The organism is Tardiphaga sp. 619_E2_N8_4 (assembly GCF_051810905.1).
Taxonomy (GTDB): domain Bacteria; phylum Pseudomonadota; class Alphaproteobacteria; order Rhizobiales; family Xanthobacteraceae; genus Tardiphaga; species Tardiphaga robiniae.
Genome location: NZ_JBPWQJ010000001.1, coordinates 1,879,996 through 2,794,863, shown reverse-complemented (window position 1 = coordinate 2,794,863; position 914,868 = coordinate 1,879,996). Strand labels below are relative to the sequence as shown.

The 914,868-nt window shown below is 60.6% G+C and carries 863 protein-coding genes, 6 tRNA genes, 1 other RNA gene, 9 pseudogenes and 1 other annotated feature (2 of these 880 cut by a window edge); of the genes and pseudogenes, 359 read left to right on the top strand and 520 right to left on the bottom strand.

The window, feature by feature from the left end:
- A protein-coding gene (locus tag AB8A23_RS13345) for a molybdopterin cofactor-binding domain-containing protein (RefSeq protein WP_439059500.1) crosses the window boundary here: on the top strand, positions 1-1,872 show its 3' portion. 333 nt of this gene lie to the left of the window's left edge; the window shows 1,872 of its 2,205 coding nt (coding positions 334-2,205); the start codon falls outside the window, past its left edge; its stop codon occupies positions 1,870-1,872.
- Positions 1,869-3,215: a c-type cytochrome gene (locus tag AB8A23_RS13340; protein ID WP_309948436.1), complete on the top strand. Its 1,347-nt coding sequence runs from the start codon at positions 1,869-1,871 to the stop codon at positions 3,213-3,215. Before AB8A23_RS13345 ends, AB8A23_RS13340 begins: the two co-directional genes overlap by 4 nt.
- A gap of 6 nt (positions 3,216-3,221) precedes the next feature.
- On the opposite strand, the gene AB8A23_RS13335 is transcribed toward AB8A23_RS13340, so the two are convergent.
- The 5 genes from AB8A23_RS13335 to AB8A23_RS13315 form a co-directional block, all read right to left on the bottom strand.
- On the bottom strand, positions 3,222-4,046 hold the full coding sequence (locus AB8A23_RS13335; RefSeq protein ID WP_309948437.1) for a TIGR00282 family metallophosphoesterase: 825 nt from the start codon (positions 4,044-4,046) through the stop codon (positions 3,222-3,224).
- Position 4,047: 1 nt separating this feature from the next.
- Positions 4,048-4,635, bottom strand: a complete 588-nt coding sequence (locus AB8A23_RS13330; protein WP_309948438.1) for a 5-formyltetrahydrofolate cyclo-ligase — start codon at positions 4,633-4,635, stop codon at positions 4,048-4,050.
- Positions 4,636-4,764: 129 nt separating this feature from the next.
- A non-coding RNA gene (ssrS, locus tag AB8A23_RS13325) (6S RNA) lies at positions 4,765-4,924 on the bottom strand.
- A 61-nt stretch (positions 4,925-4,985) separates the two neighbouring features.
- Positions 4,986-5,369 (bottom strand): cell division protein ZapA, encoded by a 384-nt coding sequence (locus tag AB8A23_RS13320; RefSeq protein ID WP_068735170.1) that lies wholly within the window; start codon positions 5,367-5,369, stop codon positions 4,986-4,988.
- A gap of 6 nt (positions 5,370-5,375) precedes the next feature.
- Entirely contained in the window at positions 5,376-5,705 is a 330-nt protein-coding gene (locus AB8A23_RS13315; RefSeq protein WP_089265387.1) for a DUF4164 domain-containing protein, read from the bottom strand.
- Positions 5,706-6,014: 309 nt separating this feature from the next.
- Between AB8A23_RS13315 and tkt (AB8A23_RS13310) the strand changes: the two genes are divergently transcribed.
- The 10 genes from tkt (AB8A23_RS13310) to AB8A23_RS13265 all read left to right on the top strand — a co-directional run bounded on the left by tkt (AB8A23_RS13310) (position 6,015) and on the right by AB8A23_RS13265 (position 15,940).
- Entirely contained in the window at positions 6,015-8,000 is a 1,986-nt protein-coding gene (gene tkt, locus AB8A23_RS13310) for a transketolase (RefSeq protein ID WP_439059501.1), read from the top strand.
- Positions 8,001-8,128: 128 nt separating this feature from the next.
- Complete coding sequence (gap, locus tag AB8A23_RS13305; protein WP_092144873.1) at positions 8,129-9,139, top strand: type I glyceraldehyde-3-phosphate dehydrogenase; 1,011 nt, start codon at positions 8,129-8,131, stop codon at positions 9,137-9,139.
- A gap of 30 nt (positions 9,140-9,169) precedes the next feature.
- Positions 9,170-9,307: a hypothetical protein gene (locus tag AB8A23_RS13300; RefSeq protein WP_231079731.1), complete on the top strand. Its 138-nt coding sequence runs from the start codon at positions 9,170-9,172 to the stop codon at positions 9,305-9,307.
- Between the two features lie 24 nt (positions 9,308-9,331).
- Entirely contained in the window at positions 9,332-10,522 is a 1,191-nt protein-coding gene (locus AB8A23_RS13295) for a phosphoglycerate kinase (protein WP_231079730.1), read from the top strand.
- Positions 10,523-10,584: 62 nt separating this feature from the next.
- A complete protein-coding gene (locus AB8A23_RS13290; RefSeq protein WP_175368325.1) occupies positions 10,585-10,842 on the top strand; it encodes a hypothetical protein in 258 nt (85 codons plus the stop codon).
- A gap of 181 nt (positions 10,843-11,023) precedes the next feature.
- On the top strand, positions 11,024-12,091 hold the full coding sequence (gene fba / locus AB8A23_RS13285) for a class II fructose-bisphosphate aldolase (RefSeq protein ID WP_315843266.1): 1,068 nt from the start codon (positions 11,024-11,026) through the stop codon (positions 12,089-12,091).
- Between the two features lie 166 nt (positions 12,092-12,257).
- Entirely contained in the window at positions 12,258-13,283 is a 1,026-nt protein-coding gene (locus AB8A23_RS13280; protein WP_439059502.1) for a class I fructose-bisphosphate aldolase, read from the top strand.
- A gap of 2 nt (positions 13,284-13,285) precedes the next feature.
- Positions 13,286-13,969 carry a thiamine phosphate synthase gene (locus AB8A23_RS13275; RefSeq protein ID WP_439059503.1) on the top strand — a complete coding sequence of 228 codons (684 nt, stop codon included), beginning with the start codon at positions 13,286-13,288 and terminating at the stop codon, positions 13,967-13,969.
- A gap of 7 nt (positions 13,970-13,976) precedes the next feature.
- Positions 13,977-15,047 (top strand): tetratricopeptide repeat protein, encoded by a 1,071-nt coding sequence (locus AB8A23_RS13270; RefSeq protein WP_439059504.1) that lies wholly within the window; start codon positions 13,977-13,979, stop codon positions 15,045-15,047.
- Positions 15,048-15,148: 101 nt separating this feature from the next.
- Complete coding sequence (locus tag AB8A23_RS13265) at positions 15,149-15,940, top strand: inositol monophosphatase family protein (RefSeq protein WP_439059505.1); 792 nt, start codon at positions 15,149-15,151, stop codon at positions 15,938-15,940.
- Positions 15,941-16,005: 65 nt separating this feature from the next.
- Here AB8A23_RS13265 and AB8A23_RS13260 read toward each other — a convergent pair whose 3' ends face one another.
- From AB8A23_RS13260 to AB8A23_RS13250, 3 genes and pseudogenes are all read right to left on the bottom strand, one after another.
- On the bottom strand, positions 16,006-19,164 hold the full coding sequence (locus AB8A23_RS13260; protein ID WP_439059506.1) for a multidrug efflux RND transporter permease subunit: 3,159 nt from the start codon (positions 19,162-19,164) through the stop codon (positions 16,006-16,008).
- Positions 19,165-19,174: 10 nt separating this feature from the next.
- The gene (locus AB8A23_RS13255) at positions 19,175-20,389 is read right to left on the bottom strand and encodes an efflux RND transporter periplasmic adaptor subunit (RefSeq protein ID WP_089265398.1); all 1,215 of its coding nucleotides are present in this window, start codon (positions 20,387-20,389) and stop codon (positions 19,175-19,177) included.
- Between the two features lie 236 nt (positions 20,390-20,625).
- Positions 20,626-20,861 (bottom strand): annotated as a pseudogene (locus AB8A23_RS13250) (SAM-dependent methyltransferase); the annotation flags it as partial.
- 167 nt (positions 20,862-21,028) lie between these two features.
- On the opposite strand from AB8A23_RS13250, the gene AB8A23_RS13245 reads away from it, so the two are divergent.
- Genes AB8A23_RS13245 through AB8A23_RS13235 form a run of 3 tightly spaced genes read left to right on the top strand, consistent with a single transcriptional unit; the run spans position 21,029 to position 23,525 of the window.
- On the top strand, positions 21,029-22,039 hold the full coding sequence (locus AB8A23_RS13245; RefSeq protein WP_089265399.1) for a flagellar motor protein MotA: 1,011 nt from the start codon (positions 21,029-21,031) through the stop codon (positions 22,037-22,039).
- 3 nt (positions 22,040-22,042) lie between these two features.
- The gene (locus AB8A23_RS13240; protein WP_089265400.1) at positions 22,043-23,074 is read left to right on the top strand and encodes a peptidoglycan -binding protein; all 1,032 of its coding nucleotides are present in this window, start codon (positions 22,043-22,045) and stop codon (positions 23,072-23,074) included.
- 4 nt (positions 23,075-23,078) lie between these two features.
- Positions 23,079-23,525, top strand: a complete 447-nt coding sequence (locus AB8A23_RS13235; RefSeq protein ID WP_439059507.1) for a GNAT family N-acetyltransferase — start codon at positions 23,079-23,081, stop codon at positions 23,523-23,525.
- Positions 23,526-23,546: 21 nt separating this feature from the next.
- Here the strand turns inward: AB8A23_RS13235 and AB8A23_RS13230 are convergent, their stop codons facing one another.
- On the bottom strand, positions 23,547-25,409 hold the full coding sequence (locus AB8A23_RS13230; RefSeq protein ID WP_439059508.1) for an ABC transporter ATP-binding protein/permease: 1,863 nt from the start codon (positions 25,407-25,409) through the stop codon (positions 23,547-23,549).
- Between the two features lie 192 nt (positions 25,410-25,601).
- Here AB8A23_RS13230 and rpmE point away from each other — a divergent pair, with 192 nt between their 5' ends.
- Positions 25,602-25,832: a 50S ribosomal protein L31 gene (rpmE, locus tag AB8A23_RS13225; protein WP_089265403.1), complete on the top strand. Its 231-nt coding sequence runs from the start codon at positions 25,602-25,604 to the stop codon at positions 25,830-25,832.
- A gap of 179 nt (positions 25,833-26,011) precedes the next feature.
- On the top strand, positions 26,012-26,635 hold the full coding sequence (locus AB8A23_RS13220) for a TetR/AcrR family transcriptional regulator (protein ID WP_439059509.1): 624 nt from the start codon (positions 26,012-26,014) through the stop codon (positions 26,633-26,635).
- A 67-nt stretch (positions 26,636-26,702) separates the two neighbouring features.
- Here AB8A23_RS13220 and AB8A23_RS13215 read toward each other — a convergent pair whose 3' ends face one another.
- The 4 genes from AB8A23_RS13215 to AB8A23_RS13200 form a co-directional block, all read right to left on the bottom strand.
- The gene (locus AB8A23_RS13215) at positions 26,703-27,536 is read right to left on the bottom strand and encodes a MipA/OmpV family protein (RefSeq protein ID WP_439059510.1); all 834 of its coding nucleotides are present in this window, start codon (positions 27,534-27,536) and stop codon (positions 26,703-26,705) included.
- Between the two features lie 324 nt (positions 27,537-27,860).
- Positions 27,861-28,946, bottom strand: coding sequence for an acyltransferase family protein (locus AB8A23_RS13210; RefSeq protein WP_439059511.1), 1,086 nt, complete (start codon positions 28,944-28,946; stop codon positions 27,861-27,863).
- An 86-nt stretch (positions 28,947-29,032) separates the two neighbouring features.
- Entirely contained in the window at positions 29,033-29,545 is a 513-nt protein-coding gene (gene rcdA / locus AB8A23_RS13205) for a protease adaptor protein RcdA (protein ID WP_439059512.1), read from the bottom strand.
- Positions 29,546-30,118: 573 nt separating this feature from the next.
- A complete protein-coding gene (locus AB8A23_RS13200) occupies positions 30,119-30,310 on the bottom strand; it encodes a DUF1192 domain-containing protein (protein ID WP_089265408.1) in 192 nt (63 codons plus the stop codon).
- Between the two features lie 109 nt (positions 30,311-30,419).
- Between AB8A23_RS13200 and AB8A23_RS13195 the strand changes: the two genes are divergently transcribed.
- Complete coding sequence (locus AB8A23_RS13195; protein WP_439059513.1) at positions 30,420-31,415, top strand: NAD(P)H-quinone oxidoreductase; 996 nt, start codon at positions 30,420-30,422, stop codon at positions 31,413-31,415.
- Positions 31,416-31,538: 123 nt separating this feature from the next.
- The gene (locus AB8A23_RS13190; protein ID WP_439059514.1) at positions 31,539-34,415 is read left to right on the top strand and encodes an EAL domain-containing protein; all 2,877 of its coding nucleotides are present in this window, start codon (positions 31,539-31,541) and stop codon (positions 34,413-34,415) included.
- A gap of 39 nt (positions 34,416-34,454) precedes the next feature.
- Here AB8A23_RS13190 and AB8A23_RS13185 read toward each other — a convergent pair whose 3' ends face one another.
- Positions 34,455-35,093: a YqgE/AlgH family protein gene (locus AB8A23_RS13185; RefSeq protein WP_068735119.1), complete on the bottom strand. Its 639-nt coding sequence runs from the start codon at positions 35,091-35,093 to the stop codon at positions 34,455-34,457.
- Positions 35,094-35,247: 154 nt separating this feature from the next.
- On the opposite strand from AB8A23_RS13185, the gene AB8A23_RS13180 reads away from it, so the two are divergent.
- Complete coding sequence (locus AB8A23_RS13180) at positions 35,248-36,075, top strand: protein-disulfide reductase DsbD domain-containing protein (RefSeq protein ID WP_439059515.1); 828 nt, start codon at positions 35,248-35,250, stop codon at positions 36,073-36,075.
- A gap of 114 nt (positions 36,076-36,189) precedes the next feature.
- Positions 36,190-37,566, top strand: coding sequence for a flippase (locus AB8A23_RS13175; RefSeq protein WP_439059516.1), 1,377 nt, complete (start codon positions 36,190-36,192; stop codon positions 37,564-37,566).
- Between the two features lie 41 nt (positions 37,567-37,607).
- Here the strand turns inward: AB8A23_RS13175 and AB8A23_RS13170 are convergent, their stop codons facing one another.
- From AB8A23_RS13170 to cysG, 11 genes are all read right to left on the bottom strand, one after another.
- The gene (locus tag AB8A23_RS13170) at positions 37,608-38,396 is read right to left on the bottom strand and encodes a 3-hydroxybutyrate dehydrogenase (RefSeq protein ID WP_439059517.1); all 789 of its coding nucleotides are present in this window, start codon (positions 38,394-38,396) and stop codon (positions 37,608-37,610) included.
- Positions 38,396-39,592: a DUF3734 domain-containing protein gene (locus AB8A23_RS13165; RefSeq protein WP_320445204.1), complete on the bottom strand. Its 1,197-nt coding sequence runs from the start codon at positions 39,590-39,592 to the stop codon at positions 38,396-38,398. The genes AB8A23_RS13170 and AB8A23_RS13165 overlap by 1 nt, the downstream gene beginning before the upstream one ends.
- 110 nt (positions 39,593-39,702) lie before the next feature.
- A complete protein-coding gene (locus AB8A23_RS13160) occupies positions 39,703-40,212 on the bottom strand; it encodes a CAP domain-containing protein (protein WP_231079717.1) in 510 nt (169 codons plus the stop codon).
- A gap of 85 nt (positions 40,213-40,297) precedes the next feature.
- Positions 40,298-41,338 (bottom strand): sulfate/molybdate ABC transporter ATP-binding protein, encoded by a 1,041-nt coding sequence (locus AB8A23_RS13155; protein WP_089265416.1) that lies wholly within the window; start codon positions 41,336-41,338, stop codon positions 40,298-40,300.
- Positions 41,328-42,221 carry a sulfate ABC transporter permease subunit CysW gene (cysW, locus tag AB8A23_RS13150; protein WP_175368311.1) on the bottom strand — a complete coding sequence of 298 codons (894 nt, stop codon included), beginning with the start codon at positions 42,219-42,221 and terminating at the stop codon, positions 41,328-41,330. The genes AB8A23_RS13155 and cysW (AB8A23_RS13150) overlap by 11 nt, the downstream gene beginning before the upstream one ends.
- Positions 42,222-42,227: 6 nt before the next feature.
- Positions 42,228-43,064: a sulfate ABC transporter permease subunit CysT gene (gene cysT, locus AB8A23_RS13145; RefSeq protein ID WP_420878685.1), complete on the bottom strand. Its 837-nt coding sequence runs from the start codon at positions 43,062-43,064 to the stop codon at positions 42,228-42,230.
- Between the two features lie 66 nt (positions 43,065-43,130).
- Positions 43,131-44,120, bottom strand: coding sequence for a sulfate ABC transporter substrate-binding protein (locus AB8A23_RS13140; RefSeq protein WP_093757326.1), 990 nt, complete (start codon positions 44,118-44,120; stop codon positions 43,131-43,133).
- A 207-nt stretch (positions 44,121-44,327) separates the two neighbouring features.
- Complete coding sequence (locus AB8A23_RS13135; RefSeq protein WP_175368310.1) at positions 44,328-44,840, bottom strand: DUF934 domain-containing protein; 513 nt, start codon at positions 44,838-44,840, stop codon at positions 44,328-44,330.
- Entirely contained in the window at positions 44,827-46,482 is a 1,656-nt protein-coding gene (locus AB8A23_RS13130) for a nitrite/sulfite reductase (protein ID WP_175368309.1), read from the bottom strand. Before AB8A23_RS13130 ends, AB8A23_RS13135 begins: the two co-directional genes overlap by 14 nt.
- A gap of 12 nt (positions 46,483-46,494) precedes the next feature.
- A complete protein-coding gene (locus tag AB8A23_RS13125; RefSeq protein ID WP_089265421.1) occupies positions 46,495-46,809 on the bottom strand; it encodes a DUF2849 domain-containing protein in 315 nt (104 codons plus the stop codon).
- Positions 46,806-48,242, bottom strand: coding sequence for a siroheme synthase CysG (gene cysG, locus AB8A23_RS13120; protein ID WP_439059518.1), 1,437 nt, complete (start codon positions 48,240-48,242; stop codon positions 46,806-46,808). The genes AB8A23_RS13125 and cysG overlap by 4 nt, the downstream gene beginning before the upstream one ends.
- A 302-nt stretch (positions 48,243-48,544) precedes the next feature.
- On the opposite strand from cysG, the gene cysP reads away from it, so the two are divergent.
- From cysP to AB8A23_RS13100, 4 genes are all read left to right on the top strand, one after another.
- Positions 48,545-49,561, top strand: coding sequence for a thiosulfate ABC transporter substrate-binding protein CysP (gene cysP / locus AB8A23_RS13115; RefSeq protein ID WP_089265423.1), 1,017 nt, complete (start codon positions 48,545-48,547; stop codon positions 49,559-49,561).
- 225 nt (positions 49,562-49,786) lie between these two features.
- Positions 49,787-50,614 carry a sulfate ABC transporter permease subunit CysT gene (gene cysT, locus AB8A23_RS13110; RefSeq protein ID WP_089265424.1) on the top strand — a complete coding sequence of 276 codons (828 nt, stop codon included), beginning with the start codon at positions 49,787-49,789 and terminating at the stop codon, positions 50,612-50,614.
- Positions 50,614-51,501: a sulfate ABC transporter permease subunit CysW gene (gene cysW, locus AB8A23_RS13105; protein WP_439059519.1), complete on the top strand. Its 888-nt coding sequence runs from the start codon at positions 50,614-50,616 to the stop codon at positions 51,499-51,501. The genes cysT (AB8A23_RS13110) and cysW (AB8A23_RS13105) overlap by 1 nt, the downstream gene beginning before the upstream one ends.
- 131 nt (positions 51,502-51,632) lie before the next feature.
- Positions 51,633-53,792 (top strand): malate synthase G, encoded by a 2,160-nt coding sequence (locus AB8A23_RS13100; protein ID WP_175368305.1) that lies wholly within the window; start codon positions 51,633-51,635, stop codon positions 53,790-53,792.
- A gap of 123 nt (positions 53,793-53,915) precedes the next feature.
- On the opposite strand, the gene AB8A23_RS13095 is transcribed toward AB8A23_RS13100, so the two are convergent.
- Positions 53,916-54,071, bottom strand: coding sequence for a Thivi_2564 family membrane protein (locus tag AB8A23_RS13095; protein WP_086937086.1), 156 nt, complete (start codon positions 54,069-54,071; stop codon positions 53,916-53,918).
- Positions 54,072-54,444: 373 nt separating this feature from the next.
- Here AB8A23_RS13095 and AB8A23_RS13090 point away from each other — a divergent pair, with 373 nt between their 5' ends.
- Positions 54,445-56,538, top strand: a complete 2,094-nt coding sequence (locus AB8A23_RS13090) for a methyl-accepting chemotaxis protein (RefSeq protein WP_175368304.1) — start codon at positions 54,445-54,447, stop codon at positions 56,536-56,538.
- A 207-nt stretch (positions 56,539-56,745) separates the two neighbouring features.
- Positions 56,746-58,839, top strand: coding sequence for a methyl-accepting chemotaxis protein (locus tag AB8A23_RS13085; protein ID WP_439059520.1), 2,094 nt, complete (start codon positions 56,746-56,748; stop codon positions 58,837-58,839).
- Positions 58,840-58,863: 24 nt separating this feature from the next.
- Here AB8A23_RS13085 and AB8A23_RS13080 read toward each other — a convergent pair whose 3' ends face one another.
- Both AB8A23_RS13080 and AB8A23_RS13075 read right to left on the bottom strand, forming a co-directional pair.
- The gene (locus tag AB8A23_RS13080; protein WP_175368302.1) at positions 58,864-59,496 is read right to left on the bottom strand and encodes a DUF2865 domain-containing protein; all 633 of its coding nucleotides are present in this window, start codon (positions 59,494-59,496) and stop codon (positions 58,864-58,866) included.
- A 38-nt stretch (positions 59,497-59,534) separates the two neighbouring features.
- Positions 59,535-60,326, bottom strand: coding sequence for a L,D-transpeptidase (locus AB8A23_RS13075; protein ID WP_439059521.1), 792 nt, complete (start codon positions 60,324-60,326; stop codon positions 59,535-59,537).
- 235 nt (positions 60,327-60,561) lie between these two features.
- Here AB8A23_RS13075 and AB8A23_RS13070 point away from each other — a divergent pair, with 235 nt between their 5' ends.
- The 3 genes from AB8A23_RS13070 to AB8A23_RS13060 all read left to right on the top strand — a co-directional run bounded on the left by AB8A23_RS13070 (position 60,562) and on the right by AB8A23_RS13060 (position 62,690).
- Positions 60,562-61,671 carry an AI-2E family transporter gene (locus tag AB8A23_RS13070; protein ID WP_120291925.1) on the top strand — a complete coding sequence of 370 codons (1,110 nt, stop codon included), beginning with the start codon at positions 60,562-60,564 and terminating at the stop codon, positions 61,669-61,671.
- Positions 61,672-61,746: 75 nt separating this feature from the next.
- Entirely contained in the window at positions 61,747-62,118 is a 372-nt protein-coding gene (locus AB8A23_RS13065; protein ID WP_439059522.1) for a DUF883 family protein, read from the top strand.
- A gap of 92 nt (positions 62,119-62,210) precedes the next feature.
- Entirely contained in the window at positions 62,211-62,690 is a 480-nt protein-coding gene (locus AB8A23_RS13060; RefSeq protein WP_175368299.1) for a hypothetical protein, read from the top strand.
- Between the two features lie 21 nt (positions 62,691-62,711).
- Here the strand turns inward: AB8A23_RS13060 and AB8A23_RS13055 are convergent, their stop codons facing one another.
- From AB8A23_RS13055 to AB8A23_RS13040, 4 genes are all read right to left on the bottom strand, one after another.
- Positions 62,712-63,071 carry a hypothetical protein gene (locus tag AB8A23_RS13055; protein WP_175368298.1) on the bottom strand — a complete coding sequence of 120 codons (360 nt, stop codon included), beginning with the start codon at positions 63,069-63,071 and terminating at the stop codon, positions 62,712-62,714.
- A gap of 373 nt (positions 63,072-63,444) precedes the next feature.
- A complete protein-coding gene (locus AB8A23_RS13050; protein ID WP_175368297.1) occupies positions 63,445-64,671 on the bottom strand; it encodes an ABC transporter substrate-binding protein in 1,227 nt (408 codons plus the stop codon).
- A gap of 59 nt (positions 64,672-64,730) precedes the next feature.
- Positions 64,731-65,060, bottom strand: a complete 330-nt coding sequence (locus tag AB8A23_RS13045; protein ID WP_175368296.1) for an AtuA-related protein — start codon at positions 65,058-65,060, stop codon at positions 64,731-64,733.
- Between the two features lie 2 nt (positions 65,061-65,062).
- Entirely contained in the window at positions 65,063-66,397 is a 1,335-nt protein-coding gene (locus AB8A23_RS13040; protein WP_175368295.1) for an acyclic terpene utilization AtuA family protein, read from the bottom strand.
- A 199-nt stretch (positions 66,398-66,596) separates the two neighbouring features.
- Here AB8A23_RS13040 and AB8A23_RS13035 point away from each other — a divergent pair, with 199 nt between their 5' ends.
- Complete coding sequence (locus AB8A23_RS13035; protein WP_309948468.1) at positions 66,597-67,508, top strand: LysR family transcriptional regulator; 912 nt, start codon at positions 66,597-66,599, stop codon at positions 67,506-67,508.
- A gap of 9 nt (positions 67,509-67,517) precedes the next feature.
- Here AB8A23_RS13035 and AB8A23_RS13030 read toward each other — a convergent pair whose 3' ends face one another.
- From AB8A23_RS13030 to AB8A23_RS13010, 5 genes are all read right to left on the bottom strand, one after another.
- The gene (locus AB8A23_RS13030) at positions 67,518-68,498 is read right to left on the bottom strand and encodes an ABC transporter substrate-binding protein (protein WP_184511514.1); all 981 of its coding nucleotides are present in this window, start codon (positions 68,496-68,498) and stop codon (positions 67,518-67,520) included.
- Between the two features lie 31 nt (positions 68,499-68,529).
- Positions 68,530-69,660 carry an ABC transporter permease gene (locus AB8A23_RS13025; RefSeq protein ID WP_439059523.1) on the bottom strand — a complete coding sequence of 377 codons (1,131 nt, stop codon included), beginning with the start codon at positions 69,658-69,660 and terminating at the stop codon, positions 68,530-68,532.
- Entirely contained in the window at positions 69,657-70,568 is a 912-nt protein-coding gene (locus tag AB8A23_RS13020) for an ABC transporter permease (protein ID WP_439059524.1), read from the bottom strand. Before AB8A23_RS13020 ends, AB8A23_RS13025 begins: the two co-directional genes overlap by 4 nt.
- Positions 70,569-70,572: 4 nt before the next feature.
- A complete protein-coding gene (locus AB8A23_RS13015; RefSeq protein ID WP_120291931.1) occupies positions 70,573-71,403 on the bottom strand; it encodes an ABC transporter ATP-binding protein in 831 nt (276 codons plus the stop codon).
- A gap of 316 nt (positions 71,404-71,719) precedes the next feature.
- On the bottom strand, positions 71,720-72,520 hold the full coding sequence (locus AB8A23_RS13010) for a response regulator (protein WP_068735059.1): 801 nt from the start codon (positions 72,518-72,520) through the stop codon (positions 71,720-71,722).
- Positions 72,521-72,756: 236 nt separating this feature from the next.
- Between AB8A23_RS13010 and AB8A23_RS13005 the strand changes: the two genes are divergently transcribed.
- The 8 genes from AB8A23_RS13005 to AB8A23_RS12970 all read left to right on the top strand — a co-directional run bounded on the left by AB8A23_RS13005 (position 72,757) and on the right by AB8A23_RS12970 (position 82,099).
- Positions 72,757-72,954 (top strand): NepR family anti-sigma factor, encoded by a 198-nt coding sequence (locus AB8A23_RS13005; protein WP_068735402.1) that lies wholly within the window; start codon positions 72,757-72,759, stop codon positions 72,952-72,954.
- Positions 72,954-73,502, top strand: coding sequence for a sigma-70 family RNA polymerase sigma factor (locus AB8A23_RS13000; RefSeq protein WP_068735058.1), 549 nt, complete (start codon positions 72,954-72,956; stop codon positions 73,500-73,502). Before AB8A23_RS13005 ends, AB8A23_RS13000 begins: the two co-directional genes overlap by 1 nt.
- Positions 73,503-73,733: 231 nt before the next feature.
- On the top strand, positions 73,734-74,957 hold the full coding sequence (locus AB8A23_RS12995) for an ABC transporter substrate-binding protein (RefSeq protein ID WP_439059525.1): 1,224 nt from the start codon (positions 73,734-73,736) through the stop codon (positions 74,955-74,957).
- A gap of 161 nt (positions 74,958-75,118) precedes the next feature.
- Complete coding sequence (locus AB8A23_RS12990; protein ID WP_439059526.1) at positions 75,119-76,354, top strand: ABC transporter substrate-binding protein; 1,236 nt, start codon at positions 75,119-75,121, stop codon at positions 76,352-76,354.
- Between the two features lie 156 nt (positions 76,355-76,510).
- Complete coding sequence (locus AB8A23_RS12985; protein ID WP_439059527.1) at positions 76,511-77,746, top strand: ABC transporter substrate-binding protein; 1,236 nt, start codon at positions 76,511-76,513, stop codon at positions 77,744-77,746.
- A 176-nt stretch (positions 77,747-77,922) separates the two neighbouring features.
- Entirely contained in the window at positions 77,923-79,164 is a 1,242-nt protein-coding gene (locus tag AB8A23_RS12980; RefSeq protein ID WP_439059528.1) for an ABC transporter substrate-binding protein, read from the top strand.
- 182 nt (positions 79,165-79,346) lie between these two features.
- Positions 79,347-80,588, top strand: a complete 1,242-nt coding sequence (locus AB8A23_RS12975) for an ABC transporter substrate-binding protein (RefSeq protein ID WP_175368287.1) — start codon at positions 79,347-79,349, stop codon at positions 80,586-80,588.
- A 230-nt stretch (positions 80,589-80,818) separates the two neighbouring features.
- Positions 80,819-82,099 carry a glycerate kinase type-2 family protein gene (locus tag AB8A23_RS12970; protein ID WP_175368286.1) on the top strand — a complete coding sequence of 427 codons (1,281 nt, stop codon included), beginning with the start codon at positions 80,819-80,821 and terminating at the stop codon, positions 82,097-82,099.
- Positions 82,100-82,256: 157 nt separating this feature from the next.
- On the opposite strand, the gene AB8A23_RS12965 is transcribed toward AB8A23_RS12970, so the two are convergent.
- The gene (locus AB8A23_RS12965) at positions 82,257-82,763 is read right to left on the bottom strand and encodes a MarR family winged helix-turn-helix transcriptional regulator (protein WP_081421958.1); all 507 of its coding nucleotides are present in this window, start codon (positions 82,761-82,763) and stop codon (positions 82,257-82,259) included.
- A gap of 185 nt (positions 82,764-82,948) precedes the next feature.
- Here AB8A23_RS12965 and AB8A23_RS12960 point away from each other — a divergent pair, with 185 nt between their 5' ends.
- From AB8A23_RS12960 to AB8A23_RS12950, 3 genes are read left to right on the top strand one after another with little or no spacing between them, the layout of a single operon-like run.
- Positions 82,949-83,989: a branched-chain amino acid ABC transporter permease gene (locus AB8A23_RS12960; protein ID WP_175368285.1), complete on the top strand. Its 1,041-nt coding sequence runs from the start codon at positions 82,949-82,951 to the stop codon at positions 83,987-83,989.
- Positions 83,990-83,994: 5 nt separating this feature from the next.
- Positions 83,995-85,770 carry a branched-chain amino acid ABC transporter ATP-binding protein/permease gene (locus AB8A23_RS12955; protein WP_175368284.1) on the top strand — a complete coding sequence of 592 codons (1,776 nt, stop codon included), beginning with the start codon at positions 83,995-83,997 and terminating at the stop codon, positions 85,768-85,770.
- Complete coding sequence (locus AB8A23_RS12950; RefSeq protein WP_439059529.1) at positions 85,767-86,498, top strand: ABC transporter ATP-binding protein; 732 nt, start codon at positions 85,767-85,769, stop codon at positions 86,496-86,498. The genes AB8A23_RS12955 and AB8A23_RS12950 overlap by 4 nt, the downstream gene beginning before the upstream one ends.
- An 18-nt stretch (positions 86,499-86,516) precedes the next feature.
- Here AB8A23_RS12950 and AB8A23_RS12945 read toward each other — a convergent pair whose 3' ends face one another.
- Positions 86,517-87,272, bottom strand: coding sequence for a TetR/AcrR family transcriptional regulator (locus tag AB8A23_RS12945; protein ID WP_439059530.1), 756 nt, complete (start codon positions 87,270-87,272; stop codon positions 86,517-86,519).
- A 179-nt stretch (positions 87,273-87,451) separates the two neighbouring features.
- Here AB8A23_RS12945 and AB8A23_RS12940 point away from each other — a divergent pair, with 179 nt between their 5' ends.
- Together AB8A23_RS12940 and AB8A23_RS12935 are read left to right on the top strand one after the other, a co-directional pair.
- On the top strand, positions 87,452-88,531 hold the full coding sequence (locus AB8A23_RS12940) for an aromatic ring-hydroxylating dioxygenase subunit alpha (RefSeq protein WP_309948478.1): 1,080 nt from the start codon (positions 87,452-87,454) through the stop codon (positions 88,529-88,531).
- A 64-nt stretch (positions 88,532-88,595) separates the two neighbouring features.
- The gene (locus AB8A23_RS12935) at positions 88,596-89,795 is read left to right on the top strand and encodes an ABC transporter substrate-binding protein (protein ID WP_309948479.1); all 1,200 of its coding nucleotides are present in this window, start codon (positions 88,596-88,598) and stop codon (positions 89,793-89,795) included.
- A 75-nt stretch (positions 89,796-89,870) separates the two neighbouring features.
- Here AB8A23_RS12935 and AB8A23_RS12930 read toward each other — a convergent pair whose 3' ends face one another.
- The 10 genes from AB8A23_RS12930 to AB8A23_RS12885 form a co-directional block, all read right to left on the bottom strand.
- Entirely contained in the window at positions 89,871-91,019 is a 1,149-nt protein-coding gene (locus AB8A23_RS12930; protein WP_439059531.1) for an ABC transporter substrate-binding protein, read from the bottom strand.
- Positions 91,020-91,211: 192 nt separating this feature from the next.
- Positions 91,212-92,360: an ABC transporter substrate-binding protein gene (locus AB8A23_RS12925; protein WP_093756840.1), complete on the bottom strand. Its 1,149-nt coding sequence runs from the start codon at positions 92,358-92,360 to the stop codon at positions 91,212-91,214.
- 129 nt (positions 92,361-92,489) lie between these two features.
- A complete protein-coding gene (locus AB8A23_RS12920; protein ID WP_439059532.1) occupies positions 92,490-93,251 on the bottom strand; it encodes an SDR family NAD(P)-dependent oxidoreductase in 762 nt (253 codons plus the stop codon).
- A 48-nt stretch (positions 93,252-93,299) separates the two neighbouring features.
- Positions 93,300-95,183 (bottom strand): feruloyl-CoA synthase, encoded by a 1,884-nt coding sequence (locus tag AB8A23_RS12915; RefSeq protein ID WP_439059533.1) that lies wholly within the window; start codon positions 95,181-95,183, stop codon positions 93,300-93,302.
- A 60-nt stretch (positions 95,184-95,243) separates the two neighbouring features.
- Positions 95,244-96,035, bottom strand: coding sequence for a crotonase/enoyl-CoA hydratase family protein (locus AB8A23_RS12910; RefSeq protein ID WP_184511528.1), 792 nt, complete (start codon positions 96,033-96,035; stop codon positions 95,244-95,246).
- Between the two features lie 164 nt (positions 96,036-96,199).
- Positions 96,200-97,132 carry a cyclase family protein gene (locus AB8A23_RS12905; RefSeq protein WP_231079693.1) on the bottom strand — a complete coding sequence of 311 codons (933 nt, stop codon included), beginning with the start codon at positions 97,130-97,132 and terminating at the stop codon, positions 96,200-96,202.
- Between the two features lie 179 nt (positions 97,133-97,311).
- Positions 97,312-97,776: a DUF3237 domain-containing protein gene (locus tag AB8A23_RS12900; RefSeq protein WP_439059534.1), complete on the bottom strand. Its 465-nt coding sequence runs from the start codon at positions 97,774-97,776 to the stop codon at positions 97,312-97,314.
- Positions 97,777-97,780: 4 nt separating this feature from the next.
- Entirely contained in the window at positions 97,781-99,091 is a 1,311-nt protein-coding gene (locus AB8A23_RS12895; RefSeq protein ID WP_089265454.1) for a TRAP transporter large permease, read from the bottom strand.
- Positions 99,092-99,096: 5 nt separating this feature from the next.
- Positions 99,097-99,591 carry a TRAP transporter small permease gene (locus AB8A23_RS12890; RefSeq protein WP_231081064.1) on the bottom strand — a complete coding sequence of 165 codons (495 nt, stop codon included), beginning with the start codon at positions 99,589-99,591 and terminating at the stop codon, positions 99,097-99,099.
- A gap of 265 nt (positions 99,592-99,856) precedes the next feature.
- Entirely contained in the window at positions 99,857-100,879 is a 1,023-nt protein-coding gene (locus tag AB8A23_RS12885; protein ID WP_320445237.1) for a TRAP transporter substrate-binding protein, read from the bottom strand.
- 206 nt (positions 100,880-101,085) lie between these two features.
- On the opposite strand from AB8A23_RS12885, the gene pobA (AB8A23_RS12880) reads away from it, so the two are divergent.
- Both pobA (AB8A23_RS12880) and AB8A23_RS12875 read left to right on the top strand, forming a co-directional pair.
- The gene (pobA, locus tag AB8A23_RS12880; RefSeq protein WP_093756847.1) at positions 101,086-102,258 is read left to right on the top strand and encodes a 4-hydroxybenzoate 3-monooxygenase; all 1,173 of its coding nucleotides are present in this window, start codon (positions 101,086-101,088) and stop codon (positions 102,256-102,258) included.
- Between the two features lie 251 nt (positions 102,259-102,509).
- Positions 102,510-102,929, top strand: a complete 420-nt coding sequence (locus AB8A23_RS12875) for a PaaI family thioesterase (protein ID WP_439059535.1) — start codon at positions 102,510-102,512, stop codon at positions 102,927-102,929.
- A 6-nt stretch (positions 102,930-102,935) separates the two neighbouring features.
- Here AB8A23_RS12875 and AB8A23_RS12870 read toward each other — a convergent pair whose 3' ends face one another.
- Positions 102,936-103,835 (bottom strand): LysR family transcriptional regulator, encoded by a 900-nt coding sequence (locus tag AB8A23_RS12870; protein WP_439059536.1) that lies wholly within the window; start codon positions 103,833-103,835, stop codon positions 102,936-102,938.
- Positions 103,836-103,959: 124 nt separating this feature from the next.
- Between AB8A23_RS12870 and AB8A23_RS12865 the strand changes: the two genes are divergently transcribed.
- Positions 103,960-104,586: a pyridoxamine 5'-phosphate oxidase family protein gene (locus AB8A23_RS12865; protein ID WP_439059537.1), complete on the top strand. Its 627-nt coding sequence runs from the start codon at positions 103,960-103,962 to the stop codon at positions 104,584-104,586.
- A 13-nt stretch (positions 104,587-104,599) separates the two neighbouring features.
- Here the strand turns inward: AB8A23_RS12865 and AB8A23_RS12860 are convergent, their stop codons facing one another.
- Both AB8A23_RS12860 and AB8A23_RS12855 read right to left on the bottom strand, forming a co-directional pair.
- Positions 104,600-105,325 (bottom strand): glutathione S-transferase family protein, encoded by a 726-nt coding sequence (locus AB8A23_RS12860; RefSeq protein ID WP_439059538.1) that lies wholly within the window; start codon positions 105,323-105,325, stop codon positions 104,600-104,602.
- A gap of 58 nt (positions 105,326-105,383) precedes the next feature.
- Complete coding sequence (locus tag AB8A23_RS12855; protein WP_231079687.1) at positions 105,384-105,587, bottom strand: hypothetical protein; 204 nt, start codon at positions 105,585-105,587, stop codon at positions 105,384-105,386.
- 103 nt (positions 105,588-105,690) lie between these two features.
- On the opposite strand from AB8A23_RS12855, the gene AB8A23_RS12850 reads away from it, so the two are divergent.
- Together AB8A23_RS12850 and AB8A23_RS12845 are read left to right on the top strand one after the other, a co-directional pair.
- Positions 105,691-106,389 carry a helix-turn-helix transcriptional regulator gene (locus AB8A23_RS12850; RefSeq protein ID WP_231079686.1) on the top strand — a complete coding sequence of 233 codons (699 nt, stop codon included), beginning with the start codon at positions 105,691-105,693 and terminating at the stop codon, positions 106,387-106,389.
- Between the two features lie 60 nt (positions 106,390-106,449).
- Positions 106,450-106,779 carry a YkgJ family cysteine cluster protein gene (locus AB8A23_RS12845; protein WP_439059539.1) on the top strand — a complete coding sequence of 110 codons (330 nt, stop codon included), beginning with the start codon at positions 106,450-106,452 and terminating at the stop codon, positions 106,777-106,779.
- Between the two features lie 11 nt (positions 106,780-106,790).
- On the opposite strand, the gene AB8A23_RS12840 is transcribed toward AB8A23_RS12845, so the two are convergent.
- The 4 genes from AB8A23_RS12840 to AB8A23_RS12825 all read right to left on the bottom strand — a co-directional run bounded on the left by AB8A23_RS12840 (position 106,791) and on the right by AB8A23_RS12825 (position 109,459).
- Positions 106,791-107,207 carry a hypothetical protein gene (locus AB8A23_RS12840; protein WP_068735003.1) on the bottom strand — a complete coding sequence of 139 codons (417 nt, stop codon included), beginning with the start codon at positions 107,205-107,207 and terminating at the stop codon, positions 106,791-106,793.
- A gap of 156 nt (positions 107,208-107,363) precedes the next feature.
- Entirely contained in the window at positions 107,364-107,768 is a 405-nt protein-coding gene (locus AB8A23_RS12835; RefSeq protein WP_068735395.1) for a DUF3307 domain-containing protein, read from the bottom strand.
- Between the two features lie 170 nt (positions 107,769-107,938).
- A complete protein-coding gene (locus tag AB8A23_RS12830) occupies positions 107,939-108,784 on the bottom strand; it encodes a DUF6537 domain-containing protein (protein ID WP_093756853.1) in 846 nt (281 codons plus the stop codon).
- 15 nt (positions 108,785-108,799) lie between these two features.
- A complete protein-coding gene (locus tag AB8A23_RS12825; protein WP_089265467.1) occupies positions 108,800-109,459 on the bottom strand; it encodes a Crp/Fnr family transcriptional regulator in 660 nt (219 codons plus the stop codon).
- A gap of 200 nt (positions 109,460-109,659) precedes the next feature.
- On the opposite strand from AB8A23_RS12825, the gene AB8A23_RS12820 reads away from it, so the two are divergent.
- A complete protein-coding gene (locus tag AB8A23_RS12820) occupies positions 109,660-110,466 on the top strand; it encodes an enoyl-CoA hydratase/isomerase family protein (protein ID WP_320445245.1) in 807 nt (268 codons plus the stop codon).
- 197 nt (positions 110,467-110,663) lie between these two features.
- Here the strand turns inward: AB8A23_RS12820 and AB8A23_RS12815 are convergent, their stop codons facing one another.
- The 8 genes from AB8A23_RS12815 to AB8A23_RS12780 all read right to left on the bottom strand — a co-directional run bounded on the left by AB8A23_RS12815 (position 110,664) and on the right by AB8A23_RS12780 (position 119,880).
- Positions 110,664-111,341 carry a nitroreductase gene (locus tag AB8A23_RS12815; RefSeq protein ID WP_439059540.1) on the bottom strand — a complete coding sequence of 226 codons (678 nt, stop codon included), beginning with the start codon at positions 111,339-111,341 and terminating at the stop codon, positions 110,664-110,666.
- A gap of 144 nt (positions 111,342-111,485) precedes the next feature.
- A complete protein-coding gene (locus tag AB8A23_RS12810; RefSeq protein ID WP_149531693.1) occupies positions 111,486-112,727 on the bottom strand; it encodes an acyl-CoA dehydrogenase in 1,242 nt (413 codons plus the stop codon).
- Positions 112,728-112,847: 120 nt separating this feature from the next.
- Positions 112,848-114,092, bottom strand: a complete 1,245-nt coding sequence (locus tag AB8A23_RS12805) for an acyl-CoA dehydrogenase (RefSeq protein ID WP_439059541.1) — start codon at positions 114,090-114,092, stop codon at positions 112,848-112,850.
- 12 nt (positions 114,093-114,104) lie between these two features.
- A complete protein-coding gene (locus AB8A23_RS12800) occupies positions 114,105-115,232 on the bottom strand; it encodes an acyl-CoA dehydrogenase family protein (RefSeq protein WP_439059542.1) in 1,128 nt (375 codons plus the stop codon).
- 32 nt (positions 115,233-115,264) lie between these two features.
- A complete protein-coding gene (locus AB8A23_RS12795; RefSeq protein ID WP_439059543.1) occupies positions 115,265-117,139 on the bottom strand; it encodes an AMP-binding protein in 1,875 nt (624 codons plus the stop codon).
- Between the two features lie 78 nt (positions 117,140-117,217).
- Positions 117,218-118,024 (bottom strand): enoyl-CoA hydratase-related protein, encoded by an 807-nt coding sequence (locus tag AB8A23_RS12790; protein ID WP_120291830.1) that lies wholly within the window; start codon positions 118,022-118,024, stop codon positions 117,218-117,220.
- Positions 118,025-118,227: 203 nt separating this feature from the next.
- On the bottom strand, positions 118,228-118,986 hold the full coding sequence (locus AB8A23_RS12785; RefSeq protein WP_093756859.1) for an SDR family NAD(P)-dependent oxidoreductase: 759 nt from the start codon (positions 118,984-118,986) through the stop codon (positions 118,228-118,230).
- A 228-nt stretch (positions 118,987-119,214) separates the two neighbouring features.
- Positions 119,215-119,880: a TetR family transcriptional regulator gene (locus tag AB8A23_RS12780; RefSeq protein ID WP_120291832.1), complete on the bottom strand. Its 666-nt coding sequence runs from the start codon at positions 119,878-119,880 to the stop codon at positions 119,215-119,217.
- Positions 119,881-120,021: 141 nt separating this feature from the next.
- Between AB8A23_RS12780 and AB8A23_RS12775 the strand changes: the two genes are divergently transcribed.
- From AB8A23_RS12775 to AB8A23_RS12755, 5 genes are all read left to right on the top strand, one after another.
- A complete protein-coding gene (locus AB8A23_RS12775; RefSeq protein ID WP_439059544.1) occupies positions 120,022-121,194 on the top strand; it encodes an acetyl-CoA C-acetyltransferase in 1,173 nt (390 codons plus the stop codon).
- 232 nt (positions 121,195-121,426) lie between these two features.
- Positions 121,427-122,971, top strand: a complete 1,545-nt coding sequence (locus AB8A23_RS12770) for an acyl-CoA synthetase (RefSeq protein WP_439059545.1) — start codon at positions 121,427-121,429, stop codon at positions 122,969-122,971.
- A 126-nt stretch (positions 122,972-123,097) separates the two neighbouring features.
- On the top strand, positions 123,098-123,349 hold the full coding sequence (locus AB8A23_RS12765) for a helix-turn-helix domain-containing protein (RefSeq protein WP_089265478.1): 252 nt from the start codon (positions 123,098-123,100) through the stop codon (positions 123,347-123,349).
- Positions 123,349-124,674 (top strand): type II toxin-antitoxin system HipA family toxin, encoded by a 1,326-nt coding sequence (locus tag AB8A23_RS12760; protein ID WP_439059546.1) that lies wholly within the window; start codon positions 123,349-123,351, stop codon positions 124,672-124,674. Before AB8A23_RS12765 ends, AB8A23_RS12760 begins: the two co-directional genes overlap by 1 nt.
- Positions 124,671-125,990 carry a cobyrinate a,c-diamide synthase gene (locus AB8A23_RS12755; protein ID WP_439059547.1) on the top strand — a complete coding sequence of 440 codons (1,320 nt, stop codon included), beginning with the start codon at positions 124,671-124,673 and terminating at the stop codon, positions 125,988-125,990. Before AB8A23_RS12760 ends, AB8A23_RS12755 begins: the two co-directional genes overlap by 4 nt.
- A gap of 5 nt (positions 125,991-125,995) precedes the next feature.
- Here the strand turns inward: AB8A23_RS12755 and AB8A23_RS12750 are convergent, their stop codons facing one another.
- Positions 125,996-126,841 (bottom strand): DUF1194 domain-containing protein, encoded by an 846-nt coding sequence (locus tag AB8A23_RS12750; RefSeq protein ID WP_092145074.1) that lies wholly within the window; start codon positions 126,839-126,841, stop codon positions 125,996-125,998.
- A 220-nt stretch (positions 126,842-127,061) separates the two neighbouring features.
- Between AB8A23_RS12750 and AB8A23_RS12745 the strand changes: the two genes are divergently transcribed.
- The 3 genes from AB8A23_RS12745 to AB8A23_RS12735 all read left to right on the top strand — a co-directional run bounded on the left by AB8A23_RS12745 (position 127,062) and on the right by AB8A23_RS12735 (position 129,581).
- Positions 127,062-128,378, top strand: a complete 1,317-nt coding sequence (locus AB8A23_RS12745) for a tetratricopeptide repeat protein (protein WP_439059548.1) — start codon at positions 127,062-127,064, stop codon at positions 128,376-128,378.
- A gap of 45 nt (positions 128,379-128,423) precedes the next feature.
- Complete coding sequence (gene clpS / locus AB8A23_RS12740) at positions 128,424-128,735, top strand: ATP-dependent Clp protease adapter ClpS (RefSeq protein WP_120291842.1); 312 nt, start codon at positions 128,424-128,426, stop codon at positions 128,733-128,735.
- A 90-nt stretch (positions 128,736-128,825) separates the two neighbouring features.
- Positions 128,826-129,581, top strand: a complete 756-nt coding sequence (locus AB8A23_RS12735; protein WP_439059549.1) for a hypothetical protein — start codon at positions 128,826-128,828, stop codon at positions 129,579-129,581.
- A 2-nt stretch (positions 129,582-129,583) separates the two neighbouring features.
- On the opposite strand, the gene AB8A23_RS12730 is transcribed toward AB8A23_RS12735, so the two are convergent.
- The 4 genes from AB8A23_RS12730 to fabI form a co-directional block, all read right to left on the bottom strand.
- Positions 129,584-130,774 carry an adenylate/guanylate cyclase domain-containing protein gene (locus AB8A23_RS12730; RefSeq protein WP_175368409.1) on the bottom strand — a complete coding sequence of 397 codons (1,191 nt, stop codon included), beginning with the start codon at positions 130,772-130,774 and terminating at the stop codon, positions 129,584-129,586.
- A gap of 51 nt (positions 130,775-130,825) precedes the next feature.
- The gene (gene aroC / locus AB8A23_RS12725; protein WP_092145082.1) at positions 130,826-131,911 is read right to left on the bottom strand and encodes a chorismate synthase; all 1,086 of its coding nucleotides are present in this window, start codon (positions 131,909-131,911) and stop codon (positions 130,826-130,828) included.
- Positions 131,912-131,986: 75 nt separating this feature from the next.
- A complete protein-coding gene (locus tag AB8A23_RS12720; RefSeq protein ID WP_439059550.1) occupies positions 131,987-132,586 on the bottom strand; it encodes a histidine phosphatase family protein in 600 nt (199 codons plus the stop codon).
- 11 nt (positions 132,587-132,597) lie between these two features.
- Positions 132,598-133,419, bottom strand: a complete 822-nt coding sequence (gene fabI / locus AB8A23_RS12715) for an enoyl-ACP reductase FabI (protein ID WP_093756866.1) — start codon at positions 133,417-133,419, stop codon at positions 132,598-132,600.
- Positions 133,420-133,644: 225 nt separating this feature from the next.
- On the opposite strand from fabI, the gene AB8A23_RS12710 reads away from it, so the two are divergent.
- Together AB8A23_RS12710 and AB8A23_RS12705 are read left to right on the top strand one after the other, a co-directional pair.
- Positions 133,645-134,133 carry an RNA polymerase sigma factor gene (locus tag AB8A23_RS12710; protein ID WP_089265487.1) on the top strand — a complete coding sequence of 163 codons (489 nt, stop codon included), beginning with the start codon at positions 133,645-133,647 and terminating at the stop codon, positions 134,131-134,133.
- An 18-nt stretch (positions 134,134-134,151) separates the two neighbouring features.
- Positions 134,152-134,925 carry an anti-sigma factor family protein gene (locus tag AB8A23_RS12705; RefSeq protein ID WP_439059551.1) on the top strand — a complete coding sequence of 258 codons (774 nt, stop codon included), beginning with the start codon at positions 134,152-134,154 and terminating at the stop codon, positions 134,923-134,925.
- A 25-nt stretch (positions 134,926-134,950) separates the two neighbouring features.
- Here the strand turns inward: AB8A23_RS12705 and AB8A23_RS12700 are convergent, their stop codons facing one another.
- Both AB8A23_RS12700 and AB8A23_RS12695 read right to left on the bottom strand, forming a co-directional pair.
- Positions 134,951-135,928: a DnaJ C-terminal domain-containing protein gene (locus AB8A23_RS12700; protein WP_231079672.1), complete on the bottom strand. Its 978-nt coding sequence runs from the start codon at positions 135,926-135,928 to the stop codon at positions 134,951-134,953.
- A 140-nt stretch (positions 135,929-136,068) separates the two neighbouring features.
- Positions 136,069-136,482, bottom strand: coding sequence for an RT0821/Lpp0805 family surface protein (locus AB8A23_RS12695; protein WP_089265490.1), 414 nt, complete (start codon positions 136,480-136,482; stop codon positions 136,069-136,071).
- Positions 136,483-136,604: 122 nt separating this feature from the next.
- Here AB8A23_RS12695 and pdxH point away from each other — a divergent pair, with 122 nt between their 5' ends.
- Positions 136,605-137,255, top strand: coding sequence for a pyridoxamine 5'-phosphate oxidase (pdxH, locus tag AB8A23_RS12690; RefSeq protein WP_175368250.1), 651 nt, complete (start codon positions 136,605-136,607; stop codon positions 137,253-137,255).
- A 65-nt stretch (positions 137,256-137,320) separates the two neighbouring features.
- Complete coding sequence (locus AB8A23_RS12685) at positions 137,321-138,040, top strand: SDR family NAD(P)-dependent oxidoreductase (protein WP_089265492.1); 720 nt, start codon at positions 137,321-137,323, stop codon at positions 138,038-138,040.
- A 1,105-nt stretch (positions 138,041-139,145) separates the two neighbouring features.
- Here the strand turns inward: AB8A23_RS12685 and AB8A23_RS12680 are convergent.
- A complete protein-coding gene (locus AB8A23_RS12680; RefSeq protein ID WP_309948501.1) occupies positions 139,146-140,126 on the bottom strand; it encodes a magnesium transporter CorA family protein in 981 nt (326 codons plus the stop codon).
- Between the two features lie 430 nt (positions 140,127-140,556).
- Between AB8A23_RS12680 and AB8A23_RS12675 the strand changes: the two genes are divergently transcribed.
- Complete coding sequence (locus AB8A23_RS12675) at positions 140,557-141,243, top strand: L,D-transpeptidase (protein ID WP_068734945.1); 687 nt, start codon at positions 140,557-140,559, stop codon at positions 141,241-141,243.
- Positions 141,244-141,512: 269 nt separating this feature from the next.
- On the opposite strand, the gene AB8A23_RS12670 is transcribed toward AB8A23_RS12675, so the two are convergent.
- Positions 141,513-142,601, bottom strand: a complete 1,089-nt coding sequence (locus tag AB8A23_RS12670) for an extensin family protein (protein ID WP_439059552.1) — start codon at positions 142,599-142,601, stop codon at positions 141,513-141,515.
- An 88-nt stretch (positions 142,602-142,689) separates the two neighbouring features.
- Between AB8A23_RS12670 and AB8A23_RS12665 the strand changes: the two genes are divergently transcribed.
- Both AB8A23_RS12665 and AB8A23_RS12660 read left to right on the top strand, forming a co-directional pair.
- Positions 142,690-144,318: a fatty-acid--CoA ligase gene (locus AB8A23_RS12665; RefSeq protein ID WP_439059553.1), complete on the top strand. Its 1,629-nt coding sequence runs from the start codon at positions 142,690-142,692 to the stop codon at positions 144,316-144,318.
- Between the two features lie 89 nt (positions 144,319-144,407).
- On the top strand, positions 144,408-144,758 hold the full coding sequence (locus AB8A23_RS12660) for an endonuclease domain-containing protein (protein WP_439059554.1): 351 nt from the start codon (positions 144,408-144,410) through the stop codon (positions 144,756-144,758).
- A 109-nt stretch (positions 144,759-144,867) separates the two neighbouring features.
- Here AB8A23_RS12660 and AB8A23_RS12655 read toward each other — a convergent pair whose 3' ends face one another.
- Entirely contained in the window at positions 144,868-145,323 is a 456-nt protein-coding gene (locus tag AB8A23_RS12655) for a GatB/YqeY domain-containing protein (RefSeq protein ID WP_093756874.1), read from the bottom strand.
- 142 nt (positions 145,324-145,465) lie between these two features.
- A complete protein-coding gene (locus tag AB8A23_RS12650) occupies positions 145,466-146,977 on the bottom strand; it encodes a glycosyltransferase family 39 protein (protein ID WP_439059555.1) in 1,512 nt (503 codons plus the stop codon).
- A 425-nt stretch (positions 146,978-147,402) separates the two neighbouring features.
- Here AB8A23_RS12650 and carA point away from each other — a divergent pair, with 425 nt between their 5' ends.
- Entirely contained in the window at positions 147,403-148,593 is a 1,191-nt protein-coding gene (carA, locus tag AB8A23_RS12645) for a glutamine-hydrolyzing carbamoyl-phosphate synthase small subunit (RefSeq protein WP_439059556.1), read from the top strand.
- Between the two features lie 135 nt (positions 148,594-148,728).
- Positions 148,729-149,223 carry a PaaI family thioesterase gene (locus AB8A23_RS12640; protein WP_439059557.1) on the top strand — a complete coding sequence of 165 codons (495 nt, stop codon included), beginning with the start codon at positions 148,729-148,731 and terminating at the stop codon, positions 149,221-149,223.
- 38 nt (positions 149,224-149,261) lie between these two features.
- On the opposite strand, the gene soxA is transcribed toward AB8A23_RS12640, so the two are convergent.
- The 8 genes from soxA to AB8A23_RS12600 are packed head-to-tail and all read right to left on the bottom strand — an operon-like array spanning position 149,262 to position 155,552.
- Positions 149,262-150,041 (bottom strand): sulfur oxidation c-type cytochrome SoxA, encoded by a 780-nt coding sequence (gene soxA / locus AB8A23_RS12635; protein ID WP_439059558.1) that lies wholly within the window; start codon positions 150,039-150,041, stop codon positions 149,262-149,264.
- On the bottom strand, positions 150,038-150,358 hold the full coding sequence (gene soxZ / locus AB8A23_RS12630; RefSeq protein ID WP_175366245.1) for a thiosulfate oxidation carrier complex protein SoxZ: 321 nt from the start codon (positions 150,356-150,358) through the stop codon (positions 150,038-150,040). Before soxZ ends, soxA begins: the two co-directional genes overlap by 4 nt.
- Positions 150,358-150,834 carry a SoxY-related AACIE arm protein gene (locus tag AB8A23_RS12625; RefSeq protein WP_439059559.1) on the bottom strand — a complete coding sequence of 159 codons (477 nt, stop codon included), beginning with the start codon at positions 150,832-150,834 and terminating at the stop codon, positions 150,358-150,360. Before AB8A23_RS12625 ends, soxZ begins: the two co-directional genes overlap by 1 nt.
- Positions 150,835-150,846: 12 nt before the next feature.
- Positions 150,847-151,287 (bottom strand): sulfur oxidation c-type cytochrome SoxX, encoded by a 441-nt coding sequence (gene soxX / locus AB8A23_RS12620; RefSeq protein WP_439060529.1) that lies wholly within the window; start codon positions 151,285-151,287, stop codon positions 150,847-150,849.
- Between the two features lie 16 nt (positions 151,288-151,303).
- Complete coding sequence (locus AB8A23_RS12615) at positions 151,304-152,584, bottom strand: FCSD flavin-binding domain-containing protein (RefSeq protein WP_439059560.1); 1,281 nt, start codon at positions 152,582-152,584, stop codon at positions 151,304-151,306.
- 1 nt (position 152,585) lies between these two features.
- Positions 152,586-152,873 carry a c-type cytochrome gene (locus tag AB8A23_RS12610; protein ID WP_439059561.1) on the bottom strand — a complete coding sequence of 96 codons (288 nt, stop codon included), beginning with the start codon at positions 152,871-152,873 and terminating at the stop codon, positions 152,586-152,588.
- A gap of 43 nt (positions 152,874-152,916) precedes the next feature.
- Positions 152,917-155,091 carry a molybdopterin cofactor-binding domain-containing protein gene (locus tag AB8A23_RS12605; RefSeq protein WP_439059562.1) on the bottom strand — a complete coding sequence of 725 codons (2,175 nt, stop codon included), beginning with the start codon at positions 155,089-155,091 and terminating at the stop codon, positions 152,917-152,919.
- Positions 155,092-155,102: 11 nt separating this feature from the next.
- The gene (locus AB8A23_RS12600) at positions 155,103-155,552 is read right to left on the bottom strand and encodes a (2Fe-2S)-binding protein (RefSeq protein WP_093756882.1); all 450 of its coding nucleotides are present in this window, start codon (positions 155,550-155,552) and stop codon (positions 155,103-155,105) included.
- Positions 155,553-155,937: 385 nt separating this feature from the next.
- Between AB8A23_RS12600 and AB8A23_RS12595 the strand changes: the two genes are divergently transcribed.
- A complete protein-coding gene (locus AB8A23_RS12595) occupies positions 155,938-157,437 on the top strand; it encodes a helicase HerA domain-containing protein (RefSeq protein WP_439059563.1) in 1,500 nt (499 codons plus the stop codon).
- Between the two features lie 7 nt (positions 157,438-157,444).
- On the opposite strand, the gene AB8A23_RS12590 is transcribed toward AB8A23_RS12595, so the two are convergent.
- Positions 157,445-158,884: a helix-turn-helix domain-containing protein gene (locus tag AB8A23_RS12590; protein ID WP_439059564.1), complete on the bottom strand. Its 1,440-nt coding sequence runs from the start codon at positions 158,882-158,884 to the stop codon at positions 157,445-157,447.
- A 146-nt stretch (positions 158,885-159,030) separates the two neighbouring features.
- Here AB8A23_RS12590 and AB8A23_RS12585 point away from each other — a divergent pair, with 146 nt between their 5' ends.
- Positions 159,031-160,668, top strand: coding sequence for an isocitrate lyase (locus AB8A23_RS12585; RefSeq protein ID WP_439059565.1), 1,638 nt, complete (start codon positions 159,031-159,033; stop codon positions 160,666-160,668).
- A 127-nt stretch (positions 160,669-160,795) separates the two neighbouring features.
- Here AB8A23_RS12585 and AB8A23_RS12580 read toward each other — a convergent pair whose 3' ends face one another.
- From AB8A23_RS12580 to AB8A23_RS12535, 10 genes are all read right to left on the bottom strand, one after another.
- Entirely contained in the window at positions 160,796-161,083 is a 288-nt protein-coding gene (locus AB8A23_RS12580; protein ID WP_089265505.1) for a YciI family protein, read from the bottom strand.
- A gap of 65 nt (positions 161,084-161,148) precedes the next feature.
- On the bottom strand, positions 161,149-162,120 hold the full coding sequence (locus AB8A23_RS12575; RefSeq protein ID WP_120293316.1) for a sugar ABC transporter substrate-binding protein: 972 nt from the start codon (positions 162,118-162,120) through the stop codon (positions 161,149-161,151).
- 36 nt (positions 162,121-162,156) lie between these two features.
- Complete coding sequence (locus AB8A23_RS12570; RefSeq protein WP_089265507.1) at positions 162,157-163,131, bottom strand: ABC transporter permease; 975 nt, start codon at positions 163,129-163,131, stop codon at positions 162,157-162,159.
- Complete coding sequence (locus AB8A23_RS12565) at positions 163,128-164,078, bottom strand: ABC transporter permease (protein ID WP_439059566.1); 951 nt, start codon at positions 164,076-164,078, stop codon at positions 163,128-163,130. Before AB8A23_RS12565 ends, AB8A23_RS12570 begins: the two co-directional genes overlap by 4 nt.
- Positions 164,071-165,609, bottom strand: a complete 1,539-nt coding sequence (locus AB8A23_RS12560; RefSeq protein ID WP_439059567.1) for a sugar ABC transporter ATP-binding protein — start codon at positions 165,607-165,609, stop codon at positions 164,071-164,073. The genes AB8A23_RS12565 and AB8A23_RS12560 overlap by 8 nt, the downstream gene beginning before the upstream one ends.
- Positions 165,606-167,006, bottom strand: a complete 1,401-nt coding sequence (locus tag AB8A23_RS12555) for an FAD-linked oxidase C-terminal domain-containing protein (RefSeq protein ID WP_439059568.1) — start codon at positions 167,004-167,006, stop codon at positions 165,606-165,608. The genes AB8A23_RS12560 and AB8A23_RS12555 overlap by 4 nt, the downstream gene beginning before the upstream one ends.
- A gap of 59 nt (positions 167,007-167,065) precedes the next feature.
- A complete protein-coding gene (locus AB8A23_RS12550; RefSeq protein WP_439059569.1) occupies positions 167,066-167,950 on the bottom strand; it encodes an intradiol ring-cleavage dioxygenase in 885 nt (294 codons plus the stop codon).
- 9 nt (positions 167,951-167,959) lie between these two features.
- Positions 167,960-168,877, bottom strand: a complete 918-nt coding sequence (locus AB8A23_RS12545) for an NAD(P)-dependent oxidoreductase (protein WP_439059570.1) — start codon at positions 168,875-168,877, stop codon at positions 167,960-167,962.
- The gene (locus AB8A23_RS12540) at positions 168,874-170,241 is read right to left on the bottom strand and encodes an amidohydrolase family protein (protein ID WP_439059571.1); all 1,368 of its coding nucleotides are present in this window, start codon (positions 170,239-170,241) and stop codon (positions 168,874-168,876) included. Before AB8A23_RS12540 ends, AB8A23_RS12545 begins: the two co-directional genes overlap by 4 nt.
- Positions 170,238-171,317 (bottom strand): maleylacetate reductase, encoded by a 1,080-nt coding sequence (locus AB8A23_RS12535; RefSeq protein ID WP_439059572.1) that lies wholly within the window; start codon positions 171,315-171,317, stop codon positions 170,238-170,240. The genes AB8A23_RS12540 and AB8A23_RS12535 overlap by 4 nt, the downstream gene beginning before the upstream one ends.
- A 189-nt stretch (positions 171,318-171,506) precedes the next feature.
- Between AB8A23_RS12535 and AB8A23_RS12530 the strand changes: the two genes are divergently transcribed.
- The gene (locus AB8A23_RS12530; protein WP_439059573.1) at positions 171,507-172,658 is read left to right on the top strand and encodes a LacI family DNA-binding transcriptional regulator; all 1,152 of its coding nucleotides are present in this window, start codon (positions 171,507-171,509) and stop codon (positions 172,656-172,658) included.
- A 90-nt stretch (positions 172,659-172,748) separates the two neighbouring features.
- On the opposite strand, the gene AB8A23_RS12525 is transcribed toward AB8A23_RS12530, so the two are convergent.
- A complete protein-coding gene (locus AB8A23_RS12525) occupies positions 172,749-173,255 on the bottom strand; it encodes a MarR family winged helix-turn-helix transcriptional regulator (protein WP_315843371.1) in 507 nt (168 codons plus the stop codon).
- A 177-nt stretch (positions 173,256-173,432) separates the two neighbouring features.
- Here AB8A23_RS12525 and AB8A23_RS12520 point away from each other — a divergent pair, with 177 nt between their 5' ends.
- From AB8A23_RS12520 to AB8A23_RS12500, 5 genes are read left to right on the top strand one after another with little or no spacing between them, the layout of a single operon-like run.
- The gene (locus tag AB8A23_RS12520) at positions 173,433-173,897 is read left to right on the top strand and encodes a RidA family protein (protein WP_158596893.1); all 465 of its coding nucleotides are present in this window, start codon (positions 173,433-173,435) and stop codon (positions 173,895-173,897) included.
- A gap of 56 nt (positions 173,898-173,953) precedes the next feature.
- Positions 173,954-175,525, top strand: coding sequence for a sugar ABC transporter ATP-binding protein (locus AB8A23_RS12515; protein ID WP_439060530.1), 1,572 nt, complete (start codon positions 173,954-173,956; stop codon positions 175,523-175,525).
- Positions 175,522-176,499 carry an ABC transporter permease gene (locus AB8A23_RS12510; protein ID WP_439059574.1) on the top strand — a complete coding sequence of 326 codons (978 nt, stop codon included), beginning with the start codon at positions 175,522-175,524 and terminating at the stop codon, positions 176,497-176,499. The genes AB8A23_RS12515 and AB8A23_RS12510 overlap by 4 nt, the downstream gene beginning before the upstream one ends.
- Positions 176,496-177,476, top strand: a complete 981-nt coding sequence (locus AB8A23_RS12505; RefSeq protein ID WP_439059575.1) for an ABC transporter permease — start codon at positions 176,496-176,498, stop codon at positions 177,474-177,476. Before AB8A23_RS12510 ends, AB8A23_RS12505 begins: the two co-directional genes overlap by 4 nt.
- Positions 177,477-177,531: 55 nt before the next feature.
- A complete protein-coding gene (locus AB8A23_RS12500; RefSeq protein ID WP_439059576.1) occupies positions 177,532-178,506 on the top strand; it encodes a sugar ABC transporter substrate-binding protein in 975 nt (324 codons plus the stop codon).
- 45 nt (positions 178,507-178,551) lie between these two features.
- On the opposite strand, the gene AB8A23_RS12495 is transcribed toward AB8A23_RS12500, so the two are convergent.
- Genes AB8A23_RS12495 through AB8A23_RS12470 form a run of 6 tightly spaced genes read right to left on the bottom strand, consistent with a single transcriptional unit; the run spans position 178,552 to position 183,498 of the window.
- Positions 178,552-179,520, bottom strand: a complete 969-nt coding sequence (locus tag AB8A23_RS12495) for a Bug family tripartite tricarboxylate transporter substrate binding protein (protein WP_175366263.1) — start codon at positions 179,518-179,520, stop codon at positions 178,552-178,554.
- A gap of 34 nt (positions 179,521-179,554) precedes the next feature.
- Positions 179,555-179,905, bottom strand: a complete 351-nt coding sequence (locus AB8A23_RS12490) for a cupin domain-containing protein (RefSeq protein WP_089265520.1) — start codon at positions 179,903-179,905, stop codon at positions 179,555-179,557.
- 4 nt (positions 179,906-179,909) lie between these two features.
- Positions 179,910-180,929, bottom strand: a complete 1,020-nt coding sequence (locus AB8A23_RS12485) for a quinone oxidoreductase family protein (protein WP_439059577.1) — start codon at positions 180,927-180,929, stop codon at positions 179,910-179,912.
- A 20-nt stretch (positions 180,930-180,949) separates the two neighbouring features.
- The gene (locus tag AB8A23_RS12480; protein WP_439060531.1) at positions 180,950-181,834 is read right to left on the bottom strand and encodes a 3-keto-5-aminohexanoate cleavage protein; all 885 of its coding nucleotides are present in this window, start codon (positions 181,832-181,834) and stop codon (positions 180,950-180,952) included.
- Positions 181,835-181,853: 19 nt separating this feature from the next.
- Positions 181,854-182,600, bottom strand: coding sequence for an SDR family NAD(P)-dependent oxidoreductase (locus tag AB8A23_RS12475; protein WP_439059578.1), 747 nt, complete (start codon positions 182,598-182,600; stop codon positions 181,854-181,856).
- A gap of 7 nt (positions 182,601-182,607) precedes the next feature.
- Positions 182,608-183,498: a dioxygenase gene (locus AB8A23_RS12470; RefSeq protein ID WP_439059579.1), complete on the bottom strand. Its 891-nt coding sequence runs from the start codon at positions 183,496-183,498 to the stop codon at positions 182,608-182,610.
- A gap of 117 nt (positions 183,499-183,615) precedes the next feature.
- Here AB8A23_RS12470 and AB8A23_RS12465 point away from each other — a divergent pair, with 117 nt between their 5' ends.
- Together AB8A23_RS12465 and AB8A23_RS12460 are read left to right on the top strand one after the other, a co-directional pair.
- Entirely contained in the window at positions 183,616-184,635 is a 1,020-nt protein-coding gene (locus tag AB8A23_RS12465) for a LacI family DNA-binding transcriptional regulator (protein ID WP_184519810.1), read from the top strand.
- 290 nt (positions 184,636-184,925) lie between these two features.
- Positions 184,926-185,099: a hypothetical protein gene (locus AB8A23_RS12460; protein WP_158596890.1), complete on the top strand. Its 174-nt coding sequence runs from the start codon at positions 184,926-184,928 to the stop codon at positions 185,097-185,099.
- A 393-nt stretch (positions 185,100-185,492) separates the two neighbouring features.
- Here AB8A23_RS12460 and AB8A23_RS12455 read toward each other — a convergent pair whose 3' ends face one another.
- The 5 genes from AB8A23_RS12455 to AB8A23_RS12435 form a co-directional block, all read right to left on the bottom strand.
- Positions 185,493-186,416: a 3-keto-5-aminohexanoate cleavage protein gene (locus AB8A23_RS12455; RefSeq protein ID WP_068734883.1), complete on the bottom strand. Its 924-nt coding sequence runs from the start codon at positions 186,414-186,416 to the stop codon at positions 185,493-185,495.
- Between the two features lie 36 nt (positions 186,417-186,452).
- Positions 186,453-187,400 (bottom strand): 3-hydroxyacyl-CoA dehydrogenase, encoded by a 948-nt coding sequence (locus AB8A23_RS12450; RefSeq protein ID WP_175366268.1) that lies wholly within the window; start codon positions 187,398-187,400, stop codon positions 186,453-186,455.
- A gap of 8 nt (positions 187,401-187,408) precedes the next feature.
- Positions 187,409-189,928 carry a branched-chain amino acid ABC transporter ATP-binding protein/permease gene (locus tag AB8A23_RS12445; protein WP_439059580.1) on the bottom strand — a complete coding sequence of 840 codons (2,520 nt, stop codon included), beginning with the start codon at positions 189,926-189,928 and terminating at the stop codon, positions 187,409-187,411.
- A gap of 10 nt (positions 189,929-189,938) precedes the next feature.
- Entirely contained in the window at positions 189,939-190,817 is an 879-nt protein-coding gene (locus AB8A23_RS12440; protein ID WP_068734877.1) for a branched-chain amino acid ABC transporter permease, read from the bottom strand.
- Positions 190,818-190,938: 121 nt separating this feature from the next.
- On the bottom strand, positions 190,939-192,195 hold the full coding sequence (locus tag AB8A23_RS12435; protein ID WP_439059581.1) for an ABC transporter substrate-binding protein: 1,257 nt from the start codon (positions 192,193-192,195) through the stop codon (positions 190,939-190,941).
- A 181-nt stretch (positions 192,196-192,376) separates the two neighbouring features.
- On the opposite strand from AB8A23_RS12435, the gene AB8A23_RS12430 reads away from it, so the two are divergent.
- Both AB8A23_RS12430 and AB8A23_RS12425 read left to right on the top strand, forming a co-directional pair.
- On the top strand, positions 192,377-193,075 hold the full coding sequence (locus AB8A23_RS12430; RefSeq protein ID WP_439059582.1) for a GntR family transcriptional regulator: 699 nt from the start codon (positions 192,377-192,379) through the stop codon (positions 193,073-193,075).
- Positions 193,076-193,100: 25 nt separating this feature from the next.
- Positions 193,101-193,877 (top strand): SDR family oxidoreductase, encoded by a 777-nt coding sequence (locus AB8A23_RS12425; RefSeq protein WP_439059583.1) that lies wholly within the window; start codon positions 193,101-193,103, stop codon positions 193,875-193,877.
- A 458-nt stretch (positions 193,878-194,335) separates the two neighbouring features.
- Here the strand turns inward: AB8A23_RS12425 and AB8A23_RS12420 are convergent, their stop codons facing one another.
- Together AB8A23_RS12420 and AB8A23_RS12415 are read right to left on the bottom strand one after the other, a co-directional pair.
- Entirely contained in the window at positions 194,336-201,451 is a 7,116-nt protein-coding gene (locus AB8A23_RS12420; RefSeq protein ID WP_439059584.1) for an MBG domain-containing protein, read from the bottom strand.
- A 67-nt stretch (positions 201,452-201,518) separates the two neighbouring features.
- On the bottom strand, positions 201,519-202,172 hold the full coding sequence (locus AB8A23_RS12415) for a hypothetical protein (protein ID WP_439059585.1): 654 nt from the start codon (positions 202,170-202,172) through the stop codon (positions 201,519-201,521).
- Positions 202,173-202,685: 513 nt separating this feature from the next.
- Between AB8A23_RS12415 and AB8A23_RS12410 the strand changes: the two genes are divergently transcribed.
- Positions 202,686-204,269, top strand: coding sequence for a ShlB/FhaC/HecB family hemolysin secretion/activation protein (locus AB8A23_RS12410; RefSeq protein ID WP_439059586.1), 1,584 nt, complete (start codon positions 202,686-202,688; stop codon positions 204,267-204,269).
- A gap of 77 nt (positions 204,270-204,346) precedes the next feature.
- Positions 204,347-205,087 carry a response regulator transcription factor gene (locus tag AB8A23_RS12405; RefSeq protein WP_093756926.1) on the top strand — a complete coding sequence of 247 codons (741 nt, stop codon included), beginning with the start codon at positions 204,347-204,349 and terminating at the stop codon, positions 205,085-205,087.
- Here AB8A23_RS12405 and AB8A23_RS12400 read toward each other — a convergent pair.
- The 10 genes from AB8A23_RS12400 to AB8A23_RS12355 form a co-directional block, all read right to left on the bottom strand.
- Positions 205,084-207,777: an ATP-binding protein gene (locus AB8A23_RS12400; RefSeq protein WP_439059587.1), complete on the bottom strand. Its 2,694-nt coding sequence runs from the start codon at positions 207,775-207,777 to the stop codon at positions 205,084-205,086. The genes AB8A23_RS12405 and AB8A23_RS12400 overlap by 4 nt on opposite strands.
- On the bottom strand, positions 207,774-208,802 hold the full coding sequence (locus AB8A23_RS12395) for an ABC transporter substrate-binding protein (RefSeq protein ID WP_439059588.1): 1,029 nt from the start codon (positions 208,800-208,802) through the stop codon (positions 207,774-207,776). Before AB8A23_RS12395 ends, AB8A23_RS12400 begins: the two co-directional genes overlap by 4 nt.
- A 727-nt stretch (positions 208,803-209,529) precedes the next feature.
- Positions 209,530-209,796 (bottom strand): helix-turn-helix domain-containing protein, encoded by a 267-nt coding sequence (locus AB8A23_RS12390; RefSeq protein ID WP_439059589.1) that lies wholly within the window; start codon positions 209,794-209,796, stop codon positions 209,530-209,532.
- A gap of 474 nt (positions 209,797-210,270) precedes the next feature.
- The gene (locus tag AB8A23_RS12385; RefSeq protein WP_439059590.1) at positions 210,271-210,447 is read right to left on the bottom strand and encodes a hypothetical protein; all 177 of its coding nucleotides are present in this window, start codon (positions 210,445-210,447) and stop codon (positions 210,271-210,273) included.
- Positions 210,448-210,504: 57 nt separating this feature from the next.
- Complete coding sequence (locus AB8A23_RS12380; RefSeq protein ID WP_439059591.1) at positions 210,505-210,726, bottom strand: hypothetical protein; 222 nt, start codon at positions 210,724-210,726, stop codon at positions 210,505-210,507.
- Positions 210,727-210,941: 215 nt separating this feature from the next.
- Positions 210,942-211,115, bottom strand: coding sequence for a DUF3606 domain-containing protein (locus AB8A23_RS12375; RefSeq protein ID WP_089267567.1), 174 nt, complete (start codon positions 211,113-211,115; stop codon positions 210,942-210,944).
- A 436-nt stretch (positions 211,116-211,551) separates the two neighbouring features.
- On the bottom strand, positions 211,552-211,812 hold the full coding sequence (locus tag AB8A23_RS12370) for a hypothetical protein (protein WP_175365841.1): 261 nt from the start codon (positions 211,810-211,812) through the stop codon (positions 211,552-211,554).
- 338 nt (positions 211,813-212,150) lie between these two features.
- Complete coding sequence (locus AB8A23_RS12365; RefSeq protein ID WP_120293195.1) at positions 212,151-212,654, bottom strand: YciE/YciF ferroxidase family protein; 504 nt, start codon at positions 212,652-212,654, stop codon at positions 212,151-212,153.
- Positions 212,655-212,849: 195 nt separating this feature from the next.
- Positions 212,850-213,062 (bottom strand): hypothetical protein, encoded by a 213-nt coding sequence (locus AB8A23_RS12360; RefSeq protein ID WP_439059592.1) that lies wholly within the window; start codon positions 213,060-213,062, stop codon positions 212,850-212,852.
- Between the two features lie 99 nt (positions 213,063-213,161).
- Entirely contained in the window at positions 213,162-213,437 is a 276-nt protein-coding gene (locus AB8A23_RS12355; protein ID WP_439059593.1) for a hypothetical protein, read from the bottom strand.
- 426 nt (positions 213,438-213,863) lie between these two features.
- Between AB8A23_RS12355 and AB8A23_RS12350 the strand changes: the two genes are divergently transcribed.
- Positions 213,864-214,043 carry a hypothetical protein gene (locus AB8A23_RS12350; RefSeq protein WP_439059594.1) on the top strand — a complete coding sequence of 60 codons (180 nt, stop codon included), beginning with the start codon at positions 213,864-213,866 and terminating at the stop codon, positions 214,041-214,043.
- A 348-nt stretch (positions 214,044-214,391) separates the two neighbouring features.
- On the opposite strand, the gene AB8A23_RS12345 is transcribed toward AB8A23_RS12350, so the two are convergent.
- Positions 214,392-214,520, bottom strand: coding sequence for a hypothetical protein (locus AB8A23_RS12345; protein WP_276511282.1), 129 nt, complete (start codon positions 214,518-214,520; stop codon positions 214,392-214,394).
- Between the two features lie 202 nt (positions 214,521-214,722).
- Here AB8A23_RS12345 and AB8A23_RS12340 point away from each other — a divergent pair, with 202 nt between their 5' ends.
- Positions 214,723-215,433: an outer membrane protein gene (locus AB8A23_RS12340; RefSeq protein ID WP_439059595.1), complete on the top strand. Its 711-nt coding sequence runs from the start codon at positions 214,723-214,725 to the stop codon at positions 215,431-215,433.
- Between the two features lie 248 nt (positions 215,434-215,681).
- Here the strand turns inward: AB8A23_RS12340 and AB8A23_RS12335 are convergent, their stop codons facing one another.
- The gene (locus tag AB8A23_RS12335; RefSeq protein WP_309948674.1) at positions 215,682-216,359 is read right to left on the bottom strand and encodes a Crp/Fnr family transcriptional regulator; all 678 of its coding nucleotides are present in this window, start codon (positions 216,357-216,359) and stop codon (positions 215,682-215,684) included.
- Positions 216,360-216,764: 405 nt separating this feature from the next.
- On the opposite strand from AB8A23_RS12335, the gene AB8A23_RS12330 reads away from it, so the two are divergent.
- Positions 216,765-217,007 (top strand): hypothetical protein, encoded by a 243-nt coding sequence (locus AB8A23_RS12330; RefSeq protein WP_439059596.1) that lies wholly within the window; start codon positions 216,765-216,767, stop codon positions 217,005-217,007.
- A gap of 388 nt (positions 217,008-217,395) precedes the next feature.
- Here AB8A23_RS12330 and AB8A23_RS12325 read toward each other — a convergent pair whose 3' ends face one another.
- The 4 genes from AB8A23_RS12325 to AB8A23_RS12310 all read right to left on the bottom strand — a co-directional run bounded on the left by AB8A23_RS12325 (position 217,396) and on the right by AB8A23_RS12310 (position 220,087).
- Positions 217,396-217,599: a CsbD family protein gene (locus AB8A23_RS12325; protein ID WP_068738686.1), complete on the bottom strand. Its 204-nt coding sequence runs from the start codon at positions 217,597-217,599 to the stop codon at positions 217,396-217,398.
- Between the two features lie 650 nt (positions 217,600-218,249).
- Entirely contained in the window at positions 218,250-218,411 is a 162-nt protein-coding gene (locus tag AB8A23_RS12320; RefSeq protein ID WP_184511611.1) for a hypothetical protein, read from the bottom strand.
- Positions 218,412-218,426: 15 nt separating this feature from the next.
- Positions 218,427-218,678 carry a hypothetical protein gene (locus tag AB8A23_RS12315; protein WP_184511612.1) on the bottom strand — a complete coding sequence of 84 codons (252 nt, stop codon included), beginning with the start codon at positions 218,676-218,678 and terminating at the stop codon, positions 218,427-218,429.
- 572 nt (positions 218,679-219,250) lie between these two features.
- A complete protein-coding gene (locus AB8A23_RS12310) occupies positions 219,251-220,087 on the bottom strand; it encodes a hypothetical protein (RefSeq protein ID WP_439059597.1) in 837 nt (278 codons plus the stop codon).
- A 482-nt stretch (positions 220,088-220,569) separates the two neighbouring features.
- Here AB8A23_RS12310 and AB8A23_RS12305 point away from each other — a divergent pair, with 482 nt between their 5' ends.
- Complete coding sequence (locus AB8A23_RS12305) at positions 220,570-220,980, top strand: DUF2177 family protein (RefSeq protein ID WP_199712142.1); 411 nt, start codon at positions 220,570-220,572, stop codon at positions 220,978-220,980.
- 5 nt (positions 220,981-220,985) lie between these two features.
- On the opposite strand, the gene AB8A23_RS12300 is transcribed toward AB8A23_RS12305, so the two are convergent.
- The 5 genes from AB8A23_RS12300 to AB8A23_RS12280 all read right to left on the bottom strand — a co-directional run bounded on the left by AB8A23_RS12300 (position 220,986) and on the right by AB8A23_RS12280 (position 224,861).
- Entirely contained in the window at positions 220,986-221,555 is a 570-nt protein-coding gene (locus AB8A23_RS12300) for a hypothetical protein (RefSeq protein WP_439059598.1), read from the bottom strand.
- A gap of 3 nt (positions 221,556-221,558) precedes the next feature.
- On the bottom strand, positions 221,559-222,587 hold the full coding sequence (locus AB8A23_RS12295) for an SAM-dependent methyltransferase (protein ID WP_439059599.1): 1,029 nt from the start codon (positions 222,585-222,587) through the stop codon (positions 221,559-221,561).
- Complete coding sequence (locus tag AB8A23_RS12290; protein WP_439059600.1) at positions 222,587-223,417, bottom strand: DUF1295 domain-containing protein; 831 nt, start codon at positions 223,415-223,417, stop codon at positions 222,587-222,589. The genes AB8A23_RS12295 and AB8A23_RS12290 overlap by 1 nt, the downstream gene beginning before the upstream one ends.
- A gap of 143 nt (positions 223,418-223,560) precedes the next feature.
- Positions 223,561-224,211 carry a ChrR family anti-sigma-E factor gene (locus AB8A23_RS12285; RefSeq protein WP_439059601.1) on the bottom strand — a complete coding sequence of 217 codons (651 nt, stop codon included), beginning with the start codon at positions 224,209-224,211 and terminating at the stop codon, positions 223,561-223,563.
- The gene (locus tag AB8A23_RS12280) at positions 224,208-224,861 is read right to left on the bottom strand and encodes a sigma-70 family RNA polymerase sigma factor (RefSeq protein ID WP_439059602.1); all 654 of its coding nucleotides are present in this window, start codon (positions 224,859-224,861) and stop codon (positions 224,208-224,210) included. Before AB8A23_RS12280 ends, AB8A23_RS12285 begins: the two co-directional genes overlap by 4 nt.
- Before the next feature lie 135 nt (positions 224,862-224,996).
- On the opposite strand from AB8A23_RS12280, the gene AB8A23_RS12275 reads away from it, so the two are divergent.
- From AB8A23_RS12275 to AB8A23_RS12265, 3 genes are all read left to right on the top strand, one after another.
- Entirely contained in the window at positions 224,997-226,343 is a 1,347-nt protein-coding gene (locus AB8A23_RS12275) for an NAD(P)/FAD-dependent oxidoreductase (RefSeq protein ID WP_120293171.1), read from the top strand.
- Positions 226,343-227,164, top strand: coding sequence for a DUF1365 family protein (locus AB8A23_RS12270; RefSeq protein WP_120293169.1), 822 nt, complete (start codon positions 226,343-226,345; stop codon positions 227,162-227,164). Before AB8A23_RS12275 ends, AB8A23_RS12270 begins: the two co-directional genes overlap by 1 nt.
- Before the next feature lie 397 nt (positions 227,165-227,561).
- A complete protein-coding gene (locus tag AB8A23_RS12265; protein WP_439059603.1) occupies positions 227,562-228,035 on the top strand; it encodes a TspO/MBR family protein in 474 nt (157 codons plus the stop codon).
- A gap of 409 nt (positions 228,036-228,444) precedes the next feature.
- Here the strand turns inward: AB8A23_RS12265 and AB8A23_RS12260 are convergent, their stop codons facing one another.
- On the bottom strand, positions 228,445-230,106 hold the full coding sequence (locus AB8A23_RS12260) for an acetolactate synthase large subunit (protein ID WP_439059604.1): 1,662 nt from the start codon (positions 230,104-230,106) through the stop codon (positions 228,445-228,447).
- 257 nt (positions 230,107-230,363) lie between these two features.
- On the opposite strand from AB8A23_RS12260, the gene AB8A23_RS12255 reads away from it, so the two are divergent.
- A complete protein-coding gene (locus tag AB8A23_RS12255) occupies positions 230,364-230,633 on the top strand; it encodes a hypothetical protein (RefSeq protein WP_439059605.1) in 270 nt (89 codons plus the stop codon).
- Entirely contained in the window at positions 230,612-231,724 is a 1,113-nt protein-coding gene (dinB, locus tag AB8A23_RS12250) for a DNA polymerase IV (RefSeq protein WP_439059606.1), read from the top strand. The genes AB8A23_RS12255 and dinB (AB8A23_RS12250) overlap by 22 nt, the downstream gene beginning before the upstream one ends.
- A gap of 5 nt (positions 231,725-231,729) precedes the next feature.
- Here the strand turns inward: dinB (AB8A23_RS12250) and AB8A23_RS12245 are convergent, their stop codons facing one another.
- Positions 231,730-234,117, bottom strand: coding sequence for a PAS domain S-box protein (locus AB8A23_RS12245; RefSeq protein WP_439059607.1), 2,388 nt, complete (start codon positions 234,115-234,117; stop codon positions 231,730-231,732).
- 161 nt (positions 234,118-234,278) lie between these two features.
- Between AB8A23_RS12245 and AB8A23_RS12240 the strand changes: the two genes are divergently transcribed.
- Positions 234,279-234,647 carry a hypothetical protein gene (locus AB8A23_RS12240; protein WP_120286780.1) on the top strand — a complete coding sequence of 123 codons (369 nt, stop codon included), beginning with the start codon at positions 234,279-234,281 and terminating at the stop codon, positions 234,645-234,647.
- 9 nt (positions 234,648-234,656) lie between these two features.
- On the opposite strand, the gene xth is transcribed toward AB8A23_RS12240, so the two are convergent.
- From xth to AB8A23_RS12180, 12 genes are all read right to left on the bottom strand, one after another.
- Entirely contained in the window at positions 234,657-235,427 is a 771-nt protein-coding gene (gene xth / locus AB8A23_RS12235; RefSeq protein WP_439059608.1) for an exodeoxyribonuclease III, read from the bottom strand.
- 119 nt (positions 235,428-235,546) lie between these two features.
- A complete protein-coding gene (locus AB8A23_RS12230; protein ID WP_439059609.1) occupies positions 235,547-237,802 on the bottom strand; it encodes a xanthine dehydrogenase family protein molybdopterin-binding subunit in 2,256 nt (751 codons plus the stop codon).
- Positions 237,803-237,822: 20 nt separating this feature from the next.
- Positions 237,823-238,836 carry an FAD binding domain-containing protein gene (locus AB8A23_RS12225; RefSeq protein WP_068738701.1) on the bottom strand — a complete coding sequence of 338 codons (1,014 nt, stop codon included), beginning with the start codon at positions 238,834-238,836 and terminating at the stop codon, positions 237,823-237,825.
- Positions 238,833-239,342 carry a (2Fe-2S)-binding protein gene (locus AB8A23_RS12220; RefSeq protein ID WP_439059610.1) on the bottom strand — a complete coding sequence of 170 codons (510 nt, stop codon included), beginning with the start codon at positions 239,340-239,342 and terminating at the stop codon, positions 238,833-238,835. The genes AB8A23_RS12225 and AB8A23_RS12220 overlap by 4 nt, the downstream gene beginning before the upstream one ends.
- Positions 239,343-240,086: 744 nt before the next feature.
- Complete coding sequence (locus tag AB8A23_RS12215; RefSeq protein ID WP_068738705.1) at positions 240,087-240,695, bottom strand: cysteine hydrolase family protein; 609 nt, start codon at positions 240,693-240,695, stop codon at positions 240,087-240,089.
- Positions 240,696-241,128: 433 nt separating this feature from the next.
- Complete coding sequence (locus AB8A23_RS12210; RefSeq protein ID WP_439059611.1) at positions 241,129-241,467, bottom strand: DUF3147 family protein; 339 nt, start codon at positions 241,465-241,467, stop codon at positions 241,129-241,131.
- Positions 241,464-242,018 carry a phosphatase PAP2 family protein gene (locus AB8A23_RS12205; protein ID WP_439066039.1) on the bottom strand — a complete coding sequence of 185 codons (555 nt, stop codon included), beginning with the start codon at positions 242,016-242,018 and terminating at the stop codon, positions 241,464-241,466. The genes AB8A23_RS12210 and AB8A23_RS12205 overlap by 4 nt, the downstream gene beginning before the upstream one ends.
- A gap of 79 nt (positions 242,019-242,097) precedes the next feature.
- Positions 242,098-242,373, bottom strand: coding sequence for a SemiSWEET family sugar transporter (locus tag AB8A23_RS12200; RefSeq protein WP_068738714.1), 276 nt, complete (start codon positions 242,371-242,373; stop codon positions 242,098-242,100).
- A gap of 41 nt (positions 242,374-242,414) precedes the next feature.
- Positions 242,415-243,275 (bottom strand): SDR family oxidoreductase, encoded by an 861-nt coding sequence (locus tag AB8A23_RS12195; RefSeq protein ID WP_068738716.1) that lies wholly within the window; start codon positions 243,273-243,275, stop codon positions 242,415-242,417.
- A 111-nt stretch (positions 243,276-243,386) separates the two neighbouring features.
- Complete coding sequence (locus tag AB8A23_RS12190; RefSeq protein WP_081422126.1) at positions 243,387-243,548, bottom strand: DUF2934 domain-containing protein; 162 nt, start codon at positions 243,546-243,548, stop codon at positions 243,387-243,389.
- Between the two features lie 690 nt (positions 243,549-244,238).
- A complete protein-coding gene (locus tag AB8A23_RS12185) occupies positions 244,239-244,454 on the bottom strand; it encodes a hypothetical protein (RefSeq protein ID WP_439059612.1) in 216 nt (71 codons plus the stop codon).
- Positions 244,455-244,550: 96 nt separating this feature from the next.
- Positions 244,551-244,775, bottom strand: a complete 225-nt coding sequence (locus tag AB8A23_RS12180; RefSeq protein ID WP_439059613.1) for a hypothetical protein — start codon at positions 244,773-244,775, stop codon at positions 244,551-244,553.
- A 694-nt stretch (positions 244,776-245,469) separates the two neighbouring features.
- Here AB8A23_RS12180 and AB8A23_RS12175 point away from each other — a divergent pair.
- Positions 245,470-247,392, top strand: a complete 1,923-nt coding sequence (locus tag AB8A23_RS12175) for a PAS domain S-box protein (RefSeq protein WP_439060533.1) — start codon at positions 245,470-245,472, stop codon at positions 247,390-247,392.
- A gap of 966 nt (positions 247,393-248,358) precedes the next feature.
- Positions 248,359-248,568 carry a hypothetical protein gene (locus AB8A23_RS12170; protein WP_439059614.1) on the top strand — a complete coding sequence of 70 codons (210 nt, stop codon included), beginning with the start codon at positions 248,359-248,361 and terminating at the stop codon, positions 248,566-248,568.
- Positions 248,569-248,713: 145 nt separating this feature from the next.
- Here the strand turns inward: AB8A23_RS12170 and AB8A23_RS12165 are convergent, their stop codons facing one another.
- A complete protein-coding gene (locus AB8A23_RS12165) occupies positions 248,714-248,941 on the bottom strand; it encodes a hypothetical protein (RefSeq protein WP_068738721.1) in 228 nt (75 codons plus the stop codon).
- Between the two features lie 93 nt (positions 248,942-249,034).
- On the opposite strand from AB8A23_RS12165, the gene AB8A23_RS12160 reads away from it, so the two are divergent.
- From AB8A23_RS12160 to AB8A23_RS12150, 3 genes are read left to right on the top strand one after another with little or no spacing between them, the layout of a single operon-like run.
- Positions 249,035-250,174, top strand: coding sequence for an acyl-CoA dehydrogenase family protein (locus AB8A23_RS12160; RefSeq protein WP_439059615.1), 1,140 nt, complete (start codon positions 249,035-249,037; stop codon positions 250,172-250,174).
- Positions 250,174-250,911 (top strand): PIG-L deacetylase family protein, encoded by a 738-nt coding sequence (locus tag AB8A23_RS12155; protein ID WP_439059616.1) that lies wholly within the window; start codon positions 250,174-250,176, stop codon positions 250,909-250,911. The genes AB8A23_RS12160 and AB8A23_RS12155 overlap by 1 nt, the downstream gene beginning before the upstream one ends.
- 17 nt (positions 250,912-250,928) lie before the next feature.
- Positions 250,929-251,483: a class I SAM-dependent methyltransferase gene (locus tag AB8A23_RS12150; RefSeq protein ID WP_244499902.1), complete on the top strand. Its 555-nt coding sequence runs from the start codon at positions 250,929-250,931 to the stop codon at positions 251,481-251,483.
- Here the strand turns inward: AB8A23_RS12150 and AB8A23_RS12145 are convergent.
- Positions 251,416-252,582, bottom strand: a complete 1,167-nt coding sequence (locus AB8A23_RS12145) for a glycosyltransferase (RefSeq protein WP_439059617.1) — start codon at positions 252,580-252,582, stop codon at positions 251,416-251,418. The two genes, AB8A23_RS12150 and AB8A23_RS12145, sit on opposite strands and share 68 nt — an antisense overlap.
- A gap of 233 nt (positions 252,583-252,815) precedes the next feature.
- Complete coding sequence (locus AB8A23_RS12140; RefSeq protein WP_439059618.1) at positions 252,816-254,507, bottom strand: alpha-amylase family protein; 1,692 nt, start codon at positions 254,505-254,507, stop codon at positions 252,816-252,818.
- A gap of 1,790 nt (positions 254,508-256,297) precedes the next feature.
- Here AB8A23_RS12140 and AB8A23_RS12135 point away from each other — a divergent pair.
- Complete coding sequence (locus AB8A23_RS12135; protein ID WP_439060590.1) at positions 256,298-256,420, top strand: hypothetical protein; 123 nt, start codon at positions 256,298-256,300, stop codon at positions 256,418-256,420.
- On the opposite strand, the gene AB8A23_RS12130 is transcribed toward AB8A23_RS12135, so the two are convergent.
- A complete protein-coding gene (locus AB8A23_RS12130; protein ID WP_081422132.1) occupies positions 256,381-256,623 on the bottom strand; it encodes a ribbon-helix-helix domain-containing protein in 243 nt (80 codons plus the stop codon). The two genes, AB8A23_RS12135 and AB8A23_RS12130, sit on opposite strands and share 40 nt — an antisense overlap.
- Positions 256,624-256,978: 355 nt before the next feature.
- Between AB8A23_RS12130 and AB8A23_RS12125 the strand changes: the two genes are divergently transcribed.
- The gene (locus AB8A23_RS12125) at positions 256,979-257,290 is read left to right on the top strand and encodes a hypothetical protein (RefSeq protein ID WP_439059619.1); all 312 of its coding nucleotides are present in this window, start codon (positions 256,979-256,981) and stop codon (positions 257,288-257,290) included.
- 78 nt (positions 257,291-257,368) lie between these two features.
- On the opposite strand, the gene AB8A23_RS12120 is transcribed toward AB8A23_RS12125, so the two are convergent.
- Entirely contained in the window at positions 257,369-257,596 is a 228-nt protein-coding gene (locus AB8A23_RS12120) for a hypothetical protein (protein WP_081422133.1), read from the bottom strand.
- An 831-nt stretch (positions 257,597-258,427) separates the two neighbouring features.
- On the opposite strand from AB8A23_RS12120, the gene AB8A23_RS12115 reads away from it, so the two are divergent.
- Positions 258,428-258,625 carry a hypothetical protein gene (locus tag AB8A23_RS12115; RefSeq protein ID WP_147421557.1) on the top strand — a complete coding sequence of 66 codons (198 nt, stop codon included), beginning with the start codon at positions 258,428-258,430 and terminating at the stop codon, positions 258,623-258,625.
- A 326-nt stretch (positions 258,626-258,951) separates the two neighbouring features.
- Positions 258,952-259,278 carry a nuclear transport factor 2 family protein gene (locus AB8A23_RS12110; RefSeq protein WP_081422157.1) on the top strand — a complete coding sequence of 109 codons (327 nt, stop codon included), beginning with the start codon at positions 258,952-258,954 and terminating at the stop codon, positions 259,276-259,278.
- Positions 259,279-259,381: 103 nt separating this feature from the next.
- Here AB8A23_RS12110 and AB8A23_RS12105 read toward each other — a convergent pair whose 3' ends face one another.
- From AB8A23_RS12105 to AB8A23_RS12095, 3 genes and pseudogenes are all read right to left on the bottom strand, one after another.
- Positions 259,382-259,678, bottom strand: coding sequence for a hypothetical protein (locus AB8A23_RS12105; RefSeq protein WP_120286796.1), 297 nt, complete (start codon positions 259,676-259,678; stop codon positions 259,382-259,384).
- Positions 259,679-259,736: 58 nt separating this feature from the next.
- Positions 259,737-260,033: pseudogene (locus tag AB8A23_RS12100) on the bottom strand (RlpA-like double-psi beta-barrel domain-containing protein); the annotation flags it as partial.
- Between the two features lie 1,667 nt (positions 260,034-261,700).
- A pseudogene (locus AB8A23_RS12095) lies at positions 261,701-261,802 on the bottom strand (DUF3606 domain-containing protein); the annotation flags it as partial.
- An 813-nt stretch (positions 261,803-262,615) separates the two neighbouring features.
- On the opposite strand from AB8A23_RS12095, the gene AB8A23_RS12090 reads away from it, so the two are divergent.
- A complete protein-coding gene (locus AB8A23_RS12090; RefSeq protein WP_439059620.1) occupies positions 262,616-263,626 on the top strand; it encodes a DUF1236 domain-containing protein in 1,011 nt (336 codons plus the stop codon).
- A 137-nt stretch (positions 263,627-263,763) separates the two neighbouring features.
- Here AB8A23_RS12090 and mdoH read toward each other — a convergent pair whose 3' ends face one another.
- The 4 genes from mdoH to AB8A23_RS12070 all read right to left on the bottom strand — a co-directional run bounded on the left by mdoH (position 263,764) and on the right by AB8A23_RS12070 (position 268,912).
- Complete coding sequence (gene mdoH, locus AB8A23_RS12085; RefSeq protein ID WP_439060534.1) at positions 263,764-265,923, bottom strand: glucans biosynthesis glucosyltransferase MdoH; 2,160 nt, start codon at positions 265,921-265,923, stop codon at positions 263,764-263,766.
- Positions 265,924-265,937: 14 nt separating this feature from the next.
- Positions 265,938-267,401, bottom strand: coding sequence for a glucan biosynthesis protein G (locus AB8A23_RS12080; protein WP_309943909.1), 1,464 nt, complete (start codon positions 267,399-267,401; stop codon positions 265,938-265,940).
- Between the two features lie 569 nt (positions 267,402-267,970).
- Entirely contained in the window at positions 267,971-268,582 is a 612-nt protein-coding gene (locus AB8A23_RS12075) for a hypothetical protein (RefSeq protein ID WP_068738739.1), read from the bottom strand.
- Between the two features lie 15 nt (positions 268,583-268,597).
- Positions 268,598-268,912 carry a hypothetical protein gene (locus AB8A23_RS12070; RefSeq protein WP_068738741.1) on the bottom strand — a complete coding sequence of 105 codons (315 nt, stop codon included), beginning with the start codon at positions 268,910-268,912 and terminating at the stop codon, positions 268,598-268,600.
- A gap of 260 nt (positions 268,913-269,172) precedes the next feature.
- On the opposite strand from AB8A23_RS12070, the gene AB8A23_RS12065 reads away from it, so the two are divergent.
- The 5 genes and pseudogenes from AB8A23_RS12065 to AB8A23_RS12045 all read left to right on the top strand — a co-directional run bounded on the left by AB8A23_RS12065 (position 269,173) and on the right by AB8A23_RS12045 (position 271,763).
- On the top strand, positions 269,173-269,412 hold the full coding sequence (locus AB8A23_RS12065; protein ID WP_184511638.1) for a hypothetical protein: 240 nt from the start codon (positions 269,173-269,175) through the stop codon (positions 269,410-269,412).
- Positions 269,413-269,853: 441 nt separating this feature from the next.
- A complete protein-coding gene (locus tag AB8A23_RS12060; protein ID WP_439059621.1) occupies positions 269,854-270,111 on the top strand; it encodes a hypothetical protein in 258 nt (85 codons plus the stop codon).
- 455 nt (positions 270,112-270,566) lie between these two features.
- Positions 270,567-270,971 (top strand): DUF1236 domain-containing protein, encoded by a 405-nt coding sequence (locus tag AB8A23_RS12055; protein WP_068738747.1) that lies wholly within the window; start codon positions 270,567-270,569, stop codon positions 270,969-270,971.
- A 90-nt stretch (positions 270,972-271,061) separates the two neighbouring features.
- Positions 271,062-271,214 (top strand): annotated as a pseudogene (locus AB8A23_RS12050) (DUF1236 domain-containing protein); the annotation flags it as partial.
- Between the two features lie 360 nt (positions 271,215-271,574).
- Positions 271,575-271,763, top strand: coding sequence for a hypothetical protein (locus tag AB8A23_RS12045; protein ID WP_139069975.1), 189 nt, complete (start codon positions 271,575-271,577; stop codon positions 271,761-271,763).
- On the opposite strand, the gene AB8A23_RS12040 is transcribed toward AB8A23_RS12045, so the two are convergent.
- Entirely contained in the window at positions 271,760-273,100 is a 1,341-nt protein-coding gene (locus AB8A23_RS12040) for an ATP-binding protein (RefSeq protein WP_439059622.1), read from the bottom strand. The two genes, AB8A23_RS12045 and AB8A23_RS12040, sit on opposite strands and share 4 nt — an antisense overlap.
- Before the next feature lie 71 nt (positions 273,101-273,171).
- On the opposite strand from AB8A23_RS12040, the gene AB8A23_RS12035 reads away from it, so the two are divergent.
- The 4 genes from AB8A23_RS12035 (at position 273,172) to AB8A23_RS12020 (ending at position 276,851) form a co-directional block, all read left to right on the top strand.
- Positions 273,172-273,804, top strand: a complete 633-nt coding sequence (locus tag AB8A23_RS12035; protein WP_081422136.1) for a response regulator transcription factor — start codon at positions 273,172-273,174, stop codon at positions 273,802-273,804.
- A gap of 725 nt (positions 273,805-274,529) precedes the next feature.
- A complete protein-coding gene (locus AB8A23_RS12030; RefSeq protein ID WP_439059623.1) occupies positions 274,530-275,279 on the top strand; it encodes a DUF1236 domain-containing protein in 750 nt (249 codons plus the stop codon).
- Between the two features lie 167 nt (positions 275,280-275,446).
- Positions 275,447-275,686 (top strand): hypothetical protein, encoded by a 240-nt coding sequence (locus tag AB8A23_RS12025; RefSeq protein WP_081422159.1) that lies wholly within the window; start codon positions 275,447-275,449, stop codon positions 275,684-275,686.
- Between the two features lie 703 nt (positions 275,687-276,389).
- Complete coding sequence (locus tag AB8A23_RS12020) at positions 276,390-276,851, top strand: low affinity iron permease family protein (RefSeq protein WP_439059624.1); 462 nt, start codon at positions 276,390-276,392, stop codon at positions 276,849-276,851.
- A 306-nt stretch (positions 276,852-277,157) separates the two neighbouring features.
- Here AB8A23_RS12020 and AB8A23_RS12015 read toward each other — a convergent pair whose 3' ends face one another.
- Positions 277,158-277,367: a hypothetical protein gene (locus AB8A23_RS12015; protein ID WP_439059625.1), complete on the bottom strand. Its 210-nt coding sequence runs from the start codon at positions 277,365-277,367 to the stop codon at positions 277,158-277,160.
- Positions 277,368-277,773: 406 nt separating this feature from the next.
- Between AB8A23_RS12015 and AB8A23_RS12010 the strand changes: the two genes are divergently transcribed.
- Complete coding sequence (locus AB8A23_RS12010) at positions 277,774-278,052, top strand: hypothetical protein (RefSeq protein WP_439061187.1); 279 nt, start codon at positions 277,774-277,776, stop codon at positions 278,050-278,052.
- 1 nt (position 278,053) lies between these two features.
- A complete protein-coding gene (locus AB8A23_RS12005; RefSeq protein WP_439059627.1) occupies positions 278,054-278,917 on the top strand; it encodes a hypothetical protein in 864 nt (287 codons plus the stop codon).
- Positions 278,918-279,581: 664 nt separating this feature from the next.
- Here AB8A23_RS12005 and AB8A23_RS12000 read toward each other — a convergent pair.
- Positions 279,582-280,724, bottom strand: a complete 1,143-nt coding sequence (locus AB8A23_RS12000) for an AI-2E family transporter (protein ID WP_439059628.1) — start codon at positions 280,722-280,724, stop codon at positions 279,582-279,584.
- 542 nt (positions 280,725-281,266) lie between these two features.
- Here AB8A23_RS12000 and AB8A23_RS11995 point away from each other — a divergent pair.
- Entirely contained in the window at positions 281,267-281,419 is a 153-nt protein-coding gene (locus AB8A23_RS11995; RefSeq protein WP_158596709.1) for a hypothetical protein, read from the top strand.
- A 64-nt stretch (positions 281,420-281,483) separates the two neighbouring features.
- Here the strand turns inward: AB8A23_RS11995 and AB8A23_RS11990 are convergent, their stop codons facing one another.
- The 5 genes from AB8A23_RS11990 to AB8A23_RS11970 all read right to left on the bottom strand — a co-directional run bounded on the left by AB8A23_RS11990 (position 281,484) and on the right by AB8A23_RS11970 (position 283,261).
- Positions 281,484-281,687 (bottom strand): cold-shock protein, encoded by a 204-nt coding sequence (locus AB8A23_RS11990; protein ID WP_068738889.1) that lies wholly within the window; start codon positions 281,685-281,687, stop codon positions 281,484-281,486.
- 73 nt (positions 281,688-281,760) lie between these two features.
- The gene (locus AB8A23_RS11985) at positions 281,761-281,970 is read right to left on the bottom strand and encodes a hypothetical protein (protein WP_086937168.1); all 210 of its coding nucleotides are present in this window, start codon (positions 281,968-281,970) and stop codon (positions 281,761-281,763) included.
- Between the two features lie 385 nt (positions 281,971-282,355).
- Positions 282,356-282,619, bottom strand: coding sequence for a hypothetical protein (locus AB8A23_RS11980; RefSeq protein WP_439059629.1), 264 nt, complete (start codon positions 282,617-282,619; stop codon positions 282,356-282,358).
- 59 nt (positions 282,620-282,678) lie between these two features.
- On the bottom strand, positions 282,679-283,029 hold the full coding sequence (locus AB8A23_RS11975; protein ID WP_184511650.1) for a hypothetical protein: 351 nt from the start codon (positions 283,027-283,029) through the stop codon (positions 282,679-282,681).
- 4 nt (positions 283,030-283,033) lie between these two features.
- Positions 283,034-283,261 carry a hypothetical protein gene (locus AB8A23_RS11970; RefSeq protein ID WP_068738890.1) on the bottom strand — a complete coding sequence of 76 codons (228 nt, stop codon included), beginning with the start codon at positions 283,259-283,261 and terminating at the stop codon, positions 283,034-283,036.
- Between the two features lie 1,308 nt (positions 283,262-284,569).
- Here AB8A23_RS11970 and AB8A23_RS11965 point away from each other — a divergent pair.
- Positions 284,570-284,755 carry a hypothetical protein gene (locus tag AB8A23_RS11965; protein WP_068738891.1) on the top strand — a complete coding sequence of 62 codons (186 nt, stop codon included), beginning with the start codon at positions 284,570-284,572 and terminating at the stop codon, positions 284,753-284,755.
- Between the two features lie 9 nt (positions 284,756-284,764).
- On the opposite strand, the gene AB8A23_RS11960 is transcribed toward AB8A23_RS11965, so the two are convergent.
- From AB8A23_RS11960 to AB8A23_RS11950, 3 genes are all read right to left on the bottom strand, one after another.
- Positions 284,765-285,070, bottom strand: coding sequence for a ribbon-helix-helix domain-containing protein (locus AB8A23_RS11960; RefSeq protein ID WP_439059630.1), 306 nt, complete (start codon positions 285,068-285,070; stop codon positions 284,765-284,767).
- A 107-nt stretch (positions 285,071-285,177) separates the two neighbouring features.
- A complete protein-coding gene (locus AB8A23_RS11955; protein ID WP_439059631.1) occupies positions 285,178-285,873 on the bottom strand; it encodes a helix-turn-helix transcriptional regulator in 696 nt (231 codons plus the stop codon).
- An 885-nt stretch (positions 285,874-286,758) separates the two neighbouring features.
- Positions 286,759-287,112 carry a PRC-barrel domain-containing protein gene (locus tag AB8A23_RS11950; RefSeq protein WP_120286810.1) on the bottom strand — a complete coding sequence of 118 codons (354 nt, stop codon included), beginning with the start codon at positions 287,110-287,112 and terminating at the stop codon, positions 286,759-286,761.
- Positions 287,113-287,422: 310 nt separating this feature from the next.
- On the opposite strand from AB8A23_RS11950, the gene AB8A23_RS11945 reads away from it, so the two are divergent.
- Complete coding sequence (locus AB8A23_RS11945; protein WP_439059632.1) at positions 287,423-287,632, top strand: PepSY domain-containing protein; 210 nt, start codon at positions 287,423-287,425, stop codon at positions 287,630-287,632.
- Here the strand turns inward: AB8A23_RS11945 and AB8A23_RS11940 are convergent.
- Positions 287,592-287,768 carry a hypothetical protein gene (locus AB8A23_RS11940; RefSeq protein ID WP_199711949.1) on the bottom strand — a complete coding sequence of 59 codons (177 nt, stop codon included), beginning with the start codon at positions 287,766-287,768 and terminating at the stop codon, positions 287,592-287,594. The two genes, AB8A23_RS11945 and AB8A23_RS11940, sit on opposite strands and share 41 nt — an antisense overlap.
- Before the next feature lie 736 nt (positions 287,769-288,504).
- Between AB8A23_RS11940 and AB8A23_RS11935 the strand changes: the two genes are divergently transcribed.
- Positions 288,505-288,798: a hypothetical protein gene (locus AB8A23_RS11935; RefSeq protein WP_439059633.1), complete on the top strand. Its 294-nt coding sequence runs from the start codon at positions 288,505-288,507 to the stop codon at positions 288,796-288,798.
- Positions 288,798-288,989: a hypothetical protein gene (locus AB8A23_RS11930; protein ID WP_184511655.1), complete on the top strand. Its 192-nt coding sequence runs from the start codon at positions 288,798-288,800 to the stop codon at positions 288,987-288,989. The genes AB8A23_RS11935 and AB8A23_RS11930 overlap by 1 nt, the downstream gene beginning before the upstream one ends.
- Before the next feature lie 1,079 nt (positions 288,990-290,068).
- On the opposite strand, the gene AB8A23_RS11925 is transcribed toward AB8A23_RS11930, so the two are convergent.
- Both AB8A23_RS11925 and AB8A23_RS11920 read right to left on the bottom strand, forming a co-directional pair.
- Positions 290,069-290,239, bottom strand: coding sequence for a hypothetical protein (locus AB8A23_RS11925; protein WP_439059634.1), 171 nt, complete (start codon positions 290,237-290,239; stop codon positions 290,069-290,071).
- 69 nt (positions 290,240-290,308) lie between these two features.
- Complete coding sequence (locus AB8A23_RS11920) at positions 290,309-290,443, bottom strand: hypothetical protein (protein ID WP_439059635.1); 135 nt, start codon at positions 290,441-290,443, stop codon at positions 290,309-290,311.
- An 863-nt stretch (positions 290,444-291,306) separates the two neighbouring features.
- Between AB8A23_RS11920 and AB8A23_RS11915 the strand changes: the two genes are divergently transcribed.
- The 6 genes from AB8A23_RS11915 (at position 291,307) to AB8A23_RS11890 (ending at position 294,791) form a co-directional block, all read left to right on the top strand.
- Entirely contained in the window at positions 291,307-291,726 is a 420-nt protein-coding gene (locus AB8A23_RS11915; protein ID WP_439059636.1) for a hypothetical protein, read from the top strand.
- A 325-nt stretch (positions 291,727-292,051) separates the two neighbouring features.
- A complete protein-coding gene (locus AB8A23_RS11910) occupies positions 292,052-292,309 on the top strand; it encodes a hypothetical protein (protein WP_231079542.1) in 258 nt (85 codons plus the stop codon).
- Between the two features lie 520 nt (positions 292,310-292,829).
- Positions 292,830-293,480: an outer membrane protein gene (locus tag AB8A23_RS11905; RefSeq protein ID WP_068738774.1), complete on the top strand. Its 651-nt coding sequence runs from the start codon at positions 292,830-292,832 to the stop codon at positions 293,478-293,480.
- 378 nt (positions 293,481-293,858) lie between these two features.
- On the top strand, positions 293,859-294,098 hold the full coding sequence (locus tag AB8A23_RS11900; protein WP_439059637.1) for a hypothetical protein: 240 nt from the start codon (positions 293,859-293,861) through the stop codon (positions 294,096-294,098).
- 48 nt (positions 294,099-294,146) lie between these two features.
- Positions 294,147-294,371, top strand: a complete 225-nt coding sequence (locus tag AB8A23_RS11895) for a hypothetical protein (RefSeq protein ID WP_068738776.1) — start codon at positions 294,147-294,149, stop codon at positions 294,369-294,371.
- A gap of 69 nt (positions 294,372-294,440) precedes the next feature.
- A complete protein-coding gene (locus AB8A23_RS11890; protein ID WP_439059638.1) occupies positions 294,441-294,791 on the top strand; it encodes a hypothetical protein in 351 nt (116 codons plus the stop codon).
- Positions 294,792-295,175: 384 nt separating this feature from the next.
- Here AB8A23_RS11890 and AB8A23_RS11885 read toward each other — a convergent pair whose 3' ends face one another.
- Both AB8A23_RS11885 and AB8A23_RS11880 read right to left on the bottom strand, forming a co-directional pair.
- On the bottom strand, positions 295,176-295,514 hold the full coding sequence (locus AB8A23_RS11885; protein WP_439059639.1) for an integration host factor subunit beta: 339 nt from the start codon (positions 295,512-295,514) through the stop codon (positions 295,176-295,178).
- A gap of 352 nt (positions 295,515-295,866) precedes the next feature.
- Positions 295,867-299,049 (bottom strand): GAF domain-containing protein, encoded by a 3,183-nt coding sequence (locus AB8A23_RS11880; RefSeq protein WP_439059640.1) that lies wholly within the window; start codon positions 299,047-299,049, stop codon positions 295,867-295,869.
- 665 nt (positions 299,050-299,714) lie between these two features.
- Between AB8A23_RS11880 and AB8A23_RS11875 the strand changes: the two genes are divergently transcribed.
- Together AB8A23_RS11875 and rpoH are read left to right on the top strand one after the other, a co-directional pair.
- Positions 299,715-300,167 (top strand): Hsp20 family protein, encoded by a 453-nt coding sequence (locus tag AB8A23_RS11875; RefSeq protein ID WP_231081045.1) that lies wholly within the window; start codon positions 299,715-299,717, stop codon positions 300,165-300,167.
- 111 nt (positions 300,168-300,278) lie between these two features.
- Positions 300,279-301,160, top strand: a complete 882-nt coding sequence (gene rpoH, locus AB8A23_RS11870) for an RNA polymerase sigma factor RpoH (protein ID WP_439059641.1) — start codon at positions 300,279-300,281, stop codon at positions 301,158-301,160.
- A gap of 31 nt (positions 301,161-301,191) precedes the next feature.
- Here rpoH and AB8A23_RS11865 read toward each other — a convergent pair whose 3' ends face one another.
- From AB8A23_RS11865 to AB8A23_RS11815, 11 genes and pseudogenes are all read right to left on the bottom strand, one after another.
- Entirely contained in the window at positions 301,192-301,881 is a 690-nt protein-coding gene (locus tag AB8A23_RS11865; RefSeq protein ID WP_439059642.1) for an alpha/beta hydrolase family protein, read from the bottom strand.
- Entirely contained in the window at positions 301,878-303,122 is a 1,245-nt protein-coding gene (locus AB8A23_RS11860; protein ID WP_439059643.1) for a DUF763 domain-containing protein, read from the bottom strand. Before AB8A23_RS11860 ends, AB8A23_RS11865 begins: the two co-directional genes overlap by 4 nt.
- 28 nt (positions 303,123-303,150) lie before the next feature.
- Entirely contained in the window at positions 303,151-303,708 is a 558-nt protein-coding gene (locus AB8A23_RS11855; RefSeq protein WP_068738783.1) for an alpha-ketoglutarate-dependent dioxygenase AlkB, read from the bottom strand.
- 246 nt (positions 303,709-303,954) lie between these two features.
- Positions 303,955-304,569: a cell envelope biogenesis protein TolA gene (locus AB8A23_RS11850; RefSeq protein WP_439059644.1), complete on the bottom strand. Its 615-nt coding sequence runs from the start codon at positions 304,567-304,569 to the stop codon at positions 303,955-303,957.
- Positions 304,569-304,817, bottom strand: a complete 249-nt coding sequence (locus AB8A23_RS11845) for a hypothetical protein (RefSeq protein WP_149532895.1) — start codon at positions 304,815-304,817, stop codon at positions 304,569-304,571. The genes AB8A23_RS11850 and AB8A23_RS11845 overlap by 1 nt, the downstream gene beginning before the upstream one ends.
- Positions 304,818-305,471: 654 nt before the next feature.
- On the bottom strand, positions 305,472-305,879 hold the full coding sequence (locus AB8A23_RS11840) for a BLUF domain-containing protein (protein ID WP_439059645.1): 408 nt from the start codon (positions 305,877-305,879) through the stop codon (positions 305,472-305,474).
- Between the two features lie 266 nt (positions 305,880-306,145).
- Complete coding sequence (gene uvrA, locus AB8A23_RS11835; RefSeq protein ID WP_184511666.1) at positions 306,146-308,689, bottom strand: excinuclease ABC subunit UvrA; 2,544 nt, start codon at positions 308,687-308,689, stop codon at positions 306,146-306,148.
- 261 nt (positions 308,690-308,950) lie between these two features.
- A pseudogene (locus AB8A23_RS11830) lies at positions 308,951-309,130 on the bottom strand (PilZ domain-containing protein); the annotation flags it as partial.
- A gap of 369 nt (positions 309,131-309,499) precedes the next feature.
- On the bottom strand, positions 309,500-310,267 hold the full coding sequence (locus AB8A23_RS11825; protein ID WP_120286831.1) for a hypothetical protein: 768 nt from the start codon (positions 310,265-310,267) through the stop codon (positions 309,500-309,502).
- Between the two features lie 213 nt (positions 310,268-310,480).
- Complete coding sequence (locus tag AB8A23_RS11820) at positions 310,481-310,933, bottom strand: hypothetical protein (protein ID WP_439059646.1); 453 nt, start codon at positions 310,931-310,933, stop codon at positions 310,481-310,483.
- A gap of 26 nt (positions 310,934-310,959) precedes the next feature.
- A complete protein-coding gene (locus tag AB8A23_RS11815; protein ID WP_439061189.1) occupies positions 310,960-314,124 on the bottom strand; it encodes a CHAT domain-containing protein in 3,165 nt (1,054 codons plus the stop codon).
- A gap of 67 nt (positions 314,125-314,191) precedes the next feature.
- Here AB8A23_RS11815 and AB8A23_RS11810 point away from each other — a divergent pair, with 67 nt between their 5' ends.
- From AB8A23_RS11810 to AB8A23_RS11795, 4 genes are all read left to right on the top strand, one after another.
- Positions 314,192-314,389 (top strand): hypothetical protein, encoded by a 198-nt coding sequence (locus AB8A23_RS11810; protein ID WP_244628280.1) that lies wholly within the window; start codon positions 314,192-314,194, stop codon positions 314,387-314,389.
- 108 nt (positions 314,390-314,497) lie between these two features.
- On the top strand, positions 314,498-315,421 hold the full coding sequence (locus AB8A23_RS11805) for a dienelactone hydrolase family protein (RefSeq protein ID WP_120286833.1): 924 nt from the start codon (positions 314,498-314,500) through the stop codon (positions 315,419-315,421).
- Between the two features lie 383 nt (positions 315,422-315,804).
- Entirely contained in the window at positions 315,805-317,736 is a 1,932-nt protein-coding gene (locus tag AB8A23_RS11800; protein ID WP_439061207.1) for a caspase family protein, read from the top strand.
- A 362-nt stretch (positions 317,737-318,098) separates the two neighbouring features.
- On the top strand, positions 318,099-319,103 hold the full coding sequence (locus AB8A23_RS11795; protein WP_439066023.1) for a LysR family transcriptional regulator: 1,005 nt from the start codon (positions 318,099-318,101) through the stop codon (positions 319,101-319,103).
- Positions 319,104-319,177: 74 nt separating this feature from the next.
- On the opposite strand, the gene AB8A23_RS11790 is transcribed toward AB8A23_RS11795, so the two are convergent.
- The 9 genes from AB8A23_RS11790 to AB8A23_RS11750 form a co-directional block, all read right to left on the bottom strand.
- On the bottom strand, positions 319,178-319,438 hold the full coding sequence (locus AB8A23_RS11790; RefSeq protein WP_439059650.1) for a hypothetical protein: 261 nt from the start codon (positions 319,436-319,438) through the stop codon (positions 319,178-319,180).
- Between the two features lie 8 nt (positions 319,439-319,446).
- Positions 319,447-320,664: an SfnB family sulfur acquisition oxidoreductase gene (locus AB8A23_RS11785; protein WP_439059651.1), complete on the bottom strand. Its 1,218-nt coding sequence runs from the start codon at positions 320,662-320,664 to the stop codon at positions 319,447-319,449.
- Positions 320,661-321,599: an arginase family protein gene (locus AB8A23_RS11780; protein ID WP_439066022.1), complete on the bottom strand. Its 939-nt coding sequence runs from the start codon at positions 321,597-321,599 to the stop codon at positions 320,661-320,663. Before AB8A23_RS11780 ends, AB8A23_RS11785 begins: the two co-directional genes overlap by 4 nt.
- The gene (locus tag AB8A23_RS11775) at positions 321,596-322,723 is read right to left on the bottom strand and encodes an ABC transporter substrate-binding protein (protein WP_439059653.1); all 1,128 of its coding nucleotides are present in this window, start codon (positions 322,721-322,723) and stop codon (positions 321,596-321,598) included. Before AB8A23_RS11775 ends, AB8A23_RS11780 begins: the two co-directional genes overlap by 4 nt.
- Before the next feature lie 9 nt (positions 322,724-322,732).
- Positions 322,733-323,563, bottom strand: coding sequence for an ABC transporter permease (locus tag AB8A23_RS11770; RefSeq protein ID WP_439059654.1), 831 nt, complete (start codon positions 323,561-323,563; stop codon positions 322,733-322,735).
- On the bottom strand, positions 323,560-324,450 hold the full coding sequence (locus AB8A23_RS11765) for an ABC transporter permease (RefSeq protein ID WP_439059655.1): 891 nt from the start codon (positions 324,448-324,450) through the stop codon (positions 323,560-323,562). Before AB8A23_RS11765 ends, AB8A23_RS11770 begins: the two co-directional genes overlap by 4 nt.
- Positions 324,447-325,574 (bottom strand): ABC transporter ATP-binding protein, encoded by a 1,128-nt coding sequence (locus tag AB8A23_RS11760; RefSeq protein WP_439059656.1) that lies wholly within the window; start codon positions 325,572-325,574, stop codon positions 324,447-324,449. Before AB8A23_RS11760 ends, AB8A23_RS11765 begins: the two co-directional genes overlap by 4 nt.
- A 249-nt stretch (positions 325,575-325,823) precedes the next feature.
- The gene (locus tag AB8A23_RS11755) at positions 325,824-326,537 is read right to left on the bottom strand and encodes a YqcI/YcgG family protein (protein WP_439059657.1); all 714 of its coding nucleotides are present in this window, start codon (positions 326,535-326,537) and stop codon (positions 325,824-325,826) included.
- Positions 326,538-326,795: 258 nt separating this feature from the next.
- Entirely contained in the window at positions 326,796-327,599 is an 804-nt protein-coding gene (locus tag AB8A23_RS11750) for an MOSC domain-containing protein (RefSeq protein WP_439059658.1), read from the bottom strand.
- 370 nt (positions 327,600-327,969) lie between these two features.
- Here AB8A23_RS11750 and AB8A23_RS11745 point away from each other — a divergent pair, with 370 nt between their 5' ends.
- The 3 genes from AB8A23_RS11745 to AB8A23_RS11735 all read left to right on the top strand — a co-directional run bounded on the left by AB8A23_RS11745 (position 327,970) and on the right by AB8A23_RS11735 (position 331,589).
- A complete protein-coding gene (locus tag AB8A23_RS11745; protein ID WP_439059659.1) occupies positions 327,970-328,692 on the top strand; it encodes a hypothetical protein in 723 nt (240 codons plus the stop codon).
- 10 nt (positions 328,693-328,702) lie between these two features.
- The gene (locus AB8A23_RS11740) at positions 328,703-329,962 is read left to right on the top strand and encodes an MFS transporter (RefSeq protein WP_439059660.1); all 1,260 of its coding nucleotides are present in this window, start codon (positions 328,703-328,705) and stop codon (positions 329,960-329,962) included.
- Positions 329,963-330,101: 139 nt separating this feature from the next.
- A complete protein-coding gene (locus tag AB8A23_RS11735) occupies positions 330,102-331,589 on the top strand; it encodes a PLP-dependent aminotransferase family protein (RefSeq protein WP_439059661.1) in 1,488 nt (495 codons plus the stop codon).
- 526 nt (positions 331,590-332,115) lie between these two features.
- On the opposite strand, the gene AB8A23_RS11730 is transcribed toward AB8A23_RS11735, so the two are convergent.
- Positions 332,116-332,325, bottom strand: coding sequence for a sigma-70 factor domain-containing protein (locus AB8A23_RS11730; RefSeq protein WP_439059662.1), 210 nt, complete (start codon positions 332,323-332,325; stop codon positions 332,116-332,118).
- Between the two features lie 110 nt (positions 332,326-332,435).
- Entirely contained in the window at positions 332,436-332,888 is a 453-nt protein-coding gene (locus tag AB8A23_RS11725) for an Hsp20 family protein (protein ID WP_439060535.1), read from the bottom strand.
- 242 nt (positions 332,889-333,130) lie between these two features.
- On the opposite strand from AB8A23_RS11725, the gene AB8A23_RS11720 reads away from it, so the two are divergent.
- Positions 333,131-333,457, top strand: coding sequence for a hypothetical protein (locus tag AB8A23_RS11720; RefSeq protein WP_439059663.1), 327 nt, complete (start codon positions 333,131-333,133; stop codon positions 333,455-333,457).
- Positions 333,458-334,009: 552 nt separating this feature from the next.
- Complete coding sequence (locus tag AB8A23_RS11715; RefSeq protein WP_439059664.1) at positions 334,010-336,451, top strand: sensor domain-containing protein; 2,442 nt, start codon at positions 334,010-334,012, stop codon at positions 336,449-336,451.
- Positions 336,452-336,866: 415 nt separating this feature from the next.
- Here AB8A23_RS11715 and AB8A23_RS11710 read toward each other — a convergent pair whose 3' ends face one another.
- The 14 genes from AB8A23_RS11710 to AB8A23_RS11645 all read right to left on the bottom strand — a co-directional run bounded on the left by AB8A23_RS11710 (position 336,867) and on the right by AB8A23_RS11645 (position 351,162).
- Positions 336,867-338,282, bottom strand: a complete 1,416-nt coding sequence (locus AB8A23_RS11710; RefSeq protein WP_439059665.1) for an aldehyde dehydrogenase family protein — start codon at positions 338,280-338,282, stop codon at positions 336,867-336,869.
- A 91-nt stretch (positions 338,283-338,373) separates the two neighbouring features.
- Positions 338,374-339,096, bottom strand: a complete 723-nt coding sequence (locus AB8A23_RS11705) for an SDR family NAD(P)-dependent oxidoreductase (RefSeq protein ID WP_439059666.1) — start codon at positions 339,094-339,096, stop codon at positions 338,374-338,376.
- 119 nt (positions 339,097-339,215) lie between these two features.
- Positions 339,216-340,184, bottom strand: a complete 969-nt coding sequence (locus AB8A23_RS11700; RefSeq protein WP_439059667.1) for a Bug family tripartite tricarboxylate transporter substrate binding protein — start codon at positions 340,182-340,184, stop codon at positions 339,216-339,218.
- 223 nt (positions 340,185-340,407) lie between these two features.
- Positions 340,408-341,934 (bottom strand): porin, encoded by a 1,527-nt coding sequence (locus AB8A23_RS11695; RefSeq protein WP_231079522.1) that lies wholly within the window; start codon positions 341,932-341,934, stop codon positions 340,408-340,410.
- Between the two features lie 500 nt (positions 341,935-342,434).
- Positions 342,435-343,205, bottom strand: coding sequence for an SDR family NAD(P)-dependent oxidoreductase (locus AB8A23_RS11690; protein WP_120286762.1), 771 nt, complete (start codon positions 343,203-343,205; stop codon positions 342,435-342,437).
- Positions 343,202-343,900, bottom strand: coding sequence for an NAD(P)H-dependent oxidoreductase (locus tag AB8A23_RS11685; protein ID WP_231079521.1), 699 nt, complete (start codon positions 343,898-343,900; stop codon positions 343,202-343,204). The genes AB8A23_RS11690 and AB8A23_RS11685 overlap by 4 nt, the downstream gene beginning before the upstream one ends.
- Positions 343,901-343,930: 30 nt before the next feature.
- Positions 343,931-344,818, bottom strand: coding sequence for a branched-chain amino acid ABC transporter permease (locus AB8A23_RS11680; RefSeq protein ID WP_120286760.1), 888 nt, complete (start codon positions 344,816-344,818; stop codon positions 343,931-343,933).
- Entirely contained in the window at positions 344,811-345,584 is a 774-nt protein-coding gene (locus tag AB8A23_RS11675; RefSeq protein ID WP_439059668.1) for an ABC transporter ATP-binding protein, read from the bottom strand. Before AB8A23_RS11675 ends, AB8A23_RS11680 begins: the two co-directional genes overlap by 8 nt.
- Positions 345,585-345,586: 2 nt before the next feature.
- Positions 345,587-346,570, bottom strand: coding sequence for a branched-chain amino acid ABC transporter permease (locus tag AB8A23_RS11670; protein WP_309945854.1), 984 nt, complete (start codon positions 346,568-346,570; stop codon positions 345,587-345,589).
- The gene (locus AB8A23_RS11665) at positions 346,542-347,261 is read right to left on the bottom strand and encodes an ABC transporter ATP-binding protein (RefSeq protein ID WP_244558396.1); all 720 of its coding nucleotides are present in this window, start codon (positions 347,259-347,261) and stop codon (positions 346,542-346,544) included. The genes AB8A23_RS11670 and AB8A23_RS11665 overlap by 29 nt, the downstream gene beginning before the upstream one ends.
- Before the next feature lie 5 nt (positions 347,262-347,266).
- Positions 347,267-348,418, bottom strand: a complete 1,152-nt coding sequence (locus AB8A23_RS11660; RefSeq protein WP_115031017.1) for an ABC transporter substrate-binding protein — start codon at positions 348,416-348,418, stop codon at positions 347,267-347,269.
- Positions 348,419-348,485: 67 nt separating this feature from the next.
- On the bottom strand, positions 348,486-349,250 hold the full coding sequence (locus AB8A23_RS11655) for an HpcH/HpaI aldolase family protein (RefSeq protein WP_089265623.1): 765 nt from the start codon (positions 349,248-349,250) through the stop codon (positions 348,486-348,488).
- A gap of 39 nt (positions 349,251-349,289) precedes the next feature.
- Positions 349,290-350,189 (bottom strand): hypothetical protein, encoded by a 900-nt coding sequence (locus AB8A23_RS11650; RefSeq protein WP_439059669.1) that lies wholly within the window; start codon positions 350,187-350,189, stop codon positions 349,290-349,292.
- Between the two features lie 79 nt (positions 350,190-350,268).
- Positions 350,269-351,162, bottom strand: a complete 894-nt coding sequence (locus AB8A23_RS11645) for a DUF6282 family protein (protein WP_231079516.1) — start codon at positions 351,160-351,162, stop codon at positions 350,269-350,271.
- Between the two features lie 265 nt (positions 351,163-351,427).
- Here AB8A23_RS11645 and AB8A23_RS11640 point away from each other — a divergent pair, with 265 nt between their 5' ends.
- Positions 351,428-352,249 (top strand): IclR family transcriptional regulator, encoded by an 822-nt coding sequence (locus AB8A23_RS11640; protein ID WP_439059670.1) that lies wholly within the window; start codon positions 351,428-351,430, stop codon positions 352,247-352,249.
- Here AB8A23_RS11640 and AB8A23_RS11635 read toward each other — a convergent pair.
- The 6 genes from AB8A23_RS11635 to AB8A23_RS11610 all read right to left on the bottom strand — a co-directional run bounded on the left by AB8A23_RS11635 (position 352,246) and on the right by AB8A23_RS11610 (position 358,759).
- Positions 352,246-353,292, bottom strand: a complete 1,047-nt coding sequence (locus AB8A23_RS11635; RefSeq protein ID WP_120286756.1) for a tRNA-dihydrouridine synthase — start codon at positions 353,290-353,292, stop codon at positions 352,246-352,248. The genes AB8A23_RS11640 and AB8A23_RS11635 overlap by 4 nt on opposite strands.
- A gap of 14 nt (positions 353,293-353,306) precedes the next feature.
- The gene (locus AB8A23_RS11630; protein ID WP_089265628.1) at positions 353,307-354,209 is read right to left on the bottom strand and encodes a 3-keto-5-aminohexanoate cleavage protein; all 903 of its coding nucleotides are present in this window, start codon (positions 354,207-354,209) and stop codon (positions 353,307-353,309) included.
- A gap of 90 nt (positions 354,210-354,299) precedes the next feature.
- A complete protein-coding gene (locus AB8A23_RS11625) occupies positions 354,300-355,346 on the bottom strand; it encodes an Ldh family oxidoreductase (protein WP_120286754.1) in 1,047 nt (348 codons plus the stop codon).
- 18 nt (positions 355,347-355,364) lie between these two features.
- Positions 355,365-356,405, bottom strand: a complete 1,041-nt coding sequence (locus AB8A23_RS11620; RefSeq protein ID WP_231079514.1) for an NAD(P)H-quinone oxidoreductase — start codon at positions 356,403-356,405, stop codon at positions 355,365-355,367.
- Complete coding sequence (locus AB8A23_RS11615; protein ID WP_089265630.1) at positions 356,402-357,742, bottom strand: MFS transporter; 1,341 nt, start codon at positions 357,740-357,742, stop codon at positions 356,402-356,404. Before AB8A23_RS11615 ends, AB8A23_RS11620 begins: the two co-directional genes overlap by 4 nt.
- Positions 357,743-357,796: 54 nt before the next feature.
- The gene (locus AB8A23_RS11610) at positions 357,797-358,759 is read right to left on the bottom strand and encodes a DUF6282 family protein (protein ID WP_231079513.1); all 963 of its coding nucleotides are present in this window, start codon (positions 358,757-358,759) and stop codon (positions 357,797-357,799) included.
- A gap of 295 nt (positions 358,760-359,054) precedes the next feature.
- Between AB8A23_RS11610 and AB8A23_RS11605 the strand changes: the two genes are divergently transcribed.
- The gene (locus tag AB8A23_RS11605; RefSeq protein WP_147421554.1) at positions 359,055-359,894 is read left to right on the top strand and encodes a DNA-binding transcriptional regulator; all 840 of its coding nucleotides are present in this window, start codon (positions 359,055-359,057) and stop codon (positions 359,892-359,894) included.
- A 143-nt stretch (positions 359,895-360,037) separates the two neighbouring features.
- On the opposite strand, the gene tcuB is transcribed toward AB8A23_RS11605, so the two are convergent.
- The 8 genes from tcuB to AB8A23_RS11565 all read right to left on the bottom strand — a co-directional run bounded on the left by tcuB (position 360,038) and on the right by AB8A23_RS11565 (position 367,919).
- Positions 360,038-361,249 carry a tricarballylate utilization 4Fe-4S protein TcuB gene (gene tcuB / locus AB8A23_RS11600; RefSeq protein ID WP_439059671.1) on the bottom strand — a complete coding sequence of 404 codons (1,212 nt, stop codon included), beginning with the start codon at positions 361,247-361,249 and terminating at the stop codon, positions 360,038-360,040.
- Entirely contained in the window at positions 361,233-362,681 is a 1,449-nt protein-coding gene (gene tcuA / locus AB8A23_RS11595; RefSeq protein WP_439059672.1) for an FAD-dependent tricarballylate dehydrogenase TcuA, read from the bottom strand. Before tcuA ends, tcuB begins: the two co-directional genes overlap by 17 nt.
- Positions 362,682-362,725: 44 nt before the next feature.
- Complete coding sequence (locus AB8A23_RS11590; RefSeq protein WP_439059673.1) at positions 362,726-363,478, bottom strand: IclR family transcriptional regulator; 753 nt, start codon at positions 363,476-363,478, stop codon at positions 362,726-362,728.
- Between the two features lie 12 nt (positions 363,479-363,490).
- Entirely contained in the window at positions 363,491-364,378 is an 888-nt protein-coding gene (locus AB8A23_RS11585; RefSeq protein WP_439059674.1) for an NAD(P)-dependent oxidoreductase, read from the bottom strand.
- A gap of 80 nt (positions 364,379-364,458) precedes the next feature.
- Positions 364,459-365,670 (bottom strand): ABC transporter substrate-binding protein, encoded by a 1,212-nt coding sequence (locus tag AB8A23_RS11580; protein WP_439059675.1) that lies wholly within the window; start codon positions 365,668-365,670, stop codon positions 364,459-364,461.
- A gap of 14 nt (positions 365,671-365,684) precedes the next feature.
- On the bottom strand, positions 365,685-366,542 hold the full coding sequence (locus AB8A23_RS11575) for an alpha/beta fold hydrolase (protein ID WP_439059676.1): 858 nt from the start codon (positions 366,540-366,542) through the stop codon (positions 365,685-365,687).
- Positions 366,539-366,934, bottom strand: a complete 396-nt coding sequence (locus AB8A23_RS11570; RefSeq protein ID WP_439059677.1) for a hypothetical protein — start codon at positions 366,932-366,934, stop codon at positions 366,539-366,541. Before AB8A23_RS11570 ends, AB8A23_RS11575 begins: the two co-directional genes overlap by 4 nt.
- Complete coding sequence (locus AB8A23_RS11565; RefSeq protein WP_439059678.1) at positions 366,921-367,919, bottom strand: Bug family tripartite tricarboxylate transporter substrate binding protein; 999 nt, start codon at positions 367,917-367,919, stop codon at positions 366,921-366,923. Before AB8A23_RS11565 ends, AB8A23_RS11570 begins: the two co-directional genes overlap by 14 nt.
- Positions 367,920-368,186: 267 nt before the next feature.
- On the opposite strand from AB8A23_RS11565, the gene AB8A23_RS11560 reads away from it, so the two are divergent.
- Positions 368,187-369,611, top strand: a complete 1,425-nt coding sequence (locus AB8A23_RS11560) for an NAD-dependent succinate-semialdehyde dehydrogenase (protein ID WP_439059679.1) — start codon at positions 368,187-368,189, stop codon at positions 369,609-369,611.
- Positions 369,612-369,766: 155 nt separating this feature from the next.
- Positions 369,767-370,123, top strand: a complete 357-nt coding sequence (locus tag AB8A23_RS11555) for an addiction module antidote protein (RefSeq protein WP_439059680.1) — start codon at positions 369,767-369,769, stop codon at positions 370,121-370,123.
- A 273-nt stretch (positions 370,124-370,396) separates the two neighbouring features.
- Here the strand turns inward: AB8A23_RS11555 and AB8A23_RS11550 are convergent, their stop codons facing one another.
- A complete protein-coding gene (locus AB8A23_RS11550) occupies positions 370,397-371,317 on the bottom strand; it encodes an AraC family transcriptional regulator (RefSeq protein WP_439059681.1) in 921 nt (306 codons plus the stop codon).
- 96 nt (positions 371,318-371,413) lie between these two features.
- Here AB8A23_RS11550 and AB8A23_RS11545 point away from each other — a divergent pair, with 96 nt between their 5' ends.
- Positions 371,414-372,481 (top strand): aldo/keto reductase, encoded by a 1,068-nt coding sequence (locus tag AB8A23_RS11545; RefSeq protein ID WP_439059682.1) that lies wholly within the window; start codon positions 371,414-371,416, stop codon positions 372,479-372,481.
- 191 nt (positions 372,482-372,672) lie between these two features.
- Here AB8A23_RS11545 and AB8A23_RS11540 read toward each other — a convergent pair whose 3' ends face one another.
- From AB8A23_RS11540 to AB8A23_RS11510, 7 genes are all read right to left on the bottom strand, one after another.
- Complete coding sequence (locus AB8A23_RS11540; RefSeq protein ID WP_439059683.1) at positions 372,673-374,013, bottom strand: hypothetical protein; 1,341 nt, start codon at positions 374,011-374,013, stop codon at positions 372,673-372,675.
- Positions 374,014-374,129: 116 nt separating this feature from the next.
- A complete protein-coding gene (locus AB8A23_RS11535; RefSeq protein ID WP_439059684.1) occupies positions 374,130-375,227 on the bottom strand; it encodes an NAD(P)-dependent alcohol dehydrogenase in 1,098 nt (365 codons plus the stop codon).
- A 163-nt stretch (positions 375,228-375,390) separates the two neighbouring features.
- Positions 375,391-376,629 (bottom strand): cytochrome P450, encoded by a 1,239-nt coding sequence (locus AB8A23_RS11530; RefSeq protein WP_439059685.1) that lies wholly within the window; start codon positions 376,627-376,629, stop codon positions 375,391-375,393.
- Between the two features lie 135 nt (positions 376,630-376,764).
- The gene (locus AB8A23_RS11525; protein ID WP_439059686.1) at positions 376,765-377,976 is read right to left on the bottom strand and encodes a PrpF domain-containing protein; all 1,212 of its coding nucleotides are present in this window, start codon (positions 377,974-377,976) and stop codon (positions 376,765-376,767) included.
- A gap of 14 nt (positions 377,977-377,990) precedes the next feature.
- Positions 377,991-378,809 (bottom strand): enoyl-CoA hydratase/isomerase family protein, encoded by an 819-nt coding sequence (locus AB8A23_RS11520; protein ID WP_439059687.1) that lies wholly within the window; start codon positions 378,807-378,809, stop codon positions 377,991-377,993.
- Positions 378,806-379,219 (bottom strand): Zn-ribbon domain-containing OB-fold protein, encoded by a 414-nt coding sequence (locus tag AB8A23_RS11515; protein ID WP_439059688.1) that lies wholly within the window; start codon positions 379,217-379,219, stop codon positions 378,806-378,808. Before AB8A23_RS11515 ends, AB8A23_RS11520 begins: the two co-directional genes overlap by 4 nt.
- Positions 379,220-379,221: 2 nt before the next feature.
- Entirely contained in the window at positions 379,222-380,352 is a 1,131-nt protein-coding gene (locus AB8A23_RS11510) for a thiolase family protein (protein WP_439059689.1), read from the bottom strand.
- Between the two features lie 168 nt (positions 380,353-380,520).
- Between AB8A23_RS11510 and AB8A23_RS11505 the strand changes: the two genes are divergently transcribed.
- Positions 380,521-381,423 (top strand): helix-turn-helix domain-containing protein, encoded by a 903-nt coding sequence (locus AB8A23_RS11505; RefSeq protein WP_439059690.1) that lies wholly within the window; start codon positions 380,521-380,523, stop codon positions 381,421-381,423.
- 42 nt (positions 381,424-381,465) lie between these two features.
- Here the strand turns inward: AB8A23_RS11505 and AB8A23_RS11500 are convergent, their stop codons facing one another.
- Positions 381,466-382,656: an MFS transporter gene (locus AB8A23_RS11500; protein ID WP_439059691.1), complete on the bottom strand. Its 1,191-nt coding sequence runs from the start codon at positions 382,654-382,656 to the stop codon at positions 381,466-381,468.
- A gap of 55 nt (positions 382,657-382,711) precedes the next feature.
- Positions 382,712-384,457 carry an FAD-dependent oxidoreductase gene (locus AB8A23_RS11495; protein ID WP_439059692.1) on the bottom strand — a complete coding sequence of 582 codons (1,746 nt, stop codon included), beginning with the start codon at positions 384,455-384,457 and terminating at the stop codon, positions 382,712-382,714.
- Positions 384,458-384,789: 332 nt separating this feature from the next.
- Here AB8A23_RS11495 and AB8A23_RS11490 point away from each other — a divergent pair, with 332 nt between their 5' ends.
- Positions 384,790-387,069: a CoA transferase gene (locus AB8A23_RS11490; protein ID WP_439059693.1), complete on the top strand. Its 2,280-nt coding sequence runs from the start codon at positions 384,790-384,792 to the stop codon at positions 387,067-387,069.
- A gap of 131 nt (positions 387,070-387,200) precedes the next feature.
- Here the strand turns inward: AB8A23_RS11490 and pobA (AB8A23_RS11485) are convergent, their stop codons facing one another.
- The 9 genes from pobA (AB8A23_RS11485) to AB8A23_RS11445 form a co-directional block, all read right to left on the bottom strand.
- The gene (gene pobA / locus AB8A23_RS11485) at positions 387,201-388,376 is read right to left on the bottom strand and encodes a 4-hydroxybenzoate 3-monooxygenase (protein WP_439059694.1); all 1,176 of its coding nucleotides are present in this window, start codon (positions 388,374-388,376) and stop codon (positions 387,201-387,203) included.
- Positions 388,377-388,597: 221 nt separating this feature from the next.
- A complete protein-coding gene (locus tag AB8A23_RS11480; protein WP_439059695.1) occupies positions 388,598-389,950 on the bottom strand; it encodes an MFS transporter in 1,353 nt (450 codons plus the stop codon).
- Positions 389,951-390,115: 165 nt separating this feature from the next.
- Positions 390,116-391,597, bottom strand: a complete 1,482-nt coding sequence (locus AB8A23_RS11475) for a UbiD family decarboxylase (protein ID WP_439059696.1) — start codon at positions 391,595-391,597, stop codon at positions 390,116-390,118.
- On the bottom strand, positions 391,594-392,253 hold the full coding sequence (locus tag AB8A23_RS11470) for a UbiX family flavin prenyltransferase (RefSeq protein WP_439059697.1): 660 nt from the start codon (positions 392,251-392,253) through the stop codon (positions 391,594-391,596). Before AB8A23_RS11470 ends, AB8A23_RS11475 begins: the two co-directional genes overlap by 4 nt.
- Before the next feature lie 115 nt (positions 392,254-392,368).
- Entirely contained in the window at positions 392,369-393,673 is a 1,305-nt protein-coding gene (locus tag AB8A23_RS11465) for an NAD(P)/FAD-dependent oxidoreductase (RefSeq protein ID WP_439059698.1), read from the bottom strand.
- 35 nt (positions 393,674-393,708) lie between these two features.
- Complete coding sequence (locus AB8A23_RS11460; protein WP_439059699.1) at positions 393,709-394,050, bottom strand: 2Fe-2S iron-sulfur cluster-binding protein; 342 nt, start codon at positions 394,048-394,050, stop codon at positions 393,709-393,711.
- 47 nt (positions 394,051-394,097) lie between these two features.
- Positions 394,098-394,967: an SDR family NAD(P)-dependent oxidoreductase gene (locus AB8A23_RS11455; RefSeq protein ID WP_439059700.1), complete on the bottom strand. Its 870-nt coding sequence runs from the start codon at positions 394,965-394,967 to the stop codon at positions 394,098-394,100.
- A gap of 8 nt (positions 394,968-394,975) precedes the next feature.
- Positions 394,976-396,199: a cytochrome P450 gene (locus tag AB8A23_RS11450; protein WP_439059701.1), complete on the bottom strand. Its 1,224-nt coding sequence runs from the start codon at positions 396,197-396,199 to the stop codon at positions 394,976-394,978.
- 87 nt (positions 396,200-396,286) lie between these two features.
- Positions 396,287-397,765, bottom strand: a complete 1,479-nt coding sequence (locus AB8A23_RS11445; RefSeq protein WP_439059702.1) for an aldehyde dehydrogenase — start codon at positions 397,763-397,765, stop codon at positions 396,287-396,289.
- A gap of 319 nt (positions 397,766-398,084) precedes the next feature.
- On the opposite strand from AB8A23_RS11445, the gene AB8A23_RS11440 reads away from it, so the two are divergent.
- Positions 398,085-398,885, top strand: a complete 801-nt coding sequence (locus AB8A23_RS11440) for an IclR family transcriptional regulator (RefSeq protein WP_439059703.1) — start codon at positions 398,085-398,087, stop codon at positions 398,883-398,885.
- Positions 398,886-398,968: 83 nt separating this feature from the next.
- On the opposite strand, the gene AB8A23_RS11435 is transcribed toward AB8A23_RS11440, so the two are convergent.
- Positions 398,969-400,459, bottom strand: a complete 1,491-nt coding sequence (locus AB8A23_RS11435) for an aldehyde dehydrogenase family protein (protein WP_439059704.1) — start codon at positions 400,457-400,459, stop codon at positions 398,969-398,971.
- Between the two features lie 182 nt (positions 400,460-400,641).
- Positions 400,642-402,219: a carotenoid oxygenase family protein gene (locus tag AB8A23_RS11430; RefSeq protein WP_439059705.1), complete on the bottom strand. Its 1,578-nt coding sequence runs from the start codon at positions 402,217-402,219 to the stop codon at positions 400,642-400,644.
- A 655-nt stretch (positions 402,220-402,874) separates the two neighbouring features.
- On the opposite strand from AB8A23_RS11430, the gene AB8A23_RS11425 reads away from it, so the two are divergent.
- The 3 genes from AB8A23_RS11425 (at position 402,875) to AB8A23_RS11415 (ending at position 406,545) form a co-directional block, all read left to right on the top strand.
- Positions 402,875-404,020, top strand: a complete 1,146-nt coding sequence (locus AB8A23_RS11425) for an acyl-CoA dehydrogenase family protein (RefSeq protein WP_439059706.1) — start codon at positions 402,875-402,877, stop codon at positions 404,018-404,020.
- Entirely contained in the window at positions 404,017-405,252 is a 1,236-nt protein-coding gene (locus tag AB8A23_RS11420; RefSeq protein ID WP_439059707.1) for a CaiB/BaiF CoA transferase family protein, read from the top strand. The genes AB8A23_RS11425 and AB8A23_RS11420 overlap by 4 nt, the downstream gene beginning before the upstream one ends.
- Positions 405,253-405,453: 201 nt before the next feature.
- Positions 405,454-406,545: a CaiB/BaiF CoA transferase family protein gene (locus tag AB8A23_RS11415; RefSeq protein ID WP_439059708.1), complete on the top strand. Its 1,092-nt coding sequence runs from the start codon at positions 405,454-405,456 to the stop codon at positions 406,543-406,545.
- A 12-nt stretch (positions 406,546-406,557) separates the two neighbouring features.
- On the opposite strand, the gene AB8A23_RS11410 is transcribed toward AB8A23_RS11415, so the two are convergent.
- Entirely contained in the window at positions 406,558-407,385 is an 828-nt protein-coding gene (locus AB8A23_RS11410; RefSeq protein WP_439059709.1) for an alpha/beta fold hydrolase, read from the bottom strand.
- An 86-nt stretch (positions 407,386-407,471) separates the two neighbouring features.
- Here AB8A23_RS11410 and AB8A23_RS11405 point away from each other — a divergent pair, with 86 nt between their 5' ends.
- Positions 407,472-407,942 carry a MarR family winged helix-turn-helix transcriptional regulator gene (locus AB8A23_RS11405; protein WP_439061191.1) on the top strand — a complete coding sequence of 157 codons (471 nt, stop codon included), beginning with the start codon at positions 407,472-407,474 and terminating at the stop codon, positions 407,940-407,942.
- 256 nt (positions 407,943-408,198) lie between these two features.
- Here AB8A23_RS11405 and AB8A23_RS11400 read toward each other — a convergent pair whose 3' ends face one another.
- Entirely contained in the window at positions 408,199-409,878 is a 1,680-nt protein-coding gene (locus AB8A23_RS11400; protein ID WP_439059711.1) for a methyl-accepting chemotaxis protein, read from the bottom strand.
- A 201-nt stretch (positions 409,879-410,079) separates the two neighbouring features.
- On the opposite strand from AB8A23_RS11400, the gene AB8A23_RS11395 reads away from it, so the two are divergent.
- Positions 410,080-410,781 (top strand): TetR/AcrR family transcriptional regulator, encoded by a 702-nt coding sequence (locus tag AB8A23_RS11395; protein WP_439059712.1) that lies wholly within the window; start codon positions 410,080-410,082, stop codon positions 410,779-410,781.
- Positions 410,782-410,890: 109 nt separating this feature from the next.
- Here the strand turns inward: AB8A23_RS11395 and AB8A23_RS11390 are convergent, their stop codons facing one another.
- Complete coding sequence (locus AB8A23_RS11390) at positions 410,891-412,111, bottom strand: ABC transporter substrate-binding protein (RefSeq protein WP_439060536.1); 1,221 nt, start codon at positions 412,109-412,111, stop codon at positions 410,891-410,893.
- A 229-nt stretch (positions 412,112-412,340) separates the two neighbouring features.
- Here AB8A23_RS11390 and AB8A23_RS11385 point away from each other — a divergent pair, with 229 nt between their 5' ends.
- The 3 genes from AB8A23_RS11385 to AB8A23_RS11375 all read left to right on the top strand — a co-directional run bounded on the left by AB8A23_RS11385 (position 412,341) and on the right by AB8A23_RS11375 (position 414,849).
- Positions 412,341-413,066 carry a LuxR family transcriptional regulator gene (locus AB8A23_RS11385; RefSeq protein WP_439059713.1) on the top strand — a complete coding sequence of 242 codons (726 nt, stop codon included), beginning with the start codon at positions 412,341-412,343 and terminating at the stop codon, positions 413,064-413,066.
- Between the two features lie 94 nt (positions 413,067-413,160).
- Entirely contained in the window at positions 413,161-413,793 is a 633-nt protein-coding gene (locus tag AB8A23_RS11380) for an acyl-homoserine-lactone synthase (RefSeq protein WP_439059714.1), read from the top strand.
- A gap of 105 nt (positions 413,794-413,898) precedes the next feature.
- Positions 413,899-414,849: a LysR family transcriptional regulator gene (locus AB8A23_RS11375; protein WP_439059715.1), complete on the top strand. Its 951-nt coding sequence runs from the start codon at positions 413,899-413,901 to the stop codon at positions 414,847-414,849.
- On the opposite strand, the gene AB8A23_RS11370 is transcribed toward AB8A23_RS11375, so the two are convergent.
- Genes AB8A23_RS11370 through trbB form a run of 11 tightly spaced genes read right to left on the bottom strand, consistent with a single transcriptional unit; the run spans position 414,822 to position 424,301 of the window.
- A complete protein-coding gene (locus AB8A23_RS11370) occupies positions 414,822-415,064 on the bottom strand; it encodes a DUF2274 domain-containing protein (RefSeq protein ID WP_439059716.1) in 243 nt (80 codons plus the stop codon). The two genes, AB8A23_RS11375 and AB8A23_RS11370, sit on opposite strands and share 28 nt — an antisense overlap.
- Before the next feature lie 9 nt (positions 415,065-415,073).
- Complete coding sequence (locus AB8A23_RS11365; protein ID WP_439059717.1) at positions 415,074-416,288, bottom strand: TrbI/VirB10 family protein; 1,215 nt, start codon at positions 416,286-416,288, stop codon at positions 415,074-415,076.
- Positions 416,285-417,319: a P-type conjugative transfer protein TrbG gene (gene trbG, locus AB8A23_RS11360; protein ID WP_439059718.1), complete on the bottom strand. Its 1,035-nt coding sequence runs from the start codon at positions 417,317-417,319 to the stop codon at positions 416,285-416,287. Before trbG ends, AB8A23_RS11365 begins: the two co-directional genes overlap by 4 nt.
- Positions 417,316-417,999, bottom strand: coding sequence for a conjugal transfer protein TrbF (gene trbF, locus AB8A23_RS11355; protein WP_439059719.1), 684 nt, complete (start codon positions 417,997-417,999; stop codon positions 417,316-417,318). The genes trbG and trbF overlap by 4 nt, the downstream gene beginning before the upstream one ends.
- A complete protein-coding gene (gene trbL / locus AB8A23_RS11350; RefSeq protein ID WP_439059720.1) occupies positions 417,999-419,252 on the bottom strand; it encodes a P-type conjugative transfer protein TrbL in 1,254 nt (417 codons plus the stop codon). The genes trbF and trbL overlap by 1 nt, the downstream gene beginning before the upstream one ends.
- Before the next feature lie 3 nt (positions 419,253-419,255).
- Positions 419,256-419,600, bottom strand: coding sequence for a putative entry exclusion protein TrbK-alt (gene trbK-alt, locus AB8A23_RS11345; protein WP_439066038.1), 345 nt, complete (start codon positions 419,598-419,600; stop codon positions 419,256-419,258).
- A gap of 14 nt (positions 419,601-419,614) precedes the next feature.
- Positions 419,615-420,346, bottom strand: coding sequence for a P-type conjugative transfer protein TrbJ (gene trbJ, locus AB8A23_RS11340; RefSeq protein WP_439059722.1), 732 nt, complete (start codon positions 420,344-420,346; stop codon positions 419,615-419,617).
- The gene (trbE, locus tag AB8A23_RS11335; protein WP_439059723.1) at positions 420,343-422,784 is read right to left on the bottom strand and encodes a conjugal transfer protein TrbE; all 2,442 of its coding nucleotides are present in this window, start codon (positions 422,782-422,784) and stop codon (positions 420,343-420,345) included. The genes trbJ and trbE overlap by 4 nt, the downstream gene beginning before the upstream one ends.
- Positions 422,785-422,794: 10 nt before the next feature.
- Positions 422,795-423,058, bottom strand: coding sequence for a VirB3 family type IV secretion system protein (locus tag AB8A23_RS11330; RefSeq protein ID WP_439059724.1), 264 nt, complete (start codon positions 423,056-423,058; stop codon positions 422,795-422,797).
- A complete protein-coding gene (locus tag AB8A23_RS11325) occupies positions 423,058-423,330 on the bottom strand; it encodes a TrbC/VirB2 family protein (protein ID WP_439059725.1) in 273 nt (90 codons plus the stop codon). Before AB8A23_RS11325 ends, AB8A23_RS11330 begins: the two co-directional genes overlap by 1 nt.
- A gap of 50 nt (positions 423,331-423,380) precedes the next feature.
- Positions 423,381-424,301 (bottom strand): P-type conjugative transfer ATPase TrbB, encoded by a 921-nt coding sequence (gene trbB, locus AB8A23_RS11320; protein WP_439060537.1) that lies wholly within the window; start codon positions 424,299-424,301, stop codon positions 423,381-423,383.
- A gap of 714 nt (positions 424,302-425,015) precedes the next feature.
- Between trbB and AB8A23_RS11315 the strand changes: the two genes are divergently transcribed.
- On the top strand, positions 425,016-425,921 hold the full coding sequence (locus AB8A23_RS11315) for a hypothetical protein (protein WP_439059726.1): 906 nt from the start codon (positions 425,016-425,018) through the stop codon (positions 425,919-425,921).
- Positions 425,922-426,189: 268 nt separating this feature from the next.
- On the opposite strand, the gene AB8A23_RS11310 is transcribed toward AB8A23_RS11315, so the two are convergent.
- Positions 426,190-427,845, bottom strand: coding sequence for an acetolactate synthase large subunit (locus AB8A23_RS11310; RefSeq protein WP_439059727.1), 1,656 nt, complete (start codon positions 427,843-427,845; stop codon positions 426,190-426,192).
- Positions 427,846-428,103: 258 nt separating this feature from the next.
- On the opposite strand from AB8A23_RS11310, the gene AB8A23_RS11305 reads away from it, so the two are divergent.
- From AB8A23_RS11305 to AB8A23_RS11285, 5 genes and pseudogenes are all read left to right on the top strand, one after another.
- A complete protein-coding gene (locus AB8A23_RS11305) occupies positions 428,104-428,373 on the top strand; it encodes a hypothetical protein (RefSeq protein WP_439059605.1) in 270 nt (89 codons plus the stop codon).
- Positions 428,352-429,463, top strand: a pseudogene (gene dinB / locus AB8A23_RS11300) (DNA polymerase IV). The gene AB8A23_RS11305 and the pseudogene dinB (AB8A23_RS11300) overlap by 22 nt, the downstream one beginning before the upstream one ends.
- A 773-nt stretch (positions 429,464-430,236) precedes the next feature.
- The gene (locus AB8A23_RS11295) at positions 430,237-434,121 is read left to right on the top strand and encodes an FG-GAP-like repeat-containing protein (RefSeq protein ID WP_439059728.1); all 3,885 of its coding nucleotides are present in this window, start codon (positions 430,237-430,239) and stop codon (positions 434,119-434,121) included.
- A complete protein-coding gene (locus AB8A23_RS11290) occupies positions 434,118-435,701 on the top strand; it encodes an RHS repeat domain-containing protein (protein ID WP_439059729.1) in 1,584 nt (527 codons plus the stop codon). The genes AB8A23_RS11295 and AB8A23_RS11290 overlap by 4 nt, the downstream gene beginning before the upstream one ends.
- Before the next feature lie 149 nt (positions 435,702-435,850).
- Entirely contained in the window at positions 435,851-436,000 is a 150-nt protein-coding gene (locus tag AB8A23_RS11285; protein ID WP_439059730.1) for a hypothetical protein, read from the top strand.
- A gap of 304 nt (positions 436,001-436,304) precedes the next feature.
- Here AB8A23_RS11285 and AB8A23_RS11280 read toward each other — a convergent pair whose 3' ends face one another.
- From AB8A23_RS11280 to AB8A23_RS11230, 11 genes and pseudogenes are all read right to left on the bottom strand, one after another.
- On the bottom strand, positions 436,305-436,730 hold the full coding sequence (locus AB8A23_RS11280; protein ID WP_439059731.1) for a CopG family transcriptional regulator: 426 nt from the start codon (positions 436,728-436,730) through the stop codon (positions 436,305-436,307).
- A 4-nt stretch (positions 436,731-436,734) separates the two neighbouring features.
- Positions 436,735-438,726: a conjugal transfer protein TraG gene (locus AB8A23_RS11275; protein ID WP_439059732.1), complete on the bottom strand. Its 1,992-nt coding sequence runs from the start codon at positions 438,724-438,726 to the stop codon at positions 436,735-436,737.
- 44 nt (positions 438,727-438,770) lie between these two features.
- Positions 438,771-440,534: a relaxase/mobilization nuclease domain-containing protein gene (locus AB8A23_RS11270; protein WP_439059733.1), complete on the bottom strand. Its 1,764-nt coding sequence runs from the start codon at positions 440,532-440,534 to the stop codon at positions 438,771-438,773.
- Positions 440,535-440,787: 253 nt separating this feature from the next.
- On the bottom strand, positions 440,788-441,693 hold the full coding sequence (locus AB8A23_RS11265; RefSeq protein WP_439059734.1) for a lytic transglycosylase domain-containing protein: 906 nt from the start codon (positions 441,691-441,693) through the stop codon (positions 440,788-440,790).
- Positions 441,693-442,205, bottom strand: a complete 513-nt coding sequence (locus AB8A23_RS11260; RefSeq protein WP_439059735.1) for a S26 family signal peptidase — start codon at positions 442,203-442,205, stop codon at positions 441,693-441,695. The genes AB8A23_RS11265 and AB8A23_RS11260 overlap by 1 nt, the downstream gene beginning before the upstream one ends.
- Positions 442,202-442,666 (bottom strand): DUF2840 domain-containing protein, encoded by a 465-nt coding sequence (locus AB8A23_RS11255; protein WP_439059736.1) that lies wholly within the window; start codon positions 442,664-442,666, stop codon positions 442,202-442,204. The genes AB8A23_RS11260 and AB8A23_RS11255 overlap by 4 nt, the downstream gene beginning before the upstream one ends.
- Before the next feature lie 448 nt (positions 442,667-443,114).
- Positions 443,115-443,905, bottom strand: a pseudogene (locus AB8A23_RS11250) (replication initiator protein A).
- Positions 443,906-444,016: 111 nt separating this feature from the next.
- Positions 444,017-444,301 (bottom strand): helix-turn-helix transcriptional regulator, encoded by a 285-nt coding sequence (locus AB8A23_RS11245; RefSeq protein ID WP_262047337.1) that lies wholly within the window; start codon positions 444,299-444,301, stop codon positions 444,017-444,019.
- A 133-nt stretch (positions 444,302-444,434) separates the two neighbouring features.
- A complete protein-coding gene (locus AB8A23_RS11240) occupies positions 444,435-444,950 on the bottom strand; it encodes a DUF2285 domain-containing protein (RefSeq protein ID WP_439059737.1) in 516 nt (171 codons plus the stop codon).
- Between the two features lie 58 nt (positions 444,951-445,008).
- Positions 445,009-445,203, bottom strand: a complete 195-nt coding sequence (locus AB8A23_RS11235) for a transcriptional regulator domain-containing protein (RefSeq protein ID WP_439066021.1) — start codon at positions 445,201-445,203, stop codon at positions 445,009-445,011.
- 162 nt (positions 445,204-445,365) lie between these two features.
- Positions 445,366-445,644: a DNA -binding domain-containing protein gene (locus AB8A23_RS11230; protein WP_439059739.1), complete on the bottom strand. Its 279-nt coding sequence runs from the start codon at positions 445,642-445,644 to the stop codon at positions 445,366-445,368.
- Between the two features lie 155 nt (positions 445,645-445,799).
- On the opposite strand from AB8A23_RS11230, the gene AB8A23_RS11225 reads away from it, so the two are divergent.
- Entirely contained in the window at positions 445,800-446,054 is a 255-nt protein-coding gene (locus AB8A23_RS11225) for a helix-turn-helix domain-containing protein (RefSeq protein ID WP_315843642.1), read from the top strand.
- A 242-nt stretch (positions 446,055-446,296) separates the two neighbouring features.
- Here the strand turns inward: AB8A23_RS11225 and AB8A23_RS11220 are convergent, their stop codons facing one another.
- The 6 genes from AB8A23_RS11220 to AB8A23_RS11195 all read right to left on the bottom strand — a co-directional run bounded on the left by AB8A23_RS11220 (position 446,297) and on the right by AB8A23_RS11195 (position 455,268).
- A complete protein-coding gene (locus AB8A23_RS11220; RefSeq protein WP_439059740.1) occupies positions 446,297-447,493 on the bottom strand; it encodes a DUF932 domain-containing protein in 1,197 nt (398 codons plus the stop codon).
- A gap of 365 nt (positions 447,494-447,858) precedes the next feature.
- Positions 447,859-448,170 (bottom strand): DUF736 domain-containing protein, encoded by a 312-nt coding sequence (locus AB8A23_RS11215; RefSeq protein WP_439059741.1) that lies wholly within the window; start codon positions 448,168-448,170, stop codon positions 447,859-447,861.
- Positions 448,171-448,955: 785 nt separating this feature from the next.
- Positions 448,956-450,992 carry a ParB/RepB/Spo0J family partition protein gene (locus tag AB8A23_RS11210; protein ID WP_439059742.1) on the bottom strand — a complete coding sequence of 679 codons (2,037 nt, stop codon included), beginning with the start codon at positions 450,990-450,992 and terminating at the stop codon, positions 448,956-448,958.
- A gap of 510 nt (positions 450,993-451,502) precedes the next feature.
- A complete protein-coding gene (locus AB8A23_RS11205; RefSeq protein ID WP_439059743.1) occupies positions 451,503-452,291 on the bottom strand; it encodes a S1/P1 nuclease in 789 nt (262 codons plus the stop codon).
- A gap of 538 nt (positions 452,292-452,829) precedes the next feature.
- On the bottom strand, positions 452,830-454,029 hold the full coding sequence (locus AB8A23_RS11200; RefSeq protein ID WP_439059744.1) for a metallo-hydrolase/oxidoreductase: 1,200 nt from the start codon (positions 454,027-454,029) through the stop codon (positions 452,830-452,832).
- Positions 454,030-454,200: 171 nt separating this feature from the next.
- Positions 454,201-455,268 carry a hypothetical protein gene (locus tag AB8A23_RS11195; protein ID WP_439059745.1) on the bottom strand — a complete coding sequence of 356 codons (1,068 nt, stop codon included), beginning with the start codon at positions 455,266-455,268 and terminating at the stop codon, positions 454,201-454,203.
- A 159-nt stretch (positions 455,269-455,427) separates the two neighbouring features.
- Between AB8A23_RS11195 and AB8A23_RS11190 the strand changes: the two genes are divergently transcribed.
- Positions 455,428-456,273: a type IV toxin-antitoxin system AbiEi family antitoxin domain-containing protein gene (locus tag AB8A23_RS11190; RefSeq protein WP_439059746.1), complete on the top strand. Its 846-nt coding sequence runs from the start codon at positions 455,428-455,430 to the stop codon at positions 456,271-456,273.
- A complete protein-coding gene (locus tag AB8A23_RS11185) occupies positions 456,273-457,172 on the top strand; it encodes a nucleotidyl transferase AbiEii/AbiGii toxin family protein (RefSeq protein WP_439059747.1) in 900 nt (299 codons plus the stop codon). The genes AB8A23_RS11190 and AB8A23_RS11185 overlap by 1 nt, the downstream gene beginning before the upstream one ends.
- A 10-nt stretch (positions 457,173-457,182) precedes the next feature.
- On the opposite strand, the gene AB8A23_RS11180 is transcribed toward AB8A23_RS11185, so the two are convergent.
- The 12 genes from AB8A23_RS11180 to AB8A23_RS11125 form a co-directional block, all read right to left on the bottom strand.
- On the bottom strand, positions 457,183-458,682 hold the full coding sequence (locus AB8A23_RS11180) for a HEPN domain-containing protein (protein WP_439059748.1): 1,500 nt from the start codon (positions 458,680-458,682) through the stop codon (positions 457,183-457,185).
- A 346-nt stretch (positions 458,683-459,028) separates the two neighbouring features.
- Positions 459,029-460,351 (bottom strand): tyrosine-type recombinase/integrase, encoded by a 1,323-nt coding sequence (locus AB8A23_RS11175; protein WP_439059749.1) that lies wholly within the window; start codon positions 460,349-460,351, stop codon positions 459,029-459,031.
- A gap of 114 nt (positions 460,352-460,465) precedes the next feature.
- A tRNA-Phe gene (locus tag AB8A23_RS11170) sits at positions 460,466-460,541 on the bottom strand.
- A 158-nt stretch (positions 460,542-460,699) separates the two neighbouring features.
- Positions 460,700-460,864 (bottom strand): DNA gyrase inhibitor YacG, encoded by a 165-nt coding sequence (gene yacG, locus AB8A23_RS11165; RefSeq protein WP_439059750.1) that lies wholly within the window; start codon positions 460,862-460,864, stop codon positions 460,700-460,702.
- 1 nt (position 460,865) lies between these two features.
- On the bottom strand, positions 460,866-461,489 hold the full coding sequence (locus AB8A23_RS11160) for a Maf-like protein (RefSeq protein WP_093756955.1): 624 nt from the start codon (positions 461,487-461,489) through the stop codon (positions 460,866-460,868).
- A 74-nt stretch (positions 461,490-461,563) separates the two neighbouring features.
- On the bottom strand, positions 461,564-462,031 hold the full coding sequence (locus tag AB8A23_RS11155; protein ID WP_068734774.1) for an arsenate-mycothiol transferase ArsC: 468 nt from the start codon (positions 462,029-462,031) through the stop codon (positions 461,564-461,566).
- Between the two features lie 6 nt (positions 462,032-462,037).
- A complete protein-coding gene (locus tag AB8A23_RS11150; RefSeq protein WP_089266102.1) occupies positions 462,038-462,535 on the bottom strand; it encodes a UPF0262 family protein in 498 nt (165 codons plus the stop codon).
- Positions 462,532-463,827 (bottom strand): histidinol dehydrogenase, encoded by a 1,296-nt coding sequence (gene hisD, locus AB8A23_RS11145; protein ID WP_120286961.1) that lies wholly within the window; start codon positions 463,825-463,827, stop codon positions 462,532-462,534. Before hisD ends, AB8A23_RS11150 begins: the two co-directional genes overlap by 4 nt.
- Before the next feature lie 103 nt (positions 463,828-463,930).
- On the bottom strand, positions 463,931-464,377 hold the full coding sequence (locus AB8A23_RS11140) for a DUF2948 family protein (protein WP_089266100.1): 447 nt from the start codon (positions 464,375-464,377) through the stop codon (positions 463,931-463,933).
- A gap of 21 nt (positions 464,378-464,398) precedes the next feature.
- Entirely contained in the window at positions 464,399-465,688 is a 1,290-nt protein-coding gene (gene murA, locus AB8A23_RS11135) for a UDP-N-acetylglucosamine 1-carboxyvinyltransferase (protein ID WP_120286962.1), read from the bottom strand.
- Positions 465,689-465,814: 126 nt separating this feature from the next.
- On the bottom strand, positions 465,815-466,480 hold the full coding sequence (locus AB8A23_RS11130) for an epimerase (protein ID WP_120286963.1): 666 nt from the start codon (positions 466,478-466,480) through the stop codon (positions 465,815-465,817).
- A 42-nt stretch (positions 466,481-466,522) separates the two neighbouring features.
- Complete coding sequence (locus AB8A23_RS11125; RefSeq protein ID WP_120286964.1) at positions 466,523-467,458, bottom strand: SDR family oxidoreductase; 936 nt, start codon at positions 467,456-467,458, stop codon at positions 466,523-466,525.
- 135 nt (positions 467,459-467,593) lie between these two features.
- Between AB8A23_RS11125 and AB8A23_RS11120 the strand changes: the two genes are divergently transcribed.
- On the top strand, positions 467,594-468,226 hold the full coding sequence (locus tag AB8A23_RS11120; protein ID WP_439059751.1) for a TetR/AcrR family transcriptional regulator: 633 nt from the start codon (positions 467,594-467,596) through the stop codon (positions 468,224-468,226).
- Between the two features lie 44 nt (positions 468,227-468,270).
- On the opposite strand, the gene AB8A23_RS11115 is transcribed toward AB8A23_RS11120, so the two are convergent.
- The 5 genes from AB8A23_RS11115 to AB8A23_RS11095 form a co-directional block, all read right to left on the bottom strand.
- A complete protein-coding gene (locus tag AB8A23_RS11115; RefSeq protein WP_120286966.1) occupies positions 468,271-468,777 on the bottom strand; it encodes a hypothetical protein in 507 nt (168 codons plus the stop codon).
- A gap of 148 nt (positions 468,778-468,925) precedes the next feature.
- Positions 468,926-469,849 (bottom strand): alpha/beta fold hydrolase, encoded by a 924-nt coding sequence (locus tag AB8A23_RS11110; protein WP_184511830.1) that lies wholly within the window; start codon positions 469,847-469,849, stop codon positions 468,926-468,928.
- 41 nt (positions 469,850-469,890) lie between these two features.
- The gene (locus tag AB8A23_RS11105; RefSeq protein ID WP_092145281.1) at positions 469,891-470,199 is read right to left on the bottom strand and encodes a UBP-type zinc finger domain-containing protein; all 309 of its coding nucleotides are present in this window, start codon (positions 470,197-470,199) and stop codon (positions 469,891-469,893) included.
- 20 nt (positions 470,200-470,219) lie between these two features.
- Positions 470,220-471,929 (bottom strand): cyclic nucleotide-binding domain-containing thioredoxin-disulfide reductase, encoded by a 1,710-nt coding sequence (locus AB8A23_RS11100; RefSeq protein ID WP_120286968.1) that lies wholly within the window; start codon positions 471,927-471,929, stop codon positions 470,220-470,222.
- A gap of 35 nt (positions 471,930-471,964) precedes the next feature.
- A complete protein-coding gene (locus AB8A23_RS11095; protein ID WP_120286969.1) occupies positions 471,965-472,177 on the bottom strand; it encodes a hypothetical protein in 213 nt (70 codons plus the stop codon).
- Positions 472,178-472,511: 334 nt separating this feature from the next.
- Here AB8A23_RS11095 and AB8A23_RS11090 point away from each other — a divergent pair.
- Positions 472,512-472,586 (top strand) — tRNA-Thr (locus AB8A23_RS11090).
- An 88-nt stretch (positions 472,587-472,674) separates the two neighbouring features.
- On the opposite strand, the gene AB8A23_RS11085 is transcribed toward AB8A23_RS11090, so the two are convergent.
- Positions 472,675-472,995: a hypothetical protein gene (locus AB8A23_RS11085; protein WP_439059752.1), complete on the bottom strand. Its 321-nt coding sequence runs from the start codon at positions 472,993-472,995 to the stop codon at positions 472,675-472,677.
- Positions 472,996-473,428: 433 nt separating this feature from the next.
- On the opposite strand from AB8A23_RS11085, the gene AB8A23_RS11080 reads away from it, so the two are divergent.
- Entirely contained in the window at positions 473,429-473,728 is a 300-nt protein-coding gene (locus tag AB8A23_RS11080; RefSeq protein ID WP_439059753.1) for a hypothetical protein, read from the top strand.
- A gap of 126 nt (positions 473,729-473,854) precedes the next feature.
- On the opposite strand, the gene AB8A23_RS11075 is transcribed toward AB8A23_RS11080, so the two are convergent.
- Together AB8A23_RS11075 and AB8A23_RS11070 are read right to left on the bottom strand one after the other, a co-directional pair.
- The gene (locus tag AB8A23_RS11075) at positions 473,855-474,709 is read right to left on the bottom strand and encodes a pentapeptide repeat-containing protein (RefSeq protein ID WP_439059754.1); all 855 of its coding nucleotides are present in this window, start codon (positions 474,707-474,709) and stop codon (positions 473,855-473,857) included.
- A 190-nt stretch (positions 474,710-474,899) separates the two neighbouring features.
- Entirely contained in the window at positions 474,900-476,867 is a 1,968-nt protein-coding gene (locus AB8A23_RS11070) for an acyltransferase family protein (protein WP_439059755.1), read from the bottom strand.
- Positions 476,868-478,190: 1,323 nt separating this feature from the next.
- Between AB8A23_RS11070 and AB8A23_RS11065 the strand changes: the two genes are divergently transcribed.
- From AB8A23_RS11065 to AB8A23_RS11055, 3 genes are all read left to right on the top strand, one after another.
- The gene (locus AB8A23_RS11065; RefSeq protein ID WP_439059756.1) at positions 478,191-478,367 is read left to right on the top strand and encodes a hypothetical protein; all 177 of its coding nucleotides are present in this window, start codon (positions 478,191-478,193) and stop codon (positions 478,365-478,367) included.
- Positions 478,368-478,553: 186 nt separating this feature from the next.
- A complete protein-coding gene (locus tag AB8A23_RS11060; protein WP_439059757.1) occupies positions 478,554-478,844 on the top strand; it encodes a hypothetical protein in 291 nt (96 codons plus the stop codon).
- A gap of 256 nt (positions 478,845-479,100) precedes the next feature.
- Positions 479,101-479,156 (top strand) — a sequence feature (sul1 is cis-regulatory element that is thought to sense ions involved in sulfur or methionine metabolism; They are found in Alphaproteobacteria).
- A gap of 68 nt (positions 479,157-479,224) precedes the next feature.
- The gene (locus tag AB8A23_RS11055) at positions 479,225-480,715 is read left to right on the top strand and encodes a SulP family inorganic anion transporter (protein ID WP_439059758.1); all 1,491 of its coding nucleotides are present in this window, start codon (positions 479,225-479,227) and stop codon (positions 480,713-480,715) included.
- Between the two features lie 586 nt (positions 480,716-481,301).
- On the opposite strand, the gene AB8A23_RS11050 is transcribed toward AB8A23_RS11055, so the two are convergent.
- The 3 genes from AB8A23_RS11050 to AB8A23_RS11040 form a co-directional block, all read right to left on the bottom strand.
- Positions 481,302-481,658: a hypothetical protein gene (locus AB8A23_RS11050; protein WP_439059759.1), complete on the bottom strand. Its 357-nt coding sequence runs from the start codon at positions 481,656-481,658 to the stop codon at positions 481,302-481,304.
- Positions 481,659-482,090: 432 nt separating this feature from the next.
- The gene (locus AB8A23_RS11045) at positions 482,091-482,264 is read right to left on the bottom strand and encodes a hypothetical protein (RefSeq protein WP_439059760.1); all 174 of its coding nucleotides are present in this window, start codon (positions 482,262-482,264) and stop codon (positions 482,091-482,093) included.
- Positions 482,265-482,489: 225 nt separating this feature from the next.
- Complete coding sequence (locus AB8A23_RS11040; RefSeq protein WP_439059761.1) at positions 482,490-483,092, bottom strand: hypothetical protein; 603 nt, start codon at positions 483,090-483,092, stop codon at positions 482,490-482,492.
- Positions 483,093-483,265: 173 nt separating this feature from the next.
- On the opposite strand from AB8A23_RS11040, the gene AB8A23_RS11035 reads away from it, so the two are divergent.
- Together AB8A23_RS11035 and AB8A23_RS11030 are read left to right on the top strand one after the other, a co-directional pair.
- Entirely contained in the window at positions 483,266-483,679 is a 414-nt protein-coding gene (locus tag AB8A23_RS11035; RefSeq protein WP_439059762.1) for a hypothetical protein, read from the top strand.
- Complete coding sequence (locus AB8A23_RS11030) at positions 483,676-484,062, top strand: hypothetical protein (RefSeq protein WP_439059763.1); 387 nt, start codon at positions 483,676-483,678, stop codon at positions 484,060-484,062. The genes AB8A23_RS11035 and AB8A23_RS11030 overlap by 4 nt, the downstream gene beginning before the upstream one ends.
- A gap of 719 nt (positions 484,063-484,781) precedes the next feature.
- Here the strand turns inward: AB8A23_RS11030 and AB8A23_RS11025 are convergent.
- Positions 484,782-485,009, bottom strand: coding sequence for a hypothetical protein (locus tag AB8A23_RS11025; RefSeq protein ID WP_439059764.1), 228 nt, complete (start codon positions 485,007-485,009; stop codon positions 484,782-484,784).
- Between the two features lie 394 nt (positions 485,010-485,403).
- Here AB8A23_RS11025 and AB8A23_RS11020 point away from each other — a divergent pair, with 394 nt between their 5' ends.
- From AB8A23_RS11020 to AB8A23_RS11005, 4 genes are all read left to right on the top strand, one after another.
- Positions 485,404-485,559: a hypothetical protein gene (locus AB8A23_RS11020; protein WP_439059765.1), complete on the top strand. Its 156-nt coding sequence runs from the start codon at positions 485,404-485,406 to the stop codon at positions 485,557-485,559.
- Between the two features lie 767 nt (positions 485,560-486,326).
- Positions 486,327-486,704, top strand: a complete 378-nt coding sequence (locus tag AB8A23_RS11015) for a hypothetical protein (RefSeq protein WP_439059766.1) — start codon at positions 486,327-486,329, stop codon at positions 486,702-486,704.
- 45 nt (positions 486,705-486,749) lie between these two features.
- On the top strand, positions 486,750-487,199 hold the full coding sequence (locus AB8A23_RS11010; protein ID WP_439059767.1) for a hypothetical protein: 450 nt from the start codon (positions 486,750-486,752) through the stop codon (positions 487,197-487,199).
- Positions 487,199-487,645, top strand: coding sequence for a hypothetical protein (locus AB8A23_RS11005; protein WP_439059768.1), 447 nt, complete (start codon positions 487,199-487,201; stop codon positions 487,643-487,645). The genes AB8A23_RS11010 and AB8A23_RS11005 overlap by 1 nt, the downstream gene beginning before the upstream one ends.
- A gap of 12 nt (positions 487,646-487,657) precedes the next feature.
- On the opposite strand, the gene AB8A23_RS11000 is transcribed toward AB8A23_RS11005, so the two are convergent.
- Positions 487,658-487,888, bottom strand: coding sequence for a DUF6894 family protein (locus AB8A23_RS11000; RefSeq protein WP_439059769.1), 231 nt, complete (start codon positions 487,886-487,888; stop codon positions 487,658-487,660).
- 259 nt (positions 487,889-488,147) lie between these two features.
- Between AB8A23_RS11000 and AB8A23_RS10995 the strand changes: the two genes are divergently transcribed.
- From AB8A23_RS10995 to AB8A23_RS10945, 11 genes are all read left to right on the top strand, one after another.
- Positions 488,148-488,324 (top strand): hypothetical protein, encoded by a 177-nt coding sequence (locus tag AB8A23_RS10995; protein WP_439059770.1) that lies wholly within the window; start codon positions 488,148-488,150, stop codon positions 488,322-488,324.
- A 59-nt stretch (positions 488,325-488,383) separates the two neighbouring features.
- Positions 488,384-488,560 (top strand): hypothetical protein, encoded by a 177-nt coding sequence (locus tag AB8A23_RS10990; protein ID WP_439059771.1) that lies wholly within the window; start codon positions 488,384-488,386, stop codon positions 488,558-488,560.
- Positions 488,561-488,597: 37 nt separating this feature from the next.
- Positions 488,598-489,344, top strand: coding sequence for an SOS response-associated peptidase (locus AB8A23_RS10985; protein ID WP_439060538.1), 747 nt, complete (start codon positions 488,598-488,600; stop codon positions 489,342-489,344).
- Between the two features lie 156 nt (positions 489,345-489,500).
- A complete protein-coding gene (locus AB8A23_RS10980; RefSeq protein ID WP_439059772.1) occupies positions 489,501-489,893 on the top strand; it encodes a response regulator in 393 nt (130 codons plus the stop codon).
- 22 nt (positions 489,894-489,915) lie between these two features.
- On the top strand, positions 489,916-490,122 hold the full coding sequence (locus AB8A23_RS10975) for a hypothetical protein (protein ID WP_439059773.1): 207 nt from the start codon (positions 489,916-489,918) through the stop codon (positions 490,120-490,122).
- A 627-nt stretch (positions 490,123-490,749) separates the two neighbouring features.
- A complete protein-coding gene (locus AB8A23_RS10970; protein WP_439059774.1) occupies positions 490,750-491,076 on the top strand; it encodes a hypothetical protein in 327 nt (108 codons plus the stop codon).
- Between the two features lie 39 nt (positions 491,077-491,115).
- The gene (locus AB8A23_RS10965) at positions 491,116-491,466 is read left to right on the top strand and encodes a hypothetical protein (RefSeq protein WP_439059775.1); all 351 of its coding nucleotides are present in this window, start codon (positions 491,116-491,118) and stop codon (positions 491,464-491,466) included.
- Positions 491,463-491,759 (top strand): hypothetical protein, encoded by a 297-nt coding sequence (locus AB8A23_RS10960; protein WP_439059776.1) that lies wholly within the window; start codon positions 491,463-491,465, stop codon positions 491,757-491,759. The genes AB8A23_RS10965 and AB8A23_RS10960 overlap by 4 nt, the downstream gene beginning before the upstream one ends.
- Positions 491,756-491,947, top strand: coding sequence for a hypothetical protein (locus AB8A23_RS10955; protein ID WP_439059777.1), 192 nt, complete (start codon positions 491,756-491,758; stop codon positions 491,945-491,947). The genes AB8A23_RS10960 and AB8A23_RS10955 overlap by 4 nt, the downstream gene beginning before the upstream one ends.
- Positions 491,948-491,958: 11 nt before the next feature.
- A complete protein-coding gene (locus tag AB8A23_RS10950) occupies positions 491,959-492,150 on the top strand; it encodes a hypothetical protein (protein ID WP_439059778.1) in 192 nt (63 codons plus the stop codon).
- 23 nt (positions 492,151-492,173) lie between these two features.
- Positions 492,174-492,407, top strand: a complete 234-nt coding sequence (locus AB8A23_RS10945) for a hypothetical protein (RefSeq protein WP_439059779.1) — start codon at positions 492,174-492,176, stop codon at positions 492,405-492,407.
- Between the two features lie 37 nt (positions 492,408-492,444).
- Here the strand turns inward: AB8A23_RS10945 and AB8A23_RS10940 are convergent, their stop codons facing one another.
- The 5 genes from AB8A23_RS10940 to AB8A23_RS10920 all read right to left on the bottom strand — a co-directional run bounded on the left by AB8A23_RS10940 (position 492,445) and on the right by AB8A23_RS10920 (position 495,049).
- On the bottom strand, positions 492,445-492,786 hold the full coding sequence (locus AB8A23_RS10940; protein ID WP_439059780.1) for a hypothetical protein: 342 nt from the start codon (positions 492,784-492,786) through the stop codon (positions 492,445-492,447).
- A gap of 301 nt (positions 492,787-493,087) precedes the next feature.
- Entirely contained in the window at positions 493,088-493,375 is a 288-nt protein-coding gene (locus AB8A23_RS10935) for a septal ring lytic transglycosylase RlpA family protein (RefSeq protein WP_439060539.1), read from the bottom strand.
- 244 nt (positions 493,376-493,619) lie between these two features.
- Positions 493,620-493,985 (bottom strand): hypothetical protein, encoded by a 366-nt coding sequence (locus AB8A23_RS10930; RefSeq protein ID WP_439059781.1) that lies wholly within the window; start codon positions 493,983-493,985, stop codon positions 493,620-493,622.
- Between the two features lie 21 nt (positions 493,986-494,006).
- Entirely contained in the window at positions 494,007-494,225 is a 219-nt protein-coding gene (locus AB8A23_RS10925; RefSeq protein WP_439059782.1) for a hypothetical protein, read from the bottom strand.
- The gene (locus AB8A23_RS10920; RefSeq protein ID WP_439059783.1) at positions 494,222-495,049 is read right to left on the bottom strand and encodes a hypothetical protein; all 828 of its coding nucleotides are present in this window, start codon (positions 495,047-495,049) and stop codon (positions 494,222-494,224) included. The genes AB8A23_RS10925 and AB8A23_RS10920 overlap by 4 nt, the downstream gene beginning before the upstream one ends.
- Positions 495,050-495,314: 265 nt before the next feature.
- Here AB8A23_RS10920 and AB8A23_RS10915 point away from each other — a divergent pair, with 265 nt between their 5' ends.
- Positions 495,315-495,635, top strand: a complete 321-nt coding sequence (locus AB8A23_RS10915) for a hypothetical protein (RefSeq protein WP_439059784.1) — start codon at positions 495,315-495,317, stop codon at positions 495,633-495,635.
- Here AB8A23_RS10915 and AB8A23_RS10910 read toward each other — a convergent pair.
- Entirely contained in the window at positions 495,629-495,859 is a 231-nt protein-coding gene (locus AB8A23_RS10910; RefSeq protein ID WP_439059785.1) for a hypothetical protein, read from the bottom strand. The two genes, AB8A23_RS10915 and AB8A23_RS10910, sit on opposite strands and share 7 nt — an antisense overlap.
- Before the next feature lie 57 nt (positions 495,860-495,916).
- Here AB8A23_RS10910 and AB8A23_RS10905 point away from each other — a divergent pair, with 57 nt between their 5' ends.
- The 5 genes from AB8A23_RS10905 to AB8A23_RS10885 all read left to right on the top strand — a co-directional run bounded on the left by AB8A23_RS10905 (position 495,917) and on the right by AB8A23_RS10885 (position 504,247).
- Positions 495,917-497,878, top strand: a complete 1,962-nt coding sequence (locus AB8A23_RS10905) for a hypothetical protein (RefSeq protein ID WP_439059786.1) — start codon at positions 495,917-495,919, stop codon at positions 497,876-497,878.
- Complete coding sequence (locus tag AB8A23_RS10900; RefSeq protein WP_439059787.1) at positions 497,875-498,771, top strand: sialate O-acetylesterase; 897 nt, start codon at positions 497,875-497,877, stop codon at positions 498,769-498,771. The genes AB8A23_RS10905 and AB8A23_RS10900 overlap by 4 nt, the downstream gene beginning before the upstream one ends.
- A gap of 360 nt (positions 498,772-499,131) precedes the next feature.
- A complete protein-coding gene (locus AB8A23_RS10895; RefSeq protein ID WP_439059788.1) occupies positions 499,132-502,221 on the top strand; it encodes a hypothetical protein in 3,090 nt (1,029 codons plus the stop codon).
- A gap of 321 nt (positions 502,222-502,542) precedes the next feature.
- Positions 502,543-503,178, top strand: a complete 636-nt coding sequence (locus tag AB8A23_RS10890) for a DUF6680 family protein (protein WP_439059789.1) — start codon at positions 502,543-502,545, stop codon at positions 503,176-503,178.
- A 220-nt stretch (positions 503,179-503,398) separates the two neighbouring features.
- Positions 503,399-504,247 carry a hypothetical protein gene (locus AB8A23_RS10885; protein ID WP_439059790.1) on the top strand — a complete coding sequence of 283 codons (849 nt, stop codon included), beginning with the start codon at positions 503,399-503,401 and terminating at the stop codon, positions 504,245-504,247.
- Between the two features lie 290 nt (positions 504,248-504,537).
- On the opposite strand, the gene AB8A23_RS10880 is transcribed toward AB8A23_RS10885, so the two are convergent.
- The 11 genes from AB8A23_RS10880 to AB8A23_RS10830 all read right to left on the bottom strand — a co-directional run bounded on the left by AB8A23_RS10880 (position 504,538) and on the right by AB8A23_RS10830 (position 514,046).
- Complete coding sequence (locus AB8A23_RS10880; RefSeq protein WP_439059791.1) at positions 504,538-504,789, bottom strand: hypothetical protein; 252 nt, start codon at positions 504,787-504,789, stop codon at positions 504,538-504,540.
- 315 nt (positions 504,790-505,104) lie between these two features.
- A complete protein-coding gene (locus AB8A23_RS10875; RefSeq protein ID WP_439059792.1) occupies positions 505,105-505,425 on the bottom strand; it encodes a hypothetical protein in 321 nt (106 codons plus the stop codon).
- Positions 505,426-505,445: 20 nt separating this feature from the next.
- Positions 505,446-505,787, bottom strand: coding sequence for a KTSC domain-containing protein (locus AB8A23_RS10870; RefSeq protein WP_439059793.1), 342 nt, complete (start codon positions 505,785-505,787; stop codon positions 505,446-505,448).
- 5 nt (positions 505,788-505,792) lie between these two features.
- Complete coding sequence (locus AB8A23_RS10865; protein ID WP_439059794.1) at positions 505,793-506,773, bottom strand: hypothetical protein; 981 nt, start codon at positions 506,771-506,773, stop codon at positions 505,793-505,795.
- A gap of 26 nt (positions 506,774-506,799) precedes the next feature.
- Complete coding sequence (locus AB8A23_RS10860; protein ID WP_439059795.1) at positions 506,800-507,531, bottom strand: hypothetical protein; 732 nt, start codon at positions 507,529-507,531, stop codon at positions 506,800-506,802.
- A gap of 63 nt (positions 507,532-507,594) precedes the next feature.
- Positions 507,595-508,206, bottom strand: coding sequence for a MerR family transcriptional regulator (locus AB8A23_RS10855; RefSeq protein WP_439059796.1), 612 nt, complete (start codon positions 508,204-508,206; stop codon positions 507,595-507,597).
- 376 nt (positions 508,207-508,582) lie between these two features.
- On the bottom strand, positions 508,583-509,023 hold the full coding sequence (locus tag AB8A23_RS10850) for a hypothetical protein (RefSeq protein ID WP_439059797.1): 441 nt from the start codon (positions 509,021-509,023) through the stop codon (positions 508,583-508,585).
- Between the two features lie 142 nt (positions 509,024-509,165).
- Positions 509,166-511,583, bottom strand: a complete 2,418-nt coding sequence (locus tag AB8A23_RS10845; RefSeq protein WP_439059798.1) for a DUF3987 domain-containing protein — start codon at positions 511,581-511,583, stop codon at positions 509,166-509,168.
- Positions 511,583-512,158 carry a hypothetical protein gene (locus AB8A23_RS10840; RefSeq protein WP_439059799.1) on the bottom strand — a complete coding sequence of 192 codons (576 nt, stop codon included), beginning with the start codon at positions 512,156-512,158 and terminating at the stop codon, positions 511,583-511,585. The genes AB8A23_RS10845 and AB8A23_RS10840 overlap by 1 nt, the downstream gene beginning before the upstream one ends.
- Positions 512,159-512,421: 263 nt before the next feature.
- A complete protein-coding gene (locus AB8A23_RS10835) occupies positions 512,422-512,688 on the bottom strand; it encodes a helix-turn-helix transcriptional regulator (protein ID WP_439059800.1) in 267 nt (88 codons plus the stop codon).
- 128 nt (positions 512,689-512,816) lie between these two features.
- Positions 512,817-514,046, bottom strand: a complete 1,230-nt coding sequence (locus AB8A23_RS10830; RefSeq protein WP_439059801.1) for a tyrosine-type recombinase/integrase — start codon at positions 514,044-514,046, stop codon at positions 512,817-512,819.
- 280 nt (positions 514,047-514,326) lie between these two features.
- On the opposite strand from AB8A23_RS10830, the gene AB8A23_RS10825 reads away from it, so the two are divergent.
- The 3 genes and pseudogenes from AB8A23_RS10825 to AB8A23_RS10815 all read left to right on the top strand — a co-directional run bounded on the left by AB8A23_RS10825 (position 514,327) and on the right by AB8A23_RS10815 (position 517,097).
- The gene (locus AB8A23_RS10825) at positions 514,327-515,937 is read left to right on the top strand and encodes a DUF6538 domain-containing protein (RefSeq protein ID WP_439066020.1); all 1,611 of its coding nucleotides are present in this window, start codon (positions 514,327-514,329) and stop codon (positions 515,935-515,937) included.
- Between the two features lie 530 nt (positions 515,938-516,467).
- Positions 516,468-516,686, top strand: a pseudogene (locus tag AB8A23_RS10820) (SOS response-associated peptidase); the annotation flags it as partial.
- A 93-nt stretch (positions 516,687-516,779) separates the two neighbouring features.
- Positions 516,780-517,097 (top strand): hypothetical protein, encoded by a 318-nt coding sequence (locus tag AB8A23_RS10815; protein ID WP_439059803.1) that lies wholly within the window; start codon positions 516,780-516,782, stop codon positions 517,095-517,097.
- A gap of 1,317 nt (positions 517,098-518,414) precedes the next feature.
- Here the strand turns inward: AB8A23_RS10815 and AB8A23_RS10810 are convergent.
- Positions 518,415-518,717, bottom strand: coding sequence for a hypothetical protein (locus AB8A23_RS10810; RefSeq protein ID WP_439059804.1), 303 nt, complete (start codon positions 518,715-518,717; stop codon positions 518,415-518,417).
- A gap of 544 nt (positions 518,718-519,261) precedes the next feature.
- On the opposite strand from AB8A23_RS10810, the gene AB8A23_RS10805 reads away from it, so the two are divergent.
- The 6 genes from AB8A23_RS10805 (at position 519,262) to queC (ending at position 526,314) form a co-directional block, all read left to right on the top strand.
- Entirely contained in the window at positions 519,262-519,900 is a 639-nt protein-coding gene (locus tag AB8A23_RS10805; RefSeq protein ID WP_439059805.1) for a recombinase family protein, read from the top strand.
- 266 nt (positions 519,901-520,166) lie between these two features.
- Entirely contained in the window at positions 520,167-522,230 is a 2,064-nt protein-coding gene (locus AB8A23_RS10800; protein WP_439059806.1) for an ATP-binding protein, read from the top strand.
- 53 nt (positions 522,231-522,283) lie between these two features.
- Complete coding sequence (locus AB8A23_RS10795; RefSeq protein WP_439059807.1) at positions 522,284-523,477, top strand: DUF6884 domain-containing protein; 1,194 nt, start codon at positions 522,284-522,286, stop codon at positions 523,475-523,477.
- Position 523,478: 1 nt separating this feature from the next.
- On the top strand, positions 523,479-525,173 hold the full coding sequence (locus tag AB8A23_RS10790; RefSeq protein WP_439059808.1) for an SIR2 family protein: 1,695 nt from the start codon (positions 523,479-523,481) through the stop codon (positions 525,171-525,173).
- Positions 525,170-525,619: a nucleoside 2-deoxyribosyltransferase gene (locus AB8A23_RS10785; RefSeq protein WP_439059809.1), complete on the top strand. Its 450-nt coding sequence runs from the start codon at positions 525,170-525,172 to the stop codon at positions 525,617-525,619. The genes AB8A23_RS10790 and AB8A23_RS10785 overlap by 4 nt, the downstream gene beginning before the upstream one ends.
- Complete coding sequence (gene queC, locus AB8A23_RS10780) at positions 525,586-526,314, top strand: 7-cyano-7-deazaguanine synthase QueC (RefSeq protein WP_439066019.1); 729 nt, start codon at positions 525,586-525,588, stop codon at positions 526,312-526,314. The genes AB8A23_RS10785 and queC overlap by 34 nt, the downstream gene beginning before the upstream one ends.
- A 28-nt stretch (positions 526,315-526,342) precedes the next feature.
- On the opposite strand, the gene AB8A23_RS10775 is transcribed toward queC, so the two are convergent.
- From AB8A23_RS10775 to AB8A23_RS10675, 21 genes are all read right to left on the bottom strand, one after another.
- Positions 526,343-527,998, bottom strand: a complete 1,656-nt coding sequence (locus tag AB8A23_RS10775) for a GmrSD restriction endonuclease domain-containing protein (RefSeq protein ID WP_439059811.1) — start codon at positions 527,996-527,998, stop codon at positions 526,343-526,345.
- A gap of 689 nt (positions 527,999-528,687) precedes the next feature.
- Positions 528,688-529,203: an Lrp/AsnC family transcriptional regulator gene (locus AB8A23_RS10770; RefSeq protein ID WP_120286971.1), complete on the bottom strand. Its 516-nt coding sequence runs from the start codon at positions 529,201-529,203 to the stop codon at positions 528,688-528,690.
- A 224-nt stretch (positions 529,204-529,427) separates the two neighbouring features.
- Positions 529,428-530,189: an SDR family oxidoreductase gene (locus tag AB8A23_RS10765; RefSeq protein WP_120286972.1), complete on the bottom strand. Its 762-nt coding sequence runs from the start codon at positions 530,187-530,189 to the stop codon at positions 529,428-529,430.
- The gene (locus tag AB8A23_RS10760) at positions 530,186-531,694 is read right to left on the bottom strand and encodes a class I adenylate-forming enzyme family protein (protein ID WP_120286973.1); all 1,509 of its coding nucleotides are present in this window, start codon (positions 531,692-531,694) and stop codon (positions 530,186-530,188) included. The genes AB8A23_RS10765 and AB8A23_RS10760 overlap by 4 nt, the downstream gene beginning before the upstream one ends.
- 24 nt (positions 531,695-531,718) lie before the next feature.
- Positions 531,719-532,708, bottom strand: coding sequence for an ABC transporter ATP-binding protein (locus tag AB8A23_RS10755; RefSeq protein WP_093756967.1), 990 nt, complete (start codon positions 532,706-532,708; stop codon positions 531,719-531,721).
- A complete protein-coding gene (locus AB8A23_RS10750) occupies positions 532,686-533,708 on the bottom strand; it encodes an ABC transporter ATP-binding protein (RefSeq protein WP_439059812.1) in 1,023 nt (340 codons plus the stop codon). The genes AB8A23_RS10755 and AB8A23_RS10750 overlap by 23 nt, the downstream gene beginning before the upstream one ends.
- Before the next feature lie 7 nt (positions 533,709-533,715).
- Entirely contained in the window at positions 533,716-534,561 is an 846-nt protein-coding gene (locus tag AB8A23_RS10745; protein ID WP_120286975.1) for an ABC transporter permease, read from the bottom strand.
- Positions 534,562-534,564: 3 nt separating this feature from the next.
- Positions 534,565-535,533: an ABC transporter permease gene (locus AB8A23_RS10740; RefSeq protein ID WP_093756970.1), complete on the bottom strand. Its 969-nt coding sequence runs from the start codon at positions 535,531-535,533 to the stop codon at positions 534,565-534,567.
- Between the two features lie 14 nt (positions 535,534-535,547).
- A complete protein-coding gene (locus AB8A23_RS10735; RefSeq protein WP_439059813.1) occupies positions 535,548-537,122 on the bottom strand; it encodes an ABC transporter substrate-binding protein in 1,575 nt (524 codons plus the stop codon).
- 90 nt (positions 537,123-537,212) lie between these two features.
- The gene (locus AB8A23_RS10730) at positions 537,213-537,647 is read right to left on the bottom strand and encodes a PaaI family thioesterase (RefSeq protein ID WP_199711956.1); all 435 of its coding nucleotides are present in this window, start codon (positions 537,645-537,647) and stop codon (positions 537,213-537,215) included.
- A complete protein-coding gene (locus tag AB8A23_RS10725; protein ID WP_120286977.1) occupies positions 537,644-538,657 on the bottom strand; it encodes a zinc-binding dehydrogenase in 1,014 nt (337 codons plus the stop codon). The genes AB8A23_RS10730 and AB8A23_RS10725 overlap by 4 nt, the downstream gene beginning before the upstream one ends.
- Positions 538,658-538,678: 21 nt before the next feature.
- The gene (locus AB8A23_RS10720) at positions 538,679-539,800 is read right to left on the bottom strand and encodes a M14 family metallopeptidase (RefSeq protein WP_120286978.1); all 1,122 of its coding nucleotides are present in this window, start codon (positions 539,798-539,800) and stop codon (positions 538,679-538,681) included.
- Positions 539,800-540,660 carry a VOC family protein gene (locus tag AB8A23_RS10715; RefSeq protein WP_120286979.1) on the bottom strand — a complete coding sequence of 287 codons (861 nt, stop codon included), beginning with the start codon at positions 540,658-540,660 and terminating at the stop codon, positions 539,800-539,802. Before AB8A23_RS10715 ends, AB8A23_RS10720 begins: the two co-directional genes overlap by 1 nt.
- A gap of 75 nt (positions 540,661-540,735) precedes the next feature.
- Entirely contained in the window at positions 540,736-541,455 is a 720-nt protein-coding gene (locus AB8A23_RS10710; protein WP_120287977.1) for an aspartate/glutamate racemase family protein, read from the bottom strand.
- Between the two features lie 620 nt (positions 541,456-542,075).
- Positions 542,076-543,965 (bottom strand): feruloyl-CoA synthase, encoded by a 1,890-nt coding sequence (locus tag AB8A23_RS10705; RefSeq protein WP_120286980.1) that lies wholly within the window; start codon positions 543,963-543,965, stop codon positions 542,076-542,078.
- 88 nt (positions 543,966-544,053) lie between these two features.
- Complete coding sequence (gene boxA / locus AB8A23_RS10700) at positions 544,054-545,247, bottom strand: benzoyl-CoA 2,3-epoxidase subunit BoxA (protein ID WP_120287978.1); 1,194 nt, start codon at positions 545,245-545,247, stop codon at positions 544,054-544,056.
- Between the two features lie 76 nt (positions 545,248-545,323).
- On the bottom strand, positions 545,324-546,769 hold the full coding sequence (boxB, locus tag AB8A23_RS10695; protein ID WP_120286981.1) for a benzoyl-CoA 2,3-epoxidase subunit BoxB: 1,446 nt from the start codon (positions 546,767-546,769) through the stop codon (positions 545,324-545,326).
- 104 nt (positions 546,770-546,873) lie between these two features.
- Positions 546,874-548,562, bottom strand: coding sequence for a 2,3-epoxybenzoyl-CoA dihydrolase (boxC, locus tag AB8A23_RS10690; protein ID WP_120286982.1), 1,689 nt, complete (start codon positions 548,560-548,562; stop codon positions 546,874-546,876).
- A gap of 111 nt (positions 548,563-548,673) precedes the next feature.
- Positions 548,674-549,144: a DUF309 domain-containing protein gene (locus AB8A23_RS10685; RefSeq protein ID WP_120286983.1), complete on the bottom strand. Its 471-nt coding sequence runs from the start codon at positions 549,142-549,144 to the stop codon at positions 548,674-548,676.
- Between the two features lie 36 nt (positions 549,145-549,180).
- On the bottom strand, positions 549,181-549,999 hold the full coding sequence (locus AB8A23_RS10680; RefSeq protein ID WP_120287979.1) for an alpha/beta fold hydrolase: 819 nt from the start codon (positions 549,997-549,999) through the stop codon (positions 549,181-549,183).
- Positions 550,000-550,020: 21 nt separating this feature from the next.
- Positions 550,021-551,571, bottom strand: coding sequence for a benzoate-CoA ligase family protein (locus tag AB8A23_RS10675; RefSeq protein WP_120286984.1), 1,551 nt, complete (start codon positions 551,569-551,571; stop codon positions 550,021-550,023).
- Positions 551,572-551,729: 158 nt separating this feature from the next.
- Here AB8A23_RS10675 and AB8A23_RS10670 point away from each other — a divergent pair, with 158 nt between their 5' ends.
- Both AB8A23_RS10670 and AB8A23_RS10665 read left to right on the top strand, forming a co-directional pair.
- Positions 551,730-552,641, top strand: a complete 912-nt coding sequence (locus tag AB8A23_RS10670; RefSeq protein ID WP_093756981.1) for a helix-turn-helix transcriptional regulator — start codon at positions 551,730-551,732, stop codon at positions 552,639-552,641.
- Positions 552,638-553,111 (top strand): hypothetical protein, encoded by a 474-nt coding sequence (locus tag AB8A23_RS10665; protein WP_120286985.1) that lies wholly within the window; start codon positions 552,638-552,640, stop codon positions 553,109-553,111. Before AB8A23_RS10670 ends, AB8A23_RS10665 begins: the two co-directional genes overlap by 4 nt.
- Positions 553,112-553,115: 4 nt before the next feature.
- On the opposite strand, the gene AB8A23_RS10660 is transcribed toward AB8A23_RS10665, so the two are convergent.
- The 6 genes from AB8A23_RS10660 to AB8A23_RS10635 form a co-directional block, all read right to left on the bottom strand.
- Positions 553,116-553,823 (bottom strand): branched-chain amino acid ABC transporter ATP-binding protein, encoded by a 708-nt coding sequence (locus AB8A23_RS10660; protein WP_120286986.1) that lies wholly within the window; start codon positions 553,821-553,823, stop codon positions 553,116-553,118.
- Positions 553,823-554,581, bottom strand: a complete 759-nt coding sequence (locus tag AB8A23_RS10655) for an ABC transporter ATP-binding protein (protein ID WP_089266070.1) — start codon at positions 554,579-554,581, stop codon at positions 553,823-553,825. The genes AB8A23_RS10660 and AB8A23_RS10655 overlap by 1 nt, the downstream gene beginning before the upstream one ends.
- Positions 554,574-555,578: a branched-chain amino acid ABC transporter permease gene (locus AB8A23_RS10650; protein WP_120286987.1), complete on the bottom strand. Its 1,005-nt coding sequence runs from the start codon at positions 555,576-555,578 to the stop codon at positions 554,574-554,576. Before AB8A23_RS10650 ends, AB8A23_RS10655 begins: the two co-directional genes overlap by 8 nt.
- Before the next feature lies 1 nt (position 555,579).
- Positions 555,580-556,452, bottom strand: a complete 873-nt coding sequence (locus AB8A23_RS10645; RefSeq protein ID WP_120286988.1) for a branched-chain amino acid ABC transporter permease — start codon at positions 556,450-556,452, stop codon at positions 555,580-555,582.
- A 155-nt stretch (positions 556,453-556,607) separates the two neighbouring features.
- Positions 556,608-557,816, bottom strand: coding sequence for an ABC transporter substrate-binding protein (locus AB8A23_RS10640; RefSeq protein ID WP_120286989.1), 1,209 nt, complete (start codon positions 557,814-557,816; stop codon positions 556,608-556,610).
- A 183-nt stretch (positions 557,817-557,999) separates the two neighbouring features.
- Positions 558,000-559,220, bottom strand: coding sequence for a LysR family transcriptional regulator (locus tag AB8A23_RS10635; RefSeq protein ID WP_158596713.1), 1,221 nt, complete (start codon positions 559,218-559,220; stop codon positions 558,000-558,002).
- A gap of 166 nt (positions 559,221-559,386) precedes the next feature.
- On the opposite strand from AB8A23_RS10635, the gene AB8A23_RS10630 reads away from it, so the two are divergent.
- The 8 genes from AB8A23_RS10630 to AB8A23_RS10595 all read left to right on the top strand — a co-directional run bounded on the left by AB8A23_RS10630 (position 559,387) and on the right by AB8A23_RS10595 (position 567,001).
- Complete coding sequence (locus AB8A23_RS10630) at positions 559,387-560,220, top strand: transporter substrate-binding domain-containing protein (RefSeq protein ID WP_120286991.1); 834 nt, start codon at positions 559,387-559,389, stop codon at positions 560,218-560,220.
- Positions 560,217-560,978, top strand: coding sequence for an amino acid ABC transporter ATP-binding protein (locus AB8A23_RS10625; protein ID WP_120286992.1), 762 nt, complete (start codon positions 560,217-560,219; stop codon positions 560,976-560,978). The genes AB8A23_RS10630 and AB8A23_RS10625 overlap by 4 nt, the downstream gene beginning before the upstream one ends.
- A gap of 3 nt (positions 560,979-560,981) precedes the next feature.
- Positions 560,982-561,683: an amino acid ABC transporter permease gene (locus AB8A23_RS10620; RefSeq protein ID WP_199711958.1), complete on the top strand. Its 702-nt coding sequence runs from the start codon at positions 560,982-560,984 to the stop codon at positions 561,681-561,683.
- Complete coding sequence (locus AB8A23_RS10615; protein WP_120286993.1) at positions 561,683-562,342, top strand: amino acid ABC transporter permease; 660 nt, start codon at positions 561,683-561,685, stop codon at positions 562,340-562,342. The genes AB8A23_RS10620 and AB8A23_RS10615 overlap by 1 nt, the downstream gene beginning before the upstream one ends.
- Before the next feature lie 64 nt (positions 562,343-562,406).
- The gene (locus AB8A23_RS10610) at positions 562,407-563,786 is read left to right on the top strand and encodes a dihydroorotase (protein ID WP_120286994.1); all 1,380 of its coding nucleotides are present in this window, start codon (positions 562,407-562,409) and stop codon (positions 563,784-563,786) included.
- A gap of 64 nt (positions 563,787-563,850) precedes the next feature.
- A complete protein-coding gene (locus AB8A23_RS10605; RefSeq protein ID WP_120286995.1) occupies positions 563,851-564,939 on the top strand; it encodes an S-methyl thiohydantoin desulfurase domain-containing protein in 1,089 nt (362 codons plus the stop codon).
- 19 nt (positions 564,940-564,958) lie between these two features.
- Entirely contained in the window at positions 564,959-566,617 is a 1,659-nt protein-coding gene (locus tag AB8A23_RS10600; RefSeq protein WP_120286996.1) for a urocanate hydratase, read from the top strand.
- A gap of 309 nt (positions 566,618-566,926) precedes the next feature.
- Positions 566,927-567,001: transfer RNA gene (locus tag AB8A23_RS10595), tRNA-Gln, on the top strand.
- A 279-nt stretch (positions 567,002-567,280) separates the two neighbouring features.
- Here AB8A23_RS10595 and AB8A23_RS10590 read toward each other — a convergent pair.
- Both AB8A23_RS10590 and AB8A23_RS10585 read right to left on the bottom strand, forming a co-directional pair.
- Complete coding sequence (locus AB8A23_RS10590; protein WP_120286997.1) at positions 567,281-567,472, bottom strand: hypothetical protein; 192 nt, start codon at positions 567,470-567,472, stop codon at positions 567,281-567,283.
- 120 nt (positions 567,473-567,592) lie between these two features.
- Positions 567,593-567,721, bottom strand: coding sequence for a hypothetical protein (locus AB8A23_RS10585; RefSeq protein ID WP_439059814.1), 129 nt, complete (start codon positions 567,719-567,721; stop codon positions 567,593-567,595).
- Between the two features lie 298 nt (positions 567,722-568,019).
- On the opposite strand from AB8A23_RS10585, the gene AB8A23_RS10580 reads away from it, so the two are divergent.
- From AB8A23_RS10580 to AB8A23_RS10570, 3 genes are all read left to right on the top strand, one after another.
- Positions 568,020-570,296 (top strand): glycosyltransferase family 4 protein, encoded by a 2,277-nt coding sequence (locus AB8A23_RS10580; RefSeq protein ID WP_120286998.1) that lies wholly within the window; start codon positions 568,020-568,022, stop codon positions 570,294-570,296.
- 42 nt (positions 570,297-570,338) lie between these two features.
- On the top strand, positions 570,339-571,637 hold the full coding sequence (locus AB8A23_RS10575; protein ID WP_120286999.1) for a glycoside hydrolase family 130 protein: 1,299 nt from the start codon (positions 570,339-570,341) through the stop codon (positions 571,635-571,637).
- 114 nt (positions 571,638-571,751) lie between these two features.
- Positions 571,752-571,928 carry a hypothetical protein gene (locus tag AB8A23_RS10570; protein ID WP_158596714.1) on the top strand — a complete coding sequence of 59 codons (177 nt, stop codon included), beginning with the start codon at positions 571,752-571,754 and terminating at the stop codon, positions 571,926-571,928.
- A 182-nt stretch (positions 571,929-572,110) separates the two neighbouring features.
- On the opposite strand, the gene AB8A23_RS10565 is transcribed toward AB8A23_RS10570, so the two are convergent.
- Positions 572,111-572,314, bottom strand: a complete 204-nt coding sequence (locus AB8A23_RS10565) for a cold-shock protein (RefSeq protein WP_068734860.1) — start codon at positions 572,312-572,314, stop codon at positions 572,111-572,113.
- Positions 572,315-572,545: 231 nt separating this feature from the next.
- On the opposite strand from AB8A23_RS10565, the gene AB8A23_RS10560 reads away from it, so the two are divergent.
- Together AB8A23_RS10560 and AB8A23_RS10555 are read left to right on the top strand one after the other, a co-directional pair.
- The gene (locus AB8A23_RS10560; protein ID WP_256461247.1) at positions 572,546-572,677 is read left to right on the top strand and encodes a hypothetical protein; all 132 of its coding nucleotides are present in this window, start codon (positions 572,546-572,548) and stop codon (positions 572,675-572,677) included.
- 186 nt (positions 572,678-572,863) lie between these two features.
- The gene (locus AB8A23_RS10555; RefSeq protein WP_093756915.1) at positions 572,864-573,052 is read left to right on the top strand and encodes a hypothetical protein; all 189 of its coding nucleotides are present in this window, start codon (positions 572,864-572,866) and stop codon (positions 573,050-573,052) included.
- 21 nt (positions 573,053-573,073) lie between these two features.
- On the opposite strand, the gene AB8A23_RS10550 is transcribed toward AB8A23_RS10555, so the two are convergent.
- Together AB8A23_RS10550 and AB8A23_RS10545 are read right to left on the bottom strand one after the other, a co-directional pair.
- On the bottom strand, positions 573,074-573,280 hold the full coding sequence (locus tag AB8A23_RS10550; RefSeq protein WP_089266057.1) for a hypothetical protein: 207 nt from the start codon (positions 573,278-573,280) through the stop codon (positions 573,074-573,076).
- Positions 573,277-573,615 carry a hypothetical protein gene (locus AB8A23_RS10545; protein WP_068734854.1) on the bottom strand — a complete coding sequence of 113 codons (339 nt, stop codon included), beginning with the start codon at positions 573,613-573,615 and terminating at the stop codon, positions 573,277-573,279. Before AB8A23_RS10545 ends, AB8A23_RS10550 begins: the two co-directional genes overlap by 4 nt.
- A gap of 539 nt (positions 573,616-574,154) precedes the next feature.
- Here AB8A23_RS10545 and AB8A23_RS10540 point away from each other — a divergent pair.
- The 7 genes from AB8A23_RS10540 (at position 574,155) to AB8A23_RS10510 (ending at position 579,717) form a co-directional block, all read left to right on the top strand.
- Positions 574,155-574,370 carry a hypothetical protein gene (locus AB8A23_RS10540; RefSeq protein ID WP_147421564.1) on the top strand — a complete coding sequence of 72 codons (216 nt, stop codon included), beginning with the start codon at positions 574,155-574,157 and terminating at the stop codon, positions 574,368-574,370.
- 836 nt (positions 574,371-575,206) lie between these two features.
- Positions 575,207-575,446: a hypothetical protein gene (locus AB8A23_RS10535; RefSeq protein ID WP_093756916.1), complete on the top strand. Its 240-nt coding sequence runs from the start codon at positions 575,207-575,209 to the stop codon at positions 575,444-575,446.
- 378 nt (positions 575,447-575,824) lie between these two features.
- Positions 575,825-575,971 (top strand): hypothetical protein, encoded by a 147-nt coding sequence (locus AB8A23_RS10530; protein WP_158596715.1) that lies wholly within the window; start codon positions 575,825-575,827, stop codon positions 575,969-575,971.
- A 634-nt stretch (positions 575,972-576,605) separates the two neighbouring features.
- Positions 576,606-577,541: a glycosyltransferase family 4 protein gene (locus tag AB8A23_RS10525; protein ID WP_439059815.1), complete on the top strand. Its 936-nt coding sequence runs from the start codon at positions 576,606-576,608 to the stop codon at positions 577,539-577,541.
- 84 nt (positions 577,542-577,625) lie between these two features.
- Entirely contained in the window at positions 577,626-577,901 is a 276-nt protein-coding gene (locus AB8A23_RS10520) for a hypothetical protein (RefSeq protein WP_439059816.1), read from the top strand.
- A 93-nt stretch (positions 577,902-577,994) separates the two neighbouring features.
- A complete protein-coding gene (locus AB8A23_RS10515) occupies positions 577,995-578,255 on the top strand; it encodes a hypothetical protein (RefSeq protein ID WP_089266051.1) in 261 nt (86 codons plus the stop codon).
- A gap of 331 nt (positions 578,256-578,586) precedes the next feature.
- Positions 578,587-579,717, top strand: coding sequence for a sensor histidine kinase (locus AB8A23_RS10510; RefSeq protein WP_309943611.1), 1,131 nt, complete (start codon positions 578,587-578,589; stop codon positions 579,715-579,717).
- Between the two features lie 205 nt (positions 579,718-579,922).
- On the opposite strand, the gene cbbX is transcribed toward AB8A23_RS10510, so the two are convergent.
- From cbbX to AB8A23_RS10470, 8 genes are read right to left on the bottom strand one after another with little or no spacing between them, the layout of a single operon-like run.
- Positions 579,923-580,837, bottom strand: a complete 915-nt coding sequence (gene cbbX, locus AB8A23_RS10505) for a CbbX protein (RefSeq protein ID WP_120287981.1) — start codon at positions 580,835-580,837, stop codon at positions 579,923-579,925.
- 5 nt (positions 580,838-580,842) lie between these two features.
- Positions 580,843-581,268, bottom strand: coding sequence for a ribulose bisphosphate carboxylase small subunit (locus AB8A23_RS10500; RefSeq protein WP_068729086.1), 426 nt, complete (start codon positions 581,266-581,268; stop codon positions 580,843-580,845).
- Between the two features lie 11 nt (positions 581,269-581,279).
- Complete coding sequence (locus AB8A23_RS10495; protein ID WP_120287982.1) at positions 581,280-582,743, bottom strand: form I ribulose bisphosphate carboxylase large subunit; 1,464 nt, start codon at positions 582,741-582,743, stop codon at positions 581,280-581,282.
- A 49-nt stretch (positions 582,744-582,792) separates the two neighbouring features.
- Positions 582,793-583,878, bottom strand: coding sequence for a class II fructose-bisphosphate aldolase (gene fba / locus AB8A23_RS10490; RefSeq protein WP_120287003.1), 1,086 nt, complete (start codon positions 583,876-583,878; stop codon positions 582,793-582,795).
- Between the two features lie 34 nt (positions 583,879-583,912).
- Positions 583,913-585,892 carry a transketolase gene (gene tkt / locus AB8A23_RS10485; RefSeq protein WP_439059817.1) on the bottom strand — a complete coding sequence of 660 codons (1,980 nt, stop codon included), beginning with the start codon at positions 585,890-585,892 and terminating at the stop codon, positions 583,913-583,915.
- A gap of 53 nt (positions 585,893-585,945) precedes the next feature.
- Positions 585,946-586,821 (bottom strand): phosphoribulokinase, encoded by an 876-nt coding sequence (locus AB8A23_RS10480; protein ID WP_093757257.1) that lies wholly within the window; start codon positions 586,819-586,821, stop codon positions 585,946-585,948.
- Positions 586,822-586,838: 17 nt separating this feature from the next.
- Positions 586,839-587,876, bottom strand: coding sequence for a class 1 fructose-bisphosphatase (locus tag AB8A23_RS10475; RefSeq protein ID WP_120287005.1), 1,038 nt, complete (start codon positions 587,874-587,876; stop codon positions 586,839-586,841).
- A gap of 37 nt (positions 587,877-587,913) precedes the next feature.
- Positions 587,914-588,126: a hypothetical protein gene (locus tag AB8A23_RS10470; RefSeq protein ID WP_147421565.1), complete on the bottom strand. Its 213-nt coding sequence runs from the start codon at positions 588,124-588,126 to the stop codon at positions 587,914-587,916.
- Between AB8A23_RS10470 and AB8A23_RS10465 the strand changes: the two genes are divergently transcribed.
- Positions 588,073-588,261, top strand: a complete 189-nt coding sequence (locus tag AB8A23_RS10465) for a helix-turn-helix domain-containing protein (RefSeq protein ID WP_120287983.1) — start codon at positions 588,073-588,075, stop codon at positions 588,259-588,261. The two genes, AB8A23_RS10470 and AB8A23_RS10465, sit on opposite strands and share 54 nt — an antisense overlap.
- On the opposite strand, the gene AB8A23_RS10460 is transcribed toward AB8A23_RS10465, so the two are convergent.
- The 12 genes from AB8A23_RS10460 to AB8A23_RS10405 all read right to left on the bottom strand — a co-directional run bounded on the left by AB8A23_RS10460 (position 588,227) and on the right by AB8A23_RS10405 (position 603,544).
- Positions 588,227-589,375 carry an acetyl-CoA acetyltransferase gene (locus AB8A23_RS10460; RefSeq protein ID WP_120287006.1) on the bottom strand — a complete coding sequence of 383 codons (1,149 nt, stop codon included), beginning with the start codon at positions 589,373-589,375 and terminating at the stop codon, positions 588,227-588,229. The two genes, AB8A23_RS10465 and AB8A23_RS10460, sit on opposite strands and share 35 nt — an antisense overlap.
- Positions 589,372-589,794: an OB-fold domain-containing protein gene (locus AB8A23_RS10455; protein WP_120287984.1), complete on the bottom strand. Its 423-nt coding sequence runs from the start codon at positions 589,792-589,794 to the stop codon at positions 589,372-589,374. Before AB8A23_RS10455 ends, AB8A23_RS10460 begins: the two co-directional genes overlap by 4 nt.
- Positions 589,791-591,443 carry a long-chain-fatty-acid--CoA ligase gene (locus AB8A23_RS10450; protein ID WP_120287007.1) on the bottom strand — a complete coding sequence of 551 codons (1,653 nt, stop codon included), beginning with the start codon at positions 591,441-591,443 and terminating at the stop codon, positions 589,791-589,793. Before AB8A23_RS10450 ends, AB8A23_RS10455 begins: the two co-directional genes overlap by 4 nt.
- Before the next feature lie 35 nt (positions 591,444-591,478).
- Positions 591,479-591,844, bottom strand: a complete 366-nt coding sequence (locus AB8A23_RS10445) for a nuclear transport factor 2 family protein (protein ID WP_120287008.1) — start codon at positions 591,842-591,844, stop codon at positions 591,479-591,481.
- 23 nt (positions 591,845-591,867) lie between these two features.
- Complete coding sequence (locus AB8A23_RS10440) at positions 591,868-593,181, bottom strand: aminotransferase class III-fold pyridoxal phosphate-dependent enzyme (RefSeq protein WP_439059818.1); 1,314 nt, start codon at positions 593,179-593,181, stop codon at positions 591,868-591,870.
- 31 nt (positions 593,182-593,212) lie between these two features.
- Positions 593,213-594,784, bottom strand: coding sequence for a hydantoinase B/oxoprolinase family protein (locus AB8A23_RS10435; protein WP_120287010.1), 1,572 nt, complete (start codon positions 594,782-594,784; stop codon positions 593,213-593,215).
- A complete protein-coding gene (locus AB8A23_RS10430; RefSeq protein WP_439059819.1) occupies positions 594,781-596,781 on the bottom strand; it encodes a hydantoinase/oxoprolinase family protein in 2,001 nt (666 codons plus the stop codon). The genes AB8A23_RS10435 and AB8A23_RS10430 overlap by 4 nt, the downstream gene beginning before the upstream one ends.
- A 74-nt stretch (positions 596,782-596,855) precedes the next feature.
- Positions 596,856-598,463, bottom strand: a complete 1,608-nt coding sequence (locus AB8A23_RS10425) for an ABC transporter substrate-binding protein (protein ID WP_120287985.1) — start codon at positions 598,461-598,463, stop codon at positions 596,856-596,858.
- Positions 598,464-598,808: 345 nt separating this feature from the next.
- Positions 598,809-600,284 carry a PLP-dependent aminotransferase family protein gene (locus tag AB8A23_RS10420; protein ID WP_439059820.1) on the bottom strand — a complete coding sequence of 492 codons (1,476 nt, stop codon included), beginning with the start codon at positions 600,282-600,284 and terminating at the stop codon, positions 598,809-598,811.
- Positions 600,285-600,520: 236 nt separating this feature from the next.
- On the bottom strand, positions 600,521-601,627 hold the full coding sequence (locus AB8A23_RS10415) for an ABC-type transport auxiliary lipoprotein family protein (RefSeq protein WP_175366332.1): 1,107 nt from the start codon (positions 601,625-601,627) through the stop codon (positions 600,521-600,523).
- 1 nt (position 601,628) lies between these two features.
- Positions 601,629-602,408, bottom strand: coding sequence for an ABC transporter ATP-binding protein (locus AB8A23_RS10410; RefSeq protein ID WP_120287014.1), 780 nt, complete (start codon positions 602,406-602,408; stop codon positions 601,629-601,631).
- 2 nt (positions 602,409-602,410) lie between these two features.
- The gene (locus AB8A23_RS10405) at positions 602,411-603,544 is read right to left on the bottom strand and encodes an ABC transporter permease (RefSeq protein WP_439059821.1); all 1,134 of its coding nucleotides are present in this window, start codon (positions 603,542-603,544) and stop codon (positions 602,411-602,413) included.
- Positions 603,545-603,982: 438 nt separating this feature from the next.
- Between AB8A23_RS10405 and AB8A23_RS10400 the strand changes: the two genes are divergently transcribed.
- The 5 genes from AB8A23_RS10400 to AB8A23_RS10380 all read left to right on the top strand — a co-directional run bounded on the left by AB8A23_RS10400 (position 603,983) and on the right by AB8A23_RS10380 (position 608,938).
- Entirely contained in the window at positions 603,983-604,381 is a 399-nt protein-coding gene (locus tag AB8A23_RS10400) for a translational machinery protein (protein ID WP_120287015.1), read from the top strand.
- Between the two features lie 77 nt (positions 604,382-604,458).
- On the top strand, positions 604,459-606,861 hold the full coding sequence (locus AB8A23_RS10395; protein ID WP_199711960.1) for a phosphoketolase family protein: 2,403 nt from the start codon (positions 604,459-604,461) through the stop codon (positions 606,859-606,861).
- Between the two features lie 9 nt (positions 606,862-606,870).
- Positions 606,871-608,070, top strand: coding sequence for an acetate/propionate family kinase (locus tag AB8A23_RS10390; RefSeq protein ID WP_120287016.1), 1,200 nt, complete (start codon positions 606,871-606,873; stop codon positions 608,068-608,070).
- 75 nt (positions 608,071-608,145) lie between these two features.
- Positions 608,146-608,370 carry a hypothetical protein gene (locus AB8A23_RS10385; RefSeq protein WP_147421566.1) on the top strand — a complete coding sequence of 75 codons (225 nt, stop codon included), beginning with the start codon at positions 608,146-608,148 and terminating at the stop codon, positions 608,368-608,370.
- Between the two features lie 25 nt (positions 608,371-608,395).
- Positions 608,396-608,938 carry a GNAT family N-acetyltransferase gene (locus AB8A23_RS10380; protein WP_120287017.1) on the top strand — a complete coding sequence of 181 codons (543 nt, stop codon included), beginning with the start codon at positions 608,396-608,398 and terminating at the stop codon, positions 608,936-608,938.
- Positions 608,939-609,069: 131 nt separating this feature from the next.
- On the opposite strand, the gene AB8A23_RS10375 is transcribed toward AB8A23_RS10380, so the two are convergent.
- The 7 genes from AB8A23_RS10375 to AB8A23_RS10345 all read right to left on the bottom strand — a co-directional run bounded on the left by AB8A23_RS10375 (position 609,070) and on the right by AB8A23_RS10345 (position 616,584).
- Positions 609,070-609,813 (bottom strand): ABC transporter ATP-binding protein, encoded by a 744-nt coding sequence (locus AB8A23_RS10375; protein WP_439066018.1) that lies wholly within the window; start codon positions 609,811-609,813, stop codon positions 609,070-609,072.
- Positions 609,764-610,498: an ABC transporter ATP-binding protein gene (locus AB8A23_RS10370; protein ID WP_175366339.1), complete on the bottom strand. Its 735-nt coding sequence runs from the start codon at positions 610,496-610,498 to the stop codon at positions 609,764-609,766. The genes AB8A23_RS10375 and AB8A23_RS10370 overlap by 50 nt, the downstream gene beginning before the upstream one ends.
- 2 nt (positions 610,499-610,500) lie before the next feature.
- Positions 610,501-611,532 carry a branched-chain amino acid ABC transporter permease gene (locus tag AB8A23_RS10365; RefSeq protein WP_120287019.1) on the bottom strand — a complete coding sequence of 344 codons (1,032 nt, stop codon included), beginning with the start codon at positions 611,530-611,532 and terminating at the stop codon, positions 610,501-610,503.
- Between the two features lie 71 nt (positions 611,533-611,603).
- A complete protein-coding gene (locus AB8A23_RS10360) occupies positions 611,604-612,824 on the bottom strand; it encodes a substrate-binding protein (protein WP_120287020.1) in 1,221 nt (406 codons plus the stop codon).
- Between the two features lie 4 nt (positions 612,825-612,828).
- Complete coding sequence (locus AB8A23_RS10355) at positions 612,829-613,686, bottom strand: branched-chain amino acid ABC transporter permease (RefSeq protein ID WP_120287021.1); 858 nt, start codon at positions 613,684-613,686, stop codon at positions 612,829-612,831.
- A 35-nt stretch (positions 613,687-613,721) separates the two neighbouring features.
- Positions 613,722-615,236 (bottom strand): amidase, encoded by a 1,515-nt coding sequence (locus AB8A23_RS10350; protein WP_120287022.1) that lies wholly within the window; start codon positions 615,234-615,236, stop codon positions 613,722-613,724.
- A gap of 166 nt (positions 615,237-615,402) precedes the next feature.
- The gene (locus AB8A23_RS10345) at positions 615,403-616,584 is read right to left on the bottom strand and encodes a substrate-binding domain-containing protein (protein ID WP_120287023.1); all 1,182 of its coding nucleotides are present in this window, start codon (positions 616,582-616,584) and stop codon (positions 615,403-615,405) included.
- Positions 616,585-616,757: 173 nt separating this feature from the next.
- Between AB8A23_RS10345 and AB8A23_RS10340 the strand changes: the two genes are divergently transcribed.
- Positions 616,758-617,195, top strand: coding sequence for a MarR family transcriptional regulator (locus tag AB8A23_RS10340; RefSeq protein WP_199488789.1), 438 nt, complete (start codon positions 616,758-616,760; stop codon positions 617,193-617,195).
- Between the two features lie 25 nt (positions 617,196-617,220).
- Here AB8A23_RS10340 and AB8A23_RS10335 read toward each other — a convergent pair whose 3' ends face one another.
- The 9 genes from AB8A23_RS10335 to xoxF5 all read right to left on the bottom strand — a co-directional run bounded on the left by AB8A23_RS10335 (position 617,221) and on the right by xoxF5 (position 628,623).
- Positions 617,221-617,607 (bottom strand): RidA family protein, encoded by a 387-nt coding sequence (locus tag AB8A23_RS10335; protein ID WP_115033557.1) that lies wholly within the window; start codon positions 617,605-617,607, stop codon positions 617,221-617,223.
- An 18-nt stretch (positions 617,608-617,625) separates the two neighbouring features.
- Positions 617,626-619,986 carry an acetamidase/formamidase family protein gene (locus AB8A23_RS10330; protein ID WP_115033558.1) on the bottom strand — a complete coding sequence of 787 codons (2,361 nt, stop codon included), beginning with the start codon at positions 619,984-619,986 and terminating at the stop codon, positions 617,626-617,628.
- Positions 619,987-620,114: 128 nt separating this feature from the next.
- Positions 620,115-621,356 carry an acetamidase/formamidase family protein gene (locus tag AB8A23_RS10325; RefSeq protein ID WP_120287024.1) on the bottom strand — a complete coding sequence of 414 codons (1,242 nt, stop codon included), beginning with the start codon at positions 621,354-621,356 and terminating at the stop codon, positions 620,115-620,117.
- A 46-nt stretch (positions 621,357-621,402) separates the two neighbouring features.
- Entirely contained in the window at positions 621,403-623,013 is a 1,611-nt protein-coding gene (locus AB8A23_RS10320; RefSeq protein ID WP_120287025.1) for an amino acid ABC transporter permease/ATP-binding protein, read from the bottom strand.
- Positions 623,014-623,062: 49 nt separating this feature from the next.
- The gene (locus tag AB8A23_RS10315; protein ID WP_244527955.1) at positions 623,063-623,929 is read right to left on the bottom strand and encodes an ABC transporter substrate-binding protein; all 867 of its coding nucleotides are present in this window, start codon (positions 623,927-623,929) and stop codon (positions 623,063-623,065) included.
- 442 nt (positions 623,930-624,371) lie between these two features.
- Complete coding sequence (gene gfa / locus AB8A23_RS10310; protein WP_093757021.1) at positions 624,372-624,935, bottom strand: S-(hydroxymethyl)glutathione synthase; 564 nt, start codon at positions 624,933-624,935, stop codon at positions 624,372-624,374.
- A gap of 76 nt (positions 624,936-625,011) precedes the next feature.
- Complete coding sequence (locus tag AB8A23_RS10305) at positions 625,012-626,121, bottom strand: S-(hydroxymethyl)glutathione dehydrogenase/class III alcohol dehydrogenase (RefSeq protein ID WP_068734594.1); 1,110 nt, start codon at positions 626,119-626,121, stop codon at positions 625,012-625,014.
- Between the two features lie 97 nt (positions 626,122-626,218).
- Positions 626,219-626,710 carry a c-type cytochrome, methanol metabolism-related gene (locus tag AB8A23_RS10300; protein ID WP_231081034.1) on the bottom strand — a complete coding sequence of 164 codons (492 nt, stop codon included), beginning with the start codon at positions 626,708-626,710 and terminating at the stop codon, positions 626,219-626,221.
- A gap of 107 nt (positions 626,711-626,817) precedes the next feature.
- Positions 626,818-628,623: a lanthanide-dependent methanol dehydrogenase XoxF5 gene (gene xoxF5, locus AB8A23_RS10295; RefSeq protein WP_093757023.1), complete on the bottom strand. Its 1,806-nt coding sequence runs from the start codon at positions 628,621-628,623 to the stop codon at positions 626,818-626,820.
- Positions 628,624-629,070: 447 nt separating this feature from the next.
- Here xoxF5 and AB8A23_RS10290 point away from each other — a divergent pair, with 447 nt between their 5' ends.
- Positions 629,071-630,048 carry a helix-turn-helix domain-containing protein gene (locus AB8A23_RS10290; RefSeq protein WP_175366350.1) on the top strand — a complete coding sequence of 326 codons (978 nt, stop codon included), beginning with the start codon at positions 629,071-629,073 and terminating at the stop codon, positions 630,046-630,048.
- A 118-nt stretch (positions 630,049-630,166) separates the two neighbouring features.
- A complete protein-coding gene (gene pqqA / locus AB8A23_RS10285) occupies positions 630,167-630,247 on the top strand; it encodes a pyrroloquinoline quinone precursor peptide PqqA (protein WP_081421972.1) in 81 nt (26 codons plus the stop codon).
- Between the two features lie 87 nt (positions 630,248-630,334).
- On the opposite strand, the gene AB8A23_RS10280 is transcribed toward pqqA, so the two are convergent.
- Complete coding sequence (locus AB8A23_RS10280; protein WP_120287988.1) at positions 630,335-630,643, bottom strand: EthD family reductase; 309 nt, start codon at positions 630,641-630,643, stop codon at positions 630,335-630,337.
- Between the two features lie 176 nt (positions 630,644-630,819).
- Here AB8A23_RS10280 and AB8A23_RS10275 point away from each other — a divergent pair, with 176 nt between their 5' ends.
- Both AB8A23_RS10275 and AB8A23_RS10270 read left to right on the top strand, forming a co-directional pair.
- Positions 630,820-631,692 carry a hypothetical protein gene (locus AB8A23_RS10275; RefSeq protein ID WP_439059822.1) on the top strand — a complete coding sequence of 291 codons (873 nt, stop codon included), beginning with the start codon at positions 630,820-630,822 and terminating at the stop codon, positions 631,690-631,692.
- A 79-nt stretch (positions 631,693-631,771) separates the two neighbouring features.
- Positions 631,772-631,981, top strand: coding sequence for a hypothetical protein (locus AB8A23_RS10270; RefSeq protein WP_068734580.1), 210 nt, complete (start codon positions 631,772-631,774; stop codon positions 631,979-631,981).
- A gap of 3 nt (positions 631,982-631,984) precedes the next feature.
- Here AB8A23_RS10270 and AB8A23_RS10265 read toward each other — a convergent pair whose 3' ends face one another.
- The gene (locus AB8A23_RS10265; protein WP_120287027.1) at positions 631,985-632,341 is read right to left on the bottom strand and encodes a hypothetical protein; all 357 of its coding nucleotides are present in this window, start codon (positions 632,339-632,341) and stop codon (positions 631,985-631,987) included.
- 103 nt (positions 632,342-632,444) lie between these two features.
- On the opposite strand from AB8A23_RS10265, the gene AB8A23_RS10260 reads away from it, so the two are divergent.
- Positions 632,445-632,786, top strand: a complete 342-nt coding sequence (locus AB8A23_RS10260; RefSeq protein ID WP_120287028.1) for a hypothetical protein — start codon at positions 632,445-632,447, stop codon at positions 632,784-632,786.
- Between the two features lie 23 nt (positions 632,787-632,809).
- Here the strand turns inward: AB8A23_RS10260 and AB8A23_RS10255 are convergent, their stop codons facing one another.
- Both AB8A23_RS10255 and AB8A23_RS10250 read right to left on the bottom strand, forming a co-directional pair.
- Positions 632,810-633,640, bottom strand: coding sequence for a quinoprotein dehydrogenase-associated SoxYZ-like carrier (locus AB8A23_RS10255; protein ID WP_120287029.1), 831 nt, complete (start codon positions 633,638-633,640; stop codon positions 632,810-632,812).
- Positions 633,641-633,695: 55 nt separating this feature from the next.
- Positions 633,696-634,622 (bottom strand): quinoprotein relay system zinc metallohydrolase 2, encoded by a 927-nt coding sequence (locus AB8A23_RS10250; RefSeq protein WP_120287990.1) that lies wholly within the window; start codon positions 634,620-634,622, stop codon positions 633,696-633,698.
- Between the two features lie 154 nt (positions 634,623-634,776).
- On the opposite strand from AB8A23_RS10250, the gene AB8A23_RS10245 reads away from it, so the two are divergent.
- The 3 genes from AB8A23_RS10245 (at position 634,777) to AB8A23_RS10235 (ending at position 637,649) form a co-directional block, all read left to right on the top strand.
- On the top strand, positions 634,777-635,673 hold the full coding sequence (locus AB8A23_RS10245) for a substrate-binding domain-containing protein (protein ID WP_120287030.1): 897 nt from the start codon (positions 634,777-634,779) through the stop codon (positions 635,671-635,673).
- Between the two features lie 2 nt (positions 635,674-635,675).
- Positions 635,676-636,230, top strand: a complete 555-nt coding sequence (locus AB8A23_RS10240) for a PQQ-dependent catabolism-associated CXXCW motif protein (protein ID WP_120287031.1) — start codon at positions 635,676-635,678, stop codon at positions 636,228-636,230.
- Between the two features lie 63 nt (positions 636,231-636,293).
- Positions 636,294-637,649: a serine hydrolase domain-containing protein gene (locus AB8A23_RS10235; protein ID WP_120287032.1), complete on the top strand. Its 1,356-nt coding sequence runs from the start codon at positions 636,294-636,296 to the stop codon at positions 637,647-637,649.
- Between the two features lie 121 nt (positions 637,650-637,770).
- Here the strand turns inward: AB8A23_RS10235 and AB8A23_RS10230 are convergent, their stop codons facing one another.
- Positions 637,771-638,655, bottom strand: a complete 885-nt coding sequence (locus tag AB8A23_RS10230; RefSeq protein WP_120287033.1) for a LysR family transcriptional regulator — start codon at positions 638,653-638,655, stop codon at positions 637,771-637,773.
- Between the two features lie 247 nt (positions 638,656-638,902).
- Here AB8A23_RS10230 and AB8A23_RS10225 point away from each other — a divergent pair, with 247 nt between their 5' ends.
- A complete protein-coding gene (locus AB8A23_RS10225) occupies positions 638,903-639,604 on the top strand; it encodes an alpha/beta fold hydrolase (protein WP_120287034.1) in 702 nt (233 codons plus the stop codon).
- Between the two features lie 211 nt (positions 639,605-639,815).
- Here the strand turns inward: AB8A23_RS10225 and AB8A23_RS10220 are convergent, their stop codons facing one another.
- The 5 genes from AB8A23_RS10220 to AB8A23_RS10200 are packed head-to-tail and all read right to left on the bottom strand — an operon-like array spanning position 639,816 to position 644,254.
- The gene (locus AB8A23_RS10220) at positions 639,816-640,424 is read right to left on the bottom strand and encodes a hypothetical protein (RefSeq protein ID WP_120287035.1); all 609 of its coding nucleotides are present in this window, start codon (positions 640,422-640,424) and stop codon (positions 639,816-639,818) included.
- On the bottom strand, positions 640,421-641,269 hold the full coding sequence (locus AB8A23_RS10215; RefSeq protein ID WP_120287036.1) for an ABC transporter permease: 849 nt from the start codon (positions 641,267-641,269) through the stop codon (positions 640,421-640,423). The genes AB8A23_RS10220 and AB8A23_RS10215 overlap by 4 nt, the downstream gene beginning before the upstream one ends.
- Positions 641,266-642,087: an ATP-binding cassette domain-containing protein gene (locus AB8A23_RS10210; RefSeq protein WP_120287037.1), complete on the bottom strand. Its 822-nt coding sequence runs from the start codon at positions 642,085-642,087 to the stop codon at positions 641,266-641,268. The genes AB8A23_RS10215 and AB8A23_RS10210 overlap by 4 nt, the downstream gene beginning before the upstream one ends.
- The gene (locus AB8A23_RS10205) at positions 642,084-643,055 is read right to left on the bottom strand and encodes a YVTN family beta-propeller repeat protein (RefSeq protein ID WP_439060541.1); all 972 of its coding nucleotides are present in this window, start codon (positions 643,053-643,055) and stop codon (positions 642,084-642,086) included. The genes AB8A23_RS10210 and AB8A23_RS10205 overlap by 4 nt, the downstream gene beginning before the upstream one ends.
- Before the next feature lie 17 nt (positions 643,056-643,072).
- Positions 643,073-644,254, bottom strand: coding sequence for an ABC transporter substrate-binding protein (locus AB8A23_RS10200; protein WP_120287038.1), 1,182 nt, complete (start codon positions 644,252-644,254; stop codon positions 643,073-643,075).
- A gap of 130 nt (positions 644,255-644,384) precedes the next feature.
- On the opposite strand from AB8A23_RS10200, the gene AB8A23_RS10195 reads away from it, so the two are divergent.
- Complete coding sequence (locus tag AB8A23_RS10195) at positions 644,385-644,897, top strand: DUF3280 domain-containing protein (RefSeq protein WP_439059823.1); 513 nt, start codon at positions 644,385-644,387, stop codon at positions 644,895-644,897.
- Between the two features lie 13 nt (positions 644,898-644,910).
- Here the strand turns inward: AB8A23_RS10195 and fghA are convergent, their stop codons facing one another.
- Both fghA and AB8A23_RS10185 read right to left on the bottom strand, forming a co-directional pair.
- Positions 644,911-645,756 carry an S-formylglutathione hydrolase gene (fghA, locus tag AB8A23_RS10190; RefSeq protein WP_120287039.1) on the bottom strand — a complete coding sequence of 282 codons (846 nt, stop codon included), beginning with the start codon at positions 645,754-645,756 and terminating at the stop codon, positions 644,911-644,913.
- Between the two features lie 71 nt (positions 645,757-645,827).
- A complete protein-coding gene (locus tag AB8A23_RS10185; protein WP_068734560.1) occupies positions 645,828-646,448 on the bottom strand; it encodes a response regulator transcription factor in 621 nt (206 codons plus the stop codon).
- Positions 646,449-646,653: 205 nt separating this feature from the next.
- Between AB8A23_RS10185 and AB8A23_RS10180 the strand changes: the two genes are divergently transcribed.
- Together AB8A23_RS10180 and AB8A23_RS10175 are read left to right on the top strand one after the other, a co-directional pair.
- Positions 646,654-648,075, top strand: coding sequence for a histidine kinase (locus AB8A23_RS10180; RefSeq protein ID WP_120287993.1), 1,422 nt, complete (start codon positions 646,654-646,656; stop codon positions 648,073-648,075).
- 106 nt (positions 648,076-648,181) lie between these two features.
- A complete protein-coding gene (locus tag AB8A23_RS10175) occupies positions 648,182-650,599 on the top strand; it encodes a TonB-dependent receptor domain-containing protein (protein WP_120287040.1) in 2,418 nt (805 codons plus the stop codon).
- A 13-nt stretch (positions 650,600-650,612) separates the two neighbouring features.
- Here the strand turns inward: AB8A23_RS10175 and AB8A23_RS10170 are convergent, their stop codons facing one another.
- Entirely contained in the window at positions 650,613-650,996 is a 384-nt protein-coding gene (locus AB8A23_RS10170; RefSeq protein WP_184511907.1) for a YkvA family protein, read from the bottom strand.
- A 218-nt stretch (positions 650,997-651,214) separates the two neighbouring features.
- Here AB8A23_RS10170 and AB8A23_RS10165 point away from each other — a divergent pair, with 218 nt between their 5' ends.
- The 3 genes from AB8A23_RS10165 (at position 651,215) to AB8A23_RS10155 (ending at position 655,799) form a co-directional block, all read left to right on the top strand.
- Positions 651,215-652,996, top strand: a complete 1,782-nt coding sequence (locus AB8A23_RS10165; protein WP_120287042.1) for an acyl-CoA dehydrogenase — start codon at positions 651,215-651,217, stop codon at positions 652,994-652,996.
- A 107-nt stretch (positions 652,997-653,103) separates the two neighbouring features.
- Positions 653,104-653,865: a crotonase/enoyl-CoA hydratase family protein gene (locus AB8A23_RS10160; protein ID WP_093757040.1), complete on the top strand. Its 762-nt coding sequence runs from the start codon at positions 653,104-653,106 to the stop codon at positions 653,863-653,865.
- 158 nt (positions 653,866-654,023) lie between these two features.
- On the top strand, positions 654,024-655,799 hold the full coding sequence (locus AB8A23_RS10155; protein ID WP_120287994.1) for a bifunctional metallophosphatase/5'-nucleotidase: 1,776 nt from the start codon (positions 654,024-654,026) through the stop codon (positions 655,797-655,799).
- A 1,060-nt stretch (positions 655,800-656,859) separates the two neighbouring features.
- Here the strand turns inward: AB8A23_RS10155 and AB8A23_RS10150 are convergent.
- A complete protein-coding gene (locus tag AB8A23_RS10150) occupies positions 656,860-658,935 on the bottom strand; it encodes a putative bifunctional diguanylate cyclase/phosphodiesterase (RefSeq protein WP_439059824.1) in 2,076 nt (691 codons plus the stop codon).
- Positions 658,936-659,244: 309 nt separating this feature from the next.
- Between AB8A23_RS10150 and AB8A23_RS10145 the strand changes: the two genes are divergently transcribed.
- The 8 genes from AB8A23_RS10145 to AB8A23_RS10110 all read left to right on the top strand — a co-directional run bounded on the left by AB8A23_RS10145 (position 659,245) and on the right by AB8A23_RS10110 (position 668,096).
- Positions 659,245-660,180: a histone deacetylase family protein gene (locus AB8A23_RS10145; RefSeq protein WP_089265990.1), complete on the top strand. Its 936-nt coding sequence runs from the start codon at positions 659,245-659,247 to the stop codon at positions 660,178-660,180.
- Between the two features lie 92 nt (positions 660,181-660,272).
- The gene (locus AB8A23_RS10140; protein ID WP_068734542.1) at positions 660,273-660,524 is read left to right on the top strand and encodes an exodeoxyribonuclease VII small subunit; all 252 of its coding nucleotides are present in this window, start codon (positions 660,273-660,275) and stop codon (positions 660,522-660,524) included.
- Positions 660,525-660,625: 101 nt separating this feature from the next.
- Complete coding sequence (locus AB8A23_RS10135) at positions 660,626-661,933, top strand: alpha/beta fold hydrolase (RefSeq protein ID WP_147421567.1); 1,308 nt, start codon at positions 660,626-660,628, stop codon at positions 661,931-661,933.
- Positions 661,934-662,276: 343 nt separating this feature from the next.
- Positions 662,277-664,202, top strand: coding sequence for a 1-deoxy-D-xylulose-5-phosphate synthase (gene dxs / locus AB8A23_RS10130; protein WP_089265987.1), 1,926 nt, complete (start codon positions 662,277-662,279; stop codon positions 664,200-664,202).
- 140 nt (positions 664,203-664,342) lie between these two features.
- Positions 664,343-664,885 carry a nucleoside 2-deoxyribosyltransferase gene (locus tag AB8A23_RS10125; protein ID WP_120287045.1) on the top strand — a complete coding sequence of 181 codons (543 nt, stop codon included), beginning with the start codon at positions 664,343-664,345 and terminating at the stop codon, positions 664,883-664,885.
- A gap of 2 nt (positions 664,886-664,887) precedes the next feature.
- Positions 664,888-665,643 carry a TlyA family RNA methyltransferase gene (locus AB8A23_RS10120; protein ID WP_093757044.1) on the top strand — a complete coding sequence of 252 codons (756 nt, stop codon included), beginning with the start codon at positions 664,888-664,890 and terminating at the stop codon, positions 665,641-665,643.
- Positions 665,636-666,874, top strand: a complete 1,239-nt coding sequence (locus tag AB8A23_RS10115; RefSeq protein ID WP_439059825.1) for a class I SAM-dependent RNA methyltransferase — start codon at positions 665,636-665,638, stop codon at positions 666,872-666,874. Before AB8A23_RS10120 ends, AB8A23_RS10115 begins: the two co-directional genes overlap by 8 nt.
- A 76-nt stretch (positions 666,875-666,950) precedes the next feature.
- Positions 666,951-668,096 (top strand): alpha/beta fold hydrolase, encoded by a 1,146-nt coding sequence (locus AB8A23_RS10110; RefSeq protein WP_439060542.1) that lies wholly within the window; start codon positions 666,951-666,953, stop codon positions 668,094-668,096.
- A gap of 14 nt (positions 668,097-668,110) precedes the next feature.
- On the opposite strand, the gene AB8A23_RS10105 is transcribed toward AB8A23_RS10110, so the two are convergent.
- Entirely contained in the window at positions 668,111-669,868 is a 1,758-nt protein-coding gene (locus AB8A23_RS10105; RefSeq protein ID WP_120287047.1) for an acyl-CoA dehydrogenase family protein, read from the bottom strand.
- 91 nt (positions 669,869-669,959) lie between these two features.
- Here AB8A23_RS10105 and AB8A23_RS10100 point away from each other — a divergent pair, with 91 nt between their 5' ends.
- Positions 669,960-670,661, top strand: a complete 702-nt coding sequence (locus AB8A23_RS10100; RefSeq protein WP_120287048.1) for an SDR family NAD(P)-dependent oxidoreductase — start codon at positions 669,960-669,962, stop codon at positions 670,659-670,661.
- A gap of 21 nt (positions 670,662-670,682) precedes the next feature.
- Complete coding sequence (locus tag AB8A23_RS10095) at positions 670,683-671,516, top strand: enoyl-CoA hydratase (protein ID WP_120287049.1); 834 nt, start codon at positions 670,683-670,685, stop codon at positions 671,514-671,516.
- Between the two features lie 131 nt (positions 671,517-671,647).
- On the opposite strand, the gene AB8A23_RS10090 is transcribed toward AB8A23_RS10095, so the two are convergent.
- A complete protein-coding gene (locus tag AB8A23_RS10090) occupies positions 671,648-672,538 on the bottom strand; it encodes a LysR family transcriptional regulator (protein WP_120287050.1) in 891 nt (296 codons plus the stop codon).
- Positions 672,539-672,656: 118 nt separating this feature from the next.
- Between AB8A23_RS10090 and AB8A23_RS10085 the strand changes: the two genes are divergently transcribed.
- A complete protein-coding gene (locus AB8A23_RS10085) occupies positions 672,657-673,496 on the top strand; it encodes an oxidoreductase (protein ID WP_120287051.1) in 840 nt (279 codons plus the stop codon).
- Between the two features lie 108 nt (positions 673,497-673,604).
- Here AB8A23_RS10085 and AB8A23_RS10080 read toward each other — a convergent pair whose 3' ends face one another.
- Positions 673,605-674,216: a GNAT family N-acetyltransferase gene (locus AB8A23_RS10080; protein WP_120287052.1), complete on the bottom strand. Its 612-nt coding sequence runs from the start codon at positions 674,214-674,216 to the stop codon at positions 673,605-673,607.
- Between the two features lie 30 nt (positions 674,217-674,246).
- Complete coding sequence (locus AB8A23_RS10075) at positions 674,247-674,450, bottom strand: DUF1127 domain-containing protein (RefSeq protein WP_120287053.1); 204 nt, start codon at positions 674,448-674,450, stop codon at positions 674,247-674,249.
- 136 nt (positions 674,451-674,586) lie between these two features.
- Between AB8A23_RS10075 and AB8A23_RS10070 the strand changes: the two genes are divergently transcribed.
- From AB8A23_RS10070 to AB8A23_RS10060, 3 genes are all read left to right on the top strand, one after another.
- Positions 674,587-675,501, top strand: a complete 915-nt coding sequence (locus AB8A23_RS10070; protein WP_120287054.1) for a transcriptional regulator GcvA — start codon at positions 674,587-674,589, stop codon at positions 675,499-675,501.
- Positions 675,502-675,587: 86 nt separating this feature from the next.
- On the top strand, positions 675,588-676,559 hold the full coding sequence (locus AB8A23_RS10065) for an MBL fold metallo-hydrolase (RefSeq protein ID WP_158596716.1): 972 nt from the start codon (positions 675,588-675,590) through the stop codon (positions 676,557-676,559).
- Positions 676,556-677,044: a CinA family protein gene (locus AB8A23_RS10060; protein ID WP_120287056.1), complete on the top strand. Its 489-nt coding sequence runs from the start codon at positions 676,556-676,558 to the stop codon at positions 677,042-677,044. Before AB8A23_RS10065 ends, AB8A23_RS10060 begins: the two co-directional genes overlap by 4 nt.
- 7 nt (positions 677,045-677,051) lie before the next feature.
- Here AB8A23_RS10060 and AB8A23_RS10055 read toward each other — a convergent pair whose 3' ends face one another.
- The 7 genes from AB8A23_RS10055 to AB8A23_RS10025 form a co-directional block, all read right to left on the bottom strand.
- A complete protein-coding gene (locus tag AB8A23_RS10055) occupies positions 677,052-678,035 on the bottom strand; it encodes an ABC transporter ATP-binding protein (RefSeq protein ID WP_093757055.1) in 984 nt (327 codons plus the stop codon).
- A complete protein-coding gene (locus AB8A23_RS10050) occupies positions 678,032-679,447 on the bottom strand; it encodes an amidase (protein ID WP_120287057.1) in 1,416 nt (471 codons plus the stop codon). The genes AB8A23_RS10055 and AB8A23_RS10050 overlap by 4 nt, the downstream gene beginning before the upstream one ends.
- Positions 679,444-679,641 carry a hypothetical protein gene (locus tag AB8A23_RS10045; RefSeq protein ID WP_120287058.1) on the bottom strand — a complete coding sequence of 66 codons (198 nt, stop codon included), beginning with the start codon at positions 679,639-679,641 and terminating at the stop codon, positions 679,444-679,446. The genes AB8A23_RS10050 and AB8A23_RS10045 overlap by 4 nt, the downstream gene beginning before the upstream one ends.
- Position 679,642: 1 nt before the next feature.
- Positions 679,643-680,704: an oligopeptide/dipeptide ABC transporter ATP-binding protein gene (locus AB8A23_RS10040; protein ID WP_120287059.1), complete on the bottom strand. Its 1,062-nt coding sequence runs from the start codon at positions 680,702-680,704 to the stop codon at positions 679,643-679,645.
- A 4-nt stretch (positions 680,705-680,708) separates the two neighbouring features.
- Positions 680,709-681,587 (bottom strand): ABC transporter permease, encoded by an 879-nt coding sequence (locus AB8A23_RS10035; RefSeq protein WP_170849596.1) that lies wholly within the window; start codon positions 681,585-681,587, stop codon positions 680,709-680,711.
- Positions 681,588-681,615: 28 nt separating this feature from the next.
- Complete coding sequence (locus AB8A23_RS10030; RefSeq protein WP_120287060.1) at positions 681,616-682,569, bottom strand: ABC transporter permease; 954 nt, start codon at positions 682,567-682,569, stop codon at positions 681,616-681,618.
- A gap of 175 nt (positions 682,570-682,744) precedes the next feature.
- Positions 682,745-684,412, bottom strand: coding sequence for an ABC transporter substrate-binding protein (locus AB8A23_RS10025; RefSeq protein ID WP_120287061.1), 1,668 nt, complete (start codon positions 684,410-684,412; stop codon positions 682,745-682,747).
- 234 nt (positions 684,413-684,646) lie between these two features.
- Here AB8A23_RS10025 and AB8A23_RS10020 point away from each other — a divergent pair, with 234 nt between their 5' ends.
- Entirely contained in the window at positions 684,647-686,245 is a 1,599-nt protein-coding gene (locus AB8A23_RS10020) for an ABC transporter substrate-binding protein (protein WP_120287062.1), read from the top strand.
- Positions 686,246-686,380: 135 nt separating this feature from the next.
- Here AB8A23_RS10020 and AB8A23_RS10015 read toward each other — a convergent pair whose 3' ends face one another.
- The 3 genes from AB8A23_RS10015 to rocF form a co-directional block, all read right to left on the bottom strand.
- Positions 686,381-687,967 carry an alpha-amylase family glycosyl hydrolase gene (locus AB8A23_RS10015; protein ID WP_120287063.1) on the bottom strand — a complete coding sequence of 529 codons (1,587 nt, stop codon included), beginning with the start codon at positions 687,965-687,967 and terminating at the stop codon, positions 686,381-686,383.
- An 87-nt stretch (positions 687,968-688,054) separates the two neighbouring features.
- Entirely contained in the window at positions 688,055-688,327 is a 273-nt protein-coding gene (locus AB8A23_RS10010; protein WP_120287064.1) for a hypothetical protein, read from the bottom strand.
- A gap of 131 nt (positions 688,328-688,458) precedes the next feature.
- Positions 688,459-689,427 carry an arginase gene (rocF, locus tag AB8A23_RS10005; protein ID WP_120287065.1) on the bottom strand — a complete coding sequence of 323 codons (969 nt, stop codon included), beginning with the start codon at positions 689,425-689,427 and terminating at the stop codon, positions 688,459-688,461.
- A 127-nt stretch (positions 689,428-689,554) separates the two neighbouring features.
- Between rocF and glgX the strand changes: the two genes are divergently transcribed.
- Positions 689,555-691,660 (top strand): glycogen debranching protein GlgX, encoded by a 2,106-nt coding sequence (gene glgX / locus AB8A23_RS10000; protein ID WP_120287066.1) that lies wholly within the window; start codon positions 689,555-689,557, stop codon positions 691,658-691,660.
- Positions 691,661-691,803: 143 nt separating this feature from the next.
- Positions 691,804-692,652: a transglutaminase-like domain-containing protein gene (locus tag AB8A23_RS09995; RefSeq protein WP_439059826.1), complete on the top strand. Its 849-nt coding sequence runs from the start codon at positions 691,804-691,806 to the stop codon at positions 692,650-692,652.
- A gap of 62 nt (positions 692,653-692,714) precedes the next feature.
- On the opposite strand, the gene AB8A23_RS09990 is transcribed toward AB8A23_RS09995, so the two are convergent.
- Both AB8A23_RS09990 and AB8A23_RS09985 read right to left on the bottom strand, forming a co-directional pair.
- Positions 692,715-694,238, bottom strand: coding sequence for a permease (locus AB8A23_RS09990; protein WP_120287068.1), 1,524 nt, complete (start codon positions 694,236-694,238; stop codon positions 692,715-692,717).
- The gene (locus tag AB8A23_RS09985; protein WP_439060543.1) at positions 694,235-695,023 is read right to left on the bottom strand and encodes an ABC transporter ATP-binding protein; all 789 of its coding nucleotides are present in this window, start codon (positions 695,021-695,023) and stop codon (positions 694,235-694,237) included. The genes AB8A23_RS09990 and AB8A23_RS09985 overlap by 4 nt, the downstream gene beginning before the upstream one ends.
- A 225-nt stretch (positions 695,024-695,248) precedes the next feature.
- Here AB8A23_RS09985 and AB8A23_RS09980 point away from each other — a divergent pair, with 225 nt between their 5' ends.
- The 4 genes from AB8A23_RS09980 (at position 695,249) to AB8A23_RS09965 (ending at position 700,736) form a co-directional block, all read left to right on the top strand.
- Positions 695,249-695,944, top strand: coding sequence for a Crp/Fnr family transcriptional regulator (locus AB8A23_RS09980; RefSeq protein WP_120287070.1), 696 nt, complete (start codon positions 695,249-695,251; stop codon positions 695,942-695,944).
- Positions 695,945-696,069: 125 nt separating this feature from the next.
- Positions 696,070-696,411 (top strand): response regulator, encoded by a 342-nt coding sequence (locus AB8A23_RS09975; protein ID WP_439059827.1) that lies wholly within the window; start codon positions 696,070-696,072, stop codon positions 696,409-696,411.
- A gap of 194 nt (positions 696,412-696,605) precedes the next feature.
- A complete protein-coding gene (locus AB8A23_RS09970; RefSeq protein WP_120287996.1) occupies positions 696,606-698,567 on the top strand; it encodes a methyl-accepting chemotaxis protein in 1,962 nt (653 codons plus the stop codon).
- A gap of 90 nt (positions 698,568-698,657) precedes the next feature.
- On the top strand, positions 698,658-700,736 hold the full coding sequence (locus AB8A23_RS09965) for an ATP-dependent helicase (RefSeq protein ID WP_120287072.1): 2,079 nt from the start codon (positions 698,658-698,660) through the stop codon (positions 700,734-700,736).
- On the opposite strand, the gene AB8A23_RS09960 is transcribed toward AB8A23_RS09965, so the two are convergent.
- Positions 700,733-701,644: a LysR family transcriptional regulator gene (locus AB8A23_RS09960; protein ID WP_120287073.1), complete on the bottom strand. Its 912-nt coding sequence runs from the start codon at positions 701,642-701,644 to the stop codon at positions 700,733-700,735. The two genes, AB8A23_RS09965 and AB8A23_RS09960, sit on opposite strands and share 4 nt — an antisense overlap.
- Before the next feature lie 128 nt (positions 701,645-701,772).
- On the opposite strand from AB8A23_RS09960, the gene AB8A23_RS09955 reads away from it, so the two are divergent.
- Together AB8A23_RS09955 and AB8A23_RS09950 are read left to right on the top strand one after the other, a co-directional pair.
- Positions 701,773-702,714 carry a ring-cleaving dioxygenase gene (locus AB8A23_RS09955; protein ID WP_120287074.1) on the top strand — a complete coding sequence of 314 codons (942 nt, stop codon included), beginning with the start codon at positions 701,773-701,775 and terminating at the stop codon, positions 702,712-702,714.
- Positions 702,711-703,349: an alpha/beta hydrolase gene (locus AB8A23_RS09950; RefSeq protein WP_120287075.1), complete on the top strand. Its 639-nt coding sequence runs from the start codon at positions 702,711-702,713 to the stop codon at positions 703,347-703,349. Before AB8A23_RS09955 ends, AB8A23_RS09950 begins: the two co-directional genes overlap by 4 nt.
- A 174-nt stretch (positions 703,350-703,523) precedes the next feature.
- Here AB8A23_RS09950 and AB8A23_RS09945 read toward each other — a convergent pair whose 3' ends face one another.
- The 3 genes from AB8A23_RS09945 to AB8A23_RS09935 all read right to left on the bottom strand — a co-directional run bounded on the left by AB8A23_RS09945 (position 703,524) and on the right by AB8A23_RS09935 (position 706,902).
- Positions 703,524-705,221: a thiamine pyrophosphate-binding protein gene (locus tag AB8A23_RS09945; RefSeq protein ID WP_158596717.1), complete on the bottom strand. Its 1,698-nt coding sequence runs from the start codon at positions 705,219-705,221 to the stop codon at positions 703,524-703,526.
- Positions 705,222-705,429: 208 nt separating this feature from the next.
- Entirely contained in the window at positions 705,430-705,753 is a 324-nt protein-coding gene (locus AB8A23_RS09940) for a hypothetical protein (RefSeq protein ID WP_199711962.1), read from the bottom strand.
- A 141-nt stretch (positions 705,754-705,894) separates the two neighbouring features.
- On the bottom strand, positions 705,895-706,902 hold the full coding sequence (locus AB8A23_RS09935) for a class 1 fructose-bisphosphatase (RefSeq protein WP_120287077.1): 1,008 nt from the start codon (positions 706,900-706,902) through the stop codon (positions 705,895-705,897).
- A gap of 155 nt (positions 706,903-707,057) precedes the next feature.
- On the opposite strand from AB8A23_RS09935, the gene AB8A23_RS09930 reads away from it, so the two are divergent.
- Together AB8A23_RS09930 and AB8A23_RS09925 are read left to right on the top strand one after the other, a co-directional pair.
- Positions 707,058-708,029 carry a LysR family transcriptional regulator gene (locus AB8A23_RS09930; protein WP_120287078.1) on the top strand — a complete coding sequence of 324 codons (972 nt, stop codon included), beginning with the start codon at positions 707,058-707,060 and terminating at the stop codon, positions 708,027-708,029.
- Positions 708,030-708,127: 98 nt separating this feature from the next.
- Positions 708,128-708,805 (top strand): heme oxygenase (biliverdin-producing), encoded by a 678-nt coding sequence (locus AB8A23_RS09925; RefSeq protein WP_439059828.1) that lies wholly within the window; start codon positions 708,128-708,130, stop codon positions 708,803-708,805.
- 159 nt (positions 708,806-708,964) lie between these two features.
- On the opposite strand, the gene hemF is transcribed toward AB8A23_RS09925, so the two are convergent.
- On the bottom strand, positions 708,965-709,858 hold the full coding sequence (gene hemF, locus AB8A23_RS09920) for an oxygen-dependent coproporphyrinogen oxidase (protein ID WP_439059829.1): 894 nt from the start codon (positions 709,856-709,858) through the stop codon (positions 708,965-708,967).
- A 189-nt stretch (positions 709,859-710,047) separates the two neighbouring features.
- Between hemF and hemE the strand changes: the two genes are divergently transcribed.
- Positions 710,048-711,094, top strand: a complete 1,047-nt coding sequence (gene hemE / locus AB8A23_RS09915; RefSeq protein ID WP_120287998.1) for a uroporphyrinogen decarboxylase — start codon at positions 710,048-710,050, stop codon at positions 711,092-711,094.
- Positions 711,095-712,199: 1,105 nt separating this feature from the next.
- Here hemE and AB8A23_RS09910 read toward each other — a convergent pair.
- From AB8A23_RS09910 to AB8A23_RS09895, 4 genes are all read right to left on the bottom strand, one after another.
- Positions 712,200-713,210: a L,D-transpeptidase family protein gene (locus AB8A23_RS09910; protein WP_120287080.1), complete on the bottom strand. Its 1,011-nt coding sequence runs from the start codon at positions 713,208-713,210 to the stop codon at positions 712,200-712,202.
- Between the two features lie 112 nt (positions 713,211-713,322).
- On the bottom strand, positions 713,323-714,042 hold the full coding sequence (locus tag AB8A23_RS09905) for a ribonuclease activity regulator RraA (protein WP_120287081.1): 720 nt from the start codon (positions 714,040-714,042) through the stop codon (positions 713,323-713,325).
- Positions 714,043-714,054: 12 nt separating this feature from the next.
- Complete coding sequence (gene araD / locus AB8A23_RS09900) at positions 714,055-715,794, bottom strand: L-arabinonate dehydratase (RefSeq protein ID WP_093757078.1); 1,740 nt, start codon at positions 715,792-715,794, stop codon at positions 714,055-714,057.
- Positions 715,795-715,891: 97 nt separating this feature from the next.
- Positions 715,892-716,377: a MarR family winged helix-turn-helix transcriptional regulator gene (locus AB8A23_RS09895; protein ID WP_439059830.1), complete on the bottom strand. Its 486-nt coding sequence runs from the start codon at positions 716,375-716,377 to the stop codon at positions 715,892-715,894.
- A gap of 91 nt (positions 716,378-716,468) precedes the next feature.
- Here AB8A23_RS09895 and AB8A23_RS09890 point away from each other — a divergent pair, with 91 nt between their 5' ends.
- The 5 genes from AB8A23_RS09890 (at position 716,469) to AB8A23_RS09870 (ending at position 722,192) form a co-directional block, all read left to right on the top strand.
- Positions 716,469-717,254, top strand: a complete 786-nt coding sequence (locus AB8A23_RS09890) for an SDR family NAD(P)-dependent oxidoreductase (protein ID WP_439059831.1) — start codon at positions 716,469-716,471, stop codon at positions 717,252-717,254.
- Between the two features lie 339 nt (positions 717,255-717,593).
- Positions 717,594-718,793, top strand: a complete 1,200-nt coding sequence (locus tag AB8A23_RS09885; RefSeq protein WP_115033215.1) for an ABC transporter substrate-binding protein — start codon at positions 717,594-717,596, stop codon at positions 718,791-718,793.
- Between the two features lie 21 nt (positions 718,794-718,814).
- Positions 718,815-719,672, top strand: coding sequence for a branched-chain amino acid ABC transporter permease (locus tag AB8A23_RS09880; RefSeq protein WP_120287084.1), 858 nt, complete (start codon positions 718,815-718,817; stop codon positions 719,670-719,672).
- Positions 719,672-721,471, top strand: a complete 1,800-nt coding sequence (locus tag AB8A23_RS09875) for a branched-chain amino acid ABC transporter ATP-binding protein/permease (RefSeq protein ID WP_120287085.1) — start codon at positions 719,672-719,674, stop codon at positions 721,469-721,471. Before AB8A23_RS09880 ends, AB8A23_RS09875 begins: the two co-directional genes overlap by 1 nt.
- Positions 721,452-722,192 carry a branched-chain amino acid ABC transporter ATP-binding protein gene (locus AB8A23_RS09870; RefSeq protein ID WP_120287086.1) on the top strand — a complete coding sequence of 247 codons (741 nt, stop codon included), beginning with the start codon at positions 721,452-721,454 and terminating at the stop codon, positions 722,190-722,192. Before AB8A23_RS09875 ends, AB8A23_RS09870 begins: the two co-directional genes overlap by 20 nt.
- A 148-nt stretch (positions 722,193-722,340) precedes the next feature.
- Here the strand turns inward: AB8A23_RS09870 and AB8A23_RS09865 are convergent, their stop codons facing one another.
- Both AB8A23_RS09865 and AB8A23_RS09860 read right to left on the bottom strand, forming a co-directional pair.
- A complete protein-coding gene (locus AB8A23_RS09865) occupies positions 722,341-723,114 on the bottom strand; it encodes a cyclase family protein (RefSeq protein ID WP_120287087.1) in 774 nt (257 codons plus the stop codon).
- A gap of 146 nt (positions 723,115-723,260) precedes the next feature.
- The gene (locus AB8A23_RS09860; protein ID WP_120288000.1) at positions 723,261-724,259 is read right to left on the bottom strand and encodes a fumarylacetoacetate hydrolase family protein; all 999 of its coding nucleotides are present in this window, start codon (positions 724,257-724,259) and stop codon (positions 723,261-723,263) included.
- Positions 724,260-724,378: 119 nt separating this feature from the next.
- Here AB8A23_RS09860 and AB8A23_RS09855 point away from each other — a divergent pair, with 119 nt between their 5' ends.
- The 5 genes from AB8A23_RS09855 to AB8A23_RS09835 are packed head-to-tail and all read left to right on the top strand — an operon-like array spanning position 724,379 to position 728,348.
- Positions 724,379-725,302, top strand: coding sequence for an ABC transporter substrate-binding protein (locus AB8A23_RS09855; protein ID WP_120287088.1), 924 nt, complete (start codon positions 724,379-724,381; stop codon positions 725,300-725,302).
- A 10-nt stretch (positions 725,303-725,312) separates the two neighbouring features.
- Positions 725,313-726,011: a GntR family transcriptional regulator gene (locus tag AB8A23_RS09850; protein ID WP_120287089.1), complete on the top strand. Its 699-nt coding sequence runs from the start codon at positions 725,313-725,315 to the stop codon at positions 726,009-726,011.
- A gap of 5 nt (positions 726,012-726,016) precedes the next feature.
- Positions 726,017-726,823 carry an ABC transporter ATP-binding protein gene (locus AB8A23_RS09845; protein WP_120287090.1) on the top strand — a complete coding sequence of 269 codons (807 nt, stop codon included), beginning with the start codon at positions 726,017-726,019 and terminating at the stop codon, positions 726,821-726,823.
- Positions 726,820-727,584, top strand: coding sequence for an ABC transporter permease (locus AB8A23_RS09840; protein ID WP_120287091.1), 765 nt, complete (start codon positions 726,820-726,822; stop codon positions 727,582-727,584). The genes AB8A23_RS09845 and AB8A23_RS09840 overlap by 4 nt, the downstream gene beginning before the upstream one ends.
- Positions 727,581-728,348, top strand: a complete 768-nt coding sequence (locus AB8A23_RS09835; protein ID WP_120287092.1) for an ABC transporter permease — start codon at positions 727,581-727,583, stop codon at positions 728,346-728,348. The genes AB8A23_RS09840 and AB8A23_RS09835 overlap by 4 nt, the downstream gene beginning before the upstream one ends.
- Before the next feature lie 154 nt (positions 728,349-728,502).
- Here the strand turns inward: AB8A23_RS09835 and pgm are convergent, their stop codons facing one another.
- The gene (gene pgm / locus AB8A23_RS09830; protein ID WP_120287093.1) at positions 728,503-730,152 is read right to left on the bottom strand and encodes a phosphoglucomutase (alpha-D-glucose-1,6-bisphosphate-dependent); all 1,650 of its coding nucleotides are present in this window, start codon (positions 730,150-730,152) and stop codon (positions 728,503-728,505) included.
- 311 nt (positions 730,153-730,463) lie between these two features.
- Positions 730,464-731,210, bottom strand: coding sequence for a Crp/Fnr family transcriptional regulator (locus AB8A23_RS09825; protein ID WP_120288001.1), 747 nt, complete (start codon positions 731,208-731,210; stop codon positions 730,464-730,466).
- 151 nt (positions 731,211-731,361) lie between these two features.
- Between AB8A23_RS09825 and AB8A23_RS09820 the strand changes: the two genes are divergently transcribed.
- On the top strand, positions 731,362-731,766 hold the full coding sequence (locus AB8A23_RS09820; protein WP_093757091.1) for a hypothetical protein: 405 nt from the start codon (positions 731,362-731,364) through the stop codon (positions 731,764-731,766).
- 55 nt (positions 731,767-731,821) lie between these two features.
- Here the strand turns inward: AB8A23_RS09820 and AB8A23_RS09815 are convergent, their stop codons facing one another.
- Positions 731,822-734,215 carry a M10 family metallopeptidase C-terminal domain-containing protein gene (locus AB8A23_RS09815; protein WP_158596718.1) on the bottom strand — a complete coding sequence of 798 codons (2,394 nt, stop codon included), beginning with the start codon at positions 734,213-734,215 and terminating at the stop codon, positions 731,822-731,824.
- A 376-nt stretch (positions 734,216-734,591) separates the two neighbouring features.
- Between AB8A23_RS09815 and AB8A23_RS09810 the strand changes: the two genes are divergently transcribed.
- From AB8A23_RS09810 to AB8A23_RS09800, 3 genes are all read left to right on the top strand, one after another.
- The gene (locus AB8A23_RS09810) at positions 734,592-735,167 is read left to right on the top strand and encodes a GNAT family N-acetyltransferase (protein ID WP_120287095.1); all 576 of its coding nucleotides are present in this window, start codon (positions 734,592-734,594) and stop codon (positions 735,165-735,167) included.
- Positions 735,164-735,889, top strand: a complete 726-nt coding sequence (locus AB8A23_RS09805; RefSeq protein WP_120287096.1) for a sulfite exporter TauE/SafE family protein — start codon at positions 735,164-735,166, stop codon at positions 735,887-735,889. The genes AB8A23_RS09810 and AB8A23_RS09805 overlap by 4 nt, the downstream gene beginning before the upstream one ends.
- Positions 735,890-736,093: 204 nt before the next feature.
- Positions 736,094-736,252 (top strand): hypothetical protein, encoded by a 159-nt coding sequence (locus AB8A23_RS09800; RefSeq protein ID WP_158596719.1) that lies wholly within the window; start codon positions 736,094-736,096, stop codon positions 736,250-736,252.
- 18 nt (positions 736,253-736,270) lie between these two features.
- Here the strand turns inward: AB8A23_RS09800 and AB8A23_RS09795 are convergent, their stop codons facing one another.
- From AB8A23_RS09795 to AB8A23_RS09780, 4 genes are all read right to left on the bottom strand, one after another.
- Positions 736,271-737,179 carry a LysR family transcriptional regulator gene (locus tag AB8A23_RS09795; protein WP_120287097.1) on the bottom strand — a complete coding sequence of 303 codons (909 nt, stop codon included), beginning with the start codon at positions 737,177-737,179 and terminating at the stop codon, positions 736,271-736,273.
- A 15-nt stretch (positions 737,180-737,194) separates the two neighbouring features.
- A complete protein-coding gene (locus AB8A23_RS09790; protein ID WP_120287098.1) occupies positions 737,195-738,703 on the bottom strand; it encodes a tripartite tricarboxylate transporter permease in 1,509 nt (502 codons plus the stop codon).
- 15 nt (positions 738,704-738,718) lie between these two features.
- On the bottom strand, positions 738,719-739,204 hold the full coding sequence (locus AB8A23_RS09785; protein ID WP_120287099.1) for a tripartite tricarboxylate transporter TctB family protein: 486 nt from the start codon (positions 739,202-739,204) through the stop codon (positions 738,719-738,721).
- A gap of 184 nt (positions 739,205-739,388) precedes the next feature.
- Positions 739,389-740,306, bottom strand: a complete 918-nt coding sequence (locus AB8A23_RS09780; protein WP_439060544.1) for a tripartite tricarboxylate transporter substrate binding protein — start codon at positions 740,304-740,306, stop codon at positions 739,389-739,391.
- Positions 740,307-740,460: 154 nt separating this feature from the next.
- Between AB8A23_RS09780 and AB8A23_RS09775 the strand changes: the two genes are divergently transcribed.
- The 4 genes from AB8A23_RS09775 (at position 740,461) to AB8A23_RS09760 (ending at position 741,914) form a co-directional block, all read left to right on the top strand.
- Complete coding sequence (locus AB8A23_RS09775) at positions 740,461-740,739, top strand: hypothetical protein (RefSeq protein ID WP_147421568.1); 279 nt, start codon at positions 740,461-740,463, stop codon at positions 740,737-740,739.
- Positions 740,736-741,158 carry a VOC family protein gene (locus tag AB8A23_RS09770; RefSeq protein ID WP_093757095.1) on the top strand — a complete coding sequence of 141 codons (423 nt, stop codon included), beginning with the start codon at positions 740,736-740,738 and terminating at the stop codon, positions 741,156-741,158. The genes AB8A23_RS09775 and AB8A23_RS09770 overlap by 4 nt, the downstream gene beginning before the upstream one ends.
- Positions 741,159-741,178: 20 nt before the next feature.
- A complete protein-coding gene (locus tag AB8A23_RS09765; RefSeq protein ID WP_120287102.1) occupies positions 741,179-741,658 on the top strand; it encodes a VOC family protein in 480 nt (159 codons plus the stop codon).
- 179 nt (positions 741,659-741,837) lie between these two features.
- A tRNA-Met gene (locus tag AB8A23_RS09760) sits at positions 741,838-741,914 on the top strand.
- A gap of 107 nt (positions 741,915-742,021) precedes the next feature.
- Here AB8A23_RS09760 and AB8A23_RS09755 read toward each other — a convergent pair.
- Positions 742,022-742,747, bottom strand: a complete 726-nt coding sequence (locus AB8A23_RS09755) for a GntR family transcriptional regulator (RefSeq protein ID WP_374725611.1) — start codon at positions 742,745-742,747, stop codon at positions 742,022-742,024.
- A 236-nt stretch (positions 742,748-742,983) separates the two neighbouring features.
- Here AB8A23_RS09755 and AB8A23_RS09750 point away from each other — a divergent pair, with 236 nt between their 5' ends.
- From AB8A23_RS09750 to AB8A23_RS09730, 5 genes are all read left to right on the top strand, one after another.
- Positions 742,984-744,015, top strand: a complete 1,032-nt coding sequence (locus AB8A23_RS09750) for an amidohydrolase family protein (protein WP_120287103.1) — start codon at positions 742,984-742,986, stop codon at positions 744,013-744,015.
- A complete protein-coding gene (locus AB8A23_RS09745) occupies positions 744,012-744,917 on the top strand; it encodes a VOC family protein (RefSeq protein WP_120287104.1) in 906 nt (301 codons plus the stop codon). The genes AB8A23_RS09750 and AB8A23_RS09745 overlap by 4 nt, the downstream gene beginning before the upstream one ends.
- The gene (mhpA, locus tag AB8A23_RS09740) at positions 744,914-746,482 is read left to right on the top strand and encodes a bifunctional 3-(3-hydroxy-phenyl)propionate/3-hydroxycinnamic acid hydroxylase MhpA (RefSeq protein ID WP_439059832.1); all 1,569 of its coding nucleotides are present in this window, start codon (positions 744,914-744,916) and stop codon (positions 746,480-746,482) included. The genes AB8A23_RS09745 and mhpA overlap by 4 nt, the downstream gene beginning before the upstream one ends.
- A gap of 73 nt (positions 746,483-746,555) precedes the next feature.
- Entirely contained in the window at positions 746,556-747,404 is an 849-nt protein-coding gene (locus AB8A23_RS09735) for a fumarylacetoacetate hydrolase family protein (RefSeq protein WP_439059833.1), read from the top strand.
- 124 nt (positions 747,405-747,528) lie between these two features.
- Positions 747,529-748,506, top strand: coding sequence for a Bug family tripartite tricarboxylate transporter substrate binding protein (locus tag AB8A23_RS09730; RefSeq protein WP_439059834.1), 978 nt, complete (start codon positions 747,529-747,531; stop codon positions 748,504-748,506).
- Between the two features lie 91 nt (positions 748,507-748,597).
- Here the strand turns inward: AB8A23_RS09730 and AB8A23_RS09725 are convergent, their stop codons facing one another.
- The gene (locus AB8A23_RS09725) at positions 748,598-749,089 is read right to left on the bottom strand and encodes a Dps family protein (RefSeq protein ID WP_439060545.1); all 492 of its coding nucleotides are present in this window, start codon (positions 749,087-749,089) and stop codon (positions 748,598-748,600) included.
- Between the two features lie 264 nt (positions 749,090-749,353).
- On the opposite strand from AB8A23_RS09725, the gene AB8A23_RS09720 reads away from it, so the two are divergent.
- A complete protein-coding gene (locus AB8A23_RS09720; protein ID WP_439059835.1) occupies positions 749,354-750,049 on the top strand; it encodes a class I SAM-dependent methyltransferase in 696 nt (231 codons plus the stop codon).
- A 217-nt stretch (positions 750,050-750,266) separates the two neighbouring features.
- Here AB8A23_RS09720 and AB8A23_RS09715 read toward each other — a convergent pair whose 3' ends face one another.
- Positions 750,267-750,632 (bottom strand): ArsR/SmtB family transcription factor, encoded by a 366-nt coding sequence (locus AB8A23_RS09715; RefSeq protein ID WP_089265920.1) that lies wholly within the window; start codon positions 750,630-750,632, stop codon positions 750,267-750,269.
- 115 nt (positions 750,633-750,747) lie between these two features.
- On the opposite strand from AB8A23_RS09715, the gene AB8A23_RS09710 reads away from it, so the two are divergent.
- From AB8A23_RS09710 to AB8A23_RS09695, 4 genes are all read left to right on the top strand, one after another.
- Positions 750,748-751,920 carry an MFS transporter gene (locus AB8A23_RS09710; protein WP_175367844.1) on the top strand — a complete coding sequence of 391 codons (1,173 nt, stop codon included), beginning with the start codon at positions 750,748-750,750 and terminating at the stop codon, positions 751,918-751,920.
- A 171-nt stretch (positions 751,921-752,091) separates the two neighbouring features.
- A complete protein-coding gene (gene carB, locus AB8A23_RS09705; RefSeq protein ID WP_089265918.1) occupies positions 752,092-755,556 on the top strand; it encodes a carbamoyl-phosphate synthase large subunit in 3,465 nt (1,154 codons plus the stop codon).
- A gap of 197 nt (positions 755,557-755,753) precedes the next feature.
- Positions 755,754-756,230 (top strand): transcription elongation factor GreA, encoded by a 477-nt coding sequence (greA, locus tag AB8A23_RS09700; protein ID WP_068728727.1) that lies wholly within the window; start codon positions 755,754-755,756, stop codon positions 756,228-756,230.
- A 201-nt stretch (positions 756,231-756,431) separates the two neighbouring features.
- A complete protein-coding gene (locus AB8A23_RS09695; RefSeq protein WP_093757105.1) occupies positions 756,432-756,836 on the top strand; it encodes a DoxX family protein in 405 nt (134 codons plus the stop codon).
- A gap of 70 nt (positions 756,837-756,906) precedes the next feature.
- Here AB8A23_RS09695 and AB8A23_RS09690 read toward each other — a convergent pair whose 3' ends face one another.
- Positions 756,907-757,386 (bottom strand): Lrp/AsnC family transcriptional regulator, encoded by a 480-nt coding sequence (locus AB8A23_RS09690; RefSeq protein ID WP_068730339.1) that lies wholly within the window; start codon positions 757,384-757,386, stop codon positions 756,907-756,909.
- A gap of 261 nt (positions 757,387-757,647) precedes the next feature.
- On the opposite strand from AB8A23_RS09690, the gene trxB reads away from it, so the two are divergent.
- On the top strand, positions 757,648-758,613 hold the full coding sequence (gene trxB / locus AB8A23_RS09685; RefSeq protein ID WP_184511976.1) for a thioredoxin-disulfide reductase: 966 nt from the start codon (positions 757,648-757,650) through the stop codon (positions 758,611-758,613).
- A 32-nt stretch (positions 758,614-758,645) separates the two neighbouring features.
- Positions 758,646-759,539: a LysR family transcriptional regulator gene (locus tag AB8A23_RS09680; protein WP_089266250.1), complete on the top strand. Its 894-nt coding sequence runs from the start codon at positions 758,646-758,648 to the stop codon at positions 759,537-759,539.
- Between the two features lie 254 nt (positions 759,540-759,793).
- Here AB8A23_RS09680 and AB8A23_RS09675 read toward each other — a convergent pair whose 3' ends face one another.
- Positions 759,794-762,127, bottom strand: a complete 2,334-nt coding sequence (locus AB8A23_RS09675) for a heavy metal translocating P-type ATPase (RefSeq protein WP_439060546.1) — start codon at positions 762,125-762,127, stop codon at positions 759,794-759,796.
- A 100-nt stretch (positions 762,128-762,227) separates the two neighbouring features.
- Here AB8A23_RS09675 and AB8A23_RS09670 point away from each other — a divergent pair, with 100 nt between their 5' ends.
- The gene (locus tag AB8A23_RS09670; RefSeq protein WP_439059836.1) at positions 762,228-762,503 is read left to right on the top strand and encodes a metal-sensitive transcriptional regulator; all 276 of its coding nucleotides are present in this window, start codon (positions 762,228-762,230) and stop codon (positions 762,501-762,503) included.
- A 266-nt stretch (positions 762,504-762,769) separates the two neighbouring features.
- Positions 762,770-765,157 (top strand): EAL domain-containing protein, encoded by a 2,388-nt coding sequence (locus AB8A23_RS09665; RefSeq protein WP_439059837.1) that lies wholly within the window; start codon positions 762,770-762,772, stop codon positions 765,155-765,157.
- A gap of 93 nt (positions 765,158-765,250) precedes the next feature.
- Here the strand turns inward: AB8A23_RS09665 and AB8A23_RS09660 are convergent, their stop codons facing one another.
- The 3 genes from AB8A23_RS09660 to AB8A23_RS09650 form a co-directional block, all read right to left on the bottom strand.
- Positions 765,251-765,931: a ParA family protein gene (locus AB8A23_RS09660; protein WP_068728738.1), complete on the bottom strand. Its 681-nt coding sequence runs from the start codon at positions 765,929-765,931 to the stop codon at positions 765,251-765,253.
- Between the two features lie 209 nt (positions 765,932-766,140).
- Positions 766,141-766,512: a hypothetical protein gene (locus tag AB8A23_RS09655; protein WP_231079282.1), complete on the bottom strand. Its 372-nt coding sequence runs from the start codon at positions 766,510-766,512 to the stop codon at positions 766,141-766,143.
- Positions 766,513-766,686: 174 nt separating this feature from the next.
- Positions 766,687-767,151 carry a hypothetical protein gene (locus AB8A23_RS09650; RefSeq protein ID WP_439059838.1) on the bottom strand — a complete coding sequence of 155 codons (465 nt, stop codon included), beginning with the start codon at positions 767,149-767,151 and terminating at the stop codon, positions 766,687-766,689.
- 54 nt (positions 767,152-767,205) lie between these two features.
- Between AB8A23_RS09650 and AB8A23_RS09645 the strand changes: the two genes are divergently transcribed.
- Positions 767,206-767,853 (top strand): SGNH/GDSL hydrolase family protein, encoded by a 648-nt coding sequence (locus AB8A23_RS09645; protein ID WP_439059839.1) that lies wholly within the window; start codon positions 767,206-767,208, stop codon positions 767,851-767,853.
- A gap of 20 nt (positions 767,854-767,873) precedes the next feature.
- Here AB8A23_RS09645 and AB8A23_RS09640 read toward each other — a convergent pair whose 3' ends face one another.
- From AB8A23_RS09640 to AB8A23_RS09625, 4 genes are all read right to left on the bottom strand, one after another.
- Positions 767,874-768,104: a hypothetical protein gene (locus tag AB8A23_RS09640; RefSeq protein WP_439059840.1), complete on the bottom strand. Its 231-nt coding sequence runs from the start codon at positions 768,102-768,104 to the stop codon at positions 767,874-767,876.
- Positions 768,105-768,369: 265 nt separating this feature from the next.
- Positions 768,370-768,446: transfer RNA gene (locus tag AB8A23_RS09635), tRNA-His, on the bottom strand.
- Between the two features lie 151 nt (positions 768,447-768,597).
- Positions 768,598-769,032, bottom strand: coding sequence for a phasin (locus AB8A23_RS09630; RefSeq protein WP_068728746.1), 435 nt, complete (start codon positions 769,030-769,032; stop codon positions 768,598-768,600).
- A 269-nt stretch (positions 769,033-769,301) separates the two neighbouring features.
- Complete coding sequence (locus AB8A23_RS09625; protein WP_115033036.1) at positions 769,302-769,673, bottom strand: phasin; 372 nt, start codon at positions 769,671-769,673, stop codon at positions 769,302-769,304.
- A gap of 366 nt (positions 769,674-770,039) precedes the next feature.
- On the opposite strand from AB8A23_RS09625, the gene AB8A23_RS09620 reads away from it, so the two are divergent.
- Positions 770,040-773,300 (top strand): PAS domain-containing protein, encoded by a 3,261-nt coding sequence (locus AB8A23_RS09620; protein ID WP_439059841.1) that lies wholly within the window; start codon positions 770,040-770,042, stop codon positions 773,298-773,300.
- Positions 773,301-773,315: 15 nt separating this feature from the next.
- Here AB8A23_RS09620 and AB8A23_RS09615 read toward each other — a convergent pair whose 3' ends face one another.
- Together AB8A23_RS09615 and AB8A23_RS09610 are read right to left on the bottom strand one after the other, a co-directional pair.
- Entirely contained in the window at positions 773,316-774,524 is a 1,209-nt protein-coding gene (locus tag AB8A23_RS09615) for an NnrS family protein (RefSeq protein WP_184511999.1), read from the bottom strand.
- A gap of 24 nt (positions 774,525-774,548) precedes the next feature.
- Entirely contained in the window at positions 774,549-774,992 is a 444-nt protein-coding gene (locus AB8A23_RS09610; protein ID WP_439059842.1) for a pseudoazurin, read from the bottom strand.
- A 153-nt stretch (positions 774,993-775,145) separates the two neighbouring features.
- On the opposite strand from AB8A23_RS09610, the gene AB8A23_RS09605 reads away from it, so the two are divergent.
- On the top strand, positions 775,146-775,853 hold the full coding sequence (locus tag AB8A23_RS09605; protein ID WP_439059843.1) for a Crp/Fnr family transcriptional regulator: 708 nt from the start codon (positions 775,146-775,148) through the stop codon (positions 775,851-775,853).
- Positions 775,854-775,858: 5 nt separating this feature from the next.
- Here AB8A23_RS09605 and AB8A23_RS09600 read toward each other — a convergent pair whose 3' ends face one another.
- Both AB8A23_RS09600 and AB8A23_RS09595 read right to left on the bottom strand, forming a co-directional pair.
- Entirely contained in the window at positions 775,859-777,193 is a 1,335-nt protein-coding gene (locus tag AB8A23_RS09600; RefSeq protein ID WP_439059844.1) for an ATP-binding protein, read from the bottom strand.
- A complete protein-coding gene (locus AB8A23_RS09595; protein WP_439060547.1) occupies positions 777,190-777,855 on the bottom strand; it encodes a response regulator transcription factor in 666 nt (221 codons plus the stop codon). Before AB8A23_RS09595 ends, AB8A23_RS09600 begins: the two co-directional genes overlap by 4 nt.
- Positions 777,856-778,222: 367 nt before the next feature.
- On the opposite strand from AB8A23_RS09595, the gene AB8A23_RS09590 reads away from it, so the two are divergent.
- From AB8A23_RS09590 to AB8A23_RS09580, 3 genes are all read left to right on the top strand, one after another.
- Positions 778,223-780,526, top strand: a complete 2,304-nt coding sequence (locus tag AB8A23_RS09590) for a TonB-dependent receptor (RefSeq protein WP_439059845.1) — start codon at positions 778,223-778,225, stop codon at positions 780,524-780,526.
- Between the two features lie 167 nt (positions 780,527-780,693).
- Positions 780,694-781,710, top strand: coding sequence for a Fe(3+) ABC transporter substrate-binding protein (locus AB8A23_RS09585; RefSeq protein WP_439059846.1), 1,017 nt, complete (start codon positions 780,694-780,696; stop codon positions 781,708-781,710).
- A 220-nt stretch (positions 781,711-781,930) separates the two neighbouring features.
- Positions 781,931-783,571 (top strand): ABC transporter permease, encoded by a 1,641-nt coding sequence (locus tag AB8A23_RS09580; RefSeq protein WP_439059847.1) that lies wholly within the window; start codon positions 781,931-781,933, stop codon positions 783,569-783,571.
- Between the two features lie 5 nt (positions 783,572-783,576).
- Here AB8A23_RS09580 and AB8A23_RS09575 read toward each other — a convergent pair whose 3' ends face one another.
- The 3 genes from AB8A23_RS09575 to AB8A23_RS09565 form a co-directional block, all read right to left on the bottom strand.
- Positions 783,577-784,641, bottom strand: coding sequence for an AI-2E family transporter (locus AB8A23_RS09575; protein WP_439059848.1), 1,065 nt, complete (start codon positions 784,639-784,641; stop codon positions 783,577-783,579).
- A gap of 85 nt (positions 784,642-784,726) precedes the next feature.
- Complete coding sequence (locus tag AB8A23_RS09570) at positions 784,727-785,377, bottom strand: 3-oxoacid CoA-transferase subunit B (protein ID WP_439059849.1); 651 nt, start codon at positions 785,375-785,377, stop codon at positions 784,727-784,729.
- A 28-nt stretch (positions 785,378-785,405) separates the two neighbouring features.
- On the bottom strand, positions 785,406-786,110 hold the full coding sequence (locus AB8A23_RS09565) for a CoA transferase subunit A (protein WP_068728766.1): 705 nt from the start codon (positions 786,108-786,110) through the stop codon (positions 785,406-785,408).
- 265 nt (positions 786,111-786,375) lie between these two features.
- Here AB8A23_RS09565 and AB8A23_RS09560 point away from each other — a divergent pair, with 265 nt between their 5' ends.
- A complete protein-coding gene (locus tag AB8A23_RS09560; RefSeq protein WP_439059850.1) occupies positions 786,376-788,304 on the top strand; it encodes an AsmA family protein in 1,929 nt (642 codons plus the stop codon).
- A gap of 9 nt (positions 788,305-788,313) precedes the next feature.
- On the opposite strand, the gene AB8A23_RS09555 is transcribed toward AB8A23_RS09560, so the two are convergent.
- The 4 genes from AB8A23_RS09555 to AB8A23_RS09540 form a co-directional block, all read right to left on the bottom strand.
- Positions 788,314-789,129 (bottom strand): ABC transporter permease, encoded by an 816-nt coding sequence (locus AB8A23_RS09555; protein WP_175367826.1) that lies wholly within the window; start codon positions 789,127-789,129, stop codon positions 788,314-788,316.
- Complete coding sequence (locus tag AB8A23_RS09550; protein ID WP_439059851.1) at positions 789,129-790,040, bottom strand: ABC transporter permease; 912 nt, start codon at positions 790,038-790,040, stop codon at positions 789,129-789,131. The genes AB8A23_RS09555 and AB8A23_RS09550 overlap by 1 nt, the downstream gene beginning before the upstream one ends.
- Positions 790,037-791,203 (bottom strand): ABC transporter ATP-binding protein, encoded by a 1,167-nt coding sequence (locus AB8A23_RS09545; RefSeq protein ID WP_439059852.1) that lies wholly within the window; start codon positions 791,201-791,203, stop codon positions 790,037-790,039. Before AB8A23_RS09545 ends, AB8A23_RS09550 begins: the two co-directional genes overlap by 4 nt.
- Before the next feature lie 65 nt (positions 791,204-791,268).
- Complete coding sequence (locus AB8A23_RS09540) at positions 791,269-793,938, bottom strand: sensor domain-containing protein (RefSeq protein WP_439059853.1); 2,670 nt, start codon at positions 793,936-793,938, stop codon at positions 791,269-791,271.
- A gap of 190 nt (positions 793,939-794,128) precedes the next feature.
- Between AB8A23_RS09540 and AB8A23_RS09535 the strand changes: the two genes are divergently transcribed.
- Positions 794,129-795,232, top strand: a complete 1,104-nt coding sequence (locus AB8A23_RS09535; RefSeq protein ID WP_120287130.1) for an NAD(P)/FAD-dependent oxidoreductase — start codon at positions 794,129-794,131, stop codon at positions 795,230-795,232.
- A 169-nt stretch (positions 795,233-795,401) separates the two neighbouring features.
- Here the strand turns inward: AB8A23_RS09535 and AB8A23_RS09530 are convergent, their stop codons facing one another.
- Positions 795,402-795,587 (bottom strand): YdcH family protein, encoded by a 186-nt coding sequence (locus AB8A23_RS09530; RefSeq protein WP_068728781.1) that lies wholly within the window; start codon positions 795,585-795,587, stop codon positions 795,402-795,404.
- Between the two features lie 249 nt (positions 795,588-795,836).
- On the opposite strand from AB8A23_RS09530, the gene AB8A23_RS09525 reads away from it, so the two are divergent.
- Entirely contained in the window at positions 795,837-796,043 is a 207-nt protein-coding gene (locus AB8A23_RS09525) for a YdcH family protein (RefSeq protein WP_068728782.1), read from the top strand.
- A gap of 425 nt (positions 796,044-796,468) precedes the next feature.
- Entirely contained in the window at positions 796,469-796,720 is a 252-nt protein-coding gene (locus tag AB8A23_RS09520; protein WP_439059854.1) for a hypothetical protein, read from the top strand.
- A 24-nt stretch (positions 796,721-796,744) separates the two neighbouring features.
- On the opposite strand, the pseudogene AB8A23_RS09515 reads toward AB8A23_RS09520, so the two are convergent.
- Positions 796,745-797,406: pseudogene (locus AB8A23_RS09515) on the bottom strand (GGDEF domain-containing protein).
- Here AB8A23_RS09515 and AB8A23_RS09510 point away from each other — a divergent pair.
- From AB8A23_RS09510 to AB8A23_RS09500, 3 genes are read left to right on the top strand one after another with little or no spacing between them, the layout of a single operon-like run.
- Positions 797,333-797,536: a hypothetical protein gene (locus AB8A23_RS09510; protein ID WP_439060591.1), complete on the top strand. Its 204-nt coding sequence runs from the start codon at positions 797,333-797,335 to the stop codon at positions 797,534-797,536. The pseudogene AB8A23_RS09515 and the gene AB8A23_RS09510 overlap by 74 nt on opposite strands.
- Positions 797,533-798,021, top strand: coding sequence for a 5-(carboxyamino)imidazole ribonucleotide mutase (gene purE / locus AB8A23_RS09505; RefSeq protein WP_068728790.1), 489 nt, complete (start codon positions 797,533-797,535; stop codon positions 798,019-798,021). Before AB8A23_RS09510 ends, purE begins: the two co-directional genes overlap by 4 nt.
- An 8-nt stretch (positions 798,022-798,029) precedes the next feature.
- Positions 798,030-799,115 (top strand): 5-(carboxyamino)imidazole ribonucleotide synthase, encoded by a 1,086-nt coding sequence (locus AB8A23_RS09500; protein ID WP_439059855.1) that lies wholly within the window; start codon positions 798,030-798,032, stop codon positions 799,113-799,115.
- A 25-nt stretch (positions 799,116-799,140) separates the two neighbouring features.
- Here the strand turns inward: AB8A23_RS09500 and aqpZ are convergent, their stop codons facing one another.
- The gene (aqpZ, locus tag AB8A23_RS09495; protein ID WP_093757126.1) at positions 799,141-799,863 is read right to left on the bottom strand and encodes an aquaporin Z; all 723 of its coding nucleotides are present in this window, start codon (positions 799,861-799,863) and stop codon (positions 799,141-799,143) included.
- 283 nt (positions 799,864-800,146) lie between these two features.
- On the opposite strand from aqpZ, the gene rpsU reads away from it, so the two are divergent.
- Together rpsU and AB8A23_RS09485 are read left to right on the top strand one after the other, a co-directional pair.
- Positions 800,147-800,449 (top strand): 30S ribosomal protein S21, encoded by a 303-nt coding sequence (rpsU, locus tag AB8A23_RS09490; protein ID WP_089265892.1) that lies wholly within the window; start codon positions 800,147-800,149, stop codon positions 800,447-800,449.
- Between the two features lie 170 nt (positions 800,450-800,619).
- Positions 800,620-801,279, top strand: a complete 660-nt coding sequence (locus AB8A23_RS09485) for a tetratricopeptide repeat protein (RefSeq protein ID WP_439059856.1) — start codon at positions 800,620-800,622, stop codon at positions 801,277-801,279.
- Between the two features lie 78 nt (positions 801,280-801,357).
- Here AB8A23_RS09485 and AB8A23_RS09480 read toward each other — a convergent pair whose 3' ends face one another.
- The 3 genes from AB8A23_RS09480 to AB8A23_RS09470 all read right to left on the bottom strand — a co-directional run bounded on the left by AB8A23_RS09480 (position 801,358) and on the right by AB8A23_RS09470 (position 803,769).
- The gene (locus tag AB8A23_RS09480; RefSeq protein WP_439059857.1) at positions 801,358-802,194 is read right to left on the bottom strand and encodes a hypothetical protein; all 837 of its coding nucleotides are present in this window, start codon (positions 802,192-802,194) and stop codon (positions 801,358-801,360) included.
- Between the two features lie 166 nt (positions 802,195-802,360).
- The gene (locus AB8A23_RS09475; protein ID WP_068730343.1) at positions 802,361-802,648 is read right to left on the bottom strand and encodes a cupin domain-containing protein; all 288 of its coding nucleotides are present in this window, start codon (positions 802,646-802,648) and stop codon (positions 802,361-802,363) included.
- A 20-nt stretch (positions 802,649-802,668) separates the two neighbouring features.
- Complete coding sequence (locus AB8A23_RS09470) at positions 802,669-803,769, bottom strand: calcium:proton antiporter (protein WP_231079237.1); 1,101 nt, start codon at positions 803,767-803,769, stop codon at positions 802,669-802,671.
- Positions 803,770-803,941: 172 nt separating this feature from the next.
- Between AB8A23_RS09470 and AB8A23_RS09465 the strand changes: the two genes are divergently transcribed.
- Positions 803,942-804,334 carry a VOC family protein gene (locus AB8A23_RS09465; RefSeq protein WP_089265890.1) on the top strand — a complete coding sequence of 131 codons (393 nt, stop codon included), beginning with the start codon at positions 803,942-803,944 and terminating at the stop codon, positions 804,332-804,334.
- 64 nt (positions 804,335-804,398) lie between these two features.
- On the opposite strand, the gene AB8A23_RS09460 is transcribed toward AB8A23_RS09465, so the two are convergent.
- The 9 genes from AB8A23_RS09460 to AB8A23_RS09420 all read right to left on the bottom strand — a co-directional run bounded on the left by AB8A23_RS09460 (position 804,399) and on the right by AB8A23_RS09420 (position 811,034).
- Positions 804,399-805,802, bottom strand: a complete 1,404-nt coding sequence (locus AB8A23_RS09460; RefSeq protein WP_089265889.1) for an NAD(P)(+) transhydrogenase (Re/Si-specific) subunit beta — start codon at positions 805,800-805,802, stop codon at positions 804,399-804,401.
- Positions 805,803-805,812: 10 nt separating this feature from the next.
- Complete coding sequence (locus AB8A23_RS09455) at positions 805,813-806,127, bottom strand: proton-translocating transhydrogenase family protein (protein ID WP_089265888.1); 315 nt, start codon at positions 806,125-806,127, stop codon at positions 805,813-805,815.
- 11 nt (positions 806,128-806,138) lie between these two features.
- Positions 806,139-807,269, bottom strand: coding sequence for a Re/Si-specific NAD(P)(+) transhydrogenase subunit alpha (locus AB8A23_RS09450; protein WP_309943144.1), 1,131 nt, complete (start codon positions 807,267-807,269; stop codon positions 806,139-806,141).
- A gap of 82 nt (positions 807,270-807,351) precedes the next feature.
- On the bottom strand, positions 807,352-807,504 hold the full coding sequence (locus AB8A23_RS09445) for an aa3-type cytochrome c oxidase subunit IV (protein WP_089265886.1): 153 nt from the start codon (positions 807,502-807,504) through the stop codon (positions 807,352-807,354).
- A gap of 108 nt (positions 807,505-807,612) precedes the next feature.
- Positions 807,613-808,005, bottom strand: coding sequence for a type II toxin-antitoxin system death-on-curing family toxin (locus AB8A23_RS09440; protein ID WP_120287135.1), 393 nt, complete (start codon positions 808,003-808,005; stop codon positions 807,613-807,615).
- Positions 808,002-808,262 (bottom strand): AbrB/MazE/SpoVT family DNA-binding domain-containing protein, encoded by a 261-nt coding sequence (locus AB8A23_RS09435; protein ID WP_120287136.1) that lies wholly within the window; start codon positions 808,260-808,262, stop codon positions 808,002-808,004. The genes AB8A23_RS09440 and AB8A23_RS09435 overlap by 4 nt, the downstream gene beginning before the upstream one ends.
- A gap of 72 nt (positions 808,263-808,334) precedes the next feature.
- The gene (locus AB8A23_RS09430; protein WP_439059858.1) at positions 808,335-810,245 is read right to left on the bottom strand and encodes a M3 family oligoendopeptidase; all 1,911 of its coding nucleotides are present in this window, start codon (positions 810,243-810,245) and stop codon (positions 808,335-808,337) included.
- Positions 810,246-810,270: 25 nt separating this feature from the next.
- Entirely contained in the window at positions 810,271-810,708 is a 438-nt protein-coding gene (locus AB8A23_RS09425) for a hypothetical protein (protein ID WP_089265883.1), read from the bottom strand.
- The gene (locus AB8A23_RS09420; RefSeq protein ID WP_089265882.1) at positions 810,705-811,034 is read right to left on the bottom strand and encodes a helix-turn-helix domain-containing protein; all 330 of its coding nucleotides are present in this window, start codon (positions 811,032-811,034) and stop codon (positions 810,705-810,707) included. Before AB8A23_RS09420 ends, AB8A23_RS09425 begins: the two co-directional genes overlap by 4 nt.
- Before the next feature lie 110 nt (positions 811,035-811,144).
- On the opposite strand from AB8A23_RS09420, the gene AB8A23_RS09415 reads away from it, so the two are divergent.
- From AB8A23_RS09415 to AB8A23_RS09395, 5 genes are all read left to right on the top strand, one after another.
- The gene (locus AB8A23_RS09415; protein ID WP_309943133.1) at positions 811,145-811,486 is read left to right on the top strand and encodes a hypothetical protein; all 342 of its coding nucleotides are present in this window, start codon (positions 811,145-811,147) and stop codon (positions 811,484-811,486) included.
- A gap of 135 nt (positions 811,487-811,621) precedes the next feature.
- The gene (locus AB8A23_RS09410; RefSeq protein WP_231079233.1) at positions 811,622-812,275 is read left to right on the top strand and encodes a TerC family protein; all 654 of its coding nucleotides are present in this window, start codon (positions 811,622-811,624) and stop codon (positions 812,273-812,275) included.
- A gap of 62 nt (positions 812,276-812,337) precedes the next feature.
- The gene (locus AB8A23_RS09405) at positions 812,338-813,840 is read left to right on the top strand and encodes a sigma-54-dependent transcriptional regulator (protein ID WP_439059859.1); all 1,503 of its coding nucleotides are present in this window, start codon (positions 812,338-812,340) and stop codon (positions 813,838-813,840) included.
- A 314-nt stretch (positions 813,841-814,154) separates the two neighbouring features.
- A complete protein-coding gene (locus AB8A23_RS09400; protein WP_439059860.1) occupies positions 814,155-816,344 on the top strand; it encodes a L,D-transpeptidase family protein in 2,190 nt (729 codons plus the stop codon).
- 285 nt (positions 816,345-816,629) lie between these two features.
- Positions 816,630-818,288 (top strand): DUF882 domain-containing protein, encoded by a 1,659-nt coding sequence (locus AB8A23_RS09395; RefSeq protein ID WP_439059861.1) that lies wholly within the window; start codon positions 816,630-816,632, stop codon positions 818,286-818,288.
- A 172-nt stretch (positions 818,289-818,460) separates the two neighbouring features.
- Here AB8A23_RS09395 and AB8A23_RS09390 read toward each other — a convergent pair whose 3' ends face one another.
- Together AB8A23_RS09390 and AB8A23_RS09385 are read right to left on the bottom strand one after the other, a co-directional pair.
- A complete protein-coding gene (locus AB8A23_RS09390) occupies positions 818,461-818,736 on the bottom strand; it encodes a DUF2312 domain-containing protein (RefSeq protein WP_068728829.1) in 276 nt (91 codons plus the stop codon).
- 187 nt (positions 818,737-818,923) lie between these two features.
- A complete protein-coding gene (locus AB8A23_RS09385; protein ID WP_089265876.1) occupies positions 818,924-819,226 on the bottom strand; it encodes a DUF1244 domain-containing protein in 303 nt (100 codons plus the stop codon).
- Positions 819,227-819,403: 177 nt separating this feature from the next.
- Here AB8A23_RS09385 and AB8A23_RS09380 point away from each other — a divergent pair, with 177 nt between their 5' ends.
- Both AB8A23_RS09380 and pyk read left to right on the top strand, forming a co-directional pair.
- Positions 819,404-820,012, top strand: coding sequence for a DUF1036 domain-containing protein (locus AB8A23_RS09380; protein ID WP_120287141.1), 609 nt, complete (start codon positions 819,404-819,406; stop codon positions 820,010-820,012).
- Positions 820,009-821,442 carry a pyruvate kinase gene (gene pyk, locus AB8A23_RS09375; protein ID WP_068728836.1) on the top strand — a complete coding sequence of 478 codons (1,434 nt, stop codon included), beginning with the start codon at positions 820,009-820,011 and terminating at the stop codon, positions 821,440-821,442. Before AB8A23_RS09380 ends, pyk begins: the two co-directional genes overlap by 4 nt.
- Before the next feature lie 172 nt (positions 821,443-821,614).
- Here pyk and AB8A23_RS09370 read toward each other — a convergent pair whose 3' ends face one another.
- The 3 genes from AB8A23_RS09370 to AB8A23_RS09360 all read right to left on the bottom strand — a co-directional run bounded on the left by AB8A23_RS09370 (position 821,615) and on the right by AB8A23_RS09360 (position 823,782).
- Positions 821,615-822,040: an OsmC family protein gene (locus AB8A23_RS09370; RefSeq protein ID WP_120287142.1), complete on the bottom strand. Its 426-nt coding sequence runs from the start codon at positions 822,038-822,040 to the stop codon at positions 821,615-821,617.
- A gap of 42 nt (positions 822,041-822,082) precedes the next feature.
- Entirely contained in the window at positions 822,083-823,045 is a 963-nt protein-coding gene (locus AB8A23_RS09365; RefSeq protein ID WP_120287143.1) for an alpha/beta fold hydrolase, read from the bottom strand.
- 74 nt (positions 823,046-823,119) lie between these two features.
- The gene (locus AB8A23_RS09360; protein WP_120288006.1) at positions 823,120-823,782 is read right to left on the bottom strand and encodes a DUF3750 domain-containing protein; all 663 of its coding nucleotides are present in this window, start codon (positions 823,780-823,782) and stop codon (positions 823,120-823,122) included.
- Between the two features lie 261 nt (positions 823,783-824,043).
- Here AB8A23_RS09360 and AB8A23_RS09355 point away from each other — a divergent pair, with 261 nt between their 5' ends.
- Positions 824,044-824,226 carry a hypothetical protein gene (locus tag AB8A23_RS09355; protein ID WP_068728843.1) on the top strand — a complete coding sequence of 61 codons (183 nt, stop codon included), beginning with the start codon at positions 824,044-824,046 and terminating at the stop codon, positions 824,224-824,226.
- A 160-nt stretch (positions 824,227-824,386) separates the two neighbouring features.
- On the opposite strand, the gene AB8A23_RS09350 is transcribed toward AB8A23_RS09355, so the two are convergent.
- From AB8A23_RS09350 to AB8A23_RS09325, 6 genes are all read right to left on the bottom strand, one after another.
- Positions 824,387-826,693: a mechanosensitive ion channel domain-containing protein gene (locus AB8A23_RS09350; RefSeq protein WP_439059862.1), complete on the bottom strand. Its 2,307-nt coding sequence runs from the start codon at positions 826,691-826,693 to the stop codon at positions 824,387-824,389.
- Positions 826,694-826,919: 226 nt separating this feature from the next.
- Positions 826,920-827,564 carry a tetratricopeptide repeat protein gene (locus AB8A23_RS09345; RefSeq protein ID WP_089265870.1) on the bottom strand — a complete coding sequence of 215 codons (645 nt, stop codon included), beginning with the start codon at positions 827,562-827,564 and terminating at the stop codon, positions 826,920-826,922.
- Positions 827,565-827,665: 101 nt separating this feature from the next.
- The gene (gene ykgO, locus AB8A23_RS09340; protein ID WP_055038661.1) at positions 827,666-827,791 is read right to left on the bottom strand and encodes a type B 50S ribosomal protein L36; all 126 of its coding nucleotides are present in this window, start codon (positions 827,789-827,791) and stop codon (positions 827,666-827,668) included.
- 240 nt (positions 827,792-828,031) lie between these two features.
- Complete coding sequence (locus AB8A23_RS09335) at positions 828,032-829,003, bottom strand: tripartite tricarboxylate transporter substrate binding protein (protein ID WP_120287145.1); 972 nt, start codon at positions 829,001-829,003, stop codon at positions 828,032-828,034.
- A 63-nt stretch (positions 829,004-829,066) separates the two neighbouring features.
- Entirely contained in the window at positions 829,067-829,507 is a 441-nt protein-coding gene (locus AB8A23_RS09330) for a MaoC family dehydratase (RefSeq protein ID WP_439059863.1), read from the bottom strand.
- 20 nt (positions 829,508-829,527) lie between these two features.
- Entirely contained in the window at positions 829,528-830,004 is a 477-nt protein-coding gene (locus AB8A23_RS09325) for a MaoC family dehydratase (protein ID WP_093757153.1), read from the bottom strand.
- Between the two features lie 106 nt (positions 830,005-830,110).
- Between AB8A23_RS09325 and AB8A23_RS09320 the strand changes: the two genes are divergently transcribed.
- The 3 genes from AB8A23_RS09320 (at position 830,111) to AB8A23_RS09310 (ending at position 833,120) form a co-directional block, all read left to right on the top strand.
- A complete protein-coding gene (locus tag AB8A23_RS09320) occupies positions 830,111-830,881 on the top strand; it encodes an IclR family transcriptional regulator domain-containing protein (RefSeq protein ID WP_439059864.1) in 771 nt (256 codons plus the stop codon).
- An 89-nt stretch (positions 830,882-830,970) separates the two neighbouring features.
- Complete coding sequence (locus AB8A23_RS09315) at positions 830,971-831,846, top strand: amidohydrolase family protein (protein WP_184512024.1); 876 nt, start codon at positions 830,971-830,973, stop codon at positions 831,844-831,846.
- Entirely contained in the window at positions 831,843-833,120 is a 1,278-nt protein-coding gene (locus AB8A23_RS09310; protein ID WP_439059865.1) for an O-antigen ligase family protein, read from the top strand. Before AB8A23_RS09315 ends, AB8A23_RS09310 begins: the two co-directional genes overlap by 4 nt.
- Here the strand turns inward: AB8A23_RS09310 and AB8A23_RS09305 are convergent.
- Positions 833,080-833,796 carry a glycosyltransferase family 25 protein gene (locus AB8A23_RS09305; protein ID WP_089265863.1) on the bottom strand — a complete coding sequence of 239 codons (717 nt, stop codon included), beginning with the start codon at positions 833,794-833,796 and terminating at the stop codon, positions 833,080-833,082. The two genes, AB8A23_RS09310 and AB8A23_RS09305, sit on opposite strands and share 41 nt — an antisense overlap.
- A 180-nt stretch (positions 833,797-833,976) precedes the next feature.
- Between AB8A23_RS09305 and AB8A23_RS09300 the strand changes: the two genes are divergently transcribed.
- From AB8A23_RS09300 to AB8A23_RS09290, 3 genes are all read left to right on the top strand, one after another.
- Positions 833,977-834,474, top strand: a complete 498-nt coding sequence (locus tag AB8A23_RS09300; RefSeq protein WP_439059866.1) for a YbaK/EbsC family protein — start codon at positions 833,977-833,979, stop codon at positions 834,472-834,474.
- 431 nt (positions 834,475-834,905) lie between these two features.
- On the top strand, positions 834,906-835,427 hold the full coding sequence (locus AB8A23_RS09295) for a hypothetical protein (RefSeq protein ID WP_175367806.1): 522 nt from the start codon (positions 834,906-834,908) through the stop codon (positions 835,425-835,427).
- Between the two features lie 70 nt (positions 835,428-835,497).
- A complete protein-coding gene (locus AB8A23_RS09290) occupies positions 835,498-836,283 on the top strand; it encodes a FadR/GntR family transcriptional regulator (RefSeq protein WP_175367805.1) in 786 nt (261 codons plus the stop codon).
- Position 836,284: 1 nt separating this feature from the next.
- Here the strand turns inward: AB8A23_RS09290 and AB8A23_RS09285 are convergent, their stop codons facing one another.
- The 3 genes from AB8A23_RS09285 to AB8A23_RS09275 form a co-directional block, all read right to left on the bottom strand.
- Entirely contained in the window at positions 836,285-837,577 is a 1,293-nt protein-coding gene (locus AB8A23_RS09285) for a TRAP transporter large permease (protein ID WP_175367804.1), read from the bottom strand.
- A gap of 40 nt (positions 837,578-837,617) precedes the next feature.
- Entirely contained in the window at positions 837,618-838,193 is a 576-nt protein-coding gene (locus tag AB8A23_RS09280) for a TRAP transporter small permease (RefSeq protein WP_439059867.1), read from the bottom strand.
- An 83-nt stretch (positions 838,194-838,276) separates the two neighbouring features.
- Positions 838,277-839,281 carry a TRAP transporter substrate-binding protein gene (locus AB8A23_RS09275; RefSeq protein ID WP_439059868.1) on the bottom strand — a complete coding sequence of 335 codons (1,005 nt, stop codon included), beginning with the start codon at positions 839,279-839,281 and terminating at the stop codon, positions 838,277-838,279.
- A 345-nt stretch (positions 839,282-839,626) separates the two neighbouring features.
- Between AB8A23_RS09275 and AB8A23_RS09270 the strand changes: the two genes are divergently transcribed.
- Complete coding sequence (locus AB8A23_RS09270; RefSeq protein ID WP_439059869.1) at positions 839,627-840,850, top strand: bifunctional alpha/beta hydrolase/OsmC family protein; 1,224 nt, start codon at positions 839,627-839,629, stop codon at positions 840,848-840,850.
- Positions 840,851-840,972: 122 nt separating this feature from the next.
- Here AB8A23_RS09270 and AB8A23_RS09265 read toward each other — a convergent pair whose 3' ends face one another.
- Entirely contained in the window at positions 840,973-841,743 is a 771-nt protein-coding gene (locus AB8A23_RS09265) for an esterase/lipase family protein (protein WP_089265856.1), read from the bottom strand.
- A 185-nt stretch (positions 841,744-841,928) separates the two neighbouring features.
- Positions 841,929-843,215 (bottom strand): DUF445 domain-containing protein, encoded by a 1,287-nt coding sequence (locus AB8A23_RS09260; RefSeq protein ID WP_439059870.1) that lies wholly within the window; start codon positions 843,213-843,215, stop codon positions 841,929-841,931.
- A gap of 186 nt (positions 843,216-843,401) precedes the next feature.
- Between AB8A23_RS09260 and AB8A23_RS09255 the strand changes: the two genes are divergently transcribed.
- Positions 843,402-843,668, top strand: coding sequence for a hypothetical protein (locus AB8A23_RS09255; RefSeq protein ID WP_068730348.1), 267 nt, complete (start codon positions 843,402-843,404; stop codon positions 843,666-843,668).
- 159 nt (positions 843,669-843,827) lie between these two features.
- Here the strand turns inward: AB8A23_RS09255 and AB8A23_RS09250 are convergent, their stop codons facing one another.
- A complete protein-coding gene (locus tag AB8A23_RS09250; RefSeq protein ID WP_439059871.1) occupies positions 843,828-845,162 on the bottom strand; it encodes a dihydroorotase in 1,335 nt (444 codons plus the stop codon).
- Between the two features lie 150 nt (positions 845,163-845,312).
- Here AB8A23_RS09250 and ygfZ point away from each other — a divergent pair, with 150 nt between their 5' ends.
- The 11 genes from ygfZ to AB8A23_RS09195 all read left to right on the top strand — a co-directional run bounded on the left by ygfZ (position 845,313) and on the right by AB8A23_RS09195 (position 858,802).
- Complete coding sequence (gene ygfZ, locus AB8A23_RS09245) at positions 845,313-846,197, top strand: CAF17-like 4Fe-4S cluster assembly/insertion protein YgfZ (protein ID WP_439059872.1); 885 nt, start codon at positions 845,313-845,315, stop codon at positions 846,195-846,197.
- 13 nt (positions 846,198-846,210) lie between these two features.
- Complete coding sequence (locus AB8A23_RS09240) at positions 846,211-846,837, top strand: DNA-3-methyladenine glycosylase I (protein ID WP_439059873.1); 627 nt, start codon at positions 846,211-846,213, stop codon at positions 846,835-846,837.
- A 27-nt stretch (positions 846,838-846,864) separates the two neighbouring features.
- Entirely contained in the window at positions 846,865-847,491 is a 627-nt protein-coding gene (locus tag AB8A23_RS09235; protein WP_093757166.1) for a YfbR-like 5'-deoxynucleotidase, read from the top strand.
- Between the two features lie 75 nt (positions 847,492-847,566).
- Positions 847,567-848,073, top strand: coding sequence for a tyrosine phosphatase family protein (locus tag AB8A23_RS09230; protein ID WP_439059874.1), 507 nt, complete (start codon positions 847,567-847,569; stop codon positions 848,071-848,073).
- 137 nt (positions 848,074-848,210) lie between these two features.
- On the top strand, positions 848,211-850,904 hold the full coding sequence (locus AB8A23_RS09225; protein ID WP_439059875.1) for a DUF2339 domain-containing protein: 2,694 nt from the start codon (positions 848,211-848,213) through the stop codon (positions 850,902-850,904).
- Between the two features lie 143 nt (positions 850,905-851,047).
- Positions 851,048-852,556 carry a flavin-containing monooxygenase gene (locus AB8A23_RS09220; protein WP_120287162.1) on the top strand — a complete coding sequence of 503 codons (1,509 nt, stop codon included), beginning with the start codon at positions 851,048-851,050 and terminating at the stop codon, positions 852,554-852,556.
- Positions 852,557-852,741: 185 nt separating this feature from the next.
- A complete protein-coding gene (locus AB8A23_RS09215; protein ID WP_120287163.1) occupies positions 852,742-854,433 on the top strand; it encodes a thiamine pyrophosphate-dependent enzyme in 1,692 nt (563 codons plus the stop codon).
- Between the two features lie 323 nt (positions 854,434-854,756).
- Positions 854,757-855,539 (top strand): ABC transporter ATP-binding protein, encoded by a 783-nt coding sequence (locus AB8A23_RS09210; RefSeq protein ID WP_120287164.1) that lies wholly within the window; start codon positions 854,757-854,759, stop codon positions 855,537-855,539.
- Positions 855,536-856,393: an ABC transporter permease gene (locus AB8A23_RS09205; RefSeq protein ID WP_439059876.1), complete on the top strand. Its 858-nt coding sequence runs from the start codon at positions 855,536-855,538 to the stop codon at positions 856,391-856,393. Before AB8A23_RS09210 ends, AB8A23_RS09205 begins: the two co-directional genes overlap by 4 nt.
- 31 nt (positions 856,394-856,424) lie before the next feature.
- Positions 856,425-857,393: an ABC transporter substrate-binding protein gene (locus AB8A23_RS09200; RefSeq protein ID WP_120287165.1), complete on the top strand. Its 969-nt coding sequence runs from the start codon at positions 856,425-856,427 to the stop codon at positions 857,391-857,393.
- A gap of 71 nt (positions 857,394-857,464) precedes the next feature.
- Positions 857,465-858,802 carry an amidase gene (locus AB8A23_RS09195; RefSeq protein WP_120287166.1) on the top strand — a complete coding sequence of 446 codons (1,338 nt, stop codon included), beginning with the start codon at positions 857,465-857,467 and terminating at the stop codon, positions 858,800-858,802.
- Between the two features lie 45 nt (positions 858,803-858,847).
- Here AB8A23_RS09195 and AB8A23_RS09190 read toward each other — a convergent pair whose 3' ends face one another.
- The gene (locus AB8A23_RS09190; RefSeq protein ID WP_120287167.1) at positions 858,848-859,390 is read right to left on the bottom strand and encodes a cupin domain-containing protein; all 543 of its coding nucleotides are present in this window, start codon (positions 859,388-859,390) and stop codon (positions 858,848-858,850) included.
- 166 nt (positions 859,391-859,556) lie between these two features.
- Here AB8A23_RS09190 and AB8A23_RS09185 point away from each other — a divergent pair, with 166 nt between their 5' ends.
- The 3 genes from AB8A23_RS09185 (at position 859,557) to AB8A23_RS09175 (ending at position 861,029) form a co-directional block, all read left to right on the top strand.
- The gene (locus tag AB8A23_RS09185) at positions 859,557-859,772 is read left to right on the top strand and encodes a CsbD family protein (protein ID WP_089265843.1); all 216 of its coding nucleotides are present in this window, start codon (positions 859,557-859,559) and stop codon (positions 859,770-859,772) included.
- A 239-nt stretch (positions 859,773-860,011) separates the two neighbouring features.
- Complete coding sequence (gene trhO, locus AB8A23_RS09180; RefSeq protein ID WP_089265842.1) at positions 860,012-860,809, top strand: oxygen-dependent tRNA uridine(34) hydroxylase TrhO; 798 nt, start codon at positions 860,012-860,014, stop codon at positions 860,807-860,809.
- Entirely contained in the window at positions 860,802-861,029 is a 228-nt protein-coding gene (locus tag AB8A23_RS09175; protein ID WP_089265841.1) for a SlyX family protein, read from the top strand. Before trhO ends, AB8A23_RS09175 begins: the two co-directional genes overlap by 8 nt.
- A gap of 213 nt (positions 861,030-861,242) precedes the next feature.
- Here the strand turns inward: AB8A23_RS09175 and AB8A23_RS09170 are convergent, their stop codons facing one another.
- Together AB8A23_RS09170 and AB8A23_RS09165 are read right to left on the bottom strand one after the other, a co-directional pair.
- Positions 861,243-862,781 carry a class I adenylate-forming enzyme family protein gene (locus tag AB8A23_RS09170; RefSeq protein ID WP_120287168.1) on the bottom strand — a complete coding sequence of 513 codons (1,539 nt, stop codon included), beginning with the start codon at positions 862,779-862,781 and terminating at the stop codon, positions 861,243-861,245.
- A 149-nt stretch (positions 862,782-862,930) separates the two neighbouring features.
- Positions 862,931-863,536 (bottom strand): nuclear transport factor 2 family protein, encoded by a 606-nt coding sequence (locus AB8A23_RS09165; protein ID WP_120287169.1) that lies wholly within the window; start codon positions 863,534-863,536, stop codon positions 862,931-862,933.
- Positions 863,537-863,619: 83 nt separating this feature from the next.
- Between AB8A23_RS09165 and AB8A23_RS09160 the strand changes: the two genes are divergently transcribed.
- Positions 863,620-865,719: a S9 family peptidase gene (locus tag AB8A23_RS09160; protein WP_120287170.1), complete on the top strand. Its 2,100-nt coding sequence runs from the start codon at positions 863,620-863,622 to the stop codon at positions 865,717-865,719.
- 127 nt (positions 865,720-865,846) lie between these two features.
- Here AB8A23_RS09160 and hemC read toward each other — a convergent pair whose 3' ends face one another.
- From hemC to AB8A23_RS09135, 5 genes are all read right to left on the bottom strand, one after another.
- Complete coding sequence (hemC, locus tag AB8A23_RS09155; protein ID WP_199711965.1) at positions 865,847-866,830, bottom strand: hydroxymethylbilane synthase; 984 nt, start codon at positions 866,828-866,830, stop codon at positions 865,847-865,849.
- Positions 866,831-866,939: 109 nt separating this feature from the next.
- Positions 866,940-868,427 carry a monocarboxylate uptake permease MctP gene (mctP, locus tag AB8A23_RS09150; RefSeq protein WP_120287171.1) on the bottom strand — a complete coding sequence of 496 codons (1,488 nt, stop codon included), beginning with the start codon at positions 868,425-868,427 and terminating at the stop codon, positions 866,940-866,942.
- Positions 868,417-868,602: a DUF3311 domain-containing protein gene (locus AB8A23_RS09145; RefSeq protein WP_092145849.1), complete on the bottom strand. Its 186-nt coding sequence runs from the start codon at positions 868,600-868,602 to the stop codon at positions 868,417-868,419. The genes mctP and AB8A23_RS09145 overlap by 11 nt, the downstream gene beginning before the upstream one ends.
- A gap of 220 nt (positions 868,603-868,822) precedes the next feature.
- On the bottom strand, positions 868,823-869,935 hold the full coding sequence (locus AB8A23_RS09140) for an NADH:flavin oxidoreductase/NADH oxidase (protein ID WP_120287172.1): 1,113 nt from the start codon (positions 869,933-869,935) through the stop codon (positions 868,823-868,825).
- 261 nt (positions 869,936-870,196) lie between these two features.
- On the bottom strand, positions 870,197-870,511 hold the full coding sequence (locus AB8A23_RS09135) for a hypothetical protein (RefSeq protein WP_120287173.1): 315 nt from the start codon (positions 870,509-870,511) through the stop codon (positions 870,197-870,199).
- A 389-nt stretch (positions 870,512-870,900) separates the two neighbouring features.
- On the opposite strand from AB8A23_RS09135, the gene AB8A23_RS09130 reads away from it, so the two are divergent.
- Complete coding sequence (locus AB8A23_RS09130) at positions 870,901-872,703, top strand: carbamoyltransferase C-terminal domain-containing protein (RefSeq protein WP_120287174.1); 1,803 nt, start codon at positions 870,901-870,903, stop codon at positions 872,701-872,703.
- A 111-nt stretch (positions 872,704-872,814) separates the two neighbouring features.
- On the opposite strand, the gene AB8A23_RS09125 is transcribed toward AB8A23_RS09130, so the two are convergent.
- The 10 genes from AB8A23_RS09125 to AB8A23_RS09080 form a co-directional block, all read right to left on the bottom strand.
- Positions 872,815-874,494 (bottom strand): methyl-accepting chemotaxis protein, encoded by a 1,680-nt coding sequence (locus tag AB8A23_RS09125; RefSeq protein ID WP_120287175.1) that lies wholly within the window; start codon positions 874,492-874,494, stop codon positions 872,815-872,817.
- Between the two features lie 285 nt (positions 874,495-874,779).
- Positions 874,780-876,471: a methyl-accepting chemotaxis protein gene (locus AB8A23_RS09120; protein WP_120287176.1), complete on the bottom strand. Its 1,692-nt coding sequence runs from the start codon at positions 876,469-876,471 to the stop codon at positions 874,780-874,782.
- A gap of 54 nt (positions 876,472-876,525) precedes the next feature.
- Complete coding sequence (locus AB8A23_RS09115) at positions 876,526-878,286, bottom strand: HAMP domain-containing methyl-accepting chemotaxis protein (RefSeq protein WP_120287177.1); 1,761 nt, start codon at positions 878,284-878,286, stop codon at positions 876,526-876,528.
- Positions 878,287-878,814: 528 nt separating this feature from the next.
- Entirely contained in the window at positions 878,815-880,815 is a 2,001-nt protein-coding gene (locus AB8A23_RS09110; protein WP_120287178.1) for a methyl-accepting chemotaxis protein, read from the bottom strand.
- A 282-nt stretch (positions 880,816-881,097) separates the two neighbouring features.
- Entirely contained in the window at positions 881,098-883,101 is a 2,004-nt protein-coding gene (locus AB8A23_RS09105; RefSeq protein ID WP_089266236.1) for a HAMP domain-containing methyl-accepting chemotaxis protein, read from the bottom strand.
- Between the two features lie 88 nt (positions 883,102-883,189).
- Positions 883,190-885,220 (bottom strand): methyl-accepting chemotaxis protein, encoded by a 2,031-nt coding sequence (locus AB8A23_RS09100; RefSeq protein ID WP_120287179.1) that lies wholly within the window; start codon positions 885,218-885,220, stop codon positions 883,190-883,192.
- 304 nt (positions 885,221-885,524) lie between these two features.
- A complete protein-coding gene (locus tag AB8A23_RS09095; protein ID WP_120288011.1) occupies positions 885,525-886,256 on the bottom strand; it encodes an amino acid ABC transporter ATP-binding protein in 732 nt (243 codons plus the stop codon).
- Positions 886,257-886,307: 51 nt separating this feature from the next.
- Positions 886,308-887,000 (bottom strand): amino acid ABC transporter permease, encoded by a 693-nt coding sequence (locus AB8A23_RS09090; protein WP_068728918.1) that lies wholly within the window; start codon positions 886,998-887,000, stop codon positions 886,308-886,310.
- Between the two features lie 3 nt (positions 887,001-887,003).
- A complete protein-coding gene (locus AB8A23_RS09085) occupies positions 887,004-887,735 on the bottom strand; it encodes an amino acid ABC transporter permease (RefSeq protein ID WP_120287180.1) in 732 nt (243 codons plus the stop codon).
- 92 nt (positions 887,736-887,827) lie between these two features.
- On the bottom strand, positions 887,828-888,745 hold the full coding sequence (locus AB8A23_RS09080) for an amino acid ABC transporter substrate-binding protein (protein ID WP_120287181.1): 918 nt from the start codon (positions 888,743-888,745) through the stop codon (positions 887,828-887,830).
- 161 nt (positions 888,746-888,906) lie between these two features.
- On the opposite strand from AB8A23_RS09080, the gene AB8A23_RS09075 reads away from it, so the two are divergent.
- The gene (locus AB8A23_RS09075) at positions 888,907-890,325 is read left to right on the top strand and encodes a DHA2 family efflux MFS transporter permease subunit (protein WP_120287182.1); all 1,419 of its coding nucleotides are present in this window, start codon (positions 888,907-888,909) and stop codon (positions 890,323-890,325) included.
- Here AB8A23_RS09075 and AB8A23_RS09070 read toward each other — a convergent pair.
- The 3 genes from AB8A23_RS09070 to cpdR form a co-directional block, all read right to left on the bottom strand.
- Positions 890,285-891,106, bottom strand: coding sequence for a gamma-glutamyl-gamma-aminobutyrate hydrolase family protein (locus tag AB8A23_RS09070; RefSeq protein ID WP_120287183.1), 822 nt, complete (start codon positions 891,104-891,106; stop codon positions 890,285-890,287). The genes AB8A23_RS09075 and AB8A23_RS09070 overlap by 41 nt on opposite strands.
- Positions 891,107-891,278: 172 nt before the next feature.
- Positions 891,279-891,353: transfer RNA gene (locus AB8A23_RS09065), tRNA-Val, on the bottom strand.
- 128 nt (positions 891,354-891,481) lie between these two features.
- A complete protein-coding gene (gene cpdR, locus AB8A23_RS09060) occupies positions 891,482-891,841 on the bottom strand; it encodes a cell cycle two-component system response regulator CpdR (RefSeq protein WP_015669438.1) in 360 nt (119 codons plus the stop codon).
- 292 nt (positions 891,842-892,133) lie between these two features.
- On the opposite strand from cpdR, the gene AB8A23_RS09055 reads away from it, so the two are divergent.
- From AB8A23_RS09055 to hisN, 3 genes are all read left to right on the top strand, one after another.
- Positions 892,134-893,021 carry an N-formylglutamate amidohydrolase gene (locus AB8A23_RS09055; protein WP_120287184.1) on the top strand — a complete coding sequence of 296 codons (888 nt, stop codon included), beginning with the start codon at positions 892,134-892,136 and terminating at the stop codon, positions 893,019-893,021.
- Between the two features lie 226 nt (positions 893,022-893,247).
- Complete coding sequence (locus AB8A23_RS09050) at positions 893,248-893,412, top strand: Flp family type IVb pilin (protein WP_199711966.1); 165 nt, start codon at positions 893,248-893,250, stop codon at positions 893,410-893,412.
- A gap of 619 nt (positions 893,413-894,031) precedes the next feature.
- Positions 894,032-894,814 (top strand): histidinol-phosphatase, encoded by a 783-nt coding sequence (gene hisN / locus AB8A23_RS09045; RefSeq protein WP_120287185.1) that lies wholly within the window; start codon positions 894,032-894,034, stop codon positions 894,812-894,814.
- A 10-nt stretch (positions 894,815-894,824) separates the two neighbouring features.
- On the opposite strand, the gene AB8A23_RS09040 is transcribed toward hisN, so the two are convergent.
- Positions 894,825-895,718, bottom strand: coding sequence for a LysR substrate-binding domain-containing protein (locus AB8A23_RS09040; protein ID WP_120287186.1), 894 nt, complete (start codon positions 895,716-895,718; stop codon positions 894,825-894,827).
- Between the two features lie 94 nt (positions 895,719-895,812).
- On the opposite strand from AB8A23_RS09040, the gene AB8A23_RS09035 reads away from it, so the two are divergent.
- On the top strand, positions 895,813-896,565 hold the full coding sequence (locus AB8A23_RS09035; protein WP_120288012.1) for a sulfite exporter TauE/SafE family protein: 753 nt from the start codon (positions 895,813-895,815) through the stop codon (positions 896,563-896,565).
- On the opposite strand, the gene AB8A23_RS09030 is transcribed toward AB8A23_RS09035, so the two are convergent.
- Together AB8A23_RS09030 and AB8A23_RS09025 are read right to left on the bottom strand one after the other, a co-directional pair.
- Positions 896,566-897,204 (bottom strand): LysE family translocator, encoded by a 639-nt coding sequence (locus AB8A23_RS09030; RefSeq protein WP_120287187.1) that lies wholly within the window; start codon positions 897,202-897,204, stop codon positions 896,566-896,568.
- A 12-nt stretch (positions 897,205-897,216) separates the two neighbouring features.
- A complete protein-coding gene (locus AB8A23_RS09025) occupies positions 897,217-898,164 on the bottom strand; it encodes an alpha/beta fold hydrolase (protein WP_120287188.1) in 948 nt (315 codons plus the stop codon).
- Between the two features lie 199 nt (positions 898,165-898,363).
- On the opposite strand from AB8A23_RS09025, the gene AB8A23_RS09020 reads away from it, so the two are divergent.
- Positions 898,364-898,840, top strand: coding sequence for an Hsp20 family protein (locus AB8A23_RS09020; RefSeq protein WP_199711967.1), 477 nt, complete (start codon positions 898,364-898,366; stop codon positions 898,838-898,840).
- 99 nt (positions 898,841-898,939) lie between these two features.
- Here the strand turns inward: AB8A23_RS09020 and AB8A23_RS09015 are convergent, their stop codons facing one another.
- Positions 898,940-899,785, bottom strand: coding sequence for a hypothetical protein (locus AB8A23_RS09015; protein ID WP_120287190.1), 846 nt, complete (start codon positions 899,783-899,785; stop codon positions 898,940-898,942).
- Positions 899,786-900,332: 547 nt separating this feature from the next.
- Here AB8A23_RS09015 and gltB point away from each other — a divergent pair.
- Positions 900,333-905,090 (top strand): glutamate synthase large subunit, encoded by a 4,758-nt coding sequence (gene gltB, locus AB8A23_RS09010; RefSeq protein ID WP_120287191.1) that lies wholly within the window; start codon positions 900,333-900,335, stop codon positions 905,088-905,090.
- A gap of 146 nt (positions 905,091-905,236) precedes the next feature.
- Positions 905,237-906,694, top strand: a complete 1,458-nt coding sequence (locus tag AB8A23_RS09005) for a glutamate synthase subunit beta (RefSeq protein WP_439059877.1) — start codon at positions 905,237-905,239, stop codon at positions 906,692-906,694.
- A 28-nt stretch (positions 906,695-906,722) separates the two neighbouring features.
- Here AB8A23_RS09005 and AB8A23_RS09000 read toward each other — a convergent pair whose 3' ends face one another.
- Positions 906,723-907,016, bottom strand: a complete 294-nt coding sequence (locus tag AB8A23_RS09000) for an AAA family ATPase (RefSeq protein WP_439059878.1) — start codon at positions 907,014-907,016, stop codon at positions 906,723-906,725.
- Positions 907,017-907,467: 451 nt separating this feature from the next.
- Here AB8A23_RS09000 and AB8A23_RS08995 point away from each other — a divergent pair, with 451 nt between their 5' ends.
- Positions 907,468-907,848: a DUF930 domain-containing protein gene (locus AB8A23_RS08995; RefSeq protein WP_120287194.1), complete on the top strand. Its 381-nt coding sequence runs from the start codon at positions 907,468-907,470 to the stop codon at positions 907,846-907,848.
- 15 nt (positions 907,849-907,863) lie between these two features.
- Here AB8A23_RS08995 and AB8A23_RS08990 read toward each other — a convergent pair whose 3' ends face one another.
- Positions 907,864-908,118, bottom strand: a complete 255-nt coding sequence (locus AB8A23_RS08990; RefSeq protein ID WP_120287195.1) for a PepSY domain-containing protein — start codon at positions 908,116-908,118, stop codon at positions 907,864-907,866.
- A gap of 231 nt (positions 908,119-908,349) precedes the next feature.
- Between AB8A23_RS08990 and AB8A23_RS08985 the strand changes: the two genes are divergently transcribed.
- Positions 908,350-910,056, top strand: coding sequence for a DUF459 domain-containing protein (locus tag AB8A23_RS08985; protein WP_120287196.1), 1,707 nt, complete (start codon positions 908,350-908,352; stop codon positions 910,054-910,056).
- Between the two features lie 157 nt (positions 910,057-910,213).
- Here the strand turns inward: AB8A23_RS08985 and AB8A23_RS08980 are convergent, their stop codons facing one another.
- Both AB8A23_RS08980 and AB8A23_RS08975 read right to left on the bottom strand, forming a co-directional pair.
- On the bottom strand, positions 910,214-910,576 hold the full coding sequence (locus AB8A23_RS08980; protein ID WP_089266232.1) for a CsbD family protein: 363 nt from the start codon (positions 910,574-910,576) through the stop codon (positions 910,214-910,216).
- 82 nt (positions 910,577-910,658) lie between these two features.
- Positions 910,659-911,393 (bottom strand): SDR family oxidoreductase, encoded by a 735-nt coding sequence (locus tag AB8A23_RS08975; protein ID WP_120287197.1) that lies wholly within the window; start codon positions 911,391-911,393, stop codon positions 910,659-910,661.
- A 107-nt stretch (positions 911,394-911,500) separates the two neighbouring features.
- Between AB8A23_RS08975 and AB8A23_RS08970 the strand changes: the two genes are divergently transcribed.
- Both AB8A23_RS08970 and AB8A23_RS08965 read left to right on the top strand, forming a co-directional pair.
- Positions 911,501-912,280 (top strand): SDR family oxidoreductase, encoded by a 780-nt coding sequence (locus tag AB8A23_RS08970; protein ID WP_199711968.1) that lies wholly within the window; start codon positions 911,501-911,503, stop codon positions 912,278-912,280.
- 117 nt (positions 912,281-912,397) lie between these two features.
- Positions 912,398-913,285 carry a TauD/TfdA dioxygenase family protein gene (locus tag AB8A23_RS08965; RefSeq protein WP_120287198.1) on the top strand — a complete coding sequence of 296 codons (888 nt, stop codon included), beginning with the start codon at positions 912,398-912,400 and terminating at the stop codon, positions 913,283-913,285.
- A 52-nt stretch (positions 913,286-913,337) separates the two neighbouring features.
- On the opposite strand, the gene AB8A23_RS08960 is transcribed toward AB8A23_RS08965, so the two are convergent.
- Both AB8A23_RS08960 and AB8A23_RS08955 read right to left on the bottom strand, forming a co-directional pair.
- Positions 913,338-914,303, bottom strand: a complete 966-nt coding sequence (locus AB8A23_RS08960) for a Bug family tripartite tricarboxylate transporter substrate binding protein (RefSeq protein WP_439059879.1) — start codon at positions 914,301-914,303, stop codon at positions 913,338-913,340.
- Positions 914,304-914,399: 96 nt separating this feature from the next.
- Positions 914,400-914,868 carry the end of a lytic murein transglycosylase gene (locus AB8A23_RS08955; RefSeq protein WP_120287200.1) on the bottom strand. The gene runs 929 nt beyond the window's last position, so the window shows 469 of its 1,398 coding nt (coding positions 930-1,398); its start codon lies beyond the right edge, outside the window; the stop codon is at positions 914,400-914,402.

Below are 914,868 nucleotides of genomic sequence, written 5' to 3'. Positions count from 1 at the left end.
CCCAGCGACAAGCTCTACGGCAATCCAATTTTCATCATCCAGGCGACCGGCGGATCGACTTCGGTGCGTGCATTCTGGAAACCTCTACGCAATGCCGGCGCAACCGCGCGTGCGATGCTGGTGCAAGCCGCAGCTGAACAGTGGCAGGTCGAACCTGCGAGCTGCACGGCGTCGAACGGGCAAGTGATGCATACGGCCAGCGGGCGCAAACTGTCTTATGGCGAGTTGTGCGACGCCGCCGGCAAACTCACGCCGCCGAAGGACGTCGCGCTCAAGGACCCGAAAGACTTCTCGGTGATCGGCAAGCCGCTGAAGCGCTTCGATACACCGGACAAGGTCAACGGCAAAACGATCTACGGTATCGACGCAATGATACCGGGCATGACATTCGCGACGCTGGCACAATGCCCGGTGTTCGGCGGCAAACTCGCCAAGGTCGATGACCGCACGGCGAAGAAGATTCCGGGCGTGCGGCAGATCGTGGTGCTCGACGACCTCGTGGCCGTGGTCGGCGACCACATGTGGGCCGCCAAGTCTGGGCTCGAAGCACTCGACATCACCTGGGACGAAGGGCCCAACGCGAAGATCAGTTCGAAGGACATCTGGGCGCATTTGCGCACGGCCAGCGAGACGGACGGCGTAATCGCCAAATCCGTCGGCGACATCGCCAAGGGTCTCGCGACCGGCGAACGGATCGACGCGTCCTACGAGATGCCGTTCCTTGCGCACGCGACCATGGAGCCCTTGAATTGCACGGTGCACTTCAAGGGTGATTCCTGCGAGGTCTGGACGGGCACGCAGATCATGTCGCGGGTGCAATCCGAAGCCGCCAAGGCCGCGGGCCTGCCGATCGACAAGGTCACAGTAAATCAGCACATGATTGGCGGCGGCTTCGGCCGCAGGCTTGAGCCCGACATGGTCGTGGCGGCGGTGCGCATCGCCAAACAGGTCAATGGACCGGTCAAGGTGGTGTGGACCCGCGAAGAGGACATCCAGCACGACATTTATCGCCCCGTCTATCGCGACAACATTTCGGCGACACTGTCCAACGGCAAAGTGGTCGGCTTCAAGTACAAGATCGCAGGCTCGGCCGTGATCGCGCGTTGGCTGCCGCCTGCGTTCCAGAAGGGCATTGACATCGACGCCATCGATAGTGCCGCGGACCAGCCCTACGACTTCCCGCATTTCCAGTGTGAATATGTCCGTGTCGAACCACCGGCGGTGCCGACCGGCTTCTGGCGCGGCGTCGGCCCGAACAATAACGTGTTCGCGATCGAGAGCTTCATGGATGAGCTCGCTCGCAAGGCCGGCAAGGATCCCGTCGTGTTCCGGCGTGAATTGCTCGGCAAGGCACCACGGATGCTGGCGGCCCTCAATCTCGCGGCGGAGAAGGCCAACTGGGGTCAGCCGCTGCCAGCGCGCGTCGGACGCGGCGTGAGCATCCAGCCCACCTTCGATACTTCGATCGCGACTGTGGTCGAAGCGGAGGTGGATTCTCAGGGCGAGATCCGTCTGCGTCAGGTCAACGTGGCGGTCGACACCGGCATCGCTGTCAATCCCGACACCATCGTGGCGCAGATCGAAGGCGGCATCGTGTTCGGCCTCACCGCCGCGCTCTATGGCGACATCACCATCGAGAAGGGGCGCGTGCAGCAGTCCAATTTCCATGACTACCGCATGCTTCGGATCGACCAGATGCCGAAAATCAATGTCCACCTCATCAAGAGCGGCGAAGCGCCCGGCGGCATAGGCGAGTGCGGCGTGATCGGCGGACCGCCGGCACTGCGCAATGCAATTTATGCTGCGACTGACGTTGCGCTGCGGAGGATGCCGATCGACCGCGATGCGATCGCCGAAAGGAAGAAGTCATGACGCCCGCCGCACGTCGCATTCTCGGCAGCGTCATTGTGATCGGTGTCGTGGCTGCAGCCGGCGCCGCGCTCTATGTTCGCGGTCCCGGACCGATGGCCTTCTCGGGCGGCCCGAAGGTGGCGCTGGCCGATTACAAGGGTCCCAATCCCACGGGCGTTCCCGCCAACATGGCCAACGCCAGCCTGATCGAGCGCGGCGAATATCTTGCGCGTGCGGCGGATTGCATGGTCTGCCACACTGCGCCCGGGGGCAAGGAATATGCCGGCGGCTTCGCATTCAAGCTGCCGTTCGGCACGCTTTACTCGACCAACATCACACCGGACAAAGAGACAGGCATCGGCAACTACACCGATCAGCAGTTTCTCGACGCCGTTCGAAGCGGCAAGCGCCACGACGGCGCCCGGCTCTATCCCGCGATGCCCTATACGTCCTACACTTACATGACCGATGCGGACACGCTCGCGGTCAAGGCCTATCTGTTCAGCCTCGCACCGGTGCGCGCAGCACCGCCTGAGAATACGCTTGCCTTTCCGTTCAATCAGCGCTGGGCAATGACGTTCTGGTCGGCATTGTTCAATCCCGATACGCGCTTCGAACCCGATAGGTCGCAAAGCCCGGAATGGAACAGGGGCGCCTATCTCGTCGAGGCGCTGGCGCATTGCGGCGAATGCCATACCCCGCGCAATCTCGGCTTCGCGCTCGACAACCGCAAGAAATTTGCTGGCGCCCTGACCGCCGGATGGCGGGCCTTCAATATCACCTCGGACAAGACGACAGGCCTTGGCAGCTGGAGCGACGACGATGTCGTTTCCTATCTGTCGATCGGGCATGCCAAGGGTCACGGCACCGCGTCGGGGCCGATGGGCGAAGCGGTGGACCACAGTTTCAGCAAGATGGCGCCGACGGATATCAAGGCGATGGTCGCATTCCTGCGCACGGTGCCGGCGGTGCCCTCACCTGATCTGCCCGCGAAACTCGCGCCACCCGCACCGCCCTCGCACAGGGACGGCATGACGGCGAACGCGCTTGGCAAGACGGTCTTCCAGGGCGCCTGCGTGAGCTGCCATGGCTGGACAGGCGAGAGCGCACTCTCGCCCATGGCCACGCTGACTGGCGCGTGGGCCGTTAACGATCCCGGCGCGACGAACGTGGCGCAGATCGTGATCTCCGGCACCAAGCGGCATACGCCGCAAGGCGCGCTGTCGATGCCAGCTTTCGGCAAGAGCCATTCAGATACGGAGATCGCGGCTGTCGCGAATTACGTGACCGCGCGCTTCGGCAGCAAGGGATCGCAGATCACGGCAAGCGATGTCGCGGATTTGCGCAAGCAGACGGAGCAGTAGGCCGAACTAGGTCAGCCAGAACTCAGGCACCGCCTGCGACAGCCGACCACCGAGCCGCACCGGCGCGATGCGTGAGGCAAGCCCCGTCTTGTCATCGGTTTCGACCGCAACGCCCGACAAGGTCGCCGGGCCGAAGGCGGGCTCGAAACGGCCGGAGGGAATGCCGGTCGTGAAGCGCCTGACAGGCTCTTCCTTCTGCATGCCAATCACGGAATCATAGTCGCCGGTCATGCCTGCATCGGTCATGTAAGCTGTGCCGCCGGACAGGATTTGATGATCGGCGGTCGGCACATGCGTATGCGTGCCGACGACGAGGCTCACGCGGCCATCGCAGAAGTAACCCATGCCCTGCTTTTCGCTCGAGGCTTCGCCATGGAAATCCACCACGATGGCGTCTGCAGCTTCCACCAGCGGACAGGCATCGATCTCCTTGCCGACAGCGCTGAACGGATCGTTGAGTGGCTCCATGAAGACGCGGCCCATGGCGTTGATTACCAGCGCACGCGCACCGTTCTTGGCATCGATCAGCGCAGAACCGCGGCCGGGGGTGTGGCGCGGGAAGTTCAACGGACGGATCAGACGCGGCGCGCGTTCGATGAACACCAGCGCCTCTTTCTGATTCCAGGCGTGATTGCCGAGGGTCACCGCATCGGCGCCGGCGTCGACAAGATCATTATAGATCGTCTCGGTGATACCGAAGCCGCCGGCGGCGTTCTCGCCATTGATGATGACAAGATCGAGCTTCCAGTCGCGGATCAGACCCGGCAGTTTTTCGAGGATCACCACGCGGCCGGTTTTGCCGACCACGTCGCCGATGAAGAGAATACGCAAGTCAGATGCTCCGAAAATCGATCGTCCGGGTCTCGGTTAGCACATAATCCAGCGCCACGTCGTGCGGTTGCATGGGAATGGCCTCGATTTCCTGGGTGTCGAAGGCCACGCCCACGGCGATAAATGGCTTGATGGCGTGCAGTTGCGCGAAGGTGCGATCGTAATGCCCCGCGCCATAGCCAATGCGGTGGCCGGCGCGGTCGAATGCCGCGAGTGGTACCAGCAGGATATCGGGAATCAGTGGTGGCGCTTCCGGTGCTGGTTCCGGAATGCCCAGTGAACCGCGCACCAGCGCATCGTTCGGGCTCCAGATCCGGAACATCAGGGGCTCGTCACGGGCGATGATCACAGGGAGCGCCAGTTGCGCACCCTGGGCGGCGAGATGCTGCATCAGCGGGATCGGATCGATCTCGCTGCGGATGGGAGAATAGCCGGCGACGATGTCGCCGGCCCTGACCGGGAAAGGCAGCCCACGCGCTGCGACGGCTTGTGCGGCTGCCGACCGTTCGGCCTCGCTCAGCGCCGTGCGGCGTGCCAGCGCGGCTATGCGGAGTTCAATCTTTGTCGGAGTGGGCGGCGTGTCGGACATGCCGCACGATATGCTGTCCGCAGAGCCTGCGGAAGCGCAGGACCGGTCTTCGCGATCATCTTTGGCGAGCGAGGCCAAGATTGCACGGCAAACGCCATGCAAGGGCCACAGCCATCAAAAAAGTAAAAGTGCGAAGCCACGATGGCCGTTGAAGCACTCAATCCCGGAGCACCTACGAAAGTAGGTGGGCACCATGTGACCAGGTCCACGGACCTGGTCAGGGACAGTTCCCTGAAGGATCGATAAGGCCCCGGGGATATATGGCTCCTGACGCGCGACGCAGCCTCGCCTGAGCAATGTAGGGGTTATGAGACGGATGCGCCAGTGCCCGCTTGGCATCAAAGCCTGCGTTATCCAATAGCAACGCCGCCGCCGATGGTGCGGTTGAGCACCTGGGTGGTCTTCTCGATCCGCTCTGCCGCAGCATTCAGGGCCGCGGCAACCGCCGTCTGCGTCGCCCGTGCGCGATCTGCGGCGACAACGCGCACATCGCGCAATGCGGCGAGTTCTTCCTGCAGGGCACGGATCTGCTGATTGGCATCGACCAGTTCGTCGGCAATGGTCAGCGCCGCCATCACCGTCAGCCGCGCATCGCCGATCTCACCGAATTTGCCACGCAGGTTTTCGACGCGGGATTCAAGACTTTCCGCCAGCCGCAGCAGGCGGGTCTCCTGCCCCTCCTCGCAGGCCATGCGATATTGCCGGCCATTGATTGTAACGTTGACGTGGCTCATCTCGCTTTACTCATGCGCGTTGTCAGTCGCCAGCACCGCGCGGATGGTGCCGATGGCGGTGTCGAGCTTGTCGGCGATGTCGCGATTGGCGCGCTCCAGCCGGCGCGATTTCACCAGCGTGCCATCAAGCTCATCCGCCAGCCGGGACCGGTCGGCGCCAAGCGCCTGAATGCGGGTGGCCAGCTCATCCTCGTCGCGATCCGCCTCACGGCGGCGCTCGACCGCACTTTCCAGAGCATCCAGCGCTGCCATCAACCGCCGCGTGGCAGAGTCGATCTCGGCCGCACCGCCATTGGCGGGATCGGAGGCTGTGAGATGGGCGGGTCGTTCGATCATACTGGGTTACGCGGGACCTTGGGTGTGATGCGACGGGAGCTCAAAAACCACGGCTCCGCAAGCCTTTAGGCCCTGAAACTTAGGTTGCAAGCGAGCCGGACGCAACAAAGCTTAAAAGCTATGCACCGCAAAGCCGACAAAAACCGCCGGTAGATATCCACAGACCAGAACTGTCCGGGAGACCTTGGACTCCCAGGAACCCAGATGCTATCCACCAGTTTCTCCAAAGCGATCCCAACATCTCGCTGCAGACCGCCCCTCTTGCGGACGCAGAATATTCCATTCCCTTCAATTTAGACGGAAACCGACATGGCGCAGGTTGATCACTCGAAAATGGCCAACGCGATTCGTGCCCTCGCCATGGACGGCGTGGAAAAGGCCAAATCCGGTCACCCTGGGCTGCCGATGGGCGCCGCCGACGTCGCCACCGTGCTGTTCACACAGTTCCTTAAATTTGACGCGGCCGATCCGAAGTGGCCGGATCGCGATCGCTTCATCCTCTCGGCCGGCCACGGCTCGATGCTGCTCTATGCCCTGCTCTATCTGACGGGCAACAAGGAGATGACGCTCGACCAGCTGAAGAACTTCCGTCAGCTGCATTCGAAGACCCCCGGCCATCCCGAGAATTTCCACACGTCGGGCGTCGAGACCACGACCGGCCCGCTCGGTCAGGGCATCGCCACCTCCGTTGGCTTCGCGCTCGCCGAGCGCATGCTGGCCGCCGAATACGGCGATATCGTCGATCACTACACTTACGTGCTGTGCTCCGATGGTGACCTGATGGAAGGTGTCAGCCACGAAGCTCTGGCCATGGCCGGTCATCTCAAGCTGTCGAAGCTGATCTTCCTTTATGACGACAACGGGATTTCCATCGACGGTCCGCTGTCGCTTGCCGACAGCGTCGACCAGGTCGCACGCTTCAAGGCCCATGGCTGGAATGCCGTGCATGTCGATGGCCACGACCAGGTCGCCATCGCCGCTGCGATCAAGCAAGCGCAGGCGTCCGACCGCCCATCGATGATCGCCTGCAAGACCAAGATTGGCTTTGGCGCACCAACCCGCGCCGGTACCTCGAAGGCCCACGGCGAACCGCTCGGCGCGGAAGAACTCGCAGGCGCCAAGAAGGCACTGGACTGGAATTACGGCCCGTTCGAGGTGCCCGATGATATCCTGCAGGCCTGGCGCAATGTCGGCAAGCAGGGCGCATCGGCGCACGCGGACTGGCAGAAGCGTTTTGATGCCCTTCCGGACGACAAGCGCAGCGAATTCACCCGCCGCAACGATCACGTTCGACCGACAGCCATAGCGGACGCGATCCTCACGCTGAAGAAGAAGCTGATCGCCGAGCCGCAGACCGTCGCGACCCGCAAGGCGAGCGAACTCGCGCTCGAAGCGCTGGTGCAGGTCATGCCGGAAATGGTGATCGGTTCAGCCGATCTCACGCCATCGAACAACACCCGCACCAAGGGCGCCATCGAAGTGAAGCCCGGCGAATTCAAGGGTCGCTACATTCACTACGGCATTCGCGAAATGGGCATGGCCGCAGCCATGAACGGCATCGCGCTGCATGGCGGCTTCATCCCGGCCGGCGCGACCTTCATGTGCTTCACCGACTATGCGCGACCGGCGATGCGCATCTCGGCGCTGGCGCAGATCCCGGTCATCTACATCATGACCCACGACTCGATCGGCCTTGGCGAAGACGGCCCGACCCATCAGCCGGTGGAGCATCTGGCGGCGATGCGCGCGATGCCGAACATGCGCGTGTTCCGCCCCGCGGACACGGTCGAGACTGCCGAATGCTGGCAGCTCGCCATGGAGAAGACCAACGGCCCAACCATGCTGGCCCTGTCGCGCCAGAACCTGACGCCGGTGCGCACCACCCATCACGACGACAATCTTTGCGCCGCTGGCGGCTATGAGTTGATCGCGGCCAAGGGCAAAGCCGCCGTGTCGATCTTCGCCTCGGGTTCGGAAGTCGAGATCGCAGTCGCTGCGCAGAAGCAACTGGCCGACAAGGGCATCGCGACGCGGGTCGTATCGGTCCCCTCGCTCGAACTACTGCTGGAGCAGCCTGAAGAGCGCCAGAAGGCGATCATTGGCGACGCGCCGATCAAGATCGCCGTCGAAGCCGCGGTCCGGTTCGGCTGGGATGCCGTGATCGGACACGACGGCACCTTCATCGGCATGAAGGGCTTCGGCTCGAGCGCGCCAGCCAAGGAGCTTTACAAGCTGTTCGGCATCACGGCCGAGGCCGTGGTCGAGGCTGCAACCAGCAAGCACAACGCGGCTTAACTCTATCGGAACGCTGGTAAATTTGACACATTGCACCAGCGTTCCATTCAGGGCATGAAACGCCCGTCACACGTCACTATATGAAGGCCCTCACGCGAGGTTTGAGCCTAATAAAAGGGAGAAGTTGAATGGCAGTCCGGGTTTCGATCAACGGTTTTGGCCGCATCGGCCGCAACGTCCTGCGGGCGATCTACGAGTCCAAGCGCACCGACATCGAAGTCGTCGCCATCAACGATCTGGGGCCGGTTGAAACCAACGCCCACCTGCTGCGCTTCGACAGCGTGCATGGCCGCTTCCCCGGCGACGTCACCGTCGACGGCGACAGCATCCAGCTCGGCAACGGCAACAAGATCAAAGTCACTGCGGTGCGCGATCCGAACACGCTGCCGTGGAAGGATCTCGGCATCGATATCGCGCTCGAATGCACCGGCATCTTCAGCGCCAAGGCGAAGGCGACGTCGCATCTGACCGCAGGCGCCAAGCGCGTGCTGGTTTCGGCTCCGTCCGATGGTGCTGATGCCACGATCGTCTACGGCGTCAACCACAAGACCCTGACCAAGGAGCATCTGGTCGTTTCCAACGGTTCGTGCACCACCAACTGCCTGGCGCCTGTCGCCAAGGTGCTGAACGAGACCGTCGGTATCGAAACCGGCTTCATGACCACGATCCACGCTTACACCGGCGACCAGCCGACGCTGGACACGCTGCATAGCGATCTCTATCGCGGCCGCGCCGCTGCGATGTCGATGATTCCGACCTCGACCGGCGCCGCGAAGGCCATCGGCCTTGTGATGCCCGAACTGGCCGGCAAGCTCGATGGCGTTTCGATCCGCGTGCCGACCCCGAACGTCTCGGTGGTCGATCTCAAGATCATCGCCAAGAGGAGCACCACCAAGGAAGAGATCAACGAAGCGATCAAGAAGGCTGCGGCCGGCGAGCTGAAGGGCGTGCTCGGCACCACTTCGCACCCGAACGTGTCGATCGACTTCAATCACGATCCGCATTCGTCGACCTTCGCCTTCGACCAGACCAAGGTGCAGAACGGCACGCTGGTGCGCGTGCTCTCCTGGTACGACAACGAGTGGGGCTTCTCCAACCGCATGGCCGATACCGCCGTCGCGATGGGCAAGCTGCTCTAAAATATACTTGGCAACGAACAGGAGACTGGAATGGCACTTCCGTGGTGGATTGTTATTCCAGTCGGCATCCTTTTCGTTGCCTTTATCGTTTTCGCGCTCCGCCAAGGCGCGACGGTGAATACTGACCCTGAAAGTACACCGCCGAGCTATCCGGGCGAGCAACCTTAAACTTCAAGAACGGCCCAATCTCGCATGGCAACATTTCGCACCCTCGACGACGTCGATGTGAAGTCCAAGCGCGTTCTCGTGCGCGTCGATCTCAACGTACCCATGGATGGTGGCAAGGTTACCGACGCAACGCGGCTTGAACGCATCGCGCCGACCATCACCGAAATTTCCGACAAGGGCGGCAAGGTCATCCTGCTGGCGCATTTCGGCCGCCCCAAGGGCCGCGACGACAAGAACTCACTGAAGCCCGTTGCTACGGCACTTGCCGATGTGATCAAGAAGCCGGTCGCCTTTGCCGACGACTGCGTCGGCGACGTCGCAGCCAAGGCCGTTGGCGCCATGAAGGACGGCGACATTCTCTGCCTCGAGAACACGCGCTTCCATTCCGCTGAGGAGAAGAACGATCCGGCTTTCGTCGCCGAACTCGCCAAGCTTGGCGATATCTGGGTCAATGATGCATTCTCGGCTGCACATCGCGCCCACGCCTCCACCGAAGGCCTCGGCCACAAGCTGCCCGCCTATGCCGGCCGCACCATGCAGGCCGAGTTGGACGCCCTCGGCAAGGCGCTGGACGCGCCGACCAAACCGGTGATCGCCATCGTCGGCGGCGCCAAGGTCTCGTCGAAGATCGATCTCCTCGAAAATCTCGTCACCAAGGTCGATGCGCTCGTGATCGGTGGCGGCATGGCCAACACCTTCCTGCATGCGCAGGGTGTCAAGGTCGGCAAGTCGCTGTGCGAGAAAGATCTTGCCGCCACCGCGCTGCGGATCATCGACAAAGCTGAAGCGTCGGGCTGCGCCATCATCCTGCCGGTGGACGCCATCGTCGCATTCCACTTCGCCGCCAATACCCCGTCTCACGCCTACGGCCTTGATGCGATCCCAGATGAGGGCATGATCCTCGACGTTGGTCCGCAGTCGATCGAACGCATCAACTCGGCCATCGACGATGCCGCCACGCTGGTCTGGAACGGTCCGGTCGGCGCGTTTGAAATGACGCCGTTCGATCGCGGCACGGTTGCCGGCGCCAAACACGCCGCGGCGCGCACCAAGGCGAAGAAGCTGATTTCAGTAGCCGGCGGCGGCGACACGGTGGCCGCGCTCAATCACGCCGGCGTCGCCGATGACTTCTCCTACATCTCGACCGCCGGCGGCGCCTTCCTCGAATGGATGGAAGGCAAGCCGCTGCCGGGCGTGGAAGTATTGAAGAAGTAGCAGCGGTACATTTTTGCCCGCAAGACTTGTGGGCGCCGCAATGTTTATGGTATGTTCTTTCTATGAGCGAGAATGTGCAAACAGCAATGTTCGAGATCCTGAAGAAAATTCAGGGTGATGTTGCTGCGTTTCGCGGGGCGGCCGATAAACGTTTCGAGCAAGTCGATAGCCGTCTGGAGCGCGTCGAGACGTTAGTGCGCAAACAACGCCGTGATGGCGCTGCGATGCTGGTCATGATGCGTTCAGCAGCCGGTGATTTCGAAGAGCGGCTTGCAGCCGTAGAGCAGCAGATCGCTTTGCTAGACGCCAGCGAGCACTGACGTTCGGAAATACTAACGCGTTGGGAATTCCATTAGCTGGAACGCTGGGCCATCGTGGCGATTAACGTCGGCTTGTATGCGCGACTGATGGCGTCTTGGATTCGCCGTCTCCTCGCGCTAAGAGCCATATATCCCTCGGCGCGGCGTTTGCGCCTGTCCCAATTTACAAGGAGCTTCCTGCATGGCCCGTATTACGTTGCGTCAACTGCTCGATCACGCGGCAGAACACGATTACGGAGTGCCGGCCTTCAATATCAACAATATGGAACAGGCGCTGGCGATCATGGAGGCCGCATCGGGTGTCGATGCACCTGTGATCATCCAGGCCTCCCGCGGTGCCCGCTCCTATGCCAACGACATCATGCTCAAGCACATGATGGACGCGGTCACCGAAATCTATCCGCATATTCCCGTTTGCGTGCATCTCGACCACGGCAACGAAGCTGCAACCTGCATGACCGCAATCCAGGCCGGATTCACCTCGGTGATGATGGATGGTTCGCTGAAGGCAGACGGTAAGACGGCGGCGGACTGGGACTATAATGTCGGCGTGACCAAGACCGTCACCGACATGGCCCATCTCGGCGGCATCTCGGTGGAAGGCGAACTCGGCGTACTCGGCTCGCTGGAGAGCGGCATGGGCGAAGCCGAAGACGGCCACGGCGCCGAAGGCCAGCTCAGCCACGACCAGTTGCTGACCAATCCCGACGAGGCCGTGAAGTTCGTCAAGGAAACCCAGGTCGACGCCCTGGCAATCGCCATGGGTACCTCGCATGGCGCCTACAAGTTCACCCGCAAGCCGGACGGCGACATTCTCGCCATGAACGTGATCGAGGAAATCCACCGCAAGCTGCCGAACACCCATCTGGTGATGCACGGCTCGTCCTCGGTGCCGCAGGACCTGCAGGACATCATCAACAAGTTCGGCGGCCAGATGAAGCCGACCTGGGGCGTGCCGGTGTCGGAAATCCAGCGCGGCATCAAGCACGGCGTGCGCAAGATCAACATCGACACCGACAACCGGATGGCCATGACCGGCCAGATCCGCAAGGTGCTGAGCGAGAACCCCAGCGAATTCGACCCGCGCAAATATCTGAAGCCGGCGATGGAAGCGATGGTCAAGCTCTGCAAGCAGCGCCTGCAGGAATTCAATACCGCCGGCCAGGCCAGCAAGATCAAAAAGGTGCTGACCACGGCCGAAATGGCCAAGCGTTACGCATCGGGCGAGCTGAACGCGAAGATCGCCTGAGCCCAAACTGCCAATTGACTGTGTTTCAGCCTGCCATACTGCCTATGGCAGGCTGAATTTTTGCCGGAATCGGATGCGGACGGGCTCATTGGCCGGCCAGATGCTCGGATTTTGCCCGAGAACGGTCTAGATTGACCTGCAGGACTAGCCCGCTCAGGACATGCCCATGAATCTCGCCGAACTCAACAAAATCGCCCGCGCCATGACCGCGCCGGGCAAGGGCTTGCTTGCCGCAGATGAATCGTCAGGCACGATCAAGAAGCGCTTCGATGCGATCAGCGTCGAGTCGACCGAGGACAACCGCCGCGATTATCGTGAAATGCTGTTTCGCTCGCGTGAGGCGATGAGCAGCTACATTTCCGGCGTGATCCTCTACGACGAGACCATCTGGCAAAACGCCAAGGATGGCACGCCGCTGGTGCGGCTTATCGAGGAAGCCGGCGCCATTCCCGGCATCAAGGTCGATGAGGGCACGCAGGCCTTGCCGAACTGTCCCGGTGAGCTCGTCACAGCGGGCCTCGACAAGCTCGCCGAGCGTCTTGCCAAATATTACGCGCGCGGCGCGCGCTTCGCAAAGTGGCGCGCGGTGATCGATATCGGTGCCGGGATTCCCTCGATGACCGCAATCTCCGTCAACGCGCATGCGCTCGCCCGCTATGCCGCGCTATGCCAGGCCGCACAGATCGTCCCGATCGTCGAGCCCGAAGTGCTGATGGACGGCGATCACGACATCGACCGCTGCGTCGAGGTGACGCAACGCATGCTCAACAAGACGTTCCAGGAATTGCGAGTCCAGCGGGTCGCGCTGGAAGGCATGATCCTGAAGCCGAACATGGCCGTCTCGGGCAAGAAGTCGAAGACGCAGGCTGGTGTGGCTGAAGTGGCCGAGAAAACCGTGCGCATGCTGAAGAACTGCGTGCCCGCATCGGTGCCCGGCATCGCATTCCTCTCCGGCGGCCAATCTGACGAAGATGCGACCGCGCATCTCGACGCCATGAACAGGATCGGCAGCCTGCCCTGGCCACTGACATTCTCCTATGGCCGCGCGCTTCAGGCAGCGCCGCAAAAGGCATGGTCCGGCAAAGCCAACAATGTGCCCGCCGGTCAGCAGGCCTTCACCCATCGTGCACACATGAATTCACTCGCCAGCAAGGGCGAGTGGACGACTGATCAAGAACAGAAGGCGCTATAATCTTGGCTTCCAAACCCGTCCCGCCGCCGCCGATGCCGCGCCTCTATCTCGCGACTCCCGTCGTCGAGGATCCATCAGCGCTGGCCGCGAACCTGCCTGCTCTTCTTGAGAAAGCAGATGTCGCTGCCGTCCTGGTGCGACTGGCGACGACCGACCAGCGCACCATGATCACGCGCATCAAGGCGCTGGCGCCTGTCATCCAGACCAACGGCGCCGCGATGCTGGTCGAAGGCAATGTCGAGCTCGTCGCACGCGGCGGCGCCGATGGCGCGCATCTGCCCGGTCTCGCTGCCCTGCAGGATGCACTCCCCTCGCTGAAGCCCGATCGCATTGCAGGCTGCGGCGGATTGTCGACGCGCCATAATGCGATGGCAGCGGGCGAGGCCGGCGCCGATTACGTGTTGTTCGGCGAACCCGACCCGAACGGCCAGCGCCCATCGGCTGACGCCATTGTCGAGCGCCTTCAGTGGTGGGCCGAATTGTTCGAACCGCCTTGCGTAGGCTTTGCCACAACGCTCGATGAGGCCAGGGAATTCGCAGCTGCCGGCGCTGACTTCGTGCTGGTCGGCGAGGTCATCTGGAACGACGCGCGCGGCGCTGCTGCAGCCTTGATGGACGCAGAGAAGGCAATCCAGCAGGGATACGCGACGCTCGTCTCGGGGCAGTCCAAGGTCGAACAGGAATAACGCCGGAATGAAAGTTCTGCGTTCCCTCACTGTAATTGCCGGCTGCCTGACCTGGGCAGCCAGCGCGACCGCGCAGATTTCGCTGACACCGCCGGGGGTGCAAACGCCACCACCGGCTGCAAGCAAGGCAGCTCCAAAAAAGGCGCCGGCACCGGCGAAAGCGCCAACAGCAGCGAAGAAAGCTCCTACGCCGCCTGCTGAGAAGCCCGCGCAGCCTGCAGAAGCCGCACCAACCGACCCCAATGCCGACCTGGTCTATGGCGCCTATCAGCGCGGCCAGTACAAGACCGCCTTCGACCTCGCCAGCAAGCGCGCGCAGGAGAACAACGACCCGAAGGCGATGACCATGCTTGGTGAACTCTATGCCAATGCATTGGGCATCAAACGCGACTATGCGAAAGCTGCAGAATGGTATCAGCGCGCGTCGGAGCGCGGCGACCGCGAGGCCATGTTCGCGCTGGCGATGCTGCGACTGTCGGATCGCGGCAATGTCGGCAAACGCGATGAGGCCGTGAAGCTGCTGGCGTCCTCCGCCAAACTCGGCAATCCCAAGGCCGCCTATAATCTGGCGTTGCTCTATCTCGACGGGCAGACGCTGCCACAGGACGTCAAGCGCTCGGCCGAACTGCTCCGCGTTGCCGCCGATGCCGGTAACCCCGAAGCGCAATACGCGCTGGCGACGTTCTACAAGGAAGGCACCGGCGTCGAGAAAAGCATCGACAAGGCGGTCCGCCTGCTCCAGGCGGCGTCGCTGGCCGACAATGTCGACGCCGAGGTCGAATATGCCATTGCGCTCTATAACGGCACGGGAACCCCCAAGAACGAGGCTGCGGCCATCGCCCTGCTCCGCAAAGCCTCCAAACAGAACAGCCCGATCGCCCAGAATCGCCTCGCCCGGGTGCTGGCGCTCCGCACCAATACAGACGACCGGCTGGAAGGTCTGAAATGGCACATCGTCGCCAAAACCGCCGGAAAGGGGGACCTGATGCTCGACGAGCTTCTGGCCCAGGCCACCCCCGAGGAAAAGACCAAGGCCCAGGAAGCCGCCAAGAAGTGGCTGGGCACGACCCAGAAATGACCCCTGTAGCGATCTTGCCTTGACGAGATGCCGCCCGCAGGGCACCCATCGCCTCAGCAACCCCAATCAGACCTGCCGTCAGGTCGTCGTGAGACGAACGCATGATCAATTCAGCCCTTATGAACGTGATGGTGAAAGCCGCGCGCCGCGCCGGCCGCAGCCTGAAGCGCGACCTCGGCGAGATCGAGAACCTGCAGGTCTCCATGAAGGGCCCCGCCAATTTCGTCAGCCTCGCCGACAAGCGGGCCGAGGAGATGCTCTATACGGACCTCAACAAGGCCCGCCCGGGCTATGGCTTCCTCGGCGAGGAAGGCGGCAACCGCGAGGGTACTGACAAGAGCCATACCTGGATCGTCGATCCGCTCGATGGCACCACCAACTTCCTGCACGGCATCCCGCAATTCGCAGTCTCGATCGGTCTGGCGCGCGAAGGTCAGGTGATTGCCGGCCTGATCTACAATCCGGCAAATGACGAGCTCTATATGGCCGAGAAGGGCTCGGGCGCGTTCCTCAACGACACCCGCCTGCGCGTCGCCGGCCGCAAGCAGCTCAACGAATGCGTCATCGCCTGCGGCCTGCCGCATATCGGCCGCGGCGACTTCGAACTGTCACGCAACGAAATGGCCGCGTTGCAGCCGAAGGTCGCCGGCCTGCGCCGCTTCGGCGCGGCTTCGCTCGATCTGGCCTTCGTCGCAGCCGGTCGCCTCGATGGCTATTGGGAGCGCAACCTGCAGCCTTGGGATATCGCTGCCGGCCTGATCCTGATCAAGGAAGCCGGCGGTACTGTTGGCGATATCAATGGTGGTGATGTGCTGACGACCGGCAACGTCGTTGCCGGCAACGAGTTCATCCACGACGCTCTGACGAAGATCCTGCGGCCGCTGACAAAGTAAGATTGATCGCTCGAATAGAAAAGCCCGGATGGCGTTGCGCCATCCGGGCTTTTCGTTTGATTGCCTTAGCTGTGCGACACGGACGGCGATGCGGTCGGCGCGTCCTGCTTTGCGTCTTCCGTCTTCGGCGCCTTGTCCGGCGAGAACAGCCGCTGCACCGACACGAAGAACACCGGCACCATCAGCAGCGCCAGGATCACCACCGCGATCATGCCGCCGGTCACCGACGTACCAAGCGCCTGCTGGCTGGCACCGCCGGCGCCCGATGCAACGACCATTGGCAACACGCCGCAGATGAAGGCGAGGCCGGTCATCACAATCGGGCGGAAGCGCAGGAAGCAGGCTTCCATCGTGGCATCCACCAGTGACTTGCCCTGCGCGCGCAGGTCCTTGGCGAATTCGATAATCAGAATCGCATTCTTGGCCGCGAGACCGATGATCGTAATCAGACCGACCGTAAAGTACACGTCGTTCGGCAGGCCACGCAAATTCGCCGCCAGCACGGCGCCAACGATGCCGAGCGGCACCGTCATCAGCACGGCCACCGGGATCGTCCAGCTCTCATAAAGCGCTGCGAGCACCAGGAACACCACCAGCGCCGAAAGCGCGAGCAGGAACGGCGCCTGCGAGCCGGACAGCTTCTCCTGCAGCGACTGGCCGGTCCATTCAAAGCCGAAACCGCGCGGCAACAGGCCAGCCAGACGTTCCATCTCCTTGATGGCGTCGCCGGACGTGAAGCCGGGCCGTGCTTCGCCGGAAATTCGCACTGCCGGATAGAAGTTGAAGCCCGCGATCTGGGTCGGTCCCTTCGCCCATTCCACAGTGGCGAAGGACGAGAACGGCACCAGCTGCCCGCGGCTGTTCTTGACATTGTAGTTCAGGATGTCGGCCGCGTTCATCCGGTTGGCGGCCTCGGACTGCACCACGACGCGCTGCATACGGCCGCGGTTCGGGAAGTCGTTGATGTAGTTCGAGCCGAGATTGGTCGAGATCGTGCTGTTGATATCCTCGAAGGTGACGCCGAAGGCGCCTGCCTTTTCGCGGTCGATCATCAGATTGACCAATGGCGCCGGCGGCAGGCCTTCGACGAACACCTTCTGCAACACCGGGCTGGCATTGGCGTCAGCAATCAGCTTGTCAGATGCAGCATTAAGCGCGACGAACCCCTTCTGGCCGCGGTCCTGGAGGCGGAAGCTGAAGCCTGAAGAGTTGCCGAGGTTATCGATCGGCGGCGGTTGCAAAGCGGAGATCTTGGCGTCGCGGATCGACGACAATTCCCGATTGATATCGTTGACAAGCGCCGCCGCGGAATCGCCCGGCGGGCGCTCCGCCCAGTCCTTCAGGGTAATGAAGGCCTGCGCGGTGTTCATGCCCTGGCCGAGGAAGCTGAAGCCGGTGAGGAACACAACGCTCTCGATACCGGAACGCTTTTTCAGATATGCCTCGACCTTCTCGATGGCGCCTTCGGTGCGAGCGAACGAGGAGTCCGACGGCGTCTGCACGTCAGTGGTGATGAAGCCCTGATCGTCGATCGGCAGAAAGCCGCCCGGCATCCGCATGAAGCCCCAGGTCAGTCCGACGAGCAGCGCGACATAAACGATCAGCAAGCGTCCGGTGCGCTGAATCGACCAGCCCACCGTCCTCGAATAGCCGTCGCGGGTAGCGTCGAGCTTGCGGTTGAACCAGCCGAACACGCCCTTCTTGGCATGGCCGTGTCCTTCCTTGATCGGCTTCAGGAAGGTTGCGCAAAGCGCCGGCGTCAGCGACAGCGCCAGCAGCGCGGAGAACGCGATCGAGGCGACCATGGTGACCGAGAACTGGCGGTAGATGATGCCCACTGAGCCGGGGAAGAACGCCATCGGCACGAACACGCCGATCATCACCAGCGTGACACCGATGATGGCGCCGGAGATCTGGCCCATCGCCTTCTTGGTGGCTTCCTTCGGCGGAAGTCCCTCCTCGCTCATGATCCGCTCGACGTTCTCGACCACGACGATTGCATCGTCGACCAGGATGCCGACAGCCAGCACCATGCCGAACATGGTCAGCATGTTGATCGAATAGCCGGCCAACAACAGCATCGTGCAGGTGCCGAGCAGCGCGATGGGCACGACGATGGTCGGGATCAGCGTGTAGCGGAAATTCTGCAAGAAGATGAACATCACGATGAAGACGAGGACAACCGCCTCGATCAGCGTCATCACCACCTTCATAATCGATGCTTTGACCACCGGCGTGACGTTGTACGGAATGTCGTAAGCGATGTTGGCAGGGAAGAAGTTCGACAGCTCCTTCATCTTGGCTTCGATAGCCGAGGCCGTCGCCAGCGCGTTGCCCTTCGGGGACATCAGCACCGACAGGCCGGCCGTCGGCTGGCCGTTCAGGCGCGTGGTAAATTGGTAGCTGAGGCCGCCGATCTCGATACGGGCGACGTCGCGGAGCCGCACGGTCGAGCCATCGGAATTGGCGCGTAGCACAATGGCGCCGAATTCTTCCGGCGTGGAGAGCTGGCCTTTGACGAGCACCAGCGACGACGTCTTGGTGGTCGCTGTCGACGGCTCGGCACCGACGCTGCCGGAGGCAACCTGGGCGTTCTGCGCCGTGATGGCCTTGTTCACGTCGTCGGAAGTCAGATTGTAGCCAACGAGTTTGGCGGGATCGACCCAGACGCGCAGCGAGCGCTCGGTGGAATACAGCGAGGCACGGCCGACGCCCGGAATACGACGAATTTCACCGAGGATGTTACGGATCATGAAGTCGCCGAGGCCGACTTCATCCAGGCTGTTATCGGTGGAGCGCAGCGTGATGATGTTCAGCACCGCGGCAGAGGCTTCCTCGACCAGGATGCCCTGCTGGATCACGGCACGCGGCAGACGCGCTTCCACGCGCTTCAGGCGGTTCTGCACTTCGACCGACGCCTGGCTGGTATCGGTGCCGGGCTGGAAGTTCGCGATGATCTCGACGGCGCCAAGCGAGTCGCTCGTCGATTCGAAGTTCAGGATGCCCGCAGCGCCGTTGAGCTCCTCTTCAATCAGCCGCGTCACACTGTTGTAGAGATTCTCCGGCGACGCACCAGGATAGCTGGTCGAGATCGAAATCGATGGCGGCGCGATGATCGGATACTGCGCAATCGGCAGTTGCGGAATCGCGATGGCGCCGAAAAGACAAATGAAAAGCGCGACGACCCAGGCAAAAATCGGCCTGTCGATGAAAAAACTAGCCATGTCGATTTACTCAGGGACGCGCTTGAGTGGTTTTCTGCCCCTCGGGCGGAAGGCCCGCAGTGGCATTCGCGTCAGTCCAGGCGGTCGCCTTGACCTTGTCGCCAGCAGCGAATTTCTGGAAGCCCTCGACCACGACGCGCTCGCCGCCCTTCAGGCCTTCGGTCACGAACCACTGACCATCCTGCACGGCACCTGTTCGTACCATCTGGACCGCAACATGACCGTCATCCTTGACGACGAATACTTCGGCGCCGCCGCCGCCATTGCGCTGCACTGCCTGCTGTGGAACGGCAATGGCGTCGGTGTCGATGCCCTGCTCGATCTGCACGCGGACATACATGCCCGGTAACAGCTCACGCTTCGGGTTCGGAAACTCGCCGCGCAGCGTTACCTGACCCGTGAAGGTGTCGACCTTGGCTTCGGAGAACAGCAGCTTGCCCGGCAGCGAATAGAGCGTGCCGTCGTCAAGCATCAGTCTCACCTTGGCCGCGCCAGGCGCGATCCGCTCGAGATCGCCGGTCTCGAAAGAGCGGCGCAAGTTATTCAATTCGGACACCGACTGCGTGAAATCGGCATAGATCGGATCGAGCTGCTGAATGGTGGCGAGATTCGTATTGTCGTTCTGCGCAAGCAGCGCACCTTCGGTCACCAGAGCGGCTCCGACAATGCCGTCGATCGGCGCACGGATGGTTGCATAGTCCAGATTGAGGCGCGCACGCGCGACGTCGGCTTTCTTGGATGCAATCTCGGCTTCAGCCTGACGCTGCGCACCGACTGCTTTCTCGGCTTCGGCTTCGGAGACTGCTTTCTGCAGTGCAAGACCCGACACGCGCTTGGCCTGCATCGACGCGAGGTCATAGGCAGCTTCCGCCTTGTGAAGCGACGCCTTTGCGGACTGCAATTCCACCTCGAACGGCTTCGGATCGATGCGATACAGCGTGTCACCGGCCTTCACCTCGGTGCCCTGATGAAACGCGCGCTCGATGATAATGCCAGACACACGCGAACGCACATCGGCAACGCGCGTCGGCGCGATACGTCCGGGCAATTCGCGAACCAGCGCACGTCGCTGTTGCGTGACGGAAATGATGCTGACTTCAGGCTCGCTCACCTGCGGCGGCGCTGACGCCACCGCGTCCTTGGGTTCGTTGCATCCTGCGAGCACGGGCGCGAGTCCCGCCAGCAGAAGCGCGAAGCCTGCAGAGCGTGCGTTCAACATCGTCATTTACTTTGATATCCCAAGTTGCGAATTCGAACATGCATCAACGGATACGCCGGACCGCTGTGGTCTTCATGCGCGTAGCCGGATTTATCGAACTTCTTTGATAGCTTAGAATAAAAACCGCGGTGCTGCGGCGCAATACATATCGAGGCGGCGCATTGCCACACGGCCTATCGTATTGAACTCTCAAAGGCTTTTGAGGCTCACGCGAACGTGAATCGGATGGAACCGGCACACGCTTAATTAACGGCGGCCATTCGATAGTGGCTCACGCCCCATTCGCTTCCATCCGCATAGACAAACAAGCCTGTGGTCGCAGAAAGAACCAGCGCCAGCGCCGCATCCATATGCGGTATTGCGTCCATAGACCGGACGTAGGATGCGTTCGATCTCGTCGCGATGGCGATCGATTGTCGAGCCAGTCATTCGCCACGAGTGCGTAGCGCGTGCCGCTCCAGCGCCACTCCTTCTCCACAAACGGCTCAACAAAAAGGTCTTTTCTAAATACGCGGCAGATCGCGCCGGGTTTCAACTGGAAGTTCCCGGTGACATCACTGATTCCGGCGGTATCCGATCTTTTTTTGTCGCGGGGCTGTGCCATATTGCGCGTCGAACCTTTCCTCGCATGCAGATGATCAGCACATGGCGCCTGGCTCCTCCTCCCGCTCCGCGATGGAAATCGAACTGACCAAGCTCTCATCGCCCCGGATCTTCCTGGTCCGAATGCTGGTGTTTCTGGTGCTCTGCGGTCTGATCATGACCGTGCTCTACAAGCAGATCGTTCTCGCTTTCTTTGCCAATCCCGGGCTCAACGCGCTGATCGGCGCGGTATTGGCGATCGGCATTATCCTGTCGTTCCGGCAGGTCATCCGGCTCTACCCGGAAGTCTCGTGGGTCAACAGCTTTCGGATTTCCGATCCTGGCCTCGCGCTGGACCGACGCCCGACCCTGCTGGCGCCGATGGCTGCGATCCTCGGCGGCGAGCGTACCGGCCGTATGACCATCTCGCAGCAGACCATGCGGCATCTGCTCGATTCGATCGCGACGCGTCTCGACGAATCCCGCGACATCTCGCGCTATATGACCGGCCTCCTCGTATTTCTCGGGCTGCTCGGCACCTTCTGGGGCCTGATCGAGACCGTTGGCTCCGTCGGCAAGGTGATCGAAGGCCTCAAGGTCGGCGGCGATGCCGGCTCGCTGTTCGATACGCTGAAGGAAGGCCTCGCCGCGCCGCTCGCCGGCATGGGCATCTCGTTCTCGTCATCGCTGTTCGGCCTCGCCGGCTCGCTGATCCTCGGTTTCCTCGACCTGCAATCCAGCCAGGCCCAGAACCGGTTCTATACCGATCTGGAAGACTGGCTCGCCTCCACCGTGAAGGAATATTCCGGCGAGACAGCCCCCGTTACCTCATCTGGCACCCCGGCCGAGTTGCAGGATGCCATCGAGCGCCTGCGTCGCTCCATCGAGGACGGCAACAACAACCGTGGCACCACGACCGCCATGGCCAATCTCGCCGATGCGATCCAGAGCCTCGTCGCGCATATGCGCAGCGAGCAGGAGATGATCCGCGAATGGGCCGATGGCCAGGGCGAACAGAGCCGCGAGATCAAGAAGCTGCTGGAACACATCGCTCGCCAACCTGAGAAGAACTGATCCATGGCATTGGCACGCAATCGCCGCGGCTCTTCCGAATTCAATTACTGGCCGGGCTTCGTCGATGCGCTGTCGACGCTGGTGCTCGCAATCGTCTTCCTGCTGTCGATCTTCCTCGTCGTGCAATTCTATCTGTCGCAAGAAGTCACCGGCAAGGACAAGGCGCTGGAGCAACTCACCGCCAAACTGGCTCAGCTGAACGATCTGCTGTCGCTGGAGAAGCTCGGCAAACTCAATCTCGACGAGCAGCTATCTCAGATGCGCGCCGGGCTGTCCGCTGCGGAATCCGAGCGCGACCGGATCAAGGGCTTGTATGACGGCCTCGCCGGTGCGGGCTCCGATGCCGCAGGCCGCAACACCGAGCTCAACAAGGCGCTGGATTCCGAGAAGCAGCTTTCGGCCCGCGCGCTGGCGCAGGTCGAGGTGCTGAACCAGCAAATCTCGGCGCTGCGCCGCCAGCTCGCGGCACTCGAAGAAGCGCTGGAGGCGTCCGAGAAACGCGACAAGGAATCGCAGGGCCGCATCGTCGATCTTGGCCAGCGCCTCAACGTCGCACTCGCGCAGCGCGTTCAGGAGCTGTCGCGCTATCGTTCCGAATTCTTCGGACGCCTGCGCGCCATTCTCGGCAACCGCCCCGACATTCGCGTTGTCGGCGATCGCTTCGTGTTCCAGTCCGAAGTATTCTTCGATGTCGGCCAAGCGGCTTTGCTTCCCGAAGGCCGCGCCGAACTGGACAAGGTCGCCAGTGCCCTGATCGAACTCGACAAGCAAATCCCGGCCGAAATCGCCTGGGTGATGCGCGTCGACGGCCACACCGACTCGCGGCCGATCCTCAACAGCCCGCTGTTCAAATCGAACTGGGAACTGTCATCGGCGCGTGCGATCTCGGTCGTGCAATATCTGATCTCCCTCGGCGTGCCCGCACAGCGTCTCGTCGCCGCCGGCTTCGCCGAAAACCAGCCGCTGGATACGGCGCAAACCGAAGAAGCGTACAAGCGCAACCGCCGCATCGAACTCAAGCTTACCGAGCGCTGAGGGCATGCCTGAGGCATTCGAGCTGCGCCCCTATCGCGAGAGCGATGAAGATGCGTCCATCACCTTATGGCTGGAGACATGGCGGCAGGCCTATCCGTCGATTAATTTCGACGCCCGCGTCGACTGGTGGCGCAACCGATGGCGCACCGAACTGGTACCCGTAGCGCAGATCGTGGTTGCGGAGCAGGACGGCGCGCTGGTCGGCTTCGTCACTATCGACGGCACGGGTTATCTCGATCAGTTAGTGGTCAGCCCCGCTCAATGGGGATCCGATGTCAGCCGCGCGCTGGTCGACGACGCCAAACGACTATCACCCAATGGCGTGACGCTGAAGGTCAATGCCGACAATATCCGCGCAATCAAATTCTATATGCGTAACGGCTTCGTCAAAACGGGCGATGAAGTGAACACGTCAGGCCGTGCCGTCGACCTGATGGAATGGAAGCCGTAGCAAGCCTCCTATCGTCGACACTCACACCCCGAACTGCAGCCGCGCCAATCGTGCATAAAGCCCGTTCGCCGCGACCAGTGAGGCGTGCGTGCCCTGCTCGACGATGCGGCCATGATCCATGACGAGGATGCGATCGCAGGACAGCACGGTGGCGAGGCGGTGGGCGATCACCAGCGTCGTGCGGTGCTTCATCAGCTCTTCCAGAGCGGTCTGCACCAGCGTTTCGGATTCGGCATCCAGCGCAGACGTTGCTTCATCGAGCAGCAGCAGCGGTGCATCGCGCAGGATGGCGCGTGCGATGGCGATGCGCTGACGCTGGCCGCCCGAGAGCGTGACGCCCCGTTCGCCCAACTGCGCCTCGAATCCATCAGGCAGGCGGCGAATGAATTCCGTGGCATGCGCCAGCGATGCGGCATGCTCGACTTCGGCATCCGTCGCATCGGGACGACCGAAGCGGATGTTCTCGCGGGCGGTTGTAGCGAACACGACGGAGTCTTGCGGCACCAGTGCGATACGCTCGCGGAGCTCGCGCGGATCGGCATCACGGATTGGCACGCCATCGACCGAGATGGCGCCGCCCTTGGGATCGTAGAAGCGCAGCAGCAGATGAAACAGCGTGCTCTTGCCGGCGCCGGACGGGCCGACAATGGCGACCTTTTCGCCAGCCTTCACCGACAGCGACACGCCAGCGGACGACAGGATGTCCGGCCGGGTCGGATAGGCAAAGGAGACATTGTCGAACACGACGTCGCCGCGTGCGGGCTGCGGCAATGGCCGCGGCGATGCCGGGGCCACCACGGCGGATTTGACGTTGAGGATTTCGAACAGGCGCTCGGCGGCGCCTGACGCCGCCGAAATCTCGCCCCAGACTTCGCTGAGCTGGCCGAGGCTGGAGGCCGCGAAGGCCGCATAGAGCACGAACTGTCCGAGACGGCCGGGCGTCAACGAGCCTGTCAGAACATCGTGCGAGCCGACCCAGAGAATGCCCACGACACTGGAGAACACGATGAAGATGATGACCGCGGTCAGCACAGCGCGCGCACGGGTCGAGCCACGTGCGGCGTCATAGGCCTGCTCGACCTCCTTGCCGAAGCGCGCATTCGCCAACTGCTCATTGGTATAGGCCTGCACCGTACGGATCGAACCGACGAGTTCGCCGGCATAGGCCGAGGCTTCCGCCAGCGTATCCTGCGCGTTGCGCGACAGACGCCGCACCCAACGCCCGAAGGCCACCAGCGGGATCACGATCAGCGGGATCGCCGCGAGCACGAAGCCGGAGAGCTTGGGGCTAGAAACGACCATCATGGCTGCCGCGCCGAGAAACAGCACAAGGTTGCGCAACGCGATGGATACGGACGCGCCGACCGCAGACTTGATCTGCGTAGTATCGGCCGTGAGCCGCGACACCAGTTCGCCGGAGCGTGACGTATCGAAGAACGACGGCGACAGCGCGGTGAGATGCTGGAACACGTCGCGGCGCAGATCAGCGACGATGCGCTCGCCGATAGTCATGACGAGGTAGTAACGGGCCGCGCTGGCCAGCGCGAGCACGACCACCACAGCGATCATGACGCTGAAATAGTTGTTGATCATCGCGATGCCTTCGGGGCTGAAGCCGAAGTCGATCATCCGCCGTGCCGCCACAGGCACGACGAGGGTGGTCACAGCCGCAACGGTCAACGAAACCAGCGCCAGCAGCGCCCGGCCGCGATACCGCGCCACATAGGGCGCCAACGCCAGGAGCGGCCGCAATTTGGCTCGGCTGGGTGGTACCTGGGGCTCCACAACGGTATCCGCCAGCGACGGCTCCGGAAGCACCGGATCGGGCTGCGGAAGCGTCGGCTTGGCCGCGCGGGGGATCTCAAGCCGTTCGACTGCACTCATGATTTATAACCGTTCTTGTCGTTGCCCTGAGATAGGCCGGAGCGGGCCCCGAGGCAAATGACCTAGGTCAATTGCAGAGGCAATGATCCACGACGGGAGTCCTTGTCTCCCGCACGTTCCTGCGATATAGAGCGGCCAAATCCGCCATCGAAATCACAGAGATTCAGGCGCCGGCGCGCCGAAGGAACCGTCATGAAAGCCGAAATTCACCCGGATTATCATAACATTACGGTCGTTATGACCGATGGTACGGAGTATCAGACCCGTTCCACCTGGGGCAAGGAAGGCGACAAGCTGAACCTCGACATCGATCCGAGGTCGCACCCAGCCTGGACCGGTGGCACCACCCAGCTTCTCGACCGCGGTGGCCGCGTGTCGCGCTTCCAGAAGAAGTTCTCGGGCTTCCTCAAGAAGGAAGATTGATCTTCACAAGGAAGATCGGCCTTTCAGGCTTATCCGATTGCCTTTCAAAACGCCTCTGCAGCCAGCAGGGGCGTTTTTCGTTGCTGGCCGACATTGGCCATGGCGGTACCTTAAAACCGCCTCCGTTGCCCTCCCTATAAGGTGCGCCACATCATCTTGCGCGGGGGCGCAACGAGACCATGCCGACCAATACCGGGCACCACCGCAAGAAGCCGCGTCAGGCGCGCTCCGTTGCGACCGTGGGCATCCTCCTGGACGCCGCTGCCCTCGTGCTCGTCGATGAAGGATACGACCGGGCCACCACGAACCGGATTGCGGAGCGCGCCGGGGTCAGCATCGGATCGCTCTATCAGTATTTTCCAAACCGGGACGCGCTGTTCGGGGCCCTCCATGGCCGGACGGAAGCCCAAATGTCAGAAAATATCTGGCAGACCATTTCAGGATTCGAAGGGCTGGATCTGCGTGGATTCGTCCGCTCCGGTCTGAACACCGCGATCAGCCAGCATGCCCGCGTGCTGCCGCTGCTGAAGGTCTTGATGGAGACCGCCTCCGGCCGTCCCCCTGTTCAGTGGCCATTCGACCCCTTTCCGCAGCGGCAAGGCCTCTTGCGTGGCATGTTTGACAACCATGCCGACGAGCTACGCCCTGGCTTCAATCGCGAAGCCGGAAGTTTCTTCATTCCGAGAATGGTCGGCTCGGCACTCGATGCGGCGATCGCATTCCGTCCGGATGCCTTCGCCAATGGCGAGCTGGAACAGGAGCTGGATACGATGTTGTCGTACTATCTGATCGGGGAGCGCTAGAAGCGCAAGCCAGCAAGCGCGGTGTTTGCCCACGCTGCGCAGGCGCGCCGTGCTATCGCACGTCGTGCTAGCGCACGCCGACGTCGAACGAATAGGCCACGCCGACGCCGTAGGTGACCTGATTGGTCGACCCACGGAATTTCACCAGCGGACTGTCGGCGATGCTGCCGAGCAGCTTGTCATATTCGACATAGCCGCGCACTTCCCATTGCGGATCGAGCTTGTAGCGCAATTGCGCGCCCGCACCGACCGAACTCGAACCGCCCTTGGCGTCGTAAACCGGCAGGCCCGAGGCCAGTGCCTCGATATTGTTGACGCTGAAGTAAGTCTCCGCATACTTCGCATCCGTCACCCGGTAGCGTGGGCCGGCAGCAAAGGTCATCCGCTCGTTGATCGGCACAATCACGTCAGCCGAGAAATCCGCGACGATGCCTTCGTGGCCACCGAGACCGCGGCGCAGTTCGGAGCGTAGGCGCAGCCAGTCGAAGGCGTAGTATTCGGCGAAACCACCGAGTTCGACCGCGAAATCGACGTCCCTCAAACCGCGCAGCTCGCTGTGATCGGCGGCCTTGCGCGCTGCTTTATAGTTGCCGACGGGACCGGCGCGAAAGCCGCCCACGTCGATCAGGGCGAAGCTTGCATTGTCGCGCATGCTCTTGAAGCGGGCCGGCGTGCCGGCACGGCGAATCGAGATGATCGGCTTTGGCGCAAGTTCAGAACTCCCGGCGCCTTCGTAAGATGGCTGCATCTCGCCGCCGATCCCGACGGTCACGGTCCAGCCACCGGAGGCCGAGGGCACGAAGGGCACCGATGGCAGCATCACCACCGGATCAGCCGCAACCGCAACCGCCGGACAAGCCAACACACTAATGAGACCGAACAGACGGGGAGACAAAGACATCAGATTCCTACTTGGATCGGCGCGGAATTTCGGTGTGGCCGCGCTTCAATGCCACATCGTTGCGATTGCTCCCGTGCGACATGGAGTCACCGCAACAATGCGAAGATAGCTGGCGCGACGCCTCCTCCAAACTCGCATTGGCTCGGCATCAGAAGTGTAGCTCTCTGGCGAGAAACCCTATTCAGGCAAGGCTTTGCGATAAATGACGCTATGCCTGCGGCGTCATCGCTCACATTTCCGGGCAGCCTGGCAGTAATATCTGAAAGAATGGATCGCCGCCGTCTGCGGCATCGCGCCGCATTACCGACTTGATAGCCCCGATGCCTACGCCTTCACCGGCGCGTCGCTTCTCCGCGGGATGAATCGCTGCGTGACCCAGTTGCGGCCGGGCATTTCGACGAAGCGATAGCTCACTTCCGCCAGCGCCCAGATGATGGCGAAACAGACCAGCGATGCAGCGATATAGACAACCTCAGTCTGGCCTAAATGCCGCCAGGTCCTGATAGCGAAACTGACGAACAGCGGATGGATCAGATAGATCGAGTACGAGATGATGCCGAGCCGGTAGACCAGCGCGTTGCCGAACAGCAGTTGCGCTATCCGGCCATCACGCGAGAGCACCGCGACCAGCGGGATGTACAGCAGATACATCAAGCGATCGCTCGCATCGGCCAAACCGACGGCGATGATGGCGAGCGGAAGCGCGACGACCAGACCATCCTGCACGGTTGCCGACAGGCAATCGACGAGGCCACCAAAGCGGAAGATCGCAAGGCCCAGCGTGAAACCCGCCACCGCGCGCAGCAGCGGATAAAGCGAATTGCCGTTGACCACATCGAGCGGTCCGCCCGACCCGCGGCCACTGACGCTCACCGCATAGATGCCGAGCAGCGCCGCGATCACCGCAAATCCCGCGATCCATTTGCTCCAACGCTGGGTAAAGGCCATCAGGATCGGCAGCAGCAGATAGGAGCCCATCTCGGCGCTCGCCGCCCAGGCCACGCCGATGATCGGGAAAATGTAGAGACCCCAGCCGGTCATCATCAGCAGGTTGCCGGTCCAGTCCCAGGCTGAATACATCTCCAGCTTCTCGCCGGACAGACCGGCCGCGATCTTGGCCACATAGAACAGTCCGATAATGAAATAGGCCGGGTACAGCCGCGCGACCCGCTTCAGCATGAAATGCGCAAAGGCCTTGCCGGTGAGATGAAGGAACGCGTCGCGATAGGTCAGCGCCATCACATAGCCTGACAGCATGAAGAACAGGTCGACGAGCAAATAGCCGTAGGGAATGCGGAAGAATGAGCCGGTGCCACCGGTTGCGAGCTGCACGTCACCGAAATGATACACGACGATGACAGCGGCTGCGACGCCGCGCACCCCGGTCAATGCCCTGATATCGTCTGCCATCGCAAATGCCCCCGCTGCGCCTAGCTCATGTTTAGCGCATGAGCGGCGAGCGAGGAACAGCGTTCAGGAATGTGAGGGACGCGCGATTAGCGTTCGAACGCAGCCTTCAGGCGATTGAGCTGCGGCACCAGCGGATTGCCGATCGGCGCATGCGTGGTGGTCAAGGCATGGATCGAGATGTCGAGGCGACGAACCTTGGTCTGCAGCACCATCGAACGCGTGATCAGGATCTGCAGCTGCTCGGGCAGCTTGAGCAGCATTTCTTCCGGACTCGGATCGGCGGCGCTGAGCTTGACCTTGGTCTTTTCACGATTGGCCTGGGTCAACGTCATCTCGCCTTCCTTCACCGCACGGTGCAGCAGCAACCATGAGGCAAGCTGCATGAGGCGGGTGGTGAGGCGCATGCTTTCGGTGGCGTAAGTCAGGCTGACGGAGCGATCCAGTGCCTTGGCCTCGCTACGGCCGACGCCGTCGAGATAGGCCGCGGTCTCTTCGACCAGATCCATCCCCTCGCGAAACAAGGCGCCGAAGGCAGCAGAATTGGTCAGCCGCTCGCTAAACTGAACGAGAGCGGGTTCGCTGTGCAAACGATCCGACATAGTTAACGCCTCACGCAAATGGTTTCGCAGCCAGCTCTGAACGGCGGGCTTATGATGAACAAATCATTACGCGTGCGTGCGTGAGAGTCCAGCGGCGTAAAATTAAAGAAGTATTTATGGTTTCCAACGCGATTTAACGATCGCGGACGCCCCAAAAGAAGACATGAGTACCAAAAAAAGAGCCGCCGTTTCCGGCGGCTTTAAAGTTGATAACAGGGAGGCGTCAAACAGAGTGGACAGGAGCCACTCGGTGTCCAAACAAGGACAATTTAAGTAATATGCGAGAAAGCTTAATTGCGCGTAAATACGCGGGCTTTCTTCACGATCCGTTTGCCATGCGACGCCTCGCAAACTGTATCGGAATGAGACAATGTCGGGATCGCGACTGAGGAAGCGTCGGCGGTATTGCACAGGCCTCTCGTCCGCCATTGCGAGCAGAGCGAAGCAATCCAGTTTTCTTCGCGTATGGCTTCTGGATTGCCGCGTTGCTTCGCTAAGAGGAAAGCTGCAGGACAGCTTTCCTTCACCTCGCAATGACGGCAGAGAGCCGGGAGAGCGCCATTCAATAGCCCGTCACGATTTGAAAAAGCGATCCGCCGCATCGCGCGTCGCGCGCTTCAAGGTCATGCTCGATTGCAGCCGCGCGATCTCGCCATTGAGCAGCGCGATCCGCTCGGCGAGTTCCTCGACCGATAGCAGCGAGAGGTCCTGCCCGACCTCATGGCTGACCTTCTTCTTCGGTTTGTCGTCGTCGTCGATCGCCATTTGGGGCCCTCCCCGTCTCAAATTCGAATATGCACCGGATGTTGCCAGCATTGATCCGGCTGTTTAATCAGATGGCCAACCGACATCCCGTACGCCGCAAGGACAAATCATGGAAAAGCTGCCCACGCAAATGACCGTCGTTGGTATCAGCAAACCGGGTGGCCCCGAGGTGCTGATTCCCGAGACGCGCCCCGTTCCGAAGCCCGGTCCCAGCGAAATCCTGGTCAAGGTCGCGGCCGCCGGTGTGAACCGTCCGGACGTCGCGCAACGCTCCGGCGCCTATCCGCCACCGCCTGGCGCCAGCGATCTGCCCGGCCTCGAAATCTCCGGTGAAGTCGTCGCCCTCGGCGAAGGCGCCACCAAACACAAGCTCGGCGACAAGGTGATGTCGCTGGTCGCCGGCGGCGGCTACGCGCAATATTGCATCGCACAGGATGCGCAGGCGATGACGGTCCCCGAAGGCTTCTCGATGACCGAGGCCGGCGCCACCGCCGAAACCCTGATGACCGTCTGGCATAACGTGTTTGAGCGTGGCGGATTGCAGCCCGGCGAGACCGTGCTGATCCATGGCGGCTCCTCGGGCATCGGCACCATGGCGATCCAGCTCGCCAAGGCGCTAGGTTCCAAGGTGATCGTCACCGTCGGCTCCCAAGACAAGGTCGATGCCTGCCTCAAGCTCGGCGCCGATCACGCCATCAACTACAAGACCGAGGACTTCGTCGAACGCGTCAAGGAAATCACCAAGACCGGCGTCGAGCTGATCCTCGACATGGTGGGCGCGGATTATGTGGAGAAAAACTTCGATGCCGCCGCAGTCGATGGCCGCATCGTGCAGATTGCGGTGCTGAACGGCCCGAAGGCCACCATCAACGCCGCCAAGATCATGGTGAAGCGGCTGCACTATACCGGCTCGACTCTGCGCCCCCGCACCAATGCCGACAAGGCCGCCATGGTCAGGGCAATCGAGGCCAATGTCCTGCCGCTGCTCAAGTCTGGCAAGGTTAAGCCCCTGATGGACAGCACTTTCCCGCTGGAAAAGGCTGCGGACGCGCACAAACGCATGGAAACCAGCGCACATATTGGCAAAATTGTGTTGGTCGTTTAGGGCTGGAGAACAGCCGGAAACCCTTTGATTTATCTCGCTTTCATGTCATTTATCGCGCGTCGGGAAATGGCCCTGCTTCTGCGTGACGCAGGGTCGATGTTTTGTTGATCGCGGAGAATGACATTGCGTTTGATCAGGTGGCTCGCGCCGCTCGCGCTCGGCCTGATGATTGTTGTTGCCGCAGCACCGGCACAGGCTGTTGACGCTGTCAGCGTCCGCGGTGACGCGCCTGCGATCGATCTCACTGGCATCCTCGAATATCAGCATAGCGACACCGACCGCATCCAGGTCTCCACCGCACCCGGCACCGACGGCATCGTTCGCCGCATCGAGGTGCGTGGCCGCGAAGCCGGTCAGAACTGGGTGGTGTTCGCGCTCGCCAACAACACCGACGATCAGCTCGATCGTTTGATCGTCGCGCCGCATTATCGCATCGTGTCGTCCGGCCTCTTGTGGCCCGATCTTGGCCTCTCGCGCATTGCGACGATCACGCCGTCGACCGGCGACCGTCCGGAACGTCAGGATAGCGCCACCGCAGATATATTCCGCGTCACCCTCGATCCCGGTGCCGTCATCACCTTCGTCGCCGAACTGCGCACCAACAAGCTGCCACAGCTCTATCTGTGGGAGCCGGAAGCCTACAAGGACAAGGTCAACTCCTTCACACTGTACCAAGGCATCGTCATCGGCATCTCCGGCCTACTGGCACTGGTGCTGACGATCCTGTTCGTCGTGAAGGGCAGCATCATGTTCCCGGCCGCCGCGGCGCTGGCCTGGGCTGTGCTGGTCTATATCGGTGTCGACTTCGGCTTCTGGGGCAAGGTGCTCGACATGTCCCAAGGCGCCGAGCGCGTCTGGCGCGCCTCGGGAGAAGCGATCCTGGCGGCGACGCTGCTGGTGTTCCTGTTTGCTTATCTCAATCTCAGTCGATGGCATGTCCGCTACTCGCACATCACGCTAGGCTGGCTGGCTTTCCTTGGCTCTCTCGTAGGTCTGGCGCTGTTCGATCCTGCCGTCGCCTCAGGTATCGCGCGCATCTCGCTGGTGCTCATCGCCTTCGCCGGCTTCGCGCTGATCGTCTATCTCTCCACCCATGGCTTCGACCGCGCGGTGTTGCTGATCCCGACCTGGTTCCTGCTCGTGGTCTGGGTCGTTGCCGCGGGCATGACCGTCGCCGGCAGCGTCACCAATGACATCGTCGGCCCGGCGCTGCTCGGCGGCCTCGTACTGATCGTGATGCTGATCGGTTTCACGGTGATGCAGCATGCTTTCGCAGGCGGCGGCGCCACCAACGGCATCGTCTCGGACGTCGAGCGCCGTGCGCTGGCGCTGACCGGCTCCGGCGATCTGATCTGGGACTGGGACGTCTCCGCCGACAAAGTGTTCACCTCGCCCGAGACCGAAGCGCTGCTTGGCCTCAAGCGCGGCACACTGGAAGGCCCTGCCGCAAGCTGGCTCGAAGTGCTCCACCCGCTCGATCAGGATCGCTTCCGGGCGGCGCTGGACAGCGTGCTCGACCAGCGTCGCGGCCGCCTCGTGCAGGACTTCCGCCTGCGCACCCCCGACGGTCACTTCATGTGGTTCGCGCTGAAAGCACGCCCGGTGGTTGGCTCCGACGGCGAAGTGTCACGCGTGGTCGGCACCCTCACCGACGTCACCGAGATCAAGAACGCCGAAGAACGCATGCTGCACGACTCGGTGCACGACAATCTCACCGGTCTGCCGAACCGCAAGCTGTTCATCGACCGCCTCAACGCCGTCGCGAATTTCTCCAAGACTGTGCCGACCATGCGGCCGACCATCATGGTGATCGATCTCGACCGCTTCAAACAGGTCAACGATTCCGTTGGCATCGCCGTCGGCGACTCGATCCTTCTGACGCTGGCCCGCCGCCTCACCCGCATCCTCAAGCCGCAGGACACCCTGGCCCGCCTCGCCGGCGATCAGTTCGGCCTGATCCTGATGTCCGAACAGGACGCGGCCAAGATCACCGCCTTCGCCGAAACCATCCGCAAGACCATCCGCGCCCCGATTGCCTTCAACGATCGCGAGATCTTCCTCACGGCCTCGATCGGCCTGGCGCTTTCTGATCCAGCTGTGCCCCTGACCGACGAGCTCATCAAGGACGCCGAGCTCGCGATGTATCATTCGAAGCGGATCGGTGGCGACCGTATCGACGTCTACAAGCCGGCAATGCGCGCCCGCAAAACGGATCGTCTGACGCTCGAATCCGAACTGCGCCGCGCCATCGAGCGCCAGGAAATCACCATCCTGTATCAGCCCATCGTGCGGCTGGAAGATCGCTCCATCGCCGGCTTCGAGGCGCTGGCGCGTTGGGATCATCCGAAGCTCGGCCGGATGTCGCCGTCGGAATTCATCGCGGTCGCCGAGGAGATCGGCCTGATCATCGATCTCGGCATGTTCGTGATGGATCAGACCGCACGCCAGCTCGCGATCTGGCAGCGCGCGATGCGCTCGCGCGAACCGATCTTCGCCAGCGTCAACGTCTCCTCGCGGCAACTGCTGCGCCACGACCTCCTGCATGACATCCGCACCGTGCTGTCACGCTCGTCCGTCGCGCGCGGCACACTGAAGCTCGAACTCACGGAATCGCTGGTGATGGAAAATCCGGAACATGCAGCGCAGATGCTGCACCGGATCCGCGAACTCGGTACGGGTCTTTCGCTCGACGATTTCGGCACCGGCCACTCGTCGCTATCCTATCTGCAGCGCTTCCCGTTCGACACGTTGAAGATCGACCAATCCTTCGTCCGCACCACCTCGCGCGGCACCCGCCCGGTAATCCTCAAATCCATCATCGCGATGGCCCACGATCTCGGCATGGACGTCGTCGCTGAAGGCGTCGAGACAGATTCGGATGCGGTGGAGATGTATCAGCTCGGCTGCGAATACGCCCAGGGCTTTGCCTTCGGCGAGCCGATGGATGCGGATGCGGCGATGCGCATGCTGACAGAAGAACGATTGGAAGCAGCGAGCTAAGGTGAGCCGCGTTAGGCTTGCTGCGAGTCGCGCTAGCGCTCACGCGTGGCCGGCCTCGGCCGACAACATCCCCGGGGCGATCCCGATCTTCTGCAGCGCGCGAAGATACTTCTCCTCAACATCACCGCCGAAGATGAGATCCTCATCAGCTGCGCAATGCAGCCAGCCGTTGCCCTGGATTTCGTCTTCCAACTGGCCCGGCGCCCAGCCGGCATAGCCCAGCGCGAGAATCGCGTGCTTGGGTCCACCGCCATTGGCGATGGCGCGCAGGATATCCACGGTCGCGGTGAGGCAGACGCCATCATCGATCGGCAATGTCGCGTCCTTGATGAAGAAATCGCTGGAATGCAGCACGAAACCTCGGCCGGTCTCGACCGGACCGCCCTTCAGCACTTTCATGCTTTCGGCGCTTTCCGGGAGCTTGATGCTGTCGGACTTTTCAATGATGTCCAGTTGAACCAGCAATTCGGGAAAATCGATGCTCCCCGCAGGCCGATTGACGATGATGCCCATGGCACCTTCCGACGAATGCGCGCAGACGTAAATCACCGAACGGGCGAAGCGCTCGTCTTCCATCACAGGCATGGCGATCAGCAACTGCCCGTCGAGGTAGTTGCCAGTGTCACCGGCGCTGGATTTCGCGCGGCTTTTCCGGGGGCGCTTGCGAGTGGGTTCCATCAGCAAACCGCTCTCATTTCGTTGCCTATCCTGATATTGGGTCTGGGTTCTGTCAATCAGCCTTCCGCAACGCATACGAAAACCGGATCACAAGCAGTTCAATAGCTTAAGACAGGTTTGGCTTTATGACAGGCCCACCCTGTAAGGACGCCCGATGACCGCATCTGTTCCGCACCACATTGTCGCTGTCTGCGCCGCGGGCCTGCTCCTCACCTGCAGCGCGCAGGCGGAGGACACCTCACCTTGGCAGATAGACAGTCATTCGCAGATCAGGCTTGTGGCAGGCTCGCGTAGCGGGCCGGTAATGCTGGGAGGCATCGCGATCCAGCTGCAGCCCGGCTGGCACACCTATTGGCGGAATCCCGGTGATTCCGGGGTACCGCCCCGCTTCGATTTCTCCAAATCGGAGAACCTGGATACCGTCACCATCCTGTGGCCGGCGCCGAAAAAATTCGAGGATGGGGCCGGTGGCCTATCGCTGGGCTATGTGAAACAGGTGGTGCTGCCGATGCGGGTGATCGCCAAGGACCCCGGCAAGCCGGTGATTCTCCGTGCGGCGATCAATTACGCGGTCTGCGACAAGCTCTGCATCCCGGTCGACGCCAATGCCGAACTCGCTTTTACCAGCGTGGCCAGCACTGAAGACGGCGCGCTGACCGCGGCGCTCGATACCGTGCCGAAGCCCGCGACCATGGGCGACACCAGTCCGCTGACGGTGCGCGACCTCAAGCGCGAGGGCAAGAATGTGTTCGTTGACGTCGTGGCGCCCGAAGGCAGCGAACCCAACCTGTTCGTCGAGGGCCCGACGCCGGAATGGGCGCTGCCAATCCCCAAACTCGAGGCCAAGAGCCCGCCGGGCGTGAAGCGCTTCAGCTTCGAACTCGACGGCGTGCCGCCCGGCGCCACGACCGATGGCGCCGCGGTGAAACTGACGCTGGTCGGCAGCGACCGCGCCTATGAATTCAACGTCAACCTGCCCTGATACCGCTGGCGCGTGACCTGTTGCGCGCAACCTGTACATCTCCGTCCAACCGGATGTTAACGACTGCTTGCTACGCCAGACCGCTGCCGCACGCCTGCGGCTGAGGACCTTGTCGTGGCCGTGATGGACGCAGACTCCGCACCCGCAAGCGAGCCCGTCGGCCTCAAGGCCAGGCTACGCGCCCTGTTCACCGGCTCAGGCGAAGCCTCGCTGACGCGCCGCCTCGCCGGCACGATCTTCCTCATCCGCATGATCTCGGCCGGCCTCGCTTATTTCTCGCAGATCCTGCTGGCGCGCTGGATGGGCACGTCGGACTACGGCATCTATGTCTATGTCTGGACCTGGGTACTGCTGCTCGGCTCGATGATGGATTTCGGCATCGCCGCTTCAGCCCAGAAGATCATCCCGGAATATCGCGCCAGCGGCGATCACGCACGGCTGCGCGGCTTCCTCTCCGGCAGCCGCTGGATGACCGGTATCGTCTCGGTGATGGTCTCGCTCCTGCTCGCTGGCCTCGTCAAGCTCATCTCGCCGTGGATCGACGCCGACACGGTGGTGCCGCTCTATCTCGGCTGCCTGACGCTGCCGGCCTTCGTCGTTGCCAACACGCAGGATGGTATCGCGCGCTCCCATGACTGGATGCGCCTCGGCCTAATGCCGCAATTCATCATCCGCCAGGCGCTCATCATCGGCTTCACCGCCGGCGCCTTCGCACTGGGCTTTAAGCTTGGTGCGACCATCGCAATGCTGGCCAGCGTCGCGGCAGTATGGGTTGCGATGATCGGCCAGATGATCGTACTCAATCGCCGGCTTCACACCCATATCGAGCCCGGCCCGAAGGCCTATGACTATCGCGGCTGGCTCGCAGTGTCGTTGCCGATCCTGCTGGTCGAGAGCTTCTATCTGCTGCTGTCCTACACCGACGTGCTGGTGCTGCAGCAGTTCGTCTCATCTGACGAAGTCGGTGTGTATTTCGCCGTCGTAAAAACCTTGGCGCTGGTGTCGTTCATTCATTACGCGATGTCGGCGACGACGGCGCATCGCTTTACCGAATATCACGCGGCCGGCGACAAGGATCGTCTTGCCGCTTACGTCACCCACGCGATCAAATGGACATTCTGGCCGTCGCTCGCGGCGACGCTGGTCCTGCTCGCTCTGGGCAAGCCGCTGCTATGGCTGTTCGGTCCGCAATTCACCAGCGGCTACGACATCATGTTCATCGCAGCCATCGGCCTCGTGGTGCGCGCCGCAATCGGTCCCGTCGAGCGGCTGCTCAACATGCTCGGTCACCAACATATTTGCGCCGTGGCCTACGCGTCGGCTTTCGTGATGAACCTGGTGCTGTGTCTCGTGTTGGTGCCGAAATTCGGCGGCCATGGCGCCGCCGCGGCAACGTCGATCGCGCTTACATTCGAGACGATCCTGCTGTTCTGGATCGTGCGACAGCGGCTTGGACTGCACGTGCTCGCCTTCGGAAAGCAAGGCGCCTAGCAACCTCCCCCTGCAAAGCAGGAGGAGGTCAGGAAGCAAACTTATTCCGCCGTCCAACCGCCATCGATCGACAGATTGGTGCCGGTGATCTGCGCCGCATCGTCGCCGCACAGAAACAGCGCCAGGGCCGCGACCTGTTCGGACGTTACGAATTCCTTGGTCGGCTGCGCTTCCAGCAGGACGTCGTTGATGACCTGCTCTTTGGTCAGTCCGCGCGCCTTCATGGTGTCGGGGATCTGTTTCTCCACCAGCGGCGTCCAGACATAGCCGGGCGAGATACAGTTGCAGGTGATCTTGTGGGTCGCGACTTCCAGCGCAACGGTCTTGGTCAGGCCGGCAATGCCGTGCTTGGCAGAGACATAGGCCGACTTGAACGGCGAGGCGACCAGCGAATGCGCCGAGGCGGTGTTGATGATGCGGCCCCAGCCGCGCTTTTTCATGCCGGGCACGGCGGCGCGGATGCCGTGGAAGGCCGAGGAGAGATTGATGGCGATAATCGCATCCCACTTCTCGATCGGGAATTCCTCGATCGGAGACACAAACTGGATGCCCGCATTGTTGACGAGAATATCCACCGATCCATAGGTCTTCTCGCCGAGCGCGATCATTTCGGCAATCTCGGCCGGCTTGGTCATGTCCGCTGGCGAATGGATCGCCTTGACCTTGAAGTCGCTCTCGATCGCCGCGCGTTCCTTCTCTATGTCAGCAGGCACGCCCATGCCGTTGATCACGATATTGGCGCCAGCGCTCGCGAAAGCGCGCGCATAAGCGAGGCCGATGCCGCTGGTCGAACCGGTGACGACGGCGGTCTTGCCCGTGAGATTAGCCATTACTTGCTCCTGTTGGACGTCAAATGCTGCGGGAGGTCATTGTAGTCGTCGGCGGTGAGCGCATGCGTCACCATCGATTCATCGGATTGCGGCCGCTCGAACCAGTCCTTGTGGCGCATCGAGAGGAACACATCGCGCTCGCCGGCGCCCCAGTGTTCGACCATGCCGATGCGCGAGAAATTGTAGTCCTTCGACGACGACTCGTAATTCTTGCTCGTATAGATCAGATGCACCACCGTGACGGTATTTTCCTTCGCGGCTTCCGACAACAGCGCCACTCCGGGATCCTGCTTCAGTTCTGCCGGCAATTTACCAATCAGATCACGCAGCGCCTTGCGGATGTTGTGGATCTTCTTGTTCTTGTCGGTATTCATGCGGGTGCGGCTGGAATAGCGAATGTCCTTTTCGCGTTCCTGCGCTTCCAGGATCGACTGCGGCAATGGCCCGCGCGCGCTGAACAGATCGACCTGAAAGATCAGTAGATCGCTGGTGACGTCATCCAGTACGAAATCCAGCGGTGTGTTTGAGGCGATGCCGCCATCCCAGAAATGCTCGCCATCGATGACGATCGAGGGAAACCCCGGCGGCAACGCACCGGAGGCCATGATGTGCTCGGGCTCGATCCTTTTGCGATCTTTCTTGAAGAGCGTGTTGTCGAAATAAGTGAAGTTGCCGGTGGTCACGCTCACCGCGCCGACACTTAACCGGGTCTTGCAATCGTTGAGACGATCAAAGTCGACCAGCCGCTCCAGCGTCGCCTTCAGCGGCGCGGTATCGTAAAAGCTCTGCGACTGCGGACTGCCGGGCGGCCACAGTGGTGCTGGTGGAATCCGCGGCACGAAAAAGCCTGGCACGCCGAATGTAGCAATGACAGCGGCGCCTGCCTCGTAGAAATAAGAGCGCGCGCGATCATCCGTCAGCATCGGGCTCCAGGGGACCGGCGATGCCGCCATCTCCCAGAATTCTTTGAGCTTGCCAATCCGCTTGTCGCGCTCGTTGCCTGCGATGATCGCCGCGTTGATGGCGCCGATGGAGATGCCTGCCACCCATTCCGGCTCGAAATCATGATGACACAGCGCCTCGTAGGCGCCGGCCTGATAGGAGCCGAGCGCGCCGCCCCCTTGCAGCACCAGGACGCGCTTGGCTTCGGCGGGTTTGCTGGCAGCGTTGGATTGAGGCTGATCGGACATATCCATGGGACCACTCGATCCTGTCGGCGACGGGAACCGTACCGTGGCGTCCCCTTGCGGCGACGTCAATCTCGGATGGTGCGGAGCACCATCACGCTTCGGCTATCTGCAAAGGCTTATTTGGAATCCGTCGAAGCCAGGATCATGGTCCAGAACACCTTGTATTTGGTGTTGGGAGCATAGATCGCGGCAATACCCAGTTTTGTGACACCGGACTTCAGCATATTGGCTCGGTGGGGCGGCGAGTCCCGCCAGCCAGAAAAGGCCTCAGCCATAGTGTGATAGCCGGCCGAGACGTTCTCGACCGCCAGAGTCGCCGGATAACCGCCGGCATTCAGACGCTTGGCCAGCGGCGCCTTGACGTCGTGATCGAGCTTGTTCCGTTTCGCCATGGCAGTGGACTGGTCTTCCGCCAGCGCCATCAATGCGGGATCGACCACTACCGGACCGAGGCCATTGTTCTGCCGGTACAGTGAGATCATCGAGGCTGCGGCCACCGGATCGAGCTTGGCGCCACCATTGGCCATGCTGAGATACATGGTGGGCTGGTCCGGCACAGTATCGACGGTCCCCGCGCACCCTGCCAGCAACAGAAATCCCAGACTGGCCAGAGCCACCCGCTTCATCGGCAATCCCCCAAATCTAAGGGGCCGTTGTTGCACACCAACCGTGGCTGAAAGGTGAACGCAGGGGATTTTTAGAAAGCGCCAGTCACTCCTGCCCGGCAAAGATCCGGTAGCGCCGCGGCTGCAGGCTGATCGCATCGCCCGTGGTGAGCGGACGGTCGCGCGGGGCATCGATCTCCACCAGCGTATCATCGCCAGACAACGCGATGTCGGCGCGCTGGATCGGGCCGAAGGTGCGGACGCGGCGCACGGTGCCTTCGAGGGCTCCCTCGCCGAGCGGACCGATCTGCATGTCGTGACGACGAACAAACAATTTCGACGGTCCGCTTGCGCTGCCCGCATCGATGTTGAGCGGGCGATGGCCGAGCTTCACCTGGCCGTCGCTTACATCGACCGGGAGCACGATCGATTCACCTATGAATGAGTGCACGAAAGCCGTCGCCGGGTTATCGTAAACGTCGCCAGGCGTGCCGATCTGTTCGATCTTGCCCTTGTCCATCACCACGACGCGATTGGCGACTTCGAGCGCCTCCTCCTGGTCATGCGTGACGAAGATCGAGGTGACGTGGATTTCCTCGTGCAACGTGCGCAGCCACTGCCGCAACTCCTTGCGGACCTTGGCATCGAGCGCACCGAACGGCTCGTCGAGCAGCAGAATGCGCGGCTCGATGGCGAGCGCACGCGCCAGCGCAATACGCTGCCGCTGGCCGCCGGAGAGCTGGCTGGGATAGCGATTGGCGAGCCAGTCGAGCTGCACGAGATCGAGAAGCTCCTTCACCCGCGCGCGGATCTGCGCTTCGCTCTTGCGCACGGCGCGAGGCTGCACGCGCAGGCCGAAGGCCACATTCTCGAACACGCTCATATGGCGGAACAACGCATAGTGCTGAAACACGAAACCGACGTGGCGCTCGCCAGCGCCCCGCGCCAGCGCGTTTTCACCATCGAACGAGACTTCGCCGGAATCCGGCCAATCGAGCCCTGCGATAATTCGCAGCAATGACGTCTTGCCGGAACCGGACGGTCCGAGCAGCGCGAGCAACTCACCATCAGCAACCCTGAGGTCGACATTATCCAGCGCCTTGAAGGCACCGTACTGCTTTACGATATTCCGAACTTCAATCGTCACGGGGCAGCTGTCCTTCTTCAATCTGGCCTTCGAGGATGGTCTTTGCGATCAGCGTCAAGAGCGCCAGCAGAGCCAGCAATGACGCGATCGCGAACGACGCCACCAGTTGATATTCATTATACAGGATTTCCACCAGCAGCGGCATGGTGTTGGTCTCGCCGCGAATGTGGCCCGACACCACCGAAACCGCGCCAAACTCACCCATCGCCCGCGCATTGCACAACAGTACGCCGTAGAGCAGGCCCCATTTGATGTTGGGGAGCGTCACCACAACGAAGGTACGCCAGCCACTCGCCCCGAGCGATATCGCAGCCTCTTCCTCCTGCGACCCCTGTTCCTGCATCAGCGGAATCAATTCCCGGGCGACGAACGGGAAGGTGACGAAGGTGGTCGCCAACACGATCGCCGGCACGGCAAACAGAATGTTGATGCCATGCGCCATCAGCCATGGCCCAAAGAAACCCTGCGCACCAAACAGCAGCACGAATACCAGACCGGAGATAACGGGGCTGACCGAGAACGGCAGATCGATCAGGGTGACCAGCAAGGTCTTGCCCCTGAATTCGAATTTGGCCACCGCCCAAGCGGCGGCAACGCCGAATACCAGATTGAGGCTGACCGAGATCACTGCTGTGATCAGCGTCAGCCAGATGGCCGAGAGCGCCTCGGAATCTCCCAAGGCCGACAGATAGAACCCAACGCCCTTGGACAATGCCTCCGAGAATACCAAAATCAGCGGCAGGACCACGAACACTGTCAGGAACATCACTGCGACACCGATAATGATGCCGCGCACGAGCCATGGCTCGGTATGCAGGTCCTGTCGTGCCACGGACTGGGCGCGCTCCACGGTGACTGGCGAATTGATAATTGTAATGGTCATGTCAGGTCAACTCACGGCCAGCGCGCGTGTCTGCGCCCAGCGCTGCAGCCGATTGAGCACGAAGATGATCAGGAATGAGAAGACCAGCATGACCACCGCGATCGCTGTCGCATCGGCGTAGCGGAATTCCGACAGCCGGATGACGATCAAGAGCGGCGCAATCTCCGACACATTTGGAAGGTTGCCGGCGATGAAGATCACGGAGCCATATTCGCCAACGGCGCGGGCGAAGGCCAGCGCGAAGCCGGTGAGAATGGCCGGCGTGAGGCTGGGAATGATGACGCGGGTGATGGTCTGCCAGCGAGAGGCACCGAGACAGGCCGCGGCCTCTTCGATCTCGACATCGAGATCGATCAGCACCGGCTGCACCGTCCGCACCACGAACGGAATGCCAATGAAGACCATCGCCAGGAAAATTCCGAGCGGCGTAAACGCCACTTTGATGCCGAGTGACGCCAGCGGCGCGCCGAGCCATCCGTTCTGCGCGAACAATGTCGTCAGCGCGATGCCTGCCACTGCAGTGGGCAGGGCGAACGGGATATCGACAATGGCATCAAACAGCCGGCGACCGGGAAACCGGTACCGCACCAGGGCCCAGACGATAATCAGGCCAGCGACCAGATTGACCAGCGCAGCCGCGAAGGCCAATCCGAACGAAATCCTGAGCGCGTGTAATGTGCGGTTGCTGGTGACGGTATCGAGGAATTGCGAGAGGCTGAGATCCGCTGTCTTGACGAACAACCCCGCCAGCGGGATCAAAATCAAAAGCGACAGCCATGTCAGGGTCAGGCCCATGCTCAGGCCGAACCCCGGCAACGAACTTCGTTTAGGTGCCGCGCTCACAATGTCCCCTTGCTTTGGTAAAAGCCCCAGACCGGCATACCGGTCCGGATGTTTCGCTGCGAACGATCAGTTCTTGTAGATCTTGTCGAACACGCCGCCGTCGGTAAAGTGCTCGCTCTGCGCCTTGGTCCAACCTCCGAACACGTCGTCGATCGTAAACAGATCAACCTTGGCGAAGGAAGCCTCGTACTTTTTGGCAGTATCGGCATCACGCGGACGATAGAAATTGCGCGCGGCGATCTCCTGACCTTCCTTGGTGTACCAGTATTTCAGATAGGCCTCGGCAGCGGCTTTAGTACCCTTTTTATCAGTGACGGTATCAACGACGGCGACCGGCGGCTCGGCGAGAATTGAAAGCGACGGCGCGACGATCTCGAACTTGTCCTTGCCGAATTCCTGGATTGCCAGATACGCCTCGTTTTCCCAGGCCAGCAAGACATCGCCGACGCCGCGCTGGACGAAGGTGATGGTCGAGCCACGCGCGCCGGTATCGAGAACCGGAACGTTCTTGAAGATGTTACCGACGAATTCCTTTGCCTTGTCCTGCGATCCATATTTCTTCAGAGCATAGCCCCAGGCGCCGAGATAGTTCCAGCGCGCGCCACCAGAAGTCTTCGGATTTGGCGTGATGACGCTGACGCCGCTCTTGATCAGATCGTCCCAGTCCTTGATGGCCTTGGGGTTACCCTTGCGCACCAGGAAAACGATGGTCGACGTATAGGGTGATGAATTCTGCGCCAGGCGCTTCTGCCAGTCCTTCGCCAGCAGGCCCTTATTGGCGATTGCGTCGATGTCGTAGGCGAGCGCGAGGGTGACCACATCGGCTTGCAGACCATCGATCACAGAGCGCGCCTGCGCCCCCGAGCCGCCATGCGACTGCTTGATCTCGACGCTCTTGCCGGTTTCCTTCTGATACGCAGCAGCGAACGATTTGTTGAAATCGACATACAGCTCGCGCGTCGGGTCATACGACACGTTGAGCAGCGAAATGTCTGCCGCGTGCGCCGATGTTGCAATTAAGAGACCCGCAATGACGGGAAGAATACGACGGACCATTTTGATCTCCATCCAACCTCACGACACGATCGTCATGAGGTGGGGGCAAAATCTTGAAGAAGCACCGCTAAGTCAACGAAACCAGATTCCAATGTTGGCGGCATGACGGCAGCAATGTGCTATGAATATGCCTTCGTATGGAGACCGTATCGCGCGCTGGTCATTTGTCATCAACCAACGCTGCGAAAGCCGTCGACATGCGGCGAATTAGCGCGCGTTCTCCGCATGACGCAACTGCATGCGCTGATGCAGCGCCGTGATGCGACCATCGCCGGTCGGCTGATAGAACACAGTGTAGCGTTTCACCGTAGCCGCGAACGCTTCCGCATCGGCATCCTTCTTCACTTCAAATGAATCGAAACCGGCGCGCAGCAGGATGACGAACTGATCGCGTAACACTTGGCCGGTTGCCCTTAATTCGCCCTTGTATTTGTAGCGTTCACGCAGCAGGCGCGCCTGGCTGTAGGCTCGGCCGTCGCGGAACGACGGGAAGACCAGCGCGACTACCGCGAGCCTGTCGAGATAAGGCACTAGCTCTTCCGGATCGCGGTTATTCGGCCAGATCACACCGGTCGGGCTGCTGCGCTTCAGCAGCGCCTCCGGATCGGCGAGAAAACGCGCAGCCGGAATCAACGCCGCTCCGTCGACCGGAATCTCCGCATCGTCGGCCACGTGAATATAGCCGTCGGCAACGATCTTGCCTTGCTTAACGAGTGGCATAAACGCGCTCCTTGAACGGCTCGACGCCGAGGCGTTCGACAGTCTGGACAAACAATTCGTCCGGCCGGGCACGCAGTGCCAAATAGGCTTCGACGATATCCTCGATGACGTCGGCTACCTCGGCAAAAGGCACCGCCGGTCCGATCAGGGTGCCGACCACGGCATGCTCGTCGGCACGGCCACCGATTGTGATCTGGAAGAATTCCTCGCCGTTCTTCTCGACGCCGAGAATACCGATATGGCCGACATGGTGATGGCCGCAGGCATTGATGCAGCCGGAGATGTTGATATGCAGCCGACCGATCAGCTCCGCGAGATCGTTATTGGCGAAACGCCGCGTTAGTTCCTGCGCGATCGGGATCGAACGCGTATTAGCCAGCGAGCAGTAGTCCAGGCCAGGGCATGCGATGATGTCGGTGACCAGATTGACGTTCGGCGTGGCGAGGCCGAGCTTGTCCAGCTGCCGCCACAGTGCGGGCAGATCACGCCTGGCCACGCTCGGCAGCGCTAGATTTTGCTCATGGCCCACGCGGATTTCGCCGAACGAGTATTTGTCGGCAAGATCGGCAACCGCATCCATCTGGTCGGCCGTGGCATCGCCGGGCGGGCCACCCACCGGCTTCAACGACAATGTCACGATGGCGTAGCCGGTCCGCTGATGCGGCGCGACCGAGTTCTTGAGCCAGCGCGCAAAATGCGGATCAGCCGACGCGGCCGCCAACTCGTCCGGCGTGTCGGAGAGCTTCTGATAGTGCGGATAGCTGAAGCGCGAGCGGATATCCTCGACAACCTCGTTGTCCAGCGTCAGCGAACTCTCGCGCGTCGCCAGCCACTCATCCTCAACTTCGGCGGCGAATTTCTCGATGCCCAGCTCATGAACCAGAATCTTGATGCGCGCCTTGTAGATATTGTCGCGGCGGCCATACTGGTTGTAGACGCGCAGGATGGACTCGACGTAGCTCAGAATGTCGCGGCCGTGCACGAACGGCTTGATCACCTTGCCGATGAATGGCGTGCGACCGAGGCCACCGCCGACCAGCACTTCGAAGCCAGTTTCGCCGGCCTCGTTCTTGTGAATTCGCAGACCGATGTCATGCACCTTGATCGCCGCGCGATCATGGGCCGACGCAGTGATCGCAATCTTGAACTTGCGTGGCAGGAACGAGAATTCCGGATGCATGGTCGAATACTGCCGCAGCAATTCCGCCCAGATGCGCGGATCCTCGACCTCGCCCGGCGCGACACCTGCCCATTGATCGGTGGTGACATTGCGTGTGCAATTGCCCGAGGTCTGCATCGCGTGGATGCCGACCGAAGCAAGATCTTCCAGCGCATCCGGCAGATCGGCGAGCTTGATCCAATTGAACTGGATGTTCTGCCGTGTGGTGAAGTGGCCATAGCCGCGGTCATAGCGTCGCGCCACATGCGCCATCTTGCGCAGTTGCGGCGATGACAGCGTGCCATAGGGAATGGCGACGCGGAACATATAGGCGTGAAGCTGAAGATAGACGCCGTTCATCAACCGCAGCATCTTGAACTCATCTTCGGTGAGTTCACCTGCGAGGCGGCGCTTCACCTGATCGCGGAATTCCGAAACACGCTCGTTGATCAGCGTGCGGTCGATTTCATCATAAGCATACATAATTCAGGTGCCTTAAGCCGAAGCCGGAAGGTCGATGGTGACGCCCTTGCGGCGAATCTGTTCACGGAGATTGCCGGGCTCGACGGTGCCGTTGTCGTTCACGGCGACCGGCGCGATATAGGGACCGATGGCGCCAACGTCATCGGCTGTGGATTCAGCAAGCAGCGCACGCGCATCATCGGCAGTGCGCACGATGGCAGCCTCTGCGAGGTCGGTGGTCCAGCCTTTATGGGCATCGCGATAAATCACCACGCCGTCCCAGGTACGGTTGGCAGTCACCACCGACGGGCCGGTGATCTTGATTTTCTGTTGCAGCGGAGAGGTCATTCGGCAGCCACCAATAAATCTGAAACGAGCTTGTTGATCTGAGCGGCCCGCCACGGCGCGGAATGCGCCACGACATCGCCAATGATGAGAACCGCCGGACCGCCATCGATCTGGTCGACCAGCGCCGGGAGATCGTCGAGCACACCCACCGCCGCTTGCGCGTCCGGACGCGTCACGCGCGCAAACACGCCAACCGGCGTTTGTGGCGAGCGCCCGGCAGCGAGCAATCCAGCGCGGATCGTGGGGGCAGCGGTCATACCCATATAAACAACGACGGTCATCTTCTCGTCGGTGAGCGTCGACCAGTCGACCTTGTCGGCGTCCTTTTCCTTGTGAGCCGTCAGGAAAGTGATGCGCAGTGCTTCGCGGCGATAGGTCAGCGGCGCCTCGAACATAGCCGCAGCGCCAAGGCCTGCGGTGATGCCGGGAATAACGGAGTAAGCAACACCCGCTTCGCGCAGCGCTTCGATCTCCTCGCCACCGCGCCCGAAGATGAAGGGATCGCCGCCCTTCAAGCGCACGGCGCGTTGCCCAGCTTTCGCGGCTTCGATCAGCAATTTGTGGATCGCATCCTGACCGATACCGGGCTTGCCGACCCGGCGACCCACGGGAATGCGCGATGCATCCCGGCGGATGCGGTCGAGCACTTCGGGGGACACCAGTTCGTCGTAAAATACAATGTCCGCGTCCTGCAGCGCACGCAGCGCCTTGATGGTCAGGAGATCCGGATCGCCCGGCCCTGCTCCCACCAGCGTGACGTGACCTTCGACAACGCCGGTCTGCGCTGCACCAGCATAGATCGAGAGATCGGCGATTTCCGTCAGCGCCTTCTCGGCCTCGGTACCACGCCCCGCCAGCACCAGCGCGCCGATCGGACCATCGACGATGCGCTCCCAGAACCTGCGACGCAACGGAGCCTCGACGATCTTGTCGTTGATCGGTTTGCGCCAGCGCCCGATGAAGCCCGCGAGATCGCCGATCCGCGCAGGCAGCATCGCCTCAATCTTTTCGCGTACACGCCGCGCCACCACCGGCGACGCACCGCCGGTTCCAACGGCGACGACCACATCGCCGCGGTCGACGATGGCCGGAAAGATGAAAGTGGAGTGCGCAAGCTCATCCATTACATTGACGGGCACGCCGCTCGCTTTGGCGCGGGCAGCCACCGCGTGACCGAGTTCACCGGTGCCGGCGCAGAGCACCGCGATGCACCCCGAAAGATCGGCGGTCACCGGATCGCCCTCGACATGCTCAATGCGCGCCACGCCCTCGGCATCGAGCCCGGACGTGTCACGATTGCCGTCCGTCGCGTACCAGCGAATCCGCGCACCGGCCGCCAGCAGCAGCCTCAGCTTGGCGCGCACGAATTCGCCCTGGCCGACAAGAATGATCGGCCCGGTCTGCAAATCGAGGAAGACAGGCAGAAACCGCATACATACTCCGCTGCCCCAAAATTCGGGGGTTGACTGGAATTATATTCTATATATCTCTCGATAACGAGGCGCAAAGAGAAGATTTTATCTTCTTCGAGGCGTTCTAACTATAGAATTTTTACCCTCAAACACCAAGCGTCGTAGATGCTTCTTCTCAATAACGGTCGGCCGACGCAGGAGTTGCGTGAAACCGCGCCCGTGCCCGCCCCCGTTGCGCAGCAAATTCCGGACCGTTTGCCGGGCAAAACGCCGCAGCCGCCGCTCCCGGCCATCCGATCGCTCTCACTCACAGGGGACTACACGTGAACCGTTTCATCATCGCTCTCGCCGCCGGACTCGGCATTCTCGCGACTGCACCCGCCCAGGCGCAGACGCCGAACACGCTGCTCAATGTCTCCTACGACATCTCGCGCGAGCTCTATGCCGAGATCAACGTTGCTTTCGCCAAGCAGTGGAAGGCCAAAACCGGCCAGGACGTTACCATCAACCAGTCGCATAACGGCTCGTCGCGCCAGGCACGCTCGATCCTCGAAGGTCTCGAGGCCGATGTGGTGACCTTCAACCAGGTCACCGACGTGCAGGTACTGTATGATCGCGGCAAGCTCATTCCGGCCGATTGGGCCAAGCGGCTGCCGAATAATTCCTCGCCTTATTACTCGCTGCCGGCCTTCCTGGTGCGCGCCGGAAATCCAAAGGGGATCAAGGATTGGGACGATCTGGTGAAGCCGGGCGTGCAGGTGATTTTCCCGAATCCGAAGACCTCCGGCAATGCACGCTACACCTATCTAGCCGCCTATGCCTTCGCGAAGAACAAGTATGGTGCCGACAAGGCTGACGACTTCATCAAGAAGCTGTTCGCCAATGTCCCGGTGTTTGACACCGGCGGCCGCGCCGCCACCACGACCTTCGTCGAGCGCGGTACCGGCGATGTGCTGATCACCTTCGAGGCCGAGACCTCGTCGATCCGCGACCTCGCGGGCAAAGATGCCGGCGGCAAGGACAAGTATGAAGTGGTGGTGCCACCGACCAGCGTGCTCGCCGAATTCCCGGTGACCGTCGTCGACAAATATGCCGACAAGCACGGCACCAAGGCCCTCGCGACCGCCTATCTTGAATTCCTGTATTCGCCGGAAGGCCAGGACATCGAAGCCAAGGGCTATAACCGCGTCACCGACAAGACCGTGATGGCAAAATACAAGGACAAATTCCCGGAAGTGAAGCTGTACCGCGTCGAGGACGAATTCGGCGGCTGGGACAAGCTGAATGCCGAACACCTCAATCCCGGCGCAAAGCTGGACACACTGTTCGGCGGGAAGTGAGCCACAAACTCCATCATGCCCGGGCTTGACCGGGGCATCCACGTCTTGGCTGCAAATGGACTAAGGACGTGGATGGCCGGGAACATCTAGCGAAGCGGCGCTTCGCGCTTTGCCCGGCCATGACATGGGAGAGGACGGGCGCCTGCATTAGACGACCTCGCCGCATTCCCTTTCCGCGCAAATCGTCTAAGAGAAGCCCCAACGGCTTCACACACGGACCTTCCCTTGCGACGTAGCGTCATTCCAGGTTTCGGGCTCTCGCTCGGCATTACGCTCTTTTATCTCGGAGCGATCGTGCTGTTGCCGCTCTGCGCGCTGATCCTGAAAGCCTCGGACGTCGGGCTTGCGCAATTGTGGGACATCCTGTCGTCGCCGCGCACACTGTCGGCCATCCGCGTCACCGTGACGATGGCGCTGGCGGCCACCGCATTCAACGCCATCTACGGCCTGCTGCTCGCCTGGGTGCTGGCGCGCTATCAATTTCCCGGCAAGCGCATTCTCGACGCGCTGGTCGACGTGCCCTTCGCGCTGCCGACCGCCGTGGCCGGCCTCGCGCTGACGGCGCTGTTTTCCAAGAAAGGCTGGTTCGGCGCACCGCTCGATGCACTTGGCATCCAGGTCGCCTACGCACCGCTCGGCATCGCCATCGCGATGGCCTTTACCAGCATTCCCTTCGTGGTGCGCACGGTGCAGCCGGTGATCGAGGATCTCGGCTCCGATGTCGAGGAAGCCGGCCGCTCGCTCGGCGCCAATGATCTGCAGATTCTCTGGCGCGTAATCTTCCCGGCGATCTTTCCGGCGTTCCTCGCCGGCTGCTCGCTGTCCTTCGCACGCAGCCTCGGCGAATTCGGCGCGGTGATTTTCATCGCCGGCAACCAGCCGATGAAGACCGAGATCGTTGCCCTGCTGACCTATATTCGGCTCGAGGAATACAACTACCAGGCTGCCGCCGCGATTGCCGTGGTAATGCTGGCGATGGCTTTCGCCATGCTGATTGTCACCAACGCGGTGCAGGCCTGGAACCTGCGTTATCTCGGCCGGGGAGATGTGTAATGTCGCATCCGACGAGTGAACGCGCCCATACCGAATGGATGGTGACGCCCGTCGGTGCCGGCCCAGTGACGCGCCGCGTGGTACTTGGCATCGTCGCGATCCTCACATTGCTGTTCCTGATCGCACCGCTGGCGTTGATCTTCAGTTCAGCGCTGTCGCAAGGCATCGGCACGTTTTTCAACAGCCTCGCCGAGCCCGGCACGCAGCATGCCATTCTGTTGACAGTCACCACCGCGCTGATTGCTGTGCCGATCAACATCGTGTTCGGCCTCGCTGCGGCGTGGACAGTGACCAAATTCGTCTTCCCAGGCCGCACGCTCCTCATTTCGCTGATCGAACTGCCCTATTCTATCTCGCCGATCGTCGCTGGCGTCGCCTATATCTTCGTCTATGGCTCGCAGGGCCTGTTCGGCCCGCTGATCGAAGCCATGGGCATCAAGGTGATGTTCGCACTGCCGGCGATCGTGCTCGCCAGTATGTTCGTGACCGCGCCGTTCGTGGCGCGTGAGTTGATCCCGCTCATGCAGGTGCAAGGCACCGATGAAGAGGAAGCAGCAGTGACGCTCGGCGCCTCCGGCTTTGCGACCTTCCTGCGCGTGACGCTGCCCAACGTACGTTGGGCCGTGCTCTATGGCGCGATCCTGTGCAATGCCCGCGTGATGGGTGAATTTGGCGCCGTCTCCGTCGTCTCCGGCAACATCCGCGGCCAGACCACGACGCTGCCGTTGCAGATCGAACTTCTGTATCAGGACTACAATGTCGCCGGCGCCTTCGCAGCGGCAACGGTGCTGACGGCCGTGGCACTGCTCACCATCGTGATCAAGGTGGCGCTGGAGCGGATCTCGCCGGATCACGCGCAGGCCGCGGCCCGGCCGCCCGGCCACTGATCCCTTTAGGGGACTTCTCACCGGGTAGCGTTTGGCGTTAAAAGGTCCCATGGGCGCCGCGGTTTGGCGCCGTTTATGCTTATACTCCCTGAAATTAGAGCAGAATTGCCGCTTCTCGCGAGAAAGACACCATGAAACGCATCGACGCCCACGGACTGCAGATCGCCCCCGTCCTGTTCGACTTCATCGCCAAGGAAGCCGCCCCCGGGACCGGCATCCAGCCGGATGCGTTCTGGGCCGGCGTCGCCGCTCTCATCAAGGACCTCGGCCCGAAGAACCGCGAACTGCTCAAGGTGCGCGATACGCTGCAGGCCAAGATCGATGCCTGGCATCTGGCCAACAAGGGCGCCTTCGACATGAACGCCTATACGGCGTTCCTCAAGGAAATCGGCTACCTCCTCCCGGAGCCCGCGACCAAGCAGGTCGAGACTGCCAATGTCGATATCGAGATCGGCCAGATCTGCGGCCCGCAGCTCGTGGTGCCGCTCACCAATGCGCGCTACGCGCTGAATGCCGCAAATGCGCGCTGGGGCAGTCTCTACGATGCCTTCTACGGCACCGATGCGATCCCGCACGATCCGTCTGAAGGTGGCAAAGGCTACAACAAGGCACGCGGCGACAAAGTCATCGCCAAGGCAAAAGCCTTCCTCGATCAGGCCGCGCCGCTCGCCACCGGCAGCCACACCGATGTCACGGCCTACAGCATCATTGCGGGCCAGCTCTCGGCCAAGCTCAAGAGCGGCAACCTCACCGCGCTGAAGAACGAATCCCAGCTCGCTGGCTATCTCGGCGAGCTCGCCACCCCGACCTCGATCCTGCTGGTCAATAACGGCCTGCATATCGAAGTGAAGATCGATCGAACCAACACCATTGGCAAGGACGACTCCGCTGGTGTTGCCGACATGATCATGGAGTCGGCCGTCTCGACCATTCTCGACATGGAAGACAGCGTCGCCACCGTCGACGCCGACGACAAGGTGCTGGTCTATCGCAACACGCTCGGCCTGATGAACGGCACGCTCTCAGCCGATTTCGAAAAGGGCGGCAAGACGCTGAAGCGCGCGCTCAATGAAGACCGTGTCTACAAGACGATCGACGGCAAGAACCTGACCCTGCATGGCCGCAGCCTGATGCTGATGCGCAATGTCGGCCATCACATGTTTACGGATGCGGTGCTCGACAGCGCCGGCGAGGAAATTCCGGAAGGCCTGCTCGATGCCGCCGTTGCCGGCCTGATCGCAATCCACGACCTCAAGAGCAAGGGCCCGATCCGCAACAGCCGCACCGGCTCGATCTATATCGTCAAGCCGAAGATGCACGGCCCCGATGAAGTGGCACTGACCTGCGAAATCTTTGCGTACGTTGAGAAACTGCTGTCGCTGCCCGAGAACACCATGAAGGTCGGCATCATGGATGAGGAACGCCGCACCACGGTGAACCTCAAGGCCTGTATCCAGAATGCATCCAAGCGCATCATGTTCATCAACACAGGCTTCCTCGACCGCACCGGCGACGAGATCCACACGTCGATGGAAGCGGGTCCGATGATCCGCAAGAACGACATGAAGGCGACGCCGTGGATCAAGGCTTATGAAGAGTGGAACGTGGACGTCGGCCTGATCGATGGCCTGCCGGGCCATGCCCAGATCGGCAAGGGCATGTGGGCCGCGCCCGACAAGATGGCGGACATGCTCACGCAGAAGCTCGGCCATCCGCAGGCGGGCGCCACCACCGCATGGGTGCCCTCGCCCACCGCCGCGACGCTGCACGCGTTGCACTATCATCAGATCGATGTCGCCACGCGGCAGAAGGATCTCGCCAAGGGCGGGCCGCGCGGCAAGCTCACCGACATCCTCACCATTCCGGTGTCGCAGTCGAACTGGGCGCCGGATGATGTGAAGCAGGAGATCGACAACAACTGCCAGGGTATCCTCGGCTATGTCGTACGCTGGATCGACCAGGGCGTTGGCTGCTCCAAGGTGCCGGACATTCATGGCGTCGGCCTGATGGAAGATCGGGCCACGCTGCGCATCTCTGCCCAGCACCTTGCCAACTGGCTGCATCAGGGCGTCATTACCAGGGATCAGGTGATGGAATCGCTGAAGCGCATGGCTGTGGTGGTGGACGAGCAGAACAAGGGCGACGCGCTGTATCAGAACATGGCGCCCTCGTTCGACGGCGTCGCCTTCAAGGCCGCCTGCGACCTGATATTCGAGGGACGCGCACAGCCGAACGGCTACACTGAGTACATCCTCACCGCGCGCCGCCGCGAGGCGAAGGCGCTGGCTTGATACACTCTCTGTCGTCATGGCCGGGACAAGCCCGGCCATGACGAATGAGAGAGTGTCGATCGCATCGGCTGCAAGCAAAAAAGCCCCGGCAAACCGCCGGGGCTTTTTTGTTAGTTCATCTCGCTAGAAAACCGCGATGTATTTCAGCAACGAGATCACACCGAGAATGATCACGACGACGCGGCAAATCTGCTTCGCGCGGCCGTCGATCGGCAACAGATTGATCAAGTACAGAATGAGAATGACGACGAGAAAAGTGATCAAGACGCCGACGAGCATGTGCGTATCCCCCCAGACTCAATGAAAATGAATAGCAGCCCCGGCCATCGCCACAGCTGCTCAACAGTGATCCAACGTGGGCGAGAGCATTGGGTTCCCGGACCGGAACAAAAGAACCTCGCCAAACTAGGCACGCAAGCTGGCTCTCAGGTCACCGACGGTCACGTAGAATCCGCGCCGCCAGCGGAGTGCCCAACCCGCGCGGAGAAGCAGAACCGATCAATCGCCGGGCATCGTCCTTCACCGTGCCGCAAGAACCCTTACGCACCAACCACCTAAAGTAGCCGTATTCAAGCCTACTTCACGATACGTGTGCAATCGGAAATATTTACCATTTGAAGCCTTACTAAATCAAATATTTGGGGGATTCATGATGTTCAATCGATTGACCGTTTCCGCATTGCTTCAATCTGTCATCGTGGTCATGGCGCTCTGTGTGGTCGCCGTTCTGGCAACGACAGCCTGGGACTCCTACGGGCGGCTACGTTCAGCCAGCCGCATCTCGGTAATTGCGGACGCCTCCGCGAATGCCTTCAAGGCGATGCATAATCTGCGCACCGACCGTGCATCGACGAACCGGAACCTGAACAACGAGACAGTCATTCAGCCGGACGGAGAAAAATATCTCCGCTCCATTCGCGATTCCGAGATGCCGGCGATGCGAGCAGCGGCTGACCTCATTGCCACCATCGAATTCGCCGATCAAAAGACGCTGCACCCGACGCTGGTCCAGCTGGTCGACAAGCTGACCGCTCTGCAAACCGAATCCTGGGACGCGATGAGCAAGCCGAAGGCGTCGCGCCGTGCAGCCCTCGGCAAGGAGTATATGGAGACCACGCAAGCTCTGCTTGAAACACTGGAAAAGGTGTCGGCCCAACTCGCCGCCGCGGTGAACCACAACGATCCCATGATCGATCAATTACTGTCGATCAAACAGGCGGCCTGGCTGTTGCGCAACACCGCCGGCGAAGGATCCCTCCTCGTCGCGAACGGCCTTGCTGTCGGGCGCGCTACACCTGAGAATAAGCTCGCCTACACCAAGTTTGTTGGCGGCATCGACGCTGCCTGGAATGCGCTGGAATTGTCCGCGTCTGGAATGCAGCTGCCGCCCAACCTGGCTGCAACCATGGCTGCTGCGAAGGTGGCTTATTTCGACCCGCAATATATGGCTCTTCGTGACCGTGTCATGAATGCACTCGTGAGCGGCGAAAAGCCCGAAATCACCGCGAGCGAATGGACTCCAATCACCGTTGATCGCATGGCCAGTGCGGTTACAGTCGCCGAACGAGCGCTGAATGAAGCAAAAAGCCACACCTTGACGCAGTGGACTGCCGCGCAGCACGCGTTGATCCTGCAACTGGCGTTGCTCGCAGCCGCGCTCGGCATAGCATTCGGCAGCATGGTTGCCGTCACCCGCCGTGTCATCACCCCGCTGCACACCATCCGCGATGCGATGCTGAAAGTCGCCGCAGGCGATCTCGTCGTCGATGCCGGCTATTCCGAACGGAAGGACGAAATCGGCGCGCTCGCCGGCGCTCTGGAGACCTTCAAGCAACAGGCCAAGGAGAAAGCACAGATCGAACAGCAGGAGCGCAATCGCAACGCCGACGCGACCCAGCGGCAGCAGGCCATCGAACAGCACATCGGGACCTTCGAGGTCCAGATGCGCGATGCGCTCAACGCACTCGGCAACGCGTCCGATCAGATGAACACCACATCGAATGGCATGGCGGTCGTATCCAGCCAGACCAATGCCCGCGTGCAGGTCGCAGCAAAAGCTTCGGGCGAAGCTTCCCTGAACGTGCAGAATGTCGCCTCGGCCGCCGAACAGCTGAGCTCGTCGATCAACGATATCAGCCGGCAGGCCGCGCACGCCGCGGGAATCGCCAGTCGCGCCGTCAATCAGGCGCAGGAAACCGACGGCACCGTCCAAGGCCTCGCCAAGACCGCCAACCGGATCGGCGAGGTGGTCGGATTGATCAACGATATCGCCTCGCAGACCAACCTGCTAGCGCTCAACGCCACTATCGAAGCCGCGCGCGCTGGCGAGGCCGGACGCGGCTTTGCGGTCGTCGCGTCGGAAGTGAAGTCACTGGCCAGCCAGACCGCCAAGGCAACCGACGATATTTCCGAGCAGATCGCAGATATCCAGAAGGTCGCCAATGAGGCCATCGAGGCAATCAAGTCGATCGGCGGCATCATCGGCGAAGTCAATGAAGTAGCAACTGCCATCGCCGCGGCCGTCGAGGAGCAGGGAGCCGCGACACAGGAGATCACCCGGAGCACGCAGCAGGCCGCCGATGGCACCCGCAATGTGTCGGACAACATCGCCGGCGTCAGCGCCGATGCGGATGCAGCTGGCGCCGCCGCGCAGGATGTGAAGGTAGCCTCGGAAACGCTGGCCACGCAGACGCGCCAGCTCGGCACTCAAGTAACGGACTTCCTCGGCAAGATCCGGGCTGCCTAGGCAGGGCCTCATCAGTCACGTCATTGAGCGCTGACAAGTATCAAAAGCCCCGGCATCGTCGGGGCTTTTTTCGTTGAAGCGTCGCCGGACACGACAATTTTCCACCTAAAGTAGCTTTATAAGAAACGTATTTATCAAGACGGGCATGAGCGTGAATATTTACCAATTGCAGCCTTAAATACCGAAATATTTTTTGGGGGATTCATTGTGCTTCATCGATTGACCGTTTCCGCATTGCTCAAGTCCGTGATCGCCATCATGGCGGTCTGTGTCGTCATATTCCTGGTTCTCAGCGCATGGGAATCATATGGGCGCCTCAACGTCGCGGGGCGCATGTCGACGATCGCCGAGGCATCCGGCCATGTGTTCAAGGCAATGCACAATCTGCGCACTGACCGGTCCACGACGTTCCGCACGTTGAACGCCGATACCGTGATTCAGCCCGATACTGAGGCCTATCTGCGCCGTATCCGCGGCGCCGAAATGCCGGCAATGAAAACAGCAGGAGAATTGCTGGTCACCGCCGACTTCCCCGGCAAGGCGACGCTGGTGCCCGAATTCAACCGGCTGATGCAGGCATTGATCGCGTTGCAGACCGAATCCTGGGACCAGATGAGCAAGCCAAAGGCCTCGCGCCGCGCTGGCCTTGCCAAGGAATTCCAGGACAATGTCGATTCCGTTCTGGCCATGCTCGAAAAAGTCTCCTCCGCCCTCACGGCCGCCGTAACCCACAACGATCCGGTGATCGATCAGTTACTGTCGATCAAGCAGATGGCCTGGCTGATGCGCAACACATCGGGCGACGCCTCGGTCATCGTGTCGAACGCGCTCGCGGTCAACAAGATCTCGCCGGAGCTGCAGCGAAGCTATGTGAAGCTGACGGGCGGCATCGAAACTGGATGGAATGCGCTGGACATCGCATCGTCGGGAACTGAACTGCCGCAAGGTCTCATCACGGCCCTTGCCGCAGCGAAAGCATCCTATTTCGATCCTCAATACTTGGCACTGCGCGACCGCCTGATTCAGGCTGTCGCAACCGGCGAGAAGCCCGAAATGCCGGCGACGGCCTGGACACCGCTCACCGTCGACAAGATGAGCACAGCCGTGGTCGTAGCCGAACGCGCGCTGGACGAGGCCAAGAACCACAGCCTTGTGCAGTGGTCTGCTGCGCAACGCTCATTGATACTGCAACTGGTGCTACTGGGGGCCGCCATCATGCTCGTCGTTGGCGCCATAGTCACTATCACGCGCCGTGTCACCACGCCGCTGCTCACCATCCGCGACGCGATGCTGAAAGTGGCGGGCGGCGATCTCACCGTCGATGCCGGCTATGCCGATCGCCAGGATGAAATCGGCGGGCTGGCCGGTGCGCTGGAGACCTTCAAAAAGCAGGCGATGGAAAAAGCCGAGATCGAGGCGCAGGAACGCCATCGCAATGCCAATGCGAGCCAGCGCCAGCAGGCCGTCGAGCAGTATATCGGCATGTTCGAGATCCAGATGCGCGACACGCTGGGCGCCCTTGGCAGCGCCTCTGACCAAATGAATACGACATCTGACGGCATGGCCACTGTGTCCAGCCAGACCAATGCCCGCGTGCAAGATGCTGCGCGCGCCTCCGGCGAAGCCTCAGCGAATGTGCAGAACGTTGCCGCTGCGGCGGAGGAGCTGAGTGCCTCGATCAACGACATCAGCCGCCAGGCATCGCATGCAGCCGGCATCGCCAGCCGCGCCGTCAGCCAGGCACAGCAGACCGACAATACCGTTCAGGGCCTCGCCCAGACTGCGAACCGGATTGGCGAAGTGGTCGGGCTGATCAACGACATCGCCTCGCAGACCAACCTGCTGGCACTCAATGCCACCATCGAAGCGGCACGCGCCGGCGAGGCCGGACGTGGCTTTGCGGTCGTCGCGTCGGAAGTGAAGTCGCTGGCCAGCCAGACCGCCAAGGCGACCGAGGATATTTCCGAACAGATCGCGGATATCCAGAAGGTCGCCAATGAGGCCATCGAAGCCATCAAGTCGATCGGCGGCATTATCGGCGAAGTGAATGAAGTCGCCACCGCGATTGCGGCTGCAGTCGAAGAACAGGGCGCGGCGACGCAGGAAATCACCCGCAGCACCCAGCAGGCGGCCGATGGCACCCGCAACGTGTCGGACAATATCAGCGGAGTCAGTGCCGACGCCGACGCAGCCGGTGCAGCCGCTCAGGATGTGAAGGTGGCATCAGAGACCCTCGCGACGCAGACACGCCAGCTCGGTACTCAGGTAACGGACTTCCTCGGGAAGATCCGCGCGGCTTAAGCGCAATCGATCACGTGGCGCGGATTATTCCCGCGCCACGACCGGCATGCGCTCATACTTCGCCTGCACCGACGGCGACACCGGCGACATGTTCAGCGATGCACCGCGTTTGTCAGCGCCGCGACCCGTGACCATCAATCCGTCGGCACCGGCGACGATGTCGCCCTTGCGCAAGGTCGGATCGTTCTCGAGCTTCACCGGCGCCAGACCGATCTGGTCCTTACCGTTACAGGTGCAACCGGCCACCAGTTCGGTGCGGTACTTGAATGCATTCGGCAGCTCGGAATAGGACTTGCCGCTCTCGGTCGCAGCCGTGTCGATACTGCTGCCGTAAACAACCTTGGTATCGCTCGCCGGACAGAAATTATTGCACGACGCCGCACGGCTCTGACTGTCGGTGGCTGATATGGGGAAGTAACGTCCATCGCACGTGCGCACACAAAAAGCCTGACGCCCGCCGCTTGCTGCACGAGGGCGCAGCTCCTGCACCGGCGGACCTTCATTGACGAAAGGCAGCGAGATATCCGGGCCACGACCACGCGCTATCCCGCCGAACAATGCCGAGAAGAAATCCTGCGCCTGCGCTGGGGCGGCACCGAGTATGACAATCGCCGCCACCGCGCCGAGGGCCATCCGTTGTCCTGGAAATCGGGTCATGGGGCCTCCAACGCGGCATCAAGCAGAATGATCGACTCTCAGTAGAGCGACGACGCGGAAAGGTTCATCGCCTGACGGCCCGGAGCCTGCTGCACGCCGGCACGACGAACCGAGATCGATGTGACGCTGCGCGGCGCCGGAGCCGTGCGCGCCTCATAGTGTGGGGCAACCGACTTCGGCAGCACCACAACCCTGGTCCCAACGCTGACGCGACTGAAAAGGTCCTGCACATCTTCATTGGTCAGGCGGATACAACCCGACGACACGAACTTGCCGATGGTTGACGGATCATTGGTGCCATGGATGCGATAAGCGCTGGAGCCGAGATACATCGCGCGGGCACCGAGCGGGTTGCCGGGGCCGCCAGCCATGAAGCGCGGCAGATAGGGCTGGCGCGCAATCATTTCCTGCGGCGGATGCCAATCCGGCCATTCCGCCTTGCGCGTGACAGTCTGCGTTCCGGACCAGGTGAATCCTTCGCGGCCAACACCGACGCCGTAGCGAATCGCGCGGTTGTTGCCGAGCACATAATAAAGCTGGGTATTGCCAGTATCGATGATCACTGTGCCCGGCGCTTCGCGGGTCATATAGCCGACTTCAGCGCGGCGCAGGCGCTCGGGGAGAGCGGCATCCATATTTTCCCGCACCCGCGGTGCAGCCATCACGTCGTCGTCCGGTGGAAACGCGCTTTGCGCAGCCGGTGCATAGTTCATCACCTGCGCCGATGCGCTGGAGATGAACGGCGGAGCAACGATCAGAGTGGCTGCAACAACGAGCGCGCTTGTGAGACGCAGCGACAGCTTGCGGTTTCCAGATGATGCCTGTGACATGTGACTGCCCCGTTTGGCGACGCGTCATCGTTGTGATGACCGCAACCAACTGCGCCGAAGCCTCACGGTTCCCTCCCCGCGGGCGTTCACCGAATGATTTGTCAACCAAGGAACCATCACGAAATCGCGACGGAACTTTTGCGGTATGCTCGTGTTGTAAAGCCCGATCGTATGTCAGCGATCTGACGCGCGAACGCGGTCTGCGCGACCAAATGGCGGCATGTCGGGACAGCTCATGAGTGAAGTCCGCGCTCTCCCCGAAAAGCCTGCAGGCACGCCGGTGCCCGAGAGCAAGATCGAGCAGCCGCCGGTGTTCCGTCGTGCCGAAGTGGTTGCTTTCACGCTGGTATCGATGCTGGTGATCACCGTGATTACGGTGCTCTATGTCGCCAAGGCATTCTTCCTGCCAATCGTGACAGCCTTCATCATTGGCACCATGTTGTCGCCCGCAGCGAGCTTTCTCGAAAAGCGCCGCATTCCGCGATCCGTCTCGGCAGTCCTGATCGTTATCTTGGTCTGCGCCGGGCTCGCCTTCATCGTGGGGCTTATTTCGTCCCCGCTGATGGAATGGACGACGCGGCTCCCCGAACTAGGTTCGCTGCTCAAGAACAAGCTGCATGTCTTCGACCGACCGCTGGCGCTCTGGCACCAGATACAGAGCATGTTCAGCAGCGCCGAAACGCTTGCGACAACAAAGTTCGAATTGCCCAAGATCGACTGGGTGCAGCCAACCGTCGAATTCCTGTCGCCAACCTTCACCGAATTCCTGCTGTTCTTCGCCACGCTGGTGCTGTTCATCGCAAGCTGGAAAGACCTGCGCCGCGCGCTGGTGATGAACTTCGCCGATCACGAATGGCGGCTGCGGACGCTGCGCATTCTCAATGCGATAGAGACCAGCCTTGGCGAATATCTGTTGATGGTCACTATGATCAATTTCGGAGTCGGCATTGCCACCGGCGTGATCTGCGCGGCCACCGGCATGCCCAACCCGGCCGGCCTCGGCGCGCTGGCAGCCACGCTCAACTTCTTCCCGATCATCGGCCCCGTCGCCATGTTCGTCATCCTGGTCGCGGTAGGTATCATTTCGTCGGAGACGATCGCAGCGGGCATGATCGCGCCGCTGCTGTTCGTCGGCCTCACCTTCATGGAAGGCCACTTCATCACGCCCACGATCATCGGACGCAAATTGCAACTCAACGCGCTGGCGGTGTTCATCGGGTTGGCGTTCTGGACCTGGCTCTGGGGCCCGATGGGCGGCTTCCTGGCGGCGCCGATCCTGATCGTCGGGCTGATCCTGAAAGAGCATTTGATGCCGATCAATTCGCCGCAGTTGCCGCCGGATTAATCCAGCTCTACTGATGGAACCTACGGTCTAACCGGGCGTTTCTGCATTGGATTTTCAGTATCAGGGGAGCTTCGCATGGCGGATATCGATGGCCTGGATGAACTCAAGAAACTGACCGACAAAGCAACCTTTAGCCGCCTTCAGAAGGATCTCACCGCCGTGAAAAACGATGTTGCCGCCCTGACCGAACAGATCACCGACGCGCTTAATGCCTTTACCGGCCAAGCTACTAAACAAGCCCGCCGCGGCGTCAAGCAAGCCCGTGCCGACGCCGAAGACATGATGTCCGACATGCGGGAGCGCGGCAGCGCGGCCTATGATGCTGCGCATGACGCAGCCTATTCACTGGAGGAAACGCTGGAAGACAGCATTACCCAGCGGCCACTGGCCGCCGTCGGACTGGCGCTCGGCTTAGGCGTGCTGATCGGGATGGCCTGGCGCCGCTGAGCACATGCGCAGAATTGAGATGTGATGACTGGCGGTGCCCGAGGGTGCCGTCAGTTTTCTTTGTATTTTAGAGTTCGGGTTCGGGGGCTTCCATGCTGAAGAGTATCATCGACGATCTGAAGAACAGCACAGGCAACAGCCTGCGCATGACTTCACTCATGGCGCTGGCTGGTGTTGCTGGCTTTGTGGCACTGTGCTTCCTGTGTGCGGCGGCTTTCATCACGGTGATGCAGCGCTACGGCGTCATTGAGGCCTGCCTCACCATCGCCGGCATCTTTTTGGTCATCGCGGCGATCTTCGCACAGATCTATGCGACCAAGCAGAAGCAGGCCCGCGAACGCGCAGCAGCCGCGGCGCGCGCAGCGGCCAGAGCTGCTGCGAATGCGCCGCTGATCGATCCGATGCTGGTGGCGACCGGCATTCAGATCGCGCGCACGCTCGGCCTCAAGAAGGTTATTCCGCTGCTAGCGCTGGTCGGCGTCGCACTTGGCTATATGGCCAATCGCAGCAGCGCTGCGGCAGATGATGATACGAACGAGACCGGCGACCCCGATGAGGTCGCCGACGATTGATTTAAATTGTCAGCGTGAAGATCAGGTCACACAGCGACCCGGCTGCAGCATCTTTGCCATCTCGCTGAGCACACTCACAGGCGGTTCGCAGCCCACCGCCGCACGCTGCGGTTTGGCATTCATGGGGAGGGGCCGGATATTGACGGCTTCATTCTTGGTTGGAGCCACCACGGGCGCGACGCCCATCCGCAGAAGGACGGACGTATCCGACAGCCCCTGAACGCGGAACGAGAGAGTCTGGCTCTGCTCGTTCTGTGTGGTAATTAGTGATGCCCGGTCGCCCTTGGCAGCCCGGTTAACGCCGGTGGACGCAGCCTTGTCTGAATCGGTCAGCGTGCCCCGCAGATCATTGCCGGAAGCATACTGGATGGCGCCGAACATGGTCGCTCCAGCGACCATTCCCAAGACCAAGCTGGATACCTTTGACATGTGAGCCTCGCCTGCCCTGCACCGCGTCGTTGCGTGGCGCTCACAATAGGAACGTGCGTCAAGGCTCTAGGTTCAAGAACGGCGATCACTTAACCGTGTGTTAAATAATTTGACGCCCGCGGGAACGCTTTTCACCCTCGCGCGTCTTCCCGGAAGCCGGTCGTCCCCTGCCCCAATTGACCGGCGACGCGGGGTGGAGCTGTGGTGATGCCAGCTGCACCCCGCATTCTTTTGAGGAATAGGTAAGGCTCTCTCACCCTTCGAAAGAATCGCGGGTAAAGGTATTTCCCTGCCCACGACGCTCGGTTCATAGAGTTGTCTGTTCTTACTTCTTGCTCATCACCATTGGGCATGTACTCGCCGAGAGCGGCGAGAACGCGTCTTCGCCCTTCACCGTGGCGAGGATTCTGAACACGTCATAGCTATCGGTGACCTCGGAAGGCTTCTTGACCTCGGCGAGATACATGTCGTGGACCATCAGATTGTCTGGACGCAGCTTGCCGTTGCGCAGGAAGGCATCGTCAAAGGTACGCCCCTGCAGATCCTTGACCACGGCGACAGGATCCTTGGTATTCGCGGCCTCCACCGACTTGATGTAGTTCAGCGTCGAGGAATAGACACCGGCCTGCATCATGCTCGGCGGCTTGCCCATCTTGGCAGCATAGCGCTTGGAGAATGCACGCGTGCGGTCGTCCATGTTCCAGTAGAAGCCGGACGTCACCAGCAGGCCTTGCGCGCTCTTCAATCCGACGCTGCGGATGTCATTCACGTCGATCAAGAGCGCAATCATCTTCTGATCACCGCCCATCAAGCCGAACTCTTCTGCCTGCTTGATGGCGTTCTGCGTGTCACTGCCGGCATTGGCGATGGCGATGACCTTGGCGCCCGACGACTTGGCCGTCAGAAGCTGCGAGGAGAAATCCGCCGTGTTGATCGGATGCGGCGCACGGCCAAGCGCCTTGCCGCCGCCCTTGACGGCAACTTCCGTTACGTCACGCTCGAGCGCCTGACCAAAGGCATAATCCGCAACAACGAAGAACCATGTGTCGCCACCGCGCTGAAGCATCGCCTTGCCGGCGACATTGGCCAGCGCGTAAGTATTGTAGGTCCACTGAATGAAGTTCGGCGAGCAGAACTTGCCGCTGAGATCCGCCGAGCCGCCGGCCGATGTGATGAACATCTTGTTGCGGTCCTTGGCGAAGGTCTGCACGGCGATGCAAACAGACGACACCGGCACGTCGAGAATGACGTCGACGCCTTCCTGATCATACCACTGGCGCGCAATATTGCCGCCGACATCGGGCTTGTTGAGATGGTCGGCCTGGATCAGCTCTATCGCCTTGCCAAGCACCTTGCCGCCGCATTCCTCGATCGCGAGCTGCGCTGCCGCTACCGAGCCCTGCCCGCCATTGTCAGCGAACAGACCCGTCATGTCGGACAGCACACCAAACTTCAGTGGAGTATCCGCAGCGGCACGAACGATCGCCGGAGAAAAAACTGCAGCGCTGACGCCAGTTGCACCGAGGCCAGCCAGGAATGTACGTCGCTTCATCAATAGTCCTCCCGTTTTTGGTTTGGTATGAAAGTATCGTCGTCCTATTGTGACGAAGATCATGGTGAGCCGGATGACGCTCCTTTGGCCGGCAGCTCGAATTCAAGCAGCGCAGAGCTGAATGATTTCCCGTGCGTATCCAGCGCGAGCGATCGCACAACACCGCCACCGAGCGCGCCCGTCAGCACGAAGTTTAGCGCGCCGAGCGCCGGCAATTCATAGCGCGTGACGGTGCCGGTGATGGTGTCGCCGAAATGCTGCGCGACGTGATCTGCCGTCACGTGCTCGGCAAGAAAGCCGAAGTCACCGACATCGAAAGCGATGACGGAAATGTTGGACGTATCGCCCTTGTCGCCGCTGCGTGAATGCGCGATCTCACGGAGTTTCATGGTCAGGCCTCCATGAATGTGACTGATGACGTCACGACAGTTTCGGGCAGCAAAGCCGAGGCGACGCCGACGATTTCGCGCGCCGATTTCCAGGCCCCGCCGCCACCGGCAGGCCCGTTGGTGTAAAGCGTCTCGACCTCATTGCCGATCTTCACGGCCTCTGCGAGAGAGTCTGTGCGCCCCGCGACGCGGATGCGGACTTCATAGGGATCGCGGCCTTCGGCCAGGGCGTCACCATGCAGCGCATTGACGCCGATCAGGTCGAACCGGCTCTCCGTCATTTTCACGCCGGTGAGCGTGAGGCGTTCGCGCACAATCTCAAGCGCCAGACGCCCGCGCGCCACGGCATTGGCACCAGCATAGGAGATTTCGCCTTCGCCGATATAGCTGTCGAGATAGCCGACTGACGTCTTCAGCAGGCCAGTCTTCGGCGTGCCACTCCCGCCGGTGACATGGATGCGGTCCGGACCAACCTCCTCGACACGCACCTGCGAGAAATCGGCAACCACATCCGGCTGGTAATAGCGGGTCGGATCATGAATTTCGTAGAGCAGTTGTTCGATCACCGTCGCTCGCGTGATCTGGCCGCCCGAGCCCGCGACCTTGGTGACGACGAGACCGCCATCCTCGCGCACCTCGCCGATCGGGAAACCAAGCCGCGCGAGGCCCTGCACATCCTTCACGCCGGGATCGGCGAAATAGCCGCCGGTGATCTGGCCAGCACATTCCAGGAGATGGCCGACCATGGTGCCTTTGCCAAGCAGATCCCAGTCATCCATCGCCCAGCCGAATTCATGCACCAGCGGCCCGAGAAACAGCGCCGGATCGGCCGCACGGCCGGTGATGACGACATCGGCGCCACCGGCGAGCGCTTCGGCGATAGGCGCTGCGCCGGTATAGGCATTGGCCGAGATCACGCGGTTGCCCAGCGCTTTCACGGAGCCACCTTCGTCCAGCGCGACATCGGACGCGCGCGCCTGTTCCAGCACATCGTCGCCCGTTACTGCCGCAACCTTAAGACCGGGCAGACCGAGCGCCCTGGCGATGTCACGCGTCGCCTGCGCCGCCGCGACGGGATTCGCCGCGCCCATATTGGTGATGATCTTGACGCCGTTCTTTCGGCAGATGGACAGCACCGCCTTCATGCGGTCGGCAAGCAACGGGTCGAAACCGCCTTGCGGATCTTTCAGGCGGTCCTGCTGGGCCAGCGCGATGGTGCGTTCGGCAAGGCACTCGAAGACGAGATAGTCGAGGTTGCCGCTTTCGGCGAGTTCGATCGCCGGTTCGATCCGGTCCCCCGAATAGCCGGCACCGGATCCGATCCTGATGGTACGCACGAGCAGTCTCCCTGGATCAGACTTGCCTGCAGTCACATCGCGAAAACCGCGACCGCTGCATGTCTATCTCCCGATCTCTTTTGACGGACATGTCACGGGCCTGAGCAGGCGATCACGCGCATGTCGCTTTCGGGCATTGAAGCCAGAAGCTTCCCTCTATTCAATTGAATTAATTCTATCCCATTGATAGAAATTCTCTATGGATGTGAATCTCCGGCAGATCCGGTCTTTCGTCGTCGTCGCCCAAGCCGGCAGCTTCACCCGCGCCGCGGAGTTGCTGCATCTGGCGCAGCCGACGCTGACGGTTCAGATCAGGCGCCTCGAAGAAACCCTCGAGGTGAAACTGTTCGATCGCAACACCCGCTCCGTCGAACTGACGCGGGTCGGCCGCGAACTGCTGCCGGTGTTTCAGCGCATGATCCGCGATCTCGATGCCGTCGTCGTGGATACTCGCGATATCGCGGCCAAGCGCCGCGGCATCGTCCGGATCGCGGCGCTTCCCTCGGTCGCCGCGGGTGCCCTGCCCGAGGCCATCAAGTCGTTTCGCGAGTTACAGCCCGGCACATCTTTCGTCCTGAAGGACGTGATCGCCAACCGCGTCCTTGACCTCGTCCGCTCAGAAGAGGTCGATCTCGGCATCATGGGCGGCAGCGTCACCGGCCACGACGTGGAAGTGCTGCTCGAAGTGCGCGACCGCATGCATGTGGTGTTTCCGGCGAAGCACCCGATCGGCGGCATCCGCAAGGTCACCATCGACGATCTGATGAAATATCCGCTGGTGCTGATGGATCCCGCGACCAGCGTCCGCGCGGTCGTCGACAGCGCCTTCCTGACCGCGGGACACATCGCGCAGCCGACCTGCGAAGCGACCTATATGATGACGGCTATCGCCATGGTCCGCGCCGGCCTGGGCATCACCATCCTGCCAGGCTCCGCACGCGAGATCGGCGCTGAGCCGGACCTGCGCTCGCGGCAGATCGACGTCGCGGATTTCTCGCGCGCGATCACCATCATCAAGAAAGCCGGCCGCACGCTGCCGCCGATCAGTGAAGCCTTTGGCGATCACCTCGCCAAGTCAATCGGCGCGCAGCCGTTATTCGCGCGCCGCTGATACCCGCGATTACTTCATCGCGTCATAGACTGCGAAGCTGTAGGCACCTTCCGGCTTCTTGGTAATCACGGGATCCGAACCGCCAGACATCAGCGTCGCAACCGTGCGATCATAGTCCTTGACGTCGAGCTTGCCATTGGCATCGCCGAGCAACTTGCTGACCTCGGTCATCATGCGCTTCTGGTCTTTGGCAGTCTTGGCGCCCGTGGAGTCGCCAGCCAGAATGATCTTCACGGCTTCGTCGGGATTGGTCTTGGCATAGTCCCAGCCCTTCATCGACGCCTTCACGAACTTCGCCATCTTGGCAACGAAGGCTGGATCCTTGAGATTCTTGTCGAGCACCCAGAGACCGTCCTCCAGCGTCGCGACGCCCTCGTCCTCATATTTGAACACGGTAAGCTGGCTCGGCTTGTAGCCGCCATCGATCACCTGCCAGTATTCATTATAGGCCATCGTCGATACACAATCGGCCTGCTTCTGCAGCAGCGGATCAACATTGAAGCCCTGCTTGATGATCTTGACGCCGGCCGGCGAACCATCGGTCTTGTAGCCCAGCTTCGACATCCAGGAGAGGAACGGATATTCGTTGCCGCCATACCAGACGCCGGTGACCTTGCCCTTCAGATCGGTCGGCTTCTTGATGCCGGTCTCGGCGCGGCAGGTGAGTTCGAGCCCGGACTTCTTGAAGGTCTGCGAAATATTCACCAGCGGCACGCCCTTCTCGCGCGAGGCCAGCGCCGACGGCATCCAGTCCACCACCACATCGGCACCGCCGCCCGCGATCACTTGCGGTGGGGCGACATCGGGACCGCCCGGCTTGATCGTCACGTCGAGCCCGGCGTCCTTGTAGAAGCCCTTCTCCTTGGCGACGAAGTAGCCGGCGAACTGGGCCTGTGCGACCCATTTGAGCTGGATGGTGACCTTGTCCGCCGCTTGCGCGGAGCCGAGCGAGAGAGCCATCGCTGCGCCGAATGCCATGATCTTCTTCATGCTCAACTCCAGAATTGGCGAACCTGCCGAACTAGGTCCGCATGGATGGATGCCAAAACGTCGTCACGCGCTCTGCGAGCGCAACAAGTCCATAAAATGCCATTCCCGCGATCGCGGCGAGCGCGATCTCCGCCCACACCATATCGAGCGCCATGCGCCCGGCTTCGGTGGAAATTCGAAAGCCGATGCCTTGCGTCGGCGTGCCGAAGAATTCCGCGACGATGGCACCGATCAGGGCCAGTGTGGCATTGATCTTCAGTGCATTGAAGATGAAAGGTAGAGCAGCGGGAAGATACAACTTGATGAGAGTCTGGGCATAGCTCGCGCCGTAGGAGCGCATCAGGTCACGCTCGATATCGCCGGCAGCTTGCAGACCGGCCAACGCATTTACCAGCATCGGGAAGAACGTCACCAGCGCCACCACGGCGGCCTTCGACGGCCAGTCGAAACCGAACCACATCACCATGATGGGCGCGACACCGACCAGCGGCAGCGCCGAGAAGAAGTTACCCAAGGGTAGCAGCCCGCGGCCGAGAAATTCAAAGCGATGCGCGAGGATCGCCACCAGAAGCCCGGCGCCGCAGCCGATGGCATAGCCGATCAGCACACCACGGATGAAGGTCTGCACGAAATCCGCGCCCAGTGTCGGCAGCGACGCCATGAACTTTGCGGCCGCCGCGCTCGGCGACGGCAGCAACACCGGCGGCACGCCCGCCCCGCGCACCACGACTTCCCAGAGATAGAACACGGCTGCACCGAACAGCAGCGGAATGGCGAGATCGATGATCTTCCGAAATGCGCTGTTGCGCGGTTTCAGCCCCGCGAGCGCGACGACGCAGATCCAAGATGCCAGCCAGACGCCGATCACGACCATCCAGAAGCCTGATGCCGCATCGCCGGCGATCAAGGGATCGCGGAGCAGCATCATTGTCATATCCGCAGTGATGCCTGCCCCGACAAGCCCGATCACGATGGCAGGCAGGCCACGGAAGCCGGCAGCGAAAGCGAACACAAGCACGATGACGCCGGTCAGCAGAAACGTCAGCGGGCGCGCCATCAGCGCGGCGACGGGCGTGCCGGCCAGCGGCAGCGGCAGCATCAGCGTGATCAGGACGCAGACGGCCGACATGATGAAGCCGAGGCGGATCTGGCGACGATTCATGTCCGCGCCCCCATCCGCTGCGCGACCTTGCGTTCGGCATAGCTCACAATCGCAATCAGGCCCGAGGCCAGCACGGCTGCGGCAACCAGCGCCGACCAGATCTGGATGGTCTGGCCGTAGTACGAGCCGGCCAGCAAGCGCGCGCCGATGCCGGCCTCGGCACCGGTCGGCAATTCAGCGACGATGGCGCCGATCAGCGAAATGGTGATGGCGACCTTGAGGCTGGCAAAGAGATACGGCACGGCCGATGGCCAGCGCAGTTTCGACAGCACCTGTCTAGATGTCGCCGACCATGTCCGCATCAGATCCATCTGCATCGGATCGGGCGAGGTAAAGCCCTTCACCATGCCTATCGTGATCGGGAAGAAACTCAAATAGGCCGAGATGATCGATTTCGGCAGCAGGCCCTGTAGGCCGACGGCACCGAGCACCACAATGAAGATCGGCGCCAGCGCCAATATGGGCACCATCTGCGAGCAGATGATCCACGGCATCAAGCTGCGCTCCAGCACGCGGCTGTGCACGATGGCGAGCGCCAGCACGATGCCGAGCAGCGCGCCGAGCACGAAGCCGAGCAGCGTCGCCGACAGCGTCACCATGGAATGATAGACGAGGCTACGCGGCGCCGTCGGCGCATAGCCGAACACGCCGTCGATGAAAGCACCGACCACCTGATGCGGCGCCGGCAGCAGCGGCCGTTCCGCGCTCATGGTGCCTTCCAGCAATTCCATCGTCGTGTAAGGCGCTTCCTCGCGCTCGAAGCCGCCGCGCACAAGCGACAGGTTCATCAGCACGGCGCCGATGTACCAGACGACGATCAGCACTGCGACAATGGTCACCAGCGGCGTACTACGCTTGACCAACGGATGCGTGCGCCGTGCCGCGCGCGCGACCGGTATCGTATCCACCGTACTACTCGTCATAGGAATGCCCGGCACGCAGCCCCGTGCGCACGCGCTGCGCGATCGCCATGAATTCCGGCGTCTCGCGAATTTCCAGCGTGCGGTCGCGCCGGAAATTGCAGTCGATGATATCAGTGATACGGCCCGGCCGCGGCGACATCACCACGATCTTGGTGGAAAGAAACACCGCTTCGGGAATCGAATGCGTCACGAACAACACGGTCTTGCGGGTCTTGGCCCACAATTGCAGCAGCTGTTCGTTGAGATGATCGCGCACGATCTCATCCAGTGCTCCGAACGGCTCGTCCATCAGCAGCAATTCGGGATCGAACGACAGCGCCCGTGCGATGGAAACCCGCTGCTGCATGCCGCCGGAGAGCTGCCAGGGAAACTTGCGTTCGAAGCCGGTGAGATTGACGAGGTCGAGGTAGCGCGCGGCGCGCTGCTTTTGTTCGGTCGGCGAAAAGCCCATCAGCTCCAGCGGCAGCTTGAGATTGGCCTCGATGCTCCGCCAGGGAAACAGCGCCGGCGCCTGAAACACATAGCCGTAATTGCGCCCCAGCCGCGCCTGCTCGGCACTCATGCCATTGACAGTGACGCTCCCAGAGCTTGGTTGCTGCAGGTCCGCGATCACACGCAGCAGCGTGGTCTTGCCGCAGCCGGAGGGACCGATGAAGGAGACGAACTCCCCACCACTGATTTGCAGATCGACATTGGATAGCGCTTCGACCTTGCCGTCGGCCGTATCGAAAGTAAGCGACACCTTGCTGACATCGACCGCAACGGGGCGTGTCACTGTAGATTGATAGATATGAGGTTCAGCGTCGGCAGTTGAGTTCATGCGCACCGGTTCGACCAGAAGGGTCACGCAGCCCCCGCCAGCCCGTCAAAGCCTATGAGCCCGGCGGGACGTGGCAATTTGCCGCTTATCGAGGGATGATATCGGCATTGATCGCTGCATCAACACAATACTGTCAGCCCCCTCCTTCTGCCCGCTGATAGTTTGCGCAAGCGAAGAGGACTTATTGAGCAGGTATCATCCGGCGCGCTCTGGATGGCTTCTGGCCAAACGAAAGCGGCCGGGCACATGGCCCAGCCGCTTCGATGTCAATCAATACCAGCGAGATCAGGACGCCCGGAGTTAGGGCGCCTTGAAATCAGGATGCCTTGGCTGTCTTGTTCTTTGAGTTGCGCTGGAAGAACAGCGCCTGGCTGGCGACGGCCGAGACCATCGCGGGCTGGAACGGCTTCGAGATCAGGAAGGCCGGCTCCGGACGTTCGCCAGTCAGGAAACGCTCCGGATAGGCGGTGATGAAGACTACCGGCACTTCGAAGATGCGCAGCAACTCGTTCACCGCATCGAGACCCGAGCTGCCATCGGCGAGCTGGATATCGGCGAGGATCAGGCCGGGCTTCTTGTTCTTTGCGAGCGCAACCGCATCTGCATGGGTGCGTGCAACGCCGATGACGTTATGACCGAGATTCTTCACGAGGCTTTCGAGATCCATCGCGATGAAGGTCTCGTCCTCGATGATAAGAACGTCGGTGGCGATTTCGGCGGCCATTTCTCGGCCGGCCGTATCGGCCAGCGTACGCACTTCCGCCACATCAGCGTCGAGTACGAAGGCGACTTCCTCTTCCGAGAAGCCTTCGAGCGACAGCAACAGGAAGGCCTGTCGTGGCAGCGGGGTGATGTTGGAAATGCGCTTCTCGGAGGCGGCCTGCAGCGGCGCGACGTCCGGATTGTCGTTCAAGGCGACAGAGTTCCAAATCTGGGTGAACAGGCGAAACAAGCCGGCACGGGCTCCGTGTTGCTCGTCGAGCAACGACTGGTCCTGCAGCAACGCTTCCAGCATGGCGCCTACATAGGCATCGCCTGAGGCCTGGTTACCTGTGAGGGCGCGGGCATAGCGCCGCAACAGCGGCAAGTGTTCAGCTACGAGCTGTGATCGGGACATCCCCACTCCATCCTGTCTGGTCAAAGACGACTCTACGTCAAAGTCGAAGGGTATTCGGATACAATCCGGCTCCCTCGTTGTGCTTGTTTACGCCCCAGCCAGACAAAAGTTCCATCAGGTCGGAACTTTCGGCCACGCTCCGCATTAGATCGCCGACAGACGCCGCAAAGGCTTCAAAAATCAAGAAAATTTCTCAAATTCCAGGGACATGTCTTCTGGGGAATGTGGAACGGGTCATGAAAGATGTGAAGCCAAAGGGCGGATTAAACGCCGAAATCCAGTCACGGATCGGGCATCAGTTGCGCGCCATGTACGACGATGTCGTGCGACAGGGCGTGCCGGACCGATTTGCGGAGCTGATCCGCAAGCTGGACGGGGCTGAGGCTCAAGCCCAGATCGCTGGCGATCCTGGCAAAAATGAAGGAGGGGAATAATGCCTCTCACAGACTCACTCCGCGACGACATTCTGGCGTCGGTGCCTAGCCTGCGCGCCTTCGCGATCTCGCTCTCCGGCAACGGCGACCGGGCCGATGACCTCGTTCAGGAAACGCTGTTGCGCGCTCTCGCCAATATCGACTCCTTCCAGGTCGGCTCGAATCTCCCTGCGTGGTTGTTCACCATTCTGCGCAACCTGTTCCGGTCGGACTATCGCAAGCGGCGACGGGAAGTTGAGGATGCGGACGGTAGCTATGCCAAGACTCTGAAGACCCAGCCGGCACAAAACGCCCATCTGGAATTTGAGGAGTTTCGCGCGGCGCTTGAGAAGCTTCCGCAGGATCAGCGCGAAGCGCTTATTCTCGTCGGCGCATCGGGCTTCTCCTATGAGGACGCGGCCACGATCTGCGGCTGCGCCGTCGGCACCATCAAGAGCCGCGTCAACCGCGCGCGTTCGAAGCTCAGCGCACTTCTCTATGTGGATGGCGCGGAAGACTTCGGCCCGGACGATACCGTTCGCGCAGTGATCGGCGGATCGGGCGGTTAGTTCGATCCGACAATTGAGGCAAGACAAGCGGTCACTTCGGTGGCCGCTTTTTTTGTGCGAGTTGGTATGAGTGTATCAGCAGCGCGCCGACTTCTTCCGCAATCGGGGCGAAGGAACCGCCACCATCTTTCCGCCACACAGAAAGTGCCCCTCGCGCTCACATCGCCGGGGATTTTTGTTGATGCACATGCCATTAACGCCTCGCGACTGCTGTACGAGGACCAACCCGGGATGCCTGCCTTTCGACCACGAACAATCTCGTTTGCCACCGCACTGAGTCTCGCTTGTGCTGGCCATGCCCTCGCGCAGAAACAATACGATCCCGGCGCATCCGACCCCGAGATCAAGATCGGCAACATCATGCCCTATAGCGGGCCGGCTTCGGCCTATGGCATCGCGGGCATCATCGAGGCCGCTTATTTCCGGATGATCAACGATCAGGGCGGCATCAACGGCCGCAAGATCAATTTCATAAGCTATGACGATGCCTACAATCCGGCCAAGGCCGTCGAGCAGGCCCGCAAGCTGGTGGAATCGGACGAGGTGCTCGTGGTGTTTAACCCACTCGGCACACCGTCCAATGCGGCGATCCAGAAATACCTCAACATCAAGAAAGTGCCGCAACTGTTCGTCGCCGCCGGCGCGACCTATTTCGGAAATCACAAGGCCTTCCCGTGGACGATGGCGTGGCAGCCGCCCTATGAGAGCGAGGGCCGCATCTATGCGAAATATCTGCTGAACGAAAAGCCCGACGCGAAGATCGCGGTGCTCTATCAGAACGACGACCTCGGCAAGGACGTGCTGAAGGGCCTGAAAGATGGTCTCGGCGACAAAGCTGGGGGCATGCTGATCGCCGCCGAAAGCTATGAGGTCACCGAGCCGACCATCGATAGCCACATCATCAATCTGAAAGCCTCCGGCGCCGATACCTTCATCAGCGTCACGACACCGAAGTCGGCGGTCCAGAGTATCCGCAAGGTCTCCGAACTCGGCTGGAAGCCGCTCTACATCCAGGGCTATGCCAGCGCATCAATCAGCTCCGTGCTGAAGCCGGCCGGACAGGACATCTCCCAAGGCATCCTGTCGGCCTATTACGCCAAGGACGGCTCAGATCCACAATGGGACAATGACCCCGGCATGCAGCGCTTCTACGCGTTTCTCGCCAAATACGCGCCGGACGCCCGCCGCAACGACATCTCCGTGGTCTATGGCTACGGCGCAGCTCAGACCATGGTTCAGGTGCTGAAGCAGACAGGCGACGATCTCACCCGTGCCAATGTGATGAAGCAAGCCGCCAGCCTGAAGGACTTTGCGCCGGACACGATGCTGCCGGGCGTCAAGCTCAACACGTCCGCGACTGATTTCTACCCGATCGAACAGTTGCAGATGATGCGCTTCAAGGGCGACAAATGGGAGTTATTTGGCCCTGTGATTTCGGGCGAGATCAGCCGCTGAATTATACCGGGGGACGGCATATCCATTGCCCAATAAAGCAGCCCTTCGCGGTGTCGTCGCGAGGGGCTTTTTGTTGCCGCATACACGCGAACGGTGTTCAATCCGGCCGGAGCCGCAAAGGCCCGCAAAAACAAGACGAATAAAAATCAGGGAGTTCTGAAATGCCTTCGATCCGATCGCGCGCACTGGCTTTGTCGGTTGCCGCGGCCCTCAGCGTCGCAGCCAGCGGCAGCGCGCTGGCCCAGAAGAAATACGACACCGGCGCCACTGACACCGAAATCACGATCGGCAACATTATGCCGTATAGCGGCCCTGCCTCATCCTACGGACTGATTGGCAAGACTGAAACCGCCTATTTCAAAATGATCAACGACCAGGGCGGCATCAACGGCCGCAAGATCAATTTCATCAGCTACGACGACGCCTATTCGCCGCCCAAGGCGGTCGAACAGGCCCGCAAGCTGGTCGAAAGCGACGAGGCACTGTTCATCTTCAATTCGCTCGGCACGCCGTCGAATACCGCGTTCCAGAAATACATGAATGCCAAGAAGGTGCCGCAACTCTTCGTCGCCACCGGCGCCAGCAAGTGGAACGATCCGAAGCACTTCCCGTGGACGATGGGCTGGCAGCCGAGCTACGCGGTCGAGGCACAAATCTACGCAAAATATCTGATGAAGGAGAAGCCGGACGCCAAGGTCGCGGTGATCTATCAGAACGACGATTTCGGCAAGGACTACCAGAAGGCGTTCAAGGAAGCGCTGGGTGCCAAGGCTGCCACGATGCTGGTCACGGAAGAGAGCTATGAGATCTCCGAGCCGACCATCGATTCCCACATCGTGAAGGTGAAGTCGCTCAATCCCGATGTTGTCGTCCATTTCGTAACGCCGAAATTCGCGGCCCAAGGCATCAAGAAGATCGGTGAACTCGGCTGGAAGCCGCTGCAGCTCGTGACCAATGTCAGCGTCTCTGTTGGAGCAGTGATGCAGCCGGCAGGCTTTGCCAATGCAGAGGGCGTCCTGTCCGCCGACTACCGCAAGGACGGCGCGGATTCGCAATGGAAAGATGATGCGGGCATGAAGAAATGGTCGGCCTTCATCGACAAATACATGCCGGGCGCCGATCGCACCGACAACAGCCTCGTCTACGGTTATGGCGCCGCGCAGACGCTGGTGAAGGTGCTGGAGATGTGCGGTGACAACCTGACCCGCGAGAATGTCATGAAGCAGGCGGCAAGCCTGAAGGACTTCGCGCCAGACACGCTGCTGCCGGGCATCACCATCTCCACCTCGGCCACCGACTATGCTCCGATCGCACAGTTGCGGATGATGCGCTTCAAGGGCGACAAGTGGGAGCTGTTCGGCGAGGTGATCAATGCCGACACTACTGCGCCGGACTAGTACCGCAGCACTTTGCACTGCACCACTAAAACAACGGAGCCCCTGCGATTTGGTCGCAGGGGCTTATTCTTGTGACCGGCGCATCAGGGGTATTCAATGCGAACAGGAGTCGCAGAACTCCAACAAAGACCTGGGAAGAAATGATCACGGAGATCCATGATGCTCGCACGATCCATGCGCCTTGCAGCACTGCCTGCTGCTATGGCGCTTCTGGCCGCCAGTGTGTCCAGCGCGCTCGCGCAGAAGAAATACGACACCGGCGCCACCGATACTGAAATCAAGATCGGCAACATCATCCCTTATAGCGGCCCCGCATCTGCCTATGGAACGATCGGCAAGACCGAGACCGCCTATTTCAACATGATCAACGCACAGGGTGGCATCAACGGACGCAAGATCAACTTCATCAGTTACGATGACGCCTATTCGCCACCGAAGGCCGTGGAGCAGGTGCGAAGGCTGGTCGAATCGGACGAGGTGCTGGTGGTGTTCAATCCACTGGGTACGCCCTCGAATACCGCGATCCAGAAATATCTGAACGGCAAGAAAGTGCCGCAGCTCTTCGTTGCCACCGGCGCCACCAAATGGAACGATCCGAAGAACTTCCCCTGGACGATCGGCTGGCAGCCCTCCTATCAGAGCGAAGCGCAGATCTATGCGAAGTATCTTCTGAAGGAGAAGCCGAACGCGAAAATCGGCGTGCTTTACCAGAACGACGATTTCGGCAAGGACTATCTGAAGGGCTTCAAGGACGGCCTCGGCGACAAGGCAGCATCGATGATCGCCATCGAGGACAGCTACGAGATCGCCGAACCGACCATTGACACCCATGTGGTGAAGCTGAAAGCTGCGAACCCCGACGTGCTGATGATCTTCACCACGCCAAAATTCGCGGCACAGACTATCAAGAAGACCGCCGAGCTTGGCTGGAAGCCGCTACAGATTCTCGCCAATGTCAGCGTCTCCGTGGGAGCGGTGATGCAGCCCGCCGGCTTCGACAATGCGCAAGGCGTGCTGTCGGCCTCCTACACCAAGGACGGCACCGACTCCCAGTGGAGGGACGATCCGGGCATGAAGAAGTGGAACGCGTTCCTCGACAAATACATGCCGGACGCCAACAAGGCGGATTCGAGCACGGTCTATGGCTATGGTGCTGCGCAGACGCTGGTCAAGGTGCTGCAGATGTGCGGCGACGACCTGACTCGGGCGAATGTCATGAAACAAGCCGCCAGCCTGAAGGACTTTACCCCCGACACGCTGTTGCCGGGCATCACCATCAATACCTCGCCCACCGATTTCGCGCCTATCTCGCAATTGCAGATGCAGCGCTTCAAGGGCGACAAGTGGGAGCGCTTCGGCGAGATCTTCAGCGCCGACGTCGCGACGCAATAGCTCAGTTGCGGCAGCAGTTCTGCTGCATCAGCGAACACGAATTATACCGCCCCCGCGACATCGTCGCGGGGGCTTTTTCTTGCTGCGAAATGCAGGCGGGTGTTGAATGCTCTCAGGAGCCGCAGAGCTCCTTGTCAAGAAACGTGACACATCACAATTGATCAGGGAGATCAGAAATGCCCGCAATTCGTCTGCGCCTAGCCGCGTTTTCAGCCGCCTATTTGGTTGGCTGGGCTTTGCTCGCCGCGTCCGCCACCGGGGCGCTCGCCCAGAAAAAATATGACACCGGCGCCTCAGATACCGAAATCAAGATCGGCAACATCATGCCCTATAGCGGACCCGCCTCCGCCTATGGCGTGATCGGCAAGACCGAGGAAGCCTACTTCAAGAAGATCAATGCTGCTGGCGGCATCAACGGCCGCAAGATCAACTTCATCAGTTATGACGATGCCTATTCGCCGCCAAAAACCGTCGAGCAGGCGCGCAAGCTGGTGGAATCGGACGAAGTTCTGCTGGTGTTCAACTCGCTCGGCACACCGCCGAACTCGGCGATCCAGAAATACATGAACAGCAAGAAGGTGCCGCAACTGTTCGTGGCCACCGGCGCCACGAAGTGGAACGACCCGAAGGACTTCCCCTGGACCATGGGCTGGCAGCCCAACTACCAGAGCGAGACGCAGATCTATGCGAAATATCTTCTGAAGGAAAAGCCCGGCGCGAAGATTGCCGTCCTTTACCAGAACGATGACTATGGCAAGGACTATCTCAAAGGTCTGAAGGACGGCCTTGGCGCAAAGGCCGCCTCGATGATCGTAGTGGAGGAGAGCTACGAGACCTCCGAGCCGACCATCGACAATCACATCGTCAAGCTGAAGTCGTTGAACGCCGACGTATTCGTCAACATCACGACGCCGAAATTTGCGGCGCAGGCTATCAAGAAGGCCGCCGAGATCGGCTGGAAACCGATGCACTTCCTCAACAACGTGTCCAACTCGATCGGCAGCGTGATGAAGCCGGCCGGCTTCGAAAACTCGCAGGACATTATTTCCGCTGCGTATCTGAAGGACGTCGCGGACACCCAGTGGAACAACGACCCCGGCATGAAGGAATTTCTCGCCTTCCTCGACAAAGATTTTCCGGAAGGCAACAAGCTCGATGGATTGATCGTCACCGGTTACGGGGTCGCCCAGACGCTGGTTGAGGTTCTCAAGAAGTGCGGTGACAACCTGACCCGCGAAAACGTCATGAAGCAGGCGGCCAGCCTGAAGGACTTCCGAACCGAGGTGCTGCTGCCCGGCATCAAGATCAACACATCTGCGACCGACTTCGCGCCGATCAGCCAGCTTCAGCTGATGCGTTTCAAAGGCGATAAATGGGAGCTGTTCGGCGAGGTCATTAGCGCTGATGTAGGCGGCTGATCGCCCTCATTCCACATAACGGAAAATACGTGAGGCCCGCGTCAAAAACGGCGCGGGCCTTATTGCGTTTTTGGTCGCTTTCCATTTGAGCCATTGTGCAATCGCGGTATGACTATCTCGCAGGCGCAAAAGAGCCTGCAGAACAAGAAAATCTCGCCTTGCAAGCAAGGGAAGGAACTCAAATGTCTGCCACGTCCGCGCGGCTGTTGTCGCTCTCGGCCGCCACCGTGTTGCTCGTCGTTTCCTCGACCCACGTCCTCGCCCAAAAGAAATACGACACCGGCGCCAGCGACACCGAAATCAAGCTCGGCAATATCGTGCCCTACAGCGGCCCCGCTTCGGCCTATGGCGCGGTGGGCAAGGCGCAGGCAGGCTATTTCAAGATGATCAACGATCAGGGCGGCATCAACGGCCGCATGATCAACTACGTCAGCTATGATGATGCCTATTCGCCGCCGAAGGCTGTCGAGCAGACCCGCAAGCTCGTCGAGTCCGACGAAGTGCTCTTGATGTTCTCGGCGCTCGGCACGCCGTCCAATACGGCGATCCAGAAATATCTCAACGCCAAGAGGGTGCCGCAGCTGTTCCTCGCCACCGGCGCTACCAAATGGGCCGACCCGAAGAACTTCCCCTGGACCATGGGCTGGCTGCCCAGCTACCAGAGCGAAGGCCGCATCTACGCCAAGTACCTGCTGAAGGAAAAGGCCGGCGCCAAGATCGGCGTGCTCTATCAGAATGACGACTTCGGAAAGGACTACCTGAAGGGCGTCAAAGACGGCCTTGGCGACAAGGCCTCGTCCATCGTCATCGAGGAGAGTTATGAGCTCACCGAGCCGACCGTGGATTCCCACATCGTCAAGATGAAGTCGCTCAATCCCGACGTTGTCATCATCTTCGCGACGCCGAAGTTTGCCGCACAGACCATCAAGAAGATCGCCGAACTCGGCTGGAAGCCGACCATGATCGTTCCGGGCGTCAGCGTATCGATCGGTCAGGTGCTGCGTCCCGCAGGCTTCGAGAACGCGCAGGGCTTGCTCTCCGCGCACTACTCCAAGGACGCCACCGACCCGCAGTGGAAGGACGATCCGGGCATCAAGGCCTATCGCGAATTTCTCGCCAAATACGTGCCGGACGGCAACCCGTCGGATTCGTCGCTGATGTCCGGCTACAATATCGCCGAGACCATGGCGATCCTGCTCAAGCAGTGTGGCGACGATCTCACCCGCGCCAATGTGATGAAGCAGGCGGCGAACCTGAAAGACGTCCAGCAGTCGACGCTGCTGCCGGGCGTCAAGGTCAACACCTCGCCCACCGACTTCTCGCCCATTGAGCAGATGCAGCTGATGCGGTTCGAGGGTGAGAACTGGAAACTGTTCGGCGACGTGCTGACCGGTGAACTCGGCGAAAGCGGCAAGGGCGGTTAGCTCTTACTTCCCCTCTCCCCCAGCGCAGCGAAGCTGCGCGCCGCGGGAGAGGGTGCCTGAGCGAAGCGAAGGCGGGAGAGGGCTCCTTGCTTCTTAAGCGAAGCCCCCCTCTCCCGTCTCGAACCGCTCGGCGCTTCGATCCACCCTCTCCCACCAGTCGCGACTGCGCCGCGTCCGGGGGCGAGGGGAAGCGCTTGCCGTCCCTGCCGTAGAGCGGCATAACCCCGAGCATGACCGACAAACGCCCCCTGCTCCGCGCAATTTTCGATGCCGCAGTTGCTGCGGCCCATCCCGATGTCATCCTCAGCGCCCACCTGCCGGCGCCGCCGAAAGGCCGCATCATCTGCCTCGCCGCCGGCAAGGGCGCCGCGGCCATGGCCGCTGCCGCAGAGGCGCATTATCTCGACACGCTGAAGCTCGATCCCGCGCGCCTCACCGGCATCGCCACCACGCGCCATGGCCATGGGGTGCCGACACGGCGCATTCATGTGGTCGAGGCCGGCCATCCCGTGCCCGATGAAGCAGGCCTCAAGGGTGCCGATGACAGCCTCAAGCTCGCGGCGGAAGCCACTGCCGACGACCTGTTGCTGGTGCTGATCTCGGGCGGCGGCTCCGCCAACTGGACCGCGCCTGTGGCGGGCATCACCTTCCAGCAGAAGCAGCAGCTCAACCGCGCGCTACTTCGCTCCGGCGCGGTGATCGGCGAGATCAACACCGTGCGCAAGCATCTGTCGCGTATCAAGGGCGGCCGCCTTGCCCGCGCTGGGCAGAAGGCCGAGATCGTGTCGCTGGCGATTTCCGACGTGCCGCATGACGATCCCGCCGTGATCGCATCGGGACCGACGGTGCCGGATACAACAACGCTGGCCGATGCCCGTGCCATCATCGCGAAATTCAATCTCGCCATCGATGACGCGGTACGGGCGGCGCTCAGCGATGAGGCCAATGAAAGCGTGAAGCCGAACGACGTCGCATTCGCACGTGCGCGTTTTGAGCTGATCGCGCGTCCGCGCGAGTCACTCGATGCCGCGATCAAGGTGGCCAGTGATGCCGGCTATGAGATTGTCGATCTCGGCGCCGATCTCGAAGGCGAAGCGCGCGAGGTTGCCGCCGAGCATGCGAAGCTGGCGCTTAAGGCCAAGGCCGACGGCAAGAAGCTCGCGATCCTCTCCGGCGGCGAACTCACTGTGACCGTCACGGGCAACGGCCGCGGCGGCCCGAACCAGGAATACGCGCTAGCGCTCGCGGATGCTTTCAAGGATACCACCGGCATCGTCGCGCTCGCCGGCGACACCGACGGCGCTGATGGCGGCGCCGGCAGCGCCAGCGATCCCGCCGGCGCGGTCATCGATGCGCGTACGTTCGAGGCAATGCGCGCACAGAAGCTCGATGCGAAGGCAACGCTGGCGAATAACGACGCGACGACGTTCTTCACCGCGACAGGCGATCTGCTGCAGACCGGGCCGACGCTGACCAATGTGAATGATATCAGGGTGATTTTGGTGGGGTAACCCACACCGTCATTCCGGGGCGTGCGAGCGCCGCTCGCGTGAACCTCAGCCACTCCACTTGGAGTGGCGATCCCGATATGAGTGTCACATGTCGAGGTTCCGGGCTCGGTCCCGTCGCCTGCGGCGCCGGTCCCGCCCCGGAATGACGAGTGTTTGGCTAAAACTCGCGGGCAATCTTCGCCATCATCCCGAGCAGCGCCTTGTGCTCGGCCGGCCCCAGCACCTCGATCAGCCGCGCTTCATGCCGCGTCGCCACCAGCTTCTTGGCGCGGGCCAGCGTGGCACGCCCCTTGTCGGTGAGCATCAGCACGTGGGAGCGGCGATCGCTCGGCGAGCGCATCCGCGTCAGCAAGTCGCGACTCTCGAGAGCGTCAAGCAGCGAAACGAAATTCGGACGGAGAATGCCGAGCGTATTGGCGATTTCGGTCTGGTTGCGGCCCGGGTTCTTGTCCAGCAGCAGCAGCACCGAGAACTGCGCCGGCGTCAGCTGCAGTGGCGCCATGCAGCGTAGGAAGTCTTCAAACACTTTCAACTGCGCACGTTTCAGCGAATAGCCTAGCAGTTCGGACAGTTCGCCGAGCTGCAGCGCACCGCCCTCCTCGTCGAACCCGACGGGCGCGACCTGCTTGGCTTGATCCTGAGACGTCATCTTTGAAACAGTCATCGCTCGCTTTCCGCGATACCCGGCGGCTTGAATGAAACACCTGGGCGGCGTGCGACAGGCCTTGAGATTATGTTCAATAATCGTTATGAAGTATATCAAATAGAGGGCGGGTTTCAACCGCCATTGTTGATCGTCCCGCGCCTGTGGTATCCGGCGCGCCAGACAGTGTGGGGGAGCGCGCGGCTTTGAATACGACGATTTTGCTGTTCCTTTTGCAGGACGGCATCACCAATGGCGCGATTTATGCGCTGCTCGGGCTGGCCCTGGTGCTGGTCTTTGCGGTCACACGTATCATCCTGATCCCCCAGGGCGAATTCATCACCTTTGGCGCGCTGACCTATGCCAGCCTCTCGGCCGGCCAGATGCCTGGCACCATCAAGCTCGCCGTCGCCATGGGCGTCGTGGCCTTTGCCTTCGATCTCTTCACCTTCCGCAAGGCGCTCCATGCCAGGCGCGTACTGCGCTCGATTGCGGTCAATATCGTGTTCCCGCTGGCGATCTGGGGCGTGATGTGGGCGCTGGGTGGACGGCCGGGGAATATCGCCCTCAACATCGCGCTTTCGCTGCTGATCGTCGCCGCCATCGGCCTTTATCTCTATCGCATCGCGTTCCAGCCGATCGCCCACACATCGGTTCTGGTACTGCTGATCGCCTCGGTGGGCTGCCACCTCGCGCTGCAGGGGTTTGGCCTCGTCTTCTTCGGCGCCGAAGGCCAGCGCGGCCCTGCGATCTCGTCTGACGCCATCACCATCGGCGCGCTGCGCTTCACCGGCCAGAGCATCGCCGTCTATGGCATCACCATCGCGCTGATCGTCGGGTTGTGGCTGTTCTTCGGCTACACGCTTTATGGCAAAGCGCTGCGCGCCACGGCGGTAAACCGCCTCGGTGCTCGCCTCGCCGGCATCCGCACCTCACTGTCGGGTCAGATCGCATTCCTGCTGGCCTCGGTCATCGGCGCCATCTCAGGCATTCTGATCGTGCCGATCACCACGCTCTATTACGACACCGGCTTCCTGATCGGCCTGAAGGGCTTCGTCGCCGCGATCATCGGCGGCCTCGTCAGCTATCCGCTGACGGCTGCCGCCGCGATCCTGGTCGGCTGCGTCGAGGCATTCTCGTCCTTCTATGCGAGCAACTACAAAGAGGTCATCGTCTTCACGCTGATCCTTCCGGTTTTGGTGCTGCGCTCGCTCGCCGCACCTGAAGTCGAAGAAGAGAAGGATTAAGCGCCATGCGACAGCGTCTCCTTCCCATTCTCGTCTTCGCGCTGGTGATGGCTGCGATCCCGTTCGTGCCGGGCGTGCCGCCATTCTGGATCGTGCTGCTCGACAATATCGGCCTCGCCGCGCTCGTCGCCATGGGCCTCGTGCTGCTCACTGGCGTCGGCGGCCTGACCTCATTTGGCCAGGCGGCGTTCTGCGGTTTCGGCGCCTATACGACGGCCTACCTCAGCACCGCCTATGGCATGTCGCCGTGGCTGACGCTGCCGATGTCACTGATCGTCTCGGGCCTCGCCGCGGTACTGCTCGGCATCATCACCATGCGTCTGTCGGGCCACTATCTTCCGCTCGGCACCATCGCCTGGGGCATCAGCCTGTTCTATCTGTTCAGCAAGCTGGAATTCCTCGGCCGTAACGACGGCATCTCGGGCATCCCGCCGCTGTCGATCGGCACGTGGAAGATGCTGGATCCCGGTTCGATCTATTTCCCGATCTGGATCGCGGTCATCATCTGCGCGCTGCTGTCGATGAACCTTCTGGACTCGCGGACCGGCCGCGCCATCCGCGCGCTACGCCGCGGCCATATCGCAGCCGAAGCCTTCGGCGTACAGACCGCACGCGCAAAGCTCTTGGTCTTCATCTACGCAGCAGTTCTCGCCGGCCTGTCCGGCTGGCTCTACGCGCATTTCCAGCGCGCTGCGAATCCGACGCCGTTCGGACCGCATCTTGGCATCGAATATCTGTTCATCGCGGTGGTCGGCGGCGCCGGCTATGTCTGGGGCGGTGTGCTCGGTGCGGCCGTGGTCGTGATCCTCAAGGAAGTGCTTCAAAGCTATCTCCCGCTGATCTTCGGCGGCGGCGGAGGCCAGCTCGAAACCATCGTGTTCGGCATCCTGCTCGTCGCGCTGCTGCAACTCGCGCCAACTGGCATGTGGCCGTGGCTGACCGCGTGGCTGCCGGCCGGCGACAGCCGCAAGCGCCCCGCGCCAGCCGATGCACTGCCCGCCCGCAACGACCACCGTCCGGATACCGGCGTCTTGCTGCAGGTCGACAAGGCGCGCAAACAGTTCGGCGGCGTCGTCGCCGTCAACGACGTGTCGTTCAATGTGCAGGCGCGCGAGATCGTCGCTTTGATCGGCCCCAACGGCGCCGGCAAGAGTACGACCTTCAACCTAATCACCGGCGTACTGGCCGCAACCGCCGGCAAGGTCACGGTACTCGGCAAGGGTGTGTCCGGCGCGCCGCCGCAGGAGATCGTCAAGCTCGGCATTGCCCGTACCTTCCAGCATGTGAAGCTGGTGCCCGATATGACCGTGCTGGAAAACGTCGCCCTCGGCGCGCATCTGCGCGGACGTTCGGGCGCTATCGCCAGCATGCTGAGGCTTGACCGCGCCGACGAAGCGAAGCTGCTCGCGGAAGCTGCCAAGCAGATCGAACGTGTCGGTCTCGGCGACCAGATGAACCAGCTTGCGGGATCCTTGTCGCTCGGCCAGCAGCGCATCGTCGAGATCGCCCGCGCACTCTGCGTCGATCCGATGCTGCTGCTGCTCGACGAGCCCGCGGCCGGCTTGCGCCACATGGAGAAGCAGCAACTGGCATCGCTGCTGCGCCAGCTCCGCGACGGCGGCATGTCGGTGCTGCTGGTCGAACACGACATGGGCTTCGTCATGAATCTCGCCAACCGCATCGTGGTGCTCGATTTCGGTACCAAGATCGCCGAGGGCACACCGGCTGACATCAAGACCAATCCCGACGTCATCAAGGCCTATCTGGGAGCGGTCGCATGAGCGCGTTGCTACAAGTCTCTGATGCGCATGTCGCCTATGGCAAGGTCGAGGCCGTGCGTGCGGTCAATCTCGAGGTTCGCACCGACGAGATCGTCACGATCATTGGCGCCAATGGCGCCGGCAAAACCACGCTGCTCAATGCGGTGATGGGTATCCTGCCGCTGAAGGGTAGCGTGGCATTCGCCGGACATGACGTCTCCAAGATCGACATCGAAGACCGCGTCGCTGCCGGCCTCAGCCTCGTGCCCGAGCATCGCGAATTGTTCGCCACGATGAATGTGGAAGACAACCTGCTGCTCGGCGCCTTCCGTATCGACAAGGCGACTGCCGCGCGATCTTTCGAGCACGTCTACACCCTGTTCCCGCGCCTCAAGGAACGCCGCAAGCAGCTCGCCGGCACATTATCGGGCGGCGAACAGCAGATGCTGGCCATGGGCCGCGCACTGATGGGCGCGCCGAAGCTGCTAATGCTCGACGAACCAAGCCTCGGCCTCGCCCCGATCATCGTCGCCGACATTTTCCGCATCGTCAGCGAGCTGAAGGCTGCCGGCGTCTCAGTGCTGCTGGTCGAGCAGAATGCGCAGGCGGCACTGAAGATCGCCGACCGCGCTTATGTGATGGAGCTCGGCGAGTTCATCCTGGATGGCGCCGCCAGCGATATCGCCAGCAACCAACGCGTAGTGGCGAGCTATCTGGGTTTCCAGCACGAAGGCGAGAGCGCGATCTAATCGGGATGCGCGCGCCTTCTAGCGTGCGACGGACCGCTCTAGCATCTTCCAGACCCAGTCCTGCCAGCGCGCGAGCTCGCCCGCATCCATCAGGTCACGGCCGAGAAACGCCGTCAGCGTCCAGCGGTTGGCGACATAAAAATAGTTCAGCGACATAATGGCGATGTAGAGCTGCAGCGGCTCGACATCGGCGCGGAACACACGCTCGGAGATACCGCGGCTGACGATCTTCTCGACCATTTCCAGTGCCGGCGATGAAAGCCGCTTAAGGCTCTTGGCTTTCGAGACGTGCCTGCCGCGATGCAGGTTCTCGTTGTTGAGTACCGTGATCATCTCGGGATGTTCGATATAGTGTCGCATGGTGAAAACCGCGAGCCGACGCAGCGCATCCATCGGGTCAGTCAGATCGAGCGCCAGTTCGCGCTCCGCATCCGTCATGTTGACGTACAGTGTTTCCAGCACCGCGATATACAGCTTCTCCTTGCTGCCGAAGTAGTAATAGATCATCCGGTCGTTGGACTTGGCGAGCTTCGAGATCGTCGCGATCCGCGCACCGCTGAGGCCGCGCTCGGCAAAAATCCGGATCGCAGCGTCCAGGATATTCTTGCGAATGATACCGCCATCGACGAGTTTCGGCCGCCCCCGTGGCGCGCGTTTGGGCACCGCTGCCTTGCGTCCTGGCATCGCGTCGTCCGGCCGGGTCGCCGATCTGGCCGCGGTCGCCGGCGCGCGGCGCGTTGCGGTTCGCGCGGCAATAGCACGTTTTTCAGCCATTTAAAGCGATTCCCTTGCTCTCATCGGCACCTTCTATGCGCTGCCACAGCGGCTGCCACAAGCCTGCGCAGCTTCGAATAAATCTTGAGCTGGACGTCAGATTTAGATCAGGTCTATATTCGTTAAGTGTTTACTTCAATAAATAGAGCAACCTTTCGCAGCTTACCGGAGTAATGGCGATGATTGAGCGAGACCAGCAGCCAGCCTCCTATGTCTATGTCCGCGACACCTGGTATCCCGCAACATGGTCGCGCGACGTCATCGACAAGCCGGTACAGCGGCGCATCCTCGGCGAACTCGTTGCGCTGTATCGCGGTGAAGATGGCGAGATCCATGCATTGGAAGACGCCTGCCCGCATCGGTTGGCGCCGCTGTCGATGGGACGGATCAAGGGCTCAACGCTGGAGTGCGGTTATCATGGCCTGACCTTTGACGGCGCGACCGGCCGCTGCGTTCGTATCCCCGGTCAAAAGAACATACCCGCCAATGCGCAGGTACGTAGCTTCCCTGTTGTCGAGAAGATGGGCCTGATCTGGATCTGGATGGGCGACGCGGCGCTCGCCGATCCCGCCAGAATATATGACCTGCCGCAGTTTGCCGATCCGGAATGGAGCGCGGTGGAAGGCGACGCACTGCATATTGGATGTAACTATCTCAATCTCGCCGACAATCTGTGCGACCCCGCCCATGTCAGCTTCGTACACCTCTCGACGCTAGGGAATTCAGCCGGCGAGGAAGTGCCGGTGGAAACGGAGAAGCGCGGCGAGGACTATCTCGTCACCTGGCGCTGGATCATCGATTCACCGGCGATCCCGCTGTTCCAAAAATTCGGCAATTTCACGGGCCATGTCGATCGCTGGCACTATTACCACTATCACGCGCCAAGCATCGCGGTGATCGATTTCGGCAGCGCTACCACAGGCACCGGCGCCCCCGAAGGCAGCCGCGACGACTGCATCCAGATATTCGCCTGCCACTTCATCACGCCGGTCGACGAGAACAACTGCATCGACCACTGGCTGCACGTAAAGAACTTCAAGGCCGACGACGACACCAACAGGCGCCTGTCGGACCAATTCCGCATCGCATTTCAGGAGGACAAGGACATCCTTGAGGCGATTCATCAAAACGAGCGCGAACCGCGCACGCGGCGCCCGCTACGGATCGCCATCGATGGCGCACCGATCCGCATGCGTCAAATGGTCGAGCGCATGATCGAAGCCGAGCGCAAGGATGTTGCGATAGCCGCCATCGCCTGAATCGACGCCGTGCCGCGCGGCGGATACCCGCCCCACTCTTCCAGATCAACACAAGGGGACAGAAATGGCCTTTCGGGTAAAAACGTTACTGACGCTCCTGTTGCTGGGATCAGCATCCACGGCTGCGCAGGCAGGCGATACGATCAAGATCGGCGATCTCAACAGCTACAAGGCAATGGTCGCCAATACGCAGCCCTATCGCAACGGTCTCGACCTTGCGATTGCCGAAGCCAATGCTGCGGGCGGCGTACTCGGCAAGAGGCTCGAAATGGTCTATCGCGACGACGGCGCCAATCCCAATGAAGCCGTGCGGGCGGCTGACGAACTGATCCTGCGCGAGAATGTCGATATCCTGACCGGCACCATCCTCAGCCATGTCGGCCTTGCCGTCGCCGACTTCGCCAAGCAGCGCAAAATGTTCTTCCTTGCCTCGGCGCCGCTCACCGACAAGCTGATCTGGGAAAATGGCAACCGCTACACCTATCGGCTACGGCCCTCGACCTATACGCATGCCGCTGCGCTGGTGCCGGACGCGGTGAAGCTGAAGAAGAAGCGCTGGGCGATGGTCTATCCGAATTACGAATACGGCCAGTCTGCCGTCGCCACCTTCAAGGCCTTGCTGAAAAAACAGCAGCCCGATGTCGAATTCGTCGCCGACCTAGCGCCGCCGCTCGGCAAGATCGAAGCTGGCGCAGTCGCTCAGGCGCTCGACGATGCCAAGCCTGATGCGATCTTCAACGTTCTGTTCGGGCCCGATCTCGCCAAATTCGTCCGCGAGGGCAATACGCGCGGCATATTCGAAAAGCGCGAGGTCGTCAGCCTGCTGACCGGCGAGCCTGAATATCTCGACCCGCTGAAAGACGACGCTCCCAAGAACTGGATCGTCACAGGTTACCCCTGGTACCTGATCAAGACGCCCGCACATGAGGTCTTCCTGAAAGACTATCAGGCCAAGTACAAAGACTATCCGCGAATGGCGTCACTGGTCGGCTATGCGACAGGCAAGGCGCTGGCCGCAGGCATCAAGAAGGCAGGATCGACGGAGTCCGAGAAGCTGGTCGCCTCATTTGCCGATCTGACATTCGATAGCCCCGCCGGACCGATCACCTTCCGAGGTATCGATCATCAGGCGACCCTCGGTCTTTATGTCGGACACACCGGCGTCAATGACGGCAAAGGCGTGATGACCGACACGGTCTATAAGGATGGCGCGGCATTCCAACCGTCCGATGCTGACGTGCGCAAACGGCGGCCGCTGGACTAACAGCTTCGCTACGCACCCATACAAAAGGCCGGCTGTCTCGCGACAACCGGCTTTTTCGTTTCTTGAGTTCAGCGCTTACTTCGCCGGAACGTACTTCCCGTCCTTGACCGTCAGCAGGATCCGCGAACGGTCGTCGACGCCGTTGCGGTCCTTTTCGGTGTAGTTGTAGACGCCCTGGGTGGCCGCGATTTCCTTCTCGCTCATCAGCGCCTGGCGGATGGCCTCGCGGAATTCCGGGGTGCCGGGCTTAGCGGTCTTCAACACCACGGGCACGACGCGCTTCAGCACTTCGAACACGTCATAGGCGTGACCGGCGAACTGACTGCGGCTGTTGGCGCCGTATTTGGCTTCATAGGCTGCGTTGAGTTCAAGGCCGGGCTTCTTGGTCAGCGCCGAGTCCGGCTGGCCTTCCGGATACATCACGGGACCCGCAGCCATCAGCACGTTTTCGGCGGATTTTCCGGCGATGCGGATGAAGTCTGATGAGGCGGCGCCATGGGTCTGATAGATCAGGCCCTTGTAGCCGCGGTCACGCAGTTCGGACTGCGGCATGCCGGCACCGGTGCCGGCGGCGCCGATCAGGATTGCATCGGGATTGGCTACAATCAGCTTCAGCGCCTGACCGGTGATCGACGTATCCGGACGCGCGAAGCGCTCATCGTCGACGATGGACATGCCCATCGCTGATGTCTGCGCCTTGAGGTCGTTGAACCACAGATCGCCATAGCTGTCCGAATAGCCGACATAGCCGATGGTCTTCACGCCGTGGACCTTCATGTGGTCGTACATGACCTTGCCGACGATCTCGACCGGCTGCGGCATGTCCACCGACCACTTCACGCGCGCGGGCGTGAACGGCATCGGCGACAGGCTGAAATGCGGCACGCCGGCTTCATTGGCGACCGCCGAGATGGCGACCGAGGACGGCACGATCGACGACCCGACCATGATGTCGGCCTTGGATTCCGACACGAAACGGCGCGCGTTGGTGGTGGCGACAGAAGGATCGCCGCCATCGTCGAGCACGACCAGCTTCAGCGGCACACCGCCGATCTCCTTGGGCACGAATTCCAGCGCATTGCGCTCGGGCACGCCCAGCGCCGCGGCAGGGCCGGTGGTCGACAGGCTGATGCCGATGGTGATGTCGGCAGTCTGGGTTTCGGCGGGGGCGGCAATCGCCAGCGAGACGGCAACAGCCGCGATCGCCAGATGAAGCTTAGACATGTCTTATCTTTCTCGTGTGGAAGCGGAGAGCGCCGAAAGCGGCAGCGATACCGGCAGACGTGGCGCTGGTTGTGGCCGCGCGAAGGCTCGCGCACAGCAAAAAGCCGACCCTCTGGCGAGGGCCGGCCTTGTTATCGAAAAATGCCGGCGAAGCAAAGACGCTTCGCGCCACTGCCCTCCGTCAGATCTGCATTACTGGGCGAGAACGTATTTGCCGTCTTTCACCGTCAGCAAGATGCGCGAACGCTCATCCAGACCATACCGATCCTTTTCCGTGAAGTTGTAGACGCCCTGGGTGGCGGCAATCTCACGCTCGGTGAGCAGCGCCTGCCGGATCGCCTCGCGGAACTCCGGAGTGCCAGGCTTGGCGGTCTTCAGCGCCGTCGGGATCACTCGCTTCAGCACCTCGAAGGCGTCATAGGAGTGGCCGGCGAACTGGCTGCGGCTGTTCGGGCCGTATTTGGCCTCATAGGCGGTGTTGAGCGTCATGCCGGGCTTCTTTGTCAGGGCCGTATCGGCCTGGCCTTCCGGATACATCACCGGGCCGGAGGCCATCAGCACGCCTTCGGCGGCCTTGCCGGCGATACGGATGAAGTCCATCGAGGCGGCGCCGTGGGTCTGGTAGATCAGGCCCTTGTAGCCCTTGTCGCGCAATTCGGTCTGCGGCAGCGCGGCGGCGGTGCCGGAGGCGCCGACCAGGATCGCGTCAGGATTGGCAGCAAGCAGTTTCAGTACCTGACCGGTGACCGACGTATCCGGACGGGCAAAACGCTCTTCCGCCGCGATGTTGATGCCCATCGGCACCGCCTGGGTCTTGAGATCGTTGAACCACAGATCGCCGTAGCTATCGGAATAGCCGATATAGCCGATGGTCTTGATGCCCTTGGACTTCATGTGGTCGTACATCACCTTGCCGACGATTGGCACGGGCTGGGGCATGGCCACCGACCACTTGGCGCGTTCCGGCGTGATCGGCAGCGGCGACAGGGCGAAATGCGGGATGCCAGCTTCGTTGGCCACGTTGGACACCGCAATGCTGGTTGGCGTCACCGCCGAACCCATGATGATGTCGGCCTTGGATTCGGTCATGAAACGGCGGGCATTGGTGGTCGCGGTGGTCGGATCGCCGCCATCGTCGAGCACGATGATCTTGAGCGGCACGCCGCCGATTTCCTTCGGCACGAATTCCAGCGCGTTGCGTTCGGGAATGCCCAGCGCCGCCGCGGGGCCCGTGGTTGACGTGGTGATGCCGATAGTGATGTCGGAGGTTTGGGCAAAAGCCGGTGCAGCGAGTGCCAGCGATGCGGCAACAGCCGCGATCGCCAAGTGATGCTTGGTCATGGGTCTCTCCCTCAGAGTCATTTTTTATGGCTTCAGCTAAATCAAAGTTCGGCTGGCTTATCAGCCCCTTCTTTAGGTCAGTGCGCCCGTACCGGTAAAGGGCTGGCGCACTGATGCTTTGCCGCAAGCTTAACGTGGCGCCATGCGCAGCGAGGCGTCGAGCCGGACCACCTCGCCGTTGAGATACGGATTGTCGATCATGTGCAGTGCGAGAGACGCGAATTCGTCGGCATGGCCGAGCCGGCGTGGGAACGGGATCGCTGCGGCGAGACTGTCCTGCGCCTCCTGCGGCAGGCCCGCCAAAAGCGGCGTCATGAACAGGCCCGGCGCGATGGTCAGCACCCGAATGCCAAACTGGGCCATTTCGCGGGCAATGGGCAGCGTCATGCCGACGATGCCACCTTTGGAGGCCGAATAGGCAGACTGGCCGATCTGGCCGTCATAGGCCGCCACCGAGGCCGTCGAGATCACCACGCCACGCTCGCCGGTCTCCAGCGGCTCCAGCTTGGACATCGGGTCCGTTGCCAGGCGGATCATGTTGAACGAGCCAATCAGGTTGACGCGGATGACCTTGTCGAAATCGCCGAGCGCCATCGGACCATCGCGGCCGATCACGCGCTTGGCGACGCCGATGCCGGCGCAGTTCACCAGCACACGCGCCGGACCGTGCGCCGTGGCGGCGGCGGCGACCGCGGCTTCGGCAGAGGCCGCGTCGGACACGTCGCAGGAAATGGCAACACCGCCGATTTCCTTGGCAACGGTTTCGGCGAGGGCGGTGTTGAGATCGAGCAGCGCGACTTTCGCGCCCTGCGCGGCGAGCCTACGGGCGGTCGCAGCGCCGAGACCGGAAGCGCCACCGGTGACGATAGCGGATTGGTTCTTCAGTTGCATGGTGTTCCTCCTGTGTTGATTTTTCTGCCGTTCATTGGCGGCTTTCAACTAGATCGCGATCACTTTCGCGACTTCCGGATTCCCATAGATATCGTCGATCAACCTGGCGCGATGCTCCAGCACGGCGCGCTGATTGACCGAGCCCTTGTCCGTGACCTCACCACGATCGATGGACAGCGGGGTGTCGAGCAGCACCGCCTTGGCAATCCGCGTGGACGAGCCGGTAGCACCGGCTATGAAACGTGCGAGGCGCTCACGGAACGCGTTGCGGACGATCGGATCATTGACTGCCGCAGCGAGGTCGGCCGCAGGAAGATCGGGATTGATCACACGGCAGCCATCGAGATCGAGAATAACGAGAGCTGCGAGTTCGTCGCGGTTGATGCCGGCGATGACCACATCGCGCACCAGCGGCGCGCAAGTGCCGACGAAGCGCGCGCGTAGCGGGCCGACACTGACCCAGGTGCCGCTGCCGAGTTTGAAATCCTCGGAGATGCGACCGTCGAAATCGAAGCCAGCGGAGAGATCATCGGGATCGACGGCCTTCAGCGCATCGCCGAAGATGTAATAGCCTTCCTCGTCGAACGCCTTCGCGGTCAGTTCCGGCTCGCGCCAGTAACCCGGCGTGATGTTCGGCCCCTTGGCGCGCACTTCCATCTTGCCATTGTTCGGCACCAGCTTGGCATCGTTGCCCGGCACCGGAAGACCGACATGGCCGGAACGGCTGGTCACGGGATTGACGCACATGAAGAAGGGCGAGGTCTCGGTTGCACCGAGACCCGTCAGCATCGGCACGCGCACGCCCGTGGTTTGCACCGACAGTTCGTCAAGACTGTCCCAGACATAGGCGGACAGCGCTGCCCCTGAAAAGAACATCGCATGCAGTCGTGCAAAGAATTTTTCACGCAGCTCTGCATCTTCACGCAAATACGGCAACAACGATTCATACCCTTTGGGGACGTTGAAATAGACCGTCGGCGAGATCTCGCGGAGATTACGAATTGTCTGTTCGATACCCACGGGCGTCGGCTTGCCGTCGTCGAGATACATCGAACCGCCATTGAACAGCGTCAGCCCGATATTGTGATTGCCGCCAAATGTATGATTCCATGGCAGCCAGTCGATGATCACCGGCGGCTCGTCCTTCAGGAAGGCCAGTGTATCGCGCAGCATGATCTGGTTGGCGCACATCATGCGCTGTGTATTGATCACGGCCTTCGGATTGCCGGTGGAGCCGGAGGTCAGCAAAAACTTCGCAATGGTATCCGGACCGATGGCTGCGTTCGCAGCGTCGAGATTGGCGGCCTCCGGTGTCACGAGCAGATCGGAGAGTTTGGTCACGCGCCGGTCCGGCAGAGCGCCGGTACTTACGACGACTTCAGTGCCTTCGGGCACATTGAAGTGAATAGCGTTCGTAAACGCATTGGCGTCATCGACGAAGACCAGCCCCGGCGTCAGCAGCTTCATGAGATAGCCGAGCTTGCCGTAGTCCTTCGACACCAGCGAATAGGCCGGCGACACCGGAGCGTAGGGAATGCCGGCATAGAGCGCGCCGAAAGCGATCAGTGCGTGATCGACGGAATTGCCCGAGAGAATGACAATGGGCTTGTCGGCGGACAGCTCGCGCGACAGCAGCGCCGAGGCGATGTGGCGCACCGCATCCAGCATCTGCGCGTAAGTGACTTCACGCCAGCCGCCGCCTTCCGCGCGCTCAGCCATGAAGACGCGATCCGGCGCTTCCCTGGCCCAGTGATGCAGATAGTCGGTGACACGGTCCGGATAGTCGCCGATGGCATTGGTCGGACGCAGATAGATGGTGCCGTCGTCGTGGCGCTCGATGGTGACCGCGGGATCGCCATAGGAAATCGGCCGCAGCGGATGCGCGGTTATCGCTCGCTTTGTCTGATCGATTTTGTCGGCACTTGCAGACATTGTTTCCGCCCTGTGTATTCGTCCCGATTTTTTGTTTTTATTGGTTGTCGTTCTCGCGGATCAGCCGGGCTTCACCTTGCCGGCCTTGCGCTCCAGAAAATCCCTGATGCGATTTTTCGCCTCCTGATCGCTCTGCGCCACCGACGCCATCAGTGCTTCCAGCATCAGCCCGGTCTGCGGACTGGCTTCGGCGATCAGCGGCAAGGCCTGCAGCACGGCGAAATTTGTCAACGGTGCGTTCTGCGCGACGCGCTCGGCAAGCTCTATGGCCTTGGGCAAGGCGCCGCCGGCTTCCGTCAGATACTGGGCGAAGCCGAGCGCCATGCCTTCCTCCGCCTTGTAAACACGGCCGGTGAGCATCATGTCGGCCATCCGGTGCACACCGATCAGTCGCGGCAGACGCATCGAGCCGCCACCACCGACGAAGATACCGCGACTGCCTTCCGGCAGCGCGTAATAGGCCGAGGGATCGGCAACGCGAATATGCGCGGAGCAAGCCAGTTCAAGGCCGCCACCGATGACGGCACCCTGCAGCGCTGCAATCACCGGCACGCGGCAATGCTGGATGATATCGAACACCCGGTGCCACATCCGCGAATGCATCAAGCCGGCTGTCGCGTCGCGCTCGGTGAGTTCGGACAGATCGAGACCCGCGGAAAAATGCCCGCCGATGCCGTGGACGACGACGGCACCGATTTCCTCGGGCAGCGACGCGAAGCAACGCTCGATGTCCAGGATCAGTCCATCGTTCAGCGCGTTGCGCTTGGCAGGACGGTTCAGGCCCACGATCAGCACGCGGCCTTGGGTTTCGATCTGGAGCATGGCAGCGGTAGCGGCGACGGCTTGGTTCATGAGCGCGATTAGGTCCTGGCTAGAATAATTATATCTTATAACGAATAGCGCATGAGTCAATCTTGCGGTGCAATAGGCTGATCTCGTCCTGCATAAAGTCAGGTATTCCGGTGCGACAGCGATCCGGTCTCGCCTGATAGACCGGATCGCCTCTCTTACCAGGGCTAGCGGATCGCCACCGGGTTGATCATGCTCTGCACACCGCCCTTGAAGCGGGGCTGACCAAGCACGAACAGGAACTCGTAGCCTTTGTCCTTGGCCAGTTCGGATGTGTCCATGTTTTCGAGGATGTAAGTCCCGTTCATCGCCAGAAGTATCTGGTGGATTTCAAATACATTGCCGGTTTCGAACGGCAGCACCTCGACGCCCCAGGTATCGGCGCCGACCGCGACGACACCCTTGCTGGTTAGATACTTAGCGCCCTCGGCGCCAAGGCCGGGCTCGCCGGCATTGTAGCGTTTATCGTCCTTGCCGAGCAGGCTGAGCCATCCCGTGTGGAACAGCACGACGTCGCCTTGCCTGATCTCAACGCCCTGCGCCTTGGCGACCTCCTCGATTTCCTTGACATTGAAAGCAGTGCCTTCCTTGACCACGTCGGTCTTGTAGTAGGCCGCCATGTCCAGCAGCACGCCACGGGTGACGAGCGGCGGCACCTTGTCGATGCCGAGCTTCTTAAGGCCAGTAGGATCACCAAAGTCTGCAATTTTGTTGCCGTTATAGTAGACGTGATTGACGCCGAGATGGCCGAGCCCGTCCATCTGGCTGCCGACGCCGACCCAGCCGTTGAGCATGTCGTCGTTGTAGGTCGCGTGATTGGGACCGAGCCCGGGATTGCCGGCCTGACCGGGCTGTACCACGGTGATCTTGAAACCGCGGGGCGGATAGGCCGGCGTGTCAGCGCCCACCGGAATGCCGAGCGCATAGGTCTTCCCGGTCTTCACCAGTTGCGCGGCCGACTTCACCAGATCGGGCTTCATGTAGTTGGCGGCGCCGATTTCGTCGTTTGGCCCCCATTTCGATTTGGTCCAGTCCTGCGCCAGCGCAGGCACAGCCATCAGTAGCGAAATCGCAGATCCAAGCACCCAGGCTCTCAGCATCGTCGCCTCCCTGTTTAACGCCGGCTTTTTGCCGGTCGATTGAGATTTAACACCAGAAATTGCGGAGAAAGTAAGCTGACACCTCCGCCATTGCGAGCGAAGCGAAGCAATCCAGAAAGCCAAGAACTGGATTGCCTCGTCGCTTTGCTCCTCGCAATGACAGCGGAGAAGATGGAGCCCTACAGCGCCTGATGCACCGCGAGTTCGACGCGATCGGGATGCCGTGCGCCGACGCCGATGAACAGGCTCTGCATCAGCCACCGATACCTGGGATGCCCTGTCTCGAACCTCGGCACCGAGCGGAAATAGATCAGCGCGGGATCGACCGCCTCGCCCCGAGCGATGCAATCAAGCGCCTCCTTCGGGCCAAAGCGGACGCCTATATTCTCGATATAGATCACGGCCCCGTCGTCGAGCTCGAACGTATATTTCGCTTCCAGCTCGGTGAAGCCATCCGGACGGATAATCTGAAAATCGGCGCCGCCCGAATGGATCGTACCCTTGATGCCCTCGCCCTGCACAGTGCCGCCAAGGACCGGGATGACCCGGCGGATGCCATATCCGAGATCGCCGGCCACGATCGGCGTGCCGACCTTGATCGACAGGCTGAAGACATACTTCGTCGCAAGCTGCGGTGTCGTCATGATGTCATCCAATCATCCGCATCGGCAGCCAGGTGGCAATCAGCGGGAACAGGATCAGCAGCACGAGACGGATCAGGTCGGTAACCACGAATGGCAGCACGCCTTTGAATATCGTCGACATGCTGACGTCCTTGATCACGCTCTTGATGACGAACACGTTCATGCCAACCGGCGGGTGAATCAGGCCGAGCTCGACGGTCATGACAATGACGATGCCGAACCAGATCGGATCGAAACCAAGCGCCATAATCACCGGAAACACGATCGGCACGGTGAGGATCACCATGGCCATGGCATCCATCAGGCAGCCCAGCACCAGATACATCAGGAGGATCAGCGCCAGTACGCCGTAGGGGCCGATGCCGAGGCCGGTGAGGAACTCGGTGACGTGCTGCGGGGTCTGGGTAATCGTGAGAAAATAGCCAAAGCACAGCGCACCGATGAGCACGGTGAACACGGCGGCAGCGGTCCGCGTCGCTTGCAGCAATGACTGCAGGATGCCGTCCTTGTTCAGCTTGCCGCGCAGCACGCCGATGATGAAGGCGCCGACCGCGCCAACCGCACCGGCTTCGGTCGGGATGAAGAAGCCGCCATAAAGGCCGCCAATCACGAAGACGAACAGCAACAATGGCGACCAGACATCGCGGATCGCCGCGGCGCGCTCGCGCCACGAGGCTTTCGGGCCAGCCGGCAAGAAGCCCGGCTTGACCACGCCGATGATCGCAATGGTGATCATGTGCATGACGATAGCGAGCAGGCCCGGCACGATGCCGGCGATGAACAGCTTGCCTATGTCTTGCTGGGTAATAATGCCGTAAACCGCCAATACCGTGGACGGCGGCAGCATCGCGCCGAGCGTGCCGCCCACGGCGATGACACCCGTGGCGAAGCTCTGCGGATAATTGAAACGCCGCATTTCCGGATAGGCAACGGCGGAGAATGTCGCGGCCGTCGCCACCGACGAACCGGAGATCGCGGCAAAGCCGCCGCAGGCGGCGATGGTCGCGATGCCCAATCCGCCCTTCCAGTGGCCGACAAAGGTGTTGGCCGCGCGAAATAGTTCGCGGCTGATACCCGACACCGAAACGAAGGCGCCCATCAGGAGGAACATCGGGATCACGCCGAAGGAATAGTCCGTCACCGTCCGCATGGTAGTCTGGCCGACCAGTTTCAGCGCTGGCGCAAAACCAGTGAGATAGCCGAAGCCCGTGATGCCCACGAGCCCCATTGCCATGCCAACCGGCACGCGCAACAGCATCAACACGAACAGGCTGACAAAGCCGATGACGGCAACCGCTTCGTTACTGAGATCCATGCGATTTACTCTGCCGTCTTGATTTCGGGTTCATGCATCTCTTCCGGATGGAAGATCAGCCTGTAAGTGCGGATCGCGATCAACAGCACCGCCGAAACGTCGCCGATCCATGACAGCAGGAAGAACGGCCAGACCGGCAGTTGCAGATCCATGGTGACGATGTGGCTCGAATAAGTATCCACGACCTTGTCGAACAGCGTGTAGGTCTGCACGGTCACGACGAACAGCAGCACCAAGGTTGCGAACACGTCGATCCAGCGCTGATACTTTGGCGTGGCATTGGCCCAGACCAGATCGACGGTGATGTGCGAGCCGCGATAGGACGTCGCGGCGATGCCCCAGAAGATCAGCACGCCAAGCATGAACTGGCCGATATTATAGTAATCGGGGATCGTGACTGCGAAGAATTTGCGCATGAACACCGCGATGAAGGTATTCAGCGCGACGATACCGACGAAGAACGCGGCAATCCACTCGATGGAATCGATGAAGCGATCCATCACGTTCTTGCGGGGTGGATCCGGCGGAATGCCGAGGGCGCTGGATTGGGAGATTTCGGACGTGGCGGTCATCGTCGATGTCACAATGCTCAAGAGGAGAAGCCAGCCTCCGCCCTCTCGATCGTCATGCCCGGGCAGCGCGAAGCGAACTTCACTAGATGACCCGGGCATTCATCTTCTGGGTGGCGAAGGAAAGTGGATGGCCGGGTCAAGCCCGGCCATGACGTGGTGAGAGGTCCGTGCGATCAACGGACTCGGCGGAAAGCTACAGCCCCGCGTCGTGCTTCTTCAGCATCGCCTTGAGGTCGGCGTCGATGGCATCGGCGTCGCCGCCGGCCTTCTTCACGGCCGCAGCCCAGGCGGCGTTGAGCGGTTGAACGCCCTTCTTCCACTCGGCGAGCTGCTCGGGCGTCAGCTTGTAAACCTCGTGATCCGGAAGCGCCTTCATCTTGGTGCGGCCATTGGCTTCAAAGTCGACCCAGGGATCGGTGACCTTGGAGGCCCATTCCGGCGTGCAATGATCGTCGATGATCTTCTTCTGCGCCGCGGACATGGAATTATACTTGGCGAGGTTGATGTTGTAGGTGAACACCGTCGAATAGAGCGGCACGTCGATGTGATACTTGACCACCTTGTCGATGCCGAACAGAAAGATCGAGCCCCACGGGAACGCGATCTCGTCGGCAACGCCGCGTTCGATCGCATCGCGCGATTCCGGCGCCGAGGCCTGCACATTGGTGCCGCCGAACAGCTTGACCATTTCGCCGATAGTACTCTGCGCCGGGCGGACCTTCACGCCGTTGAGGTCTGACGGCACGACGATCTTCTTCTTGCCGTGGATCGATCCGGGATCGTGGATGAAAGCGAAGCACAGCTTCGTGTCCTTCATCTCGGTCTTGGCGTATTTCTGATACCACTCGTTGAGCGCGAGGGTACCCTTCTTGCCGTCCGAGAACACGAAGGGCAGCTGGCCTGCGGCCACGATGGGGAAGCGGCCGGGCTGATAGCCGGGATTCACATAGGTGATATCGGCGATACCATCGCGCGCCATGTCGTAATGATCGAACGCCTTGCCGAGCTGTTCCGAAGGGAATACCGACATCTTGATGCTGCCGCCCGAGGCTTTCTCGATATCGGCCGCCCAGGCCTGCGTGGCCGGCACCAGTGGATGCGCCGGCGGCACCCACAGCGATACTTTCATATTGACGGTTTTGTCTTGCGCCTGCGCCGGGCTCACTGCAGTCGTCAGACAGCCAGCCGCCAGCAATGCAAAGATTGCCCTTTTCATCGACGTCTCTCCCTCTACGCCCGTTTGGACGTGTTCTCTCGAACCTGTTCACCGGACCTTGAATGGCCCTTTGCGAATATTGTTATATGTTATAATCATCCTTGCAAGCGGTGCGATCGCACGCGTTGCGGAGCCAGTGTCGCGACCCCGCTTGACTTGTCAACTCAGTCGGACGACAGAGCCTATATCAACCGCGGGAGCAAGCGTTGCGAACGAAAGTTGCCATCATTGGAGCTGGTCCGGCTGGAATGTTGCTAGGGCAACTATTGCATGCCTATGGGATCGATAACGTCATTCTCGAGCGCAAGGATCGCGACTATGTCCTCGCCCGCATCCGCGCCGGCGTGCTCGAACAGGGCACCGTTGGCCTGCTGGAAAAGCTGGGGATTACCGAGCGCCTGCATCACGAAGGCCTGATCCATGACGGGATCGAACTTCTGTTCGGCGGAATTCGCCACCGCCTCGACCTGAAGAAGGCATCCGGCGGTAAGGTCGTTACCGTCTACGGCCAGACGGAGGTCACCCGCGACCTGATGGATGCCCGCGACAAGGCAGGGCTGACCACGGTCTATGACGCCGACAATGTCTCGCTGCATGATTTCGACGGCACAAGCCCCCGCGTCCGCTACGTCAAGGACGGCGTAAGCCACGAGATCGCCTGCGATTTCATCGCCGGCTGTGATGGGTTCCACGGCGTCTCGCGCCAGAGCGTTCCGGCCTCCGCCGTACAGACCTTCGAGCGCGTCTATCCGTTCGGCTGGCTCGGCCTGCTCTCGGATACGCCGCCAGTGTCGCATGAGCTGATCTACACCAATCACCAACGCGGCTTCGCGCTGTGCTCGATGCGCTCGATGACGCGCAGCCGCTATTACGTCCAGTGCTCCCTCGACGAAAAAGTCGAGAACTGGACCGACGACATGTTCTGGGACGAGCTGCGCCGCCGCCTCGACACGGAGGCCGCCGAAAGCCTCATCACCGGCCCATCGCTGGAGAAGAGTATCGCGCCGCTGCGTAGTTTTGTCGCGGAACCGATGCGTTTTGGCAGGCTGTTCCTCGCCGGCGACGCCGCCCACATCGTGCCGCCGACCGGCGCCAAGGGGCTCAACCTCGCGGCCTCCGACGTCCATTACCTGTCGATGGCGCTGCGCGAATTCTACGATGAGAAATCCTCGAGCGGTCTCGACTTCTATTCGGCCATCGCGCTGAAGCGCGTGTGGAAAGCGGTGCGTTTCTCGTGGTGGATGACCTCGATGATGCATCGCTTCCCCGACAATGACGGTTTCGGCACCAAGCTGCAGCAGGCCGAGCTGGATTATGTCGTACATTCGGATGTCGCGACGGCGTCGCTGGCGGAAAATTATGTGGGACTGCCCTATTAGGCCTTCCCACTCACACTCTGCATGTCGTCACCCGGCTTGACCGGGTGTCCCAGTAAAGACCGGCAAGTGTGATGACCCGAACCGCCTGCGTTTACTGGATCACCGCTTTCGCGGGTGACGACAGACTGAGTTTGGCGTTATCGCTGTCACACCTGTTTTAAACATCCCGTCAGACCCGTTTCAAACTTTGTTGGTCTGTCCTTTGCTTGTGCTTTCGCTTCTATGGCGCAAACAATCCGGATCGATGCGCCATGACTGACACCGCTATTCCCGACGGCTTCGCGCCGCACTATCGCAAGAGCCCCCTCACCACGCCGTGGGAGCCGATCTATTCGAAGGTGACCGACACCAATATCATCCTTGGTCTCCACATCGCCGAAGCGCACACCAATTCGCGCGGCATGGCACATGGTGGGCTGATCACGGCTCTGGCCGACAATGCGATGGGCCTGAGCTGCGGCCATGTACTGGGCGGCGGTGCGCGGCTGCTCACCGTGAATCTCTCTGCTGATTTTCTTGGCTCCGCGCAGATCGGGCAATGGCTGCAGATCGAGACCGAGGTCATCAAGACCGGCAAGCGTCTCTGCTTTGCGCAGGCACTAATCACGGCAGACGGCGAGCCGTGCGCCCGGGCCAACGGCACATTTAGCGTGGCCCCACCAAAAACGTAGCGATGGCTATCGCTTGCTGAAATCCCACCGGCAGGTTTCGGCGGCAAGATCGATGAAGACGCGCACTTTCGCCGACAACAAACGCGAGGTCGGATAGACGATGTGGATCGGCACCACCGGCGGCTCGAACTTCGTCAGCACGCGCTTCAGCCGTCCCGCCTCCAGCCCCTCCGCAGCCTGATAGGCCAGCACGCGAGTCAGGCCGCCACCGTGCTCGGCGTGCCAGATGGCGGCATCGGCGACATCGGTGGTGAAGCGCGGCGTATGCGTGATGCGAACATCCCGGCCATCACGCACGAAGCGCCATTCCGGCGCTGACGCGATCGAACCGAACTGGATCGTGTCGTGCTTTGCGATATCCTCCGGTGCCGTCGGCTGGCCGCGCTGCGCCAGATAATCCGGCGACGCCACCACGATGCGCGACATGGTGCCGAGGTTGCGCGCCACGAGGCTGGAATCGGCGAGATCGCCGATCCGCACCGCGACATCGATGCCGTCCTCGACCAGGCCGACCATGCGATCGGTCAGCCGCAATTCACCCGAGACATCGGGATAGCGCTGCAGATAGGCCGAGATCAGCGGCGTCACATGCAGCCGCCCGAAGCCGACTGGCGCCGAGACGACCAGACGCCCGGTCGGCCTGGCCCGTTCGGCCTGCGCGGAGCCTTCGGCCTCCTCGATATCCGCGAGAATCTGGCGCGCTCGTTGCAGATAGCGCGCGCCGATATCCGTCAGCATCACCGAGCGCGTGGTCCGCTGCAGCAGGCGGGCGCCAAGGCGCTCCTCCAGCGCCGCCACCATGCGGGTGACCGCCGACGCGGAGAGTCTGAGCTTGCGGGCCGCAGGCGCGAACCCCTGCAGGTCCGCCACGGCGACGAAGACGGTCATGGCTTCGATGCGATCCATCGCACCATTTCATATCCCGCAATAATGAAGTGTCAATTCAGATAATTGTTCTTATGCGAGGAAAGAGCCACGTTGAAGCGATCGCGAACGTATCCCGTTCAGAACTCCAATCAGGGAGTAAGCCATGTCAGACATCCACACCTATTCCAGCGACATTGCCTTCACGCCGACGGTCAAGGCGATCCAGACCCGCAAGGGTTCGCGTTCCGGCTATGCGCATGTCGAGGAAAATGGCGGCTGGCGCACCGAGATCGACGACAATCTCGCATCGTTTCTCGCCGAGGCGAACAGCTTCTTTCTGGCTACCGCCAGCGCTGACGGCCAGCCTTATATGCAACATCGCGGCGGGCCGAAGGGGTTCGTGAAGGTGCTCGACAAACAGACGCTCGCCTTTGCGGATTATAGCGGCAACCGGCAATACATCACCCAGGGCAATCTGGCCGAGAATCCAAAGGCCAACATCTTCATCATGGATTACGCGCATCGCCGCCGGGTCAAGCTCTGGGGCACCGCGCGGGTGGTCGAGGACGACCCGGCCTTGATGCGATCGCTGATGCCACAAGGTTATCGTGCGAAGCCTGAGCAGGTCATCCTGTTCACGATCGCTGCGTGGGATACCAATTGTCCGCAACATATCCCGCAGAAATTCGATGCGGCCGATGTCGCGGCGGTGTTGGCAGCGCGCGATGCGCGGATTGCGGAGTTGGAAGCAGAACTGGCGACGCTGAAGGGCGCAGCGTCGCCGCATTAAAGGCGACGCAGCGTCAGGCAGCGACGCTGCACTGCCAGGCGTGCTCGGGATAATACTCTGCCATCATCCGATCCACATAGGTGACGAGGTTGCCGTAGCGGTGCAACTGACGCTGCAGGGGTGACGGAAACAACGGCGACATGATCCCGGCCAGAACGCCGAATGCGGTCGCATCGACACCCGCCGGGCGGTTGCTCATCAAGTGAGACTTCCCGGCCAGCAGCACCGACAGAGCCATCAGCGAACGATCCGCGAGTTGTAGCGCCTCATCGGCAGGATGCCGGCCGAGGCCGTTCGCCAGATGGTTCTGAATGACGGATTTGCGCGCGGATGCACGAATCTCGTCGCGCTGCGCTTCGGGAATGCCGTCGAAGAAATGCGACGGTCCCTTGGCGAAGTTATCGGCATCGACCCAGCGCACCCCGACAAGTGCCCAGTAGAGATGATGCTCGATCATCCGCTCGATCGCCCAGGCCTGAGCGCGCTGGGCGAGATCGAGACCCCTATCGAAATCGACGTCATATTTGCGTTCGATATAGGCGCGGATAAAGGTGGAGTCGGCAATGCACTCAGCGCCGTCATCAATATAGGGCATCTGCCCTTTCGGCGAATCCTGCGGCCGTGCCGGTTGCTTCTCATAGGGCAAGCCGGCCATCTTGAGCTGGACTTCCGTCTTAGTAACGAAAGGGCTGATTTCCGGCAGGCCAAAGCCTGCACCTGCGCCGTGAAGGACGATCATGTGGTTTCTCCAAGTGATAAGGACAAGAGACTAGGCAGTCGCTGCTGCCACCGTGGTGTCAGCAGCCGTCACGCCGGGTCGCGCCGGCGACCCAGACACGCGTCTGGACCGCCGCGGTGGAAACCATGCGCCAGCCGAGCCCGATCAGGGCCCAGCGGAGGTCTCCCGACAGGGCGAGAATGGCGCGTTCCAGCAGCCATGCCCGGATGCGCCAGAGCCGGTCATCATGCGAAAAGACGGCGAGGCTATCGAAAGCGGTCATTGCAGAATCCTTCGTTCGTTTGAACCTGGACCCTGTATGACTGCCCCCTGCTGCCAACATGCTGTCAGCATCGACATCTGCCAACAAAGATAGAGGGACGACCATGAGACGCGCCGACCGCCTGTTTCAGATCATCCAGGTGCTTCGGCGCACGCGGAAGCCGCTGACGGCGGATGCCATTGCCGCCGAACTGGAAACGTCCAAGCGGACGATCTATCGCGACATCGCGACACTGATGGCGCAACGCGTCCCGATCCGCGGCGAAGCCGGCATGGGGTATATCCTCGAACGCGGCTTCGACATGCCGCCGCTGATGCTGACACCCGACGAGATCGAAGCCGCAGTGCTCGGCGCGCAATGGGTGATGGGGCACGCCGATCCGGCATTGGCCAAGGCGGCACAGAATCTCATCGCGAAGATCGCGGACACCGTGCCCGAGCGCTTGCGCCCCTTCGTGCTGGAACCCGCGAGCCGCGCACGGCCGCATTTCCGCGGCACCGCCGACAGCATGGATATGGTGCAGATGCGCGCGCATATTCATGCGGGCAAGAAGGTCCGGCTGCTTTACCGGGACGAAGCCGGTCGCGACAGCGAGCGCATCGTCTGGCCGATCGCGGTGGGTTATCTGGAAGCGGTGCGGCTGCTGGCGGCGTGGTGCGAGCTCCGCCAGGATTTCCGCAGTTTTCGAACCGATCGCGCAATCGAGGCCCATTTCCTCGATGAGAAGTATCCGGAGCGGCGTGAAGCATTGCGCAGCAAATGGCGCAAGACGCTGAGCTGGGAGCGGCCACAGGATACCTGAAACAGCCGAACCTGCATCTGCACGGCTGGCGAAACCGGCCCGATCGGGATAAACCGCGGCATGACAAGCCACGCAGCCACGATCAGTGAAGCCAGCCCATGCCAGGCCTGTGGTGCGTGCTGTTCGTATTCCAGCAACTGGCCGCGCTTCACCATCGAGGACGATGCCGATCTCGATCTGATCCCGGCCAAATATGTCAACGACCGTGAATCGGGAATGCGCTGCGACGGAGACCGCTGCAGCGCGCTGACCGGAAAAATTGGAGAGGCAACAGCCTGCGGGATTTATGCTGTGAGGCCGGACGTGTGCCGGACCTGCATGCCCGGCGATCCCGAATGCGCCATGGCGCGACGTCGGCACGGGCTGCCAATTTTGGCAGCCGCAGAGTAGTTGATGTCAGCTTACGCCGTGACGGCGTGAGCGAATTCCTTGTCATCCAGCTCGTCGTCGAGATCATCATCCATCGGCGCCAGCGTCGAGAGCGGCTTGGTCGACAGCGTGATGGCCTTGCGGTTGTGATAGGCCGACACCGAAGGACGCGCCACGGCGGTGTCGTGTGACAGCGCGTAGAGTGTGGAACCAACGCGGCCACCGAATTCGATCAGTTCGCGCTCGCTGCAGCTCGATGCGATCGAGATCGCCAGAGCGTGGAGATGACTGCGGCGATAGCAAAACAAGGCCAGCATCGCACGGACATCGGATGAAACGCTGGCCACGAGATGGGGCAGGCCATTTTCATTTGCACGATACATTGCACCGAGCAGATCTTCCTCGACGGGGCAAAAATCGTTCTCAAAAGCTTGACGGCTAGACCGCATGGGGTTTCTCCTCGTTAATGAGGATGCGGTTGAATTTCCTAACGCAGGGTTAACCAACAGCCTTAATGGCCGCGTGCGACTCTTGAGTAACAGTTTGAAATGTGGCAGCCGTGCCCTGCTACCGCCACATTGGAACTCGATGCGTTCAAACGCGCATCAGCTGTTGGCGACGATGAAGATGGCCAGGAAGAAGTCGGTCAGGTGATGCAGCGCCTGATCGATGCCGATCAGCCACCAGAACCAGCGATGGCCCTGCGTCACACCGAAATGCGATACGCAGATGCCCTTGAGCCGATCGATGGTGATGTGGATCGCGAAGTCGACCAGTCCCAAGAACCAGAGCTTGGGTTGTACAACGGCAATGAACAGCGTCGTCAGCACGCCATGGATCGCGCAATGCGCCAGCAGCGGCAGCGCCCATCCGGTCCGTTGATCCTTGCCTATCGCCATCCAGGCGTTTTGCAGCAGGAAATCAGCGATCACGTGCTTGACGGTGAGGACGAGCATCCACCCGACGAGCCCGCCCAGAGCAATCGACGACGACATTGCAGGAAACAACAAGCTGACGTCCCTCTCACCGGTCACGACAGGCTGGCCCGCTTAGCCGGCCCGATCACTCGCCCTATTTATGACACTCCGAAACCGGGAATGCACGCCGCGGAACCGAAAACCCACCGCTTCCTGCAGAGCCAGCCTGGACGGGAAAACACTGCGCACGCTCCACTTTCTCGCTAGTTCAGAACGGCATGCGCCCGGAGCTCGCCGATCGCCTTGCGTAATTGGTCACCTTTCGGATCGCGCGGCACCGCACGAGCACGCGTGATCGCGTCCGCCAGGTCGGTGATAACCAGCGTCCCATCGAAAGCCGGCTTGGCTAGTCCGTCGATGATCTGATGCCAGGCGGCCATGCCCTGCCGATAGCCCGTGCCGTAACCTTCGATCATGGTTGCCGTCTGCACGATGGCCATTGCCGCGTCCGGCTGCTTGGTCAGTGCCCGATCAATCATGTGCAGCCAGCGTTCGACCCAGACGCGCTCGGTTTCATAACGCGTCGACAACAGGCGCCAACGTCGCAGCCAGGATTCGAACTCAAGGCGCTTGATGCCCCAGATGCTCGCCTTGCTGAAACGGATCGGCACGGTGCGATGCGCACAATAGATGCGCTCGAGCGCCCACATCAGGGGATCGCCGACGATCTCCGGCAATGCCGACACCAACTCGTCAAGGCGAAAACGCCGCCTGTCGACGACGGGCGGCCGGCCGGGCATCACGGGTTCCTGCAGCTTGAGCTGCGCGATGCGGATCGGATCGTGATAGCTCATGCGCATCGTGAGCAGCCGCGCAATCTCGCTAAACAGTTCGTCGCTGACGTTGCGCCGTCCGACAAAGCGACGCAGCCGGTCGCTGTAGAGCTGCGCGTAAACTGCGCTCTGATAGTTGATCAACAGGGCCACGCCATCTTCCGCCACAGGACGCACCGCAGCCGGCAGCCCCACCGGCAAAACCGGCGCTGCAGGTTCGCTCCTGTTCGCCAGCTCGGCGAGCGTGGAGCGGATGACGTTGATGAAACCTGCCACGGGACGTCCTGATGCTTATGCGTGCTGCGGCGCCATGGGCAATGCGGGCGCGTCCTGCTTCATCAGACGCGCTTCCAGCTTGTCGATATTCTCGAACAATCGCGCGCTGGCGAGACGCAGGAAGAAGAAACCAAATTCCGGATTCTGCACGTAGAGCTCTTCGACCTGGCTGTAGCTGACGCTGAGCACCATGCCGGGCTCGATACATTCCAGCGTCTGGGTGCGTTCGTTCAAGGGCGACAGCATGCCGAGTTCACCGACAATGGCGCCGACCGGCAATTCGATCCCGGATTCGACGAGACGATAACGGCCACTGACGATGTAGAACATGTCTTCGGCCTTCTCGTCCTTGTAAAACAACACCTCACCGGCCTTACAGGGACGCTTGGTCATGAACGGCTTCAGCCATTCCATCGACAGGTCCGAGTTCACCGACTTTTTCACATCCTGGACCAATTGCAGCATCTGGCGCAGGCGGTAGATGTTGAGCGGCAGCAGTACCGCATGCAATGCCATGGTCGGATAGTTGTGGGTCGGGATCGAGATCGCGATTAGCAGGACATTGGCCATGATGCCAAACACCCGCAGCGGAATCATCGTCCGCATCGTGGCGGTCGCGACCACGAAGATCGTGGCGGCGGCGCTGCCAAAGTGATGGAGATAGGACATATCCATGGGAGCAAACCGGGTTTCCAGGAACGGCCGCACCGTCCTCCGCGACTATGAAGCGCGAATGACCGGGCCTTTGCAGCCGCAATATAGCCCATCTGGTTAAAATAGCCCGTGTTGCGACCCGCAAAAATCACGGAGTCGTGCGCAGATTGACGCGATCCGCCGGTGCGGGCACCGTCGCTCGCATCCCAAAGGAGAACAACATGTCGGAAACGACGGAAACCGCATCTGACCAGTCCTCGCCCCCCATTCTGACCATCGACGGCCCCCGCGCCACCATCCGCCTGAACCGCCCCCAGAAGCTGAACCGGCTGTCCCAGCTCGACCTGGACACCTTGGTACAGCTGTTCGATCGCGTAGAGGCGAATCGCGCCGTCCGGGTGCTAGTGCTCACCGGCACCGGCCGCGCTTTCAGCGCCGGCTTCGATCTCAATGCGATCTCCGAACGGGCTGCCAGCGCGCCCAAGCCCGTGGCCGAAGGTTCGTCCGGATCGGCCTTTGAGTCCGTGGCAAACCGGCTGGAGGACCTGGCGCTCCCGACGATCTGCCGGCTCAATGGCGGCGTCTATGGCGGCTCCACCGACCTGGCACTGGCCTGCGACTTCCGCATCGGCGTCGACACCTGCGAGATGTTCATGCCGGCCGCCCGGCTCGGGCTGCATTATTACAAGGGCGGCATCAAACGCTATGTGAGCCGGCTCGGGGTCGACAACGCCAAGCGATTGTTTCTCACCGCGCAGAAGCTGGAAGCCAGCGAACTGCTGCGGATCGGTTACCTCACCGCCATGGTGCCGACCGAGGCGCTGGACGAGGAAGTCGACAAGCTCGCCATGATTCTGGCCGGCAACGCCCCGATCGCCATGCGCGGCATGAAGCAGGCGATCAACGAATTCGCCCGCGGTGAACTGGACGAAGCTGCGGCCGACCAGCGCGCACGCGACAGCATGCGCGGCGATGAGATCAAGGAAGGTACGAAGGCGTTTGCGGAGAAGCGGGCGCCGAGGTTTTAAACGCTAAGCCCGTGGCACTTTTCTTCCCCTCTCCCCCTTGCGGGAGAGGGTGCCTGAGCGAAGCGAAGGCGGGAGAGGGGGAGCCGCGAAGCTCGGAGCTCGTGGCGCCCCCTCTCCCGTCTCGACCGCTTCGCGTTCGATCCACCCTCTCCCACGGCGCGCAGCTTCGCCGCGCTGGGGGAGAGGGGAAAGAAAGATCACTCCACAAACGTCGCGACGTCGCCCAACTGCGCGCGGTTGGTTCGGTAGCTGTTGACCTTGTGCTCGCGATCCGGATAGCCGAACGAGATGCCGCAAACGACGCGGCGGTCGTCGCTCATGCCGAAATGCTGGCGCACCACGGCCGAGTGAAACGCCAACGCCGCCTGCGGCACGGTCGCGAGACCGAGCGCCTGCGCAGCCAGCATGAAATTGTTCACATAGCCGCCGCAGTCCACTGCGCCATAGACGCCGAGCGCTTCATCCGACGTGATGATCGCCACATGCGGCGCGCCGAAGAAGTTGAAGTTCTGCAGCGCCTGCTCGGCATAGGCCGTCTTGTCGCCGCGCGCGATGCCCAGCGTATTGTAGAGCTGGAAGCCGCTTTCGCGGCGGCGGTCCAGATAGACCCCGCGATATTCGCGCGGAAACGGGAAGTCGCCGGAATTCGGCGTGCCCGCGGCCGCGACGGGATAGAGCACATCGCGAAACTTCTTGGTGGCTTCACCCGACGTGATCGTGACCTGCCACGGCTGGCTGTTGCACCACGACGCGGTCTTCTGCGCGGCATTGAGAATGCGGTCGATGATGGCGCGCGGCACCTGCTCGGTCTTGTAGGCGCGACAGGAGTAGCGGCCGGCGAGAAGGGTTTCGAGAGTGGAGATGGAGTCGGTCATGGAAACATCCTGGCTCGGTCCCTCATGGTGAGGAGGCGCCAATTGGCGCCGTCTCGAACCATGAGCTGGCTTGGCTCTTGAGTTTGTTGCCATCCTTCGAGACGCGTGCCAAGTGGCACGCTCCTCAGGATGAGGGCAGAGATATCACCGTCCCTTGGTCGGGACCTTGTTGAACGGCACGTCCTTGTCGACGCGGATATCACCGGGCAGACCCAGCACGCGCTCGGCGATGATATTGCGCAGGATCTCGTCGGTGCCGCCGGCAATGCGCATTGAGGGCGAACCGAGGATCGTCGCCTGGAATTCGCCGGCCGCTTCCGCATCGGCACCGACCAGCGCGCCGGAAGCGCCCTGCAGGTCGGCCGCGAACATCGCGATGTCCTGCATCATCATGCCCGAGACCAGCTTGCCGATGGAGTTTTCCGGACCCGGACGCTCGCCCTTCGACAGCGCCGAAATCGAGCGATAGCTGGTGTATTTCAGACCGGAATTCTTCACCGCCCAGCTTGCGAGTTTCGAGCGCACATTGGGATCGTCGATGGCGAGGCCGTCTTCCAGCATCAGGTTGCTGCAATACTCGAACAATTCCGGGAACCCCGTGGCGACGCGGGAGCCGATCGACATGCGCTCGTTCATCAGCGTGGTCAGCGACACGTTCCAGCCGTCACCGACGGCGCCGAGCCGCTGGCTATCCGGGATCCTTACATTGGTGAAGAACACCTCGTTGAACTCCTGCATGCCATTGGCCTGCTTGATCGGCTTCACCTCAACGCCTTCGCTCTTCATGTCCAGGAAGAACATGGTGAGCCCCTTGTGCTTGGGCACATTCGGATCGGTGCGGGTGATCAGGATGCCATAATCCGAGTAATGGGCGCCGGAGGTCCAGATCTTCTGGCCGTTGACGATCCAGTCGTCACCATCCTTCTCCGCGCGGGTACGAAGGCCAGCGACGTCGGAACCACCGGCGGGTTCGGAGAACAGCTGACACCAGACCTTCTCGCCAGAGGCCAGTGGCGGCAGATATTTGCGCTTCTGGTCTTCGGACGCATAGGCCATCACGGTGGGGCCGCACATGCCCTGCCCGATGGCGAAGGGCCGCGCGAGCTTGTCATAGACGCCCTCTTCCTGCTGCCAGATCACGCGCTCGATCGGCGTGGAGCCACGGCCGCCATATTCCTTCGGCCAATGCAGACAGGCCCAGCCGGCATCGGCCTTCTTCTTCTGCCAGGCCTTGGCGACATCGAGCATCGCGTCGCGCTTCTCGCTGGCGCGCTTCGCCGATGGCTTGGTCAGCTCAGCTTCCAGCTCCTTCGGCGCGTTCGCATCGATCCACTTGCGCGCGACGGCGCGGAATTCGGCTTCCTGCGGCGTGTCATCGAAATTCATGGCAGTCGTCCTTAATGAGAAAAGAAAGCGTAGGATGGGTAGAGCCCTTGCGAAACCCATCGATGGGCTTGCGCGGACATTGATGGGTTTCGCTGCGTTCTACCCATCCTACAGGCTGACTTATCGTCCCTTGGTCGGGATCTTGTTGAATGGCACGTCCTTGTCGACGCGGATGTCGCCCGGCAGGCCGAGCACACGTTCCGCGATGATGTTGCGCAGGATCTCGTCGGTGCCGCCCTCGACGCGCGTCGCAGGCGACCGCAGCAGCATCGCCTGGAACTTGCCGGCGACCTCCGCATCCTCCGGACCGTTCAACACGCCAGCCGCACCCTGCAGATCGAGCGCATAGGTCGCGACATCCTGCAGCATGGCACCCGCAACGAGCTTGCCGATGGAGTTTTCCGGACCCGGACGTTCACCGCGCGATAGCGCCGAGATGGCGCGGAAGCTGGTGTAGCGGAGGCCGCTGGCGCGCACCGCCCAGTTGGCGAGCCTGGAGCGCACCGCGGGATCGTCGATCGCAGGACCGTCGTCGAGCATCAGGCTGCTGCAGAACTCAAACAGTTCCGGGAAGCCGGTGGCGACATTGGCGCCGATCGCCATGCGCTCGTTCATCAGCGTGGTCAGCGACACGTTCCAGCCGTCGCCCACAGCGCCGAGGCGCTGCGCATCGGGTATCCGTACGTCGGTGAAATACACCTCGTTGAACTCGGCCTGCCCGTTGGCCTGCTTGATCGGCTTCACCTCCACGCCCGGGCTCTTCATGTCCAGGAAGAACATGGTGAGGCCCTTGTGCTTCGGCACAGTCGGGTCGGTGCGGGTGATCAGGATGCCATAATCCGAGTAATGCGCGCCGGAGGTCCAGATCTTCTGGCCGTTGATGACCCAGTCGTCGCCGTCCTTTTCCGCACGGGTGCGCAGACCCGCGACGTCGGATCCGCCGGCGGGTTCGGAGAACAACTGGCACCAGATCTTCTCGCCGGAGGCCAGCGGCGGCAGATACTGCCGCTTATGCTCCTCGGAGGCATAGGCCATCATGGTCGGGCCGCACATGCCGTGACCGATAATGAAGAGCGCGCCGAGCTTGCCGAACACGCCCTCTTCCTGCTGCCAGATCACCCGCTCGATGGGCGATGCGCCGCGGCCGCCATACTCCTTCGGCCAGTGCGGTACGGCCCAGCCGGCATCGGCCTTCTTCTTCTGCCAGGCTTTCGCGACTTCCAGAATATTCGCACTCTTGAGCTGAATGCGGCCGAGCGCGGCCTTTTTCAGCTCGTCTTCATATTGCTTCGGCGCATTGGCCGCGATCCAGGCTTTCGCCTCGGCGCGAAACGCGGCCTCTTGCGGGGTGTCATCAAAATTCATCGCGATTGGTCCTTACGCCGCGTTCTTCTGGCGCATGCGCTCGATCAACTGGTCTTCCCAATAGGACAGCGAGCCGAGCCCAACCGCCACCGCGTTGGAGCGGCGGTAGTAGAGGTGGCAGTCGAACTCCCAGGTGAAGCCCATGCCGCCATGAACCTGGATGTTGTTCTTGGAGCAGTGCTGGAACGCCTGCGTCGCGCTGATGCGTGCTGCAGCGGCGGCTTCCGGCAGTTCGGACGCGTTGGTCGAAAGCGCCCAGGCGCCGTAGTAGCAATTGGAGCGCGCCAGCGTCGCCGAGACATACATGTCCGCGAGCATGTGCTTAACCGCCTGGAAAGAGCCGATCTGGCGACCGAAGGCGATACGATCCAGCGCGTAATCGCGGCCCATTTCCAGTGCGCGATCGGAGCCGCCGACCTGTTCGAAGCCGATCAGCACGGCGGCGCGGTCGAGCACCTGGGAGAGGATGCTCCAGCCTTCATTCGCAGCACCGAGCGGCTCGGCCTTGACGTTCTTGAACGAGATTTCGGCCTGATTGCGCGACGGATCGATGGAGGTCAGCGCCTTGGCCTCGACACCTTCGCTGGTGAGATCCACGAGATACAGTGCAATGTCGCTGTCGCGGCCGGTCGAACCGGTACGTGCGGCGACGATGGCGAAATCGGCGATGGCACCATCGGCCACCGGCTTCTTGGTGCCGTTCAGTACGCCGTTGGCCGCGGTGAGCTTGATCGCTTTTGGCGACGGATTACCAGAGCCTTCGAACAGGGCCAGCGTGCCGATGGCATTGCCTTGCGCGATGGCCGGCAACCACTTCTGCTTCTGCGCATCCGAACCGGCGAGCAGCAGCGCTTCAGCGGCGAGATAAACCGTGGACGAGAACGGCACCGGCGCGAGCGCACGGCCCATTTCCTCGGCGATCACGCAGAGTTCGAGATGACCGGCACCCGAGCCGCCAAAGGCTTCCGGGATGGCGACGCCGAGGAAGCCCATATCGGCGAGGCCCTTCCAGAGCTCGCGATCATAGGGCGCCTTGCCGTCGATCACGGCGCGCACGGCTTTCGGCGGGCACTTCTCGGTGAGAAAACGCCGGGCCTCGTCGCGGAGCTGCTTCTGGTCGTCGGAGAAATCGAAGTTCATGGCGGTGTACTCTGTTCTGATCGATGGAAAGTCTAGTTGAGGATGATGACGTCTTCGCCGGGATGCTCGGCGTAAAGCTGGGCGACCAGTGCCGCGCGGCGTTCGAGGCCGGCGCGCTGGTTGATGTAGCCCTTGTCAGTGAGTTCGTTGCCGTCGATGGACGCCGGCTCGACCATGAACATCGCGCGCGCAATGCGCCTGCTGCTGGCGCCTTCGCACGACGCATTATGTGCCTGCAGCCCCTTCTTCAGACAGGCAAGAACCGCAGGATGTTTCACCACATCGGCAAATGTCGCCTCGGGCTCGCCGATCATGATGCGGCAGGCCGGCAGGTTGGGCCAGGCGAGAACGCCGATATAGGGCCGATCCTGTCCGGTGATCAGCGCGTCCTGCACCACCGGCGTCGCCGCCGCGATCACATCGGTGCGCAACGAGCCGACATGCACGAAGGTGCCGGTCGTCAGCTTGAAGTCCTCCACCACGCGGCCGGAGAAGATCAGGCCCTGCACGGGGTCATTGTCGTCGACGAAAATGCCAGCGTCGCCGATCTTGTAGAAGCCTTCCTCGTCGAAGGCCGCTTTGGTGAGGTCCGGCTGGCGATAGTAGCCCGGCATCACGTTGACGCCGCGCAGCCGCAATTCGTATTTCGAATCCACCGGCACCATCTTCAGCTCGACGCCGGGGAACGGCAGACCGATCAGGCCGACGCGCTCGGTGTCCCAATAGGTGCCGGTCGAGGTCGGCGACGTCTCGGTGCAGCCCCAGCCGGTGTAGAACACGATGCGCTCGCCCGTGGCGCGCACGGCCAGCGCCTGCATGCGGTCATAAAGATCGTCAGGGAGACGCGCGCCGCCATAGGCCATCAGATTCAGGTTCTTGAAGAACGAGCGCGCCAGCGCATCGTCTTTCTCCATCGCGCTGGCGATGGCCGCATAGCCGGCGGGAACATTGGCGTAATAGGTCGGCGATATTTCGCGCAGATTCCGCAATGTCTCGTCGATCATGCCCGGCATTGGACGGCCATCGTCGATATAGAGCGTGCCGCCATCGATCAGCAGCGGGTTGAACAAAGCGTTGCCGCCCATGGTGTGATTCCACGGCATCCAGTCGAGATAGACCGGCGGCTGCGCGTTCGGATCGCGCGGGCGCGTCTGCATCATCATCGCGGCATTCGCCGTCATCATCCGCTGCGTGTTGATGACCGCCTTGGGCATGCCGGTGGAGCCCGAGGTGAACAGCAGCTTGCCTACCGTATCGGGCATGATCTGGGCGAGCGATGCGTCGACCGTGGGCGTAACCATGGTCGCGACCATGTCGGCATAGGCGGTGCTGGCGATCCCCGTCGGCGGGCGCGCCACATGGATGATCTTGATGTCGGTGAGATCGAGCGCATCCAGCGCCTTCTGGAAGGTCGGCCCGTCCTGCACCATGACCGCGACAGGCTTGATCAGGTCGAACAGATATTTGAGCTTGGCGTGATCCTGGCTCATCAGCGAATAGGCCGGCGACACCGGCGCTGCCGGATGCCGCGCCTGCATCGCCGCCATGGTCATTAGTGCATGCTCGATGGAATTGCCCGAAAGGATCGCAACCGGTCCATCGGCCGCGAGCTTCATGTCGAGTAGCGCCTGGGTCAGCGCATCGGCGGTCCGCTTCGCCTCGCCATAGCTGAGCCGACGCCATTGCCGGTCATCGCCGGCGCGCTGGGCCAGCCAGGTGTGATCGGGACGCTCCTTGGCCCACTTCGCCAGAGACGCCGGCAGATGCGTCTCATAGGGCATCAACGGTATCAGCGACTTCATGACGATGACGCCGTCCGGCCGGCGCTCGACATCGATGTCGCGCTCCATCCAGAGGATCTTGCGGAAGGCGGGCTTTGTCAGCACCGCGGCAGCCTGGGCGTTCATGTGGTTTCTCCCAAAACCGTTCTTGTCGAACCATGGTCTCGTTTGTCGGACCTTGTATTCGTTGCGTGAGATCACGCTTCAACGTGTGACGTAAACCGGCTTTCGTTTCTCGATGAATGCGCGAATGCCTTCCTCGAAATCTTCCGAGCGGCTGCACAGCACCTGATTGCGATCTTCCATGGCGATGACGGCCTCGATCGAGCCGGCATCGACGGACATGTTGATGCATTCCTTCGACAGCCGCAGCCCTACCGGCGACGCGGTCATCATCACATCGACATAGGGCGCAGCGGCGGCTTCGAGTTGACCGTCGTCGACAACTTCCGACACCAACCCAACAGCCAGCGCGCGATCGGCATGGATGAAGCGGCCGGTGAGGATCAGTTCAGAGGCGACGGAGACACCGACGAGACGCGGCAGGAAATAGCTTGAGCCGATATCGCAGCCGCCGAGGCCGAGCTTGATGAAGGCGCAGTTCATGCGCGCTGACTTGGCGGCGATGCGGATATCTGCGGCGAGCGCCAGCGCGAAACCGCCACCGGCGGCAGCACCCTGCACCAGCGCGATGATCGGCTGCGGACAGCGGCGCATCAGCATCACGATATCCGCGATGCGGCGCTGGGAATCGAGCGACTCGGTGACGGTGCGCGGCGCATTCTGCCCGGAGCGCACGGCCATTGCGTGTTTGAGATCGAGCCCGGCGCAGAAATTGGCGCCGGCACCCTTGAGGACGACCACGCGTGTCTTGCGATTGCGCTGCAGGCTTTCGAAATAGTCGTTTAGTGCGTCGATCAGAGCAGGATCGAGCGCGTTGAGACTGTCCGGACGATTAAGCGTCACCCGGTCCACGCCATCGTCGTGTTCGATCAGCAGTGGATTAGACACACGCGCTCTCCCGTTTCACTCGTTGGCGCCTTGCCGACGCTCATTGCCGCGCCCTCTCCCCTTGCGGGAGAGGGCAGCGCAGGAGTTAGAAACAAACTCACGAGAGGGGTGCCACAACGAGCCCTCTCCCGCCTTCGCTTGCTCAGGCACCCTCTCCCCCGGCGCGCGGCTACGCCGCGCTGGGGGAGAGGGGAAGACAAGTACTACCGCGGCGCCATACGGATGGCACCGTCGAGGCGGATGGTTTCGCCGTTCAGCATCGGGTTCTCGACGATGTGGACCGCAAGGTTGCCGTATTCCGAGGCGTCGCCGAGGCGGGCCGGATGCGGCACCTGCGCGCCGAGGCTGGCGCGGGCTTCCTCGTTGAGGCCCATCAGCAGCGGCGTCAGGAACAGGCCCGGCGCGATGGTGTTGACGCGGATCTTGCTGGAGGCGAGATCGCGGGCAGCCGGCAGCGTGAGGCCGACAACGCCCCCCTTCGAGGCGGAGTAGGCGATCTGGCCGATCTGGCCTTCATAGGCCGCGACGCTGGCGGTGTTGATGATGACGCCGCGCTCCTCGCCGATCGGTTCGGCGGTGGCGAGCTGCTCGGCGAACAGGCGCAGGCAGTTGAAGGTACCGATCAAGTTCACCATGATGACATTGGTGAACTTCTCAAGCGGATAGACGCCCTGCTTGCCGACGATGCGCTGCGAACCGCCGATACCGGCGCAGTTCATCAGTACGCGCGCGGTACCATGCGCAGCCGCTGCCTTGGCGAGCGCCGCCTTCACGTCACTCTCGCTGGTGACATCGCCGACGGTAGCAACGCCCTTCACTTCGGCAGCGACCTTCTCGGCATTGTCCTGCGCGCGGTCGAACACGGCGACCTTGGCGCCCTTGGCGGCCATCGCGCGTGCGGTCGCGGCACCGAGGCCCGAGCCACCGCCGGTGATGAATACGGCTACGTCTTTCAACTGCATCGATAATGCCTTTCCTTGGGCGTTTCTGATCGTTTCTTGAATTCTTGAGTCGCGACGAAGAAGAAAAAGAAGAAGTGGTCCTTGGGCGTTTTCTTGGTTGTTGTTCTTGGAACTGGTCCTTGGGCGTTTCTTATTGTTGGTTCTTGAATTTAGTTCCTTGGGCGTTTCCCGACATTTTTGAATTTTCTTGGCAGTTTTCCTTGGGCCGTTTCTTCTGAGCTCGTGATGTCAGGCCTTGGCGGCCTTCTTGTTTGTGAGGATCCCGCCGAGCAGCATCGCTTCCATATGGGCGACGTAGTCGCGGCAGACTTCATCGGTCACCGGGCCGACGCCAATGGCGCGCGACATGGCATGACGGCTGAAGAACAGGTTGTCGCAGGCGCCGATCAAACTGGTGTAGAACAGCACCGGATCGACCTTGCGAAATTCGCCGGAGTCGAGCCCTTCTGCCAGCAGTCGGCGATGGAAGCCGAGCAGCGGCCCCACGAAGAACTTCGAGACTTCATCGGCCGCCTCGTTGCTGCTCTCATGCAGCAAGTAGTGGATCAGCCGGTTCATGTAGGGGAACTGATAATAGGCCTTGATGATGCCGGCGATGTGCAGCCGCAGTTTTGCGGTGGCCGAGATCGGCTGCGCCAGCAGATATTCCAGATTGGTCATCTCGGTCGCGGCGTCGCGCGCAAGCAGCGCCAGCAGCAGCCCGTCCTTGTTGCCGAAATGATATTTCACCAGCGCCGCATTGACCCCCGACTGCTGCGCAATCTCGCTCAGCGACACCTCGATGGAGTTGCTGGCAATCATCAGCTCGCTCGCCGCGAGCAACAGCTTGTCGGCCGTCGGATTACGGGCAGCGGCGGTTTTCACAGAGGTGCTGGGGTTCAAAGTGGGTGCCATTCGGAGCGCAGATAATACGAACAATCGGCCGCACTCAAGAGTTAATTGACCGATTGACTAAACTCTCCGCGGACACTTAAATCCCGCGCATTCAACGCCACGAAAAACGCCGCCAAACAAGGCAAAAAAGGGAGATCACGCATGGCCGAGGCTTATATCGTCGCCGCTGCACGCACCGCTGGTGGCCGCAAGGGCGGGCGTTTAGCCGGCTGGCACCCGGCCGACCTCGCAGCCTCGGTTTTGAACACGCTGGTTGAACGCACCGGCGCAGATCCCGCCTCGGTTGAGGACGTCATCGTGGGCTGCGTCGGCCAGGGCGGCGAGCAGGCCGTCAACGTCGCGCGCAACGCGGTGCTGGCCTCCAAGTTGCCGGAAAGCGTGCCGGGCACTTCCATCGACCGTCAGTGTGGCTCGTCGCAACAGGCGCTGCATTTTGCGGCCCAGGCCGTGATGGCCGGCTCCATGGATATCGTGATCGCCGCCGGCGTCGAGAGCATGACCCGCGTGCCAATGGGCTCGCCAAGCATTCTCGCGTCCAAGGCCGGCATGGGCCACTACAAGAGCCCGGGCATGGAAGCGCGTTTTCCCAATATCCAGTTCAATCAGTTCACCGGGGCCGAGATGGTCGCCGCGAAATACGGTCTGACAAAGGATGACCTCGACACATACGCCTTCGAGAGCCACCAGCGCGCTATTGCGGCGACCGAGGCTGGCCGGTTCAAGGACGAAATCATCCCGCTGCAGATCACCCGCGCCGATGGCACTACGGACACCCATCACATCGACGAGGGCATCCGCTTCGACGCCACGCTCGACGGCATCAGGGGCGTCAAGCTAATCGCCGAGAACGGCAAGCTCACCGCAGCATCCGCCAGCCAGATCTGCGATGGTGCGTCGGGCGTGATGGTTGTCAACGAGAAGGGCCTCAAGCAACTCGGCATCAAGCCGCTGGCGCGCATCCACCACATGACCATGATGGGCGGCGATCCGGTGATCATGCTGGAAGCGCCCCTGCCCGCCACCAAGCGCGCGCTCGAAAAGGCCGGAATGAAGATCGACGACATCGACCTGTTCGAAGTCAACGAGGCCTTCGCCTCGATTCCGACGGCCTGGCTGAAGGCCACCGGCGCCGACCCGAAGCGCCTCAACGTCAATGGCGGCGCCATCGCGCTCGGCCATCCGCTCGGCGGCTCCGGCACCAAGCTGATGACCACGCTGGTGCACGCGCTGCAGCAGTCCGGCAAGCGCTACGGGCTGCAGACCATGTGCGAAGGCGGCGGCATGGCCAATGTGACGATCGTCGAGCGATTGTAATTTTCTTCCCCTCTCCCCTAGCGCTGCGTAGCAGCGCGACGTGGGAGAGGGTGGATCGAACACGCGAAGCGGGTTCGAGACGGGAGAGGGCCCGCGACTGGCCATACCCCTCTCCCGCCTTCGCTTCGCTCCGGCACCCTCTCCCACAAGGGGAGAGGGGACGTAAGAAAACTAAACCACACCACGAGCGGAAAAATCCGCCGGTCTTCGAGGAAACACCAAGGAATTCTCCATGACGCATCCGTCGATTCACGCGAAGACCAATCCCGACAAGATTGCCTACCGCATGGCCGGCTCCGGCCAGGCGCTCAGCTATCGCGAACTCGACGAACGCTCGAACCGCGGCGCGCAGTTGTTCCGCTCGCTGGGCTTGAAGGCCGGCGATCACATCGCGCTCTTGATGGAGAATCGCCTCGACTTCATGGAGATCTGCTGGGCGGCCCAGCGCAGCGGGCTGTATTACACGGCGATCAGCCGCTACCTCACGCAGGACGAAATCGCCTATATCGTGAAAGACTGCGGCGCACGGGTCGTCATCACTTCCGAAAAATGCGCCGATGTGGTTGCGCCGCTGATTACCAGCGCCGCGGAGCCGATGTTCTATATCGTCGACGGTTCGCGCACCGGTTTCCGCGACTGGAATAGTGCCCTCGCCACTCAGCCCGCCACGCCGATTGCCGACGAGGTTGCCGGCTACGACATGCTGTATTCGTCGGGCACGACGGGCCGCCCCAAGGGCATCAAGCGCGCCTCGGAGAACAATCCGATCGACGTGCCCAATCCGTTCCTGAAGCTGCTCTGCGCGAACATGTGCGGCATGACATCGGACTCGATCTATCTGTCACCGGCGCCGCTGTATCACGCGGCTCCATTACGTTTTAACATGATGGCGATCACGCTCGGCGGCACGTCGGTGATCATGGAGCATTTCGACGCCGAGGAATTCCTCAAGCTTGTCGAAAAGTACAAGATCACCCAGTCGCAGCTGGTGCCGACCATGTTCGTGCGCATGCTGAAGCTGCCGGATGAAATCCGTTTGAAATACAATGTCTCTTCATTGAACGGCGCGATCCATGCCGCAGCCCCCTGCCCCGTCGACGTCAAGGCGCGGATGATCGACTGGTGGGGACCGATCCTGATCGAATATTACGCCGGCTCCGAAGGCAACGGCGTCACCGTGTCGAACTCGCAGCAGTGGCTGTCGCATCGCGGGACCGTCGGCAAGGCTGTGGTCGGCAGCGTCAAGATCGTCAATGAAGAAGACCAGGAAGCGCCGACCGGCGAAATCGGCACGGTGTATTTCGCCGATACGCCGCAGTTCAGCTATCACAACGATCCCGAGAAGACGAAGCGCGCCTATAACGCGCGCGGCTGGTCCACCCTCGGCGATGTCGGCTATCTCGATGACGAAGGCTTCCTCTACCTCACCGACCGCAAGTCCTACATGATCATTTCCGGCGGTGTGAACATCTATCCGCAGGAGACCGAGGACATTCTCATCACCCATCCGGACATCGCCGATGTTGCGGTGTTCGGCGTGCCGAACGAGGAGATGGGCGAAGAGGTCAAGGCCGTGGTGCAGCCGCACGACATGAGCCGCGCCGGCAAGGCGCTGGAGGCCGAATTGATCTTGTACTGCCGCAAGCATCTGTCCCCGATCAAATGCCCCAAGAGCATCGACTTCGAGGCCGAACTGCCACGCACGCCGACCGGCAAACTGGTGAAGCGCCATTTGCGGGACAAGTACTGGCCGAAGAAAGAAAGAGCGACAGTGTGAGGCGGCTTATACGCGATCGCGTATATATCTTTTTTATACGCATTCGCGTATAAAATTTAAATATACGCATTCGCGTATATTGTATTTTTATACGCGACCGCGTATAAACTTCATGGGAGATTTTCCATGGACCAGATCGCACGCAACGAAAAACAGCTCGGCGCCATTTTGCGGCGGGTGAGAAAGCAAGCTGACCTTACACAAACGGAACTCGGCCAGAAGCTGCATCTGCGGCAGGGAACGGTTTCCCGTTTGGAAGCCGGCGAACCCGCCGTCCAACTCAATACGCTGATGGCGGCTCTCGCCGCGCTCAATCTCGAACTGGTTGTGCGATCTCGTACGACCACCGAGGCCGCCGACATCGAAAGCATTTTCTGATGGCGCGTTCGCCGAAGCACGTTCCACTGAACGTGTTCGTCAACGGCAGGCTCGTCGGTGCGCTCCGGCGCGAGGCAACTGGTGCCGTCAACTTCCGCTATGCGCGCGACTGGCTGGATTGGGATTCGACCTTTCCCATCTCGCTATCCCTTCCACTGCGCGAAGATCAGTACGTCGGCGCGGCGGTCCTCAATGTCTTCGACAATCTGCTGCCGGACGGCGACGCAATCCGCAAGCGCGTCGCCGAACGTGTCGGCGCCGAAGGCACCGACACCTACAGCATGCTCGCCGCCCTCGGCCACGACTGCGTCGGCGCGTTGCAATTTCTTCCGGACGAACACACACCCGACCCGGCCGGCAAAGTGGACGGCCATCCTGTCGATGCTGGCGATATCGCAGACATCCTGAACAACCTCGTTTCTGCCCCGCTCGGGCTCGGCGAGGATAAGGACTTCCGCATTTCTATCGCCGGAGCCCAGGAGAAAACGGCGCTGCTGAAGCGAGACGGCCGATGGTACAAACCAATTGGCACGACGGCGACCACCCATATCCTGAAGCCGCAGATCGGCCGGCTCCCAAACGGCGTCGATCTATCGGACAGTGTCGAGAACGAGTATTTCTGCCTTAGACTTCTGTCAGCGCTCGGCATCCCGTCAGCCCATACGGAAATCGCCGATTTCGGCGGGCGGCGAACGCTGGTGGTCGAACGCTTCGACCGGCTCTGGACGCGCGACAAGCGCCTGCTGCGCCTGCCTCAGGAGGACTGCCTGCAATCGCTGTCCATAGCCTCGACGCGAAAATATCAGTCCGACGGCGGCCCCGGTACGACGGAGATCTTCGGCCTGCTCAAGGGCAGCGACACCGTCGAAGCAGACCTTTCGCATTTCCTGCGCGCCATCATCGTGTTCTGGCTGATCGGCGCCACCGACGGCCATGCCAAGAATTTCAGCATCTTCCTCAATCCAGGTGGACGCTTCCGCATGACCCCGCTCTACGATGTGCTGAGCGCACAGCCGAGCCTCGACAATGGGCAGGTCACGAGGAAAAACTTCAAGCTGGCGATGTCGATCGGCAAGAGCCGTCACTACGGGGTCGAGGAGGTCATGCCGCGGCACTTCGTCCAATCCGCTGCGATGGCGGGCATCGGTGCCAGTCTCGTGCGCTCCACTTTCGAGGATATCGTCGCAAACACGATGACGAAGGCAGAGCAGGCGATTGATGACTTGCCTCCAGATTTCCCCGAACAGTTGGTTGCATCGATCTCGGAAGCGATGACACATCGCATCACGATGATCGAGAAAAGCCTCAGCCAGGTTCCATCATGACCGCTGGCCTGCTGATCTCCGCAGCACGTTCCGGCGCAGGCAAGACCACGGTTACGCTCGGCCTGCTCGCCGCGCTCGGGCGGCGCGGCATGGTACTGCGCGCGGCCAAGGCCGGGCCAGATTATATCGACCCTGCCTTTCACGCGGTCGCCACCGGCACGCCTTGCATCAATCTCGATAGCTGGACGATGCCGCCGCCCCTGCTGCAGGCGCTGATGGCTGGCGTCAGCGATGCCTCCGATCTGCTGGTGGTCGAAGGCGTCATGGGCCTGTTCGACGGCGTGCCCGGCGTCGCCGACCGCGACGGCAGCAGTGCCAGTATCGCCGCGCGCTTCAATCTACCGGTGCTGCTGGTGCTCGACGTGACCGCGCAATCGCAATCCGCCGCCGCCATGGTGCGCGGCTTTGCCAGTCATCGTCCTGACGTGCACGTCGCCGGCGTGATCCTGAACCGCGTCGGCAGCGATCGCCACCGCCGCCTTATCACGGACGCCATCGCGCCGCTCGGCATCCCCGTCGTCGGTGCCATTCCGCGGGATGCCGCGCTGGCGCTGCCGGAGCGCCATCTCGGCCTCATCCAGGCCGGCGAACACGGCGACCTCACTGCGCGAATCTCCGTGCTCGCCGACATGGCGGAAAAGCATCTCGATCTCGATGCCATCATCGCGCTGACCGCCCCCATCGAGCGGCTGCCCACGCTCAATGCCACGCCAGCATTGCCACCGCCGGGTCAGCGCATTGCATTGGCCGCTGATGCTGCCTTCACCTTCATCTATCCGCACCTGATTGACGGCTGGCGCAATGCCGGCGCGGAGGTCGTCCGCTTCTCACCGCTGGCCAATGAAGCTCCGCCGGATGATTGTGATGCATGCTGGTTGCCAGGCGGCTATCCCGAACTTCACGTGGCAACGCTTGCCTCGGCGCAAAATTTCCGCGACGGGCTGGTGCGCTTCGCACAGACACGTTCGGTCCATGGCGAGTGCGGCGGCTATATGGTGCTCGGCGAAAGTCTGGAGGATGCCGACGGCAACCGGCATACGATGACGGGGCTGCTCAGCCACACGACGAGTTTCCACAAGCGGCGCTTGCATCTCGGCTATCGCGAGGCGCAATTGCTATCCGACAGTCCTATCGGACCAAAGGGATCGCTCATCCGTGGCCACGAATTCCATTACGCGTCACTGATTGATCCGGGCAGCGACGACCCGCTGGTCGATCTCCGCAACGCGCAGGCCGAACCCATGGCAGAACGCGGCGGACGGCGCGGCCATGTCACCGGCACGTTTTTCCACGCGATTGCGCGGGTCGATGGCTAACGGAACTAACGCCCCCAGCGATCCTGCCAGATCTTCTCGCCGATCAGGCAATTGACGCGCGGCTCCTTCGTCGTGTTGGCGACGGGAATCGCGCGCGGCTCGGGCATCAATCCTGCGACTTCCAACACCAGTTTGGTGCGGATCGCTTCCTTGAACTTGTCGCGCTCCTTGATCGGCACCACGAAGGAACCCGCGCCGCCGATCACGCAGTCCTCGTAATAGAGATCGAGGTTTTCGATATCCATGGTCGAGTAGGACAGTTCCTTGGCCATGATCGGCAGGCCGTTGATGACGATACCTTTCGCGACTGCCTCGTCGCGCGCGACCGTCACCGGTCCTCCATTGTTGTTCGGCCCATCGCCCGAAATATCGATGACCCGGCGCAGACCGTGCAGCGCATTTTCATCGAACAGCGGCATTGCGTAGTAGATCGCGCCCGAGATCGACGTCCGCGACGCCCGGCGAATCGGTGTCTTCATGATTTCGGATGCCACCGCGTCGGCGGATTCAGGACCATCGATGACACGCCAGGGAATGATCAGCTTCTGGTCTGACGATGCCGCCCACTCGAAATAAGTGACCGCGATCTTGCCTGTCGGGCCGCTTTTGAGCGCGGTAAGAAATTCCTTGGAGACGATGGCCTGGGCATAGCCTTCGCGCTGGATCGCCAACTCGTCCATATCCATCGAATAGGAAACGTCGACCGCCAGCACCAGTTCGACATCGACTACGGGGTCCTGCTTGCTCTGGGCAAACTGCGCTTTCGGGCCCGTCGCCGCCATGCTCGCGACGTCGCCGCCGGCCATCGCTCCCGCGACGAGTACCGCTCCAATCGAGACACACCAGCGCATAGCGGCCCTCCCGTTGAGAATCGAATGGTGACATGCAAATGACGAGCCGCAAAGCAGGAACCTGCAGGCATGTTCACAATCCGGTCATGGCGGCTCTGCTGCTGCGGCAGAGTTAACGGGCGCCTGCCCCCGGATTTGAACGGTTTGCACGTTCGCGCGACAAAGCTAGCGCAGGATGTCGCCAACGCCACATCCACCATTGCCGACCGGAATGGCCGACATGAGTGCCGCCTTGAATGCGCCGATGAACGGTGGCCGCCAGCCCGCAGCGCGGCGCCCAATCGTGTGGGCCGTACTGCTCGCTTGCATCGGCGCAGCGATCGCTTTGTTCGTTTCAGCACCTGCCGAACAGCGCAAGACAGGGGCCGCCGAACACGATGAACCTATTCAGCCGTTCGGCGCCAACGCAGCCAACGAATGCCGCCGTCTTTTGCGGAACGCCACCGAATACCTCCCCGAGCAACAAGAGAAGCTGCGTTACCGGATGCGCCAGGCCGCCTGCAGCGAAGCATTCGCTGCAGCTCCGGACGATGTCCGCAACAAGGTGGCCTTCGCTCAATCGCTGCCGCATGAACGGCGCGCCGAGGCGGTCGCACTGTTGCGCGAGGCCGCAGCCCGGAACGATAGCGAGGCAAATTACGCAATCTATGAGTCGCACAATTCATGGGACTATCATCTTGATCGCCCGCAACTGATTGCGCGCGACGAGGCACAGCACGCGCTGATCAAGGCAGCCGAACTGGACAACCCGTCAGCGGTAAACAGGCTCGCCATCCTCTATGGCCGTGGCGGCATCGTGAAGCGGGCCCCCTCGGCCGAACGATACTGGACCGAGCGCGCGCTTCGGTTGCCGCTGCCGGAGAACGTCACCCGTGCGGACCAGCAGATCAGGCTTGCCCGGCTTCTCGCGCGATCCCCGCAGCCGGACGAGCAGACCCTCGGCCGGGATTTACTCGCACGTCTCGCCCAAGGCGGCTCGTTTGGCGCCAAGGCGGCGCTGGCTGAAGCCACGCGTCCCAACGATCCCGTGCGCGCCCGCAAACTATTTGAAGAGGCTGCGCGCGATCATCTGGGAGGCGATACCGAGCTGGCGCAGATGCTGCTCGATGGCGAAGGCGGCCCGGCCGATCCGAAGCGCGCATTATCGATCTTGCAAAGCCAGCGCCATCAAGCGAGCGCGAGTGGCCTGCTCGGCGAGCTTTATCTCGATGGAAAGCTGGTGCCACGCGACGTGTCAAAGGGGATCGACTTGCTGATCACTGCCGGGGTTTGGGATTACGACTCCCGGCTAAAGGCCCTGCGGCTGCTGGCCGGCCATCCGCAGGTTCAGATCTCTTCGCTCAACATCGTTCTGTATGAGGCAATTCAGGCTGCGGAACTTGGCGAGCCTGACGCACTTACCGCATTGGTCGATCTCAAACTATCGCAGAACCCGCAGTTTCGCGACGTCCCCGGAGCCTGTAAACTGAAACCAATGGCCGTGCAGCGCGGCGATCAGGATGCCGTGCAACGCCTCAAGGATTGCCCGGCCGAGTGATCATCGTCGCGTCGCCGCCACAGAGCGCGATCCGGATGAGTGTGCATGCCCGAGAGTGTCACCGCCCCGCAGACCAAGACTAAGACCAAGCCGAAGGTCGAGCGGCCGAAATTGTACAAGGTTATCCTCGTCAATGATGACTTCACGCCGCGGGAGTTTGTCGTGCGGGTGCTGAAGGCGGAATTTCGCATGTCCGAGGATCAAGCCGCCAAGGTAATGATGACGGCGCATCAACGCGGCGTCTGCGTCGTCGCCGTGTTCACCCGTGACGTCGCCGAGACCAAGGCGACCCGCGCGACAGATGCCGGCCGCGCCAAGGGCTATCCGCTTCTGTTCACGACCGAGCCAGAAGAATAGGACGTGGCGCTTCTGCTTTGGCCCTCAAGACGATAAAAATTTAACGATCGGCTCAATCCGAGGTTGGGCGGCATGTGGCAAGCTCGCCAGATGTCGATTGCACTCCGCAAGCAATATGTATCCCGGCCGGAATTGTCGTTCGGGCCTTTGCGCTTCATCGAATGCCTGCCTTGGCTCGTGCTGGCAGCGGGAATGCGCGTGATCGCGTTCAGCGGTGGCGTTATCGCCTTGCCGGCCATCTTCGTCGCCACGGTTGCCGTTCTTCTCGCGTTTCTGGTGACCGCACGGCGGTCGATCGAGCTTGCCGACGGCGAGACCCATCTCGGAGCGATGACGTTCGAGGATGAATTCCGACTATCGCTGCGCATTCTGGTGCGTATCGGCGCGCTGATGCTTATAGCGAGCATGATCTCTGTATCGCTCGGGATCTCGCCGCTGGACCTGAACTTCATGGGCGGCATCGATGGCATGGCGTTCGATCAGCCGACGGCGGCCGGAAAGATCTGGAATGCCTCCATCGCCACGCTGATCTTGCTGATGATCGTCGGCGTCGAACGCCATGACAACAGGGTTCGTTTCTTCGCGGCTTGCCGTGAATTCGCCAGGCGAAGCGCGTGGCTCGGCGTGGGCCTTCTGGTCCTGACCGCCGCCTATTTCGGCCTCGGTTTTGTCCAGGGTCTCGTTCGCAACGCGATTGCGATCTACGGGCAGGCGCCGACGACGAACACCTTCATCCGAAACCTGATCTTCTTCGTCTTTATCTTCAGCTTCGCGATGCTGCGGCTTTGGGTGACCCTGATGATCCTGACCGCGGCCCTCAAGCAATCCCATCTGCGCGGCGACTGACCTCAGCCGGCGACCGCGGTTTCATCGCCCAATCCATAGACCTGCTCGGCCTTGGCGAAGCCAGCGATGGGAAATTCACCGAGATCGGCCCAGTCGGCGTCTGTCGCACCAGCAAAAGCGGTCGACGCGACCACTGTACGATGCAGCCTGCCCGCGATCTTCTCCAGACGCGCGGCGAGGTTCACCGCCGGGCCGATACAGGTGAAGTCGAGCCGGTTGCCGCCGCCGATATTGCCGTAAAGTACCTTGCCGACATGCAGTGCCAGACCGAAGCGAAAGCGCTCTTCGGCACCTGCCGCATCCGACCAGCGCAGCGCTTCAACGGCAGCGCTGGCTTCACGCGCAGCCTCCAGCGCATGACCGCAAACCATCGAACGATCCGTATCATCCTCAGCAATGGGAAACACGGCCAGCAGGCCATCGCCCATGAATTTGAGCACTTCGCCGCCATGCTTGAGGATCGCAGGCACCTGACAATCGAAGTAAAGGTTGAGAATCTCGACGACGCTTTCCGGCGGCAATCGATCCGACAGCGCCGTAAAGCCGCGCAGATCCGACAACCAGATCGCTGCGCGCATGGTCTCGGTGTGGCCCCGTCGGATCTGACCACCGAGAATACGTCCGCCAGCGCGATTGCCCACATAGGTATCGAGCAGTGTCACAGTCACTCGTCGTATGCCGATGACCTCGATCAACCGCGCCAATGTCGGCAGCACCGTTTTCAAGGCAGCAAGCTGCTCGTCCGTAAAACCGCCAGGCTGCTTCGTGGTCCAGCTTGATGCGTGGAGCATGTTGTCGACGAAGGTGAGCGGGATCGCGATGTAGTCGGTAACGCCTTCGGCGCGCATATCGTCGAAAAAAGGAAAGGGTGTGGTTGATGGCTCATGAAGTCGGCTGCGAACCTCGACACCTTCACGGAAGACCAGCGCAAGCGGACTGCTGAGGAATTCAGGCGCCTCCTGAATGTCGAAATCAACCGAGCTGAGGACCACCCCGGTCTCCGGACGCCAGATGAAATTTCGGCCGAAGATTTCCGGGTGCAGGGTGCGGATGAAGATGCCGACGCGGTATAGCGGCAGCCCCGCAGCGACAAGCCGTTCGCAACATTCCGCCATCATGCGCGATGGCGTCGGCGCGGATCGCGCACCGTCACTGAGCCAGTCGATGATCTCTCTGAGCTTGTCGGGCAACACGGCTGGCACTTTCAAACTCGCGCGAACGCGGGCTTCGGTCAGTCACTTACTCTAGCCGACCTGTCCGCGATGCCGAATGAAATGATCGGCGAGCACACAAGCGGCCATGGCTTCCGCCACCGGCACGGCGCGGATGCCGACGCAGGGATCATGACGACCCTTGGTCAGGATGTCCGTATCGGCGCCATTGCGATCGACGGTCTTGCGCGGCGACAGGATCGACGAAGTCGGCTTCACTGCAAAACGTGCCACGACCGGCTGGCCTGTGGAAATGCCGCCGAGGATGCCGCCAGCATGGTTTGAGAGAAATGACGGGCCGTGATTGGTCATGCGCATCTCGTCGGCATTGTCCTCGCCGGACAATTCCGCAGCACCGAAACCGTCGCCGATCTCGACGCCCTTCACCGCATTGATGCTCATCAGGGCCGCTGCCAGATCGCCATCGAGCTTGGCGTAAATGGGCGCGCCCAACCCGGCCGGCACGCCGTCGGCGACCACCTCGATCACCGCGCCTATCGACGAGCCGGATTTGCGGATGCCGTCGAGATAACCTTCGAAGAACGCAGCCTTGTCCTTGTCCGGGCAGAAGAACGGATTGCGCGCAACCTCATCCCAGTCCCAGTTGCCGCGGTCGATCTTGTGCGGTCCCATCTGCACCAGCGCCGCACGCACCGTCATGCCCGGTACGATCTTGCGCGCAATGGCGCCAGCGGCGACGCGCGTTGCGGTCTCGCGGGCCGACGAGCGACCGCCGCCGCGATAGTCGCGCAACCCGTATTTGGCCTCATAGGTGAAGTCGGCGTGACCCGGCCGAAACTTGTCCTTGATGTCCGAATAGTCCTTCGAGCGCTGGTCGGTGTTCTCGATCAAGAGCGCGATCGGCGTCCCCGTCGTGACCTGCACACCGGTTTCCGGATGCGCCATGACCCCGGACAGGATCTTGACCGCATCGGCCTCCTGGCGCTGCGTGGTGAAGCGCGACTGGCCGGGACGGCGGCGATCGAGATCGGCCTGGATCTCGGCAACATCCAGCGGAATCAGCGGCGGACAGCCATCGACCACGCAGCCAATCGCCACCCCGTGGCTCTCGCCAAAGGTCGTGACGCGGAACATGTGGCCGAAGGTGTTGTGGGACATGGGGCGCTCGCTGCTTGAGCAGATGTCGTAACGCGGGCCGTCCGAGGGGTCAAATCGCCCGGTCAGCCGAAATGCTTAACTAAACTTGTCCATCCCGTCGGCGTTGAACACGTAGACCGCGCCCTGCTGGATCGGCAGCTCACTGACGCCGTCCGGAGTCTCAAGGCCCAGTGCCACCATCAGAGCGCGTGCCGTGCCGCCATGCGCCACCGCGACAGTATCGCCCGTCAGGCCGTCAACCCATTCGCGCATCCGGAGTTGCACCTCAGCGTAGCTCTCGCCGCCCGGCGCCGGCAGGCTCCATTTGTCGCGCAAGCGCGCCGCAAAGATCTCGGGATGTGCGGCTTCCTGCTCCGCCAGCGTGAATCCTTCCCAGTGGCCGAAGCCGATCTCACGCAGACGATCGTCGAGGCCGTAGTCGTCATGCGGCAGATCCAGCTTGCCGCGCACCAGTTCCATGGTGTTGCGCGCGCGGCCGAGCGGACTGGAGACGAAGGCGACACCGCCGCTGGTGCGCCCGTCCCGTGCCAGCAGGTCTTTCAGCACGGTGCCGGCATGTGCTGCCTGCTCCCGACCAAGATCGTTGAGCGGAATGTCCTTCGAGCCCTGAAAGCGACCGGCGGCGTTCCATTCGGTCTGGCCGTGGCGAATATAATAGATCGTTGGTTTCGGCATGGACTAAGCGATCAGTCCTTGCCGCCCATCGAGATATCCGGCGCATCCGGCACCTTGGTGCCGAGCACGTGATAGCCAGCATCGACGTGATGCACTTCGCCGGTGACGCCAGAGGACAGGTCAGACAGGAAATACATCGAGCTCTGGCCGACTTCGTCGATCGAGACGTTCTTGCGCAGCGGCGCATTGACCTCGTTATATTTCAGCAGATAGCGGGAGTCGGCAATCCCTGCGAAGGCCAGCGTCTTGATCGGGCCGGCGGAGATCGCATTGACGCGGATGCCCTTCTCGCCCAGGTCAGCCGCCAGATAGCGCACGCTGGCTTCGAGCGCGGCCTTGGCGACGCCCATCACGTTGTAGTTCGGCATCCACTTTTCGGCGCCGTAATAAGTCAGCGTGATGATCGAACCACCGTCAGTCATTAGTTTCTCGGCGCGCTGCGCAACCGCGGTCAGCGAATAGCAGGAGATCAGCATGCTCTTGCTGAAGTTCTCCGCCGTGGTGTCGACATAGCGGCCCTCGAGCTCGTTCTTGTCGGAAAACGCAATGGCATGGACGACGAAGTCGATCTTGCCCCACTTCGCCTTGAGCTCGTCGAACACCGCATCGATGGTCGCGGCATCCGTGACGTCGCAATGACCAAGCACGAGCGCGCCCAGTTCCGCCGCCAGCGGCTCCACGCGCTTCTTCAGCGCATCGCCCTGATAGGTCAGCGCAATCTCCGCGCCCTGCGCCTGGCACGCCTTGGCGATGCCCCAGGCGATGGAGCGGTTGTTGGCGACGCCGAGAATAACGCCGCGCTTGCCCTTCATCAGGCCTGAAACTTCACTCATATCACATCCTATTTGCTTGGCTGATAACTTGGCAGTCCATGCCGATCTAGCCTTGGGGGTACACCAGCACTTGCGTCCGGTACAGCCCAAAAGCCCGGTTATGTGGCTGTTTACCGTCCGGGCTTAACGCCGGAATAGACGGTCCGCCAAGGTGTTATGATAGATGCGGCGCAATTGCGGACCGCCCAAGATACCGTCAGGATTGCAACGGATGGCACGAGCCCCATGAGCGCCTTTCGCGAGAGCGTTGAGAGCATGATTCCGGCGCTGCGCCGTTATGCGCGGGCGCTGGCGCGTGACACCGACATCGCAGACGACCTGGTTCAGGACACGCTGGTGCGCGCGCTGCGCTCAGAGAAGTTGTTCATCGGTGGCGATCTCAGAAGCTGGCTCTATACGATCCTAACCAATCTGAACCGCAACCGCCGCCGGTCGCTGGCACGCAAACCAGTCTTCACCGAGCTGTTCGACAACAATCCGGATGCCAGCGGGACCGAAGCCGAAGGGCGCGACATCTCGCGCGCCCTTGCCGCCCTCGTCGAAGAGCAGCGCTCGGTGCTGCTGCTCGTGATGCTCGAAGGCCTGAGCTACCGCGAAGTCGCCGACATTCAGGGCGTGCCGATCGGCACCGTGATGTCGCGCCTCGCGCGCGCCCGCGCCCATGTCAAAGCCTATCTCGACGGCGAGCGCCCGGCGCTGCGCGCGGTCAAATGATTTAAAGGGAAGATGATAATGACCGGACCGAACATTCCCGTGACCGAAGACGAATTGCACGCCTTCGTCGACAATGAATTGCCGGCTGAGCGCCGCGCCGATGTCGAGGCCTGGCTCGCGACACATCCTGACGATGCCGAGCGCGTCGCATCATGGCGCGCAATGGCCGAGTTGCTGCATGCCCGCTACGATGCGATTGCCGACGAAGCCGTGCCGCAGCGGCTGGAAATCGAGCGACTGGTTCAGCAGCCGCGGCGCTGGATCTACGGCGCCGTCGCGGCAACGCTTGCCGCCTTCATTGCAGGTGGCAGCGCGGGCTGGGTCGCACGCGGCGCAGCGACCACGCCGTCGATATTCCGGAGTTTCACGGTGGACGCGCTCGGTGCGCACCGGACCTATGTGGTCGAAGTCCGTCATCCGGTCGAAGTCGCAGCCAATGAACGTGCACACCTGCAGCAGTGGCTGTCGAAGCGCGTCGGCTACGAGATCAAGGCGCCCGAACTCGATGCGGCCGGATTGAAGCTGGTCGGCGGACGCTTGCTGCCCGGCCCCGAAGCGCCAGCGGCCTTCTTCATGTATGAGAGCCCGTCGGGCGAGCGCTACACGCTCTACACATCGCGTGCGGCGAAAGCCGACGCCACCCAGATGCGCTATGCCGCGCAGGACAAGGACGGCGCCATGTTCTGGGCTGACAAGGGCGTCGGCTATGTCGTGTCAGGCCCCACCGACAAGGACCGGCTCAACCAGGTCGCGCGCCAGATCTACGATCAAACGGAGAAGGTGGGGGGATGAGACAGCGAGCTGATCGCTGCTCGCCTCACCCCAGATCGCTGCGCGGATGATACGGGTGCCCGTCGCGCCACTTTTCCATCAGGGCTTCCAGCTCGGCATCGTTGCCATCCGGCAGCATGATCCTGGTGGTGAAGTAGAGATCGCCCGCGGCGCCGCCGGCCAGCGGCAGGCCCTTGCCCTTCAGGCGAAACACCCGTCCGCTCGAGGTGTTCTTCGGAATTGAAAGCTCCACGGCACCGGTGAGTGTCGGCGCGCGCACCTTGGCCCCCAGCACGGCTTCGTACAGCGTGATCGGCAGATCGACGCGCAGGTCGTTGCCATCCACCTTGAAGTGGGCGTGGGGAGCGATGGTGACGGTGATCATCAGATCGCCGGGACGATGTCCTGGCGCGCTTTCACCCTGCCCGCGGAGCCGGATCTGCTGGCCCGACGTGACGCCGGCCGGTATCTTGACGTTCAATTCCTTGCCGGATGGCAGACGTACGCGCTTCTCGGCACCCTTCACGGATTCTTCCAGCGTCACCGTCATGGCGACGTTCAGATCCAGATCGGGCATCCCGCCGGCATAGCCACCGGTATCGAACTCAAAGCCCTGCGCGCCCGGCCGCGCGCCGCGCGGGCTGGCGCCGCCGAACATGCTGTTGAGGATATCCTCGAAACCGCCACCGGCGGCACCGCCGGGAAAGCCCTGCTGCGCACCGGGACCGCCGCGGAAAGCATGCTCGAAGCCGCGCTGCGACGCGCCGGCGCGGCCGCCGCCCGGAAATCCCTGGAAGCGTGCTTTACCCTCGGCATCGATCTCGCCGCGGTCGAACTGCTTGCGCTTGTCCTCGTCGCCGATGATCTCGTTGGCCGCATTCAATTCCGAAAACCGGTCGGCGGCTTTCGGATCGTCCTTGTTGCTGTCGGGATGATGCTTCTTGGCGAGCTTGCGATAGGCACTCTTGATCGCCGCAGCGCTGGCGCCCCGCTGCACCCCCAAGACCTCATAGGGGTCGCGCATCCGTCGTCTCTCCTTCAGGTAACTAAAAGGCGGGCAATCGGCCCGCATGTTGGGTTTGCGGGCCAGGGCCCGCCTGCTTCTTCATCTGGTGACTTCGTGTCATTTTTGCAACTCGGCCGCAAGCGGCCCGCCGGTGAAAACTAGCTCCGTTTCCACGGCTTCAGCGTATGCACGTCCCAGCTGCCGCGGTCACCCTTACAGGCCGCACCTTGCATCCAGCTTTCGCTGGTGCCGTTGACATAGCTGGCCAGAAAATCCCTGCAGGTGCGACCTTCCGCGACATAGGCACTGGACAGAGGCGTTACCGATCCGCGCGCGCCGGTCGACGGGTTTTCCCAGGGCTGGCTGGAATCCTTGCTGCCCTTGGTAAGGACATCGGAGGCCGCAGTGCGCGTCAGGACAAGATCGGCTTCGGTGGGCTCGTAATTGGTGGCCTGGACGGATGCCGGCGAAATCGAACCGGTGACATCGCCGCCCTCCATCCTGGCCAGCGCGGACTCGTTTCGGCCCATACTGCAACCACCGAGGGTGCTGCCGATAAGAATTGCTGTCAAAGCCGCACCGAGCGGGCAGATGGCCGATAGGCCAATGCGTTGCCGTATCCTATATAGGTCTTGCCTATGCAGGGGCAGCAGCGAGCTCTCTACAACAGGCCAACGCAAGCGGAACTCCGGACATGACCGACACGACCTCCCCCATCAAAGACTCAACTCCGTTAACGTCAGGTGATTTTACGGCCGCTGCGGAACCATTTGCGCTGTTTTCCGAGTGGTTTACCGAGGCGAAGGCGTCCGAGCCCAACGATCCGAACGCGATGGCGCTGGCCACCGTCGACGCCGACGGCCTGCCGGATGTCCGCATGGTGCTGATGAAGGGCTACGACACCGACGGCTTCGTGTTCTACAGCCACATCGCCAGCCAGAAGGGTCAGGAGCTCGCCGCCAATCCCAAGGCAGCGCTATTGTTTCACTGGAAGTCGCTGCGCCGGCAGGTCCGCATTCGCGGTCCCGTCACCCGCGTGACCGATGCCGAGGCCGACGAGTATTTCTCGACCCGCCCGAAACAGGCCCAGATCGGCGCCTGGGCGAGCAAGCAGTCGCAGCCGCTGGAAAGCCGCTTTGCCTTCGAACAGGCCATCGCCAAGGAAGGCGCAAAGCACCTGATCGGCGCCGTTCCGCGTCCGCCAGGCTGGAGCGGATGGCGCATCACGCCACAGCGGTTCGAATTCTGGCACGACCGCCCGTATCGCCTGCACGACCGCATCGAATTCCGCCGCGACACCGCGGCACCAGATACGTCCTGGACCAAGGTGAGACTGTATCCGTGAACGCCGACAACGAGACGAGAACCAGACCCGTGAGCCATCCAGGATCGAACGCGCCCAAGCGCACCATGCTGCTCACCGGCGCAAGCCGCGGCATCGGTCATGCCACCGTGATGCGCTTTTCAAGCGCCGGCTGGCGTGTGCTGACCTGTTCGCGGCATCCGTTTCCGGAAGTCTGCCCATGGGATGCCGGCCCCGAAGATCACATCCAGGTCGACCTCGCCGACCATGACGACACCGTCCGCGCCATCGACGACATCAAGGAACGGCTGAACGGCGGCGCGCTGCATGCGCTGGTGAACAATGCCGCCATCTCGCCGAAGGCCGAAGGTGGCGCGCGCATGGGCTCGATCGATACTGACGTCGCGACCTGGAGCCATGTCTTCAACGTCAACTTCTTCGCACCGATCATGATGGCCCGCGGGCTGATCGAGCAGTTGAAGGCTGCGAAGGGCTCAGTGGTGAATGTCACCTCGATCGCCGGCTCGCGCGTGCATCCGTTTGCCGGTGCGGCCTATGCCACATCGAAAGCGGCGCTGGCGTCGCTGACCCGCGAAATGGCGTCGGATTTCGGCCGCCTCGGCATCCGCGTCAACGCCATCGCGCCGGGCGAGATCGACACCTCGATCCTCTCGCCGGGCACGCAGACCATCGTCGATCAGCAGATCCCGCTGCATCGGCTCGGCACGCCCGACGAAGTCGCCAAGATCATCTATGTGCTGTGTACGGAAACGAGTTCATACGTGAACGGCGCCGAGATCCACATCAATGGCGGCCAGCACGTCTGATCAGCGGTAACGGGTGGGGAATAGTCATGCTGAGGACCGCGCCATTCTGGCGCTCCTCGAAAAGCGCAGGATTTTCTAGTCCGCGTAAAATTTCCGCGGCATCGGCGCAGCCGCGCTGATCCCCGCGCTGGAACAATCGTCTTCGGATTCGCCGTCCATCAACCCGGCACCACAATGCCGGCAGGTACGCACGGACATCGCCTGCGCCCGACCGTTGGCCATGCGCGCCTGTTGATAGGACCTGAGATCGACGACGTTCCGTCCCGATGTTTCTGTTTTGTCAACCATTGCTGTCCTCATCGCTTCTGACAGCGTTATGACAGCAACCATTAGCGCAACCGTTCAGCGGAACGCTCGAATTTTACCGGATAAATTGTGGCGGGAATCGCGCGAAGCCTATGATCATTGGGCTTTTCGAACACGCATCATGAATGCGTTTTGATAGTTGGAAAAAGATTCAGACACCCGCGCCTTTATGATCCCGCGAGCGCATGCTCGGGGTTGTCTAAGCGGTGTCCCCTCCTGAAACATGAGGGGTGGCAGCGCGCCTGACGACGCGAAATGGTGGTAATTTTCGCGATCCGCTCCGCCGGAACGCCGGCAAGCTGCAACCGCGCAACGCCATCCGGCGCGCCACCGCGGCGATTTCTGTCCCCGGGACCGTTCTTCCGGGCAAAGGCGCAGAGCTCCGCACTCCGCTGATCCCGACGGTTTCCCGCCGTTCACCAATGCCACGTCCAGCCAGCATGAGTGGCAGACCCCCGTAGTGGGGCCGGACGGTGACCCAAGGCCTCCCGAGTGCGCGGGGTACGTCACCCCACACCCGCAGGCGCCGCATCCCTGTCCCACTTCAAGACGCCTCATGAAGCGCCCCTCGCGAACCGGATGAGCGGAGGATAATCCTTATAGGCATATTGTCAAGAGATGCAGGAAAAATGTTTGGGCGCTGCTATCCCTCATTTGTCATTCCGGGGCGCGCCCTTGCGCGAACCCGGAATCCATAACCACGATCGAACTTATGGATTCCGGGCCTGCACCCCACCGGCTTCGCCGGCGTGACGCATCCCGGAATGACAAATGAGAGGTTAGTGCCGCCCTACGTGCCCTACAGCCACTTCTTCCACTTGAAGAACATATAAGGCAGCACCGCGGCGAACAGCATCATGATCAGCGCCATGGGGTAACCGACGTCCCATTGCAGTTCCGGCATCGCCTTGAAATTCATGCCGTAGACCGAGGCGATCAATGTCGGCGGCATCAGCACGACGGCCATGACCGAGAACAGCTTGATGATGTTGTTCTGTTCGAGATTGACGACACCGAGCATCGCATCGAGCGTGAAGGTGATCTTGTTCGACAGATAGGAGGCGTGATCGGTCAGCGACACCACGTCGCGCTGCATGGTCTTGAGCTGCGCGCGCATGTCCTTCGACCACTTCACGCCTTCAGCTTCCGCCGTGATGAAGGTGACGACGCGGCCGATCGAGACGAGGCTTTCACGCACTTTCGAGGTCAGGTCGCCCTTGCGACCGATGGTGATGAGAATTTCGGAATAACGCTTGGCATGGCCGGTCCGCAGCGACTCATCCGGCTCGAAGATGTCGTGACTGACCTGATCGACATCGGCGCCGACGCGTTCGAGAATGTCGGCGCAGCGATCGATCACCGCGTCGAGCAGTTCGAGCAGGGTGGTTTCGCCATTGGCGCCGGCGGGCGCATTGCGGCCAAGCTTCAGTTCGACGGACGCGAACGGACGCGGTGTATCGTAGCGCACCGTCACCAGCCGTTGCCGGGTGAGGATGAACGTTACCGCCGTGATCCGCGGCGACTCCGTGTCGGAGCCGCACATCAAGCTCGCGGTCATATAGCGGGCGCCGTTCTCGATATAGAGACGGCTGGAGATTTCGATCTCCTGCATGTCTTCACGGGTCGGGATTTCGATCCCCGCCAGCTTCTCCACCGCCTTGTCCTCGGCCGGCGACGGCTTCACCATGTCGATCCACACCGCATTATCCGGCAACGCCTCGAGATCGGTCGGCTCGGATTTCCTCAAGGCGTGGTCGGCAGGGGTGAAGACAGCGAGCATGGCAACTCCGGAAGATTGAAAAGGCGGGAAACTGCAATACGGACGATCCGGGCAAAATCGGCAGGGGCGACCGACCATGACCGACGCGGATGCAGCCGTCATGACAGCCTTTGTGCGGCGCGCCAACCCGGGGAATTTTTCCCGTAAGATCACGCGCTCCATGGTCTCGATTTAACAAAATTGTCACGCCCGCATCACGGCTTCGCGAGGCGTTGCGGTTCTGCACAGGATTTGGCCGGAGGGTCGAAAATTCTGCGGCAAATATGACACAGGTTGTGCGCTGCATGATGCGCAGCGCATCTAACCGCTGGAATTGCAGCGGATTTCAGCGATAGTAGCTTTAACGGAATCGTGGCGTTCGCAGGCTATTTTGGGTGCGTTTCCTTGCACCAGCCTGTTTCTTCGGACCTCACGCAATTGGAACAATGACATGTCGCCGCTCAAGATTAAGCTTGGTTTGATTGTCGCCGCCGGCCTGATGCTGTCGGGCTGCATGCAGACCGCCACGCAATTCCAGGCCGCTCCGGAAGCCAGCCTCAAGCCGAATGACAAGGCACAACTCGCCAAGGCACGTTACGCCAAGGTTGCCGTCGCCGAGCCGTTCCGCCGCGCCATCGTCGACTTCCACCGCAAGGAAGCGCCGGGCTCGATCGTGGTCGATTCCGACAACCACTATCTCTATTTCGTCCAGGACGGCGGCAAGGCGATCCGCTATGGCGTGACCGTCGGCGAAGAAGCGCTGGCCTTCTCGGGCGTCGCGCGCGTCGGCAACATGGCCGAATGGCCGAAGTGGACCCCGACCAAGGACATTCACGCCCGCATCGAAGGCCTGCCGGCCCAGGTGCCCGGCGGCGTCGATAATCCGCTCGGTGCCCGCGCCCTCTATCTCTATCAGGGCAACAAGGACACGCTGTTCCGCATTCACGGCACCAATCAGCCGGAATATATCGGCGCCTCGATCTCGTCGGGCTGCATCCGCATGACCAACGAAGACGTCATCGACCTCTATAGCCGCGTCAAGCCCGGCGCTGTGGTCGTCGTGCTCGAGCCGAAGGCCGGCGACTCGCCGTATAATTCCAAGTTGGCCCTGCAGGGCGGCGGCGGAACGCCATACTGAGCTGACAGAGTTTTATCTGATTAGAAAAAGCGCCGGTTTTGCCGGCGGTTTTTTGTTGGGTGGATTATCGGGTTGCCCGGCGATTACCCCCAAACACCGGTGTCATCCCCGCGAAGGCGGGGATCCATACACTCCCGAGAACTGACGAAGCACGGCAGATGCGGCACCGTGACCACCCCCACTACACCCGATAGCGGTTATGGATCCCCGCCTTCGCGGGGATGACCATCGATAGATTACTCAGCCTCACAAGTGGACTTCCTGTCCCCTCACCGCAAAAAGCTGAACGGCGAAGGTGGCGGCGCGCGGCGCTTCTTCGGCTTGGGTTTTGGCTTCGGCTTGGGCTGTTCCGGCGCGGGCTCGGCTTCGGCAGCTTCCGGTTCGGGCTCCGCGGCTGGCTGAGCCGCAACAGGCTCTGCGGGCTTCGCCGCCTCCGACGTCTTCTCGCCCGGCTTGCCCTCGGCCACTTCGCGCGGCGGTGCTTCGTCCGGACGCACGGCCGGCATCAGCGGTGCGATGCGCGGCCACTCGTCCCAGACCTCCCACTGGCAGATCCGGTAGTTGCCGCGCCGCTCGGCGATATCGAGATGGATATGATCCTCGTGGTAGCCGTCGGAGCCCGGCCCCAGCACGGTGGTGAACCGCGTACAGACCGAATGCAGCACGGCCTCGCGCTGCTCGCGCGGCGTGTTGCGCTCGGTGAGCGCGATCGAGCGGCCGTTGGCGAGTTTCAGCCCGCGCACATCCAGCGCATTGGCGCGGCCATGCTCTGACAGTTTCGCCCCGACGACCCGGTTGCGACCACGGCAATCGAAGGAGTCGAAATTATCGAGCTCAAGAAGCTTGGTGCCGAGGCTGGTCGCGAGCGGTGCCATGTCGGCGCGGATCCATTCGGCCACCGCCGTTGCCATGGCGCAGCGCATAGTTCCCGCCGGCTTCAGCGGCACGCGCGTCTTGTCCGGCAGCACGACCGCTTCCAGCCGCACCATGTCGGGTCCGCCGCAGGCGCCCGGCCCCTTGATGTCGGGAATACTCGGCGCAACAGCGATGGCATCCGTGAGCGCCAAGCGGCAGGCTGAAGGCGGCGGCGGCTCCGGCGGACGCGCTTCCGCAGCAGGCTTCTCAGGCTCAGCGGGTTGCTCCGATCTCGCAGGCTCCTCACCGGGCTTTTGCGCCGGCTCGATCGCCGGCGCTTCTGCCGGGCGGGGCTTTGGCAGCGGCACACGCGATGTCGTCAGATAGGCCTGCGCCGGCGCGGCAACCAGCAGCAACGCCAGAACCACCCCAATTGTCCTTTGGTCGCAGCCGGATAGGCCAAAAGTCCATTTCCGGGCCGCTTTCCCCGCGCTAAACTTCATGCCAAGACCTAAAGCAAGAACAGGGTCGAAGTTCCCCGGCAACGATCGGGGAGCCGGCACGCCAATCACAAGACGGAGGAACGATCAAATGCGTGGCTTGATGCAAGACTGGCCTTTGCTGTGTCATCGGATCATCGATCATGCGGCCCAAGTCCACGGCGAGCGCGAGGTCGTGACCAGATCAGTCGAAGGTCCCATCCACCGCACCAATTACGCCGAAATTCGTACCCGTGCCCTGAAGGTCGCACAGCGTCTCGACCGCGAGGGCATCAAGATGGGCGACCGCGTCGCCACCATCGCGTGGAACACGTGGCGGCACCTGGAAACGTGGTACGGCATCATGGGCATCGGCGCCATCTGCCACACCGTCAATCCACGTCTATTCCCGGATCAGATCGCGTGGATCATCAACCATGCGCAAGATCGTATCGTGATGACCGACCTCACCTTCGTCCCGATCCTCGAGAAACTCGCCGACCAGCTGCCATCAGTCGAGCGCTACATCGTCTACACCGACAAGGCGCACATGCCGCAGACCACGCTGAAAAACGCCGTGGCCTATGAGGACTGGATCGCTGAGGTCGACGGCAACTTCAAATGGAAGGAGTTCGACGAGAACACCGCAGCGGCGATGTGCTACACGTCGGGAACAACAGGCGATCCAAAGGGCGTGCTGTACTCGCACCGCTCCAACGTGATGCACGCGCTGATGGCCAATACCGGTGACTCGCTCGGCGCCAATGCCGCCGACACCATGCTGCCGGTGGTCCCGCTGTTCCATGCCAATAGCTGGGGCATCGCGTTCTCCGCGCCGTCGATGGGCACCAAGCTCGTGCTGCCAGGCGCCAAGATGGACGGCGCCTCGATCTACGAATTGCTCTCGACCGAGAGGGTGACGCATACCGCGGGCGTGCCGACAGTGTGGCTGATGCTGCTCAACTACATGTCGCAGAACAATCTGAAACTGCCTGACCTGCGCATGGTGGTGTGCGGCGGCTCGGCAATGCCGCGTTCGATGATCAAGGCCTTCGTCGATATGGGCATCGGCGCGCGCCATGCCTGGGGCATGACCGAAATGAGCCCGATCGGCACGCTGGCCGCGTTGAAGCCACCATTCGACCAGCTCGAAGGCGACGAGCGGCTGGATATCCTGCAGACCCAGGGCTATCCGCCGTTCGGCGTCCAGATGAAGATCACCGACGACGCCGGCAAGAACCTGCCATGGGACGGCAAGACCTTCGGCCGTCTCAAGGTGCGCGGACCTTCGGTGTCGCGCGCCTATTTCCGCGTCGAGGACGAAATCCTCGACGAGGAAGGCTATTTCGACACCGGCGACGTCGCGACCATCGACGCGCATGGCTATATGCGGATCACCGACCGCTCCAAGGACGTCATCAAGTCCGGCGGCGAATGGATCTCGTCGATCGATCTGGAAAATCTCGCCGTCGGTCATCCGCAGGTGGCGGAAGCCGCCGTCATCGGCGTCTATCATCCGAAGTGGGACGAGCGCCCGCTGCTCATCGTGCAGCTCAAGCAGGACCAGACTGCCACGCGCGAAGACATCCTGAAATACATGGATGGCAAGATCGCCAAGTGGTGGATGCCGGATGATGTCGTGTTCGTCGATGCGATCCCGCACACGGCCACCGGCAAGATCCTGAAGACCGCCCTGCGCGATCAGTTCAAGACGTATAGCCTGCCGACGGCGGCGGCGTAGCTGACAAGAGCGACAGCGTTCCTAACCTCTCCCCGCCCTTCGCGGGGAGAGGTCGACCGGCGAAGCCGGTCGGGTGAGGGGCATGGCACATGCGTGGCCACATTCGCATCACCAACAGATCGCGCGAATTACGCGCCAACTCCACCGACGCCGAAACGAAACTGTGGAATCGTCTGCGCAACAGGCAGATTTCCGGCTGCAAATTCATTCGCCAAGAGCCGATCGGGCGATATATCTGCGACTTCGTTTGTCGGGAGAAGATGATCGTTATCGAGGTCGATGGCGGGCAGCATCTGGAGTCGCAACGGGACGCCATGCGCGATCGATATCTGCGCGAGCAAGGTTATTGCGTGCTTCGCTTCTGGAACAACGATGTGCTGTCAAATATCGAAGGCGTGCTGTCGCTCATCGATGAGGAATTGCGCAAGACCTCGGATTGATCCGAACCGATAGACTGCGTGCGTTGAAGCAGCGTGCTTGGCCCCTCACCCGCGCGCCAGGTGCGCGCGACCTCTCCCCGCAAAGGGCGGGGAGAGGTTAAAGAGAGCATCAGCCGTTCAATGCAGCCTTCACGAGACCGCTGGCCTTGCCGAAGTCCATCTGGCCGGCATATTTCGCTTTCAGCGCGGCGATCACCTTGCCCATGTCTTTCATGCCGGCCGCACCCGTCGCTGCGATCTCGGCTGCGATGGCGGACTTGGTCTCGTCCTCTGACATCTGCTGCGGCAGATAGGCGGAGATGATCGCGATTTCCTCGCGCTCCTGGGCCGCGAGTTCGGCGCGGCCGCCCTTGTCATAGAGCTCGACGGATTCCTGGCGCTGCTTGATCATCTTCTGCAGTAGGCTCAACAGGTCGGCGTCCGACAGCGGCGGCTTGCTCTGGCCGCGCGCCTCGATATCGGCATTCTTGATGGTCGAATTGACCATGCGAAGCGTCGAAAGCTTGCGCTCGTCCTTGGCCCGCATGGCGTCCTTGACGGCGTTGTTGATGTCATCGCGCAGCATCTGCGTCTCCTCTTGCGGCCGCCAATCGCAGCGCCGGAACTCGGTTGGCCCCGATCTAAGCGTTTTAAGGGGTATGCACAACTGCACCCGCCAATTCTCGGGGACGTCGCCCGGAGCTGTTGCCCGAACCTACTGCCCAAACCTATTGCCGATGGCTGGAGCTGAAATCCTCCACGCCTGCGGACAGCGGCCCGGGCGCATTGGCCCCAGCGACGTACGGCAGAACCATCAACGCCGATATGGTGGCCGGAATACCGGCCTGGCCCCATAGCCGGGGCTGAACCTCGAAATCAAACCTGACATGCCGCGGCTCGAGCATCGCAACCTTGCCCATCCACATCAGGCAATCGCTATCTGTCGCAAAGCACATCGAAGCCCACCCCTTCTGCAGCGTCGTCGCGCGCGGCATGCCCCAAGTGTACTGGAACTGGAACGGGCGGCTGTAGACGGGATGGTCAGGGCTGTAAAAGGCCGTCGCGAATGCCAGCCCGTCGTCGCCACTGATCCGTGGTATCGGCCGGCCTGTCATCTGGTGCCACCGGTCGGTCAGCTCTTGAGCGGCCAGCCGATAGTAAGTCCGCTCGTTAGGATTGATGCTATTGCGGTAAATCGCATGGATCGGAGCAGCCACAATGGTTGCGATGATGGCGATGCCGGCGACGAACACCACCATATTGACCACATACAGGCGTTCGAGCGTGAAGCGGGCGCCGCAAACGATCAAAACGGCAGGCAGGAACAAACCCTGGAGCGCCCATAGCGAAGGCATGTCGGTGCCAAGCGTGACGGTAGTCATAACGGGCAGTAGCACCGTGCCGATAAACACCCAGAACAGCAGCAGCAACCCTGGACCCATCGCGCGGAAATCGGCCGAAAAGTACTTTAGGCGCAGCTCGGCCGATAAAACCCAGACAATAGCCGGCAGCGCCAGCGTCGCCGCGAGACCGAGCAAAAACATGCTGGCTTCGATGAGTGACTGACCAAAGTCGATGCCGCCGTGAACCTGTATGGCATAGGCGAACGGCGCAGCACCGGTCGTCACGAGCCAATGGATGTGCGGCCCAAGGGCAATGAGCCCGGCAAGTGTCGAGACCCACGGTGCCCAGGACCTGAAATAGACCGCCCGCTGCGGATGCACGATCGCTGCCAGCACGAAGCTGGCGATCAGGAAGATCGAATAATATTTGCCGAGCATCGCCAGCGCGGACAGGACGCCGGCGGCGGCAGCCCAGCCGATAGCGCGCGTTTCAAAGGAGCGCAGGAAGCAATAGGTCGCCAGCGGCCAGACCGCGAGCAGCACTGTGTTCGCGTTGAAGCGCTGGGCATGGAACTGATAGGCCGGCAGCAGCATCAGCAGCAGCAATATGACGGCTCGCGAATCGCCGCGCACGAAGCGGCGCGCAATCAGATCGACGGCCCAGAGCGCCACCGCGGCATTGGTCATCGACAGCAACTGGAACGACCAGTCGGTCAGCGGGAAAACCAGCGTCCACAGCCGCGCGACCCAGCCCATTAAAGGCGGATGTTTGGGATTCCCCCATGCGAATTCGCGCCCAAGGGTCCAGGTTTCCAGCGCATCCGCATGCAGATCGCCGCTCTGATAGGCGATCACCAGAAACAGCAGCCAGATTCCCGCGAAGCCGACGATCAGCACAGGAATCGTCCAGCCCTTCTCGATCCCATCGAGGAAGGTCAGAAAAGGCCTGCGCCATCGCGCAGGCGCGACGGCCGAGCGCGCGGCCATCTTGGCGAAATAGTCCAACTGCACTGAAATATCCGGAAATATGGCGAAGTCGTAGCTTGCTACCGGCGAAAGCGAGTTCCGGCAAGCATTCGTAATTATAATTAGTTGATTTTACATCTCATTCTGCAAATTACGCGCTATCGGCGTGCAGGTTTTACCGGACAACCGGAACACCACATTTTTGCCGGATAAGATATTCTTCCTTCATGAAGGTCTGTTCGGGGCCGGACCATCGGCCAAAGCGCCGATTGCTAACCCGCCAGGCCATGGTTGACGTGTGAATCCGGCCGTTCCGGCTTTGACGGCGGCGGATGCGCGGACTATGTAGTCCCCTCATGACCCCCTCAGAAACATCTTCAGCCTGGCCGGACCACAAACCGACCGCGCTCCTCGTGCTCGCCGATGGCACCGTGCTGGAGGGCTTCGGCCTCGGCGCGGAAGGCCAGGCCGTGGGCGAAGTCTGCTTCAACACGGCGATGACCGGCTATGAGGAAATCCTCACCGATCCGTCCTATGCCGGACAGCTGATCACCTTCACCTTCCCGCATATCGGCAATGTCGGCACCAACGACGAGGATATCGAGACGGTGAACATGGCGGCGACGCCAGGCGCCCGCGGCGTGATCCTGCGCTCGGCGATCACCGACCCATCGAATTACCGCTCTTCCCGGCATCTCGACGCCTGGCTGAAGGCGCGCGGCATCATCGGCATTTCCGGCATCGACACCCGCGCCTTGACCGCGCTGATCCGCAACAAGGGCATGCCCAATGCGGTGCTTGTGCACGCGAAGGACGGCCAATTTGACCTGCATGGCCTGAAGGAAGAAGCACGCGAATGGCCCGGCCTCGAAGGCATGGACCTGGTACCGATGGTGACATCTGCCCAGCGCTTCACCTGGGACGAGACTCCCTGGGAATGGGAAAAGGGCTTCGGCCGCCAGACCAATCCTGAATTCAACGTCGTCGCCATCGATTACGGCATCAAGCGCAACATTCTGCGTCTGCTGGCCGGCGAAGGCTGCAAGGTCACAGTCGTTCCGGCCACGACTTCGGCAGAAGAGATCATGGCGCTGAAGCCGGACGGTGTATTCCTGTCCAACGGACCGGGCGATCCCGCCGAGACAGGCAAATATGCTGTGCCTGTCATCAAGCAGGTGATCGATTCCGGCGTGCCCACATTCGGCATCTGCCTCGGTCACCAGATGCTCGGCCTTGCGGTGGGCGCCAAGACCAAGAAGATGCATCAGGGCCATCACGGTGCCAATCATCCGGTCAAGGATGAGACCACCGGCAAGGTGGAAATTACCTCGATGAACCACGGCTTCGCGGTGGATGAAGCGACATTGCCGAAGGGCGCGACGCAGACCCATATCTCGCTGTTCGACGGATCCAATTGCGGCATCCAGCTCGACGGCAAGCCGGTATTCTCGGTGCAGTATCACCCGGAGGCTTCCCCCGGTCCACGCGACTCGCATTATTTGTTCAAGCGGTTCGCGGATCTGATGCGGGCGAACAAGGCGTCGTAGCTCTCATTTCAGTTTGCGGAATCAAGACGCCATGGCCGGGATCATCCCGGCCATTTTCGTTCTGGACGCAGAGAAGATGACACACGGCGCCACCTTTTGTATGATGCTCGTCATTACAATTGCCGGGAATGATCCATGACCGACGCCCCCACGCCCCGCTACGACGTCGTCCCCACCAGCCTGATGGCCTCGATGCCCGGGCTCGATTTTGTGCGCAAGATCTTCTCCGGCGAGCTGCCGCAGCCGCCGATCATGGAGAATGTCGAGCCGTTCGACTCGACCGCAGAACCCGGTGTTGTCGTGTTTCACAGCGTCCCCGGCTTCCGCCACTACAATCCGATTGGCTCGGTACATGGCGGCTACGCGGCGATCCTGCTGGATTCGGCGATGGGCCTCGCCGTGCACACCATGTTGCCTGTCGGCACCGGCTACACCACTCTGGAATTCAAGATCAGCTTCATCCGCGGGATGAGCAAGGATTCTGGCGCCGTTCGCACCGAAGGCAAGACGCTGAATGTCGGCCGCCGCGCGGCGACGGCGGAAGCGCGCATCACGGATTCCAAGGGCCGACTCATCGCCCACGCCACCACGACGTGTCTGGTGTTCGAGATTCCGAAGGACGCGGCCTGACCTGCAGCCCGCGGGCACTCTCACGGACATTCGATACGTCATGGCCTGACAGCGGGAGTTTCGCTTGCCATGCCCCGCGCGCGCGACATCAGGTAGAGTTCAAGCTCGACCATCTCAGGCGCGTCGGCGCTGTAGGGTTGAGCGCGCACGCCGATCATGCAATTGCGCAGGCGGCGCTTGAGAGAGCCAAGCCCCTGCCACTCCAGCCGATAGACGGGATAGCCCGTTGGATGGGCCTGCATGATCGCGGAGCCGGCGAGACGTTTGTCCCAGTTGTCGTCGTGACAGTTCGTGCATGCCAGATTCAACTGCCCCTGACGCCGCATGAAGGCATCGCGGCCTTTGTCGATGAATGCCTGCAGACGTGAATCGGCACCCGTCTCGATCGGCATCCCCTGGGACTGCCGGCCGATCAATGCGGTCAGCGCCAGCAGATCGCGGCTTTCATCGGCGAGCGGCGGCAACTGCTGATGATCGACACGGCAGAGATTGACGCGCTGTTCGAGATCGACCGGGCGATTGAGCTTGTCGTCGAATGCCGGGTACCGCACGGCGACGCCGCGCATGCTGCTGGCATCACCGTGGCAATCCGCGCAAGCACGGCCGGCGACGGGCTTCCGGGTCCATAGCGCCTCGCCATCCAGCACCCCCAGCATGCCGGGATTGGCCGTGGCGTCGTTCTGCATGGCCTGGGTTTCGACGGACATGAAACTGGCACCGGAGCGTCGTTCGCCCGGCGCAATCTCCGCCGCCTCGATGAGCGACGTGAAGGCGATGACTGCCAGCAACGACAGGCTGATATTGCGCAGTCGCCTCATGTGACCGTGATGCTGGCCGACGCGGTTTCTTGGAAGCCGTTATCGCCGATCCACTGGAATTCGAATTTTCCGCTCTCGGTGGCGACCGTAAAGAAGGAGATGAAGGGATTGGCGGAGAACGCGGGAAACAGATCGGCCCGGAACACTTCATCGCCATTATAACGGCAGGTGAAATTGGTGATGATGTTGCGCGGGATGGCCTCGCCGGTCACGGTATGGCGAAAGCCCGTCTCCATAATGTGGGACATCAGCGTCTTGATCTCGATGATATCGCCACGCCTGGCCGTGGCGGGAACGTTGATCAGCGCGGATGCCATCAGGTTGCCTCCTCGATGCACGCCGCGAGCGTGACCACGACATCGGCGGTCGCCGACCAGAACGAACCATCGGAGATTTTCGCGATGGCCGTGAGCGTCTGCGTATCGGCAAGCCGGATGCGCGTCGCTATCTGCGCACGGCCTGCGCGCGGGGAGATATAGAAGTTGCCGACATTGGGCTGCGGGTTCTTCTCGTTGAAGATATGGATGCTGACCACGTGATCGGCATCAGTCATCGGGCTCGTTACCGTGACGGTGAGCGGCACGGTGTTGCCGTTCTCGACCAGCGGCGGGACGTCGAGCTTTACTCTGCCGGGGCGCACTGTGGCACCCTTGACGACATCGCGGATGGCTACCTTCATGGTCTCCGGCGTCGCATGGGCCGGGCGGATATGCACGAGTGACACCGCGCCGAGCGCAGCGCCACCGGCCGTCGCCAGAAACTGGCGGCGTGTCGATCGATCAAGCTCAGCCATGGATTGCTTTCGTCATGATGGGTTCTGCAGCGTTGTCAGGTAAGCGACGACGTCCTCGATTTGTTGCGCCGACAGGATCGGCTTGCCAAGCCATGCATCCCCGACACGCTGTAACCCATCTGCACGATAATAGGACGGCATGATGGTCGCGGCATTGAGGCGGGAGGCATCCACCAGCCGCAGCCGCAACTGGCCTTCCGACCAGCGGCTGCCGGTGCCGGCAAGGCTTGGCGCAAGATCGCCCTGGAATCTCTGTTCGGTAAATGGACCGCTGTGACAGAGCAGACACGTATATGTGCGGTTGACGACGATCGCCCTGCCCGCCGACGCGTCGCCAACCGCGCCCGCCAGGGGCAGCGGAATCGCATCGCCAACCACCGCATAAGGGACAAGTTCACTCGCACGGACCGGAGCAGTCAGCAGCAGCGTCGCCACGCCCGCCGATAACAGCATCGATGCGCGGCGACGACTAACCAAAGACCTCTGCTCCGATCGTCTCGAACCAGGACCGTGCATAGATCGCTTCACGGGCCCGGACATCACGCGGCGCATCCAGCGGACTCGTACCGCCCGCGCCTTCGATATCCGCAAACAGGCCATTGCGGGGCTGGTAGACGCCCGCGATGGAAATGCCGTAGTCGGGCGCGACCAGACTGTAGCAAGTGTTGATCAGCTTCGGCGACGTCGGCGTCGCCCCCGCCAGCAACGCCACGATCGCCCCGGCACAGGTCTTCGCCTGCGCATTCGCCGAGAATGCGGATTTGGGCATGGCGCCGGCAATGCAGGCATCGCCGATCACATGGATGTTCGGCACTTGTGTGGACTCGAGGCTGACGGGATTAATCGGACACCAGCCGGATTTATCGGTGACGCCAGCAATCTCCGCGATGCGTCCAGCGCGTTGCGGCGGAATCACATTGGCGACCTGAACGTGATGTGTCGCGAAATCGGTCACCAGCGTATTGGTCGCCGGATCGACCGACGTGACCTTGCCGCCCTGCGACAGCGCGACCCACTCGATCAATCCCGGATATAGCTCCTGCCACGCGGCCTGAAACAGCCGCTGCTTCGAGAACGCGTCTTTCGAGTCGAGAATGATGAGCTTCGACCGCGGCTTTCGGGTCTTCAGGTAATGCGCGATCAGGCTCGCGCGCTCATAGGGGCCCGGAGGACACCTAAAGGGGTTGGCGGGAACGACGATGGCAACCACGCCGCCATCGTCCATCGCTTCCAACTGGCGTCGCAGCAGCAGCGTCTGCTCACCGGCCTTCCAGGCATGCGGCATGCGCGACGCTGCAGCCTTGTCATAGCCCGCAAGCGCGTCGAAGCGCAGATCGATTCCGGGCGACAGAACCAGCCGGTCGTAGCGCAACGTCGATCCATCGGCGAGACCGATCGTGCGCGCCTGCGGGTCGATCGTCTGCGCCATTTGCACGACGACTTTGATGCCGGCGGCAGCGGTTTTCTCGTAGGTGAATTGCTGGGCCTCGATGGCGCGGTCACCGGCAATGACCTCGTTGCTGAACGGGCACGCGACATATTGGCGATCGGCCGTCACCAGCGTGACATCCAGCGACGGATCGAGCTGCCGAAGCGCGCGGGCGCAACTGGCGCCGCCGAAGCCGCCGCCGATTACAACGACCCGCGCAGGCGATTGCGCGAGGCTTGGCGATGCCAGCGCAAGGGATGCCGTCGCGGCAGCGGCAGCGCGAAGAAATTCCCGTCGTGAGGTATGATTTTTGTGGGTCATGCTATTTCTGCGTTGCCAGCCAGGCCGCAATCGACCCGATTTCGTCTTCGGAGAAGCCCTTGGCGATCCGCGTCATCACTGTGGCCGGCATCGACCCATTGCGAAAGGCCAGCAATGTAGAGCGCATCGCATCGGCATCGCGCCCATAGATGTTCGGGATGGCCTGCGATGTCGCCGCATGGCAGCCGGAGCACGAGGCCGCTCCAGGTGGCGGTGCCGATGCAGCCCGGACCGGCGCCGCGGAGGCGACGATCAGCCCGATCGCAAGTGAGGTACGCAACGTCTTCATGAGCGAAATCCAGTGATGGGCAGCAAGCATGGCGACGCGTCGGTTACGCAAAGATGATGTCGTGATTCTTCAGCGGCACGGAACGGATGCGCTTGCCGGTCGCAGCAAAATAGGCATTCAGCACGGCCGGCGCCGCAACGCAGATCGTCGGCTCACCGACGCCGCCCCAGAAGCCGCCCGATGGCATCAGGATCGACTCGACCTTCGGCATCTCCTTCATGGTCATCGACTGATAGGTGTCGAAGTTCTCCTGCTCGATGCGGCCACCCTTCACGGTGCATTCGCCATAGAACAGCGCCGAGAGGCCGTAGACGAACGAGCCGGCGATCTGGCGATCGATTTGCCAAGGGTTCACTGCATAGCCAGGATCCGTGGCGGCAACGATGCGATGGATCTTGATCTTGTTGCCGCCCGTCACCGAAATTTCCGTTGCAGCCGCCACATAACTGCCGAAGCCCATATGCTGGCAGATGCCGCGGAACACGCCTTGCGGCGCCGGCGTCGTCCAGCCGATCCTCTCTGCGACGGCATTGAGCACCGCGAGATGCTTCGGATGCTTGGTCATCAGCTTGCGACGGAATTCGAGCGGGTCCTGACCGACCGAATGCGCGAGTTCGTCCATGAAGCTTTCGAGATAGATCGCATTCTGGTTGACGTTGACGCCGCGCCAGAAGCCCGGCGGCACATGCGGATTGCGCATGGAATGGTCGATCAGCAAATTCGGAATGGTGTAGCCGATCGCTGCCTCACCGCTGGCATTCAGACCCTGGAAAGTGACGGGATCCATCCCGTTCTGCATACCCTCGGGACGCACACTGGCCAGGATCGACTGGCCTGAGATCCGCATGTGCAAACCGATCAGATTGTTATCGGCATCGAAGGCGCCGACCAGCTTGCTCTGCGTAATCGGATGATAGCGGCCGTGCAGCATATCTTCTTCGCGCGACCACATCAGCTTGATCGGCGTGCCGGGCATCTGCTTGGCGATGGCCACCGCCTGACGGACGTAATCGGTCATGCCGCGCCGGCCGAAGCCGCCGCCCGGCATGATCTTGTAGACCTCGCATTTGTCGCTCGGCAGGCCTGACGCTTCGACTGCGGCCGCAAACACGGCTTCGCCGTTCTGCGTCCCGGTCCAGACCTCGCACTTCTCCGCCGTATAGAGCACCGTCGCGTTCATCGGCTCCATGGTGGCGTGGTTCTGATAGGGATAGGCGTAGACCGCTTCCACCGTCTTCGCAGCACCCGCCAACGCTGCTTTGACATCGCCAGCCTTGTTGCCGACAAAAGCGGGCTGCGCAGCGTCCAGGCCTTCCTGCAGCCACTTGCCGATGGACTCGCTGGACACGCTGGCGTTCTTGCCATCGTCCCAGACGACCGGCATCGCCTCCAGCGCCGACTTGGCGTGCCACCACGTATCGGCGACCACAGCCACGGCACTCTCGCCGACGCGCACGACCTTCTTGACGCCTTTCATGCCAAGGATCTTGCTGTCGTCGAAGCTCTTCAGCGTGCCGCCGAACACCGGGCAATCCTTGATCGCGGCATTGAGCATTCCCGGCAGCTTGATATCGGCGCCGTAGACCATCTTGCCGTTGGTTTTCTCGACCGTATCGAGCCGCTTCAGCGGTTTGCCGGCGATGGTCCAGTCCTTGGGATCCTTCAGCTTGACGTCGGTCGGCGGCTGCAGCTTAGCAGCCGCTTCCGCGACCTTGCCGTAAGTGATGGTGCGCCCCGACGGGACATGGGTGATGACGCCCTTGCTGGTGGCACATTCCGACACGGGCGCGGCCCACTCATCGGCTGCCGCCTGGATCAGCATCAGGCGCGCAGCCGCGCCGCCTTTGCGGACGTAATCATGCGAAGTGCGAACGCCGCGGCTGCCGCCGGTGGAAAAGTCCCCCCAGACGCGCTTGCGTGCGACACTTTGCCCGGGCGTAGGATATTCCGTCGTCACCTTGGACCAGTCGCATTCAAGTTCTTCTGCGACCAATTGCGCCAGACCCGTGAGCGTTCCCTGCCCCATCTCGGACCGCGCGATACGCACGACAACGGTCTCATCAGGCCGGATCACCACCCAGGCATTGACCTCAGGCGTACCATCGGCCGCATAGACTGCGGTCGGCCCGCCAAAGGGAATACCGAGCGCGAGGCCACTGCCGATAGCAGCAGTTCCCAGGACAAACGAACGGCGATTGAGTTGCGGAGCATGACCCATGACCATCTTCCTCAAGCGCTTGCAGCGGCGTGAATCGCTTCACGGACCTGCTGGAACGTGCCGCAACGGCAGATATTGGTGATGGCGAGGTCGATATCCTCATCGGTCGGCTGCGGCACTGTCTCCAGCAGCGCTGCAACTGCCATGATCATGCCGCTCTGGCAGTAACCACATTGCGGCACATCATGATCGATCCAGGCCTGCTGCACCTTGTGCACGGCCCCCTCGGACGCAAGGCCCTCGATCGTCGTGATCTGCTTTCCGATCGCCTCACTGAGCGCCATGCTGCAGGAACGGACCTGCTGGCCATCGACATGAACGGTGCAGGCGCCGCATTGGGCGACGCCACATCCGTATTTTGTCCCTGTCAGCCCGGCATTTTCGCGGATCGCCCATAGCAACGGCGTGTCCGGTTCTGCATCGATCTCGTAGGTTCGTCCATTGATCGTGAGGCTTGCCATCGCATTTCCCCGGGTCGTGGCGCATATCGCCGTTGCAGTGACCCTCCCCTGAAACTGGAAGAATTCCAAATCAAATGTTTGGTGACTGCGGCGCCCGAAGATTCCAGCGATGTCCCTGCCTTGCGGACGTCACAGTTACGTCACGCGGGATTTTCTGTTTGCTGACGCTCTATCACCGCGGGTCGAACACAATGCGATCATGCAAGGAAACCGCCTGAGATTGCCATTGGCAAAACCGGGCACCGCCGTGTGCAGAACATCGCCGATTCGCTGTCGCGATTTACTTGGTGAGAGTTGCGCGGAACACGGGATGATAGCCGTGCGCCGCTCGACGCGCTGTGGCCGGGTTGGTAAGCCCTCTCTACAAGGAGACCTGAGTCGAGACATGACCGTTGCGATCGAGATGGGGCATACGACGTCAGGCGCCCCGGCGGCTCTGGACCTTGAGGAACTGCTGGCGACGCGTCTGCTCGTACAGGGCAATTCGGGTTCCGGAAAATCGCATCTGCTGCGCCGGCTGCTCGAACAGAGCGCCCCATGGGTGCAACAAACCATCATCGACCCTGAAGGCGATTTCGTCTCGCTGGCGGAGCGATTCGGTCATCTGGTGATCGATGCCGAGGCGCATACCGAACGCGGGTTGCAGGTGGCCGGCGAGCGCGCGCGCATGCACCGCGTCTCCACAGTGCTCAATCTCGAAGGGCTGGATGCCGAGAATCAAATGCGCCGCGCCGCCGCCTTTCTGGGCGGGCTGTTCGACGCGCCTCGCGACCATTGGTATCCGATGCTCGTGGTGGTGGACGAGGCACAGCTGTTCGCCCCGGCCGTTGCCGGCGAGGTGTCCGACGAAGCGCGCAAACTATCGCTCGGCGCCATGACCAACCTGATGTGCCGCGGCCGCAAACGTGGCCTTGCCGGCGTCATCGCGACACAGCGACTGGCGAAGCTCGCCAAGAATGTCGCGGCCGAAGCATCGAATTTCCTGATGGGCCGCACCTTCCTCGATATCGATATGGCACGCGCCGCCGATCTTCTCGGCATGGAGCGACGGCAGGCCGAATCCTTCCGCGACCTCGAGCGCGGCCAGTTCATGGCGCTGGGTCCCGCCCTCTCCCGTCGTCCGCTGGGCCTGCGCATCGGTGTCACCGAAACAAGTCCGCGCAATGCGACCCCACGCCTGATGCCGCTGCCGGAAGCGACACTCGACGACGTCCGCGCCACGATTCTCGCAGCGCCCCCGCCGGAGCCGGTCCGGCCGCAGCGCCGCGCACCGTCATCGCCGGATCTGCTTGGCCAGCTCATGGCGGCGAAGTCCGCAGCGCTGGAAATTCGGCCGGACGTGGCGGAGACGCCGATCAGCGCCGAGGAATTGGCCGCGCGGCGAGAGCGCGTCGACCGCGTGTTGCAGGCCTTGATGGCCGAGCCCGATGCAGGCTTCCGGGTGGTTGGCGTGCTCTATCAGGAATTCGTGGTCCGCTGCCGCATCGAGGGGCTTGGCGCTGCCGTGCCGGACCTCGACGACTTCCGCCGCATGCTGACGCGCGCCCGCGCCGGGCTCGGCTCCGACATTACAGAAGATGACGGGTGGCAGGATGTCGCGGTCCGCGCCTCGATCCTGCCGGAAGATATGCAGGGCGTTTTCATGATGATCGCCCGCGCCGCCAAGGAAGGCTGGCCCTGCCCGAGCAATGCCGCGATCGCCCGCGCCTACGGCTCGCATTCGCTGCGCCGCGCACAGCGCCTGCTGAACTATATCGAGGAGCAGGGCCTGATCGTGTGCCAGCTCGATGGCGCCGGTCGGCGCATCGTGACGCTGGTCGAACTGGCCTGGGCTACGGCACCCGGCGATCCCAATGCCGAGGAAGCTGCGGCCGAGCAGGCCTGAGCCCGCATCAGTCAGCCGAGAATCCAAACGGAACGTTCAGCGTCCTGAAATCATCGGGCAACAACTCGCGCCCGATCGGAAGCGCCGAGCGCGCAGCACATCTTGGACGATGACAGACACGGCATGCGACACCGATCGGCGTGGGAGCATCCGCACGCGGCGCCGATGCGTCGCGCGTATAGATCAACTGGCCGGCATGTTCGGCTGCGCAACCGATCGCGATGGCGCGCTCAACGCGTTGTGCGCCGTAACCACCACCGCCAGCCGTGACGGTGCGGGCAATCGAAAAGAAGCGCTGGCCATCCGGCAATTCCAGCCACTGCGTGACGATCTGGCGCGGCGTTTTGAAAACGTCGTGCACCGACCACAACGGGCACGCACCGCCGTGCTTCGCGAACGGAAAGCCTGCGCCGTCGAGCAGTTTGGAAATATTGCCGGCGGGATCGACGCGAATCAAAAAGAACGGAACCTTTTCGGCGCCCGGCCGCTGCAGCGTCGTGATACGATGCGCGGTCTGTTCGAAGCTGGCACCGAATTGACGCGCCAGCGCTTCTAGATCGTAACGACGCGTTTCCGCGGCGCGCGCGAAAGCCGCATAGGGCATGATCAGCGCAGCAGCGGCGTAACCTGCAAGTGCGCGGCGCGCCAGCAGCTCTGCACTCTTGGTGGTGAACTGGCCATCTTCGAGCGCCGTACCGATCTCGTTTTCCATTTCGAGATAAACGAGCTGCTGCGCCAGCTGGAAATTAAGACTGGCGGTGTCGAGCGAGTCCTCAAGTAGTAATTGTTTCCGATGCAGATCCAGTCGTCGCACAGAGCCGAGCATGACGTCCGGCGGCAGATAGCGCACTTGTAGCTTGTGTCGGGTCTTGAGACGCTCGATGAAACCGCTCGGGCCTGACGTCGCCTGCGCGAGGCGCTCGGCGGCATCATCGAGGCCCGCGAAATTGTTCCGGCGTGCGGCGAGAAAACGCCGGACCTCGGCGACGGGATCGTTGGCATCGTAGCCCTCGCTACCCGCTTGCAATGCACCGCCCGCGAGCGCCGGCGCGCGTCGGTCCGCCAGCGCGAGTTGCTCCTCGCGATAGGCCGTGTAGAGGCGCAGAAAAGCCTCGGCCATGCCGGGATAGCTCACCGCCAGATCGCTGATTTCAAGCGCAGGGATATCGATGTCCGAGAACATCGGCTCTTTCAGGATCGACTGCATCCGCGCCGTATTGTCGGCACCGCCATCGCCGGCAAGATCGGCGAGATCGATCGTGTAGGTGCGCGCCAGCCGAAGCAGCATGTCGGCCGTCATCGGCCGCTGGTTGCGCTCCAGCAAAGCGACATAAGGGGCCGAAATTTCCAGATCGGCCGCCATATCGGCCTGGGTCAGGCCCAGATCGCGCCGAAGCCGCCGGATTCGCGGCCCCATGAACACCGAACGACCTGCCGAGACGGCCATCGCGCACTCCAATACCTTGTAACTATCTTACAGCCTTACACGTCCAATTTGTAAAGTATGACAAGTTATCTGCGTTCCGTCTAGCGGCTGGCGATCCCGCGATTACAACCAAGGACAGGTTTTCGTCAGCCAAAGGGATCGAGAAAATGAACTTCCAGCCACGCGGGATCAGCAACCAGACCATCCTCGGCACAGGCTCTTATCAGAGCGAAATCGAGGCGGCGTCGGCGCTGCTCAAGACCAAGGACACCTGGAACGGCGTGACCGCCGAGGCCGTCGCACGCATGCGCCTGCAGAACCGCTTCAAGACCGGTCTCGACGTCGCGCGCTACACGGCATCGCTGATGCGTGCCGACATGGCGGCCTATGATGCGGACACCACCAAGTATACCCAGTCGCTCGGTTGCTGGCATGGCTTCATCGCGCAGCAGAAGCTGATCTCGGTCAAGAAGCATTTCGGCACCACCGATCGCACCTACCTATACCTCTCGGGCTGGATGATCGCGGCGCTGCGCTCGGAATTCGGCCCGCTGCCGGATCAGTCGATGCACGAGAAGACTTCGGTCCCGGCTCTGATCGAGGAGCTCTACACCTTCCTGCGTCAGGCTGACTCGCGCGAGCTCAACGACATCTTCCGCAGCCTCGACGCCGCTCGCAAGGCTGGCGACAAGGCAAAGGAAGAAGAACTGATCAACAAGATCGACAACTTCCAGACCCACGTCGTACCCGTCATCGCCGATATCGATGCCGGCTTCGGCAATGCGGAAGCAACCTATCTGCTCGCCAAGAAGATGATCGAAGCCGGCGCCTGTGCGCTGCAGATCGAGAACCAGGTCTCGGACGAGAAGCAGTGCGGCCATCAGGACGGCAAGGTTACCGTGCCGCACGAAGTCTTCCTCGCGAAGATCCGCGCCTGCCGGCACGCCTTCCTCGAAATGGGCGTCGAAGACGGCGTCATCGTCACCCGCACCGACTCGCTCGGCGCTGGCCTGACCCAGCAGATCGCCGTCAGCCACAAGCCGGGCGACCTCGGCGACCAGTACAACAGCTTCCTTGATTGCGAGGAAATCGACGCCTCAAAGATCGGCAACGGCGACGTCGTCATTACGCGTAATGGCAAGCTGATGCGCCCGAAACGTCTGGCCAGCAACCTGTACCAGTTCCGCGAAGGCACGGGTCAGGACCGCTGCGTGCTCGACTGCATCACCTCGCTACAGAACGGTGCCGACCTTTTGTGGATCGAAACCGAGAAGCCGAACATCGAGCAGATCGCCAAGATGGTCGATCGCGTTCGTGAGGTGATCCCGAATGCGAAGCTGGCCTACAACAACTCGCCGTCGTTCAACTGGACGCTCAACTTCCGTTGGCAGGTCTATGACGCGATGAAGGAAGCCGGCAAGGATGTCAGCAAGTACAACCGCGCCGAACTGATGAAGGTGGAGTACGACAGCACGCCGCTGGCGGTCGAAGCCGACGAGCTCATCCGGACATTCCAGGCTGATTCAGCCAAGCGTGCCGGCATCTTCCATCACCTGATCACGCTGCCGACCTATCACACGGCTGCGCTGTCCACCGACAACCTCGCCAAGGAGTATTTTGGCGAACAGGGCATGCTGGGCTACGTCAAGAACGTCCAGCGCGCGGAAATCCGTCAAGGCATCGCCTGCGCGAAGCATCAGAACATGGCTGGTTCGGACATCGGCGACGAGCACAAGGAATACTTCGCCGGTGAAGCAGCCCTGAAGGCGGGCGGCGCGCACAACACGATGAACCAGTTCGGCTAATCGTTACGGTTCAGCTCATCGTAAAACCAGCCCGGGGTCCCATCAGACCCCGGGCTGATGTCGTTGTCGGTGTACAAATGCCGAAGGACTGCTTCACCGACAGGCAGGGCGCCGGCCTCCATTCCGGTTATCCCTGTCGGCGCAGGAAGCCGGTAATCGTGACCGTCTGCCAAATGCCGGCGGCAAAGAACGGATCGGCGTGATGAAATCTTTCGACCGCCGCGCGGTCGGCGGCCTCGACGAGAAACAGACTGCCAATCATGGTCTGGCCGTCATCGGCTGTCAGCGGACCGGACATGACGATCGTCACGTCATAGGCCGAGGTGTCGGACAAAAAGGCCTTGTGAGCCTCGTAGTGAGACAAGCGTTTGTCGAGCGCCCCGGCATGATCGACGGCATGGATGGCAAACAGCATGCGTAGCTCCTGAAAGACAGAAGACGGCCGCCGACCTGCGACGACCGCCTGAAGTGTCGAAGATATTACTTGGTGCCGAGCTTAGCAGCCTCGTCCCAGCTCGGGCAGGTCCGCGATTCCAGCGGCACGTCGTAGGGCTGATAGTTCTCCTTGCCGATCACCGTGGGCTTGAGAACGATCTCGGTGATCACCGGCTCGTTGCGCAGCGAACGAATGGCGATCATCATGCCGAGGCATCCCTGCATGAAACCATTGTAGTCGCCGCTCGCCAGCAGCTTCCCGGACTTGATCGCGTCGATTGCCTCCTTGGTACCATTGACGCCGATGACCTGGGCTTTGCGATTGGCACCATCGAGCGCCTCGATCGCACCGATCGCCATCGCATCATTGGCAGCCAACACACCGTCGATCTGAGTATTCGACTGCATGAGATTCTCCATGACCTGAAGCGCCTGCAGCCGTTGATAGTTGCCGGGTTGCGACGCAAGCAGTTTGGCCCCCGGGTTTTCCTTCAGGGCGTCGTTGAAGCCGCGGACGCGGTCGATGCTCGTCAAGGACCCTTTGACGCCCTCAATGATCACGAAATTGCCCTTGCCGCCAAGCGTCTTCAGCAGATAGCGCCCGGTCTCGAGACCCAGACTATAATCGTCGGCACCGACAAAGGCGACAAACTTGCCGCCGGCGGAACGATCCGTCACGTTCACAACCGGGATCTTTGCGTCATTGATCTTCTCGACGCCGGGGACCATCGCCTTGTAGTCGACCGGGATGAAGACGATCGCCGACGGCTTCTTCACCACCACGTCCTCAATCTGGCTGAGCTGCTCCGGAATGCTGTCCGGCTTTGTCGGGATGTAATGCAGCGTCTTTGCCTTCATCGCCTTGGCGGCTGCGTCGGACCCAACTCGTACTGTCTGGAAGTACGGATTGGTCTGGTTTTTTGTAAACACCGCGATCGTCTCGCCGTCAGCGAACGCGTGGGATGAGAGTGATGTCGTCAGAAGCAGTGCAGCAAGCGCGCCATAGGCCTTCTTCATAGTCGTTCCCTCCGTTAGTTTTTTAAGATCGAACACTTACGCCGCACGGCGCCGTGTTTTCATATCCAGCCATACTGCCAGAATGACGATGACGCCGGTCACCAATGGCTGCCAACTCGCGTTGACCGACAACAGGTTCATGCCGTTGAGGACCAGGGTCAAAATGAGTGCGCCGACGAACGTGCCGAACACCGTTCCGAGACCGCCGAACAGCGAGGTGCCCCCGATCAGAACCGCGGCAATCGCCGGCAGTGTCAGGCTTTCTCCGATATCGGCTTCGGCAGAGTTCAGTCGCGCGAGAAAGATGATCGAGGCGAGTCCGGCCATTGCGCCCGACACTGTGTAGACCAGCAGGAGTCGGCGAGCGACGGGAATGCCCGACAATCGCGCGGCGACCGGGTTGGCGCCGATGGCATAGATTTCCTGTCCCCACGTGGTGCGCTGCGCGAAAATGGTTCCGATGGCGAGGAAGACCAGCAACAGATAGACCGGGATCGGAAGACCGAGAAAATAGCCACTGCCGATCTGGCGAAAGCCAGCCGGGAAGCCGTGCATGGTCTCTCCCCCCATGTACCAGTAAGTGATGCCGTGCAGCACCCACAGCATCCCGTAGGTCGCAATGAAGGATGGGATTCGAAGCGCCGTCACCATCACGCCGTTCAGCATCCCCACCGCGCCACCGACGCCGATGCCTGTCAGTACCCCCAAGGTCGGCGAGCCCGTCTGATGAATCACCGTTCCGGCAATACAGGCGGAAATGGCGACATTGGCACCAATCGAAAGGTCGAGGCCACCTGTCAGCACCACCAAAGTCAGACCCGACGCAATGAAGAACAGCAGACTCGCCTGACGCAGGACGTTGAGGATGTTGCCGAGACTGAAGAACGAGTTGGTCAGGATGGTCAGCGCCGCACAGATCAGAAACGCGGCGAGCAGGCGATAGAATACCTGGATCATCTCGTCGGAGAGCAACATTCTGCCGCCCGTGATCGGCTTTGAGATATCGGTCATGATCGGCTCCGCAATCCATCGACGAACAAGGCTGCAATCACCAGCAAGCCGACGCTTGCCACCTGAATCGAAGACGGCAGCGCCAGCAGATTCAATCCGTTTCGCAACACGCCTACGGTGACCACGCCGAGCAAGGTGCCGAGCAGCCAGCCATTGCCGCGTTCGAACGACGTGCCGCCGACGGCAACCGCAGCAATGGCATCGAACTCAAGACCGAGGCCAGCAGTCGGATGCCCCGAATTCATTCGCGCAGTCATCAGGAGACCGGCCAGGCCGACCATGGCGCCGCCGAGCGCGTAGACGAGGATCAGCAAGCGTCGGGCCGAGATGCCGGCGAATTTCAGCGCTTCACGGTTGCCGCCGAGTGCGAAAATGTAAGTCCCGAAACGCGTGTGGTAGAGCAATCCGTGGAAGGCAAGATAGCTTCCCAGCCCCAGCACGATCGGAAGCGGAACGCCGCCGAGCGTTCCGGAATAGACGCCCCGAACGGCGGCCGGCATGCCGACGACGCTCTGGCCATCGCTGACGATCAGCGAGAGTCCCTGCGCCATGCCAAGCGTTCCCAGCGTTGCGACAAAGGGCGGAATACCGACAACGGCCACCAGCCAGCCGTTGATCGTCCCGAACACGATTCCGACGGCCAGAGCCGCAAGCAGGCCGAGCAGCAGCGAGCCAGTGGCCAAAGCGACGATGGCGACGATCAGCGAGGTCAGCGTCAACACTGCGCCCATCGACAGGTCGAGACCTTCGGTCATGATGATCAGCGTCATCGGCAGCGCCAACATCAGCAGGATCGTCGATTGGACGAGCACGTTGGAAATATTCGGCACCGTCAGGAAGCCGGGTGTCATCAGGCTGAAGATGACACATAGCAGCACCAGCATGACGGCAACGCCGGGAATCCGCTGAAGCGGATTGGTGTTCAATACCATCGCTTGTTCACGCATGATGCATCCCCAACTTCACGATGTTTTCCTCACTCAGTTCGTGGCGAGCCAGTTCACCCGCGATCCGCCCGTCGCACATGACATAGGCGCGGTCACAGACGTGGCAGATTTCCGCCTGCTCCGACGAGATCATCAGCGCAGCGGCACCATCCGCGACCAGCCGGTCGATGAGCGCGAAGATCTCGGCTTTCGCTCCGACATCGATGCCGCGTGTCGGTTCGTCGAAGATGAACAGCTTGGCGCCAGCGGCCAGCCATTTGCCGATGACGACTTTCTGCTGGTTGCCGCCAGACAGAAGACCCACGGCCTGCTTGTCCGATGGGGTCGCGATCCTCAACTGCCGGATCAGATCATTGGCAACCTGCCTGGATTTCCCCTGATCGAAGAAGCCACGCGGAAAGATCTTGCGTAGCGCGGAAACGATCAGGTTGTCTCCGACGGAGCGGATCAGAGCCAGGCCTTCGGCCTTGCGGCTTTCCGGAATCAGCGCGAGCCCCAGTCTGGCTGCTTCGTCCGGACCGCCGGATTTCTCCCGGCCGTCGAACAGGATCTGTCCCGCGGTCGCCCTGTCGGCTCCGAAAATGGCCCGCACCACTTCGGTGCGCCCCGAGCCGACCAGCCCGCACAGCCCGACGATCTCGCCTTGCCGCACGACCAGGTCGATGCCCGCAATGCCCGAGGCAGAGGCGAGACCCTTCACCTCGAGCATGACCTTGCCAAGGGACTCGGCGAAGGTCCGTGGATAGCTCATATCGACGCTGCGACCGACCATCATCCGGACCAGATCGTCCGACGACACGGCACCGGGTTTCACCTCATCGATACGACGCCCATCGCGCAGCACCGTGATGCGGTCACCGAGCGAGAATACTTCTGCCATGCGGTGCGAGATGTAGATGATGGCGACGCCGTCCGCCTTGAGCCGCGCGATCAGTGCGAACAGCAATTCCGTCTCGCGATCGGACAGCGCCGCCGTCGGCTCATCCATCACGAGAATTCGCGCGTTCTGGCTGATGGCCTTTGCAATCTCCACCATCTGCTGCTGGGCGACGCCCAGCTTCTCGATCCGGATCGCCGGATCGATGTCGAATCCAATCGAATCCAGCACGCGCCTGGCATCGGCCAGAATTTTCTTGCGATCGATCGTGCCGGGAACACGTCCTGCCGGCTCGCGTCCAAGGAAGATGTTCTGCGCGATGTCGAGATAGGGGACCAGCGAAAATTCCTGGAAGATGACGGCGATGCCGAGCTTCTGCGCATCAGCTGGCGACGCGATCTCGACTGTCTCGCCGTTGTAGTGGAACGAGCCGTGATCGGCGCGATAGGCCCCGCACAGCACTTTCATCAGGCTCGATTTGCCTGCTCCGTTCTCGCCGAGCAGCATGTGCACCTCGCCTGGCCAGACCGAGAACGACACATCGTCGAGTGCCTTCACTCCCGGGAATTCCTTGGAGATGCCGCGCAGTTCGAACAGCGGCGGCGCTGCTTGAACGATCGACACGGCAGCCTTGGACTGAGCGAGCTGCGTCATGCCAGCACCGGTGCATTGGGCAAGAAGATCTTGCCGGGGTTCATCATGCCTTTCGGATCGATCGACGCCTTGATGCCACGCATGATATCGACGGCGGCGCCGAGCTCGTCCCGGAGGAAGTCGATCTTGCCGGTACCGATGCCGTGTTCGCCGGTGCAGGTGCCCTCCATCGCGATCGCCCGCGCCACCAACCGCGCGTGCAGCGCCTTGGCGCGCGCGACCTCGTCGGCATTGTCCTGATCGATCAGGATCAGCAGATGGAAATTCCCGTCGCCGACATGGCCCACCACGGGCGCGATCAGTCCGTTGACATCGATATCGCGGCGGGTTTCGGTTAGACATTCCGTCAGCCGCGAGATCGGCACGCAGACATCCGTGATCATGGCCTTGGCGCCCGGCTTCAGGCTGAGACCCGCATAGAGCGTGTTGTCGCGGGCATGCCACAGCTTCGTCCGGTCTTCCGCCGCACGCGCCCATTGGAAGCCTTGGCCGTCATGTTCGGCGGCGATCGCCTCCGCCAGTTCGGCCTGCTCCGCGACGCTCGCCTCGGTGCCGTGGAATTCAAAGAACAGCGTCGGCGCCTCGCGATAGCCAAGTTTGGAATAACCATTGATGCCGCGCATCATGACTTCATCCAGCAGTTCCATCCGCGCGACCGGAATGCCCGACTGGATCACTTCAATCGCGGCATCGATCGCCTGATCGAGCCGCCCGAAACTGCAGACCGCGGACGAAATCGCCTGCGGCCATGGATGCAATTTCAGGGTGATTTCGGTGATGACGCCGAGGGTGCCCTCGGAGCCGACGAACAGCCGGGTAAGATCGTAACCGGCAGACGACTTGCGCGCACGCTGGCTGGTGCGGATCACCCGTCCATCCGGCAGCACGACTTCGAGCGCCAGCACGTTGTCCTTCATGGTGCCGTAGCGGACAGCCATAGTCCCGGACGCGCGCGTCGAGGTCATGCCGCCGATCGACGCATCGGCGCCGGGATCAATCGGAAAGAACAATCCGGTGTCGCGCAGATGCGCGTTGAGCTGCTTGCGGGTGATGCCGGGCTGCACGACGACATCGAGGTCCTTGTCATGCACCCGGAGCACGCGATTCATCCGCGCAAAATCGATACAGACGCCGCCAGCCACCGATGCCGCATTGCCTTCGAGCGAGGTGCCTGCGCCGAATGGAACGACCGGCATGCCGAGTTCGCCGCAGAGTTTCACGATCTCAGCGACTTCCTGCGTGGTCTCCGGAAACACCACGACGTCCGGTGGACGACTGGCGTGATAGGCCTCGCTGCGGCCGTGATCATCGAGCACGCCGCGCGCGATCGTCGCGCGCGCCCCAATGATCTCGTTCAGACGGACCACGGCCGTCTCGGCGCTCACTGGCGCTCCCATAGCATCCTCCCCTTCCATATCAGCGCTCAGGCTCTGCGGCCCTTGATGCGCATTGTTAGCTAGACAGCATGCGCCTTGTTGGCGTCTGGCTTCAAACCGAAATCGTAATTCAAATGATAGTAAGGCGTGTCCTGCATGCGCCCGTCGGGAGCTTCGCCGGCATCTTTGCGGGCGAATTCGCGAATGAGCGTATCTTTGACGCCGAAGACGACGTCGGAGTCGAGATACTTGTCGCCCGCGACGAACACATGCGTCACCAGTTGCTCGAAGCCAGGCGCCGAGATCATGAAGTGAACATGGGCGGGCCGCCACGGATGACGCCCCTGAGCCGTGAGCATATCGCCGACCGGCCCGTCATGCGGGATCGGATAGGCCGCTGGCTTGATCGACCAGAACCGGAAACGGCCCTCGGCATCGGCATGAAACCGCGCACGCATCGCCAGATCGCCGATCTTGTCGAGCTGCTGAACATCGTAATACCCGTCGTCGTCGGAGTGCCAGACGTCGATTGTCGCATTTGCGATCGGCTTGCCGTCTGGCGTCGAGACCGATCCCGTCACGATCATCGGATCGCCCTCCATGCCACCGGAGATGTCTTCGCCAAGCTTCTTCTCCGGGGCCGCCTGGACGAAGAACGGCCCGAGCACGGTCGTGTCCGTCACGCCATCCTCGGCACCATGATTGATAGCATCGACCAGCATCGACACCCCGAGCGTATCCGAAAGCAGAATGAACTCCTGGCGCTTATCGTCGCACATGTGACCGGTGCGCGTCAGGAATTCGATACCCTGCTCCCATTCCCTCTGGGTCGGCCGAACCTCCCGGACGAAGGCATGCAGATGGCGCACCAGCGCCTCGCTGATCTGCCTGATCCGCGGCTGGCCAGCATCCGTGATGCGATCCAGCACGGCGTCGGTGATGGTGTTCTCGTTGAAATTCCGCATGGCCTCCCCTCACCCAAGCTTCGGCTCGCCGAGACCCGACAGTCGCTCGACATGGCGCACGGTGGCGATGAAATCGGATTCGCCATCTCCTTGCGCAACAAGCGATCCGTAGATTTCTCGCACCTGCGCTGCGAGTTGCAGCGGCACGCCGACGTGATGGCCGGCCCCGATGATGAGGTCGAGATCCTTGGCCATCTGCCGGCACGAGAAAGTAGACTCGAAGTTGCGCGTGGCCAGTGGCGGCGTCTTGTACTTGACCATCGGCGAGGCGACCGCACTATCATCCAGGACCTTGAGGATATCCGGCCAGGAGATGCCGCCCTTGCGCGCCAGCGCGAGACTTTCGGCCATCATTCCGGCGGACACCGCGATCATCAGGTTGACCGCGAGCTTGGCAAATCGCGCCTCTTCAGCCACGCCGAGATAGGTTTGCGCGCGTGTGAACGTCGCCAGCACCGGCTGAACCGCATCGAACGCGTCGCGCGGCCCCGACACGAAGCAGGTCAGCGCGCCGGTATGCGCGATCGCTGCATTGCCGGACACCGGAGCGCGCAGATAGGCAATACCCGTTGCCTCCGCCGCGACACCAACCTCCGCTGATATTTCGGCGCTGACAGTGCTCGTCTCGATCAGAACCGCACCACGTGTCAGCTTGTTCAGCAAGCCGTCTGGTCCGAGCACCACGGAACGCAACGCCGCATCGTCGGGCAGCGATGTGAAGATGATCGAGTGGTTTGCAGCGGCGTCCGCCGCGGAGTTAGCCGTCTGAAGCCCAAGCTGCTGTGCCAACACCAAGCGCTGCTGGCTTGGGTCGTAACCGGTGACACGGATACCGGCCTCCACCATGCGGCCGGCAATCGGCAAGCCCATCTTGCCAACACCGATCCAGGCGACGGCCTGTGCTTGATCTCTCGACGGGGTTGTCATGCCGCTTTCTCCTGACGTTCGATCTCGGAGACGATACGCATGCCTGATCGCTCGAGTTCATTCTTTTTGTGGTCGAGGTTCTCCGCCAGCAGGTGTCCGCCTCGCTTGCGCCAGATGCCGTCGATCATGACCGCCTCGACATTGGCGATGCTGGACTGCATCAGGACCGTAGAAACCGGATCATGGACCGGCCAGAGGTTGAGGTCGGTGGCATTGATGACGACCAGATCCGCCTTCTTGCCCGGTGTGAGCGAACCGATGGTGTCTTCACGCCCGAGCATGCGAGCGCCCTCGATGGTGATCCAGCGCAAGGCCTCACGCGTCGTGATCGTCGTGGCAGCCGGGATGGCGCCCGTGGCCCGCCGGCTCTCGGCGTTGTCTAGCGCACGCTGCATCGAAAGTGCGATGCGGCCAACGTTGAACATGTCGCCGGGCAGCACCGATTCCAGATCGACCCCGAGCGATGGCCGCGATCCCAGCTTCAACAGCCGCCCGGTGATCGGGTAGCCGTGGCCCTGATTCATTTCATTTTCTGGCGTGACCGAGAACGACACGCCGAGATCGACAAGCTGATGCAGCAGATCGTCGGGAAGATCGTTGCCGTGCACGATGTTGATGCCGGGACCGACCAGACCGGCTGCAATCAGCTTCGCCCAGCCACCCGGCGTCTTGGCCGGGCCTCCGCCCTGATGCATCGAGGCAATCAGATCGAACTCACGCGCCAATTCGAAATCATGGATGGCAACATCCATGGTCGAATAATGCGGGCCGAGAATCGCGAGCCCGAGCGTGACGCGATCACTGCGGCTAGACAGTGCCCCTGCCAGGAAGCGCTCGACCTCATGGCGCGGATGCGGAACCTCGGAGAAGTGCGGCTGCCCCGGCGCCGCCTCCGGCTTCGGCGAGCCGTGAAAGAAGGCGGCACGGATGCCGCTCTCTTTCAGCGCCGCGACGGCGCTATCACTGTGCGCAGGCGTTGGGTTGTTGTGACACCAGTCAACCAGCGTGGTGGTGCCGCAATTGATCTGGTTCAGCGCGCCCATCAGCGTGCCGATATGGATATCCTCGGGACGAAAGACCGTGGCCAGTCCCGCATGCATCCGGCGGAAATATTCGGGAAGCGTCCAGTTCGCGGAGAAGCCGCGCAAGGCGGTCTGCCACGTATGCATATGCGCGTTGACAAGGCCCGGAATGACGATGCGACCACGACCATCGACGATCTCCGCATCACCGGCATCGAGGCCCGGCCAGATGTCGACGATGCGATCGCCATCAACCAGCAGGTCGGCTTGCGCGAGATCGCCGATCGTGTCATCCATCGTCAGGATCGTGGCGGACTTGATGAGCGTGCGCGTGGCCGTCATCGCAACGCCTCCGCTACGACCGGAGGTTCGCCCGCCCAGGCCCGCGCGATCAGATCGCGGATGGCATCGCGTTCCAGCGGCCGCGGGTTCCAGTAGGCATTGCTGACGGCAAGGTCGGCGGCGCGTTCGATGCCGTCCTTCGGCATTCCCAGATCGCGCAGCGCGACTTTGGCGCCAAGTCCCTGCGTAAGATCGAACAGTCCCTGCGCGGCCTGTCCGGCGCCAAGCGCGCGCGCGACGCGAGCCGCCGCAACTGGCACGGCGGGAGCATTATAGGCCATCGCATGCGGCAGGATCACCGTGTGGGTGTCGGCATGTGGCAAATTGAACGTGCCGCCCAGCGTATGGCAGAGCTTGTGATGCAGACCCATGCCGACGGCGCCGAGACAGGCGCCGCACAACCAGGCAGCGCGCAGGGCATCATCGCGTGCCGCCGCGTTGTCCTCGCCAGCCGCAAGCTTCGGCAGCGCGCCGGCGAACAGGCGAATGCCCTCTTCCGCCATCAACGACACGACCGGATTGGCATCGCGCGCATAGAGCGCTTCGACAGCGTGAGCGATTGCATTGACGCCCGATGTCACGGCAAATGCAGGCGGCAATGTGCGCGTCAGGTCGACGTCGTAGATGACCGTTTCGGGGAGTATCTTCGGGCTCGATTGCGTGGTCTTCAGTCCCTCGCGGGTCTCACCCAGGATCGGCGTCATTTCGGACCCGGCATAGCTGGTCGGTACGACGATTTGCGGCAGGTCGGTCCGTAGCGCGATCGCCTTGCCTAGCCCGATGGTCGAACCACCGCCCACCGCGACGATGCCGTCGGCCTGCAGAGCCTTGACCTGCTGGATCGCAAGTTCGGTCACATCAACCGGCGTATGCATCACCGCACCGGCATAGACGCCCGCCGCTCTGTCACCGATCAGGGCGGCAATCTGCTCGCCGTGAGATTTCTGCTGGTCTGTCGTCAGAACGAGTGCGCGCTTAACGCCGAGTCGGTCGAGCTCAGCGGCCAGATCTGCCAGCCGTCCCGAGCCGAAGACGACCCGCATGGGCGCCGCCTGATAGACGAAGCTCTCCATCATTCCATCCCTGATCGTCGACGCCGTTAGGCGCCTCTGCTGCATTGCACCAAGGCATGCAGCGGATTTTCGCTACCATCATTCCCGTGCACACGTTTGTCAAGAAACTCTGCACACGTTTGTCAATTTGTGCAAGATGAGGCATTCTCACGTGATCGTTAGCGGATACGACGACGCGCGCGAGCAGGCTGGATGGCGATGCCCAAAAAAACCAAGAATACCAAGAAGACGTCACCCGCGCTTCAGGAGCGGTCGTCGCGTAAGACAATCATTGATGTCGCGAAGTGTGCTGGCGTCCATTGGTCAACGGTGTCGCGCGGGCTCAATCCCGAGAAGCGCCACCTGATCTCCCCAGAAATGATCGAGCGCGTCGAGGCCTGCGCAAAGAAGCTGGGATATCGGGCCAACGCCATGGCATCGGCGCTTCGGACCCAGCGATCTCGCACCGTCGGCGTTATTGTTTCGAACCTTGGTGACCCCGTCCATCCCCCCATAGTGCGGGCGATTGAGGATCGGTTCGCCGAGATTGGATACGTCACCATCGTCGGCAATACCGACAACCATCCGCTCAGGCAGGCCGCGCTGATCGATCGTTTCATCCAGCAAGGCGTCGAGGGGCTGATCGTCGCGACCTTCGAGCGAAACGATCCTGGTATTGCGGCCTGCGTCGAGGCCAACATCCCCGTGGTCGCAGTGTTTCGCGATCCTGAAAGCGAATTCATACCGAGCGTCCGGGTCGATGACGCGAAGGCAATGGAACTGGCGGTTCATCATCTCGCCGAACGCGGGCACACGCAGATTGCTCATGTCGGCGGCCCGCAAAACGTGTCGACGGGTTACCACCGCTATCGCGGCTTCCGGCGCGCTTGCAAAGCCCTGGCTCAAGAGGGAGTAGCGCCCACTGCCGTCTTCGGTGAGGCCTTTACGGTCGAGGAAGGTGAGTTCGCTTGCGAACGTTTGCTAGCGGAGAATCCCAATATTACGGCAATTGTGGCCGGCAACGACATGCTGGCCGTAGGCTGCCTTCGGCACCTGAGAAACAGGGGCATTTCATGTCCCGGCAGCATCTCGCTGGTCGGCATGAACGACATGCTGTTCATGGATGCGATAGCACCGGCACTGACGACCATCAGTACGCCAACTGCGGAGCTGGGAACGCAGGCGTCTCACATCCTTATTGCGATGATCAAGGGAACGCCGGTTCAAAACGATCGGATCGTGCTGAAGCCGGTTTTGCTTGCGCGCGATTCTGTCGCCGCGATCAAGCTGCCGACCAGGACACGTTCATCAGATCTTTCTGACACCGCCAAAAGAGAAGTCAGAATACGGCACCGACAAAGCTAAGCCAAACCTGACGCACGCTGCGGCGGTGGCATGGAAAAGTGTCGGCGACTGATCCGAATTTGCTGACAGCGGGGCGTTCAAAGCGATCCGTTACAGATCTGGCTTCTCGACCGAAATCAGAAGTTTCCGCAGCAGCCGCGTGAGCGTTTGACGTTCGTTGGCCGTCAGGACCTCGTCGACCGAACGGGACAACTTGAAGTGCTGGGCAATCGCCTTGTCGACGGAATTTCGCCCCTTGGCCGTAAGCGTGATCCGCGCACCACGGCCATCTTCAGGATCCTGGCGCCTGACGATGAAGCCGTCCTGCTCGGCACGCCGCAGCCGCGCGGTGAGCCCGCCCGACGACAGCAGGCACTCCGCATAGAGGTCAGTCGGTCGAACACCGATACTGCTATCGGCCTCGCGGCGGTAGATCGTCAGGAGCAGGTCGAACAATTCCCAATTGAAGCCCTGCTCCTCGAGTGCGGGCTCGATGGCGCTGCGCATATGCACGGACAGCCGGACAATCCGGCCGACGACGTCGAGGTGACCGGCGTCGAGGTCGGGCCGCCGCCGGCTCCAGCCGGCAATGATCTCATCAATCGAATCGGTAGTCATGCTGATCAGCATATAGGCACGGGGCACCGAATATATGCAAATTCATCTATCTTTGCGCCAAGATATTTTATCTTGACTCAAAGATAGTTTGACCTCACGCTTCATGACGGGTTGACCGGATGCCACCTCGCGAGAAGGTCACGAGGTTTACCAACGCCCGCCATCGAGGAAATGATCATGACAGCCAAGCCGGCCTTTGCGACATCGCCATCCAATCCGCACGTCAAGGAAATCCAGACGATGCCGGAGCGGAAGCCGGACATGCCTTATGCACCAGCGATCCGGGTCGAAGTGCCCTGCGGCATGCTTTTCATTTCCGGAGCAACGCCCTCCCCGCTCTATCACAAGCATCCCCATGTTCTGGAGGAGCACGATCATCCGAATTCGATCGAGGACCAGACCCACCGCGCCATGCAGACGATCCAGTCGATCCTGGATCACGAAGGGCTGACCTGGACCGACATCGTCAAGGTGACGAAGTACCTGACCGACATCCGGGACCAGGACGGTATGGTGAAGGTGATGAAGGAATATTTCGGCGACTGGACGCCGGCCAGCACCACCATCTGCATCAACCAGCTCTCGACCCAGGGCGCCCGTGTCGAGCTCGACATGATCGCCGCCATTCCCGTGCAAAAATAGACCGGATATGACCTCCCGCCGGCCCCGGGTCATCGGGTCGAACGAGGCCGACAATGATGCACGGCACTGAAAATCAAAATGAGCAAGGGGACCGCACGCTGCACGCCCCAAAGGGGTCTGCGCCGCGGGCGACCGGAAGCGAAGCCGATGCGCCGCTCCTGCGTCTGGTCGGTATCGACAAATCCTTTCCCGGCGTGCATGCGCTCAAGAACGTATCGCTCGACGTCTATGCCGGTGAGGTCCATGTCATCCTCGGCCAGAATGGTGCGGGAAAGTCGACGCTGATCAAGACGCTGTACGGCGCCTATGCGGCCGATCGCGGTTATATCGAGATCGAGGGCCGGCGAGTCGCCGCCGCCCGCCCGGCCGATGCCAGCGCACTTGGTATCGCCGTCATCTTCCAGGAATTCTCGCTGATCCCGTATCTGGACATCGCGCAGAACATCTTTCTCGGTCGCGAAGCCGCATTCAGTCGCTTCGGCCTCGTCGATTCCGCGGCCATGCATGCAGCTGCACGCACCATCCTCGACGATCTCGGCCTCGACTACGACACCCACGCATACGCCGCCGATCTCGGCGTAGCCCAGCAGCAGATGGTGGAGATCGCCAAGGCGCTTTCGCAGAACGCGCGGGTGCTCGTGATGGACGAGCCGACGGCGGCGATCTCCGAGCGTGAATCAGATCGCCTGTTTCAAACCATCGCGCGATTGACGGAGAAGCGCGTCGCCATCGTCTACATCTCCCATCGCATGAAGGAGGTGCAGATGCTCGGCGATCGCATCACCATCCTGCGCGACGGCGCTGTCGTGACCAGCGTGCTGCGCGATCAAAAAAGCCAGGCCGAGATGGTCGGTGCGATGATCGGGCGACCATCGGGATCGCAACTCGCACGGATGCCGCGCCCGCCCGGCGAGCCCGTTCTGCTCGCCAGGGATGTGAACACGGCCAAACTGTCGGACATCTCCATCGAAATTCTCGCCGGCGAGGTGGTGGGGCTTGCCGGCCTCGTTGGGTCCGGCCGGACCGAAGTGGTTCGCGCCTTGTTCGGCGCGGATCCAATCGCGAGCGGCGAGATCGCTCTGTTCGGATCGCGCACGCCGGCCACACTGGACAGACGGGTGCGTGCGGGCATGGCCCTGCTCCCGGAAGATCGCAAACGGGAGGGATTGGCGCTGCCACTCGATGTCCGCGACAATGCGACGGTCGCCTCGTTGTGGCGCAGCTTCGCCTCCGGCTGGTTCTCACCGGCCAAAGCCGAGCGGGACACACGCGGGCTGATCGCACAGCTCGGCATTGCCGCCCATGGCACGCGCCAGAGCGTCCACACCCTCAGCGGCGGCAATCAGCAGAAGGTCGTGCTGGCCAAATGGCTGGCCGCGGGAGCCAAACTGTTTCTGCTGGACGAACCGACGCGCGGTGTCGATGTCGGCGCCAAGGCGGAGATCTATCGCCTGATCGATCAACTGGTCGATGGCGGGGCCGGTGTCGTCGTCATCAGCTCGGAATTGCCGGAGCTCGTTCAGCTCTGCGACCGCGCCTATGTCATGCGCGACCATCGCATCGTCGGGCATCTCGCCGGCGACCAGCTAACCGAGCGGGCCATCCTCGAACTGGCGGTGCATCAATGAGCGTGACGATCCAGCTGCAGCGCAGGTCCGGCATGGGCCAGTTCCTCAGCGCAATCCCCGGCGCCGGCCTCCTGCTGATCCTGATGCTGGTGCTGTTCACGATCGTCAATCCGAGATTCGTGTCCCAGACCAACCTCATCAATGTTGGCTTGCAGACCTCGCTACTGCTGATGCTCGCCCTGCCGATGACGCTCATCATTATGACCGAGGGCCTCGACCTGTCGGCCGGAGCTCTGCTCGGGCTGAGCGGCGTCATCGTCGCCGAGGCGCTTCTTGCCGGATGGGGCGTGCTCGCCGCTTGTACGGCGACGCTGGCGGTGAGCATTGCCTTCGGGGCCCTCAACGGCATCCTAATCGCCTATCTGTCGCTCCCTGCCTTTGTTGTCACCCTCGGCACCATGGGGCTGATGCAGGGGATTGCGCTGGTGCTCACCAATGGAGATCCGGTCGGCGGTTTCACGCCTGCCATCGAAACCTTCTATCGCTCCCAGCTTTGGTTCATTCCGACGCCGATCGCGATCGCGGCCGCCCTTTATGCCGCGCTGTGGCTACTGCTCTATCGCACTCGGCTCGGCAACTACGTGATCGCCATCGGCGGCAACAAGGACGCGCTGCGTCTCGCCGGCATTCGCGCCAATCTCGTGCACCTCGCCGTCTATGTGCTCGGCAGCACGATCATCGGCCTTTCGGCGGTGTTGCTGATCGGACGCACCAATTCAGCGCATCCGACCGTCGGCATCGGCATGGAGTTCGAGGCGATCGCCGCAGTCGTGCTCGGCGGCACCTCCTTCGAAAAAGGACAGGGCTGGCTGCTCGGTGCCGTGCTCGGCGCGCTTGCCATCACCGTGCTGCGCAATGGACTCAACATTCTGTCCATCGACTCATCGCTGCAGGTCGTGTGCATCGGCATCCTGCTCATCCTCGCGCTGCTGATCGACCAGGCGCGCAAACAATTCATGAGGCGTACGGCATGACGGTCCCGGCAACGCTCGATATCCGCCCATCGTCCCTGTCGCCCGACGCCGCGGCCCTGCTCGGCCGGTTCGTGCTGATCGCTCTGATCGCCGGCGCGTTGACCGCGGTCGATCCCGGATTCGCGTCGGTGAGCAATCTCCTGAACATGCTGCGACAGGCGAGCCTGCTGTTTCTCGTCGCGTCCGGCCTCACACTCGTCATTATTGGCGGGGGGCTCGATCTGTCGGTCGGTGCCAATCTGACGCTGTCGGCCTGTCTCGCCGCAGCCGCGATCAAGACGACCGGCAATCCGTGGTACGGCGTCGCGGTCGCCATCGGCGCCGGTACGCTGATCGGTTACGCTAACGGGCTGATGATCAACCGCCTGCAGCTGCCGCCTTTCCTTGCGACTTTCGGCATGCTGTGGGTGGCGCAGGGCATCGCCTACTGGTTCATGGCCGGGCAGACGATCTACGGCATGCCGATGTCGTTTCGCTATTTCGGCACCGGCTTCTTCCTCGGCGTTCCGCTGCCGATCTGGATCACGCTTGTGGTCTGTCTCGCCTGCAGCATCCTCCTGCACCGCACGACCTTCGGCCGCGAGGCGTATTTCATGGGCGCCAACCAGACCGCCGCGCTGCTGTCCGGCGTCCCGGTCGAGCGTCGTCGGCTGCTGCTCTACGTGCTCAGCGGCTTGACGGCGGGCATCGCGTCTCTCGTCTATCTCGCACGCCTCAATGCCGCCGAGCCCGGAATCGGCGAGCCGTTGCTGCTTCCTGCTATCGCCGCAGTTCTGGTCGGCGGCACATCCTTATTCGGTGGCAACGGCAACATCGTCGGCACCGTGCTTGGCGCCATCCTGCTCACCATCATCGTCAACGGCCTCAATCTGCTGAATGTTGCAGCGACCTGGCATCCCTTCGTCAACGGCACCGTCGTCCTGGTCGCCATCATAGCGGATCTCGTCATCAGCCGACGCCGATCAGGGAGCGGATAGACCCGGCATCACCAGTTCACCACACGTCTCGTCATTCACAACCAGAGGGGCCATCATGCGAACCACCCGATCTATCCGATGCGTTCTTGCCGCCGTCATTTGCGGCACCCTGTTCAATTCGGCGGTGCGCGCCGATGGCGAAGTGATTGCAGCCTTCACGAAGAACCAGGTGGACCCGCATTTCGAGGGTGTGCGCGCCGGCGTCGCGCAGATTGCGGAGAAAATGCGCGCGACGGTCAAATATTACACGCCGACCAAGCCGAACAATATCACCGAAGGCATGTCGCAGCTCGAAGACGTCGGCGTGACCAAGCCCAATCTGATGCTGTTCATGCCGATCGATGCCAAGGCGCAATTGCCGACGATCAAGCGCCTGATCGAATCCGGCCTGCCGATCATCAACTACAACGACCGCGGCGGCGACGCCCCCTATCTCTCCTTTGTCGGCCAGGACGATTACAAGCTCGGCTATGACATTGCCAAGACCCTGTTCGACCACCTCGGCGGCAAGGGCAATGTGGTGATCCTCGAAGGCGTCAAGGGCTCGACCACGGGCGACGAGCGCAAGCGCGGCTTCGACGCTGCGGCCAAGGACTATCCGAATATCAAGATACTGGCCTCGCAGCCCACTAACTTCCAGCGCCTGCTCGGCATGCAGACGATGGAGAACCTGATCCAGCAATTCAGCACCATCGACGGCGTGATCGCCGCTGCCGACGCGTCCGCCCTCGGCGCCATCGAGGCACTCAATGCAGCCGGCCGCAAGAACGTCGCGGTGGTCTCGATCAATGGCGTGCCGGAGGCTGTCGAAGCCGTGAAGGCCGGCAGCCTGCTGGCAATCGCGGAGTTCGACGGCTTCAAGATCGGCTGCGTCGCCACCGCTGTCGGCCTGAATGCCATTCGCGGCCAGAGTGCGCCGAAGCAGATCACGATCCCCGGTGCGATCATCACCAAGGCCAATTATGCGCCCTGGCTCGTGCCCTACAAGGACCGGACTTGCCCGACGCCGGACGCGTATATCGCGAAGTAGCGCTAACGGGCCTGCAGACGCATCGCGTGCTGCAGGCCCGCCTTCTTACTTTGTCGCCCCGTCCGTCGACATCGCGATGAGCTTGCCATAACGCTCCGCATCGCCGCGCAATTCGGCCTCGAACGCTTCCGGCGTCGAGCTGGCGATGTCGGCGCCCTGCGCGGCGAACTGCTTGATCAGGGCCGGATCGCTGAGCGCCTCGGCGAGATCGCGTGCGATCTGGCTGACGATGGGTTTTGGCACCGCCGCGGCGGCGAGCATTCCGAACCAGCTATCGTAGGTGAATTCGGGGAGCCCTGCCTCGGCGAAGGTTGGCACATCAGGCAGTTGCGCCATGCGGCTCTTGCCGGTGACTGCCAGTGCGCGCAACTTTCCCGACTGGATCAGGTCGCCACCGACGCCGAAGAAAGTGAAGGCAACCGAGGTGTCGCCGCGCATAATGCTGATCTGGGATTCCGGCAGTCCGCGATGCGGAATCAGCACCATCTTGGTCTGCGTGAGATGCCTGAACAGTTCGGCGGCGATACCGGTGGAACTACCGACGCCGGCAGAGCTGTAGCTCAGCGAATCCGGCTTGGCCTTTGCCGCAGCGATCAGTTCGGCCAGCGTCTTGAACGGCGCATCCGGCGGCACGATCAGGATGGACGGCGTCGATCCGACGCGGCTGATCGCAGCGAAATCCTTGATCGGATCGAAGTTGAGGTTCTTGTTGACCACGCCGATCACGCTGTGGCCGTTTGAGGTCAGCATGATCTGCGAGCCATCGGTCGGGCCTTTGGCGACACTGCTGACACCGGCGATGCCGGGCCTGTTCTCTACGATGACTTGCTGCTTCCACTTCGCAGCAAGCTTCTCGGCCACCGAACGGGCAAGGATGTCGGTGAGGCTGCCACCCGAAAACGGCACGATAATACGCACGAGCTGGTTCGGATAAGTCTGTGCAATGGCTCCGCTGCCCATCAGCGCCGCAGTCGCGGCGAGGCCAGAGCCGATCATGAAGTGTCGGCGATCCATCATTTTCTCCCTTAAAGAACCAAGTGCCGGGCTTTCAGCCTCTGGCGGTGTTGGGCAGCGGCATTGCAAGCAACACCACCGCCGGTCGTTTCGTCTCGTTGCGCAGCGCGCGCGTCTCGTTGGGCGCGATGCGGCAGGAATCCCAGATGCCGAGGGTGGCGATGCCATCCGGCGTCTCGAAGGTTACTTCGCCTTCGAGGACGACATAGAACTTCTCCTCCGGCGAGGCCGAGGGCGTAATGCCGCCGCCCGGCAGAATCTGGCTCATGCCGAGCCACATCACATCGCCCGGCCCGGCGTCGCGGCCCTGCAGGCGGAACATCCGCATGTCATTGTGGCCAGGGGCTTCGTAGCGCGGGGCATCGTTCAGGCGGACAACATGCATGGCTTCACCCGTTAGGCTGAAAAACAAGACGATCGCGCGAGGAGCCGAGCACGGCGACATAGGCCTCTGCAGCGCGCTCCAACGGGTAGATCGCGTCCGGCTTAATCGGAAACGGCTTCAATGCGCCGCTGGCGAAACCCGGCACCAATTCACGCAGTATCTCGCCGGCTTCCGGCGATGACAGCGACAGCGAGTCGACACCGAAGAAGGTGTGCTTGCCGCGATAGAAGGCGAAGATATCGAACGGCACGGTGGCCTTGGTGGAGGCAATAAAGATCTGGCGGCCGAGATGCGCGAGCGATTTCGTGCCGGCGTCGTAATACGGTTCGCCGACTGTGTTGTAGACGATGTCCGCACACTTGCCGCCGGTAATTTCGCGCACCGTCGCGGCGACATCATTGCGACTGGAATCGATGACGGTCACCTCGCCATGGGCATGGCCAGCATATAGCTCGTCCTTGCGGACGACGCCGATCACGCGAGCGCCCTGCCATGATGCGATCTGCGTCGCCGCCTGACCGACCTTGCCGTTCAGGCCGAGGATCAACACCGTCTCGCCGGGCTTCGGCATGCCGCTGCGGCGAAAGCCTTCCTGCGCGGTGACAAAGGGCACGCCGATGCCGGCCGCCTCCGCGAGGCTGATATTGATCGGCTTCTCGACCAGCGCAGACGCTTCCACTACCAGATGCGTGGCATGGGTGCCGTCGCGGCCGATCCCGAGTTGGCCGGACGAGCCGAACACGTCCTTGCCGATCAGGTCGGCCGGCCCATCGATCACGACTCCGGCGAAGTCACGGCCGGGCGTGCGGGGGAAGACCGCATGCGGCATCAGACCGAGCGTCGCCTTGGCGTCCGACGGATTGATCGCGGCGGCCCTTATCTCGACCAGCGCATCGCCTGACCTGGCGCAGGCGAGTGTGCGTTGCTCGATGCCGAGCGCCACATTCTCGATGCGATCAGCCTTGGCGGCGACCCGCAGGCATGTTGCGGTGACGCTGGAGGAAGTCTTGGCGGCTGCAGTCATTTCAGTCCTCGAATGCTGTGTTATGCGGCGACCGGCAAATCGAACAGCGCGCGTGCTTCAGCAGGCGTCGCGATCTGCGCGCCGAGTTCTTCGATGATGCGGCGTGCCTTGTCCACCATCACGGCGTTCGACGGCGCCAGTACGCCGCGGCCGAGCATCACCGCATCTTCCAGACCGGTGCGGGCATGACCGCCGGCGAGCACCGATTGCGCCACCATGGGAAATGTGGAGCGGCCGATGCCAATGGCCGTGAAATGCGCCTCCCGCGGCAGCAGACCGCGCGCATACAGCACCGTTTCCGGCGACGGCTGGAAGCCGTATTTCACCCCCATTACGAAGGAGGTGAGCGCCGGGCCGCTGAGCGTACCGTCGGCGAGGAGATCGTGCAGCAGCGCGATATCGCCGGAATCGAACAGTTCGATCTCGGGTTTCACGCCGGCCTCGCGGATGACCTTGGCCATGCGGCGCACATTGCCGGGCGTGTTGATCACCACCTGCCCGCCGGAATTCATGGTGTTGAGATCGAGCGTGCAGATGTCAGGCTTCAGCGCCGTGATATGGGCAACGCGTTCTTCCGGGTTCATCAGCGTAGTACCGGCGGCGGCGACCTTGGGATCGTCCTGCGAAGGCACGAAGCGACCGCCGGGCCCGGTGGTGATGTTCAGGATCAGGTTGCGATTGCGCGCGCGAATGCGTCCGACGACGTCCTGATAATATTCGAGCTTCATCGACGGCGCGCCGGTGCCGGGCTCGCGCACATGGATATGCGCGACTGCCGCGCCGGCTTCTGCGGCACCGAGGCAGGCGTCGGCGATTTCTTCCGGCGTGATTGGCAGATGCGGGGTCTGGTCCGGCCGCGTCAGATTGCCGGTGACGGCGCAAGTGATGACGATCTTGTCGAGCATCGGGCGCATCAATCTCTCCTTACAACGCTCGGCCGCCGTCAACGACGATCAGCGAGCCGGTGGAATAGGTCAGGTGGGTGGCGCAGGCCGCGATTGCGCGGCCGATATCCTCGGCCGTCGCAACACGCTTGAGCGGAATGGTCCCCGCGACCTTTTCAAGCGCGGCCGCATCGCGGCCCGGCACAAAGTCAGTGGCCACCACGCCCGGCGACACCGCCATCACGCGCACTGCCGGCGCCAACGCCCGCGCGAGCGACTTGGTCATGGTGTCGATGCCGGCCTTGATCGCCGCGTAAGCCAGATTGGAGCCGACGCCATTCAGCCCCGCAATCGAGGAAACGTTGACGATAAGCCCATCGCCGCTCGCCTTGAGCAGCGGTGCGAAAGCGCGGATGGCCGCGAACTGGCCGCGCCAGTTCACCTTGAACATGTCGTCGATAAACTCGTCGGTCAGCGCGTCGAGATCGCCGATCGGAATGGGCTTGGTGTAGCCGGCGGTATTGACGAGAATATCGCAGCGACCGAACGCTCGCTCCACCTCGCCGGCAAGCGCCGTCAGCGTTGCGCTATCTTCAATTACCGCGCGTCTGGCGAGATGGCCTTCGCCCCGAAGGCCGGCTAGCAACGCGTTGGCGGCTGCTTCGCCAGAGCGCCAGGTCACGACGACACGGGCACCTTCGGCTGCCAAAGCTTGCGCGGCCGCGGCGCCGATGCCGCCCGAACCGCCGATCACCACGGCTACCTTGTTCGCGAGAATATCCGACATCGAGAGCTCACTTGATGGGAGGATGCGGGAGCACAGCTTCGCCGGGCTCCATGACGAATGTGTAGTTGAGGCTGAACCATTCGCCAGCGACATCTGGCGCTGGCGGCGCGCCTTCGCCCTTGCGGAAATCGCCGATCAGCGCGCGCGTCACGCCGAATACGACGTCGCTCTCTAGATGTTCGTCGTCATCGACAAAGATCTGCGTGATCAGCGTCTTGAAGCCTGGCTTGAAGGCAAGCACATGCAGATGCGCCGGCCGGAACGGATGCCGGCGCTGCGCGGCCAGCATCTCCCCGGTCGGACCATGGGTCGGCACCGGATAGCCAGCAGGCTTGACCGAGCGGAACGCGAAGCGGCCATTCTCATCGGTCTCAAACACGCCGCGCAAATTCATGTCAGCCTGACCCGCGTCCTGGTTTTCGTACATTCCCGATGGCGAGGCCTGCCAGACATCAACGCTGACACCCGGGAGCGGCGCTCCCAGCGCGTCGGTGATGCGGCAATCGACGAACAGTGGTGCACCGGGCGTCGGCGAACGCAAGATCGAGGCACCATTCTCCACGCGCGGAGCGTTCGCCCGCCAGAACGGCCCGAGCAACGCTGCGGCGGTCTCGCTCGCGCCATCCTGGCCGTTGTTCAACAGGCAGACCAATGTCGAGAGCCCGACTGCATCGCTGAACAACACGCCCTCGTTATGGGTGTCGTTTGTCGCCTGGCCGATGCGGTTCAGGAAATCGATAGCAAACTCGAATTCCGCCTCGGTCAGCCGAACCTCGCGGGCAAATTCGTGCAGATGACGAACGAAAGCGGCCATGACCGTGCGCAACCGCTCGTTCGGCGCACCGCTCATCGCGGCAAGCACAACGTCGGTCACATCCTCCTGACGCGTGATGATCATCGACACTCCCTCACATTGCGATTTTTTTGGCTGTCCACCCTGCGCAATCGATTGCACATTTAGTGCAATCGATTGCGCAAGTCAACCGCACCAGCTAGTTTGGAGATCGTGGCAGGGATGACGACAATCAAAGACGTGGCGCGCGAGGTGGGAGTGCACCCCTCCACCGTGTCGCGCGCGCTCGACCCTGCCCGCCGCGGACGGATCGGCGAGCCGGTCGTGCGCCGGATTCTGGAAGCAGCGGAGCGGCTGGGTTACCGCCCGGACACGGTGGCCGCTAGTCTGCGCAGTGGCCGTTCGAACATGGTCGGCATCATCGTCCCGGACATCGCGAACCCCGTCTTCTCGCCGATCATCGGCGGCCTCGAAGACGTGCTATCGGCGCGCGGCTACGCGCTGATTGTCGCCGACCCGCAACCGCAACGGACGGGCACCGACGACATCGTTCAACGGCTCGTGGCGCGCCGCGTGGATGGCCTCGTGCTGGCGAATGTCGCGCTCAAGGATAATTCGATCGAGCGTTGTCTGAGTTGGAAAGTCCCTGTCGTGCTTGTCAATCGCGCGGAAGCTGAGGCGCGTGTGCCTTCGGTGGTCTCGGACGATGTGGCCGGCATGCGGCTCGCGGTTGCGCATCTTCTCGAACTTGGACATCGCCACATCCTCCACCTCGCCGGCCCGCAAATGCTATCGACCGGATCGCTTCGCCGCCGCGGTTTCTTGGAGGCAATGCACGAAGCCGGTTTCGCGCCGGCCGACAATGATATCGAAGAGGCTGAAGCCTTCACGCGCGAGGCAGGACACGCTGCCGCACTCAGACTGCTCGCACGACAGCCTGAGGCCACCGCCATCGTCGCAGCCAACGATCTCCTCGCGCTCGGCATCTATGAAGCGTTGCGCGAAACGGGCCGGCGATGTCCGGAAGATCTGTCAGTGATCGGTCACAACGACATGCCGCTGGTGGATCTGGTGGATCCGCCGCTGTCCACGATCCGCATCAGCCACCGCGAGATGGGTGAACAGACCGGCCAACTCCTGCTCGACCTGATCGAAGGCGTCCGCGGCGATGCGCCTTATGTCGTCACAGCGCCCCTGCTCGTCGTGCGCCGCTCGACACAGCCACCAAGGATCTCGCGATAAGCCAGCGTTGGATCTGATTTAATTGAGCCAGCGGGATTCTGGTTTGCGCCCCTTCGCTTTGAACAAGGGCGGACTCGCATACCGGCAAAAGCCCCCGACGTTCCTTATCAATTCGGCCAAATCCAGAAGCAACACGCCCAAACGATAACAAGCGAGTGATCAGACCGGAGCAAGTTGCATGACAGATCTGATGTCATATGGGATGCATTGAACATTCATGTGCAGTAATTCGGCGCTATTCCACATTCCATATAATGAAGCTGGGCGGTTCCCACGCTAGGGAACCCAAGATGCATGATGTTTCTCGCCGCGCTCAACTTATTCTGTTGAAAAACGATCTGCACATCATGCGAGGCCGGGCCCAACGCCTGGATCTAAGCGATGTAGCCTTGTTGATCTCGCAGGCTGTTCAGCTGCTCTCCGATCAGCCGGAAGTTTCTAAATCTGACCAGCCCCGCGCCTAACTGCATTGTTTGTCATCGGTGCGCTCGGTCGCCAGGACAAACATACCGACAGCCGCTGCGGTCACCAAAAACGGCATAATGATAAGGGCCATTGACGCCTCCTTGTCGAAGTTGATCTTCGAACATGACGCAACATCTCTTATGCGGCTCGCTACTTCCCTAAAGCGGATGGTGAACAGAACCATACGGAGAGATTTGGTTGAGAAATGCCAAATTCATGAATGATAAAGTATGCGATCCGCGCAACGTCCAGCGCGCCAAATGTCCGCCTTGCGCCAGGAGCGGTAACCCATCCCGTCGACTTTGTGTCAGAAGCGAGCATTCGCCAGCAGGGTTCCCCTAAAGCAGAGCAGGCGGACATCTCTTGCACTGTCCGCCTCCTCCAGGGATAGCTTAGACCTCCAGCTTGTCTCCACCCTTCAGATCAAGCATCTCGCGCGCTTCATCCGGGGTTGCAATTTCAAGGCCGAGGCCTTCGACGATCTTGCGCGCAAGGGTGACCTGCTCGGCATTCGAGGAGGCCATGCGACCTGGCGCCGCCCACAGCGAGTCTTCCAGACCGACGCGGATATTGCCACCCATGGCCGCAGCCATCGCCGCGATCGGCAGTTGATTGCGACCGGCACCGAGCACCGACCAGACATACTTGTCGCCGAACAACCGATCCGCCGTGCGCTTCATGTGCAGCACGTCTTCGGGATGTGCACCTGTGCCGCCCTGCAGGCCGAACACCGTCTGGATAAACAATGGCGGCTTCACCAGCCCCTGTTCGAGGAAGTAGGCCAGATTATAGAGATGCGCCGTGTCGTAGCATTCGAACTCGAAGCGCGTGCCCGTCTCGGCCAGTGTCTTCAGCACATACTCAATGTCCTGGAATGTATTGCGGAACACGATATCCTTGTTCTGTAGGTGCTTTAATTCCCAATCATGTTCGAACTTCTTGAAGCGGTTCAGCATCCCGAAGAACCCGAAATTCATTGAGCCCATGTTGAGCGACGCCACTTCCGGCTTGTAGACCGCGGCAGGCCGTACGCGTTCATCCACCGTCATGGTGGGCGCGCCGCCGGTGGTCAGATTGATCACCGCATTGGTGCGCTGCTTGATGATCTTCAGGAACGGCGCAAAGGCTTCGGGACTTTGATCGGGTTGCCCGGTCTTCGGGTTGCGCGCATGCAGATGCACGATGGCGGCGCCGGCTTCCGCCGCATCCACGGCGGCGTCGGCGATTTCCTGCGGCGTTACCGGCAATGCCTTGGACATCGAGGGCGTATGAATAGCGCCCGTCACGGCGCAGGTGATGATGACTTTGCGGCTCATGTCAGTCTCCGTCTTACTGTTAAGAGATCGTACGGTTCAGGATTTGGGACGCTGCGTGGCCTTGTGAGCCGCCAGCGCTGCGAGGCGTTCGTTGCGTTGTTGCGTCAGTGCGGCAATCCGATCGGGCGACGGCTGATGCGGCCAGGCCGCTATCACCCGGTCGACATTCGGGCTTTGATAAACCTCGGGTCCTGCCGATGCAGCGGCCAGCTCCTTGTAGAAGCCGGTATAGCGCGCGCAGTAATCCGGAATGCCGCCGGGCGCATTGAGCTCGATGGTCTCCAGCGGGCCCAGAAACGACCAGCGCAGACCGAGACCGTCCTTCACAGTGTGATCGAGATCCTCCGCGGAGACATAGCCTTCGCCGACCAGACGGAACGCTTCCGCCAGCAAGGCGCCCTGCAGCCGATTGAGGATAAAACCGTTGATCTCGCGGTTGACGGTCACGGGGACCTGCCCAATCTCGCGATAGATCTCACGCGCGCGGTCGATAGTCTCCTGCGAGGTCCAGGATGCGCCGCATAGTTCGACCAGCGGCACCAGATGCGGCGGGTTGACGGGATGACCGACGAGACAGCGCGCGCGCCCCGGAAGCGCTTCCGTGAAGCGAGAGGCGACGATTGCCGAGGTGGATGATGCGAGCAGTGCATCCGGAGGCGCAAGACGATCCAGCTCGGAAAAGATGGCGATCTTCTGATCGACGTTCTCCGGGCCATTCTCCTGTACGAAGGAAACGTTCTTCACCGCATCGGCCAGACTTTCCGCTATCGAGATGCGCGCGGCGGCGCCGTCGGGGTCATTGGCAAGTCCGTGGCGGGCGAGCGCATGCAGTTCATCGCGAATAAGCCCGGGCGCAGCATCCAGCGTCGGGCGATGCGGATCTGTCAGCCGCACGGTCCATCCAGCGCGCGCGAAAATCGCGGCCCAGGCGCGTCCGATCAAGCCAACGCCGACGATCGCTACATGTCGATTGTTCAGTGTCATTGATGTTCTCACAGCCACAGCACCTTGCGGCGCAGATCGAGATCGTCACGCAGGGCCTTCGACGGCCCCTGATGAATTACCTTGCCCCGTTCCAGCGCCACCGTCGAATCGGACAAAGCCAAAGCCAGATCGAGATTATGGTCGACGATGATGATGGCAATTTCCTTGCGAAGCCGGTCAAAGGTTTCAAACAACTGCTCCACGACCGCGGGCGCCAATCCTTCGAATGGCTCATCCAGCAACAAGACGCGGACGTCGCCCGACAACGCGCGCGCCACGGCCACCATCTGCTGCTCGCCGCCTGACAGATAATCGGCGGGACTGTCGAGACGCTCACGAATGCGGGGGAAATAGTCGTAGATGCGCTCGCGGGTCCAATGCACACCATTGCCAGTCTGCCGCTTGAGACCACCAAGTTCGAGATTTTGCTCGACGGTCATGCCTGCGAACAAGGCGCGTCCCTGTGGTACGTAGCCGATGCCGAGCCGCGCAGCTTCCGCAGACGACAGGCCGATCAACTCGCTGCCTGCCAGTTGAATAGAGCCATTCGATGCCGGCGCGATCCCGATCAACGACTTGAGCAAGGTCGACTTACCCGCGCCATTGCGCCCGAGCAGTGCGATGATCTCGTTCTCGTGCAGGGTAAAATTGACGTCGTTGAGAATATGGCTCTTGCCATAGAACGTATCGACATTCTTCACCGTCAGCAGCGGCTTCGCCCCCGCCGCGGTCTCGCGGGGGCGCGCAGCCACAGCCGTTGTGCCCGACCCGATATAGACTTCCTGCACCTTCGGGCTGGACCGCGCCTCTTCGACGGAGCCATCCAGCAATACGCGTCCCTCATTCATGACGGTGACGTGGTCGGCCAGCTGGAACACCCGATCGATGTCATGCTCGACCAGCAGGACCGGTAAATCGGTCGAGATGCGCTTGATGATCGCACCGATACGTTCACGTTCGGCAGCAGCGAGGCCTGCAAGCGGCTCGTCAAGCAACAGGACGCGCGGCGCTGTAGCCAGCGCGACGCCCATATCGAGCAGGCGTTGGCCGCCGTAAGACAGCATGCCTGCCTCTGCCTTCTCGATTCCAGCGAGGCCGAGATAGCGGATCACCGCTTCGGTCTCCGCGTTGATTGCGCTAATCGATAGCGCGTTGGTCACGGGATCGAAGCGCCGCGGATGCCGTGCTTGCACCGCGAGGCGGATATTTTCGCCAACACTGAGCGCGGGAAACAGGTTGGTAATCTGGAACGAACGCCCAATGCCGGCCCTTGCAATATCTTCCGGTGTATGGCCTGCGATAGGCATGCCCATCAGCGACACGCTTCCCTGATCCGGCTTGTACATACCCGACAGCAAATTGAACGCCGTGGTCTTGCCGGCACCGTTCGGGCCGATCAGCGCATGCAGCGTGCGATCGGCGATGGCGATATCGACGCCCTGCACGGCTTTGATGCCACCGAAACTTTTCACGATATGGCTGGCAGCGAGTACCGCTCCGTCGACTGACGACTTCGGTCGCAAAAACTCCGGCAGTGGTAGCACTTCGATGCGCCGCGCCGACATTGCCGCGTCTTCTTCCACTTTCTTGCGGAATGGCGCGATCAGCCGCTCGCCCATACCGATCAGGCCGGTAGGCGAGAAGATGATGAAGCCAACGAAAACGAGACCGAACCAGAACAACCAGTTCTCGGAATAGATGCCGAGAAACTCACGAAACAGAATGAAAAACAGCGCACCGAGCGCCGGCCCGAGGAAACTGCGCATGCCGCCGATCACGACCATGGCCAGAAGCTCGCCAGAGAACGCCACCGAAATGGGATCCGCCGACGTCATACGGTTCTTGTAGAGCAGCAGAATGCCGGCCAGCCCGGTGATGGTAGCCGACAGCACGAAGGCGGCGAGCTTGTAGCGATTGGTGGGATAGCCGAGGAAACGCGCGCGCTGTTCGTTCTCACGGATCGCCACCAGCACCGAACCGACCGTGGAATTGTGGAAGCGCCACAACAGGATCAGCACGAGAAACGCGATCAGCGCCACGAACCAATAATAGGTCGCACCCGCATCGAGGTCGAAGCCAAGCAGTGCCGGCCGGGTGATGCCGCCAAGGCCGTTCTCGCCACCGGTGACGTCAGTCCAGCGGAACGAGACGCTGTAGAGCATGGCCGCGAGCGCCAGCGTCAGCAGCGAGAAATACACGCCGCGGCGGCGCAGGATCAGGTAGCCGAAGGCAGCCGCCGTGATGGCCACCACGACAAGCGCAAGCAGCGTCGGCCCGACGAATGAATTCGGCATCCAGTTACGCTGGATCAGCGCTGCAGCATAGGCCGCAAGGCCGAACCAGGCGCCATGACCGAACGAGACGAGACCGGTGTGCCCCACCAGGATATTCAGGGCCATGCAGGCCAGTGCAAAGACGACGATCTCCGTCGCCGACGTCACGGTCAATCCGAGCGCCAGCAAGATCGGCGGCAGAATGAGCAAGCCGACGCCCGCGATCAGCAATGGAACGGGAAGACGATTCAACATTGGCATCGCCTTACTCGAACCGCATGATGCGTTCGCCGAACAAGCCGCGCGGCCGGAACAGCAGCACCAGAAGCATCAAAAGATAGATCGCCGCCGTGGACGCCGCCGAATAGCCGATGCCGACCATGACGCCCTTGACCAATCCGACCAGCAGCGCAGCAATCACCACGCCCCAGAACGAGCCGAGGCCACCGATCACGACCACCACGAAGGCGGGCGTGATGATCTCCTGCCCCATCGCCGGATGGATCGAATAGATCGGCGCCAGCAACACGCCCGCGAGTCCCGCCAGACCAATACCCAGGGCTGCGACGACCGACATATAGGGCTGCAGCGAGATACCGAGCGCTCCGACCATGTCCGGATTTTGCACGCCGGCCCGGACCACGCGGCCGAATGAGGTCTTCTGCAGCAGCACCCAGAGCCCGACCACACAGGCCACGGCAATGCCGAGCAGCACCACGCGATAGAACGAATAGATGAAGCTTCCGATCGCCACCTGACCTCGCAGCGCTGGCGGGATCGAATAGGACAAAGGCGGCGCGCCGAAGATCATGCGCAAGGCCTGCTCGGCGACCATCGCGAGCCCGAAAGTCAGCAGCAGCGAGAGAATGGGATCTGACCGATAGAAGCGCCGGAACAACGTCCGCTCGATGACAACACCGAGCAGCGCAACGACAACGGGCGCCACGACGAATGCACCGCCGAAGCCGAGATAGGGCGAAATGACAAGGGTAAGATAGGCGCCAATCGCATAGAACGCGCCATGCGCGAGATTCACGATGCCGCCAAGCGAAAAGATCAGCGACAGGCCGAGCGCAATCAGAAGATAATAGACACCATCAAGCAGTCCGTTGAGGATCTGCTGGGTGAGCAACATGGCGGACATGATATGGGCTCCGCAGTCGCGCGCTGATGCGCATCTGACAGGGGTCGGAAGGACGAGACGAAAGCAAATTCGCGAGCAGAATGTCGGCGTCTCGCCCGAAGGCGAAACGCCGACATTGTTGCTAGCTCGGGAATTTGCAGACGTTCTCTTCCGCGGTGGACGCAATCACTTCGAGCGGTTCATCCGGCCCCGGGACGGCCGGGCTCGATGAGAAGATGTCCCACTGGTTCTTGATCTTGTCTGCAGGCAGCGCCGTCACCGCATACATTTCGTGCATCAGCTGATGATCCGATGCGCGGAAGTAGCCGGGACGTGTCTTCAGCAGATCGAACTTCGCGCCCTTCTCGAAATGCTCGATGATCTTCGGCGACTCGGCCGATTTCAGCTCGTTGATGCTCTGCGCCACGATCTTGGTGGCGATGTAGTCGCCCCAGGCCTGGTTCTCCGGCGGCTTATTGTACTTCTTGGTGAAGGCCGCGACGAAGGCCTTGCTGCCGGGCGTGTCCAGCAAATGATGCCAGACCACAGGCCAGGTGCCGACGAAATTGCCCTTGCCTGCAGCCCAGGCCAGAGCCGTATCGAAGCCGAAACCGCCGACCGGGAAAGTCAGACCGAATTCGGCATATTGCTTGAGGAAGTTGGTGATCTGGTTGCCAGCAAGATTGATCACCACGAGATCAGGCTTGGCCTCGCGGATCTTGAGGAGATAGGCAGAAAAGTCCGTGGCGTCGGTGGGCACCAGGTCGTCGCCCGCGAAATTACCGCCATTGGCCTGCATGAAGCGCTTCGACACGCTTAGAAGGTCATGGCCGAAGGCATAGTCGGCCGTGAGCGAGTACCACTTCTTGCCCTTCACGAGACCATCGCGCAGGAACGAGCGGCCGACGGTCTTTACATACATCGAGTTCTGCGACTCGACGTGGAACATATAGCGCTGGCAGTCCTTGCCGCGTAGCGCATCGGAATTTCCGCCGGTGTTGATGAACAGCGTCTTGTTGCGCGTGGCGACCTGCGCGATGGTCAGACACGATGCCGAAGAAATTTCGCCGATGATACAGGCGACCTTGTCGCGCTCGATCATGCGCTCCGCCTTGGTCGAGGCCGTCTGAGGATTGATCGAGTCCTCCTTGAGCAGTTCAACCTTGCGCCCCATCAGGCCGCCAGCGGCATTGATCTCCTCAACAGCGAGATCGATGGCCATCACACCATATTCGCCGAGCGGGCCGAGAAAGCCGGTACGCGGCGTGAGGTGGCCGATACGGATAACATCGGAGGTCTGCGCACTGAGGATCGAGGGCGCAGACAGGCCGGACGCAAGCGCCAGACCGCCCGCGGTCTTCAGCAGACTGCGGCGCGTGAATTGATTGGTGTTCGACATCAGATTCGTCTCCCTGATACGGCCGCGCGGCGCGGCTGTTTCCCCTCCGGCAGGCGCCGCACTCTTCTGTTGAGAGGGCTTTGTCCGCTTGCCGTGATCTGTGATCACAGTTAGAGTTGCAAAAGACAGGGACTTTGTCGAGTCCCTCCCCGTAATTTCGCGACGATACCCGGAGACCGCGTTGAACCTGCCGACTGCGCTGACCCTTGTGGAGCCGCTCGACCGCCAGACGCTTGGCGAGCGCGCTTATGCGCAACTGGCGGATCTGCTCATCTCGGGCAGGCTCGCGCCTGGCGAAAAGCTGTCATTGCGTACGGCCGCCGAAGTGCTCGGCGTGTCGATCATGCCGGTGCGCGAAGCGGTATCCCGCCTCGTCGCCGACAAGGCATTGGAAGTCGCGGCAAACCGTGCCGTGCGCGTGCCCGTGATGTCGGCCACGCAGTTTCGCGATCTGACGAAGGTGCGTATCGCTATCGAGGGTCATGCCGCAGCAGAGGCAGCGCGACTACGTGGAGACCGCAATCTCGTGTCCATCGCGATCGCAGAAGCGGCGATGCGCGCAGAAAGCGAAATGAAGGCACCCGATCTGCCGCGCGCCGTCGAACTCAACAAGACGTTTCACTTTGCCGTTTACGAGGCCGCGCAGTCGCCGATCTTGGTCGAGATCATCCGTGCGCTCTGGCTCAAGGCTGGCCCCGTCATCAATCTCGATCTGCGCGGCAATCCCGATCGTCTGGCCAAGGGTGAAGCCATTCGGTTTCATGCGGACGTTCGCAAGGCGATCGAGATCGGTGATGCCGAAGCTGCCAAAGTCGGGATCGCTGCCGATATCACCAGCGCTGCCAATTTCATCCTGTCGCGCGGCGGCCTCTCCGCCTAATTCTCACAAAGTCCCCGGAGCCACCATGGATCTCAACATCAAGGGTTTGCGCGTCATCGTTACCGCGGGCGCCAACGGAATCGGCCTGGCCATCGCCCGCGCCTTTGCCGGCGAAGGCGCACGCGTTCATGTCTGCGATGTGGACCAAGCTGCTCTTGCCGCACTCACAGCGAGTGATCCCACAATCATCCAGACACATTGCGACGTTGCTGATCGTGCGTCAGTTCAAAGGCTGTTCGATGAAGCAACAGCTAAACTCGGCGGCCTCGATGTCCTCGTCAACAATGCCGGCGTCGCAGGCCCGACCGCCAAGGTCGAGGAGATGCATCCCGATGACTGGGATCGTTGCCTGAACATCTGCCTGACCGGCCAGTTCAACTGCACGCGCCTCGCCGTACCGCTGCTGCGCCAGAGCAGCAACGGCTCCATCGTCAACCTGTCCTCGGCGGCAGGCCGCGTGGGCTTCGCGATGCGCTCGCCCTATGCGGCGGCGAAATGGGGCGTCATCGGCTTCACGAAATCGCTCTCCATCGAGCTCGGCCCCGATAACATCCGCGTCAACGCGATCCTGCCCGGCCTCGTCGCCGGCGATCGCCAGCGCCGCGTGCTGGAAGCCAAGGCGCAGCAGCGCGGCATTTCCTTTGCGGAGATGGAGAAAACGGCGTTCTCCTATACGTCAATCAAGGACTACGTCACACCGGAACAGATTGCCGACCAGATCCTGCTCCTGGCCAGCCCACGCGGACGCACGATCTCGGGCCAGGCTATTTCGATCTGCGGCGACACCCAAATGCTGGGCTAGCCGTCGATGCTCAAGACTCGAGCAAGCCAACTGACGACACTGCAAAGCAGTCCCTAGCAAGGCGCAAAAGCTGGCCTTTCGTGACAGCTTGACGTCAGCTTTACATCGATTGCAGACCTTTCGCATCCTGCTAGATCGGGCAAGTAGCTTGCGGAGCCGGCTGCTAATTCACTGTCGCCAAGTACAAACCGGAATCAAAATAGTCCGCGGCCCGAATCGCCGTTGTGACGCCAGCTTCCGCCACGAAGAAATCACTGACTTGCCGCTGACTTGCTGCAGCCATTTTGTAACCGTGCCATCGGCATAAAGCCGCATAGTGCTTTTAAGCTTGGCGTGAGCTAAGAGCGATCGCGCGGCGCCAAGAGTTCCCATCCTTTCTTTCAGCACACGTCTCTCATCACAACTATCCGTTTATTTGAGAGCAATTCAGAGACGCGGAGCTGCCGGCGAAAGTTGTTTCACCGACCGTTCCTCCGCTTTCTGTCGCCGCCGCGCTCACCACCGACGGAGTTCGTCACGTCATCGTTGGACGATCCGTTAGTGTTGGTTCTCCCGCCAGCACTGCCGGCGACGATTCCGGTTGGAGCCGGCGATCTCGGCGGCTCCTGGAAGAGGTTATCGAAGGAGGACTTCGGACTGCCGACAGGAGACGGCGACATCGTATTGGTCGTTGGCGCCGCCGGGTTGACCACGGCGATCAGACCGGGGCTCGGCGCGAGCGAGACGTTGAACGACTTGATTGTGAAAACTGCCCCGTCATAGCTCAGCGCATAGTTAGGCGAAACGCCGAGCGAGCCTAGCCGAATGGCATAGTCGCCCACCACATCACCCAGCGCGCGCTCCAGCGAGCCGGAGAAGCGATCGCCGTTGAACAGCGTGCCGCCGGTGAGACGATAGGTCAGCGCCGGATCAAGCTCTGCGAACATCTTGCTCTGGGGATCTGCGGTGACTGTCAGCGGCGCGGCCGTCACGATCCAGGAGCCACTGTTGCGGGCCGAGATCGCATAGTTCGGATTGGTCAGCGTTCCGGCTACGTCGAGCAGATAGGGATTGCCCGCGACGCCGGTCCGGCCGGTGATGCCGAACGAATTGACGAGCCCGGTCAAAACCTCAATCCCCTGACCGTTCTGCAAACCGATGGCCGACAGGCCGGGATTGAGCGGCGAACTGCCATAGACCGATGTGCCGCCATTGGCCGTGACAACAATGGAGGCTGGCGTGACGGTCCAGCTACCCGGATTGAACGCGGAGACCTGATAGTTTGGATTGGCCAGCGTGCCGAGCACGCTGAGCGCATATGGCCCATGTGCCACGCCGCTGGTCGCGGTAATGCCGAACGAGTTGCGAAGGCCCGCAAGAACGTCGACGCCCTCGTTATTCTGCAAGCCGGTGGCCGACAGACCAGGATTGAGCGGCGAGCTGCCATAGACCGATGTGCCGCCATTGGCCGAGACCACGATAGACGCCGGTGTGACGGTCCAGCTGGCGTCGTTGCGCGCCGCCACGCGATAATTCGCATTGGTCAGTGTTCCCGCCACGCTGAGCGTATACGGACCGCCAGCCACGCCCGTCGTCGGCAGGATGCCGAACGAGTTGCTCAGGCCGGTCAGGACATCGACATCCTGACCGTTCTTCAAACCATTCGCCGAGAGGCCCGGATTGGACGGCGACTGGCCATAGACCGAGCTGCCACCATTCGCCGACACGATGATGTCCGCCGCAGCGACCGACAGCGAACCGCCGACATAGCTGATGGTGTAATTGCTGAGGCCATTGCCGAGTGCATTGCTGGCCGTGATCCCGTAAGGCGCGCCGGTCACATTCGCCAGTGCGTCTGCGCCGAGGCTCGCCAGTGTCACACCCGTCACACGATCGGTGCCATAGAGCGTGCCGCCGACACTGTAACCGGTGCTGCCGAGGGCGAGCGTATCGCCATAGGTCTTGGACTGGTCGTTCGCCGTGATGGTCAGCGCTGCCTTGGTGACACTGCCAATATTGCGGCTGTTCGTGACGACCAGCGTGTAATTGCCGGCCGCGCTGCCGGCGAGGCCGCCGGAACCGAGATTGAAGGTGACGGTCTTGCCGCTTCCGGCATTGGCATTGTCATAGCTGCCCGAGGTCGGCAGGTTCGCCACCGATAGCAGCCCGGCATCGCCCGCAACCACATTGCTCAGCGTGAAATTGCTGGCGCCGAGCGCGGCGGTGTTGGTACCGTCATACTGCTTCTGGACAGCGCCAGTGAGCGACAGCGTGACGGTGCGCTTGGCTATACTGTAATCGGTCCCGACGAAGCTCACCCGATAATTCGAGGATGCGGCGAGCGAGCCCTGATTGATAGTATAGTTGCCGGCATTCTCGCCCGCGGCGCGGCCGATCGTGCCGGTGAGACTGTCGCCATTCACCAACGATCCACTGGTCACCTGCCAGGTGAGGGCGGAACCTGTGTCGCCATAGGTCTTGCCCTGACCGGCATCGGCCGCCACCGTGATCGCACGCTGCGTTACCGTCAGTTGCCCGCTCGGCAGATTGACGATGCGATAGGTCGATCCGTCATTGCTGACGGGCTGGAGCTGGGTAGGACGGTTGGTCACATACGGCGTCATGCGCAGCCACGCCACGCCATCGCCAATAGTCACGCCCATCGGAACCAGGAAGAAGTCCGACGTACCGGTGAGAACGATCGCACCATTGCCGTTGACCGTGGCGGATACGCCGTTCTGCGAGGTGAACTGATTGATGCGATCCGCGATCTGCTGCGCGGTCGAATTCCGATCCCACAGGATGTCGTTCCCGTTGTTGATCCGCATGCCGAGATATTGCGGTCCAAACCCGCCCTGGCTCGGGGCACCAGCGCCGACAACCTGCGGCGGCAGGACGGTCATCCCCGCCGTCACGGCATAGGTACCGACGCCCGACGACTGATTGGCGGTGGTGCTCAGGGCAAGCGGAATCTTGTTCGGCGTATCGTAGTTTTTGAGGCCGTAGATCATCGCCGCCAGCGTCGTATTGGCATCGCCATACATGCGCGTGGCATTCGATGTCTCGACGACGGCGACGTGATTGGCCCAGTAGAATTCCGGATAGCGCGCGACGCCGTCCGACTGGCCCGCGCTGTTCGACGGGATCCAGACGTTGCGATAATCCCAGCCGGTATAGACGGTGCGGAACGTGTTGAGATCCTGCATCTGCGCCGTGGTCAGGCCGGTGCCGACGAAGGTCTGGCCACGATTGGGATTGAGCCAGGACGGATTCGAGACGCTGGAATCGTAATACGTATTGGTGACCGTTCCCGTCCGCCCGTTGTCGCTTACATTGCGCCCGACGACCGAGCCGACAAAGTGCACCCCATAGTTCCAGGCTCGGTCGAGCCGCCCGGTCGTATAGGAATTAATGATGGTGCCCGTGCCGTCATTGGTCGCATTGGTACCGACGAGACCGCCGATCGTGCCATTGCCGCGCACGAGGCCCGTCGCATAGGAATTGACGATCCGCCCGGGTCCGCCGTTTTCGTTCACGTTGACGCCGGCGAGGCCGCCCCCTTGGCCGACAAAGGTGACGTAATCAGACTGCTGGCCAACAGCCTCGACCGCGACTGTGCTGTAGGACTCTTCGATCGTGCCGCGATTGTAGCCGACCAGGCCGCCGGCGGCCCAGTTCGAATAGACCCCGCTCGCGTCATCGCTGCGCGACGCCCATGAGCGGAAGATCGTGCCGTCGCTCACGCCAGCGATCGAGCCGGCAGATCCCCAGTCGGCTATGATCCTGCTATCGACGACGCCGAGATTCTTCACCACGCTGCCGGATGCCAGATAGGCAAACACGCCCGCATGATTGCCGTCGGTCATATTCACGAAGAGGTTTCTGATCGCGTGACCCTGGCCGTCCAATGTTCCGGTGAACGAGGCTGCCGTTTTCGCGTAGTCGGCGTACTGTCCCGACTGCGAATATCCTGTCTCCCCCAGCGTATAAACAGTCGTGTAGACCTCGCGCACTCCATTGTTCCAGACCTCATACGAATCGGACGGTCGATTCTCGCCAAATTGCAGGCGCATGAAGTACTTCGTCGTGTAACCGCTATAGCTGATCGGCGAGATCGGCGAGAAGGCGTTGCCCTTCCACATCCCGGTGGACAATTCTGCCGACGCGTTGATGTCGCGCGCAAGCTTGTAACTGGCAGCACCGTTCATATTCACCAGTTGCAACTGGTGCAGGTTCTGGATGTTGGTCGAATATTCGGCCTTCAGGAACGGACGCGTATAGCCGTCCACCATGTACCAGTGGGAGTGAAAGTTGCCTTCCTGGTATCCATTGAGATAGTTCGGGTCGTTGAAATTGCTGTAGGAGTTAAGCGAATACGGGCTGTTGTCGGAATTCGTGTTCAGCGCAGCAACATATTGAATCTGCTCCGACGTCCAGCCGCCGGGCATGTCGTGATAGGAGCGACCGAAGGCGCGGCTGGTGCCGGACGTGGCCTGATCCCAGTAAACATGCCAGATGCGTGCTGACTGGCTGTGCTGGGAATTGAAGCTTTCCATCGTATCCCAGTCGCGGAACTGGTTGCGCCCGACGATGCCACCCACATTGGTGCCGGACACCACGCCCGCGAAATACGAATCTTGAAGCGACGCGAAGCCCATCACGCTCCATTGATTTTCGCCAACAAGACCGCCGGTCCAGCTCGTGCCGTTCACGCTGGCAAGCGAATAAGTCCAGCGGACCATGGCGCCTTCGCCATTGATGCCGGCAATGCCACCTGCCGTCGCGCCGGTGACCGAGCCGGCCGAATAGGAGTCCTGGATGGTACCGTAATTGTAGCCGGCGATGCCGCCAACAACATAGCCGCGGATGGCACCGGTCGAATAGGAGCCGCCATTGATGATGCCATTATTGCGTGCCACCAGACCGCCCGCGCCCAGCGAACTGGCGATGTTGGTCACGCTCGCCGTCGAATAAACATTCGTCAGCGTGCCATTGTTCTCTGCGGCGATCGAACCGACATAGCTGGCATTGCCACTGAACGAACCGCCGATGATACCGACATTCCGGATCGTGCCATTGTTCTGGTAGAACACGCCGACATCGCCACCGCCGACCTGCCCTTCGCCGCGGCGTTGGTACATGTTCAGGATCGCATAGCCGCGGCCATCGAGCGTACCGGTGAAGCCCTGATAGGGGCGACCATCTCCAAACGCACCGATCGGATCGAAGCCGCGGCAGATGCCGCTCAGACAGGTCCAGGTCGACGTCACGCTGGCATCGATGTCCCGGCCCAGCGCGTAGGTACCGCCGAGATTGGATTCGATTCCCTTCAATTGGTAGACATCATTCACCAGCATATACGCTGCCACGGTCGCGCCGTAGCCGCTCTGCGTGATGCTGGAATAGTTGATCGTATTGGCGTAGCTGCCGGTTGCCGCATAGGGATTGTAAAAGATTTCGACGGGCGTGGCCGTATTCACCCGCGCATTGGACGCGAAGTTGACGAGGCCGTTGTCGGAGCGGAGCGTCACCGAAGTCAGCGCACTGTTGAAGTTGGAAATGTGATCGTTGATCTGGATATTTCCGGCCGACCGCAGATTGATCGTGCCGAACGAGCCCAGCGAGTTGGTGGTGATCGCACCACCCGACGTGATCGATATATTGCCGCCGACAATGCTGCCGATCCTTCCGGCAGTGACGTCGCCCGACGCCACGATCGATGTCGAGGTCGAGGCCGCCGTCCCTGTTGCGCGAATGCTGCCTTCGAAAGTGAGCGAGCCGCCGATCACCAGCGATATATCGCGCCCAATGAGGTCGCCGGTTACCAGATTGCCGTTGTTGGTGAAGGCCACCGAACCGGGAGTAAACGGCTGCGGGTCTTCGTTCCCCCAGCCCACACTCGCTGTATCGCTCGACAGCCGGCCGACGACATTACCGGCGCTGGTCAGTGATACCGACGTGAACGTCATCGGGAGCACCAGGTTAGACACCATGATCGGCGCGGTCTGCGAGATGCTGCCGGGCGACGTCAGCCACAGCGTCCCGTTGCGGCCGGATATCGTGCCGTTGATCTGGATGTCGCGATAGGCATTGAGATACAGCGTATTGGCCGATGTCCAGGAGATCGGCGCATTGATGATGATATCGCCGGCGCCCTGCGTCTGGTTGCCCGGGCCGCTCGCGGACGATGCCGTGGTGATCAGCGTGACATTGGCCGCGCCGAGATTGGCGCCGATGGTCGCCGCCGCCGCGGAATCGATGGTCAGTGTGACCGGATCGAGCAGCCAGTCGCCGGTGCGGCCCTTCGGCGCTGACGCATCGACGCGGATGCCGGCGAAATCAAGCTGCTTGCCCGAGGTCTCAATGAGGCCGCCGTCGCCGCCATTGACACCGCCGCGCGCCGACAACGTACTGCGCACGCTGGTGAGACCGTCCGACCACAGCACGATCTTGCCGCCCTTGCCGCTGTCCAGCGCGTCGGCGCGGATCACCGTCGCCGAATCCGCCGTGACCTTGACGGCATGCTGGAAATCGCCGCGACCATAGGCATCGCCACCGATGCGAACGCCGCCGCCGCCGGCCGCGCCCGACGCGTCGATGCGCGCACCGGCCAGCGCGATCTCGGCGCCGCTGATGTCGATCTGGCCGCCTGTCTTTTTGGCAGCCACCTGATTGCGCGACTTGCCGGTCGCCGTGACACGGCCGGACACGTTGACGCGGCCACCCTCGCCGCCACCGAGCACGATGCGCCCGGCGCGGGTGCCGACCGAATTGGCGCGGATCGTGCCCGGGACGTTCACCGCATCGCGCAGGATGTTGTTCGCCGTGGCGGCGCTGAGGAACACCTGTCCGCCATCGGCACGGATCTTTCCGCTATTGGTCACCAGCGCCTTGCCGGTGCCATCGACGAGATTGCCAAGCTGGTTGGACGGTACAGCGACCGACAGGAAGCCGTCGCCGGACAGATCGAGCGTAATCATCTCGCCGGAGCCGAGACCGACCTTGCCGAGCCGCGCTGAAATGACGCCGTCATTGGCGACGCGGCCACCGAGCAACGCTGCGAAGCCGCCGTCGGACACGTTGATGCGGCCGGCATTGGTGACAACAGCCGAGGAGCCGTTACCGGTAAACTTGTATTTGCCCGATAGGAAGTCCTCGTTCCTGATGTCGAGCGTTGAGGCCGCGAAAGAGCCAGTATTGACGACACCCGTATTAGTGATCGCGATACCGTTCGGATTAACCAGCAGCACGGTGCCGGGCGCGTTGATCGTGCCGGCGATGCTGGAGGGCGTGGTACCCGTAACGCGGTTGAGGGTGGCAGCCGCCGCGCTCGGCTGGTTGAAGTTGACGGTGCCACCGGCACCGATCGAGAACGAATTCCAGTTGATGATGGCGCTGTTCGAGGATTGGTTGACGTTCAGCGTCCCGTTCGACGGCGCGGCGATACTCGCGGTGCCATGGGTCACGGTGCCTCCGCCCGGCAGCGTCTGCGCCAGTGCAATGCTGCCACTGAACACCACGCAGCCGAACACCAGCGGTGCGAAAGCCGCCCTCACGCTGCCGCGGATCGGCGTCACGTCATATGTCTGTGTCATGCCCAGCTCCTGTCACCTGCACGGGCGCCGTTGACCGGCGCTCCCGAGGTCGTCTTGTCTGCCCTGTTTAGAATTTGCCGCGCTCGATCCGCGCAATGTCGGGATCGTCGCGTTCAGCGATGTAGTTGATGATCAGCTTCGGCGGCCCCTTCGGGTCCGGCGACGTGGTCTGATTGCCTTCGCGCTGCATCTGGTATTTGACGCCATCGGCGATCAGCCGGACCGCCCCCTTCTTCTCATCCTCGCCGGCGAACAGCACAATCGTATTGTCGCCAACGGGAATGCCGGAGCGGAGCGTGTCCTTCTTCCAGACAAAGCCTGCGAGATAGCGCTCAAGACGCGTGCCGGCAGTGATCATCGCATTGGGATCGACCGGCGGCGTGGAGGCGACCTCGCCCCAGACGACATTGACCTGAATGAGCTTCTTCCACTTGTTGCCGAAGATGTAGGCGACCCGTGCAGCGCCCGGACCAGGATCGAGCGACGGCACAGCGACGGTCAGGACATTCGTGCCCTCGATGCTGTTCACGCTGCTCGCGATGTCGGTCCCCTTGACATTGAATGCCTTCGTCACGATGGCCCGCACCTCCGCCTCCGTCATGCCGAAACGGGCATCGCGGAATCCGGTGACTTCATATTTCGGTGCTTCCTGCTGCGCCCGGGCCGGCAAAACATCGACCACGCCCGCGACAATCGCGGCAACGAGGATCAACCGTGCCATCGCGCGCTTGAGCGCATGCGAAGCGGAATCACAACGAATGGAAGTGCCGAAACGATCTCTCACCTGCTCAACTCCTAAGCGATCAATTGCATCGGTTGAGCGCAGAACCGCCCCGGGCTGCGCAAACGCGGCCGATGCCCATGATACCAGCGTCTTATTAGGGGCTGGATGCAATCAGTTTCGAACACCGTGTGAACGCTCGTTCACATCGGCCATCAACGACCGTTATGGTTGATGCATGCCCAAACTATCCATGCATATATGCGCCGCGTCGCTGCAGCCTGACGATGCCAGTCGTCGGATTGCGCATGACCGACGGATGCATGCGCACTGCACGTGGGAAGTTCTGGGGCTGTCTTGATGTCTATTCGTTCGACAAAGAAATCCTTGGCGTTGATCGCAATCGCCTTGGGATCGCCGTGCAGCGGCGCGCTCGCTCAATCCCCCGCTCCCGCACCAAGCCTCGTACAACCACCCACGATTGCCACGCCGCCCGCATCGACGCGTATTACCTTGCCGCAAATCGCCGCCGGCTCAACCGTGCCGGACGCCGCCAAAAAGCTGACTTTCATCCTAACCGGGATCGACATCGAAGGCGAATTTGATGAGATCGCCATAGCGAGAAAAGAAGCCGCGGCGACGCTGCTGGGAAGGTCCGTTACGGTCGCAGATCTGTTCGGCCTTGCCGACAAGTTGCAGCAAGCCTATGTGCGCGCAGGCTACCCGCTCGTGCGCGTCGTCATCCTGCCCCAGGAACTTGATCGGCGCGCACGTGTAAAGCTGCGCGTCATTGACGGCTATGTCGAGAAATTCGATACCAGCACCCTGTCCGGAACATCGGCTGCTCGCGTTGCAGCCGTGCTGGCGCCGTTGCTCAACAAGCGACGCCTCACGCAGAGCGAACTCGAACGGCAATTGCTGATTGCGGGCGATACACCGGGTCTCGTTCTCAATGCCACTTTTGCTTCCGGCTCGGCCGTCGGCAGCTCTGTTCTGGTGCTTAGCGGCCGGTACAGGCCAGTCTCGGCGAGCCTCTATCTCGACAATGGCATGCCCAAATCCTTTGGCGAGTGGCAGGCGGCAACGTATTTCTCGCTCAACAATCTGACGGGATTTGGCGAACAGATCTCGATCTCCATCGCCGGACTGCCCGACAATGATTTCGTGACGCCCTATCCTACGCGCCGCTATCTCGGTGCAAACCTCGCCGTCCCACTCGGTATCGACGGCTGGCGGTTCGAACTCGGCGTCACCGATGGTCGCACGACCCCGCGGGTTGATGCGATATTCGCATCACAGGGTGTTTTCCGGCAAGGGCGCGCAAAACTCGCCTACGATATTGTCAAACGCCGCGACACCGAACTGAGCTTCAATGCGCGATTTGATCTCACAGAGGAACAGGTCAGCACGCTGATTACGACACCGGCCACGCCGCTATCGCTTGACCGTACGCGCGTGCCACGCGTCGGCCTCGACGGCATCCTGCGACTACGCGAAAGCGGAACCACCCTCAGCTACACGGCAACCTATTCTCACGGCATCAATGCGCTTGGGGCCCGCTCCATAGCCGATGCAACGCCGTTGCTCCCACTTTCGCGGCAAGGCGCAGACGCCGAATTCAGCAAGCTCGACGGTCGCATCGACGTCATGCAAACGCTTCCCGAGAATCTGTTTCTCTCGGCAGGACTCGCAGGCCAGACATCATTCGGTCGCCCGATGCTCACATCCGAGCAGTTTCCGATCATTGGCACCAACATGCTGTCCGGCTTCGCCGCCGGCACGCTCGCCGGCGATACAGGCTGGGTGGGACGCGGAGAGTTCGGCTGGAGCACCCAGCTCCCGTTCATCGCCGAACCGCATGCAATCGTACCTTACGTCTTTGCAGCTACTGGCGAGCGCCGCTATGAAATGCCGACCGTATTGGAAATCCCCGTCATTCGCGCGAACAACTATGGTGGCGGTATGCGCTTCCAGCTCGCGCCGCAGGCACCCGACGCCCCGTCGCTGTCCGGCTTCGTGGAGCTGAGCGAACGACGCGCCAGCGCTTCCAGCCTCGACGGCTGGATGGTGTTCGCCGGCGGCTCGATCCGCTACTAGACTCCAGAGATGGCAACAACGGACAGATCACTTGCTTTCGGTCAGATGCCATTCCATTGATACGGCAGGAGCACAAGATGTCGGCGCCGGTCCCTTCATTTAACCGAGATTCGCAGCGCCGCGACCGGCTCCTGATCGTCGAGGACGACCCCGTGACGCGGGCCATGCTGGCCGGTTACTTCACCGATCACAACTTTGACGTCGCCGAAGCGGCAAATTGCGCTGAGTGCCGTCAGAAGATCAGGAAGAACGGCGCCGAGCTCGTTTTCATCGACGTTCAGCTTCCGGACGGCGATGGGTTCGAACTCGCGAGAGAGATCCAGAGCGTAAGCCAGGCCGGCATCATATTCGTCACGCGCCGCGATACCGAAGTTGATCGGATCCTTGGCCTCGAGGTGGCTGGCGATCACTACGTCACGAAGCCGATTAACCTGCGCGACCTGCTCGCGCGCGCTCGCTCGGTCCTCAGGCGCCGCGCGATCGAGCGTGACGCCGCGACCGCCGGCACCACGATCGTCTTCGGACGCTGGATCATCGATCTCGTGCGACGCGAACTGTCCACGCTCGGCGGCGAGCTGGTGCATCTCACGCGCGCCGAATTTGATCTGCTCGCAGCGCTGGTCGGCGCCGACGGCAGGCCGCTCAGCCGGGAGTATCTGATCGAAGTCGTCAGCAATCGGCAGACCGATGTCGATATACGTACCGTCGACGCCCTCGTTGCCAGACTCCGACGCAAACTCGCCAGCGGCAGCAACCAGCCCCTGATCACGACCGTGACGGGCATAGGTTACAAACTCATGCTCGAATCAAAGCGCTAGGCCTGTTCGGACTCTCGCAACCGTTCATTGAGCGCAGCGATAGATTCACGGCAGGTTGCCTCCAGCTGGACGGCAACAGTTTCAAGCGCATCTGCCGGCAATCGCGCCGCATCAGCCTCGATCCCGTTGCATTGGAAGAACAGACGTTCGAGACCGAGCGCACTGGCCGCACTGCCGATCCGATGCGCCAGGCGTTGCATGTGATGCCGATCCCCCATGCTGGCCGCTTCCACCATGCTCCGCGTCAGCGGAAGGCAGGTGTCAAGGAAGATGGTGCGCAGACCACGCAACCGGGGCACCCCTAGCAGTTCTTCCTGATCGTTAAAGAAATCGTCATCGATGAGAGAACCTGCGGTTAGCTCGGACGCACCAACCGGGGCGCCTGGCAGATCGTCGACACCCGCCTGCAAGGCTGATTGCAGCGCCTGTAGCGTGATCGGCTTGCCGACGCGCGCGCGGATGCCATTGGCAGTGAGCCGTCCCTGTGTGCGATCCGACAAGTCGGCTGTCAGTGCGATAATCCGTGGCGATCGATCAAGCTGCAGTTTCCGAATGAGCCTGGCCGTGGCAATGCCGTCCATCTCCGGCATATGCACATCCATGAGTACGACGTCGAAGGCACCTGAGCGAACGAGCTCCAGAGCCATGGCCCCACTCGATGCTACGACTGGCTCGTGACCGAGACGAACAAGGAGGGCATGCCCCACGTCGCGATTGACCGGATCGTCATCGACGAGCAGCACGGACAGCTTCGTCGCCGGAGGTCTCGTCTCGACAACGGCCGGCACCAGTTGCGCCCGATCGAGGGGAATGGACAGAGTAAACGTGCTTCCCTTGCCGAGTTCGCTGCGGACCGAGAGATTGCCGGCCATCAGCCGCGCCAACCGGCGGGAAATGGCGAGGCCAAGCCCCGTCCCGCCGAACCGACGCTCGATATCGCTGTCAGCCTGCACGAAGTCTTCGAAGATGCGCTCCTGAATATCCGGCGCGATTCCGATACCCGTATCCGTAACCGACAGATGGAGCATGCCGGGAGCATCCAGTGTATCGAATGCGAGATCGACCTGGACGCTACCTCGCGCGGTGAATTTGACAGCGTTGCCGAGTAAATTGAGCACCAATCGATTCAGCTTGATCGGGTCGCCGGCGACATCCGCGGCCACATCGCCTCGCATCGACAGGCTCAACGTCAATCCCTTCGCCTCCGCCTCCTCCCTCAACAGATCCAGATCTGCTTCGATCAGTTGATCCAGGCGAAAACTGCGGAATTCGAGCTTGTCGGCGCCTGCTTCGAGGCGGGCATAGTCGAGAATCGATTCGATCAGTGCGAGCAGGGTATCGCCCGAGACCTTGGCGGCCGTGAGCAACCGGATCTGACGCTCGTCCAGGCGGCTATTATCGAGCAATTGCAGCACGCCTATCACGCCGTTGAGTGGAGTCCGCAGTTCATGACTGACGACCGCGAGGAAGCGCGACTTGGTTTCATTGGCCAGTTCGGCCGCCTGTCGCGCGTGATGCGCTTCTGCCCGTTCCTCGATCGCTTGATCGCGCGCCTGCGCGAGCTCGGTCGTCCGCGCCACAACCCGTCCTTCAAGGGTCAGATATGACTCCCGCAGGCGCTCTGCCATCCGGTTGAACTGCTCACCCAAAGTCTGCAGTTCATCGCCCGTCCGAATGACGAGTTTCTGATCGAGATCGCCGCTTCCGATGCGTTCTGCACCTTCCGTCAACGCACGGATCGGATCGGCCATACGACGGCTGAGCAACAGCGCCGCGATAAACGCACAGAACAGCGAGACAAGCAGCAGCAGCGCCGAATTGAGCATCGACGCGTAGAGCGACGCATAGGCTTCGTGAGTTGGCAGTTCAACGAACACCTTCCAGCCGACCGGCGCGATGGATGTGTGAACCGAAAGAACGCGTTTTCCCGCCAGATCGGTGACGACGGAATCCGCATCGCTGCCTGCGCTTCCCGCGAGCGCGGACGCAACCTGCGAAAGCCCCGACAGGTCGGTGTTCTTGAGCACGAGGCGGAGATCGGGATGGGCAATCAGACGCCCCCTCGTATCGACGACGAAGGCATTGCCCTCATTGCCGACCTTGATCTGCGAGACGAGATCCCACATGAAGCGCAGATTGACATCGGCGATGATCACGCCGCCATCCGCGCCGCTCACGGCAACCGTGATATACGGCTCGGTCTCGCGGAAGAAGAAGATCGGCCCGTAATAGATGCCGCGTGCCTTCGCATCGACGAATGCGGGAGACTGCGAAAGGTCCGTATTGCTGCGGACCATGTCACGCACATAGCGCGACACGCGCAATTGCTCGCGACCTTGCGGATCGAGTTGGGCGATTTCGGAGATCGCCGGCGTCAGGCGCAGCAGGCGAATGCCGGTTATGCGCATTTCCTCCGGCGGAAGCATCTGCAGCGAGAGCTGGGATAACCAGACGAGCTGCCGCTCGATCTCCTTGAGGAACTGATCGATCTTGTCCGCCGCGGCGCTGGCCTGCTCGCGCTGCACAGCGATCAGCAGGCGCTGCTGCTCGCGATAGGAGAATATCGCGTCGATCACATTATTGGCGATCAGCGCCGCCGAAACGACCACCAGAAAGGACACGAGGTACTTGCGGAACAGACCGCCGCGCACCGGCGGTCGTGCATCGCGATCGGCGCCGATCACACTCATTCTATGATCTTGTCGGCGCGGGCCAGCAGCACCGGCGGCACCGTCAGGTTCAGTGACCTCGCGGTCTTGAGATTGATGATCAGCTGATAGGTGCGCGGCGATCGCACTGGCAGCTCCGCGGGCTTGGCGCCGCGCAAGATCAGGTCGATATATTCGACCATCGCCTCCACCAGCTCCGAGCGCTCCGACGCCGCCGATTCATACTTGAATCCATAGGAGACCAGGCCACCTTCACTCATGAAGAAGTGATAGGAATAGACCGCCGGGACCGCATTTGCCGCTACAGCGGATACGATCGCCTTGCGGTTGAGGACGGTGAACGCATCCGGCGTCACGACAAGTCCGCCGGCCGGTGCACCGCCGAGCCGGGCAATCTGCGCAGATATGTTGTCCGGATCCGAAATCGGAAGCGGGATGATGTCAACGCCGAAAGATGACGCCATCTCCCTCAACGGATCGAGATAGTAGTCGCCATTGCGCGGCGCGGAGAGCGGATTGAAGATCACACCGACGCGCTTGACGCGAGGTGCAAGCTCCAAAAGGATCTCCAGCCATTTGCTGCCCATCGATGGATGGCTGGTCGTGAAGCCCGTGGCATTTCCCCCAGGGCGCACCAGGCTCTGCACAAATCCGCTGCTGACCGGATCCGCGGCCGTCGAGAAGACGAGCGGAATGGTCTGGGTCTCGTTCAGAATGGCCTGCGCATCGAGCACACCACCCGTGATGATGAGATCCGGCGTCCGCGCCACGATCTGCTTGGCCATCGCCTTTCGTTGTACCGGATCGTTCAGACACGACAGCGCTTCATACTCGATCACACGCCCATCGACCCATCCAAGCTCGCCAAGCCGGGCCTTCATCGCTGCCAGGCGTGCAACGGTCATAGGCTCGTCATAGGCGGTGCTCAGTAGGAATGAGACGCGCCGCCGCTCGGGCGCCACCTGCGCGACCGCCAGACGCGGCAGGGCCAAGATCGCAGCAAACGCAAGAACACTTCGTCGATGGAGCGCGATAGTCTTCCGCATGAGGAATTTCCCAGCACAACAGCGAGACGTTCTACCGCGGGGAGCGGACGTCCCACTACTCGCTTTTCTCAAATATCCGAAATGGACGACCTGAGCGAGAACGGTCAAGCGCTCGCCGCCCGACGGGAGAGGGCCTAGACGGTCAAACTCGGCAAGCGTGCCGTGCGATTACGGGAATTACAGTGCTCGCTGGCTTTGCCAGCACCATCGGCTGGCCCGGGACCTTTGGTGCCCAGGGGCGGCTCCGCATTGCAAAGCTATAATATTGACAAGACACATGATTTTTTAGGTTGATCCGAGACGCTACCAACGTCGATACCAACAATTTGCGAATGTTGACTGAGTTTTGCCGGGACAACGAATGCCCGGCCGCCAGCGGGCGGATATCGTCGACTGGCTTCGGTAGGATAGCATACTTCGCAGCTTCGGACACGACGGGCCTGTGAACATTGCCCGATATCTTGATCAACTAATACCCATCCTGGCCGAGCACCCGCGACGCTGATTTAAAATAGGCGAGAATCGACCTCTACAAATTTGGCTCTGCCGCGCGAACGAAATCCGTAGCGCCTATACCCACGCCGTCGAATTCTGGCAGGAGCGTGTTCGGATGATGCGTTTTTGGGCCGACGCGCTTGACCCGTTGAGGGAGAACGGTCGCGTCCTCAGAGTGAGAGTGTGAAGGAAAACACGACCGAAATGTAGCCGCGCCACTTAAGTAGCCTCATCACGTCGACATGTTCGCTTTAAGAAGCGACAGAAGTGATTGTACTGCCACAAGTCGCCGACGTCCGACCGTTGTGGTCGCGAGATGTCCCGCTCCTATCAGTTCGTAAAGCTTCGTGCGTCCCAAACCGGTCGCCTCACATGCTTCGTCGATCGTACAGGTGAACCGCTGGGAGAATGCAATCGTCTGCGGTTCAGCAGATTTTGGAAGGCATGGAGTAGCCTGTGACTGCTGTCCTCCGTTCTTCTCCCGACGTCTGTATCTCACGAAGCCTCCCAATCGCAAAGCGTTCGACGGCGAGAGTTGACCGCGCGACGAGCAACGTCAATGCGAGCAACCGAGGGCCCTCGCGTACAACAGCGTACTTCGACGGACTTTTCGAGCATATCCGGACATCAACGGCGGTGAGGAGAATTTTCACTGACCGCATCAGCCACAACAACGAGTCGCGGCGGGCATGGTGGCTGTCATGCTTGCTTACCGAGATCTATGCTATCTCACAGCCACCTGTGAAGTTGCGGAGGGCTAGTTGTGACCGATACGGTGCAGGGGGCAAACTAAACCTATCGTCGGCAACATCGTGCTTAGCCATAGTCGCAGAACCCGGCAGTTTTCGGTTGGCTCAATGCGCCTCAATTGTGCGATGTAATTTGACGCCTCTGGAGCGACGACCGGTCCCGGAGCGCCTCGTCGTCCTCCCTGAGCTTCTGTGTGAGGTCTGGAATCCCTTCACGATGCAGTCTATGCCGAGACGCCATTGTCGAGCAGGCTTTTCTCACCCTTCGGCATGAGCTGATAAAGGTCGCCGTCCTTCTGGACATAGCCGTCCAGCACCAACTCTTCAGCCTTCGCTGTATCGTCAAAAGCAAAGGCGTTATCGATTTCCCGCAGAACCATTAGTTGATCGTCTGTAAGCATGGGAACCTCCATTTCCCTAGCAACTACGGAACGCGCAGCTTGTTTCTATTTGCGATGTCATGCTGAAGACCTTGTGGCTTCCGCCTCTAACGCGCGCTGTCGTTTGCGCGTCTCTCGCGTTGTGGGCAAAGAGATCCCCAATCGATTCGCCTGACGTCTGACGGCCTGCACATTACGTTTCGTGGCCGCAGCAATTTTGATCGGCGATGCACCCGCTTCAGCCATGGCTTTAAGTTTTTCACTTTCTTCGGCCGACCAAGGCCGGATTAGCGGCATCATCACTCATACTCCACCAACCGAAGCGGCGTCCTCGTAGGCTGCAATCGCCTGGTTCGACAGCAGCAGAGGCCTGACGACCCCCTGCCCGATCTGGTACGCGACGTACTTCCCGATAAATTCAAACGCTTCTTGCGGATCGCGCAAGCGGCCAACCCCCGCCAGGTAATCCAGTGCGATCTTTACAGATTGCTCGTGCAGGGATTCCGTTGACTGGCTCAGGCTGCCAACTCCTTGCGAACGGCGGCGGCTGAGTTGCCGACCTTGTCGACCGTCTTCTGCAGCTTGTCTTTGTCCACGCCGAGCTCCTTGGTCCAATACTTGACCTCATGCGCCTCGTGCATGTTGATCTTGCTACGATCGGGTTGCCCCCTGTTCTTCAGATCGTCCATGGCATCCTCCAGTGTTTGATGCCTAAAGAAACGCATTTCTGACTTCCTTGTTCCGGCGCGGCAGTGTGGCGGCCGCCGCAGTAGGTCGGAAAGTCGAACTACCTTTTGCTATTCGCCGCGCCTCTTCGCGGTACTTATGCCGGCCTTCTAAAGGGACGAGGTGTCTCTTTGCCGCTTGATCTGCACGAATGAACTTTGGGTTGAGTGGCGGGTTGAGAAGTATGCCCAAGCGCACGCGGACATCGGCCCCTATGGGGCTTCAACCTTCCCAGTCGGAATCCTGCTCGCAGATGATGCCGGCAATGCCGATGGCCGGAAATTCGAAGACCGGCCCATTTCGTCCTATCAAGAAATCGGCGAGCGACAAGGAGCGTGCTCACTCTGCGAAAGCGACGCTCCGTAAATCATTGCAGAAGCAGCGAGCTATGCAGCGCGCCTAGCTGTTGCGCTGAAGATCGTTCTGCCGAAGGAACGAGAGGCCATGCACCGTAAGGCGGTGATGATCGGTCTCCCCCTCACTGTGCAGTTGGTCAAGATGCTGGGAAAGCTGGGCGCGGACGCCAGGTGCTTCCGAATGTCCTGAGAGGGCGCCATAAATATCGATGGCGCGGTCGACGGCCGGGATGTTCATGGCGAGCTTTCTGATGGCCACAGCCACCCGTTCACCGCCGCCATGTGCGACAGCTGTCGAAGTCAAGTCCCGCTACTTCCGATCGTTCCGAAGTTTCTCAGTTCTCAGTCGGAGCCAGGTGATCTCACCGGATGATGGATAGAGTTGGCATTCAGCCAGTCCTCGTTGGCTGCAGCTGAGATCCAGTAGTGTGCCATCTGTAAAAGCCGGAGAGCTTCAGCTTGGTCCGTAGCTTCTTTTGCTTGTCTCGCTGCATCGGATGCCATCAACCGAAACGACGTACCTTGGCGCATTTTCGCTCTCCATGTCAGCGAAAACATAAGCCACTGTTGCGCTAAAGGTTTCTTCGACGGGTGGGAGGACTTACGTAGTCCGGCTCCAGTGACGGAGCCGGACATTTAGCCTTAGAGATCTTGCTCTGCTTCGACGTTGACGACAGATTTGGCCAGCGCGGTCAACGCAACGTCGGTGGCCTTCTCTTCCTTCAACGTGGCATCGAGAAGCGAGACAGCTTCAGGCATCCCCAGCTCCTTCGCCCAGGTCGCCAGCGTGCCGTAGCGGGAGATCTCATAGTGCTCCACCGCCTGCGCCGCGGCAGCAAGACCGGCATCGAGAGCGGGCATGCCCTTGTATTCGGTCATGATCTCTGCGCCTTCCTTGGTAATGCCCATGATGGCCTCACACTTCTTGGCGGTCGGCTTCTTGCCGAATATCTTGAACACGCCTTCGAGCCGCTTGATCTGACCAACGGTCTCCTTCTGATGCTTCAGAAAGGCGGCCTTGAGTTCTTTCGATTGTGCGGCTTTTGCCATCTTCGGCAGCGTGGCGAGAATCTTCTTCTCGGCGAAATAGACATCCTTGAGCGTGTCATGGAAAAGGTCGGCAAGAAGCTTTGGCTTTTTGGCCATGGGAAATTTCCTCCAGTAGCCCCGGTGAGCTGGGGCGGCTTATCACGCCAGCCCAACCGACCGCTGGAACTTAAGTTCCGATGAGGAGCTGCGCTCTTCTTTCCAAAACGCGATGGCCTCTGTTCAGTTGCCCTCTATAGCGCCCAACGAAAAAGGCCCCCGGGAGGGAGCCTTTTGTTTTGAAGAGCAACGCGTTCAGCGATGGCCGTGGTGCATTCCACGATGCATGTGACCATGACCGCGCTTCACGATAACAACCTTGTTGGCACGATGACCGCGATGGTAGCCGCCGTGATGGCCGCCGCCATGCCGAACCACTACGGTCTGAGCATCAGCCTGTGAAGTAGCGGCAGGAACAGCGATGCCGATGGTAGCGAAGGCAGCGATAGCCAAAAGAACTTTGCGCATTATCTTCTCCTTTGAATGAGCGGAGATTGAATGCGCGACTATAGGGGCCGTTCCGTCGTCTCAGGATAAATTTCCTGAATGATTGTTCAGGAAACGCCGTCAAACCTGCTCTTGCCTGCGCCGTAGCGTCTCCACTGCCCCCATCCCCGCGGACACCATGCCGCCGAATGTGCGCTCACCCGCATTCACGCGCTTCAGTATTTTCTTGGCGACGAAACAGCGGTTCTTGTGGCTGTCCAACTCGCGCGGCAAGACCTCGCACGCTTTGGTAAGGGCTATCTCCATCTCAAGAATTGTTTGCTTGTCGACCATCTGCGCGACCAATGGCGGTGCGCTGGCGACTGGCCGTCCGGCAATTCCATCTTCCATCAACATGACGACCTCCCTTGTTTTCTCCTATATCGTGCATTTGGTGTTTTAGTTCCTTCAATGGGAGCTGCGGTGCTTACGGCAGCTACCGAAATGGGCAACCCGCTGTGACGCGCCGCGCTGCAGCGCACCATCAATTCATTCTGGACCCTGCGATCTACCGTCGCTACGCTTTGCACAAGTTCGCCTCAAAATGCGAGCGTTGACGATAGAGATTACAGGGAGAGACCATTGAACGTGCTTCAGAAGACCAATCGGAATACCCCAGATGAAGCCACGATTATCGCGTGGGGGCTTTTTTGCTTCATCTTGGTATCGGCCATCACCATGATTGGTCTCTACGTTGGTTTTCGGAATTAGATAGTGAAAGCCCGCGCGGACGATCCGGCGAGCTTCTAATTTTTCAACCTCTGCCGGCGACGGTCCCACCAGATGAAATACTGGAGAGACGATTTCGAGCTCGACTGGACGCTCCGCGATATCGGTGGCGGCCGGCTGAAGCTGTCCCCGATCACGGAACACCAACTCAGCGAACTCCTGGAGATGGGCCTCGTCGAAATCGTGGACGACCAGGTCAAACTCACGGAGGCCGGAAATCGGAAGATCCAGTGAAGCCTTCCTACCGAAGGACGATCTTCTGGTGTTCTGATTTGGCTCGCACAGAACAAGGGAGCTTGCGATGAACATTCTCCACGCTCACTTGGCCTCGATTGGGCTCGTATTGCCGCCCTGGAGTCTCGAACACCTACCAACGGCTTCCCTCGTTCGCGGGCCTTGTTTGCACCGCTGTCGCCGGCCGCCCGAGGGCGGCAGCGGCTCGCAACACTGCGCCGCTGTCGGCAAGGCTGATCAATCGAGCAATGACTTCTGGAGTCCAGGTCCTGTTAATCGGCGTCTTGCCATGGCTCCACTAGTGGATCTTCTGGTATCCCGTCTCGGTGAGCTTCACTTGATCGTTCACTACCTCACGAGGCCCATCTCCAATAGCTCGCTCAGTTGGTCTTCCGTGATCGGTGACAGCTTCAGCCTGCCGCCGTGGATGTCGCGGAGCGTCCAGTCGAGCTCGAAATCGTCCTTCCAGTTTCTCAAAGAACTCTCGCTTCAAGGGATGGCTACCCTGCAGCGTGGAGACATTGTTATCGGTTATTGCGGCAGTCGACTTAGCACATCGGTTGGTATCGGGGTGAGGTTGTGGTGCGGTAAAAACTCGCGCGTGTGGCGAAACGGTGACAGCTTCGAGATGCGCGTGCACATAGGATTGTGATCACCGAACTTTCACAGGGGAGTCCGCATGAAACAGATTCTGATGGCCGCTGTCATTCTAACCTTGGGCGCAGCTTCGGCTTCTGCCGCCGATCTGGCAGCTCGTCCCTACACTAAAGCCCCGCCCGCTCCGATTCCGGTAGGCTACAACTGGTCGGGCTTCTATCTCGGTGTCATGGGTGGTTACGGCTGGTCGGATCGCGTCAACGTCGGCGGTGTCACGACCACGAGCAGCGACCTGCAGGGCGGCTTCGGCGGCGGCACTATAGGCTATAACTGGCAGACGCCCGGTAGCATTTGGGTCTGGGGTCTTGAAGCAGACGCGGCAGCGTCAGACATCTCATATAGCCAGACCGGCTTGTTCGGCATTTTTCCGGTCACGCTTGAGGATAAGATTCGTTCATTCGGGAGTGTCACCGGTCGCGTCGGTGTGACGTCAGGCGCAGCGCTGTTCTACGCCAAGGGCGGTTACGCATGGGCCGATAATCGCTTTTCGATCGCCGGCCTGGGCGGCAGCTTCAGCGAGAGCAAAGTGCTGTCGGGCTGGACCGTCGGCGCTGGCGTGGAATACATGTTCGCCCCCAACTGGTCGCTCAAGGGTGAGTACATGTACGCCGACTATGGCAGCGAACGTTATCTGACTGCATTTGCTGCGGGCGGTCTGGAGCTTGGTGCCACCACCCACACTGTGAAGGGCGGCATCAACCATCACTTCAACTGGGGCGGCTCAAACTTCTAAGTCCGAACACTGAATTCAACAGACCGGGGCCCGGCGAAAGCCGGGCCTTTTCCCTGCCTACGCATAATCTCCGCCAATGCCGGGAAGGCGTTACCGGGATTTGGTCAGAGGCTAGTGTCGGTCAGACCGCGACGACCGCCAAGATGCTAAGAACCGTGATCGCGTTGTGCAGCCTCTCTACAAACTCGACAGCGGTCTTGAGATTGGCATAGGTGCCGCCATTGTGCTGTTCGTTGACATTCGCGATGTCAGAACGGCTCGCGTCGCAGATGCAAGTAGCGAGGATTGAACTCGCCGCAGTCCGCCAGACCCGCCCAATTTCTGATGGTGAGAGACCCGCTCTTGAAGTCGGCAAGATCGGTGTCTCGAAGGTTGGCCAAAGCGCGGTTTACGGTAGCTAGCGACAGCCCGAGAGCCTCTCCCAGCTGATTAAGACCTATCGGCAGAATACACGTATCGTCACGCGTCAAGCCGGAAGCCCGCGATCGGTAGAAGAGTTCGCAGAAGAGATGAGCCATGCGGGCAGGGGCGGACCGCGCGCTATTGTTCGTGATCGCTTCACGGAAGATGGCTGCGTCGATCAGGGTTTCACGCCAGATTGCAGCGCCAACCTTTGGTCTACTATCGAATAACTTCATCAAGTCCCGATGCGGGACCGAGGCGACGACGGCCTTGCCGATCGCGCAGACGGCATGATCCATCACCTCGATGAAAAGACACTGTGAATCCGGCATGTCGCCAGCGAGATGAAAGGACAAATACTGGCGTGCGCCGTTCGGCAGGAGATGATAGCGAGCCAGCATTCCTTCGACGACGATTGCGGACACCTTGGGTCGATCGCCTTGCCGAATGAAGTCCTCATGACTATCCAATTCGCGGACAGAGCACGGCAGCCGGCGGATCTCCAAAAGGTCCTCTTGGCTCAGGTGCGAGTGCTCTTTCAGTTTGTTTATGAGGACGACTAGAGGGTCGATTGTAGCCTCCTACGCGGCTGAACCTGTTCGGCTGCGCTCAGCATCCTAGTCATCTTGACGGTGGCTTCAACTCGCTCGAAAGCCAACCCTTGCTGCGCTCCATCGGATCGACCTCGCACCTCGCGCATCTAAACTCCGAATCTCCCTTTTCAGATGACGTCATCTTGCGATTGCACTTTGGGCATTTCGGCGCTGAAGACCCAATAACTGTCATTGGGTTTGCTCGCGAGCGCTGATCTCTCGCCGAACTTCTCGAACACTTGCGAAATGCAGGCCAAGTTCACGAGCACGTTTTTTGACGGAAGCCATTGGTCGCTTCATAGCCGCACATGCTCGTAGGAGCGTAGCCCCCTCTGCATGCAACTGTTTGAGCTTCTCCAAGTCCGCATCTTGCCATGCGCGGGTTATCAGCTGACGCTCATTCATGTCGGTTCCTCCAACGGCTCCTCGGGATGGAACCACAAGCCAGGAGGTCACATCGTCTCATTTGAGACGAATTACCGAGAGCGGATCTCAATGTTTTTTGCGGTGCACCTTCGCCGTTTTGCCACCCGGATCCTTGCCACCCACGGCGTCGTCTCCACCATGCTGGCGATGTAATCGCGTCTGGTGCCTTCCATGTCAGACTTCCGAAGTGTCCTCGACCGAGGCTCAACGCGCAAGTTGAGGCAGCAGAAGCCTGCGATCGAAGATTAACGTCCTTGGGAGCTGGGCAAGTGCGCGTCGGGCCTGACCGGCTTGTCGATACTGGAGGGTGTTGTCTGGTTGCTCGAACAGCAACGTTAGGGAACATAGCGCTTAAAGCCTGGCGGGTAGGTCGCTCTACCGCCGGGCCGACCGAAGCGAGGCTTCTGGGGTCAAGATTCGGTCGCTGTCATCCTGCGTTAACTGCGACCGCAAATCCATCAGCCGTTAGATTGAGGCAACTCGCTCAATCCTGTTCTCGAAAAGTGAACGTGGAACAACTTTGGAGCGAAGTACGTTCTGATTACCAACTCTGACGTCCATACCAGTCGTCGACTTCCTTCGTGGTCTGGTCCTTGGCGTAGCCATAACGCTCTTGAAGACGACCCTCGAGTTGCTCCCGTTTGCCGTTGATGACGTCGAGGTCATCGTCAGTGAGCTTGCCCCACTGCTCCTTGACCTTGCCCTTCATCTGTTTCCAATTTCCTTCGACCCTGTTCCAATCCATTTTTTCTCTCCCTTGTTAGTGGGATGAACGTCGTGATCAGGTCTTTGTTTCCCGTGCGACACTAAGACAGCGCCCGGCAGTCTGAGAAGCGCCCCGAAAATTTTTAGCGTCACCCCTTGACCGAAAGCAGCGAAAATCTACATCGATAATCGCCTTTAAACGAAAGGAGTTAGGAGGCCCAGCATGACAAGCGCTGCCATGTCGATGAATGAAATCCACGCAAATTCTCTACTCGCCAGCACCTTCTCGCACCCGCGGGAGGTTCTTGCCAATCCCTTCTTAGACACGCTGCAAAAGCGATGCATCCTAGCCGTTTGGGCATCGGATGCGTTTACTGTCGAAGGGAAGCCATGGCTACGCCAAATTCCAGGCTCCCATGAGACTGTTAGGATCGGTGATATTCTCGCAGCTCTCCGATCCCTTGATGAGGATGACGGTCCCCCACCGAAGACGTCGCGAATGCCGTTGCCGGAAGCACCCATACGTGTCCGAGCCGTGGGCCAGACCGTAGGAGAGGATCGACGCCGCCGTTTAGCGGACATCCATCCATAAGACGCGAAACCATTTTCGCAAAGAAGCCGCCCGAGCATATTGCTCGGACGGCTCAATCGTCGACCCATCGAAAAGATCGATGCACGTCCGCCGCAACGTCAATGAGTGTCGGTCCTTTTCCACTTTTCAAGGTCCGGCTTTTCCCGGTCCTGAGCAAACTGCTCCTTTTCCGGCACGCCTTTCCAGGGCTTGTCGGTCTGTTTCGTCGGAGCCCAATCTGACTCCGTGCGGGGATCATCTTTGGGATTTTCTTTGCTCATGGTCCCTCCGAAATGCTACTTGCCGGCGCCGATGTTGCCGCCCTTGATGTTGCCCAGCGAGTTGTCCCCTTGCCCCGAATTGCCGCTGTTGCCCTTCAGAGCGGTATTGCCGCCAGTATATGTGCGGCCGGTACCGGTGGTCATGCCTTGACCGGAGGTGACGCCCTGCTGAGTGTGGTGCCGGCGGGACTTTTCGGCGGACGCCGACGACATCGTGGCACCGACGAGGAGAAGCGCTGTAGCGCTGATCGTTATAATCTTTTGCATTGAACCAAAGCCAATCTGTTCATGAAGCCCTTGTCAGTCGAACGTGGCGCTGCCTGACTCGTTCCGCGCCGGGCCCCCACTAACAGCCTCGTGGCAATCCCCGAACCGGCCCGCCAAGCTCTTCTCGTGGCGGTCAGATAAACTAACGAGAAGCGTGCAGGCAAGGTGAGCTACACAAGAAGGCGCGGCCGAAGAGCATCCTGGCCGTGTACAATCGCTTCTTTATCATTCTGGAGATGCAAAACCAGATCGTAGATGCGCCCCCTCGTCAAAGCGTTTACGCGCCTGGCAAAACCAAGATATCGGGCGATCTGATCTTCCAGTCCGATGCACTTGGTACACATATTGCGCTCCCATTTCAGGCTGGAGCTATGCTCTCATCACTGATTATTAGCCAAAATCCGAGCAGCGATGAAGGTCAAGTAATGCGACCGGCTCTTGTTCCCTGCACTCCTACGCAATGAATAAAGGCCCCGCACCGCGGGGCCTTTATTCATCGAAGCAGCAGGACCAGAATGATCAGCGGCAGTGGAATTCCAAGTAGCCATAGCAGAATAGGCATTGTTCTCTCCTTATCGCGTGCGACGCGCTTTCCAAGTTCCGTCTCGAAGTCCACCGCCCTCGGTCGCCGCCAGGCTCGCAGAAAAGGCGCCAATCAAAAGTGATGCCGTGAGCCAAAAGGCGAGCTGCATTGCAGCCTTTCGAGCATTATCGGCAGCGGCCTTTTCATCATTGGTGACTTCGGTAACGCGCTTGTCAGCATCAGGTTCGCTCAAACCGGTGCGAGCGGCCACGACTTTATTGACGTAAGCGCGATCGGCCGGCTTCAGCTCACCGGCTCGGAGGCTAGAGGCCATTATGCGGGACAGTTCACCGCGCGCGTCAGCACTGTTGCCATCGCCAGATGGTGTCGATGGACGCAATAGTGCGTCGATGAAGCCTTCGACCGGTCCCGCCTGCGCCGCAGACGCCGTCGCACCGGCAGAGACTCCCGACGTCGCGCCGCTTAAAACGGTCGTCGCGGGCGAAGCTAGGAGTACAGCACCGAGCACCGTTGCAAATGCCCATGCCAGAAACCCATGCGCGGTGTCGCGGAAATAGACCTCATCTGCATGAACGCCAATCCAGCGCGACCGCAGACGACCAGCGAGATATCCGCCGATCGACGACGAGATCATGGCGATGACGATCAGATAGATTCCCGTCGTGATTTTGAATGTCGTAGCCGATACGCTGGACGACCAGGGCGACACGACTGACAAACCAAGCCCTGCCCCGAAAGCAATAAGAACGAGTGTCAACGCGAGCGAGACGACGGCACCAGCCGCGACTGCAGCCCACGAGACACCCGCAACCGAAGGCTCGTCTACGCCAGGGGAAGCTGGCTGCACGACAACAGTATCAATCATTCTGAAATTCCCCTTGGAGCGGCTCCGGAATAGATACCGATGCCCACACAATGTGCATTCAATAGTATGGTTCCGCCCGCGAAGGCGAATTCGCCTGTCTTCAGCGATTGCGCAAAGGTGGGCGGACGACGAGCTTGATAGAAAGACGCTAAGCCCCTCGAGCAACGATCAGCCAACTCAAGACGATCGCCCATCATCCAATCCGGTACGGCGACGTTGACGTCGGTACTATCGCTCAGCAGGATTGGGATCCGAACCCGGAGCGGTCTGGCGTCTGGAAATGGTCTTGCGGCTTTTACGCTCAATCCCGACAAATGTTTCAGAGTGGCCCCGGACCTCGACGCAGCACGCGACGGCTTTGATTCCTTCTACGGGAAATCAATCTGTTTCTGGTGTTGGACATTGCCGTCATGCGGCAGAGTGATCCGACCATCTCGCTGGCGCGTAAAATCTTCAGCGTCGACTCGGTAAAGGAAATTACATTGAAAACTTATGGCATCGCCTATGTCGCGACGGGTCTGGTATTTCTCGGAATGGACGCGATCTGGCTTACGCTTGCGTCGCAGCGGCTGTATCGACCGCTGATGGGCGAGATGCTGCTTGATAGCTTCCGGCTGGTACCGGCGATGCTCTTCTATCTGATTTACGTTGCCGGCATCGTGGTGCTCGCCATTGCACCGGCCATTGCCAGCGAGCGTTTGACAACGGCCACGCTCAACGGTGCTTTCCTCGGGTTCGTTGCGTATGCGACCTACGATCTGACCAACCAGGCGACGTTGCGGAACTGGCCGGTGGCGGTGACGATCGCAGATCTATGCTGGGGAACGTTGCTGACGGCCTCTGCCGCAACCATCGGCTTTCTGATCACGCGCGCCTTCACAGCTTCATCCTGACGAGCTTAAGCACGTCGGCTTAACATTTCCGATGCGACAAGTCCGATGAACACGGTGAGGATGCCAGCGCTCATGACGTTCAATCTGAGGAAAGCACGGTATTCTGAGACCGCGTAGAGGTGGACGGGGGCGCCATACGCGCCATCGAGTCCAAGGTAAGCCATTATCGCCAGCCCAACCAGAATGAGGGCGGTCAACCTTTCAGATGATCGAAAGAAGGTCGCGGCAATCAGCGCACAAGGGATGAGAAAAATCTCCACGCCCGATGCCTGCCCGAACACTTTTGCGCTCAAAACCGTATTGGCGATGCCGGTAAGTGGGAGAAGCGCACGGCCTGCCGTTGGCAATCGCCTAGCCAGTGCGGGTACCGCGAGGAAAAATGGCGTCGACAGGAACGTGAAGAAGGTCGGCCAAATGTGTTCGCTGACGGCCCAATAGACATAGAGCGGATAGAAGGGCTGGTTGGAGGCGACGACAAGCGCGACCAAGTTGCAGGTCGCGACCATCGGATCATCGTGAGCGGCATAAGCGGCAACTCGCCGCCAGATGTTCCGGACTAGAATCACGAACGCCATGCGTTATGCCGGGCGCAGGAGGTAGTGGCTCACACCCCATTCTTCACCGCCGGCATGCCCGAAGAGCCCTGCCGTCGCCAGGTAGAAAAGCCGCCAGCGTTGATGCCAAAGCGCCGCGTCCGGTCCATAGACTCTACTCAGAATGCTATCAATGTGCGGGCGGTTTGCATCGAAGCGAGCCAGCCAGTCGATCGCCGTTTTCTGATAATGAAGGCCGTTCCAGCGCCAGTCTTGTTCAACGGCAAAGCAGTCCGGAAAATGCCGGATAAGGCCATGGCTCGGCATGATTCCGCCAGTGAAGAAATGCTGCCCGATCCAATCGGCATCGTTGTTATGATCGAAGCGATAGGGACTGCGCCTGTGGCTGAAGACGTGAACGAAAACCCGCCCCTGTTGGGGTACAAGCCATGTCTTGATGCGCGCGAGTAAACTCCGCCAGTTGGACATGTGCTCGAACATTTCGACCGACACGACCCGATCGTATGTGCTGTCCGGTTCGAAAGCGTTCATGTCGGCAGTGACGACGCGGATATTTCCCAAACCGCGGGCCACGGCCTCCGCCTCGATGTGAAGCCGTTGCGGGGTCGAATTCGAAACCGCGGTGATATTAGTGCGAGGGAACCGCTCAGCCATGAACAGCGTCAGCGAGCCCCAGCCGCAGCCGAGTTCCAGGAGCGACTGTCCGTCGGCGATACCGGCATGCGCAACCGTTTCCTCAAGCGCCAAGCGCTCGGCATCGGCCAGCGATTCGTGACCCGTCGAATAGAGGCAACAGGAATATTTGCGACGTGGGCCGACCGTAAGGGCAAAGAATTCGGGCGGCAACTCGTAGTGCTGTGCGTTGGCGGCGTTCGCATGTTCTGCGATCGGGTACTCTGCCATGGTGCGCGCGAAATCGCCTTCCTCGCGATCGCTTGCAGCGGCAAGTTTACTTCTCGTGCGCCCGACCAGAAACTCGATGCCCATTCGCGTCATTGGGTCGGGAAGCGGACGGCACTCCGCGACGCGTATCGCCGAGGAAATCAGGCTCATCAAAGGTCTTCTTTGTTGCCGGCGGCGCCAGCGCCGCTCTGCGGGCCGGGCCAGAATGCGTTGACGCGGTGCTGGTATTCTCGGAAGGCCTTGCCGCGCGACCGCAACATGTGCCCTTCGAGAGGCGGAATGCCGGAGGCGTGGACGAGGAGCCAATACATCAGCAATGGCCCGGCGAAAGCCAGCCACCCCTGCGGATAGGCGCCTGTGAGATCGACCGCGATCACGGCATAAGCCAGCCATCCCAACCATTCAAAAAAATAGTTTGGGTGGCGTGACCTACCCCAAAGCCCGACGTCGCAAACTTTTCCCTGGTTTCCGGGGTCTAGGCGAAAGGTGGACAGCTGGCGATCCGCGATCGTTTCCCCGACAACGGCCGCAATCAGGATTGCAATTCCGAGCCAGTCTAGGACCCTCAGGCCAGGAGTCGGATTTTGCGCCGCGATCATGATGGAGAGGACGAGTACCAGCGCAGCCAATGCCTGGATTTGCAGGAACCAGAACAGGTGCGATCTGAAGGCACTTCCCCACTGCTCGCGCAAGTGCCGGTAGCGAGGATCATCACCGCCCCGCGCGGTGCGCGCCACGATGTGGATGCCGAGACGCAGTGCCCACAAGACCGCCAGCACTGCCACGAGTATCTGACGCGATGAAATTTCCCCCCCGGCGAAAGGGAGAAGAGCGGCGGCAGCGCCGAACACGCCCGTGGCAAACGACCATATCGCGTCGATCCATCCTGACTGGCCGGTTCGAAGCGCGACCAACCATGCTCCCGCCATGGTCAGTGAAAGGAAAATCGCAAGCGCAACGACTGCGATGACCAGTGTCATGCGATCCTGTCCCGTACCGTCCAAACTGGCACAATTTTCGCGACGGCTTTCTCGCAAGGCCAATTACACGACCTCATGAAACATCTTCATAGGCCGACCGAGGCTAGCCAAAGGAATCTGATCGGCTGTGCCGCCGCCATTGTTCAGAATCCCACGATCGGACGTAGGAGACGCCCCAGAAATCCATGAAGGCGCGTATCTCCTTCCAAAGCAGCGAGACAGACGCAATCCGACTTCTCGCCGACAAGGGGCCGGTGATTGACTTCATCATCGGCTTCGTCGAGATCGCCGGGAAAATATTGACTGCGCTCGTCCGACAGAGATCCAGATAGAATCTGCATAAACTCCATGCCGGTGTGTCCATGGGCAGGCAGATGAAGCCCCGCTTTACCCTTAATCATCATGACTTTGGCATCTGGACTTCCGGCAATTTGGACCTTGCTCCATCTGAAGCCGGGGCCAAGCCATCGCCAGGGACCAATTTCGCAGTGGCGCATCGCATGAGGGAGCTCGATGCCCAGGTCCGGCTGTTTCCTCGGCCTGGGTTCTTTCACTAACGTGGATGGAATGCTTTCCAGCCGCTCCATGGTCCGTCCGAACAAATCCTCAGCAAGCGGAGCCAAGCGCATCTCGTCGAGGATCGCCCCGCCCAAAGCCTCGAACCGGGTTAAGCGCTCGCGGCAAACGGCACATCCTTCGAGGTGGACGCGAATGACTAGCGCCGGGCCGGCGCCCAATGCTCCGGTCGCAAGACGCAGAAGCGTTTCGTCGCTGGGGTGATGGTTGATCGTCATATATCGCGGTCCAATAGCGTTCGCAGCCGGTTCAATGCGAGCCGGACGCGGGATTTTACGGTGCCGAGCGGGATGCCCAGCTCACGAGCGATCTCCGCATGCGGCGCTTCGGAGAAGAAAGAGAGTTTCACGATGGTTGCCTGTTCATTTGATAGGGTCGCCAGCGCTTTCCGGACCTCTTCTTCCCGCTCTGCCATGATCACGATATCTTCGCCCGACGGTGGCGTGTCCGGTTCGTCACTCAGATCCAAGAGATGATCGGCCGTACGGGAGCGCGAGCGGCGCAGCCTGTCGATCCTCTGGTTACGAGCAATCGTAAACACCCATGTCGACGCGCCCGCCCGGCTGGGATCGAAATAGGACGCCTTTCTCCATACCGCGATCATGACTTCCTGTGTCACCTCCTCGGCAACCGACTCCGCGAGACCGGTCCGAATAAGGAAGCCTTTCACACGCGGCGCGAAATAGGCGAAGAGCTGCGCGAACGCCTTGCGATCCTGCGCCTGTGCAACGGCATCTATCAGGCGGATCAACTCTACAGGAGAGGGCAGCACCTCTTTTTGAATGCCCTCGTTCAAAACAATGAGCCTCGCCGCCGGACCGACATCCCGCGTGCGCCTGATGTCGAGATGTAATCTTGCAGCATCCATTTGCCCTTCATACGCGCCCTCCCCCTAATTGGATCACGCCTCAAGTGATCCAATGCGCGCTGGGTTCCGTAAATATTGGCAGCTTGGCGCGTGGAGGGAAGTCTTTTGACGAGAAAGATTGCTGGGAGTGATAGAATGAACAGCCTTAACGCCGCGGCACATAGCGGAAGCCTCGACATAGCCGTTGTTGGGAGTGGTATTTCCGGCCTGTCCGCAGCGTGGCTACTTTCAAAACGACATCGGGTTGTTCTATATGAAGCCGATAGCCGCCTGGGTGGGCACAGCCACACGGTCGATGCCGCGGGCGCCGCGATCGATACCGGCTTTATCGTCTTCAACGAATCCACCTATCCAAACCTGACATCACTCTTTGAGCATATCGGCGTCGCCACGAAGCGATCCGACATGTCATTTGCCGTCTCGCTCGACGATGGCAGGCTCGAATACTCCGGAACCGGCCTTCTGGGCCTGTTCGCGCAGGGTCGAAACGCCATCAGCCCACGATTCTGGCGGATGCTGCGCGACCTCGTGCGCTTCTATCGCGAGGCGCCACGCAATGTGGCGGCCTTGGGCCTGATTACGCTCGATGAGTATCTCGACGCCGCCGGTTATGGAGAAGGATTCCGCAACGATCATCTCTATCCGATGGCGGCGGCCATTTGGTCCACGCCTGCTGCAAAGATCGGGGCCTATCCAGCGGCTTCATTTATCAAATTTTGCGACACCCACGGCCTCCTGAAACTGTCTAGTCGCCCGATCTGGCGCACCGTGTGCGGCGGCAGCCGCTCCTATGTGCGAGTGCTTACTGACGCCATAGCCGAAGTGGTGTCTGACTATCCGATCCGTACAATCGTTCGCACCACGAACGGTTCCGAGGTCGTCGGATATGACGGTGATCGTCGCCGTTTCGATCAGGTGGTGATTGCCACTCACGCGGATCAAGCGCTCCAAGTGCTTGCTGATCCGAGCAGCGAGGAACGGCGATTGCTCGGCGCGTTCGACTATATCGACAACGATGCAGTCCTTCATTCGGACCCTCGCTTGATGCCGCGCCGCCGCCGGGTCTGGTCGAGCTGGAACTACATGGCGAGGGACGACGATGGCGGTCGCAAGCTCGCCGTGACGTATTGGATGAACCGTCTTCAGGAAATCGAAAGCGAGCGACCGCTTTTCGTCACGCTCAATCCCCACCGGGAGATCGCACCCAACGCTATTCTCAGGGAAATGCGCTACAGCCATCCCCGTTTCGATGCGCAGGCGATGCAAGCGCAGAGAGAGCTTTGGTCGTTGCAGGGCAAGCGCAATACATGGTTTTGCGGGGCTTACTTCGGCGCCGGCTTCCACGAGGATGGATTACAAGCCGGGCTTGCCGTCGCTGAAGCCCTCGGGGACCTGCGGCGCCCCTGGACAGTCGCTGACGAATCCGGCCGCATCCATGTTCATGAGACTGTGCTCGCCACGCCTGAAACGGAGGCTGCCTGATGTCGGGCTTTCGTTCGGCCCTCTACTCCGGCTCAGTGATGCATCACCGATTGCGGCCAAGAGAGCATCGGCTGCGCTACAGCATTTTCTACATGCTTCTCGATCTTGATGAAGTCGATATGCTGGCAGGCAGGCTGCACCTCTTCTCGCACAACCGCTTCAACCTCTTCAGCTTCCATGATCGGGATCACGGCGAGGGAGAGACCACGTCGCCGCGGGCCAGGATCGAGCGGCATTTGCAAGAGGCCGGCATCGAAGCCGGCGGCCCGCTCCGGCTTCTCACCATGCCGCGCATCCTGGGATACGCCTTCAATCCGCTGAGCATCTATTTCTGCTACAGGCGAGACAACTCGATTTCGGCGATCTTATACGAGGTCAGCAATACGTTCGGTGAGCGTCACAATTATCTCATTCCCGTTGCCCGCGACACGAAAGTGCCAATCCGCCAGAAAAGCCAGAAGTCCTTCTACGTTTCCCCCTTCATGAGCACCGACATGGTCTATTCGTTTTCTGTCGTCCCTCCGGGAAAGAATTTGACGGTTTCGGTCATCGGTCACGATGCACAAGGGCCGCTGCTCATCGCCAAGCTCGCTGCAACCCGCCAGAATCTGACCGACGCAGCTCTAGCGCACGCCTTCTGCGTTTACCCCCTGCTGACCTTGAAGGTGATCGCAGGCATCCACTGGGAAGCACTGCTGATTTGGCTCAAGGGCATTCGCCGGCATCACCACCCTTCTCCCCCCGATCGACCGATAACACTCGGCCGCGATCTCGAAGCCGCCCCCCATTTGACGAAGGACACGACAAATGTCCTCCGATAGCCAAATCTGGGAGAGCGTCACCTCATCCGCCGAAAGGAAGATGGCGTGAGTTGGCCATGCTACGCTGGGGATGCCGTCGTCGAGCGATGCCTTCTCCAAGAAGGCAAAGGAGCGCACCGACAAGCCGGACGCCTAGGGCAAGCAGTACGCCACCGGGGAATAACTCCGGAAAAAGCCGGACAATGCACTACCAACATTCTGCGACCTGAAAGCAAGCACTGGACGCGATGGCTGGCCGCATGCCCGTTGGTGAGTGGAACGGCACACTCCTGAAGGGCGGGAGTGCCGGAGAGTACGTCTCCGACGGCATCATCGAAATGTACGAGCGCGGCGCCACGTTAATGTGGAAGTCGTCTGAGGCCGGGGAACTGGCGAGAACGCAAGGACTTAACGGTGCATGACTAACAGTTCGGTCGCGTCCTTACTCTGCTCACTTGGGATTTGTTATAGCGTCGCGTTTATCGGCGCTCGGGTTACGACGCCTGAGATTCCGACTTGGTACGCGAGTTTGGCGAAACCATCGTGGACACCACCGCGCATCGCGTTTCCCATCGTCTGGCCCATCCTGTATTTCCTCATGGCGCTGTCCGTGTGGATGTTCTGGGAGGCGCCTCCTTCGCCCGCTCGAACCGCAGCTCTTGGCGCATTCGGCATCCAGCTCGCCCTGAACGCGATATGGTCGCCGATCTTCTTCGGTCGCCACGATCTGCGGTCTGGCATGATTGTTATTTCGCTGTTGTTCGCGGCAATAGGAGTGACCGTCATCATAGGCTTGGGCGTCGACAGTACCGCCGCCTTACTGCTTTTGCCCTATCTCGCTTGGATACTTTTTGCGGCTGCACTCAATGCTCGCATTCTTACAATGAATTAGCGACAACGTGGCATGAGACCGCATTGACGAAAGAGGCCGCCCATTGAGGCATTACTTTCCCCGCTCGATATCGCGGGCCTGTTGTTCCAATTCGTCAGTAAGCTCGATAATACGTCTGGCCGTTTCAGGATCGGTCGTCATCCGGGCCATGGCCCGATACTTATCTACCTTCTCTCGAAGCTCCCTGACTGTACGTCGTGTATGCATTCCACTCTCCGCCGATATCGTTACGCGGGACGGAGAAATTGGTTCTCTAGAACCTCCGAAATAAGGGCGCAGCCAGAATAGGCCACTGCGGCCAAAAACAGGCCAGCACCAAAACTGGGTTCAAACGAATAGGGGAACGAATTGGCCTGATGTCCCTTCGTACTGCAAATGCCTAACCCGTTTCAGTTGTCGAATGGTTTTTTCATTCTTGTTGCTGCATGTCGGCCAGTTCATCCACCAAAACACGAACATTCTCGCTGTAGTCCACCGGCACCACTACGAGGTGAAGGCCACCGGCGGCGAAGGCCTTCTCCAGTGTCGGTGCCAGGCCGCCCGCCTCGGTCACGCGATGACCCTGGGCACCGTAGGACTGCGCGTAGACGACGAAATCCGGATTGCCGAAAGTCATCCCCGCGTCGGCGAAACCGTCGACGGCCTGCTTCCACCTGATCATCCCGTAGGCGTGATCCTCGATGACAAGCACGACCAGATCGAGCTTCAGACGCTGCGCGGTCTCCAGTTCCTGCGAATTCATCATGAAACCGCCGTCGCCGGCGACAACGAGCACACGGCGCTTCGGATTCAGCAGCGCCGCCATCATGCCCGACGGAAGCCCCGCTCCCATCGTCGCAAGCGCGTTGTCGAGCAGCAGCGTGTTGGCGACGTCCGTGCGGTAGTTGCGCGCGAACCATATCTTGTACATCCCGTTGTCCAACGCGACGATGCCGTCTGGTGGCATGACCTGGCGGACGTCGTGGACGATCCGCTGCGGGGTCAGCGGAAAGCGGTCTTCGTTGGCACGGTCGCCGATGTGGCGCAGGATGTCCGCGCGCACGCCGTCCCACTGCGTGGTCTGCTTGAGCTTCCCTTCGGTCTCGGTAGCCAACATGTCGAGACCTTTCGCGATGTCGCCGATAAGTTCAGCTTGCGGGTAGTAGACCTCCTCGACCGTCGCTGGCGTGAAGCCGATGTGAAGCACCTGATGGCGGCCACGCCCCATGATGAATGGCGGCTTTTCGATGGTGTCGTGGCCGATGGTGATGATCAGGTCGGCGCAGTCGATCGCGCGATGGACGTAGTCGCGTTCGCTCAGCGCCGCCGTGCCGACATAGTAGTCGGACGCCCCGCCGACGGCCCCCTTCCCCATCTGCGTGTTGAAGAACGGGATCTTCACCCGGCGGACAAATTCGGAGAGCGCGGGCGCCAGCCTGGGCCTGCTGGCACCGGCACCGAACATGAGCAACGGGCATTTTGCCGAGAGGATGAGCTCGGCGGCCTTCCGGACGGCGTCCATCGAGGGCGCCGGGAGATCGGTCGGGTGGACCGGGACGGCCGAAACGCGGGACACCTTCTCCGCCGCGACATCTTCCGGAAGCTCCAGGTGCACGGGTCCGGGACGCTCCTCCATCGCAATCCGGAAAGCGTTCCGGACGACAGTCGCGATGGAAGACGCACTTACGATCTGCTGCGACAGTTTCGTGAGCGGCTTCATGCTCGCGACGACGTCCACGATCTGGAAGTGCGCCTGTCGGCTGGCGTGGATCGCCTTTTGGCCAGTGATCAGGACCATCGGCATGCCTCCCAGGAGTCCATAAGCAGCCCCTGTAGAGAGATTCAGGGCTCCGGGCCCCAAAGTGCTGAGCGCGACACCAGGCCTCCCTGTGAGACGCCCGTGGGTCGCAGCCATGAAGGCGGCGGGCTGCTCGTGACGCGTGACGACCAGCTCGATGGAAGACTTGCGCAGGCTCTCGACGACGTCGAGGTTCTCCTCGCCGGGAACGCCAAAGATGCGGTCGACGCCCTCGTTTTCGAGAGCCGCCACTAGCAGATCGGAGCCTTTCATTTCCCGGTCCTCGTTGTTCATCGTAAGCTCCTCCGTTTGCCCAGCACCGTATTGGACAAACAGGTCCATTTAATGAAACGTTTGGTGGACTAGGCGTCTGAGCGCGCCCTTCCCAGATTGCCCGGATATGCGCCTCCTGCACCTGCCAGGAACCGACCGGCAGCCGAGAGGACAATGGTTGCTGACCCGCGTTCGAGACGCCATATCCTCGGCCGTTGACGATCCGATCTGCCTGCCCTGTAAGATCGTAGTCCAAGGCCTGAAGAAGGATGCACCAGATGCGCATAATGTGGATCGCCGTACTTGCCATCATGCTGCCCGCTGCCGCGCTGGCGCAAGACATCACGCAGCGCCCCGTCCGAACCGAACGCATCTCAGGCACTCCAGTGGGCGTCGGCCTCTATGAGGTCGCTCCAGACGGCACCGTTCTGATCGACTGGCGCGCCGTCGAGGCGGCGGCCGATGGACCGGCCGATCGCGCATCCACTCCGGTTGCGAAGGCGATGCTGGCGATCAGAGACGGCAAATGGAAACCGATGGCCCGGTGACGAACGACGTCGCGCCGGAAATCCGACAGCGTAAGATCATCCATATCGACATGGATGCCTTCTACGCGTCAGTCGAACAGCGGGATAATCCAGAGCTTCGCGGCAAACCTGTCGCCGTCGGCGGCTCTCAGGAGCGCGGGGTCGTGGCAGCAGCGAGTTACGAAGCCCGCAAGTTCGGCGTCCGCTCGGCGATGCCGTCCGTTATAGCCAAACGTCAGTGTCCAGATCTAATCTTCGTGAAACCGCGCTTCGAGGTCTACAAGGCTATTAGCCAGCAGATCCGAGAGATCTTCGCCGAGCACACGCCGATCATCGAACCGCTGTCGCTGGACGAGGCTTATCTGGATGTTACCGAGAACCTTCAGAGCATCCCACTGGCGCGCGACATCGCTCTGGCGATCCGCACTAAAATCAAAGCCGAGACAGGGCTCAATGCCTCCGCCGGCATCTCTTACAACAAGTTCCTGGCCAAACTCGCCTCCGACCATCGCAAGCCAAACGGTCAGTACGTCATCTCTCCGGAGATGGGCCCGGCCTTCGTGGAGACCCTGCCCGTCGGCAAGTTCCACGGCATCGGACCGGCGACTGCGGCTAAATTCAACGCATTGGGTATCCAGACAGGACTAAACATCCGGAACCAGTCGCTGACGTTCCTGGAGGCACACTTCGGCAAAGCCGGGACCTATTACTACTGGATATCACGCGGCATCGAAGAGCGTCCTGTCCGCGCCAACCGCATGCGGAAATCCGTCGGCGCCGAGAACACTTTCTCCGACGACCTCACCGAGTTCGACGCCATGATTGCCGCGCTGCAGCCCCTCGTCGACAAAGTGTGGCAACACTGTGCGAACACAGGGAACCGCGGACGAACCGTCACGCTGAAGGTGAAGTACGCTGACTTCGAGATCATGTCACGAAGCCAATCAATGCCGACAGCCGTATCAAACCGCGAAGAGCTCGAACGGGTCGCGGCATCACTTCTCGAACGCTCGATGCCACTGCCGAAAGCAGTGCGGCTGCTCGGTGTGTCGCTATCGACACTTCGGACGAAGGGGGACGACGCGCAATCCCAGTTCCAATTACCAATCTAGCAGCGCTAGGCCGATTCAGTCCGTCGGTCAGTGATCGCCTTGCGCAGCGTGCGCGACAAAAGCTCAACCGAATACGGCTTCTGGATGAGTTCAAAGCCTGTATGGGCGTTTTCGGCTAGAACGTGGCTGTAGCCACTTGTCAGAACGACCGGCAATCCAGGGTATTGGTCGCGGATAATCGTGGCCATCTCCACCCCGTTCATGCCGGGCATGATGACGTCCGAAAACACAAGGTCGAATGCGAATTCGTCCTTGGCTAGAACGTCCAGTGCCGCGGAAGCTGACGTCACCCCGTCGGTTGCGTATCCGAGATCCTGCAGAAGCTCTGTCGAGAATCCCCCGACATCCGTATTATCCTCGACAACAAGAACACGGTGCCCCCGCCCGCTTGTCGCTGCGCTTGCTAATGGCGGCGCGCTGCTTTCGACTTCGGCGCCAGTTTCGGCCCGCGGCAGATAAATTGTGAACGTCGCGCCCGCTCCAAGCGTGCTGTTGACGCCGATCTCGCCGCCCGTCTGTTTGGCGAACCCGAAGGCCTGACTCAAGCCGAGGCCCGTTCCTTTTCCCACGTCCTTGGTCGTGAAAAATGGTTCGAAGATCGCATCCAGGTACTCGCTAGCTATGCCGACGCCAGAGTCAGTTACGGAAACCGCGATGAAGTCGCCCTCCCTCAAAGGATGAGAACGCATCCCCGGGATCGAACCCACTGCCGCGACACCAATGACGAGGCGCCCTTCGCCGTTCATGGCGTCGCGTGCATTAACAGCGAGATTGACCAACGCGGTTTCGAACTGCGTTATATCGGCCATGGCGAACTGGTCGGCAGTCTGAACTTCCAGATCAATCTGAATCCGGCCGCCGACCAGTGGTCGGATCAGATTCGCCACGCTCGCGACCTGCGTACCAACATTGAAGACGCGCGGAGCGAGCGGCTGTCGGCGAGCGAATGCAAGCAACTGTCCGGTCAGCTTGGCCGCACGGTCAACAGTATCGGAAATCGCGTCGATATACCGCCCTCGTCTCTCCTCTGGAAGATCGCGCCGACGAAGAAAATCTGTGGCTGACCTGATAATCGTCAGGAGGTTATTGAAGTCGTGCGCCACGCCTCCGGTGAGTTGTCCGACCGCCTCCATCTTCTGAGCCTGGCGCAGAGCGTCCTCGTTCCGGCGACGCTCCGTCACATCGACGGCCTCTGCCAAGACGGCTGTAATCCTACCTCCACTGCCGAATACTGGGCGCATGGCGAGGTCGAGATGCCGCTCCGCGCCGGATAGGTTCAATTGAACTTCGGCGCGCCACGCATCGCCGCTCAGAGCGGTTTTAAACGCGCTGAGAACTCGTTCGGGCATACGGTGCGTCGCAGTAAACCAGGGCGTATCCCAGAACGGCATCCCGAGCACCGTCTTCGCTTCCACCGCGATGGCGGCAAGTGCGACCGCATTCGCGAAAACGAGCGTACCATCGAGCGCGAGCAATCCCTGATACTGGTTGGTCGTCTCCAAAATGGCTCGTAAATGAGCCTCGTGGGTATGAAGTTGCGCGGTTCGCTCTTCAACCCGCCGTTCAAGCACCTCATTCAACCCACGCAGTTCGATCTCTGCTTCTTTTGCAATCGTGATGTCGTGGGCAACCCCAATAAAGCCGATATGCTTACCCGCCGGGTCCCATCGGGGTTGCGATTCGGATCTGACCCAACGCCACACGCCATCCGCACGTCGATATCTGCTTTCCAGCACGAACGGCTTTAGGGATGCCTCACCTGCAATGCTCTCGCGCACGACGCGCGCCATATCGTCCGGGTGAAGGATGGTCCTCCAATCGAAAGCCAACGCTTCTTCATATTCAAGGCCAAGAAATTCCAGGTAGGCTTTGTTTGCGAAGGACCGCGTCCGATCAAGACGTGTCACCCACATCGGGACTGGCGCACTGTCGGCGATCAATCGGAACCGCTCTTCACTCTCGCGTAGCGCCTCTCTGGCGATCGCACGTTCCGTGATATCGATATGAGCGCCGATCATCCGCAGCGGTCGGCCTTCTGGATCACGCTCGATACGCGCCTCTGCTACGATCCAGCGAATTTCCCCGTCGCTGGGCCGAATGATGCGATACTCCGAAGAATAACGTTCCGCATCGCTATTCAGAAGGTCCAGAAATTGCCGCTCAGCGCGCTCCCGGTCGTCCGGATGAAGCCTGGCGACCCAGTCTTCATGTGTCTCGTTTGCAGCTTCAGGGGGTAACCCGTGTATGGCGAGATATTCAGGTGATCGTCGGTTCTGAAATCCATCGCGCAGGTCGACGATCACACCGCCGACTTTCGCGATCCGTTGGACCTCCGCGAGTTCGCTTTCCCGATCGCGCAGGGCCTGTTCGGACGCTGTCAGTTCTTTCGCCACGGCTTCCTCGCCATCATGCGGCGGTCGGCCGCTCTCACACTGTTTAGCAAGGCGCAGGGGGAAAGTCCGCTAAAACAGCGTGCCCTCGGAGATCGCAACTCAATAACATGACGCAGAGTTCCAACTTCTCGCGGTCTGGCATTTATGCTAAACATTATCTTATGAAGAAAACGACAGTAGCAAAGCAAAAATCAAAAGGCCGACCTGCGACCGGCCAAACGCCAATGCTCGGCTTTCGCGCCGCAGACGAACTACGCGGCAGGATTGTTCATTGGGCCGAGTTTCAGCCGGACACTCCGAAACTCTCAGAAGCTGTGCGCCGCCTTGTCGAACTGGGCCTTACCGTTAAACCGTCTCGCAGAAAGAACGTCGCTCATAGAGCCCGTGCCAGTGAGATGGCCGCCGGCGCAATCGACAAGCTGACGGACAAGGGCGCCAGTGCGGACGATCAGGCCAGTCGGAAGCGGCGCCTGCTCAAAGGGCCCGAGGAATTCCGCGACGTCCGGGTCGATCGGAAAGCAAAAAAGTAAGGCGTAGCGCTACTTCAGCACTATCCACGCTGGAGCATGGTCGCTTGGATCCAGCTTGCCGCGCACCTTTCGGTCGACACCGGCCTGCGCAAGCCGCGGGCTCAGCGCAGGACTGAGAAGCAGATGGTCAATGCGAAGGCCAGCGTCACGCTCGTAGCGGTTCCGCCAATACGACCAGAACGTATACATCGGCTCATCCGGATGCTGTTCGCGCAGTGCATCGATCCACCCCTTCTTGAGGAGCTTGCCGAACGCCGCCCTACTTTCCGGCTGCACGAGCGCATCCTTGTCCCACGACTTGGTCGGGTAGATGTCGAAGGGCGTTGGCACGATGTTGAAGTCGCCGGCGATAACGGCAGGAGCACCGGACTTGAGCAGCTTGCCGGCGTGGGCGTTCAGACGCTTCAGCCAGGTGAGCTTGTAATCGAACTTCGGTCCCGGCTGCGGATTGCCGTTGGGTGCGTAGACGCAGCCAACGAGAACGCCGTCGACGGCAACCTCGATGTATCGGCTTTGCTCGTCGCTCTCGTCACCAGGCAACCGCCTGCGCGTTACCACGATCTTGGATTCTCTAGCGAGGATTGCGACGCCATTCCAAGTCTTCTGCCCGACCCACTCGGCAAAATAGCCCGCCTTACGCAACGCACTTTCCGGGAATTCGGAATTGGCGGCCTTCAACTCCTGAAGACAGGCCACATCCGGTTTCGACGACTTCAACCATGCCAGCAGATTGGGCAATCGCTTGTTGATATTGTTCACGTTGAAGGTAGCGATCTTCACGCGCTCTCCTGATCCGAGGCTTACGGACATTTAGCTCAGTCATGCAGCGGCCCGGGCTCCAAAGCCGACAAGTGAAGCCCCATCGGCGTATGCCACCGTTGGGTCTGTACGAGATGAACTCAGGACGGTCGTGGAGCATTCAAAATCTTGTCAATCGTGATGGGAAAATCACGCACCCGCACACCAGTTGCGTGAAAGATCGCATTAGCGACGGCAGACGCGGTTCCCACGATGCCGATCTCGCCCAGGCCCTTGACGCCAAGAGGGCTGACCTTGTCGTCCTTTTCATCGACGAAGATCACTTCAATATCCTCGATGTCGGCATGGGCCGGAACGTGATATTCGCCGAGATTGGCATTCATAATCTTGCCGAGGCGATGATCCGTCATGGCTTCCTCGTGAAGCGCCATGCCGATTCCCATCACCACACCGCCTAGGATCTGGCTGCGGGCCGTCTTGGGATTAAGGATCTTGCCCGCCGCCGCCGCGCACACGACGCGCGTCACGCGAACGACCCCCAGATCTTCATCCACGCGCACTTCCGCGAACACCGCGGAATTCGTGTAGCTGATATATTTCAGCATCTGCCGCAGGTTCGGGCTGACTTTGCCCTGCTCGGTGATTTCCGTGAGTTCGGCGGCGTGCATGACTTCGAAAACGGAAAGCCCGCGCGCCGGATCATCCTTCCGGAAGATGCGTCGATCCCGAACCTCGACGTCTTCGAAACTTGCATCCGCAAGAGGCGAATTGGCCATCTTCCTGGCTTGCTTGAACAGAGAATGCTTGACCGCCTCACATGCGGCCCGAACTGCCGAGCCGTTCGACGCTGCGGTCCACGAACCTCCTTCGACCGGCGACATCGGCAGAGTCGAATCGCCGATCTTGGCCTGAACGTCTTCGAGTGGTAATCCGAACGCTTCGGCGCCGATCTGCGTCAGGATTGTCCAGGTCCCAGTGCCAATATCGGACGCCGCCGTTGCCACCTCCAGCGTCCCGTCCACCTTGAGAGTCGCAGTGGCCTGGGCCTTTTGCAGGAAGGCGTCCCACATTCCCGTTGAGACGCCCCATCCAATCAGCTCGCGACCCTCCTTCATGGCACGCGGCTTGGGGCTTCGCTTCTCCCATCCAAATGCCGCAGCGCCCTCGCTGTAGCATTCCAGAAGCGCCTTGGATGTGAACTGCTTGTTGGTGTTTTCGTCCTTCGAGGCGAAATTGATCCGCCGGATTTCGAGCGGACCGATACCGAGTTCGTATGAAAGTTCATCGAGCGCGCATTCGAGCGCTGTCACGCCGATGGCTGCGCCGGGTGCGCGCATGTCACACGGCGTGGCCGTATCGAGCTTGGCAAGCTGATAGGTCAGCTTGACGTTGTCGCAGTGATACATCATGCCCGACCAATTGACGACAGCCTCCTGATAATCCTCGTAATGGGAGGTCGAGGCAACGGCATCATGCATGATCGACTGCAGCCGCCCATCGCGATCGGCGGCGAGCGAGACGGTGTGGTAACTGTCCGGCCGGTAGCCGATATGAAACATCTGAGCACGCGTCAGCGACACCCGCACCGAGCGTTCGAGTTCGAGACTGGCCATGACGGCGAAGAACAATTGGTGCTGCGGCCGCAAGCCGGCGCCGAATGCCCCGCCCACATATTGATTGACCAGGCGGACATCCTTGCTGCGCAGGCCGAACACTGAGGTGACATAGCCCTGCGCATTCTGGGAGCCCTGCGTCTTGTCATAGATCGTCAGCTTGCCGTCGCCCTCGAACACGCAGGTGGTGGCGAACATCTCCATCGGATTGTGGTGCTCGGCATTGATCCGGTAATCGCGGCTGATCTTGACGGGCGCATCTTGAAACGCCTGCTCGGCATCGCCGCGCGGGTCCGGTGGCGGCGGAATACCGCTACGCTTCTTCGGAGGCACATAGGCCTCTGCCCGCTTCGCCTCAAGCTCGGTACAATGCGCATCGACATCATAGGCAATGCGAACCAGGGAGGCCGCATCGCGCGCGGCCTCGAACGTTTCGGCGACAATCAACGCGACCGGCTGACCGTCAAACAGGATACGGTCAGAATTCAGCGGCCGGAACGGATGGCCAGGAGGCGCGACTTCGTCCCGCCAGCTACGATCAAGCCATGCCGCCTTGCTGCGATTTTCGTGCGTGAAGATTTCGACGACGCCTGGAAACTGCCTTGCTGCATCCAAGTCCATCGCCGCGATCCGTCCAGCGGCGGTCGTACTACCAACGATGTAGCCATAGAGCAGATCGTCAGCAGGATACTCCGCCGCGTAGTGCGCTTGGCCGGTCACCTTCAGTTTACCGTCGACCCGGTTGGTCGGACGTCCGATATGCGTGATTTCACCAACTGACATGCGATGGTCCCGTTAACTTTCTAGTGGATCGATTTGTCGGCCTGATCCTGCGGTGTGCCCGCAGCCGCCTGCTCCAGCGCACGAACGATAGCGCGGCGAGCAAGCTCGATCTTGAAGTCGTTGTCGCCCTGCCCCTTCGCATCACGAAGAATGAAATCAGCGACCTGCTTGAAGCTCTGGGTCCCGACTCGCTCGCCTTTCAGCGATCTTTCTGCGTCGAAATCCCGCCACGGCTTATGCGCGACCCCGCCGAGCGCGATCCGGACGTCCTGGATGATGCCCTCCTCCACACGCAGCGCGGCGGCGACGGAGATCAGCGCGAAGGCATAGGAGAGCCGGTCCCGGATCTTGAGATAGGTGTGATGGGCACCGAAGTCGGGCTTGGGGATAATGATCGATGTAATGAGCTCGCCGACCTTCAGCGTGTTGTCGCGTTCGGGCTCTCCGCCGGGGAGGCGGTGGAAACCAGACATCGGAATCGATCGCTTGCCGTCCGGCCCCTCGACTTCGACGGATGCATCGAGTGCAGCCATCGCGACGCACATGTCCGACGGATGGACTGCAATGCAGCTATCGCTGGCGCCGAGAATGGCGTGAATGCGATTGACGCCGCCAATGGCAGAGCAGCCACTTCCGGGCTGTCGCTTGTTGCAGGCTGTCGACGGATCATAAAAATAATAACAGCGGGTTCGCTGCATCAGGTTTCCCCCGGCTGTAGCTGCGTTTCGCAATTGCGGCGATGCGCCGGCAAGAATGGCGCTTGACAGTATCGGCCACTTTTCCCGAACGTCTCGATGCCACGCCAGATCGGTATTGGTGACCAGCGCGCCGATGCGCAGCGCTCCACTGGGAGTGATTTCGATCGATTTGAGCGGAAGCCGGTTGATGTCGACCAGCCGCGACGGCTGCGCCACATCATATTTCATGAGGTCGACGAGATTGGTGCCACCCGCCAGCGCGCGCGCTGCAGGTTCATTCAGCGCCGCGATGGCATCGGCCACTGTGGCCGGGCGGATATATTCGAACCGGTTCATTCGGCGGCCTCCTTCGCCGCGATGCGCGGCATCAGCACGTCCTCGACCGCGTCGGCGATATTGGTATAGGCGCCGCAGCGGCACAGATTGCCGCTCATATGCTCGCGTATCTCGGCCCGACTACGGGTGTGGCCTTCCGCCAGCAGACCCGCCGCTGAGCAAATTTGGCCAGGCGTACAGTAGCCGCATTGAAACGCGTCGCGCTCGATGAAGGCGACCTGCAGCGAATGCAGTTCGCCATTCTCGGCCAGCCCTTCGATAGTGGTGATCTCGGCGCCGTCGCGCGACACCGCGAGTGCCAGGCACGAATTGACGCGTTTGCCATCGACGAGCACGGTACAGGCGCCGCATTGTCCCTGATCGCATCCCTTCTTAGTCCCGGTGAGCGAGAGGCGCTCGCGCAACAGGTCCAGCAGCGTCACCCACGGCTCTACTTTGAGTTCGTGCAACGTTCCGTTGATCGTCAGGAAAATTGGGATCTGTGGGTGATGTGGGATCTGGTTCACGGGGCGCCTCGCTATGCGTTCGCCATCAGAACCATTCTAATCGTAGGATGTTCCGTTTTCTTCCGCCCTCAGGATCGGCTTGCCCGCACCGATCGGCGAGGCCAACCTTCCCGCTTCTGGCGTCTCACGCGCGCCGTCGGAAGGCCGCCAGGATGATGTCGGGGAACCGCCTCGGGCAAATGGGTGAAGGAGAAGCGAGTGTTGTTCCACTGTTGCGCGATTTCTCGCCAGGAACAACAAGCGAGCAAGTTAATTCATCCAGCTCGGGGCATGACAACGAACGAGGACAATATGAAGAAGACGTTGATAGCAGTTGCGGCAGCGGCACTGATGACTGCTCCTGCCGCATTCGCACAGAGCGGTGCAAATCCGAGCGCGCCTCAGGTCAATTCCGCAGGCAATGGCGTTACACAGCCCGGCACTACCAGTACGGGGACGGCAGTCGATCGCCCGACCTCGAGCACTCCACACGCGGCGCCGCACGCTGCAGGATCGCAGACTGGCAACAATGCCAGCTCCCTTAGTGGATCGAATGCAGCGACTGGAACTACCGGGTCTAACAGCTCTGCCGGAGGTCGCACTTCGGGCGGCGGTGGTGGTGGTGGCGCAGGTGGTGGTGCCGGCGGCAACTAGCCCGTGATGCCAACCAGAGGAGACCCCGATGATCGGGGTCTCCTCTTGGTCGCCCGCGCCGGTGGCGCGCGCGCCAAACACTTCGCCCGCCAGCCCTAGCCCTGACCGCCTTCAAGCCTGCGACCATCTTTCAAGGATCTCGGCACAATCTGCCAGTTCGATCTGTAGGTCGAAACGCCGGGCGTACAAGCCAAGTAAGGCATCGTGAGTTTCGTCAGCTGAGCTGCACATCGCATCTTGCGCAACGACGATGCGATAGCCCAGATCAACAGCACTCAAGATGGTTGAGAGAACGCAGACGTCAGTCTCCGCGCCGCTCACAATCAAGGTATTGACGTTACCGTCTTGCAGAATATCGTGAAGCCTTCCGTTCGAGAACGCAGAATACGCAGACTTGTCGAAGACAATCGCCGGTGGGACATGTCGCTGCAAAGGCGGCATAAGCTCGAGGAGGTGCGGGTCCAGACGTTCGCGCGTGACCAACCGCCATTTTCGGAAGTAGCTCTGCCACATCCCATTTGCATGCTCGGGCGACGCCGGGGGAATAAAGCGCGTAAAGACAGTCCGTGCCGGGTCACGTTGGACGAGGCTTTCCACCGCCGGCATGACACGTTCGAGCCAAGGTGTCGGCCAAGGCCCTTCGGGACCGAACAGCCTCTGCATGTCCAGACACAAGTGCACTGCCCGACTGGTGTCTATTCTTGATCGGAGCTCGCCCATCTCAGGTCCACGTCCTGCGAAGTCTCTTGTAAGTCCACCAGCAAGAACCTGCGGTCGCCGCCCATACCAGAGATGCCAGCGCCAAGCTGCTCCAGGGAGCCGCGGCATTTACGAGGAAGACTGTGAGAGCGAACGCAACGAGGCCCATGCTTCCCAGAGCCGCTCCAGCGGCCTCGAGCGCAGCGGCGTCTTCACCACGTCTCTTGCCCTGCAGGCCAATTTCCCTTCTGCGGCGCCTTTCGTGCGCCTCGACCAGCGTGGCACTGGCGCAGAGCATGGCTGGAAATGCCAGGAACAGACCTCCGACGCCCGGACCCCAACGTGTGCCGATCAGGCCAGCTATTGCAGTCGATGCTCCGCCCAGCAGGAACCGGACGATGTATTCGTACCAGCGACCATCGCTCAACGACGAGAATGAGGCTCGAACAAGCATTCAGCCCACCATCCCATAGAGGCCAAACGCGACTACCAGCCACAGGGGAAACCCGAGCAGGGTAACAGATAGAACTGACAACCCCGTGCGTTTGAGTAAACGGCACGTCACGAAGCTGAGCACGAGAAGAGCGGTCGCGCCGGCCATCATCGAAGCAGCCAGCGTAGAGACGTAGTCCGGTCCGTGCCTGGAGATTGCGAGCGCGAGCGAAACCAGGGCCACCGATGGCGCGGCGCCGAACAGTCCCGCGAAGGACTTAGGCCGTAACACGTCTCCGAGCAGCGCGAATATCGATACGACTGCCCCTCCAACGAAAAATCGGACGGCGTAATCCGTCATGGCGTCGTCGTCCCATTGCCGTAGCCGGTCCAGCGTCTCAATAGCCGATCAATCAGATATCCGCTGGCGAAGCCCGCGACCACATCGCTCGTCCAGTGCGCGAGAACATAGATCCTCGTCAGCGAGATACCGACCGCAGCCGTCCAGGTCAGCTCGCGATACGGCCGATCGAATGAGGATGCTGCGCTCGCGAGAGCCCCCATATGCATCGCGTGCCCCGAGGGGAACGCATCATTCGGGCGGCCTGAGATCGGTACTCCGTGTAGATGGCCAAGAATGGTGAGCCTATCCGGTCGACGTTGATTGAAAACATGCTTCAGTGCATGCGGCACAACGGCCGTGGCCACCGATGCCGCCAGAAAATGCGTACCGACAGTTCGCTTCCGGGGGGAGCCGCTACGCGACAGGAGCCAGAAGGCCGCTGCAGCAACAACGAGAACATGCTCGTCCGCGCCCCACGTCAGAGCTTCGGCCACTTGTTCGCTTGCGGCATGTGCGTGCCGAACGGCGGTTGCTGCGACCTCGCGATCAAGGAGAGTGGGTGGTACCATTATTGGCCGCATGGCATCTCCGTATGACACCTAGATAACAGGCACTCTAAACCCTGATCATGCAGCCAGGTTCCGCTCCCTATGCAGAGTCCTCCCCGCGAATGTCTCGTATTTTACAGCCGAGCACGGTTGCTGTCAGCGCACAGCCGATACTGTTCGCCAGAACGATGATCCAGTCGCCCTTGAGTAGACCGTAGCCGATCCACAGACCCAGGCCTGATGTCAGCACCACAAGCATCTTGAGCGACAGATCTTTGGTTGAGCTCCGGGGCAATGCTTTCCGGACCTGTGGAATGTACGACAGCGAAGTCAGGACAGCGGCGAACCCTCCCACCCACGGCAAAATGCTGGACACCGATGAGACCCCACTGCTTTGCCGCGAAACGCTCGATCCGATTAGATGAAAGGTTTGCCGCCTGTAACGGCGATCGTGGCCCCGGAAACGTAGCTTGAGAGTGGATCTGCGAGCATCACGTAGGCGGTTGCAAGCTCTGCGGGCTGTCCGGGACGTTGCATCGGCGTCTGCTTGCCGAAATTTCTAACGGCTTCGTCTGGCATAGTGGATGGAATGAGCGGCGTCCAAATCGGTCCCGGTGCCACCGCGTTTGCGCGGATGCCCTTATCGGCCAACATCTGCGCCAAGCCGCCGGTGAAATTCTGAATGGCCCCCTTCGTCGTTGCATAGGCCAGCAAGGTGGGGTTCGGCATATCCGAATTGACCGACGCGGTATTGATGATCGCACTTCCGGGCTTCATGTGAGGCACGGCGGCCCTTGTCAGGTAGAACATTGCATAGATATTTGTCCTAAACGTCAAATCCCACTCGTCATCGGAAATGTCGCCGATGTCCTTGAAGGTCGCTTGATGCGCGGCGTTGTTAACGAGGATGTCGATCCCGCCCAATTCCCTTACCGCCTTATCGATAATCACGTCGCAATGGCGCCGATGCTGGATGTCACCTGGGACCATTATGGCCTTGCGGCCTTCGCGCTCGATTAAAGCTTTAGCTTCGAGGGCATCCTCGGTCTCATCGAGATAAGAAATCAAGACGTCGGCACCTTCGCGTGCGTAGGCCAACGCGACAGCGCGGCCGATCCCGCTGTCGCCACCGGTAATTACCGCTCTCATGCCCTGCAATCGACCACCCCCCTTGTAGCTGCTCTCGCCATGATCGGGACGAGGCTGCATGGCCTCCGTTCGGCCGGGCATCGGTTGTTTCTGGGAAGCAAACGGAGGCGCGGGATAAGAATGGGGCATGAACCAGTTCCTAGATAAGTGCCAATCGAAAACGCTTGATTGGATGCAGCGTTCCGCCGGTGGCGACATCGCCCGCCCAATGACGAAGGGGCGCTTGGGCAGCGCTTTTTCCTACTCTGGCATCGGTTTCGGGTCTTCGTCGCCAGGCGCATCGCTTTCGAGCTCGCTTTTGGCCTGGTGCCAGAAGTCATCGGCCTTACCTTCCGGGCGACCTTCCCTTTCCCAAAGTTTGTGAGCGTACTCTCGGATCTGTTCTTCAGAGTATCGGGGCATCGGCCTCTCCTCAAAAACGGATAATTGCGGCGGCGAATCGCTTTGGTACAGTCATGCAGGCGAGCGCATCGATCGCTATAATTGCTTGTGCGCTTAAGACGCCACTATGTGACCAGTTCCCCGTCCAAGAATATTCCGTTAGGACTGTCGCTCCCGAATGAACCTTTCTCTCGTCCGCGCAGCAAAGGCGCTGTCACGAAAGAAGGGACTCGCATGGCTTTTCGCGAATCCAGCCGGCTTTTTGGCCGCACCCTCACACCGGAAGCTGCCGAGCGTACCAACAGCTTAATGCCTCGATGGACGAGTTCATCCGGCTACTGCATACCAACGGCTATGACAGCAAAAGCTCCGCCACGTTTGGAGCGATGGCAGGGCCATCGGAACGGCCACCATGCGAACAGGACGCTCAACTTCAAGAGAGGTAGAAATGTAAGTCGTTTCCACATAACAGGCGGCAACCTGATCGGCGTCTCCAAGCGGGTACGTCGCCACCAGCTGACGGCCGGCTAGGTTTTGAAAAACAGGAAATATACAACGGCAAAGGCGGCCACAACTAAGCCAAGGCTCCAAATTAAAACGTTGCGAACCGACGGCCCTGGCTCGGCGCCGCGTGCTTTGCGCGCTGACTTTACTTCGGCGCCATCATCATCTCGTCCCAATTCATATCCTTTCACGCAGCTTGAGCCCCCGTCAATTTGTTGGACCGCCAAGCGCTGTCTTGTTTCCGGCTTCGCTGCTCGGGGCGCTGACATGGACTTCGTGTCCCTGGCGGATCGCAAGGGACGCTGCAGCCACGGCTGCTTCGAAAGCAGACTCTTTGGTCAGGAAGTTCCCTTCCACGTCTCCATCGTGCAGAACGCCCCAGCCATCGTTAGATTCGATGACGGCATAAGTTGCTAAACCCATAGTGTCCTCCGGAATAACTGTCGGTCACAAGCCACTGCTAGATTCATGTCTGCCAAAAGCGTCGTGCTCGACGATCTCAAAAGGCAACGGGCCTAATCATTGCCGCCGTGCCAGTGCCCGGCCAATGAGAAATGCTGCCAACAACATACCGAGCGGAGCTTCACGCGTAAGCTTGCTTAGTATGTCGAGCGGCTTTCCGGGCTTTTTGCCTTCCTCGATTGCCTCTCCTATTGTTGATGCGACGGCTTTGACACCATCCGCCACGGCGGCCTTCAGATCAGACCATTGGTCACTTACACATGGCGTCTCTTGATCGGTCATGGCGCGTCCTCATCGGGTCGTTGCACAAGCACTCACTATGAGTATTGTTCCGGGCAAGACGGTTTTTCCCGGTCCAAGATCATTCCCGTTGCGCTTTGAAAACCTGGTCGGGCGGTTCGCGCGAGCCGGCGTCACGCAGAATAAGCGCTCTGCCGGGTAGCAACGGCAGGGCTACAGCGCCGAGAATGTTGGGCCTAGGGAGCATCGCCTTACTTCTTCACGACTGGCGGGGACGCTTTAAGAAGATCGCAACCGACGCGTGGCATTTAAGAACCAAGTCAGCGATTATCGACGGCGAATCGTCCCGTTGGGGACGGCACAACAGATTTGTCCGTGCAGCAAAAGGCACTGCGAGCGGGCCGCCCTTCAGACCAACTAGCTGAACTGAGCGCCGTTCTCAGACCCAAGCCTGATCCTCATCGACAGAGCTCGCGCCCGCACAAGGTCGCGGCTTAGGCGATCCTCCGGCCGGCCGCCTTGCCCTCTTCTAGAAATTTGAATTTATCGCCGTAACGAGCGGCTAATCTGAGAAGGCAGAGACAATCCTTAAAGCAAACTTTGGTTCCAAATCTGACGGTAAAAGTGTTCTTGTGCCGCGTATGTGGGGGAGCCTACTCTGACCTGCGACTCCCGTGCCGCTAAACGATGGCAGTTATCGCCTCTACCAGAGGGATTGGTTCGCGGAAAGTGAATGATGCCAAAAACAAAAAACGACCGCAATCTTTTAGAAAGCGAACGCGCCTTCCGACTTCTCGTTCAAGGCGTCACAGATTATGCGATCTATCTGCTCGACCCCAACGGCATCGTATCAAACTGGAATGCAGGCGCCGAGACGATCAAAGGGTATGGCGCCGACGAAATCGTGGGCCAGCACTTCTCGGTGTTCTATCCGCCGGAGGATCGCGAAGCCGGACTTCCCGCCACCGCATTGGAGGCCGCACGCCGGAATAAGCGCTTCGAAGCGGAAGGCTGGCGGATGCGGAAAGACGGTACGCGGTTTTTCGCGTCCGTGGTTATCGACGCCATTTATGAAAACGATGTCCTTGTCGGCTTTGCCAAGATCACGCGGGACATCACCGAACGGATGCAAGCCCGCTCCGCATTGAGCGAAAGCGAAAATCTTTTTCGCCTGTTGGTGAGCAATGTCACGGACTATGCGTTATACATGCTTGATCCGGAAGGTCATGTCACCAGCTGGAACCTCGGCGGTCAGCGGATCAAAGGCTATCTTCCTGACGAGATTATCGGTCAGCACTTTTCGCGCTTTTATACCCCCGGCGACCGGGACGCTGGAAAACCAGCGCGTGCTCTCAGCATTGCACGTGAAAAGGGCCGTTACGAAGAAGAGGGCTTACGCGTCCGCAAAGACGGCACGTTCTTTTGGGCGAGTGTGGTCATTGATCCCGTCCGCAATGACGCAGGCGAGCTGATCGGGTTTGCCAAGATCACGCGCGACATCACAGAGCGACGTCAAGCAACGCAGCAACTTGAACGCATGCAAAAGCAGCTGGCGGAAGCGCAGAAAATGGATGCGCTCGGTCAGCTGACCGGCGGAGTGGCTCATGACTTCAACAACCTCCTTATGGCAATCACGGGTAACGTTCGGCTGATCAAACGGCATGCCATTGTCCCCCGCGTGATCGAGGCAGCAGGAGCGATTGAGGCAAGCGTTCGTCGCGGCGCGGCACTTACTCGTCAGTTGCTGACGTTTGCGCGGCGTCAGCAAGTCGCTCCGACGCTGCTCAATCTTGAAGAGACCGTGCAAGCTGTACGCGAGGTCTTGGCTACCGTTCTGGGTAGCGCGATCAAGCTCGAAATCTCCGTACCGGCCGGAGTTTGGCCAATCTTCGCGGATCCAACCGAACTCGAAACTGCACTCATCAATCTCAGCATCAACTCTCGTGACGCCATGCCCGACGGGGGCACCTTGACGATTACGGCAGCAAATTACCGGGTCAGGGATGGAGAGGATAAAGGCGAGTACGTGCAGATCAAGGTGGCTGATACCGGCGCAGGTATTCCCGAGGACGTCATTGCGAAGGTGTTCGATCCGTTTTTCACGACCAAACCCGTCGGCAAAGGAACAGGATTGGGACTCTCACAGGTGCATGGCTTTGCCAACCAGGCCGGCGGTCGTGTCGAAATCCAAAGCAAGCTCGGCGCTGGTACGGAAATCACCATTCGGCTTCCGCGTGGCGAAGGCCATGCAGGTGCGCACGAAGCAGAGGTTCTGGCCAAAGGCGCCGGCAATGTCCTTCTTGTTGAAGACAATCCGGATGTTGCCACCGCCAGCGCCGTATTTCTGGAAGAGTTGGGATATCGCGTGAAATGCGTACCGGACGCGGAGTCCGCATTGCGCGAGATCGAGCACGACGGCATCGACCTCGTTTTCAGCGATGTCGTGATGCCTGGAAAAATGGATGGTCTCGGCCTGGCCCGCCATCTTAGGCAGAATTACCCGAACATCCCCGTCGTTCTCGCAACGGGCTACAGTGAGGCAGCGCGGAAACTGGGCTCTGAATTTTTGCTGTTGCGAAAACCTTACGAGCTTCATGAGCTGAGTAGTGCCTTACAGACAGCCCTTCACCAAAGATCGAAGGGGGCTCTATTAAATTGAACCACAAACAATGCACCGGATCTTACGCCCACCTGTCTTGACTAGCGTCAGCCTCATCGGCTCATGACACTTTGCCTGCCATGGCGAGAGCCGATGGAGCAAGGCGAAGGTCCCTCATGGGTTCGCGATGCGGACGATGCCTTCGATTGCGTGGCCGTAATTTTATCTAAATGCAGAGTGTTGAGAACGCAGTTTAGATTGGAACGCATCTGCGAAATGAACGTAATAAGGGCGCCATGTCCCTTCTGTCAGACTCCACGTTGCAGATCGTCTTGCTTGCCGCCTTGTTCGTTGTCCTTGAGGGCCGCGGCGCCGTTTCGCGCCAGCTTTGCAACGTGCTTTTGAAGATCAAACTGTTTTCGCGTTCATCAGCGTGGAAGTGTTTGCCATGGTCACAAGGGACGGAACCACAATCCCCGGGATAGACGCCGAGCAGGTGGCTAAGCTTGAAATTGCACGTCGGATTTTGGAGCAGGCACGGGCTATCCTAGCAAAGGCGGCGAAGGACTAGGCCTCGCTCCTTCCTTCACGGCCTGCCCGGTTGCGCTCATCTTGCGGCCGGCGGTCGGCAACGGGACGCCAGCGGGCCCAGCGGATCGCCTTAATGGGGCGGGACTTCAGATCTTGGTGACGTTGACGCTGTCGGCCTGATTGCCGCCGCGGCAGTAGTAATAATTCGCATGGCAGGCGGCTCTGCTCGGTGGATGGACCAATGTCAGCGGTACATCTTGGGAACAACACTAACAATTTTCACTTGGTCATACAGTGACGTCGCCGGACGCTTGAACTCGCTTTCGCAGTCTCAACGATCAAGGTCGCCTAGCTCTCCGCGCCTTGAGCTTTGGCTTCTAACGACCTTTTCCGGCGTGCTTGCGCCTGGGCGATGCCTCGCTTGGATCTCTTTGGAGGCAGCGTCTTTGCCCACGATTCACCAGCAAAGGCCGTTAAGCGGCCGCGGAGTGTTTCATGAAGACTGCACTAGGAAGTGATCCGAGACTTAACGGCGATGGTCTCGTCGATCGTTTCAAAGATCAGTTGCTGATCGTTATGTTGAAGCGGCTTGGCGGCGGTCCATTACGGATTCCAGTCGAGGAAATGGACCGGACTGGAACGGACCTAGCGTCGTTTCGCCTTGTCGGCGACGACTTCGTCGTGAGTTTATTCAAACCGCATTAGGATGGCCGCGGCCCGCTGGCGCCTACGGCCCTTCGCATGTGCGGTTGGTCCTTCGAACGATCGACTAGATAATGCTTAAAAAGAAAGGCCGCATCGCCCATGACGACGTGGCCTTTGTCCTATCTGCTTACTGTAGGACAGTGCCCTACCGGTTTCCGAAATACGCCTGAGCCTGCTTCAGAGCCTCGGACGGGTCGTCGAACTTGTCGCCGGCGAAACTCTTCATGGGGCTCCAGTGGGGTCCGTGAGCGGTGATATGGAACCACCCATCCTCCCCCCGTCGGACGCGTCCGACGATCTCCTGACGCTCGGCCCAGACGAGCAGCCACGTCTGGGAGTTCTCGTTGTGTGGCTGCAGCTCGATGGTCGCCATATAGTTCGTCCAAAAGGAGTGCCCGAGGACAACGCCAAGATTGGGAGTCGTTCCAGCAGATCGGAACTATCGGTGCGCTGCGGACTTCATCGCATGCTCGCCAACTGCCGTGAGGACACCGCCATTCTCGCCCCTTCCGAATGTCATAAGCTGCTAGAGAATGCGCAGGCCTTCGCCGCGAAGCTCTCAAGCCGCGCCTTTAATACGGACAGAACTGCTCACATCGCACCGGACGTCTGGACGGACTTCCGCTTCAGCGGATTGGCTATGAGCCCACTGCCTCATGAGCTCGGCGGCAGCAGTCTCTGGGACCCGCGGTTCGGCGCCGAACTCTGCACCATCCTGCGTCTACTCGGCGCAGCGGACCTCTCGCTTGCCCGTATATTTGAGGGCCACGTCAACGCGGTGGGGCTGGTCTGCCGTTACGGAACACAAGCGCAGATCGAAGGTCTCGCGGGAAGCGTGCGTGATGGTGCGCTATCCGCAGTATGGGGCGCCGACGACGCGCAGGGCCTGAGGATCACCCCGGAGCGGGATGGCAACGTCCTCAAAGGCCGCAAGATCCTGGCGTCGGGCGCCGGGTTCGTGACGCGTCCCCTGGTTACCGCATCAGCACCGGAGGGGCAGCAGATGTGCCTGCTCGACCTCGAGATCGGATATGCGCACGACACGTCCAGCTGGCAGGCGCAAGGCATGCGCGCGACGGCGACCGGGACGGTCGACTTCACCGGGCGACGCATCACGGATCGTGAGCGGATCGGCGCTCCCGGCGACTTCATGCGACAGCCGCACTTCTCGGGCGGCGCATGGCGCTTCTGCGCCGTCCATACCGGCGCAACGGAACGGCTAGTCGACCTGTTCCGAGAGCACCTTAATTCCTCAGCAAGGGGCGAAGACGCGTATCAGCTCGAGCGCCTTGCGACTTGTGTCGCCGACGCGACGACGGCGCGCTTTTGGGTGGAGGACGCCGCGCGCCGTCTGGCGGTCGAAGATGATCCAGAAAGCATCGTGGCTTTCGCCAACCTCACCCGGATGGTTGTCGAACGATCCGCCCTGACTGTCATGGAGACCGTCCAGAGGGGCATCGGGCTTCGGGCGTTTGTGCGTCCTCACGACGTTGAGCGCATCTGCCGCGACCTGGCGACGTATCTGCGGCAACCGGTGCCGGACCGCGCCATGAGCGATGGGGCTCAGGTCTTTCTGAGTTCGTCGCGGTCGGCAGGAGACTTTTAGTGAAGGTTTCGGAATATCTCGAAGTGACGAAGGCGCTTCCTATCATCTCGCGCGAGGCGCTGACGGAGGGTGCGCCCTTCTTAATTCTCTCGCCGCACCCGGACGACGAGACGTTAGGTCTTGGCGGTCTGATCGCTCAGGCCTGCCAAGCAGGCCAGAAGGTTCACGTCGTGTTTTTGACCGATGGTGCGGGTTCGCACCCCCGGTCGGTCCAGTACCCTCCGGAACGGCTGGTCGATCTCCGGAAGGCGGAAGTCAGGGCGGCAGGCGAAATTCTGGGCCTCCATCCGGCGTTCGTACGCCATCTCGACCTCCCCGACACGCAAGCCCCTCTGGAGGGACCCCAGTTCGACGCGGCGGTCCGCGCCGTGTCCGACCTTCTTCAGGAGACGGGCGCAAAGGCCTTGTTTGTGACGTGGGATCAGGATCCGCATTGCGATCATCAGGCGGCCGCTGCCATCGCCAAGGCGGCCGGAGTCGCCAACCCAGCTGTCAGGCTCTGGGCGTACCCCATCTGGGGGTGGCACCTCGATCAGGACGACGATGTCCCAGGCTTCCCGCGGGGCCACCGGCTGGATATCGCTGGAGAACGTGATCTCAAGCACCGTGCTATCGCGGCCCACGCTTCGCAGATGTCCACGCTTATCGAAGACGATCCAACGGGCTTCCGGTTCACCGAAGAGACGTTGGCGCCGTTCCTTGGCGAGCACGAGTACGTTTACGAGGTCTCCCGATGAGGAGGCATATAGAGAGTTTGCCCGCTTCATACTTCGAGGAACGGTACCGGCAGGATATCGACCCCTGGGGATTCCGAACCAGCGCCTACGAGCGGGAGAAATATGACCGCACTCTGTCGGCTCTTACGCGCGCCCATTACGATCGTATCCTCGAAGTTGGCTGCTCGATCGGGGTCCTGACGGCAAGGCTCGCGCAGCGAGGCGGAGAACTGCTGGCGATCGACGCGTCCCGCACGGCGCTGGAAGCTGCGCGAAAGGACGCGCCGCCGAACGTCGCCTTCGAGGAATGTGTGCTGCCGACCGAATTCCCGGACGGCGCCTTCGACCTCATCGTGCTGTCTGAAGTGCTGTACTACTTCAGCCGGGCCGATCTCCTTTCGGTGGCCGAAAACTGCTGCAGGGTCCTCGCTCCCGACGGAGAGATCGTCCTCTGCCACTGGCTGGGCGAGACTGACTATCCGCTGAGGGGAACGGAGGCCAGCGACGCTTTCGCCGACGCCGTCGTCAAGCGAGTTCCGGCTCGCCGGATCCTTCGCGATGAAGTCTACCGCCTGGAGCGGCTGTCCGCGTGATTGCGGCGGCCCTCAGGCTTGCGACGATCATTCTGGCGATCGCGATCTGCCGAGGCAGCTCCGAGGGGCGCAGCGTCCGGTGAACCGTGAGAACAGGACTTCTGCCCGATACGGCTTCCCATGCCTCACGAAGCGTCGCCTCCTCGGCACGGAGGTGACGAACGAAGTCGGAGGGAATGCACAACCGGGCGGACATCGGCCCGTCTTCGAGCGCACTCTGCCACGCCCGGCGGAAAAGCGATCGGTACATGGCGCGACGGGCGATCTGCAAGGCGGGCTCAAGATCGTCGTCGCAAGGAGCATTCAAATCGGCGAGCCGGCGTTGCATGGTGTCGGCCGCTCCGCCAGGCGCCCGCCCCAAGATCCGACAGGACGTCTGGACGACGACGTCGAGCGAGTGACGAACCTTGAATCCCGCCTCGTCCAACGCAGCCGTAAGGGCGGCGTCTTCGCCGAGAGCGCGTGCAGGAAGTCCTCCGATGGCCCGATAGGCCGCCACGGTTACGGCCAGGCTCGCGCCCGAAGAGACACGATGGTTCGGCCAGGGATCATGGGCTCGCGGATCACAGCGCGCGATGATTTCCGCGGCAAGGCTGAGGTAAGTATCTTCGAGCCTACCGCGGGACAGGAAATCCCGTCCAAGCGAAACGATCTCGAGCGGTTCTGCATCGATGTAGCCTGCCACGCACTCCACACCGTTCGCCAACTCGTGGAGGTTAGACGAAAACCACGCGGGGCCGACGCAGCTATCGGCATCCGTGCTCATAATTACACCGCCCGGGCCGAGCGCATCGAGGCGGTCGGCCGCAAGGTCCATTGCACGCTTCCGCGCCCAGCCGGCGTTGGCCATCTCCGACGGCAATTCGTCCTCTATGACCACCACCCTCTGCGGGACCGAGTCGGCGAAACGTCTGGCGACTCCCGAGGTACCGTCAGTGCAATTGTTGGCGAACACCAGGATCTCGAACGCGTCCGCGGCAAGGGGCGCGCCGAAACGGTCGCGCTGGACGGCCAGCGCAGCGATACACCGCTCGATCCGGTCGGCTTCGTTGCATGTCGGAATGGTGACGATCGCGAAAGGCTCGATGTTCGTATTCATAAGGCGGAGCGTCCTGGCGTAGGTGCGCCTGCTAATCGCCAGGTTCGATGCATGTTCCCTCAGCTGGGCCGCAGCGGCTACTCTATCAAGAGACTGGCGCGAAGGCCTGTCCATGTTCCAGGTCGTATCGCTCTCCAGGTTTTAGAGCGAAGCTTCTTCATCTGCCTTCCGCTGATGTCGGCGTACTTGCTGATGGCCGCAGGCTTGGTCCCGCGATCCGGGCGCAGGCACCCTCACGCCGGATGCGCATCCGTATCACTGTCGATGTCACTGCGCCGGAGCAGATAATCTAGACCGCCGACGCGGTACCAGCGATAGGCATATGCTTCCAGCATCAGGTGGTGCTTGCCATGGGCATCGGCGCGGTTATGGTCTTCCGTCAGAAGATTGATCAGGTGGTCGCCCTGCTTGCCATCGAGGCCGAGTGCAAATGACACTTCGCGTGGCTGTTCGTCGAGATTATGCACGAACAGCACGGAGTTGTTGCGCCAGTCGTAGCGGATCGCCAGCACGGCAGGGTTGCGCGTGGCGATGATGGTGAAGTCGCCCCAGCCAATTTCGGGGACCTCCTTGCGCATCCGGATCATGCGCTCGGTCCAGTTCAGCATCGAATTGGGATCGCGGCGCTGCTTGGCGACATTGACGTGATTGTAGCCGTAGGGGCCCTTGTCGATCACAGGATTCTTTGACTTCTCGCTCTTGGTGAAGCCGGCACGGGGTTCGTTCGACCATTGCATCGGCGTCCGCGCGCAGTTGCGTTCAGGCAGCGTGAGATCATCACCCATGGCGATCTCGTCGCCATAGCGCAGCACCGGCGTACCCGGCAGCGTGTACATCAGACTGTAAGCAAGCTCGAGCCTGCGTCGGTCGCCGCCGAGCATTGGCGCCAGCCGACGTCGGATGCCGCGATGGTAAAGCTGCATGTCCTTGTCCGGGCCGAATTTCGCGAACACCGTCTGGCGTTGCTCGTCGGTCAGCCGGCCGAGATCGAGCTCGTCATGATTGCGCAGGAACAGGCCCCATTGCGCCGTCGCCGGGCGTGGCTTGGTCACCTTCATCGCCGCAGCCAGTGGGCGCACGTCGCCGGAGGCCAGCGCATAGAACAGGTTCTGGTTGACGTGAAAGTTGAACATCATCTGCATGCGGTCGCCGTCGCTGCCGAAATATTCCATGTCGGTTTCCGGCAGCACATTGGCTTCGGCGAGAATGATGGCGTCGCCCTTGCGCCATTGCAGGAATTCGCGGAAGGCGCGCAGCATGTCGTATTGTTCGGTGGGCTTGTTGACCTTCGGTCCCTTGGTGGCGATCACGAAGGGCACCGCATCCATGCGGAAGCCGGAGACGCCAAGCTGCAGCCAGAACCCCATGATCTTCAGGATCTCGGCCTGCACATAGGGATTGGATGTGTTGAGGTCCGGCTGGAAGTCATAGAACCGGTGGAAGAACCAGGACTTCGAGGTCGTGTCATGCGTCCAGGTCGATTTCTGCACGCCGGGAAACACCATACCCTTGTTGGCATTGGGCGGCTTCTTGTCCGACCACACATACCAGTCGCGATAGCGCGAATCCCTGGCGCTGCGCGCGTCCTTGAACCAGGCGTGCTGGTCCGAGGTGTGATTGACCACAAGGTCGATGATGACGCGGATGCCGCGCTGGTGGCAGCCATGGGTGAATTCGACGAAGTCGCCTAGCGTGCCGTAGCGCGGATCGACGCCGTAGTAGTCGGAGATGTCGTAGCCGTCGTCCTTGCCGGGCGAGGGCTGGAAGGGCATCAGCCAGATCGCGGTGATGCCGAGGCCGTGAATGTAGTCGAGCCGCCGCGTCAGGCCCTTGAAGTCGCCGCAACCGTCGCCATCAGCATCCATGAAACTGCCTACGGAGAGGCAGTAGAAGACGGCGTTCTTGTACCAGAGGTCGTCGATCATGTGGCCCTTTGGTCGTGGTTGTGTCGCGACCGGGTCGCGTCGATCAGCCGGGACTCACTCGGAATCGTTGGAGCTTGCCGACGGCGCACACGTCCAAAATCGCAACGCCATTTTCAGTCCTGAACCATGAGAGCTCGACGCGAAGAAAAGATCCATCGGCTACACGAGCCGCAATTACTTTGGCCGTGCGGATGAAGTCGATTAAACTGCTGGTGCTATCAATGGTTCCCGTCAACACAGCGATCCTTATAAACAGCATGTGCGAATAAAGCGGAGTTGTCGTTTGGTGTCAGTGTCGACTATGACAGAATGCTAGCAACTGGACGGCGCGGAAGTCGACGAGTTTCAGCCCAGCGGCATCCGGGACGTCGCGGCGCGCCGGCAAAGATTGCCGACCGGGCAAAAAAACCTGGGATGCACGCCGTGCAGCATGGCACCGGCCGTTACCCACAACAGTCCGATCGTGTCGAGGATTCCAATTCGGGAACAAGCGGCAATTTATAATGCCCTTTGCTGACGCTTATTTTATTTCTGGGTTGAGTGAACGAACTCAATGAAACGTCACGAGGATTCCCTATGAAGTGGGTGCCACTGACGCGCAACTTCTGATCAGACGTTTGAAAGGCTATTAAAACGGAGGCTCAACCAATCAAGCGTCGCGAACATCCGATGTGAACTTGTAGAAGAGACCCGACGAATCAACGGTATGTTTCTCGCATCTGATCTGCTCATCCGACTGGAGGAGGAAAGGTTTTTATTACCGATCCATTTTGAGCAGTTCCGGTAGCCGCCGCGCGAAAATGCGGGCGGTTTTTTATGCGCGAGCCCGCGACGATTTCGAACAAGCTAACGGGGACGCAGAACGCGGCGCCCATCAGCACGTGGCGCCCTCCCCGCCATCGGATAAAATGGGGATATGCAGGACCATATTTTCGATCTTCTAATGTTGGGCATCTTACTCTTCGGCATAGCGCTGATCCTTCAGACACACCAGGAGCCAAATGACGGCTCGTTCTGATGCGCGAGGGCGACACCCACCGGCCATCGTCTAAAGAGGTAGGAGCCGCGTTTTGATTTGGCGCGATCCGGAGACGTCGCATCGAGTCATAATGAAAGAGGCCGCCAACTGAGGCGGCCGCTCAAATACTACCTACTGCCCAATAAAGCAGTAGGAGGACCAAAACCACGAATGCAGTAATCAGCCCGGCTATGCCTAATGCGAGAAGGACTCGGTAGAGTCTGTCTTCCATTGTGTTGCAATGCCAATTCGCGCCTATTGTTCCGCTTGCCCATCCCGACGCTCATCGAAATCGTCGCCGCCCGGACGGCGGCACGCCACAAAGGCGCTGTGATGCCCGCCCGAACTCTCCCGCCATCGCTCTCCCGCCCTGCTCGAGACATGGACATCCGGTACGGCGACGTAGACGTCGGCACCATCGCTCAGCAAGACTGGAATGCGAACCCGGAAAGGTCTGGCATCTGAAAATGGACCTGCGGCTTCTATGGGACTACATCGAGCCTAGGCGTCGCCACCCGCAGTCGGTTCTCCAGTGCATGCCTGAAATACCTGACCGTGACGATGCAAATCGCCGCTCTGGAGAGTTTGCAGAAGGGCTATGGCCAGTTGAGGATCGTAAACGAAGCCCCGGTCGTTGAGCGAACGGCTTCGATCACGACGTGAAAAGCTTCGACTTAACAGTGGGGCCGTCCCCGAGACATTTACCCGGCCCCGTCTTGCCGCCAGACAACGAGCGCGCGCTTATTTCGCGGATTTTCCAGCGGAGGCATACATGACGATGATTGAGCATTACCGGCCGGTTGCTGATGACCGCATTGAATTTCACAATGCGAACGTTGCCAACAGCCGGCTAAGTTACGCGGGAGACCCGTCCTTTATTTTGGCTTTGAAATGATGCAAGACGAACAGACGGACGGCCGAGGTTAAGTTCACCTGAGGCCCGTTGCGGTCGACCAGTCTGACAAGGGCTGCTGGGCTCGTCCCTCGTTCACTGGCAATTTCCTTTAAAGCGCTCCAAAACTCAGGCTCAAGGCTGACGCTCGACTTCGATCCGTCGGCTTTAACGAGTCCCTGCTTTCTCCTTTTCGGCTGAGGCACGCTATTTCACCGTTTTGGTTTGCTGATCGACAGGTGCCTTACCTTCGTTTCTGATGACCGAGACCGCGCCTCCAATGAGACCCAGCAACAAGATGAAGCCGAGCGCGTAGCCGTAAATCGGTCGGATGGATCGTCGCGGACTCTTCAACATAGAGGCTACTTTCAAGGGTCCCCCGGTGTTCGAGGCGCCGCGGCGAGGCAACCAGAAAATTGAACGCCTTACGAAGACACACTCATGCGAGGCATTCTGAGAAATGCGAGAACCAGAAATTGTTCCCATCTAAAAGTGAAGTCGTTCGGGAACAGGTTTTGTTAGTTTGCATTTCTCGGTTGGGGCGTCACGAGAGGAAACGACATGCGAAAACTTCTTATTGCAAGTGCAGCACTGACACTTATTGCAGCGCCGGCGCTCGCCCAGACGACGCCGAGCTCGCCCGCTGCACCAACAACGTCGGACCGGACGACCGGCGCAGTTGGCTCGGAACGCGGCAACAACGCCAGCTCTCTCAGCGGTTCGAACGCAGCTGCAGGAAAAGCCGGCGGCGCCAACTCAATGAACAACGTTGACCAAGGCCGCACTAGCGGCGGCGGCGCGGGCGGTGGTGCAGGCGGCGCAGGTGGTGGCGCAGGCGGCGGTGCCGGGGGTGGCGCGGGCGGCGGGAACTAATTGTCCAGCTGGACGGATGTACTCTACTGGACAGCTGGGGCCCCGGAGCAAGTGCCGGGGCCCTTCGCCTGAGCACGCCTATTGGCCATGCTTCAATAACACTTGCCGACATGCTTTCGAAATGCGCGGCCTATTCTGCTGAAGGCAGGAAAGCACCATCATATCCCCGCCCTGAATCGCTTGTGCGCAATAGCGCTTCACGCTGGCACGGCACGCAGCCTGCTCCTCCAGCGTTCCGCTGCTTTGCGCAAGGGCTGTGCCGGAGAATACGATTGCCGCAGCTATTAACAGGATCGAACGTGTCATCAGTAACTCCTATTTGCCCTTGATAACAGCTCTTCGCCTTGCTCTGTTCCTCCACGGCTCACCAATTGGAAACATCATCTGGCTGGCCACTTGGTCGGATCGCACCGCACCATCGAGCGCGATGGGATTGGAACACCATTCGCACGTGCGAGTTGGACGGGCCCCCTGCTCGTGAAGAACATGAAACGTATTGCATCGATGAGCGTCTTCGCTCTCTCCTTTCTAAGGAGCCCGCCTGGCAGAAAAGCGGCTGGACTGGCTACGATCCTGCGAGCAAACCTTCGATGCGGACGAGATGCGCAGAGAGCGCCAGCTGTATGGTTCTCTCTGATTGAGAAAAGGCCCGCTTCGGCGGGCTTTTTTTTGTTAGCGTATACTTCGTCAGCAATCTGCCTCGCCTGTCGATCGGCCAGCCCGGAACGAATTATTCCGCCGGCTCTTAAAATCCCGGTCCGTGCGTGTGTCAGCGATGAATGCGGAGCCGAGAATGTTCCTGATGGGCCTTGGCGCGCTGCTAGTCCTAGGCGGCGTCTTGTACATGGCACGCGCCGCTATTTGGCGGGGATCGCTTAGCGGCCCAGATTCCTCCCGGCCAGTTCGCGACACTCTGGAGCCACCGCGGCGGGGCATGAGATTCTTGGGGCTCGGAACCAACTGGCCGGGCATTCTCCTAATGGTAATTGGTGCGGTTCTGTTGGTGTCGGGGGCCAGTTTCTAGACCGCAAATGTTCGCTCGGCTTGGCTCGATGCAAACCTTTTCCGATGGATGAACCCGTCTATCACTAGGGCAAGAAGGAGCCGGCGTGGCGCGACCAAGCTGGCGAGAGACCAATGAGTGAGCGAGATGAGATCGATCATCTGATACGTTCTGTGACCGCGGCGAGAAATCTTTTGAAAGACTACATCGGGCCGGGCTCGCGAAGTGCCGTTGATCTAGTCGATCGGCTGATCGACGTGCTCGACGATCGGGACTTCGTTGCCACGCTGGATCGGCTCAATCGGCGCAAAGTGATCCGATTGATCGAATGACGAAAAAGCCGCCCGGGCATGACACCGGCCGGCATCCTGATGGGGCTGCCGGCTCCCCGTCCGGTGCCGCCGCATTCTTGGATAGGCTGATCGAGCTTGGTTAGCGCATCGTTAATGCGCTCGCTCGTGCTGTCGATCCGACCATGGAGCAATCCCCAGATTCCAAAGTGCTAAGAGGACGGCGATCACCAAACACCACTAACATACTGATATACCGTCCACGGTGGGTTTCAGGCCACTTCCCTGAATAAACCATTCAGGACGCATTCATTAGACTACTTCTAAATCGCTTGTTAGACGCATACGTTTGGCAAGTAGGTGAGAAAATGTCCTTTGACCCGATGGCCGCGGTAGTTGATTGGCTAGATGCCTATCGCTCAGGCGACCTTGAAAGTATTCTCGGCCTTTATGCCGAAGCCGCTACGATCGAATGTGGTTGCGGCGGCGCCACGACGATAAATGGTCGCGAGGCTTTACGTGCATATTGGGAGCAGCGCCTAAGAGATTCTCCGGCCGCGGACTTGGACAATCTCGAACCGGCCCGTGATGGCGTTGCCATTACTTACGTTTGCCACGGCTCAAATATCCGGGCTGACTTTGAATTTGATGCTGCTGGCCAGATCACCTTCCAAAAATGCGGCCCGCCAAATTAGGGCCCCTTGACCGCGCAAACGCGCTGAGGGTCATCAGGCTAGTCGAATAAAAAGCCCGGTCACCGGCGCCGAGCAAGAGCGGCTGCAGGCTAATCGCGGGTACCTACCCGACTTCATCATCTGGCGGTTTTTTTTCGCTGCGCCAATCGGTGTTTGCCGTGTCGTCGTAGCCGCTTCTATTACTGTAGAACATCAAGGCCATCAGGCCGCATCCAATAACGAGTGAGAAAACCGTCCCGAGCGCCAAGGCGATCCAACCATGGATCGACATCTCAGCGTCCTCAGCTGACGTCCATGCCATCATCGACCAGACAATTGCGAAGAGCAGCATGGCGAACAGAACGATTAAAACGATGGCCTGACCAAAGTTAATCGTCCGGGATGGATTTTGCTCGCGCATTGCAACCTCCCTGTCGGCACCGTGCCTGTCCGGCTATTAGACACTCCATCGCGACGGATTACAAAAAGCCCGGCCTCCGTTCGACAGCCGGGCAAGTTCCGGAGGCAAACACGACCGGGTCACCCGCTCGTGGGGCTACCCGGACGGTGACGCGCGCGATACCACCCACGCCGATTGCATTGGCTGCTGCTCGAGACAGATCGATGCAACGACCCTTGATAAACGGGCCGCGAGCCGTGATCCGAACTTTTACCGACCGATCATTGGCGTTATCATCGTGACGTGGCTGCCGAAGCGCGTGGTGCGGTGTGCGGCCGCCAGGGCGTAAGTCGAACCGTTCGCCCGAGGCCGTCCCGCGGCCGTGATAGCCATCTCCTACGCCGTATGGCTAGCGATGCAGTTTCCTCCTTGGTCATGGTGAGGTTGAGGGATACGACGCCTTCGAGGAAGTTCTGAGCAGCAGCAGGCCTGACGGAGAGCACGCACAGCCAGGCTGCCGCTAAAAGGCGGGTCATTGAGTTTCCATTTGTGTTGATGCTAGATTTTCCCGGCCGGAGCGATCCCAGGAAGCACACGCGACGGTCGGCCCGCCGCTCAAGGATTCGGCTGAGCGTCGGGCCATTTCATTGGCTGCTATTTGATGGAACGAAATCTATTATTGCCGCTTTTTCCTGCGGTCGGCAGTTGTGTGGTGCTGTCGGCCGGGCTCGGCGGCTTCCCCACCCCCAAAACCCAACGCCGCCGAGCCTCCTATGATTGTACTCAGCTGATGTGCCCTGCGCCGCCGGTGACAGGCGATGGCGAAATCCGCTCCGCAAGCCGTGAGAAGCAGCTAACGAATTTCGCCGGTAAGGTTGAGTAGTTAGGTTAAGGAGCGGCTTGTGTTGTGCACATGAACGAAGGGCTTAGCGTCAAAAGTGTCGCGTGACGTTGCCGGACTTGTCGTTCGTACCGGCAACATTTCAATTGCGTGGCACGGGGTCGCTCAATTGCAATATGAGCGGCCCCACTAAGCTAGGCGGATGTTGACCGGAACGTTGTCGATCAGATCTGATTATTTGAGGAGCCGATGGTCGTTCTTCCAAGGTCATACACTCCGGTTTCCGTCGGCCCAGGAAGGATTCCAAGAAGTTTGTTCTTTCCGGCAGCTGGCAGATGATCCCTTAAGCTGTCGCCGGGCTCGGCGGCTCACCATGTCCCTCAACCTCAGGCGGCCGGGCCTTCCATTATATTATTGGGGGCTTGATGAAGCGCCGCCGGAACGAAACCATTTGATCCAATTTTCACGAGCCGGCAGCTTTTGCAGAAGCTGTTGGCCGAGCTGAGCGGCATCCGCACCGAGTTCAGTGAGGCGGCCGGCGGCGAAATCTCTCCGCCGCCGGGCCGATCCTTCCCGAGGAACGAATTAGTTTGTGCTGACTTTTCACGGAGCCGGAAGCTTTCCTCGGCCCCTCGTCGAACGGCATTCCCATCTCATCTGGGCGATAGGATTCCGGATACTGCGGTACAAAAGCGTCGCCGCTCTCCATTTCGGTTGGGACGCTATGATCCCGAGGAGCGCCGAGACGCATTCGGTTCGGTTGAGCCAGCCCGAGCGTTGCGTGAGCTTGGCCTCGACGTTGAATGAGGGCCCATCCAACGAGCGTTGCGGCCAGAATGAGCGCAGACTTGGCCTGAGGACTTAGCCGGGGATCTCCCAGTTGGCGAAGGCCAAGTCGGCGTCAAACCTTCGGCGACGCGCGAAGGTAGGACCGGTAAAACTCCACGCTAGCCCGCTGAGCGCTTGACATCCCTTGGCGGGCCATTGGCCGCTCGGGATCGATATGCCGCGATAGCCCGATTGGACAACAGAAGGCGGCTCGTGATGCCCTCTCGCATCAGTCTGGCTACGTGAAATGTGAGGAACTGGTTAGCCTCACGAACATCTTCCAAGTCTCCCGAGCGCCGCAGAAAATCGAAAGCGATATCGACGGACTCATCAAGAAGCGCAGCGAGCGAGACAGTAGTCAGGGTCGCCTCCCGTTATGAAATTGCGAGCTCTTTACGCACGGTCGCGGCAGAGTTGCCAACTTTTTCGACAACGCTTTGCAACTCCTCCTTCGTAACCTTGAGGTGCTTGGTCCAGTATCGAACTCTTGCTGCGACCTTGCGGAGTTTTTTTTAAGATCGTCCATAACAGCCTCGATTCGCGTGTTAAACGGCGGACAGCGGCATCAAGTTCCCGCCAAGACCGCTACAGACACATCTGGCGCCAGTTGCGCAGGTTAGCGCTCTGTAAAACGTTACGATCACATAAAGGAGCCGCGCCAACCCAAAGGCCCGCGCGGCGAGTTCGTCTATGCAAGAGTTTGCGTGCATGCAAGGACGTGGGATCAAGAGCTCTAATTGAGCGTTGTTCCAAGCGACTGGTGGTGGGAAAGGTATGCAATTGCGACCCCGCTGCGGACCGGCTGAAGGTCGTCTAATTCCGAAGCCGGGTAGTCGTTGAGACGCCGTTCCCGGTAGGCCCGCAATGCGTCCCGCCTACAAATAATTTTGGTCCCGCTAAAACACCATACGGTTCCCGTCACGTTGCGAGCGTCGCGGGTGCGCCGCGAGCATGTGTCTGCCTTGACGTACTCCCCAATTACAATGGTTGCTTGATTGCCGGAGCAGTCCGGCGAATTTTGCGAGAATACAAGGAGGGAGCCGGTTAGCAGACTTGAACTCGCAGGGACGGCGTTGAGCAGAACGATGCCGCAGCTCGCATTAAGATCAGCAGGCGCCGTGCAATTGCACCAGGCCCTCGCTCTCCGGCTCTGCCACGCGGCCATCAGTGCCTACGCGACCGAGAAGAGACCCCTTGTCATTAGAATTTGCCACTTATTCCCGACTTCTATCGGAACTACCGTGTGTCTTCCTCGTTCACGATGACTACAAAAAATGGAGGAATTGATCATGAAGGCGCGTTTCTTATTTAGCACGGCGGTCGGCTTGGTGTTCGCCACCGCAGCAATTGCTCAGTCGCCAAGCGCGACAGCAACCTCCCCTAGCACACAACAAACGCAGTCCCCGAGCACCTCTTCGCCTACGACTCAGAAGGCGCCCGATACGACCAACGATCGGTCCACGTCCACCTCACCAAGCACATCCACCAGCTCTTCGCAGGCGCAGACGACTGCTCCATCGTCGGCGGCCGGGTCTTCAACATCGCAGCCCCCGCAGGCGCAGACCAACACGCCGCCCGCAACGGCCGGCGGCCAGATGCAGGCTCCGACCAGCGGCGGTACTAACGCTGCAGCGCAGCCAACGACAACGAGTAATACGGCGCAGTCTCCTTCTAACAACGCGGCGCAAGCTCCCTCGACGAACAACAATGCGCAGTCGCAATCGACCAGCGTCAATGCTTCCGTCAATATCAATGACCAGCAGCGCACGCGTGTTACCCAGTCGATTTCTCGGCTCAACGTGCAGCCTCTTAACAACGTTAATTTTTCCCTGACCGTGGGCACCTCTGTTCCCCGCGACACCCGTCTGCAGACGCTTCCCTCTGAGGTCGTCGAAGTCGTACCGCAATATCGAGGCTACAGCTTCTTTGTGGTGCGCGACGAAATCGTCATCGTCGAACCTTCGACCTTGCAAATCGTAACTGTGCTGCCGCGCTCCGGTGGATCAACGGCCGCCGCGCCTGCACCGGCCCGCTCCAAGGTCTCGTTTACCGACAAGGACCGGGACGTTGTGCGCAAGCACGTCAAGACGAGGACAACCGAGCGCCAAACGACCGGCAGTACGGCCAAGACGGTTATCCGCCGCGGCGAGCGTCTACCGGAAACGGTCGAGATTGAAGAATTTCCCGACGTCGTTTACCGAGAAGCTCCTTCACTGCGCGACTACCGCTACATCCACCGCGAAAATCGCACCTATCTGGTCGACCCCGGAGAGCGCGTGGTGATCGACGAAATTGACTGACACGACTTCACAAAGTGAATCGAGGCGGCCAATGGGCCGCCTCTTTTTCGCAATGTCATTACAAAGGCCGAAACCTCGGGTGCGATGGCTGTCATATGGGGGCTCGCGCACTTTTCCGTATTATATTTTGGCAGGTCCTACTCAGACTTCGTGGCGTGTGCCTTATCGGGCAGTGCAGCCAATTGCTGAAGCGCGACCCGACTGTTCAGCGCCGCAAAAGTCTCGCGCGTACTGAAAAAACTGACGGCTTCGTCAAAATCCTCAGCTTCTACAATTTTTGCTCGCGCGATGGCGAGGTCGGAATCGATCTGGCCACGGCTGCGTGGCTCATCAACCAGCGATCTCAAATGGGCCGCGCACAGATCCATGTCCTTACGCAATTCGTGCAGCGAGCTTGCGCCGTAGATCGGTGCCGTCAAGGCCAACTCTTTTGCGCGAATCAGTACTTTCGGCGGTAGATTCTGTTCGGGAGTTCCGAATAAGCCGGCGTGCTGGCCTGGCTGCAGAGCGCGCGACGACACGATGGCCAGCGGCATCGACAGCCACAGACCTACGATTACCGGCGTCATCCACAGGAATAGCGGTAGCGACACCGCATAAGCGCTAATCGCCATCAGTACACCGAACACGGTCGGTACCGCGTACTTTCTGACCACTTCGCGGATCGGGACGACGCCGTCGTCGCGGCGCTGGACCTGCCAGCCGGCATCCCGACCAAGCAGAATCTCGCCTACCGCCGACGATTGGAAGATCATCATCACTGGCGCGATCAGGCCGGACAGCAAAGTCTCGACGATGATGCCGGACAAAGCAAGAAAGCCGCCGCCGAACCGCGCTCGATTTTCGGCCTGGGTGAGCAGCAAAACGTAGGCAAGCAGTTTTGGTACGATCAGAAGACCCATCGTGCCGGCGAAGACCCAGGCCGCGCGAACCGGATCTTGGGCTGGCCACTGCGGAAACAGCGAAAATCCCTTTGCGAAATATTCCGGACGCACGAACTGGGCCTGCAGCGAGATGAGAATCCCGAGCACCAGAAACATGAGCCACAGCGGCGCAGTTAAATAAGAACCGATGCCGGTCAGGAGATGCAACCGCGAGACCCAATGAAGCCGCGGCGCTGCCAGCACAGCCAGGTGCTGCAGATTGCCCTGACACCATCGGCGGTCGCGCGCTGCAAAATCGAGGAGCGACGGCGGACATTCCTCGAAACTGCCGCCCAGTTTCGGAGCCATGTGGATCGCCCATCCGGCGCGCCGCATGAAAGCTGCTTCAATGAAGTCATGGCTGAGAATATGGCCGCCGAACGGCTTGCGCCCGGGAAGTTCGGGCAGGCTGGCATGTTCTGCGAAGGCGCGCACGCGGATGATGGCGTTGTGTCCCCAGTAATTGCCTTCCGAGCCGTGCCACCAAGCGATTCCGGAGGCGATTACCGGGCCGTAAAGCCTGCCAGCGAATTGCTGCATCCGTGCGAATAGCGACCGCGCATTGACAACGATAGGCAGCGTCTGGATCAGACCGACGCCGGGATGCTGCTCCATGCCGGCGACCAGGCGCACGATCGTGTCACCAGTCATGAGGCTGTCGGCGTCCAGGATGATCATGTGATCATACCCAGCGCCGAACCGCTTGACCCAATCCTCAATATTTCCCGATTTGCGCGCGGTGTTGCGCATCCTATGGCGATAAAAGATGCGATCGCTGGCAGTCTCGCGGCGCAGTTTCAAAATGGCTTTTTCCTCGGCCACCCAGATTGCAGGGTCAGTGCTGTCACTCAGCACGTACCAGTCGAACTGCGCGGCGTAACCGGTCTCCGATATAGATTCCCACATCGCCCGCAACCGCGCCGTGATCTGATGGGGATCTTCGTTATAGGTCGGTAACAGCATCGCGTTGCGGCTTGAGATCATCGCAAGTGGCGTAAGCGGTTCTATGGCGAGCGGATCCCGTGCGCGCATCAACAGTAGGACGAAGCCGGCCAGTGCCGACATGAACGAGAACGCGACCCAGGCGAACAGCAGTACGAAGAGCGCCAGTACCATGCCTTCGAGGATGGTCACGCCGCCGACCTTCAGCACCTCGAACATCTCGTAGCCGCCGGCCGCGGTCAGGGCCACGGTGCCGAGGAGGATGTAAGCGCGCCGCAGAACAGTCGGCATGGGCCTGAACTGCGCGCGTCGTTGGGAGGAAGCTGGCCCTGCGAGCCCATCCGATATCATCGTCAGCGGCATCTCTGGCGGTAGAAACCTCTCGCCCGCGCCGGCCGGCAACGTAGCCGCAGGCACGGTAACCAATGGCATTTGGTTCTTCACATTCATGGTGTCCATCGATAGACCCAAACTTCGGAGATCGCCTGATCGTCCTGCATCAAAGAAGCGCGCAATTCGACCGGCGCCTTACTCTTGACCGGCATCTCGAAACTCAGGCGCCAGCCGCCGTTTTGCGGATTCCGCTGTGTTACGATATTGCGGATTTCAGCCTTTTCGGCCGTGACAACACCTTTGATCTTGGTGGGATCGATGGATTTGAGCTTGTCGCCAATCAGATCGAGCACAAATAGCTTGGTATCGTCCCCGCGCGCACCGATGCCGCTGCGTGAAAAGATCGCCAGCGCCGACGGCTTCGGTTGATCGGGCCCCCAATGCAGGCGGTAGGTAAACGCGAGTTCGCCCTTTGCTGGAAGCGGGTTTTTCGGACGCCAAAAGGTACCGATATTGTCGTGAATCTCTTCCTTGGTCGGAATTTCCAGCAGTTGCACCGATCCCTCGCCCCAATCGCCAATCGGCTCCACCCAGAGACTGGGGCGCCGTTCGAAACTTGATTCGAGATCCTGGTAGTCGGAGAAGTCCTTCTGCCGTTGCATCAGTCCAAAGCCGCGCGGATTTCGGTCTCCGAAAGAGCTGATCTGCAGATCGCGCGGGTTATGCAGGGGTCGCCAGAGCTGCTCGCCTCGCCCGTTGAAAATTGCCAGACCGTCGGAATCGTGCACGGCAGGGCGGAAATCGTCCACTTCCTTGCGGTCGTTCGGACCGAAGAAGAACATGCTCGTGATCGCCGCGAGGCCAGTGTTTTTTATTTCCACCCGCGGGTAAATGACCATTTCTACATCGAAAATGGTCGTATCGCCTGGCCGGATGGTGAACCGATAGGCGGCCGCGGCACTTTCACTGTCGAGCAACGCATGCACTACGATCGAGTTGGCGTTGGACGCCGGCTTCTCGATCCAGAAGGACTTGAACTGTGGGAATTCCTCGCCGGCCGCCTCGCCGGTGTTGATGGACAGGCCCCGCGCGGACAAGCCGTATACTTGGCCTTTGGCCACCGCGCGGAAATAGCTGGCGCCGAGAAAAACGCAGACCTCGTCATAGTAATCGGGCTTGTTGATCGGGGCATGCAGCCGGAAGCCGCCGAAGCCTAAGTCGGCGCCGGCCGGCGGGGGCGGCGTAGCGCCAAAGGAGAAATGCTCAGGTTGATAAGGGACTTGGGTCGCCTGGCCATTGGCCACTTCATAGATATCGACGCGATTGGTGTAGAACGAGCCACGATGAAAGAACTGCACCTCGAAGGGCAGCTTCTCGCCGCGCCACAAAGCCTTCTCCGGATTAAAGCGCAGCGCGCGGTATCGGTCGTAGTCCAGATCCTTGAGGGAGTCTGGCAGCTTGTTGTCTGGCGCCTTGAACGCCTTGGCGGCGGCTTCCCGCGCCATTTGCCGCACCACGGCGGCGTCGAACGGCACAGGCCCGGGAGCTGCGCGGGCGCTGCGCGGGATAATCGTCATCAATGGCAAAGCGGCCGAAGCGCCGAGAAGTTGTCTGCGGTTCAAGGTGTCTCCAAACGCCAGAGTGATAGGCAATAACACGCGCTGCACCATCGAGTTCCGCGAGCTGGAACATTCAGCGCTCTGCGCTTGCCTTGATTGCCGGTGTTTCCCGACTCTAGCTCACTAAGCGCTGGCCTTTCCCAACCCGCGCTCGGCCGGTGTCAAATGCCAGTCGACGGCGCGCGAACTGACCATAGACGAGTAAAAATAGCGCTGTCCGGTTGTCGATAGATCGGTCCACGCCGTGCGACGGCGCTAAGTCACCATTCAATGCGGCAGCCAATACGCCCCCTGCCGGATGACTCACGAAAACCCTCAAGATCAGCTTTCAACGACGGACGCAGCGCTTCGACGATGCTGCATTGATCCGCATTAGTGCTGCCAATTTATCCCGCCGGTTGTTCATAATTCCCCGTCGCGCAGCCCGGTTTCTCGCATCGACCGCCTGACACGCCACACCACTCCGCCCTGACTGCTGAGCTTGACCTCCGGTGAAAAAAATGGCCCGCCGAAGCGGGCCATCGTTGTTATCGGGAACGACCGTACAATTCTCGCTCCTTGCGCACCTGCCCCGCATCGTAGGGCGGGCTTGCCGGGTCATACCCGCTCCAGCCCGACTTCTCCCAGGCCACACGGCGATCATTGAGATTGACTGACGATGGGCTCATCAGCGCCTCGAGGCGCGCGCGATCGGCCTCGTTGACCTTTGCCGAGACCAACGTGCCGCCGCGGCGAACGCCTTCCGCGTAAAGCGGTGCATCTTCCTTGGAGACGCCAGCCTCGGTCAGAGCACCAACAATGCCGCCGGTTGCTGCTCCGGCGGCAGCGCCGACTGCCGTGGCGGCAAGCCATCCTGCCGCGACAACTGGTCCAAGGCCAGGAATTGCAAGCAGCCCTAGTCCGGCTAAAAGGCCCGCAGCGCCGCCGATCCCTGCACCGATTCCGGCACCGGTGCCGGCTGCTTCGGCGCGATCATCGACGCCATCACCGTCGCGGTCCTTCTTGCCGTCGAACCAGCCCTCGGAGTTGTTGGCCACGATACTGATGTCCCCATGAGGAACGCCGGCGGCCTCAAGGCTTCCGACAGCTTTCTGCGCTTCCGTATACGAGTCGTACAAACGTGAAATGGTCACGGTCATGAGATTACCTTCCGGTTACTTTGCTGCGTTGACGTTGCCCTGGAAATCGACGCTGATCGCACTGGTCGAGCCACCCTTGGTCGCTTTGCCGCGCCATACGCCGTTGTCGTCTTTTTTCAGTTCGGTGACGTTCGTGTAGCCAGCCTTTTCGATGGCACTCTTGGCCTGCCCCTCGGTGAAGGAGTTGCGTCCGGCGACCGGCGCATTGGAGTTCTTCTGCTCGCTGTTGACGGCATTGTTGCCCGGACGATCTTTTGCCGCCGGGCTCTGGGCATGGGCTACTCCCGAGATCAGGAGAGCGGCGACACAAATAGTCGAAACGCGTTTCATAGGTCCCTCATAGGTTGGTGTTTGGGATCCTCCAACAAGCTGTTAGCTGACGCGTTCCATTGATTGCCGAAAAAAGGCCTAGACCTACGATAGCGGCGCGACATCCCTTGCTTACATTCTTTCCCGCAACGGCGGATCATATGGCCGGCTTGCGTGCCTTTTCTTGACTCACCGCCAAACCATGATCGGGAACTTTCGGCAATTGCGCGGATTGATTGACGCGTTTGCGTCTCGCAAATTTTGCAATTGGAGGATACGCCATGAAAACACTTTATCTCGCCGGTGCGCTAGCTGCTTTCGCTTGTACCTCGGCCTTCGCTCAAACGACGACGGTTTCCAGCGACTACTACGTGGTGCGCGATGCCACCACCAAGAAGTGCACAATCGTAGATAAGAAGCCAACGACCACGACAACGACGATTGTCGACAACGGAACGTTCAAGACCAGAACGGAAGCCGAAACCGGCATGAAGACCATGAAGGTCTGCACAGAGAACTGACGCGCGTCAGCACCCGTCACCTCGATCGGTGACGGGTGCTTGTGCCGACCGGTCACGGTATCGCGGTTCCGATTAGCGAGAGTCGACGCGACTAATCGCAAGGATGCGCAATCGCATGTCCAGCGCTCCACGACGTCTCGCGCTTGCAGCACGTGTCGGCGCGGCTCGCGCCTTAGCGAATGACAGTGCCAGCCGCCTTCGCGCGTAGCGGAAAGCGGGACACGCATGAATCGATCACTCAATGGGTCCCGTTGCCGAAGTGCTAATCGAGTGAGCATCACGCCTCTGTTGCAATTTCAGGAGCACATCGATCGATTAAGGGAACCTCCGTCCGCGTGACACATCCCTCGCAGCGAGCGCCAACGCTAAGCGTCGTTCTAAGTTAAGCCTGCGATCTTCTATTGGCGGCTTGAAAATATTATCGCGAGCGACCACGCCTCGATGCTCGTCGGCTTGGATTGCATCGATGTTGCAATCTTCGAACGTGCAGTACGTGAAAGCGACGCTGGTGGTCCCCTCATCGAGCAGTATCTGGCATTTGACGAACTCACAGCAGTCGTATCTCAGGAAAACGGGACGCCCGCGAAAATCCAGTACCCTTCCCTGAAATCTCGTTTGGTAGATGACGTGTTCGTCCGCACCATTGTCTGTGTTCATTTCGCGCCGAGGATTTCTGTTTATAGTTCGGTCATGCATTAGTCGGCTATCGATCCCACTATTTTCTAACGTCAGAAAATCTGACCTTCCACCAGCTCATAGCGGTCAATCCCGGCATGGAGCGTCAGCCGCCTGGGCGATGTCGACAAACAATTCCTCCGACGCCGGATGCGCGTCCAAATCCCCGCGCTCTATATGCAGCTGTCTTCCTCCTCGGCAGCAATCGAGATACCAGGATTTCCCGCTCGTCTATTTCCGCCAGGGCTCATAATAGTCAGCACCACGCTTTCTGAATCACATCCAATAGTTATGATAGGTCATATAAGTCAATGTACTAACGGGTACAAACGTGGCGCGCGGTCCTCGATCACTCGGTTAGAAGCCGTTTCCCCGCCTTCCACACGGTCGATGGAAAATGTCGGGATAAAGCGGCAATTCGACGGAACGACCTTAAGCGTTGGCAGTTTTCACTCCGCCGACACACCAGGAGGACGATCATGAAATTCATTTCCACGGCTGCCATTGCAATCGCTTCGCTGGCCTACTTCTCGCCTGCCCTCGCTCAGAATGGAGCGGCGGGCGGAGCCGTCGGCGGCGCAATCGTCGGTGGCGCCGTCGGCGGCCCTGTCGGTGCCGCCGTTGGCGCTGCCGCCGGCGCCACGGCAGGCGGCATTTCCGAGGCCAACCGTCCCCGCTTCCACAGCTACGTCACCGAGCGTCGTCACCCGTCATACCGGTATGACCGCGAGCTACGCGTCGGTGCCGTATTGCCCGACAGCGGCGTCACCTATTATGAAGTTCCGCGAGAGTACGGTTCCACTGCCTATCGCTACACGGTGGTCAACGATCGGACCGTACTGGTCGACCCGGGCACCCATCGTATTGTCGAAGTGATCGACTAAGCGCGCTTTTCGAGGCGGGCCGAAAGGGCCGCCTCGACCAGTTCGATGCGTCTTTGTGGGAGGATCATCTTGCCCATATTTCAATATTTCGTGTGGGTCGGCGCCGTATTGCCCGACAGCGGCGTCACCTATTATGAAGTTCCGCGAGAGTACGGTTCCACTGCCTATCGCTACACGGTGGTCAACGATCGGACCGTACTGGTCGACCCGGGCACCCATCGTATTGTCGAAGTGATCGACTAAGCGCGCTTTTCGAGGCGGGCCGAAAGGGCCGCCTCGACCAGTTCGATGCGTCTTTGTGGGAGGATCATCTTGCCCATATTTCAATATTTCGTGTGGGTCGGCGCCGTACTGCTGGGAGTTCTATTTGCCATCGGCGAAAGCGACAGCTCTCCGACAAAAAGCTCCTCCGCAAAGGGCTGGAGGCCCACCGATTCACTGCGCAGCATGGCGCATCATCGTCAGCCGGAAGACCCGCCACGTGCCCGGGACGCGGCGTTACGCATCGTCAAATAATAGATCGGAGGCCCCAAGCCCTGTCTATTCAACGTGCCGTTCCTAGAGACTTAAGCAGGTCGTTGCTTTGTTCAGGAGTTGCTAGAGGTGGATGACTTCCAGCTAATGACGATCATAGCCGAGGCTATTAGCACTTGTGCTATCGAGAACCGCAACGGAGAAAAATTGCCGATAACGAGCGAGCAAGCGACCTGCGTTGCAAAGGTAGTGATCACGGCTCTCTCGCTGGCCGGTTTTGAGATCACGCCGATGGCAAAGACGGCCGGTCCAACCTAATCCGGCGCTGCCAGCGGTAGGCTGCACCGGATTGTTGTCCATCCGTCGGCACGGATGTAGTCAAACTTTCCTTCTAAGGCGCGGAGGCGCTCCTGCATCCCCGTCAGGCCCCGGCCGAATTTCGGCTCTAGGGGCGCCCTCGCACCATTATCGGCAACCTCGACCAGAATAGCTTCGTTCGTCACCTCGGTCTTCACGCTCATCTTAGACGCACCGGCATGTTTCAGGACGTTGGTGATGCCTTCCTGCAGCAAACGGTATACGGTCTGAGCGACCACACTGTCCGCCGTGACGATCCGGGGATCGATCTCGAATGTCACGGCCATTTCAGGCACCTGCGTGTGTACGTCACGCAAAAGCTTTTGGATGCTAGCATCGAGACCCAGCTCTTCGATGAGCATTGGTCGCAGCCGCTCAAGAATGCGGCGGTTGGCGATTTGCAAAGCCTCTACCGCCTGCAGCACGCGCTCCTCTCCCATAGACCGGTTGGTGCCGCTGCCGCGGTCGTCGATCATAGCAGTAACGTTAGCCCGGATAGCAAACAGAAGTGGACCAAGTTCATCGTGCAACTCACGCGAGATGTCACGTCGCTCCTCATCTTGGATGGAGATCATCTTTCGTAATAGACTTCGGTTCTCTGAACTGAGGCGACCGAGAGTCAAAGCAAGCTCGTTCACGGACAAGCAGCTTTCCCGAACTTCAGGGGGGCCGGAACAATCGACTTTCTTCGAGAAGTCACCAGTGCGGAGCCGTGCCAGCCCCTCAGCGAGATCGCGTAAGGGCTGCAGCGCTGCGCCAATCGTCACAAACGACAAGAGGCCGGCAAGCAATGCCATGCCGACGAGTGACCCGAGAAGCGAGAGAAAGCCGATCCATTTCTCGTAGATCTGCGCAGAGAGATCTGGTTCGAAAATAAGATCGCCGACCCGGCGACCTTGGACCAGGACGGGAATATGCTGCGCAAGGTCAGGCACGAACAGCGCTTTCACGAACCATTCCGGGACCCTGCCGGACGTCTTGCCCTGCTCCGGTGCATGCACCTCGCCATCACGGCGAAACCGGATCGCATCCGCAGGTGTCGAACCGAGCTGATCGACGAACGCCGCGAGGATTGCGTCGGGTCTTGTGGAGGCCGCGAGAGCGGCGTTCAAACCCGCCGCGACGGTGATCGCCGACCGCGCCGATGGCTCGTTTTCCTCCAAAATTTGATCCGAGGAGAAAATCCATAGCAAAGCGAGGCCGGCAATCAGGGCGCTCAGAAACATGCCGCCCAGCAGCACGCAAATGCGTGCACACAGCGACAAAGTCGTCCACATTGGAATCATTAAATTGGTCAACCCGGCACCATTCCTCTGGTCAAAGCGTTGAAATCCAATATGCATAGCATAATTGCGAGATTGTCCCGCCGATGGCACAGCCTGTGAAGCTCCTGATTGTCGATGACCACCCCGTCGTGGTGTCGGGCTGCCGTTCGCTGTTTGCGTCGGACCCTACAATATCCATCGATGAGGCGGTCGATGAGAAATCGGGGCACCGCGCCTATCTATCTAAACGACCCGACGTGACGATCATCGACATCAATCTGCCGGATCTTTCCGGCTTCGAGTTGATGCGTCGTATCCGCAAGGATGATCCCGACGCGCGTATTATCATGTTCAGCATGAATGACGATCCAGCCTTTGTAGTCCGAGCCATCGAGCTCGGTGCCCAAGGCTATGTCTCTAAGGGCGACGATCCGCGCCTGCTCATCAAGGCAGTACGCAAAGTGGCCGCGGGTGAGAACTTCATTTCTCCGCATCTCGCAAAGACAGTAACGTTCTCAGGCGCTGCTATCCGGGCAAATCCGGCCACCAGCATGTCGGCCCGGGAACTGGAAATTCTTCGGCTCCTCGGCCGGGGCGACAAGATCGTTGAGGTCGCCGACGCGCTCGGCATCTCCTACAAGACGGTAGCAAATACCACGTCCCTACTGAAGCAGAAGCTGGGCGCACGGAACCACTCCGATCTTATCCGTATAGCCGTCGAGATGGGCTTAAATTAGAGTTCTTCACGATCAAGTCTTGGCCGCTTCTTTCGGCACAGCCCCCATCAGCCGCAGGCTTAAAGCCTAAGGACGTGGATCGACAAGTGGCTAGCGTTCCTATGACATGGGAGAAAGTGCCGCCACAGTCTTGGGGAGGCGCGACGCCTGTCGCCGGATCCGCGCGAAATTCACTGCGGAAACGCTGCTGCATTGCGTCGTGAGCGCAGCGCAGCGCAACAACAGCGCCAGGCGCGGAACGAGTGGCGGACGCTTAATCGCGTCCGCCGGACTTATCACCAATGATGACGATGACCGCGGCCGCGGCTCCAGCCGTAATGATGCCCGCGCCCGCGGGACCAGCCGTAATGATGTCCGCGTCCACCCCGATGCATGTGGCCATGACCATGACCGTGGCCGCCCTTTATCTCGATCGCATCGCCCGAAGCTGTCATCGGCGCTAGCGGCATAGCGGCCACGGCCGCTCCACTTCCCGCCGTCAGCAAAAGGGCCGCGACCCCGGCGATCATCATCCGTTTCATATTGCTCTCCTTTGACCGCACCATGCGGCCGTTGACACAAATTCCCGGGCTGCGATGGGTTCCTGAGCTCGGCGTTACGAAGACAACTGCTGGCATCAGCGCGCCTTTTGGAATATGGCGCCGCCCGTATTGCTTCTTTTACCCGGAATCGTCATCCAAGAACGGAACCAAGAAACTGCTTTCGCTGTTGTTGCGCAAGACCGAATGAGCGGTCTCGACAGTGGAGGTCATAAAATGAATAGGAGATTGATGGGATCGGCTGCGGCCATTGCCTTGATTGCCACGACTGCTTTCGCTCTGGCGCAGGGCGGCGGCGCGAGCGGATCAAAGGGCGGCGATGCACCTGCCGCGTCAGCACCGCGGGCCGGCGAGGCTCCTTCGACCAACATGCCCGCTGCAAAGGGGACGGCAAGTGACGGCAAGTCGATGACCGATACCAGGTCTGCACCTGATGCCAAGGCCGCCTCCGACCAGAAGGCAGCGCCTGCCAAACCAGCAACGACCGCCCAGGATAAGTCTGCCGTCGCTCCGTCGGATAAAGCCGGGACCTCTGCGCAAGAGCGCACCGACACCAAGGGCGCGAAGTCCGCGACGGACACCAAGTCGACAACTGAAACCAAGGCTGCCACTGACGCCAAGACCGGCGACGGCAAGGCCGGCTCCGCGTCTACGACGGGCAATGCCGCGACGTCTGCAACCGTTGCCCTTCCTGCTGAAAAGCGCACGCAGATCACTAGTGCGATCCGGCAAGAAAAGGTCGAGGAAGTTCGCAATGTGAACTTCAACATCTCAGTAGGCGTGACGGTACCGTCTACAGTGCGCGTGCACCCGCTCCCAACGCGAGTGATCGAAATCTATCCAGAATGGCGCGGATACGACTTCATTCTGGTCAATGGTCGTTACGTTATCCTTCGACCGCAGACACATGAGATCGTCTACATCATCGAAGGTTAGGCCCGGCGCCGCCTTGTGGCGCTAGACACTCGTTCCTCGTTCACTCTACTGCCCCGGGTCCACATCCGCGGGCAGTTTTTTTTGACCTTGTGCGGATCAATGCAGCTACAGCGGAACGATTGCCACTTTATCCCGTTTGCGTCTCGGTTGAACAAGGGAGCTTGAAGATGAAGTTATCAACTTACGCATTTGCCGCTGCCGTCGTGGCGACCATAACTACCCCGACCTTTGCAAGTGCGCAGGACGTGCGCGTTCGCATCGGCGAGGATCACGGAATGTCCCGCGACTATGACCGCGGCTACCGCGGCCCTCGCGCGGAATATCGCCGCGATCATGGATGGCACCGCGGCTGGCGCAATCGCGACCGGGTGGTAGTGATTAAGCAGCGCCGTCATCGTTGGGATTGATCCTAGGAAGTGGCCCGCATGGGCCACCTCCTCCTTTTCTGACAAGGTTATCCGCATGACTTTTCTAAAGACATTCGATCGACGTGCAGCTGGCTTAATCATCTTCGCTGGTTTCATCACGTTAACATTTGCGACTCAGGGCTCCGCGGTGCCTAATGCCCCCGCAGGAGCTTCTGACGTGCTAATCGCATCAGGCAGAGCGCCTATGGACCAAGACGCCGCACGGGTTTCGCAAACTGCTGCCGATAGCGTGTGCGAAAAGCAAAACTGGCCATACTACTCCGAAGAATGCCTGCGCGGCGAAGGCGGCGGATCCGCTCCGCGTCAAGTTCACCTACAACCGGCTGCTGTCGAGCCGGCGAAGCCGACACCTATCCTCGCCTCTACAAACACCGCCGAGCGCAAGCCAACTGAGTTCCGCCAAGTCACAGAAACGCCCCGCCGGCGTAAGATGCGCCAGACGCCGCACTATGCAAGCCGGCGCATTTCAAGGCCACAAGTGATGCAACGTGAGGATTCCGAGCAACTACCCTTGACCTGGTGAGCTTGCTACAGCGTTTGCGCGTAATGATTGTTGGGCTATTGAGCGTCACGTCATCTTTGGGTGCCAAGAAATGTCGCGCCTGGCGCGCCCAAGCGCTCGAGCAATAAACTACCATCGCATTGAATTTGCACGGCATGTTGTGGAAGGTCACACCGGCAAATGGATTCAATAGTGTCAAACAACGAACGTCGCAGCGGATTTTCCCGCTTTTTTGGAGACCTTGCTAACAAGACTTCTCAACTCGCGGGTCGAGCCACGACGTTCATCGTCGCAGCCGCCGTCGTGATCATCTGGGCCGTGACCGGTCCTCTGTTCGGTTACTCGGACACGTGGCAGCTTGTCATCAACACTGGGACGACGATTGTGACGTTCTTGATGGTCTTTCTCATCCAGAACTCTCAGAACCGAGACAGCGCCGCCATTCAGGTGAAGCTAGACGAACTCATCCGAACGAGTGCCGCTCATAACTCATTCGTCGGCATCGAGCATCTGACCGACGAGGAATTAGAGGATATCCGGACCAATTGCGAGGCACGCGCTGCTGCCGAGAAGGTCGGTGAAAGGACTGTGCAACGCATGGGCGAGAAAGCTCGCGAAGCCGCGGACGCCGCTGGGTCCTGATGGACGGATGATGCGGGTTCCGTCCTGGCTTCGCACCCCCCTCATCGTAACTTTCGTCGTCGCCATGTCCATGCGCCGGCTCAGGACTAGACGACGCTCGGCATCCTGCCGACCCGTTCACGGGCCGGGGTGTCAAGTTCGCCGCGACCGACAACGAAGCAAGTTGGTCAATCCGCATCGGCTAGCCTCCGAACACGAACCGCAGGACTGTCACGATGGTCGCGGAAATGAGGAATGAAATCGCGAGCAGTGTCCAATTCGGCCTTGTGCTTCCTTGAGCCCATCCAGCGAGCATTTTCATGCCCGTCAACATTCGTCTTGGGGAAGCCGGCGCAGGTGCGCTATGCCGAAGCTGGCGAGTTCTTCGGTATCGCTTTCTCGCGTTTCACCCCTCCTGTGCAGATAGCGCTCCAGCAGGCAGCGGCGGCTGTCCTGTGTATCGACGTCGGGATGCGCCGCCCTGTACACCGTCCATGCTGTCTCTGCCGCCCTTCTCACTGCCACTTCGTCAACCATTCTCGCTCCGGCGATTGCTTACAGTCGGTGCCAACTCAGCACGACGGCGAAAGTTGCCAGTTCTTCCCGAAACGTCGGCCATAGCGGAGAAGCGCGCGGTGTGTCGCCGTAAATTGACGTTCAATAGATCAGTACATTTTTGTCCCGCAGCCCGGACTGGGCATCCATTTGAAAGATGGTAGCTCATCGTTTTGCTCCTCGACGGCCCGGAAGCGCCGCCGTGGCGCTGGAGGCTAAGGACCGCCGCGAACGATCAATCAAGGAGACAGCAGGCCGATTCGCCGTTTGGACGCGAGGTCGTTTTTACCGCCCGAAGGCCATCCCGACGGGTGCCTTCGGCCACAATCATCTTTTTCCCGGTTGGGGAATACGTTGGAGGCCGAGAAGACACAAGCGAGCGATGAGGATGCGCCGCAGCCCCTGGCGGCAGGTAGAGCCACCGTCACTTAAGGCCGCGAGCCTCAACGCGTCGGGAACAATAAGCAATATTCGAGAGTTTGAAAACGCAGGGCAAAAAAAGTCGATTCATGCAGCAGACGGCCGAGCGATGCTTTTGAATACAGCGGTGAGGACTGCAGGCTCTGACGGTAACAAAACGAGGAGAAGAACGATGAATGGTTTGATTTATCTGGTGGGATTAATCGTCGTCATCTTGGCCGTGTTGTCATTTTTCGGGCTGCGCTGAGATGGTTAAATCGATTGAACCTGGCGCAGCTTCCGTTGAAGTCCCCTCAAGGTATTTGAGCTGGACGCCCGTAATCCTCGGTGCCCTCATAGCGACCGCGCTTTCGTCAATTCTGCTGGCCTTTGGCGTAGCGCTCGGACTTGGCGTTTCATCCACGGCTCCGACTTGGCGGGACGCCTCCGCTGCGCTTTGGATATTGTCGGGACTTTATCTCATTCTCCAAGCCGCGCTGAGTTTCGGAGTGGGAGGCTATATTGCCGGGCGGACAAATGTCGGTCTCGCTGCTTTGGATACCGCCGAAATTGAACAGCGCGATGGTCTACATGGACTCGCTGCGTGGGCGCTTGCCGTTGTTCTTGGCGTAGCGCTTGCGGCCTTCATTGGAAGCGCGACACTAACGCGGCCGAACAGTAACGGATCGTCAGCACGCACCAGCGCTGCGGAGCCTTTGCTAAGCTACGAGATCGACCGCCTGTTCAGGCCCTTGCGTCGCGCCGCAAACGTAGACCTTCTGCAGGAACGTGCGGAGGCGGGAAGAATTCTCTTGACCTCGTCGAGCCACTTGGGAATGAGCAGCGAGGATCGATCTTATCTTGCTCAACTCGTTGCCGCGAACACCGGTCTCGCCGGCGCAGAGGCGGAAAAACGGGTCGATGCCGCGATTGCAACCTCTCAAGCGTCGATAGCCAAATCTCGACGGAGTTCAGTGATCCTGGCCTTCTCCGTCGCGGCGGCCATATTGCTGGGCGCTGTGATCGCGGTGGCCGCCGCCAGCGTCGGCGGCAGCCACCGCGACGGCGCAGCGATGCCGCATTGGATGGGTGCTCGCGGATCTGGAGCTGCCTATCGACGTGAGGTCGCGTGAGTTAGGTTGAACGTAGTAGATCGAATTGAATGCGCCGATCTTCTCGCTAACCTTGGCTGCCGCAAGTCTTGTACTGAACAGCGGCTAAGGCGGACGACGGGGACTTTAGATTTCGCTTGGATTTATTAGGCCAAGCCGTTCGATGACGCGTATGACGCCTGTGGGCGAAACCTGAAGCAAGCCGTCTACGCGAACCACATGCGGGCTGGAGGTCACTCACAGCAAGGCACTCAACCTCACAATGGCCGTGCGCCAAGACCGGCCGTTTCGCCGGTCGGGTGTTGTAAGACGACGAGTTGCCTTTCGCCTTTCGTTGCCGCGCGAATTCGCCACTGCTGACGGGCGCGATCTGGTGAACCCTCTAGTCGAGTAATTCTTGCTTAGACGCGGCTAGACCCATTATTTCGTTGCCTGCGGGCGAGCTTCGCGGCGCTGAAGGTGAACTACATCAATGCCGGGGATTGGCTTGAGAAATTAATAAATTCCGCGCAGAACGCCTTGACTTAAAGCTGATTTCTGCCGTGTGGGCCCCTCCCCGCGGGCCACGATCTTTGGACCATTACAGATGTTGTGACGGCAAAGGCACCTCATTGTTTGTTAGTTGCTAGCGTAGTTCATATGGAAATCTTTCATTTTGCGGAGCTCTTCAAGAAGGATCACAAAGTTACTGCGGCACTGTCCGGAAGATCCACTCGCGCCACACGGTCAGTAGTGCTGCCATAATGACAGGCCCTAGGAATAAGCCGAACAGGCCAAATGCAGCAATACCTCCAAAGATACCAACAAATGCTAGAAGAAAGGGAAGTCGCGCCGAACCACCGACCAGAGTGGGCCATACGAAGTGATCGCCAGCAAGCATAACGATCGCACCCCATAGAAACACCCCAGCGGCCGCAAACCCACTGCCTTCGCCGGAGACCAAAACTAATGCCGCCGCGGTGAAAGCCAACCAGGCTCCGAACGGTAACATCGCGAATGCTATGGTTATTATAGTAAACATCACGGGGGTCGGTACGCCGGCGACCAAGAATCCGACACCAATAAGCAATCCTTCGCCCACAGCGACGAGAATTGTACCGTTGACCGTGCCGCGCGTCGCTTCGACCATTTTCTCGACGAGTCCCTCTCCTGGATCGCCGATAAGGCGGTCGCACGTCTCGAGGAAACGGCTCGTGACAGCGCGACCATTACGGAGGAGGAAATACAAGGTCAGAAGCGAGAACAGCAACAGAAAAAGACGATGAAGCAGCTGTGAGCCGAATGTTTTAAACAACTCCGACGCATTATCCGCGTTAACAGTTTGAAGCCATGCCGCTGCAGCTTTTGGATCCGAGAGGTTGGCGCGCCACCAAGTTTGCAGAGTTTCCGCAACGAGCGGTAGACGCGCGACCCAATCCGGCACCTCAACACCACTCTCGCTGGCTTGCTTTAGCCACCTCACAAGAACGTCGCCTTGCTGCGCGATTTGATAGATGGCAAGTGACAGTGGGGTGAACAGCACCAAAGCCACGATTGCGGTGAAGATGAACGCTGCCAGACTTGAATGACCTGACGAAAAGCGCGCCGCAAACTTCAGGTACAGCGGCCACAGGGCAACTGCGAGAATGGTGGCCCATATCAGGGCCGGCAGAAAAGCTGAGGCGGTCCATGTCCCGAGGCCGAAAAGGACCAGGGCAAGCACGACCCGGGAGTTCCTACGCGCGTCAGCTCCTAAAGGTAGCGGCTTTCGCTCTGCTTTGGGTGACGCTTGTTCGATGTGCACCATCCGTCGCTTGCGCAACGCTTCCGTTCCGGCCTTTTCTACCATCCATCACGCCCCCGTTTATCGGGGAAGAACAAAAAAGACTGTCGTTCAGTTCCAATCGGGAAAATGTTGCAATGCCATGAACGAGCACCGGATTTCGATTCTGAGGGGCGGACGTTCGAACCGCTCCGAGGCCAACATGAATTGCCCAACAAAATTCAGCTACTTCGCTCGGTATCGGCTTCGTTCTTTTGCGGATTTACGTGCTGCATCTCGTATTTGCTAAACCCCTTCGATTTCGGGCTTTCCCTTTTAGTCACGATGAGTGCACGCAATACGGTATTAGCGAATCGCTCTATGCGCGGTAACGTCGTCGATGCGGCAAAATGCTGTGACGACACCTCCTGAAAACCAATCCATCCTGAGGTTCGCCGAACGGCCCGATGCCCCCAGGGCTAGGGTTCGAGCGCGTGGCGGGGCCGTCTTCGTGGTTGTCGACGGTCCCGCTGTTCGTGCGCGGCCGCTATCGTCTCGTCAGCAAAATAGAACTGAACCTCTGCGACAGCTCGCCGCACCTATGAAGGCCAGCAACACAGGAGGCCATCATGCCAGTCGCACTGAAGCAGCCAACGCCCTCGATCGTCACAGCACCCACAACGTCGCCTTGGATGCATCTTGTCTGGTTCGGGGCGGCCGGACTGTTCGTATCGATCCTTGCAATGACCTACGGCTTGGATCTCAGCCCGGGTTTCTTCTGAGCAAAGGAGAACCGCCGGGGGACTGGGAAACCGGCGGATCGATATTTCAGTCAGTTCGCCGCAATCAGCCGACGCGCAGGTTTTCTGCCGACGTCTTTCCGCGGTTTTCCTGCTCTTCATAGCTGACCTTGGCACCCTCGTTGAGCGTGCTCAGCCCCGCCCGTTCCACGGCCGAAATATGCACAAACACGTCCTTGCCACCTGTGTCCGGCTGAATGAAGCCGAAGCCCTTGGTCGCGTTAAACCACTTTACGGTACCAGTCGCCACATCGCTCTCCCTACGGCTATCGGCACAACGTCGCATGAAGCCACCGAGAGTCAAGAAGAGCACGCACGAGAGACTAGGACGGCGAGTTATCGAATGTGGCCACGCCTGCCTCTATGACCTCGATTTCATTCTCGACAGCATCCAGCGGCACGCGAAAATCGAAACCGGTCCGGCTTCGCAGGTCCTTAGCGATGCGCTTTCGATGATCCAGCAGACCGACCAGCGCCGCCCGATCACCAACCTGGATGTATGCGCTGACGATAAGCTCGATTGCTGATGCCACTGCCGCCTCCAAAGAAAACCCGCCGGGTCGCTCCGGCGGCTCTGTCGTTTCGTCTACCAGCTAGCAGTAGGCATTACAGTGCCGCTTGAGATGAAGCTATCGGAGGAACCTTAAAGAAGGATCCCGACCGCAGTGCGGTGATGATGCGGTCGATGGTTTGGACCGCGCGTTTCGCGACACAGGCCGGCTGTGGTATTCGCCATCCGCTACCATGCAGTTGTCCTGATCGACGCCTTCTTGCATCGGCAAGAATTGCTGGAGTGACGCCCGGCCCAAGCAACGGAAGCCGAGAGGCTTCCGCGCTCCTGACCAAGAGGTGGTGAGTTCACGATGCCTACTATCGTCGGAGCACTTGTTTTCTGGAACACGGCATTGCTCATAGGGCTTAATGCCGCTCGGAGAGCCGATCGTAATTTTCTTTCACTATCGCTCTGAGGTCAGAGTAGACGTCTGATCGGGATGACCCAGCCGCAAGATCACGGAACGCCTGACTGAAGGCTTTCGTCTTTTCACGGACCATCAGATCAGCCTCATTCCATGCGGCCGTCCCGCCCAGCATAAAAATTTGTATACGCAATGCGACGACCCGGCTCGCTTCGAAGCCGAGAAGGGAAGCTTCGGTCATTGCGACGAGAGTAGATGCAAACATGTTGGCTCCCAGCTTATGAGCTCCCGTTCAAACGGGACGGGACTACGTTGGAACATCTCCTATTCAGCATCGTTCCCTGCAGTTGCACCGGTGGTCGTGCGGCCGGCGCCGCGCGCCGCATTCAGCGCTGTGACGGCGATTTCTCGAAGTCGATCCCGGGGAAAGTTCAGCCGAAGCATAGCCTGGAAGCCGAGTTCGTAGTTGCCAAGGATCTCCCGCTCGAGCGCTAGCGCAATCGCTTCAATCTGAGCGGGGGAAGGCGGCGGATCTGGAACGTCATCGGCTGGCAACGTTTTGGTGGAACCACCCGCAGCGAGGAGCGCCTCAGCCATCAAGACACCTATCTGGACGCTCAGCGCGCCTAGTTTCAACAAACCGTCGACAATATTGCGAGCAGGATCGTAACTCATCTGTCTACCAATGGCGCCGCCGCGCCATTGCTGCTCCGAAAAGAAAAGCAACTAAGAGGGCCCCCAATGGCGCGTCCCGTGTGACCTTTGCCAGAATGTCTAACGGTCTGCCGGGCTTGCGACCCTCGTCGATCGCTGTGCTGACCCGGTCGGCGGCGTCTTTGACGCCGTCGATGACGACATCTTTCAAATCTTCGGCCGGCTCTGCAGGTGGTAGCGTTTTGTCAGTCATGTCGTGATCTCCTCGCTGCAGCAGCACAAGCTTGCGATCCGGCATATCGTTCCAAACAGTCTCGGAACTGTTCTCCAACATTCGCTTTGAACCGGCTCAACAGGGAGCTCGATCATGTCATCCACAGCCGTCGCGATATTAATCTCGGCAATTGTCGCAATTTCAGCGCCTGCTTTCGCCCAAGGTGGTGGAGGTGGCGGCGGGGGAGGATCTAGCGGCGGCTCGGCGGGTGGCAGCGCGTCTTCAGCTGGCGGCGCAGGATCGTCTGGCGCTGGTGCCGGCGGAGCTACGGGCGCTGCCAACTCCGGCAACATCGGGACCGGCAACATCAACAGCGTCACCGCGGCGCCATCGTCCTCAACCAGCTCGCAAACCTACGGACAGTCGCCGGCTGGCGCGGCTGCGACGAACTCGCTGAGCAGCACCAACACGGGCGTGATGGCCAATCCGAACGCTGGGCCGCCTTCTTTGAGAAATAGCGGCGCCAGCGTCGCTCCGGCCGGCCGGGTTGGGGACAAAACTCCGAGCCAAGATGCGAAGTGAGGCCGCGCACCAGCAGCCGCCTGTTTCCGAAGTTTCAGTTCAGACCATGCGCGGTAGCAGTCATACCCAGCGCTTAATCGACGTGGTGATTGCAGTCGGCCGCTAGCAGGCGAAATTCCCAGCCCGACCAGGATTCACCAGCAAACATTCACGGGCACAATCCGCCAACCCCAACGGGTCCAAACCTGTCGATGACGAAGACACGGGTCACGCCAACCCGGACCCCAACCGCCAATGCCCCAGCCAGCGCTCGCCAGGCCCAGACCAAATCCCGCGCCGACGAACGCCGGCCCCCCCAGCCGCCGCGCCATCCACCGCCGCGCCACTCACCTCCATGCCATTCACCTCCGTGCCAGCCGCCGCCACCATGAAACCCACCGCCGCCGAAACCGCCGCGAGCCGAAGCATCGGTTAGTGGAAGCAGGCTCATGGCGGCAACAGCAACTGCAAGGATTACTGTTTTCCGTAACATCGCCTGTCCTTTCCCGGTCATGGTCGCTCCCGGGACAATGACGCAGTTCGGGCTGTTTTGTTTCAGGTGACGGCGGAAGCGATGGCCTGGTTTCCAAGGGCGGCGGTAGCAGAAAGAGCCGGTGAATGTGATCGCTTCTCCCCGGTCCTGCACCGGGCGCTCGGCTGTGTCGGTGACAATTGCGGACTGGTTCGGCGTCGGTGCCTATCCGGCGTCTTGCGGAAGATCGCTTTTGCGACGGATCAAAACTGCCCCAGCTGAGTTTTTTATGGCTAACAGCACAGGAGATGAATATGAGCGTGGAAGGTAAAATCAAAGAAGGTGCCGGCTTCGTCAAGGAAGAGCTGAACGAACACGGCAAGGACGCGGAGAGCAAGAAGAAGGCCCAGCAAGGTCGCGACCTCCGCAACGAAGGCCGTGTCGAAGATGGCAAGGCTCCGAAGACGACACCGCCCGGCTCCGGTCATCCGGAAAAATAATGTCGGCAATTATCGAGAAAGCCCGCCCTCTCCGGGGCGGGCTTTCTGCTGCCTATCCGCATCGGCGCCAGTTGCCGAGCGGTATTTAGCAATAAAACGCTCCACAACAGAAACTCGGATAGCTGACGTAAGGTTAGAGTGGACTCGGTCGCGATCTATCCGCCTAGTCAGTGTTAACCGAGAGATACCTTCTTCGCTCGCAATCTCTGTCAACGCGTCCCAAAAGGCATCCTCGAGGCTAACGCTCGTTGACGTCCCGTTAGTTCGGGTGAAAGTTTGCTTTCGTGGCTTTATAGGTTTCCCCAGGTTAGCCATAGCGATTGATCCCCTTAGTGCGCGCAAAGCGGAGCTACGCCCTTCAGCTCCAACATCTCTCCATCGATCGCACCGCACTCCGGCTTTCTGGCTGCCTATCGCCGACCTCAATTGCCATGAGACGGGAGGACGGCGACACGCCCGAGTAATGCAACCAGCTCCGCCTGCCGCCTTGTTTGAGTTTTGACGAACAGAGAGGCCAGGTGTGAGCGGATTGTCGTCCGGCTCAGACGCCGGGAGCGAGAAATATCAAGCAAATTATGACCACGCGCCAATTCGACTGCAAGCTGGCTTTCCGCGGCTGTAAGGCCGAACAAGCGCCGCAGCGCCTCAGGCGTCGGCTCTGGATGAGCGTCAAGATCGAGCAGAATGATGGTGCTGGTTTCATCGGTCCAGACATTGATCATCTGGCTTACAAGCCTGGTGACGCCTTCCCTGAAGGAAGTCGCGAGCCATGATGTCGAGCCAACGGGAATTTGCGCTCCCGCGCGATTCACGAGTTGCTTGACGGCGCGATAGAGTGTTTCCCCGCTCGCGGCGCCACATTCGCGTTCCAATATCGCACGACCGATTGCGCTCACGTCAAGCAAACCGCCTCGTTTGAGTAGAACTTGCCCGCAGCCAATTCGCGCCAGGACCGCGTGTAGTACGTCACGTTGTCCAGCTAGGTCAGGCTTCTTGTCTGGATCAGCATCCGACCTGACGAGGGATGCGCGATTGGAAATGTTGAAGATTGATTCCCTGCATGGATGAAGGGATGCAATTGCGGCAGGCAATGCGGCACTCTGGGTCAAGTTCAACATTGCGTCTTTCCCTTTGCCTATTACGTCGTTTGAATGACAAGGCTTGATCGAGCCAAGAGCATTCCGACGTCAACGAGCCGTGTAAATGCTCCGCACGGAGTAATCCGACTGCACACCTCCCCGAAGCCTCGCAATCTAGTGCTCCGACTGACACAGAAAAATAGGAAGAGCGATGCAGAACCTTGCTCCCTTCTGCGCTAGGCGTCGGGCTAGAAGGCTCATGCACACTCGTACCCCATTGTGGCTACCCCCTGTGCCACGGGCGGTGCGACGTTTTCGCAAAGCGAACTAAATCTCAATAGAAGTATTGTACGCGGTTATTGGATGATGGGATGTGTTATGCGTATGCTCATTTTCGGTATCGCATTGTTGTTTGACGCGGACGCGTCGGCTCAGCCCATCCTTGCCCGTGAGCCCCACACCCTGCCCCCCTTTGCTGTCGTCTATGTCCAGAACAACAGCTGTAGTTACGGCAAGGTGCTGAGGGTCGTCGGCTCCCTCAAAGGCCTCCAGCGCAAACGTACTTGCGTTTCTGTGAGCTCCGCTCATGCAGAATTCTAATGCCCACCTCAAGGATCGCGCCAATCGCTGTGCTGGTTGCCTGGATCATCGCCGTCGCGGCTGCTGGCATTTTTCTAGTACGACTATGAGCATTACGCTTCTGCCGCGAACCGAGCGAAGTACTTAAGCGCATATGCCGGGAACGGGTTAGATGGACGCGCGTACCAATGCGTTGCTGTCGTGACGAGAAACCGGCAAAACCGCCGCGTCCATCATCCCCGTTTTGGCCGGTTGTCACCCGGCGTATGCGTCAGACAATTCAGCCAAAGTAGAATAGTTTCTTGCTTTAAGATCAAAGAGCCACGACTTGCCGCGATCGAGGAGCTAGACCCAAGGAGTGCCGTAGTAATCATTGAGCGAGCGAGCCCGGTTGGTGTCCGACCAGTCCCAGTCGCTGTCATTGGCGTATTTCGGCGCGCCCTCGAGCTGAGCCTTCGTCACGTTGGTAACGTAACCCTCAAGATTGGTGTCGTACTTCAGCGTCTGCCAAGGGAGCGGATAATGCTCATCGCCCATCCCAAGGAAGCCGCCGAAGCTCAGCACGGCATAGGCAACTTTGCCGCTGACTTTGTCGATCATCACGCTTTCAATCGAGCCGACCTTTTCGCTGTCGGGACCATAGACGGCGGTGCCTTCAACCTTCTCGCTGCTGATCAGATTGCTCGTTTCGTTTGCCATAATGGCTCTCCCTCGTTTGAGTCTCGATAAAAACGGGAGAATCTGTCATTCGTTCCGGAGTGGCTCCAGTGTGATTTAGCGAAGCCCAGAGAGCCACGGTTATAGACCGACAAAGCCAGCCGCTCTGGGTATGCTGTAGCTCAAACCTGTTCGTGCCGCGCCGTAGCCCTTCAACCGCCGCTATCCCCGCAACTGCCATGCCGACGAAGGTCCGCTCTCCCTCATTGACGCGGTGCAGAATCCGCTTGGCGATGACGCATCGGTTTTCGTGACTGTCAAGGCAACGAGGTAAGGTCTCGCACGCTTTGGCATGCCAGTGGAGCAAGTGATCGCGAAGGTGCTGCAGTCCGGCTACTCGCTGATTTCCAAGCTCGAGGCCGACGATGGCCGATGGGAAGTTGAAGACATCAAGAACGGCAAGAGGACGAACTTTCACGCCGACCCGAAGAGTGACGTAATCATTGCCAGAAGCTGGCCGACTAATCTCCGCTGCTGTTCTTCGCTTTCCCTTTCTTTTTAGGTTTCAGCGCCTCAGCTTGAGCTCGGAACGCTTCGGCTAGATTGTGCATGCGTTCAGCGTGCTCGGTGTCTTCCGAGCGCAGAGCTACAGCCTCGGCTTTCTTAGCCTGCTTCCTGAGCGACTTCGTTGGTTTCATTCCACATTATATCGCGGCGCGCCCTTTAAGGAACGATGTTCCCTGACGTTGCTTGTTGGAGCAGCCGGACACCATCTCTCCAAGGTCGATAATCCGGTTAGGCCCGACGACATTGCCCCCGATGACGTCGGGCCGAATTATTGCGAGGTACCCCCGCTGCTCGATTGATCTCAAGCGCAATTCACTTTTCAGACTGACCATTTCTGATAATTTGTCACCGCTATGCCACAGACCCGAACGCCGATCTGTCCGAAATGCGGATCTGTCACTGCTTGGCTGCAGTCTACTCCGGCGGACAAGGGAATGGTCATCCATGCCTACGAATGTCCAAAGTGCAGCTTCATCCATGCCGCTGTTGGGCCAGATCCAGTGATCCAGGCCGAGGGCTGGTTGAACGGCGAGCTGCGACCGCTGGAGAAATAACAGTGACCAGGCGCCTGCTTGCGAAACCATGGGATACGGAAGACGTCGCCAAGCTGAAAGAGCTAGTCGACAGCGGAGCGTCTGCTCTACGTGCCGCAGCGGCGCTCGGCCGGCCCATTACGTCAGTCAAAAGGAAGGCGTGCGATCTGGGGATTTCGCTGCCAAGCGTCCGCAAGGTAAGGGCGGACCTGCGAGCCAAAGGCGCTATCGAAGACCTTCGACACCGATAGTCTGTGGGAGAAGCCTGAGCGCTTGACCGGAACTAATCCGCAACAGGACGTTTGAATCTGCCGTTCAGTTGCGGATTTGAGTTATGCCATGGTCGACGCGTTTTCCAGACCCCATTGCCCTCCCCGCTGGCTGTAAACTGGCCACCCTGCAGGATGCCGGCGAATACATCACCCGCCTGCCGAAGCAGACGCACGACGCCCCACCGTGGCAGAACGCAATGCACGTCTTGATACAGGCCGCCGAGTACGACGCGCCGATCGAGTTCGCATGCCTCGGCATGTTGCAAGCACTCTTTCCCGGAGGCACGCCGGTTTACCACTCCGTCGACAAGGATCCGAAGTGGCGCAACCGCTACAAGCTCGTGAGGGATCAATGATGCGCGACATCGACACCATCAACGACGCCATGGATGACGCTCGGGCCGTCTTACACAGCTACATGTGGCCCGGACCGCGGAGCCCGCAACTCGTCTTACAACGCATGCTCGAAATACTTGACCACGAAGACGTGGGCGCTGCACAGGAGCGGCTGCGGAAGGGCTACGGGCGCCTTCGGCTCGTGGAATAAAAATGGCCAGCTGTCCCTCAGGATAAGTCCGGCCATAGTAAACTAAAGTCTAGGTGAACGTTCCTGCGGCTGCTTATACCAATTTCGTGGAAGTCCTGCATTTGCAGGCCTACGCATTGAAATACCAAGCAGGTGAGCTTTGCACACAGTTGCCGCTCGCGTCGGTCCCAACTCTCTGGAAATATCGTCAGGAGATCGGCTGCCAGCCGGATCTCGTAACTTTGCAATATCATCATCGGTCCACACCCGACGTGCGGCATTTCCATCCTCCATACCGACGCTACCTTCCCGGCAAAAAAAAGATTATGCGCCGCAACATGGCGGTTCAATCATGTTTTCGGTCTTGCTTGCTGAGGGCCAGACTCACGTCTGCCATAGGTGGAGAGCGTATCGAATTGCGCAAAACACCACTTTCGAGGTTGTGGATCGATTAGTAGCGCTGTGCCGAGTGCGTCGATGGCTCTGACGACGCCCCAACGAGAAGCGATCGCAACGGCTGCACGATTGAGAGCGATATCTCGAAGGTGCGAAGAGTTTGCGAAATTCGGCGGGTATCGATCAGTGTCCGACCGGCTAAATGCTCTGGCGGTGAAATACCAGGAACGAGCGCGGAGAGTTGAGGAGCGCGCCGGAGTGCACTTAAATGGAGGCACTCCTGACGACAGGCCCTCGTTCAGTTTGCGGAGAAGGCGCCGCCGTTGTCCTGAATGACTGCCGACTGACCTTCTGCGATCGGCCACCGTCTGTCCAACAACTCTCGCACCTCTTGCCGGACCACTTCCGTACCGGAGTAGTAACCAAGACAGAGGCCCGCATATCCGCCGATCAGAAAACAAGCGAAGCAAGCCATTAATGTTATCCACATCGCAGGGCCTCCATGCTTCACGGACCTTAGCTTTTCGCCGCATGTACACGAGCTTCGACGTCGAAACGGTATTCTCCCCGCCCGCAACCGGCGACGTCAATGATAACCGGATTTCTGTCTCAAGTCGCTTAGTTTCTCGCCGGCTGAGAATCGCTCCGTAAACAAGACCGGGTCATCCGGGTCGCCCTCTCGGGCCTCGTGGGCTACTGAACGGTTACGCGCGCGATCCCGCCCATGCCGATTGCGTTGGCTGCTGCTCGAGACAGGTCGATGCAGCCCCTCGATGAACGGGCCGGTCCGTGATGCGGACCCGCACCGATCTGCCGTTGTTCTTGTTCGTGACCGTGACGTGGCTACCGAAGCGCCGGCTCTTGTGCGCGGCCATCAGGGCGTAGGTGTTGAACCGTTCGCCCGAAGCCGTCCTACGGCCGTGGCAGCCATCCCCAACGCCGTACTAGCTGGCGACGCACGTTTCTTCCTTGGTCAACTTGACGCCAATCAAGACAACGCCTTCGAGAAAATTCTGGGCAAACGCCGGTGAATTGAAAAATGCGCACAGCAAAACGCACGCGGAGAACAGGCGGATCATTGAGTTTCCTTGGGTTGCGGTGCTAGAGGTCGAGGGTCGGCGTGCCCCTAGAAGCCACGCTTAGGCTAGGCCCGGCGCTCATGGATTCGGTTGAGCGTCGGGCCATTTCGCTGCCGGGCTTGGTTGGAACTAAATCTGTTTTTGCCAATTTTTCCCGCGGTCGGCAGTTCTGTGTGTCTGCCTTCCGGGCTCGGCGGCGTACCCTTGCACCCAACTCGACCGCCGCCGGGCCTCTCTAAATTTCCATCACCGGGCTCGGGATCATTCCGCACCGAGTTCAGTGAGGCGGCCCGGCGGTCGATCCCATCCGCCGTCGGGCCGATCTTCCCCGAGGAACGAATTAGGTTTGCGTTGATTTTTTACGAAGCCGGCAGCTTTCCTCAGCGGCTGTTGGTTAGGCTCGGCGCCTGAGTCCAAACGGGCGCTGGGCCGCCTCTTTAAGCGTGCGCGCTCGGACGCATTCGGCTCTCCAAAAACCTGTCAAGGCGAACATGATGCCCTTCCCGATAGCAGCGCACGATCTCGGGGCCATCTCCTCGATGATGAAGGGTTTGTTCTTCGAGGACGGCGCTTCCTTTGTGGCGGTGATGGCGCACAAGGCCTGATGTTAGATTTGCGCTCCGGTTCGACCCCGCGTTTGCCTTTTCCACGAAGAGACCCGACCGGGGCCCTAAACATCTGGACTTACAGCGCGCCGATTCCCTAAGCTATCTTATCCCAACTGGTTTGGAATCCGATGGAACAACATCCTTCGAGGATGGGGCTAGGCATTGCGTTAGGGGTGTGCCTTGGAGCTGTCCTCGGCATTGCCATCAGGAACGTGACCGCTGGCATCATTATCGGCATCGCCGTAGGGGCCGTGATTGCTGGTTACGCAGATCATCGATCCCGGTAGCAAGCGCACGCCCGGCTGCTCCCCATCTCTCCAAGGAACATGGCGCGCTGGTTGTCGTTTTCCCCTTATGTCCGACGAAGACGAGCCCGTCACCGAGATCGCCGCTCCGCCCGTTTTGGTCCCCGAAACCAATCGATTGTGGCGGTTAACGCCTGCATTGAATCTGCTTGAGAAGAGCAGACAGATTGCCATCGTCCCCGCCGAGACCGAGGATGTGGCTCGCGCCATTGCGACGAGAGCAGATCCCATGGGACGGGATTGGCGTGATCGCCTCTCGTTCGCAGCGGATAGCATCGAGACGACCGAGCGGCACGTCATCGGCGACGTAATATTTCGATCTATCCCGCAGCAGCCTCCTCCAAAGCCGAAACGAACCAAGAAGGCCTAACCATGCCCAAGAGAAAGACTGAGCATGAACTCGAGATGTGGGCCGCAGATCTACTGATGGAAGCGCACGCGATCGCTCCATGCCCCACCACGGCTATATGCGTTTGCGACACAGCCATCACGCTGTGGACTACGCTCTGTCACTGGCAGAACACCGAACATTCTCGGGCAAAAAGGAGCGGATCGCGGCGGTCGAGAGCGTGCTCGATGGGCTGAGTGATGAGTGTCCCGCATGCTGACACCCAGCTTGCCAGATCTCATCGACTTTCCAAATGTCGTACTGCGCTCGGGTAAGCTCAAAGCATGACAAAGAAACCAGTCAAAGCATGACAAAGAAACCAGCGGCTTCCCTGCATGACAAACCACTCAACATGCCCGCCGAGGATGACCTCGAAGCGCTGCTGGCCCTCGACGTGGGCGTGATGTCGATACACGATTCCCCGCTCCTTGGTACTCTGACGTTAGTCACCCGAGATGGGCACTACGATTTTCTGATCAACGAACAGATCGCCAACGAACTGATCCAAGAAGCACGAGCTCTTCTCCGAGGCGATAGCCCGTCTCTGGTCGAACGTAACGAATAGTCAGATTGCCATTGGTCAGTAGAGCTTGTTGCCCACATTCCGAAGAACGGACTTCGAGTGCATCCAGGTGCGGATCGCCGACACTCGCAACAACAGGACATGATCGCTGCAGCGCGAAAATCGAGGACGATAGACAGAAGAACGAGAGTACGGGTTAGAAAAATGCTCCGCAGCGACATCACTCGCCCATTGAATGCGAAACCCGCCTCGCTCCGGGTGCAGCGGGCGGACAGCTTCAATACCGAAGTCTGGATACCGGCGGTGTCCCGCCTCGATCCGTGCCCATGATCAGGCCTGTCACGCCGGCATGCTCCATCAAGGCTTGCTTGATCAGCTGGATGCTCAACGTCGCTCTTCCTGCGTATGGAACCAGACGGTAGCGGGTGCCGCACGCTTTAATTTGTTCCCGCCTGCCCGCTCACAACTTCGGCGCGATCGTCCCCGTGTGTGCCTTTTGAGAGACGGTAGTGGGGCGTATTAGTTCATACGATCTCGCTACAGATTCAAAATGGAGCGACACATGAAAAAGTACTTACTCGCAACGGCCGCGCTACTTTTCGCTGCAACGTCGGCCTCGGCTGCCGACATGGCTGCACGTCCCTACACCAAGGCGCCCGCAATGGCGCCCGCGATAATCTACAATTGGACCGGCTTCTATATCGGCGGTCACGTCGGCGGCGCCTTCCGCGGCAATTCGAACAACGTTCTCGGCGGCGGTGACGACGGTCGCTTCATGGGCGGCGGTCAGATCGGTTGGGACACGCAGTTTGCGCCTAACTGGGTGTTTGGTCTGGAAGCGAACTACAGCTTCATCGACACCAGCAGCAGCTTTGCAAACCGCGGTCTCGGTTCGGTTACCGGCCGTCTCGGTTACACATGGGGCCCGTCCCTTCTTTACGTAAAGGGCGGTTACGCCTGGGCCGACTCGCGCTTCACCAACGGCTTCACCGGCGATGGTGGCCGGGATGGCTACACAGTTGGCGGCGGTCTCGAATATCTGTTCAGCCAGAATTGGTCGGGCAAGGTGGAATATCAGTACTACGATTTCGGGACGACCAGTTTCGTCACTCCCACGTTTGCTATCGGCGGCTTTCGAAACGACGAGCACACGATCAAAGCGGGCCTGAACTACCGCTTCAATCTGGGCAACTTCGGCACCGGCACCTTCTAAAGACTGACGTCAGTGAGAGGCCGGCAAATGAATGCCGGCCTTTTCTATTTGCCAGACGATTGGCGAGCCAATCAGAACAATTACGGCCGCCGCGGACATCTCCGGGGCGGGCGCATTTCTTCACTCAAGGTGAGAGTTGTCAGTCAATATACCCTCAGCCAGCGCACATCGTTGATCGCCCTATCCAGACCTGCCCCTGGTTCTGACACCTCATCTCGGAGTCGCCGAGCGCATCGAGCACGATGATTGCACGTTTGATGACCACCTTAAGGGCGGCGTGAAACGTGGCGACAGAGTGATCATTCATTGCTGAACCTTCGCGACCGGGAACGATCCGCCACAGCGGCTGTTTTCTGGAAAACTCGCCGGAGCCAATCGATGAAAGTGATACTTTCTAAAAAGGAGCTGGAGCGCGAAGCCCTCGCGGAGATGAGAAAACGCCCAGGTTGCGAGACGCTGAAGGCAGTCGACGTCCAATACAGTGACCTTCGAGCCGATACGAATTGGACCCTGTATGCCTTCACAGAAGGTCGAATTGATCCAAGTGCTTTGCATAGCGCGCTGGAAATGACCGTAAACAAACTGCGCCATCAATATGAATTGCGCGCCCCGGAGTGATCCCTTACAGGAGGTCAGACTCCCACCTCGTCCTGAAGTCTGACCTCCATGCTTAAAAAGAAAGCGACCGCCAACGAGCTGATCTGGCTCTTTCACGAGAAGCTTGCAGGCTCCAACTTTCCCAATGCCGGGATTGCGATTATTCCAATCGGTAACGGCAATTGGTCCGCGCTGACGAATGCCACCGAACGCCGGCACTATCCCGATCTGGCAAAGACTGTGGTGCGAATAGAGAAGCAGCTCCGCGCTCGCTACCTCCTGAAAGAGGTTTGATCTGCCTTCACGGGCGGGAACTAAGCCGGCGATTGCCTGTTCTATGGTCCCATCGACCAAGGCTGCATCTTGAACAAGACCAACCAGTTTGACCTTCCTACGCTGCCACATGCCCAAGCCGCCGAGCGCTCTCGAATGAGCGACGACCAAAGCCTGATCAAGGCCCGTTACTGCAGATCGATCCTGAAGGTCGCCGCGATCAGCACCGAGCAGGAAGCTCGCATTTTGCTGAACGGCCTGGCCACCGAGCAGGTTACCACGAACACCTCTCCCGCGATGGCCGAGGCTGAACGAGTAGCTTTGACTGCGATCCGCGATCTGGCTGGATATCAGCACGGCCGAAGCGTCTCCCAAAGCTCCAGCGAGTGGATGCGTGCCGCGCGAGCAATCCAGTTGTGGCTGAACGTTCACGATCAATAGGCATCGTGCGCGCGGAATGCGGAGAAATGGACGTGTCCGATAGCAAACAGCAAAAGACATCTCGTGAGCTCTAGCTTCTGTATCGGAACGGCCTATTTTCGAAGCCCGTCTCAAAAACTTCATTAAGGGCACGCGCCGCTTAGGCATCCGGCGCCAGACCTTTACCCTACGGTACGCAGTACGCAGGTGCGTACCTGTGATGCGTACCTCGCCGTCCAAGAAATAGCTCAAGTGGCGGATGTCGTTGAGGTTTCCGCCGATTCGTTTCGTGATACGCAGAACGCATTTTCCCAGACAAAAAATATGCGCGTGAGGAGAGCGCCGGTCCTTGGCGATTGCGCCTAAAATGCTTTCAGACTCCCCCTACGGTTAGACAAAGCTGGTTTAGCTCCCCGAAAAACCGGCGGCCGGTCTTGAGGCAGCGCTCATTCCCGGCGCAGCATTTTCGCGATTCAGGCGCTCGCGCATTTCCTTTCCGGCCTTGAAGAACGGAAGGCTCTTTTGGTGCACGGTAACATGTTTTCCAGTACGTGGGTTGCGGCCTGCACGAGCGGGGCGATGCCTTACCGAGAATGCGCCGAAACCGCGAAGCTCAGCCCGATCACCGCGTGCCAGCGCAGCGACGATCTCATCGAGAATCGCGTTCACGATGTTCTCAAGGTCCCGCTGGTAGAGGCGCGGGTTATGTTTAGCGATGCGTTGAACAAGTTCGGATTTGACCATCGTGACGTCGGAAATTTGGCGGGAGGCCGCATTTCCTCGATCTGACTTGCACTGTCAAGATGCAATAAATTGGGGCATCGTCGAAAAACCTGACGCGGCGAGACCTGTTGATCTGCACTCACCAATCTTGGAGCGGAACCAAATCATCCACTTCTGTTTACATAATCCAAGTGCGATATCCCAATCGATTTCCTGTCTGTTCCCGATGTTGAGGCCTCCGTGCACCTTCGATCTGGCCGATGGGCATTAGCCGAGGAGCGTCAATTGATCGCGTTGATCGAGGGAATACGTCGGCAGCCAGAGCTCCTGTATCTGTTGTTTTCGTTCAGCTTAAGGCGCCGCAGCTTTGGTTTTAGAGGCCGTCAAGCAACGCCCTGACCTTTTCTGCAAGATCGTTGATTGTATAAGGCTTTGAGATGAGATGCGTACCCGCATCCAGAACGCCATTATGGACTATGGCGTTTCGCGTATAGCCCGTGGTGAACAAAATCTTGGCGTCGGGCAACAGCGGTTGGAGGACTTTTGCGAGCTCACTGCCTGTCATTTCGGGCATCACAACGTCCGTGAAAACCAAATCGGGCCGTGAGCCGTTCTCAATGAGGTGAATGGCTTCTCGCGCGCTTGCAGCTTCTATGACCGAATAGCCAAGTTCTCGAAGCGTCTCGACAGAGATCGCTCGCACGCGTTCTTCGTCCTCAACCACCAGGACCAGCTCTTGATGCTGCCCCACGTCTGCGCGCACCGCGCCAGTCGAAGCATCGGTCGTAACCTCGCCGTAGAAACGCGGCAGGTAGATTTTTACGGTGGTGCCAACATCAAGTTCCGAATAAATCTTCACATGACCGCCCGACTGACGCACGAAGCCGTATACTTGACTAAGGCCAAGGCCCGTGCCTTTTCCGACTTCTTTGGTCGTGTAGAACGGATCAAAAACTTTGCTCAGCACATCGCTGTTGATACCGGTACCGCTGTCGGTCACTGCGATGAGAACGAACTGTCCCGGTTCAATTGAGTATTGTCGGGCATACGCCGCATCCACAGACGCGTTCATCGTTTCGATCGTGAGTTTTCCTCCTTGAGGCATCGCGTCCCGCGCATTGACCGCGAGGTTGAGTAAAGCGCTCTCAAGTTGAGCCGGATCGGCTTGGACGTTCCACACCCCCGCTGCGAGCACTGTCTCGATTGCAATGGTCTCGCCCAGCGACCGATCGAGAAGCTCGCTCATACCCGCGATCATACGATTCACTACGATGACTTCTGGAGCTAAGGGCTGCAGGCGGGAGAAAGCCAGCAAGCGCTGGGTTAAGGTAGCGGCCCGGTTAGCGCCGTCCAAGGCTCCGTCAATGAAGCGGGTGATGTCAATGTCACCCTTTGCCAGCTTCCGGCGGGCTAGATTCAAGCCTCCGATGATCACGGCGAGCATGTTGTTAAAGTCGTGAGCTATCCCGCCAGTCAATTGACCAACCGCCTCCATCTTTTGGGCTTGTCGCAGCTGCTCCTCCGCCTTCGAACGTTCGGCAATCTCTGTGGCCACGCGCTGCTCGAGATCGATATTGAGCGCCTGCAGCTCCGCTTCGGCCCGTTTTCGCTCGGCGAGCTCCCTTTCGACAGCCGCAAACAGCCTCGCATTGTCGATGGCCGTCGCCGCGTGTCCCGCAATCCCCAAGAGAGCAGCCTCATGCTCTTCTTGGAACTTGCCGATTTCCTGATGGCCGAAGAACAGCCCCCCCAAAACGTCACCGGTGCGTGAGATGACCGGTACCGCAAGGTACGAGCGCACCGGAAGGTGGCCTTCGGGCATTCCTTTGCGGGGAGCGTTCTTGCCGTATCGCGGGTCGGCGAGGATGTTTTCTGATCGTACAACCGCCGTGCCAAGAAACGTCGGCTCAAACACTGCTGTATTCCGCGGCATCGGAAAATTCGCGAAGGCAGACCGGGGCACGCCGGAGAGCGCGTAGAGCATGTAGCTCTCGCCCTCAGGCGAGAGAACATTGTAGAAGAACGCGCCAAATTCCGCACCGCAGAGCTCCAGGCCGGCATCCGTAACGGTCTGGACGATGGTCTCGAGATTGCGTTCCCTAGCGACGGTTGCCCCCGTGTCATTCAAGATCCTGAGATGTCGTTCGGATTTCTTGCGCGCCGTGATATCGATGACAGTGCCAACAAAGCGCACTGCGTTGTGATTGACGAATATTGCGTCACCCGTTGCGGCGAGCCATCGTTCGATCCGGTCCTCGATTCCAATCGTCCGATACTCGATGCGATATGCAGCCAAGGAGGAGGGGTCCAAGGCGTTGGTCACCGCGCGATGAACGCGTTCGCGATCGTCAGGATGCAGCCCCGCAAGAAACGATTTTTCATATGAAATCTCGGCTTCGGATGAGAGGCCAAACAGAGCTTTGCATCTCGCGTCCCAGCGAAGGACGTTATTTACCGGGTCAAAGTCCCACGTTCCGATACCGGCTGCGTTGTTAGCAAGGCTGAGGCGTTCTGCGGCTTCTCGCGCGGCTTCTTCTGAACGGACTCGCTCGATATGAGCCCACGACCTTTCGGTAACCTCCGCAAGCAGGGCCAGCTCGCCAGCCGCCCAGCGATGGGCGGTCTGATGATGTATTGCCATCAATGCCGTTAAGCGGTCCTCTTTCACGAAGGGCATGCAAATAGTGGATCCGATCCCAATATCTTGGAAGGTTCGGGCTTCTTCCGGCTCCAATTCTTCAAGATTGTCATTGATGATCAGCGGTCGGCCGTTACCCAGCTCTTGAACAGCTTTTCTGCCGAAGTCAGCAAGGCTGTAGTGACCTAAGATGTGTTTCGCGCCAGGTGCTGCCCAGTCGCCGCGAATAGTAAAGCCATCCTGATCTTCATCCATGTCGGCATAGGCGCAGTTAGACACGTTGAGGTGCTGGCCTAGCATCCGGGTCGTGACTGATAGAATCTCGTCGGCCCTCCGGCACTTCGCAGTTTCTTTGCCGAGGTCATCCAGAAAGACAAGACGGGCTTCATTCGCCCGAATAGTTGCCTCTGCCCTACGCCGTTCTACCGCAGTCCGGGTCCGGTCAGCGACCTCCCGCATGAGGTCAAGTTCGGCGTCTGACCATTCTCGTGCTTCGGCATTGTTGAGATAGAGCAATGCCACCACGCCGTTTGGCTCAAGGATGGGCATGTTCACCAAGGCGCGTGCCGAAATAAGCTCAAGGGCCTTCGCCTGATCTCCTACCCGACCATCTTTTTCGGCGTCGGCGAACACCACGGTTACGCCGCGCTTCAAGTCCTCAATGTAGCTGCCGTAATCCCGGAATTGCAGAACCCCAGCAAGGCTTTTTATGCCCGGCGCATTCCAGTCCCGGCTTATCGTAATGGTTTCAGCGGAAAGGTCGATCGTGCCGTAACCCGCGCGGCTGACACCGAGAGCCCGCCCCAAGGTCTCCGCGGCGGCGTACGCAAGATCGTCAGGGTCTGATATCTGGCGGATATGATCGCCCAATGTGGATAGCACATCACTGCGCAGCCCCGAAGCCATCATCGCCGTCATGCCAAGGCCTCAGCTGGCGGCAGCTGTACAAGGTCGCGACGACTCGAAGCGTTTCGAACGGGACTGAGAAAAAGGCTCACGTGACCCCATAAATTCAATAAAATTCGGAATTTGGTCAATTCGTTGCCGGCCGTCAGGTTCCAATTACCCGTTTGGCCAGGTTAGCTGACCGCCGCGATTGCCAAATATTCAGCTGATAGGGTTTGGGACTGTCAGTGAGTTGAGGAGTCCGTTCATCCCAGACAAGGAATGCGTTCATACCGCTTGGGCATTCGGATGGCATTGCCGTCGAAGAAGGAAAGCCAGTGGTGAAACGCCCCCGTCGGCGCTTTAGGAGCCCACCGCATCTGGCGGGATCAGTCGTCTCGACCGCAATCGGCTAATCGCCCCTTACTAGGCGTCATGGATCGACGTTAAGCTTAGTGGTCGCCTCCTTCACTCCTTTCTGTTTGAGACGGCGATCAGCGATGTAGAGCGGTCGACTGGGCGGTCAAGAATTCGCCCGCGCGGAAGCCAAAAAAATTTGCCCCACCCCCCTTGAAACTTTCCGCCAGTTTTTTTTATTTTAGGTGCGCTGGACGCCAGAGGTTGGGTCCAGCGTGAGGCGGACGCCGGGGGTGTCCGGCGCCCGCTCATACCCATCTTGCTCATTGGAGGATTTGGCTATGAAGACTTACGACTTTGCTCCGCTTTGGCGCTCAAGCATTGGCTTCGACCGCCTGTTTGACCTCGTGGATGCCGCTCAGCGCGCGAACGAGGACAGTTTCCCCCCATACAATATCGAACGTGTTGGGGATGACCGATACCTCATCTCGCTTGCTCTGGCAGGTTTTTCGCCGGACGAGATCAGCTTGACGGCAGAGCAGAACGTTCTGACGGTCGAGGGCCGCAAAGGCGAACAGAAGCGTGACTTCCTGTTCCAGGGCATTTCTGGTCGCGCGTTCAAGCGGCAATTCAACCTCGCCGACCATGTCCAGGTAACCAGCGCGACTTTCGAGAACGGCCTTCTGCAGATCAACCTGATCCGCGAGATTCCCGAGGCCATGAAGCCGCGAAAGATCGCCATCAACGCAGGTCCGCGCTCAAACGTCGAGCAACTTGAAGCCAAGGCGGCCTGACGCCTATTCGATCACTTCGTGCAATCGTTCCGCGATGGCTTCGGCCGTCGCGGATTTGCGCGACATTTGGCATGGCGCGTTGATCACTCGCGAAATCGACAGGAGGCAGGGATGACCCAGTTCGCACTTCCAGCCTTGGCCGCTGGAGAAGGCCTTACAAACTATCTCACCGCGATCAAGCAGTTTCCTCTCCTCAAACCTGAAGAGGAGCTCGCCTACGCCAGGCGCTTACGCGAACACGGCGACAGGAACGCTGCCTATCATCTTGTGACCAGCCATCTCCGGCTGGTCGCCAAATTGGCGATGCGCTATCGCGGCTATGGGCTGCCCATCGCTGATGTCATTTCGGAAGGCAACATCGGCCTGATGCAAGCCGTGAAGCGATTTGATCCGTCTAAAGGTTTCAAGCTTGCGACCTACGCCACCTGGTGGATCAAAGCAACGATCCAAGATTACATCCTGCGGTCGTGGTCGATCGTCCAGATTAGCGCCAAGTCCACCCAAAAGCGGCTGTTCTTTAACCTGCGTCGCTTGAAGAGCAAGATCGCAGCGCTCGAAGAAGGCGATATGCAGCCCGACCACGTAGCAACGATAGCGCGCCGCTTGAATGTGCCTGAACGCGAGGTCATTGAGATGAACCGGCGGTTCCTCGGAGACATGTCGCTCAATGCGGCTTCACGAGTGGACGAAGAAGAAGGCGCTGAGTGGCAGGAGCGCTTGGCCGACCCAACGTCGAATTTTGAAGACGACGTCGCGGAACGCAGCGAACTTAACTGGAGGCGGCAGATCCTCGGGCAAGCGCTCGCCCATCTGAAACCGAGAGAGCAGCGTATCATCGAAGCACGATGGCTGTCGGATACCCCTCTTACACTTGACGACCTGGCCGCAGAACTGGGCGTGTCACGCGAGCGTGTGCGGCAGGTGGAAGTCAGGGCACTCGAAAAGGCCCGGGCGTATGCAGCTTTGCTGGCCGGAGACATGGGCGCGAAGTAATTCGATCCGAGCGGGCTCGACGGGGGCGACATTAGCTTTCCAAGCGCTCCACCCATTGGGAGATGGTGAGCGCAATTTCCGCCACTACGTCCTGGTCGGTCCGTCCGCTGCGGGCCGGGATATGAAAGCCGTGATCGGCGCCATCGATCAGGTGAGAGGTTGCCCTCGATCTCAGTCCCTTGCAAACTTGGCGAAGGAGCACGGGCTCCGCCAACTTATCACGCGTTCCCTGGATGAAGAGCATGGGGATCCGAATGCCTGCAAGGTGTTCGGCCCTTGTGATCGAAGGTTTACCGGTCGGATGTAGGGGGAAACCGACAAAGGCCAGCCCGCGCACATCTTCGATCGGATCTTCTGCTTGCGCCTGCGAGGTCATGCGCCCGCCGAATGACTTGCCACCCGCGATAATAGGCATGCCGCGGCATCGACGGCGGGCGTCCGCCACGGCCAATCGTATGGCCGCATGCGCAACAGCCGGAGTGTCGGGGCGTTTGCTGCCCTTCTCCATGAACGGGAACTGGAAGCGCAAGGTCGCGATGCCATGGCCATAAAGCTTTGCAGCGACATCTTCCATGAACGGGTGCGTCATGCCTGCGCCTGCACCGTGGGCGAAGACGAAACAGGCTTGCGCGTTCCGCGGCTTCATCAGGAGGGCTGAAAGCGCGAGCGCGTCCTTGCTCTTCAGCGTCAGGGGCGTTACGCGCGGCAGCCGGGTGTTCATTTCGCTGTCGAGCGCTCGCCGAATCGCTCCTCCTCCAAGCCGAAGACCGAGCGACCGCCGAGCGCGGAGGATGCCTGTAATTCGCCATCCACGAAATCCTCGAAGGACGGACCGCTTGCCGTTTGTTCGAGGCGGCGAGCCTGGTCGTCGAGCCGTTTCAGAGTCTGCATCTCCTCGTCTCGGCCGAGCTTGGCGTTCTGGACGGCTGTCTTCAGCACGCGGATGGTCTCGTCGTAGACCTTGATCGGCACCGGGTACGGGTGACGATCCTTGCCTCCATGGGCGAGTGAAAACCGCGCCGGGTCGCGGAAGCGGTACGGCGCGCCATGGACGACCTCGGCCACCATCGCAAGCGAGCGGACCGTCCGTGCGCCGACGCCCGGCGTGAGCAGTAGCTCGGGAAAGTCGAGCGGCCCGCGCTCGGAAGCCGCGGCGAGCGTGCCATGAAGGCGCCGGGTGAACACATCGCTCGAGCGGACATCGTGATGCGCCGGCATGACGAGATGCGGCAGGAGGGGCTGGGCAGGCGCGCTGCCAGTCAGCGCCGCGAACTCGTCGACGATGCCGTCGGGCCCCAAAGCCATCAGCAGGTCCAGTTGCGCTGTTCGGGAAGGCGCGGCGCGCCCATCCGTCAGATTGACGACGTTTCCTTGAAACGGACCATCGATGGCGCTGTGCGGTTCATCGACGAAACTCCTCAGGTTCTCGGAATGCCAATGATAGCGACGGGCCTGTTTCTTGTCGCCGTTCATGCCCTGCTGGACCACCGTCCATTTGCCCTCGTCGGTGACGAAGAAGCCGTGCAGGTAGAGATCGAAGCCATCCTGGACTGCTGCGCTATCGACCTTGGCGACGAGACGGCTCGCGCGCGTCAGGGCGGCCCCGTCGAATCCGATGCGGTCGCCGAGCGCGTGAAGTTCGTCAGGAGTTTTCCGCGAATGCTGGCCCCGACCTCCGCAGACGTGGATGCCGAGTTCGTCCTGCAGCGGACCTAGGCCGCGCTTGAGAGCACCGATGACGCTGGTCGTGATCCCGGACGAATGCCAGTCCATTCCCATCACGGCACCGAAGGATTGAAACCAGAACGGATGGGACAGCCGCCGCAAAAATTCGTCGCGACCGTAATGGTGGACGATCGCCTGGGTGACGATGGCACCGAGCGCTGACATGCGCGAGGCCAGCCATGGCGGAACCCGTCCACCATGCAAAGGAAGATCGGCGCTGCCGGTCCGTTTCGCCATTCGTCCTCGATATCCGATTCTTTGCCATTTAGGGGCTACGCTCGACCATCGTCCGGAAGGTGATGGAGTAGCGTTTGGCTTCGACGGCCGGAATGCTGTGTTCCCATACCGACCGCGCCTCGCCGGACATCATGTAGATCGAACGAGACTTCGCTTCGAGGGTGAAACGCTCGAACTTGGTCGAAGCGGGCCTGCGAAATCGGAACTTGCATATCGCGCCCAGCGACAGGCCGAAGATCCGGTCGAAGTGCGGCTTGTCCCTGTGCCAACCGATCCCGACGCCGACGTCGTATTCGGTGCAGAGGACTTGCTGTATTCGCGTACTGGGTCCACCGAAAGTCTCGACGCGATGTGAGACATCGGAGAGCCATTGAGGAATTGGCTCGGCTTCAACGAGGTGGCGTGCCGTATAGTCGTAGCTGAACCCGAAGGAGGCTACGCGACGCTTGCCCTCATACTGGCCGAACTGAAACGGCTGGAGGGGCAAGTCGGCCACTTGGGCTATAAGGTCGAGCGCTTCCGCTGCCGAAACGAAGTCTTCGGCATACCGGAGTCCATCGGGACCTGGCGTGTTTTCCGCAAACAAACTGAATTGGTCGGACAGTGGATTCTACCAAGGCTGTGGATCTACGACCTACTTATGGAGCCGCAGCGCAAAGTCAAAGGTCAGGGGGATCCCGCACATCATAACCAACCAAATAAGAACGGGGCGTACGCGATCGCGAGGAGAATAAGCGCCAGTGGAAAAGCCGTTGCAATGAAGATTGTATCCATGTTGCGAGGCTGCATGGTTACGAAACCGAACAATCGGAGTTCCGTTCCAATTCCCGCCTCAGTCGCCGCCCTTCTTGGCCCGACGTAGCGCGGCGCCCAGCTTCTCCCGTTGCTGCTCCCAGCGCCGTCGTTCGGCCTCCGTGCGATTGTCGATTTCGTCGCGTTCCGCCTGTATCGCGGCATCTCTCGCGTCGTGCTCCTGTTCAGCGGCATCAAAGGCTACTTGTGCGCTTGCAACCTGCGCTGCTTTCCGTTCTCGCTCCTTGATCCTGGCTCGCTCTTCCTTGCGCTGGTCGGCTTCGCGTTTCCGCTGCTGTTTGTCGAAGATGGCCGCGGCTCTACGTGCTTCCGCGTTGTCGACTTTGGTCGCTTTGGCCTGAGGAGCCACCCGCTTCCGCGGAATTGACACTTTCTTGCCGGCCGCAAGGCCTTCCGGAAGTTCGCTCGTCTCCTTGAACGCGCCATTGGTGCCGACTGCTCTCCGCAAAACGATGCCGGGATGCGCGATTGTTGCCGAGACGATTGCAGGGTCGTCGGTCTCCTCGGCGAAGCCCTGGTGAAACAGGTTGCTGTCGGCGCCCCAGATCTCGAGCGCGGCCTTCATGGACGGCGCGGCAACGGCCAGGTCGAAAAAGCCGATCGATGTCTGGTAGGTCTTGAGCTTCCGGGCCATCACTCGCAGGCCGGACAGGTGTCCGCTAGGCCATCGAGTACTTTCTCGATGGCTTTCACCCGTTGCTCCTTGTTCTTACCGGAGAACTTTCGATGTTCGGCGATCGATCTTGCATAATCCACGGCATGGTGGCTGTGACGAAGGCGCAGATAGCCGTGATCCGGACAGGGCGCGATGGCGTGGGCCTCAAGGAGGATATCCGTCGCCCACATGGATAGAGTCTCGGCGTCGTTCGTGTTCTTCGACATAGTCACGTCTCTCTAGGGCATTTCGTCCCGAGAATGGGATTTGGCGTTGACCGGAAATCAGACATGCCGTTTCGGTGTTCTGACATTCGAGAATGTTGTCATCGTCGGGCACGGCTTGAAAACAGCTAAGCTATTCTTGAGTTCCTTCTCGGTCGGAAAGGCATTCACCATGCCTTGCGTCAGAGCTTCCGTCGGCGATACCGGCGGTTGCCGGACTTTCGAAGGCGTGTTCTAAAGCCTCGGGTCGATGGAACCAGACAGCGAGTTGAGCGATTGCAAGTAGCTATCCACCGCGGCCAAAGGGCGTAGGTCGTTGCTACAAAATGGGCTCTATAGCATTGCGTTCAATGCCGGTCTCGGTGGGTCCGGAGGTGCCGGCGTCGTCGTGCTCTGTGACGGCGTTTTGCTTGGGGGCGATTCTTCTCTGCTGTACAAAGGCGCTTACTCGCAACGAGACGGGAAGTTCGAAGCGACTGTGCGGACATCGCGTCACGCCAACGAAATCCCGTCCCTGTTCGGGCTGGACGAGGCGACGCTGAGCTTCGCCGGGACCATCATTCGTGGAGACGCACGCGGCTTCGGCGCTTCCCCTCAGGTGCCAGACATCAGGTTGGAGGTCCATCTCAAGTTCAGGGCGCCCATCTGAGGGATTGTTTAGGTCTGGTTTTGGCTGCACGCCAACAGGAAATCCAGAGCCGACATAGCATCTAGATATCGCAATTTCACACGGCCGTTCAACCCAACGGCCTCGTTAACTAATGTCTGATCCGGCACCCGCCTGAAGCCCATTGCCCAGTTCGGAAACAGTCGATCACCATATGCAAGGCCGCGCTGGAGCAAGCTGATATCTCGATGCCGCGGATCGACGCCGATGCGGCTGTAAACTTCGATTACATTATCCGGCTCTCCCTCAAGCACCTGAAGAAAGTCGCCGTCCGAATGGACAAGCATGCCTGTTATATGCGCCGCATCATTCCGGGCCCTTGCCTTTTGCAGTAGCTCGGAAAGATCCCCGGATGAAAATGGCTCATTTGCAGTGCTAAGATACAAAATTCGAAACACGAACGACCTCCATACCCGTCAACGCCGGGTTCCAAAGAGAGTTCAATCGTGCCGTAGACGATCACGCCTCCCCTGACCGGCCGCGCTCTGAGCTCGCCGGAACAGGTGTCATCAAGTTTGACGGTTGGCCCGCCGACTTGTCCATGACCACGGCGGCTTCAATGCCCGCTCATCACCCCATTTTACGGTACGATCCCGGTGACGTTGCGATAAGCCATGTCTGGCGCCGGCTTCTTCAGAAAGACGGGAGTAAGTTGATCGGGTCTCTAACCGATTGAGGCTTCCAGAAATTTGGCCGTGCGGCTTTCGGCGTTGCGCGCAACATGTTGCGGTTCGCCAGCGGTCACGACGGATCCGCCCTCATTGCCTGCGCCGGGGCCCATATCGATTACCCAATCACTTTCGGCGACCACTGCCATATCGTGTTCGACGACGACCACCGTGTTACCGGCATCCACCAGGCCTTGAAGCTGCAGCATTAGCTTTTCGATGTCTGAGGGATGCAATCCAGTCGTCGGCTCATCCAGTACATATAGTGCCGACCCCCGCTGAGCTCGTTGCAATTCGGTAGCGAGCTTGATCCGTTGGGCTTCGCCGCCACTGAGTTCCGTTGCGGACTGACCGAGTTTGATATAACCGAGGCCGACCTCTCGAATGACACCGAGCGAACGTGCGAGTAGCGCATCTTTCTCGAAAAACGCGAGCGCATCGTCCACCGTCATGCCCAACACGTCGGCAATGGATTTGTCCCGGATCTTGATTTCCAACGTCTTCGCGTTGTAGCGCGACCCATGACAGGTCGGACATGGCGCGTAGACTGACGGGAGGAAAAGCAATTCGACGGTGACGAAGCCTTCCCCCTGACATGTTTCGCAACGTCCTTTGGCGACATTGAAAGAAAAGCGGCCGGCATCATAGTGCCGTGTCTTGGCCTGCTTCGTGGCCGCGAACAGCTTTCTGACGTGATCGAAAAGCCCTGTATAGGTGGCGAGATTCGACCGCGGGGTGCGCCCGATCGGCTTTTGATCGACGACAACGAGACGTTTTACGTGCTCCATGCCCCCGACGATGTTGCCGCCAAGCGTTTGAATGGCGGTTTCCAGAAGGTCTCCTTCGTCCGGAGCGCCCCGGTCCTCTTCGCCGCTCTTGTGCCCCAATATTTCCCCAACCTTCTCGACCAGAAATTGAGTGATCAAGCTGGACTTGCCCGACCCCGAGATGCCGGTCACCGCGGTAAACACACCGACAGGAATGTCGACGTCGAGGTCGTTGAGATTGTTGCGGGTGACACCGCGAAGTTGTAGCTGACCTCGCGGGAGACGGCGCGTGCGGTCGATGGCCGTCGCGTTTCCGAACAGATGGCGCCTTGTTTGAGACGCCTCGACGCCGGCAAGTCCTTTAGGGATACCGCTGTAAAGCACCTCGCCCCCGTGAACGCCCGCGGCGGGGCCGACATCGACTATCCAGTCCGCGTGGCGGACGACATCCAATTCATGTTCGACGACGAAAAGCGAATTGCCTGCTGCCTTGAGCCGGTCCAGCGCTCGCAGGAGAGCTTCGGTGTCGGCTGGATGAAGCCCAGCGGAGGGCTCATCCAGAACATACACCACGCCAAACAGGTTCGACCTGACTTGGGTCGCCAGCCGGAGCCGCTGCAATTCGCCGGGGGACAGTGTCGGCGTGCTGCGCTCGAGGGCGAGATATCCCAGGCCGAGATCGAGCAGAACCGCCAATCTCCCGTTCAGATCTTCCAGGATGCGCTGGACCACGAGAGCTTTTTCCGGATGGTCTTTGGGCGTATGAGCTTTGCCTTCGAGATACGGCACGATCAACTCGCGAACGCCCCTTAAAGGAAGCTCAGACAGTTCCGCAATATCCAAGCCTGCGAATTTGACCGAGAGAGCTTCGGGCTTAAGCCGTTTTCCCCGACATACCGGGCAACGGCCGCTCAGCATGAATTGCGAAACCCGCCTCTTCATCATCGCGCTCTGCGTTGTTGCGAACGTCTGCAAGACGTATTTGCGCGCGCCGGTGAAGGTGCCGTGATAACTCGGCTCTTCCTTGCGTTTGAGGGCTCGCCTCACCTCAGCTGGCGTGTAGCCTGCATATACCGGGACGGTGGGCTGTTCCTCGGTAAAGAGTATCCAGTCGCGGGTCTTCTTCGGCAGTTTGCGCCAGGGCGTGTCTACGTCATGACCGAGAGTTACCAGGATGTCCCTCAGATTTTGTCCCTGCCAGGCACTCGGCCAAGCCGCCACGGCTCGCTCCCGTATGGTGAGCTTGTCATCGGGGACCATCGAGGCCTCGGTAATATCGTGGATCCGACCGATTCCGTGACAGTGAGGACAAGCTCCTTCGGGAGTGTTGGGCGAAAATGACTCGGCATAGAGCAGTGGTTGTCCACGCGGGTAGTCGCCGGCGCGCGAATACAGCATGCGCAGCAGGTTCGACAATGTCGTCACGCTGCCGACCGACGAGCGTGTCGTCGGAGATCCGCGTTGCTGCTGTAAAGCCACGGCTGGTGGTAGACCTTCGATTTCGTCCACCTCTGGAATGGACATCTGATTGAACAATCTTCTCGCGTAAGGGGACACCGACTCAAGATAACGCCGCTGCGCCTCGGCATAGAGCGTGCCGAAGGCCAGCGAGGACTTGCCCGATCCCGACACCCCTGTAAAAACGACAAGTGCATTGCGGGGAATGTCGACGTCGATATTCTTCAGATTGTGCTCGCGAGCTCCGCGAACACGCACGAAGCCCTCATCGACGGCCGAGTCGGCACCGTACGAACCACCTCTTCCTGCGTGCATCTTGCCCTTCCGCGCAAATTGGCGTGTGATATCAACCGCAGATGAAACTTTGGCGGACGAGTTCCGTTCCCCACACGGAGCTTCCAGCCGGTAGCATTGTTTGTCATAGCGACTACATACTTCATCGCCACGGAGTTGATCCTTATTCAAGCCTTTGCAATTAGTCGGGCGTGGCCATCCTGCGCGCCATCGTGGTCGATCGGTTGCTGGCGCCATTCCGCTTTAACCGACTGAGGCTTCTTCTTCGCCCCTTTCGAAAACATCGCCTTTGACGCCAGCTAATTCGCACCTGCGAAAAGCGAGTCCGGTAGTGGATAATAGGAGGAAGAATTCGCAGAGGTTAAGGCCTTCGATCGACGCCTTAGTCGTCAGCGTGGCTCCGTATGTCGATACATCCCTCATGACGCATGAGCGGCGCCACGAACCATCGATCGCCGTCATTTGGACGTAGACACCGCGCTCGAAACGAACGCTGCCGAAACTGGTAGCGGTCTTAGGAGCACTGGAGGCTCTATCTCCTCAGGATATTGAGCACCACTAACCCAAATACGGACGGGGAAAAAACATAAACGTCAGACCCGGCGGAGCTTCTCCATTTAAAAATTAGGCGACGCGAGCCACCAGACGGATTTGGCCGGAGCGGCCTATCGCGTGGTGAAATAGAAGTCCTCGCTCCCCGACAGCGAGCCCTATGAACGGCGGCTTTGCGCCAGAAGCGGACGGTTGCGGAGCGGCCAACAAACATTGTTCAGCTGACGGAGTTGGCGCGCGTTTGGCCAACGGCACGGAACACACGTTGGCTCGTGGAAGTTAGGATCCAATCACACCTTTAAGTCCGGTATAAAGAGACCCAGCCACGCCGGCACCTGCGCCGAGCAGTGGTCCCGCGGTCTGCGCAAACTCCTGAATCAATCTTGCACGACGTCTCATCTGCTCTCCGCCAACGTGCTCTCCGAGCAGGCGGGCAGCCTTAAAGGCAATGGCATTGGGTTTGCCACCCTGCGCCAATGTGTTCGGCAAAATTCGAAAAATAACCATCCCGAGGACATTGCCGGACAGGAATGCCAAACTGATGCTGGCTACATATTCTCCGACCTCACGCCACTCGACGACCGATGCCGGGACAATCGGCACGCTGTCGTTGATTCCGGTAACAACCAACATGCACCCTACACTCAGGATGGCCGTGATCAACCCCACCAGCCAAGCGCCGAGTGGCCCAAGCTTATTGAAGGGCATCGAAGCAATTCCGAACAGCAACGGGATCACGATCGATGCAAGACGCAGATATAGCGGTGCAACATTGAGGACGATGGTGATTACAATGTGGGCGGCTACAAGTAACACGGCTGGCAGCAGTACATAGACCGCAAAGTGAATTACGTAGTAGCGGAGCGGACTGGTCAGCCGCGCCAGCGCAACCTCGGCCCGATCCAGCGCGTGCGTTAGATTGTCGATTTCACTGACGAGGTCCTGGACCTCGAGCAGGATCGGACGGACGAAACGCAGGTCACGCGAGCAGTTCTTGCACGCGATGGCTTCATCCCTGATTGTCTCTGTGCAGAACGGGCATTCCATAAGACGCCTCAGCCCTTCCGCTTCGCACGGATGGACGCGATCTCGGTTCTGATCCGGGAAAGTTTAGCCACTGCTGCATCACGCTTGGCAATCAGGTCCTTGCGTTCCCTCGCCAGTGCTTCGGGAACGGCGATGTCTCTGGAACACCAGCCACAGACCAGTACGAGATCGCTGTTCTCTCGAAGACAGTACGGACAAATGATTGCCATCGCGTCAGCGCGCGACCTTGAGGACGAAACTCGTGCTGCCGAGGCGCCCATCAGAATCCTTGAGATCCACGCGCAGCATGTGCTCGCCGGGAGGTAGAGACGCATCCGGCATATCGATGCCAGCCGGTTGAACGAACACCTTCAACCGTTCCGTCAAGTCCACATTCGGCGTACGAAGATAAATGACCTTTACGGAGGTAACATCGATCGTCGCTCCACCAAATGACAGGAACTTGAGCTGAAAGTGAGTCGGCGATTGGATGTTATCGCTGCCGGAAAGGAGCTCGATCTTCGGGCCACGCGTGACACCGCGCCGATCGACGACTACTGCACCTTTCGGCGGCGGCAAGGAGGCCTCCTCTTGTGTGATTAATACCCCCGCGGCCCGCGACGGCACGGATTGACACAGCACGATCAGGCAGGCGAACGTAAAGCAAATTCCTATACGACGTCGCATCATCCCCCCCAACGCGATCTATAAACTTATCTGGTGCCCCCATCCCCTATAATGGAGTAGGGCGCCCAGAATAACGGATGTGCGTAAGCGAACTCTGTCTTTCCATCGGCATTCAGATAGCCGGGTCCGTCAGCCAAAGCCATCATGGCCTGACGCTGAGCTTCGCCGCGTGCCAGCTTTGGATCGTCGGCCTGCCGCTTAAACAGATCTGTCATCAACTCTCGCGCGGACTGTGAATGCACCGACCAGTTGGTGACCAGAAGAGCGCGGGTGCCCGCGTAAAAGAACGCCCGGCCAAGGCCCGAGGCGGCTTCTGCGCCGGCGCCGGCGCCCGCACCGGTGTTGCAGGCCGAAAGAATGACCCAGTCCGCGTCGAGTTTGAGACCGAGTATCTCCTCCATCGTCAATAGGCCGTCGCCCTCTTCACCGGTCACAGTCGGCGAGGACAATGCAAGCGCCGGCTGGGTCAGCCCATTCAATTCGCCAGGCACGAGGCCATGCGTTGCAAACGCGATAATCTTGAAGCCGGACAGATTTATCGACTTAACGGCTTTCTCCGTCGCTCCCTTGCCTAGATTCAAGACTTTCGACGGGTCGGCCCGCAGCGCCAAGGCGATCGAGCGCAATTCGTCGGCCGTATCCGGAAGCCGCGGCAACAAGCCAAGCTCCGCGCTATCCACGCCGTCAAGCTTCGGACTGTTGCGCCGCTTCAGCGGCACACCGCGCATGGTATTGGCGTCGGCGGCATCGGCGATTCGTATTTTTGCATCGATCTGCTCGGCCTCGGCCTGCTGCTCGGTGTTGAAATACGGATCTCCGAACGCGATTATCTCGCTACGGTCGGACTTGCCGGGCGGTAGCTGCCGCAAAGTGCGCAATGCGGCTGCGGACGGAACCATGGCGACCGCATGGGTGCGCGCCAGCCAGGGCACATCCCTGTAGCTCGCAAACAGAACCTCCTCATTCTTCTTGATCACCGACGGCTGCGTCGGCAGTAGTGAGAGTGGCAGCAGACCCAGCGCGCCGTTGGTGACGACGATCAGTTTCCTGGCCGGCTTCCAGCCGGCTTCTACGGGCTTAAGGAGCGACGAATACAGGTCATATCCCAATGCCACATCGAAAGCGGGAATATCGGAAATCATAGCCGCCTGCGGCTCGAGCGCTTCGCGCAACTGAGCTACCTTGGTCTGGACATCCGCTGCATTGGACCCGATTGAAGCAAAGGCAACCGCACCGGTCTTCGGAACCGCCCAGACGAAACTCGCGTCCTGACCAAAGTAAAATGATAGCATCGCCTCGTCGGGCGCCAGCGTATCGCGAATCTCGTCCACGGATGGCGCTCTTGGCGCGACCAGATCTGCATAAGCCGGAAAAAGCCGATTGATCTCTTGTCGCGCCTTGGTCCGCGCGCTGCGCAGATTGGCGATCGACACATTCAGCGTCTGCACGCCCTTCTCATCTCGCTCAGCCGATGACAAGGACAACACATTGTTCAGCGTACCGATTTGCGCATTGATCTGTTTCGACAGATCCTGCTCCTTGCGCACCAGCTCGGCCAGCGCGGGATCCTTGACTGAACTACGCGCGCTCGAAGCCGCCAAGGCCTGCTGCACTGAGCTGCCACGGACGGCGTCCGCCAAGCTGAATGTTTCGACACCGATATCTGCGGACCGGCTCTTCTGCCTGGCCAACATTCTGAAATAGGCTTCTATGATCGCCTGGAAGCGTTGATTCTTGGCCGCAACGACGGTTGTGTCGTCACCGTCTGCATTCTCTCGCGACGATGCGACTAGGATTGGTATTGCGGTCTTGAATTCGCGGATAGCTTCCTCATCGCGTCCTGCTCGCATCAAGCCGATAGCAAGGGTTCCGCGCGCCGACGCCGTATCAAAATGGCTCTCGCCTACGCGTGCGATCTGCTTCTTGACCAACTGGTCAGCCGCGGAAATGCCCGCCTCGATCTGGCCCGAAGCATAGAGCGATGCGATACGCGAGCCGTTCAGTTCGAATACCTGACGCCGCATCGGCTCCCAGTTGGCGATTGCCCTGTCGATCTGGGCATAAACCGCGACGGCGTCACGGCTCTTGCGCTGCAAGTTAAGGACGCCGCCAAGCTGTGAAAGCATCTGTACGGTTTGTGGCGCTTCATCCGGAACGCCCGTCGTCTTGCCGATATCGAGTGCCACGCGCAGCAGCTTTTCGGCGTCGGAATGGCGCCCCTGTTCGACCAGGATGCCCGCAAGACCTGCAATGAAACGCGGCGTCGCGTAATGATATTTGCCTTGGTCTTTCAACCGGGACAACAGCGCGCGACGTGCATCGGATTCGGCCTCCGCAAGACGGCCCTGCCGGGCCTTCGTCCGTGCAAGACTGAGCGTGATAAAATCGATGGATTGAAGCAATGCCGACTCCGTCGGCGGATTCTCGCCACTGAGAAGGCCCTTCATGCCTGCGCGCTTGCGGGCTTCCGCAATGCGAAGCGAAGCCTCAGCCTCCTTAAACTGTCCACGTGCCTCGAAAATGGCAGCATTCCCGAGCTCGATCTCCGCCTCCCAATTCTGGCCGTAACGCGCATACGCTGCGCGCATGGAAGGATGGCCACTCGTTCGCGCCTCCTCGATCGCCGGGCGGCTGCGGCGCATGTAGCCTTCTGCCTGAACGATATCGCCCATCTGGATCAGCGAATTGGCAATCGAGCGATTAGCTGTATGTACGAACCCCTTCGCACCCGGCGTGTTCGCGGTGTCGCGCAGTAGCCGCTGATATGTTTCGAGCGCCTTCTTCGGATCGCCCGCACTGCCGTACTGGACAGCCACTAGTTGAACCAGGCGCGCCATCAGTCCGGGCGGAGCAGCACCGCGGCCCGCCTCAATCCCTTTTTCAAGATCGGAGATGGAATCCGTTAGCCGACCGAGCTGGCTTCTTGCGCCCGCACGGTCGAGATAGAACTGCGCAAGCGAGACGCGCGAAGCTCCGCCGGGAGGCTTCACGTCTGCGTCGGCCCTTAGTTGCTCGATCTTTTTCTCGTCCGGCTTCTCGGTATCGAGGATCGCCGTGATATCGGAGATCGAGCGCGGCGGTGCGACAAAGCCGACCGGCAATGCCGTTTCCGGTGCGATCTTCAGCGTGACATCGGCGGGGACGGCGACGGCGACATTGGCACGCCCGTTTGCCGCGTTCAGTCTCGACATCACACAAGAGCGTACTGCGGGAGTGGCCTTCGTCCGGCATGCCTCTAGGCTGCCGCCGCCACCGCGCATGCAGGACATCACAATTGGCTTTCCAACCGACATCCGGCACTGCTCGATCGCAGCTTCCTGCGTGAGCGCAAATGCCGCCTGCGACAACAGCGCGAGCGCTGCGCTGATGAAGAGCGTCGCCGATGCGCATAAAGCCACATGCCGAATTATCAATCGCTTGGAAATGACCGCTTGCATGATCACGGCTCCAAAATAACTTATCAAAATATGACGTGATCCTAGCCGCAAACTAATTTGATCGACAAGCGCGTTGAGACAGGTTCCGCATGGAACCAGGTTCATTGTAGTAACGCTCGGAGACGAGATGGCGACCATTTGCCGGGTGTCTTACGTTGCACTAGTGTTGATCGCAGGTACCGCCGGGCTGTTGACGAGCTCTCTGGCGGAAGATTTTGTCCCGCCGTTACGTATGCTTCCTTCTGAAATCGCCAGCCGCGCCGCGTCATTCGCGAAGGATCTCACCTTTCCGCAGCCGGTCAAGGCGGGAGATGAACTGACTTCGTCCCAAGCTGCGTTTCTGAAGCCTGACGGCGATGGCCCGTTTCCTGCGCTGGTGATGGTCCATCAGTGCGCAGGCGTGAACCAAGCGATCGTCCTCTGGGCGCGCGAAGCTGTCAGCCTTGGCTATGTCGTTCTCCTGATCGACAGTCTGACGCCTCGGCAGGTTAGCACGTTGTGCTTCGGGCCGCGAAACGGCGTCAATCTATTCCGCGGAGCAAAGGACGCATTTCAAGCGGCGGACCATCTCCGTCAATATCCGTTCGTGGACCCGACTCGGCTATCATTCGTCGGGTTCTCTTGGGGAGCGATGGTTGGCCTTATCGTCTCCAGCGCAAGGTACGCGGAAGCGCTGGGCGGTCGCCCGTTCGCATCCGTTGCAAGTTTCTATCCCGGGTGCTTCCGCGTTTCGCGGCCAAATACGCCGAGCTTTGACATCGTCAGCGATGACATGAAGCAGCCGACACTGGTTCTCATGGGCGCCACCGACAATGAAACCCCCGCCAGCGAATGCGTTGAAAAACTACATGAAGCCAAGTCGGCTGGCTCAGCCGTAGAATGGCATGTCTACCCTGACACTGGCCACTGCTGGGACTGCCGGCAACTCGACGGTCGTAGCAAGACGGATTTACGCGGGAACCTAGTTTCTTATAAGTTTAGACAGGACGTCACGACAGACTCATCCAAGCGGTTATTTCAATTCCTAGCCGCTCCGCACCGGGGCAAATAACTGTGGTGACAGACTCTCTCCACAGGAATTGACCCCCGCTCCTCCGACACTGAAGGACTTGCATCTGCGAGGCGCCCTGACTGCAACCGTTCAGGATTGGCGAGAGGTGGTAGTTCGAACGATTTCCTTTCAATACAATCGGATCTTAAGGACCCTACCCGCTCTGGCGGGGCAGTTCCGGTACGGTAAATTACAGCGGTATCTGGTTAATCCCATTAGCGGCGATCGCCACGGAGGTTGATGGTGAACGCAGTAACGACCGTCGCCATCTTTTTTGTTGCCTGCCAGGTAGTCCAAGCTAACCAGACGAATTTTACGCTACCCAACAGGGGGCTTCTGTAGCAATCTAAGTTATACTTTTTGGAATTTTGATAGTGACCGTCATACGCCTTTTGATCGCGGCTGGGCTCTACTGCACGTTGGTTACAGCGGCGGCGGCAGAAAAACGAGTCGCGTTGATCGTGGGAAACTCCGCCTACAGTCATGTCGGAAGACTTGCGAATCCGGCGAATGACGCGGCCGCCATCGAAACAGTGTTGAGAAAAGCCGGTTTCGATACGGTCGATTCGCGTCGTGATCTTTCCATAAGTGACACGAGAAAAGTACTGCGGGACTTCACGGCAAAGACGCGTGATGCAGACGTAGCCGTTATCTATTACGCGGGACACGGTATTGAAGTCGACGGCATCAATTACATTATTCCAATCGACGCGACTCTTGAGCAGGACACGGATATCTACGATGAAGCGGTCTCGCTCGACCGTATCCTTGTCGCTGTTGAGCCCGCCAAAAAGCTGCGGCTGGTAATCCTTGATGCTTGTCGCGACAACCCGTTCGCCAAGACCATGAAGCGTACGTTGGGTTCTCGCGCGATTGGCCGAGGCTTGGCAAAGGTTGAGCCTACCACGCCCAATACCATGATTGCGTTCGCCGCCAAAGCAGGTTCGACCGCTTCAGACGGCACGAGCCGCAATAGCCCGTTCGCCACCGCACTCGTGGATCACCTGCCTAAACCCGGACTGGACCTGCGTAAGGCTTTCGGCTTCATTCGCGACGATGTGATGAAAGCTACCGACAACAAGCAAGAGCCCTATGTTTACGGGTCCCTCGGCGGCAACGACGTGTCGCTAGTGCCGTCGGGTGCGGTTCTATCACCGACTGCAGTTGCCCCCCCATCTTCATTGCCAGGCTCCACCAATGCCGATGCCCGGCGTGACTACGACGCCGCAGTGACGATCGGTACCCAAGCGGTTTGGGAGGCGTTTATTGTCGATTATCCGAGAGGCCTATACACGGAGCTTGCCAAGGCGCAGCGCGCAAAGTTATTGGCCGAGGAAGCTCGCAGCGCCGCGGCCGAGCGATCACGTATCGCTGACGAAGAGAAAGCCCGGCTCGCTGCCGACGGTGCCCGTGCTGCGGAACAAGCGAAAGCAGCGAAAGCCGCGAAGGCAGCCGACGAGGTTCGGATCGCTGCAGAAAAGAAAAAAGCAGCGGAAGACGCCAAGCTAGCCGAAGCAGAGCGTGCCAAGACCGCCGCCGTAGCGAAGGCTGCAGAAGAGGCGCGCGTTGCAGCGGAAAAGAAAAAAGCGGCGGAAGACGCCAAGCTGGCCGAAGCAGAGCGCGCCAAGATCGCCGCGGTAGCGAAGGCTGCGGGAGAAGCACGCGTTGCGGCGGAGAAGAAAAACGCTACCGATGGCCCAAATCTACCGGAGAGGAAGCGCGAGGCTGACGGACGCCAGGCCATCTCGCCGAATTTGGATACGGACAGATCTACTGGGCCGGTGGCCAGCGTTGCATCCGATTCGAAGTTCGAAACTTCATCACGATCTGCCGAAAATGCAATTGATATACCTCGTCAAGTACAAGCAGAGCTGCGTAGAGTTGGTTGCAACACCGGAGCCGTTACCAGCGAGTGGAACGGCGCCGCCCAGCGCGCACTCGGTCTCTTTAACAAGCACGCCGGCACCACCCTAGATGTGAAACTTGCAAGTCTTGATGCGCTCGATCTAGTCAAAAGTAAAACCGGCCGCATCTGTCCGCTGGTCTGCGAAAGCGGCTACAAGGCCGATGGCGATCGCTGCACGAAAGTAACATGCCGCGCCGGCTATGAGGTTGGAGACAACAACGCTTGCGAAAAAATCGAAGTCAAGAAGCCGCCGACTAAGCGCGCCCCTTCAACGACCCAGGTAGCGGCGCCCGCAGCGCCGTCCGCGCAAATCATTTGTGGTAATGGTGGCTGCCGCCCAATCGGCAAGGGATGCAAACTAGTGCAGACGCGCAATGGATACGCCGGAAACTTCGAAGTCTGTAACTGAGCACAAATCCGAAATTCCTGTACGCCCGCGCCGGCGCTGGAGATGTGTCAATCGCTTCGCCGCAGGAGGTGTTCGCAATTCACACACGAGCGCGAGCATGAACGTCCGTTTTGCGCCATGAGCCGCCATTCAGGAAATTTAAGTTGCCGCATTGGGATCGCTGGCCGTAGTGCATCCCGCAAAGGGTTCATAAACACGCACGCGGCCGAAAGTGGGCCAACTGAGTCATGCTTCGAGGCTGCCAAAGTCACAGCGCATTCGCGGCAGATCCGCAATATTGGCGCCTGTCGACAGGAACGAACGGCGGTGCGTTTTAGTATGTGCGCTACGGGAGCAGATCTGTTTTCCATACGTGAGACCTGATGCAGGATGGCAGCCTTCGATCGCGGACCCGGTGTGAAAACCCGGCCATATTGCCACCCCGAGTGGGTGTCAAACCGAGACCTCAACGGACAGAGATGGATCTCAACGACCTCAACCTATTCGTGCGCATCGCTCGGTTGGATAGCATTAGCGCCGCCGCACGCGATCTGAACATCACTCCAGCTACGGCGAGCGCGAGACTCTCATCTTTTGAGAGGCGCCTTGGAGCACACCTTTTGCACCGTACGACTCGGCACGCGACGCTGACGGAGGATGGTCGGGCATTCCTACCTCATGCCGAGAATGTACTGGACGCAGCAGCGTCCGCTCGCGCGGCCTTGGGGCGCGAGCAGACATCACCACGCGGGACACTTCGGGTCGCAGCCCCCTCCTCATTCGCACGAATGCATATCGTGCCAAGCCTGCCGGAATTTATAGATCGGTATCCAGACCTCAAGCTCGACATGCGCATCTCCGACAGCGTCGTCGATCTCGTTGAAGGGGCATTCGATGTTGCCGTTCGATATACTGAGCTCAGTGACTCCTCATTCGTGGCGCGGCGACTCGCCCCTGATCGGCGTGTTGTCGTTGCCTCTCCCGATTATCTTGAACGTCGCGGCCACCCCAATCTTCCGAGTGTTCTCGACGCCCATGCCTGCTTGGTCGTTGGCACCTTGGATGTTTGGACGTTTTCAACGCCGCAAGGAGAGCCGATCATAAAACGAGTTACGCCAGCGCTTCGTATCAACGACGGCAGCACGGTGCGCGATGCAGCGTGCGCCGGATTGGGCATTGCCCTGATGGCGACCTGGTGCGCCGCTGACGAGCTTCGATCTGGAAAGCTTGTTCCAGTACTTCGAGATTATCCGCTGGTATCCACACAGACGCTCTGGGCCCTTTATCCTAGCTCACGCGAACTCGCGCCGAAGGTTCGTGTCTTTCTCGATTGGCTTCTCGCACGGTTCGGTCCTGAGCCCTATTGGGACAAGGAGCTCTTCGGTTAGATGCGCTACCGCGCTCAAGCGCACCGTCAAGAAGGTCTCGCAATCTCGCAAACGTGTCTTGCTGTATTACGGGCTCATTGGAGCTCTACCTTTTTGCCCGGCGACTTGGCGCTGCGATTATTTGCACCGCGTGTTCCCGTCAGCACCCCTGAGACAAATTGAGGGACTTCACGAAGCGAGGATTTCTGGTTCCTCGTAGCCGTAAGGAGCGAAGATGAAACAGAAATAAAGAAGTTCACGCTGGAGGTACTGATGAGGGTACCATCCTTGAGGTAATAGCCAATGGTGCCAGAGTCCAAGGTGGACGCGGAGACGATGAGGCTGCGGTTAGCCATTCAGCGTCTCACGCCCAATTGTGCACCGGCGGGTTCTTGTTGTTCAGCACATAGTTGCCGATCAGATGATACTTCCATCGCACGGGATCATGTAGTGTATGCGTGCGCGCATTGCGCCAGTGACGATCGAGGTTGAGGCTCGTGCGCGCGCTGCCGGCGCCGCCGAACTCGAACAGCCTCGATGAGGCGAAGAGCGCCGCATCGTTCGCGAGTACTTTTCCTTCGGCAACCGCGACCGAGGCGCGCGCGACGTCGGCTTCGTCGTGATGGTCTCGCACCGCATCCAGGATGCGTGACGCCCGTTCGACCATGGCGTTCGCGGCATTGACGCGAATCTGGAGGTCGCCGAGCATGGCGATCGTATGGGGATCGTCCTGCGCACGCGCCAGCCCGCTGTCGATCCACGGACGCGAGGCAGCCCGCGCCAGCCGTACCGACTCCGCGAACGAGGCCCGCGCGATGCCCAGATCGATCGCGGCATGCAGAAGCTGAGCGAACGGACCGGCCAGGCTCGGCTTCCCAGCCCATTTGTGGCGCTCGATAACCCAGGCAGGATTGACCTCTACGTCGTCGGCGATGATCGAACCACTCGCCGATGTGCGCTGGCCAAGTCCGTTCCAGTCGTCAATCATCGACAGGCCCGCGGCGTCGCGCGCGACATAGGCATAGACGACGTTACCGTCGTCATCGACGCCCGAAATGGGGATCCAGTCTGCAAAAAGCGCATTGGTGCAGTAGACTTTGCGGGCGTCGAGCCTCAGGCCGTTCGCAGTCCGATGGATGCGGCTGCGAACATCAAGCACATCCTTGCCGCCGGCTTCGGCGAAGCCGTTTCCGATCACCTTGCCGCGCAATACTTGGGCGAAGAAGAACCGCTTCTGCTCCTCCGTGCCGATGCGGTGAAGATTTTCGAGCAGCAGATAGTTGTTCTGCGGAAGCTGGCCGATCGACGGGTCGGCCGCCGAGATCGTCGCCACGACCTCGATGATGGCTTCGATCGAGACGCCGGCGCCGCCGTATTCGGGCCGGATACCGATGCCCCACAATCCGCTTTGCGCGAACGCCCTGACTTCGTCATGCGGCAGGCGGCGCTGACAGTCGCGCTCAGATGCGCCGGTTGCCAGCACATCGGCAAACTCTCGCGCCGTCGTGAGCGCCTCCTCCGAGGTGCGGATTACGCGGGCGGGCGGCTGCACGTTCTGGGGCGCGACGTTCATGGCGATCATGACCTTTCAGACAGCGGCCGCGATGCGGCCAGGCCGATGAGAAACTCGAAAACGATCCGCGCACAGAGGAATGCGGCGAGACCCGCGGCGTCGTGGGGCGGGCTGACGCAGTTGATATCAATCGCCACGATGTTGAGGCGGCGGAGCAGCCTTGCGACCTGCAAGCCTTCGCGCGCCGTGACGCCCTCCCAGCTGGGCGTAATGACGCCCGGCGCCACGGAGGGATCGAAGAAGTCCATATCCCAGCAGATGTAGACGGGACGATCCGCGATGCGGTCGCTCACTTCGCCGAAGACTGAGACAAATCCTCTATCGAGCAGTTCCGTAATCGTAACCAGCCGATAGCCAAGCGCGCGAGCGTGTGCATAGAGCCCCGTCGAGGACACCGGGCCGCGCAATCCGATGTGAAAAGATGCCGTCGGATCCAGCAGACGCCATTCGGCCGCCCTGTGAAAGGCCGCCGGCCCAACATTGCCGGCCAATGGATAGGCATCGGTGTGCGCGTCCAGATGCACGACCGCGAGATCCGGATAACGGTGCGATACCGCCTGCAGCAGCGGCAGCGTGACACAGCCATCGCCGCCGATCACCACCGGGACCGCGTTGCTTTCGACCAGGGCTTCCGCGAACAGCGCCACGTTGCGTTGCGAGGCATCCAGATCGCCGTGGTGAACGCGGGCATCCCCGATATCGACGAGGCCGAGCGTCTCCAGAACGTCGCGATCGGTGTCAGGATCCACGGCTCGCAACTGGAGCGACTGTTCGCGCACGCTGCGCGGGCCCAGACGGGCGCCAAAACGTGTAGCGTGCTGGCCGCCATCGAACGGAATCCCGCCGATGGCCGCCCGCGATTGCGGAGGCAGACGCGTAACCAGCGGCACCCCCATGAAGGTCAGTGGCGCCGCCGCGTCGATCGGAGCGTCCTCGCTCGTCATGTCGCGAGGACGTCGAGGTACCTGTTCTGAACCTCGAAATAGTTGCGGGCATACCATTCGGCATCGACCGCGACCTGACGTGCGATATTCTCGGGCGATCCCGGATTCTGCGGCTGCAACTCGGCGGGGACGAGCTTGTTGGCCGCCGGATTGATCGGGCCCCAACCGAGCTTGGTAAGCAACGACACCTGCAACGCGGGATCCTGCGACAGCGCGACCCAACGCCAGGCGTCCTTGCTGTTCTTTGCCCCTTTCAACACGTTCCAGGCTGCAATCAGCAGGATGCCGTCATTGAAATGGTAATCGATCCGTCCCTTCGTATCCTCCTTCACGCCCTGCGCACGGGTATTCCACAGACTGCCGATCGACACTTCCCCGGACCGTAGCAATTGCTGGGCCTCCGAGGCGTTGCTGTAGAAGATCGTGTCCTTCTTGATTGCTCGCACTTTCTCCAGCCCGCGCTTGATGTCGAGCGGATAGAGCTTGTCGCGCTCGACACCGTCCGCCAGCAAAGCGGACTCGAGTACGCCCTCGACATTGTTGCGGAGCGTCCGCTTCCCCTTGAATTTCTGCGTATCCCAGAAGTCCTTCCAGGTCTGCGGAGGCGCCGAGCCGAAACGCGCGCTGTCGTAGGCGATCACGAAGGAGAAGAAGTACGAACCCACACCCCACGGGGTGCGGAACTGACTCGGCACCGCGTTGATATCGACGATGGATTCATCGACCTTCTCGAGCAGGCCCTGACGGCCGAGATCCAGCGCGGAAAGGAGATTCCGGTCGGCCACATCCCAGGCGACGTTGCCCGACTCCACCATTGCCTTGATCTTACCGGGCGTCGGGCCCGTGGTGTCGAACCCTACACGGCTGCCCGGATAGCGCTTGACGAATTCGGCCGCGAGAATGTCGCGATGCACAGGCAGCGCATCGCCGCCCCAATTGGCGACCACGAGTTCGCCTTGCTGGGCGCTTGCGGAGCGCGCGAAGCTCAGGGAGCCCGTAGCGACACCCAGCGCCGAAAGAAGCTGAAGGAAGTGGCGGCGATGGACGGTCTTGCCTTGCGTCTCGCGCCGCAGCGATCGCGCGAGGTACTGCACGTAGTCGGAATCTTGCGAAAAGTCGGACATGGTCTCTCCTCAATTCAATGGGTCTTGCTGGAAAGCGGCGGGCGAACGAGCTCGGGCGGGTGGGACCATCAGCGCAAGGAGCACCAGCAGCGTCGCCAGCAGCACCAGCGTGCCCAGCGCCGCGACAATCGGGTCGAGATTGAGGAAAAGGCTCTGCCAGATCTGCTTCGGCAACGTGTTGACGTTGCGGCTGGTGATGAACATCGTCACGACGATCTCGTCCCACGAGGTCACCAGGGCGAGCACGAAGCCTGCGCCGATGCCCCATAGAATCTGCGGCAGCAGGGCCTTCACCAGCGCCTGTGCCGGCGAAGCGCCGAAGCTGCGCGCCAATTGCAACGTCGCCGGATGCACCGAGGACAACGAGGCCGAAATCGACAGCACGGCAAAGGGCAAGCCCTTGATGGCGTGCACGAGGATCGCGCCGGCAAATGTGTCGAACAGGCCGAGCCACGACAATGCACGGTGGTAGGCCACGGCATGAATGATGCCCGGCACGATCAGCGGCCCCAACATCAGAACCTGTAGGACGAGAACTGCGCGGCCCTGTCGCTGCCACGCGCCGAGACAGAACGTGAGACCGAGCAGGACGGCAAGGGCCGCCGCCGGCAGCGCGATGCCGACGCTGTGTAGCAGACTGTCGCGCCAAGCGGGATCACCGAGCAGGCGATGATAGTGCAGCGTGGAGAGCCCGTTCTGCGGCATGGAGAGGTAGCGCGTATCGCTGAACGACATCGGCAAGATGGCGATCAGCGGCAGCACCAAGAAGGCCACGACCAACAGGGCGACCGAGCCGGCGGGCCCGAACGGAAGCGCCGGAAGTGCAGATCGCGCGCTCATGTGTTCGGCTTTGCGGTCGCGAGTTCAAGCAGATGACTGAACCGCCATACCAGCGCGCCTGTCACCAGCAGCAGCAACGTGCTCAAGGTCGTGGCGATGTCCCAGCGCAGCGTTTCGGTGACCTGCACGGAGATGAATTCCGCCATCATGACGGTCTTGCCGCCTCCCAGAATGGCCGGCGTGAGATAGAAGCCGAGCGACATGATCGACGTGAGAAACGCCGCGGCCGCCAGCCCGGGACGGGACAGCGGCAGGAAAACGCGAACGAACGCTTGGCATCGATTGGCGCCCAGCGACCGCGCTACCTGCGGCAACGTTGCTTCGATGCGGACCATCTGCGCGTAGATAGGCAAGATCGCGTAGGGTAGCATGTAATGAACCATGCCCAGCACGACGCCGAACGTATTGCGCACCAGCGACAACGGGTGGTCCACCCAGCCCCAGCTCAGCAAGACGCTGCTCGCGATTCCACTGGGCGACAGCAGAGCTATCCAGGCGTAGTTGCGGACCAGCACGGATATCCAGAGCGGCAGCAACACGCAGGCAAGCATCCATTTACGCGTCGCGGGTCCGGCCTGCACCAGCCTGTAAGCGGTCACGTAAGCCAGGAGCAGCGTGATGCTGACGGTCAACGCGCTGATCCAGAGCGTGTTGCCGACCACCGCGCGAACCGTCGGGTTCTGAAGCACGGCCCAATAGTTGCCAAGGCCCGGCGTCGGCACCAGAAAGCTCAGAGCGACCACCCCGGCAAGCGGAACGAGATAGGTCACCAGGAGCACAGCGGCGGAGCCGGCGAGCATGCGGTCCTGCAACGACTGGCCGCGAAGAGCCGCGGGCAAAAAGGAGCTTCTCACCGGCCCCGAGTGTACCGTCAACGCGGCGGTCATGCGGCGAGCTCCGGCGATGCTGCGGCCGGTTCAGGCAGCGCCACATCGCCGTTCGGCAGGCACCACAATCGTTCGACGTCGAACACCAGCCAGACGTCGGAACTGGGCGCCGCGGGCGACGCGGTGCCCGCCACCGTCACCGTCAAAGTGTCGTTGCCGACCGCGACCAGAAGATCGACCGAGGCACCGAGGAACGTCTGGCTGATTAGCCTGCCGCGGATCCGGTTGTCGATATTCACCGACCCGCTTGCGGCGTCGGGGACGGTGATGCTTTCAGGCCGGACGGCGAGCACGCAAGGGCCGGGCGCAAGCGACGCGGATCCCGGCGCCGTGCCAAGCCTGTGGCCATTCCACTGAACTTGCAGGCGGCCATCGGCCTGGCCGAGCGCCACGGCTTTCAGCAGGTTGTTCCTGCCCAGGAAATTCGCGACAAAACGGCTGTTCGGCTGGTCATAGACCGCGCGGGGCGAACCGATCTGTTCGGTCCGTCCCCGATTGAGAACGACGATCCTGTCCGATAGCGCCAGTGCCTCCTGCTGGTCATGCGTGACGTAGATGAACGTCGTCCCCACCTGCCGGTGTAGCCGGACGAGCTCGGCCTGCAGATCCCGTCGCAGGGACGCGTCGAGCGCGCTCATCGGCTCGTCGAGCAGCAACAGTTCCGGCTCGAAGGAGAGTGCGCGCGCCAGCGCGACGCGCTGCTGTTGCCCCCCTGACAGGTTCTTTGGAAGACGGTTGCCCAGGCTGCCGATCTGCAGCAGCTCCATGACTTCCTTGACGCGGCTGTCGAGGCGAGTCCGCTGAGTGCGTCGCACGCGCAATGGAAACGCGATATTTTCGTAAACCGTCAAATGAGGAAAAAGACCGTAGCCCTGAGGCACCACGCCGAAGCGGCGCGCCTCCGGCGACAGATGCGTGATGTCGTTTCCTTCCCGAAGGAGCCGCCCCTGGTCCGGCGCGACGAAGCCTGCGAGAAGCGAAAGCAGCGTCGACTTGCCCGAGCCGGATGGCCCGAGCAGGGTCAGGAATTCACCCCGGGCCACACTGAGCGAGATCGGCTCCAGCGCTTGCTGTTCGCCATAGCGCTTGCAGATGCCGTCGATATTCAGAGAACTTCCCGACATCAGGGTGCGCTCGCTTTCGCAAGTCGGCTTGGCCGGAATGATGATCGAGAAGTCATTCGCGTTGTCTCACAATTAACTCACAGGCCGGTCGGAAATCCGCGCGATGATGTTGCCGACGACGATCGATGTCGAGCGCTGCCGGCAAAAAGCGATAAACGCACTGTCCAAGCGCCGCCGGCATACGTCCTGCTTCTCGCCGGCTCCAATTCGCAGAAATAGCTTGCGCGACGTCCGCCCCGCAAGACACGCTTATGCGGCGGCCGACTTGAAAAGGAACGGGCAACGATCTGCTCTCTCCCTGTTCTCGTCGATCACGCCGTACTGCCACCATTCGATTTCGCCGGCATTGTAGCTCCCCAGTTGCGGGCTATGGCTGAGGCCGTCGTACCGCTCGATCCGGTCGCGGATTCGCTTTCGGACGCGCCGCCCTTCCGGGGTTTCGCCAGCCACGATATCGAACCGTTCGCGCGGATTGACGATGAACAGCAGGTTGTCGCCGAGATTTCGGCTGCGTCGTTGCACATGGGCGGGGTTGCTCATGTTCACAAACAACTGCATGCCGTTGTAGCACATGGCCCAGTACGGCGAATGCGGGTCGGTCGCGACGTCGTCCGGCCAGGGATCGCGGTCGAGTTCATGCCAGCTCTGCAATGTCCGCCATCCGATATCGTGATAGCCGGCAACATCATTCGCCGAAGCGGCCTCCTGGGAGAATGCAACGACCAGCGGGCGCGCTGTGCTGACCTTGCCGTCCCAGCGACGCGACAATTCCACGTAGTCCGAAAGATCTTCAGCGGCCTGCTGCAGGCTGTGCTGCGACCCGTCCTCCACGAAGGAGAACAGCAGCAATCCGCGACCGAATGCATTCTGCGAAAAAATGCACGGAAACTCCGATGGCGGTGTCAGGCGCTCCGCCAACTGCCTGAAGCAGTTCTGCTGCCAGCTCGCGCTGTCGAACGTCATCTGAATCTGGCTCTGCTCGATGAGACTCATGAGTTATCCTCTCGCGTTGTCGATGCCCGCCGTTTGGGGGGCGTCACCATTACGAAAGAGGCCGGTAGTTCAGAAGGTGCATGTATCATCGATGATGCGAGGCCATAGCAGGTCATAAGGCCCGCGAAAAATCAGGTCGTCGCACCCAAAGCGAAGGAACGCCTCGCAAAAGTACGCTGCGCGATAGCAACGTTCTTCGTCGCCATGCAGGCGGCATCATGCAGCGCGCTATCGCGTAATTTTCACGACGTCGCCGACTTTGATAAGACCATGATCATCGGGAATGAGATATTGACCGAAGATTGCTTTACCACGCGCGTCGCGTCTGATTCTTGAGAGGGTTCGCAACGGCTCCTGGCCGTCCGGCCTCAGCCCCTGCTCCTGATCGATCGTGATAACGGTGCATCGGGAGCAAGGCTTGGCAACCCGAAAGCCCACGCCTCCTAGCTCCAATCGGCGCCAATCGTCCTCGGCCCATGCGTGCTCGTGCTCCACGACGACATTGGCCCTAAACCTCGTGACGTCGACCGGGCGCATGAGATGCGTGTTCAGATCGACCAGCGACGATCTGTTGATCAACAGCAACGGAAAGTCGTCCGCAAAAGAGACCCTGTCGGCCGCGGCGCCATATTCCGGATCGACGCGCCGCGCGCTGGAGGGATGGTGCAGGTAGGCGAGCCGATACTCTCCCCCAAGCCTGTCGCTGAGCCAGGCATTTACTTCGCGGCCAGCGAGGAGAGCCGGTGTATTATCTTCCCACACAACGACATCGACACGCTCCGCCGTCGGTTCGGGCGTAGGCAACACTTCCGAGGACCCGTCAGGCGCTGCTAGTTTTATTCCGTCTGAAGATACGGACGCATTTATGGTGGCCAGGACAGGGACCGTTCGTTGAGTAACGAAGCGCCCTTTGGCATCGACGATCATCCATCGCCGGTCGCCGGCAAGGCCCCACGGCTCGACGCTGGCTTCGAGGATCGAGTGCCCCCGGAGCCCCTTGACCGGATAGAGCCAGATTTCACGGATTTGCATGTCAGGTCGTGTGTTGTCGACAACAGCGACATCACAGGGCGCGCTGCCGTTTGATCCGCACGTTAGTAACGGGATTGCCATTTCAAAGGGCCATGTACCGCCGATTGGGTAGGGTCATGACACCAGACGATTTATGTATCAGGTGATTCTTTCGCCACAGAAGTCTGCGCGACTGTACATCCTGCCGTCGAACCTGCGACTCGTGCGCGAGAGAAATCTGAGGCAGCCGCACTTCCCGGGAGCAGCAACCACTATCAGCCGCGCACACGACAAACGAATATTTCTTCTTGAAGTTGCGTAGCCTTTTCGGCTCGCCATCAAATGATCGATGCGATACTTAACCGCCCTGCGAACTTCAAGGAAGTGACACATGCAGCAATTGAGCAACGACACGACCGCGATGCATGCGCACCGGCATGGCTCCTATCAACTGGATATTTTTCGGTCGGCCATCGACGTTCCCGAGCATTGCAGGGCGGGCATCATCGATCTGCTCAACGAGATCATTTCCACCAACTGGCGGCTCGACAGTCCGTGGTGGTCGGCGTCCGATACGCCGTTTCAGGATGGCTACGGCATCGGACTGGTTCGTCTGGCCGACCAGATCGTCGGTTTCACGATCTGGCGACGTCTCTCGATCGATGGCCGGCCGGTGATCTGCCGGTCCGGAATCGAACTCAGGCCGGAGCACCAGCGCAAGGGCCTGTTCGGGCTGCTGTTGAGGGGAGTTCTCGATACTGAACTCTCCGCCGTGCCTGCGGGATCGGAAATCTACTACACGTGGCGCACGCGAAATCCGGTGGCATGGAGCGCCAATGGACGGGCATGCAGGCGGCTCCTGCCCTCGCTGTCGGACGGCCGGAGCGATTCTTCCTTGAAGGACATCGCCGTCCAGATCGCCGGGATTCTCTATCCCTCCCGGGAGGTCGAGTTTCCGAACCTGATCATCCGCAACTCCTATCCCAACATCACCTACTATAATCAGCCGGCTTACGAGTCGGACCGCGCGCTGACCGAAACGTTCCGCCGCATCGTACCTGATACAAGGGATGCGATCTTCACGGTAGGGACCGTCGCGCGACCGTCAAACTAGTTAAGCTACCATGCTCGCGAAGCCCACCTACTCTGCGACCTCGCTTTCATGGCGGAATATTGCCGGATGGGGATGCGTCTCCGGTGCCTACGCGGTTGCCTTCCTGCAGCGCGTCTGCCCGCAAACGATCGTCGGCGAACTGGCGCGCGACTTCGGCATCGGCGCCGATGGCCTCGGCATCATCGCGTCCTCGTATTTTATCGGCTACATGCTGATGCAATTCCCCGCCGGCGTCCTCGTCGATGTGTTCGGGGTCAAGACGGTGGTCATCTGGAGTCTCGCCGCTTCTGCCATCGGCACGGCATTGTTCGCGGCCTCGACAAGTGTCCCGTTCGCGTTTCTAGCCCGGCTCATCGTCGCGTGCGGCGACGCCTTGATCTTCACGGCCCTGATCAAGCTGGTGGCGCAGCAGTTTCGCGAACGCCAGTTTGGAATCATGTCCGGCCTGTCGCAGCTCTCCGGTTATGCGGGAGGTGCCCTGGCAGCTACGCCGCTCGCGTTTTTTGTATCGTCGGTAGGCTGGCGCACGAGCTTTGCAAGCATCGCGACCTTCTGCCTCTGCAACCTTCTGGTCGCATCCTATGTTTTGCGCCCGCGCAGCCCTGCCGCTCCGCGGACCACCCTCGGCGCCGTGCTGTCTTCGGCCATCGCCGAACTAGGGAAACGGGAGAGCTGGGGCTGCCTGCTGACATTTGCGGCGCACTTTGTCACCGTGACGACGATCTCTGGCGTCTGGGGCATTCCGTTGCTGACGGACGTCTTCGATATGCCGCGCCATCATGCGACCGCTACACTCTTGGTGTTCATGGCTTGCTGCATGGCGGGCTCGGTGGTGTTCGGCTATGCCGCGGACCGGATACGATCGGTTGGACGCGCGCACATCCTGATGTGCCTGCTCCGGACCGGCAGCCTAATCTTGCTGGCCCCCGCGGTGGGACAATTGACAGGCCCGGATGCCATCGTCGCGGGCTTCGCGGTGCTGGGCCTGATTGCTGGCGGAATGACGCCCATGATCCTGAAAGCCGTCAGGAGCATCTACTCCGTCGCCCGCCTCGGCACTGGCGCCGCCATCAACACGACGGCCGCGGGACTTCTGACCGGCGCATTGCAACCCGTTCTCGGATATCTGCTCCACCAAACCTGGGAGGGTGCTACACGCGATGGCGTCAATGTCTATTCTGCTGCGGGCTACAACTCGCTCATTTTGATCCTGGCCAGCATTTCGCTGCTGGGCATCGTCGGCGTGTCGCTGATGCAGCGACGACTTTGATGCGGCTCAAAGAGCGCGACTGCGCATGACAAGCTGGATGTCGATCGCGGCTGCAAGCGATCCGGCTGGGATGGTCACCCCTACGGGCCGGCGCAGATACCCCGGTCAACGCTAAGGACGAAATCGAAAAGGAGCTTCGGTGCAACATTCTTCCCGGCTTCAGTTTACGGGATATCAGCCGCGCTACCGCGAAGTGTATCACCGCCTGAAGGACGCCGTTCTGCAGGGAGCGTATCCCTATGGCGCGCGGGTACCGTCGATCCGAACGCTGGCCTCCGAGCTCGGTCTTTCGCGCGCCACGATCGAACGGGCGTACGACCTGCTGATCGGCGAAGGACTACTCGTAAGCCACGGGCAGTCTGGAACAAGGGTGTCGTATGTTCCGCCACGCATAACGGTCGCGGGGATGCCGCCCACCCAGAATTCATCAGGCCCGGAATCCGGACCAGCGGAGCACACCTCACCCGGTGCGGTCGGGGACGATCGTTTTGGAACGGCTGCCACGAGTACGGGGATCAGCCCGTTCCAGATCTCCGTTCCCGCACTCGACCTGTTTCCGCGGGCCGCTTGGCTCAAGATGAGCCAACGCATACTGAGAGATCGTGCGGAGATGAGCGAGCTCGTCGAGGACGTCCAGGGCTATGTCGGATTGCGAAAGGCCATCTGCGGCTATCTGAGCGTGGCGCGAGGAATCAGGTGCGCGCCGCACCAGATCTTTATTACGAGCGGGTACCGGCAATCGCTGTGCCTGCTGCTCGGCGCGCTTATCCCGCCGCGAAGCGCGGTCTGGATCGAGGATCCCGGTTATCCGCCGACAGCTGCCGTGCTCGAGCAGCTTGAGTTGTGCGCCGTGCCGGTTGCAGTGGATGCCGAAGGAATCGACGTCAACGTGGGTCGCGAGACCGCGGCTCAGGCCCGGATGGCGATCACAACGCCCACCAAGCAGAGCCCGCTCGGCGTATGCATGTCGTTGCGCCGCAGGGCCGCGCTGATCGACTGGGCTGCCGAGACCGGGGCCTGGATCGTGGAAGACGACTACGACAACGAATTCTGCTTCGAGGGGCAGCACCTGCCGACATTGCACAATCTGGACGCCTATGGCCGCACGCTCTATCTTGGCACGTTCAGCAAGACCCTTCACCCGAATCTGCGTGTGGCCTATGTCGTGTGCCCCGAAGGCGCAGTGGCTCCTGTGCGCAGCGTCGCCGATACCATGCTGGACGGGAGTTCGATCTTGCAGCAGAAGGTATTAGCGGCTTTCATCGCCGAAGGTCATTTCGCGCTTCACCTGAAGCGATCGCGCAGCATCTGCGCGGCAAGGCGAAAGTTGGTCATCGACGCGCTGACCTCGCGATTTGGCCCCCGGCTCTCCATCTGCCCAAAAAGCTGCGGGCTTCATCTCTTCGGCACGATCGATGGATCGGCGAGCGACGTCGAAATCTGCAAGCTTGGCAACGACAGCGGATTAGGCCTGTCGAGCCTCTCTTCGAGATATATCAAAGTCGCTCCCAAACAGGGCCTGCTTCTCGGTTATGCAAACTTCTCCAACGATTTCCTACTGTCGCGCTCAATCGACCTGCTCGAGGAATGCCTGGACCGTTTCGACCTGGTCGGCGCCGAATCGTAGCAAGCGTCGCAAATCGACGTCGCTCTCGCGGCGAAGGTCGTCCGTCGGTCGCCCACCCGCGCCGCTACCGCATCAGGGTCGCAGCTCCGGTCGTTGCGCGGCCCGCAGTTCCTCGTGGGCCTACCGGATATCGCGCAGCCGGTAGCGGCGATCGATCTCGGAATGGACCCTGCCCGAAGTCAGTGCCTCGAAGAGGGTTTCAGCCACGGCTTTTGCTGTTCTTTACTTCTACGGTCCGAGTATCAGAAATGCGTCGATAACGTGAAGAACGCCGGGCCACGACTTCGCTCGCAACGGGTATTCGCTATACAATGCCGATGCCACGGCGCCACGCCGCCGCCCAATGCTCATGACTGCTACACGACGTTCGTGCAGTTGCGCGACCGGTTCGGCGATATCCGGGCGAACTGGAAAAAGAAACGCGAGGTGTTTGGGCCTGGCTTCCATCTCTATTTGGGCACGCGCCGCGGGATCAGACTCTATATCGAGAACCGGTTCGCCGACCTCGTGTTTGGACTAGAGGCCTTTAGCCGCGATAGCGCATCGCCAACTTGGCGACCAGCCGGAGATGGCTGGTCACAAGATGATAGGCAGCGTCCTTGTCGCCGTCTTCGCGTAAGCGCCTGGCGTAGGCGAGTTCCTCTTCAGGTTTGAGGAGAGGAAACTGCCTGATCGCGGTGAGATAATTCGTAAGGCCTTCTCCAGCGGCCAAGGCTGGAAGTGCGAAGTGGGTCATCCCTGCCTCCTGACGATTTCGCGAGTGATCAGCGCGATGCCAAATGTCACGCAGGTCCGCGACGGCCGAAGCCATCGCGGACCCATTGCATAAAGCGATCGATAAAGGCGTCAGGCTGCCCTGGCTTCAAGTTGCTCGACGTTAGAGCGGGAAGCGCCGTTGATTTCGATCTTACGCGGCTTCATGGCCTCGGGAATCTCGCGGATCAGGCTGATCTGCAGCAGGCCGTTCTCGAAAGTCGCGCTGGTCACCTGGACGTGGTCGGCGAGGTTGAACTGCCGCTTGAACGCGCGACCAGAAATGCCCTGGAACAGGAAGTCACGCTTCTGTTCGCCCTTGCGGCCCTCGACCGTCAGAACGTTCTGCTCTGCCGTCAAGCTGATCTCATCTGGCGAGAAACCCGCCAGAGCGAGCGAGATGAGGTATCGGTCGTCACCGACACGCTCGATATTGTATGGGGGAAAATGGTCCTCGTTAGCGCGTTGTGCGGCATCCACGAGATCAAACAGGCGGTCGAAGCCAATGCTTGAGCGCCAAAGCGGAGCAAAGTCATAAGTCTTCATAGCCAAATCCTCCAATGAGCAAGATGGGTATGAGCAGGCGCCGGACACCCCCGGCGTCCGCCTCACACTGGACCCAACCTCTGGCGTCCAGCAGCACTAAAATAAAAAAAACAGCGAGAAAGTTTCAAGGGGGCGTCGCAATTTTTTTTGGGCTTCTGCCAGAGCCATCTTCTTGACCTGCCGGCCGCCCGCTCTACATCGCTCATCGCCGTCTTAAACAGAAAGGAGTAAAGGAGGCGACCATGAAATCGAACCAGACAGTCTTCGACATTCATGCAAATTCGATCCTGGCAGCGACCTACAGTGACCCGTCAGAGGTGCTCGCCGACCCGGTCCTCTCAAGCCTTGAAAAGCGCTGCGTGCTGGCGGCATGGGCGTCGGATGCATTTGCCGTCGAGAATAGCCCGTGGCTGAGACAGCTTCCGGGGTCGTCCACTACTATCCCGGTGGGACGCGTCCTGAGTGCCTTGAGAGACCTCGATGAGGAGGATGATCCTCCCCCTCTGAGCGGAGCGCCGGCGGTGCGGCCTCCCATGTTAGAAGAGCCCAAATTGGCGGTCGGCTTTTAGGCTAACGTCGGGCCATGACGTAGTTAGGGACATTCATCTCGATAGCGGTCGAGACGCTTGATGACGAGCCCGCCGTGGGTGCGGCGGGCTCAAACGTCGGCCAGGGGCGCTGCACCAATAGGATCTGGCGCAGCTATGGGTACTCCTTCGAAAGCACTGCATCCGATGCGCAAGCGGCGAGAATCCTTGTCGTGAGACGTCAGGGATAAACGGACACCTATCTCTCTGAGAGTCGCAAAACCTTCACTACGGAATATCTTCTTGCACACGTACCGGCGCAACACCCGTTTGGTCGGAAGGTGGTGCCGAATCCAGTTCGACGTTCTCAGCTGCTATTTACCCAAATTATACCAAGATGCAGGGCGCGCCCCTACCGACGCATCATCCGCTCAAATCGTTTAAGGCTGCATGCTACCAAGCTAGTTCTATTGTTGTGCGCGTTCGTCTTGGTGGGGAAAGATGGCCGTTCGTAGATTGTCATTGGGGCAGCCTCCCGCACCAGAAGCGCGGAGGCGCTGGCATGAGGAGCGGTCGCTGCATCGCGCGATGAGGATGGCTCGCGTATGGTATTGGGAGTCGCACAGCGCCACTGCGACCAATTTCTGGGAATCAGCAGAATTCGCTTCCCTCTACGACTTCCAAACTCCCGATGGTTCCGCTCCCATTGCTGCAATGCGAGAGCGTTACCTACCCGAAAGCCGCGATGTTTTAGCGGCCCATTACTCAGCATGTTGGGCGGAGGGTCAGCCATTTGCGATACAGACGAAACTTCTGAGATCCGATGGCACTCAGCTTGATTGCGTAGTGCATGGCGAACCAGAGTTCGCCCCGAACGGTCAAGTTCAGCGGGTGTTCGGCGTTGTCCGGGACGTAACCCCGGAAACTTCTGCCCTACGACTTTTGGCAGAGAGCGAACAGCGGCTCGCGGATTTCGTCAGTACCGCTTCGGACTGGTGTTGGGAGACTGGACCCGACCATCGGCTGCTTCCCTATCCTAAGTCACTTGATGGAAATGCAGCCTTACAAAATGTAGCTTCCGGCGGAAAGGCGCGCTGGGAGCTATCTTATGCACCCGAAGAAGAAGGCTCCATGGCCTTGCACAGGGCGGACATGGAAGCCCAGCGCCCCTTCCGTGACTTTGTCTACACATCGATTGGGAATGATGGCTCGCGGATCAGTATTTGCACGAGCGGCAAGCCGATCTTCGCCGATGACGGGACATTCCTAGGCTATCGCGGCACGGCGAGCGATATCACACAGCTCAGAACAGCCCGCGCGTTGCTCGACCAGCGAACCCACGCTCTGGAAGATGCTCATCGCCTGGGCAAAATAGGAACCTGGAATCACCGACTGGACACCCGCCGAACGGTATGGTCGCTTGAACTCTATCAAATGCTTGGCCTGGACCCTACCACCTTTGAACCAACCGATGAGAGTACCAGGCCTTATTTTCTAGAAAACGATGCCGATCGTCTTCTGAACATGCAGAAGCGCATTCTTCGCAGCAGCAAGACGGAAGCCACAGACATACGAATTGTGCACGCTGACGGCACGACGCGCGATCTGGCCGTCATATGCAAAGCGGAGATTATTCACGGAGAGATTGTCGGCATAGTTGGCACTGCTCAAGATGTCACCGATCGCAAAGAAGCTGAGCGCAAGCTCGAGCTACTTGCTTATACCGATCCTTTGACAGGACTTGCCAATCGCGCTCTCTTTAAGCGTAAACTCGCCGGTCTTTTCGAGAAGCCGATCTCGGAAAATGGACACGACGCTCTGTTACTAATAGACCTTGATCGATTTAAAGAGATCAACGATTCCCTCGGTCATTCCGCTGGCGACAGCTTGCTGATCCACGTCGCGAATGTCCTGAGACAAGAGCTGGGTCCGCAAGCTTTCGTTGCCCGGATCGGCGGCGACGAATTTGCCGTGCTGACGGACGAGCCCTCCACGTCTGCCAAAGCGCTGCTCATCCTTGCAAATCGGCTTATCGCTAAGTTATCGGTCCCCGTCGAACTCGCCGAAGGCGAGGCCTGCATTGGCGCCACCATCGGCATTGCTGTCTTGCCAGAACATGGGGCAACGGCGGAGAAAGCTTCTCGCAACGCAGACCTTGCGCTTTACATGGCCAAAGAGGCAGGACGCGGCCGAGCGCAGCTTTTTGAGCCTATTTACGCTCAGGCGGCTGATCAAAGGTTAGACCTCGGCCGACGCCTCCGCCACGCCGTAGAGACTGGGGGCCTCCAAGCACATTACCAGCCACAAGTCGATTTGAAGACCGGCCGCGTAAGTGGTTTCGAAGCGCTACTGCGCTGGGATCATCCTGAGCGGGGGCCGATTGCACCTTCGGAGCTCATTCCCATTGCGGAAAGCACTGGTCTCATTGTTGATCTCGGCCATTGGGTGCTACGCAACGCCTGCAAGCAAATGCGCAGTTGGCTAGATGCCGGATTGCCGCCACGATCTATTTCGGTGAACGTTTCTCCGGCTCAAATCTGGAGTGGGGATTTTGAGGCAGTAGTTTCAACTGTGCTCGCAGAGACCGGCCTTCCTTCAGAACTGCTCTGCCTGGAACTGACTGAAAATTTGTTTGTCGATCATACCAAGCAGAAAGTCAGTAACACGCTTACAGCCTTATCGAAATTAGGCGTCCAGCTGGCGCTTGATGATTTCGGTTCCGGCTATTCTTCGCTGGGCTATTTGACGCGTCTTCCATTCACTTGTCTGAAGATTGATCGGACATTCGTAGACGGCATTGCAACCGCGCCCGAGAAACGTAAGCTGCTCGGTGGGATGATCGCTCTATCGCATGGGCTGGGAATGAGTGTCGTCGCCGAAGGGGCCGAAATGGCGGCGGAGGTGGACTTGCTCGCCGCGTTCGACTGCGATTTCGTGCAGGGCTACGTCTTCTCTCCGCCCATCGCAGCCGAGCAAGCGCCTTTGGTGGCAAAAAACATAGAGCGCGACGCCAAATGGATGAATCGAAAAGCATAACCTTCGTTATGGAAGTGGAGCGTTTGTTACTGCGGTTTGTTCCCGATCAGGCCGCAACACGGCAATTGAAGTATAGGATAGTATCAATATCTTCCGCTGAGCAGGCGAAGCGGCATGCAGATTTACTAGCTCAGAATCGCGGTAACTGGACTGACTGCAAAACACCGCCGTGTCCGCTTCGTGCCAAGAGCCGCCCTCAGCTCACCTATAGTCCTTTTAGCCGTATGACTGATCCGGCCACTTTGCGGGGCACGGGCTCAGATTCGAAGCCCAAATTTTCCCGCGGGAAGAAATGTGCGGCCGCGCGCCAACTTGGAGGAAGCGCGCGACCGCGGCGCCGCGAGAGCTACGACAGCCTCGTGGCGGACTACTTGCGGCGAACCGCTATCGTGTTTTGCGGGCGAAGCCGGCTTTGCTACCCGATGATCGCTTTAACCTCCAGATATTCTTCGAAGCCGAAAACCCCGAACTCGCGCCCATTGCCGGACTGCTTGTATCCTCCAAATGGCAGGCTCCGGTCGAATGCAGCGCCGTTGAGGTAAACACGTCCTGCGCGGATGCGATTGGCGACGGTGCGCGCACGGATGCGGTCACGCGATTGCACGAAGCCCGCCAGTCCGAATGGCGTATCATTGGCAATCTCAATGGCCTCGTCCTCGCTGTCATAGCTCATGATGGACAGCACAGGACCGAACACCTCCTCGCGCGCAATTCTCATTTGCGACGTCACGTCGCCGAACACCGTGGGGCGAACGTAGTATCCGCGATTGAGCCCGGCCGGCCGGCCCGTTCCGCCCGTTACTAGGGTCGCGCCCTCGTCGATGCCGGACTGGATCAGGTCCTGCACTTTCTCGAACTGTGACTGGCTCACCAAAGGTCCCATGGTGGACGCCGGATCGAGCGGATCGCCAAGACGAATGCTGCCGACGGCTTCACTTGCCGCGGCGAAGGCTGCGTCGCGCTGTGCGCGCGGAATCAGCATGCGCGTGGGCGACTGGCAGTTCTGGCCAGCATTTGTGTAGCAGGCGTGAACGCCCTGTATCACGGCAGCTTTCAGATCAGCATCCGGAAGGATGATATTGGCGGACTTGCCGCCCAGTTCCTGCGCGACACGCTTGACCGTATCCGCCGCAAGCTTCGCCACCCGAACACCAGCCGTCGTCGATCCGGTGAATGACACCATGTCGATCTCGGGATGGCCGGCGATTGCCTCACCCACCGTCGGACCATCGCCGTTCACCACATTGAACACACCCGCTGGAATGCCGGCGTCATGCACGATCTCGGCGAACAGCATGGAGCTCAGCGGAGCGATTTCACTGGGCTTGAGAATGACCGTGCAGCCGGCGGCCAGCGCTGGCGCGACCTTCGAAGCCACCTGGTTCAACGGCCAGTTCCACGGCGTGATCAGACCGCAGACACCGATCGGCTCGCGGCGAACGACCCCGCCTCCCATTGGTTCTTCGAACCTGTAGTCCGCAAGCACGCGCGCAGCTTCCTCGAAATGAAACAGCGCAACGGTCGCCTGGCGCTCCGTCGCAAAGGTGATCGGTGATCCCATTTCCAGCGTCATCATCCGCGCCAGTTCCGGCAGACGTGCCCTGAATCCCTCGATGATCTTCTGAAGATAGACGAGGCGATCTTTCACGCTCACTTCGGAATATGTCGCGAAGGCGCGGCGGGCGGCCTGCGCGGCCCGGTCCACATCCCGGCGAGAGCCCAGGCTGATCCGCGCGAAGGCCTCCTCCGTCGCAGGATTGAAAACTTCAAGAGTTGACGGTGTGACGGGATCCACCCAGGAGCCGTCGATATAGAACTTCAGCTTGTCCATCTTCTCCATCCGTAACGCCTACATAGCCATTGTGTTTGGAGCTCGCGGCCCCGCCGTCGCTATCTCGCCGCAACTCCCGCCGCTGAGTGCTTTAGAGGTGCCTGCCCTCATCCACGGGCACGACGATCCCCGTCGAGCTCGTCAGGCTGACGATGCAGGCCATCACCGCTCTTGCGACATCGTCGGGCGTCGTGATGCGGGCAAGCGGGAGTTTTTCGGCGACCCGCTGCAACTGTTCCCGCGTCCGGCCGGCGACGAAATCCGTATCCACGCCGGCCGGCGAAATGGAAAACACCCGGATTTTGGGTGCGAGCACTTTCGCGAGCGCGATCGTCAACGCGTCGACGCCAGCCTTGGCGGAGAGATAAGCGAGGCTGCTTCCCAGCCCGGTGCGTGCGGCAATGGACGAAATGTTCACAATGGCAGCGCCGCTGCCGCGCTCGAGCAATGGACGGAAAGCGCGCACCATGGCGAAAGGCCCCCGCAGGTTGACGGTCACGGTCCGGTCGAAGATCTCGTCGGTCAGTGCGTCAAGATCGTTGGCGGGCACTGGCGTCGTGGCGCCTCCACAATTGACCAGTACATCGAGCCGGCCGTACTCCTTCTGCACCCGCGCCGCGGCTTCGGCGATAGAGGATGGATCGTCGATCGCGATGCGCAGAGCGAGATGCCCGGTACCCTGTAGCCCGCTCACGACATCTTCCGCCAGCTCCTTGCGGCTGTTGTAGCCGACCACGACAGCCGATCCGCCAGCGGCGAGCCGCGCTGCCGTCGCCTTGCCGATTCCGCTGCTGCCGCCGGTGACGAGCGCCACTTTGGGAGTCGATAGCGCGGGAACATCGATGCTAGTCACGTCAGTCACTTCATCACTCCCGATCGTCAGGCGACATACCGGCAACAGCGCGACACTGCGCCGTACCGGCCTCGTCCTTGCTACATTGCAATTTTTGCCGCTTCGATGACCGGCCGCCACTTGGCGAGTTCGGCCGCGACGAATGCCTTGAGATCGTCCGGCGATCCACCGACGCCCAGCAATGCATTCTGCCCGAGAATAGCCTTTCCCTTTTCACTCTGAAGAAAGCTGTTCACGATGCTGTTCAACTTGGCGACGATCTCGGGCGACGTCCCGATCGGCGCGACCATGGCGTACCACGCTGAAGCCTCGAAGCCCTTGAACCCCATCTCCTGCACTGTGGGCACGGCCGGCAGTTGCGCGGCCCGCTGGCTGGTCGTGACGGCAAGCGCCTGCACTTTTCCGGAGGTGACCAGCGGTACATAGGTTGGCATGAAGTCGATGACGATATCGATCTGACCGCCGAGCAAATCTGTCATCAGCGGTGATGTGCCGCGATACGGCACGTTGGTCATCTTGACGCCGACGGACCTCTGCACCAGTTCCGACGTGATGTGTCCGAGCGTACCGTTGCCGGGATGTCCCACATTGACCTTGTCGGGGTTCTGCTTCGCATAAGCGATCAGCTCTTCGAACGTCTTCGCTGGAAAGTCGGCGCGCGCGGTCACGATGAGCGGGGACTTAGCGACGAGAACGACCGGCGTGAAATCCTTTTCGGAATCATAGGCCAGCCCCTTATACATCAGCTTGTTGAGTGCAATCGGCGCAGGCGTGCCAAACAGGAGCGTGTAGCCGTCAGCGCTCGCCTTGGCCACGGCCGCACCGCCAATGCTGCCGCCTGCCCCCGCACGATTGTCGACGATGAACTGCTTGCCGAGCGCCTCGCTCAGCGCCTGGCCGACCGCGCGCGCGAGCGTATCGACGGCGGATCCTGCCGGAAACGGCACAATCATGGTGACGGTCCGTTCCGGCCATCCTTGCGCGGCGACGTTGTGAACGGGCGTCAGGGCGAGCACGAGACCGCACAGGCCGACTAGCAATGCACGCATGTTTCCTCCGATTTTTAAGATGCAGGCTGTGCCCACTTGTTCAGCGCCATCTTCCGCAGCGCTTTCCCTGTTCGATGTCCTACAATCAAACCGCTATCGAAGTTGCGGAATGTGCCGCCGTTCCGCTGTACGGCATGGCTCGCTCACGCGCTTGCGTGAACAGTCCCCCGGCACGTCTGCCGGGGGCTCTTGTTTTCAACACCGCCCCAGTGGTCGATCAGGCTCAGAACGATCGCAGGATCTGAACCGCGCCGTTGTAGAGGTTCTGATCGCGCACGGCGTAGGATGTGCCCGCCGGCTTGCCCACGACGTTGCCGGTGTAGGTGCCACCCAGGCTCTGATCCATGCGGCTGTAGATGAATTCCGCCGAGAGCGTCAGATTTTGAACGGGCGTCCAGGCTGTTCTGGTGCCGACCTGCGTGGTGGCAAAGTCGAAGTTGTTGCTGGTCCCGGACAGAACGCCGGCGGACGAAGCCGCTGCCGAGGACGAACTGGTGCCGAAGCCCCGCGTGGTCGAGGCGAATGCCCCTGCCAACAGAGCATTGCCCGCGTCGCCGTAAGAGATGTGGCTGTAGTTGGCGAAGAGAGAGGTGCGCCACGCCGGGTTCCAGTAATGCTCGAAGAAGCCGCTGACTTCCCAAGCCGAGCTCTGCACGATCTGGCCGCCGGGCGCATAGACGCCATCGAGAACGTAGCCGAAGCCAACGGTGTTGCCATCAAACTTGGCGAACCGCCCGCCGCCCAGCGTATCGACGGTGCCCGCGAAGACGTATTTCGCAGCGCCCTTGGCGTAGGAGGCTTCCAGCTTGAGGCTGTCGCCCGCGCCCGTCGGCAGGTTCTTGAACTCGACAGCGCCGCTTACGGCGAAGCCATAGGCATCGTCAGGGTGGCCGGAGGGTTCATTGGTGTAGTATTGCGCCGTCGCCTGATGAAGGGCTGCAGCGAGATGCAGCGTGCCCCATGCCTGATCGAGGCGCAGGTTGCCGACAACGTCCGGCATATGGTTGCCGCCCGTGGCATTGCCGAGGAACGTGTTCGACGACGAACCGTAGAATGCGCCGGTGAACTGCGAGGCACCGGGCGCCACGATGAACGTGTTCACGTTCCACAAGCCGGCATTGCGATAGGGCGACGCATTCTCGAGCGAGATGGTGCCGGAGACGCCGTTGCCGAACGACGCCGTATAGGCCAGCTGCGGGATGCCGGTCGCGTTGTTGGAGCCCGCGAAAAAGCCGGAGGCGATCGTCGGCTTGGCGAGCGCCCATTGCGGGTCGAACTGCGAGACGGCCTTGCCGAAGGTGAAGCCTGCGAACTGGATGAACGCGAAATCCACTTCGACGTAGCCACCGGCGATGCTTTCACGTCCTTGCGCGAAATCGAAATGAATGTTGGAGAATGTGCGGAGCAGACCGTATTCGGTCGCTGTGCGCGTATCGGTGGTCAGCGTCAGGCGCGGCTTGGTGTTGAAATAGTCCTTCGTGTAGAGATTGTTGCCGCCGGCGCCGCCGAACCAGTACGGCACGTCATAATTGCTCGCAGCATTGAAGGCGGTATCGATGCGAAGTGCACCGCCGATCTTGATGCAGGTGTCGGTGCCCGGGATGTAATAGAAGCCCGCGCCGTAAAGCGAACAGATCTTCACATATTCGACCGCCTTGGCCTTCACCGGAAGATCGGCTGCGTATGCACCGCCGATCGCGAGAATCCCTGCCGCCGAGCCGAGAACAAGAGTCTTGATAGTCGTCGTCATTATAGCCCTCCGAATTGCCGTCGTTTCCTCAGTGAAATGTTACTTGGCCGCCCATCGCCGGCTCGCGTTTGTTGTACGCGAGGGCGTAACGCTGTTTTGATAGAGGATATTGATGGTGAGATCGGCCTGTCAACGATGGCGGCGAATTTCGGGCCAATGATGAACGGAGTGTGTCATTCGCGTTGCATTGACGCACAAACGAAGGGTACCGTTTCGTCATCGCGAACAACTATCAAAACGCATGCGCGCCGCACGTCGAGAACGATGATCGCGAGCCCGCCAATGGAGCTCGTATCGTATCGCCTCGCTGCGGAATTGCCGGCGATCGATTTAGTGAGTCGCTCCGCGAGATGCCGCGCGCTGCGGCTCGCGCGCGCGGCGATATCATTGGGCGTGTAGGGCAGCGCATCCATGGTCGGCGTATGAATGCCGCCGAACTATTGTCGAACCGGCGTCGTTCGATCCCGCAGCGGATGCGGACTGCTGTTTGGCGCGCTCCGTCAGCTCACGCCGCCATCGGCGATGATCGTACGCCCGGTGAGCCATTTCGCCTCCGGCGACGCGAGGAATAGCGCAACACCGGCGATGTCGTCGGTCTGCCCGACGCGACCGAGCGGCGTCATCGCCGCGATCCCTGCGCCGCGCTCGGCCAGGATCTGCGTCGTCATGTCGGTCTCGATCACGCCGGGCGCGATCGTGTTGACTGTGATCCCGCGCGGGCCGAATTCCTTGGCGAGCGCATGCGACAGGGCAGCAACCGCCGCCTTGGAGGCCGCATAGATCGAGGTGGTCGGGATCGGCCGGGTAGCGAGTGCGGAGGAGAAATTGATGATCCGTCCTCCCGGCGCGGTCAGATGCGGGAGCGCCGCCTGAATAACAGCGATCGTGCCGAGGACATTGGTATCGAAGGTGGCGCGGAACAGCTCGGGGTCGACCGCCTCGAACGGCCGATATTCCGCGATACCGGCGCAGTTGACCAGAATGTCGAGATGCCCGAACCGCGCAATGACCTGTGCGACCATCGTCCGCGCCTCGTGCGGATTGGAAATGTCACCAGCAACGCCGATGCCTTGTGCCCCCAACTCGGCGATATCACCGAGTACCGCATGCGCCGCCGCGGACTCATTGCGGTAGCCGATCGCCACACGACAGCCCGCGCCGGCAAAACGCCGTGCGATCGCAGCTCCCATCCCGCGCGACCCGCCCGTGACCAGCACGACCTTGTTGCTCAACGAATCCCGGTCGGGCCGCCCTTGATCGCTGGTGCTCATGACCTGCCTCTTTCCGTGGGAGTGACTACTGCGATGCCGGCGTGCGGCGCCATGTCTTCGACTGCCTTTTGCAATCGCAGGCTCCATTGCCTCAGATACACTTCGCGGCCTTCGGCATCGACGCGCGGCGCGGCGTAAGCGACGAACGGTTCAAGAGCTGTCATGCCAAGATACTCGATCATCAGGCGCTGTGCCGGCCACAGCACAGTCTGGATATCGCCATAAGCGTCGCCAGCCGAGAACCGTTGCCGGGTGCCGCCGGTGCTGAGGCACAGCAGACCGCGCTTGTCGGGAAAGAAGCCGCTGTCGAAGCGGCGGCCATCGGCATAGGCGAAGCCAAAGGCAAGGACGCGGTCGAACCAGCCCTTCAGAATGGCCGGCATGCCGCCCCACCAGATCGGATAGAGCCAGACGACAAGATCGGCGTCGCGAAGGCGCTGCTGCTCACGCACGAGGTCGGCCGCGAAACCGCCGGTGCCGTGCGCATGGGCCTGTTCGGTCTGATAGTGAAAACGTCCCGCGTCCGCCACGGCATTGAAGTCGTGTCGGCCGGCGACCGGATCGAACCGTTCGGCATACAGATCGGACACCACCACCGCGTGGCCGGCCTGCCGCAATGTCGCGACACCGGCATCCTTCAGGGCACCCGTGAAGGAGGTCGGCTCGGGATGCGCATAGATCATCAGGACGTTCATCGCGATACTCTCGCAAGCGACATCATTGGATCAGGCGCTCTTAGCCCGGCCGGCGAACAACCCACTGGGGAAAAACAGCAGCACGATGAGCAGCACCGTCAGCGCCACGATGTTCTTGAAGCCCGCGCCGAAGAACACGATGGCACCGGACTGGATGACGCCAAGGAAGATGCCGCCGATCAGCGCCGCCGGCGCACTGCCGAAGCCCCCGATGATCGCCGCGATGAAGCCGTTGATGCCGAACGGCCCGCCGACGCTGTACGCCGTATATTGCGTTGGCGTGATGAGAATGCCGGCTGCGGCGCCCAGCGCTGCACTGAGTGCGAAGGACACGATCAGCATGCGCTCGACGGGAATGCCGAGCAATGCGGCGGCCTCGCGGTTCTGCGAACAGGCCCGCAAAGCGCGTCCCATCCGCGTGCGGTTGAAGAATTGCGTCAGAGCGAACACCATCAGGGCGCCGCAGCCGAGCACCCAGAACAACTGATAGCCGATCGCGATCGGCCCGATCTTCAACGGCCCGCCGGATGTGAATTCAGGGTAGGTCCGCGGCTGATCGCCCAGCGTGAGAATGACGACCTGTTCGATCAGAAGCTGGATAGCCAGAGTCGCGAGAATGATCGCGAACAGCGGCGCTTTGCGACGCCACATCGGATTGATGATGGTGATCTGGACGAGAACACCGATGCCCGCGACCAGGATTGTCGACAGCACCGCCGAGACATAGATCGGCAGGCCGAATTGCGTCAGCAGCGTATGTGCGAACATACCGCCGAGCATGACGAACACGCCCTGCGCGAAATTGACGATACCGCTGGCGTTGTAGATGACGCAAAATCCGATCGCGACCAGTCCGTAGATTAGTCCGATACCGACGCCGTTGACCAGACTCTGAACGAGTTCGACTGCGCTAGGCATTGGCTGCCTCCTCTACGCCGAGATAGGCGGCAATGACTTCGGGATGGACCTTGATTTCGTCCGGCGTGCCTTCGGCGATCTTTCGTCCGAAATCGAGCACCGCGATCCGGTGCGCGATCCGTGTGACCAGTCCGACATCGTGTTCGATCAGCAGCACCGTGGTGCCTTGGCGGTTGATCTTCTGGATGATGTGCGCGAGCGCGTCGGTCTCCTGCGTATTGAGACCGGCGGCGGGCTCGTCGAGCAGTAGCAGCCGCGGCTTGGATGCGAGCGCGCGTGCGACTTCGAGCAGTCGTTGTTGACCATAGGGCAGCAATTCGGCATCGAGATCGGACTGCGCGCCAAGCCCGACGAAATCGAGCAGTTCGCGCGCCCGCTCGTGAACCTCGGCTTCCTGCCGGCGAAACCAGGATGGCCGCAGCAGTGCCGCGGCGACGCCGCCGCGGGTCGCGAGGTGGCAACCGACCTCGACATTCTCGGCGACGGACATGCCCTTGAACAGCTGCACGAGCTGAAACGTCCGGATCAACCCCATAGCGGCGATCTGATCCTGGCGCATGCGGGTGGTGTCGCGGCCATCGAATGCGATGCTTCCCGAGGTCGAACTCAGGAAACCGGAGATCATGCTGAAGAACGTCGTCTTGCCCGCACCGTTCGGGCCGATGACCGCGAACAGGCTGCCTTGCGGCACGTCGAGATCGATCTCGTTATTGGCGAGCAGCCCGCCGAAACGCTTGGTCAGACCCTTGACCTTGAGGAGCGCCATGGTCACGCCTCCCCTTTGTCTTTGCGCGGGCGAAACAGTCCACCGAGCGCCGACAGGCCCTTGGGCGCATAGATCAGCATCAGCAGCAGCACCAGCGCATAGGCGATGTCCTGGAAGCGGCCGGTGCTGCGGAAGATCTCCGGCAGCAGAGATGCAACAATGGCGCCGACGACCGGACCGATCAGCGTGCCGACGCCTCCGACATAGAGCATCGTAAAGGTCACGATGACCATCTGCGGGCCGAACACTTCGGGACTGATGAAGCCAACCGTATGCGCGAACAGCGATCCGGCGGCCGACGCATACAATCCGGCGATGACGAAGGCGATAAGCTTGAAGCGCGAAATCCGAATGCCGAGCGCAGCGGCGCCGTTCTCGCTTCCGGAAATGGCGCGCAGTCCGCGGCCGAAACGGGAATCGCGCAGGCGCTGCGAGATCCAGAAACCGACCAGCAGCAGCCCACCGAGGCAGAGCAGCTTCAGCCGTTCGTCCTCGACGGTCAGGCTGCCGATGCCGAGCGGTGGAATGCCAGCATAGCCCATATAGCCCTGGGTCAGGCTGGTCCACTGGACCGAGATGTCATAGGTAATGAGGCCCAGCGCGAAGGTCGCCATCGCGAGATAGTGGCCGCGCAGACGCAGCGTCGGATAGCCAATCACCAGCGCGGCTATTCCCGCCACGCCCATCGAGGCGATCAGGGCAAGCACAGGCTCCCAGTTGTACTGCACACAGAGAATGGCGCTGCCATAGCCGCCGATGCAGGCGAAGGCGTTCTGGCCGAACGAGGCCTGCCCCGTATAGCCCATGAAGAAATTCAATCCGAGGCAGAAGATGCCATAGATCATCGCGAGCTGCATCACCGTCAGCAGATAGCCGCCATAGATCAGCACGGCGACAAACAGCAGCGCGCCTGCCCCAAGCAGGCCGATGGAGAACCGGTCGAGACGCGCAACCGGCTTAGGTGAAGTAATAGCGAGCAAGGTCATGGTGCGATTCAATCTCGTGCGTCGGCAACTCGGCCCGAACGCTTCCAGAGGCAAGAATGTAAACGCGCTGGGCGAGTTTGAGCGCCAGCGGCGCTTTCTGCTCGACCAGCAAGATACCCAGACCCTCCTTGTTGAGGGCGCCGAGCGTCGACAGGATTTCGGAAGCGACGCGCGGCGCAAGGCCGAGCGACGGCTCGTCGAGAATGAGCAGTTTTGGATCGGCCATCAGTGCCCGGCCGACAGCCAGCATCTGCTGCTCACCGCCGGACATGGACGATGCGGTCTGGTCGATACGCTCGCGCAGCCGTGGAAACAGGGAGAACACCTTCTCCAGCTGCCGCTCGCTGTGGGCCTGCGGTCCGGACAGTTTGTAGGCGCCGAGTTGCAGATTCTCCCGCACGCTCATGTCACCGAACAGGCCCCGCCCTTCCTGCACCATGATGATACCGAGCCCGGCCAGCTCATGGGTGCGTAGATGAGTGACATCCCGGCCGTTGAACACAATCTGCCCGGTGCTGGCGATCAGCCGCGTAATGGCGCGAAGCAAGGTGGTCTTGCCGGCTCCGTTCGGTCCCAGAATGGTCACGAACTCACCGGGCGCCACATGGAGCGCGGTCGACCGCAGCGCTTCGATATGACCGTAGCGGGCCGTCAGATCGCGGACAGCGATCAGGGGGACAATGTCCGCCATCGCCGTCACTTCTTGAGAACCAGAACGCCGTCCTTCACGAAGGCGATCACGTAGGGATTCTTGATAATCCCGATATGGTTCTCCGCGCTGAAGTCGTAGGACGCGCCCGCACCGTCGTAATGGCCGAGTTTCTCGAATGCATCGCGTACGGCCGTCCCATCGGTCGAATTCGCCTTCTTCATGGCGGCAGCCATCATCATGATCGAGTCCCAGGCGCGCGAGGCCTGTGCGTTGTCGGACTTGCCGAACTTCGCCTTCATCGCCCTGACGAACGGCTCCGCAGCCGCGCGGGCGGTGGGATCTGTGATAACGTTGATGTCGTCGGCTGCCACCTGAATAAGCGGCGACGGGACCAGATACTGGTCGCCAAGCACCTTGCCCGCCGAGAGCAGAATATCGAGCTCGTTGATACTGCCCAACATCAGCATCTTGGTCAGGCCGAGGCTGCGGATGTTGTTGACGACGGTTACCACCGCATTGCCTTGCCCCAGCATGATGATCGCCCCGGCGCCAGCCGCATTGATGCGCCCGATCTGAACGCTGAAGTCGGCGTCGTCCTGCTGGTAGGACTCGTTGGCCACGACGGTCAGTCCGAATTCCTCGGCGCCCTTTTCCGCTAGGCCGCGCATCAACAGGCTGTACGGGCTCGGATCGGAGAGGATTCCGACCTTACGGATATCGGTCTTGTCCTTGAGATACCGATAGCGCGCATCCACCTCGAATTTGGGTGGCGGCAGGAACTGGAAGGCCCACTTCTGCTCATCCGGCTGGCGCGGCAGAATGGAACAGAGAAACATCGGCAACTTGGCTCTGGAGACGAAGCTCGCGGCGGCAAAGTTGCCGGCCGAGATGCAGCCGCTGTCGAAGGCGGCGACCTTGTCGTCTGTCATCATTTTCCGATAGACGACCACTGCCTGCTGCGGCGTCGACTTGTTGTCTTCGATCACCAGTTCGAGCTTCTTGCCCAGGACGCCGCCTTGCGCATTGACCGCCTCAATGGCGATCTGCATCCCGTCACGCCAGTGACCGTCGGTCGCCGACCCGTATCCCGTCAAACCCAGCGACGATCCGATCTTGATCGTCTGCTGCGCTGACGCCGGCAGTGCCAGCGCGAGCGCGAACAGCGTGGCGCAAATTGACGCCTTGTGTGGTCTCATGTCTCCGTCCCCCTGTCTGTTTTTTCAGCTTGAGCGCTGATTGCAGATTGATCGATCTAACGCGTGCTCATCCAACCTTGTCCCGGACATCGCGCAGGGCGGCAGTCGCCGCCTGGCGCAGAAAGCCCTGATCCGACGAGAGCACGAAGACGTTGGCGCCGAGCGAATTCAACCAGGCGGCCTCGCTCGCATTGCCAACATAGACGCTGATCGGCTTGTTGGCCTTGCGTGCTGCCTCCGAGATGCGTTCGACTGCGCGCAACACATCGGGCGGATCTTTCGATTCATCGCCAAAGGCCGCGGTCAGGTCGCCCCGCCCAATAAACAGCGAGTCAACGCCGTCGACGGCGGCGATGGCGTCAATCTCGTCCAGCGCCACCGGATCCTCGATCTGGGCTACGAACACCATCCGGGCATCCGAATCCGCAATGTGCCGCCACATCGGTATGCCGGAATAGCGACCCGCACGTGTGCTGGTCGCAAAGCCGCGGCTGCCGCCACGATACCGCAACATTGCCGCCACCTCGCGCGCATAGGCCGCGCTCTTCACATGGGGGACCAGGACGCCGGTGGCGCCGCAATCCAGCACCGAGAGAATGGCCTCCGGTCCCGGCACCCGAACCAGCGCCGGCGTGTCGGTTGCCCGCGCAGCCATCAGCGCGATGTCGCTGCTGGTGCGATCGAATGGACCGTGCTCCTGATCGATCACGACGAAATCATAGCCGATATCGCCGAGGATTTCGGTGCCGTGACCGGTCGGTGTCTTCAGAAACGTGCCGACAAGTTTCTGGCCACCAAGCATGCGTTGCCGGAATGTGGAAGCAGTTGTCATCTTTGATAATCCTGTTGCCGTTGCTGGGTGGACTGCCGGTTACGGCATCGGATATTCATCGGCGTTCAGAATCCAGCCGGGCTTCTGCGAGAAGTCGAGCCGCGGCGGACAGAAGATGTCGACGAGCTGGTTGAAGTCACTTCCACAGGCCTCGGTGGTGTGAATCGAGGGCGGCGGAATGACGGCGATGGACGGCGTCTTGCACAGTTCGTGATCGTCCTTGCGCCAGTTCTTCTTGTTGATCGTCCAGGGCCAGCGCAAATGGTGAATGAACTCCCCCTCAACCGCGAGCGAGCACTGCTCGAAATCGTCGTGATGGTGCGGCGACAGTTTGCTGGGATCGCGGGGGCCGTTATAGCCGTCGAGATAGTTCACCATGATGGTGGTGCAGCGCCAGATACGACCGAAGCGGCCCGGCTCCCGCGGCACGTCGAGGCTGTAGACGCGCAGACGAAAGCCATCTTTCGGCGCGGGCCACGGCTCCAGCGGTGCGACGTAGGGCTTGGCCGTGGCATATGATGCTGCATTGGCGCATTTCGCCGCAAGATCCTCCGACCGCGTGGTGAAGATGCGAACGATCTTGCCGGCTTCAATGATCTTGATGCTTGACCGTCCTGGCGGCACGAAGGCCAGCGACCGGCCGTTGACACGCTTGGTGCCCTCCGCCGTGGTGATCTCCACGACCACCTTGGGGTCGGACAACAGCACGGCGTATTCGTCCGGCTGCTCCTCACGCGCCAGCACACCGCCGGCTTTTCCCTCCGTATGCACGAGTAGGAAGTTCTGCCCGCGCCCATACCAGCTCCTGCCTGACGGCCCATCCTCCTGCGGCGGCTCGTCGTAGAAGCGGAGATATTCGGCCTGACCGAAAGGACCTGCCGGCGCGGCGCCTGCGGCTGCGGGCGCAAGCTTGGCCCTCGGATCGGTGGTGTCGTACATGTGGAATCTCCCTTGGTGTCAATTCTGGGAGCCGGCGTTTCACGATGCGCCGGCCTGAGCCTGTATCTTGTCCGGAAGGCTAACTGGCCCGCGCCGCAGCTACATCCGCTTCGATGCCAAGCGCGCGCGCGGTGTTGCCGGAGACCATCTTGCGGATCTGATCGTCGTCGTAGCCCAGATCCATGCAGAGCCTGATGCCGCGGCGGAATCCGTCGAGCGGGCTGAAGGTTCCGGTCTGGCCAAGGTCGGAGCACAGCATCGTCTGCTCCACGCCCGCGGCCTCAATCTGGTCGCGCAGATCCTCGGCCTCGCGGCTCTTAAACTTGCAGCCGTCGAGGAACATGCAGAGCGAGTGCTCGACGAAGGCCCCCATCGCCGCGATGCCTTTAACGTCGTTCAACGACGCGTCGACGATGTCCTCCGGATGAGTGAACACCAGACGCTTGACACCGCGGCGCTGCGCCTCTTCGAAGATCAGCCAGGTCTCGCTGACATGCAGGTGACCGCTGGCCAGCACCATGTCGTTGCGCGCGACGATATCGAGAATTTCCTTCATGTCGTCGCGTACCGACTTGTCGTCGTTCAGCACCGGAATGGCGGTAACCGGTCGCATCCGCTCGGTGGAAGCCGGGTGCACCCATTGAGCAGACGCCTGCCATCGCAGATGGTTTGCGGCGGCCAGCGTGGGAAGCCAGACGATCCTGCCACCCAACGCAGCGGTGTGCTCAACCGCGTAGGGGTTGAGCCCGCCCACCACATTATTGAGCACGATGCTGGAATAGATCTTCGTCTTCAGCTCGGGAAAGTGCTGCCGGATCAGCTCGGCCGTCATGACACCGCTGTAGTCGTGATCCTTGGTAACGACCGCGGCGAAACCCGCCTGCGAGGCCTGCCGAAGCAACGTGACGTGGTCGATGCCGCGCGGCGCGATGGACGGCCCGCTATGCACATGCGGATCAATCGCGCCTTTCAACAACGCGTCGATGCGCGCCTCGACCTTGGGATCAGCTAACTCTGTCATTCCCTCACCGCATTTTGTCCCGACTGCCTTGAAGACCGTCGATCTCGTTGACGTTCTCGAGCGCGGAACGCTGTTTCATTTAAAGATAGTGGTCGGCGCACGGTCGTGTCAATAGTTTCGGGGCATATGTCCGCGACGCTCAACGCATCAATCACATTGCACTTGCATTCCAGTTCGCTACGTTGTTCAGCACAGGCGAACACGAATTTGAGAAACGATGAGCGATTCAGCATCAACCGGCGTCCACTCCGTGCAACTGGCCATCGACGTACTGGAAGCCGTTGCATTCTCGGACGATGAACTGGGCGTGACGCAGATCGCCGACCGTCTGGGCATGACGAAGGGATCGGTGCATCGGCATCTGCAGACGCTGGTCGACCGCGGGTATCTCACGCAGAACTCCAGCACCTCGCGCTACAGCATCGGTCCGAAGGGCCGGTTGCTCGCCCGGCACGCGCCTGATGCGGATCTCATTCAGCTCGCGGAAGGACCGATGCGGCAGTTGCGCGATGCCCTTGGCCATTTCGTCGTTCTTTCCGAGATGACGCCGCGCGGCGCATTGATCCTGCACAAGCTGTCGGGCACGGCGGCGATTGAACTCGGCGTTCGCCCGGGGAGCGAATTGACCTTCCATGCGTCGGCGCAGGGAAAGGTCCTGCTGGCTTTCGCCCCCAGCCCCATGAGGGCGCGCGTCCTCGCGCAGCCCTTGCAGCGTTTCACCGACAAGACCATTGTTTCCGTCCGCAAGCTCGAACAGGAATATCTGGAGATCGTGCGTCTTGGTTTTGCCACGGCCCCAGAGCAGAGCTTGATCGGGATGAATGCGGTGGCCGCGCCGATCTTCGACGCGCAGGATGCCTGCATCGCCTCGGTCGCCATCGTGGCATCGATTCAGGTCCTGCCGGAGAAGACACGGCCGTCCGACGTCGCCCAGCTCATCGAGGCGGCACGCCAGATCTCGCACAAGCTCGGGCACGGCCGCGGCGCTCATCAGCCACCACCCGTCAAGCGCAGCTCGCGGACGGCGCGCCCGCGTTAAAGCTGATCGGCAATGTATTTTCTCCAGTTGTCGGTGCGCAGCGGCATGTCGGCAAATGTCTTGCGCTGGTCTGCAGCCCTGCCAACCAGTTCGGCAGCGGTCATCCGCTTGCCGCGCAGGTAAGCGTCGAGTTCATCCAGCGCGGATGACAGCACGGCCGCGCCGCGCAGCATCACGGCCGATGCCATCTCCACCGCGCTGGCGCCAGCGAGCATCATGCGCGCGACATCGAGACCGTTGCGTGCGCCATTGGTCGCAATCAGCGGCTTGTCGGCGCCAAGCTGTTGCCGCGACACAGCCAGCCAGTGACACGTCAGCGGCAGATTCCAGTATCCTCCGACGCCCAGCGTCGTTCCCAGAAACGGCTGCATCGTCTCGACGTCAGGCACGAAGCCGAGCAGCCGCCCGGCCATCACCACGGTTTCGCCGCCCGCGAGACATGCGGCATCCGCCAGGTCCGGCACGCGCTCGCTCTGTCCGGTGATCTTGACCCATAGCGGGATGCCGATCGCCTGCCGTACCGCAGACACGATCATGGACACCCGCTCGGGATCGAGTTCGGTGGACACCACACCTTTTGCCTGGCTGGCATAGGGCGTGCCGATATTCAGCTCGAGGACGCGCAGGCCCGCCTGCTCGACCTGCCTGGCCATCTCGACCGTTCGCGCGAGGTCCGCAACGATCAGGCTCGCGACCGCATAGGATTCGACCTGGCTGGCCTCGCGATCGAGCTGGACCGTCTGATCGAGCCACGCATCGAAGCTCTGCGGCGTCAGGCCAGAGCGACAGGCGATGAATGCCGTGTCAGGCGCGTTCGGCGTCCACGCCATTTCGCGCCACTCGCTGTCGAGCAGCATGTATTCGGCGCGCTGCAGCTGGTCACGGCCGCGCTCGGATTCGTTGATGGACTTGACCACCACCGCGCCAACGCCGGCGCGCAGCGCACGACGTACGCCTTCGGGGTCGATATGGTGCTCCGCGGATCCGGCGATCAGCGGATTCTTGAGGGCCGTTCGGCCGACGGTAACGTTGAGACGCGTCATCCAGCAGACCTCCGTCAGCTTGCCGCTAGGCGAGTGGGAAGGCCGATGATCTCCCGCGCCTCGCGTGGCGATGCGATCGCTCCGCCGAGTTCCTCGACGATGCGACGGGCCTTCTCCACCATGGCAGCATTCGATGGCGCGAGTTGTCCGCGCGACAGATAGACGGCGTCTTCCAGACCAACGCGAACGTGTCCGCCGCACAGATAGGATTGCGCGACATTGTGGAATGACGTCTTGCCGATGCCGATGGCGGTGAACTGAGCATCCGGCGGCAGCATGTTGCGGGCGTAGATGACCGTCTCGGGACTTGGCTGGAAGCCATAACGAACCCCCATGACGAAGGAACAGAGTACGGGCCCGTCGAGTGTGTTGTCCTTCAGCAGATCATTCATCAGCGCAATATCGCCGGAATCGAACAGCTCGATCTCCGGCTTTACCCCGGCCTCACGGATCACCTTCGCCATCCGCCTAACATTGCCGGGCGTATTGATGACGACTTCCCTGCCCGAATTCATGGTGTTGAGATCGAGGGTACAGATATCCGGGCGAAGCGCGGCGATGTGCTCGACACGTTTTTCAGGTGCGATCAGTGTCGTTCCCGCCGCTGCGACGCGTGGCTGGTCCGTGGAGGGAACGAAACGGCCGCCGGGGCCTGTGGTGATGTTGAGGATCAGCTGGGTGTTTTTCGCGAGTATCCGGTTAACAACATCCCGGTAATATTCGAGCTCCATCGAAGGCTTCCCGGTGGAAGGCTCCCTCACGTGGACATGCACGATGGCGGCGCCGGCTTCGGCGGCCCCGAGACAGGCCTCGGCGATCTCCGCCGGCGTGATCGGCAGATGCGGTGTCTGCTCCGGCGTGGTCAGATTGCCGGTGACGGCGCAAGTGATGAAAACCTTTTGACGCGGCGCCTGCATCGCCCGTGCTCCTGTTCATTCTGCGGCCGTCGACATGACGGCCGGTCTCATTTTAATTCTTACGGTGATGCTCTTTGGCAGCGCGTACCGTTAAGACGGCAGACGCTCTGGCGATCCGATTTCCTCTGCCAGCGCGTTCAACGTCGCGGACAGTGCGCGTGGAATATCTATCCGGCCGCCATCGCTCTGGCGCTTCGTCCAACTGCGTTCACCCGGCGTACGCGGCGGCGCCTGCGCGCGCGACGCGCGAATTTTCGCGAGCTCGGCGGACGCTTCATTGCGGAAGTCTTCGACCGAACGGAAGTGTTCGATATCGATCGCCAGAAACAGCAGCGAACACAGAAACGGCTTCGAAAGGTCGCCATAGAGCGGCGCAACCTCGTCGCCGCCGGGCCCCTGCGACAGCAGGCTGCACATCAGATTGATCGCCAGCGACAGGCCGAAGCCCTTCGCGCCGCCCGACGGCAACAGCATGCCGTCGATAGCGGCCTTGGCATCCGTCGTAGGCTCCCCGTTGCGGTCGACGGCCCATGTCGGCGGGAGCGGCTTCCCTTCCCGCTCATAGACACGGATCTTGCCGAGCGCAGCTTCACTCAGCGCCATGTCCAGGACAAACTCGGGCCCGTCGGACACCGGAAGAGCGATCGAGAGAGGATTGTTACCGACCAGTTTCTCCAGACCGCCAGGAACCGGCATCATCGGCTTGGTGTTGCACATGGCGATGCCGATGCAATCACGGGCACTTGCCTGGCGTGTATACCGGGCCGCCGCGCCGAAGTGAAAACTGTTGCGAACCGCCACGACACCGACACCCATCTCTTTACTGCGCTCAATGGCCATCTGCATGGCCGCGTCACCCGCCAGATGGCCGAACATGCCCCGCGCATCCAGCACAGCCATTGCCGCGCGACTCTCAACCACGATCGGCTTCACAACGGACGACACACTCCCGAGGCGAAGCCGGCGAATATACATGTCGGCCTGCGACAGACCGTGCGACGGCAGGCCGGCCACATCGGCATCGACCAGCGCGCACGCCATCTGCCCGGACGCCAGCGACGGAAGACCGGCGCGCTCGAACAGATCGGCGAGAAACTCCTCGGCCGCCGCGACCGGCATTGACAGGACATCACTCATCACGTCGTCTTTCGTGCTCTAGTTCGGTCGACCGTCCGGCACCACATAGGCAAGGGCCGGATCGACGATCAGCACGACCTTGCCGATCTGCTCATTGGCATCCATCAGGGCATGCGCCTTGGCCATGTCCTCCAGCGGAAATGCCGCACAGATGCTGAGCCGCATCCGCCGATCCTCGAGCAATGGCCAGACCTCGCGCATCAGGGCCTTGGCAATCCAGCCCTTGTATTCCGGCGGACGCGGCCGGATCGTCGACCCCGTCAGCGTCAGCCGGCGGCGCACGATCTGCCGGACATTGATGTCGGCGCGTTCACCGAGGTGGCTCGCGATCAGGACAAGGCGACCATCGAAGGCCAGCAGTTCCAGCTCCAGATTGGTGTAAGGACCAGCCTGCGAGTCGAGGATGACGTTGATGCCCTGCCCCTGCGTCGCTTCCACCAGCGGCTTGACCCAATCGCAGCGATAGTCGAGCGCGATCTCCGCGCCGAGATCGCGACAGATCTGACGCTTGGTTTCCGACCCGGCCGTGGCGAAGACACGCGCCGATCGCAGCAGCTTTGCGATCTGGATGGTCGCCATGCCGACACCGCTGGTGCCGCCCTGTACGAGGATGCTCTCACCCTCCGCCAGCTTGCCGAGAAGAATGACGTTGTTCCAGCAGGTGAACAGCACCTCGGGAAGTACCGCCGCTTGTGCGAAGTCGTATCCCCGAGGGACCGACATGCATTGCACGGCAGGCACGCTGCAATACTCCGCATAGCCGCCGCCGGTGACGAGCGCGCAGACCGCACTGCCGACCCGCGGCCAGTTCACATCCGGCGCTGTCGCGACCACAATACCGGCAATATCGAGGCCTGGAATCTCCGTTGCGCCGGGCGGCGGCGGATAGAGTCCGCGGCGCTGCTGGATGTCTGGCCGGTTCACGCCGGCCGCCACCACACGCACCAGCACTTCGCCGCGCGCCAGAGTCGGCAAGGCCTCTTCGCCAAGCGCCAGCACCTCGGGACCGCCGAAGCGGGCGATCCTGACCGCCCGCATGTCCGACGGAAGCGCCGTCATGACACGACCTGCCGGCGAGCGGCAGCAGCCGCAACAGTGACCTCACTCTCGCCGTCCGTCTTCGGCAGGACGCGCCATGTCAGCAACATCGCGAATGCGCTGGCGGCCAGCAGACCCAGGCTGAGGGCGGGTACCGACATCGCAGCCAGCGCACTGCCCGACAAGCCCGCGACCCAGGGCATGAGATTCTGCGCGGCAAAGCCCCCGAGACTGCCGATCGTGCTGATGGCTGCAATCGCCGCCGCCGCATGCGCTCCCTTGAAGATCTGCGACGGCAAATACCAGAAGCATGGAAACATGAGCGAGACGCATGGGGTGCCAACCGCGAGCGCCACATAACGCATCCAGTTCTCGGTCAGCAGGGTCGAGGTGAAGAACGCCCCCATCCCGCACAAAGCGATCACCGCCATGCCGATCAGCACTGTGCGGTGCTCGCGCAGATGGCGCGGGAGCCAGACCAGGACCGCGGCAGCCACAGCCCATGGCAGTGCATTCAAGATACCATTCTGCGTGCCGGTCGTGCCGAATCCTTTGACGACCGTTGGCAACCAATAGATGATTCCGTAGAGTGACAGCGTGATCAGCGTGTAGACGAACGAAAACCACCACACCCTTGCGTCGATCAGGACGCGGAGCGGACTGGTATGCATGGTGGTGGCGATTTCATCGCGGCCGAGCGCGGCCGCCAGCCGCTCCTTCTCCTCGGACGACAGGAAACCGGCCGTCTGCGGATTGTCGGGGAGATAGCGCATCACCAAAACGAACAGGATGGCCGCGGGCGCACCGGTGGCGATGAAGACCCACTGCCAGCCGGCGAGGCCAAGCATGCCATCGAAATCCAGCAGGATGCCGCCAAACAGCGAGCCGAACATGTTGCCGAGCGGACTGCCGATGGTGAGAAGCGCCACGGCCTGCACGCGGTAGCGCTTGGGAAACCAGAGCGTGAGGTAGAAGATGATGCCCGGATACGCCCCCGCCTCGGCCACGCCGACCAGAAAGCGCACCGCCGCAAACATCGAGCCGGTCATGCTGAAACCCAGCAGCACCGTCAGCATGCCCCATGTCAGCAGGATACGCGCAAACCAGAGCCGCGCGCCGAACTTATGCGCGGCCAAGGCGCTCGGGATTTCAAAGAACGAATAGCCGATAAAGAACAGCGAGGACGCCAGTCCGTACATGGTCTCGGACATGCCCAGGCTGCTGGCCATCTGCAGTTTGGCGTAGCCGACATTCGACCGGTCGATCACGGCCAGCATCATCATCGCCATCACAAGCGGCATGACCCGCCACATGATGCGATTCATCAGGGCTTCTTCGCTTTCGCGATCCACGTTCATGGTTTCCTCGTCGATCTTGTTGGCCGACCTTCCCCGGTCGTTCTTGTCAGGATTCTATTGAGCGGCGCGCTTCGCCGGCAGATCGAGAAATGCCGCCGCGTTCTCGCTGATCAGTTTCTTGATCGTGGCGCGCGGCATCTGCAGATCGAGCAGCATCTGCGTGATGCTACGGAAACCATCCACCGGACGCTGCGAACCGAGCAGGCCCAGATCGGACGACAGAATGGTGCTCTCCACGCCGGCGACCTCGATGAGGTGGGCCAGATCGTCTCCGCTGAACTTCTTCGACTTGCCTTCGATGAACATGCAGATGGAATGTTCCATCGTCACGCCGAGCGCGACCAACTGGCGGATATCGCTATCGGCAAAGCCGACCACGTAGGTCGGATGATTGACCATCATCTTCTTGACGCCGCGGCGTTTGGCCTCCTCGAAGAGGACGTGCTGTTCCGAGACGTGGAGGTGACCGCCAGCCAGGATGATGTTTGCCTCCGCGATCAGATCGATGACCTTCTTCGTGTCATCCGTGAGCTTGCCGTTGGCGTCCAGCGCCGTGAGCGGGATCGGATCCAGCATCTTCTGGGATGTCTTCGGGAATGTCTTGGCCTGACCGCTGGCCTGAACGTTGATATGGTTCGCCGCCGAAAGCGTCGGCATCCAGACGATCTTGCCGCCGAGCTTGATCGCATGATCGACCGCGTGCGGGTTGATGCCGCCCGACGCATTGTTCAGCGCCACGCCCGAATACAGGCGGACGCCGGACTGCGGAAACAGTTTTTCCAGAATGATGGCATGCGCCATCCCGGGATAGAAGTGATCCTTGTACAGCACCGCGCGAAAACCCGCCGCGGCAGCGTCCTGCATCTCCTCATAGTGATCAAGTATCCGCGGCATCGCGGCAGGCCCGCTGTGGCAATGCAGATCGATCGCATCGACCAGCAGCTCCTCGACCTCCTTCGGACGCGAGAGCGGCGGGAGCGCGACAGTGTCAGGATATGAAACGGAATTCTCGGCCATGATGGCTGCCCTTCAGTGGATGCTGGTTCTGAGAAAATGGCGATCTGCCGATGAATGGCGGGGCCGCAGCCCACGCCTCATCGAGCGGCACTCCCGCGTCGGCGCGTACGCGAAAGATCGCAATAGCGCCCGACGTTTTCCGGATATGGCAGGTGAACTAATTGCCACGCGATACTGGTGGGGCGCGACGACGCCATTGGCGCGCTGACCTCTCCGCAAGACACGGCACTTCCTCCCACGACACGGTTGCACTTCGGTGGCCTGAACGACACCGGCACATTCTGTTGGGCCGATATTGCAACCAGCCGGGCCATTTGCCATATCTATTCGCCAGCGTTCCGCAGAGTGGAATCTTGGTATGGCCCCCCGTTCACCGAAGGTCGAAGCAGCAGCCCGCACGCTCATCCTGCTGGAGGAGTTGAACCGGCATCGCGTCGCCTCGATCCAGATCCTTCATCTCGCGACCGGCCTGCCTAAATCGACCATCGTTCGGCTGATGAAATCGCTGTGCGCCATGGGCTATGCCGCCAATGACCGCAGGCAAGGCGGCTACACGGTGGCGTCGCGCGTCAAATCCCTGAGCAACGGCTTTCACGGCGACCCACTGGTGGTCGAAGCCGCGCGACCCTGGGCGCTGTCCTTTACGTCACAGCATCAGTGGCCGTTGGCGATTGGCGTTCTCGACCACACGTCCGTGGTCGTGCGCTTCAGCACTATTGCGGACAGTCCGGTGTCGCCGTTCCACGGAACGATCAACATGCATCTCAGCCTGCTGCGCCGCGCGCTCGGTCGTGCCTATCTGGCATTCTGCCCCATCGGGGAGCGCCTGATGCTGCTCGACCTACTTTCACGATCGACGATTGATGAAGATCAACTCATCGGCGATCGTGCTCAGACATTGTTGATGCTGAGATCAATCCGGAAGCAAGGCTATGCCGAGCGGGATCGCGCCGTCGACCCTCGCTCATCCGGGACGATCGCCATCCCGATCATGAGTGGCGACAAGGTGCTTGCGACGGTTGGTATGACTTATTTCATCTCTGCAATCGATCGACGTGAGTTGCTCAAAACCTTCCTGCCCAGCCTTCAGACCTTGGCAGAGAACATTTCTCGAAGCGCAGCTGCCCTCAAGTGAATACGATCAATAGCACCGAGATTTCCACGAAGGTCGCTGGACCCGATGATCGTGGCGTCACGTCAAATACGGCCAGATCAAATAGGTCAAATTTCCATTTAGGCGTCAGCTCTGCGCCAGCAGCCGACGTTCAGAGATTCTGCCTACTCTCCGCCAAGCCCCAGCCGGTTTGGCATGCGCTTCTCAATGTTGAACTTGAGCAATGCCGCGGAGCGGAAAATGCCGTGGGCGAATTTGCCGTAAGGCAGCGTCAGGAACAGCGCCATTACGGTGCCGAGATGGATCGCGAGCCACAGCGCCATGAAGCGGGTATCCCGCAGCAGCAGCAGCGCGAAGCCGGTGGCGCTGACCAGCAGCAGCAGCATGATGAAGCCGCGGTCCATGGCGTTCTGTTTGACGTCGGCGCGCAGCGCATCGCGCTTCAGGTTCAGCCACAGCAGGCCGGCCGGCCCGACGATCAGGCCGATGCCGCCGAGTGAGCCGAGAATCACCGGCGCGCTGGTGAAGGCATAGGGTGCGTGCAGATTCCACAGATAGTGATAGAGCGTCGCCACGCAGGTCGCCGCGAAACACAGCAGGAAGCCATAGAGCGTGAAATGGTGGAAGCGCCGCCGCCACGGCGTGAAGGCATCATCGTCCTCGTTGCAGCCCTCGCCATGGCCGCCGCCGAGATACTTCAGCCGCGCGACGTCGCGGACGGCTTCGGCCACCGCAGGAACGCGCGCCTGCGCGGCCGCCTTGATGTCGGCGGGATTGCCGTCGTTCGTCGGCGAGACCTCGCGCCAGAATTTGACCACGCCGATGGCGAGCGCCAGCATTGCGAACAGGAACACGGCGCCGAACAACAGCGCCAGGAAGTTGTGTGGGAAGATCGCATAGAACTGGCCCGCCAGCGGCTCATGGATAAGCCGGCCGTTCATCGCAACCGCAAGGATCATGAACAGAGCCAGACCACCCGACAGCGCGAAGGCCACCGTCAGCCCGGCGCGCTCATAGAGCCGGCCGAACGCGCGCGGCCACGCATAGTCCTGATAGGTGCGCACCCGCACCTTCGCCATCGCCTGCGGAACATTGACTGCAAACTCATGCGGCGGCGCATATTGGCACGCATAAAGGCACGAGCCGCAGTTGTGACAGAGATTCGCAAGGTAATGCGTATCGGCCGCGTTGAATTCGAGCCGACGCGTCATCGCCGGGAAGACGGCGCAGAATCCTTCGCAATAACGGCATGCGTTGCAGATCTGCATGACGCGGGCGATCTCCGCCTCGCCCACAGTCATCGCTTCGGCAAAGTTCACGCCGCCTTCGCAGGCGCCGCCGGCGACGGGCGCTTCCAACTCAGTGACCGGCGGCATAGCGAAGCTCCTCATCGAATGTCGGGTGGCGATGCCCGGTCGCAGCCGCCGCATTGACGCCGGCGATGCGGCCGAACGCGGTACCGATGCTCATGCCGACGCCGGCGGTGTAGCCCTTGCCGAGCACATTGCCGGCCACCATCTCGCCGGCGGCAAACAGGTTGCTGCTCGCAACGCCGTTGAAGCGGCAGGCCGCCGTCGCATCGGTCTTCATGCCGAGATAAGTGAAAGTGATGCCGGGTTTGAGCGGATAGGCGTAGAACGGCGGCGTGTCGATCACCCGCGCCCAGTGGGTCTTTGCGGGCGTGAGCCCGTCGGTACTGCAATCATCCAATGCGGTGTGATCGAACGTGCCGGGACGGCAGGCCGCATTATAGGCTGACAGCGTCTCGACGAAGGTCGCGGGATCGACGCCGATCTTCGTGGCAAGTTCGTCCAGCGTATTGGCCTTGGTGCCATCGAACACCGGCGGCATGAAGCGACCGATCGCCTTCTGGTCGATGATCGACCATGCGGTCTGGCCCGGCTGTTGCGCGACAAGACGGCCCCAGATCGCATAGCGCTTCGGCCAGAAATCCTCGCCCTCGTCATAGAAGCGCTTGGCTTCGCGATTGACAACGACACCGAGCGAGACGCAATCGATGCGCGTGCAGATGCCGCCGTCATAGAGCGGCGCGCGCGCGTCGATGGCGACGCAATGCGCCTGGGTCGGATCGCCGATGCTGTCGGCACCGGCATCGATCATGAACTTGAGCAACACACCCTGATTGAAGCGAGTGCCGCGGATCAAGAAGTTCTCCGCGGTCCATTCGCCGCGCTCGTTCTGGCCCCAGGCTTCACGCTGCCATTCCAGATTGGACTCGAAGCCGCCGCAGCCGAGCACGCAGCTTTTGGCGGTGATGCGCTGGCCACTCTCCGTAATGGCAGCGACAAACTGATCATTCTTCAGCTCGAGACTCTTTACCGGCGTATCGTAGCGGATCTCGACCCCGAGGGCCTCGGCTGATCGGTAATAGGCGTTCACCAGCGCCTTGCCGCCGCCCATGAAGAACGCATTGGTACGCGCCACATGCAGCGCACCGGATAAAGGTGGCTGGAAATGCACGCCGTGCTTGCGCATCCATGGCCGGCAGCGCGACGAATGGCGGATCACCATCCGCGCCAGAGGCTCGTCAGTCAGGCCGCCTGTGACCTTCAAGAGGTCCTGCCAATACTCTTCCTCGGGATAGGCCTCGACCAGCACGTCCTGCGGATCGTCATGCATGCAGCGCAGGTTGCGCACATGCATCGAATTGCCGCCGCGCCACGCCTGTGGCGCGGATTCCAGCATCAGCACCGATGCGCCTGCCTCGCGCGCCATTAGCGCCGAGCACAAAGCTGCATTGCCGCCACCGATGACGAGCACGTCCGATGGGGATGAAGATGTTGCCATGGATCAAGCCATTCCTGCGCAGCTTCGCGCCCCGTGTAAAATTGTCAGCGTCGATAGGCCGGCCATTCGCCACTCAGATTCATTGTGAGCTTTTTGGCAACGGGGCTCAGTACGCGTTTCATCTCGGCGATCTCTACCTCGCCGAAGCGCTCGCGCGGCCCCGACAGCGAGATCACGCCGACGAGTATGCCGCGCGGGCCGAACACAGGTGCAGCCACCGCCGCGCAGCTCGGATCGCGTTCGCCGAGCGAGACATCAAAACCAGTGGCGCGAATGGCGTCATAGCGTTTGCCGGTGCTGCCGGCGTAAGCGAGAATGATGTGTCCGGCCGCGCCGCGCAGTAGTGCATAGCTGTGACCGGCCTCGACGCGGTCGAGCGTCGCGTGACGCGAATTCACCCGAAACAGGCAGACGCGGTTGTCGGCATCCTGCCGGACATGGAACGACGCGCTTTCGGTGCCGCGATCAACCAGCTCCTGCAGCGCCGGCAGCACGTGATGCCCAAGCGCATTCTTGCGGGTGAAAGCGACGCCAAGGCGAAATGCGGTCGGCCCGAGGTCGTAGCTACCATCCGGCAGCCGCGTCACATAGCCGGTCGGGATCAGCGAACCCAGTAGCCGCAGGATGGTGCTCTTGTAGAAGCCGGTGCGCACCGCAAGCTCGGCCAGCATCATCGGTTGGTCAGCGGTTTCGAGCGCCGCCACAATGGACAAAGCCCGCTCGACGGCTGCGACGCCCTCGCCTGCTTCTCGCACCGGGACGTCCGTCGTTGCAGGTTTGGTCGCAGGCTTCTTCATGGGAGCTTCCGATCAGGCCGTACGTGACGCCTTGATGACGCGCGCCAAAACCGGCCAGTAGAGGTCGCCATCACCGGCGTCAATCGCCTCGCCCAGGATCTTGTCGGCAAGTTCCGCGCCTTGCAGCTTGATGTTCACCGACTTGGCAAGATCGAGCGCGTAGGAGATGTCCTTGCGAGCATATTCAGTCGAGAAGGCCCGCTCCGGGAAGGTGTCGGGCAGCATCGCCTTCATGCCGTGATTGCGCAGCGCAAAGCTGTCAGCCGAGCCCTTGGCGAGCGTCTCGAACACCAGCTTGGGATCGAGCCCGGCCCGTTTGGCCGTTTCCAGCGCCTCGCCGAGCGCGACGACGGTTTCCATCAGCACCATATTGTTGAGGATCTTGACCACCTGGCCGGCGCCGATATCGCCGCAATGGGTGATGTCGGTGGCGAAAGTGGCGATCAGCGGCTGCAGCTTGGCGAAGATCGGCGCGCTGGCGCCGACCATGACGCTCAGCGTGCCCTCTTCCGCGGCCTGTCGCGTCCGCGCGATCGGCGCATCGGCATAGGCCGCGCCCTTGGCGGCGAAGCGCTTGGCGAGTTCGCGGCTGGCTTCGACCGGCGAGGTGCCGAGATCGACGACTGTGTGGCGCGCATCGGCATGCGCGAGCAGCCCGTCATCGCCCTCGCACACGGCCTGCACATGCTTGCCGCTGGGCAGCGCCATGAAAATGACGTCGCACTGCTTGGCGAGTTCGGCCAGCGAGTTTGCGCGCTTGACGCCTGCTTCCGCGAGACGCTGCAGCGGCGCATCGGCGCGGTCGAAGCCGAACACCGGCACGCCCGACTTGCGGGCCAGATTGCGGCACATCGGCTCGCCCATCACGCCAAGACCGATAAAACCAATGGCAGTCACCATGCCGGACTCCTTCGTCTTCATTCCAAGAGAGATCGAGAAGCGGACGCAGCCAGGGCTACACCCGCGATGTCGTGGGTCGCTTAGCCCTTGACCAGCGGGCAGTTGCCTTCGCTCATCGGCCGGAACGCCTGCTCGCCGGGCGAAGTCGTGACGACCTTGTAGTAGTCGTATTTGTACTTCGATTCTTCCGGCTTCTTCACCTGCACCAGATACATGTTATGCAACACGCGGCCATCCGGACGCACAGTGACGTCCTTGTTGTACATGTCGTTGACCTTCATCTCGTGCATTTTCTTGGCAACCACGGCCGAGTCCTTGGTGCCCGCGGCCTTCACGGCGGCGAGATAGTGATGCACACCGCTATACACACCGGCCTGCACCATGCTGGGGACCTTGTTGTTGGTCATCGCAAAATAGCGCTTGGTCCAGGCGCGGGTCTCGTCATTGAGGTCCCAGTAGAACGAGGTCGTCACCTGCAGGCCCTGCGTCGCCTTGAGACCGAGCGCATTGACGTCGGTGATAAAGACGAGAAGACCGGCGAGCTGCTGTCCGCTCTCGACGATGCCGAATTCACCGGCCTGCTTGATGGCGGTCTGCACATCGGCGCCCGAGGTGGCGAGGCCGACGACCTTGGCCTTCGAGCCCTGCGCCTGCAGCAGGAACGAGGCCATGTCGGTGGTTCCGAGCGGATGGGCGGACGAGCCGATCACCTTGCCGCCGGCGCCTTCGATGAACTTCGTCGCATCACGCTGCAAAGCGTGTCCAAAGGCATAATCGGCAGAGATGAAATACCAGGTATTGCCACCGGCCTTGGTGATGGCCTCAGAGGTCAGCTTCGACAGCGCGTAGGTGTCGTAGTTGAAATGGAAGCTGACTGGCGAGCAGGCCTTGCCGGTGAAGTCCGACGATCCCGGGCCGCTGATGGTGAAGATCTTGCTCTTCTGCTTTGCCACTTCGAGGATGGCAAAGCCGGCCGACGATGCGGCGCCGTCCGCGATCATGTCGACGTTCTCGGTATCGAACCAGCGGCGCGCGGTGGCCGCAGCGACGTCCGGCTTGTTCTGGTGATCGGCGGTGACCACCACGATCTTCTGCCCGAGAATCTCGCCGCCGAAATCCTCGGCTGCGAGCTTGGCAGCCGCCACCGAGCCGACGCCGCCATTGTCGGCGAACACGCCTGACTGGTCGTTCAGCACGCCGATCTTGATGGTCTCGGTAGCGCTGGCGACCTGCGCCGACAGCGAGAGTGCGGCGGATAGATAAAGACTTTTCGTGAATGCCCTGGTTGTCATGTGATGCCCTCTCCTCAGATTTTCTGTTGTTGTTGGATTTTCTCAAGCACCGGCGCGATGTACCGCCGGAATTGCACGGGGTTCTCGCTCATCGGGAAATGGCCGAGCTGCTCCATCACGGTGACCTCCGTGCCCGCGATGCCGGAGGCCGTTCGCACGGTGTCTTCGGGCATGCAGGAGAAGTCGTATTCGCCGGTGAGCAGATAGAGCGGACAGACCTTGGTATCGATCGCCTTGGTGCGACCGCGCAAATCGCCATCGACGCGATAGAAATAGAGGTCGCCCTTGAACACGCCGGGGCCGCCCTGCTTGTAGGCCCACAGGGTTTCCATCCGCGCCTCCGCAGGAGACTGCGGCGCAACGAGACCGGATACCAGCGCGGCACAGACTTCGCCGCCATGGATATCCGGCCGATTAAGCCAGGTGGTGTCGTACCACGGCGCCTGGAAGTCCGCGGCTTCGAGGCCGATCAAAGCGCGGAATTCGCTGGCGTGATCGATGGCGAGATTGAGCACGATCCGGCCGCCGATCGAACAGCCCATCACGACGGGCTTGTCGAGATCGAGCGCCGCACTGAATGCGCGGATCGTCTGCGTATAGCGCGCGGTGGTGAGCTGATATTCGCTGCCGTCCCAGTTCGCTGGTGGATTCGACTTGCCATGCCAGGGCATGTCGAAGGCAATGATGCGGAAGTGTTTGGTGAATTGTTCATCCGCAAGGAGATAGCGCCATTGCCGGTTGTCGGAGCCGGCAGTGTGCAGGCAGACCAGCGGAATGCCTTGGCCAGCTTCCTCGAAATAGATCCGGTGCGTGATGCCGTCGATATCGACATGCACGTAACGCCCGATCATCGGTTCGATGTATCCGGTCATGCCGCACATCCTGCGTTGCGCGGCAGCGCCAGCAGGTCCTTGAAATATTGCAGATGGGTCATGAAAGGCCGGATATCGCCATCGAGCGTGGCTTCGCCGTGCTTGGTGAGCGACAGCAGATCGTGCCATCCGGCCTTCGGCATCGGCTGCCAGAACGCGGTCCATGCATCGGGCGTGGCGCGATAGCCGACGGTCCACGAGCGCATCAGCACCGGCGCCGGCACCATGTCGATGATGCGGCCGGCACGGATCGCGACATGGAACGCCTGCTCCGTCGAACCAAGCAGACAATTCACATCAAGGAAACGGCCGCGCTGGATCAGCGCGGCGTCGCGCTCCAGCAGGACCGGCAGTTGCGCGAACGCCTCGCTGACGGGATCAGATTTTTTCAAGACCGGACTCCTTGATGATACGCCCCCACAGCTCGGTCTGCTTGGCGACGTGCTCGGCGAGGCCTTCCGGCGTGCTGACATCCGGCTCGAGACCGATATCGGCGAAAAACTTTTTCGCCTCATCCGTCGCCATAACCTGCAGGAAAGCCTTGTTGAGCTTCTGCACGATGTCGGCCGGCACATTCTTCGGCGCAAACAACCCGCTCCAGGCAGCGAAGTCGTAGCCGGGCAGACCGACCGCGGCCATCGGTGCCACATCCGGTAGCGACGCGACCCTCTGCGGTGTCGTCACGCCGAGCGCGCGGAGGCTGCCATTGTTGATGAACTCACGCGTCACGGCCACGTCGGTAATGATGAATTCGATGCGGCCTCCGAGCAGATCGGTGATCGCCTGCGGCGTGCCGGGATAGGAGATCCGCACCGCGTCGATGCTCGCCATGGATCTCACGAGTTGCGCCGCCGCCATGCTGCCGGTATTGCCGCTGCCATAGCTCAGCTTGCCTGGATTGGCCTTGGCGTAAGCGATGAACTCCTTGAGGTCCTTCGCCGGAAAATCCTTAGCGACCACCATCACCAGTGGATTGCGCGTCAACCGCGCGATCGGCGTGAAGTCGGCGACGGGATCGAACGGCATCTTGTTGTAGAGATGTACATTGGCTGAATGGGTCGAATTGGTCGCGAGATACAGCGTATAGCCGTCGCCCGGCGCGCGCGCGACTTCGGCGGCGCCAATATTGGCATTGGCGCCCGGCTTGTTGTCGACGAGGATCTTCTGGCCCAGCACTGCGCCGACCTTCTCGGCGAGGAAGCGCGCTTCCACATCGGTGGCGCTGCCGGCCGGGAACGGCACCAGCAGCCGGATCATCTTGCTCGGATAGACGTCCTGCGCCTGCGCCGGTGCAAATGCAGTAACCGTCACCGCCAGCACGCCTGCCATCGCGACGCGCCGCGTGAGCGACCACGCCGCAGCCCACTGCTCTCTCATGCTTCAACTCCCAATCGATGTTCTTGATGATTTTGTTGTTCAGCGCGCCCGACGCTTAATGACCGACACGCAAGTGGCGCGCGTCGCGGCATCTGCCGCTGCGCTCTCCACCATCTCGCATCGTCCAATCGTACGCATCTTCGATCTCATCCAACTTCAATGTTCTATCTGACAGAACGCTTGTTCTATTATATCAACATATGATTGGATGCCGCGCAAGTGAGGCGGAGTCAACCGCTTCCGACGACCGAGAAAGTTCACTTCGACATGACCTATCCCAACATCGAGCTTTACGTGGACGGACACTGGCGCCGGGCCTCCGGCACGCCGATCATCAATCCCGCCGACGAGAGCGTGCTAGGAACGGTGCCGCATGCGACGAAAGCCGATCTCGACAATGCGCTCGATGCGGCGGTGCGCGGCTTCAATGTTTGGCGCAAGACGGCACCGAACGCGCGCGCGCAAATCATTCTGAAGGCTGCGACGTTGATCCGCTCGCGCGTCGACGAGATGGCGACGGCGATGGTGCTGGAGCAAGGCAAGCCGCTCGATCAGGCGAAGCTCGAAATCCTACGCGGCTGCGAGATCATCGAATGGGATGCAGCCGAAGGCATGCGCATGTATGGCCGCGTGATCCCGGCCGGTCCCGGTCTGCAACACACCGTGTATCGCCAGCCGATCGGCACCGTTGCAGCATTCTCGCCGTGGAATTTCCCAATGAGCTCACCGGCGCGCAAGGTAGCCGGCGCGCTGTCGTCGGGCTGTTCGATCATCCTGAAAGCTTCGGAAGAAACCCCGGCCGGCGCGTTGCAGCTGGTCCGCGCATTCCATGATGCAGGCTTGCCCGCGGGCGTACTCAATCTCGTGTTCGGCGATCCCGCCGAAATCTCCGGCTATCTGGTGCCGCATCAGGCGATCCGGCTTATCACCTTCACCGGCTCGGTGCCGGTCGGCAAACATCTGGCCGCCATGGCCGGTCAGCACATGAAGCCGGCGATCATGGAGCTCGGCGGCCACGGCCCGGTCATCATCTGCGACGACGCCGATCCGGTGACTACCGCAGCAGCATCGGTCGTCACCAAGTCGCGCAATGCGGGCCAGGTCTGCGTCGCGCCGACGCGCTTCTTCGTGCACGAGAAGAACTACGAGATCTTCGCAAAGAGTTTTGCCGAAGGCGCTGCCAAGCTGAAGATCGGCAACGGCATGGATCCGTCGACCCAACTCGGTCCGCTGGCGAATAGCCGTCGTATCGAGGCGATGGAGCGGCTGGTGTCGGATGCGACGGCGCGCGGAGCCCGCGTACTCGCCGGCGGCCAGCGGGTCGGCAATCGCGGCTATTACTTCCCGCTGACCGTGCTGGCGGACGTGCCGGACGATGCATTGGCAATGAACGAGGAGCCGTTCGGTCCGCTCGCTCTCGTCAATCGGGTGCGCGATCTCGACGAAGCCATCGCCAAGGCCAATGCATTGCCGTTCGGCCTTGCCGCCTATGCCTTCACGAAGTCAGCCGACAACGTGCAGCGGATCTCCAACGACGTGGAAACCGGTAATCTCACTATCAACCACTTCGTCGCATCCACAGCGGAGACGCCGTTCGGCGGCGTCAAGGACTCGGGCTATGGCCGCGAAGGCGGTACCGAGGGCCTCGCCTGCTACACGGTGACGAAGAACGTGTCGCATAAATTTGCGTGAGACATTCGGGGGGGCTGGGAATCACTCTGGTTCTTCAAACGACTTTTGAAGAACCAGAGTCGCACGGGTGCAATCTACCGACACGATCTGCTCTCTTGCGAGTGGTTTAAGCGACGGTACCGCTCCCAAAAATACATCGTCCGCGAAGTGGGTCAGTGGCGAGAAGTTGCCATGCAAACGGAAGCTTCGGCGAGCGCCGGGCCTGCGAGTGGGGAAAGGCACTTAACGACGCACTCGCCCGCGAGGACGCCAGCGCGATCAAGGAAACGCTCGGTCAGTTCGCGCGCGATCGCGGCATGAGCCAAGTCTCCAGCGAAACCGGCCTCGCTCGCGAGAGCCTCTATCGATCGCTTGATTCCAAGGGGAATCCCGAGTTCACCACGATCCTGAAGGTACTGTCCTCTATCGGACTGCGTCTTGAGGGAAGCCCGACGAAGGGAAGGCGGAAGCCCAGCCGACCGAGTCCGACGCCGAGCCGCAGCGCGCGTAACAGGCGCCGAGGCGGCAGATAATATAACTGGGTTGCGATCCGGTGCCCCTCGAAGGCAGTAATGTGACTTGACGCCGACGATCAATCTACCGGTTTGATCTCATCCATCTACTTCGAGGAGCAAGGCCGTTCAAGAAAGGCACCCAAGCGTCCTAGCTGATCGACTACTTTTCTGCGACTTTTTCCGGCCGACGAGAAAGTTGAAAACGACCCAAATAGCCTCGTTCCAATTCTGCAAACGAAGAACAACGACGAAGACAGAGAGCTGATATGTCGGGCGATTTTGACTCAAGAGTCAGGGGTTGCGGCAACCTAAACGGAATTCAGACGGGCTGACCCCGACTATTCTTTTGAAAGCGGTGCTAAATGCTGTGTCAGATCCGTAACCAACCGAATGCGCGATTTCTGCGATCGAATGACGCTCTCTTTTCAACGATGCCGCAGCCACCATCATCCGCAAATAGGTCAAGTAATCGAGCGGCGACCTTCCGACAAGTGCTTTGAATTTCAGTGCAAACGCCGTCCGCGACATCCCTATCGTCTGTGCGAGAAGATTGACAGTCCAGCATCGACTTACATCGCCATGCATCAATGATAACGACGCCGCGATCTTCGGCTCTGCAATAGCCGCGAGCCATCCATGAACAAAGTCTCCTTTAGCTATGTAGGCTCTAATTACGTTGACCAAAACAAGAGCAGCGAGGCTGGACGCTGCAGTATCGGCCCCCGTTGCGCACCGCGCATTGCTCTCTATTTTTAGCAGTGACAGCAACGCGCCCAGCGCTTCACATTCATGATTTTTGTTCGCAATGTGAATGATCGGCGGCAGGAAGCCCAGAAGGCGTGCCATCCGGTCATCCGCAAAGGAGAACCTGCCCGCCGTTGCTATGGTGAGTTCACCGGTTTCCCCATATCGAACAATACCGTCGGAACCGATATTTCTATTAAAGATCGAAACGCCATCCATAGGCGCGAGAGCCAAGTCCGACGCCACGCTATAAGATTTGCCATTGGTCAAAAGGTAAAAATCACCCGTCTGAAGTCTTATTGGCTCGTGTTTATCGACCCATACCCAACGACTCCCCGTGACCACCGTGCCGAATTTCATGTGCCGATATGTGGGATAACGTATGGAATACGGCCCGCGCGTTTCGATGCGAGACAACAACACGCTATCGATCCTCATAAGTTCTAAAATGTCAGACAAAGAATCCACGTTTGAACGCTCGCGAGGGTCACATGGAGTTTCGCTTATGGCGAACGCTTTCGGAGAGGACCATACTAATTGCCCTCGAACAACTGGAGTATTGAGATGCAATACGCGACACTTGGCAATACAGGCACCTTCGTATCACGCTTTTGTTTGGGGGCGATGACCTTCGGTGGGACCGACACTCCCGCGGGCAACGCGATTGGGCGATTGAGCCAGGCTGAAACAGACGTCGTTGTAGGCCAGGCTCTCGACGCGGGAATCAATTTTATTGACACCGCCGACGTATACGGCAGCGGGAGCTCAGAAACGCTGCTCGGCCACACATTAAAGAAGCGCCGTCACGATGTCGTGCTTGCCACCAAATTCAGCGGTCGTTCTGGCAAAGGACCAAATCAGGTTGGTCAATCTCGCCTCCATCTCATGAATTCGTTGGAGGCAAGCCTGACCCGTCTTCAAACCGACCATGTCGATCTGTATCAGATACACAATTTTGATCCCCTAACGCCGATCGAAGAAGCGCTTAGGTCCCTGGACGACGCGGTGCGTCAAGGGAAGGTGCGATACATCGGCTGCTCAAATCTGGCGGCATGGCAATTGATGAAGGCACTCGGAATATCGAACAGAGAGCAGCTTTCATCATTTGTTTCCGTACAATCTTTCTATTCGTTAGCGTGCCGTGATGTCGAAGCGGAACTCGTTCCTGCCGTTACTGACGCGAAGTTGGGCTTGCTGTGCTGGAGCCCTCTTGCCGGCGGTCTTTTGTCAGGGAAATTTGATCGTCGTGGCACAACCGATCCTTCCTCGCGTCGAGCAACGATTCAATTCCCACCTGTCGACGAAAGAAAGCTATTCAACGTGATCGATGTTCTTAAAGACGTCGCGCACAAGCATAATTCAAGCCCTGCTCAGATCGCGTTGGCATGGCTGCTGTCGCGTTTATTTGTAACCAGCGTGATAGTGGGAATCAAAACGCGGGAACAGTTGACGGACAATCTCAAGGCCTTCGACATCACATTAACAGACGACGATCAGAAGAAACTGGATGAGGCCAGTTGCTCCCGTGCCCGATATCCTGGATGGATTCAAAGTTACAATGCCAAAGGTCGCGTACCTGCAGGCTTCCCTTTTAACGAAGCCACATGGTCACTCGGCGAACGCCCGATTTAGCGATGCCAGCGCAGATCGTTGTGATGATCTGCCGTATGTCGCATCGACAGACGCCGATTTCAAGATACCTTTACATAAACCGGCGTCGGCGGCTTATTAGAGCCGATCACGTGCGCTTAACACAAGTGGAATGGCGCCTGCTTCCCCGGAACTCGGCAGCTCTCGCTGATTTGCGGACGGAGACTCAGGCGCTACCTATATGCAGCCGCAAGAGAGTGAACACCAGGAGCGGCCTCCAGGCGTTGGCCGGTGTCGATCAATTTAGGCACCGGAAGCAAATCAAGTCGAAAGATCAAGACCCCGCCTTTCGTCCGGTCCTCCGGTAACTCGTTTACCCCGACAAAGATATGCTTGCCGTCGGCGTCGAATATGACTCCCTGCGGCAAGGCGCCGACATAGCGCGCTTCGCCAACTTTCCCAATGCGGCTACGCTCCGAGTCGATACGATAGAGCGTCAGAAGCGCCAATGAGTTGTGGCGTGGATCACCGACTGGCACGCCGGACATTTCGATGTTGCTTGCAACCAGATTTTGACCATCGGGACTGATAGCGAAGCTCTCAGCGCTAATTCCAGTTATGTCGAGATCCGCGACGAAGTTGCGCGGTTGTCCGCCCGTCACCTCGCCAACCCGGATCAGGGTCAACACGCCCTTCTGCGCTCCGCGTGCATCTTCCCCCCAGTTTACGTCGCTTGTCACGTAGTGACGACCATCCGGCGTAAAGCGGCCAGCAAGGGGATATTTATTGGTCAGCACGGGATTGCCGAAGGGACGCACAGCGGTGACGCTACCGTCGACAGCACGGTCTATCGACAAGAATACGATCCGATTCTCATTAGCAATATGCACAGCGATCACATCAGCGGCTGGCGACCACTGGACGAACGCAAAATTATCGAAGCCTGCTTCGACGCCTGGTACGGTGAAACTGCGCGCGGATAACAAGCCTTCGGCACTGATCCCAGCGAATGTAAGTGGATGCAGCGCATCCTTGGATAGGACCACGACGGTGCGCCCATCGCCCGACAGATCCAGGCTACGTGGCTGTAGACCAACCTCAATCTCTGGCAATGCCTTCGGTGCGGCGGGGTCCGCAATGTCGAACGCAAGAAGACGGTTCGACGGCACCAACTGGTTCAGCCGGGTGGCGTCCTTTGGTCGTCGCATGGTTTCCACGACATAGGCACGGCGAGCGTCGCGGCTTAGAACAGCAACACCTGATGGCGAAAAATTGGAATTAGCAGCTTCAATTCGCGTAACAGACCTTTTGTGAGGATTAAGAGGTGAGCGCCAAAGCGTCATCCAATCCTGCCGGGACGGATCGGCGAGCATGCCGGTCGTATAGCTCGTGGCGTCCTGATCACCGTCTGATATGATGGCAATAATATCATTCGCCTGCACCGGCGCTTGCGCGGGACACGATTGCGACCCAAGAGAAGCGAAAAGCATTGCCGCAATGTATAAGCAGGCGTGCATTTTTAGCGTCACGAGACCACGACTCCTATTTCCGATATCGCTAGAATTGTAGTTCATTCATATTCACGGTTTCTGAGTCGAAATAACCAGCCCCTAAAACACCTAGAACAACACGTCGGCGCATGCAGAAGCCGACCCTCAGCACGCCATAGTTTCCTTCCGCGCGGATCAGATCAAGGCATGACAAGAACCGCCTTTAAAACCTTTCCCGACTCGGAGTCGGCAATTGCTTCGTTAATTTTTGAGAACGGATACAAGGTAACAAGCTGATCAAGCGGAAGCAGTCCGCCGCGATAAAATTCCACCATTCGAGGAATGAACGTGTGAATGTCGGAATCCCCCTCGATGACTCCTCGCCAAGAGAGACCAGCACCCGAGATCACGTGCGATGGAACGCAGTACATCGTTCCGCGAGCGGGGGCGGCGAGATGCGCCGACACACCGCGTTTGCGCAGACATGTCGTTGCCTCCATGATCACTGCGGGATTTCCAGTGGTATCCACACTAAAATGCGCCCCCTTCCCGGTGATCGCCCGCACTTGCGCGGAGACGTCGGAGCTTCGACCATCTATCACATGCGTCGCGCCCAACGAACGAGCCATCTCCAGTCGCGAGTCTACGACGTCAATGGCAACGATCTGACTGCACCGGGCGATTCGAGCAGCGATAACAGCTGCCATGCCCACCGCTCCAACCCCGAAAACGGCGATGCCATCGCCCGCCTTTGGCTTGAACACATTCATAACTGTACCCATGCCGGTTTGAATTCCGCAACCGAGTGGCGCCAGCAGTTCGAGCGGAAGGTCCCGATCGACCTTCACTGCGTTTCGCTCTGTCGCTATGGCATGAGTTGCAAATGCGGCCTGTGAAAAAAAGTGTTGTCCAATCGGTTTACCGCTCATTCTTAACGACGATCCGCCGTGACGATGACCAAAGATGTTAATTTCGAGAAAGTCATCGCAATAGGCGGGCATGCAATCCGTACAGTTATCACAATGTCCGCAAGAGCCAAAAGTCATTACAACGCTATCTTCGACCTTTAGGCGCTGGACCCCGCTTCCCACCGCTACAACCGTCCCGGCCCCTTCGTGACCAAGCGTCTGCGGAAATGGAACGGGAAGATGGTTTAGTTTGGCCGCGACGTCGGTATGACAAACGCCGCAAGCCTTCAACTTCACCACCACCTCATCAGGATGAAGGGGAGCCAACTCGCACTCCTCAATACGAAACGGCTGGTTGGATGCGACCGCGATTGCAGCCAGTACTTTCATTTTCGCCTCTATTACGTTTCTGAACCATGTTCACAGCGATTTCGTCTGAACGTAGACCGGTTCAGAACGATCAGCGAGGTTCAAGCGGTATCGCTTATCGAGATTGCGGACGGCGAGCTAATCGCAGACTACAGATCGTCGCTAGCCGTTACCATGTCCGTACTCACTTTAGACGAACAGAGATCGGAAGACTCTTCACTCCGCCAACGAAATTGGACGCCAACCATTCCGGCTTTCCACTCATTGAGATGTGCTCGGTTCTCGCGATTAGCTCCGCGAACAGAGCTCGTATCTCCATCTTTGCGAGCATCTGCCCCAAGCACAAATGAATGCCGTGGCCGAATGCCAAGTGGAAATTCTGGGCGCGGTCCACGCGGAAATTAAATGGATCGTCAAAGATCTCTTCATCATGATTTCCGGACCAGTAACAAAGCATCAAAGAGTCGCCACCCCTGATCTGCTTTCCCCTGATGGAGCAATCTTTCGTCGCTGTTCGGAAGAAATGCTTCACGGGCGTCACCCAGCGAATTCCCTCGTCAACGGCTGAGGAAATGAGGGACGGGTCGTTGCGGAGCTTGTTGAACTCGTCCGGATGCGCGAGAAGGGCCTGCAAGAGGCCGGAAATCGAAGAGCTTGTCGTATCGTGACCGGCAGTTGCGATCAGAAAGTAGTAGGAATTGCGATCGAAATCGCTGATCGGTACGCCATTGACTTTTGCGTCGGCCAGAAGGCTGGCGAGATCATCGGACGGCTTTTGACGGCGACGGTCCGTCAGATCTTTGAAGTAGTCAAAGAAGCTCCTCACCGCGCTGGTGATGTCTTTCTCGGTCGAGTGATTGAACTCGGCATCGGCGCTTCCGAAATGTTCCTGCGTGAGTCGAAGCATGAGCGCTTCGTCTTCTGGGGGGACGCCAAGTATCATCATGATTACACGAAGTGGGTACCATATGGCGATATCTTTGGCGAAGTCGCAAGTATCTCCTTGAGCAACCATGCGGTCCACGAACTCCTTAGCAAGCTTGCTGAGCCCCGTCTCCAGCTCCCGCAACCTTTTCGGCATGAACCACGCCTGCGTGAGCTGGCGATAAACCCGATGATCAGGCTCGTCCATATGAACCAGAGTACGAGCCGCTTGCCGGGTACCCGTTACACGAATAACCTGCTCCTCTTGAGCAATCGTACGCAGAAGTGTCCGTGGAGCAGAAGCGAAAAGCGCCGCATCTTTCTCGAGCGCGAGAATATCTGAATGCTTGCTGATCGCCCAGAATGGACGGCACCCTTCAGGAGATGCCCATTGTACAGGAGCGTCACGTCTTATAGTGCGGAAAAGGTCGTGATATAATTGCGGGTTGGCATAATTTCGCGCGTCCGCAATTGCGTTACCAACGATCGTAGCGTCCATTGTATCCTCCTTTAGCTCGTCACTTTTCGTGACTTATTCAACGTCTTGTCCTGCGCTCTCTTCCACTTTCAATTACGCCATGTCCGCCGCGCTCTTACATCTAGGAAGACGCGCGGTTTCGGGATTAGAAAGAGGTTATAGAAGTGGCATCTGCTTCGGCACGTCCACGCGAATAGGATCGGCCTCGCTAATTTCGGCGGTCAATGCGGCTAACTTCGCCTTTCTCAAATAAAGTTTCCCCTGCATGATAAGGCGTGCCGTACGTTGAAAAAGCACCTCCTGCACGACGATGCCTGAGGCAGTCTCGCCGACAGCAGCTTTCATTCGCATGGTACCGGATGGGTGCGCGAGCACGACCTCACCCTTTTTCTGATCGACGCGGCGGCTGCGCTGTCTGATCTCGTCGACGATCGTTCCGGGAATAAGAGCCGCCGTGGCGGTGCAGGATGCGCCCGTCCCCATAAATGCACGGTGCATGACCGGCGTCGATGCGCCGACGACGCGGACAGCAACATCGAAACTGTCGCCGCGAACGGTCGTACCCATGAATGAAGTATAGTCCACCGGATCGGAAACAATCACAGGCCATGGCGTCAGCTTGCCGTAACCCATGCCCAGCAACTTCTGGGCCGCGCGCTTCAAGGCGAAAAAGCGCGGGGCCATCTCCGGCCCACGGTCCGGCAGTTCGATTCCCGCATAGCCCAAATCGCGTGCGCGCACGAACACGCACATGTTTGCAAGATCCACAATCGAACACTCGATCTCGCCAACGCCTTCGACGGTGACGCGATCAATCCTGTTGCCGGTCGGAAGCACGCCACCTCCGAGCGACGCGCCTACAGTCTGCGAGAAATCAATGCTGATCGGCGCTCCGGTGTCGGGGACCCCCGTCACTTCAAGCGCTCCTTCAACCGGGATACCTTCCGTTCCGAACGGGACGTCGATGCGCACCATCTTGCGGGTGTTGGTCTGATACACTCGCACACGCGTGACCGGCGCCGTCGGCTTGACCAGGCCGGCAAGAATCGCGTGAACGCCGACACTCGCGGTCAGATTCCCGCAATTAATGTCCCAGAAAACCGTCTTCTCCTTGATGCCGACCTGCGCGAATGTGTAGGTGACATCCACATCGGGATGCGTGCTGCGCCCTAGAATGCAGCATTTGCTGGTTGTCGTGTCAGCTCCGCCGATGCCGTCGATCTGACGGGCATCTCCTGAGCCAAACAATGCCAGCAGATAAGGCCCCCATAGACTCCGATCGGAAGGCAAGTCATCTTCGAGAAGATAGACCCCCTTGCTGGTGCCGCCGCGGATGATGCTTGCCGGAATTTCGATCAGGTCTTTCATGGGTGCCTCCGGTTCTAGGAACCCTGCCCTGGATTTTTACCGCCCGTGGTGAACACGTTCATTCCCTTGTTCCAAGCGCCTTGACGCTTGAGCTCCTGGTTGATGAACAGGCCGTAGTCGAATGCTTCGGGCAGATTGCCGGCGAGATGCGGCATCACCACCATCGCCTTCTTGGACCATTCGAGCGTCGTGGCATCGAACTGGGCAACCTTTCGCGCTAGCTTCAGGCTCGCTTCGGCAAGCTGCTCGGCAGGCACCGATTGGTTCACCATGCCCCATGCTTCGGCTGTCTTGCCGTCGATTCGCTCGGCCGTGAAAATCATGTAAGCGGCATGCTTGTGTGCGATGCGGAACTGGGCGGCTGGCCCGGCAAGACCGGGATATTGCCCAAACCCCATTTCCGGCATTCCGATCTCGGCTGTATCGGCCGCAATTGCCAGATCACACACATTGATCAACGTGCTGCCCCCGCCGAGTGCGAAGCCATTCACCGAGGCGATGATGACTGCCGGATGGCTCATGATCTCGTTCTGCACCGCTTTCCAGCTGGTGGTGCGCAGTTGGTAAGATTTATGATTGTCGGGCGTCGGCAGACCGTCGCTCTGCTCCGCGAAACGCTCCTTGAGATCAATTCCCGCACAGAAAGACGGACCGTTTCCGGTCAGAATGATTGCGCGCGCGCGGCCACGACACGCGGACAGCGTTTCGATTAATTCCGTACGCAGCGCCTGACTCATGGCATTTCGCTGCTTGACACGATTGAGCGTGAGGCGGGCAACACCGTCTTCGAGATGCTCAACGATGACGAGCGGTTCTCTGTATTGTTCACTCATGATGCGATCCTGAATTTTGGAATAGAGATTTCGGCGTCGATGGAATGAAATTCGACTGTGAGACGCTGACCGCAGGCTAGACTGTCGATCGGGCCAGTCAGCGTGCTCATCATCATCGGCCCCTCATCCAGAGCGACAAAGGCGACGACATATGGCAACTCGTCCTGAAAGGCGGAGAAGTATCGCTGATGCATGACGATCCAGGACCAAAGCACGCCCTTGCCGCTCACATCGACCCATTCCAGATCGTCATTCAAGGTCTTCGGGTCGACTGATGACGGCGGAAAAACATGGCCTCCCGAGCCGCGCGCGCGTTGCACACGCAAGACACCCTGGCAGCAGCCCTCCCAGAACGGACGATTGAGGTCGTCGACTTCCGGCATGAGCTTTTGATAGGCAATCCTGTCCATGCTCAATCTCCAACGAACAGATGCGAGGTTACGATCGGCGCCGCGCAGATATATTGAGCGGTGTTGCAATCCTTGACCTGGCGCCCGCCACCTTCGCCGCGCACCTGGCGAACCGCTTCAACATGCAGCGCCCATCCCTGCATGTAGCTCTCGCTAGTATGGCCACCCGACGTGTTGATTGGCAGCGACCCGTCATAGGCAGTTCCGTTCTCTTTGAGATAGGCCCATCCCTCGCCTTGCGGGGCCACGCCAAATCCTTCGAGCGAAAACAGCGTTACTGGCGTGAAATTGTCGTAGATCTGAAGGCAATCCACATCCTTCGCGGCGAGGCCGGACTGGTTTCGAATGTCGCCGGCCACATGCGCGCAGGCATGATGGAAAAAATCCGTGCTTGTGTAGAAGTTGGTCAATTCGCCCATGCTGGACATCGCGGCTATCCGCACCGGCCGTTTCGCGAGATCGCGCGCACGCTCCATCGTTGTCAGGATCATTGCGACTGCACCGTCATTAATCAGGCAATAGTCTAACAGGCGAAGCGGCTCAGCAATGAAACGCGAGTTGAGATAAGTCGCTGTATCGATCTCATTCCGCATCACTGCGACCGGATTATGCGCCGCGTTGCGGCGGCTACTGATCGCCAACGACGCCAAAGCGTCGTCTGGCGCACCGTAGAGATGCGTATAACGGCGATACATCATTGCGACATAGGCGCCAGGCGACGTCATGCCATACATCTCGTCATAGGCTGCCGCACCCCCACTCGCATCGCCGCCATACTTGCGGCTTTGCGAGCGACCGACATTGGCGTAGACGCATGCGACAACGTCTGCCGCACCGCTGGCCACCAGCCGCGCGCCATATTGCACGGCGATTCCGCTCATGCGGCCAGCGCCGTCGAACGCGTTGACCACCTTCGGATATTTGATGCCGAGGACATCGCCCATGCGCTGATAGCCGATACGAGACACCAACAGACCATCAATTTCCGACTTGTCGATGCCGCAATCATTGAGCGCCTGCCGCATCGCATGTGCGCCCAATGCATAAGGATCCTGACGCACACCCTTCTGGCGGTAAAGCGCACCGAAGTCCGACTGGCCAACGCCAACGATCGCGACGTCTCTTCCCTGCATGTTTCCTCCACCGGTTCTGAGTCGATCGGCGCCTTGCTCAGCACCTGAATTCGCTCGTTTCGACACGAACCACCTCCTCAACAATGTGATTGCGGAGCGCTTTCGGGACAATGGACGCAGAAGCGCATTTATTGTACTTTTGGTAGAAATATCCGAGAGACCGTTGTCATGTTATGGCCAGCTAGCGAGCGACCGCAGGGCGATCCCGTTCCGCTCTATTATCTATACGGAGAGGCCCCGGACGATCGAACGAGCCGGTCCGTTCATATCGAAAAAATTCCGCTGCGTAGCAAACTATACGATTGGACAATCGGCGCGCACATTCATCCCGCCCATCACCAGCTATTGTTGCTGTCCTCAGGCCGAGCATCGGTGATACTGGATGATCAGCGCAAGGTCATTACCCCGCTATCGGTCGTCGTCATCCCCGCCGAAACGGTGCACGGTTTCGATTTCGAGGAAGGAACTGATGGCTATGTCCTGACAGTCGCCAAGCTCTTCATCGACGAAGCCGTCGAAGGCGACATTCAGCTCGCGCAAATATTTTCCGGACCGGGTTTCTGCGTCGGTGATGACCTAGCGAACAAGCTGCTGGTCGACCTCGAAGCGCTATCCTACGAAATGATCGGTGCCGAGCCCGGTCGGCGGATCGCGATCAAGCTGCATATTCAGCGTATTCTAATCGCCTTGGCTCGGCACAGCGGGCATGGGCGCGGCGCCGGCGAAGTTGCGCGATCGCGAAGCGCTGTGATCGTGGCGCGTTATCGCCGTCTCATCGAACAATCGTTCCGGAAACACACGTCTTTGGACGTCTATGCAGAACAACTTGGTGTTTCGGTAGCCTATTTGAATGTTGCCTGCCGAACTATCATGGCGCGCTCGGCGCAGTCGCTCGTCCATGATCGGACAATGATAGAAGCCAAGCGCGCGCTTCTTTATACGGCGATGACCGTGGCGGAGGTGGCCGCATCTCTCGGCTTCCGCGACCCCGCTTACTTCAATCGCTTCTTCTCCCGGCGTGCCGGCATGTCGCCCGGTTGCTATCGCCAGGTCGGACGCCTCGGCAACTGACCACGACGAGGGAACGGCCGCCACGCCAAACAATAGATACGCCTATTGTAGGCGCCTCGCGTCCCCGGCCGTCATGCCCAACAGCGCCGAAACCATGAGAAGGGCGTTGAAGACAAGACCGACCGGAAGGCCGCCGCCGACATCGATAAGCACGCCAAGCAGGATCGGGCCGATGACGAATCCAAAGTCGCCAGCGGTTCGAAACAGCCCAAAGGCCATGGCAAAACTATCCGTCTCGACCGCCTCGCTCACCAGAACACCGAGGGACGATGCGCCAAATCCACCGCCAATGCCCAACAGAACGAGACTCGACCAGAACACGGATTCGATCTGACCAAAGGCAATCCCGAACAAGGCAACGGCAATCAGCAGCAACGATACTTGCGACACACGATGCGCACCGACACGGTCGATCAACGCGCCGACCATCGGCAGAACCGCAAAATTGCAGAAGCTAACGACCGTCAGCGCGACGCCGATACTCCCGAGCTCGAAATGAAAGCGTTGATGCGCGACCAATGGCACGGCCATGAACTGCGCAGCAGAGCGCGTATAGAACAAGTTCAGATTGCCATAGCATGCGAGCAGCAAGGCCGGTCGGCGTAGCGCGATTGAAAAATGCGAATGCGCTGCGTCGACTCGAACAGCGACAGCCCCTTTCTTCGCCGTTGCCGCCGCAAGAACGAAGCCGGTCGCGCAGAGTGCCGCATAAAGCCAGAACGGCGCGGAGAAGCCGAACTGGCTGACCACCACCCCGCCAATGATCGGACCGGAGCCCGTTCCGAACAAAAGTGCCGCCTGATAGAGCGCCATCACTCGCCCACGCTCTCCACGGTCGGCCAGTATCGCGATTATCGCCGTCGATGCCGTCATATAGATTCCGGATCCGACGCCCTGCACAAACCGCCAGACCAGAAGCGTCACAAAATTGGAAGCGAGTGCAGCGCCGGCACAGCCGACGATCAGGATCGCCGGCCCGCTCAGCAACACCAGGCGACCGTCCCATCGCTGTGCCAGCAAGCCAGCCGGAAGATTGGCACATAGCCGCCCGACGCCGAAGAAGGTCACGACCAGACCGACAAGGGCCGCCGATACCGAGAAGCTCGCAGCATAGAACGGCAAGCTCGGAGCCACGATGCCGTTGCCGGCCATCACCAATACCACGACGCCAAGCAGCGCGCCGATCTGCGGATGATGTCGTATCGGCGACGCGAAATCGAGGGCAGCAGACAACAACCTGCTCCGCCTCAGATTACGGCTCCTCAACAGGTCTGTATGCGCCTCAGGCTCAGTCATGCGGGACGTATTGCTGCCCAGGCCGCTCCGCGATCTCGGCAAGGAACCGCCCCGTCACATAACCGAAGGTCATGATCGGACCGAGGGTGATACCCGCGCCGGGATAGTTTCCGCCCATGATACTGGCGCGGTCGTTGCCGACCGCGAAGAGTCCAGGAATAGGCTTGCCGTCGGCAGACAGAACCTCACCATGCAGGCTGGTGGTCAGGCCATCGAATGTGCCGAGATCACCCATCACGATCTTCAGCGCATAAAAGGGTCCAACGCCGATCGGCTTCACATTCGGATTGGGGCGATTGTCGGGATCGCCCAGAAACCGATTGAACGCCGTCGTGCCGCGACCGAATTCGGGATCAGTCCCATTCTCGGCGAACTTGTTATAGTGCTGCACGGTAGCTTGGAGCTGACCTGCATTTATGCCGATCTGTGCCGCAAGTGCCGCCAAATTTGGTGCCGACTGCAAATATCGATTGCGGACATAGAGCGATACGGGAACAGGGCTCGGTTTCGCAAAGCCGAGGCCATACTTGCGAATGGTCTTGTGATCGCAGATCAGCCACGCCGCCGTCTCCGCCTGCCCGGCACAGGCCGCGATCAACGCTGCACCGACATCGTGATAGGAATTGGCCTCGTTGGTAAAGCGCTTGCCGTTGGACAGCACGGCAATCACGCCAGGCTTGTATCGATCCACAAGATGCGGAAAAGCGCCATAGCGTCCATTGCCTAGCGGCACTTTCGAAACAGGCATCCATGCAGCTGCGGCGGGAAACCGGATATCGAAACGTCCGCCTGTGGCCGTGGCCAAAGCAATGCCGTCGCCCGTATTGCCTTCCGGCGTTGGTGAGAAATGCTCACCGCCGCGCGCGACATGAGGATAAGCCGCACGGATCCGCGCTGCATCATGGGGAAAACCGCCCGCCGCCAGAACCACGCCGATCCGAGCGTAGATGTCTCTGGACTTGCCGTCCTGGACAACGCGTGCACCAATGACGCGCTCGTTGTCCTTCAGCAGTTCAACAGCCGGCGTTCCAGTCAGAATCGGGATTCCCAGATCGAATGCCGATTTGGCAAGTCGAGCAACGAGAGCATTCCCACTGGTCACTTGCACGCCACGCCCATGGAGGATCAGATCCTTCACATGGCTGACAAGTCTTCGCGCCACGTAAAGGGCTGACGTCACCGATCGGGTCGCGGTGAAAAAGTGCTTCAGATCGGAATTGGACGAATTGAACATCATGCCGATAAAGGTGATCGTTTTCAGCGGAGGCCGTAGCCGCTTGAACTCAGGGCCGAGCTTGCTGGCGTCATAGGCGGTGGCTGTCAGCGACCGTCCGATATCGACACCGCCATCAACATTGGGATGATAGTCGGGATAAAGCGACGGCGTGAACTTCACCTCGGTTTCGCGCTCGAAGAAATCGAGCATCTCGGGTCCATGATTGAGAAACGTCTCGACCGCCGCGTCATCGTAATAATTGCCGAGTTCATTCCGGAGATATGTGCGGATCTTCTCCGGACTGTCGCTGGTCTGTCCGGGCTTGAAGTGATGGTTGCCGGGAATCCAGACCACACCGCCCGAGTAAGCGGTAGTTCCGCCGAACACGGCCTCTTTCTCGATCACGACGACGTTGAGCCCGCGCTCGCGGGCAACGATAGCCGTCGATAGTCCGCCTGCGCCCGAGCCGATCACCAACACGTCGCACCGATCGAACGCCTTTAAACCGTCGTTTGCGATCATTTTCCCAGTTTTTTCGGGCTCGTCCATGTCCATCCCACGCTAGCATCAAGCAGAACTTGCAATTCATCTGGCGAATTGTCAATTCAAAATCTTGACAGACCTGGAAGCCGATCCTAGCGTCCGGACCATCGATGCGATCGATGGGCATTTTCCAACAAGCTCATCGATCGGCCGCATGCGCGGTATGCAGCCTGCGGCATCGGTAAGGAGGTGCGCATGACGAGAATCGATATGACCAGGAGTGAAAGGCGCGAAAGCGCCGAGTTCCCCTGTCTTCCCATTCCCACTGTCTGCTTTGCAGAAGCCGAAGGACAGCGCTCGCAGGACGGACGATGACGACGGCAAAACCTCATTCGCCTCGCCTTCGCATTGTGGAGATCGCGCAAGGCATCGCAGGACCTGCGCTTGGGCGGATCTATGCCGCTCTCGGTCATGACGTCATCAAATGCGAGCCGCCTAAGGGCGATTTCGCCCGCGCCCATGTGCCCACGGACGACCAGGGGCGCGGCTTCGGCTTTGCCGCCCGCAATGCCGGCAAATCGAGCGTTGTCATCGATCTTGATATTGAGGCGGGGCGCCAATCCCTCGCCGCTCTGCTCGATACGAGCGACGTCCTGATCACAGATCTTGCACATAACGATGCCCAGCGGCTCGGTTTAGATCCTGCAGAGCTCAAGCGTCGTTGGCCTGCCTTGATCGTCGTATCCTTCACCCTCTACGGGGCAACATCCGAACGGATCGGAGGCGAGAACTGCCTCCTTGCCGAAGCCTATGGCGGCTTGACCACCATGATCGGCGAGCCGATGGAAAAGCCTCTGAGCTTGGGCGGATCGCAGTCGGCCTTCGCAGCCGCCTATTCAGGATGGCTCGGCACCTCCATCGCGCTTTTGAACCGCAACCACCGCGGATGCGGCGACTTCATCGACATCGCGTTATGCGACGTCGCCGCTTACATCGACTGGAAGAGCGACGTGGCCTTTTTCAGCACAGGGCGGACACCGCACCGCATCGGCGCCTCCGCCGATCGCTGGCGCATGATCCGGGCATCGGATGGCTGGGTCGGCGTGATCTACCAATCACATCAATGGCCCGCTTTGGTTTCGCTAATCGGCGATCTGGCACTGAACAGTGAGCACCTTGCGAAAGAGGCTTATCGCAAGCAACATCCTGAAGAGTGGTGGCCCCTCATCGAACGATGGGCTGCACAACATCCGAAAATCGAGATCTACGAGCGCGCGCAAAAGCTCGGCCTCCCGTTTGGCTTCTGCGCCGACGCGCGCGATCTGTTTGAATCGCAACAGCTCACAGAGCGCGGCTTCATCATGCCGCGACCGGTCGATAGTGATTGGGCAAAATCCCCGATCCTCGGCCCATTGTTTCGAAGCGCGGCCATTTCCTGGATCAATGGCACTCCGCCGCAACTGGGCGAACACAACCATCGACTCGCCGAGCTGACAAATGCTGCCCCCGTCGCGAAGGGAAAGAGAAACAGCAAGCCTCTGGATGCACCGTTGGCAGGAAAGCTCGTGCTGGATTTCGGGACGATCACCGCCGGTGCCGCCACTTCGCGGCTATTGGCCGACTATGGGGCAACGGTCATCAAGATCGAAGCGCCCGATCGCCCAGATTCATTCCGCCGCTGGACGCTTGCGGTGGAGAACAGCAGCGCTTCCGCGCAGTCGCCGCTTTTTGAATCCAACAATGCGGGAAAACTCGGCGTGACGCTCGACCTCAAAACGGCTGAGGGCGCGGCATCGCTGCGGAAGCTTGCCGAGAAGGCCGACATCGTGGTGGAGAATTTCCGGGTCGGCGTCACCGAACGCCTCGGCATCGACTACGAGTCAATCCGGAAGATCAACCCGCGCATTCTCTATCTTTCGCTGTCGAGTCAAGGGCAAGACGGCCCCGAAGCCCGCAGAAGCTCCTATGGATCGACGCTCGATCTGCTGTCCGGCCTCGCTTCCGTGACCGGATATAGTTCCGAACGGCCGCTGTGGTCGTCGTCCGAAGTGAATTTCCCGGATCAGATCGTCGCCGTGATCGGCGCAGCCCTCGTCTCATATTGCGTCAGTATGGGGATCAAAGGCACGCAACTCGATGTTTCCCAACGCGAGGTCACAGCCTGGGCGTTCGCGGATGCCATAGCCGATTACGCAGCGAACGGAATCGTCGCCGGTCCGACTGGCAATCGGCGTACCGGCTTTGCGCCGAACGATATCTATCCCTGCCGATACGGCGACTGGTTTGCGATCAGCTGCGCGACCGACGCCCAGCGCGAGGCGCTCGCTCAGCTAATCGGCTGGACAACTGTTGAAGCCTACACCGCCGACTGCTGGATACAGCACGCAGACGAGGCTGACAGGCAGATCGAACGTTGGACGAGCGGCTTTACGCAGGATGAACTCGATGACTACCTCTCGAGCGCTGGCATCCCAGGGGCCCCGGTGCAAACCGCCAGGCAGCGAACCCAGCAGCCGCGCTTTACAGCACGTCAGGTGTTCTTGCCGACAGAACTTCGTTTAAAGGGCTACCCGATCCTCCTCGCTGGCTATACGCCCCCACTGCCAAAGCCAGCGCCCGGTCTTGGAGAACACAATGCGGAGCTGCTCTGATCATTCAGAGCAATGCAGCAGAAAGGCCTTCTAACACAAAAACAGCCGGCCCGTTTCAGCGGGCCGGCCTTGTATTTACTGATCTTGACAAGAAAGGCCCACAGATAAATCAGCAGGACTGACCATCCCGATCAATCGAACGGTAGACCAACATAGTTCTCTGCGAGAACAATCCGAGCTGCCTTCGACGACCGGATATATTCGAGCTCAGCGGTCTGGATGCGCCGATCGAATGCGTTCCGATCAGGAAAGCGATGCGTCAGGCTCGTCAGCCACCACGAAAAACGCTCCGCCTGCCACACGCGCCCAAGCGCGCGCTGAGAATAGCCGGCCAGCACCTCCGTCGTATTCTCTTGATAAAAGACCCTCAGCGCTTCGCTGAGGAAATAGACGTCCGATGCCGCAAGGTTGAGACCCTTGGCGCCGGTCGGCGGAACGATATGGGCGGCATCGCCGGTGAGAAACAGGCGTCCATAGCTCATCGGCTCGGAGACGAAGCTGCGCAGCGGCGCGATACTTTTTTCAATGGATGGACCGCGTGTAATCCGCCGCGCCGCTTTATCACCGAGCCGCACCGCTAGTTCATCCCAGATGCGCTCGTCCGGCCAATCGTTGAGCTTTTCATCCACCGAGCATTGGACGTAATACCGGCTGCGCGTCGGCGAGCGCATACTCGCCAATGCAAAGCCGCGCTCATGATTCGAATAGATCAACTCGTCATCGCAGGGCGGAACATCGGCAAGAATGCCGAGCCAACCGAACGGATAGACACGCTCGAAAGTCTTGCGGCAGTGGTCGGGAATGGCTGGCCGGCTGGGGCCGTGAAAGCCATCACAGCCTGCGATAAAGTCGCAATCGATACGTGTATCTCGCCCGCCCTGCGTGAAGCGGAGATAAGGCGTTTCGGTCTTGAGGTCCCCAAGTTCGATGACCGAAGCTTCGAAAAGAATCTGCGTGCCGCGACTGAGTGCGAGATCGATCAAATCCTTGGTCACCTCGGTCTGACCGTAGACGGTGACTTGCGAACCACCGGTCAGCGCGCGCATATTGACATGAAATGTCTCCCCATTGACGGCGAGATGAATGCCATCATGCGGTAAGCCATCTCGCCGCAGGCGCTCCGCCGCCCCGACCCGTTCTAGCAACGAGACCGTGCCAGGCTCTAATATGCCCGCTCGAATCCGGCGCTCCACATAGTCGCGCGATTGGCGCTCGATTACGACGCTTTCAATGCCATAACAGTACAGCAGTTGAGAGAGCAGAAGCCCTGCCGGTCCCGCACCGATTATCGCAACCTTGCTACGCAAACCAAAACCCTCGCTAATATGAACGTGAAGTGATGCCAAGTAATCGCACTGTCGGAAGTTAGTTTACCGATAGACGCGAAACAGCTGGCGTTGGATTATTACTAGATAAGAAAAGATCGATCGTGTTTCACCACGATCGATCAAGTTACGGCTCGCGGATTGAGTCGATCATCACTCCAGCTCGCCGAAACATTCTCGGCGGTCGGAGTGTGGTTGATCTCTTATCCGCTAACCGTGGGAGATTGTGGCATGGCCGACACGAGATGGTCTTGCTTATATGTCTGGTCGCCAGTTGCGCGACCGACAAGGAACAGTACGAAGCTCCCGATTCCGCATACAAATCCGAGAACGCTGATTGCATAGCTGAGCGCAAACGGGGAATTTGGCCATGCGTTCGCAATCAACGGTGCCACGGCGGGCCCGATCGTAAAGCCAAGCAGGTTATACGCCCATAGCGTCAGCGCCGTGAGGCGTCCACGCATGAGCGGCGGGCCATATTTCTGCAAAACCAAAGGATTTATTGACACCAGCGATGCCATACAGAAGTTAGCAACGCTCATGCCGAGCAACAGTAACGTTAAAGAGGTACTGATGGGTGCGAAGCCCATTGCGAAAAGTCCGACGCCGAATGCAGCGCAAAGGCTGAACATGATCCCTCGGTCATCACCACGTTTCTCACGGAAGGACGCCAGCCAGGGCCAGAAGAACGACCCAGTTGATGCCGCGACGACTCCGACGGTTCCGAGCAAGTATGACGCTTCGCTGATGCTCAACCCATGGGCTCGAGAGATGACAGTTGGCAGCCACACGATCTCGCCGAACAGGAATGTGCACCCAAGGGCCACCGCAAGATAATACGGCAGAAAGAACGACCAGCGGCCACGCAGGAATTTACAGAACGCCGCAAAATCGACAGACGTTGGCAGCGAACCGTTCGCGTTGAGCACCCTCTTCGGTTCGCTCACCGCAAGTAGGAACAACAATCCGAACATCAGGCTTGGAACGCCCACTACAATAAATGTCAGTCGCCATGGAACGAGACCGATGTCTGTCCAGATACTACCGGGAACGGCAATACTGCCAGCCAGTGCGAAGGCCAGTCCGCCGACGGCGATCGCGCCTTTAGCCATCGTCGCTGCGGTCGCTGAGAATACGGCCACAGGCATAGAACGACGGTCAGGCGGAAACAAATCGCCGATCAACGACACGGCCGCGGGCGCGATGACAGCCTCACCGAGCGCGAGGCCGGCGCGGGTCACGATCAACATGGCAAAGTTCGGCGCAAACGCCGCCGCTATGGTCATGACGCTCCAGAGCACGACGCCGCCAGTTACTATTAATCGCCGATCATACCGATCGACAAGACTTCCCACCGGCAGCGCTCCTATTGCGTAGACGACCGTAAATCCGAGTCCAAACAACATTCCAATCTGAGTCTGAGTAACACCCATCTCTCGTCCGATCGGTTCGACAAGAAGAACCAAAACGAAGCGATCGATGAACGAAAATGCATATAGTATCGACAGCATCACAACCGTTATCCAGGCGTGAGTGTAATTGCGCTCTGCAGTCACTGTTTCTCTCCCATCAAATTATCATTTTCAGTTATCTGACGCTACGCGGGCAACACCTCAGTACGAATAGTTGCTCGCATCACCTGCATTTCTGTTAGTCAGCCTGCGCCGGCCAACTTCTGATCAATCCGCTGCATTGATTGCGATAAATTCGCCGATGCTTCGTCACGCGTGCGAAAGACCGTAACTACCCCAATTGTCGAGCACCTTCTTTTGAACAGTCTCCGAGTAATTCTCGAAATTCGACGGCTGGGGCGCGCTATCGCCATTCGCATCAGGCGTAAGACACGTGCAGACCTGCTTTTTTACGGTCTTTCGGCTGCGTTCCTCGTCCGTAAGGAACGGCACTAGCAAATTGATCTGTCCGGGCTCGAAGATGAACGTCCCAGTGTCTGGATGACACCGGGTGGCATAGGCCCAGATCAATTGCTGTAGGTCGCCGGGATCGACGTCGTCGTTCAAGATCCAGATGCGCGGTGTCACGCGCCCCACACGATGCGCGTTCACAACCTCGTGGATTCGTCGCCCGAGTTCTTCACTCGACGTAATTCCCATCTTGCTGCGCCAGTCGTGCGGCACTGTAACGGCCAGAAGATGCATGGCGGCTTGCGGCACCATCACCGCCGTCGTCGCCGAGATGCCGGCCTCGCGCAACAACGCCAGCGCATAAGCGCCGTATGGAACGCCCTGAACCATCGTCACTTCTTCGACGGGCACGCCGGTCAAGCAAATTGGATAGATTGGGTCATTGCGGTGGGTGATCGCGGTGACATGGTAGACCGGCTGCTCCTTCGTTCGCTTTGCGGCGACATAGCCAGGATATTCATCGAAGGGTCCCTCAGGTGCCATTTCCGACACGGACAGCACGCCTTCCAACACAATCTCGGCATCCGCCGGCACCTCGATATCGACGGTCTGTGCCTCAACCACATCCAGCGGCTTGCCGCAGATGCCACCAAACCGAGCCCCCTCATTGACCTCCGCATCGAGCGGCATGCCAGCGAGGTACATCAGGCCGGGCGGCACACCAAAGCAAAGCGCGAATGGCATGTCCTTTCCGATGTTCTTCCATTCCTGCCAGATCATCCCGATATGTTGGGTCGGCACGAGCAGACCGGTCATCCGCTTCTCGTCGATCTGCATGATCCGCGTGATCGACCAATTGGTCCAGCGACCATCCGGCGTTTTGGCAATGATCATGCCGTAGGTGCCAATATAGCGGCCACCGTCGCCGGGATGTAAAAGCGGCACCGGCAGCATGTCTAGATTGACGTCATCACCGACAAATACATTCTCCTGGCACGCGCCCTCGGCGAGAAGACGCGGCTTCACGTCTTTTGCACCGCGCACTTGCGCCAGTTGCTCGACGATCTCCGTCAGACGCGCATCTGCAGGGAGCCCGAGAGCAGTGGCCGTTCGTACATAAGGATGTTTGTCCTTGTCGCTTAATCCAGCCATCGCGCCCAGGACACGGAAGCCTGGCCGACCGGGTATCGACGAGAACAGCGGCGCCGGCGCCTTCACTTCATAGACACGTCGAATGACCGCCGGTAACTCACCATCGAGTTCGACCTCTTGCTTGACGAACGCGAGTTCGTCTAGCTCTTTCAGCTGATTTAGATGTTCGCGGAAGCTTGGAAGGGTCATTGATCGACCTCCTCGTTGACATGTGAAAGATCTTGGTGGACATCCGATGCGACATACGAGCGCCCGATCGTCAGCTCTTCACCCCAGCGCTTAAGGCGTCCGGGCTCAAGGTCGAACATGTCCAGCACACGAAAGACTGTGTGCATGACCATGTCTTCGATCGATCGAGGCTTCGCATAAAACGCAGGAACGGGCGGCATGACTATCGCGCCCGCTTCCGTCGCCAACTGCATATTGCGAATGTGGATCAAGCTAAACGGCGTCTCCCGCAGCAGCAGAATAAGACGGCGCCGCTCTTTCAGAACGACGTCAGCTGCCCGAGTCAGGAGCGTGGTGGTCACTCCCGTGGCGACTTCCGCCAGCGACCGAACGGAACACGGCGCAATAACCATTCCGAGCGTATGAAACGAGCCGCTGGAGATTGAAGCGGTCATGTCCCCAATCGGATGGCTGACAGTCGCCAGCGCATGAAATTCGGCGCGTGAAATTTCCATTTCATGCGCGCGCGTGATCTCGGCCGCGCGCGACACCACTAGGTGCGTTTCGACATGTATTTCGCGCAGGCATTCAAGCAAGCGAACAGCGTAAATGATGCCGCTGGCACCACTGACACCAACAATCAGCCGCTTCGGACGTGTCGCATTCTGTGTATTCATGAGCGCGCGCCTGTTCTGATGCAAAAAGCTAAACCAATGAGATCGCTCAAATTTGTCCAGGGCACCTCCATCGCAACGAGCGACATCGTTTCCTCCGCTGGCTGTCTTGTCATTGTTACCTGCTCCCGCGAAGCGGACCTTGTCGCATTTGCGAGCGGACGTTTTTCTCACCTGCAAACACGTCATCCGGCGCGAAGAGTTCTTTAAGCGAAATGGCTTCGTTGGCGAGCTGATCTGGGGCAATACGCGCACGCCTCTGAACTAGGCTGCGCGCAGCAGCGAAGTCGCGCACATTCGACACAACGTCGGCAGCAACGATTGCGCCATCCCGCAGATAAAAAACCGAAAAAGAGCGCTCCTTGTCCGGATTACCGCGAACGACATGCTGGTCTGTGGGCTGCATCAGGCCGACCGTCTTGAGCTTTACGTCATACTGATCCGACCAGAACCAAGGCGTCGCTTCATAAGGTTGCGGGCGCCCGGTGATGACCGATGCGACGATACGGGCGTGTTCGATCGCGTTAGGTACCGACTCGATCCGGCGCAGCTTCGCCGTTTCTGGGTCCGGATGCCGACTACAATCGCCGATGGCGAAGATAGCGTGATCCGCTGTTCGGCAGAGATCATCGACTACAATTCCGTCACTGACTCGCAGATCGGCGGCCATCGCGAGCTTGTCATTCGGCACCAGCCCGATACCGATCAGCACCGCGTCGCTCGCGATTTCTTCACCGTTTCTAAGCCTGATCGCGGAAATGCGTCCGTCTACAGTGGTGACGTAATCCGCGACAGCTGCGCCGAGCTTTACATCGACTCCCTCCTCGCGATGAACCCGCGCATAGAATGCCGAGACCGGCTCCGATGTCACCCGCGACAGCAGACGCGAAGAAGCCTCCAATACAGTTACTTCCATTCCAGCACGTGCGGCGACGGCGGCAACCTCCAGCCCGATATAGCCACCGCCTATGATGACGAGGCGCCTACGATAGCCAAACTCACGCTTCAACCGACCAGCGTCATCGATCGTTCGAAGGCAATGGACATTAGGCGCTTTCGATACAGCGGGATGTTCAAGCTTACGGGGCGTGCCGCCGGTCGCAAGAATCAGATGATCGAACGTAATGCACCGCTTGTCGGACAGAAGAACAGTATTTCCGGCGCGATCAATCGCAGCCACGGCGACGCCGGTGACAACCTCTATCCTATTTTCCTGATAGGCGATATTTGGGCGAAGGCATAGGCGCTCTGCATTCACCTCGCCCTTAAGAAATCCCTTGGACAAAGGCGGTCGCTGATAGGGAAGCGAGGTTTCGTCCTGCACGATCGTTATCGAACCCGCGAAACCGTGGCCACGCAAAGAGGCGGCCGCTTCGCTTCCGGCTTGCCCTCCTCCCACGATCACGACGCGTTCCATTGTCATACCGGTTTCCATAAGCGAATTTTCCAGTCCACCACTCAACGCTGAGACTTCGGAATACGAATCGTCATTCCACTAACCGACGCGGTGCAAGGCAGCTGACATGCGAGCCGCGAGGCTTCGGTCGGTTCTTCCGATGTCGCGTCCAACAGTTCCTTCTCGTCATCCGACGGCGGACTAAATTTGTCGAACCACGGTTGATCAACAAAGACATGGCACGTCGCGCAGGATAGACCGCCCCCGCATTCTCCCACGATGCCTGAAACCATGTTACCCAACGCTGCCTGCATGACGGTTTGGCCCTCGACGGCCTCGATGACCTGTATCTGCTCGCCGGGGTGAATAAAGTTCACGACAACCATTCTGTTTTCTTTCTCCATGCCGCTCATCTCCTTGACATTCGTTTATCGTTCGAGCCGGCGCTGTCTCACGATGCGAGACCAGCAGTACCGCCAAATGGGCAACTGCCAGACAAACCCTGCCCGTGCGACATAGGCGCCACCGTCTTCGGCAATTGCTGTGCGGCTTCCATGACGTCGCGCGCATGCTCGATCGCGAATTCGCGGCTGGATGGATTTGTCGGGATGATGTTTCGCCGGGCGAGCAGCCCATCAAACGCCTTGCGCGCCACGTCGCGGGGCTGTTGCGCATAAGGCTCGATCACTGTGCGCCATTCAACGGATGACGCCATCCATGCGCGAATTTTCTCGGTCAGGATCCAGCCAGGTGCCAGCAGACTGACGTGAACGCCCTTACTGCCGAAATCCCGCTGTGCTGTTTCGGTCAAACCGAGAATGGCGTATTTCGACGCGGTGTAGGCGCTTACCGGCGGCACATGCGGCGGAACGCCCAGCGAATGTTCGGACCCGACGTTCATTATAAACGCAGGACCGCCATTCGCCGCGGTCTGCAACAGCATCGGTGCGAATGCATGAATGCCGTTAAACACACCAAGGATATTGACCTCAAACAGGCGCTTGACGTCGGACGGATCGGCGACATTCAACGGTCCGGCGCCGCCACCGGCGGCGGCATTGTTGATCAGTATCGACGCAACGCCATGCCGTTTCCTGACACGATCCGCGAATGTTGCCATGGCTTCATAGTCGGACACGTCGACGATATGGACATGCGCCTGTCCGCCCGCGGAGCGAATGGCATCGGCCGTTTCGCTGGAGTCCGAGATGTCCGCGGTCACGACAGCCGCGCCCCGCGCCGCGGCTTCGATCGCAAGCGCGCGACCAAGTCCCGTGGCAGCGCCGGTCACGACCGCAAGATGGTCGGATAGGTTTTTCATGCGATGCCTCAGTTCTTGACAACCGCGACCGGCAGATAGGTTAGCTGGTTGATCCAAGTGCTCCAGCCGCGCTTCGGCTCGCCGTTCAGCCTGAGCTTCACGCCACGTTTGTGCAGCTCCTCGAACAGCACAACGCCTTCGAGTTCTGCGAGCGCGCTGCCGATGCAGCGATGGACGCCGCCGCCGAACGCTAGTCCTTCCGCTTCGGTGCGAATCGGATTGAAGCTGTCCGGATCGGAAAACATGCCGGTGTCGCGATTTGCCGATGTGAAATACATCTGCATGAGATCGCCCTTGCGGATCTTCTCTCCGAACATCTCGACATCGCGCGTGGCCGTGCGCGCCATGTTCATAACCGGCGTGGTGACGCGCAGATATTCCTTCACCAGCTTGCCTGATTGTCCGTCGCGTAACGCGGCATCGGTCAGTGCTGCCACCTGCTCGTCCTCAAGCATCAGGCGCATCGACTGACCGATCAGCGTATGCGTCGTTTCGTATCCTGCGATGATCAGCAAATGCGTGAAGTGGCGATATTCTTGCTGGCTGAGTTCCCCACGCTCGTGGCACTGCGCCAGCATGGTCACCATGTCATCCTGTGGGTCGGCCAGCTTCTGCTCGCGCATGGCATCGGTGTAGTCCCACACGCGCCGATACACTTCCGCCCGCTTGGCGGCCGCATCAGGCTCCATGGCCACGCGGAACATCGTATCCGCCCATTCGACGATCTTGCCGCGGTCGACATCCGGCACGCCCATGACCTTGGCGATGACGCGCGACGGAACGAGACGGGCGACATCATCGACCCAATCGAACTCTCCCTTGGCTAGGCAATCGTCCAGCACCTCCGTGACGATCTGGCGAACCCAGCGCTCGAAATTGGCGATGACGCGCGGGCCAAACGACTTCGCCACCACGCGACGCAGCCGCGAGTGGTCCGGCGGATCCTTGTACATCAGGTGATTGATGATATCGGGATTGTCCCGCTTGCCGGTCGAGGGAAAGTTCAACCCTTCGCTCGACGTAAAGAGATCGGGATCGCGTTCGATATCGACGATGTCTCTGAAACGCGTGACCGCCCAGAAACCGCCATTGATCGTGCCGAAGCGGGCCGGCTGCCAATACAGGCCGGGCTTCGTCCTGAGATGGGCAAAGACATGATGCGGGACTCCCTGCACGAATGTCTGAGGATCGGCGAGATCCGGCAAGAGTTGCTCGGCCACTGCTGCTGTCATGTTGTCCTCCACGTCATGTTTTTCTGTGTTGTCTTAGTTCGTCGGGTATTGCCCGGCGCTCAATCAAATGTGGTATGCCGTTCACGCTTATCCGAGAACGAACGGGTTCTTGCGATGCGGCTTCGTCGTGATCCAGACGCTCTTGACCTGCAGATAGTCCTTGATCGCCTCGACGCCGCCTTCACGCCCGATCCCGCTGCGCTTGTAGCCGCCGAATGGCGTTGCGAAACTCGTCGCGCGATAATTGTTGACCCAGACGGTTCCGGCCTTGATCCGATCGACGCAGTGAAATGCGCGATGAAGATCCTGCGTCCAGATTCCCGCGGCCAGGCCGAAGTCGATGTCGTTGGCGATGGCGATGGCCTCAGCTTCATCCTTGAACCGCAGAACGCACAGAACCGGCCCGAACACTTCCTGCTGTGCGATCCGCATATCGTTGGTGACATTGGTGAAGATCGTCGGCGCAACGAACTGGCCTTGGCCGTAACCATCGCCCTGCAGCGCATGGCCGCCGAGCAGGCAGGTCGCCCCGTCGTCCTTCGCCATGTCGATCATCGACATGATCTTCTCCCACTGCGGACGCGTGGCAATCGGCCCGACTTCGGTGTTCATCAGCGAGGGATCGCCGATGCGCGCGCTCGATGCGACCGCTTTGAGCTTCTCGACGAATTCGTCGTGGATCGTGTCCTGCAACAGCAGCCGCGATCCCGCCATGCAAGTCTGCCCTGCGGCGGCAAAGATCCCGGCGACAACTCCCTTCACGGCCTCGTCGATGTCGGCGTCCGCAAACACGATATTGGGCGACTTACCGCCCAGTTCGAGAGTCACGCTCTTGAATTCGGATGCAGCGATCTCGTTGACGCGCTGGCCACCCTTGTCGCCGCCGGTGAACGCGATCTTCACGACCTTGGGATGGCGGACGAGATGCTCGCCGATCTCGTGACCATATCCGGTCACGACATTGATGACCCCGGGCGGGAAGCCAGCTTCTTCGGAAAGCGCGGCAAGTTCGAGCAGCGATGCTGAGGTGAATTCCGACGGCTTGATGACGATGGTGTTGCCGGCAGCCAGCGCCGGCGCCATCTTCCAGACGGTCAATCCCAGCGGCGAATTCCACGGCGTGATCGCCACCACTACGCCGAGCGGCTCATAACGGGTGTAGTTAAACACATCCTTGCGAGGCACGGGAATGACCGCGCCCTCGATTTTATCGGCCAGACCTCCATAGTAGTAGAACCACTGCGCGATGTTTCGCACCTGGATCACGATCTCGCTGATCAGCTTGCCGTTATCGCGCTGCTCGACGGCGGCGAGCTTGGCAGCATCGCGCTCAATCAAAGCTGCGAAACGGCGCAGTAACGCACCGCGCTGTGTGCCGGTGAGTCCCGCCCAGGCCTCGGACTCGAAGGCCCGATGCGCCGCGGCAACTGCCGCCTCTGCATCTGCTTCGCTGCCACGCGGAATCTGCGCCCAAACGGCACCAGAGAATGGCTCGTTGGTTTCGATCCACTGCGACGACGCGGGATCGGTCCATTGGCCATCGATGAACAACTGGTAGCGTTGCATTGCGCGTTCCCCTCCCGGGGCTCCCTACCCGTTTCCGCATCAGGCGCGGACGAGTTCAGCTTTCATTTCGGACAATCAGGGCGTCGCATTATCTGTGCTCCCCCCCACGTTCAATTCGCTAGACGAATTAACAATTCATTTTATAGTAACGAGATAAACAGAGTCAAGATTTGATGCCGCCGCCGCGGCCCTAGCTTTGCGTTGAATTTTGCGGGCAACGGCTGCGTCCACTGTTCAAACAGCTCAAGCGGTTGCTAAATGCGCTCGATAGTGAACGTTGCGCCTCTAGCGATCGACGCGGCGCAAGGACGAGGCAGTGATGATTGAGGCAGACGGGCCCAATGCCCAGCGGCGGCCGGAAATGGTCACCGCGCTGGCGAGAGGCATCGACATCCTTCGGTGCTTCGACTCCCAGCACCCGGAGTTGGGAACCACCGAAATTGCGCAGAAGACGGGAATTCCGCAGCCGACGGTGTGGCGCCTGTGCAGCACGTTGATAGAGCTGGGCTGCCTGGTGCCGGTGACCAGCACCGGCCGGCTCCGCGTTGCCTTTGGCGTGATGGGTCTCGGCGTCACCGCGCTTCCGAAGGTCGATTTCGCAAGCCTGATCGACGCGGAAATGCAGCGCATAGCCGACAAGGCCCATGCTGGCCTTTCGCTTTACGTCGCCGAAAATACTGACATGATGACTGTACGCAGGGCCCAGGGCAGCGCCACATTGCTGTTCAACCTTAACATCGGCTCGCGCGTACCGATGGGCGTGTCCGCGGCCGGCTGGGCCTATCTTGCCGTACTGTCCGACCGTCAACGTAACGCGACATTGACCAAGCTCGCTAAACGATATGGCGACAAGTGGCCGGACATCTGGACCGACGCCCAACAGGCAATTCGGGAGTTCAAGAAGCAGTCCTACTTGGTCACGCGGGGATTTCTGCATCCCGATGTCAATGCCGTGGCGGTAGCAGCGGTCGGGCCAAACGCCGGCCAAATCTTCACGGTGAGCTGCGGAGGCCCGCATTTGTCCGATGACGATATCCACAACTGGCTGGGGGCGGAACTTGTGCGCCTCGCAGATAATGTCCGCATCGCTCTGCAATCCGGCGACAGCAAATTCAGCTGATGCGAAATTGACGGCCATGCCAGGCCGGCTTTGTCCGCAACAGTCGATATCCGACCGACGCCTCATCGCGATCCTCCGCCTCCTCAGGATCGCGACCGGGCAAGCCCAGCCAAAGCCATATTGATTACCTTGGCTTGGGTGAATTCCTTCAGACCATCGATGCCGAATTCGCGGCCGATGCCGGACTGCTTGGCGCCGCCATAGGAGACATCGATCGGCATGTCCAAATGCTGGTTGACCCAGATAGTGCCGGTCTGAATACGTAGCGCGACCTCAAAGCCGCGACCGCCATCGGCCGACCAAATCGTGCCGCCGAGTCCATATTCGCTGTCATTGGCACGCGCGATCACCTCGTCGATCGAATCGTAAGCGAGCACCGGAATGACCGGGCCAAATTGCTCCTCCCGCACGAGCGCAGAATCGTCAGGTAGATCGCGGACCACGGTCGGAGCGATAAAATAGCCTTCACGCTCCGAAGCCTCCCCACCGGCGATGACCTTGCCACACCGCCGCGCATCGGCAATCAGGCTCAAAACCTTGTCGAACTGCGCCTTATTTTGCACCGGCCCGATCGTTGTCGCAGGATCGACACCGCTGCCGACTACGGCATTTCGGCTCAGCGTAGCGAGCTCGTCGCACAACGCATCATAGAGCGATCGCGGCGCATAGACCCGCTTGGCGGCAAGGCAGACCTGCCCCGCATTTATCATGGCTGCCGCAAATATCTTGGGCGCAATCGCTTTGACGTCGACATCATCGAGAATGATTGCAGCGTCATTGCCGCCGAGTTCAAGCGTCAGCCGCTTCAGCGAGCCCGCGGCGCTCTGCATGACGCGCCTGCCGGTCGGCGTCGATCCCGTGAAACTCACTTTAGCGATGCCCGGATGCGCGGTCATTTTCGCGCCCAGATCATTTGCATCAATGATCACATTGAACACGCCTGGGGGAAAAATGTTGGCGGCAACCTCCCCCAGCAACGCCGTCGTTAGCGGCGTAGTCGGCGCCGGCTTGGCGATCACCGTGTTTCCTGCGCTGAGCGCAGGCGCGATTTTGATCATAAGAAGCACCATCGGAAAATTCCAAGGCGTGATGGCGGCGACAACGCCAAGCGGCATTCGCTGCTCGACGATTTTGCGATCCGCGTCGTCGCGAATAACCTTGAGCGGCAAATCCTGGCTGCCGAAATAGCGCAGCGCGCCGATGCTGCTGCGAATTTCGTTGCTGGCCTGCACCAGAGGCTTGCCCTGTTCGCGTGTCAGCAGCATCGCGAACTCGTCGCGCCGCATCTCGATCGCATCGGCCAATTCATCCAGGCAACGGCGTCGCTCGGCATGCTGAAGCGCAGCCCAGGCGGCAAATGCCCGGTTGCCGGCCTCAACAGCGGAATCTAATTGCGCTTCGTCGGCGCGCGCGCATGTCTCGAATACCTTTCCGGACGCAGGATCGATCACGTCTAGCGTCGCCGCGCCGTCGACCAGTTCGCCGTCGATTAATAGCCTATACGTCATAAACATCCCTTCCATAGCTTCGCCGTCGAGCCGCTCGGTTATCTCGCGAGAGATGGAGTGGCCCAATATCCGGCTTTTGGCGTAAACGTGATCGAGACGTCGTTACTGACTCTCGACGATCGAATGAACATCCCAGACATCGGAATGGAACCCGTCAGGCGACCTCAGTCCCCCGGCGCCACGAACGGGCGGGTGAAGACCGCAGGTGCCGCCGCGCTCCACCCTACCCGTCGTGGTTTGCCGTAACGTCAGGCCGTCGCCTTCAACGACTGCAGCTTGTCGTTATTAAGCCAGCATGCATGCACGCCGAACGGCACACGCTGCGGCAGATGCAGGCGCGCCAGTTCTGTCATCGTCTTCGCGTCGATGATGATGAGCTCGGCCTTGCTGTCAGCCATTAGGAGCTCGACCAGATAACCGTCATCCTCGTCCTTGGCATCCGCACGCGGCACGAACAGCGCTTCGCCGCCAAAAAACTCGCCATAATCGAAGAAGGCAAGCTCCTTCTCTTGCTGCAGGTCGTATTTCAGAACTCCCTTCCCCATATAGCCCGAGCGTTCCTCTTCGAGGAGATAGGCATATCGGTTCTTGCGGCCGACGTACCCCAGATTCAGAGTCGGGCGCTCGTAGCCATGCTCGATCAGAACGCGCTCCTCTACAACTTTTCCGGACTCGAGATCCAAAACCCACTTGGTCAAATGGGCCGGCGGCTCTTCCGGCGTATGGATCGGAACATCTGATGGATAAGAGTGGAACTTCGGCGAGAACAGTACGAGCTGTTTCTCCCCCTTCGCGCCCTGCTGCTCCCAACCATTGACAACATGCCAGATGACTGCCGCCGTATTAGTTTCGAACCACACGACGTTGTCATTCGGGCCAGGATTACGCGGATACACGCCAAACCGCATTTTGTAGTCAGGATTGAACGTGAAAACGCTCTTGGCATTGCCCAGCAATCCCTCGCGGGCGTAACGCATAGAAATATCCGGGAATATAATATAGTTCTCGGTCAGGAAATAATCATGGATCCAGCCCATGCTTCCAGTCTCGCCGTCCTGATGATAGATTGCGTTGCAGGACTTTACCTTACCGTCGCTTAGATGACCGAGAATGATACGATTGGTCGATCGATCGTTGCTGACGCTATAGAAATCGCCGCTGTCCGGATCGATGCGCGGATGCGCCGAGAACGGACCATCCCATGCACCGTCGAATGTTTCGAGATGCCCTGAACCATCAAGAAGAAGGCGTCCGTCGCGCATACGGTGATGTAAGCGGAAAGCGTAACCGGTCTCCTGCAGGCAATACAAATGTCCAGCGTGATACTGAATCGCTGTCGATGCGGGTGACGTTTCGAGTGGCGAAAAGTTGGGGATCAATCCGCTCTGCTTTTTACGCTCGACATCCTTGAGCTTGTCGAAACCCGCGCGGCCAGCGCCCGCGATGTCGGTAAAATTAATATAAACCTCGCGCTCCATCTTGTCTTCGAATTCGAAGCGAGGTGTGCGAATATAGGTATTGGAATAGGTCGCCGCGCCGTTGCGAATCTGCACTTCGTGCAGCATTCCTGCACCGTTAAATGCGTGTAGCCAAGTATGCGTCTTCTCGAACTGCATATTTGTGCCGTTGCGCAGGTAAACGCCCTCGAGATCCTTTGGGATCTCTCCAGTCACATGCACCGGCAGCTGCGATAATTCGGCATTCACCGGCTGATAGCCACGGACATTATAGACGCTCGCCTCGTTATGGCGATCAACGCCCATCGCCGCTTCAATGCGCTCATCTTCGGCATCAAAGACATGCAGAGCCTGATGATTGGTGGACATTTTCTTCCTCCCTTTGCGAAAGTACAAGGCGAGTTCCTCGGTCGGCCTCGTCTACCGATCGACGATAGACCCATTTGGGACTATTTTGCAAGTAGGCTTGATTGCACCTCGCGCACTACTGCGGCCGCAGACGTTTAGCGTGCTGAAGGATAACTTCCCGGACTGATCGATGGGAATTAGCACAGACCTTTTCCCACAGTTGCGGAGACAACGACGGAGATTCTTCAAGATCGTTGCAGCGGGGCTGCAGTCTTAGTCAGGTTATGGCGAAACAGGTCTCGTAACCCACCGCCATGACGACATTACTAGCGGCGCATGATGCCTCGGCATTGCCATTGGAAGTCCAAGCAAAATCAGATGTCTCTTAGTTCGCAATGCGCAAGTATAACTCCAACAGCGTTACGACGCGCACCGCAGTTCTGTAACCTGCCTACGGAAATCGCCGCTTTGCAAAAGAACATGCTTGCGTAACCACGCAAGTCCGCTATACGCTCAAATTCGTCCCATTTGGGACTATTTAGGCTACAGAGCTGGACGGGCTAGCTGTTTCCACCCGGGACGACGTCGTCAAGACGTAGGGTTCAACGAGGCGTTGCGTCTGAAGCATTTCGCCAATCGAAAGGTATTTCACATGCCAATTCACTGTCCCAGTTGGATGAACGACGAACTGGAAGCGTTTCGAGATACAGTTCGCAGATTTTGCGAGCGCGAGTTGCTGCCCAATCAGGCGCGCTGGATGGACCAAGGTAAAGTAGATCGCGAGGTTTGGCTGAAGGCGGGCGAAGCTGGACTGCTGTGCCCTGGCATTTCACTTGACTACGGCGGGGGTGGCGGAAGTTTTTTGCACGAAGTAGTCGCTTTCACTGAGCAGACTCGCATGTTGTGCACTGGCATGGGAAACGCTGTGCACAGCGGAATGGTCTCGCACTATATCGACAACTGCGCGTCTGAGGATCAGAAACGGAAGTGGCTTCCCAAATTGTCGAGCGGGGAGTTCATTGGCTCGCTGGCGATGACTGAACCGGGCGTTGGCAGTGATCTTCAAAAAATTCGTACCAAGGCCGTGCGCGACGGGGATCAATACGTAATCTCGGGCTCGAAAACCTACATCACCAACGGCGCCAACGCGAACTTCATTTGCTTAGTGGTCAAGACAAACACGCATCCCGATGCGGGAGCGAAAGGCATCTCTCTGGTCGTTGTTGAAACAGACAATGTTGAAGGTCTGCGGCGCGGCGAGCCCTTGAATAAGGTCGGCATGCATGCGCAGGACACCTGCGAACTGTTCTTTGACGATGCTCGCGTGCCGGTGGCCAACCTACTCGGTCCAAATGAAGGCGAAGGCTTCCGTCAGTTGATGACGGAGCTGCCGCGCGAACGACTCGTGACGGCCTATGCGGCGCACGGCGCAATGGAACGGGCCATCGAAGAAACCCTAACTTACACCTCATCACGCAAGGCTTTCGGCACACCGGTGCTCGACTTTCAGAACACCCGCTTCAAACTTGCCGAATGCGAGGCGAAAGCGCGGGTCGCCGGTGCCTACATCGACCAGTGTGCCACGATGCTTTCAAATGGCACCCTCGACACCGCAAGCGCGGCTATCGCGAAATACTGGGTGTCCGAAACTTGCGGCCAGGTCGTGGACGAGTGTCTGCAGCTCCACGGTGGGAGTGGCTATATGATGGAGTATCCGATCGCGCAGCTCTACCAAAACGTTCGAGCATATCGGATTTTGGCTGGCACGAATGAGGTGATGAAGGAACTCATTTCGCGCGAAATGCGCAAGAGGGTCGCATGAGTATCGCAGAACCGATGAGCGCGGGACGGTTGCCTTTTGCAGGGTTGGTTGTCGTCGACGCGGCTAATTACGTTGCTGCGCCGGGCGCGGCCACAATCCTCGGCGATTTTGGGGCAACGGTTATTAAAATCGAGCCCCCGGCAACAGGTGACATTTACCGGTTGCTTGCACGTTCCCCGAACCTTCCACAGACCGATTATCCCTATGCGTGGGCTGCCATATCGCGCGGGAAGCAATCGCTCACGATTGATTTGAAGACCGAGGAAGGGCGCGCCGCGCTGAAGCGTATTGTGACCGGCGCTGACGTTTTTATCACCAATCAGCCGCCTTCGGCTCGATCTCGGTTAGGGATTTCGTACGAGACGCTGTCGAAACTCAATCATCGGCTGATCTATGCGTCGCTCACGGGCTACGGAGAGTCGGGAGCGGAAGCCGACAAGCCGGGCTTCGACGCGACCACATATTGGGCACGCTCTGGCTTGGCCGACTTCGTAAGGCCGGACCCTGACAAAACCCCTGCAGTGGCAGCTATGGGCATGGGAGATCAACCGACCGCGGTGTCCCTCTACGCCGCCATCGTCACCGCACTTTACGAACGGGAGCGGACGGGCAGCGGAGCGTGGGTCCATACCTCGCTCATCGCAAATGGCGCGTGGGCCAACATGCCGTTCATTCAGGCCGCCCTAACCGGCGCAAAGGTGCCGAACCGCCCTCCTCGAGCTGAGACCGGAAATGCTCTTACTTGTTTCTACGAGAGCTGCGACAAACGCTGGCTATCAATCCTCATTCTGAGTGAGCAGCGAGATTGGCCCCTGTTCTGCCGAACCATTGATCGTCCAGAGTTGGCCGACGACAGCAGATTTTCGACGATGGAGGGCCGACGTGCAAATGCATCACAGCTCGTGAGTATCCTCGAAGCAACGTTCTTGGAGCACGCCTCAGAAGAATGGTCCCGGCGATTCAGCGCCGTGTCACTTCCGGTTTCTGTCGCAGCACGCACGAACGATATCGTCCATGACCAGCAGATGCTGGACACAGGCGTGCTCGTCAAGGCACCGCATATTCCGGGTCACGGCCTGACAGTCGATAGCCCCTTCTGGATTAATGGCCATGAAAAGATGCCACCCCACCCCCCGCCTGGAATCGGCGAGCACACCGACGCCGTGCTGCGAACATTTGGCTTCACCCAAGAGGAGATCAATTCGCTGCGTGCATCAAAAGCGCTCGGCTAGCCGACCGGATCGAAGCTTACCGGCCTCAGAGCTCCTTACGTCAAGCGATCTTTTGAACCGGCGCAGCGTCCTATTCTTGCAATCGTAGGCGCCTGGTCAAATCGAGTCCGCTCCATTTTGGAACGAAAATCAGTTCAACGGCAATGTCACCGACGCGTTCAAGTCATCAGCGCGATACCGCCGTCAACATAGGAAACACTCGTGACCAGACACCCCAAACTCTCCGGTCCGCTGCAGGGCACGCGCATCGTAGAATTTGCAGGCATCGGCCCCGGCCCTTTCGCCTGCATGTTGCTCGCCGATATGGGCGCCGAGATCATCACGTTGGTGCGGCCGAAGCAGCATCCCAAAGGCTTCTCTGCACGCGGCCGCACGATTGTGGAGATCGACCTCAAGCACAAGGACAGCATCGCACAGGTGTTGTCGTTGCTGGACGGTGCCGATGCATTGGTGGAAGGCTATCGTCCCGGCGTGATGGAGCGACTTGGGCTCGGCCCCGATATCATCCTCCGGCGAAACAAGAAACTCGTCTACGGTCGCGTGACGGGGTGGGGTCAGGATGGCCCGCTGGCGCAGGCCGCTGGCCATGACATCAATTACATCGCCCTTACCGGCGCTCTCGCCGCCATCGGCGGCAAGGAAACGCCGGTGCCCCCGCTCAACCTAGTTGGTGATTTCGGCGGCGGCTCGCTGTATTTAGTCATGGGCATGCTCGCCGCGATGCTGGAGGCCAGAACCTCTGACCAGGGACAGGTGGTGGACGCCGCTATGTGCGACGGCACAGCCTCACTGATGACGATGTTTTTCGACATGGCGGCAGCTGGCCGGTGGAAAGAAGAACGCGAAGCCAACGTGCTCGACGGCGGTGCTCATTTTTACGGCGTCCATGAATGCAGTTGCGGCAACTTCATCTCGATTGGCTCAATCGAGCCGCAATTCTACGCTCGGCTCCGTGAGCTTGCCGGTCTCGACGAGAGCTGTTTCGACGCACAAATGGATCGGAATCAGTGGCATACGTTGAAAGAAAAGCTTGCCGCTGTGTTCAAGACCCGAAGCCGCGACGCGTGGTGTACGATCATGGAAGGCACCGACGTGTGTTTCGCACCGGTACTGACGATGTCGGAAGCCACGAAGCATCCGCATATGAAAGCACGCGGGGTGTTCATCCAGCATGATGGTGCGATACAGGCGGGACCAGCGCCGCGGTTTTCTCGAACACCGTCAGCGGCACGAATGCCGGTTCAAGCGGAGCTGAGCGAGGCCGCGAAGGCCTGGACGGAAGACCATCTGTGAAGATAGTGGGCGCTAGCTGCGCCGCCGATCCCATTGCGCACCGACGCTTTCAAGAACACGCGCCAACCCGGTTGGATCCGAATAGAACGGCGAGTGATCGGTATCGAGCCTATAGACTGAATTGATAGGCAGTGAACGCTGCATTTGGCGTTGATGTTCAAGAGGCAAGGCAATGTCGCGGAGTGTCTCAACGTAAACCCTGGGCACGGTGCCAAATCGCTCTGCGTTAAGTTGAACTCGGTCTTTAAAAACAGCTGCCGGATCAGGACCGCTCAGCGCTGCGGCGCGCTCCTGCCATTCACGCTCTGTAGTTCCGTACAGAAACGCGCCGATCGCTGCAGGATCGATCCGCATCGCACCGTCCGCCGTAAACGAAATTGCCGGCAACGCTGGACGGTCACCACGCATGGCGTTCAACTGATCGCCAAGTGAGCCTCCGTCCGGCAGCAGAAACGCCGTGAGATACACGAGAGCAGCAATGGACTCCGGGACACGTTCAGCGACCGAGCTGATGATTGCGCCGCCACGGCTGTGCCCGACCAGAACAACACGACGGCCTAGTCCTTGCACGACTTCTGCGACTTGATCTACCCATGTCGATAGGGAGATCTTTGAAAGCGGCGTTGGGTCATCTCCCATTCCAAGCAGTTCCGGAGCGATGACTGTGTGACCTCGCGCTTCCAGCAGCGGCATTAGTCGCTCCCAACACCATCGGCCATGCCACGCGCCAGGCACGAGAACGTAGCAATGCGGCGGGCCCTCACTCACGGATGTATCCTCACACTTCGTCCCATTTGGTACATCTTTTATCTCGTGAAATCGTGCGTGTCGATGGGACATTCCGACATCTGGTATGATGACGTGACGTCTGGCATTGATGTGTGCTCCAACTTATAAACTGCTTCACACTTATGCGAGCGATCGGCATGGCAAAGCGGAAACAGGCGAACTCCCCAATGTCCTCAACCAATATAGACGGCGATACGCGTTGGGTCGGCGCATGGATGCTGGTATTGGGAAATCTATACGCCGGTCCACTATACGCGGAGCTGGTCGAAAGACATGGATTACTCCGTGATGAAGTTGCTGCGTTAATTTTCGTGCGTGTTGCGGGCTGCGTTACCGCTCAAGATGTCGTAAACTTTACGGGGCGTCCTAAAAATAGCATCGCCCGCGCCATAACATCGCTAGAGAGCAACGGCTACTTAGCGCGCGAAGAATCGACATCCGATCGTCGCGCGTCAACTGTGCAGCTTACCCAAGCGGGGGCAAAGCTTTTCAAGGAGATCAGGACCATCTCCGCGCGCCACGATGCTCATCTTTTATCGGCCCTCGGCAAGGAAGACAGCGAGCTGTTTGCGGCGCTCATACATCGCCTCATCGCATCTTATCGGTGATCCTGCACCCATGATATGGCGCCTGCGTATCGGAATCTGCTTGGCGTCGGTGCTCGAAAACACCGACAGGTACACCCTTCGCTGAGGTACCTTGCCGTCCGCGTGTCATCGTGATTGCCGGAGAGGCCTTGCTTACGACGTCTCAATTTTCCTTTAGGAGCACGTTGCAAGCTCCCGTCGAGGACGCGAGCGATACCCGCATTGTGCCACAGAAAGGCGCCTCGAAAGGGCGGCCTTTCGGGCCGCCCTCAGGATGTTATGCCGCACGCATTGACGATAGAAATTTCTCAACAACATACCTCAATCTGCTGCCTTCATGGGAGAGCCCCTCGGCGGCAGAGAGCACTTGTTGGGACGCCGCGCCGGTTCTTGCTGCGCCTTCCGCAGCTTGCGAAATTCGATCCGAGACCCCCTCACTTCCGCTAGCGGCCTGCTGAACGTTTCGCGCGATCTCGCGCGTGGCCGCTCCCTGTTCTTCGATCGCCGCAGCGATCGCTGCCGACGTCTCGGATATCTTTGAAATCGTCGCGCTGACATGACTAATCGTACGAACGGAGCTTTCCGTGGCCGATTGCATCTCTGCGATCTGCGCAGCAATCTCCTCAGTTGCTTTCGAGGTCTGGCTCGCCAGCGCCTTGACCTCCGACGCAACCACCGCGAATCCCCGCCCCGCTTCACCAGCCCGGGCGGCTTCGATCGTGGCGTTAAGAGCGAGCAGATTGGTTTGCTCAGACACGGCACTGATCATTTTGACGACATCGCCAATCCGCGACGCAGCGGCGACAAGAGCAGCGATATTGACATCCGTTTCCTCTGCCTGCTTGACAGCCTCCTGCGCAAACGAACTCGATTCCTGCACTTGCCGTCCAATCTCATCAACGGACGAAGAGATCTGCTCCGAAGCACCTGCCACTGAGTTGATATTGGTCGCGACCTCCTGGGAGATGCTTGAAGCACGCTCTGACCCGGTGGCCGTCGCCGATGCGCTGGCATTGAGGTCGTTCGCCGCATCTTCCATGACTTTGGCTGACGTCGCAACAGACTCCACGACCGATGCAATTTCAATCTCGAAATCCGCAGTCAGCTGAGCAATCGCTCCCGACCGCTGAAGCTCTGCCTGCGAGTTTTCGAGCACCTTCTGGTCTGTATTCTGCTTCGCGATCAGCGCATCACGAAACAGACAAAGGGCTTCTGCAATTAGGCCAACCTCGGTCCGCTCACCTTGATGAGGAATCGTGACAGCGTAATTTCCAGCGCTGAGATCGCGCATCGGATCAACGACAGATTTGATCTGGTGCGTAAAGTCACGCGTTAGAACAACCGAAGTAATCAGCCCCACGGCCAGCGTCAGCGCCACGCCCACCAGTACCAGAATATACGCCCTTTGATAGGTGTCTGCCCCCTCACGGACCGCGCTTTCTGATCCGGTGTTCGCCACGTCAACGCTCTTGGCGAGCACGTCGTCAGCCTTGGCGGCCGCCGGTGTTGCCAACAAGTGAAGGGCTCTGGCCTTCGTTTCGTCGCCGCGGCGGGAGACGGCGACCACCTCTTCGGCCGCTCTAACGTAGTTCAACCAACTGGCCTTGAAGTCCTCGAAGCGCGCACGCTCCTCGCCCTGCGCAAGGAGCCGCTCATACCCCTTAAGAGCTTGCTCGAGCGGAGCTGCCAACCGATCGAAGTTCTTGTCCATCACGGACTTTCCCGCCGCGTCATCGGCCAGGATATGAGCACGCACCACGCCGCGATATGTCAAGGTCCACGCTCGCAATTCGCCCAGCAACCTCACCCGTTGCAGCCAATGGGTTTGAATGTCCGTCGCACGTTGCTGGATCGCATCCATTTGCTGGATTGAAAACAGGCCCAGAGCTGCTGACCCCAAGATCAGAATGCAGAACGCAGAGATGATTTTGGTCCGAATAGAAGCCTTGCGAAGCACGATGCTCCCCCTTTATCCGAAGTTGCAATAGTTCACCTCTCTATCGTCGCACGGTGAAGAGGCGGTAAATATTTGCACGATCGTGCGATTAATCATGATCGAAATCACGCTTTGGGACATGGGGACCAAGCTCAACTTGCTTTTGTACCGCTCGTGCCATCTATTGCGCGAGAACAGCCCTGTACCGCTTAAGAGGACGTTATGGCGAAGACCACAACGAAAACGCACAAACGACCGGGAAAACTGGTGCGCCAAGCCGAGTTGCTTTCGACTGTCTACAAGGTCGTTTCCGAGGTTGGCATTGATGCTGCCAGCATGCGCCAGATCGCGACGCGGGCGGAAGTCAGCACCGGGACGATCAACTATCACTTTACGAACAAGGAAAATTTGGTGATGGAAGCGCTTCGTGCTGCTTATCAACAAGCCTTACCAGAAACTAATCGCTCCCGCACGCCCCTCGAACGGCTCAAGGGGTTCGCCTTCGGATACATCTTAAATGAGCCCAATGACCGGTTCTGGCGATTTTGGATGAATTACACGGTTTATGGCTCCCGGAATGAGGAGCTGCGTGATCATCAAGTGTACTGGTTCAAAAGGCAGCAGTCCTTCTGGACCAAACTGACGAATGAAGCCATCAAGGAAGGCGAACTTCCACCCGACCTTAATCCGGCTCTCGTAGCAGAGCAGTTGCTGCTTTTTGCACATGGCCTTATGCTGCGACAAATACTGATCCCTGATAAGAGCAGCCAAGCCCATTGCTACAAATTGCTGGATGATTTTTTCTCGCAGATTGAAACCGGCTCATCCGGTACGAAACAAAAGCCGCGGTCGAAGGCGGCATTCCGCTCCTTTCGACTCGTCAACGGGGGCGAAAAGCGGAAACCTAGAATGAAAACGCCGTGACTGCGAAAGCCCAACCTAGCGAACCGTTCCCGAACCTGATGGATTAAACGGAGGAGATTCGCTGAACGTTTCCCGCAGCGCAACAATCATTCGGTGGTACCACATCGCACTAATTGGCGTCGTCACCAATGATGCCGCCGAACCGTTCCCATGTTTCTCCCGCGACGCGCATCATCTGAAACTGCTCAAGCGGGCGAAAGTCCGTTGGACTTGTTTTGACGTTGATGCCGGGAAGCGTCACGCCATTATAAAAGTTCATGCTAGCAGCTTGGCGCATGACGTTCTGGCGCGTGAGATCATCGCCGCACTGACGAACAAGTTGAACAATGGCCTTTGCGACGCCGTACCCCCAGAGGACCTGGCTGTCATCCTTGTTTCCATCTTTATAATAGCGATCCATGAAGGTCACCCATTGCTTGATATCCGGATCTTCCTTCCACTGGGGATCATGGGCATCTTTCATGTACTGGACGCTCATAACGCCTTGGGCGAAAGGCAATCCCGCGACCTTCATAACACTGCTGATCTGCGTTGATGTGTTGCTGACGAACTGAACCGGCTTCCATCCGAGTTCGCCGATTTTCTTGATCGCCTGCGCTGCGAACTTCGGGGTCGCGGCATTCACGACGACAGTTGGATCCTTAGACTTGATGGAAACGATTTGGGACTCAATCGTTGGCGACGTGACTTCGTACGGAACTTCGGCGACAAGCATGGCAGCCGCGTTTTCGCCGAGCCCTTCTTTAAGCCCGATCAGATACTCTTTGCCGAAGTCATCGTTCTGATACAGGATGGCAACTTTTGCACCGGGGTAGTGCTGCAGAATATACTTTGCATATACTCGAGCTTCGTTGCGTGAAGACGGCATCCATCCCATTGTCCAGGGAAACTGGATTGGATCGGCCCACTTCTCCGCAGCGCTCGCCACAAAGATATGCGGCGTCTTTTTTAAGTTCATATATTTGCGGATAGCACTATTGCTAGCAGTTCCCAGCGATCCCGCCATGAACAATATTCCGTCGTCTTCCACGAGCCGTCGAGCTTGCTCGACGGCTTTAGGAGGGCTGTAAGCGTCGTCATACGAAATAAAGCGGATCAGCCGACCGTTCACTCCACCCTGGTCGTTGATCATTTTGAAATATGCAGATTGCGCCTTGCCGACGACGGACAAAGCAGACACGGGGCCACTATAAGGCATGATATTTCCGATTTTGACCTCTGTGTCGGACGCGCCCGTGTCGTACGCGGGCTGAGCAACCACAGCCGAATTCGACAATAGCGCCGTCCCGGAAACACACGCGACCAAAGCGAGCACAAATCTCACCGGCATCCCTCCATGGGCCGATAATCGCATCGGCTTCTTGATGATAATTGCACGTTCGTGCGATTAATATCAATAATTCTTTTGCCTGACCCGAATACCGCGCGCGGATTGACTGTTGCTGTCGCCGTATTGGTAGCCGTCCCGCTATTTAGACCGCCCGCATACGGCCCACACCATCGCGGCATATCGCAGCTACGCGATGAACCCGACGTGCACATCTCTTTAAGGTTTGGACATGCATCGCATCTTTCAGAACTTTATCGATCATCTGTCGATCGCCCCGAGTAGTGTGGTGCTACGAGATGCGATGGCAGACGCAGCAACCGCGCTTGACTTATCGTGCTTTGCTTACCTGGCAATACCGCAAGGGCTATCTGCTACCCCTCAAGTGATATCAACTTACCCCGTTGCTTGGACATCGCGTTACTTGCAAGGTAACTACCAGCGCTTTGATCCAGTGATCTCGCAGGCGTTTGCCCGAGCCGACCCCTTCGAGTGGGGCACTGACGCAGGATTATCGACGTCGACCAGACAACAACGAGAAATGTTTGACGACGCCGCCAACTATGGCATTCGTTATGGCTTTACGGTTCCAATACATCACAGCGGCGTTCCAGTTGCGGCGCTGACTTTTGCAGTCGACGAACGAAGGCCGCAGTTCGAATGGCGCATTAAGGAGCACGGAAGAGTGCTCCAACTCATGGCGATGTATTTCCACGCGCATGTTCGACGCAAAATCGCTCCCGATCGTGTCATCGACGGCGTTTCGTTGACGCCTCGTGAAATCGAATGCCTCGGATGGGCGGCACAGGGCAAATCTGCTTGGGAGATCGGGCGCATCCTCAATATTACGCGTCGCACCGCTAGCTTCCACTTAGATAACGCGAAGACGAAGCTAGGCGTTCACTCGATTTCCCACGCTGTGGCCCGCCTAGTTGCCTACCGGTCGATAGTACCCTAACTCACGCCGGCACATCCTGTGCGTTTGCACAGGATGTGCCGGCGTCGCGATTCGCTTCTAATGCTGAAAGGCCAGCAATCGAGAGGAGGCGATTATGATCCAGCTGATAACAGCCGAATACTTTGGCAGCTTCATTCGTGAAATTGCGGATATGCATCGCTTGCGCTACCGCGTTTTCAGAGAACGACTGGATTGGGACGTCCAGGTCAGCGGCGATATGGAAATCGACGTGTTCGACTCCCACCAGCCCTGCTACCTGCTGCAGCGTGCTGGTGATAAGCACATTCAAGGCTGCGTGCGCTTGCTCCCTTCCACCGGCCCCACGATGCTACGCGATACTTTTCCCGTTCTCTTGGACGGAGGATGCGCTCCGGCTAGCTCGACAATCTGGGAAAGTAGCCGCTTCGCGCTCGATGTTGCGGCCGACGGGCCCAAGGCCGCTCATGGTCTGGCAACGGCGACCTACGAACTGTTTGCTGGTATGATCGAGTTCGGTCTATCGCGGCAGCTTACCGACATCGTTACCGTTACAGATGCCCGGATGGAGCGGATCCTGCGCCGCGCCGGATGGCCTTTGCGGCGGATAGGTAAACCTCACCCGCTGGGCAGCACCTTGGCGGTTGCGGGCTATCTCGAAGTGACGTCACAGGCTTTGGAGCGCGTCCATACCGCGGGCGGCTTAGTCGGCCCTGTGCTGTGGGCTCCCGTCGCGTCTATCGCTGCTTAGACACTTTCACTCAGCCTCACGAATTTTTGCATCGAGGGGTCTGCGAGCAGGCGTTTCGTAAATCGCTCGCCGACTATGAAACATCGAGACATGACGGAAAGGCCCATGGCGAAAGATAAGCGACGACCTGGCCCCCCGACGCAGGCCGTTGACCTACAGCAGTTGCGACTTGCAGTGACCGCGGCCGACATTGGTAGCTTTCGGCAGGCCGCGAATGTATTTCGGCTTCGTCAATCACAGATGAGCCGAAGTGTCCGCCAGCTCGAGCACTCGATTGGCGTGGTCGTGTTCGAGCGATCCAGCGGTGGCGTGAAGCCGACCCCAGGTGGTCGGGAGTTTCTCAGGTCAGCGCGAATAATCTTGGAGCAAGTCGATGCGCTCATTGCGAGCGCAGAAACAGCGAAGCGCGGGAAAGTCGGTAAATTAGCGGTAGGTTTCTGCACGTCTCTCTCAACGGGAAACTTGCGCGCGACGCTTCTCGATTTCAAGACACATTTTCCACATATCAAACTCGTAACCGTCGAAAGGTCGCGAAAGCACCTGACGGCTGCGCTCCGAAGCGGAGCACTCGACGTTGTCGTCGTGACGGGTGCTAGGCCGCCGCTTCTAGGAAGTCAGGCCCTTCCGCTCTGGAGCGAGCGGATCTTGGTCGCCTTGCCGGAGGATCATCCCTTGACAACGCAAGAGGTCATCTTATGGACTGACCTTCAGAATCAAACAGTGTTGCTGAGCCAGTATGATCCCGGATACGAGCTCGAGGACGTCCTCATTTCTAAGCTCCCTTTGCGCGAGGACAGGCCTCAAATAGAGCGCCACGATGTCAGTCGGGGCATTATCAAAAGCCTGATCAGCATGAGGCTCGGGATCAGCTTGGTTATGGAATCCGATATCGGCGCCAGCTTTGCCGGTTTGGTTTATCGCGAACTGGACGACGGGAGACGGCCGAGTTACCTGAATTTTTCGGCACATTGGCGGGGCGACAACGAGAACCCTGCCCTCCATGGCTTTCTGCAATTGCTCGCCGAGCGCTACCCGTCGCTGGCGACTGACGAATGAGTCGCCCGACGCCATTTCGCAAATCCCCGATCCGTCGCCATGAAACGCATCAGCATGGGCGCGATCAGCTTTGACGGATCATTGACTGGCTGACCGGTTTCACGTGCGAGGGCACCCGCATAGGCAACAAGATCTCGATGCACGGATGCCGGCAATTCAGTAGTGATTTTGACAGGCTTGTCGTCAGCAAGCACCCCGATCTTAAGCTTGGCCATCTTCATTCCTCACGCTCTGTAAGGCTCTAATACGAGGTCGCGATTGACGATCACGCGGACCGGAAATCCCGGCCTAATCGTCAGCGTTGGTTGGATATTGAGGCTTCGTTCAACGATCTTCTGGCCAGTTCGATTAAAGCTATCGCTGGATCCGCGGCGAAGGGCCTGGATGATGTCACCATTGTTTCCTGTATCCGAGCCGGCTCCCGCTTCGCTGCCGACTGAGAGTAACGTCGACAGGAGTGCGGCCTTGAAGAGAGCACCCCAATGATTGTCGATCTCGTCTTCCAGGCCAGCATAGCCGCCCGAGTCCGCGCCTGGCTGGCGTTCGAGCACGATCGAACGGCCGTTCGGCATGATCAAGCGTGTCCAGACCAGTAGGACGCGTGACTGACCGAATGCGACCTGGCTGTCGTAGGTTCCGATCAAACGAGCGCCCTGCGGGATAAGCAGCAAGCGACCGGAAGGTGTGTCAAAAACATTCTCGGTCACCTGCGCCGTGATCTGCCCGGGCAGATCTGAGCGGATGCCGGTGATGAGTGCCCCAGGGATAACCGTTCCTGCCTGAACAACATACGGAGAAGCTGGTTTCATGACGCGATCAGGGCTTGTGGTACGGCGATCGACCGACGCATTGACGAAGGCGAGCTTGCGGTCCTGACCGTTCTGCGCAAACCCGTCGTCAGTTCCCGGCATGGACGATGAGGCCGCGCGGTCAACGTTTGAGCCCTGGGCTGCAACGGGCGTTGTCTCGCGAATATTGGTCGAAGCGAACACGCGGCTGACACGTGCGGCTTCGGTCTCCTGGTCACGACGCTGCTGCTCCTGATCGAAGCCAGTCGTGGTAGTGGTTGGCGGCTGTCCCTGCGCGGCGAGGAATGGCCGGCCGAGATCACCAGGAAGCGGTGGGCCCAGCGAGGGCACCTGACGTGGAACGCCAGCATAGTCCCGCGGCAATCGAGCGAGGCCATCGGCGACGTTATGATGATCGGTGCTGTAGAGTTCGTCCGGCGCGGGCCCGCGGGAGCGGTTGTTTTGCAGAGCCCAAACGACGGCACCCCCAACAACAACCAATGCAACGGTGGTCCCTCCCGCCAGGACCTTACGGGACAGCCGTGTGACGCGTGGATGATCTGTCCTTAACCGGAACCCATGCGCCAATTCTTCTGACCTGTTCGGCACGCCGGGCTGCTCGTTAGTGTCATCACTCCGAAGTGTGCTCATGACGACGACCTCCCGTCGGTCCGGACAATCCGGACTTTCTGCTGATGCTCGCCACCGAGCCGTAACTCCGCGGCCGCAAAGAGCCGATCGACAATGAGGACGTTGCCGTAGGCGCGGTAGTTCACGATCTCGGTCTTGCCGTCAGGGCCAATGACGAAGAGAGGCGGCATCTCGCCTTGGGCGATGCCCTGCGGGAACTCGATGTAAACCTTGCGGCCATCGTCATAAGCGGTCAGAGGCCGCCATGGCGGACCGTCGCCCTCAATGGCGTAACGAAAACGCCGCTGCGTCGGATCGGGTAGCACCGGCGTCAAGAGCACGGACCGTGTCCTGCCCGACCGCTCCTCCGGATAGTACCAGGCGACCGAAGGCATATAGGGTTTTTCGCGGGCGCGTAGTTCGATCAGATAGGTGCGCCGATCGGTGTTGACGACAAGATTGGTTTCGATCGAAGCGCGCGTGGGCTTCACCAGAATATGGACGCGGCGGGTATCTCCATTGCCGCTTTCGGTATCGCCGACGACCCAACGAACAGTGTCGCCTGCCGCGACCGGACCCGCCCCCGTGAGTTGTTCGCCTTCCTCGAGCGCGATGTCGGTGATTTGTCCGGGCGCGGCATAAACCTGGTACAGCGCACCCGGACTGTAGGCGTAGACCTGCGCGGCGTTAAAATATCCCTTCTTGCGCGGTTCGACCCGCGCCGCGCTGTTCGCCATCTCGACCCGGCTCACCGGCTCGCTGTCCTCCTTCGTACCGGACTTACCGCCAAGGGACGGTTTCCATAGCGGCGGGACATGAAGCGGCCGCGGCTTGTCGTCGGCAGGCGCGGGCGGCTGAGGCGATGGCGGAACATCACTGTCGTAACTGATCTCGGGCGGCGTAAACGTGGAGCAACCACCCAAAGCGGAAGCGCAAAGCAGCAGGGCTGGAAGTATCGCCTTTCGGAGCGCCGAACCATCTGATCTGAATGAGACGGAACGACTGCATGAAGCACGGCGCGGAGAAGCCATCTTACGAAATAGCGTATTCACTGCCCAAGCTCCTTCGACCAGTTGATGGCGTGGACGTAGACGCCGAGGGGGTTCTTGCGCAGCCGATCGGCATCGCGCGGCGTCTCGATCACGACGCTGAGAATGGCAGTCCAGCGCTCGGTCGAACTGAGAGACCCGTTGTCGTAGGCGCGTTGAACCCACGCCACACGAAAACTCTCCGGCGATGCGCGAATAACGCTCGATACCTCGACCGAGACCTGCACCTTGCCGAGCCTGGCAAAGGGATCGTTGGTTCGGGCGTAGTCATTGAGAGCGGCGGCACCGCGATCGGTCGTGAAATCGTGGGCGCGCAGCCAATTCTGGCGCAACACGATGGCGTCAGCCGGCAGTCCCCGGACATCCTCGATGAATCGCGCCAAGTGGTAAGCGATCTGCGAGTCGGTCGGCTGGTAGTCTGTATTGGCCGGCGCCACGCGCTGGGCCTGGCCAAGACGATCGACCTCGACCACCCAGGGCGTGATCGTGCCTAGGGTCGATTGCCAGACAAGGCTGCCGGCGAGACCAGTTGACAGCGCGAGGCAGCCGAATGCCATCAATCGCCAGTTCTTTGCCTGTACGCGGGCAGACCCGATACGGTCGTCCCAGACTTGCGCTGCTTTTTGATAGGGCGTGACCGGCTCGGGTGTGCGGCCGTAGTGAACGGATGGACGTTTAAACATCAGTGGTTTCCTTCAGAAAGATCGATCGATGCGCCGCCTCCGCCATGGTCGCCCGAGCGAACGGCATGGGTAACGGCTGATGCGCCATGGCTGACGGTCTGGGCACGCTTCATCCGCCGCGCCCAATCGGGCGGACTATCCGGCGAGGTGTTGCCGGTCTCGGCGCCCCCTGCGGTTGGCGCCTGGCCAGCCGATTGAGCGCTGTTACTGAGAGTTGCCGCGGCCCGACGCAGCGGGCTTGCCACCGCCGAGAGCCCGGCATCGGCGACACTGCTGAGGCCGCCACTGCGATAAGCTGCGGACGCACCACTTGTGAGCGCGGCGCCGCCCCGCGCGGCTCCCGCGAGCGCTCCACCAGCGAGACCAGCACCGCCTGCAGCCAAGCCGGCGCCTGCTGCAACAATGCCGCCTGCTGCAAGTCCGGTCCCGACCGCGGCACCCGCGCCAAGCTGAGGTCCGCCAGACACCAGGCCGTTGGCGAGCCCTGGGCCAAAGATGCCGAGACCGAGCAGCGACAATGCCGCGAGCACCAGCGCCATGGCATCTTCGATGGTCGGCTGCCCGCCGTTGAATCCAGACGTGAATTGAGAGAACAGAGTCGAGCCGATGCCAACAATGACGGCCAGAACCAGGACTTTGATGCCTGACGAGACGACATTGCCGAGTACACGCTCAGCCGCAAATGCGGTCTTGCCGAACAAACCAAAAGGGATCAGCACGAAGCCGGCGAGCGTCGTCAACTTGAACTCGATGAGGGTCACGAACAGCTGGATCGCCAGAATGAAGAAGGCGAGCAGCACAACGACCCAGGCGAACAACAGAACGACGATCTGAACGAAGTTTTCGAAGAAGCTGATGTAACCCATCAGACCTGAGATCGCGTCAAGGATCGGCCGGCCGGCATCGAGGCCAATCTGGGCGATCCGTCCCGGCCGCAGGAAATCCGCGGATGACAGGCCTGTGCCGGAGGCTTTCAGGCCAAGACCAGCGAAGCTCTCGAACAGGATACGGGCGAGACTGTTCCAGTTGCCGATCAGGTAGGCGAAGACGCCGACGAACAGCGTCTTTTTGACGAGCCGTGCAATCAGGTCGTCATCGGTCCCCCAGCTCCAGAACAGAGCCGCAAGCGTAATGTCGATGGCGGCCAACGTCGTTGCAAGAAATCCAACTTCGCTGCCCAGAAAACCGAAGCCAGAATCGATATAGCGGGTAAAAGTATCGAGGAATTGATCGATCACGCCAGTCCCGGTCATGGCTTACTCGCTGTCCGGAAGAGGTGCGGACGGATAGCCCTGCGGTATCCGGCTCTGATCCTTTGGCGGAAGCTCTGACGATTGATCGGAAGCGGCCGTGCTCTTCGTCCGACCGAAAAACCGACGTCGGTTCTCAGCCCAGATCCGGCGACAGTAGCCGTAAGTTGCTGTTTGCTCCGGCTTAACCGTTTGGCAGCGCGCCAGGCTGGGTTCGAGTGTCCCCGTGGACTGTGGCGCTGTCGAATTCGACGCCGTTTCGTCACTATCACCACGGAGCTGAATAGCGCATGCCGCGACGACCAGCATCGCGGCCCCGGCTGCGGTGACGACTGCTATCCGGCTGAACATGCTGAACGCACTCATCAATGAAACATCTGCACGTTTGAGGATTGATAGCCTTGGCCCGGCGTCAGGAACCGCCGTAGTTGCTCTCTGCCCTGATCCTGCGCCGCTGCGCGTTGAGCCGCTTCAAGGCTCTGCGCCCTGCCCTGCGCGGCGACGGTCGCCGTGAGATCGGCGAGTTGCTGAGCCTGAAGCGCAAGGATCTGGTTGCCGGCCTGTGTCGCCTGCAGCGCGCCGCTTGCGCCCTGGCTCGATGTTACAAGCGCCGACGTCTGGGTGCGGTTGGTGTCGAGGTTGCCGACAACGCCGGCCTGCACACGCAAGGCGTCCTGCAGCGCGGCGACCGAGTTCTGCCAACGCGATTGCGCGTTGGTGATCAGTGCTTGACTGGATTGGCTGCTCGTCGCTGGCGCATAATTGGTCGAGAACGCGCCGTCGATCTGCTGCACATCATAGGCAATGCGTTGCGCCTGGGCGAGTAACTGCTGGGTGCGCTGGATCGACGATTGAAGTTGCTGTAGCGACGAGTATGGCAGGCTCGCCAGATTCTTCGCCTGATTGATGAGTGACTGCGCCTGGTTTTGTAGCGATGTGATCTGATTGTTGATCTGCTGCAGCTCGCGCGCCGCCGTCAGAACATTCTGGGCGTAGTTGTTGGGATCGAAGACGATCCACTGCGCGGATACCGGCGACACGGCAGCAAGCGACAAGGCGACGGCGCTCGCCGCTGCAAGAACGCTAAGACGTCTCATGAAGATGCCTCCAGATTGCTCAAATTGGGGATCAAATCAGTGACCCACGAAGCATCGCGATGTCGGAGCCAGGCGGGCACGAAGCCGTCGCGGCCGTGTTCTGCGAGCAGGCGCTCGATCGCCGCCTGATCGGTCTTGGAAGAGGCAGCAGTAAAAGCGAGCGCGACTTCGCCCAGACCTAGTTCAAACATCCGATTGCCGCGGCGTGACTGGCAGTAGTAGTCGCGCTTCGGCGTTGCCCGGCTCAACAACTCGATCTGCCGGTCGTTGAGGCCAAAACGGCGATAGATAGCCGTGATCTGCGGCTCGATCGCGCGTTCGTTCGGCAGCAATATGCGGGTCGGACAGCTCTCGATGATGGCAGGCGCAATCGCTGAGCCATCGATGTCCGAAAGTGACTGCGTCGCGAAAATGACGGAGGCGTTCTTTTTCCGCAACGTCTTCAACCATTCGCGCAATTGCCCTGAAAAGTCTTCGTCATCGAGCGCGAGCCAACCCTCGTCCACGATGAGCAGGGTCGGGCGACCGTCGAGACGGTCGCCAATGCGATGGAAGAGATAGGCAAGCACCGCGGGGGCGGCGCCGGTGCCGATCAGTCCTTCGGTTTCAAAGGCCTGAACGGATGAATCACCGAGGCGCTCGAATTCGGCATCGAGCAGCCGGCCGTAGGACCCACCTATGCAATAAGGCTGTAGTGCACGCTTGAGCGCGCTCGACTGCAGCAGCACCGATAAGCCGGTCAGCGTGCGCTCCTGGATTGGCGCCGAGGCCAGGGAGGTCAAGGCAGACCACAGGTGATCCTTGGCCTCTGGCGTGATCACGATCTTTTCCCGCGCCAGGATCGCGGCGATCCATTCGGTCGCCCAGCCCCGCTCGGAGGCGTCGTCGATCCAGGCCAGCGGCTGCAGCGCGACGGGCTCAGACGCATCGTCCGACAGCGCTCCCCCGAGGTCGTGCCAGTCGCCACCCATGGCGAGAGCAGCCGCCCGGATCGATCCGCCGAAATCGAAGGCAATGATCTGCGAACCCGGATAGCGGCGGAACTGCAACGCCATCAGCGCCAGCAGCACCGATTTGCCGGCGCCGGTCGGACCAACCACCAGCGTATGACCGACATCACCGACATGGAGAGAAAATCGGAACGGGGTCGAACCCTCGGCCTTTCCGAACAGCAGAGACGGTGCCGCAAAGTGATGGTCCCTCACCTCTCCGGCCCAGACCGCCGATAGCGGAATCATATGGGCCAGGTTGAGGGTCGAGACCGGCGGCTGCCGGACATTGGCATAGGCATGACCGGGCAAACTGCCGAGCCAGGCTTCGACGGCGTTCACCGTCTCAGTCATCGCGGTGAAGTCGCGACCCTGGATCGTCTTTTCGACCAGACGCAGCTTCTCATCGGCCACACGCGGGTCTTCATCCCATACGGTGACAGTCACCGTGACATAAGCTTCACCGATCTGGTCGGAGCCGAGTTCCTGGAGCGCGGCATCGGCGTCCATCGCTTTGTTGTGGGCGTCGGTGTCGAGCAGCGTTGATGCCTCGTTCGTCATCACCTCTTTGAGGATGGCGGCGATCGATTTTCGCTTGGCGAACCATTGCCGACGAATCTTCGTCAGCAATTTCGTGGCATCGATCTTGTCGAGCATGATTGCGCGCGTCGACCAGCGATACGGAAATGCCAAACGATTCAGTTCGTCGAGTATTCCGGGCGTCGTCGCGGTCGGAAACCCGACGACAGTAAGAACGCGCAGATGCGCTGAGCCCAACATTGGCTCAAGGCCGCCGGTCAGCGGCAGATCCGCCAGCAGCACATCGAGATACATCGGGATCTCGGGCACCCGGAGCCGATGACGCTTCGTCGACACACAGGAGTGCAGATAGGTCAGTGTCTCCGGATCGTCCAGCCAGCCGCATTCGGGCATAAAACCCTCGACCAGCTGGAGTATCCGATCGGTGCGGTCGACGAATCCGCGCAACACTTCGCGGGCATCGGCGTTCTCGGTGCGATCGCGGCCCTCGTAGAGAAACCGTTCGGCCCGCGCGGCGTCCTCGGCCGGCGGCAGATAGAGGAATGTGAGGAAATAACTTGACTCATAGTGAGCTCCTGCCTCTTCGAATAGAGCTCTCCGCTCCGCATCAACCAGCGCAGACGCCACATCCGGGAACGTGCTTGCCGGATAGCGGCTGGCAGAATGACGTTGAGCCTCAACAAAAACGGCCCAGCCCGAACCGAGACGGCGCAAGGCACTGTTGAGGCGGCCAGCGACGGCGACGAGTTCGGCGGGCACAGCGCTGTCGAGATCCGGTCCGCGGAACCTTGCGGTGCGTTGGAATGAACCGTCCTTGTTGAGGACGACGCCCTCCCCAACCAATGCAGCCCAAGGCAGGAAATCCGCGAGGCGGGTGTTTGAGCGGCGGTATTCGGCAAGATTCATCATGACCAAGAACTCAAATGTTGAGATGACCGGGAATGCGCAGATGACGGCGCACCACATCGACGAAGGCGGGGTCACGCTTGGCGGCCCAGACCGCGGCCGCATGGCCTACCGTCCAGAGCAAGAGACCTGCGATCCAGAGCCGCAGACCGAGACCAAGGGCGGCCGCGAAGGTGCCGTTGACGATGGCGACCGCCCGGGGCGCGCCACCCATCAGGATCGGCTCGGTTAGCGCGCGATGCACAGGCGCCACGAAGCCAACGACGGGCTCGTCCATCAGATCAAGATCCCGCCGCCGAACGAAAAGAATGACAAAAAGAAGCTCGATGCGGCGAAGGCGATCGAGAGGCCGAACACGATCTGGATCAACCGACGAAAACCACCGGAGGAGTCGCCGAAGGCGAGCGTGAGACCCGTGACGATGATGATGATCACCGCGATGATCTTGGCGACCGGCCCCTCGACCGATTGCAGGATCTGATTGAGTGGCTGCTCCCACGGCATATTGGATCCCGCAGCCCAAGCCGGAGCTGCAGCGAATAGAACCATGCCTGATAAGCTGAGCGACTTGGCACGTAAAAAAAGAGATGATCGAGGCCTCATGTTTGGTCTCCTGCTGGTGAAAGGCTGTAGTCGCCGGCTGGTCCGAGCCCGGTGACGCAAGCGAGTTCGGTGAGACGGCGATCCGCGCCGCGGCCGGCAAGCACGGCGACGATGTTGATGGTTTCAGCGATCAGGGCGCGCGGAACGGTGATGACCGCTTCCTGGATGAGCTGCTCGAGCCGGCGCAGTGCGCCGAGCGCTGTCCCGGCATGAATGGTGCCGATGCCACCGGGATGGCCGGTACCCCAGGCCTTGAGGAGATCGAGCGCCTCGGCGCCTCGCACCTCGCCGATAGGGATGCGGTCCGGTCGCAACCGAAGTGACGACCGCACGAGATCTGACAGCGAGACGATTCCGTCCTTGGTGCGTAAGGCTACGAGGTTCGGCGCCTTGCACTGCAGTTCGCGCGTATCCTCGATCAGCACCACGCGGTCAGAGGTTTTGGCGACTTCCGCAAGAAGGGCGTTGGTCAACGTGGTCTTGCCAGTCGAGGTGCCGCCGGCGACCAGAATGTTTCTGCGCTCAGCAACCGAACTCCGCAGGGCCTCAGCCTGGTCCGATGTCATGATGCCGGCGGCGACGTAGTCGTCGAGCGTGAACACGGCGACCGCCGGCTTGCGGATAGCAAACGCAGGCGCCGCAACCACCGGCGGCAGCAGACCTTCGAAGCGCTCTCCGGTCTCGGGCAGTTCAGCGGAAACGCGCGGCGCACCAGCATGCACCTCCGCACCGACGTGGTGCGCCACCAGCCGAACGATGCGTTCTCCGTCAGCGGCCGAGAGGGTCTCTCCCGTGTCGGTCAAACCGCTCGACAGCCGGTCGATCCACAACCGGCCATCGGGATTGAGCATCACCTCGACGATCGAGGCGTCCTCCAGGTATCGTGCAATGGCGGGCCCGAGCGCGCTGCGGAGCATGCGCGCGCCGCGCGAGATCGCCTCTGCTTGAGCCGAATGAATTGCCACGACCGCCCTCACCAACGAGGTCGCGTGAAAAGCGCCCTCACATGAGGATGATTAGAAAAGGCAGGAATTGGCTTGGCGCAACAACGCTCCCAAGACGATCGTAGCTTGGCGTAGAAAGAGAAGAACTCGGCGAAATGAGCGGTACCGAAGACTCCGTCGTCCGCGCGAACTCGAAACACTCACCGGGCTGAAACGGGTAGGCACCATGTAGGTCTTGCAGTGATTACTGAGAGTTGCCCGATCTGCTCTTTGATAGCGATTGTAAAACGCCGGTAGCATCAAGCTCCAGCGCTCTCAAATAAGGACCGCTTCTAAACATGGACATGCTTCTAGGCATTTGGGCCATACTCTTCATTGTCGGGCTCGTGCCTGGCAGCGTCTTCGGGTACTTGCTCGTGAAGATGACTATTGCGGACGATCTCAGTGCGGCAATCGAACCTATCAGATTGCAAACATATCCGAAGAGTTAGCAGCTCCTCCGAAGCGCAGGCGCCCTAGATCTCGCAACAGAACCGCGCCACCCATGTAATGTTATTACGTTCTAAAACACTCGGCATTGCGAGTGCCAGCATAGCTGCTATCCATTGGTATTAAGTAAAATCGCTTTGAAGGTAACAGAAGGAACCCTACGCTGACGAAGTGAGCCTTCTATCTGGGGAGCAAAAAATGAACATAGACCCCGTGTTGATTGTCCGCCATTTCTACGAACACTTTTTCGAGCATGTGTTTAGTCACATCACTATCGACATGTTGAAGCATTTCGTAGGTTGGGCTTATCCTATCCTGACCTCAGCTTTCTTGGGTGCTGTTGCGTACTTTCTTCGACATAGCCGCCTGAAAAGCATCGTGACGACGGCCTCCGTTGCCTGCGCCTTAGCGTTCTTGGCACCGAAGGCCATGCTAGACCCAAAAACAGCAGATCCTCCGGTTAAGACTGCAGATGCTGCCACACCCGTAGCCGGAGTTAAGTCAGCTGATGCTGACACAACGAGCATCAAGTCAGCGGAAGCCGAACCGGTGAAAAATAGCGATGCGGCCGTTGCGAGCGACAATCAGAGCGGTACTCACGACGTAGCAGTGCAGCCGATCCATAAGGGTGAAGATGCCAGCCCGAGCCAGAATAGAATTGATGTCCCGCTGCCGCAGAGCAAGCCCAAGACCCGTAAATCGAGCGAGACTTCAACCAAAATTCACAATGCCCAGATCGGCGGCACAGCAAATGGTAAAGTTGATCGAAGTGGCGGTTCTATATACGAAGCACACAACGGGATATTCGGCAGCGCGTACTCCCAATCACCGTTCAACGCAGGATTCCGGGGGGCGAATTTTGACGTTGTTTCCGCCAACGGGGGCCTGACGAACGGAGTGATTTCGGCAAACGGCGGTCTCTCGCTGCAGGACGTTGCTTCGCCAAACAATATCATGCGGTTTAATGTCGTAGATGCAGGCTCAAGCTCTGTTTCAAATCGTATTTATGGCACTATTTCCGGCTCATCGATTACCTTGAATCCAGGTGTTATTACGGGCACGAGTGCTCCGCTTTATTCCACACGGCCAGCCGGGCGATTCTAGATCACTTGCGCGAGGGAAAAAGCTGGCGTTCTGGTCACTTCATCTTGACGGAGAAGAACGCGCCAAAAGCCTTCCATAACTGCGTGAGGCAAATGAATAGGCCGAACGCAGTGGCGCCTCTGATCCACAAAAACTTTCCAATGCTGCTAGCAGCGTTCATGAAGCTGAGGCGACACCGCGCGTTGACCGAGTCGCTATCTACGGCCACCTCATGATGCAAATGCAGCCAACTTTAGCCCGTTTTCAGTTGTCGAATGGTTTTTAGCGGCTATCGCTGCATGTCGGCCAGTTCGTCCACCAAAACACGAACATTCTCGCTGTAATCCACCGGCACTACCACGAGGTGGAGGCCACCAGCTGCGAAGGCCTTCTCCAGTGTCGGCGCCAGACCGCCCGCCTCGGTCACGCGATGGCCCTGGGCCCCGTAGGACTGGGCGTAGGCGACGAAATCCGGATTGCCGAAAGTCATCCCCGCATCGGCGAAACCGTCGACGGCCTGCTTCCACCTGATCATCCCGTAGGCGTGATCCTCGATGACGAGTACGACGAGATCGAGCTTCAGACGCTGCGCGGTCTCCAGTTCCTGCGAATTCATCATAAAACCGCCGTCGCCGGCGACAACGAGCACACGGCGCTTCGGATTCAGCAGTGCCGCCATCATGCCCGACGGAAGCCCCGCTCCCATCGTCGCAAGCGCATTGTCGAGCAGCAGCGTGTTGGCGACGTCCGTGCGGTAGTTACGCGCGAACCATATCTTGTACATCCCGTTGTCCAACGCGACGATGCCGTCGGGTGGCATGACCTGGCGGACGTCGTGGACGATCCGCTGCGGGGTCAGCGGAAAGCGGTCTTCGTTGGCCCGGTCGCCGATGTGGCGCAGGATATCCGCGCGCACGCCGTCCCACTGCGTGGTCTGCTTGAGCTTCCCATCGAGCTCGGCCGCCAGCATGTCGAGACCTTTCGCAATGTCGCCGATAAGTTCAGCTTGCGGGTAGTAAACCTCCTCGACCGTCGCTGGCGTGAAGCCGATGTGGAGCACCTGATGGCGGCCACGCCCCATGATGAATGGCGGCTTTTCGATGGTGTCGTGGCCGATGGTGATGATCAGGTCGGCGCAGTCGATCGCGCGATGGACGTAGTCGCGTTCGCTCAGCGCCGCCGTGCCGACATAGTAGTCGGACGCCCCGCCGACGGCCCCCTTCCCCATCTGCGTGTTGAAGAATGGGATCTTCACCCGGCGGACGAACTCGGAGAGCGCGGGCGCGAGCCTGGGCCTGCTGGCACCGGCACCGAACATGAGCAATGGGCATTTCGCCGAGAGGATGAGCTCGGCGGCCTTCCGGACGGCGTCCATCGAGGGCGCCGGGAGATCGGTCGGGTGGACCGGGATCACCGAAACGCCGGACACCTTCTCCGCCGCGACATCTTCCGGAAGCTCCAGGTGCACGGGTCCGGGACGCTCCTCCATTGCAATCCGGAAAGCATTCCGGACGACGGTCGCAATCGAAGACGCACTTACGATCTGCTGCGACAGTTTCGTGAGCGGCTTCATGCTCGCGACGACGTCCACGATCTGGAAGTGGGCCTGCCGGCTGGCGTGGATCGCCTTCTGGCCAGTGATCAGGACCATCGGCATGCCTCCCAGGAGCCCATAGGCAGCCCCTGTCGAGAGATTCAAGGCTCCGGGCCCCAAAGTGCTGAGCGCGACACCTGGCCTGCCTGTGAGGCGCCCGTGGGTCGCAGCCATAAAGGCGGCGGGCTGCTCGTGACGCGTGACGACCAGTTCGATGGAAGACTTGCGCAAGCTCTCGACGACGTCGAGGTTCTCCTCGCCCGGGACGCCAAAGATGCGGTCAACGCCCTCGTTTTCGAGAGCCGCCACTAGCAGATCGGAGCCTTTCATTTCGCGGTCCTCGTTATTCATCGTCAAGCTCCTCCGTTTGCCCAGCACCGTATTGGACAAACAGGTCCATTTAATGAAACGTTTGGTGGACTAGGCGTCTGAGCGCGCCCTTCCCAGATTGCCCGGATATGCGCCTCCTGCACCTGCCAGGAACCGACCGGCAGCCGAGAGGACAATGGTTGCTGACCCGCGTTCGAGACGCCATATCCTCGGCCGTTGACGATCCGATCTGCCTGCCCTGTAAGATCGTAGTCCAAGGCCTGAAGAAGGATGCACCAGATGCGCATAATGTGGATCGCCGTACTTGCCATCATGCTGCCCGCTGCCGCGCTGGCGCAAGACATCACGCAGCGCCCCGTCCGAACCGAACGCATCTCAGGCACTCCAGTGGGCGTCGGCCTCTATGAGGTCGCTCCAGACGGCACCGTTCTGATCGACTGGCGCGCCGTCGAGGCGGCGGCCGATGGACCGGCCGATCGCGCATCCACTCCGGTTGCGAAGGCGATGCTGGCGATCAGAGACGGCAAATGGAAACCGATGGCCCGGTGACGAACGACGTCGCGCCGGAAATCCGACAGCGTAAGATCATCCATATCGACATGGATGCCTTCTACGCATCAGTCGAACAGCGGGATAATCCGGAGCTTCGCGGCAAACCTGTCGCCGTCGGCGCCTCTCGGGAGCGCGGGGTCGTGGCAGCAGCGAGTTACGAAGCCCGCAAATTCGGCGTCCGCTCGGCGATGCCGTCCGTTACAGCCAAACGTCAGTGTCCAGATCTAATCTTCGTGAAACCGCGCTTCGAGGTCTACAAGGCCATCAGCCAGCAGATCCGAGAGATATTCGCCGAGCACACGCCGATCATCGAACCGCTGTCGCTGGACGAGGCTTATCTGGATGTTACCGAGAACCTTCAGGGCATTCCACTGGCGCGCGACATCGCACTGGCGATCCGCATTAAAATCAAAGCCGAGACAGGACTAATGCCTCCGCCGGCATCTCTTACAACAAGTTCCTGGCCAAACTCGCCTCCGACCATCGAAAGCCAAACGGTCAGTACGTCATCTCTCCGGAGATGGGTACTGCCTTCGTGGAAACCCTACCAGTTGGCAAGTTCCACGGCATCGGACCGGCGACGGCGGCCAAATTCAACGCATTGGGCATCCAGACAGGCCTCGACATTCGAAATCAGGCGCTGACGTTCCTGGAGGCACACTTCGGCAAAGCCGGGACCTATTACTACTGGATTTCGCGCGGCATCGACGAACGTCCTGTCCGCGCCAACCGCATCCGGAAATCCGTCGGCGCCGAGAACACTTTCTTCGACGACCTCACTAAGTTCGACGCCATGATTGCTGCGTTGCAGCCCCTCGTCGACAAGGTGTGGCAGCACTGCGCGAACACCGGGAACCGCGGGCGAACCGTCACGCTGAAGGTGAAGTTCGCTGACTTTGAAATCATGTCACGAAGCCAATCAATGCCTACAGCCGTATCAAACCGCGAAGAACTCGAACGGGTCGCGGTATCACTTCTCGAACGCTCAATGCCACTGCCGAAAGCAGTGCGGCTTCTCGGTGTTGCGCTATCGGCACTTCAGACGGACGGGCACGATGAGCAATCCCAATTCCAATTACCCATTTAGACAAGCGAAGAAAGAAGAAGCTCCAGTCCCGCAACGGTTGGACCGTCCGGCGAGAAACTCCACAATCACACTATCATCGGCGCCAACTCCGCAAAACGTTCTTGCGCTCTACCAACGGTTGCGCTCTTATAATGTTCGATTCCGTGCTGGATCAGACAAATGACGACGAGCAACAGCGCCAAGATTAGAGACGTTAGGTTATTAGCTGAGCGCAACACAATACTATTCCGGCCATCACTGAAGTTCCAACCGCGTTTCGTTTCTCGACGATCGCCAAAACTCCTTTCACTCGCAAGCGTATATTTCAAGTCAGCTTTTTTCGACTTTCTGCTGCCATAAGCGCCGCTTCATGACGTCTTTATCGGAAGCAGTAACAACATTTCGCGTCGGAGATATGGATGATACTTCGCATTCTGGCTTTCATTGTCGCCACCTGTCTCCCTTCGATAGCACTAGCGCAAGACTCCGAGCCACCTCCGACGGCAGTCCCCTTAGTCGCAGAGGGAGAGCTAAAAGAATTCGCAATTCCCAAACCAATTGAGTTTGGCGTATCGGACTTTGTCGGGCTGGGAAATTTCGAAATCCCCCTAGAGATGCCTACGGCATCTCTAATCTCCCCGAGAGTGATACTTAAATATAGAACTCAACGTTCCATGGGGAATTGTGGCGTTGGATGTGACGTCAGCTTTCCGTCTGTACGAAGCGACCCGCTATTCTCGCGCATTCCTAACGCGTCGGGCTGGACATTCGTCGAAGATTCCGGATACTCGCGTTTGATCAAAGACACAAATGGATTTCTGTTTCCCGAAGTCACTTCTATACCTTACCGCTTCGAAGCATCTGGTGCATCGAGCTACATCGCACGTGATGGCCACGGTGCGCAGTTGATCTTTGGCGGTACACCTGAAACCATCTCGCTCCTCCCCAACGGGAAAATCAAAGAACTGCTGCTACGTCAACAAGTCAACCGGTGGGGCGAGACACAAACATATACATGGTCGAACACTCGGATATCGAAAATAACGTGGGGCACCGGCGCATTTAAGTATGAAGCATTCTTCGACTGGACCACCCTTTCCTACTCCTGGCCTTCGTACTCAACCGGGAACGCAAACGATGCCGTGATCGGTGCAATTCGGGTCGTTTCGCCAAGTGGGGCCGTAAAGCGCTACGAATTCACATACGCACCATCACCACAAACCACTTGGCCGCGCCTCCAATCAGTGACCGAACGATCGGAGCAAGATCAGACCGCAACTCGCATAATCGCAAAGTTCAGATTCGACAGCGAGATACCCAATCGTTTCAAAGAGATCCAATCCGAGCAACTTACGTCGGGAAACGCCTCTGAGGGACGCTTGCGATTCGCGCGATCTGCATCAACGGGCTCGTCGACCCCCTTACTTATTACGGACGATGGAAGAATACTGACGCTGGTCAAATCTGGCGCTCAATTCTCATGGCTTGATCATGGCTCATTCGGCACCGGCGCCATCTCGCGCTATCGCGTACTGGACATAGATGGAGACGGGCGAGACGATGTCGTCTTTATCAATGCCAATCAGCAGATTGTATCACGTGCGATTGTAAAGGATGGCTCACTCGGGCCGGAAAAGCCGTTCGGGCGAATTGCGTTCGCGCCCTACCGGGAGGACATCGATCCAAAGCATTATCGCGATGTCGTCTTCCAAGAAGGCCGGTATTCATTCGCAGATCTGACGGGAGACGGCATTCCCGAAGTGATATTCACTGATCATCACGGCGTCGTAAAAAGCGGCGCGTTAAAGACAGGCGATCTGGAGATCGCATTTACCACCCCCGTACAGTTCGGCGAAGGTGAACAACTAGACAAGTACCTCTTCGCGGACTTCAACGGTGACGGAGTTCCAGATCTGTTACTCGTGACGCGCGATGGACGTGTGCTGTGTGGATTCACGGTAGCCGGGGCCCTAACTTCACCCGTACAAGTCGCCGCTGGCGTACCCATGAGCGAGCCATTTCGATTGATCGCTGGTGACGCCAATGCGGATGGCTTGCCAGACCTTTTCTTCTCCTCGGCAAATACCATGACCCAACTGCGAAACCGCGGCGCGGCAGGACTTCCTGAACTGCTAACAGTGTCTGCCCCCGAAATGACCGCAGGCAACAAAAACAGCACCTCGGTTGAACTGAATGGAGATGGAATTAGCGATTTCATGGTGGTCGCCGATAGTTCGACCAAACTATTTAGCATGGATGCCGGCAAATACGCCTCACGCAACGTTGTCTTTGAAGCGTCCGCCGAATTCTTGGGCTATCCGGCAAAGCAACGCATGGTGCAATGGTTTCTCGCCGACTTAAATGGTGACGACCGACCTGACCTAATCGCGATCGACGTCTCGAATAAACTAAGAGTATTGCTGGCACAGGAGAACGACCACTCCGTTCTCTCCGACGGAATTCTAAAGTCTATCACCAATGAATTCGGCGGAGTTACAGATATTCGCTACGCGTCGTCGAGCGAATTCCCTCATACTGATATGCCATCTGTCATACCGGTAGTTCGCCTAGTATCAACTTCCAACGGACCAAGCAAATTCGAGACCGAGTACCACTATGAAGGCGGTATCGTTGGCGTCTTAGCGCGTGATTTTCGAGGCTTCGCCAAGGTTACGAGCACACAGAAGCTAGACGGCGCTCCTCTCCAGACAACAGCGATAACCTTTTTACAAGGTGACACGCCCTCTGGCAGCCCTGACATTAAATCTGCTACTGCCAGATTCGCTGGCCTCCCAATTGCGCGTGAAGTGCAAGGCAGCGCGGATTATAGCGTTCGTCAAGCGATGCAGTACCGGCCCATGCCGGCTCAAGGGCCATACCTCCGACTACTATCTGAGCTCACCGTTGATCGATGTGACATTGCCACTCCTGTCAATTGCTCGACCAGCCGGACCGAAAGCCAGCACGATGAATTTGGCAATTATCTGAAAGACATAACGCACGACGGCGCCACCATAGTGCAAACACGAACACGAGAGTACGCCCCCAACGTTGCAGCTTGGATTGTCGATATTATCACCAATGATCGCACCGTTGACGGAGTCACCTCTGCGTTGCTCGCCCGAACAGAATATCGATACTCCGGCGCGGACACAAAATGCTCCCAGTTAATACCGGGAGTATCGAGCCCCCCACCTAACGCCCCCTCCGGCGTTCTTCGATACCGTAGCCCAACCGACGCGCTGCTTGTTACGCAAGCGTACGATGCGTCGGGGAACACTATATGCACGCGCGTCGGCAATTTCTGGGAAACTGCAAAAACCGATGCGTCACGAAGTGTCGTCCTTCAGAAGATCAACTCTCTGAGTCACCAAGAGAGCTTTGAGTTCTATGGGCTGCAGAAGGCGGCGCCGGCTGGATTGCACGGCAAGCTGTTCGCCCAGGTCGACTTGAACCGAATACGGACTGAGTTCTCATACGATGAATTTAGGAGACTGACGCAACACTCTCGAGCAGACTGTCGCATCGACCAGCCGAATTGTGTCGCAAAGAAAATACAATATCCAAAGTGGGGAACACCGGGCGCTCAGACTGCAAGACTGGACGCAGAGAATGGGCAATTCCTTGAGGCTAACTACGATGGCAATGGGCGCGTGACGTCAGTTCGTCGCACAGGCATCGACACGCGAGCAATTGTCCAAGAGCGCTTCTATGACGGAAAGGGGCGACTAACGAAGGTCAACTTGCCACATTTCGAAGGTGATCTTACTTCAGGAATGTTCGACCTCACGTACGATGCATTCGACAATGTAACAACTGTGAAATTCCCCGACGGAACTGAGACTACAGTTTGCTACCGCGCGTCTACGAAAACCCAGATAGATCAATTTGGACGACAAACGCGTGAGGCTTTCGACTCGTCCGGGCGGGTCATACGGCGCGACCTTATTAACGCAACCGGTTATCAATGCCCGCCGGATAGTGCGACATCACGCGCGACATTTAGCTTTAAGTATGACGGCGTGGGCCGTCTCTTGAGTTATGTGAACCCCTCGCAGCGTTCTGCCTCACGCAATTACGATATGCTCGGAAACATGATTGAGAGCACCGAACCAGATTCCGGGCGCGTCAACTTTCGATACGGAGGAGATCGTGGATTACTCCTGTCGAGAACTACCGAAAACGGGGCCAAGGTTGAATATGCATACGACGATTTGGGTCGCACCGTCTCTGAAGTCATCACGCCGACTGACGCTCCAGCGACTCGCCACACATACCGATACGATGCAACAGCTCGACTAGCCGTCGGTAAACTCTATCAACTCGAGGGGCCAGACAGCCTCGAGACGACGACATATGATAAAATGGGATTGCCCAAGAGAGAGCAGTTTAAATCAGGTGATTTTGAATTCATTGCAGATTATAGCCGCGACCAGTCCGGCCGACTTCTTTCAACACAGTACTCCGATGCTAAGAGTATTGAGCGGAGGTACTCCGGCAGGTACTTATCGCAAATCTATTCCGGAGCAGGGCTACAACGAGTCGGCGCATCGATAGATACGTTTACGCCACTAGGTGATCCAAGGTCGATTTCGTACAGCAACGGAACAACAGAACTGAGAAAATATGGAGCGCTCGATGCCGACTGCGCGCTCCTTTCCGACTATGCGGAATTGTGATCCAGAATAGCTCAGCTCACACTCTGCAGTCTCAACATGCTTCTTACACGTCTTCAGGAAATATCAGCTCAATCGATCACGCACTCGATGGGGTTCAAAATTTTTCGTATGACAATTTTGGACGGCTCACGAATTCGAGCTGGAGCAAGTTTCCAAGCGTAACGCAGAGTCACTCCTACGACAGCCTTGACCGTCTCGCGAGCAGCTCGCAGAGCGGTCCTTACCAGTACAACGCCAGCGTATCGGACAATGGGCCAAGTGCCGTAGGAGGCCAGGCGTTAACTTATGATACCGATGGGAACATTGCGAAGAATCCGAAGTACACACTTCGCCACGATCCTCTGGGGCGTTTGATTGGCGTAGATGGACAGAGCGTAAAGAAAACGTTCTCGGTCAATGCCAATGGTCGACGGGTTGTTCAACGAGTCGCCGGCTCCAGCGCGACTTATTTTCCCTTCTCCGATGTCCGATGCAGATTGGGCGTCTGCGAGCTGGACTTGAGCGTATCAGGCACAACCAGGATCCTACGCAGACAAAACTCAAGCCTCTATTTTCACAAGGACATTAGTGGAAACCCATCACTTATCCTTGATTCTAATGGATACGTTGCTGACAAAGTGTTCTTCACATCATTTGGCGAGGTTATATCTCATACCAATTTCCCGACCCCACTTATCGCGGATGGGCTCTACTTTCAGTTCAAGCGTGCATTGTTAGAGCCGTCAGAGCAGATTGGGGGAAGTAACCGCTTTCTCCAATTGCTTGACTTCGACGCACGAGCTTACGATCCAAATCTGGCGCTTTTTGTGGAACCGGACGTTGCGATCGGTGAGCGATCCGATTCGAAATTCTCAAATCGTTACGCCTACGCGGCGCATAATCCGAACTTCTATCTAGACGCCACAGGAGCAATGACCGAGGAAAAATTGAGTCGATGGAAGGGCTTCGCGATCTCGACTCTAACAGTCCTGGCCGCGGGAAGTGTTTTGGCAGAAGGAGCCATCCTGGCACCGGGGGTTAATAACGCTTTGATCGGCATTGCGTTTGTCGGCATGGTAAACGCTACTGCAGATCTGAAGGCTGCCTTAAGTGACAACCCAGCTGATATGGTCATCGCAGATGCAGTGAAGGCACTGAGCGATCCAACGACGGCTGCTACGGTCGGCTTCGCTATGGTGGTGGCTTTTGCAGTCACGGGGGATGCCGAACGATCAGTTAAGGCTGGGTCGGGCATCAAGGCATTGGCAGACTTGAGAGAGCTTCTGAAGAGTCCTAATGCTATTAAGGAGATTGCTTCGACGGCCAACCTATCGATTAAAGAAGCGAAGGAATTCGTCGAGCTGGCGAACAAGGCTCTTGCGGTAGAGGGGCAAGTGAAGGACGTTCAGGGCCTCATGGATACCGTGAAATCAATTAAGGAGCAGAACGATAAGAAATCGTCGGACGGAGGAGGCGTTCGGGAAAGGCCGAATGCAGGGGAAGGCGCGACATCCAGTCGTTCATCGGGAAAAACTGGTGGCAAGGGCGGAACGGATAGCGGCAAGTACGATCGAGCGGAAAGGCGAGGTCGAACCGGTTAGCTCACAGGTGATTGTGCCACACTGAGCGCGTCCCACTCATTCGCGTGCAATCGCCCTTTGGCGTCTAGTTCGGCCAGCGAGCCAGGGGCTATGCACACAGAGCCATCGGGGGCTGTCAGGAAAGCAGCCCTTCCGCCAGTTGGCCGGGTATGCCCAAGTACTTCTTTCATCTCACCGGACAGATCTCCGCTCACGACATTCTCGGCCACGAAGGCGTAAATGATGACGAAGCCAAGGATCACGGCAGCTTCATCGCTTATAGGATCGGGACAGAGCAGCCCACCATGATACGCAACTGAAACTTCATTCAGGTTATGAACGAGGAAGGTGATGAAACCGCCAAGGTGCCCCTCGCCTCAACCATGGTCTGAGGCAAACGATCTGAGCGGGGCCTTTTGGGCTTACTCCGACATCGGCTTCGATTCTTCGTCGCCAGGTGCATCGCTTTCGACTTCGCTTTTGGCTTAGTGCCAGAAATCATCAGCCTTCCCGTCCGGGCGGACGCTAATTGAACCTTGTACGCCTTCACTGAAGCCACGACCGATACCGAAGACTCTGCTATCGACATCTTGGCCACGAGGATTCTGGCTTCTGAGAAGTCCATTAGCTCCGGTCATCCGGTTTTTCGTTCACGATGTCGTCCGGGATCTCGCGTAGGAAATTCTGGCCCTTCTGTAGACGGCGACCAAGGGTCTCAATAAACCCCCCAAAACGTTCGCGGCCCTTGATCTGGGCGGCAGCTTGCGCTTCGTTCGGCAAGGGCGGCGTGATCGTCAGCCAGAAGCGAATGAACAAGGCGAGTGTTTCGGCGGTCAGGCCAACATCCCGCTCCAGCCTCTGCATTTGTCGCGACAGCCGGTCGAGACGGCGCGCGAACGCCGCCTCGCGCCGATCCTCTCCATCTGGAGACAGAAACGAGGCGACCGCCGCTTCCACGATCGCCGATCGAGAAAGTTTCTTGCGGTCGGCAAGATCGGCGACCTGCCTCAGAAGCTCCGGCGGAAAATACACATTCATCCGGTCCCGCATGGTCTCACAACTCCATGCCATCATTGGGGTCGAGCGAGACCTGTCGGGCGATGCCACGCATCTGCTGGCGCAGAATGCGAGCTTGGCTGACGGCATCGTCCGACTCGTCGTCGAGTACAATGGCAAACTCTTCCGCCGGCCTCGGGTCGGTCGTCTCCTTGGCGATGGCGACATGGTCGGGAAGCTCGGGTTCGCGGCGCAAGCCGCTATTGGCAGCGTCCTGTTCCGCCCTCCCGATTACTGCTGGCAATACCGTGACCGGCGTCTGCGGCTTCAGCACCGACCACGCATCCGTCCGTGACGACCGGCCGGACTTCGCGGGATCGGGTGGCGCCAAGACCCGTTCGGTAAAACGGTGATCCTCGTAATAGCGAGCCTTCTTCGCCCGGATCGGCGGCGTACCGGCCACCATGACAATCTCGTCATTGGGCGGGAGCTGCATCACCTCGCCCGGCGTGAGCAGCGGCCTCGCTGTCTCCTGCCGCGAGACCATGAGGTGACCAAGCCACGGATTCAGCCTGTGACCAGCATAGTTCTTCATGGCGCGCATCTCGGTCGCTGTCCCCAGCGCATCGGAGACACGCTTCGCCGTGCGCTCGTCGTTGGTGGCAAAGCTGACGCGGACATGGCAGTTGTCGAGGATCGAGTTGTTGGCGCCATAGGCCTTTTCGATCTGGTTCAGCGACTGCGCGATCAGAAAGCTCTTGATGCCGTAACCTGCCATGAAGGCCAGAGCGGATTCGAAGAAGTCGAGCCGGCCAAGCGCCGGGAACTCATCGAGCATCATCAGGATACGGTGACGGCGATCCTTCGCATGCAGATCCTCGGTGAGCCTTCGGCCGATCTGGTTCAGCACCAGGCGGATCAGGGGCTTGGTCCGCGAGATATCAGACGGCGGCACCACGAGGTAGAGGGTTGCTGGCCGCGGATCGGCAATCAGATCGGCAATCCGCCAATCGCAGCGACAGGTCACCTCGGCGACGACGGGATCGCGGTAGAGTCCGAGAAACGACATGGCGGTGGACAACACGCCCGAGCGTTCATTGTCAGACTTGTTAAGCAGCTCGCGTGCGGTCGATGCAACGACGGGATGCGGACCTTTCTCGCCGAGGTGCGGCGTGGTCATCATCGCTTGCAGCGTCGTCTCGATCGGCCGCTTGGGATCGGAGAGGAACGCGGCAACGCCGGCCAGTGTCTTGTCCACCTCGGCATAGAGCACATGCAGGATCGCGCCGACGAGCAGCGAATGGCTGGTCTTCTCCCAATGGTTCCGCTTGTCGAGCGATCCCTCCGGATCGACCAGCACATCGGCGACGTTCTGGACGTCACGCACCTCCCATTCGCCGCGGCGGACCTCCAGCAGTGGATTGTACGCCGCCGACCTGGCGTTCGTCGGATCGAACAGCAGCACGCGGCCGTGCCGCGAGCGGTAGCCGGCAGTGAGCTGCCAGTTTTCGCCTTTGATATCGTGAACGATCGCCGAGCCAGGCCAGGTCAAGAGCGACGGCACGACCAGGCCGACGCCTTTGCCGGATCGGGTCGGCGCGAAGCACAGCACATGCTCCGGGCCGTCGTGACGCAGATACTCGTGGCCGAGCTGGCCCAGCACGACGCCGTCGGCGCCAAGCAACCCGGCTGCCTTCACCCCGCGCAGATCGGCCCAGCGCGCCGAACCGTAGGTTTCGACGTTCTTCGCTTCCCGCGCCCGCCACACCGACATGCCGATCGCCGCCGCGATCGAGATGAAGCTGCCGGACGCGGCGATGAAGGCGCCCTCGACGAAGACCTGTGGCGCATAGGCATCAAAGATGTACCACCACCAGAAGAAGACTGGCGGATAGTAGACCGGCATCCCGGCGAGTTCGAACCAGGGCCGGCCGAGTTCAGGTTGGAAGCCGAGCCGCCACGCCGTCCATTCGGTGGCGCCCCAGATCGTGAACAACACGATCAGGAAGACAACGATGATCTGGCCCCAGAGGATTTTGGTCGCGGACATGGCGAACGTCCTTCTTGTGATGAAGCGTTGTGGAAACGATGGAGCTACAAGCCCAGGTCTCGTTTGCGACCAAGGGTCCACTCGATACCGCCGCCGCCCTTGGTAACGCCTGCGACGTGCTGGCCGAGCTTTTTCTCGATTTCGCGCGACCAGGGCACGAGCTGGAAGCCGAGGCTGTTGTCGATCATGGCGAAACGGCCGGAGGCGAGCGTCAGGCGTTGACGATAGGTGCCGGCGACATGCTCGCCAGTCGCGGCCTTCATGTGTGGCAATCCCGTCGTGGCTGAGAGTTTTGCACCCACCGCGTCCAGTTCGCGTCGACGCAAGGTGTTCAAGAGATCGCGCTGGATGATGATGCGCTGACCCTGCCGCCGGGCGAGCCCTTCGCCGGCAAGATGTTCGGCACGAGCCTGCATGGCGTCGCGCGCTTCGCGACCAAACCCGTCCATGGCCAGCGGCATCGGATCGCGCTCAACAAGTCGATGGTCGATCCAGGTCGCGCCGGGCGCGGCGATCTGCTGGTTGAGGTCGAAATCGCTGCGGTTGGCGAGCACCAACATCGGGCGCGGGTCGTCCGGGCTTCCGAAGCGGCGAACCTCGACGATCCCTCCGATGGGCGGCGCGTGCTCGAACGCCTCAATGCCCCGAAGGCGAACATGGTGGGCGCGGCCGTCCGTACCGTCGATCACGGCATAGGCCTCGCCGGTCAGCTCGTCATGAAGTCCCTTATCGACCAGCCGACCGATGATCGGCGATCCCGGCTTCTCACTATCGATCATATAGTCGGCAACACCGCGGGCCTCCCCGCGCTCTGTAAAGGCGCGGTGCATCGTCTTGATGATGTCGCCGCGCATGCCGAGATCGCGAAGGTTGCGTTCGGCCTCTAGCCCGACCATCCATTCGCCGGGGCCGGCCGGCGCGGCAAGGCCCATCTTCTCCAGATGCTGGAGCCGTCCGATCATCAGGCGGCGGATTTCGGGATCGGCCGCGCCGGGATTTTCAAGGCGCAGGTTGATGGCGCCGGCTTCGTCGGCCGCCATGCGAATCTCAACGTCGAGCCGCGTCCAGCGTTCGGCCGCGATCTCCTTTTCCAGGGCATTCCGAATCTCGCGCTCGGGCTTCGGACCAAGCTCGATCGAGACCAGTTCCTCGGCGCGCGAGCGCAGGCCCCGGCCGATGTAATCTCTGGATATCACGAGGTCGGCGCCGGTCTGATCGACGCCGCGCACGAGCAGATGAACATGCGGATTGTCCGTGTTCCAGTGATCGACGGCGACCCACTCGAGCCGAGTACCAAGATCGACTTCCATTTGCCTGGCGAGATCGCGCGTGAAAGCTTTGAGATCGGTCATCTCGCCGGCGTCCTCGGGCGAGACGATGAAGCGGAAATGATGCCGGTCGTCCTTGCAGCGCTCCGCGAAGCCTGCGTCGTCAGTGCGGTCACTACGGGCATCGAACATCACCGCCTTCTCACTGTTACGGGTGACGCCGTCGCGCTTCAGATAAGAGAGATGGGCGGTCAGCGGTGCGGAACGAAAGGAACGGCCTTGATGGCGGACAACGCGCGCCTTCACCACCACGCGCCGCGCCGGACTGAACAAGCGATTGCGGCTAAAGCTGATCCGGCCACGCCCAAAGGTCGAGCGCCCATAGCTTGAGGAGCGCTTCCCCGCAGCCGCAAGACTCGAGGTGGGACCGGCCTTCTTCGCCGCACGCAGCACTTGGCTGATGAAGCTCTTGGCCCTAGGCGCTCGCGTCCCGCGGATACGGCCGGGCCGGATGCGTAAATCGCTGTCGCCTGCGCTCACGGCAAAGGCTCCGCGAGCATGAATTCGCAGACAGTGCCGAAAACATTGTTGAATTCATTGGCGAAAGCATCAGGCGCGGCACGCGCCTCGACCGACCGGCACGGCCGAACCCAAGCCATTCCAATGGCTTGTGGTTCGACCGGCGAGCCTCTTTTATCTCGCCGTCCCACTGTCGTGCTTCCCTGCTGCTCTCGCCTTCCCAGCCATTCCATCCCGGAGCACGCCATAGCGCGCCAGACTGCACATCCCGTCATTACAGGCCTCCCGCACTGGATCGAGCAACAAACAGGCTGCGCGCTTGCGGCAGGTTTGCAGAGATATTGCGCATTGGATCGCCCGCCGGAACGTGGTCCGATCGACGCTCAGCCGACACACGATCGACAGCGGTTGCGCGTTCAAATCTCCTGATAAACAGCGGCGCCTCGGTCCATGACTTCGAATGAAGCGCTGCCACGGAGATTGGGCCGGCGAGTTCATCGCCACCGAACAAAGGAGCAAGGGTTGCCACATAAGCGCGGGTCTCGGCCGGCAATGGACGGCCCGCTAGATATTGTTCGTAGCGGCCCGGGCCCGCATTGTACGCCGCAAGGAAACCGGGCGAGCCGTAGCGGTTGTGCAGCTCGCTGAGGTACGCCGCACCCGCCAGGATATTGTCGCGCGGATCGTAAGGATTGTTGCCCAAGCGGTGACGTATGCGCAGGTCCGCCCAGGTCTCGGGCATGATCTGCATCAACCCCATCGCGCCTTTTGGCGATCTGGCCCGCGCGTCTCCGGCACTTTCGGCGGTCATCACGGCGCGTATCCAGTACGCCGGTAAGGCGAAGCGGCGTGAGGCCTCTTCGATCAGATTCGCAAACGACACGGCAGCCCGTGCGCTCGGCGGATGTCTGTTTGATGCGTTATCAGCTTGTGCGGCATTAACCTGCACGATCGCAAACGACAACACCATCACGACGGTACAAGCTGCCGTCCCTAAACGACGCAAGCATGCCGCCGTGCTCGCGCCCGTCCAGGGTAAAGCTGCTTCGCGCCGGCCTTGCGGCCGCCCTGGACCGCCGCTGTGCGCGGCGGCTTTGCGAATTTTGGTCGGGACGGAGGAATGGTGCAGCGTCCGGTCGAACAGAGGAATGGCAGATCGAGAAGGAAAGATGCGCATCATCACTCCTCCGCGATCCACACAGGGAACGCGCGGCCGATGACGGCAGATGCCGCGATCGGCCCGAAGTACCGTCCGTCCAGCGAGTCTTTGGACTGCCAGTTCATCAGGAAGAGTTCGTCCTCGCCGATAACACGACAGCCGTGCCAGACCGGCAGTGGCCGGCCGCGGCTGTCTCGTTCGCGCGCTTCTCCTATGTCGATCGCATCGACCGAGATAGTGCGCCCGCTTCTGCAAACCGTTTGCCCCGGAAGCGCCAGTACGCGCTTCAACATGGGAATGCCGACTGGCAGATAGCCGTTCAGATCAAGAAAACTCGCCAGCGGCTCTGGTGGCTGGATGGCGACGAGTTCGGTGACAAACAGCCTGTCTGCGGGCCGTAAGCGATAGAGGCCAAGCGGTACACTTTCGGAAACATTCCACACGTAGAGTGGAACTGGCTCCGCGACGACCGGGGCAACGAGAACGGTGATCCCGACAAGCATGACTGCAAGCGCCGCGAACCTACCATTCATGGCGCGATCCTCCGCCGGTGAAGCCAGGCCTGATGCCGCGACTTGGTGTAGCTCCGTGGAGCTTCGTTGACGGACATGCGGTTATGGACGTGATGCCAATAATCAGGTGCAGCGTCCGCGGGATCGATGCCGAGCGCCTCGATCGCATCGACCAGTTGCAGCACCCGCTCGACCTTGGGCCAGCCTGACAATCGCAACAGAATGTCGCCGCCGGGTCTCACATAGGGCACCGTGGCGCAACGCTGACCGGCCCCGACTGCCCGCAAGATGTCGATCCGCGAGATGACCGTGCCGAAGTCATTTGAGGTCCAGCGAACGAACGCGAAGATGCTGCCGGGCGCAAATGACACAACGCGCCGGCGGCGATCTAGAATCTGCTCTTCGACAATGCGGCCGAAGCGAATCCGATTCTCGATACGCTTCTCAAGCCACAGAATCTCGACCTGCGTGAGATCGCTCATGAACCTCCTCCATGTTTGAAAAGATGAACCCGGTTGCAGTTCGACGGCGACGATGCGCGTCGGTCATGCTTCAGGGATCGCAGACACCGATCGCGTGGGGTGAGACCTAACAATCGATGCGGATGCTTGACTGACCGCAGTGCGATCGGGGCCCGGCCTTGCGCAGAGCACGCCTGTTGCCGGAGCCGCTTCTTACGAACGCGCTGGCTCTGAATTGGATCGGGGAGCGAGACGCGAACTGTGCTCGCGCTGAACCTTGGCTGGTTATCCCCAGCAGCAACAAACGCCGGGTCCGTTAGAGAAAATCCGAAGGATTTTAGGTTAGGAAAGTTACGGACGCTGCAAAGCGTTGAGCAACAAGGCCTTAGACCCGATTTTGGTCCCCGATAGCACGAGGACCCAGTCCCTGATGGCACGAGGGTTGCGGTCCCCGATAGCACGAGCTGATTCACAGGTCGTCCTCCGATGGAGGAACGAGCCGGCGCTTGCGCAGCCGTGCAGCGAATGGATCGATCGGGTGAGGTGCGAAGATGAGACGCTCGGTGCCGCGGAGGTCACGTTCGATAACGAGCCGATAGCCAGGCAATGTCTGGCGACGGACGATCTCGCGCAAATCGTAAGCAAAATGCTTGAGCGGCGAGAGGCTGCCGGACTTGGCGTGAAGGTAGATAAAGTCGAAGCTCCAGCCGCCCTCCTGGCGACCGCCATGCTTGCGGACGAGCCGATAAAGCCAGCGCTCAAGTCCACCGGTCAGATCGAAATAGGCGGGGTCAATTGTCAACACGAGCGCGTCGTCCACGACGCCGGCGTAGAACCAGTCCGGCAGGATTAGCTCGAGCCAAATGGTCGCCCATGTGCGTCGGCGGTCTCCTTCCACTCGTTAATCCAGGAGAAGCGATGCCGCCGCCGTTCGGTCGGCTGGCGGATCGAGGTCAGCACGGTCGTTGATTGCAGCCTGTCGAGACCGGCCTTCAGCCGATCATAATCGCGTGCACCGGTGCCGCGGCCGACGAAGGTCAGAATTTCATATGGTGTTGCAGCCATCAGGCGCGACGTCTTCAAACCGGCATCACGCGCCTCGACAATCTGCGAGGCAGCCCAGATCAGAACGTCCGCGTCCCAGATGGTCGCCATGCCGTGCTCTGGCACGGCCTCGACACGAATGGTGACGGTTCCCGCGCGAAAATCGATCGGTACGACACGCTTGGATTTGGCCAGGGAAAAGAATGGATAGGCCATCAGATCCTGCGCATCGCGTGGCGCGAGATCGCCGGGCAGCGCGCGAAAGAGATCGAGCTGTTCGCGTTCCGATTTATGCCGATGCCTCGTCACGACCCGCTCCCGTGACAATCAGCGTCGCTCTTGACCGGCATACGGACGCAGCACCGCCTCGTGTTTCTTGGCGGGCAGCACGGTGCCCTTCCCCGGATCGGACGTTGACGTTTTGGCACCGCGATCCGCCCAAGCCTGCAGATCGTCGAGCGCATAGACGACGCGGCCGCCGATCTTCCGGTAGGTTGGACCGGTGCCGTAGGTGCGGTGTTTTTCCAGCGTGCGGCCGGAGAGACCCAAGAAGCGCGCAGCCTCGGGGGTGCGCAGAAAGCGCGGCGGCAAGCCGGCCATAAGATCGGGCATTTGAAGGCTCCGTGGTAACACTGCGCATCAGCGAGAATTGTTGCGCGTCGGTGGTCACGATGGCGGAGCAAGGCCGCGAAGGGGGATGCCGATGATCGCGGGGTGCGGTTGCGATACCCCGGCGAAATCAGCGTTACTTCTGTTTGCGCCTGTAGCGCAGCAACTCGCGATAGCCGCCACGCATCAACGCAACGCCGCTCTGGACCAGGCGAATGGTGCGATTGCGGAGATCGTGGGTTTTCCAGGCACGCTCGGGGATGCGCTTCTTACCGAACAACACTTCGGCGACCGCACGATAGGTACCGCCGTCCATGCGCCCATCGAGCGCACGAACCGCCAGAACCAAGCGTTCGCGGCGTTGAGGAGATAGTTCGTGAAATGCCGGGCCGGGCGCTCGCCCATTGATGGCCCGCCACAGTCGATGGGCAGCGTGCGCGCGAACTTCGAAATCAGAGTCGAGCGGCAGCACCGCCGTATACGACATGCTCACCGTCGGCGGCTCCGCCAGCCACAGACGATGCTCAGCTCCACGAATTCGCAGAACTGCATGCCAACCGTCAGACGCTCGGCGCAGATCGCCCACCGTCAGATCGATGGGGCCGACGCCGTCAACATCCGAAGACGATACAGACCGACCGATCGGCACCACCGTCGGCAGAGCCTCGGGCGCCCAGAAAATCGTCTGTGTGTTGAACGACCCTTGCGGGTCATGCGCGAAAGCAGAGGCCCCATCTCCTCCTGAAACCGGCCGTCACATGATGGACGCGTCCGGCCCTGACCATCTCCTCGTAGTCACGCCGATAGTCCGGATTGCGACGAAGGTATTCCCAGGCGATGCCGGTGATTTCGGCATCTTGTACGCGCTTGTACGACTCTGGCGCTCGCCAGTCGAATTCAGGCATTGCTCTGACCCCACGCAACATATTGAAGATTGCGGGGCAATAAATTCGGATCCAAGAGGTTGCAGGAAGTCCCCGATTGAGCATCGCGCGCGATGCTTCAAAGTGATCACTGCACGAAAAGAATTGTTTTTCTCGAAAGAAAGTTCGTGTGACTGGCTTTTTCTATTTGGTCGCGCCACCGCGTAGCAAATGACGATAACCATGCTCAGTCATCCATTTGGCGCGGGCCAGATGGCTTTCAAACGCATTGCGCGCACGAACTGGTTCGCTGTCGGGATCAAGATGCAGCACGACCCGCGCGACTTCTCGCCAGTCGGCCCCCTCAGACTCGGCGGAGAGAAGGCGCATATACGTCACAACATGCTGCTCGTCGTAGACCGTCAGCGCCGGATCGGTGGGCGCAACGTCCGCGACGTCAGGATCGAGCGGCGGTGTCTGCATCGTGCTCCTAGCGATAATCCCTAAATTCTTACGGCGATGTCGAGGTTGCGTGCAGCAGCACCTTAGTCGCATTTAAATCTCAGCTGCCAGCCTCATCCGCGAATACACATTATAGGAGATAAACCTCATAGTATGTAAAGACGCAAGTTGCGCGAATGGATATGCGCAAACTTGTGGGCCGAAATTTCGAACGGCTGAGAAGGGAAAAAGGCTTCACCCAGGAGCGTTTCGCTGAGGCCTCCGGCTTCACGCAGCAATATATCAGCGGTCTCGAACGCGGCCGGCGAAATCCGACGGTCGTAACGCTATTCCATCTTTCCAGCACGCTCGGCGTCAGTCACGTCGAGCTCGTTCAGCCCGATGATGAAGCGCGCGACGAACGGCCGAAGACAACCAAGCGAAAGACTTAGAGAAGAAGCTAGGCTGTGCAGGATGCAGACACTGGCTTCTCTGGGGTAGTGATTCTCCTGTTTTTACCAGACAAAAGTTGGGCTGTGGCCTTCGCGAGCCGGGCCGCAGGCCCGGCGAGCCCCGGACGCGGATACGCGTCCGCCGCCGATCCGGAAATCGGATCGGCGGCAAATTGCAAAGCATAAAGCCTCGATAAGCGCTGGCCGCGCAACCAGCTTCCGGCTGCGCGGCTATTAGCCCGTCAGGCAACGCGTTCCAACAGTCGCTTCGCCTTACCCTCAAGTTCAAGACGCTCGTCTTGATGCGCCTTGCCACGGGCCAGCGCGGTGATCCCTTGCACGAAATCAAACACGCTTTCCGGTGAGCGGCCTTCCTCATACAACACGGTCTCGATGATTTTCGCCGTCTCGGATCTGGAGAACCCGCGCTTGCGCAAAAAGCTGTCACGGTCTTCGTCGCTGCGGGCGACGATCCGCTCGCGCGCGGCCTTGATACCGGCGACGAACGGCGCGGGCGAAGAATTGGCGAAGCTCGTGAGCGCCGGTGCCGCCTCATGAGCGAAACGCTGTGCAGCGAATTTCGAATGCCGGATGGTGATTTGCTCGAAGTTCTCGACGCCCCAGAGATTGCGGTTCATGCAGACGGCTCGAAGATAAAACGAGGCGATGCCGAGCGTCTTCGATCCGACTTCACTGTTCCAGCAATAGAAACCCCGAAAATACAAATCCGGCGATCCATCCGGCAGACGTCCCGCCTCGATGGGGTGCGTGTCATCCACCAGAAACAGGAACACGTCGCGGTCACTGGCGTAGAGCGTCGTCGTGTCCTTGGTGATGTCCACAAATGGGTTATGCGTCATCGTGTTCCAGTCGAGCACACCCGGCACCTTCCAGCGTTTATCTTCGGTCCCATTGCCCGCGATCTTCATGACGGCGGCGACCAACTCGTGATCCCAAATGCGGCCATAGTCCGGGCCGGTCACGGCGCGAAGCTCGACACGACCGTCATCAGCCTCCAAGGTTTTCAGCAACTCGGCGCGGTGGGACAGCAAGCCGTGTTGCAGATTGATCCCAGCCAGCGGCGCGGGAAGCTGCCGTAGATAGGATGACGGTGCGCCGACAAGACTGCACAATTGCCCAAAGCTCCAATGCGTCGGCGCAACGGGTTCATCACGCCCCGGCACGATCAGGTCCAGCCGCTCGGCGCTGTCACGGCTTGCCTCCGCCCTGACCGCACGGCTTTCAACGGTGCGGGTCTGCGCACGCTCGGCGCGGCGGCATACCGCTTCATAAAGATCGGTCAGGCTCAGATAACGCTCGTCATCGGGTCGGGAAAACCATTCTGACGACACGCGGCCAACACGCTCGCCGCGCGACACGTCCACGCGAAAGCCGCTGGAAACAAGCTGCTCGTTCTGGGTCAGGGACATCATGGTCATGAGTCATTCTCCTTGAGGCTGGGTTGAAGCGCAGCGCTGCGCTGCAACCCTGCCCGTCGGCGAGACCGGGGTAGCAAGGGCAAGGGCGGCCGGAGTGGAGGGGGATCACCCGCCCAGCGGGGCGCGCGTCTGCACGCGTCTGGAATTCATGCGTCCTATGAATTCCTCTTGGCGCGGAAGACCGGGGAGACCACTCCGGCCGGCGCCGGCTTCGGCGCTTTACCCTTGCGCGCGCGAGGGCGGAGCCCTTAGCGATCCTTCAAAAACAAGGAAACCGAAGGTCTTCCCTTCCTTCTGCGCGACGGTGGCCTAAGCGCAAAAAAAGCCCCGCCTCCGAAGAGGCGGGGCGCGTCGATCCGGTTGGATCAATCGCCGTTGCGGCGGGACCAGATCAGCGTGAAGCTGTCGTCGCCCTCGCCTTTCACCAGCGAGGCGTAGATCGGTGCCGGGAAACTCGGATCATCGAGCTTGACCGAGAGATATTCGCGATCGGTCTCCCGTGCGGTCTTCTTCCAGGCAGCGCCGAACTCGGTGGCGCCTGTCAGGATGCGATAGTCGGGCGCCTTGTCGTTTTCCTTGTCGGTCGCGACGAATGTCGCCTTGACGTTGAGCGTCAGTGTCTTAACCGAGCCGGTGAAGCCGTTGTTCGACGCAGTGAAGGTTCCGATGGTAGCCATGGTGGTCTCCGTTCTGTTGTCGGGCCGCGACCATCGCAGCCTCGATGGCGGTCCTTGGCCCGGGGAGCGATCGGCCCGCAGCCGTCAGGCCCGCAGCGCAGCGGAGGACGGCGGCAGACGGCTTTTTTGCCTCGCGAGGAATGCCGCCACTTCGCGGCAGGGGAAAAAAGCCGGCGTAGCCGTTGCGGGAAGGCGATCGAGGCGCAGCCGTCCCCCGGGCCTGTTCCGTCCATTCGAGGTTGCGTGTGACGCGCCCATAAACGGACTGATGGAGATACCATGAGCGCTGCCTTCGCCATCGCACAAGGACATAGCATCGCTGGTCGCACAAAGACGCGTTTCCACGCGTCAACGAAGGTGAAGGCGTGATCCGACGAACGATAACGCGTGATTTCGCATCGCTGCGCAGCGGTTGGCGTGCCCTCAGCACTAGACCCATGGAGTCCGGCTCGCAATCGCCATGTCAGGAACGATCGATACTCCCGTCGCGATCTAACCCCTTGGATGAAAGGCGAGACCGTCGATCAGCAGCAGTCAATATCGCACTCGCGCCAAGGCATGATCCGCGGCGACGTGCCGTCCTTCGGACGGGTTCACTGGCGCCGACCATAACGCGCCCTTCCCCGCTGGCTTCAGCTTGAAAAATGCTTCGCTTTGTAGAATGTGCCCAGTCGAGGGCATGCGTATCGTGAGATTGGCCGCGCGCCCGATGGCGCGCGGCCAAAAAATTTCGACAGCCTCACGATGACAAACCGGGACCGCGTGGGCGGTCCCGGTCATGCCGCTTACTCCGCGGCGACGGAATAGGCGTCAGAGCTCGTCTCCGTGGCGGCATCCGCCTGCGGTGGTTCGGCAAGCTCTTGCGTGGCTCGCGGTGTCCGCATCAGCACAGGCAGCCAGCCGGTTCCGACCAACGACTGCTCGGCAGCTTCCGCCATGTCCTGCTTCTTCATGTCCGTCATCCGGTCAGCGGCCTCATTGCTGACGGCTTCCCGCACGGCGGTAAGAATATGCGTCTTGGTGACGCGACCCAGATAGGTCCGGACGGTCGGTGTCCAATGCGCGGTCATGTCGAGCGACACGGCCTCCGCCAGCCTGTCCGCCGTTGCCACCGCACGGGGCCTGCGCTCCGACGGCAGCCTCACCGCGTTGACCGTGAGCGCGACGCAATGCGCGAACAGCGCCATGCGGCTATCATGGTCAAGCTCCACGACGAACGTCCACAGATCGGATAAGTTGCGCGGCATCTGCGCCGCCCAACGAGCTTGCTGATCTGCCCATACTCTGCCCGCTTTCGTATCCTCGATACCATCCGCATGTGAGGCCAGTACCGTGCTGACCGGACGGATATCGAGAACGTGGGCATCAGCTCCTCGATAGAAGATTTGCGCAGCGAGCGTATGGATCACGGCAACGACGGCGACTTCCGGCTGCTCGCTCAATGCGAGGCGAAGTCCGAGGGTCCGATGTGCAGTGAGATCGCAGATCAGGATGTCCGACAACGGTTGGTGTTCGTCGGCATCCTCATCCTCCGCGCCCAAACCGTCACCCTCGGCTTCACCATTCGAGCCGGCTCCGCCGTCATAGACGGCGTCACCGCCCTCTCCTTCGCCGCTTAGGTCCTGCGTTTCCGACTCCGGTTTTTCGTCTTCGACCCGCATGAAACCGCGCTCGATGCGCACGATCCCATCATAATTGAGGATAACAAAAGCCCCGCACCGCGCGATGTCACCGGGATCATAAGCTTGACGCTGCGCCTCAAGCCGCTCGATCTTGGCCTCAAGCTCGTTGAAACGCGCTTCGACATAGTCCGGCAATTCCTCGGCGCTCTCGTATTGCTCCGTCAGGCCGTTGAACTCAGCCTGTGCGACATCCAAGGCGCCCTGATCTTCCGCCGACAGGTCCACCGGTTGCGGATAGGTCCGGCGCAGCCCGTGACTGTGGGGATAGTCGAGATGGACTTGCGCCCATTTCCACCCCTCAGCCTCCTGCAAGGCGGTCGCTTCGCGCCCCAGCTTCGCCATCACAAGGAGGTCGAGAAGCGCCACATCCTCGAAATAGCCGCCGCGATCTTCGGTGAAGAGGTCGCGGAGAATCGTGCCGCCCACCTCGCTATAGGCTTCTGCGCCGACAAAGATCGCGCGGCGATCCGTGGCGGCGACATGGGTTTCTGTGAGCAGGCGGCGGATCGTGCTGGCATCGCGATTATAGGATAGCCGCTCATAGGCCGCTTCCTGCCGGGCATGGTCCTCGGTGATCGCAAAGGCCGTCAACTGGTCAAGCGCCAGATCACCGTCGCGGTAGATTTGCATCAGCCTGGGCGACACCGCACCCAGACGAAGGCGCTGCCGCACCACATGCGGCGTCACGCCGAACCGGGCGGCGATTTCTTCCGCACCGAACCCGCGTTCCTCCGCCAGCTTCTTGAACGCCTCGAACTGGTCGGCGGGATGCATGTTCTCGCGCGTGACGTTTTCATCGAGGCTAATTTCGAAGGCGTCATTCGCGGTGTCGATGACGCAGCGGATTGGCTCGGCCTTCTTGATCTCCTTGCGCTTGACGCGCAGAAGCTGCGCCAGCCTGCGGCCTTCGCCGATGGTGACGAAGTAAAAGCCGGTAGCCGCACCATCACCGTCCAGTTCCGGTTCGACAACAAGATTTTGCAGGATGCCTTTCGCGGCGATGCTAGCCGCATAAGCCTCAATCGACGCCTCGCTGTGCGGCGTCTTGCGGGCGTTGTTCGGGGACTTCTTAAGCTTGTTGAGCGGAATGAAAATCTCCGTCCCGCTCTGCGTGACGATTTCAACATTCTGGGCAGACATGGTCGTTCTCCTTTCGGGGGTTGGGGTGCAAGCGCAGCGCTGCGCTGCACCCCTGCCCGTCGGCGAGACCGGGGTAGCAAGGGCAAGGGCGGCCGGGGCGGAGGGGGATCACCCGGCCTGCACAAGCGGATTCCGATGGTGGTAGCTGTCTGGTCTTGACGTCCGCGCGGAAGGTTGGGGAGACCGCCCCGGCCGGTCCCGGATCTTCCGGGACTTCACCCTTGCCCGCGCGGGGGCGGAGCCCTTAGCACCCAAACAAAAAGGGCGTCTGCGCCGCAGCGAAGCGAAGGCCAGTCGGCAGTCGCGAGACCGGTTAAAAAGGCACCCGCAGGAGGGTCAGCATAGCGCCGCCGCTTGGCGGGACCCGGGACCGAGTGCCTCCGGCGAGCGACACGTCACCGCGCGAAGGGATCGAAGCCGAAGGCCGAGACGCATGTTTGCGGCTCGGTTTACGAGAGCCCGACCGGCCAAGCCGGACGCGAAACGCCACGTCTGCTCTCGATTCGCCAGCTAATTTTGCAAAGCAGTATCGAGTAGCCGGGCAAGTCGTACGCCGGCTTTCTGGAGCTGTGTCTTTACGACCGGCTCGTTCGCATCAAGATAATGCGCGCTGACGTTTATGGCGCCACTCGTCACGTCGCATGACGACCCCCGCATGACACAGTACATCGTTCGGGCGGCCTCCGTGATCGCAAAGGATTCGTTGGCCCAGTCGCGCGGTACGGAAGCATTCCATTTCGCTTTCATCTCAGGGGTGATGACCGCAAGGAGGTCGGCCACCGCTTCCGAAGCATCTGGACCAACCGCATACCGAACGAGACACGTGTCCCAGACCGCGTGAAGATTGCCCGGACACTGTCCACTCGTCCTGATGGTATTGCCGCCTTTGTCATCGAGGAACGAGACGTGCAGTGGCTGGTGTATATCACCGACCCAATGCCCCAACGATTTTAGCGCAACCAACTTGCTCGCATCCGTATTCTCTTTTGCCTGGAGAGTTTTGAAGTCGGACAGGATCGCGGTGAGCACGCACGCGTCAGCCAACGGGCAAGCGTCGTAGGTCAATCCTCGGGAATCCCGCGGGAGATTCAGGAAATGCTCCGATGCTCGTATGCGCGGGTGGTCCGGATAGATGCAGGCGTCCGAGAAGGTCTTGAATTCACCATCGAGCTGCATCAGCCGGTTAATTGCGGCTTGCGTGTTCGGCTGCACCAGACGGAAGGCGATTTCACAAATGACTTTGTGGCCCAAATCTCCCCAGGCGCGAGCTTCGCCCCCGAGCAAGACGAGCGTCAACATCGCAAGCAGATAACAGATCCTATGGTTTGACCTTCTCACGCGGCCACGTGATCTTCTTTATCGGCGCCGCGCGCGACAATCTGCAGTGCCTTAGCGTCTTGGTTGGACATCATCGATAGGAATTACACATTTTGCGATCCTTCACCGCGTGTCGCGCGGATTGAATTTCGGCCAGTTTGCGAGCGGTTTCAAGAATGGCAGATTGGCCGGGCGTTCTGGATAATGAAACTCTGATCCGCGCAGCCAGCGGCCCTGGGAGCGATCCCGAACAGGATCGCGTCCATCTGCCAGGTGAATTTATAGACTTTCCACACCCCGTCGTTTTGGATGGTCTCCGGTCGAATTGAAGGTTAAACTGTTGAGTTCGCACAGCGCGTCGATTTCGGCCCGGTGAGCGCGAACGTAGGTGTCTTCCAGAGCGATGTGATAGGGCCGGTCGGCACGCCAGAATTACGGCACCTTACGGCGCTGATGATCGACGACAGATACTGAACGTCGCAATGGATCGAGTTTGCACGGCCGCCTCGACTTCCCGATCTCAATTCATAATGCGATCGCCTCGGCTGGCAATTCCCCTTCGCCCAGCCGTGGTTACGCACCTCGTCCAGCCAGCCATCGCATGCTTGCGCAACGCTTCCGCGTGCGGGTGACGGTAGACGTTGCGATATCCGTAGGAAATCACGAGCCTGCAATGCTTGTTCTTCGGCATCGGCACTGACGCTACACCCGCATTAAAACGTGCACCATGATGGGTGGCGAGAAGATGATCCACGTTCTTCGCCTTGGCGTGCGCGAGATGCGCATAGTCTGCGTCGCCAGTCAGCAAAGCGGATCGTCCGCTGGTGAGCATGACGAGGACCGTCAGCCCGCTGTCGTTGAGATCACCGGCAAACCCCTGGCTCTGGACCAGTTCGCCAAACGGAAAGTGGAGTCGTGCCTTGGCCGGTCGCACGAGCAGATTACCCTTTCCTGCAAGAATCCGCGCCAGACGCGCGGCGCCGGGCCCCAGCCGCTGATCGGGAACAATCCAGGGACAATCGAGGAGATGCGGGAGGTGAAAGGCGCCGTGAAGATGATCCCAATCCCAATGCGAGAGGATGATTGGAGGCTTCTCGCTTCGCTCGATGTCAAAATCGGACGGAAAGCTGTGGCTATTGAAAGAAATCGGAAACCCGACATCGAAGTGCAGAATGGCCCGGCCGGAATCATCGCAAAGTGAGATGAAATTCGCCTGGCCGACGTCCCTGACCAGGACCGATGCCGCCTGTGGAACATTCTTGAGGATCGTTGATATTGCGGCGCGTGTCGCCGGCTTCGGCAACGCCGCGCAGGCCGCGACGAGCGAGCTGGGCAACACCGACCGCGGGGCAACAGCGGCGCCGAGAGTTTGGGGTCTCGATCGCGGGCTCGCGGTGTCATCTGGTGACTCGAGCCGCCGCGCGTAGGTCATGGCGCCGCGTGCGTGCGTTGAGTAGCCGTTGGCTTCCAGTTGAGCGTGCCAGGTTGGCGGACCGGAAGCCCCGGGCTCAATCTCGAGATGAAACCAATCGCCTGGTGCCGGTGTTGCGCCCGCGAAGTTGCGAAATCGGGCCGGCGTCGTCACCACACGTAGCAGCGCGAATGGCTTGGTCTGTTCGGCGCGGAACCCATCCAAAAGCTGTGGTCCAACGCCATCAACATAGTCGGCATCGATGCAATCAAACTCGAAGGATGCACGGCGGTGCAGGCTCGTGCTCAAGGAATCCACCCGCGTGACGCGCGCGTACAATCCCCTGCGAGGAAACTCTGGTGGGATGTCAAAGAAGAAAAAAAAGAAGACAACCTCCCGCGAGCAGAAATATACCCGGCGCGTCTTCTCCGCGAGCGCACGCGCATTTATTGTATAGCGGCGTGCGCGCGCCGATCCAGGCTATTCGTAGGGCAATTCGCCGAACAGACCAATCATGAGGTCACCGTCGAGTTGCGCGAAGGGGATATCTACGTAGTGATCAGGATGCCGGGGCTTCGCCCTCCCGTCATTCGGACCGTTCCTGGTGTGCCCCCGGACCTGTTCGCCGCTTTCCTTAGTATACGGCAAGATGACCAATCGACCGTGATTGATCGACCGGATGGTGCCTTCCTTCCATAAGGTGCTTGCCTCGGAATCCTTGGTGGAAGTTGTGTGTTTGACCTGCCAGCCGATGCCGCCATCGTCTTCGTACCAGAAGACAATGCCGTTCGAGACCAACACCTTTTGGCCATTGGCCAATGCTTCCGCCAGCATTCGCTGCACGCTCGCGAGTTGTAGCAACTGATTGGCCCGCGGCAGTAAGATCTGGCGGATCTTGGCTTTAGTCTGTCCCCAATGAGTGTCGGCGCTGCAACCGAAACCGTTGGCGATCCGTGCCCGCATCGCTTTTGCCGCGGATCGCTCACCCGCCGTGTAAGGCTTGGACCATATATTGTCGTGCGAGAGGTAGAGAATCGAACGGTGCCAACGGCGAGTCGGCTGCCCGACCATCACGACCCTCAGATAAGGCATGTTCGAAAGTTGATCGCTCAATTCTTGGCGGAAAGGCTCCGACTCCGCCGAGAGCACGATTGCCGATGGGTCCGGCCGCGGATCGCTCGCGTGCCGGCGCCGTGCTTCGGCCAGCATAAGCTCCTCTTCGTCGTGAAGACGCTCTTTGGATTGCAGGTTTTTCGCGACTTTAAGCTGAAGCGAATGCTTCTTCGTGGCGTCCATCTCGCGTGCTGCAAGCGCGTCATGGAGCGTCTGGTTCAGGACGGCGGCCCCCGACCTTGCGGCTTCGCGATCCGGATAGACGTCGCCGCGTACGCGTCCATCCTCAGTTGGCACCCTGCGGTCGCGCCAGATCGGAGCTTGGTCGCCCTGCTCCACCAGCTCCTGCATCAACCAGTTATCGAACAGCGGGCGATAGTTCGGCCACACAGCGAGTGCAGTATCGAAGTCGCGGGGGTTGTCTCCCCATTTCATTTCAGGCCTCTCCACGACGTCAGATGCACCAGATTGATACATATACCATAATAGCCCCTTAAGGGCCTAATAACGATATAAAACAATCTAGCAGTTGACACCTGGCGCTTCTTTAGATTAATTTGTATATCAAATTAGCCCTTAGACAGCCAAAATCAGATGGATACCAATCTACGCACCCTCGGTCCGGCTGAAGCGAAAGTGGTCTTGTCGCTGCGCGAACAGGGGCGCTCGGTCGTGCGCACATCCGATGTTCTGGCCGTTCTGGGATCGGACACCACCACGCGCAAAGTCATTCGCAACCTGGTCCGCAAAGGTTGGTTCTCCCGGATCGTCGGCGGCCGATACATGCTGCTGCCGCCCGAACATGGTCCCGAGAACCTCGGCGAGAACAACATCCTTGCGCTGGCCGCTGCGGCGGTCGAGCCATCTTACATCGGTTGGTGGTCGGCAGCGGCGTATCACGGGCTCACGACGCAAAAACCGATGACGATCTTTGTCGCCGTCCTGCGGCAGACTGCAACAAGAGTGATCGAGGGCAGCGACGTCCGTTTTGTCAAAGTTATGCCGCGCAAGTTCTTCGGTCACAACACTTATGACGTCTACGGTCGCACCGTCTCTATCTCCACACCCGTCAAAACCCTGATCGACTGTCTGGACCGGCCCGAACTCGCCGGCGGTCCGGCCGAGCTCACCCGCATCGTGCACAGCGGACTTGGCGAGATCGATCCGCAGGAATTGCTGGCCACCGCGAATGCAATGAAATCCCGCTCGGTGTTGCAGCGTCTGGGATTCATAGCCGATCTCGTTGGCCGGCCACTGCCTGAAGAGGTGCGGACGACGATCAAACAGGCCTTGCCAAAAACCTATCGGTCTCACTTCGGTCGTGCCTCTCGTCGCGCCGACGATATCGGCTATGTTGCCGGCTGGGGCCTCTTTGTGAATGCGCGACGCGAAGAGCTGCTGGCGGAAGTGCCGCGTATCAAAATACGGGACATCCATTGATGTTAAGCGTCAACGACCTCCGCAAAGTTGCCGCGCGCTCGGGCGCGCGCGATATCGGCAACGTCGAGATCGACGTCATCCTAACGTACCTCCTCCAGCTTTTCTTCGACAAAGGCATCACCGAACATCTTGCCTTCAAAGGCGGCACCATGCTGCGCAAGATGGTGTTCGGCCCGCGGGGTAGACTCTCCACTGATCTTGATTTCACACGCCGCACTGATATCCACATCGACGAGCTAATGCTGTTGATGCTCGACGCACTCGCGCAGCCCTATCACGGAATCTCATTCCGGTTCGACAAGGACAACGATTGGTATTTGACCGACGACGGTTGTGCTGCCAATCCCGTCTGCTTTCATGAGGGCAATCCGAAGGGCGTAAAGATCAAGCTTCAAGTCAGCATGCGTGAAAGCCCGGTCATGCCTGTCGCGTCGGCAGCGCAACTCGAACAGGACTACTTCAAGCTCCTTGAATTCGCGCCGGCCGCGATCCCCTCGCTCGCCTTCGAGGAAGCCGTCGCCGAAAAACTCCGTGCCGCAAGCCAACGTTCCAAAATCCGCGACTTGCACGATCTTTCGGAAATCGCCTCCCGCCCCGTCAACCGCGAACTCGTTCGATCTTTAGCGGTTCTAAAGCTCTGGAACAGCGGCGGCGCCGGTCTCGACTACGCGCGTTTCAGCGAGCGGGTGAAAGGCGGCACTGACTACGATCTGGCCGACCTCACCAATCTTTTGCGCAAAGACCAAAAACCCGATCTCGACGGCATGATCCGGCGCGTCGTCGACGGCTATCGCTTTCTCGGCGACATGACCGCGGCGGAAAAAATGCTCGCCGCAGATGGCGCGCAGAACAACCGCAACGAGGCGACAGCGCTCATCGCCACGCTTACGGCTGAATAGCGAACGCCGCTCACTTTGGTGGCGCAGGGTCGTCGACCGCCACGGCGTCTCCAGAAGCATTAACCCTCGGAGTCTGAGCGTTCGGCTGCTGTTCTACGCGCAGTACGCTGTTATCGAGGAGGCCTGCCTGGACAAGATAAATCTTGGTCGGAGCGGAGAGAAAACTATCGAAGATCCACCGTTTCAATATCTGTGCGTCGATGCCTGCCTCGTGCAGCAACACGGCATGATAGAGGACCGAGAGCGCTTCGCTCTTGATGTTGGCATCCTTCAGAAATTCGGAATAGCTGACGTCGTGTCGCTCGCCGCCGAAATGCGAAATATCGTTCCGCAATTTCGCGCATCCGGCACAGAAAGCCCGCAATTTCTTTTCGCCGAGACCCAGTGGTAACGCCTTGAATACCTCGAAAAGCCGTTGCTCAAGAGATGGCTCGTGCGCATGTTCAAGGCGTTTTTTCAACCATCGCTTGTCATCCGCATCATCGATCTTGTCGAGAATTCTGCTGACCTTCGCCGTGACCGCAGTTGAGCCACCGCGCCTCTTGCGGTGAAAGGCTTCAAGACCCCAGATCAGGTTGACAAAGCGGTGCTCGATATACATGGCCATGCCGCGCCGCAGGCCGAGATAAAGGTAGAACCCTGGACCGAATTCGTCCCGCATCGCTTTCCAGCGCGACCAGATCGCGCCGAACCTATCGCGGAGCTCTGGAAACGTGGTGATGGTGTTGTAGTGCGACGGCGCCTCTATCGCCTCCTTATTCTTCATCCGTAGAAAATGCCACCGGCATCGCGAGCCATCCGGGAGATCCATAAACGGCCAACCCAGTTCGTAGTCAGAACCCGTCAGCAGCTTGAGAAGGTCTTCAAACATCTGGAATTGAAGACCGATATCTTTCAGGGTGTTTGCTTCGTTGAGATTCAGCTTCGCGTAGGCTGTCTGTTTGAGCGAATAGGCGTGCGTTCCGAGCATCCCGGCTGCATCAGCCTCAATATCGAAGATGAGAGTCAGGATCCCGTCATCATCCGGGTAGCTGATGTCGTCACGGGTATTGTAGCTCACGGTGATCGCGCCGGGTGCGTCCCCGACCTTGATCACTCCGAGCCGGAGCCAGTCCTCGAACCCCGTCAGCGGAATGGTCAGCATGGCAAACAGCGGTGCATCCACGCCAGTTGGGAAGGTGCAGCGGCCGATCAGGCAATGGGCGGCGGAGAACTTTTCATAGGATATGCCGTCGGTGCTGAATCGTCCGCCGTTCCTGATCAGATCGCACAATAGAACGCGGTCGCCGCTGCCTTTCATAAGACCCTGGATGCAGCGCGTCACGGGTTCACGGGCTATCGCTGCCATCGGGCCGTGCGGGTTCGATAGATAGCCGTCAAGCTCGAGGACGGCGCGTCCATTGTCTTCAACACGCAGCAGTCCGGCGACGTGCGCGTCGGGAGCGAGCAACTCTTCGGCGATTGCCTCGTCATGCCACCAGAACACACCGCGCTCTTCAAACACGCTCATCACTATCCACACCTAGAACTCTGAGGGCCGGACGTAATCGCGCCGCCCAGCACATACCATCGCGCGCTAACAACCTAGCCGTCCGGAATCGTCAGTCTATTTCAGCAGGATCGGAACGCATGGGAATGACTTCGTATTTGGAAGGCAAATTGACTGGGCGATAATTCGAGACTGCCTGTATCCGCCTAACAACCGACTCGTGCACAAAAGCGTGCTCCGGAATAGGCCGCGGCTCCGCATCCGGAAGGTAATGTCCGAAAAATGACCCGCGCGTGCCGCACTCTTTGTATCTGTCCGCTTTAGGGATCCACTCCAAGACGCGCCAAACATTGGTCAGGCCCGACGGCTAGGATGCTGACGATGATCGGGATCGCCGGGCCTTCGCGGTCGACAGAACGGTTCCGGACCTGCGGAGGTCATCCAGATAATCCGCGTACCACTGCATCATCGGGACGCGTTCTTCCCAATATTCGGCGCCATTATAGGCACCACGAACCTCGTCTTCCTCTTGGTGCGCTAGCTGACGCTCGATAGCATCGCTATCCCAATGGCGCCTGCCATCCGAGCGGCGGCTTTCGTTCAGCAGTGTCGACGCCGTCGACCGGAAGCCATGCGCGGTCACTTGCGCTTTCGTGTACCCAAGCCGGCGAAGCGCAGCGTTTAGCGTCCCATCGGAAATCGGACGATGCCACGAGCGGATCTGCGGAAACAGGTAGGGCGACGTGCCTGTGACTTCGCGAAGGTCATTGATGATCGCAATCGCCTGTCGAGACAGCGGCACCTTGTGCGGCCGCGGCATCTTCATTTTTTCCTTCGGAATGTTCCAGACGGCGTCCCGCAGATCGAATTCCTTCCATTCCGCGTACCGCAGTTCGCCCGGCCGAACGAAGGTAAGGGCGATCAACTGCAACGCTGCGCGTGTTGTGATCTGACCGTCCATGTCGTCGATCGCGCGGAGAAGCGCGCCGACGGCCTTCGGCTCGGTGATGGCGGCCCGGTGATTGACCTTTGGCGCTATGAGAGCGCCCGTTAGGTCAGCCGATGGGTCGCGCTCGGCGCGATTGGTGCTAATCGCATATTTGAAGACACGACCGCTAATGCTGCGGGCACGTCGGGCCGTATCATATCGCCCTCGCCTCTCAATCTTTCGAAGCACATCAAGCAATTCCGACGCCTTGATCTCGGCGATCGCTCGATCGCCCAAATCGGCGTTGATGAAGCCGAGAAGCCATTTTTTCTTTTCTATTGTCTTTGGGTCGTCGCCCTCGGCTTCGAACTTCGTGATCAGTTCGTCCGCGACGATCCGGAAGGTATTGCTGCGCGCGATGCGCGCCGCGCTGCGATCCAACTTGCGCTGCGCGGACGGATCGATGCCCTTGGCCAGAAGCACCTTGTTCGCGTCCCGGCCGGCGCGAGCATCTGCGAGACTGACCGCCGGATAGGCGCCCAGCGCAATCAGCTTCTGCTTTCCGTCGAACCGATACGCCTGTCGCCAAAGCCGCGACCCGTTCTTTTCAACAAGCAAATGCAGCCCGCCTCCGTCGCTGATCTTGTAGGGCTTCGTGGCGGATTTGGCGGCACGGCAGGCGGCATCCGAAAGCGGCATCGATTTGGTCCCCGCGGTCAATCTACCAACACACGATCGACGGACTACCAACAGCGATACCAACAAAAACACCGGCTGCCGGCGGACGGTCGCGAATGTCAGCGAACTAGAAATCGCTCTAATTCAAGCACTTATAGCACATTAGCGGACAGAGGAGGAAGCTGGGGGACAACCAAATGGTGCCCAGGGGCGGGATCGAACCACCGACACTGCGATTTTCAGTCGCATGCTCTACCAACTGAGCTACCTGGGCGCCGCCCCGGATCAGGTCCAGGGAGCGCCGGTTTATAGTCAGGCAAATCGGCCCTGTCCACCCGCCCGATGGCATTTCTGTGAACGAAGATTTTCCCGTCAAAACAATGGGAAATGACCGCTTCGGACCGGCTTGGACAGCGCGAATGCCCGTCAAGCCTATTCGGCGTCCTCGTCATCCGTCGGTTTGCCGGGAATCGCATAGGAACCCGACAGCCAGCGATTGAGATCGACGTCGCGGCAACGCTCGGAGCAGAACGGCTTGGAGGCCTCCACCGCGGGCTTGCCGCAGATCGGGCACGGTTTTTCGCCGGATTTGGACACCTTAGCTTGCATTCAACCAACCAAAACGGATCGGGAAACCTTCGCCGCCCAGCAGGGAGACGGTCTCATAGAGCGGCAGGCCGACGATATTGGAGTAGGAGCCGACCATCTTGACCACGAAGGAGCCGGCAATGCCCTGCACGGCATAGCCACCGGCTTTGCCGCGCCACTCGCCGGAGCCGATATAGGTCGAGATGTCTTCTTCATTGAGGCGCTTAAAGCGCACCTTGGTCTCGATCAGCCGCTGCCGGAAGCTTTCCTTGGGGGTGACGATGCAGACCGCCGTATAGACACGGTGGTTGCGGCCCGACAGCAGCCGCAGACACTGCGAGGCTTCATCGACCAGTTCCGCCTTGGGCAGGATGCGGCGGCCGACGGCGACCACGGTATCCGCCGCGAGAATGAACGCGCCGCGGAGTTCGTCGTCGAGCTGGACCGACTTCAGCGCCGCTTCCGCCTTGGCGCGCGCCAGCCGATTGGCGCAGGCGCGCGGCAGCTCGCCCCGCTTCGGGGTCTCGTCGACATCGGCGGGACGCAGCGCATCGGGCTCAATGCCGGCCTGGTTGAGCAGGCTGAGGCGGCGGGGCGAACCGGAGGCGAGAACGAATTTGGGACGGCCGAGCATGCGGGCTGATGATCCTGGAAATGCGGCCGGAACCTATCGGAAGCCCCCTGCTTCGACAACCGCGGTGCGGTTATTTAGCCGCTGGCGGCGCCGCCTTTCGCGAAACGTTTGCGAATCCGCAGCAGCAGCCCATCGCAGACCTCGCGATAGGCCGCCAGTTTCTGGTCGCGGTTACCTTCGGTTCCCGTGGGATCCACCGTCGGCCAGTATTCGACCTCGGCGGCATCGGTGCGTGTCAGATCCAGCGCCTTGTGATGCGCCTCCGGCGACAACGTGATGATGAGATCGAAATTGAGCCCTTCCCAGTCTTCGAGTTCCTCGAAGGTCATGGGCTTGTGTCTGGAGATGTCCTGGCCGAGTTCGGCCATCACGGCCACTGCGAAAGGATCGAGCTCGCCCTTCTTCACCCCGGCGGATTTCACATACAGCGCCTGCGGAAACATCTGCTGCAGCAGGCTGGCGGCCATCGGCGAACGCACGCTGTTCTGGCCACAGGCAAACAACACCGCCTGCGGCGTACGCGCGCGTGGCGGCGCGGCCATCAGCGACTAGCCTTTCCAGTGAAGGACGGAGATCAACGTAAACAGCCGTCGCGACGTTTCGAAATCGACGCGCACCTTGCCGGCCAATCGTTCCTGCAGCGTCCGCGAGCCTTCGTCATGGATGCCACGGCGGCCCATGTCGATGGCCTCGATCTTGTCAGGCGTAGCGGTGCGGATCGCCTGATAGTAACTGTCGCAGATCATGAAGTAGTCCTTCACAATGCGGCGGAACGGCCCCAGCGACAGAAGGTGCGCAACGACAGGCGTACCGTCCTCGCGGCGGATGTCGAACATCAGCCGGCTGCCGGTGATGCCTATATGCAGCGTAAACGGGCCGACGTGTGCGCCTTCCGGCGCGAACAGGTTCTGCTCGATCAGGTCGTAGATCGCGATCGCGCGCTCATGCTCGATATCCGGCCCGGAACGGCCGATCGATTCCTCATCGAGCGTCACCGCGACGATGCGGTTGTTGCTGTCATCCTCTGGTGGAGGGGCATTACTCATCGCAAATTGAGGCGCAATCCGACCGAACGTGCGTGGGCATCGAGGCCTTCAGCCTTGCCCAGCGTCATCGCAGCCGGTCCCAGCGCCCGCAGCTGATCCGGCCCGCACTTCAGGATCGATGTTCGCTTCATGAAGTCAAGTACGCCGAGGCCCGAGGAGAACCGCGCCGAGCGCGCCGTCGGCAGCACGTGGTTCGAGCCGCCGACATAGTCGCCGATCGCTTCCGGCGTATGACCACCGAGGAAGATGGCGCCGGCATTGCGTATCTTGAGCGAGAACGCCTCAGGATCGGCCGTCATGATTTCGAGATGCTCGGCGGCGATGGCGTTGGCGAGCGGCACGGCGTCATCGAGCGCCTGCACCAGAATAATCGCGCCATATTCGTCCCACGACGCGCGCGCGATGTCCGCGCGCGGCAGAGTGGTGAGCTGCGCTTCGACAGCGCGCGCGACATTGTCGGCCAGCGCCTTGCTGTCTGTGATCAGGATCGACTGCGCATTGACGTCGTGCTCAGCCTGCGCCAGCAAGTCTGCGGCGATCCAGTCGGCATTGGCGGTATCGTCGGCAATGACCAGCACTTCTGAGGGGCCGGCAATCATGTCGATGCCGACCTTGCCGAACACCTGGCGCTTGGCAGCGGCCACATAGGCATTGCCCGGACCGACGATCTTGGCCACTGGCGCAATGGTGTCGGTACCGTAAGCGAGCGCGGCCACGGCCTGCGCGCCGCCTACGCGGTAGATTTCGGAAACGCCACCGAGCTTTGCAGCGGCCAGCACCAGCGGATTGAGCTTGCCGTCCGGTGACGGCACCACCATCACCACGCGCTCCACGCCGGCGACTTTGGCCGGCACGGCATTCATCAAGACCGACGACGGGTAGGCAGCAGTCCCACCGGGCACATAGAGGCCAACAGCCTCGATGGCGCTCCAGCGCCAGCCGAGCTCGACGCCCAGCGCATCGGTGAAGCGATCATCCTTGGGGAGCTGGCGCTTGTGGAACAACTCGATGCGGTCGCGGGCGAATGTCAGGGCCTCGACGGTCTCTGCGTCGCAGGCGGCAACGGCGGCATCGACCTCGGCAGCGGTCACGCGCAGAGCCGAGGCCTTGAGGTCCAGCCGATCGAACTTGCGGGTCGCTTCGAGCAGCGCTGCGTCGCCGCGGGCGGCGACATCGTCGACAATGGCGCGCGTGGCAGCCTCGATATCGGCCGCGACTTCGCGCTTCATGGTCAGGAAGGCATTGAAGCGCTGGGTGAAATCGGCGCTGGCGGTATCGATACGAATTGGCATTCTGGTGTTCCGGCGGGGCCTTGCCGGCCAAGGCCCCCTGCTCAATGGCGCGGCGGCAAAGGGCCGTCAACCCTGTGCTGCCATGGAAAGGATGAATAGCGGATCAGGCGTCCAGACCGGAGGCCTCGGTGCCGGCATCGCTGGTCAGATCGTCCGGGCCGAGATCGGCCAGTTCGACCTCGAGACACTCGACATCCAGCCGGAGTGCGCCCCCACCGGCGAAGATCAGGACGACGCTACCGCCAGGAGGCTCGGCGGCATGGAATTCGATGCCGAACAGTTCCAGCGCGATGTCGGGCGTTTCGAGATCGATATCGCGGGACTTGCAGGCCAGCACGCGGTCGAAGCGCAGCGCCGAGACCAGCCGGCGCGGCGTGACTTCCCCTGAAATCGTCTGATCCCAGTCGAGCCGGCTCATGCCGACCACGAGCCGCTTCTCGCTCTGCCGCCAGATAATGTCGCCGACATTGACAGCCGCATCCTGAACATGCGCGGAAATCACCGCGAGGTCGTCGGCATCCAGTGCAATCAGCTTGCGTTGACCCGTCACGGCGACCCCTTTGAGAGAATCCTATCCGCTGATGCGCTCGATGGTAGCGCCGCAAGCGGACAGCTTTTCCTCGAGCCGCTCGAAGCCGCGATCGAGATGATAGATGCGATTGACCATGGTCTCGCCTTCCGCGACAAGGCCGGCGATCACCAGAGAGACCGAGGCGCGCAGGTCAGTCGCCATCACGGGCGCGCCGCGCAGCTTGGCCGTACCGTCGATGGTCGCGGTTTCACCGTCGAGGTGAATTCGCGCGCCGAAGCGTGCCAGCTCCTGCACATGCATGAAGCGGTTCTCGAAAATTGTCTCGGTGATATGCGAGGAGCCCGTGGCTGTCGTCATCAGCGCCATGAGTTGCGCCTGCAGATCGGTCGGAAAGCCGGGGAATGGTGCCGTCGACACGTTCACCGGCTTGATTCCCGCGCCGTTGCGCGAGATGCGGATGCCGTCGTTGTTCGGCGTCACCGTCGCGCCGGCCTCGACCAGTACGTCGAGCGCCGACTGTAGCAATTCAGGCCGTGCGCCTGAAAGTTGCACATCGCCGCCGGTCATGGCCACGGCCATGGCATAGGTACCAGTCTCGATGCGATCTGGCAGCACGGTGTGGCGCGTGCCATTCAGTTTGGCCACGCCCTCGATCGTGATCGTCGGGGTGCCGGCGCCAGAGATGCGCGCGCCCATCTTGTTCAGGCAGTCGGCGACGTCGACGATTTCCGGCTCACACGCCGCGTTGTTGATAATGGTCGTGCCCTTGGCCAGCGTCGCAGCCATCAGCGCCACATGGGTGCCGGACACGGTGACCTTGGCGAAGTCGATCTCGGCGCCTTTCAGGCCGCCGGGGGCCTTGGCAATGACATAACCGCCGTCGATGGTGAGTTCTGCGCCGAGCTTCTCCAGCGCCATGATCAAGAGATCCACCGGGCGGGTGCCGATGGCGCAGCCGCCGGGTAGCGACACCTTGGCTTCGTGCATGCGCGCCAACAGCGGCGCGATCACCCAGAAGGACGCGCGCATCTTCGAGACCAGCTCGTAGGGCGCTGTCGTATCGATGATGTTGGCGGCGGAGATATGCAGGGTCTGACCCTGATATTCATGGTCGCCCGGGCGCTTGCCGGCCGACATGATGTCCACGCCGTGATTGCCGAGAATGCGCTGCAACTGCGCGACGTCGGCCAGACGCGGCACGTTGTCGAGAATCAGCGTCTCGTCGGTCAGCAGACCGGCGATCATCAATGGCAGCGCCGCGTTTTTGGCGCCCGAAATCGGGATCGTGCCATTGAGTTTGCTGCCGCCGACGATGCGAATGCGATCCATACCGATTCCCGCTGATTGCTGTGCCCCGACTATAGGGCGGATGGCCTCTTTAAAGCAAAAGCGTCGAAATTTGCGGTTTTTCGATGAGGCCGGCAGCAAATCTAAGAAAGGGCCGAATCGGCCCGTTTACGCTCCGACCTGATTGATATCCGGGGTTTCCAGGATTGGCTTGGAGTAGCCGTTACGAACCACCCGGATCATGGCGCGGCCGACTTTCTCCGTCGTGGTGACGTATTTTGGCGCGCCCCGGACCAGCAGCGTCCATAACGGCGCGGTCGCGGTGTAGATCGCCTGGACCCACGCAGTCTTCGAACGAACACCATGCAGCGGTTGGATGCCGCCGGGGCGGAACATATAAGCGGCCTTGAACGGCAGCTTGAGCAAATCGTTCTCGGTCTTGCCCTTGACCCGCGCCCACATGACGCTGCCCTGCTCGGTGCTGTCGGTGCTCTGGCCGGTCACGTAGACGAAGGTCATCGCGGGATTGAGCCGCGCCAGCGTGTTCGCCACCGCGAGGGTGATGTCGTAGGTGATCCGACGATAGTCCGGCTCGCTCATGCCCAGCGACGAGACGCCAAGGCAGAACAGGCAGGCGTCATAGCCCGTCAAGTCGGGCGCGATGGCCGACAGATCGAAAAAATCCGTATGCATGATCTCGCGCAGTTTGGCATCGCGTTGCCCGGTAGGACTGCGGCCGACCACGAGCACGGCTTCAACATCGGGATCGAGCAGGCATTCGCGCAGCGCGCCTTGCCCGACCATGCCGGTCGCACCGAACAGAATGACTTTCATGAGACTTCCTTTGGATGACTGACAGTCGATCGCGCGACGCAATCAGGCGGCAATTGCGACCTGATCAAACGACATGCCGGTGAGCGCAGCTGAGACCTCCCACAGCCGCGCGCCGACGGCGGCATCCTGAGCTCGCGGCATGATCTTCGCAGGAGCCGGCGGCCCCTTCATTTCGTAGACGCCGTTCGGGCCGTAATAGCCAGCTGGCTTCGCATCGGGTGAGGTGGCTGCAAACAATGTCGGCAAGGCACCGGCGGCGGCTGAATGACTCAGCGGACGCAGCAACCGGCTTCCGAGCCCCATCAAGCCACCGCTGCCGGGACCGTTCGGAATGAGATCGGTGAGTGCGAAACCGGGATGCGCGGCATTGCTCATCAGACCCCAGCCCGCAGCATCGCTGCGCCGCTGCAACTCGATCGCGAAGATCAGCATCGCGAGCTTCGACTGCTGATAGGCTTTCCACGGCTTGTAGAATGTCGCGCCCTGAAGATCGTCGAAATCGATGAGGCCCGAACGATGCGCAAGACTGCTGAGATTGACCACACGCGGCGCCTTGTTGCGGCGAAGCACAGGGAGCAGACGCGCCGTGAGCGCATAGTGACCGAGATAATTGGTACCGAGCTGCATCTCGAAGCCGTCGGCGGTGGTCTGGCGCGTCGGCAGCGCCATCACGCCGGCATTATTAATCAGCAGATCAAGCGACGCGTACATCGCATCGAAACGGCGTGCGAAAGTAGCGACGGCGTCCAGGCTGGCGAGATCGAGGTGCTCATAGCTGATGATCGCGTCGGGATGTCGCTCGCAGATGCGCTCAATCGCAGCGCTCCCCTTGGTGTCGCTACGGCCGGTCAGCACCACTTCGGCGCCGGCTCCCGCAAGCGCCATTGCCGTCTCGAAGCCGAGGCCGCCTGTCGCCCCGGTCACCACGGCCAGTTTGCCGGTCATGGGCGGAATGTCCCTAGTGGTCCAATCGCTCATCTCTGTCTCCCCACATCCGATCAGCGGCACGAACGCCTGCGCAAGGCTAAATGTGCACTCAGTGCAAATTTGCAATAGGTGCAGGCTAGCCTTATCTTAAGGCCGATGAGCATCGCCAAGCCTCTGAAATCAAAATTGAAAACGTCAGCGTCCGACATTGCGCCGGCCTCCGGGCTGCGCGAGCGCAAGCGTGAGCAGACCCTGCAGCGGCTGACGGAAGCGGCGATGAAGCTGTTTCTGGCCAAAGGCTACGAGGCCACCACGCTGGACGATATCGCGGCCGCCGCCGAGATCTCGCGCCGCAGCTTCTTCCATTATTTCGCGTCCAAGGAAGATGTCGTGGTGGCGTGGCAGGATCGCAGCGCCGATGCCCTGACCGCTGCCATCGCCGAACGCCCTGCTGATGAATCGATGATCACCGCAGCAGAGAATGCGATCCTGACCATGACTCGGCACCTCAACCCCGAGGATGCCATTGCCATTGCCCGGTTGAAGCGCGAAACGCCAGCACTGCAGGCGCGCGAGCAGGTCAAATACGAGAAGATGGAACGCGCGATGGCGGGGGCGCTTGCAGCGCGCGCCAGCGACAAGACCGGTCAGACGCAGGCGCGACTAGTGGCAATGATCACCACCGGCGCCATCCGGATCGCGAGCGAGAACTGGCTGACCCAAGGCGCGCGCGAAAAGCCGGACGTGCTGGTCAGGCGCATGTTTGCGGATATCCGGGCGGCCCTCGACGAGCCGCCCGCACGCAAGGCGAAAACCTGACGGGTGATATTAGCCGCCCGCTGCGGCTAATCGCCGTCGCGCGATCAGGCAAAGCCGCCGGGCATCGGGCGAAACTTCCTGATCGCAAGGAAGGTCGTGACGACGAAGAACACCAGCACGATGCCCTGAACAATCGCAAAAGGCGGCTCACTGGGCGGCACGCTCGGTGCCAGCGCATGAAGCGGCGGGACCTTCAGGAAGCTCTGGATCACCAGCACGAACACATTGAGATAAAGCGAAATCATCGCAGTCAGCACGTAAATCCAGCGCCATGGCCCCGCCAGCTTCTGGCCGTACAGCGCCAAACAGGCGACCGCCAGCAGCACCAGCGAAATGATGCCGATGACATGCGACGGCAACAATTTCTCGACCGGGAAGAAGAAGCCGGTCACGCTGGTCAGGATCGTCGTCAGCAGAAATAGACCGGTCCAGCCGGGCAGCGGCTTTGACTTCAGCAGCCCGACCATTGCGACCAAGCCAGCAACAATTCCGATCAGGCTGACCACCACATGAAGCAACGTGAACGTTGCCAAGCTCATTCCCAAAACCATGATGCACCCCTGCTTTAGAACTCGTCAAATCTTAGGGTGCAGCGCGGGAACTTGCCAATAGTTTTTGGCTGATAGTCATCATATAGATTTACGTGCAAGGCGCCGTTTTCTTCAAGACATTCGCGTTCGATCAATAGTGCCCCGCAATCTACTTATTGAGAAACTCAACCAATTTCGGGATCACCTGATCGGGGGCTTCTTCCATCAGCCAATGGCCTGAGCCTTTGACGATAACGCCGTCCACATTGCTGGCAACGAGGCGCCCCTGCTCGATCAGGAAAGACCCACCGGCCTTCTCACCAGAGAGAACCAGCATCGGCATTGGCAGTTTGGTCTTGGCAAGTTCGGCAAACTCGGCGGCATCTTTCTCAAAAGCACGGAAGACCTCGAAACCGGCTGCCATATGGCCGGGCTTCGCATAGGCCTTGGCGTAAAACACGCGGTCCTTTTCGGGCACCGACTTCTTCGGGTTCGCGGCGAAATCATTCCAGAAGTGCTCAAGGTAAATGCGCTCGCGGCCCGCGACCAGCGCCAGCGGCGTCTTGCCGTAGAAATGGAAGTGCCAGAGGTCGCGTAACAGCCAGACATGCGTCCAGTCGCCAACACCAGGCAAAAAGGCATCCATCAACGCGATACGATCGACTTCGCTCGGATATTGCGCAGCGTAGGCATAGGCGACCATCAGGCCGATGTCGTGGCCGACAATTTTCACCTTGGGATATTTCAGGCCGACCACCAACGCATGGATATCGCGGGCCATCGCCACCTTGGTGTAGCCATCGGCCGGCGCGTCGGAATCGCCGAAGCCACGCAGATCCGGCGCGATCACCGTATGACTGGCCGCAAGTTTCGCGATCAGCGGGCGCCACATATGGCTGGTCTCGGCATAGCCATGCAGCAGCACGATCGGATCGCCCTTGCCCGCAATGAGATAATGCAGCTTGACGCCGTTGATGGTGGCGAAGCGGCTTTGCGGAGCTTGCGCTGAAGCGGATACGGGGAGAAACGGCGCTGCCAGGACGGCCAGCAGCACACCCAACAAAGCCCGGCGTCCGATCGTAAAAATGTGCATGAAGTCCCCACTGAAACGTCGCCCGCGTCGGGACGATTGTCTCAGTAGTAGCGCGGAATCGGCCCGTTGTGCGGAGTCTTTCGATCCGACAAATCGAACATGACTTCATCGACATAGCACCAGCCCCAGCCTTCGGGCGGATCGTAGCCTTCGATAATCGGATGCTTCGTGGCGTGGAAATGCTTGGTCGCGTGCTTGTTCGGGGAGTCGTCGCAGCAGCCGACGTGACCGCAGGTCCGGCAGATCCGCAAGTGCACCCACATACTGCCCGTTTTCAGGCATTCCTCGCAACCGAGTGCGCTGGGTGTCACATCGCGAATGCCGGAAATATGCGTGCAGCCTTTGGGCATGATGATCTCCCGTTATGAGCTCAAAGGGTTGGCGTGGCCGTATCGCCGAGAAAACCATGCAGCGCCGCCACCACCTGGGCGCCCTCGCCGATCGCGCCGCCGACACGCTTCACCGAACCCGAGCGCACATCACCGACCGCAAAGACACCGGACACCGACGTCTCCAGCGCCTGCACGCTGCGGCCATTGGCGGGAATGCCGGTGATGATGAAGCCATGACGATCGAGGGTGACGCCGCAATCCGCCAGCCATTCGGTGGCGGGATCGGCGCCGACGAACAGGAACAGATTACGGATGTCAGCGCAGGACTCCTCGCCGGACAGCCGACTACGGGTACAGATCCGTTCGAGCCCCGCCTCCTGCGTCCCCTCCAGCGCCACGACTTCGGTGTTGAAGACCAGCTCGATATTCGGTGTCGCCTCGATGCGCTCGATCAGATAGCGCGACATGCTGGCGCCGAGGCCGCCGCCGCGGATCACCATATGCACCTTGTTGGCCTGGCTCGCGAGAAACACCGCCGCCTGACCTGCCGAATTGCCACCGCCGACCAGGTAGATTTCCTGCTCCCTGCAGAGTCGGGCCTCGATCGGAGATGCCCAGTACCAGACGCCGCGACCTTCGAAATCGGCGAGCCGCTCGATGTTCGGCCGGCGATAGCGTGCGCCCGATGCCACCACGATGGCCTTGGCACGCATGACATCGCCATCGTCGAGTTCAAGAGCGAACAGTCCGTCCTTGCGTGAACAGTCCAGCGACTTCACGGCGGCCGGGATCATGATATCGGCGCCGAACTTCTGCGCCTGGTTGAAGGCACGCGCCGTGAGTGCCATCCCGGAGATGCCAGTCGGGAAACCGAGATAGTTCTCGATCCGCGCGCTGGCGCCAGCCTGGCCGCCGAATGACTTGGCATCGCAAACCGCAACCGACAGGCCTTCCGACGCGCCATACACCGCGGTGGACAAGCCCGCAGGTCCGCTGCCGACGATGGCGACGTCATAGGTCTTGCCCTTGGCGATATGACTGATCATGCCCATCGCGCGGGCGAGTTCGGAGAAGGACGGATTGCGCAGCACCGTGCCGTCGGCCACCACCACCAGCGGCAGATCCTCCGGCGACGGCGTATAGCGCGCGATCAGATCGGCTGCGTCCTTGTCCGTTGCGGGGTCGAGCAGATGATGCGGATAGCCGTTGCGGGAGAGGAAGCCCTGCAGGCGGATGACATCGCTGGAGTTGGCCGCGCCGATGAAAGCCGGACCGCCAGCGCTGCCCTGCAGGAGGTTCACCCGACGCAGGATCAGCGCACGCATGATGCGCTCGCCCAGATCCGCTTCCGCGATCAGCAGCGCGCGCAGCCGTTCCGGCGGAATCAGCAGCGTCTCGACATCGCCTTCAGCATGACCGTCAACCAGCGCGACGCGGCCCGACAGTTGCGCGATCTCGGCGACGAACTGTCCGGTGCACTGATCGGCCACCGGCGTGATGCGGCCGAAACCGTCGCGCTGGGTGATCGTCACATGTCCGGACAACACCACGAACATGCCGGGACCGGGCTTGCCGGTCTCGAACAGGCAATCGCCATCCTTGTAATGCCGGATCTCACCGAAGCGGCGCATCCGCTCGATCTCCGCCGCCGTCAGCACGGGAAAAGTCTGATCGTGACGCGGCAGCGCCGCCCGCGGCGCGTAGGCCGGTAGCTCGGCGCTGGATGATGCCTGGGATTCTGATGACATTTAAACTCGCATGCTCACGCGGCGGACAGGTGCCATCAATCCCGATCGGGATCGACGGGTCTTGAACAGAAGTCCTGTATCTTATCGGCGTCCGATGACGCCTCGACTGCGACGGCATCGCCGGTCTGACTGGCGCGCCCGCGCATTTGCACCTTCCGGCGCTTGAGATTTTCACGCAGCGCCTGGCGCAGCCTGTCCTGACGGGCAGCTGCACTTTCCTTGGCGGGTTTGCTCGGCTTATCGGTCATGGGCAGTTATGGTCGATCGAATGGCGTGCACAGATGCGCCAGATTGGATCCTGTGACCCCATACATAACCGCCTTCAACGCGTCAGGCGAGATGATCGACTTCGAGATGATGATCCGGCCAATGAAGGCTCTGCCGGCGGTTATCGAGGCCATGGGGAACCGGATCGACTCGCCAATGGCGAAACGCAAGGCGGCTGCAACCGCAACAGGCCGACCACACCCCTGTTATAATGATGCATTCTAAGTGCCACCCGCGCTTGCGCCGCCCGTGACCTTGTGGCAAGGATCGCCCCGCTTGGTAGGCGCCCTCGAGGCTGATTCCTGCACCCAGCATGCTGCCGTAGCTCAGTGGTAGAGCACTCCATTGGTAATGGAGAGGTCGACAGTTCAATCCTGTCTGGCAGCACCAGTCTTTTCAATGACTTAGGGCGAAACATCGCCTTCTCCATTTTATCGCCGGAAGCACCCCGGAAGCACATCCCCTCGGATTCGGCCTTTTAGGCCGCCCGAGAAGCCCGCTTGGCTTCGCCCATCGCCTCGGATCTGGCGGCCAAAACTTTTGCGGCCATCGCATGGGTCATGACGGCGTCGATCTCCACCATATTGTCCGGCATGCACTGGAACTGACCAATTGCCTTGCCCCCGAGCGGAGCCAGCATCCGCGCGGCCATACCCGACTCTACGTGAGCTTGGAGCAGGACGCCGCAGTCTTCGCTCCAGATGAGCATTTCGACGCCTTTACGGTCCAGCTCGTCCGCGATCGCGCTGTGAGCGACGACTGGGGCACCGGCGAAGATTGCTTTTGCTGATTTGCGCATAGTGATTTGCCTTTCGAGCAGTTGTGAAAGTCCAGGGGCGAAATGACCGACACTAGACGGCCCCGCACGCCTTTGGGCTCGCGCCTTGGACATGCGCGTGCGGCCCCTGGACAGTGATTTGATGATCGTCGACTTACCGGATTGGCGTTTCGGCTAGTGTAGTTGGGCTTTCGACCCCCGATCAGAATGCGCCGAATTTTTCTCTTAGCAACGATTATTTTGTCTGGAAAATACGTATCTCAAAAGTCGACAAGCAGGCGATTGCTATCACTTCGATTTCTGTATTTGGCTTTGTTAGTTGTCTGGCGGCAATCTCGCTAGTTCAGACAAAAAATACTGTGCAAGCGTGCCAACTCGATCTAGCCACTCGAAAACGAGTCGAGACGAGCGTACATTGACCATCAGCAAAGGGGCGCACTCATGGAGTTCAGCTATGGCAAAGCGAGCGACAAAGATTGCAGCGAGCTTAACAAACGATCCGGCCGTGAAAGCGTGGCGGCTCGTCCAAGAAGCTGGGGAAGACGACAGCGCCTATGACGAAGCGATTGATCTTTTCGAGCAGGCCCGCGTTACATCGCCAGTAGGGCTAAAGCACAAGCAGAAATTGCTTCAGATGCGCCGCGCTGATCTATCCCACGGCGACAAGCTGACTTTGTCGGGCAAGATGCGAATGGAAGCGCTTACGCGAACCATCGATGAAGGCATCAGCTACCTCGCTAGGCGAGAGCGATGATCCTAGAGGAGAGCGGCCCCAATGCCCATACCCCACCCCTGGGCGGGGGCCGCGCCACCGAAGTGCAAATGTCGCAAAGCGCTCCGACTAAATTTCTGCTTTTTGAAAAGGTCCGGGTTCCGCGACTTATCGGGGAGCAGTCGCAATATACATGGCAGCGTCATAGAGTTTGATCGATAAAACGACCACTGCGATGGCTCCTCCAATAAGATAGAACAACGCGCTGACATTTCTCAGTAGTGTGAATCGCCAAGCCTGAGCCCAATAAGTCAGCCGCGACTGTTGAAATTGATAACGCCACTGATCCTTCGAGAATTGCTTCACGATTGAAGGACAGAGGAACGAGTACAAACCGGACGCGATGAAAAGCAGAAAAGCTGCTGCGAGTGCCCAAAGCGACAGCGAGGGCGGCCCCATAGGCTTCAACTTCGCAAGCGCGGCTTCTATCGAAGGCGTTGAAACACCCGCTGCCTGAACAGCCAGCTTTATAGCCAGCAGATGCTGATTGTATAAAGCTAGCATGTAAATGAAGATCGGTATCGTTACCAACGCTGTTGTAGACGCAGTAAAAAAGGGAAGCCTTCCGAGCGCTCCAAGAGCTTCCCAATCTAGACGAAGGCAAATCGGCCTGATCACAAATTCAAATTGTGTATTGAAACCGTCAGCGGCCACGGTGTGAAGATGCCGAGCTTTATGGGCGTTGCGCACCTTGGCGAAAACGCCACTGTTAAAGTAAGCGCTCTCGAACTCGCAGTCGGCCCAATCTGATCCGCTGAAATCGCAGCGCTGCAGACGACTCCCGCGAAATGACGATCCGCGAAGAGTGCACCCTCGGAAGTCCACCTCTGATAGCTCGAGCCCCGAGAAATCGAAAGAAATAGTTTCATTACTTAAATCAAGGCGTGGGAGCGTCCCGGCTTTATGATGAGCTAAAAAATTCTGCCGATCTCGCAAAAGCGCCACGCTCGATGGATCTGACATTACCGTCCCCTGCCCTAAAAGTTAGGTTCTAACTATACGAGGAACGGCAGAAGTCCATTCCCAAGCTGACTTTCTAGGGGAGTTTCCAGGAAGTCGAGCTCAGGGGCGCTCGACAACAGCACCTCAGGGCGCGGATCAGAGAGATCGAGTGACGCCAAGGTCATCGAAATAAGACTGCGCCAAAGACCACTTAGTTTGCCCTCACCTCTTTGGTGTTAGGCCGTTGAAGGAAATCCAGCAGCTTCTTCTCTGCCCGCTGGCCAATGTATTGTGCCCCCGCAACCGTAAAATGCCCGCTGTCTTCATAGAGCCAGATTCCCTCCTGCATCGAAGGGCATGATTGATCGCAAAGATAATCAACTGGCCGTAGAAGCGTCACCATCTCGGGTCGTCTTTCCGTCACTCGTTGAAGCATCTCGTTGATCTTGAGGCCAGCTTCTCGCGCTACTGCAGCGTCGGCATCAGGGCACCGCGGATTTGGCGCGTACCATAGCGGCGCTGGCTGCAATCTGGTTCGATCGACGGAACAAGGAATCCGAACCTGAGCTCCAATTAGGAGGATGCGCCTCCCCGGCTTGGCCACGCTTGTGATGGTCGCGTCTAGCGCGCCTTCAAGCTGCGCAATCGACCTCTGTTCACCAGCGGGAAGATCTGGCCGGCTAAAGTCGGAGATCGTGTTCGAGTCCAGATAAATATCCCACGCGTGCCCGAGCACAACATCAACGTTGTTGCTCTTGATCCTCGTCAGGATCTCATCGCGATTTTTACGGCACTCTTCGAGCCGCGCTCCCTTGAGTAGAGTACCGACGAGTATAGGGCATCCGCCTAAGTTGGATGATTCGCCTCGCAGGTTGAGCCTCTTAAGCAACGGATCGAATGCCGCGACGTATTGATGCGAGAACGAGTCGCCCACGATCTCCATCGCAGTGGGACTGGACACATTCCCGAAAGCGCAATGTCGATAGCTCACCTCTAGACAAGGATACAGGCCAAAGCCTTGCAGCGTGGCGATTTCCGTCTGCTCGGGAGATAGGCGCCAGCGGAACCCATTGTTGGCGAACGTGAGATGAGAAATCACGACCAGACCCGCGACTAGTCCGCCGTAGCGCCATATCTGCGTTTGAGGTGCGGTTCGGCTTTGCCGGAACGGCGCCTCAACCCATCTGTAGCTCGCCCATGCGAATGCTATCATCACGCAGAGGAGCGCAATGGACAGGAATGGGGTAAGCGCACTCGGGCCGAGAATAAATCTGACAAAGAATATGATTGGCCAGTGGACCAAGTATAGCGAATAGGAGATCGCTCCGATCCACAAGAAGGGTCTGCTCGATATCGCCCGCGATGCAAATGCGCGTGATCCTGCAGCGATAACAGCTGCTGTTCCGATACAGGGCAGCAGCGTTATCAGGCTTGGCCACGCCCCCTCCCGTGCGACGTGCAATGAAACCAGAATTGCGCTTAGCCCCGCGGCTGCAAGCGCCTCTGAGGCCCAGCGGGAGATCTTTGCCCGCTCGGCGTAAATCACGGCCGCGCCAATGCAGAACTCGAAAATCCTGAACGGCATAAGGAAAAACGCAGCCTGGGGGTCAGTCCGCACGACGAGCATTGCTGCGATTAAGGAAGCAATTGCAGCGGCAAGTGTCGTCAGGCCAACAATCTTGAACCTTGCTGCGAGAACCACGGCTGCCGGCCATACGAAATAGAACTGCTCTTCCAAAGAGAGCGACCAGGTATGGAGCAATGGCAATTGTTCTGACGTTGCTGCGAAGTACTCTTTAGCTTCCCGCCAATATTGAACGTTCGCGATCGACAGCAGGGCGTGCGTGGCTTCCTTACCGAGTCCCCGGAGGAGGTCGGAGGGAAGCCAAACAAAGCCGACCAAATAGGTCGCAATCACCGTTGCAATGAGTGCCGGGAGGATTCTCCGGGCGCGGCGTAGGTAGAACTCCAGAAACGAGAAAGTGCCTCGCTGAACCTCAACCAAGATATGTTTGGAAATCAGGTAGCCGGAGATGACGAAGAAGATATCGACACCGACAAAGCCGCCGGCCAGCGGGGCGACCTTCAGATGGCAAAGCACGACAGCAACAACTGCAATGGCTCGCAAGCCAGCAATTTCAGGGCGGAACCCGCCCTCCTGCACTTCAGCAACCGCCACGACCAATCTCCCGACGCCCTTCTTATGGGAAACATCGGGAAATATCTAGCAATGATCGGGTCGTCCAAATCGCCGTGTTCCCTGTCGCCACTGCGGCTTAACGCGTTCACTCGTCTGCTCCCGGAATAGTGAGAAGCGCACAAGAGCAGACGGATCGCCGACCACGGGAGCCTCGCTAGCTCGCAGGCGAGTACGGCAGCTGCGAGCCTGGGGAGAGTTCTTTGGCAGCTGAGAACTGTCCAGAGAATTGCTCGTCGACACATACGCGATGATCTGGTCCGGCGAAATGATTGACGTCGCCGGCGACGTCGACCGTGCGACTACCGATGTTGTTTTCGAGCCGAACGGTGTGGGCATCCCGACCCTGCATCCACGAATGCCCTTGGCCCACCCAGACTCATCTCGTGTGTTCCTACAGTGATGACGGGAAGCTTGCGGCCCCTTGCTAGAACTAAGGCAGCGGCCTTTTCGGTCAGGCTCACAGAGCCTCGAACAGTAACCGTAGGCCCACCGTAGCGACCGCCGCCAGCTGGACCGCCAGCGCGGCGGCGAGTTCCGCTTCTTGCCTCTGATCGTGCGTGTCTGTCCACCATTGACCGATTCTGCTCTGCATATCTGATCCTGACAATACGCACTTGATGACCGAGTGCGCATCCGCTTCGCTACGGCATGCGCGTGCTTTTAATGGTGATAGCGGCGATGACAGCTGTAGCGCTCATTGCGACCGCAGTATTCTTGCTGTCAGTGGCCTTGCTCTAAGTTCACAAGAGCAATAGAGGCAAGCCCAGCACCAGCAGGAAAATGACGAGGACGCCAAGTCCTAGATTATCGTCGCCCTTTAAGTCTCTTGAGGCCGTCGGTTCGACCGTCGACATTTTTCAGCCTGACATAAGCCAGCCACTTATCGACGAGCCATCCAATGCCCGTCTGCTGGCGCCTGAGATATATTTGATTTTCACCCATCACCATCGGTATGGCCCTTCTACGAAGCTGCTTGAAGCGTGCGCGCTTCGAGAGCTTCCATGTATTGAGCAATGGCTCTGTTTGAGAGCAGCAGGCGGCTCCTTACTCCCTGCCGGATCATAGTTTCAACCGAGTGGAGCAGAGTGTGCGAGCAGAACTCTGCGTCCTCGATCTCGCCTGCCCGTTCCAGATAATCCCATGCAATTTGGATCGCCTCTTCCATGAGGACAGCGAGGTGAACCAGTTGGCCAGGATTACTTCTCATGCCTATTCAAACGGCACAAATTGGATTCGTTCCCCGCAAACGGGGAACACACGATTAAACAGGAGGTTACGAACATATAAATGAAAGGACAGACCATGAGCGCCGAGAAAACAAACCCGCCAAGCGATGACGACCGCGAGAAGCAGGACTGGGGTAAGCAATCACAGAGTAACAAGCCCTGGAAACAGAACGCTCAGAATACCACTGACCCGAGCCCGCCTGATACGCCAAAGCCGGACTTGGAGAAGTGGAAAGAAACTAAAACCCACTGACAATAAAAAGCCCGCCGCGCCGGAGGACTCCAATGCGACGGGCCTTTTCGAAGTCGCGTTGGGCGCGGCCTCACTGATTGCTACGCAGGACTCTGGCAAAGTTTCAAGAGATAAGTCGCCGGCCGTACGGAACGTAGCGTGCGTCAGCCCATTACTGCAGTACGAAACAACCACGAGGATATTCAAATGAAGAAATTTGTCGTCGCTGCCGCGATTGTTGGGCTTTCCGCCACTGCGTCCTTCGCTCAATCCGGCGCTAACCCGAGTGCTCCACAGCCCGGCTCAACCGGCGCAGGCGTCAATCAACCCGGTACTACTTCAACCGGGACGGCTGTTGATCGTCCTGACACCATGAAGAAGGATGGGATGTCCGGTACGAGCGGCATGAGCAACACTGGCGCGAACAACAATATGCAGCAGGGCGGCGCGTCAAAGGATGGTATGGGCCAGCAGAACAAGGGCGGCATGTCCAAGTAAGGGCTAAGAGAAGGAGATGGCGCAGAGCTCAGATAAGAAAGAACAACCACTCCCATCAAGCAGCAAATTCCCCCACTCTCCGCGCGGGCTTTTTTCGTTCAGCCTATCCGGCACTTTCTATGGTGCGGATCGGTACTTGGCGACAAAATAGTTCAAAACGAAAAGCCGAATGCTTGAGGTGAGATTCGCCTGAACTCGATCGCGGTCTTCGCTCGCTTGCCTTAATTATTGTATGTCGCTAGTAAATTGTCATCGCTCTGGACCCGGTGAAACCCCGGGTGGCTCTTCCGGCCGCCGATCCGCCGGACCACGCATGCCGGCCCGACAGTCGTCCATCGCATCCTGCGGTGCACTGTTTGGCGCCACTGCGGAAACTATCCATGAAATCCTCGTCCTTTCCCCGCTACCACTCCGAGTGGGTTGGCGGCGCCATCAGCATTCGCCGCGACGTTCTCGCCGGCATGGTCGGCACCTTTGCTTTGATCCCCGAAGTCATCGCATTCTCCTTTGTCGCCGGCGTCGATCCGGAAGTCGGACTATTTGCGTCCTTCGTTATCGGTATCGTCATCGCCTTCGCCGGGGGGCGTCCGGCGATGATCTCCGGTGCCGCAGGATCAGTGGCGCTTGTCGCCGCGGCATTGGTGGGCAGCCACGGCCTAAACTACCTGCTGGCAGCCACGCTACTCGCCGGGCTCCTGCAGATCGTGTTTGGCCTGCTCAAGCTTGACGTGTTAATGCGCTTCGTGTCGCGCTCGGTGCGCACCGGCTTCGTCAATGCGCTGGCGATCCTGATTTTCTCGGCGCAGGTGCCGCAGATGCTCGGCGTCACCTGGCACACCTATGCGATGATCGGTCTCGGCCTCGCCATCATCTATCTGGTGCCACGCCTGACCACCGCCATTCCCTCGCCGCTGATCTGCATCGTTGTGCTGACAGTGGTCGCCGTTGCCTTCCCGATGCCAATCCACAGCGTCGCCGATCTCGGCCGCCTGCCGAATGCGCTGCCCACCTTCAGCTTCCCGGGCGTACCGCTGACATGGGCAACGCTCAGCATCATCGCGCCCTATGCACTGGCGATGGCCGCGGTCGGGCTGCTGGAGTCCATGATGACCGCCAGCGTCGTCGACGACCTGACGGAGACCACCAGTTCCAAGGCCCGCGAATGCACAGGGCTGGGCCTCGCCAACATTGCTGCCGGCCTGTTCGGCGGCATCGCCGGCTGCGGCATGATCGGCCAGACCGTCGGCAATGTGCGCTATGGTGGTCGCGGCCGGCTGTCGACGCTGGTGGCCGGTGTCTTCCTGCTGATTGTCATGGTGCCACTGCGGCCGTGGGTTGCGCAGGTACCCGTCGCCGCCCTCGTGGCGATCATGATCATGGTCTCGATCAGCACCTTCTCCTGGGGCTCGATCCGAGACCTTGCCCGCCATCCAAAGGTCTCGGGCATCGTCATGTTGGCCACCGTCGCGGTGACGGTGGCGACCCACGATCTGGCGATAGGCGTGGGGGTCGGTGTGCTGCTCAGCGGCGTGTTCTTCGCCTTCAAGGTAACCCGGTTGATGGAGGTACAGATCAGCCATGACGCTACGACGGACACCCGGATCTACACTGTATCCGGCCAGATCTTCTTCGCCAGCGCCGACATCTTTGCCGATCACTTCGACCTGCGCGACACTGTCCGCACTGTCCGCATCGACCTGACCGCGGCTCACCTTTGGGACATCACCTCCGTCGCCGCGCTTGATGAAGTCGTCGGCAAGATGCGGCGGCACGGTATAGCGGTCGAGATAATCGGCCTGAACCAGGCGAGCGCCGTACTAGTGGATCGCCACGCGCCGCTGGTGCGAGACACCACTGCATCATCTGGATGAGTGCACTTTCTCGATCCTCTAGACGCTCACGGCTCTAACCCAATGCTACTGCGAGCCTGCAGGTTCTCGATGACGGCGGCAACATGATTGCCGCAATTTCGCTGAACCGGCCGATGCATTGAACACAAATGATCGTTGTGGTCTGCCCCGTGACGCCCTCACCGCCATCGGGTAAATGGGATATGGCCTCTTCCGAACTCAGTGGCTTACTTGGAATCTGCGAGTGGCAATGACGAACCCGCGAATAGCCATAGCGTGTTTAATTCTCGTGGTTCTGATGGCCGCCTTTTTCGTGGCCGATGTGCACACCTCATGCAAACAAGAGCATGGGCCGGACTACAAGTGCTATCCGGGCGGGCGCCGACTGGTTCGCTAGGTCCGGGCTTCACCACCCATCGAGACATCGACCATGTCGTTATGCATGATCGTCTGAGGCCCGCGACTGTCCCACTTGATGACGACACCGCTCCAGGTGTTCTCAGTCACGGTGCCAGCGTCGGTTCGGTCGTTCTTCCAATGAACACGATCGCCAGTTCTTAGCTTTCTCGATTCGTCGCCGGTCATCGACATAGCCTTTCAGTGAACGTCATTCCCGCTTCTTCTTGAACGGCACCACATGCCTTGGTCCCGCACGTTGCGGCAGCACTGGCTGTTTAGGCTTCGGCGGATCGTCAAGAAAGAAGCGATTCCGGTGACAGGCCGCATATCCGTAGAAATAGCCCCACCAAGTTTCAGTATCGCTGCCGTCACCCCACGGCATCGGATCTGGCTCCCCGCCGTTGGCATCCTGGGGACCGCTATCGGGATCGGTATCGCCGGGCTCGTCCACATGATGCCGCCAGACCCATGCGCGTATATTCACACTCGTCTGGCTCGGTGCAATCGTCGACGATGATGATGAGCTGAACGATATTGTCGGCAGAGAAGACCCCGACGAGATCATGGGTCTCGATTATTCGAACGAGATAGGTTGGCATGCCATCTTACCAGCCCCGGTAAGGTCTCCCGAGTGCTATCAATAGCGTGCGAGACCGCGTGGGTCACCTCAGCGTAGATGGAATAGGAACGTCAGGCCATGTTCGATTCTTATATCAGCAAACTTGGTGGCCTGCCTTTGGTCGGTGATCTTCCGGCCGGCCTAGCACTGTGCGCCCTATGGCTTTCGCCAGCGATCATCGCGCTATTGAAGGGACAGCGAGACTTTCGCTTCGCTACAATACCGGCTGCATTATTCTCTCTCATGATGGCCGCCATCGGCGCCTACAACATCTCACTCTTATGTTGGATTGCGGCCTGGGCAATTCTTGTAGCTAGCTTGGTCCATTCGAGCCGAACCAGCTAGCATCGCGGTGGCTCACGCACTCCCGAATAACGATCAGTTAGGAGCGCGCTCGATAACTTCGACGATCGCGTGAGGAAGGACCTGAGGCGTGGCCTTTGTCCAACGGATGGCCTCTGCGGGGTTTGCTGTCATCAGATCGAAGTGCCAAACCAGTGGCTCCTTGCCCGATGGCATTGGTGTGGTGACGCGAACCGTGGTCGTCTGCATTCCAGTCTCCGAATCTGTTGATACGCAGACTTTAGCGTTGCATTTGCGAATCAGGAATACATCCACGGCCCATGACGCCACGTTGGACACGCGCATTGGTGCATGAAGTTACAGTACGAGCGCCCATAGTGGCGCGATCCTGACCAATCAGGGAAAGGAGATTGCGAATGAATTTGGCTCGGGGAGGGTGACAACCGACGTCGTGCACCATTACAGAACGCATAACTAATTAGGGTCGCTGGGCAGCACGCGGATTTGCGTCACCGTCATGTCGAAATACGACGGAGTTTCAAGCGATTGCTCGAACACGAAGTTCAGAGGCTTTCCATCAAGCTGCGCCCTAAATACGCGAGTGCTTTTTGCTTTATTGGAAAGACGTTGACCTGCGTCGGTGTCCTCTTTCCAATTATAATTCATTGCGATTTCCTGCAGCGGAAGGCCCTCCCCTGAGAACGTCAGAGAGCATTGCGACCGACCAAAAATGCTTTTGAGATCAAGGCCAATTCGAGCCTTGCTCGGCTCCTCGATCAGGTACCACCCCGAGGTGCAAAACGTGTTTTCTTTGCATGCAAGGACTTCATCGCCAGTTTCCCGTTTCCAGTTGGCCTTCTTCAAGGCATCGCTGATTTGCACAGCGTCCGGAAAAGATTTTAGGCAAAACCGTGAGAAAAGGTCGAACGAACGCGCCTTCGACACTGATTGTGCATCGGCCTCAGGCATCCGCATAATTTCGAACAGGATCGCCACCGTAATAGTGAGAGCGAGTCTAGTCCTATTTTTTTGGCTGAGGAGGAGATCATGCGAACCTTCTTTTCCAGCGACGACCATGTTGTCCTGACCAAGCGGCGAGGTAACTCACGGAACGGCTGTCCTGTCGCTACGCGCTTTTAGCTACGTTAAGCATTCCAATGCTCTTGGTTGCTGCAGTCGTTGTCAATCATGCGTTCGTGTAGTCAGATCCAACAAGCTTTGCGTTCACGACCGGGGGATTGAGTCGAATCATGCCAGCGCTCTCGCCGGTCTTGGCGGTCAACGTCGCTCGTCTCGCTATTATGTGGGTCGGCTTCGGCTGGCCTGTATTAGGGTTGGCGATCGGACTTGAGAGAGGAATTGAATTGGCTTGGGTGGCCGTCGGCACTGTGTTCATGGGGGCAATCTTTGGACTGCCCGCGCTACTACTGGGCCTCGCTCTGCCAGCATACAAGCATCGAATTTTCATTGTTCCGATCGGTCTCTTTGCGATCTTCTGGGCCCTTTCGAGCCAGTCAACCACCTATCAGGGCCTCACTCTGCCTCCATTCATGTTCCTTTGGATTGTTACATTCACGGCAATCTCTCTCCTCCCCCCGCAACGCTTTAATGCTGCGTCTGCAGAACTGGAAAAGCGGCTGGCGCCGGCAGGATGTTGCCGATGACAACTAGTCGCCGTAAATCCAAATCCCTCGCCGCTGGCACCTTGATCATCGGTGTTGCTGTTATCGGCTACACTTTATTTCGCGCCCCATTGCCGTTTCCGCGTCGCTTCGTTCAAACCTGCGACACTGCCATTGCTGACCGGTTAAAGGACTCAGTAAGTTATGAGCGAACCGGCGTGCAAGGTTCTGTAAGAGCACTCAGCCATGAAGAGTTTTTTGCCGATCCGCGTCGGGCCGTCGCTCCCGAGCATCGCAGGGGACTCATTGGATCAAATCAGCCCGTCCGGTATGAAGCACTGATCACATACCAGGCTTTGGATGCCGTGGGTGCTGTCATTCAAGAGCAGGCTAGCTGCACCGTTCAACTCGCTAAGCGGGGGTGATGCGCCGAACAAGACAAGCGGTGTGCAAATCGATGGTGAGTATAATCTTGACTGGGTCAAGCGGCGGCATCCCGACTCTAGGGAGATGTTCTTTCGCATACTCAAAAATTCGTAGCGTGGAGCGGCCTGGCCTCCGCCCCTGACCAATCGACGACCGCCCTTGATTTTGATTACATTTAGAGGAAACGGACCGGCTCTAGGTTCAGAGTGCACAAGGGGGACATCGGTGCGGCGGGTGATCTATTTTGTATTCATCAGCGTTTTGATTGTCGCGGCGACGATCTGGATCGTCCTGATAGGAATAGCCCAATCGCATTGCCCCCTCTACTCCAATCGGTGCAGCGGTCCCGATCTGGATATCTGGATGCTTCCATTCTTCACTGCCCCCGTGGGGGGCATAGCTGTACTTTGTTTGATTGTCGTCGGTCTGGCACGTCTAGCCGGAGTAACGAGCAGACCTCGCATCTCCCGACCAAACGACGACCGCCCCAATGAGAGCTCATGACCAGGGTGCAGAGTTTAAGATGCCTACTATCATCGGAGCGCTTATTTTCTTGGTACCAATCGCCCTTCTAGCGGGCTACGGGTCGAAGCTAGCAGCGTCACGCTTATCTGCGGGTTGGGTTTGGCTAAAGATCGCGGTCGAAACGGTTATGCTCGCCGGTTGCTTGTTTGGCTTCATCGCAGCGTTGCAATTCTATCCAGACGAAATGGGTTTATCATTGATACTGATAGCGCTCGCGGGACTCGGGGTTCTTGCGTGCGGCAGCGCAATTGTGGGCAACCTCGTGGGAATGCAGCCGCGCCCCTGACCAAAGAGCGAGACCTTCCTGACCGATTGCAATTTCGGAAAAGCCGGAGATGTCGATGAGTATTTTTAGGAGAGTTGCATTGCTGATCGCGGCAGCGCTTCTTTTCGCTATTCTCGACGTGATCTTTGCGATCATCTGTATGTTTATCCACTCGAAGCTTTGGCTGGGGCGGATCGATATCGAAGCCTACCACACGGCCGCAGTCCTGGTTTGGCCAATGCTGCTAGGGGGATTAGTGTCCTGCGCAGGACTCTACTGGGTGTGGAGGAGGTCAGGCGAAGATAGAGCCGGCCCGCTCCAGCAGCGCCATACAGATCTGCGATGATAAGCGAAGAAGGAAAGGGCTTGAAACCGTACAGTTCTTAGCTGGCTTGATCACTCAACAGGTCAACTCAGCCTTATTCAAGGATAAGGACCTATCCCTCGGAGTAGTAATTCCGGCTCCTTATATTCGCGAAACTTTGGATCTTTTGCCGTCTGAATCTCCCCACCAGTGACGCCCTCCCCGCCATCGGGCAGAATGGCGGGCATGAAAGCAGATCAACGTGTGGCGGTGTTTTGTTTGGTCGTGCTCGCCGTTCTTATCGCGGGCATCATGGTGGAGAAGTTCTGGGACTGCCGCCTTACAAAAGGGCTGTCGGAATCGGCCTGCTTGTTTACGCCCGCTCCGTACACCGTGCCCTAGAAGCCGTCCCACTGAGGCGGTCTTATCGGAGAACGCAATGCCAAATTGGGTAGGACCGCTTCTCGCCCTGATAACCCTCATCGGGTTTATTGGTTTTGCGTTTCGGCAAGGCACAAAGGTGTCACCAGATCGGAATAATACAGATACCGGTCCAAGCCAAAATGATTATCCCCCAGGCCCTTTTTGAATGAGGCCGCTGACGATTTCAAACTGGGCCACTAGGGGTCGAAACAGGCCAGTACCCTGCTTCTTCCATCGCGACGCGGCGGCCCTTTTGGCAGTCTCCCCTTCTTCGCAGTCATGCTAGCCGGACGTCTTTGCCGTCCTTGCTGTCAAGCGCCAGCGCTGCCGGATCTTTCCCATCATCCGGCGATCGGCTTCGCTCGCAAAATCTCCAACCGCCGCTCAGCTTCATCGGCTTGTGCGGTCGTCTGAGCGTCACGTAGCAGATGAGATATTTTCCATCCCTCGATGTTTCCATGCCTACTGGTCGATGATCGCCGTAGATCACCGGCAACGCCGCTGAGCCTAATCTTTCGGTTTATGTCGATTGGATTTGAGGCGTTCATTGTTGGCCGCTCCGATGTCGGCTTACAACAACCGCCTAAACGCCCGAAGGTTGCATAACGCGATTTTGCTCTACTAAAACTAGTGACCTCCGCGCCAGCGACGGTTTCCCAGGCCTTAAATTCAACCTCAGCGGACTCGACTTTTGTTCTTCCTATGTTCTAATCGAGGCCATGAGTGATAGACCTGCGAGCTGGCGCATGCCGACGCCCAAACAGATGGAGAAGCTGGCATCTAAGCCGAGCCGGCCGCCCGAGCCGCCTATTCCGGCGCCCGGCCCTGCTGACGATTTGCCGGAGGCGTATTGGGATTCCATCGTCCGGGATCCGCGCGGCCAGATCCGCACCGGCGTTCCCATCCAACAGCGCCGCCTCTCGGAAATTCCCCGGCACGTCCTGCGAGTGTCCTGCCGCCGCTGTGATCGGATCGTGGAGATCCAGACCGTCGATGCGGTGCGCGTCTATGGCGCCCACGCGCTCTGGAAAAACGTCGGGATGAAACTGCTCGACAACGGCTGCCAGGAACGCACAGGGCGCCTTGAGGAGGACGGCTGCTGGCCGTCATTTGAGACGACCTAGCGCTTTTTGATTTTCATTTTTTGACCGTCACGCTTGGACGCCCACATGGCTCCGAAATATCACCCCACGCCCCTATCCGGCGGCGACCGCAAGGCTCTGAACAAAGAGCTGACGAAGGCGCGCGGCGTGACGCTGATGCTTGCACGTCAATCGGAGGAGTTGCGCGCCAAGGGTGAGGCGCTGATCCGCGAAGCTGACAGGCTGTCCTGCGAAAGCTGGAACGAGCGCATGTGGGCGGACGGCGAGCCGATCGACCCGTCACCGACCGTCGACCAGGCGCTGAACGGCGGCTTCCCCTGGCTCGAAATTGAATGCTCAAGATGTCGGATCAAACGCGACGTCAGCCTGGCTGAACTTCCGCATGTCGGCACGACGTGCATCCACGATCTGGCCAGCCGCCTCCGCTGCGAGCGATGCGCGAAAAGCGGCAAGCGCCCGCTGGCGACATTGCTCCAACTGGCGCCCAACCGACGGCACGCCACGGAGGCGCCGTGATGCCGGAGCTGACACGGCGGCGCACCGATGATCATTTTGAGACCTGGCAGATCTGGTACGGCGACGTGCAGGTCGGCACCATCGCTCAGCAAGACTGGGATCCGAACCCGGAGAGGTCAGGTATCTGGAAATGGTCTTGCGGCTTTTACCCGCTCCATCGAGATCGATGTTTCAGGGGCGACGCGCCGACCTTCGAAACAGCCCGCGCAGGCTTTGATGCCGCATGGAAGGTATTTCTGCCGCAACGCACCGAGGCGGAATTCGAGGCTTCGCGCCGCCAGACACAGTGGACTGCCAATAAATACGCGCTATGGGATGCTGGTTATCGCAACAAGCTAGGCAGAGGCCCGATCCAGTGCTCCTGTGGTGCAACGTTTCATCCGGGTATCCATGAAGAAACGATGGCTCATATTGAACACATCACTGGACGACCTGCTGGGACCTGAAACCGGGATGCTTTAGCCTAGCTTCTCGCTTGTGACACTGATCACATATAGCGGGCGGCGTTGTTCATCGAGCACCTCCAATTTCCAAGACTGCCCGGGCGCCAGGTCGCCGTCTACGTCTTTGAATAGCTCGCCAGCAACTAGAGTGGCCTCGTGCCAAGCCGCTTGATCATTATCGAGCTGCTCACCTTCGTCGAACTCAGGAACGCCCTGCCCTTGTACGTCGAAGTAGTATTTCGGCATCCCGCCCTCCTCTTTCCTAGCACGTCAGCCTACAGGGGCCGCGGGTTTCCGTCTGTCCGCGATCCGACATGTTTTTGCTTTTGTCCGTGATGGCCGCGCGCAAATTGATGTCGTCACAGCAAGCTATTTTACTGCAGAAGATGATTGTTACGTTGGCGTGGACAGATATATGCTGAACCTCGGCAAAACGTGCTACACTACGCATGGACCTGGCGACCAAGAACAACTATTGGTTGCTGCCGTCTTTAAGAGCAGAATGATGGCCGATTATCGTGCCTATATCGTTGGCAAAGACGGTCATTTCGAAAGCTTCGAAGTCGTCCAGGCTGATTCCGACGAACAAGCCTTGAAGGTTGCAGAGAAGCTCGTCGATGGTCACGACGTCGAACTCTGGCACCTGGCCCGCAAGGTCGCAGTGCTCAAGTACAAATCCTAGTTCTGCGTCGAACAAAATACCTCTTCCGCCGTAAGTGGGACGTCGGATGGAGATGTGGCGTGCCGGACGATCGCGACAAAGAGGAACTATATCGGCGGCTGGCGCAAGCGCGTAGGCTGATCGCCGAGCCGCTTGACCCGCTTACGGTGGAACGATTAGAGGCTTTGGCACTAGAGCTCGAAAAGCAACTCGCTGTTGTCGAACTGAACGACACTGATGCGCCGGGGACCGGTTGACCTAGACCAAGCGGTGACATCCCGGCACTATTATCCCATGTGCAACCTATATTCGATGACGAAGAACCAGGCGGCCATCCGCGACCTGTTCAAAGTCGATCGCGACATCACGGGAAACCTGCCGCCGATGCCCGGCATCTTTCCTGACAAGATGGCGCCGATCGTGCGCAACAGCGCCGACGGCCGGGAACTGGCGATGTTGCGCTGGGGCATGCCATCGTCGAGTGCTGCGCTGTTCAAAAAGGCGAAGACCCGCGCCGGCAAACTAGAGGCCAAGGGCCAACCGGTCGATTTCAAGGAGTTGCTGCGCAAAGAGCCCGACAAGGGCACGACCAACATTCGAAGACTAAACAGCAAGCACTGGACGCGATGGCTGGGGCTTGAACATCGCTGTATTGTGCCACTCACGTCCTTTAGCGAATTCGACAAGGCCACCGGCCTCGACATTTGGTTCGCTTTGGACGAAAGCCGCCCCCTCGCCTGCTTCGCTGGCCTCTGGACCAACTGGACCTCAGTACGAAAGATCAAGGAAGGCGAGTCGACCAACGATCTGTTTGGCTTCCTCACGACAGACGCCAATGCAGAGGTCTATGCGGTCCATCCCAAGGCGATGCCGGTGATCCTGACCACACCGGAAGAGGTCGACGTCTGGATGAATGCGCCATGGGAGGAAGCGAAAGCATTGCAGCGCCCATTGCCTGACGGAGCGCTCGACATCGTCGCCCGCGGGATCAAGAAAGACGAAGCCCCGAGCCCCCATCAATACGTCGAGCCACGGTCCTAAGCCATCGCCGCGAAAGCCCCCGAAAAGTTGATTGGGCGCGCCGAGCTTCGTTCTGGCAGAGGATGCCTGCAGCTTTGAATGGCCGGTGGAACTTTCTAATGCGCCATCTATTGTAGCGCGACCGTCAATTGCGACAGTCGCGCGGGGGACGCAGCGGTGGAAGACCTTCTAGTAATATTGCTTGTTGAAGACGAAGAATTGATCCGCAACATAGTCGAGGACACGTTGGACGATGGCGGATTCAAAGTCGTTCTCGCCGAGTCCGGCGAAGAAGCGGTCAAGCTACTCGATGCCTCTGACCCAAAATACCGCGCGCTCGTCACCGATATAAAACTGGGTCACGGCACCCTGACGGGCTGGGACGTGGCCAGGCACGCAAGATCGATCGATCCTGAATTGGCGGTCGTGTACATGACCGGCGATAGCGCAGCGGAATGGGCCTCCCAAGGGGTGCCGAACAGCGTATTGTTGACCAAGCCCTTTGCGCCCGCACAATTGATAACAGCGGTGGCACAGCTTCTCAACGTTGGCGGCCAGACTCCTGCTTAATGGCCTAGCCTGAGAGATTTTCATGACCTATGACGACCAGATTGAAGCAGCCATCGCAGACCAAGACATCGACAGGTTGATAAAATTCGCATACGGCGATACCTGCAGATGCACGACCCTCAGAGGCGAACCAGTGTGCGTCTGCAAGATGTTCGCGGCAGCCTTGCGCTCAAAGGTTATTCCGCGTTCACTTTTCGAAAACAGGATTGAGCGAGTTGCCTCGCCCTGAACGAGCTACTTTCTCTTGATAGCAGGCATTTCGGGAATATTATGTAACGCAGGAAAGCTAACCGTCATGTGCTGGCCATGCCGAGGACTCGAACCCCACCCTGTCAGAATTGCGGAGCCGCCTCTCAGTGGATTAGGTGCTCGCTCCCCGAAAATGGCTTCGTCGTGCATTCTTACGAGTGCCCAAAGTGCAGCTTCATCCAAACCGCTGTTGAGCCAGACCCTGTGCTCCAAGCTGCGGGTTGGTTGAAGGGCGAGCTGCGACCTCCAGAGAAATTGCCGTGACCAGGCGCCTGCTCGCAAAGCCGTGGGATGCTGAAGAGGTCGCCAGGCTGAAAGCGCTGGTCGACAACGGGGCAACTGCTTTGCGAGCCGCGGCGGCGCTTGGCCGGCCCCTTACATCAGTGCAAAGAAAGGCGAATGATCTCGGCATTCCGCTGCCAAGCGTTCGCAAACTAAGGGCTCATCTGCGCGAAAAGGGCGCGATCGAAGCCCCGCGACGCCACTAGGGATCAGATCGTCATCCGCGCGAATGTTCTTTATGAACCGGCCGAGGGCGCGACATCGTCGCCCGCGGCACCAAGAAAGACGAAGCGCCTATCCTATGAACTATGACGACGAACTTCGCATGCGTCCTACCCGCCTCAATGGCGATGTCGCTAGCGCCAATGACTACGTAGTGATCTGGCGAGACATCACCGTCGGCCGCATCCTCCAGCAGCCCGGCACGCCGGTAGGCAAGCCCAACTGGTTCTGGGGCGTCAATCTGCCCGGCCAGCCGCAGCCCGCCGCACACCGCGGCATCTGTAGCGACATCGAGGAATGCAAACGACGTTTCAAGGTAGTCTGGTCCGGCGTGCGCGCGGGGCTGTCCGATGACGCAATCCACGCCGCGCGGCGGGCTGAGGAGCGAGCCGGCGACCGGCCGAAATGGCCCGGAACGAATCGATCCTGATTCGCTTGAATCCGCCGTCAGTTGCGTCGGAGTTCCAGTATGCGTCAGTCCCGTTGGACACCATCTATTGTGCCGAATATCGGCGATCAGAACGTCTATCTCGTTCTGGACTGCTTCGAGAGATCGGGATGCGCGTGGCGCGAGGCCGACGCTGGCGAAACCGACCTAGAGGCTGTCATCCGCGATTTGATGTCCGGACAGTACAACGATCCTCAGCGGGTCATCGCCTTCAACACCTTCGAGCATTGGGCGGACGACGTGTCGGAAGATGTAGCCCAAGAGATCAGGCGCCGAGCCGATCTGCGACATGAAGACCTGTCTTCCTCAATCGAAGATTTCGTAGTCCGCCACGCTGGCCGAGAGCGCCAGCTAAACCTGAGGTTGGCATGATGTCCTGGTCGACACCGTTCCCCGGCCCGATTGTCCTGCCAGATGGCGCCGAGATCGTCACGCTTCGAGAGGCTGGTGCGTACATCACCAACCTTCCAAAATCTCAGCACGACAGTGCGCCGTGGCAGATTGCAATGCATGTTCTGATCCAGGCAGCGGATCATGGCGGGCCGATCGAGTTCGCGCGCCTTGGTATGATGCAGGCGCTCTACCCCAAAGGCACGCCCGTCTATCACTCGGTCGACAAAGAGCCGAAGTGGCGCAACCGCACCAAGCTTGCGAGAGATCGATGAACCTGTCCGACCAAGAGTTAACTCTCTACGCCCTACGAGAGGCTCAGCTTATTCTTGCGGACGGTGATCAGGACACTTCACTTAATCCGGAGAAGACCATCCAAGAACTAAAAGCTCTGCTGACCCGCACTGACCTTGTCGAGGCGGTCGATCGACTCGGGGCCACTTTCGGGCTGCGGCTGTCATAGGAGGCGCGGTGATGCGCGACATCGACATCATCATGAAGGCCATGCACGACGCCCAGGCTCTCCTGGGCGCATACATCGAGCCCGGCCCACGCAATCCAGAGGCTGTCTTGCAGAGGATGCTGGACATACTGGACCGAGAAGACGTGATCGCCGCACAGGACCGGCTGACCAAGGGGTATGGGCGCCTGAAAGTTGTACAATAACCTAGACGAAAAGGGAGACATGCGTGGCTAGGAAAGCAAAGAAGAGCGCAAAGAAGACCGCGAAAAAGGCGTCAGCCGCCGGACCTCGCCGGGATTGGACTGAAGCCGAACTGAAAAACATGAAGACGCTGGTGAAGCAGAACACCCCGACGCGACTGATCGCAATGAAGTTGAAGCGGACTGTTACCTCGGTTTACGGCAAGGCGACCCGTGAAGGCATATCGCTCGCGCCGACGAACCGAAGCCCAAGGGATTAAACGGAAGTCTCACAACATAGCGGCGCTGCACCGGTGCTCAATAAACTGAGCCCTTGTTTAACGCCGTGGCTGCTGCATCCAGCGTTTTACGAGAGTTTCCCGCCTCACGGATTAGCTGGCTCGCCTGCTCATGTGTAAGACCATGTTTGAAGGCCAAGAAGTCGACAGTGTATCCGGAGTCAGAGACCGTCTCCGCAATCTCGGCGCGGGCTACGGCCGCGGGTTTGGAGCGCAACCGCCTGACAAACTGGGTTGCGTCCGTCTGCCGCTCAAATGATCCCGCCAGTAATTTAGCTTTACCTGTCGGCCCACGGGCTTCGATGGCAAACAAATCATCAGCCAATCGGCGAACTGAGTATTCAGGACGCTCAACGCTCACGCACGCCCCCCTCCCCAGTTCACCGAGAGAACTATGCACTTTTAGTGCCACGTCGTCCGACCGGGAGCCGACTTGCAGATGGCTAGTATCGGCTGGACTACCGTAAAGGAAAACATGCTACCGTTCTGTGACATACGTCACACTGGGAGGTCGGGTCGCCCTCGGAACCGTCTTCCAGCCGCCATTTTGGCCTCGGAGGGCCGTAGCCCGATTTACTTCTCGTGCTGGCGATCAGCCCATCGGATCAGCGCCCAGATGCCGACGGCAAGGGCAACGGCCGCAGCCGCGCACAGCGATGTCGTCATTGGACCGTGACGCGCGCCGTGCCGCCCATGCCGATTGCGTTGGCCGCTGCCCGAGACAGATCAATGCAACGTCCCTTGATGAACGGCCCGCGATCCGTGATCCGCACGCGCACCGACCGCCCGTTGGCCTTGGTCGTTACCGTGACACGGCTGCCGAAGCGCCTAGTCTTGTGCGCGGCCGTCAGGGCGTAGGTATCGAACCTTTCGCCGGAAGCCGTCCGCTTGCCATGGTAGCCATCCCCAACGCCGTACTGGCTAGCGACGCACGTTTCCTCCTTGGACATGGTGACGTTGATCGAAACCACCCCTTCGAGAAAATTCTGGGCAGAAGCCGGTGAGATGAAAAATGCGCACAGCAAAACGCACGCCGAGAACAGGCGGATCATTGAGTTTCCTTCGGTTGTGATGCAGAAATTGCAGGCTGAGGATTGATCCCAAGTCGCCCTTAGGCAGGCCCGGCGCTCCCGCCTTTTTAAGCCCAGCTTTCAACGCCGGTGTGTAGTCCCCCAAATCAACCGCCATGCACCATCATCCTGTCGCTGTCCTGTTCTGCCCGTTGTTCAACCGTCGGCCGTGCTTCATGAAGCCGACGCCGTCGATCCACACCTTGGCGTGCTGGCTGATGGGCGCCGTATCCGTGATCACCGATCGCTGCGTCATGAAGTTGGGCGGATGTGCCCTCTCCGGCTTTTCCTCGATCTCCTGGATCTCGGCATCCATGCCGCCGAACTGCTTCAGGATCGCAGGCACGGAGCGGTCAATGCGGTTGTGGATGGTACGAATACTGCATAGCTCCCTTTCCGCCATTCGCCGGACGGGCTCGTCGTGGGCCCAAGAGACAAGCCGGCGCACGCCACCATCGTTGTTGCCGAGCCAGAGCAGCCAATCCGCCACCATCTCGGCCTGGGCGATCTCTCACGCCGTCGGGATGAACCGGACGGTCGCTTCCGTGTAGCCATAAGCCAGCGCAGCGTCGTTGATCGCCCTGTTCCAGACCTGCCCCAGGTTCTGAAACCTCATCTCGGAATCGCCGAGCGCGTCGAGCACGATGATGGCGCGTTTAATCACAGACTTCCGGGCTGACTGATATTTGGAAGCTGTGGGAACTCTCGGCCGCCGAACCTCTTCAGTCATGACACCTCCGCAAGTCGGCCGTTAGCTGTCATCTTCGCTGGCAGGATCCTGTCGAAGATCGGGACCACTAAATGAAATCGATACTTGCGCTCGCCTGCATCGCGTTGCTTAGCGTTCCTCTTACCGGTTGTGGCAGGGACCTGCCTAAGGATGGCAAGAACGGTCGCGACGGTGCCGCCGGCAAGGACGGCAAAGACGGGGCGCCCGGCAAAGACGGGACGGTCTTCAGGGTTGTTGAGAAAACTGGATCCGCTAACTGCGAAGCAGACGAAACTGTGGCCAGCGCGCTTTGCGTTCCGATCGGGAGCAAAGGGCCATCCACTATGCCTATCTTCCAACCTCCGGCGACAGGAAGCGGTGCGATCGTTATCAGCTGTCCAAGAATGACCACAAGGCTTGTCTGCATGAAATAGGTGATGCAACTGAATCGCCTCGGCCAAATTCACCTTTAAAACCCTCGGACATACATGCCCAAGAAAGTTACTACCACTGACGAGCTGATCTGGCACTTCCACGAGAAGCTCGTTGGAACCAGTCTGAGTAATGCCCGAATAGCAATCGTCCCCAGAGGCGGTCGTGGGGACTGGAGCGCACTGACGAATGCCAGTCAGCGTCGGCAATTTCCCCAGCTTGCGAATACGGTAACGCGCATAGAAACGCAGTTGCGGGATCATTACAGCTTGAAACACGACTGACTTCACGTCGGGCGCCGCATACCGCCGGCCGCAGCAAATTGCTGCTAGGGTTACTGCCACAAGGCAGGGACCGATGGCAAAGAAGCCCATTTCCAAAGCCAAACTGGCGCAGCTTTTCCGCGAGCGCATGAACGAGCACCCGGAATGTCCGCCGGGAGTTTTGGTTGAGATACGGAAGGTCAAAACATCCGAAGGTCCTGGATGGAGCGCAGTGACGAGCACTGAGGATAGCCTGGCCCACTTTAAGTGCGCTCGTACTGTTGGAGCTCTGACCCTCGAGCTTCGCCAGAAGTATGAGCTTTCCGACGACTGACACTGGACGGACTGCGCGTTTGTCTCTCGGAACAAAACTGCCCTTGGCCTGTTTTACGACCCCATCGACAAAGGGGGCATTTTGAACAGCAATGTATTTAGCCGTCAGATCGCTCCAACGAGCGACGAGCAAAGCCTCATCAAAGCCCGTTACTACAGATCGATCCTGAAGGTCGCCGCAATCAGCACCGAGCAGGAAGCCCGCAGTCTGCTGAACGGACTGGCAACTGAGCAACCGACGCCGAACATGTCTCCTGCCATGGCCGAAGCTGAACGAGCGGCACTGTCGGCAATTCGTGAGCTTGCTGGATATCACCATGGTCGAACCGTGCCCCAAAGCTCCAGCGAGTGGATGCGCGCCGCTCGCGCAATCCAGTTGTGGCTGACCGTTCCCGATCAATAGGCATCGTGCACGTCACGTCCCGATGCGTCGCCCCATTTCCTCATGCCCTGCTTGCCGCGCGGTGAGTTAATGAGGCTTAACGCTCCGCCGCGAGCGATTGGCATTTGGCCGCCGAGGACGTGGATCAGCGCCCCTACAAATATCGCAGCCATACTCGCTCCAACAAGCATTACTCTTTCAAAACGAACAATTTCATAGTAGGGTTTTGGCTTGGTCGACCCCATTAGCCGCTTCGCCACCGGCACCCGCGCAAACCCATTCGCGCCAGCCGTGGTTGACCAATGCCCTATCCAACAAAATACATTCGGCAGTACGACTACGTTTCGTACCAGAATTCCAATCCGACCCGGCCGCTGCCGGCGGACAAGGTGAACGCCGATCTCAATCAGGTTCAGCAGTCGACGCAGGAGATCGTCGACTTCCTGAAGACGTCTATCCGTGCCGACGGCAAGATCATGAACGCGGCCATTGGCCGGGACCAGATCGACCCATCGGTGAACTTGGGGTTCACCCCGCCCACCGAGTGGGAATCCGGCGTTCTGTACACCACGAACACGTCGACCGTGTTCTACGGCGATGCGTTCTATAGCGCGCTGGTCACTCACACGTCGGCCGGGTCTTTCGAACCGGCGAAGTGGTTGCTGATCGCTGACTTCGCGGCGCTTGCCGACGAGGCGGCATTGGCGGCGATCGCGAGCAACCCGAACCTGTATGCGATCTCCCAGTTGGTCTCCGCGGCGAATAAGGGGATCGTTTTCACCGGCGCCGGCACGGCGATGACGTTCGACCTTTCAGCCTTCTCGCGGACGCTGCTGGACGACGCGGACGCTTCGTCGATGCGGGTCACGTTGGGCACGGTCATCGGCACAGACGTTCAAGCCTTTGACGCTGATCTGGCGGCTATCGCTGGCTTGACGAGTGCCGCTGACAAGATCCCGTTTTTCACTGGAGCGGGGACAGCGGCTCTGGCCGATTTCACCACCTTCGGGCGGACGCTCGTGGATGACGTCAGCTCGACTGCGGCGCGCACAACGCTGGGCGTGGTCATTGGCACTGACGTGCAAGCGTTCGATGCAGATCTGTCTGCAGTCGCCGCGCTGAGTGGCACAGGCATCGCCCGGCGGACCGGCTCGAACACGTGGTCGGTCGGAACTACCGTCGCCAATGCCGAACTGGCGACAATGGCCGCCTACACGATCAAGGGGAATGCCACGGGCTCGGCGGCCGCGCCGACCGATATCTCGATCCCGGCGCTGACGCACAAGACCGTCCCCGTCGGCGCTGACAAGATGATGCTGGCGGACTCGGCCGCAAGCGATGCGCTGAAGTACTCGACGCTGACAGAGATCCTCGGCGCTGTTGTCAGCGGCGTTCCTTCCGTCAATGGGCAGGCGGGTGCGCTGCTGTTGCTTACGCAGCCGTTCGGCCGGCTTACTCTAACGACTGGGACACCTGTCACAACCAGCGATGTTACTGGCGCAACGTCCGTATATTTCACGCCTTTCAACGGTGACATGATTGCACTTTGGAACGGCACAAATTGGGTACCAACTCAATTTACGGAAACGACACTTTCTCTGTCAGGTCTTGCGGCTAATACCAATTTTGACGTTTGGGGGCGCCTTAATGCGGGCGTTCTCGCCCTGGACACCACCGCATGGACCAACGACACCACACGCGCGACGGCGCTCGCTACTCAGAACGGGATCGACGTCAAGAGTGGAGATGCAACGCGACGTCTGCTGGGGACTTTCCGAACGACAGGCATGATCGGGCAGACGGCAGACACTTCGGCTTTCCGTTTTTTGTCGAATCGGTACAACGAAGTGCCACGCCCGATGAAGGTTTTGGAAGCGGCGTCGAGCTGGTCTTACAGCACGTCGACCTATCGGCAAGCCAACGCAAACACCGCTAACCAGCTGGATTTCTTGCATTGCGTACCGCGTATGGCCGCAGCCGAGGTTATTTTCGCGATGTCCAACACCACGACGTTCGGCACGCTTGCAGGCGGCATTGGCGTGGACAGCACGACAGCCGATAGTTCTACAACGCGTGGCCAAGCGGTGAACCCGACAACGAGTGGCGTGTTTACGGCTAAAGCCAATTATGCGGGATACATCGCTGCCGGCCGTCATATTCTAACTTGGCTGGAGGCTTCGACGCCGAACGGCGGCACAATGACGGAGTATGGTACGCCGAGTGTTGCTTTGCAGTGCGGCATCACCGGAGTCGTTACGGCATGAGCATCGTCGCTTTTTCCGCTGTTATGAAGGGGGCGACGGCTCTACCTGATAAATATGATTTGGGCGGGTCCGATAGCCACGGCAACACCGGAAACGGAGCCTATGCGAACAACGGAAATTATCCCGGGTACCGAAACACCAATGGCCGCACTCAGGTAGACGCCACTCTGGTTGGCGGCCAGAAGACCCTGGTTATAATCGTCATCGGGCAGTCAAATGCCTGTTCAGTTTCTTCCACCCCGTACACACCGTCAAATTCCCTTGCCCACAACCTAAACATCTACGACGGCGGCGTTTACCGGATGAAGGACCCGCCGCTCGGTTGTTCGCAAACCCCTGTCACTGGTAGTCCGCCGGCAGGGGCCTGGATGGGGCGCCTAGCCGACAAGCTGATCAATGCAAGCGTTGCAGCTCGCGTGATTATGGTCCCTGCTGCGATGGCCGGTTCTTACATAGGCGATCATGATCCAGCCGGCACCCAGCCGAACAATTACATCAGGCTTAAAGTTGCGCTACTGCGCTGCGCTGCGCTCGGACTGACTCCAGACGCAGTGATCTGGATGCAGGGCGAGGGCGATAATGTCGCTGGTACGTCACAGGCCAATTACACTGCAGCACTCAATCGCATCATCGCTCAGTCAAGGACTGACGGTTACTCTGGTCCTTGGTTCGTGAACAAGACAACGTGGAATGCCGGAGCCGCATCGGCGACCATCCAGGCCGCGCAGGATGCGGTTATCAACCACGGTACCGGCATCTGGGCCGGGGCTAATACGGACAGCTTGAACAATACCAATAGGCAGGACCTTTGCCATTTCACGGATGCGGCAATGGATAGCGTCGCTTCATTGATGCTGACTGCGCTTCAGGCCTACGGCGCACCGTTCGTCTGACGCGGAGGTTGTCCAAGTTCTCTTCGCCGGCTCTGTCGCGGGGCACCCATGGTGAGCAGACCTGTTGAGAGAAAGGACTTACCGTAGTACAATCTAGCCTTGGTCGACCCCATTAGCCGCTTCGCCACCGGCACCTGCGCGGAGTAGCAAGCGCACAAAGCACGTGGTCGACAAATGCCCAAGCAATATCGATACGAAGGCCGGATCCACACATTCCCCGACGACGTTACCGAGCCTGAGATATTGCGGGCATTGAGCGAGTACGTACCAACGGCCTCGCTGCCCGATGTCACCTCCGCTGATCGCAAATTCCCATTCGCTGGACAGACCTTGCCGCCGGTGGCTGCGCCTCGCGCCGGCATGTTCGACGACCTCGTTCCGTCAAAACCCGGAATGTTCGACGATCTCATTCCGCCACCTCCGCCAGGCTTCGTTTTAGACCAGCCCGCAATCCCCCCGCTGCCACCTGGCTTCAAACTATACAAACCCGTCACCGATCCGGCGCTGATCACCCAGCCTGAAGGCCGACCGCAAGCCACCAACGCGGGTCCGGCCGGACTACCAGCTGGCTTCGTGATCCAGCAGCAGCCGGCCGCCCCTGGCTCAAAACTCATCCCGGTCGACCACGATCCGTTTGCGCAATTTACTGACGCGCCGCCGGCGCCGAAGGGACCGACCTATACACCTGTAGATCACGACCCGTTCGCGCAGTTTGCCGATGCGCCGCCGGTGAGCGGACGGCCACGCGTCTATATCGACGGGAAGCCGCCTGCCCCAACTCCGTCGAATGGCCCAAGCGCGCTGCACAGCCTTGCGGTTGGTGCACAAGGCGTCGGCAAGGGCCTCGTGGACACCGTGCTCACGCCAGTCGACCTCATGGCCGGCCTGCAAAACATCATCACCGCTGGCATTAACAAAGTTGCCGGGACCAAGATTCCGATGGCAACGCCGGCGTCCAAGATGGTCGAGCAGATCGCAGAGCCGTTCAGCATCTCCGAGAAGGACATGTCTCGTGGGGAGAAGCTCGGCTACGACATCAACCGCTTCGGCACACAAGGTCTCGGAATGGGCGCTATGCTGGCCGCACGTGCGCCCCAAGTAGCTGCGTCAGTAACTAGCTCGCCCACTGTCGGTGGGCGCGTGCTGGACACCCTCGCCCGCCCCTACAAGGACGCGCCGGCGCGCACGGTCGTTGGGGACACCATCGGTGGCGCCGGTGCCGGCGTGGCTGTCAATGCCGCCGGCGCCATCCCGGAACATCCGGCAGGCGGCGATTGGGTCAAGCACACCGCAAACGTCGTAGCGCCTCTGGCTGGCGGCATCGGCGCGAACGCGGCGCAAGGTATTGTCGAGGGCCTCGGTGGCATGCTGAAGAATGTCGCCAAGCGCGCGTTCACCTCGGCACCTACCGAGATCCCGCTCAGCCCGAACAAGACGCCCTATGGCCACGCGGAAGTCGATCGCGCTGCTACCACGATGCAGGCCGGCGCCACGGGTTCACCGAAGGCCATCGCGCAGGACATCCGAGAGAACGCTGGTGAGTTGACCAATCCAAAACTTGCTGGTGAGAGCCCAGTAGATGCATCGGCTCTGCCGACTAGTGGACTGCTTGCGCGAGATCCCGGCCTCGTGACGATGGAAGCCGGCTCGCGCTCCAGGTCCGCCCCGGAATTCATCCAGCGCGACCAGAACGTCAAGGAAGCTGCCGCAACCCGCATCGATAGCTTGCGTGACCCCGACGCAGACCTTGGCGCTGTATTTCGACGTGCGGAGCAGAACCGCAACGAGCGAATGGACGCGGCCGATGCGACCGTGAAGCAGCGGTCCGACGAGGTGGCCAACCTCAATCTTGGGGCGCAGGAGCACGGTGCTGAGTTCGGGGCAATCGCGAATACGGACTACAAGGCAAATGCCTCGAGGCGCCTGGATAAGACGATCGTCAACGATGGCTATGTCCCTGCCCGAGCTGAGAAGAACCGTCAGTTCGACACAGCGCCAGGCCGTAGCGAGCAACTGCCAGCGGATGACGTCTTTGCAGCCATCGATCGCCTGCGGGCGGGTGCTAATCCCCTCGCCCCGATGGAGCAGCAATTGCCCGGCGAACTTGTCAATCGTCTGGACCGGCTCCGGCCGCGCATGGTCGATGGTGAGAACGTCGGCGGCACTGGCACGGCGAGCGGCGCGGACCTCGCAGATGTCCGCAGATATCTGAGCTTTGCGCAGACTAAAGCGCAGATAGACGGTAACTTCGACCTAGCATCGAACGTGGGTCAGCTTCGCGCCGCGATCAATCGAACGCTCAACGATGCTCCAGGGTACGCTGAGGCGAATGCGAACTATCGCAGCTTCGCGGATCGTTACCGACCTGCCCCAGGAGATGAGGCCGCAATATTCACCAAGGAGCTAGACCGCAGCGGCAATATCGACGGGTTACCGAACCGCGGGAGCACGCCACCGAGCGAGACGGCCCAGCGGTTCTTGTCCGGTCCGGAGACTTCCGCCGTGCTGCAGCGCCTGCTCGACGGTGCGCCTAACGCCGCCATCGGGCATGAGGCGGTGCGTGACTATCTGCGGTCCGACTTTGCAATGAAGGCCCTCAATCCCGACGGGACGCTGAACCCAGCCAAATCGGCGAGCTGGGCCAACCACAACGCGTCCGTGCTGGCGGCATTCCCTAACGTGCAGCGAGAATTCAACAGCATCACGGTCGCAGCCAAGCGAGGCCAGCAACTGTCCGCCGACGCGCGGGCCAGCCTCGAGCAGGCACGAGCCAGCCTGAAGGTTACCGAGGCTGACATCGACCGCTCCGCCGTCGGCACGCTGCTGCGCGAGGATCCGCGGGACGTCGCCAGTAAGCTGCTCACCGGTGGCTATGGCTCCGAAAAACGGCTCGACGAGATCATCGCGCTGGTGAAGCACGACGTGCCGGCGCGGCGCGGCTGGAAGGCAGCCGTCGCTGAGGTGCTCACCGACAAGGTCCAAGGTTCGCGTATGGTCGGCGAAGCGCCTGAGGTGCAGCTCTCGCGGCTGTCCAAAGAATTTAAGGACAACGAAGCGCTGTTGGCTAAGACGTTCTCTCCAGAAGAGATGAACGGCCTGCGTCAGGCGCATAAGCTCCTCGGCTACTTCAAGGAGGCCGAGAAGCGCGGCACCTCCGGCTCCAATACGGCCGACAAATGGAATGTGCCTGGATGGGCACAGCTCGCCGTTCGGCACTTCAAGGGAGATCTCGCCGGCGGCGGCCTGATCAAGCGGTTCAAGCTTCTGCTCGAGCAATTGCCGACCAACCGGCAGAGCGCTGACGAGATCGTGCAGATGGCCTGGTTCAATCCCGATGTGGCCGCGTACCTGCTGGAGCGCCCCGTCAAGAATGCCAACGTGCCAGCCTACAACATCAATCTGCGTCGGCTGATTGCGGCGGACAATGGAGCGAGGGAAAATGCAGAGTGAGTGCTTCTCTATGCGGCAAGGACTCGAAAGATCACGCCCCGGCGCTCATGACACTTGGCTAATCTCATCGCCGGGCTGGCGAATTACGCGAACATCCGGCACACGGTGACCATTATTGGATTCGGACTTAATGACGGAGGTATTAGCCTGTCGGGCTGGAACCACCCCCCCCCCCCCCCGACGCCGCCACCTCCACGGCGCTGCCGCCCAGCAGGTGGTGATGGTTATGCAAACGGACCGGGGATAAAGCTCGCGGGCAACATGGCAGAATCGCGCAATTAATAAGAGTGTCTCCCTTCGACACATCTTTGGGGCGTGATGATGGTAGATTTGGTGGCGGACTCATTGCGGCTATCGGACTGGGTAATCGCTGGCTGTACTTTACTGGGTCCAGTGCTTGCCGTTCAGGCTCAGAAATGGGTTGAAGGCTTTCGCGAGAAGCGATCACGACGCTTGACCATCTTCCGCACATTGATGGCAACGCGCGCCCAGAATCTGAGTGCTGCCCACGTCGAAGCGCTGAATGCTGTGCCGATTGATTTTTACAAAGACAAAAAAGTGATGGACGCGTGGGAAGAATATTTTATGCACCTAACCAGTGCACCACCCGCTACTGATCCGACATGGGGGCCGAGGCGCATCGATCTTTTTGTAAAACTTCTGGCCGCGATTGGTTCGAGAGTTGGCTATCAGTTTAATGTCGCTGAAATGAACCGCATTTATTTTCCCAATGCTCATAGTGATCTTGATGAACAACAGAATTTCGTGCGCAAGGCCGTCGTTGGACTGCTCAAGGGCGAAATATCCTTGCCTGTTGAAATAAAGTCCGCACCTTCATCGCCGGAAGCCGTTGCGCTGCAAACTGAGCTGGCCGCTAGGATGTCTAAGGCGTACAACGAAGACGGCTCGCTCAAGGTGATGATAGTTGAAGGTGGCTTCGGTTCCGCTCTCAAGTAACTGAGGCTGACAGGATCATCACGGATGCGATCTGCTGGCGCAGCGGCAGACTAGCCGGATGTCCAATATTGGGCTGCGATGCACCGGGCGAAACAGAAGTGGATAGCACCCCAACGAACCGTCGAACCTGTGAATAGTGGTACGGATCTCCCTAATCTTCGGAATACCCGCCAACGTTGTGGCATCGTGAGTTCTCACCGATTCGCCAAGTGAGACCCCGATGTTCGCTTTCGTTCTAATGCCATTCGATTCCGCCTTCGATGACATCTACAAACTCGGCATTAAAGACACCGCCGAAAAGCTGGGCATTCGAGCTGAGCGGGTCGATGAGCAGATATTTCATAAAGAGAATATTTTGGAGCGCATCTACGGCCAGATTGACGCTGCAGACCTGATCATTGCAGACCTCACAGGCCGCAACCCGAATGTCTTCTACGAAACAGGGTACGCCCACGCCAAGGGAAAGGTCTGTCTGTTGCTGACATCGAAGGCGGACGACATCCCCTTCGATCTCAAGCACCACCGTCATTTGATCTATGGCGACTCGATCCAGAATTTGAGGCAGGCACTTGAAAAAGACCTCGACTGGCTGAGGTCAGAAATCGCCAATAGAAAGTCGATCCTTTCTGTGAAGCTAAACAAAACTTGGGGTCTCTTAGAGAAATCTGAGTATGTGGCCAGCGCAAACGTTGATCTGGTATTTGATCTAAGCAACGAAACAACGGTCAACTCGCCCGAGATTGAGGCCATCTATTTCGACACAGGAAGAGGATGGACTTTTAAGCAGGACGGCCAAGACTGCGCTTCTCGCCAATCGGAAGACAATAAAAACTTGATCAGTCATTTTATTCGATCTCCGGTCCGACGCCTGCAAGCAAAGTCATGGGCTGAGATCAAAATCACTGGCGAAAAAAATCTAGAACATCGCTACGGAGCGAAGAACAAAGACATTGTCTTTAAAGACAAATACAAATTAGCAGGTCGCGTGACAATTCGATTGCTAACTACAGAAGGGTCGTTCAGTTTTCCTATCGACCTAGACATCGAAGTTGATGAATTTCCATTCTGAGCAACGAAGGCACGAAGGATGAAGGCCGCGGCGATTATCGTTCTACTCTTGTTGGTTGTTTTTCTGGCAGACCGTGTTGTTCGCATCGAAAACCAGCGATATGCGCTTTACAATAATCTTTGCAAGTCCGATCCATTGAACCTTACAGTTCGATGGGATTGCCTTGAAAAAGTTCAGACAAGATCGTCTTGGTTCTGGCACCTGTACTATGCAATGACCGATCACGTTCCGCCGGTTCAGCTAACTAACAATTGAGATTTGAATTCACTCGGGCCGCGATGACGATGGTCTCAGAAGAGCCGATTGGAAAGCTGTGCGCAGGTCCCATAGTGGACCAGCCCCTCTTTTCCGATCAAGAACCAACTCTCTATCGCTCCTGTAAAGCGGTTGATCTTGATCCGCTCACGATAGTGCATACCGCCAATGTCGTATTCTGTCTTTCCGTCGATCTTTTCGTCGGTGATCACGGCGGTGAATTCTGCACCGAGTCCCTCTTTTCGAAGACGGCCCACGTTGTTCGTCCCGACATTCACAGTGACCATCGTTGATCCTGAGGTGCCGCTCATTTTTATCGTTTTTGTATCCAGCGACCGAGACCAAGTGCATTGAAGGCGCAGAACCGAATTATTTTCATCGGACCTGGCTGGGAAAGTCATACTAGTCATCATGAGCAACGCGACAATTGCGTGCGTCCAATTCATGGTACCCCATTCGCCGCTTCGTCGTGCCAAGATATACCCCTTAAGCCCTACTCCGGTGGCATACTGCGCTGACTTCAATCCACGAGACAGTAGGTTATGAAATCACCCCCGTCCGCCGTCCCTTTAACATCTTTGACCGTTTCTGAAGCCCCACTGTCAGACGCTCGCGCGAGGCGGTGCAACTATCTTCGTTATGCCAGCCTGCAATTGCTCAAGCAGCCTCTGCGCGCCGACATCGTCCACGCTTAGGATCTGTAGCGACTTCTCGACCGATCTTAGGAGCCGCAGCATCTCCGGCGCTTTAGCAGCCAGGGTCGCGTGTGCGAGCGCTTCCTCCCGGGAGTAAAATTGCTGGGTGTTTTCCATCGCAGCGGTCGGATACGCCTGGGTCATCCCCTTCGATCCGAGCAACACGAAATGCTTGTATTGAGCCGTCTCGCGCTCGTCGAAGGTCCAGCTGTAATCAAAAATATCCATCGATGCCCCTTAGATAGCACTCAATAACTCGGCATTTTGTGGGTCCGGCAATCAAACGGGCCGTCTTTGCCGGTGCCTTTGATATTCGCGTTGAAGTACTGGCCCATCGAGCTCGCGGCCATGAAAGCGTTGAACACCGCCTCAGGCATCTCGCAATAGTGATAGTAGGTGCTCTTCAGGCGAATGACCATGTAGTGGTTGGCCTTGTCGTAGCACACCCGCTCCACGAAGCTGCTACGCGGAGTGTCGGTACAGCGAAATGGCGTAAGGTCAACGGCGCCGCGATACTTCACGTCGACCGCTTCTGCCTTGACACCGATCGACCAGATTGATAGCGCGAGGGCGAGGAAGAGCTTGATCATAAACTTTACTCATCCGCGACTTTGATCCAATTACCAGAAGCATCTTTCATATCTCGACGAGACTCGCTCGAATCCCAGTTCAGGCATTTACGAATGTCGCCGCTCTTATTGAACGTACAAGCCTCTCGTTTCACGATCCTGTCGTTCATGTCTCTGGTCACCTTCAGAAGTGTTTCGACTCCCTTGTTGTCGACGTACATAACGCCGTTGAAGCACGCTTTCAATTCGGGCTGGCATGTTCGGATTGTTATCGCCTTTCCGCCGTTCTGTTCTGCTGACAATCGCACGCCCGCATCCACAAGCTTGTCCCAGGTTGGTGGGGCTGAGGCCTTCTCTGTCGGTTGCAATTGTACCGGCGCGCCGGCTTGAACCTGACTGTTAACCGCGGGTGCCGAGCTGATCGGCGCGATCTGTGACGGCTTTCCCACCATCGTCGTGCCCATAGACTGCAGGTCTGTAGGACTCAGCCAAACCATTTCGGACGGCGGAGTAACGACCATGCGACCTATAATCGCTGGCGGTACCCCCAGCTCCTTGGCGACGCGCGCCATTGAGACTGTCGCGGCGCCAGACTGGACGGTCTCCTCCCCGGTCTTGTCAGACGCGCCGTGCACGCCGATCTGTGCCGTGTAGTTCGCGTACTTCGCTTCACCGGCCGCAAAGATTAGGAAGCATGCCGATGCGCACGTTGCATTTTGCCCCACGTTAGTCACCATCTTCGCAAAGCGCACGGCTTCGGTAAGCTTGACGCCTTCGAGGAGATTCCCGCCGCTAGAGTTCAGCCGGATGGATGTCACAAGTTTGCCGGCGTCGTTCGCGGCTTTGACTGCCGCTTTGAAGGCATCGAGGTCGCCTGGCGCGATCTCGCCAGATATCGAAATGATGATGCGGCCATCCTTAAGCGCGGACGATTTCACGTCCGCGGCAATCGCGCTTGTCGCGATAAAAGAGATCGCAGTGAGCAGGACGATGTGCTTCCATCCCATCAAACTCGCTCCGCATCGGTTAAGCATTATGCGCCTGCCGGCCCTTGCGCGACTTCCACCACGTGGCGATCTGATCCAACCATTATGATAATGGTGTAAGATTTCTGACCGCCGGCTTGATCCGTCGGCGGAGCCAGATGCAGCTGCCCGCCATACCACTCGCCAGGCAGGAGGGTGTTATCCTTGATGACCGCCTGCTCGAGCTGCGCCATGTTACGCTGACCTTGTTCGATCGTCGAAGCTACCATGGCTTCGTTTTGAGCGGCAGCATTCCCCTGTGCGATCGCGGCGGCCGTTGGGCTGTAGAACGTGCCTGTCCGGCCGCTGGGCGTCGTATAGGAGCCGTGGCCGGCGCGCGAGGCGCTGTATGCATTCGCGGCACCGGCCATGCCAGTGAGGATCGCCGCGGCGACTTGGCGGTTCTTCTCTTCCTGCTGCAGCATCTCGAAGGTGACGACCTGCATTTGGAAATCGGACGCGCCGACATGCTGGTTTGCTTCGACCTGCGCAACGCGGAAGTCGATTGGGCCCCGGCCGAGATTGTTGATCCCGACCACGAAGACGGGCCGGCCATTGGCCTGGAGCTGGCGTGCCGCGGGTCGAACCAGTACGACGGAGCTCTTTTGACGCGATACCAGTGCAGACTGCCCGTCGCGCATCATTGTTTGCTGGTTAGGATTTGAGCTTTTGAACTGAACCGTCTCGTTGTTGGTGACGCAACCCGAGAGCGCGGCGCCAAACGCCACGATATAGAACACACGCATAATATGGATCTCCCCAGACCAGCGCTGATCCAAGCCCAACCAGAAGGTGTGAGCAAGTCAAAACGTATCTTTTGCGGAGGCATTCCCCCTGAGAATGCGAACGCCTCGGCGCTCCGGCTTCGTTAGCCAGTATCCCGGCGGCGGGGTCGGAATGTCGTACAGATCGCAGATGTCCCGCAGCCGCGAACTCGAGACGCCCAAGGCTTCAGCGACCTTTACGAGCTGGTACCGCCAAATACGAGAGAACAACTCGCCGCGCTCGATCCCCAGCAGCGTCCTTACAGCCTCGTCCTGCAGGCCAGACCAGATCCGCTGCGCCTTGGCGCCCCGCTCCGCCGCGCGCTTGGCGCGCTCCATGGCCGAGGAGAAAACGAGACCGGAGTCGCGGCGGGTCTCGTTGACTGAGGCGAGGTTGGCGCGCCCGGTGTCCGCACGAAGCTGGGAGGAACTCTCTTCGTCGTAAGGTATGGTGCTCGGATCGACCTTTAGCTCATGCCGCTGCCTCCGCTTCATCGCATCGATCGAGGCCCGGTCGTATCGGGCATGCCCACCGGCAGTGAAATGTGAAGGCCTGAGTAAGCCCACACTCGCCCAGCGTTGCAAAGTGCGGTTCGTGACATGCAATTCCTTTGAGACGTCCCTGGGTGAGAGAAGTTCCCTGTCGTTCATGGCTGACTCCAATCCAGCGCCCCCAGCGAAACGGGATCACTAGGCTGAACAGCCGTCAACGTGTGGAAGTTGCGATTTGGTGGGCTCGCGAGATGTGTCGGTCAGGCTTGGAGTTGATTGCAATGTGTCGTGAATGTCGTGTTTGCCAACTCGCAAAACGCGACACTGATTTGGGCGCACTCCGCGAAAGTGATTCGCGGCGCGGCGGCTGTGCTGTAGATATGTCGCGTTTGTCGCATTCTGGCGTCGGGGTGGCGACCACTTCACATTGGAAGGCGTTACGTGAGACTTAGTTTGATGTGGCGCTGGCCTTACTCGAATCTCAGAAATGAGGCGCATCAAATCCGGGCTCTGTCTCGTTGCGTGCCAGTTTGCATCACTTTTCGATCGGCGCGTCAGGATCCAACAGTTTCTGATACAGAAACTCGCACTCAACGCCGCCCTGACGCTCCCACGCCGGGTTCTTGGTTCGCGTGAGGAGCCCGAGGCTCTCGGCCCTCAGGATCGCTGTGGCAACAGTGCCGCGCTTCAAGCCTGACATGTGCTGTATGTCTGTTCGGCCGTACCAGGCGCCCTGCTCCATCGATCCGAGCATGACCTTCACTGAGTTAATCTTCAAGCGCTTCCGCACCGGAGGTCGTGGAGGCTTCTCCTTCGCGCGCGACTTGCGCTTGGCGGCGAGATTGCGCTTTTTAGTTTCGGTGAATTTCTTAATGGTGGCTATCGTGTGCCGATACCCGCGGCGCTCCGCTGCAAGCAGCGCCCAGTCGATCGGCGGCATCTCCGATATCATACGCCAGAACGCCTTGTTCTTCACTTCAGGCCTCCCGCCGGCATCCAAATGGCACCGGTGTCACTTAAGGCGGCCATAAAGAGGAGGACTGGCCAGAGAGGGATACATAAGAAGAGAGAGGAATGGCTATTACCCCGCGCGCAAGTGACAGCGGTGACACCTCCTGTCATGGCCGCATCTCCTTTGCTGACCGACGCCGTTCGGCTTCCAGGGTGATTTCAGCTCGAACCGCTAAACGCCGGGTGGTCTCGGCACGCTTGATCTCTTTAAAACGGCCGTCGTGTACCGCCCGGTTTACGCGCCACTCACCGCGAACATGATTTGTGAGATTCACCCAATCGTTTTGCGCCAACGTCGCCATAACCGAAAACAGCTTCGGTCGCTTCTGCGCTCCTCTGAGAGATCGGTACGCGCGTCCGATCTCGCGGGCGTTGATTGTCTTCAGTTCCCGACAGAGGATGTAGCCAGCCACCCATTTGACGTCGCCGTCGTCCTGACCCATGGCCATCACGGTGCCGTACACATAATGAGCATGGCTGTAGAGGAACTCCTCAACGTACCGGCGCGCTCGAACTGCGGTGACGGCGGAAACTAGGGCCGCCGGCGGTATGCCTAGAGCGGGCTCGAGGCTCGAGGCCCACTCGATGAGGTGAAAAGCGAGGCAGTATCGGCCGAACTCGTTCGGAGTTTTGCTCAGCCATGTCCGCAGCCCTGAAGCAATATCTGGCCGGCGACCCTCGCGTTCAGCGAAATCGTTGATCGCATCCAGCTCACGGGCGGCCTCGGGCGAGAGTCGATAGTCTACAGGCTCCAGATCGGCCAGCGCATGAGCCACCCTGGCAATCGATTCATCAAGGGACCGGTCGTCGGGGATGTCGGCCCCCCGCCCCGTTTTCCGAATGATGACCAACGCGAACCGTTGGAGGAAGCCGTCGTCTGTCAGCGTCGAGGCGATCTTGCTTAGTTTCTCGTCTTGGATAGTGCCCAAGATCGACATGGCGAGCGATGGCACGATCAATGTCCCACTCGATTTTCGGTCGATCGCATACGGTTTCCCCTCCTTCGCTTGGAGAAAAAACGGTTTGTCCTTGCTGCCGCGCACTCGGTAGGCATCCATGCCCCCGATCAACCCCACTAGCTCATCGGAGTGAACGAGAACGGGAGCCTCGGCCGGGCCGTCGTGAAGAACCAAACCGATTGCTTCGGTCGTGGCATCGTTGACGATCTTGCGCCTCAGCTTCGGTGCCGCGGCCAGCGTTGCGTCTGCCAGACTGTCGTCAGGAAACAGCACGACGTCTGGCGTGAGCGCTTCAGCCTGTTTCGGTAAATCTTTTGGCCGCTTCTTTGAGCGGTTCGTGGCAAGTTGCGTTCTTTCGAATTCACCTAGCGCTTTCGCGAAGTCAGTGCGCCAGGATTTTTCCACCGCCTCTGGAAACGCCATCGCCGCATTGACGGCCGGCGACTTTGCCGTCCCAGGATCGCCAATAATGGCAGTCCAGATGATGCTCTTTACAGTCCAGGAGTCGCTGTTCTGCCTCAAATGCAAATTGTTGCCGGCTGGGACGAGCGAGCTTAATGCTGTCACGGTGGCAGCAGTCATGGCACCAGCGCTCACGCCGAGGCGGTTCGCGCGGTCATCGGCGAAACGACTGACGTAATCTGGTACGACGCCCGAAAGATCGTCCCCAGGTTCACTATCATGCTCCCAGAGGTCTGCCGGCTCGCGCGCATCGTCGCGGAGCTCGACCCCTTCAACCGACTCAAACTCAACCTCTGCGCATGCGATCCCAGGGGGATCCTGAGCATAGGTGTAGGCGTTGTTCACCCGCGTTTCGACGTGCTCAATGCCCTTTGCCTCAGCCGGCGGCCAATGATCCATCATCAGCTCGAGGCATTTGTCTCGACTGATGCCCCAGCCCCGGACTCTGCAGGCTACCGTATACGTGCCGTGCTGGGGTGCAGTCGTCGCGAGCCAGTGAGCTGCAGCGCGGATGTTCTCGTCCGTGTCCCACTCGACTAGCGGCTCGTCACGGCTCAATGCCGATCGATCGCGTGGTCTTCCGCACAGTGCGGCATAGACTTCGCTCAGGACGCCGATCGAATGGCTGTTCGACAACGTGTACGGATTACCGCCGACGGTGCTGCCGGGCCCGACGACATACCCGCCAACTCCGCGCACATCGATGCCTGGGCCAAGCTTGGAATTACTACTCCCGACGGCGTATGGAACGATATAGTAACGGTGTTCACCGCCCGAAGCGGTGCGAAACGTCAGGGTCGGCTCCATTGGGCCATGTCGGGCCTCAAGCTCCGCGATGGCGCGTCGACCTGGTTTTCCGTCCTTGACGTCGATGTCGATGACGACCAAGTAGCCATTCAGCAGCGGAACGCCGGTCCTGATGCCGACATTACGGTCGGCTTTTCCGTCCGGCCACATGGCGCGGATCTTCGCAGGGTCTCTGGTTGCTAAAGCTTTCCAGTCTCCCTCAAGCGCGGGCTCCTTTCGTCCGGAAATCAGGGGGAAGACACTGAAGCCGCTCTCCGCAAGGCCGAGCGCAACATCGAGATTTGTTGAGCCAGCCATCACACCACCTCGCTTTCGGCAAAGCGGACGATTGCAAAGCGATGACGCGGGCGAATGCGCCGTCCTAGATAGTCAGTCCAGATAGCCACTTGGTCAGGGGAGCAGCGAAAGCTGGCTTGGATGGGTGTCACAACGCGGTGGGGCTCGCCGGCAGGCCTGCCAGGCAGCTTGTCTACGCAAATGAGCACGGCTTGGGAGAGCTCGATAGCCCAGTCGATGATGGAAGTACGATAATCTTCCGGAAGACCCGAGGCAGCTTGGAATACGCAGGACGGTGACGTCGTAAATTCAAACTCTGCCGTATCCGGGAAAACATCGGGCCTACCGACATTTCTGATTTCCTGCTCGATCTCACGACGAGCTTGGCGTCCAAAGCCTTCGCCTGGCGCGACGAACAACTTAAAGCTTCTGTCGGGGTCGCTGAAGCAAGCAAGGCGTAAGCCAGGGCTTAGTCTTCGCGAGAAATCGCGTCCGTCGGCGCCTTCATTGCCCTCAAGAACCGATGAGAGGTTTTCAGGAATTTTGACAAGGGGGTTTCGTTGAGTCCGCTCGGCGGACGTGTTATGTTTACGCAAGTTATCATCCTGGCCCCGTTCGACCTGGCAGTCGGCGGGGCCATTTCTTTTTGGCGCCGCGTAAACGGGTGTCGGGTTTAATTCTTAGGCCGTGCGGCCAGCTCGTCCTCCATGGTTTTACGCCCGGGAGCCTGCACGCGGTCGGCGGGGCCAACGTGCTCGAATGAGAGATCTGATTTTTGTCGCTCCTAAGCCTTGGAGCTGACGCACGTGGGCGGCGAAGCCACGGCCTGTCATTGCCCGCCGATGGCGAGCGGTCGTAGTTACGCGGCGACGCCAGCGAATTTCAGGATGGCGCCGACGCTATAAGTTACGCGGCGTGGGCCGATCCGTTCAGGCTTTGGATCTTTGCCCTGCGAGCGCCAACGCTCCAGGGTCCGCTTGCTCACACGCAGCACCTGCGCAGCCTCATCTTCAAGCAAGAGGGTTTCGGGATCGAGGCGCGCGATGGCGCCGAGTGTGAGTTGACCGGCGAAGGCCTTCACCTCAGGTGAGGTGGAAACGGTCGCGGGGCCGTGGGCTTTTTCCATAGTCACGTCCTTTTGGGTGCGGAGGCGTGGCTATATAATGGGAGCAGTGCGGGTTTCTGTCTCCCCTTGTAAATGAAAATATACTCGGGCGCTTGTTTGCCTCGGCTTTACCATTGGGTGGTTGGCGATCAGGCCGATTCCATCGCGGCTAGTTCGACAACACCGGCGCCGCCCTCTCCCAACATCGTAGAAAGATGCGACGCCCAAAGTTGCGCAGCGTGCACGCGCTCTTTCCATCGCGGCTCTCGATCGTATGTTTCGAGCAGCTCCTCGCGGATGTGGTTGAGCATCATTTCGGCCAGTTCGGTCTCGACTCCAAGCGCCTGGAGGCCAGAGCGAAATGTACGGCGGCAGTCATGGAGCGTGAATCGCGTGTCCGCCTTCGCGACTAGGCCGGGGTGTCGCTTCGACCACCCAGTCATGGCCTTGCCGCCATTGCCGGCGAAAACATAGTCACTGCCAACCCACTTCTTCTGACGCTGGAGGATGGCAACAGCGAAGGTGGGAAGCGGGACGCGGTGCTCGCGCCCATTCTTGGTTTGCGACGCTGGAATGGTCCACACGCCCTTTTTTAGATCGAGGTCGGCGCGACTCATCAGCGCCGTCTCTTTCCTGCGTTGGCCGAGCAGGATCAGAATCCGAACGTAGTCACCGTACGGCGAAGGCACCGCGCTGCATGCGCGCCAGATTGCTTTGACCTCTGCTTCTGCCAACGCACGGCCGGTGCGCGCGGTGTATTGAGCGCGGGTCTTCCGGTCGCGGCGCCAGCCCGCCAACGGATTGGCGCGAAGCAGCCCTCGGTTGACCGTCCAGTTTAGGAAGGTGGCTGACTTCGAGCGCAAATCTTGCGCAGTGCCTGGCTTCTTGCGCGCCTCGAGCTTCGCAACTTGATCTGCGACCATTTGCCGGTCAATCGTCTGAACGTCGATCTTGCCGAGCGGCTTCAGCATCTCGCGGCGAAGCAGCGACATAATATGCACCGCGTTCACTACATGCCGCGCCTTCAGGTGCTTCTCATATTCATCGAGGGCGTAATCCAGCCGCGCGGCGTCGCGGCGGCCGAGCTCCTTGCGTTCCGCTTGTGGATCTGCGCCGGCGGCGATCTGCCCAAGATACTGGCGAGCTGCATTGCGGGCGTCCGAGAGGCGCACGGATCCGACCTCGCCCAGGGTCATGCGCCGCTGCGCAGCCTTCCGACCGCCGCCGGCGCGATAGAAGAGGATGAACAGTTTGCGACCTGACGGCCAGCAGCGCACGCCGAAGCCGCGAATTTCACTGTCCCACAACACCACCTCGCCGGTGGCTGGAGCCTTGAGCGCCTTGATACGCTCTTCTGTGAGGTTGACGCGATCAGCCATTACAAGGCTCCAACAGCAGGAAGCACACCGGAAGCACGAGACTGCGGGTTTGTGCGGGTTCGTGAGCTTCAGTGTCTCACGAACCCTCTAATTTTACTATGCTTTGGCGGGGTGCTTAGGGCGGGTGCGTTTTCGAGCGAGAACGGGGCACACTTTTGGTAATGGAGAGGTCGACAGTTCAATCCTGTCTGGCAGCACCATCATTTTCCCTTTGATATCAACAACCTACTGAGTGGGTTGAGCTATTTGGGTCGCTCCTGCTACACGCGGGTGTTACACAATGGCATTGAGAATGACCTGTCCGACCAAGCGAAAAGGCTCCGAGAACTGGCACTTCCGGAGACGTATCCCAGCCGAGATCCGCTCCATACTTGCCAAACTGCCAAAATCGCAGCGACCCAAGAACTGGTATGCCACTGAGATCGCGATCTCACTTGGAACCGCCGACCGGGCTGCAGCCAAGGCGAAATTCCCAGAGATCGCTGACGAAGTTGAAAAAACCATGGCGAGGCTGCGGGCCGGTCCCGTGCCTTTGACCCCTAAGCAGATCAATGCCCTCTCCGGCGAACTCTACGGGGCCTTAGCGGAGGGCCTCGAAGAGAACCCCGTTCTGACCGCCGAACAATGGCTTAAGGTCGCCACCAAGAATGAGGAGGCGCGTCAGGGCCGGTTTGGGATCGCCCCACTCCAGATCCACAGGACTGCAGAGGAGCGTCGTCGGGCTTCTATGGAGGCCCGCTTTGGGAAGGTTACGGACACCTTCCTTCGTCAGCGAGGACTTCACATTGACGCAGATAGCCGATGGCGGCTGCTCGAATGCGCGTCCATCGAACTGTCAGCCGCAGCAAAGAAGCTCGCACGGAATGCCAACAACCACTACGAGGCCGACACCTACAAGGCTAAGTTTACGAAGTTCGTCCCCGCAAGAAAGGACGCCGAAGGTTCTCGCACTTCACTCACTGCCCTGCTGAACGCTTGGCATTCTGCCGCGCTCCTCCGCATGACGAAGAGGGATGCGGACCGTATGAAGAGTCGGATGGAGAAATTCATCGCGTTTCTGGGCCACGACAGCATCGAGCGCACGACCACCGACGATGTCATCCGGTGGGCAGAACACCGCCGCCGGACGGCAAGCTTCGCAACCGTCAATAACTCCGACTTGGCGTCTATCAAGAATGTCTTTGGCTGGGCCGCAAAGAAACCCCGAGCGTGGATCGAGAAGAACCCTGCTGCAGGCGTGAAGGCAGAGGGCAAGAAGAAGGCCCGAGTGCGTGAGCCTTTCTTCGATCAGAGAGAGATCAGCGCCATTCTGAGCGCAGCGCTTGCGGTCACCAAGTCGAAGCGGGGAGCCCCGAAGACCGACGCGGCGAAGCGATGGGTGCCGTGGCTCTGTGCCTATTCGGGCGCTCGGGTGACGGAGATGATCCAGTTACGCAAGCAAGATGTCCGCAAGGAGCGAGAGGGTTGGATCATCCGACTGACACCAGAGGCGGGCAACATAAAGAATGATGAGTTCCGAGATGTGCCGGTCCACAGCCATCTAGTAGAGCTGGGCTTCATCGACTTCGTGAACGGTTCTGCAGAAGGCCCGCTGTTCTGCAACGTCGGCAAGGATGGCACAACCGCAGGTCCGGCAATGGGCGTATATCAGCGGATACGCCAACTCGTACGAGGCGTCGTGAAGGCCAAGACCATCCAGCCGAACCATGCTTGGCGATACACCTTCAAGACTATCGGCGTAGACGCTGAGCTCCCTAAGCTCGTCATTGACGCGATCTGCGGGCACGCCCCAAAGACCAAGGGGGACGAGTACGCCCGTATCACCATGAAGGCACGAGCGGCGACCATGAACAAGTTTCCGCGTTACACGCTGCAAGCAGAAGCCGACTAGATCGATCAGCGTTCTACCGCCGGTCATCATCATCGGGATGAACCCACGGGAGGCGGGACACGCTCCTCTCTTGGGTCAACCGGATCAACCTGACCGGGGGCCTGTAACGGATGTTGCCGCATTGCTCACACCGGAACGATGCCTCCAGCTTCCAGACCGGCGTGTCCCGAGGGCGGCGGACATGGACAAGCGGGATGCTCGCCCTCGTCTCACAGCGCTTGCACATTATCTCCAACCAATCGTAGCCACCGTTGAGGCATTCAGCGATGCTTGGAGAGGGCTGTGCAGGGCCACCGAAGCCTTCCATCTGCTCCGACCACAATAGGCATGCCGTTCGGTCACGCTCACGCATGGCCTCGACAGCGCGTTGAGCGGCATGGTTGGCGTGAACCTTCGCCGCCATCACGCGGTCACCGAAAATGCGATGTCTTGTCTTGCCACCCATGGCCCAGAATGAGCCCTCTTGGCGACGAGGATCAATCCACTACCATTGGCGACAAGTGCCACGGCAGCACACAAGAGGCTGGTCAATGTGTAATCTCTACTCGATCACACGCAACCAAGACGCGATCCGACGCCTGTTCAGCATCGTCAACGACACGACCGGCAATCTCCTCGCCCCTCCCCGCCGTGTTCCCTGACAACCCCGCTCCAGTCGTTCGTGTCGTCAACGGAGAGCGTGAGCTGACCATGATGCGCTAGGGCATGCCGACCCACCGCAATTCGGTGGCCCGCCCGTCACTAACATCGACTTGAGCGCCTTGACGGTCACCCCCGCCGTTGTGTATCTGTGAAGGGAATATATCCCCTTCCAATCGTAGAATGCCTGCGATTGGCAACTGATGCAGATCATCAAGGGGATCACAATGCGCCGCAATCGTACCAACCGTGCCAATCGTGCCATTCACGGGGTAACTCCTGCAGCAATCACCAACGGCCTCAAGGCTGCAGCCAACCCTCTGCGCATGCTTTCGGTCGGTAGTTACTGGGCAGAGTTCGACGAACCTATCCAGTTACTGGACGACCCGCTCGGCACCTTCGCTGCTGATGCAAAGGCACTGATAACGCTCTGTGAGAGGCACAACATTCTTTACATTCCGGGCCAAGAGCCCGCTTTCCCGGTCTGGCTGCTGCGAGAGTTCTATCCGAGCAATCCGTGACGCCCGGCCGCACGATTGTTTCGCCAGCTCCATCATGGGTGGGCGACAACGATAGGCCACAACCCTAGCTTGGAATAGGTTGCACTTCTACACTATGCGCTCCCCTCCGTTACCCTATAGGGACACTGAGGGGGGCTGTAGGTTCAGTGATCATGTCTGGAGGTTACCTTTGGGGGTCCCCAATACGAATGGACCACCCGATAGAACTTATGAAGGTGACGGAGGAGACAGCAGCCTGAGTGGAGCACATGAAGCCGGTAGTCGTTCTTGTCGGCGGACTGACTCGACAAGGTGTTATCGACCTGCTCCCGAGAAGCGGTTCGACGCTGCATCGCAGGCGCACTCTATCGCGCTCCATAGGGCTTCGGTCTTCTCGTCGAGGAAGCAACTCCCGGTATCGTTCAGGGCCCAGATTGGATTAGAGAGTCGCCGGTGCGCGTTCTGCTCGAATCGCAGGCACACCTGCAGGTCACTCCCAAACGACTCAGCGCGGCTCTGCGAGTCATCAAGAGGCATCGGATGGAATGGCGGTGACCGCGTCAATGCCGACACCGTGGACCGCCCCTCGTCGTCCACCATGGGTAGAAGACATCGCTCAAACTGCAACCACCCCGATAAGGTTGCACGTCTACTATTTCCGCTCCCCTCCGTTACCTTATAGGGACACTGAGGGGAGGTTAAGGTTCACTGTAGTGACACCGGGGTCCCCAATAAGGATGAACCTCTAACAGTGTTATAGTGAGGTGACCCTTAGAGAGGCACCGAGAGAGCACTGAGAGTGTCCAGTACGAATGAAGCACCTAGGGTTCAATACGAATAGAGCCCCGATAGGATGCATCATGCCTTGTGTCGATAGGGGCCAATGCGGCGTCATGATCAGCGGCGCAGGCACAACACATTTTGCGGATAGTTGGTGCCGCCGCGTGAAAGGCCGTTTGATGAGAAGCGGCTCAGCCAGTTTCCCCGTGCCGGGGGTCGTTCCTAATAATGTGCCACAGCCCTGAGACTTCCACGATCACCCGATAGCTGACGGCGTCGGCGCAGCGCTGGCACTTGCATCACTGTGGAACGGCACGGGCCAGCCAGCCACCGAGGGGGGGGCACCGGGTTAGGCAGGTCACCCGCTCACGCCCGTGCCGTCGCATGTCGCTCCGAATGCCCTGCTGTCGCTGCCGGTAATCGGCACCCGCTCTTCCACTTGCCCACCTTATGATGCTGACGCCACCGTGCGGCGCTCAGGAGGGTTTGTTCGTGGTGCAGGGCCGAGCAGGGCATTCGGAGCGGCGTCTCAGCCGAGCCCTCAACATGCTTTGCTTTTTAACGGCCAGCGACAGACCTTCGGTTCAGTCCGACGAGCGCTCCAAAGATGACACCGACGCATATCGGCATTCCGATCATCGACAGGGGCGACACGAGCAACTGCATTAGCACGGCATAACCCTTGCCATCAGCCTCGCTTGCCGCCTGAGACTGCAAGAGGCTCGTCAAGAACACGGCTAGGAGCACCCCGGCCACCGTGACCTTGAGCCATGTGATGCCCCTCGGAAGGCGCTGCGCTGTGTAGGCCACTGCGACCGCCGGAAGCACCGTGAGTGCGATGAACAGCAGAATGATGGACATGTTGGGTCCAGCTTACCCCAAACGGTTTCGGAACGATGCGCAGGGCGACGCGCGGATGTCCGATCAGCGGATGGTGAGCCTCACCAGAGGGCGACATTTGACCGAGCAACCTTCCAAGCGACTATCGCGGCGCAGATGATCGCAACGGCAGGGCTGATCACCAGCTTGATGCCCCAATAGACTATGGCGAAGCCCGGTCCATCGGCGCTTGGGTTCGTGCTGGAAGCTACGGCACTTCGGACAATGTACTCGGCAGCGAATTGCCCCAGCAGCACCAGTAGCAGCGCCACTCCGAAGAACGAGAGAACAACAAGCAGAAGTCGCCCCGGTCCCATACATTTCTCCAAAGCCCGAAGCACCGTAATGGCAACTCGTCAACAGGTCATAACGTCGGCCAGCGTTGTGCAATCGAGGCCAAATCGTCCGTTAGGGTTTAGGTTAAAGGACGTCGAAAACGGAGATAAAATCGTGTCCGCAAGGGTTGATTTTAATCAGCGGACTCTATACTCAACGGACGAAACCCTAACGAACAGAGAGTTTGTCCGTGGCCACCATCCTCTACGCCCGCGTCTCCAGCAAAGATCAGACCTTCGAACATCAGCGTATTCAGGCCGAGGCCGCAGGCTTTAAAATCGACCGTGAGCTTGCCGACCATGGTGTATCAGGTGTCAGCACCCGCCTTGCTGACCGTCCCGAGGGCAGGCGTCTGTTCGACATCCTGCGAAGCGGCGATACGCTCGTCGTCCGTTGGGTTGATCGGCTAGGCCGCAACTACGGGGACGTTTGCGATGCGATTCGCGAGTTCATGCGCAGAGGCGTCATCATCCGCACGGTCATCAACAACATGACGTTTGATGGCGCGACCACCGACCCGATGCAGATGGCCGTTAGAGACGCCCTGATCGGCTTCATGGCAGCAACCGCACAGGCCAATGCCGAGGCGATCAAGGAAGCCCAGCGTGGCGGCATCGATTATGCGAAGAACAACGAGGCAAAGACGAAGTATCGAGGACGGAAGCCGAGCTTCACACGGGACCAATTCTCTGCGGTTTGCGGCCTGCTGGAATTATCGACCGGCGTGGGCCAGATCGCATCAGCCACCGGCCTGAGCCGCCAAACCATTTACCGGATTAGAGATGACCGAACTGCAGCGGAAGCGGCACTCAGGAGCTGGTCAGCATGAGGTCCTGCGCGGCATGACGACCTATGCGGCCTAATCAGTGTTTTTGCCTATTACATCTGAATGGCGACTATCGCGGCACATGCTGCAGTTGCTTCGCGACAACGGTTATCAGTGTTTTTTGCTGCGCATGACGCTCTCTTGAGGTCATATTTCTTGAAGGGACGACCTTACGTTGCTACTAACAGAGCCTCAGATTGACGCGCCCGCATGCCATTCAACTTAGTTCCTTTTGTTCAACCAGGACTTCAAGCCTCCATGAAATCGCAATGGTCGTCTTAACTCTCAAGGCAAAGAACGATCATTTACAAAGAGTCGCGAGCACCCGCGACAATATTAAGGCCGTTGCAGAATATGTTTGGAATGCGCTCGACGCCGACGCCACTGAGATAAACGTTGAGCTCAGCCGGACATCGCTGGGCGGGATCGTGGGCATCGTAGTGCGCGACGATGGATCAGGCATCTCACTAAGCCGCGCTGAGCACGATTTCGAGAGCTTAGGCGAATCCTGGAAACGCAACACCGCACGAACACCCAAGCGCGGACGGGCAATACACGGGAAAGAAGGCCAAGGAAGATTGCGCTTCTACTCGCTGGCACAAAAGGCCCGTTGGACTTCGGTTTATGAGACCAAAGAGGGTCGTTTTCAGATCAAAATCGAAATAGACGCCGATCATCTGCAAAACAGCTCTGTCTCGGAGCCGGTCGCCGTTTCGTCCGACGAGCCGACAGGAACGGTCGTTGACCTCTCACCGCTAAAGAACACCTTTGATTGGCTTGGCGGCGACGAGGCTCGATCGGAATTTGATTCAACGTTCGCTCCCTACATACTGCAATATCCTGACGTCAAGATTGTCTACGATCAACATCCCGTTGATCCTACAAGAACTATCGAGCATTCTTATCAATTTCCATCCCAGCCTATAATCTGCCCGGGCCGCACGGTTAGCGATCTAACGTTGCGCGTCATTGAGTGGAAGTCGCACGTTGCCGAGCGGAAAATCTACTTTGGTGGAGAAGCGGGCGTCGTCCTGGGCTCGCTGCCCGCAAGTGTCACCGCGCCCGACTTCACTTTTTCAGCCTATGCTTATGCGCCCTTCTTCAACGAGATCGCTAAAGCTAATTTGCTTGAGTTCGATGGCGGCCTCACGGATCCAGCTTTTGCCCGAGTACTTGAGTACATTCGTGACACACTGGGTGACTATTTTCGTGCGCGGAAAGCAGAGAAATCCGGCGAGCTTATCCAAGACTTGAAGGATGCAGGCGTCTACCCTTACGAAGGCGATCCTCGCGACGAAATTGAACGACACGAACGGCAGGTCTTTGATATCGCTACGCACGCCGCTGTCTCTTATTCAAAAGACTTCAAGAAAGCCGACAACCCGCTCAAGAAAATCGCACTCGGCCTACTAAAGGAAGCGCTGAAGAATAATCCAGAGTCGGTAACACGGATCTTGAAGGCAGTCTTCAATCTACCCAAAATCCGACAAGATGAGTTCTCCCAATTGTTAGAGAGAACGGAGTTGGGCAACATCATTTCAGCATCCAGCTTAGTTGCTAACCGAATAGTTGCGTTAGAAGTTCTTCGTGAGATTGTTTTTGAACCGAAGCATCGAAATACCATCAAGGAAAGAGGCGAGCTCGATGCGCTCATCCGCGACAATACATGGATCTTCGGCGAAGGGTTTCATCTCACAATGTCCGAAGCGGGGCTGACAAAAATTATGGACCGCGTGTCGGGGGAGCTTGCGTTAACTCGTAAGAGAGGCGCTAAAGTCCGCAAGCTCGACGGACGAATTGGCCGAATCGACTCATTCTTGGGGCGAGTTATTCCAAGAGAGAACGCCAACCATCATGAATATCTCCTCATCGAACTGAAGCGCCCATCTCTAGAAATTGGGCGAAAGGAAGTCGATCAACTTGAAGACTACGTCAATGCAATTCTAGCTCAGCCTGATTTTATCGGCACCTCCACTCAGTGGCATTTTTACCTCGTAACGACCAAGTACGACGACGTGGTCAGGGAGCGCATCACTCAAGAAAACCGTCCTGTGGGGCTATTCATCGACAAGCCCAATCATAGAGTTTGGATAAAGTCATGGGCCGAGCTGATCCGCGAGTGCGACGCCCGACTCAAATTTGTTCAAGAAAAGCTTCGTATCGAGGTGTCTGCCGAAGAGATTCAAGAAAGAATTGCTCGGCTGAGAACGTCAGTTCTGAAATCATCCGATCAGCCGCAGTTTGATCCGCGTCGAACGGGCGAACTTCAGTTTGATTACGACAGCGATGCCGCGGTTTGCGTCGATAATAAACAGCCTCAGCCCAGTTCATAGGACTGCGTCACCCCCCTCTTCACGTCTGTGCGTACAGCAGGTCTCACGATCGAATGAAAACAATTAATGCCCAAACCTCGCTAGCTCGGCTCGCGCTTGCGAGCTCTGATTCGATACGGGGCGGCTCAGCAAATTTTTTGGCGCTTATCTCGTGCAGCAAGAGCAAAGGTGGCCACAGGGACATCGCCCGAGATATGTACGTATCCCCCTTGTATCGCAAATCAGTGCAGCTGGCCGAGCTGTGGGGCGTTCCGTTTTACATCTTGTCGGCGAAGTACGGATTGCTGCATCCTAATGACTTAATCGAGCCGTACGAGCAGACCCTCAAGACAGCAACCAAGAAGGAAAAGCAGGATTGGGCTCGGCGAGTTGACCAGCAAATACGGGAGCTTCCGCGCAAGAAACTTATTGTACTTGCTGGAGACGATTATTTTGCTCCACTTATTGAGGCCGGCAGCGATGATCCACTAGATTACTTTGCGCCAATGGGCTCGCTATCTTTAGGGGTACGTCTTGCCTTTCTAAATGAGGCAATCAAGCTCGAGCGCAGGCGCAGTGCGATTGAGGCGGCCTACGCGCTTTTTGAGAAAATGTCTGCATTGCAGATGCCCCCCCGCTTGAGTGACCTATTAGCAACCGATCTTCCGACACACGGAGTGTATTTCTTCTTCGACGAGACGGAGACGACAAGATTTTCAAACATTATTCCGCGACTTGTTCGTGTTGGCACACATGGCGTTTCCGCTGGATCGACCGCCACTCTTAGAAATAGGCTACGAACACATTTTGGAACGCGAGCCGGACAGGGCAATCACCGAGCCTCGGTTTTTCGCCTTCACGTCGGCCGCGCCATCATCGAGCGCGAGAATCTCCAGGAGCAATTTCCGAATTGGGGCAAAGGCCAATCGGCTAATCGGGACATCACCGATCGCGAGTCTCCGTTAGAGATGAGAGTCTCCCAGTATATCGGAAATCTTCGCGTCTTAGCTATCCCGGTGCTTGATTCCGCGGGTAAGAGCAGCATGCGAGCGACGATAGAGCGCCAATTCATTGCAATGTTCACCGAACATCTTTGTGCACTAGAGCCCGCAGACCCAAATTGGCTTGGGCGATTCTCCGACAAGCCGAGCATCAGAGAAATGGGACTTTGGAATATTAGGGACGTTGGAGAACAATACGACCTTAAGTTCCTCACGTTTCTTGAAGCATATTTAAGTAAGAATAGTCACCGCCAGCAGAGAGGATAATATGTCTAGCGGATCTTCCCTTGCCAGCGCTATAAATGACCAACCCAAGTTGCCACTTTGGCTTACACACCTTTGGCAGCGGGCATCCGAACACAAACGCTTAGGTCTCGTATTAGGAGCTGGGGTATCGTTCGACGCAAAAGTCCCGCTGTGGGGCACGCTGGTCGGCCGACTAGCGGAAGCCGCTGGTATCTCCGAACAAAGGCTAGCAGATCACCAAAAGGAACGCTTTCCAGAGACGTTCCTTGCCGAGATCCTCTATCGGCACCACCATGCAGATCATACGAAATCCGCGGGCAATCCCCGCGAGCGCTATCACGAATACCGCGTCAATTCGGCGTGGAAGCAAAAGATCCGAGAATGTCTCTATAAGGATGTCGGCAACAAGACGTTCGAGGAAATCGCCAAGGAGCACATTTACCTCAAAAGCCTAGCTAGCTTGGTCTGCAAATCCGGTTTCACCGTGACCTTGAATTTTGACGATATCGTCGACCAAGCAGTGACTTCGCATGTTGAGGAAATTCTGACTGCCGCGCCCGAAACCGCCATAGCCAATCCCGAGATCATTTATTATCCAAAAGTAGAAACACGGAAGCACGCTCCCGTCATATATCATATCAACGGCAGTCTTCCGCGCGACCAACCGCGACGGAGCAGCGTGAATGTTGTGCTCACGGAGGACGCATTCGCGGATGTGATGCTTTCACCAAACTCTCACAACGCAGAGTATGTGATCAATCAATTCGCGGTGCGGACGTTCGTTTTACTTGGGCTTTCGCTGAGCGATAACTCCCTCAAAAATATTCTGAGGTCGAGCGCAAAGCGAAATCCCGCCAATCATCATTTCATCGTACTCCACGAACTCGACAACAATCCGAGATCACCTGAAATCCGATCTGACATATTCGATGTAAACCTTCATGTTTACAATCTGATCACGATATTCCTGACCACGGCGCAGCATAAGGAGTTCATTGACGTACTGAATTCTTCTTCAGCAGCCCAATTTGACGAGATGCTCCTCGCTCTTGGAGCGCAAAGCACTATACACAGAAAGTACTACATTGTCGGATCCGTTGCTTCCGGAAAGAGCTCGACGGTCGATGCACTGCGCTGTTTCACGACGTTCGAGGAGTTTAGCGGTCGGGTGCCGAAAGAGATGTATCAGGACGACACGAGTCTCACTTCAGATGAGCAAAAAATTGTCGACGACTACCTCTTCCCCAGACTGATCGAAAAAAACCGAAACATGATGCGCCCAAACTCCGGTCTGCGCGTCATGGACCGCGCGTTCCTTGATTTATTCGCTTTCTCGAAGAATGGGGACAAGGTCGAAATTAAAAGAAAGGCCCTTGAACTAAAAACTCGTATTGAACAGTACAACAAGCCGTTCGAGGATGGACACTTGTTCTACCTCGGAGCATCTCCTGATGCCCTTGAGGAGCGCCTGCTACAACGCAGCTCCGCAAAAGAGGCTGACGGAAAATTCGGTTTTGAACTAGAGACGCTCAAAAAACAGGACAAGGCTCTTAGGCAAATCTATCGGATTCAGGATGAACATATACTCGATACGAGCCACCTTACCACTGGCGACGTGGCCAAGGCGATCGCCAGGAAGATCCTGCTGGATGACTACCAAGAATTTGCGTTCGCAGACCGCCTCCGAGAAATTATTGACGCGGACGGGACACTTTGATTTCTAATCGACCCAACATCTATCTTGCTGGCCCGCTGTTTTCTCCCCAGGAGAGGCAGTGGAATGTCCTGCTACGCGACAGCTTGACGGGATTTGCCGACGTTTACTTGCCCCAAGAAGATGGCTCTCTTCTTGTAGACCTCGTCGCGAACGGCATGTCTCTGGAAGAGGCGAAGAGTTTCATCTTCTCGAGCGACATCCGCGCGATCGATCGATGCGACATTCTCCTAATCGTTATGGACGGCCGGGTAATCGATGAAGGAGCGTGCTTTGAGCTCGGATATGCCTACAGTCGCGGAAAAATATGCGTCGGTGTAAAAACGGACGTGCGCTCTCTGCTTCCCGTTGGCGACAACCCGATGATCGACTGCGCGCTCCGCAAGATATTCCGAGATATTGATTCTGCTTGTGATTGGATTCGGCATCGGCATTGGGAACAGCATTGAGTAAATCAGCTGCACTCGTTTTATTCTCGGGCGGGCAAGATTCTGCCACGGTTCTTGCCTGGGCTCTCAAGAACTATGAGAGGGTCGAAACGATTGGCTTCGATTATGGCCAGAAGCACACCGTAGAAATGAAGCAGCGGACTATCTTTCGATCGCTTCTGACCGATCAATTTCCTGATCTGGGTGCTCGGCTAGGGCCAGATCACGTTGTGGCACTTGATTTAGCCGGTCAGATCGCGGGCAATATCGATTCATTCGATGTATCGCGAAGTGAGATGCTTCTTCGGAAGAAGTATATTCCCGGGCGGAACCTCATCATGATGTCACTGAGCGCAAGTGTTGCTTTTCGCCGCGGGATTGAAACGTTGGCATGTGGGGTCAGTGAAACCGAATATTCGGGGTACCCAGACTGTCGGCGGCAAGCTATGAGCGCGATAGAGGTCGCGCTCGATCAAGCGACTGGCTTTTCATGGGCAATACAATGCCCCCTGATGGACTTGGACAAAGCTGGAGTCTGGCGACTGTCTCATGCCCTTGGCGGTGGCGCGTTGCTCGAACTTATCAGAGAAGAGACTCACACATGCTATGAAGGCGTGAGAGAAATACGGCATCCTTGGGGATACGGATGCGCACGTTGCGATGCTTGCCGACTTCGAGAGAAAGGCTGGCGGGAGTACGCAGCGACGTCCGTATAGCGGACCCGGCACTTGCATTGATGGAGAGTTACCAGCCGGTAAGGTTGGATACGGCCGCGGTTATCGTCTTGGCACGCTCACCTAAGAAGGCATCGTAGTCGTCATTCATTGCTGCCTGGAACGCCTCAGGAGAAACCAGGTTAGACGCCAGCACCTCGTTAAGCTTTGAACCAAGCGCCTGCACAACCTCCTTGAGGTAGTCCGAGGGGGCACGGTTAGTGATGCGCTTGTTGCTCGCTGCGGTCAGCATCACGAAATTGCCAAGGACATTCGCCTTCCGCACTGCCACGCCCTTGTTCTTGACAAGGTAGTCTCTCGGGAAGAAGTGGTGAAACTCCTTGGTGTTGCCGTGGAACAGGGCATCTCCCGTGTCGATCTTTTGTGAAGTCAGGAGGTCGGTGGGCTTAGTGAATGCCAGCAACAGTATAAGGATCTTGGAATGCGCCGCATTCGACCGAAACTGCTGTGCGCTCCAGATGCCTGGGCCGGGGTCTTGGACGACGCTATCGATGGTGCTCGCCCGCCCCGCTGCGAATAGTTGGACTGCCTTTTGATCCGAGCTCATATTGCCCGTATTCCAGCCGCCGAAGTAACCCGCGACCGCCGTTCGCCAGAACCACGTCCTCACTGCCGCGAGTTGCTCAGGGGTGAAATGCTTGATGAGGCGGAAGACCTCCGCAAGAACGACAACCTGATTGACGTAGGGGACCTGCTTATCGGACGGAATGTGAAGCTCGGTCGTCATAAAGTCTACGGCACGACTGAACGCATCTTTGGTGGCAACAACGGCGGCTTCAAGTTCATCCGAAGAGTGCTTTCGTAGCAGGTCAATGCTCGCCTCCGAGAAGCCTCCACCGGCTGCTGCCGAGATGCTGCGCAGGATCGCTTTGCGTTCAATACCTCCAAAATACTTGGCTGAAAGCTCGTCATTGATGCTGGTGATCGCGTCGATCAGGTCGAATGTCTCGCTCCACGTTGCGGCACGCATGAGGTCAACGATGGTCAGGGGAGTGCCCCTGCTGTTGATGCGTTCGAAGATGGGCGCTACGGCTTCAATCGACATTTCATGCAATGTCACTGTGGCGACCTTGTAGTCCTTGAAGCGGTCGAACAACTCCTTCGCGTTCTTCTCCAATGTGGTTACGTCGCTAGCTTGCAGCGTGCTGAGGCTGGAGACATGCTTGAAGTACGCGGATGGATCAGTGAGCTTGTTGAGGCGCAAATGATGCAGCGGCGGATCGTCCGATGTTGTCAGGTGAAGGAACGTCTTCTCTCGCAGATCGAATGCGAGGTTCCAGCGACTATTCGGATTGCCGCCCTGCCAGTACAAAGCTCCGCAGATCGTCGAGAGCCGTTGCTGTCCGTCGAGCAGATAGTTCACCGGGTAGTCTTGCTGTGTCGGAGCTATCTCAAGGTCCGCAATGCTCCGTTCGCTTCTCAAGAGCTCGCGACTTCGCCACAGAAGAACGCTTCCTATCGGATAATTGTTGGCGATTGAATCAAGCAAGTCGATGATCTGGTGCTTTTCCCACACGAAGTCGCGCTGGAACTTGGGAAGGAGGATGTCGCCCCGCAAGATGCGCCCTGCGAGCTCCTCAATGCGGTCAACCGTTGGTTCTGGGGCTCGGGATGGAACGACGATGGTGGCGCTAGTCTGGGCAGTCGAATCAGGTAGCTTCGCCATGCTCGCTCGCTTTGTAGAATCAATTTCATGCACCTTATACGGGTCAGTTGGAGCGAGCCCACTGCTTTGCGCGGTGACATCCCCAGCATTCAGCGTTCGATCGAACTGAGCCTCTATAGTGAGAGCGATTGAATCAGCATCATAAAGGTGACAACTGCCCACGACGCTGCTACACAACAAGCCCGAGCGACGCTAAAAAGCTTAATGTAATCAACGGGTAAGGTGCTTATTTCGACAGTTCAATCCTGTCTGGCAGCACCATTTTCCCCTGTTAAATCAATAAGCTCTCCGGACCGAGGGGCCTGACAATCAGGCACCTCGCGGTAGAACAGAACGCGAATCGCGGTTCAATACGGGAACATCCGGGGCTCTGTTCCCTGCCCGTTCCAATCGCTCGGCATAAGCAGCCATATCACCGGACTCAAACGAACTTGAAACAGCCCCCTTCGCGGGGGCGGTACGCTTGTGGCTTTGAATGATGGACCAAAATCGAGATGACCGCTGAATCCCGCCCTAACCGGCGGGTTTTTCGTTTGGCGCACATAATGCCTCTGCCGACCCCCTCGAACCGTAGAAGAAGAAGATGCGATCGGCCGGCACGTACCGCTCTAGCCGGAAATCGTGGAACGGTGCTACCCGCAGCACACGAACGATTACACTCCATGCGGCAGCTTCGGAGCCGCGGCATCTCAATGTGACAGGGAATGCGCCGCCAAAGATATATCGCCCCGCCCCTGCTTCACCAAAGCATTCATGAGTGGCAATTCGGTCGTCGACTTGATCTGCTCCATCGTGAACATTGACGACACATCATGCAGATCAATCTTGGCGATCAGCCGCTGATAAAGATCGTCGTAGGCCCGGATGTCCGAGACCACAGCCCGGATCAGATAATCCACGTCGCCGCTCAGGCGATAGAAATCGACCACCTCGGGGAAGCTGACGACGATTTTCCGGAAACGCTGAACCCACTCCGCGTTATGCTGGTTCGTTCGCACGGCGATGAAAACGCTGACACCCAAATTCAGCTTGTCTGCATCGAGAAGTGCAACGCGTCGCTTGATGTAGCCAGAGCTTTCGAGCTTCTGGATGCGACGCCAACACGGCGTGGAACTCAGGCCAACACGATCAGCCAGATCCTGCATGGAAAGGCTGCTGTCTACCTGGAGTGCCGCGAGAATTTTGCGGTCGAGCTCGTCGAGCATTGTGACCTCCGATGAAGGGTGTACGCAGAATATTTCTGCCGTTCATTGCCATCGTGACGCAATGCTATTGCGAGATTTGAAAGTTCGCGAGCATAAACAATTATCATCGCTGCGCATTCGAGCAGCAGGCTGGCGTCAAAAGTGACGCCTCCGCTGACGCAGCGCCAAGATGAATTCGCCACCGTGTGTCGTGATATCGACGCGTTGATTGAACGCGTGGCCTCTTACAGCCGCTGGCCACCACTCGCATCGATCTGCTGGCCAGTGACCCAGCCCGCTTCGTCCGACGCGAGAAAGGCGACGACCCTTGCGATATCGTCGGGTTGCCCGACCCGGCCGAGCGCGATTGTCTCAGCCACTGCGCGGCTGGCCACCGGATCGCGCGCGACGATGTTCATGTCCGTCGCCGTCGCACCGGGCATCACGGAATTCACCGTGATCTGTCGACCGCCGAGATGAACGGCGAGCAAGCGGCTCAGCGCTTCCAGACCCGCTTTGGCCGGCGCATAGGCGGCCATGGTCGGATAGGCCGAACGCGTCCCCATCGACGAGATATTGATGATACGTCCGCCATTACGCAGATGCGGCATCAGTGCCTTGATCAGAAAGAACGGCGATTTCAGATTGGTCTGCAGCAGAAGATCGAAGTCGTCCTCGGAAATATCCTCAATGGTCGCGCGTTTTCCGACGCCTGCGTTGTTAATGAGAATGTCGAATGCAGGGCTGCCATGGCGCTCGGTCAGTTCGGCGCCAAAATCCGCGGCCAAGGCGGCTGCGCCACCGCGTTCCGAGAGATCGGCCTTGATGGCAAAGGCATTGCCGCCAGCGGCGGAGATGGCCGTCACCGTCGCATTCGCGGCATCGACCGAGGCGTTGTAATGAACCGCAACGGTTGCGCCATCCTTCGCCAGGCGAAGCGCGATCGCCTGACCGATCCCCCGACTCGCGCCAGTGACCAGCACGATTTTTCCTGCCAGCCCGCTCATGCGGACCAGCCGTGACTGGCTTCCAGGCTCCGCGCCCTGTCGATCAGCGCCTTGCGATCGATCTTGTTCGTGCCCGCCCAAGGCAGTTCGTGGACGAACTCAACCCGCCGCGGGTGCTGATATGCCGGACCATTGGCGATCGCAAACTGACGGATGTCGTCGAAGCTCGGCGTGGGCTGCTCGCGCGTGACAATAAACGCAACCGGCACCTGGCTCCGTTCCTCGTCGGGCAACGGCACTACTGCCGCCTGCTGGATCTGCGGGTGACGCTCCAACAGCTTTTCGACTTCGCCCGGATAGATATTTTCGCCGGAGCAGACAAACATGTCGTCGGCACGGCCTACGAAGAAATAGAAGCCGTTGGCATCGCGGCGCATCACATCGCCACTGTAATACCAACCATCGGTCAGCACCTTGGCGGTCTGCTGCGGCAGATTGTGATAGTGATCCAGCACTGCTGGATTCCGCATCAACAGCACGCCTTCATTCTCGGTACCATTGACGAGCCGGACATCTTCCAGACGGATCGGATAACCTAGCCCCAAAGGCGGCGTCGGAATCTTGTCGGGATGCGGACCGAACACGGCCGGCCCTGCTTCAGTCGTACCATAGCCCATCGTCATTACGACGTTCGGCAGCGCCTGCTTGATCCTGTCCCACAGACCCATGGTCATCGGCGCCGACCCAAGCATCAGGCGACGAACCGAGGTGATATCATTCTTCGCTAGCAGTTCCGTTTCCTTGACGACACGAGCCCACATGGTGGGAACGGCCGTGGCGGCGGTCACCTTGTACTTGGCGATGGCCTCAATATAGCTGCGGGTCTCGAACGACAGCAGCACCACCACAGACGCATTCTGAGCGAAGATCGTTTTGATAGCGAACAGGCCATTCATGTGAAACAGCGGCTGCGCGATGATGTAGCGATCATCCTGATTGAGCGCACCGCTGGTCCGCGTCGAGATCGCCCAAAGCTGGCCGTAATGCGATAGCGGTACGCCTTTGGGGCGGCCGGTGGAGCCGGAGGTGTAGAGCATCTGCCCGACCTCTTCCCGCGTCGTCTCGACGGCGGTGAACGAGGCAGGCTTGATGGTCGTAGCAAAGCCGCTTGGGCCGTTATCGTCGAAATTGATGACGGGAATGTCGTCGCGCACCATCGGCCGATTGGCGTTGTCGACGAAGGCCAGCGCGATCTTCGCGTCGTCCATCACAAAATCGACCGTATCGCGCGCAGCCTTGATATTGACCGGAACAGCGATGCATCCGGCGCGCATGATGCCGAAATAGCACATGATGTATTCGGCGCGATTAAGCGACAGGATCGCGACATGCGTGCCGCGCTTGTAACCACTATCGACAAGATACTGGGCGACCCCGTTTGCCATCTCGTCGATCTGACGGTGCGTGTAGCGCCTGGGATGCGCGGGATCGATCAGATCGATGACCGCCTCCCGATCAAGGTCACCGCTGCGATCGATCAGGTCACCGAGATTATTCCACCGCATTGGCAATGCTCCACTTCTGAGAACTCAATTGGCCACCCGCGCGACACGCGGCAGCGCCGCGGGTTGTTCAAGCAGATCGTAGTGACAGGCCACCTTGCGGCCATCGGAGACATCGCGCAGCATCGGTCGCTCCTCGCGGCAAAGCGCCTGAGCGTAGGGGCAGCGCGTATTGAAGCTGCAGCCTGGCGGCGGATTGAGCGGGCTGGGCAACTCACCCTGCAGCACGCTGCGGGTGCGGCTGCGTGCGGTGCGCGGATCGGCGATCGGCGCGGCGGCAAGCAATGCCTCCGTATAAGGATGCGCCGGTCTATCCCAGACGTCCTCGCTGCGGCCTGTTTCGACGATCCGACCGAGATACATCACGATCAGCCGGTCCGAAATATGCTCGACGACCGAGAGATCGTGCGAGATGAACAGATACGACACGCCCGTTGCCTGCTGCAGGTCCTCAAGCAGATTGATGACCTGCGCGCGCACCGAAACGTCCAGCGCAGATACCGGCTCGTCGCAGATGATTACCTTGGGCTTGAGCGCAAGTGCACGCGCAATGCCGAGACGCTGGCGCTGGCCGCCAGAGAACTCATGCGGATAGCGCCGCATCGCATCGGCCGGTAGGCCCACCTGTCCCATCAGCTCAATGACACGATCCTTGATATCACGGCGCGACCAGCCGGCGACGCTGAGCGGTTGCCCGACGATGGTGCCGACGTCGTGGCGTGGATTGAGCGATCCATAAGGATCTTGGAAGATCATCTGCATCGACTTCCGCGAGGCCTTCAACGCGCCTGCCTGCATCCGCGTGACATCGTCACCATCGAGGAAGACGCGTCCGTCGGACGTCGGCACCAGGCGCATGATCGCCTTGCCGAGCGTGGACTTGCCGCAGCCGGATTCCCCTACCAGCCCGACAGTCTCGCCGGGCTCCAGGTCGAAACTCACATCGTCGACCGCCCGCACGACGCCCTGTGCGCTCTGGTATTGGACACAGAGACTAAGCACCGATAGTAGCGGCATCGCGCGATAACTCCTTCTCGGCAGCAAAACAGGCGGCGGAACGGTGCGGTAGCAACGGCGCCAGCTGTGGTCGCTCGGCACGGCAGCGATCGAGTACATCGGGACAACGGTTCTGGAAGGCGCAGCCCTGCGGCAAATCGGACAGCGCCGGCACGTTGCCCGTAATTTCGACGAGACGACTGCCACGTCGGCGCTGTGCCGACGGCGTCGCCCCCAGCAGCCCCCGCGTGTAGCGATGCAGCGGCCGCTCGAACAAAGCCTCCACCGGCGCTTCCTCGACTTTGCGGCCGGCATACATCACGGCCACCCGGTCGGCGACTTCGGCAACCACGCCGAGATCATGGGTGATAATCATAAGGCCCATATCGGATGAGGACTGCAACTCCTTCATCAGTTCGATGATCTGCGCCTGGATAGTAACGTCGAGCGCAGTGGTCGGCTCGTCGGCGATCAGGAGCTTTGGCCCACAAGCAATCGCCATGGCGATCATGACACGCTGGCTCATGCCACCAGACATCTGGTGCGGATAATCGTTGAAGCGGCGTTCCGCATCCGGGATACGCACCCGGCGCAGCAACTCGACCGCGCGGTCTCTCGCCTCGTGACGCGACACGTCATTGTGGCGCCTGATTGCCTCGATCAGCTGATCCCCGACCGCGACCACAGGGTTCAGCGATGTCATCGGATCCTGGAAGATCATCGAGATGTCCTTGCCGCGAACCCGCTGCATCTCGCGCTCGGACATGGCAGCGAGATCACGCCCCATGAAGCGGACGGCGCCCCCGACGATCTTTGCGGGCGGGTTCGGCAACAACCGCATGATCGCCAGCGCCGTCAGCGACTTGCCACAGCCGGATTCACCGACGATGGCCAGCGTCTCGCCGGCCGAGACCGTCAGCGACAGGCCATCGACCGCAGGCAATACGCCGCGGCGGGTGAACAACGATACCTGCAGGTTCTCAATGGAGAGGATTGGCGTTGGACCGGCTTTGCTGCCCATGATCATCTCAGCGGTCCCGCAGCTTGGGGTTAAGCGCATCGTTGAGACCGTCGCCTACAAGGTTGAGCGCCAGCACAGTGAGCATGATCGCAAGACCCGGCACTGCGCAGATGTACCAGGACGAGCGAATGAGCGTCCGGCCGTCCCCGATCAGCTGTCCCCAACTGGTGACATTGGGATCGCCGAGCCCGAGGAATGCTACAGCGGACTCGAACAGAACGGCGCCCGCAACGACCAGCGACGACAGCACGATCACCGGCGGCAACGCATTCGGCAGGATCTCGCCGAACATGATCCGCAGACTGCCCATCCCCATGGCCCGGCAGGCCTGCACGAATTCGCGGTCGCGCAGCGACATGAACTCTGCACGCGTCAGCCGCGCGATCGGCGTCCAGGTCACCACACCCACGGCGATGGTGACATATTCGATCTTCTGCCCGAGGATCGATACGATCGTCAGCACGAAGATCAGGTTCGGGATGGTCTGGAACAATTCGGTCAGGCGCATCAACAGCTCGTCGACCCAGCCGCCGACATAGGCTGCGGTGGCGCCAACAGTGATGCCGATGATGGTGGCGGTTAGGCTGGCGCAGAGGCCGATCAGGAGAGTGGTGCGCGCGCCATAGGCCGTCATCGCCGCGATGTCGCGCCCGAGCGAGTCCGTCCCGAGCGGATAGCGCGATGACACGAATGGCCAGATTTCAGGACGGCCGACAATGCGCAACGGATTGCGCGGAAACCACCATGGCGCTGCGATGGCGACGCCGATCACGACAAGCACCAGGAACAGTCCCACCAACGCCGCACGGTTGCGGGCGAAACGCCGGGCGAAATCGATGAAGAGAGCGATCATGACCTACCTCGCCTTGATCCGGGGATCGAGCCGCAGATACAGCAGGTCGACCGTGGCATTGCAGACCGCGACCAGCAGCGAGCCGAGGACGAGCACGCCGAGCACCATTGGAAAATTGCGACTCATCACGCTGTCGAACAGAAGGCTGCCAATGCCGGGCCAACTGAACACGGCCTCGATGACGACGCTGCCGCCGAGCATGGTGCCGAGCTGCAATCCGAGCAGCGTGACGATCGGCAACATCGCGTTGCGCATCACATGCGCCATGACCACGCGACCGCCAGACAGGCCTTTGGCACGCGCCGTCCGCACGAAATCCAGCCGGGCCACCTCCAACATTGAGGCTCGCATCACGCGCGCGAAGGTCGCGGCGTAGAACAGTCCCAGTGCCGTTGCGGGCAGGACGAGATGATGCATGACGTCCAGCACGGCACCAAATGCACTTTCGTCGACACCAATGGTGCGCATGCCGCCGACCGGAAACCAGCCGAGCTTCACCGCGAACATCACCGTCATCATGATGCCGAGCCAGAAGCTCGGCGCGGCGAAGAAGAATACCGCACCGAGCGAGATCAGATTATCCCAGATCGTGTTGACCTTGATCGACGCCAGCACGCCGGCCGTGACGCCAACGAGCAAAGCAATTCCGATTGCCGCCAGCATCAGGATCAAGGTCGCTGGAAGCTGTTGCATGATCACATCAAACACCGGCGCGTTCTGCCGGTACGAATAGCCGAGATCGAGCCGCATCACCGACCAGATATATTTGGCAAGCTGCACCGACACCGGCTGATCGACGCCGTAGGTGTGACGCAGCTGATCCAGCATCTTCGGGTCGGTGATCTGCTGTTCGGACGTCATCACGTCGAACAGACTCCCCGGCGCCAGATGGATCAGCACGAAGTTCATCACGATGACCGCAAAGATCAACGGGATGATTTGCACGAGCCTGCGGATGATGATGCGACGCACGTTTGCCTCCGCTCTCAGCGGTCCAGCCAGACCTCGGCCCAGCTTTCGCCCATGAAGTCCGCGGTTAGCGAATGATCGCGAACGTCAGAACGAGCGATCGTCACGGGTTCAAGGTCGACCATCGGAAGGACCGGCGCGTCGCTCGCTGCGAGCTTGTCGAACTCGTGCACCAGGGATACGCGCTTCTTCTCATCGGTCTCGATCACCATCTTGCTGACGGTCTCGTCCATCTTCGGATTGGAATAGCCGGTGGCGTTGCGGAAGGCTGCCCCTTTCACGATACCATCGGTAGTGTAGTATTGCGTTGTCTGCGGGATCGGCTCGATGCTGGCTGAATTGTTCGATACCGCGACGTCATAGTCATAGTCGGTGTAGATGCGTTTCAGCGAGGTCGCGCGATCGGGGATAGCCAGGTCGACGGTGATGTCGACGTCCTCGAAAGCCTGCTTCAGGTACTGACCGATCTTGACGTTTTCCTCGAACCACCCGGCCGATACCAGGCTCATCTTAAAGCGCGAACCGGCCTTCACCGGATAGCCGGCAGCATCGAGCAACGCGGCAGCCTTCTTGACGTCGAACGGATAATCCTGGACGTCTTTGGTGAAGAAGATCGAATTCGAGAAATGGAGAGCGCCAAGCGAGGGGCGCGCGCGACCGAAGAAAACCGTATCCGCGATGAAGCTGCGGTCGATCGCATGAAGCAGGGCCTGACGCACCTCGCGCTTCTTGAAGATCTCGCGACGCTGATTGAACTCGACGCTCGTGATCCACGCCGAGTTCGAATAGCCTTTGGTCTCGGCGACGAACTTCTTGGTTGCCGTCAGGCGCGCGATGTCCGGCGCAGGGATCGGATTGAACGTGCCTATGTCAAGCTGGCCGGCCTCGAACGCAGCCGCCCGCGACGCCGGATCTCGCCACCAGCGGATCACCAGCTTGTCGAGATAGGGCAGGCCCGAATTCCAGTAATTGTCATTGCGGGCATATTCGACATGGCTGCCGCGCACCCACTCCTTGACCTTGAAAGGACCGGTGCCGATCGGCGTGTTGTTGATCGGGTTGGTAATGATGTTCGACCCGTCATAGATATGCTTGGGAATAACAAGACCGGCCTTGCCTGCCAGCACGGATTTGAGGAAGAACTCTGGCACCGGCACTTTGAATTTCAGCACCACGGTCAGCGGATCCACGGCCTCCGCGGTCAGCAGAGCATCGAGCGTGACGCCAGCGGAGATCGGCTTCCAATACTGGATCGCATTGAAGACCAGATCATCCGAGGTCAGCGGCTTGCCATCATGCCAAGTGACGTTCGGACGTAGTTTGATCGTGTAACTGCGGAAATCCTCTGCCGGTTCGATCCCGAGAGCCAGCACCGGTTCGAATTTGAGATCGGCGGTCAGGCGGATCAGCCGCTCGAACACCTTGGTCGACGTGAAATACGGACTGGAGCCGCCACCCGCTGGAACGAACAGCGATTGCGGCTCAAATCCGCCCCATGTGCCGACCAGCGTGCCGCCGCGCTTCGGCGCCCCGGTTGCCGCCTTGGAAGAACCGGCAAAGCCGGAGGCTAAAGCAGCACCGGCCGTTGTCATCAAAAAATCACGTCTGCTAAAACCGCTCATTGTTCTTCCTTTGTTGCAGACAGGAACCGGTCCGCCATCGTGCGCCGCCCGGCCCTGCTATTATTTTGCTTCAAGCGTCGAATAGGTGCCGCGGCCGATGGCGAGCAGCGCCCCCTTTTCGTCAAACACATCGACGTCAGCGACACCGACGCTCTTGCCGGCACGGCGCACCCGCGACACGGCGACCAAGGCGGTATCGACAGCCGGCTTCAGGTAATCGACCCGGAAGTTCACGGTCGGAAGGCCGCGCCCGACCATCATGCCGACGGCGAAATCGCCGACGGTGTCGATGACCGAGGCAATGACGCCGCCATGCCATTGCTTGGAGCCCGGTCGGCGTTCGAATTCCGGCCGCATCGGCGACCGCATCGTCACTTCCTGCGTTGCAGGATCGGCCTTAATCACCTCAAGGCCGAGGAACAGATTGAACGGCGACACGTCCAGCATTTGCTGAATCTCAGGGGCCGTCAGCGTCTTGACGTCGGGCTTGCTCACGGCGTCACCACGACTTTGCCGAATACCGCACGGTCCTCGATGACGCGCACAGCTTCCTTCGCTTCTTCCAGCGGATAGGTCTTGTCGATCAGTACCTGCAGCTTCTTGGCTGCGACGAGATCGAACAGTTTTGTGATATCGTCACGTTCCCAGCCGTTGGAGCCCTTGATCTCCAGTTCGAAGGTCCAAATGAAGCGAAGATCTTCAGTAGGCGAGTAGCCGGCAGTCGCCCCGCAAGTCAGAATGCGGCCTCCGAGCTTCAGACAGCGCAGCGATTTGACCCAGGTATCGCCGCCGGTGAAGTTGACGACCACATCGACACCGCCGCCTTCGACGAAGCGCCGGCGATGTGGCTTGCCGTGGCGCTCATAGATCGTCTTCATGAAGTCGGACTGCGTGTAGAGGATGATCTCGTCCGCGCCGAGTTCGGTGAGACGCTTACCCTTCTCCTCGCTGCCGGCACAGGCGATCACGTAGGCGCCGGCCAGCTTGGCGAGCTGGACACAGCACACGCCGACGCCGCCGCTGGCGCCAAGGATCAGAACCTTCTCGCCGGCCTTGATCTGGCCGATGGTGTTCATCATGCGAATAGCGGTGCCATAGGCGACCGGCAGCGCGGCCGCCTGCTCAAAGCTGACGCCTTCCGGAATCTTGACGAGCTGATGCGCCTTGGCGCGGCAGAATTCGGCGAGGCCGCCGTCCTGGGTCTCGCCCATCAGGCCGCCTTCGACGCGGTTGACGGGATCGATCAGCACGCGATCACCGATGTTCCAGCCGGTGACGCCCGCGCCAAGTTCGGTGATCTCGCCGACCACGTCGAGACCAATGATGACAGGCAGCGGCACCTTGATGCCGGGCATACCCCGGCGGGTGAAGACGTCGTGATAGTTGATCGACGATGCCCGCACGCGGATGACAACGTCGCCCTCGCCCGCTTTCGGCGTCGGATAATCCGCCGTGAATTGCAGCTTATCGTTATCGCCGTGTTCGTGAAGGACAACTGCTCGCATGATCTACCTCGCTCCGTTGGTTCAGGCTGCGGCGGAGAGGGACCAGCTTGCTAACCCCTCTACCGCCTGTTGAGTGATGGAAATGGCTCGTTCTGTGGTCTCTTCACGCCAGTGCGACGACACGGGCACGAAGCAATCGTGCAGGTCTGCGCGCAGCATGCGAACGCGCTCGCTGTCTTTCTCGGCCTTGAACTTCAGCCAGAGATCGAGCTGCAAGGCGCGACGAACCTTGGTACCGCGCGTACCGAATTCGATTACTGCGCCGACCATCGGTCGCTCGCCGAGGAACCTGGTCATGCCGTGAAACACGAGTCCCTGATAATTGGGCCGCGTAAAATTGTTCGGCTTCTGGCCGACGATGCGGTCACGCCCCCACCAGCGCACGGCTTCCGCATGAAGCGCGCCGCCTTCAGGGTTGAAGCACAGGAAGAAGGACTCGCCGAAATCGCCGATGCCTGTATGCCAATCGATAAAGCCGACGCGCTCGGCCGCGCCGAGATGATCGGCGACAATGGTCTCCAGAGTCAGATTGGACCACTCGCGCCCGTCGCCGCCATAATTGGAACCATCCGGAAAATCGTACTGCCCGCGCGCCAGCGTGTCGAACAGACCGTCGTCTCCATGCGCGTCCTTGAAAGATTCGACGGCGTCGGCGTAGATCTGCAGGGCTGCCGGCGTCCAGTCCTCCGGAAGCAGATGCGGATAGAGCTTCGCATAGCCCGGGTTGGCCGGACGGGGAGCGGCGAAATCGATGAAGTTGCGATTGAGATCGACATTGTTTTCAGTGGTCCGCGTACCCCAGGCAAAGCCGTAGGGATTGATCGCGTGAACGAAGAGAAGCGACACGCCGCGCGGAAGGGCGCGTGCAAAATTGCTCTGCATCCAACCGATCTGCGCCGCCGAACCGCTGAGGCCTTCGAGGCCGTGCGTACCGCTCAGGATCACCAGTTGCGAAGCTGCGCGCGGATCGCCGAGCCGCGCCACGTCGATGCACAGATCCTGGCCATTCGGGCCCTTGAGCGCCGGATGGGTGTAGGTGGTCAACGCGGCGCCGACGTCATTCGCAGCGTTGCGAAACTTCACGCGTGCGCCGTCATAGTCGAGCGCAAAACTCCGGGTGAAATCATTAGGGAGCGCTACCATCACGCCGTGAACCCCAGAGCGACATTGGCTGCATCGGCATGCGACACGATGATGCCATCAGCATAGGGCTTGAAGGAAACACCGGCCGCATCGAATACGGCGCGCGGCGTGTCGAGCGCCGCGACCTTGAACACCAGCGCGACCATGCGGTCAGTGCCATCCGGGCTGACCAGCGCGGCCCCGACGTAGCGATCGGCCACGGCTGCAGGATCGAGTATGAAGATCGTCGCGGCACCGGCGCTGAACGAAAAGCCGCCATCCGTCGGCGTCAGGAGCGGTGCGCCGAACATGCGTTCATAGAGCGCTGCAGTTCGCGCCGGTTGCTGCGAGGCGATGACAAATTCGACGATTTCAGTAGCGCCATTGGCATGCGTCTGCCATTCGGGGCGCCACACCAGTTCGGGCGTATCATGGTGGCAGAAGAACGTGCGGCCGTTCTGCACTTCGTCGCCCGCCACGCGGATGACCTTGAAACGCGCGTCTTGGGCGCCGCCCGGCAATTCGACCGGCCGCGCGAAGCTCATTGGCTCCATGACGGGAACAGCGTTGTCCTTCAGTGTCGCATAAACCAGATCGGCATCGACGGACTTGAAAACCAGACCGCTCAATCCTGGCGGATGTGTCCAGAGATCTGCACGCATCGTTTCACGCCCCGGCAAATAGCCGAGAAGTTCGAGATAGTTCGTGCCGAAGATCGCCAGGTTATTACTGGAGCCGAGCGTATGGTGACCGCGCTCCGTCAACTGAAAGCCGAGGCGAGTATATTGCGCAGCAGCCTCATCAAGCTGGCCCATCACGTTAATGACGACGTGGTCGAGGACCGGCGAGATCTTACGTTGCGCGGTACGCATATCACTCATACGAAAGCCTCATTGCCTTCCAGGTTAGAGAGACGAGCAAGATCGATGCCAATCCAAAGATCAATCACGCCGATGTCATGCAGCACGTGGTCGCGGCTCTTCTTTCGACATTGAAAAAGCCAGCGCCGCATCCGCGTGCAGAATTGTTGAATTAAAGACGGGAAGATCGATGTGCTCGGGGCCGACCAACAGACATATCTCGGTGCAACCAAGAATTACACCGTCAGCGCCGTGCTCTTTTCCTCGTGCAATCGCATCGAGATAGAGACGGCGCGAATCCTCGCGAACAACGCCTTGGCATAGTTCATCGAAGATGATGTCGTGAATGAACACACGATCGGCCTCAGCCGGAATAACGGGATCTAGCCCGAACCCCTCGCGCAATCGCGTCACATAGAAGTCCTGCTCCATCGTGTAGCGCGTTGCCAGAAGTAGCGGCCGCTGCAACCCTGCAGCCTTCACGGCAGCACCAGTCGCATCGGCAATATGAAGAAGCGGGATCGACACTGCCTGCTGCACTTCGTCGGCAAGCTTATGCATCGTGTTGGTGCAGATCAGAATGCAACCGGCACCGCCTCCTTCCAGATCCCGGGCGATGTCAGCAAGAACCTGGCAGGCCTCGTCCCAACGCCCTTGCTTCTGCAGGCTCACAATCGCATCGAAGTTGATTGAGCGCATCAGAATATCCGCGGAGTGGAGCCCACCGAGCTCCGTGCGGACTTGCTCATTCAGCCGGCGGTAGTAAACAGCAGTACTTTCCCAGCTCATTCCACCAATCAAACCTATCGTCCGCATCACCATTGCTCGCTTCTCCAGTCGATGTATTTGACGGGAACGATAGCATCGGTGCCGCGCAATCCGATTGCGGATCGCAGCGATCATACTCTGTTTGCTTGAGATGAAACTTCATAGTTCGAGCGATCGGCGGAATAGGATTTCAAATTTTTCATTCCGCCGCATCAACGTTTCTTCGCTCGGCCCTGACGGACCAGAATGATGCAACGACGTGCAGCGCCGGGAGTTGCCGTGTGTGTCGCGTGAAATCTCACTGTGTGAGAAGAATGCCGGAGTTCGGTCTGCACCAGGAGTAGAACTCAGTGCCACTTAACACGCATGCGGATCGGACACGTTCCGCGAACACTCCGCATGAGCCGTTCATCTGAAACAAACGAGGTCGCCTCCTGGAGGGAAAGGCGACCTCGTGGAGCGCGCGAATGCCCTCGCGCCGGTCCATGTGCTCTGGGGAAGAGCGCCATATTTGACCACGGCGGCCGCGCTGGGGTGTGACGACGGCATGACACCGCATGTGACAGTTGATCGCATCGGCTGAGTCTTGCGTGTGGTCGTTCGACTTGATGCCTTCCATCAACGCGATATTTTTTTAATCCCGATGCATCGTTCGGATTCTGAACGTCCTAGGCATGACGGGCGTATTGCTCGGCACTCGCGCAGATTATCAGGCGACCTGAGACCCCTATGTTCAGATCTTCGACGTCGACTGGACGGCGCGCCAGAACGGCACGCTGGTTGACGTAGCCCTTGTCAGTAATTTCGCCGCCATCGACAGATAGCGGCTCTGCCAGCAACAGCGCGCAAGTTGCATGGGTGGAAGACCCTCCGCCTGCTGCCTTCAGTCTTGCGAGCCCTTCCCCTATGGACGAACGCACATTTTCGCAGCCAAGCACAGCATCGATGCTCGCTGACTCCGGCAGGCCCGACACGGCGCGGCAGGCAGCCAGATTGGGAACAAGAAGGAAGCGCACATCCTCGCCGCCATGGCCGGCCACGACAATATCCTGAACCAGCGGCGCCAATGCAGAGATTCCCGCCACGCGCAGCGTTCCGACGTTGACCCATGTGCCTGATGTCAGCTTGAAATCCTCGGCGATGCGCCCGTCGAACAGCAAGCCCTGCTCGGGATGAGCCGGATCTCCAAATGCAACGGCATCGCCGATCAGATAGAAGCCGTCCGCATCAAAAGCTTTCGCGGTGAGGTCCGGCGCCTTCCAGTAGCCCGGCGTCACATTGGGCCCGCGCACCCGCACCTCGAACTTGCCGTCAGATGGTACGAGCTTTAGCTCCGTACCGGGAATCGGCACGCCGATATTGCCTGATCTTGGCGCCTGAAAATGACAATCGGTCGCAAGCGGCGATGTTTCCGTCGATCCCCAGGCAGAGACCATCGGCAGCGGACGCCCGATTGTTTCGATGGAAAGTGTCTCCAGCGCCGACCATGTGCTCTGCGGCAGAGCCGCACCGGCATAGAAGACGAACTTGACCTCGTTGAAGAATCGCGCTCGCAACCCATCGTCGTTCCGCAGGGCTGCGATAAGCATGTCGAAGCCACGCGGCACGTTGAAATAGACCGTCGGCATGACGCTGCGCAGATTGGCAATGGACGTCGCGAACAATCCGGGCGCGGGCTTGCCGCTGTCGATGTACAGCGTTCCGCCGTTGCGCAGCACCATATTGAAATTGTGATTTCCCCCGAACGTATGACTCCATGGCAGCCAGTCCAGAAGAACGAGTTCGCTCTGCTGAGTTTCGAGAAACGGCCAGGTCTGTGCCTTGGCCTGCTGGCTCGAGGTCAGCATGCGCTGGGTATTGATGACCGCCTTCGGCGCGCCGGTCGATCCCGACGTGAACAGGAACTTGGCGATCGTATCGGCATCGACCGCTGCGAAGGCATGATAGATCGCTGCGCTCACCGGCGTCGTGATCACATCGGCGTATGAGTATCCCGCCCCGGCAGCCGCGCCACCGCCGATGATGGCGGCAGTGTGAAACGGGCCTATCGCAGCGAGGGCCGGACCGAACTGATGCAGGTTCGAGACGTAGATGGCACCGGGATCGAGAAGTTGAATCGCGCCACGCAGCTTTTCGAAATCCTTCGACATCAGCGAATAGGCCGGCGAAATCGCAGCGACGGGCACACCGACATGCATCGCTGCCAGGGCGAGAACCGCATGCTCGATACCGTTGTCCGATAGCACTGCGAGGGGCCGCTGCGCACTCATCTCCTGTGCAAGAATCCAGCTAGCCGCGCTGCGCACGCGCCGAAGCGTCTCGGCATAGCTCAGCGTCACCCAAGGCACATCCGGACTGGACCGCTCTGCCAGAAAGATCCGCTCCGATGCCTGTTGTGCCCAATGTTCGAGCCAGTCCCCGACACAACGCGCATAGGAACGCAGTGCTGTATCGGATCGAAGAAGGATCGTACCGTCGGATCGCTGTTCTGCGTCAACCGACGGCGTCAGAAAAAATGGACTGCCTGAGCCAGCCGCATTGTCGCGGTCCAGAACCATCGCTTCTCTCCCCCACAACTTACCCGTCTTTGTTCTTATTCGGGCTGTTCAGTCGAACCGGTCGTTGCCAGTTCGGATGCAACATCGATCAGTAAGTCTCGACATGATATCTTCCACCGCCGCGCATCGCCGCTTTCAGATCCGACCAATCCATCGACGCGGCGCGGCAAATATCGGCGAAGGCCTCTTCAACGCCGCTTTCCATGCCTTTCAACCCGCAGATATAGACGTGGGTCTGCACGTCGCGCAGCAGCGATGTGATCGCTGCTGCTTCGCTGCGAATACGATCCTGCACATAGATCCGTGGCTCGCCCGGCACGCGCGAATAGCAGAAGTGCTTGCCCAGCAACTCCTCTGGGACCTTTTGCAGCGGACCGAAATAGGGCAACTCCTCGGGGCGGCGCGCACCGAAGAACAGGAGCAGCCGCCCGGGCGCGCCAGGCATCGCGCGCCGGCGGCGCTCCGTGAAGCCGCGGAATGGTGCAGAGCCCGTGCCAGTGCAGACCATGAGAACATTCGCCGAAGGATCGTTCGGTAGCAGGAAGGTGGCACCGAATGGCCCGGTGACTTCGACCTTTGCGCCACGCGGCAGATCGCACAGGTAATTCGAACACAGCCCGCCGGACTCACGTTTCACGGTCAGCGCCAGATTGTTGGTGTTCGGCTTCTCGCCATCGCGCGAACTCGCGATCGAATAGAGCCGCACCTGATGCGGCTTGCCGTCCGCGCCCAAGCCCGGCACGACGATGCCGATGCTCTGGCCTTCAAGGATGGGAAACGGCTGCTCGCCGAAATCCAGGATGATATGGCGCACGTCGGAGTCGGCCGTCGCATGGGTGAGTCGAAAATTGCCGGTTACCGTGGCCAGCGCGGGCTTGCCGCGGTTATAGAGATTGACCGACGCCTTGCTCGATGACAGCGGCGCGACGGGCTTGCCGCCCAGCCCTTTGCGTGCTTCTTCGAGCAACGCGCCGATCTCATCCTCGAGCGCCTCGATGGCGCCCGCCCCGGGGCTATTGTCCGCGATCTCCTCCTGCGCCGGCAGGTCACTCCAGGAGAACTGCTCGTCGAGCGAATATGGCGCCGCGACGACACGCCAGTTGTCGATCGCGCCGGTCGGACACGGCGAGATGCAATCCATGCAGTAATTGCAGATCTCTGCGTTGACGACATAGTTGTTGTCGTCATGCGTCACCGCATCGACCGGACAGCTCTCCTCGCAGGTGTTACACCTGATGCAGATTTCCGGATCGATCAGATGCTGTTTGAAAGGGGCGTTCATGGCAAATCCCGCACGTGCCATCGAGGACTGACAGCGACGGGGGGAACTGGAAATCCCTCCGCCGCGTCCGCTCGTTTCAGGCCGCAATCTTTACGTATTCAAAGTCGCCCGGCTTGTTATCGATGCCGACCTTCGGCGCCGATATCCAGCTGGCGAACTTGCCGGGCTCGCTGACCGCCGTCATCAACGACGCGATGAAATCACCGTCGTCAACGGACGGCAGATAGTCGTTCCTGGCTTTCGCCCAGGCGGCATCGCTCATGATGATGCCCTTCGGCGAAGCGTTCACATCGCGGAATTCACCGATCTGGCGATGGAACGCGGTGTGAGGCAGATCGAAGCGGAAATTGACGCCGGCTTTCTCGATGATCTTGTTCCAGCGCTCGACGCCCTTGGCACAATCCGCGGTGTAATCGTCGCGCAGGCGCATGTTGAGCGCGGTCAGCGCCGGCTCGTCGACCAGCTTGATTTCGCCATCGACGAATTTCAGGACCTGATAGATGTCGTTGGTGAGCTGGTGATCATCCTCGATCTTGGTCTCCTGGAAGCGGCCCTTCAGTCCGGAATTGTAGAAATTCGCGGCATTGGTCGAAACTTCCGAACCGAACAGGTCGAGCGACAGCGAATAGTGCAGGTTGATCTTCTTCTGCATGGTCGGCAGGTCGATCACGCCGAGCGCACGGATTTTCTCGATGGCGTTAGGATCCTCGATCCCCGCCGCCTTCATCGCTTCGCAGGTTCGCTGCAACACGCGCCCGACGCCGGTCTCGCCGACGAACATATGATGCGCCTCCTCCGTCAGCATGAAGCGGCAGGTCCGCGACAGCGGGTCGAAGCCGGATTGCGCCAGACTCTCCAACTGCATCTTGCCGTCGCGGTCGGTGAAGAAGGTGAACATGAAGAAGGACAGCCAGTCCGGCGTCGCCTCATTGAACGCACCGAGCATGCGCGGCGCATCGGCATCGCCCGAGCGGCGGCGGAGAAGATCGTCGGCCTCCTCGCGGCCGTCACGGCCGAAATATTTCTGCAGCAGATAGACCATCGCCCAGAGATGGCGGCCCTCCTCCACATTGACCTGGAACAGGTTGCGCAAGTCGTAGAGCGACGGCGCGGTCTGACCGAGATGACGCTGCTGCTCGACCGAGGCTGGCTCCGTGTCACCCTGAATGACAACGAGGCGTCGGAGCATCGCGCGATATTCGCCGGGCACTTCCTGCCAGGCGGGTTCGCCCATATGTCGTCCGAAGTTCACCTTGCGCTCGGTGTCCTGCGGCGCCAGCAACACGCCCCAGCGATATTCAGGCATCTTCACATAGTCGAACTTGGCCCAGCCTTTGGGATCGACGGATATCGCGGTGCGCAAATAAACGAGGGATTCCTGAAAACCTTCAGGCCCCATGTCGTTCCACCAATCGAGATAGCCGGGATGCCATCCCTCCAGCGCCTTGAGCACCTGGCGATCCTCGGCCAGATTCACGTTGTTCGGAATCTTGGTGCTGTAGTCGACATTCATGATGTTCATGACTGGGATCTCCCGCTGTATTTCTGATCGTTCGAATTGGGCAAGCCACCGACTTGCATTTATCCAAAGAGTGACACATGGCCGCGCTGTTCCAGTTGCGGACGCTATACGCGCGTCATGTCGAACTGCGCCTTCTGGCCGGTGCCGTAACGTCCAAGCGCGCCGTTCTCGCCGACCGCATTGGGCCGCTGGAAGATCCAGTTCTGCCAGGCGGTCAGCCGTGAAAAAATTTTCGATTCCATCGTCTCCGGCCCAACAAAGCGCAGATTGGCTTCCATGCCTGTGAGGCTGTCGGGTGAGAAGCTGCAGCGTTCTTCGAAGAACACGCGCACCTCGTCATCCCAGTCGATGTCATCGAGCGCGAAGGTGACGAGCCCGAGCTGCTCGGCAGCTTCCGCATCCAGCGGCTCGCCGATCCGCGCTTTCGCGCGGGTGACATCTTCTGGATCGGCCTGGAAGCGCGACTGCAGCCGCGTCAACCCGTGGCTCATCGGGTAAGGTCCGAAATTCATCGCGCTCAATACGATGGCCGGCGGCGCGCGGTTGTCGCCCTGCTTTTGGCCGACCAGCATGTAGGAGCGGTCCGCAGCGAAGACGAGTTCGGCCAGCGTGCCGACAAAGCACGAGCCCGGCTCGACCAGCGTCACCAGCGTGCGCGAGGTCACATCGATGCGCTTCAACACCCGCTTCCAGTATTGCCGGATCTCGTTGACCAGCCAATGAGCCTTGTGCGTTTCGAGGAAGGCGTCATGAGCCAGCACATTGGCGCCTTCGCCATGCGACTTGAACACGAGCATGGCTGTCTCAAGTTCATTGATTCGCAGATGCAGAATGGCGTCGTCCAGCTCGCGCGCCACCTGCAGCGGCCAGAAGGAAGCGCCCCGCGCCATCATGCCCTCGACATCCGACGGCGCCGCCGCGTCAGGCGCTTTAATCGAGATGGTAGCAATTCGCTCTGCGCGATTGATATCGACATTGACCAGACCGTAACGAATACCGCTGTCATCGAAGCGGCGATTCAGCGGTGCCAGCTTGAGACCATCGCCGGCGCCACTACGTTTCGACGTCGCCAGAAACTCTTTGGCCCGCTCCGCGACCTTGGCTTCAAGCTTGCTGTTCGGAATGATGTCATCGACCAGCCGCCAAGCCACTGCGCGCTTGCCTTTGATGCCTTCCTCGATCGTGCAGAAGTAATCTGCGTGATCGCGGCGCACCTTGCGCTTGTCGACCACGCGCGTCAGACCGCCAGTGCCCGGCAGCACCGCCAGCAACGGCACTTCCGGCAGCGCCACCGCCGCCGAACCATCGTCCGCCATGATAATGTGATCGGTGGCCAGCGCCAGTTCATAGCCGCCGCCTGCAGCTGTCCCGTTGATCACCGAAATGAAGCGCTGGCCGGAATTTTCGCTCGAGTCTTCAAAGCCGTTGCGAGTCTCATTGGTGAATTTGCAAAAATTGACTTTGTGAGCATGAGTAGCGCCGGCCAGCATGCGGATATTGGCGCCAGCGCAGAACACGCGGTTCTTGCCAGAGCGCAGCAGCACGACCTTGACCTCGGGATACTCAAAACGAAGCCGCTGCACGGCATCCGCCAGTTCGATATCGACGCCAAGATCGTAGGAATTCAGTTTGAGCTGATAGCCCTCGAACAGACCGCCATTCTCATCGACATCCATGGTGAGCGTCGCCACGTCGTTATCAACACTGAGCTTCCAGTGGCGGTAGCGCGACGGATCGGTTTGGAAGTCGATAAATTTGGCGCCGTTCGAGAGAACGCGTTGCTCTGCGGCCATGCTCCACCCTTTGACAGTCTTGATTTATGCGCCGTGCGCCTTGGTTATATGCACAATAATTCATGATATTGGGGGCGTCTAGGGAAATCCGATAGAATTATGCATTTTCTTTCATGTTCCGGTGATCTTGACCGGACCCCGCTTGGCCTCGTCGACCGCCAGTTGATGCGCGAGCGCAGACGCCAGCATCGCGACCGGAAAGTGCTCGGAAAAGCTTCCGGCAATACCCGCCGGCGGGCGCATGGCGAGCTCATCGAGTTCGGACAGTGCGTCCTGTAGCAATCGATGTGCCGCGCGCGGCCGCTGCAGACTGAGTTTCAGATTGGCATTGGCAACCTGAATACAGGCGCGAAGCAGAATCCGGTCGCGCCCTCTTTGCGGCGCGACCTTCCAAACAGCCTCGAGAATTTCGTGAGCCTCCCAGAAGAAGCCGGCATCGTTGAGCGCGAGCCCGTAGCGCAACGCCGGATCATCCGCCGGGACGAACCGGGCATAGCGCAGCGGGACCAGCGCCTTGGCCTGCGTCAGCGTGTCGTGATCAGCCTTCGTCTGCTTGCCGAGCCGATAGGGCCAGCGCGGCATCGCAAGAGAAGGAGTGACAGTCACGATCGTGCCCGCTTACGCAGCGCGTAATTCACCCTCGCCGTGAAAATGCAGCAAGCGATTGGCGAAATCCGCCACGGCATTCAGCGTGACCTCGGGGGCCTCGCGATGGGGCGAATGCGCAGCGCCGGGAATGATCTCGACATCCACCGGGCAATAGCATTCGACCTCGGCTATCTCGATCTGCTTCATGGTGCCGTACTGATCGTCGGCTCCCTGCAAAATCTGCACGGGCACGCGCACATAAGCGAGATAGTCGGAAATATCCCAGTCACGGAACTGCGGATCGAGCCATGCGCCGTTCCAGCCATAGAACGCGTTGTCGACGTCATCATGCCAGCGCGCGAGCTTGGCCTTGAGGTCGCCCTGCTCGTAACTCGTTTTGATTTCGGCGATCGACGTGACGGAAATATCCTCAACGACGAAATGCGGCGCAATCATCGAGACGCCGCGGATGCGATGATCCTGAATGCCGCCGGCATAGATTGCGGCGATGGATCCGCCATCGGAATGACCGACCAGCAAGCCGCGGCGAAAGCCGATGGCATCGAGCAGTTGCGGTAGCACCTCGAGTGCTTCGACATGCATGTAGTCCAGCGGCCGCGGCAGCGCGACCGGCGTCGATGCACCGTAGCCAGCGCGCGAATAGACGAAGACGCCGGCGCCGGTCGCTGCCTGAAGCTTGTCCGGGAAGTCGCCCCACAGCGCGACCGAGCCCAGCCCTTCATGCAGCAGCACGATGGTCGGCGCTGCATCCGGTTGCGGACCGATCATGCGGTATTCGAGTTCGGACGCACCGATGGTCAGCCGTCCCGCGGATTGCAATGCACTCATCTTGTCATCCATCTCTCGGTTTCAGACCGTCGCTCCATCGCGCAATTTGTAGCGCTGGATTTTTCCGGTGGCTGTTTTGGGAAGGGAATCGACAACCTCGATCCAGCGTGGATATTTCCACGGACCGATCCGTTGCTTGACGTGATCCTTCAAGGATTCGCGCAGGCCCTCGACCACGGCATTCGGTTTCAGCACCACGAAAGCCTTCGGCTTCAACAGCCCCTCGGCGTCGGCCTCCGGCACGACCGCCGCTTCGGATACGGCGGGATGGGCGATCAGCGCGCTCTCGACCTCGAACGGAGACACCCAGATGCCGGACACCTTGAACATGTCATCGGCACGTCCGCAGAACGTATAGCGCCCGTCGGCGTCGCGCACATATTTGTCGCCGGTGCGCGTCCAATGCCCTTCGAAGGTGCGACGACTCTTGCTGCGTTGATTCCAGTATCCCTCGCCGGCGGAAGGCGCATCGACCAGCAACTCGCCGATTTCTCCATCGGCGACATCGCGCCCCGCGTCATCGACGAGCCGCACACGATAACCTGGTACCGGCCTTCCGGACGTGCCGTATTTGATATCGCCGGGAGCATTCGACAGAAAGATATGCAGCAGTTCGGTTGAGCCGACGCCATCGAGAATATCGACGCCGAAGCGGCTCTTCCAGCCATTCCCCACCGGCTCCGGAAGCGCTTCGCCGGCCGAGGTGCAAATGCGCAGGCGCGGGAGGCGAGCTTCCGTTTTGAACCCCTCATCGTTCAGCATCGCCGCGAACAACGTCGGCACCCCGAAAAAGATGCTCGGCTGATATCGCCGCATCAGGCCGAACATCGTGGCCGGCGTGGGTCGCTCCGGATTGAGCACCGTCGTAGCGCCGACCGACATGGGAAATGTCATGGCGTTGCCGAGACCGTAGGCGAAGAACAATTTGGCCGCAGACAGTCCGACATCGTCCTCGCGGATGCCGAGAACCTGCTTGCCATAGGTGGTCGCCGTTGCCTCCAGACTGGCGTGCAGATGGCGAACGCCTTTCGGCATGCCCGTGGATCCGGACGAATACAACCAGAAGGCAGGTTCGTCCGCATGGGTCGCGACCGTGGCGAAGCTTGTGCTCTCATTCCTGACTTCGTCAGCCAGACTCTTGCGGCCATTGCCAGCGCCACCGACCACAATCACATGCTCAAGATCCGGCAAACGACCGAGCATCTCGTCGACCGCCGGCAACAACGCCGCGAAAATGAACAACACGCGCGCCCGGCAATCGGCCAGCACATAGGCATATTGGTCCGAGGTCAGCAGAGTGTTGAGCGGCACCGGGACGATGCCGGCCCGGATCGCGCCGAGGAACACCACAGGAAAGTCGACGGTGTCGAGCATAATCATCGCGACGCGTTCTTCGCGCCGGACACCGAGCCGCTTCAGTAAATTGGCCAGTTGGCAGCTTTTTACCTGCAGGTCGCCATAGGTCAGTTCGGTCACGGTATCGGTGAAGGCGAGCTTGCTGCCACGGCCCTCATCGATGTTGCGGTCGAGAAGCCAGGTCACCGCATTGTAAGAACTGGACGGCCCACTCATGATGCGTCTGCACCTTGGGCGATTCCACAACCGTTGCTCACGGTGCTCTCCCTATCGTCTTTTTTGAATTATAATTCATATAAAGTCACCAACTCCGGTTGCTGTCAATCGCATCCGGAATTATCTTTCCTGAAATCCTCTGCGAGCACGCACACCACATGACCGACCAGGCCGATCCCGAAACTGCCTTTCTTGAACAGCTCGGTCAGCGTGTCCGCACCATGCGCGGCCTGCGCGGCATGTCGCGAAAGGTGCTGGCAAAAGTGTCAGGGATTTCGGAGCGCTACATCGCGCAACTGGAAAGCGGCAAGGGCAACGTGTCTATCGTGCTGCTGCGCCGGGTGTCCGGCGCCATGGGTGCCCATCTCGAAGATCTGATTCCGGCGGACGAACCGACAACGGAGTGGCCGGTCATTCGCGACCTCGTTCGCAACGCGACACCGAACCAGATCGCCCAGGCCAAGGACGTTCTCGCCGGACGCGGGAACGGTCAGTTCCAGAATTATATGTCATTCAGCGGCATCGCCCTGATCGGGCTGCGCGGCGCCGGAAAATCGACGCTTGGCAAATTGTTGGCGGACAAGATCGGCTGGAGCTTCGTCGAACTCAACAAGGAGATCGAGCAGCACAACGGACTATCGGTCGCCGAGATCATCGCCCTCTATGGACAGGAGGGCTTTCGCCGCATGGAACAGGCCGCGCTGAACGGCCTGCTCGGACGCAAGGAGCCCATCGTCCTTGCGACCGGCGGCGGCATCGTCTCGGAACCCGTGACCTTCGATCGCGTATTGTCGTCGTTCTACACGATCTGGCTCAAGGCCAAGCCCGAAGAGCATATGGCGCGCGTCCGCCGCCAGGGTGACTTGCGCCCGATGGCCGACGACCGCTCCGCCATGCAGGAATTGCGCACGATCCTGCTGAGCCGCGAACCGCTCTATTCCCGCGCATCCGCCATTGTCGATACGGCCGGCCTCAGCAAGGACAAGGCTGCCGCGCAACTGGTCGGCGCAGTATCGCGCGTGTTGAACACCAATGCCCAGGCTTTCGGACTGAGAAGCGCTGCGTCGTGACACTGGGCGAGCTTCTGCAAGCACGCGGCTTCGATCCCGCCGGTGTCATGGCGATCCGCAACACCCTGCATTCCGAAGACGTCTCAAACGATTTCCGCGATCTCGCCGATGTCATCAGCGCCAATGCGCTGCCGATGTATGACCGGATGCAGGATGGCCCACGCATTGCGCATCAGACAGCCGTGCTCTCCTTTGCCGCCACAGACGGCGGGCAGGCACGCCTGACAAGCCTGCGAACCTTCCTGCTGCGCAAGCCGGGAAGCGTTCCCAGCGATATCGTCTATGACTATGATGCCGCGCACCTGCTACACAGCTTCATCGCGCGCGCCACGACGCCCTGTTTTTACGACGCCATTGACCGAGAAGAGCTCAACGATTTGTTCGGCCGCCTCGTGGTGCAATGGCCGGAACCGCTTTCCGACAATATTCTTGCGGCCAATGACGATGCGTTGACCGTCGTCGTGGCCTGATCGCTCAAACGCCGAGATGGCGCTCCAGCACGTCCGGCTGCGCAGCCAATGCCGCCGGCGTTCCGTCGAACACCACGCAGCCCTTCGACAGGATTACCATTCGGTCGGCGACTTTCGCGAGACTCCGAAAATCCTTGTCGACGACGATGGTCGCGATGCCCTCGCCCCGGACGATCGCCAGCGTCTGCCAGATCGACTGCGCCACCAGCGGTGCCAGACCTTCCGTGGCTTCGTCGATCATGATCATATCGGGATTGGTCATCAGCGCGCGACCGATAGTCAGCATCTGCTGCTCGCCCCCCGACAATTGGTGCCCTCCATTATTGCGGCGTTCATGCAGACGCGGAAACAGCTCGAAGATTTTCGGCAGGGTCCAGGACTGACGGCCGTGATTGCCTGGTCGCGCGGCCATCACCAGATTTTCGGTGACCGACAGCGAACCGAAAATGCCCCTGCCCTCCGGCACCAGCGCCATGCCGCATCGCGCGATCGTTTCAGGCGCTGCATTGCGGATATCATGGCCGTGGAAGCGCAAACTGCCGCGACAAAGCGGCATCAATCCCATCAGCGAACGCAGCAGCGTGGTCTTGCCCATGCCATTGCGACCAATCAACGCCACCTGCTCGCCCGGCGCGAAGGTCAGATCGATGCCGTGCAGAATCTGGCTAGCGCCATAAAACGCATCGAGCTTTTCCACCTCGAGCAAGGCCATTACGCGATGCCTCCATCAGCCCCGAGATAGGCGGCGCGCACGCCGGGATCCACGCGCACGTCCTGCGGCAGACCTGTGGCGATGACACGGCCATCCTGCATCACCGTCAACCGATCCGCGAGTTCGAACACCGCATCCATGTCATGTTCCACCACCAGCAGCGCACGATCTGCCTTCAGCGACGCGATCAATCCAATGATGCCTCGCGCTTCCGATGGTCCCATGCCGGCCAGTGGCTCGTCGAGCAGAATGACCTGCGGATTGGTCGCCAGCACCATCGCGATTTCGAGCTGGCGCTGTTCGCCGTGACTCAGTTTATCGGCAACGATCTGCGAGCGCGCGGATAACCCGACCCGGTCGATCGCATCGGTGACCAACTGGAGGTATGGCCGGTCGGACCGCGTGCCGCCAAACATCCGGAGCGGCGCGGTTGAACGGGCCTGCGCCGCAAGACGCACATTCTCATGCACGCTGAACTGCGCAAACAACGTCGTCTTCTGATAGGCGCGGCCGAGGCCGGCGCGCGCGCGTCGGTCCGGCGATAACGACGTAATATCCGCGCCATTCAACAGGACCTCACCCGAGGTTGGCAGAAGCTCGCCGGCCAGCAGATTGATCAGTGTGGATTTTCCGGCACCGTTCGGGCCGATCACCGCATGGATCTCGCCGGCGCGAATGTCGATCGACACATCGGAAACGGCCAGCAGGCCTCCGAAGCGCTTCTGCAATCCAGCGGCACGCAGCGCAATGTCATGCATGACGAGCTTCCGCAGCTGCAGGCTTGATTTCGGCCACGCGTTGCGGCGACCCGCCAAATACCATCGACCAGATCTGCCGGACACCGTTGGGTAGCAGGATAACGATGCCGATGATGATCAGGCCTTCGACAAGCTTCCAGTTGTCGAGATGCGCCTTCAGCACTTCTTCCATGCCGATCAGAACCAGCGCACCGACCAGCGGCCCGGTGACCGAGCGCAGACCACCGATCAGCACCATGACCAGGATTGTCGCCGACTGGTGCCACCCCAGCATCTGCGGCGCGACGAAACCGAACTGGGCCGCAGCCAGATAACCGGCGACGCCGGCCAACGCACCAGACAGAGTGAACGCCGTCAGGCGAAGGCGAAAGATCGGAAAGCCGAGCGACCGCGCCCGGCGCTCATTGTCCCGGGCTGCCGCCAGCGCCCGCCCGAAAGGTGAGCGGACCACCATCGTGAGCAAAGCGATCACGCCCACCAGGAAACCCAGCACGACAAAGTAGAAAGTCATGGGCTTGTCGAGATCGAGCAATTGGCTGCCGGCAATGGCGATCTCGGGCCGGATGTTGATGGAGATGCCATCCGATCCGCCCGCGAATTTGGTATCGTGGAAGAAGAAGAACAGCATCTCGCCGAAGGCGAGCGTCACCATGATGAAATAGACGCCGCGGGTACGCAGCACCAGCGCGCCAATTAGCAGGGCCGCAGTGCCGGAGCACAGGATCGCAATCGGAAGCGTCGTTAACAGCGACGCCGCATCATAACGAGGCGACAACAGCGCAAGCGCGTATCCCGCGAGGCCGAAAAAGGCGGCATGACAGAGGCTCACCAAACCGCCATGGCCGACCACGAGATTCAGTGACATGGCCAGCATGCCCATGATGAGCGCCTTGGCAAAGAATTGCGTGTAATAGGTCGATACACAGAATGGCAGCGCAATCGCCATAGCCAAACAGGCGATGCCGAACAATCGGACCCGCAGATTGGGCATGCTCATATCAAGCATCCTGGCGTCCGAGAATTCCGCTGGGCCGCCACAGCAACACGGCTGCCATCACCACATAGATCAGAATGCTGGACACGCTGGGAAAGAACACCTTTCCGAACGTATCCGTGAGGCCGATCAGCAGTGCGCCGACGGCTGCGCCAGCGACCGAACCAATGCCGCCGAGCACGACCACGACAAAGGACAGGATCAGCATGCCATCCCCCATGCCGGGAAACACTGTCGAGATCGGCGCGATCAGGATGCCGCCGAGCGCCGCCAGTGCTATGCCGGCGGCGAAGACGTAGCGATTGACCCGGTCGAACTTGATGCCGAGCACGCGCGCCATCTCACGATTTTCCGAGCCCGCCCGCACGATCATGCCGATTTTGGTGCGCGTGATCACGAAAAAGATGACGAGTGCCACCATCAGGCAAAACACACAGATCGCCAGCCGGTAAACCGGATAGGACAGATTGTCGGTCAGCTGGATCGACCCCGACAACCACGCGGGCGGAGCAACCGCATGCACGTCCTTGCCGAACAGCAACTGCCTGATTTCATCGATGACCAGGATGAGGCCGAAGCTGAGCAGCACCTGTGCCAGATGATCCCGGCCATAGAGAAGACGAACGAAGACGGCCTCAAGCAGAATGCCAGCGATGAAGGCAACCAGCACGCCGCCAAGCAAGGCGACCACAAAACTGCCGGTCATCAATGTGATCCAGTAAGCCAGATAGGCGCCGAGCATATAGAACGCGCCATGGGCGAGATTGATGACCCCCAGGATGCCGAACACCAGTGTCAGGCCGCTCGCGACAAGGAACAGGACTGCGCCATACTGAACCGCATTCAGCAACTGAACGCCTAGTGTGATGAGGTCCATCAGATCAATCCAACCACGGCGGGCCACCTTCAGTCGCCGGCGCAATCAAGCATGAGGCCGTACCTGGCTGCGCAGCGCCACCTCCTTCACGGACGGCATTGCACACAACAGGCTTCGACGATTCGATCTCCATCTAAGGACCGCGCAACGATGCTTCAGGTCATCTTGCAGCCTCGCGCGGGATCGTCGACATCGGCCTGGGCGATCGAGATCATCTCGTTACGCCCGTTGCGGACCTCGCGCAGATAGATGTTCTGGATCGGGTTATGCGCCTTGTTGAAGGACAGCGGCCCGCGCGGGCTGTCGATCTTCGCAGCTCCCATTGCCGCGATCATCTTGTCGCGCGCATTGAAGTCGCCGCCCACGGCGGTCAATCCGATATCCAACAGCGCCGCGCCATCGTAGCCCTGTACGGCGTAGATATCGCCGTCCTTGCCTGTCTTGACCTTAAAGGCTTTGAGGAAGGCGAGATTGGCGGGATTATCGAGATTGTCCGCGTAATGCAGCGTCGTCCTGATGCCCTTGGCGGCTTCGCCTTGCGCTTCGATGGTGCCGTCGGTGAGAAAGCCTGCGCCATAAAGCGGGATGGTCTTGTTCAGGCCGGCCGCCGCATAGTCCTTGACGAATTTCACCGCGCCACCGCCTGCAAAGAAGCTGAACACGGCATCGGGCTTCAACTGCGCTATCTGCGTGATCAGTGCCTGAAATTCCACCTCCGGAAATGGCACCGTCAGGTCAGCTACGATCTTGCCGCCGTTCTTGGTGAAGTTTTCAGCGAAGGCGCCGATCATCTCCGCACCGGCGGTATAACGCCATGTGATCGTGACCACGTTCTTGATACCGGCATCGGCCATCACCTTGCCCATCGGGTAGGTGCTCTGCCAGTTCGAGAACGACGTACGGAAGATGTTCGGCGCGCAGGCCGGACCAGTCGCATCATTGGCGCCAGCATTCGGAATGATCAGAAGTGTCTTGGTGTCGCGCGCGACCTTGACCATCGCCATGGCCACGCCGGAATGAACGGTGCCGACAACGACGTCAGCCTTCTCGCGGCCGACCAGCCGGTTCATGTTGTCGGTGGCTGATTCCGGCTTCGATTCATCGTCCACCTGCACGAACGCAATGTCGCGCCCACCGAGCTTGCCGCCCTTCTGTTCGACATAAAGGCGGAAGCCGTCATCGATGAATTGGCCGAGCTTCGCATAGGTCCCGGTGTAGGGAAGCATCATCCCCACCTTCAATGGCGCGTTCTGCGCGATGGCCGGGCTATGAAGCGGCGACGTCGCAATGAATGTTGCTGCACCGGCGGTCCCGGACAGCATCGCGCGCCGCGTCAACGGACGCAGAAACCCCTTGGTGGTCATCGGCTCGTCTCCCCTCGGAATAATTGATGACCGGTTGATCCGGCCTACCAATGCAGATTGACGCCAGGTGGGAGCATTGCCCTCCACCCGCGCTCGCGTCTCTGCAGCATAATGCACGAAATTGGAAAAGATCAAGAATTATAATTCATAGTCAGCGGCAGTGGGTAGCCACGCTCATTCAAATCAATCGCTGTTCACCATCATGGCGGCTGCTGGCGTTGCCGGCGCATAGTTGCGCAGGGCAGCAAGAATGGAGCGGGCGCCGCGCCGCGCACCTTCGGTCTGTACCCAGACCAGCGACAGGATAAGTTCAAGCCCGGGATCAACCGGCAGCGCCACGAGGCGTGCATCGAACGAGACGAGTGCGCTTTCGGGGAGTACTGACACGAAGCCGAAATCCAGCATCAGGTTGGCAATGATCGGGATCGAGTCGATTTCCGTGATTGTCAGCGCATCGATCTCTGCCTGAGGCAGCAATTGCGCCAGCAGTTTGTGCGCGGCTTGGCCGAGCCCGGTGCGTCGGCTGGGTAGCGCTAGCGGCTGTTGCCGAAGCACCTGCATGACATCGGGCTGGTCACCCAGCACCTCGCGCGCGCCAACGACCACAAGTTTCGATCGCACCAGCGCGCGGGACGAGACATCGGCCGGGATCGTGTCGCTGTCGATCAACGCGACGTCGCACCGTTTGTCTTTCAGGCCGGTCAGCAGATCCTCGGCCGTACCATTGGTGACAAACAGCGGCTGCGTCGGCCGATCCCGCTGCCAAGCGGCGACGAGAAAGGCCAGCAGCCGCGCGACATTGCTTTCATGGCCGAGCGGCATCACCGCCCCGAGCCTGATGGTGGCATTGGTCGAACGAAAACGCTCACGCGCACGCCGTGACAGTCGCTGCATGGTTTTTTCAAGTTCAGCCAACGACGTGACCAGCAACTGGCATGCCGGCGTCGGCGTGACACCGATACGGGAGCGATGAAACAACACGCTGCCGAGCTCATCTTCAACGCGTGCAATCTGTCGCGCGAGTTGCGGCTGACCGAGACGGATGATGCGTGCGGCACGACGAACGCTGCCGGTTTCCGCAACCAATGCGACACGCTGCAAGGCCGTGAGACTGACATCACACTCGGCGCAGAAAGCCCGTGCTGCATCGCCTGCCCTATCGGGCGCGATCATCCCCATCGCGATATCCGCTGCGGCTTCAATCTCGTCCAGCATTCGCCGTGCCTCAAGCGTGAGAAAGCTCGCGGCACCTACGCGATTCAACAACGGCGCTGCGATGGAGCGCTCGAACCGTTTCACCGCTGCCGAGAGCGTACTGGGTGCGCGTCCAAGTTGGCGCGCGGCTTCGCGCACATTGCCGCAACGAAGCACCACGGCTGTCATCACCAAGGTCGCAATGTCCATTCCATTGTCATCCGGGTCTGTAGTCGATTTTTCCGCGCTGCAGCGAGAGCGTATAGGATGTCCATCAAATGGGATATCCCCCCGATGCGCAATTGCGTTAGCCTTCATGACAAGGACCGCGGAGCCAGCTGCCGGCTTGGCCTGGCCGCACCAATGGAGGTGTTCGATGAAAGCAATGATCCTTGCCGCCGGGCTTCTGGCTTTGGCCAGTCCCGCACTCGCTCAGGCTCAGGAACCGCTGAAGTCCGCGATCGACTCGACCTTCGCGCCGCATGCCATGCCCAAACTGTCAGGCGGGCTTGAAGGCTTCAATATCGACGTCGTTGATGAAATGTCGAAGCGCATCAAACGCCCGATCACGGTGGAAGGCGCGCAATTCGCCGGTCTCATTCCGGCACTTCAGGCCGGCACCTACGACTTCCTCGCTGCTGTGGTCACCGTCACGCCCGAGCGCGCGCAGCAGTTACTGTTCATGGAAGGCTTCGTCGACGCCGACTATCGTTTCATGACGCTGGCTTCGGCACCTCCCATCACCAAGCTCGAAGATCTCTCCGGCAAGACCATCGCCGTGCAGAAAGGCGCGATCTACGAGAAATGGGTCAACGACAACGCCGCCAAATATGGCTGGAAGTCGGAATCCTTCGCCACCAGCACCGACGCGGCGCAAGCCGTGCTCGCCGGCCGTGCCGACGCCAACATCTCGGCCGCCACCGTCGTTGCCTGGATCGTGAAGAACAATCCGCGGCTGAAGAATGCCTTTCTCTACAAGACGGGCCTCGTCTGGAGCATGCCGCTGCGCAACGGCAATACCGAATTGCGCAACAAGCTCGAAGACGCACTGGTCTGCATGAAGCAGGACGGCACGCTGAAGAAGCTTTACGTGAAGTGGTTCGGTGTCGAGCCCGAGGCCGGATCGGCGACCACTACCATCTATCCCGGCTATGGCGCACCAGGCGTTGCCGGCTATGACGCGACCGAGCAGAAGCCGACCTGTTCATGAGTTCGGCAGCAGCAGCGCCCGTGCCCCGCTATTTGCTCGAAGCACGCGGCGTCCGGAAGAGCTTCGGCACCACCGAAGTCCTGAAGGGCGTCGATCTTCTGGTCGAGCCAGGCAAGCTGGTCTTTCTGATCGGCCCATCCGGCTCGGGCAAGAGCACCTTGCTGCGCTGCTGCAATCGTCTGGAGGAGCCGGATGGTGGCTCCATCATCATGGACAATGTCGACCTCCTGTCGCCGCGCACCGATATCAATGCCGCACGGCGACAGATCGGAATGGTGTTCCAGAGCTTCAACCTCTATCCGCACCTCACTGTACAGAAGAACATCACGCTGGCCCTGCGCAAGGTCGCCGGCATGAGCACAGCCGACGCCAATGCCCGTGCCGCGGAGATGCTGGCGCTGGTGGGCCTGCCCGACAAGGCAGCGTCCTATCCTGCACAACTCTCCGGCGGCCAGCAGCAACGCATCGGCATTGCACGTTCGCTCGCGCTCAATCCCAAGATCATCCTGATGGACGAGCCGACTTCGGCGCTGGATCCGGAACTGGTCGGCAGCGTGCTCGCCGTCGTCAAGGATCTGCGTGCCCGCGGCATCACCATGGTGATCGCCAGCCACGAGATGAATTTCGCCCGCGAGGCCGCCGACAAGGTGGTGTTCCTCGATGGCGGTCTCGTCATCGAGCAAGGCAGTGCCGAAGACGTTTTCCTCCGGCCGCAGGAAGATCGCACCAAACGTTTCCTCGCGCAGATCAGGCACTAGGTCATGACCGCCGCCGACGCGATGAGCAACTGGGACCGCTTCGTCTTCACCTTCTTCAATGCGGATATCGCGATGAAGTACGGCTGGGAGATTTTGCAGGGCGCCGGCGTTACCATTCTCGCCGGCCTCGCAGTGGTCATCACCGGTATCGGTGCCGGCTTTGGCCTCGCGGCGCTCCGGGCGATCGGCTGGAAGCCGGTCAATTTCCTCATCATCGTGTTCGTCGACATTTTCCGCTCCCTGCCGCCGCTCGCAATCATCCTGGTATTATTCTTCGGCTTCCCAAATATCGGCATCGTCCTGCCCAGCCTCATCGTGCTGTGGATGTCCCTCGGCGCGGTGCTTGCGGCCTTTGCCGAAGAGATCTTCTGGGCCGGCATTACCTCAGTGCCGAAGGGCCAGTGGCTGGCCGCGCGCTCAACAGGGCTCACCTTCGCTCAGACGCTGCGCTATGTGATCCTGCCGCAGGCGGTCCGCCTCGGCATTCCGCCGCTCACAAACCGCGCGATCTCCATCACCAAGAACCTCGCGCTTGGCAGCGCCATCGGTGTCAACGAGATTCTTGGCCGCGCCAATTCCGCGCTGTCGATGTCCGCCAATGCGACGCCGCTGACGATGGGCGCGCTACTTTACGTGCTGGTCTTCATTCCACTGGTTATCGCCTCCCGTACGCTCGAACGCAACTATCGGTGGGGTGAGCACTGATGGAGCAGTTCACCCAGGAATTCTTCAATCTCGACGTCATGGCGAAGGTCGCACCGTTCCTGCTGCAGGGCTTGCTGCAGACGCTTCTGCTATGCTCGTTCCTGATCCCGATCGGCCTCGTCAGCGGTATCCTCGTGATGTTGCTGACCACCAGCTCCTATCGCCTGCTGCGCTGGCCGGCGATCGCCGCCGTCGATTTCTTTCGCGCCTTTCCGCCGCTCGTGCTGCTGGTCTTCGTCTATGCGGGCCTGCCCTTTATCGGGCTGCGCGTGCCCGCGCTGGTGGCTGTGGCCGTCGCCTTCCTGATCAATTCGGCAAGTTACTACGGCGAGATCTATCGCGCCGGCATGGTTAGCGTGCCGAAGGGCCAGCGCGAGGCCGCACGATCCACCGGACTCTCCGCCACACAGACATTGCTTTACGTGACGCTGCCGCAGGCGATCCGCAACGTGCTGCCCGATCTGCTCTCGAACACGGTCGAGCTGGTGAAGCTCACGACGCTGGCCAGCGTCATCTCGGTGCCGGAGCTGCTGCATTCCGCCAATCTGGCGCGCTCGCTCACCTACAACTCATCGCCGCTGATCCTCGCGGCCATCATCTATCTGCTCTTGCTGTTACCAGTCGTGCGGCTGATCGCGCGGCTGGAGCACAGGCTCTAGGACACACGGTCCCGCGGGACCATCACGACAAGCCGGCTCGCCGGCGGCGAATGTGGAGTTGCACATGGATTTCGATCTGGTTCTCACCGGCAAGGTGATCGGTCACGACAGCATCATCGAGAACGGCTGGGTCGCGGTCCGTGACGGGCGCGTGGGTGCCGTCGGGGAAGGCACGCCGCCTGCCGCGCGCGAGCGGCAGGATTTCAAGTCCGGCATGATCCTGCCGGGCGCCATCGACGCGCAGGTGCACTCGCTGTCGCAGCGCAATCAGGAAGATTTCATCTGGTCGACGCGCTCCGCCGCAGCCGGCGGTGTGACCACCATCGTCGACATGCCCTATGATGAAGGCGATCTGGTCTGCTCGGCTGCTGCGGTCGAGCGCAAGATTGCCCATGCGAGCAAACAGGCGCGCGTGGATTTCGCGCTCTATGGCACCATCGACCCCGAAGAAGGTCCGGCACGCATCGCCGAACAGGCCAAGGCCGGTGTCGCTGCCTTCAAGTTCTCCACCTTCGGCACTGACCCGAAGCGCTTTCCGCGCATCCCCGCGCCGCTGCTCGCCGATTGTTTCGCCGCCATTGCGCCGACCGGCCTAGCCGCCGGCGTCCACAACGAGGACGACGAATTCATCCGCGATGCCGTCGCCAAGGTGAAGGCAAAAGGCATTACCGACTGGCGCGCGCATGCCATGTCGCGCCCGCCGCTCGCCGAAATCCTCGCGATGCTGCAGATCTATGAGACCGGCGCCGAGACCGGTTGTCCCGCTCATGTGGTGCATTGTTCTGTCGCACGCGGTTATGACATTGCGGCGTGGTATCGCTCCGAGGGTCATCACGCCACGGTGGAATGCTGCATCCACTATCTCGTGCTCGACGAGGAGAATGACGTCTCCCGCCTCGGCGGCAAGGCCAAGATCAATCCGCCGGTGCGTCCGCGTGCCGATGTCGAGGCGCTCTGGGCAGAGCTTGCAGCCGGACGCGTCTCGCTGGTCTCGACCGATCACGTCAGCTGGTCGGAAGATCGCAAGATCAATCCGGACATGCTCGCCAACGCGTCTGGCGTCCCCGGCCTCGAAGCCATGGTGCCGCTGCTGGTAAAGGGCCTCGTCGAACGCAAGCTGCCGCTGACCCATGCCGCGAAGCTGATGTCGTTCAATCCGGCGCGGCACTTCCGCATCGACGATCGCAAGGGCGCGCTGGCGCCCGGCCTCGACGCCGACATCACCGTGCTGGTGGATAAGCCCATCGTCTATGACGGCGCGGCAAGCGGCAACAACGTGGTCGGCTGGTCGCCCTATAACGGCATCACGCTGCCATGGACCGTGGCTGCGACCTACGTGCGCGGCCAGCTTGCTTTCGATGGCAGCAAGGTTCTCGCCGAACCCGGCAGCGGACAATTCGTGCGGCCACCGCTGCTTCTCTCGGAACGACTGCCGGTGGCGTGACGCCCGCCGTTCCGATCACCGACCACGTATCGAACACAAGAACATCTGCCGAGGAGACATTCCGATGGGACGTATTCTGACCGAACGCGATATTGAAGCCGCCGTGCGCGGCGGCGGTATCTATGCTGCCGGTGGCGGCGGCTGGGCGGATCACGGGCGCATGCTCGGCCGCGCCGCGATTCTCGTCGGCAAGCCTGAGCTCGTGTCGATCGACGAACTCGACGATGACGACTGGGTCGCCACAGCCGCTGCGATCGGCGCGCCGGCGTCGACCACCGCCTGGGAGATGCAGGGCAAGGATTACGTCCGCGCCGTGCAACTGCTGCAGGACGCGCTGGGTGAACCGCTGAAAGGCCTCATCATCGGCCAGAATGGCAAGTCGTCCACCATGAATGCGTGGCTACCATCGGCCCTGCTCGGCACCAAGGTGGTCGATGCCGTCGGCGACATGCGCGCACATCCGACCGGCGACATGGGATCGATCGGTCTCGCCGGCTCGCCCGAGCCGATGATCCAGACCGCCGCCGGCGGCAACCGCGCCGAGAACCGCTACATCGAACTCACCGTACGCGGCGCCACCGCCAAGGTATCGCCGATCCTGCGTACCGCAGGCGATATGTCCGGCGGCTTCATTGCCTCCTGCCGCAATCCGGTGCGCGCGTCCTATGTGCGCGACAACGCCGCTTTGGGCGGCATCTCGCTCGCGCTGCGCCTCGGTGAAGCCATCCTCGCCGCCGAGCCGAAAGGAGCGACTGCCGTGATCGACGCGATCTGCAAGGACACCGGTGGCTCCATCCTCGGCAGCGGCAAGATCACCGCAAAAAATGTGGTCTACACACCGGAAGCCTTCGACATCGGCACCCTAACCATCGGCGAAGGCGACCGCGCCATCACGCTGCATGTGATGAACGAATACATGGCCATCGTCGATGCAAATGGTAAGCGTCTCGCGACCTTCCCGGACATCATCGCCACACTGTCCGACGAGGCCGAGCCGATGAGCGTCGGCCATCTCGAAGTCGGCATGAACGTGCATCTGTTCCATGTGCCGAAGACGATCATTCCGCTTGCCTCCAGCGTCAAGGATCCGGCGGTCTATCCCTCCGTCGAACGCGCCATGGGCATCGAGATCGCGCGCTACGCACTGGCCTGAGACATCGCAGGAGTCCGTCATGACATCAGCGAATCCACGGCACCCCGATTTTCCGATTCCTGGCGGCCCAAAGCTGCGCGCCAAGGGCTGGCGGCAGGAAGGTCTGTTGCGCCTTCTGGAAAACGTGCTCGCGGTCGGTGAGGATCCGTCGAACCTGGTTGTCTATGCCGCACTGGGGCGCGCGGCCCGTAACTGGCCAGCACACAAGGCGATTGTGCAGGCTCTGACGACCATGGAGGAAGACCAGACGCTCGTCATCCAGTCCGGCAAGCCGGTCGGCCTGCTGCGCACGCACGCCAAGGCGCCGCTGGTGATCATGGCGAATTGCAACATCGTGGGCCAATGGGCGAAGGCTGAGATCTTCTACGAGCTCGAGCGCAAAGGCCTGATCTGCTGGGGCGGACTCACGGCCGGCGCCTGGCAGTATATCGGCTCGCAGGGCGTCATTCAGGGCACCTACGAGATCTTCATGCGTATCGCCGAACGTCGCTTCGGCGGCACCCTCGCTGGGCGCTTCGTGCTGACAGCCGGGCTCGGTGGCATGGGCGGTTCGCAGCCGCTCGCAGGCCGCATGGCCGGTGCGGCGATCCTCACCGTTGACATCGATCCGGAGCGCGCGCGCAAGCGCAAGGAGATCGGTTATCTCGAAGTGATCGCCCCCGATCTTGATTCTGCGCTGGAGATGATCGCCGCCGCGAAGGCGGAGCGCCGCGCGTTGTCGGTCGGCCTTGTCGGCAATGCCGCCGATATCTATCCGGAAATCGCCCGGCGCGGCATCATCCCCGATGTGGTGACCGACCAGACCGCAGCGCACGATCTAGTGTTCGGCTATGTACCCCGGACCCGATCGCTCGAGGAAGCGCGCGTCATGCGCAAGTCAGCGCCGGAACAGTTGATGGCGGAGAGCCGTGCGTCGATTGTCGACCATGTGCGCGCCATGCTGACCTTTCAGGCGCGCGGCGCGGAAGTGTTCGACAACGGCAACCTCATTCGGACCCACGCCAAGGAAGGCGGCGTCGCGAATGCCTTCGACATCCCCATTTTCACGGAAGCCTATCTGCGCCCGCTATTTGCGCGCGCCATCGGTCCGTTCCGCTGGATGGCGCTTTCGGGCGACCCCAAGGATATCGCTGCCATCGACGATCTCGTGCTGCGCCTGTTCGGCAACAATCAGATCGTCTCGAACTGGATCAAGCTCGCTCGCCAGTATGTGCCTTTCGAAGGCCTGCCGGCACGCATCGCCTGGCTCGGTCATGGCGAGCGCAGTGAACTGGCGCTGGGCGTGAATGAACTCGTTGCCAATGGCACGCTCAAGGGACCGGTCGCCTTCTCGCGCGATCATCTCGACGCCGCCGGCATGGCGCATCCGAACATCATGACCGAGAACATGCGCGACGGCTCGGATGCCATCGCTGACTGGCCGCTGCTCGACGCGATGGCGCTGTGTTCATCCCAGGCCGATCTCGTCGCCGTTCATTCCGGCGGCGGCGGCTATGCCGGCTACATGACCAGCGCCGGCGTCACCCTGATCGCCGACGGCACGGCCGCCGCGGCAGAACGACTCGCCATGAGCCTCGACAACGACACGGGCCTCGGCGTCATCCGCTACGCGGATGCGGGGTATGGCGAGGCCGTCGACGAGGTCTCGCTCAAGCACATCCCGCATATACAACTCTAGAACGGTCGTTCCGAACACATTCTATAGCGTGTTGGGCGAGAGCCCGCCCGCGGACAAGCTTTGGGAACTTCGCTTCGCGCCAGCTCACAGGCCCTATCGCCCAATATGCGACCGCGAAAATCGGAAAATTCAGTGCGTCAGGGGCTCACGCGCGCCGGCAGACGCCGACACCCCAATTGCACAAAAGTCAGTCGCTTCCAGAAGCGGGGAACACCGCTGTCAGGTGGTTGAAATTGCGGAGCTCTCTCTATAGACCGGCGGAGCCAAAGCGATCCGCGGGCCCAGCCCGCCCTTTACCGCCTTGGCCTTTGGGGCGTCGCCAAGTGGTAAGGCAGGGGATTTTGATTCCCCCATGCGGAGGTTCGAATCCTCCCGCCCCAGCCATTTTTAACAAGCGATTTCAATAACTTATCGACTTGACGCCATTTTCGTTCTGAACAGCTTTCCTGCTTCGCCAGCTTGTGCGCGTGCCGCTTGCGGGTCGCCGACAAGGTCAGACCTGAAGCCTCCGAAGAGATGCTGACGGTGCGGATAGAGCTGTGCCATCGGCCATGGGGCCCTCCAGTAAAAAGGCCCCGCTACTGCAGGGCCTCACATTTTCTCGTTGGTATTGTTTAAGCCCGACAAGTCGCCGTTCCAGCGGACGAGGAAAGATCTTGAATGTCAGCCTTTGCCTGCCCAGGCCGGGCGCTCGCCTAGCCATGGCGGCAGCGCCTCCCACTCGGTAGATCTCATCCGGCGCTCCTCGCCGCCAACATTGATGAAAACAAACGGTGCATCTTCCTGCCCTGTCTTGGAGCCGGCGAACATCGCAGGCGTGCCGTATGCATCTCGAATGGTCGACTTGATCGACATGTCTTTCCTCGATCTGTGAACATTTCGATGACGTAACGTTGGCGCATCGTCGCCGCGTGAGCGAGCCCTCTGTTCAACGCCGGACGGGAAGCGTGCAGTGCTACCGCGCGAGGAGTGGTACTATTTCTTTCTGACCGCCGCCAGTGCCGGCATGATCTTGGGACCGCCACCCTTGAGGCTCTCTGCAGCAGCGATCGTCTTGACCGGCACCTTCTTCGGTTTCTTGGTTTCGCGATTTCCCTTGGCCATATCGTACTCCCGCTATGTGAGCCCGAGCGTTACCACGGCTGGCACTGAAAGACCGATTTATTATCACCGCTCTCTCGCTAACCTCCCACCGACTTGTTCCAACTCCCAGCCCTCGAAGATACTGATGGCTATTCGCGAAGAAAGAGCGCACCCTGCGCTCGCGCGCATTGATGACCCTGATGGTCCCTGCCGAGCGCGCGCTGCTTTTGTCACGAAATTGTCCGATATGCCGCGGCTGGCGCAGCATTGCCAATTTTGAGCGATTGCCCTTTCAACATTGAAATCGCGAGGCAGCAGATTGACGGTGTTCAGCCGCATTGCATTCATTGGCAATTCACTTCCACGCCGATGTGGGATCGCCACGTTCACTACCGATCTGCAAAGCGCAGTAGCGGCCGCCCGCGCAGACTCCAAAACCATCATCGTGGCGATGACCGATCATGGTCATTTCTACGACTATCCAGCCACCGTTGGCATTCAGATCAATGACGAGCTGATCAACGACTACATACGTGCAGCGGAATTCCTGAACAACGGTCATTTCGACGTGGTGTCGCTTCAACATGAATTCGGTATCTTCGGCGGCGAAGCCGGGAGCGATATCATCCAGCTTCTCTCGCTGCTCAAGATGCCGATCGTGACGACACTCCATACGGTTCTTGCAGAGCCCACCGTCGCACAAAAGGATGTCTTCACACGCGTTGTCGAGATGTCGTCGAAAGTGGTGGTGATGGCGGAGAAAGGTCGGGAACTGCTTCGAACCATCTATCAGGTCGCCGAAGAGAAGATCGAGATCATTCCACATGGAATTCCGGAATTCGCTTTTGTGGAGCCCGACGATGCAAAAACGAGGCTCGGCTTTGCCGGCAGGTCTGTCATTCTGACTTTCGGCCTGCTTTCGCCCAATAAGGGCATCGAATTCATGATCGATGCGATGCCGTCCATCCTGAGCACCTGTCCGGGTGCGGTCTATGTCGTATTGGGCGCAACTCATCCAAATCTGGTACATGACGAAGGTGAGGCCTATCGCGAATCCCTCATTGCAAGGGCCCGCGAAGCTGGCGTCGCGGATCACGTGGTCTTCCTTGATCGTTTCGTTGACCAAGAGACCCTGCTCGATTTCATCTCGATGTGCGATGTCTATGTCACGCCTTATCTAAACGAATCTCAGATGACGTCAGGCACCCTGGCCTATAGTTTTGGCTTGGGAAAGGCTGTGGTATCGACTCCCTATTGGCATGCCCGCGAACTGCTTGCCGATGGCCGCGGCATTATCGTCCCGTTCGCGGATGCGAATGCGATCGGCGTCGAGATCGAAAAGCTCCTGATCAATGCGCCACTGCGCCAAGCGATGCGCAAGCGCGCCTATGCCAGCAGCCGCTCCATGACGTGGGAACGGACGGCCGAGCGATACATGTCCGTTTTCGAGAACGCGGGTCGCCGCCACCGGCTCAAGACCATTGCAAAGTCGGATACGAGTACGCTCCTGCGAGATAGTCGCGCGCCTCCCGAGATGCAGATTGGTCACTTCCTGTCGATGTGCGACGACACCGGGTTGCTCCAGCATGCGGTTCACAGTGTTCCGGATCGCTTGCATGGCTATTGCATCGACGACAATGCCCGCGCGCTGCTGCTGGCATGCGCGTTGAACACTCCAGGAGAACTGCGTCTGTCGGAGGTCCTGACCTCCCGCTTTGCAGCTTTCGTCCAGCATGCGTGGAATCCTGAGACGCACCGGTTTCGAAATTTCATGGCTTTCGATCGCAGCTGGCTGGAAGAAAGCGGATCGGAAGATAGTCATGGGCGCACGCTCTGGGCGCTGGGCGTTTGCGCTCTTTCGGATGCGAACCCCTCTCGGCGGACCTGGGCCGCAGCCCTCTTTGCCGAGGCCTTGCCAAAGGTCGGCGATTTCCTCTCGCCCCGTGCCTGGGCGTTCGTATTGCTGGGACTCGATGCGTATTGCACGATCGTCACCGACAATAGCCGTGCCAATGCAATCCGGACGGCTCTGGCCAACAGGCTCGTCTCGCTTCTTGAGAAAGTCGAGACGAGCGATTGGGTGTGGTTCGAAGACGGACTTTCCTATGACAACGCTAGACTCTGCCAAGCCTTGATTCTCACCGGCACTGCGATGAAACGGCCGGACTATCTCAATGCCGGGCTGAGAAGCCTACGCTGGCTGCTGACACAGCAAACCTCGGCCAGCGGTCAGTTCAGGCCGGTGGGCACGGAGGGATTTCACGACGTCCGGCGCCAGCCACGCAGCTTCGACCAACAGCCTGTCGAGGCTGCCGCCACCATCGCGGCCAGCCTTGCGGCATGGCGCGCCGACCAAAACATTGAATGGAAGAGCGAAGCCGCCCGGGTCTTCGCATGGTTCCTCGGCAGCAATGACCTTTCTATCCCGCTCGTCGATCTTGAGACAGGAAGCTGTCGTGACGGACTCCATCCGGACCGTGCGAATGAGAACCGCGGTGGCGAGTCAGTCGTATCCTACCTGCTCGGACTATCCGAAATTCGGCACATGGCACGTATCGCCGAGGATCAATCCAAGTCCGCGACCCGCGTGGCCTGATTACGTTGCACTCCCTCTCTCAGCAGATAATTGAGATTCCTTTTGCCCTCATCTCCGATACTGAATCGCCAGGCGCTCTATCTCCGGCCCGATGCGTCCCGAGTCATCGTACGGCCGTTTAAACCTGCGACGGAGCCACGCGATCTCAATCCGACAGATAAAACGCGCGCCAATCATATTGTCGACCGGATTCTTGCGCTCAGTCCCGAGCAGGCAGAGCATCAGTTGGCCGACGTGCTTGAAAACTTTCTGGGCCGCCACCGGAATCTGCTTCAGACATTCGAGGCCCGCGCTGACGAAATGGAAGATGCATTCCACGGCCATAGCCGGTTCACGACGATTCAGCGTCAGCTAGTCGGCGCCTATTTCCTGAGTGAATACTCGTTTGAAGCATCGGCACTCTTCAATCCGAGCATCGTGCCTCACCCCGATCAATCGGGAACGACGGCCGGCGCCCTGCGCTTCATCCTCAGCCTGCGCGCCGTCGGAGAAGGCCATGTGTCATCCCTGACATTTCGCACGGGCCTTGTGGATACCGACGGAACCGTGAGCATCGATCCGACCGCACGCCTCGCATCAAATCCAGCAGTTCAACACCTCGGGTCTGGGCCTGGCGGCGAGGATGTCGCCGTCACGTTTCGTAGCAGCGAGGATATCAGCGAGCGGGTCATTTTTCCGATTACGGAGTCGCAATCGAACGGCATCGAGGATGCGCGCTTCGTGAAATTCGAGCATTCCGAGCGAACAGTCTACTACGCGACTTACACGGCCTATAGCGGCAGGACGATCCGCTCGGAGATCATCGAGACGTCCGACTTCGTCACGTTTCGCTTTTCAGCCCTCAGAGGTAGCGCATCACATAACAAGGGCATGGCACTTTTCCCCCGGAAAATCGACGGGCGGTTCGCGATGATCGCGCGGCAAGACAATGAAAACCTCTACCTGATCTATTCGGATGATCTTTATACATGGGATGGCGGCACGCCGATCCTGAAGCCGGCCGCCCCTTGGGAGTTCATTCAAATCGGCAACTGCGGCTCACCTATCGAATTAGATGAGGGCTGGCTATTGCTGACCCACGGAGTCGGCCCGGTCCGCAAGTATTCGATAGGAGCAGCACTGCTCGACAAAAACGACCCGACGAAGGTGCTGGGGCGCCTGGACGAACCGCTCCTTCGACCTGCGCCGTCCGAGCGCGAAGGATATGTGCCGAACGTCGTCTATACATGCGGCGCAATGCGGCATGGCGATCAAATTATCTTCCCGTATGCGATTTCGGACAGTTACTCGAACATCGCGACGATCGATATAAGAAGCCTGCTCGCAGCGATGGACAAATAAGAGCTGGCTTAGCTTTACCGTAAAGGCAATTGGATGTGGCTTCTCAGCACGACCAGCTCGTCCGTGGCCGGCATCTTTCACCAAACGGCAAGTAGAACTTTTGGGAGACGCACAGTGACCGGTGAAAAATCAAGGGCGCTCGTTCTCGGAACGACAGTCTTTTGGAAGAACGATAAAAATGACTTTGGCACCGTCATCGCCAAGGACTGGAGTAGCGTCACGGTCAAATGGGATAGCCGCGCCAGCCAGACAATCATGCACAACGATATGGATAGCTGCACGGCAGCTTGAATTTACTTGGCCCAAACGAGCATTCCTGACCATCATTCGCGAAAGCCGACGCGACACCAACCGGCCGCTGAAATCATCGCGAAACGCCCGCCGGGACAAGTCCGACGGGCTGCCAGTTATGTGGTCATTTGGCCGACAGCCGGGCGCCACCAGACTTGCGGCGCCAGGCAAAAGAGGCCCGATCAGCCAACCCGAAGGTTTTCTGCCGACGTCTTGCCACGGTTGGCCACTTCCTCAAAGCTGACCTTGGCCCCTTCATTCAAAGTGCTCAGCCCCGCCTTCTCGACGGCCGAGATGTGAACAAAGACGTCTTTGCTGCCATCGTCCGGCTGGATAAAGCCGAAGCCCTTCGTCGCATTGAACCATTTTACTACGCCAGTGGTCACTTCAGTTCTCCCGGTTGTCTCTCAACGATAGCAACCCTGAATTCAGGAAGGAGTCAATCAAGCAAACTTCCATCTCCTGAATTGATGCGGCTGTCGGCTGCCAGGACGACGGGTGGCGGTCGTCCGCCCGCGATGCCACGATGCGACAGCGGCTTTAGGCAACATAATCTCCGGGAGACCCAACCGACGTGCTAATGTCACCGAAGCCCAGTGCGGGCGGAGGACCAAACCATGGCCAAAGGCGAACAACGGAACAATCGCGAAGTAAAGAAGCCCAAGAAGGACAAGGCTAAGACGATCGCAGCAGCTCCGACCATGAAGGGGCTGATGCACCCCGAGGCGGAAAAGCCCCGAAAGAAATAGTCGAACAGAGCGCATCGCCAGCATAGCTGCAGCATCTGAGGTCACGGGCACCCGACGCATGATCCATGCGCTCGATAGCGCTACCGCGTTCGCGGGTGATCGAGAACCAGAAAATTCAATCAAAATGTCCAATCCCCTTCCGGGGCGCTCCGACGCGCATCGGCGATCATGCCAGATGGAGCAATCATGACACATGAAGACCTGGAACTGATCCGTGAGATCGTCCTGCACGGCGGCGCAAAATATACGGCTGGCAATATCGATCGCAGCAAATACCAGCGCCTTGTCGATCTCGGGTGGCTATCGCCCCTCATCATGAACAAGACAGACATTGCCTATGAGACGACAAAAGCAGGCGAAGTGGCAGCGAGCTGACCCAGCACCCGGGGAGCGGCTCTAGCCCCGCGCGACGATTTTTCCGGTCGCGAACTGTTCCAAAGCGTAGAGCGCACTTTCCTCATACGTCGCACCCGGCAGCGGTTCTGCGACTACGATCAACTGGCCAATGGTCAATTGAACCATGCCATCCAGGATGTCGTAACTGGCTTCGTACGTCACGCCTGCCAATACCAGTTCGACATAGCCGTGCCAGAAGCCCTTCAACTCCGACTCCCAACCAGATCGATAAACGTCTGAAGTTCTGCAGAAAAGCGCTCGGCCTGCCTGGCATCCAGCCATAGTTTTATCGTCGACGTCGCCGACAGGACAAAGGCAACCCCGAAACCGCCCGCATTTGGCACACACAGCGCCGACCAGCTGTCAGCTTCGCTCACGATCTTCCGTTCGTTGGGAGTTCCCGTTTCCAGGACGTGATTGATTTGGATCTTAAGCTCGATTGCATCGTCGAACGACAGGGAAATCTCCTCTCCGCTGAAGTTCAGAATTAGCCAGCAATCTTTTTGCTTGGATTTGACGTCGGAGGTGAAATTGAAGGCCATGGTGGAACCATGCGCCTATGCCCGTGACGGTCAATCAAATTCGTCGCGACACTATGCGACTTGATGCACAGCCCTTCCGTAATCGCCTAGCTGCCTGCCAATCGGGAGCAAGTTTCATGTGGCAGCCAAGGTCTGCACGCTTTAACTGGACGTTGCGGCCTCGCGTTTGAGTCGCACTGAGGCGCAGACAAAGGGGCGATCAAATGGGCGACGGGTGGCAACCAATCAGCACCGCACCGAAGGACGATGAAAGGATCATCGTTGCGGGTGGAACATGGATACGCGGAAACAAGGACAAGCTGTCTCAGACATTTCCATGCCTCGTCATCTGGGACGAAACCGAGTGGCTCATTTGCGACAATGAAGGGCCGCGGGCGCTCATACGGGGTCCCAAAATCTGGATGGCAATCCCGCCCGCTGACTTGCCTTCAGCATCGGAATTGCTGAAGACGATCTGACGCATTTCATTAACCATACGATGCTACCCGTCCTGTAGCGCGGGTCTTGTCGAGCGTACCGCGCCAACTCTGGAGTCGCAGATGCAGGTCATCGAAATCACGGACCTCGTCGAGGCCAGGCGCGCTCGTCTGGCTCAATATCACGGGCTGCCGCGCGCACTTCAGCTGAACGGTCAAACAGTCACGGGATCGGTGAGATCCGTCGTGATGGATGCATCGGCAGCAAAGTGGACTGTAAAGCTCGTTGCAACGCCACCTGTCGTCGACAGAAAATATCGTCTGCGCCGCTCCGCCTAGAGCCGGACGCAGACCCGCACGACGACATCCGACTTTCTTCACCTACGCCATACCGCGGTCGCATGTATCCGTAGGCCCCCTATTCTCCTGAACCAGCCACCCAAGGCACGGGCAGTCCAGCGGATTGACCTCAGCGATTCCGGCGGCAAATCAGAACCTTCGAATTAGGTCGACTTCCGAACATAAAGGGCATCTACTGCACCGCATCATCGGCCCTCCTTAGGCATTCACCGGTGACAGAGAGTTCGGTCGCGCTCCCGCCCAATGTCTCGGGACTGCCATGCCTACCTCCGAATGTACTTTGGAATCGCAACAGCACAGGTCCGGACGGTGAAGGCTTCTCACCTTGAAGCTGAGCACGCCGCGATGATCGCGCTTGCGGCAGCTGCTCAACTCCCTCACGGAGACGAGCGAACGCTTGCCATGCGAAAAGCCGGACAACTGCAACTAATCGCAGATGCGAGGAAGCATCGGCTACAGAAACCGGAAGCGACACAATTCGTGCTTCCAAAATAATATCCTCCATTCGTAATTTCCGACCGGAAGCGTAAGATCTAAAGATCATCGCAAGAACCACGGCTTCTACCGGCGTCTGTGAGCACTGTTTCCCCCTCAACAAGGGGTGGCCATATCAGAGCGTTGGACGATCAATTCCGGGATCGGCCTCTGCCTTTGGTACTACTGTCCCTCCTCTTAGCTCTTCTTAATTGTTGCCGCGTCGTTATTCAGCAGGGCTAAATCACCTCCGGTCAGAACGCGTCATAATCTGCGTGACGCCAAATCCTCGATTGAACGGAAGCAGATCTTGCACGATCTCAACTTGAGAGGGTTTCTCAATGTCAGAGCTGGAATTCAGTGCCGTGAATGACCTTCAACACACGCCGCAGCACGCCAGATGTAACGAGCAGTCCGAATATGATGCGGCGGTCGAGGTTGCTGCGAAGGCAATCAGAAAGACCTGGGATACGATGGGCGACATGCCATCACCGCTTTACGAAGATGAAGCGCGGCAACTCGGTAGAGCAGCACTCGATGCCATTATCGCTTCGCAACCAGTCATTCGGACGACCACATGACCTCCATCAGGCTGGCAGACACGCAGCATCTGACGACGGCCTGTCCATGAACGTCGCGCGTGCTGCTCGGTACAGACGTTTGGCAGCCGCCCAAAGCAGTCCCGAGGTGTACCGGCTACTTATGCTTCTTGCCGACGAAGCCGAAAAAGGAATCCTCTGCATCTCAGCCTTCAAACACCGACGTCCACCCCACATTGTCGCAAAATCAACGTGAACCGCGTGCGCGGCACGTAGTCATCGCGTCGGACAACATCAGCTTTATTTCTTCCACCACTGCAAGGACATGAACCGTTGAATTGGCTACCTATAGACACCGCACCACAAGACGGAACGCCAATATTCCTGGCTGGCGGATACGATGACAATTCGGATCATGCCATGGAATCCGAGGCGGAAAAAATGCGAACCGCTTGCCGCGCATGGTGGAACGACGGCGACTGGATTATTACCCTTGCTGAAGCAGGATGCGTCAACGTCACCCGGATTGATCCCACGCACTGGGCGCCTATTGAAGAACCGCGCTAGCCCAGCAAGATCGGATTGCCTTGCGGGCAAGACCGCGTTGCGGCACTTCTAACAATCAGTCAAACAGAGGCTCAGAGTAAAATCCTGCTGCCAGGACCTCGAAAAGCGCTGCGTTTCCATCATACCGAGCCTTCCATCGCGTGCTGCTGAAGCCACTGTTGAACAGATCACCATCGTCCTGCACCTGCCATTCCCAGAAAAGCAGGGGATGTGGAGTGACTGTGACTTCCAGGTTTGGTTGGCGATACATAGCCACCATGTCGAGCCTCACTTTCGAAACAGCATTTACAAAAGGTCGCTTCCTGCCTGTTTATCTGAAGGCGCCGCGCGCTGTTCTGCAGCGATCGGGGCGCTTGCTCTTGACAGATGACGGGCGGAGCGCCTCTCATTCTGCAGTGATGATGACACCATCGAACCAGCCATCGATGACATTCACCATGCGCTCCTGAGTCGTCGCGTCAATCCAATTTACAGCGGGCCTCCACCAATCCGTCGGCCCATATATCCGCCGTGCCCGGATTGACGTAGCTGATTATCCGCCATCCATCCTGCGAGGCTAAACACGATGCGTGTCGCGATGTTAGCGCCTATATCCTGGCGAACTCCTCCCCGGCATTACGGCCCGTGGGAACTCGTGACGAGCTTGCTGACGGAGGCACTGCTCTTGCGGGGAGTTGACGTCACACTGTTTGCCACGAAGGACAGTTTGACATCGGGAAATCTCGCAGGTGTCGTGCCGGCACCATACTCTGAGGACCCGTCGCTCGACGCCAAGGCGTGGGAACTCCTGCATGTTGCAAATGTCTTCGAGCGCGCCAGCAAATTCGACATCATCCACAATCAGGCAGATTTTGTACCGCTGGGCTTCTCTCGCCTTGTGGACACGCCAGTCGTCACAACCATTCACGGCTTTTCATCAGCCCGTATCGTTCCGGTTTTCAAGGAATATGAGGATCGCGTCCATTATGTCGCAATCAGCGATGCCAATCGCCATCCCGACCTTCGCTATGCGGCAACGATCCATCACGGCATTCCGATCGACGATTTTCCCTTCGATCCGCTTGGCAGCGACGACCTTCTATTCTTCGGTCGCATTCATCCCGATAAAGGGGCTGCGGAAGCGATAGCAACTGCCGAAGCGGTTGGCCGCCACCTCATCATGGCCGGTATCGTTCAGGATGCGGACTATCATCGACGTCATGTGGTGCCAGCACTGGGAAGGTCCGCGACTTATCTCGGTTCGGTCGGAGGTCTGGAGCGGACACGCGTTCTGGGATCCGCACGGGCATTGCTTCACCTGATCAATTTCGACGAACCATTCGGGTTATCAGTTGTTGAGGCGCTTGCCTGCGGAACACCGGTGATCGCGCGTAACCGCGGATCGATGCCCGAATTGATCACAGATGGCGTGACAGGTTTCCTGGTCAATAGCGCCCTCGAAGCTGTTCAAGCCGTTGAGCGCATTGGTGAACTGGATAGATGCGCCTGCCGGGCGGCGGTTTCTGAGCACTTTACCGTCGATAGAATGGCAGATCGCTACCTGGCTCTATACCAATCTATCCTGGGCTAACCGACGGAGAACCGCAGCGAGAGCGAGATCGCCTCAGGCTGTTTGCCGCCCTCGTCCACATACATTGAACACATAGACGTCGTAATGTTTCTGGAGTTCGGGCTTTCGCCGAACTTTATGGATCCAAACATGATTGCTATTTCGACACAGGTTCAGGCGCCTGATGACTTTCAGCGCGTGGCGTTCGACATAAGACACGGCAACCGCCGAATTGCGTGTACCCTGACGACCAAGTTTCCAACCAAAGATCAGGCCAAAAGGTACTTCCACGCCAACAGGCCGCTGATCGAAAAACTGGCGCGCGAGCAGATGGAACTGGTTGCAGCCAACGACGGTGAGATCAAGCTGGTGATGATTTAAGAGTCGCCCGCCATACTTGCCGTTTCTGCGAAACTAAAGGCCTGATCTGATCTTCAGGGTTGGCTCAAACGATGACGCAAGGGAATACCCACTATGGCGAAGTCGCTGCTTTCCAGACACGACCTCGAACATGCGGCATTGCTGCAAATCCGCAGCTGCTACGGGTGCGAAGATGTCACGGCCGTGATCATTGACGAGATCGCAGACCCTCGCTTTGAGACGAACTGGGGCATTCTCTCACTTCACCGCGCAGCCGACGTGCAATTGAGGCTCACTGCAGAGCTCAATACAGTCCGCGCGATTGACGGCACGCAAGAAAGATTGCGCAAGCTCTACAACCTCAAGACCAACTGAGCTCGCCTAACTTCTGGTGAAGCGCATAGTCCAGATCGACGGGGAGCGGTTCCGCCGCCCCAGGGCGAATTCCGTCGGGGGCCACCGCCTTTTCAGGAGCGTGCCTGGCAACGCATTTTTGATCTCCTCGCGACACGCATCATCGACCAGCAGAATGTTCCCTTGCATGACGCGTGATAGGCAATCCCAGGATTATGTCGACTTCGGATGTAAAAATCGCTAGGTTCCTTCACATCACCTCGGTACGATAGGCGCTCGGTGACTGAGGGCCGTGTGTGCTCCCGCCTTGATGGGAGCAGCTTAGGTGTCATCATCTCGAGATAAGACCAACGTGCTTGTCGTCGAAGACGAGATGGTGCTGCGTATGCGAGCGGTCGACATCGTTGAGGATGCGGGATTTACGGCCGTCGAAGCGACGAACGCCGATCAAGCCATCAGCGTGCTTGAGGCGCGATCCGACATTTCGCTCTTGTTTTCGGACATCCAGATGCCCGGTAGTATGGATGGATTGAAGCTTGCTCATGCGGTCCATGAACGCTGGCCACAGATCAAGATCATCCTGGTATCCGGCCAGATAACCCCCTCAAGCGACGAGAAACCGGAGAACAGCCGCTTTTTTGGTAAGCCCATCGACAGCAAGGAAATGATCGCCGAACTGCAAGACATGATCGGTGCAGGCACCCTTGAGGTCGTTTCTGGCCAGGCAGGTTTGACCGTCAATCCGACGCGGCCAAGCCAGTCTGTCGCGGAAGAGACACTGACGGCCGAGAACGACAGCTTAAGACTATTGCTGGAACAGGCTGGAATAGATGCCAAGCTGTTGCTCGCGCAGGCCGGCATAGACGCCAAGGAGCGGGAAGCAGCCGACAAGCTGCAAAAGCTTGTGCTCGGCGAATTGCACCACCGCATCAAGAATACCCTCGCAACTGTAAGTGCGATCGCTTCACAAAGCCTTCGGACCGCCACCAGCGTTCAGCATGCGCAGCAAGCCATCGAGGGGCGGCTTCTTGCGCTCGGTCGAGCTCATGACCTCTTGATGCAAGTCAGTTGGGCGAGTGCCGGACTCGAGATGACAATCCGTAATGCCACCGAGCCCTATGACAACAAGGGAGTTGGCCGCTTCGCTGTCTCAGGACCCGAAGTAGATATGGGGTCGGGCGCAGTTATCGCCCTAGCGATGACACTCAACGAACTTTGCACCAACGCCACCAAGTTCGGAGCGCTTTCGGACCCGAGTGGCATTGTTAAGGTCGACTGGACGATCGACCAGGCGTCGCAGCAACTGACCTTGAGCTGGATCGAAAGCGGCGGCGCGCTGGTCAATCCGCCCGTCCGCCGCAGCTTTGGCACACGCATGATGGAATCGCTCGGACGGCAACTGAACGGCACTGTGCGTTTGGCTTATCCACCATCAGGCTTCATCTACACTCTGGAAGTACCGATAGCCTCGCTGAACAAATGAGCCAGTGGACGGCTTGTTTGGCTCAATCTGTGGAGATGGGCCCGCATTTGAGGGTTTCTTTCAAACGAGAGGGTCCCTAGGTGGCAAAACCGGTCCCAGTAGCTGTCCAATTCCCGAAAGTCTCCGGCTAGCACCGCGCTGCTAGGAGACCAAGGGTCACCAAAATAGACCTCGACTAGTCGGCAGCGTGTTCGGTCGGGTGCCATTACCCGCCAGGACCGTTCGAGAACACCCGGCTCGCGAGCACATCCGAAGCCTCCAGTGACATGATGTCGTCGACGCTCAGCACGCGGTCGAGATCGGCGACAAGCCGATTGGCCTGGCGCAGTCGCATGCGGTCGAGCGCGTTGCGGATCGAACGGGCGTTGGAGAACAGCGGCTGGGTCTTGCGCAGCGCGATGTAGCGGACGAACGCTGCGCGCGCATCGGCGCTGAATTTGTAGTTCATATCCCCGAGCATCAATTCGGAAATGGCGAGCAATTCGTCGTCGGCATAGTCGGGGAAATCGATGTGGTGGGCGATGCGCGAGCGGAAACCGGGATTGCTGCCGAAGAACTTGTCCATGCGGTCGCCATAGCCGGCGAGGATCACCACCAGATCCTCGCGCTGCGATTCCATCACCTGCAGCAGGATCTCGATCGCTTCCTGGCCGTAATCGCGCTCATTATCAGGCCGATGCAAGTAGTAGGCCTCGTCAATGAACAACACGCCGCCCATCGCCTTCTTCAGGATCTCCTTCGTCTTCGGCGCGGTATGGCCGATATATTGCCCGACCAGTTCGTCGCGCGTCACCGACACCACCTGCCCTCGCCGCACGAAACCCAGTTTATGCAGGATGCTGGCGATGCGCAGCGCCACCGTAGTCTTGCCGGTGCCAGGATTGCCAGTGAACGACATGTGCAGCGTCGGGTTGCCCGACGCCAAGTCCATGCGCTTGCGGATGCGTTCGATCAGCAGCAGCGAAGCAATCTCGCGAATCCGCGTTTTTACCGGTTTCAGCCCGATCAATTCGCGATCGAGCAGATCGAGCACCTCGCCGATGCCGACCTCGTCGAACTCACGGCGCAGATCGACCTGCGTCGTGGGCGACACGTCGCCGGCGCTATCAACCACCGTCAGCGTGCTCACGACCCACCGTAGCGTTGGCCCTCGGGTCGATCGACGGCATAGGATTTGGTCGTATAGCGGATGTTGCGGCCTTCCACCTCATGCCGCTCGAGCCGGAAGCCTGGCTCTTCCTTCGGACGATTGACGATGAAGGAGAGCCGCACCGATTCCCAGCCATGGCTGGAATCGAATGCCGACAACCGGATGTAGCGATCGCCATACACCTTGCGACATTCGGTCAGTTCCATCAGCACGCCAGCGGCGTCGCGCAGATCGAACATCGGCAGGCCCCACATTTCCCAGAAATTGTTGCGGGGATGCGGATCGTCGGTGAATTCGATGTTCACGGCCCAGCCATTGGCGAGGCAATACTGCACCTGTTTTGAAATCTGTTCATCAGTGAGATCGGGCAGGAACGAGAAGCAGCCCTGGGTAATGCGCATGATCGTACTCCTTACAGCGAGACGCTGGCGGTGGGGGCGTAGTCGGGCATGTCAGTGGATTCATAGTTGAAGGTGACGTTCTTCCATGTCTCCAGCGCCGCCTTCAGCGGTGTGCAGGTCATCGCCGCCTTGGCAAGAATCTCCTCGCCTTCATGCAGGTAGTCGCGACCTTCGTTGCGAGCGAGGATCATCGCTTCCAACGCGACACGGTTGGCGGTGGCGCCGGCCTGGATACCCATCGGATGGCCGATGGTGCCGCCACCGAACTGCAGGATGACGTCTTCGCCAAGGTGATCGAGCAACTGATGCATCTGGCCGGCATGGATGCCGCCCGACGCGACCGGCATCATCTTGTTGAGGCTGGCCCAGTTTTGCTCGAAGAACACGCCGTGTTCGAGCCGCATCGGATTGTAGTCTTCGCGGCAGATGTCGTAATAGCCGCGCGTCGTCGCCGGATCGCCTTCGAGCTTGCCGACGACTGTCCCGGCATGGATATGATCGACGCCGGCGAGCCGCATCCATTTGGCAATGACGCGGAACGAGACCCCGTGATTGCGCTGCCGCGTATAGGTCGAATGCCCCGCGCGGTGCAGATGCAGGATCATGTCGTTCTTGCGCGCCCATTTCGCCATCGACTGGATCGCGGTGTAGCCGATGACGAGGTCGATCATGATGATGACAGAGCCGAGCTGCTTGGCGAATTCGGCGCGTTCGTACATGTCCTCCATGGTGCCGGCGGTGACGTTGAGATAGGTGCCCTTGATCTCGCCGGACGCCGCCTGCGCCTTGTTGACCGCCTCCATGCAATAGAGAAAGCGTTCGCGCCAGTGCATGAAGGGCTGCGAGTTGATGTTCTCGTCGTCCTTGGTGAAGTCGAGCCCGCCCTTCAGCGCCTCGTAGACGACGCGGCCGTAGTTGCGACCAGATAGACCCAACTTCGGCTTCACAGTCGCGCCAAGCAGTGGGCGGCCGAACTTATCCATACGCTCTCGTTCGACCACGATGCCGGTGGCCGGGCCCTGGAACGTCTTCACATAGGCGACCGGAAGCCGCATGTCTTCCAGCCGCAAAGCCTTCAGCGGCTTGAAGCCGAACACGTTGCCGATGATCGAGGCCGACAGGTTGGCGATCGAGCCGTTCTCGAACAGGTCGAGATCGTAAGCGATATAGGCAAAGTACTGGCCGGGCGAATTCGGCACTGGATCGACCCGAAAACACTTGGCGCGGTATTTTTCAGCAGCCGTGAGGCGGTCGGTCCACACCACGGTCCAGGTCGCGGTCGAGGATTCGCCGGCGACTGCTGCCGAAGCCTCGATCGGATCGACGCCGTCCTGCGGCGTCACCCGGAACAATGCGATGATGTCGGTGTCCTTGGGTACATAATCGGGCTCCCAATAGCCCATCTTCCTGTATTCCATGACGCCGGACTTGTAGCGATCCTTGCCGCGGATCGTGATCGAAGCATGTTCATTCATGGTGGCCTCCTCGTTTGGATCCGGCGTCACCGGATGGAATAAGGTCTGTTCACTCGGCAGCTTGCGCGACGTTGCCGATCTTCGGGTCGAGCGCGCCACTGCGATAGCGCTTCGCCATTTCGGCCAGCGGAATCACCTTGATCTTTGCGGCGTGACCCGCGGTGCCGAATTGTTCGAAGCGTTCGCGGCAGAGGTCGCGCATCGCGTCCATCGCCGGTTTCAGAAATTTTCGCGGATCGAATTCGCTTCTGGTTTGCGCGGCAACCTTCCGGAAGGCGGAGGTCATTGCGAGGCGGCAGTCGGTGTCGATATTGACCTTGCGGACGCCGTGTTTGATGCCGCGTACAATTTCCTCGACCGGCACGCCCCAGGTCTGCGGCATCTCGCCACCAAATTGATTGAAGATATCCTGCAGACGCTGCGGCACCGATGACGATCCGTGCATCACCAGATGCGTATTCGGCAGCCGGCGGTGAATTTCTTCGACGACCGTCATGGCGAGAATGTCGCCGTCCGGCTTGCGCGAGAATTTGTAGGCGCCGTGTGAAGTCCCCATCGCGATCGCCAGCGCATCAACCTTGGTGGCACGGACGAAATCGACGGCTTGATCCGGATCGGTGAGCAACTGGTCGTGGCTGACCTGGCCCTCGACACCGTGGCCGTCCTCCTGCTCGCCGCCGCCATGCTCCAATGAACCGAGCACACCGAGTTCGCCTTCGACGGAGGCGCCGATCCAGTGCGCGATATCAACGACGCGACGCGTGATGTTGACGTTGTAGTCGTAGTCAGCAGCAGTCTTGGCGTCGGCCTTCAGCGAGCCGTCCATCATGACCGAGGTAAAGCCATGCTGTAGTGCGGTAGCGCAGGTGGACTCTTCGTTGCCGTGATCCTGGTGCAGGCACAGCGGGATCTCCGGATGCATCTCCTCCAGCGCATCGATCATCCTCGCCAGCATGATGTCGTTGGCGTAGGAGCGCGCGCCGCGCGAAGCCTGGAGGATGACCGGCGCGTCGACCTCGGCGGCGGCCTCCATGATCGCCAGACCCTGCTCCATGTTGTTGATGTTGAAGGCCGGCACGCCGTAGCCATGTTCGGCGGCGTGATCGAGCAGTTGCCTCAGTGTAATGCGTGCCATAGGTCCTCCATTTCGTTGTCTTGTCCCGAACAACTCAGTCGGCGGCAGCGATGCGCGAGCGGGCAATGCAGCGCATCGCCGCCGTTGCGACCGCCGCGGCGGTGATACCGAATTCGCGATACAGATCATCCGCAGGCGCCGAGGCCCCGAATCCGGTCATGCCAACGAACTCACCGCCATCGCCGAGCCAGCGCGCCCAGTCGCCTTCGATCGCGGCCTCGACACCGACGCGCGGAGCACTGCCGAGAATTGCCGCCCGATAGTCGCCGGGCTGTTGCCGGAACAGATCGAAACACGGCGCCGACACCACCGCGGCGCGGATGCCGTCATCGGCAAGCAGCTTGGCCGCAACAATCGCGATCGACACTTCGGAGCCGGTCGCCATCAGGGTGACGTCGCGACCACCTTCCGGCTCGATGACGACATAGGCACCACGCCCGACCCGATTGGTGGAATCGATGCCCTCGCGGAACACAGGCAGCGCCTGACGCGACAGGCAAAGCACCGACGGCGCATGCGGCGTCCGCAACGCGCAATCCCAGGCCTCGGCGGTCTCGACGGCGTCGCCGGGACGGAACACCAGCAGATTTGGAATCGCGCGCAGGGAAGCCAGGTGCTCGACCGGCTGATGGGTCGGGCCGTCCTCGCCAAGCCCGATCGAGTCGTGCGTCATCACGTGAATGACGCGGATGCCCATCAACGCGGCCAGCCGGATCGCGGGGCGGCTGTAATCGGCAAAGCACAGGAAGGTGCCGCCATAGGGAATTAGGCCGCCATGCAAAGCGACGCCGTTCATCGCCGCAGCCATGGCATGCTCGCGCACGCCGTAATGAACGTAGCTGCCGTCGAAGGCATCGTGCTGGATCGGCGCCTGCATCCTGGCGCGCGTGAGGTTCGAATGGGTGAGGTCAGCCGATCCGCCGAGCAGATTCGGCAGGGCATCGGCAATAACGTCGATGACGAGTTGCGAGGCCTGCCGGGTGGCGATCTTCGGCCGCTCCTGCAAGAAATGGGCGCGAATCTTGGCCAGCGCATTCTCGTATCCGCTGGAAAGCTGGCCCTTCAGCGCGTCCTGAAAGTAGTCCCGCACAGCGCTGTCCAGACGTGCAACGCGCCCCGCCCATTCCGCATGCGCCGTCTGTCCGCGCGCGCCGACCGCGCGCCATTGTCGCGCCAACGCATCGGGAACGTGGAACGGTGCGTGTGGCCAGTGCAGCGCGTCGCGCGTCTTCGCGATCTCGTCCGCACCCAGTGGCGCGCCATGCGCCTTCTCACTGCCTTGCCGATTCGGCGCGCCGAAGCCGATCACCGTGCGGCACGCGATCAGCGACGGGCGGTCGTTGTCGCGCGCCTGTGCAATGGCCGCGGCCACGGCCTCGGGATCATGGCCGTTGACGCGGCTGGCCGACCATCCCGATGCAGCGAAGCGCGCAAGCTGATCGTCCGAACACGACAGCGAGGTCGCGCCGTCGATCGAGATCTGGTTGTCGTCGAACAGCACGATCAGACGATTGAGCCGCAGATGTCCCGCCAGCGAGATCGCCTCGTGGCTGAGGCCCTCCATCAAGCAGCCGTCGCCGGCGATCACGTAAGTGTAGTGATCGACGAGACCGTCGCCGAAACGCGCATTCATCAGGCGTTCGGCCAAGGCCATGCCGACCGCCGTGGCGATGCCCTGGCCGAGCGGGCCGGTGGTCGTCTCGACGCCCGCGGTGTGGCCGTATTCGGGATGGCCCGGTGTCTTCGAGCCCCATTGCCGGAACGACTGTAACTGATCGAGCGTCACCTCCGCCGATCCGGTCAGATGCAGCAGTGCGTAGAGCAGCATCGAGCCGTGGCCGGCGGACAAGATGAAGCGGTCGCGGTCTGGCCAGGACGGATCGGCGGCATCGAATTTGAGGAAGCGCGAGAACAGCACCGTCGCCGCATCAGCCATACCCATCGGCATGCCGGGATGGCCCGACTTCGCCTTTTCCACCGCATCGATCGCAAGAAAGCGAATCGCATTCGCCATATCCGCGTGCGGAACGGTCGCTTGATCCATCTGGGGAGCGGGACTCTGAATATTCATACCGTGCGCCTTTTGCGTTCCATCAATTGCAGGATCAGCGGGGTGAGGATGAGCTGCATCGCCAGATCCAGCTTCGAACCGTGGATCACGATCGAGTTGGCGCGCGACATGAAGCTGTTGGGGATCATCGACAGCAGATAAGGAAAATCGATGCCGCGCGGATTCTTCAACCGGATCACCACCATCGATTCATCCGGCGTCGGAATCCACCGCGCGATGAAAGGGTTCGAGGTGTCGACCGTCGGCACGCGCTGGAAATTGATGTCGGTCTCGGCGAATTGCGGGCAGATGTAGTTCACATAGTCCGGCATCCGTCGCAGGATAGTGTCGGTGACGGCTTCCTGCGTGTAACCGCGATCTTTGCGGTCGCGATGCAGCTTCTGGATCCACTCCAGATTGATGACGGGAACGACGCCGACCTTGAGGTCAGCATGCTGGGCAATATTGACCTTGTCGGTCACCACAGCGCCATGCAGGCCTTCGTAAAATAGCAGGTCGGACTTGTCCGGCAGCGGACCCCATTCGGTAAAGGTCCCCGGTGCCGCCCCATATAATTTGGCTTCGTCCTCGTCGTGCACGTAATGACGGGCGGTGCCGGTGCCGGATTCGCCGTAGTCGCGGAAGACTTTCTCCAGCTCCTCGAACAGGTTGGTTTCCGGGCTGAAGTGGCTGAAATGCTTGTTGCCCTTCTCGCCTTCCTCCAGCATCTTCGTGCGCATCTCGACGCGGTTGTAGCGATGAAACGCATCGCCCTCGATATAGGCGGCGGCGACTTTCTCGCGACGGAAAATGTTCTCGAACGTCTTTTTCACCGAGGTGGTGCCAGCGCCCGACGAACCAGTGATCGATATGATGGGATAGCTGCGCGACATTTTGCTCTGCCCCCGGCTCAGCGAAACAGGCCGCGCCGCGCAAACAGCGGCGCGTCGCTATTGTCGAACATCGGCTCGATTCCTTCGTGAATGGCGGCAACGTCGCGAACGCCGCGCATCGAGCCCATGATCAGCGGCACGCGCTGGTGCGGCGTTCGCGCCGAGACTTCGAGGATGCGGCGACGGCCGGTGGTTGCGGAGCCTCCGGCCCATTCCATGACCAACGCCATCGGATGTGCTTCGTATAAAAGACGTAGGCGCCCTTCGCGGTATCCAGGGCGCGCGTCGGCCGGATAAAGGAACACGCCGCCACGGACGAGAATGCGAAGTGACTCGGCGACCAGCGAGCCGATCCAGCGCATGTTGAAATCAGCACCGCCGTTGCCGCCAATGCCGGCCAGGCATTCGTCGATATAGGTCCGCACCGGACCGTGCCAGTGCCGCCGGTTCGACGCGTTGATGGCGAATTCCGGCGTATTGGGCGCAATCCTGACGCCTTGTGCGACAAGCAGAAATTCACGTGCGCGGCGGTCGAGAATAAAGATATCGACGCGCCCGTTGTGCGCCAGCACCAACGTGGTCTGGGGACCGTAGACCACGAAGCCCGCGGCGCATTGGGCTGTGCCGGGCTCGAAGAAGGTGGAAACCACATCGTTACCGCGCGGACGGATCGAGAAGATGGTGCCGACCGAGATGTTGTTCTCAAGATTGGCGGAGCCATCCAGCGGATCGATCGCGACACAGAGCGGCGCGGCGACATCGAGGATTTCGGGCAATTCTGCCTCTTCCGACAGAATCGCGGCGACGGGGGTCACGAGCAGCGCGCGGCGCATTATCCTGTCCGCGACAAGATCGATGTCCTTCTGCGCATCGCCGTCGGAATTCACGCCGCTGAGACGACCGGTAATGCCGGCCAGCGGGCCGTCGGCAATAAGGTCGGCAAGTTCGATGGATGCGGCGGCGATTCCCTCGATCACGGCGGCGATCGCAAGCCGGTTTGGCGTCTTCGCCCCCGCGCGATCGAGATGCGAACGCAATGTCACGCGTTCATCCATAGCCGTTCCCTCATCGCTGCCCTCTGCGGGGCCATTTTCAAAGCGCCGTGCCGTTCGGCCGTCCGCGCACCAACAACATCCCAGTTTGTAGAATTAGTAAAATATTCTTATCTTTGGCCGGAGCAAAGTTTTCCTTATAGAGGTTGCGAGGCTGGTGAGCCGGTTTCCGCGGAATTGATCCGTCGCCAGTTGCGCGCTGACCGCCGTTCACCGCGATCGCTCGGTCACGGCTGCGACCAAAAAACTGCATCTGAGACAGTCCGCGGTCACGCTGCAGATTCGCAGTCTGCAGACACTAGCGGGCCAGATCACCCATTATCCACAAAGTGTGAACATCAACAGATCTGTCATTACAGCGTGTTGGCGCCGCCAAGCACGGCCGTAAATTCATGCGAGAAGGTGCAACCATTGCCATGAGCGATCGCGATCTCGGCATCCGCGATCTGCCGTGCGCCGGCATTGCCGCGTAATTGCTCCGTCGCTTCGATCAGCGTGAACAGCCCATACATGCCTGGATGCGCAAACGACAATCCACCACCATTGGTATTGACCGGCAGAGCACCGCCCGGCGCGATCCGACCACCGGAGACAAATGCGCCGCCCTCGCCTTTCTTGCAGAACCTCATGTCTTCCAGGAACATGATGACATTGATGGTGAAGGCGTCGTAGAGCTGCAATACATCGACATCAGCCGTGGTGATGCCCGCCATCTCGAACGCGCGCGGCGCGCATTCGGCCGTCGGCGTCGTACAGAAATCCGGGATCTGCGAGACCTCGCGGCTCCAGCTCGCCCCGGCGCCGCCGAGGAAATAGACGGGCTTGTGCTTCAGCGCCTTCGCACGATCGGGACTGGTGACGATGACGGCTGCACCACCATCACTCATCAGACAGCAATCCAGCCGCGAGAGCGGATCGGCCACCAGCGGCGATGCCAGCACCTCGTCGATGGTCAGCGGCGCCTTCATCGTCGCATCGGGATGCAGCTGTGCCCATTGCCGCGCGGCCACGGCGACTTCCGCCATCTGCGCGCGCGTGGTGCCGTATTCATACATGTGCCGCGCGGCGCACATCGCGTAACCGGGCAGCGGCGACATCAGGCCGTAGACTTTCTCGAAGGTCGGCAGTTCGTGGATGCCGAAGGTACCGGCCCCTTTGAGATTGGAGCCATAAGCGATCAGCACCGTGGTGCAGAGCCCTGCCTCGATGGCCATGGTCGCCTGCAGGAGGTGTGACAGGAAGGACGAGCCGCCGGTCATGTCGGAGCAGGCCCATTTCGGGCGGATGCCGAGATACTCCCCCATCGAGAGCGTCGGGAACATGTGATACAGCGTGCCACCGCAGATGCCGTCGATGTCGCTCAACTGCAGACCCGCATCGGCGACCGCGCGCGCAGTGGCGCCCGCCATCAGATCCATCGCCGACATCCCCGGCGCACGGCCGAGGCCGTAGGTGCCGATACCGACGATGGCGCTCTTGCCGCGCAGCGAGGATGCGGTCATGGCGCGGCTCCCACGGGACGAAACAGCACGATGGGCTGCTCGCTATTGGCATAGGTGCCGAAATCCACCGGCGCGATCACCGCCTGCACGCGCATGCCGATATGAACCTCATCCGGCGCGCACGTGATGACGCGACTAAGCATGCGGACGCCCTCGTCGAGCTCGACGACGCAGGCATTGTAGTCGCCGCCGTGCTTCGCGGGCCGCCGCATGATGGTGGTCGAATAGACCGTGCCGAAGCCACTAACTTCGACGAATTCGAGATCGTCTGCGCCGCTACGGGGCGCGATCAGGCGCGGATAGAACACATATTCGCCAGTCGAGCGCGAACGCTGGATCATCAATCTGCCGGCGCGCAGATGAGCCCAGAACCGTCCTTCGGGACCAAGCTCGGCCGCGGGCGAGGTTGCTGTCGTCATGTCCATTCCGCTTCCTGCAGCGATCGCCAGCTGATCTTGTTGCTTTCCGAGCGCGGCAGGCTATCGACCAGCACCACCGAGCGTGGCGTCTTGTAATTGGCCATGGCGCCACGCGCCCAGCCGATGATGTCGTCTGCCGTTGTCGACGCCTTGGCCGCATCATGCAGGACCACCAGAGCCTTCACCGACTCGCCACGATAGCTGTCCGGCGTCGAGATGATGCAGCACTCCTTGATGGCGGGATGGCCATACATGATGGACTCGACTTCCGCCGGCCACACCTTGAAGCCACTGACATTGATCATCCGCTTCAGCCGGGCGACCGCGAAGAAATAGCCGTCACGATCGCGATAGCCGAGATCGCCGGTGCGCAGGAAGCGCTTGCCGCCCAGCGTGACGAATGCGGTCTCGTTCGCTTCAGGCTTGTTCCAGTAGTTTTGCAGCACCTGCGGGCCGTTGACCACGATCTCGCCGATTGCGTCACTGCCGAGCTCGGTCAGCGTGTCTGGATCGATGATCCGCGCATCCGTCTGATGCACCGGGATGCCGAGGCACTGCCGCCTCGGCGCTTCCATCGGATTGATGTGGGTCGGCGACATGGTCTCGGTCATGCCGTAGCCCTCGACGAATTCGAGGCTAAAGCGGGTCTTCAACCGTTCGGCCACCGCCACCGGCATTGCCGCGCCGCCGCCGGTGATGACCTTGAGCTTCGCAAAACACGCTTCACGAAATGTCGGGCTGGAGAGCACGTCGACGATCATGGTCGGCGCCGCGTTCCAGAAGGTAACGCCATGGGCCTCGAACAGATCAGGGATCAGGTCCTTATCCCAGCGCGCCATCAGCATCAGCGTCGCGCCGACCGAGATCGCCGCATTCATCGAGCCCTGCATGCCCGCCACATGAAAGAACGGCTGCGCGCCAGTCAGCACGTCGTCGCCACCGAGCCGGTACCAGCGCGCCTGCAGCACTGCCGTGAACAGCACGCTCGAGTGCAGATGCATGCAGGCCTTCGGCTTGCCCGTCGTGCCGGATGTGTAAGGGAACAGGCAGAGATCGGCTGGCGTCGCGGTCATCGGCGACGGCGTCTCGTTGCGAGCGATCACATAATCCCAGGCGCGCCAACCCGGCGCCGTGGGGCACGATCCGTTTTGCGTCACGCAGGCTGGCAGCGTGTAAGGCGATGTCTCGGGCACATAGTCGCGATAGTGCGCGACGATGATGCTGTTGATGACGTTGCCAAGCAGCGGTGCAAAAACATCGACGAGATCGCTGCCGACGATCGCCACCGTGGCGCCGCTGTCGGACGCGATATAGTCGAGTTCGGCGGTCTTGTTCATCGGGTTGATCGGCACAACCACGGCGTCGGCCCGCATGACGGCGTAATACGCGATCACATATTGCGGCGAATTCTGCAGCGCGACCATCACGCGGTCGCCGCGCTTCACCCCGCAGATGTTCTGCAGATAACCGGCAAGCGCGTCTACCTGCCGTAACAATTCCGCGTAAGTGAGAACTCCGCCGTAGAACAGCGTGGCCGGATGATCCGGCCGCGCCGTCGCGGCCCGCACCAGCGCATCGTAGAGGACGCCCTCGGGCAACGGCAGCGTGTGCGGCTCGCCGGGTGGCCAGAACGGAGAGACGTCACTCACGGCAAGCCTCCTGACAGGTACATTTCAGCAATTAATCAGGCGAAGAAGTGCCAGACCTTGGCGATGATCTGCCAGCGGCCATCGATCTTGATGAAGGAGAGTTCGTTGACGAAGCGCTTCGGCAGATACATGTCCTTGACGCGGGCATGGGCCGTGGTCGGCGATGCCACGGACACGCTCACGATGTCGTCCTCGCGCGGGTCGCTCCGCGACGCCGATGACGGCCGCGCGGCAACCATGCCCATATAGGTTTCGAGATCGAGATTGACGAGCGTACCGTCGGTGGCCGAAAACAACCGCACCTGGGGATGGAGTACCTTGCGGAAGCCTGCGACATCGCCGTGATACAGCGCTTCGAAATAGCCGGCGATGACGGCGCGGATGTCCTGTTCGTCTTGCATCTTCAAGTCTCTGCTGTCGTGTTTCAATTGAGGCCACTGGCCCGCGCGTGTTCCTGGTCGGCAAGTTCGAGTCCGTGGTCGAGCGCTGCGAGCAGCCGCTCGGCATCCTGCTCACTAATGATCAGCGGCGGCGCCAGGAACAGCGAGGTCTGCTCGCCGCTGGTGCCGATCACGGCGCCGGCTTCCATCGCCCGCGCGGCGACACGCGAGGCGATCGGATTTTCCATGGTGTCGGCGGCCCATGAACGCCAGTCGGGCCCGTGCAGTTCGACGGTCCAGTGCAGGCCCTGGCCTGCAACGCGGCTGACGCTCGGATGGCGACGAGCGATTTCCAGCAGGCGCTTGGTGAAGAATGCTTCCATCGTGCGCACGCGCGCGAGGATATCCTCCTCGGTCACCACATTGAGATAGGTGCTGATGGCGGCCATACTGATCGGATGGCCACGCAGCGTGCCGTAGTTCTGCCAGCTCGATCCCTTGAGCTGCTCGACGATCTTCTTGGACACGATCACGGCCGCGACCGCCGCAGCGCCGCCGCCGAGCGACTTGCCCATGGTGACGATATCCGGACGGCTCTTGGCGCCCTGGAACGCGAACCAGCGGCCGGAGCGTCCGGCGCCGGTGACGACTTCGTCGGCTATCCAGATCGAATTTGCTTTCGCGGCGTGATCAGCGACTTCGTCCTGATAGTCGCCGTCGTAGTAATTGCCGCCCTGCGTGTAATCGATGATGGTCGCTGCGGTGTCCGCGAGCGTCGCGCCGGCATCGGCGAGAACGTCCTTGACCGGCTGGTTGCTCAGTGGCGCGCCATAGATCGCCCCATCTGGCGCAGGCAGGATCTTCACCGGCGCCATCGGGGCGGGCAGACGCGAACCGCCGGCCTGCACCGCGAGCCCACCATGCCAGTGCGGCTGCACGGTCATGCTGCGCGACAGACCGACGAGGCCGTGATAGGCGCGCTCGCGCGTCGCCAATGCCGTCTTCTGCGACAGGGCTTGGCACAACGATAGCGCCATGTCGTTAGCCTCGCTGCCGCTGATGCAGAAGCGCACGCCGCCGACCCAGTCCTCCTCGCCCGCAAAGGCTGTGCCGATCAGATCGTCCGCGGCTTTCTCGCGGCCAATCCAGGTCCAGCCCTCATTCACTACCGGCGTATCCGCGGCTGCACGAATGGCTTCCACCATTTTCGGGTGGCGATGACCGAGCCCGCCACCGGTGTTGCTGCCGTCGATCAGGCGACGCCCATCTTGCAGATGGAAATAGACGCCTTCGCCACCGACCACGGTCAGAGGGGCGCTGTCGCCGGCATTGAGGCCCGTCCGCAAAAGTCTGCTCATCGATTATCCTTCTTGCACTTGCGGAGGTGCATCACGCGTGGCCATAGCCGCCGCCGCCGCACATCTCGATGGTGATGACATCGTCCCGTTGCAGCACGAGGTTCGACTTGCCCTCGACGTCGATTACCTCGCCGCCGCGCGTGAGCGTGAGGCGCGCGGTCTTGCCGGGTGCGCCGCCCTTCAAACCGAACGGGGGAATAATCTTGCGCTCGACACAACTGGTCAGATGCATGCTGGGGGCAAGGATGCGGTAGCTGCGCACGACACCGTCGCCGCCCGGATAGGCGCCTGCCCCGCCGGAGCCCCAGCGGATCGCCTGCTGCTCGACGCGAATATTGTAGTTGGCCTCGATGGCCTCGGCCGGCGTGTTGGAGGTGTTGGTCAGGTGCACGCGGGTCGCCGCGCAGCCGGCCCGGTTGTACCGCGCGCCCTCGCCGCCAGCATGGACCTCGTACAGCATCTTCCAGGAGCCATCCTGCCGCGGCTCGGCGAAAGAGAGCATGCCGGACGTGGTGGCGCCGCCCGACGACAGCCGCTCCGGAATCACGTCCTGCATGGCCAGGAAGATCGCATCGACGATGCGCAGCGAGGTCTCGTGATTGCCTGCCGCCACCGGTGCGGTGAGACCGGGTTCGAAGATCGAACCCGGTCGGGTGATGATGGTGAGCGGACGCAACGCGCCGCCATTCTGCTGCATATCGCGCCCGCTCATGATACGCGCGCTATAAGCCACCGCGGATTTCGCGATGAAGGACGTCGTATTGCAGAAATTCGAGACCCGATCGCAGCTCTCTGAGAGATCGAAGGTCGCCTCGTCGCCTTTGATCGTGATCTTCACATGGATGCGGGCCGGCTCGTCACCGGGGCCGCCGTCATCGAGGAAATCCTCGCCTTCATAGACGCCGTCAGGTAGCCCGAGAATGGCTTCGCGCATCTCGGCTTCGGAGAGATCGTGCAGCCGCGACAGCGCCGCCACGAACATTGCCTTGCCGTGCTGCTGACACAATTCGACGATGCGCTTTTCGCCGGCCAGCGTGCAGGCGATCTGGCCGAGCAAATCGCCCTCGCAGGATTCCGGATCGCGCACATTGACCTTCAGGAACTGGACGATGGCATCGCTGACACCCGCCGCGGTGGCGATCTTGATCGGCGGAATCCGCAGTGCTTCCTGAAAGGTGTCGATAGCCTTGGCGAGATAGCTGCCCGGCCATGTGCCGCCGATATCGGGCCAATGCGCGAGGCTGACGGCAAAGGCAACGATGTCACCCTCGAAGAACACCGGACGGACGACTTTGACGTCGTTGAGGTGATTGCCGCCGAGCGCGCCGAGATTATAGATCAGCACATCGCCTTCGCTCAGCGAAGCAGCCGGCACGACCTTCAGCAATTCGCGGATCGTATAGGCCATGGCGCCGAGATGGACCGGGATGTCACGGCCCTGCCCAACCAGTTCGCCCTGCGCATCGGTAATCGCCGAGGACAGATCGCCGGCCTCGCGCAGCAGCGGCGAGCGCGCCGAGCGTGTCATCACCAGGCTCATCTCTTCCGCTGCGGCCGACAAGCCATGGCGGATCACTTCGACGGCAAACGGGTCGAGCTTCATGTTGCCACCTTCGCGAGATAGAGATTGCCGTTGCTGTCCGGCGCCGCCTGCCATTGCGGCGGGAGGACTACGGTGGACCACGCGTCTTCGATGATCGCCGGACCGGTCACGACGGAAGTCATGGCGCTGCGATCGATCACATCGGTCATGACGTCCAGAGCGCCATCGAATGAGCAGCGGCGCTTGGGGGCCACCGCCGTGCGCAACACTGTTGTCGGGCGACTGACTTCGGTGGTCGAGGGCTGCCGCGCCTGCGCGCGGACGGATTCGATCACGCAGCTCTCGTTGGTCGCGTAGCCGAACAACTCGCGATGCTTGACGAGAAAGTCCTGCCGCAATTTTTCAGCATCGAGCGGCATCGTGAAAGGCACGGGGATCGCATCGGCCTGCGCCGCATAGCGCATCAGCGCAACCAGCTCGACCTGGATGGAGTCGCGCGGGATCGCATTGGCGAGCAGAGGCACGAGGGTCTGCTCGACCAGCGCTTCGATGCGCTGCGTGACCTTGGCCAGATCGATGCCGTCCAGCGCCACGCGTAACGTCTGCTGCTGTAGGAAGCTGAAATCCGCAGTCAGACATCCCAGCGCGGAGAAGGCGCTGGACGCAGCGGGCACCACGATCTCTGTGATCCCGTAGAGCTCGGCGAGGCCCGCCGCATGCATCGGGCCACCACCGCCGAAGGCCAGTAGCGTGCAATCGCGACCATCGATACCGCGTTCGACCGTCACGCGGCGCAGTGCCCGGGCCATGGTGGCATTGGTGACGCGGATGATACCAAGTGCGGTTTCGGTAAGGCTCAGTCCAAGTCCTTGCGCGATCGGCTCGATGACACGGGCTGCGGCATCAACATCGATGCCGATGCGGTCGCCTAGCTTGGTTTCGGGGTTGAGATAGCCGAGCAGCGCATTGGCATCGGTGATGGTCGGCTTGGTGCCGCCACGGCCATAGCAGGCCGGACCTGGCTCGGAGCCGGCACTTTCCGGCCCGACGGTCAGACCGCCTGCGCCCGCGCGCACGATGGAGCCACCGCCGGCGCCAATGGAATGCACCGCCAGCATCGGCTGACGCAGCGGGCGATCGCCAAGCATCTTGCCGTCGGCCATCTCCGCCTGGCCATCGACGATCAGGCAGACGTCGGTGGTCGTTCCGCCCATATCGAAAGTGAGCACGCGGGATTTCTTGAGCTGGCGCGCGATGCTGACCGAGGCCGCAACGCCGGCGGCCGGGCCGGACATCGCCATCACCAGTGGACGGCGCTTGACGGCCGAGATCGGGATCATCGCACCGGCGGAGTGAAACACCTGCAGGCCCGGACCGATGGGCAGGCGCTCTTCAAGCTCGCTCAGATATTCCACCGCAATCGGCATCGCCGCTGCATTGAACGCCGTCGACGACGTGCGCTCATACTCGCGCGCCTCGGGATTGATCTCATGCGATAGCGAGACATGTGGCACGATGTCCTTCAACCGTTCGGCCAGCATCTGTTCATGGACGGGATTGGCATAGGCATGCAGCAGCGAGACAGCGACGCTTTCCACGCCAGTCTCCTTCAGCCAGGCGATCAGGCGCTCGATTTCGGCTTCGGCCAGTGGCCTCAGCACCTGGCCCTCGTGATCGAGGCGCTCGTCGAGCGCGAAGCACAATTCACGCGGCACCAGCGCCTTGGCCTTTGGCGCGATATCCAGGCGATAGAGATCGCGGCGACGATAGCGCGCGATCTCAAGAACGTCCTCGAACCCCTTCGTCGCGATCAGCGCGATCTTCGGCAAGCGCTCCTCGACAATCGCATTGGTGATCCGGGTGGTGCCGTGAATGAAGCGCTTCACGTCGCTCTTGCGCAGACCAACAGCCTCGATGGCTTCGAGCATTGCCTGCACCGGCGCGTGGGGGCGCGACGGCACTTTGGCGATCCGCGTCTCTGACGTGTCGCGCCGGATGGCGATGATATCGGTGAAGGTGCCACCGATGTCGGTTCCGATTTCCCAGATATTCGTCACGCGCGTTGGTCCCGCTTTCGTTCAGGGCCGGCGCTGCAGCACAAGGGCTACATCGTCGGGTCGTTCGTCTTCGCTTACTTGCGGGCGAGATCGCGGAAGTCGACTTGGCGGTGAAACCAGTAGGTGTAGCCATCGAGTTGCGGGATCATCACGGCGTCCTGGTTAGCCTGCCACAACAGCACCAGCGGAATTTCCTTGACGTATTCCGCGATCATCTGCTTGCCCATCTCGTCATACTTGGCCTGATCCTGCTCGAACCGAGCCTGATTGGCCAGTTTCACCACCAGCTCGTCATTCCAGGAGCTGTAATTCCAGCGCTGGTTACCGGTGAAGAAATTGCGGAAAAAGTAATCGGTGGTCGGCAGCCAGGCGGTGGAACCTTCGGTGAAGAACGGCAGCTTCTTCTCGGTGATCTGCGTCGACATCTGCGAGTCCGGCAGCTTCTGCACGTCGACCTCGATGTTGAGCTTCGCCAGCGCCTCCTTCAGCAGCGCCGCCATCGGCTCGGTGACAGCGGCGGAGCCGACATTGATGCTGAAAGTGGTCTTGAAGCCCTTCTCGAAACCGGCTTCAGCCAGAAGCTGCCTGGCCTTGGCCATATCGGTCTTCGCCGGCATCGGCTGCGGGAAGTCGCCATTCGGCGGCGACGTCCACGATGCACCGAACAGTGGAAAGCCACGCTTGAAGATCGCTGCGCTGAACATGTCGTTATAGGGTAGCGCCATGGCGATGGCCTGACGGACCTTGAGATTGTCGAACGGCGCCATTTGCGTGTTAAAGGCAATCATGGTGAAGCCGTTGGTCTGCGGTGACGACTCCACCTTGACCTTGCCGCGCTGCTGCAGCGACGGTACGTCGCTGGCCTGCAGATCGATGGCGATGTCGGCATCGCCCTTCTCGATCAGATTGGCTCGCGTGGCGGGATCGCCGATGGTCTGTTCGATGACGCGCTTGAAGTAAGGCAGCTTGCCGTCACGGCCGCTCTTCCAGTTCTCATTGCGCTTCAGGATCAACTGTTCACCCGGCTTAAACATCTCCACCGTGTAGGCGCCCGAGCCGGCGGTGTTGGTCTTCAACCATTCCTGAGCCCAGGGATCCTCGGCTGTCGCATGCTGCTTCGCGAGCTTGCTGTTGAAGATCGGCGCCAGCGGCGTGGCGAGATTGGCCAGCGCCAGACGATCCGCTTTGGGTAGTGTTACAGTGATCGTGCGATCATCGACAATCGCGAACTGCTCGGCCTTGGTCAGCGATCCCGTGCCCATTTGCCCTGCGGCAATGGATTTGGCCGTGACCGCACGATCGAGCGACCATTTCACGTCTTCTGCGGTGACGGGCGTGCCATCGTGCCACTTGGTATCGCGCAGCTTGAAGGTGATCTTCAGCCCGTCCGGGCTGACCTCATAGCTCTCGGCCAGTTCGCCGCGGATCTTGCTGCGGTCGAATACCCAGACGCCGTTTTCGTCGCGCTTGCGGTCGAAGGCCACAAGGCGGTCATAGATGCTGGTCGAGACGCCAAAGGCCTCACGCGTCGCGCCCGGCGTGGTGGGGTCTAGCGTCGGGATATTGTTGCCGGTCACCTGGCGCAGGGTCTCGGCCCGCGTCTGCGCCTGTGCCGCCGCTGGCGTGAGCGCCATCAGCAGCACACTGCCCGTCAATCTCAACAAACGCCCGCGATCAGCCATCATCTGCCACCGTCCCCTGTCGAACCTTGTTCTGCAAAATCTTGGCGCATCGCGCGCATCGGGATAGAGCCAGACTCGCTGGAAACGACTAGGCCAGATTGCCGGACGCATTGTAGCGCGCGAGCGAGACGCCAAGGTGCTTGGTTACAGTGCAAGCGCTGCACGCGAATGCAGCAACGATCTCATCTGCGCAACGATCCATTCAGATGCAGGATGTGCAGCAGTTGTCGCGCCGTCAATGGTTCGACGCGATCGCGCCTCTGCGGCAGCCCGGAGCTACCCGCCGAAGACTGACCAATTCGCAGGCGCGCAGCCATTGCCGGGAAACGCATATGGCGGATCGGATTATTTTTTTGCTGCAGACGGCTCCACACCGAGAATCTGCGCCATTTTCGCGATCAGGCGCGTCGCATCGGTGGGCTTGAGGCGACCATAGCCCAATACGAGGCCGGCATAGATCGGCGTCTCCAGATGGTTCTGCGATAGCGGCTGCACGTGGAGACCCCCTTGCTTCAACAGCCGTGCCGCCTCCACATCGCTCATCCGTGCCTTCAGGCGCTCGGTGAACAGAGCGACCAGATGAAGACCGGTTGCACAGGGAGCGACGGTGAGATCATCAGGCAAATACTGACGGATCGCATCCATCAGGGCCTTCTGCCGCTCCGCATAGACTTTTCGCATGCGGCGGAGATGGCGCAGCAGATGGCCCTCGCGCATGAATTCGGCGAGCGCGCGCTGACCGATGCCGGAACTGTGCACGTCGATGCGCGCGCGGCCTTTCGTGAATATTTCGACGAAGCGCTCCGGCGCGACGATGTAGCCTAAGCGCAAGCTGGGCATCATGATCTTGGAGAAGGTGCCGAGATAGATCACGCGCTGCTCGCAGTCGAGCGACTTCAGCGACGCGATCATGCTGTCCTGATGCCGGAACTCGGAATTGTAGTCGTCCTCGACAATCCAGACGTCGTTGCGATTGGCCCAGTCGAGCAATTCCAGCCGCCGCTCCAGCCCCATGCTGACGCCGAGCGGATATTGATGCGACGGCGTCACCACGATCAGCTTCGCATTCGGCGCGCGGCGAATGCCCTCGGTGACGCACAGCCCCTTGTCGTCCACCGGTATCGGCACCAGTTTACCGCCCGCCGCTGTCAGCGACCACTGCGCCTCGACGAAGCCCGGTTCCTCCACCCAGACTTCGTCGCCATGATCGAGGATCATGCGGCTGCACAGGTCGAGCGCGCTGGAAGTGCCCGAGGTCACGACGATCTGCTCAGGTGTGCAGACGAGACCACGTACCGCGCCGAGGAAATCCGCGATCTCGCGCCGAAGTTCGGGAAGCCCGGCGGGGGACAAATCGAGGCATTCCTCCTTGTCGGGGTGCTGCGACGTCTGGCGCAGCAACCGCGCCCAGTCGCCGAACGGAAAGGTCGAGATATCGGGCGCACCGGGGCTGAAATCGGACGCCCAATTGGTCTCATAGGTGAAGCCAATCAGCGACTGCCAGCGCTGAGAGATGGGACCGGCGATACGAGAGGTATCCGCAGACACGTCCACCGGCGATGCCGCGTTGCGGCTCACTGCGGCGACCGAGACACCGCCGCGCGGCATCGATTCCAGATAGCCTTCGGCGTAGAGGATGTCCCAGGCACTCAACACCACCATGCGCGAGCAACCAAGCTCGCGCGCAATCTCCCGCGAACCGAGAAACTGGGTGCCCGCCGGCAGCGTCCCGTGCAGAATCCCGTCGCGCATCTGCGCCGCGATTTGCTGGGGCAATGCAACTGACGAAGCCCGGTCAAGACGGATGCCCGCCAGCGACATCCGCCTCCTCTGGCCAGTGGAATTCTGCATGCGAAACGGGGCCCGGACAAACGATCAAGATGAATGCGACCGAACACGTAGCAGCACGGAAGGCTGGACGTCCACATCGCCCGTACAACCCCGATGGCCGAGCTCGCCAGGCGCCCTGCACACGGGTTGAGATCGGAGCCAAGACGCTTCCAGCCGCTAAAATCTCGATCGCAAAGCGGACAAGCCAACCATTGCTGATTCCGAAGTCAGAAACTCTGGGTAGTCCAAGAGACGAGCTCTTTGGCAAGGCTTGAGAAAGCGGAGTCGAAAGCCCGAACGGTTCCTGGTGCATCCAGCTTTTCGATCCTCTGGCTCTGGCGAAATATCCGTGAAGCCATGACCTTTCCATCCTTATCCAGAATCTTTGTAGACAACTCAATTTCTGCCGCAGGTGTTTCATCAGGCCCAACGTCAAATCGTCTGACATCGATCAAAAGCTGATAATCGGGCTGAACGCCGTCCAGCGGCCGCGTGGGTGCATGTGTTACGTCGTAGTTTTCGAAACTCTCCAAGATCTTCGCCTGGATGAGCTTGGGGATGCTGTCTGCCCACTGCGCATCGGGGAAGGCCGCCGTGTCCTTGGGCTGCGAAAACAAGAATCGTTGCGTCTGCAAAAGGACGACAGCTGTTGGCTCGGGTATCGCGAACTGCCCCTTAAGTATTTTGGTTGGTGCCGGGAAATCAACAGCAGCGCGAAGATTATAGGTCACCTTAGATACCGGAGAAGCGCCGCCGCCCGTCATTCGCTCCAGACCGCTGACAATTCCGTCGAGCTTTCCAGTGTTGCGAGCGAGTCCTTCTGAGAACACTTGAAGATTGGCGATCGTGCTTTTGAGCGGCGCGGCATTGTCCGCCAGAACGCCGTCGACCCGCCCAAGGGCATCGCGTGCCGCTTGTGTCATACTGCGGCCAGCGCCGGGTTCGGCTACCAGCATCGTCACGGGAGCGGAATTCGTCAACAATTTACCTCCCTCCAATGCGATTACCGGCACCCCCGTCAGTCCCTGGAAGTCCAATCCCACCTTTGTGTCACGGCGAACGGGAGTGGTGTTCACAACCGAGATGCTTGCATTGACGCGACTGGGGCTATCGGCCGCCAAATCGAGACGCGTCACCTCCCCTACGCGAATGCCGTTAAAGAGCACCGCGGCGCCCACCAGCAGACCCGGCACAGAGCCGTCGAACTGAATCTGATAGGTAGTCCGCGGACCTGAATTTCCGGTGCTATGCAGCCAGAATATAAAGCCGAATACCGCAGCGATAGCTGCGAGAACGAATGCGCCGACGATGACGAAAGGAGCGCGCGTTTCCATATCAAATCGCCTTTGGTTGGAGCATGAGGGAGCGCTTGCCGTGGAAATAAGCCTTAACCCATGGATGCTCGGATCGAAGCAGCTCGCTCATCGGTCCGATCGTGACGATTTTTCCATCAGCCAGGGCGGCAACGCGATCACAAACGGTATTCAGACTGGCGAGATCGTGCGTGACCATGAAGACCGTGAGTCCCAGCGTCTTCTGCAACGTCTTGATCAGCGTATCGAAATCGCCAGCTGCGATAGGATCGAGGCCGGAAGTCGGTTCATCGAGAAAGACGATGGCCGGATCCAGCGCCAATGCGCGTGCAAGCGCGACTCGCTTTGTCATGCCGCCGGAAAGTTCCGACGGAAACTTGGCACCGTCTTCCGGCGCGAGACCCACCATTTCCAGCTTGGCACTCGCAATCTCGGTCATGAGCTCGTCCGAGAGCGTTGCATTCTCGCGAAGTGGAAACTCGACGTTCTGCAATGCCGTAAGTGACGAGAACAGTGCCCCCTGCTGAAACAACACTCCCCATTTTGCAGCGACATCCCTTGTCCGGCGCCCGGGCGTCAGACCGATATCGCTCCCCATGACCTCGATCTTTCCGCTATTCCGCTCAATCAAACCAATCACGGTCCGCATCAGCACCGATTTCCCGCCACCGGAGGCACCGACCAGCCCCAGGATTTCGCCGCGCCGAACATCGAGTGAAAGACGATCGATGACGATATGGCGACCGAAACCGACAACTAGGTCCTCAACATGAATGGCAAGATGTGTATCTGTCTCCTGCATCGCTACATTCCTATCGATGCGAAGAACACGGCGAATAGTCCGTCGAGAACGATGACGAGAAAGATCGATTTGACGACGGATGTCGTTGTTTGTTTGCCTAGGGATTCAGCGCTCCCTTTTACGCGGAGCCCCTCACTACATGCGACGATCCCGATCACCAGCGCCATGAATGGTGCCTTGATGATACCCACTTCGAAATGCGTCACCGAAATCGCCTCATGTAACCGGGCTATGAATGTTACCGGCGACATTCCCCCATAAAACCATGCGACGAGGCCTCCCCCGTAAAGCGCCGCGACCGCCCCCACGAAGGCTAGGATCGGCAACGCGACGATCAACGCGACGACGCGAGGCAGGATCAGCACATCGACCGGATCAAGACCCATCGTCGATAGAGCATCAATCTCCTCGCGCATCTTCATGGAGCCCAGTTCAGCGGTGTAGGCGCTCCCGGATCTTCCGGCGACCATGATTGCAACGATCAAAACCCCGAGTTCACGCAACACCAGGATCCCGACCATATCGACTACATATGCCTCCGCGCCGAACTTGCGGAAGTGGAAGATACCCTGCTGTGCGATGATGGCACCGATCAGAAATGTGATCAGGACCACGATCGGGAGCGCCTGCCAGCCAACCCGATAGATCTGGTACACCAGCGATGTCAGCCGAAACGATCTCGGGCGGCGAAGCACACCGACAGCGGCCAGGCAAATCGCGCCGAGCATTTGAAGGAAAGCCGACAGATCCAGAACTGCAGCCAGCGCCGCCCGACCCAGCATTTCCAATCTGTCGGCGATGGAGTTACGCTCTGTGGGATCCGGATTACGTCGTCGATTGACCTGTCTCAATTCCTCGATCAGATCGATATAGTCTTCTGCAGCTCCCACAATGTGCGCGCGTTGGCCGCCGCTGGCCAAATGTCGCGATAATCGCTCGATCAGCCAAGCGCCCAACGTGTCGAGCTCCCGGACGCCGGACATGTTCACGGTTACCGACCGTGCCCGCGCGAGCTGCGGCGCTATGCTGGCAGATAGTTGCTCCAGAGTTGCCGCATTGACGACGGTCCAACTTCCTGTCGGGCGTAATTCGAGCTCATCGCCACTGGCGCTGGCTATCAGCAAAGGTGCACTCACGACGATCTCCTGCGCTTATGCCAAAATAGGCCAGTGGAGGCGCCATCGAGCATCGTCAGCAGGACGACACGCGGGTTGAAGTGGAGGCCACATGTGGGGTGACACGGATCGCCCTCAAATCATACAACGAAGTTCCTTCTGCCTGATCACCGGAACGAAACTCCGTTTATCGTCGGCCTGTAACTTATCTTCGGAACTTCCGCCGCTCTGGCGGTTTGGATGAAGTGAACGAGGTCATCACGCGCGTTCTGGTCTTTTTCAATTAGATCGTTTCTGACGTGACGGCTGTTTGACGTATGTCAAACGGCCGCTCGCCGTTTGCCGTACTGTTCTGCGACGACATTCTGCAACAGCAGGCATGTACCTCGCTTCTGCAGAGGATAACACGGCTGCAAGAGCAAGTTAGATGCGAAAGCAAATCGCAAACAAGGAAACAGGATGCATCATTATCATGCGGTCGTTTGGATCGACCATCGCGAAGCGAAGATATTCCATGTCGGCCTCACCGGGACAGATCAACTCGATCTTCATCCGACATTCGAGACACGCCACATTCATCACAAGGCCAACGAAATCGGAAGCGGTCATGTCCACGAAGACAAGGGGCTGATGAAAGACGTGGCGGGCGCGGTGAGTGATGCCGGTGAGATTCTGATCATTGGTCCGGCGCAGGCGAAAGCCGAACTGGCGACCTATCTGCGAGAGCATACGCATATCGGCAGCCGCATTGTCGGCGTCGAGGCCGTTGACCATCCCACCGATGGCCAAATCGTCGCTTACGCAAAGAAACACTTCAAGATCGGCACATTGCGCGGCGACGCGCCCGCAAGCCGCTGAAATTTACGGCAAAGCTATTGCGAATATTGGCGGCAAATATTTTGCCGCTGCGCGGCGACTGGATCAAGGTGCAGCATATGCCACGTTATGGAGAAGCTTTCCTCAGTACCGGCGAGGTGCAATTGATTGATCGCTATTGGCGCGCCGCAAATTACCTGTCGGTGGGTCAGATATATCTGCTCGACAACGCCCTGCTGCGCGAGCCGTTGCGCAAGGACCACATCAAGCCCCGGCTGCTCGGCCATTGGGGAACCACGCCTGGGCTAAACTTCATCTACGCGCACCTGAATCGCGTTATTCGAGCCCACGACCTCGACATGATCTATATCTGCGGCCCCGGCCATGGCGGCCCGGGGATGGTAGCAAATACATATCTGGAGGGTACCTATAGCGAGGTCTATCCGGACATTACCCAGGACGAGGACGGACTGCAGAAACTGTTTCGACAGTTCTCGTTTCCGGGCGGCATTCCCAGTCATGCGGCTCCGGAAACTCCCGGTTCCATCCATGAAGGCGGCGAACTCGGCTATGCGCTGGTGCACGCCTATGGCGCAGCCTTCGACAATCCCGACCTGATCGTCACCTGTGTCGTCGGAGACGGAGAAGCGGAGACAGGCCCCCTCGCCGCGTCATGGCACTCCAACAAGTTCTTGAGCCCGAAGCATGACGGCGCGGTACTGCCCATTCTTCATCTCAACGGTTACAAGATTGCCAATCCCACCGTGATGGGACGGATGAGCGACGACGAAATACGCCATCTGTTTCATGGCTACGGTCATGAGCCGATGTTCGTCGAGGGCAGCGATCCTGCCATGATGCACCCGCTGATGGCTCACACGCTGGAGCGCGCGATCGACAGGATTCGCGCGATCCAGGCTTCCGCTCGTAACGGTCGCGCAACGGTGGATCGGCCGAAATGGCCCATGATCGTCATGCGCAGTCCAAAGGGCTGGACCGGCCCCAAGGAAGTCGACGGCTTGAAGGTCGAAGGTTTCTGGCGCGCTCACCAGGTACCGATTGTCAATCCGCGCGGCAATCCCGAACATCTCAGTCTGCTCGAAGAATGGATGCGCAGCTACCGGATCGACGATCTGTTCGACAAAGCCGGCCGGCTGCTACCTGAGTTGCAGGCTCTGGCGCCGCAGGGGCGCCGGCGCATGGGAGCGAATCCTCATGCCAACGGCGGTTTGCTGAAGCGCGAGCTGAAGCTGCCCGACTTCCGCGACTACGCCATCGATGTTCCCCATGCCGGCGGGACCGAAGGCGAAGCGACCCGCGTGATGGGGCAATTCCTGCGCGACGTCATCAAGCTGAACGCAGCTGCGCGCAACTTCCGCATCATGGGTCCAGACGAGACAGCATCCAACAGGCTCGACGCGGTATTCGACGTGACCGAGCGCGTCTGGATGGAAGGAATCGAGCCGTATGATGTCCACCTCGCCCAGGACGGCCGGGTGATGGAAGTGCTCAGCGAGCATCTATGTCAGGGCTGGCTGGAAGGCTATCTGCTGACCGGCCGCCACGGGCTGATGTCCTGCTATGAGGCCTTCATCCACATCGTCGATTCAATGTTCAATCAGCATGCCAAATGGCTGAAAGTGTCCCGGGCGCTGCCCTGGCGACGCCCCGTTGCCTCCCTGAACTATCTCCTCACATCCCATGTCTGGCGCCAGGACCACAACGGCTTCAGTCATCAGGATCCGGGCTTTGTCGACCTGGTTGCCAACAAGAAGGCCGACATCGTCCGGATCTACTTCCCGCCGGACGCCAACACACTGCTCTGGATCACTGATCACGTGCTTCGGACGTATGATCGCATCAACGTCATCGTTGCCGGCAAGCAACCCTCGCCGCAATGGCTCGGCATTGAGGAAGCTGCGACCCATTGCGACGCTGGGATCGGTATCTGGCCTTGGGCTGGCACCGAAGATACAGGCAGCGAACCAGACGTCGTGATGGCCTGTTGTGGCGACGTCCCTACCCTGGAAACCATGGCTGCGGTGGACCTATTGCGGCAAGCCGTACCCGACCTGAAGATCCGCGTCGTCAACATCGTCGATTTGATGACGCTGCAACCCAAGACACAGCACCCGCACGGACTGGATGACCGCGACTTTGATGGCATGTTCACCCGGGACAAGCCGGTGATCTTCGCCTTTCACGGTTATCCCAACCTGATCCACCGCCTGACCTACAGCCGCGCCAACCATGCCGGCATGCATGTACACGGCTTCGAGGAGGAAGGGGCGACGACCACGCCGTTCGACATGGTGGTACTGAACCGGCTCGACCGCTTCCATCTCGCCATCGATGTCATCGAACGCGTTCCTCGCCTCGGCATCACAGCAGCGGCGATCAAGCAGCGGTTTCGCGACAAGCTGCTCGAGCACACAACTTATGTGCGCGCCCATGGCGAAGACATGCCGCAGATTCGCGATTGGAGCTGGCCAGACCACTTCACCAAGCACACCGCCGACTGAGGACAAGCGATGCCTGATGCCGTCCTTGTCGTGAATTCCGGCTCCTCAAGCATTAAGCTTGCGCTATTCGATATCGTATCAGATGGAGAGCCGAGATTGCTCTGCCGGGGGAGTCTGGACGAGCACGACGCCGAGCCGCGCCTGACGATCAAGGAGACCGACGGGGCTATTCTCTATGATCAGCATCGCAAGGTCGCGGACGGCCACGGAGAAGAACTGCTGCTTGATGCGTTGAATTGGATCGATGGCTACCTTGCCAGTGACGATCTGGTTGCAGTTGGTCATCGCGTGGTCCATGGCGGATTGGCCTTCGCAGCGCCGGTCCGATTGACGGGATCGATAGTCAATGAGCTTGAAAAGCTGACACCGATGGCGCCACTGCATCAGCCACGCTGTCTATCGCCGATACGTGCGATCATGACCGAACGGCCGGAACTGCCCCAGGTTGCCTGCTTCGACACGGCGTTCCACCACTCACTTCCCGCCTCCGCCACCCGCTTTGCCATTCCACGCCAGCTCCATGACGTCGGCATCCGCCGCTATGGATTTCACGGCCTATCATTCGAGTTCATTGCCGAACGATTCCTGGAACTCTCACCATCTCCCGACGAGAAACGATGCGTTGTCGCACATCTGGGCAGCGGCGCCAGCCTGTGCGCCATGCGCGATGGCAGCAGTATCGACACCACGATGGGTTTCACGCCGCTCGACGGCTTGGTGATGGCGACCCGCTGCGGCGCCATTGATCCCGGCGTGCTCCTCTATCTACAACAACAGCGTGGAATGTCGGCAACCGACCTCGAAAACCTGCTCTATCGAGAATCCGGGCTGCTTGGAGTGTCGGGACTATCAGGCGACATGCGAGCACTGCTCGCAAGTGAAAGCCCGTATGCCTCCGAAGCCATCGATCTGTTCGTGGATTCTATCGCCAGACAATCGGCGATGATGGTCAACAGTCTTCATGGTCTGGATTGCCTGATCTTCACCGGCGGGATTGGCGAGCACGCGCAGGAAATTCGACGGCGCGTTTGCGAGCAGTTGAGCTGGTTAGGTCTCGCCCTCGATTCAGACGCAAACGATGCAGGATCCGCATGCATCAGCACTAGGCATAGCAGTGTCGAAATCCGGATCATTCCGACGAACGAGGAGTTGGTCATCGCGCGTTATTGCGTAAGGAACCTAGCTGATGGCCTCTCCGATTCAGCCTAGGACACCGTCTCCTTCAAACTACCGAGAGACATTCGACGGGCTACCCGTCTGCACCATATAACCAACGAGGTCCCCATGATAAATCTTGAAACATACGCGCATGGCATCAGGGAAGCTCTGGACGAATGCCACGAGCACATGTCGCCTATGGAAGCTGGCGAACTGCAGATCGGCAAGCGCGCCACCGGTGGCGACTGGCAGGACATAACGGCCGAGACAGTCGATCGGCACAAGAAGATGATCACCACTTACGAAGGTATTCTGAAGGTGCTTTCTACCAAGCTGCAGGGCGGTTTTTAATGCAGGATCAGGCCACGAGCCACACATGAACGCGGTCGGTGGATCAACTCGTCCTTACCCGGTCGAATGGGAGCGACATCTCGTTCTCAATTCTGACTGGAGAATTTTTACGCGGCCGATTACGGCGGCGGATGAACCTCTGGTTCTGACGCTTCTCTCCCGCGTTAATAAGGGCGATCTCAGGCTTCGCTTCTTTGGTGCCATCAAAGAATTCTCCCACCCGTTTCTCGTAAGCTTGACGCAGATTGATTACGCTAAGGCCATGGCGTTCATCGCGTTCGATGAGGCGAGCCAGGAGCCGCTTGGCGTCGTCAGGATGCATCGCAAAGAAGACGGCGTTTCCGGTGAATATGCCATCCTCCTTCAATCGGACCTCAAAGGCAGAGGGCTCGGTTGGGCTTTGATGCAGTTGATTATTGAGTATTCCCGCTCCGAAGGGCTTAAACAGATCGTTGGCCAAATCATGCGCGAAAACACGATCATGCTTCAAATGTGCAGAGAGCTGGGTTTCGAAGTCATGGCCGACACAGAAGATCACGGAATTTATGATGTCACTTTAAACCTCTGAGTAAACGGAGCGGCTGCAACTCGGCATCAGAAGCATTTCATGATGATGTCCGCTTTGTGCCAAACGCGGACATTATTCACCCTGAAACGAAGGCTGCAAAAAGAAGTAGGTGCCAGCGATCTCGCTTGGTTCTAAGGCGCCAAATACTGCAACAATCGTGGATCGTCGCGAATCTCGCCGGCCGAACCTGTCAGCGCAACCCGGCCGCGATCCAGCACGTAAGCGCGGCTCGCGACCCGAAGCGCGAGATCGAGATGCTGCTCGACGATGACGACGGCGATGTCCTTCGCCAGCAGGATCAGGCGCTCGGTAATTTCCTCGATGACACCGATCCAGACGCCCTCAGTCGGCTCATCCAGCAGCAGGATTTTGGGATCGGACAGCATGGCGCGCCCGATCGCCAGCATCTTGCGCTCACCGCCGGACAATGTGCCGGCAAACTGATCGAGCCGCTGGCCGAGCTTGGGGAAAATCTCCAAGACCCGGTTGACTGCCCCGCTGTCGCGATTGGTCAGCGCGCCGACTGCGAGATTGTCTCGCACCGAGAGTTTCGCGAACACCGAATGTTCCTGCGGGACATAGCCGACACCGCGGCGGATGCGCTGCTCGGTCGGCAGTTTGCCGACATCGCGGCCATCGAGGCTCACGGCACCGCCGAGCACCGGCAACTCACCGACAATAGCCTTCATCAGCGTGGTTTTGCCGGCGCCGTTGCGGCCGAGAATGGCGACGCCGCCGCGCCACGGCACGCTGAGCGTAACGCCGAACAGCACCTGGCTGCGGCCGTAACCGGCATCGAGCGACTGGATATCGAGGAATTTATCGTCAGGCACGGCGGAGATAGACCTCCTGAACTTTGGGGCACGACTGCACATGCTGCACCGTGCCGGTCTGCAGGATCTGGCCCTGATCCAGCACGGTCAGGCGGTCGCAGATATCGCGGATGAAATCGAGATCGTGCTCGACGATGACAAGCGAACAACGCGCCTTGATCGGCTGCAACAATTCGCCGGTGACGCGGCGTTCTTCCAGGCTCATGCCGCCGGTCGGCTCGTCGAGCAGCAGGAGCTTGGGCTCGGGTGCCAGCGCCATGGCGATCTCGAGCCATTGCTGCTGCCCGTGCGACAGCGCGGATGCCGGCTCGTGGGCGCGATCGACAAGGCGGAACTGCTCCAGCATCGCCATCACCTTGTCATGCAGCACGCCGCGAGTGCGCGACAGCGCGAGATTGAGCAGCGATGTCTGCGCCTGCAATGCCAGCAGGATGTTGTCGTAGAGCGTCAGCGCCGGCAGCACGCTGGTGATCTGGAATTTCAGGCTCATGCCGGCGCGGGCGCGCTCGGCTGGCGAGGCCTGCGTGATATCGCGACCGCCGAAAGTGACGGTGCCTTGCGTCGGTGTCTCGGCGCCGGCGATGCATTTCATAAGCGTGCTCTTGCCGGAACCATTGGGTCCAATCAGGCCGTGAAATTCATTGGCAGCGATGGTGAGATCAGCGCCGTTCAGCGCCGTGAGCTTGCCGAATATCTTGATGAGGCCTTTTGCTTCCAGAAGCGCCATGACTATCGCTTCCCCGGACGGCCGAAGCTGCCGACGCGCTCGCGCTCTGACAACAACAGGCTGACCAGTCCTGCGGGCCGGAATAGGATGACCAGCAGCAGCAATACGCCAAGAATGATCGGCCAGATGTCCTGATAGCTGTTCGACAGCCAGAAGCTGACAGCCTCAATGACGACCGTGCCGATCACGGCGCCGATCAGTGTGCCGGAGCCGCCGAACAACACATAGAGTACCACCTGGGTGGAAATCACGACGCCCAGCATGTTGGGCCAGACGAAGCCTTCGTGAAACGCATAGAGACTGCCGGCGAGCCCGGCGATAGCTCCGCTCAGGGAGAAGATGATCGCCTTGAGGTGCTGCACTTTGTAGCCGAAGAAGGCGATGCGCTGTTCGTTCTCGCGCAGGCCGGCCAGCGCGAGGCCGAATTGCGAGCGCATCAGGAAACGACAGAGCAGATAGACCACGATCAGGAAGCCGATGGCCACGTAGTAATAGGCAGGTCCCTCTGTGAGCTCATAGCTGCCGATTGTCATCGGCGGGATCGAGGGAATGCCGTTCTGGCCGCCAAGATAGTACCACCCCCGCGCCAGACGATCGCAGGCATAGGAGCCGGTCAGCGTGCCCAAGGCCACGAAGATGACGCTGGCGGGATGGCGGCCAAGCAGCAGGAAGCCGCCAAGCAGCAGCGCAAAGGCAAAGCCGATCAGAAGGCCGGCGGGCAGCACGAGCAGGATGGACGTAATGCCGAGATCGCGCGCCAGCAGCGCCACGCCATACCCGGCCGAGCCGAAAAACACGGCCTGGCCGAAACTCATGATGCCGGCATAGCCCCAGACCAGATCGAACGACAGCGCGAACAGGCAGAGGATCAGCACGCGCGTGGCGTAGACGGTGAGATAGTCCTGCAGCACCAGCGGCAGCAGCAGGCCAATGACCAGCACCGTAATTTCGATCATCGGCAGCACGCGCCATTGGCGCGATGGGCTGATGCCTCGCGTCAGAGATACGGCAGAGAGTGGCGTCGTCTCGGTCATCAGGTCGCCGGCATGAGAGAAAGAGAAGCGGGAGTGATATCGGTCACTCCCGCGAGGTTCGGATTATCGGCTCAGCATTCCTTGGGATCGACGAGACCGGCGCTGCGCGCGACGACCTCATATTTGCCGCCCTTGGCCACCGCCGTATACATCTTCATCTTGCAGTGCCGCTGACCGGGGACCATCTCGGCCGGCCCGCCCGGGCCTTCGGCGATCTTGGCATGGTCGAGCGCCTTGGCAACTGCATCACGATCGACACTGCCGGCTTCCTTGACGGCCGCCTCCCACAGTTTCAGGCCGCGATAGGTGCCGGTCGCGGCGCTGCCAGCCGCGAACAGGAAATTGCCCGGGAACTGTTTTTCGTAGGCCGCCTGGAGCTTGGCACTGAACGGATCTTCCGGCGTCAGCGCCTTGAAGTAATCGAGGCAGCTTGCGAGGCCCTCGATTTCGGCAGGCTGATTGATGCTTAGCGTGTTCTCGTCATAATAGACGCAGGCGAGCCGCCCACCATTCTTGAGGAAACCCGCTTCGGAGAGCTGCTTGAAGAACGGTCCGACACCTGGCGGAATGACGGTGTTGAAGACGACATCGACCTTGTTCGAAATGATGCGGTTCACGGTCGACGAAAAATCGATCTGGTCGAGCGGGTAATACTCCTCGAACACGACCTCGCCGCCATTGGCCTCGATCACCTTGCGGGCATAGACGTTCAGCGTATGCGGCCAGACATAATTGGCACTGGGCAGCGCAAACTTCTTGCCGCCATTCTTGATCAGCCAGGGAATGAATTCATCGCATTGCTGCGCCGGCGTCGGCCCGGTGCAGAACAGATAGGGCGTGCATTCCTTGCCCTCATAGAGCTGCGGATAGATGTAGAGCGTCTTGCCGCGGGAGACGATGACATCCTTGATGGCGTTGCGCATCGACGAGGTGATGCCGCCGATGACCAGATCGACCTTTTCGCGCTGGATCAGCTTCCGCACATTGCCGACCGCGACGGATTCATTGGACGCAGTGTCCTCGATATACAGTTCCAGCGGCCGGCCAAGCAGACCGCCGGCATCGTTGATGTCCTTGATCACCATCCTGGCCACATTGGCGTCGGCATTGCCGGCATAGCCCATCGGCCCGGTCAGATCGGTACCGACACCGACCTTGATCGGTCCGGCAGCCGCATTGGCCCAGCCTGCAGGGATGACCCAGCTGCCGACACCGGTGGCGATAGCCGTACCGAACAGCGCCGCATTGCCGAGAAAGCGGCGACGGCTGAGAGTGTTGGCGTCTTGAGACATTGGACTAAACCCCTTTTCCTGCAACGAGGCCCTGCGGCCGGAATTTGATGAAGATGATGGCGAGTACGAATACGGCGACATCGGCGATAACGGGCGAGATGACCCAGGGCAGCGCCGCACTCAGCGTGCCGATCAGGCCTGCGCCAGCCACCGGTCCGGCAAAGGAGCCGATGCCGCCGACCATGACGGCGACGAAGCCCTGAATCAGAAAGCGAATGCCGAGATCGGCGAACAGCGTGAACACCGGCACGATCAGCGCGCCGGCCAGACCTGCGAGCGCGGCGCCGAACGCGAAGGTTGCGCCATAGATTGCGTTGGTCGAAATGCCGGAGGCTCGCGCCAGCGCCGGGTTCTCCAGCGAAGCGCGGATGCGCAGGCCGAACGCGGTGCGCGCCAGAAGCAGATAGCTCCCTGCCATCACCAGTGCGGTGATCACGATGATCACCAGACGCCAGGTTGAGAAATGCATGCCGCCGATGGCCACCGAGCCGCCGACCGGCTCCGGCACCGAGAGATACAGTCCGCCGATCAGGCCGCGCACGATCTCGCGAATGATCAGTCCGAGCGCATAGGTACCGAGCATGGCGACGATCGGCGCGGCATAGAAGCGCCGGACGATCAGCCGCTCCAGCACGAAGCCCAGTGCGCCGACGACAAATGGTGCCGCGAGCATACCGAGCCACACCGGCAAACCCGCGGTGTGAACGATGTAGGTGACGTAGGCCCCAAGCAGGACGAATTCGCCCTGCGCGAAATTGAAAATGCCCATCATGCTGGCGATGATCCCCAGCCCCAGCACGACCAGCACGACGATCGCCCCGAAACTGGCGATCTCGAAGACCGCCATGATCAGATTATCCATGCGTGATCACCGATCCTCGCTTCTGCATGGATGCCTCACATCGTCTTCCAATCGGCGGACTGCTCGAAGGCATGAGCCGCGCGATAGATGGTCATCTCGTCGAAATGCTTGCCGACCAGCATCAGCCCGACCGGCAGGCCATCGACCATGCCGCAGGGGATAGACATCGCCGGATGATGCGAAATGTCGAAGGGCGAGGTGTTGGAGATCATTTCGAAGGCGCGGCCGACGACTTCTTCACGCGGCGCGCCGGGCGCCGGCAGCGGCGTTGCCTTCATCGGTGTGGTCGGCATCAGCAACAGATCATAGCTCGCCAGCGCCTTGTCATAGGCAGCCGTGACGCGACGCGAGATATTCAGCGCCTTGCCGTAGAAGCGCGGTCCGAAATTATTGTTGATATAGGTGCCGAACAGCAGCAGCAGTTTGGTGGTTTCGGACAGCGAGTCCGCCTGCCCGCGCCAACCACGATGGGCATCCATCAGCGAGGTCGAATAGAGATCCGACCGACTGAGGCCATAGCCGTCGCCCACCATCATGGTCTGGGTCATGCCTTCGGTGCCGATCGGCGTCCACACCGCCGCCGCGGTGAGGTGCATCGGGATAGAGATCGTCTCCACTGTCGCGCCGAGATCGGCGAAGCGCTTGGCGGCTTCGCGAACGCTGCGGTTGACCGCGTCCTCGGCGCCGAGCTGCTCGAAACCTTCCTTGACGATGGCGATCTTCATACCCTTGACGCCGGTGCCGAGCGCCTTGGTGTATTCCGGCACTTCCGGCGACTTGATCCGCGGATCATAACCGTCGTCGCCGGCAAGCACTTCCAGCAACAGCGCATTGTCGGCGACGTTGGATGTCATCGGGCCAGTGTGATCGACGAAAATCTCGATCGGCATGATGCCTGTATAAGGCACCAGACCCCAGGTCGGCTTCATGCCATAGGTGCCGGAGAAGGACGACGGCATGCGGATGGAGCCGCCCTGATCGCCGCCGATTGCCATGTCGACTTCGCCAAGCGCGACAACGACCGCACTGCCGGACGACGAACCGCCGGCGGAATAGCCCATCTTGTGCGGGTTATGCACGTTGCCCGTCGAATTGGTGTGGCTGCCGCCGGACATGCAGAAGGATTCGCAATGCACCTTGCCCATGATCTCGGCGCCCGCGTCCAGCATGCGCGTGACGATGGTGGCGTCGAAATCCGGCACATAGCCTTCCAGCGTGGAGGAGCCGTTCATCATCGGCACACCGGCCAGCATGATGTTGTCCTTCAGCGCGACGGTCTTGCCCTTGAGCTTGCCGCTGGGCGCCCCCTTCACCACCGACTTGCGATACCAGGCGTTGCGCGTGTTCTCTTCCGGTGCGGGCCGATAGCCAGGTGTACGCGGATATTTCACTTCGGGTACTTCGTCGGGCATCGCCGCCACGACGTTGTAGGCATCGACGGATCCCTGCATCAGCGCGCGGAACGAGGTGACGTCCTCATCGGACAGCGCGAGGCCGCACTGATCGGCGACGGCGAGGAGTTGATCGGGAGTGGGAAGTGAAACGGCCACGATGATTTCTCCTGATATCCACGATGCAACCGGCGCGGCATTTCTTCGGGATGCCCATGCCGTCAAGGCGACGACGGTGTCGCCTTTCGCGCATCATTAGAAAGAGAAATATTTTCCTTTTCAAGTATTATTTTCGGGGGGCGTCCTGATCAGGTCTGCGACTGACCTAGAATGTCCGGATGAGCCTGAAATCCAGACCGTCTGCTTCGGCAAGATAGATCGGCATTTTCGCCCGCCCGCCGCGTATGCTGATCTCACCGCGGGCGCCGTGATAGGCCACGCTGGACGCCGCGTTTAGCATCGGCCGGACGTCGAATGAGCCCGCCTTGGTCGCCACGGATTCGAGAAACCGAAGCCCCTCGTAATTCGACTGCGCGACCGATCCCGGCACAGGCGCACAGCGTCCGAACGATGCTTCATATTGCGCACGGAATGCATCATTCGCCGCCGACGCACGGTCGACGAAATAGCCCGATGCACAATAGAGCCCCTCGGAGCTATCTGCGCCCATGCCGAGCAGCAGCGTTTCATCCATGGCCCCCGCCAGTCGGAGAACCTTCGACGAGAGACCATGTTCGGCGAAGGCGCGGTTAAACACGATGCTGTCGGTGCCGATCAGCGAGATGACCACGACGTCCGGCTTTGCCGCCCGGATACGGGCGATCTGGGCATCGTGATTCTGCTCGCCAAGCGCAACGAATTCCTCACCGACCACGCGCCCTCCGGCGACGGCGATGTATGTCTTGGTGGCCTTGTGGGCCAGCCACGGCCAAACGTAATCGCTGCCGATCAGATACCAGCGCTTCGCCTTCTTTTCATTCGCCAGCCATTCGACGGCCGGGCGCGACTGATCGCGCGGCGTCTCGCCGATCGCCATCACGCCGGGCGTGCGTTCTCCGCCTTCATAGACAGGCGTATAGATATAGGGCACGCGCCCGGCGATCACCTTGCGCAACGCGACGCGGACCGCGCTGATATGCGAGCCCATGATGACATCGGCATCACCGGCCGCGATCATGTCGGCTGCCGTGCGGACAACGCCATCGATATCGCCGCCGGCATCATGAAACACCGGCTCGATCTCGCGCCCGAGAATGCCGCCGCGCCGATTGATCTCCGAAGCCGCGAGCATCATGCTATTGGTGCCCGCCAGGCCCCAGATCCCGGCCGGGCCGGACAGGCCGATAAAATTGACGACGCGCAGCTTTTCGCGATTGCGACGCCGCGGAAACAGATCGGGACGTGCAATCGCATCACGACCTCCCCCGCTGTCCTGAAAGCCCTTCAGCAACCATGGCGCCGGCATCGGCAGCGCACCGGTCGTTGCAATCTGCAGTGACGAGAGCATGTCGCTCTCCTTTCGACGTTGTCAGCGGCGGTGCGGCGTCAATTTATCGGCAGTAAAATCGTGCGAAAGAAAATATCGTAGAGGAAAATATTGAATATTCAACGATTCCCGTGCATATGGATCAGGCAAAGTCGCTTAATATTCATCACCCCTTCCAGCAAAGTTTCCCAACCGTGGCCAGAACGCCGAGCACGCCCATCACCGAACACCTCGCTTATCTGCTGGCGCAGGCGAACCGGGAGATTAATCGCCAGCTCGATGCGCGCTTCAAGAAGGAAGGCGTGCCGGTCGAACAGTGGCGCATTCTGAAAGTGCTGTCCGACGGCAAGGGCTACTCCATGGGCGACCTCGCCGATGCGGTTCTGCTGAATCATCCAACCCTGACCAAGATGGTCGATCGGATGGTGTCTGATGCACTGGTCTACCGGGTGCAGGACCCCGACGACCGCCGCAAGGTGGTGATGTTCATTTCCGACCGCGGCAAGACACTGACCCAGCGGCTGAACTCGCTGGCGCTGAGCCAGGAAGCCCATATCGCCGAAAACTACGGCAACAAGGCAACGGCCGACCTGAAGCGCTTGCTGGAAAGCCTGATCGAAAAGGCGAACTAGGTTTTCCATCTCTTCGCACCGACGCTTATGTGGGCCGTCGACAAACCAGGTCGATTTCGATCAGAGCGTCATAAGCGAGGCCCGTGACGCCGACACAGGTCCGCGCCGGCAAACGATCCCGCGGAAAATAGCTGCGATAGGTCTCGTTCATCGCCACGTAGTCGCGCTTGAACTCGGTGAGATAGATCCGCGTCATGGTGATGTGCTCGAAGCCGAGCTCAAGCCCCGCGAGCACCACGCGCAGATTTTCCATCACCGCTTTGGTCTGAGCCACGATGCCATCGGGTAGCACGCCCGGCATTGCCGGCGTGTCCGGCATCTGCCCGGTGACGAACACGAAGCCGTCGGTCTCCACAGCATGGCTGAACGGCGCGACCGGCTTCGGCCCGCCGGAGATCATGTGAAATTGCAAAAGCGCGTCTCCTGGACCTTATGATTTTGACGTGTGGTCGAACACCCGCTTGCTCAGAATGGCATGGACGCCCCAATTGCCATCGACGACCTGCGTCACGCCAAAGTCGACCGCGACCGACATCAACGCGATCGCCTCATCCTCGGTGAGACCTTTAATGTTCATCAGGAAGCGCCGCATCTTGCGAAAGGCGTCCTTCATCGCGAGATCGAGCGACGAGGTCGCGTAGACCTCGCTCTGCCCCTTGGCGCCGAATTCGGCGAGATAGTTCGGATGGCTGAAGCCCATCAGCACCCAGTCACTCTCGGTCTCGATCAGCGGATAAGTGAGATCGGCGAACGCCTGCCCGGCGAGATTGCCCTTCTTGTGCAAGACCACCTGGAAGGTTCCGGTCATCGAACATTCGATCGCCGTGCCACCGAGTTCGCCGTCGCCCTGCGCGGCATGGGGATCGCCGACGGACAGCAATGCGCCGGGCACCGATACCGGCAGATAGACCGTCGATCCCTTGCCGAGCCGCCAATTGTCGAGATTACCGCCAAAATAGGCTGGCGGCACTGAATCGACGAGATCGGCCTCTCGCGGCGCCACGGCAATGACACCGAAATGTGGACGCAGAGGAATGCGAATGCCGTCGAGCACGTCATGCCGACGCCGCACAGAGGCCGGCGTAATCGGAATGCCCGGATAATCGTAGGTATTGTGCACGGTGCCGAACGGATCGGTCTGCGGCTCCCAGCGATACGAGTAGAGCGCGCGCGCATATGGCACGTCGTCGTGATCGAGAATTTCGTAGATCGTCACCGCCTCACGCGCATTCTGCTCGGCAAGAAATTCCTTGTAGTGATAGCCCCACCATGCCGCGACGCTGCTGCCAAAAACCTGACCGTCGAAATCCGGATTTCGACTGGCGCGCGGCACGATGTCGAGGATGCGGATTTCCAGCACATCGCCGGGCTGCGCGTCCCTGATCGCCACCGGCCCGGTGCAGATGTGGACGCCAAAGCCCTCACCGGCACCACGGCCATAGATCGAGGCGTCCATCGGACCGGCCCCGCGGCGATCGACATTCTTCTGATCGCACGTCCAGCAGAACACGCTCTCAGCGCCGATATCGCCCTTGATCATCCGCTCGGGATCGTCGGATGCGTGCTGCGTCAGTGTTTCGATGGTGATCGTGTCGCCGGAATTGATCTCGATCTGCGGCGGCAACGAGCGGCTGAAATAGCCCCAGTGCACGCGAGATGCATCGGCGGCAAGATGATGGTGCCGGAGATTCTTCGAAGCATCCGCGATGCCGTGCGTGATCGTCTCGGCCGGCTCCGGCTGCGCAATCTTCCCCGTGGTCGACGGCGCGTGCTGGCTGCGCAACTGCGCCAGCGCTTCCTGCGGCCATCCGCGTTGTCCCGCCGCCGTGGCCGACGCCGTCAAGCGCTCGGCTTCATTCTGGCGGAATTCGCGCGGCGACAGGCCGAAGCGGTGACGGAACGTGCGGCTGAAATGCGCGGAGTCATTGAAGCCGGCACGAAAGGCAATCTCGGAAATCGAGTGATGCGCCTCGGACGGATTCGACAGATCGGCCCAGGTGCGCTGCAGCCGGCGTTCGCGCAGGTAATGCGTAAAGCTGCTGCCGGTGCCTTCGAATAGTTTCTGCAGATAACGTTCGGAGATGCCCTCGGCCTGCGCCACCTTGGCCGGCGTCAGATCCGCATCGTCGAGGCGTCGCTCGATGGTTTGGCACAGCCGATGCAAGGTCGCCGCCTTGGTCGCCGTGCCGCTGTTGAGATCGGCCGTCGGCTCGGCCAGTTGACGTGTAAAGGTCGGCAACAGATCGGCAAGACTTTGTGCGATCGCCAACCATTCGGCATCGGACAATGTTTCGAGGTTGCGGGCCACCTGTTCCATCATACGCGCAAACACATCGCCGAAGCCGCCGGGGCCTACGATCTGGACATCGGCGATGGCGGGTGCACTGGCGCGGCGACTGTGCAGCGGATCGGACGTCACCGAGAGCACCACCGCGCGCATGTCGCGCTGGAACGATACGCTCCAATCGCCCTTGCGGGGTAACAGCAGCAGATGTCCAGCGGCGACGATCTGATGTCCGGCGGCCGTCTTCAGCGCGACGCCATCCTCAAGCGGCAGCAGCACCAGGGGATGGTCGCTGGCCAGATCCGACAGGGGCGAGATCGCCTGCGCGCCAGCAGACAATTTGGCCAGTGCAATACCTTCGAAGGTGCGACGAAGCGCGGTGGCGTGGCCGTGATGCGTGGTCGTTGCAGCCGTCGGCTGCAGGCCAATCGAACCCAGGACGTCGCGCCATGCTTCGGGGCGGTCGTCTTCAGAGTAGGATTCACTGGTGAACGGACGGAGGCTCATGCATCGACCTTCATAGCCGAAGCGAAGCAACCTCCGTGCCATCCCGAAGGACGCAGCGCCCTGCCCTGCAACTTCCCCGATCACCGCGCCATCATCCTCGTAGCCGAATTCAGTGCAATTTCATCCGCTTAGTCGCAGCGGAAGACGTTCTTGCGGATTGTGCCATGGACACCCCAATTGGCATCGACCACTTGCGTCACCCCGAAATCCGCACCGACCGACATCAGCGAGATCGCCTCGTCTTCGCTCATCTTGTGCACCGTCATCAGGAAACGCCTGAGCTTGCGGAACGCATCGCGCATGGCCCGATCGAGGCTGGAATGATTAGCGACGTCGAGCTGCGCATTGGCGCCGAGTTCGGCGAGATAGTTCGGGAAGGTGAAGCCGTAGACCGACCAGGCATCGGCGGTTTCCAGCATCGGATGCGTCAGGCCTTCGAGGGGCGTGCCGCCGAGGTCACGATGCTTGTGCAGGATGAACTCGAAATCGCCGGTCAGCGAGGTCTCGATGGCCGTGCCGCCGAGCTCGCTGTCGCCCTGCGCGGCATGGGGATCGCCGACCGAGAAGAACGCGCCGGGCACCGCCACAGGATAGAACATCTTGGCGCCCTTGCCGACGCGCCAGTCATCGATATTGCCGCCTGTGTAACTCGGCGGGATCGACGACACGAAATCCTCCTCGGATGGCGCGAGGCCCATGGTGCCGAAATGCAGCCGTGCCGGCACCTTGACGTTGGGCAGGATGTTTTCGCGTTTCCTGATGGTCGCGTGATCGACGCGCACGCCGGGATAATCGATGGTTGGATGCAGGATGCCATCGGGGTCGGTCTGCGGCGTCCAGACATAATTATAGACCGCATTGGCAAACGGCTCGCCCGATGTATCGAGTTCGAAGATCGTCACGACCTCGCGCGGCTTCGGTTCCTCGATCAGGTCGTGATAGTGGAAGCCCCAATTGGCCGCAACGTTGGAGCCGAAACACTTGCCGGCATAACAGGCCTTGCAGGCCGGTCGCGGGCGCACGTCGAGAATACGCACTTCCAGCACATCGCCCGGCTCCGCGCCTTCGATCGCCACCGGCCCGGTGAGCAGATGCACGCCGACGCCTTCGCCTGAGCCGCGGATGAACGGACCTTCCGTCGGGCCGGAGCCGCGGCGGACGACGGCCTTGTGCTCGCGGGTCCATTTGAACACGCTTTCGGCGCCGGGATCGCCTTCGATCATGCGCTCGTAATCGTCATTGGCATGATGCGTCAGCGTTTCGATGGTGGCACGGTCGCCCGACTTCAGCGTCAGCGCGGGTGCCACGATCTTGCTGAAATAGCCCCAGTGGACGGTCTTCGGCGACACCGGAAGAAGATGATGTTTCATGCTGAGGCCCTCGGTAGCAAATGGACGAACTTCACAGGCGCGACGATCACGAGACTTCCGCCTCCACCGCATTGAGGAAACGCTGCGCGACGGGATTGCGCGGATTGGTCAGGACTTCACTGGCCGGGCCTTCCTCGATGATCGCGCCTCCGGCGAGCAGCACCACACGGTCGGCCACTTCGCTGGCAAAGCGCAGCTGATGCGTCGAGATGATCATGGTCAGACCGTCCTCGACGGCGAGCCTGCGGATCACTTCGAGGACCTCGTTGACCAGTTCGGGATCGAGCGCCGAGGTCGGCTCGTCCAGCAACAGCACGCTTGGATTGGGCGCGATGGCCCGGGCAATGGCGACGCGCTGCTGTTGGCCGCCAGACAGATGCCGCGGTAGCGCATTGGCGCGGTGGCTGAGGCCGACGCGCGCCAGGAGTTCATCGGCACGGCGCTCGGCATCGGCGCGCGCGAGGCCGTGCACCCAACGCAGCGGACCGGCGATGTTCTCCTTGGCCGTGAGGTGGCCGAACAGGTTGAACTGCTGGAACACCATACCAACGCCGACCTCGGCGCGGGCATTCGCCAGCAGCCGCGGCGACAGCGCCTTACCGTGCTCGTTGAAGCCGAGCTGGCGGCCAGCGACCTTGATGGCGCCGCCGTTCCACAGTTCGAGATTGTTGATACAGCGGAGCAGCGTGCTCTTGCCGGAGCCGCTTGGTCCGAGCAGCGCGATGACTTCACCGATCCGCACCGTGATGTCGACACCGTCGAGCACCACGTTCCTGTCGTAGCTCTTGCGGAGATCGGAGACTTCGACGGCGACATTGTTGCGCGCCAGCATCTCCGCGCGTTTGGTGCGATCGGCGCGTTCCGGCCGCATCCGCGGCGGCGGCAGTTCGGCGACACCGCCGTCGGGCAGGATTTCCGGCGACATGTCGGCCTGCGGCGCCAGCGCATCGTCGCTGCCAGGCGCGCGGTACCACGGCAGGAAGCGCATGAATGTAGTTTGCTTCGCCGTGCGATCGAGGTCGAACTTCCATTCCAGAAGCAGTTGGATGCCGGCGATGGCCGCTGTGAGCAGCAGATAGATCAGACCGGACGCGAAGAAGATCGAAAAGAAATCGAAGGTCGAGGACGCTAGCTGGGTCGAGCGCAGCGTCAGCTCCTGCACGGCGATGACGGAGGCCAGCGACGAATTCTTCAGCGCGCTGACCGCTTCGTTGCCGAAAGCGGGGATCATCGAACGGATCGCCTGCGGCGCGATGATCCGGCGCATCAGGACGCCCGGGGTCATGCCGAGTGCCTGACCGGCCACCACCTGGCCGCGATCGACACCCAGTACGCCGGAGCGCAGCATCTCGGCGATGAATGGCGCTTCGTTGCAGGCCAGTGCCAGGCCGGCAGCGAGAATGGCGGGAAGCTTGATGCCGATCTGCGGCAGGGCGTTATAGGCAAACACCATCTGCAGGATCAGCGGCGTGCCGCGAAAGATCACGGCATAGACCCGGGCGAAGGATGCCAGCGGCTTGAACCTGCTGAGCTGCATCCACGCCAGGATCACACCGAGGATCAGCCCGCCGCACAGACCGAGGGCGGTGACCTGCAAAGTCGCCTGGATACCCTCGATCATATACGGCATGCTGAGATAGTGGAGGAACAGCTCCATGGCGGCAGAAAGCCCTTACTTGAGAGTGATCCTTGCTTGCGGGCTGGCGTTACTTCACCGTCAGCAGGCCGGGCTCCATCAGGTTTTCCGGATCGAGTTTCCACTTCTTCAGCAGCGCGAGCTGATCACCGGACTTGTAGATCTCGGTGAGTGCGGCCTTCACCGCATCGCGGAACTTGGGCTTGTCCTTCGGCACGGCGATGCCGACCTGATAGGGGATCGTCACCGCGACCGCCTTCTCGAGCTTGTCCGGATAGGCTTTCACCGCGTTGTCGACGGTGTTGACGTCGTTGATATAGGTATCAGCGCGGCCGGCAAGGATCGCCTGGATGCAGTTGGCATTGTTGTCATAGAGCTGGATGGTCGGCTCCGCCTTGCCTTCCTTCTTGCATTCCGGCCCCAGCGCCTGGATCAACGGCACTTCGACATAGCCTGTGTTTTCCGCCGCAGCCGTGCCGCACAGCGAGGTGTTGATACCGGTGATCTTCTTGGGATTACCCTTGGCGACGAGCACGCCGTCGAACACCTTGGAATAGGTGATGAAATCGGCCGCCTTGGCGCGCTCCTCGGTGGCATAGATGTCGGATATCACGATGTCGGCCTGGCCCGATGCCAGTGTGGTCAGCAAGGCCGCGAAGGTCACAGCCTTGTAGGTCAGCTTGAAGCCAAGGCATTCGCCGATCTGCTCACCGAGATCGATGTCGAAACCGATATATTTGTTGGGATCCTTGGGATCGATCGATTCATAGCCCGGTGTATGCGGATTGATGGCGTTAACGAGCGTCTTGCCTTTCCAGTCCGGATATTTCGCCTGCAACTCGGCGCAAGCCGCCGGCACGGCCGCCTGCGCCGACATCGGAACAAAGGTACCAACCGCCAATAGCGCGCCCACTGCCGCCGCGCGCCATCCAATCATCGCGCCCGTTTCAGGCCAAAGCCTACGGATGTCAGCAAAATGCAACTTGACCATTCGATCGCTCCTTCGACGTTGTCATGGCCTGAACCATGTTCCTAACCTCGAAGAAGCCTACGGGCGCATGTCCGCAGAAAGCTTGTCCCGGGACGTACAATAATTTGGATCGTCCGCTCCCATGATTTGGGCAGAGCTGCCACATTAATGGGCGGCGAGTGCCGCATGTCGGCTGCCCGCCAGAAGCGGTCGTCGAGCCATCGACTCCGCCGTGCAGTCAAATGCTGTGAGTATTGTCGCGACAAAGCAGCGGGCCGATCGCAGCGAGGCCGAAGCGCGATTATTCGGGTGACCCACAAAGTCGAAGCCCCTTGCCGGGGCAAATCTACCAATAGCAACGCCGGTGGCGACATGTCGCCACCGGCGGATGCTCATATGCTGTGTTGACTCAGGCCGCTTTGGCCGTTGCCACGTGATTGGCGAGGACATCCATCAGCGCAGGCGAAAGGCAATCATAAGGCTCGAGTCCCAGTTCCTTGAGGCGCGACCGTATTGCGGTCATGTCGCTCGGCTTCACGCCGGATTCAATCACCGACGAGACGAAGGCGGCGAAGCCCGGTGCGGCCGAGCCGGATTCTTCGAATAATTCAGGATGAATGAAGTCGAGGCCATAGAACGCATGTCCTTTGTTCTCGATGCGGCCGAACATGTGGGTGCCGCATCCGGTGCAGGCATGACGCTGGATGGTTGCGGCCTGATCGACGATGCGCAGCTTGTCGCCGTTTTGCAGTACGGTGACGTTTTCGCGCGGAACCACTGCGACGACAGAGAACGTCGCGCCGCTCGGCTTCCAGCATTTGGTGCAGCCGCAGGCGTGATTATGAGCGACGTCGCCTTTGACGCCAACCTTGACCGGCTTGTCGCTGCATTTGCAGACCAGCGTTCCGCCGGCAAAATGGCCTGAACCTTGTTTGACACCGCCGTCAACGGACGGGTGGATATGAACAGTCATCAGTCTATCCTCCTGGTATGATGCGTCACTTGTGTGAAGCATTGTTGTATTGGCACTCTGGTGTTGCAGCCTGCATTCAGAACACGACCACCGATCGGATCGATTTTCCTTCGTGCATCAGATCGAATCCCCTGTTGATCTCTTCCAGCTTGAGCACATGCGTAATCATCGGATCGATCTCGATCTTTCCGTTCATGTACCAGTCGACGATCTTGGGAACGTCGGTACGACCGCGCGCGCCGCCGAAGGCTGTGCCTTTCCAGACGCGACCTGTGACGAGCTGGAATGGCCGGGTCGCAATCTCTTTTCCGGACTCCGCAACGCCAATGACAACGGAGACACCCCAGCCGCGATGGCAGGCTTCAAGCGCCTGGCGCATGACCGTGGTATTGCCGGTGCAGTCGAAGGTGTAATCGGCACCGCCATCGGTCAGCCCCACCAGATGCTGAACAATGTCGCCATCAACCTTCTTCGGATTGACGAAATGGGTCATGCCGAAGCGGCGGCCCCATTCTTCCTTGTCGTCATTGATGTCGACGCCGACGATCTTGTCGGCTCCGACCATCCGTGCGCCCTGAATGACGTTGAGGCCGATGCCGCCGAGGCCGAACACGACAACATTGGAGCCCGGCGTGACCTTCGCCGTATTGACCACGGCGCCGACACCGGTGGTGACGCCGCAGCCGATATAGCAGCTCTTGTCGAACGGGGCGTCGTCGCGGATCTTCGCCACCGCGATCTCCGGCAGCACCGTGAAGTTCGAAAAGGTCGAGCAGCCCATGTAGTGGTAGATCGGCTTGCCCTGATAGCTGAAGCGCGAGGTCCCGTCCGGCATCACGCCCTTGCCCTGGGTGGCGCGGATCGCGGTGCAGAGATTGGTCTTCTGGCTCAGGCAGCTTTTGCATTGCCGGCATTCCGGCGTGTAAAGCGGAATGACATGATCGCCGGGCTTGACCGAGGTGACGCCGGGACCGACCTCACGCACGATACCTGCGCCCTCATGGCCGAGGATGGAAGGAAAGATGCCTTCGCTGTCGAAACCATCGAGCGTATAGGCATCGGTGTGGCAAATGCCGGTCGCTTTGATCTCGACCAGAACTTCGCCTGCCTTCGGCCCTTCGAGATCGACGTCGACGATCTCAAGCGGCTTCTTTGCTTCGAAGGCGACTGCGGCGCGGGTCTTCATTCTCAACTCCCTCGGTCGTTTGATCTTGCGTCATCCGGTCCTGTGCCGTCCGAGCCCGCGTTATCCGGGATTGCAGGTCAGCGGTTTGCGATCCGCATTAGTGCGGTTTCCCCATGCAGGCGCTCTCGGCCTCGGTATAGGCTGCGGGCTTTTCCTCGCGCTTGCCCGGGCGGACGCGGCCGACTGCATCATTGGCGCGCGCACGCAGATAGACGTAGAGATCGTCCATGTAGCAGGCGACATTGGTGTTATCGCCAAAGGCCGGCATGACGCTTTCCTGCGACGTGCTGACATTCTTGCGGCCGCTGGCGACAACGCCGAGGAAGTCGCCATAGCTCATCGTTTTCAGCGAGTCCTTCAGTGCCGGTGCGTAGGTCGATCCCATCCCATCGGGGCCATGACAAACGTGGCATTCCGAGTGATAGCGCCGGTAACCCGAATATGTGTACCAGTCGATGGTGCCATCGGCGGAAACGTTGAAGGTCGGATTGCCCTCCTTGTCCAAATACTTGCCGTCTTCGGATTTAACGGCTTTCGGATCGCCGGCATTCTCGGCGAAGCTCGTATTCCCGGAGGCCACGACAACAATCGTGGCAATGACAGACCAGATGTGACGCAATAGCTTGTCCTCGACATGCGATTTCAGAAAAGACCGGCGCATGGACGAAGCCATGCGCCGGTGACTGATGCGTCAGTTCACTGTGGGAGTGCAAAGACCGTCAGCGCGCCGCCGAGTGCGGTATAGTTGGTCAGGGCTGCGTAACCACCGACGGCACCGAGACCGGCAGTCGGATCCGTCAGACCCGCTGCGAGACCGATGCCGGCCCAGCCGCCGACGCCTGACAGGACGGCGATATACTGCCGGCCATTGTTTTCGTAGGTGGTGACGTTGCCGATGATGCCGGACGGAGTCTTGAACTTGTAGAGTTCCTTACCCGTCTTGGCATCGACCGCCTTCAGGTAGCCTTCCAGCGTCCCGTAGAACACCACGCCACCGGCAGTGGCGAGCGCCCCCGACCAGACCGAGAACTGTTCCTTGTTGGACCAGACGATCTTGCCGGTCTTGTTGTCCCAGGCAATGAAGTTGCCCATATGGGTTTCGCCCGGAGGTGGATACATCGACAGCGTCGCACCCACATAAGGCTGGCCGGCGGTGTAGTTCACCTTGAACGGCTCATAGTCCATGCAGACATGGTTGGTCGGCACATAGAACAGCTGGGTATCCGGCGAATAGGCTCCGGGTTGCTGATCCTTGGTGCCGAGTGCCGCCGGGCAGACGCCCTTGGTGTTGACGTCTTCACCTTGCTTCTCGGTGGAGTACTGATCGACCACTTTCGGACGGCCATAGGTCGGCGACGACTTGTTCATGTCGACACCGGTGGTCCAGTTCACCTTCGGATCGTATTTTTCGGCAACCAGCAATTCACCGGTGACACGGTCCATGGTGTAAGCGAGGCCGTTACGATCGAAATGCGTCAGCAGCTTGCGGTTTTGGCCGTTCATCTGCTGATCGCTGAGGATCATTTCGTTGACGCCGTCATAGTCCCATTCGTCATGCGGAGTCATCTGATAGACCCACTTGGCCATGCCTGTGTCGGCATCGCGCGCGAAGATGGTCATTGACCACTTGTTGTCGCCCGGCCGTTGCTTCGGATTCCAGGTCGAGGGATTGCCCGAGCCGTAATAGACGAGGTTCAGCTCCGGATCGTAGGAGGTCCAGCCCCAGGTGCAGCCGCCGCCGATCTTCCACTGATCGCCTTGCCACGTCTTGATGCTGGAGTCCTTGCCGACGGGCTTGCCGAGTGCGGTGGTCTTCTCCGGATCCACCATGATCTGGTCGTCCGGTCCTTCCGAGAAGGCGCGCCATGCCAGCTTGCCGGTCTTCAGGTCATAGGCGGTCATGTGGCACTGAACGCCGAATTCGCCGCCCGAGATGCCGATCAGGACCTTATCCTTGACCACGAGCGGGGACGACGTGCCCGTTGCACCCTTGCCAGGGTCGCCGTTCTTGACCGTCCAAACTTCCTTGCCGGTCTTGGCGTCGAGTGCGACCAGCGTGGTATCGGCCTGGTGCAGGAAGATCTTGCCGTCCGCATAGGCGACGCCGCGATTGACGGTGTCGCAGCACATCACCGGAATGACGTTCGGATCCTGCTTCGGTTCATACTTCCAGACGATCTTGTTGTCCTGCGACAGGTCCATTGCGTAGACCTTGTTCGGGAACGGCGTATGCACATACATCATGTTGCCGATGATCAGCGGACCGCCTTCGTGGCCGCGCAGCACACCGGTAGAGAAGGTCCAAGCCACCTGCAGCTTGCCGACATTAGCCGCCGTGATCTGGTTCAGCTTCGAATAGCGCGTATTGGCGTAGTCGCCCGCTGGCATGACCCAGTCTTTCGGGTTCTGCGCCATCTTTGTCAGTTCATCATTGGCGATGGCAACGCCTGCGGCAGAGGCCGCCATTGTGCCAAGACAGGTCGCAAGCAGCACCTTTCGCATCGTGATGTCCTCCCAGACATAATGCCGGGTCTCGTCAAGCGGCCCAGCTTCATTTTGGTTTCTATGAGTAGCAAGATCCGCTGCTGCATACTTGCCCAAGAGCGAAGCAGGCTTGCTCGACAGAGAACCCGCGCAAGATAATTTTCTCGTACATTGACGAAAAACCTGAACGGTATCTGGAAAGCCCACGCCTTTCGCACTGCACACGGATCGCCGCACTGCGACCTAAGGGTGATGTTTCACTTGACGGGGCTGGTATCGAGTCAGAGGATCGACAAGGAGAAGTGAGTTACTCTGACCACAATTCACGAGCTGCGGGCTGTGCCGTTACATATTGTTTCGCACATTTTTCCATATGTGCTTCGTTCGATATGTGCTTCGTTCTGTAAGTATAGTTCCGTCTCGTGACGAATTGTTACGTGATGACCTTTCATCGGTGAATTGTTCATGTCCGATACGCTTAGTTCTCTCAGCACATCCGGATTGACGCCGACAAGGCAGATCCAGGTTTGGTCGGATGCCCTGACCGATCTGTGCGGGCGATTTGACATCGATCCGCTGGAAGCATCCACATTCGATGCACTGATCAGCTGCACATCGGTTTCGCGGTTGAAATTGTGTCACATCGAGGCGAGCCAGCATCGAATCGGCCACGCAGCCCCGCGAATTCGGCAAAGCGATCATCCCTACGTGAAGATCGTGTTCCAAACTTATGGCGTTTCGCATTTCGAACAGGACAGTCGCCGGATCGATATCGGGCCCGGCGATTGCCTCGTCTATGATGTGTCGTGCCCGCATACCATCGTCAGCCCGGCCTTTACACGCCATGACGTCGTGATCGTGCCCAAGGAGTTGCTGCATGAGCGCGGCCTCGGTGCGGGAAATCTGGCCGCCTGCAAACTGTCGGCGCGCGCCGGCACCGGGCGCATCGCACACGAATTCGTACAGGCCGCTTTCCACGAAGCGACCAGACTATCGCCAAACAGTGCCATCGGTGTTGCCGATTCACTGATTGATCTGTTGCTGTTGCCGCTGCGGGAAGTCGACATGACGCTTGATCGTGTCGGGCCGGAAGCCATGTATGTCCGTGCGCAGGGTTTCATTCGGGAACATTTGCGCGACCCCGAGCTCAGCATCGATCAGATTTCGACCGCATTGCATTGCACCAAACGTTATCTGCATATGCTGTTCAGCGACCGCGGGATAACTGTCAGCGACTATATCTGGCAGGCGCGGCTGCAGAATTGCCGGCAGGAACTGGAAGCGCAGAACGGAAAGACGATCACGGACGTCGCATTTTCCTGGGGCTTCTCAAGTTCCTCGCACTTCAGTCGCGTGTTCCGGAAGTATTTTGGCGTGGCTCCATCCGCGATACACAAGGCGCATCACGGCCATCAGCGGCCTGCTCTCACCGAAGAAGTGTAGTTACACTTCGGTTGCCTGCACATTTTGCGCCGCAACCTGAGGAGTTAAGTTGAAAGAGGCCGCCTCACTGCTTATCGTGCGGCGGCGCAATCATCGCGCAAACTCTGAGGAGACCAAAATGAGCTGGAAGACTCCGAAGATCGTGGAAGTGCAGGTCGGCATGGAAATTAACATGTACGCCTGCGCGGCCCGTAAGTGACAGATTGATCGTCTTGATCGATCTCTCCCGGCTCGCAGACTACGGTTTGTGAGCCGGGCAGAGGCCGCTGAACCCGCGTTGCGGCTATCAGGCGTCCTTCGTGTCGAAGATCAGAAGATCTACGCCGCCATCCGCAAAATTCGCGAGATCGCCTGCTGCGGCCTGCCCTTCCGGCGAGGCGAGGCCAAGCTTGAGCGCCGCAACCGTTTCGAAATCCAGCGCGGCGACCAGATGAATATCGCTGTCACCCGTCGGCGTTGTGACGTCCCCTGTGCTGACGCCATAGTGTCTCAGCCCCGGAATCTTCTTTGCCAGCGGGATATGTACGGATTGATAGTATTTGTCGAAGGCTGCGGGCTTCTTCGGTGTTTTGTAGAGGACCAGGAGTCTCGCCATGGACATATCCTTCCCTGACTATTGGCACTAACGGCGCGCCGCATGCGTATAGCATGCCGATCCTGGTGCGATGTTCAAGTCAATCGCAGAGACGTCTTCGCGGCTGAGCCAATTTCGGCTAGGCTCGCGCGGTGCGTTATCTCTATATATACGTCTCTCTTCGATGACAGGATTGGATGCAGGTGCAGCGCGGCGTCAGAACAGTCTACGCGGCGATTCTTGCATTCAGCACGCTGGCCGTGGCGAGCGCTCAGGCCGGTGACATCGATACCGAGCATATTTTCGGCTTCATGATCGGCAGTGATGTCGGCCGGGTGGGCGAGCGGGAATTCCAGAGCGAGACGACCGGGCGATTCGGCAAATCCGGCGGTCGCTATCGCGCGGGCGAGCAGGAATTCGAACTGGAGTTCGTTCCCGCCAAGGACATTCGCATCGAGATCGGCAGCAGTTTCTCGGCCCATCGGATCACTGGCGTTCCCGGATTCGCCGATCAGCGCACGCTTGCCTGGCAGGGGGCATCGCTGGACTTTCGCTACAGATTTCTCGATCGCGAGACGGCCCCCATCGGCATGACGCTCGCGATCGACACGCAGTTCAACGGGATCGACGAAACGAGCGCAGCGCGGGTCAGGAGCTACGGCACTGGGCTCACGCTGGCCTTCGATCGAGAGATCGTCCCTGACGTTGCTGTTGCGGCACTCAATCTGATCTATCAGCCGGAATGGACGCGCTATGTCGATACCGGAACGCGGGAACGCGAGGCGAGCATCGGAGCGGCGCTCGGCGTCATGATGCAGGTGCGCCCCGGCATCCTTCTCGGCGGCGAGGCGCGCTATATGCGCCGATATGAAGGGATCGGCCTTGGCGAACTGGCTGGTCAGGCGCTGTTCGTCGGGCCAACCGCCTATGTCCAGCTTTCGGACCGATCACGACTGACTGCCAGCTGGAGCACGCAAGTGTGGGGCCGCTCCGAAGTGCCCGGATCGACGCTGGATCTGGTCAATTTCGAGCGTCACCAGGCCCGTCTGGTTTACGGGATCAATTTTTAGCCTGGAAATCGCCGAAACTTCGCGCTGACGGGCGCGTATTTCAGATGTTATCGTCCGGTGAACGATCTGGGATGCCGACATGAATATGATCAATCTGGTCCTGACAGTCTGCGCGGTAATGTCGCCGAACACCTGCGAAGAGCGGAACCTGTCGTTCACGGCAGACTTCTCGCTGCATCAATGCGCCATGGCAGCGCCGCCCTACATCGCCCAGTGGATCGGCGAACACCCGAAATGGACCGCGGTGAAGTGGCGCTGCGAATATCCGCATAGCCATGACAAGGCATGATCGTTACTTGTTGCAGTCCTGCAGGTCCTTGTCCGCAATCGAGAATACCGCATCGGCCTTGATCTCGATATTCCTGACCACGCACTGGCGCGCCTCGGAATAGCTGACCTTGGCGTCGTAATTGCCGGGCTCTATCCCCGTGATGCGCAGCCGCTCGTCGTGATCGACTTCCTTATCCTTGTCCGCCAGTGTCAGATTGGCGCTCCATTGCTGCTTTCCGGCCGGGGATAGCTGGAACCCGGTAATGGTCGATGTCGTCAGGTTCCAGAGCCGGATGCCCTTGCCGGCTTTGCCCTGGGCATGAGCATGGCCTGCGATGAGCAGCAGTATGACAGCCATCGATAGAGATGCGCGTGACATGTCCCCTCCATATCTGTTCGGCTTATTGAGCCGTTTCGTTTTCTTAGTATAGTTTGCCAGTCGTCTTCGCCAGCTTTGCGAGGCTCTCGTGGGACCCGATCGAATGACAGGATATTTGGTCACGTTTGCGGCCGTTGCCGTTTTGTCGGGGTCGGCAAGGGCGGCGGAGGTCAATGACTATCCGACCTCCGCGCGCGCCGAATATGTCTTCGGCTGCATGAAAGCGAATGGCGAGACCCGGCAGTCGATCGAGCAATGCTCGTGCTCGATCGATGTCGTGGCGTCGCTGGTGCCTTATACCCGCTATATCACGGCGGAAACGGCGCTGAGCATGTCGCAGGTGCGCGGCAATCTGAGCGCCCAGTTCCGGACCTCGGAGCAGGCTAACAGCGCCATCAACGACGTCAGGCGCGCCCAGGCCGAGGCTGAAGTGCGCTGCTTCTAGCGCTATCCGCATGATGCGCTGCGCTACATGCCGGAGCCGTTGACCTTCCACTCATGCCTGAATTGATGCCCGTCGGTGTCCTTGGCCTCGGCGCGGAACGTCTTTGCGCCATTTGAGACGTAAGTGAATCGAATATTCGGGTCTTCGGAAATCGAGATGCCGCCCTCCACCGACAGGACCGGGCTGTTGTCCTGCCATAGCTGGAGCCGGTCGACATAGAGGGCGGGAATATAGAGTTGCGAGACCTGATCCATCTGCAGGCCGGAATTATTGGGGTGGCCGATCATGACCTGCGCCTCGCGCGTACCGCTTTTTTCCTCGTTTTGCGCTCCGGCAAACTCCCTGTAGCGCATCTGGCCCAACCGGCTCTTGGCCTCTTCGGCATTCTTCGCCGCCGGCGCAGAGCAGCCACCGGACGCCTTCACATAGGTTTGCACCACATGGAGTTTGCCGTCACTGGTCTCCGCGACGGCATGGACGTTGGTGTAATTGTTGATCCGGACACGCGTTGAAATCTCCGAGACATTTGCGTCGGCCCCGAGCTTGAATTTCGCGGCCATAGGCGCCGGGTTCTGGTCGATCACCAGCGTGATCGTCACCACCCGCGGGCGCGCGTCGAATGTCGGCTTGAGGCGCAACGTCACCGGCACGATGGCAGCATCCTCCGCGCGCGTCGGCATCTCGAGTGCGATCAGGTTGCTGCCGTCTTCCATCGGTCGGCTGTCGAAAATATCCTGCACCAGCCCCGGCCATGGATCGTAAGGCTCCGGACCGGCCGCGGACACAGAATGCGGACTGAGGAAAGCGCTCAGCAGGATGGCGGCACAGACGCTGCGGATTGCAAATTCCGGCATGGTACGGCCCTCGCAAGGGAAGAAGCGACACGCTTGATACTAACCCAACCAGCGGTCATTCCCATTCAAATTGTGAGTATGCTGCAGTTGCGTTGCGGACGTTATAGTCGTCAAAAAGCTCCCATTTGCCGCGTTCGGCTTCCGCCGCGTGTTTCGTAGCTGCCGCGATCGGCTTGCCGTCGATGACGTCCTTGCGGATACCGGCCGCGAGTGTTTCGAGATACCGGCGTTCGCCGGCGAGGGCTTGCGGCCAATCGCTCACTGGACCATGGCCGGGAACGACGCGTTCGGCCGGCAGCGCCGCGAGATCGTCCAGCAGCTTAAGCCACGCCTGGATGCTGCCATCGAGCACTGGAATATGGCGGAGAAAGACCAGATCTCCAGCGAACAACGTCTTCGTCGCCGTGTCGAATACCGTGACATCACTATCGCTATGGGCAGTGGGCCAGGCTTTCACGATAAGTGTGCGCCCGCCGAGATCGAGGACGAGTTCTCCATCGACGAGCCGGGTTGGCGGTACGATACGGACGTCATCGATCAGTGCGTCGCCCATGCTGCGCCTGAATGCGTCGAGATAATACTGCCCGCGTGCAGCCAGTGCCTGCGGCAGCCTAATATGGCCGACGAACTCGGTTCCGTCAGCGACGAAGGCGGCGTTGCCGAACATATGGTCGGGATGACCATGGGTATTGATGACGTAGCGAATGGGCTTGTCTGTGCGCGCGCGGATAGAAGCCAGCAATTGTCGCCCCTCCCGCACGCTGCCCCCGGTGTCGATCACGGCAACAGCCTGCTCGCCGATCACGACGCCGATATTGGCGATGGCGCCGTCATTGTCCGACGACATCAAGGCAATGCGTCCCTGATGCATGAAAACACCCGGTGCGATTTCACTGATCGCCAAAGTCTGCTGTTGTGCGCGAGCAGATGCGACCATTGCCAGCATGATGAGCGCTGCATGCATCGCAAGGCGAGATGTCATTTGCATCTCCATATCACCCCGGGAAGCAGCGATCCTGCAATCACCCGGAAAGTGCGGCGCAACATCGGAAGCGCCCCATTGCATCTTGCACGCTTAAAACGAGAGGCCTAGGTTTTTGTCGTGTCACCCATCAAATGTGAACGGCAGGTAGCGCATGCAGCACCGAGCGGAACGATCCGGAAAACGTCGCGCGCTACTCACGTCGCTCTTTGCGAGTGCGCTGTTGCTTGAGGGCCTATGCACCGCGCTTGGCCAGACTGCTGCGACCGACGATCTCTCGATCGAACTGGTCGATCCACAGTCGCTGCGTGTTTGCGCCGATCCGCGTAACATGCCGTTCTCGAATGAGAAGGGCGAGGGTTTGGAGAACAAGCTCGCCGAGCTGTTCGCAGCCAAGCTGAACAAGAAGCTCGATTACGTCTATTTCCCGCAGGCGACGGGCTTCGTTCGCATGACTCTCGGCGCGCATCGTTGCGATGTCATCATGGGCTTCCCGCAGGGCGACGACCTCGTCCAGGGCACCAATCCCTATTACCGGACGGCCTATGCCCTGGTGTCGAAGACCGGCGCCGGTCTCGATGACGTCACGACGCTGGATGACGCCAGGTTGAAGAGCAAACATATCGGCATCGTGGCGGGGACGCCGCCGGCCACCAATATGGCGGTCAACGGCCTGATGGTGAATGCGAAGCCCTATCCGTTGGTGATCGATACCCGCATCGATTCATCGGCACTGGCCATGATCAAGGACCTTACATCTGGTGATATCGACGCTGCGATCCTGTGGGGGCCTATGGCGGGCTTCTACGCCAAGAACGCCAATCCTCCGCTTCATGTCACGCCGCTGGTCAAAGAAACCACCGGGCCCCGGCTCGTCTATCGCATCGGCATGGGCGTGCGCTCGGCGGATCAGAACTGGAAGCGGCAGCTCAATCGGCTGATTCAGGAAAACCAGCCGGCCATCAACAAGGTCCTGCTCGATTTCGGCGTTCCCATTCTCGATGAGAACAATCGTCCGATCGGGCCGGAGGCGGCAGCCAAGTCGCCGTGACCATGCGTTACGCCATCCTTCTCGCGATGGCACTGGTGATGGTCACGTCGGCCCGGGCCCAGGATATCGTCCCCGAGCCCGATGACTATCGCACCGACAATTATCGCACGCCGGTGCCGGCGACGCTGAAAGGCGGACGCGTCATCACGACGAAAGACGCCGAGGCGATCTGGCGCGACAAACGTGGCGCCTTCATTGATGTCATGCCGCGTCCGCCGAAGCCGGCCAATCTACCGCCGGAAACGGTCTGGCGCGACAAGCCGCGGCACAACATTCCGGGCAGCCTGTGGCTGCCCGACACCGGCTATGGCAGGTTGGCCACCGAGACCGAGGCCTATCTGCGAGATGGTCTCGCGCGCGCATCGGCCGGCCGGCGAGACGCGCTTCTGGTGATCTACTGTCAGGCCGATTGCTGGATGTCGTGGAATGCCGCAAAGCGCGCGCTGTCCTATGGCTACAGCAATGTCGTCTGGTATCCGGAAGGCACCGACGGTTGGGAGCTGGAGGATCTACCGCTGGCGGATGCGCAGCCTGAACCACGGTCGCAGGCGAATTAGGCCGTGCTTGGAACCATCTTCCGCGCCATAGTAAAGAACTCCCCTTGGCTGGGATAAGACATCATGCATTGGGCGCTCAGGCTTTTCGGTTTCGTCGTCGGTGTTTTGGCCTTGGCGATATTGGGGCTTGGCGGTTGGATCGTCATCGCCCATCAAGACGAATTACAGCTCGCCTCCGCTGCTGCGGCGAAGACCATCTGCTCGAACGTATTCATGGCCAAGCGCGAAGCGGATGCGATCTTGCGTACCGACCTGCTGGCCCTCGGACATCCGATCTTCCGCCTCGTGAAAATCGACGTCAGCGCCGTCGACCACAGCGTCGACGCCAGTCTTTTCGGTCTTTTCGCCAAACGTCACGCCCAGTATGTCGAGGGACGGGGCTGCACCAACGTCTTGAATGGCACGTCTTGGAATCATCCTGCCGCGCTGCGACCCTCACCTACGACTGACGCCGACACGCTCTGGCCGACCGGCGAAAAAGTGCAGTTATCCGACAACGCACGTTTGCAGGCGGCGGTGAACAATCCGGTTTTGCAAGGTCCGGGCATGCGAGCGATCGTTGTCGTGCACGACGGGCGCATCGTCGCCGAAACCTATGGCCAGGGTTTCACCCCTTCAACGCCCTTGCTGGGTTGGTCGATGACCAAGAGCGTCACGGCGGCCCTGGTCGGGCTGGCCATCAAGGACGGCAAACTTTCGCTCGATAAGAAACATCTGTTTCCGCAATGGGCGGGGGACGCCCGCTCGGACATCTCGGTCGCCGATCTGATGGCCATGTCTGGCGGACTGGAATGGAACGAAGATCAGGGGCGTCACACCGACCCGGGACGCATGGAGTATCTCGTGCGGGATGCGGCGGCTTTCGCGCGGGATCGAAGGCTCGTCGCCTCACCGGGAACGACATTTCACTATTCGTCCGGCGAGTCCGTTCTGCTGACGCGACTATGGCAGAACGCGATTGGCGAGGGGGCTCTGTCTTATCCGCGCGAGCGACTGTTCAACCCTTTGGGCATGAATAGCGCTGTTATCGAAGCCGACGAGGCCGACACGTTTCTCGGCGAAGGCTTCCTCTACGCCAACGCGCACGATTGGGCGCGCTTCGGCGAGTTTTTGCGATTGGGCGGGGATTGGAACGGCCAACAGCTTTTGCCGGCGGGCTTTGTCGACTATATGCGCTCACCTTTCCCAGCGTCCGATCAGGGCCAAGGCCCCGTCTATGGTCGTGGACAGCTTTGGTTGGCGCGTGGCCAAGGATTCGATCTCCCCGCCGACACGTTTATGTTGCAAGGTCACCTCCGTCAGGTGATCGCGATCATTCCCTCGCGCAAATTGGTGATCTTGCGTATGGGATTGACGCGTGAAGATATTGGCTTCAGCAACGCGAAGCTGCTGCGCACCATCGTCGCCGCAGGCTTTTGAAGCTTGCTGGATAAATGACGAGGCCGGACAGTCGAGCCGCGCCCCGTCATTTACGCGGGGAACGCGACGCTGCTTGTTGAGCAGCATCGGCTTTATCGTAGCGCATTCAAAATCGGCGAGTTCAAACGCCCAACGCCTCGACTAGAAAATCGATGAACAGGCGCGCTCGTAGCGGAAGTTGCCGTCCGAACGCGTGGAGAACATGGATCGGCGTGGTGAACATGGGTATCTCTGGCAGCACGATATTCAATCGTCCGGCCGCAAGGTCATCCTCGATCGCCAGGCGCATGAATTGCGTGATACCGACCCCCTTTAGGACTGCCTCGATCAAGGATTGAGCGTCGTCGCTATCGAAGGGGCCAGCCGGAACGATCCGCGTGCCATCGGCAAAAGTAAACGGTTGCGGCCGGCCGGCAAGCAAATGGCCAAGACAAGCATGCTGCTTGAGATCATCGATAGACCGGGGGATTCCCCGGCGCTGGAGATAGTCTGGCGATGCGCCCAGGACATATTGCAGGACACCCAACGACCGACGGATCAAGTTCGTGTCTTCCAATTCTCCGATTCTCACCGCGAGATCGAAACCTTCGCGAATCAGATCAACGCGGCGGTCTGTGACGCTGAGGTCGAGCTTGATGTCTGGGTAGCGTTCGAGGAACGAGCCAGACCAGGCAGAAATTAGCGGACGCCCAAATGTAGTCGGCACGGAGACCCGAAGCACGCCACGTACGTTGCCCGGAATCTGCACGATGTCCTCGGCTTCCTCTATAGCGCGCAGATGGGGAGCCACGTGCTCGTAGTACGCGGCGCCTTCGGACGTCGGGCTGAGCGTGCGCGTCGACCGCTGCAGAAGGCGGACACCGAGACGTTGTTCCAGGCGCGCGACGCTTTTCGATACCGCTGAAGGGCTGGCGCCGATCAACCTTGCGGCGCCGGCGAAAGACCCGGCATCAACCGTCCGCACAAAGGCGAGCAGGCCCGCCGTCTTTTCCAAAATCGTCGCCATTCAGGACATTTGATCTCGAAAGAACCGAACGACTTCTATCTATTCGGCCATCTATGAACGAATAGTCTAGCCATCGCAATGAGCGATCTCGCAGATACAAGGCGAGATCCGCTGTCATTGTTCAGATCCCTGGACGCCATGGTCTAGGTCTTCAAATGCCTTTCATCGCTCCCCCGTAGAGTAGACGGCCAGCAAATCGTCAGAGTTAGAATCCCACTTCTCACTTCGTAAAAAAAGGGAACGCAATATGCCTGCGCAAGCCAAACCAACCATCGTTTTCTGCCATGGAATCTGGGCCGATGGCTCATGCTTCAGTAAGGTCATTCCTGCATTGCAGGCGGACGGACACGAAGTCATCGCGGTTCAATATGGCCTGGACTCCTTCGAAGAGGACCTGGCGACGGTGAAGCGCACGCTCAACCGTGTCGGCAGCCCGGTCCTCCTCGTCGGTCATTCTTATGGTGGAGCGACCATCACCGCCTCGGGCACCGATGAGCGCGTAGTCGGCCTCGTCTACATCGCAGCTGTCGCCCCTGACGCCGGCGAGACCGTGCAGGACCAGCTTGACAAGTACCCGTCAGATATTTTCTCTCGCGTCGAGGTCGCGGACGGGCGCGCTTGGATGCTTCCGAATGGCACCGAGTTCTTCGCTGGAGATCTTTCCGAGAAAGACCAGAAACTCGTGTGGGCGACGCATTATGCGCCCGTCTACGATCTGTTCCGCCAACAGAAGCTCAGCGCAGACGACATCGCGTGGAGATCGAAGCCGAGCTGGTACATTCTGGCCACGCAAGACCGTACAGTACACCCTGACCTGCAGCGCTGGGTCTCGAAGCGCATGGGAGCGACCGTCACCGAAGTGGCGAGCAGTCACGTGCCGATGCTCTCTCAGCCCGACATCGTTATCGAGGTGATCCGCAAGGCCGCGGCCGCCGTTCAAAAAAGCTAATCGCGCTAGGCCATTGCCGGGACGTAAGAGAGACAGTCGGCAACGGCGGTCTCTCCTTCTCGTTTATGTAGCTGGTGCGCGACGACCGCCTATGGCGCGAAGGCGAAGTCGTTGGATAGCCGGCTTTCCGCCAGTGTTGGGTGCCAAGCGGACATCAAGCGAGCCTACTCCAAGCAGCCGATTTTATAGGTCCACGCCCTAGCACGCGATGTTATTCCATCTCCTGCTGGATGGTGCGGCTAAGCGCGAACAGCCGCTGGTCGATCAGCGTCGGCACCTCGCAGACGAAGGTCACGACGCGGCGCCGGTCGTCGAAGATGCGGGCTTCCCATAGCAGCTTGTTGTTGAGTTCGTCGATCTTCGCCTGATCGGGCGGCGACGCGCTCTGCAGCGTCTGCAGCATGGCCGTGTCGGCGCGGACCCGATCGGCCGCTTCGCGCTGTTTACGCGTGACGCGTTCGAGGCCGGCCAGCACTGTCGCGCGCTGCGCGTTCAGGCTGTCGAACAGCCCGGCGAAGATCAGTTTGCCTGACCTGGCCTTGTCCGGCGATCGCGACAGAAAGTCCGTGACCGCCTTCTGGGCTTCCTCAACGGGTACGCGCCGTGTCGCCAGACGTTCGACAAGCGCGCTGACCTCGGCGTCGTCCTTCCAGGCGCTGGCGACATCGTCGATCGGCGGTCCGGCCCAGACGGCAGCCAGCGAGATTTCCGGCACCTTGGCCTGAACGCACGGCCAGTCGGGATAACGCGGATCGGCGGCCTGCGCAGTGCCCGACCAGATCAACAAGAGTGCTGTGATGACGCCGATCGGTCTGTTCATGTCTCGCCCCCGGCTGGTGCCCGGCGGGCAAGGCCGCGGCCGGGATCGTAAGCAATGATTGCACCGATCATGAAGACGGCGGTACAGCCTGCGACAACGGCAAGGGAGACCCAATTGACCTTGTCATAGAGCGCGAAACGGATCAGTTCGACCGCATGGGTGAAGGGATTGAACAGGCAGAGATAATAGAGCATCGGGCTGCCCTCCTGCACGCGCCACAAAGGATAGAGTGCGGACGACGCAAAGAACATCGGGAAGATCACGAAGTTCATGACCCCCGCAAAATTCTCCAGCTGCTTGATGCGCGACGAGATCAGCATGCCCAGCGATCCCAGCATCAATCCGGACAAGATCAACGCCGGTAGAACGGTGAGATAGCCAATGAGCGGCGGAGCGATGTCCCAGAACCATGCGATCAGGAGAAATGCATAGACCTGCAGCAGGGAGACGACTGTCCCGGCCAGCAATTTGCACACCAACAGGAACCAGCGGGGCAGCGGGCTGACCAGAAGCGTCCGCATATTCCCCATCTCGCGGTCATAGACCATCGACAACGAGGACTGCATGCCATTGAACAGCTGGATCATCGCGATAAGACCGGGCGCGATATAGACCTCATAGAGAATATAGGTCTCGTAAGGCGGGATGATCGAGATACCAAGCACCTGCCGAAAGCCGGCGGCGAAAATGAACAGCCAGACCAGCGGACGCACCAGCGCCGAAACGAAACGCTCGCGCTGATGCAGGAAGCGCAGCGCTTCCCGCCACAGGATGCCGTTGAGGCAGGTTAGATAATTGCCGAAACCCAGTTTGCGACGCTCATGCGTGACGAATGTCGTACTCACAATGACCTCCCGCGCCGGTCGGCCGCCTCGGTCATGCTCCGGAAAGCCATGTCGAAATTGGGCGCGCCGGTTTCGCCGAGGATCTGCGTCACGGAACCGCGCGCGAGCACATGACCGCCATGCAGCACGACAAGATCGTCACTGGCGGCAATCTCGTCAAACAGATGTGTTGCCCACAGCACGCCGATGCCTTGTTCCGCGACCAGCATCCGGACATGCGCAAGAATATCGGCGCGCGCCTGCACGTCGAGACCAACTGTCGCTTCGTCCAACAGCAGCAGCCGCGGCCGATGCAGCAGTGCGCGGGCGATCTCGAGACGTCGCATCTGTCCGCCGGAGAGATCGCGCACCCGGCTGTTCACCCGGTCGGCAAGGCCGATGCGCGCAATCACCTCGTCGCCGCGCAGCCGGGCTTCGCGCCGCGCGATGCCCTGCAGCGCGGCATGATAGAGCAGGTTCTGCATGACAGACAGATCGAGATCGAGCGTACGTGGTTGAAACACCACGCCAAGCAGCCGCAAGGCATCGCTCGGCGTATCGCTGATGTCGTGGCCGAATACGCTGATCCGTCCAGTTTGAATGCCGAACAGCCGGGTGATCAGCGCTATCAGCGTACTCTTGCCCGCGCCATTGAGGCCGAGCAGAGCCGTGAAACTCGCCGGCGCGACATTGAAGGAGACATCCGACAGCGCCTGCCGACGGCCATAGCAATGGCTGATGCCTGCGACCGACAGCGCGGGTGTGACCGCCGGCGCGTCAATCGGCTCCGGCGCGTCGTGCGCGACCTGTTCAGGCCGGGATGTGTCGATGGTGGTCATGGCCGTGCCATGGCGATGCCCCAGGGCAATTCGCCGACCTGAATGGTCTTGATGACTTTCTGCGCAGCGACATCGATGACCGAGACATCGTTGGAGACGCCATTGGTGACCAGCAGATATTTCTCATCGGGGGTAAACGCCATGTGCCAGACCCGCTGGCCCACCAGCAGATACTTGATCACTTTGTGGGTCGCCGCATCGACGACGGCGATCCGGTTGGCGGGGCCGAGCGCGATGAAGGCGATTTTGGCGTCCCGGGTCATGCCGATGCCAACCGGCTGAATGGCTTCGCGCCGCAGACCGGGAATGTTGAACTCGATCTTGTCGGTCACGACACGCTTGGTGGGATTGATCACCGACACGGTGCCCCCGATCTCTGAGGACACCCACAGTTCCGAGCCGTCGCGCTTGAATTCGGCGAAGCGCGGACGCGCGTCGACCAGGACATTGGCCACGATCTCGCGCGTCGCGGTGTCGATGAAATGCGCCATGTTGGTGGTTTCAGACGTGTTGATCAGGATCTTGCCGTCAGGGCTGATCGCCATGCCTTCGGGCTCGACACCGACCTGCACGTCGCCCATGCGCACGCGCTTTTCGAGATCGATCACGGTCACCGTGTTGTCGTTCTCATTGGCGACATAGAGAACCTTGCCGGCGGCATCCTGGGTGAACAGCTCGGGGTCAGGACCGGACGGCAGCGAGTCGACCACCTTCTGACTGGCGACGTCGATGATCTGAATGGTGTCGTCGTCGCCGACCGCGACAAGTACCGATTTGCCATCGCGCGTCAGTTCGATGCCGCGCGGACGCTGACCGACCTTGATAGTCGCCGTGACGGTCCAGCTATCGGTGTCGATCACCGAGACCGTGTTGCTCTTCTCATTCGACACATAAGCGAGAAAGGCCGATGCAGGCGCCGCTGTTGCAAGCCATGTCGCTGCTCCGCACAGCCAGACGCGGCACAGCATCTTCGATCTGTTCATCATCATTGCAGCCTGCATTTGCTTTCCGGACGATCAATACCGAGCGTGTCGAGCTCCGAGACCTGATGCAGGAAGCCGTCCTGCGGCGATACCGAAATCACCATGCGCCCGTCGACCAGCAGGATCGGCTGGCGTAGCTGCAGGTTCCAGTCTCGGATGGTGAGCCGCTGCCCCTTGAAGCCGGCGATGGAGAAATCGGGCGACTTCAGAAACGCCAGAATGGCTTTGCCATCGCCCGAATTCGTGCGGGACGCGGCTTCGCCGATCATGCGGGTCGCGAGCCAGGCCTGCATGTCGCGCGCTGTCATGCGGCGCGCATTCAGTTTGGTGAAGCGGTTCTGGATCTGCACGGCGCCCCATTGATCCTGTGCAGCATGCCAACTGGTCGGTACCAGACCCGCCGATCCCGCGACCGGCCGCGGATCCCAGGTGCGATACGGCAAATAGGAGGCGAAGACTTCGCTCTCGTCGGCGGCGATCATGACGTCATAGGCCGGTGCCTGTTGCGTGAAAACCGGGATTTGGCGCTGGATCAGTGTGACGCCGCTATCGGTGCGCCGCGCGCCGCCCGTGTCCTCGAACACACGTTCCTGCACGATCTTTGCGCCGAACCGGGCGGCGGCACGGCGATAGGCGTCGGCTTCAAGCCGGTCGTCGTCATGCGAACCGACCACGAGCAGCCAGCGTTTCCACTGCTTCCACACCAGATACTGCGCCAGCGCATCCGCCAGCATCGATCGCGTCGGCGCGATATGGATCACATTGGCACGGCAGTCCGCCTCGCGCAGCCGATCGTCGGCGGCACCCACATTGAACAGGATGCCGCCGCGGTCACGCACCGCATCGGCCGCCAGCAGCAATGCATCGGGCGGCAGATCGGCAATGATGAAGGTGCTGCGGCCAGCGAGATCGCGTGCGGCTGCGGCGACATCGTCGCCCTCCTTCACACGGATCTCCTCCAGCCCGAACTGCTGCTTCAGGAACCTGCCAGTGGTGTTGTTATCCTCGATGGCGAGCCGCGCGCCGGCGATGCCATCGTTCTCGGACGGTAATTCGACCAGCGAAAGAGTTGCCTTGATGCCGGCCTGACCGAGATAACCGATGCTGATCGTCAGCGGTTCGGCCGCCAGCGCAGACGACGTCACGGCGCAGAGACTGATCGCGCCGATCAACCACCGTATCATGTTCCCTCCGGCTACTCCTTCCCGGCTTGGCGCCGGTGAAGGGTCTCGTGCTTGAAACATGAACCAATTATCGTAGCTTGCAACCTCGGATTCTGCCGACGCGTTGCATTTTAATGATGCGAGGTCCGCGATGAGAGCCCTATCGATCACCGTGCTGTTACTGATGATGACAGCGACGGCTCACGCCGCAGCGCCTAAAGTGGCGGTGTTCAATTTCGAATGGCTGGATACGAGCCTCGAAGGCGAGGTGAAGGGACGCCGCAGCGACGAGCAGGCAAGACTGCTCCATGCTGCCGACCAGCTTCGCGAGGAGATGAAGCAATCCGGCCGTTTCGAGCTGCTGGATATGTCATCCCTCAATGTTGCGGCGCAAGGCCGTAACTTGCAGGCATGCGGCGGCTGTGACGTACAACTCGCGCAGCAGATCGGTGCCGACCTTGTCATTACGGGGCTCGTACAGAAGGTCTCGAACCTGATCCTCAATATGAACATCACCCTGCGGAATGTTCACACCGGGCGACTGGTCGCCACCATGAGCGCTGACCTGCGCGGCAACACCGACGAAAGCTGGTCGCGCGCGACGAGCTATCTGGTGCGCAACCGCCTGCTCTCACCGAATTACGGCGCCCCGCAGCCGCAGTAACGCAAGCCGCTGCTCACCCTTTAAGCCGCGCCGCGTGCCAGCGCAGATGATCGGCCATGAAGGTCGAGATGAAATAGTAGCTGTGATCGTAGCCGGGCTGGTGGCGCAGCGTCAGCGCAATGCCTGCCTTTTTACAAGCACTTTGCAGCAGTTCAGGCCGCAATTGTTCGGCCAGAAAATTGTCGGCGTCGCCCTGATCGACCAGCAATTCGGGGAATCGCGCGCCGTCCTCGATCAGGGCAACCGCATCGTGCTTTCGCCACGCCGCTTTGTCGTCGCCGAGATAGCCGCCCAGCGCCTTGATCCCCCACGGCACCTGCGACGGCGCCACGATCGGAGCGAAAGCGCTGGCCGCGCGGTAGCGATCAGGATGACGCAGCGCAATGGTCAGCGCGCCATGCCCGCCCATGGAATGGCCCAGAATCGACTGACGGCCGCTATCGATCGGGAATTGATCGGCCACGAGCTGCGGCAGCTCCTCGGTCACATAACTCCACATGCGATAGTTGCGCGCATAAGGCGCCTGGGTGGCATCGACATAGAAGCCGGCGCCCAGCCCGAAGTCATAGGCATTGTCGGCGTCACCGGGAACATCGGCACCGCGCGGGCTGGTGTCCGGCGCAACGAAGATCAGCCCCAGTTCGGCGCATGCGGCGCGAAACTCGCCCTTTTCGGTGACATTGGCGTGGGTGCAGGTGAGGCCCGAGAGATACCAGACCACGGGCAGCCTGGCGCCGTCCTGATGCGGCGGCACATAGACCGAGAATGTCATGTCAGTTCCGGTCGCACGACTGGCGTGTTTGTAGACACCCTGCGTGCCGCCATATGATCGATTGAGCGAAACTGTCTGCATGGTCATGACTTTACAGGTTGGGTGCGGCAGCGATGCGACATCGCCGAAACAGGTGATATCCGGTCAGGGACGCCCGGTCAGGCGATGCCACGCTCGATGGCGAAGCGCACCAGTTCGACGGAGCTGCGGACGCCGAGCTTTTGCCGCATGAGTGACGATGTATTGGCGACCGTCTTGTAGGAAGCGTGAACCATCCATGCAATCTCGGCAAGGCTCTTGCCGGCACCGAGCAGTCGCAGGATCTCCATCTCGCGCGAATTCAGCTTCGACAGCGGACTTTGCGTCAGCGCAGGACCGGCAAAAGCAAGGCTTCGTGCCATCGCCGGTGGCAGATACACGCCGCCGCGCGCAACCTCATAGACGGCCTCCAGCAGGTCGTGTGGGTCGCCGGTCTTGGAGACATAGCCCTTGGCGCCGCTCTCGATCGCACGGGCAGCGAAGATCGGGTCGTCATTCATGCTGAACATGATGATGCGCATCGTGTCGTCGCGCAGCAGGATGCGCCGCGCCAGTTCATATCCGGACACGGTCGGCAGATTGATATCGATGATGCAGATATCGGGATCTCCGGTCAGGAAAACCTGCTCCCCACTGGCGGCATCGGACGCTTCCAGCAGTTCGATCTCCGGATCGTCCGCGAACACCGCGCGGCAACCCGATGTGACGATGGGGTGATCATCGACGATCAGAACGCGCATGGGTTAACCCCGTAAACTCTGTCGGCAAGAACTCTGTCAGCAAGTCTCGGCCTGCTCCTCGATTGCTGCGCTGCATCAGCCGCGCGCCTTTGGAGTGACATGATTGACAATCGAAGGTCGTCTCGATCCGATATGATCGCCGTCGAATTTCACTGTCAAGTTCATAGTCGCGGCATGCAGGCGAGATGCGAGTGAAAGCATGGTCATGTGGCAGAATCTTTCGCTGCGCGCGCGGATCAATCTTCTGGTCGCGCTGGTGCTCGCTCTTGGCCTGGTCGCCAATGTCGCGCGGCTCGCGCTGGAAGCTGGCCCGCGCGTCCAGGCCGAGGACCAGAGCGTGATCCGGCTGACGCGCGAAGTCATCGAAAGCATCGGAACTGGCCTGAGCGAAGCGCAGGATCCGAATGCGCGGCTCGATAAAATTGTCGCCGATCTCAATCGATTGCGACATGTCAGTATTGTCAGGCAAGGCGATGGGAACATGCCGTCCCCGAAGAGTGACGGTCAGGATCGGAGCGACGGTGCAGGCTCTCCGCCATCGTGGTTCGTATCCTTGATACACCCGGAGCGGATATCGGAGTCGGTGTCGGTGATGGTTGGCGAGAAGCGGCAGACGCTGCTGATCACCTCGCATCCCGATGACGAGATGCGGGAAATATGGGACGGCATCGTCACCCAGCTCGCACTCAGTCTGATCGTTGCAATGGTGTTGTTCGTCGTCACGAGCCTGGTCGTTCGGCGGGCGCTGGCGCCGCTCGATGCATTGTCGCAGGCCATGGTCGATATCGAAGCGGGGAACTATCAGGCACGCGTCGCCCCCACGGGAGCACCGGAACTCGCCGCACTCTGCATCCGGCTCAATCATCTCGCAGCCACATTGGGCGATGTGCTCGAGGACCGGCGGCGTCTGGCCCAACGGGCCGTCTCGCTGCAGGATATCGAGCGCAAGGATATCGCACGCGAACTGCATGACGAGTTCGGGCCGTATCTGTTCGCCCTGCGCGCCCATGCGGGCGCAGTGATGCGCCTCGCCGATCACGATCCGTCGGGCACGGGTGCCTTGTCGAGGCATGGCACTGCCATTCTGGCGCAGGTCGATGTCTTGCAGCAGTTCAATCGCCGCATTCTCGAGCGATTGCGACCGGTCGGGCTGACGGATCTCGGCTTGTCCGGTGCCATTACGGTCTTGCTGCGTCTCTGGCGCGAATCCCATCCGGAGGTCATGATCGAGAGCCTGGTATCGCCGACGCTTGCTCCCCTTGGTGAGGTTGCCGAGCTGACCGCCTATCGCGTCGTTCAGGAGGCACTCACCAATGTGTTCCGCCACGCGCAAGCCTCTGCCGTGAGCGTGGTCATCGAACCGGCGATGGGGACGGCCGCGAAGCCTGACTGTGACAATGTACTGGTCCGCGTGCGTGACAATGGCCGCGGCCTCGATCCTGATCGCAATGGCGGCTTTGGTCTGGTCGGCATGAGAGAGCGGGTCTGGGCCCTGGGCGGGACGCTCACGGTCAGATCTGATGTGGACGGTGTGAGTGTCGAGGCTATCATTCCCGTGACGGAGCCGCTGCCAAATCCGCCTGTTACGCGCGATCGGGAATTTGTCCCGACTTTATCGGGAAAATAACTGAGACGGATTTCGACATTTGCAGATAGCGCAGCCTCTCACACTCGCTAGTATCACGCTACCGAACGGTGCCATCAGAGCGCCGACGCGGAATGGGGTGAAACAGATGCGCGTAAGAGTGCTGGTCGTGGCTTCGCTGTCGACGGGTCTTCTACCGGTTTCCGAAACGGCTTTTGCGCAAAGTCCGCCTGGAGAGCCGCAGGTGCTGCCCCCCGTGGTGGTGTCCGCCCCTGCCACCGCCAGCAAACGCGGCCCCCGGCGTCAGACCACCCAGCGGGTCGCCGAGCGGCCGCGTACGGTCTACGTCTATCCGACCACGCCAACGTCGCGTTCCGGCATCGACGTCGACAAGGTCACGGCGAGTATCAATTATGTCGATGCGCGCGCGATCGAACGTGCCAATTCCCTGAACGTTACTGATGCCCTGCAGCAGCAAGTGCCCGGCATTCTGATCAACGAAGTCGCGGGCAATCCCTTTCAGCCCGATCTGCAATTTCGCGGCTTCGTGGCGTCGCCAGTGGCTGGCACGCCGCAGGGGCTCGCGGTCTATCAGAATGGCGTGCGTATCAACGAGGCCTTCGGCGACACCGTCAATTGGGACCTGATCCCGACCGCGGCGATCCGCTCGGTCAGCGTGGTCACCAACAATCCCGCCTTCGGCCTCAACGCGCTGGGCGGCGCGGTCAACATCCAGATGAAGGACGGCTTCAACTATCAGGGAGCCGAGCTCAGCACGATGGGCGGCTCGTTCGGCCGCATCCAGGGCTCGGCGCAGTGGGGCAAGCAGGTCGAGGGATTCGCCGTCTATGGCGCGCTCGAAGGCCTGCATGACAAGGGCTTCCGCAACTTCGCGACATCGGACGTCCGACGCTTTTATGGCGATGTGGGCTACCGCAGCGACAGCAGCGAGCTTCACCTCAATATGGGCGTCGCCAACAACAAGTTTGGCGCCTCGGCGACCGTTCCGGTCGAGCTGCTGCAGCAGAATTATGGCGCCACCTATACGACGCCGCAGACCTCGAATAACCGCGTCGGCTATCTCAATTTCACTGGAAAGGTCGAGGCGACGCCGACCTGGACGGTGGAGGCGGCGGCGCATCTTCGCTTCTTCCGGAACAAGACCCAGGATGGCAATCCAACCGGCACCCAGCCCTGCGAAGATCCGACCCTCCTGTGCTTCGGCGATGACGACACGCCGGCCAACGGCCTCAACGGCGCGCAAATTGCCAATCCCTTCGCGCCCGGCGCGGTTCTTGGCGAGAATGATCGCACCTCGACGCGCTCGACCACGGTGGGCGGCTCCCTGCAGGCGACCAATACCGATCAGCTGTTCGGCCATAACAACCGCTTTGTCGTCGGCGCCAGCTATTCGTCCAGCGCCAGTCACTTCACGGCCAGCGCCGAACTCGGCACCATCGGCCCGGATTACATCGTCACCGGCAGCGGGATTTCCCTCGGTCAGTCCGGCGATCCGATCGCGATCGGCCCGGTGTCGCTGCGGACCACCAATCGCTATGGCGGCATTTACGCGCTCGACACGTTCGATGTGACCAATGCCTTTTCGATCACCGGCGGCGGTCGCTTCAACACGGCGCAGATCGTGCTCGAGGATCAGATCGGCACCGCGCTCAACGGTGACCACACTTTCAACCGTTTCAATCCGATCATCGGCGGTACCTACAAGATCACGCCTGGACTGACGGCCTATGCCGGCTATTCGGAAGCCAACCGCGCGCCGACCCCGCTGGAACTCGGCTGTGCCGACCCCGCCAATCCCTGCATCGTCGGTGCCTTCCTGATCTCCGATCCGCCGCTCAAGCAGGTGGTTTCGCATACGATAGAAGCTGGTCTGCGTGGCACCAAAGAGCTGAATGCCGGCACGCTGGGCTGGAAGCTCGGCGCCTTCCGCGCCACCAACACCGATGACATTCTCGCAATCCCGAGCCCGGTGCTGCAAGGCTATGGCTATTTCCAGAATGTCGGCTCGACGCGCCGGCAGGGTATCGAGGCGGAGGTCACGCTGCGTGCACCGACCCTGCAGCTCTATGCGAGCTATGCCTTCGTCGATGCGCGCTTCCTTGATCCGCTCGCGATCGGCTCGAACAGCCCGTTCAAGGATGACGACGGCAACGTCCAGATCCTGCCCGGCAACCAGATCCCGGCAATCCCGCGTCACCGCGTCAAGGCCGGGTTCGACTATGCACTGACCGACGCTTTCAAAGTCGGGGCTGATGCGCTGTTCGTCAGCAGCCAGTATTTCGTCGGTGACGATTCCAACCAGGCACCGAAACTTGAAGCCTATACCGTGTTCAATGCCCACGCGTCGTACCAGATCGACAAATCCGTGCAGGTCTTCGCCCGCGTCGACAACATCCTCGATCGACGCTATTCGACATACGGGACTTTCTTCGAGACCGACTCGGTGCCGAATTTTGCCAATGGCGGCGCCCAGTTCACGGACGCACGTTCGGTCAGCCCGGCGCGGCCCCGCGCCTTCTATGCCGGTGTGAAGGTCAGGTTCTGACGGGCGTGGGCGATCAGGCCCGCATCCAGTAGCGATAACCGAGCCACCCGAGCAGGAGTGCGCTGGCGAGCCACAATACGATAATGGCGATCATGCCCGATCTGCTGGTCGGGCGTTCTGCAGCCTCGCGCGCCTTGATCCGGTACTCCGCCATCACCTCGCCCGGGACCAGCGCCACCACGAGCCAGATACCCAGCGGCACGATGATCAGGTCGTCGAGATAGCCAAGGACCGGCACGAAATCCGGAATGAGATCGATCGGCGACAGCGCATAGGCGGCGACAGCGATCGCGAGAACTTTCGCAAACCACGGCACCCGCGGATCGCGCGCGGCGAGATAGACGGCATGCGTGTCCGTCTTGATGTTCCGGGCCCAGCTTTTGATCCGCATCAACATGGATGCGTCGTATCGCACAAGTCAGCTTCAAGATAGCCATTGATATTGCAGCAGAAGTCGGCGGATTTCGTTTCCCCATACGGAGGCTCGGATCTTGCCGCCCCAGCCACAGCGGGCCCCGGATGCGCCCTTTGGCGTGTTGAGGAGCCGCCCGTTTCGTGGGAAGACGGCGGAAAGCTGAAAAAGTGTACCCAAAGAATTTCTGGGAGCGAGATGCCATGACCTACCGAGCACCGATCAACGACATGCTGCTGGCCCTGAATCACGGCGCCGGCCTGCAGGCGGCCCTAAAAGCCGGCCATTACGGCGATTTCGACGCCGATATGACCGCTGCCGTGCTCGAAGAGGCCGGCCGCTTTGCCAGTGACGTTCTGGCGCCGCTCAATACCGTAGGCGACAAGAACGGCATCAAGCTCACGGATAATAAAGTCACCACGGCCCCCGGCTGGCCCGATGCCTATGCGCGCTGGACTGCCGCCGGCTGGAACGGCGTCTCCGGCCCCGAAGCCTTCGGCGGCCAGGGCCTGCCGCTGGCGATCAATGCCGCCTGCACCGAAATCTGGAGCGCGTCGAACATCGCCTTCGGCCTTTGCCCGCTGCTGACACTGTCGGCCATCGAAGCGCTCGACGCCCATGGCAGCGATGAGCTGAAAAAGATCTATCTGGAAAAGCTGGTCACCGGTGAATGGACCGGCACCATGCAGCTCACCGAGCCGCAGGCCGGCTCCGATGTCGGCGCGCTGCGCTCGCGTGCCGAGCGTCAGGCCGATGGCAGCTATCGCATCTCCGGCACCAAGATCTTCATCACCTATGGCGATCACGACATGACCGACAACATCGTGCATTTCGTGCTCGCACGATTGCCCGATGCACCCGCCGGCACCAAGGGCATCTCGCTGTTCCTGATTCCGAAATTTCTCGTCAATACCGACGGCTCGCTCGGTGAGCGCAACGACATCCATGCGTCAGGCGTCGAACACAAGCTCGGCATGCACGCCTCCCCCACCTGCACCATGACCATGGGCGACAAAGGCGGCGCGGTCGGCTACCTCATCGGCGAGGAAAATCGCGGCATGCTCTGCATGTTCACGATGATGAACCAGGCCCGCCTCGGCGTCGGCCTTGAAGGCGTCGGCATTGCCGACCGCGCCTATCAGCAGGCACTGGCCTTTGCGCAGGAGCGCAAACAAGGCCGCGGCATCGGCAGCAAGACGGCCGGCATGGACCCGATTATCGTGCATCCCGACGTCAAGCGCATGCTGATGCAGATGCGCTCCCTCACCGCCGCCGCGCGGACCATCTGCTACGCCACCGCCGTGGCGCTCGACATCGCCGCACGTTCGCCCGACGCCAAGGTGCGCACCGAAGCGGCGGCACGCGGCGCACTGCTGACGCCGATCGCCAAGGCCTTCTCCACGGATATCGGCAACGAAGTGACGTCACTCGGCGTGCAGATCCATGGCGGCATGGGCTTCATCGAAGAGACCGGCGCGGCACAGCACTACCGCGATGCGCGGATCACCGCGATCTATGAAGGCACCAACGGTATCCAGTCGATCGATCTCGTCACGCGCAAACTCGCGGCATCGGGCGGCGAATCCGTATGGGCACTGCTGGACGAACTCGGCGGCATCGTGTCGCGCGTCGAGGCCTCCAACGATCCCGCCTTCGGCACCACCGGCGCAAAACTCCGCGACGCGCTCGGCTCGCTGGAGCGTTCGAGCAAGTGGCTGCTGGAGAAGCTGGCCTCGGCGCCAAACGACGCTCTGTCCGGCGCCACGCCCTATCTGCGGCTGTTCGGCTCCGCGCTCGGCGGATGCATGCTGGCCAATGAGGCGCTTGCAGCGCGCGACATCGACGGCGGCAGCGACGCGACGCGTTATGTCACACTGGCGCGGTTCTTCGCCGAGAATGTTGCGGTGCAGGCTGGTTCGCTTGAACGCACCGTGATGGACTCCAGTGAATCCGTGATGTCGGCCGATGCCGTTTTGCTGGCATAAACCATCGCCCTCCATATCGGCCGCAGCGGATTGATGTAATATCCGGCAGAGGAAACGTGCCAGCCGCGCTTTTTGCGGGGCGCTATGGGCTATGCCAGGGAATTGACATGACCGAACATCTGATCGTGACCGACGACGAGGCCACGCGCGTGATCACGCTGCGCCGGCCGGAAAAGAAGAACGCGCTGACGCAGGACATGTATCACGCCATGTCGGACGCGATCGACACCGCGCAGAACAATCCCGATATCCGCTGCATGATCATCACCGGCGGCTCCGGCGCCTTCACCGCGGGCAACGACCTGCAGGATTTTCTGAAGGACAGCGCCGAAAAGGCCGAGTCCCCACGCGCGTCGAACGCCGTGAAGTTTCTGTATTCGCTGGCGCAGAACACCAAGCCGATCATCGCCGCGGTGGATGGCATTGCCATCGGCATCGGCACGACCATGCTTTTCCACTGCGACTATGTGCTGGCCTCGACCACCGCAACCTTCTCAACGCCGTTCATTCATCTCGGCCTGGTGCCGGAAGCCGCCTCCAGCCTGCTGTTCCCGCGCACAATGGGTCATCAGCGGGCCTTCGCCGCGCTGGTGATGGGCCGCACGATGACGGCGGAAGATGGCCAGGCCGCCGGTTTCATCAACGAAATCGTGCCGCCCGGTCACACCGAAGTCGAAGCGCGCAAGGTCGCCCGCGAGATCTGCGCACTACCGGTGGAAGCCGTGGCAATCTCGCGCCGGCTGCTGAAGCTCCCGCCCGAGGATCTCACGCGGCGCATCGATCAGGAGAGCCATCTGTTCGGCGAGCGCATGAAGTCGCAGGAAGCGAGCGCGGCTTTCAAGGCGTTCTTCGCGCGCAAGAAGGCGTAATCTAACCTCTCCCCGTGCTTACGGGGAGAGGTCGACGCGTCTTCGCGGCGGGTGAGGGGCATGGCACCATGCCAGCATCGATGGAGATCTAGCGGATCACATCGCTGTCGCACTGAGACGCCAAAGTCCTCAATCATCGATACAAGATGCTCAAAATCATGCGACCCGATAGCTCTCCCGAATGGCAATGCCCTTGCGCCGCCCCTCACCCGGATCGCAAAAGCGATCCGACCTCTCCCCGTAAAGCACGGGGAGAGGTTAAGAATGCAGCGCTCGCTGCGTGCACTGTTCTAGCTGGCGCACTATTATGTGTAGCACCGGCCGCCCATGCCCAGACCCCAACATCCCCCATCGACGTCACCGTCCTTGCCATCAACGACTTCCACGGCAATCTGCGCCCTGCCCCCGGCGGTATCAGTATCGACGATCCCGCCGACAGGACGAAGAAGATCACCGTGCCCGCCGGCGGCGCCGAGCATATGGCGACGCTGGTCAAGCAGCTCCGCGCCGGCAAGGCGAACAGCGTATTCGTGGCCGCGGGCGACCTGATCGGCGCCAGCCCATTTCTCTCCGCGCTGTTTCATGACGAACCGACCATCGAGGCACTGTCGATGATGGGCCTTGAGATCGCCTCGGTCGGCAATCACGAATTCGACGAAGGGCGCGACGAGCTGCTGCGCATGCAGAACGGTGGCTGCCATCCCGTCGATGGCTGCCAAGGCCCGCATCCCTTTGCCGGCGCGACGTTCAACTATCTCGCCGCCTCGACCATCGATACCAAGACCGGCCAGTCGCTGCTGCCGTCCTATCAGATCAAGACATTCGACGGCATTCCCGTCGCCTTCATCGGCCTGACGCTGAAAGGCACGCCCGGCCTCGTGGCGCCGCCCGGCATTGCCGGTCTCGAATTCAGGGATGAAGCGGACACCGTCAACGCGCTGGTGCCCGAACTGAAGGCAAAGGGTGTCGAGGCCATCGTGGTGCTGATCCATGAGGGCGGCTTCCCCACCGGCGACTACAATGAATGTCCGGGTATTTCCGGACCGATCGTCGATATCGTGAAGAAGTTCGACAAGGCGGTCGACGTCGTCGTCAGCGGTCACACCCACCGCGCCTATACCTGCCAGATCGACGGACGACTCGTCACGTCGGGCGACAAATACGGCACGCTGGTTACCACCATCGATCTCAAGCTCGATCGCACGACGCAGGACGTCATCAGCGCCAAGGCCGACAACGTCATCGTGCGCACGGCAACCTATCCCGCAGATCCCGCCCAGACGGCCTTGCTTGCCGCCTATGACAAGGTTGCCGCGCCCATTGCCAGTCGCCCTGCCGGATCGATCACCGCAGCGCTGTCTCGCATGCCCGACATGACGACCGGCGAAAGCCCGCTGGGCGATATCATCGCCGACGCACATCTCGCGGCGACATCGGCCGGCAATCTCGGCGCCGCCGTGATCGCCTTTACCAATCCCGGCGGCATCCGCGCCGACATGACCAAATCGGTCGACGGCAGCGTGACCTATGGCGACGTCTTCGCAGCGCAGCCGTTCCGCAATCAGCTGGTGACGCTGACGCTCACAGGCACGCAAATCAAGGCGATGCTCGAGCAGCAATGGAACACCCCGAGCCGGCCGCGCATCCTGCAGGTCTCGAAAGGCTTCAGCTACGCGTGGGACAACACGGCGGCGGCGGGTCAGCGCGTCCCGCCCGGGCGCATGATGCTGGAGGGCAAGGTGATCGATCCCGCAGCAAATTATCGCGTCACCGTGAACGGCTTTCTCGCCGTCGGCGGCGATGGCTTCACGGTGTTGAAAGAGGGCAAGGAGCCGCTGGTCGGCGTCTATGATGTCGATGCGCTGAACGCCTACATGAAGGCCAACAGCCCGGTGTCGCCGATGCCGCTGGGACGAATTGCGCGGGTGGATTAGGGGAACGCCTGTCTGCCGGAAGCTGTCATTCTGAAGCGATCATCTTGGCTCTTCATTCCCCGGCCCGGGATCTCGACCCAAGCTCGTCATTCCGGGGCGTGCGTCGCCGGCGAAGCCGGCAGAGCGCGAACCCGGAATCCCGGTGTGTTTGGCACGATCAGAGAGTCCCATGTCGAGATTCCGGGTTCGCGTTCGGCGAGAGCCGCCCGCGACCCGGAATGACGAGTGTGAGATAGACCCGCGCGGAACGCACCAAAACATTTATTCCTAAATCCCGTTGACAGCATCTCCATCAGGTTTATATTCCCCTCCGTCCTGCCCCACCGAGAGGGGCGATCGCGATCGTCACGTTCGCGGGGTGGGATGCGGTGGACGCCGGAGATGCGGCGTCGCGCGGTTCATGGGGGACGTCTGTCTTCGGGCAGGACGGATCTGCGCCAGCACTGCCACTGGCAAGGAGACGACCGACCTTGGGATGGACAGAGCCCTGGACAGTGTGACGGACGACCAAGTCAAAACGTGTCCGGCCTATTCGCTTGAGGCTCCCTTCCCATCGCCTTGGGACTTTAATTCGCGATCGGATCGTTCGTCGAGGCAAAGTGCAAGCAACCGAAAAAACACCGCAGGCGGAACGTCGGGCACTTGCTCGGCGCCTCCGAAAGTCCTGATGCACTCTAAATTGCGGAAGACCGCATTCGCATCAGGCCCAAGGGTGCAACGGGCACCCGGCGTTCCGCACGCCCTCTCACAAGGGGCGGGAATGCAAGCGACGACGGCGCCCCCGCGCCGTAAACAACAGGGGTGATGACGCATGTCTGAAGAGCAGTGGCTGTTTGACAGTTGAATCCGTGAATGACGTGACGCGCTATCGGCGCCGCACCCACAGGTGTCATCCCCGGGCTTGACCCGGGGATCCAGCTTGGCCCGCACACCGTCGCACAAGAAAGATGGATGGCCGGGTCAAGCCCGGCCATGACGTGGGGAGAAGCCTGGGATTATTGCGAAGCTCGCTTCGCGCCATCCGGCCATGACGATCATGAAATTGAACGGCCTTCACCTTCTACGCCACGTTTCTCCGATCGATCTCGCTATGGACATCGAACGGCTCCGGCCTGCCCACCGCATAGCCCTGCGCAAAGTCGACGCCGATCTCCGTGAGCGCCGTGATGATCTCGTCGCTCTCGACAAATTCCGCCACCGTCCGCTTGCCCATGATCTTGCCGATATGGCTGATCATCTCGACCATGGCGCGGTCGATCGGATCGGTGAGCATGTCCTTGACGAAGGAGCCATCGATCTTGAGATAGTCCACAGGCAGGTGCTTGAGATAGGCGAAGGATGACATGCCGCTGCCGAAATCGTCCAGCGAGAAGCGGCAGCCGATCTGCTGCAGCGCCTGAATGAATTTATTGGCATCGGCGAGATTGGCGATGGCGCTTGTCTCGGTGATCTCGAAGCAGATGATGGTCGGCGGTATCCGATAGATGCGGAACTGCTCGCGGACATAGTCCAGAAAGCTTTCATCCTTGAATGTCGCGCCGGACAGGTTGATGGCGCAGGTCGAGACCGGCGTCGCACCTTCGACCAATCGCGCGGCGAGAATGATGAACGCATTCCTGACCACCCAGCGATCGATCAGCGTCATCAAACCATAACGTTCTGCCGCGGGAATGAAATGGCCGGGCGCAACCAGTTGCCCCGCCTCGTCGCGCAGCCGCAACAACAGTTCGACATGCAGAGTGCCATCCTCGCGCTCGCTGAGCGGAATGATCTTCTGGGCATAGAGACAGAAGCGATCCTGTTCCAGCGCATCGTGAATGCGCTGCACCCAGTTCATTTCGCCGAACCGCTGCAGCAATTCGGAATCGCTGGGCTGATGCAGTGTAACGCGATTGCGGCCTTTCTCCTTGGCCATGTAACAAGCTGCATCGGCCGCGCGTAGCGCCTCTTCCAGCGTCACCTCGGGCTGCGCGATACAGACGAGGCCGATACTGACGGTGACGTTGAACGAACGTCCGTTCCAGACGAAGTTCAGCTCCTCCACCGTCCGCCGCAATCGCTCGGCGGTCGCCGCTGCACGATCCGGCTCGCAGCGTTCCAGCAGCACGGCGAATTCATCGCCGCCAAGGCGGGCCAACAGATTGTCCGGGCGCAGATGTTTTTTCAGTATGCCCGAGACCTGCCGCAGCAGATGGTCGCCGGCAGCATGGCCGCAGGTGTCGTTGACGATCTTGAATTGATCGAGATCGAGGAACATCAGTGCATGCGGCCGCGCATCAGCGTCGATCCGCGGCAATGCGTATTGGACCCGACGCTCGAATTCGCGGCGGTTCGCCAGCCCCGTCATTGCATCATGCGAGGCCTGGAACGCGAGACGTGAGATGTATTTCTGCTCACGCTCCTTCTCGATCTTCAGCGCCGTCTCGAAGCGCTGACGCTGGATCAGCAGATTACGTGTCCGCCAGATGCCGAGCAGGATCAGCAGCGCCGCGGTGAGCACATTGGCGACCAGCAGAATGCCTTGAATGGCGCGGGAGCCGATGCCGAGGCGCCGGGAGAACTCCACTGCCAGCGGCGAGGTCTGTTCATTGATCTGGTCGATCTGCGCCTTCAGGGCTGCAAGGCGCATCGACCCCACCTTGCCATCGGTGACGCTAGCGTGAATGGCGTCGGCCGTATCGACCAAATTCTGGATCACGGGATCGGTGGCGTGCCAGGTCTCGATGGCTCGGGCGAGATAGACGACCTTGCTGAAATTGCGAAACAGCGAGATCATGCCGGGGATGTCTGCGGCATCGTTGCCGCCTTGCAGGAATCCGTCATAGGCAGCCCGCAGATCCGGCACCGGCTGTTCGAGCGCGCGGCGCGCGATGAGATCCCCAAGCGGCACGGCGATGCTCGCCTGATAACGACGATAATATCTGTCGTCGCCGGTCTCGGCATAGAGACTGAGCGCATGCACCGCCTCCATCTGCCCCTTCGACCATCGACTTTCGCCGGTGACATAGGCGCGGACCGACGACAGGATGTGGATGCTGGTGCCGGCGAGAAATGCCTGCAGCAAGACGATGGCAACGAACGGCCACACCGAACGCAAGAGATGGGGTACGCGCCTTGGATATTTCGATTCACTCATCGCGTACGAACCCACCCCAGACGCGAGCGCAACTGCGGAGTCCGACGATGGAATATGCGCACCTTCTCCGCAGAATGCCGCGGCCTCCACCGATAGCAGCCGCGACTTAACGCGCGTTTCAATTCCGCGGCGTCAGGCGGTGTCGATGAAACGACATGAATCGAATGTGAAGAAAGCGATCCATAATTCTGATCGGTAGCTCTGTTAGGGGACGACCGCACCAGCGATGCCCCCCTATCGGAACCTGACCTGACCGGCTAGGTTATCGTCTCATCATACCAGCGCACCCTGCGCTTGCGGACCATTTGCATGACGACACTTCTTCTGAGCCATCCGGCCTCGCTCGATCACCTCACCCCGCCCGGCCATCCTGAACGCCCCGACCGTATGCGCGCGGTGGCGCAGGCACTCAGCGAAGACCGCTTCAACGCGCTGGTGCGGGGCGAAGCGCCAGAGGGCAACCTCGACGTCGTCAGCCTGTGCCATGACAATCATTACATCGATGAATTGCGCCATGTCGCGCCGAGCAGTGGCCTCGTCTATCTCGACGGCGACACGTCGATGTCCCCCGGCACCTGGGAAGCGGTGATGCGCGGCGTCGGCGGCGCAATCGCGGCGACCGACGCGGTAATGAAAGGCGAGCACAGCAATGCCTTCGTCGCGACCCGCCCGCCCGGCCATCATGCCGAGCACAACAAACCGATGGGCTTCTGCTTCTTCGATCAGGCCGCGATTGCAGCGCGGTATGCGCAGCGCACCTACGGCATTACCCGCGCGGCCGTCGTGGATTTCGACGTCCACCATGGCAATGGCACGCAGGACATTTTCTGGGCCGACCCCACCGTGATGTATTGCTCGACACATCAGATGCCGCTGTTTCCCGGTACCGGTGCATCCCAGGAGCGCGGCGAGCACGACACGGTCGTCAATGCACCGCTGCATGACGGCGACGGCAGTGCAAAATTCCGCTCTGCTTTCGACAATCTCATCCTGCCGCAATTGCAGAAATTCGCACCGGAACTGCTGATCATCTCCGCCGGCTTCGATGCGCATCGCCGCGATCCGCTCGCGTCGCTCAATCTCGACGCCGAGGATTTCGGCTGGGTGACGCGCAAGCTGATGGATCTCGCCGACAGCACCGCCGGTGGCCGCATTGTCTCGGTACTCGAGGGTGGTTATGATCTTCAGGGCTTGAAAGAATCGGCTGCGGCCCATGTTTCTGCGCTGATGGGGGCATCGCGCTGAAAGGGGCGCAGGTCGCAAAACCTACCCGCCACAATACGCCCTCAAACATATCTTTGACTCCGTCCTTCCAAAACGCGCGCACGGGAAACCGAATGGCCGAGAACACTCACGCTGACGTCAAGAAACTGACCTTTGAGACCGCGATCGAAGAACTGGAATCGATCGTGAAGCGCCTCGAAGACGGCAAGGTGCCGCTGGAAGAGTCGGTCGCCATCTATGAGCGCGGCGAGGCGCTGAAACGGCGCTGCGACGAGTTGCTGCGTCAGGCTGAAGCCCGCGTGGACAAGATCACCACGGATTCGAACGGCAAAGCGATCGGCACCGAACCGCTGGACGTCCAGTAGGAAATCGCGCGGGCTGAGACCTCGCACCACCCCGCGGCCGAATTAGCGCTTGGCGCATGGCGCGGCCTGTTTATAGTCCGCCGTCAGTCCGGGGAACCAGCGTGCGCGTCCAGCACCGTCATGTCATCTATGTGCAGGGATACGATCCGCGGGGACTCTCGCAGTATTACCGCATGTTTCGGACCGAACTGCGCAAGTTCGGCCGGCTCTATGGTCTGACCACCTCGGTCAGCCGGCCGAAAGGTCATACGGACGGCGAATTTGCGCATGAATCCGCCTCCTGGCGCATCGAAACCTCCGGCGACGGCTGGCAGACCACAACCGATTACGATTTCCTGCGCTGGGAAGACATGATCCAGCGCGATCTGGCCGTGCCGATCTGGCGCACGCTGATCCACGCCATCGCCATCTATTGGGGCCTTGTCTTCTCCGGTACGATGGGCCGGTTCTGGAAGGCGCATTGGCGCTTCGCCACCTTCATCAGCTGGCCCCACGTCCTGTTGCTCAACGGAGCGATCTGGTCGGCGGGCATCGCCTGGCTGTTCGCGTTAGGGCTGCAGGCGCTTGGAATACACGGATTTCTGGTGGGCTGCGGCGCTGCGGCGGTGTTCGTGGCCGTGCTCGGCTCGCTGCTGAAATACACCGAAAAGCACACCTATCTGCTCTATCTGATGGCCGACACGATCTTCACCTGGCAGTTTTCCCACGGCAACCGGCCGGACTGGGACGCCCGGATCGACCGCTTCGCGCAGCATCTGGTCCAGGTTGCCAAGTCTACCAAAGCGCAGGAAATCGTGCTGGTCGGTCACAGCTCCGGGTCGTTCCTTGGCTCCGAAATCCTCGCCCGCGCGCTGAAACTCGATCCGGAACTCGGCAGCCACGGCCCTCGCGTTGTGCTGCTGACGCTCGGCGGCAATATGCCGATCGTCGGCTTCCATAGAGTCGCGCAAGGCTTTCGCGACAATTTGCGGCTGCTGGCCGTGGAGCCTTCCATCGACTGGATCGACTGCCAGTCCCGCAAGGACGTGATGAACTTCTTTCCGTTCGATCCCATCGCCGGTCACGGGATCGACGCTGGCCCGGCCCGGCGGAATCCAACCATCGTCCCCGTCCGGTTCCGCGAAATCATCCGCCCGGAACATTACAACCGGTTCCGCTGGAAGTTCTTCCGGGTGCACTTCCAGTTCGTCATGGCCAATGAGCGGCCGCATGCCTACGATTTCTTCATGATTGTTTGCGGGCCTGTGCCTCTCAGGGGGCGTGTCAGTCAGCCGGCCACAACTTTGGCGTTGGTCGATGGCCCCCCCACTACCCGCGAAAACGCGTGGAAAAAGCTCGATTTGGGCGTAAAGAGCCCTACCCACACGAGTTCCCATGAGACGGAACCGGTCGCCCGGCGCATCGGCTAGGCACACCGCGCGAATGTCCATAGCGCCTTTGTGCTGCCACCCCCACAGGCACGGCGGTTGGCTTTGGCTATCGCTTTGGTGTAAAGGGACTAGGACTATGCGCTGACGAGCAGGCTGAAACGCCGGCCGTTAACGTAGATAAGCGCTTCATTCATCTGGCAAAAATGATCAGATGAAGTCGCCGCCAAGCATGTTAGATATCACACTGAAAAATCGAAGCCCATTATAAGGCCTCGAAACAGGCTTCCCGGTTCTGGAGGCTGCGGTTGTCCGGTGGGCGCGCGGAAACGCGACGGCCCCGAAGCCAGACGCAGTCCCGGACATGTAAAATTGGAATAGTGCCGTGACCGATTTTAGTAAGACACCGTTGCTCGATACCATCAAGACTCCGGAAGATCTCCGGAAGCTGAAGATCGAGCGGGTTCGTCAGGTTGCCGACGAGCTTCGTCAGGAAACCATCGATGCGGTGTCCGTCACCGGCGGCCACTTCGGCGCCGGCCTCGGCGTTGTCGAACTGACCACCGCCCTCCACTACGTCTTCGATACGCCGCGCGACCGCATCATCTGGGACGTCGGCCATCAGGCCTATCCGCACAAGATCCTCACCGGTCGCCGCGACCGCATCCGTACGCTCCGCACCGCCGGTGGCCTGTCGGGCTTCACCAAGCGCAGCGAGAGCGAATACGATCCGTTCGGCGCCGCGCATTCCTCGACCTCGATTTCGGCTGGCCTCGGCATGGCGGTCGCCCGCGACCTCTCCGGCGGCAAGAACAACGTTATCGCCGTGATCGGTGACGGTTCGATGTCGGCAGGCATGGCTTATGAAGCCATGAACAACGCAGGCGCGATGAATTCCCGCCTGATCGTCATCCTCAACGACAACGACATGTCGATCGCGCCGCCGGTCGGCGCCATGTCGGCCTATCTGTCGCGCATGTATTCGGGCAAGACCTATCGCTCGCTGCGCGATGCCGCCAAGCAGCTCGGCAAACATCTGCCGAAGCTGATCGCCGACCGTGCCGAGCGCGTCGAAGAGTATTCGCGCGGCTTCATGGTCAATGGCGGCACGCTGTTCGAAGAACTCGGCTTTTACTATGTCGGCCCGATCGACGGTCATAACCTCGATCATCTGCTGCCCGTGCTGCAGAACGTCCGCGACATGGAGACCGGCCCGATCCTTCTTCACGTCGTGACCCAGAAGGGCAAGGGCTACGGTCCGGCCGAAGCCGCCGCTGACAAATATCATGCGGTCGTCAAATTCGACGTCGCCACCGGCACCCAGTCGAAGTCCAAGCCCAACGCCCCGGCCTATCAGAACGTGTTCGGCCAGAGCCTCGTCAAGGAAGCTGAGAAGGACGACAAGATCGTCGCCATCACCGCGGCCATGCCATCGGGCACCGGCGTCGATATCTTCAACAAGGCGTTCCCGAACCGCACTTTCGACGTCGGCATCGCCGAGCAGCATGCGGTGACCTTTGCGGCTGGCCTCGCCACCGAAGGCTACAAGCCGTTCTGCGCGATCTACTCGACCTTCCTGCAGCGCGGCTACGACCAGATTGTCCACGACGTGGCGATCCAGAACCTGCCCGTGCGTTTCGCCATCGATCGTGCCGGACTGGTCGGTGCGGATGGTGCGACCCATGCGGGCTCATTCGACAATGCCTATCTCGGCTGTCTGCCGAACATGGTCATCATGGCCGCCTCCGACGAGGCCGAACTGGTCCACATGGTCGCGACCCAGGTCGCCATCAACGATTCACCGAGCGCCCTGCGTTATCCGCGCGGCGAAGGCCGCGGCGTCGAGATGCCTGAAGTCGGCATCCCCCTGGAAATCGGCAAGGGCCGCATCGTCCGCGAAGGCAGCAAGGTTGCTCTTCTGTCGTTCGGCACGCGCCTTGCCGAATGTGAGAAGGCCGCCGACGAACTCGCCGCCCACGGCCTGTCGACCACGATTGCCGACGCGCGCTTCATGAAGCCGCTCGACACTGACATGATCCTCAAGCTCGCCCGCGATCATGAGATCCTTCTGACCGTCGAAGAAGGTTCGATTGGTGGATTCGGCTCGCATGTGATGCAGCTGCTCGCCGACAACGGTATGCTCGACGGCGGTCTGCGCATGCGTTCGCTGGTGCTGCCCGACATGTTCCAGGATCACGACACGCCGGCAGCGATGTATGCCCAGGCGGGTCTGGACTCCAAGGGGATCGTCAAGAAAGTGTTCGAGACCCTCGGCAAGGATTTCAAGGCCGAGACCGTCAAGCTCGCTTGATCTGTCGTTGAACGCGACATCGCGTTTGCAATTGCGAAGAGAATACAACGAGGCAATTCGGCAGGAACCGCCGGATTGCCTCGTTCTCGTCTGAATTGGCTCGTCAATGTCGGCGCGGCTCACCATGAGACGGGGACTTCATGAATATCTATCTCGCAGGCCCCGACGTGTTCCTGCCCAATGCCGCCGAGATCGGCCGGCAGAAGGTCGCGCTCTGCAAGCGCTACGGCGCGCACGGGTTCTTCCCGCTCGATAACGCCATCGACATCAATGCCGGCGACGCTTCGCGCCAGATCTTCCACGGCAACGAAGCGATGATGAATCATTGCGACATTATCATCGCCAATCTCACGCCGTTCCGCGGTCCCAGCGCCGATGCCGGCACGGTGTTCGAGCTCGGCTATATGGCCGGCCACGGCAAGCTCTGCTTCGGCTATTGCAACGACCCTGCGCTCTATCTCGACCGCGTCCGCCGTATGACGGAGATCACCGAGCAGGATGGCCATCTGGTCGATGCGAACGGGCTCACCGTCGAAAATTTCGGCCTCGCCGACAATCTGATGATGATCCACGCGCTCGATCTCTATGGCGCGTCCATGATCGTCCCCCGTGAAGCACCCGATGATCTCTGGCAGGATCTGACGAGCTTCGAAGCCTGTTTGAAACTTGCTGCATCGTACTGACCATGACGAAATCTCAGAACACTGCTGCCGCGCCGCGCAAACGCGCCGATACACTTCTCGTCGACCGCGGAATTTTCGAAAGCCGCGCGCGTGCGCAAGCCGCCATCGAAGCGGGGCTTGTGAAGGCCAACGGCAAAGCGGTCGCCAAAGCGTCAGAACCGCTGCTGCTCGACGCCGCCATCGAGGCTGAACCGGCGCATCCCTGGGTCTCGCGCGGCGGGGTCAAGCTCGCAGGTGCGCTCGAGCTATATCCGATCGAGATCGAGGACCACGTCTGCCTCGACGTCGGCGCCTCCACGGGCGGTTTTACCGAAGTGCTGCTCGCTAACGGCGCCAGCATGGTGTTCTCCATCGATGTTGGGCACAGCCAGCTACATCCATCGCTGCACGGCCATCCGAAAATCATCTCGATGGAAGAGACGGATATCCGCAGCTATGAGAACAAGCGCCTGCCGGCGCGGCCCGACGTCGTGGTAATCGATGTCAGCTTCATCTCGCTCAAGGCGGTGCTGCCTGTCGCGCTGTCGCTCGCCGCGGCGCCGATGAGCCTGCTGGCGCTGATCAAGCCGCAATTCGAGGCCGACCGGAAGCAATCCAAGCGCGGCATCATCAAGAACGCTGCCGTGCATCAGGCCATCTGCGACGACATCACGGATTTTGCCAGGACACTCGGCTGCACCGATATCGAGGTCTTCCCGTCGTCGATCACCGGCGGCGATGGCAATATCGAGTTCTTCATGGGTGCCCGGCGTGGCTGAACACCTGACCATAGATCATGTCGGCCAGCGCGGCGACGGCGTCAGCCTCACCAGTGGCGCGTCGCTGTTCGTGCCCTACACGCTGGCGCATGAGATCGTCGAGACGGAACGCGACGACGAACATCCGGAACGTCGACGATTGCTGCAGATCGACACCGCCAGCCCGGAACGAATTGATCCGTTCTGCACCTACTTCACGCGCTGTGGCGGCTGCGCCATCCAGCATTGGCAACCCGATCCCTATCAGGCCTGGAAGCGCCAGATCGTGATCGACACGCTGGCGCAGGCGAAGATCACTTGCCCGGTCGATCCGATCGTCGATGCCCATGGCGCCGGCCGCCGCCGCGTGACGTTGCATGCCCGGCGCGGCGGCGATGGCGGATTGCGTGTCGGCTTCGCGGCATCGGCAAGCCACGCCATCATCGCTATCGACGCGTGCCCGATTCTGGATCCCGCGCTGGATGGCGCGCTCGATGCCGCGCGCGCGCTGGCCGAGGTGTTGAAGCCGGTCAGCAAGCCCTTGGACATTCAGGTGACAGCGGCCAGCAACGGACTCGATATCGACGTCCGCGGCACCGGGCCATTGCCGACCGCGATCATCACAGCGCTGTCGCGCATCGCCGAGGCGCACAAACTGGCACGCCTCACGCGGCATGGTGAACTCGTGCTGATGCGCGTACCGCCTATGGTCACGATGGGCAGCGCGCAGGTTACACTGCCGCCGGGCTCATTCCTGCAGGCCACGGCCGCCGGTGAAGAGACATTGGCGGCGCTTGTGCTCCAACTCTGCAAAGGCGCGAAGAACATTGCCGACCTGTTCTGCGGCATCGGTCCCTTCGCGCTGCGGTTGGCCACCAAGTCGAAGATTACAGCTTTCGACAGCGATGGTGGCGCGATCACATCGCTGCAACAGGCCATCAAGAACACCAAGGGCCTGAAGCCCATCAAGGCGGAGATGCGCGACCTGTTTCGCCGTCCGCTGGTGCCGCAGGAATTGCGCGACTTCGACGCTGTCGTGTTCGATCCGCCGCGTCAGGGCGCGCAGGCACAGGTCGAACGGCTCGCGGCCAGCAAGATCCCCGTCGTCGTCGCCGTGTCGTGCAACGTCCAGACCTTCGCACGCGATGCAAAGATCCTGATCGATGGCGGCTACAAGCTCGACCGCGTCACACCCGTGGACCAGTTCCGGCATACGCCCCATATCGAATTGGTGGCCCGCTTCAAACGCTAGTTGTCTTTTCACGGTGCTTGCGCTGGAGTGCACTCACGCTGCCGCACAAGTGCAGCATGGAGGCGACGTGACACCCATCGATCCCAACATTCTGCCGGCTGGAATTCGCTCGCGCTTTGTCGAGGACATCAACGGTTTGCGCGTCCATGTGCTGGAGGCCGGCTTCGAAACCACGGGCCGGCCCTGCATCCTGCTGGTGCACGGCTTTCCCGAACTGGCCTTCAGCTGGCGCAAAGTAATGCCGCAGCTTGCCGCTGCCGGCTATCACGTGATTGCGCCCGACCAGCGCGGCTATGGCCGCACCACTGGTTGGAGCGCAGACTATGATGGCGATCTGCGTCCCTTCAATCTGCTCAACCTCGTGCGCGATGCGGTCGGGCTGGTCGCAGCCTTCGGCTATCGCCATGTCGATGCGGTGGTCGGACATGACTATGGCAGCTCGGTCGCAGCCTGGTGCGCGCTGGTGCGGCCGGATGTCTTCAGATCCGTCGTGCTGATGAGCGCCCCTTTCGCCGGGCCTCCGCCGCTGCCATTCGGCACCGCCGATCAGCCGGCCTCGCCAAAGGCGGAAGATCCCGTGCATCGCGACCTCGCCGCACTGCCGCGGCCGCGTATCCACTATCAGTGGTACTACGCCACACTCGAAGCCAATGCTCACATGCAACACGCACCGCAAGGCGTGCATGATTTCCTGCGCGCCTATTATCATCACAAGAGTGCGGACTGGCCGGGCAACACGCCCACTCCATTGCAGGGCTGGACGGCGAATGAACTTGCGAAACTGCCGACCTATTATGTGATGGACCGCGACCAGACCATGGCCGAGACCGTCGCCGCAGAGATGCCAACGCCTGAACAGATCGCATCATGCAAATGGCTGCCGGACAATGAACTGGCCTTCTATGCCGGTGAATATGCCCGCACCGGCTTCCAGGGCGGATTGCAGTGGTATCGTTGCAATACGACAGGCGCGTTCAATGCCGACTACGAGACCTTTGCCGGTTGCACCATCGACGTCCCTTCAGCTTTCATTTCGGGCAAGCAGGACTGGGGCATCTATCAGCGTCCCGGCGCCATCGAGACGATGCAAAACAGCACCTGCACGAATATGCGCGCAGTACACCTGATCGACGGCGCGGGCCATTGGGTGCAGCAGGAGCAGCCGCAAGAGGTCAGCCGCTTGCTGCTCGGATTCCTGAAAGACAACGGTCCGCCATCATAGTCCCTGCGATCAGGTCAGGCCATCACCAGCCTGCCGGCTTCCGCCATGCCGACGTCGCGCTCGCCGAGCAGATGCGCGACGATCTGCTTCTGGGTTTCGCTTTCGATGACCGCAAACGGATCGGGCGCCATCAGGCGATGCTCAATTACGAGACGTGACATCAACAGGCGCCGCGCATCGCCGCGTCGTGCATGAATGCGATGCGCTTCCCAAGTGAGTGCCACGGCACTGGCCACATGATACAGCGAACTCGTTGCGCGGCGCGCATCTCCTTCGTTATCCGACCGCGCGGCAACCTCGCGCGCGAAACCAATGGCCTTGTCGGTCAGACCGCGCAGACGATCCCGCCATGCCTGCGGTACGCTCGGAGAATCGTCCAGCCGCGCATGCAAATCGGCGGCAAGCGCGGCTTCCGCGCCATGCCGCCCAACCGCACGCGTCAGCGCATCGAGCGCAACGATATTGCCGGTGCCCTCCCAGATCGAGCCGAGATGCGCATCGCGCAGCAGCCGCGCGGTGGCGAATTCCTCGATGTAGCCGACACCGCCACGCATCTCCATCGCGTCGCCGCAGACCTTGCGCGCGTCACGCGTCGCACGGAATTTCAGAGTCGGCGTCAGGATCCGCAGCAGTGCTGCAGCATCCTGGCTGCCGGCCTCGGCACGGTCCAGCGCATCCGCGGTGAGAAAGCTCATCGACAGCGCCTGCTCGGTCGCCACCACGATCTTCATCAACTGCCGCCGCGCCAGCGGCATGTCGATAATGCGCTGGCCGAACACGACACGTCCACGCGCGACTGCCATCGCATCGTGCCAGGCGCGGCGCATCAGCGAGGTCGACTTCACGCCATTCGAGAGACGCGACGAGTTCACCATCTCGGCCATCTGCACGAAACCGCGATCGAGCTTACCAACAGCATATGCAATGGCGCCTTCGAGCTTGATCTCACCTGACGCCATCGACCGCGTGCCGAGCTTGTCCTTCAGACGCACGATCCGGTAGTGATTGGACGTGCCGTCATCGAGCGTCCGCGGCATCAGGAACAGGCCGACGCCCTTGGTGCCGCCGACCGCACCTTCCGGCCGCGCCAGCAGCATCACGACTTTCGCATCGGCATTGGAGCAGAACCACTTCTCACCATAGAGACGCCAGTGATCGCCCTCCTGCACGGCAGATGTCGTCAGTTTGCCGACGTCGGAGCCGCCTTCCTTCTCGGTCATGAACTGACCACCCTGGGTCAGCTTGCTCATGTCGGTTTGCGTCAGCCCGTCGAGATATTTGGCCTTCAGCGCATCGTCGCCGTAATTCGACAGCAGTTTCGCAGCGCCATCGGTGACATTGATGGGACACCCCATGCCGAACTCGGCCTGATTGAACAGGAACGTAAAGGCGTGCTTGGCTGTCACCGGATAGGTCGAGGGCCAGCCCATGATGCCCTTGCGATGCGACAAAGCGTGAATGCCGAACTCGCCGAAGGCTGCGTTCTCAAGCTCGCGATAGGCCGGGTGATATTCCACCCATTGGACGTCCTGGCCGAACTTGTCGCGCTGGTGCAGCACGGGCCCATGCTTGTCGGCCATCCGCCCGGCTTCATCGAGCGGGCCACCGACAAGACCGCCCAGCCGATCGAGATGCGGCTCGATGTGGTTGAACAGATCCTCCGGCAGATGGATACGCAGCAGATCGGTCAGTGCCGGATCGGCGCGGTAAAAATTCATGCCGGACGTGTCGGGTGCAATCAGATTGGCGGCGATCTGGGCGTGGGCGTTCATGACGGCCTCTTGTGTTTGGCAGTTGCGTTTCCATCTTCATCATGCGCCTGCCGCGCCAGCGAATAAAGTGCCCCAGCCGGAGATTTGATCCATGGAAATTCCGCATTATGAAACTGCTTTGATCGTCGGCGTCGGTGAGGGCATCAGCGCATCGCTGGCGAGGCTGCTGTCCAAACAGGGCATCCGCGTCGCACTCGCCGCCCGCAATCCCGGCAAGCTGGATGCGCTGTGCCAGGAGACCGGCGCCAAGGCCTTTGCCTGCGACGCGACCCAGGCTGGAGATGTCGCCAAATTGTTTGCAGATGCCGAACGCCAGATCGGCGCGCCCGATATCGTCGTTTACAATGCCAGCCAGCGCGCCCGCGGACCTTTCATCGAGCTCGCACCTCCCGATGTTGCACAATCCATCGCAGTTAGCGCCTTCGGCGGATTTCTGGTCGCACAACAGGCATTGCAGCGCATGTTGCCCAACAAGCACGGCGCCATCCTGTTCACCGGTGCCTCCGCGAGTATCAAGGGCTTTGCGCAATCGGCCCCCTTCGCCATGGGCAAGTTCGCTTTGCGCGGCATGGCGCAGTCGTTGGCCCGCGAGTTTGCACCGCAAGGGATCCACATCGCCCACTTTGTCATCGATGGCGGCATTCGCAGTTCGGTGCGAATCGAGCCCGCGGACAGGCCGGATTCGATGCTCGACCCCGATGCCATCGCCATGAATTACTGGAACGTGCTACAGCAGCCGCGCAGTGCCTGGAGTTCGGAGCTCGAAATCCGTCCATGGGTCGAGAAATTCTGACGCGAGAACGGGGCGAGATACATGAGTGAAGCCGCAAAGATCATCGACACCGGCACCAGTGAACTGCTGTGTGAGATCCGCGAGCGCGTTGCCGTCATCACCCTGAACCGGCCGGAAGCGCGCAACTCGCTGTCGGATCATCTCACGCCCGCATTGCGCACGATGATCCGCACCTGCGGCGAAAACCCCGATGTCGGCGCGCTCCTGATTACCGGCGCCGGCACCGCCTTCTGCTCCGGCGGTGACGTGAAGGGCATGGGCGCGCACCGCAAGCAGGCGGTGCTGGAGATGTCGTTCGACGAGCGCGTCACTGACCTGCAGGAGCGTCAACGCCTGCTGACCGGCGCCCTTATTGCCGTGCGCAAGCCCACCATTGCCGCCCTGCCCGGCCCCGCCGCGGGTGCAGGTCTCGCCATCGCCATGGCCTGCGACATCCGCATCGCCGCGCAATCGGCTTTCGTCTCGACAGGCTATCTGCGCGTCGGTCTCAGCGGCGATTACGGCATCGCCTGGCTGTTGACGCGCCTTGTCGGCACGGCCCGCGCGCGCGAGCTGATGTTCACTGCCGAAAAAGTCGAGGCAACCCGCGCCGAAGCCATCGGGTTGTTCAACCGCGTGGTGCCAGACGACAGGCTGCAGGACGAGGCTTTCACACTGGCGCGCGGCATGGCGCAGGGGCCGACGCTGGCGCTGCGCTACATGAAGGACAATCTCGACGAAGCGCTCGCATTCGATTTCACGACGGCACGGGATCATGAGGCGGAGAGGCTGATCCGCACCACCATGACGGCGGATCATCGCGAGGCGGTGCAAGCCTTCATCGAGAAGCGTAAGCCAAACTTCTCTGGCAACTAGGGGAATAGCCTCTCCCACGTCGTTGCCGGGCTTGACCCGGCAATCCACCTGTTGGAACAGTGCGCATGCGGTCAAGATGGATACGCGGGTCAAGCCCGCGTATGACGACTGAGAGCAAAGCGCATGAAACTTCAACCCACCGTCCTGGCGAAATCGACAAACGCCCGCAATGCCGCCGGCAATTGTCGGCGGCTTGGATAATACATGAAGAAGCCGGGATAGGCCGGGCACCAGTCAGCGAGGACTCGCACCAGCTTGCGCTTGGCGATCAACTCCTCGACCTGCCCTTCGAACACGTAAGCCAGTCCGGCTCCGTCCAGCGCAGCGTCCACCATCAGGTCCTGATCGTTCAAAGTGAGCGTGCCCGCGACATCGATCTCGACCTCGATGCCACCGCGCTCGAACTCCCAGCGATACAGCGCGCCACCCCAGAAGCGATAGCGGATACACGGCAGGTCTTTCAGCTCGTGCGGCGTCTGCGGCGGCTTGTGTTGCTTGAAGAAGCCGGGTGACGCAACGACCGCCGATCGCTGCCGCGGGCCGATCGGCACGGCAATCATGTCCGCCGCAACAGTTTCGCCGAAGCGGATGCCCGCATCGAAACCGGCCGAGACCATGTCGACAAGACCGTCATTCACGGCAATCTCGACATTGATCTCCGGATAGGCTTTCAGAAATCGCGTGACGATCGGCAGCAGCACGAGCTGTGCGGATTGCCGGGCGGCGTTGAAGCGCAACGTCCCCGCCGGCTTGCCGCGAAAATGGTTGAGGTCCTCCAGCGCATCATTGATGTCCTGAAACGCCGGACTGACCCGCGCGAACAGCCGCTCGCCCGCCTCCGTCAGCGCGACGCTCCGGGTGGTGCGATTGACCAGCCGGACATCAAGACGCTCCTCGATGCCGCGCAAGGCGTGGCTCAGCGCGGAGGCGGACACGCCAAGTTCAACGGCGGCATTGCGAAAGCTGCGATGCCGGGCAATCGCCAGAAAGGTGGCGAGGTCAGCCGGGCCGATCAAGCTCATTATTGAATCCCGCTCATGAACACATGGAATAAATAGAGGATTATTTCAGTTCTGGCGAGCCGCTAAGTGTTGCCCATCAGCCCTGCACTAACGCGGGGCCAACACAGGAGAGACCACCATGCGTGTCTGGTTCATCACAGGAGCATCCCGCGGTTTCGGCGCCCTCATCGCGGCAGAAGCCTTGGCCCAGGGCGATGCCGTCGTGGCAACGGCCCGCGATCCCAATGCTGTCACTGCACGTCTCGGCACCCATGAGCGCCTGCTGGCGACGCGGCTCGATGTCACCAGCGAGACCGAGGCCCATGAGGCCGCAGGTCAGGCCGTGAAGAAATTCGGCCGCATCGATGTGCTGGTCAACAATGCCGGTTATGGCCTGCTCGGCGCGATCGAGGAAGCCAGTGCCAAGGAAGTCGAACGCCTCTATGCCACCAACGTGTTCGGCCTGCTCGGCGTCACCCGTGCCGTGCTGCCGCATATGCGCCGGCAGGGCTCGGGTCACATTATGAACATTTCATCCGTCGGCGGATATGCCGGCTTCCCCGGCTGGGGCGTCTATGGCTCGACCAAGTTCGCGGTCGAAGGCATCAGTGAAGCACTGGCCGCCGAAGTCGCGCCGCTCGGCATCCATGTCACCGTGGTCGAACCCGGCTTCTTCCGCACCGACTTTCTGGACGATAACTCGCTGGTGCGTACCGCACTGGAGATCGGCGACTATCACGCCACCGTCGGCAAGACCCGCAACCACGCCGCCGACGTCAATCACGCGCAGCCCGGCGATCCCAGCAAGCTGGCGAAGGCCTTCATGCAGCTTGCAGCTGCCAAGACTCCTCCGATCCGTCTGCCGCTTGGCAGCGACACGGTTGCGCGGATTGAGAGCAAGCATGCTTTTGTCGAAAAGGAACTGGCTGCGTGGCGCGACGTGGCCACATCAACAGACTTCGCGAAAGGAACGGCATAGGCGCCGTCTTCAAGACACGCAGATGCGACGAAGCAATCCTGAGCTAGAGACGGATTGAATTGCTTCGTCGCATCACACCTTGCCTGAACGTGGCGAGCGTTGCCGCGCTTAGGCAAGTATCGGCTGCAGGGATTGCGCTGCGAGGCGCCAGACCGCACATGGGTTTGCGGTTGGCGCCGCATCGATCTGCTTTACGAAGCGCACCTGCTTCCAATCGCCCAGCGTCGGCGCGAATGTGAAGCCGGCCTTGCGGGCCAGTGCGAGCATTGCCTCGTTTGAGCGCAATGTATCCCCGAAGAGCTGGTCGGCTCCGAGCGCAGCAGCACGGCATTCCAGGTTAGATAAAAGGGCCGCGCCGATGCCCTGCCCTTGCATGGAATCGGCAACGGACAGGCCCAGTTCGAAACGGGACGTCGCTTCATCGAACGCGTAGCGGGCCTCACCGACAATGGTCTCCGAGCCATCGCGCGAGATCGTCGCGACGACCGAGAAACTGTCGGCTTCGCCGACATGGATGAACTTGTCGAGTTGCCCGGCCGGCAATTCGCTGGCGGCGCCCATCAGGCGATTGTAGCGCGACCGCACCGACAGGCCTCGGAAATAGGCCTGCAACGCGTCCGCATCGTGAAGCTCGACAAACCGAACCGTCACCGCAGCGCCGCTGCGTGACAACACCACATCGGAATACTGACCGAGGTCATCGAGGTTGAGATGTTGCATGACAGTTGCTCCCGGACGATCGGACCGTCCTTACGCGCGCCAGAACGGCTTGCTGGCCTCGGCCATCACGTCGCCCACCGAAAGGCCGGCGTCGTGGATGTCACGCTCGCTCCAATGGGCCAGTTCGCGGCGTTGATGGGCGCGCTCCCGCCAGACGTGGAACGTCTCGGCGATGGCCGCCACACTGAGCGGAGCATGATGATTTGTCATCGATTCATGGGTGCAAGTAGACATTTTGCTCTCCTGAAGCTAAATTTACTTGGGAAATATCGGCTTCATTCTCACATTGCACAAACGACATTGTGCACCGCGTCACATGACACAAACTCATGTGTGGCAAGAGCAGTGGATCGCCAGGGAGAGAGCGCGGATGAGCACCCGGTTGCCGTCACTCAACGGACTGCGCGCCTTCGAAGCCGCCGCACGCCATCTGAGCTTCACCAATGCGGCGAGCGAGTTGAACGTCACGCAGACGGCGATCAGCCATCAGATCAAGCGGCTGGAGGACGAACTCGGTCTCAAACTGTTCGTTCGGCAGAACCGCGCGCTCGCACTCACCCCGCAAGGACACGACTACCTGCCGGGCGTTCGCGCCGCCTTCAACGACCTGCGTCTTGCCACAGACCGGCTCAAGCGCCGCGACAATGATCACGTGCTGACCGTGAGCACGCTGGCATCGATGGCGTCGAAATGGCTGCTGCCGCGCATCTCAGCGTTCCAGAAAGCCCATCCCGATATCGATGTGCGCATCACGACATCGACCAGCATGGTCGATTTCAAGAGCGGCGATGTCGATGCTGCGATCCGCTACGGCCGCGGCCAGTGGCCGGGCTTGCGTGCCGACTGGCTGACGGCGGACGATCTGTTTCCGGTCTGCAGCCCGGCGCTTCGCTCCGGAAAGAAGGCGCTGCTGAAGCCGCAGGATCTCGCGGACTATACGCTGCTGCATTCAAGCGGCGGCTATGACGATGACTGGCGGCTCTGGCTCACCGCGGCCGGATTGCCGGCCGATATTTCGAAACAGCCGGGCCTGACCTTCGACATGATCTTCATGACCCTCCAGGCTGCGATCGACGGCCTCGGCGTCGCCATCGGTCGCACCACCTATGTGGAGGGCGATCTCGCCAAGGGCCGGCTGGTGGTGCCCTTCGACATGCGCATGCCCGCCGACGCTGGCTTCTATCTGGTGTCCCCCGAAGCCTCTTCCGACTCGCGGAAGCTGAAGGCCTTTCGCGACTGGCTGCTCTCCCAGGTCCCGCCGGAACGTGACCGTTCTGGCCGCTGATCGGCATTGTCGACATCACGTGTTCGCGAGCAGATCGCCATCCGAAACATGCTAGAAGTCTAGCCTGTTTCGGAATGGAGCTTGCGATGAATCGGACGACACTGGCTGCGGTTTTCACCCTTCTGGCGCTGGCGCCTGCGCTCGCACAGCAGGCGTCCACACCGCCGGCAGCACCGCCGCCGCCCGACTTCTCAAAGGTCGAGATCAAGACCACGGATCTCGGTGACGGCGTCTACATGCTCGAAGGCCAGGGTGGCAACATGACGCTGGCCACCGCCAAATCGGGCGCCATCCTCGTCGACAGCCAGTTTGCCCCGCTGCACGACAAGATCAAGGCGGCCATCGCCGCGGTGACACCGCAGCCGGTCAAGTATCTCGTCAACACGCATTTCCACGGCGACCATACCGGCGGCAACGAGGCCTTTGCCAATGAAGGCGCAACCATCGTCGCCAACGTCAAGGTCAGAACCCGCCTGAAAAAAGGCACCACGAATTTCCTGACCGGTGCACAGAATCCGCCCGCGCCGAAGGCGGCGCTCCCGACCAACACCTACACACATCAGCTCAAGCTCAGCCTGCGCGGCCGCATCGCCGAACTGCGCCACCCCGACAACGCGCATACCGATGGCGACACCTATGTCTACTTCAAGAGCGCCAACGTCATTGCGACCGGTGATACATTCACCAACGGCCGCTATCCCAATATCGACGTCCTCAACGGCGGCAATATCAAGGGCATGATCGCGGCGACCGACGCCTATCTGAAACTGGCGAATGACACCACCAAGATCGTTCCCGGCCACGGTCCGCTGGCCAACAAGGCTGCGCTGGTCGACTATCGCACCATGCTGGTGACGGCGCGCGATCGCATGACCAAGCTGATCAAGGACGGCAAGACCGAGGACGAGGTTCTGGCGGCCAAGCCATTCGCCGATCTCGACGCCAAATGGGCGCCGAACGAGACCGCCAGCAAGAATTTCATTCGCGCTGTCTATGGATCACTGGCGAAGAAGCCGTGGATTAGGCCCTGGTCTAAACCTTGGGGGAAGAAGTCATGAGAGATCTCATCCCCCTCGCCGAGAAGATCGCGATTGAACTGATCGCGCGCAAGCAGACCATCGGCATAGCTGAATCCTCGACCGGCGGTTTGATCTCCGCTGCACTGCTCGCAGTGCCCGGCGCCTCCGCCTATTTCATCGGCGGCGGCGTGATCTATACGCGCGATGCACGGCGCGTGTTGATGGATATTTCCGATGACGCGTTTAGGATACCGGGCATGCGCTCATCTTCAGAGCCCTACGCACAACTGCTGGCGACGCAGATCCGCACCCGCCTCGGCTGCGACTGGGGACTGTCGGAGACCGGCGCCACCGGCCCCTCCGGCAATCGTTATGGCGATGCCGCCGGCCATAGCTGCATGGCCGTCGCCGGCCCGCGGAACGAGGTCATGACGCTGGAGACCGGCAGTAATGACCGCTCCGGCAACATGCGCAGTTTCGCCCAGACGGCACTGACGTTCCTGCTGAAGAATTTGGCGGGGTAGGACAGCGTCAGGCCGGCACTGCCGCTGCCGCCTGCTCCGCCAGAATGCACCGCACCACACGATTGTCGGCGAGTTCGACATTCGGCGGCGGCGCCTCGACGCAGCGCGGCTGGGCGAATTTGCAGCGCGGCGCGAAGGAGCAATTCACCGGCGGCTTGTCCAGCGACGGCGGCGTACCGGGAATGGTCTCCAGACGCGCCCCGCGCTTGGCGCCGTGCACAGTGGAGGCCAGCAGCCCCTGCGGATAGGGATGCACGGCCGAGCGCACGATCTGGCTCAGCGTGCCCTGTTCGACGATCTGGCCGGCATACATCACGGCCACGCGATCGCAGATTTCGATGGCCACGCCGATATCGTGCGTGACGAAGATGATCGACATGCCGAATTCGCGCTGCAGCTCGCGCAGCAGCAACAGGATCTGGATCTGCACGGTGGCATCGAGCGCCGTGGTCGGCTCATCCGCGAGCAGGATCTTCGGCTTGCAGGCCAATGCCAGCGCGATCATTGCGCGCTGCCGCATGCCGCCGGACATTTCATGCGGATAGGCATCGAGGCGACGCTTGGCGGAGGGGATACGCACGACTTCGAGCATTTCGAGCGCGCGCTTCACGCCCTCGGCCTGGCTCTTGCCCTCGTGCCGCATCACGCTTTCGGCGATCTGCTGGCCGATCGTATAGACCGGATCCAGCGCCAGCGCCGGCTCCTGGAAGATCATCGACACCGTCTGGCCGCGAAACGCCGAGAGTTCGTCATCGTCGAGTGCCAGCACGTCCTTGCCGAGCACATTGACCGTGCCGGTGATCTGCGTGCGCTTCTTCGGCAGCAGCCGCATCAGCGCGCGCAAGGTGACGCTCTTGCCCGACCCGGACTCGCCGAGCAGCCCGAGCACCTCGCCTTCGCCGAGCGTCAGGTTGAGATCGTTGACTGCATAGACGGTGCGTTCGCCGCCGAACCGGACGTTGAGATTGCGAACCTCGACAAGATTGCTCATGCCAACTCCGGGCACTGTTTGTGGAAGTCCGTGGCGCGCTGGAATGCGGCACCGATCGTCAGCAGCGTCGCTTCATCGAACGGACGGCCGATCAGCTGCATGCCGACCGGTAGCTTCGACTTGGTGAAGCCGGCCGGGATCGAGAGACCGGGCAGACCGAGATAGTTAATCGGCCGCGTAAAGCGCGTCAGCCGCTGGATCATCGCTTCAGCACCCGAGCTGTTGCCGACATCGGTCTCGGCAATGGTCGGAGCCGCGCCAGGCGAGACCGGAGCGAGCACCGCATCAGTGCCGGTCACCGCAGCCAGATAGGCCGCAAGTGCCGGACCGCGCCAGCGCAGCGCCTCGATATAGGAGACGCCGGTGATCGCGAGACCGTTCTGCAGCCGCATCAGCACCTGCGCGCCATAATCCTGCGGGCGCTCGATCATCCAGCGCTTGTGCATCGCCGCAGCTTCCGTCGCGAGCACGAACTGGCAGGCCGCCGTGAGTTGACCCTGATTGGGCAGATCGACTTCGACGATCTTGACGCCTTCATCTTTCAGCGCCGCGATGGTATTCTGCAGAATGGCCGCCGTATCAGCGTCGAGATCGTCGACATAGAACGCCTTGGGAATGCCGACGGTCATGCCTTTGGCGGAGGCGCGCGTCGCCGCCATGTAGTCCGGCACAGGGCGCATGCTGGTGGTTGGATCGAGCGGATCGGCGCCAGCCATCAGGCCAGTCAACAGCGCGCAATCTTCCACGGTACGCGCCAGCGGACCGACCGTATCGAGCGATTGCGACAGCGGCATCGCGCCGGCGCGGCTGACCAGACCCACCGTCGTCTTCAAACCGGAGACGCCGCAGAAATGCGCCGGCAGGCGGATCGATCCGCCGGTGTCGGAGCCAAGCGCCGCAAATGTGAGACGCGCTGCAACGGCCGAGCCCGAACCTGACGATGAACCGCCGGTGACGTGATCGACATGCCACGGGTTATGCACGGCGCCGTAATGCACGTTATGGCCAAGCGGACCATAGGCGAATTCGACCATCTGCAGCGAACCGAGCCGCACCGTGCCGGCATCCTTCAAGCGCTGCAGCGACGTCGCCGTCGTGGTGGCCACCCAGTCGCGGCGGATGTGCGAGCCGCAGGTCACGACGTGTCCCTCGTCGTAATACATGTCCTTATGTGCCAGCGGCACGCCGTGCAGTACGCCGCGGCTTTGCCCGCTGGCGAGCGCCGCATCGGCTGCGTCTGCCGCCGTCAGCGCGGCATCGGCCTCGATCGACATGTAGGCGTTGAGGCTCGGCTGAGACTTCACAGCGCGATCGAGGCACGACTGCGTGGCCTCCCGCGAGGAGATTTTCTTGGTCGCGATGGCGTCGGCGACTTCCGTCAGCGACAGCAATGCGGGTTCGGTGACACTCATTTGGCAGCCTTCGTATTCTGAACGGCGAGGAAGGTCGCGGGCTCGAGATCGAACGGCAGGGTCCCGGCCACGGCCGCGAATCCTTCGAAGGCCGGGCCGATCGAATTGGCGATGCGCTCCGCAACCTCGTCGGATGCGGGAAGGCCGCTGACTTCGGTCAGCGCCTTGATCTGCTTGGCAGTCGGTTTGGTCATGTCAGTGCGCTCCTGCAGCAGGTGATTTGCTGTGGCCGGAACCCGGGATCGCCATGTAACAGGCGGCCTGATGGCCGGTCACAGTGATTTCAGTCAGCTTCGGCGTCGCCTCGCCGCACATCGCTTCGGCAAAGGGGCAGCGTGTGTGGAAGCGACAGCCGGACGGTGGATCGATCGGGTTCGGCGGGTCGCCGGTGATCGGCGGCGTTTCCGTGCGCTTGTCGGGATCGGACGACGGCATCGCGGCCAGGAGCGCGCGCGTGTAGGGGTGCGCCGGCTTGTCCCAGACCTCATCCACCGGGCCGAGTTCGACAACCTCGCCGAGATACATCACCAGCACGCGGTCGGAGATGTAGCGCACCACGTTGAGATCGTGGCTGATGAACAGATAGGTCAGGCCGAATTCGCGCTTGAGATCGACCAGCAGGTTGAGCACCTGTGCCTCGACCGATTTATCGAGCGCCGAGACCGCTTCATCGAGAATGACGAGACGCGGCGACAGCGCCAGCGCACGCGCGATGTTGACGCGCTGCCGCTGGCCGCCCGAGATTTCATGCGGATAGCGATTGGCGAAGGTCTCCGGCCGCAGGCCGACCTTCCCGAGCAGCTCCCGCGCCAGCAGTCGCGCGGCTTTGTCGGCCATGCCGTGCACCTTCGGTCCGAAGGCGATCGATTCTTCGATGGTCAGACGCGGGTTGAGCGAGGCATAGCTGTCCTGGAACACCATCTGCATGCCGCGGCGCAGCTCGCGTAACGAGAGCTCGCGCCCGACAGTGCGGCCGTCATAGATGATATCGCCGGAATTGCGCGGCATCAGATGCATCAGCAACCGCGCCGTCGTCGATTTTCCGCAGCCGGACTCGCCGACGATACCAACGGTTTCACCCTTGGCGATGGCGAACGACACATCGTCCACCGCGCGCACGGTCTTGCTCGGCGCGAACAATCCGCCGCGCACGGGGAAGTGCTTGGTCAGACTGACCACCTGTAACAGCGGCTGTGCAACACCGCCGATATCCTCCAGCGGCTCCAACTTGTCGATTTCTTCTACAATATCACTCATGCCATCAGTTCCGGATGTCCATGGCACTGCGCATGCCGTCGCTCAGCAGATTGAAACAGATCGACACGGCGAAGATCATCGCGCCAGGGAGTGCTGCCACCCATGGATTGACATAGATCGCCGTGCGCAGGGTGTTCAGCATCAGGCCCCATTCCGGTTCCGGCGGCTTGGTGCCGAGACCAAGGAACGACAGGCCCGCGGCGAGGATCATCGACACCGAGATCAGCCCTGTCGCGTAAACGAAGATGGAGCCCAGCACGTTGCCGAGCATGTGCACCCGCATGATGGTGAAGGCGTTCGCGCCGGAGGCACGCGCGGCTTCCACATAGTCCATGTTGCGCACGCCGGTCGTGACGCTTTCAGCGACACGCGTGATCTGCGGCACGAAGACGATGGTCAGCGACACGATCGAATTGACGATGCCGGCGCCCAGAGCGCCGGAAATCGCAATCGCCAGCAGCACCGACGGGAACGCGTAGAACACGTCGACGGTGCGCATGATCGCAGTGTTGAGCTTCCCGCCGACATAGCCGGCCACAACGCCAAGCCCCGTCCCGATGAAGAAGGCCAGGATTACCGGCAGGATGCCGATCAGCAGCGACAGTCGCCCGCCATAGATCAGGCGCGCCAGCATGTCGCGGCCGAGTTCGTCGGTGCCGAGCGGATAGTTGGGTGTGCCGATGAAACGCAAACGGCGAATCATGGAGCCCTGATAGGGATCTGCGAGATGCAGATAGGGCGCAAAGATCGCAGCCAGGAAGATCAGCAGCAGAATGAACGCGCAGGCCATGCTGACCTTGTCGCGCACGATGCGGCGGCCGACCGTGGCCCAATAGCCGCGGGCCTTGGTGGCAGGCGCCGCCTGCAGTGCAGTGTCTGTCATCGCGGTCATGAGAGGATATCCAGCATGGTCAGCTCCGCTTGATGCGCGGATCGATCGACGCCTGCGCGATATCGACCAGAAGATTGAGGAACACGAAGAACAGCGCCAGCACCAGGATCGTGCCCTGCAGCAGCGGCAGGTCGCGCTGGAAGATTGCGGAGTTCAAAAGAAGCCCCGAACCGGGCCACGAGAACACAGTCTCGATCAGGATCGAACCGCCGAGCATGTAGCCAAGCTGCAGGCCCATCACGGCCAGCGCCGTCGGCGCAGCGTTCTTGATGACGTGACGAAACACCTTGGTTTGCTGCAAGCCCTTGGCGCGCAGCGCTTCGACGAAATCCTGCGACAGGATATCGCCGGTAAGCGCGCGCACTGTGCGCGTCACGATGCCCATCGGAATGACCGATGTCGTGATCGCCGGCAGCACGAGATATTTGATGTGCTCCCAGTCCCAGGCCCATGAGCCCGAACCGCCCGGCCCGGCACCGACCGCAGGCAGCCAATTGAGCTGCACCGAGAAGATGATGACCAGCACCATGCCGAGCCAGTAATGCGGCACGGAGACGCCGGCGATGGCAATCGAGGTCGCGACCTTGTCGATCCAGGTATCGCGGAAGTAGCCGGCGATCAGCCCGAAGAACAGACCGAGCGTGAAGCCGATGGCGGCGGCGGCGATCGCCAGCGTCACGGTATTGCCGACGGCTTTCATCACCTCCGCCAGAACAGGACGTCCGGTGGCGATGGAGCTGCCGAGATCGCCGTGTAGCGCGCGCCACAGCCAAAGGCCGAACTGCACCGGCAGCGGACGATCGAAGCCGTAGGCGACGCGCAGTTGCTGCGCCAGCTCCTGCGATGCGTCAGCGGGAAGAATGGCAACGAGAGGATCCCCGGGCGTAATGTGCACCAGCAGGAAACACACCAGCGCCACGCTGAGGACGATAGGAATCACATAGACGACGCGTCGCGCGATGTAGACGAACACTGATCACCTTCGATTCAGAAACTCTGCCCCCTCGTTCGTCATGCCCGGGCCTGACCCGGGCATCCACGTCTTTGCAGCGAAGAAGGCGTGGATGGCCGGGTCAAGCCCGGCCATGACGTGGAGAGGTTCGCGCGAATATCGGCTGCACAATGTGCGGCCGATATTCGCTTGTTGCTTACGGCGTGATCGACACCGGCGAGAAGTCGACGAACCAGCTCTTCGGCTGTACGAAGCCCTTGATCTTCGGGCTTAGCGCACGCGGACCGACGTCGTGGGCCACGTAGAGGAAGGCTGCGTCGTCGACAGAAGCCGCGTGAAGCTCGGCCAGAGCCGCATCACGTGCCGTCGCGTCGAAGGTGGTGCGTGCCTTGGTCACCAGTTCATCGAACTTCGGATTGTTGATGAAGCCCCAATTGTTCGAGACCGGCGGTGCCATCGACGACTGCAGGAAGCGAACCAGTGCGAAGAACGGATCCATCGCCGCATAGGTGACGTTGGTGGCGTTGGAGCCGTTCGCCGAGGGATCCTTGACGCCGCGGCGCCAGTTGGTGAACAGCGTATTCCATTCGATGACGTCGAGCTTGACGTCGAAGTAGCACTCCGCCAGCGCCTGCTGCAGATATTCGTTCATCGGCAGCGGCAGCATCTGGCCGGAGCCGGACGCCGAGGTCTGCGTCTTCACTTCGAGCTTCTTGGTGGGACCGTAACCGGCTTCCTTCATCAACGCTTGTGCTGCCTTCAGATCATACTTGATTTCGAAGGTCGGCTTGCCGCGCCAGGGGTGACCGGGCTCGAAGGTCCCGCTCGCGGGCACCATCAGACCGGCGAGCAGACCATCCTTCAGACCTTCGCGATCGATGCAGAGATTGGCGGCCTTACGGACGCGGATGTCGTTCCACGGTGAGCCTTCGGCACGGGAGAACTGCCACGGCCAGACATGCGGCTGCTCGTTCTTCTCGATCTTGAAGCCACGCGCGGTGATTTCCTTGACCGCGTCTGGCGCCGGCGCCTCGACCCAGTCGACCTGCCCCGACAGCAGCGCAGCAGTGCGTGCGTTGGCTTCCGGCATCGGCAGCAACACCATCTTGTCGGTCTTCGGAACGCGGTCCTTGTTCCAGTAGGCGTCGTTCTTCACCAGTTCGAGACGCTCGCGCGGCGTGAACTTCGACATCTTCCACGGGCCGGTGCCGGAGGCTTCGCGCGCGAAGGCCGCCCATGCGGCCTGCGACTTGGCTTTGGCATCGGCGCCTTCGGCCTTGTCGAACAGCGCCTGCCACTTCGTCGGGCTCGCCATAAAGAGGTTGGTGAGATTGATCGGCAGGAAGGAGTCCGGCTCCTTCGTGGTCAACTCGACGGTCATGTCGTCGATCTTCTTGGCCGACACCAGGGTCGGCATGCGCGAGGCGGTCACACCGACCTGGCTGGCGTCGAACTGGACTGCATCTTGTTTGAGCACCTTGTCCACATTCCAGACCACAGCATCCGCATTGAAGGCCGAACCATCGTGGAAAGTGACGCCGGGACGCAGTTTGAAGGTCCACTTCTTCTTGTCGGCGTCGTCCACTGCCCACTCAGTGGCGAGCGCCGGGATAACAACACTCGCTTTGGTCGCGGACGACAGATCCCAGCCGGTCAGGCCGTCATACATCGTATTGCCGGTGAAACGATTGCCTTCGAAGCCCTGATCGGGCTGGCCAAGCGTGCGCGGAATATCGGCAGCGGTCATGCCGATGCGCAGCACCGTCTCGGCGCGCGCCACCTGTGGCAAGGTCAGGGCCGTGGCGAGCGTCAGCAACGTGATTGCTGCCGCGAGACGGCTCTTTGTCGGCTTTTCGATACGCATCGTAATCAGTCCCTCTTGGCTTTGGATGACACGTTGGCTTTGGCCAGTGTTGGTTTGTTCTAAACTGGCTAATTCTTATGCAACGCTTGTGCCAAGGCCTGCAACCTTGCAGCGCAATGACTCAAACTGCGGCACTGCAGCACACCAGCACACACCGACCGTTCCGCCTGCCCAATCTGGCATCAGGATTGCAGGTATCTGGCAGACAATATCCCACCATACGGAGTCTGGTTTATGCGCGTTCGAAGCTCGTTATTTGTTGCGGCCATCGCCGCCGCCATAGGTGCAGCCGCGCCGGCGCAAGCCGAAACGGTGGTGCGCTATGGCATCTCGATGGCGGACGTGCCGCTGACCACAGGCCAGCCTGATCGCGGCGCCGGAGGCTACCAGTTCACCGGCTACACGATCTACGATCCGCTCGTCGCCTGGGAAATGGATGTCGCCGATCGTCCCGGCAAACTCATTCCCGGCCTCGCCACCGAATGGAAGGTCGACGACACCGACAAGACCAAGTGGCGCTTCACCTTGCGCAAGGGCGTCAAGTTTCATGATGGCAGCGACTTCAACGCCGATGCGGTGATCTGGAATCTCGACAAGGTGCTGAACGAGAAGGCGCCGCAATTCGACAAGCGCCAGAGCGCGCAGGTAAAGACCCGCCTGCCCTCGGTCGCCAGCTATGCCAAGATCGATGATGGCACCGTCGAGATCACCACCAAGAGCGTCGACAGCTTCTTCCCCTATCAGATGCTGTGGTTCCTTGTCTCCAGCCCGGCTCAATATGAGAAGGTCGGCAAGGACTGGGACAAGTTCGCGTCGCAGCCCTCGGGCACCGGCCCTTTCAAGCTGACCAAGCTGGTGCCGCGTGAACTCGCTGAGCTCAGCAAAAACTCCGACTATTGGGACAAGAAGCGTATCCCGAAAGCTGACAAGCTCGTGCTCGTGCCGATGCCGGAGGCCCTCACCCGCACCAACGCGCTGCTCGCCGGTCAGGTCGATCTGATCGAGACCCCTGCTCCCGACGCTGTGCCGCAGCTCAAGGGCGCCGGCATGAAGATCGTCGACAACGTCACGCCGCATGTCTGGAATTATCACCTCAGCGTGCTGCCGGGTTCGCCCTGGACCGACGTCCGCCTGCGCAAGGCGCTGAACCTCGCCATCGATCGCGATGCCGTCGTCGCGCTGATGAACGGTCTCGCCAAGCCCGCTATCGGTCAGGTCGATCCGTCGAGCCCGTGGTTCGGCAAGCCGACCTTCAAGATCAAATATGATCTGGCCGAAGCCAAGAAGCTGGTGAAGGAAGCCGGCTACGGCCCGGAGAAGCCGCTGAAGGCGACCTTCATCATCGCCAATGGCGGCACCGGCCAAATGCTGTCATTGCCGATCAACGAATTCCTGCAGCAGAGCTTCAAGGAAATCGGCGTCGAGGTCGAATTCAAGGTCGTCGAACTCGAAGTGCTCTACACCGCGTGGCGCAAGGGCGCGGCTGACGAGAGCATGAAGGGCATCACGTCCAACAACATCGCCTACGTCACCTCGGATCCCTTGTACGCCATCGTCCGCTTTTTTCACTCCGGCCAGACCGCACCGGTCGGCGTGAACTGGGGCGGCTACAAGAACCCGAAGGTCGATGCGCTGATCGACGAAGCCAAGAACACCTTCGATCCGAAGAAGCAGGACGAGTTGCTGGCCGAAGCCCATGCGCAGATCGTCGACGACGCCGTGCTGGTCTGGGTCGTTCACGACACCAACCCGCATGCGCTGTCGCCGAAGGTGAAGAAGTTCGTGCAGGCCCAGCACTGGTTCCAGGACCTGACCACGATCGGTCTGGACTGAGCGCCCGGCTCTACGCAGCCTCGCAAGCATCAAGGCGCCGCCGAGACATCGGCGGCGCCTTCTGCTTTTATACGCCTTGCACTAAATTCGCGTCATGCCCGGGCTTGTCCCAGGCATGACGGCGGTGCAATTTACTCACCGCAGCCTGACGATCACGCCTTCATTGCCCGATAATTCCAGCGCGCCCGAAACATTCTCGCCATGGCGATCCAGTCCCGTCGCTAGCAATATTTCGCCGCCCCCCACATGCAATGATGCGGGCTCACCGCTGAGATTGAGGGCGATCAGAACCGTCTGCGCGTCATAGACGCGCCGATAGGCCAGCACATCGCCCTCAGCGTCCACAGGCTCATAGCCGCCGAACACCAGTTCAGGCATGTGCTTGCGCAAGTCGATCAGCTTCACATAGAGGCTGAGAATCGAATGGGGATCGGCCGCGAGAGCAGCGGCATTCTGATGGTGGTAGTCCGTGTCCAGCGGCAGCCAGGGCTCACCGGTCGTGAAACCCGCATGCTCGGTGGCACCCCATTGCATCGGCGTGCGGCATCCGTCGCGGCCGAGACCAATCCTAGGCACGTTCTTTTCGAACGGATCCTGAACCTGATCCGGTGCAATAGGCACCTGCTTCATGCCGATCTCGTCGCCATAATACAGCGTCGGCGTCCCGCGCAGTGTCAACAACAACATCGCAGCGACGCGTGCCTGAGCCATGCCAACCCGGCTGGCGACGCGCGGCCGGTCGTGATTGCCCAGCACCCAGTTAGGCCAGGCGCCGAGCGGCAGCGCGGCTTCGTAGCGCGCGATCAATTCGCTGATGGCAAAGGCATTCCACGGCGCGGAGAGCAGCGCGAAGTTGAACGGCAGATGTGCGCCCGACAGGTCATTGCCGTAATAGGCGACCAGCCGATCGAAAGGGAGATAGATCTCGCCGATCAGCACCCGATCGTCGAATTCGTCGATCACACGGCGCATTTCGGCGACCACATCCAGCGTCTCCGGCCGGTCGGTGGAATAGAGCGGCAGGAAAGCCTCGTGTGGCGGGCGCCCGGCCGTGAAATTCGGATTTATCGGGTTATCGCGAAATTCGGAATCCTTGATCAGATGCCAGATCACATCGACGCGGAAGCCATCGACGCCGCGTCGCATCCAGAACCGCATCACCTCATAGATGGCGTTGCGAACAGCAGGATTGCGCCAATTCAGGTCCGGCTGTTTGTCGAGAAAGGCGTGATAGTAATATTGCTGGGTGGCCTCGTCATACTGCCAGGAGCTGCCGCCGAATTCGGACATCCAGTTGGTCGGCGCGCTGCCGTCCGGCTTCGGATCGTGCCAGATATACCAATCGCGTTTGGGATTATCGCGTGACGACCGGCTTTCGACAAACCACGGATGCTGATCCGAGGTGTGGTTCGGCACCAGATCGAGAATAATCTTTAGACCATGACCGTGAGCCGCAGCCACCAGCGCGTCGAAATCGGCCGATGTACCGAAGATCGGATCGACGCCGATATAGTCTGATATGTCATAGCCGAAGTCTGCCATCGGAGACGGGAAGATCGGCGACAGCCAGATCGCGTCGATGCCGAGCCGCCGCAGATAAGGAAGCCGGCCGACGATGCCCGCGAGATCGCCGATACCGTCTCCATTGGAGTCCTGAAACGATCGCGGATAGATCTGATAGATGGTGCCGGCCTGCCACCAGACTGTCGCTGCAGTTGCCATGGTCCTGTCACTCAATGTTCTGAGGCTTCCATCACGCACGAAAAAACGGCCCTTCCGAGGAAGGGCCGCCTCTCGTTCGGCGCAATATTAGTAGCGTTCGATGACAGTACGACGTTCGACGCCGCCATCGTAATAGCCACGGTCACGATCACGGCTGCGCTTGATGATCACGGTCTCGTTGCGGTCACGGCGATCGCGGTAGTAACCGCGGTCATAATCGTCGCGATAGCGGTCGCGGCCGACGGCACCGACCGTAACGCCTCCCGGACCGACGCCGACGCCGAACTCCTGGGCCTTGGCTGGAATTGCGCTGCTAATGCCCGCCGCAGCAACGGCGATGATGGCAAGATGCTTAATCATGACGTGCTCCTCGTGTGTGAACCATGAGGGAGCAATCCCGCGCTGCAGGGTTAGTTCCGAGACGATAACAAAACGATCATGCGTAACGCGCGCAAAGACCCGGAACCAATCGAGGTTTTGCCTACCGCGAGCTAGCCGGGCGGTATAATTGCGTTGCTCGGTGTCGGCCGATCGGTGATCTGCTGCCCGAACAGGCTGCCGACCAGCTCGACCATCACCCGTGCGGTACGCCCGCGCTCGTCGAGAAACGGATTGAGCTCGACGACATCCAGCGAGCACATCAGCCCGGAATCATGCAGCAGCTCCATGATCAGATGCGCCTCGCGATAGGTGGCGCCGCCGGGCACCATGGTGCCAACGCCGGGCGCTGCCGCGGGATCGAGGAAGTCCACATCGAAGGACACATGCAACACGCCGTTGCGCGCCTTGACCCGCTCGATGACGCGGCGGATCAGGACGCCAACACCGAACTCGTCAATCTGCCGCATGTCTGCGATGGCCACCTTGCGCGTGTGGACTAGCTCTTTCTCGAGCTTATCGATGGAGCGGATGCCGAACAGATCGAGATTATCGGGCTTGATCGATGCGCGCGGCTCAGCGCCGAGTAATCCATCCAGACCGGGCTCGCCGCACAGAAAGGCCGCGGACATGCCGTGCATGTTGCCGGTGATGGTCGTGTGCGGCGTATTGTAATCGGCATGCGCGTCGAGCCACAGCACGAACAATTCGCGCCCCTGCTCGTGCCAGTGCCGCGCCACGCCATTGACCGATCCCATAGACAGGCTGTGATCACCGCCCACGAAGATCGGCAGCGCGCCCGATTTGGCAAGCGCGTAGGCACGCGCACTCAGCGCCTGGATCCAGCTCTGGATCACACGATAATGCTTGGCATTCTCCGGCGGCGCATCGGTCGACAGAGGCACAGACGGTGGCATGAGGTCACCGTGGTCTTCCACCTCGAAGCCAAGCTCTTCCAGCAGCGGCCCCAGGCCTGCCGTCCGCATGGCCGCCGGCCCCATCAAGGTCCCGCGCTGCGAGGCCCCGACTTCGACTGGCGCGCCCAGCAATGCGATGCGTTTGTGATGGGAGACGTCGGTCATAAGCAAAACTCCGGGCTAGCGACCCTCGCAGGCCAAGATATATTCCGAAACAGCCTGTTTGCATTGCAACGGAAATGCGGCGGCGCAGTTATCCCGCGCATTTTCATCACCAGACAGTGGGGCAATCGTGACGCACAGAGTAGTCGAAGAAGGTCTCCCCTATCCCTTTGGCGCGCATTGGGACGGAAAGGGCACCAACTTCGCGCTCTTCTCGGCCAATGCCACCAAGGTCGAGGTCTGCCTGTTCGACGGCGACAAGGAAACGCGAATCGAGCTGCCGGAATATACCGACGAGGTGTTTCACGGCTACATCCCCGACGTCGGCCCCGGCACCTTTTACGGCTATCGCGTCCATGGCCCCTATGAGCCAGAAAAGGGCCATCGCTTCAATCCGAACAAGTTGCTGCTCGATCCCTATGCCCGCGCCCATGCCGGGCAGCTCGAATGGAATCCGGCTGTATTCGGCTACAAGATGGAGAGCGGCGACGACACCACCTTCGACGAACGCGACTCCGCCCCGTTCATGCCGAAATGCGTGATTGTCGATCGCGACTTCGACTGGGCTGGCGAGGCCGGCCGGCAGCCGGTGCCATGGGACCAGACCATCATCTACGAGACCCACGTCAAGGGCTTCACCAAGCTGAATCCCGACGTGCCCGAGAAGCTGCGCGGCACCTATGCCGGCTTCGGCAGCAAGCCTGTGGTGGATTATCTCTGCGGCCTCGGCATCACCTCGGTCGAGCTGCTTCCGATCCATACTTTCATCAATGACGACTATCTGCTGAACAAGAAGCTGGTGAATTACTGGGGCTACAATTCCATCGGCTTCTTTGCGCCCGATCCGCGCTACGCATCGGACGTGCCGAACTCGCTGCGCGAGTTCAAGGAGATGGTGTCAGCGCTGCATGCCGGCGGGCTCGAAGTCATCCTCGATGTCGTCTATAATCACACCGCCGAAGGCAACGAGCTTGGCCCGACTCTGTCCTTCAAGGGCATCGATAATGCCAGTTATTATCGGCTGCTTCCGGACAAGCCACGCTATTACATCAACGACACCGGCACCGGAAACACAGTGAACCTGTCCAATGCCCGCGTCATCCAGATGGTGGCGGACAGCCTGCGCTACTGGGTGCGGGAGATGCATATCGACGGCTTCCGCTTCGATCTCGGCACCATTCTCGCGCGCGAAGTCTACGGCTTCACCGAACAGAGTGGCTTCCTGAAAGCCGTCGATCAGGACCCATTGCTGACGACAGTGAAGTTGATCGCCGAACCCTGGGACATCGGCCCCGGTGGTTATCAGGTCGGCGGTTTCCCACCCGGCTGGGCGGAATGGAACGACAAGTTTCGCGATACTGCGCGTGACTTCTGGCGCGGCAAAGCGCCGGTCGCGGCACTGGCACCGCGTCTCGTCGCGTCTGCGGACATGTTCAACCATCAGGGTCGCCGCGCCTGGGCCAGCGTCAATTTCGTCACCGCTCACGACGGCTTCACGCTGAACGATTGGGCGAGCTACAACGAGAAACACAACGAGGCCAATGGCGAGAATAACAAGGACGGCTCCTCCAACAACGCCTCATGGAATTGCGGCGTTGAGGGCCCGACCGACGACAAGGCCATCATCGCCCTGCGCGAGCGCCAGAAGCGCAACATGCTGGCGACGCTGCTGTTCTCGCAGGGCACGCCGATGCTGCTCGGCGGCGATGAATTCGGCCGCACACAGAACGGCAACAACAACGCTTATTGCCAGGACAGCGAGATTTCCTGGTTCAACTGGAGCCTGACGACCGAGGGCAAGGACCTGCTCGCTTTCACCAAGCGGCTCATCAAACTGCTCGGCGGCTGCTCGGTCCTGCGTCGCAGCCGCTTCCTGACCGGCGAGCACGACCCCGACCTCGATGTTCGCGACGTGACATGGATCAACGCCAATGGCCGCCCGATGGAAGACGCACATTGGAAAGACGGCAACATGAAATGCTTCGGCATGCTGCTGGACGGCCGTGCGCAGAAGACCGGCATTCACAAGCCGGCGGAGGATCAGACCATGCTGATGATTCTCAACGGCTTCGAAGGACTGGTCGATTTCACGATGCCCGAGGCGTTTGGCGGACAGGCCTGGGAACTTCTGGTGGATACCAACATTCCCGATACGAAGGGTGGCGAGGATTTCCCGTTCGGCCATATGTATCAGGTGACCGCCCGCTCGCTGCTGCTGTTGTCCCTGAAGAAATAGCTTATGGCGCGGCGGGGCTGGAGCGGCCTCGCTGCCCACATTTTCTGCACATTCCTGTCACTGAACCTCGGAACGATGTTTGGTGACTACACTTGTCTGGCAACGATGAATTACGGATTTGCCGAGCTAGTGGAGACGTAAAAGTGAAGATTCGCGCGGGCTACGACATCGCTTTCCAGTGTTTGCAGGAAACGCCCATGATCCTGATGCTTAGCATCCATCCTTCGCGCGCGAAGGATCTGCAGAGCCCACATCGCATCCAGTTTTCCCATGACGTACAGGCGCATGACTATCTCGACATGTTCGGCAATACCTGCACGCGCATCGTCGCACCGCCCGGACTGATCGAGATCAAGAATGACTTTCTGATTTCAGATAGCGGACTGCCGGATGCTGCTCCGCCATCAGGGCCGTTGCAGGCGGTTGGCGAACTGCCTGACGATGTCATGGTCTTCCTGCTCGGCAGCCGCTATTGCGACACGCAGAAGCTGTCAGATCTTGCCTGGTCGCTGTTCGGCCATATCGAAGACGGCGCGGCGCGCGTCCAGGCCATTGTCGATTACGCGCATCAGCGCATCGAATTCGGCTATCATCATGCCCGCAACGATCGCACCGCCTTCGAAGGCCATGAAGAGCGTATCGGCGTGTGCCGCGACTTCGCCCATCTGGCGGTCACGCTGTGCCGCTGCATGAACATTCCGGCGCGCTATTGCACCGGCTATCTCGGCGATATCGGCGTGCCCATCGATCCCGCGCCGATGGACTTCAGCGCCTGGTTCGAAGTCTACCTCGGAAGCAAGTGGTACACGTTCGATGCGCGTCACAATCATCCGCGCATCGGGCGCATCGTGATGGCCCGCGGTCGCGACGCTGCTGACGTAGCGATCTCCACCAATTTCGGCCCGACGCCGCTGGTGCGTTTTACCGTGGTCACGGAGGAGGTTTTTAGCGAAGCCACCCCCGCCATCACGCCGATGTCGATGGTGGCCTGATCGTCGTCTCGAGACCGTTGTAAATTTCAAAGCCACCCGTATCCGCGGGTGGCTTTGTTATTTCAGGTCCTGACAGGACTGATCTTCCACGTCAGCGCCATGAGACCTGCCGTCATGGCACCCGAGATCACCGAGGCAATCGGCAGCACCAGTGCCAGCGCCGCTGTCGCAGCCCAGCCGATCGACGAGAAAGCTTCGGCGAAGGTCGCAATGCGCGATGACGTCTGACGTCGCCTGAACTGGCTGCGCCGCGCCTGCACCCTGAACCAGAGCTGGATGGCGGTAGCCGATCCCGCGGCCACGACGGTCGCCAGCGCTGTCACTGCCGCCAGCCGCGGCGAGACCAGCGCGAGACCCACGACCATCGGCGTGAACACGACAGCTATGATGACCAGCACGACTTCGATCTTGGCCGTGATGATCGTGTTTGCCAGAAGCGGCGCGGTTGTGACCAGATCCGCAGCGTCCTCACCGGAGATCGTCAGCCAGGCTAAGCCGCCGGCGAGCTGACCCGCGGCCATCACGATCACCGGCGCCAGCACGATGAACGCGCCTGCCCCCTCGCCGAAACTGCGCCACAGCATCAGGGCTGGCGGTAACAGATACAGCAGCTGCATCAGAGTTTGCGAGACCAGCCACGGATCGCGCCACAACAGGATAAACTCCTTGCGGCGCAAGGCGTTACGTCGAGAGCCCGGTCGAAACCGTCTTGCGACTTTCTTGCGTCGAACTTGCGCCAATGGCACGGCACTGGCCACGTAGTTGCTGAAGCGCGGCGAGAAGATTGCCATGGCGCTTCCCAGCAGGATCAACCCGGCCGCCAGCAGCGGCACCAGTGCTGCGATATCGCCAAGCATCGCGCACGCGGGCCACCACACCACGCTGTCCGCCGCCGGCGCAAAGGCGGCTGCGGCATCGGAGGTCAGTACGGCAAAACGCGACAGCGTGCCGTAAGAGAGAATCGCCGCAACCTGCAATGCGATCACGAAACCTGCGCCAGTGACCGCCGAAATGATCTGTGCAACCAGCCGCGTCTTGGCAGGGCCGCAGAGCTGAAACAATCCGACAGTGATGGCGATAGCGCACGCAGACGCCGACAGGCCCATGGCAATGACGACAGCATAGGCGGAGAACCAGCGTGCACCGCCGCCGATCACCAGTACGTTGACAAAAGGCGTCGCCAGCAACATCGCCATCAGGGTCACCGTCAATGCGATGGCTGCGATGCGGACGGAGAACAGGTTGGTGAGCGGCGCCGGCGACGACATGATGAGATCGAGATCGGCGCGCGCGTAGAATACGCGGGTGACGGACTCGATGGCCTGCGACAGAACGAGCGCCCAGGCGAGGAAGATACTCGCCGTGATCACAATGGCCGTCGATTGATCGAGCGGCGTCTGCACATCTGCGAAACGGCCGACCACCGCATAAGCCGGCAGATGCAGGAAGATCACGAAGACAATCAGCAGAAGCGAAATGCTGCGCGGACGCCAGCGACGGCCCGCCGTGAGCATGCCCAGCATTTCGCGCCATGCCAGCCGGACTTCATGGCCGGCAAACCACATCACGCTGGCGGATGGTGTCATGCGGCAACCGGCGCGCCGTCCACCAGCGCCACGAACATGTCCTCGAGGCTGGTGTCGCCCTGTCCGTTCTGCTGACGCAATTCGGCAAGCGTACCTTCGGCGATCAGCCTGCCTGCGGCGATCACGCCGATCCGGTCGGCCATGCGCTCGGCAACTTCGAGAATATGCGTGGTCATGATTACCGTGCAGCCGGAGCGCACGCGATCCTGCAGCAGGCCTTTGACATGACGCGCCGACACGGCATCGAGCCCGGTCAAAGGTTCGTCGAGAATGATCAGCCGGGGCTCATGCACCAACGCGCCGGCCAGCGCCACCTTCTGGCGCATGCCCTTGGAGAAGCCTTCGCATCGCTCATGCAGATGTGGACCAAGACCTAACGATGCCAACAGTGCATGCGACGTGCGCTCGGCCGTTTCAGCATCGCAGCCCCATAGACCGGCAACGAATTCGAGATATTCGAGCGGCGTCAGCTTGTCATAGATCATCGGCTCATCGGACACCCAGGCCATGATCTGCTTTGCCGCAACGGGATCGGCGAGCGCGTCGATACCAAGTATGGACACCGATCCTGAATCGGGGCGCAGCAATCCCGCGACCATGCGCAATGTCGTCGTCTTGCCGGCTCCGTTGGCGCCCAGCAGCGCATAGAACTCGCCAGCACGAACCGTGAGATCGAGTCCGTCGACAGCTGGCCGATCGAAACGTTTCGTTAACCCTCGCAATTCGAGAGCAGCGTGTGTTGCGGACATGACAGACGATCTGCGCGTTAAGTTGCGTAGCAACATGGAGGGAAGTTGTTTCAAGGCAGTGAATCCGATGACGTAACTACGCCGCCTCACGCGCCTGGTGGTATCTATATGCACATCGGGATTGATGACCCCATCAATCCTCCCACTCACGCATGTGCGTTTTGATCTCTTATGCCGGCAATTTAACTAGATCTGGCGGGAACAATACAACCCTGAATAGATTTACGCTGACCTGCAAAGATCGATCTCCGGAGATTCGCGATGACACGGCTAGCTGCCTTGAAGGTTCCTGCTGTAGCCGAGTTCGATGCGCCGTATTTTCTGACCTGTCCCGGCATCGGAAGGGTTACGACCGACTACAAGAAAAACCAGAACATCTTTTGTCAGGGTGAGACGGCAGATTCTGTTTGCTACATCCTGAGCGGACGTATCAAGCTCACGGTCCTGTCCGAACAAGGCAAGGAAGCCGTCGTCGGCCTGCTCGAACCCGGACAGTTCCTGGGTGAGGGTTGCCTGAATGGTCATCCGCTGCGCACCGTCACAACGACGGCGATGGAAGACTGCACCATCGTCACCATCAACAAGTCGGTGATGCTCGCCCATCTGCGCGACGAGCCCGCTTTCGCAGAATTCTTCGTCGCCTATCTTCTGTCGCGCAACAACCGCATCGAAGAAGATCTGATCGATCAGTTGTTCAATTCAAGCGAGAAGCGCCTCGCGCGCCTGTTGCTGATCCTCGCTCACTATGGCGAGGGAGGCGCCAGCCATCCCATCGATATCGACATCAGTCAGGAAATGCTGGCGGAGATGATCGGCACTACGCGTTCGCGCGTCAGCTTCTTCATGAACAAGTTTCGCAAGCTCGGCTTCGTCAGCTATGACGGACATATTCAGGTCCACAGATCGCTGCTCGATGCGGCGTTTAACGAGAAGCCACATTTGCAACGTGGCATGTAGCGATGCGTGCGTAACCAGACAACCATGCTCCGCACTGGCGCGACGGCATCCGGGGGACCGGCAGATGGCAAGCATCCTGATCGTCGACGATGACAAGGTCGTTCAGATCTTCACCAAATTGATGCTTGAGCGCGAAGGCCACCGCGTCACCTGCGCGAGTGACGGCCCGCGCGCGCCACATTCTCCGCAACGCCGATTTCGATCTGCTCATCATCGATATCTTCATGCCCGGGATGAACGGGCTGGAGACGATGAAGCTGGCGCATCGGTGCCGCCCGGAGATCCCGATCATCGTCATGTCAGGTCACGCGGCCTCACCGGCAGGCGCGTTCGCGCCCGATTTTCTCGCGATGTCCACCGAGCTCGGCGCCGTCTGTCGCCTCCAGAAGCCCCTCAAATCGGCGGTTCTTCTCTCGCACGTGGACCGGTGCCTTGCGCCGGGGAATGGCTCGTCTCGGCTCCACTAGTATCGTCGCACATTCGATCACGACCGATGCTGGCATCGCCCGAAGCCAAAATCTGCTGCGGCATAATGGAATCATGATACCAGGATACCTACACATCAGAGGTAATTAAGGGCTCCTTCACTCGGCTTCCCTATTTTCACGTGGAATTTCGGTGCCGCAGCAAAATTGCTTGTCGCGGTCCAAGGGGCATGTCGATGCAAGCATTCAATTCTATTTCAGCACGTATGATTGTCGCCATCACGCTCGTCGCTGCCGGATCGTGCGGCGCGCTCGCTGCCTTCAGCATGTGGCAGCAACAGGCGATCATCGACACAGCCCTTAGTCGTGAAGCGCATGATGACTACGCCAATCTCACGGCAGCGCTGAATGCCGAAACGCGCACGCTGCTCGCAGTTGCCGAGTCGATCGCGTCGTCACAGCCGATCAAGGACGCCATCAAGGCGAACGATCGTGCCAGTGCGCTCGCGAATCTGAAGGAGGCCCATCAGCGTATCAAGCCGCGCGGCCTCGAACTGATCACCATTCAAACACCGCCGGCCATCAGCTTCGCCCGCATCCACAATCCCGGCACCTTCGGAGACAACGTTTCCGAACGCCGCAAGATGGTGGTGCAGGCGATGACCAGCAAGAAGTCGGTCGGCGGCATCGAGCCCGGCCGTGATGCGCTCAACGTCTTTGGCGTAGCACCGGCGATGGATGGTGATACCATTCTCGGCACGATCGATGTCGGCGCTCCGTTCGGCAAGACTTTCGTCGACACCATGAAGTCGCGTTTCGGTGTCGATGTCGGCATTCACCAGATCGACGGCCAGGCCGGCAAGACGCTGGCGTCCACCCTGAAGTCGGCTGCTCCGGGTGTCGATATGCTGCGTCGCGCGCTTGCCGGCGAAGTTGTGACCCAATATGGCGAACTCGACAACAAGCCCGTTGCCACGACCTTCGGCGCAATCAAGAGCTTTTCGGGCGACAACATCGCCGTCTTCGAAATCACCCGTGATACCAGCGGATATCACAGCCTGATGCGATCCTCGCTGAATTGGCTGGCCATCATTTCTGCCTGCGTGCTGCTGCTCGCCGGTGCCATCGCAACCTTCATGGGCCGCTCGATGGCGAAGCCGATCCGCGCACTCGAAACTGCGATGCGGACCATTGCGGGCGGTAATCACACGATCGCGGTGCCGGGTGCAGGCCGCAAGGACGAGATCGGCTCGATGGCCGGCGCCGTCGAAATCTTCAAGACCGGGCTGATCGAAACCGAGCAGCTGCGGGCCGCCCAGGAAGAGCAGCGCGAGCGCGCCCAGCTTGATCGCCGCGACACCATGAGTGCTCTCGCCTCGCGCTTCGAGGGCAGCGTTGGTACCGTAGTCACCGCCGTCGGTTCGGCTGCCGGCGAACTCCGCAACACCGCGCAATCGATGGCGGCCACCGCCGAGGAATCCACCCGGCAGACCGCAGCTGTCGCGGCAGCATCCGAGGAGGCCACGCAGAGCGCTCAGGCAGTCGCCGCTGCTATCGAGGAGCTCAACGCCTCGATCAGCGAGATCGCACAGCAGGTCAACGAATCTGCCCGCGTCGCCGGCGATGCGGTATCGCAGGCCAACGTCACCAATAGCGAAGTGCAGAGCCTTGCGGAGGCCGCGCAGAAGATCGGTGACGTCGTCAAGCTGATTAGCGAGATCGCTGCGCAAACCAACCTGCTCGCACTCAATGCCACCATCGAAGCGGCCCGCGCAGGTGAAGCCGGCCGCGGCTTCGCCGTCGTCGCTTCCGAAGTGAAGGCACTGGCCACCCAGACGTCGAAGGCAACGGACGAAATCTCGGCACAGGTCGGCGCGATTCAGAGTGCCACGAAGCTCTCGGTGGGTTCGATCCAAAGCATTACCTCGACCATCGGCCGCGTCAGCGAGATCGCAAGCGCCATCGCCGCCGCCGTCGAGGAACAGGGCGCAGCCACGCTCGAAATCGCCCGCAACGTCGCCGAAGCCGCCCGCGGCACCGGCGAGGTCTCGCAAAACATTGCCGGCGTCAATGACGCCGCCCGCGAGACCGGCCTCGCCGCGTCGCGCGTGGTGGAGTCGGCCGCGGACCTGTCACGCAACGGCGAAGACCTCCGCACGCAGGTCGATGTGTTCCTCCGCGAAGTGCGGGCGGCGTAATTCTTCCAGCGGCGCGCTTCGGCACGCCGCTCTTCCATTGCGAACAAAGCGGGAATCAGCGAGCGTGATTCGTCACCTCGGATACACGCCTTGCTCGCTCAAGCCTCTTATCTCGACGCCCTCAATCCAGAACAACGCCGTGCCGTCGAGCATGGCGTGTTCCCGCATGGGAACAGCATCACGTCTGCTCCGCTGTTGGTCATCGCCGGTGCCGGTTCCGGCAAGACCAACACCCTCGCCCATCGCGTGGCGCATCTGCTCGTCAACGGCGCCGATCCGCGCCGCATCCTGCTGATGACCTTCTCACGGCGCGCGGCCAGCGAGATGAGCCGCCGCGTCGAGCGCATCGCGCGCCAAGTGATGGGCGACAATACCGGCGTCATGACCGATGCGCTGGCCTGGGCTGGCACATTCCATGGCATCGGCGCGCGGCTCCTGCGGGACTATGCCGAACAAATCGGACTCGATCCCGGTTTCACCATTCACGACCGCGAGGATTCCGCCGACCTGATGAATCTGGTCCGGCACGAACTCGGCTTCTCCAAAACCGAGACGCGCTTCCCGACAAAAGGCACATGCCTCGCGATCTATTCCCGCTGCGTGAATTCCGAGACCGAACTCGATCAGGTGCTCGGCGCATCCTATCCGTGGTGCGCGGCGTGGTCAGCCGAGCTGCGCGAGCTGTTCGCCAGCTATGTCGAAGCCAAGCAGAAGCAGAACGTGCTCGATTACGACGACCTGCTTCTGTACTGGGCGCAGATGGCGAGCGAACCGCTACTGGCTAGCGATATCGGCGGTCGCTTCGATCACGTGCTCGTGGACGAATATCAGGACACTAATCGCCTGCAATCGGCGATCCTGATGGCTTTGAAGCCCAACGGGGCGGGCCTCACCGTTGTCGGCGATGACGCGCAGTCGATCTATTCGTTTCGCGCCGCCACAGTGCGCAACATTCTCGATTTTCCCAGGCAGTTCAGCCCACCCGCGCAAATCATCACGCTCGACCGCAACTATCGATCCACGCAACCGATCCTGGCAGCGGCCAATGGCGTGATCGATCTTGCGCGCGAGCGCTTCACCAAAAATCTCTGGACCGACCGCGTCTCCTCCGCCAAGCCGCAACTCGTCACCATCCGGGACGAGACCGATCAGGCCCGCGCCATCGTCGCGCGCGTGCTCGACAATCGCGAAGGCGGCATGAAGCTGAAGGAACAGGCCGTGCTGTTCCGGACGTCGTCGCACAGCGGATCACTCGAAGTGGAGCTGACGCGGCGGAACATTCCATTCGTCAAATTCGGCGGCCTGAAATTTCTCGACGCCGCGCATGTGAAGGACATACTGGCGCTGCTGCGTTTCGTGGAGAACCCACGTGACCGGGTCGCCGGTTTCCGGCTGATGCAATTGCTACCCGGTGTGGGGCCAGCTTCCGCACAGCGCGCGCTGGATCACATGATCGCGGCACCCGATCCGATCGACGCCCTCGCTCACGCGCCGGCCCCACCCCGCGCAGCAGCCGACTGGCGCGGCTTTGTCGAGGTCATCAGCGAGATCAAGTCACGCCGTGCGGGCTGGCCCGCCGAACTGGAACTGGCGCGACGCTGGTATGAGCCGCATCTCGATCGCATTCACGAGGATTCGCTGACGCGCCGCGCCGATCTTATCCAGCTCGAAGCGATCGCGTCAGGCTATCCGTCGCGCGAACGTTTTCTCACTGAACTCACGCTCGATCCGCCGGACGCGACCAGCGATCAGTCCGGCGTGCCGCTGCTCGATGAAGACTATCTGATCCTCTCGACGATCCACTCCGCCAAAGGGCAGGAATGGAAATCGGTCTATGTGCTCAATGTGGTCGATGGCTGCATGCCGTCGGATTTGGGCACCGGGACATCAGCGGAGATCGAGGAAGAGCGCCGGCTGCTTTATGTGGCGATGACGCGCGCCAAGGACGATCTGCATCTGATGGTACCGCAGCGTTTCTTCACCCACGGCCAGCACGCACAAGGTGACCGCCACGTCTATGCGTCACGCACCCGCTTCATTCCGGAAGCGCTGCTCGGCCTGTTCGAACGCACGACCTGGCCGCAGGTGGCTGCGGCAGATCCGGCGCGCGCGGCAGCACAGGGTGTGCGCATGGACATCAATTCGCGGATGCGTGCGATCTGGCGCTAGAGCTTCTCATCCCACTCCGGCACGCCGCTGAAGCGCGCCACCAGGAAATCGATGAACAGGCGCACCTTCACGGCAAGGTGCCGCGTCGGAGGATAGATCGCATAGAGCGTCAGCGGCGGCGCTTTGTAGGTATTGAGCACGCTGCGCAGAGCGCCCGCGCGCAATGCATCGCCGGCAATGAAGGTCGGCAGCAGCGCGACGCCCCTGCCCTTGATCGCGGCATCGCGCAGTACTTCAGCATTGTTGACGCAGAGCGTCCAGCTCGGCTGGATCCAGTGATCGTTGCCATCCCTGCCGGTCAGCTTCCACTGATTGCCCGTGAGCAGGAAGCCATAGGTCAGGAGCGCGTGGCTGCGCAGATCCTCCGGCAGCTTCGGCGTGCCGTATTGCTTGAGATAGTCCGGCGACGCGCAAACCGCGCGATCGATGGCGACGATTTTACGCGCGATGAGACTTGAAGACTCCAGATCGGCGATGCGAAGCGTCACGTCGAAACCGCCCTGCATCGGATCGACCTGATCGTCCGACAGCACGAGCTGGATCTGCAGCTCTGGGCACTGCGCCATGAAGTCGGCAATCGCCGGACCGAGTTGCAGCGTGCCGAACGACATCGGCGCATTGACGCGCAGCAGTCCGCGCGGCGTCGATTGCGCCTGCGCCACCGCCTGATCGGCGGCATCGAGATCGGCGAGGATACTCAGTGCCCGCTCGAAATAGGCCTGGCCGTTCTCGGTCGCGCTCGCGTGACGCGTGGTGCGGTTGAGCAATTGCACGCCGAGGTCCTGTTCGAGATCGCCGACATATTTCGAGATCGCCGAGCGCGACAGCCGCAGCTGCCGCCCTGCTTCGGAGAAGCTGCCGAGTTCGACGACTTTGACGAAGGCGCGCAGGCTGTTGAGCTTATCCATGGGGCATTCCTGACTGTCCCCAATTCATAGACAGTCATGTCACAAATGGCCAGATTGTCTTTGAACGGGGATGACCCAATTATCCCGGCAACGGAAGACGAGACGCCTTCCCAACCAGGAGACAGACCATGTCAGGCATCCACCATGTCACCGCAATCGCCGGTAATGCCTTGCGGAATTTCGATTTTTACACCCGCGCGCTGGGCATGCGCTTCGTCAAGAAGACCGTCAATTTCGACGATCCGGGCACCTACCACTTCTACTACGGCGATGAGACCGGCAAGCCGGGCACCATCCTGACCTTCTTCCCGTGGGAGCATGCGGCCCCCGGCCGTGGCGGCGTGGGCCAGACCCAGCAGACTTCGTTCCGGGTCCCTGCCCGCTCGCTCGGCTACTGGACGCATCGCTTCATCGAGAAGGGCATTGCCCATGAGGCGCTCGAAAAGCGCTTCGGCGAAGCCGTACTGCCCTTCACCGATCCGGACGGCATGAGCCTCGCTCTGGTCGGCGTTGCCGGCGCGGAGAATGAGCCCGGCTGGAGCAATGGCGACGTTCCGGCGGAGCACGCGATCCGCGGCTTCCATGGCGTGACGCTTCTGCTGGAGAAGGCCGAGAAGACCAGCGCGATCCTCATCGACGTGTTCGGCTTCAAGGAAACCGCGCGCGAAGGTTCGATCATCCGCCTGAGTGCCGACAGTGTCGAAGGCGGTATCGTCGATATCTATGAGGCCGGCGGTTTCCTGCCGGGTCGTCAGGGCCGTGGCTCGGTGCATCACATCGCCTTCCGCGCCGTCGATGACGCCGATCAACAGGTGATGGCCAACAAGCTGGTGAAGACCCACGGCCAGCAGCCGACGGAGCAGAAGGACCGTAACTACTTCCGCTCGGTCTATTTCCGCGAACCCGGCGGCGTGCTGTTCGAGATCGCCACCGACATCCCCGGCTTTGCCGTGGATGAGCCCGTCGAATCCCTCGGCGAGCATCTGAAACTGCCCGCGTTTCTCGAAAAGCATCGCGGCGAGATTGAGCGCGTGTTGCCGGCGCTCGACACTGAAAAGGTGACGTCATGAGTAACGACCTGTCCCACATTCATCGCTTCGCGCCGGGCAACCGGCGCGAGGCAACGCCGCTCCTGCTGCTGCATGGCACCGGCGGTGACGAAAGCGACCTGCTCCCGCTCGGCGAGGCGATTGCGCCGGGTGCAGCACTGCTCTCGCCCCGCGGTCAGGTGCTGGAACACGGCATGCCACGCTTCTTTCGCCGGCTCGCCGAAGGCGTGTTCGACGAGGACGACGTGGTCAGTCGCGCCAACGAGCTCGCGGACTTCATAGTCGAAGCCCGCAAGCGCTACGGGCTCAAAGCACCGATCGCGCTCGGCTATTCCAACGGCGCCAATATCGCCGCGGCAATGATGCTGTTACGCCCCGAGGCGCTGGCCGGCGGCATATTGTTGCGGGCGATGGTGCCGCTACGTGACGCGCCGATGGCAGATCTCGCAGCCAAGCCGGTACTGATCGTGTCGGGCCAATCCGACCCGATCATCCCGCCGAGCAATTCGCAACGGCTGGCTGTGATGCTGACAAAGGCGGGGGCCGATGTGCAGCATCGCACGTTGCCCGTCGGGCATCAGCTCTCGCAGGCAGATCTGACCATTGCGAAAGAATGGTTGGGGAATGTTGAAGCAACGAACCAAGCCGCGGCATAACCTCTCCCCGCCTGCGGGGAGAGGTCGAAGGCGAGCGCAGCGGAGCCTTCGGGTGAGGGGGAGTTAGTGGTTTGCGCTTAAGTGTATCATGCGCTCCCCCTCACCCGGCTTTCACGCGCTCCGCGCGCTTCAGCCGACCTCTCCCCGCCAAGCGGGGAGAGGTAAGAAGGCCAACTACAAGTTCGCGCCGCTGAACATCTCGCTATACCAATCCGCAATCAGCTTTGGATTGATGCGACCATCGACGATGAACACCCCCTGCGCGCCATCGGCAACCCAACGCTTTACCGCATCGAGATCGGCGAGCGTCCGCACAACAACGCCATCGGCGCCATATCCGCGCGCAATGGCCGCAAAATCGGTCACCGGAAATTGCGCCATACCCGCATTGTAGCCTTCCGGCCCGAAGTGATGCACCTCGGCGCTGTAGGCGCTGTCGTTATAGATGAAGATGCAGATGCGCTTCTTCAGCCGCACCGCGGTCTCAAGTTCCGCGATCGACATCAGAAAACCGCCATCGCCGACGGCCAGCACAGTCAGCCGCTCCGGCTGCGTCACTGCCGCACCGATCGCGCCGGCAAGGCCGAGACCGATGGACTGGAACGCAATCGGAATGCACCAACCCTTGTGGTCGGGCGCTGAAATATAGCGCGTCACCCAGCCGACAAAATGGCCGCCGTCGACAACGACCGTGCGATCCTTCGGCAGGATATCGTCCATCGCCTTGCTCAGCGTGCGCGGATCGATGTGGTCGGCAGTGCTGGTGTCGTCATAGGCCAGATTGTGGTTGCCCCTGGCAGTCATCACCGCGGCAACCGCTGGCGTGCGCCAGCCGGCCTCGCTGGGCGGCGTCTTATCAAACGCCTGCAACACGGCAGTGGCCACAGCCGATGCATCGCCTTCGAGCTCGAGATCGACCGGGCGATGCACGCCGATGCGGCCCTTCTCGACATCGATCTGCACGAGCTGAGCATAGTCCGAAATCAGCTTGCCCTTCTTCGTGGTCCACATGTTCAGCGACATGCCGAAAGCAAGGATCATGTCGCTCTGCGCGATCAGCTCAGCCGTTGCTTTCGAGGAGAAGCCTCCGGCCACGCCGAGATTCCACGGATGACCGGAAAACATCCCATGCGCCTGCAACGACGTCGCCAGCAACGCGCCAAGTTTGTCGGCCAGTTGAACCAGCAGCGGCTGCGCATCGGCCACGACAGCGCCATGACCCGCCAGAATCAGCGGTCGCTTCGATGTCCGGATCGTCGCAACAAGTTCATCCAGCTTCGCCGGATTGATCGTGACCCGCGGCATGATCGGCAAATGCTTCTTGCCCATCGTTGCCGTGACCGGCATCTCCTGCACATTGATCGGCAGGCTGAGCACGACCGGCTTGCGCTCGCGCAGAGCCACCGAGGCTGCTTTCCAGGTGTCGGCGTAAGCGCTCTGTGCATCGGTGATCTGACGCCACTCGCCGCCGACCGCGTGAACGAGTTCCGACTGATTGAAGGCAAATGCCGACTGCTTGTCGCCGAGCACAACGTCACCTGCGAGAACGAGCAAAGGCGTGTCGCTCTTGGCCGCTTCGCCGATGCCGGTGATCGCATTAGTCAAACCCGGCCCGGCCGTTACGCTGACGATGGTCAGGTCGCGCGTCAGACGCGCCGCCACATCGGCCATGCTTACCGCGCCGCCTTCGTGGCGCGCAGCGACAAACTCGACACCGAACTCGGTCAATCCGAGCGTCACCTTGAAATTTGCGCCCCCGACGAGGCCGAAACAGCGCTTGGCGCCGATGTCGGCGATCGCGCGTGCGACTTCGCGCCAGACGGTCGAGTTGGCTGGGGTGTGGTCGAGAACTGCAGCGGATGAGGATGTCATGAGGTCACTTTGCACCGATCGCGATCTCCTCGACATTCAAGGATCGGGCCAAAGTAGTTTAGGTCTAAAGGAATTGCCATATGTCGATCGCGCTGGCCCAATCACGTGATCGGGAGAGCGGAACAGACGCAAAAATGCCATCTGCGGTGATCCGCAGTGGCCAATTCCGCGCAGATACAGCCTTATTTGAGGGCAGATCGACGGGCGGCTACGCCCGTCCGGCGATCACCATGCTGTGCAGATCGTCGGCCATCTTCGGCGCAGCCGCGCCTTCAAGCGACGATCGCAGGGCCTCGATATCGGCATCCGGGACCGGGCGCCATCCGCAGGGGCACTGGCCGTCCTGATGGGCCGCCGCAACTTCGCGATAGGTCGAACCGATCGCGGTGGCCAGAAGACGCATCACCACATCGGGCGGCAGACGCGAACTGTCGAGCACGCGGCAGAACGTCGTCATGATGGCCTGGTTGAGATAGGTCTGTGCCGAATTCTCATCGGTGATATCGGAGACCTTGACCTGCTGCGGAAGCATGCGCGTATCCTTTGCGACCCCTGCGTTTGTCTAGGCCGCGGTCACGTCATGCTCAACCGGTTTCGGGTCGACTGGCCTTAGAAGCCCTCAAGCCTGTCATGTTTTGAATGGCTCAAAACAGGATGTATCGTGCGCACACCGCTATTCAGCTGCAGCCTGCGCTTGTCCCGCGCTGGCATCGAGATGCATGGCCTCGATACGTCTCACCTTGCTGATAGAACCCATGATCAGCGGCACGCGCTGATGGATCGCCGTCGGCGCGAGATCGAGAATACGCGCGCGGCCCGTGGTCGCACCGCCGCCGGCCTGTTCGACAATGAAGGCCATCGGATGCGCTTCATAGACAAGACGCAGCCGGCCATCGGCATAGCCCTTGCGCGCATCGGACGGATAGAGAAACACGCCGCCGCGGATCAGGATGCGATAGGCCTCGGCGACCAAGGCTGCGATCCAGCGCATATTGAAATTCTTGCCGCGCGGGCCATCGACGCCTGCGAGGCACTCTTCGACGAAGTCGCGCACCGGCGCTTCCCAGTGGCGATGGTTGGACGCATTGATGGCATATTCCGAGCACTCGGCCGGGATCTGCACGCGCTGGCGAATGCGCTTGTAGCTCCCAGCGGCGCGATCGAGCGTGAAGATTTCGACGCCATCACCAAGCGTGAGGACCAGCGATGTCTGCGGACCATAGACGACGAAGCCGGCAGCAATCTGCGCGCTGCCTTTTTGCGTGAATGGGATCGCGCCCTTCGACGTCGGCATGATCGAGAAGATCGTGCCCACCGTCATATTGGTTTCGATATTCGACGACCCATCGAGCGGGTCATAGGCAATGTCGAGCAAGCCGCCGTCGCGGATATCCGCCGTCTCGGCTTCCTCGGAGGCCAGCGCTGCCCACGACACTGATTTCAGTGCCGCGCGAACGATCTCATCGGCGCGGACATCGAGATCCTTCTGCACATCGCCATCGGCATTCTGCGCGCCCTGCGCCTCGCCGGTAATTCCGGCCAGCGCACCGCAGCCGATCAGGTCGGAGATTTCGATGGAGGCCTTGGCGAAGGCATCGACCGCAGCAGCCACGGCCAGCCGCAGCGGGTCCTGTCCGGCATAGTCAGCCGTATATCGGGACAGGGGCATGTGGTCGGTCATCGCAATCTCCGCAAAATACTGGGCTCCTTCTGGCACATGGCCGCGTCCGGAAGGCCCGGGAATGGCAGAAATGGGCCATTTTGCCCACAGATATTGACCGGCTGGGCCAAATAAAGGAACTTTCGTAAAAATTAGGCGGCGAAAGTTTTCCTTATATGACGAAGCGCTTCCGCGACATCTCGATCCGCCAGCTGCGTGCACTGACCGCGGTTGCCGCCAGCGGCAGTATTACGGCGGCAGCTTTGAAGCTGCGTCTGACACAGCCGGCTGTCACCTTGCAACTGCGCAACCTGCAAGGCCTCGCCGGCCTGCCGCTGATCCAGCGCACCGGCGACGGAATGGTCCTGACCGATGCCGGCCGCGAGGTGCTGGCGCTGTCGGAACGGATCGAGGCGGCGATGGCCGCCTGCGCAACATCGCTGGACATGATGGCCGGCAAAACAGGCGGGCGCATCTCCATCGGCGCCGTCAGCACCGCGAAATACTTCGTGCCCTTCGCCATCTCGGCCTTCGCCAAGCTCCATCCCAAGATCGAGATCTTGCTGACGGTCGGCAATCGCGAGGAGACCATCGCAGGCCTGCGCAACTACGATCTCGATATCGCGATCATGGGCCGGCCGCCGGCCGGAATCGACATGGATGTGAACCTGATCGGCGATCATCCGCATGTGATCATCGCACCGAGCGACCATCCCCTCGCGGGCAAGGTGCGCCTCACCATGAGCGATCTTGCAGGCGAGACTTTCCTGACGCGTGAGCCCGGCTCAGGCACGCGCGGATTGATGGAGCAACTGTTCGAGAGCGCAGGCTTGCGCGCCACGATCGGCATGGAGATGGACAGCAACGAGACCATCAAACAGGCCGTGATGGCCGGGCTCGGCATCGCCTTCATCTCCGCGCATACGGTGGCCACCGAACTGGAGCAGCGGCGACTGGTGATGCTGGATGTGATCGGCCTGCCGATCATCCGGCAATGGTTCGTGCTCAACCGCAAGGACAAGGTGCTGCTGCCGCCGGCGCAGGCGATGCGCGCATTCCTCGCCGCACAGGGCGCGCAGTTTCTGCCTGCGACGGAAACCGGAAAATCTGCGCCGGTACGCCGCAAGTCTCGCAGCCGCGCGCTGTAGCGACAGGCCAGGCCTCACCTTGTGGCATCCAGCGAGGGTGATATGGTGTCGCCAGCCCGAGCGCCAACACATCCCTTTATCAGTCATCGGAGAATTCAATGCCTGCTGCCTCGGCAGATAGCACTGCGCCCGTCAGCGTCGTGACCGCCCTTTATCTCGGCACCAAAGTGCTTCACACCGAAGCCGAGCGCTCCGGCATCATCAAGGACATGTTGCGCGGCGACGTCAGCCGCAAGGGCTATGTCCTGCTGCAACAAAACCTGCTGGCGGCCTATCAGGCGCTGGAAGCCGGACTTGAGAGCCATCGCGACACGCCAGCGCTCGCCGCACTCGCCCAGTATCGGTTCGATCGTGCATCGGCGATGCAAGCCGATCTCAATGTGCTGTGCGATGGCGATTTCTCCGCTGTGCCGATGCTGCCTGCCGGCGAAGCCTATGCCAAGCGCATCGCGGATGCCGCGAAGGGCGACGGCGAATTGCTGATTGCCCATGCCTATACGCGCTATCTCGGCGATCTCTCCGGCGGCCAGATTCTCAAGCGCCTGCTCGCCAAGAAGCCCGGCCTCGCGCCGGAGGAATTGTCGTTCTACGACTTCCCGGCCTATGCCGATTTGGCAGCGCTGAAGTCGGACTATCGCAACGCGCTCGACGAGGCCGGCAAGCTTGCCAAGAATCCGCAGGCGATCATCGATGAAGGCTCGGTGGCGTTCCAGCTCAACACCGATCTGTCCTGGGCGGTGCAGGGTGCGATCGAAGCGGAGCAGGTGGCTTCTTAGCCTCTCCCCGCCTGCGGGGAGAGGTCGACTTTCACATGCGAAGCATGTGGAAGACGGGTGAGGGGGAGCCAGTGTTTCACTCTCTGGCTCCCCCTCATCCGTCTTGAATGACCTTCGATCATTCAAGACACCTTCTCCCCGCAAGCGGGGAGAAGGAAATTACTTCCAGCTGACCAGCGGCGGCATCGAGCTCAGAATATTCTCGACGTTGCCGCCGGTCTGCAGGCCGAACATCGTGCCCTTGTCGTAGAGTAGATTGAACTCGACATAGAGCCCGCGCGTTTCGAGCTGCTGCGCGCGCTCTTCCTCGGTCCAGGCTTCCTGCATCCGTGCGCGCACGATGCGCGGATAGACATCGAGGAAGGCCGAGCCGACATCACGCGTGAACGCAAAGTCGTTCTCGAAATCGCCGGTGTTGAGCTGATCGAAGAAGATGCCGCCGACGCCGCGCGCCACGCCGCGATGCGGCAGGAAGAAGTAATCATCGGCCCAGGCCTTGAATTTCTTGTAGTAAGCGGGGTCATGCGCATCGCAGGCGCCGCGCATCGCATCATGGAACGTGATCGTATCCGGCGCATCGGCCTTGCGCTGCTCGGGCAGCATTGGCGTCAGATCCGCGCCGCCACCGAACCAGCCCACCGCCGTCGACAGAAACCGCGTGTTCATGTGCACGGTCGGCACGCGCGGGCTGCGCGGATGCATGATCAGGCTGATGCTGCTGGAGACGTAATCGAGCTGCGATCCGCCGCCGGGCATTTGCCGCGCCATTTCCGGCGACAGCTTGCCGTTCGCGCTTGAGGTGTGGATGCCGATCTTCTCGAACAGGCGACCGCCCGAGAGGAAGCCGCCGACGCCGCCGCCGATGCCCGTCGCGCGGGTCCACGGCTTGTAGGTGAACGTGGCCGGCGTGCCCGGAAACAGCGCCTGCGGCGCCTCGCGCTCCAGCGCCTCGATCTCGGCGCAGATGCGGTCGCGGAGGGATTCGAACCAGACCTTGGCGCGGGTGCGGTTCTGTTCGATTTCTGGACTGACGATCGGGGTCATGATGTTCATGGTCTTTTCGCTCATGATGTTCGTACAGTCTATATGCCGCCTGCGGCGCGATGACACCTTGAGATGCGTCAAAACGTGAGGTGAATCGCCGGTTTTGCCGAATTGCCGCGCCTCGCCAAGAGCGAAGCGGCGGTGTATCAGAGGCGGCAAAATCATGCCTTTCGGCACCAGTTTCCGGAACCCAAGCATTTGACCCAGTCCACGCCCCACAAGCCGTTCCTCGATGTCCTCGCCGGCCAGCGCCAGGCGGTGCCGCCGCTCTGGATGATGCGACAGGCCGGGCGTTATCTGCCCGAATATCGCGAGGTCCGCGCGCAGGCCGGCGGTTTCCTCGATCTGTGTTTCAATCCGGATTTCGCCACCGAAGTGACGCTGCAGCCGATCCGGCGCTTCGGCTTCGATGCCGCGATCATCTTCTCGGATATCCTGGTGATCCCCTATGCGCTCGGCCGCTCGGTGCGTTTCGAGGTCGGTGAGGGCCCGCGGCTCGATCCGCTGGATACGCCCGAGAAGGTTGCGACGCTTTCGCCCGAAGCGGATTTCAACAAGCTCGAACCGGTGTTCGAAGCGCTGCGCCGCGTGCGCGCGCAGCTCGATCCGAAGATTACGCTGATCGGATTCTGCGGCGCGCCCTGGACCGTTGCGACTTACATGGTTGCCGGCAAGGGCACGCCGGATCAGGCACCGGCGCGGATGATGGCCTATCGGCATCCGGAGGCCTTCGCAAAAATCATCGACACCATCGTCGAGAACTCGATCACTTACTTGCTCAGTCAGCTCAACGCCGGCGCCGACGTGCTGCAGATCTTCGATACCTGGGCCGGCATACTGCCCGCGGCGGAATTCCAGCGCTGGTCGGTGGAGCCGACCAAGCGCATCATCGCAGGTGTGCGTGCAAAGGTGCCGAATGCGAAGATCATCGGCTTCCCGCGCGGCGCCGGCGCGCTGCTGCCGAGTTATGTCGGCGCCACCGGTGTCGATGCCGTGAGCATCGACTGGGCCGCCGAGCCGTCCTTCGTGCGCGAACGGGTGCAGAGCCACGTCGCCGTGCAGGGCAATCTCGATCCGCTGGTACTGATCGCCGGTGGCGCCGCGCTCGATCGCGCCGTCGATGACGTGCTGGCGAATTATGCCAGCGGACGCTTCATCTTCAATCTCGGCCACGGCATCCAGCCGGAAACGCCAATCGCCCATGTGGAGCAGATGGTGAAGCGGGTGCGGGACTATCGGGGGTAACACCCCGCGCAACTCGTAGGATGGGTAGAGCCAACGGGTCGCGCAAAGCGCGCCCGATGATAAACTCCGCGAAACCCATCGCTTTCCTGGCTTGCAATTGATGGGTTTCGCTTCGGCGCAAACGCGCCTGCGCTCTACCCATCCTACGCCTCACTCTCTCGTTCGTCATGGCCGGGCTTGACCCGGCCATCCATCTTTCTTGTGCGACGGTGTGCGGGCCAAGCTGGATCCCCGGGTCAAGCCCGGGGATGACACCTGTGGTGCGGCGCCTCATCGCGCCGTCGCGGATTCAACTGTCAAACAGCCACTGCTCTTCAGACATGCGTCATCGCCCCCATTGTTTGCGGCGCGGGGGCGCCGTCGTCGCTTGCATCCCCGCCCCCTTGTGAGAGGGCGTGCGGAACGCCGGGTGCCCGTTGCACCCTTGGGCCTGATGCGATGCGGTCTTCCGCAATTGAGTGTGCATCAGGACTTTCGGAGGCGCCGAGCAAGTGCCCGACGTTCCGCCTGCGGTGTTTTTTCGGTTGCTTGCACTTTGCCTCGACGAACGCTCCGATCGCGAATTAAAGTCCCAAGGCGATGGGAAGGGAGCCTCAAGCGAGTAAGCCGAACGCGTTTTGACTTGGTCGTCCGTCACACTGTCCAGGGGTCTTTCCATCCGAAGGTCGGCCGTCTCCTTGCCAGTGGCAGTGCTGGCGCAGATCCGTCCTGCCCGAAGACAGACGTTCCCCCATGAACCGCGTGACGCCGCATCTCCGGCGTCCACCGCATCCCACCCCGCGAACGTGACGATCGCGATCGCCCCTCTCGGTGGGGCAGGACGGAGGGGAATATAAACCTGATAGAGATGCTGTCAACTGGGATAGGAAAAAATGTTTGACCGCTGTCTTGCCGCCCCACACCGTCATTCCCCGGCAAACCAATTGGTTTGCCTGAGGGCGCGAGAGACGCCGAAGGCGGCGTATCGCGAACCTCAGCCACTCCAATTGGCGTGGCTGGGAATCCCAGCATGTTCAGCGGAAAACACTCCGGGATTCCGGGTTCGCGTGCGGCTGGCGCCGCCCACGCCCCGGAATGACGAGGAGGACGCGCAATACCGCGCGCACTACTTCGCCGCCTGCTTGCCGTCGACGAAGCTGACTTCCACGCCCTTCTTCACGGACGCACCGAGGCGCTCCACGTCCCAGTTGGTGAGACGCACGCAGCCATGGGAATCGCTCTTGCTGACGCGGGACGGATCCGACGTGCCGTGGATGCCATAACTCTTCTCCGACAGGCCGATCCACATGGCACCGACGGGATTGTTGGGGCCGCCATTGATGGTGAAGGGCTTCGACGATTCCACGCCCTTGAACTTGTATTTCGGATCGTAACGATAGACCGGATTGGCGTGAACCGACGTCACTTTCAGTGCACCCGATGGCGTCGGCTTCTCCTCGCTGCCGACGCTGGCAGGATAGAAGGCGAGCAACGCGCCGTCCTTGGCGAAGGCCTTGACGGTCTGGCGGGCCTTGTCGACCTCGAGACGGCTGACCTTGTCCGGCTTGCGATCCGACAGCTTGACGATGGTGATGGTCTCACCGGCCTTGTCGAACTTTGCTTTGGGATTGAGCGTCTCGAGCAGATCCTGGCTCATATGGAAGCGTTCGCCGAGGGCTTCGCTGGCGCTGGTGTAGTCCAGCTTCTTCAGCGATTTCATCTCTTCCATCTTGACCGGAAGCTTGTCAAGGAATGGGCCCTTCACGTCCTTCTCGGTTAGCACATAGTCAGTCATGACCGGGTCCGATGATCCCGCCTGCAGCTTCGCCCAAATCTCCGGCGTCAGCGCCTTGCCGGACGGCAGGCTGTTGGCTTCCGCAAAAGCCAGCAGTGCCTTCTCCACATTGTCGCCGAACATCCCGTCGATCTCGCCCGGCGAGAAATGCGCGCGGTCGAGCAGCACCTGGAGCTTCACCGCCAGCGGGCTGAGCTTCTCGTCGGGCGGCAGCTTGCCGGTGAAATTGGCGGCGTTGATCGTCTCGGCATTGAAAGCCCTGGACGGCTTGTCGGAATCCTTGGCGAGGGCTGCGTCCTGCGCCAGCAGCGACAGTCCGACCGCGACGATGAGGCTGCGCATAGCGTCTCTTTCCGGCTGAGTGATGGATGATGCGCACGGGCGCATCTCTCCAAGACAAAGCCAAGAACCGCTTCTGGTTCCATCCTGACGCGATGCACCCCGTGATCGCGCTCTACCGCCCCTTCTCTTTCCGCCACGCTGCGAAATCCACCAGCGTTTGCTCATCGGTCGCCGGATAGAGCCCGAAGATGCCCTTGCCCTTCTGCACCTGTTCGGTGACGAAATCCTCGAAGGCGGTCATCTCGAAGGCCTCGTTGGCGATCTCGTCGGCAAGATGCGCGGGGATGACGATGACGCCATCGCAGTCGCCGAGGATCACGTCGCCGGGAAACACCGGCGCATCGCCGCAGCCGATCGGACCGTTGATCTCGATGGCCTGATGCAGCGTCAGATTGGTCGGGGCGCTCGGACGATGGTGATAGGCCGGGAAGCCGAGTTTGGCGATCTCGGCGGAATCGCGAAAGCCGCCATCGGTGATGACACCGGCAACGCCGCGTTGCGCCAGACGGTTGATCAGGATCGCGCCGGCGGACGCCGCACGCGCATCCTTGCGGCTGTCCATCACCAGCACGGCACCGGGCGGGCAATCCTCGACAGCCTTGCGCTGGGGATGCGAGCGATCCCTGAACACGTCGAGCTTGTTGAGATCCTCGCGCGCCGGCATGTAGCGCAGCGTGAAGGCCTCGCCGACCAGTGTCGGCTGGTCGGGGCCGAGTGGATGGACGTCCTGGATGCATTGCGCGCGGAAGCCGCGTTTGTAGAGCGCGGTGGCCACGGTTGCGGTGGAGATGGTCTTGAGTTTGGCGCGGGTCGCGTCGCTGAGCTTGGTCATGGGATCACTCACTCAATAAATCACGGGTTCTTTGACCGGCGCGCCGAAGTCAGTGCGCAGGAAGTCGAAGTCGCAGCCTTCATTGGCCTGCTGGATATGTTTGGTGAACATCCAGCCATAGCCGCGTTCGTAGTTGCGCTCCGGGGCTTTCCACGCGGCGCGACGCTTTTCCATTTCGGCATCGGAGATGTCGAGATTGATCGTGCGCGCATCGACGTCGAGGGTGATCATGTCGCCATTCTCGACCAGCGCCAGCGGGCCGCCGATGAAAGATTCCGGCGCCACATGCAGGATGCAGGCGCCGTAGCTGGTGCCGCTCATGCGCGCATCGCTGAGGCGCACCATGTCGCGCACGCCCTGCTTCACCAGCTTCTTCGGGATCGGCAGCATGCCCCATTCCGGCATGCCCGGCCCGCCCTGCGGACCCGCATTGCGCAGGATCAGCACGTGGTCGGCCGTGACATCGAGGCTCTCGTCGTCGATCGCCTTCTTCATGCTGGGATAGTCGTCGAACACCATCGCCGGGCCGGTGTGCTTGAGGAAGCGCGGCTCGCAGGCTGACGGTTTGATGACGCAGCCATCGGGCGCGAGGTTGCCCTTCAGCACCGCGAGCGCGCCCTCGGCGTAGATGGGATCTTTGACGGTTCGGATGACGTCGTCATTATAGACTTCAGCGCCGGCGATGTTTTCACCCAGCGTCTTGCCGGTGACGGTCATCACATCAAGATGCAGGTGCTCCTTGATGCGGCTCATCAGTCCCGGCAGGCCGCCGGCATAGAAGAAATCCTCCATCAGATATTTGTCGCCGGACGGGCGGACATTGGCGATCACGGGCACCTTGCGGCTGGCGATCTCGAAATCGTCGAGGCCGATATCCTGACCGGCGCGGCGCGCCTGCGCGATCAGATGGATGATCGCATTGGTGGAGCAGCCCATCGCCATGGCCACCGTGATCGCGTTCTCGAAGGCCTTGCGCGTCTGGATCTTCTGCGGTGTCAGATCTTCCCACACCATTTCGACGATGCGGCGGCCGCATTCGCTGGCCATGCGGATGTGACCGGCGTCTGCAGCGGGGATCGACGATGCGCCCGGCAGCGTCATGCCGATGGACTCCGCGATCGCCGTCATGGTCGAGGCCGTGCCCATGGTCATGCAGGTACCGTAGCTGCGGGCAATGCCGCCCTCGACCTCGACCCATTCCTTGTCGGAGATCTTGCCGGCGCGGCGCTCGTCCCAGTATTTCCAGGCGTCGGAGCCGGAGCCCAGCGTCTTGCCCTTCCAGTTGCCGCGCAGCATCGGGCCAGCCGGCAGATAGATCGCGGGATAGCCCGCGCTGGTGGCGCCGAGCAGCAGACCCGGTGTGGTCTTGTCGCAGCCGCCCATCAGCACCACGCCATCGACGGGATGGCCGCGCAACAGTTCCTCGGCGTCCATGGCCAGCATGTTGCGATAGAGCATCGTGGTCGGCTTCAGGAAGCTCTCCGACAGCGACAGCGCCGGCAGCTCCATCGGGAAGCCGCCAGCCATCAGGATGCCGCGCTTCACATCATCGACGCGGGTCTTGAAATGCATGTGGCACGGCTGCGCTTCCGACCAGGTATTGAGAATGGCGATGACGGGACGCCCGGCCCACTCCACCGGCGCATAGCCTTGCTGCATGGCGCGCGAGCGATGGCCGAAGGCACGCAGGTCGTCCGGCGCGAACCAGCGTGCGCTGCGGAGTTGATCGGGGGTCTTCTTGTGGCCCGGCATAATTCCATCCCTGTTTCTTTTTGCTTTGGCACGACTTACTTTTGCACGATGCGAACCAGTCAAGCCGGTCGAGTGTGCCGGATTCGACTGTAGCGGTTCAAGACCGCCTGGCCAATGTCCGGTCCGGCGCCTGTGCGTCTGCCAGCCGATGCGCTTCCAGTGCCTCGGCATAGAGTGCGAGACCTTCGGCCACCTTCTGACGCTGGGCCGGGGCCAGTTGCTGCAAGGCATTGGTGACCTGCCGCTGCCCATAGGCCTCGATGGCCTCGCGGGTCCGCCGCCCCTTGGCCGTGAGCAACAGCCGCTTGACGCGGCCGTCGCCGGCACTGGCGGCTTCCTTCAATTCGCCCGCGTCGATCAGCTTGCGGATCATCCGGCTGACGCTGGATTTCTCCAGCCCGAGAAACGCGGATAATTCGACCGCAGTCATCGCCTCGCGCGCGCCGATCTCCAGCAGCGTATGCACCGCCGATGGCGGATAGTCGGTCGCTGCAACCGTTGCCTGCATGAAACCGAGTTCGCGCACCATCAGACGCGACGCGGCGCGGATGTGATCAATCAAATCGGCGTCAATATCGGACAATCGCAGGCTCCTTGACGATAGTTGCATGATACAACTATATTGCTGGCGACGAATAACGACCGTGTTAGCACGATCCGTGCAAGGAATGATCATGACAACCAGCGCTGCCCAGTTCCGCCCCCGCGACCGCATGGCCGGACGCATCTGCCTCGTGACCGGCGGCGGCACCGGCATCGGGCGGGCGGCCGCGCTGCTGATGGCGCAGGAAGGCGCAGCTGCAGTGGTGATCGCAGGCCGTCGCGAGGCCGAGGGACAGGCCGCCGCCGAAGACTGCGGCCGGTTCGGTGCCAAAACGCTGTTCGTGCGCACTGACGTAACCGAGGAGACCGAGGTCGCCAGCCTGGTGCAGGCTGTGATGTCCCGTTTCGGGCGGCTCGACGTGGCCTTCAACAATGCCGGTTATCAGGAACGGCGCGCGCCGGTCGAGCAGCAGACAGAGGCGGTCTATGACACCGTGTTCGATGCCAATGTCCGCTCGGTGTTTCTTGGCCTGAAGCATCAGATCCAGGCCATGGAACTGAATGGCGGCGGCCGCATCGTCATCAACGCGTCGGTGAGCGGCATCCGCAATCCCAATCCCGGCCTTGCGCTATATTCTGCATCGAAAGCGGCGGTGATCTCACTGATGCGTTCGGCAGCGATGGAATGCGGGCCGCGCGGCATCCGCATCAATGCGGTGGCGCCGGGCCGCGTCGTCACCGACATGATGCTGGCCTCGGGGATCGCCGACATGTCGGCCGTCGCAGCCGGCCTGCCGATCCGGCGTATGGGCCAGCCGCATGAAGTCGCCGAAGCCGTGGTGTGGCTCGCGTCCGACGATGCCGGCTACATCGTCGGCCATGTGTTATCGGCGGATGGCGGCTTCAGCGCGACCTGACGACATTCACGCATCATTGCGTTGCAACAGACGAGCGGGACTGCAGAGCAGCACCGTGTGACTTGCAACGGCCAGGCCCTTGGCAACGTCCCTGCCATCGTCAAAGATCACAAGCCGATTGCCAAAGCCACCGCGACAGGTCAGCCTGAGGCGATGGAGATGGATCTGCGCGCCGCGTTCTGCCACCGCGCAACATCGGCATATGTCATGACGATCCGGAGTATCTGACCGACCAACGACATCACCCACATACATAATCCGGCAACGACCGGGCGGACGAAACGGATGCCTGCATCAATGACAGGCACCGCAAAGGGAAAACACAGGGAGGAAGTCAAGATGAGCATTTCTCGTCGTGGAATTCTGTTGGGCGGCGCCGGCGCACTCGGCGCAGCAAGTTTTCCACTCGCACGTCCCGCCATTGCGCAATCGTCCGAACCGATCAAGATCGGCTGGCTCGCCGCCATGACCGGACCGAGTTCGGCGCCGACCGTCGGCTTCAACCGCGGCGTCACATTTGCCACGGAAGCCATCAATGCCGCCGGCGGCGTCAAGGGCCGCAAGATCGAGATCATCACGCGCGACACGCAGGGCGATCCGACCAAGGCCGTCAACGCCACGCAGGAGTTGATTAGCCAGGCCAAGGTCCACGCAATCTGGGGACCGGTGAATTCAGGCGAAGCGCTGGCCACGACGCCACTGATGGCGCGCGCCAAGATGCCGGATCTTCATCCCTGCGTCGTCGATACGCTGATCGACCCCGCGAAATTCCCCGCCGCATTTCGCATCGCGCCGTCGAACGGCCAATGGGACGACGCCGTCCGTAACTACTGTCTCAAGGTGCTGAAAGTCAGCAAGATCGCCGTGATCGGCGACACCACCGGCTACGGCGTCACCGCGGTGAAAGCCTCGGTCGAGGCCTTCAAGAAAGACGGCGCCGACGTGGTCTACAGCGCCAATATCGACGCCACCCAGCCCGACATGACGCCGGATATGCTGCGCGCCAAGAATGCCGCTGCGCAGGTCATCGTGGTGTGGAGCGTTTCCACCGGCATGGAAGCGCGCATGTTCAACACCCGCGCATCGATGGGTTGGGACGTTGCCTTTGTCGGCCATCCGTCGCTGGCATCCGGCGAACTCGCCAGCCTGATCGAGAAGCCTGCCAACTGGGAGAAGGTCTATGCCATCGGCTACAAGAGCTGCAGTTACGATTCAGCCGGCAAACTGCCGCCGAAGAGTCAGGATCTCGTCGATCGCCTGAACAAGGCCAAGGTGCCGCTCAACGACACGCTGCTGTGGTGGATTGCCGGCGGGATCGACGCGGTCGAGCTGATCGCCAGGGCTGTCGAAGCCAGCGGATCGACCGACAGCGAGGGCATCGTCAAATACTGGAACTCGCTGACCAAATATCCCGGCTATTTCGGCAACTATTCGTTTTCACCCACACAGCACAACGGCTATCCGACCGACGAGATCGTGATGTCGGAAGCGCGCTCTGCCAAGAACGGCACCTTCGCCCTCGCCCCCGGCTACTCATAGACCGGCGCGAGGACGACACGCATGCTCGGCTCGATCATAGCTTCAGGCCTCGCGGCGGGCGCAATCTATGCGCTCGTCGGCATCACCTACAACACGATGTTCTCGACCTCGCGGGTGATGAGCTTCACCGCCGGACAGCTCGCCATGCTCGGCGGCGTGTTCGGCTCGTTGTTCATGCTGAAAATGGGGATGCCGACCCTGGTCGGCTTCGCCCTGACGCTGGTCGCCTGCGCGATCATCGGCGTTATCACCGAATTCGTCGCGGTGCGGCCGGTGCTCAAAAGCCTCGAGCAGCATCTTTACGTGCTGTCGACACTGGCGCTGGCATTGATGATCCAGCAGGTCACCGCGATCAAATGGGGCACCGAGCCGCAGCCCTTCCCGCGCATCGTCGGTCTCGGTACTGGCGTGTGGGACGAGAAATTCTGGCTGCCGGTGGTGGCCTGCGGCCTCACCATTCTCGGCCTCGAATATCTCTATCGCCGCACGCTGGTGGGCCACGCCTTCATGGCCATCGCGGAAGACAACTTTGCGGCGCGTGCGCTCGGCCTGCCGGAGCGTAACCTGCGCGTGGCGAGCTATGCGCTGGCTGGCGTGATCGGCGGCGTGGCGGGCTTCGCCGGCGGCGAACTGATGCTGGCCTTCTTCGCCAATGGCGCGCTGTTGAACTTCTACGGCTTCGTGCCGGTGGCGCTCGGCGGCCTCGGCAACAATCGCGGCGCGCTGATCGGCGGCCTCGCGCTCGGCCTGTTCCAGCAGGCGGCGAATTTCCTGGTTGGTGGCATCTTCTCGTCGGTCGCGGTGTTCGCGATCTTCATCATCGTGTTGCTGGCAGCGCCGCAGGGCCTGTTCGGCTCCGCAACGGCGCGGAGGGTGTGATGACGGCGATCACCGATATTCCGACATCGCGCGACGCCACGACCAGACATTCCGTGCTGCCCGCACTACTGCCCTTCCTCGGCGTGTTCGCGCTGGCGATGATCCTGCCTTTCGTCAGCAACGATTACTGGGCGCTGATCGGCACCCGCGCCGCGATCTACTGGGTGCTGGTGGCCGGGCTCAATCTCGTCGTCGGTTTCGCCGGCCATCTCGCCATCGGCTATGTGGCACTACTGACGCTGGGTGCCTACACGACCAGCGTACTCGCCGCCGGCAATGTGCTGCCGCCGGTGCCGATCTATGGCGCGCTGATCATTGCAAGCTGCGTCGGCGCGGTGTTCGGCGTCATCGTCGGCCTGCCGGCGATGCGGCTGCGCACCTTCTACTTCGCCATGACCACACTCGGCTTCGCCACCATCGTGACACAGATCGCGCTGGCCTGGCAGAGCGTCACCGGCGGCGGCATCGGCATCGTCGGCCCGGAATTCTCCGCGCCGTTCAACACGCCATGGGGCTTTTATTATCTGTGCATCGGCTTCGCGGCGGTGGCGACATGGCTCAGCGCCAATATCGCCTATAGCCGGTTCGGCCGCGCACTGATCGCGATCCGCGATGCGGATGTGGCGGCGGAAGCCACCGGCATTTCCAAACCGAAGCTGCTGGTGTCGATCTTCCTGCTCGCCGGCGCGATGGCGGCCTTTGCCGGCGGGCTGTTCGCCAGCCTGCAGACCTATATCACGCCGGATGCCTTCACCTTCGATCTCTCGGTCTTGTTCTTCATCGCCATCTTGATCGGCGGCCGCGGGTCAATTTTGGGCCCTATGCTCGGCACGATCATCCTCACCATCCTGCCGGAAATCGCAGCACCGCTCGCGGCGTGGTCGACCTTTCTCTATGCGGTGCTACTGTTGCTCATCGTACTCGTGATGCCCGGCGGCATCGCCGCGCTCTTGGATTTCAAGAGCCGCCGCCCGCTCGCCAGCAACCGCGCCATCGTGCCGCGCATCGCGGGACTGTCGGAGGTGCTGCGCAAGACGGCCACCACCAAGACGCTGACCCTGCGCGATGTGGTGCTCACTTTCGGCAATGTCCGCGCCATCGACGGGCTCGATCTCGACGTGAAGCCCGGCCAGATCCACGGGTTGATCGGCCCCAACGGATCCGGCAAGACCACCACGCTGAACGTGATCTCCGGCTACTACGCCGCCAAGGGCGGCACCATCACGCTCGGTGACGATGCGCTGCCGCCCGGCATGCCGGAACTACGTGCGGGCAAGGGTATCGCCCGCACCTTCCAGACGCCGCGCGTGATCGGCGAAGCCTCCGTGCTTGAGAATGTCATGGTCGGCGGCACCATCGAGGGCGAGGCGACATTTGCCGAGGCGCTGCTGTCGCTGCCGCGGCATCATCGTGACGAACGCAAGCTCGCCGCACAGGCGCGCGCCATGCTCGGCGTCGTCGGGCTGGAGGCGCTTGCCGATGTCCGCGCCGACCGCCTGCAGCACAGCGAATTGCGCTTCATCGAGATCGCCCGCGCCTTGATGCTGCAGCCGGACTTCCTGTTGCTCGACGAACCTGCCGCAGGCCTCTCCAGCGACGAAATCACGAGGCTCGGCGCGCTGATCAAGGCGATCAGCCGCCGCGGCACCGGCGTACTCTTGGTGGAACATCACGCCGACCTGATCTTCGACATCTGCGATCAGGTCACGGTGTTGAACCTCGGCAAGATCCTCGCCGCCGGCACGCCGGCCGAAATCCGCGTTCACAAGGAGGTCGTCAGTGCTTACCTCGGAGGCTGAACCGCTGCTCAGGGTCACCGCGCTGGAATCCGGCTACGGCAAGATCCGCGTGCTTCATGGCATCGACCTGCATATCGCCGCCGGCGAAGTGGTCACCCTGCTCGGCCCCAACGGCGCCGGGAAATCAACCTTGCTGCGCGCCATCTCCGGCCTGCTGCCGGTCAATGCGGCGAGCGTTCGCTTCGACGGCCGTGACATCAGCAACGGCACGCCGCGCGAGGCGGCGCGTGCCGGCCTCGTGCATGTGATCGAGGGCCACCGCGTGTTCACGCAGCAGACCGTGACCGAAAACCTGCTGCTCGCCGCCTACGACCTGCCGCGCGGCGAACGCAACGCGCGCGTCGACGAGGCGCTGTCGTTCTTTCCGGAGATCGCGGAGAAGCGCCATGAGCGCGGAGCGTCGTTGTCCGGTGGACAGCAACAGATGCTGGTAGTGGCGCAGGGACTGGTGCGGCGCCCGCGTCTTTTGATGCTGGACGAACCCTCTGCGGGCCTCTCGCCGGTGCTGGTCGACCGCGTGCTGACGGTGATCGCGCAACTGCAGAAGCAGGGCACCGCGGTGCTGCTAGTGGAGCAACTGGTGGAGAAAGCGCTGGCCGCCGCCAATCGCGTCTATGCCCTGTCGCAAGGGCGTATCGTGCTGGAGGCGACCACGTCTGAAGCGAACTTGCCGCAGCGGCTGGAGCGGGCCTATTTCGGGCACGAGGAAGCGGCCGTTTAACACGCCGTCATGCCCGGGCTTGTCCCGGGCATCCACGTCTTTTGCACACGCTGCCAAGACGTGGATGGCCGGGACAAGCCCGGCCATGACGTTGTGAGAGAACGGAGTCTGTCAGTACATCTCCGAGCAAGGGCCCGGGCAGTTCGCGTCAATCAATAATCGCCACCGCCCGCGTCCAACCCGCCGATGCCTTCTCGATTTTCACCGGGAAGCACGACACCATGAAGCCGGTGGACGGCAGTTGTTCGAGATTGTGCAGCTTCTCGATGTGGCAATAGCCGATATGACGGCCGGCCTTGTGGCCTTCCCAGATCAGGCTCGCATCTTTCGTCTCGGCATATTTCTTCGCGGTGTAAACGAAGGGCGCGTCCCAGCTCCAGCCGTCGATGCCAGTGAGGCGCACGCCCCGCTCCAGCAGATACATGGTGGCCTCATAGCCCATGCCGCAGCCGGAGATGACATAGTCCTGCTGGCCGTATTTGACGCCGGCAGACGTATTGACGACGACGATCTCCAGCGGGCTCAACGTATGGCCGATGCGCTTCAGCTCGTCCTCGACATCCTTCGCCGTCGCGACATAGCCATCGGGGAAATGCCGGAAGTCGAGCTTCACGCCGGGCTGGAAACACCAGTCCAGCGGCACTTCGTCGATGGTCCATGAGCGTTCACCGCGATTCATGGTGGGATGGAAATGATAGGGCGCATCGAGATGCGTGCCGTTATGGGTCGAGAGCTGCACCAGCTCCACCGCCCAGCCCTGCCCGTCCGGCAGATCCTCGGCCTTCAGCCCGTCGAAGAACTGCAGCATCCGCGGCAGGCCCTGCTGGTGATCGACATAATTGATAGTAGGATGATTACCCGGCGGATCGGCGGGGACGTCATTCTGCAGGGGAACGGAAATGTCGATGAGGCGACGGGGCATGGGATTTCCTCGATTTTCGTTTTTTGTTTGATCCTATCGGTCGTCATTGCGAGGAGCCCTTGCGACGAAGCAATCCAGTCTGCGCTTGTTGCTTCTGGATTGCCGCGTCGCTTCGCTCCTCGCAATGACGTGGAGAGGCAGGTGCGTTACATATCCTGCCGCACCACTTTGTTCTTCAACACGCCGATCTTCTCGACCTCGAGCTCGATCTCGTCATTGTGTTCGAGATACCAGCCGAGTTCGAGGCCGCAGCCGTTGCCGACGGTGCCGGAGCCGATGAATTCGCCGGGCATCAGCGTCTCGTCCTGCGTCACATGGGCGATGATCTCCTCAAAGGAGAACAGCATGCCCTCGCTGGTCGATGACGAGCGCACCTTGCCGTTGACGCGGCATTCCATCTTCAGTCTGTAGGGATCGCCGATCTCGTCGGGCGTCACGATCCACGGGCCCAGCACATTGCCACCATCGAAGCTCTTGCCCTTGGCGGGGCCCAGGCGGCCTTCCATCTCGAGCCGCTGCGCATCGCGTGCCGAGAAATCATTGAAGATGGTGTAGCCGAAGATGTGATCCTTCGCCCTAGCCGCAGAAATATTCGCGCCCTTGTTCTTGGTGACGATGCCGAATTCGAGTTCGTAGTCCATAACCTTGCTGTAGCGCGGCCACTTCACCGTCGTATTCGTACCGCGTACGCTGAAGCGGTTGGTGATGTAGTAGATCGGCTGGCGGCGATACACTTCGGGCAATTCGCCGAGTGGCTCGGCTTCGAGCCGTGCCAGTTCTTCCATGTCACCCTTCGCACGGGCGGCCAGTTTCAACTGGCCACGCGGCGACTGCCGGATATGCAGCGGAAACGACATGCCGTCGCGCATCTGCCGCGGCTCGGGCAATGGTGCAAGAATGTCCGTGCCCGCGACGGCGACCGAGAGCGACGCGTCGCTGCCGTGCTTCTCAAACAAGGCTCGCGCCGCATCGAGCGCGCCTTCACCTGCATCGATCAACGCCAGCATCGAGTCGAAGACCGGATTGCCGCCGCCGCGGGCCGCGGCGCTGGCGAGATCGAACAGCCTGCCGTCATTGGCATGAACGATACCGACCCTGGCTTGGCCATCCTGCTGGCCGCCGGCACGAAATGTCGCGAGCTTCACTGGCGTCTCCACTTGCTTGTTCTTCGATAAAATATATGATCAAAAAAAATATCGATAAACAAGAGGCGATCGCAAAGATTGCTTCACGATCGAAAAATGCTCGGGTGAGGGAGACGACGATGACCAGGTGGATGGTGACAGCCCTATTGGCCACGCTCGCTGTGGGCACCGCGCATGCCCAGACCAAGCTCCAGATCGGTTGCACTGCAACAACGGACTGCGCCTCGGCGATGGTCGCGGTCGATGAAGGCATCTTCAAGAAGCACGGGCTCGATGCCGAGATGATCCCCATCGGCATCAACTCCAATATCCCGGCGGCCATTCTGTCCGGCTCGATCCAGATCGGCGGCCCGACCTCCACCGTCTTCCTGCAGGCTGCCGACGGCGGCCTCGATCTCGTCGCGGTCGCCGGTGCAACGGTGATGAGCCCGACATCGAACGCCAATATCACCGCCTTCGTGCGTAACGGCATCACGATCAAGGAGCCGAAGGATTTCATCGGCAAGAAGGTCGGCGCGCCGGGCCTCGGTGCGTTTCTTCACGTGCTGTTCGTCAAATGGCTGGTCGACAAGGGCGTCGATCCCAGGAAGGTCAATTTCGTCGAGGTGACCTTCCCGACCATGCCCGACATCATCAAGTCCGGCGGTGTCGATACCGTGCTCACCGCCGAGCCCACGGTATCGCGCATGCTGGCGGCCGGCAGCGGCAGCATCGGCGCGCGCTACGCGTCGGAGCTCGAGCGCACGGAGCCGATCATCTTCTATGCGGCCTCGCGCGAATGGGCCGAGAAGAATCCCGACACCGTCAGGAAATTTCGCGCTGCCATCGCCGAAGGTGCGGCGATCGTGAACAGCGACAAAGACAAGACCTCGGCCGCAATTGCCAAATTCACCAAACAGACCATCGAACTGGTGAAGGCATCGCCGCCGAACAAGTCGGAGCCGGTGCTGAAGCCCGAGCAACTGGCATGGTGGATCGACGTCATGTCCTCGCAGAAAATGCTGGAGACCAAACTCGATCTCAACAAACTGATTCTGAAATAGGTCAAACTGAATGGCGGGCCAGCCCCTTAGCAGTCCAATCGATGTATCCGGCTCGGATACGCTGAGCGAGCGTGCAGCGACATTGCTCCAGCATGACATCATTGCCGGCAATCTCGCGCCAGGCACGCGGCTTGGCATCGTCGATCTCGTGCAGCGTTACGAGATCGGCGCCACGCCGATGCGCGAAGGACTGTCGCGCCTGATCTCACGCGGCTTGATTATCGGTATCGGCCAGCGCGGTTTTCGCGTTGCCGACATCAGCCGAGAAGATCTGGCCGACATCACACGGATGCGCAGCGTGGTAGAGATGGAGGCGCTCCGGCTGGCCATCGAACATGGCGACGATGCCTGGGAGGCTGGCATCCTCGGCGCGCTTCACCAGATGCGCAGGCATATCGACCGGACCGGCGATGAATTCCGCGAAGGCGCGCCGGATTTCGACAAGCTCCATAAGGGATTTCACACCGCATTGCTGGCGGCCTGCAATTCGAAGCGCCTGCTCTCGGCGCATTCGGAACTTTACGATCAGGCCTATCGCTACCGCAGGGTGATGATGCGCGGCTTCGACAGCGGCAGCCGCTTCGTCGCAGCCCATCAGCTTCTGGCCGATCGCGTGCTGGCGCGCGAAACCGGTCCTGCGCAGGCCATGCTGACGTCGCATCTGCACTCGACGCTCGCTTTCGTCTATCCGCCCGGACAGGGAGATTGAGCGCGATGACATCCATTGCCCTCCGCAAGGACATCCCATCGGCCGAGCTCGGAAAATCGCAGATCGCGTTTTCCCATGTCACGCTGGATCTCGGCGGCAAGACGATTATCGAAAACGTCAGCCTCGACGTGAAGCCCGGCGAGTTCCTCTGCATCATCGGCGCCTCCGGCTGCGGCAAGACGACGGCGCTCCGCCTCGCCGCCGGCCTATACCAACCGACATCCGGACATGTCAGCTTCGACGGCGAGCCGATGCGCGCGCCGCGGCGCGACGTCGCCATCGTGTTCCAGGATTATGGCAAGGCGCTGCTGCCGTGGCGCACCGCCGCCGGCAATGTCGCGCTGGCGCTCGAAACCATCGGCATGCCCAAGGCCCAGCGCCCGGCCCGCATCGACGAGTTGCTGAAGAAAGTCGGGCTGCCCAATCACGCCGCGAAATATCCTGCCGAGATGTCCGGCGGCATGCAGCAGCGGCTGCAGATCGCACGATGTCTGGCACAGGAACCGAAAGCGCTGCTGATGGACGAGCCGTTCGGCGCGCTCGATGCGATGACGCGCCAGGGTCTGCAGGACGAGGTCCTGTCACTGCTCGATGCGAGCAAGGCCACGGTGATTTTCGTTACTCACGATCTCGAAGAAGCCATTTATCTGGGCGACCGCGTCGTCGGCCTGCTGCCGCATCCCGGCCGCATCGGCATTGATCTCAAGATCAACCTGCCGCGCCCCCGCGATCAGTTGACCACGCGCGAGAACCCGGAATTCCTGCGGCTGCGCCGCGAATTGTTCGACTTCATCAAGGCATCGGAAGCATGAGGTCCGAGCTCCTGAAAGCGGCGATCCTTCCGATGAGCCTGCTCATCGCGCTGGAAATCTGGGCGCGCTCTGTCGATATCCACAGCGATGCATTGGCACCGCCCAGCGCCGTGGTGCTGGCGCTGTTTCAGGCGTTCGGCGACGGCTCGATCCTGGCAGCCACACGCGACACATTGGCTTCGGCCTTTGCCGGCCTCGTGGTCGGCGGCGCCATCGGCCTGTTCCTCGGAATTGCACTCGGTATCTTCCAGCCGCTGGATCGGCTGATGGAAGTCACCATCGAATCCCTGCGGCCGATCCCCTCCATCGCGCTGCTACCGATCGCCCTGATCGCGCTCGGCTTCGGCTATCGCATGGAAATTGTGATCGTCGCCTTTGCCTGTGTGTGGCCGATCCTGATTCTCAGCCGCGCCGCGGTGCGCAGCATCGAGCCGCGGCTGATAGAAGTCTCCCGCGCGCTGCGGCTATCGCCAAGCGACCGCGTCCGCAAGATCATCATTCCCGCGGCACTGCCGCGCATCTTTCTCGCCTTTCGCCTGGCGGCCGGCATCGCGCTGATCGTCGCGGTGACCGTGGAAATCGCGATCAATCCCATCGGACTCGGCGCCGGCATCATGATTGCGCAACAAGCATTGCGCCCGGACCTGATGCTCGCTTATCTGCTGTGGATCGGCCTGATCGGCTATGCGCTGAACGCCGGATTGCTGGCAGCGCAGCGGCATCTGTTTGGCCCCGCAGCACTGGCGGGAGAGATCCGATGAACTGGACGCTCACCCTCTGGCGCCTTGCCAGCTTCGCCGTGGCTGCAGGCCTGATTGCGCTGTGGCAGTTGATCGCCAATCTGAAACTGGTCTCGCCGGTGTTCCTGCCCGGCCCCGATCGCGCATGGGCCGCGCTGATGCGCGGCTTCAGCAATGGCACCCTGCTGGACAAGACAATCGGCACCCTCGAACACATGTTCTATGGCTGGCTGGTCGCATCCGTCGTCGGTATCGCACTCGGCGCCATGATCGGCTCGTCCAAGGCGATGCGCAGCTATGTCGGCCCGTCGCTGGAATTCCTGCGGCCACTGCCCGTATCGGCGATCATTCCCGTCGCCATCGCTCTGTTCGGGCTGACCCAGGGCATGGCACTGTTCGTCATCGCTTTCGGCGCGATCTGGCCGATGCTGCTTGCGACCGTCCACGGCTTCGGCGCAGTAGAGCCGCGTCTCTATGAGGTCGCGCGCTCGCTGCATATGTCGCGCCTCGCGGTGATCTTCAAGATAGCTCTGCCATCTGCCAGCCCCGACATCATCTCCGGCATGCGGCTCAGCCTGACCGTGTCGCTGATCCTGGCGGTGGTCTGCGAAATCCTCGCCGGCCTCGACGGCCTCGGCCACTGGGTGCTGCTCTCGGCGCGCGCGTTTCGTTCGCCGGATCTGTTCGCCGGCGTGATCCTGCTCGGCGTGATCGGCTATGTGACCGCGCTGGCGATGTCGATGGTCGAGCAGCGACTGCTACGGTGGCGAACGAGCGGGCATTGAGAAACATACTCGTCGTTCCGGGGCGCTCGCTCTTGCGAGCGAACCCGGAACCTCATTCTGTGAATCTCTGATCGCGCCAAACACCACGAGGTTCCGGGTTCGCGCGCGAAGAAGCGCGCGCCCCGGAACGACGAGTTTGTGATTGCGTGTGGAATTACTTGGCAAACACTTTGCCGATCGCCGCCTGCGCGTCGCTTTGAATCTGCTTGAGATGATCCTCGCTGCGGAAACTCTCGGCATAGATCTTGTAGACGTCCTCCGTGCCGGATGGCCGCGCGGCGAACCAGCCATTGGCGGTCGAGACCTTGATGCCGCCGAAGGACTGATCGTTGCCGGCCGCCTTGCTCTCGGTCTTGGTCACGGCATCGCCGGCGAGTTCGGTCATGCCGATCTGCTCCGGCGTGACCTTCTTCAGCACGTTCTTCTGCTCGGGCGTGGCCGCGGCGTCGATGCGCTCGTAATAGGGCGTGCCGAATTCGGCGGTCAGCTTCTCGAAACGCTGGCTCGGATTTTCCTTCGTCACCGCGGTGATCTCGGCGGCGAGCAGACCGAGGATCAAGCCATCCTTGTCGGTGGTCCACACCGTGCCGTCCTTGCGCAGGAACGAGGCGCCGGCGCTTTCCTCGCCGCCGAAGCCGAACGAGCCATCGACGAGGCCATTCACGAACCATTTAAACCCGACTGGCGTCTCGACCAGTTTGCGGCCGAGCTTGTTCACCACGCGGTCGATGATGGCGCTGGAGACGATGGTCTTGCCGACCGCCGCATCTTTGCGCCAGTTCGGGCGATGCGCGAACAGATAGTCGATGGACGCCGCCAGATAATGGTTCGGATTCATCAAGCCGCCGGTGCGGGTGACGATGCCGTGGCGGTCGGCATCGGTGTCGTTGGCGAAAGCGACGTCGAACCGGTCGCGCATGCCGATGAGCTTGGCCATCGCATAGGGCGACGAACAGTCCATGCGGATCTTGCCGTCCCAGTCCAGCGTCATGAAGCGAAAGGTCGGATCGATCGCGGTATTCACGATGGTCGCATCGAGCTTGTAGCGCTCGATGATCGGCTGCCAGTAATGTACGCCGGCGCCGCCGAGCGGATCGATACCGATCTTGACGCCTGATGCGCGGATCGCCTCCATGTCGACGACATCGGCGAGGTCGGTCACATAGGGCGTGATGTAGTCGTAGGGTTTGACGAATTCGGATTTGCGGGCGCGCGCGATCGGGACGCGCCGGACGCCGGCCATGTCGTTTTCGAGGAAGCCATTGGCGGCTTTCTCCATGATCCCCGTGATGTCGGTATCGGCCGGGCCGCCATTCGGCGGATTATACTTGAAGCCGCCATCTTCCGGCGGGTTGTGCGACGGCGTAACCACGACGCCATCGGCAAGGCCGGTGCTGCGGCCCTTGTTGTAGGTGAGGATGGCGTGGGAGATCACTGGCGTCGGCGTATAACCGTCGTCCTGGTCGATCCGCACATGCACGCCATTGGCGGCGAAGACTTCCAGCGCGCTGACCAGTGCTGGTTCAGCCAGTGCATGGGTGTCGATGCCGATGAAGAGCGGGCCGTCGATGCCGGCACCCTTGCGGTAATCGCAGATCGCCTGGCTGACGGCGAGGATGTGGTTCTCGTTGAAGGAATTATGGAGCGCGGAACCGCGATGGCCGGAGGTGCCGAACGCGACGCGCTGGGCGGGGATGGACGGATCCGGCTTGCCGGCGAAATAGGCCGTCACCAGCCGAGGCACGTTGACCAGCAGGGACGGATCGATGGTTTTGCCGGCCAGCGGACTCACATGAGCAGCCATTTGTTCTCCTTCGCGCACCAAGAGCCCAGACGCGGCGCAACCGTCGCGGGGGTCAGGACTCATGGCATGTTTTGGAGGACAAATCAGCCGGTTATGAGGGGCATCGGCAGGCTGCCGAAGGGCTCAGGACTGCCCGAAGGTTCGGCGCGAGACCCAGGCCAGCGGCAGGGCGAAGCAGACGAACATCGTGACCACGGTGGCGGCGACCAGCATACTGTCGAAAGGCATATCTCTTCTCCTTGAGTGACGGAGAAGAGTGTGAGCGCGGCAGGACACGCTCTCCTTGAGCTGCATCAAAATGCAGCGCCGCATTACGCCGCGGCGAGCTGATCCAGCCGGTCGGTGGACAGCAGGCGCACGCCATCGGGCACCACCAGCACGGTCTTTTCCTTGGCGAGCTTGGTCAAAGTGCGGCTGACGGTTTCGATGGTCAGGCCGAGATAGTCGGCGATGTCCTGGCGGCTCATGGGCAGCGGCACGTTGACCGACATCGCGCCGATGCGGCCATAGCGCGCCTGCAGGTTCAGCAGGAAGGCGGCGACCTTCTCGTCGGCGGTGCGGCGGCCGAGCAGCAGCATCTGGTCCTGCGCGAGGCTGAGTTCGTGGCCGGCAAATTCATGCAGGCGGCGCAGCAGATGCGGCTTGCCGTCCACATAGCTGAGAAACTGGGCGCGGGAGAAACGGCAGACTCGCACCGACGTTACGGCTTCGGCGGCGACGCCATAGCGGTCCATCAGCGCAAGGCCGAGGAAGTCGCCCGGCAGCGCGAAGCCAACGATCTGGCGACGGCCATCGGGTAGCGACTTGTAGAGCCGGACGATGCCTTCGGTGACGTTGAACACGCTACCGGCCAGCGCGCCCTGATCGAATAGCATGGCCTTGGCCGGGAAATTCTTGACCTGGCTGAGGCGATCGAGCTCGTCGAGTTCCGCCGGTTCCAATGCGCCGCAGACGCTGAACAGGCGCACCTTGCAATCGTCGCAGCCGTTGGTGCTGCGGCCGTGCTTGCAGTCGCGCTCTCCGGCACAGGTCTCGGCCGCTGGTTCCGCGAAGGTCATGGCACTGTCCATCTTCGGTTTAGTCATATGTGGCAGGTCTTGAAAATCACTCTACACCATTTGACATGGATCAATCGTGGACGCTTTGACCCATATCAATGCCGAGCCAGCCCATCCCCGCCAATTTCGCAGGCCATGCGGGAATCCGGCGATGAATGAGGAATATCAGGCGCAACCAATGGCTTGGGCGGACGCTCGCGCGGCCTATCCGCTCGTCTATCTGCACGATGCCAGCGTTACGCTGGATGCATGGCTGGATTTCGTGCGCCGGCGAACCGATGCCGATGGCGGCGACAACGGGCTGATCGTGATCCGCGACCGGCGCGATATCGTCCATGCGCTGTTTGCCTACCGGGTCGACCTCGACCTGCGCGGCACCAAACAACTCTGTATCGCGCAGCTGATCGTGGCCCAGATTCCCGGCTCGCAGATCGACCATGCGGTGGTCGCCTCGACCAGCCAGGTCGCGGCGTCGCTGGGTTGCCCGAGCATCGTGATCGAGCAACCGTTTCAGCTGATGCCGGGCGTCACGTCGCGGACGTCGACCGCAGCGTAACGCGAAAGCGGCCCGCGACGCCGGTGGCCGCGCGACAACACTCACATCGCGTAAATCACAAGACGAAGTCACCTGCCTTCAAGACAGCGCTGTTCACCTGAACCGCGAAGTCGGCCGCACCATCGCCATCGACATCGCCTTGAAGAAGATGATCGGCGAAGCGCAATTCGCCGGCAATATGTGTGAAAGCGGCGCTTCCGACGAAGGCGAACGCTTGATCACCGGCGGCCTTGCTGTTGGCATCGATTGCCGACAGATCGATCCAGTCGGCCGTGTCTGCCGCGTTCGACGAAAAGTCGGTGATCTGATCGGCAGCTCCGGGCAGACTGTCCTGCGTAGCTTTGAATACAAAACTGTCCGCGCCGGCTCCGCCGGTCAAGATGTCGGCGCCGAGCCCGCCTGTGAGCGTATCGTTGCCGCTGCCGCCATCAAGACTATCGTTTCCGCCGCCGCCATCGATCAGATCGTTCCCGCCGCCACCGGAAATGCGATTGTCGCCTGCGTCACCCGTCAGCAGGTCCATGGTCCCGCTTCCGATCAGGTTTTCGATCGAACTGAGTTTGTCGCCCTCAGCATCTCCCCATTGAATGACACCTGTCGCGAGATTGATATTCACCTGGGCGATGGACGTGCTGTAGTCGGCCGTATCGTTGCCGGCGCCGCCGGCAAGCATATCGGCACCTGCGCCGCCGGCGAGGATATCGTCACCGGCATTGCCCCAAAGCTGATCGTTACCGGCACTGCCATGCAGAATGTCATTGCCGGCGCCGCCGGTCAGCGCATCGTTGCCTTCGCCACCATCCAGCACGTCATTGCCGTCGCGACCGTCCAGAACATCCTTGCCGCTGCCGCCTGACAACGTGTTGGCGGCACCGTCGCCGATCAGCATGTCGTCAAATCGGCCGCCGATCACCGTCTCGATCGAACTGAAACTGTCACCGGCGGCATCGCCTCCACTGCCCGTGCCAAGCGTCAGATCGATGTGAACACCAGACGACGATGTCTCGTAGCGCACGGTATCGATACCGGACGCACCGGCAAAAGCATCGTCGCCCTTGTCGCCGACGAAAATGTCATTGCCGTCACCGCCCCACATACGGTCGTCGCCATCGCCGCCGAACAGAAAATCATTTCCGGCATCGCCGTAGAGAAAGTCGTTGCCGCCGTCGCCATGCAGGACGTCGTTTCCCGCCGCACCATGTATTGTGTCGCGACCATCGCCGCCGTGAATGATATCGTTATCGGCGGTGCCGGGCAGCACGTCATCGCCGGGCGTACCATTCGTGATCGTGTTGAACGACATGATGCGGCCGTGGATGTCGTCTGCAGCCGGTCCCTGCTCGAACGAGGTCCAGGTCGCGAGAATACGTCCATCTGACAATGTCAGGAGATGCGGTCCGGTTTCCGCCAGGCCACCTGCCGAATTAACGAGGAAATCGTTGCCGATCGGGAAAGCGCCCGGAATCAGCAGGCGACCATAGAGATCACTGGCGCCGGTGACGGGATCGGTGGCGTGCCAGATGATGACCGCGCGGCCATCCGGTAGCGCGGCGATCGACGGGGAATCCTGACCGCCGTCAAAATTCGCATTGACGATATTATCGGAGACAACCACGGATCCGTCCGGATTCAGCAGACGCGCATGAATGTTGCTGTCACCATCCGGTTCCTGCGCGGTCCAGGCCACGAGAATGCGTCCATCCGCGAGAACCGCGGCGGACGCGTCGCTCTGATTGAACTGGGCTCCCGGCAGGATGCGAAAATCCGGCCCGCTCGCGCTGCCATCGGGGTTCACGAACTGGCCGGAGACGTTGTAGCGCCCCTCGTCGGGATCGTACGACCTCCATGTGACGAACGCCCGCCCATCGGGCAGCGCCGTCACTTTCGGATCATATTGCGTACCCCAGGTGGTCGTATTCACGGTGAAGTCGTCAACAGCAACGGTGCCGTCGTCGTGGAGGATCCTCCCGCGGATATCGCCAAGATATTTCGGATCCCCGCCGTCTGCGGACACGTAGGTCAGCAAGATCTGGCCATCGGCAAGCGTCGTGACGGAAGGCATTTGCGGCGAAATCGCAGTTGATGAATTGACCACCATATCTGCAACGGGATGCCCCTCCGCATCGATGAGGGTGCCGCGAACTTCGGTGACATTGTCGGCGGCGATATAGGACTGCCATGCGACAAAGGCGCGGCCGTCGGAAAGCGCGGTGACGGAAGGCGCTCCCGGATCTCCGCTCCGATCGATCGTGATCTGAAAATCGGGACCTTGAGGCGTACCGTCCGCCGACAAATAGTGGCCCTGAATTGTATGCGGCTGATGACCGCTGGCGTCCGTCGCCGTCCATGTGACAAGAATACGTCCGTCGGACAACAGCGTTTGGGTTGCGCCCGCCTGGTCATTGGCGGTGGTGGAATTGATGGGAAATTCAGGTCCGACAAACGCCATGATGCAGCCCCCACTCATTTCGCCGGAGCGTGAATCTTTAATCGGACGAATCTGCGGCTGATATTTGTCGAGCGCGCGTTGTTCGTCCTCGCATTGAATCAATTGCATCCCATCGCATGCGTTCGGCGCGGCCGCCTCTTCCCAATGCAACGCGCACGCTTGCGATCACGTCGATCGCCCGCTCTGTCTCATCGCACATCCCGATATCCCGTTTCCCACACGCAGTTTGAATCACGTGCAACGCTGACGGCTGCGCGCGCGTGGTCATATCATTCTTGCAGCGATCTCCTTCGATCGGCTGACGCATCGCGATAGCGGCGCGACCTAAACAGGTCGCTCAACGCCATCACCGCAATCGCATTCGTTCCGGAGCAACATGACCAATCACGCGATCAACCTGCGACTGGCACGTCCGAGCGACGCAGCGAAGTTGCAATCTTACTTCAGAACGCTGTCGAAGCCCTCGGGCTACAATCGTTTCCTCGGAAATGTGGCCGATCAATCCATCAGCCACATCGATCGCACCATCGGCGGTACCGGCAGCGCCTTCTTCTGCGTGATCGCCACGACGCAATCGGAGAAGTCGCATCACATCGTCGGTGAGACCGTATGCGCCGCGACCGCCGCCGCGGAAGTCGCCCTGTCGGTAGACGACGCCGTGCAGGGATGCGGCATCGGTCGTGCATTGCTAGCGACGGTGGAGGCACTGGCGGCCCAGCGAGGCGCGCAGGAACTGTACGGCACGATCTTCGGCACCAACGATCGCATCCGCAAGCTCGCTTGCTCGCTTGGTTATGCCATCGAACGTAGCGATGGCGATTGGACTCACCGCCTCCTGCGCAAGACGCTCCTGCCGCGCAGGACCCTTCCGTTCATCGCGGGTCCGGCCGTCGTCGCATCACCATTGCCATATCCGGATGGCGCGTTAGGCAAGGGGCTGGGCCAGCAATGACCTCATCCACATTCATCATTCTCAGCGCCGCCGTGTTCCTCGGCGCGTTTGTTTCCGGACTGGCCGGCTTTGCATTCTCGGCCGTTGCGGGCGCTCTCCTGCTGCATGTCCTGCCACCGATCGAGGCCGTTCCATTGATGATGGCCTGCAGCGTCGCCGTTCAGGCAACGAATCTTTGGGCGCTGCGCGACGGCATTGCCTGGAAGGAAAGCCTGACGCTTGTCATTGGCGGTGTTCTCGGTGCACCGCTTGCGATCTGGCTGCTACAGACCGCCGATGCGCGCATTCTCAAGGAAGGCTTTGGCGCACTGATCGCGATCTATGCCGCATATATGCTGCTCCGGCCGTCACTCACGCATCTGAACCGGATGACCCGAAATCGAAATGTCATGATCGGTTTCGGCGGCGGCCTCGTCGGCGGACTGACGGCGATGCCCGGAGCCCTGCCAACCATCTGGTGCGACCTGAACGGCGTGCCGAAAGCGCAACAGCGCGGCCTCGTGCAGCCGTTCATCGCCGTGATGCAGATCTTCTCGCTCGTCCTGATGTTGTCCCGGCAGCAATTGTCGCCGAACATCGTCAGCGAATTCGCTTACAGCCTTCCCGCCCTGGCCGCGGGCGTCTGCCTCGGAATCTTTGCATTCCGCAACGTGCAGGACGCCACATTCCGACGCACCATTCTCGTCCTGCTGCTGTTCTCAGGCGTGGCCCTCATCGTGTGACGATGCCGTTGCCATACAGGCCGCAACAGGCTGCCGATACGATCCGCGTTCCGCGCGATTGCGACATCAATCGGCTCGGGTCTATTTAAAATCGATAATGTCGATTGCAAGCGTCAATAATATTCGTTTGTCAAAATTCATGGCAGTTCTAGGGTTGAAGGACCCGAGGAGCTATGCCGCCCCTCGATCATGCAGGAGCCGACCATGAAAACGATCATCCACCCCGACGTATCGGTCGCTCTCGCGCTGTTCGCCTTTGCTGCGGCGATCATCGCACGCCTGACAGTTACCAAGCGTTCCCGGCACAGCGCCGATCAGATCGCGGCCATCGTTGCGACATCGGGATATCCGTCCGGCACCTAGCCGCGCCTGCCCCCCGCATCACGTCCGCCTTGCCGGACGTTTCGGCGCCCTCGCCTGCCCTGCAGGCGCGGGCTTTTTGTTGGCCGCGTCATGCGCGAGGCGATGCATGAGTGCGACCGCTTCGGCGATGATCGCATCGTCGCGATCGCCGGGATAGACGACATAGGCTGGCATCGAGAATTCCGGCGCATCGGCGACGGCATGCAGCCGCCCAGCCTTCAGCTGGGGTGCAACGATGCGGCGCGGGAAATATCCGGAGCCGCCATTCTCCAGCACATGCTGCAGCCCGAGCCAGCCGATATTGGCCGTAAGCGATGGTCCCGCGAAATCCGGAAACAGCGCCATGTGGCGCGCATAGAATTCCGGGCCCCAGTCGATATAGACGTAACCCGGCTGCGGCTCCGGCGCGCTGTGCGTACTGGTCGAGACCAGAATGAGCTGTTCATCGAACAATTGCTCGACCTTGAGACCGGGCCGGCTCTGCGGCGTATACATCACGCCGATATCGATCCTGCCTTCGACGAGGCCCTGCATCAATTCGGCTTCGAGAGCGCTCTCGGCGCGGATCGCGATATCCGGATGTTTCGCGCGCATCAGCGGCAGCCAGTGCAGCAGATGCTCCTCCCACAGCCCAATGCGACCGCCGACGGTCAGCGTACCACTGAAGCCTTTCGCAATGCCGACATCCTGCCGCGCATGTTCCACCGTACGTACCAGCGTGGACGCGTGTTTCTGAAACTGGCGGCCGGCGGGCGTCAGCGTCGCACCGGCCTTGTTGCGGACGAACAGCGTCACGCGCAGCAACTGCTCGAGCGCCTGGATCCGCGCGCTGACCGTGGACTGCGTGACATGGAGTTTGTCCGCCGCAGTTACGAAATTGCCGGCGCTCACAACCGCAAGGAATGTCCTGGCCAATTCGGTGTCCATGCGAACGCTCCCCGGCTACGCGCCCTCGTCGAGCGCGACCATCTCGCGCTTCTTGCGCAGTGCAGGCAACAGCGGGGCGATCAGCAGCACCACTGCCAGCAGCAGACAGGCTGCCGAGATCGGCCGCTCGATGAAGGTCATGAGATTGCCCTGCGACAGGATCAATGACTTCCGCAGATTGTTCTCCAGCAGCGGACCCAGCACGAAGGCCAGCACCAGCGGCGCGGGCTCGTAACCGAACTTGCGCATGAAGTAGCCGATCACGCCGAAGCCGATCATGACATAGACGTCGAACACATTGTTGCTGCTGCAATAGACGCCGATGATCGTGAACAGGATGATCAGCGGGAACAGTACATTATAAGGCAACTTCAGCAGCTTCACCCACATGCCGATCAGCGGCAGGTTCAGCACCAGCAGCATGAGGTTGCCGATATACATGCTGGCAACGATGCCCCAGAACAGTCCGGGGTTCTGCGTGATCAGCAGCGGGCCGGGCTGCAACCCGTGAATGACGAAGGCGCCGAGCAGCAACGCCATCACCACGTTCGGCGGAATGCCGAGGGTCATCAGCGGAATGAAGGCACCGCCCGCCGCCGCGTTGTTCGCCGCTTCAGGTCCGGCAACGCCTTCGATGGCGCCATGACCAAAACGTTCCGGATGTTTCGACAGCCGCTTCTCCAGCGCATAGGACGCGAAGGACGCGACCACGGCACCGCCGCCCGGCAGGATGCCGAGGAAGAAGCCTAAAATCGTGCCGCGCCCGATCGGGCCGGCGCTGGCCTTCCAGTCTTCCTTGTTGGGCAGGAGCTGCGTGATCTTGGCATTGATGATGTCGCGCTTGATCACCTGCTCGGTGTTGAGCAGCACCTCGCCGAGCCCGAACAGACCCATCACCACGGGCACCAGACCGATGCCGTCGATCAGTTCGATCCGGCCGAAAGTCAGCCGCGGCTGCGCGGTGATGCTGTCGAGGCCGATGAGGCCAAGCACGATGCCGATACAGGCCATTAGCAGCGCCTTGGCCATCGAGCCTTGTGTCAGGAAGGTCAGCACCACGAGGCCGAGCACCATCAGGCTGGCATATTCGGCGGGACCGAACGCAATGGCGACCGAGGCGAGTGACGGCGCCACCAGCATCAGCATCGCCAGCGCAAAAGTGCCGGCGATGAAGGAGCCGAGCGCGGAAATGCCGAGCGCCGGACCGGCACGGCCCTGCTTCGCCATCTGGTGGCCGTCGATACAGGTGACGACGGAGGCGGCCTCACCGGGAATGTTGACCAGAATCGACGTGGTCGAGCCGCCATACATCGAGCCGTAATAGATGCCGGCCATCATGATGATGCCGGATTCCGGCGTGCCGGACAGCGTCACCGGCAGCAGCAACGACATCGCCGAGATCGGCCCGATGCCCGGCAGCACGCCGACCAGCGTCCCGATGAACACGCCGATGAAGCAGTAGAGAATATTGACGGGCTGCAGCGCGACACCGAAGCCGTGCATGACATTGACGAGAACATCCATGATCCGTGTTTCCCGTCAGCCGATTTCAAACATGCCCGAAGGCAACTGGATCAGCAGGCCGCGTTTCAGCACCCACCACACACCAACAGGCGCCAGCACCGCGAGCGGGATCGCCAGCGTCCAGCGCACGGGATCGATGACGCGCAACAACACCAGCATCAGCGGGATGGTCGAGATCAGGAAACCCAGCGGTTCGAGCGCGAAAGCATAAGCCGAGAGGATGACGATGATCGCGCCCGGCTTGCCCCAGCTTGCACCTTCCCACCGCGAGCCAAAGGTCGGTCCCCCTTCGGTTACCGAAGCGAGAACGATGGTGAGCGCGAAAGCGCACATCAGCAGGCCAATATAGAACAGCATGAAGCCGGAGCCGGGATCGTTGATGGTGCCGAGCTTCAGCTTGAGGCCGGAGCGAATGACGAACACGCCAAGCGCAATGCCGATCACGCCGGTCCAGAGTTCTGAATTGTTGAGCCGGAATGGCGGGCGGGTGGAGGAGGACATGGAGTGCCTTTGGTAGGTGCCTCGTATCTGCAGCGCCCCGATTAGCTCCGATGTCGTCCCCGCGAAGGCGGGGACCCATACACACCATCGATATGTTGCGGCAGTAAGGAGAGGACTTGCTTCGACTACAAACGTCAGAGGTTATGGGTCCCCGCCTTCGCGGGGACGACACCTGTGTGTGAGGCTACTTCTTGCCCAACCCGATTCCCTCGATCACCTTGCGCTCGGAATTGGTGACCTCGACAACGAATTTCTTGTAGTCCTCGGTGTTCTTGTAGTTCGGCACCATGTCGTATTTCGCCAGCGTCGCGATGACAGCGGGATCCTCGATGGCCTTCTTGAAGGCGTCGTGCAGCTTGGCGACGATCTTCGGATCCATGCCCTTCGGGCCGGCGATGCCGAACGGCGAGTCATAGACCATCGGATAGCCGCTCTCCTTCAGCGTTGGCGCATCCGGGAAATTCGGCGACCGCTTGTCGGTCCACACCATTAGGAGGCGCAGCTTGCCTGCATCGACCAGTGGCCGCCAGCCGGTGGAATCCGCCTGCAGCATGGTGTGATTGCCGAGCACGGCAGCGTTGGTTTCAGCACCGCCCTTGAACGGCACCTGCGTGAGCTTGATGCCGGCCATCGCCGCGATCTGCTCCATGCCCACATGCAGCGAGGTGCCGGTGCCCGGCGTCGCATAGGTCACCTTGCCCGGATTGGCCTTGGCGAAATCGACCACGTCCTTCCAGGTCTTGAACTGCGACTCCGCATTCGTCGTAATGCCGAAGGTGTAGCCGGTGAGATGGATGATGTAGGAGAAATCCTTGTCCGGATTCCACGAGACTTCCTGCATCAGCGGCAGACGGAACACGGTGATGGGAATCTGCGAGATGGTGTAGCCATCCGGCTTGGCCGCGGCTGCCATGGTCGCGGGACCGACCGTGCCGCCACCGCCGCCCTTGTTGTCGACCGCGATCGGCTGGCCGAGATGTTTCGACGCCGCGTCCGCGATCGCGCGCATCGAGATGTCGGTGGAGCCACCGGCGGGCCATGGCACGATCAGTGTGATCGGCTTGGTCGGATAGTCCTGCGCCTGGACTGCACCACCGAACATGGTGGCGGCCGCGGAAAGCGCGACAGCAGCGGACAAGGCAAGGCGATTGCGTTGCAACATGTGTTTCTCCCTCTGCGATTCCGGGGGTGATGCCCGGACCGGCTGTATTTTTATTGTCGTTCAGTCTAGCCCGGAACAAACCCAGGAAAAGGACATGTTCCGAACCAGGCTGCGAACGCGTCTTGCGTCTTTGGCAATCAACGATGATTTCACCGCCGCCGCAATTCGCAATCAGGATGAGCCATGCGACATTCCGTCTGCACGCGGAGATCGCCGGGCTAGAATATTGATCGCAGGGGAGAAAAATTCCGCCGGCAAAAATATCGAAAGAATTTTGGAGCCGATGTCGGATCGCGGCCGGGCCAACCGTCCTTTGCGGGACAATCGCCAAGAGAACACTCACAACGCATACCCACTGGAGTTCATCCGATGAGCAAAATGATCTTCGTCAACCTGCCCGTCACCGACCTGCCCCGCGCGGTCGCCTTCTATGAAGCGGTCGGCGCGACCAAAAACCCGCAATTCTCCGACGATACCGCCGCCTGCATGGTGTTCTCCGACACCATTCACGCGATGCTGCTGACGCACGACAAATATCGCCAGTTCACCTCGAAGAAGATCGTCGACGCGAAGACGTCGAGCGAAGTTCTGATCTGCGTCTCCGCCGACAGCCGCGACGAAGTCGATGGTCTCGTGAAGAAGGCCGTGGGTGCGGGCGGCAGCGCCGATCCGACACCCACGCAGGATTTCGGCTTCATGTATGGCCGCAGCTACGAGGATCCCGACGGTCACATCTGGGAAGTGATGTGGATGGACATGGCCGCCGCGCAATCTGCGATGGCTCAGGCCTGATCGAGAGAGGGATAGCAGCGATGTCAAAGATCTCACCCTGCATCTGGTACGAGACCGAGGCCGAGGAAGCCGCCAGGTTCTACTGCTCGCTGGTGCCCAATTCCTCCATCGATCGCGTGCAGCGCGCCCCGATCGATTATCCCGGCGGCAAAGCAGGCAACGTGCTGGTGGTCGGCTTCACGCTGGCCGGCCAAAGCTTCATTGGCCTCAATGGCGGCAGCCCCGCCACATTCAGCACGGCCGTGTCCTTCACCATCCATTGCGAAGACCAGGCCGAGGTCGATCGTGTGTGGGACGCCATTTTGACAAATGGCGGCAAGGCAAACGCCTGCGGCTGGATCAACGACCGCTGGGGCGTGCCCTGGCAGATCGTTCCCAACGGCTTCACCGAGATGCTTGCCAGCACCAACGGCGAGGGCGCCAAGCGTGCCATGACGGCCATGATGGGCATGGTCAAGCTCGATCTGGCCGCCCTGAAAAAGGCCTTCGACGGCGGCTAGACGTGGCCATAAGTGCCTGATCGGGCGGCGATAGCTGCCCGATCTCCAAATCGGCGGCCGGGTTGCGGGAACATCTATTCAGGCACCGATTTGAGGCGCTACTTTGCTTGACATCGAGTCCCTCGACTTCTTATATGCCGCGCATTCGCCGGGGACAATTTGTCCCCTCCGGATGCCGTGGCGGGGTAGCTCAGTTGGTTAGAGCACGGGAATCATAATCCTGGGGTCGGTGGTTCGAGTCCACTCCTCGCTACCAAATTTTCTGCCTACCAAATCTTGCAGACATGTTTCCAAGGCCTTGCATGCGTCGCGAGGCCTTTTTCATGCCCGCAGAGGTGCTTGCTCGGCCTGCGTCCGTGCCCGCTACGATGCCGCGTCTTCGCCCTCATGCAGTTCAGAAAAGATCTGCTTGTCCTGGAGAATGACTTCAGCGGTCTGCCTGTAATGCGCGGTGAGCAGATCCACGGCGTGGTCCGCATCGCCGCTCAAAACTGCAGTCATGATCGCCTGATGCTCGTCCGTCACATGGCGTGACGGGAAGGCCTTGCGGATCGACAGACGCCGATAGCGGTAGAGCTGGTCGGCGAGTTGTCCGCAGAACGCGATCAGAGACTGCGAACCGCAATTCCCGATCAAGGTGCGGTGATAGACGCGGTGCAGCCGCTCCCATTCCGGATTGTCTTCGAAGTGTTCGGCATTGAGCGAGCGCGGGGTTCGCCCGAGGCGATGTTGCGCGAGCAGAAGCTGCTCCTCCCATTGCGGCGTCGAGGCCGCCATGGATTCCCGCAGCGCCAGACTCTCGACCCAGCACCGGGTCTTGGTCAGTTCGGCCAGTTCGCTGCGGCTGATATCCGCGACATAGAATCCGCGCTGCTCGCGGCACTCCACCAGACCATCGGCGGTCAGCCGGTTGAGCGCCTCGCGGAGCGGCGTCTGACCGGTCTGATACAGCTCGGTCAGGAAACGCATCTGGAGTTTCCGGCTCGGCTCGAGCCGTCCGGACAGCAGGTCCTCCCGCAACCGGTCATAGACCGTGCTGGCCTGGGTCGAGGACGGCGGCGAAGCCAATTCCAGTGAGGTTGTGTCCACGTGCTTCAATCCCGGAATCATCTGCCTGTCGGCTTCGATTTCTATACACTTTTTCTGATTTCAGAAAAATCTATAAATTTTTATTGTACGAGCCGATTTCTATAGATATTAGTTCCCCAAGGTCCTGAGAGATGACTGGCGGGAGGCGCGACAATGTTTGGCAAGGCTCAGCAAGCGCCTGAGGCATCGGCAGTTTTCGCAACTGTCCAGCCGCGCATTGCCCGATCACAGTGCCTATGAGCGCCATCTCCCCATGCAGCTGCGGGATCGATGTCCACGCACATGTCGTGCCGTCCTCCTTCCCTTCCTACCTGGGCGCGGCGGTGCCGGCCGACTGGCCGTCGATGGCGGATGCCAAACCCTGCCACAAGCATGTGATGATGGCCGGCCGCATCTATCGCACGGTGTCGGATCGCTGCTGGGATGTCGCCAAGCGCGTCACGGATATGGCGGAGATGGGACTCGGCGTGCAGGCCATTTCGCCGATGCCGGAGCTACTGTCCTATTGGATGGAGCCCGCAGCGGCGAATGATCTCCTCCGCTACATCAACGACCAGATGGCCGAGATGGTCATGCATTCCGGTGGCCGCCTCGTCGCCCTCGGCGCGGTACCGCTGCAGGACATCGACCGCGCCATTGCCGAGCTGCATCGGCTGAAGCACGAACTCGGCTTTGCGGGCATCGAGATCGGCAGCAACATCAACGGCAAGCCGATCGGGTCTCCCGACTTCGACGGATTCTTCGCCGAGGTCGAGAAGCTCGACATGGCGGTGTTCGTCCATGCTCTGCGGCCTTGCGGCATGGATCGCCTCGTCGGCCCCGCGCAGTTGCAGCAGGTACTGGCCTATCCGACCGATGTCGGCCTTGCCGCGGCATCCGTCATCACCTCGAACCTCTTGCTGCGCCACCCGCGCCTGCGCATGGCGTTCAGCCACGGCGGCGGCACGCTCGCCTCGCTGCTGCCGCGGCTTCAGGAGGGATATCAGGTATTTCCTGTGCTGCAGGAGAGCATCCAGGAATCGCCGATCTTGCAGGCACGCCGGCTCTATTACGACGCGCTGGTCTATGACGACCCGACGCTGCTGCATCTGATCGCCAAGTTCGGCGCGACGCAGATCATGCTCGGCACAGACTACCCGTTCGCATTTCACGATCGCGCGCCGGCAACGCGCGCCGCATCAGCGATCGGCGACGAGGCGACGCGCAATCTCGTCCTTCATGCCAATGCAAGACGTTTCCTCGGCCTTGACGAGCAGGCTTCGCAATGACCCATTTCCCGATCACAGCCCTGCGCAGTGTCGATCTCGACACGCCCGACCTGCAGCGATCCGAGCAGTTCTACACATCTGTGTGGGGACTCGACCTCGTGACGCGCCACGAAGGCGTCACTTACTTGCGGGCCAGCGGCACCGATCACCATGTCGTCGCCTTGCAGCAGGGCGATCGCCCCGCGCTGAGGGCCATTACGTTCCGGCTGCATTCGGATGCGGAATTCGAAACGATCGCCGCAGCATCAGTGAAACACGGGGCCACGCTGCTCTCCGGCCCGGCTCCGAATCCGGGGCCCGATGGCGGAACGATCATGAGCATTCGCGCGCCCGGTGGCGGCGTGCTTCGCTTCGTTCATGGCGACCTGCAACATGCCGAAGCTCCGTCATCGGCCAACCGGCCAACGCGTCTCGCGCATGTCAACATCAACAGCACCGCTGTCGATGATCTCGCCGCGTTCTACGAACAGGCGCTCGGCTTCCGGCTCACCGACCGCTCGAAGATCATGGCCTTCGTTCGCTGCAACAGCGACCACCACGCCATCGTCATCGCCGACGCTGCCGTGAACGGGCTCAATCACGTCGCCTTCCTGATGCCGGATCTCGAAGCGGTGATGCGCGGCTCGGGTCGCATGATCGATGCCGGATTTCCCATTGCCTGGGGCGTCGGCCGCCACGGCCCCGGCGACAATGTGTTTGCCTATTTCATCGATCCGGTCGGGATCGTCATCGAATACACCGCCGAAGTTCTGCAGGTCGATGACAGCTATGTCGTGCGCGGCCCGTCGGAATGGGTCTGGCCACCCGGCCGCACCGATCACTGGGGCATCGCCCCGCCCAAGGCCGATCACGTCAAGGCGGCACAGGTTGCCGTTCCCTATGCCGACGGGAGTGCCGCGTGACGGTTTCATCCGAGCAGACACGGAATGATTTTCAGGTCGTCGTGGTCGGTCATGGTCCGTCAGGCGCCATCGCGGCCAGTCTCCTTGGCGACCGGGGCATCCGCACGCTGGCGATCGACCGTCAGCTAGAGGTCTATGACAAGCCACGTGCGATCGCGATCGATCATGAGATCCTGCGCCTGCTCGACAATCTCGGCGCCGCCGAGCGCGTGCTGCCTTACGTTGCTCCGTTCCCCGCCTCCCAGCATTTCGGCGCTAAAGGGCAGTTGATCCGCCGCATCGACATGGTCGCGGAGCCCTATCCGCTCGGCTACACGCCCAGCATGGTGTTCACGCAGCCGCCGGTCGAAGCTGCCTTGCGCGAACATGCCGCGGCCTATGACAGCGTCGAGGTCGAGCTGGGCACCGAACTGCTCGGCTTCGAGCAGTCGACCGATCGTGTGACACTGCATTTGCGCGACGATCGCGGCATGACGCGCGCCATCACCGCCGACTACGTCATCGCTTGCGACGGCGCATCGAGCGGCACCCGGCAACAGCTTGGCATCGCATTCGAGGATCTCGTCTTCGATGAGCCCTGGCTTGTCGTCGATCTTCAGGTCAACGACGCCTCCCTCAGCAAGCTGCCGCAGACCGCGGCGCAATTCTGCGATCCGTCGCGGCCCACGACCTTCATCATCGGCCCCGGCAATCATCGCCGCTTCGAAATCATGCTGCTGCCCGGCGAAGATCCGCGCGAGATGGAAACGGCCGCGCAGGTCTGGCGGCTGCTTTCGCGCTGGATCACGCCTGATGATGCCATGCTGTGGCGTGCTGCAAGCTACCGGTTTCATGCGCTGGTCGCGCAGGAATGGCGATGCGGCCGCATCTTCCTCGCCGGCGATGCCGCGCATCAGCAGCCGCCGTTCATCGGCCAGGGCATGTGCCAGGGCATCCGCGACGTCGGCAATCTCGTCTGGAAGCTCGACCGCGTACTCCGCGGACAATCCAATGCAAAATTGCTCGACAGCTACGGCGAGGAGCGCGGCGAGCATGTGCGCCAGCTCACTTCCCGCATCAAGGCCATCGGCCATGTGATCTGCGAACGCGATCCCGACGCCGCAGCAGCACGCGACGAGCGCATTCTTGCGGAGGGTGGCGGCCAACCCCGCACCATCACCCGTCAGGAAATCGTGCCGCCCTTGCAGACGGGACTACTGGCATTTCCCCTCCACCCGGCACACGGCACGTTGTTTCCACAGCCCTGGATCAGGACTGCAGAAGGACGGCGCCGTCTCGATAGCGTCGCCGGCACTGGATGGCGGCTTGTGCTCGATATGCGCAACGAACTGGAGCTCAGTCCCGATCTGCGAGCGATCCTGACTCGGCTGGACATCAGGCCAATTCGCATCGGCCCCTCCGCCGATGACGTACTTACTGAAGAAGATGGCGTTCTCGCTGCCTGGTTCGATCGCCACGGCTGCCATGCCGCCGTCGTCAGACCCGACCATTACGTCTTCGGCGTCGCCAGCGAGACCAGCGCACTCGACGCGCTGCTCACCGATCTTGCTGAGCGGCTCCGATGATCACGCCGGCCGCACAGCGTCAACACACCAGCATTCCCCACGGACATGCAGCTTCCAGAGCGAGGACATCACGATGAAATTGGCAAGTTTTCAGATCGGCACCAGCAAGACCTGGGGTGTGATCGAGGGCGACGAGGCGCTCGACATCGGCGCAGTTCTCGGAGCGCGCTATCCCGATCTCAAATCCGTCATTGCAGCCGACGCGCTGTCCGTGGTGCGTGATGCAGCCGGCAAGGCCAAGCGTATCCCGACAGCTGATATCACCTGGTTGCCGGTCATTCCAAATCCGGACAAGATTCTCTGCATCGGCCTGAACTATGAAATGCACCGCAAGGAAACCGGACGCGCCGAAGTCGATAACCCCACGGTGTTCGGCCGCTTTGCCAACAGCCAGACCGGCCATCTCACCAATATCATCCGGCCGAAGGTCTCGACCCACCTCGACTTCGAAGGCGAGCTCGCCATCATCATCGGCAAGCCCGGACGATACATTTCGCAGGCAGATGCATGGAGCCATATCGCCGGCTATGCCTGTTACAATGAAGGCAGCGTGCGCGATTTCCAGCGTCACACCCATCAGTTCACGCCCGGCAAGAATTTTCCGGAGACCGGCGGCTTCGGTCCCTGGATGATGACGCCGGATGAACTCGGCGATGTTGCGCCGTTGCGGCTGCAGACCCGCGTCAATGGCCAGGTCGTGCAGGATGCCACCATCGATCAGATGATCTTCGATATCCCGCGTCAGATTGAATACTGCTCGTCCTTCACCCGTCTTGAGCCGGGCGACGTGATCGCCACCGGCACGCCGGGCGGCGTCGGCGCCAAGCGCACGCCTCCGCTCTGGCTCAAGCCGGGCGATATCGTCGAAGTCGAGATCGATCGGCTCGGCGTGCTGCGCAACGGCGTGGCCGACGAGGCCTGATGCAAGCGGCAGCACGCGCCACCAGCGCCGCGGGCTGCTTCGCACGACAAGACCCGCTTCGTTCAAAAAGCACGCCTCAACAAGCGATCAGAAATCGCAGGCCATCCATTTCAGGAGGAAGTCCATGCTCACATTGTCCCGTCGTATCTTGTTGACCGGCAGCATTCTTTGCCTCGCGCTGCCCGCCTACGCGCAATCATGGCCGCAAAAGCCGGTGACCATCGTGGTACCGCAGGCGGCGGGCAACAGCCCGGATGTGCTGTGCCGCATCGTCGCCGAAAAACTGTCCCGCGCGCTCGGACAACAGTTCATCGTTGAGAACCGCCCGGGCGCCGCCAACCTCGTCGGCGCGCAGACGGTCGCGCGCGCCGCGCCTGACGGCTACACTTTCCTGTTCGCGACGTCGGCGGCGCTGGTCACCAATCCCTACACGTTCAAGAAGCTGCCCTACGATCCCGTGAAGGATTTCGTGCCGGTGGCGATGGTGGCGCGCAGCAACCACGTCCTGCTCGTCAATCCCGAGGTGAAAGCAAAGACGCTTGCGGAATTGATTGCGCTCGAAAAATCCGCACCCGGTTCCCTGAGCATGGCGGTCGACGGCGCGCGCAACATTTCCGGCCTGATCGCTCAGACAATCAACAAGCAGGCGGGCACCAGTTTCGTGCTGGTCCCCTACAACACCATCACCAACGCGATCCAGGACAGCCTGACCGGACGCACCCAGGTGACGATCCAGTCCGCATCGGTGGCTGAGTCCTTCATCAAGGCCGGTACGCTGCGGGCACTCGCCATTGCCGGCAACAAGCGCGTCGATTCATTGCCGGATGTGCCCGCGATCGCCGAGACGTTGAAGGGCGCGGATCTGCAAGGCTGGTTCATGATGATGGCCCCGACCGGGACACCTGCCGAGATCGTCGACAAACTCAGTGCCGAGATTGCGCAGGCACTGAAATCGCCGGACGTGCAGGAGCGCGCGCCCGTGCTCGGCTTCGATGTCGCCTCCGGTGACGTGGTGACGCCTGCGGGCGCGAAGCGCTTTTTCGACGCCGAGCTTGTCGCCACAGGCAAGACGATTCAGGAACTCGACATTCAGCCTGAATAACCGCGACCCTGCGCCTGGTGCCGAACAACGGCATCTCCACATGAAAACGCCCGCTAGCGGGCGCTTTGACGCATTCAATCGGAGACGAAGCTTACGCCTCGTTGCCGCCTTCCTGCTGCGACGCCTCGAACAGGAACCAGGTGCGGCGCTCGGTGTCGTCGATGTAGTTTTCAAGCAGGCTGGCGCTGGCGATGTCCTTGGCGTCGTCGCAGACCTCGTGAGCCTTGCGCATCGCCGCTGCCATTCTCTTGTTGTCGTTCATCAGCTCGCGCAGCATCTCCACCGGCGGCACATAAGCCTCGTCATTGTCCTTGATGGTCTGCAGCTTGGCGACTTCGCCGATCGAACGCAGCGTGCGACCGCCGATCTTGCGCACGCGCTCTGCCAATGGGTCAGTCGTCGCAAAAATCTGGTCGGACTGCTCGTCGAGCATCAGGTGATAGTCGCGGAAATGGCGCCCGCTGAGATGCCAGTGAAAATTCTTGGTCTTCAGGTAAAGCGCGAAAGCGTCGGCGAGCAACCCGTTCAGCGCCTTGGCCACCTTCTCCACGGCGTCGGCTGAGAGGTCAGTCGGGGTATTCATTTCGGCAGCGATTTTCGATGTCTTGGTGCTCACGTTACTTACCTTCCCGTGTCGGATGATTTGATGGCTGGAGGGTTGTCGTCAGGGCGGAAGATTTCAGGAAAAATCGGAGTGGTCTTGACGGAAAGCACTGCAAATTTCCGAAAACTGCGGTTCTTGAAGGAAAGGCGGTTTCCCACGCGCCTGAAAACGCTCTAGACCGTTTCAACGCATCACAAATATAGGGGTTCCCGACACGGGAACAACAATCGGGCCGGGCAGACGATGGAAGATTGGATCGATTATTACGATTCCACGCATACGATTTATGCGAGCAAGCTGCATCGTGACGTGCATTTCGAGGTCATCGCCCGCGATATCATTGGCTACATCGCCTCTCAGGATGCCGTCGTGCTCGACTACGCCTGCGGCGAAGCACTCTCGGCCGCCAAAGTGGCCAATGCCTGCAGCAAGCTGATCCTGGCAGAGCCCGCGCCTGGCGTTCGCGGCCGACTGGTCGCCCGCTTCGCGCCCAACACCAAAATCCGGGTCCGGTCGCTGGAAGAGTTGCGCAACATGACGGCGCAGTCGATCGACCTGGCCGTCATGAATTCGGTGGCTCAGTACATGACCGGCCCCGAACTCGACGATGCCTTTGCGATCATCAAGCGGCTGCTGGCGCCTGGCGGCAAGCTGGTGGTCGGCGACATTCTGCAGCCCGATGTCGGCATGGCGACCGATGTCATGGCGCTGCTGAAGCTCGCTCGGGAACACGGCTTTCTGTGGGATGCGTTCGTTGGGCTTGTTCGCACGGCCCTCTCGGACTACCGCCAGCTGCGCACCAAGGTTGGCCTGCAGCGCTACAGCGAGGCGGAGATGCTGGCCAAGCTGACCGCGGCCGGATTCCGGGCCTCGCGGGCGCCGGTCAATATCGGCCACAATTCCTCGCGCATGACCTTTGTCGCCCATCACGCATTCTGAGGTATCGGCTGGGGCAAACGGACGATTAAGGTTAACAGACGGTTTACAAAACTTGAGGTGGATCGCTACCCCGTGATCGGTAACATTGTGCTCGGCCCGGTGGCGGAAATGTCTACGCGGGGGCGATGCATCGCTCTTTATCCTGGTTCAAGTCCAGGCTGGGCCTCCAACCTTTCAGACATTCACCAGTGCGTCGGCCACCCGCGTGTCGGCGCTGTCAGGCTTCGGTGAATTCCAGCACCGGAAGCTGCAGGCGCTCGGCATCGCGCTCGGCCGATGCGAGCACCGCATCCAGCAAACCCGGAAACCTGCTCTCGAGATCTTCGCGGCGCAGTTTCATCAACCTCGCCGTCCCCACCGCGCGCGTTTCCATCAGGCCGGCCTCGCGCAGTTTCGCAAAATGATAGGCGAGATTGGACTTGCCGCTGAGGCCGTAAAAATCGCCGCAGCGCAATTCTCCGACCTCTTTCTCGCGTTTGGCCAGATTATAGACGATCGCCAGCCGGATCGGATCGCTCAGGCAATCCATCACGCCAGGCAATTCGATCTGTTCGCGCGTGGGATGCGGGAGAATTCGGCTCATGACTCCTCAATACTGATTCCGCCCGGCTGTCGCAATGTTCAATATTTCTTGAACCATTTGACATTTTGCATTGCCGCATCGATAGTTCAACGAGAATTGAACTAAGGATTTGGCGATGAGCGTCTTCTGGCTGGCCCTGGCGGCATTTGCGATTGGGACCGAAGCATTTGTAATTGCTGGTCTTCTTCCAATCATGGCAGCGGACCTGAATGTCACGTTGGCGGTCACGGGACAATTGGTCACCGTTTACGCCATCACCTATGCCATCGGCTCGCCGATCCTGGCTGTGCTGTTCAGCAATTTTGACCGCCGCACCGTCGTCTCGCTGGCGCTGGTCTGTTTCATCGTCGGAAATCTTTTGGCGGCCGTTGCGACCACATTCGGCACGCTCCTGCTGTCGCGCATGCTGATGGCCGTGGGCGCCGGACTGTGCATGCCGACCGCCATGGCCGTCGCAATCGCGATCGCTGCACCGGAACGCCGTGGCCGCGCCGCGTCGCTGGTGATCTCCGGCCTGACGGTGGCGACGGTTCTGGGCGTGCCGCTCGGAACCTGGGTCGGCAGTCATTTTGGCTGGCGGTCGACGTTCGTGATGGTCGCAGCGCTCGGCGCCGTCGCATTGGCCGGGCTGCTGCTGGGATTGCCCCGCGGTTTGCCGCGCACTGCTGCCACCCTCGGTCAGAGGCTCGCCGTTGCGCGCCATCCCGAAGTGCTGAAAACCCTTGCCGTAACCTGCATGTGGGGCCTCGGGGGCTTTACCTCATTCACCTATCTGGCTGTGCCGCTGCATCGGCTCGGCTTTGACGCCAACGGAATCAGTCTGGCACTGCTGGTCTTTGGCGTCGCTGCGGCCATCGGAAATACCCTGGGCGGCGCGATGTCCGACCGTATCGGGCCGCTCCGGACCTCGACGCTGGGCCTGATCGGCATGATGCTGTCACTGACGCTGCAATCGGTGGCCCTGACATTCGCGCCGCCCGCCACTGCGGGCGTGCTGTTTCTGGTCTTCATTTTTACCCAGGGCATTGCCGGCTGGATGTTCTATCCCGGACAGGTCGCACATCTCGTGCGCGTCACGCCGGAAGCCTCGGTCATCGCGCTCTCGCTGAACGCCTCGGCCATGTATATCGGCTTTGCCGCCGGCAGCGCGTTGGGCGGCGTGGTGCTGTCGACATTGAGCTCCAACCACCTCGGCTGGATCGGCGGCTGCGCCGAGGCGGCAGCCCTCGCGCTCGTCCTCGCCGGACACCTTCTGAAGCGCCCGAAACCGGCCCAAATTGCCGGTTGATGGCACCTTCAAAAGCCTTCCCCGCCCCGTTATAGTGGTCTAAAGACAGCCGCGCGCGAGGATCGGCCTATGGCTCCCTGAGGGGTCAATGGCTGGTTTGGCGCCCGGGCCCGAGGGACGCGCGTATGCGCGCCCTTTTTTTGTGCCGATTTGTCACCACCGCGAGTTTAAATGCCAAAACGCACCGACATATCCACCATCCTGATCATCGGCGCCGGTCCTATCGTGATCGGCCAGGCCTGCGAGTTCGACTATTCGGGCACACAAGCCGTCAAGACGCTCAAGGAAGAGGGCTACCGGATCGTTCTGGTCAATTCCAATCCGGCCACGATCATGACGGACCCGGAACTGGCGGACGCGACCTATATCGAGCCGATCACACCCGAGATCGTCGCCAAGATCATCGAAAAAGAGCGCGGCGACCGCTCCAAGGGTTTTGCGCTACTGCCGACCATGGGCGGCCAGACCGCGCTGAACTGCGCGCTGTCACTGCGCCAGCAGGGCACGCTGGAGAAGTTCGACGTCGAGATGATCGGCGCCACCGCCGAAGCCATCGACAAGGCCGAAGACCGCCAGCTGTTCCGCGAGGCGATGACGAAAATCGGGCTGGAGACGCCGAAGTCGCGGCTCGCCAACGCATCCGCACTGAAGAAGCAGTATCGCGAGCAGCATCAGGCCGAAAAAGCCAAGCTGACGGGCGACGCACTGGCCGAGCACGAGCGGCAGTGGGTGCTGCATGAAGGCGACCGCCGCAAGCGTTATCAGGAGCATGCCCTCGGCCAGGCGCTGATGGCGCTGTCTGAAATTGGTTTGCCGGCGATCATCCGCCCGTCCTTCACCATGGGCGGCACCGGCGGCGGCATTGCCTATAACCGCGAAGAATTCCTCGACATCATCGAGCGCGGCCTCGACGCGTCTCCGACCAACGAAGTGCTGATCGAAGAGTCAGTGCTCGGCTGGAAAGAGTACGAGATGGAAGTCGTCCGCGACAAGAAGGACAACTGCATCATCATCTGCTCGATCGAGAATCTCGATCCGATGGGCGTGCATACCGGTGACTCCATCACCGTCGCGCCGGCGCTGACGTTGACCGATAAAGAATATCAGATCATGCGCGACGCCTCGCTGGCGGTGCTGCGCGAGATCGGCGTCGAGACCGGCGGCTCCAACGTGCAGTTCGGCGTCAATCCTGCCGACGGCCGCATGGTCGTGATCGAAATGAATCCGCGCGTGTCGCGCTCGTCGGCGCTGGCCTCGAAGGCCACCGGCTTCCCGATCGCCAAGGTCGCAGCGAAGCTCGCTGTCGGCTATACGCTGGACGAAATCGCCAACGACATCACCGGCGGCGCAACGCCTGCGTCGTTCGAGCCGACCATCGACTATGTCGTCACCAAGATTCCCCGCTTTGCCTTCGAGAAATTCCCGGGCGCATCGCGCACGCTGACGACGTCGATGAAGTCGGTCGGCGAAGTGATGGCCATCGGCCGCACATTCCAGGAAAGCTTGCAGAAGGCGCTGCGCGGACTTGAAACCGGCCTGACTGGTCTCGACGAAATCGAGATCGAGGATCTCGGCCGCGGCGACGACAAGAACGCCATCCGCGCTGCCCTGGGTACACCGACGCCGGACCGTCTGTTGCAGGTCGGCCAGGCCATGCGTCTGGGCTGGACCGACGAGGAAATCTTCAACTCCTGCAAGATCGATCCGTGGTTCCTCGCCGAGATGCGCGGCATTGTCGAGATGGAAGCCAAGGTGAAGGCCAATGGCCTGCCCGCCAACGCCTTCGGCATGCGTACGCTGAAGGCCATGGGCTTCTCCGACGCGCGCCTCGCCGTGCTCGCCGGCAAGACCGAGGCCGACGTCAAGGCACTGCGCCGCTCGCTCGATGTGCGCCCGGTGTTCAAGCGCATCGACACCTGCGCCGCCGAATTCGCCTCGCCGACCGCTTACATGTATTCGACCTATGAGTCGTCCTTCGCCGGCGCCTTCGCTGACGAGAGTCAGCCGTCGGACAAGAACAAGGTCATCATTCTTGGCGGCGGCCCGAACCGTATCGGCCAGGGCATCGAGTTCGACTATTGCTGCTGTCACGCCTGCTTCGCGCTCGCCGACGCCGGCTACGAAACCATCATGGTCAACTGCAATCCGGAGACCGTGTCGACCGACTACGACACGGCGGATCGCCTGTATTTCGAGCCACTGACTGCCGAAGACGTGCTTGAGATCATCGACACCGAACGTCAGAACGGCACGCTGCACGGCGTGATCGTGCAGTTCGGCGGCCAGACCCCGCTGAAGCTCGCGCGCGCGCTGGAAGCCGCCGACGTGCCGATCCTCGGTACCTCGCCGGATGCCATCGATCTTGCCGAAGATCGCGATCGCTTCAAGCGCATCCTCGACAAGCTCAAGCTGAAGCAGCCGAAGAACGGCATCGCCTATTCGGTCGAACAGGCCCGCCTCGTCGCAGCCGATCTCGGCCTGCCGCTGGTGGTGCGTCCGTCCTATGTGCTCGGCGGCCGCGCGATGCAGATCATCCGCGAGGAAAGCCAGCTCGGCGATTACCTCCTCGGCACGCTGCCGGAGCTGGTGCCCGGCGACGTCAAGGCGCGCTATCCGAACGACAAGACCGGCCAGATCAATACGGTACTCGGTACCAATCCGTTGCTGTTCGATCGCTACCTGTCGGATGCCATCGAAGTCGACGTCGACTGCCTGTGCGATGGCAAGGATACCTTCATCGTCGGCATCATGGAGCATATCGAGGAAGCTGGCATTCACTCCGGCGACTCGGCCTGCTCGCTGCCGCCGCATTCGCTCGACGACGACATGATCGCCGAGCTCGAACGCCAGACCCGCGACATGGCGCTCGGCCTCGACGTGGTCGGACTGATGAACGTGCAGTTCGCGGTCAAGGATCGCGACATCTACGTGCTCGAAGTCAATCCGCGCGCGTCGCGCACCGTGCCTTTCGTTGCCAAGGTGATGGGCATGCCGGTGGCCAAGATCGCCGCGCGTATCATGGCCGGCGAGAAGCTCGCCGACTTCAATCTGAAGAAGCGCAAGCTCGACCATGTCGGCGTCAAGGAATCGGTCTTCCCGTTCGCGCGCTTCCCCGGCGTCGATACGGTGCTCGGCCCGGAGATGCGCTCCACCGGCGAAGTGATGGGCATCGATCGCTCGTTCGAAATCGCCTTCGCCAAGAGCCAGCTCGGCGGCGGCACCCGCGTGCCGCGCAGTGGCACTGTGTTCGTGTCCGTGCGCGAAAGCGACAAGACGCGCATTCTCGATGCCGTGAAGCTGCTCTCGTCGAACGGCTTCAAGGTGCTCGCGACGTCAGGGACCCAGCGCTTCCTGGTCGACAACGGCGTCCCGGCCGAGAAGATCAACAAGGTGCTGGAAGGCCGGCCGCACATCGTCGATGCCATCACCAATGGCGAGATTCAGCTGGTTCTGAACACCACCGACGGGCCGCAGGCCCTGGCCGACAGCCGCTCGCTGCGGCGGGCTGCCCTCTTGCATAAAGTACCGTATTACACCACTCTTTCGGGTGCCGTGGCGGCTGCACAGGGCGTCCGGGCCTATCTGGGCGGGGACCTTGAGGTCCGCACATTGCAGAGTTACTTTTCCGAAGCCTGAATTCGGGCGGACTGCAGGTCCGACGAGATCAGCTAGGCAAGGCACGACCGGAACTCACCGGTCGCGTCTTTGTTTTGTTTCGGCACTCGAAGCCGGCGTCTGAACTGGCTGCAAGCGCAGCCAAGCCGACATCTTGCAGAACGAATGGTTTCATGCGCGCGCCGCCGCGTTCCGCATGACGTTAGAGGACGAAGAGAATGGTTGAGAAGGTCCCGATGACAGCAGGTGGCTACGCTGCGCTGGAGGTCGAGCTGAAGGAACGTCAGTCGGTGCACCGTCCGCGGATCATCGAACAGATCGCTGAAGCGCGCTCCCATGGCGACCTCTCGGAAAATGCCGAGTATCACGCCGCCAAGGAAGAGCAGTCGCATAATGAAGGCCGCATCAGCGATATCGAAGACAAGCTCGCCCGCGCCGATATCATCGATATCTCGAAGCTGTCCGGCGATACCATCAAGTTCGGCGCGACCGTGACGCTGATCGATGAGGACACCGAGAAGAAGGCGGTCTGGCAGATCGTCGGCGAGCCCGAGGCCGATGCCAAGAAAGGTCGCATCTCGATTACCTCGCCACTGGCGCGTGCGCTGATCGGCAAGAGCAAAGGCGCATCGGTCGAAGTCGTCGCTCCCGGCGGGGCCAAGGCCTATGAGATCACCAAGGTCGAGTGGCGCTGATCGACAGCGCTCAACGCGAAACAAGAAAGCCGCGCATGATGCGCGGCTTTTTTATTGTCCCCTGATTGCGGTATCCAGCCATCGCCACTCACGGAAACTTCTGGAATACTTCCACAGCTCACGTGTTTTCACACGAGAGTGACCAGCATTTTGCATTGCAGTAATGCTAGAAACGATGGTCATCACAGGGGGACTAATGACATGGACCAAGCCTTCGCTAAATTTCAGCCTGCTGCACTAAGTCTTTTCCGCTTCATCACCGGCCTGCTGTTGCTGCAGTATGGCATCGCCAAGATCTTCAAATTTCCGGTTCTGCCCTATTTCGCGAATATCCCGCCGCTGATCCAGGTCGCGGCAACGCTTGAACTCGTCGGCGGTGCGCTGCTGCTGCTCGGCCTGTTCACGCGCCCAGTTGCGTTCATCCTCGCCGGTGAAATGGCTTTCGCTTACTTCCTCGGCCACATGTTTAAAGGCGCGGATCCGGTTTTCCTGCCGCTGCTGAACGGCGGCACCGCTGCCATCCTGTTCTGCTTCTCCTGCCTCTATCTTGCGACGTCAGGCGGAGGCCCGATCAGCCTCGACGCGATACTGCGCAAGAAGAGCTAAGCTCGACATCACGGCAATAAAAAAGGGCGCTCACCGCAAGGTGGGCGCCCTTTGCTTTTAGCGCTCGCTGCTAATCCGCGGCCCTCAGCTCGAGCGGCACCGCGGCTGCGTATTTCGAATTCTGCAGAACCAGAGACGTGCGGACGTTGCGGACATGCGGCGCGGCCGTGAGATGGCCGACGAAATCCTGGAAGGTCGCCATGTCGGGCGCCACGCATTTCAGGATGAAGTCGATCTCGCCCGACAGCATCCAGCACTCCCGCACCAAAGGCTCCTTGCGGACGAAATCCTCGAACGCCTTGAGATCGGCATCCGCCTGGCTCGACAGGTGGACCGAGGCGAACACCGTAACATCGAAACCGAGCAATCGGGGATCCAGCAACCCGCGATAGCCCTGGATATAGCCAGCCTCTTCCAGGGTCCGGACCCGGCGCAGGCAGGGCGGCGGCGAGATGCCGACGCGCTTGGCGAGTTCCACATTGGTGATTCGGCCGTCGGCCTGGATTTCGCTGAGAATTTTGAGGTCGATGTCGTCTAGGCTTTTCGGCACGCGGCGCGGATCCTGGCTGGTATTCAAACAAACCGTTTGAACTCTCTTAGCGCAGGAGCCGCAACTTGCGCAATTTTATTGCGCGTGCATCGCAGAAATTAAGCGTCTCCGGGGGAAAAATTGCCGGGACGAATTGCAATTCTTGCATGGCTCGCCAGATATTCTACACTAGCAGACAAGACTTTCGACGCCGCAGCGACGTGTTCGCCGGCACATTTCGCCTCAGCAATGACCAATTTCCCTTCAGAAAGGGACTCGACCATGGCCGCCCCCATCCATGCCAAAGTCGTCATCATCGGCTCAGGCCCGGCTGGCTACACTGCCGCTATCTACGCCGCACGCGCGATGCTCGAGCCCGTCCTGATCCAGGGGATTCAGCCCGGCGGCCAGCTCACCATCACCACGGATGTCGAAAACTATCCGGGCTTCGCCGACGTCGTCCAGGGGCCCTGGCTGATGGAGCAGATGGAGAAGCAGGCGCATCATGTCGGCACCAAGATCGTCACCGATCTGGTCAGCGACATGGATCTGAGCCAGCGCCCGTTCCGCCTGACCTGCGACAGCGGCGACGTCTATCTGGCCGAAACCGTGATCCTAGCCACCGGCGCGCAGGCGCGCTGGCTCGGTATCCCGTCGGAAGAGAAATTCCAGGGCGGCGGCGTATCCGCCTGTGCCACCTGCGACGGATTCTTCTATCGCAACAAGGAAGTGATCGTGGTCGGCGGCGGCAACACGGCCGTCGAGGAAGCTTTGTTCCTGACCAATTTCGCCTCGCAGGTCACCATCGTGCATCGCCGCGACCATTTCCGTGCCGAACGCATCCTGCAGGAGCGACTGTTCAAGCACCCGAAGATCAAGGTGGTCTGGGACTCGGCGCTCGACGAGATCTGCGGCACCGAAGGCCCGGCCAAGGTCACCCATGTGCGCCTGAAGAACGTCAAGACCGGCGCCATCACTCAGGTGCCAGCCGACGGCGTCTTCATTGCCATCGGCCACGCGCCCGCGACCGAACTCATCAAGGGCCAGATCAAGCTGAAGCCCTCGGGCTATGTCGAAGTGGCTCCGAATTCCACCGCAACCTCGATGCCCGGCGTGTTCGCCGCCGGCGACGTGGCGGATGAAACCTATCGGCAGGCGGTCACCGCTGCCGGCATGGGCTGCATGGCCGCCCTCGAAGCCGAACGCTATCTTGCCGCGCATGCTCATGACCGCGCAGCGGCCGAATGATGATCAAACGAACCCGCGACGGATTTACAGATATGGACTGGGACAAGCTGAAGGTGTTTCACGCGGCGGCGGAAGCGGGGAGCTTCACGCATGCAGGCGAGCAACTGGGCCTGTCGCAATCGGCAGTCTCACGACAGGTGAGCGCGCTTGAGCAGGAATTGGCGGTCTCGCTGTTCCACCGCCACGCCCGCGGTCTGATCCTCACCGAACAGGGCGACCTGCTGTTCCGCACCGCCCATGACGTGTTCATGCAGCTCCAGGCGGCACGCGCGAAGCTGACCGACAGCCGCGAGCGGCCGAGCGGCGACCTCAAGGTGACCACAACCCCAGGCGTCGGCATCAACTGGCTGATCCCACGCCTTGGCGAGTTCACCGCGCTCTATCCGGAAATCCGCATTTCGCTGATCGTTACCGACGAGGAACTCGACCTGTCGATGCGCGAGGCCGATGTGGCCATTCGCACCCGCAAGCCTACCCAGCCGGACCTGATCCAGCGCAAGCTGTTCGCCATGGGATTCCACGCTTATTGCTCGCCGGAATATATCAAGCATTTCGGCACCCCGCGCACCCTCGACGAACTCGACGGGCACCGCATCATCATGCTCAGCGACGCCCAGGTGTCACCGCACCTGCAAAACCGCAGCTGGCTGATCGATGCCGGGCGCAACGGCTCCGGCCCGCGCGAACCCTACTTCAAGGTCAACAATATTCTGGGCCTGATGCGCGCCTGCCAGCAGGGCTTGGGCATTGCAGCATTGCCGGACTACCTGGTCGAAGAAAACGATCGTCTGGTTCAGCTCTTCAGCGAGTCGGACTCGATTCAACTCGACACTTATTTTGTCTATCCCGAAGAGTTGAAGACGGTCGCCCGTGTGCAGGTGTTCCGCGACTTCATCGTCAGCAAGGCGCAGCGCTGGCCGTCCTAACCCGCAATATTTCAGGGCAGATATGCCCACGCTTCCCAGCATGTCAGACATGCCAAGTGATGCGTTGCTGCATGCCACCTTCAGGGATCATACTTCTCAGACGCTGAGATTTTGCGCTGCGCATTTGTCCCCCTCCTCCAGTGGTGCGAAGTCTCAGTAATCCCTCTTGGAAGGTGATTGTGTCGGCCTCTCGAGGCCAATACCTCAGAGCCGGACTCGTTTGAGTCCGGCTTTTTTTTTGCGCCCGCGAATTGTCAGTCCAGCTTCACTTTCGCCAGCCGGAGCGCATTCCCGATCACGCTCACCGAGGACAGCGCCATCGCGGCAGCGCCGAGCATCGGCGACAGCAGGATGCCGAAGATCGGATACAGCACACCGGCCGCAATCGGCACGCCGGCCGCATTGTAGATGAAGGCGAAAATCAGATTCTGACGGATATTGCTCATCACGGCCTTTGATAGTTCGCGCGCGCGCACCAGCCCCATCAGGTCGCCGGTCAGCAGTGTCACGCCAGCACTCTCGATCGCCACATCGGTCCCCGTGCCCATGGCAATGCCGACATCCGCAGCAGCCAGCGCAGGTGCATCGTTGACGCCGTCGCCAACCATGGCGACCCGGCGGCCTTCGCCGCGCAGACGTGTGACCACGTCACTCTTGCGCTCCGGCAACACACCCGCCTCGACCTCATCGATACCCAGTGTCTTTGCCACGGCTTTAGCCGTCGTCGCATTGTCGCCGGTGAGCATGACGATCCGCAGGCCGTCGGCGCGCAGCTTCTTCAAGGCGTCCTGCGCCGATGGCTTTACGGGATCGGCAATCGCCATCACGCCGGCGACGCTGCCATCAATGGCCACGAAGATGGCAGTCGCACCGTTCTGCCGCGCCAGTTCGGCGACGCCGTCGGAGCGCGTCGTGTCCACTTTCAATTCGTCCATCAGCATCGCATTGCCGAGCGCAACGCGCTTGCCATTGACCACACCCGACGCGCCTTTGCCGGACGGCGAGGCGAAGTCACTGGCATCGCTCAGCACCACATTGCGTTGCTTTGCTTCATTGACTATGGCTTGCGCCAGCGGATGTTCGCTGGAGCGTTCGATACTTGCAGCAAGTTGCAGAATGTCGCCTTCGTTGAACCCTTCCGCCGGCGTGATGCTCACCAGTTTCGGCTTGCCTTCCGTCAGCGTACCGGTCTTGTCGATCACAATGGTGTCGATGTTTTCCAGCCGTTCCAGCGCCTGCGCGTCACGCACCAGAATGCCGGCATGGGCGCCGCGGCCGACACCGACCATGATCGACATGGGCGTGGCGAGACCGAGCGCACAGGGGCACGCGATGATCAGCACGGTGACCGCAGCAACAAGCGCAAACGAGAGGCGCGGCTCCGGCCCGAATGTCGCCCATGCGATGAATGCAATCACCGCCGCGGCCAGCACGGCCGGCACGAACCAGCCGGCGACACGATCCGCAAGACGCTGGATCGGCGCACGCGAGCGCTGTGCCTTGGCGACCATGTCGACGATCCGCGACAACATCGTATCGCGGCCGATCTTGTCGGCCCGCAGTACGAGGCCGCCGCTCTGGTTGACGGTGCCGCCGATGACGCGCGCGCCTTCGGCCTTGCTCACCGGCATGGACTCGCCGGTCACCATGGATTCATCCACCGACGAACGCCCCTCGGTGACGACGCCGTCGACCGGGATTTTCTCGCCCGGCCTCACGCGCAACAAATCGCCGATGGCGATGGCGTCGAGGGCGACGTCCTCATCACCGTCCTTGCCGATACGCCGCGCGGTCTTCGGCGCAAGACCGAGCAGCGCGCGGATCGCACCTGACGTCTGATTGCGCGCGCGCAGCTCGAGCACTTGTCCGAGCAAAACGAGCACGGTGATGACAGCAGCGGCTTCGAAATAGACCGCCACTGCACCGTGATGGTCACGGAACGAGTCGGGAAACAGACCGGGCGCGAAGGTGGCCACGACGCTGTAGATCCACGCCACACCGGTGCCCATGGCGATCAGCGTGAACATGTTGAGATTGCGCGTTATCACCGAGCGCCATCCACGTTCGAAGAACGGTGCGCCAGCCCACAGCACCACGGGTGTCGCCAGCACCAACGCGATCCAGTTCGATGTGGTCTGCGATACCAGTTGCATCAGGCCGAGATGCGCACCCATCTCCAGCACGAACACCGGCAATGTCAGCGCCAGCGCGATCCAGAAACGCCGGGTCATGTCGATCAGTTCAGGATCGGGCTTGTCGTCGAGCGAGACCTGCTCCGGCTCCAGCGCCATGCCGCAGATCGGACAGCTCCCGGGTCCTTCCTGACGGATCTCCGGATGCATCGGGCAGGTATAGATGGTGCCGGCTGGCGCGGGCGGCGCGGGCTCCTTCGGCTTCAGGAAACTCTCGGGATCGGCGTTGAAGCGCTCGCGACAGCGCGCGCTGCAGAAGAAATACTCATGGCCCTGATAGATCAGACGGTTCTTGGCGGTGGCGGGATCGACGGTCATGCCGCAGACCGGGTCGAGCACTTTGGCCGGCGCAGCCTCGTCGTGATGGTGACCATGCGAACAGCATGCGCCATGCATGTGACCGGCATGGGCACCGTGCTCCGTATGCGTGTGAGTTGCCTCTGCCACCGCGACCTCGCCTCTTGAAACATATACCCTATGGGGGTATATGGACCTCATGCGCAGCGAGATCAAGATGTCCTGTTTAAAACGCCTCAAACGGATCGAAGGCCAGGTCCGCGGCTTGGCCGGCATGGTCGAGGCCGACCGCTATTGCATCGATGTGGTTACGCAGATCGCCGCGGCCCGCGCAGCGTTGCGACGCGTCGAGGAAGAGATCCTGCGCGACCATGTCGCGCATTGCGTGGAGCACGCGATCTCGTCAGGCGACAAGGCCGACCAACGCCGCAAGATCGCCGAACTGATGGACGTGGTCAGTCGCGTCGACCGGTGACGCGAATGCGACGTGCGGGCGCGATGTTGGAAAACGGTTGATCAGTCGTTACGTTTTTTGCCCGGTGAGGGTGGCGCTGAAATGCGACCACACCTTTAGGTCATCAAGAGCCGGCGAATATCCGCAAAATTTACGGTTGGATAAGCATGCGCAGCGATAGCACACGGGGCGATCTAATAGCGCCGATCGCCGGTATTTACGTGTCTTTACGTACTTATATCTAACGTCCCGCGCAATTGCGGTAATCCCGCGCGCGGTATCTGTACATGCTTACGATCTATAACTGCATCGCCAATGCCCATGATTTCAGGCTCGTCGGACTCGCGGCCATCATCTGCGCGATCGCGTCCCTCGCTGCTATCAACCTGCTCCGTCATGCGCGAAGCGCCACAGGCCAGATGCGCCTCGTCTGGCTCGCGGTATCCGCGATCTCCACGGGCTTCGGCATCTGGGCCACGCATTTCGTAGCGATGCTGGCGTTCTCGCCGGGGATGCCGAGCGGCTACAATATTGTACTTACGGTCGTCTCGCTGATCGCCGCGCTGCTGCTGACCGGCGCCGGCCTCGCCGTATCGTTGATCCCGAATTTTCGTGCCGGCCTCTGGATCGGCGGCGCCGTCGTCGCGGGCGGCATCGCGGCGATGCATTACACCGGCATGGCCGCCTTCGAACTTCAGGCGCGCATCAACTGGGATACGACGCTCGTCATCGTCTCGATCGTATTGGGAGCCGTGCTCGGCGCGATCGCGCTTCCGGTAGGGTTGCATGGCACCACCCTGCGCTGGAAGATCAGCGGCGCGCTGCTGCTAACGCTCGCGATCTGCAGTCACCATTTCACGGCGATGAGCGCGGTCACGATCACCCCGGATCCCACCATCGCCGTCTCGCCGCTCACCATCCCCGCCGGATGGCTCGCACTTGGCGTCTCATTGATCAGCTTCGCCATCATTGGCCTGGCGCTGGCCGGCATCGTGCTGGATATCCGTGATCACCGCCGCTCCGATCTCGAAGCCGATCGCATGCGCGGACTCGCCAATGCTGCCGTCGAAGGCCTGCTGGTGTGCGACGGCGACACGATCGTCACGGTCAACACGTCCTTCGCCGCGCTGGCGGGATCGTCCGCTGAATTGCTGATTGGCGGGCGTCTGCAAGACTGCTTCCCCGACGGAGATACGCGGACGCAGATCATGAGCCAGCCTGACAAATCGGTGGAAGCGAGCCTGCGGCAGCGCAACGGCCAGACGATTCCGGTCGAATTGATCCTGCGTGGAATCGACTTTGCAGGGGAGCCGCATCAGGTCATCGCCGTACGTGACCTCCGCGAACGCAAACAGGCCGAACAGCACATCCGCTATCTCGCCCACTACGACTCCCTGACCGGACTGCCCAATCGCGGCACGTTCCATGATCGAATCGATCAGGAGATTGCGACACTATCCGAGGACCGCCCGCTCGCCGTACTCGCTTTGGATCTCGATCAGTTCAAACAGGTCAATGACCTGTTCGGCCACGCCGCCGGCGACAAGGTCCTCAAGAGCGTAACGGCCCGCATCACCGCCCTGCTTGGCGAAGGCGAGATGATGGCGCGCCTTGGCGGCGACGAGTTCGCCATTCTCTTGCCGAACCTGACCTCGCCCGCAGCTGCGAGTCAGTTCGCCGACAGGATACTGGAAGCATTTCGGAGCAAGGATGCCACCTTCGAACTCGGCAGCGTCACCGCCAGTGTCGGTATCGCACTCTGCCCCGACGACTCCAGTGATCGCGACACGTTGCTCGCTTGCGCCGACACCGCGCTCTACCGCGCCAAATCCGAAGGCCGCGCGACATGGCGCTTCTTCGAACCTGCAATGGGGGAAGCCGTGCGCGACCGCCGGCTGCTCGAACACGATCTGCGCAACGCCATCGATGCCAATCAGCTGAAAGTGGTTTATCAGCCCCAGGGCACCATGGAGTCGGGCCGTGTGATCGGCTTCGAGGCACTGCTGCGCTGGAACCATCCCGTCCGCGGCAATATTCGCCCCGACATCTTCATTCCGATTGCGGAAGACACCGGCGCCATTCTCGGCATCGGCGAATGGGTGCTGCGCGCCGCCTGCCGTGAAGCGGCGACGTGGAAGCATCCGCTGACCATCGCGGTCAATGTCTCGGCGGTTCAGATCCACCACGATAGCTTTGTCGCAACCGTCCATGAGGTCTTGCTGGAAACCGGCTTGCCCCCGCATCGGCTCGAACTGGAGATCACCGAGACTGCGCTGATCCGCGACTTCGATCGCGCATTGTTGACACTCCGCCGGATCAAGGCGCTCGGCGTTCACATCGCCATGGATGACTTCGGCACCGGCTACTCGTCGCTGTCGAACCTGCGCGCATTCCCTTTCGACAAGATCAAGATCGACGGATCGTTCATCAGGTCGGTGAACACCAACAGCCAGGCAGCAGCAATCGTGCGCGCCGTCCTCGGCCTCGGCCGCGGGCTTGGGCTACCGGTGCTCGCCGAAGGCGTGGAAACCGAAGCGGAATTCGCATTCCTGCGCGACGAGAAATGCGACGAGGCGCAGGGCTATCTGCTCGGCCGTCCGGCTGACATAGACAATTTCCGTGAAGTCACCCAAGGGGTGACCTCGCCCGCCGGAGATATCGCCATTTCAGCATAGGCGTGAACACCCCACCGTCGCGGTCATACCAACGACAAAAAACGCGCGAAGGTCTCGCGCGCTTTTTCTGGGGTCAAAAGAGCAGAACGGCTATCAGGCCGCCTGCTTGTGCATCGCGCCGGTCGCCGATCCGTTGCCGCGAATAGCCTTGATCGAACGTTCGATCGCCGCCCACAGCTTCCCGATCTCGCTGGCTGCGCGACCTTCTGCCTGATATTCGCGGGCGCCTTCGCCGTTGCCAAGCGCGAGCAGGAGATCTGCACGGTTGGTGATCTGACCGGACCACACCGGAGCCTTGAACTTGGCGAGCGCTTCGCGGGCGATCGTCACGATACGGCTTTCGGAATCGTCACGGCGTGCCGGCGCACCGTTGATGACAACCGCATAGGGCTTGCGGGCCGAACGGCAGCTCTGGATCGTCGCCTGCACCGCATCGACGTCGAACACGCCGGGACGCGCAGGAATGATCACCATGGTTGCGTTCTTGATGGCATCGTCGACCACAGCCGATGTGTTCGGCGGCGTGTCGATGAACACCCATTCGAAACCGTCACGCTTCGCGGCGGCAACCATTTCGGTCACGCTGCGATTTGCGATCTTCAGCGGCGGTTCATTTGTTCCCCGCAGCTTGTGCCACAGCGTCAACGAACCCTGCGGATCCGCGTCGATGAGCAAGCAAGGCTTCGTTGATTTATGAACTTGAGCAGCAAGATGTGCAGCCAGGGTACTCTTCCCCGAGCCGCCTTTACGCGATGCGAAAACTATGACGTTCATATGTTGGCCTCCAGATTGACCCCAGGAGGCGAAAATGAATCAGTCTGCTGATTCGTTAAAGTCATATTTACGCGTAATTCAAGGATATGTGCCTGATTTGTTTGGAATGTTGGTTTTTGAGTCACACAGTGCGGCGCAACAGGCCCGAAATGAGTCAGGTGTAGTACGCTTGTCGCCACTTTGTCGCACTCTGGTATCAAGTCAGGCGCTCAAATCTTGCTATCAGCGCCGTTGGAACGAGTTGAGTCCGGACCTTCGATAGCAATGCCCTTCGCGCGCTGACGTTCGATCCACTTTCGCTCAAGCCAACCGAGAAACTGCGCCACCGGTTTTTCCAGCGGCGGAATATCCTGCGCGATGAGGATGAGTCCGAGCGGCAGCATCCAGAGGCCGAGCACAGGAAGAATGCTGAAAATCCCGCCGATAATCAGCAAAATGCCAAGCGGGAATCGCACGAGCTTCGATGAGGGCTTGCGCAACCAACCTACAAATCGAGCCGGTCGGGGCGGAAGTTTGGTTTCGAACCAGGCCAAATGCCGATTGAGTTCGGCCTTGTAGTCGATATTGGTTTCGCTGCTCAAAATGACGCTCCTCGTGGTCTGGAGATGTTGTTTCGTGTCGTGATACCCAACGTGTCAGTTTGTCACGGGTTCACTTTTTTGCCACGATCGATGGCGTCACGGTGCAGTGACTCAGCGAGATCACGCCGTTCTGCACGCTGACTAAACGTCCGTTCACGTGAGAGCGAAGCCTGATCAGCTCGGACGAGTCGGTTTTTTCGCCCTTCGCGACTTGACCGTGGGTTTGCGCGCGTTGACCGGCGTTGCCCGAAAGAATTGCGCGCAGCCCGGGCTCAATTGCGCCCGCTTCTGGATCATGCAGACCGTCACGCGATCCACATCAGGAATGGCTGCACTGCAGAGCCGAAAGGCATCGCCGGTGCAGAGCTGTTGCTGATCGTCGGTATAGGCTTGCGACGGCGTCGCCAAGAACGACGCGCCGATCATGAGTGACATGGCAAGCGACCCGCTCAAAATCCCTGGACGTCCCGACATTAGTCCCCCCTGGTTGCACGTTATCGTGGGAGTGTCGGAGACGATTGCCAGCTTGGCAAGGTGGACGTGACGGGGATCGGGCTTGCCTTCGCGCCAGCCCTGTAGTTTCTCCCGAACATCGCGGCGCCGTTGCCCCGTCGCGACCTCGTGCGAGAGACGGTCCAAGATGAACAGTGAGACAAAAGCGATACTCCGAAACTGCGCGGGCGGTCCACGATCATGAACTGGACCCGTATTGGCATTATCGGCTTCGTGGGGTTGTGCGGCTGGGCGGCATGGCCCAAAGGAAATGACGCGACGCCGCCGCGCCCACTTCTGATCAGGGCAGCATTGAAACAGGTCGATGATCCCGTCATCATCCTCGGCGACAGTATCGTCAAACGCGCAACCTTCCCCCGTGCCGTATGCGGTCGGCCCATCGTCAATGCCGGAATCGACGGATCGACGACATCGAGCGGTCTCGATGCCATGCTGACAAAAGCACTTGGCGGGAAGCAGGCCGCCATGGTCGTCGTCTCCCTCGGACTCAACGATGCTGCGGTCCCTGTGAACGCGGACTCATACAGGACCAACTATCTCGCTTTGCTCGCGACGCTGAAATCCACGGCTCCACGAATGGCCATCGCGACGGTGACACCTGTTGAAGCCGGCAAATCCGATAGCGCGCGCATCAACAACCGGGCGATCGACAGCTACAACGCGTTGCTGCCAACCATCGCGGGCGATGCTGGCGCGAGCCTTGTCACCATCCCGTCCATGCCGGCGAAATACACAACCGATGGCATTCACCTGAATGATGCCGGCTATGCAATCTGGACCAAGGCGGTTCTCGGCGGGGTCAGCGACGTCCTCTGCAAAGGCAAGTAGCAGCAACGCAGAAACCCGCATCAGGCCTCGTTGACGCCAACGCCGCGCTCGTCAAGGAGCTGCTGCCCTTTCAACGTGATCCTAAATTTCGGCCCCGCTGCCGGCTTGGCTTGATCGATTACCTCGACAAGCCCTTGAGCAATCAGCCCGTCAAGCACGGCACGTTTTTCGGCATTGAGATCGGGCCCGGAGGCGCGCGCGATGTCGCACATCATCGCAATAGCGGTATTGCTGATATCAGCGTCGACCATGATTGCCTCCCTGTCGTTGGGAAGCCAACGGAACGATGGCAATCGAGTTCCACGACCGGCCCGGCGGAAGCACGCGGGCATTTACGACGTCGAGTTGCCCGAAGGCGGGCTGTTTGTGCGGAAACCTTACAGCCCCGAGCCAGATCGTGGGCACGCTGAGTGATCTGACCGGCGCGCCGGCGTTACCGGCCCGCCCCAAGCGGTCAGACATTGCCGCAGCCCAAAGCAACGGCCAGGCTCGAATCGGCTAAATGATTGATTTGTATGGTACAGTTGGGTGGTCTCGAACCACCGACCTCCTGCTCCACAAACAGGCGCTCTAACCAACTGAGCTACAACTGCATCCTGACCGGCCCCAAAATCAGGGGGTCCCGAACAGGCGGGAAACTAGGTGCAACGCATCACTTTGGCAAGGCCGCGATGATGATTTTTGGCGCAAACAAAAGCCCGGGCTTGCGGCCCGGGCTTTCGATTATTTGGCGGTGCGATCGGCTCAGGCGGCCGGCTGGAACAGCTTCGAAGCGCCGGTCTTGATCGGTTCGGCGGTCTCGGTGGCGATCTTCTGGCCGAGTTCGGCCAGCTGTTTGGTCTGACCGGTGAAGGTTTCAACCTGGCTGCGCGCAAAAGCGGTCCACAGCTCCATCGCCTGCGAAGGCGACTTCACGCCGATCAGCGACTGGGCGAAGTCGAAGCCCGCATTGGTGTTGGTCTTGGCAATGTCGAGCAGCTTGGCCGAATATTCGGCAGCGCCCTTGGTGGCCGTGCCGAACACGGCTTCAACCGTGCTGTTATGGGTCTCGGCAGCGTCCTTGAACTTGGCATAACCCTCGCGCGCCTGCGAGACGCCCTTTTCGGCGAATGCGCGGACCTGCTCCGGCACCTGGAACGGGATAACGGAAGATGAGAACGGATCGGTCGATTCGGCCATAGCGTGCATCCTTCGTGGTGGGGGGTGAAATCAATAACCCCGTGGAGGCTGCGGAAGGCACCGGTGCCTTTCATCAGCTGGCGGGAAACAGAGCGGCATCGCCATCGGCGATGCGTCATTGTGGTTACCGCAATATCATGTCGGAATTGTGCGGCGCAACAGAATATTGCACCGCAGAATCGCATGAGACCCGGATCGAATGCGCGCCCACATCATGGAACTCGCTAAATATCAATCGCCGATTGTATAGCGGAGAGCGCAGAGGTCGGTCAGCTCTTGGGCTTGGCGGCGTCCATGGCAGCGCGGCTCATGATCTGGCCCATTTCGCTGGCCTGCTCTGCCAGCGACTTCATCTGCGACTGCACGTATTCGCTGTGGAGCCGCATGACGTCGCCGAGATCCTTGGCGTGCAGCAACTGCTGGGCATAATCCAGCGACGCGGCGACGTTCTTCTCGGCATAGGCTATGGCCTTGGTGCTGACATCCTTGGCGCCGGCGCGCACGGTCTCACCGCGGTTTTCGATCGACGACGCCGTGCTCTGGGCGCTGGCCAGAAACTTCTCGAATGCCTGCTTGGCCTGGTCGAAGCTGGCTTCGGCCATTGCGCGCATTTCCTTCGGAATTTCGAATTGGTCGGTCATGTCCCGCTCCATTTTGCATTGACGAAGCCGTCCACGGCCCCGTCTCCCGTGTCGCCCACTGCAATCTAGCCGAGCTTGGCATCGCCGATGTGACGCGGCGTCCCGTCCTCGTCCGATCCCATCGTGGACCTTTGTTTTTGTTTTGCAACTGCCAACGCATGGCCCAGCCCCTCCGTTCGGCAGAATGCCGAACCCTCGGAGCGGATTAACGTTATTGCTGCTTTGGCCTGCTGGAATGGGCGGGGGACGTGGACCTGCGCGTCCGCGCGGGCGATACTAACGAATTATTAAGGATGTCATCGTTTGGCCCGCAATCTGTGACGCGGATACCGGACGGGCGCCCAACGAGTCAGTCATGAAGTGCCGATGAACAATGCGGATTTTCAGTTGCGGGGCGTTGGCGATGCACGGCTGGCCGTACACGCCACCAGCAACCAGCCGGTCTGGCTGTGGTCGCGCGACGGCACCCGTGTGCTGTGGGCCAATCCGGTCGGCGCGCGACTGTTCGGCGCCCTTAACGCTGCGGACCTGTTTGCCAGGACTTTCGGCCCCGCCGATACCCATCGCCGCCAGATAGCCCAGCTCGGCTCCCGGCTGCCGGCCGGTGGCGCGATGCGGCTGGAGCGCCTGCGCGGCTTCGGCGCTGCGCTGGGGAGCTTGATGACGTGCGCCTGCTCGCAGCTTGAATTTCCCGATGGCGGCAGTGGCATTCTCGTTGTCGCAGCGGAGCCGCTCGGTGGCCGCGGCATGCCGCTGGTCGAACGTCTGCAAAATCTCGTCGAGGGAATCGACACTCCTATCGCCGCCTTTGCACGCGACGGCCTGTTCGTCGGCGCCAACGAAATGGCTCGGGCGCTGCTTGGTTTTCGCAATCTCTCCGATGCCGGCCTCGATCATGCGCGCGACGGCGCGCTGAAGGACGGCCGTATCGAAACGCCTATCGGCTTTGGCCGCATGGTGCTGCAGCGCGTGGGCAGTGGTGCCGATGTCGGACTGGTGGCGCTGATCGCGCCGGGCGCTGTGCATCCGGCGCCGAGCGAAGAAGAACTCGAGGCTCCCACAAAACCCGAAGCCAGTGTTGAACCACAGAGCGCCCTTGCAGAGCCGAGCGACCTGTTTGTCGAATTCGATGAGGCCATCGAAGCGGCAGACCTCAACAAACAGACCATCGACATCGACGCTCCGATCGAGCCGGAAAAAGCCGAGATCGATCGCGACGTACATCTCGAAGAGGTGATCGCCGAAACCATCGCACATGCCGACGCACCGGCTGAGACTGATGCGCAGTCGCCCGCCGTCGAAGCCGTTGCCGACCAACCTGCGTCCGTTGTGCTGCCAGAGATCGAGCCGCGCACGACGCCGCTCCGCTTCGTATGGCAGATCGATGCGGAGAAGCGCTTCACACTGAACTCTGACGAGTTCATCCACCTGATCGGCCCGCGCACAGCGGCAAGCTTTGGCCACAAGTGGAACGATCTCACAGCCGAATTCAACCTCGATCCCGACAGCCACGTCGTCAAGGCGATGGCTACGCAGCAGACATGGAGTGGCATCACGCTGCTCTGGCCGGTGGATGGCGGTGGCCGCCTGCCTGTCGAACTCTCTGGCCTGCCGCTGTTCGATCGCGAGCGCAATTTCACCGGCTATCGCGGTTTCGGTGTTTGCCGCGACCTCGATGGAATGACGCGGCTCGCCGAACAACGTCGGCATGATCACATCGGCGATCCACCGCCCCGACCATTATCCGCCGACGTCGCGCAGGCCGGCCCTGTCGGCGACAGTCTCGATGAACCGATTGCCCTCACCACCAACCCGATACCAGAACAGACACCACCGCCAACCACACCGGACAGCACCGTGCAACCACCCGAGAACGTCGTGCCATTTCGACCAGGCGATCCCAGATCGCCGGCACTGACGCCTGTCGAGAACAGCGCCTTCAACGAGCTTGCGCGGCAATTGTCGGCGCGGCTTGAGTCGGAAACGGGACTGATCACGAGCACGAACACACCGGAAGCGGACAGCGAGACGGACGATGCACCGACGGCTACCCAGAGCTTGTCTCAGCCAACTGAGGCGGCGTCACAGGCTGCCTGGCTGACAACGCCACCGGCTGCACCGCGCGGCGAGATGATGCGCGACAAGGTGCTGCTCGACCTGATGCCGCTCGGCGTCCTGATCTATCGCCTCGATCGCTTGCTATTCGCCAATCCCGCCTTCCTCGCCCGGATGAACTATCCGAGCCTGAACGCGCTGGAAGAAGCGGGTGGCCTCGATGCGCTCTATGTCGGAGCTGATGTCTCTTCTGCAGCCAGCACCTCCGATGACGGCACCGCCGTCACGATTTCGGGCGGTGACCAGTCCGGCAACACAGTGCCCGCCGAAGCGCACCTGTACACGATTTCATGGGACAACGAACCGGCACATGCGCTGATTTTCGCTCCGCCCAAGGCAGAGCCTGTCGCCGCCCCTGTTACGATCGCTGCGCCCGTTGCAGACGCGCCATTGCCCGCGGGCCATATCGATGCCGAAGATCTGGCCACGATCCTCGATACCACGGCCGAAGGCGTCATCATGTTCGACGCCGAAGGCAACATCAATTCCTGCAACCGCAGCGCCGAGACGCTGTTCGGCTATAGCGGCGAATTACTGACGCAGCGGAATCTGACCGACCTGTTTGCTGCAGAAAGCCGCCGCGTGGTGCAGGACTATCTCGCAAGCGTCAAGGATTCCGGCGTGGCCAGCCTGATGGATCATGGCCGTGAGGCCCTGGGCCAGGTGCGCGCCGGCGGCCTCGTGTCGCTGTCGATGACCATCGGCCGCACGCGCACGGATGGACCGAACTTCTTTGCCGTGTTCCGCGACCTGACGCAGACGAAGAAGACCGAAACCGAACTGCTGAATGCGCGCCGCCAGGCCGATCGTGCGGCAACGGCCAAGGCGGATGTGCTGGCGCGGATCAGCCACGAGGTCCGGACACCGCTGAATGCCATCATCGGCTTCGCGGAAGTGATGGTCGACCAGCGCTTCGGCCCACTCGGCAACGAGCGCTATGTCGAATACATGAAAGACATTCGCGCCTCGGGTGAACGCGTGATCGCGATCGTCAACGATCTGCTCGATCTGTCACGCATCGAGACCGGCAAGATCGACCTCGCTTTCACCACGCAGAACCTCAACGAGATGGTGGAGCAATGCGTTGCGGTGATGCAGCCGCAGGCCAATCGCGGCCGCATCATCATCCGTACCTCGCTGGCGCATCTGCTGCCGACCGTCGTTGCCGACGCCCGCGCGCTGCGGCAGATCACGCTGAATCTGATCGGCAACTCGATCCATCTCGCCAATGCCGGCGGTCAGGTGATCGTCTCCACCGCATTGTCGGACTTCGGTGAGATCGTACTGCGCGTCCGAGACACCGGTCACGGCCTCAACGACAACGAACTCGCCGCCGCGATGGAGCCGTTCCGGAGTTCGACGCCGGCGGATTCTTCGGAGAGTTCGGGTGTCAGCCTGTCGCTGACCAAAGCCCTCGTCGAAGCCAACAACGCGCGCTTCCAGATCAAGACCGCGCCGAGCTCGGGCACGCTGATCGAGGTGGCATTTTCGAATGCGGCGATGAAGGCCTGAGTGGCCTTCTCCGATTTAGCGACTGAGCGCCATCGCCGCGTCGGAACGGCGCGGCTTCCGATAACCGATCAGCAGCGGGCCGAATGAGACGGCGAAGCCGATAAAGGCCGCGACCCACGTCAATGCTGCAACATGGAGCAGTGGCGGACTGTAAGCCGGCGCGATCACGGCGCCGATCCGCGCCAGTGCCGCCACGATGACGGCGGCATAGATCATCAGCGTCGTACGTGAGGCATGCAGTGCCTGGCCGGTATGACCGAGTGTTGCCCGGCTCATGACAGCCAGCGTCATGACGCCGGCCGCACCTGCCATCCATGCATGCAGGCCGGCGCTGGGCGCGACCCATCCTGCTGCCGCTGCGGCATTCAGCAGAAAACCCAGCGGCACGAAAGCGTAACCAATATGCAGGATCAGCAGCAGTCCCTCGCGCGAGGTGCGATCGCCGGCCCAGCGCGCAAGACGCATGATGTGCAGCAAGCCGACCAGTGCGAGAGCCACTCCCGTTAATGCGCCAAAGGGGCGCGCGATCCACAGCAGCAGCGCGGCGGCGCTGATGGCAATGACAATCATATCGAAACGCGCGAACGGCACTGGAAGCCGACCGGGATTCTCGCGCACCAGCCAGTTGCGGGTGAAGCTCGGAATGATCCGCCCGCCGATCAGCGAGATCAGCAACACCACGACCGCGACGCCGATCCGGATGCTGACGTCTGCGGCGCCAGCAAGATGAGCTTCGACATGAAAGGCGATGTTACCGACCAGCAGGAAGGCGACGATGCCGACCACCGGCAGATTGCGCCAGTTGCGGCCCGCGGCGATCTCGCGGGTTGCAGCGGCGGCGACCAGCGTCAGGAAGCTCACATCGACCAGCATCGCCACGAGCCAGCCGGTATAGGCCGAAAACGTCAGGCAAATCCGTCCCGCGATCCAGAGGACGACCAGCCCGAGCAACGGCAAACCACGGATCGGCAGCCGCCCCGTCCAATTCGGAATCGCCGTGAACAAGAAGCCGGTGACAACGGCCGACATGAAGCCGAACAGCATCTCGTGAATGTGCCAGTCGCGCGGCGCAAAGCCGCTGGCCAGCGCCAGCCGGCCATGGAAGGCCGGCATCCAGATCAAAATGGCCAGACCGGCATAACACGCACCGAGCAGGAAAAAGGGGCGGAAGCCGGCCGAGAGCAACGGCCAATCGGCGATGGAGCGAACACGAAGAAGCGTCATCGTTACTCTCCCGTTTGGGGCGTGTTACTTCGCAGCGACTTTCTCGAACAGCGTCGCGAACACTGTCTTGGCCTTGCCGGGATGAGTCACTGCCTTGGCTTCGGCCGCATTGGTTGGCGCACCGACCACCACCAGTCCCACCATGCCCATGCCGTAATGTGGCGCGCATTTCACGCCGTAGACGCCGGGCTTGTCGAAGGTCACCACGAGGTCCTGGCTCATCTTGCCAACGAAGGGCGTCGCATCGGCGGGTAGCATGCCTTTGACCGATTCAACGCTGTGCGCCTTGTCGGTCGACACGAATTTCACGCTATCGCCGGGCTGCACATTGACCAATGCGGGCTCGAACACCATGGCGGCCCCGTCAGCGCCCTTGTTGAGCATTTTGACCTCGACCTCCGCAGCGCCAGCGGCGCCTGTCAGAGCGAAAAGGACGGCGGCGGTTGCAAGCATAAGAGCCTTGCGCATCGTATTTCTCCGTAAACTCCGGTCATTTCAGCCGGATGCGCCAAATTAGGCCTGCCGCCCGGCCTCGACATTGCGCCAGCGCAAACTTCCACTTGATCGATGCCCGCAATCACGGTCTAGAAGTGTCCGGGACGGGAACTTGACGGAGAACGCATGTCGGCGGTCGACAGCTCCATGGTCGCGCATCTGCCGCTGTTCGAGAGTCTCGACACCGCAGCCTGCGAGGCGATCCTGCGCGAGGCGCATTCGATCCGCGCCCCGAAGAACAAGGTGATTTTCGAGCAGGGCGAGGACGTCCACTCGTTCTATCTGCTGCTCCATGGCCATATCCGCGCGACCAAGATGACGCCCGCCGGCGAACAGGTGATCGTGCGCTATGTCGCGACCGGCGAGATCTTCGGGATCGGTCAGGCGATGGGGCTGACGACTTATCCGGCAACCGCAACAGCGGTGGATGACAGCGTGGTTCTGGTGTGGCCTACCACGATCTGGACGCGGCTGGTTGCTGACTATCCCGCCCTTGCCGCCAATACGCTCAAGACCGTCGGCAGCCGGTTGCAGGAGGCTCATACGCGCGTGGTCGAGATGTCGACCCAGCAGGTCGAGCAGCGCGTTGCTCACGCCCTGCTGCGACTGGTGAACCAATCAGGCCGCAAGACCGCGCAAGGCATCGAGATCGATTTCCAGTTGAGCCGTCAGGATATCGCTGAAATGACCGGCGCCACGGTCTTCACCGTGAGCCGCACGCTCAGCACCTGGGAACAGCGCGGGCTGATCGAAAGCAGCCGGCAGCGCATCGTGCTGCGCGAACCCGAGACATTGCGTGCGCTCGCTGATGCCGTTCCAGGTGATGACGCATAGCGTGGTTACGCGGCTTCGAACTGCCTGACTTCGTTCGGCACTTCTCCGAGTGGGATCGAGACGGCAGCCCTGACGCCCTGAGCATCGTCGCGGTTTGCGATATCGAGGCTGAAGCCGTTACGATCCGCGGCTGTCCGGGCAATCGCCAATCCGAGCCCGGTGCCATCGATATCCATCGGCGCCGCACGGAAGAAGCGGTCGTAGAGATACGGCACGGCGGATTCCGGTATTCCACATCCGCTGTCGATCACCTCGATGACGAAATCCGTGCCTCGACGTACAGCCTTGATGCTGACCGCGCCGCCGGCACGCGTGTAACGCACCGCGTTGTCAAGCAGGTTCGAGACAATCAGCCGGAGATCGGCGGCACGAACATTCAATTCATCACGCGTCCCCGGTGCGATCGCGAGTGAGACGCCCTTTGCCTCGGCGATGGACACGAAACCGGACACCACCAGCCGCACGAAGGCCTCCGCCTCGACGACTTCGGCTTCGCTTTCGATGCCGGCATCGGCGCGAACCATGGTCATCAACTGGTTGACCGAATAGGAGGCCCTTCGAATCCCGTCGAGCAGATCCTGCGCGATCTCACGTTCAGGCGCATTGAGTTCACGTGCCCGCAGATTATCGATCTGGATCTGAAGCGCCGCGAGCGGCGTCCGCAATTCATGTGCCGCATCGGACACGAAGCGACGCTGGGTCTCCAACGCGGTCTGATGTCGCTCGATCAGCGAGTTCATGGCTGTCACCAGCGGAGCGAGTTCGACCGGAACGCCTTTGAGACTTAGCGCGTCCTTCGCATCGGCACTGCGCTGGCCGATATCAGCCGATAGCGTCCCAAGCCCGGACAATACGCGCTTCACGGCCCACCAGATCATCAGCCATGCGATCGGAATGGCGGCGATCAACGGCACCGCAGCGCCCGCGGCCGCATAGGCGGCAACTTCCTCACGCGCACTCCAGCGCTGCGCAACCTGGATCGCATGCGTCGCATCACGCGAACGAAACACGCGCCAGCGTTCTCCACCCGCGGTCACGTCGGCATAGCCGAGTTCCGACTGAAACGGGATATCGACCGAGGGGCCCGAACGATGAATGGGCTGTTTCGACTGATCCCAGATTTGGATCACCAGCTGGTCTTCCAGCTCGGCATCAATCCGCGGCTCGATATCATGCCGGAACACCATGCCCGCCGTAAGTGCCACCTCGTGAAGCGCGTTGTCCTGGAAGCTGTTCACCTCGTATTTGACGAAATAATAGGACGTGACGGCCGCAGCAACGCCGACGAAGATGAGCAGTCCCGTGACGTAAGTCATCACGGTCTTTCGCAACGACGTCATGCGCCCTCCTTGGTCACCATCCAGCCCGCACCCCGGACATTGCGGACGATGTCTTTATCAAATTTCTTGCGCAGTCCGTGAATCAGCACGTCGACTGCGTTGCTCTGGACTTCCTCGCCCCAGCCGTAGATCCGGCTCTCGATCTGGCTGCGCGACAGGATTTGCCCGGGCCGCTCCATCAAGGCCTGCAGTACTGCAAATTCGCGCACCGACAGCAGATGTTTGATATCGCGGAACGTCGCCACCTGCGTCGATGGATCCAGCGTGATCTCCGCGGACGTCATGAGCGATATCACGCGACCATTGGCGCGGCGCGTGACTGCACGTATGCGTGCGAGCAGTACCGGCAATTCAAACGGCTTGACGATGTAATCGTCTGCGCCGAGATCGAGGCCCGCCACCATATCGGACACGCCATCCCGCGCGGTGATGATAAGGGCCGGCGTGGTCATGCCGGCTTTTCTTTTCGCCTTGAGCAAGTCCAGGCCGGACATCTTGGGAAGACCGATATCGATCAGTGCGACCGCATATTCCGACCGGTCCATCGCGGCGAAGCCATCGCGGCCATTGCGCGCCCAGTCGACGCTCATGCCATTCTCGCTCAGGCCACGCACCAGCGCCTTGCCGAACATGGCATCGTCTTCGATCAGTAGAACGCGCATCATTCAATCTCGTGCCTGCAGGACCTTCGGAAGGTCAGTCAGTCAGACAACATCGGAGGCATCCCGATATTCCCTTATCCCAAGTGTCGGTGACTGCGGCGCTTACGCGCATTGCAGCGCTTGTCCAGTGACCAATCGTTTGGCGCAGGCTAGCCGCCGCCCCTCGTTTAGAACGATTACAAATTATTTCGACGCCCATTGATGCACGGATCACACACCTTGGGCATATCCCTCGAAGTTCGATTTATTCTAAACGCCATCTAATTCGCGCCTAATACTCCGAATTGCAGATGTGTCCAAGTGTTTCCGAGGAAGCACAAGGACCGCCGGCATTTGCATGAGCGGAGAATATTTCAGGGGCGTAGTAATGACTTCCAGGACTTCTATCGGGGAGCGCGGCACGGCGGCGCGCAAAGCTTTTCTGATTTCGACGAGCGCGGCGGCCATCATCGCGGCTGGATTTTGCATCGCAGAGCCGGCAATCGCACAGAATGCGAATTCCGGCGCATCGACATTGCCGCCGGTGCAGGTCGACGCTCCCAGCGCGCCGCGCGTGCGCCGTGCCCAGCCGCAGCGCGCCGCATCCGGCCGCGTCGCCCGTACCCGCCCCGTTGCGCCGCAACCGGTTCGCCAGCCGCTCAGCTTCAACCCTCAGGACGCACAGTCCGGCCAGGTCGGCTACATCACCCGCAATATTTCGAGCGGAACCAAAACCAACACCGCGCTCCTCAACGTGCCGCAATCCGTCACGGTGCTGACGAAGGAATTCATCCGGGATCAGGATTTCCGCAGCATCGGCGAAGCGGTTCGCTATGTGCCGGGCGTCGTGCCGCATCAGGGCGAAGGCAATCGCGATGACGTCGTCATCCGCGGCCAGCGCACCAATGCCGACTTCTTTATCGACGGAATCCGCGACGACGTGCAGTATTTCCGCGATCTCTACAACACCCAGCGCATTGAGGTCCTGAAGGGACCGAATGCCATGATCTTCGGCCGCGGCGGCGGCGGCGGCGTCATCAATCGCGTGCAGAAGGAAGCCGATGGCGTTTCGATCCGCGAAGTGACAGTTCAGGGCGGATCGTTCGACAACAAGCGCGTCACCATCGATACTGGCGGCGCCGTCAACGAGAATGTCGCAGCGCGTATCAACGCAATGTACGAGAATTCCGGAACCTATCGCGACTACGGCCATCTCGAGCGCTATGGCATCAATCCGACCGTTACGATCCGCGGCGAGGATACCAAGGTCAAGCTCAGCTACGAATATCTGCATGACGACCGCACCGCGGATCGCGGCATCCCGGCACAGGGCACTGTGCCGGCTCCCACGAATGCACGCCCGACCGTGCCGTTTGCGACCAATGCCTCAACCTTCTTCGGCAATCCGGACCAGAGCTATTCGAAGCAGGACGTCCATATCGCAAACGCCGTGATCGACCACGACTTCAACAACGGTCTCTCGGTCAAGAATTCATCGCGCTACGCCAATTACGACAAGTTCTACCAGAACGTCTTCCCGACCACGACGTTCTTCGTGGACCCCGCGGGGCGCGCGTCCATCTCGGCTTACAACAACCTTGCTCAGCGCGAAAACCTCTTCAATCAAACCGACTGGACCTACAAGACCAATACCGGCCCCGTGCTACACACCATCGTCTTCGGTACCGAGTTCGGGCGGCAGAACACTTTCAGCCTCCGCAACACCGGCCAGATCAACGGCGGCACGACCCTGCTCGTTCCCGCGTCCAGCCCGACCACCTTTGCCCCGTGGTCGTTCATCCACAACAACGCCTCCGACAACAACTCCTATGCGACACTCGACGTCGCATCGGTCTACATTCAGGACCAGATCGAGGTCAGCCGTTACCTGCAGTTCATCGGCGGCGTTCGTTACGATCGCTTCGACCTCACGTCGCAGAACCTCAATCCGGGCGGCACCGTAGACAGCCGCGTGGATAACCTGGTGTCGCCACGCGCCGGCGTGATTATCAAGCCGGTCGACAACGTCTCGGTCTATGGCAGCTACAGCATTTCGTATCTGCCAAGCGCTGGCGACCAGTTCAGCTCGCTGACGCCATCGCTCGCCGTCACCGTGCCGGAGAAGTTCATCAATAACGAAGTCGGCGTGAAGTGGGACATCACCCCACGGCTGCAGGCCTCCGCGGCAATCTACGACCTCGACCGGGAGAACCAGAGGTTCATCGTGGGCGGCCAGGTTGTCGCCCTTGGCAAAACTAACACCAAAGGCGCCGAACTCAGCCTGACCGGTTATGTCACCGATCAGTGGCAGGTCACCGGCGGCTACGCCTATACCGATGCACGCATCGTCGATGCCAGCTCCGCCACGATCGTCCCAGGCAACCGCGTCGGCCTGGTGCCACTCAACACCTTCACCATGTGGAACAAATATCAGTTCAACGAGATGTGGGGCGCTGGCCTCGGTGTCATCCATTACGACGACTTCTTCGCCACGTCGGATGATACAGTGAAGCTGAAAGCCTTCACCCGCGTCGATGCCGCCGTCTACTTCCGGCTCGACAAGACGTGGCGTGCCCAATTGAACATCGAGAACCTGTTCGACACTAGTTACTACGCGACGGCTGACGCCCCCAACAACATCACGCCGGGGTCGCCGCGCGCGTTCCGGGCATCGGTGACGGCGAACTTCTAAGAGCTCTCGACAGCGGGCCGCAGGTAAGCCGTTGCTTATCTGCGGCCCACTTTCGAATCTGGAATCAATCTAATCTTTTGTCACGCGACGTTCAGTCACTGACATTCGAACGCCCACTGCGCTACTCCACCTGACATTGTAGATACGCCCCTTGCCGGAGCCATTTCATGATCAAGCATCACGCCCTCGCCACCGCCGTCGTCTTCGCCGCCCTCGGTGCTTCTGCGCTGCAGGCCGCCGAAGAGGTCAATGTCTATACCTATCGCGAGACCAAGCTCGTGCAGCCGATCTTCGAGGCCTTCACCAAGGACACCGGTGTGAAGGTCAATGTGATCTCGGCGAGCTCGGGCCTCGAGCAACGCATGAAGGCCGAAGGCGCCAACAGCCCGGCAGACGTGCTGCTGACGGTAGATATCGGCCGCATCGACGAGGCCGTGCAGGCGGGCGTGACGCAGCCGATGAAATCCGAGGTGATCGAGAAGGTCGTGCCGGCGCAATATCGCGACCCCGACGGCCACTGGGCCGGCATCTCCATGCGCGCCCGCGTGGTTTATGCGTCGAAGGACCGCGTCAAGCAGGACGCCATCACCTATGAGGAACTGGCCGATCCGAAGTGGAAGGGCAAGATCTGCATCCGCTCCGGCCAGCACATCTACAATAACGGGCTGTTCGCCGCCTATGTCGCCAAGCACGGCGAGGCCAAGGCCGAAGAATGGCTGCGCGGCGTCAAGGCCAATCTGGCGCAGAAGCCGTCGGGCGGCGACCGCGAGACCGCGCGGGATGTTGCGGCCGGCAAATGCGATCTCGGCATCGGCAACACCTATTACTGGGCGCTGATGATGAATGCCGATCCCGACAAGAAGCCATGGGCCGAAGCCACCAAGGTGATCTTGCCGACTTTCGAAGGCGGCGGCACCCATGTGAACCTGTCCGGCGTACTGCTGGCCAAACATGCGCCGAACAAGGCCAACGCCATGAAACTGATCGAATGGCTCGCAGGCGAGCATGCCCAGCAGGTCTATGCCGACGCCAATTATGAATATCCCGTGCGTGCCGGCATCACGATCAATCCGACCATCGCGGGCTATGGCAAGCTCAATGCCGACCCGATGCCCATCGCCAAGATTGCCGCCAACCGCAAAGCCGCGTCGACGCTGGTGGACAAGGTCGGGTTTGATAATTGAGCCCGGCTATTGCTCCGTAGGCTGCGATGATGCACAGCCTATCAGTATGTTGTCCCCGCCCTGTGTGCCTGCAGCGCACACGGGGCGGGGACCCATACGCACCGAACTCTCGGTAGGACGCTGTGGCTACGGCAATTTCTGACTTACTTCTCCTTGGGGTATGGATCCCCGCCTTCGCGGGGATGACATGCGGAGAGTGCCCACGTGAGCATACACGCCCGTGAGGCCTTCCCGCACCGAAGCGCTCGCGATTCTCGTCGCAGTTGCCACCGCGCTCCTTGTGGCTGCGCCCGTGATCAGCATCGCAATACTCGCGCTGCAGCCGGAGCCTGAGCTTTGGCAGCATCTGATTGCCTATGTATTACCGCAAGCGCTGCGCGACACCGCAGCCCTCCTGATCGGCGTCGGTATCGTTACGCTCACAGTCGGTGCCGGCACCGCATGGCTGGTCTCGGCGCACGATTTCCCCGGCCGCACGCTCATGCTCTGGCTCTTGCCGCTGCCGCTGGCGATTCCGACCTATCTCGCCGCTTACGTCTATGTGGACCTGTTCGAGCCACTGGGCCTCGTCCATCGCGCATTGGCAACGGCAATGTCGTTGCCCGGCGCGATCGGGTGGCTGCCGAGCCTGCGTTCGTTGCCCGGCGGCATCTTCGTGATCGGCATCGTGTTGTATCCTTACGTCTATCTCTCTGCCCGCGCGATGTTCCAGCATCGCAGCGCCGATTTTGCTGAAGCTGCGAAGATACTCGGTGCGGGCCGCTGGACGACGTTCCGCCGTGTCTCGCTACCGATGGCGCGCCCCGCCCTCGCTGTGGGCCTCGCGCTGGTATCGCTGGAAACGCTGAATGACATCGGCGCCAGTGAATATCTGGGCATTCGCACGCTCACCGTCTCGGTTTTCACGACCTGGCTCAACCGCGGCAGCCTTGCAGGTGCTGCGCAGCTGTCATTGTTCATGCTCGCCATCGTCGGCGTGCTGATCGCCATCGAGCGCTTCGGCCGCCGCGAAGGCAGTGTGGAATTCTCTTCGGAGAATCCGCGACTGGCACCGCGCACGCCTTTGACGGGTGCATACGGATGGCTTGCTTTCACCGCCTGTCTCCTTCCTGCCCTGCTCGGCTTCGCCGTGCCCTTGCTCTATCTGCTGCGTGAAAGCCTGCGTCGCGGTCTGCTGTCGATGGAAACGACGGTTTGGCGCGATGCCGGCCACACCATTGCACTGGCCGCCATTGCCACGGGAGCCGCGCTGCTTCTCGGGCTTGTGGTGATCGTCGCTCAGCGCTGGCGTGCTTCGCGGCTGACCAACCTGTCGGTCGCTGTCGCTCAGACCGGCTATGCGCTGCCCGGAACGGTGCTGGCGCTGGGTCTGCTGACGCCGGTGCTGTTCATCGACAATGGATTCAGCAAGCTTGCCGGATGGCTCAGTCTCGCTTCGCCCGGGCTTGTCATGGTCGGCTCCGGCGCCGCCGTGGTGATCGCCTATGTGATCCGGTTCCTGGCGGTGCCGACCGGTTTCATCAAGGCCGGCTTCGAACACATCCCCGTCGATTACGACGACAGCGCCCGCGCCGCCGGCGCACCGGCAATCACCACGCTGCGCGTGATTCAACTGCCGCTATTGCGTCCGGCATTGTTCGGCGCCGTCATCGTCGTCTTCGTGGATTGCGTGAAGGAATTGCCAGCAACGCTGTTACTGCGACCGCTCAATGTCGAAACGCTGGCGACTTCGATCTATCAATATGCGAGCCGTGGCAGCTTTGAAGAAGGCGCCCTGGCCGCACTCCTCATCGTCGCTGCGAGCATCGGTCCCGTGGTCTGGCTGACACGTTTTGCAGATGTGCCTCAGGGGCCGGTGTAACGCGCTTACGCGATCGGGACCTGACCGCTTTTGCGTGACTCCGCAAAGATCGCCCAGGCCGCAACAAACATTGCAGCAATCACCGGACCGACGACAAAGCCATTGAGGCCCAGCGCATCGATGCCCCCGAGCGTCGCGATCAGCACCAGATAATCCGGCAGCTTGGTATCCTTGCCGACCAGCATCGGGCGCAGGATGTTGTCGACCAGACCGATGACGAGAAATCCATAGGCGATCAGGATCACGCCCTGAACGACGGAGCCCGTAGCCAGCAGATAGAGCGCGACCGGCATCCAGACGAGGCCAGCCCCCACCGCGGGCAACAGCGACAGAAACGCCATCAGCACGGCCCACAGCAACGCGGCATTGATGCCAAGGATCCAGAAGATCAACCCGCCGAGCGCGCCCTGTGCCAGCGCGACCAGAATGCCGCCCTTCACCGTGGCGCGGATCACCACCGTGAACTTCTCCATCAGATCGTCACGCAACTCCGGCCGCAGCGGAATGGCATTCTTCACACGCTCCGACAACGCTTCGCCGTCCTTGAACAGGAAGAACAGCAAATAAAGCATGATGCCGAGATTGATGATGAAGTCGAACGTGCTCTGACCGATGTTCAGCGCCTGCGATGCAAAGTACTGACTGCCTTTGACGAGGCCCTCAGTCAGCTTGTCCTGCATGCCGCCAAGATTGGCAACGCCGAAGCGATCCAGCAGTCCCTTCGCCCATTGCGGGACGGCATCGAGTATCTGCTGCAGAAACGTGCCGAGATTGAATTGCCCCGACTTCATCTTGCCGACGACGACGGCCGCTTCCTGCGCCAGCGATGCGCCAACCAATGTCAGCGGCAGGATCACGATCAGCACGATCAATCCCACGGTGAGCAAGGCGGCCGAGTTTGGATGCTTGGGCATCCGGCGCTCCAGCCGCCGATGCATCGGCGCGAACATGATCGCGATGACGACGCCCCACAGGATCGCGCTGTAGAACGAGCTCATGATCCAGCCGAAGGCCAACGTGACCACGACGATCAGAAGCAGGAAGAAACGGTCTTCGAGACTGGCGCGCATGTCGGCTTCCTAGTGAGGGACAATACTAACACGAATGCCCGGCACAAGGCCGGGCATCAGGTCAACGTTCGGAGCGCGCAATCGTTCAGGTGTTGGTCAGCGCGACCCGGTATTCAGCTTCGGTATTGGCCTTCACCTCATCGAGCGTCACCCCATCGGCGAGTTCGATCAGGGCCATGCCGTCATTGCCGTGCTTGTCGATGGTGAACACCGCCAGATCGGTCACGACCATATCGACGACGCGCTCGCCGGTCAGCGGCAGGTTGCAGCTCTTCAGCAACTTGGCGCCATCCTTGGCGGAATGTTCCATCACGACGACAACGCGCTTGACGCCAGCGACGAGATCCATCGCACCGCCCATGCCCTTGACCATCTTGCCAGGGATCATCCAATTGGCGAGATCGCCGTTCTGGGCGACCTGCATAGCGCCGAGGATCGACAGATCGATATGGCCGCCACGGACCATGCCGAACGAATCCGCCGACGAGAAATAGCTGGTCTCCGGCAGTTCGGTGACGGTCTGCTTGCCGGCATTGATGAGGTCCGGATCTTCGTCGCCCTCATAGGGGAAAGGACCCATGCCGAGCATGCCGTTCTCGCTCTGCAGCTGAACGTCCACGCCTTCGGGAATGTAGTTCGACACCAGCGTCGGAATACCGATGCCGAGATTGACGTAATATCCGTCGCGCAGTTCTTTAGCCGCGCGCGCTGCCATTTGATCACGGGTCCAAGCCATCGTTCTCTCCTGTTTTTGCTTTTGGCGGTTACGCGGGACGCTGACGCGAGGTAACTTTTTCGATCCGCTTCTTGCCGGTACCGACCTCGACAATGCGCTTCACAAAAATGCCGGGGGTGTGAATGTGATCCGGGTCGATCTCGCCGGCCGGCACCAGATGCTCGACTTCGGCAATGGTGATCTTGGCGGCGGTCGCCATCATCGGGTTAAAGTTCCGGGCGGTCTTGCGATAGACGAGGTTGCCGGCGGTATCGCCCTTCCAGGCATGCACGATGGCAATGTCGGCGAACAGGCCACGCTCAAGCATGTAGGTCTCGCCATTGAATTCCATGGTCGGCTTGCCTTCCGAGATCAGCGTGCCAACGCCGGTCTTGGTGTAAAAGCCAGGAATGCCGGCGCCGCCGGCACGGATGCGCTCGGCCAGCGTGCCCTGCGGGGAAAATTCCAGTTCCAGTTCGCCGGCCAGATACTGCTGGGCGAACAGCTTGTTCTCGCCGACATAGGACGAGATCATCTTCTTGATCTGGCGGGTTTCCAGCAGGCGCGACAGGCCGATGCCGTCGACGCCGGCGTTATTGGACACCACAGTCAGGTCCTTGACCCCGGAATCGCGCAAGGCGTCCGACAGGTCCTCGGCAATGCCGCAGAGGCCGAAGCCGCCGGACATGATCATCATGCCGTCCTTGAGAATGCCGTCGAGTGCCGATTTGGCGTCGGGGTAGACCTTGTTCATGGGAATCGACCTGATGCAGGAATGCGCTGAGAACCCAGCGGGCGCGGGCGGCTATGTCGTGGATTATTAGGCGGAAACTCCGCGGCAGGTCAATCGCGGGGGACTGCGACCCCATCACCCCCGCTATGGCCTTGAAAGCGTCAAGAAAACCCTTCAAATTGAGGGCCTTGGACGTGGGCGCACATGGATGCCGCCCCGCTATGTGTGACCACCAACCAACCCGGATAGTTCATTGACGAGTGCCCAAGGAATAAGACGCCTGGGGATGCCGATTGCGGCGCTCCTGGGTGTTGCAGTGATCGGGCTGTTTGCCATGTCGTGGTTGCTCAACCGCGATACGCTGCGTCATGCCGTGGAGGCACAGATCCGGGCCGTAACCGGGCTGGACTTCGTCGTCAACGGCGCGGTGGATGTCTCGGTTTTTCCGGGCAGCTATGTCTCGTTTCACGATGTCGGCCTGAAAGGCGGCGGGTCGATCGATCCCGCTTTGACGGTCGACGTGCTGACGGCCAATCTGCGGTTGTTGCCGCTGCTGCTGCAGCGCTTCGAGATCGCCGACATGATGATGCTGCGGCCGCGTATCCGCGTGATCCGCGAGGCCTCCGGCGAAAGCAACTGGACGCCATTCATCGAGTCCATCGCCCGCACCATGAGGCCGGGCGCTGAACAGCCACTATCCTTCTCCGAGATCCGCATCCAGGACGGCGTGCTGCACTATCAGGACCCGCACAACACCGAGCGTCTTGGCGACATCGACCTCTCACTGGCGTGGCCCTCGATCTCACGCTCATTCGCTGCAACCGGCCAGTTCGACTGGCGCGGCGAGCGCATCGACGGCAGCCTCAGCGTCAGCGACTTCATTGCCGCACTGTCCGGCGAGCGCTCCGGTGTAAAGGCACGCATCGCCGGTGCGCCGATCAAGCTGGCCTTCGACGGCACCGTCGCCAACAAGGCCAGTCTGGTCATGGAAGGCACGCTGACTGCCGACAGCATGTCGCTGCGCAATGCGCTGCGCTGGGTCGGTCAGGCGCCCCCCGGCTCTGGCGGATTCGGCCGCTTTGCCCTGAAGGCGCGCGCTAGCCTGGTGGGCCCGTCGATCGCGCTGACCAACGTCAATGTCGAACTCGACGGCAACAGCGCCGAAGGCGTCATGACCTACAGCAACACCGGCCGTCAGACGCTGCAGGCGACGCTGGCTGCCGGCGCGCTCGACTTCACGCCCTATGTGTCCACCGTGCGACTTCTGGCCTCCGGCGCCCGTGACTGGAACCGGCAGCTGTTCGACTTAAACGCGCTGTCCACCACGGATCTCGACATGCGCCTGTCGGCCGCCAAGGTCACAGTGGGGTCCTCAGTGCTCGGCCGCACCGCGCTCGGCGCCAATCTGCGCGGCGGCGCCCTGGCGCTGTCGGTGGGTGAAGCGCAGATGTATGGCGGCATCGTCCGTGGTTCGTTCAATGTCGCCCATTCCGATGCCGTGGCCGATGTGAAGGCCCAGTTCCAGTTCAGCGATGTCGACCTGCAGGCCTGTGCCAGCGATCTGTTCGGCGTCAACAAGCTCACCGGCCGCGGCAATCTCAGCATGATGCTGGAGGCCTCGGGCTCATCGCCCTTCGGCCTCGCACAATCGCTTGACGGTAACGCAACGCTGACGGGCCACGACGGGGCGATCAGCGGCTTCAACGTCGAACAGCTTTTGAAAAGGCTGGAGCGACGTCCGCTGTCCGGCGCCGGCAATTTCCGTTCGGGTTCGACGCCGTTCAACACGCTCAACATGTCCGTGAAATTCAACGACGGCATCGCCACCGCGCAGGATATCCGGATCGATGGTCCCGCTGCGAAACTGACGCTGACCGGTACCGCGTCGGTGCCCTCACGTGAATATGATTTCAAGGGCATTGCCAGTCTCAATCCGGCAACCAGCGGCACCGGCGGCTTCGAGCTGCCTTTCGTGATCCAGGGCCCGTGGGATGATCCGCTGATCTTTCCCGATCCGGAAAGCCTGATCCGCCGATCGCCGGGTGCGGCGCCTTTGCTGGATGCAGTGAAGGATCGCAAGACCCGCGACGCCGTACGCTCGGTGATCGAGCGCTTTACGGGCGTGCCCAAACAGGCGCCGGTAGCAGAGCCGGATAAGCCCGCCGATGCACCTGCGGCGGCAGCACCTGCGGATGCAGCACCAAAGGCGAACTAACTTTTTGCCTTACAACGGCGCCGCGCTTTCGCCGCGGGCGCTCGACAGTTTCGACACCAGCGATGCCAGCACGATAACGACGGCGATGAAACCGACGATCAGCGTGCAGATCGCGTTGATCTCCGGCTTCACGCCGAGACGCACTTCCGAATAGATCCGGATCGGTAGCGTCGCCGAACCCGGCCCGGTCGTAAAACTAGCGATGACGAGGTCGTCCAGCGACAGTGTGAAGGCCAGCATCCAGCCCGCTGCAATGGCCGGCCAGATCAGCGGCAACGTGACGGCTATAAATGCGCGGAGCGGATCGCGGCCGAGATCCATCGCCGCTTCCTCGAGGCTGCGATCGATCCCGGCGAGACGCGACTGTACCACGACAGCGACGAAGCACATGGTCAGTGTGGTGTGGGCGATGGTCACCGTGACAAAGCCGCGCCCGGCATCCAGCGCCACGAACAGCAGCAGCAGCGACAGGCCGGTAATCACTTCGGGCATCACCAGCGGCGCATAGAGCATCCCGGACATCAGCATCCGGCCGCGAAATCCCGCGCCACGCGTCAACGCTATCGCGGCCAAAGTGCCGAGCAGCGTTGCCAGTGTTGCTGACACGACACCCACACGGAGACTCATCCAGGCAGCGTCCAGCATCGCGCGGTCGTTGAAAAATTCGGTGTACCAGCGCGTCGACCAGCCGCCCCACACGGTCACGAGGCGAGACGCGTTGAACGAATAGATGACCAGAATGACGATCGGCAGATAGAGAAACGCCAGACCAAGCACCAGCGACGTGACGTTAAAGCGCGACAGGCGGAGCGGATGCACGGCCATCAGCGCGCCTCCAGCTGCCGGCGCTGCAGCCGGTCATAGACCAATAACGGGATCAACAGCAGCCCGAGCAACACGATGGCGGTGGCAGAGGCGACCGGCCAATCCTTGTTGGTGAAGAATTCGAGCCACAGCGTCTGGCCGATCATCAATGAATTCGATCCGGCGAGCAGATCGGGAATGACGAATTCGCCCATGATCGGAATGAAGCACAGCAGTGCACCGGCGCCGACGCCGCGCAGGGACAAGGGAACCGTCACCAGCCAGAAGGCGTCGATGCGCGAGACGCCGAGATCGGCGGCGGCCTCGATCAGCGACGGGTCCTGCTTCGCCAGCGTGGCATAGAGCGGCAGGATCATGAAAGGCAGATAGGAATAGACGATGCCGAGATACATCGCACTGTCGGTGGAGAGCCACACGATTGGCGTCGATACGACGTGCAGCGCAAGAAGGACCTTATTGAGCAAGCCGTCATGCTGCAGGATGTTGATCCAGGCATAGATGCGGATCAGGAACGAGGTCCAGAACGGCACGATCACCAGCATCATCGCAATGCCCTGCCAGCGTCGCGGCAAACGCGCCATGCCATAGGCGATGGGATAACCGACCGCGAGCAAGATCAGGGTCGACACGACGGCGACAAGGACACTGCGCAGATAGGACGCAAGATAGAGATTGTCCGAAACGAGCAGCCGGAAATTATCCAGCGACAGCGCGGCAAACGACGCCTTTAGCCCGGCGATTCCTTCGGACAGACTGAACACCGGCATATAAGGTGGCTGCGCAATCGCTGTCTGCGACAGGCTGATCTTCAGCACGAAGCCGAAGGGTACCAGAAAGAACAGCACCATCCAGACATAGGGCGGGATGGCAGCCAGCCGCGCCGGCGCCGTAAAGATGCCATTGCGGCTCATTGAACCAGCACCACGCAATCATCGGGGGCGAACCATGCCGCAACGCGCTCGCCGATCGAATAGGCATCGACATCGAGACGCGCCGTATTAGCGAGAGCGACCCGCAATGTGGCTCCACGGTCGAGCTTCACTTTGTAGAGCGAGCGACCGCCGAGATAGCCGACGTCGGAAATGACACCCTCAAGGCTGTTCATGGCGCCGCTATTGACGAGGTCCGTTGCCGGCCCGCGACGCGACAACCGGATCTTCTCCGGGCGGATCGCAATGCAGATGACCGCGTCGCCGACAGGTTGTCGCGGCTCGATCGCAAACAGGGTTCCTACATCGCGGCCTGCAATCGTCAGACGATGACTGTCACGGTGCGTGATCCCGCCCTCGATGATGTTGATGTCACCGACAAACTCCGCGATCCAGCGCGATGCGGGCGCCTCATAAAGCTGTCGCGGTGTCGCGACCTGCTGCAGGCGACCGTCATTCATGACGCCGATACGGTCGGCCATGGTCATCGCCTCCTCCTGATCGTGGGTGACGATCACGAAGGTGGTGCCGAGCTGGCGCTGCAGCGCCATCAACTCGACCTGGGTTTCCTCGCGCAGCTTCTTGTCGAGAGCTGCCAGCGGCTCATCGAGCAGCAACAATTGCGGATGCCGCGCCAGCGCCCGGGCGAGCGCCACGCGTTGTTTCTGGCCGCCCGATAATTGATCCGGCCGGCGTTTCTCCAGTCCCTGGAGCTTGACCAGCGCCACCATCTCGGCAACCCGCGTATCGATGCCGAGACGCGTCAAGCCAGCGCTCTTGAGACCGAAACCGATATTGTCGCGCACGTTGAGATGCGGAAACAGCGCATAGTTCTGGAACATCATGTTGACGGGCCGCTGATGCGGCAAGACCGCGGCGATATCCTCGCCGTTCAACTCGATCTTGCCCGTGTCCGGCGCTTCGAAACCAGCCAGCATGCGCAGTAACGTGGTCTTGCCACAGCCGCTCGGGCCAAGCAGCGCGAAGAATTCACCGGCCTTGATGTCCAAAGAGAGATCGTTGACTGCGCTATGCGCGCCGAATTTCTTGGTGACGCCGTCGATCCGCAGCAAGGGCGTGGGATAGGCGATGACCGGCGCATCGCTGGCCGCCGGATCCGCGACTGTCGCAGTGAGATTCGTCATAACCGCAAGCTAGCCGCGGAACGCCGCGGGCTCAACAACATCAGCACTTCGCAACGGCCTGTCGCTCAACCGACCATGCGCGCGACGGGCGCTGCGGCGGCAATCCGTCCGACCAGCGCAGCATATTGCGCAATCGGGGCAGGACGCCCGATGAAGTAGCCTTGTACGCCGTCGCAGCCTTCGCTGGCGAGGAAGCAGAGTTGCTCGTGGGTCTCGACGCCTTCCGCAACGATCGCGACGTCGAGGCCATGGCCCAGCCCGATGACCGCGCGCACGATGGCAGCGGACTGCGGATTGAGCCCCAGATTGATCACGAAAGCGCGGTCAATCTTGATCTTGTCGAACGGGAATGCCTGCAGATAGGTCAGTGAGGAATAGCCGGAGCCGAAGTCGTCCATCGAGATGCGCACGCCGAGCGCCTTCAACCGCCGCAGCAATGCGACGCCGCGATCGAAATCCTCGATCAGCACACCCTCGGTGATTTCCAGCTCAAGGCGACCGGGCTGCAGGCCGGTTTCGAGCAGGATTGAATGCACGAGGCCGACGAGATCACCATGCATGAACTGCGCGGGCGACAGATTGACCGCGATCTGCAGCGGCACCGGCCACGAGGCAGCCTCAAGGCAGGCCTGGCGCAGGATCCACTCGCCCATCTCGACGATCAGGCCACTTTCTTCGGCCAGCGGAATGAAGTCTCCGGGCGGCACGAAACCGCGCGTCGGATGAATCCACCGCGCCAGTGCCTCGAAGCCCGTAATGTCGGCATCGACCACGGTCTGGCCGGCGCGTGCCTGGGGCTGGTAGTGCAGCGACAATTCACCATTGCGGATCGCGGCCGAGAGGTCCTGATGCAGCACGCGGCGATCGCGCAGTTGCTGGTCCATTTGCGGCTCGAAGATGCTGATCGAACCGCGCGACTGCGACTTGGCACGGAACAGCGCCGCACCGGAATTCGCCAGCAACGCGGCCGGGTCATGGCCGTCGCGCGGGAACAGCGAGATGCCCGTGGTGACGCCTGTACGCACCGATTTGCCCTCGATCGGGAATTCCTCCGCAAGGGCCGCGGAGATCCGCTCTGCGATCAACAGCCCGGCCGCGGGCTGCTCGCCGTCGATGATCACGCCGAACTCGTCACCGCCGAGCCGCGCCACAACTCCGCCGCCCACGGCTGCATCGACACGACGCGACACTTCGATCAGCAGCTTGTCACCGATGGCGTGACCGAAGACATCGTTGACCTCCTTCAGGCCGTCGAGATCGATCGACAGCACCGCGAATTCCTCGGAAGTCTCGCCGCAGGCATCGATCATCTGCGACAGGGCCTGCAAAAAGGCCGGGCGGTTCGGCAGATCGGTCAGGCCGTCGTGATAGGCCATATGCGCCATCCGCGCCTCGGTCTGGCGGCGGTCGGTGACATCTTCGTGGGTCTTGATCAGATATTGCGGCTCGCCTGCTTCGTCGAGCACGGTGACCCGCCGGGTCAGGAACAGCCGCAATCCGTCGCGCGTGCTGATCGGATGCTCTTCCGCAATCGGTGTTCGGCCCCTGATCGCGGCCTGATCCCGGCTGACGATCAGCTTCGCTTCTTCCGGGCGAAGCATTTCGGGAACGGTCAGACCGATAGCGTCTTCGCGCTTGCGACCCAAAATGACCTCTGCGCCGCGGTTGGCGAACAGATAACGACCGGTGCTGATCTGTTGCACCATCAGCGAGACAGGAATGTTGTCGAGCACGGTCTCAAGGAATTTCTTGGCGTTCTCCAGTTCCTTGGACAGCGACTTACGGTCGGTCACATCCTCGAACAGCGCAATCAGAAATGCCGGCTCATTGCGTTCGTTAAAGGCAATCACGCGATTGCTATCCAGCGTGCGGAGGTCTGAGCCAATCTCCACATTGAACTCGCTGCGACACTGACTGCGCGTTTCCACTGCCAGGGCATCGGCTTCGGCAATCGCTTTCGCAGACTGTGCGGAGAATATCTGATCCGGTCGCTTGCCGACGATCTTATCGCGCGAGAGCCGAGAGAAGGTCTCGAAAGCCCGGTTGGCGAAGATATAGCGGCCATCGTCAATGGTCTTGGCCGCGACGCAGATCGGGACGTGATCAAGGACAGATTCGAGGAATTGCTTGGTGGTCGCAAGCTCGCGCTGCAGGAAACGCTGCTCGGTGCAGTCCTCATGAATGCCAATGGCGCCGCCATTGGGAAGCCGGCTGAACTTGACGTGAACGGATTGCCCGCCGGGCATTTCGGCAATGTACTCGCCGGCGGAAACAGTCTGCTCGTAGAAGCTCTGGGTGGCCAGATCGAGCTTGCCACGCTGGCGGCGTAACTCACGCAATTCTGGACCGGTAATATCCTTGGTGATGTCGGCGCGCGTCAGGTCGTAGATCTCAAGATAGCGATCGTTGCAAAACACGACCCGCTTCTGGTCGTCGAGCATCACGATGCCTTGGCCGAGATGATTGAGGGCAGAACCGACAAACGCATTGCGACGATGCTGCTCGCGACGCACATTGCGCAGCGCCGAGGCGACCCACAGCACAATGGCGGCGAGAAATGCCAGCGCGACAAATCCACCGATGAGGATCTGCCAGATCATTTGCGGGTCGAGTTCACTGATATAATGAACCGCCGGGGATTCTGCGTGGGCTCCGGCAATGCTGCCGAGAAGGCACGCGACCGCGATGACGGACACTGCCGCCTTGCTGTCTGATCGCCCGATCTTGCCAGTCATTACACACCCGCGTATTCGCAGCGTGAGTGTTTGGTTACAGGTATGTGGATCAGGTAAATGCGTATCGTCGCACCTGCAGAATGCGGCGAAATTTGGTGGTAATTAGCTGTGATGCTTAATGTTTTACTAATGCGCCACATGCGTAAGGTCGAACCGCAGCTGACCGGCGCAGCAAACTATCGGACGCGACATGGACAAGGTTGAATGCGTGGTGGTGGGCGCCGGCGTCGTGGGTCTTGCGATCGCCCGGCGACTGGCGGAAGCGGGACGCGAGGTCATCGTGCTGGAGGCCGCGGACGCGATTGGTACCGTGACCTCGTCGCGCAATAGCGAGGTCATCCATGCCGGCATCTATTATCCGGCCGGAAGCCTGATGGCACGGCTCTGCGTCGCTGGAAAACAGGCGCTCTATGATTATTGCCGCGATCGCGGCATCCCACATCGCAACTCCGGGAAACTGATCGTCGCCACACGTCCGGAGGAGATCGCCAAACTGGCGTCGATCAAAGCGCATGCCGAAGCCAATGGCGTCGCTGACCTCAAGCAATTATCCGGGACAGAGGCACGGGCGCTGGAGCCGGCACTGGCTTGCGAAGCCGCGCTGTTGTCCCCCTCCACGGGGATCGTCGACAGCCACAGCTACATGTTGTCGCTGCGCGGTGAAGCGGAAGCCGCCGGCGCGGCCTTCGCATTCCTCGCGCCGCTGGAACGTGGCCGAGTCACCGCCGACGGTTTCGAGCTGGATGTCGGCGGCGAAGCTCCGATGACACTAGCCTGCGACATGCTGATCAATTCAGCAGGCCTGTCCGCAACCGCGATCGCTCGCATGCTCGACGGCATGCCGCTCGACCTCATACCGCCCGCTTATCTGGCGAAAGGCTGTTATTTCAGCTGCAATGCGAAAGCACCGTTCTCGCGGCTGATCTATCCCGTGCCGGAACCGGGCGGTCTCGGCGTGCATCTGACGCTCGATCTGGCCGGTCAGGCGCGTTTTGGACCTGACGTCGAGTGGGTGGATCATATCGACTACACGGTCGATCCGGCACGCGGAGAGAGGTTCTATCCGGCCATCAGGCGTTACTGGCCGAGTTTGCCGGACGGCGCGTTGATGCCAAGCTATTCCGGAATGCGGCCGAAGATCGTGCCGCCCGCAGTCGCGGTGCAGGATTTCATGATCCAGGGTGCCCAGACCCATGGCGTGCCGGGCCTTATCAACCTGTTCGGCATCGAGTCACCGGGGCTGACATCATCGCTGGCCATAGCGGACTACGTGGCTGAGATGGCGGGACATTGAACGCGAAAGGTTGCAGGCGAAGCGATCCAGGCCAACCGAATAACTGGAGCTTCGTCGCAAACCTATCGCGGGATGAGGGGAAGACGTCATCGCACCTACGCGAAAGCAGTGACGTAGACGGCGATGTCGATGCTGTGATTTATCGTTCGCTGATCAGTGCAGCCGTTGATCAGTGCACCGTTTCGCTGGCCCCGTTTTTGAGACGCTGGATTTCGTCCCTGACCATCAGTTTTCGACGCTTGAGTTCGACGATGCGGAGATCGTCGGTAGACAGGTGCACGAGCGCTTCGTGCAATTCGCTTTCGAGAACTTTGTGCTTGCGTTCCAGTTCGACGAGATGCGCCTGTAGTGCCATTCGAAAACTCCTCGGTAGGATTGAACCTCAGGATACGTTCGGTTGGACGATGAATTCTACATGACAGTGGACATCTGTCGATGGGTATTGAAAAGTGTATTTTGAGTTTCGGGTATCGTCTGAAACGAATCGTGACCTGATTGCGCCGCAAAAACCTGGAACCGGACGGCTTGCGTGGTGCGCCTGCACCGGCGATAGTCACTCTAGAAATCTCTCGCAAATGACTTGCGAATCCAGTCAGCTAGAAACATGAACGACGACGAAGATCGCGAACTCCCGTTAGAACTCGCCCGATTGCAGCAGGAACATCGCGACCTCGACGCCGCTATCGATGCCTTACAGCATTCGCCGGCACCCGATCTTTTGCGACTGCAACGGTTGAAGAAGAGGAAGCTTCAACTGAAAGACCGGATCTCCTTTATCGAAGACCAGATCACCCCGGATATTATTGCCTGAGACAACGCGTCGCGCTGTGGCTGTGGGTTAAAGAACGGCCAAGGCTGCGAACTCAACGCGCGATGATCGATGGATCGGCTTTCTTTAACTCGCGGCGAATGCTGCAGGCTGGGCGTTGAACTCGCCCGTCGTCAAAACCTTGCTTCGCGACGGCCGCCGCTCTTTTCGCGCGGCATCGTAGGCATGACAGCCAGACTTAATTCTGGCCAGCATCGCATTGTGGCGCGGTGAAAACTGCTGGGCGCCGCGAATTGATCGCCATGGCGCTCGCGCTGCCCGACGTGACGCTCGCACTGCGCAAGCGAGCCATTGCGGCCTAACAGGAGCGGAATGGGGCGACTGCAAACGAGGCGCTGTCGAAACTTGACAACAAGAACAAAATAAGAACATTCTTGCGCCGAGATCAATCGACTCGTGAGGGCACCATGGCCGATATCACCTATTATGTCGCGCTGCCCTTCCTGCAAGACGACTCTGGTTCGCCGGCCGCCGGTGCCGCCGAGGAATGTCAGAGCGCATCCGGCGCCATCCGCCGCGCCGAACTATTGTCCCGTGCGCCAGGTTCAATCGGCGCATTGGCCTTCAGCCGTACCGGCGATCCGATGATCGGCGAGTTCGGCGACGCCCAGGTGATCCGCGCCTTTGGCGAAGTGCCAAGCGACCTCAGCGCGTTGTAAGGCGCCAACGCCGGCGATGGCTAACTACACTTTCGCGCGTCGCGCGGTCTTGCGCACGTACATCGCCCTGTCGGCCTGAACCAACGCGGCTTCGCCATCGACATCGGGACCCAGCAGTGCGACGCCTGCAGAGGCGCCAGCCGACACGTTGATGTCGCGGAAGACGAAAGTGAGCTGGTCGATTGCGGCTTCCAAAACCTGCGCCTTGGCGCGCGCGTCGACTTCGCTGACATTCCACAGCAACAGCACGAACTCATCACCACCCAGCCGCCCGATCACGTCGGATGCGCGGACATGCCGCCGGAGCACGCCAACCACTGCCTTGAGCACGATGTCGCCGGCCGCGTGACCGAAGGCGTCGTTGATTGGCTTGAGGCGGTCGACATCGAGCACAATCAGTGCACCCGTCGCGCTATAGCGGGCGATGAAGGCCACGGCGCGGGTCAGCTCGCGGGCAAAGCCACGGCGGTTGAGAATGTCGAGCAGGAGTCGGTTCCGCCGAAGCTCGCAATTCGGCAATCTTCGCCTCGGCCTGTGTGAGTTGCGCTTCCAGCCGCCCGAATCGTCAGCGCGGCCGCCGGCGCGCGGCTTTTCGGCAGCGACACCAACGCCTTGGAACCGCGCAACGCCGGCTTCATGGAACGTTTGACCGACTTTGCAGCAGGCGTTCGGGTTTTCTTTTGCATGGGATTTGTTACAAGGCTTGCCAGTCTTCACCAAGACGAGATCATGTTTGCCACGCTCCTTGCCACGCAAGGGGACGACATTGTATTTCCAGCCTATCTTTCTGGATTCGCGAAAGAAAATACGGAATGACCGCGCCCGTCGCCATTATTATGGGAAGCCAGTCGGACTGGGAAACCATGCGCCACGCCGCCGAAACGCTGACAGCGCTCGGCGTATCCCATGAGGCTCGCATCGTCTCGGCCCACCGCACGCCGGACCGGCTGGTCGCATTCGCCAAGGGCGCCAAGGCAGCGGGCTTCCAGATCATCATCGCCGGTGCCGGCGGCGCTGCGCATTTGCCCGGCATGGCCGCGGCGCTGACGGAACTCCCGGTATTCGGCGTGCCCGTGGAATCTAAGGCGCTGTCCGGCGTCGACTCGCTTTATTCGATCGTACAGATGCCGGGCGGCGTGCCCGTCGGCACGCTGGCCATCGGCAAACCCGGCGCGATCAATGCGGCACTGCTCGCGGCGAGCGTGCTGGCGCTGCACGACACGGCACTGGCAACAAAGCTCGCCGCCTGGCGCAAGGCGCAGACCGATGCCGTGGCTGAAAAGCCGGAAGGTGCGGCGTGAGCGCTGTGGTGACGAAGGTTCTCAAGCCGGGCGATACGATCGGCATTCTCGGTGGCGGCCAGCTCGGTCGCATGTTGGCGATGTCCGCAGCACGCCTCGGCCTCCGCTGTCAGGTTTTTTCACCGGATCCGGATTCGCCGGCTTTCGATGTCGTGCAGAACGCGACATGCGCTGAATATGCGGATGTCGAGGCGCTCGAACTGTTCGCCAGTGATTGCGACGTCATCACCTACGAATTCGAGAACGTGCCGGCCGCCACCGCGATGATCCTCGACGCGCGGCGCCCGGTTCTGCCCGCACAGACAATCCTGCAGACCACGCAGGATCGTCTGGCCGAGAAGGATTTTGTAACGTCACTGGGTATCGGCACAGCCGGTTACGCAGGCGTTGCGAACGCTGGCGAGCTCCATGCAGCGGTCAAGAAGATCGGTCTGCCAGCTGTCATCAAGACGCGTCGCTTCGGTTATGACGGCAAGGGCCAGGCAATCATCCGCGAGGGTGACGATCTCGATCAGGTCTGGAAGGATCTCGGCACCAATTCCGCGATCCTTGAAGCCTTCGTGCCGTTCGAACGCGAGGTTTCGGTCATCGCTGCACGCGGCGCCGACGGCCATGTCGAATGTTTCGACGTCACCGAAAACGAGCATCGCGATCACATCCTGAAATTCTCCTATGCCCCCGCACGCATCTCCGACACGCTTGCCGCAAAGGCGCGTGAGATCGCCGAGAAGATCGGCACTGCGCTGGGTTATGTCGGCGTCTTTGCCGTCGAACTGTTTGTCGTGCCCGGTAAGGACAGCGCGACGCTTGTCGTGAACGAAATTGCGCCGCGCGTGCATAATTCCGGCCACTGGACGCTCGATGGCGCCTCGGTGTCGCAATTTGAACAGCACATCCGCGCCATCGCCGGCTGGCCGCTCGCCAAACCCGTCCGCCACGGCCAGGTCACCATGATCAACCTGATCGGCGACGACATTCTCGACTACGGCAAGTGGCTTACCGTCCCCGGCGCTACCGTGCATCTCTATGGCAAGGGCGCGCCGAAGCCCGGCCGCAAGATGGGCCACGTGGTTGAGGTGAAGCCGGCGACGTAACGGCGCCGGCTTCACCTCCTCATCGTCAGGCGGTCGCCTTGCCTTCCACCACGCCAGTGGGCTCGTCACTCAACCAGCGATAGATCGCGCCGCCGAGAACACCGCCAACCAGCGGTGCCACCCAGAACAGCCACAACTGTTGCAGTGCCCAGCCGCCGACAAACAATGCCGGCCCGGTGCTGCGCGCCGGATTCACCGACGTGTTGGTGACTGGAATGCTGACGAGGTGGATCATCACCAGCGCAAGCCCGATTGCCAGCGGCGCGAAGCCCGCAGGGGCCTTGCCGTGCGTGGAGCCCATGATGATGAACAGGAACATCATGGTCATCACCACTTCCATGATGAAGCCCGCGACCATGCTGTATTTGCCGGGCGAATGATCGCCGTAGCCGTTCGACGCAAAGCCCTTGGCAAGGTCGAAACCGGCAGCGCCGCTGGCGATGACATACAACACGGCCGCACCTGCAACCGCACCGACGACCTGCGCAATCACATAAGGGAGAATCTGGCCGGCGGGGAAACGTCCACCCGCCGCAAGGCCCACGGTGACCGCAGGATTGAGATGGCAGCCCGAAACGTGGCCGATGGCATAGGCCATGGTCACGACGCTGAGGCCGAAGGCCAGCGAGACGCCGACGAGACCGATACCGACCTGCGGAAATGCTGCCGCGATTACGGCACTGCCGCAGCCTGCAAATGTGAGCCAAAAGGTGCCGATCAGCTCGGCCGCGTATTTTTTCCCATTCATGATGCTCTCCGGTCGTAATCGGCGTCCCGGCTGAGTCGCCACGGGAATTATGCGTCCGTGCTCCAATACCTGTCGAGACAGCGAACCTGCCCTATCCCCACCCGGGAAAATTCGGAAAAAATAGGTTATTTTCCCAGCCCAGAAGGTTAAAATGACGGCGCCGCAAGGTGGACATTCGCCATTTCATCTGGTACATCGGCGCCCTTGAGGTTAAGGGCATGGCCTTTGTCGGCCCTTCACTTTACCGAAATTCAAATCCGATCAATTGAAAAGAGGATGCCGCGTGCAGGTTCTCGTTCGCGATAATAACGTCGATCAGGCTCTCAAGGCGCTGAAGAAGAAGATGCAGCGTGAGGGTATTTTCCGCGAGATGAAGCTCCGCGGTCACTACGAGAAGCCCTCTGAGAAGAAGGCTCGCGAGAAGGCTGAGGCTGTGCGTCGCGCACGCAAGCTGGCTCGCAAGAAGCTGCAGCGCGAAGGCCTGCTGCCGATGAAGCCGAAGCCGGTGTTCGGCGCGGGTCCTGGCGCCGATCGTGGCGGCCGTCCCGGCGCTGGCGGCGCGGGCGCTCCGCGTCCGGCGCGCTAAGCGGACTTCATCCACCGAGTTTGATAACGCGGGCCAAAGCCCGCGTTATTTTTTTGCGCAGTTGCTTTTTGCGCGAACTACTTCTTTGGCGCGCTGGTCTTGATCGGGTGCATTTTGCTCGATGTCGCGCTACCAATAGGTCATTGGTCGCTGCGTGAGATTGGCCCTGCATGGAATGTCCCGTCCGCGAGTCCCCGTCCCGCTTCGGCGCCCGCGGCCTTACCGCGATTGCCCTTATCGTTACGGGTCTGTGCGGCACCGGATGCTCGTTCAACCTGTCGTCACTAACACCAGGGTCTGACAAGGACGAACCGAAGACCACGGCTCTGGCGCCCCCGCCGCCCGCGAATTCCGGCAAGACCAATCCGCAGGATGCACAGATCCACGCTGCACGCGCGCAGGCGCTCGCACAATCCGGCAAACCCGATGACGCGCTGCTGGCCTTCAATCAGGCACTCGACCTAGATCCGCACAGTGCGCAGACCTTCTACCAACGCGGGCTGCTCTATCAGTCCGAGAAGAAATATGAATTTGCCATCGCGGATTTTACGTCGGCCAACGGCCTGACGCCGCAGCAGGCCGATCCCCTGCTCGGCCGCGCGCAATGCTATCTCGCCCTCGGCAAAAACCAGGAAGCCGCAGCGGATCTCGACGAGGCTTCGCAGGTGGCACCGGGCAATGCCCAGGTCTGGCTGACCCGCGGCGCGACCTATGAGAAGCTTGGCGACAGGGCCAAGGCCGCAGACTCCTACAGCCGCGCTGTCGCGCTGCGCCCGAAGGACGATGCAGCGCGGAGCGGCCTCGCCCGCACGGGTGGACGCGCGGGCTAGGCTGGCAGGGGTCAGGCTGATAGCAATACGCGTCGCCCTGCATGCGTGAGAGCAACGCTCGGACGATCCACGCTTCCCTTACCGCTCGAACGGGCGCGGGATCACCGAATTGAACACCGACTTTGCCGCAGACAGCACGTCTTCGGCCACGTTGGTGCGCTCAGATCGCGGTGTGCCAGCAGCATCCGCCTGCATATCCATCGGCTGCGGCGTCGGGATGTCACCGGGCGGACGAATGCGACGTACTTCGGGGCGTTCGGCCTGCGAGGGCATGGGATCGAGCTTCTCGACGCTTGGCGTCGCCACCACGATTGGCGGCGGCAGCTGCTGCATCGACGGAGGGGAAACAGTCCGTGCGGCTTCCTGCACCCGAGGCGCCTCCGGTGCACGCGGAGTCTCAGGCGCACGGGCAGCTTCCTGGGGTCGCGGCTCGCTGCGGTTCAGGCGCTCGATGGCAGCACGGGCGAGATCGTTGGCGTCGCGGCGTTCATCCGCGCTGGCATTCGCCGCTGGCGCAGTGCCCACGGTGGCAAGGACCGGCCCAGGCGCGGCCGGAGCCGGCGCGGGTTTGGCCGCTGCCTTCTCGCGCAATGCCGGCTGATGGCGACGCGGCTCGGGTGTCGTGGCCGCCTCGGGCTTTTCGATGCTGGCCTTCTCGACCACTGGCTTATCGCCGGCCTTGGCCGGGGCCGATTCGGGCAGATTGGCGAGGTCGGCAGAATTCTCGGCGGGCTTGGCTGTCGCTGCCTTGGTGTCAGGCTTCGGCTCCGCAGACGTCGATGCGACAGCCGCAGCGGGGCGATCCGGGCTCGCCTTCGGGATGATGTAGTGATTGACGATATAGGCACCCACGATCGTCGCCAGAATCGACGGCAAGATATCGATGGTGAACTTCGAGAGATACTTGTGCAGCATGAACCGGCCTCTTCCCCAAGCTGCTTCATGCTAGGAATTTGAGGCTGATTCAGGGATCAATCGCGACGGATCGAAGGCAAAGTTCCAATCCGTCGCATTGAATTGTTTCAGGTCGTCCTCAGCAGGCTAAGCACGATGAACCGGCAGCCGCTGGAGGCAGACAAGGTTAAGCTTTCTTAACCTCGACCTCGAGAAACACGATTTCCTTGTCGGTTTCATTCAGAACGTCATGCTCGACGCCTGCTTTGCGGAAATAGGATTTGCCGGTCGTGATCGGCGCCTGCGAACGGGTGCCGTCCGGCGCAACGATGGTCATCACGCTCGTGGTGATCGGAACGATCACATAGTCCATCCCATGGGTGTGGTGACCAGTCGCCGCGCCAGGCGCGAGTCGCCATTCGGTGACGCGAACTTCGGGCGTGTCCTGCTGAACGTCGGACTGGGCAGCGAGCATCGTCTCATTCTCCAAAGTGGTCACGGCACAAACACCATGAAGATGAATACCGCAAACACTACCAAGTGAACCAGCCCGAACAGGATGTTTGTGCGTCCGGTGCCAAAGGTCAGCATGCTCAGCACGAAGGTCATCACCAGCAGCACCATCTTCTGCGCACTGAGACCGAGCACCAGTTCCTTGTTTAACGCATAGGCTGCCACCGCAACCGCAGGTATCGTCAGTCCGATAGTGGCGAGCGATGAACCGAGTGCGAGGTTGATGCTCTTCTGCAGATCGTTGCCACGCGCGGCAGAAATGGCGGCGACGCTTTCCGGCAGCAGGATCAGCAGCGCCACGAGAATACCGGCAAAGGCTTCCGGCGCGCCGATCCGTTCAATGCCGGCATCCACCACCAGCGAGAATTTCTTCGCCAGCAGCACCACCGCCAGCAACGAGACCAGCAGCAAAACGGCGCTGACGGCCAGAAGACGGTTGGAAACATGCCCGCCTGCGGCACCTTCGCTACTTCCGTCTGCAACGAAGTAATCCTGATGTCGGATGGTCTGTGTGTAGAGAAACACCGCATAGAGCATGATGGTGGCAACGCTGACGAAGGCGAGCTGTGCGTTCGAATAGAAAGGTCCCGGAGTGGTCAGGGTGTAGTTCGGCAGGATCAGTGTGATCGTCGCCATCACAATCAGTACGCTGAGATAAATATTCGACCCCGTGACCTGAAAATCCTGCTCTCGGTAACGCAACCCTCCGACGAGGATGCAGATGCCAACCAACCCGTTGCAAACGATCATCACCACCGCGAAGACAGTATCGCGCGCCAGCGTCGGGACGGCCTTGTCACCCAGCATGATGGAGGCGATCAGCGCCACCTCGATGATAGTCACGGCCAGTGTCAGCAACAGCGTGCCGAACGGTTCGCCGATCTTGTGTGCGATGACTTCGGCATGATGCACGGCGGCGAACACCGTGCCGAACAGGATGACCAGCAGAACGACCGCGAACACAATGCCAGCAGTCGTCTCCGTGAATCCGATCCCGAGCGAAGGAATCGACGTCGCGACAAAAAGCAGAACGGCCAACGTGGGGAAAATCCAGGACGATCTGGGCATGGGATGTGCTGACATCAAGCAAGTGTCCTGATTGAAAACGGGTTCGGCAGCAAGCGACACGCCGCTATTGCAGACCCATAAAACCGATTGCGCGGCGGGATCATGCCGTCTCGCCAAACTGCATATGATGCGTATAGTTGCGTATCACCTGAAGGTGAGTTTGCAAGAAAGTGGGAGAGGAAGCGAGATGTTTTCACATGTCATGATCGGCACCAACGACCTCGAAGCCGCGAAGTCGTTTTATGACAAGCTGCTCGGCACGCTGGGCGTCCCGCCCGGCGCCGTCGATCGCCACCGGGTTTTCTGGCGGACCAAGACCGGTACTTTCTCGGTGTCGAAGCCGATCAATGGCGAGCCTGCTTGCGCTGCCAATGGCGGCACCATCGGCTTTCTCGCCAAATCGCAGGAAGAAGCCGATGCCTGGCACGCCGCCGGCATCGCCAATGGCGCCACCACCTGCGAAGAACCGCCGGGCATCCGCGAAGGCGGCGTGAAGCTTTATCTGGCCTATCTGCGCGACCCCGACGGCAACAAGCTGTGCGCGCTGTATCGCTTGCCAAAGGAAGACGCTGCGAGCTGACCTTTCAAACAAAAAACGCCCGGCTTGTAGCCGGGCGTTTTGATGAAGGTCATCAGGGTGGGACTTACATCGCCTTCACGATGTTCTCCGTCACCTTCTTCGCGTCGCCGAGCAGCATCATGGTGTTGTCGCGATAGAACAGCGGGTTATCGATGCCGGCATAGCCGGACGCCAGCGAGCGCTTGATGAACATCACGGTGCCGGCCTTCCACACCTGCAGCACCGGCATGCCGTAGATCGGCGAAGTCTTGTCGTCTTCCGCCGCCGGATTGGTGACGTCGTTGGCGCCGATCACGAAGGCGATGTCAGCCTGCGCGAATTCCGAATTGATGTCCTCGAGTTCGAACACCTCATCATAAGGCACGTTGGCTTCCGCCAGCAGCACGTTCATGTGGCCGGGCATACGGCCTGCCACCGGATGAATGGCGTATTTCACCTCGACGCCTTCCTTCTTCAGCGTGTCGGCCATCTCTCTCAAAGCATGCTGCGCCTGCGCCACCGCCATGCCGTAGCCGGGCACGATGATGACCTTCTGCGCATTCTTCATGATGAAGGCCGCGTCGTCCGCCGAGCCGAGCTTGGCCGGCTTCTGTTCGCCCGAGCCACCACCGGCCGCCGCGGTCTCGCCGCCGAAGCCGCCGAGGATGACCGAGATGAAGGAACGGTTCATCGCGTGGCACATGATGTAGGACAGGATCGCGCCGGACGAGCCGACCAGCGCACCGGTGATGATCAGCGCGGAATTGCCCAGCGTGAAGCCAATGCCCGCGGCTGCCCAGCCGGAATAGGAGTTCAGCATCGAGATCACGACCGGCATGTCGGCGCCGCCGATCGGGATGATCAGCAGCGCGCCGAGCACCAGCGCGATGACGGTGATGAGCCAGAAGTCGACGGCACTGCCCGAACGGACCAGACCGAAGATGAAGAACACTAGCGCCAGGGCAAGCGCGATATTGATGATGTGACGCGCCGGCAGGATGATCGGCGAGCCGCTCATGCGGCCGGAGAGCTTGGCGAACGCGATCACCGAGCCGGTGAAGGTCAGCGCGCCGATGGCGACGCCGAGCGACATTTCGACGAGGCTGGCGCCGACGATCTTCTTGGTTACCGGATCGAGAATGCCGAAGGCTTCCGGCGCATAGAACGCGCCCGCGGCAACCAGCACAGCGGCCATGCCGACCAGCGAGTGGAAGGCCGCGACCAGTTCGGGCATCGAGGTCATCGGCACGCGCTTGGCGATGACCGCGCCGATGCCGCCACCGATGGCGATACCGAGGATCACCAGGACCCAGCCGAGCCCATCGGCCGGCGGATGCGCGGCCAGCGTGGTGCCCACGGCGATGACCATGCCGGCCATACCGAGGAAATTGCCCTGGCGGCTGGACGCCGGGCTGGACAGCCCGCGCAGCGACAGGATGAAGAGGATGCCCGCGACGAGATAGAGCAGTGCGGCGAGATTGGCGTTCATCGGGCTGCCCTTACTTCTTTTTCTTCTGGTACATCGCAAGCATGCGCTGCGTGACCAGGAAGCCGCCGAAAATATTGACGCATGCAAAGATCAGCGCGACGAAGCCGAAGCCGCGCGCCAAGGCGCCGCCACTGCCGACCATATTGACGCCGACCGCGAGCAGTGCGCCGACCACGATCACCGAGGAGATCGCGTTGGTCACCGACATCAGCGGCGTATGCAGCGCGGGCGTCACCGACCACACCACGAAATAGCCGACGAACACGGCGAGCACGAAGATCGAGAGCTGAAAGACGAACGGGCTGACCAGCGAGGCATGATCCATGGCAGCGCTCCTTAAGCGGTCTTCGGCTGAAAGTTCGGATGAATGACGGCGCCGTCCTTGGTCAAAGCCGTTGCCTTGACCAGTTCGTCGTCCCAGTTCACCGCGAGCGCCTTGGTCTCTTTGTTGACCAACGTTTCGATGAACGAGAACAGATTGCGCGCATAGAGGCTCGACGCCGAGGCGGCGACGCGGCCGGCGACATTGGTATAACCAACGATCTTGATGCCGTTGACGTCAGCGACTTCGCCGGGCTTGGCACCTTCGACATTGCCGCCGCGTTCGACGGCGAGATCGACCAGCACCGAACCGGGCTTCATGGACGCCACCATCTCGGCGGTGACCAGACGCGGCGCAGGCCGGCCCGGGATCAGAGCGGTGGTGATGATGATGTCCTGCTTCTTGATATGCTCGGCAGTGAGCGCGGCCTGCTTGGCCTGATATTCCTTGGACATTTCCTTGGCGTAGCCGCCGGCGGTCTGTGCGTTCTTGAATTCGTCGTCTTCCACCGCAAGGAATTTCGCGCCGAGGCTCTCGACCTGCTCTTTGGTGGCCGGGCGCACGTCTGTCGCGGTGACCACCGCGCCCAAGCGGCGCGCGGTCGCGATCGCCTGCAGGCCGGCAACGCCGACGCCCATCACGAACACCTTGGCGGCCGGAATGGTGCCGGCGGCTGTCATCATCATCGGGAAAGCGCGGCCGAAGTTTTCGGCGGCCTCGATGACAGCGCGGTAGCCGGCGAGATTGGCCTGGCTCGACAGCACGTCCATCACCTGCGCACGGGTGATGCGCGGCATCAGCTCCATCGCGAAGGCCGACACGCCGGCATCGGCCATTGCCTTCAGTGCGGCGTCGTTGCCATAGGGGTCCATGATCGCGATCACCAGCGCACCGCGCTTGTAACCGGCGAGTTCGGACACCTCGGGACGCTTCACCTTGATGACGATGTCGGCATCCTTCACCGCATCGGCGCTGATGGTGGCGCCAACGGCCGTGTATTCCGAATCCGGCAGGCCGGACTTGATGCCGGCGCCAGGCTCAATCGCCACATCGACGCCGAGCGCCTTGAACTTCTTCACCGTGTCGGGCGAGATCGCCACGCGCGGTTCGGACGGATCGATTTCCTTGGCAACGGCGATCTTCATGGGGCCTCCGGCGGCGCAAGGCACGCGCGTGAGCAAATAGGACAGGACGCCACCCGTGTCGGGCGGCGCAATCGGCGATAGATCAGGTGAGGAAGATGCCCATCAGGGCCACGATGGCGATGACGCCGATGGTGCCCCACTTCACCAGCATGAGAAAGCCCTCATAGGTCTGCTCATGCGCCGGATAGTCGTTGCCATCGGCCGTGGTGTAAGCGACTTCGCTGTGATCGGACATCAGGGTCTCCCGCCTCGTATTTCGTATGTTGCCACGGAATTAGCGCAATTGGATATGGAGAGCAACGGTTGCTGGCATACCACGGCAATCTTTACATACCGCAGTGCGTCAGGCCGGCCAATTGTCCCGAATCCAGCGCGTGAGCGATTGCTCGCTGACTTCGCCGGCAGCAAGGGCAAGGATGATCTCTGTAGCTTCGCCGGGATCTGGGGCGAACGAGATATCATTCATGCGCAAGAACACCATCATCGCATGAAAGGCGATGCGTTTGTTGCCATCAACGAACGCATGATTTTTGGCGAGACCGTATCCATAAGCTGCAGCAAGCGCCGCCATATCAGTCTCGCCGTAATGCCATTGATTGATCGGCCGTAGCACTGCCGACTCAAGGAGGCCGTGGTCCCGAACACCTTCGGGACCACCAAACATAGCAAGCTGTTCCGCGTGCATGTCGATTACTTCATCGACATCAAGCCACAATGGCTCGAATGTCGCGTTCATTTGGCCAGCGCGGCGAATGTATCCCTGTATTCGTGCATCACCTTGCGGGCGATTTCCATCGTCCGCGCATGCTTCGGATTGAAGGGAGACAGCCGCAAGCTTCCGTCTGGCTGTTCAACCGGATAGAATTTGTCGCCCTCCTTCAAATTGAGGCGCGCGAGCAATTCCTTCGGCAAAATCACTCCCACCGAATTACCAATTTTACGAATTTGAAGCGCCGTTGCCTCGAATTCGGGATTCCGGGCAGCTCCATTCATAGGTCCAACTCCCTGTTGTACGGAATGTATAACAGAAAGCTCGCGTACGTACAACAAATGTTTTACGTACGCCTACCCCATCGCTTCAAGCTCATCGATCATCCCGGCGATGACCGAGAGGCCGCCGTCCCAGAAGGTCGGGTCCTTGGCGTCGAGTCCGAAGGGCTTGAGCAGCTCCGAATAGTGCTTGGTGCCTCCGGCGGCGAGCATCGCGAGGTAGCGATCCGCAAACCCTTCCTGAGCGTTCTCGTAGACTGCATAGAGCGAGTTCACGAGACAATCGCCGAAGGCATAGGCGTAGACGTAGAACGGCGAGTGGATGAAATGCGGGATGTACATCCAGAAATTCTCGTAACCCGGCTTGATCTCGATCGCGGGCCCGAGGCTTTCAGTCTGCACACTGAGCCAAAGCTCGCCAAGCCGCTGCGCGGTGAGTTCGCCGTGACGCCGCTCGGTGTGAACAGCGCGCTCGAATGAATAGAACGCGATCTGCCGCACTACCGTGTTGATCATGTCCTCGACCTTGCCCGCGAGCAATGCCTGGCGCTGCTTGGCGCTCCTGGTCTGCGACAGCAGCCGCTTGAAGGTCAGCATTTCACCGAACACGCTGGCGGTTTCGGCCAGCGTCAGCGGCGTCGGCGCCATCAGCGCGCCATTGCGGGCAGCGAGCACCTGATGCACGCCATGGCCGAGTTCGTGGGCGAGCGTCATCACGTCGCGCGGCTTGCCCTGATAGTTCATCAACACATAGGGATGCGCCGACGGCGTGGTCGGATGCGAGAACGCTCCGGGCGCCTTGCCCGGGCGCACCGGCGCATCGATCCAGCGATCGGTGAAGAAGCGCTTGGCGATATTGGCCATGTCAGGTGAAAACGCGCCATAGGCGGTCAGCACCATGTCCTGCGCGTCCGACCATGGAATCGTGCCGGTCGGTGCGAATGGCAGCGGCGCGTTGCGGTCCCAATGGGCGAGCTTCTTCTTGCCGAACCAGCGCGCCTTCAATTGATAATAGCGATGCGACAGCTGCGGATAGGCTGCGCGCACCGACGACACCAGTGCATCGACGACTTCGCGCTCGACGCGATTGTTGAGATGGCGGGAATCCGCAATGTCCTGGAAACCGCGCCAGCGGTCGGAGATTTCCTTGTCCTTGGCCAGCGTGTTGGTGATCAGCGCAAAGGTGCGCTCATTGGCCTTGAAGGTTTTCGCCAGCGCTTGCCCGGCCGCCTTGCGCTTGGCCGGCGCGCGGTCCTGCAGCATGGTCAACGTTGGCTCGATCGCCAGCTCCTTGCCGCCGAGCTTGAAGCGCAGACCTGCGATCGTCTGATCAAACAGGCGGTTGAAGGCGCCATAACCGGTCTGGGACTTCTCGTGAAACAGCTGCTCGACGCGGTCTTCGAGCTGATAGGGCTTGTCCTTGCGGCTGTCTTCGATCCACGGCCGGTAGTGGCCAAGCTCGGGCGTCTGCATCGCCTGCTCGATCACGGCATCGTCGACACGATTGAGTTCGAGGCCGAAGAAGAGGAGATGCACCGACGCCGCGGTGATGCGCTCGGAGACGTCGCCGTAGAATTTCGAAATCGCAGGATCGACGCTGTCGCCGGCATGGACGAGACCGGCATAGGAGCCGAGCCGGCCGGCGAGATCGTCAATCGCCTCATAACGGCGAACAGCGCCCGCAAGCCACACACCACCGCCGGGCTTAACCGTCTCTTCCGCGAGCTTGCCCTTGTAATCGGCTTCGAATGCCGCGCATTCGGCGTCAATCTTGTCGAGATCCCCGGCAATCTCCGGCGCGTCGATCGCCGTGTAGAGATCCGCGAGATTCCATTCCGGCAGCTTGCCCCCCGGTGATTTGGCCGATGATTTCGACACCACCTTGCTCACCGCTTTTTTGACCGGAGCGGATTTGCGCGAAACAGTTTTGCGGGTAGCGGTCTTTCGAGAAGGCTTGGCAGTCCGGGCAGTCGCAGATTTCGTCATGAATACTTTCGGTTGGATGCAGCCGTCACACGAAAGCAGCGAGCTGCGGAGCGAAATGGACAAGCAGTTCTTCGCCCTCGGTCATCAAGGGTTCGATCTCGTCATGAAGCATATGGCGAATCGTACACCACACCATGACAATCCGTGCGACAAGCCACCATCGCGTCCCGCGCAGCGCAGTGCGGGCATGCGCCGCCACCAGCGGCAGGCTGCGATGCTCGAACAACAGGCGCCCGGTGCCATCTTCGAGAATGTACTGGCCATCCACGCGCGATACGCACAATTCGCAGGCCTGCTCCGGCTGCGGTCCCAGCAGATAGAGCTGCGCATCGCCGTTCTCAGTGATGCCAGTCTCCCATTCGCGGCCGCGATGCCCGAGATTGATCGTGTCGGCAAGCGTTGCGAGCTCGGTCTCGCTCCACGCGCCCTGCAGCGGTTTGCGCTGAAATGCGATGACGTTCATTTGGGTGCTCCAAACAGCAGCCGGTGCAATTCCGGCTCGTAATAGACCAGCAAATGTTTTGCGAAGGCGGCCGGCTCCAGACCGAGCTGAATGGCCCATGCTTCCATCGTTTCGGTGGGCACCCGACTGAAGCCGTTCTCAACCTGCGAGATGAACGTGTAATATTTGAGACCAAGTTTTGCGGCGAGATCGACCTGCGACAACCCGGCTTCCGCTCGCCGCGCCTTCAGCCAATCCCCAGCCTGTTTTCGCAACTGCCGCGCTTCCGGCAAGGCTTTGCCGCGCTGCACTCCAGCGAAATCCTCTTGATTTTCGCCACGTTTCATGATTACGAAACTATCCAGTATGAATTAAAGATCTGACGACTTCCTGTAGCACGACTATCGAGCTGCAAGAACGTTGCGGACGGGATGAAACGATACCCGACAGGACAACGATGGCCTTTACGGATCGCAACAGCATCGGCTGCAAGTATGCGCCTCCTGCCCCTCACCGGGTCAAGGAGCTGTTTGCCGCAACCCTTTTGCTGGCGCTGACCGCGGCACTGGCCTTGCGCGCATTTGTCTCGCTCGATGCGCTGGCGCCGATGGTCGCCACCCTGCTATTCGCACTTGCAGCATTGATGGCCGGTGGCGCGCTGATTCCGCGGAACTTCGCGCGGCGCGCGACCTGGTTCGATGTCGCCGGCGTCCTGACCTTCATCGGGGTCGGCATCACCATTCTCATCGAGCCTGACCAGATGGTTCGGCTTGTCACCCTCTCGGATCAACCCGAGTAACGGATCGGATCAACCGCGGGATCAAACCCGCATGTTTGCAAGCACGAGTTTTAACAAGCACGTCCTGGCCCGGGCCCCTCTGGCAGTTCACCCGAACTGTGATGTCGGACTGGACGTTCATACGGAGTGGCCCACATGACAGACTTCTTCACCGCTGAAGCTATGACTGCACTTTTCCAGGTCGTGATGATCGATCTGGTTCTCGCCGGCGACAACGCCATCGTGATCGGCCTTGCGGCTGCCGGCCTTCCCAAGGAACAGCGCGGCAAGGCCATCCTGATCGGCATCATCGCCGCCACCATCCTGCGCATCGGCTTCGCCAGCATCACCGTTCAACTGCTGCAGATCATCGGCCTGCTTCTGGCCGGCGGCATCCTCTTGCTGTGGGTGTGCTGGAAGATGTGGCGCGAATTGCGCGCCGGCCATGAGCACGATCTCGACGCGCTCGAGAACCAGCTCAATGCCGATGGCACGGCCAACGGCCCGCGCAAGACGCTGGGCCAGGCGATCTGGCAGATCACCGTCGCCGATGTGTCGATGTCGCTGGACAACGTCCTCGCGGTCGCTGGTGCTGCGCGTGAGCACCCGAGCATCCTGATCTTCGGCCTGGTGCTGTCGATCGCGCTGATGGGTCTCGCCGCCTCCTTCATCGCCAAGCTGCTGCAGAAGCACCGCTGGATCGCCTATGTCGGCCTCGCCATCATTCTCTATGTGGCGGGTGACATGATCTATCGCGGTGCCCGCGAAGTCTGGCCCTATGCGACGGCTTACCTCGCCCCGGTGTTATGAAAGCATTAAGGCTTTGATCGCCATGGTGGCTCAAATCGGGACATACCCGCTCTGGAGTTGCCATGGCCGAACGAATCCTCATCGCAGATGACGACGCCGTCCAGCGCCGCCTCCTCGAGAACATGGTGCAGCGCTGCGGCTATGAGGCCATCACGGTCGATAGCGGCGACGCTGCCATGGCCCGGCTGATTGATCCCGAAGCGGCCGCCATAGATGCTCTGGTCCTCGACCTGATGATGCCCGGCCTCGACGGCATGGGCGTGCTCGACAAGATCCGCGATAGCGGCATCAGCATCCCGGTCATCGTCCAGACCGCCCATGGCGGTATCGAGAATGTTGTGTCCGCCATGCGCGCCGGCGCGCATGATTTCGTCGTCAAACCTGTCGGCGTCGAACGTCTGCAGGTGAGCCTGCGCAATGCGCTCAATACCAGCGCACTGAAAGGCGAATTGCAGCGCATCAGGCACAGCCGCGAAGGCAAGCTCACTTTTGCCGACATCGTCACCCGCAATGCCGGCATGGACGCCGTGCTGCGCACTGCACGCAAGGCGGCGACATCTACGATCCCCGTGCTGATCGAAGGCGAGTCCGGCGTCGGCAAGGAATTGATCGCGCGCGCCATCCACGGCTCAGGCGAACGCAGCAGCAAGCCGTTCGTGGCCGTGAATTGCGGCGCCATTCCCGACAACCTCGTGGAGTCGATCCTGTTCGGCCACGAGAAGGGCGCCTTTACCGGCGCCACCGACCGGCATCTCGGCAAGTTTGTCGAGGCTCACGGCGGCACGTTGTTTCTCGACGAAGTCGGCGAGCTGCCGCTATCGGCACAAGTGAAGCTGCTGCGCGCGCTTCAGGAAGGTTCGGTCGAGGCCGTGGGCGGGCGCAAGCCGGTCAAGGTCGACGTCCGCATCATTTCGGCCACCAACCGCAAGCTGCTCGATCTCGTCAAAGCCGGGCAATTCCGCGAAGACCTGTTCTATCGCCTGCATGTGCTGCCGCTCACGGTGCCGCCGCTCCGGGCGCGCCGCGAGGACATTCCGTATCTGCTGCGGCATTTCCTGGCGCGTTTCTGCGCCGAGGAGAACAGGCCGATTACCAGCATCGCCGGCGACGCCATGACGATGCTCACGCAGCTCGACTGGCCGGGCAATATCCGGCAGCTGGAAAATGCCGTCTACCGCGCCGTGGTGATGAGCGAAGGCGATCAACTCGGACTGGCGGACTTCCCGCAAACGACCGCGTACGCTCCATCGATCATGGCATCGGCAGTCGCGCCGCTGATTGTAGACCCCGTCTTCCACACGATGGCGCCGACCATGGTACCGGGCATCGACGCAGCCCCGATATCGCTCGCCGCTGGAAGCCTGTCCATGCTGACAGCCGAGAACGAGGTAAGGGCACTGGAAGAGCTCGAATCCGAGATCATCCGCTTTGCCATTGCGCACTATCGCGGCCAGATGTCGGAAGTCGCACGGCGCCTCAAAATCGGCCGGTCGACGCTCTACCGCAAGCTCGATGAGGCAGCCGAGAAAGATTCATCGATTGCGGATTCCGCACCGTCGAACTGAACTTCTCGCCTCCCACGCGATTGAACATGTTGTTGCGATCGTTATGGAACTTGAACCGTTGCGGTCTGGTGACACACAAAGTCAAAAGCATCGGTGAAACCTCGGTATGCGTTGCAAACCGGGGAGGTTGAGGTCAGTTTGTTGTGACTTGTCCGACAAGCGCTAGCGCTTGTGCCGGGCGCGTGTATCGTCTGCACAGGAAGCGCTCTGAATCGGAGCGAGCAGGCAAAACAGCGCGACTGCTTCAACCGAAGCTGATGATGTCAGACTAGAACTGTTCCATGCCGGAACAGCTCACCTAACGAGGTGCGAGAATGCGAGACTATTCCAAGGGCCGCTCGGGATTCGACCGCGTGCTGATGGCCGTGGCCGCGACATTCCTGACGGTTTCCGCTGGCGCCGCAGCTGCTGCCCAGAGCGCAGCGCCCCGCGACAGTGTCTCCGAACTCGCCATCGATGCGGCGGTGCCGCGCCCCGAACCCGCCAATGTTGCCCCGCCGACCGCTGCCGACTTCAAGGCCGATGCACCAAAGGCCGAGACCACCGCGTCCGTGCCGGACGCGACCCGGACGTCCGAGAAAACCATCGGCTCGACCTCGACCGATACGCCAAAGGCAACCGAGGCCGCGCAAGCGCCTGCGGATGTGAAGCCGAGCGAGGCTGTAACCGCGCCCGCCGCTGCGACACCGCCGGCCGCGACTGCTGTGGCACCTCCTGCGCCCGCAGCCGAACCGCCGAAGGATGTCGCCAAGGACATCGCCAAGCCCGCGACCACCGTTGCGTCCAGCGATCAGCCGGTCGCCGAGAAACTGCGCGATATGTTCGGCGCCAAGTCCACGCGCTATTTCGACCGTAAGGGCGAGCGCGCCGCGGTCGAGAAGTTCTACACCGCACGTGACTTCGCACCGATCTGGACCCAGGGCGGCGCAACGACCCCTGCCGCCAAGGGCGTCATTGCGCGCCTCAAGGACGCCGCTTCTGACGGCCTCGACGCCGCCGACTATCCGGTGCCGGATTTCACCGCGGCGAATACGCCCGATGCGCTCGCCGAGGCGGAGCTGAAGCTCACCGCCAGCATGCTCGACTATGCCCGCCAGGCACAGAGCGGCCGCATGCACTGGTCGCAGGTGACTGGCGACATCATGTATCCGGAGCATCCGACAGATCCGGCGGAAGTGCTCGCCAATATCTCGACCGCGAAGAACGCTTCGGCAGCCCTCGACGCCTACAACCCGCCGCACAAGGGCTATCAGGAGCTGAAGAAGAAGCTCGCTGAACTGCGCGGCGAAACCGCAACGCCAGTACAGCCGATCGGCGAGGGCCCGGCTCTGCGTTTCGCCAAGGCCACGAAGAAAAATCCGAACCCGACCGTGATGGACGACCCGCGCGTGCCGTTGCTGCGCGCGCGCCTCAATGTCGAGACTCCGGCCGAGACCAAATACGACGCTGCCGTCGCCGAAGCCGTTCGCAAGTATCAGGCAAGCAACGATCTGAAGGCCACCGGCGTGCTGGACGAGGCCACCGTGCGCGCGATGAACTCGCCGAAGCGCGACCGCCACATCGATACGGTGCTGGTCAACATGGAGCGTTGGCGCTGGCTGCCACGCCAGCTCGGCGCGTCCGCAGTCGGCAATGCCTATGTGATGCTGAACATCCCGGACTATACGCTGAAAGTGATGCAGAACGGCGCGCAGGTCTGGACCACACGCGTCGTCGTCGGCAAGCCGGGCAATCACGCTACGCCGCTGATGACCGAAACGATGAAGTACATCACGGTCAACCCGACCTGGAACGTGCCGCCGTCCATCATCTACAACGAATACCTGCCCGCTCTGCAGCAGGACCCGACGGTGCTTGACCGCATGGGCCTGAAGCTGACGCGCAATTCCGACGGCAGCATCCACATTGCGCAGCCCCCCGGTGAAGCCAACGCGCTGGGCCGCATCCGCTTCAACTTCCCGAACAAGTTCCTCGTCTATCAGCACGATACACCGGACAAGAACCTATTCGGTCGCGACGAGCGCGCCTTCAGCCACGGCTGCATGCGCGTGCAGAATCCGGATCAATACGCCGCGACGCTGCTGAACATCACGATGCCGAACGAGCACTACACGCCGGAGAAGGTTCGCGGCATGTATGGCCGCAGCGAGATCGATCTGAAATTCCCGACGCCGATCCCGGTGAACATCACGTACCAGACCGCCTTCGTCGATGACGCTGGCAAGCTGCAGCTGCGCAAGGATATCTACGGACGCGACGCGCAGATGATGCAGTTGCTCCGCGGCGGCAAGAACAAGGATCTGGAACAGGTCGTTGCCCGGGCCCAGCCGAGCTATTCGCGCCCGCGCGCGGATATTCCGCAGGGCGTGGCCTTCAACGACAACGGCTCGCGCATGGCCAGCAACGGCGGCCTGTCCTTCTTCGAGCGCCTGTTTGGCGGCGGTGCCCCGGCACCACAGCCAGTTGCGCCCGGTCAGAAACCACGCCGGACGGTGACCCGCTAAGCGCGACGCCAGTCCTCAAAATTCGAAAGACTTATCAAGGGCTTCACCTTCCGGTGGAGCCCTTTTTACGTTTCGCTCTTTATCCAGATTAACCATCGTCCATCTGGAACCCGGCAGCGGGCTATTTTTCGCCATACTCAATGGGTTAAGTTTAATGGCTGGCTGAAAAGCCCGCTTGGGGGGATGGGTTGTAAATCTCGGTTAACCCTCCCGTTTTAAGAGTACGTTCACTCTCTGTCGCCGCATGGGGTAGCGAGAGAGTTGTCGACTTGGGTGGGTTCATACGTGCTGAGCGGTTTCGCACGCAAAACGAGATTGCGAACATCGCGCGCTGGCTTTCATGCCGGCCTCGCGTCAGTTCTGCTGATGGCAGGCGCCAGCTCCGTCCATAACGCCACCGCTCTCGACGAAACCCGCACCCTCTCGTTCCACCACACCCATTCAGGCGAAGACCTCACCGTCACGTTCAAGCGCAACGGCCGCTATGACGACGACGGGATGAAGAAGATCAACTATTTCTTGCGCGACTGGCGCAGCCAGGACCAGACCAACATGGATCGTCGCCTGTTCGACATCCTCTGGGAGGTCTACCGCGACGTCGACGCCAAGGCGCCGATCCAGATTATCTCCGCCTATCGCTCCCCCGCCACCAACGCCATGCTCCGCCGCCGCTCGTCCGGCGTCGCTCGCGCCAGCCAGCATATGCTCGGCCATGCGATGGACTTCTTCATTCCCGGCGTGGCGCTGGAAAAGATCCGCTTCGCCGGCCTGCGCCTGCAGCGCGGCGGCGTCGGCTTCTATCCGACTTCCGGCTCGCCTTTCGTACATCTCGACACCGGCAGCATCCGTCACTGGCCGCGCATGACGCATGACCAGCTGGCGCGCGTCTTCCCCGACGGCCGCACCGTGCATCTCCCCACCGACGGCCGTCCATTGGCTGGCTATCAGCTGGCGATGGCTGAGATCGAGAAGCGCGGCGATGGCGACAGTGCAGCTTTTGCCAAGAGCAAGCCGGGCCTGTTCGCCTCGCTGTTCCGTGGTGGCAAGTCGAATGACGACGAAGACGAGAGCGCAGCAGCCGCGATCGCACCCGCCAAGCCGTCGCCTGTGGGCATGATGGCCGCCGCGATGCCTGCGAAACCGGTCGATACGAAGCAGGCCGAAACGAAGTTGGCTGAGGCGAAGTCTTCGGACCCCATTCCGATGCCGCGCTCCAAGCCGGCCGCAGCAGCAACCTATCAGCTCGCATCGGCCGACACCGAGACCGTTCCGGTACCGCGCCCGAAGGCACCGATTCCGGCGCCCGCAGCCAAGACCGACAACCGGCCGCAGACGCCGGCCGATATTATCAATGCCCGCGGCTTCTGGGATGATATGCCGGCGCCGAAACAGGCCACGCCGCAGCAGGTCGCCGCGATCACCGCACGGCAGGCCTTGGCCAATGTGGTCGATCCGCAGCCGGCCGCCACCGAGTCCAGCTTCGCCAAGGCGATGGCCTATGCGCCGCCGGCTAACTCCCCGGTCGATCGCGCCAATGTCGTTGCCGCGAGCGCGCCGATCCCACGTAGCATGCGTCCGGCCTCCGTGGCCAAGAACCCGATGGCGGTGAATAACATCACGACCGTCGTCGCGAAGGGCGCTCAAGGCCAGAACAGCACCGTCACCGTAGCGACCCGCCTGACCGCAGCAGTCATTCCCGACAACCATGTCTGGATGCGCGCAATGATCCTCGCGCCGAGCGCCACCACGTCGATGTCAGCCTCAGTGATGGGCGACGGCGACATGACCATCCTGCGCGCGCACTTCGTCAAGCCGCAGGCGGTGGTGGCGATGACTTTCTCGGATGATCCGCAGCTCGGTCTGGTCTGCGACCGCTTCACCGGCTCGGCAACGGCCTCGCTTGCGACGACAGCATTTGTGATGCGCACGGCGTCGCTGCGTTAAGCGCGCGAATTTCTCAGACTACAATGGTGTCATGGCCGGGCTTGACCCGGCCATCCATCGCTATTTTTGTGGCTAGATGGATACGCGGGTCGTTTAGCGCGAAGACGCGCTTCGCGCTTTTGCCCGCGTATGACACCTGAGTGTTTGGCTGAGTATTGGCGCGCTAAGCGCCTTACAGCATTCCCAAGGCCTGCAGATAGGTCTCGAGGATCGTCTCCTGCTCGGCACGCTCGTTGGCGTCCTGCTTGCGCATGCGGATGATGGTGCGCAGCGCCTTCACGTCGTAGCCGTTGCCCTTGGCTTCGCCATAGACGTCCTTGATGTCGTCGGAGATCGTCTTCTTTTCTTCTTCAAGGCGCTCGATACGCTCGACGATAGCCTTGAGCTGATCCTTGGCGAAAGAATGTGTCGCCTGATCGTCCAGCACGGACGCAGCAGAGGTGGCCATCGAAAACTCCTGGTGAACTGATGTTGCTTTAAGCGGATATGGGGTGGGTTTAGTGCGCAGCGTTATGCGCGCATTAATCTTAAGGAAATGACACTCAAGACCACGGCGCCTTGCGTCAAGGCGCCTTCGCGGTCATCCACAGCGCCCCCACAGCTTTGATTTCATGCCTCAAAAAGACCAGAAATCGTCAGTGCCCGCTGTGCACTTTCTTCATGGCCTCAATTTGTTCGGGTTTGGCCTCGGCCTGATGCAGCGATTTCCAGGTCTCGTAAGGCATGCCGTAAATCGCTTCGCGGCTCTCATCCTTGGTCATCGCCACGCCCTTGGCGTCGGCAGCGTCCTTCAGCCAGTTTGACAGGCAGTTCCGACAGAAGCCGGCCAGATTCATCAGGTCGATATTCTGCACATCGGTGCGACCGCGCAAATGGTCAACCAGCCGGCGAAAGGCGGCGGCCTCGAGTTCGGTCTGGATCTTGTCGTCAATCGCCATGAATGGTCTCGCTGTTGCACCCGATACCGGCCTGTCGTCTTCATGTAACATGGGCGCTGTCACAGATTTTGCCATATCACAACGCAAACCGCCTGGCGGGACAGAATTGGTTCCGCGACCGTTGACAGGCCCGCCGGGTCAAGCGAAATCGTCAACGAATTGAGATAGCTTCGCCGCATGACCGCAAAAGATTCCCATTCCCGCCCCTTTCGACGCGTCCCCCTCGCCGGCCTGTTGCCGGTGCTGGCGCTGGCCCTGTCGTGCCTGTGGACGAGCCCCGCGGCGGCTGATTTCCGGCTGTGCAACAACACCTCGAGCCGGGTCGGGATCGCGCTGGGCTACAAGGATGCCGAAGGCTGGACCACCGAGGGCTGGTGGAATGTCTCATCGCGAGCCTGCGAAACCTTGCTGCGCGGAACCCTGGTTGCGCGGTATTATTATATCTACGCACTCGATTACGACCGGGGTGGTGAGTGGTCGGGTCAGGCCTTCATGTGCTCCCGCGACAAGGAATTCACCATCAAGGGCACCGAAAACTGCCTCGCACGCGGCTTTGACCGGACCGGCTTCTTCGAGGTCGATACCGGCGAACAGCGTGCCTGGACGGTGCAACTGACCGAAACCAACGAACAACCGCCGAAGCTGCCGGGCATTCCGGGGCCAACCGGACCGCCTCCGGGCGCACCCGGCGCGGGCTTCCCCGGTCTGCCTAACACGCCAGGTGGCGCGCCCCCGGGCGGGTCAACGACCCTGCCGCCATCAGTACCGCCGGGAGGCAAACAATGAGACGTCAACGCCGCATCAAGATTCTGGCCACGCTCGGGCCTGCCTCCTCGGACAGCGCGATGATCCGCAAGCTGTTCGAGGCTGGTGCCGACGTATTCCGCATCAATATGAGCCACACGCCGCATGACAAGATGCGCGAGCTGGTGAAGACCATCCGCAATGTCGAGAGCAGCTACGGCCGCCCCATCGGCATTCTGGTCGATCTGCAGGGCCCGAAGCTGCGCGTCGGCGCCTTTGCCGAAGGCGGCGTGCAGCTCAAGAATGGCGAGAGCTTCGTGCTGGATTCCGATCCTGCCCCCGGCGACGCCACCCGCGTGCACCTGCCACATCCGGAAATTCTCGCTGCACTTCGCCCGGGCCATGCGCTGCTGATCGACGACGGCAAGCTGCGGCTGATTGCCGAGGAGACATCGAACGACCGCGCGGTGACGCGCGTGGTGGTCGGCGGGCGCATCTCCGACCGCAAGGGCGTCAGCCTGCCCGATACAGACCTGCCGGTGTCGGCAATGACGCCGAAGGACCGCCTGGATCTGGAAGCCGCACTCGAGACCGGCATCGACTGGATAGCCCTGTCCTTCGTGCAGCGCGCCGAGGACGTGCATGAAGCCAAGCGGCTGGTGCGCGGCCGCGCATCCATCATGTCGAAGATCGAGAAGCCGCAAGCGATCGACCGTCTCGATTCCATTCTGGAAGCGTCCGACGCGCTGATGGTGGCGCGCGGCGATCTCGGCGTCGAACTGCCGCTGGAACGGGTACCAAGTCTACAAAAGCGCATGACGCGCATGGCGCGCCGCGCCGGCAAACCGGTTGTGGTCGCTACGCAGATGCTGGAGTCGATGATCCAGAGCCCGGTGCCGACGCGCGCCGAAGTCTCCGACGTGGCAACGGCCATCTATGAAGGCGCGGACGCCGTCATGCTGTCGGCCGAATCCGCCGCTGGCAAATTCCCGGTCGAAGCCGTCTCGACGATGAACCGCATCGGCGAGGAAGTGGAGCGCGATCCGACCTATCGCACCGTACTGATGGCCCAGCGCCCCGAGCCCGAGCCTACCGCCGGTGACGCCATTGCGGACGCCGCACGACAGATCGCCGAAACGCTGGATCTGTCTGCGATCATTTGCTGGACCAGCTCAGGATCCACCGCCGTCCGCGTCGCTCGTGAACGGCCGAAGCCGCCGGTGGTCGCGATCACACCGAACCTCGCCGCCGGTCGCAAGCTGTCGGTCGTGTGGGGCGTACACTGTGTGGTGGCGGAGGACGCGAAGGACCTCGACGACATGGTCGATCGCGCCGGACGCATCGCCTTCCGTGACGGCTTCGCCAAAGCCGGCCAACGCATTATCATCGTGGCTGGCGTACCGCTCGGCACACCAGGTGCGACCAACATGGTCCGCATCGCTTATGTCGGGCCAAACGACGCGGATATGTAGTTCACTTGCTTAACCTCTCCCCGCGCTTTGCGGGGAGAGGTCGCCACGTCTCGCGGCGGGTGAGGGGCATCGCACAAAGCCCACCATACGCACTTCACTCACGGATCGAAGAGCCCCTCTCCCCGCAAGAGCGGGGCGAGGGAGTGCGCGGCAGGTGCCAAGACCCTGAGAACTACACCAGTGTCGCGTCGAGCGTGATTTCTGCGTTCAGCACCTTCGACACCGGGCAGCCGGCCTTCGCCATGGCGGTGAGTTCGTCGAACTTCGCCTTGTCGGCGCCGGGAATAGAGGCCGAGAGCGTGAGGTGCACTTTGGTAATCGCGAAGCCGTCACCCTGCTTCTCCAGCGTCACGTCGGCCTTCGTCTCCATATTGTCAGCCTTGAAACCGGCTTCGCCGAGGATCAGAGACAGCGCCATTGTGAAGCAGGCGGCATGGGCGGCGCCGATCAGCTCTTCAGGATTGGAGCCCGGCTTGCCTTCGAAGCGGCTGGCGAAACCGTAGGGATAGTCGGCGAGCGCGCCGCTCTTGGTGGAAATCGATCCCTTGCCGTCCTTGATGCCACCTTGCCATTTGGCCGAACCGAAAGTCGTGGTCATGCAATTCTCCTCAATTTGGTTTGAAGTCGATCGAACGGGAGGTTAGCGCAAGGCGGCCTTCGGTTTTGTGTCAGCGGCCGAGATCATGCCCTCGATCTCCCCCACGATAAGATCAGGCGCAGCGTTTTGCACCATATGACCAACGTTCGGCAGCACGATTAGTTTGGCGCCCGGCACGGTTTTCGCGAAATGACGCGAATGAATCTCCGGCGATACGATGGTGTCGGCAGAGCCTGCGATCACGACGGTCGGAGCTTTGATATCGGCATAGCGCGATGCCTGCGCCATGACGGCAGATTTCAACGTTACTAGATCCCAGGCATTGGCAAGGAAGTTGCGCGGCCGCAGTACAAGTTGCGTCGCGGTCTGCGCGATATAGCCTTCCGGCATCGGCTGCGGCGCAAACACTGCGCGTCCGGCCATGTCCGTCAAGAAATAGCCGAGCGGCAGCGTGATCGTATAGGCCAGCAGCTTGCCTATGGCCGGAGTGGTGACGACCTCGTTATAGATGCCAACGCCACCGGGCCAGGGATGAGTGACACCCGCCAGCATGACCAGTCCTGCGAAACGCTGCGGATAGTCCAGCGCCATCAGCGCGCCGAGTGCGCCGGCAAGCGAATGCACCACAACGATCGCCTGATCGACGCCGAGTTTTTCAAGCGCTTCATCGATCATCCTCGCCTGCATCGCCGGAGAAGAGTTCGACAAATCGTCACGCGTGCTCCAGCCAAAGCCGGGACGGTCGATCAGGATAACGCGGTGTTTTTCTGCCAGCATATTGCCGAGCGGCAGCCGCATGGTCTCCATGCTCGACGTGGCACCGTGGATGAGGACAATCGGCGGGCCTGATGCGTCGCGTGGTCCGATCTGCACCACATGCAGACGGCCACCCGTGACGTCGACAAGCTCACCCGTTGGCCGATATTTACGCTCGAATACCAGCACGCCGACCTGCGTGGCCACGGCCAGCACGCATAGCACGGCCACCACAGTGACCGATATCATCGCCGATATCCGAGGAATTTTGTGCACGGTTCAGCTACGCGACGGTACCCTGAGGGTTTCGCGCCGCGCGTCATTTACGCACTGACGCCAAGACGACCAATGCCCGGCAGTTTGATCGCGGGCCGGCGGATGTCGAGGCCGAATACGGCACCCAGCAGATTGAGCTCGACCCCTTCGACCCAGCCTGCGGTAACACCGAGATAGCCGCCCAATGTGGCGCGCACGCCGGTGCCGGAAGGTGTCCAGCCAAAGGCATTGCCGGCATAGGGGAAATCCTTCCCGATGGCGGTGGGCGGCAATGCCACCTGCAATTCGGGCACGGCGGCCAAAACTGCCGCGACGAAGGTGTTGGAGTTCGGCCCCGGCCAAGCCCGATAGTCGCCATAAGAGCGCCAGGAGTAACTCGCGATGGCCGCCTGGATTTTCGGGATCATGGCGGTGGCGGCATCGCCGTCGGCGGAGGCGATAGCGGTCGGCACGTCGCCGAACCAGCGGCCGTCTGCGGCAAATCCATTCAGGCGGATCGGCTCGCCCCACGCCGTATAATCGTAGCGAGTATAACGCGACGCGCCCTGTTCCTTGAACACGATCCAGCTATGGACCGCAAAGATACCGCGCCAGCGCACGGTCCGCGCCGCGAAGACGCGCACAAGTGCCTCGGGATGCGTGGCGGGCGGTGGCAACAGGCCGGCGCTTGAACGATCCGCGCTCTGCCAATCTACCGAGCGATCACCCATCCAATATCTCGCTGCCGACACAACAATGGGAACGACGAGAAGCGCGAGCAGGACAATCACAAATTTTCTCACCGAGGAAAGGCCCGTGGAGGGAAGTAATGTTGTGGATATGGGGGGCGTTTGGCGGCTTTGCCACGGTGGCCGCGACGAATGGCCAGCAAGAACTGTCCACGCTATCCACAGGAACGCATTCGTTCCCGCCCGGTTATCGCCACGATCAGGCGGCGGACTGACGCCATGATCTGAACTGGAGATAGTTCCATGACGGCCCGCCCAACCGATGCTGTGATCGACGAAATCATTTCTACCTGCAATGGCGACTTGCGCGGCGCGCTCAAGGCTTTGCTGATGGTCAACGAGCAACTGGAAGCGGAATTGCAGCAACTCTATGCCGCTTCACCCCAGTTCGGTGCTATCCGGCCCGGCAATAACGTCCTGCACTAGATCGACAGACGCACCTATTCTGGATTGTCCTTGTCTTCCGGTTCGTCCATCTGCCAGAGAGGCCGTGGCGGGATGGCGAATATGGCTGCCATTGCGCCCCACGTAGCCGCAACTTTGGCTAATCCGGAGCTGCCGCATCCTCGAAAAGTCGCGACAATCACTAGCCCGCGCGGCGCTGCGCTGACTTGCTCTGCTGGTTATCTGCGTCATTGTCCTCTGCAGCTTCAGTGGTCGGCGGCGGCAACTGCATCAGGACGGTCTGTCCGGGTGACGCGATCTCGATACCTTCTTCCTGGAAGCGGATTTTCATGCGGCGATTGAATTCGCGCTGCACCGCCCAGCGGCCGGAATCGGTACACCGGATCTGCCCGACGATCGTCGCCATCGAACCATCGACCTTATCGACGCCCCACAATTCGAGATCGCTGCGGATCAGCGGCTTGAAAGCTGCCTCATTGCGCATCTGCTCGACGATGTCCTTCAGCAACTGGCCGGCGCGGTCGGTATCTTCCTTGTAAGCGACGCTGACGCTGACGGCCGCGTTGCCTGCACCGCGGCTGGCATTGGTGATGGTGGTCACCGCGCTGAAGGGAATGATGTGAACCGAACCATCGCCGGCACGCAGTCGAATGGTACGGATCGAGACGTTCTCCACGACACCCGACAGGCCCGACACCGTAACGTTGTCACCAACCTGCACGGTGCTTTCCAGCAGCAGAAACAGGCCGGTAATCACGTCCTGCACCAGCTTCTGCGAACCGAAGCCGATAGCGATACCGAGGATGCCGGCACCAGCGAGCAGCGGCGCAACATTGACACCGATCTCGCTCAGCGCGGTGAGCGCAACCACCGCGATGATTACGCCGAGCAATGTCGTACGCAGCATCGGCTGGAACGTGCGCAGACGGGCCGCGCGGGCGAAATGAGCATCGCGCGTCAGCGCCGCGAGCTGACGCTCCATCAGCGCATTGCTACCTTCCCACACAACCGCAGCGACAATGGCAGCGATGCCGACGGTGATGACAGCCGAGACGACCCGACTGCCGATCTGGCCGCCATAGAACCAGACAATGGCATTGACGCCCCACACTTCCAGCAAGGCAACGAGGCCGATCACCGCGATGATCGTTGCGACGACCTTGCGCAACAGTGGCAGATAACGATTGGCACGCGTCTCAAGACCCGGAAAGCGCTGCAAGATTTCCGGTTTGATGCGGAAACCGCGATCAATGAGGCTCAGCGCAATCATCGAGACGAGCCGGGCCACCAGCGCGACAATGACCGTGCCGACGATGTATCGCAGCAGCAATGAATAACCGTTCTGGATATTGAGCGCCCAGATGGTCCAAGCCGCCATCACGACGACGATCGCCAGCACATGCCAGAGACTGGCGAGGCGATTGCGCATCGCGCTCAAGAAGCCCGTAGCACCGATCGGCGCGCGGAGTGCATCGGCAACGGGCTTCCGGCACTGCAGGACGATGACGACGACAAACAGATGCACGACCAGCATCACGAGCTTGATCAGCGCGAAATGCGCCGAGCGATAGAGGCCCATCATCAGGGCAACATTGGCGATTGCGATGCCGGTGGCGCCGACGCCGACGATGCGACGCGTCCAGATTTCGAGATAGGCTGCGGTCTCCTCCTTCACCCTGAACAGCGCGAGCGGCCCGAACAGTGCGCGCATCGCACAGATGATGGCGCGCGCCACCACATAGCTGTTTACGATCGCAAGGATCGCGAGGCGCGTGATCCCGGCATCGCCGATCTGGGTGCCGAGCAGCAGCGATACTGTGCCGGTAAAGACGAAAATCGGAAACAATTCGAGGAGAAGACGCCCGACCACATAGGGAAGCCGCAGCAGCGATTGCCACGCCCGGGTCAGGCTGCGTCGCCGTTTGTTGAGATCAGGCGCCTCGGTGAAGTCGGCCGTGGACGACGGTGGATCGGCACGTTCGATGAGCGAGGACGGCGCACGGGCGACGAAAGGAATGCGCGCCTCGAGCGCGGCCTGCGGCCTCCGCAGCAGCCAGACCATGAGCCATTCCGCCGCCAGCGCACCGCCGAATACGACAACAAGCTTCCAGGCGATGTCGAACAGGAGATGATAGGTGGCGGGATCGTTCGCGCTGCGCTGTAGCCAGTACCATAGCGCCGGAAAGCGCGTGACCGATTGCACGGCTGTCGAGACCTCGCGCGTAATATCGCCGAGCTGATCGGAAATCGTCACCAGCAATTGCGCGCCAAGACTGTCGGCGTCGAGCGGAATGGCAGGCTTCTTCTCCGGCGATGCCGGTGTCGCCGCGGCGATCGCGCGCAGCGTATCGATCATCTCCTTGCGCTTGACGTCGTCCTGCAATGTGTCGAGCGCAGCCTTGGCCTGATCGGGGGACAGCGTCGAAGCTGCAGGCGCCGGCGGCGCATCAGCTTTCTGCGCCAGCGCAGGGCTGGTCACAGCAGCCATCGGTGCGGCCATCAACACACATAGCAAAGCAAATAGCGGAAATGACTTCGGCGCCAAAAGGTGTCCCTTCCTGTGGCTCGGAAAACGCCCTTTTCGCCTGTTTCCTGTGTCAGAAGTTTGATTCCCCGGCGACGATGTCTTGTTTTTCCATCGCGGGCAGCAGGGATGCATCAAAGCAGGGTGATGTTCCCGCGATGTCCGTAAACGCCCCAACTTTCAAGGAATTTCAGATATCGCGGCCTTCGACCTTTTCGGTCAGGGTCTTGACCAGCTCCGGCACCTTTTCGAGATGCGGATTGACCGCAAGCGCCTTGCGGAACGCATCAAGCGCACGCTTGTCGTCGCCCAGCTCCTGCATGATCATGCCGAGCCCTGCCAGAGCACCGAAATGCCGGGGTTCGCGTATCAGAACCTGCTCAATATCCTGCAGCGACCGGGTGTAATCGTTCTGCAGGTAATACAGCGTCGCACGCCGATTCCAGCCCTCGACGTAATCGGGGCGCAACTTCACCACCGCGCTCAACAACTGCAGCGACAGATCGACCTGCTTGGCGTCCAGTGCCGTCTTGGCGCGGGTCATCAACAGCGCGGTCGTGTCGCTCGTGGTCTGCGACCACAGGGCCCAGATCCGGCCTTCGACGTGTTTGGCACTGGCTTCGTCCGGCGCCGCTTTCAGCGCACCAAACAGGAAATCGAGGCCGCGCGTCTTGTCGGCGTTGACCTTCGGCAGTTTGGCGGGTGGCTCGGGAATTTTCTTCGGCGCATCCGGGGTCACGATCTGCGGATCTTTGACCTGCGCGTAGACGGGTGCTGCGCCCAGAAATGCGCTCAGCAGAATTCCAAAACCTGCGGCCGGGATTCTCAATGCCATGCGGTAAGTCTAGACACGAAAAAACGCGCTGCAAAGCAGCAGCGCGTCAAACACCTGTGATGTCGTGAGGCCGGCCGGCAAAATGCCAACCGATCAGCAACTCAACCCTGGCGAGCCTTGAAACGGCGCTGGGTCTTGTTGATCACATAGACGCGGCCCTTGCGGCGGACCAGGCGGTTGTCGCGGTGACGACCACGCAGCGATTTCAACGAGTTACGGACTTTCATCGGTCAATCCTGATAGCTTGCGATACTGACGTCAAAGGCCGTGCGCAGCAGGCCGAAATCAGCGAAAATGAGCTTGAACCCGCTGGCGACCAAGTCGCCCGGGACCCGCGGTTTCTAAGCCATCGGGCGCCGGACTGTCAATCCGATCCGGGCATCTGACGACCATCGGATCGATATTTGCAGGTATTTTGGTGGCGTGAGGGTCCGGGAACAGCCACCGGACCCTCAAACCCGTGCGGATCACTCTTGCGGAACATTCGCGGCTTTCACCACTGCGCCCCACTTCTTGATCTCCGAATCGACGAAAGCCGTGAATTCGGCTCCCGTCAGCTTGCCCGGCTCGACGCCCTGGGTGGCGAATTTCTCGCGGGTCGCGGGTGCCGACAGGATCTCCTTCATGGCCGCCACCAGCTTCGTATAGGCCGGGCTGCCATTGGCCTGTGGCATGTACATGCCGAACCAGGCGGTGGCCTCGAACCCCTTTACGCCGGCCTCATCGAGGGTCGGGGCGTTGGGGAGCGAGGCCGCTCGGGTCAGGCTGGTGACCGCGAGCACGCGGATGTTGCCCGCCTCGGCAGCAGGCAAAACGGTCGGCAACGTATCGAACATGATCGGAATATGGCCGCCGATCAGGTCGTTCATCGCCGGCGCGGCCCCCTTGTAAGGGATGTGCTCGATATTGATTCCAGCCATCTGCTTAAACAATTCGCCCGACAGATGATTGGCGCCGCCGACGCCGGCCGATCCGAAGGACAGCTTGCCGGGCTGCTTCTTCGCCAGATCGATCAACTCGGCGACCGACTTCGCCGGAAAGTCCCTGGTCACAACAAGCGCATTTGGCGCCGTCGCGATCAGGGCGATCGGCGAGAAGTCCTTCTGTGTCTCGTAAGGCAAACTCTTGCGCAGACTCGGATTGATCACGTGATGCGTGGCCGTGACCAACAACACGCTGCCATCGGCGGGCGACTTCACGACAACTTCCGAACCGATCGTGCCCGATGCGCCGGGCCGGTTCTCGACGATGGTGGCGACGCCGAGCTTCTCGCCGAGATATTGCGCGACGAACCGCGCGAGGATGTCCGTCGTGCCCCCCGCTGGAAACGGCACGATGATCTTGATCTGACTGACTGGAAAATTCTGCGCCAGCGCGCCCGACAACATGACAAAAGTCATCGCCAGACACGACAGGGCGAGCCTCGTGAGCTTCTTCATTTCGATCCCTTGCCTGTTCTTGTCCGGCGTGCGGACTATGCCGCACGCAGTTGCATTGAGCCACTAGGCTGTCAGCGGAAATTCAACCATCGCCTCGCCAACAGCGACCTTCTCGTCGTTCTGGTTCTTCACCAGCACGTCGATCAGCACCCAGCGCGACTTCTCGGTGGTCTGCTTGGCCTTGATGATGCCAACCGACTGGATGGTGTCGCCGGGCTTCACCGGCTTGACCCAGCGCGTTTCGAGACGGCGATGGATTGCACCCGCAGGATAGGCCCAGTCGGTCAGCATCCGGGTGATCAGCCCGAAATTATTCATGCCATGCATGATGATGCCGCCGAAATTGGTCTTGCCGAACGAGTTCTTCATGTAGTTGTCGTCGAGATGCAGCGGATTGTAGTCGAGCGATCCATCGCAGAAGAGCCGAATCGACTCGAGCGACACTGCGAAGCTCGGACCGTCGATGGTGTCGCCGGTGGAGAGTTTGTCAAAGCTGGTTGTCATGGTTGATCTCCTTGCCACGCTCACATCGGGCGGATGGTCTGGCCGCGGCCAGAACAGATGACGTCGCCGCGCTGGTTGAAGAACACGTTGTCGTGGACCACGAACAGTCGCTCGCGCTTGATGAACTTGTCGAGCGCGCGGGCCTGCAGGGTGATGGTGTCTCCGGGCCGTGCCGGGATGTTGTAGCTCCAGGACTGGCCGGCATTGACGGTGCCAGGTGTGCGCATCCAGTCGTCGGCCGGCGTGCAGGAGAACATCAACAGGATGTGGATCGATGGCGGCGCGATCAGACCGCCATAGGGCGACGCCTTCGCGTAAGCCTCGTCGAAATACAATGGGTGGTTCTCGCCGACCGAGCGGCAATAAAGCTGGATCGCCTCCCTCGTCAGGACATAAGGCAGCGTCTTGCGTGGCTCGCCCGGGACGATCTCGTCCCAGACCTTGCGCAGGTTCGCGTCCTTCCAGAAATCGGTTTCAAAAACTTCCGCTTGCGCCATAGCGCCTTCTCCACTAACGTTCACCAGGCGAACTTTATGGCCGCCCTACGAACAACTATAGGCGCGGTTTCCCGGGACTGACAAGTCCGAACCGGTAGGATGGTGCATGGCCAAAGACAGTGACGGTTTCGTTCGGGCGATCGCCCGTGGTTTTGCGGCCGTCGAAGCGCTGGGTCGCCCACCGGGCCGGCACACGCTCTCGGAAGTCGCCGCGATCGCGGGCCTCAGCCGCGCGACGGCGCGCCGGATGCTGGCGACGCTGATCGTGATGAAATATTGCGAAGCCGATGGCCGCTATTTCAGCCTACGCCCACGGGCGCTGGGGCTTGGCCTTTCCTACCTCAATGCACTGCCTTACTGGGGCTATGCGCAACGCGCTTTGGAAGACCTGCGCAACGAAATCGGCGAATCCTGCTCGCTGGCCGTGCTGGACGAGACCGAGATCGTCTATGCGCTTCGATTGCCGGCGCAGCGCATTCTCTCGGCCAATCTCGCCGTCGGCAGCCGCCTGCCCGCCCACGTGGTGTCGCTCGGGCGCGTCCTGCTGGCGGCCCTGCCGCCGGACCAGCGCGCGCACTATCTCGCCACCACCGAATTCAAGCATATCACCCCACGCACCATCACCGATCCCGTGCTGCTGGAACGCGAGCTCGAACGCGTCGAGGCCGAAGGCTATGGCTGGGTCGATGGCGAACTCGATCCAGCGATCTGCGGTATCGCCGTCCCCGTCCGCGACCACGGCGGCCGGGTCGTCGCGGCGATCAGCATAAATGCCATCTCGGGCACAATGGACGAGGCGATGGCAAAGAAGAAATACCTGATCCCGCTCCGCCGCACCGCGCAGGATATCCGGACACAGTCCTTCTCCACCGGCTAGGTCGGCAGCGTTCCGCGCCTTTCATTCAGCAGGCCGGTTTGCTAGAGCAACCGCCAACGATAATGATGAAAGTGCGGGAGACGCGGGACATGAAATTGCTCAATCCGGACGACCTTGTCGCCATCGACATCCACACACATGCGGAAGAGCCATGCGGCTGCCACGCCGACGACGGCTATGATGATTTCCAGGCCCGCATGGCCGAGTATTTCAAGTCGCCGCATAAGCATCCGCCGACAGTGCAGGAAACAGCCGCCTATTACCGCGACAAGAAGATTGCCGCGGTGATCTTCCCGGTCGACGCCGAGCGCGAGACCGGCTTCCGCCGCTACAACAACTACGAGATGCTGGAGATCGCCAAAGAGAACGCCGACGTGCTGATCCCGTTCGCGTCGATCGATCCGCACAAGGGTAAGCTCGGCGTGCGCGAGGCGCGCAAGCTGATCTCCGAATACGGTGTGAAGGGTTTCAAGTTCCACCCGACCATGCAGGGCTTCTACGCCAATGACCGCATGGCCTATCCGCTCTATGAGGCGATCCAGGAAGGCGGCGCTATCGCGCTGTTCCACACCGGCCAGACAGGCGTCGGCTCCGGCATGCCCGGCGGCATGGGAATGCGGCTGAAATATTCCAACCCGATGTATATGGACGACGTTGCGGTGGATTTTCCGGACCTGAAGATCATTCTGGCACATCCCTCCTTCCCCTGGCAGGAAGAGGCGCTGTCGGTCGCTACCCACAAGCCCAACGTGTATATCGACCTGTCCGGCTGGTCGCCGAAATACTTCCCGCCGATCCTGGTGCGCTACATCAATTCGATCCTGCAGGATAAGATGCTGTTCGGCTCCGACTGGCCGGTGATCATGCCGGATCGCTGGATGGCCGACTTCGCCAAGCTCGACATTCGCGACGAGGTGCGTCCGAAGGTCCTGAAGAACAACGCACGGAAACTCCTGGGCATATGACGAACAACGATCTGCCGCGCAAACTTGCGGATGCCCGGCAGATCGCTGCCATTGCCACCGGCTTCTCGCTGCCGTTCTCAACCAGCGGTCAGGCTATCGCGGTGTCGATCTTTGCAGTGCTCGCGCTGCTGACACTCGACCGCGATCGTTTCATCGCCACGTTGCGGAGGCCGGCGGGCTATCTGCCGGTCGCGCTGTTCGCGCTGATCCTGGTCGGCGTGCTCTGGTCGATGCAGCCGCTCAGCGGCGCGATCAGATGGGTTGGTGCCTACGCCAAGCTGCTGTTGATTCCATTGGTGATGGCAACGGCATTTACGCCGAAACAAGCGTTACAAATCGCTTATGGCTTTCTTGCCGCCTGTATTTGTCTTCTCGCCCTGTCATGGGCTGCGTTCCTGTGGCCCACGGGACCGTGGGGCTGGTTCAAGGCGCCCGGCGTGCCCTTCAAGGACAACGCGGTTCAATCCGGCTGCTTCGCACTTTGTGCCTTCGCTCTGGCGATCGGCGCGATGCGCATCTGGGTCCAGGACACCCGCCGCGCCATTGCGATGATCGTGCTCGCGCTTCTGTTCTTTGCCGACATTTTCCTGATCTATGTGTCGAAGACCGGCGCAATCATGGCCGCCGCATTGCTCGGTCTATTCGTCGTCCATGCCGGCGGCTGGCGGCGCTCTGCCATGGTCGCGGTCGCAGCCATGATCGTAATCGGCATCGCACTGCTGACCTCGCCACAAGCCCAGCGCCGGATCGCAGAGATCAACTCGGACATCAACGCCAATAGCGGCCAGACCGCAGGCGGCGAAACAATCTCGACTGCATCGCGGCTGGATTTCTGGAGCAAGGCAGTCGGCTTCGTGAAGGCCTCGCCCATCGCCGGTCACGGCACGGGGAGCATCAAGCCGCTGTATCAGAGCATGGAGGCGACGAAGCCGTCGCCCTATGGCCAGGCCACGCCCGATCCGCACAATCAAACGCTTCATACCATGCTGCAGGTCGGCCTGATCGGCGGGCTGCTGCTGTGGGCCATGTGGATCGCGCATGCACGGCTTTTTCTCGCGCGCGATTATGCAAGCATCCTCGGCCAGGCGGTCGTGTTGCAGAACGTGATTGGCTCTTTATTCAACAGCCACATCTCGGCGGTGACGCAGGGGATGCTGTACTGTCTGGCAGTGGGATTGCTCGGCGCGTTGGTGCGCAATGCTCCATCCGGAATGACCGACCGGAAGCCGCCAACTACTTCAGCTTCAGCCACCGCTTCAAATAACGCCGCCTGAACTTCTGCACGGCAAACTGTATGCGCAACTGCAATTGCGCATGCCCCTTGCGATCGAGTGAGCTCTTGAACACGCCGTTGAGCGAGCCTTGTTCGGCCAGCGGCGGTTCCGGCCACAGGAACGGGATGCCCATGGCGGGATCGCCGGTGTTAAAGGCGATGTCGATAGGCTCATGCATCGGATGCCGCGCGATCCAGTCAAGTCGTGCCGAAGCCTCGGGCGCGCCCAGCACATAGGCTTCCATATTGCGCACGCGATTGCCGGGATAGACGATCTGCCCCGGGCGCAACTCCGACGCCGGGGTGTAAAAATTGGTCGCGGCGCCAAGATGCAGAATGCGCGGCCGCGGCCACTTTTCGGCTTCATCGAGCACGCGCTTCAACTGGTCGCAGAAATCCGGCACCAGCAATGCGTCATCCTCGAAGATCAGCGCCAGATCCTGGCCGCGCTCGCGGATGCGCTGCATGGCGACCACATGTTTCAGCGCGCAGGATTTTTGCCGCAGCGTGAGGTCGGCGCCTTCGGCGAAATAAGCCCGATCGACATCGGAGGTGATCTCGTCGGCATCGAAATCCAGCACCCACTCGAACTTGATGCCCGCACGGTCGAGCTCGCGCTGGATATGCTCCGTGCGCTCGGGCAACGACTTGGCATGGATCACATAGGCCGGCAGCATCGAGAGGTAGGCTCCAGAACATCGCCCGGCACGGTCAGCCAGACAAGAGCCCGTATAAGGTCAAAACCGGCGTGAGGGAATGGCGCGGCAGCGCCGTCCCAGTTCCCCAATGCACGGATCTGACTTCACTTTGTCGGCGACATGTGAGAGGGCGTGGCGGTATGTCACCGAGACCGCATCATGAGCCTTGAGTCCGTCCGCGCCTTTCTCACCGCCACCGCCCCCGAATTATCCGTCACGGTCACCGACAAAAGCTCGGCCACGGTCCTTCTCGCCGCCGAGGCATTGGGCGTCGAACCCGGCCAAATCGCCAAGACGCTGTCGGTGCGGGTCGGCGACCGGGTGGTGCTGGTGGTGACCAAGGGTACAGCGCGGCTCGACAATAAGAAGGCACGCGATGCACTTGGCGGCAAGCCCCGCATGCTGGGGGCCGACGAGGTCGTTGCCCTCACCGGCCATCCGGTCGGCGGCGTCTGCCCGTTCGGCCTGGCAACGCCATTACAAGTCTACTGCGACGTGTCGCTGAAGGAATTCGCCGAGGTGTGGCCGGCGGCGGGCTCGGTCAACAGTTCGGTGCGGATGTCCCCGGCACGGATGGCCGAACTGACCGGGGCCAGCTGGGTCGATGTTTGCCAGGAGCCGGCGGCAGTGCAGGAGCAAGCTCCCGCGATGGGTTGAGGCAGCGAGAATAATTCACTGCCGTTCATTGCCGGCAGAGAACAAGCCAACCGCCGTCCGGCACGAGAGCAGCGCGGGTATTGCTATTTTTGCCGGGGGATCGACTTCCCCCGCGCAAGGCACGATTTTCCGGGTGTCGTCCCTGAGGACGCTCGGCTGCGCAGCAATATGTGCGGCCAAACCGGACAAGACCATGCGCTTCAAAGCCTCGTCTCATCGCCCGCAGTCGTCGAAGACCTGGAAGCAGGTCGTGGCGTCGATCGTGGCCGCAGCTGCAGCCGGACTACAGTCCGCTGGCGCCTGAACGCGCTCTGTAGACGTCCGCTGGCGCGCAAACGCCGCTGGCGCCAAGTTCCCGCGTTATCAAAATCTTGAGGGTATATAGCTAGGGTTGCATCCGGCCGTGTGTAAATCGGCGGGGGGACCTCGAGATGCGGCTCGTGCCGATCACCGACGCCGACAGAAGCTGGGCTTCACTGAAGTCGCAGTGGCGGAAGGCTGCCGAGGCAGCCGAGGAAGACTTCTCCACTTACACCCAGGGTATTTTCGCGGCGCTGGACCCTGTCATGCAGGGCGGCAAGGGTGGGTTGTACGGTCTCTACGACGGCACCGTTCCGCAGGCCTTCTGTCAGGTCAGCAAACTTCTGATGCCCAAATTCGAAGGTCCCGTGCTGCGTTGCCGTTTCATGACCGTGTCGCCGACCTACGACTTCGGGAGTGCCGGTCTCGATAAATACGGACAACTGCTGATCGAGCTGTTTTCCGGCATGATCTGGCTGTCGCGCAACGCCCTTTCCGCCAGCCATATCCAGTTTCACCTCCGCAGCCCCGCCGACGCGCAGTTCCTCGCCCCATTGCAGGCACCGGTGCCCGACTCGCCGTTCCAGCGCTTCACCATTAACGGCGCCTGGGTCGAATGCGATCTCAAGCTGCCCGAACTCGAAACAATGTAAGAGCGTGCAGCGCAATGACGCGTGCCGCAAGCTTGCGCAGCGACATCGGCGATGATAGCCCGGTTGTACGATGACCGGACAAGCTAAGCCACGCACCAAGCGCAAGACAACCAATGGGGCCGCAGGCACGCCTTTGCTGCGACCGCTCAATCCCGTGCGCCGCCGTACTGAGGAAGTCGTCGAGCGCATCGCTGCCCAGATCATCGAAGGCCGCTTGCCCGCAGGCGCGCGCCTGCCGACCGAGCAGGCCATGATGGCGGCCATGGGCGTCAGCCGCACGGTCGTTCGCGAGGCGATTGCCGCACTCCGCGCCCGGGGCCTTGTAACCACCCGGCAGGGCGCCGGTGCCTTCGTCAACAGTGAGCCCGATCAGCAACCTTATGCCATCGACCCCGACGGCCTGGGCTCGCTTGGCAGCGTGATCGAAATTCTTGAACTGCGCACGGCCGTCGAGATGGAGGCCGCGGCTATAGCCAGCGAGCGCGCCACCGCTGCCCAGATCCGAGCCATTGCCAAGGCCGCAGCTACCTTCAGCCGCGCCATCGCCAATGGCGACCGTGCGGTGAAGGAGGATTTCGACTTCCACTTCGCCATTGCCGTCGCGACGCAGAATGCGCGCTTCGTCGGCTTTCTGGAATTCCTCGGCGGTCTCATCATCCCGCGACAGAGCATCCGCACCTTCGATGGCAAGGCCGAATTGCAGAAGCGCTATCTCGAGAGCATCGAGAAGGAGCATCAAGTCATCGTCAATGCGATCAGCGCCCGTTCGCCGCGCAAGGCTCGCGATGCGATGCGCCGGCATTTGCTGAACGGCAAGGAACGCTACAAGCAGTTGTCAGTCGATCCGGTCCAGTAGCTCACCTGAAGCCGAATGCGTGCGGCAGCGCCATCGAGAACCACGGTACGTAAGTCACCAGCATCAACACGGCGAACATCACCCAGTAAAACGGCCAGATGCCACGCATCACCTCGTCCACCGAGACCTTGCCGATGGCGCAGCCCACGAACAGCGTGGTACCGACCGGCGGCGTCAGTAGGCCGATGCCGAGATTGAGAAGCATCACGATGCCGAAATGCACGGGGTCGATCCCGAAACTCTTCACCACCGGCAGCAGGATCGGCGTGCAGATCAGCAGCAGCGGCGCGAGATCGAGCGCCGTGCCGAGGATCAGCAGCATGATATTGAGCCACATCAGCAGCACGTATTTATTCGACGAGATGGCGACGAAGAACTCCGTCATATGCGCCGGCATCTGCATCATGGCGGCGACATAGCCGAAGCATGACGCGGTCGCGACCAGCGTCAGCACCATCGCCACCGTCTGCAGCGTTCGGTAGGTCAGCATCGGCAGCTCGGACCATTTGTAGTCGCGATAGATGAACATCGTGACGAAGAAGGCCCAGACGCACGCCACCGCGCCTGCCTCGATCGGCGTGAACACGCCGGTGAGAATGCCGCCGAGCACGATCACCAGCGTGACGATGCCCCAGGTGGCATCCCCCAGCATCTTCAGCGCCTGCTTCACTGGCACCGGCTCGCCTTTCGGATGACCATCGCGATAGGCAAAGTAGAGACACAACAGCATGATCGCGAAGCCAAGCAGTAGCCCGGGCACGATACCTGCCAAAAACAGGCTGGTGATCGAGACCACGCCGCCGGTCGCCAGCGAATAGATCACCGCATTGTGGCTCGGCGGCACCAGGATCGCCTGGACCGAGGCGGAGATGGTCACATTGGTGGCGAACACCCGTGGATAACCCTTCGCCGCCATCTGCGGGATCATCACCGAGCCAATCGCCGATGTATCCGCGACTGATGAGCCGGAGATTCCGGACATGATGGTGGTGGCCAGAATGTTGACTTGCGACAGGCCACCGCGAATGCGCGTGAAGCCGACCACGACGGCAGCAAAATCCACCAGCCGCCGCGCCATGCCGCCTTCTGCCATGATGGCGCCGGCCAGCACGAAGAACGGCACGGTCAGCATCGACACCTTGCCGACGCCGCTGGAGAGTTGCTGCATCACGGCCGCGACCGGCAGATCGATCCACAGCGCACCGACCAGCGCCGAAAGCGCCAGCGCGAAGGCGATCGGCATGCCGACGGCGAAGAACAGACACATACTGAGCAGAAGAACGGCGATGTCCATGTCGGATTTTCTTTGTTCTGGCTGGAGCTAATCGGCGAAGCTAGTCGAGAGGTATGTGTGCGTCGCTGCCATCCTGCGGCGGCGGGCCGATGGTCAGGCGTTCGACGACAAAGAGAAACATCATCGCGCCGGAAACCGGGATCGGCATGTAGGTGATACCGACAGACAACCAGGGAAATTCATCCACTGAATTGCCCCAGGTGGTCATCACCAGCTTCATGCCCCAGATCACCATGAACAGTGCCACCGCAGCCATCAGCAACTCGCTGATGAAAGCAGCTACGACACGCGCGTGAGGCGGTAGCAGGTTGGTACCTACCGTCATGTTCATGTGGATGCGCTGGCGATAGCAGTTGGCAGCGCCAATAAACGTCACCGCGATGGTCAGCAACACCGCCAGCGGCTCCGGCCACGACGCCGCGCTGTTCAAAATGTAGCGGGTGTAAACAGCCCAAGGGATAATCGCGGAGATCAGCACAAGCGCAAAGCAAGAAAACACGGCACCGGACCAATACAGTGCGTTCATGGCGCGGCGGAACGCGTAAGCCGCACCATCGCTGGCCGTATCGGCGTGATGATTGGATGCAGCCGGCAGTTTGGAAATAACGTCAGACATGAAGACCTCAGGTAACGCGACGGAAGCGCAGGTCTATCCTGTCGTCCCCGCGACGGCGGGGACGACACATTGAGAACATGCCGCTAGCTCACCGCAGCAATGCGCTTGGTCATCTCGGCGTATTTCGCGCCGTATTTGTCCCACACCGGCTTCACGGCATCGCGGAACGGCTGCTTGTCGATGGACGTGACGATGTCGGTGCCGACTTCCTTCATCTTGTCGAGCGCGGTCTTCTCCGCCTCGTACCAGAGCGCGCGCTGCTCGAGCTGCGCTTCGCGGCCGAATTTCTTCAGCAGCGCCTGATCGTCCGGCGTGAGCTTCGCCCATGACGCCTTCGAGAACACCAGCAATTCCGGAATGATCAGATGCTCGGTCATCGAGAAATATTTGGCGACCTGGAAGTGGTTCTGCGCCACGAAGGATGGCAGGTTGTTCTCGGCCCCATCGACGACGCCGGTCTGCATGGCGCTAAACACCTGATCGAAGCCCATGGCGACACCATTGCCGCCGAGCGCATTCATGGTGTCGATGAACAGGGGATTACCGATCATCCGTATCTTGAGACCCTTGAGATCGGCGAGCGTCTTGATCGGGCGCTTGCTGTTATAGATGTTGCGAGAGCCGGCATTCATCCAGCCAAGCGCGACCAGGCCGGTTTTTTCATTGGCCGTGATCTTGTTCAGCAGCTCGGTGCCAATCTCGCCATCGAGGACCGCTTCCATGTGCTTGGAATCGCGAAACACGAACGGCATGTTGAAGACGTTGACGTCATCGACCACCGGGCCGACGGCACCGACGGAAATGCGCGCGATCTGCAGAGCGCCGACCTGGGCCTGCTCGATGGCTTCCTTCTCGCCGCCGAGCTGCATGGACGGAAACATCTGGATGGTGAGCCGGCCGCTTGTGGCGGCATCCAGCTTCTTGCCCATGCGCACCACGGATTCGACCGTGGGGTAGCCGAGCGGGTGGACGTCAGAGGCCTTGAGGACCATCTTGGTCTGCGCCTGCGCAGGCGTGAACCGCCCGAGACCGGTAGCGCCAACCGCGAGCGCGGCCAGCCCGCCTTTGACGACATCTCTTCTCTTCATGGACGAAATCCTCCCTGTGAATTTCCCGATGCGGCGCGTTGGCCATTATTCTGGTTCGCCCCTTTGCGGGGTCGATCTTGTCACAATTCTAGGAGCGTGCCGGCCCGCCGTCCATCAGCTTGTAGCGGCAGCGCACCCCAAAAGTTGTACGATGACCCGACATCTAGCACCGACATCGGAGGCCGGCAAGCGCGTGCTCGAGCGGCCGCGCAGAACTAAAGTTCAACCCGAGGTGCGGCGCGAAGAGAGCAGCTCGGCCTCATTCTCGCACGGGTGTTGGGTACCCACTGATTGATTGGGTGGAATCGGTGTACAAAGAGACATCTGTCACGACAGGAGCCCACCGTGCCAACTGAACGCTTTCAATTCCCCGGCGCGGCCGGCCATATGCTGGCGGCGGCGCTGGACCTGCCCGATGGCGCTGTCCATGCATATGCGCTGTTCGCGCATTGCTTCACTTGCGGCAAGGATGTGCTCGCGGCTCGGCGTATCTCCGCGGCGCTGACGCTCAAGGGCATCGCCGTGCTGCGCTTCGACTTCACTGGCCTCGGCTCCAGCGAGGGCGATTTCGCCAATAGCACGTTCTCGTCGAATATCGCCGATCTCGTAAAGGCCGCCGACCATTTGCGGGAAATACGCCAGGCACCGGCAATCCTGATCGGCCACAGCCTCGGCGGCGCAGCGATCCTCGCCGCCGCTGAACAGGTGCCGGAAGCCAAGGCCGTTGTCACCATCGCGGCGCCCTCCGATCCCGCGCATGTCACCGACATGTTCGCCGAACATGTCGACGCGATCCGCGAAAAAGGCGAGGTCGAGGTCAAGCTCGCCGGCCGGCCGTTCAGCATCAAGCGTGAATTCCTCGACGATATCGCCGAGCACAATCTGATCACAAAGGTGACCAGGCTGCACAAGGCGCTGCTGATCATGCATGCGCCCACCGACGACACAGTGGGCATCGACAACGCCACGAAGATTTTCGTCGCTGCCAAACATCCCAAGAGCTTCGTCTCGCTGGCCGGCGCCGATCATCTGCTCACGCAAAAGCATGACGCTATCTATGTCGCCGATGTCATCGCCGCCTGGGCCGGGCGCTATCTCAATGCGGTCGCCGTCATGCCCGTAGCGAGCCTGCCTGAAGAGCCGCGCAAGGTGGTGGTGAGCGAGACGCGCGCCAGCAAATTCCAGCAGGTCATCAATGTCGGCCCGCATCAGATACTCGCCGACGAGCCGATCGCCGCCGGCGGCGAGGACACCGGACCCGGTCCGTATGATCTGCTGCTCAGCGCGCTCGGCGCCTGCACCGCGATGACCATGCGGCTCTATGCCGAACGCAAGGCATTGCCGATGGACCACGTCACGGTGACGCTGAACCACAAGAAGATCTACGCCAGGGATTGCGAGGAATGCGAGACCAAGGACGGCATGCTGGACCAGATTGAGCGCGTCATCACGATCGACGGCAAGCTCGATGCGGGGCAGCGCGCAAAGCTCATGGAGATCGCTGACAAGTGCCCGGTACACCGGACACTGACATCTGAGATCAGGATCGTGACCAAGGCGGCTGAGTAACCCGCGAACCTCTCCACGTCATTGCGAGGAGCCCTTGCGACGAAGCAATCCAGTCTTCGCTTGCGGCCTTCTGGATTGCTTCGCTACGCTCGCAATGACGGCGGAAAGTGGAGTGTGTGCCTCTACCTGTTCGGATCCGGATAAACCAAACTGCGCCAGCCTGAGCGATCGAACGGCGCCCACGCGCCTTCCTTCTGCGCGAGACGCTCTGCCACTGCATAGACGACGGCGGGGTGATGCCCCATCCCGCAATGACTGCTCTCGACCTCGATGCTCTCGGACATCGCCGACGGCTTCTCCATGCAGCCCTGCCAGGCACAGACGCCGTCGGTACGACTGTAGATCGCGGTGGTCGGGACCGGCGGCGTATCGGCAAGCGAACCACCGAAATCGTCGTCGGTGTCATCGGCGCGTTTGCCGCTGGCGAATTCATAGACACGCCAGGCATTGGTGGATTTCGGATGGCCGGCAAACGGGCTACCCAGCGTGATCACCGAACGGACGCGGTCCGGCATCATCTTGGCGAGCTGGCGCGCATAAAGGCCGCCGAGACTCCAGCCGACCAAACTCACCTTGCGGCCGTGGGTCTCGTTCATCTCTTTCAGCAATTCGACCATGCTGCCCTGCACGCCGTCACGCAGCCCGAGATTGCGGCCCTGCTTCCAGCCGCTGACGGCATAGCCGCGGCCCTTGAGGAAGGTGCGAAGCGGACCTGTCGAAACATCCGAGGCCACAAGGCCGGGCAGTACCAGTACCGGATGACCATCGCCACGCGGCGCGAGATTCAGCAGAGGCAGCGCGCCGAGAAAGGCGCCGAATTCGTGAACCGCACGGCCTTCAAGAAACATCAGGGTTTTCGATGGGGGACGTTGCGCCTGGGCCGTAGCCGACATCTGATTTCCTCTCGCCGGCGCGTTGGCCGGTCATATCGATTGATTTGAATGCAGCCTCACAGGGAGGGAATCACACAACGCACCGAAGCAACTATCAGTTCACTCAAGTTAAGGTCGGCCTTGTGGCAGTTCAAGCGCATCCCGATACCCCTCCGGCGCCTCACTTCCGCAATGCGGAACTGCTCTCACAGCAGTCGCAACAGATATTCGATCGTGTAGAGCGCCAGCCCGGCGAGCCCGCCGATCAGCGAACCGTTGAAGCGGATATATTGCAGATCGCGGCCTATATTGACTTCGATGACGCCGATCAGCTGCTGCATGTCCCAGCCCTTCACCTGATCGGCGATAAAACTCGACACGCCGCTTTTCTGATCGGCGATGAACGTGCGCAGCACCACGACGATGCCATGGTTGATCTCGCCGCGCATCTCGGCATCGGCGCGCAGCGCTGCGCCGGCCTCGACGAACACATTGGCGAGATGATGTGCCAGTACATTGCTTTCACCCGACGCACTGCGCTCGATGAAGCTGCGCGCATTGTTCCAGAGATTACGCCCAAGTTCGGCAAGCTCGGGGCGCGCCAGCAGATCGCGCTTCAACCCATCGATGCGGCCGGTGAAGCCGGGCTCGGTCTCCAGCCGATCGACGAAGGAGAGCAGCATGCGGTCGAACTCACCACGGAACGGATGCGCTGGATCCTTGCGCACATCGTCAAAGAAGGTCGTGGCCGACGCGACGATGCGCTTCAGCAGGAACGCATCGGCGCGATAGAGTTTGAGCAACGTCGGCAGCTCGTCGCGAATCTTGTTCTTGATGACAGCCAGCGTGTCCGGCTCGGTCAGCGCGCCATGCATGGCGCCGAGCAGGTTATCGAGCAGGCCCTGATGGCGACCATCCCTGATGAAGCCGCGCATGGTGCCGGCAGCGATGGGCGCGAGATCAACCGACTGCAGCTGGGTCATCACGCGGCGCGTGATGAAGGTTTTGAGACCAGACGTTTCCGTCGCCGACATCGCCTCCGGCAACAGCCGCAGCAAGAAACGCGCGAGATCCGCGCTACGCTTTTTGTCGCTCAGCCAGTCTGCAACGAAACTCGCAAAATCCACCTCACGTAATTTGGCCTCGACCGGCCCGGCTTCGAGGAAATGCACCTCGATGAATTCACCCAGCTTGTCGGCGATGCGATTTTGATTCGCCTGGATGATCGCGGTGTGCGGAATCGGCAGACCCAGCGGCCGACGGAACAGCGCGACAACGGCGTACCAGTCCGCCAATCCGCCAATGGTCGCCGCTTCCGCGAAGGCCGCAACGAATCCGAACGCGGGATGAATCGGCAGCAGGATTTTTGCCGTTATGAACACCACCAGACAGCTCGCCAGCACCAGCGCCGCGATCGCCTTGACGCGGCGCAACTCTGCTGCGCGCGCAGCGTCGCCGGGACTCGCGAAAGACGAAAAACTGTTTGCGTCCATAGGCTTCCTCAACCGGTCAAGATGGCCGGTTCCCGCTGTTAACATAATGTCGGACAATGTGAGTCACTGTCGTTAACCTTTCTTAAAGATGTCGCTCGCGGAACCTGCTCCGCGTGGTAAATCTCGATTCGAACTTGCGAGGCGCGCTTCGCTTTGATGAGCGCCGAAGACCGTTTTGGGAATTTCATGAGCGAATCATTGTCGTACCGCCCCGCCCGCGATCCGCTACCGGATCAGGAACAGAAGCAGGCCGCGCTGAGCTATCTCAACGAAGCCTGGGCGGAAGCACGGCATGACGGCGTCGATGGCGATTGCCTCGCGCAGGCCAGCCTGTTCGCGGCCTTTGCCGAGCTCGTCGGCACCTATGGCGAAGACGCCGTAGCGAAGTTTGTCGAGGGTCTTCCGGGCCGCGTGCGCAATGGCGAGTTCTCGCTGACACTGGCACGGCAGTAAGATTTCTTACCCTCCCCTGAAGGGAGGGTCGGTGAGCAATCCGCGAAGCGGATGCGAGACGGGGTGGGGTGAGGCCACACACTACGTCGCTCGTGATTTCACCCCACCCCGCTGCGAGCTTCGCATGCATCGCCCCCCCTCCAGGGGAGGGTGAAGAGTTCAAGCCTTCAACGTCTCCAGGAATTTCACCGTCTCACCCTGCGACGGCGCGACCAGCTCGCCCTGCCACATCACGCGGCGGCCGCGCACGAAGGTGCCGACGGGCCAGCCAGTGACTTTCACACCGTCATAGGGCGTCCAGCCAGCCTTAGAGGCTACCCAGTCATTGGTGATGGTCTCGGTGCGTTTCAGATCCACGATGGTGAAGTCGGCGTCATAGCCCGCCGCGATGCGGCCCTTCATCGCGATGTTGTAGAGCCGCGCGGGACCTGCACTCGACAGATCGACGAAGCGTGCCAGCGACAGGCGGCCGGCATTGACGTGATCCAGCATGATCGGCACCAGTGTCTGCACGCCGGTCATTCCCGAGGGCGACGCCGGATAGATTTTCTTCTTTTCCTCGAGCGTGTGCGGCGCGTGGTCGGAGCCGAGCACATCGATGATGCCCTGACTGATGCCATTCCAGATGCCGTCGCGATGGCTGGCATCGCGCACCGGCGGGTTCATCTGCGCCAGCGTGCCGAGGCGTTCGTAGCATTCTGGCGCCGCCATGGTCAGATGATGCGGCGTCGCCTCGCAGGACGCGACGTCCTTGTGGTCGCGCAAATATTCGATCTCTTCTTTCGTCGAGATATGCAGAACATGAATGCGCTTGCCGGTCTCGCGCGCAAGGTTGACCAGTCGCTGCGTCGCCATCAGCGCCGCAGTCTCGTCGCGCCACACCGGGTGTGAACGAGTATCGCCTTCGATGCGCAGGTTCTTGCGCTCGTTGAGGCGATATTCGTCCTCGGCATGGAAGGCGGCGCGGCGCTTGATGACCTGGAAGATGCGGCGGAGGCTGTCGTCATCCTCGACCAGCAGCGCGCCCGTCGACGAGCCGATGAATACTTTCACGCCGGCGCAGCCGGGCGCACGTTCCAGCTCCGGCAGGTCCTGCACGTTCTCACGGGTCCCGCCGATGAAGAAGGCGTAATCGCAATGCATGCGATGATGGCCGCGCTTCACCTTGTCGGTGAAAGTGGCTTCGTCGATGGTCAGCGGATTGGTATTCGGCATTTCGAACACGCCGGTGACGCCGCCCATCACGGCGCTGCGTGATCCGGTCTCCAGGTCTTCCTTCTGCTCGAGGCCCGGTTCGCGGAAATGCACCTGGGTGTCGATCACGCCCGGAAGGATGTGCAGCCCCTTGCAGTCGATCACTTCAGCGGCCGAGGCCGCACCGAGCGATCCGATGGCCGCGATTCGGCCATTGCGAATGCCGATATCGCGCGCACCCTCGCCGTCCTGATTGACGACGGTGCCGTTCTTCAAAATGGTGTCGAATGTCTGGGTCATCTGGTCTCGTCACAGCCTGTGAATGCCGCGCAGGATGAGCGCGGGCCTTGTTGTCGGCATCTTAGCGGCTTAACTTTAGCTGTCATATCCGCCAGCCGTGATTCACCCTCGTTTCCTGGCTCGTTTATTGGATTTTTCGAGATTTTCCCAATGAAAGCAGCGTTTCTCCCCGATCGGGGTGTGGTGAAAATCGCCGGCGACGACGCCCGCGGTTTCCTCAACAACCTCGTGACCTCCGAGATCGAGGTGGTGACGCCGGGCACCGCGCGGTTCGGCGCGCTGCTGACGCCGCAGGGCAAGATCATCGCCGACTTCCTCATCACCGAAGCGCCGGCCGGCCATGGCGGCGGGCTGCTGATCGACTGCCCGCGCGAACTGGCACAACCGCTGGCCACCAAGCTCGGCTTCTACAAGCTGCGCGCCAAGGTGACGGTAGAGAATCTCTCCGACGCGCTCGGCGTGCTTGCGGTGTGGGATGGCGAGCCCGGCATGAAGCCAGACCTGACCTTCGCCGATCCGCGCAATGCGGAGCTTGGCTATCGCATCCTCGTGCCGCCCGATCTGGTCCCGAAGACGGCTGCGCTGGTTGGTGCCGAACTGGTCGATGCATCAGCCTATGAAGCGCACCGCATCAGGCTCGGCGTGCCACGCGGGGGCGCCGACTTTGCCTATGGCGATGCGTTCCCGCACGAAGCCAATATGGACAAGCTCTCCGGCGTCGATTTCGACAAGGGCTGTTACATCGGCCAGGAGGTCGTCTCCCGCATGCAGCATCGCGGCACTGCGCGCACGCGCATTGTCGGCGTCACGCTGGATGGCGCGGCGCCGGCCGCCGGCACCGAAATCCGCGCTGCGGACAAGCCTATCGGCACCATGGGCTCGTCTGCCGATGGCCGTGGCCTCGCCATGATCCGCACCGACCGCGCCAGTGATGCGCTCGATGCCGATGCCGCTTTCCTGGCTGGCGACATCGCCATTCATCTGGCCGACGCCGCTGCGGTGCGCGCACTGGCCACGAAAAAGACCCCCGCATGAAAAAGATTTCGGCATGAGCAAACCCGCGATCGCGCATGCCGACGGCAAGACGCGCTGCCCGTGGCCGGGTGAAGATCCATTCTATGTCGCCTATCACGACACCGAATGGGGCGTCCCGGAATATGACGACCGCGCGCTCTATGAAAAGCTGATCCTCGATGGCTTCCAGGCCGGCCTCTCCTGGATCACCATCCTGCGCAAGCGCGACAATTTCCGCAAAGCATTCGATGATTTCCAGCCGGAGAAGATCGCGCGCTACAGCGAGAAGAAAGTTCACGCGCTGATGAATGATGCCGGCATCGTGCGCAACCGCGCCAAGATAGAAGGCGCGATCCTCAGCGCCAAAGGCTATCTGAAAATCATGGAAGAAGGCGCCGGCTTCTCGAAATATCTGTGGGACTTCGTCGATGGCAAACCGCTGGTCAACAATTTCAAGACCCATGGCAGCGTGCCGGCCTCGACCCCGCTATCGGCCAAGATCTCCAAGGACCTGCAGGGGCGCGGCTTCAAATTCGTCGGCCCGACCATCGTCTATGCCTTTATGGAGGCCACCGGCATGGTCAACGATCATCTCGTGACCTGCTTTTGCCACGAGGCCTGCATGGGCCTGAAGCGCAAGCCGCGCCTCAAGGCGAAGTAGCAGCAAGAAACTCAAGACAAAAAACCGATGACCAAATCGAAATTCGACCAAAGATTTTCCCGCGACGTCGCCACACGCGCCTGGCAACGCATGCTGTCGGGCCGGCGGCTTGATCTGCTCGATCCCTCGCCGCTGGATATCGAAATTGCCGATATTGCCCACGGGCTCGCGCGCGTCGCGCGCTGGAACGGGCAGACCCACGGCGCTCATATTTTCTCGGTGGCACAGCACACGCTTCTCGTGGAAGCCGTGTTGCGCGAGCAGATGCCGCGCGCTGATGAGCGCGTGCGGCTCGCGGCCCTGCTGCATGACGCGCCGGAATATGTCATCGGCGACATGATCTCGCCGTTCAAGGCGGTGATCGGCGGCGATTACAAGGTGATCGAGAATCGCCTGCTCGGCGCCATCCACATCCGCTTCGGCCTGCCGCCAGCGCTGGAGCCCGGGATCACCAAACAGATCAAGGCCGCCGATATGGGCGCCGCCTATCTGGAAGCCACACGCCTTGCGGGATTCAAGGAGGCCGAGGCAAAGCGTCTGTTCGGCAAGGATCCCGGCCTCTCGGAAGCTATGGTGGAAGATTACCTGACGCCGTGGTCGGCGGGGAAGGCTGAGAAGCGGTTTCTGGCAAGGTTTGAGGCGCTCCTGGCGTAATTTAAACTCCGTCATGCCCGGGCATGACGTGGAGAGAACGGAGCGTTATAACGACGCTCAACAAAAGGTTCCCCGATGATCCACGTCTGCTCGCTCGCCGATCTGCATCCCACCGTGAAGGACACGGCCGCGAGCCACGTGCTCACCATCATGGCCAATGTCGCGCAGGTGCAGCGGCCGCCGTCGATCAGCGAGGCCAATCATCTCAGGGTGCAGGTCGACGACATCACCGAGGCGATGGACGGCTTTGTCGCGCCCAACGAAGGTCACATCACGCAGGTGCTGGACTTCGTCCGCGGCTGGGATCGCGCCTCGCCGCTGGTGATCCATTGCTATGCCGGCATCTCGCGTTCCACCGCCAGCACCTTTGCCGCCGCCTGCATGCTCAATCCGGACCGCGACGAGCGCGACATCGCGCTGCGAATCCGCGCCGCCTCGCCGATCGCCTCCCCCAACCGCCTGCTCGTGACTCTCGCCGACAAGGCGCTGGGCCGCGGCGGCCGTATGGTCCGCGCGCTCGACGAGATGGGCCCCGGCAATCTGACCGTGATCGGCAAACCGTTTCGCCTCGATCTGGATTAATTCCAGCAATTGCACGCCAAATACACGGATCGCGTGAACTAAAGTTCTCCACGACAACACATAGAGTTGCCATGTCCCCGGACGTCGTTCCGGGGCATGATTGGCGCGCGTCCTGCTCTCTGAAGGTTTGATAGTCGATGTTCGATGATTTCGGTTTCGTCACGCTGGTGATTGCTATCGTTGCCTTCATCTTCGCGCGTAAGGCGCGCAATGAGGTGAAGGTGCTGCGCGCCCGGGTCGACGCCTATGAGGCGCTACCGCGCGTGGCGGCAACGCCGGCCGCCGTCGCAAGGCCGGACCTCACACCGACCACGCCGAACGTTGCATCCGCCCCTGCCGTATCCGAGACTCCAACCGAGGTGACCCGCGAAGCTGCCCCCTCGATCCAGCCGGATGTCCCTGCTCGTACTACGCCCGAACCCGCCGCGCCTGTGGAAGCCCCTGCGGCTGGCCCCGGCTTCGAGGAACGCATCGGCACGCGCTGGGTGGTCTGGGTCGGCGGCCTCACGCTGGCGCTCGGCGGCTTCTTCATGGTGCGCTATTCCATCGAGGCTGGCCTGCTCGGCCCCGAAGTGCGCGTGCTGCTCGGCGGCCTGTTCGCCCTGGCATTGCTCACCGTCGGCGAATTTGCGCGCCGCAAGGAAAGCCTCTCGGCAATCGCACCGCTGCCCATCGCCAATATTCCGGCGATCCTCACGGCCGCCGGCACTGCCGTCGCCTTCGCCACGGTCTATGCGGCCTATGCGCTGTACGACTTCCTCGTCCCCGGCACGGCCTTCGCCCTGCTCGGCATCGTCGCCATGTGCACCATGGCCGCGGCATTGCTGCACGGCCCGGCGCTCGCGGGCCTCGGCATTGCCGCCGCTTTCGTCACGCCGGTGCTGGTATCGTCCGGCAAACCGGATTACTGGGCGCTGTATATCTATCTCGCCATCGTTATGGCGGCCGCCTTCAGCCTCGCGCGTATCCGGCTGTGGCGCTGGCTGGCGCTGACCACCATCGTCTTCGCGACGCTGTGGACCCTGCCGGGCCTCGACGCCGGCACACCGGCACTCGCGCCTCATGCGTTCCATGTCCTGGCCGGCTTCATCTTGGCCTCACTGCTGGTCGTCTGCGGCTTCCTGTATGGTCCGCCGGCCGAAGAAGGCCGCATCGAAGGCATCTCGTCGGGCGCCCTCAGTGCGAGCCTGCTCAGCGCGACGCTGGTGGTGCTCTCGAGCTTCCATGCCGACATGGCCATGGTGACCTTCGCGCTGATCGTCGCTGGCACGCTGTTCGTCGCATGGTACGCACAAGCGGCCACCGCGGCGGTTGCCGTGGCCGCTGGCTTCGTCGCCGTGGTCTTCCTGGAGTGGGCCATCCAGGGCAATCTCGACATGCTGGTACTGCCCGGCGGGCCGCTAGCCGGCATCGGCGCCAGCCCGGTGGAAAGCTCGGTGTCGCTGCATCTCGCATCCGCCGCCATCTTCGCCATTGGCTTCGGCGTGCTCGGCTTCCTCGCCCAGGGCCGATCCGTTAGTGCCGTTATTCCGGTGATCTGGTCGGGCGCCGCGGTATTCACGCCGCTGGCGCTGTTGATCGCGCTCTATGCCCGCATCGCGCATCTCGATCGCTCGATCCCCTTCGCCATTCTCGCCGTGATCATCGGCGCAGCCTTCGCGGCCGCCACCGAACTGCTCAGCAAGCGCGAGCCACGTCCGGGTCTCGCGATCTCCACGGCGCTGTTCGCCACCGGCACGCTCGGTGCGCTGGCGCTGGGGCTGACCTTTGCACTGGAGAAAGGCTGGCTCACCATCGCACTGTCGCTGATGGCGCTGGGCACAGCCTGGATCTCCATGCAGCGGCCGATCCCGTTCCTGCGCTGGCTCGCGGCCATCCTTGCCGGCATTGTCGTCGCCCGGATGGGCTGGGAGCCCCGCGTGGTCGGCGATCTCGTCGGCACCACGCCGATCTTCAATTGGCTGCTGTGGGGCTACGGCGTGCCCGCTGCATCGTTCTGGGCCGCCAGCATCCTGATGCGCCGCCGCGGCGATGACGCGCCGCTCCGCATGGTGGAATCCGCTGCGATTCTGTTCACAGTGTTGCTGGCCTTCATGGAGATCCGCCACTTCGTGAATGGCGGCGATGTCTATCGGTCCTCCTCAAGCCTCACCGAGGTCGCGCTGCAGGTCTGCGTCGCACTGGCCATGGCAATCGGACTGGAACGCCTGTGGGAGCGGAGCCGCAGCATCGTTCACAGCGTCAGTGCCGGGCTGCTGACATTGTTCGCCGGCGTAGCAAGTCTCGGCGGGTTGCTGTTCATCACCAATCCCGGCATCTGGCGTATCGATGTCGGCGGCGTAATCTTCAACCTGCTGCTGCTCGGCTATGCTCTGCCCGCGGTGCTCGCTCTGCTGCTGTCCTATGCCGTCGCCGGCCGTCGCAAGCCGGCCTATGGCAACACCATCGCCGGTGGTGCGCTGGTGCTAGCCCTGATGTATGTGACGCTGCAAATCCGCCGCATCTATCACGGTCCGATCTTCTACAACGCTTCAATCACCGACGCCGAGCAATATACGTTGTCGATCGCGTGGCTCGGCTTTGGCGTCGTGCTGCTCGGCATCGGCATCCTGTTCAACTCGCAGCGCGCGCGGCTCGCCTCCGCCGTGGTCATCGCATTGACGATCCTCAAAGCGTTCCTAGTCGACATGTCGTCGCTGACAGGCGTCTATCGCGCGCTGTCCTTCATGTGCCTCGGCCTCGTGCTGGTGGCCATCGGCTGGCTGTATCAGCGCATCCTGTTCTCGAGACGCGCACAGTCACCCGCGGCGGCCCCTGCAGCAGAAAGCTGACGCCTCTCCAGCGCAATTCCCGCTTGCGCATTCCCTGCGATCGTCAATGATACCGATCGCGGCGATCTCCGGCCTTAAACCGGGGATCGCCGCATAAAAGCATCCGCGCACCAAGCGCGAGAGCCAAAAAAGATCGGGAGCCCATGAACGTCCAGGGAAAGATCGCCACAGATCCATCCGTCGAAAACTCCGCCGAACATGTCGATGTCATTGTTGTCGGCGCCGGGATCTCGGGCATCGGCGCCGCTTATCACCTCACCAAGCAAAATCCGGACACGCGTTTTCTGGTTCTGGAAACCCAGGACAGTTTCGGCGGCACCTGGCACACCCATCGCTATCCCGGCATCCGCTCCGACAGTGACCTGCATACGTTCGGCTATCGCTTCAAGCCCTGGACATCGGCGCCCATCGCCACCGCTGCGGAAATCCTGCGCTATATGGGGGACGTGATCGCCGAGAACGGCCTCGGCGCGCATATCCGCTACAAGCACAAGATCCTCTCCGCCAACTGGTCGAATGACGACAAGCTCTGGAGGCTGACGGTCGTCCGCCACGACACCGGCGAGACGCTGAACTTCGCCACGCGTTTTCTCTGGATGTGCCAGGGCTATTACAACCACAGTCAGGGCTACACGCCGCAATGGCCCGGCATGAACCGGTTCAAGGGCCGCATGGTGCATCCACAGACCTGGCCGGAGGACCTCGACATCGCCGGCAAGAAAGTCGTGGTGATCGGCTCTGGCGCCACAGCGGCGACTCTGGTGCCGGCCATCGCCGATAAATGCGCTGAAGTCACCATGCTGCAGCGCTCGCCGACTTTCTTCATCACCGGCCGCAATGCCAACGCTCTGGCAGAGACGCTGCGCGAGCTGGATGTCGACGAAGAATGGGTCCATGAGATCGTCCGCCGCAAGATCCTGTTCGATCAGCAGGCCTTTACCAAGCGGACTAACAGTGAACCGGAGGTGGTGAAAGAGGAACTGCTGAAGGGCGTACAGGCCTATCTCGGCAAGAACTACGATATCGCCACTCATTTCACGCCGCGTTATCGGCCCTGGCGCCAGCGCATCGCCTTCATCCCCGATGGTGATCTGTTCCAGAGCATCAAGGCCGGCAAGGCGACCGTCGTCACCGACGAGATCGAGACCTTCACCGAACACGGCATCACGCTGAAATCAGGCAAGACGATCGACGCCGACGTGGCCGTCACCGCCACCGGCTTCAATCTCAACATGCTCGGCGATATCGCCTTCTCCATCGATGACGCACCGCTGAATTTCTCCGACACCGTGACCTATCGCGGCATGATGTTCACCGGCGTGCCGAACATGGTGTGGATCTTCGGCTATCTCCGTGCCAGCTGGACATTGCGTGTCGATCTCGTCGCCGACTTCGTCTGCGGGCTGCTGAAGCACATGGAAGAGACCGGCACGACCATGGTGACGCCGATGCTGCGGCCGGAGGACAGCGACATGCCGCTACTGCCCTGGATCGATCCGGACGACTTCAATCCCGGCTACATCATGCGCGGCATGCACCTGTTGCCGAAGCGCGGCGACAAGCAGGAGTGGCAGCACAACCAGGACTACTGGAGCGACAAGAACATATTTCCGGCCATCGCCTATGACGATCCGATCTTCCGATACACGTAACAAACGTTCAACACATCGCGCATTTCTCCAAGCATTGCGCAAACATAATTGACCATCATGAAACCGTTTCGCGGTTCAGCTATTGCTGCAGTGCGACCACTCGGCTCCAATCACAATTGGACCGACCGCATTGCTGCTCAGCCCGCCTCCCGGCGGAGAGCCAATTCTAGAAATCGGAGCCCCCAATGTCGAAAACTGTCGCGGATGAGATTGTCCATGTTCTTGAGACGATTGGCGTACAGCAGATTTTCGGCCTGATCGCCGACTCGCTTAATCCTTTGGCGGACTCGGTCCGGCGCAGCAAGATCGAATGGGTCGGGGTACGGCACGAGGAAGGCGCGGCGCTGGCCGCCGCAGGCCAGGCCAAGCTCACCGGCAAGCTCGGCGTTTGCGCCGGCTCCACCGGGCCCGGCAGCACGCATCTCGTCGCCGGTCTCTATGAAGCGGCGCGCGATCACGCCCCGGTGCTGGCACTCTCGGGCGAAATGGCGCGAGCAGCAAAAGGCGTCGACTTTTTCCAGACCACCGAGCCGGACCTGCTGTTTCGCGACGTCGCACTCTACACCCAGACCATCACCACCGCCGCGCAGGCGCCCGGCGTGATCCATCAGGCCATCTCCACCGCCTATGCAGGGCCTGGCGTCGCGCATCTGACGCTGCCTGTCGACGTGCTGTCGTCGAAAGCCGAAGGGGCGACAGCGAGCCTTGCCACGCTGGTGCCACGCGGCGAGATCCTCCCGAATGATGCCGCCATACAGGAAGCCGCCCGCCGCATCGACGAAGCCAGCAGCGTTGTCATAATGTGCGGCCATGGCGCCATCGGCAGCGCCGAACTCCTGCGTGCGCTCAGCGATAAGCTGAAGGCGCCACTGGTGCATTCGGTGCGCGGCAAGGAGATCATGGCGTTCGATGACATCAGATGGATGGGCGGGCTCGGCATGATCGGCACCAAGGCCGTCTACAATGCCGTGCATGATTGCGACCTGCTCGTCATGGTGGGCACCGACTATCCCTATTCCAACTTCCTGCCGCGCAAGGGCAATGTCATCCAGATCGATGTGCGCGCCGAAGCGCTCGGCAGGCGCACGCCGACGAGCCTCGGCGTCATCGGCTCGGCACGGCCAGCGCTGAAGATGCTGCTGGACAGGGTGCAGACCAAGACCGACGGCGAGTTCTTCGAGACGACCAGTCACGCCCGCAAGAAGTGGGATGAGATGCTCGACAAGCAGGCCGATCCTGCGCGCAGCAAGAACAGGATCCACCCGCAGGCCGTCGCGCGCATCGCCAGCGATCTGGCACGGCCCGATGCAATCTTCGTATTCGACACCGGTCTGAACACGCTGTGGTCGGCCAACTGGATCCGCCAGAACGGCACCCAGCGCATCATCGGCTCGTTCAACAATGCTGCGGTCGGCACGTCCGTCGGCCAGGGCAACGGCGTGCAGATCCTCGATCGCAGCAAGCAGGTGATCGTGCTCACCGGCGACGGCGGCTTCAACATGCTGATGGGCGAGTTCATGACCGCCGTTCAGCACAAACTGCCCATCAAGGTCATCGTCTACAACAATTCGGCATTGGGCCTGATCACACTGGAAGCCGAAAGCATTGGCCTGGCGCCGTTCCGCGAGGCCATCGAATTCCCCAATCCCGATTTCGCCGCACTGGCGCGTGCCTGCGGCGCGCAGGGCTTTACGGCCAAGCAGCCGGGCGATCTGAAGAAGGCCATCGCCGACGCGCTGGCCTGTGACGGACCCGCCATCGTCGATTGCGTAGTGGCGGCCGACGAGATCCCGAACCTGCCGCATGTGGACGCCGCCATGGTGGGCAATTACGCGCTGGCGAAGATCAAGGAAGCAGTGATGGCGGTGACGGGCTGATCTCGGACCTATCAGCTGTCATGCGCGGGCTTGTCCCGCGTATCCACGTCTTGGCCGAGGCGAGCAAGACGTGGATGGCCGGGACAAGCCCGGCCATGACGAACGAGAGAACGGAGCGCGAGGTCGCCTAAAGTGTTCGCCAAAAATACACTTCGCCACACCTGCTCAATTTATCGCCGAGAATAAATCCAGCCTGCCCAAAGCCGGGGCAAAACACTTCAAGCCTCAAGCTATCCGCAGAAAACCTGCGCGATTGTTTGAAGCTTTTTCGTGCCCAAGATGGCACGCAGCTTGCGTATGTGCGGTACCCAGGAAACCGCATCATGCCGCCGAAACAAGTTCAACTCACCGTCCAGAACATCAGCAAGTCGTTTGCCGGCAAGGGCGGCGACGTCAATGTGCTCGACGATCTCTCTTTCACCATCAACGAACGCGATTTCGTCAGCATTATTGGCCCCAGCGGCTGCGGCAAGACGACCATCTTCAACATCATCGCCGGCCTGCTGGAGCCCGATGGCGGCGCTATCACCTATCGCGGCAAGGAAATCGAGAGCCTGCGCGGCCGCGTCGGCTACATGATGCAGAAAGACCTGCTGTTTCCGTGGCGCACGGTGATGGGCAATGTGCTGCTCGGGCTGGAGACGCGCGGCGTCGACCAGAAGGAGGCCGAGGAGAAAGCGCGCGAGTATCTCAAGCAGTTCGGCCTCGCCGGCTTCGAGAACGCCTATCCCAAGACCCTGTCCGGTGGCATGCGCCAGCGCGTGGCGCTGATCCGTACGCTGATCATGGATCCCGACATCCTGCTGCTCGACGAGCCGTTCTCGGCGCTGGATTATCAGACGCGGCTGTATCTCGAAGGCGTGCTGAAGGATGCCGTACAGACCTACAACAAGACGGTCATCCTCGTGACCCATGACATCGACGAGGCCGTCGCGCTGTCGAAGCGCGTCGTCGTGCTCTCCGGCCGCCCGGCGCGGGTGAAGGTCGTGCATGAGATTGACATCGAGGCAACCTCGCCCATCACCGCGCGCAACGACGTGAAATTCTCGACCTATTTCAAGACGCTCTGCGCCGAACTCGATATCCAGACGGAGAAAACATCATGACCCTCGTGATGTCCGGTACGCCTGCACGCAAAAAGTCTGTTCCGCGCAAGTCCCGCAAGAAGCGATCGACCTTCGACACGACGCTCGGCCGCGCGGTGTTGCAGCTGCTCGCCGTCGCAGTGTTCTTCGCGCTATGGGAGCTCGGCGTCCATGCCGGCTATATCTCGGCATTTTTGATGGGGTCGCCATCTGGCATCTTCGCCACGTTCTACAAGCTGGTCCTGAGCGGCGAACTGCTGTCGGATTCCTGGTACACGCTGTTCGAGGCCATTTTGGGCTTCATCATCGGCACCATCTTCGGATCGCTGTTCGGTCTTGCGCTGTGGTATTCGGTGTTCGTCGCGAAGCTGGTCGAGCCCTTCATCGTCGCCATCAATTCCGTGCCGAAGATCGCACTCGCGCCCATCGTGGTGCTGTGGTTCGGCACCGGCCTGATATCGAAGGTCGCACTCGCCGTTTCACTCACTGCACTGGTAGCGCTGATCGCCGCTTATCAGGCGGCCAAGGATGCCGACGTCGATCTGCAGTCGCTGATGATCTCCATGGGTGCCGACAAGCATCAGGTGTTCTGGAAGGCTGTAGTGCCATCCACACTGCCGTCGATTATCGCCACCTTCCGCATCAATATCGGCTTCGGCCTGGTCGGCGCCGTGGTCGGCGAGTTCATCTCGTCGCAGCGCGGCCTCGGCCACATGATCTTCCTCGCCTCCAGCCTGTATGACCTCAACTCGGTCTGGGTCGGGCTGTTCACGCTGATGATCCTTGGCTTCGTGCTCTATTACGTCATCGACATCATCGAGCGCACTTCGCTGCCGTGGAAGCAGGCGACCACCTCGCATCAGGTCCAGGTTTAATCCCCCCTTTCCACCATAACGGAGACGTTCTATGTCATTGTTGAAGCGTATCACCGGCGCGGTCGCGCTGGCTGGAGTCTTGCTCGCCACGCCAGCGATGGCGCAGAACAAGAAGGTGGTGTTGTCGCAGGCCTTCCAGTCGATGCTGTATTTGCCGCTCTATGTAGCCATCAATGAAGGCTTCTTCACCGCGCAGGGCCTCGACCTCACCAAGGAAACCGCAGGCTCGCCCACGGTCGCACTCTCGGCAGTGATCTCCGGCAGCGCGCAGTTCTCGATCCACGGGCCGGAATGGACAGCCATTGCGGCCTCCAAGGGCGCGCCGGTCGGCATCATCGCCAACGTCGTTAACGGCGCCGCGGTGTGGATCGCCACCGCGCCGGATTTCAAGTTCACTGACGTCAAGAGCCTGAAGGGCCAGAAGGTGGTCGTTGGCACCATGCCGACCACCAGCACCTCGCTGTTCCTGAAGCTACTGAAAGAGAACGGCATGGACGGCAAGACCGATGTGGAGATGATCCCCGTCGCGATCGGCAGCGAACCGGGTCCGTTCCTCGCCAAGCAGGCTGACGTCGCCGTGATGTATGAACCCGGCCTCGATCAGGTTGTCGCCAAGGGAATGAAGGTGGTCTACGGCTTCCCGAAGAGCTACGGCGCCTATGCATTTTCGTCGGTGACCGCACGCAACGACGTCAATCCGGATCTGGCGCAGCGCGTCACCAACGGTATGGAAATGGCGATGCGCTTCATGAAGAAAGATCCTGCCAAGACCGTGGCCATTGCGCAGAAGGAATTTCCAACGCTGGATCCGGCCGTGATTGAATCCGCCGTCAAGCGTATGCTGGCCGACGGCGTCTATCCGGACAGCGTCGATATTTCTGCACCCTCGCTGAAGATCTCCATGGACACCCAGATCGCGCTCGGCAATCTCGCGGCCCAGCCCGACTATGACAAGTTTGTCGTGAAGAAATATATCGAGCCCGCACTGGCGATGAAGTAATATCGAAGGCGCGCAGCCTCGCGGTTGCGCGCCTCTCTCGATCCCAGAAGAAACGTTCAGGACGACACGACATGACGAATGCAACCGCGCGCACTGCAACATCTGGCGCGGGGGTTCTGGACCTGCTGCGGCTGTTCAAGGGCAACACATCTGCGGCAGATCACTACGCATCGGAGCGGCTCGCACAGGCCAAGGCTGCCGAGCCCATACTGAAGGCCTTTGAGGTCCTCCCCACCGACACTGTGCGCAAGCCAGGGCTGCTCTCCGGCATTCCCGTCGCCGTCAAGGATATCATCGCCACCACCGACATGCCGACCACCAATGGCTCGGCCGTCTATGCCGATCACGTGCCGTCGGCCGATGCATGGGTCGTCGAACGTCTGCGCAATCTCGGCGCCACCATCTTCGGAAAGACCGTCTCGACCGAATTCGCCTGGCGCCATCCCGGCCCGACCACCAATCCATGGAACAGCAAGCACACACCGGGTGGCTCGTCCTCCGGCTCGGCAGCCTCCGTCGCTGCCGGCATCGTGCCCCTGGCGCTGGGCACGCAGACGCTGGGCTCCATCGTCCGCCCCGCCGCCTTCAATGGCGTCGTCGGCTTCAAGCCGAGCTTCGGCGCTATCCCCCGCAGCGGCGCGCACCACCTCAGCCAGTCGCTCGACCACATCGGCTTCTTCGCGCGCAAGGTCGATGACGTCGCCTATGCGCTGTCACTGATCGCAGGCACCAGCGACAGCGATCCGCATGGCGCGCCGGTGCCGGGTTTCGAAATCTCCGTCGAGCGCGGTGTACCGCCGCTGCCGTCCCCGCGTCTTGCGGTGGTGCGCTTTGCCAAATTCGCCAAGGCCGAGAGCGAACAGCAACAGGTGTTCGAAGCCTCCGTTGCCCGACTGCGCAGCGCGGGTGCTGTCATCGAAGAACTGGAACTGCCCGAACTCGATCGCAGCAACTGGGACGCGATCAACATCATTCTGGCCGCCGAAGGCGCGGTGATCTTTGGCGATCTCGTCGCGCGCTATCCCGACAAGACCAGCGATCACCTAAAGAAGCTGGTGGAGACCGGCAGCGCCATCAGCGCGGCAGCCTATCTCAAGGCCAAGGCGTTGCAGATGAAGCTGCGTGCGGATTTCACCGCGCAGATGACGAATTACGATGCGGTGCTGACGCTGCCGGCCTATGGCGAAGCACCGGAAGGGCTGAGCTATACCGGCGATGCCGAATATTGCGCGCCATGGACCCTGATCGGCGTGCCCGCGCTGTCGCTACCGGCTGGGTTCGGCAAGAACCATCTGCCGCTCGGCCTGCAGGTGGTCGGCCCCTATCTGAACGATCTGCGCACGCTGCGCGTAGCGAAGTGGATCGAGAGTGCGCTGGCGTTCTCGCCGGGATTGCCCGAGATCAAATAGCAAAGGGCCCTCGTCCAATCTCGGGCGAGGGCCTCAGCCTGATGCTTACTTCTTCACCGCCCCATCGGGATGCGTGGGATCGACCCACAACACCGTCTCCGGCTTCTCCACCGGCTCGATGTCGATATTGATAGCGACCGCCTCGCCGTCGCTGCGCACCAGCACGCATTCCAGCACTTCGTCGGCACTGGCATTGATTTCCTGATGCGGCACGTAAGGCGGCACGAAGATGAAATCGCCGGGGCCGGCCTCCGCGGTAAACTGCAGGCGATCGCCCCAGCGCATCCGAGCCTTGCCCTTCACCACATAGATGACGCTTTCGAGATGGCCGTGATGATGCGCACCGGTCTTGGCATCCGGCTGGATCGACACGGTGCCGGCCCACAGTTTCTGCGCGCCGACGCGCGCGAAATTGATAGCCGCCGCGCGGTCCATGCCTTTGGTCGATGGCACGTTGGTATCGAGGTTGTCGGCCGGAATGACGCGAATGCCGTCGTGCTTCCAGCGATCTGGATCATGGTCGTGGGAATGATCGTGGTCATGTGAATGATCGTGCGGATGCGTGTGGTCGTGACCATGGCCGGACATTTTCGATGCCTTCTTTAGTTCCGCGGAAATGATGTCACATCGTGCGGCATCACGTCCCCGGGAGTGAGGAACATTCAATTGAGCCGGCAATTGTCTCTGCGAAGCTCAAGCAGCGCGTATCGAGAATGGTCTCGGAACTGCGTCTGCAACATGACAGGAGTATCCCATGGGTGCCACCGCAGACAAGATCAAGGGAACCGCAAACGAAGCCATCGGCAAGGCCAAGCAGGGCATCGGTGAAGCGACCGGCTCTGACCGCCTGCAGGGCGAAGGCCTGATCCAGGAAGGCAAGGGCCACGCGCAGAAGGCAGTCGGCGATGCCAAGCAGGCCGCCAAGGACGCCGCCGACAAGGCGTCGGATTTTGCGAACCGCAAACTTTAACCAATTCCAACCGACGGAGTTTTGACTCCTCCGTCGGTCGCAGGTGACGCTGCAAAAGAAGCCGGTCCCGTAAGGGGCCGGTTTTTGCGTTCTGGCACCACGCGTTGCGCTGGTTTCGCCGGGTATGACATAGGTCAATACCTGCGCAGGGGAGCATCCGGCCCAAAGCCCTGATGGCAACGATATTTCGGCCAGTTCCCGGACTTCCCCCTCGCGGGTCCGGCTGGTAAACCCCCGCCATGTTCAAGGTCGCCGCCCTCTATCAATTCGCCGCGCTGCCGGATTTCCGGCAATTGCGCGAGCCGCTGCGCGCACTCTGCGTCAATCTCGGCATCAAAGGCTCGATCCTGCTGGCCGAGGAGGGCATCAACGGCACCGTGGCCGGGACAGACGCCGCCATCGATACGCTGGTGCACGAACTTGAGACCGGCGTGATGTTCAGCGGCCGACTGAACCATCTGGAGCTGAAATTCTCCCGCGCCAGCCTGATGCCGTTCCTGCACATGAAGGTGCGGCTGAAAAAGGAGATCGTCACCCTCGGCGATCCCCAGACGGATCCGACCAAGACGGTTGGCGCCTATGTGGACGCCGCCGACTGGAACGATCTCATCGCCGACGAGAACACGCTGGTGCTCGATACGCGCAACGCGTTCGAAGTGGCGATGGGCACGTTCGAGGGCGCAGTTGATCCGGAGATCGCAAGCTTCGGCCAGTTCAAGGATTTCGTCGCGCGTACGCTGGATCCCGCCAAGCACACCAAAATCGCGATGTTCTGCACCGGCGGCATCCGCTGCGAGAAGGCGAGTTCGTATCTGCTCTCGCGCGGCTTCGCCGACGTCTATCATCTCAAGGGCGGCATCCTGAAATATCTCGAGGAGATCCCTGAGGCCGAGAGCCGCTGGCGCGGCGAATGCTTCGTGTTCGACCAGCGCGTCGCGCTCGGTCATGGCCTCGTCGAAAGCCAGTCGATCAAGCCTGACTTGCCGATCAATTCGGAAGATTTTGCGATGCTGCGGGAGAGCGCATCCGATGAGTGAGACCGCAAAAGACCTGACAGGCTTACGCGAACGTATCGACGCACTCGAAACTCGCGTCGCCTATCAGGACGACACGATCGAGACGCTGAATACGACGATCACCGCCCAGTGGAAACAGATCGACATGCTGACGCGGCAGGTTGCCACGCTCGGCGAGCGGCTGCAGGAGGCCGAAAGCAACAGCGGTGCGCCGCGGAATGAACCTCCGCCGCATTATTGAAGATTATTGGTAGTCAAGTGCAGTGGCCGCGGAGTCCCTCCCCCGCTCTTGCGTGGGGAGGGTGGCCGGCCGCCAGGCCGGTCAGGTGGGGGTCGCGCCACATACAGAGCTACGCTTGTTGCACCCCACCCGTCACATCGATCGCTTCGCTCTCGATGCGCCACCCTCCCCACCGCGCGGCTACGCCGCGCTTGAGGGAGGGAAAGCGGCGCGCTACGCCGACAAATCCGCCGCCAGCTTGCGGTCTCGCAACTCGCGCTTCAGCACCTTGCCGATGGCGCTGCGCGGCAACACATCGACCAGCACGACATCGTTGAGTCGCTGGAACTTGCCGACACGCTCATTCGTCCAAGCCTTCAGTCCCGGCGCATCGACCGAGGCACCCGCCTTCATCACCACGAAGGCGACCGGTGTCTCACCCCACTCTTCCGACGGCATGGCCACAACGGCGGCTTCGAGCACGTCGTCGTGTTTCGTCAGCACGGCTTCGAGATCGCTCGGATAGATGTTGAAACCGCCGGAAATAATCATGTCCTTCTTGCGGTCCATCAGCTGCAGAAAGCCGTCTTCGTCAAAACGCCCGACATCGCCGGTGCGGACATAGCGCTTTCCGGAAGCGTCGTGCCAGAACGTCTCGGCGGTCTTGCCGGGCTGGTTGAGATAGCCCTGCATGATGACGGGCGAATGCCCGACCACTTCGCCAATTTCGCCTTGGGCAACGAAATTGCCGTCCTCGTCAATCAGGCGGATCTCATGATCTGGCGCTGGCTGGCCGACGGTGTGCAACTTGGTCGGATGTTCATGCGCCAGCAACACGCAGGTGCCGCCGCCTTCGGTCATCCCGTAATATTCGGTCAGCCCGCCAGGCCAGCGTTTCAACACGTCGGCCTTCAGCGCGCCGCCGAATGGCGCCGAGGTCGAGAATTTCATCACGAAGGACTTCAGATCGAAACTGTCGAAATCCGGCACCGCCATAATGCGGCGATACTGCACCGGCACCAGCATCGCATGGGTCGCCCGATGTCTGGCGCTGAGTTCAAGGAAGCCGCGCGCATCAAACTTCTTCATCAGCACCAAGGTGCCGCCACCGGCGAGTGTCGGATTGAAACAGACCAGCGTGGTGTTGGAATAGAGCGGCGTCGACAGCACGGTGACCGCATCCGGCCCGTAGCCGAGCGGATCGAGCTGGCCATATTGCCGCCAGCGCATCCAATAGGTGTGGATGATGCCCTTCGGCGTACCGGTCGTGCCCGAGGAATAGATGATATTGAAGACCCATTCCGGATCAATCGTCACCGGCGCTGGCGTCGCACCTTCCGGCGCTAGCCATTGCACAAACGGCTTGCCGGCCTTGCCGCCGTCGAGCGCGACGCGCTGGATGGAGGGATCGATCGTAGCCTCCGCGAAGGAGGCGGCCGTCGCGTCGTCCATGAACAGAATTTTTGCGGCCGCATCCTTCACCATCGCGGCGAAATCCGTGGGTGTCGATGACGGCGCCAGCGGCGCCACCGCCACACCGACGCGCAACGCACCAAGAAACACCGCTGCATATTCGATCGACGACAGCGCACAGATGGAGATCGCGTCGCGCGGCTTGAGGCCACTGGCCTGCAATGATGCAGCGATACGATCGATCAGTGCGTCGAATGCGGCGTAGTCGATCTGGCGATCAGCATCGATCACGGCGATCTTGGTCGGCTTGGATGCGGCGGTGTTACGGACCAGTGCATCGAGGGTGATGAAGTCGGGCATGTTGTTTCTCCCAGTCTTTTTTGTTCTTTATCAACTATCCACGTCATTGCGAGGAGCGAAGCGACGAAGCAATCCAGAGAGCGACAAGGAAAGACTGGATTGCTTCGTCGCCAAGAGGCTCCTCGCAATGACGGCTGAGGGTAAGGCGGCTACCGATCCAGCTTTTCGCCGTTCAGCCACTTCTTGCCGCTGGCATAAAGCGCCTCCACCGCGTCGCCGCGCAGGCCGGGCATATCAGGCTTGATCTGATAACCGATTTGGCTCTGCAGATAAGCGAGATGGCGATAGCCCTCGGGGAAGCTCGCGAGCAAATCCGCATCGAGCTTCAGCGGCGCGCCGGGCACGACGGGATCCATGCGGTCCTTTTCATAAATCGGCTGGCGCAGCACCATGCCCCATTTGCCATCGCGCTTTTCGAGAAAGTCGTAGAACCGCCCGGTCAGCATCACGTCGACATTGACGCCGTGCACCAGCGCGCGCTGGGCGATGGCCATCTTGGTCTGCGAAATTGCGCGGGTGCCTGCGAGATCGATCGACTGCGCGCCGAGGAAATGCATGATCGAGACGCCCTTGGCCCAGCCAGCCTTGCTCATGGCGATGAACTCGTCGGCCGTGCCCTGGGTCCAGGTGGCCACCATGCGACCATCGTCGAACCAGACGGTGCGGAAGCGGTCCCAGTCGCCGGCGTCGCGCCAGACCACCCAGTTTTCAATGAGATCGCGGATGGCAAGGCGGTCGATAATCTCTATATCCATGGAATATCCAATATGCGGGGCAGGCGCCGATGCGTGCGTGTTCCGCGATCATATCCGATCAGGCTTCCGCGAAAAGAGCGTTCATGACAAAGCAGACATCCTCCATGCCCGCGCCGGTTGCGCCGCGTCATCCGCATTCCTTCACGACCCACGGCATCACCGTGACCGATGACTATGCCTGGCTGAAGGATGCCAAATGGCAGGAGGTGCTGCGCGACCCCAGCGTGCTGGAGCCGGAGATCCGCACCTATCTGGAGGCCGAGAACGCCTATACCGAGAGCCTGCTCGGCGGCACGGCGGCGCTGCAGACCAAGTTGGTTGCGGAAATGCGCGGCCGCATCAAGGAAGACGATTCCAGCGTCCCGTCGCCGGATGGCCCTTATGCTTATTTGCGGAAATTCCGCGAGGGCGGCCAGCATGAATTATTCGGCCGCATGCCGCGGGATGGCGGCGAGGCCACCATCATTCTCGATGGCGACAGGCTTGCCGCCGACCACAAATATTTCAAGTTCGGCGGCGCCCGCCATTCACCCGATCATGCGCTGGAAGCCTGGAGTGCCGACGTCAAGGGCTCGGAATATTTCACCATTCGCGTGCGTGACTGGGCCACCGGCAACGATCTCGACGACGTGGTCGAGGAGACCGATGGCGGCGTGGTGTGGACGCTCGATTGCAAGTCCTTCTTCTATGTGAAGCTCGACGACAATCATCGTCCGATGCAGGTCTGGCTGCACAAGCTCGGCACCAAACAGGCCGACGACAGGCTGATCTTCGAGGAGCAGGATTCCGGCTGGTTCACCCACATCCATGAAAGCGCCAGCGGCCGCTTCTGCGTCATCGCCGGCGGCGATCATGAGACCTCCGAGCAGCAATTGATTGATCTCAACACGCCAGACGCGCCGCCGCGCCTCGTGGCGAAACGCGAAGATGGCGTGCAGTATTCGCTGGCCGATCGCGGCGACGAGCTGTTCATCCTGACCAATGCCGATGGCGCCATCGACTTCAAGATCGTCACCGCACCGCTGGCTTCGCCCGCGCGCGCCAACTGGACCGACCTGATCCCCTATCGCGAGGGCATCTATGTCCTCGACATGGAGCTCACGGCCAATCATCTGGTCCGTCTGGAGCGTGCCAACGCGCTGCCGTCGATCGTGATTCGCGATCTCACCACCAAGGACGAGCACGCCATCGCCTTCGACGAGGCCGCCTACTCACTCGATACGATGGGCGGCTACGAATTCGATACGACCACGCTGAGGTTTGCCTATTCGTCGATGACGACGCCGTCGGAAGTCTATGACTACGACATGGCGACGCGCGAACGCACCTTGCGGAAGCGTCAGGAGATCCCGTCCGGCCACAACCCCGCTGACTACGTCACCACGCGCATCATGGCCAAAGCCCATGACGGCGCCGAAGTCCCGGTGTCGATCCTGCATCGCAAGGACCTGGCACGGGACGGCAAGGCTCCGCTGCTGCTCTATGGCTATGGTTCCTACGGCATGGCGATGCCTGCGTCGTTCTCCGCCAACCGGCTGTCGCTGGTCGATCGCGGTTTCGTCTATGCCATCGCGCATATCCGCGGCGGCGCCGACAAGGGCTGGGGCTGGTATCTCGACGGCAAGCGCGACAAGAAGACGAACTCATTCGATGATTTCGCGGCCGCTGCGCGTGCGCTGATATCAGCGAAATATACATCCGAGAAAAACATCGTCGGCCATGGCGGCAGCGCCGGCGGCATGCTGATGGGCGCGGTCGCCAATCGCTCCGGCGAACTGTTCTCGGGGATTGTCGCCGAAGTACCATTCGTCGACGTGCTCAACACCATGCTCGACGACACGCTGCCGCTGACGCCGCCGGAATGGCCCGAATGGGGCAACCCGATCGAGAGCGAAGCCGACTTCAAGACCATCCTGTCCTACTCGCCCTATGACCAGGTCGCGGCGAAAGCCTATCCGAAGATTCTGGCGATGGGTGGCCTCACCGATCCACGCGTCACCTATTGGGAGCCGGCGAAATGGATCGCACGGCTGCGCACGACGATGACGGGTGGAGGCCCGGTGCTGTTACGCACCAACATGGGCGCCGGCCACGGCGGCGCCTCCGGGCGGTTCAACCGACTGGATGAAATCGCGATCGTCTATGCGTTTGCACTGTGGTCGGTGGGGATGGCGGAGAGCTAGTCGCCACACACTCCGTCATGGCCGGGCCTGACCCGGCTATCCAACTTCACTGTCGTACATCAAAAGATGGATGCCCGGGTCAAGCCCGGGCATAACTTGGAGAGGGCAAAGTGTCGTATCGAACGGCCTAGTGCTCCGGCCGATTGGCCTCGATCAGCGCGCCGGCGCCCTTGTCGAGCAGCTCCAGCCCGACGGCCCGCCCCAGTTCGCGCGGACGATCCGCCGGCCCGATGCGCGTTACCTCAATGAACTGCCCGCCGGCTTCATCCAGCACCGATGCGGTCAGCGACATCTCGTGCCCCGAGATCACCGAATAGCCGGCGATCGGCGAATTGCAGTGGCCGTTCAGCACCCAAAGCACCTCGCGCTCGGCATCGCAGGACAGATGTGCCGCAGGGTCGTCGATCAGTGACAGATGACGCCGCGAAGCCCAATCATGCGCCGCGCATTCGACTGCGACGATGCCCTGCCCCACGGCCGGCAACATTTCCTGCGGCGTGAAATCACGTGCGATGCGGCTCGCCAATCCAACACGCTCGAGGCCTGAACGCGCCATGATCAGCGCGTCGGCGGGGCCGATCTCGTCGCCATCAGGCAGCCGCTGCATCTCGCCATTGTCGAGTTTGCGCACGCGCGTATCGGCAGCCCCGCGGAAATGGATCACCTCAATCTCGGGAAACAGGCGGCGGATATAGGCGGCACGGCGTACGGCATTGGTGCCGATCTTGAAGCCTTTGCCATGCGTGCGCTTGAGATCGTCGAGGCTAACGCCTTCGCGCAGCACCAGTGCATCGGTCGGCGGATCGCGCACCAGCGTGGCGCCGATCACGAGACCCGGCGTGTCTTCATTGCCGGGCATGTCCTTCAGCGAATGCATCGCCGCATGCAGCGTACCCTTGAGCACGGCCGCGCGAATTTCGCCGACGAAAGCGCCGCCCTTGCCGCCATGCTTCAGGAGATTGCTGGTCTGGTCACGGTCGCCGACCGGCTCGAATTTCACGATCTCGACGGCCAGTTCCGGCGCGACAACCGCAAGCCGGCGCGCGATCTCTTCGGTCTGGGCCAGCGCCATGGTGCTTTTGCGCGTGCCGATGCGCATCGATTCAGTCACTCAGGCAAGCTCCATCCGGCGGTCCCGCACAGGGATGGCGGGCATTCGCGCGGACAATAAAGCCAGCGCGCGCCGGAAACAATGCGCGCGCGGGCTTTACGGGGGGCCCTTACGTGCTCGCCGCCTCGGCCGTTGCCACCGGCTTCGGCACCACGAGATTGACCAGCATTGCCACCACGATATTCGCGACGAGGGCAATCAGACCGACATAGACCGTCGCCTGGAAGCTGCCGATCGACAGCATGTGCAGCGGCTTGAGACCATCCGTCCAGGCCAGATATGTGCCCCCGAACAGGCCGACCACCCATCCGGTCAGCAACGCCGGCGCGGTGAACCAGCGGGTGAACAGGCCGAAGATCAAGGCCGGCAGCGTCTGCAGGATCCACAGGCCTCCGAGAAGCTGCAGGTCGAGCGCGAACTGCGTCGGCAGATAGATGATCACCAGCAGCGCACCGACCTTCACCACCAGCGACGCGATCTTTGCCACCGCGGCTTCGCCCGCTGAATCGACCTGCGGATTGACGTAGGCCTTCCAGAAATTGCGGGTAAAGAGATTGGCAGCACCAATGCTCATCACCGCTGCCGGGACCAGCGCGCCGATGGCAATCGCCGCAAAAGCGAAGCCTGCGAACCAGCTCGGAAACAGCGTCTGGAACAGCGCCGGTACCACGTCATTATTGCTGGCGAGCTTCAACTTGGCAGCGTGACCCATATAGCCGAGCAGCGCCAGCAGGCCGAGCATCAGTGTATAGGCCGGTAACAGTACGGCGTTCTTGCGGATGGTCGTGGCGCTCTTGCTGGCGAAGATACCGGTCAGCGTATGCGGATACATGAAGGCCGCGAGCGCCGAACCAAGTGCCAGCGTGGCGTAGGCGACATACTGGCTGGGCTGCAGCAGGATACTGCCCGAGCCCTTGGCCTTGAATGCCTGATCGGCGGCGTCGAACACTGCGGCATAGCCGCCGAGCTTGCCGGGGATCACTGACACTGCCGCGATAACGGCGATGTAGATCATGATGTCCTTGACGAAGGCGATCAATGCCGGCGCGCGCAGGCCCGACGAATAGGTATAGAGCGCCAGCACGACAAAGGCCGCGATCAGCGGAAGTTCGCCTTCGAAACCAAGCGCCTTCACCGCGGTGGCCATACCGATTAGCTGCAGCGCGATATAGGGCATGGTGGCGACGACACCGGTGATGGCGACTGCTGCTTCCAGCATGCGCGAACCATAGCGACCATGCACAACGTCGGCGGCAGTGACATAGCCGTTGTCCTTGGCGACCTGCCACAGCCTCGGCATCACCATGAACACGATGGGATAGACCAGGATGGTGTAAGGCAGCGCGAAAAAGCCATAAGCACCCACCGAATAGACCAGTGCCGGCACGGCGATCACCGTATAGGCGGTATAGAAATCGCCGCCGACCAGAAACCAGGTGATCCAGGTGCCGAACTGGCGGCCACCAAGGCCCCATTCGTCGAGACTGGCCAGCGTTTTCGGGCGGCGCCACTTCGAGGCGACGAAGCCCATCACGGTGACGAGCGCGAAAAAGAACAGAAAGACCGCAACGGCGGGAATATCGAGCTCAGTCTTCATTGGGGTAGGTCCGGTAAGCGAGCCAGGTCAGAAAGGCGGTCATCGGCACCCACGCGAGCTGGTACCAGTAGAAGAACGGAAAGCCGAACAGCACCGGATCATGAAAGTTGTAGAACGGGACCCAGAGCAGACCGACGAAGGGGATCAGCAGAAGCCATAGAAAATGGCGGGCCATGGCGGGGCTCCTCTCGACAGGCGGGCAGCGCCGGATGCCACGATTATTTTACGGCGCAGAATTTTGCGCTGTGTAGGTGCGACATTCTGTCATGTAAACACGATGGCGCCGCAGGGCTGCCATTCGCGGAGTGGACGCGGAGCAAAGACAAACACCCACACATCGCACCCGGCTTGCGGGACAATGTGTGGGTGTTGAAAGTCAGGCGCCTTGAAGTGGTTTAGCGGCCGCCGAATGTCGTATCGCCGAACAGCGCCTTTTGCGTCGATGGCTGCGAGCGCCAGTATTGCGGCGGCGCCTGTACCTGACCGCCAAGCTGCGCCGCCGCGTGCCACGGCCAGCGCGGATCGTAGAGAATGCCACGTGCGATGGCGACCAGATCGGCTTTGCCGGAGGCCACGATGTCTTCAGCCTGTTGCGCTTCGGTGATCAACCCCACCGCAATCGTCGGCAGTCCCGTCGCCGCTTTCACGGCTTCAGCGAACGGCACCTGATAACCCGGCCCGAGCGCGATCTTCTGCTGCGGCGAGACACCGCCGGACGAAACATCCATCCAGTCAACGCCGCGTTTCTTGAGCTCTTGCGCGAACACAATGGTCTGCTCGACATCCCAACCGCCCTCGACCCAGTCCGACGCCGAGACCCGGACGCCAACCGGCTTGTGGGCCGGAAACGCTGCGCGCACAGCGTCGAATACTTCGAGCGGAAAGCGCATGCGATTTTCCAGCGAACCACCATAATTGTCCGTGCGCTGGTTGGAGATCGGCGACAGGAATTCGTGCAGCAGATAGCCGTGCGCCGCGTGGATCTCGAGCGCATCGATGCCGAGCCGCTCGGCGCGTTTCGCCGTGGCCACGAACGCGTCGCGGATGCGCGCGAGGCCCGCGGCATCGATCTCCTGCGGTGGCAATTCGCCGGACTTCTGCGGAATGGCGGACGGGGCGTGGGCGACCCAACCGCCTTTGTCGAGCGGGACCTGCTGGCCGCCATCCCATGGGGCGTGACTCGACGCCTTTCGGCCTGCATGGGCGATCTGCATGCCAACGGCAATGTTCGAATGTTTGCGTATCGCCGCCAGCACAGGCTTCAACGCGGCTTCGGTCGCGTCATTATAGAGGCCGAGATCGCCGGGTGTGATGCGGCCGATGGCTTCCACGGCGGTCGCTTCGATCACCAGCATTGCGGCGCCCGACAGGGCCATATTGCCGAGATGGATCATGTGCCAGTCGGTCGCCCGGCCATCTTCGGCAGAATACTGGCACATCGGCGCAATGACGATGCGGTTTGGCAGCGTGAGGTCGCGCAGCTTGAAGGGAGAGAACAGGGCACTCATGAAGGTTCCAGGGTGGGAGGACCGAATTGCCATGCGCGGGCGCGCAAGCTTGCCATGCCGACATTGGAATTTGGATGAGAAAACACAAGATGGCATGCCAAAAGCGACCTCAGCATTGTGCAAGGAGGGTAGCTTTCGACAAATCATTCTCGGAGGAGAAGGCCCGTTTCCTGGAGAAAGGCGAGCCTGGAAAGCAAAAGGCGCCCCGGTTACCCGGCGCGCCTCTCCATCTCGTTCATTCAGCGCCGTAGCGCCTATGACTTAGTACGGGCAGACCACTCGGCCCCAGCGACGGCTGAAATAGCAGCCCGGCGCCACGAAGCGCGGTCCACCGTAGAAGCCATAGCCGCGACCATAGCCACGACCGCCGCCACGATAGAAGCCGCCACCGCGTCCACGGCCCCAACCGCCGCCGCCACGACCGCGACCACCGCCACGGGCCTCGGCCGAGGTGCTGCTCGTGGTGAGCAACACCGCCGACGCGCCGATCAGACCAACACAGTAGACAGACACAAGCGCCATCGCTGCTAGGCAGCGGGTCACGATATTATGGCGCGTCGTTTTGGTTTGAGCCATTCTTAGGAACTCCCATTCTGCAGAAGCACGGCTTTAGAATGCTTCCGGCCTCGAATCGTTCAGTGAGCAATTCTTGATTCACACAGGTGCTGAAACCAGAATAGTAATATGGCCATCACAAGGCGTGCACGCACGAACAACTTTACAATAGGGTCAAGCCCGAACGGCGGTCAAGTTGCCGGCAACGCTGTCACTACGAACGAATGCGCACCTTCACGCGTCACCTCGCTTTTGACCTCCTGCGTTCATCTTCTCTTCATATTGCCTCGCACTATGCTGATCGCTCCGCCTCGCAACTGCGAATATGCGGTCAGTCCCACCCGCCGCGTCTGCGTTAGCAGCTCGATCCCATCATTCGTCCCTTTCCGCGAATTGTCAGAAGCTGATTCATGCCCAAACCCAGCTACATCCTCGGTCTCAACACCTACGATCACGACGTCAGCGCCTGCCTGCTGCGCAACGGCACGCTGGCCTATGCGATCGAGAAGGAGCGGATTACCCGCGAGAAGCACGCGACGGGGTTCTACAAGGAAGTGATCGACTACGTCCTCGACGCCGAAGGCATCACGCTGGACGACGTCGACCTGGTGGTTAGCAATTGCTACATCCTGCCGGTTCCGGAGATGGAAGACCGCCTGATCTATCAGGACATGCCGGGCTTCCTGCCCGAATATGAACGGCAGGACGCCAGCGTCTACCCGCTGTTTCGGGCGCGCACCGGCAAGGTCAAAACGATCTCGCATCATCTGGCGCACGCCTATAGCGCATTCGCCGTCTGCCCCTTCGAGGAGGGAGCAATCATGATTGTCGACGGCGTCGGCAGCTATCGCTCCGACGTCATGGAGGCCTATCCGGACAGCGAGCCGGGTTCAAAGCTCGCCCGGGAATCCGAGAGCTATTACGCGTTCAAGGGCACGCAGCTCGATTGTCTGAAGAAAGTCTGGATGGAGCCGGACCGCGGCTTCCTCAGCGACGAATTCTACAACATGCCAGGCCTCGGGGCGCTTTATAGCCGGGCCTCGACCTATGTGTTCGGCGACTGGAACAAATGCGGTGAACTGATGGGGCTCGCGCCCTATGGCCGCCGCGACCAGGTCAAGCCGCTGATGGACATCACCGACAACGTGCTCAGCGTGCCGCGCTGGACCCCCGAATATAACCAGCCCTATATCGCCGACAGCGACGGCAAGTGGGACACCCATCCGTCCATGCGGCACTGGGAGGATCTCGCCTGGCGCGTGCAGGACGACACCGAGAAGGTGCTGCTCGCCCGCGCGCGCTGGCTGCGCGAAACGACCGGTGCAAAGAACCTCTGCATCGCCGGCGGCGTCGCGCTGAACTGCGTCGCCAATGGCCGCATCGCCCGCGAAGCCGGCTTCGAGAATGTCTGGATCCAGCCCGCCGCCGGCGACAACGGCATCGCGATCGGCTGCGCCTATTACGGCCTGCTGGAGGTACAGAAGCAGCCGCGCTCTTATGTGATGACGCATTCCTACACCGGCAGGAACTATACCGATCGCGACATCGAGGCAGCAACACAGCGCACGCTGGTCAAGGCGCAGACCAGCACGGTGCGCAGCGACAATATCTGCCGCGATACGGCCAAGCTGCTCGCCGACCAGAAAGTGATCGGCTGGTTTCAGGGTCGCTCGGAATACGGCCCCCGCGCGCTCGGCAATCGCAGCATCATCGCCGATCCGCGCCGGCCGGAGATGAAGGACATCCTCAATTCACGCGTGAAGCACCGTCAGCCGTTCCGTCCGTTCGCGCCGATTGTGCTCGCCGAGCGCGCCAGAGAGATTTTCGAAGGCGATCAGGATTCGCCGTTTATGCTGATCGCCGCCCCGGTGCGCCCCGAATGGCGCGAGAAGATTCCGGCCATTGTGCACATCGATGGAACGGCGCGCATCCAGACCGTCACGGAAGACACCAATCCTGTGCTCTATCGGCTGCTGAAGGAATTCGATGCGCTCACCGGCGTACCGGTGCTGCTCAACACGTCATTCAACGTGAAGGGCGAACCGATCGTCGAGGCTCCGCGCGACGCCATGGCGTGTTTCATCAATACCGGCATCGATCATCTGATCCTGCACGATACGCTGGTGTCCAAGACATCGGCGCATCGTTTCGTCGCCCCGCTGGTGCGCACCTATATGGACATCGCGGGACTAGTGTCGGCGAGTACGAGATAGAACGCTCGACATCCGCAGGGCGGGCAAAAGCGCAGCGTGCCCACCACCATCATCGAACGCGCTGCGGTGGGCACCGCGCAAAAGCGCCCTCGCCCACCTTACAAGCCATGATCAGGCCGCGCGCACGGCGTTGAGGAACTTGCTGACTTCGTCCTTCAGTCGCGTGCTGTCCGAGGACAGTGATTGCGCCGCAGCGAGAACCTGGGTCGAGGCAGATCCAGTCTCTGTTGCACCACGCTGCACATCAACGATGTTCGACGAGACCTGCATCGTGCCCTGTGCCGCCTGCTGAACGTTGCGGGAAATCTCCTGCGTCGCGGCACCCTGCTCTTCCACCGCGGAAGCGATGGTCGAAGCAATCTCGGACATGCGGCCGATGGTGTCGCCAATCTCCTTGATGGCGCCGACCGATTCCTGGGTCGCCGCCTGGATACCGGAGATCTGCGTCGAGATCTCGCCAGTGGCCTTGGCAGTCTGCTCAGCGAGTGCCTTCACCTCGGAGGCGACGACGGCGAAGCCGCGACCGGCTTCGCCGGCGCGCGCCGCTTCGATGGTGGCGTTGAGCGCCAACAGGTTTGTCTGACCTGCGATGTTGTTGATCAGTTCGACCACATCGCCGATGCGCGCTGCAGCGCTGGCGAGCTCGCCGACGCGATCATTGGTCTTGCGTGCCTGATCCACCGCCTGCCCTGCGATTGCAGCCGACTCCTGAACCTGACGGCTGATCTCGTTGACCGACGAGGCCATTTCCTCGGTTGCCGATGCCACTGACTGAACATTGGTAGATGCTTCTTCGGAGGCTGCGGCAACCGTCGTGGTCAATTCCTGCGAACGTTCCGCCGTCGCGGTCAGCGTACCTGCCGAGGCTTCCAGTTCGGTCGATGCCGACGACACCGTCTCGACGATCTCGCCGATCATCGATTCGAAGTTGCGGGTGATGCTGTCGACGCGGCGGCCACGCTCGATCTTGGCTTCTGCATCGGCCGCTGCGGCTTCATCCGCCGCGCGCTTGTCGATCAGCGCCTGTTTGAACACCTGAAGCGAATCCGCCATCGTACCGATTTCGGTCTTCTCGCCCTGATGCGGAACATTTGCAGTCAGGTCACCCGTGCCAAGCGCCTGCATCGGCAGCACGATCGATGTAATGCCGGCGAAGACATCGCGCACCAGCAGGATAGCCGCACCGATGCCGACAACAACCGCAAACAAGAGCGAACCGATCACCATCTTGATGGCGACCCCAAAGCTGTCCGTCGCCAGTTCTCCAGCCGCCAAAGCTCCCTTGTTGTTGAGCTCGACATCCTTCTGCAGGGCTTCGTCCGCCTTGAAACCAATCTGGTTGACCTTCACGTTCATATCTCGCGCTTCATCACGAGCGTTCTTGCGCGACAACGCAAGAACCGGCTGCAACGCCGCTATGTATTCGCTCCAGAGCTTGCTGAATTCGCTATACATCGCGCGTTCCTCTGGCGACGAAATCATCGGCTCATACGTCTTGCGCGCCTTGTCGAGCATCTCGGCGTAACGCACCAATGTGTCGTCCTGGACCTTCGTATCTGCGGCATCCGTTGCAAGCAGATGTCCGCGAACCACAGAGCGATAGCTGATCGTTGCAGCGCGGACTTCACCCAAAGAACGCACGCTCGGCAGCCAGCTTGTGACGATATCGGACGTCGCTCCGTTGATGGTGTACATCTGCTTGATGGCCAGTACGCCCATCGCAGACATGGCGAGCAGCAGGAACGAGACGACAAGAGTGATCTTGGTGCGGATGGACAGGCTGGCAAACATAGGTGATGGTCCCTCGGTTTTTGACCGTTGGCGCGCAACTGCACGAATGGCATTTTCTGGGTTTGAAGACGCGGCATGCATTGGAGCTGCCGGCCGAGCGTCGATAGCTTTCAACGATCTCGTGATCGAGATTGTCCGGATAAAGTTAAGGAGCGGTGCATCATGACTGCTTCTTGTGCATGGCTTCTTGAGTGAACGTAGCGCACGCGCATAACAACACTATCGCGCAGGAAAGCCGACGCTCACGCGCCGGCTTTTTGCGCTGTACACTTGTGTTCAAGCTCGTCAGGCAGCGCGCACCGAGTTCAAGAACTTGCCCACTTCGTTCTTGAGACGTGTGCTGTCCGATGACAGCGACCGCGCGGCCGAAAGCACCTGCGACGAAGCAGAGCCGGTCTCGGACGCTCCACGCTGCACGTCGGCGATGTTCGACGAGACCTGCATGGTACCCTGTGCCGCCTGCTGGACGTTACGCGAAATCTCCTGCGTCGCGGCACCCTGCTCTTCCACCGCCGATGCGATGGTCGAGGCAATCTCGGACATCCGGCCGATGGTGTCGCCGATTTCCTTGATGGCGCCGACCGATTCCTGCGTCGCCGCCTGGATACCGGAAATCTGCGTCGAGATCTCGCCGGTCGCCTTGGCGGTCTGCTCGGCCAATGCCTTTACTTCGGAAGCCACGACCGCGAAGCCCCGGCCCGCTTCACCGGCACGCGCCGCCTCGATGGTTGCGTTGAGCGCCAGCAGGTTTGTCTGGCCGGCGATATTGTTGATGAGCTCGACGACGTCCCCGATGCGCGACGCAGCGCTGGCGAGTTCACTGACGCGATCATTGGTACGCCGCGCCTGGTCAACCGCCTGATTGGCGATGCTCGCCGACTCCTGCACCTGTCGGCTGATCTCGTTGACCGACGAGGCCATTTCTTCAGTGGCCGATGCCACCGACTGGACGTTGGTGGAAGCTTCTTCGGACGCTGCCGCCACTGTGGTGGCCAGGTCCTGGGAACGTTCAGCCGTCGCGGTCAGCGTGCTTGCGGAGGCCTCGAGTTCGGTCGATGCCGACGATACGGTCTCCACGATCTCGCCAATCATCGATTCGAATTCGCGGGTGATGTTGTCAACGCGGCGACCACGCTCGATCTTGGCTTCGGCGTCGGCAGAGGCAGCTTCATCTGCCGCGCGTTTGTCGATCAGCGCCTGCTTGAACACCTGAAGCGTGTCGGCCATCGCGCCGATCTCGGTCTTTTCGCCCTGATGCGCCACATGCGCCGTGAGATCGCCGGCGCTCAGCGCCTGCATCGGTTGCACGATCGAAGCGATACCCGACGACACGTCCTTGACCAGATAAATGCCGACACCGATGCCGATGACCGCCGTCGCTGCAATGATCGCGATGACCGTCATCAGCGCCGAACCATAGCTGTCATCGGCCTTCTGTCCCGATGCCGCCGCGCCCTTGTCGTTGAATTCGATGGCCTTGCGTAGGGCAAAATCGGCTTTGGATCCCAGCGGATTGATCACATTCAGATTGAGCTCATGGGCTTCCTGACTGCCTTTGCCGAGATTCTTGCGGTCGAGTGCGAAGACTTCCTGACTGCGTGATACGTAGTTGTCCCACTCCTTGCTCCAATCGTTGAAGATTGCGCGCTCTTCGGGGCTCGATACCAACTTGTCATAGGCAGTCCGCTCATCGGTGGCCCGCTTGACGATGGTGTCGATACCAGCCTCGGTCTTCTGCATCTGTTCAGCATTGGCTGCGAGGATGTGTGCGCGCACCAGATTGCGATAATCGATGGTCGTCGCCCGTAACCCGCCGAGAACACGGACGCTTGGAAGCCAGTTCTTCTGGATGTCCGACGCATTGGCGTTAATTGTCTGCATCTTGCTGACGGCAAGCGCCCCCATCCCCGTCATTGCGATTAACAGAAAAGCGATAACGATGGTGATCTTGGCTTTGATAGAGGTGTTCGAGAGCATGGCTGGACGTCCTGTTATCGCTCAATAGAATGATCAGTTCTGATCCCGCATGGCCTAGGCCGCGCGAACAGAGTTGAGGAACCGCGCGACTTCGACCTTTAGCCGCGCGCCGTCCGACGACAGCGACTGTGCTGCCGAAAGAACCTGCGACGAGGCCGATCCGGTCTCGCTGGCGCCGCGCTGCACATCCGTAATGTTGGACGAGACCTGCTGGGTGCCATGCGCGGCTTGCTGCACGTTGCGGGAAATCTCCTGGGTGGCGGCACCCTGCTCTTCGACGGCCGAAGCAATCGTGGACGAAATTTCCGACATCCGGCCGATGGTGACGCCGATCTCGCGGATGGCACTGACCGATTCGTCCGTGGCGGACTGGATGCTGCCGATCTGCGTGCTGATCTCGCCGGTCGCCTTGGCGGTCTGCTCTGCGAGCGTCTTCACCTCGGCCGCCACCACGGCGAAGCCGCGGCCCGCTTCACCGGCGCGGGCGGCTTCGATGGTCGCATTGAGCGCCAGAAGGTTGGTCTGCCCCGCGATGCTATTGATCAGCTCGACCACGTCGCCGATACGGCTGGCCGCCTTGGATAGCTCGCCGACACGGTCGTTGGTCTTCTGGGCCTGCTGCACGGCCTCGCTGGCAATGCGCGCAGATTCCTGAACCTGGCGGCTGATCTCGTTCACCGATGACGCCATTTCCTCGGTCGCCGATGCCACGGATTGTACGTTCGTCGAGGCCTCTTCCGAAGCGGCTGCCACCATGGTGGTCAAATGCTGCGAACGCTCGGCAGACGACGTCAGCGTGCCCGCCGACGCTTCGAGTTCGGTCGATGCCGACGACACTGTTTCGACGATCTCGCCGACTGCGCTCTCAAAATCGTTTGCCAGCGTGATCATCTCGCGCTTGCGCTGCTCGGCGGCGATCTGCTCTTGCTGCTTTTGAGCGTCGGCTTCGGCGCGGGCGCGCTCCTGCGCCTTGACCTTGAACTTCTCCACGGCGCCAGCGACGTCGCCGATCTCGTCCTTGCGGCCCAGGCCCGGCAACACCACACCGAAATTACCCTCGGCGAGTTCTTCCATCGAACGGCTCAGCGCGCGCATCGGACGCCCGATGGTGAACACCGAGAACACGCAGGTCCCGATCAGCATCAGGGCGACCACACCACCGAGAATCAGCGAGTCTCGCTCGGTCGCAGCGGCCTCGTTCGCCGCAGCATTCGTCTGCTGCTCGACCTTCTCCTTAGCCAGATTGACGATCGTATCGGCCAGCTTGTCGAGTTCTGCACTCATGGGTAGCAGCACGTCGGTGCGGAGCTTCACGATCTCCGCACCCAGTGCAGTGATGCGCGTGGAGGCATCCGCAGACAATTCGCCAGCTTCGCTGCGCGTGGCCTGCAGATTCAAGATATCTGTGCGGATTACACCGATCTTGTCGCCGCCCTTACCGAGGGTCGTCATCATGTCGAGGAATTTTCCGATGCGTTCGCGCTCGTCCGGTGCGGTCGCAAGCTTGAGCATCTGAGCCGAAAATTTAAGGCCGGCGGTAGTACGCGCCGTGAAATAGTCGGCGGCCTTCTGGACATCGGCCACTTTCGTTGCCCCGAGGAAGTCACGCACGCCGATCTGCATGCCGCGAAACGAGGCCTTGGCCTCGGCAGCGTTCTGCGCAATGCCCTGATAGACGCCGGCCGTCTGATATGACTGGCGAACGCCTGCGCTTCCCATCGTCTGCATATAGATCATGACACCGAGGAGAATGATGCCGAGCCCGGACGCAATCGCGAGCTTCGTGCCGATACGCAGATTCTGGATGAAGGCCATGACAGTTCCTGGAATGAAGCGGCAGAAAAATGAGTCGGGTCGTCCTTCGCCGGACGGAGTCCGGCGTCGCGTGAAATGGTCGAATGCTAAGCGGTTGTCATTTTTGGCGCAGCCCGGCGGCAATCCGACGGGCACGCGAGGCTTGGCGTGAGCCGATCCTGAACGAGAAGCGTCATCGGCTCATATGAGCGGGCGATACGTTCGATGATCGATCAAATCACCTGCTCATGGGCAGGAACCTACCACCGCGCTTCTGACACAAACGTTAACGCGCCGATGATGCAATCACTCAAATTGAGCCGGTACCGCAATGGTCGTCGAGCAATTCGGACCTTTCAAACAGTGATGGAGTTCGAATTCAGGCATCAGAGGTTCTGAATTAACGATCTAAAATTGCAACCTCATCATGCGATGCCCTGCACGGGATATTTCGAGGCCCTGAATTCTCTCGGAGGATGCAGCAACTTGAATGGCAATGCGCGGAGAACGCACCGTTACTCAAGCCAGTGAATTGCGATGTTGGAGAACTCAGGCCGCGCGGACCGAGTTCAGGAAGCGACTGACTTCAGTCTTCAGACGGCTGCTGTCTGACGAGAGCGACTGCGCTGCGGACAGCACCTGAGACGACGCACCGCCGGTCTCGCTCGCGCCGCGCTGCACGTCGATGATGTTGGACGAGACCTGCATCGTACCCTGCGCAGCCTGCTGCACGTTACGGGAAATCTCCTGCGTCGCCGCGCCCTGCTCTTCGACAGCCGAAGCGATCGTGGACGCGATCTCCGACATCTTGCCGATGGTCGTGCCGATCTCGCGGATCGCCGAGACGGAATCATCGGTCGCAGTCTGGATGCTCGCGATCTGCTGGCTGATCTCGCCGGTGGCCTTGGCGGTCTGCTCGGCGAGCGCCTTCACCTCGGACGCGACCACTGCGAAGCCGCGGCCGGCATCGCCGGCACGTGCCGCCTCGATGGTGGCATTGAGCGCCAGCAGGTTGGTCTGCCCCGCAATGGTGTTGATCAGCTCGACCACCGCGCCAATGCGGCCGGCAGCTTTCGACAGTTCGCCGACGCGATCATTGGTCTTCTGAGCCTGGTCCACGGCCTCATTGGCAATACGCGCGGATTCCTGGACCTGACGGCCGATCTCGGTGATGGACGACGCCATTTCCTCAGTGGCGGACGCCACCGACTGCACGTTGGTGGAGGCTTCTTCCGACGCCGTCGCGACGACCGTGGTGAGCTGCTGCGACCGATCTGCCGTCGACGTCAGCGTGCTGGCCGAGGCTTCCAATTCGGTCGACGCGGACGACACCGCCTCGACGATTTCACCAACCGTACCTTCGAAATCGTCGGCGAGCCGGATCATGTCCTGCTTGCGTTGCAAGGCCGCCGCCTGATCCTGCGTGATCCGTGCCTCGGCTTCCGCCCGGGCTTTGTCCTCCGCCTTGACCTTGAAGGTCTCAACAGCCTGCGCCATGTCGCCGACCTCGTCCTTACGGCCGAGCCCCGGCAGCACCACACCAAAATTGCCCTCGGCGAGTTGCTTCATGCCGGCTGTCAAGCCGGACAGCGGACGGATGATGCCGCCCGCGATCAGGAACGCAATCAACAGACCTGTGATGGTCGCCGCAGCCGCCACGATCTGCTGCAGCGTGATCGTGCCGGAAATGCGCTGCTCATTGGCTGTCGTCGCGCTCACGACCTCCTGCTGGATCGCGGCCTTGATGCCGTCAGTCTTGCGGATGGCGCTGACCACCATCGGCGTGATCGTATTGTAATAGAGCTGATCCATCTTCAGCAGATTGGCCGACGCCTTATCGAACCCGCTGGAATAACTGACCAAGCCTTTCTTGATCGATTCGAACAGCGCTGAAAGACTCGGCGCCATATCAAATTTTTCCATCTCGGTGATCTGTTGCTGCGCGTTCTTCACGCTGTTGGCAAACAACGTCACATTGTCCTGGTCGCGACCTGCAAAGAACCGCCAGTTCGCCATCTGAACCAACAGAGTTTCGGATTGCAGGGTGGTCGCCCCTTGTGCGAATGGCGAGCTACGCGTCGCGAGCACGAGCTTCTTCAAGTCGGCCTGAAGCTTTTCACCCTCAGCAAGCAGCGCCTTGCGGCTGGCGAGCATCTCCTTGACGGTGTTACCGAGATCGACTCGCTTGCTCTTCAAATCGTTGATCGTCTTTTCGACTTCGCGATAGACCCCGCGACGCTCCTCCGAGCTCGCTTTGATCGTCTCCTCCAGCACACCACCGACCTGAGTCAGCAGCTTTTCGGCTTCAGCGAATGACGCCTCGTCCTGATCGAACGTATAGCGCAGCATCGCGCGGCGAAGCGCCTGGAGTTCCGCCGAAATCTCCATCGAGCGCATCGCATTGGCGGACTGGGCATTCATCGCCGAGACGTCGTCACGAATTTCCGTGAGCTTCCAAACGGCGAAACCCGCCATGCCCAACCCGAACAAGACGAGCGCACCGAAGCCCCCATACAGCCTGCCACGGATGCGGAGATTGAATAGCGACATGCGACGTGCCCTTCTTGGGAGAACCACCTGATAGCCGACCTTGCACGTCACGAATCGCGCCCGCAACGCAAGAGGCAATCTCGAATCCGATCATCGTTAGGTTGCGAGAACTTCGGGTTAATTTCAGCCGCGCAAACGCTTTAAAGTGGAATGACTTTTTGTCGCGCGTGTCATCGTTTGACTCACCAAAACAAACAGCCCGGACGCGATGACGCATCCGGGCTGTTTGCTAGTTGTATCTTACTCGTCGGGCGAACGCGCGTGATCGTGTGACGTTTTGTCCTATGCCGCGCGAACGGAGTCCAGAAACTTGCCGACTTCGCGCTTCAACCGCGCGCTTTCGCCGGACAGCGATTGCGCAGCGGACAGGACTTGCGACGACGCTGAACCCGTGTTGCTCGCGCCGCGCTGCACATCCAGAATGTTCGAGCTCACCTGCATCGTGCCTTGCGCCGCCTGTTGAACGTTGCGCGAAATCTCCTGCGTCGCCGCGCCCTGCTGCTCGACGGCAGATGCGATGGTCGACGCGATCTCCGACATGCGGCCGATGGTGTCGCCGATTTCCTTGATGGCGCCGACCGACTCTTCGGTCGCGGCCTGGATGCCGGAGATCTGGTGACTGATGTCGCCGGTTGCCCTGGCCGTCTGTTCGGCGAGCGCCTTCACTTCCGATGCAACAACCGCGAAGCCGCGACCGGCATCGCCGGCGCGCGCCGCTTCGATGGTGGCATTGAGCGCCAGCAGATTGGTCTGGCCGGCAATCGTGTTGATCAGCTCGACAACATCTCCGATCCGCGCGGCCGCCTTGGCAAGCTCAGCCACGCGATCATTGGTCTTGCGGGCCTGTGCCACCGCGGAGTTGGCGATATTGGCCGACTCCTGAACCTGACGGCTGATCTCGTTGACCGAGGACGACATCTCCTCGGTGGATGACGCCACCGCCTGCACATTGGTCGAGGCTTCGTCGGAGGCCGCGGCCACCATGGCGGTGAGCTGGCGAGATTGCTCGGCGGTCGCAGTCAGTCCGCCCGCCGATTCTTCGAGCTGGCTCGAGGCCGATGACACGTTCTCGACGATGCTGCCGACAGCGCCCTCGAAATCGTCCGCGAGACGGATCATGTCCCGGCGGCGCTGAATCGCTGCCTGCTGGTCCTGCGTCAGCTTGGCTTCGGCCTCGGCGCGTGCCTTCTCCTCGGCCCGTACCTTGAAGGTCTCGACTGCGCGTGCCATGTCGCCGACCTCGTCCTTGCGTGCGAGACCCGGCAGCACCACGCTGAAATCGCCGTCCGCGAGCCGCTTCATACCCGCCGTCAGGCCCGACAGAGGGCCAATAATGCCGCGCGCGATCAGGAAGGCGATCGCTAGACCGACCACAGTAGCGACGCCGGCCACGATCTGCTGCAGCATGCTCGTCGTCGACATGCGGTTGCTGGTTGCGGCGACGGTCTGCGACTGAACCTGCTGGATGTCGGATTTGATGGTCTCGACCTTGCCGATCGCTTTCACGACGGTCGGGCTGATCGACTTGTTGAAGATGCCGTCTGCCGTCTGCAGGCTGGCGGCAGCCTTCTCGAACTGGGCGGCGTAGCTCTTCAGGTTGTTGCGGATGGTGCCGAACAACGCGCTGAGCGTCGGCGGCATCTGCATCTTCTCCATTTCGCCGATCTGCTGCTCCGCGATGCGGACGTGATCCTTGAAAGATTCGATATGTTTCTCGTCGCGGCTGACGAAGAAGCGCCAATTCGCAATCTGCACCATGAGTGTATCGGATTCGAGCTTGGTCGAACCCTGGCCATACATGGTGTTGCGCGTGCTGATCACCAGCTTGCGCAGGCTAGATGACAGCTTGTCGCCGGCTTCCTGCAGCACTTCCCGGCCGGCGACCATCTGCTTGATGGCCTCGCCAAGCGCCTGGCGCTGCGCCTTCACGTCGGCGACGTCCTTCTCGATGGTGCGGTAGGCGGCGCGGCGCTCTTCCGAACGACTGGTCTTGATCACCGTGTCCAGGCTGGCGGTGACGCCGGCGAGACGCTTGTCGGCATCCGCAAGCGCCGCTTCATCCTGATCGAACGAATAGCGCAACACGGCACCGCGGATCGCGTGCAGTTCGGAGGCGATCTCCGAGGCCCGGATCGTGTTGGCCGAAAGAATATTCAGGGAGTCGACCTGCGTTCCAACTTCCGTCATCTGCCAGACGGCAAATCCCGAACTGGCGAGACCAAACAGGACCAGCGCGCCGAAACCACCATAGAGGCGACCGCGGATACGGAGATTGAGCAGCGACATCATTGGCTTCCTAGGTAGGATCTGATCTGGCTTCGGCGACGGGCGCCGTCTTCGTTGCTGCTTCCCCCATCATGGGAGGAGCATGAATTTATGCGGCGCGGACGGAGTCCAGGAACTTGCCGACTTCGAGCTTGAGCCGCGCGCTTTCGCCGGACAGCGACTGTGCCGCGGACAGCACTTGCGTCGAAGCTGATCCGGTCGCGCTGGCGCCACGCTGTACATCGGTGATGTTCGACGTCACCTGCATCGTGCCCTGCGCTGCCTGCTGAACATTGCGCGAGATCTCCTGGGTTGCCGCGCCCTGCTGCTCGACAGCAGAGGCGATGGTCGAGGCGATCTCGGACATGCGGCCGATAGTGTCACCGATTTCCTTGATAGCGCCGACGGATTCCTGGGTCGCCGCCTGGATGCCGTTGATCTGGTGGCTGATGTCGCCCGTCGCCTTGGCGGTCTGTTCGGCGAGCGCCTTCACCTCGGACGCAACCACCGCAAAGCCGCGACCCGCATCGCCGGCGCGCGCCGCTTCGATGGTGGCGTTGAGCGCCAGCAGGTTGGTCTGGCCGGCAATAGTATTGATGAGCTCGACGACATCTCCGATCCGGGCCGCAGCCTTGGCAAGCTCCGCCACGCGGTCATTGGTCTTGCGCGCCTGCGCCACGGCGGAGTTGGCGATATTCGCAGATTCCTGGACCTGCCGGCTGATCTCGTTGACCGATGACGACATCTCTTCGGTCGATGACGCCACTGCCTGCACATTGGTGGACGCCTCGTCCGACGCAGCAACGACTGCAGCGGTCAGCTCCTTGGCCTGTTCAGCCGTTGCCGTCAGCGCGCCCGCGGACTCCTCGAGTCTGTTCGACGCCGAGGAGACATTGTCGACGATATTGCCGACGGCGCGTTCGAACGTCCCGGCGAGCTCGACCATTTCGCGCTTGCGCGACGCCGCGGCCAGATTGTCCTGGTCGAGGCGCGCCGCAGCTTCATCGCGCGCCTTCCGTTCGGCGTTTGCACGAATGACCGTAACTGTCTTGGCGATATCGCCGATTTCGTCGCCGCGCTTGGCGCCGGGGATGACGACATCGAGATCGCCGGCCGCCATCTTGCCCATGGCGCCGTTCAGGCGCGTCATCGGCCGTGCGACGCCGACGAAAGAGAACACCATGGTGCAGATCAGCACCAGCACGACCGCGAGGCCGAGCGCGAGATTGACCTGGCCGGATCGTGCCATTTCCTCGGCGGCCTGCGCCCGGGCCTCTCCAACCGCAGCCTTGGCCGACGAGACCGATTGCGCGACCAGTTGAGATGCTGCCGCAGCGGCGGGCGTGATTTTGGTGCGGACGATATCGGTCTTCTGGTCGTTACTGCCGATCGCTTCATCGGTGGCCGTCATGAACTTCTTCATGTCGGTGCCGAGCTGGATCAGGCCGCTCTGCACGAGCTCGCTGTCTTCGAACACGCTGGCCTTGGCCAGCGCATCGGTGAGGATCTTGGCCTTGGTGATGATCTGGCCCTTCTGCGTGACTTCATTCATCGACGCATAACGCCATGCGGCTGCCTGCACAGCGTTGATGGCATTGTCCGCGATCTTGAGCTGTCCATCGACTTCAGGCCAGTTCGTCGCCTCGGTCACGGCAGTGGTGAGGCGCAGCTGGTCGAGATGCCGGTTCCAGTCGATGACGGCGACGTTGCGGTTGCGATAGAGCTCGAGCAGTTTCTTCTGCAGACCGACGATCTCGTCGGCAGCGGCGAGATAGGTTGACGTCAGCGATTTGATCTTCGCGAAATTGTCCTTGTATTCCTGCTTGGTCGCCAGGGCGGACGCGGCATCGATGATGCGGTCCTGCGCAGCCTTGGCGGCCCTGATCTCGGCCGCGTTCTTGTCAATCTCGGGCGTCGTGATGGCCATACGCAGGCCTTGACTGGCCACCTGCATGGCGCGCATCTGGCCGTCGGCCTCCATCGCGCTATCGGCGATTTTCTGCTGCACATCAGCCAGACGATTGACCTCCGAGATCGCGCTCTCGGTCCTCATCTGGTTTGCGACAACGCCCGCCGAGAGCAAGATGCCAACGAGACCGGCAAGACCCAATTTGTTGCCGACACTGTTGATCTTGATCATGCGATGCACTTTCCGGAGAAGGGCCAAGTCAGGACGCGCGCAAGCATGGCTCGCGCAGCCTCGGCTCGGGTCGTTGGATGACGGTCAGAGAAGCATTGGGCAGAGGCAGAGAACGGGGCGTCGCGGAATTGTCCGTGAGGACAAAGACCCGATCGCTCCGGTGGAGTTCAATCAGCGGACCAACAGGCCCTCGCCCTCACGGTTGAAGGATACCACTCCATTTCTGACACATTCGTTAATTGCCCCGTCATGCAGCATTCAAGAATCTGCATAAACTTGAGGCACAAGCGCCACACTGCATGCGTCAGTGCGCGAGGATCTTCGACAGGAACTGCTGCGCCCGATCGCTGCGCGGATGGCCGAAGAAGTCTTCCTTCTGCGCATCCTCGACGATCTCGCCGGCATCCATGAAGATGACGCGGTTGGCGACCTTCTTGGCGAAGCCCATTTCGTGGGTCACCACCATCATGGTCATGCCCTCCTTGGCGAGTTCGACCATGACGTCGAGCACTTCGTTGATCATTTCGGGATCGAGCGCCGAGGTCGGTTCGTCGAACAGCATGCAGATCGGATCCATCACCAGCGCGCGCGCAATGGCGACGCGCTGCTGCTGACCGCCGGAGAGCTGGCCGGGATATTTCTGCGCATGCGCCGTGAGGCCGACGCGCTCTAGCATTTTCATCGCCTTGGCCTTCGCCGCATCTTCCGAGCGGCCGAGCACGATGGTCTGGCCAAGACACAGGTTCTCGACGATCTTCAGATGCGGAAACAGTTCGAAGTGCTGAAACACCATGCCGACGCGTGAGCGTAGCTTCGGCAGGTCCTTCTTCATCGTCGTCACATTCAGTCCATCGACCATGATAGTGCCCTGCTGCACGGGCTCCAGCGCATTCACGGTCTTGATCAGCGTCGACTTGCCAGATCCCGAGGGACCGCAGACGACGACCACCTCGCCTTTCTCGACGGCCGTCGTGCAGTTCTTCAGCACCTGGAACTGCGGGTTGTACCACTTGCTGACTTTTTCGATGGTGATCATGGGCATGATGAGCGACCGACAGTTGGAGGCAAAGACTGAAAGCGAAAGTGGCTAGCGGATGATGCTGATGCGCTTCTGCAAGCGCTTCACAAAGAATGACGCGGTGAAGCAGATCAGGAAGTAGACCAGCGCCGCGAACAGATACATTTCGGTGAGACGACCGTCGCGCTGCGCAACCTTGGACGCGGCGCCCAGGAAATCCGTGATCGACAGCACGTAGACCAGCGATGTGTCCTGGAACAGCACGATGGTCTGCGTGAAGATCACCGGCAGCATGTTGCGGAACGCCTGCGGCAGCACGACATGGCGCATCACCTCGCGATAGTTGAGGCCGATGGCATAACCGGCCATCACCTGCCCCCGCGGCACCGACTGGATGCCGGCACGCATGATCTCCGAGAAATAGGCAGCCTCGAACAGCGTGAAGGTCACGATGGTCGAGGCGTAGGCGCCGACCTGTACCGGCTGATCGGAGCGGATGATCCACTGTCCGACATAGGGCATCAGGAAGTAGAACAGGAAGATCACCAGCACGAGCGGCAGCGAGCGCATCAGATTGACGTAGCTTACGGCGAAGCCCGACAGCACAGCACTGGACGACAGCCGCATCATCGCGATCAAGGTGCCGAGGATGAGACCGAAGACCGTCGCAATAGCCGTCAGCGTGAGGGTGAACGCCATGCCCTGCTGAAACAGGTAGGGCAGGCTGCGCCAGATGACGTCGTAATCGAAATTGCTGAACATCGCTTATTTCCCCTCGTTGAAGCCGGGGATCGCCAGGCGCTTTTCGAGAATGCGCATTCCGATCGTCACGACGGCGCTGAGAACGAGGTAGATGGCGGCCGCAGCCGAGAAGGCCTCGAACACCTGGAACGAGAATTCCTGCATGGACCGCGCCCGTGCCGTCAGTTCAAGCACACCGATGGTGAGTGCGGGCGCCGTGTTCTTGATGGTGTTGAGAAATTCGGAGGTCAGCGGCGGAAAGATGATGCGATAGGCCAGCGGAAGCAGGATGTAGCGATAGGTCTGCCAGGTGGTGAGGCCGATGGCCGTGCCGGCCATGCGCTGACCTTTCGGCAGCGCGTTGATGCCGGCGGTGATCTGCGCGGCGACACGCGACGACATATAGAAGCCAATCCCGAGCATCGCGGCGATGAACGGCCCGTTGCGCAGTTGCTTGATCCAGATGCCGAGATCGCCGGGCAAAAGTTCGGGAATGACGAAGAACCAGATGAACAGCTGCACCAGCAGCGGAATGTTGCGGAACATCTCGATATAGGCATTGCCGACAAACACCACCCAGCGCGCCGGCAGGGTCCGCATGATGCCGATCAGAGAGCCCATCACGAACGCGATGAACCAGGCGCAGAGTGCGAGCAGGATCGTGACCTGAAGGCCGCTCATCAGCGAGCCAAAATAGGTCCCCGTCGCATCAGGCGTCTGATCCCAGAAGATTCCCCAATTCCAGTTATAGTTCACGCATTCACCCCCACGCGCCGTCCACGCGAAAACCTGGCAACCTCAGGCAGAAACCCATGCAATGGCCGGGCCATTGCATGGGCAAGGTCGTCTTAGTTGGCTGCGTAGGCGTCGGGATCAGGCGAATCCGACGGGCTGGCGAACGCCTTCTTCTGCTCGGCTCCCATCGGAACGTTCAGATTGAGGCCCTTGGGCGGGATCTTCTGCGTGAACCACTTGTCATAGATCTTGGCGCCTTCCGGGCTCTTGTAGAGCTCGGCAGTGGCCGCATCGACAACCTTCTTGAACGGCGCATCGTCCTTGCGGAGCATGATGCCGTAGGGCTCAGCTTTCGAGAACGCGTCCTTGGAGATCACATAGGCGCTCGGATCGCGCGCACCGGCAGCAAGGCTGGCAAGCAGGATGTCATCCATCACGAAAGCCACAGCACGGTCGGTCTCGACCATCAGGAATGCCTCGGCGTGATCCTTGGCGGGAATGACGTTGATGCCGAGATTGCGGGCGGCATTGGCCTCGGTCAGCTGCTTGATGTTGGTGGTGCCGGAGGTTGAGACCACCGACTTGCCCTTGAGATCGTCGATCTTGTCGAGCTTGCTGGCCTTCTTCGAGACGAAGCGACTGGCGGTCAGGAAGTGCGTATTGGTGAAGGCAACCTGCTTCTGGCGATCGGCATTATTGGTGGTCGAGCCGCATTCGAGGTCGACGGTGCCGTTGGCAATCAGCGGAATACGGGTGGCCGAGGTGACCGGATTGAGCTTGACCTCGATCTTGTCGTTCTTCAGCTCTTTCTTCACCGCATCGACGATCTTGTAGCAGATGTCCATGGCGAAGCCGACGGGCTTCTGGTTGTCATCGAGATAAGAAAACGGCACCGAGGAATCGCGGAAGCCGATGGTGATGGCGCCGGCGTCCTTGATCTTCTTGAGCGTGCCGGTGAGCTCCTGAGCGCCCGCCTGCGTCGTGCAGACCGCCGCGGCGATCATGGTCCCCAACAGAAAAATTCGTTTCATAGTCCCTCTCCTCAACACAGTCCGATCTCACGCCGAACGACTCTCTTTCCGAGCGTCCCGGCGCGACCGCCCGGGATGCTTGCACAATCGGGGCCAAAACGGAATTGCCCGATCGGACGACAATAGTTTGTTCTGACATCCCGTTCCCGTACAACCCGGTCATGAGCAACGCCCTGCATGCGCTTTGTGACGCAGGCGCCGCCGGCGCCACGGAAAAGATCGATGATATCAGCCATCCCGGCCTGGTAATTGCCACCACGATTCTGGCCTCCAGCCTCGCCTTTATCGACGGATCGGTGGTGAATGTCGGACTTCCGGCCATTGCAGCAAGTTTTCAGGCTGATGCCGTCGACCTGCAATGGGTGATCAATGCCTATCTGTTGCCGCTTAGTGCACTTCTTTTGCTCGGCGGTGCAGCAGGCGACCGCTTCGGCCGCCGCAGGCTTCTGATCTGCGGAGTCGGCCTGTTCGCGCTGGCCTCGCTGGCTTGCGCTGTGGCGCCCAGCCTCCGTTGGCTGTTGGCTGCGCGTTTTCTGCAGGGTGTCAGCGCGGCGATGCTGATGCCGAACAGCCTGGCGATCCTCGGCCAGACGTTTTCCGGCGAAGCCAAGGGCCGCGCTATCGGCATCTGGGCTGCCAGCGGCGCTGCCGCCGGCGCGCTCGGACCGGTGTTGGGCGGATGGCTGATCGACATCGGCAGCTGGCATCTCATCTTTCTCATCAATGTGCCGATCGCATTGGCCGCAATGGCGCTTGCCTGGCTAGGCATCCCCCGCGATCGACACGACAGCGACGAGCCGCTCGATAGTCTCGGCGCCATCCTCGCGACTGTGGGACTTGGCCTGACGACCTGGAGTCTGACCGAAGCTACGTCACATGATTGGACGGGTTTCACGCTTGGCACGCTCGTCGCAGGACTCCTGCTCTTGCTTGTGTTCGTGTGGATCGAAGGCCGTAAGGGCGAACGCGCGATGATGCCGCTCGCACTGTTCGGGTCGGCGAGCTTCGTCGGCCTGACGCTGCTGACATTCTTGTTGTACGGCGCACTCGGCGGGCTGTTCGTCCTGATGCCTTTTCTCCTGATCGAAGCCGCCGGCTACACGGCGACACAGGCCGGTGCCGCGCTGCTGCCCTTGCCGCTTGTCATCTCTTTGACATCACCGCTCGCTGGCTCGCTCGCAGCTAGAACCGGCCCGAGGATCATGCTGACGCTGGGACCGGTGATTGTGGCGATGGGTTTTCTGCTGGCGCTCCGGATCGGTCCCGACACCAGCTACTGGACCAGCGTCTTCCCCGCCATGGTCGTCATCGCCATCGGCATGGCCGGCGCTGTCGCACCTCTGACGACGGCCGTGCTGATGTCCGTCGATGCGCGTCACACCGGGTCTGCATCGGGCTTCAACAGCGCGGTCGCACGCACGGGCGGTCTTGTGGTCACGGCGCTGATCGGATCGGTTATGGCGGCAAAGGGGCCGGCGCTGATCAGCGCCTTTGCAGCAGCGACGGTCGCGGGTGCTGTGCTTTGTGTCGCAGCCGCGCTCAGCGCATTCCTGCTGATAGCGGCGCGGCCGCAGCCGTGAAGGCCCCACGCTGCCTGCGAGCGGCCACTGCCTCGCCGAAGGCCTGAAAGAGCGTCCGGTTGATCGGGTTGATCTGCGGATCATATTCGGCGTGCCATTGCACACCGAGCGCGAAGCTCGGCGCATCGGCAATGCGGATGGCCTCGATGGTGCCGTCCTCGGCAATACCCTCGATCACCACTCGCTCGCCAGGGACATCGATGCCCTGACCATGCAGGGAATTGACCGTGATGGTCTCGCGCCCCAGCAGGCTGGCGAAGGTGCCGTTGCTGGTCAGATGCACGTCGTGGCGATCGGCAAATACGACCGCCGGATCGGGATGGATCTCGCCGCTCTCGAGCCGCGGCATGCGATGATTGATGCGGCCAGGAATCTCGCGGATCTCGGGATGCAGCGAACCGCCGAACGCAACGTTCATCTCTTGCAATCCGCGACAGATGCCGAAGATCGGGACCCCGCGCGCGACACAAGCTTCGATCATGGCCAGAGCCACCGCATCGCGGCCATTGTCATAGGGCTCGTGACGGGCATGGGCTTCCATTCCGAACCGGGTCGGGTGGACATTGGCCCGAGCGCCGGTGAGCAGGATGCCATCGACCAGATCGAGCACCTGGCCGATATCGGTAATGTCGGGGGTGCCGGCAAACATCATCGGCAGGGCATTGGCCACTTCCGCGACCGCACGAAGGTTGTTTTCTCCGACCGCCTGGACGGAGAACCTGTTCTCAATGCGATACGCGTTGCCGATCACGCCGATTACCGGCCGGGTCTTCGTTGGCATCAGCTTCCGGTCGAAAAGTGCTGGACCGTTGAGCTATAACCGAGTCACGGCGTGAACACGACTGGTTCCGAAATAAAACTGTCACCAGGTGGAGCATCCGGGAAAGAAACGTCTACCGACGCCTGAGAAGGCGCCAATCCGGCAGTTTTCGAAAGTGTGAGGTGCGTTTGGATGGTGGGCGCGACAGGGATCGAACCTGTGACCCCTTCCATGTCAAGGAAGTGCTCTCCCGCTGAGCTACGCGCCCTAAGAACCGGTCGTTACGGGTGTGGGGTCTATAACGGGTCAAACCCGGACAAGCAAGGACGGCGGAGGGCCAATCCTTGCCTGATTTGCAGGAAATCCAAGAAAGAAATCCAGGAAAGCGGGCTGCCCTCAGGCCGCCAGCATCTTGTTCACTTCGCTGACCAATTCGCGCAGGTGGACCGGCTTGGACAGAACCTTGGCGTTTTTCGGCGCTTCCGAGTCGGAATTCAGCGCCACGGCGGCGAAACCGGTGATGAACATGATCTTGATGTCGGGATCGAGTTCGCTGGCGCGGCGCGCCAGTTCGATCCCGTCCATCTCCGGCATCACGATGTCCGTTAGAAGCATTTCAAAGGGTTCCTCGCGGAGTCTCTGATAGGCTGACATCCCGTTATCGTGGTGCGACACCTGAAAACCGGCGTTTTCCAACGCCTTCACCAGGAAGCGGCGCATGTCGTTGTCGTCTTCTGCGAGAAGGATTTTGTGCATGGCGGTTGGACGTCGAACCCGAATGAGAGGACCTGTTCGCCCACTAAGCCCGAGGTCTGGTAAATTTCGGGTGAAGGTGATCAGCGCAGACTGTGCATAAGCGTCTCAAGATGGTGCGCCAGAACGTCGTGAAACACAACAAATGAGCGCGTTTCTCGCGATCGCCGCGCCTGCGGAAGGTTTTTAACTTGGCAGACTTGTTTCGGTTATCGACAATGCAGCCTCACAAAGCGCCGGTTTTCTGCCAGACTGGGCAAACCGAAGAACGCGGCTGCAGGGACGATGCGCGACGATGACCCAGTTTGACGGTGAGCTGTCGCCTCCCTTCGAGATCGTCGAGCCGGCCAACTGGCGCGCCCCGATCATTTTCAATTCCCCGCATTCCGGCTCGGTCTATCCAGCGGAATTCCTCAGTGCGTCCCGCATTGACGTGACTGCGCTGCGCCGCTCGGAAGATTCGTTCATGGACGAATTGATCGCCGGATTGAGCGATCGCGGCTTCCCGGTGGTCCGGGTGCACTTCCCGCGCTCCTATGTGGACGTCAATCGCGAGCCCTATGAGCTCGATCCGCGGATGTTCAACGGCCGCCTGCCTAGTTTCGCCAATACCCGCTCGATGCGGGTGGCCGGCGGTCTTGGCACTATTCCCCGGGTGGTCGGCGACGGCCAGGAGATCTACCGCGAGCGGCTGGACGTCGATGACGCCCTCACCCGGATCGAGGCGTTGTACAAGCCGTACCATCGCGCCCTGCGCCGCCTGATCAACAAGGCGCACCAGACATTCGGCACGGTGATCCTGGTGGATTGCCACTCGATGCCCTCGATCGGAATTTCCCGCGAGGAGCCGCGCCGCCCGGACGTGGTCGTCGGCGACCGATATGGCACCAGCTGCGCCACTATCCTGGCCGAGGTGGTCGAAGACACATTCGGCGGCCTCGGCTATTCGCTGGGCCGTAACAAGCCCTATGCCGGCGGCTTCATTACCGAGCATTACGGCAACCCGGCCAGTGGGCTGCACGCCATCCAGATCGAGCTGAACCGGGCGATCTATATGGACGAACGCCGCCGTGAGCGAACCGCGCGCTTCGATCAGATTGCTGCCGATTTTACCGTCCTGGCCGATGCGCTGGCGAAGATCCCGCTGGACAGCCTCGGCCCGTTCCAGGCCGCCGCCGAATAGGCTGGGGCCGAACGGCTCGCCGGGTTCGAACCTTCACTCAATCAGGTGGGGTATTTGGAACCGTGACCGCCGGGTCACGGCAGCGCTTATTTCGTGCGACAAATTGTCAATTTTCGCTGGATTTAGAGATGGGGCAGAGTTTTACCACCGGGATTAATGCAACTTTAGGTTATCCCCACCAGCGTGGTTCCGCGGATTGGAACCGCGTAAAATGGCAGGAGAGAACATGAAGAACATCATCAAGAAATTCTGGTCGGACGAATCGGGAGCGACTGCGATCGAATACGGGCTAATCGCCGCCGGCATCTCGCTGGCCATCATCGCCGTCGTCAACGGCCTCGGCACCAACCTCAACGGCAAGTTCACCGAGATCAACGGGTCGCTGAAGTAACCGCCACGACGTGGACACCGGCTTGAGGTTCTCAGCCGAATAAGTCTTGCTTGATGACTGACGTCGCAATGGGCCCGAGGCTGTCGGGGTGCCAGGCGACGAACAGGCCAGGCGACATAAAGACAATCGCCGGCAGCCACGTCGGCACGCCGTGATGCAAAACTCCTCCGACAAGAAAAAAGGGCCGCTTGCGATAGCAAGCGGCCCAAGTCTAGGGAGGAAACGCCCAAGGAGGGCAGCGATAGCGCAAGCGCTACCGCACCGCAACAATATGCAGCCGCGACGCACCAAGTGCAAGAGTTTTCGGGCAAATTTCCATGCAAATTTCGCATGGTGATCGCACCGTTCAGGCATAGGCGTCATAATTTCTATAAGTAAAATCAATGCGATATAGAAATGACAGTAGCTTTGACCTATTTAAGAAATGATCATATATTCATTCCATTGACCAATTTCTGATGCCGGACATCAGGAATCTTAGGGAAATCGCAATCCGATTCAGTGCTGTGGCTTAGGGGAATCGCAGAGAGATTTCGATCACCGCAGATGCGAGTCGTTGCCCTGCGCTGTATAGGAAGCGACACGTCCCCATCCAGCAGCCGCAACAAAGGACCTCTCCGTGACGGTCATCGACTTCAACGCCTTCATTGGTCGTCTTGCGACCTCGTCGGGCGAGACCATCCTGCCGTTCTTTCGCACCTCGCTGAGTATCGACAACAAGAACAGCACCGATTTCGACCCGGTCACGGAAGCCGACCGCGCCGCCGAGGCGGTGATGCGCCGGCTGATCAAGGCCAACTTCCCCCAGCACGGCATTGTTGGCGAGGAATTCGGTACCGAACGCGAAGACGCCGAATATGTCTGGGTGCTCGACCCGATCGACGGCACCAAATCCTTCATCTCCGGCTTCCCGATCTGGGGCACGCTGATCGCGCTGCTGCATCGGGGCACACCGGTCTATGGCATGATGCACCAGCCCTATATCGGCGAGCGCTTCAGCGGCGACAGCGGCTCGGCGCGCTACCAGGGCCCCAACAACACCACCCGCAAGCTTGCCGTGCGCCGCTGCGCATCGCTGAAGGACGCCACGCTGTTCACCACCAGCCCGCGGCTGATGGGCGACGCCGATCGCGCAAAATTTCACGACGTCGAAAAAGGCGTGCGGCTGACGCGCTACGGCGGCGATTGCTATTCCTATTGCATGCTCGCCGCTGGCCATCTCGACCTCGTCATCGAGACCGAGCTGAAGCCCTACGATATCGCAGCCCTGATCCCGATCATCACCGGCGCCGGCGGCGTGGTGACAACGTGGGAGGGCAAGCCCGCGCAGAACGGTGGCCGCATCGTCGCCGCCGGCGACCCGCGCGTGCATGAGGCGGCGCTGAAGATCCTCAACGCCTGATCGGGAACTGCTACGCCCGCGCTGCAGCCCGCAGATGCTCGATCATCTGCTGCGCGGGACGGGATAACGTCTTCAGGCTGCGAAAGCAGATCGCCAGTCTGCGGTTCGCCCAGGGATCGCGAATGCGGATCAGCGCCAGCGCCGTTGACCGCGCGCAGCGCCGTGCGGCGACTTCCGGCACAATCGCAATGCCGACCCCCGCCGCCGCCATCTGACACATCGCATCGAAATCCCGCATCTGCGCTCGGTAGCGCAGTCGCGCACCCAGCTTCGCCGCATATTTGCCGATGTGGTTCTGCAGCGCGGTCGCGTTGGTGAGGCCGATGAAGTCGCGGTCGATGATCTCATGGAAATCGATATGTCGCCGGCCGGCGAGATCGCTGCGCGGCGCCGTCACCAGCATCAGCCGGTCTTCGTTGAAGGTGAAGCGTTCCAGACTGTCCGGCAGCGTATGCTCGGCAGCGAAGCCGAAATCGGCGATGCCGGCGGCGATCGCCTGGGCGATATCGGCGCTCTCGCGCTCCTCGACCTCGAGGCTGACATTGGGGTGCTCGCGCAGGAAACTCGCGAGCGCCTTCGGCAGATGTTCGGACAGGCCCACCGTATTGGCCAGCATCGACACACTGGCCTTCATGCCATTGGCATAGGCCGCCATGTCGCCGCGCATGGTCTCGACATTCTGCATTACGATGCGGGCATGGCCGAGCAGGCTCTCGCCAGCCGCCGTCAGCGTAACGCCGCGCCGGCCCCGTTTCAGCAATGGCACGCCGATCGTCGCCTCCAGCCCCTTGATTCTCGCACTAGCCGAAGCCAGCGCCAGATTGGCAGCGGCAGCACCCGCGGTGATACTGCGCGCCTCGGCCACCGCGACGAACAGCCTGAGATCGACAAGGTCGGCATGCATGGTGTTCTCCGCGCCAGCCTTCGTTAAAGACGAAGGCTTTCTCCGTAACCTCCAGATTGTGCCTGTCCAGCCGATCGGTCAATGTGCCTGCATCATGTTCGATTCCTCACTCATTCTGATCGCTGCAGTCTTCGCGCTCGCCGGCTTCGTCAAAGGGGTCATCGGCCTCGGCCTCCCGACCGTTTCGATGGGCCTGCTCGCCGTCGCCATGCCGCCGGTGCAGGCGCTGGCCATCGTCATCGCCCCCGCGATCGTCACCAATATCTGGCAGACTTTCGTCGGCGGCTATTTGCGCGACATCATCCGCCGGCTGTGGCCGCTGATGCTCGGCACCGCTTTCGGTATCTGGAGCAGCGGCGGGCTGATGACCGGCCCCTATGCGCGCTACGGCACCGTCGTGCTCGGCATCCTGCTGGTGATCTATGGTGCCATCAGCCTCGTGAAATTCCAGCTAAGCGTCGCAAAACAGAACGAAGGGTGGGTCGGCGGCGTCGTCGGCCTTGTCACCGGTGTCGTCGCTGCCGCCACCGGCGTGCAGGTGATCCCGTCGATGCCCTTCATGCAGTCGATTGGCATGGAAAAGGACGAGCTGATCCAGGCGCTCGGTGTCTATTTCACCGTCTGTACTCTCGCACAGGCCTTCAACCTCTCCAGCGCCGGTCTGCTGAATGCCTCCATAGCGCTGTCGGGCCTCGTTGCCATGGTGATGGCCTTTGCCGGCATGTTCATCGGCCAGATGGTGCGTATGCGGATGCATCCCGACCAATTCCGCCGCTGGTTCCTGATCGCGATGATGCTGCTCGGCGTCTATCTGGCCGGCGTCGAGACGTGGGAAATTCTGAAGTAACTAACGCGTCTCCAGCATCGCCACGCGGATGCCGAGATAGATGAAGACGCCGCCGAGGGCGCGGTTGATCCACATCATTGCCTGACTGGATCGCCGGACGCGGCTGGCGGCTTTGGCCGCGACAATGGCCGTGCCGAGCCCCCAGATCGTGCCCGTGCTGATGAAGATCAGCCCAAGTACGATGAAAGCCAACGCCTTGCTGGGCGCATCCACGTCGACGAATTGCGGCAGGAAGGCGAGAAAGAACAGCGCCACCTTCGGGTTCAGCGCGTTGGTGAAGGCGCCCTGCCAGAACACCTGCCGAAGCGACAGCAGCGGCTTTTCCGCAGCGTCGTTCGTTGCAACTGTCGATGCCCGCGCACGCAGCATCTGCACGCCGGTGTAAAGCAGATAGGCCGCACCGATCCATTTCACCGCTGTGAAGGCATAGGACGAGGCCGCCAGCAGCGCCGACAATCCGACCGCCGCGGCGAACACATGGACGAGGCATCCCGCACTGATCCCCAGCGCGGCCGCGACACCGCCACGCCAGCCCATCTGCACGCTGCGCCCGACGATATAAGCCGTGTCCGGCCCCGGCGTGATGTTGAGCAGGATGCCGGACAGGATGAAGAGCCAGAGGCCGTGAATACCAAGCATAGGATGTGTCCGTTATTTGAACAGCGGCGTCCCCGGCACGAATGCATCGAACGCCGCCCAGAATTGCTGCCGGTAGCGATCCTGTTCCTGCAGGATCTCGTGACGGGAGCCGGCGATCACCAGATGCGACCCGGCACGCAGGTGATAGGCGAATTCCTCGATGGCCGGCGTCGACACCACCTGGTCGTTGCTGGCCGCCAGCATCAGGATCGGCTGACGGATCTTCACGGGATAGCTGGCCTCGCGAAAGCCATGCATCCCACGGATCGCCGTATCGGCCCAGGCCACCGTCGGCGAGCCGATGCCGAGCGTTGCGTCCTCTTCGAGGATTGCCGCGTTGCGCGCATAGCGCACAGGATCGCTGGTCAGCTTGTTGTTGGGGAATGACGAGGTCCCGACCAGCTCACCATTGCCGCCGGGAATGTAGTTGCCGCCCTGCCCGGTCCAGCGCATGACACGCAACAGCAGCCGCGCCGGCAGCGAGGTCGAACGGCCCGGCAGATCAATCATCGGCGCCGACAGCACCATGCGATCGAACCAGCGCTTGCCGGAATGCGCCACACGCAGCATCACCGCGCCGCCCATCGAATGCGCCAGCGCGAAATAGGGCGGCGGGCAATCCGGCATCACCACCTGCTGCACGAAACTTTCGACGTCGATCTCGAAATCCGAGAAGCTGCGCACATAGCCCTTGCGGCCATCGCGCAACTGCCGCGACGAATGGCCCTGTCCGCGCCAGTCGATCATGGCCACTGCAAAGCCGCGGTCGCGCAGGTCGCGCACGGTCTCGAAATACTTCTCGATATATTCGCCGCGCCCGCTGAACACGCAGACCGTGCCCTTGCGCCCGGTCGTCGGCGCCCAGCGCGCAAAACGTAGCTCAGCGCCGTCCGGCGTCTTGATGGTGCCGGACACGGCCCCCTCGGGAACGGGGTTGGCGGGAATGGAGACGAGCGTCATGGCGGGGGACCGGTTAGGCGAAAAACGCGGGATTTCAAGGGCGGGAGACAGGTCGGCGCGAATCTTTCGGCCCCCCTTGCGAGCCGCCAGACCCCTCCCATATCAGCTTCATGCAGGCCTCTCTAGGCTGCATGACACGAAAGCCCGGCCCCTATGGCGGGCGGGTTATTGCAACAGTCGCTCAATGGAGGACTATCCAATGCGTAGCTATGATCTCACCCCGTTTTATCGTTCCACCGTCGGTTTCGACCGCCTGTTCAATCTGCTCGATCAGAGCACAGGTGACGCAGCGCCGGGCTATCCGCCCTACAATATCGAGCGCACCGGCGAGAACGAGTACCGTATCAGCGTCGCCGTTTCCGGCTTTGCGCAAAACGAACTCTCCATCGTCGCGAAGGAAAACACGCTGACGATCAAGGGCGAGAAGGCTGCCAACGAGAATGGCAGCAAGGCCGAAGTGCTCTATCGCGGCATCGCCGCCCGTGCCTTTGAACGCGCCTTCCAGCTTGCCGATTTCGTACAGGTGAAGAACGCCTCGCTCGAGAACGGCCTGCTTCATGTGGACCTCGTCCGTGAGATCCCGGAAGCCAAGAAACCCCGCAGCATTCCGATTTCCACCAGCGCCGCGAGCGCGCCGCAGGTGGTTGACGGCTCGGCCGAGAAAGTCGCCGCGTAACCGCGACTTTGTACTTGAAGTATGTGAACTGAAGTAAGTGTAGTTGTTGAACGAACGCCCCGGAGCAATCCGGGGCGTTTTTTCTTGATCCGGCCCGGACTATTCCAGCCCCTGGGCAGCCGGCGGCGTTTCCGCAGCTGGCGGTGTCGCAGGCTTTGCTTCTGTCGCCGGCGCAGCGACTGTCGGAGCAACAGCGTCTTTCTTCTCGGGCACTGCCGGTGTTGCCGGAGCAGCCCCGGTCGTTTCCGGCGCCTTCGTCTCGGCGGGCTTCTGCTCCGTCACGGCCGATTGCTGCACGGGCGCAGCGGCCGGCGGCGTTTCAGGTGGTTTGACTGCGACCGGCTTGGTCTCGGCCGGAGCGACAGGCTTGGCCGGCGCCGCAACCGCGCGCACCGGTGGCCGCTTCGGCAGCGGCACGCTCGTCGTGCGGCTGGCAACCTTCGGCGCGGGCGTTGCCGTCCCGGCTGTAAACGGCGGGCGGCGATATTGCGGCAGGGTCGGCACTGCGCCCTGCGGGCCGTAGCGCGTGTCGATTTCCTCACTCATCCGGTCGCCCATGCGATAGGCCGGAATGAAGCGCAGAATGCGTCCGCTCCGCGCATCGATCACCAGCCGGCCGTCCTCGCCGTCGAGATCGATCGCCGCGACCGTGTAGATGAGGCCGCGCTGCTGCGGCATGCCGAGGGCGGAGAAGCCGGCCTCGCGCAGGATCGAATAGACCTCACGCAGCGGCAGCACCGCCAGATCATAGCCACGGCGCAACACGCCATAGGGGCGCGGCTCCGCATATTCCACGGGCGGCATAGCCGCATAGGGACCGCCGACATCGGAGACCTGCGCCACAACGGCAACGTCGCCGCGCATCGGCGGCAGCGCCTGCGCCTGTGCAGCACCACTCGCCAGCAACAGACCGGCCGAGGCCAGACATCCCACAAGTACCTTCATTGCATGCTCCTTCGACGCCCCCGCGCCCGGAGAGTGTTCAACTTCCTGAACCTCACGCTTCGCTCGCCTGCCAGCACCGCTGCCACAGGCGTTAACGAGCACTGCGCAACCTCACCGCTGAATCCGGCAGCCCTTGGGCCAGCCTTTGGCCGGAACGCGGCACCTCCGGGCTGAATGTGTCCACGCCAGCTTGGACAATTTGGCATGCGTTGTTGCTATGCGACGACGGACTCAAGCGCGCTTGTGTGCTAGATAAAAATTTGGCAAAGTCCTGGTTAGGACAGCATCACTGTCGCAATTTTTGGTGGCAAATCCGGCACAGGGTTTGCAACATAAGCAGGCGTCGCGACTAAAAAACACGCCTGCTGAGACGAAATGCCTTTAAGGCGAGATATGGGGTGGCCGCCGGGGACGATGGGCACCACCAGTCTGAATTCTGAAAACGAGGCTCGCAAGACGCGCGAGCGGTAGCCCGAACGGGTTCCGCGAGCGTCAAAGGTGCGCCGACAAGGGTGGCAGAACCCCGACGGGGGTTGAGAGGACGAAGATGAGCGGATCAGAGCACGAGCGCCAATTGATCGAAACCGGCACGCATTCGGCGGCCCCGGCTATCAAATCGGCTAACGTGAAAGACACCGCCATCAAACCGGAACTCCATACCTACCGTCCGCCGGCGCTGGGCCTCTATGACCCGTCGCAGGAAAAGGACGCCTGTGGCGTCGGCTTCATTGCCAACATCAAGGGCCGCAAGTCGCATCAGATTGTGTCTGACGCGATCAGCATCCTGTGCAACCTCGAGCACCGCGGCGCCACCGGCGCAGATCCGCGCTTTGGCGACGGCGCCGGTATTCTGGTGCAGATCCCGCATAAGTTCTTCGTCCGCAAGACTGTGGAACTCGGCTTCAGCCTGCCGGAGCCTGGCCAATACGCCATCGGCGCGCTGTTCATGCCGCGTGATACCGCGTGGCGGAAAGTCATTCAGGGCATCATCGGCGACCAGATCAAGGCCGAAGGCCTGAAGCTGCTCGGCTGGCGCGACGTCCCGACCGACAACGCATCGCTCGGCGAAAGCGTGAAGCCGACCGAGCCTGCCAACATGCAAGTCTTCATCGGCATCGGCAAAGCCAAGATCGCCGACGAGGACGAATTCGAACGCCGTCTGTACATTCTCCGCAAGTCGATCTCGCAGGCGATCTATCAGCGCCGCGAGCGCGGCCTTGCCGGCTACTATCCGTGCTCGATGTCGTGCCGCACGATCATCTACAAGGGCATGTTCCTCGCCGACCAGCTCGGCAGCTACTATGCCGACCTGCACGAAGAGGATTTCGAAAGCGCGCTGGCACTGGTGCATCAGCGCTTCTCGACCAACACCTTCCCGACCTGGTCGCTGGCGCATCCGTACCGCATGGTCGCGCATAACGGCGAAATCAACACGCTGCGCGGCAACGTCAACTGGATGGCGGCGCGTCAGGCGTCCATCGAGTCCGAACTGTACGGCAAGGACATCAGCCGTCTGTGGCCGATCTCCTATGAAGGCCAGTCGGACACCGCCTGTTTCGACAACGCGCTCGAATTCCTGGTACAGGGTGGCTACTCGCTGCCCCACGCCGTGATGATGATGATTCCGGAAGCCTGGGCTGGCAATCCCCTGATGGATGAGCAGCGCCGCGCCTTCTACGAATATCACGCCGCGATGATGGAGCCGTGGGACGGTCCTGCCGCGCTCGCCTTCACCGACGGTCGACAGATCGGCGCGACGCTGGACCGTAACGGTCTGCGCCCCGCACGTTATCTCGTCACCAAGGACGACCGCATCGTGATGGCGTCCGAAATGGGCGTGCTGGCGATTCCGGAAGAAGACATCATCACCAAGTGGCGTCTGCAGCCCGGCAAGATGCTGCTGGTCGACCTTGTCCAGGGCCGTCTGATCCCTGACGACGAGATCAAGGCGACGCTGGCCGCAAGCCATCCCTATAGCGAGTGGCTCGAACACACCCAGATCGTTCTGGAAGAACTCCCGGACGCGGCGGCCAAGGGCCAGCGCTCCAACCTGCCGCTGCTCGATCGCCAGCAGGCCTTCGGCTACACCCAGGAAGACGTCACCATCCTGCTGACGCCGATGGCGTCGCAGGGCGAGGAAGCGTCGGGCTCCATGGGCACCGACACGCCGATCTCGGCGCTGTCGAGCAAGCCGAAGCCGCTGTTCACCTACTTCAAGCAGAACTTCGCGCAGGTCACCAACCCGCCGATCGATCCGATCCGTGAAGAGCTCGTCATGAGCCTCGTCTCGATCATCGGACCGCGGCCGAACCTGTTCGACCTGCAGGGCGTTGCCACCACCAAGCGTCTCGAAGTGCGCCAGCCGATCCTGACCGACCAGGATCTCGAAAAGATCCGCTCGATCACCGATGTCGCCGAGTCGCACTTTGTCTCGCGTACCCTCGACACCACCTTCCATGCCGGTTTCGGCGCGGCAGGCATGGAGCAGGTGCTGGATGAACTGTGCGCCCGCGCCGAAGCTGCGGTGCGCGAAGGCGTCAACATCATCATCCTGTCCGATCGCATGGCCGGCTCGGATCGCATTCCGATCCCGTCGCTGCTGGCCTGCGCTTCCGTGCATCACCACCTGATCCGCACCGGCCTGCGCACCTCGGTGGGCCTGGTCGTCGAATCCGGCGAACCGCGCGAAGTGCATCACTTCGCCTGCCTCGCCGGCTATGGCGCCGAAGCGATCAACCCGTATCTGGCGTTCGAATCCATCATCGCCATGAAGGACCGGCTGCCGGTGCAGCTCGACGACTATGAAATCGTCAAGCGCTTCATCAAGTCGATCGGCAAGGGCCTGCTCAAGGTCATGTCGAAGATGGGCATCTCGACCTACCAGTCCTATTGCGGCGCGCAGATCTTCGACGCCGTCGGCCTGCGTCAGGAATTCGTGACCAAGTACTTCACAGGCACCCACACCAAGATCGAAGGCGTCGGCCTCGCCGAAATCGCCGAGGAGACCGTGCGTCGCCACAACGAGGCGTTCGGCGAGATCCAGATCTACAAGACGGCGCTCGATGTCGGCGGTGAATATGCCTATCGCAGCCGTGGTGAAGACCATGCGTGGAATGCGGAGTCGGTGTCGCTGCTACAGCATGCCGTGCGCGGCAACTCGCAGGATCGTTATCGCGCCTTCGCCAAGATCCTCAACGAACAGTCCGAGCGTCTGCTGACGCTGCGCGGGTTGTTCAAGATCAAGACGGCCGAGGACGAGAAGCGCAAGCCTGTGCCGCTCGACGAAGTCGAATCCGCCGCGGACATCGTCAAGCGCTTTGCGACTGGCGCCATGTCCTACGGCTCGATCTCGCGCGAGGCGCATACGACGCTGGCCATTGCCATGAACCGGATCGGCGGCAAGTCGAACACCGGCGAAGGCGGCGAGGAGTCGGATCGCTACAAGCCCATGCCGAATGGCGACAGCATGCGTTCGGCGATCAAGCAGGTCGCGTCCGGCCGTTTCGGCGTCACCACGGAATATCTCGTCAATTCGGACATGATGCAGATCAAGATGGCGCAGGGTGCGAAGCCCGGCGAAGGCGGTCAGTTGCCCGGCCACAAGGTCGACGCGACGATTGCCGCCGTGCGCCACTCGACCCCGGGCGTCGGTCTCATTTCGCCGCCGCCGCATCACGACATCTATTCGATCGAAGACATCGCGCAGCTGATCTACGACCTCAAGAACGTCAATCCGACGGGCCAGGTCTCGGTCAAGCTGGTGTCGGAAATCGGCGTCGGCACGGTTGCCGCTGGCGTCGCCAAGGCGCGCGCAGACCATGTGACCATCGCCGGCTTCGAAGGCGGCACCGGCGCATCGCCGCTGACCTCGATCAAGCATGCGGGTTCGCCGTGGGAAATCGGTCTTGCCGAAACCCACCAGACCCTGGTGCGTGAACGGCTGCGTAGCCGCATCATCGTCCAGGTCGACGGCGGCTTCCGCACCGGCCGTGACGTCGTCATCGGCGCGCTCCTCGGCGCCGACGAGTTCGGCTTCGCCACCGCGCCCTTGATTGCGGCCGGCTGCATCATGATGCGCAAGTGCCATCTCAACACCTGCCCGGTCGGCGTCGCGACGCAAGACCCGGTGCTGCGCAAGCGCTTCACCGGTCAACCCGAGCACGTCATCAACTACTTCTTCTTCGTCGCCGAGGAAGTCCGCGAGATCATGGCCCAGCTCGGCTATCGCAACTTCGACGAGATGGTCGGCCAGGTGCAGATGCTCGACCAGTCGGCGCTCGTGTCGCACTGGAAGGCCAAGGGTCTCGACTTCTCCAAGCTGTTCGTGCGCCAGCCCGAACTGCCCGGCCAGAAGATCTATCACACCGAAGATCAGGACCATCACCTGGAAGCCGTGCTCGATCGCGAGTTGATCAAGCAGGCGCAGCCCGCGCTCGATCGCGGCGCGCCGGTGAAGATCGACACCAAGATCAACAGCACCAACCGTTCGGCCGGCGCCATGCTGGCGGGCTCGGTGGCCAAGATCTACGGCCATGCCGGCCTGCCCGACGACACCATCAAGGTGTCGCTGAAGGGCACCGCCGGTCAGGCCTTCGGCGCATGGCTGTGCAAGGGCATCACCTTCGATCTCGAAGGCGAAGGCAACGACTATGTCGGCAAGGGTCTCTCGGGCGGCAAAATCATCGTCCGCCCGCCGGCGCATTCCGCCATCGTGCCGGAGGAGTCGATCATCGTCGGCAACACCGTGATGTATGGCGCGATCGAGGGCGAGTGCTATTTCCGCGGCGTCGCCGGCGAGCGTTTCGCCGTTCGTAACTCGGGTGCCGTGGCCGTCGTCGAAGGCGCCGGCGATCACTGCTGCGAATACATGACCGGCGGCATCGTCGTGGTGCTGGGCAAGACCGGCCGTAACTTCGCGGCCGGCATGTCCGGCGGCGTGGCTTACGTGCTCGACGAAACCGGCGACTTCCCGAAGCTGTGCAACATGGCGATGGTCGAACTCGAACCGGTCCTCTCGGAAGAGATGATCGCCGAGAACACCTATCACCACTCCGGCGATCTCGAAGCCCATGGCAAGGTCGACGTGTTCGCCAACCTGCTCGACTCCGATATCGAGCGCCTGCATGTGCTGATCACGCGTCACGCAAAATATGCCGGCTCGGCCAAGGCTGCGATGATCCTCGCGGACTGGAAAACCTGGCTGCCGAAATTCCGCAAGGTGATGCCGGTCGAGTACCGCCGCGCACTGCGCGAGTTGAAAGCGAAAAGCGCCGAGGCCGAACCGCAGATCGCGATCGGCGCGTAAGGAAAAGGCCCTCATGGTGAGGAGGCGCGCAGCGCCGTCTCGAACCATGAGGGACAAATCACGCATCCTTCGAGACGCGGCCAAGTGGCCGCTCCTCAGGATGAGGACGGAATTTGGAACTTAAGAGTTCAGAGGCGTCAGTTGTAATGGGCAAGATCACGGGTTTTCTGGAAATCGATCGTCACGACCGCAAGTACGCGCCGGTTACCGAGCGCTTGAAGGGCTATAACGAGTTCGTCATTCCGCTCAGCGAGAAAGACACCCGCGACCAGGCCGCGCGCTGCATGAATTGCGGCATTCCCTATTGCCACGGCACCGGCTCGGTTCAGCCCGGCACGCCCGGCTGCCCGGTCAACAACCAGATCCCGGATTGGAACGACCTCGTCTATACCGGCAACTGGGAAGAAGCCTCGCGCAACCTGCACTCCACCAACAACTTCCCGGAATTCACCGGCCGCATCTGCCCGGCGCCGTGCGAAGCCTCTTGCACGCTGAACATCGATGACAACCCGGTCACCATCAAGACCATCGAATGCGCCATCGTCGACAAGGCATGGGACAATGGCTGGCTGAAGCCGCAGATCTCCGCCGTGAAGACCGGCCGCAAGGTCGCCGTGATCGGTGCAGGCCCCGCCGGCATGGCCTGCGCGCAGCAGCTCGCGCGCGCCGGACACGACGTCCATATCTATGAGAAGTTCGCCAAGGCCGGCGGCCTGATGCGTTACGGCATTCCCGACTTCAAGATGGAAAAGCACATCATCGATCGCCGCGTCGCGCAGATGGAAGGCGAAGGCGTCACCTTCCATTATGGCAAGGCTGTCGGCGGCACCTCGCCCAGTGCGATTGATCCAGCCGAACTGCTCAAAGAATATGAAGCCATCGCGCTGACCGGCGGAGCCGAGCATGGCCGCGACCTGCCGATCCCCGGCCGCGAATTCGACGGCATCCATTTCGCCATGGACTTCCTGCCGCAACAGAACCGCCGCGTCGGCAACGAGCCGCTCGGCGACATCAAGGAAATTCTCGCCGGCGGCAAGCATGTCGTCGTCATCGGCGGCGGCGACACCGGCTCCGACTGTATCGGCACCTCGCTGCGTCAGGGCGCGCTGTCGGTGACCCAGCTCGAAATCATGCCGGCTCCGCCCGAGCAGGAGAACAAGGGCCTGACCTGGCCGAACTGGCCGCTGAAGATGCGGACCTCGTCGAGCCAGGCCGAAGGCGCCAAGCGCGAATTCGCCGTGCTGACGCAAAGCTTTGAAGGCGTAGACGGCAAGGTCACCAAGCTGAACTGCGTGCAGGTCGACGACAAGTTCAAGCCGATCCCCGGCTCGGAATTTGCGCTGCAGGCCGACCTCGTGCTGCTGGCGATGGGCTTCGTCCATCCCGTCCACGAAGGCATGCTGAAGACCCTCGGCGTCGATCTCGACCAGCGCGGCAATGTCCGCGCCGCAACGACCGATTTCGCGACCTCGCTGCCGAAGGTGTTCTCCGCCGGCGACATGCGCCGCGGCCAGTCGCTGGTGGTCTGGGCGATCCGCGAGGGACGTCTCTGCGCCCGCGCCATCGATCAGGCGCTGATGGGAACGACGACGCTGCCGAGGTAATTCCGGACGATCAGAGCAAGTCTAAGCTTCAAGAGCCTCGATACGAAAGTATCGAGGCTCTTTCCTTATGACTCCCCTGCGTCTTCGCGTGCAAGGAACTAGACGTCAGCGCGGGGCGCCGTATCGGATCTTCACTTGGGGAGGGCTCGCGCGCGTCATCGATGCGAGTCGGCACAAAAGTTCCCAGCGAAGAAATTGCCTTTAGAAGATTGGATTTTCCGGACTCGTTGATGCCGACCAAAACCCGACATCTGGGCATAAGCTCCAACTCGGCGTCTTCTATCGATCGAAAATTTCTTATCTGAATTTTCTCAATATTCATTGCTGCTCCCTGTGACCGATCGCTTGCTCATCGGGGAGCACTAGCGGCGACAGACCATTATACGCGTTAAAGTAGAGGGGCCTCTACCGAGAAAGACGGCTTTCGCACCGCTTGACATACGAGCAATTGAGACTATATTCCGCCAACCCTGTCCAACGAGGGGTGCTTCTCGAGGGCGTCCAGGCAGCCGACGGGACGCGCCACTGAATACAAGGTTGCGCCTTTCGGCGTTTCATCCCCCTCCCATCAAAGGGGACCACCGAAAGGCCAACTTGCGCGGCGACGCGGGACAGACGGCGCGTGCGCGCGTCGATCCCATTCACGGCCGGGACTCGCACAGCGCGACCTGCCGCGCGGCGCATCCCAGAGTGGGTAGCCAGCAACCCGCAGAGACGCTAAGCGGTATCATCCCGCCGATCTCTTACCTTCCAAACGTGTTGTCCCGTCCCGCATGAAATTCCTGCTTATTCCGCTCGGCCTCGTGGCGCTCGTCCCGCAGGCCCACGCCAGCGATGCCCGCTTCATGGCGGCCCTCGGCAAGCTCGATCCCAAGACCCGGCTGGAACAGGTCTGCGATTTCGAGGCGATGCGCCGGATCAGCAAGGGCGGTCCGCGCGTCGAGCGCGCCAAATCCGACGCACTGATGCCGCCGCAGCATCTCGGCAATACGATGATCGCCAAGGGCGGCGCCTATCGCGCGGGCGGCAAATGGATGCAGGTCGCCTTCACCTGCAAGGCGACGCCGGACCACAAGACGGTACTGGATTTCACCTACAAGACGGGAACGGTCATTCCGCCCGCCAAATGGCAGTCTTTAGGGCTCTGGAAATAGACTAGCCTGCCGGCGTCAGTGCTTGGGTTCGTTCTTGGTGAGCGCGCCGCTATGCGGATCGACATGGACCTCGAAGGTCCGGCCGTCCTTCACGACATCGGCTTCCCAATGGCCGTCGTCGGCCTCAAGCTCCCTGACCTCGGTATAGCCCAAGCTGCGCAGCCTTTCGGTGACCTGCTGTGCGGTCATCCAGTCCTTGCCGGGGGTATCTGCGGAAGCCCATGAGGGCAGCACGAGAACGAGCGCAACGGCGAGCAGCAGTGACTTCATGGTAAACCTCCCTGATTTGTCACAACAACTCCGGGATTGCCGCTTTGTTCGGCACAGGCCTTGGCTGCGGCCTCGCTGTTCACCCTGCCGCTAAAAGTTCCGGGATTTGCTTGACGTTAACGCCGGGCGGCGCTTGATGGCGGGATCGCGGCTGCCCGCTTGCGGCCCGAATCCGGTAGTATGTCGAGCGGGAACCCGGGTCTGCGGACCCTGCGATTGCGGTCGAGGCGCATGTCACAGAAGCCCAACTTGCCGAGATGGCGGATCGATCACTGGCGTGCCGAAAAGGGCACGCTGATGGTGCTCGCCGTGGCGCTGGGCCTGCTGATCGGCATTGTGGCGCCCGCGTCGGCGCAGTTCTTCGGTTTCGGTGGTCCGCAGCAACCTCCTCCGCGTCCGCAGCGCAATGTGCCGCAGGGCGGCGGTGGCGGCTTCGGCTGGTTTGGCGGCGGCAATGACAGTCCGTTTTTCGCGCCGTTCCAACAACAACAGGCGCCGAAGCGGGCCGCTCCGCGCGAGGACTATTCGCGCGCACCGTCGCCGGAAAAACGCGATGCCCCGGCCGAGCGCAACGTGCTGGTGCTCGGCGACAGCATGGCCGACTGGCTCGCTTACGGCCTCGAGGACGCCTATGCCGAACAGCCCGACATGGGCGTGATCCGCAAGCACAAGACCGTCTCCGGCCTGCTGCGCTATCAGCCGAAAGGCGATCCCGCCGATTGGGCGGCAGCGGCCAAGGGCATTCTCGCCACCGAGAAGCCCGATGCCATTGTCGTCATGCTCGGCCTCAATGACCGCGTCGCAATCCGCGAGCCCGACAAGGCCGCCGAGAAGAAGGGCGCCAAGAAGGACGAAAAGAAAGACAGCGCCGCGGAAGTGAAGCCCGGCGACAAGCCGGCGGAGCCGGAAGCTGACGATGCAGATATTCCCGATCCCGGTTCGATCGTGACCGAGCGCGGCGCGCGCGCCGGCGGCATGGTCGATTTCCGCGACGAGCGCTGGGGCGAGCTATACTCGAAGAAGATCGAGGAGATGATCAATGTCGTGAAGGCGAAGGGCGTCCCCGTGCTGTGGGTCGGCCTGCCGGCGGTGCGCGGCACCAAGGCGACCGCCGACATGCTCTATCTCGACAATCTCTATCGCGACGCCGCGACCAAGGCCGGCATCACCTATGTCGATATCTGGGACGGCTTCGTCGACGAGGCCGGCCGCTTCCTGCAGCAGGGCCCGGATTTCGAAGGCCAGATCCGCCGGCTGCGTTCGGCCGACGGCGTCTATTTCACCAGGGCCGGCGCCCGCAAGATGGCGCATTACGTCGAGCGCGAGATTACCCGTTTGCTCTCCGGCCGCTCCGCGCCGATCGCGCTGCCGAGCGAGCCTGCGACGCCAGACCTCAATGCCGTGCCCGGCGCGCCAGCGCCGCGTCCGCTGGCCGGCCCCATCGTGCCATTGGTCGCCTCCTCGGTCGGCACCGATCAACTGCTCGGCGGCCCCGGCGTGAAGCCGGTGAGTGTCGATGCACTGGTGGCGCGCGTGCTGGTGAAGGGCGAGCCGCTCGCCGCGCCTGCCGGCCGCGCCGACGACTTCGCCTGGCCGCGCCGCGAGATCGGCCGCGAACAGGCCAAGGGCGATGTGCCTGTGGCCGCAGTCACCCCGACCACATCGGGCACGAGCGGCACGACCGCTGCGGCGACCGGGCCGGACGGCATCGTTCCGGTGATGGCGCCGCCGGCCGCGCCGAAGAAAAAGCCGAAACCCGTCATCGCCACCGAAGCGCCGTCATCCTTCGGTAGTTTCTTTGGCTTCGACGATGCGCCGCGCCGCGCGCCCGTCCAGCAGGCGCCGCAGCGCCCCCGCCCGGCCCAGGCGCCCGGACCGCGGCCGCCCGCCAATGTCGGCCCCGCCGCCTCCGCCCCCTCCGGTTTCTTCACGCGCTAACCGCGCGAAAAATTCCGACGCGAAACTTCAGAGTCAAAAAAATCCCTCAGCCTTTGCGGGCTGAGGGATTTTCGCTTCTGGATATTTTCTGGGACGTTTTCTCAGATGCGATTGCTGACGCTTCTGCAGCGTCCGTTATGTCTGCCGCGATCTGCGATCAATAACCGAAACGGTTCGGACGACGGCGCGGCGGACGCGTCATCAGCATCGCCAGCGCAAAGCCGATACCGCCTGCGATGAGCAGCGAGCCCAGCGGATTATCGCGGACCTTGTCGGTGATCGCCTGCGTGCCGTCGCGATAGACGTCGCTGTCGAGTGCATCCTTGGCATAGCTGGTGGCGGCGTCCGATGCGTCACGCACGGCATCCTTGGCTTGGCCATACAGGTTCTGCACGGTGCCCGTCGCTTCGCGCGCGCGGCCCGAGGCTTCAGTCCGCTCATCGCCCGTGGCTCGGCCGATCACACCTTCAACCTTGCCAGCTGCATCCTTGGCTGCGCCCGCAATACGGTCCTTGTCCATGTCCATTACTCCGTGAGGAAATTCTCGCCGGTGTAATGCCCGAAGCCAGTACTGGTTCCGCCGCGATGCAGGCGCCGTGAATTTAAAGGATCAAACCGCCATCGACGACCAGCGTATGACCGCAAACATAGGATGACAGCGGCGACGCCAGGAACAATGCAGCGCCAGCCATATCGGCAGGCGTGCCGAGCCGCTGCAGCGGGATCCTGGCAATCGCGCCTTCCAGCCGCTTCGGATTCGCTGTCGTGACCTTTGTCATCTTGGTGTCGACGAGCCCCGGCGCGATACCATTGACGCGAATGCCGTCTTCCGACCACGCCTGCGCCAATGTGCGCGTGAGCCCAACTGCGCCGGTCTTCGACGCATTGTAGGAGGGATTTCCCTTGGTGGCGTGATAGGCCGCGGTGGAACTGACAATGATCAATCGGCCGTTGCTGGCCTTCAGTTGCGCGTGAAACTTCGTCGCGCAGCCCATCAGGCTCATCAGGTTGACTTCCATCACCTTGCGGAAGCCATCCATTTCGAATTCACCGCGGCGATAGATCACAGCACCCTGCGCGAGGATCAGCACATCCACCCGATCGAGCTTCGGATCGAAGGCCTCGATGGCCGACGCGCTGCCAACATCGAGCTGGCTGTAGCCGAGGCCGTCGAGATCGGAACCTTCATCGATCGTGTAGTCGCTGGCCTTGGCGCGCGTCCCGCAGACATGCACATGCGCGCCGCGCGCACGAAAGGCCTGCGCCATACCATTGCCGATGCCGCTTGATCCTCCGACGATGAACACCTGCTGGCCGCTGAAATCGAGTTCGTTCATCCCTGATCGTCCTTCTTGATTTTATCGGCGCATGTTTGACCGCGCCGGCGATCGGTGCAAGCCTTCAATCAAGCCTCATCATGAAGGCGCAAAATTCGGAGGATGCCTTGTCGGATTACAAACAACTCAGCCGCTCGGTGCGCGGCCTCACCGTTCTCGTCACCGGCGCTGCAAGCGGCATGGGCCGCGCGACGGCGCGCTTGTTCGGCGACGAAGGCGCCAATGTTGCCGTCACGGATATTTCGGCGGACGGGATTGCAGCAGTCGCGAGCGCGATCACATCAGGCGGCGGCAGCGCACACGCATGGACGCTCGATGTTGCCGATCCCGATCGCATCCGCACAGTGGTCAGCGACGTCGCCGCGCATTTCGGGAGTCTCGATATCATCGTCAACAATGCCGGCATCTCAGTTTCCACCGCGATCGACCAGGACGGCTATGACACCGCGTGGGATCGCGCCATCGCGGTGATGCTGACCTCGCACCAGCGCATCATCCGCGCCGCATTGCCTCACTTGCGCAAGTCGCCCTCGCCGCGGATCGTTAATATCGCGTCCACCGAAGCGCTCGGCGCCACCGCACTGCACAGTCCCTATTCCGCAGCGAAGGCCGGCGTCACCGGGCTTACGCGCTCACTCGCAGTGGAACTCGGCCGCGACGGCATCACTGTGAACTGCATCTGTCCCGGCCCGATCACGACGGGGATCACCGAACGCATCAGCGACGAGCACAAGGTGATCTTTGCCAAGCGCCGCACGGTGCTGCGCCGCTATGGCGATCCGGAAGAAGTCGCGCATATGACGCTAAGCCTGTGCCTGCCGGCCGCGTCCTATATCACAGGCGCGGTGATCCCGGTCGACGGCGGCCTCATGGCACGCAATGCGTAACGGCATTCACACCGGTTGACTTCGCACTTTGGGGGCGTAGCATTTTTCTCAAGCGGCACGGCATCGCTGGAAGCCGCAATCGAATGGGTCAACCATTCCACACGGAGGAAATCTGCAATGCCCGTGACGATCCGCAAACTACATCCCTTGTTCGTCGGCGAAGTGACCGGCGTCGACCTGACGAGGCCCATCAACCCCGATGACGCCGCTGCCATCGAGCGCGGCATGGATGACTACGCTGTTCTGATATTCCCCAAGCAGGATATCACCGACGAACAGCAACTCGCTTTCGCGCAGAATTTCGGCGAGCGAGAGAACCGAAAAGGCGGCTCCGTCACCAAGAAGGAAGACTACCGGCTGACATCGGGTCTCGCCGACGTGTCCAATCTCGGCAAGGACGGCAAGCCGCTGCCGAAAGACAGCCGGACACACCTGTTCAATCTGGGCAACTGCCTGTGGCACTCCGACAGTTCCTTCCGGCCGATTCCGGCGAAATTCTCGCTGCTGTCGGCACGCGTGGTCAATCCGAAGGGCGGCAACACCGAATTCGCTGACATGCGCGCCGCCTATGATGCGCTTGATAACGACACCAAGGCCGAGATCGAGGACATGATCTGCGAACATTCGCTGATGACCTCGCGCGGCGCGCTCGGCTTTCTCGACTACACTGACGAAGAGAAAGAGATGTTCAAGCCGGTGCTGCAGCGGCTGGTGCGCACGCATCCGGTGCATGGCCGGAAGTCGCTGTATCTGTCGTCGCATGCCGGCGCGATCCAGGGCATGTCGGTGCCCGAAGCCCGCGTATTGTTACGCGATCTCAACGAACACGCCACGCAGCCGCAATTCGTCTATGTCCACAAATGGACGCTGCATGATCTCGTGATGTGGGACAATCGCCAGACCATGCATCGCGTCCGCCGCTACGACCAGTCGCAGCCGCGCGACATGCGCCGGGCCACAGTCGCCGGCAATGCGCCGACGGTGGCGCAGCAGGCGGCGGAATAACCTGCCGTTCAAACACAGGCGCGCCGCACGATGCAGCGCGCCTGTGTGCGTTCTAGATCCGCTCGATCTTTGCCTTCTCCAGCACTTCGCCCCAGCGCTTCACGTCGGAGGCAAGGAGATCGATCACCTCCTCCGGCTGCGAGGCCTTCGCCTGGCTACCGAGCGACAGCAGCCGCTCCTTCACGCTCTCATCCTTGAGCAATGTGACCGTCGCAGCGTTCAGTCTTGCCACAACGTCATCGGGAAGGCCGATCGGGCCAACGAGGCTGTACCAGCCTGGCGCCGCGTAACCGGGGAAACCTGCCTCGGCCACGGTCGGAATATCCGGGAATGACGGAAAGCGTTCAGCGGTGGTCACGGCCAGCGCGCGGAACTTGCCGGCCTTGATTTGCTCGATCATCGAGATCGGCGGATCGACCATGAAGTCGATGCGACCCGCGAGGACTTCGACCACGGCCTGCGCGCCGCCGCGAAATGGGATGTGCTGAAATTTCACGCCGGCCAACTGCCCGATCTGCTCGACGATCAGATGGGGCCCCGAGCCGACACCGGGCGTGCCGTAAGTGAGCGGCTTGTCCGGCTGCTTCTTTGCAGAAGCGATCAACTCGGCGAGATTCTTGAAGGGCGCGTCCGCATTACACGAGAACATGTAGGGCGCTTCGGAAACCTGACAGATGCCCTTGAGGTCATCGACCGGTTTGTAAGGCAGGCTCTTGTAGAAGGCCGACGACGCACCATAGGTCGCGGTAATCAGCGAGATCGTGTAGCCGTCAGGCGCCGAGCGGGCGAGCTGCGCCCCGGCGAGCGTCGTGCCGGCACCAGGCTTGGTCTCGACCACCACCGTCTGGCCGAGGATTTTCGACAGACCTTCGGCAAGCACACGCGAGGTTGCGTCGGTGCCGCCGCCCGGCGCGAAACCGTGCAGCAGGGTGATGGACCGTTCCGGCCACGCCGCTTTGGCCTGAAATGGAAGAAGGCTTGCCGACAATCCGGCCAGCAGCGTGCGCCTGTTCAACATCGATAGTCCCCAAAGAATGCATCCAAGGAGACCAGCGTAGCATGCATGCTGCACTGCGGTATAATGCTATGCGCTATGGCCCTCTGCGCAGGGCGCTTATCTCACCCGGAGCCGATCCAGCATCTCCGATGATGCAAACCCATCAGCAGGCGCGCCGACGGAGGCCTGGAAATTGCGCAAGGCTTCACGGGTCTGGCCGCCGAACTGGCCGTCCGGCGTGCCCTTGTAGAAGCCGCGCTGCGCCAGCAGCTGCTGCAGCTCAAGCCGTTCTGCGCGGGATAGCACGCGCTCCTGACGCGGCCATGGCTGCACGAAAGGCGGACCGCCGCGCAACCGGTCGGCGAAATGGCCGATGGCCATCGCATAGGCCTCAGCCGGATTGTATTTCATGATGACGCGGAAATTCGTCAGCATCAGGAAGCCCGGCCCCTGCGAACCGGCGGGCGCGAGTAGATAGGCCTTTTCTGTCATGCGCGGGAACGGCTGGTTGTTCGCCCGCTTGAGGCCAAGCTGCTCCCATTGCGGCAGGGTCATCGCCTTGGCCTTGTCGGCCAGCATGTAGTTG

What these genes read in the sequence shown, in the direction of transcription:
- AB8A23_RS13340 (WP_309948436.1), top strand. Translation starts at nt 1,869, where the DNA reads ATGACGCCCGCCGCACGTCGCATTCTCGGCAGCGTCATTGTGATCGGT.
- AB8A23_RS13330 (WP_309948438.1), bottom strand. Translation starts at nt 4,635, where the DNA reads ATGTCCGACACGCCGCCCACTCCGACAAAGATTGAACTCCGCATAGCC.
- AB8A23_RS13320 (WP_068735170.1), bottom strand. Translation starts at nt 5,369, where the DNA reads ATGAGCCACGTCAACGTTACAATCAATGGCCGGCAATATCGCATGGCC.
- AB8A23_RS13315 (WP_089265387.1), bottom strand. Translation starts at nt 5,705, where the DNA reads ATGATCGAACGACCCGCCCATCTCACAGCCTCCGATCCCGCCAATGGC.
- tkt (WP_439059501.1), top strand. Translation starts at nt 6,015, where the DNA reads ATGGCGCAGGTTGATCACTCGAAAATGGCCAACGCGATTCGTGCCCTC.
- gap (WP_092144873.1), top strand. Translation starts at nt 8,129, where the DNA reads ATGGCAGTCCGGGTTTCGATCAACGGTTTTGGCCGCATCGGCCGCAAC.
- AB8A23_RS13300 (WP_231079731.1), top strand. Translation starts at nt 9,170, where the DNA reads ATGGCACTTCCGTGGTGGATTGTTATTCCAGTCGGCATCCTTTTCGTT.
- AB8A23_RS13295 (WP_231079730.1), top strand. Translation starts at nt 9,332, where the DNA reads ATGGCAACATTTCGCACCCTCGACGACGTCGATGTGAAGTCCAAGCGC.
- AB8A23_RS13290 (WP_175368325.1), top strand. Translation starts at nt 10,585, where the DNA reads ATGAGCGAGAATGTGCAAACAGCAATGTTCGAGATCCTGAAGAAAATT.
- fba (WP_315843266.1), top strand. Translation starts at nt 11,024, where the DNA reads ATGGCCCGTATTACGTTGCGTCAACTGCTCGATCACGCGGCAGAACAC.
- AB8A23_RS13280 (WP_439059502.1), top strand. Translation starts at nt 12,258, where the DNA reads ATGAATCTCGCCGAACTCAACAAAATCGCCCGCGCCATGACCGCGCCG.
- AB8A23_RS13270 (WP_439059504.1), top strand. Translation starts at nt 13,977, where the DNA reads ATGAAAGTTCTGCGTTCCCTCACTGTAATTGCCGGCTGCCTGACCTGG.
- AB8A23_RS13265 (WP_439059505.1), top strand. Translation starts at nt 15,149, where the DNA reads ATGATCAATTCAGCCCTTATGAACGTGATGGTGAAAGCCGCGCGCCGC.
- AB8A23_RS13260 (WP_439059506.1), bottom strand. Translation starts at nt 19,164, where the DNA reads ATGGCTAGTTTTTTCATCGACAGGCCGATTTTTGCCTGGGTCGTCGCG.
- AB8A23_RS13255 (WP_089265398.1), bottom strand. Translation starts at nt 20,389, where the DNA reads ATGACGATGTTGAACGCACGCTCTGCAGGCTTCGCGCTTCTGCTGGCG.
- AB8A23_RS13245 (WP_089265399.1), top strand. Translation starts at nt 21,029, where the DNA reads ATGGCGCCTGGCTCCTCCTCCCGCTCCGCGATGGAAATCGAACTGACC.
- AB8A23_RS13240 (WP_089265400.1), top strand. Translation starts at nt 22,043, where the DNA reads ATGGCATTGGCACGCAATCGCCGCGGCTCTTCCGAATTCAATTACTGG.
- AB8A23_RS13235 (WP_439059507.1), top strand. Translation starts at nt 23,079, where the DNA reads ATGCCTGAGGCATTCGAGCTGCGCCCCTATCGCGAGAGCGATGAAGAT.
- AB8A23_RS13230 (WP_439059508.1), bottom strand. Translation starts at nt 25,409, where the DNA reads ATGAGTGCAGTCGAACGGCTTGAGATCCCCCGCGCGGCCAAGCCGACG.
- rpmE (WP_089265403.1), top strand. Translation starts at nt 25,602, where the DNA reads ATGAAAGCCGAAATTCACCCGGATTATCATAACATTACGGTCGTTATG.
- AB8A23_RS13220 (WP_439059509.1), top strand. Translation starts at nt 26,012, where the DNA reads ATGCCGACCAATACCGGGCACCACCGCAAGAAGCCGCGTCAGGCGCGC.
- AB8A23_RS13215 (WP_439059510.1), bottom strand. Translation starts at nt 27,536, where the DNA reads ATGTCTTTGTCTCCCCGTCTGTTCGGTCTCATTAGTGTGTTGGCTTGT.
- AB8A23_RS13210 (WP_439059511.1), bottom strand. Translation starts at nt 28,946, where the DNA reads ATGGCAGACGATATCAGGGCATTGACCGGGGTGCGCGGCGTCGCAGCC.
- rcdA (WP_439059512.1), bottom strand. Translation starts at nt 29,545, where the DNA reads ATGTCGGATCGTTTGCACAGCGAACCCGCTCTCGTTCAGTTTAGCGAG.
- AB8A23_RS13200 (WP_089265408.1), bottom strand. Translation starts at nt 30,310, where the DNA reads ATGGCGATCGACGACGACGACAAACCGAAGAAGAAGGTCAGCCATGAG.
- AB8A23_RS13195 (WP_439059513.1), top strand. Translation starts at nt 30,420, where the DNA reads ATGGAAAAGCTGCCCACGCAAATGACCGTCGTTGGTATCAGCAAACCG.
- AB8A23_RS13185 (WP_068735119.1), bottom strand. Translation starts at nt 35,093, where the DNA reads ATGGAACCCACTCGCAAGCGCCCCCGGAAAAGCCGCGCGAAATCCAGC.
- AB8A23_RS13180 (WP_439059515.1), top strand. Translation starts at nt 35,248, where the DNA reads ATGACCGCATCTGTTCCGCACCACATTGTCGCTGTCTGCGCCGCGGGC.
- AB8A23_RS13170 (WP_439059517.1), bottom strand. Translation starts at nt 38,396, where the DNA reads ATGGCTAATCTCACGGGCAAGACCGCCGTCGTCACCGGTTCGACCAGC.
- AB8A23_RS13165 (WP_320445204.1), bottom strand. Translation starts at nt 39,592, where the DNA reads ATGGATATGTCCGATCAGCCTCAATCCAACGCTGCCAGCAAACCCGCC.
- AB8A23_RS13160 (WP_231079717.1), bottom strand. Translation starts at nt 40,212, where the DNA reads ATGAAGCGGGTGGCTCTGGCCAGTCTGGGATTTCTGTTGCTGGCAGGG.
- cysW (WP_175368311.1), bottom strand. Translation starts at nt 42,221, where the DNA reads ATGACCATTACAATTATCAATTCGCCAGTCACCGTGGAGCGCGCCCAG.
- AB8A23_RS13140 (WP_093757326.1), bottom strand. Translation starts at nt 44,120, where the DNA reads ATGGTCCGTCGTATTCTTCCCGTCATTGCGGGTCTCTTAATTGCAACA.
- AB8A23_RS13135 (WP_175368310.1), bottom strand. Translation starts at nt 44,840, where the DNA reads ATGCCACTCGTTAAGCAAGGCAAGATCGTTGCCGACGGCTATATTCAC.
- AB8A23_RS13130 (WP_175368309.1), bottom strand. Translation starts at nt 46,482, where the DNA reads ATGTATGCTTATGATGAAATCGACCGCACGCTGATCAACGAGCGTGTT.
- AB8A23_RS13125 (WP_089265421.1), bottom strand. Translation starts at nt 46,809, where the DNA reads ATGACCTCTCCGCTGCAACAGAAAATCAAGATCACCGGCCCGTCGGTG.
- cysG (WP_439059518.1), bottom strand. Translation starts at nt 48,242, where the DNA reads ATGCGGTTTCTGCCTGTCTTCCTCGATTTGCAGACCGGGCCGATCATT.
- cysW (WP_439059519.1), top strand. Translation starts at nt 50,614, where the DNA reads ATGTCGCATCCGACGAGTGAACGCGCCCATACCGAATGGATGGTGACG.
- AB8A23_RS13100 (WP_175368305.1), top strand. Translation starts at nt 51,633, where the DNA reads ATGAAACGCATCGACGCCCACGGACTGCAGATCGCCCCCGTCCTGTTC.
- AB8A23_RS13095 (WP_086937086.1), bottom strand. Translation starts at nt 54,071, where the DNA reads ATGCTCGTCGGCGTCTTGATCACTTTTCTCGTCGTCATTCTCATTCTG.
- AB8A23_RS13090 (WP_175368304.1), top strand. Translation starts at nt 54,445, where the DNA reads ATGTTCAATCGATTGACCGTTTCCGCATTGCTTCAATCTGTCATCGTG.
- AB8A23_RS13080 (WP_175368302.1), bottom strand. Translation starts at nt 59,496, where the DNA reads ATGACCCGATTTCCAGGACAACGGATGGCCCTCGGCGCGGTGGCGGCG.
- AB8A23_RS13075 (WP_439059521.1), bottom strand. Translation starts at nt 60,326, where the DNA reads ATGTCACAGGCATCATCTGGAAACCGCAAGCTGTCGCTGCGTCTCACA.
- AB8A23_RS13070 (WP_120291925.1), top strand. Translation starts at nt 60,562, where the DNA reads ATGAGTGAAGTCCGCGCTCTCCCCGAAAAGCCTGCAGGCACGCCGGTG.
- AB8A23_RS13065 (WP_439059522.1), top strand. Translation starts at nt 61,747, where the DNA reads ATGGCGGATATCGATGGCCTGGATGAACTCAAGAAACTGACCGACAAA.
- AB8A23_RS13060 (WP_175368299.1), top strand. Translation starts at nt 62,211, where the DNA reads ATGCTGAAGAGTATCATCGACGATCTGAAGAACAGCACAGGCAACAGC.
- AB8A23_RS13055 (WP_175368298.1), bottom strand. Translation starts at nt 63,071, where the DNA reads ATGTTCGGCGCCATCCAGTATGCTTCCGGCAATGATCTGCGGGGCACG.
- AB8A23_RS13050 (WP_175368297.1), bottom strand. Translation starts at nt 64,671, where the DNA reads ATGAAGCGACGTACATTCCTGGCTGGCCTCGGTGCAACTGGCGTCAGC.
- AB8A23_RS13045 (WP_175368296.1), bottom strand. Translation starts at nt 65,060, where the DNA reads ATGAAACTCCGTGAGATCGCGCATTCACGCAGCGGCGACAAGGGCGAT.
- AB8A23_RS13035 (WP_309948468.1), top strand. Translation starts at nt 66,597, where the DNA reads ATGGATGTGAATCTCCGGCAGATCCGGTCTTTCGTCGTCGTCGCCCAA.
- AB8A23_RS13030 (WP_184511514.1), bottom strand. Translation starts at nt 68,498, where the DNA reads ATGAAGAAGATCATGGCATTCGGCGCAGCGATGGCTCTCTCGCTCGGC.
- AB8A23_RS13025 (WP_439059523.1), bottom strand. Translation starts at nt 69,660, where the DNA reads ATGAATCGTCGCCAGATCCGCCTCGGCTTCATCATGTCGGCCGTCTGC.
- AB8A23_RS13015 (WP_120291931.1), bottom strand. Translation starts at nt 71,403, where the DNA reads ATGAACTCAACTGCCGACGCTGAACCTCATATCTATCAATCTACAGTG.
- AB8A23_RS13010 (WP_068735059.1), bottom strand. Translation starts at nt 72,520, where the DNA reads ATGTCCCGATCACAGCTCGTAGCTGAACACTTGCCGCTGTTGCGGCGC.
- AB8A23_RS13005 (WP_068735402.1), top strand. Translation starts at nt 72,757, where the DNA reads ATGAAAGATGTGAAGCCAAAGGGCGGATTAAACGCCGAAATCCAGTCA.
- AB8A23_RS13000 (WP_068735058.1), top strand. Translation starts at nt 72,954, where the DNA reads ATGCCTCTCACAGACTCACTCCGCGACGACATTCTGGCGTCGGTGCCT.
- AB8A23_RS12995 (WP_439059525.1), top strand. Translation starts at nt 73,734, where the DNA reads ATGCCTGCCTTTCGACCACGAACAATCTCGTTTGCCACCGCACTGAGT.
- AB8A23_RS12990 (WP_439059526.1), top strand. Translation starts at nt 75,119, where the DNA reads ATGCCTTCGATCCGATCGCGCGCACTGGCTTTGTCGGTTGCCGCGGCC.
- AB8A23_RS12985 (WP_439059527.1), top strand. Translation starts at nt 76,511, where the DNA reads ATGATGCTCGCACGATCCATGCGCCTTGCAGCACTGCCTGCTGCTATG.
- AB8A23_RS12980 (WP_439059528.1), top strand. Translation starts at nt 77,923, where the DNA reads ATGCCCGCAATTCGTCTGCGCCTAGCCGCGTTTTCAGCCGCCTATTTG.
- AB8A23_RS12975 (WP_175368287.1), top strand. Translation starts at nt 79,347, where the DNA reads ATGTCTGCCACGTCCGCGCGGCTGTTGTCGCTCTCGGCCGCCACCGTG.
- AB8A23_RS12970 (WP_175368286.1), top strand. Translation starts at nt 80,819, where the DNA reads ATGACCGACAAACGCCCCCTGCTCCGCGCAATTTTCGATGCCGCAGTT.
- AB8A23_RS12965 (WP_081421958.1), bottom strand. Translation starts at nt 82,763, where the DNA reads ATGACTGTTTCAAAGATGACGTCTCAGGATCAAGCCAAGCAGGTCGCG.
- AB8A23_RS12955 (WP_175368284.1), top strand. Translation starts at nt 83,995, where the DNA reads ATGCGACAGCGTCTCCTTCCCATTCTCGTCTTCGCGCTGGTGATGGCT.
- AB8A23_RS12950 (WP_439059529.1), top strand. Translation starts at nt 85,767, where the DNA reads ATGAGCGCGTTGCTACAAGTCTCTGATGCGCATGTCGCCTATGGCAAG.
- AB8A23_RS12945 (WP_439059530.1), bottom strand. Translation starts at nt 87,272, where the DNA reads ATGGCTGAAAAACGTGCTATTGCCGCGCGAACCGCAACGCGCCGCGCG.
- AB8A23_RS12940 (WP_309948478.1), top strand. Translation starts at nt 87,452, where the DNA reads ATGATTGAGCGAGACCAGCAGCCAGCCTCCTATGTCTATGTCCGCGAC.
- AB8A23_RS12935 (WP_309948479.1), top strand. Translation starts at nt 88,596, where the DNA reads ATGGCCTTTCGGGTAAAAACGTTACTGACGCTCCTGTTGCTGGGATCA.
- AB8A23_RS12930 (WP_439059531.1), bottom strand. Translation starts at nt 91,019, where the DNA reads ATGTCTAAGCTTCATCTGGCGATCGCGGCTGTTGCCGTCTCGCTGGCG.
- AB8A23_RS12925 (WP_093756840.1), bottom strand. Translation starts at nt 92,360, where the DNA reads ATGACCAAGCATCACTTGGCGATCGCGGCTGTTGCCGCATCGCTGGCA.
- AB8A23_RS12920 (WP_439059532.1), bottom strand. Translation starts at nt 93,251, where the DNA reads ATGCAACTGAAGAACCAATCCGCTATCGTCACCGGTGGCGCTTCCGGT.
- AB8A23_RS12915 (WP_439059533.1), bottom strand. Translation starts at nt 95,183, where the DNA reads ATGTCTGCAAGTGCCGACAAAATCGATCAGACAAAGCGAGCGATAACC.
- AB8A23_RS12910 (WP_184511528.1), bottom strand. Translation starts at nt 96,035, where the DNA reads ATGAACCAAGCCGTCGCCGCTACCGCTGCCATGCTCCAGATCGAAACC.
- AB8A23_RS12905 (WP_231079693.1), bottom strand. Translation starts at nt 97,132, where the DNA reads ATGCTGAGAGCCTGGGTGCTTGGATCTGCGATTTCGCTACTGATGGCT.
- AB8A23_RS12900 (WP_439059534.1), bottom strand. Translation starts at nt 97,776, where the DNA reads ATGACGACACCGCAGCTTGCGACGAAGTATGTCTTCAGCCTGTCGATC.
- AB8A23_RS12895 (WP_089265454.1), bottom strand. Translation starts at nt 99,091, where the DNA reads ATGGATCTCAGTAACGAAGCGGTTGCCGTCATCGGCTTTGTCAGCCTG.
- AB8A23_RS12890 (WP_231081064.1), bottom strand. Translation starts at nt 99,591, where the DNA reads ATGGATCGCTTCATCGATTCCATCGAGTGGATTGCCGCGTTCTTCGTC.
- AB8A23_RS12885 (WP_320445237.1), bottom strand. Translation starts at nt 100,879, where the DNA reads ATGAAAAGGGCAATCTTTGCATTGCTGGCGGCTGGCTGTCTGACGACT.
- AB8A23_RS12875 (WP_439059535.1), top strand. Translation starts at nt 102,510, where the DNA reads ATGACTGACACCGCTATTCCCGACGGCTTCGCGCCGCACTATCGCAAG.
- AB8A23_RS12870 (WP_439059536.1), bottom strand. Translation starts at nt 103,835, where the DNA reads ATGGATCGCATCGAAGCCATGACCGTCTTCGTCGCCGTGGCGGACCTG.
- AB8A23_RS12865 (WP_439059537.1), top strand. Translation starts at nt 103,960, where the DNA reads ATGTCAGACATCCACACCTATTCCAGCGACATTGCCTTCACGCCGACG.
- AB8A23_RS12860 (WP_439059538.1), bottom strand. Translation starts at nt 105,325, where the DNA reads ATGATCGTCCTTCACGGCGCAGGTGCAGGCTTTGGCCTGCCGGAAATC.
- AB8A23_RS12855 (WP_231079687.1), bottom strand. Translation starts at nt 105,587, where the DNA reads ATGACCGCTTTCGATAGCCTCGCCGTCTTTTCGCATGATGACCGGCTC.
- AB8A23_RS12850 (WP_231079686.1), top strand. Translation starts at nt 105,691, where the DNA reads ATGAGACGCGCCGACCGCCTGTTTCAGATCATCCAGGTGCTTCGGCGC.
- AB8A23_RS12845 (WP_439059539.1), top strand. Translation starts at nt 106,450, where the DNA reads ATGACAAGCCACGCAGCCACGATCAGTGAAGCCAGCCCATGCCAGGCC.
- AB8A23_RS12840 (WP_068735003.1), bottom strand. Translation starts at nt 107,207, where the DNA reads ATGCGGTCTAGCCGTCAAGCTTTTGAGAACGATTTTTGCCCCGTCGAG.
- AB8A23_RS12825 (WP_089265467.1), bottom strand. Translation starts at nt 109,459, where the DNA reads ATGGATATGTCCTATCTCCATCACTTTGGCAGCGCCGCCGCCACGATC.
- AB8A23_RS12820 (WP_320445245.1), top strand. Translation starts at nt 109,660, where the DNA reads ATGTCGGAAACGACGGAAACCGCATCTGACCAGTCCTCGCCCCCCATT.
- AB8A23_RS12815 (WP_439059540.1), bottom strand. Translation starts at nt 111,341, where the DNA reads ATGACCGACTCCATCTCCACTCTCGAAACCCTTCTCGCCGGCCGCTAC.
- AB8A23_RS12810 (WP_149531693.1), bottom strand. Translation starts at nt 112,727, where the DNA reads ATGAATTTCGATGACACGCCGCAGGAAGCCGAATTCCGCGCCGTCGCG.
- AB8A23_RS12805 (WP_439059541.1), bottom strand. Translation starts at nt 114,092, where the DNA reads ATGAATTTTGATGACACCCCGCAAGAGGCCGCGTTTCGCGCCGAGGCG.
- AB8A23_RS12800 (WP_439059542.1), bottom strand. Translation starts at nt 115,232, where the DNA reads ATGAACTTCGATTTCTCCGACGACCAGAAGCAGCTCCGCGACGAGGCC.
- AB8A23_RS12795 (WP_439059543.1), bottom strand. Translation starts at nt 117,139, where the DNA reads ATGAACGCCCAGGCTGCCGCGGTGCTGACAAAGCCCGCCTTCCGCAAG.
- AB8A23_RS12785 (WP_093756859.1), bottom strand. Translation starts at nt 118,986, where the DNA reads ATGCAGTTGAAAGACGTAGCCGTATTCATCACCGGCGGTGGCTCGGGC.
- AB8A23_RS12780 (WP_120291832.1), bottom strand. Translation starts at nt 119,880, where the DNA reads ATGGCACCCACTTTGAACCCCAGCACCTCTGTGAAAACCGCCGCTGCC.
- AB8A23_RS12775 (WP_439059544.1), top strand. Translation starts at nt 120,022, where the DNA reads ATGGCCGAGGCTTATATCGTCGCCGCTGCACGCACCGCTGGTGGCCGC.
- AB8A23_RS12770 (WP_439059545.1), top strand. Translation starts at nt 121,427, where the DNA reads ATGACGCATCCGTCGATTCACGCGAAGACCAATCCCGACAAGATTGCC.
- AB8A23_RS12765 (WP_089265478.1), top strand. Translation starts at nt 123,098, where the DNA reads ATGGACCAGATCGCACGCAACGAAAAACAGCTCGGCGCCATTTTGCGG.
- AB8A23_RS12760 (WP_439059546.1), top strand. Translation starts at nt 123,349, where the DNA reads ATGGCGCGTTCGCCGAAGCACGTTCCACTGAACGTGTTCGTCAACGGC.
- AB8A23_RS12755 (WP_439059547.1), top strand. Translation starts at nt 124,671, where the DNA reads ATGACCGCTGGCCTGCTGATCTCCGCAGCACGTTCCGGCGCAGGCAAG.
- AB8A23_RS12750 (WP_092145074.1), bottom strand. Translation starts at nt 126,841, where the DNA reads ATGCGCTGGTGTGTCTCGATTGGAGCGGTACTCGTCGCGGGAGCGATG.
- AB8A23_RS12745 (WP_439059548.1), top strand. Translation starts at nt 127,062, where the DNA reads ATGAGTGCCGCCTTGAATGCGCCGATGAACGGTGGCCGCCAGCCCGCA.
- clpS (WP_120291842.1), top strand. Translation starts at nt 128,424, where the DNA reads ATGCCCGAGAGTGTCACCGCCCCGCAGACCAAGACTAAGACCAAGCCG.
- AB8A23_RS12735 (WP_439059549.1), top strand. Translation starts at nt 128,826, where the DNA reads ATGTCGATTGCACTCCGCAAGCAATATGTATCCCGGCCGGAATTGTCG.
- aroC (WP_092145082.1), bottom strand. Translation starts at nt 131,911, where the DNA reads ATGTCCCACAACACCTTCGGCCACATGTTCCGCGTCACGACCTTTGGC.
- AB8A23_RS12720 (WP_439059550.1), bottom strand. Translation starts at nt 132,586, where the DNA reads ATGCCGAAACCAACGATCTATTATATTCGCCACGGCCAGACCGAATGG.
- fabI (WP_093756866.1), bottom strand. Translation starts at nt 133,419, where the DNA reads ATGAGTGAAGTTTCAGGCCTGATGAAGGGCAAGCGCGGCGTTATTCTC.
- AB8A23_RS12710 (WP_089265487.1), top strand. Translation starts at nt 133,645, where the DNA reads ATGAGCGCCTTTCGCGAGAGCGTTGAGAGCATGATTCCGGCGCTGCGC.
- AB8A23_RS12705 (WP_439059551.1), top strand. Translation starts at nt 134,152, where the DNA reads ATGACCGGACCGAACATTCCCGTGACCGAAGACGAATTGCACGCCTTC.
- AB8A23_RS12700 (WP_231079672.1), bottom strand. Translation starts at nt 135,928, where the DNA reads ATGCGCGACCCCTATGAGGTCTTGGGGGTGCAGCGGGGCGCCAGCGCT.
- pdxH (WP_175368250.1), top strand. Translation starts at nt 136,605, where the DNA reads ATGACCGACACGACCTCCCCCATCAAAGACTCAACTCCGTTAACGTCA.
- AB8A23_RS12685 (WP_089265492.1), top strand. Translation starts at nt 137,321, where the DNA reads ATGCTGCTCACCGGCGCAAGCCGCGGCATCGGTCATGCCACCGTGATG.
- AB8A23_RS12680 (WP_309948501.1), bottom strand. Translation starts at nt 140,126, where the DNA reads ATGCTCGCTGTCTTCACCCCTGCCGACCACGCCTTGAGGAAATCCGAG.
- AB8A23_RS12675 (WP_068734945.1), top strand. Translation starts at nt 140,557, where the DNA reads ATGTCGCCGCTCAAGATTAAGCTTGGTTTGATTGTCGCCGCCGGCCTG.
- AB8A23_RS12670 (WP_439059552.1), bottom strand. Translation starts at nt 142,601, where the DNA reads ATGAAGTTTAGCGCGGGGAAAGCGGCCCGGAAATGGACTTTTGGCCTA.
- AB8A23_RS12665 (WP_439059553.1), top strand. Translation starts at nt 142,690, where the DNA reads ATGCGTGGCTTGATGCAAGACTGGCCTTTGCTGTGTCATCGGATCATC.
- AB8A23_RS12660 (WP_439059554.1), top strand. Translation starts at nt 144,408, where the DNA reads ATGCGTGGCCACATTCGCATCACCAACAGATCGCGCGAATTACGCGCC.
- AB8A23_RS12655 (WP_093756874.1), bottom strand. Translation starts at nt 145,323, where the DNA reads ATGCTGCGCGATGACATCAACAACGCCGTCAAGGACGCCATGCGGGCC.
- carA (WP_439059556.1), top strand. Translation starts at nt 147,403, where the DNA reads ATGACCCCCTCAGAAACATCTTCAGCCTGGCCGGACCACAAACCGACC.
- AB8A23_RS12640 (WP_439059557.1), top strand. Translation starts at nt 148,729, where the DNA reads ATGACCGACGCCCCCACGCCCCGCTACGACGTCGTCCCCACCAGCCTG.
- soxA (WP_439059558.1), bottom strand. Translation starts at nt 150,041, where the DNA reads ATGAGGCGACTGCGCAATATCAGCCTGTCGTTGCTGGCAGTCATCGCC.
- soxZ (WP_175366245.1), bottom strand. Translation starts at nt 150,358, where the DNA reads ATGGCATCCGCGCTGATCAACGTTCCCGCCACGGCCAGGCGTGGCGAT.
- AB8A23_RS12625 (WP_439059559.1), bottom strand. Translation starts at nt 150,834, where the DNA reads ATGGCTGAGCTTGATCGATCGACACGCCGCCAGTTTCTGGCGACGGCC.
- soxX (WP_439060529.1), bottom strand. Translation starts at nt 151,287, where the DNA reads ATGCTGTTATCGGCGGGCGTGGCGACGCTGCTGCTGACTGCTCCGGTC.
- AB8A23_RS12615 (WP_439059560.1), bottom strand. Translation starts at nt 152,584, where the DNA reads ATGACCCACAAAAATCATACCTCACGACGGGAATTTCTTCGCGCTGCC.
- AB8A23_RS12610 (WP_439059561.1), bottom strand. Translation starts at nt 152,873, where the DNA reads ATGAAGACGTTGCGTACCTCACTTGCGATCGGGCTGATCGTCGCCTCC.
- AB8A23_RS12605 (WP_439059562.1), bottom strand. Translation starts at nt 155,091, where the DNA reads ATGGGTCATGCTCCGCAACTCAATCGCCGTTCGTTTGTCCTGGGAACT.
- AB8A23_RS12600 (WP_093756882.1), bottom strand. Translation starts at nt 155,552, where the DNA reads ATGGCAAGCCTCACGATCAATGGACGAACCTACGAGATCGATGCAGAA.
- AB8A23_RS12595 (WP_439059563.1), top strand. Translation starts at nt 155,938, where the DNA reads ATGACCGTTGCGATCGAGATGGGGCATACGACGTCAGGCGCCCCGGCG.
- AB8A23_RS12590 (WP_439059564.1), bottom strand. Translation starts at nt 158,884, where the DNA reads ATGGCCGTCTCGGCAGGTCGTTCGGTGTTCATGGGGCCGCGAATCCGG.
- AB8A23_RS12585 (WP_439059565.1), top strand. Translation starts at nt 159,031, where the DNA reads ATGAACTTCCAGCCACGCGGGATCAGCAACCAGACCATCCTCGGCACA.
- AB8A23_RS12580 (WP_089265505.1), bottom strand. Translation starts at nt 161,083, where the DNA reads ATGCTGTTTGCCATCCATGCCGTCGATCATGCCGGGGCGCTCGACAAA.
- AB8A23_RS12575 (WP_120293316.1), bottom strand. Translation starts at nt 162,120, where the DNA reads ATGAAGAAGGCCTATGGCGCGCTTGCTGCACTGCTTCTGACGACATCA.
- AB8A23_RS12570 (WP_089265507.1), bottom strand. Translation starts at nt 163,131, where the DNA reads ATGACCGATATCTCAAAGCCGATCACGGGCGGCAGAATGTTGCTCTCC.
- AB8A23_RS12565 (WP_439059566.1), bottom strand. Translation starts at nt 164,078, where the DNA reads ATGCGTGAACAAGCGATGGTATTGAACACCAATCCGCTTCAGCGGATT.
- AB8A23_RS12560 (WP_439059567.1), bottom strand. Translation starts at nt 165,609, where the DNA reads ATGACGCAGCTCGCTCAGTCCAAGGCTGCCGTGTCGATCGTTCAAGCA.
- AB8A23_RS12555 (WP_439059568.1), bottom strand. Translation starts at nt 167,006, where the DNA reads ATGGGAGCGCCAGTGAGCGCCGAGACGGCCGTGGTCCGTCTGAACGAG.
- AB8A23_RS12550 (WP_439059569.1), bottom strand. Translation starts at nt 167,950, where the DNA reads ATGCGGAATTTCAACGAGAACACCATCACCGACGCCGTGCTGGATCGC.
- AB8A23_RS12545 (WP_439059570.1), bottom strand. Translation starts at nt 168,877, where the DNA reads ATGACAACCCCGTCGAGAGATCAAGCACAGGCCGTCGCCTGGATCGGT.
- AB8A23_RS12540 (WP_439059571.1), bottom strand. Translation starts at nt 170,241, where the DNA reads ATGACGGCCACGCGCACGCTCATCAAGTCCGCCACGATCCTGACGATG.
- AB8A23_RS12535 (WP_439059572.1), bottom strand. Translation starts at nt 171,317, where the DNA reads ATGATGGAGAGCTTCGTCTATCAGGCGGCGCCCATGCGGGTCGTCTTC.
- AB8A23_RS12530 (WP_439059573.1), top strand. Translation starts at nt 171,507, where the DNA reads ATGGCGATGCCCAAAAAAACCAAGAATACCAAGAAGACGTCACCCGCG.
- AB8A23_RS12525 (WP_315843371.1), bottom strand. Translation starts at nt 173,255, where the DNA reads ATGACTACCGATTCGATTGATGAGATCATTGCCGGCTGGAGCCGGCGG.
- AB8A23_RS12520 (WP_158596893.1), top strand. Translation starts at nt 173,433, where the DNA reads ATGACAGCCAAGCCGGCCTTTGCGACATCGCCATCCAATCCGCACGTC.
- AB8A23_RS12515 (WP_439060530.1), top strand. Translation starts at nt 173,954, where the DNA reads ATGCACGGCACTGAAAATCAAAATGAGCAAGGGGACCGCACGCTGCAC.
- AB8A23_RS12510 (WP_439059574.1), top strand. Translation starts at nt 175,522, where the DNA reads ATGAGCGTGACGATCCAGCTGCAGCGCAGGTCCGGCATGGGCCAGTTC.
- AB8A23_RS12505 (WP_439059575.1), top strand. Translation starts at nt 176,496, where the DNA reads ATGACGGTCCCGGCAACGCTCGATATCCGCCCATCGTCCCTGTCGCCC.
- AB8A23_RS12500 (WP_439059576.1), top strand. Translation starts at nt 177,532, where the DNA reads ATGCGAACCACCCGATCTATCCGATGCGTTCTTGCCGCCGTCATTTGC.
- AB8A23_RS12495 (WP_175366263.1), bottom strand. Translation starts at nt 179,520, where the DNA reads ATGGATCGCCGACACTTCATGATCGGCTCTGGCCTCGCCGCGACTGCG.
- AB8A23_RS12490 (WP_089265520.1), bottom strand. Translation starts at nt 179,905, where the DNA reads ATGCATGTTGTCCGCCTGAACGATGCCCCGCGCTACGAAGCCCCTGGC.
- AB8A23_RS12485 (WP_439059577.1), bottom strand. Translation starts at nt 180,929, where the DNA reads ATGACTGCAGCCGCCAAGACTTCCTCCAGCGTCACCGCAACATGCCTG.
- AB8A23_RS12480 (WP_439060531.1), bottom strand. Translation starts at nt 181,834, where the DNA reads ATGCTCGACAAGATCGTCATCACTTGCGCCGTCACCGGCAATCTGACG.
- AB8A23_RS12475 (WP_439059578.1), bottom strand. Translation starts at nt 182,600, where the DNA reads ATGTCGGATATTCTCGCGAACAAGGTAGCCGTGGTGATCGGCGGTTCG.
- AB8A23_RS12470 (WP_439059579.1), bottom strand. Translation starts at nt 183,498, where the DNA reads ATGATCATCACGCGTCAGGAGGATGTGACCGACGTTGTGCTTGCCGCG.
- AB8A23_RS12465 (WP_184519810.1), top strand. Translation starts at nt 183,616, where the DNA reads ATGACGACAATCAAAGACGTGGCGCGCGAGGTGGGAGTGCACCCCTCC.
- AB8A23_RS12460 (WP_158596890.1), top strand. Translation starts at nt 184,926, where the DNA reads ATGCATGATGTTTCTCGCCGCGCTCAACTTATTCTGTTGAAAAACGAT.
- AB8A23_RS12455 (WP_068734883.1), bottom strand. Translation starts at nt 186,416, where the DNA reads ATGAGCCGCAAAGTCATCATCACCTGCGCCGTGACGGGCGCTATTCAT.
- AB8A23_RS12450 (WP_175366268.1), bottom strand. Translation starts at nt 187,400, where the DNA reads ATGACACTGAACAATCGACATGTAGCGATCGTCGGCGTTGGCTTGATC.
- AB8A23_RS12445 (WP_439059580.1), bottom strand. Translation starts at nt 189,928, where the DNA reads ATGTTGAATCGTCTTCCCGTTCCATTGCTGATCGCGGGCGTCGGCTTG.
- AB8A23_RS12440 (WP_068734877.1), bottom strand. Translation starts at nt 190,817, where the DNA reads ATGTCCGCCATGTTGCTCACCCAGCAGATCCTCAACGGACTGCTTGAT.
- AB8A23_RS12435 (WP_439059581.1), bottom strand. Translation starts at nt 192,195, where the DNA reads ATGTCGAACACCAATCAATTCACGCGCCGCAGTCTGCTGAAGACCGCG.
- AB8A23_RS12425 (WP_439059583.1), top strand. Translation starts at nt 193,101, where the DNA reads ATGGATCTCAACATCAAGGGTTTGCGCGTCATCGTTACCGCGGGCGCC.
- AB8A23_RS12420 (WP_439059584.1), bottom strand. Translation starts at nt 201,451, where the DNA reads ATGACACAGACATATGACGTGACGCCGATCCGCGGCAGCGTGAGGGCG.
- AB8A23_RS12415 (WP_439059585.1), bottom strand. Translation starts at nt 202,172, where the DNA reads ATGGCACGGTTGATCCTCGTTGCCGCGATTGTCGCGGGCGTGGTCGAT.
- AB8A23_RS12405 (WP_093756926.1), top strand. Translation starts at nt 204,347, where the DNA reads ATGTCGGCGCCGGTCCCTTCATTTAACCGAGATTCGCAGCGCCGCGAC.
- AB8A23_RS12400 (WP_439059587.1), bottom strand. Translation starts at nt 207,777, where the DNA reads ATGAGTGTGATCGGCGCCGATCGCGATGCACGACCGCCGGTGCGCGGC.
- AB8A23_RS12395 (WP_439059588.1), bottom strand. Translation starts at nt 208,802, where the DNA reads ATGCGGAAGACTATCGCGCTCCATCGACGAAGTGTTCTTGCGTTTGCT.
- AB8A23_RS12385 (WP_439059590.1), bottom strand. Translation starts at nt 210,447, where the DNA reads ATGCTTACAGACGATCAACTAATGGTTCTGCGGGAAATCGATAACGCC.
- AB8A23_RS12380 (WP_439059591.1), bottom strand. Translation starts at nt 210,726, where the DNA reads ATGATGCCGCTAATCCGGCCTTGGTCGGCCGAAGAAAGTGAAAAACTT.
- AB8A23_RS12375 (WP_089267567.1), bottom strand. Translation starts at nt 211,115, where the DNA reads ATGGACGATCTGAAGAACAGGGGGCAACCCGATCGTAGCAAGATCAAC.
- AB8A23_RS12365 (WP_120293195.1), bottom strand. Translation starts at nt 212,654, where the DNA reads ATGGCCAAAAAGCCAAAGCTTCTTGCCGACCTTTTCCATGACACGCTC.
- AB8A23_RS12360 (WP_439059592.1), bottom strand. Translation starts at nt 213,062, where the DNA reads ATGCGCAAAGTTCTTTTGGCTATCGCTGCCTTCGCTACCATCGGCATC.
- AB8A23_RS12355 (WP_439059593.1), bottom strand. Translation starts at nt 213,437, where the DNA reads ATGTTGATGGAAGATGGAATTGCCGGACGGCCAGTCGCCAGCGCACCG.
- AB8A23_RS12350 (WP_439059594.1), top strand. Translation starts at nt 213,864, where the DNA reads ATGAAATACTGGAGAGACGATTTCGAGCTCGACTGGACGCTCCGCGAT.
- AB8A23_RS12340 (WP_439059595.1), top strand. Translation starts at nt 214,723, where the DNA reads ATGAAACAGATTCTGATGGCCGCTGTCATTCTAACCTTGGGCGCAGCT.
- AB8A23_RS12330 (WP_439059596.1), top strand. Translation starts at nt 216,765, where the DNA reads ATGCAACTGTTTGAGCTTCTCCAAGTCCGCATCTTGCCATGCGCGGGT.
- AB8A23_RS12325 (WP_068738686.1), bottom strand. Translation starts at nt 217,599, where the DNA reads ATGGATTGGAACAGGGTCGAAGGAAATTGGAAACAGATGAAGGGCAAG.
- AB8A23_RS12320 (WP_184511611.1), bottom strand. Translation starts at nt 218,411, where the DNA reads ATGAGCAAAGAAAATCCCAAAGATGATCCCCGCACGGAGTCAGATTGG.
- AB8A23_RS12315 (WP_184511612.1), bottom strand. Translation starts at nt 218,678, where the DNA reads ATGCAAAAGATTATAACGATCAGCGCTACAGCGCTTCTCCTCGTCGGT.
- AB8A23_RS12310 (WP_439059597.1), bottom strand. Translation starts at nt 220,087, where the DNA reads ATGATTGATACTGTTGTCGTGCAGCCAGCTTCCCCTGGCGTAGACGAG.
- AB8A23_RS12300 (WP_439059598.1), bottom strand. Translation starts at nt 221,555, where the DNA reads ATGGCGTTCGTGATTCTAGTCCGGAACATCTGGCGGCGAGTTGCCGCT.
- AB8A23_RS12295 (WP_439059599.1), bottom strand. Translation starts at nt 222,587, where the DNA reads ATGAGCCTGATTTCCTCGGCGATACGCGTCGCGGAGTGCCGTCCGCTT.
- AB8A23_RS12290 (WP_439059600.1), bottom strand. Translation starts at nt 223,417, where the DNA reads ATGACACTGGTCATCGCAGTCGTTGCGCTTGCGATTTTCCTTTCACTG.
- AB8A23_RS12285 (WP_439059601.1), bottom strand. Translation starts at nt 224,211, where the DNA reads ATGACGATCAACCATCACCCCAGCGACGAAACGCTTCTGCGTCTTGCG.
- AB8A23_RS12280 (WP_439059602.1), bottom strand. Translation starts at nt 224,861, where the DNA reads ATGGATGCTGCAAGATTACATCTCGACATCAGGCGCACGCGGGATGTC.
- AB8A23_RS12275 (WP_120293171.1), top strand. Translation starts at nt 224,997, where the DNA reads ATGAACAGCCTTAACGCCGCGGCACATAGCGGAAGCCTCGACATAGCC.
- AB8A23_RS12270 (WP_120293169.1), top strand. Translation starts at nt 226,343, where the DNA reads ATGTCGGGCTTTCGTTCGGCCCTCTACTCCGGCTCAGTGATGCATCAC.
- AB8A23_RS12265 (WP_439059603.1), top strand. Translation starts at nt 227,562, where the DNA reads ATGACTAACAGTTCGGTCGCGTCCTTACTCTGCTCACTTGGGATTTGT.
- AB8A23_RS12260 (WP_439059604.1), bottom strand. Translation starts at nt 230,106, where the DNA reads ATGAACAACGAGGACCGGGAAATGAAAGGCTCCGATCTGCTAGTGGCG.
- AB8A23_RS12255 (WP_439059605.1), top strand. Translation starts at nt 230,364, where the DNA reads ATGCGCATAATGTGGATCGCCGTACTTGCCATCATGCTGCCCGCTGCC.
- dinB (WP_439059606.1), top strand. Translation starts at nt 230,612, where the DNA reads ATGGAAACCGATGGCCCGGTGACGAACGACGTCGCGCCGGAAATCCGA.
- AB8A23_RS12240 (WP_120286780.1), top strand. Translation starts at nt 234,279, where the DNA reads ATGAAGAAAACGACAGTAGCAAAGCAAAAATCAAAAGGCCGACCTGCG.
- AB8A23_RS12230 (WP_439059609.1), bottom strand. Translation starts at nt 237,802, where the DNA reads ATGTCAGTTGGTGAAATCACGCATATCGGACGTCCGACCAACCGGGTC.
- AB8A23_RS12225 (WP_068738701.1), bottom strand. Translation starts at nt 238,836, where the DNA reads ATGAACCGGTTCGAATATATCCGCCCGGCCACAGTGGCCGATGCCATC.
- AB8A23_RS12215 (WP_068738705.1), bottom strand. Translation starts at nt 240,695, where the DNA reads ATGGGCGAGCTCCGATCAAGAATAGACACCAGTCGGGCAGTGCACTTG.
- AB8A23_RS12210 (WP_439059611.1), bottom strand. Translation starts at nt 241,467, where the DNA reads ATGACGGATTACGCCGTCCGATTTTTCGTTGGAGGGGCAGTCGTATCG.
- AB8A23_RS12205 (WP_439066039.1), bottom strand. Translation starts at nt 242,018, where the DNA reads ATGGTACCACCCACTCTCCTTGATCGCGAGGTCGCAGCAACCGCCGTT.
- AB8A23_RS12195 (WP_068738716.1), bottom strand. Translation starts at nt 243,275, where the DNA reads ATGCCCCATTCTTATCCCGCGCCTCCGTTTGCTTCCCAGAAACAACCG.
- AB8A23_RS12190 (WP_081422126.1), bottom strand. Translation starts at nt 243,548, where the DNA reads ATGCCCCGATACTCTGAAGAACAGATCCGAGAGTACGCTCACAAACTT.
- AB8A23_RS12185 (WP_439059612.1), bottom strand. Translation starts at nt 244,454, where the DNA reads ATGGGTTTAGCAACTTATGCCGTCATCGAATCTAACGATGGCTGGGGC.
- AB8A23_RS12180 (WP_439059613.1), bottom strand. Translation starts at nt 244,775, where the DNA reads ATGACCGATCAAGAGACGCCATGTGTAAGTGACCAATGGTCTGATCTG.
- AB8A23_RS12175 (WP_439060533.1), top strand. Translation starts at nt 245,470, where the DNA reads ATGCCAAAAACAAAAAACGACCGCAATCTTTTAGAAAGCGAACGCGCC.
- AB8A23_RS12170 (WP_439059614.1), top strand. Translation starts at nt 248,359, where the DNA reads ATGAAGACTGCACTAGGAAGTGATCCGAGACTTAACGGCGATGGTCTC.
- AB8A23_RS12165 (WP_068738721.1), bottom strand. Translation starts at nt 248,941, where the DNA reads ATGGCGACCATCGAGCTGCAGCCACACAACGAGAACTCCCAGACGTGG.
- AB8A23_RS12160 (WP_439059615.1), top strand. Translation starts at nt 249,035, where the DNA reads ATGCTCGCCAACTGCCGTGAGGACACCGCCATTCTCGCCCCTTCCGAA.
- AB8A23_RS12145 (WP_439059617.1), bottom strand. Translation starts at nt 252,582, where the DNA reads ATGAATACGAACATCGAGCCTTTCGCGATCGTCACCATTCCGACATGC.
- AB8A23_RS12140 (WP_439059618.1), bottom strand. Translation starts at nt 254,507, where the DNA reads ATGATCGACGACCTCTGGTACAAGAACGCCGTCTTCTACTGCCTCTCC.
- AB8A23_RS12135 (WP_439060590.1), top strand. Translation starts at nt 256,298, where the DNA reads ATGACGATGATTGAGCATTACCGGCCGGTTGCTGATGACCGCATTGAA.
- AB8A23_RS12125 (WP_439059619.1), top strand. Translation starts at nt 256,979, where the DNA reads ATGCGAAAACTTCTTATTGCAAGTGCAGCACTGACACTTATTGCAGCG.
- AB8A23_RS12120 (WP_081422133.1), bottom strand. Translation starts at nt 257,596, where the DNA reads ATGACACGTTCGATCCTGTTAATAGCTGCGGCAATCGTATTCTCCGGC.
- AB8A23_RS12115 (WP_147421557.1), top strand. Translation starts at nt 258,428, where the DNA reads ATGAGTGAGCGAGATGAGATCGATCATCTGATACGTTCTGTGACCGCG.
- AB8A23_RS12110 (WP_081422157.1), top strand. Translation starts at nt 258,952, where the DNA reads ATGTCCTTTGACCCGATGGCCGCGGTAGTTGATTGGCTAGATGCCTAT.
- AB8A23_RS12105 (WP_120286796.1), bottom strand. Translation starts at nt 259,678, where the DNA reads ATGCGCGAGCAAAATCCATCCCGGACGATTAACTTTGGTCAGGCCATC.
- AB8A23_RS12090 (WP_439059620.1), top strand. Translation starts at nt 262,616, where the DNA reads ATGAAGGCGCGTTTCTTATTTAGCACGGCGGTCGGCTTGGTGTTCGCC.
- mdoH (WP_439060534.1), bottom strand. Translation starts at nt 265,923, where the DNA reads ATGCCATTGGTTACCGTGCCTGCGGCTACGTTGCCGGCCGGCGCGGGC.
- AB8A23_RS12080 (WP_309943909.1), bottom strand. Translation starts at nt 267,401, where the DNA reads ATGACGATTATCCCGCGCAGCGCCCGCGCAGCTCCCGGGCCTGTGCCG.
- AB8A23_RS12075 (WP_068738739.1), bottom strand. Translation starts at nt 268,582, where the DNA reads ATGACCGTGACCATTTCACGTTTGTACGACTCGTATACGGAAGCGCAG.
- AB8A23_RS12070 (WP_068738741.1), bottom strand. Translation starts at nt 268,912, where the DNA reads ATGAAACGCGTTTCGACTATTTGTGTCGCCGCTCTCCTGATCTCGGGA.
- AB8A23_RS12065 (WP_184511638.1), top strand. Translation starts at nt 269,173, where the DNA reads ATGAAAACACTTTATCTCGCCGGTGCGCTAGCTGCTTTCGCTTGTACC.
- AB8A23_RS12060 (WP_439059621.1), top strand. Translation starts at nt 269,854, where the DNA reads ATGCTCGTCGGCTTGGATTGCATCGATGTTGCAATCTTCGAACGTGCA.
- AB8A23_RS12055 (WP_068738747.1), top strand. Translation starts at nt 270,567, where the DNA reads ATGAAATTCATTTCCACGGCTGCCATTGCAATCGCTTCGCTGGCCTAC.
- AB8A23_RS12035 (WP_081422136.1), top strand. Translation starts at nt 273,172, where the DNA reads ATGGCACAGCCTGTGAAGCTCCTGATTGTCGATGACCACCCCGTCGTG.
- AB8A23_RS12030 (WP_439059623.1), top strand. Translation starts at nt 274,530, where the DNA reads ATGAGCGGTCTCGACAGTGGAGGTCATAAAATGAATAGGAGATTGATG.
- AB8A23_RS12025 (WP_081422159.1), top strand. Translation starts at nt 275,447, where the DNA reads ATGAAGTTATCAACTTACGCATTTGCCGCTGCCGTCGTGGCGACCATA.
- AB8A23_RS12020 (WP_439059624.1), top strand. Translation starts at nt 276,390, where the DNA reads ATGGATTCAATAGTGTCAAACAACGAACGTCGCAGCGGATTTTCCCGC.
- AB8A23_RS12015 (WP_439059625.1), bottom strand. Translation starts at nt 277,367, where the DNA reads ATGGTTGACGAAGTGGCAGTGAGAAGGGCGGCAGAGACAGCATGGACG.
- AB8A23_RS12010 (WP_439061187.1), top strand. Translation starts at nt 277,774, where the DNA reads ATGCGCCGCAGCCCCTGGCGGCAGGTAGAGCCACCGTCACTTAAGGCC.
- AB8A23_RS12005 (WP_439059627.1), top strand. Translation starts at nt 278,054, where the DNA reads ATGGTTAAATCGATTGAACCTGGCGCAGCTTCCGTTGAAGTCCCCTCA.
- AB8A23_RS12000 (WP_439059628.1), bottom strand. Translation starts at nt 280,724, where the DNA reads ATGGTAGAAAAGGCCGGAACGGAAGCGTTGCGCAAGCGACGGATGGTG.
- AB8A23_RS11995 (WP_158596709.1), top strand. Translation starts at nt 281,267, where the DNA reads ATGCCAGTCGCACTGAAGCAGCCAACGCCCTCGATCGTCACAGCACCC.
- AB8A23_RS11980 (WP_439059629.1), bottom strand. Translation starts at nt 282,619, where the DNA reads ATGTTTGCATCTACTCTCGTCGCAATGACCGAAGCTTCCCTTCTCGGC.
- AB8A23_RS11975 (WP_184511650.1), bottom strand. Translation starts at nt 283,029, where the DNA reads ATGAGTTACGATCCTGCTCGCAATATTGTCGACGGTTTGTTGAAACTA.
- AB8A23_RS11970 (WP_068738890.1), bottom strand. Translation starts at nt 283,261, where the DNA reads ATGACTGACAAAACGCTACCACCTGCAGAGCCGGCCGAAGATTTGAAA.
- AB8A23_RS11965 (WP_068738891.1), top strand. Translation starts at nt 284,570, where the DNA reads ATGAGCGTGGAAGGTAAAATCAAAGAAGGTGCCGGCTTCGTCAAGGAA.
- AB8A23_RS11960 (WP_439059630.1), bottom strand. Translation starts at nt 285,070, where the DNA reads ATGGCTAACCTGGGGAAACCTATAAAGCCACGAAAGCAAACTTTCACC.
- AB8A23_RS11955 (WP_439059631.1), bottom strand. Translation starts at nt 285,873, where the DNA reads ATGTTGAACTTGACCCAGAGTGCCGCATTGCCTGCCGCAATTGCATCC.
- AB8A23_RS11950 (WP_120286810.1), bottom strand. Translation starts at nt 287,112, where the DNA reads ATGGCAAACGAAACGAGCAATCTGATCAGCAGCGAGAAGGTTGAAGGC.
- AB8A23_RS11945 (WP_439059632.1), top strand. Translation starts at nt 287,423, where the DNA reads ATGCCAGTGGAGCAAGTGATCGCGAAGGTGCTGCAGTCCGGCTACTCG.
- AB8A23_RS11940 (WP_199711949.1), bottom strand. Translation starts at nt 287,768, where the DNA reads ATGAAACCAACGAAGTCGCTCAGGAAGCAGGCTAAGAAAGCCGAGGCT.
- AB8A23_RS11935 (WP_439059633.1), top strand. Translation starts at nt 288,505, where the DNA reads ATGCCATGGTCGACGCGTTTTCCAGACCCCATTGCCCTCCCCGCTGGC.
- AB8A23_RS11930 (WP_184511655.1), top strand. Translation starts at nt 288,798, where the DNA reads ATGCGCGACATCGACACCATCAACGACGCCATGGATGACGCTCGGGCC.
- AB8A23_RS11925 (WP_439059634.1), bottom strand. Translation starts at nt 290,239, where the DNA reads ATGGCCGCGCACAAGAGCCGGCGCTTCGGTAGCCACGTCACGGTCACG.
- AB8A23_RS11920 (WP_439059635.1), bottom strand. Translation starts at nt 290,443, where the DNA reads ATGATCCGCCTGTTCTCCGCGTGCGTTTTGCTGTGCGCATTTTTCAAT.
- AB8A23_RS11910 (WP_231079542.1), top strand. Translation starts at nt 292,052, where the DNA reads ATGACAAAGAAACCAGCGGCTTCCCTGCATGACAAACCACTCAACATG.
- AB8A23_RS11905 (WP_068738774.1), top strand. Translation starts at nt 292,830, where the DNA reads ATGAAAAAGTACTTACTCGCAACGGCCGCGCTACTTTTCGCTGCAACG.
- AB8A23_RS11900 (WP_439059637.1), top strand. Translation starts at nt 293,859, where the DNA reads ATGAAAGTGATACTTTCTAAAAAGGAGCTGGAGCGCGAAGCCCTCGCG.
- AB8A23_RS11895 (WP_068738776.1), top strand. Translation starts at nt 294,147, where the DNA reads ATGCTTAAAAAGAAAGCGACCGCCAACGAGCTGATCTGGCTCTTTCAC.
- AB8A23_RS11885 (WP_439059639.1), bottom strand. Translation starts at nt 295,514, where the DNA reads ATGGTCAAATCCGAACTTGTTCAACGCATCGCTAAACATAACCCGCGC.
- AB8A23_RS11880 (WP_439059640.1), bottom strand. Translation starts at nt 299,049, where the DNA reads ATGACGGCGATGATGGCTTCGGGGCTGCGCAGTGATGTGCTATCCACA.
- AB8A23_RS11875 (WP_231081045.1), top strand. Translation starts at nt 299,715, where the DNA reads ATGAAGACTTACGACTTTGCTCCGCTTTGGCGCTCAAGCATTGGCTTC.
- rpoH (WP_439059641.1), top strand. Translation starts at nt 300,279, where the DNA reads ATGACCCAGTTCGCACTTCCAGCCTTGGCCGCTGGAGAAGGCCTTACA.
- AB8A23_RS11865 (WP_439059642.1), bottom strand. Translation starts at nt 301,881, where the DNA reads ATGAACACCCGGCTGCCGCGCGTAACGCCCCTGACGCTGAAGAGCAAG.
- AB8A23_RS11860 (WP_439059643.1), bottom strand. Translation starts at nt 303,122, where the DNA reads ATGGCGAAACGGACCGGCAGCGCCGATCTTCCTTTGCATGGTGGACGG.
- AB8A23_RS11850 (WP_439059644.1), bottom strand. Translation starts at nt 304,569, where the DNA reads ATGGCCCGGAAGCTCAAGACCTACCAGACATCGATCGGCTTTTTCGAC.
- AB8A23_RS11845 (WP_149532895.1), bottom strand. Translation starts at nt 304,817, where the DNA reads ATGTCGAAGAACACGAACGACGCCGAGACTCTATCCATGTGGGCGACG.
- uvrA (WP_184511666.1), bottom strand. Translation starts at nt 308,689, where the DNA reads ATGCACGCAGGAAGAGGTGGTTCGTACGGTGCCGACTCGGCCGTCGAT.
- AB8A23_RS11825 (WP_120286831.1), bottom strand. Translation starts at nt 310,267, where the DNA reads ATGGAATGCCCGTTCTGCACAGAGACAATCAGGGATGAAGCCATCGCG.
- AB8A23_RS11820 (WP_439059646.1), bottom strand. Translation starts at nt 310,933, where the DNA reads ATGCGACGTCGTATAGGAATTTGCTTTACGTTCGCCTGCCTGATCGTG.
- AB8A23_RS11815 (WP_439061189.1), bottom strand. Translation starts at nt 314,124, where the DNA reads ATGTCGAGACTGAACGCGGCAAACGGGCGTGCCAATGTCGCCGTCGCC.
- AB8A23_RS11810 (WP_244628280.1), top strand. Translation starts at nt 314,192, where the DNA reads ATGCAGGACATCACAATTGGCTTTCCAACCGACATCCGGCACTGCTCG.
- AB8A23_RS11805 (WP_120286833.1), top strand. Translation starts at nt 314,498, where the DNA reads ATGGCGACCATTTGCCGGGTGTCTTACGTTGCACTAGTGTTGATCGCA.
- AB8A23_RS11795 (WP_439066023.1), top strand. Translation starts at nt 318,099, where the DNA reads ATGCAGGATGGCAGCCTTCGATCGCGGACCCGGTGTGAAAACCCGGCC.
- AB8A23_RS11790 (WP_439059650.1), bottom strand. Translation starts at nt 319,438, where the DNA reads ATGGCTAACCGCAGCCTCATCGTCTCCGCGTCCACCTTGGACTCTGGC.
- AB8A23_RS11785 (WP_439059651.1), bottom strand. Translation starts at nt 320,664, where the DNA reads ATGATCGCCATGAACGTCGCGCCCCAGAACGTGCAGCCGCCCGCCCGC.
- AB8A23_RS11780 (WP_439066022.1), bottom strand. Translation starts at nt 321,599, where the DNA reads ATGACGAGCGAGGACGCTCCGATCGACGCGGCGGCGCCACTGACCTTC.
- AB8A23_RS11775 (WP_439059653.1), bottom strand. Translation starts at nt 322,723, where the DNA reads ATGTCCGACTTTTCGCAAGATTCCGACTACGTGCAGTACCTCGCGCGA.
- AB8A23_RS11770 (WP_439059654.1), bottom strand. Translation starts at nt 323,563, where the DNA reads ATGAGCGCGCGATCTGCACTTCCGGCGCTTCCGTTCGGGCCCGCCGGC.
- AB8A23_RS11765 (WP_439059655.1), bottom strand. Translation starts at nt 324,450, where the DNA reads ATGACCGCCGCGTTGACGGTACACTCGGGGCCGGTGAGAAGCTCCTTT.
- AB8A23_RS11760 (WP_439059656.1), bottom strand. Translation starts at nt 325,574, where the DNA reads ATGTCGGGAAGTTCTCTGAATATCGACGGCATCTGCAAGCGCTATGGC.
- AB8A23_RS11755 (WP_439059657.1), bottom strand. Translation starts at nt 326,537, where the DNA reads ATGACGTTCGACAGCGCGAGCTGGCAGCAGAACTGCTTCAGGCAGTTG.
- AB8A23_RS11750 (WP_439059658.1), bottom strand. Translation starts at nt 327,599, where the DNA reads ATGCAAATCCGTGAAATCTGGCTCTATCCGGTCAAGGGGCTCCGGGGG.
- AB8A23_RS11745 (WP_439059659.1), top strand. Translation starts at nt 327,970, where the DNA reads ATGCAGCAATTGAGCAACGACACGACCGCGATGCATGCGCACCGGCAT.
- AB8A23_RS11740 (WP_439059660.1), top strand. Translation starts at nt 328,703, where the DNA reads ATGCTCGCGAAGCCCACCTACTCTGCGACCTCGCTTTCATGGCGGAAT.
- AB8A23_RS11730 (WP_439059662.1), bottom strand. Translation starts at nt 332,325, where the DNA reads ATGACCCACTTCGCACTTCCAGCCTTGGCCGCTGGAGAAGGCCTTACG.
- AB8A23_RS11725 (WP_439060535.1), bottom strand. Translation starts at nt 332,888, where the DNA reads ATGAAGACTTATGACTTTGCTCCGCTTTGGCGCTCAAGCATTGGCTTC.
- AB8A23_RS11720 (WP_439059663.1), top strand. Translation starts at nt 333,131, where the DNA reads ATGAAATCGAACCAGACAGTCTTCGACATTCATGCAAATTCGATCCTG.
- AB8A23_RS11715 (WP_439059664.1), top strand. Translation starts at nt 334,010, where the DNA reads ATGGCTCGCGTATGGTATTGGGAGTCGCACAGCGCCACTGCGACCAAT.
- AB8A23_RS11710 (WP_439059665.1), bottom strand. Translation starts at nt 338,282, where the DNA reads ATGGACAAGCTGAAGTTCTATATCGACGGCTCCTGGGTGGATCCCGTC.
- AB8A23_RS11700 (WP_439059667.1), bottom strand. Translation starts at nt 340,184, where the DNA reads ATGCGTGCATTGCTAGTCGGCCTGTGCGGTCTCGTGCTCGCCCTGACG.
- AB8A23_RS11695 (WP_231079522.1), bottom strand. Translation starts at nt 341,934, where the DNA reads ATGACGACGACTATCAAGACTCTTGTTCTCGGCTCGGCGGCAGGGATT.
- AB8A23_RS11690 (WP_120286762.1), bottom strand. Translation starts at nt 343,205, where the DNA reads ATGAGCACCAGCGATCAAGGGCGGCCCGACCGGGATTCGTTGAGCAAC.
- AB8A23_RS11685 (WP_231079521.1), bottom strand. Translation starts at nt 343,900, where the DNA reads ATGAACGTCCTGATGATCTATGCGCATCCCGAGCCGACCTCCTTCACG.
- AB8A23_RS11680 (WP_120286760.1), bottom strand. Translation starts at nt 344,818, where the DNA reads ATGCCTAGCGCAGTCGAACTCGTTCAGAGTCTGGTCAACGGCGTCGGT.
- AB8A23_RS11675 (WP_439059668.1), bottom strand. Translation starts at nt 345,584, where the DNA reads ATGGCGCTCCTCAAGGTCAAGGGTCTGACCAAGCGTTTCGGCGGGCTG.
- AB8A23_RS11670 (WP_309945854.1), bottom strand. Translation starts at nt 346,570, where the DNA reads ATGACCTTGCTCGCTATTACTTCACCTAAGCCGGTTGCGCGTCTCGAC.
- AB8A23_RS11665 (WP_244558396.1), bottom strand. Translation starts at nt 347,261, where the DNA reads ATGGCGGACATTGTCCCCCTGATCGCTGTCCGCGATCTGACGGCCCGC.
- AB8A23_RS11660 (WP_115031017.1), bottom strand. Translation starts at nt 348,418, where the DNA reads ATGAGACCACACAAGGCGTCAATTTGCGCCACGCTGTTCGCGCTCGCG.
- AB8A23_RS11655 (WP_089265623.1), bottom strand. Translation starts at nt 349,250, where the DNA reads ATGACAACTGCTTCCACATTCCGGCAACGCATGCTTGGTGGCCAGAAA.
- AB8A23_RS11650 (WP_439059669.1), bottom strand. Translation starts at nt 350,189, where the DNA reads ATGTACGACACCACCGATCCGAGGGCCAAGCTTGCGCCCGCAGCCGCA.
- AB8A23_RS11640 (WP_439059670.1), top strand. Translation starts at nt 351,428, where the DNA reads ATGAGCGATTCAGCATCAACCGGCGTCCACTCCGTGCAACTGGCCATC.
- AB8A23_RS11635 (WP_120286756.1), bottom strand. Translation starts at nt 353,292, where the DNA reads ATGACGCGTCTCAACGTTACCGTCGGCCGAACGGCCCTCAAGAATCCG.
- AB8A23_RS11630 (WP_089265628.1), bottom strand. Translation starts at nt 354,209, where the DNA reads ATGCAGGCGCCGCGTCAAAAGGTTTTCATCACTTGCGCCGTCACCGGC.
- AB8A23_RS11625 (WP_120286754.1), bottom strand. Translation starts at nt 355,346, where the DNA reads ATGAGTGATGTCCTGTCAATGCCGGTCGCGGCGGCCGAGGAGTTTCTC.
- AB8A23_RS11620 (WP_231079514.1), bottom strand. Translation starts at nt 356,405, where the DNA reads ATGACGGCGCTTCCGTCGGACATGCGGGCGGTCAGGATCGCCCGCTTC.
- AB8A23_RS11615 (WP_089265630.1), bottom strand. Translation starts at nt 357,742, where the DNA reads ATGAACGTGGATCGCGAAAGCGAAGAAGCCCTGATGAATCGCATCATG.
- AB8A23_RS11610 (WP_231079513.1), bottom strand. Translation starts at nt 358,759, where the DNA reads ATGGCCGAGAATTCCGTTTCATATCCTGACACTGTCGCGCTCCCGCCG.
- tcuB (WP_439059671.1), bottom strand. Translation starts at nt 361,249, where the DNA reads ATGCCGCCGGTCACTGAGTTGGAAGCGCCCGTCGCCGGCGGCGCCTGC.
- tcuA (WP_439059672.1), bottom strand. Translation starts at nt 362,681, where the DNA reads ATGGCAACATCTTCATCCCCATCGGACGTGCTCGTCATCGGTGGCGGC.
- AB8A23_RS11590 (WP_439059673.1), bottom strand. Translation starts at nt 363,478, where the DNA reads ATGAAGAAGCCTGCGACCAAACCTGCAACGACGGACGTCCCGGTGCGA.
- AB8A23_RS11585 (WP_439059674.1), bottom strand. Translation starts at nt 364,378, where the DNA reads ATGGTGACTGCCATTGGTTTTATCGGTCTTGGCGTGATGGGCGAGCCG.
- AB8A23_RS11580 (WP_439059675.1), bottom strand. Translation starts at nt 365,670, where the DNA reads ATGACAACCAGGGCATTCACGAAAAGTCTTTATCTATCCGCCGCACTC.
- AB8A23_RS11575 (WP_439059676.1), bottom strand. Translation starts at nt 366,542, where the DNA reads ATGACCGGATACATCGAACCGATGATCGGGCGTTACGTGCATGTCGAT.
- AB8A23_RS11565 (WP_439059678.1), bottom strand. Translation starts at nt 367,919, where the DNA reads ATGAGAGAGCAGTGGGCTGCGGCGTGGTCGCTCACGCGGCGCGTCGCG.
- AB8A23_RS11560 (WP_439059679.1), top strand. Translation starts at nt 368,187, where the DNA reads ATGACCTATCCCAACATCGAGCTTTACGTGGACGGACACTGGCGCCGG.
- AB8A23_RS11545 (WP_439059682.1), top strand. Translation starts at nt 371,414, where the DNA reads ATGCAATACGCGACACTTGGCAATACAGGCACCTTCGTATCACGCTTT.
- AB8A23_RS11540 (WP_439059683.1), bottom strand. Translation starts at nt 374,013, where the DNA reads ATGAACTACAATTCTAGCGATATCGGAAATAGGAGTCGTGGTCTCGTG.
- AB8A23_RS11535 (WP_439059684.1), bottom strand. Translation starts at nt 375,227, where the DNA reads ATGAAAGTACTGGCTGCAATCGCGGTCGCATCCAACCAGCCGTTTCGT.
- AB8A23_RS11530 (WP_439059685.1), bottom strand. Translation starts at nt 376,629, where the DNA reads ATGGACGCTACGATCGTTGGTAACGCAATTGCGGACGCGCGAAATTAT.
- AB8A23_RS11525 (WP_439059686.1), bottom strand. Translation starts at nt 377,976, where the DNA reads ATGAAAGACCTGATCGAAATTCCGGCAAGCATCATCCGCGGCGGCACC.
- AB8A23_RS11520 (WP_439059687.1), bottom strand. Translation starts at nt 378,809, where the DNA reads ATGAGTGAACAATACAGAGAACCGCTCGTCATCGTTGAGCATCTCGAA.
- AB8A23_RS11515 (WP_439059688.1), bottom strand. Translation starts at nt 379,219, where the DNA reads ATGGACAGGATTGCCTATCAAAAGCTCATGCCGGAAGTCGACGACCTC.
- AB8A23_RS11510 (WP_439059689.1), bottom strand. Translation starts at nt 380,352, where the DNA reads ATGCAGGGAAGAGACGTCGCGATCGTTGGCGTTGGCCAGTCGGACTTC.
- AB8A23_RS11505 (WP_439059690.1), top strand. Translation starts at nt 380,521, where the DNA reads ATGTTATGGCCAGCTAGCGAGCGACCGCAGGGCGATCCCGTTCCGCTC.
- AB8A23_RS11495 (WP_439059692.1), bottom strand. Translation starts at nt 384,457, where the DNA reads ATGATCGCAAACGACGGTTTAAAGGCGTTCGATCGGTGCGACGTGTTG.
- AB8A23_RS11490 (WP_439059693.1), top strand. Translation starts at nt 384,790, where the DNA reads ATGACGACGGCAAAACCTCATTCGCCTCGCCTTCGCATTGTGGAGATC.
- AB8A23_RS11475 (WP_439059696.1), bottom strand. Translation starts at nt 391,597, where the DNA reads ATGACCCTTCCAAGCTTCCGCGAACATCTAAATCAGCTGAAAGAGCTA.
- AB8A23_RS11470 (WP_439059697.1), bottom strand. Translation starts at nt 392,253, where the DNA reads ATGAATACACAGAATGCGACACGTCCGAAGCGGCTGATTGTTGGTGTC.
- AB8A23_RS11465 (WP_439059698.1), bottom strand. Translation starts at nt 393,673, where the DNA reads ATGACAATGGAACGCGTCGTGATCGTGGGAGGAGGGCAAGCCGGAAGC.
- AB8A23_RS11460 (WP_439059699.1), bottom strand. Translation starts at nt 394,050, where the DNA reads ATGGAGAAAGAAAACAGAATGGTTGTCGTGAACTTTATTCACCCCGGC.
- AB8A23_RS11455 (WP_439059700.1), bottom strand. Translation starts at nt 394,967, where the DNA reads ATGAAAAACCTATCCGACCATCTTGCGGTCGTGACCGGCGCTGCCACG.
- AB8A23_RS11450 (WP_439059701.1), bottom strand. Translation starts at nt 396,199, where the DNA reads ATGACAGCAGCAGTGGCCGAGCAACTCTTGCCGGATCTCGCCGATCCT.
- AB8A23_RS11445 (WP_439059702.1), bottom strand. Translation starts at nt 397,765, where the DNA reads ATGCAACGCTACCAGTTGTTCATCGATGGCCAATGGACCGATCCCGCG.
- AB8A23_RS11440 (WP_439059703.1), top strand. Translation starts at nt 398,085, where the DNA reads ATGATTGAGGCAGACGGGCCCAATGCCCAGCGGCGGCCGGAAATGGTC.
- AB8A23_RS11430 (WP_439059705.1), bottom strand. Translation starts at nt 402,219, where the DNA reads ATGTCCACCAATCATCAGGCTCTGCATGTCTTTGATGCCGAAGATGAG.
- AB8A23_RS11425 (WP_439059706.1), top strand. Translation starts at nt 402,875, where the DNA reads ATGAACGACGAACTGGAAGCGTTTCGAGATACAGTTCGCAGATTTTGC.
- AB8A23_RS11420 (WP_439059707.1), top strand. Translation starts at nt 404,017, where the DNA reads ATGAGTATCGCAGAACCGATGAGCGCGGGACGGTTGCCTTTTGCAGGG.
- AB8A23_RS11410 (WP_439059709.1), bottom strand. Translation starts at nt 407,385, where the DNA reads ATGTCCCATCGACACGCACGATTTCACGAGATAAAAGATGTACCAAAT.
- AB8A23_RS11405 (WP_439061191.1), top strand. Translation starts at nt 407,472, where the DNA reads ATGGCAAAGCGGAAACAGGCGAACTCCCCAATGTCCTCAACCAATATA.
- AB8A23_RS11395 (WP_439059712.1), top strand. Translation starts at nt 410,080, where the DNA reads ATGGCGAAGACCACAACGAAAACGCACAAACGACCGGGAAAACTGGTG.
- AB8A23_RS11390 (WP_439060536.1), bottom strand. Translation starts at nt 412,111, where the DNA reads ATGCCGGTGAGATTTGTGCTCGCTTTGGTCGCGTGTGTTTCCGGGACG.
- AB8A23_RS11385 (WP_439059713.1), top strand. Translation starts at nt 412,341, where the DNA reads ATGCATCGCATCTTTCAGAACTTTATCGATCATCTGTCGATCGCCCCG.
- AB8A23_RS11380 (WP_439059714.1), top strand. Translation starts at nt 413,161, where the DNA reads ATGATCCAGCTGATAACAGCCGAATACTTTGGCAGCTTCATTCGTGAA.
- AB8A23_RS11375 (WP_439059715.1), top strand. Translation starts at nt 413,899, where the DNA reads ATGGCGAAAGATAAGCGACGACCTGGCCCCCCGACGCAGGCCGTTGAC.
- AB8A23_RS11370 (WP_439059716.1), bottom strand. Translation starts at nt 415,064, where the DNA reads ATGGCCAAGCTTAAGATCGGGGTGCTTGCTGACGACAAGCCTGTCAAA.
- AB8A23_RS11365 (WP_439059717.1), bottom strand. Translation starts at nt 416,288, where the DNA reads ATGAGCACACTTCGGAGTGATGACACTAACGAGCAGCCCGGCGTGCCG.
- trbF (WP_439059719.1), bottom strand. Translation starts at nt 417,999, where the DNA reads ATGTTTAAACGTCCATCCGTTCACTACGGCCGCACACCCGAGCCGGTC.
- trbL (WP_439059720.1), bottom strand. Translation starts at nt 419,252, where the DNA reads ATGACCGGGACTGGCGTGATCGATCAATTCCTCGATACTTTTACCCGC.
- trbK-alt (WP_439066038.1), bottom strand. Translation starts at nt 419,600, where the DNA reads ATGTTCAGCCGGATAGCAGTCGTCACCGCAGCCGGGGCCGCGATGCTG.
- trbJ (WP_439059722.1), bottom strand. Translation starts at nt 420,346, where the DNA reads ATGAGACGTCTTAGCGTTCTTGCAGCGGCGAGCGCCGTCGCCTTGTCG.
- trbE (WP_439059723.1), bottom strand. Translation starts at nt 422,784, where the DNA reads ATGATGAATCTTGCCGAATACCGCCGCTCAAACACCCGCCTCGCGGAT.
- AB8A23_RS11330 (WP_439059724.1), bottom strand. Translation starts at nt 423,058, where the DNA reads ATGGACGAGCCCGTCGTTGGCTTCGTGGCGCCTGTGCATCGCGCGCTA.
- AB8A23_RS11325 (WP_439059725.1), bottom strand. Translation starts at nt 423,330, where the DNA reads ATGGTTCTATTCGCTGCAGCTCCGGCTTGGGCTGCGGGATCCAATATG.
- trbB (WP_439060537.1), bottom strand. Translation starts at nt 424,301, where the DNA reads ATGCTCCGCAGCGCGCTCGGGCCCGCCATTGCACGATACCTGGAGGAC.
- AB8A23_RS11315 (WP_439059726.1), top strand. Translation starts at nt 425,016, where the DNA reads ATGAACATAGACCCCGTGTTGATTGTCCGCCATTTCTACGAACACTTT.
- AB8A23_RS11310 (WP_439059727.1), bottom strand. Translation starts at nt 427,845, where the DNA reads ATGAATAACGAGGACCGCGAAATGAAAGGCTCCGATCTGCTAGTGGCG.
- AB8A23_RS11305 (WP_439059605.1), top strand. Translation starts at nt 428,104, where the DNA reads ATGCGCATAATGTGGATCGCCGTACTTGCCATCATGCTGCCCGCTGCC.
- AB8A23_RS11285 (WP_439059730.1), top strand. Translation starts at nt 435,851, where the DNA reads ATGCCCAAGTACTTCTTTCATCTCACCGGACAGATCTCCGCTCACGAC.
- AB8A23_RS11280 (WP_439059731.1), bottom strand. Translation starts at nt 436,730, where the DNA reads ATGCGGGACCGGATGAATGTGTATTTTCCGCCGGAGCTTCTGAGGCAG.
- AB8A23_RS11275 (WP_439059732.1), bottom strand. Translation starts at nt 438,726, where the DNA reads ATGTCCGCGACCAAAATCCTCTGGGGCCAGATCATCGTTGTCTTCCTG.
- AB8A23_RS11265 (WP_439059734.1), bottom strand. Translation starts at nt 441,693, where the DNA reads ATGATGCGCATCTTTCCTTCTCGATCTGCCATTCCTCTGTTCGACCGG.
- AB8A23_RS11260 (WP_439059735.1), bottom strand. Translation starts at nt 442,205, where the DNA reads ATGAATGGTAGGTTCGCGGCGCTTGCAGTCATGCTTGTCGGGATCACC.
- AB8A23_RS11255 (WP_439059736.1), bottom strand. Translation starts at nt 442,666, where the DNA reads ATGAGCGATCTCACGCAGGTCGAGATTCTGTGGCTTGAGAAGCGTATC.
- AB8A23_RS11245 (WP_262047337.1), bottom strand. Translation starts at nt 444,301, where the DNA reads ATGCCCGATCTTATGGCCGGCTTGCCGCCGCGCTTTCTGCGCACCCCC.
- AB8A23_RS11235 (WP_439066021.1), bottom strand. Translation starts at nt 445,203, where the DNA reads ATGCCTGAATTCGACTGGCGAGCGCCAGAGTCGTACAAGCGCGTACAA.
- AB8A23_RS11230 (WP_439059739.1), bottom strand. Translation starts at nt 445,644, where the DNA reads ATGCAGACACCGCCGCTCGATCCTGACGTCGCGGACGTTGCGCCCACC.
- AB8A23_RS11225 (WP_315843642.1), top strand. Translation starts at nt 445,800, where the DNA reads ATGGATATGCGCAAACTTGTGGGCCGAAATTTCGAACGGCTGAGAAGG.
- AB8A23_RS11220 (WP_439059740.1), bottom strand. Translation starts at nt 447,493, where the DNA reads ATGACCATGATGTCCCTGACCCAGAACGAGCAGCTTGTTTCCAGCGGC.
- AB8A23_RS11215 (WP_439059741.1), bottom strand. Translation starts at nt 448,170, where the DNA reads ATGGCTACCATCGGAACCTTCACTGCGTCGAACAACGGCTTCACCGGC.
- AB8A23_RS11210 (WP_439059742.1), bottom strand. Translation starts at nt 450,992, where the DNA reads ATGTCTGCCCAGAATGTTGAAATCGTCACGCAGAGCGGGACGGAGATT.
- AB8A23_RS11205 (WP_439059743.1), bottom strand. Translation starts at nt 452,291, where the DNA reads ATGTTGACGCTCGTCTTGCTCGGGGGCGAAGCTCGCGCCTGGGGAGAT.
- AB8A23_RS11195 (WP_439059745.1), bottom strand. Translation starts at nt 455,268, where the DNA reads ATGAAATGGGGAGACAACCCCCGCGACTTCGATACTGCACTCGCTGTG.
- AB8A23_RS11190 (WP_439059746.1), top strand. Translation starts at nt 455,428, where the DNA reads ATGGATACCAATCTACGCACCCTCGGTCCGGCTGAAGCGAAAGTGGTC.
- AB8A23_RS11185 (WP_439059747.1), top strand. Translation starts at nt 456,273, where the DNA reads ATGTTAAGCGTCAACGACCTCCGCAAAGTTGCCGCGCGCTCGGGCGCG.
- AB8A23_RS11180 (WP_439059748.1), bottom strand. Translation starts at nt 458,682, where the DNA reads ATGAGCGTGTTTGAAGAGCGCGGTGTGTTCTGGTGGCATGACGAGGCA.
- AB8A23_RS11160 (WP_093756955.1), bottom strand. Translation starts at nt 461,489, where the DNA reads ATGCTCGGCCGTCCCAAATTCGTTCTCGCCTCCGGTTCGCCCCGCCGC.
- AB8A23_RS11155 (WP_068734774.1), bottom strand. Translation starts at nt 462,031, where the DNA reads ATGGCCGCGCCGCCACGCGCGCGTACGCCGCAGGCGGTGTTGTTTGCC.
- AB8A23_RS11150 (WP_089266102.1), bottom strand. Translation starts at nt 462,535, where the DNA reads ATGAGTAATGCCCCTCCACCAGAGGATGACAGCAACAACCGCATCGTC.
- hisD (WP_120286961.1), bottom strand. Translation starts at nt 463,827, where the DNA reads ATGCCAATTCGTATCGATACCGCCAGCGCCGATTTCACCCAGCGCTTC.
- murA (WP_120286962.1), bottom strand. Translation starts at nt 465,688, where the DNA reads ATGGATCGCATTCGCATCGTCGGCGGCAGCAAACTCAATGGCACGATC.
- AB8A23_RS11130 (WP_120286963.1), bottom strand. Translation starts at nt 466,480, where the DNA reads ATGAAAGTCATTCTGTTCGGTGCGACCGGCATGGTCGGGCAAGGCGCG.
- AB8A23_RS11125 (WP_120286964.1), bottom strand. Translation starts at nt 467,458, where the DNA reads ATGAGCGATTGGACCACTAGGGACATTCCGCCCATGACCGGCAAACTG.
- AB8A23_RS11115 (WP_120286966.1), bottom strand. Translation starts at nt 468,777, where the DNA reads ATGGTTTTGGGAATGAGCTTGGCAACGTTCACGTTGCTTCATGTGGTG.
- AB8A23_RS11110 (WP_184511830.1), bottom strand. Translation starts at nt 469,849, where the DNA reads ATGCACATTTTTACGATCGGACGCCGGGCTTTGTTGGGTGTGCTGCTG.
- AB8A23_RS11105 (WP_092145281.1), bottom strand. Translation starts at nt 470,199, where the DNA reads ATGCCCAAAGGCTGCACGCATATTTCCGGCATTCGCGATGTGACACCC.
- AB8A23_RS11100 (WP_120286968.1), bottom strand. Translation starts at nt 471,929, where the DNA reads ATGTCATCAGAATCCCAGGCATCATCCAGCGCCGAGCTACCGGCCTAC.
- AB8A23_RS11095 (WP_120286969.1), bottom strand. Translation starts at nt 472,177, where the DNA reads ATGACCGATAAGCCGAGCAAACCCGCCAAGGAAAGTGCAGCTGCCCGT.
- AB8A23_RS11085 (WP_439059752.1), bottom strand. Translation starts at nt 472,995, where the DNA reads ATGCGCAAATCAGCAAAAGCAATCTTCGCCGGTGCCCCAGTCGTCGCT.
- AB8A23_RS11080 (WP_439059753.1), top strand. Translation starts at nt 473,429, where the DNA reads ATGGCAAAGCGAGCGACAAAGATTGCAGCGAGCTTAACAAACGATCCG.
- AB8A23_RS11075 (WP_439059754.1), bottom strand. Translation starts at nt 474,709, where the DNA reads ATGTCAGATCCATCGAGCGTGGCGCTTTTGCGAGATCGGCAGAATTTT.
- AB8A23_RS11065 (WP_439059756.1), top strand. Translation starts at nt 478,191, where the DNA reads ATGAGCGCCGAGAAAACAAACCCGCCAAGCGATGACGACCGCGAGAAG.
- AB8A23_RS11060 (WP_439059757.1), top strand. Translation starts at nt 478,554, where the DNA reads ATGAAGAAATTTGTCGTCGCTGCCGCGATTGTTGGGCTTTCCGCCACT.
- AB8A23_RS11055 (WP_439059758.1), top strand. Translation starts at nt 479,225, where the DNA reads ATGAAATCCTCGTCCTTTCCCCGCTACCACTCCGAGTGGGTTGGCGGC.
- AB8A23_RS11050 (WP_439059759.1), bottom strand. Translation starts at nt 481,658, where the DNA reads ATGATCTCGTCGGGGTCTTCTCTGCCGACAATATCGTTCAGCTCATCA.
- AB8A23_RS11045 (WP_439059760.1), bottom strand. Translation starts at nt 482,264, where the DNA reads ATGCAGACGACCACGGTTCGCGTCACCACACCAATGCCATCGGGCAAG.
- AB8A23_RS11040 (WP_439059761.1), bottom strand. Translation starts at nt 483,092, where the DNA reads ATGGTCGTCGCTGGAAAAGAAGGTTCGCATGATCTCCTCCTCAGCCAA.
- AB8A23_RS11035 (WP_439059762.1), top strand. Translation starts at nt 483,266, where the DNA reads ATGCCAGCGCTCTCGCCGGTCTTGGCGGTCAACGTCGCTCGTCTCGCT.
- AB8A23_RS11030 (WP_439059763.1), top strand. Translation starts at nt 483,676, where the DNA reads ATGACAACTAGTCGCCGTAAATCCAAATCCCTCGCCGCTGGCACCTTG.
- AB8A23_RS11025 (WP_439059764.1), bottom strand. Translation starts at nt 485,009, where the DNA reads ATGATCGCAAAGATCACGTCGAGAATAGCGAAAAGAAGCGCTGCCGCG.
- AB8A23_RS11020 (WP_439059765.1), top strand. Translation starts at nt 485,404, where the DNA reads ATGAAAGCAGATCAACGTGTGGCGGTGTTTTGTTTGGTCGTGCTCGCC.
- AB8A23_RS11015 (WP_439059766.1), top strand. Translation starts at nt 486,327, where the DNA reads ATGCCGACGCCCAAACAGATGGAGAAGCTGGCATCTAAGCCGAGCCGG.
- AB8A23_RS11010 (WP_439059767.1), top strand. Translation starts at nt 486,750, where the DNA reads ATGGCTCCGAAATATCACCCCACGCCCCTATCCGGCGGCGACCGCAAG.
- AB8A23_RS11005 (WP_439059768.1), top strand. Translation starts at nt 487,199, where the DNA reads ATGCCGGAGCTGACACGGCGGCGCACCGATGATCATTTTGAGACCTGG.
- AB8A23_RS11000 (WP_439059769.1), bottom strand. Translation starts at nt 487,888, where the DNA reads ATGCCGAAATACTACTTCGACGTACAAGGGCAGGGCGTTCCTGAGTTC.
- AB8A23_RS10995 (WP_439059770.1), top strand. Translation starts at nt 488,148, where the DNA reads ATGGCCGATTATCGTGCCTATATCGTTGGCAAAGACGGTCATTTCGAA.
- AB8A23_RS10985 (WP_439060538.1), top strand. Translation starts at nt 488,598, where the DNA reads ATGTGCAACCTATATTCGATGACGAAGAACCAGGCGGCCATCCGCGAC.
- AB8A23_RS10975 (WP_439059773.1), top strand. Translation starts at nt 489,916, where the DNA reads ATGACCTATGACGACCAGATTGAAGCAGCCATCGCAGACCAAGACATC.
- AB8A23_RS10970 (WP_439059774.1), top strand. Translation starts at nt 490,750, where the DNA reads ATGCGTCCTACCCGCCTCAATGGCGATGTCGCTAGCGCCAATGACTAC.
- AB8A23_RS10965 (WP_439059775.1), top strand. Translation starts at nt 491,116, where the DNA reads ATGCGTCAGTCCCGTTGGACACCATCTATTGTGCCGAATATCGGCGAT.
- AB8A23_RS10960 (WP_439059776.1), top strand. Translation starts at nt 491,463, where the DNA reads ATGATGTCCTGGTCGACACCGTTCCCCGGCCCGATTGTCCTGCCAGAT.
- AB8A23_RS10955 (WP_439059777.1), top strand. Translation starts at nt 491,756, where the DNA reads ATGAACCTGTCCGACCAAGAGTTAACTCTCTACGCCCTACGAGAGGCT.
- AB8A23_RS10950 (WP_439059778.1), top strand. Translation starts at nt 491,959, where the DNA reads ATGCGCGACATCGACATCATCATGAAGGCCATGCACGACGCCCAGGCT.
- AB8A23_RS10935 (WP_439060539.1), bottom strand. Translation starts at nt 493,375, where the DNA reads ATGTCCAAGGAGGAAACGTGCGTCGCTAGCCAGTACGGCGTTGGGGAT.
- AB8A23_RS10925 (WP_439059782.1), bottom strand. Translation starts at nt 494,225, where the DNA reads ATGACTGAAGAGGTTCGGCGGCCGAGAGTTCCCACAGCTTCCAAATAT.
- AB8A23_RS10920 (WP_439059783.1), bottom strand. Translation starts at nt 495,049, where the DNA reads ATGCGCTCGCGGAAAAGCTGCGCCAGTTTGGCTTTGGAAATGGGCTTC.
- AB8A23_RS10910 (WP_439059785.1), bottom strand. Translation starts at nt 495,859, where the DNA reads ATGGGGTCGACCAAGCCAAAACCCTACTATGAAATTGTTCGTTTTGAA.
- AB8A23_RS10905 (WP_439059786.1), top strand. Translation starts at nt 495,917, where the DNA reads ATGCCCTATCCAACAAAATACATTCGGCAGTACGACTACGTTTCGTAC.
- AB8A23_RS10900 (WP_439059787.1), top strand. Translation starts at nt 497,875, where the DNA reads ATGAGCATCGTCGCTTTTTCCGCTGTTATGAAGGGGGCGACGGCTCTA.
- AB8A23_RS10895 (WP_439059788.1), top strand. Translation starts at nt 499,132, where the DNA reads ATGTTCGACGACCTCGTTCCGTCAAAACCCGGAATGTTCGACGATCTC.
- AB8A23_RS10890 (WP_439059789.1), top strand. Translation starts at nt 502,543, where the DNA reads ATGGTAGATTTGGTGGCGGACTCATTGCGGCTATCGGACTGGGTAATC.
- AB8A23_RS10885 (WP_439059790.1), top strand. Translation starts at nt 503,399, where the DNA reads ATGTTCGCTTTCGTTCTAATGCCATTCGATTCCGCCTTCGATGACATC.
- AB8A23_RS10880 (WP_439059791.1), bottom strand. Translation starts at nt 504,789, where the DNA reads ATGGTCACTGTGAATGTCGGGACGAACAACGTGGGCCGTCTTCGAAAA.
- AB8A23_RS10875 (WP_439059792.1), bottom strand. Translation starts at nt 505,425, where the DNA reads ATGGATATTTTTGATTACAGCTGGACCTTCGACGAGCGCGAGACGGCT.
- AB8A23_RS10870 (WP_439059793.1), bottom strand. Translation starts at nt 505,787, where the DNA reads ATGATCAAGCTCTTCCTCGCCCTCGCGCTATCAATCTGGTCGATCGGT.
- AB8A23_RS10865 (WP_439059794.1), bottom strand. Translation starts at nt 506,773, where the DNA reads ATGGGATGGAAGCACATCGTCCTGCTCACTGCGATCTCTTTTATCGCG.
- AB8A23_RS10855 (WP_439059796.1), bottom strand. Translation starts at nt 508,206, where the DNA reads ATGAACGACAGGGAACTTCTCTCACCCAGGGACGTCTCAAAGGAATTG.
- AB8A23_RS10845 (WP_439059798.1), bottom strand. Translation starts at nt 511,583, where the DNA reads ATGGCTGGCTCAACAAATCTCGATGTTGCGCTCGGCCTTGCGGAGAGC.
- AB8A23_RS10835 (WP_439059800.1), bottom strand. Translation starts at nt 512,688, where the DNA reads ATGGAAAAAGCCCACGGCCCCGCGACCGTTTCCACCTCACCTGAGGTG.
- AB8A23_RS10830 (WP_439059801.1), bottom strand. Translation starts at nt 514,046, where the DNA reads ATGGCTGATCGCGTCAACCTCACAGAAGAGCGTATCAAGGCGCTCAAG.
- AB8A23_RS10825 (WP_439066020.1), top strand. Translation starts at nt 514,327, where the DNA reads ATGGCATTGAGAATGACCTGTCCGACCAAGCGAAAAGGCTCCGAGAAC.
- AB8A23_RS10815 (WP_439059803.1), top strand. Translation starts at nt 516,780, where the DNA reads ATGCAGATCATCAAGGGGATCACAATGCGCCGCAATCGTACCAACCGT.
- AB8A23_RS10810 (WP_439059804.1), bottom strand. Translation starts at nt 518,717, where the DNA reads ATGTCCATCATTCTGCTGTTCATCGCACTCACGGTGCTTCCGGCGGTC.
- AB8A23_RS10800 (WP_439059806.1), top strand. Translation starts at nt 520,167, where the DNA reads ATGGTCGTCTTAACTCTCAAGGCAAAGAACGATCATTTACAAAGAGTC.
- AB8A23_RS10795 (WP_439059807.1), top strand. Translation starts at nt 522,284, where the DNA reads ATGAAAACAATTAATGCCCAAACCTCGCTAGCTCGGCTCGCGCTTGCG.
- AB8A23_RS10790 (WP_439059808.1), top strand. Translation starts at nt 523,479, where the DNA reads ATGTCTAGCGGATCTTCCCTTGCCAGCGCTATAAATGACCAACCCAAG.
- AB8A23_RS10775 (WP_439059811.1), bottom strand. Translation starts at nt 527,998, where the DNA reads ATGGCGAAGCTACCTGATTCGACTGCCCAGACTAGCGCCACCATCGTC.
- AB8A23_RS10770 (WP_120286971.1), bottom strand. Translation starts at nt 529,203, where the DNA reads ATGCTCGACGAGCTCGACCGCAAAATTCTCGCGGCACTCCAGGTAGAC.
- AB8A23_RS10765 (WP_120286972.1), bottom strand. Translation starts at nt 530,189, where the DNA reads ATGAGCGGGCTGGCAGGAAAAATCGTGCTGGTCACTGGCGCGAGTCGG.
- AB8A23_RS10760 (WP_120286973.1), bottom strand. Translation starts at nt 531,694, where the DNA reads ATGCGGTGGAATAATCTCGGTGACCTGATCGATCGCAGCGGTGACCTT.
- AB8A23_RS10755 (WP_093756967.1), bottom strand. Translation starts at nt 532,708, where the DNA reads ATGCCGCTACTATCGGTGCTTAGTCTCTGTGTCCAATACCAGAGCGCA.
- AB8A23_RS10750 (WP_439059812.1), bottom strand. Translation starts at nt 533,708, where the DNA reads ATGGGCAGCAAAGCCGGTCCAACGCCAATCCTCTCCATTGAGAACCTG.
- AB8A23_RS10745 (WP_120286975.1), bottom strand. Translation starts at nt 534,561, where the DNA reads ATGATCGCTCTCTTCATCGATTTCGCCCGGCGTTTCGCCCGCAACCGT.
- AB8A23_RS10735 (WP_439059813.1), bottom strand. Translation starts at nt 537,122, where the DNA reads ATGACAACGGCCGGTGCTGCTTTAGCCTCCGGCTTTGCCGGTTCTTCC.
- AB8A23_RS10725 (WP_120286977.1), bottom strand. Translation starts at nt 538,657, where the DNA reads ATGCGAGCAGTTGTCCTTCACGAACACGGCGATAACGATAAGCTGCAA.
- AB8A23_RS10720 (WP_120286978.1), bottom strand. Translation starts at nt 539,800, where the DNA reads ATGGTAGCGCTCCCTAATGATTTCACCCGGAGTTTTGCGCTCGACTAT.
- AB8A23_RS10715 (WP_120286979.1), bottom strand. Translation starts at nt 540,660, where the DNA reads ATGAGTGATATGCGTACCGCGCAACGTAAGATCTCGCCGGTCCTCGAC.
- AB8A23_RS10710 (WP_120287977.1), bottom strand. Translation starts at nt 541,455, where the DNA reads ATGCGGACGATAGGTTTGATTGGTGGAATGAGCTGGGAAAGTACTGCT.
- AB8A23_RS10705 (WP_120286980.1), bottom strand. Translation starts at nt 543,965, where the DNA reads ATGGTTCTGGACCGCGACAATGCGGCTGGCTCAGGCAGTCCATTTTTT.
- boxA (WP_120287978.1), bottom strand. Translation starts at nt 545,247, where the DNA reads ATGAACGCCCCTTTCAAACAGCATCTGATCGATCCGGAAATCTGCATC.
- boxB (WP_120286981.1), bottom strand. Translation starts at nt 546,769, where the DNA reads ATGAACATCATGAATGTCGACTACAGCACCAAGATTCCGAACAACGTG.
- boxC (WP_120286982.1), bottom strand. Translation starts at nt 548,562, where the DNA reads ATGGCCGCAGAGCAACGCGTTCTCTCGAACGGCGCCAAATTTATCGAC.
- AB8A23_RS10685 (WP_120286983.1), bottom strand. Translation starts at nt 549,144, where the DNA reads ATGCCGCGCTGGCCCTATCGGCTCGGCAAGCAGACGAAGGCTGATCAC.
- AB8A23_RS10680 (WP_120287979.1), bottom strand. Translation starts at nt 549,999, where the DNA reads ATGAGTGCATTGCAATCCGCGGGACGGCTGACCATCGGTGCGTCCGAA.
- AB8A23_RS10675 (WP_120286984.1), bottom strand. Translation starts at nt 551,571, where the DNA reads ATGAGTGGGCCGTCCAGTTCTTACAATGCGGTGACCTGGCTTCTCGAC.
- AB8A23_RS10670 (WP_093756981.1), top strand. Translation starts at nt 551,730, where the DNA reads ATGACCGACCAGGCCGATCCCGAAACTGCCTTTCTTGAACAGCTCGGT.
- AB8A23_RS10660 (WP_120286986.1), bottom strand. Translation starts at nt 553,823, where the DNA reads ATGGCCTTGCTCGAGGTGGAAAAGCTCGATGCGTTTTATGGCGCTAGC.
- AB8A23_RS10655 (WP_089266070.1), bottom strand. Translation starts at nt 554,581, where the DNA reads ATGCATGACATTGCGCTGCGTGCCGCTGGATTGCAGAAGCGCTTCGGA.
- AB8A23_RS10650 (WP_120286987.1), bottom strand. Translation starts at nt 555,578, where the DNA reads ATGAGCATGCCCAATCTGCGGGTCCGATTGTTCGGCATCGCCTGTTTG.
- AB8A23_RS10645 (WP_120286988.1), bottom strand. Translation starts at nt 556,452, where the DNA reads ATGGACCTCATCACACTAGGCGTTCAGTTGCTGAATGCGGTTCAGTAT.
- AB8A23_RS10640 (WP_120286989.1), bottom strand. Translation starts at nt 557,816, where the DNA reads ATGACCACCAAGGGGTTTCTGCGTCCGTTGACGCGGCGCGCGATGCTG.
- AB8A23_RS10635 (WP_158596713.1), bottom strand. Translation starts at nt 559,220, where the DNA reads ATGGACATTGCGACCTTGGTGATGACAGCCGTGGTGCTTCGTTGCGGC.
- AB8A23_RS10630 (WP_120286991.1), top strand. Translation starts at nt 559,387, where the DNA reads ATGAAAGCAATGATCCTTGCCGCCGGGCTTCTGGCTTTGGCCAGTCCC.
- AB8A23_RS10625 (WP_120286992.1), top strand. Translation starts at nt 560,217, where the DNA reads ATGAGTTCGGCAGCAGCAGCGCCCGTGCCCCGCTATTTGCTCGAAGCA.
- AB8A23_RS10620 (WP_199711958.1), top strand. Translation starts at nt 560,982, where the DNA reads ATGACCGCCGCCGACGCGATGAGCAACTGGGACCGCTTCGTCTTCACC.
- AB8A23_RS10615 (WP_120286993.1), top strand. Translation starts at nt 561,683, where the DNA reads ATGGAGCAGTTCACCCAGGAATTCTTCAATCTCGACGTCATGGCGAAG.
- AB8A23_RS10610 (WP_120286994.1), top strand. Translation starts at nt 562,407, where the DNA reads ATGGATTTCGATCTGGTTCTCACCGGCAAGGTGATCGGTCACGACAGC.
- AB8A23_RS10605 (WP_120286995.1), top strand. Translation starts at nt 563,851, where the DNA reads ATGGGACGTATTCTGACCGAACGCGATATTGAAGCCGCCGTGCGCGGC.
- AB8A23_RS10600 (WP_120286996.1), top strand. Translation starts at nt 564,959, where the DNA reads ATGACATCAGCGAATCCACGGCACCCCGATTTTCCGATTCCTGGCGGC.
- AB8A23_RS10590 (WP_120286997.1), bottom strand. Translation starts at nt 567,472, where the DNA reads ATGTCGATCAAGTCGACCATTCGAGATGCATACGGCACGCCTGCGATG.
- AB8A23_RS10585 (WP_439059814.1), bottom strand. Translation starts at nt 567,721, where the DNA reads ATGGCCAAGGGAAATCGCGAAACCAAGAAACCGAAGAAGGTGCCGGTC.
- AB8A23_RS10560 (WP_256461247.1), top strand. Translation starts at nt 572,546, where the DNA reads ATGGCCAAAGGCGAACAACGGAACAATCGCGAAGTAAAGAAGCCCAAG.
- AB8A23_RS10555 (WP_093756915.1), top strand. Translation starts at nt 572,864, where the DNA reads ATGACACATGAAGACCTGGAACTGATCCGTGAGATCGTCCTGCACGGC.
- AB8A23_RS10545 (WP_068734854.1), bottom strand. Translation starts at nt 573,615, where the DNA reads ATGGCCTTCAATTTCACCTCCGACGTCAAATCCAAGCAAAAAGATTGC.
- AB8A23_RS10540 (WP_147421564.1), top strand. Translation starts at nt 574,155, where the DNA reads ATGCAGGTCATCGAAATCACGGACCTCGTCGAGGCCAGGCGCGCTCGT.
- AB8A23_RS10535 (WP_093756916.1), top strand. Translation starts at nt 575,207, where the DNA reads ATGTCAGAGCTGGAATTCAGTGCCGTGAATGACCTTCAACACACGCCG.
- AB8A23_RS10530 (WP_158596715.1), top strand. Translation starts at nt 575,825, where the DNA reads ATGGAATCCGAGGCGGAAAAAATGCGAACCGCTTGCCGCGCATGGTGG.
- AB8A23_RS10520 (WP_439059816.1), top strand. Translation starts at nt 577,626, where the DNA reads ATGTTTCTGGAGTTCGGGCTTTCGCCGAACTTTATGGATCCAAACATG.
- AB8A23_RS10515 (WP_089266051.1), top strand. Translation starts at nt 577,995, where the DNA reads ATGGCGAAGTCGCTGCTTTCCAGACACGACCTCGAACATGCGGCATTG.
- AB8A23_RS10500 (WP_068729086.1), bottom strand. Translation starts at nt 581,268, where the DNA reads ATGCGCATTACCCAGGGCTGCTTCTCGTTCCTGCCCGATCTCACTGAT.
- AB8A23_RS10495 (WP_120287982.1), bottom strand. Translation starts at nt 582,743, where the DNA reads ATGAATGAACATGCTTCGATCACGATCCGCGGCAAGGATCGCTACAAG.
- fba (WP_120287003.1), bottom strand. Translation starts at nt 583,878, where the DNA reads ATGGCACGCATTACACTGAGGCAACTGCTCGATCACGCCGCCGAACAT.
- tkt (WP_439059817.1), bottom strand. Translation starts at nt 585,892, where the DNA reads ATGGCGAATGCGATTCGCTTTCTTGCGATCGATGCGGTGGAAAAGGCG.
- AB8A23_RS10480 (WP_093757257.1), bottom strand. Translation starts at nt 586,821, where the DNA reads ATGTCGCGCAGCTATCCCATCATATCGATCACTGGTTCGTCGGGCGCT.
- AB8A23_RS10475 (WP_120287005.1), bottom strand. Translation starts at nt 587,876, where the DNA reads ATGGATGAACGCGTGACATTGCGTTCGCATCTCGATCGCGCGGGGGCG.
- AB8A23_RS10470 (WP_147421565.1), bottom strand. Translation starts at nt 588,126, where the DNA reads ATGCAGTTTTTTGGTCGCAGCCGTGACCGAGCGATCGCGGTGAACGGC.
- AB8A23_RS10460 (WP_120287006.1), bottom strand. Translation starts at nt 589,375, where the DNA reads ATGACCGCATCCTCGCTGCGCGGCAAGAGCGCCATCGTCGGTATCGGC.
- AB8A23_RS10455 (WP_120287984.1), bottom strand. Translation starts at nt 589,794, where the DNA reads ATGACGACAGCAACCTCGCCCGCGGCCGAGCTTGGTCCCGAAGGACGG.
- AB8A23_RS10445 (WP_120287008.1), bottom strand. Translation starts at nt 591,844, where the DNA reads ATGCAAGACGAACAGGACATCCGCGCCGTCATCGCCGGCTATTTCGAA.
- AB8A23_RS10440 (WP_439059818.1), bottom strand. Translation starts at nt 593,181, where the DNA reads ATGAGCAGACTTTTGCGGACGGGCCTCAATGCCGGCGACAGCGCCCCT.
- AB8A23_RS10435 (WP_120287010.1), bottom strand. Translation starts at nt 594,784, where the DNA reads ATGAAGCTCGACCCGTTTGCCGTCGAAGTGATCCGCCATGGCTTGTCG.
- AB8A23_RS10425 (WP_120287985.1), bottom strand. Translation starts at nt 598,463, where the DNA reads ATGGCTGATCGCGGGCGTTTGTTGAGATTGACGGGCAGTGTGCTGCTG.
- AB8A23_RS10420 (WP_439059820.1), bottom strand. Translation starts at nt 600,284, where the DNA reads ATGTCGCTGGCGGGCATCCGTCTTGACCGGGCTTCGTCAGTTGCATTG.
- AB8A23_RS10415 (WP_175366332.1), bottom strand. Translation starts at nt 601,627, where the DNA reads ATGGAAACGCGCGCTCCTTTCGTCATCGTCGGCGCATTCGTTCTCGCA.
- AB8A23_RS10410 (WP_120287014.1), bottom strand. Translation starts at nt 602,408, where the DNA reads ATGCAGGAGACAGATACACATCTTGCCATTCATGTTGAGGACCTAGTT.
- AB8A23_RS10400 (WP_120287015.1), top strand. Translation starts at nt 603,983, where the DNA reads ATGCATCATTATCATGCGGTCGTTTGGATCGACCATCGCGAAGCGAAG.
- AB8A23_RS10395 (WP_199711960.1), top strand. Translation starts at nt 604,459, where the DNA reads ATGCCACGTTATGGAGAAGCTTTCCTCAGTACCGGCGAGGTGCAATTG.
- AB8A23_RS10390 (WP_120287016.1), top strand. Translation starts at nt 606,871, where the DNA reads ATGCCTGATGCCGTCCTTGTCGTGAATTCCGGCTCCTCAAGCATTAAG.
- AB8A23_RS10385 (WP_147421566.1), top strand. Translation starts at nt 608,146, where the DNA reads ATGATAAATCTTGAAACATACGCGCATGGCATCAGGGAAGCTCTGGAC.
- AB8A23_RS10380 (WP_120287017.1), top strand. Translation starts at nt 608,396, where the DNA reads ATGAACGCGGTCGGTGGATCAACTCGTCCTTACCCGGTCGAATGGGAG.
- AB8A23_RS10375 (WP_439066018.1), bottom strand. Translation starts at nt 609,813, where the DNA reads ATGTGCAGTCGTGCCCCAAAGTTCAGGAGGTCTATCTCCGCCGTGCCT.
- AB8A23_RS10370 (WP_175366339.1), bottom strand. Translation starts at nt 610,498, where the DNA reads ATGGCGCTTCTGGAAGCAAAAGGCCTCATCAAGATATTCGGCAAGCTC.
- AB8A23_RS10365 (WP_120287019.1), bottom strand. Translation starts at nt 611,532, where the DNA reads ATGACCGAGACGACGCCACTCTCTGCCGTATCTCTGACGCGAGGCATC.
- AB8A23_RS10360 (WP_120287020.1), bottom strand. Translation starts at nt 612,824, where the DNA reads ATGTCTCAAGACGCCAACACTCTCAGCCGTCGCCGCTTTCTCGGCAAT.
- AB8A23_RS10355 (WP_120287021.1), bottom strand. Translation starts at nt 613,686, where the DNA reads ATGGATAATCTGATCATGGCGGTCTTCGAGATCGCCAGTTTCGGGGCG.
- AB8A23_RS10345 (WP_120287023.1), bottom strand. Translation starts at nt 616,584, where the DNA reads ATGCTCTCGTCACTGCAGATTGCAACGACCGGTGCGCTGCCGATGCCG.
- AB8A23_RS10330 (WP_115033558.1), bottom strand. Translation starts at nt 619,986, where the DNA reads ATGAGCCTCCGTCCGTTCACCAGTGAATCCTACTCTGAAGACGACCGC.
- AB8A23_RS10325 (WP_120287024.1), bottom strand. Translation starts at nt 621,356, where the DNA reads ATGAAACATCATCTTCTTCCGGTGTCGCCGAAGACCGTCCACTGGGGC.
- AB8A23_RS10320 (WP_120287025.1), bottom strand. Translation starts at nt 623,013, where the DNA reads ATGGAGCTGTTCCTCCACTATCTCAGCATGCCGTATATGATCGAGGGT.
- AB8A23_RS10315 (WP_244527955.1), bottom strand. Translation starts at nt 623,929, where the DNA reads ATGATTGGATGGCGCGCGGCGGCAGTGGGCGCGCTATTGGCGGTTGGT.
- gfa (WP_093757021.1), bottom strand. Translation starts at nt 624,935, where the DNA reads ATGACTGTTCATATCCACCCGTCCGTTGACGGCGGTGTCAAACAAGGT.
- AB8A23_RS10305 (WP_068734594.1), bottom strand. Translation starts at nt 626,121, where the DNA reads ATGAAGACCCGCGCCGCAGTCGCCTTCGAAGCAAAGAAGCCGCTTGAG.
- xoxF5 (WP_093757023.1), bottom strand. Translation starts at nt 628,623, where the DNA reads ATGCGAAAGGTGCTGCTTGCGACCTGTCTTGGCACAATGGCGGCCTCT.
- AB8A23_RS10290 (WP_175366350.1), top strand. Translation starts at nt 629,071, where the DNA reads ATGTCCGATACGCTTAGTTCTCTCAGCACATCCGGATTGACGCCGACA.
- pqqA (WP_081421972.1), top strand. Translation starts at nt 630,167, where the DNA reads ATGAGCTGGAAGACTCCGAAGATCGTGGAAGTGCAGGTCGGCATGGAA.
- AB8A23_RS10280 (WP_120287988.1), bottom strand. Translation starts at nt 630,643, where the DNA reads ATGGCGAGACTCCTGGTCCTCTACAAAACACCGAAGAAGCCCGCAGCC.
- AB8A23_RS10275 (WP_439059822.1), top strand. Translation starts at nt 630,820, where the DNA reads ATGCAGGTGCAGCGCGGCGTCAGAACAGTCTACGCGGCGATTCTTGCA.
- AB8A23_RS10270 (WP_068734580.1), top strand. Translation starts at nt 631,772, where the DNA reads ATGAATATGATCAATCTGGTCCTGACAGTCTGCGCGGTAATGTCGCCG.
- AB8A23_RS10265 (WP_120287027.1), bottom strand. Translation starts at nt 632,341, where the DNA reads ATGTCACGCGCATCTCTATCGATGGCTGTCATACTGCTGCTCATCGCA.
- AB8A23_RS10260 (WP_120287028.1), top strand. Translation starts at nt 632,445, where the DNA reads ATGACAGGATATTTGGTCACGTTTGCGGCCGTTGCCGTTTTGTCGGGG.
- AB8A23_RS10255 (WP_120287029.1), bottom strand. Translation starts at nt 633,640, where the DNA reads ATGCCGGAATTTGCAATCCGCAGCGTCTGTGCCGCCATCCTGCTGAGC.
- AB8A23_RS10250 (WP_120287990.1), bottom strand. Translation starts at nt 634,622, where the DNA reads ATGACATCTCGCCTTGCGATGCATGCAGCGCTCATCATGCTGGCAATG.
- AB8A23_RS10245 (WP_120287030.1), top strand. Translation starts at nt 634,777, where the DNA reads ATGCAGCACCGAGCGGAACGATCCGGAAAACGTCGCGCGCTACTCACG.
- AB8A23_RS10240 (WP_120287031.1), top strand. Translation starts at nt 635,676, where the DNA reads ATGCGTTACGCCATCCTTCTCGCGATGGCACTGGTGATGGTCACGTCG.
- AB8A23_RS10235 (WP_120287032.1), top strand. Translation starts at nt 636,294, where the DNA reads ATGCATTGGGCGCTCAGGCTTTTCGGTTTCGTCGTCGGTGTTTTGGCC.
- AB8A23_RS10230 (WP_120287033.1), bottom strand. Translation starts at nt 638,655, where the DNA reads ATGGCGACGATTTTGGAAAAGACGGCGGGCCTGCTCGCCTTTGTGCGG.
- AB8A23_RS10225 (WP_120287034.1), top strand. Translation starts at nt 638,903, where the DNA reads ATGCCTGCGCAAGCCAAACCAACCATCGTTTTCTGCCATGGAATCTGG.
- AB8A23_RS10220 (WP_120287035.1), bottom strand. Translation starts at nt 640,424, where the DNA reads ATGAACAGACCGATCGGCGTCATCACAGCACTCTTGTTGATCTGGTCG.
- AB8A23_RS10210 (WP_120287037.1), bottom strand. Translation starts at nt 642,087, where the DNA reads ATGACCACCATCGACACATCCCGGCCTGAACAGGTCGCGCACGACGCG.
- AB8A23_RS10205 (WP_439060541.1), bottom strand. Translation starts at nt 643,055, where the DNA reads ATGCTGTGCCGCGTCTGGCTGTGCGGAGCAGCGACATGGCTTGCAACA.
- AB8A23_RS10200 (WP_120287038.1), bottom strand. Translation starts at nt 644,254, where the DNA reads ATGATACGGTGGTTGATCGGCGCGATCAGTCTCTGCGCCGTGACGTCG.
- AB8A23_RS10195 (WP_439059823.1), top strand. Translation starts at nt 644,385, where the DNA reads ATGAGAGCCCTATCGATCACCGTGCTGTTACTGATGATGACAGCGACG.
- fghA (WP_120287039.1), bottom strand. Translation starts at nt 645,756, where the DNA reads ATGACCATGCAGACAGTTTCGCTCAATCGATCATATGGCGGCACGCAG.
- AB8A23_RS10185 (WP_068734560.1), bottom strand. Translation starts at nt 646,448, where the DNA reads ATGCGCGTTCTGATCGTCGATGATCACCCCATCGTCACATCGGGTTGC.
- AB8A23_RS10180 (WP_120287993.1), top strand. Translation starts at nt 646,654, where the DNA reads ATGTGGCAGAATCTTTCGCTGCGCGCGCGGATCAATCTTCTGGTCGCG.
- AB8A23_RS10175 (WP_120287040.1), top strand. Translation starts at nt 648,182, where the DNA reads ATGCGCGTAAGAGTGCTGGTCGTGGCTTCGCTGTCGACGGGTCTTCTA.
- AB8A23_RS10170 (WP_184511907.1), bottom strand. Translation starts at nt 650,996, where the DNA reads ATGTTGATGCGGATCAAAAGCTGGGCCCGGAACATCAAGACGGACACG.
- AB8A23_RS10165 (WP_120287042.1), top strand. Translation starts at nt 651,215, where the DNA reads ATGACCTACCGAGCACCGATCAACGACATGCTGCTGGCCCTGAATCAC.
- AB8A23_RS10160 (WP_093757040.1), top strand. Translation starts at nt 653,104, where the DNA reads ATGACCGAACATCTGATCGTGACCGACGACGAGGCCACGCGCGTGATC.
- AB8A23_RS10155 (WP_120287994.1), top strand. Translation starts at nt 654,024, where the DNA reads ATGCGACCCGATAGCTCTCCCGAATGGCAATGCCCTTGCGCCGCCCCT.
- AB8A23_RS10150 (WP_439059824.1), bottom strand. Translation starts at nt 658,935, where the DNA reads ATGAGTGAATCGAAATATCCAAGGCGCGTACCCCATCTCTTGCGTTCG.
- AB8A23_RS10145 (WP_089265990.1), top strand. Translation starts at nt 659,245, where the DNA reads ATGACGACACTTCTTCTGAGCCATCCGGCCTCGCTCGATCACCTCACC.
- AB8A23_RS10140 (WP_068734542.1), top strand. Translation starts at nt 660,273, where the DNA reads ATGGCCGAGAACACTCACGCTGACGTCAAGAAACTGACCTTTGAGACC.
- AB8A23_RS10125 (WP_120287045.1), top strand. Translation starts at nt 664,343, where the DNA reads ATGAATATCTATCTCGCAGGCCCCGACGTGTTCCTGCCCAATGCCGCC.
- AB8A23_RS10120 (WP_093757044.1), top strand. Translation starts at nt 664,888, where the DNA reads ATGACGAAATCTCAGAACACTGCTGCCGCGCCGCGCAAACGCGCCGAT.
- AB8A23_RS10105 (WP_120287047.1), bottom strand. Translation starts at nt 669,868, where the DNA reads ATGAACGCCCACGCCCAGATCGCCGCCAATCTGATTGCACCCGACACG.
- AB8A23_RS10100 (WP_120287048.1), top strand. Translation starts at nt 669,960, where the DNA reads ATGGAAATTCCGCATTATGAAACTGCTTTGATCGTCGGCGTCGGTGAG.
- AB8A23_RS10095 (WP_120287049.1), top strand. Translation starts at nt 670,683, where the DNA reads ATGAGTGAAGCCGCAAAGATCATCGACACCGGCACCAGTGAACTGCTG.
- AB8A23_RS10090 (WP_120287050.1), bottom strand. Translation starts at nt 672,538, where the DNA reads ATGAGCTTGATCGGCCCGGCTGACCTCGCCACCTTTCTGGCGATTGCC.
- AB8A23_RS10085 (WP_120287051.1), top strand. Translation starts at nt 672,657, where the DNA reads ATGCGTGTCTGGTTCATCACAGGAGCATCCCGCGGTTTCGGCGCCCTC.
- AB8A23_RS10080 (WP_120287052.1), bottom strand. Translation starts at nt 674,216, where the DNA reads ATGCAACATCTCAACCTCGATGACCTCGGTCAGTATTCCGATGTGGTG.
- AB8A23_RS10075 (WP_120287053.1), bottom strand. Translation starts at nt 674,450, where the DNA reads ATGTCTACTTGCACCCATGAATCGATGACAAATCATCATGCTCCGCTC.
- AB8A23_RS10070 (WP_120287054.1), top strand. Translation starts at nt 674,587, where the DNA reads ATGAGCACCCGGTTGCCGTCACTCAACGGACTGCGCGCCTTCGAAGCC.
- AB8A23_RS10065 (WP_158596716.1), top strand. Translation starts at nt 675,588, where the DNA reads ATGAATCGGACGACACTGGCTGCGGTTTTCACCCTTCTGGCGCTGGCG.
- AB8A23_RS10060 (WP_120287056.1), top strand. Translation starts at nt 676,556, where the DNA reads ATGAGAGATCTCATCCCCCTCGCCGAGAAGATCGCGATTGAACTGATC.
- AB8A23_RS10055 (WP_093757055.1), bottom strand. Translation starts at nt 678,035, where the DNA reads ATGAGCAATCTTGTCGAGGTTCGCAATCTCAACGTCCGGTTCGGCGGC.
- AB8A23_RS10050 (WP_120287057.1), bottom strand. Translation starts at nt 679,447, where the DNA reads ATGAGTGTCACCGAACCCGCATTGCTGTCGCTGACGGAAGTCGCCGAC.
- AB8A23_RS10045 (WP_120287058.1), bottom strand. Translation starts at nt 679,641, where the DNA reads ATGACCAAACCGACTGCCAAGCAGATCAAGGCGCTGACCGAAGTCAGC.
- AB8A23_RS10040 (WP_120287059.1), bottom strand. Translation starts at nt 680,704, where the DNA reads ATGAGTGATATTGTAGAAGAAATCGACAAGTTGGAGCCGCTGGAGGAT.
- AB8A23_RS10035 (WP_170849596.1), bottom strand. Translation starts at nt 681,587, where the DNA reads ATGACAGACACTGCACTGCAGGCGGCGCCTGCCACCAAGGCCCGCGGC.
- AB8A23_RS10025 (WP_120287061.1), bottom strand. Translation starts at nt 684,412, where the DNA reads ATGCGTATCGAAAAGCCGACAAAGAGCCGTCTCGCGGCAGCAATCACG.
- AB8A23_RS10020 (WP_120287062.1), top strand. Translation starts at nt 684,647, where the DNA reads ATGCGCGTTCGAAGCTCGTTATTTGTTGCGGCCATCGCCGCCGCCATA.
- AB8A23_RS10015 (WP_120287063.1), bottom strand. Translation starts at nt 687,967, where the DNA reads ATGGCAACTGCAGCGACAGTCTGGTGGCAGGCCGGCACCATCTATCAG.
- AB8A23_RS10010 (WP_120287064.1), bottom strand. Translation starts at nt 688,327, where the DNA reads ATGATTAAGCATCTTGCCATCATCGCCGTTGCTGCGGCGGGCATTAGC.
- rocF (WP_120287065.1), bottom strand. Translation starts at nt 689,427, where the DNA reads ATGACCGACGTCTCCCATCACAAACGCATCGCATTGCTGGGCGCGCCA.
- AB8A23_RS09990 (WP_120287068.1), bottom strand. Translation starts at nt 694,238, where the DNA reads ATGACACCATCCGCCAGCGTGATGTGGTTTGCCGGCCATGAAGTCCGG.
- AB8A23_RS09985 (WP_439060543.1), bottom strand. Translation starts at nt 695,023, where the DNA reads ATGTTGCTACGCAACTTAACGCGCAGATCGTCTGTCATGTCCGCAACA.
- AB8A23_RS09980 (WP_120287070.1), top strand. Translation starts at nt 695,249, where the DNA reads ATGACACGGCTAGCTGCCTTGAAGGTTCCTGCTGTAGCCGAGTTCGAT.
- AB8A23_RS09970 (WP_120287996.1), top strand. Translation starts at nt 696,606, where the DNA reads ATGCAAGCATTCAATTCTATTTCAGCACGTATGATTGTCGCCATCACG.
- AB8A23_RS09960 (WP_120287073.1), bottom strand. Translation starts at nt 701,644, where the DNA reads ATGGATAAGCTCAACAGCCTGCGCGCCTTCGTCAAAGTCGTCGAACTC.
- AB8A23_RS09955 (WP_120287074.1), top strand. Translation starts at nt 701,773, where the DNA reads ATGTCAGGCATCCACCATGTCACCGCAATCGCCGGTAATGCCTTGCGG.
- AB8A23_RS09950 (WP_120287075.1), top strand. Translation starts at nt 702,711, where the DNA reads ATGAGTAACGACCTGTCCCACATTCATCGCTTCGCGCCGGGCAACCGG.
- AB8A23_RS09945 (WP_158596717.1), bottom strand. Translation starts at nt 705,221, where the DNA reads ATGACATCCTCATCCGCTGCAGTTCTCGACCACACCCCAGCCAACTCG.
- AB8A23_RS09940 (WP_199711962.1), bottom strand. Translation starts at nt 705,753, where the DNA reads ATGCTTCCGCAGCAGGTCAAGGTCTCCGATATCACCGATGAGAATTCG.
- AB8A23_RS09935 (WP_120287077.1), bottom strand. Translation starts at nt 706,902, where the DNA reads ATGACCGACCACATGCCCCTGTCCCGATATACGGCTGACTATGCCGGA.
- AB8A23_RS09930 (WP_120287078.1), top strand. Translation starts at nt 707,058, where the DNA reads ATGACGAAGCGCTTCCGCGACATCTCGATCCGCCAGCTGCGTGCACTG.
- AB8A23_RS09925 (WP_439059828.1), top strand. Translation starts at nt 708,128, where the DNA reads ATGCCTGCTGCCTCGGCAGATAGCACTGCGCCCGTCAGCGTCGTGACC.
- hemF (WP_439059829.1), bottom strand. Translation starts at nt 709,858, where the DNA reads ATGAACATCATGACCCCGATCGTCAGTCCAGAAATCGAACAGAACCGC.
- AB8A23_RS09910 (WP_120287080.1), bottom strand. Translation starts at nt 713,210, where the DNA reads ATGCGCAGCCTCATCGTCGCGGTCGGACTGTCGCTGCTGGCGCAGGAC.
- AB8A23_RS09905 (WP_120287081.1), bottom strand. Translation starts at nt 714,042, where the DNA reads ATGACCAAGCTCAGCGACGCGACCCGCGCCAAACTCAAGACCATCTCC.
- araD (WP_093757078.1), bottom strand. Translation starts at nt 715,794, where the DNA reads ATGCCGGGCCACAAGAAGACCCCCGATCAACTCCGCAGCGCACGCTGG.
- AB8A23_RS09890 (WP_439059831.1), top strand. Translation starts at nt 716,469, where the DNA reads ATGACAACCAGCGCTGCCCAGTTCCGCCCCCGCGACCGCATGGCCGGA.
- AB8A23_RS09885 (WP_115033215.1), top strand. Translation starts at nt 717,594, where the DNA reads ATGAGCATTTCTCGTCGTGGAATTCTGTTGGGCGGCGCCGGCGCACTC.
- AB8A23_RS09880 (WP_120287084.1), top strand. Translation starts at nt 718,815, where the DNA reads ATGCTCGGCTCGATCATAGCTTCAGGCCTCGCGGCGGGCGCAATCTAT.
- AB8A23_RS09875 (WP_120287085.1), top strand. Translation starts at nt 719,672, where the DNA reads ATGACGGCGATCACCGATATTCCGACATCGCGCGACGCCACGACCAGA.
- AB8A23_RS09865 (WP_120287087.1), bottom strand. Translation starts at nt 723,114, where the DNA reads ATGCCCCGTCGCCTCATCGACATTTCCGTTCCCCTGCAGAATGACGTC.
- AB8A23_RS09855 (WP_120287088.1), top strand. Translation starts at nt 724,379, where the DNA reads ATGACCAGGTGGATGGTGACAGCCCTATTGGCCACGCTCGCTGTGGGC.
- AB8A23_RS09850 (WP_120287089.1), top strand. Translation starts at nt 725,313, where the DNA reads ATGGCGGGCCAGCCCCTTAGCAGTCCAATCGATGTATCCGGCTCGGAT.
- AB8A23_RS09845 (WP_120287090.1), top strand. Translation starts at nt 726,017, where the DNA reads ATGACATCCATTGCCCTCCGCAAGGACATCCCATCGGCCGAGCTCGGA.
- AB8A23_RS09840 (WP_120287091.1), top strand. Translation starts at nt 726,820, where the DNA reads ATGAGGTCCGAGCTCCTGAAAGCGGCGATCCTTCCGATGAGCCTGCTC.
- AB8A23_RS09835 (WP_120287092.1), top strand. Translation starts at nt 727,581, where the DNA reads ATGAACTGGACGCTCACCCTCTGGCGCCTTGCCAGCTTCGCCGTGGCT.
- pgm (WP_120287093.1), bottom strand. Translation starts at nt 730,152, where the DNA reads ATGGCTGCTCATGTGAGTCCGCTGGCCGGCAAAACCATCGATCCGTCC.
- AB8A23_RS09825 (WP_120288001.1), bottom strand. Translation starts at nt 731,210, where the DNA reads ATGACCTTCGCGGAACCAGCGGCCGAGACCTGTGCCGGAGAGCGCGAC.
- AB8A23_RS09820 (WP_093757091.1), top strand. Translation starts at nt 731,362, where the DNA reads ATGAATGAGGAATATCAGGCGCAACCAATGGCTTGGGCGGACGCTCGC.
- AB8A23_RS09815 (WP_158596718.1), bottom strand. Translation starts at nt 734,215, where the DNA reads ATGGCGTTTGTCGGACCTGAATTTCCCATCAATTCCACCACCGCCAAT.
- AB8A23_RS09810 (WP_120287095.1), top strand. Translation starts at nt 734,592, where the DNA reads ATGACCAATCACGCGATCAACCTGCGACTGGCACGTCCGAGCGACGCA.
- AB8A23_RS09805 (WP_120287096.1), top strand. Translation starts at nt 735,164, where the DNA reads ATGACCTCATCCACATTCATCATTCTCAGCGCCGCCGTGTTCCTCGGC.
- AB8A23_RS09800 (WP_158596719.1), top strand. Translation starts at nt 736,094, where the DNA reads ATGAAAACGATCATCCACCCCGACGTATCGGTCGCTCTCGCGCTGTTC.
- AB8A23_RS09795 (WP_120287097.1), bottom strand. Translation starts at nt 737,179, where the DNA reads ATGGACACCGAATTGGCCAGGACATTCCTTGCGGTTGTGAGCGCCGGC.
- AB8A23_RS09790 (WP_120287098.1), bottom strand. Translation starts at nt 738,703, where the DNA reads ATGGATGTTCTCGTCAATGTCATGCACGGCTTCGGTGTCGCGCTGCAG.
- AB8A23_RS09785 (WP_120287099.1), bottom strand. Translation starts at nt 739,204, where the DNA reads ATGTCCTCCTCCACCCGCCCGCCATTCCGGCTCAACAATTCAGAACTC.
- AB8A23_RS09780 (WP_439060544.1), bottom strand. Translation starts at nt 740,306, where the DNA reads ATGTTCGGTGGTGCAGTCCAGGCGCAGGACTATCCGACCAAGCCGATC.
- AB8A23_RS09775 (WP_147421568.1), top strand. Translation starts at nt 740,461, where the DNA reads ATGTTCCGAACCAGGCTGCGAACGCGTCTTGCGTCTTTGGCAATCAAC.
- AB8A23_RS09770 (WP_093757095.1), top strand. Translation starts at nt 740,736, where the DNA reads ATGAGCAAAATGATCTTCGTCAACCTGCCCGTCACCGACCTGCCCCGC.
- AB8A23_RS09765 (WP_120287102.1), top strand. Translation starts at nt 741,179, where the DNA reads ATGTCAAAGATCTCACCCTGCATCTGGTACGAGACCGAGGCCGAGGAA.
- AB8A23_RS09750 (WP_120287103.1), top strand. Translation starts at nt 742,984, where the DNA reads ATGAGCGCCATCTCCCCATGCAGCTGCGGGATCGATGTCCACGCACAT.
- AB8A23_RS09745 (WP_120287104.1), top strand. Translation starts at nt 744,012, where the DNA reads ATGACCCATTTCCCGATCACAGCCCTGCGCAGTGTCGATCTCGACACG.
- AB8A23_RS09735 (WP_439059833.1), top strand. Translation starts at nt 746,556, where the DNA reads ATGAAATTGGCAAGTTTTCAGATCGGCACCAGCAAGACCTGGGGTGTG.
- AB8A23_RS09730 (WP_439059834.1), top strand. Translation starts at nt 747,529, where the DNA reads ATGCTCACATTGTCCCGTCGTATCTTGTTGACCGGCAGCATTCTTTGC.
- AB8A23_RS09725 (WP_439060545.1), bottom strand. Translation starts at nt 749,089, where the DNA reads ATGAATACCCCGACTGACCTCTCAGCCGACGCCGTGGAGAAGGTGGCC.
- AB8A23_RS09720 (WP_439059835.1), top strand. Translation starts at nt 749,354, where the DNA reads ATGGAAGATTGGATCGATTATTACGATTCCACGCATACGATTTATGCG.
- AB8A23_RS09715 (WP_089265920.1), bottom strand. Translation starts at nt 750,632, where the DNA reads ATGAGCCGAATTCTCCCGCATCCCACGCGCGAACAGATCGAATTGCCT.
- AB8A23_RS09710 (WP_175367844.1), top strand. Translation starts at nt 750,748, where the DNA reads ATGAGCGTCTTCTGGCTGGCCCTGGCGGCATTTGCGATTGGGACCGAA.
- carB (WP_089265918.1), top strand. Translation starts at nt 752,092, where the DNA reads ATGCCAAAACGCACCGACATATCCACCATCCTGATCATCGGCGCCGGT.
- greA (WP_068728727.1), top strand. Translation starts at nt 755,754, where the DNA reads ATGGTTGAGAAGGTCCCGATGACAGCAGGTGGCTACGCTGCGCTGGAG.
- AB8A23_RS09695 (WP_093757105.1), top strand. Translation starts at nt 756,432, where the DNA reads ATGGACCAAGCCTTCGCTAAATTTCAGCCTGCTGCACTAAGTCTTTTC.
- trxB (WP_184511976.1), top strand. Translation starts at nt 757,648, where the DNA reads ATGGCCGCCCCCATCCATGCCAAAGTCGTCATCATCGGCTCAGGCCCG.
- AB8A23_RS09680 (WP_089266250.1), top strand. Translation starts at nt 758,646, where the DNA reads ATGGACTGGGACAAGCTGAAGGTGTTTCACGCGGCGGCGGAAGCGGGG.
- AB8A23_RS09675 (WP_439060546.1), bottom strand. Translation starts at nt 762,127, where the DNA reads ATGCATGGCGCATGCTGTTCGCATGGTCACCATCACGACGAGGCTGCG.
- AB8A23_RS09670 (WP_439059836.1), top strand. Translation starts at nt 762,228, where the DNA reads ATGCGCAGCGAGATCAAGATGTCCTGTTTAAAACGCCTCAAACGGATC.
- AB8A23_RS09665 (WP_439059837.1), top strand. Translation starts at nt 762,770, where the DNA reads ATGCTTACGATCTATAACTGCATCGCCAATGCCCATGATTTCAGGCTC.
- AB8A23_RS09660 (WP_068728738.1), bottom strand. Translation starts at nt 765,931, where the DNA reads ATGAACGTCATAGTTTTCGCATCGCGTAAAGGCGGCTCGGGGAAGAGT.
- AB8A23_RS09645 (WP_439059839.1), top strand. Translation starts at nt 767,206, where the DNA reads ATGAACTGGACCCGTATTGGCATTATCGGCTTCGTGGGGTTGTGCGGC.
- AB8A23_RS09640 (WP_439059840.1), bottom strand. Translation starts at nt 768,104, where the DNA reads ATGGTCGACGCTGATATCAGCAATACCGCTATTGCGATGATGTGCGAC.
- AB8A23_RS09630 (WP_068728746.1), bottom strand. Translation starts at nt 769,032, where the DNA reads ATGGCCGAATCGACCGATCCGTTCTCATCTTCCGTTATCCCGTTCCAG.
- AB8A23_RS09625 (WP_115033036.1), bottom strand. Translation starts at nt 769,673, where the DNA reads ATGACCGACCAATTCGAAATTCCGAAGGAAATGCGCGCAATGGCCGAA.
- AB8A23_RS09620 (WP_439059841.1), top strand. Translation starts at nt 770,040, where the DNA reads ATGAACAATGCGGATTTTCAGTTGCGGGGCGTTGGCGATGCACGGCTG.
- AB8A23_RS09615 (WP_184511999.1), bottom strand. Translation starts at nt 774,524, where the DNA reads ATGACGCTTCTTCGTGTTCGCTCCATCGCCGATTGGCCGTTGCTCTCG.
- AB8A23_RS09610 (WP_439059842.1), bottom strand. Translation starts at nt 774,992, where the DNA reads ATGCGCAAGGCTCTTATGCTTGCAACCGCCGCCGTCCTTTTCGCTCTG.
- AB8A23_RS09605 (WP_439059843.1), top strand. Translation starts at nt 775,146, where the DNA reads ATGTCGGCGGTCGACAGCTCCATGGTCGCGCATCTGCCGCTGTTCGAG.
- AB8A23_RS09600 (WP_439059844.1), bottom strand. Translation starts at nt 777,193, where the DNA reads ATGACGTCGTTGCGAAAGACCGTGATGACTTACGTCACGGGACTGCTC.
- AB8A23_RS09595 (WP_439060547.1), bottom strand. Translation starts at nt 777,855, where the DNA reads ATGCGCGTTCTACTGATCGAAGACGATGCCATGTTCGGCAAGGCGCTG.
- AB8A23_RS09590 (WP_439059845.1), top strand. Translation starts at nt 778,223, where the DNA reads ATGACTTCCAGGACTTCTATCGGGGAGCGCGGCACGGCGGCGCGCAAA.
- AB8A23_RS09585 (WP_439059846.1), top strand. Translation starts at nt 780,694, where the DNA reads ATGATCAAGCATCACGCCCTCGCCACCGCCGTCGTCTTCGCCGCCCTC.
- AB8A23_RS09575 (WP_439059848.1), bottom strand. Translation starts at nt 784,641, where the DNA reads ATGCGCGCCAGTCTCGAAGACCGTTTCTTCCTGCTTCTGATCGTCGTG.
- AB8A23_RS09570 (WP_439059849.1), bottom strand. Translation starts at nt 785,377, where the DNA reads ATGGCTTGGACCCGTGATCAAATGGCAGCGCGCGCGGCTAAAGAACTG.
- AB8A23_RS09565 (WP_068728766.1), bottom strand. Translation starts at nt 786,110, where the DNA reads ATGAACAAGGTCTACCCCGACGCCAAATCGGCACTCGACGGCATTCTC.
- AB8A23_RS09560 (WP_439059850.1), top strand. Translation starts at nt 786,376, where the DNA reads ATGCCGATTGCGGCGCTCCTGGGTGTTGCAGTGATCGGGCTGTTTGCC.
- AB8A23_RS09555 (WP_175367826.1), bottom strand. Translation starts at nt 789,129, where the DNA reads ATGGCCGTGCATCCGCTCCGCCTGTCGCGCTTTAACGTCACGTCGCTG.
- AB8A23_RS09550 (WP_439059851.1), bottom strand. Translation starts at nt 790,040, where the DNA reads ATGAGCCGCAATGGCATCTTTACGGCGCCGGCGCGGCTGGCTGCCATC.
- AB8A23_RS09545 (WP_439059852.1), bottom strand. Translation starts at nt 791,203, where the DNA reads ATGACGAATCTCACTGCGACAGTCGCGGATCCGGCGGCCAGCGATGCG.
- AB8A23_RS09540 (WP_439059853.1), bottom strand. Translation starts at nt 793,938, where the DNA reads ATGACTGGCAAGATCGGGCGATCAGACAGCAAGGCGGCAGTGTCCGTC.
- AB8A23_RS09535 (WP_120287130.1), top strand. Translation starts at nt 794,129, where the DNA reads ATGGACAAGGTTGAATGCGTGGTGGTGGGCGCCGGCGTCGTGGGTCTT.
- AB8A23_RS09530 (WP_068728781.1), bottom strand. Translation starts at nt 795,587, where the DNA reads ATGGCACTACAGGCGCATCTCGTCGAACTGGAACGCAAGCACAAAGTT.
- AB8A23_RS09525 (WP_068728782.1), top strand. Translation starts at nt 795,837, where the DNA reads ATGAACGACGACGAAGATCGCGAACTCCCGTTAGAACTCGCCCGATTG.
- AB8A23_RS09520 (WP_439059854.1), top strand. Translation starts at nt 796,469, where the DNA reads ATGGCCGATATCACCTATTATGTCGCGCTGCCCTTCCTGCAAGACGAC.
- purE (WP_068728790.1), top strand. Translation starts at nt 797,533, where the DNA reads ATGACCGCGCCCGTCGCCATTATTATGGGAAGCCAGTCGGACTGGGAA.
- aqpZ (WP_093757126.1), bottom strand. Translation starts at nt 799,863, where the DNA reads ATGAATGGGAAAAAATACGCGGCCGAGCTGATCGGCACCTTTTGGCTC.
- AB8A23_RS09485 (WP_439059856.1), top strand. Translation starts at nt 800,620, where the DNA reads ATGGAATGTCCCGTCCGCGAGTCCCCGTCCCGCTTCGGCGCCCGCGGC.
- AB8A23_RS09480 (WP_439059857.1), bottom strand. Translation starts at nt 802,194, where the DNA reads ATGCTGCACAAGTATCTCTCGAAGTTCACCATCGATATCTTGCCGTCG.
- AB8A23_RS09475 (WP_068730343.1), bottom strand. Translation starts at nt 802,648, where the DNA reads ATGCTCGCTGCCCAGTCCGACGTTCAGCAGGACACGCCCGAAGTTCGC.
- AB8A23_RS09470 (WP_231079237.1), bottom strand. Translation starts at nt 803,769, where the DNA reads ATGTCAGCACATCCCATGCCCAGATCGTCCTGGATTTTCCCCACGTTG.
- AB8A23_RS09465 (WP_089265890.1), top strand. Translation starts at nt 803,942, where the DNA reads ATGTTTTCACATGTCATGATCGGCACCAACGACCTCGAAGCCGCGAAG.
- AB8A23_RS09460 (WP_089265889.1), bottom strand. Translation starts at nt 805,802, where the DNA reads ATGAACGCCAATCTCGCCGCACTGCTCTATCTCGTCGCGGGCATCCTC.
- AB8A23_RS09455 (WP_089265888.1), bottom strand. Translation starts at nt 806,127, where the DNA reads ATGGATCATGCCTCGCTGGTCAGCCCGTTCGTCTTTCAGCTCTCGATC.
- AB8A23_RS09450 (WP_309943144.1), bottom strand. Translation starts at nt 807,269, where the DNA reads ATGAAGATCGCCGTTGCCAAGGAAATCGATCCGTCCGAACCGCGCGTG.
- AB8A23_RS09445 (WP_089265886.1), bottom strand. Translation starts at nt 807,504, where the DNA reads ATGTCCGATCACAGCGAAGTCGCTTACACCACGGCCGATGGCAACGAC.
- AB8A23_RS09440 (WP_120287135.1), bottom strand. Translation starts at nt 808,005, where the DNA reads ATGAACGCGACATTCGAGCCATTGTGGCTTGATGTCGATGAAGTAATC.
- AB8A23_RS09435 (WP_120287136.1), bottom strand. Translation starts at nt 808,262, where the DNA reads ATGAATGGAGCTGCCCGGAATCCCGAATTCGAGGCAACGGCGCTTCAA.
- AB8A23_RS09430 (WP_439059858.1), bottom strand. Translation starts at nt 810,245, where the DNA reads ATGACGAAATCTGCGACTGCCCGGACTGCCAAGCCTTCTCGAAAGACC.
- AB8A23_RS09425 (WP_089265883.1), bottom strand. Translation starts at nt 810,708, where the DNA reads ATGAACGTCATCGCATTTCAGCGCAAACCGCTGCAGGGCGCGTGGAGC.
- AB8A23_RS09420 (WP_089265882.1), bottom strand. Translation starts at nt 811,034, where the DNA reads ATGAAACGTGGCGAAAATCAAGAGGATTTCGCTGGAGTGCAGCGCGGC.
- AB8A23_RS09415 (WP_309943133.1), top strand. Translation starts at nt 811,145, where the DNA reads ATGGCCTTTACGGATCGCAACAGCATCGGCTGCAAGTATGCGCCTCCT.
- AB8A23_RS09410 (WP_231079233.1), top strand. Translation starts at nt 811,622, where the DNA reads ATGACAGACTTCTTCACCGCTGAAGCTATGACTGCACTTTTCCAGGTC.
- AB8A23_RS09405 (WP_439059859.1), top strand. Translation starts at nt 812,338, where the DNA reads ATGGCCGAACGAATCCTCATCGCAGATGACGACGCCGTCCAGCGCCGC.
- AB8A23_RS09400 (WP_439059860.1), top strand. Translation starts at nt 814,155, where the DNA reads ATGCGAGACTATTCCAAGGGCCGCTCGGGATTCGACCGCGTGCTGATG.
- AB8A23_RS09390 (WP_068728829.1), bottom strand. Translation starts at nt 818,736, where the DNA reads ATGGCCACCTCTGCTGCGTCCGTGCTGGACGATCAGGCGACACATTCT.
- AB8A23_RS09385 (WP_089265876.1), bottom strand. Translation starts at nt 819,226, where the DNA reads ATGGCGATTGACGACAAGATCCAGACCGAACTCGAGGCCGCCGCCTTT.
- AB8A23_RS09380 (WP_120287141.1), top strand. Translation starts at nt 819,404, where the DNA reads ATGACCGCAAAAGATTCCCATTCCCGCCCCTTTCGACGCGTCCCCCTC.
- pyk (WP_068728836.1), top strand. Translation starts at nt 820,009, where the DNA reads ATGAGACGTCAACGCCGCATCAAGATTCTGGCCACGCTCGGGCCTGCC.
- AB8A23_RS09370 (WP_120287142.1), bottom strand. Translation starts at nt 822,040, where the DNA reads ATGACCACGACTTTCGGTTCGGCCAAATGGCAAGGTGGCATCAAGGAC.
- AB8A23_RS09365 (WP_120287143.1), bottom strand. Translation starts at nt 823,045, where the DNA reads ATGATATCGGTCACTGTGGTGGCCGTGCTATGCGTGCTGGCCGTGGCC.
- AB8A23_RS09360 (WP_120288006.1), bottom strand. Translation starts at nt 823,782, where the DNA reads ATGGGTGATCGCTCGGTAGATTGGCAGAGCGCGGATCGTTCAAGCGCC.
- AB8A23_RS09355 (WP_068728843.1), top strand. Translation starts at nt 824,044, where the DNA reads ATGACGGCCCGCCCAACCGATGCTGTGATCGACGAAATCATTTCTACC.
- AB8A23_RS09350 (WP_439059862.1), bottom strand. Translation starts at nt 826,693, where the DNA reads ATGGCTGCTGTGACCAGCCCTGCGCTGGCGCAGAAAGCTGATGCGCCG.
- AB8A23_RS09345 (WP_089265870.1), bottom strand. Translation starts at nt 827,564, where the DNA reads ATGGCATTGAGAATCCCGGCCGCAGGTTTTGGAATTCTGCTGAGCGCA.
- ykgO (WP_055038661.1), bottom strand. Translation starts at nt 827,791, where the DNA reads ATGAAAGTCCGTAACTCGTTGAAATCGCTGCGTGGTCGTCACCGCGAC.
- AB8A23_RS09335 (WP_120287145.1), bottom strand. Translation starts at nt 829,003, where the DNA reads ATGAAGAAGCTCACGAGGCTCGCCCTGTCGTGTCTGGCGATGACTTTT.
- AB8A23_RS09330 (WP_439059863.1), bottom strand. Translation starts at nt 829,507, where the DNA reads ATGACAACCAGCTTTGACAAACTCTCCACCGGCGACACCATCGACGGT.
- AB8A23_RS09325 (WP_093757153.1), bottom strand. Translation starts at nt 830,004, where the DNA reads ATGGCGCAAGCGGAAGTTTTTGAAACCGATTTCTGGAAGGACGCGAAC.
- AB8A23_RS09320 (WP_439059864.1), top strand. Translation starts at nt 830,111, where the DNA reads ATGGCCAAAGACAGTGACGGTTTCGTTCGGGCGATCGCCCGTGGTTTT.
- AB8A23_RS09315 (WP_184512024.1), top strand. Translation starts at nt 830,971, where the DNA reads ATGAAATTGCTCAATCCGGACGACCTTGTCGCCATCGACATCCACACA.
- AB8A23_RS09310 (WP_439059865.1), top strand. Translation starts at nt 831,843, where the DNA reads ATGACGAACAACGATCTGCCGCGCAAACTTGCGGATGCCCGGCAGATC.
- AB8A23_RS09305 (WP_089265863.1), bottom strand. Translation starts at nt 833,796, where the DNA reads ATGCTGCCGGCCTATGTGATCCATGCCAAGTCGTTGCCCGAGCGCACG.
- AB8A23_RS09300 (WP_439059866.1), top strand. Translation starts at nt 833,977, where the DNA reads ATGAGCCTTGAGTCCGTCCGCGCCTTTCTCACCGCCACCGCCCCCGAA.
- AB8A23_RS09295 (WP_175367806.1), top strand. Translation starts at nt 834,906, where the DNA reads ATGCGGCTCGTGCCGATCACCGACGCCGACAGAAGCTGGGCTTCACTG.
- AB8A23_RS09290 (WP_175367805.1), top strand. Translation starts at nt 835,498, where the DNA reads ATGACCGGACAAGCTAAGCCACGCACCAAGCGCAAGACAACCAATGGG.
- AB8A23_RS09285 (WP_175367804.1), bottom strand. Translation starts at nt 837,577, where the DNA reads ATGGACATCGCCGTTCTTCTGCTCAGTATGTGTCTGTTCTTCGCCGTC.
- AB8A23_RS09280 (WP_439059867.1), bottom strand. Translation starts at nt 838,193, where the DNA reads ATGTCTGACGTTATTTCCAAACTGCCGGCTGCATCCAATCATCACGCC.
- AB8A23_RS09275 (WP_439059868.1), bottom strand. Translation starts at nt 839,281, where the DNA reads ATGAAGAGAAGAGATGTCGTCAAAGGCGGGCTGGCCGCGCTCGCGGTT.
- AB8A23_RS09265 (WP_089265856.1), bottom strand. Translation starts at nt 841,743, where the DNA reads ATGTCGGCTACGGCCCAGGCGCAACGTCCCCCATCGAAAACCCTGATG.
- AB8A23_RS09260 (WP_439059870.1), bottom strand. Translation starts at nt 843,215, where the DNA reads ATGGACGCAAACAGTTTTTCGTCTTTCGCGAGTCCCGGCGACGCTGCG.
- AB8A23_RS09255 (WP_068730348.1), top strand. Translation starts at nt 843,402, where the DNA reads ATGAGCGAATCATTGTCGTACCGCCCCGCCCGCGATCCGCTACCGGAT.
- AB8A23_RS09250 (WP_439059871.1), bottom strand. Translation starts at nt 845,162, where the DNA reads ATGACCCAGACATTCGACACCATTTTGAAGAACGGCACCGTCGTCAAT.
- ygfZ (WP_439059872.1), top strand. Translation starts at nt 845,313, where the DNA reads ATGAAAGCAGCGTTTCTCCCCGATCGGGGTGTGGTGAAAATCGCCGGC.
- AB8A23_RS09240 (WP_439059873.1), top strand. Translation starts at nt 846,211, where the DNA reads ATGAGCAAACCCGCGATCGCGCATGCCGACGGCAAGACGCGCTGCCCG.
- AB8A23_RS09235 (WP_093757166.1), top strand. Translation starts at nt 846,865, where the DNA reads ATGACCAAATCGAAATTCGACCAAAGATTTTCCCGCGACGTCGCCACA.
- AB8A23_RS09230 (WP_439059874.1), top strand. Translation starts at nt 847,567, where the DNA reads ATGATCCACGTCTGCTCGCTCGCCGATCTGCATCCCACCGTGAAGGAC.
- AB8A23_RS09225 (WP_439059875.1), top strand. Translation starts at nt 848,211, where the DNA reads ATGTTCGATGATTTCGGTTTCGTCACGCTGGTGATTGCTATCGTTGCC.
- AB8A23_RS09220 (WP_120287162.1), top strand. Translation starts at nt 851,048, where the DNA reads ATGAACGTCCAGGGAAAGATCGCCACAGATCCATCCGTCGAAAACTCC.
- AB8A23_RS09215 (WP_120287163.1), top strand. Translation starts at nt 852,742, where the DNA reads ATGTCGAAAACTGTCGCGGATGAGATTGTCCATGTTCTTGAGACGATT.
- AB8A23_RS09210 (WP_120287164.1), top strand. Translation starts at nt 854,757, where the DNA reads ATGCCGCCGAAACAAGTTCAACTCACCGTCCAGAACATCAGCAAGTCG.
- AB8A23_RS09205 (WP_439059876.1), top strand. Translation starts at nt 855,536, where the DNA reads ATGACCCTCGTGATGTCCGGTACGCCTGCACGCAAAAAGTCTGTTCCG.
- AB8A23_RS09200 (WP_120287165.1), top strand. Translation starts at nt 856,425, where the DNA reads ATGTCATTGTTGAAGCGTATCACCGGCGCGGTCGCGCTGGCTGGAGTC.
- AB8A23_RS09195 (WP_120287166.1), top strand. Translation starts at nt 857,465, where the DNA reads ATGACGAATGCAACCGCGCGCACTGCAACATCTGGCGCGGGGGTTCTG.
- AB8A23_RS09190 (WP_120287167.1), bottom strand. Translation starts at nt 859,390, where the DNA reads ATGTCCGGCCATGGTCACGACCACACGCATCCGCACGATCATTCACAT.
- AB8A23_RS09185 (WP_089265843.1), top strand. Translation starts at nt 859,557, where the DNA reads ATGGGTGCCACCGCAGACAAGATCAAGGGAACCGCAAACGAAGCCATC.
- trhO (WP_089265842.1), top strand. Translation starts at nt 860,012, where the DNA reads ATGTTCAAGGTCGCCGCCCTCTATCAATTCGCCGCGCTGCCGGATTTC.
- AB8A23_RS09175 (WP_089265841.1), top strand. Translation starts at nt 860,802, where the DNA reads ATGAGTGAGACCGCAAAAGACCTGACAGGCTTACGCGAACGTATCGAC.
- AB8A23_RS09170 (WP_120287168.1), bottom strand. Translation starts at nt 862,781, where the DNA reads ATGCCCGACTTCATCACCCTCGATGCACTGGTCCGTAACACCGCCGCA.
- AB8A23_RS09165 (WP_120287169.1), bottom strand. Translation starts at nt 863,536, where the DNA reads ATGGATATAGAGATTATCGACCGCCTTGCCATCCGCGATCTCATTGAA.
- AB8A23_RS09160 (WP_120287170.1), top strand. Translation starts at nt 863,620, where the DNA reads ATGACAAAGCAGACATCCTCCATGCCCGCGCCGGTTGCGCCGCGTCAT.
- mctP (WP_120287171.1), bottom strand. Translation starts at nt 868,427, where the DNA reads ATGAAGACTGAGCTCGATATTCCCGCCGTTGCGGTCTTTCTGTTCTTT.
- AB8A23_RS09145 (WP_092145849.1), bottom strand. Translation starts at nt 868,602, where the DNA reads ATGGCCCGCCATTTTCTATGGCTTCTGCTGATCCCCTTCGTCGGTCTG.
- AB8A23_RS09140 (WP_120287172.1), bottom strand. Translation starts at nt 869,935, where the DNA reads ATGAGTGCCCTGTTCTCTCCCTTCAAGCTGCGCGACCTCACGCTGCCA.
- AB8A23_RS09135 (WP_120287173.1), bottom strand. Translation starts at nt 870,511, where the DNA reads ATGGCTCAAACCAAAACGACGCGCCATAATATCGTGACCCGCTGCCTA.
- AB8A23_RS09130 (WP_120287174.1), top strand. Translation starts at nt 870,901, where the DNA reads ATGCCCAAACCCAGCTACATCCTCGGTCTCAACACCTACGATCACGAC.
- AB8A23_RS09125 (WP_120287175.1), bottom strand. Translation starts at nt 874,494, where the DNA reads ATGTTTGCCAGCCTGTCCATCCGCACCAAGATCACTCTTGTCGTCTCG.
- AB8A23_RS09120 (WP_120287176.1), bottom strand. Translation starts at nt 876,471, where the DNA reads ATGCTCTCGAACACCTCTATCAAAGCCAAGATCACCATCGTTATCGCT.
- AB8A23_RS09115 (WP_120287177.1), bottom strand. Translation starts at nt 878,286, where the DNA reads ATGGCCTTCATCCAGAATCTGCGTATCGGCACGAAGCTCGCGATTGCG.
- AB8A23_RS09110 (WP_120287178.1), bottom strand. Translation starts at nt 880,815, where the DNA reads ATGTCGCTATTCAATCTCCGCATCCGTGGCAGGCTGTATGGGGGCTTC.
- AB8A23_RS09105 (WP_089266236.1), bottom strand. Translation starts at nt 883,101, where the DNA reads ATGTCGCTGCTCAATCTCCGTATCCGCGGTCGCCTCTATGGTGGTTTC.
- AB8A23_RS09100 (WP_120287179.1), bottom strand. Translation starts at nt 885,220, where the DNA reads ATGATCAAGATCAACAGTGTCGGCAACAAATTGGGTCTTGCCGGTCTC.
- AB8A23_RS09095 (WP_120288011.1), bottom strand. Translation starts at nt 886,256, where the DNA reads ATGATCACCATCGAAAAAGTCAGCAAGTGGTACAACCCGCAGTTCCAG.
- AB8A23_RS09090 (WP_068728918.1), bottom strand. Translation starts at nt 887,000, where the DNA reads ATGTTCAGCAATTTCGATTACGACGTCATCTGGCGCAGCCTGCCCTAC.
- AB8A23_RS09080 (WP_120287181.1), bottom strand. Translation starts at nt 888,745, where the DNA reads ATGAAACGAATTTTTCTGTTGGGGACCATGATCGCCGCGGCGGTCTGC.
- AB8A23_RS09075 (WP_120287182.1), top strand. Translation starts at nt 888,907, where the DNA reads ATGAGCAACGCCCTGCATGCGCTTTGTGACGCAGGCGCCGCCGGCGCC.
- AB8A23_RS09070 (WP_120287183.1), bottom strand. Translation starts at nt 891,106, where the DNA reads ATGCCAACGAAGACCCGGCCGGTAATCGGCGTGATCGGCAACGCGTAT.
- cpdR (WP_015669438.1), bottom strand. Translation starts at nt 891,841, where the DNA reads ATGCACAAAATCCTTCTCGCAGAAGACGACAACGACATGCGCCGCTTC.
- AB8A23_RS09055 (WP_120287184.1), top strand. Translation starts at nt 892,134, where the DNA reads ATGACCCAGTTTGACGGTGAGCTGTCGCCTCCCTTCGAGATCGTCGAG.
- AB8A23_RS09050 (WP_199711966.1), top strand. Translation starts at nt 893,248, where the DNA reads ATGAAGAACATCATCAAGAAATTCTGGTCGGACGAATCGGGAGCGACT.
- AB8A23_RS09040 (WP_120287186.1), bottom strand. Translation starts at nt 895,718, where the DNA reads ATGCATGCCGACCTTGTCGATCTCAGGCTGTTCGTCGCGGTGGCCGAG.
- AB8A23_RS09035 (WP_120288012.1), top strand. Translation starts at nt 895,813, where the DNA reads ATGTTCGATTCCTCACTCATTCTGATCGCTGCAGTCTTCGCGCTCGCC.
- AB8A23_RS09030 (WP_120287187.1), bottom strand. Translation starts at nt 897,204, where the DNA reads ATGCTTGGTATTCACGGCCTCTGGCTCTTCATCCTGTCCGGCATCCTG.
- AB8A23_RS09025 (WP_120287188.1), bottom strand. Translation starts at nt 898,164, where the DNA reads ATGACGCTCGTCTCCATTCCCGCCAACCCCGTTCCCGAGGGGGCCGTG.
- AB8A23_RS09020 (WP_199711967.1), top strand. Translation starts at nt 898,364, where the DNA reads ATGCGTAGCTATGATCTCACCCCGTTTTATCGTTCCACCGTCGGTTTC.
- AB8A23_RS09015 (WP_120287190.1), bottom strand. Translation starts at nt 899,785, where the DNA reads ATGAAGGTACTTGTGGGATGTCTGGCCTCGGCCGGTCTGTTGCTGGCG.
- gltB (WP_120287191.1), top strand. Translation starts at nt 900,333, where the DNA reads ATGAGCGGATCAGAGCACGAGCGCCAATTGATCGAAACCGGCACGCAT.
- AB8A23_RS09005 (WP_439059877.1), top strand. Translation starts at nt 905,237, where the DNA reads ATGGGCAAGATCACGGGTTTTCTGGAAATCGATCGTCACGACCGCAAG.
- AB8A23_RS09000 (WP_439059878.1), bottom strand. Translation starts at nt 907,016, where the DNA reads ATGAATATTGAGAAAATTCAGATAAGAAATTTTCGATCGATAGAAGAC.
- AB8A23_RS08995 (WP_120287194.1), top strand. Translation starts at nt 907,468, where the DNA reads ATGAAATTCCTGCTTATTCCGCTCGGCCTCGTGGCGCTCGTCCCGCAG.
- AB8A23_RS08990 (WP_120287195.1), bottom strand. Translation starts at nt 908,118, where the DNA reads ATGAAGTCACTGCTGCTCGCCGTTGCGCTCGTTCTCGTGCTGCCCTCA.
- AB8A23_RS08985 (WP_120287196.1), top strand. Translation starts at nt 908,350, where the DNA reads ATGTCACAGAAGCCCAACTTGCCGAGATGGCGGATCGATCACTGGCGT.
- AB8A23_RS08980 (WP_089266232.1), bottom strand. Translation starts at nt 910,576, where the DNA reads ATGGACAAGGACCGTATTGCGGGCGCAGCCAAGGATGCAGCTGGCAAG.
- AB8A23_RS08975 (WP_120287197.1), bottom strand. Translation starts at nt 911,393, where the DNA reads ATGAACGAACTCGATTTCAGCGGCCAGCAGGTGTTCATCGTCGGAGGA.
- AB8A23_RS08965 (WP_120287198.1), top strand. Translation starts at nt 912,398, where the DNA reads ATGCCCGTGACGATCCGCAAACTACATCCCTTGTTCGTCGGCGAAGTG.
- AB8A23_RS08960 (WP_439059879.1), bottom strand. Translation starts at nt 914,303, where the DNA reads ATGTTGAACAGGCGCACGCTGCTGGCCGGATTGTCGGCAAGCCTTCTT.